The following is a 774,390-nucleotide window of genomic DNA, read 5'->3' on the forward strand; positions in this document are numbered from 1 at the left end:
CCCTGTCCCCGTGCGTACAGGCTGGCCAAAGAGTATTGGGCGTACTTGTAGTCCTGCTCCTGTCTTTCTCCCGGCCCAGCCCGTCCTCAAACATCCGGCGCAGATCATGCATGGAAATGGTATTGCCCATTTGGGCCTCTTTCAGGAATAAGCAAAAGGTCCGGTCAAAATCCGGGGGCTGTCCCTCTCCGCCGAACAAAAACCGGCGTGCCTCCTGGTACTGTTCCGTCTATAGCGCTGGAGAGCTTGGGCCTGCCTCTGTGCTTTAGGGTCTCTCCCGAGTCCTCTCCGATATCTCCCGTCTCCACAGGCAACTCAGATTCTGGGGATGCCTCCCCGACCGGATTAGCTTCCGGTATGTTCTGCTCAGACAGAAACTCCTCTGGCACCGTTGGGTCAAAGGCAGCGGCATCATCGTTCAGCCGCAGCGTCTCCTCGATCACCGTGTTTCGAATCTGCTTGAATTCTTTCTGCCGGGAGAGGGGAAGCCGGGGAGTATGGCGTTCCCATTCTGTGTTCTTCTCTACTTCCTCTACAGTTTCTTCTCGTTTCATATCATGCTGTACGGCGGATACACCTAATCGCAAATTGTCCCTATAATCCCCTGCTTTTAACCGCTTTTCAAAAGTCGTATTAGCAAGAAATTAGCAGGAAGGAGGATTTGCTGCCCGGCATAACGGCATCAAAACGGCCCATCCGGCGACATATCAGGAGGTAAAATCATGGAACAAAAAGAGAAAGAATTGCAGCTCCAGACCCGCGCCTATACGGTGGAAGAGATTGCAACGGTCCTCCATATCGGGCGGTCATCTACCTATACCCTGGTCAAGAAATGGTACTTCAAGAGCGTACGCATTGGCACAGCCATCCGGATCTCCAGAAAGTCCTTCGACGAGTGGCTGAATCAATTTGACTTATAACTTCCTCCAAAAATAGAACTAGGAGTGCTATAAAAGAATGCGGGATGCATCCACTAAACATTCGTGATATAATCAAAAAAACAGCGATCCAGTCAGAAGGAGGGGTGTTATGGACAGAACAGATGGAAGTTATATCAGCACCGTAGGGGTGCTCTATTCGATGAGCGGGAAGGAAATTGCCGACCATCTACGAGAATCCCAGGGGAACCCTTCCGAATCAGAATACAGATCCTGGGAGAACTCAATTCCGATTTTGGTCAAGGTTCTGCATCAGGCAGGACTGGATGCGTTGACATTGGTTTTGGAATATCAGACCCCAATTGGCAGCCGCATCGACGCCGTGCTCCTGGGGGAAGGGAAAACAACGGGAAAGCCGCTGGTGCTGATCATCGAACTCAAGCAGTGGAGCGCTATAGAAGAAAATGCGGCAGGGCGGGAGAGCAGTGTCTCTATCTGTCTGTCCCGAGCGGAAAACCGTTTTGAGGAAAGGCTCCATCCTGTCCAGCAGACGCTGACCTACGCCAAGCATCTGCGGATGAACCACAGTAATGTGGCAGATGGGAAGATGGATGTGCGATGCCGTCAATTCCTCCATAATTTTAAGGATAAGGAGCAGCTCTTCCAGGGCAGTTATCAGGCATATGAGCCACTGCGGCATGAAACCTACACCAAAGGGGAAGAGGCGTTGCTGGCTGCGGACTTGAGAAGCTTGTTCTCTTCCGAGCCGAAGCCGGAGGTGGTGGAACAGTTTCTTACCGGCACCTATGTGCTGGGGCAGATCGGCTTTCAGGATTTAAGGAAAGTATTGGAGAAAAAAGAAAACGCAGCCATGCTGGATGACCAGATCGAGGTCAACCGCAAGATCTGCGGTATGATCGATCAGCTCCATAGTCCGCAGTTCGGCAAGCATCTGATGATCATCTCGGGCCCGCCTGGTACTGGGAAAACCGTGGTGGGATTGCACGCCATTTATGCCTACTGTCAGAAATTCGGCCCTTCCTGGCAGAACCGGGGCGGCTGCATCTTTGCGCTGCCCAGAAGCCGTACACTCTCTCTGGTCATTGCGGGCGCCTCAGGTGTGCCGCCCGCCTATCTGGATGCGGTCCCGCCGGGACGGGATCTGGTTGTTGTAGATGAGGCTCATCGGATTGAACAGCTGGAATCCACGATGACCAGCCTGTTTCAAAAGGCCAATATGGTGGTGGTACTGCAGGACGACCGGCAGCGGATCCGTATAACGGAAGAGGGGACGGCGGATGCTTTTCGGCGGTTTGCTCAGGCGCACGGCATTTCCTGCGCCACCTACTCTTTGGCATCTCAAAAGCGGGCGGGGTACCTGGGCAGCTATGTCTCCGACCTGGATAAGCTCTTTTATGACCGCCAGAAGCAGCCGTTGAAGCGGCAGTCTGCGCTGGAGCTGCGTTGCTGGGAGGATCTGAACGATCTGGACAGATACCTCCATGACCTGTGGTCAGCGGGCCGCCATGTGAAATGGTATGCGCCCTTCTGCTGGAAGTGGAGCTTTGATACAAGAATAAAGGATATTCATATCAGACAAGCTGCAGGAGATTTCAAGAAACCATGGAATCCACAGCCAAAAGAAGAACAGTACCGATGGTATGTAGGAGAAAAAGAGGAATATCTGGACCAGGTAGGCTGTATCTACACGGCACAGGGCCTGGAATTTGACGATACTGGTGTGATCTGGTGGGATGACCTCCGCTGGGATGAAGATATCCACGATTGGTGCATCGATCTGAGCAGAAACTGTGATACAGCATTTGTGACTGCGATCCGAAGCAGTCAGGCCAGTGAGCAGGAGATCGTGGAACTGGTGCTGAATACATACCGGGTGCTGCTTACCCGGGCCAAGAGCAGCGTCCATATCTGGTTCCGAGACCAGAACACGAAAGAACATGTGAGAAAGGTAATGGGTTTTTAAATGGCAGGCAAGAAATATGGGGTGATCTCTCTTTCTCTTGTGGCGAAGAGCCTGGATACCAGCCACTGCAGTGAAGAACAGATGGCGATCCTAACATGCGGACGCGTGATCTACATTTATTATGGACAGAAGTCGTTTTATGTTGGACAAACCGATCGGTTTTTAAAGCGGCACAAGGAACATATGGCAGAAGTGAAGACGGACTACCGGAAGTTTAAAAAAGTGGTGGTCCTCTTTGGTCAGTATGTGGATGGGAATTCCCAAAATGACCTGGAGGCGCTGCTGATCACCTATCTTACAGCGGACCAGGAGAAGTTGCCGCAGAAGGAAAAGCGGGTGTGCCGGAATGGAACCAAGGGCAATCGATTTGTGGATTATCCCTATCGGGGAGAAGTGCTGGCACAGGTGCTGACGCCCTTCTGGGAACAGGAACTGTACAGGGCCGGACTGGTGCATCAAAAGTCCCTGGATGGACTGCGCAACAGTATTCTGTTCAAGTATTCTCCCTTTACGGAACTGTCTGAGGAACAGTTTGAGCTGATCCATGAGATAGAAAAGGACACTCGAAGCTTCCTCGTCGAAGGGACGGTGGGAACGGGGAAGACCGTAGTGCTGACCAACCTGGCAGCCCGGCTTTGTGAACATCATGATTGGAATGTAGGGGTGGTAGTAAAGTCAAACTGGGTCCAGACCGCCCGCGGCATTTTTCGGGCCTATGGGCTTGGGAAAAACATTACGGTGGGGACCGCTTATCAGTTGATCCGGCAGAAGAAGCGATTCCATATTCTTTTGGTGGATGAGGCTCACCGGCTGCGATGGAACAGCCCGAAACAAAATCATGTGACCACAGGGATCTTTGATCCCAACGATCCCCGGAAGAATGAACTGTTCCTGCTGGGAGAAAGGACGGACCGGCTGGTGCTTCTCTATGACGCCATTCAGGCGATTCGTCCATCGGATATTCCATACCGGGATTTCCAGGATTATGTTCAGGAAAAGCATATGGAAAGGCGTATGCTCACCAAGCAGTTTCGTGTGCGGGTCCAGGATAAAGATGCGACCTACACGGCGGATGACTACGTCAACGGGATCTGTTCCTTCCTGCAGATCAAAGAGAGCGCGTTTGATCCGCGTGTGTTTCAGAACCCATCCAAGGATGCCTATTTTGGTATCGTGGATTCCATCCATGAATTGTTTGACTATGTGGATGAGCGGCGGCAGTATCATCCGAACGCCCAGTGCAGGGTACTGGCCGGATATGCCCGTCCCTGGGGAAGCCACTATAAACCGGGGCACAAGCGTTATGCGGAATTTGACTGGGTGGAGGATGAGGAACATCGTTGGAAATGGAATTCCACGTATAAAAACTGGATCGCGTTGCCAGGGAGCGAGGATGAGATCGGATCGATCCATGCGATACAGGGCGTGGACCTGGACTATGTGGGCGTCGTGATCGCGAAGGACCTGACCTGTCAGGGAGGGAAGGTGACGGCAGTCAAAGAGCACTATTTTGACACCAATGGGACGCCGCCGAAAGAGAGCTTTTCTCTGTCAGAACTCAGCGCATATGTGAGGCAGATCTATTATGTGCTCCTGACAAGGGGCATCAGCGGGATCAGGGTCTATTTTGAGGATCCCGCATTGAAAGAGCATTTTATGGAGGTTGTGGGCCGGACATGAAACAGGAGACGATACAGGAAATCAATCGCTTTCGGGACGCACGTCACTGGCGGCAGTTTCACAACCCCAAAGACCTGGCAATCTCCATTTCCCTGGAGGCGTCGGAACTGCTGGAACTATTTCAATGGAAGGGCAATGAGGAGGTCGTGGGCGTCAAGACCGAACAGCTGCAGGAGGAACTGGCGGATGTTCTTATCTATGCCGCTATGCTGGCAGATGATCTGGGATTTGACCTGGACGAAATTGTGAGGAAAAAGCTCGAAAAAAACAGCCGGAAATACCCTGTCGAGAAGAGCATCGGCCGCAAAGACAAATATACTGAGCTGGAATAAAATCGAATCCCCCGTTTGTACGCCAAAATCTGGGTATAAACGGGGGATTTCCATCAGAATTATGGGCTTGTCATCTCATAGTTTCAGATCCCCTGCAGCGGGACCATCGATGCGCTTGCCGTCCTCTGCAAACCGGGAGCCGTGGCAGGGGCAGTCCCAAGTGTGTTCCTGGGGGTTCCACTTCAGTGCGCAGCCCAGATGGGGGCAGCGTCTTGTGGTGGGGGTGAGCAGGCTGACCATGGCCTCCCAGCCGTTGACGGCCAGCTGGTGGCGGGGGTATGGAGCGGGAAGGGGAGAACACATCCGCATAAGGATTTGTTTTGCACTGGACTAGGTCGCTCAAAATCATAGCAGAGACTATGGCGGTGGTCATGCCCCACTTGTTGAAGCCTGTTGCCACATACAGACCTGATGTGGAAGCAGAGTAAGGCCCGATATAAGGAATGCTATCCAGACTTATACAATCCTGCGTAGCCCAATGGTATTTCTCCGTGGCCTTTGGGTAGCGCTTTGCGGCAAAGTCCTTGTAGCACATGCCATCCGCCGCTCACCAGCAGAAGGTCTCCGTGTTTGTGGAAGGAGAGGCCATTCTCTGACTCATCAATATACATGCCATCTACATTTGCTGCATGTTCCAAAGCCATGACATAGGAGTGGTGCTGATATAGCCTCAGAAAATAGCTGCCGTGCTTGTTAAGAAACAGGGAAAGTGGGTGGACACGATGATTTTCTCTGCGTGCATTCTGCCCCGGTCAGTGACCGCTGTGGTACCAATCAGCTCCCGCACCAGGGTGTGCTTATAGATGTGCAGACTCTTGGAGAGTGCAGAGAAAAATTGCAATGGATGGAACTGGGCCTGATTTGTAAGCATGACCGCACCTGTCGTGGGGAAGAGGAGAGGCAGATGGTCAGCAAATTCTGCGCCGGCCCCCAACTGCTCCAGGACGCTCAGTTCTGTCTCTAACGCTTCCCGGTTAGACATAAGCGGGTTTTTCTTCGAAGTCACAGTCCATGCCCTGGCACAGCATCCGGTAGTTCTGGAGGGCCGCCTCATTGGCAGAAAGGTATTGCTGTGCCCAGTCAAATCCAAAGGTTGGATAGGCTTATGGTAGATGAGTCTGTGAATGGTCAGCTTGGCGGTGGTATTTTTGTAATGCCGCTGCAAATCATTTTTTCTTCTGCCAACAGGGTATTCCGGCCTGGTGCAGAAAGTAGGCACACAGGACTCCCGCCACGCCCCGCCAATAAGTACATTGGTGGTTACATCCCGTTCGAATGAGGGAAAGTCTGTATACTCCCAAGTTTGCTCCCATACTGATTTCATGTCCGCGTCCTCCCATAATACAGTCATGGAATTAGTGTTTTCCAAATGAAGGGAAGTATACATGTGAGGGTGTATGTGGATAGGGAAGCAACATGTGTGAATGCGAGCCAAGGGTTTTATAAGAAAGCTAGATAAAACAAAAGGGCGGAGCAGATGGAGTACATGTATCCTTTTCGCCCTCAGTTAGATTACCGATAAGGAGGAAAGAATAAAAGATTCATAAAGTACACCTCTCGCTTAGGAGTTTGGCGTTTCTTTTGGTACGATATACCCATCATAACTTCCCATTATTTTTAATTCGCTATGACATTGTGTGGTTACTGGTCAATCTGCACAAAAATCCGTGAAATGCCGCCTCGTTACGGCCTGTTCAGAATGTCAAATTAGCAAATTCTTAGCACGGATGATGGCAGAAAACCCCTTCGCCACAAGGAAAATCAGATAGGCATAGTCAAAATGTCTACGAAAAATGGGAGGCAAAATTATGAGTACATCGCAGGAAAAGAAGCTACCGAGCAACAGAACCTACACCGTGGATGATATTGCCGCAATCCTTGGTATTGCAAAATCCACCGCATACCGCTTGGTGAATTCTGGAGAATTCAAAACAATTCGCATCGGTTATGCGATCCGTATTTCCAGGAAGTCGTTTGAGGACTGGCTGAAGATGGAAGAACCAGAAGAAATGAATGAGTAAACAATAAGGCTATAGCCCGGCGCCTCTACAATGTGCAGAGGTTTCCGGGCTATTTCTACGCCTATGTGCTTCTGAAGATATTGAACTCATATCAAAAATCAAATTGCATTTGATTAACAAGACAGGAATGCATTTTACGTTCTGTTATTTTATCATCTGGGCCAACTTCTCCAACTAAAAGTGGAGATTCTGGATTATGCTTGCCGGTATTTGTGGAAACTGTTTTTGCGCTGTAGTTAGCATAACAATATCGGCAACCATTCCGGCAAGTATTATAAGCACCTATATCAAGACTTTCAATACAACCACATTCAAGACGTTGGTTTTTGTCTTTTCCAACCTTCAAAGGACAATTCAAAAGAGCAGAAAACAAACGATCATCTATACACCGTGCATGATCAATTCCATATTTTTGTAAATCAATACCTTCTGCGCAAGTATCCATTTTGAGGCCGTAACTTTTTGCAATTTCCACAAGGCTTTTGGCAAGTAGCTCTTGCATATCTTGAGTAAACTTTTCGACAGAAAGCCCGGCAATGTTCTTTTCTGTATTCCTGTAGAAATCCAAAAAACTAATAGTACACTTCTTGGTGTATGGAGAGAGACGCTTTGCAAGTTCTTCAAAATAGTGAACATGGTATTCAAAAGTGTATGTTTCGTTTAAAAATATAGGGTCATAGCGCCAAATCACCTTTTCCGGGCCAATCATATCAGATAATTTTTGAAAAGCTGGTATGATAACATTATTTTTAGATGGGATTGATGCCTCCACATCTTGCCCATAGGCATTTAATGTGAACTGAAAATAATATGTGTAATCTTTCAGACGATCGAGTTTAGCCAACATTGGTGTTGGATTTTTTGTCCAAAAAACAATGCCATCGACAACATCAGGATTTAAACTTATTTTACTGATCTGATGCGCATTCATTGGATTTCTTACCAATGCATAACCTTCTTTAATTCGATTGAAAAACCATTCGGAATAATATGTTGGTATGTCCGTTCGTCTACTAGCGCTTATTATCATGGCACTTATCACCTCAATTCGATAACAAGTTGTGCTCCATCGTGATCAGACTGATTCTGCACATACTGATAAGATATTTTTTGAAAAGATGGCGACTGTCTGTGGTAATAATTAGTCCATCGCTCTGCGCCTAAATCTCCATTTGGAAATGCACTTCTAGCATATGCGTTTCCGCAAAATCCGGCATCTTCAAGCATGTCAAGAAAATTATACCACCTATTTCGCCCTTTATTGCAACTATCGACATCTGTAATAATAATTAAAAACGGTGAATCTTGAGAGCGGTTTGAAATGATATTATCGATAATTCCTTGAAACAAATCAAGAGTTAGGTGCTCTTGATTTGTGTTATAAAGATGCGATAGCAGATACTGAATTACAACAACATTATAATGTATGCGTGCAGGTCGCCCATCAGAAAGCACAACAAAAATATCTTCCCGACGTAGTTTAGCTGTGATGTTATTAGTCGTCGCTGTATATGTCTTAATTCTATTATGAATGGTTTCCCATAAAGGATTACGGTCATAACCCTTGTAATAAATATTTTTACCTTCGGCAACCTCTTCAAAAGCCATCAGATCAGGTGTTGCTCCGCAACCTATAGAAAAGATATTAAAATATGGGTACCAAGAAGTATCTACAAAATCTAAGGCATTATGGATTTGTTGTGAATACTTCTCCGTAAATCGAACAACATATCTGAGCAACAAATTGGGACATGTATAGTCACAGCGGCCACCATATTTCGGATACCAATGAACTTGGTCCAGGCAATCATCGCAGTTGTGATTGCAATTTCCCTTATTGTCGCAATCACGGCCACAATATTCTGCCGAAGATCGATCATATTCTTCTTGACACCATTGCACCAATGTATCCTGTAACATATTTGCGCCTCCTATGGCAATAGTTTGTTATACTTGATGCGCATATTGCACATATTGCAATTTAATTTCTGACTTCATTATACCATTACTTATTATCTTCGACAATGAACAACTGTAACTCACTAGCTTAAATTTTACCATCGCCGCACACCATAGGATTAGACCTATGGTGCTTTTTATGCCGAAAACTGCCCCGAAAGGAGTCGAAAATCCCATGTTTTTTCTTCCACAATCAGTCGAAAGACCGCCGCCCATAGGTTTTCACCTCCGGGGCATCTGGGCAGCGTAGAGACCGCCTTTTTCCTAAAAACCAACACTTTTTCAGACCGCCGAAGGGAGGTGATAACATGGCGGTATTTCGCATTGAGAAAACCCGCGACTACACGGTGATGTCTAACCACCACCTGCGCAACGCTGGCCTGTCCCTGAAATCCAAAGGGCTGCTCTCCGTGATGCTGTCCTTGCCGGAGGACTGGAACTACACCACCAGAGGCTTGGCCAAAATCTGCAAGGAGGGTACGGACAGCATCGGTTCCGCCCTGAAGGAGCTGGAGCGGGCCGGGTACATAAGTCCGCAATCGGCTCCGGGACAGCAAGGGCAAGATCGTGGATGTGGAGTATGTCATCTATGAGACGCCCCATCTCCCAGACACGGGCCAGCCGTGTGAGGACGAGCCGGATACGGCTTGTCCAGATACGGAAAACCCGGATATGGATAACCCATGTCTGGAAAACCGGCCGCAATTAAATAAAGAGAAAAGAAATCCTGAAGAACAAAATACTCATTCACTAAGCACGGAAGGATCAAATCCTATCCAATCAAGCCCCCAACCCCCCGCAGGGGCCAAACGGACCGGACGGGACTGGATGCAGGAGCGAGAGAACTATCGGGAACTTATTTTGGAGAATATCGAGTATGACTATCTATGCCGGGATGACCGGCTGGATCGGGATTTGCTGAATGAGTTGGTGGAGCTCATGGTGGATACCGTCTGTTCCCGCAGGGAGATGATCCGCATTGCCGGGGACGACTATCCGGCGGAGGTGGTCAAATCTCGGTTCCTGAAGCTGAACAGTTCCCACATCGAGTATGTGCTGGACCGTATGCGGGACAACACCACCTATGTCCGCAACATCAAGAAATATCTGCTGGTTGCCCTGTATAATGCCCCGGCCACCATCGACAGCTACTATGCGTCCCTGGTGAACCACGACCTGTACGGCAGCGGAGAAAGGAGGTAATCACTCATGCAGGAAGAAGTCACTCAGCGCACCGTTGCCCTCTGTGTGGAGGCCACCAAGCTCTCCGCCGGGATGCTGCAACAGGCCATGAAAAAAGTGCTGGACGAGATGCAAAAAGGCGTGACCGGCCACAAGACCAAGCTGCACCACGGCAAGCAGACCCTCCGGCAGCTGATGAAGCATAACACCGGCGTTTCCAACATCGAGATCACCGACCAGAACATCCGGGTCTTTTCCGCCACCGCCAAGAAGTACGGCATTGACTTTGCGCTGAAAAAGGACACCAGTGGCGACATACCCCGTTATCTGGTGTTCTTCAAGGGACGGGATGCCGACGTTATTACGGCGGCTTTTAGGGAGTTTTCCGCAAAGAACCTGGAGAAAGCTCTATCCGCAAGGAGCTGGAGCAGGCAAAGCAGCAGTCCAAAGCCCAGCACCGCCAGCGGGAGAAGGTCAAAACCAAAGACCGGGGTGTGGAATTATGACGGTTGACTTGAAGAAGGTTCTCATCCTCAACCTTCCGTATCTGCTGTTCGTGTATCTCTTTGACAAGCTCTGCCAGGCGGTGCGCCTTGCACCCGGCCTTGACGCCTCTGAAAAGTTCCTGCATTTGAGCCAGGGCTTTACGGAGGCGTTTTCTTCTGGGCTGCCCAGCCTGTATCCCCTGGATCTGCTGGTGGGCATCGCCGGGGCGGTCATCGTCCGGCTGGCAGTGTACGCCAAAGGGAAAAACGCCCGCAAATACCGCAAGGGCATCGAGTACGGCAGCGCCCGGTGGGGCACGGCGGCGGATATTGCCCCCTATGTCGATCCGGTCCCTGACTGGAACATCCATCTGACCCAGACGGAAAAGCTCACCATGTCCAGCCGCCCAAAAAATCCCAAGTACGCTCGGAACAAAAATATCCTGGTCATCGGCGGCAGTGGCAGCGGCAAGACCCGTTTCTTCGTCAAGCCCTCCCTCATGCAGATGCACAGCAGCTATGTGGTCACCGATCCAAAAGGGCAGCTTTTGTCCGAGGTGGGAACCATGCTGCGGCGGGGCGCCCCCAAGCTGGACGAGAACGGAAAGCCCATGCGGGACGCCCACGGGAAGGTCGTCTATGAGCCGTATCGCATTAAAGTCCTCAACACCATCAACTTCAAAAAGAGCATGAAATACAACCCCTTCGCCTACATCCGGTCGGAGAAAGACATCCTCAAATTGGTCAATGTCATCATCGCCAACACCAAAGGCGACGGGGAAAAATCCTCAGAAGATTTTTGGGTGAAGGCCGAGCGCCTTTTGTACTGCGCCCTGATCGGTTACATCTGGTACGAGGCGGAGCCGAAAGAAAAGAACTTCCTCACGCTGCTGGAGCTCATCAACGCATCGGAGGCCAGAGAGGACGACGAGGAATTTCAAAGCCCTGTTGACCTGCTCTTTGCCAAGCTGGGGAAGGAACACCCGGACCACTTCGCCGTGAAGCAGTACCGCAAATTCAAGCTGGCCGCCGGCAAGACCCTGAAATCCATCCTGATTAGCTGCGGTGCCCGCCTTGCTCCCTTCGATATAGCGGAGCTACGGGAGATCATGTCGGACGACGAACTGGAGCTGGATACCCTGGGCGACCGAAAAACGGCGCTGTTCCTCATTATGAGCGACACGGATACAACATTCAATCTCGTCATCGCCATTCTGCAATCCCAACTCACAAATCTGCTCTGTGACAAGGCAGACGATGTGTACGGCGGCAGGCTGCCCGTCCATGTACGCTTTCTTCTCGACGAGTTTGCCAACAGTGCGACACGTTCCTAACTGAAAAGGTTAGGCGTGAAGCTGAAAAAAACAAGAAAATTGAAAGGAGTTTCATCCAAATCAGTTTCATAGAACTGATATTCCGACAGGTGGAATGATTGGGTAACGCCCTGAAACGCCTGCCCTAAGACTGCGCCGGGCATGGTGCAAGCGCAAAGACGCACTGTGTCCGAGAGCGCGCGGAAGTCGGCGGAAGTCTGTCCTAACGGGTCAAGCCGAGGAAAGCGCCCCAGCGGTGGGGTGTGCGGATGATACGCCGGGGGTCTACAAAATGCCCATGGTGAGAATGTGCGGTGAAGCGCACTGACGAAGCCCTGAATGTACGGGGCAAGACGAATGAGCCGCAGAAATGCGGTTGCCGCCTATGGCGGTGTGCGTGGGGACGAGTAAGAGTCGTTAGTATGAAACTCCCTGCGGCGTTACAGGCGCCGCCCAAGCGCACTGGCTTAAAGGGGCCACCTAAAGGTATATGCACAGATAGGAATATCGGAACGTGGAAAGGTTGGAGCATGGAGCGCATTGCGACGCTATGAAGTGCTGGCGCGGAAAGCAGACTGTATAACGTGCCTTTATCCAACTGAGAGCGGTGCCGCGACCGTTGAAGCCGCTGTAATGGCTGTGGAGGAACAGGCACCAGTCGGCTTTGAAAGCAAGAATAAAAGAACAGTATTCATAGGTTCGAGTATGACTAAGAAAGGCACGCCCCAAAGGAGGTATGCCGACTATGACAGTGAAGAAGTTGCAAAAGAAAGCGAAACTGCGCAACGCTGAATACTTCGGCTTGCAGGATGTATTGGACAGGCTCTATGCCCAAAGTGCGGAAAACAAACGTTTTACTGCGCTGATGGAGCTGGTGGCCGCTGATGAAAATATCTTACTTGCTTACCGAAATATCAGCAAAAACAAGGGTAGCAAAACGGCGGGAACGGACGGAAAAACTGTCCGCTACCTGTCAAAGTTCACAAACACAGCACTCATTCACTATATAAAAAGGCGGTTGGAGCAGTACCAGCCCCAGCCGGTGCGCCGGGTGGAAATCCCCAAAGGAGACACAGGGAAAACTCGCCCTCTGGGAATCCCTACGATTGCCGACAGGCTGATTCAGCAATGCTTCCTGCAAATTCTGGAACCAATATGCGAAGCGAAATTCCATGAGCGGAGCAACGGTTTCCGTCCCAACAGGAGCGCGGAACACGCGCTGGCACAGTGCTACGCAATGATACAAAAACGCGGTCTGCATTATGTGATTGACATTGATATAAAAGGTTTCTTTGATAATGTCAGCCACGGAAAACTGCTCAAGCAGATGTGGAACATGGGCATACAGGACAAGCGTGTGCTGAGTATCATATCCGCCATGCTGAAAGCGGAAGTTGCAGGAATCGGTTTTCCGAAAAAGGGAACGCCCCAGGGCGGTATCATTTCCCCACTGTTATCCAACATCGTCTTGAACGAATTGGATTGGTGGATTGCCAGCCAGTGGGAGAATATGCCGACACGCAAAAACCGTGAATATGCGCGGTCTGACAATGGGGTTATTGACAAAAGCCAGAAGTATGAAATGCTCCGAAAAGGCTCTGCTCTAAAAGAGTGTTACATCGTCCGGTATGCCGATGACTTCAAAATCTTCTGCCGTAAGCGGAGCGACGCAGTAAAACTCTTTGCAGCCGCAAAAGATTGGCTAAAGGAACGGTTGGGGTTGGATATCAGCCCCGAAAAGTCCAGAATCGTCAATTTGAAAAGGCAATACTCTGAATTTCTCGGTTTCAAGCTAAGAACCGTGAGAAAAGGCGTCAAGAGCAACGGCACAGCGAAGTACGCGGTAGAATCGCACATGAGCGACAAGGCAATCAAGAAAGTTAAGCGGCAAACACGGGAAATGGTGAGAAGAATTCAATCCCCGGCAAATGTGAATGAGGAATACAAAGCCATTGGAGCCTATAACGCCTATGTTTCAGGCATCCAAAATTACTACCGTTATGCTACCCACATCAGCAAAGACATTCGTAAAATCGCCCTCGGCATCACTCGAACCATGCAGAACAGATTGAAAGAACGCTTGCAAAAGCAAGGAAACCCTTTGCCCGCCTACATTGCGGAGCGGTATGGAAGAAGCAAGCAAATTCGCTATGTGAGCGGACAGGCAGTTATCCCTATTGGGTATGTCCAAACCAAAGCGCCGCTTTACAAACGGCGGGAAGTGAACCACTACACGGAACAAGGCCGCAGAAGTATCCACAGGAATCTGGAATCCGTGAATATGAGCATTTTACATTACCTCATGCGGAACCCGGTACAGTTTGCAAGTGTGGAACTGAACAACAACAGATTGGCCTTGTACTGCGCCCAACATGGGTGCTGCGCCGTTACCAAACAGCCGCTTGAAATCGGGGACATTCATTGTCACCACAAGCTCCCGCGAGAGAAAGGCGGTAACGACCAATACGGGAATCTGGTACTGGTTACAGAGGCCGTCCATATTTTAATCCATGCCACCTATAGCGAGGTAATTGCACGCTTTGTTCAAACATTGCGGTTAAACACAAGACAGCGTGCGAAGTTGAACACTTTGCGCAAAATAGCAGGCTTATTCTCAATCTAAACGCAATCGCTCACTGAAAACTGTATCTATTTACAATTCTTTCAAAGTCGATGGAACGCCGTGTACGGTGAAAGCCGCACGCACGGTGTGAAGCGGGGGAAAAGACGGAAAGCGGCGCTGACGCGCCGCTCAGGTCTTACCTATCGCTATTCGGTCAGATACCCAATTTCGACAAGTTGATTGCCACCATCCGGAGCCGGGAAATCTCGGCTTCTATTATTTTGCAGTCCCAAAGCCAGTTAAAGACCATCTACAAGGACGCCGCGGATACCATTGTGGGCAACTGCGACACCACCTTGTTTTTGGGGGGCAAGGAGAAATCCACCCTGAAAGAAATCTCGGAGCTGCTGGGCAAGGAGACCATCGACAGCTTCAACCAATCCGAGAACCGGGGCAGCCAGGTTTCCCACGGCCTCAACTATCAGAAATTAGGAAAGGAGCTGATGACCCAGGACGAGATCGCAACGATGGACGGAAACAAGTGCATCTTGCAGCTTCGCGGGGTGCGGCCGTTTTTCAGCGACAAGTTTGATATAACGAAGCATCCCCGCTACAAGTACCTTGCCGACGCCGACAAGAAAAACATTTTTGACATTGAACGGTACATGAAACGCAGACCGGCTATTGTGAAGCCGGACGAGCCTTTCGATCTGTACGAATTGAAAGCAACCGACCTTCAACCCAACAATTCAAATGAACGAAAGGAACTGTGATTTATGGATTTCTTTACAAACGCTATCGATGTTTTGCAGACCCTGGTGATTGCCCTGGGCGGCGGCCTGTGTGTATGGGGCGGCATCAACCTTCTGGAAGGTTACGGGCAGGACAACCCTGCCTCCAAAAGCCAGGGGATCAAGCAGCTCATGGCGGGCGGTGGTGTTGCCCTCATCGGCATCACCCTGATCCCCCTGCTGTCCGGCCTTCTCTCTGCCTGATGCCCTTTCAGACCCAGCGGGGGCTTCTGTTTCATAGCAGGAGCCTCCGCAAAGGAGGTGATCTCCCTTGATATTAGATATGATCGAGGAGTGGTTCAAGGAACTGCTCATTGACGGTATCATTTCAAACCTGACCGGGATGTTTGATACCCTGAATACAAAGGTGGGCGAGATCGCCGGGGAGGTCGGCATGACGCCCGCCGCCTGGAACAGCAGCATCTTCAATATGATCCGCAACCTCTCGGAGACAGTAATCGTCCCCATCGCGGGCATCATCCTCACCTTCGTCATGTGCTACGAACTGATCCAGCTCATCATCGAGAAGAACAACCTCCACGACTTCGACACCTGGATTTTCTTCAAGTGGATTTTCAAGACCTTCTGTGCGGTACTGATCGTCACCAACACCTGGAACATCGTCATGGCGGTGTTCGATGTGGCGCAGAATGTGGTCAGCCAGTCGGCGGGGGTCATCATCTCGGATGCGGGCATCGACATCTCCGGCGTGGTGGGCGATCTGGAGACCCAGCTTGCCGACTGGAGTGTGGGTGCACTACTGGGGCTGTGGTTCCAGAGCGTGTTCGTGGGGCTGTGTACGCAGATACTTTCCATCTGCATCTTCCTGGTGATCTACGGCAGAATGATTGAGGTGTATTTGGTGACCTCCATAGGACCCATTCCTTTTGCCACAATGGTCAATCGGGAGTGGGGCTCCACGGGACAGAACTACCTTCGCTCCCTGCTGGCCCTGGGCTTCCAGGCCTTTCTCATTATGATCTGTGTAGGCATCTACGCGGTGCTGGTGGAGGGCATCTCCACATCCGGCGATAACATATCCGCTGCCATCTGGGGCTGTATGGGCTATACGGTTTTGCTGTGCTACACCCTGTTCAAGACCGGCAGCCTGGCAAAATCTCTGTTTGGGGCGCATTAAGGAGGTGTGAAACATTGGCTTATGTAACAATCCCGAAGGACCTGAGCAAGGTGCAGAGCAAGGTATGGTTCAATAAAATAGCACTAGCACATCTAAATAAGAAGATCACCCAAAAGATCCTGAAGTATAAAAAGAAGTTGGAAACACTATATGGGCAGAAACTTTTAGAGTCAATTATTCAAGATAATCAGCAAAACTCTATCCTAATAATGCTCGATACATTATCGACAACGACAAAGCGCATGTATGAAGATATTTCTGACATTAGAAATGCTATCATTAGAGTATGATTTGCTTTTAATGCACAACACTACTTTTAGTGAAACTCATTTTTATTGACTTAGAAAAAAGGTGCTGTAGAAAAACAGGTTAAACTTTTTGAGTATGAAAAGTGTATCTCATTTTTATATCAGTTGCAATTATTTCTGCTTACAGTTACTCCATTTCGAAGAAACAAGCTTTCTCTATTTTTGAAAATCCAAGGGGGCGTTTTTAATAATTAAATCAAAATCTAATGCATCTATTAATTCTTTTGCGCGCATTCCTTCGTGATATGCTAATCCAGGCCCCAAAAGTCTAAAAAGTCGTTTCACCTTTCTTTTCCCTTTTGACCCTGTAGGAATAGGACACGGTGCAATTCCTAAAAACTTATCTTAAAGCTCTAAACTATCCAGCCACTCGTCGAAGGACTTTCTGGAGATCCGGATGGCTGTGCCGATGCGTACGCTTTTGAAGTACCCTTTCTTGACCAGGGTATAGGTAGATGACCGCCCGATATGGAGGACCGTTGCAATCTCTTCCACCGTATAGGCGCGGGTCTGGGGCTGCAATTCTTTCTCTTTTTGTTCCATGATTTTACCTCCTGATATGTCGCCGGATGGGCCGTTTTGATGCCGTTATGCCGGGCAGCAAATCCTCCTTCCTGCTAATTTCTTGCTAATACGACTTTTGAAAAGCGGTTAAAAGCAGGGGATTATAGGGACAATTTGCGATTAGGTGTATCCGCCGTACAGCATGATATGAAACGAGAAGAAACTGTAGAGGAAGTAGAGAAGAACACAGAATGGGAACGCCATACTCCACAGACTCCATCTGCGCAGTGGTGTGGAGAAGTTCCCGCACCGCTTCGGCCTGCATGGGGAGTCCAGCAGTGTGGACGAGATGTTCTTCCCCGATCTGCTGGCGAACTTCCGTCCAGCGGCGGTCTGCCTGATACGCCGGACTGCGTTATCAATCCAGTTCAGATGGCGTGCGGTCTCCTCCAGCTGACGGGCGGCGGCGTACAGTGCGAGGCCGTTGCGCATCCATTGGGTGGTGTGACCGCATCTTCATCGAGGACTGAGAGGAGCGAGATGGTTGCGTGGGCGATGATATCACACACATGGACGGGGACGATCGTTTTCGTATTCATGTTTTCCTTCCTTTTTGATTCAGTGTTTGGTAGTGTGTGCTACTGTCAAACACGATGCTCCTTTGCGGTTGGAAAAGCTATTCAGCAAACCCACCGAACTTTTTGCTGTGGTTTCGCTTATGATTGACAGTTTCCAGAGCAGAGGGTGGCTGTGTTCAGCCGCCCCCTGCTCCAATCGTTTTGGATCGTCTCTACGGGTCCTTCTCTTGCCGTCTGAGGGGCGAGTGTTGCGCCTCCTTAGGCTCTACAGTTAATACAGGTATTTTGCTCCCTGCTCGTAATCGTCAAATGTAGTTAAATTAAGATCCCGCCACTTAGTGGCGAGGTCTTAACGTTTATAAAATTGTGGTTTTGACTATTTGGGAACTAAAAAGTGAAAGAATCTTTTGTATTCTTTCATTCTATAAAATCAAATCTAATCACATGGTCCACTCCAAATTACATAGCGACAACAATTCTAAAAATTTCCTGGCCGTCCAGGGTAGGTGGCGATCAGCACTATAGGCTACATATACCTGACTTTGTTTATCAAAATCTCGCAGGGGGACCAGTACCACCTGGTCGTACAGATTTTTTACAGCTAAACATATCCTACCAGTCACTTCAAAAGTAAAGGCTATCCCCATCCCTTTGGCACACAGGTGAAGCAGGCTGTTCATCTCATTGAGTTGGATTAGAGGCGCCGCATTCACTCCCAGATGGTCTAAGTATAGATCGGTCAGATTCCGGCTTTGGGTCCCGACAATATTCATCAGCAATGGCTCCTCGCTTAATAATGCACGCAGGTCCGTCCTAGTGAGTTTTTCTGGGTCATATGCGATCCCTCTGCGGGCTAGAATCTCACGGGGGATGACAAGGCAGAAACGATTATCAAAATTCTGAGCAGCACGTATCCCTGGGGGTAGCCCACTGCTGAAGTTGCATATTGTCAGATCTAAGTGTCCAGCTAATAGGTCGGACAGCAACCCCTTAGACTGTCCCGTGCGAATGTCTAATTCAATATACGGGTTCTCCTGATGAAACCGAGGAAGAAGTTCAGGTAGGATAGCTCGTTGTAAAAAAACAGTAAAGCCTATCGTAAGTTTGCCTCGCCTGTGCATACAAATCTCATCCAACTCTACTGCCAGCTCCCGCTCACCTTGAATTACTTCTCTGGCAAAACGATGGAAACGCTCACCCGCATAAGTTAACTGCAGTTTTGGCGTGCGCTGGAATAATTTGACATCATAGGCGCCTTCCAAACGACGAATCTGTTCACTGACTGCTTGCGGAGAAGTAAACAGATTTTGAGCCGCCTGTGTGATACTCCCTGACTCTACCACGGCGACGAAATATTTTAGGTTCATGAGGTTCATTTTATGCCTCATCTCCTTCCAACTTTTTATTATATGTGCTTTTATCTTAAATAACAAGATTTTTCTTGTTATTTCATTCATAAAATTCATGATTTTCTTTTTGTAAAATATGTTATAAAATTGCAATGTCAAAGCCAAGTGTTATTGAACAAAACACCGAATTACTTTGTTCAGTACACGGCCCTAATAATTCCTGGCCAGGAAACCAAAAGGGAACAATATTGACAGAAAAGGAGCAATTATATGAAGGAGATCGTCTGTTCTTTTGACAGGCCACATTCTTTCTCAGAACTGTTCCAGCTAGGATCCATGTCCTTTCAGGTAGATGTAGAGTGGGCTAAATGGCCTGATGAATTTATGGGGATCCATGTCATGAACACTTGCTGGGGAGACGATGGTTTTCTTTATGCTGCCACCGACCGCAGCGAGGCACCTATTGTAGTGATGGATGGAAAAGGGCAGTTTGTCAGGGCTATAGGTCAGGGGCTATTCCAAAAAGCGCATAGTGTCTTTTGTACTGCTAAGGATACCCTGATTGTAGCTGACGCAGGCAAGAACTCCCACTTCATTAGGGAAATTACGCCCCAAGGCCAACTTGTGCGTACCTTCGGGACCCCTGGTGTTCCGGGAAACAGCGGCTATGAGTTCGACTATTTCATTACCATGGAGGCAGAAAATCGTCAGCCCACGCAGCATCCTTGGTGCACCGATCCAAAAGCTATGGCCCGTCTGGACAGTATCCAAAAGCGAGGTGGCCCCTTCTGCCGTCCTTGTGCTATGCTTCTCTCAGATGATGGTATGTATTACGCTGCAGACGGCTATGGGAACTGTGCTGTCCACCGCTTTGATTCCAATGGGAATTATTTAGATTCCTGGGGATCCCCCGGTACTGAGCCTGGCGCCTTTCGTATCGTCCACGCGATACTCATAGACCGCTTTGACAGGGTATGGGTAGCCGACCGTGAGAATTGCCGAGTCCAACTATTTACCCGCACTGGAGATTTACTGGCTGTCACTAAAGGCGGAATGTCACGGGCCGGCGGGATTTGGGCTGATGCTAAATTCCTCTATGTAGGAGAATTGGACGGGGGTCTTACTCTTATTGATCTGGAACGACTGGAGGTAGTCGGACAGACTGCTGGTGCCGGCCAATTCTTCCGCATCCACGGTATTACCGGCGACTCAGCAGGAAACCTCTATCTGTCCACTAATAAATGGGGCCCTAATCAAAACAATCTAATTAGGCTAGTCCGGGTTTGACCTGGCAGCCTCTTATCAGAAAGGAGAACAATTATGAGCGTCGGTAACCGTATTTTTCTGCAACGTAATCTGCCAGATCCTAAAATAATGGAGCAATTTCGCAACCTGCCAGCCGCTAATGTGGCAGACACTATGGGACGTTCCTGCGCACTGTGCAGTGAGATTCACCTGATTAACCGCCCCAAGGACTCCATTATGGTAGGTGCCGCTCTGACAGTAAAGGCCCGCCCTGGAGATAACTTGTTCATTCACCGGGCTCTGGACTTAGCCGGGGAGAATGATGTAGTCGTTGTTTCCAATGAAGGGGACAGATCTCAGTCTCTAATGGGAGAGATTATGGCTGTATACGCAGAGCATACCCGTAAAATTCGGGGTATCGTCTTGGATGGTCCAATCCGTGACGTGGACGAACTGTCCAAGATGGAGCATATGTTCCTCTACGCTACCGGCTCCACCCCAGGCGGTCCCTATAAGGAGGGGCCAGGAGAGATCAATGTTCCAATTTCCGTAGGTAACATTGCGGTTAATCCTGGAGACATTGTTTTAGGGGATGCTGACGGTGTCATCATTATTCCTCGGAAAGATGCCGACAAAATTTTGGAAACCGCTATCCCATTTGCCGTTGCTGACGCAGGGAAAGTAGATGCTGCTCGTACCGGCAAAGCAAATCGCCAATGGGTAGCGGACACCCTGGAGAAGAAGGGTGTAGAGATCATCGACGATGTATATCACGGGTAAATCTCCAGATAACATCGGCGCGTTGTACCACAGGTTGAATTCAGATCTCTGCTCGTTACTCTGGAAGCATATAAAAACGTTAGGAGGGTCTTTATGTCAGGACTAGCTCTAATTGGCTACTTGATGATTTTTTCCCTGATGGTCATAATCATTACCAAGAAAATGAGCGCCTTTTCCGCACTGATTTTGATTCCCCTGGTCTTTGGTATCATCGCTTGTATCTATAACGGCGAAAATCCATTTGTCTTGGGCTCCTATATCAGTGACGGGATTGCCGGTATCGTCGGTACCTTTACCACTGTACTTTTTGCTATTACATACTTCGGTCTTATGTTTGCCGCAGGCCTATTTGATCCTATCGTAGATAAAATTGTCAAGGTCGTTCACGGTGACCCGCTCCGGGTCCTAGTAGGCACCGCCGCAATGGCTATGTTGGTAGCCTTGGATGGAGATGGCAGCACCACATATATCATCTGTGCTACTGCTTTAGTCCCCATCTATGATTTGCTAAAAATCAAAAAGTTGTATCTCTGCTGCCTAATGATTCTTTCTGCTTGCATTATGGATATGATGCCCTGGGGTGGTCCTACGGTTCGTGCCATGGTCACTTGCGGGCTAACCTCCGATGTTATGTTCCGTTCACTGCTACCCAGTATGATTTGTGGAGCTCTCTATGTGCTTGCGTTGGCTGCTTATTTTGGTATCAAGGAACGCAAGCGTTTGGGTATCATTGACGTTTCTGGCAGCCAAGGAAGCTATGAATTCCGCCGCCAACTCAGCGAAGATGAGCTTTCACAGCGCCGTCCCAAACTGTGGGCTTTCAACCTAATTCTTACTCTTGCTCTGATGGTATTGCTAGTCGCTGGTCTGCTCAGCGCCAATGTTACCTTTGCCATTGGCTGTGGCATTACTCTGGTAGTCAACTGGCATGATTCAGGTATGCAGATGAAATTAGTCAAGACAAAGGGGCACGAGTACGTTACTACCTTGGCAATGATGGCCAGTGCAGCTGTACTGGTGGGTATTATGAGCGGAACCGGTATCTCTGATGCCATTGCTCATCACCTCTCTGAGTTAATTCCCGAGGCACTAGGAAATCACTTCCCGGCATTGCTAGCTCTTATCTCTCTGCCTGGCGACTGGTTTTTGTCGGTGGATTCCTTCTATTATGGCGTGCTACCCATTCTATCAGAGGCTGGCTATGCCTATGGCTTCACCAGTGTGAATATAGCCATCGCCTCTATCATGGGGCAAGCTATCCATATGTGTAGCCCATTGGTTGGATCCTTCTATGTAGCCCTTAATCTTACTGGTCAGGACATGATCAGTGTACAGAAAATAGTGGTCCGCTGGGGGCTTGGGCTATTTGTAGCATTCTGTATTGGCGCGGTAGCTACTGGTGCCTTCCCTCTATAAGGATAAAGGGTACTGTTCTCAAAAGATATTTAGCTAGTTTATTGTATCCTACAGTCATAATAGGAAAACCTGGAGTATGCTCAGAATCAAAAAAATTAGGCGAAACAGTTAAAGGTATCCGGATTTGTGAGATATTGATATAGTAACAGGCAGGGGACAAAAATTTGTCCCCCGCCTGTTTTATAATAATATTATTTTGTAGGTGTGGCTGAAACCCTCTTCATCGTGATGGCGTTGTCCTACTGGTTGCAGGTGATGGCACCGTACAGTTTTCTCCACAGACAGTCCATGTAGGACACATGGTCTTTCTCCCCCTGGATGTATTCCTCTAGAGCTTTTGTAGACTGGCCAGTAAATATTTTTCTGGAAGGAACAGCTTTTCAGCTTCCCGTCTGTGGTCTGCGGAGCTTACTGTATCGTCATATGCATTACCCGCCTCTGATGATATTGGTATCCTGATTATCAGTCATGGGGGGGGATCGGGCGCGGTCACGGAGAGGGAATGGCGCAACCACCCCGCAGTGGATCATCTGTGCCAGTTGGACTCAGCTCTCAGCAGTCTCCAGTAGTTCCTTTTCCTCCATTTTATAAGTTTACCGCTCTTTGCAACTGACCACACAATGCCACATCCCCGCGGGAAAAGCCATTCAAAAAATCCAACGAGAAATGCGCCCTCGCTTTGACGTAGACACCCAGGTCACATGGTCGGCCCGGTGGGCGGCTACAGATCCTCTGCCATGACCTGGGCGCTGTATTCCGCAAGGCCCATGCCCGTCTACTCCTGACAGTAGTCCTCCATCTTCCGTTGCAGGACTTCCTTTTCAGCCGCGTTGAGGTGATAGGAGAGGACCGTTCCACTGCCGTCCGCCGGTGGAGTGCAATCTCTAATCGCAGACCTGACCGGATGCCATATCGTAGTTGGCGTAGACATTCAGCCAGTCGCCGTTCTTTGTAGTGCAGACCTGAGTCCCGAAAACCGCATCCACGTCGAAGGACGTCTCCAGGTAAAAATTCAGGAGGCCGTCCACCTCGGAGATATCCTCCGCCTGGTATAGCATCTGTTCAAAAGAGGAGGCCCCGCACTCTCCCCGCAGGTAGGAGCGTAGGAGCCGGACGGCATCTAGGAACTCTAGAGTCCGTTCCATCTGAAGACAGGGTCCTATCCAGACTCCCGGATGTGGAAAACGGCGAACCGCTTTGCGGCCTCCAGTTCCTGCAGGGCCTGCTGATCCCCCTGCCAGAGCTTCCGGCTGACGTAGCTGTACTCCCGCTCAGGGACCAACTCATTGATGAGCAGGTCCAGATAGTCCCCGAGCTTATCCTACACGGTCTCATCCTTTAGCTGACGATTCAGCGCATCCAATCTCTCTCCGTCAAAAGAGGATAATCTCTGTCTCCTGCATTTCTGGTACCTCCTCTTAACATAGCCCTGTGCGGACCAGGCATCTTAGCTTCCTCTATCGCTTGGGGAGTGTTTTGATCCAGACCCGGCTCACAGTAAAACTCATAAGGGCCAATCCTCCAGCGAATCCCAGGCAGGTCTAGAAAGCGGTCACCAGCGCGGTCCAGGATTTCCAGATTGAATTCAATGGCGTTTTCCACTCCGAAGGGCATATCCCGGCCGCTTCTGTGATAGAGCACACAGACCGCCGGCCAGTCCGCCACCTCCAGGTAACTCTGTGAGAGACCCTGTACAGTTTGGTATCCATGACCTGCTCCGGGGTTGTCACCGCACCGGAGGTATAGCAGCTTTCGCTGGGGCCCGTTTCCCAGCCCAGAAGGATGCTGGTGAACCGGATCGGCGCAATCGCCGGTGTCACGTGGGGAGTATACGCTCCGCCCGGTCCAACACATCATCCAGCTCGTTGCTACCCGCCGCCCAAGGCAGATAGGAGGACATATCCTCCAGCAGATTCCGGACGACGGCAATCTGACGCCTGCGTCTCCGTCTATTGTGCGTTCCAGCTCTCCTCGGTCTCCCGCCGATATTGGCCAGCTAGGTCACGTTTTTCCCCGAACAGGGGCCGCACATGTGGGAAGCCATAGTGTTCCCCCTCTGCGGTCTCATCGTACCGGCCCAGTACATCGTGGAGCGGTACATCGCACATGGTGAAGAACTCACCACGCACTGAGCAGGTCCGTTCGGACGGATCGACAGACTCTATAACGCCGCCCCGCAGTTCGAAATCGCCGGGGCCTCCATAATGTTCTGTGCCAACGAACAGCCCGGTTTGACCGCAGTTCCACTCCCATGTGACAAACTCAACTCCGTATCTGCTGGAGTGACCGGCAAGCACAGCGCCGTTAAACTCCGCCAGAAGCTTATAGTTCTCGCCCAGTCCATTTGCTTTCAGGTCTGGGGCCTGCTCGATGAGTGTCATGTACTCCCTGACCACACCGGAAATATCTGTAACCTGGCCTCGAGCCACTTCTGCTGCAGGGTCTGTAGTATCATTCGTTCGGAAGCGGATGCCGCCGCCATCGGTGAGTTGGCACAGTCGGCGGTCATTCCATTCAATTGGCAGGAGCCCTTCTCCTCGGGCTGTACCGTGTAGCCGACTTTCTGGAGAGCGATTTCAATCTCCGTAAAATAGGAGTATTGTGCGTTGTTCATGTGATTCCTTCCCTCCTTGGCTTAGCAGGTCTTTTTTATTTGCGCAAGAAATCGAAAAAACCGGTCTGTTGATTCTCTGATACCAACAAACCGGGGCTCCATTTTTCGTATTCATTTTTTCTGCTGACCAGCGCCCTTTTTGATTTGAAAAGGGCACTAATCGCCATCTGAGTTTTCAATTCTCCGAAAACCGTAGTTCAAATCCATCCAGTTTGAAAAATTCTTGTCTGGCATCTTTTTTACCTTCAGAAATTTTACAAATAAAAAGCCGCAACACCCTGGAACAGTAAGCTTACAGCCCACTATATCCAAATTGTTGCGGCTTTTTGGAGCAGGTGAAGGGAATCGAACCCTCGTGTTCAGCTTGGGAAGCTGACATTCTGCCATTGAACTACACCTGCAACTTGATAGCTTATATATGATAGCATAATCGTCTGTACTTTGCAAGGGAAAATTCTCATATTTTGAGGAACAATTCTTCCCCAAAATAATTGGATTATTTTGGAGTATTCCAATCTCTTTTCTTGACTTTCTCTTCTGGGCATACTATAATAAAATTATAAGCAAATAATGAGAGGAGTTATTATTATGAAATTTTATCGCTGTGAGCACTGCGGCAATATCATCACCTTTGTTCATTCCGCCGGCGTACCTGTCATGTGCTGTGGCCAGAAGATGACCGAGCTGGTTCCAGGCACCACTGACGGCGCCGCCGAGAAGCACGTCCCTGTTGTGGAAGTTCAGGGCAGCACTGTTCAGGTCAAGGTAGGCTCTGTGGAGCATCCCATGCTGCCCGAGCATTTTATTCAGTTCATCGCCATCGAGACCAAACACGGCAGCCAAATCAAATATCTCCAACCTGGTGAGAAGCCGCAGGCCTCCTTTGTGCTGGCTGACGGCGATCAGCTGGTGGCCGCTTATGAGTACTGCAACCTCCATGGCCTTTGGAAAGCCTGAACCCATAGTTTCCATGAATCGCAATAGGCGGCGTGACTGTTTGTCGCGCCGCCTTTTTGTCTGCTGATTTTACGACAGCGCGGCCGCCCTGTAAAAAGGGCGGCCGCGCTATTGTCTTATTCCATAAGGATCATTCCGCCAGTTCCGTACAGAAGTTCATAAAGATCTGTGCTACCTCGGCACGGGTGGCCCCGGCGGTAGGCGCCAGGATACCGTTCCCCTTGCCGGACAGCAGACCAGCGTTCACCGCCCAGTCCATGGCCTTCACGGCATAGCTGGAGATGGAGGAGGCGTCCAGATAGCCCTCTGTACCCTTGCCGCTCTGGCTGGTCTTGTACCCCTCGTTCTGGGCGTAGCGGTACAGGATGGCCGCCAGCTGCTCCCGTGTAATGGGATCGTTGGGGCCGAAGGTGTCGCCGTAGCCGGACACGATGCCCTCACCGGCCGCCCAGGAAATGGCGTCGGCGTACCAGGCGCCCTCCGCCACGTCAGCGAAGTCAGCCCTGCCGGCCGCGGGCTTGCCCTCCAGGCTGTACAGCATCTGGGCCACCATGGCACGGGTCAGGGTGCTGCCGGGGGCGAACTCCCGGTCGGACACACCGGACATCAGGCCGTTGTCCAGAGCGTAGTCCACCGCCTCATGGTACCAGGCGTCCTCGTCCACATCCCGGAAGCCGGCGGCGGGGCAGGTATCCTGGTGGTCGATCTCCACGAAGGAGGCCTCAATGGTCACCTTGGACCGGGGCATCTTGAAGGTATACTTGCCATCGCCCTTGTCGGTCAGCTTGATCTCGTCCCCATTCTTGTCGGTGACGGTCAGCTCGTCCAGCTCATAGCCCTCGTCGGGCTTGACGGTGATGGTCACCGTCCGGCCGCTGGAGGCGCTCTTGGGGGACACGGTCACACTGCCGTTGTCAATGTTCTTGTCCACGCTGATGGAGTAGCTGCTGGAGCCGCCGCCTCCACCGCCGCCAGCGCTATTGATCGTATAGACGAACTCCGCCACATCGCTGTCAAGAGAGTCTTTATACAGGCCCTTGGTATAGGCTTTTACAGTAGTGCTGGAGCTAATCGTCAAGGCTCCGGTATATTCCTGACTCGTGTCAGATGCGGTGGGATCAGAGCCGTCCAGAGTATAATAAATCTTGGAAAATTCAGGCAGAGTTGTAGTAGACAACTCTACGGTCTGAGTACCAATATAGGTGCCCGCCGCCGGAGATGCAACGGGAGCTGCGGCCTTTTGCAGCATCATAACCAGTTGTTTTTGTCCGTCTTCTGCATCCTGTTCTACAATCTGATATTTCGCCTGGTTATCAACAAAGTTGTTGACAGACGCTCTTCCGCTCTCATAGGGAGCGGTAAATTCTTTACTGAGTTCGGGCGAGGAGTTGATATAGATGCCGATTTTTGCATCTTGCGACAGTCCCCCTTCTCCAATGTTCAGCAGGACATTGTTGAGTGTATTGAGCCAGAGGTCGGAATCGATCTCTTTCCCTCCATTGGTTCCTTTGTTGCCGAGGATGGTGGCCGTACCGGATACTTGAACGCTCTTAATACCAATACCGGCATAGACACCGCCATACAGGTATTCGGAGGTATTCTCAGTAATCACGCCACCAGTCATAATAAACGCGGCATTTCTGTGGAGATGGACGCCGCCGGCACTCTGATCTCTACCTTTATTTCCAGTGATCGTGCCGCCCTCCATAACAAAGGTAGCGCCGCCTTGTATCGTCACACCGCCGCCGCGGGCATTGCTGCCAACACCTCCAGTGAGCTTACCGGCATTGCTGCCGCTGCTGTCTTTCAGGGTAAAGGTATTTGCCGTGACCAGCAGGATATGGCTTCCTTCGGGGGCCGTGATGGTCTGGCCGTTCAAATCCAAGGTCATGGTTTTTCCGACAGAGAGCGAATCACCGAGGGTCACACTCCGCAGTAATTTCACAGTACCTTCCTCACCAACAGCATCGATGGCGGCCTTCACAGAAGTGTACTTCTCCCCACCCTCTACCTGGGCAACAAATTTCTCTTCCTCAGCAAGGGGGACAATTTCAACTTCCTGTACCTCGCCAACCTTAGGAGGGGCAACAGTTACGGGAATCTCTGTTACAATGGTATCACTAGAGTTGTCCGCCTTTTGGGATACATGGAAGGTATAATCCCCTTCGGACAGGGAATAAATGACATATTTTTCGCCCTTCTTGACCGCTGTATCAAAATCGTTGAACGCAGTAATGGGGCTGCCGTCCGCCTTGGTCACGGTGACCTTGTCATTCTCGGTCAGGCCGTCCAGCACGATCAAGTTGCGGTTGACCACCTTTACGTCAGTATCTTCGATGGTCACAGCGCTTGCGGTATTCCAGTCACAGTGGGTCTTGTAGATGACCACATTGCCCTTATATGTATTGCCGCTGATCGTGGCCTTCAGGGCCGACTTCCCCTCGGGGTTCAGCTTGGAATTTTCGCCGTCCAGCCAGTACTGATACTGGGCATAGTCCCACAGCTGGATATAGGCGGCGTCCCAGTCGCCGGAATCAAAGGTATTGCCGGTGATCTGAATATCAGTCTCCTCTGTGGCGGGTTTGCCCCAGTAGCCGTCGAAGGGCACACGGACATTGGTGAAGGTGTTTCCTTCAAAGGTGATGGCTCCCGCCGCGCTGTTGTCGCCACAGGTGTAATAGCCCCGCTCCCAGTTGGTGAAGTCACAGTTTTGAACTGTGATGCTGGGCTGATGGATGTATAAGGCAATCGTATCCTTCAAATCGTCCTTTTTATTTTCAAAAGAACAGTTGTCCAGGGTAAGTCCATCGCAGGCTCCGCCGCTGATGACCGCGGTCCCGTCCTCGGACACAAAGTCGAGGCCCTTCAGGGTAACATCCGCCGCCGTCACAGCCACCTTGCTGTCTTTGTCGGTCTTGACTGTGGCGGTCACGCCATCGGCAGTCTGGACGGTAACGCCGCTCACCGCAATGGAGAAGGGCTCATATGTACCGGAGCGGGTAATGGTGACCGTTTTGTTGTCGCTTTCGGCGGTGACAGCCTCCAGCGCCTTTGCGAGGGACACATATTTGTCGTCGCCCACATACGCCACGCTGTTGTCAACAGTAACTTCCTTATCATTGACAGTCGCCTGGATATCAACTGTACCGGCATTATTGGTCGTAACATCATTGTAAAAATCGCCATGAGGGGTAATCGAATCTGTGACATCCCTGCCGCCTGAAAGGGCCTGATTCACAGTCGCTGTACAATCGGAAATGGTAGTGGTCTTATTCTCGTAGTTCATGACCGTACCGACCAGCGCGCCAAACTCATCGCCAACCTCGCTGTCCGGGTTTGTTATGGTCAGGTTTCCTTCGTAGGTGCAGTTCGTCATCGTGTTGCCGTAGTGGAGGATACCCAGGAGCCCGCCCACGTCAGAGGTGGAGCCGATGACGTCGATCTTCACATCACAACCGCTGATCGTAATGTTACCCTCACCCATGAAGCCGACGAGGCCGCCTACATAGGTGCGGTATTCCTCGGATTCCGCTTTTACATAGCTGCCATCGCCGCCAGTCACATCCACATTGGTGATATTCGCATAGGCATTCTTCCCGAACGCGCCGCCCACATAGGAATAGCCGTCTATCTGAATCAGGCCGGTCACGTTGATATTAGTGTATTTTGAGGTATGGGGCGTTCCGGCCACAGCGCCAACATCCAGGTAACCCTCTACCTGTGCGTTGTTCAGCGTAAAGTCTTTGATTTCGCCGCCTGTTGTAAATCCGAACAGGCCGACATCACTGCTATTTCCTGTGATTTTCAAATTGGAGATAGTGTTCCCCTGGCCGTCAAAGGTCCCCTGAAATGGCTTCCCATTCCTCCCGATGGGCGTCCATTCCTTCCCCTCCAGGTCGATATTCTCCCCCAACTTGATAGTCTTTTTTTGGAAGGAAGTCCCCCCATTGACCAGTTGGGCCAGACCCGCCAGGTCGGCGGCAGAGGAGATAGTATACTCGTCCCCATTTCCTGTATACCACTCCGTGCTGGCGCTCTCCGCCCATGTGTCCCCCTCTTCCGCAAACACAGAGAAGGGAAGCATCGACACTATCATCACTAGAGCCATAATCGAGGATAAAATTTTTCGCTTCACATCCGATTCTCCTTTACCTAAAAATACAGTCGGAGGCGGGTCCGCTCCCCCGGGGCAAGGGAAATGTTTGTCCCCTTTGGGGGGACAAACAGAAAGCGGGACCCGCTTTCGTCCTGTTTTGAGATTATTATATAATAGAAGCAGGAAAACCGCAACTATTATCAATATCTTTTCTGCCTCGTCCAACAAATTTTTACACATAAACAGGAGGGACCGGCCCGCTGCGGGCCGGTCCCTGTGTTTACTCCGCTTCAGGTTGGCCGCCTGCCCCGGACCATATCTGGTCCAGGCGGTACAGCATCTGTACGGTTTCCTCCCGGGTGGTGAAGGACTGGTATCGCTGGTTGCCCTCTCCGTCTCCAGCCACGATGCCGGATTCCTCCGCCCATTTCCGGGCTTGGGCCGACCAGTCGCTAGGAGACCATCTGGCCCGTTTAGCCAGATAGGCGTCCATCATACGGTCAAATTGCTCCTGCGTCATAGGCTCCTCCTCATGCTCGCCGTCAGTCAGCATGGCCTCGGCCACGTCCTGGCGGAACTGGTCCATAGTTACCCCGTGTTTGGGCCACCACTGGAGCACGTCGCCGTGCTGGCTGGCAATACCCAGGTCGTAGCCCTCGGCGTGGCAGATGACCACGCCGGGCTCCAGGGGGTCCAGAGAATACTGGCGACACAGCAGGGCAGTGAGCTGGACCGCGTTGTGATAGATGTCATCAAAATAGGCCTGATTGGCCGCTACATCATACCCCACCATCTCGTCGCCACGGTAGGTGTGTCCGGCAGGCTCACAGCACTCAAAAGAAATATGAGTGTTGTTCGCGCTCCTGCCGGAGGTGCCTGTACCCGCATGCCAGCCCCGGATGATCCAGGGCAGTGTCTGAATGGCTCTGTCCCGTGCCACGAACGCGTGGACGCACTTTTCTACGCCCGGCTTGTTCCACCGGCGGATGAACACCTCCGGGTCCGGCTGGGCTACCCCGGTGGAGTGGACCATAATTCCTTTGGGCACAATGGTCCGCCCTGCCTGATAGCAGTCATTCTCTGTCAAAAACTGTTGGGTCAGATCAAGTTCCATATGCCCTCCTTCGCTTCTGCGTCCCCAACCGGGGACGCTCCATCCTATGCTCCGGGCCGTTTCCGGGTGCCCCCGCATAGAAACATCGTTGACACAGAGCGAAATATCTTTTACAATAAGGCTTGTGTATAAAAGGAGGTCATTTTGTGGAACTGAGGGAGAAAAAGTTGAACAGCAACCCCAGCGCGTTGCTGCCCATCCTGATATTTCTGGTACTTTATCTGGGTATGGGACTGATTTTTGAATACGGCATCGGCATCAACATGGCATTCTATGATATCCCCATCGTAGTCACCTTCATGGTTGCCCTGTTGGTGGCGTGCTTACAGAACAAAAAGCTCTCTTTTGACGAGAAGCTGGTTCTGATGGGCCGGGGCGTAGGCGACAAAAATATTATCACTATGATCCTCATCTTCCTGGTCGCCGGTGTGTTTGTGGGCGTGACCGGGCGGAACAGCGCCGAGGCCGTGGCCTATTTTCTGCTGTCCATCGCCCCTGCCTGGGCCTCTGTGGCGGTTCTGTTCGTCGCCGCCTGCTTTGTGTCCACTGCTATGGGCACCTCTACCGGCACCATCACCCTGATCACCCCCATTGCCGTGGCCGTATCCCAGGTGTCCGGGTTCTCCCTGCCCCTGTGTGTAGGCACAGTCATGGGAGGCGCCATGTTCGGGGATAACCTGTCCTTCATCTCCGACACCACCATCGCCGCCTGTTCCACCCAAGGCTGTGAGATGCGTGACAAGTTCCGTGCCAATGTGAAGATTGCCCTTCCCGCCGCCATCGCCACCCTAGCGGTCATTCTGGCGGTATCCTTCAACTCCGGCGTGGGACAGATTGAGATTCCGGAAATCAATCTGCTGCTCCTCATCCCCTATGTGCTGGTTCTGGTTGGCGGCCTTCTGGGCGTCAACGTATTTGTGGTACTTATTATAGGCATCATATCCGGCCTGGCCATCACCGTAGGCACCGGTCTGGCCGCTGGCACCATCGCTACCGGTGCGGATGTGCTGGAGCTGCTGAAAGCCATGCGGGATGGCGCTTCTGGTATGTTCGAAACGATCCTGGTCACCGTTTTAGTGTCCGCTATGTGTGCCCTCATCCGGGAGAATGGCGGCTTTGAGGCCCTGCTGGCCTTCATCCGCCGGGTATTCAAGGGCCGTGTGGGCGGCCGGCTGGGCGTAGGCCTGCTGGTGGGTGCCATGGATATCTCTACCGCCAACAACACTGTAGCTATTGTTATGGCTGGCCCCATTGCCAAGGAGATCAGTGAGGAATATGGCATCAGCCCCAAGGAGTCGGCCTCTCTTTTGGACACCTTCTCCTGCATCTTCCAGGGCATCATTCCCTATGGCGCCCAGATGCTGATTGCGGTGTCCGCCTCCGGCATCTCCGCTTTTGAGATCATTCCCAACCTGTTCTACCCCTATCTGCTGGCTGTAGCCTCAATCGTCTACATCCTGGTGGGGGCCGGCAAGAATGCAAAGGGTTGATCTTCTCCCACTGCATCATACTGAAAAAAAAGCTGCCGTAGCTCTGGCTGCGGCTGCTTTTTTGCCTATTGAAAAAATATTTGAAATTTTTTTGACCTTTTAGAAGGAATTTAAGGAGAAATTTCGTATTTATATATAAGGGGTTTCATGTCCCCGTACACCCATCAGCTCCATCGACCAGAAAGAGAGAGAAAAAGGAGGGCCGTGGGATGACCTTGCGTGAACAGACACAGCGCCGGGAGGACAGCCTCCTCTCCCCTTTTGCCTGCCGCTCCGCCCAGTCCCGTGGACGGGCACGGCAGGAGAAGGAGTGCGATATCCGCACTCCCTTCCAACGAGACATCGACCGGATCGTCTATTCCAAGGCATTCCGCCGTCTGAAGCATAAGACCCAGGTCTTTCTTCAGCCGGAGGGAGACCACTACCGGACCCGGATGACCCACACCCTGGAGGTATCCCGTATCGCCCGGACCATTGCCCGTGCCCTGGATCTCAACGAAGATCTGACCGAGGCCATTGCCCTAGGGCATGATTTGGGCCACACCCCCTTTGGCCATGCCGGGGAGCGAATTCTGGCCCAGCTGATGCCGGAGGGCTTTGCCCACTACCAGCAGTCCGTGCGTGTGGTGGACCGGCTGGAAAAAAATGGTCAGGGACTAAACCTGACCTGGGAGGTCCGCAACGGCATCCTCTGCCACACCAAGGGCACCCCGGCCGCTACGCTGGAGGGCCAGGTGGTCCGTCTGGCCGACCACATCGCCTATATCAATCACGACATCGAGGACGCCCTCCGCGGCGGCGTCATCTTTCCCATGGACATCCCCCTGGAGGTATCCAACGTTCTGGGCTTCACCCACGGCGACCGGATCAACACCCTAGTTCATGACGCTATCACTGCCAGCCAGGGACAGGATCATATTGTCCAGTCCCATCCGGTGGAGGAGGCCATGCTGGCTCTGAAAGATTTTATGTTCGCCAGCGTATACACCAATCCCCTGGCCAAGGGGGAGGAAGGAAAGGCCCAGAATATGCTTCAGGCCCTGTTCCAGTATTACCAGGGAAATCCAGATGAACTGCCCTCCGACTTCCAGACCATCCGCCTGGAGGATGGGGTAGACCGGGCCGTATGCGACTATATCGCCGGAATGACCGATCCTTTCGCGGTAGAGAAGTATAAGGAGCTCTTCATTCCAAAAGGCTGGACTGTTCTCTAGGACTTGCTCTCTGTCTGGGCCTCCAGAGGGATAATTCTGATAAAAAGGGGTTAAAAATAGAGGGATTCCCCTATTTTTCGAGAGAGGAGGAGCGCATTGGCCATTCCAGAACCATTCTTGGACGAGCTTCTGGACCGCACCGATATTGTAGATCTGGTGTCCGAGTCCGTCCGGCTGACACAAAAGGGCCGGAACTACTGGGGCCTGTGCCCCTTCCACAGTGAAAAGACTCCCTCCTTCTCCGTATCCGCTGACAAGCGCATCTTCAAGTGCTTTGGATGCGGCAAGGGAGGCGGCGCCATCAATTTTGTGATGGAGCTGGACAACCTCTCCTTTCGAGAGGCGGTGGAGGTGTTGGCCAAGCGGGTCGGAATGGAGGTGCCAGACAGCGGCCCCTCCGCCGGGATGCGGGAGCGGCGGGAAAAACTGCTGGAACTCAACAAGCAGGCCGCCCGGACCTTCCACAAGTGGCTGTACGCTCCCGAGGGGGCGGAGGGACTGGCCTATCTGCAAAAGCGTGGGCTGTCCCGCTCCACCCTGACCAACTTCGGGCTGGGCTTCGCTCCCAACAGCTGGGACGCCCTGATCCAGGCCCTGGCCGATCAGGGCTATGACAAGCGGGATTTGCTGGACGCCGGTCTGGCCGTCAACAACAAGGACGGCCGCATCTATGACCGATTCCGCAATCGGGTCATGTTCCCCATCATTGACGTCCGTGGAAACGTCATTGGCTTTGGCGGCCGGGTAATGGACGATTCCACCCCTAAATACCTCAACTCCCCGGACACACCGGTATACAACAAAAGCCGGAACGTCTTTGCCCTGAATATTGCCAAGACCTCCAAGGCCGGGCGGGTCATTCTCACCGAAGGGTATATGGACACTATCTCCCTTCACCAGGCAGGCTTTGACTGTGCTGTGGCCTCTCTGGGCACCTCTCTCACCAGTGAGCACGCCCAACTGCTGGCCCGGTATTTTCAGGAGGCCATCATCTCCTATGACGGCGATGGGGCCGGAGTGGCGGCCGCCCAGCGGGCTATCCCCCTGCTGGAAAAGGCCGGCCTGAAAGTAAAGGTACTGCGGATGCAGGGCGCCAAGGACCCGGACGAGTTTATCAAGCGTTTTGGCAGGGAGGCCTTCGCCAAGCTGCTGGAGCGCAGCGAGAACCAGGTGGACTACCGCCTGGCTCAGATCCAAAAAAAATATGATTTGACCGACGATGGGCAGAAGGTGGCTTTTCTTCAGGAGGCGGCCCAGCTTATCGCTTCTCTGTCCAGCGCCGTAGAGCGGGAGATCTACGGCGGCCACGCCGCCCAGACCGCCGGAATCACCCCGGAAGCCATGGCTCAGGAAATCAAGCGTGCCTTCTCAGCTCGGCTCCGCAAGGAGAAAAAGCGCCAGGAGCGTATAGACCTGTCTCCGGCCAGCCAGCTCCAGCCCCAGGCCAGATCGCTCCGATATGACAATATCCGCTCCGCCCGCGCGGAGGAGGGCCTTGTCCGCCTGCTGCTGCTGGACCCATCCCTGGCAGGACAGATGGGCGGGATCACGGGGGAGGGATTTTCCTCCCCCCTGCTGGGCAAGGTCTTTGACCTGCTCCTCCGCCGAGCTAATGAGGGGCTGTCCACCCAGCTCTCCGCCCTCTCCGGCCATCTGACTGGGGAGGAGATGGACCATTTGGCCTATGTGGTCAGTCAGCCAGAGTCCTTGGCCCACTCTCAACAGTCCATCCGGGACTACATATCCGTCATCCAGCGGGAGGCCCTCCGGCGCGGCGCCGGACAGGAGGACTCCCTGCTGCTGGCGGCACAGAGAAAGTATCAGGAAAAGAAAGCATATATGGAGGAGAAACCATGAACACCAACAAGAATGTGAGCCCCAAGACCGCTGAAGCGGTGGAGAATCAGGAAGCTGCCGTTTCCCAGCCCGACATCCAGTCCCGCATGGAGGCGGGCAAGGTCGAGGTCATGAAGGTCGTGGGCGGCATACCCGGCGCGGAAAAGCTGGGCGAGCTGATCGAGCGGGGCAAGAAAAAAGGCAATCTTTCCTCCTCCGAGCTGATGGATGTGCTGGAGGATATGGACTTGGGCGCCGAGCAGATGGACAAGATCTACGACACGCTGGAAAACCTGGGTATTGACACTGTGGGCGAGGACTACATCCCCGACCTGCCCGATGACGTCGAGCCAACCATTGAGGCCATCGAGGATCTGCCCGAGGAGGAGATCGTAGACCCCAACTCCATGGCCGACTCCCTTGGCACCGACGATCCAGTGCGGATGTATCTGAAGGAGATCGGCAAGGTGAATCTGCTCACCTCCGACGAGGAGATCGAGCTGGCCCAGATCATGGAGGCGGGAAACGCAGCCTCTGAGCAGCTGGCTGAGTTAGAGAAAGCTGGTGAGGATATCCCCGACGAGGTCCGGGTGGAGTTGACTCAGGCCATCAAGAAGGGGGAGCGGGCCAAGCAGCGGCTGGCTGAGGCCAACCTGCGTCTTGTGGTCTCTATCGCCAAGCGGTATGTGGGCCGTGGGATGCAATTCCTGGACCTGATTCAGGAGGGTAATCTGGGTCTTATCAAAGCTGTGGAGAAGTTTGACTTCACTAAGGGCTTCAAGTTCTCCACTTACGCCACCTGGTGGATCCGCCAGGCCATCACTCGTGCCATCGCCGACCAGGCCCGGACCATCCGCATCCCGGTTCATATGGTGGAAACTATCAACAAGGTCATCCGGGTGTCCCGCCAGCTCCTCCAGGAACTGGGCCACGACCCCACCCCTGAGGAGATCGCGGCTGAGATGAATATGCCTGTGGAGCGGGTGCGTGAGATCTTGAAAATCGCTCAGGAACCTGTCAGCCTGGAAACCCCCATTGGAGAGGAGGAGGACAGTCATCTGGGCGACTTCATCCCCGATGAGGACGCCTCCGAGCCCGCCGAGGCCGCCTCCTTCACCTTACTGAAGGAACAGCTGGTAGAGGTGCTGTCCACCCTCACCCCCCGGGAGGAAAAAGTGCTCAAACTGCGCTTCGGCATTGAAGATGGACGGACCCGCACGTTGGAGGAAGTCGGCAAGGAATTCAACGTCACCCGGGAGCGCATCCGCCAGATCGAGGCCAAGGCCCTCCGAAAGCTGCGCCATCCCAGCAGGAGCAAGAAGCTGAAGGACTTTTTAAACTGACCGGTTTTCAGCGGTCCTTAAAACACCATCGGCGGGGCGCGTGAGTGGAGGCGCCCCGCCATTTCCTTTTTACTTTTTGACTGATTATTTTCAACTCTGTTAATTTCGCTGTGCACTGAATGAAACAGAAAAATATGATAAAGTGAACAAAAAGTTAAACTGGAATTTGACGGGAGTTTATGATGTCAAAATTAAGTGACTTAATCAATGCAGAAGATGGGTTTCTTGTAAGGTTAAGATGTGAAAACACCTTTGATGAAGAGAAATATTTAGATATTAAAAATGAAATTTTAATTGAAACACCAAAATGGAAAACACAAGGGTTTGTTTTGAATTGTGATGTTGAAGCGTTAATTAGTCTGATTGACCAATTAGCAGGAGGGAGTCGCTTCTTTAACGAAGAAACAGAGATCAGGGTTGAGGACGCTTGTATGGAAATAGAAGAAATCATAAGCTGTTTAGAAAGCTAACTTCTAATTTATTGGGCTGTCCGCATGAAGGCACACCTCCCTCCGCCATTTTGGCGAAGGGAGGTTGTTTTATCCTAAATCGGTCTAAAGGGTAAAACGGCGTCCCGATATCTGTGTTTGACAAAACCTCCATTTCATTGTAAGATTGGAAAAAGCGCTTTCGCCGCTCCGCTCCAAAGCTGGGATGAAGTACACCGTCCCGCAGCCCCTCCCAGGCCCTCCTGGTGCTGGCAGCCGCGTTGAGCCAAGGCTCATTTCGATGATTGTGGTTCCATGAGGGCGCCCACAGGCGTCCTCATGGCTTTTTTTCACTAAAATCTTTCATAGAGGGGGAATGGAAATGATAGAAGAAAAAAATGAGGACCGGCAGTCCTTTGACCAGGATGCTGTCATGGTATACATAGATCCCCAGCTGATGCAGGGGCTAGCGGACGTAGCCGCCCAAAAGGCGGCCAACTTTCAGGAGCTGCTGTCCGCCGCCCAGGAGGGCGATTTGGAATCCGCCTATCAGGTGGCCCTCAGCTACGCCAATGGCCGTGGCACCTCCAAGGATTCGGAGCTTGCCTTTCAGTGGTTCCAACGTGCCGCAGACGGTGACCACATCGCCGCCCAATACCAGTTGGGGGTGTGCTTCTTGCGGGGCATCGGAACGGAAGCGGATATCCCCAGGGGACTGGAGCTGATTACTTCTACCGCAGATCAGGACTACCTCCCTTCCGTCTGTGAACTTGGTCTGTGCTACGAGATGGGTACCGGGGTGGAGGAGAGCAAGGAGCGCGCCGCCGAGCTCTACCGTCAGGCCGCCCAGCAGGGGGACGCCAGGGCACAGTGCAACCTGGGCTTCTTCTACTACCGGGGCATCGGTGTGGAGGAAAGCGACAGCGAGGCGGTCTACTGGTTCTCCCAGGCCGCTGAACAGGAGTATCCAAGGGCCCAGTTCCTGCTGGGCGAATGCTATGACCTGGGCTTTGGTGTGGAGGCGGACATGGCCCATGCTGTGGAGCTGTATACCAAAGCCCACGATGGAGGGTATCCCCCCGCCACCTGCTCTCTTGGCCTGTGCTATGAGCTGGGCAAAGGCGTAGAGGAGGACAAGGAGCGCGCCGCGCGCCTCTATCTTCAGTCCGCCGAGGAGGAGGACCCCAGGGCACAATGCAATCTGGGCTTCTTCTACTACTGGGGCATCGGGGTAGAGAAGGACCTGGCACAGGCAGTCCTCTGGTTCTCCCGCTCCGCGGAGCAACAGTATCCCCGTGCCCAGTACCTGTTGGGACACTGTTACGAATTTGGCTATGGCGTTGAGAAGTCCTTGAAAAAGGCGGTGGCCCTCTATCAGGCCGCCCACCATCGTTCTTACAGTGACGGCACCTGTGCCCTTGGCCTATGTTACGAGCTGGGCACCGGCGTGGAACAGGACAAGGCCAAGGCGGTGGAGCTGTACCGCCAGGCCGCCCAGCAGGGCAACGCCCGCGCCCAGTGCAACCTGGGCTTCTGCTACTACCAGGGCATCGGCGTAGAGACGGACGACAAAACAGCGGTGGAGTGGTTCCAAAAGGCCGCCGACCAGGAGTATCCGCGGGCAATGATGCTGCTGGGTGAGTGCTATGAGAATGGCTATGGAATAGATAGGGATGCCGCGAAAGCGGTGGCGCTGTATACCAAGGCCCATGAGGCCGGACACCCTCCCGCCACCTGTTCCCTGGGACTGTGCTACGAGATAGGGACAGGCGTAGAGGTGGACAAGACCAAGGCCGTCCAGCTCTATCGCCAGGCCGCCGAGGAGGAGGACGCCCGCGCCCAGTGCAACCTGGGCTTCTGCTACTATCGGGGCATCGGGGTAGAGGCGGACGACAAGCAGGCGGCGGAGTGGTTCCAAAAGGCCGCCGACCAGAACTACCGCCGGGCCATCTACCTGCTGGGCGAGTGCCATGAATACGGCTATGGTCTGGAGAAGGACGTGAATCGGGCCATAGAGCTATACACTAAGGCCCACGAGGCCGGCTATCCCCCCGCCGCCTGCTCCCTAGGCCTGTGCTACGAGATAGGGACAGGCGTGGAGATAGACAAGGTCAAGGCGGTAGAGCTCTATCGCCAGGCCGCCCAGCAGGGGGACGCCAGGGCACAGTGCAACCTGGGCTTCTGCTATTACCAGGGCATCGGCGTGGAGGCGGACGACAAGCAGGCAGCGGAGTGGTTCCAGAAGGCCGCCGACCAGGACTACCTCCGGGCCGTCTACCTGCTGGGAGAGTGTTATGAGTACGGCTATGGCCTGGACAGGGACGAGCAACAGGCCGTAGCGCTGTACACCAGGGCACAGCAGGCGGGCTATCCCTCCGCCGCCTGTTCCCTGGGCCTGTGCTACGAGCTGGGCACCGGCGTGGAGATGGATAAGGCCAAGGCTGTTCAGCTCTACCGCCAGGCCGCTGAACAGGGGGACGCCAGAGCACAGTGCAACCTGGGCTTCTGCTATTATCAAGGCATTGGCATAGAGATGGACGACAGACAGGCTGTTGTATGGTTCCAGAAGGCTGCCGAGCAAAATTACCTTCGGGCGGTCATGCTGTTAGGAGAGTGCCGGGAAAACGGCTATGGTATCGAACGGGACATGGCCCAGGCTGTGGAGCTGTATACCAAGGCTCATGAGGGAGGCTATCCTCCAGCCACCTGCTCTCTTGGCCTGTGCTATGAGATGGGCCGGGGCGTGGAGCAGGACAAGGCCAAAGCCGCCCAGCTCTACCGCCAGGCCGCTGACCGCGGAGATGCCAGGGCACAGTGTAATCTGGGCTTCTTCTACTACCATGGCATCTCCGTGTCGGTCGATGACAGCCAGGCCGCCCAGTGGTTCCAAAAGGCCGCCGACCAGGACTACCCAAGAGCCCAAATGCTGCTAGGCGAGTGCTATGAAAATGGCTACGGGGTAGAGCGGGATATTACCAAGGCGGTGGAGCTGTATACCAGCGCCCATGAGCGGGGAAACGCAGCCGCCACCTGTTCTCTTGGCCTGTGTTACGAATTAGGCCGAGGCGTAGAGGAGGACAAGGGAAGGGCCGCCCAGCTCTACCGCCAGGCCGCCAACCACGGCAACGCGCGGGCCCAGTGCAACCTGGGCTTCTTCTACTACCACGGCATCTCTGTCAAGCAGGATTATACCAAGGCCGCGGAGCTGTTTCAACAGGCCGCAGACCAGGACAACGCTAGGGCCCAGTATCTGTTGGGCCAGTGCTACGAGCACGGTCAGGGCGTGGCCAAGGACTTGTCCCGGGCCATGGAGCTGTATCACCAGGCTGCGGACGGTGGAAGTAAGGACGCCAAGGAGCGGCTGGAAAAAGGCCACTCTGCCAAGGGGACCTCTGGACAGGAGGCTCCTAAACAGGAGAAGGGCCTATTGAAAAAGGCCCTCAAGCTGTTCAAAAAATGAGCTTCCATTTTTTCATCGGAATTGGAAACAATAGAAAAACGAGGCAGCTCTCGCTGCCTCGTTTCTCATTCTTTTTTTAAGGCCTGGATGGCGGCGTGGGCCGCCATCTGCTCTGCCTCTTTCTTGCTCCGGCCGGTGCCGGCGCCCAGAGGGGCGCCGTTCAGATCCACCTCCACGAAGAACCGCTTGTCATGGTCAGGGCCCTCCTGGCCGGTCAGCCGATACTGTAGGACCTGTCCACTCTCCCGCTGGACCAGCTCCTGGAGGGCGGTCTTGTAGTCCCTGGGCTTGGTCAGCCCGGCCACCTCCCGGCTTAGGATATACTTTTGGATGATCTTACGGGCCGATCCGATGCCTCCGTCCAAATAGACGGCGGCCAGCACCGCCTCCACAGCGTCGGCCTGGATAGACGGCCGGCGGCGGCCTCCGCCGCTCTCCTCCCCCCGACCCAGGCGGAGATACTCCCCCAGGCCCAACTCCTGTGCTACCTCTACCAGGCTCTCCTCGCATACCAGGGCGGCCCGTGTCCGGGTCAGCTCCCCTTCCGGCAGGTCCGGGTGGTTGCGGTACAGGTGGTCAGCCACCACCATCCCCAGGATGGAATCCCCCAAAAACTCCAGCCGCTCGTTGCTCTGGAGCTTTCCCCGGCTCTCATTGGCGCAGGAGCTGTGGGTCAGGGCGTTGTCCAGCAGTCCCCGGTCCTGAAAGGTATAGCCCAGCTTTTCCTCCAAACTTTTCATTCCAAACTCCTTCAAGGGGTCAGTCTTTCTGGCCCGTTACAAGGCAAAACTCCGCCTTCGGCGGAGTTTCGCGTTTTCTCGATCAGTCGACCTTGTTCTGCAGGAACCGAACCAAATCTCCAACCGTGGTGATGGAGGCAGCTTCCTCCTCCCCCAGCTCGTCGATGCCGAATTCTTCCTCCATGGCCATGGACAGATCCACGATATCTACCGAATCGGCGTTCAAATCGTCGGCAAAAGAGGTCTCCATCGTGATAGTGTCCGCATCCACATTGAATTGCTCCGCAATGAGCGCGCACAGTTTTTCAAAGATCATATCTCGGTGCTCCTTTTGTTCGTGCCCCAGGCACTTTTTCTGTCCTTACTATATGCAGAAACTTCCTTACTGTCAATAGGGTTTTCCCATTTTGTGCGTCTTTGTGTAAAATCATTCTTCTCCGTGGACCGCCGGCGCCTCCAGACGCATCACATCCACGTTGGCGGAAATGTTGTCTACGATGCCGGAGGATACGCACTGCCGGGCCTGGCGGACGGCGTTTTTAATGGCGTAGGCGTCGGAGGAGCCGTGGGCCTTGATAACGGGCCGGGAGATGCCCAGCAGGGCGGTGCCCCCTACCTCGTCGGAACTCATAATCTTCTTAAACTCCTTCAGCCCTCCGGAGACCAACAGGGCAGCCAGCTTGGTGGCCAGGTTCTTCTTAAACATCCGCTTCATCTCCCTGGCCAGGAACAGGCCGGTGCCCTCCATGGTCTTGAGGAAGATGTTGCCCGAGTAGCCGTCGGACACGATGACATCCACCGCGCCCTCCACTGCCTCCCGAGCCTCCACATTGCCTACGAAGTTGATGCGGCCGGCCTTGGACGCCTCCTCCAGCATGGGATAGACTGTGGTTTGAAGGGAGGTGCCCTTTGAGGGCTCCGCCCCGATGTTCAGCAGACCCACTTTGGGCTCTGGACGGCCTAGCACATGCTCGGCGTAATAGGAGCCCATGTAGGCGAACTGGAGCAGGTACTCCGGGGGACACTCGGCGTTGGCCCCACAGTCGATAAGGACAGCTCCCCCGTTTCCGGTGGGTACCACGGGAGCTAGGGCCGCCCGGCGGATACCCTTGATGCGCTTGACCACCAAAGTGGCTCCAGCCAGCAGGGCGCCGGTGGAGCCGGCGGACACGAAGGCGTCTCCTTCTCCGTTTTTCAGCAGGTTCAGCCCCTGGGTCAGAGAGGAGTCCTTCTTCTCCCGGAAGGCGGTGGCCGGGTTGTCGCACATCTCCACCACCTCGCTGGCGTGGGCGATCTCCACCCCGGCGGGCAGGTCCTTGATCCCGCTCTCCTCCATCACCTTCAGAATCTCCTCCCCGCGGCCCACCAGGATAATATCCACGCCGTATTCCTGGTTGGCCTGGATGGCGCCCAGCACAGGGGCCTTGGGGGCGTTGTCGCCGCCCATGGCGTCTACGATGATCTTCATACAGTACCTTCTTTCTTTTCCGGGTCCAGTGGTCTGGCCTCGTCGGTAAGGCCCGGCAGATAGTCCGCGGACACATTGTAATGCCTGCAAATGGCGGCCAGTTTGTCAAAGGAGGTCGCCTTACGGCCATTTTCTATATCGCTGATGGAAGCCTGTGTCGCTCCGATTGCCTCTGCCAGATTCTTTTGCTGTTCTCCACGGCCTTTTCTCAGCTTCTTCACTCTTATGCAAAAAATGTCCTTATGAAGCATGGGCTCCCCACTTGGCAAAATATATCTTTTAGCATTATTATATTTCTATCAGCATTTTAATGGCGGCATCATTATGAATCAATACTTGGAGAATCTCTATAATTGGGAAACTGACCAGGCCCATCTGAATTTTGGCCGCGATGGGGAGTATCAGTCCTCCCTCGCCCAAGCGGAAACACTTTGGCCGTCCGCCGGGTATGACGCAGCCTTCGATGGGCGGCGAGACGAGCCCCTTCGGTGCGCTGATCGCTTGCAGGACAAGCGGTCACGGCTCTAAATTCAATTTCCCCAGTGCCTCCAGAGCCCGTTTGGAAATTTCAGCGTTTTTGTTCCGTTTCCCCTTTACCCGGTAGCCCAACTGGGGGATCAGTCCGAAGTTGATATTCATTGGTTGAAAGTTTACCACACTTGGGTCGCTGATGTAAAGAGCCAGGGCGCCCATGGCCGTCTCACGTGGGAAGTTGACAGGCTCCTTGCCCTCCAGCCGGCGGGCAAGCTCGATGGCTGCCAGGGCTCCGGAGGCGGTGGATTCTACATAGCCTTCCACCCCGGTGATCTGTCCGGCAAACATCAGCCGCTCCTGACCCCGGACCCGATAGTAGCGGTCCAACAGCCGGGGCGAGTCCAAAAAGGTGTTCCGATGCATCACGCCATAGCGGACATACTCGGCGTCTTTCAAGGCAGGGATCATGGAGAACACCCGCTTCTGCTCTCCCCACTTCAAATGGGTCTGGAAGCCCACGATGTTATAAATGGTCCCCTGGGCATTGTCCTTGCGCAGCTGGACCACGGCAAAGGGCTCCTTCCCCGTTTTAGGGTCTTTCAGCCCCACAGGCTTCAGCGGACCGTAGCACAGGGTATCCCTCCCCCGCCGGGCCATAACTTCCACGGGCATACAGCCCTCGAACACGCCCGCATCCTCAAACCCGTGGACCTCCGCCTCCTGGGCGTGGATCAGTTCCCGCCAGAAGACGTCGTACTCCTCTTCCGTCAGGGGGCAGTTGATATAGTCCGGGGTCCCCCGGTCATACCGGGAGGCAAACCAGGCGCTGTCCATATCCACGCTCTCGAAGGTGACCAGGGGGGCGGCGGCATCAAAGAAATTCAGGTATCTGCTGCCGGGAAACAGCCGGGAAATGGCCTCCGATAAGGCCTCTGATGTCAATGGGCCGGAGGCGAGGATGACGTTCCCCGCCTCCGGGATCTCTGTGACCTCCCCTTCCACCACTGTGATGTTGGGATGGCTCTTGATCCTCTCGGTGATGGCCTGGGCAAAGGCGTGACGGTCCACCGCCAAGGCACCCCCCGCCTCCACCCGATGCTCGTCGGCGCAGGACATGATGAGCGAGGAGCACCGGCGCAGCTCCTCCTTCAGCAGACCCACCGCGTTTTCCATCTGGTCGGAACGCAGAGAGTTGGAACACACCAGCTCCCCAAAATACTCCGTATGGTGGGCGGGGGTCATTTTTTGGGGCTTCATTTCCCGCAGCTCCACGGGGATGCCCCGCCGGGCCAGCTGCCAGGCCGCCTCGCTCCCCGCCAGCCCGGCGCCGATCACAATAACAGATTCCATGGGTACCTCCTGGGTGCTTGTCTATCCTTTCGATAGCGGTGTGCTGCCCCCCTCCGTCATGGCTATGCCGGCTGAGGGGGGCACTTCTACGCCTATCCTTCGGCTTTTTCAGCCCCAGATTTCTTGGCCGTAGACTTCTTCGCTGTCGTTGTTTTCTTCGCGGCTGTCTTTTTGGCAGTGGCCGTTTTTGTGGCGGCTGTCTTTTTGGCAGTGGCCGTTTTTGTGGCGGCTGTCTTTTTGGCAGTGGCCGTTTTTGTGGCGGCGGTCTTCTTAGCCGCTGTCTTTTTGGCCGCCGGCTTCTTCTCCGCCTTCTCCTCCCCGGTGTCGGCGGAGTCGGCCGGCTTGGGCTTCCAGCCTCCCCGTTTCTCCTCCGGGGTAAAGTTGGAGCACACCTCGTTGATGCAATAGGGCTTTTTGGCGCCCTTGCCTGGCTTTTTGAACATGGTCCAGCCACAGACTGGGCAGTTGTCCTTCACCGGCACATCCCAGGTCATGAAGTCACACTTGCGGGCCTCGTCCTTGCTGTTCACCCACTCACAGCAGTAGTAGGTGTACTGCTTGCCTGTCTTTTTGCTCTTTCCCGTCCGCTTGAGCAGGCGGCCGCCGCATTTGGGGCACTTGCCGGGCATCTCCACCACCAGAGGCATGGTAAAGTCACACTCCGGCCAGCCGGGACAGGCCAGGAATCGACCGAAGCGGCCGGATTTGACCACCAGGTTCCGGCCGCACTGGGGACAAATCTCCTCCGACACCTCGTCAGGCACCTTGATCCGCTCCCCGTCCAGCTCCTGCTCGGCCTTATGGAGCTCGGCGGAGAAATCGCCGTAAAAGTCATTCAGAAGGGCCTTCCAGTTCACATCGCCCTCCTCCACCTTGTCCAGCCGCTCCTCCATCTGGGCGGTGAAGGCATAGTCCACAATGTCGTTGAACTTGTCTTTCATCAGCCCGGTGACCACCTCCCCCAGAGGGGTGGGACGAAGGGCCTTGCCCTCCTTGACCACATACTCCCGATTCAGGATGGTGGTGATGGTGGGAGCGTAGGTGGAGGGCCGGCCGATGCCCTTCTCCTCCAAGGCCCGGATCAGGGACGCCTCAGAGTAGCGGGCGGGGGGCTGGGTAAAGTGCTGGTCCTCCTTCAGCCCCCGGCAGTCCAGGGGCTCCCCCTCCTTCAGGTCAGGCAGGGGGGAGGTCTTCTCCTCCTCGTCCTCGTCCTTCCCCTCCTCATAGACGGCGGTGAAGCCGGAGAACTTCAGGCTGGAGTGGCTGGCCCGGAAAATATATCCGCTGTTCTCCACGTCGATAGACAGGCTGTCATAGACGGCGTTTGCCATCTGGCAGGAGAGGAACCGGCTCCAAATCAGCTTGTACAGCTTGTACTGCTCGCTCGTCAGGTCCTTCTTGATCTCGTCCGGGACCAGGGTGACATCAGAGGGGCGGATGGCCTCGTGGGCGTCCTGGGCGTTGCCCTTGGCCTTGAATCGCCGGGTCTGGGCGGGGTAATATTCCCCGCCGTACCGATGCAGAATAAAGTCCTTGGCGGCTGCCAGAGCTTCCTCCGACAGGCGGAGGGAGTCGGTACGCATATAGGTGATGAGGCCCACGGCCCCCTGTCCGGACAGTTCCACGCCCTCATACAGCTGCTGGGCGATGGACATAGTACGGGCCGGGGACATATTCAGCTTGCGGGACGCCTCCTGCTGGAGGGTGGAGGTGGTGAAGGGCGGGGCGGGCTGGCGTGACTTCTCCTGGCGCTTTACCTTGGCCACGGAGAAACTGCCCTGCCAGACAGTGGCCAGCACCTGTTCGGCCTCCTCCCGGCTGTGGAGCTCCATTTTCTTGTCCCGGCCGTGGAATTGGGCCTTAAAGCTGCCCAAATTGGGGGCGACGCGGGCCAAATCGGCCTCGATGGACCAGTACTCCTGGGGGACGAAGGCCCGGATCTCCTCCTCCCGCTCCACCACCAGCCGGGTGGCCACGGACTGGACCCGCCCGGCGGACAGGCCCCGGCGGATCTTCTTCCACAGCAGGGGGGACAGCTCATAGCCCACGATCCGGTCCAGGATGCGGCGGGCCTGCTGGGCGTCCACCAAGTCCTGGTCAATGGCCCGTGGGGCGGCGATAGACTGGTTGACCACATTCCGGGTGATCTCGTTGAAGGTAACCCGGTAGGTCTTGTCATCCGGGATGCCCAGCAACTCCTTCAGATGCCAGGAGATAGCCTCCCCCTCCCGGTCCGGGTCGGTGGCCAGGTAGACACGGCCGCTCTTCTTGGCGGCTTTTTTCAGGTCACTGATAACATCCTCTTTGCCCTTGATGGGCTGGTAGTCGGGAACAAAGCCCTTCTCGATATCCACGCCCAGCTTGCTCTTGGGCAGGTCCCGGACGTGGCCCATAGACGCCTTTACCTCATAGCCCGGCCCCAGGTATTTGCCGATGGTCTTGGCCTTGGACGGGGACTCGACGATCACTAGATCCGTTTTATTTGGCACGATTGGAATACCTCCAAATTAGATGATGGAAAAATCAAGGGAACATTCCGCTCCCGAAGGTCACATGGAATCAGGGTGGGGGCTACTCCTCCAGCCGCATCAGGGAGATATACCGCCTGCCTGGCCGCTCCTCCAGCGCCCCCTGTATCTGGAGCATGGTCAGGGCGGACAGCACCCGCTTGGCCGGGATCTGGGTCAGCTCCACCAGTTGGTCCGGCGACAGGGTCCTGTCCTCCAGGGCGTTGAGGAGGGACAGCTCATCGTCGGTGAACCGCTCCCGCTGCCCGCTCCGGGGGATAAACTCCCGGCTGGGTACTTCCTCCAGGGCGGGATCAGTGCGGCGCTTTTCCTCCCTATCCTGGGCCAGACTGTCCAGCCGGGCCTGCGCGGCCTCTGGCGTCAGCGGGGCGGAGGCCGCCAGCCTTCTGGGGAAGCGGGCCCAATACTCGGATAGAATGTCGCCGCCACAGGTGACCAGCTTGGCCCCCTGCTGGATCAGGTAGTTGGTCCCCTCGCTGAGTGGGGCATCTAGGGGGCCGGGGACAGCAAAGATGTCCCTGTCCTGCTCCATGGCGTGGTTCATCGTGAGCATGGTGCCGCTCTTTTTCCTGCACTCCACCGCCAGCACACCCAGGGAGAGGCCGCTGATGATCCGGTTGCGCTGTGAGAAGTGGCTTCCCTTGTGGGGTGTGCCAGGAGGATGCTCAGAGATCAGGGCCCCGGCAGCCGCCACATCCTCATACAGATAGCGGTGTTCCCGCGGAAAGGGCACATCCACTCCGCCGGCCAGCACGGAAACCACCGGTCCCCCGCCCTTCAGGGCACCCTTAACAGCATGGCAGTCTATGCCTTCAGCTATACCGGATACCACCAGAGCGCCGCCCGCCGCCAGTTCCATCCCGAACCGCTCGGCATACAGCGTCCCATAGGCGGTAGCCTCCCGGGCGCCCACCACACCGATGGCCGCCTCCTCATCAAAGTGGAAGGACCGCCCACGAATGTAGAGGATCACGGGCGGGTCAGCGATCTGCCGCAGGCGGCCGGGGTAGTCGGCGTCCTGCAACGTCATAATACGTACGCCCAGCCGCTCACAGTCCGCCAAAATTTCCTCCGCCCGGTCCGTGCCTTTGTCCAACAGGCTCCTTTTAGCAGCAGCGGGGAGAGGAAGAAAGTCATATTCCTCCGGGTCTGCGTAATAGGCCCGCTCTGGAGTGATGAAGTGCTCCAACACCCCCAGCACTCCCGCTGGGCCCAGATCATGGCGGGTGGTAAGCCAGATCCAGTATCTCAAGGCCGACATTCTCTCATCTCCTTCACTCCGGAACTTTCCCTTTACAAATCTCCTCTCCGGCGCTATTGTATAGGCAGGGGAGGGAGTTTTTTCATGAAACGTCCACATTACGCCTGGATGGTCTGTCTGGGCAGCGCCCTGGTCCTGTTTTCCACCATCGGACTGGGTGTCAATGTCTTCACCATCTACCAGCCCGAGATCATCCTGGCCAATGGTTTTTCCAATGCGCAGGGCTCCTGGATCACCACCACGCGCAGTCTGTTCATCCTGGCCGCTCTGCTGACAGTCAATCAGCTGTGTCAGCGGCTCGGACTGCGTCTGGTCATGACCCTGGGGGTGGTGCTGCTATCCCTGTCCTACTTCTGTTTTGGTCTGGCCACCAGCTTTTTTACTTACTGTCTGGCCGCCGCCCTGACCGGGCTTGGCTACTGCTATGGGGGCATGGTCCCCCTCTCTCTGGTCATCGGCGCCTGGTTCCGAGACCGGCGTGGGCTGGCCCTGGGGCTGGCTTCCGCGGGCAGCGGGGTATCCACCATCTTTGCCCCTGTCATCATCACCTGGATCATCCAGCATCAGGGCCTGCGGGCCGCCTTTCTGTGGGAGGGGGCCTTTATCCTTATCACCGCTCTACTGGCCTGGAAGCTGATCCGAAACACCCCGGCAGAACTGGGGTTGGAGCCCTATCATCTGGGGGGAGAGGACGATCCTCCGCCCCCGCCCAGACAGGCCCCCCGAGGGATGCGCCGGTCTTATCTGCTCCTGATCCTTTTCGCCGCCTTTTTAGTAGGCGGCCCTGGGGGCCCCGGTTTTTCCCATCTGACCGTGCTCTACACCAGCGAGGGCTACGATCAGGCCCTCATCGCCGCTCTAATGTCCTATGCCGGACTGGCCATCTGTATCGGCAAGATTCTCTGTGGCCAGGTCTATGACCGGATGGGCAGCCGGTGGGGTAACTACTATTCCTTCGGCTCACTTCTGGGAGCCTTTGTTCTTTGCTGTCTGGCCCCTCTGGGCGGCCTCGCCCTCCCCTTTCTGTCCATCACACTATTGGGAATGGGGCTACCTGTTTCCGCTGTGTCCCCCTCGGTGTGGGCCGCTGATCTGTCCTCGGACAGCACTTATGGCAAGTACGTGCGTTCCATCACCATGTCCTATACAGCGGGGGTCCTTCTTTTTGGCCCCCTGCCCGGCATCCTTGCAGACCGGTTTGGCAGCTATGTGCCGGCCTATGCGCTCTTTGCTGTGACCCTGGCGGCCGCGGCCCTGATCATCCAAGTCATTTACCACTGTCTGGGGATCGGCGGCCGGCCGCCGCGTTGAGAAGATCACCGCCCCATCTCCCACAGGACGATAGAGGCCGCCACCGCCGCGTTGAGGGACTCGCACCGCTGGCGCATGGGTATCTTCAGTGTCTTTTCACATCGCTCCAGCAGAGGACGGGACACTCCCCGCCCCTCACTTCCAATCACCACGGCGGACCGGCTCAGGTCCGCCGTTTTGATGTCCACCGTATCCTTTCCCAAGGCGGTGGCGTACAGGGGCAGCTCCGCCTTTTTCAGCAGCCCGGCCAGCCCATCCGGGGTCACCTCAAAGACCGGCAGACGGAAGCAAGCCCCCATGGAGGCCCGAACGACTTTGGGCCCATAGGGGTCCGCGCATCCGTTGACCAGCAGCAGGCCGTCCGCTCCCAGGGCGTCCGCGGTCCTCCAGATGGTGCCTACGTTACCAGGGTCCTGAACGCCGTCCAGAACCAGATACCGCCTCCCCTTCAGCTGCTCTGGCGGGTCCGCCGGAGGCAGGGCGGCCAAAAACAGCGCGCCCTGGGGCGCCGCCATTGGAGAGATGCTCTCCATCACATCTCCAGGCACCTGCACCGCCCGGACCTCCTTGGGCAGATCAGGGGGCTCTACCCCGTCGGCGAACACTGCCGCAGTCAGGGGCGCGCTCCACCGCAGTGCCTCCTCCAGCAGTTTGATCCCGTCTCCCAGATATTCTCCCTCCGCCTGCCGTTCCCGCCGCCCGCCAGAGGCTAGGCGGCGAATCTTCATCAGCAGGGGGTTCTTCCGGCTCGTAATCCGCTCCATCATCTTCTCTCCAACCGGTCGATATCCGCATTGCTCCCCAGGATCACCATACAGTCATCCTGCGCCTGGAACACATAGTCCCGGCCCGGTGAGATGGTCATGCGCTCTCCCCGGCGCACCGCGATTACGGTAACCCTCCACTTGGCCCGGATATCCAGCTCCAGAATGGACTTTCCCACCCAGTCCTCCGGTACCAGCCGCTCCACAATGGAGAACTCGTCAGACAGCTCGATAAAGTTTAAAATATCACCGTTGGCCAGGCTCCGCGCCAGCCGGATGGCCATCTCTTGTTCCGGGAAGATCACCAGATCGGCCCCGATTTTCTCCAGCACCTTGCGGTGGACCATGCTGTTCGCCTTGCCCACCACGCGGGCGACCCCCAGCTCCTTCAGGTTCAGCACAATGAGGGCGCTGACCCCTACATCCGCGCTGGCGGCTGCCACGGCGCAGTCAAAATTCCGAGCCCCCAGGCTTCGCAGCACCTCCGGGTCCCTGGCATCCCCCACGACACAGTGGGTCACCTGGTCTGCCACCGCCTGAACTCGTTCCGGCTGAATATCCACCGCCAGCACCTCGTGGCCCTGAGCGCATAGCTCCACTGCCAGTGAGGCACCGAAGCGGCCTAATCCAATAATCAGAAAACTTTTCATGCGGCCCTCCTCCCCGCTTACCCGATCATCACGTCAGTAGCAGGGTACGAAATCTTATGTTCTGCCTGTTTCCTGGTCAGGAAGGCGATGGAGAAGGACAGGATTCCTACCCGGCCCAGGAACATCAGGGCGACCATCAGCAGGGCGCTTCCCACCGTCAGCGACGGGGTGATTCCCATAGTCACCCCCACCGTCCCCATGCCGGAGGCCACTTCAAAGGCCGCCTGGACAAAGGGCACCCGGTCCATCAGAGAAAGCGCCATGGAACCGGTCAGGAACAGCAGCAACACCGTCAGCGCCAGGGTCATGGCGTCCATCACCCGCCGCTGTGGAATGGTCCTGTGGCGGAACACCACCTCCTCCCGCCCTTGGAGGCCGTCCCGCAGGGCCAGCAGCAGCACCCCCATTGTGACCGTCTTGAGTCCTCCGGCCGTGGAGCCCGATGAGCCGCCTATCAGCATCAGGATGATGGACAGCACCGCGGAGCTGTCCCGCAGGCCGGCTTGGTCAAAGGTGGCATACCCCGCCGTTCTCAGGGTCACCGACTGAAAGAGGGCGTTCAGCGGCCGCTCCCAGACGGGCATCGCCCCCAGTGTAGCTGGGTTGTCCCACTCGGCACAGCAGAAGAACAGGGTCCCAAGCCCAATCAGCGCCACAGTGATCCCCAGCACCATTTTGGAATACAGCCGCAGCTTACGCCAGCACCTGGCATCCAGCAGGTCCTCCCATACAAAAAAGCCCAGGCCCCCCACGATGATAAGGGCCATGATGGTCACCATCACCAGCAGGTCCCCCCGGAAGGCCGCCAGGCTGCTGTAAGGTCCGCTGTACCCGCCGAACAGATCAAAGCCGCCGTTACAAAAGGCAGAAACACTGTGGAATACAGAGAACCACAGCCCCCTACCCAGTCCGAAAATGGGGACAAATCTTGTGGCCAGCAGCGCCGCCCCCAGCCCCTCGGCCAGAAGGGTGCCCATCAGGGCGTGACGCACTACCCGGACCACTCCGGCCACCCCGCTCATATTGAGGGAGGAGGCCATCCTCATCCGCTGGGCCAGTCCGATCCTCCGGTGGAGGGCGAAGGGCACCAGGGACATGAGGGTGACAAAGCCCAGGCCGCCCAGCTGCAACAGCACCAGTATCACCCCCTGGCCGAAGGGCGCCCAGTGCAGCGCGGTATCCACCAGAACCAGTCCCGTAACACAGGTGGCGGAGGTGGCGGTAAACAGGCATACCAGCCAGGGGGTGGCCTGTCCGTCCCAGGCGGCGATGGGCAGCCGGAGCAGCAGCGCCCCCAACAGAATAATGCCCCCAAAGCCCAAGACGATGTACCGGGTGGGGTTCAGCTTTTTTCGCGCCAGGATATCCACTCGCAACGGCTCCTTTTTCCCAGTCAACGCCTCCCCTGGGGCGCCCTATGGCCGCCGGGAGGTGCAGAAAGGCATACCAATGGGGGCGTCCCATTGGTATGCCGGCCGCAGTTTCATTCCAAAGGCTTCATAGTGGGGAACAGGATGACCTCACGGATGGAATCGGAGCCCGTCAGCAGCATGACGCAGCGGTCGATGCCGATGCCCAGGCCGCCCGTGGGGGGCATCCCGTACTCCAGTGCGGTGAGGAAATCCTCGTCCATCATGCCGGCCTCGTCGTCCCCCTTGTCCCGCAGCTCCACCTGCTTCTGGAAGCGCTGGCGCTGGTCGATGGGGTCGTTGAGCTCGGAGAAGGCGTTGCCCATCTCGCTGTGGCAGATGAACAGCTCAAAGCGCTCGGTGAGCCGGGGGTCGGCGGGAGAGCGCTTGGCCAGGGGGGACACGTCTACCGGGTGCATGGTGATGAAGGTGGGCTGGATGAGCTTCTCCTCCACCCGCTGGTCAAAGCACTCGTACAGGGCGTTGCCCCAGGTCTTGTCCGCCGTCTCGGGCAGCTCCACCCCGATGGACTTGGCGGCGGCCACGGCCTCCTCGTCGGAGGAAATGGTCATAAAGTCGATGCCGCAGTACTTCTTGACGGCCTCGTGCATGGGCATACGGGGCCACCCGGGGGTCAGGTCGATCTGCTCCCCCTGCCACTCCACCTGGTAGGTGCCCAGGATCTTCTGGGCGGCGGAGGACAGCAGGTCCTCAAACAGGTCCATCATGTCGTTGAAGTCGGCATAGGCCTGGTACAGCTCGATGGTGGTGAACTCCGGGTTGTGCTTGGGGTCCATGCCCTCGTTGCGGAAGATGCGCCCGATCTCATATACCCGGTCCATACCACCCACGATGAGCCGCTTCAAGGGCAGCTCGGTGGCGATGCGCATATACATATCGATGTCCAGGGTATTGTGGTGGGTGATGAAGGGCCGGGCGGTGGCGCCGCCAGAGATGGTGTTGAGCACCGGGGTCTCCACCTCCATATAGCCCCGGCCGTCCATAAAGTCCCGGACGTGCTTGATGAACTGGGAGCGGATGATGAAGTTGCGCTTCACCTCCGGGTTGACGATCAGGTCCACATAGCGCTGGCGGTAGCGCAGCTCGGTGTTGGTCAGGCCGTGGAATTTCTCCGGCAGGGGCAACAGGGACTTGGAGAGCAGGGTCACCGTGACCACACGGACGGACATCTCCCCCCGCTGGGTGCGAAAGACTACGCCGTGGACTCCTACGATATCGCCGATGTCATACTTCTTAAAGCGGTTATACTCCGCCTCATCCATCTCGTCCTTCCGGGCATAGAGCTGGATGCGGCCGGACTTGTCCTGCAGGTCACAGAAGGACACCTTGCCCATCCCCCGCTTGGACATGAGCCGGCCGGCGATGGCCACCCGCTGTCCCTCCAGGGAGTCGAAGTTGCCCTTGATGTTGGCGGAGTCGTTGTCCACCACGAACCGGGTGATCTGGAAGGGATCGTTCCCCCCCTCCTGGAGCTCCTTCAGCTTGTCCCGGCGGATCTGCAAGAGCTGGGAGAGGTTCTCCTCCTGGGGGGCGTTCTGGTTGTTCTTGTTATTCTGATCGGCCATATCGCCAACTCCTATCCTCTGTATCTTGGAAAAATTACCGCTCCACCTTCAGGATCTTATACTCTACCGGACCGGCGGGAGCGTCCACGGTGATCTCATCCCCGGCGTTCTTGCCCAGCAGGGCCTTGCCGAAGGGGGAGTCCTCGGAGATGGTGCCCTTCATGGGGTCGGCCTCCTGGGAGCCCACGATCTTATAGGTCTCCTCCTCCCCGAACTCCTTGTCCAGCACAGTGACGGAGGAGCCCATGCGGATGTAATCGCCGCCGTCCTCCTCCTCCTCGATGACCACATAGTTGGACAGGATCTCGTCCAGCTCGGCCATGCGGGAGTACAGCTTTCCCTGCTCGTTCTTGGCCTCGTCATACTCGCTGTTCTCGGACAGGTCGCCGAAGGAGCGGGCCTCCTTGATGAGCTCCGCCACCTCCTTCTCCCGGACGGTCTTCAGGTAGCTCATCTCATCCTGTAACTCCTTGAGCCGCTCCGGGCTCAACCGATACTCTTTTGCCATGATACCTCGCACACCTTTCCAAGGGCGGCCCACAGCCTGCCGGGCCGCCATACATTATAATAAAGAAATGGGCACACTGATGCAGTATGTGTCATTATAAGTGCTCCATTCCCCGCTGTCAAGTGATTTTTAGCTCTTCTTTGTTCAGCCGCCCGAACTCATACAGGGCGGCCAGCAGGTCCAGGTCCTCCCGATCCCCCTCCTCCAGGCGGGGGGCCGACAGGGACAGGCCCGCCAGGTCCGGGGTATGTCCGTAGAGCTCCAGGGTGGGCTCCTCCCCCCTGCTCCCATCCGGATGGAAGCGGAGAGCCGCCTCTCCCCCCTCGCTCCGGGGCAGGATGGGCACGCCGAACTCCCCCCGCAGCCACCGGGCCAGCTCCTCCCCCCCTTTGGGCGCGTCGATGACCAGGTGCCGGACCTGGGAACAGAGGGCTACGGCCGCGCGGGTCATCTCCCAGTCCGCCCGCGCCCCCCGCAAGACCACGGTGGACCGGTCCGGCGCCGCTCCCCTCCGCTCCAGCAGAGCCAGCGCCAGCTCCGGCGACTGGGCCCGCAGGAAGGGCCCCGGGTCCACCGGCGCCAGCCCATACTCCGACAGCAGGGGCCAGCAGGAAAACCCCCTGGGGGCCAGCACCCGGCGGGCTCCTCCCCGAAACAGGGCCCTTCCCGCTCTCTTGACCCGCCGCTCCCACCAAAAGCTGTCCATATCAGCCCGCACCCGCAGCACGGGCAGGCCGTAGAGCCTCTCCCGCTCCCCCTGTTTGGGCCCGCCCGAGCCGAATACCAGTTGTCCGATCATATCCCCACCTCCTATGGGCAGGATATGCGGGACAGCCCGGGGATATGGTTCGCGGCCCCGTCTTTGTTCGATCTGTTCCCGGTCCCCCCCTTCCCAGAGGGGAAAAGCCGCCCGGCATCCGCCCGTGATCAACGGGGAAAGAGCCGGGCATCCCCCTGCCCGGCTCTTTTTCTCACATATTCTTCAGTTGTTCCTCCAGCTTGGCCACCAGCTCGCCGAGCTTGACGGCCCGCTCCTTCTCCGCCTCCACCACATGGGCGGGGGCCTTATTGACAAAGCCGGGGTTGGCCAGCTTGGCGTTCAGCTTCTGGAGCTCCTCAAAGTTCTTCTTCCGCTCCTTCTCCATGCGGGCCTTCTCCTTCTCCATATCCACCAGCTCGGCCAGAGGCATGGACAACTGGGCGGCATGGGTGACCACGGTGACCTGGCCCGCCCCCTCGGAGGTCTGTCCGGCGGGAACGATGGTCACCTCGCCGGCGTAGGCCAGCTTTTTCAGGAAGGGCACGCCCAGCTCAAACACCTCCGCCTCGTCAGTCGCCACGGTGAGGTGGGCCTTCTTGGAGGGGGGCACGTTCATCTCGCTCCGGCGGGTGCGGACGGCCCGGATGGCGTCCATGATGAGCTCCATGGCCTTCTCCTCGGCGGGGAAGTCCAGCGCGGCGCTGGGCTCGGGCCAGGACTGGAGCATCAGGAAGGAGCCCTCCTCCACCTCGTCCCCGTGGGGTAGCGCCTGCCAGATCTCCTCGGTGATAAAGGGCATGAAGGGGTGGAGCAGCTTCAGCATCTGGGTGAGCACATAGCACAGCACCTGCTGAGCCCGGACCTTGCTGTCCTGGTCCTCCCCCTGAAGGCGGGTCTTGGTCAGCTCGATATACCAGTCGCAGTAGTCGTCCCAGATGAAGTCGTAGATCTTCTGGGCGGCCACGCCCAGCTCATACCGGTCCATGTTGTCGGTGATATCTGGAATGACCCGGTTGAGCTTGGACAGGATCCACTTGTCCTCCAGCTCCAGCTTGTCGGGCAGCTGGCACTTGTCAATGGTCAGGTTCATCTTCAGGAAGCGGCTGGCGTTCCAGATCTTGTTGGCGAAGTTCCGCATAGCCTCGCACCGCTCAGTGTAGAAGCGCATATCGTTGCCTGGGCTGTTGCCGGTGACCAGATTGAAGCGCAGGGCGTCGGCGCCGTACTTCTCGGCGATCTCCAGAGGATCGATGCCGTTACCCAGAGATTTGGACATCTTTCGGCCCTTGTCGTCCCGGACCAGGCCGTGGATAAACACAGTGTGGAAGGGGGGCTTTTTGGTCTGCTCACAGGCGGAGAAGATCATCCGGGCCACCCAGAAGAAGATAATGTCATAGCCGGTGACCAGTACGTCGGTGGGATAGAAGTAGTCCAGATCGGGGGTCTTCTCCGGCCATCCCAGGGTAGAGAAGGGCCATAGAGCGGAGGAGAACCAGGTATCCAACACATCAGGGTCCCGGTGGATCTTCTTAGAGTGGCACTTCTCGCACTCGGTGGGGTCCTCCCGGCTGACGGTCATGTGGCCGCAGTCGTCGCAGTACCACACAGGGATCTGATGTCCCCACCACAGCTGGCGGGAGATACACCAGTCATGCACATTCTCCATCCAGTTGGTGTAGGTCTTGGCAAATCGCTCAGGGACAAACTTGACCTCACCCTCGTTGACTACCCGCAGGGCCTCCTTGGCCAAGGGGGCCATCTTGACGAACCACTGGGCGGAGATGATAGGCTCCACGTCGTTGTGGCAGCGGTAGCAGGTGCCCACGTTGTGGGAGTAAGGCTCCACTTTTTCCAACAGGCCCATGGCCTCCAGGTCGGCGATGACCGCCTTCCGGGCCTCGTACCGGTCCATCCCCTGGTACTTGCCGCCGTTGGCGTTGACCACACCGTTGTCATCCAGCACCCGGATGGTGTCCAGATTGTGGCGCAGGCCCACCTCGAAGTCGTTGGGGTCGTGGGCGGGGGTCATCTTCACGCAGCCAGTGCCGAAGTCCATCTCCACATAGTCATCGGCTACAATGGGGATCTCCCGGTCCATCAGGGGCAGGATGCAGGTCTTGCCCACCAAATGCTTGTACCGCTCGTCATTGGGGTTGACGGCCACGCCGGTGTCGCCCATCATGGTTTCCGGCCGAGTGGTGGCAACCACCAAATAGCCGGACCCGTCAGAGAGGGGATAACGCATATGCCACAGGTGGCCGGGCTTGTCCTGGTACTCCACCTCCGCGTCACTGAGGGCGGTGGTACAGTGGGGGCACCAGTTGATGATGCGGCTCCCCTTGTAGATCAGGCCCTTATCATACAGTTCACAGAAGGTCTCCCTGACAGCCTTAGAGCAGCCCTCGTCCATAGTGAACCGGGCCCGGTCCCAGTCGCAGGAGGAGCCCATCTTCTTCTGCTGGGCTACGATGCGGCCGCCGTACTTCTCCTTCCAGTCCCACACCCGTTCCAGGAACTTATCCCGGCCCAGGTCATAGCGGGTCAGGCCCTCGTTCTCCCGCAGGTCCTCCTCCACCTTGATCTGGGTGGCGATGCCGGCGTGGTCCGTGCCAGGGACCCACAAGGCGGCATAGCCCTGCATCCGCTTGAAGCGGATGAGGATGTCCTGAAGGGTGCAGTCCATAGCGTGCCCCATATGGAGCTGTCCTGTCACGTTGGGGGGCGGCATGACGATGGTAAACGGCTTCTTTTTCGGGTCCCGGCGGCCCTTAAAGCACCCCGCCTTTTCCCAGTTCTCATAGATGCGGCCTTCGGCCTCCTGGGGCTCGTAGACCTTGGGCAGTTCAATACTCATAGCGTTTCTCCTACTTTCTAAAATCAGACATTCTCAATGGTCTTTTTTGTTTTGCTCTGGATCAGGGAGCGGAATCGCTCCAGCTCGCCGCTGGCGAAGGTCCTCTTGTCCAGAATATAGCCCCGGCGGCTGTCCTCCAGGAGGATGAAGTAGCGGTCCCCCTCCAGGATGGAGGCGATGTCGTCATAAGACATCCGCTGCTCGCCGCCCACGCCGGCGACGGTCCACCCCTCCTGGTCAAAGGTGTTGGTGAACACCTTCACTCCCTTCATGATGAGCTTCACCATGAGGAGGGCCCTCAGCTGATTCAAAAACAGGGTCCACAGCAGAATTACAGCGCCCAGCAGGGCCAGCAGGACCTGGAGGATGCCGGTAAACTGGAAGCGTGCGGCAAACAGGAGGAGCAGGGCCAGAGCTGCGAACAGGACCCGGAGAGCGATGCTCTGACCCCTGTGGGTGGCCCGGGTCACCATGCGGTTCATGGCCACATAAGCTCCCCAGTCATAGACAGTCTCATTGGTGATCTTCATATGCGTAGCTCTGCTCCTTTCGGAATATAAAAACGCCCCAAGCCGTTGGCTCAGGGCGATCAAAAACCGCGGTACCACCTGAGTTCGGGCACAGCGCCCGCGCTCGATCCCATAACGGCGGGGACCGCCGCCCCTTACTACCGTTCTGGGGCGGAGCTTGGAAGCCACTTCACCGGGGTTCCCGGAGCGCTTTCACCAGCCGCGCCCTCTCTGCACCGTTCTACCCGGATACTTCTCTTCCGCATCGCTTTTGTTGGGCCCTATTATATGGGATTTCTCCCCATCTGTCAAGGGGCCTGCTCTCTCATCCCTATTCCCCTTTGGACAAATGGGACCTGACTCCGTCGATTTCACTATGAATTGAATAAAACAGGAAAATATGATAAAGTAACCAAAAAGATAAACCTCTATTTGGACGCGAATCTATTTCTGAAATTAAGCATTCCATGAGCAATATGCAGATATGTATGGCAAGTTTGTAAGAGTATATTTCAAAGATGGTTCTGTACGCAATGGATTTTATGAAAATAGCTCCATTCCTATCAGTTGCGAGGCAATCAAAATCGCAGATATTCAAAGGATGGAATTGTTTTGCCAATAACTTTGAATCTGAGGAGATACAGAATGATGAAAGTAATAAAGGAAAAATTTGTTGTCATTGGAAAAGAGGGCTCAACATTAGACGGCGAAGGATTTATTCAAAAATTGTGGAATGATGCAAATAGTAATTTTAGTGAGGTAGCGCATCTGGCAAAGAGAGACGCAAATGGGAGTATTGTGGGAATATGGGGTGCTATGTCTGATATTTCTCACTCATTTAAGCCGTGGGAAGATGGCTTTCGTAAAGGCTTGTATCTGGCAGGGGTAGAATGTGTTGATAGCGCAGAAGCACCTGATGGATGGGTAAAATGGACAATACCAAGTTATGAGTATATAGTTGCTGAAAACCATAGGGGGGTGTTTGAAAAAATCATTGGACAAATGAATCAGGAGGGCATTTCTCTGGTCGGAGCAGTTCACGATTATACTGACCCAGCAACAGGAAAAGGCTATTTATATTTTCCAATCAGAGAAGTATAATAAACATTACTTTATCGATCTGTTCGCGTAAAAAAGCGCCTCCCTTCGTCACTTTGACGAAGGGAGGCGCTTTATCCTGCTCTCTTCGGATTCGCAGTGGTCCCCCGTTGGTAGAGATGCCAGTGGCTGACACAAGCCTCCCTCCCAGCCACACATCGCTAGGTTCATAGAATTTAATCGGTCGGGACCTTCTACCTCATTCCTCTCCTTTTCTCCGCTCCTGGAGATTCTTTTTGTAGAGGATATTCAACCCCTTCAGCAGCAGATCCTTCTCTAGTGTCATCTCTCTGCGGCACAGGGGGGCGATAAACTGCGCCATGCCTCCGGTGGCCACCACGGTGGTAGAATAGCCCAGTTCCTCCTCTACCCGGTCCAGCATCCCGTCCAGCATGGCGGCGGTGCCGTACATAATGCCGCTGCGCATACAGTCTACTGTGTTCTTGCCGATGACCTTCTTGGGCCGGTCCAGCCGGATTCCAGGAAGCTGGGCCGTGCGGGAGGTCAGCGCCTCCAAAGATACCCGAACGCCGGGGATGATACATCCTCCCACATAGGTATTGCCCCGGTCCACCACCTCAATGGTGGTAGCGGTGCCCAGGTCCAGCAGGGTCAGGGGAGGTTCGTACTCCGCCAGGGCAGCCACGGCGATCACAATGCGGTCGCTGCCCACTTGGGCGGGGGCGTCCATCTGGATATTCAGCCCGGTCTTGATCCCCGGCCCCACCACCATGGGCTGTTTGCGGATCAGCTTGACCACACCGGTTCGTACGGAGTTGAACACTGGAGGCACCACGGAGGAGATGATGCAGTCGTCGATGTCCGACGGCTTCACATCAAAGAGGGATAGGATATTTTTGATCTCCACCCCATACTGGTCCGAGGTTTTGATGTGGTCGGTAGCGATCCGAGCCTCGAAGGCGATGCGGTCGTCCTGAATACCTCCGATGACGATATTGCTATTGCCGATATCTATGGCAAGGAGCATAGTTTGTCCACCTCGTATCTGGGATGGCTCCCACAGGACCATAAAGTCCCCTGTACCTCCCATTTTATCGTTGGTATTATACAGGATAGGGGCCCCAGGCGCAAGGAAAATTTCCATTTTTCCACGGCGCCGCTAAAAAGCCGCCTTCCCGATACCGGGAGGCGGCTTTTTATTGTCAGTTCAACCGTTTGGTGGTACCCCCGGACCGGACATAGAGGGGGATATCCTTAAAGTAGTTGACCGGGTCCTTTCGGGTGCCGTTGACCCGGATCTCAAAGTGTAGGTGGTTGCCGGTGGAGGAACCGGTGGTACCGACATAGCCCACCACATCTCCCTGCTTCACCGTCTGCCCCTCGCTGACGCCCCGCTTATTCATATGAGCGTAGAGGGTGCTAGTCCCATCGCTGTGGGAGACCACCACATAGTTGCCGTAGGAGCTGTTATAGGTGGAGGTGGTGACCACACCACTCTTGGAGGCCAGAATCTTGGTATTTTTGGGCGCTGGGATGTCGATGCCCGTGTGATTGTGCCTCTTGCCGGTGATGGGGTGGATGCGTCCGGCGAAGAGGGACGACAGCGTTGTGTACCCAGGCAGGGGCCACAGGAAGCCGGACTCGCTCTGCACACCAGATATCTGGGCGGCCATCTCCTTCTCTTTTCTTCTGATCTCCGCATCCAGAGCATTGGCGGCCTTTTGCAGCTCTGCCTCCATGGCCTCCAGTTGATCCTCCTGGGAGCTGATCTCGCCAATGAGCTTATCTACTTCTGCCTCCTGGGCCTCCCGCTCCTTCTTGGCGGCCTCCTGCTCCTTGCGGGCTTCCTCCTGGGCGGCTTTGGCCTGCTCCAGTTCAGCCTTGTCCACCTCTATCTGCTCCCGGATGGCAATCAGGTCGTCCATGACCTTGTTATCATACTCCATGATCTCTTCCACCATCATGAAGTTGTCCAGCAAATCGCTGAAGTCAGCGGAGGAAAACAGGACGGACCAGTAGGACACCTCGCCCTCCTCCTCCATATAGCGAACACGGCGGCAGAACAGATCGTACTGCTCCGCCTCGTCCGCCTCCGCCTGGGCCAGCTCCACCTCCTTCTCCTGGATGAGCTGGCCGTATTTCTCGATTTGAGCAGTCATGTTGTCTATTTCTTCCTGAATCACGTTGATCTGCCGCTCGATCAGGTCCTTCTGCTGCTGGGCGGCGTTCTTGTCCGCCCGAACGTCCTTCAGCTGGGCCTGTAAATCTTTCTTCTGGTTTGCCAGGGCGCTGGCGTCTTCTTTCAGGTCGTCGATCTCATCCTGGGTAACGGCCGACGCCTCAGGCACCGAATAGGGCCCTGTAAGGGGCAGCAGAATAGCCAACGCTAGCGCCAGTGTCACCACCCGGCGAAATACGGTCTTTCTCTTATTCACAGTATTTCCTCCCAGGTCTATCCGCTCAGTGAATCAATATCTGAGCCAAGATTGGCAACAGCATCATCAGGGCCAAAAAACCGGCCAGTACCCCCATCATGATACGTTGCTTTTTCTGATGCTTCATAAGTTTCTCTCCTATCTCAGACCTGCAAAAATTTCCGGATGGCCAGCAGAGAACCGCATACGCCGATCAGGGCTCCGGTGCCGCAGAAAATGGCCAGAATGTATCGAATCATAGAGGTATAGCTGACCATTGTCACCAGAGACAACCCGTTGCCCTGGATAATCAATTTTGCCACCAGCTGGTAAATGCCCCACTGGGCAAAGAAGGCCAGCAGAGCCCCTGTCAGGCCTAAGATCAGGCCCTCCACTACGAAGGGCCACTGGATGAAGGCATCGGTGGCGCCACACATCTTCATGATGGCGATCTCCTCCCGGCGGTAGAAGGTGGCTAACTTGATGGTATTGGCGATGATAAACAGGGACACCACCAGCAGAATCCCGATCAGCACAACAGCTACACCGGTGGCGATATTCCGGGCCAGCACAAAGCCGTTGGCAATATCGATTGCCGCTCGAACGTTGGCCACGCCCGTGACCTGCTCTACCGCGGCTTCAGTCTGTTCCATCTGCTCCAGGTTCTCCACATGGATGCGGAAGCGGTCCCGCAGCACCTCGTCAGGCAGGTCGTCCAGCAGGGGGTTGTTCTCCCGTCCCTCTTTGTAATCCTCCAGAGCCTCTTCCCGACTGACGAAGGTGACTTTTGTCACATTGGGCAGTGTCTCGATCTCCGGCTGGATGGACCGAGCCTGCTCCTCCGTATAGTTCTCGTCAATATAGGCCAGCATCTCATTCTCCGCCTCCAGGTCACCCAGCATATGGTCCAGGTTCACCGCCAGCAGAGAGAAGGAGCCCATAATCAGCAGACAGGCCACGATCATACACACAGCGGCAAAGGACATGAAGCCGTGGGTGAAAATGGAGTGGAACCCCTCGCTAAAATAATATCCCGCGTCAAACTTTCTCGCCATTGTAGTACCCACCCGTTTCGTCGCTGATGATACGTCCGTTCTCGATGGCCACGACCCGCTTGGCAAAGCGGTTGACCAACGCTTTCTCATGGGTAACCACCAAAACGGTAGTACCCAGCTCATTGATGCGCTCCAGTAGCACCATGATCTCCAGGGATCGCTGGGGGTCCAGGTTACCCGTGGGCTCGTCGGCAATAATCATGCTGGGGTTATTGACCAGCGCCCGGGCGATGGCCACCCGCTGCTGCTCGCCGCCGGAGAGCTGTCCAGGATAGCGGTCAGCCTTCTGCTCCAGCCCCACCAGCTGGAGCACATAGGGGATACGCCGCCGTAGCTCCCGATTGGAGGCACCGATGGCCCGCATGGCAAAGGCTAGGTTCTCGTGGACTGTCTTTTTTTCAATCAGGCGGAAGTCCTGAAAGATGATGCCCAGCGTCCGGCGCATATAGGGCACTTGGCGTGGACTGATGTTATTCAAATTGTAGCCATTGACCATTAGCCGCCCCTCAGTGGCCGCAATCTCCGCCGTGATCAGCTTGATTACCGTGGACTTACCCGACCCAGAGGGCCCTACTAGAAAGACAAACTCCCCGTCGTCAATCCGCAGATTCACGCCCTTCAGCGCCTTAGTTCCATTGTCATATTCTTTATGTACATCGATCAGACGTATCATGTTATCTCCGCTCCTCCTCTTTCCAGAGGATATTTTACCAGACCTTTGACAGCCTATTTTGTTGGGACGCGCTTCATAGTTTACACTTGTAACCTTTTCCTGTCAAGAGTCGACAGAAAAAAGCAACGCCATCTCCATCCCTGACTGTTGTAATCAAAGTAAAGTGTACCACAAATCCTGTGTTATGTAAATGACAAAATCAGTAAAGTTCTTCTTTCTTTCTCTCCCGTCCGACTGGTTATCCCCGCATTTTTTGAGGGTCTTTTCCCAACTCTTCGTCCGCCCCATGTGGGGCAAGAATTGGATAAAAAGCCGGGACCGACAAAAGTCGGTCCCGGCTTTTTATCTCAGCTCTCTTAGGACTCAATGCCCCGGGAAATAAGATATTTTTTGACCATCAGGGCCACCTTGAAGGTGATAGCGTCGTCGAATTCCCGCAGGTCCAGTCCGGTAAGCTTCTTAATCTTTTCCAGCCGATACACCAGGGTATTTCGGTGGACAAAGAGCTTCCGGGCCGTTTCAGACACGTTCAGGTTGTTCTCGAAGAACTTGTTGATAGTCAACAGAGTCTCCTGATCCAGGGCGTCAATGGGGTTCTTCTTAAAGACCTCCTGGAGGAACATCTGGCACAGGATGGTGGGCAGCTGATAGATTAGACGGCCGATGCCCAGGTTTTCATAGTTAATAATGGTCTTCTCATTCTCAAAGACCTTACCCACGTCAATAGCCACCCCGGCCTCCTTATAGGCGCGGGCCAGATCTCGGATGTGATTGACCACGGTTCCGATGCCGATGACCACTTTGATACCCAGTTCCTGGGTAACGGCAGTGGCGATCTGTTTGGCGATTTTCTGCAGCTCTCTGGCGTCGGCCCCCTCAGGCAGCTGCTTAATCAGGGCCACATCCGTCTCGTTGATAGAGATGACAAAGTCGGTCTGCTTATCGGGGAACAGGCCCTGGATCACGTCGATGGTGGTAACATCGGCAGGCCCCAACTGGCGAACCAGGAAAGCAGCCCTGGGCGCCTCAGATACAAAGTGGAGCTCCTTCGCCTGGGTATAGATGTCCCCCAGCAGAATGTTGTCTGAGATGATATTTTTGACAAAGGTAGCCTTGTCATGCTTCTCCTCGTAGTAAGTCTTTGCGCCGTTAAAAGCCACCACCGCCATTGCGCACAGGGAGGCGGCCAGTTCGTCCTCTCCCTTGACAAAGGCAGCGTAATCGAACTGGGCTCCCCAGCCCGCGAGAGGCTTAAAGGTCTTCCCCTCAAAATAGGCGATGCTGCTGTCAGCCCCATTCACGGCGACCACAGCGCCAGACCAATGCTCTCCGATGCAGGTCAATTCGCTGCAAGCGACCACCATCCCATCAGCGTCGATGACACCCACTGTGCGATTGACACTGTCCTTCATCTGGAGCACGACGCTCTGGAACATCCTGCTTGACACATCGATCCCTCCTAAAATCTCTTTGAACACTGCTTCTATTATAACGGCTGCCCCCCCTGTTTGGCAAGAGGTTTTCTCTATTTTTTTGTGAAAAACGACCAAAAGGCTCAACTGCCGCTCCGAATCCTTTGCAATGCCTCCACTTCCGCCTCCGTCAGAAGGCGCCATTCTCCCTCTTTCAGCTCTTCTCCCAGGGAGAGTGGGCCCATAGACAGACGTCGCAGAAAGGCCACTGGTTTACCTCGCGCGGCCAGCATCCGCTTCACCTGGTGGTACTTCCCCTCCCGCAAGGTAAGCCGACATTCGTTCCCCCGCCCCAGGGGCTCCAGCAGGGCGGGCAGGCACTGTGATCCATCCCCCAAAACCATACCAGAGGCCAGGGCCTTGCGGTCCTCCTCATTCAGCTGCCCTTCCACCCGGGCGTAGTATACCTTGTCCACATGCTTTTTGGGGGAGAGCAACTCATGGGCCAGCGGGCCGTCGTCCGTGAGCAGCAGCAGGCCCACTGTGTCCTTATCCAGTCTGCCCACGGGAAAGAGCCCCCGGCGGCGCAGATGCTCCGGGAGCAGGTCCAGCACCGTCCTCTGCCGCCGGTCCTCTGTGGCGGACAGCAGACCAGCCGGCTTGTTCATCAGCACATAGACGAAGGGGGCGCAGTCCACCACCTGCCCATCCACTGATATCTCGTCCTGGGCGGGGTCGAACTTGTCCTCCGGCCGGGCGGCCGGCATCCCCCCCGCCTGTACCCGGCCCTGGCGGACCAGGTCCTTCACCTCCCGCCGGGACCAGCGGCCTGTGGAGGCCAGTATCTTATCCAGCCGTTCCAGCGGCATATCCTTCCCCTCCCCTATGGCTGTACCGGGCCTCGCCGCCTCTCAGAGCCGGTTAGAGCCGTCCTGTGAATCTCTGGAGGCCCCCTATCCTAAGCTGGGACCCCTTATTGTCTCCTTTCGGGTATAACCTCGTCCCTTGGCGCATATGGTGAAGGGAGAACGAGCCGACGAAAGGAGAAATGCGCTGTGTTGATCGTGACCGCGAAGGTCCCCAAGCGGAAGCTGGCCTTTGGGGTGGCCCTGGCAGCTATGGCCTGCTGCTGCGCCCTGGTGCTGAATCTGGGCACCTCCGCCGTCCGGGAGGTGGCCTCGCCCTCTGTCCCAGACCCCAAAGGGGTCAAGACGAACGAGGACCGGGTGGCCTATCTGGCCGACTTTGGCTGGCAGGTATCCCCAGAGCCTATCGCTACCCAGGAGATGCTCATTCCCAAGGAGATGGACGAGAGCTATAACGAGTACCTCGCCCTCCAGTCCGGCCAGGGCTTTGACCTGGAAAAGTACACTGGAAAGCGGGCCAAGCGTTATACCTATGAGATCACCAACTACCCGACGGGAGAAGCCGGCGTACAGGTAAACCTGCTGATCTATAAAAACACCGTCATCGCTGGCGAGGTCCTCTCGCCCCAGCTGGACGGCTTTCTCCACGGGCTGGCTATGCCTTGAAGGCCCCGCGGACTGGGGGTGCGGCTGGCCTAAGCGGCGTTCATCGCTCCAGGATATGGACGTTCAGATGGTCATAGGTCATCTCGATCCCGTGGCGGGTAAAGGACTCCCGCAGGCCCTCCTGAATGGCGTAGTACACGTCCCAGTAATCCCCGGCAGCAGTCCATACCCGGACCACATACTGGATACTGCTGGACTGGTAGGCAGATAGCCAGATGGCCGGGGCGGGATCAGGCTGTATCTGGGGAATGGCGTCCAGCACCTCTTGGATAGCCTCTTTGACCGTCTGTGTAGGCGCGTCGTAGGAGGCGTTGACGGTCAGTTCTACCCGCCGCCGGCCCAGGGCGGAGTAATTGACGATCTTGGCGGCGGACAGCTGGCTGTTTGGCACAAAGATCTCCTTATTGTCCACGGTAACAAAGGTGGTATAGGACAGATCCACAGCCGCGATGGTCCCGCCAACTCCGTCCGCCTCCACATAGTCCCCCACCTGAAATGGCTTGGTCACCAGCAGCATGATCCCTCCCGCCAGGTTGGACAGAGTGTTTTGCAGGGCCAGGGAGACAGCCAGTCCGGCCACACTCAGCAGGGCGATGATGGAGGTCACGTCGATGCCCAGGGACCCCGCTGCCATCAGCACCAGCAAGAACCACAGCCCAACACGGACCATGGAGCGGATATACACGTGGAGGGAGGCCAGGGACTTGGACCGCTCCAGCAGGCGGTCCACCAGCTTCATCAGGACACGGATGACCGCCATACCCACCAGGACCAGCACTACCACCCGGAGCGCCGCATCCCAGGACAAGGTCTTTAGGTTCAAGGTGCCGGCGACGTTTGACAGGACTTCTTGCACATTCTCCATACTCAGCGCCTCTCTTCGTCACAGAATCCCCGAGGGGTGTCTCTCCCGTTCTGGGAGTTTCAGTATAACACAATTTTCCCCAAAAAGCGAGCTGTAAGGGCAGCGGGCTCCGGCTCTTGACACAGGGCCTCCCATCTGGTATCATAGCACACTGATATCTAACTTTGCTCTTGCCGCCGGGGAAGAGTGTAAGCGTCAGACCTTCTATCGTTAGGCCGTTGAAGATAGAAGGGGCTGGCGCTTTTTTTGTGCCCCCCGCCGGGCCGGTCTTAGGAGGTACCTGATGAAAACCACCGAACTTTTTTCTGATTTTCTCCGCTACGCCGCCCTGAACGTGGCCGGGATGGTCGGGCTGTCCTGCTATATCCTGGCCGACACCTTTTTTGTCTCCAGGGGGCTGGGCACCCAGGGCCTGGCCGCCCTGAATCTGGCCCTGCCCATCGTCAGCCTGGTGATGGGCACCGGCATGATGCTGGGAATGGGCGGCGCCATCCAATACGCCGTCCACCGGGGGCGGGACGGTGGAGAGCAGGCGGGCGCCATCTTCACCAACACCTTATTTCTGGCCCTGGCGGCCGCTCTGGTCTATGTGGCCTCCGGACTGTTCCTCTCCCGTCCCCTGACCCTTCTCCTGGGCGCGGATCAGCAGGTCTTTGCCATGACCCATACCTACCTAAAGGTCATTCTCCTGTTCTCCCCTGCCTTTATCCTGAACCACACCCTCCTCGCCTTCGTCCGGAACGACGGGGCGCCTCAGCTGGCCTCCCTAGCCATGCTGGTGGGCAGCCTGTCCAATGTCCTGTTGGACTATCTGTTCATCTTCCCCCTGGATATGGGAATCTTCGGCGCTGTGCTGGCCACGGGGATCGCCCCTGTCATCAGTATGGCCATCCTGCTGCTCCACCGGCTCCGCCGTCGAAACGGCTTCCACCTGGTTCGGACCCGGCTCCATTGGAAAACCGCCAGAGCCACCTGCTCTCTGGGCTTCCCCTCCCTGATTAACGAGCTGTCCTCCGGCATCGTCATGCTGGTGTTCAATACCCTTATGCTGTCCCTGCTGGGCAACGTGGGGGTGGCGGCCTACGGCATCGTGGCCAACCTGGCCCTGGTGGTCATTGCCGTCTTTACCGGGGTGGCGCAGGGGGCCCAGCCCCTCATCAGCCGGTCCCACGGCCAGGGCAGGCCGGACCTGGCCCGGCGTGTCCTGGGATACGGCCTGACCGTCTGTCTGGCGATGGCCGGGGTCATCTATATCCTGCTGGCCCTGTTCGCCCCGGAGGTGGCCGCCCTCTTTAACAGCGAGGGGGACCCCGTGCTGGCCGCCACCGCGGTGGAGGGACTGCGGCTCTATTTCCTGTCCGCTCCTCTGGCCGGCGTCAACATCATGGCCGCCACCTACTTCGCCGCCACCCAGCAGGCCCTGCCCGCCCAACTTCTCTCTCTGCTCCGGGGCCTGTTCCTGGTGGTACCGGCCGCCCTGCTCCTGTCCGCCCTCTGGGGTGTATGGGGACTCTGGCTGGCGCTGCCCGCCGCCGAGTTGGCCGCCGCTCTGGTGTGCGCGGTCCTCTTCCTCCGCCTAAAAAAGAGCTAGAAAATCCCCGGCCAGCCCAGTCTGGCCGGGGACACTCATTCTCATCAATAGTTCATCTGCTTGCGGCGGGACAGGTTCATGGTGCCATCCTGCATCTGGTCCAGGCTGTCCAGGCTCTTGCCAGTGCCGTGGGCCACACAGGAGATGGCGTCGTCGGCCACATGGGTCTCGATGCCGGTATGGGACTCCACCAGCTTGTCAAAGCCCCACAGCAGGGAGCCGCCGCCGGTCATGACGATGCCGTTGGTGGAGATATCGGCCACCAACTCCGGGGGCGTGCGCTCCAGCACACCGTGGATGGCCTCCAGGATGCGGCTGGACACCTCCTCAAAGGCGTCGATCATCTCGCTGGAGGACACGGAGAATACACGGGGCAGACCAGTCATCAGGCAGCGCCCCTTGATCTCCATGGTGACCTCCTCCGGGCGGGGAAAGACACAGCCGATGGTCATTTTCAGTTCCTCGGCGGTGCGGTCACCGATAAGGACATTGTGCTTCTTGCGGATATACTTGACAACCGCCTCATCGAATTTGTCACCGGCGATTTTGATGGAGGCGGACTCCACCACGCCGCCCAGGGAGATGACGGCAATGTCGGCGGTGCCGCCGCCGATGTCCACCACCATGTGGCCGTCAGGCTTGGTGATGTCGATACCCGCGCCGATGGCGGCGGCCACAGGCTCCTCAATGAGGTAGGCTCTGCGGGCACCGGCCTGGATGCCCGCGTCCACAACGGCGCGCTCCTCCACCTCGGTGATGCCGGAGGGCACGCAGATGAGAAGACGGGGCTTAAACAGGGAGAAGGTGGTCACCTTCTTAATAAACTCCTTGAGCATCCGCTCGGTCATGTCATAGTCGGAGATGACGCCCTCCCGCAGGGGACGCATGGCCACGATATTGCCGGGGGTGCGGCCCAGCATGGCCTGGGCCTCGGTACCCACCTTCAGCAGTTTGCCGGTGTTCTTATCCATGGCCACCACAGAGGGCTCCCGCAGGACGACCCCCTTGCCCTTGATGTATACCAAAACAGAAGCGGTACCCAGATCGATACCGATATCTTTGCTAAATAGCCCCATAGTTTCGTCCACCTTATCTTGATTCATCACTGGCCCGGACCGCCAGCCAGGGCCAAGTTATTTTGTCAATTATAGTATAGCCAAATCGGCAAAACCTATTTGCCGCCGTCTATCATTATAACGGCTGATCGCCGGCTTTTCAACCATTATTTCTATTATTTTCTAATTTATCCCCACCCTCTCCCGCCTGGGCTAAAGTCAGGCACAGGACCTGCTTGGCACCCCCTTGGCACAGCAGACGGGCACACTCGCTCAGGGTGGCGCCGGAGGTAACCACGTCGTCCACCAGCAGCACCCGCCCGCCCTCTATTCTCCCTCCCGGCAGCAGAGAATAGGCCCCCAGGGCGTTAGCCCTACGGGCCGCTCCATCGGGCAGACTGGACTGAGGGACTGTATGCCGGCTCTTTTCCAGCAAAGGGAGCACAGGGAGCGCCAAGCATTCCCCCACGGTCCGGGCCAGCAGTTCCCCCTGGTCAAAGCCCCGCTTGCGCCGCCGCTTTTTGGACAGGGGCGCCCAGGTCACCAGCTCCGCCTCCACTCCCTGGTCCCTGGCACACTGGGCCATCAGCAGGCCAAAGGGCCGGCCATAGGCCGGAGCCGGGGCAAACTTATATCGTTGGACCGCCTCCCGCACTTGGGCCTGGTAGGCCAGCGGAGACCAGCAGCCCTGGGTAAAGTCCACCCGCCGCTCCCCCGCCCTTCCGGTCAGCCACGGCAGGCTGGCCTGGCAGTTGGGACACAGGGGAGCCCGTGGGTCATGCAGCAGCCGCTGGCAAAAGGGGCATTTGGGCGGAAAGAGCAGGTCCAGCAGTGCCTCGCCCACCCTCACTTCAGCTCGTCCTCAGGGATAGGGCCATGCTCTTTTTCAAAGTCACGAACACATTTTTGGATCAGATACAAAATCTGACCACTCATAGAACGTCCCTCTGCTCCGGCTACATATCTGAACTTGTCATGTAGCTTTTCATCCATTCGGATGCTTAAATGGGTTTTATCAGCCATATGCTTTGCCTACTTTCTGATTTAATAAACAAAGCATATCTTTTGAACTTATTATAAATTTATTTTTAGTGCATAATTAGTGCTTAAAATTATTTGACTATATGATATTTGATAAGGCTGTAGAGGCGGCGCCATGTGATCGCCTGCCGTATCTCCGATGGGCCTTGGAAAAATTTTGACAGCCTGTCATACCTCCGCTGGGTGCCTTTTCAGAGACGGAAAGGCGCCAAAGGTCTCTAGGGGCTGCCGCCCCCCATCTGTGCGTCCCCCGTATAACAGGGTCCGGGGGTGAGGCACTTACGGACTTTGTCCGACGGAGCGGAGGAATACGCCCCCGGTCCCTTTCCGTTTTCTCCCGACCTTTTCTCTTTACACCACGGCAGGAAATTTGTATAATAGACACTGATTTGAACGCAAAAGGAGAGTTCACCATGCTGAAGGGAAAAACCGTCCTGCTTGGGGTCACCGGCGGCATTGCCGCCTACAAGGCCGCCTATCTGGCTTCCGCCCTGGTAAAGCTCCACGCAAATGTGGAGGTGGTGATGACCCAGCACGCCACCCAATTTATCGCGCCCCTGACCTTTGAACAGCTGACAGGCAACCGCTGTATGGTGGATACCTTTGACCGCAATTTCGCCCACCAGGTGGAGCATATTGCCCTGGCCGACCGGACGGACCTGGTCCTCATCGCCCCCGCCACCGCCAATGTGTGCGCCAAGCTGGCCCACGGGCTGGCCGACGATATGCTGACTACCACGGTGCTGGCCTGCACCTGCCCCAAGCTGATCGCTCCGGCCATGAACACCCATATGTTGGAAAACCCAGTGACTCAGGACAATCTTGACCTTCTGCGGCGCTATGGCTGGGAAGTCATTTCCCCCGCCTCCGGCCGGCTGGCCTGCGGGGCGGTGGGGTTTGGTAAGCTGCCTGAACCTGATCTGCTGGTCCAGCATATCCTGCGAGCCATCGCTCTGCCCCATGACCTGACGGGAAAAAAAGTGCTGGTCACCGCCGGCCCCACCCAGGAGGCTCTGGACCCTGTCCGCTATCTGACCAACCACTCCAGCGGCAAGATGGGCTACGCCATTGCCAAAACGGCTATGCTCCGGGGGGCGCAGGTCACCCTTGTGTCCGGTCCGACCTCCATCTCTCCCCCCCCCTTTGTGGAGGTTGTGGAGGTAGTATCCGCCCAAGATATGTTCCAGGCTGTGACCAGCCGCCAGGAGCAGGCGGACTTCATCTTTAAGGCCGCCGCCGTGGCCGACTACACCCCCGCGGATTACAGCGACGACAAGGTGAAAAAGAGAGAGGGCGATCTGTCCATTCCGCTGAAACGCACCCAGGATATTTTAAAGCACCTGGGAGAGCACCGCCGCCCGGACCAAATCATTTGCGGCTTCTCCATGGAGACCCGCGATATGCTGGAAAACAGTCGGGTCAAGCTGGAAAAGAAAAACGTGGATATGATCTGCGCCAATAATTTGAAGGTGGATGGAGCCGGCTTCGGGGTGGATACCAACGTCATCACCCTGATCACACGGGACCGGGTAGAGGAGCTTCCCCTCCTGTCTAAAGAGGCGGCGGCGGGCCGCATCCTTGACCGGGCCATCGCTTTGGCGGGACAGGCGTGAAATATACCCTGGGACCGGACAGGTACCCCTTGATATAAGGGAACATTTATCGAGGAGTCTGAGCCCCTGGCAGATACCGCAAATGCGGTATCTGCCAGGGGCTTTTTCATTTGGATTCTGTGTGTGCTATGTTTCGTTCTGAGTTGCGCTTATACATACGAGAGATCGTTGTATTGAATTTAAGCCTTCTGCCGAGTGTTCATACTCTGTTTGATTTTCTTCTCGCAACCTATGATCTTCCCAATCATCTGTCCACAACAGGTGTGGATGTAATCTTTGTATATTCAGTATGCCGCTTCGTTCGAGATAATCTTATAGTGAAATAACCGAGATCAAAAGGCGAAAGTGAGGAAAAGCGTGCCGCAAAAACGGCACGCTTTTTCCATTGCTCTTAAAACGAAATGATTTTTCTCCCTATCATTTGATGGTTTGTTCTACCGGCCGCCTACACCTGCCGGCGATCATAATGCGCAGGAACAGGGAGAGATTTCGGGTACAAATTCAGTAGTGAAAGTCTATAGCAGAGAGGCGATCTGGACAATAAGGAGACATATGGAGTTGATTGCTGCCTCTTTGCTTCATACAGAGCAGCCGGGCAATAGAGCGCCACGGCCGGTCCTCTTCCATTAATAGCGTTTTTTGGCCGGACCGCAAGACTCCCGTTGAATCAGCGTAAACGGAACGTCCACTTTTATTGATGATGTATGTCCGCCCTCAATGCGGTCAATCAACAGTTTTACTCCAAGATGTCCCATCTCCTCCAGAGGGACATGGATGGTCGTAAGCATAGGATCCAGATAGCAGACAGTTTCCATGTCGTTGATACCGATAATAGAGACATCCTGGGGAACCTTCAGCCGATGCTCCCGCAGACTTTTCATAGCGCCCACAGCATTCATATCGTTGGCACACAAAATGGCTGTAAACTCCACCCCGCTGTCCAGCAGCCGGTTGGTAGCCTCGTACCCATCGGTTGGGTTAAACAAGCAGCGTGCCACATAGGGGGTCAGGTCACCTAGTTCCAGATCGGCCATGGCGTCCAGATAGCTTTGAAATCGCTGCTCGTTGTCCGTTTCCCCCATATAACAGATCTTTTTATGGCCTAGCGAACGCAGGTACTCCACACAGGTGCGGACTGCCTGGTAACCACTGCAGATCACCTGATCGAAGATCCCATCAGGCGCAGAGTTCTGCCCAATATTGACGATATTTTTATACCACTTTTTTAACAGGCTGAGAGAACGAGGCTCGATGCGGCCTAGGACTACGGCCGAGTCAGAGTTAGTGTCGGTAAACGGGGCTTTTCCATCCTGAATATCGGCCACAGAGTAATGATAGCGAAGATTATACCCCGCATCAAAGGCGGTAATCTCCGCTGCCCGCATTAGCACCGTAAAAAAGGGATCCAAATAGGGGCCAATAGTACGAGCATAGACACAGTCCAGATTTTGATTCTGGGGCTTCTGATCCAGCTCTGGACGCTTTAGCTGTCTGGCATGTTGATTGGGGACATAACCCAATTCCCGTACAGCTGCCCAGATCCGCTCCTGTGTCTGCGGGCTGGCCGCCGAAACATTTTTGCTGTTGACAATGCGAGAGACCGTAGAGGGCGATACTCCCGCCCGCCGCGCAATTTCTCTAATGCTCATCCAAATGCTCCTTTACTAATCGGCTTCAACACTGTCGCCGCACTATGCGTTTTATTTTACTACAAACTTTCCAGGATGGCAACCAACGCCAACGCATCGTTAGGCAAACGTTTGCGTTTTTTCTCATTGACAAAACGAAAAAAACAGTGATATTATCCACTCATCCGTTAATATTACAGAAAATATATTGTTAAAACTTTATCAACCAAGCATTTTGACGAATATTGCGCCAGTTTTTTGGAGGTGTTGCACTACGCAACTTTCGTAACACCACATCAACAGGCAGCTTAGGCTGCCCCATAAACTACCTACGAGGCCATATAAATTAGGCCTCAGATCAGAAAAGGAGGGCATTATGGAAAAGAAAATTTTGTTCCTTGGTCTGGACGCTGCTATGCCGGACTTGGTCAAAAAGTTTGTCGCAGAGGGCGCTATGCCCAACACCGCCAAGCTAATGAAGCAGGGGATATTTTCCCGATTGGAAACAGTATTCCCGCCTCTGACTGCCGCAGCCTGGACTGCCATCGTCAGCGGTGCCGGATCCGGCACCAACGGAGTGCCCAGCTTGATGGTGAAACACCTGGGCGAGGACCTAGATCACTGGCACACTTCCTTCGACCGCAACGAGGTACTGTGCGAAACCATGTGGGACGTGGGCAAGCGTTTGGGTAAAAAGGTGGCCCTCATAAACTGGCCGGTCACTTTCCCCATGGGCGCTATCTCGGAGGAAGACGGCTGCCAGCTGGCCGGCTCTTTGAATCCACCATTCCGCTACTTTTTCATGCCCCTGTGGGACGTGGCTTCCAGCGCCTGCTTCTCCAACCAGAAGCTGCGCTGCAACCAGATCCCCGGCCGGGCGGTCCAGCTAGAAGCCCGACCCGCTGAAGGTTGGACTAATCTGCCCGAAAGCAAGCGCCCGCCACTAGAATTCGACATTGTGGTCCCCCCCACCTATGTGGAAGGTTACCCCATGCATGTGTTGATGTACGCCTCCACCGACACGGGCTATGATCGTATGCTGATCTCTGAGTCCAAGGACGCCGCTCAGGCCATCACCGACATCACCCACGGGGAACTAGGTCCCTGGATTACCAAAAACTTCAAGGCTCGGGACTATGAACGGGACGGCCGCTTCCGTTTCCAGATCCTCCAACTCACCCCAGACGGGAAGAACTTCAAACTGTACCAGAGCGCCATCAACATGGCCGAGCCTTATTCCGTTCCCTCCTCCCTGAGCAAGGAGGTAGAGGCCGTGGCCGGTACCTATATGGAGGTTGACGATCCCTGGGCCTTCATGGATGGCTGGATGGCTCCAGAACTCTACCTGGACCAGCTGCAGATGCACGCCAACTGGTGGGGCAACGCCACAAAGTATGTGCTTGAGCATCAGCAGTGGGACATGGCCTTCTCCTGGGTAGGCACTATCGACCACATCGAGCATGTCCTTTACGCTGGCATTGAGCCCAAGGCACGGGTATATGACCCGGACAAGGCTGATTTCTGCTGGCACATGATCCGGGAGACTTACCGACAGGTGGACGAGAACATCGGAAGGATCCTGGATGCTGTGGACTTGGACAATACATATGTGATCCTGATCTCCGACCACGGCATGACCCATTTGGACTGGAACCCTTATGTAAAAGAGCACCTGGCCCGTGCCGGTCTGTTGGAGTATGTGTTGGATCTGACCACTGACGATCCCAGCAACCTTACTATCAACTGGGAGCACACCAAGTGCCATCCCCTGGAGCCCTGTCACGCCCACATCTTCATTAACCTGAAGGGGCGAGACCCTCACGGCATCGTGGAGCCTGAGGACTATGAAAAAGTCCAGGAGGAAATCATCCGTTGCCTGATGAATATGCGGGATCCGGAAACCGGAGATCAGGTGGTCGCTCTGGCCATTAAGAAGAAGGAGGCTGGCACTCTGGGCATCTATGAGGGGCCCGGCTATGACCGCGTGGGCGACGTGCTATACGCCTGGAAGCCCGGTTATATGTCCCACCCCTTCATTTACCGCAGCAAGATTCAGTATCGGGATGGTACCGAAAGGGTCATCGCTAACCCCGAACTTTACGAAGCCGCTGGCTTGTGCCGCAACTTCACTGGTGTTCACCTAGCTCTCCCCTCGCTCCACGATATGCATGCGGTCATGATTATGACTGGTCCAGGTGTGCCCCAGTACGAACGAAAGTTCCCCGCAAAGATCATTGACGTAGCGCCTACACTGAGTAAGCTATTGAACATCGACGTACCCAAAGATGCCGAAGGAGGAGTTTTGTATGATATCCTGGACCGGTGCCAATAAACCCATCAAAAAGGTCGGTCTAATCGGTTGTGGCCGCATGGGCCGCTGTATGCTGGAAGGAATGCTGGCCAAAGGCTACAGCGTTGTAGTCTACGATAAATTTCCCACAGCCGCCCAGTCCGCTTCCGCTCTGGGTGCCCAGGCGGTTCCCACTCCTAAAGAGGTGGCTGAACAGGCTTCAGTCATCCTCATGTCCCTGCCCAGCCCAGTCCAGTTGGAGGATGTTCTTTTCGGCGAGGGCGGTATGATGTCATCCCTTACCTCTGACCATGTGGTCATCGACACCAGCACTGTAGATCCCCAGACTACCCGGGGGCTGGCCGCCCGGGTAGGTGAGTGCGGCGCAGCCTATCTGGACTGTCCCATCCTGGGTCGTCCCTCGGCGGCAGGCAAGTGGATGCTGCCTACTGGTGGCTCTGGTGAAGCGTTAGAGAAGGTGAAGCCTGTGTTGCTGTGCTTTGCAGCCAACGCTGTACTGGTGGGGGACTCCGGGGCCGGCAACGCTTTAAAGCTGCTGAACCAGATGATGTTTTCCTGCATCAACGCCATCTCCTCCGAGGTCATGGCCATCTGTGACCATGTAGGAATCAAAAAGGAGGTCTTCTACGATACTGTAGCCTCATCCACCGCGGCCACTGTCAGCGGTCTGTTTCGTGAAGTGGGCAAGTGCATCGTCAATGAAGCCTACGACTCCCCTGCCTTTACGGTGGACCTACTGATTAAGGACACCAAGCTAGCCCTCCAGATGGCCAAGGATGCCGACGCCCCCTCTCTGATCGCCGGCACTGCTCAAATGTACAATGAGATCGCCCATGGTCAGGGCTTGGGTACTCAGGATACCAGTGCCCTATATAAGGTATTTAGTCGTCACTACGACAAAATCTCTTGACCAGGCTTTGACCCAAACTTTATGTTTAGAAAGGATGTTCCCTGCATGAAACTGGATTTTGAATACGGCCAAGGCCTTATGAGCGCCGAATTGCCTGACAGCACCGATATCTTTATCCCCGGTGAAACCGTGCCCGATCCCCCTTGTCTGCCCCAAGACTGGGACAGCCTGTATGCTGCCACCCTGGAGTCTATCCAGCACCCCATCGGCATGAAGCCTCTGCGGGAGTTGGCTGGCCCCGGCAAGACAGTGGTCTTCGTCATTCCTGACATTGTGAAGGGAGGCACCCAGCCTACCTCCCATCGTCGTGTGGCCATCCGGGCCTGTCTGGATGAGCTGTACGCTGCTGGAGTAGCAAAAGAGGACATTCTTCTGCTGTTTTCTAACGGCCTTCATCCCCGAGCCACAGTGGCCGAGATGAAGAAGATTCTGGGTGATGATCTGTTCAATGAGTTCTATTACACCAACCAGATCACCAGTCACGACAGTGAGGATCCCGACCACATGGTGGATCTAGGTACCACCCAGCGGGGTGATCCGGTGCTGATGAACAAGTATGTCTTTGACTGCGATATCCCCATTCTTATCGGACACACCCAAGGCAATCCCTACGGCGGATACTCTGGCGGCTATAAGCACTGTACTACCGGCATCACCCACTGGCGCTCTATTGCTAGTCATCACGTCCCCAAGGTCATGCACCGGGACGACTTCACCCCCGTGTCCGGCCACAATCTGATGCGTACCAAGTTCGATGAGATCGGTATGCATATGGAAGAGAAGATGGGCCACTCCTTCTTCTGCTGTGACGCGGTACTAGACACCTACTCCCGTCAGATCGCTATCTTCTCCGGCTATGCTAAGGAGATGCAACCTGTGTCCTGGGATGTCGCCGACAAACGGACTTATGTGCCCTGGGCAGAAAAGAAGTATGATGTAGTGGTGTTCGGCATGCCCCAAGACTTCCACTATGGCAATGGCATGGGTACCAACCCTATCCAGATGATGCAGGCCTTGTCAGCTCAGGTCATCCGCCACAAGAGAGTCATGAGTGATCACTGTGTATTCATCGTTTCTAGCATCTGTAACGGCTATTTTCACGACGAACGTTGGCCCTATCTGAGGGAGTTATACGAGATGTTCCAGCATGATTACATGAACGTTCTCCCCGACATGGACCGTTATGGCGAGTACTTCGCTACCAATGAGGAGTATATTCGCAAGTACCGCTTCTGCAACGCCTTCCACCCCTTCCACGGCTTCTCCATGATGAGCTGCGGTCACATTGCCGAGATGAACACTTCCGCCATCTATATTGTGGGTGCCCAAGAACCGGGTATTGCCCGCTCTATGGGGCTGAAGACTCGGTCCACCTTCGAGGAAGCCCTGGAGGACGCCAAAAAGAAGTTTGTCGGCCCCAACCCCAATATCTTGGCTCTGCCTAAGACCTATAAGATCGGCGCTGTTCATCTATGCATGAAGAACGAGGGCTATGATGGCACCTGCGGCCATCCCTGCGCTGACTAAAAAGCCCTTCCCTTTGGAATCACACAGGGTTTGGCTGGATAGTGACCGTCCGGTAGTCCGCCCGGTCGATATATGTTTAGAAAGGATGGAAGTAAAGATGAAAAAAGCAACCACAAAAAGACTCCTTGCAACGCTCCTCTCTTTTGCCATGATGTTCGCTCTGGTCGCCTGTTCTGGCAACGAAAATGGCAGTAGCGGAGGCAACAACTCCGCCAACAGCGGTGGCACTTCCTCCGGTGGCGGCCACGAAGTGGAGCTGATAGACGGCGCCACCGCCCCTGAGGATTTGACCTTTGGTCTAACCCCCTTTGAAGACCGCCAGACTCTGCGCATCGGCTTCTTTACCGGCTCTCCCCTCTCCTATGCCTTCCTCTTTGCCGATAATCTGGGCGTCTTCGACGCGCTAAACATCGATGTGGAGTATAGCTGCTTCACCGGTGGCCCCGCCATGATGGAGGCCAACTCCGAATGGGACATGGCATCCTGCGGTTTGGGCGGTGTATGCACTGCCTTGGCTGGTTATGACTTTACCCTCGTAGATGTTACTGACTACGAGGAGAACATGGCCATTTTCGTACGGCCCGACTCTGAGTTGGCTAATGACCCTACTAACCCCGATTTATGGAAGGGAGCTACCGTGGTCTACCCTGCTGGCACCACCGGTCAGGCGGTCCTGGCTCAGTATCTCGAGACCATGGGCCTGACCCTCTCCGACGTGGAAAGTGTCAACATGGACAATGCCAACGGTCTGACCGGCTTTAACGGCGGCACTGGTGACGCCCTGGTGTGTTGGAACGCTATCGCCCTGTCCGCTGAGGACAGAGGGTATGTTCGTGTCACTGACTCTGGCCAGCTGAACCTGCCCTTCCCTTGCTGTACCTTCGCCCAGACCGAGATCATGGAGAGTAATCCCGACCTAGTGGCTGCTGCAGTCGCTGTTTTCCATCTGACCTATGAGTGGGTTACCGAGTCCGAGGGCAATGCCGCTCAGGCCGCCGCCTGGTATCTGGAGCACTGCGACGAAGAAGGCTTCCTGTGTGACGAGAGCATCGCTGAACGCACCATTAACTGGTGGCGCTGTCCCACGGTAGATGAGTATATCGCACTCTTTACTGAAACTGAACCCGACGAAGCTGGCCTGTATACTTCTCGTGACCTACTGCAAATTGAGAACGACATCCTCTCCGGATTTGACTTCTTCACCAGCGTAGGCAGCTACACCGAGGCCCAACGCACCCAGTTCCTGGACGATCAGCGGGTGGACAATTCCATCGCTCTGGCTGTCAAAGAGATGCTGGGTCGATAAATGCCTTCGATAGTCTTCCTCCCGCCCCATGGGAGGCGGGAGGAAGATTCGCTTTGCGGACGTGAAAACTGAATTTGGCTTCTGTCTACAGATCAGTCCAAACGTTCTCAGAGTGCATCTCCGCCTCTGCATATCTGATATTTGAGACACAAAGCTCGGAAAGTAGGGATGTCTTTTGAGCGAACCCATTCATGAGATGACTGCGGCTGAGCGTGTCGCGCTGGTTGAGCGTGAAAAACACCGGATAACCTACCGCAACATCACCCTGTCTTTCGCCGGTATCCTTCTCTTCCTGCTCATTTGGGAAGGGTTAGCCCTGTCCGGCATTGTAGACTCCAGAATTCTGTGTGACGTTTTGGAAGTCCTTCGTCTTTTCGTCACCAAACTGTCTGATCCCAATCCAGACGGCGCGGTGCTGACGGTCCATATCTGGTCCAGTTTACAGGTGGCCCTTCTGGGCTTCCTGCTGGCTGTAGTCATCGGTGTGCCTCTAGGCTGGCTGATGGGCTGGTATCGGGGAGCCGACAGCTTTCTTCGCCCCATCTTTGAGATTATTCGCCCTATTCCCCCAGTGTCCTGGATTCCGCTGACCATTGTGTGGCTGGGCATCGGCCTGCCGGCCAAGTCCTTCATCGTATTCTTTGCCGCCTTTGTCCCCTGTCTAATCAACGCCTATACCGGCATCCGGCAGACCAAGGAGGTCCTGAAAAACGTAGGCAAGACCTTTGGCGCTTCTTACTTCACTGTCTTCGTAAAAGTGGGGATTCCTTCCTCTTTGGTCATGACTTTCGCCGGCATCAAGGTTGCAATCGGCAACGCCTGGGCCACTCTGGTGGCCGCTGAGATGCTGGCCGCTTCCAGCGGACTGGGCTACATGATCCTGATGGGCCGTTCCTATGCCCGCGTAGATCTGATCATCCTGGGGATTGTTGTCATCGGCGTGCTGGGCGTCATCATCTCCGCTATCATCAACAGGCTGGAGCGTATCTTCCTAGGATGGAGGTATGTGTAGTATGGAAAAGAAAACCGCGCATATGAGCGCAGCAGAGATTCGGGAACAACGGCTTAAGGTTCTTTACCGTATCCTCCCTATTGTCTCTCTTCTCCTGTTGGTGGCCCTTTGGCTGTTAGCCTCCTCCGGCGCCAATTCCAACTTCCCAACTCCCCAGGCAGTGTGGGATCGTACAGTTCGCCTGTTCACCAATCCGGTAAAGAAACTGACTTTGGTCGGTCACGCTTTGGTCAGTCTACGGCGCATCGGTCTGGCTCTCGTCTTCGATTGGACTGCTGGTATCGCCTTTGGCGTACTGCTGGGATGGTGCCCCAGGGCCCGTGCCTTCTTTGGCCCTCTATTCAACGCCTTCCGTGCCGTCCCTCCGCTAGCCTGGATTCCTCTGATCACACTGTGGTTTGGTGCTGGTGAGTTCCCCAAGGTCCTCATCGTTATCTTTGGTTCTCTGGCCTCTATTGTGGTCAACACTCAGGCCGGTCTTAGTTCTGTGGATAAAATGTATCTGGACGTAGGTACCGTTTTTAATGCCACACCCAGACAGCGCCTGTTCAAGATCGCTATTCCATCTTCTCTGGACGCCATCTTTGCCGGCGTGCGTACCTCTACCAGTGCCGCCTGGATGGTGGTTTTGGCTGCCGAGATGCTGGGTGCTGACGCAGGCGTGGGCTTCCTGATCTCCCGCGGCATGGACTCTATCGATATGCCCCTGGTCCTGACCGGCATGATCGCCATTGGTATCGTGGGCGCTATGCTGGCCATTATCACGCAAATTGCAGAAAGGTTGATTTGCCCATGGACGAGAAAAAGAAAGTAATTCTGAAACTGGACAACATCTGTCAGAGCTACGTCGTGGGCGAGTCAGTCAAGGATGCAGTGGAAAATGTTTCCCTCGAGGTCTACGACAATGAATTTCTGGTCATCCTAGGCCCAGGCCACTGCGGTAAAACCGTACTGATGAACATGATCGCCGGATTGGAGAAACCTATCGGTGGCAAAATCTATCTGGACGGCGAGGAAGTTCACGGCAGCGATAAGCGTATCGGCATGGTGTTTCAGTCTTTGAATTTGATGCCCTGGCGCACTGTCATGGGCAATGTGGAATTTGGTCTAGAGGTAGCTGGCGTATCCAAGGAGGAGCGCCGGGCCACCGCCCAGAAGTACATCGATCTTGTGGGGTTGAAAGGCTTTGAAAAGTCCTATCCCCATGAGCTCTCCGGCGGTATGAAGCAGCGTGTAGGAATTGCCCGTGCCTATACCAACAATCCTCAGATTCTCCTGATGGATGAACCCTTTGGCCAGCTGGATGCCCAAACCCGGTATGCCATGGAGGAAGAGATCCTGCGTATCTGGGAGCAAGAAAGGCGCACCATCCTCTTTGTCACCAACAACATTGAGGAGGCTGTCTATCTGGCAGACCGAATTGTGCTGTTGAGCAACTGCCCCGCCCGGGTAAAGCAGGTTTATGATCTGGCTTCACTGGGGCGTCCCCGGAACACTACGTCTCCGGATTTTCTGCGCATCCGGTCCGAGATTTCCGATAATACGGATCTGGCGCTTTGATATGGGAGGTACTCTATGAGCGAGCAAGAATATAAAGTACGGGTGGAGCACCTGACCAAATACTTCGGGGACCTACATGTGCTGGACGATGTGTCCTTCAATATCAAAAAGGGAGAATTCCTGTGTGTGGTAGGCCCCACAGGCTGTGGTAAGACCACCTTCCTCAATCTGCTCACCCGCATCTATATGCCCACAAAGGGAGAACTCTATATCGACGGTGAGCCCGCCGATCCCAAAAAACACAGTTTGGCGGTGGTGTTCCAGGAGCCTTCCTCCATGCCTTGGCTCACGGTAGAACAGAACCTGCGTTTCGGCTTGGAAATCAAGAAGCTGCCCAAAAATGAGATTGATCGTCGAGTAGAAAATATCATCAAGCTGTTAGGCCTAGAAGAGTTTCGTAACCGCTACCCTCACCAGTTGTCCGTTTCTACCGCCCAACGCATCATTATCGGACGCGCTTTTGCCCTCCAGCCTGACCTGTTGCTGATGGATGAGCCATATGGACAGATGGACATCAAACTGCGCTTCTATCTGGAGGATGAGGTTATCCGCTTGTGGAAGGAAATCGGTACCACCGTGGTTTTCATTACCCACAACATCGAGGAGGCCGTGTATCTAGCTGAACGCATCCTAATCCTGACCAACAAGCCGGCCCACATCAAGGAGGAAGTGCAGGTAGACCTACCACGTCCGCGGGATGTTACCGCTCCTGACTTCATTGCAATTCGAAATCATGTGACCGAACAGATCAAATGGTGGTAAGATAAAGCGGGGAAGCCCTTGGGCCGCCCCGCTTTTCTTAAATGCCAAACTCGACGAAAAGGAGGGTAACATGAATCAGCCCCAGATTATGCTTCTTGTAGCAGTCATCAACTTTGCCGCCGCTTTTTTTCAAGGAGCTGCCGGCTTTGGCTACGCTCTAATGGCCATGGCCCTGATGCCCCTCTTTCTACCCATGTCTGTATGTTCCGCCATTTCCGCGGTGACTGTGGTTGTCATTGGTCTCCAGATGACCCTAGCCCTCTGTCGGGAACTGCAGTGGCGGCTGATTGTGTTGCCCGTGTTCTCCTGTCTGACCACCATCAATCTGGGCCTGTATCTACTGGACCAATTTGATGAACTTCTTCTGCGCATCATCCTAGCCTGTCTGCTTCTGTTGGTAACCGCTATTTTTTTCATCATGCGCCGCCGTCAACTGGTGCTGCCCAACCGCTGGTATACAGCTGTTGGTGCCGGGCTGATTACCGGAATTTCCACCGGCATGTTCAATATTGTGGGGCCTTTCTTTTTGGTCTATTATATGAATGTGTGCGAAACCCCCTTGAATATGAAAGCCAGCCTAGAGTTCAGCTTCCTTCTCTCCGGGCTCTATTCGAGCGCCATGCATCTGTTTGTCTATCACAACATCACGTTGGAGGCGGCACCTATGTTAGCCACCTCCGCAGCGGCAGCGCTGCTAGCCGGCGTACTTGGGTTGAAAGTGTTCCGGAAGATCGACAAGAACAAGATCTCACTGGTGGCCTATATCCTGTTGCCCCTCATGGCCGTCAATCTAATCATCACCGGACTGAGTGTCTGATCCCTTTTGTAAAGAGGAACCCAAGCGTACTTGGCTCTTGGGGTGGTCTTTCTGGGTGCGTGGCTGTGGTCCCTCCCTACTTATGTGCGGTCCAAGGGTCAGTGAACAGAACCGCTTTTCTTGTCTACTATGACCATGGCGGAGCACCGCACTTCTACGGCCATATAAGTTGAGCAGATTTTTTGCTTTTGTTAGCCATCCCTCTTCACAAAATCTGACTGTATCTACAAATCTGCCTATATATTTTTAGACTTTGCCGTAGAGCTTCTTTTCAATCGTCTCTGAGAAAGCAGACAATCCAGCTTTCGGTATCCCCTCTTTTGCTTTTTTCATCCAACTTTTTGGGAGAGACCGAGCCAGTCAGAGAAACAGCATGAACTCCGGTTGCTTTCCTATACTGAACAGTCAATGTTCCTGTGGGAGAGCCCCTGCACCAGGTTTCTATTCCTCTTCGCCGTACCACATACAGGCCGTCAGGTCCACCCCGCCATCCAGCCGGAAGGGCACCCCCTCCATCTCCAGCAGCAGGCGCTGACTCTCCTTTCCCAGAGGGGAGAAAGCGTCGCTCAGTCCCCCAAGGCGGTTGACCACCCGGTGGCAGGGCAAGTCCGCCGGCGCCCCATTCAGCGCACAGCCCACGATACGAGACAGCCTGGGATTGCCAAGCAACCTGGCAATCTGTCCATAAGTCGTTACTCGGCCATAGGGTATCCGGGCCGTGATCTCATAGACCCGCTGAAATACGTTGTCCAAACGGCTCCCTCCCGTACTGTGTCTTTTTCCCGATTATAGCACCCGGCCCCGTCGGTGTCTACCGTTGTCTCTTTTTCCGATAAAATGGGGCCTCCTACTTGACATCGGGGACAAACCGTCATTTAATAGAGGCCAGGGAGCATAATCCATAAGGAAAGGGAGGAATATCTATGACTACGATTACTCTGGGCGGTACCGGCATCCAGATCGAGAAAAATGGCTTCGGCTGCCTGCCCATTCAGCGTATCTCCCAGAAGGAGGCCGCCTATTTGCTGCGGAAGGCTGTGGACGGCGGCATGAATTATTTTGACACTGCCCGCTCTTACAGCGACAGTGAGGAAAAGATCGGCTACGCCTTTCAGGGGATTCGGGACAAGGTCATCCTCGCCACCAAGAGCCACGCCAAGACTGGCCAGGAGCTAAAGGAGCACCTGGAAACCAGCCTGCGGAACCTGCGCACCGACTACATTGACATTTACCAGTTCCATAACCCCGCCTTCTGCCCCAAGCCCGGCGGCGAGGATGGCTTGTATGATGCCGCCCTGGAGGCCAAGGCCCAGGGCAAGATTGGCCATATCTCCATCACCAATCACCGGCTGGCCGTGGCCCATGAGGCCATTGACTCCGGGCTGTACGCCACGCTCCAGTTCCCATACAGCTACCTGGCCGGGCCCCAGGAACAGGAGCTGGTGGACAAGTGCCAAAAGGTCGGGATGGGCTTTATCGCCATGAAAGGAATGGCCGGTGGCCTGATCCGAAGCGGGCTGGCGGCCGCCGCCTGGATGGCTCTGCAGCCCACTGTGGTTCCTATCTGGGGTGTTCAGCATGAGTGGGAGCTGGATCAGTTCCTGTCCGCTGTCCGGGAAACACCGGCCATGACCGAGGAGTACCAGCAGATCATCGACCACGACCGCAAGGAGCTGGCCGGCGACTTCTGCCGAGGCTGCGGCTACTGTATGCCCTGCCCTGTTGGCATCGAAATCAACCAGTGTGCCCGGATGTCTCTGATGCTCCGCCGGGCTCCGGAGGCCAGCTGGCTGTCTGACCAGTGGCAGGCGGAGATGAAGAAGATAGAGAACTGCCTACACTGTAATCAATGTAAATCAAAGTGTCCCTACGGTCTGGATACACCCAGGCTGCTGGCGGAAAACTATCAGGATTATAAGACCTACCTGGCTCGGTAACAACAAGGGCGTGTCCACGGAGCAAGTTTTCATATCAAAAGTTGTCTCTCAGTTGGACCTAAAATGAATCACAGCAGTTTGTATAGGCGGCTTGGGACTTAGCGGTACACCCATAAGAACATAATTATTCTGTGACAGGACAGCATAGTGGATTGCTATGCTGTCCTGCTTTTTCTCCGCCTCTAATGGTCCGCTTGCCATCTTCTTGTTTCACTTCCCTGATAAAGTTCTAGACAATCTGTATCTTTTGTCCGCAGTGTCCACTTAACAATCCGGTACATAAACAATGGATCATGAAACACTGAAATCCCAGTCGTTGGCAAACTGTACTGCAGTTACCCCATGCCTTGTTTTGTACACAAAATTGTGTGTTTTAAAGCTATGGGCAAATATACCTGAAAGCATTTTCACAATTTATCTTTCCTCGGGAACTTATGACAGAGAAAAATCCGCTCACCCGGTATGATGATCTCAAGGAAAAGGAACTGCCCACCTTGGGAACACCAAAGGTGATGATCCGGGTTCCAGGCAGGGGAAAAAGCGGTTTAGAACACAACCTTGATCGCCATAGTTGCAGAAGGTCAGATTCAGGGTCTCTGTATACCTTACAGTTAACCGCGCCCTGTTTGAGACGGTGTAGAAATAGCCGGAATTGGGCTGACTGTGGTTAGAATCTGTAACCCCATTACCCACATATTCCCCTACTAGTACCTATTCGCCTGAGAGGTGCCTTGGGATATCTTCGGAGCAGCTCATGTTGATTAATTATATTGAAGTTCTCATCGTTGACATTCTCCCACAACAGCCAAACGCAGCGCACATTCTCTACCATTTGCACGGACTGTTCCGGCATCCATTTAGGATGACAGATCATTTTAAAGAGGACTCTTATCAGGCTGAGATACGATTATTTTTGGCGATCCTATACAGCGTATGTGAAGGGCATGTGCCGCATGGCAGATAGAAAAGTAGGGAGGCGCAAAAATATGAGACTTATTCATTAGAGAGAAGCAGCCCTTTTTTTATCGGTTAAAAAATAGGCCGCAAAGATAAAATAGTAAAAGTTAGCAAATTAAAGTATTTCTTAAATACTCACAAACAGTCTTAAAGAAAGTGAAAATTTTTTGTTTATTCATTATATATTTTTTGAGATAACTCTATAATCTTATTCGTATTTTACTTTAACGTGGCAGAGATAGTAAAATGAGCCTGGATTAACATTCTAATTAGTTTATTAGGAAGTTATTTTGCTGGGCCTAGCAATCTTGACGCAACTCTGGTGCCCATGAGATTGTGTTGGGTTGCGTGTTATGAGCCCCTGCCCTGTTATTGGAAGGGAGAATGCTGAAGTTATGGCTGAATTTGTGATCAAGCCTGTAGGCGACTGTGCCCTGTGCGCTGAGTTTAAAAATGAGATCAGTGTAGCCGTCAACCAGCAGGTCCATGCACTGGATAAAGCACTGTCCACCGCCCATATTCCGGGTGTGGTGGAAACAGTGCCTGCATACCGGACGCTGATCGTCTATTACAGGCCTGAAGTGGTGCGATATGAGGAATTGAAGGCCTGTATCTTAGCCTTGACTGACTTCTCAGAAAGCAAGGCCAGCGTTGGTGGCCAAGTCATCGAACTGCCGGTGCTTTATGGAGGAGAAGTGGATCTGGATCCAAACGCCCCACACTATGATGGCTGGGACGGACGGGAAACGGCCCCAGACCGAGAGGATGTGCTGGCTCATGAGAAGATCACCTGGGACGAGTTTGTTCACCGCCACTCAGCTAATTTGTGCTACATCTATTTCCAGGCCTTTGCCATCGGTCACTCCTATGTGGGCAATCCGGTCAAGACCTTCACCGTTCCTCGTCGGACCACTCCGCGGACCAAGATACCTCAGGGCTCTATTGCCATCTGGGCGGACCAGACGGTGCTCAATGGCTTCGATCTTCCCTGTGGCTGGCAGGTGGTGGGCCGTACACCCGTAATACTCTATGATGATAAAAAAGATCCGGCCTCATTTTGCCTGTCCGGGCAGTGGCTCAAGTTCGTACCTATTGACCAGGTGGAATACGCCAGGATTCGGAAACTGTCCCTGGCCGGTGAATATCAACCGGTTACCTACGAAAGAAAGGTAGGTGAGTAACATGGGACTCAAAGTGATCTCTCCTGGTCCTCTGACCAGCGTTCAGGATGAAGGCCGCTTTGGCCACCAGCGCATTGGAATGTCCCCCGCGGGAGCTATGGATCTCCACTCAATGCGCCTGGCTAACCTGCTGGTAGGCAATGACCTGGGTGAGGGCGTTCTTGAAATGACTTTTTTGGGCCCTAAGCTCCAGTTTACCCAGGACAATGTGTTCGCGTTAACTGGCGCTGATATGGGCGCTACATTGGATGGAGTTCCTGTCCCACTAGGGCAGGCCTGGCCAGCTAAGGCAGGCAGCGTACTCCAGATAGGGCCAGCCCGCGCAGGCTGCCGAGGTTATCTGGCTGTGGCTGGGGGATTGGATGTCCCGGTTCTCTATGGAAGTAAATCCACCTTGCTCCGATCTGGACTTGGCGGATTTCAGGGCAGAAAGCTGGCTGCCGGAGATACCATTCCCTTTGCCTCTCCTAGGGCCCAGATTCCAAATCTGGCGGTCCGCCGTCTGCCACCTCAACCCCCTATTTCCAAAGAAATTACTGTCCGGGTCATATTAGGTCCCCAGGACGACCGCTTTACTAAGGAAGGACTGGATACCTTTTTAAACAGCACCTTTACCGTGGATGAGAAATCTGACCGTATGGGATACCGACTCAACGGACCCAAGGTAGAGCACAGCACGGATGCCAACATCATCAGCGACGGCATTCCCTTGGGCGCAGTCCAGATACCCGGCAGCGGACAGCCCATCATCATGATGAGTGAGCACCAGGGCTCCGGCGGCTATACCAAGATCGCCAATATCATCTCGGTGGATATCCCCCTGGTCGCTCAGTGCGCTCCCGGTGATAAAATTCGGTTCCAAGCGATCAAGTTGGATCTGGCGCAGGAACTTTATCTGGCTCAGAGGGCCCAGTATGAGCGGTTACGTCAGGTCTATGACCAGGACTTTAAGTCCATCTACCGGGTAAGCGTCAATGGCAACACTTACTGTGTAGGCATTTCCCCAGCAAAATGAAAAGGCCGCTTGGATCCACAGATTCCATCTGAAAAGTTTTAGGATTCTTATAGAAATAGGTATAAGTAAGACCTCGGCTTTTAGAATGTGCTACAGAATCATTTGAGATATCACAAATCCCATTGACTATCTTTGGATACAGGTCTATACTGTAGGCGGCAAAGGCAAAGACGTCTTTCGGGATATATCCTGACAAGATGTCTTTGCCTTTTTGTATTTTCATCTGAAAACAGAAGCAAGGAGGAACCATATGTACCAAGTAGATCTGAACAGCGACCTGGGTGAAAGCTTCGGCAACTATACCCTGGAAGCAAATGACGAGATCATGCGCCATGTGTCTTCAGCCAATGTGGCCTGCGGCCTCCATGCCGGTGATCCAGTGGTTATGGCTCACACGGTGGCTCTGGCCAAAGAGTACGGCGTGGGCGTGGGTGCACACCCCAGTTACCCTGATCTGCAGGGTTTCGGACGGCGGCGGATGATTATGAAAAAGGAAGAGTTACGGGACTTTATTACTTACCAGATCGGTGCCCTTTACGCCTTTACCAAGGCTGCCGGTGTCCCTCTGCTCCACATTAGTGCCCACGGCGCCCTGGGAAACGTAGCCCAGGCCGATATGGATACCGCCCGCGCGGTATGTGAGGCCACCGCCAGCTTCGACGATTCTATCCGTATTCTGTACTACGGCAACTCCTGCCTGAAGGATGTAGCGGACCACATGGGGCTTCCAACTGTATCCTTGGCCTTTGCGGACCGGGGTTATATGGAGGATGGCTCACTAGTCCCCCGGGGACAGCCCGGCGATATGATCAAAGACGCGGACCAAGCCGTGGCCCGGGTGATCCGGATGGTCAAGGAGGGGAAGGTCACCACCTCTACTGGGAAGGATATCGGCATCAAGGCAGAGAGCATTCTGGTCCATGGTGACGGAGCCCACGCAGTGGAATTTGTGTTAGCCTTGAAAGCCGCTTTCCATCGTGAAGGCATCCAGATCAAAAACTTTGCCCAATGATGCCTGCGGAGCAGAGATATGGCAGAAAGGACGGATATCATGCAAGACTACAGTTCCCTCTCTCCCGCTGAGTTGCGGGCGAAATTCCGCACTGGGGAGTTAGTGCTCCCCACCGCCGGGCTGTGCCCTGGTTACATCCAGGGCAACTTGGTTATCCTGCACCGCCGCTATGGCGAAGATTTCCTCCAATTTATGAAGCAGAATCCTAAGCCCTGCCCCATCTTAGAGGTCTTTGACCAAGGCTCTCCCATCTCTCACAAGATGGCGGAGGGGGCTGATATCACTACGGATATCCCTCTCTACCGCATCTACCGTAACGGTGTATTCGAGGAGGAAGTCAAGGATGTCAGCGGCTATTGGAATGAGGACATGGTAGGCTTCCTCATTGGCTGCAGCCTCACCTTTGAATCCAGGCTGGTGGAAGCCGGTATCCCGCTAAAGCACTACGAAGAGAATAAGCGGGTTCCTATGTTTGATACCAATATCGCCTGCAAGCCTAGTAAGCTGTTCCACGGCAATTATGTGGTGTCCATGCGCCCGGTCAAGAAGGAACTGGTGGACTTGGCTGTCAAAATCACAGAACCCATGGACTACGCCCACGGCGCTCCCGTCCAGATTGGCGATCCTGATGCCATCGGTATCAAGGATGTGCTCCACCCTGATTATGGTGATCCGCTGGATATCGGTCCTGACGAGGTTCCAGTCTTTTGGGCCTGCGGTGTCACACCCCAGAACGTAGCCACTCAGGCTAAACCTGACCTTCTGATCTCTCATTCCCCAGGCTATATGCTCATCAGCGACATAGACAGCAGCAAGTTGTAAGGAGAACATCAGCCCCCCAAAATCTAAAAGGAAATGGAGTACAACGTATGAACGAAGCGAAAAAGCCCAGCGCGATGGACTATTTGAAAGCCGTTGGCCCCGCCATCGTCATCTCAGCCGTTGTGGTCGGACCCGGCAGTGTCACCACCGCTTCTTCCATGGGCGCCAGCTATGGCTACAAGCTCCTGTGGGTCATTATCCTGGCCGCCCTAGCCTCTTTCTTTTACCAGTTGCCCGCTATCCGCGTGGCTCTGGCCAAGGAAGTCACCATCATGGAAGCGGTGCGTATGCGCTTCGGTAAAATATGGGCAATGGTCCTGTACTACTGCATCATGTTCGGCTGCCTGATCTTCCAGGCGGGCAACTTCACCGGCGCCGCTATGGCTATGAACTACTTTGTCCCTCAAATCTCTCTGATCGCATGGGCGGCTATCATGATTGGGCTGGCGTTTGTGCTGGCCTGGACCTCCCGCTACGGCATTCTGGAAAGCTTTACCAAGGTACTGGTCATTCTGATGGTCGTCGCCTTCGTCGCCACCGCTATTGGTTCTCAGCCCAATATGTCTGACCTGGTGTCCGAGGGCTTCTCCTTCCAGATTCCTAATGGTGACTACATGCTAGTCCTGGCTATGCTGGCTACCACCATGGTACCGGACATTCCGGTTTCCCTGTCCGCCTTGCACAAGCAGCGCTACTTCAAGAAGGGCTCCTTCGAGGCCGGTCTGCCTCAGGAAACTAAAATGAAGATGGCCCACTTCGATCTGGTGTTTGGCTGCATTGTCACCGCCCTAATCACCAGCGCTATCGTTGTCTGTTCAGCCACTAACCTGTTCCCCCTAGGTATCACTGTCAGCAGCGCCTCCGACATGGCCGCTCAACTGACTCCTATTCTGGGCCGCTATGCCGGTATTCTGTTCTCTCTGGGCCTATGGGCCGCCGCCTTCTCCTCCGGTCTGTTCCGCATTGAGTTGTTACCTATGTTGTATAATCAGGCCACCGATCAGGAAGAGGATATGAAGGCTCCTCGCAGCCGTCTCTGGATGATCCTAGGTGCCGGTATTCCCCTGATTTTCATCTTCCTATTCGGAGCCTCCCCCGCGGAACTGGTCATCATGGCCCAGGCCTTGAACGGTCTGTTGCTGCCTATTATCTGCGGCATTATCTGGAGAATCACCTCGGATAAGAAGTTCATGGGTGACCACGCTAATCGACTTTACCTAAACATCATCTTTGCTGTCATCTTTGTGGTCACAGTTCTGTTGGCTATCCGTGTATTCATCAATCTGATTGGTTAATCTGCTGCCACTGTCGTCTGAAGAGCTGAATCTAGGGTCTGGAATCTTATGTGCCACAAGATAAAAGAATACATACAGAGATCTGGCGCATAAAAATTGGAATGAAGGGGGACTATGTCCCCCTTCATTCTCATTTTAAGGGTAAGATTTATGGATGGAACTGCGTAGTTGCTGGTTTCATTGGCACGACTGGCGCCACAGACTTACCAGCCCGACATGAAAAGTCCTAGAGGAAGTGCTATGATAAAGCGACATCTGGAAGATATGAGACAGAAAAACTTCTTGGAACCCTATCTCTCCCACTGGACACGCCCTCGCTGTTTGTCATTTCTGGTTCAGTGTTGCCGATGTCCGTGGGCTGGCGTCATTCTCACCGTTCCCGATAATGGTAACCATGCCCTCTTCCTGCTCCGCCTCGACCTGTTCAAAAGGAAGCCCGTTCATAAAGGAGCCGCCCAGTGCGTCCTCTACGGTTTCACTGTCATAGTAGACGGTCCCGTACTCCTCTCCATCGGCCTCCCCGATGGACACGGCCATCTCCCACTTCTCCACGTTACCCTCCACCGTGACTCTCAAATGAGTTCCGAAGGTAGTCCTGTCGTACACATAGCTGCCGTCTGCCTCAAGCTCCTCTGTAATATCCACTTCCTCCCCGTTTACTACCAGAATAGCCCGTCCATCCCTGTTTTCTACCGTGGCCTGGGGTACTTCTAAGGTGGTAATATGCTCGCCGGTATCCATGATCATGTCCTGTCGGTATTGGTCCACCTTGATGACGGACACGATCTGTCCGAATATCTCCTGGGCGGCCTCTGGGTTGGCTGCCCCCACCCCCACTACCATCATAGTGATGGCGGCGCAGGCCACCAATATGGTCCGCATAGTTCGGCGGGAGTTCTTACGGTCCTTGTTTTCAGTCATGGCGATGATCTCCTTGATCTTTTCCTCGGAAGCGTTGAGCTCCCGGCATGCGTTACGGTACACTTTGGGGTCGAACATAGACACTTCCCTCCTTCTCTTCCTCCTCGGACAATTCCTTTCGCAGCCGGGCCCGGGCCCGGAGCAGCCAGGTCTGCACCGTGGATGGATTGGCACGCAGGGCGGCGGCCGTCTCGGCCACACTCAGCCCCTCGTAATAGTAGAGATATATGACCAGCCTGTATTTCGGCTCCAGGGCCATCACCGCCCCCATCAGCTCCGCCCGCTCCCGGTCCTCGGGTGCGGTCAGCTCATGCCATTCCTCCAGCGGGACGGCAGTGCGCCGCCAAAAAGAGCGGAGCATTTTGCGGCTCTCGTTCACCGATACCCGCAGGAGCCAATGCTTCATATGGTCCTCGCTCTCAAACTCTGCTTTCTGCTCAAAAAGCCGAAGCAGGACCGTCTGCATCACGTCCTCGGCGTCTTCCCGGCAGCCCAGAGCGTGGTAGGCCACCCGATAGATCATGTCGCCATAGGTCTGAGCCGCCCGGCTGAACTCTTCCTGGGTCAAAGCCGCTCACCTCCTTGGAAGTCTCTGTTTGAAAGGCCTTTCATTCAGTAATATCCGCCAGAGGCGGTAAAAATCTCACCACAAAAGAAAAAATTTGGGGCCGCCACATCTGTGGCGGCCCTGTGAAGGTTCAGCAGCAGATCCTGTTACATATGGGCAGCGGGCTGCTCCACGTTCAGGACAGTAAGTCTTTTGATGATATTTTGGCGGGTCACAATGCCCACAAAAGCACCCCGGTCGTCCACCACGGGGATAAAGCTCTGGCGCAGAGCGCGCTCCACCAGTTCCTCCAGGGCCACATCGATGCGTACCGCCGGATTGAAGCCGGGGCGGATTACCCTGCGGAGGGGCTGCTTCTCCTGAGTTTGGATATCCCCGCTCCCCTGGTCCAACAGGCACCAGAGGAAATCCCCCTCGCTGACTGTACCCACATAGCTCCCATCCTTGGCCAGCACTGGGATAGCGGTATAGCCGTGGAAACGGAGCTTCTCCAGCCCCTGGCGGATGGTCCAGTCCTCATAGAGCCAGGCCACGTTTGTCTTTGGTGTCAGCAGGGATATCACATTCAATACTCTCAATCCTTTCCGGCGGGGAGGCCCCCTATATCTCTATGGACAGGATAGCACAGATCGAGGCAAAAGTCTGTAAAAAAACTGTGAAATCCGCCCTCTCAGGAGAGCAAAATACGGTCGTTGTCCAGGCCCCTGCCCACCCCTGCCTTGAAGCGTGCCAGCAGGTCAGACACTGTCATTCCCTTCCGCTCCTCCCCCTGGATGTCCAGCACGACGCGGCCGGAGTCCATCATCAGGGTGCGATTGCCCAGCTCCAGTGCCTGCTGCATATTGTGGGTGACCATCAGGGTGGTGATCCTGTTTTCCGCCACCACCTCCCGTGTGATCTTCAACACCTTCTCCGCCGTGGCAGGATCCAGGGCGGCGGTGTGCTCATCCAATAAGAGAAGCCATGGCGGATTCATGGTAGCCATGAGCAGGGTCAGGGCCTGGCGCTGTCCGCCGGACAACAGCCCCACCGGCTGCTTGATTCGGTCCTCCAATCCCATATCCAGCAGAGCCAGCTGGTCCCGGAATCGCTGTTTGTCCTTCTGTGTCAGGGGGGCGAACCAGCCACCGCTCCCGGCGGCCAGGGTCAGGTTTTCTTCAATCGTCATGTGGGGCGCAGTCCCCCGCATGGGGTCCTGGAACAGCCGTCCAATATGCTTGGATCGCTTGTGCTCGGCCATAAAAGTGATATCCTGGCCGTCCACGAGGATGCAGCCGCTATCCACGAGAAAGCTGCCGGCGATGGCGTTAAACAGGGTGGACTTTCCCGCCCCGTTGGAGCCTACGATGGTGACGAAGTCTCCCCGCTCCAGGTGGAGGTCCACCTGGTCTAAGGCCTTCTTCTCATTCAGCGTTCCTGGATTGAAGGTCTTGGAGATATGGTCCAGCTTCAGCATTTGACTCCGCCCCCTCTCTTTCTGGCAGCCAGCTTCTGCCGCTGCAGCGCGATCAGCTTTCTTCCCTGTGGGGCGGCGATGGCCACGGCCACAATCAGGGCAGACACCAGCTTGAAGCCCTCGGTAGGCACGATGCTGGTACTGATAGCGACGGCGATGATGATGCGGTACAGACAGGCCCCCAGAATGACTCCGAACACCCGGCGGGGAATGGAGCCCCGGCCCATTAAGCTTTCCCCGATGATCAGGGAGGCCAGGGCAACTGTCACCATTCCGGTACCCAGATTGATGTCACAGCTCTTGTTTAGAAGTCCAATCAGGCAGCCCGCCAGCCCTGTGAGGGAATTGGACAGACACAGTCCCACGGTAATGGTAAAGGAGGGGTTGATGGAGGAAGCCCGGACCATGTCCGCGTTGTCCCCTGTGGCCCGGATAGACAGGCCCAGCCGGGTGCGGAAAAAAAGGACTACCAACAGGGCGGCCACCAGAAGGATCACCGCCAGCACCACCAGCTCATGCCACTTAGCCCACCACTCCCAGGGAAAAAGCTCCTTGCACAGCGTAAATAGGGAATCACTGCCGTAGATAGACAGGTTGGAGGACCAGCCCATCACCGCCAGGTTGACGGTGTACAGCCCTGTGTTGACAATGATGCCGGCCAGGATGCTCTCCACCCCAAGCTTGGTCTGGAGAAAGGCGGTGACAAAGCCGGAGCAGGCTCCAGCCAGCATGGCGGCGGGCAGGGCCAGCAGGGGATGCCCGGCCAAAGTGACAGTTGCCCCTACGGCAAACCCCAGAGTATAGCAGCCATCTGTGGACAGGTCGGCAATATTAAGAATCGAGAAGCTAATGAACAGGGCCATGGCCACCAGGGAGTAGATCGCCCCCACCTCTAGTGCAGTCTGGAGGGCTGGCAGGGATAAAATAGCGGGCACAGGGATTCCTCCTTATGGCGGTACTGGGGACGCCGCACTGGGCGGCGTCCCCAGACCGAGGTTTTACAGAATGGACTCAGCTGAAGCTCTGGGCGGTGGTAATCTCCACCACGCCGATACCAAGGGTGGCAAAGGCAGCCTTCACATCATCTAGGCTCAGACCGATGGCCTCACAGGTTTCTGTGTTGATGGTGGCCGCTTCGTGGGCCAGGATGACCACAGGAGTGGTGGCGGGGTCAGCCCCGTTCACCAGCAGGTCCACCACCATATCGGCGGTCTCGGCCCCCAAATCGTCATAGTCAACGCCGTACCCAAAGAAAGCGCCATTCAGGGCGAAAGAGTTGGCACCGGTATAGTGAGGGATCTTAGCCTCGTTCAGCTTCTCAAAAATAGACAGTTCGGCCTGCATCACGGTGTTATCCGTTGGGGTGAAGATGGCCTCCACACCGGCGCTGATCAAGGCGTCCACAGCGGAGTTGACCTCGTCAGTATTGGTGCCGGTTTTTTCCACATAGGAGATACCGCTGGCATCCAGGAAGGCCTTAGCCTCCTCGATAGGCTTCTTGGAGGAATCCTCAGACTTGGAGTAGAGCAGGCCCACGGTCTGGATGTCGGGGTCTACGGCCAGCATCATCTTCATGATCATCTCGGTGTTCAGGGCGTCGCTGACGCCGGTGATGGTACCGCCAGGAGCGTCCATGTCCTGGACCAGATTAGCGGTGACAGGATCGGACACCGCAGCGAAGATGATTGGGATGTCCTCATCGGTGACTACAGACTGCATCACCTGGGCGGCCGGCGTAGCGATGGGCACGACCACATCTACCCCGTCAGCCACCAGTTGGGCGGCGATCTGATTGAGTGTGGTGCCGTCCCCCTGCCCATTATAGGTATAGTCGGCGTAATTGAAGGTCACTCCCAGCTCGGCGCTCTTGGCATCCAGCTCCTTCTGGACGTTCTTCTCGATCTGATCCAGAGAGGCGTGGTCCATATACTTGACCAAGCCGATCTTATACTCCGTCTTTGCAGCAGAGGCGGAACTTCCTCCCGCGGCGGTCCCATCGGAACTGGAAGCGCCAGAGCTGCCGGAGTCATTTCCGGCTCCTGTGCAGGCGGCCAGGGTCAGCGCCAGGGACAGGGACAGGGCCGCAGCCAGGAGCTTCTTCAAAGTGCTGTTCTTTTTCATGGTATTTACCTCCATTATTTGCCCGGTTTGGGCTTAGATTGGTTTGGGTGGGTGATGGAGGGGCCGTTGCCGGCGGCCTTTGTTTCAGAGTATAAAAAAACAGCCCCCTATCCCACATAATATGGGACAAGAGCTGTACTCCTGCGATACCACCCAAATTGACGTTTGCACGTCCGCTCGCTTCACGCGCCATCACGCGTGCCCGATGGATAACGGGTGGGTCCCCGTCGGCATCTACTAGGTCTCCCGTTCAAGCCGCCCTCGAAAGTCCATTCACTCGGCCGCTCCCCGCCCCGATCTCACCCTCCGGGACTCTCTTCAGGTTTGCCGCACCGGCTACTCCTCTTTCTCAAAGGTTTACCGCTGTCTAATTGTTGGGATTATTATAGCCGCTCCCCGTCTCCTTGTCAACCCCCCTCTTGAAAAAATATTGTGGGAGCTTTCAACGTCCTATCCATCCATACGAATAATGGGGGCGTTCTCCCTTCAGGTCAAACGCCCCCAAACCAGGTCAGATAAGAAATTCGCTGCTCTGCTTGAGATAACGCAGATAATACACCAACGCCACCAGGGATATTGCCAAACTTGCAAACACCGAGATCAAGGGCAAGATGAGTGACGGAGAATCCAAGAGACTGCCAGAAAGCAGCAGGCACAACAGCGTAATCCCCCCGGACAGGAACGCTGCCCCAAAGGAAATGAACTGCCATCTCCATGCCTTTTTTCCCAGCTCCATCTGGCCGGCAGCGCCCTTTGACTGTAAAACCGCATTGGTCCCCTTAATTACAAAGTAAGTCATGAGCAGGTTGCAGATATCCTGGGCCATGCTCATCAGGGCACCGAATATTGTTTCATCATTCGCGAACAGGCCGACTACAAACACAATGACCAGAGTGATCACCGCGTTCCTATATGCCTGGTGCTCATTGCGCAGCTTCACCAAGCCCACTAACGAAATGACCGTCCCCCCCAAGACCGCCATTGCCACTAAAAATACCAAGGGCGGGATAATCCACGCAAGGATCGTACATAGAATACTGGCAATTATAATTATATTGCCCACATACATCAGCCTCAGGGACTGGGCCACTTTTTCGTAGTTATATTCCACACCGCTCACCTCCTGTTTCATAATAGAAAAAGAGCGGGCCTCTTCAGAAGTCCGCTCTTTTGATAGGAAACTTACTCGTTGATGCCGATGACGACGCCGGAACCCACGGTACGGCCGCCCTCACGGATGGCGAAACGCAGGCCCTGCTCGATGGCGATGGGGGTGATCAGCTCCACGTCCATGTCCACGTTGTCGCCGGGCATGCACATCTCAGTGCCCTCGGGCAGAGTGATGATGCCGGTCACGTCGGTGGTACGGAAGTAGAACTGGGGCCGGTAGTTGTTGAAGAAGGGGGTGTGACGGCCGCCCTCGTCCTTGGACAGGACGTAAACCTGGCCCTTGAACTTGGTGTGGGGATGGATGGAGCCGGGCTTGCACAGCACCTGGCCACGCTCGATGTCGGTCTTAGCGATACCGCGCAGCAGGCAGCCAGCGTTGTCGCCAGCCTCGATGAAGTCCAGAGTCTTGCGGAACATCTCCATGGAGGTGACCACGGTGCTCTTCTTCTCCTCGGACAGGCCCACGATCTCGACGGTCTCGCCGGCCTTCAGCTGGCCACGCTCCACACGGCCGGTAGCCACAGTGCCGCGGCCGGAGATGGTGAACACGTCCTCGACGGGCATCAGGAAGGGCAGGGAGTCATCACGGGGAGGAGTGGGGATATACTCGTCGACAGCATCCATCAACTCCTTGATGCAGGCGAAGTCGGGATCATTCACATCGCCAGACTCGCAGGTCAGAGCGTTCAGAGCGGAACCCTTAATGATGGGGATCTCGTCGCCGGGGAACTCATAGGAGGACAGGGTCTCACGGACCTCCATCTCCACCAGCTCCAGCAGCTCCTCGTCGTCCACCTGGTCACACTTGTTCAGGAAGACAACAATAGCGGGCACGCCTACCTGACGGGCCAGCAGGATGTGCTCCTTGGTCTGAGCCATGGGGCCGTCGGTAGCGGCAATAACCAGGATAGCGCCGTCCATCTGAGCAGCGCCGGTGATCATGTTCTTGATATAGTCGGCGTGGCCGGGGCAGTCGACGTGGGCGTAGTGACGCTTGTCAGTCTCATACTCCACGTGGGCAGTGTTGATGGTGATGCCGCGCTCGCGCTCCTCAGGAGCCTTGTCGATGCTGGAGTAATCCTCATACTGGGCCTTGCCCTGCAGAGCCAGGTACTTGGTGATGGCGGCAGTCAGGGTGGTCTTGCCGTGGTCAACGTGACCGATGGTGCCGATGTTTACATGGGGCTTAGTACGCTCAAATTTTGCCTTAGCCATTGGAATTTCCTCCTTATATTACAGTTATAGACGTAACTTGCGTGGGTTCCATCGCATCAGGGACATTTTATCCTATTCTGAGCGCAAATGCAACCCTATTTTCCAACACACCCGGAATTAATCCTGGGTGTTGCGGCCGCGCTCGGCAATGATCTTGTCGGCGATGCTCTTGGGGATCTCCACATAGCTGTGGGGCTCCATAGAGTACTGGCCACGGCCCTGGGTGCTGGAACGCAGGTCGGTAGCATAGCCAAACATATTGGCCAGAGGCACCAGGGCGTCGATCTGGGTGGCGCCGGGACGGCTCTCCTGGCCCTGGATCTGGCCGCGGCGGCTGTTCAGGTCACCGATGACATTGCCCAAATAGTCGTCGGGCACGATGACGGAAACCTTCATGATGGGCTCCAGCAGAATGGGTGTGGCCTTGCGGCAGGCCTCTTTGAAGGCCATGGAGCCGGCAATCTTAAATGCCATCTCAGAGGAGTCCACCTCGTGGTAGGAGCCGAAGGTCAGGTGTACCTTCACATCCACTACCGGGTAGCCGGCCAGAACACCGGCCTGCATGGCTCCCTGGATACCAGCGTCAACGGCGGGGATATACTCCTTGGGGATGACGCCGCCGGTGATCTCGTTCAGGAACTCATAGCCCTTGCCGGACTCGTTGGGCTCCACCGTGATGCGGACGTGGCCGTACTGGCCCTTACCGCCGGACTGACGGGCATACTTGGTATCCTGCTCCACGCTCTTCTTGATGGTCTCCTTATAGGCCACCTGGGGAGCGCCTACATTGGCTTCCACCTTGTACTCCCGGAGCAGACGGTCCACGATGATCTCCAGATGGAGCTCGCCCATACCGGCGATAATAGTCTGGCCGGTCTCCTCGTCGGTGTAGGTCTTGAAGGTGGGGTCCTCCTCGGCCAGCTTCATCAGGGCAATGCCCATCTTCTCCTGACCGGCCTTGGTCTTGGGCTCAATAGCCACACGAATCACGGGTTCGGGGAACTCCATGGACTCCAGAATGATGGGAGCCTTCTCGTCGCAGAGGGTGTCGCCGGTGGTGGAATTCTTCAGGCCGATCACGGCGGCGATGTCGCCGGAGTAGCAGCACTCAATGTCCTCCCGGTGGTTGGCGTGCATCTGCAGGATGCGGCCAATGCGCTCTTTCTGCCTCTTAGTGGAATTCAAAACGGTGGTGCCGGTGTTCAGCACGCCGGAGTAAACACGCACAAAGGACAGGCGGCCCACAAAGGGATCGGTGGCGATCTTGAAGGCCAGAGCGGAGAAGGGGGCGTTGTCGTCAGCGGGACGCTCATCCTCCTCCTCAGTATCAGGGTTGACACCTTTAATGGCGGGGATGTCGATGGGAGAGGGCATATAGTCCACAATGGCATCCAGCAGCTTCTGCACACCCTTGTTTTTGTAGGAGGTGCCGCACACCACGGGGACCATCAGGTTATCGATGGTGCCCTTACGGATGGCGCGACGGATCATATCCTCAGGAACAGGCTGCTCCTCCAGGACAAGTTCCATGATCTCCTCATCAATGTCGGCACAAGAGTCCAGCAGCTTGGTGCGGTACTCCTGGGCCAGCTCCATCATATCGTCGGGGATCTCCTCCACCCGCATATCCTTGCCTACCTCGTCGTAGTAGACGTCAGCCTTCATCTCCACCAGGTCGATGATGCCCTTGAAGGTCTCCTCCTTGCCGATGGGGAGCTGGATGGGCACGGCGTTGCACTTCAGACGGTCGTGGATCATGTTGAGCACGTTGTAGAAGTCGGCGCCCATAATGTCCATCTTGTTGACGTAGATCATACGGGGGACCTTATAATGGTCGGCCTGGCGCCAGACAGTCTCAGACTGAGGCTCCACACCACCCTTGGCGCACATGACGGTCACAGAGCCGTCCAGCACGCGCAGGGAGCGCTCCACCTCCACGGTGAAATCCACGTGGCCCGGGGTGTCGATGATGTTGATACGAGTCTGGGGGAACTGATCCTTGGTTCCCTTCCAGTAGCAGGTGGTGGCGGCGGAGGTGATGGTAATGCCGCGCTCCTGCTCCTGGGCCATCCAGTCCATGGTGGCGGTACCCTCATGGGTCTCGCCAATTTTGTAGTTGACGCCGGTGTAGTAGAGAATACGCTCGGTAGTGGTAGTCTTACCCGCGTCAATGTGGGCCATGATACCAATATTGCGGGTATTCTCCAAAGAAACTTTTCTAGGCATACTTTGTCTCCTCTTAGATTACCAGCGATAGTGAGCGAAAGCCTTGTTGGACTCGGCCATCTTGTGGGTGTCCTCACGCTTCTTCACGGCGCCGCCGGTGTTGTTGGCAGCGTCCATAATCTCGCCGGCCAGCCGCTCCTTCATGGTCTTCTCGCCGCGGTTGCGGGCATAGGCGGTCAGCCACCGCAGACCCAGGGTCTGACGACGCTCAGGCCGGACCTCGATGGGCACCTGGTAGGTAGCGCCGCCTACACGGCGGGCCTTGACCTCCAGGGAGGGCATGATGTTCTCGAGAGCCTGGGTGTAGACCTCCATGGGGTCCTTCTCGGTCTTCTCCTTGATGATGTCAAAGGCGCCGTAGACCACCTTCTGAGCCACGCCCTTCTTGCCATCCAGCATGATGCTGTTGGTGAGCTTGGTAACCAGGACGGAGTTGTAAAGCGGATCAGGCAGAACCTCCCGCTTGGGTACATTTCCTCTTCTGGGCACTTTGCTTCCCTCCTTCTTATAAAATTAGAAATCATAGGTACTCGAACCGTTTCGCAAACGATCCGTGTAATGCCTGTCCGAGGTCTGCCTAACAATATATAGGTAAACGCTCGGCAAGGCGGGGTTGCCTTGCGCAAACGCACAATGCAATTTCAGTGTGAAGTAACCCTCTTACTTCTTGCCGGCCTTGGGACGCTTGGCGCCGTACTTGGAACGGGCCTGCATACGGCCGTTGACGCCCTGGGTATCCAGAGTGCCGCGGATGATGTGGTAACGCACACCGGGAAGGTCCTTGACACGGCCGCCGCGGATCATGACCACGGAGTGCTCCTGCAGGTTGTGGCCAACACCGGGGATATAGGCGGTGACCTCGTAGCCGTTGGTCAGACGCACACGGGCGATCTTACGCAGAGCGGAGTTCGGCTTCTTAGGAGTAGAAGTACGGACCGCGGTGCACACACCTCTCTTCTGGGGAGAAGGCAGATCAGTGCTCTTGTTCTTCAGGGTGTTCAGACCGTGCTGCAGGGCGGGAGAGGTGGACTTGTAAGTCACCTGCTGGCGTCCCTTGCGTACCAGTTGGTTAAAAGTAGGCATGGTTTTCCTCCTTTCTGAAAATCTGCCCCTGAGGGGGCGTAATATATTTTAACAGAATAAGGAAATCTTATTCCATTAAAATCAGATCACAGCAGGACAGCCACTGCACTGCCCACTGCAATGGAGCAGGCGGCGCCCAGCTCTTTCATGGTGGAGACCTCCTCCACCGGGACTTCCTTTTCTTTGGCCAGCCTCGCCAGCGGCTCGGTGACCCGGGGGTCTGCGTCGGCGGCCAGGAACAGCTTTTTAGCCCGCCCGTCGTTGAGGGCGCGCTTGACCTGCTTGGCCCCTGCCACCTTATCGGCGCTGTTCAGTTCACTCAGCATTCCGGTGCCCTCCTCCCTCCTGTTTCAGAAGCAGTCATCGGGTAAAAGGGCGCAATAGCCCCTACCACCGCAAGTTGAGATTATAGCATTTTCTCTCCCTCCCGTCAAGGAAAATCCGCCGTGAAATCCACAAATTTTCTCTCCCCGTCCCTGTTTTTTCGGCAAATGGCAAAATTTTTTCCCTTGGAGGCCACGCCCTCCGTAAAGATATTGCGTCTATGCAGGCAGAGGGATCTGTTCACAGGGGCCAAATACGCTGCTAAGATGATGGATTCTTTGAATCGATCTTCAGGCAAATCAAGAATAAAACACGGGGATAGCGCCATACTATGGAAACTCTATGATAAGGAGGAGCCTGTATGACCGCCCATGTAAATGAAAACTGTATCGGCTGCGGCCTGTGCACCGGTATCTGCCCCACCGCCTTTCTTATGACGGACGAGGGGGTGGCCGCCGCCCGGGACGAGATCCTGCCAGAGTGGGAAGGCCAGGTCCAGGAGGCCGCCGAGAGCTGCCCCACCAGCGCCATTGAGATATCACATTGAACACAGAGGGGGCGGGCCCAAGGCCCGCCCCCTCTGTGCTCTATCCTTCTGCCTGTATCTGTTCCAATATCCTTCCAATGGGTCCGGCGATGGCTAGGTCCGCCCGCCTGTCGTATGGCGTGGGGCTCTTGTTAATGAGGACCAGCCGGTCTCCCCGGTAGTAGTTCACCAGACTGGCCGCCGGGTAGACCGCCAGCGAAGTGCCCCCTATGATGAGCAGGTCCGCCTGCTGGATATCGGCCAGAGCTCCCTCCAGCACCCGGCTGTCCAGCGACTCCTCATAGAGGACCACATCAGGCTTCACCGTCCCCCCACAGGAACAGGTGGGTACCCCCTGGCTGTCACGGATAAATTCCACGGGATAGGGCTTTTTACAGCGCATACAGAAATTCCGGTGGACCGAGCCATGCAGCTCCCACACCCGCTTTGACCCGGCCATCTGGTGCAGCCCGTCAATGTTCTGGGTGACCACTGAGCGGAGCTTACCCACTTGCTCCAGCTGGGCCAGCTTCTGGTGGGCCGTATTGGGCCGGGCATCCAGGCAGAGCATTTTGTCCCGGTAGAAGCGGTAAAACTCCTCCGGCCTTCGGTCAAAGAAGGTGCGGCTCAAGATCTCCTCCGGGGGATAGTCATACTTCTGGTTGTACAGGCCGTCTACGCTTCGGAAGTCAGGAATGCCGCTCTCGGTGGACACTCCAGCCCCGCCGAAAAAGACAATGGACTCGCTCCCATCGATCCACTCCTGAAGCCTTTTGATCTGTTCCTCCATGGTCGTTCTCCTTCTTCGGCATGATTCAGCGGAACACTTTGTCTCGCAACTTACACAGGACCTGATACAGCGGGTCGGCCAACACCAGGGCCAGGACAAAATTTCCCCCACAGTGGAGCAGGTCTGCCGGGATACCGGATATCCACCAGGACAGGGCCGCCCAGGGGCCGCCGGTGACCCAATAGGGGACCGACATCAGCGCCCCGAAGGCCAGTCCAAAGGTGCCGCTTGCCATTGCGAGTAACAGCGGGCGGCCCGGAGGCAGCTTGGTACAGATCAGGCCCCACAGGGGCCAGACATAGAGATAGCCTAACCACCACATAGGGTTGAAGCCGTACAGCAGTCCCTCTACCACCACAAAGGGAAGGATGATTGAGAGGACTTGCCTTCCAAAAACAAGAGCGTACACCAGGATGAGCAGGGAGACCGGCTCGATGTTGGGCAGAGGGGACAGGACCATCTTCAACACTGTCAGCGTGGAGGCCATCAGTCCACAGAGCACCACTTTTTTCGCCCCGTTGAGGGGTCTCCTCTCTCCCATGGTCAATAGGTAGACAAAGTCAGCTCAAAGTGGTCGCCGTCCTGGACCGGGGTGGTGTCCACTCCGGTGTTCACCATCTCGCCGTCCTGGGTGACGCGCCACCACTGGTTCTCACTCTCCTGGGCGGTCTCCCCGTCTACTGTAGTAATATATAAGCCGAACTGGCTGCTCTCGCCCTTCACAAGCTTTTCCTCGACCAGCACCTGACCCAGATACTCGGCGTCAGTGTGGTAAGTAAACTCCTTAGCGCTCTCGTCCCCGTGGACCACCTCCACCACCACAGTCTTGTCGCCCACCTGGGTCTGGGGCCTGGTGAAGTACCAGAGGCCGGCCATGAGGGCGGCGACGATCATCAGCGCTGCGGCCGCCAGCAGGGTTTTCCTGTTTCTCATAATATTTTCCTTCCGCCCTTGCCGTCACTCGCGGCGCGGGCAAGCAAGCTCCCAGGCAGGTCTTCTGACTCAAGGCTCTCCACCCGCTCCCCCGCCTTCCCGGCAGATGCCGGCGGCACATCGGGGGTGGGCTCCCCTCTCACAGCGGCGTGACCGTGGACATACGTCTCTTCCCTATTCTCCCGGAAACCGGGCACCTGAGGCGGGAATATTATAGCACAGCGTCTTAGAAAAGGAAAGCAGGACTTGTGGCGTGCCGAGTTGTTGCGCCATACTGGATGCCCACAGGCGCATCACTTCCCGTCAAGGGGGCGGTCAGGGCAGTCCCTGTGCCACCTTGACCGCTTCTTTGATTCAGTGCACGACGGCGTCCTCCGCGGTGAAGCCGCCCAGGGAGCCCTCCTTGACTTGAATGCAGACATAGGTGACGCCGGAATCCTCCGCCGCGGAGAACTGTCGCTTGGCAGCCGGGGCGACCCGCAGCCAGTCCCCAGCGGCGAGGGAGACGTTCTCTCCGTCGATGACCGCCCTGCCCGCTCCCGCCAGGATACCGTAGATCTCCTCGTTTCGCCTGTGGGAATGTACAAAGGGCACCCCCGCCCCAGCGGGGAGCCGGTTGACGCTGACCTCCGCGCCGGTCAGGCCCAGCCTATCATGTAGTTCGGCGCGGTCCTCAGTCCCAATGTTGATTTTCGTGTAGTTTGTCATGGTTTTGACCTCCAAATCTTGTTCGCAAGTCGCCTTGCATGCCTTTAGTGTACAGCCACCGCATACTCGGCTACAAGTACGCACCTTTTTATAACTGTACACGCGAAAAACGATGTGCTATACTGTGCCCGGAGGTGTATCGCCATGAAAACGAAGGAGGAACTTCCGGCCTGTCCAGTGGCCACCGCGGTATCCTTAATTGGCGGGAAGTGGAAGCTGCTGATCCTGCGCAATTTGAAGGCGCGCCCGTGGCGCTTCAACGAGCTGCAGCGGGATCTGGACGGGATCTCCCAGAAGGTGCTGACGGACAGCCTGCGCCAGATGATCGACGACGGCCTCGCCTATCGCCGGGACTATCAGACCATGCCCCCGCGGGTGGAGTATGGCCTAACCGAGCTGGGAAAAGAGATGCTGCCCATTATCGACGCCCTGGCCGATTTTGGGACCTATTACAAATCGACGCTCCAGCCGTAACGCCCCGCCACCCCAAAATTTTTCACCAAGGAGAATGCTATGGACGCTATCATTCAGGCCCTAGCCCGTGAGCTGGGCCGCAGCGAAGCACACATAAAAAATGTGGTCAACCTTATCGACGAGGGAGCCACCATCCCCTTTATCGCCCGGTATCGAAAAGAGCTCCACGGCTCCATGGACGACCAGCTGCTCCGCCAATTAGCGGACCGGCTCCAGTATTTGCGCAATCTGGAAGCCAGAAAGTCGGAGGTAAAGGCATCTATCGAGAACCAGGGCAAACTCACCGAAGACCTGGCGGCCGCCGTCGATAGGGCGATAACTCTGGCTGAGGTGGAGGACCTTTACCGTCCCTATAAACAAAAGCGGCGCACCAGGGCCACCGCAGCCAGAGAACGGGGGCTGGAGCCCCTGGCTCTGCTGCTGTTTGGCAAAGGGCCTGCCGTGACACCGGAGGAGGCGGCAGCAGATTTTGTCGATCTGGAGAAAGGCGTGGAAACTTTGGAGGACGCCCTTCAGGGGGCAAGCGATATCATCGCCGAGCTTATCTCGGACGACGCGGAGATTCGCAAGGAGCTCCGGGACCTGTATCTCCGACGGGGCGTGCTGGTCTCACGGGCGGCGGACAAGGAGCCGGAGGATAGTGTGTACCGGCTTTATTATGACTTTAAGTGTCCCGTAGGGCGCCTCCAAGGCTATCAGGTGCTAGCCGTCAACCGTGGAGAGCGGGAGGGTATTTTGAAGGTATCGGTGGAACTGGACCCGGAGACCGCCCATGTCGCTGTCCGCCGCCTCACTGTCCCTGGGGCCGCCGCTATGGAGTTCGTCCGCAACGCGGCGGACGACGCCTACGACCGACTCATCCAGCCCTCTATGGAGCGGGAGATCCGCAGTACCCTCTCTGACCAGGCCAACGAGGGAGCCATCCATATGTTTGCCCTAAATTTGAAGCCATTACTCATGCAGCCCCCAGTCAAGGGCAAGGTCACCATGGGGCTGGATCCTGGCTACCGGATGGGCTGCAAGGTGGCGGTGGTGGACGGCACCGGAAAAGTGCTGGACACGGCGGTGGTCTATCCCACCCACGGGGAGCGGCAGAAGCAGGAGTGCATCGCCAAGCTGGCCGCTCTCATCAAGAGATATGGGGTGGAGCATATCGCCATCGGAAACGGTACCGCCAGCCGTGAAACCGAGCAGATGACGGTAGAGCTCATCAAAAAGATAGGCGGCGGAGTGTCCTACATGATTGTCAGCGAGGCGGGGGCCTCCGTCTACTCGGCCAGCAAACTGGCCGCCGAGGAGTTTCCCCAGTTCGATGTAAACCTGCGCAGCGCCGTATCCATTGCCCGGCGGCTCCAGGACCCCCTGGCCGAGCTGGTGAAGATCGACCCCAAGGCCATCGGCGTAGGCCAGTACCAGCACGACATGCCCCAGGCCAGGCTGGGTGAAACGTTGGACGGTGTGGTGGAGGACTGTGTCAACGCGGTGGGAGTGGACGCCAATACCGCCTCCCCCTCCCTGCTCCAGCGGGTGTCCGGCCTGACCGCCGCCACCGCCAAGAATCTAGTGGCCTACCGGGAAGAAAATGGCCCCTTTACCGCCCGGAAGCAGCTTTTGAAGGTGCCAAAGCTAGGCCCCAAGGCCTTTGAGCAGTGCGCCGGCTTTCTCCGGGTGCCGGAGAGCGGCAGCGTGCTGGACAACACCGGCGTCCATCCGGAGAGCTATGGAGCCGCGGAAAAGCTGCTGGCGGAGTGCGGCTATACGCTGGACGACGTGAAGGCAGGGGAACTGTCGGAATTGAAGGCCAGGGCGGAGGCCATCGGGCTTGCCCAACTGGCAGAGAGATGCGGAGCAGGACTTCCTACCCTGTCCGACATCATCAAAGAGCTGATGAAGCCGGGCCGGGACCCACGGGACGAGCTGCCGCCCCCCATCCTCCGCACTGATGTTATGGAGGCCAAAGACCTAAAGCCGGGCATGGAGCTTCAGGGCACCGTGCGCAACGTTATTGATTTCGGAGTCTTTGTGGATATCGGTGTACATCAGGATGGCCTGGTCCACATCTCTAAGCTGCCCCGGCGAGTGAAGCACCCCTCCGAACTGCTCACCGTAGGGGATATCATCACCGTTTGGGTCCTGGAGGTAGACGAGAAGAAAAAGCGGATCAGCCTAACCATGAAAAAGCCGGGGTGAATCGATCGATATGAATCTGGAAGGTATCATCACCGCTGTATTGTGCTTTGCCTGTATCGGCCTGTTCCACCCTATTGTCATTCGTGCCGAGTACCACTGGTCCGCCCGATGTTGGCCCTTCTTTCTGTTGGCCGGACTGGTTTTTCTTGGGTGCAGTCTGCTGGTAGACAACTCCATAGGCGCCTCTGCCCTGGGGGTGCTGGGGTGCAGCTGTCTTTGGAGCATCTTGGAGCTGAAGCAGCAGGAAAAACGGGTGGCTAAGGGCTGGTTCCCCTCCAACCCCAAGCGGGTTTCTAAGCAGAATAACTCCAGGTCCCACGCATAGAATGAAAAAAAACAAAAGGAGGTTCCCCATGCCCGCTTCTGCCGTGTTCGACCTTCACTGTGACACTCTCACCGCGTTTATGGACCCCACCCGCTGCCGGGACACGCTGGACGACCCCCTCTCCTCCTTTGCCCTGTCCAAGATTCCCCAGGGGGTAAGCTGGTGCCAGTGCTGCGCCATCTTTATCCCCGACGGTCTGACCCCAAAGGAGGCCGAGGGCTACTACGCCTTCCACCAGCGCAGTTTTATCCGCCAGATGGGCTGCCTGTCCTCCCAAGTCCTTTCCTGCCGCACCGCCGACGATATCTGTCAGGCTTGGGACTGTGGAAAGGCGGCGGTTATCCTCACTGTGGAGAATGGAGCAGCCCTGGGTGGACGGCTGGAGCGCATAGAGCGGCTGGCCCGGGACGGAGTGCGGATGATGACCCTCACCTGGAACGGAGAAAACGAGCTGGGCTCCGGCCATGAGACGGACCGGGGCCTGTCCTCCTTTGGGAAGGCCGCCGTTCAGGAGTTGGAGCGGCAGGGCATTCTGGTGGATGTTTCCCATCTGAACGACCAGGGCTTTGAAGACCTGCTGGATATTTCGGAAAAGCCCTTTGTGGCCAGCCACTCCAACGCCCGGTCGGTGTGCGGTCACCGGCGCAACCTCACTGACTGGCAGATCAGGGAGATGGCCGCCCGCGGGTGTCTGATCGGGCTGAACTACTACTCCCCCTTCCTTCGCTCTGACGGCTGCCCCGCCGGCCTGGAAGATCTGTACCGCCATGCGGCCCACTTTCTGGACCTTGGCGCGGAGAACTGTCTGGCTCTAGGCTCCGACTTCGACGGAGCCGACCTGCCCCCCTGTCTGGACAGTCCCATTAAGGCGGCGGGACTGTGGGACTATCTGACCGGACGGCGCATCCCCCCCACTCTGGTCCAGAAGATCATGTACCAAAACGCTCTGAATTTCTTCCGGGCCGGGTTGTAACCCCTCTTTTTCTATCGGACAGGCGCAAAAAACCGGGAGCTTCTCGCTCCCGGTTTTCCTTATCCCTCCATATGGCGGCCAAGGAAGCCGGCGATGGATTGGGCCAGCTTGTATTCCACCTCGCCGCCCTCCAGATCCTCCGGCCGGCCGACAAAGACTACGCTGCCCAGCACGTCCCCCTCTGAAAGGATGGGGGCCACGGTGTCCAGGCAGAATTTATCTTCTCCGGTACACAGGGGCAGCGGCGCCTCTCCCCCCTTGTGCTGGTAGATCTGCCGCCCCTCCATGAGCCGTTCCAGTTCAGAGGATACCTGCTTTTCCATCAGCTCGCGCTTGGGTGCCCCGGCTACCGCGATACAGCTGTCCCGGTCGGTGATGACTGTCACCCGGCCCGTGGTCCGGTTCAAGGTCTCACACAGCTGGCCGGCAAAGTCCACCAGCCCGCCCATCAGGGAGTATTTTTTGAAGATCACTCCGCCATCCTTATCTGTGTAGATCTCCAGCGGATCACCTTCGCGGATCCTCATGGTGCGGCGGATCTCCTTGGGTATGACAACGCGGCCCAGGTCGTCGATCCGGCGCACGATTCCAGTCGCTTTCATCTATGATTTTGCCTCCTGCGGTTCAATTTACTGTGACAGGCATAGTATCTGCTGGAACAGGTCAGATATGCAGAATTTTGGCTGGGTTTGTTTGGCAAAAGAAAAAATTGCGTCAGAGCCACTCGCCCCGATCCTCTCCCTCTAGTTCTTCCGGAGGCACGCCCAGCAGCAGCAGCGCGCCGGCCACCGCCAGGTCGGACATGGCTCTCCCGTCTGGTCCCAGAGGCAGCGGAAACTCCTGCCGCTCCACCACCTGGCCGCCCAGGGTCACCAGTTCCCGCTGGAGGGCAGCCCACAGCCTGTCCCCCTCCCGGCTGGAAATGGTCAGGCTGTCCCGGGGCGAGCTTCCATAGCTCACCGCGCTCGCCGCCCGAAGCCCCTCCAGCATCCTTCCCGCGTCCCCTGGCAGCAGGATGGTCCGACAGGCGCCTGGGAGCTCGGCGCCTTCGGCCGCCGCCTGGGGTGATACCACCAGCAGGGCCGGGTGCTCCAGCGCCGCATACCGCTCTGTCATACCGCCTCTCCGCGAGAGGGCTCGCAAGATACGTCCTTCGATGCCCTCTCCCGACTCGATGACCTGAAAACACTCCATACCCATCCCCCTTTCTCACAGTCTTTGGCGTTCTTATGTCCTTTATGCATCCGGAGCACAGGATGACCTCCCCTTTCCTTGACTTTCCACCGCAATTTTTGGTAATATTATATATAGTGTATGATTGCGCCCTTTTCTATAAAAATGAAATCCCAGACGCCGGCACAACCGGCGGGCTTTGAAATGTGAGGAACAGAATACTATGGCCCAGAAAAATAACAGTTACGGCAACCAATCCATTTCCTCCCTGAAGGGGGCCGACCGGGTGCGTAAACGCCCCAGTGTTATCTTTGGCTCCGATGGGCTGGAGGGCTGCGAGCACGCCGTTTTTGAGATCATGTCCAACGCCATCGACGAGGCCCGGGAGGGCCACGGCGACCTTATCACGGTCACCCGGTTTGAGGACGGCTCGATCCAGGTGGAGGACCAGGGCCGGGGCTGCCCGGTGGACTGGAACGAGACAGAGCAGAAGTTCAACTGGGAGCTGGTCTTCTGCGAGCTGTATGCCGGCGGCAAATACAACAACCTTGACGGGGACAACTATGAATATTCCCTGGGCCTCAATGGCCTGGGCGCCTGCGCCACTCAGTACGCCAGCGAATATTTTGACGCTGTCATCTGGCGGGACGGCTTCAAATACACCCTCCACTTTGAAAAGGGGGAAAATATTGGCGGGCTGAAAAAGGAGCCCACTGACCGGGGCCGGAAGACCGGCTCCACCTTCCGCTGGAAGCCCGACCTGGAGGTGTTCACCGACATCAATGTTCCCGTGGACTACTATCTGGACACCATGAAGCGTCAGGCGGTGGTCAACGCCGGCGTCACCTTCCGCTTCAAAAACCAGGTGGGCAGCAGGTTCGAGACTACCGACTTCCGATATGACAACGGAATCCAGGACTATGTGTCAGAGCTGGTGGGGGAGGATGCACTGACCCAGCCTGTGTTCTGGCAGACGGAGCGAAAAGGCCGGGACCGGGCTGACAAGCCGGAGTACAAGGTGAAGCTGTCCGTGTCCTTCTGTTTTTCCAATCGGGTCCAGGTCATCGAGCATTACCACAACTCCTCCTGGCTGGAGTACGGCGGCTCCCCGGACAAGGCGGTGCGCTCCGCCTTTGTCTCCGCTATCGACGGCTGGCTGAAGGGACAGAACAAATATACCAAGAGTGAGAGCAAGATCACCTTTAACGACATCCAGGACGCCCTGGTACTGGTCTCCAATGACTTCTCTACCCAGACCAGCTACGAAAACCAGACCAAGAAAGCTATCAACAACAAATTTGTCCAGGAGGCCATGACCGACTTTCTCCGGTCCCAGCTGGAGGTCTACTTCATTGAAAACCCTCAGGAGGCCCAGAAGATCGGTGAACAGGTGCTTATCAACAAGCGGGCCCGAGAGAACGCGGAAAAGACCCGGCTGAACATCAAAAAGAAGCTGACCGGCACCATGGACCTGGCCAACCGAGTACAGAAATTCGTGGACTGCCGCACCAAGGACATCTCCAAGCGGGAGCTGTATATCGTGGAGGGCGACTCCGCCATGGGCAGCGTCAAGATGAGCCGGGACGCCGAGTATCAGGGGATCATGCCGGTCCGGGGCAAGATCCTCAACTGCCTGAAAGCCGACTATGGCAAGATCTTCAAAAGTGAGATTATCACCGACCTGCTGAAGGTGCTGGGCTGCGGCGTGGAGGTAAAGGACAGGCACGCCAAGGACATGGCGGCCTTTGACCTGTCTGCCCTGCGATGGAACAAGGTCGTCATCTGTACCGATGCCGATGTGGATGGCTTCCAGATCAGGACTCTAATCCTTACCATGCTGTACCGCCTCACCCCCACCCTCATCCAGGAGGGGTATGTGTACATCGCCGAATCTCCCCTGTACGAGATCACATGTAAGGAAAAAACCTGGTTTGCCTATTCTGACAAGGAGAAAAATGACATTGTGGCCTCTTTGGAGGGGAAAAAGTGCGAAGTCCAGCGTTCCAAGGGCCTTGGCGAGAACGAGCCTGACATGATGTGGCTGACCACCATGAACCCAGAGACCAGGCGGCTTATCAAGGTCATGCCCGAAGATGTGGAGCGCACCGCCTATATCTTTGATCTGCTGTTGGGCGACGACCTGGCGGGCCGGAAAAGTCACATTGCGGACAATGGGCATAAATATTTGGAGCTGGCGGATATCTCCTAAGCCTTTCTGGATATGCGGAGGCGGGCGCAGTATCAGAAAATGAGGCAATCCCATTGAGTGCTGCCATCATTTGTATCTGGCTGCTCCTATTGGGCATCCTATTATCCAAAGCTGACACCGCTGTTCAAGCACCCTGCTATTTTGAACAATGGCGGCATATATCTGGCGAAGAACGGCGGATGACACTCCAGAAAACCGCCGCCGTCTTTCTAAACGGCTTGGGTATTTTATTCCGGCTCTTTCCGAAACATCTACCCCGCTTCTTATTCTGTTCTGTCTTTCCCACGCCACCTCATAGCGGAGGAATCATCTATGAACCTGTTTGACATCCTGGGGCCTGTCATGGTGGGCCCCTCCAGCTCCCACACCGCCGGAGCGGTACGCATCGGGCGGATGGCACGGTCACTGTTAGGTCAGGAGCCCGTGAGGGCCGAGCTGTTTCTCCACGGCTCCTTCGCCTCTACCGGCGAGGGGCACGGCACCCACCAGGCCCTCATCGCCGGCCTGCTGGGGCTGTCCCCGGACGACGACCGAGTGCCGGGCAGCTTTGCCCTGGCGGAGGAGCGGGGCCTGTCCTTCACCTTCTCCACCCGGGACCTCCGGGACGTCCACCCCAACAGCGTCCTGATCCGTCTGGAGGGGGACCAAGGGGGACAACTGGAAGTAGGCGCCTCCTCCCCCGGCGGCGGCCGCATCCTGGTGTTCCAGGTGGACGGGCTGGACACCTCCTTTACCGGGGCCCTGCCTACCCTGGTGGTCCACAACTCCGACCAGCCCGGCTGCGTCAGCCAAGTCACCGGAGCGCTGGCACAGCGGGGCATCAACGTGGCCACCCTTCAGCTCAACCGGGGTGGGCGGGGTGGTAGCGCAGTCATGGTCATCGAATGCGACCAGCCCATTCCTAAGGAGGCTGCCCAGGCGGTCCGCGCGCTGCCCGGTATCCTGCGGGTCACCCGATATACGCCTGAGTCGGAGGAACGTCAATGATCGAGTTTACTTCTATCCAACAGATGCTGGAGGAGACCAGTTCTTCCGGTCTCCCTCTCTGGGACGCAATCCGTCAGGCAGACTGTCAGCGTCAGGGCATCTCCCCACAACAGTCCTGGGACAAAATGGCCGCCATGCTTCAGGCCATGGAGGACGCGGACAGAAGCTATCAGGAAACGGACCGCTCCCACAGCGGACTGTCCGGCGGCGACGGGGGCAAAATGGCCCGCTATATTCGGGCAGGCAAACCCCTCTGCGGCCCCTTCCTGTCTGAGGTAATGGCCGGAGCCCTGCGTATGGGGGAGTGCAACGCCTGTATGAAGCGCATCGTGGCCGCCCCCACCGCCGGGGCCTGTGGGGTGCTGCCCGCTGTTCTACTCCCCTATGCCAGACAGTTTCAAGCGGAAGCGGACAGGCTGGTAGAGGCTCTGTATGTGGCCTCCGGCTTTGGCATGGTCATCGCCGCCCGGGCCTCCATCTCCGGAGCGGAGGGTGGCTGTCAGGCAGAGATCGGTTCCGCGGCCGCCATGGCCGCCCCCGCCCTGGTCCACCTCCAGGGCGGTACCCCGGAGCAGATGGCAAACGCCTGCGCCATGGCGGTGAAGAACCTGCTGGGACTGGTATGTGATCCGGTGGGCGGGCTGGTGGAGGTCCCTTGTGTTAAGCGCAATGTCATCGGGGCTATGGACGCCCTGTCTGCCGCCCAGATGGCCCTGGCGGGTATTGAGAGCCGGGTGCCCCCCGACCAAGTGCTGGACGCTATGCGTGAGGTGGGCCAGTCCCTCCCACACACCCTGCGGGAAACAGGCAAAGGCGGTCTAGCCGCCACCCCCTTTGGCTTGAGATACACGCCAAAGGAGGTAGATAAACGATGAACCGTTCGTCCCACTTCCTGGTCGTCGCTCTGGCCGCCGGACTCTTTCCTTTTCTCGTTTTCTGGGACGGGTTTCCCATGCTGCCTGTCCTGGACGGCTGTATCACAGCTGCTTCCGCTCTGCTTGGTCACCACTGCCTAGTTTCACAGCGCCTCCCCGCCAGCCAGGCCGCCCAAGCTGTGCCCGAGGATGTACGGCGGCGCTGGTGCCGGGTACTTGGCATCCTGTTTCTGACCAACGCTGCCCTGGCCCCCCTGGGGTTTCTTCTGTGGAACATCCTTCGGTTTGATCAGGATCTTATTCTATTGGCTCAAATTTTGAGCTTTTTTCTCCTCTGTCTGGCCAGCCTGATCCCAGTGCGGCAGGCGGCCGGGAAGCGTTCCAGCTCCCAATCACAATATCCTCTTAACAAGAGTGTAAGATAGGACTGATACCAATGGCGAAAAAGAAAGTCCCCGATGAGGGGGCAAAAAAAGTAAATAATCCCAACGTCATGGGTCTGCGGGCCGAGGTGTTGGAACAGCCCATCACTCAGACTTTGGAAGTCAACTATATGCCCTACGCCATGTCTGTCATCGTATCCCGTGCCATCCCGGAGATCGACGGCTTCAAGCCCTCCCACCGGAAGCTGCTGTACACCATGTACCAGATGCGTCTGCTGGGCGGCGCCCGGACCAAGAGCGCCAACGTGGTGGGTCAGACGATGAAGCTGAATCCCCACGGGGATGCGGCCATCTATGACACCATGGTCCGCCTATCCAGGGGCTATGGAGCCCTGCTCCACCCCCTGGTGGACAGCAAGGGCAACTTCGGCAAGGTCTACTCCCGGGATATGGCCTGGGCCGCCAGCCGGTATACCGAGGTGCGGCTGGACCCCATCTGCGCCGAGCTGTTCCGGGACATCGACCAGGACACCGTGGATTTTGTGGACAACTATGACGGGAAGCTGAAGGAACCCACCTTACTACCTACCACCTTCCCCAACGTGCTGGTTTCCGCCAACCAGGGCATCGCCGTGGGTATGGCCTCCAACCTGTGCGGCTTCAATCTGGGCGAGGTGTGCGACACCACCATCGCCTTTTTGAAAAACCCGGACCACGACATCATGTCCACCCTGAAAGCCCCTGACCTGCCTACGGGGGGTGAGCTGCTCTATGACGAGGCGGCTCTGGGCGAGATCTACCGCACTGGCCGGGGCTCCTTTAAGGTGAGGTCCAAATGGCGCTATAACAAGGCGGAGAACCTGATCGAAATTTACGAAATTCCCTACTCCACCACCTCAGAGGCCATCATGGACAAGGTCACCGAGCTGGTCAAGGCCGGTAAGGTGAAGGAAATCGCCGATATGCGGGACGAAACCGACCTGTCCGGACTAAAGCTGACTATCGATTTAAAGCGGGGAGCTGATCCGGACAAGCTGATGGCCAAGCTGTTCCGCTTCACCCCCCTGCTGGACAGCCAGTCCTGCAACTTCAATATCCTCATCGCCGGGATGCCACGGGTCATGGGGGTGCGGGAGATCCTGGAGGAGTGGACTGCCTGGCGCATGGACTCGGTCCGCCGTCGTGTATACTACGCCATGAACAAGAAAAAGGAGAAGCTGCATCTGTTGAAGGGTCTGCGGCGTATCCTTTTGGATATCGACCGGGCTATTCAGATCATCCGGGACACTGAGGAGGACGCCGAGGTCGTCCCAAACCTGATGATCGGCTTTGGCATCGACCAGGTACAGGCGGAGTATGTGGCCGATATCCGTCTGCGTAACATCAACAAGGAGTACATCCTCAAACGCACCCAGGAGGTGGACACACTCTCTGACGAAATCGCCGACCTGGAGGACACTGTCAACTCCCCCAAGCGGATCCAGACTCTCATCATTGGGGAGCTGGAGGAGGTAAAGAAAAAGTACGCTGTCCCTCGGCGGACCGACATCGTCTTTGACCATGAGGCAGATGAGGTGATGGCGGTGGAGGAGGAGATCCCTGACTACCCCGTCCACCTGTTCTTCTCTCAGGAGGGCTATCTGAAGAAAATCACTCCCCAGTCCCTGCGGATGTCCAGCGAGCAGAAATACAAGGAAGGGGACGGCCCATATCTCCAATGGGAGGCCTCCAACCGGGACGAGCTGCTGGTCTTTACTGACCGGCAGCAGTGCTACAAGACCCGCCTGTCCGACTTTGATGACACCAAGGCCAGCGTGTTAGGGGACTATCTTCCCACCAAGCTGGGGATGGACCCGGAGGAGCGGGCAGTCTGGGCCTGTATTCCAGGGGACTACTCCGGCCAGCTACTGTTCTTCTTCGAAAACGGCAAGGCCGCGCGGGTGGAGCTGTCCGCCTATCAAACTCAGACCCGCCGCAAGAAGCTCACAGGCGCCTATTCCGACAAGTCCCCCCTGGTGGCTGCCTTCCTGCTCATCGAGGACTTTGAGGCGGCGGTGATCTCCACCGAGGGGCGGTGTGTGGTCTTCCACACCGCCAGCCTAAACCCCAAGACCACCAGGAGCACCCAGGGCGTCAATGTCATGACGCTGAAGCCCAAATACCGGGTGGAGAAAGTGCTGCCGCTGGATCGCACTGCCATCGTCAATGCCGCCCGGTATCGTGCCCGCTCCCTGCCTGTCTCCGGCGCCTTGCTCAAGGAGGAGGACCGGGGCGAGGAGCAGTTGACGCTGCTGTGATCCAGCTCATCTGAATCCAAACGAGGTATCTGAATGGGTAAAAAAGGACTTGGTTCCGCGATAAAAAGCTGTTTCTGGATCGTCGCTGCCTCCGCCATTTTCTCTTTTGGCTTCAATTGGTGCTATGTCCCCAACCAAATCAGTCTAGGCGGCATCACTGGTCTCGGCCAGATCATCAACGCTGCAGTCCCGGCTATCCCAATCGGTATTGCGGTCATAGCGCTGAACATCCCCCTGTTTCTTCTGAGCTGGAAGTACCTGGGCGGCCGTCTGTTGCTGTCCTCTCTCTTCGCCATGGCCGCCACCTCCCTGGGCGTGGACATCGTGGCTGCTATCCACTCATTCCAGCCCATGGACCCTATGTTGGCCAGTGTCTTCGGCGGTGTCCTAATAGGCCTGTCCCTAGGCATCATTCTGCTCCAGGGGGCCACCACTGGAGGCACGGACCTGATTGCCCGGCTCTTGAAGCTGCCCTTCGGTCACCTGCCCATGGGTCGGCTGCTGATGGCGGTGGACCTGGCAGTCATCGCGGCGGTGGCTCTGGCCTTCCGCAGCCTGAACAGCGCCCTGTATGGCATCATCTCCCTCTACCTGTCTACCGTAGTAATCGACAAGGTACTCTATGGCATGGACAGCGCCAAGGTCGCCTATATCATTACTGAAAAGTCCAGCCCCGTATTGGACGGTCTCGTCCACCAGCTGGAGCGCGGGGTGACCGTCCTCCATGGTCAGGGAGCATGGAGCGGCGAGGAGAAGCAGGTACTCATGTGTGCCTTCAAGCAGCGGCAGATCGTGGCCATCAAACAGACGGTAAAGGAGCTGGACCCCGAAGCCTTCCTGATCGTCTGTGATGCCCATGAGGTCCTGGGCCACGGCTTCCGGCTCTATCATCCAAATGAAATATAGAAAAAGGAAGGAATATTGCGATGACAGATTTAAAAAAGCTGACCGCGAATTTGGAAAAAAAGGGCTACATCGTCCGGTACTTTGATACCCCGCAAGAGGCGGCCGACTATCTGGACAGCAGGATCAACGGCAAAACAGTGGCCTTTGGCGGCTCCATGACATTGAAAAGCATGGAGCTATACCCCAAGCTGTCCTCTCATAACCAAGTTGTCTGGCACTGGGAGGGGGGCGACCTGACGGACGCCATGTCCACCCAGGTGTACCTCACCTCTGTCAACGCGGTGGCAGAAACCGGGGAGCTCATCAACATTGACGGAAACGGGAACCGGGTAGCCTCTACCGCCTTTGGACACCAGGAGGTCTACTTTGTGGCAGGGACCAATAAAATCGCCCCTGATTTGGACTCCGCTCTGTGGCGGGCTAGGAATGTAGCGGCCCCCAAGAGGGCACAGAGTATGGGCAGAAGGACCCCATGCGCGGTGAAGGCCGACCGCTGCTATGATTGCCAGAGCCCGGATCGAATCTGCCGGGTCCTCACTGTCCTGTGGGCGCCGCCCCTAAACCATCCCCATATGGAGGTCATACTGATCGGCCAGGAGCTCGGTATGTAAAACCGGCCGCCAAAGAAAGGCTGTGTACTGATGAAGCAACGATCTCTGGCCTGTCTGGCCATCTCTGCCGCCCTGCTGTTGTCCGGGTGCTCCTCCATGCTGGACCGGGAGTATCTGGACATCACGACCCACAACGCGGCTCCTACCACAGAAGGGGATACCTCCATTCTACGGGCGGACAGCTATCAGGAGCTGGTCAATGTGCTCATCTACATGGTCAGCACCGGGGCGGAGAACGGCACCATCCGTCTGTATATCGACTCTGAGGATGTGGCCAAAGACCTGGAGGATGCCTGCCGTGAGGTGGTTCAGGAGGACCCCTTGGGCGCCTATGCCGTGGAGTACATCAAACACAGCGTGGACTCTATCGTCACCTACTCCGAGGCCCAGGTCCAGATCATCTATCGCCGTACCAAAGAACAGGTGGCCTCCATCGTTTCGGCCACCGGGGCTGCCGCCATCCGTGGCGAACTGGAGGAGAGTCTGGCGTCCTTCGCTCCAGAATCTGTGCTTCGCCTTAGCTATTTTGACGGGGATGAGGCCTACATTTTGGATCTGGTCCGGGAAGCCTATTTTGCTACGCCGGCTACCGCCCTGGATCTCCCTGAGGCCACGGTGGCCTTCTATCCAGACAGCGGCAGTCAGCGCGTGGTGGAGATCAGCCTGCACTACCACCTGGACGAGCAGGAGCTGGTTCACCGCAGGGAAGTTCTAGACCAGACCGTTCAAAAAATGACGGCGATTCTCCAATCTCAGTTCTTCACTACGGAGGAATTACTCCCTGCAGCCGCCCAGGCCATCCATGCCGCCGGCGGATATAATCCAGAGGGTGGGTCCACCGCCTACCATGCCCTGCTGGAGAGGGGGGCCGACGACCAGGGGCTCGCCCTGGCGGCAGCTATGGTCTATAACCGGCTGGATATTTCCTGTCAGGTGATTGAGGGCTCGTTGGACGGCGCCCCCCATTTTTGGAATGTCATTCAACTCCCGGAGAGCCAGTACCACCTGGACCTGTCCCAATATGGCGAGCACGGCTTCTCCCTGTTGTCCAGCGCGGAGATGGAGCAAAGGGGATATCTCTGGGACCCAGAGGATATTCTGCCGCGCTGAGGGTCCCCCATTAACGATTGCAAAATCAAATATAGTAATATAGTAAATTTGATAATCTCATAAATACAGTATTTAGGGACTGTTCATCAAGTAAAAAGCAACTATTTTACCACGAATTTACGATGATTGAATGAGACTTGACATACCAGGGAAAGAGCAGGGGAGATACATCAAGAATGTGTACCTTCCTTTTCTCATGTTACCATTCTGCTTCGCCTTATGTACAAATCTTTGGCATGTGCTCATGGCATTCCATCATATTAATACATTTTCGGCTCACTACTGTTTTGTCACCAGGAATATACTGAGACATTCCTTGATTTTTTCTCCATTCATTATCTTTGAAGCCAAAGTGTTCATTTATTTTTCGTTTCGTCTTCCCTGCCTGGACCATCGCTTCTATTGCAGGTAACATTCCTGCATATGTGTATAATTCCGTTTTCTTATAGCAATACCCCCTGATGTAGTCTATTTTCCTACATCAGGGGCCTTTTTTTACTGTTCGTTTTACTGGGCATCTACACTATGCCAGATGTGTCTATTAAAAGGTTAATTGGCTGGTCTATCCATGCTGTTTTCCTGTCCGATGACAGAACAGTACTTCTTTCATCCCAGATTTAACTGCGGGTAGGACTCGTATCCGGCATCAGAAGCCCACCGGAACGCAACATACTGGCCCCTGTTGCGGTTAGGCGACTCACTACTTTTCCAAGGAACACCTCTCTGCCGGAATCGTTAGTCAGAAGATTTCCGAGGAATCTAAATGTGTGTAACAAGGAGGTACTAACCGGGCTCATGGACTGGGCCATCACAGGGGTAAGCACCACGAAGCCTCTGACAGTAGCAACCAACTGCCAGTCAAAAATCCCATTGTAAGCTCCTCACTCAGAATGAATCAGCTACGCTGATGATCAGAAAGGCCAGGCATAAGCCCGGAAAGCAAGTGTGTCATTTCGGCTTCTTCTTGCGATTTTTCGTCCCAATAAAATAAACAGTTTGGGAAACCTAGCGCAGCACGTTTCCCAAACTGAATATTCAAAGGGCCATATTACGATGATCAAAAGACTTTAGGTTCCGCCTTTGTATGCGGATGGTTGGGTCAGATGGTATAGAGTTCGGGGCGGCGGTCTTTATAGGCGGGAAGCTTGGCGCGCACGCGCTCCACACGGTCTAGGTCGATATGGGCACACATCAGCCCTTCCTCCTCGCCAGCGGCTGCTATAGTGACGCCCATCGGGTCCATAACAACGCTTTCCCCGATGAACATTGGGCCGCAGTTGTCGCAGGCTACCATATAGACCGTATTCTCAATCGCCCGGGCGGCGATCAATGTATTGAAATGCTGGCTTTTCAGATCGCCGCGCACCCAGGCGGTTGGCATGATAATAATGTCCGCGCCCCTGGAACGCTGATAACGGGCTACTTCAGGGAACCGAACCTCATAGCAGACAAACAACCCGATCCTACCGAACGGCGTGTCAATGGGCTCAAAAAATTTGTCGCCTGGTTTCATGTTATCAGATTCCTTATACCCAAAGGCGTCATACAGATGAGTTTTGCGGTAGCAGGATACAATTTCGCCGCTGTCGTCCACTACCACAATGGTATTGTAATTGCGGTCATCTTCAGGGTCCTCCACCGCCTCGTTCATGCCAAAGATGATCCAGTGCCCGTACTGCCTGGCCAACTCACGCATACCGGTGACAAAGGTGCCATCCAGATGCTGGGCAGTCGCCAGCGATACCTCACGGGGCGGGTGGTCTGAAAAGTAGCTCATAAAACACTCGGGGAATACCATCAGATCCGGCTTGTACTTCTCGTTTGCCTCGGCAACCGCCCTTTTAGCCTTCTCAAAATTGACTGTGGGATCTCCGTCTGACGCCAGTTGGGCCAGGACAAAGGTGCTCTGCCGCTTCATTTCTGGTGCCTCCTTCTTGCAATTCATGGCAGATGATTACTTGTCAACCTTACATAGGTCCGCAATCGCGCCCTGGGCGCCAATCTTGACAAGCTTTTCCAGATTGATGAACTTGTCGACATAGCCACCGGCCTCAAAATTCTGCCGCCAGAGAACCTCGTTCTCGTCCTGCTGCTTGGCGTGCAGGACCAGCTCCTCAAACTGGTCCGCAGGGGCACAGACGACGCCGTCCAGGTCACCGTAGACGATGTCGCCGGGGCGGACTACGCAGCCGCCACAGTTCACAGGAATGCCATATTCTCCATCCAGCCCTTTAAAGGTGTTGGTTACGCAGGCGCGACCCGTGGAAAAGACGGGGAAGTCCATCTCGCGGATGGCGCGGGTATCCGTGTTGGGGCCGTCCACCACAATGCCGGCCATACCTAGCACCTTAGCGGAACGGGCGACCATCTCTCCCAGACAGGCAATCCGCTTATCCCCCATTCGGTCAATCACGATAACGGAGCCCTTGGGGGCCTGCTTCATCGCATAATACAGCATGGCGTTGTCTGTACCGGGCAAACGGATGGTAAAGGCAGGACCGATTACCTTCAAGTGGTCGCTGATTGGGAAGATGCCGGTCATATATCCGCCCTGGACACTGTGCCCAATTTGGGCCGGGTCAGTGGTCAGTGCCAGTTGAAACAGTTCTTCTTGTGTCATAGTTGTGATACTCCTTTTCAAATTTTTGATATATGTTTTCTGGTTCGGGGAAAGTCGGGAAGGACGGCGCGGCCGTCCCCATCATGCCCCCAGCATCGCCATCACGGTATTGGGGACAAAGGTGGACAGAGCTGGGAAAAATGTTGTCAGAATCAGGGCGATGCCTAGTGGGATATACATGGGCACCACGCTTTTGATGACCTTTTCAGAGGGCACGTTGGCCACCCGGGCGACCGCATAGATGCACAGGCCAAAAGGCGGAGTGCTTAGGCCGATCATCAGGTTCATAACCATCATCACGCCGATGTAGACGGGGTCCATGCCAAAGCTGGCGGTGATCTGCAATACGATGGGAGCGGTGAGGATCAGCGCACAGTTGCTCTCCATGAACATACCCATAATCAGCAAGATAATGTTGATCATGATGATGACCACCATGGGCATATGGGCGATGGGGCCCATCAGGGACATGATTTTTTCTGGCAACTGCTCCAACATCAGCGCCTTGGTGAAGATGCCGCCAGCCGTCATGATGACCATAATTGATGCCACAGACTTGCAGGTTTCCTTTACACAGTTGAGGAAGCCTCTCCAGGTGAGGGAGTGATGACACAAGCCCAGGATCAGCATATACAAGACCGCCATACCGCCGGTCTCGCCGGGGCTGAATATACCGGAGAGCATAGTAATCAGAATCAGAACGGGAGCCATCATGATGGGAAGGGCACGCAGGAACAGGATCCCCAGCGGCCGCTCGTCCTTCTTCGTGACGGAAGGCTTGGGCGGGTTGACCAGCTTTCTCTTGTCCACCAGTAGGACATAGATAAACAGGCTGGCAGACATCACAATGGCGGGAACTACGCCGCCCAGAAGGGATTTCACGCTGGAAATCTGAGCCACAGTGGCGTAAAGCACCAGTGGAATGCTGGGCGGGAAAATGGGACCTACGGTGGAAGACGCGATAGTCAGCGCCGCGCCGTATTCCCGCTCGTAGCCCTCCTCCTCCATAGAATCCACGAAGATAGGGCCCAAGCCGCACACACCAGCGATGGCCGCGCCGGACATACCAGCAAAGATTAGGCTCAACACAACCGCTACGCGGGAGGAGTAACCCCGTTTTCCCTTTGCCAGCGCCCGGGCAAAGTCAAAGCCGCGGGTGGTCTCTCCCAGCTCGCTGACCAGATTGCCCATAAGGATGAAGGCTGGAACCGCCAGCAGGGAAAAGGACATACAGGACTGATAAAAAGAGTAGCCCACCAGTGCCAGCGACGTATCGGTCAGGATATAGTATGCGATGGCAGGCAGACCCATAGCCACCACGATGGGGGCGCCGACCCCCAGCAAGGCCACAAAGCCAAGCAACAGTAACAGCATGTTCACGCTCTCTCAGCCCTCCTCTCTTTGATCAGGGCAGAAATACTAATTAGATTCTGGATAATCCACATGGCGGATCCCAGAACGATCAGCGCATGAATCGCAACGATGGGAATGTGAGTGGCAGCGGTAGTCAGCTTTGAAATGGGCGGAATCAGAAGGTATTCGCTATAGATGACAAAAGCGCAGTACATGCAGCAGATCACCTTGCCGATTACCATTAGCCAAAATTTAGTTCTGGGCCAGATCTGATAGATAATCTCCAGTTGCAGGTGCGCCTCCTCCTTCTCCGCCTGAGCGAGATAGCAGAAGATCAGGCCGGTAAAGCACATCATAGCCACTTCCTCGCTCCATGTAGTGGAAAAGCCCAGAAAAGACCGGCAGAGAACTTGAATGTCAAGCGCCGCGATGACGACGATAAGGAAGATCCCACAGACAGAATTAACAAGGCTGCGGAACCCGTCCCAGATTTTTCCCAAAGCAGACATGGCAATATCTCCTTTCGTACAAATTAGCAGGGAATGCCCGACGGACGTGCGGATGAAGAATCGTCTACTCGCTCTCGACGTTCTGAATCAGTTCAATCATGTCACCCCAGTCGTCGGAAAAATAGTCGTAGACTGTCTCGGCGGCCTCATGAAAGCTAGCCAAGTCCAGACCGTTCTCCTCGGTGATGACCGTCATGCCGCCATCGATGCAGATCTGTTTGTAGCCCTCTTCCTTCTCCACGATGCGCTGATTCATCTCATGGGTGGCATCTACCGCAGCCTGCATCACGGCCTGTTGCTGATCCTCAGTCAGGCTGTCAAAGGTTTCACGGTTGATCCACAGACCCAGGTTTGTGGGCAGGTGGCGGGTCTCCATGCAGTAGGCCTGAACCTCATACAGGGCGGAGCTCACCAGGGTGGAGTAAGGATTCTCCTGTCCGTCAATGACATTGGTAATCAGGGCGGTCGCCACTTCACTGAAGGCCATTGGCGTAGCGGCCGCACCGAAGGCGTTGGCAAACAGCACCTGATAGAGGTCGGAGGCGACCACGCGGATTTTGGCACCCTTCATATCACTCAGGTCGTAAATGGGGAAGTTGCAGGTCAGTTGGCGGTCGCCAGAGTTGAAGGCGGTGAGGAGCATGACATGGTCGTCCTCCAGCGCCTCGTTAATGGCCCGCAGGGGCTCAGAGGTGAAGGGGTTGAACACCGCCTCCTGGTGCGCCGCGTCCCGATAGACATAGGGGGCGTCAAAGGCTCCCAGCCTGGGATCCAGGTCGCCAGCAGAGGAGGGCACATACTGAATGAAGTCCACAATGCCAGCTTGGAGCGGCTGCATATCGTAGCCGCACAGGGTGTTGTCAAAGTAGCATTGAACTTCCAGCTCGCCTTTTGTGTACTCATATACCTTGTCGGCAAAAAGCTGTTCCCAGATGCCGGCGTCGGAGGATGCGGAGTTCTGATCGGTGAATTTTAATACCCGGGGCTCGTTGTTGCTGCCGGAGTCCCCGCTTCCGCAACCGGCCAGCACTGGGAGCAACAAGACGGCAGAAAGCAGGGATGCAAGGTTCCTTTTTAGTTTCATTTTTGATTCTCCTTTCTTACATTAATTATGATGGCGGAAACATTTCTTTCCCCTACACCATCTAATCTAATTTCTGCTTATCTTGGCACTTGGTATTTGGCATTTGGCGTTTGGCATACCAAAAATAGCAACTTATTTATACATCAACTACACCAAAAAGTCAACCCAAATCAGGCGAATTTTCTATATTATCCAAATATTATCGATATTATTTGTCTATTGTGACGAACTCTTCTTGAAGCTTGGTATCCAGATTCGCCGGATCAAAGCCAAGGTGTCCCGGCAGCGAGAGCATTCGCTGCCTCCATGCGCTGTAGTGTTCCGACAGATACCGGCACGCATTTTCATAGTCTCCGCTCTCCATGCACTTCAGAATGGCAAGGTGCTCCTGAGCAAAAGCATTGCCGTCCTTTCCACTGTATTTCATGCTAAGGATAGAAGCTCGGGTCACCTTTTCGTTGATCTCCTCTGAAAAGGTAAATAAGATGCTATTCCCGGATTTTCGATTGATATAGCGGTGAAAGCTGGTATCCAGCGCCATGATGCTGTAATAGGAACCGTGATCCTGCTTGGTAACGTCCATCATCTCCTGGAGGATGCCATGCAGGTGGGCAAAGTCCTCCGGTGTATATTTATAAAAGGCCAGCTCAAAGCCGAGCATGTCGATGGGCTCCCGAATCTCCAGCAGTTCCAGAATGTTCCGCCACAACAGAGGAGCAACCATGCGTATTTTTCCGTTCTGCTCCACCCAGCCTTCCTTCTCCAAAAGGGTCAGCGCATCTCGCAGCGGCGTCCGGCTCACCCCCAGCATGGAGGCGAATTCCCGTTCGTTGACGTTGCTTCCCGCTTTCAGCTTGCCTGTAATGATCAGCGATTTGATCTGCTGATAGATTTTCGTGCTGTAGCTTTTGTTCTTTTCGATTTTTTCTAAATACTGTACCATATCCTACTTCTCCATGCTTCTGGCTCAATCCCAAAAATATTCTGCTGTACCCAGCGGCAAATCCTGCATTTCTCATGCCAATTATTATATTTTTTATATCACGTTCTCTATAATATGTCAATTCCAGGATATTTCCGGCGGCTTCTCACTTGATCCCATGAATGCGGTAACGCATCAAAATTTTCCTTACCTTTACACAAAAGCAAGCCAATTATATCAAAAAATGGAAAATTCTCTAAGCAGCCTTTGGCGGTCACAATGAACAGAATAAAAGGCAATATAATTTCCTCAACTAAATTTTGTTGCAAATTTGTCAACCAATCATGACAAAGACATTTTTATATTTTTTCAAAATTTAAATTTCGGGGTTGACATCGCTCTGTTTTCTGTTATAATACCATTTGTCGCTGCGAGTGTAGCTCATCTGGTAGAGCGCCACCTTGCCAAGGTGGAGGTAGCGAGTTCGAGCCTCGTCACTCGCTCCAAGTGGAAAGACACGACATATGTCGTGTCTTTCTTTTTGAATTTTCGTGCCCAGCCACTGTCCCTTCAGGGCAGGTCAGCGGTCCCTTATTCAGCCCTGTGGTAAAGGGTTACGCTCCCCTTTACTTCACCAAAGAAAGGAATCGGAAGTATGGAACTCTTACACAAGTGGAACCATATCAGCCTAGTCAAACGGATCATCGTGGGACTTATTCTGGGCGCCGCTCTAGGCGCCCTCCTGCCTCAGGCCTCCGTCATCGGTATCCTGGGCACTCTGTTCGTCAATGCCTTGAAGGCTCTGGCCCCTCTGCTGGTCTTTTTCCTCGTCCTTCACTCCCTCTCACAGCATAAAAAGGGAGCTAAGAGCAACATGTCCGCTGTGATCGTCTTTTATCTGATTGGCACCTTTCTGGCCGCGCTGTGCGCCGTGGTGACCAGCTTTCTCTTTCCATCCACTCTGATTTTGGCCGAGCAGGCCGAGCAGGCTGCCCCTGGCGGCATCGCTGACGTGCTCCAGAATCTGCTGAACAGCGCCGTAAGCAACCCCATCTCCGCCATCGCTGAAGCAAACTATATTGGCGTGCTGCTGTGGGCCGTTGTCTTTGGACTAGCCATGCGTGAGGCCGGCGAGGGCACCAAGACCGTACTGGGCGACATCTCCAATATGCTGTCCTCCGCAATCCGATGGGTCATTAGCTGCGCCCCCTTCGGCATCCTAGGGCTTGTCTATACCACCGTATCCGATACCGGCTTTGAGTCCTTTCTGAATTATGGCCGGCTAATTCTGGTCTTAGTAGGCTGTATGCTCCTGGTAGCTCTGGTCGTCAACCCCATCATCGTCTACCTGGCTATTCGGAAAAATCCCTATCCCCTGGTCTTTCGATGTCTGAAGGACAGCGGCATCATGGCTTTCTTTACCCGCAGCTCGGCGGCTAATATCCCGGTGAATATGAAGCTGTGTGAAGACTTGGGTCTGGATAAGGAGAAGTACTCCGTTTCCATTCCCCTGGGAGCTACTATTAACATGGCTGGCGCTGCCATCACTATCACCATCCTTACCCTGGCCGCCGCCAACACGCTGGGTATCTCTGTGGACTTTCCCACTGCCCTCCTGCTGAGTTTGGTTTCCTCTGTGGCCGCCTGTGGCTCCTCCGGCGTGGCGGGAGGCTCGCTGCTCCTCATCCCAATGGCCTGCAGTATGTTCGGTATCTCCAGCGACATAGCCATGCAGGTGGTCGGCATCGGCTTTATCATCGGTGTCATTCAGGACTCCTGTGAAACCGCACTTAACTCCTCCTCCGATGTGCTGTTCACTGCCGCGGCCGAGTTCCGCGGCCGCAGGAAAGCCGGACTGGATATGGGGTATTGATGGAGGGGACCCATTCCTCCATACGTCTAAAACAGTGGGTTAAATATAATAAGGAGGCACTGCCCTGGATTTTCCGGGCAGTGCCTCCTTTTTTATCTTGTCCCATTGACAAAGTGAGGAAACATACGCCTTAAACCTCTTCCGGCGCCTCACCTGAAGCCCTGAAAACCTTTGCGGCTCTAGCGTTCTCGGCTCTCCGATCCTCGATGGCCTCCTTCAGAAGCATATCCTTCACCTTCATCAGTCGAATGGTGTTGGCCCGCTCGTTTTCATCCAGCTTCATGGTGATATACTTGATATTTTCCTGCATCTCCGGGATCTTCACATACTCCAGGGCGTTGACCCGTCGGCGGGTCTTCTCGATCTCCTCCGCCAAAAGCTGTGAGGTCTTTTCGATCTCCGCCAGCTTCAGCATATCCTGGAACACCTGTGACATAGCGTCTACCGCGTCGTCCAGCTCGCCGCTGGTCTGGGCAAAGCCATAGGGATAGATCTCCCCTGGGTCCTGGCTGCTGGTGCGGAATTCATATTTGGGCACGTCCACTGACATGATGTTCTGGAAGGTCATATCCAGCTCCACAGACTGCTTGGGGTAGAGCAGGGACTGCTCCAGCATCTCTGGAGACATCAGAGCCGCGGCCACAGTGAAGGAGCCGTGGGCCCGCATAAGCCCCTCCTCCACCCGGCGGCGCAGGGAACGATTCTCTCGAATCACGTCCATAAACTGCTTCATCAGCTCATCTCGCTTATCCTTGAGCAGCTTATGGCCCCGCTGGGCGGTCTTTAGCCGGCCCTTGAGCCGGGTGAGCTCCATACGGGTGGGATTGATGGTCGTGGAAGGCATTTCACTCCCCCCTTAGTCCTTCTTGGGCAAATACTTGTCGATATACTCCGGCTTGATCCGCTTCAACTCACTCCGGGGCAGGATAGATAGCAGCTCCCAGCCCAGATCCAGCGTCTCCTCAATCGAGCGGTTCTCATCTGTCCCCTGAGAAACGTACCGCTTTTCAAATTCATCCGCAAATTTAGCATAGAGCAGGTCGGTGGGGCTCAACGCCGCCTCGCCCAGGATGGACATGAGCTCCTTGTTCTCCTTTCCGGTGGCGTAGGCAGAAAAGAGCTGATTCATGGTGCCTGAGTGGTCCTCCCGGGTCTTGCCCGCTCCGGTGCCCTTGTCCTTCAGGCGGGACAGGGATGGCAGTACGTCCACCGGGGGATTGATGCCCCTACGGTACAGCTCCCTGGAAAGAATGATCTGCCCCTCGGTAATATAGCCGGTCAGGTCGGGAATGGGGTGGGTCTTGTCGTCCTCCGGCATAGTCAGGATAGGGATCAGGGTAATGGATCCCTCCTTGCCCAGCTGGCGGCCTGCCCGCTCGTACAGGGTCGCCAGGTTGGTATACAGGTAACCGGGGTAGCCCCGGCGGCCTGGGACCTCCTTCTTGGCGGCGGAGACCTCCCGTAGCGCCTCGGCATAGTTGGTGATGTCGGTCATGATGACCAGTACGTGCATATTCTTCTCAAAGGCCAGATATTCCGCCGCTGTCAGGGCCATGCGGGGCGTGGCGATACGCTCCACTGCCGGGTCGTTGGCCAGATTGGTAAACAGCACCGTACGGTCGATGGCGCCGGTACGCCGGAACTCCTGGACGAAGAACTCCGACTCCTCAAAGGTGATGCCAATGGCGGCAAAAACCACGGCGAAGTTGGATTCCCCATCCAGCACCTTGGCCTGCCGGGCGATTTGGGCCGCCAAAGCGGCGTGAGGCAGGCCGGACCCGGAGAAGATAGGCAGCTTTTGGCCGCGGACCAGGGTGTTCAGCCCGTCAATGGTAGAGATACCCGTCTGAATGAACTCATTGGGATAGTTGCGGGCGGCGGGATTCATGGCCAGACCGTTGATATCCCGATACTCGTCGGCCAGGATGGCTGGGCCGCCGTCAATAGGCTCCCCCATGCCGTTAAACACCCGGCCCAGCATATCTCCGGACACCCCCAGTTGAAGAGGGTGTCCCAGGAACCTGATTTTGGAGTCCGCCAGATTGATACCGGCTGAGTTTTCAAACAGCTGGACCACTGCGGTATTCCCGTTTACTTCCAACACCTGACAGCGGCGGACGGTGCCGTCGGTCAGTTCGATCTCTCCCAGCTCGTCATAGGTGACGCCCTGTACCCGGTCCACCACCATCAGGGGGCCGGATATCTCCTGTATCGTCTTATACTCTCGGATCACAGTGCATCCTCTCCCTTCTCGGCAATGGCGCTGATCTCTTCCTCCATCTCCACCAACAGGTTGGCGTAGGAGTCTTTATACAGATAAGCGGGGACGGACTTGGCCCGGCCGATCTTTTCCCGTGCGGGGATGGAGAACAGAGCGTTCAAATCGCCTCCCCGCTCTGACGCGCCCCGGCACTCCTGGTCGTACTGGTGAATCATAGCCAGCAGGCGGGCCTGGCGGTCATACTCCGAGTAGGAGTCGATGTCTGCGAAGGAGTTCTGCTGGAGGAAGTCCTCCCGGATCATCTTGGCAGTCTCCAAAGTGATCTGGTCCTTGGGGGACAGAGAGTCCTTGCCCACCAGCTGGACGATCTCGTTCAGGCTGGCCTCTTCCTGGAGGATGGCCATGGCCCATTCCCGGTTCTGCAGGAACTCCTTGCCCAGGTTTTCGTCATACCAGGGCTTCAGGGAATCCAGATACAGGGAGTGGGAGGTCAACCAGTTGATGGCCGGGAAGTGGCGGCGATAGGCCAAGGAGGAGTCCAGGGCCCAGAACACCTTGACGATACGCATGGTGGCCTGGGACACGGGCTCGGACAGGTCGCCGCCCGGTGGGGACACGGCGCCCACGGCGGTCAGACTGCCCCGGCGGTCCCCATCGGACCCCAGACAGGCCACGGAGCCGGCCCGCTCATAGAACTGAGCCAGACGGGAAGACAGATAGGCTGGGTAGCCCTCCTCGCCGGGCATCTCCTCCAGACGGCCGGACATCTCACGCAAAGCCTCGGCCCAGCGGGAGGTGGAGTCAGCGATGACGGCCACGGCGTAGCCCATATCCCGGAAGTATTCTGCGATAGTGATACCAGTATAAATAGACGCCTCACGGGCGGCCACCGGCATATCAGAGGTGTTGGCGATGAGGACAGTCCGCTTCATCAGGGACTCTCCAGTGCGGGGGTCCACCAGTTCGGGAAACTCCCGGAGCACGTCGGTCATCTCGTTGCCCCGCTCGCCGCAGCCGATATAGACCACCAAGTCCACATCGGACCACTTGGCCAGGGCGTGCTGCATCACCGTTTTACCAGAACCAAATGGGCCGGGGATGGCGGCGGTGCCCCCCTTGGCCACAGGGAAGAAGGTATCTACAATACGCTGGCCAGATTGGAGGGGAATGACGGGGGGATACTTACGCTTATAGGGCCGGCCCACACGGACGGGCCATTTTTGCATCATAGGCAGCTCCACCTGGGAGCCGTCCTCCCGCTCCAGAACAGCTACCGTCTCCGTAACGGTGAAGGTGCCGGACTGAATGGACAGGATTTTCCCCTTCATTTTCGGGGGGATCATAATCTTATGGAGGATAGAGGACGTCTCCTGGACAGTGCCGATGACATCACCGCCCACCACCTGGGCCCCCGGTTGGACTGTGGGGACAAACTCCCACTTCTTTTCCCGATCCAGGGCAGGGACCTCCACACCGCGGGGCAGGTTGTTCCCCTGGACCTTTTTCATGATTTCCTCCAGGGGGCGCTGGATGCCGTCGTAAATATTTTCCACCAGACCGGGGCCCAGCTCCACAGACAGGGGGGCGCCGGTGGTGACCACCTCGGCCCCAGGGCCCAGTCCGGAGGTCTCCTCATAGACTTGAATGGAGGCAGAGTCTCCAGTCATGGTGAGGATCTCGCCGATGAGGCGCTGTTCGCCCACACGGACCACGTCGGCCATATTGGCCTCCTCCATACCGGTGGCCACCACCAGCGGGCCGGAGACCTTGACGATCTTTCCCATAGGCTAAACCTTCTTTCTTCTGGCTCTGTTCCACTGGCCTTCAAAGGAGGGGGCGCTGCCGCAGGTTACCCTGGTAGCTGCCCACTTCCATTGGGCCCACATAGGAGAAGCCAAGTCGTTCATAGTAGTCATTCAGCGCTGGATTGTTCCGTCCACAGTCCAGACGCAGATAGTCCTTCCCCATGGCTTTGGCCAGTGCCATACACTGCCTTAGCATCCGCTCCCCGGCGCCTGGGGCATCCGGGTTTGCGGCCAGGTTATGGATATAGAGCGCGGACCCACCAGCAGGCCAGCGATCATCCTCTTCCAGCAGCACCGCCACCACATTGGGCACCCCGTCGGGCCTCCACAGGCCATAGAGCTCCCCATTTCGGGCCCGCTCCTGGAAATAGGTCAAGGGGTAATAGGTAAGATAGTCATCCCGCTCCCACTGACGTATCCCCCGCTCCTCCAGCCAGGTGATCCGTTGGAGGATCAGCTGGAAAAGCCGCGGTGCCTCCTCCAGCGAGGCAAGACGGAGGACCTCTCCCTGGTCCGTCATAGGATATCAGCGCCCACAGCCCGCTCTACCGCGGTCTTAATATTGGCCATGCCGATACCCAGGGGACCCTCCTTTCCGGGAATTAAAATGATCGCCGGGGTCAGCGCGTCCTTATACCGCGCGATGTCAGCCGTCAGTTTGTCGGCCAGCTGCTCGGTCATATAGATAATGGCGTAATTCTCCCTGGCCAGCCGGTGGAGCGTCTCGTGCCCCTCCTCCGGGCCAGCCACAGGGTATACATCCAGCCCCAGGGCCTTAAAGCCCAGGACGCTGTCTACGTCGCCCATCACCGCGATCTTATACATCTCCAGCCACCCCCCTTATACATAGGTCTGCCGAAGCCGGGCCCGGATGGTATCTCCGTCCAGTCCAGCTGCCCGCCCGGCAAAGATGGTGCGGACTGCCGTAAACTCCAGCTCCTTGGCATAGAGGTAGCCGATGACCGTCTGCTCCCCAAAGGGGACCATACGGGCGGCGGCCAAATAGGCTGTAAGCGCATCGTCACAGGCCTTTTCAAAGGCGGTCAGAGAGCCTCCACCGGGCTGGGCTACCTTGGCCCCCAACTGGGCGGCCTGGGCCAGGGGTCCCGACTGGAACACCTCGCCCAGCGTGTCTGCCCGGGCGGAAGCTACTGTCTGCTGAGACACATTTCCTCCTGGCAGCAGCACCCGGCGCAGGAAGTCTCCCTCTTTGCCCATTCGGGCCGCCCGGACAGCGGTCCGAAGATTGGCCACATCCACACTCAGCCGGACATAGCCCAGGAGGAAGGGGCTGCCCAGCGCCTGGGCCAGTCGTTCCATCTCCTGATAGCAGCTTCGGTCCAGAAGCAGATCGGCCTGCTGGGGATCCCGGCTCTCCCTTAGAAGGGTCCATGCTTGGGCCATAGCCCGCTGGAACTCCTCTGAACAGCCCTGGAGCTCCTCTCGCCGCCATCCCTCCAGCAGCTCTCTGGGGTCATACCGCCCACCGGCCAGCAGTAGGCGCTCTGGGTCGGCGCCCACAGCCTGGGCCTTCAGAATAACCTTGGCGTTGTGATAATCATATTTCAATTGGAATATCTCCGCCAGGCGGGGATCTGGTACCGCCCCGGCGATGTCTCGGAAGGTATCGGCCCGGGCCTGGGCAAGCACGCCCTCCAGCCCGCCTCCTCTATCCTCCGGGTAACCGCACTCGGTGAGGATCTTCATAACCTCCCCGTTCTCCCTGGCGTCAATCATCCGGTCCATCCTCTCCCTTGTCAGCAGGCGGTTCTCCATGGCCCGGATCCTGGTAGAAATGGACAGGTAGTCTATATCCTTTATCTGGTGGGACAAAATATTCCCTCCCTTACTTGAGAGTGGAGAGTTGGGCGTGGAGAGTGAAGATCCCGCGGGAAAGGGCATTTCTCCGCTCTTCCCCCTGACTCTTCACTCTGTCCCAACTCTCAGGGGAACAGCACGCCGGCCACTTCCTTCTCCAGCTTCTCCCGCTGGAGGCGAACCAGTGTCTCAAAGGCGCAGTTTACCTCGATGTCCCCGTCCACCATGATGAAGCCACCCTTGATAGGCCGGGTCTCCTCGCTCAGGGTAAGCAGGCCGGTACCTGTAACCATGGCGGCAGTGGTGTTGACCACCTTGCCCAGGAAGGCTCCTACCTTGGATTCGGTGATCGCTTCGGGCAGTTCGGGGGCCACCCCTTTTACCAGGGCCTCGTTGGCTGCCACCACCACCTGTTTGCCCACCCGACTGCGGTCCTGGGGGGAGAAGATGAGCTGCTCCCGGCCAGTGGAAGACGCCTCCAGGGCCAGCTTGGTCAACAGCGCCACATACTCCTGCTCAGGCATGGTGCACAGCTTCTCCAGGGCCAGGTCAAATGCCTCGGCCAGCACCTCCTGCTTGGCGGCCAGCTCCAGCTTGCGCCGCTCCATCTGGGCGGCGGATTTCAGACGCTCCAGCCGCTCGTCGGCGGTCCGGCGGCCACGGGCCAAAATCTCCTCCCGCTCTCGGTCGGCCTGGGCCTGGGCCTCCTCGCCGATGGAGCGGGCCTTTCGCTCCGTTTCCTCCAGAATGCGGGTCACTTCCGCCTCAGAGTCCTGAATGATCTTGGCCGTGATCTTTTCGATTCCTTCCATATGTTCGTCCCCTCTCGGTGGAAATTAAAGCGGCACGCTCAGGGAGAACAGCATAATCATAGAGCACAACAGGGACAAAATGGCGTAGAACTCCACGATACCGCACAGAATCAGGCCCTTGGACCAGTCATCCGGCTTCTTGGCCAGGATATTGATAGAACCGGCAGCCACGCGGCCCTGGGCGATAGCGGACAGCAGGCCGCCGATCGCCATAGGCATACAGGCGGAGAAAAATTGCAGGCCCAGTTGGACGGACATCGCCTCGCTCACCGCCAGAGCGTTGCCCATAAAGCCCATGCGGATCAGGGCCACAAAGAACACGGCCATGCCGTACAGCCCCTGGGTACCGGGGAGCAGCTGGAGCACCATGACCTTACCGGACTTGCTGGGGTCCTCGCTAAGAAGGCCGGTACCCGCTTCACCGGCGATGCCGGTGCCCTTGGCGGAGCCCACGCAGCTCAATCCCACCGCAAGGCTGGCGCCCAGAAGGGCCAGGGCCAAACCGCCGAAAGATTCCAGAAAACTCATTGTTGTTTCCTCCTTATTCTCATTCTTTGACGATGTGATAGTATTTCGTCTTGAACTCCAGGGGACGGAAGGGTTTACCCCCGTCCTCGTAGTAGTATTTGAAGTACTCCAGACACTGCAGCCGCATATCGTGGACATAGCAGCCCAGCAGATTCAGAGCGAAGTTCAGGGCGTTGCCGATCATAGAGATCAGGATGAAGGTGGGCAGGAAATTGGTGATTGAGCCGAGGGTGTTGAACACCTGGGCCACCACAGCCCCCGCCAGCATCAGGGCCATCAGCCGGGAATAGGACAGGATGTCGCTGAAATAGCCGGTGATATTGTTGTATAGCGACCCGCCGATCCCCACCAGCTTGCCCACTATGCCTTTCTTCCCATAGCCCTGGGTCAACAGCAGCAGGACCACGATGGCAATGGCACAAGCCTTGATCTGTCCGGTGAGGGCGGCCACGCCGGCCAGAAGAAAGACCAGGTACCAGGCTCCCTCGCCGCACAGAGCTTCCATCACAGCCCCCCGCTTGATCTTGCGGTACATGCTGATCCCCATGCCAGTAAAGATCTGAGCCAAGCCCAACACAAGCGAGCCTACCAGTACCGCCAGGGCGTCATCTACCGGGGAAAATAGGGCGGGCAGGGCGAACTGGCCTCCAGTGGTCAGCGCCACCAGCTGTGTGAGGAAGTCGCCAAAGAAGCTTCCCGTTACCGCTCCCCAGATAAAGGTGCTCACGCCGCACAGCCCCAGCAGCGGGAACATATGCCGCATCGTCGCCCCTTCGGGCTTTGCCCGCTTCACCACCACCCAGGCAACGGCCATCATCAGCAGGCCATACCCCATGTCCGCCATCATCATCCCGTAAAACAGGATAAAGAAGGGGGCCATCAGGGGGTTGGGGTCCACCGTTCCGTAAGCGGGCAGGGAGTACATATCTGTGACCATGCTCAACGGCCGGGTCAGCCAGTTGTTTTTCAGCTTCACCGGTACATCCGGATACTCCTCCCGCACTGGATCGGCCGCCTCATAGGCACAGGGATATTTCTCCAGGGCTTTTTCCAACTGGGGCCAGTTCTCCTCCGGCACCCAGCCCTCCAGATAGAAGGTCTGGCTGGTATTCAGCAGCCTTCCCCGGGATTCCTCTCTGTCACTCTCCACCTGGGCCAGGTCAGCCAGCTGTTGAAGCTGGGGCCGGAGGTGTCCCATGGAGGCCAGTTTCTCCTCCAGTTGGGCCAACTCTTTGGCCAACTCCTCCAGCTCCCGGTCCAGCCGGACCGTGTTTTCTGCCGCCGTCCCCGTCCAATCCCGCAGATTGGCACGGGACCAGCCCAGAGCCTTCAGCGCCTCTAGGGCGCCCTCCTCCTGGCTGGTGTGGCATACTAGAAGGCAGTACCGCAGCTCCCGATCCGCCGATATCTGAGTCAGCTGAACCAGCTCTCCGGCCCCCTGAACCGCCTGCTCCCCCTCCTCAAAGGGACGATTGGCGGGCAGGGTGCCCAGCTGGATCATAATCTGGTGGGTAGACTGGGTCTCCAGGGGCAGGTCCAGTTCCAGCCAGGGCGCCAAAGCGGCCTTTTGGGCCAGCAGCTTGGACTGCTCGCTGTGGATGGCAGCCATGCGGCGCTCTGCCTCGTTGACCTCTTGGGCCCCATCCAGGGCCTGTCGGGCCCGCCCTTGGTCAAAGAGCTCTCCCTCCTTTAGGTCGGGCCGGGGCTGGAGCAGTTTCCCTTTTTCCGGGGCATACCGCTTCAGCGTGGCCAGAGCTCGCTCCGCCTCTCCCCGCTCCTCCCGGGCCCGCTCCAGCCCACTGGCATCCAGCCGGGACACTTTGTCCCGCAGGTGCTGGAGCAGTTCCCGCCCAGAGGCATCTCCCTCCTCCGAGGGCTCCACCCCGGCCTCGCTGACCTCCACGCATCCCATGCGCTGGAGGGTGCGGAGGATGGTCTCCCGGTCCTCCGCCATGGCGATCAACCGCAGGCGTTTCATTTTCATGATGGCCATCAGCGATTCACAACCTTTTCTACGATTGCGCGGGCGGCCTGGTCCAGCCGGGTCCGAGCTGTCCGCTTCCACTGCTCACAGTCTAATTTGGCCTGTTCCAGTACCTTCTGGGTAGCCTTAGCCGCTTCTTCCTCTGTCTGAACCAGCATCTGACGGGCCTCATTCTCTGCTTCACTCCGGCTATCCGCCAATAGCCGCTGGGCAGCTCGTTGCGCCACCAGCAGCTTTTGCTTGCTCTCGGCCATGGCCTCCTCCTTGCGGCGGTCGGCCTCCGCCTCGACCTGCGTCACCTTTTGGATGGCTTCCACTGCCATATCCTCACCACCTTTTCATCTTCATCCACGCTTCCTGATGAAATTATGTACCTTTTATTCTATGTGAAATCACTTAGGAATGCAAGCTTTATTTTATCTATCTTTCGTATACCTTTTTTATAATGCGGCATTTTTCGTTTTATTTCACCCTCTATCGCACATCTTTTGCGGGGTATTCCCTCTCTCTTTTGCGATAGTTTACAATTCCGTCATCTTTATTCCTGCATTTTCAGCCCCTCCCCTGAAAGGAAAACAGCCGCCAGCTGCATAACGCAGCCAGCGGCTTCTGTTTATCCCAGTTCCGGCTCCGGGAGCACACCCTGCGCTCCCGCTTCTTTCCCTTCCAGCGCAGATACGATCCGGACGATTCGACCGCCGTCCGCATTTTCGTCCAGTCCTGCCAGATATTCTCCTTCTCCCACTGTCCAAATATTTCCTTCCCATTGGTCGAGGCTGTTGAGATCCAGGCCCGTTCTCTCAAGCAGTTCCCCGTCCGCCACCAAAGAGATCCTGACATCGTATCCCTCTGTCTCCGCGTCAATCTGCTCCAGCAAGGCCAACGCCAAATCAGTCACAGCCTGCCTGTCCCCCGCCGGGCCGTCGGTAATCACATCCAGATTTCCCCGGCTGGGATAGGCCCAGCACTCCAGCACGATCTCGTCAAAGCCCAGGGCAGCCAGTTCCCCACACAGGCCGGCGACATAGGCCTGTCCTTCGGCCTTAGCCGGGTCCAGCCAGCGCAGTCCCAGCTCGTCCCTCCAGTTGCCGTAGCTGGCCCGGAGGGCCACTGCGTTATTTTGATAGGGCAGAGTATTATCCCGGAAACAGCATAGCCTGGCCACCGTGTAGACCTCGCCCTGGTTCCATGCGGTCAGGGCATCGTTGACCGACTGGTCCTGCCCGCTGACTCCGGCAGCTACGGCCAAGGGCTGCTGGGACACCCAGTTCAGCTGGCCCTCCCTGCCCTTCATCTGTAGGATCAGGGCATTAGCTCCGGCCTCCTCCATGCTTCCGACCGCGGTGCCGTCCAGCACGGCGGACAAGGGCAGTTGAAGGGCCGCCGTAAGGGCGCGCTCCGGCTCCTGCTCAGGCTCCTCCCGCCGCTCTGAATCCGAGGGTTGGATCACCACGCTGATGTCTCCAATATCGGGCTCCTCCTTCCCTGGGCGGAGGGCCTGAGGCAGTTGAAACTGAAGGCCCCGGTCCGTCTGGACAATATATTTCTGACCGAAAAATAGTCCCGCCAGCACCAAAATCACCAACACGGTCAGGACGACCGCGATCAATCTCAATATATCGGTCAGCGTTCTGCGGCCACGATAGCCGCCAAAACCGCCCTTTTGTCGGGACATGGAGCCGTCCTCCTCTCGGGGGTAGGTGACATTTATTCCCTTTTGGGGAAAAAATACCCACTTTGTTTCTTATTATAGCAACTTTTTGTTTCTTTGACAACCGGGTTCTTTTTGTTGTTATTTGTCAGGGGGCTGGGCTTGGTCCGCCCTTTTATGCTTTTCGTAAAAAGCCAGGCGGGAGGAGAGACTTTTCTGCCTCTCCTCCCGCTCTTTAGACCGCCATGCCGCCATCCACGCCCAGGACCTGGCCCGTGACAAAGGAAGACTGCTCGGAGGCCAGAAAGAAAATTGCCCGAGCCACCTCCTCCGGATCACCGGTCCGGCACAGAGGTGTCTGATCTGCCAGAGCGTCCATATCCGCCTGGGACAGATGCCGGTTCATATCCGTTTGGATAACACCGGGGGCCACACAGTTGACCCGAATGTTGGAGGGCCCCAGTTCCTTGGCCAGAGCCTTCGTCAAACCGATGACGCCCGCCTTAGCGGCGGAATAGGGTGCCTCACAGGACGCTCCCGTGGTTCCCCACATGGAGGAAATGGTGACAATCGCGCCCTGCCGCCGCCGGACGAAGGAGGGGACGGCCCCCCGTATGGTATAAAAGACGCCGTCCAGATCTATCCCCATCAGGCGCCGCCATTCATCGTCGCTGGTATCCGTGACGAGCTGCTGGGGCAGGGCGATCCCAGCGCCGCACACCAGAGCGTCCAGAGTGGCGAGAGCCTCCTCCGCCCGAGCAGGAAGGGCAGAGGCCTGATCCGGGCAGGCCAGATCCGCGCCCAGGGCTACGGCACAGGTCCCCATCTCCCGCAGCTCCCGCACCAGCTCCAGGGCAAGGTCCTCCCGCTCGTGGTAGTGGACCGCCACCTGCCAGCCCTGCTCTCCAAAGTACCGGGCGGTGGCGGCTCCGATGCCCCGTGAGGCCCCGGTAATCAGCACAGTGTTGGCCATCTGCTCTCCTCCTGTTCGTTATCCCTCTGTCAGGCTGTTTTTGAAGTTGCCCAGTACCCGGAGATAGGAGGTGGACCGGGACAGTTCCTCCAGGGCCTCCTCCATCCCCGGTCCGGTAAGGGAGCCGGAGAACTCCATGAAAAAAAGGTACTCCCACCGCTTGTCCGGCATGGGTCTGGACTCGATCTTCATCAGGTTGAGCCCGTGGAGCAGGAACACCGTCAAAATACGCTGCAAACTTCCCACCTGGTGGGGGACGGAAAGCAGGACGGCGATCTTGTCCGCTCCGGGGCGCAGTTCCATCACCGGGGAGGTGACTACGAAGCGGGTAGTATTTCCGCTGTTGTGGTTGGTGCCCCGGTACAGGATATCCAGCCCATAGAGCTCTGCCGCCCGTGCCGAGCCGATGGCGGCCTTGGTAATGTCTCCGGTCTGGGCCACATACTGGGCGCTGCCCGCCGTGTCCCCAAAAGGGATCTGTTCCCATTCCGGGTGGCGGGACAGAAAACGGTCGCTCTGGAACAGGCCCTGCTCATGGGAGTAGATCTGGGTAATGGTGTCCAGACTCGCTCCCCTGGGCGCCATCAGACAGTGCTCCACCCTAACGGTGTCCTCCCCTACGATATAGTGCTGATATTGGGTCAGCAGCTCATATACCTGGCGGATAGCGCCGGTGGAGCTGTTCTCGATGGGGAGGACAGCATAGTCCGCTTCCCCCCGATGGACAGCTTCAAAGACATCCTCAAAGCGGGCCAGCCCCTGACAGCGGGCCTCCTTCCCAAAGAAGGTGAGGGCGGCCATCTCGCTGTACGCTCCGGCTACTCCCTGATAGACCACTCTGGGCTGGGATACCGGGCAGCGGGCGGCCTCCATAGCCCGCCTGCACTGGTCGTAGCCGGTACTCCCAGATTCCGGCCCGGCCACCAGTTCCAGGCGCCGGCGGAGCAGCCGCTCTATCTCCCGGTCCAAATGGGCCAGTTCTTCTGTCTCTCTCATATCGTTTCCTCTCGTTCCTCACATCGTCAACATCAGTTGAACACGCCCTGCACCAGCACCATATACAGCACCGTCGCCCCAAAAATGGACAGCAGGTCATTCCCCTTCCACAGATGGAGGAGCACTGCCGCGGCGCTGGCCAGCAGGGCGGGGACCCAGCCCGCTGGTGTGGCAAAGGATACTCCCTTCAAACAATATACGATGAGCATGGCGATGACTGCCGGGGGTAACACCCGCCCCAGATAGAGCACCACCTTTGGAGGCTCTCCTCCCCGGTCAAACAGGAGGAAGGGCAGAGCCCTGGTCAAAAAGGTGACCACCGCCATCACCGCGATGGCGGCCAGGGTCTGTCCCGTTGTCATCGTGGTCATCGGGCCCCCTCCTCTCTCACCGCGGCAGGCCTTCTCCGCCCCTGCTCCTCCAGAGTGGGACGGAGAAGCACCAGGACGGCCACCATAATTCCCAAGGCAGGCAGCAGCATCTCCTCCGCCCCCACAGCCAGCAGGCTGACCAGAGTGGCCGCTCCGCCCAGCAGAGCAGGCAGATGGCTGCCGGCGGTCCTCCATTGGCCCACGGCGATGACCAGGAATAGGGCGGTCATGGCAAAATCCACTCCCGTGGTGTCAAAGCCCAGCGCGGCCCCCAACAGAGAGCCGATCACAGAACCCAGCACCCAGTAGCTCTGGTCCAGCAGGGCGACAGCAAAGTAGTAATCGTGCTCCTTCACCCCCTGGGGCACCTTGGCCGAACTAAGCAACGCATAGGTCTCATCCGTCAGGGAAAAAATCATATAAAGCTTCCGGCGGCCCATACCCCGAAATTTCTCCAGCATGGACAGGCCATAGACCAGATGCCGGAAATTGACCATCAGAGTCAGAAAGGCCGTCTGGCCTAGAGTCGCCCCCGTAGCCAACAGGGGAACCCCCAAATACTGCCCAGAGCCTGCGTATATGGTCATGCTCATCAGAATGGCCCAGCCTACGCCATAGCCCTCTGACTGGAGCATCAGCCCGAAGGCCATCCCGATAGCCAGATACCCCATCAACACCGGTACCGTGGCGGGGAAAGCCGCTTTTAACGTTTTTCGGTCCATCGTCGTTAATCCACCTCGTTACGACATACTATCTTAGGTATTTTAACCGTTTTGCCCCATGGGCGCAAGCCCCAGTGTGGCACAAGAAACCTCTATTTTTGCGCCTTAATTTTATGTAAAGATTTACAACATCTCTCTTGATTTTTTCTTTTCTCTTTCTATAATAATACTACTATTAATATTAATCAGGCTGGTCCACCAAGCCCAGGCTGTTTTCCTATAAAATCTGACAGGCAAGGAGGGATCGTTTTGAAGGAAGCTCTCTTGATCTATAACCCCACATCCGGGAAAGGACAGCTGCCCGGCAGTCTTTCTCCGGTCTTAGACGTCTTTACCAAGGCTGGGTGGCTGGTCACTGTCTACCCCACCCAGTGCAAGGGGGACGCTGTCCGAGCCGCCAAAGAGCTGGGTCCCCGTTTCCAACGGGTGGTATGTGCCGGCGGCGATGGCACTTTAAGCGAAACTGTAACCGGGCTGATGGAGTTGTCCGCCCCACCCATGCTGGGATATATTCCTTCCGGCTCCACCAATGACTGCGCTACCACCCTAAATCTCCCCCGCTCCCCGATTAAATCCGCTGCCGTCGCCGCCGGCGAAGGCGAGCCCTTTCACATTGACATTGGAAAACTCAATGGGCAGCCCTTCGTCTATGTGGCCGCCTTCGGCGCGTTTACCCATGTGGCCTACGCCACTCCCCAGGATCTGAAAAACACATTTGGCCATCTGGCCTATGTGGTAGAGGGCATTGCCTCTCTGCCCACCATCTCCCCCTACCATCTTAAAGTAGAATACGATGGTCAGGTTCTGGAGGATGACTTTTACTTCGGCATGGTGCGCAACGCCCTGTCCATCGGCGGCATCAAGCTGCCTCAACAGGACGTAGAGCTGGATGACGGACTGTTCGAGGTAGATCTGGTCAAAAAGCCGGTCAGTCTGGCCGATGTCACCGATGGCTTCCAGACTCTGTTCGCTCAGAATCCGGTGGGGGCCGGCTCCCGCATCCATTTCCAGGCTTCCCAGCTTACCTTTTCCTCTGACCAGCCCATTCCCTGGACCATTGACGGGGAGTATGGCGGCGACCAGCTGGTCAACCAGGTGGTCAACTGCCGTCAGGCTTTGACTGTTATCCGAGGGAAATAAGAAGCTGCCTCCGATTAAAAATCGGAGGCAGCTTCTTACGTTGTCAGCATTTGGAATAAAACGATCATCGGCGGCATAGTGGCGGCACACAATACCGAGGTCACCACGTTTATAGAGGAGGTGTACCGGCTCTCCGCGCTCTTATAGAGCTGGGCCATCTGGGTCAACGTAGCGGCTGCCGGGCCTATCGCGCACAGCAGGCTGACCAGTAGGATCTGGCTATGTCCCCAGACCCGCTCTACTCCCCACAATAGAGCCACTACCAGCAATGGCAGAATGATCAACCTTAGGAAAACGACCCGGTATATCCCCCGCGAGGAAAAAGCGGCCTTCAAGTCTGTTTCCGCCAGCAGAACACCCACCACCACCATAGATAGGGGGCCCACACAGCTCCCCATAGAGGAAACAGCGGTACCCAACACATCAGGCAGACGGATATGTAAGAAAAACAGTGCCATGCCCATCAGTATGGCACAGAGGCAGGGGTTTTTCACCACTTTTTTCAGCGTGAGCCGGCCTTCGCCCCCCATAAGCTTCTGCCCATGGGTCCAGACTAAGAATCCCTGAAAGGCCATGTAGGAGCAGGTATAAATGACATATTCCTGCCCCAGCGTATTCAATACAATGGGAATAATCAGGTTTCCGGCGTTGCTGTATATGACCGAGGCCTTTTCTGCTGGGGTAAGCTGGCGCCCAGTCCTATCTAACAGCCAGCAGACAAGCCAAAATATTCCATGTATCAGAACCGCGATGGCCAGCGTCACTAAAAACGCCCCCAGGATATTTGGATCATAGTCTGTCTGAAAAGCATTCACCAAGGTACAGGGCAGGGCAATATAGAGCACCGCCTTGGAGAGCACCCGACTCTGGTCCCCAGTCAGGACCCCCGCTTTGGCGGCCAAAAAGCCAGCGGCGGCCATGAGCACCATGGCCAATATCTGCTCCATCAGCATCAGGCTTAGTTCCATGCTTATCCCATCTCCTCTTTTCCCTGTCCGTTTTATTCTAGGAAGTCTTTTCCCTTCCGTCAAGAGGAAATTCAAGAGGGGCGTTCCGGATATAACGACCGGAACACCCCTCTGTTTTATACATTTATTCCGACTTTAGCGCCTGTGCCAAGTCTATCTCCTGAGCGTCGCCCCACAGCCGCTCCAGGTCATAAAACTTTCGAGCTTCATCGGTAAACACATGGACCACAACGGATGAGAAATCCATCAGCAGCCAGGTGCCGCCCCGGTGTCCCTCAATGTGGTGGACCTGCTCGCCATTTTTCTCCATGGCCTCCTCACAGGCGTCTGACATCGCTTTCACCTGGGTGCTGGAGGTGGCGGTACACAGCACGAAGTAATCCGCCAGCGTGGTCAGCTCCTCGGTCTTGAGCACCTTGATATCCTGCCCCTTTTTCCCGTCCAGGGCCTTGGCCAGCGCGATGGCCATCTCATAAGAAGTCAATCTTCTTTCCCCTTTCTGCTTATATATTGTTGCTTGAAGCCGCTGTCTCCCCTTCTATGAAGGCCTGATATCCTGGGAGGGCGGCGGTTCCTCCTCCGTCTCCTGACTGGTGGAACCGCTCCCCGGGTCGGGGAGCACGTCGTCCGGGTCGATGGTCACGATGGGCGGCGTATCAGTACCCGTTTCCCCCTCTTCGTCAGGGGGCTGGCCGGTACTGCCATTTCCTCCTTCTCCCTGAGAAGAGTCACCTTCCTGACCGATCCCTGTTTCCTCACCAGGGTTCTCGGCCCCTCCGCTGGGTTCCTCCACCGGGGGAACATCAGGCGTTTCTTCCTCTTCTGTGGGCTCCTTCTCTTCCTCCTGAGGCTTCTGCGCCACTACAGGCTTGGCCATTCTAGAGTCCAACAGTGTACCGTTGGTCACACCGTAGCCCCCTCCACTCTTCTTATACATCAGCTGAAGGTCGCTGGACTGGATCTCCCCCACATAGGGATTGAGGCCGTCGTTGAGCAAGGGCAGCAGCTCCTTCTCATTGGCCAGCACCAGAGATGCCCCGTCATAGCTGACGCCTGTCCATGGCAGGGAGACAAACGTCACGTTCTCTTCTACGTTCATCCCAATGGCCAGTTGGGCAAAGGCCAGAATATTGCCCACACTTAAATCGGTAGACACGTTTTCAGTGAATATCTGGGCCAGCGTCGGCAGCTTGAGGAGAATATCCGGCTGGAGGCACTCCTTGATCACCGCTGTGAGGAAGTCCCGCTGGATAGCGGTCCGGCCGCTGTCCCCCAGGGCGTGGGTGCCATCGTTGTTCTTGCGGAAGCGGATAACCTCCATGGCGTCCTGGCCGTTCAACAGGCGGTACCCTGCCTCCTGGTGGATGTGCAGGTCCTGGCCAGGGGTTGGGTCGTCATAGTCCATATCAAAGGGCACCTCGAAATAGACTCCGCCAATGGCGTCCACCAGTTCCCCGACAGCCTCCCACTCCACCAGGACATAGAAGTCCGGGTAGATTCCAGTAAGGTGGCTCACCTCCTGCTTCAAGGCGGTCATTCCCTTTTCCACCCGCTCCTTCTCTGGCAGGTCGCTGGACCCCCGATTCCGGGTGTACACCACATTGAGCCGCTTCTGTGCGCCCCTTGTGGCGCTGGTGTTGATCATCGTGTCCCGGAGCAGGCTGATGGCATCGATAGTCTTATTCTTAGTGTCATAGGTCACCAGCAGCATTGTGTCTGTGGAATTGCTCACCTGGTCTAAGCCAGCTACCAGGAAGGTATACACTCCCTCTCTTCGGCCGCTCATGGCCACCTGGGGCAGTTCCGCCCCGTCATAACTCAAATCAGAGGTGTCTCCCTGAGTCTGTCCTCCTGTGGTCTGGCCGGGCAGGTCCGACGTATCGGGCAGCTTGATCCAGGCGCTTAGAATCAGATAGCCCACAATGATCAGGATGGAGAGGAACACCGCGGTCTGTAAGGCGCGGTAGCGGATCTTCTCTCCCCGGCTCATCCCATGGACCCAAGCCCGGTACCGCACCCAATATTCCCCCAAGGAAGCGCGCTCGGTCTGGACCTGTCGTTTTCCGTGTCTTCTGGTGTGTTCGCTCATTCGGTTCCTTCCTCTATCGTTACTCCGTGGGACCTCAGCCAGTCCCGGGCCTTGAACGTCCTGCTGTGGACAGGCAGCTTTCTCTCTTCCATCTCCTGAATGGTAGTCTCCACCCCCAGGAGAAGGGCCTTGTCCAGATCCTGATAGGCCAGCGACCGCAGGCGCTCCACCCCTTCAAAATCCCGGTTGGGCTCTATGTAATCAGCCACATACAGGATCTTTTCCAGTGTCGTCATGTTTTCCTTGGCTGTCGTATGCCAGAAGATGGCCGAGTACACCTCATCAGGTTCCCCAAAAACCGCCTTGGCGATACACGCCCCGGTCTTGGAGTGAAGCAGTTTGACCGCTGACCGCTCCAGCTCGTCCAGCGCGACCCCGTATTTCTCACACAGGGCCAACTGCTCCTCCAGGTTTAAATACTTGGTGCAGTCATGTAAGATGCCTGCCCGTCGGGCCAGCGTCTGGTCGGCCCCCCAGCGCCGTGCCAGACGGACCGCCTCCTCCTCAGTGCCGCGGATGTGGGCCACCCGCTTCTGTCGGACCATGGAGCAGGAGCAGGCCCGCAGCTCTGGAATGTCCAGATGTTTCAGGTCGGCGTGGGTACCATAGAGCCCATTCATCAGAATGTGCCCATAGACAGCGGGGAGTAGGTACTCTCTCCCCTCCCCCTGGCCCAGCAGCTTCCGCAGGCGGGTGGAGGAGATGTCAACCAGACCGGGCAGAGTGATGGTGGTCACTTTCGCGCCATATCTCTCACAGAGGAAGTCCCGCTGTGGGGCAAAGAGCTCCTCCCCGTCCTGTTCAGTACGGCCAAAGGCGCACACCCCGGCCAGTCTCAAAATGGAATCGGGATCATGCCACAGGTGGAGCGTCAGGAACATATCCGTTCCCATGAGCAGCCACAGCTCCGCCTCCGGATACTGACGATGGAGCTCCTCCAGCGTGTCAGAGGTGTAGCTCTTGCCCTCCCGCTCCAGCTCCAGTGTGGACACCTGGACCACCTTGGGCCGCAGCAGCGCGTCCGCCATTTTCTCCGCCATGGACAGACGGTGCTCCGGCGGGGGCGTACCCTCGGGCAGGACCTTGTGGGGCGGGATCGCCGCCGGGATCAGCAGCAGCCGGTCCAGGCCAAGCACCTCAATGGCCGTCTTTGCCGCGGCCAGGTGTCCCAGATGGGGGGGATTGAAGGTCCCGCCGTAGATTCCGATCTTCATGCCAGACACCTCTCTCACTTTTATCAGGGTGGACGGCCCCAAAAAGGGGCAGCCCCGCTTTGTCAAATTCGGCCGAAGGATGGGGCTGAAGCTCGGCCCACAGCCCATCGCCGCCCAGAACACGCCAAGCGTCAGCGGCTGGCAGGAATAAAATTGATTACCTCTGTTTCTTGTCCGTCACCAGCACGATTCTGTCCTTTTTCTCTTTATTATGGCTTGGACGATAGAGAACAAATTTTGTTCCGATGACCTGGACGACCTCGCTCCGGGTCAGGGGGGCCAACTGCTCGGCTGCCTCCCGGGGGGAGAGCATTGAGTTTTCCAGCACACGGCCCTTGATAAGCTCCCGGGCCTCCAGGGCGTCGTTGGCCTGCTTCACCAGGTTGTCCCCAATGCCGTCCTTGCCCACGATGAGGATGGTATCGATGCCGTTGGCCAGCCCCCGCAGCTGGGCCCGCTGCTTGCTTGTCAGTTCTGCCATATTATGTTATGATCTCCTATCTTTTGATTTCTGTCATTTGGACAGGTACTCCTTCAGTTTGACCTGAAATGCCTCCAGCGCCTTTCCCCGGTGGGAGATGGCATTCTTCTCCTCGGCGGTAAGCTGGGCGAAGGTCTTTTTCAGCGTGGGAACGAAAAACACCGGATCATAGCCGAAGCCGCCCTCCCCCATGGGGGCGAAGGCGATGGTGCCGGGGCACTCTCCCCGTGCGGAAATCACATCTCCGTTGGGGAAACAGCAGGTGATGACGCTGACAAAGCGAGCTGTCCGGGGCATCTGCCCCCTCATGTTCTCCAACAGCAGGCGGTATCGCTGAATGTCGTCCAGTCCCTCGCCCCCATAACGGGCAGAGTACACGCCGGGCGCCCCACCCAGCGCATCCACACACAGGCCGGAGTCGTCGGCGATGGCGGGCAGGCCGCTGGCCTCCATAACAGCCCTGGCCTTGAGCAGAGAGTTCTCCTCAAAGGTAGTTCCAGTCTCCTCCACCTCCACATCCACCCCCGCCTCAGCCTCGGAGCAGACCTCGATTCCAAGCTGGGACAGGATATCGTTCATCTCCACCAGCTTCTTTTTATTTTTGCTGGCCAGCACCAGTTTCATGTCCTTCCCTCCCGTCTTTTATAGCCCCAATATCTCTTTTTGAAGGGCCTGGAGCCGCAGGATGCCCTTCTCACACAGCTCCACCAGCTGCCGCTGCTCATCCAGGGTAAAGGGACGCTCCTCCCCAGTTCCCTGGATCTCGATGAGGCGGCCCTGGTCGTCCATAACGCAGTTCAGATCCACCATAGCGGAGGAATCCTCTTCATAGCACAGATCCAGCAGGGGCACATCATCCACGATACCGGCGGACACGGCGGCCACATAGCCGCTGACGGGGTACTCCGCCAGCTGACCGGCCTCTATCATTTTTCGGAAGGCCAGCATCATAGCCACAAAGCCCCCAGTAATGGAGGCGGTGCGGGTACCCCCATCCCCCTGGAGCACGTCGCAGTCGATGGTGATGTTCCAGGGGCCCAGCTTTTTCATGTCCACTACCGAGCGCAGGGCCCGGCCGATGAGCCGCTGGATCTCGGCGGAGCGGCCGTTCAGCTTCAGCTTGGAGATGTCCCGGCGGGACCGCTCCCGGTTGGCACGGGGGAGCATGGAGTATTCGGCGGTCACCCATCCCTCCCCCTCGGGGACGTGGCGGGGCGGCCGGTCCTCCACGCTGGCGGTGCACAGCACATGGGTGTTGCCGCAGCGGATGAGGCAGGAGCCCTCGGCAAATTTGTTGATATTAGGGATGATCTCCACCGGGCGGAGCTCATCGTTTTTTCTTCCGTCGATTCGGGACATGGTAATTTCTTCCTCTCACGTTTTTTCTTTATTGTACCACAGGTCAGGCCAGAAATGTTTGGATAGTGTGTAAATTGATCTCTTAAATTTTCTCAATCCACCAGCCAAAACAGGACGGCGGTAAGCAGCACGGCGCCCAGCACGCCCAGTCCAATCAGATTCTCCCGGCTCTGCTTGGGCGTGACCCTCTCGCCCCACAGGCGCATATCTTTCCAGGTGAACCCATCACGCTTCCACGCGGCGATAAACCCAAACCCAAACAACGCGCCAAACAGGCTCCAGTTAAACTCCATCTTCCCGCCCCCCAGTATCTGGCTCCTATCTCAAATCAGTGCCTGGGCAAAGTCCGCGGCGTTAAAGGGCTTCAAGTCGTCTACACTCTCGCCCACACCGGCGTACTTGACCGGCACGCCCAGCTCCCTGGCGATGGCGATGGCGATGCCCCCCTTGGCGGTGCCGTCCAGCTTGGTGAGGACGATGCCCGTGATACCGGCGGCCTCCTGAAACTGCTTGGCCTGAATCAGACCGTTCTGACCGGTGGTGGCGTCCAGCACCAGCAAAGTCTCTCGGGCGCAGCCAGGCAACTCCCGGTCAATGACCCGGGAAATCTTGTTCAGTTCGTTCATCAGGTTCTGCTTGTTGTGCAGCCGCCCGGCGGTGTCCACAAGCACCACGTCGCTCTTCCTGGCCTTGGCGGCGCTCATAGCGTCAAAGACTACGGCGGCGGGGTCGGCCCCCTCGTGCTGCTTGATGATATCCACCCCAGCCCGGTCGGACCAGATGGTCAGCTGCTCGGCGGCGGCGGCCCGGAAGGTATCCGCGGCGCAGAAGAGGACCTTCTTTCCCTCCTTTCGGAGCTGATGGCCGATCTTGCCGATGGTGGTAGTCTTACCCACCCCATTCACTCCAATAAACAGTACCACAGAGGGGGTGGTGGACAGGTCCAGAGCCGCACCCCCGGTGTTCATGGCCTCAGCGATGATCTGGACCATGGCGGAGCGGGCCTCCTCCATGGTCTTGATCCGCTCCTCCCGCACCCGGCGGCGCAGCGCCTCCACCAGCTCCAAGGTCACGTCCATCCCGGTATCGGCCAGGATGAGGGACTCCTCCAGCTCGTCATAGAAGTTGTCCGTCAGCTCCGAGCCGAAGCTGGCAAAAATGTTGATTTTTTTCAGTTTATCAAAAAAGCCCATGGGCAATTCGTTCCTTTCTTAAAACAGCTTGTCATTCTCTTCTCCGCAGAAGGGGCACTTGCAGCTGTCCAGGTCATAGCGGCCTCCGCACCTGGAACATTTCACCTGGGCTATGGATTGTCCGGCCACCCGCTTGTCCCGGTCCTTTTCTCCCCGGTAAAATTCTAGTTTCCCGCAGTCCGGGCAGCAGTAAACATCCACATCCAGCCCCCTGCTGGGCTGATAATGCATACCTCCCCACTGTAAACCAATTTGGCCCATAAACAGATGCTCCCGCTTAATGCAACTCATGCTCTGGCCGCATCGCAAGCACTTCAGCTTTCTCATATCACTGCTCTATCTTCTCCCCGCACCAGGGACAGAACTGCCCCCAACGGAAGCTGTCGTGGAGCGTTTCACCGCAGAACGGGCAGAAGACTGGGGCGTCTGTTTCCATCTGCTCTGTCACCCCCTGACTCTGCGCCAGGTCCGGATTCAGCCGCTCCGGTGGGACCGCCGCCCCCAGCCAGGCGAATATCAGCTTGACAGCGATAAACAGCACTATAATCAAGACGATACCGCCCACAATGGGTATCCAGGTATTTTTCTGATTGTCGTTTTCTTTCACGGTATACCTCCGTAATATCCTCCCCTGCCCTATCAGTTAGAGCATAAATCGACCGCCAATAGGCCATCGGGGCCACAGCTTCAGCCCTTCCAACTGAACTCCATCTTGAGGTCATGGGCCATTATCTGATCTTCAGTTCCTTTTCCACGTCATTCAGGTTGATCGTCAGCATCCGGCTTACTCCCTGCTCCTGCATGGTGACGCCGTAGAGCACGTCGGCCTCCTCCATGGTGCCACGGCGGTGGGTGATGACGATGAACTGAGTGCGCTCGGCCATGGAGCGCATATAGCGGGCAAACCGTACCACATTGTTGTCGTCCAGAGCGGCCTCAATCTCGTCCATCACCACAAAGGGGGTGGGCCGGACCTTCAAAATGGCAAAGTACAGGGCGATGGCCACAAAGGCCTTCTCCCCGCCGGACAGCAGGGTGATGATCTTCAGCGCCTTACCAGGGGGCTGAACCTTAATCTCGATGCCGCAGTTGAGGATATCCTCCGGGTCCTCCAGTTCCAGGGTGGCCTTACCCCCGCCAAAAAGCTCCAGGAAGGTCTGGCCGAATGCCTCGTTGATGGTCTTAAACTCCCGTTCGAAGATGGTCTTCATCTCGCCAGTAATATTGGCGATAATCTCCTCCAGTTCCCTTTTCGCCCGGTCCACGTCGTCCCGCTGGTCTGTGAGATAGGTATACCGTTCATTGACCCGCTGGAACTCCTCGATGGCACCTACATTGACGTTCCCCAAGCCGGAAATGGCCCGCTTCAGCTCTCCAATGCGGCGGCTGGCCCTGGGAACAGACTCAATCTCCACCCGCTGCTGGCGGGCGGCCTCGTGGGACAGCTCATAGTTCTCCCACAGCTTGTCCAGAAGCTGCTTCTCCTCCATGGAGGCGGAAACCTTCTTCTGCTCCAGGCGGGACACTTCTCCCTCCAGACGGAGCAGCTCCTCGTTTTTGCTCTGGCTCTCCCGGGTGGCCTTGATACGCTCCCCCTCCAGCTCCAGCTTCTCCTGGTTCATGCGGTCGATGGCGTCGGTCCGGCTCTGGTTCTCCAGGCGGAGGGAAGTCAGAGTCTCCTCCTTCTGGGCGATCTCCTGGGCAAAGCCCTGGTTTTTCTCCTCATAGTCCGCCATCAGGGCCCGGCCCTGGTCCCGGTCCCCGGCCATGGATGCCTTCAGGCGCTCCAGCTCCTCCAGACCAGAGCGGGTGGCCTCCCGCTCCGCCTCCAGAGCGGCCTGGGCGGCAGTGAGCTGGGCCACCTCCTGGGCGATGCGGGCAGTGCGCTCCTGCAGGTCGGTCTGCCCCTTGGCCTTGCCTTCGGCCTCGCTCTTTAGAGCGGCGGTCTCCCCCTCCAGTTCCTGGATGCGGACACGGGCCGCCGCGGTGTCTGTTTCAATCTGGACAGAGCGGTTCTTCAAGCCCTCCAGCTCACTCTCCTGGCTCTCCCGTTGGCGCTCCAGCTCGGAGACCACGCTGCGGGCGTGGGACAGCTCTCCCTCCGCCTTCAAAATGGCGTCCTCCCACTGACGCAGCTGGCTCTGGGCGGCGTCCAGCTCATAGGCGGCGGCAGTTTGCTCCCGCTCCGCCTCTGCCAGTGCCTTGGCCCCATCGGCTACCCGTGCCCGGATGTCAGTCAGCTGTTGGTTCAGCCGCTCCAGCTCGTTGGCCCTGCTCAAGATACCGGCGCTTCGGCTGGCGGAGCCGCCCGTCATAGAGCCGCCGGGGTTGAGCACCTGGCCGTCCAGGGTGACGATACGAAATTTATAGCCGTATTTTCGGGCCGCGGCGATGGCGGCGTCCAGATCCTCCATGACCGCCACCCGTCCCAGCAGGTTGGAAAATACATTTTGATATTTGGGGTCGAAGCGGACCAACTGGTCCCCCACTCCCACGAAGCCGGACTCTTTGCTCAGGCTCGCTCCCTCCCGGAGCTCTCCCGGTCGGATGGAGCTGATGGGCAGGATGGTGGCCCGGCCCCCATCTCTCCGCTTTAAGTAGTTGATGACGGCCTTGCCGTCCTCCTCCCGGTCCACCACGATGTTCTGCATGGCCCCGCCCAGGGCGGTCTCAATGGCCACGGTATATCGGTCGGGCACCTTCAGCAGGTCGGCCACCGGACCGTGGATATTCTTCAGCGCCCCCCGCTGGGCTTCTCCCATCACCAGCTTGACCGCCTTGGAGTAGCCCTCATGCATCTGTTCCATCTCTGTGAGCAGCTTGATCCGGGAGGTGAGGGCGCTCTCCTCCATCTGGAGCTTCATGTGGGCGTCCTTCGCGCCCTCGGCCTTTTTCCGGCGGGCCTCCATCCGCAGTTGATAGCCGTTGATGACGTTTTGGACCCCGTCCCGCTCCTCCACCGCGTCATCATATCTGCGCTTGGCGGAGCGCACTTCCTTCTGTCCCTCCTCCAGGCGTTCCTCCAGCTCATTGGCCTCCCGGCGGACGGTCTCATCCCGGTCCAGCACCTCCTGGGCCGCGGCGGCCAGGGCGGACAGCAGAGCCTTGGCCTGGGCAGCGCCGGCGGTGCCCAGGTCAGCCCGGTTCCGCAGCTCCTCCAGCTCCCGGGCCAGAGTGCCCGCCGAGCGAGCGGTCTCCTCCGCCTCCTGACCCTTGACCTTCAGATCTGACTGGGTTCGGGCCAACTGGCCCTCGATCTCCTCCAGCCGCTCCCGGCGCTGCTCGATCTGGGCGGACAGGGAGCCCTCCCGGCCCTCCTGCTGCTCCAAATCGGCCTTCAACCGGGCGGCGGACTCCAGGTTGTGCTGGATGCTGCTCTTCAGTACGGCGATGGCCGACTCCAGCTCGTTGGCCTGGGCCTCCCGGCCCTGCATCTCAAAGCGGAGGCGGTCCGCCTCCACGTCCTTCTCCCGCATCTGGGCCGAATAGGTCTCGGCGGCGGCATAGGCTTTCTCCTGGGCCGTTCTAGCCTCCTCCCGCTGGCGGGCGGTCTCCTGATAGTCAGCCTCCAGCTTGATATTGCTGGCCCGAATACGTTCCAACGTGTCCAGCCACACGGAGATCTCCAGCCCCCGCAGCTCATCCCGCAGGACCAGATACTTCTTGGCCTTCTCGCTCTGCTCCCGGAGCGGCTCCACCTGAAGCTCCAGCTCCGATATCTTGTCGTTGATGCGCACCAGGTTCTCGGCCGTCCGCTCTAGGCGGCGCTCGGCCTCCTCCTTACGGTGGCGGTAGCGGGAGATGCCGGCCGCCTCCTCAAAGACCTCCCGGCGGTCAGCGGATTTGACAGACAGAATCTCGTCGATCTTACCCTGACCGATGATGGAGTAGCCCTCCCGGCCCAGACCCGTGTCCATGAACAGCTCGTTGACATCCTTCAATCGGACGGAGCGGCGGTTGATGTAATACTCGCTCTCCCCGGAGCGGTAGTACCGCCGGGTGACCATCACCTCGGACTCCTCCATGTCGAAAATGTGTGAGGTGTTGTCCAGCACTAGAGACACCTCGGCATATCCCGTCTGCTTGCGCTTGGCGGTACCGCCGAAGATGACGTCCTCCATCTTGCCTCCCCGTAGGGCCCGTGTGGACTGCTCCCCCATGACCCAGCGGATGGCGTCGGAGATATTGGATTTGCCCGAACCATTGGGGCCCACGATGGCGGTGATATCCTCACCGAAGGTGAGCACGGTCTTGTCGGGAAAGGACTTGAAGCCCTGGATCTCAAGCGCTTTTAAGTACAAAAAGGCCACCTCATATCTTTCGAAGGCGGGACCGCTCCCATCCTTCCTAAGCTCCGAAAAAGGGACAGACCAATAGATGTTATATTATAGCAAAATCCGCACTAGATTGCAACGCCATTTCCAGGTCCGGCGGGCCTCTCCGGGCCTCATTCGCCCAGAGCCGTTTTTTCTGTATTTTAGGGAAATCTTAATCTTTCCTTCAGCGGGATTTAGAACTATTCTGGTAAGATAGGGCCAGAAAAGAAACAAAGGAGGGCTCTGTCATGGAGGAGCGCGCCATCCATATTCTGCTGACCCGGTCAGGCACCTGGTTCTCCCGGCTGATCCACCTGGCCACCCAGGACGACTATACCCACGCCTCGATTGGGCTGGATGGGCCCGCTGGACCCTTTTACAGCTTTGCCAGAAAATACGAACACTTTGCCCTCCCCGCCGGACTGGTGGAGGAGCAGGTCACCGGCCGCCGGCGGGCAGTACCCTGCTGCCTCTATGAGCTGAGGGTGAGCCAGGACACCTACATAGCCCTCCGCCGCCAGCTTCAGGCCATGTACGCCCAGCGGGAGGAGTACCATTACAGTGTGCTTGGGGCGTTCGCCTGCTATTTTAACCTGTCCCTCCAGCGGCGGCACCACTTTTTCTGCTCCCAGTTTGTGGCTGGGCTTCTGGCGGATTGCGGGGCGGTGGAACTGCCCAAGCCACCCACCCTGCTCCGGCCCGCCGACTTCTGCTCCCTCAAGGGGCTCCGGCCCGTCCACCGGGGCCTGTTGGAGGGCATTCTGGTCCAGCCCGCCCTGTAAAAAAGAACGGCAAAAGAGCGGGGACCGGCGATGGCCGCTCCCCGCTCTTTTGATTTGTTAAGGGGCCATCATCCCCTGTTCCCACGCTTCCCTTCCCTCCAGGGGATAGACCGTGCCGGTGTCTTCCCCGGACAGGGAGATATACCAGCTGCCCAGCTCCAGGCCCACAGCCTGGTCCAAATCCAAAAACTGTCCAAAGTCCCAGTTGCCCAAGACGCTCTCCTTGCCGGGTGTCATGCGCCCATGCCGGATGTATACCTCCTCCAGCCGGCTGCCGTCCTCCAGAATCAGGGAGAAGGGGTGCATCCCCCTCCAGCCCGCCTCATAATCCCCGGTGAGCATGGCCCCCAGGGGGGTGAGCGTCAATTTGCAGGGGAGTTGATATTGGTCCGTCAGCCCGGAGAGGGCATATTCCCGCACCGGCAGGTTGTCCACCCGGAAGGACAGCGCCCAATCCCCCTTGGTCTTCCGGCCCATGACCACATCTCCCCCCGCCGTGGCCCTGGTGAAATGCCCCAGGTCCGCCGGGCTGATATTCTCATAGGAAACCCCCACATAAGTCCGCCCATCCAATGTGTAGTTGATATCACCCAGATGTCTGCACGGGGGCTCTCCGTCCACAAGAATGTCTGCCAGGATGTCCGACTCCTCCGGGTCCGCCCCCTCCGCCAGACGGAACAGCACCTGGAAGGTGCCGTCTTCCGCAAAGCCCATGGAGGACAGCTCCGCCCATTCAAAGCCCTCCAGCGGCGCCGGCGTCTGCCCGGGGGCCACCACCACCTGGCCGTTCTCCAGGGTCATGCAGTCCAGCGTCCGCCCGGTGACCTCCTCCAGGGGCAGGGGCTCACCGCCGAAAGAATAGTATCTGGGCCACACGGAGATCACCTCCAGGGTCAGCTCCTCCTCCAGGCCGCTGGCCTCCTCCCAAAATTCGCTCACCTCAAACAGGGCCGTGTGGGAATCCGGATCGTATCCCACACAGCGGCCGTGTGTGGTCAGAGTCTGTGTTTCCCGCCCGATCCTGCATACAAGCCGGATCTCCCCATCGGTCATCCGCTGTCCGGTCAAGTCCCGCACCTGGACATAGAGCTTCAGGCGGTACTGGTCGGTCACCGCCGACAGGACCTGGACCTCATACCCCTGGTCGGCAGCCGTCCCGGCCTCTATCCTTTGGCTGTACGGCCCAAAGTTCCCAAGGACCTGGGTCAGCTGGGACCGCAAGGTCGGGGACAGGGCCAGGGCCGAGGCGGTCAAAAGAAACACCGCCGCCGCGGTCAGGAGCACCCGAACCCCCAGATTTCCTCTCTTATGACGCCGTTTCTCCTCGGCCATGGCGTTCACCAAGCGGTCCAGCTCCACCTGTGACAGTTTCACCTGGTCCATCTCCCGCCGGTATTCCCGCTCAAACATAGTCCCCCTCCTCTTTCAACTTGTCCCGCAGCAGGGCCCGGGCCCGGGTGAGGCTGGTCCGCACGGCTCCCTCTCTCTTGCCCAGCACCCCGGCGATCTCCCGAATGGACAGCCCCTCGTAGTAAAACAGGTGGACCGGCAGCCGGTAGCTCTCCGGAAGGGACAGCACCGCCTCCAGCACCCCGCCCGGCTCCGGGACCTGGCCGGGGGCAGGGACGCGCTCCGCCTCCTCTATGGGCCGCTCCCGCTTCCTCCACGGGGCGCGGAACAGGTCCTGGGCACAGTTGGCCGCCACCCGCAGCAGCCAGGCCCGGCAGTGGTCCTCGTCCCGGAACTTCGGGGCGGCCCGGACCAGACGGAGGAATGTCTCCTGGGTCACGTCTTCCGCGTCCTCCCGATTCCCGGTCCGGGCATAGGCCAGCCGGTACACGGTCTGCCCGTGGCGTTGAACCACCCATTCCGCCTCCTCCCGTTCCATGGTCCTCCCCCCTTCTCTCGTTCTTTCTATCCAGTACACGGTCCAGCTTCCAAAAAGGTTACAGACAAAATAAAAAGAGGGCTGCCGCCCTCTTTTTATCTTATCCCAGGTCCTCCACCCTCATCCGCTTCAGGTCGTCCTGGGTATCCCGACGGCCCTTATAGTGGAGCCAGATGCCGCCGAAGACCACGGTGGGGATGTTGGATACCAGAAGCATGACTACTAAGGTGACGACGGTCTGGACGGCGTCCGCCCTGGCCCGGTCCGGGTCATAGTTGGGGTCCGGGTACTGGTCGATGATATTCCCCTCCCCGTCATAGACGGTGACAGTGCCGCCCCTGCTTTCCCATCGCTGGACCGTTTCCCTGTCCTGGCCGCTCTCCAGTCCAGCGTTGGTCCCTCCCTCCAATACGAGGGACCCGCCGCCAGAGAAACTAGTAAAAGAGGCCAGACTGAACACCATCAGCAGGGACAGGCACAGGGACAGCGCTGGCAGAATGAGCCCCAGCTTTAAGCTCTTTTTACACAGCCAGACCTGGAGTACAATCAACAGGGCGATGGGCACCAGCAGAAACGCCAGCCATATGAGCAGCCCAAATATCCCCATTACAGACGCAATCATCATAATATTATCTCCTTTCACGCCCTCGGCTATCCGAGGTCCGTTCCCTTCGTTCTCTTATATTCAGCGATGAGCAGTTTGGCGGTGTCAAAGTCCAGCTTATCATTGACCACCAGCCGCTTGATGGTGGCGATATAGGGGTCGGCGGCGGTATCCTCCCCGATCCTGATTTTCTGGATCAGGCGGTCCAGACGGAGCCGGACCGTTGGATAAGTCACCCCGTACTGGGCGGCCACCTCCTTCAAGGAACCGGAGGCGAGGATGAACTTTTTGATAAAGGACACATCCTCCTCTTCCAAGCCGGTCATCCAGTCGGGCAGCAGTTCTATGGCCACGGGGCCACCTCCTTTCTCTGTGTTCTCATTATATACTTTAATTTTATTAAAGTCAATCTTTAATTTAATTTTTTATTTTCTTTTATAAAAGTAAAATCCCCCGCCATAGGGCGGGGGAATGAGACGGGGCATGGTCCCTTCAGATTGTATTCTCTTCTTTCTTCCTCAGAAAGGAAAACTTGGTTTCCGAGCACACCACGGCCACGAATATCAGTCCAAATCCGATCAGGAGCCGGCCGGTCACCGGGTCGCCATAAAACAGCACGGAGAACAGCACGCCAAACACCGACTCCAGGGACAAAATGACCGAGGCGGAGGCGGGGTCGGACCAGACCTGGCCCACGTTCTGAAACAGGAGGGCCACGGTGGTGGCCATGACACAGAGATAGGCCATAGGCAGGACTACCGCCGGGTCAGTCAGCGCCTGGGCGGGAAATGTCTCGGTCAGCAGGCCGCCAATCCAGGCATACAGCCCGGCGAAGGCGAACTGGAACACAGTGAGCAGAGTGATATCCTTTCCCGGTGAGACCTTGGCCACCGCCACAATATGGCTGGCATAAAAAAAGGCGGCCACCAGGGTCAGCAGGTCGCCGGCGTTGATAGTCAGCTCCTCTGTCAGCGAGACGAAGCCCACCCCGGTGACGCACAGCAGGGCCGCCGCGATGTTGAACCGGTCTGGCCGGACCCGAATCACCGCCCAGGAGAGGAAGGGGACCAGGACACAGTAGACGGCGGTGAGAAAGGCGTTTTTTGAGGGAGTGGTCAAAGTCAGGCCGAAGGTCTGGATAGAGTAGGCCAAAAAGAGGAAGGCGCCCATCACCGCCCCCCGCCACAGGTGGTCCCAGGTGAATATCTGCCACTTTTTCCAGGCGATCAGGGCCAGCAGCACTGCCCCGGCGGTAAAGCGGATGGCCAGCAGATAGAAGGGAGGCAGGGCGTCCAGGGCGTTCTTCATGATGAAGAAGGAGGTACCCCAGATGATGGCGGCGGCAAAGAGCATGGGCTTGGCCAGCAGTTTCATTGTCTTTGGGGACATGGATATCAACTCCCAATTGCAGGATCAGGGCCCGCTGTGGTATCATAGGCGGGATGGGCCGCCGAAGCGGGTCAAAAACGGGGATATTATAGCAAAAAACCCCGCCGGGCGCAAGTAAAAAAGATGAGCGCCCCTGTGTAGGCCGCCAACCTGTCAAATCGCATCCTTTTTCCCCATTTCCGCTTCTGGAGGTCTCTTATGTACTTTTTTGATCTGGACGGCACCCTACTGGACTCCAACGGAGTGTGGCTCGACATCGACGTGGAATTTCTGGGCCGCTTCGGCATCGGCTCGGTGCCGGAGGACTACACCGACTATGTGACCCACCACGGCTTTGATGACTCGGCCCGATACACCCGGGACTATTTCCGCCTGCCCCTGACTCCGGAGGAAATCATTTCTGCCTGGCGGGAGATGGCCCGGTCGGCCTATGCCGGCCAGTTGGAGCTGAAGCCGGGGGCACGCGGATTTCTGGAGCGGGCCAGGGCGTCCGGCATCCCCCGCGCCCTCCTCACCTCCTGCATCCCCAGCCTGTGCTCGGCCGCTCTGGAACACCACTGCCTCCTCCCTCTGCTGGACCGGGTCTTTACGGCCGCAGAGCTGGGGCTGGAGAAGCGGGACCCGGAACTATACCGCCTGGTGGCCCGGCTGTGCCGCCTGGAAGCGGGAGATTGCGTCCTCTTTGACGATTCCCCCGTCTACTGCCGGGCCGCCAGAGAGGCGGGCTGGCAGGTCTATGGAGTATCTGACCCGGTCTTTGACGACCGGGCGGAAGAGATGCGGGAGGTGTGCGGGCCAGGCCGCTTTCCCTTTGACCTGCGTTCTCCTCTGCCCCTTCATCTATGACAGGAGGCCGGCGCCCAAAGGGTGCCGGCCTCCTGTTTCAAAAGAGGGAATTGAAGCTCACTTAGCGGAGATGACCCGGACCTGGTCCCCGATGGGGTCCACATAGATGGTCAGGTCGCTGGAGAATGCCTTGATGGCCGCCAGACGCTCCTCGCCGCTGTCCTGGCTGAACCAACTGTCTTTCGCGTCCCGGATGCTCCCGGTATCCCGGCAGCACTCCACATCATCGGCCACCCGATAGGTGCGGCCACCCGCGTTGACGTACTGGACCCCCTGGCTCTCGAAGAAGTCGCTGGGGGACACGCTCTTGATCTCCTCCAGTTCGATGATGGACACAATCCGACCATTGGAACCCACAGCTACACCGGCCATAGTGCCGTTCTTTCCGGCAAATCCAGTGTTTTTCAGGTCAATCGTTCCACTTCCGTTGACCAGGTTCCACTTCTTGGATTCCTTTTCCTCTCCAGTATCTTCTCCATCGTCATCCAAGACTGGAGTAGATGTGGTCGTGGAGATAAGGATACCATACTCATAGGCGTTGCCCGTCACCCGGTCCAGCACGATGTAGTCCACATAGTTGGAGGTATTCAGGTGATAGGTGGCAATCTTTTCTCCGGGGATGGAGGCCATATTCAAGCTGGTGGGGTCCAGCTTTACCATAGCGCCGCCGTTGACCTGCTCATAAATCTGGACGCCGGCGCTGACGGTATAGCTGCCCAGCTTCCCCTCCTCCACCAGGAACTGGCCGGAGGTGGACTTGGAGGACAGTTTGCTGGCGCTGATCTTACCCTTGGCGCCAGAGGAGATGGTGACCAGCTGGTCGGCCAAGTTGTCGGCGTTGCTGATGGTGCCGGACAGCTCCAGGGTGCCGCCGTTGGGGAGGAACACCGTGGCCTTGCCGCTGTCCACCATGCCGATGGCGGTAGAGCGTGTCTTTCCGCTGGGGGCAGCCATGCCAGCCACCTTGCCGTCGGCGGTGAGGAGCAGGGTGACCTGGTCGCCCACCTTGTAATCCCCGGTCATCTCCCAGGCGCTGTCCAGCACCTCGAAGGTATGGCCCAGCACCTCGATCTCCGTAGGCGCCTTGGAGTTGGGACTGGCGTTCTCATAGATGCAGGTCAGCCTCAGGTCAGATACGATCAGGGTATTGCTCATGCTGTCATAGGTCACCACATCGTAGGGCTGGATCTGGGACATGGTGATGGTTTGACGGCCCTTTTGGATGTTGAAGTTAGTGGCGCCGCCGGTGAGCTGGTGGAACATGGCGGTGCTGGGGCTGCCCATGACCACCACGGCGTCGGAGTCGATGGAGGAGGCGCTGCCGCTGGCGTAAACCGCCACGATCTTGCCCCGCTCGGAATACATGGTGATTTGGGTGCCCGACTTCAGGACGGAGTAGCCCTCCATATAGCTCTTTCCCTCTGTGGCGTCGGCGGTATAGAGCAGGGTATCCTTGGACATGGTGTACTGGCTGCCGCCGCTGGCTTTCACATAGCTGGGCTGGGCGTCGCCAGACAGGATGATGGTGGTGGCGCTGCTGTCGTCAGGGACAAAGGTGACGATCTCATCCTTGTCATTGAGCACCAGGGCCCCCCGCTTGCCCTGGAGGGCGTAGGGGTTGCCCTCTCCCTCGGCGGGCAGGTATGCCTCAGACTCCTTGTTGGCTGTGGTCCGGATGGCCCCGTCCGAGGTTCCGTCGTCCGTTTCCACATTGACCGCCAGGATGATGGTGTCCTCCTGGGCCTTGCCCAGTGTCGTATAGTAGTCGCTGCCCTCTCCATTCTTGCAGCTCAGGGCGTTGACAAACAACTGGGCGGCCTGGCCACGGGTCAGAGCGGCGTTATAGTCGCTGGGCAGGCCGTCGCTCAACCCGATGGACTCAGCCAGGTTCATATAGCTCTGGGGCCAGACGGCTCCCGCCTGCTCGCTGGAGTAGCCCAGCACCCGAATCAAAATGGTGGCCGCCTGGGCCTGGGTGATCTTCTCGTCTGGCTGGAAGCGTCCATCACCCACACCGGAGATCAGGGGGACCTCCCGCTCCCCGTCCTTGACCGTCAGGCTGGCGGCCAGGTTCACATAGCCCTGGGCCCAGTGCTTGGAGGTAACGTCGGAGAAGATAGTGCGGGTGGCGTGGATGGGGACCTGATCCCCCTGCTGCATAAACTTGACTACCATGGTGCAAAACTCAGCCCTGGTCAGGGTGCCGTTTGGATTGAACTGGTTGCCTCCAGTGCCGCTGACCACGCCCATCAGGCGCAGGATGTCAGCGTTGACGGCGGTCTCCCGGTCGGAGATATCGCCGAAGGAGGAGGTGCCGGCCGCCCCGATGGGCATAACTGCCAGAGAGGCGGCCAGGGCAGAGGCCAGCAGCCAAGAAATCAGTCGTTTCAATTTCATGTTATCTCTCCTTTTCATCCGCCCCCCGGCCGTGGTCTCAGTTGAGAGGGCACGGTCAGAAACGAGAGGCAGGACGTGTAATGAGGGCCCGGCCCGGCCGGGGTTCCCAAATAAAGCGGACTTTGCCGCAGGCTAGTCCGCCCGCAGAGCCTCCACAGGCTGCAGGCCAGAGGCCTTAATGGCTGGGAACATACCAAAGAGGATGCCCAGCACCACGGAGAACAGGAAGGCCCCAATGGCGATCATGGGGTCCGGAGTCAGGATCATCCCCTCAAACACGTTCTCCATCAGTTTTCCCGCGATCATAGTACCCACATAGCCAATGCCAATACCAATGAGGCCTCCGATGCCGCAGATCACCGCCGCTTCAATAAGGAATTGGGTGATGATACTGCTGCGCTCGGCACCGATGGCCTTTCGGATACCGATTTCCCTGGTACGTTCTGTGACCGTAACCAGCATGATGTTCATGATGCCGATGCCGCCCACCAGCAGGGAGATGCCGGCGATGGCCCCCAGCACCAGGGACTGCATCAGGCTGGCGTTTTCCATCTCCTCGGCCGAGCTGTTGTCGCTGTTGATATAGTAACTCCCGTTTGCCATGTTGCCGTTCTCGTCCTTGTGGAACATCCCGGACAGATAGGCGTCCAGCAGGGTCATGGCCTGGGTGGTAGCAGCGGCACTCTTTGCCTTGACCACGTAGGAGTCGATGGTATTGTTCTTGTTCATGGTCCGGTTGAAGGTGTAGGGGATGATAATGACATTGTCCATCTCCGGCCAATACTGGATGTCCATGGGCTTGTAGTAGCCAACCACCAGGAAGGGCTGCCCGTTGAGAGTGATGGTCTCCCCCACCGGGTCGGTGTAGTCAAACAGAGCCTCCTTGGCTCCGGAGCCCAAAACACAGACGGCATTGGTCTTTTCCACATCCAGATAGGAGATCTCTCGGCCATTTGCCAGCTGGTAATTGTTGCACACACCATACTGATCAGAGCCCAGCTTAATATGCATCATCTTTTCCCAGTCCATATTGCCGTTCTCCCAGTCGTTGACCGACAGGGTCTTGGCCCCGTACTGGACAGTGATTTTATCCCCAAGCTCTACATCCGGGGTAATGCCATCCACCAGGTTACTGAGGGACAGACAGTAGTCATAGAGCTTCTGCCCGGTTTCGTTGTTCGTGTCATACCAGGAGTAGGCCTGGACTGTGATCTTGTTGTCCCCCATCTTCTCGAAGTATTCCATGTTCTTTTTATTCTGCCCCTGGACCACGGACACCATAATGACCACTGAGGCCACACCAATAATGATGCCCAGCATGGTCAGGAAGGAGCGGCCCTTTTTCATGGCGATGGATTTAAAGGCCATTTTGAATGCCTGCCAAAGATTCATTCCCAGTCCACCTCCTGAGGATGGTCCGAGGTGATCCTGCCGTCGGACAGACGGACCACCCGCTTGGCGGTGGCGGCGATGCCATCGTCGTGGGTGATGAGGATGACAGTGGTGCCTCCCCGGTACAGGTCCCGCAGGATCTCCAGCACGTGGCGGCCTGTCTTGGAGTCTAGGGCGCCCGTGGGCTCGTCGGCCATGATGATGGGGGGCTTGGTGGCAATCGCCCTGGCGATGGCCACCCGCTGCTGCTGGCCGCCGGACATCTCGGAAGGGCGGTGGTGGGCTCGAGAATCCATGCCCACCTTGGCCAGGGCCTCCATGGCCAGATCCTCCCGGTCAAAGATAGACACCCCCCGGTAAATCAGGGGCAGGGTCACATTCTCTAGAGCGTCCAGCTCCTGGATCAGGTTGTAGCCCTGAAAGATAAAGCCGATCTCCTTATTCCGGATATGGGCCAACTGCTTGTCGGACAGAGCAGTCACGTCGGTCCCCTCCAGGTAGTATTCTCCGTAGGTAGGGATATCCAGACAGCCCAGCACATTCATCAGCGTGGACTTGCCGGAGCCAGACTGACCCACAATGGCCACAAACTCCCCCTTGTCGATTTGGAGGGATACCCCGTCCAGGGCCCGGACCTCGCTCTCCTTGCCCTCGTTGTATATTTTATAGAGGTTTCTGATGTCAATGAGCATCTTTCCACCCCGCTTAATAGCCATAGCTGCCGTCTGTCACGGTATAGTTGACGAACACCTCGTCCCCCTCCTGAATGCCGGAGACAATCTCCACATTCTGGGTGTCAGAGATGCCGGTCTCCACGATGACTGGGTAGTAGCCCTCCTCCTCGCTGGGGAAGGTGCGCTTCTCGCCCGGTGCCACTTCAGGCAGCTCCAGTTCGGGCACGTCGTCCGGCCGGCTGTCCCGCTTGACAAAGACCACACTCTGGCGGGTGCCGTCCATGTCGCTGAAATACTTGACCGAGGTAGTGGGGACCAGAATACAGTCGGCCGACTCGCTGGTGACAAAGGAGTATTGGAGCCAGGCACCGTCCATCAGGCTTCCATCCACGTTGTCCACCGTCAAAGTGACGGGGTAGCTGGTCATGCCTTGACCGGCCTGGGCGCCGCCCATGTCAATGGAGGTGACTAATCCCTGATATACCTGTCCGTTCCAATCCAGGTCCACATAGTTGCCCGGCTTGATAAAGGAGATGTTCCGGTCATCTACGGTAATGGTGACCAGCATGGTCACGTTATTGGAGATCATAACAACGGTGTCGCCGCTCTTGACCTCCTGGCCGGGAGTCAGGTTGCAGGAGGTGACGGTCCCGTCGATGGGAGCTACGGCGTTAAAGTCATTGAGGGCTTTCTGGGCCTCGTCCAGCTTGGTCTGGGCGCTGTTGATCTCCTCCTGCTTGGAGCGGATCTGGGAATCAATGGTGGAGGAGCCCAGATAGAGCAGGGCCTCCCCGGCCTGGACGTTGGCGTGGTCGAGCAGATTGCCGATGGCGGTCACTGGGCCGCTGGCCTTGGCAATGATGTCCCGTGACTCGTAGTATTCGGTCTTTCCGTTCTCGTAGGGATAAATCGCGGTGCCGTCAGCGGCAGTCAGGACAGCGGAGGCGTCCATTTCGGCAGTCAGAGTACCGGGGTTGTCAAAGACGATGACCGCCTCAAAGTGGACGGCTCCTTCCGGGGATATGTAGCTGACCTTGTTGATCTTCTCCACCCGTCCCTCAAAGGAGCCCATAACAGCGGGGATGGACACCTGGACCGACTGGCCGGTGTGGATCTCTTTCTCATAGGCGTAGCTGAAGTAAAGGGACAGCTTCAGCTTCTTATCGTTCACCAGAGTAGCCACTGGGGCGGACTTACTCACCTCGTCGTCGATATGGAACTCCTTGACCTCCTGAAGCTTCCCGGCGAAGGGGGCCCGCACCGTCAAGTTGGCGGCCTCTTCCTGCAGGTCGGCCATATCCTCCAGCAGATTATTCAGTTCCTCCTTGGCGTCCGTCACAGCATCCTGGGCTGCCTGACTGTAAATGGTGTACAAGGGATCGCCGGCCATGACAGTCTGGCCGCCAGTGACAAAGACCTCCTGCACCGTACCGCTCTGGGTCAGGGTAATGGCAGCCGATTCCTTGGCCTTGGCCGTACCTGAGCCGGACACCTTGCTCTGGATAGTACCAATCTGGGCGGGCTGGGCCATGATCTCTCCCTGCTCTTCCCCGCCGGAGTGGAGGAATTTGTAGAGCAGAAAGCCTCCAATCGCCAGCACCCCAGCCACGATAGCCAGTATGATAGCATTTTTGACCGCTTTCTTTTTTCCTTTTTTCACCGGTTTCATCTCTGGGGGCGCGGGGGGTGTCTGGGTTGGTACGGCAGGCTGGGGAGTTATGACTTCTGACATGGCAGCTTTTCCTCCTGTAAGCGGTAATGATAAAGTGAAATGTCGGCGGGCCAAAGGCCCGGGGACGGGATAGACCAGTCCGCAGATATCATCCCCATTATAGGGGCTGTCTCCGCCGGAAGCAATTACAAGGCGATTACAAATCCTTAAAATTCTATTAAGGCTCTCTCCCGCTCCGGTAAATCCCTATATAATGTTAGACGTATTTTCTCCGTAAATGTTGCCTTTCCTCTCATACTTTTTTCCTGTTTGTAAAAAAGAGGCACATCGCCATCCCCGACATGCCTCTTTTCTGCCGCTTTACAGTTTTTCCATGTGCGCCGCCGCGGACTTCAGCATCAGACGCTTGGTCCCCACCTGGTCAAAGGCAATCTCCAACAGGGCATCGCCCCCCATCTTCTGGACGGACAGGACCATTCCCTGTCCGAATGCCTTGTGCCGGACCGTATCCCCCTTCTGGAAGGCAGGGAGGCTGCCGCCTCCCCCCGGCGCTCCAGCCCCCACAGGGGAGGAGGCCAGAGGCTGTCTGGTCCGGGCGCTGCCGGTGGCACCGCCACCAGCGCCCGACATGGCCCGGACAAAGCCTCCATAGGAGGGTTGGGGCCGTGGGTCTCGATCCGTCCGGCTCCCGCCCTGTCCAGCCTGGGCGGAGCGGCCACCTCCGTAAGTCGGGCGCTGATAGGAGCCGTAGCCCCCATAGCCGGAGGAGCGGCTGGGCATACCGCTCCAGCCCTCCTCTCCCCCGCCCAGATCGGGCAGGCAGCTCCTGCCTAGCCGCTCCAGGTGCTCCGGGGGGATCTCCTCCACAAAGCGGGAGGGGCGGTTGGAGCTGGTCCGTCCAAAGAGCATCCGCTGATTGGCGCAGGTGAGGTACAGCTTCTCCTTGGCCCGTGTCATGGCCACATAGCACAACCGCCGCTCCTCCTCCATCTCCTCCGTCTCCCCAATGGCCCGGATGCCGGGGAAGATGCCCTCCTCGGCCCCCACCACAAAGACCACAGGGAACTCCAGCCCCTTGGCCGAGTGCATGGTCATCATCACCACGCAGTCCTGGTCCGGGTCGTGGCTGTCTAAGTCGGTGTACAGGGCTATCTCGTCCAGAAAACCCGCCAGAGAGGGCTCCTCCCCGGCGTTCTCCAGATAGCCGTGAATGGAGGTGAGCAGCTCCCGCACGTTCTCCAGCCGGGTGCGGTCCTCCACGGTGTTCTTGCTCTCCAGCATGGTGGCATACCCGGTGCGGAGGATCAGCTCCTCATAAAACTGATCCAGGGGCAGCTCGTCCAGCAGCCCGGCCAGCTCCCCCATCAGGGCGGTGAAGCCGGCCAGCTTGGCCGCCGACCGCTCCAGCTCCGGGTACATCCGGGCATTGTCGATGACGGCGTAGAGTGAGCTCTCCTCCCGCCGGGCGATCTCCTGGGCGGTCTCAATCGTCTTGGCACCGATGCCCCGTGGCGGATTGTTGATGATGCGGGTGAGGCGCAGGTCGTCCTCCGGGTTGTTGAGGACGGCCAGATAGGCCACCATGTCCTTCACCTCCGCCCGGTCAAAGAACCGAGTACCCCCGATGATGCGGTAGGGAATCCCGTTGCGCTTGCAGGCGTTCTCTATCTGGTTAGACTGGGCGTTCATCCGATAGAGGATGGCGTGGTCCTTCCACTTTCTGCCCTGGCTGTACCCCTCCAGAATACGGGCAGCTACATATTGGGCCTCATCGTTCTCATTCATGGCGGCATAAAGGGTAAGCTTGTCCCCCTCCCCCGCCTTCGTCCACAGCTCCTTGCCCTTTCTTCCCTGGTTGTTGCGGATCACGGCGTTGGACGCCTCCAAAATATGTTTGGTGGAGCGGTAGTTCTCCTCCAGGCGGATGACCCGGCAGCCCTTGTACTGTTTTTCAAAGGAGAGGATGTTCTCAATGGTCGCTCCCCGGAAGCGGTAGATGGACTGGTCGTCGTCCCCCACCACGCAGAAGTTCTCATAGCCTCCGGCCAGGGTGGAGGCCAGCAGATACTGCAGGTTGTTGGTGTCCTGGTACTCGTCGATGAGCACATAGCGGAACTTCCGCTGATAGAACTCCCGCACCTCGTCAAACTGCTGGAGCAGACGGACGGTGTGGAAAATGATGTCGTCAAAGTCCAGGGCGCTTGCCTCCCACAGCCGGCGCTGGTACTCTGCGTATATCTTGGCGATCTTGGTCAGCCGGAAGTCCCCAGATTTCTCGCACTCGGCCAGATACTGGTCGGCCAGCTTCATGGCATCCTTTGCCCTAGAGATGTAGCCCAGCACCGACCGGGGCGGAAACTGCTTATCATCGATTCCCAGGTCCTTCAGAATATCCTTCACCACCCGCAGGGAGTCGTCAGTGTCATAGATGGTAAAGGAGGAGGCGAAGCCCAGCTTCTCAATATCCCGGCGGAGGATGCGAACACAGGCGGAGTGAAAGGTGCTGGCCCAGATATCGTTGGCAGCCGGGCCCAGCATTCTGGCCAGACGGTCCTTCAGCTCACCCGCCGCCTTATTGGTAAAGGTGATGGCCAAAATGGTCCAAGGGGCCGCCGGGTCCAGGGCACACAGCCGCTCCTGCCGGGCCTTGTCCCCCGCCCCGGTCCGGACATACTCCTCCAGGAAGGTCAGATCATCCTCTGTCACCCACTCCGGCACCTCTGTGCTGTCCGAGCCGCGGCCATACTTCATCAGGTTGGCGACGCGGTGGATGAGCACGGTGGTCTTGCCGCTGCCCGCTCCGGCCAGCAGCAGGAGCGGACCCTCCGTGGTCAGGGCGGCCTTTTGCTGCTCTGGGTTCAAATGTGAAAATTCCCGGGCAATAGCCCCCCGGCGGGCCTTACAAAATCTCAGTTCCAGGTCGTGATTCAGCATGGGGCAAACATCCTTTTTCTCTTTAAAATTATCTTTTTCATTGTAGCCCAAACTGGTCTGGTGGTCAACCAGAAGACGCCCCCGCTCCTTCAAAATATTCTCAGCCTGTCCCCTTTCCCAGCTTCCTGGCATACTGTCCCGCCGCCCCGCATAAGATACCCCGTGGGACAGCCCCAGGCCCGTCCCGCTCCTTCGTGCAAAAGCAAGATATTGTCCCTTCGTCCCTCTCTTTTCCCTCTATTTTGTGTTGACTCCAAAGAAATTGCAACCGTTCTGTAACCATTTTTTCACCTTCTCGTAACACCTTCGATACGATGGTAACAGCTCTCAGTGCTATACTTAAAACAAGAATAGGAAAGGAGGTCTTCCCATGAAAAAACTGCTGTTGACCACAATAATCGCTTCCCTGCTCATCCTGCCCTTTGGAACTGTGGCTATGGCCGACATGACGGAGGCCCCTGACACCCAGGCAGAGCAGCTGGACTACGCCCCCGGCAACGTCCCCGCCGAGACCGGCGCTCTGGACTCCATGACCCCCGCTCTCCACGCGGCCATCCTGGCCATGGTCAATCTGGGCCAAAGGGAGTTGGATCTCTCCGACCCGGTGGCCGCTTGGGAAACCTTATATAATATGCTCAGTCTGTACGGGCAGATGGATGACCGCTCTGAGTATCTGGACGAGGAACTGGTCCTCCCTTCTGAAACGGTGATGGACTATGCCTCCGCCCTCTTTACCGGTACAGCCCCTTTGAGCCCTATCCCCGAGGCTCTTTCCGACCGGATTCGCTACGATGGAAAGCTGGACAGCTATCTGCTTACCTGCGGCGACGACAGCCTGGCCGAGATCCAGCTCACCTCCATTCGAGAATTAGGCGGTTCCCTCTCTGTGGATGGCTCCCTAGTCTATCTGGTAGACGGTTCTTCCCTAGCCCAGTTCCAAGCTCAATTCGCGCGGCAGGACAATATGTTCGGCTATGTTATCACTAATCTGACTCTGGGGTAAAACCCATATTCCTCCTTAAGAAGGCACATCGGAAACGATGTGCCTTTCTTTTTTCTCTTCCAGTATATTTTTCTTCTCTTCCGTCCATATTTTTCAGGAAACCTTGCACTTCTCCCGCCCAATGTTTATAATATGGTGAATAGAGAAGAATCTAAGTTTGAGGTGTCATCCCATGGAACAGAACATACAAGACTACATCAAGCCCGGCCGCCGGGCCCATCTGGTAGGTATCGGCGGGGTATCCATGGCCCCGCTGGCAGAGGTCCTGAAGGGGCGGGGCGTCCTGGTCACCGGCTCCGACATGCGTGAAGGCGAGGCGGTAGACCATCTGCGCTCCCTGTCCATTCCGGTGACCATCGGCCATCTGCCCCAGAGCGTGGAGGGAGCCGACTGCGTCATTCGCACCGCCGCCGTCCACGACGATAATCCGGAGATTGCCGCGGCCCTGCAGGCCGGTATTCCAGTCTTTGAGCGTGCCCAGGCCTGGGGGGCCATCATGACCCACTACCAGAATGCCCTGTGCGTCTCCGGCACCCACGGCAAGACCACCACCACCTCTATGTGCGCCCACATCTTTCTCGCCGCCGGTCGGGACCCCTCCGTTATGGTCGGCGGCGTGCTGCCCATCCTGGGGGCGGGCCACCGGGTCGGTCACGGCGACACCATTATCGCCGAGGCCTGCGAGTACTGCAACTCTTTTCTCTCCTTCTGCCCCACGGTGGCAGTGATTCTGAATGTGGAAGAGGACCACCTGGATTTTTTCCGGGACCTGGCGGACATCCAGCACTCCTTCCGCTCCTTCGCCCAGCTGGTCCCCGACCGGGGCTGGGTGGTGGTCAACGGGGATAATCCCAACGCCCTCCAGGCCATCCAGGACTGCGGCCGCCAGACCATGCGATTCAGCCTTCGGGACAGCTCCGCTGACTGCCGCGCGGATCATATCTTCTGGAACAAGGGGCTTCCCGAATTTGATATTGTGGTCCACGGCGTGAAGTATGCCCACGCCGCTCTCAACGTGGGGGGAAGCCATAATATCTCCAATGCTCTGGCCGCCGCCTGTGCCGCCTATGTGCTTGGTGTTCCTGGCAGTGCCGTGGAGGAGGGCCTTGCCTCCTTTACCGGGGCCGGACGCCGCTTCGAGAAGAAGGGAGAGTTCCACGGCGCCATGGTGTACGACGACTACGCCCACCACCCCGATGAGCTCCACGCCCTGCTCACCATGGCAAAGAGCCTGGGCTACGCCCGTGTGGTGTGTGCCTTCCAGCCTCACACTTATACCCGTACCGCCGCCCTGTTCCAACGGTTCGTCCAGGAGCTAAAGCTGGCAGATGTGGCCATTTTGGCAGAAATCTATGCCGCCCGGGAGAAAAATGACTTGGGCATCTCCTCCAAAGACCTGGCGGACCAAATTCCGGGAGCGGTATACTGTCCCACGTTGGATGAGGTCACCGCAAAGCTTCGGGAGCTGGCCCAGCCTGGAGACCTGCTCCTCACCGTGGGGGCGGGGGACATCTATCTGGCAGGAGAGGCCCTGCTGCAATAAAATATGCCCCGGACATCTGACGGTGTCCGGGGCATATTTTACTGCTATTTGCCTCACATACGCCTAGTTTTGCGGGATATCAGGCAGAGAATCAAAGCTCATCCGGCGCATGCCCGCCGTGATCCCACCACCTATGGTCCTCTGAAGTGGACTGGCCCAAAGTTACTTCTCTTTGTCAGCATTTAAATTCCGATTTGGCGCTATTATAGTTTCTTGGTACAGACTTGCTAATGCTTTATTTTAAAATGACCGGTCCCGTCAGGCACAGGCCAATTCACCTACCCCCGCACAATTTATATATCTTCCGATTCTCTTTTACGTTTCTAACTAGAAGGGCTTGGATATTTTTCCGGGTAATAATCAGATAACGAAGCAAAAACAGCCTCTTTCAATGAATGTTAAAATGCGTTGCTTGCAGCAACGGGCAATTCCTCCTATAATTTTCACAAATACCGCAAGGAAGGAGATCATTTCGAATGCTCAATGAAAATATGAAAGCAATCAGGAAATCAAAAGGGCTTTCGCAACAAGAGCTCGCTATCAAGCTGAATGTGGTGCGGCAAACTATTTCAAAATGGGAGCAGGGATTGTCGGTTCCCGACTCTGATATGTTGATCGCCATATCAGAGGTGCTGGAAACACCTGTAAGTACGTTGCTTGGAGAAAAGGTTATCGCGGCAGAAGCAGATGACTTAAAGGCGATTTCCGCAAAGCTGGAGGTGATAAACTTACAGCTCGCACAGAGAAAAACCACAAGGCGAAGGGTCCTGCACGGGCTTCTCATCTCGTTGTGTGCGGTTATAGCAGTGGTCTTTGCATTCTTATTGATGCAAAAAAGCCTTTACTTGGACTGGGATTATAGCGATCCTGAAACCGCTGTTCTCGGAGTGGCATTTCATTCGTTTGAATGGCTGTTTGTTAGAGTGGCACCGATTATCCTGGTGGGAGCAATCGCGGGAGTTTTTTTAACACGGAAGAAAGGATAGGTCCGCTCCGCTTTTGGAACACAGTACAGCTATTTTTATAGCGCAATATCTGTCTAACCATTGCAAGACCAGCACTCCGGGTTATCTCCCTTTGTTGGAACCGGCGGAGTTTATCTCATGACTCATCACCCACCACGCAGGAGGGGACAGGGAAAAGAAACGGTTGCGTTTTACACTGTCCGCCTGTACAATGAGGAGGAAACGTCAGAGGAGGGGTAGCCGTGCGGCGTTTGAAGAAGGCCTATCTTGAGATCACCAACATGTGCAACTTGGACTGCCAATTCTGTCCAGGCACCAGACGGACTAAGGGCGTTCTCTCGCCGGAGGGATTCCAGACATTGGGAGAGCGTCTACGTCCTCACACCGACTATCTCTATCTTCATCTGATGGGGGAGCCCCTCCTCCACCCCCACTTGGCGGAGATACTGGAGCGGGCGGAAAAGCTGAAGTTTCGGGTGATGATCACCACCAACGGCACCCTGTTGGGGGAGCGGGAGGACCTGCTCTGTTCCAGTCCGGCGGTGGAGAAGGTCAGCATTTCTCTTCACTCCTTTGAGGGGAACGAGGGCGTGGGAACGCTGGAGGACTATCTGGCCGGGTGCCTTGCCTTCGCCCGGCGGAGCGCCGGAGCTGGAAAAAAGTGTGCCTTGCGGCTGTGGAATCTGGACGGGGAGGACACCAGAGGAGCGAACGCCCGGAATGGAGACATTTTAGCCGCTCTGGAGAGGGACTTTCCGCGTCCCTGGAGAGAGGGGCGTCGGGGGACTACCCTAGCTCCTGGCGTTTTTCTGGAGTGGGGAGAAAAATTTGACTGGCCGGACCTAGTCGCCCCGGAGGGGGACGGCACCGGCTTCTGCTATGGCCTGCGGGACCAGGTGGGTGTGCTATGGGACGGGACCGTGGTCCCCTGCTGTCTGGACCATGAGGGGGATATCTCTCTGGGGAATTTGTACGATCAGCCCCTGGAGGAGATCTTGAGCAGTCCCAGAGCCCAGGCCATCTACCAGGGATTTTCCCAGGGCAGGGCTAGGGAGGCGCTATGCCGCCGGTGCGGCTTCATGCGCCGCTTCCGGTGAGGGGAGCGGATCTCTACGGAGCAAAAAGATAGATTGAGGTGGAAACATGGACACGAACAGGAAAAAAGAACTGATGGAGGCATATAAGAACCGCCGCCCAGAGATGGGGGTTGTGTCTGTCCGCTGTCTGGCCACTGGGGAGTCCTTTCTGGGGACCTCCTCTGATACCAGGGCCACCATGAACGGCATCCAGGTCAAGCTGAACGGCGGACTGTATCCCAACCGCCGCCTTCAAGAGCTGTGGAAGCTCCACGGGCCAGAGGAATTTGAGATATCAGTCCTGAGGACGCTGGACTATGAAGACCCTGGGGAGGACCATACAGAGGAGCTAGAGCTGCTTCGGGAGCTTTGCCTGGAGGATGTCCCCGGAGCCGCCAAGCTGTGGAAGTAGCGGCCGGGGCGGAGAGAGATAAGAAACGCGGCAGCACTGTCAGAGTGCTGCCGCGTTTTGCCGCATTAAGAGGAGGTCAGACTGGCCCTTGAAGTTCGGGGATCTGAACCTCAGGCATCAGTTCCCGGCTGACAATAGAGATCATCTCCTCCAGCTTGGAGCAGTCCTCGGGAGAGAACCGATGCCGGATGCGGTCCATAACCTCCGTGATATAGGCGGAGCTGATGTTGTAATAGTCGATATACTTCTGGGTGACCTCCAGGTGATACTCCCGCCGGTCCTCGGGGGACTGAACCTTGCGGATATACCCCTTCTTGACCAGGCTGTTAATCTTATAGGCCGCATTTGGAGGCGAGATGCGCATAAAGGTAGCAAACTCGTTGATGGTGGGACGGCCCAGGGCCTGGATAGTCTCCATGGCGAAGGTCTCCACCGTGGTCAAACTGGCCTCCCGGTCCTGAAAGCGCCGAAAGATCTCCTGGTAAAAATGGAGCTTGAATTTGGTATACACGTTAAAAAAAGCTTGGTCCAGCACAACATCGCCCGCTTTCCCGCAATGAGCGTATCAATCATTTTTGGGCTCTAAAAACCACTATTACTATATACCAGATAGGAGAAAAGGGCAACAGTTTCGCTGATCTATCGCGCCGCATCGGTGATGGCAAAGGTGAGCTCCGCCACACAGGCCACCTGTCCATCCACCAGTGCTTTACATTCCCCGATGCCAACAGGCCCCCGCCGCTTGGTCAGAACACACTCCATCTCCAGCACATCGCCGGGGACCACCTTCCGCTTAAAGCGGGCGTTTTTGATCCCGCCGAAGAGGGCCAGCTTGCCTCGGTTCTCCGGCAGAGCGAGGATGGCCACCGCCCCCACCTGGGCCATAGCCTCCAGAATGAGGACACCGGGCATCACATGCTCCTGGGGGAAGTGGCCGCAAAAATAGGGCTCCCCTACGCTGACGCACTTGCGGCCTTTGGCCCACTGGCCCGGCTCACAGTCCAGGATGCGGTCTACCAGGGCGAAAGGGTACCTGTGGGGCAGAAGCTGGGCGATCTGATCAGAATTAAGTTCCATCTCTTATTCCTCCCACTTTTTGAAGAGAATGCTGCCGTTGTGCCCGCCGAAGCCCAGAGAGTTGGACAGGGCGTACCGAATGTCTGCCGTCCGGCCGGTATTGGGCACTACATCCAGGTCACACTCGGGATCGGGGACCTGGTAGTTGATGGTGGCGGGGACGAAGCCATGATGGAGGGACAGGGCGGTGAAGATGGCCTCGATGGCTCCCGCCGCCCCCAGGGTATGGCCGGTCATCGACTTGGTAGAGCTCATCATCAGATGATAGGCGTGGTCCCCAAATACCGTCTTGACAGCGGTGGTTTCACCGGAGTCATTGAGATGGGTCGAGGTGCCGTGAGCATTGATATAGTCTACCTGTTCTGGAGATACTCCCCCATCGGCCAGGGCCAGCGCCATGGCCTTGGCCCCGCCAGAGCCGTCGGGCCGGGGGGCAGTCATGTGATAGGCGTCACAGGTGGCTCCATAGCCCAATACTTCAGCGTAGATCTTGGCACCCCGCGCTAAGGCGTGGTCCAGCTCCTCCAGCAGGAGGATGCCGCAGCCCTCCCCCATAACGAAACCGCCCCTCTCCTGGTCAAAGGGGATGGAGGCCCGGTTGGGGTCTTCGTTCTGGCTCAGGGCCTTCATAGAGGTAAAGCCGCCTACGGCCAGGGGGGTGATGGACGCCTCTGTGCCGCCGCAGAGCATGACCTCGGCGTAGCCGTCCCGGATATAGTGGAAGGCGTCGCCCACAGCGTTGGTGCCGCCCGCGCAGGCGGTGACGGGACAGGTGCACATCCCCCGGAAGCCGGATCGGATAGCTACCTGGCCGGCGGCCATGTTGCAGATGCCGGTGGGAATGTAGAAGGGGGACACGCGGTCCCACCCCCGCTCCAGCCCGCGGCTGTGCTCCGCCTCGGTGATGGACAGCCCGCCGATACCGCTGGACACACTGACGCCGCAGCGGTCCGGGTCGGCGGAGGAGACATCAAAGCCAGCATCGGCCAGCGCCTCCTGGGCCGCCACGGCGGCAAACTGGGTAAAGCGGCCCATCCGTTTGGCGTCCGCCTTTCCCAGCAGCTCCTCCGGGGCGAAGCCCTTGACCTCGGCGGCCAGCTTCACCTTCAGCTCCGAGGCGTCGAATTGTGTGATGGGGGCGATGCCGCACACGCCCTCCCGGACCGCCTGCCAGCTGTCGGGACAGGTAAGGCCCAAGGGGGTAACGGCCCCCATTCCAGTGATGACTACTCTACGTCGTTCCATGTTATCTCCCCCTCTCACATGGACATGCCGCCGTCCACCGCCAGGACCTGGCCGGTGATATAGGCGGCCTGGTCGCTGGCCAGGAAGGCGACCGCCTGAGCCACTTCCTCCGCCGCGCCCAGACGCTGGGTAGGAATGGTGGGCAGCAGAGCGTCGCGGGCCGCCTGGGGCAGGGCGGCGGTCATATCCGTGTCAATAAATCCGGGGGCAACGGCGTTGACTGTGACGCCTCTTGAGGCCAACTCCTTGGCCAGGGATTTGGTCATGCCGATCACGCCGGCTTTGCTGGCAGCGTAGTTTACCTGTCCGGCGTTGCCGTGGAGCCCCACCACCGAGCTGAGGTTGACAATGCGCCCATAGCGCTGCTTCATCATGGTCCTGGCCACCGCCTTCATGGTCAGGAAGGCTCCCTTCAAATTGGTATCCAGCACCTGGTCCCAGGCGTCCTCCTTCATAGTCATGAGCAGGCCGTCCCGGGTGATGCCGGCGTTGTTGACCAGGATGTGGACGGCTCCAAATTGCTGTATGGCGGCGTCCACAAGGGCCTTGACCTCATCCGTCTTAGATACGTCGCAGCGCATGGCGGCCGCCTTAGCGCCCAGAGCCTCGCAGGCGGCTGCCGTATCCAGGGCGGCCTGCTCGTTGCCGGCGTAGCACAGCATGACATTGGCCCCGCCCCGGGCCAGCTCCAGACAAATGGCCCGACCGATGCCGCGGCTGCCGCCTGTGACGACGGCGGTCTTTCCGGTAAAATTCATTGATCTTTCTCCTTCATCAGCTGTTCCAGAGTGTTTTTCAGTCCTTCCACGTCCGCTGTACTCTCTACGGCGCAGACAGGGAGTCCAGGTACTGTCTTGCGGACAAAGCCGCTGAGGGCTTTGCCCGGACCGATCTCCACGATGGCATCCACGCCCTGGTCGACCATGGATCGGATGGAATCCTCCATCCAAACGCTGCTCTGGACCTGTCGGACCAGCAGTTCGGGGATAGAGGGATCGTCCTCCCGGCGGGCCCGGCCCAGACAGTTGAACAGAACTGGGAACTGGGGCTGGCCGAAGGCGATCGTTTGGAAATAGTCTGCCAGCTCCTCCCCGGCGGGGGCCATCAGGGGGGTGTGGAAGGGACCGCTTACCTTGAGAGGCATAGTCCGCTTGGCCCCCAACTCCTTGGCAATGAGGGCTGCCTGTTCCACCGCGGCCCGGTCGCCGCCGATGACCATCTGGCCGGGACAGTTGTAGTTGGCGATGACCACCGTGCCCAGGGCGGAGGCCCGCTGGCAGGCATCCTGGAGGGGCGCGCGGTCCAGGCCCAGGACCGCGACCATGGCGCTCTCTCGACCGCCTGCCGCCCGCTCCATGGCCTTGCCCCGGAAGGCCACCAGCCGGATGGCGGCAGCGGCATCAAAGACTCCGGCGGCGTGGAGGGCGGAGTATTCTCCCAGTGAGAGGCCGGCCGCCAGATTGGGGCAGATGCCGCGCTCCCGCAATACCGCCGTCAGACCGGCCGCGAAGGCCACCATGCAGGGCTGGGTGTACTGGGTCTGGTTCAGCACTCCGTCGGGGTCCTGAAAGCAGACCTGCTTTAAGTCAAATTCTACGGGAGCGCGGTCAAAGACGGCGCGAAAGGCGGGATATGCCTCATAGAGATCGGCACCCATTCCTGGGTGCTGGCTGCCCTGTCCGGCGTAAAGAAAGCCAAGCTTCATTGAGCGGCCCTCCATTCTTCCATGATTTGGTCCATCTGCTGACTGACAGTGGACAGTTGTGTGATTTCTCCGGCGTTGGAGCCGCAGAAAAACAGCCCGTTTTCCCAATCCCCCTGGACGGCGGCGATCAGGGCTCCGGAGATACAGTAAGGGGTGGTCTTGGGGTTGCAGGGCACCAGGCAGTCGATACACCGCTTTGGGCTGGGTTGAAGCCCTGCCTCCACCCGGCGGATCAAAGGACTGTGCAGAGCGCGGCCCGGCATCCCCACAGGGCTCTGGACGATGGTGATGTCCTCCGGTCTGGCCCGCAGGAGGGCCTCCTTATAGCCCTGACTGGCATCACATTCCTGGGTGGCGATAAAACGGGTGGCGAACTGGGCCCCGGCGGCCCCCTCTCTCATATAGCGGGCCATCTCGGCCCCATCCTTCACCCCGCCGGCCACAAAGACCGGGATGTCCCGCTGGTATTTCTCCCGGAAGGGGGCCAGCGCCTCCAGCACCTCCCGAAGCAGCTCGGAGAGCGGCCTGGGGCTTCCCTCCTGTGCCTGAAGGGCCTCCTCCTTGGTGAAGCCCAGATGCCCGCCGGCGAGGGGGCCCTCCAGCACCACGAAGTCGGGAATACGCTGGAAGTGGCGGTCCCAGAGCCGGCTGATGACCGAGGCTGAACGCCCGCCGCTGACCACAGGGGCCAGGGCGGCGTTGCTCTCCGGAACCTCGGCGGCGATGGCTGGCAGGTCCCTGGGCAGGCCGGCCCCGCAGACCACAGCGTCAACCCCAGCCTTCAGGGCGGTGCGGACACTGTCCGCGTACTGGGTAGTGGCGACCATGGCGTTGATAGCCACCATGCCGGCTCCGCGGGCCAGCTCTTTGGCCCGCTTGACCTGGCGTGCCAGGGCCCGAAGATTGGCCTCCTGGGTATTGCGGTAAAAATCAGGCTCCTGGAAGCCGCAGGCCGCTGTAGAGATAGTGCCCATCCCGCCTTTGGCGGCCACCGCCCCGGCCAGCCGGTCCAGGCTGACTCCAATGCCCATCCCGCCTTGAAGGATGGGTAGAGAGAGGGTCCTCCCTCGGATCGTTACCGCCATTGCTGACCTGTCGCTTCCAGAACGGCCTTTCCGCCGGCATACAGCTCCTCAAAGATCTGGCGCAGGGGCCGGATCTCATGGAGCATACCCGCCACTTGGCCGGACATGACGCTGCCGGTCTCTACGTCGCCGTCAAAGACCGCCCGGCGCAGGCCGCCCAGGGTAACCTTCTCCAGCTCCTCCAGAGAGGCTCCCCTCTTTTCCAGAAGCAGATACTGTCTGGCCATCTTGTTCTTCAGCACCCGGACCGGGCCTCCGATGGACCGGCCGGTGACGGTGGTGTCGCTGTCCTTGGCCTTGAGCAGAGCCTGCTTGTAGTTGTTGTGGATGGGACACTCCTCGCTGACCAGAAGGCAGGTGCCGATCTGGACGCCGCAGGCCCCAAGGGCGAAGGCGGCGGCCAACTGGCGGCCGTCGGCCACGCCGCCGGCGGCGATCACAGGCACGTCCACCGCGTCGATCACCTGGGGGACCAGGGCCATGGTGGTCATCTCTCCCACATGGCCGCCGGATTCCGTGCCCTCGGCGATGATGCCGTCCACCCCGTACCGGGACAGCCGTCGGGCCAGGATGGTGGCCGCTACCACGGGGAACACCTTGACCCCGGCCTCCTTCCAGGCGGGGATATACTTGCCGGGGTTGCCCGCTCCGGTGGTCACTACCTGTACCTTCTCCTGGGCGATGATCTGAGCCATCTGATCGGCGGCAGGATTCATCAGCATCAGGTTGACGCCGAAGGGCTTGTCCGTGAGGGAGCGGCACAGGCGGATCTGCTCCCGCAATTCCTCCGGCTCCCGGATGCCGCCGGCGGCGATGACTCCCAGGGCGCCCGCGTTTGAGCAGGCGGCCGCGAACTGGGGAGTGGCGATGTTGGCCATGCCCCCCTGGATAAAGGGAAACTCCGTTCCCAGGATCTCGTTCAGCTTTTTCATAGTCCTTCTCCTCAAGCAAATTCCACCAGGGCTCCGCCCCAGGTAAGTCCGCCGCCGAAGCCGACCACCAGGACCCGGCTGCCGGGGCCGACGGTGCCCGCCTCCTCCAGCTCGCTGAGGACCAGGGGGATGCTGGCCGCGGAGGTGTTGCCGTATTCGGCGATATTTTTATAATATTTTTCCGGCGGAATATGGTATTTCCGGACCACCAGGTCGATGATCCGGGCGTTGGCCTGGTGAAAGACGAAGAAATCCACATCGTCCATAGTCTTTCCAGTCCTGGCTAGTACCTGGTCCACGCACCAGGGCACCGCCTCCACGGCGAATTTAAAGACTCGGGTCCCCTCCATTTGGATAACCGAGGGCTCCCCAGTACCTGGGCCGGCGATACGCAGGATATGCTCATCCCCGTGGCAGCCCAAAACTGCGCTGATAGAGGGCCAGTCCTGCCGGCACTCTACCACAGCGGCTCCAGCCCCGTCCCCAAAGAGGATACAGGTGCTCCGGTCATTCCAGTCCACCATGCGGCTGAGTACCTCGGCTCCCACCACCAGGCCGTATTTTCTGGGGGAGGAATTGAGCAGGCACTCCATGGTGTGCAGGGCAAAGAGGAATCCGGTGCAGGCGGCGTTCAGGTCAAAGCAGATGATGTCGTTGGGCAGCCCCAGCTCCCGCTGAAGGGCGCAGGCAGCGGAGGGCACGATGGTATCCGGGCTGACGGTGGCCACGATGCAGGCCCCGATTTCCTCCGGGGCCACCCCCGCTTTGTCCAGCGCCTGCCGGGCGGCGGCGGCGCACAGGCTGTTGTGGCTCTCGGTCTCACAGTGGTGCCGCCGGCGGATGCCGGTACGGCTGCTGATCCACGCGTCGTTGGTATCCATGATCTTGGACAGATCATCATTGGTCACTACATGGGCCGGGACACACCGGCCCATGCCTTTGATCTTGATCCCGTTCATTGGCTCTCCTTCTGGGGAGCGGCCGCCCCCATTTTTCTGAATTTCTGATAGCGGTTGGCGGCCAGATCGGCGGGCTTTTTCTTCAAAAGCTCCCCCAGATGGCGGCTGATAGCCTGGTCCACCTGCTCAAAAGTGATGGCAGGGGCCAGATGGGCGCCGCCCTGGGGCTCGGGGATGACGCTGTCCACCACCCCCAGCTCCAGCAGGTCCGGGGCGGTGAGCTTCATCAGCTGGCAGGCCTCCTCATGGCGGGCGGCGTCTTTCCACAGGATGGAGGCAAATCCCTCAGGGGACAGGATGGCGTACACCGCGTTCTCCAACATAAGGACCCGGTCGGCCACCCCTAAAGCCAGAGCGCCGCCGCTGTTCCCCTCGCCGGTGATCAGGGCGATGACCGGGACAGTGAGCTGGCTCATCTCCATCAGGTTCCGGGCGATAGCCTCCCCCTGCCCTCTGGCCTCGGCCTCCAAACCGGGGTAGGCCCCGGAGGTATCAATAAAGGTGAGGATGGGGCGGCCAAATTTTTCCGCCTGCCTCATCAGGCGCAGGGCCTTACGGTAGCCCTCCGGGTTGGGCATGCCAAAGTTACACTTCAGGTTTTCCTCCAGGTCCTTCCCCTTCCGGGTGCCGATGACCGTGACAGGCCGGCCGTGGTACAGGGCGATACCGCCCAGAATGGCCGGGTCCTCACCGCACAGCCGGTCCCCTTTCTGCTCAAAAAAGTCGGTGAACAGAGCCTGGATATAGTCGTTGATATTGGGCCGCTGGGGGTGCCGGGCGATGGCGACCCGCTGGGCGGCGGTCAAGGTATCGCTCATGGGCGGCCTCCCTTCTGGTGGAGAAGGAGCAGTTGGGAGATGGTGTCCCTCAGCTTCGACCGGGGGACCACCTGGTCCACAAAGCCATGCTCCTCCTGGTACTCCGCCCGTTGGAAGCCCTCAGGCAGAGTTTGGCCAATGGTCTGCTGGATAACCCGGGGACCGGCAAAGCCAATGAGGGCTCCGGGCTCCGCCAGAATGATGTCCCCCAGGGAGGCAAAGCTGGCGGTGACCCCGCCGGTGGTGGGGTCGGTGAGGATGGAGATATAAAGCAGGCCCTTTTGTGAAAAGCGAGCCAGAGCCGCGCTAGTCTTGGCCATCTGCATCAGAGACAGGATGCCCTCCTGCATCCGAGCGCCGCCGCTGGCGGCAAAGAGGATGAGGGGCAGCTTGTTTTTAGTTGCATACTCGATGCCCAAAGTGATCTTTTCTCCCACAGCGGCGCTCATGGAGCCCATCAGAAACCGGCTGTCCAACACCCCTACCACGCACTTGCGGCCATCCACAGTGCCGGTGGCGATGACGGCAGCTTCATTGAGGCCGGTTTTGCGCCGGCTCTCCTCCAGCTTGGACTTGTAGCCGGGGAAGGATAAGGGATCGCCGGCGGGCAGCTTTTCAAACAGCTCCCGAAAGGAGCCGGAGTCCAAAATGGTGCTGAGGCGGTAATAGGCTCCGATGGGGAAGTGGTAACCGCACAGAGGACAGACAAAGAGATTCTGGGACACGGCCTGCCGCTCGCTGATCTGGGAACATTTGGGGCAGGTCATGGCCTTCTCATTGGGCACATAGCGTTCCCGCAGGGCCTTCATGGCCAGCAGGCGGGACCGGCGCTGGGCAAAGATGTTGTTCACTGGGCCCCCTCACTTTCTTCCAGCCGGCGGCTGAAGTCCAGCAGCTCGGCCAGATTCTCGTCTAAAAACGCTGTGGTGCAGCTTCCCCGAACAAAGGCCGGGTGGTACAGGATCTGATAGGACAGCTCCGCGTTGGTGGCAAAGCCCTCCAGGGCAAACTCCTCCAGACAGCGGCGCATCCGCTTGATTGCCTCCAGCCGGGTGGGGGCGTGGACCAGCAGCTTGGCCGCCATGGAGTCGTAGTAGGGAGACAGGGTACATCCGTTATACAGGCAGGAGTCCACCCTGACGCCCGGCCCGCCGGGGAAGTGGAGAAACTCCACAGTTCCAGGACAGGGCTGAAAGTTTTTCCCAGGGTCCTCAGCGTTAATGCGGCATTCGATGGAATGCCCGGTGAGGCACACCTCCCGCTGGTTCACATCCAGGGGCAGGCCGGAGGCGATTCGCAGCTGCTGACGAACCAGGTCTACCCCGGTAATCAGCTCAGTGATGCCGTGCTCCACCTGGATGCGGGTGTTCATCTCCATAAAATAAAAGTGAGTCCCGTCCGAGTCCAGCAGAAATTCCACCGTACCCGCGTTCTCATAGCCCACCGCCTGGGCGGCCCGGACGGCGGCGGCTCCCATCTCTGCCCGCAGTTCAGGGGTGAGGCACCAGGCGGGGGCCTCCTCGATCAGCTTCTGGTTGCGGCGCTGGACCGAGCAGTCCCGGTCCCCCAAGTGGATCACATTTCCCTGACGGTCAGCCAGGATCTGGAACTCAATGTGGCGGGGCCGCAGGATCAGCTTTTCCAGATACATCTGGTCGTCGCCGAAGCAGGCCCGGGCCTCCGCCTTGGCAGCCTGAAAGGCGGCGGGCAGCTCCTCCGGAGAGTTGCATCGGCGGATGCCCCGGCCGCCCCCGCCAGCGGAGGCCTTCAGCAGTACCGGGTAGCCAACCCGCTCCGCCCAGATCAGGGCCTGTTCCACCGTATCTACCGGCCCATCAGAGCCGGGCGTCACCGGCACGCCGGCCCGCCGCATAAGATCCCGCGCGGCGGACTTGGAGCCGGCCTTACGGATGGTGTCACCAGAGGGCCCAATAAAGGTGATCCCCTCCCTGATACACAGGTCGGCGAAGTCGGCGTTTTCTGACAGGAAGCCATAGCCGGGATGGATGCCATCGCACCCCGTGGCTTTGGCGGCGGTGAGCAGGGCGGACTGGTTAAGGTAGCTGTCCGCGGCCTTAGCCGGTCCAATGCAGAGGGACTGGGTGGCCAGCTGGACATGGAGGGCCTCTTGATCCGCCTTGGAATAGACGGCTACGGTTTCAATACCCGCCTCCCGGCAGGCCCGGAGGATGCGCAGGGCGATCTCTCCCCGGTTGGCGATGAGCACCCGCTTCAGCATGGCTGATAGCGGAAGAGGGGCTCGTCAAAGGCCGCCAGCTGTCCGTCGGCCTTCAGCACCTCCTCAATGACACAGTCACAGGGAGCGGGGATCTCGCTCATCATCTTCATAGCCTCGATGAGGCACAGGGGCTGGCCCTTCTTCACCCGGTCGCCCACGGATACAAAGGGGGGCTGGCCGGGAGCCGGCGCGGCGTAGTAGGTGCCCACCAGGGGGGCGTTGACAGTGGGCCCGCTGTTCCGGTCGGGGCGAGACTCCCCCCCGGTGGGACGGGGCGCGGGGGCAGAGGGGACTGCAGAGGCGGTGGAGACAGGCGCCCCTCCCCGGCTCAACTCTATGGAAAAGTCCTGGGTGGACAGCTTTAAGGTGTGGAGAGAGCTGTCCTCAAACCGGGAGATCAGATCAAAAATTTCTTGGTTGGTCATGAAAATTCCCTTTCATAGAAAGTGGTCCCGCCGGAAAAGAGATTGTCTTCCGGCGGGAGCCTGTCAGTTGCTGTGGTCCTTGAGGTAGTTCATGATGTCGCCGACGACCTTCATCTGGGCCAGGGAGTCGTCGTCGATGGAAACGCCGGTGGCCTCCTCCAGCGCCATGGCCAGTTCCACAGAGGCCAGAGAGTCGGCGCCCAGGTCATCCACCAAGGCGGCCTCCAGGGTCACCTGCTCCACGTCGCAGCCCAGAGATTCGGCGATGATATTACGTACCTGCTCAAAGTCCATACGGATTCTCCTCATTCTTGAAATTCAATTATTTTATTTAAAAAATTTTAACTAAAATAATTTAAACACATTGTATGCAGAGAAGGGGCGATTGTCAAGCAAAATTTTGTCGGGGAAAAAATATTTCCATCTATGCGGAAAATCCATCTGGGGATAAAGAAGGCTTTTTTGGCGCATCTATACAAGGGTAAAAAACAAAAAGAGAGGGGTGGCGTGATGTCGTCCATTTGGGAGCAGACCGTCCGGAGAGAAGATCGGCCTCCCCTGGCGGGAGATATCCAGGTCCAGGCGGTAGTAATCGGGGGCGGGATGGCAGGTATCCTGACTGCCAAAGAGCTGGCTGGGCGGGGAGTGCACACCGTAGTGTTGGAGGCTGGACGGCTGGGCGGCGGTCAGACCGGCAGGACCACCGCCAAGATCACCGCCCAGCATGGCATGATATATCAGGGCCTGATCCTCCATTTTGGAAAGGAAAAGGCTAGGCAGTATGCCCTGGCCAACCAGCGGGCGGTGGAGCGATACCGGGGGATGATAGAGCAGGCGGGTGTGCTCTGTGATTTTCAGACCTGTCCGGCCTATCTCTACTCCCGTTTGGCGGCGGAACCGCTGGAGCGGGAGGAGGAAGCCTGCCGCCGGCTGGGCCTGTCAGTGGGATTTACAACCCAAACGACTCTCCCTTTCCCAGTAAAGGCAGCGCTGCGGATGGAGGGGCAGGCCCTGTTCCATCCGCTAAAATTTCTCCACTGGGCCGCCGAGGGTCTGACTGTGTACGAGGACACTCCAGTGACGGCGGTGCGGGGGGACGAAGTATTGACGCCGAAAGGTAAAGTGAGGGCCGAACATATCGTCTTTGCCGCCCACTATCCCTTTGTCAACCTGCCCGGCTTCTATTTTACCCGGCTCCACCAGGAGCGCAGCTATGCGGTCGCCCTAAAAGGGACGGGAGAACTGGACGGGGCCTATTATGGGGTAGACCCGGGCGGCCTGTCCCTTCGGCCCTTCGGCTCCATGGTGCTGCTGGGGGGCGGCGGACACCGGACCGGGGACAACCGGGCCGGGGGACAGTACCAGATGCTGGAGGACAGTGCCGAACGGCTGTGGCCAAACTGCCAGGTGGCAGCACGCTGGTCAGCCCAGGACTGCATCACACTGGACGGAGTGCCATATATCGGCACCTTTAGCCCAACCAGGCCGCGGTGGTATGTGGCCACCGGCTTTGGCAAGTGGGGAATGACATCCTCTATGGTAGCGTCAGAGCTCATCGCAGACCAGATTTGCGGCAAAGAGAATGCTCTGGCTCCCATTTTTTCTCCCCGTCGCTTCAGTATGCTGGCGGCCAGAACCATGGCGAAAGAGGGGGGCCAGGCCGCACGGGGGCTGGCCAGAGCGGTCTTTGCCCAGGGAGAGGGCTCGCTGGACGGGCTCCCTCCGGGCCACGGCGGACTGGTATCCTGGCAGGGGAAAAAGGTGGGCGCCTACCGGGATGAGGAGGGGCAGCTCTACCTAGTGGACCCACGCTGCCCCCACATGGGCTGCCAGCTGGAGTGGAACCCAGAGGAACGGAGCTGGGACTGCCCCTGCCATGGCTCTCGGTTTGACTATGAGGGCCGCCTTCTGGACGGACCAGCCCAGACGGGACTATAAAATAAAATCCACCCGGCGCTGATGCGTCCGGGTGGATTTTTATAATGTGAAATGGCTTACAGGCCGGCAGACCGGGGTGCCTCATGGATATTGTGCTTCTTGGCGTAGCCGGTAAGCATGAGGGTCAGGGCCCCATCGCCAGTGACATTACAGGCGGTGCCAAAGCTGTCCTGGAGGGCGAAAATGGTCATCATCAGGCCCGTACCAGTATCGTCAAAGCCCAGGACACTGATGATGAGTCCCAGAGAAGCCATGACCGTACCGCCAGGAACACCAGGAGCGCCCACGGCGAAAATGCCCAGCAAAAGGCAGAACAGAACCATGGTCAGGGGCTCAGGCAGCTTTCCATAGAGCACCTGGGATACCGTCATCACGAAGAATACCTCGGTCAGCACCGATCCGCACAGGTGGATGTTGGCGAACAGAGGGATACCAAAGTCCACCATATCACGGCGCAAAACGGAGGACTTTTGGGCGCAGCGCAGAGCCACAGCCAGGGTGGCGGCGGAGGACATAGTACCCACAGCGGTGAGGTAGGCGGGGCCGTAGTGCTTCACAACCTCCATAGGATTGGAGCCGGAGTAGGCACCGGCCAGGCCGTACAACACGGTCATCCAGATGAAGTGACCCACTATGACGATGAGGATAACAATGAGGAATACAGGCAGCTGTTTGGTAATGGAGCCCTCAAAGGCCAGGCCACAGAAGGTGGCGGCAATGAAGAAGGGCAGGATGGGGATGACCACCTTGGTCACGATGGAAAGTACAATCTGCTGAAACTCCTCCAGGACCTGGGTAGTGGTACGGGCGTGTGTCCAGGTGGCAGCCAGCCCTACCAGCACCGAGAAGATCAGAGCGGACATGACAGTCATAATGGGGGCGATCTCCAGGTCGAAGAGCAGTTCAGGGAGCTCCCGCAGCCCCTCGGCCGCGGACTGGATGGACAGGCTGGGGATAATAGCGTAGCCGGCCCCCATGGACATCAGCGCGGCGCACACAGAGGACGCATAGGCCAGGATTAGGGCCAGGCCCAGCATCTTAGAGGCGTTGGACCGAAGCCGTGTGATGGAGGGGGCGATAAAGCCAATGATGATGAGGGGAACACAGAAATTGATCAGAGAGCCCAGCAGGCTCTTGACTGTGAGGACCACCTGCATAATCATGCTGCCCACATCGGTCTCTCCGATATACAGATTGGCGGAGAACAGGCCCAGAGCGATACCGACGATCACGCCGATGATGAGCCGTGCGGGAAGACTGCCCAAAAATTTTTTCATAGGGAACACGTCCTTTCCGATACTTACGGCACAGCCGCAGGGGAAGCTATACTTATGCCGGAAAAATCGCTTTTATGCCTGTACGTCGGCCAGAAGCTGTGCGGCCAGAGCCGGGTCCACGTTGCCGCCCGACAGAACAAAGGCCACCTTCTGGCCCTTCTCCACAGGCAGCCGGCCAGCCAGAGCGGCGGCCACAGGGAGGGCGCCGGAGGGCTCCACCATCAGCTTGGCCTTTGTCATCAGCAGCACCATCGCCTGACGGATATGGTCGTCGTCCGCCGTGCAGAGCTCATCCACCTTATCCTGGATCATCTCAAAGTTGAACAGGGTCGCGTGGTCCGTGCGGGTACCGTCGGCGATGGTGTCCACTTTATCCAGGGTGACAGGCTGTCCGGCAGCCCGGCTGCGGGCATATCGGTCCGCCCCAGCGGGCTCTACACCAATGGTCTTGACCTGGGGAGCCAGGCCCTTGACGGCGGTAGCAACGCCGGAAATAAGTCCGCCGCCGCCAATGGGGACCGCCACAGCGTCCAAAGCGGGCTGGTCCTCGATGATCTCCAGTCCAATGGTGCCCTGTCCGGCGGCCACATAGGGGTCGGCATAGGGATGGACGTTCACCATGCCCTCCTGCTCCACCAGCTGGGCAGCTCTTCCCTCCCTCTGGGAGCCCAGAGTGCCCACCAGCTCCACCTGGCCGCCGAAAGCCTTGACACCGGCCAGCTTGACCGGGTTGGCATTGGTAGGCATAACGATGACCGCCCGGGCTCCTAGACGGTGTGCGGCACAGGCCACCCCCTGGGCGTGATTGCCAGAGGAGGCGCACACGATACCCCGGTCCAGTTCCTCCTGAGTCAGAGACAGGGCCTTGTTCATGGCGCCCCGGAGCTTAAAGGCACCCATCACTTGGAAGCCTTCAAATTTCAGATACACCTCGCAGCCCAGCGCCTCGTCCAGGGCGGGCACTCGGAGCAGTGGTGTGCGGGTAATATACGGAGCGATGCGGCTCTGGGCCGCCTGGACATCTTGAAGTGAAATCATAAAAGTTTTCCTCCTTTTTATGGTACTTTAATTAAAGCACACTATGGCGGAAAGAGCAAGGTATAACAGAGAAAAGGCAGAGAAAAACCCCGGACCCAGAGGGTCCGGGGCGGAGAGAAATCATTTTCCAGGCTTGAAACCGTCCTTTAGGCTGACAGCCCGGTTGAATACCAACGCTCCGGGCTTGGAGTCCTTGGAGTCGGCGCAGAAATAGCCCAGGCGGAGGAACTGGAACCGGTCGGCAGGCTGGGCGGCGGCCAGAGAGGCCTCCAGCTTGCAGCCCTCCAGCACCTCCAGAGAGCCGGGGTTCAGGCAGTCCAGGAAGTCCTTGTCCCCGCCGTCTGGATTCTCGTCAGCAAAGAGGTTATCGTACAGCCGGACCTGAGCGTCCACGGCGGTGGAGGCGTCCACCCAGTGGATGGTAGCCCCCTTCACCTTCCGGCCGTCAGCGGGATTCCCGCCGGAGCTGTCCGGGTCATAGGTGGCCAGGATCTCTACCACCCGACCGCTCTCGTCCTTGACACAGCCGGTGCAGGTAATCAGATAGGCTCCCTTCAGGCGGCACTCCGGGCCCTCGGGATACAGCCGCTTATACTTGGGGATGGGCTGTTCCATAAAGTCCTCCTCCTCCACATACAGGTGGCGGGAGAAGGTGACAGAGCGGGTGCCGGCGGCGGGATCGTTGGGGTTGTTCTCCACCTGGAAGGTCTCAGACTGGCCCTCAGGGTAGTTGGTGATGGTCAGCTTAATGGGGCGCAGCACGGCCATGGCCCGCTGGGCGTGGTCGTTCAGGTCCTCCCGCAGACAGTGCTCCAAAAAGCCGTACTCCACGGTGGAGGTGTTCTTGGCCACACCGATGCGGTCGCAGAAGTTCCGGATGGCGGCGGGGGTGTAGCCCCGGCGGCGCAGGCCACACAGAGTGGGCATCCGGGGGTCATCCCAGCCGGACACATAGCCCTCCTCCACCAGCTTGCGCAGCTTCCGCTTGCTCATGACAGTATAGTTGATGCCCAGGCGGGCGAACTCGATCTGCCGGGGGCGGCTGGGCACGTCGGTGTTGTTGATGACCCAGTCGTACAGGGGGCGGTGGTCCTCATACTCCAGGGAACACAGGGAGTGGGTGATGCCCTCCAGGGCATCCTGGATGGGGTGGGCAAAGTCGTACATAGGGAAGATACACCACTTGGTGCCCTGGCGGTGGTGCTCAATATACCGGATGCGATAGAGCACCGGGTCCCGCATATTAAAGTTTCCGCTGGCCAGGTCGATCTTGGCCCGGAGGGTGTACTTGCCTTCAGGGAACTCGCCGGCCCGCATCCGCTGAAACAAATCCAGGGACTCCTCAACGGGGCGGTCCCGCCAGGGGGAGCGGGCTGGGGTGTTCACATCGCCCCGGTACTCCTTAAACTGCTCCGGGGTGAGTTCACACACATAGGCCAATCCTTTTTTGATCAGGCCGATGGCCAGCTCATAGGTCTTCTCAAAGTAGTCGCTGCCGTAAAAGAACCGGTCTCCCCAGTCGAAGCCCAGCCAGTGGATGTCCTCCTGGATGGCGTCCACGAACTCCGTGTCCTCCTTGGCAGGGTTGGTGTCGTCCATGCGCAGGTTGCAGATGCCGCCGAATTTTTCAGCGGAGCCAAAGTCGATGATCAGCGCCTTGCAGTGGCCGATGTGAAGATAACCGTTGGGTTCGGGAGGGAAACGGGTGTGGACCTGCATCCCGGCGAACCGCCCTCCTTCGGAGATATCCTCCTGGATGAACTGGTGGATAAAGTTCTGGCTCTCGCCAGATTCCCCATCCGTGCCGCCGGCGGCAATCTTGATCTCTTCCGACATATGTGTCCCTCCTGTTTCTTTTCCAGGTATGAAGGTCTGGCAGACCGACATAGCATTAACTGGTTCATTCTACACCATTCTTGATATGGATTGCAAGGGTTTCCTACGGATATTCTGTCCTTCCGGGGGGAAGTTAAAAAACTTTTGGAAAAATTTGTCCCTGTGTGACAAGGTTACGGAAGAAACCGGGGGTGGCAGATAGAATCATAGCAGAAAGGGGGCCACGGAAATGACTGGGAGAAAAGCGGTAGTAGACCGGCGGCTGTGCGTAGCCTGCGGCACCTGTGTCAAGGTATGTCCCAAGGAGGCGATTGCCGTGCGCAAGGGGCTGTACGCGGAGGTTTCCCTGCAACAATGCGTAGGCTGTGGTCTCTGCGCCAGAGCCTGTCCGGCAGACATTATTCAGATTAGGGAGGTAGCAGCCGGATGAATCGGCAAAAGCGTTGGTATGATTATCTCTGGGTGGCGTCCCTGCTCTATCTGATCCTGGGATTTTTTAATATCTTGTTTGCCTGGCTGGGTCTACTGTGTTTCGCGATCCCACTGATCATGGCGGCAGCGGGCAAGGACAAGGGGTACTGCAACCGCTACTGCGGCCGGGGGCAGCTGTTTGCCCTGCTGGGAGGAAAATGGAAGCTGTCCCGCAGACTCCCGATCCCCCATTGGCTCAAGTCCAAATGGTTTCGATATGGTTTTCTAACCTTCTTCATGGCCATGTTTCTCAATATGCTCTACATCACCTGGCTGGTGTTTGCCGGAGCCGGGGAGCTAAGGCAGGCGGTCACACTGCTGTGGACCTTCAAGCTGCCCTGGCACTGGGCCTATCCGGTTCAGGTCACTCCTTGGATCGCGCAGTTTGCCTTTGGTTTTTACAGCGTTATGTTTACCTCCACCGTGCTGGGCCTGGTCACCATGTTCCTGTTCCGCCCCCGAACCTGGTGCGTCTACTGTCCGATGGGTACCATGACACAGATGATCTGCACGGTCAAGCACGGAAGAAAGGGATAGTTTTTTCTATTTGCAAGAACGAAAAAATGGATATAATATAGAATATATAGAAAGAAGGTGGCTCCATGACCTATGATATCATCGTATTGGGCAGCGGCCCGGCGGGGCTGGCTGCCGCTGTTGGGGCCAGGGGCCGGGGCAAGCGCGTGCTGGTCATTGGCAATCGGTGGCAGGACAGCCCCCTGGCCCGGGCGGAGCAGGTAGATAACTACCTGGGCCTGCCCGGTCGGACTGGGCATGAGATGCTGGAGGAATTCCAGCGCCACGCCGAGCAGATGGGGACCGAGTTTCTGACCGGAAAAGCCATCTCCCTCATGGCTTGGAAGGGGTTTATGGTCACGGTGGGCAGCCAGGTGTACGACAGCCGGGCCCTGATCCTGGCCCCTGGGGTCATCCGCCAGGCCAAATATCCCGGCGAGGAGGAGTATCTGGGCCGGGGTGTGAGCTACTGTGCGACCTGTGACGGAATGCTCTACCGGAACAAGCCCGTCGTGGTGGTGGGGCGCTCCCCGGACGCCCCACATGAGGCCAACTATCTGAAAAGCCTAGGATGCCAGGTCACCTATGTCGCCGCCAGAGAGCCCCAGGGACTGGATCAGGAGATCCCCTTTGTCCGGGCCGGTCGGCTGGCGGTCAAGGGGGAGCAGGCCGTCACCGCCCTGGAGGCGGACGGAGCCTCTATTCCCTGCGCCGGCATTTTTATCCTGCGTCAGGCGGTGGCCCCCACCGATCTGCTCCCCGCCCTGGAGACGGAGGAGGGCTACATCAGGGTGGACCGCCGGATGGCCACCAATGTAGAGGGTGTGTTCGCTGCCGGCGACTGTACTGGCGGGCCCCTTCAGGTGGCCAAAGCGGTCGGAGAGGGCCACGTGGCCGCACTATCTGCCTGTGAATATCTAGACCAGATAAAATAGAGCGGTCGATATCCCCCCGCTGACGACAGGGGATAAAAAACTAATATTAAAAAATACAGGAAAGGAAGTATACAAATGACTCATTTCAACAAAGAGAGCTTCGATAAGGCCTTGGACCAGGGCAAGCTGATGATGGTGGACTTCTGGGCTGACTGGTGCGGCCCCTGCCGTATGCTGGGTCCTGTCATCGAGGACCTGGCTGACCGGTACGAGGGAAAGGCCGTAGTCGGCAAGGTAAATGTGGATAATGAGCAGGAGCTGGCTATCCGATATGGCGTCATGTCCATCCCCACTGTCATCTTCTTCAAGGATGGCAAGGAGATTGACCGGAAGGTGGGCGTCATGCCAGAGAGCGCCTTCACCGAGGTGCTGGACAAGGAGCTTTAAGAGCTTTTGTGGAAGGATTTCAGGGGAGAGGGAAACCTCTCCCCTTCCTCTTTTCTCTGCCAGGACTGGCAGGTGATAGGGTCATTGCATCTTATTTTTCTCTTGCCGACAAGGAAACTTCAAACATACATTTCGCGCCTTCTTTTTCGCAATCTTAAAGCCGCTCAACTGGTTTTAACAGGCAATCCATATCGGCATTGGAATCTTTCTCCGTCCGTGTTGCGCTTCCCTGAAAAAAAGTTATAATAGAAGTCGAATCCTGTTGAAAGAGGGGATATATTTTGTACATTGCCGACCTTCATATCCACTCCCGGTTCTCCCGCGCCACCAGCAGGGACTGCGACGCCCCTCACCTGGACTGGTGGGCCCGGCGGAAGGGCATCCAACTGCTGGGCACCGGGGATTTCACTCATCCGGCCTGGCGGGCCGAACTGAAAGAGCAGCTGCTCCCCCTGGGGGATGGGACTTACACCCTACGGGAGTCCTTCGCCCTGCCGGATGGTCTATCCTCCCCCCCGCCCCGATTCGTCGTCACTGGTGAGATCAGCTCCATCTATAAGCGGGATGGAAAGACCCGGAAGGTTCATAACCTTATCCTTCTCCCCTCTCTGGAGGCGGCGGACCTGCTGTCCACCAAGCTGGAGGCCATCGGGAACATCCGCTCCGACGGCCGGCCCATACTCGGGCTGGACAGCCGGGATCTGCTGGAGCTGGCCCTGGACACCTGCCCGGAGGCGGAGTTCATTCCAGCTCATATCTGGACCCCTCACTTTGCCATGTTTGGGGCCTTCTCCGGCTTTGATTCCGTGGAGGAGTGCTTTGGTCCTCTTCGCTCCCACATCCATGCCGTGGAGACCGGCCTGTCCTCCGATCCGCCTATGAACTGGCGGGTGTCCGACCTGGACGGCCTCACCCTGGTTTCCAACTCCGACGCCCACTCCCCTGCCAAGCTGGGACGGGAGGCCAACCTGCTGGATGGAGACATCTCTTACTCCGGCCTGATCCACTCCATTCGAACAGGCCAGGACTTTCTGGGCACTGTGGAGTTCTTCCCCGAGGAGGGCAAGTACCACCTGGACGGCCACCGGAACTGCGGCGTCTGCCTCACTCCAGCGGAAACGCTGGCCAGAGGCGGCCTGTGCCCAGTCTGCGGCAGAAAGCTGACCATCGGCGTGGAGCACCGGGTGGAGGCCCTGGCCGACCGGCCCGCTGGCTTTCAGCCACAGAGGGCCAAGCCCTTCGAGAGTCTGGCTCCTCTACCAGAGGTTATCGCCGCCTCCACTGGCTCCTCCCCCACGGCAAAGGGGACCATGGAGCGGTACGAGAGCCTGCTCCACGGCCTGGGCCCAGAGTTCTATATCCTGCGCCAAGCCCCCATTCCAGACATCAGCCAGCTGGCCGGCCCCTGTGTGGCCGAGGGCATCCGCCGCCTGCGGCTGGGCGAGGTAGACCGCCGTCCGGGCTTTGACGGGGAGTATGGGGTCATCTCCCTTCTGACTCCCGGTGAGATCCAGCGATTCAGCGGTCAGTTTTCTCTTTTTGCCCCTGAGGAAAAGGGAGACTTCTCCCACAAATCCCAGGTCCTCCCCTCCCCCGCCGCCACCATCAAAGCGGCTGACGCCCCTCCTCGCGGGGGGGAATTGAACCCAGAGCAGCTGGCTGCTGTCACCGCCCCAGAGCCCGTGGTGGCCGTGGTGGCGGGGCCAGGTACAGGAAAGACCAAAACATTGGTCGCCCGTGTCGCCTATCTGGTGGAGGAGCTGGGGGTCCGCCCCCAGGAGATCACCGCTGTCACCTTCACAAACCAGGCCGCCGCCGAGATGCGCCAGCGGTTGGAGCGGCGTCTGGGCGGCAAGCGGGCTGTTTCCCCCATGACAATCGGAACTTTCCACGCCATCTGCCTGAAGCTGCTGGGCCAGGTCCGCCTAATCAGCCGGGGAGAGGGACTGACAGCGGCCAGTCAGGTTCTCCAGTCTCTGGGCCGGAAAGGTTCCCCCAAGGAGCTGCTCCAAGGGGTGTCACAGGTCAAAAATGGGTTTTCTCTGGGGGAGGCCGGGTTGGATGAAGAGGCCTACCAGGCCTACTGCTCCTATTTGGCGGCGCTGGGCGTTCTGGATTTTGACGACCTGCTGGCGGAGGGACTGAAGGTGGACACCGCCGGGCGTAAAAACTTCCGCTATCTTCTGATCGATGAGTTTCAGGACATCAACGATACCCAGTACGCCCTTGCCCGGCAGTGGTCCCAGGGCAGCCGGAGCCTGTTTGTCATCGGAGACCCCGACCAGTCCATCTACGGATTCCGGGGGGCCAGTGGCCGCTGTTTTCAGCGGCTGGCAGAAGATCTGCCCCACTTACGCCAGATTTGCCTGGTGGAGAATTACCGCTCCACGCCCCAGGTGCTCCAGGCCGCCCTCCCTGTGATCCAAGCCGGGAAGGGCGACTCCAAAACGCTCTCCCCCAACTGCCCGCCCGGTCCTCCTGTGCGGCTTATCACCGCCCCGGACGACTTTGCCGAGGGGGTGTTGATCGCCAAGGAGATTGGACGGATGACCGGAGGGGTGGATATGCTGGAGGCCCAGCGCCTAGGCGCGTCACAGGAGGCCCGCGCCTTCTCCGATATCGCCGTCCTCTGCCGCACCCACCGGCAGCTGGAGCTGATTGAGAGCTGTCTCCGCCATGACGACATCCCCTGCGTCGTCAGCGGGCGGGAGGATTTCTGGGACTCCGACCTTGTCCGGGGAACCCTGGCCTTTTTCCGCTCTGTCCAGGTTCCCTGGGACGGGCCTGCGCTAGAGTCCGCCCTTCGCCTGGTGTTCCAGTGCCCCACTGACCTGGTCCAGAAGGCCCTGGCGGTGTGCCGGCCTCTGTCCTCTCTGGAAGAGCCGGTCCTGCGGGATGCCTTCCGTGGTTACGGCCACCTGGAGGCATGGCTGGATCAGGCCCTCTCCTGGCTCCCGCAGGTTCAAAAAGAAAAGCCTTGGCGGCTGGTGGAGCACTGGATCGAGCAGCGGGGCTCCTCCCCGGAGCTGGTACGGCTGAAAGGGGCGGCTGTGTTCCACCCTACCCTGGACAGCCTGTGGAACGCCCTGATCCTGGGCCAGGAGGGGGACCTGTGCCGGGCATCCGGCAAAGGCTGGCAGTCCGGAGCTGTCCGGCTTATGACACTCCACGCCTCCAAGGGGCTGGAGTTTCCGGCCGTCCTGCTGGCTGGTCTCAAGGCCGGCTCCCTGCCGCTGGAGACCAAGGGCAGGCCAGCCGATTTGGAGGAGGAGCGCCGGCTGTTCTATGTGGGCATGACCCGCGCCAAGGAGGAGCTGATCCTTACCACCGCCGGAGAGCCCTCCCTCTTCCTGGCAAACCTTCCGACAACGGTCCGGCGGGAAAGGCTGACCGCCCGTCCCGCTCCCCCCGCGGAGCAGCTCTCCCTGTTTTAGCGGACAGCAGTCTACGTTTCTTTCTCCATATCCACACAGGAAAAGGCGGCGGCCAAGAAGCTTCTTGGCCGCCGTTGCGTGTGGTTCCTTTGCTCTAGGCTTTCTGAGTTAACAATCCTCCCCTCTCCCAGCAGAAACAATCAGGAGAATTTTTTCGTCCTATTTTCAGCCTATATTTTTTTCGGGAGCGCAACTTCTTCGGACCATTTCCGTCTTGATGGATAGAAACGAAACCGCAAGGAGGAGCTCCCTATGAAAAAACATCGCTATTTTCTTTTCGCCGCCTGCGCCGCACTGGCAGGCTGCGGCCTGTTCCTATGGATGTCATCCGCCGTAAACAGACCCTTTGCTCACCTAGACTCGGCGGATCTCGCCTCCGTCACCGTCCGTCTCTCCCCGCCGGACAAAACGCTTCTTATTCCCGAACCCGGCCAGCTGGTGGAATATCTGAAGGATACCGTAATTTACCAGAGGGACGATTCCTACCAGGATTACTGTGGACAGGCCGTCACCTTCTCTCTCACCATGGCTGATGGCAGCCAGACCAGCGTCATGGCCTTCAGTCCCTTCCTTGTGATCGACGGCGTGGGGTACCGGACCAAACACGAGCCATGCGAGGCCCTCAACCGCTATGCAAATAAGCTGCTAAACGACCCAGCTGCTCCCGTGATTTTAGAAGACCCACCCGCACTGGCCGTCGTCAGCGGCGACGCATCCCTCGGCGCTCTGCTGGGCAGCTATCAATGGCAGAGGAAAGCCGACGGGGATAGCTTTGAGAACATCCTCTCAGACAGTCCCCATCCTCTGGACTGCGGGGAGCTGCTGTCTCCCCTGGACACTGGAGAGCAGACCGCTGTTCTGCGCTTTGCGGAAGCTCCGGACGAAATCTTAAACGTGCGCTGCTGGAGCGAGGCGGATCTGGGCAGCCCGGACGCCGTCGGCCAGCCCGTGGTCCTCCGCGGGAATGAGATCGAGCTGCAGCCAGGCGGCTATATCTACGAGGTCCATGCCGCCTGGGCGCCAGAGAGCGGATATGGAGGTACTGCATCCTACTCTTTTTATGTCAAATCTACCTGGTAACGCAGATGCGGGGCACCCTCTCCCACACCTACGATAAACAGGAATTTTTCAGGGAGAAACCGGCATACTATCACCTGTCGCAGAATTTCAACCGCTCTGGGAGAATGGGATATGAACTTTGGATGCAGCAGCTTTTCCTGGAAAACAAAAGATGGCCGCCACCTTTTAGGCCGGACATATGACCAGCTTGGGGATCTGAGGGCCAACCGGGTTATCTGTGTCCCCAAAGGGTCACCCTGTCTGCCTGGGCTTCAGCCAGCCGGGCGGGAGGTCACGGCACACTATGGCTATACGGGCATGGCGGTGCTGGGATATGGGGAACCCATCCTTGTAGACGGCGTCAATGAGGCCGGACTAATGGGCGCGCTGCTCCACTACCCGGAGTACGCCATTTACCCACCAAAGCCCAGGCCGGACCAGATGGCGGTACATCCAGGCCGTCTGCTGGCATATCTCTTTGGCCTCTGTTCTGGGGTGGAGGAAGTCGCCGCTCTCTTACCCACCGTCGCACTGGTAGACGATCTCTCTCTGGGCAGCCCTCTGCCGGCCCACTATATCTTCAGTGATCGAAGCGGTGAGGCTGCTGTCCTGGAGCCCGACGCCGGCGGGCTGAAGCTCCACCGCCATACTATTGGAGTATTGACCAACAGCCCTGACTATCTCTGGCACAGGACCAATCTGCGGACCTATGTGGGGACCACCAACCTACCAAAACCGCCTCATTCCATCGCAGGGCATGAGATTCGCGCCTTCGGAGAGCGGCTAGGAGGTGGTTTTGGCCTGCCTGGGGACTATACCTCCCCCTCCCGATTTGTCCGTATGGCGTTTATGAAGGAGTTTGCCGTAGAAGGAATAGACGAATTGGACGGAGTATCCCGGATGTTCCGCGCCTTTTCCCCGGTGAACATTCCAGAGGGACTGTCCAGGACGTCCCCGGATGCCGAGGAGTATCAACAGACCCTCTGTATCTCAGTCATGTGCGCCGAAAGCGGCATCTACTATTTTTCCCCCGCGCAAAACCGACGCATCTCCGCCGTCCGACTACCTCGCGGCGCCGGGGCCATTCGACAGTTCCCTCTGGGGGAGCGCCAGGATGTGAATTATAGAAATTGAAAACCGCGCCCCCACAAGGTTAATACCTCGCAGGGGCGCTCTTTTTACGCGGCGATTACCATTTTTTCAATTGGAATCCCTCGCTCATACATCCTGACATAGATGTTCACACACTGTCGGTAGCAGGCGAAACACCGTTGGATTGTATTGGGATCGCTGTATGATTTCCAGAATCCACAGCAAGTAAAATTTTGTCCCCGGTTTTCGATGAAGCCTACCACATCCCTGAGGGGATAACCTAGAAATACACCAATCTCATGTGGAAAATCCGATTGGGCCGACAGGCGCTCCGCCAGCTGGTCCAGCATTTGCTCTGTCCCGCTCCCCCTGTACCCCATCCCCACCAGAAAACCGCGGCGATCCGTCGCTCCTAGGGACTGCTCTAGCTGGCTGCCGCGGTACACATATACCAAGGCGGAGCCGGCCTCTCTCCGCTCCAGCAGTATTCGGACAGACAGGCCGAGGACCTCCAGGCGCTGGTCCCAAAACCGCACCTTCTTCCGCACGTTCTCTAAGTCCTCCGCCGTAATACAGAACAGGCTGCCCGGCTTCAGGCCCGCCAGAGTAGGGGCGCACTGTCTAACTAACATTTCTTCAAATGTCCGATCCATGGGGCGTCTCCTTTCACAGGCAACTCGATAGTAGTTTTCCCCCGAACGGGTCAGATATCCGCTCGGAGGAATCTGTAAGGGAAAGCGGGGAGGGATCTAAATAAGCAGAACAGCGGGGTCCAGTCCTACCAGGCAGCCAGCTTTCTGCCCAGCTCCCGGCACTTCTCCTGGGCACTTGCATCAGGAGTCTCGTTGGCAATCAATCCATTTTCGTCGTAGAGATTGGCGCCATGCTCGTCACACCGCTTGCACCAATCCCGCATCCACTGTCCATCACCCCAACCATAAGATCCAAACAGGGCAATTCTCTTACCGTTCAGGAAGCTTTCTATCCCAGAGAACATGGGATCAAATTCCATCTCCTCCAACACCTCAGCCCCCATAGCGGGACAGCCAAAGGCCACTACGTTGAACTCAGAGAGACGGGCGGTGGAAAAATCGGCCGGCCCCATCAGCGTCACCTCAGCTCCGGCCTCTTTTGCCCCTTCCGCAATACAGTTGGCCATGACCTCTGTGTTCCCGGTGCCGCTCCAATAGACGATTGCTAATTTGTTCATACTTATGCTCGCTCCTTTACTTGAGGCATTCAGACAATGGTTTGTTCTCCGAAGTTAGATATAACTAACCTCCGTTTAAAAAAATAAGGTCCGCCCGTTTCGTGGTTAGTTTATACTAACTTCTTCTAAAGAATAACATAGTATATCTGATCTGTCAATCCCCTTTTCTAAAAAATTTACTTCTCCCCAGAACTGTTGACGACCGCTGAAAAATGACCATATTAGCCATGCATCCTCCTCCGCTCATAGAGCGTTTCTGTTTTGAGCAGAAGTTAGTTCTTTCTAATTTGTTGCTAAATCTCTTACGCATTTTTTGAAATACAAACAAATAGGAGAGGATTTTATGGTAAAAATCATACTGGGAATCGAAGTATGGCCCGCTCTATGTATGAGGCCCATATTAATGAGGCCAACTGTAAGGCCTGCCCCATCAAAAACCATCGGAAAGGCCTGACAGATGTCATCGTCGAGGAGACCCTGAATGATGATACCCTTTGGAATGCTGTGGCGCATGCTGGGTACCGCCTGCTGTCTATGCAGAGCGAGCCATATCAAAAAAGGGGGTGTTTTCGCAAAAGTCGCCAGCCACTGTCTTCCAACTTTTTCCGAGTCTGCCCTAGGCCCTTGCCCAGCAATTCCCAATTTAAATATTTTTCTCCGGCCATATGCGGAAGCAGATCTGTCCATCCCCCTCCGGTCCCTCCATTCTCGAATATTATATGAACGAATTGTATTTCTTTTATGAATTTTAGCACTCACCTCTTGACAGTGCTAAAGTTGGGATTATAATGGGCTTGAACCTTGAGAGAGGGGGCACATGATCCCCTCCCAAAAAGTTCCTCCAGCTCTCTCCAAGGGCCGAGCAAAGTATTCGTTATTTGAATGGAGGAATGAATTATGTCTAACAACAAGTATTTGGCCGAGCGTCTGTTTGATGACTTTTGGGGGGATGGATTTCCCACCGCTCCGATGTGGACTGGTCACGACCCTCTGTATGGCAAGCACGTTAAGAATCTGATGAAGACCGACGTACGGGAAACAGAGAATTCCTATGAGTTGGACATCGATCTGCCTGGCTTCCAGAAAGAGGAAATGACTGTGGAACTTCGAGACGGCTATCTGTCCATCCGTGCCGCAAAGGGACTTGACAAGGAGGAAAAGGACAAAAAAGGCACTTATATTCGTCAGGAGCGTTATACCGGCGCATGCAGCCGCAGCTTCTACGTTGGTGATGTGGAGCCTGAGGAGGTGTCCGCTAAGTATGAAGACGGTATCCTGAAGCTGACGTTGCCCAAGAAGGAAACAAAGGAGCTCCCCCAGCACAACCGGATTGCGATTCAGTGATTCGCGCGCTTCTTAAACTTCCATTTTTCTCTTGTACCTCTCAATACAATATCTAAAAGCCCTCTGCCCATTTTCAAATGGGCAGAGGGCTTTTAGATTATGAAAAAGAACACAAGGCTTTCCTCTGGCAGAATCCGCTTTTCGTCCTTTTTTCCAAAAAGGACATATGAAATGGACAATCAAACCTTAATCTGGAATGTTAAGATATATGACGGCACAGGGGGCCAGCCGATTGCCGGATGCCCCCCTCCGTTTCCGGCCACTCTCTGCCTGCCCGTTCCGCACTATTCAAAGATGGCCCGGGACAACTGCAGCGGCTGTTCGCAGCGGTTGTCGATATCCATTCCATTATCAGAGAAAACTCTGCCCTGGAAATCCGGTGCGATCTCCGTGGGAACCTTGTCCAGTTGCGCCGCAGTCCCGTTATTCCGGAACAGGTTGTATGGATTGGGAAAACTCACTTCGCCACCGCCATCGCTTTCATAATTTGTAACAGGCCGGAAGATCTATTTCTTCACTGCCGATTCTCTGGCGAACCTTTTTGGAGAGAAACAGTAAAGGAACGCTCAATGCGTTCCTCAGCACGTTAAGAAAAACTGGTCTGTATGCCATTGGCGAGATCGGGCTTTGTCCCTCCGCGCAGGGATGCCGCCGGGCTGCTTTCCCAGGTGGTCTCTGACTGCTGCGAGAGGATGAGCCTCCTCATCACTTCACCTTGAGTTCATCCAGTGGAACACAGTCTTTGGGGACAACCGGCTCATCGTCTCGCTCATTGGCCGACTCATCCACTACTCCCATATCATGATCTTCTCTGGAGAGAGCTACCGCTTCATCCAGTCTACGAGCCGTCAGACGAGTGGCGCGTGGTAAGAGCAGACTGTAGGATAAGATCGCCAGTAACTGCGCATTGCAAGGCTTGTGTTCCAATATTCTGCCTGCTAATTGTTCCAGATGGGACCGGCCTTCCTCCCATATGACGTTGCCTGCTGTGCGGATGTTTCTTTCTACAGCTTTCCAATTTGTCCGATACCTCTTTGCTACATCCGGATATACCCATTTTGTTACCAGCATCAGACGGTCCGGATGTTCCGCGCACAACTGTACTGCATAGGCAGTATAGAAGAAGCCTGTATAGTTGGCGGTGACACCAAGACGGTATAGCAGTTCATAGATCTCCATGACCTTCCTCCTCTGCAATGTCTTCCTCTGGTGGGTACGGAACTTTTTTAATCACTTCCGGGCAGTCTTTCTCTATCCCGTCTACAATTTTATCAATGGTATCTGCGGTTGGATTACCTTGTTCCGTGCGATACAGATAAAGATTGGACAGTGATATGTCAAAATCTAATGCTATTTCAGTATAAGTTTTTCCTGTGATTTCCTGATATGCTTGCAGGAGTTCAGAAATATAGCGTCTGACTCTTTTCGCCACAAAAATCTCTCCTCTCGATAATTATGGCAGAAATAGACGCTATGTGACAACTTATATATCGGAATTTTTATCCTCCGGCCATCTTCTTGAAAACGTGGAATTACTACTGAAGTACAAGAAGGGGATCTTCTCTGACCTGATGTTCCCATCCCGGAGCAAGCCGGAGCAGCCCATCGATCCGGGCTATGCGCGAAAGAGGCTCCAGATCATCCTGGAGAGCGCTGGGTGCAAGGGGGCAGATTCTTCCCTGTCTGTGGTAAAATTGTGTTCAAACGAAAAATCACCGCCGATTTGGCGGTGATTTTTCTTAAAAATGGTGGACCTGATCGGATTCGAACCGACGACCCCTACAATGCGAATGTAGTGCGCTCCCAACTGCGCTACAGGCCCATACTCAAATCTGGTCTTCACTATCTGTACAATTGATAGCAGGCTCCTTCTGGAACTATAGCCTGCCAAGCTTTATGATACATCACTTATGTGGCTTTCTTATTATATCAAAATTTTTCCCGTTGTAAAGCCCCAAAATTTCTTTTCTCCTTCTTCCGCTTTCAAGGCACCCAGGCCTCACGCACAAAAAGCAGATCCGCACTATCTTCGTTTTTGTCCAGAATCACTGCCAAAGTTTACAATTTGCTCTTTTTTATCCGTGCGGAGTGTGATATACTAATTAAGATTGTAAATCAATTCTCAGAGCATATCATACACAGAACCGAGAGGTGTTTATCCATATGAGCCTGTTTACCAAACTATTCGGCACTTCCTCCCAGCGGGAATTGAAGTCGATCTATCCCATCGCTGACAAGGTTGACGCCCTGGAGGACGAGTACAAAGCCCTCACCGACGCCCAGCTCCAGGCCAAGACCCCGGAGTTGAAGCAGCGGCTGGCCAACGGGGAAACCCTGGACGATATTCTGCCTGAGGCTTTTGCTGCCTGCCGTGAGGCTGCTTGGCGTGTTCTTGGGATGCGTCCCTACCGGGTCCAGGTAGTAGGCGGCATCGTCCTGCACCAGGGCCGTATCGCTGAGATGAAAACCGGTGAAGGCAAGACCTTGGTGGCCACCCTGCCCGCCTATTTGAACGCCCTGGCCGGAAAGGGCGTCCATGTGGTTACGGTCAATGACTATCTGGCCAAGCGTGACTCCGAATGGATGGGCAAGGTCTTCCGTTTCATGGGCCTTACCGTCGGCCTGGTCATCCACGGGGTCATGGGTGAGGAAAAAAAGGCCGCTTACCGGGCTGACATCACCTATGGCACCAACAACGAGTTCGGCTTTGACTACCTGCGGGACAACATGGCCATCTATTCCCAGGAGCTGGTCCAGCGGGGCCACGCCTTTGCTATCGTGGACGAGGTGGACTCCATCCTCATCGATGAGGCCCGCACCCCCCTAATCATCTCCGGCCAGGGAGAGAAGTCCACCCAGCTCTACACTGTGGTGGACCAGTTTGTCTCCCGGCTAAAATGCCAGCGCATCGCGAAGGTGGATGAAAAAGAGGAAGAGGACGCGGATATCGACGCGGACTATATCGTGGATGAAAAGGCCCGGACCGCCACCCTCACCGCTCCCGGCATCAAAAAGGCGGAGGCCTTCTTCAACATTGAAAACCTGGCTGATCCGGAGAACACCACCCTGTCCCACCACATCAACCAGGCTATCAAGGCCCGGGGCGTGATGAAGAAGGACATCGACTATGTGGTCAAGGATGGCCAGGTCATCATTGTGGACGAGTTCACCGGCCGTCTGATGTTTGGGCGCCGCTACAATGAGGGGCTCCACCAGGCCATCGAGGCCAAGGAGCACGTGGAGGTGGCCAACGAGTCCAAGACTCTGGCTACTATCACCTTCCAAAATTATTTTCGACTGTATGATAAGCTGTCCGGCATGACGGGCACCGCCATGACTGAGCAGGAGGAGTTCGGCACGATCTACGAGCTGGACATCGTGGAGATCCCCACCAACAAGCCTCTGGCCCGTATTGACGACCCCGATGTGGTATATAAAAACGAGGCGGGCAAGCTGAGAGCCATCGTGGCTCAAATCGAGGCCTGCCACGCCAAGGGCCAGCCAGTGCTGGTAGGCACTATCTCTATCGAGAAATCGGAAGAGCTGTCTGAGATCCTCAAGCGTAAGGGCATTAAACACAATGTGCTCAACGCCAAGAACCATGAGAAGGAAGCGGAGATCGTCGCCCAGGCTGGCAAATTTGGCGCTGTCACCGTAGCTACCAATATGGCTGGCCGCGGCACTGACATCATGCTGGGCGGCAATGCCGAGTTTTTGGCTAAGGCTGATCTGCGTAGGGCTGGCATGACCGATGAGCTCATCGCTGAAGCCACCGGCTTTGCTGAGACAGACAATCAGGATATTTTGGACGCCCGCAAGCAGTTCTCCCAGGCGGAGGCCAAGTACAAAGAGGAGATCCGGGATGAGGCGGACAAGGTCCGTCAGGCGGGCGGCCTGTTCATCCTCGGTACCGAGCGCCACGAGTCCCGGCGCATTGACAACCAGCTTCGTGGCCGCGCTGGTCGTCAGGGTGACCCCGGCGAGACCCGCTTCTTCCTGTCCCTGGAGGATGACATCATGCGCCTGTTCGGCTCTGAGCGGGTGATGAACATGATGGAGAAGCTGGGCGTGGACGAGGATACCCCCATCGACGCCAAAATGCTGTCCGGCGCCATCGAAAACGCTCAAAAGCAGGTGGAATCCCGGAATTTTCAGACTCGTAAAAACGTTCTGCAATATGACGACGTGATGAACACCCAGCGTGAGGTCATCTACAAACAGCGCCGCCAGGTCCTGGACGGTGAGGACCTACAGAATTCCATTCAGAACATGCTCCACTCTATGGTAGAAGGGGCTATCCAAGGCCATATGGGAGAACAGCGCCACATGACTGCCCAGGACTTCCACGAGGCCACTGCCCCCTTCCGCACCATGTTCCCTCTACCCCAGCTGTCTGACCAGGATCTGGAACAGTATGACGCCCAGGGGCTGGTAGAGTTGGTATCCAACACCGCCCGTGAGTTTTACGCCCAAAAGGAGCAGGAATTTGGCTCCCCTATTATGCGGGAGTTGGAGCGGGTCATTATGCTCCGGGTGGTGGACGAGTACTGGATGGACCACATCGACGCCATGACCGAACTGCGCCAGGGCATCGGACTGCGGTCCTACGCCCAGACTGATCCCGTGGTGGCCTATAAGAAGGAAGGCTACGAAATGTTCGAGGCCATGGTGGCCGCTATCCAGGAGGAAACGCTCCGCCGCCTGTTCCTGGTCCGCCTGCGCAAGAACGAAGAAGTCAAGCGGGAACGGGTGGCCAAAGTCACCAGCGAGAGCGGGGCCGACGACGGCACCGTCCAGAAGCGCCCGGTGAAAAAGGTCATCAAGATCGGCCGCAACGACCCCTGCCCCTGCGGATCTGGGTTGAAATGGAAGAAGTGTACCTGTAAGGAGTATCACCCCGATCAGCAGTAAGTCATTGGTATTTGGTCTGAAAGGAAAACAGCATAAGTAGCATTACCCAGAGCGGCTATCTCAAAAAAGCAAAAACGAGGCCCGGAACCGACGGTTCCGGGCCTCGTTTTTGCTTATTCTTTTCTCTCATCTACTCCCTGTTTTCTAATCCACGCCGTAGCGGCAGACAGCAGGGACAGCATGAGCAGGTTTGGCGGGATAAAAAGATTGACCGCTGGATTTGACAACCCAAACGCCACCAGAAAAAAGGCCAACAGGCCGGTGTACATCCCCCATGTCCCCCAGAAGCAGGCCAGAACAGGGTGCTTTTTACACCGGAGCGTCAGCCAGCCCCACACCCAGAAGGGCACACTGTATACCAATGCGTCGTCCAGCCCCCATCCCTTGAGGAAAAAAACCAGCATAAAACAGAGCAGTCCAAATACGATTAAAATCAGCCCGATTATGGTCCGCACATCTCGACGACTGTTTTCCCTCTGGATGACGACGGTGGGCTGGGATAGGTCTGCCGTCGGTTCCGCACCCCGGACCAGTTGGTCCAGGGAGGTTTCGAACAGCTCGCACATCTTGACCAGCTTATCCAGATCAGGCACACTGGCGTCTGTTTCCCACTTGGACACACTCTGTCTTGAAACCCCCAAGGCGTCGGCCAGGTCGGTCTGGGACAGGTGGTGGGCGGTGCGCTGGGCACAGATGCGCTCCCCCAACGTCATATGACATCAAACCTTTCCTATGAGATGGTCTCAGTTTACTCCAGTCGGAGGGGATATGTACACCAAGTTGGCTTGGAAAATACGCAACTGCCAGTTGCACCGTCCTCGCAAGCCCCACATCCCTCGCTTTGCCCATCGGCCAGCGCTCACTCATTCCGCTGTTCCTTCTCTCCAAACCGCGTCCACTTTGTTGGGCCGCAGTTTGAGGTCGCCTTCGGTATCCCAAAGCCAATGCTACGTCAATTTCGTTCCCACGCCGGGGATGAGACTGACCAGCCAAGCGAATGGGATGGACAGCAGGAAGAACACCAACGCAAAGAAGGGCACCGAGATCACCGGAGAGAAGTCCAGAACAGAAAACCCGAACCAACGGAACACCAGCACCCAGAGCTGATGAAACAGATAGATGCCAAAGGCGTAGGAACCAAGCTCATACACCGAGCGGCGGCGGGATCGCTCCTCGCTGATGCCCAGCACATAGCGAAACAGGGCACAGAGGGCCAAGGCGGTGAGGACCACATTGGGCGAAGTATAGAGATACCACAGCTCCCTTCCTCCCCCGAAAAGGGTATTCCCCATCAGGGTGAACACCATGCCCAAAATACCCAGGAGATAGAGGATAAACTCCGGCACTCGCCCGATGGTATAATGGCGCAGATACCAGCCCGCCACATAGCAGCCCACCCACCCCAGCACCAGATGGACCCGTAGGCGCTCCAGCTGGGCCGCGAGCAAGCTATTCGGATGGAAGGCCGACCACAGAGGGAGCAGAGAGGCAAAGAGGAAGCACAGAATCAGGAAGTACCGGATCTCTCCCCTGCTGGCAGACGAGGTAAACCGGTGGATCACCGGGTGAACCAGGTAGAGGCCAATGAGGGGGTAGAGCACCCAAAGGTGGTGGTAGGTATTCCCCTTAGCGGCGGATACCAGAGCGGCCCATACTCCCGACCAGGACAGCGCACCGCCCCCCAGCAGGTGGGCAGCCACCGCATACAGGGCCCCCCAGAATACCAGCAGGCACAAGGCCGGAAGGGCCAGTCCCAGCATCGACGAGGCGAGACGGGGCTTCCCCTCCTCCAGAGCGAACATCCCCCAAAGCATGAACAGGGCTGGGACCGTCCAAGATGTGAGGCCCTCATAGACGGACAAGACCTGCCATGGGCCGGAGCCCACGGCCACACCTCCCTGCCCCTCCTGAGCCAGCAGGAGCATGATGGCGCACAGCACAGTGAAGGCCCGGAAAAAACCGGGCCAGCCCAGATTGCGATCTCCCTTCGCCATCACTTTGCCTCCGGCACGATCTCGATCCAATACCCGTCCGGGTCGGAGATGAAATAGATGCCCATGGCGGGATTCTCAAAACAGATGCAGCCCATCGCCTTGTGCTTTTCATACATGGCGTCATAGTCGTCTGCGCGGAAGGCCAGGTGGAATTCGCACTCCCCCAGATCATAGGGTGTGGTCCGGTCCCGGAGCCAGGTCAGCTCCAGGGTGAAATCGCTGCCGGCCTCGTCCCCCAGGTAGACCAGCTTGAAGGAGCCGTCAGCTCCCTCCTTCTCCCGCACCGGGGTCAGATTCAGCGCCTGTTTGTAAAAGGCCAGGCTCCTGTCCAAGTCCAGGACATTGAAATTGAAATGATAAAATTTTGTCACGCAAATTCCTCCTTGATAGGGGCCAGCAGGCCCGGATACACTCACTTTGCCTTCTTATCGATCCATTCGGTTCTGAATTTCGAATAGACGATTTTCTGCTCGCTGTACAGTCCATAGTAGCCGGACAGCATATAGGCCACTCCGATACACAGGGCGTGGAGGGAAAGGCCCTCGCCCCCGAAAAGCTCAAAGGCCAGCATCAGGGCGCTCATGGGGCAGTTGGTAGCTCCACAGAAAACGGCCGCCATCCCCAAGGCCCCGGAAAAACCGTGGGGCAGTCCCAGCAGCGGTCCGGCCCAGGTACCAAAGGCGCAGCCGGTAAACAGGACAGGTACGATCTCTCCGCCTCGAAATCCGGCCCCCAGGGTAAGAGCGGTAAACAATATTTTAAGTAAAAAAGCCTCCGGAATGGTTTCTCCAGCCAGCATCCGCCGGATGACCGGGTCCCCCGCTCCGTTGTAGTCCTGATTGCCCACCAGCAGTGTCAGGGCCAGCACCAGCAGGGCCCCCACGGTCACTCGAAGCATGGTGCTGGGAAAATACTTCTGATACAGGCGGGGGGAGGCGTGCATCACTTTGCAGAACAGGATGGAAACCAGAGCGCACAGCACCCCCAGAACGGCTGTCTGGACCATAGTGGCGGGCCCCAACAGCGCCGCCGGACCGATCTCATACCCATGGCTGTGGATGCCGCAGAGCTGGGCTACCTGGAGGGACACCAGGGCGGCAGACACACAGGGGACAATGGCGGCGTAGTACATCACACCCACACTGACCACCTCCATGGCGAAGATGGCTGCCGTCAGCGGCGTGCCAAACAGGGCGGAGAAGGCGGCGGCCATGCCGCACATGACCATCACCCGGCCGTCCTTCTGGTCCAGCCTTATCTGCCGGCCCACAAAAGCGGCCAGGGAGCCGCCCAGTTGGAGAGCTGCCCCCTCTCTGCCGGCGGATCCCCCCACAAGGTGCGTGATGATGGTGGATAGGAAGATCAGGGGGGCGGTGCGCAACTTCATAGGCTCCGCCTCCCGCACGGCCACCAGCACCAGGTTTGTCCCCCGGTCCCGCTCCATGTGACAGATGCGGTAGATCAGTACGATGGACACACCACCTGCGGGCAGCAGCCATACCACCCGCGGCACCTCTCCCCGCAGCTGGGTGGCCCAGTCTATCCCATAGTAAAAGGCCACGCCCACCACGCCCACCAGCACCCCGATGGAGCAGGCGTACAGGAGCCACTTCAGGAAGGAGATTCCCTCCTCTATGTGCCCCCTGACCCGGTCTGACGGCTGATACACTTCTTTCTCCCCCCTGGAGCGGCCTACATACCACCTGCCGCTTCCCGCTCGATACTCCAAATTATATCATAGAACATCGGCTTTTGCATCGGTTTTTTCCAGTCTCCTGGCAAAAGCAGGGCCCCACACACCTCCCAATTACCCTTTGGACAGATTTTAGACATTTAGATATAAATAACCTCCCCCAGTCAAAATGACGAGGAGAGGTATCTGCGCCGATAACAACTGATAGAGAATTATTCAGCATCTTGATTCGCTGGAGTTTTTAATGTAATGCCGTATACCGTATTTATTTGTAGCGGGTCGCTTTCCGCTATCTCACCATTATAGTACACAACAATTTCATCGCCAACAGATATATCGGTATAGCTGTCTTTGTTTTCCACATCTAAAGAAACTTTACAACTTGCCCCGTTAGGATATCCCTGTGTATTGATATAGATGATAATTGCGTTATCTCTTACTTCTTCCACAGTTCCGGTAATACTTGGCTCATTTTCTATGATATAATTCATGGTTCGATTGTCGCAGCCCGCTAATCCTAATATGCAGACCAAAGTCAAAAAAAGTGCTGTCCATCTTTTCATATTCATACCCCATAAAATCCAGTTTATCTTTATATTTACTGTATCCTATTTTTCTGATTTATTCAATACTCAGTGAAAAGGACGGAGTAAAAACCCATCAGTCCAAATGTAAACAGGGAGCCCACACAGACGCCCCTTGCATAACGCTGATAGATGTGCTATCATTTATTTTATATTCTTATCTATTAAGGGGGAATTTCCGTGGTTGGGGACCATATATGGCCCATCCTATTTGCTGTTAGTCTGCTGGTCAACGTACTCCTGCTGGCCCGCAAGCCGCTCCTGAGGCTGCTTCGCCGTGAGGACGAGGTATCCGAGGACGAGATCATGGCCATGGTGGAGGAGGGCGAGGAGTCCGGCGCCATCCAGTCCAACGAAAAAGAGCTCATTGAGAATATCTTTGAATTCAACAACATCACCGCGGAGGATGTCATGATCCACCGCACCGACATGGTGACCCTGGCATTGGATGAGGAGGAGGACGTCATTCTGGACACCATCCGCCAGTCCGGACTGTCCCGATTCCCGGTTTATCAAAACGACGTAGACGATATTGTGGGTATTCTATCCACCCGGGAATATCTGCTCAACTTCCACCTGCCCGATCCCAAACCCATTCGTGAGCTGCTCCGCACCGCCTATTTTGTCCCCGAAAGTGTGCCCGCCGATGTGCTGTTCCGGGATATGCAGGGGAAAAAGACCCACATGGCCCTGGTGGTGGACGAGTACGGCGGAACCAGCGGCTTGGTCACTCTGGAGGACCTGCTGGAGGAGCTGGTGGGCAACATCTACGACGAATTTGACCCCCAAGAGGAGCAGGATATCATCCGTCTGGAGGACAACAAGTGGCGTGTGTCCGGCTCCGCCGACCTGGAAGAGCTGGCCGAGGCCCTTGACTTGGACCTGTCCGACGAGGACCTGGATTATGATACGCTGGGCGGCCTGGTGTTTTCCCAGCTCTCCGTCATCCCAGATGACGGCAGCCGGCCCATAGTGGAGGCCCTGGGACTGCGTATCCAGGTGGAGGAACTGTGTGACCGCCGGGTGGAGTGGGCGCTGGTTGAAAAACTGGAGCAGCAAGTCCCCACCGGAGAGCCAGCCCCCAATAAATGACCTTTCTTTCAGGCGGAATAGTCTTGCTCCAGGGCTGTTCCGCCTGATTCTTTTCCATCAACAGAAGGAGGAATTTCTATGGACGCCCCCATCCAGGCCGTCTCCCTGACCAGAAAGCCGGGCGGTCCACTGGCCCCCACCGCTCCCTTTGGGCTGGAGCGGGCCCGCACGGCCCAGCGATTTCACGCCAGCTTCCCCCAGTATGCCCCCACTCCCCTAGCCAGCCTGAACCGTCTGGCCGCCCATCTCGGAGTGGCGGCCATCCATGTGAAGGATGAAAGCCGGCGGTTCTCTCTCAACGCCTTTAAGGTGTTGGGCGGGAGCTACGCCATAGGGCGCTATATTGCCCGGGAGCTGGGGCTGGCGCCGGAGGATCTGACCTTCTCTCTGCTCACCTCCCCCCATGTCCGGGATTGGCTGGGCCAGCTCACCTTTGCCACCGCCACCGACGGGAACCACGGTCGAGGGGTGGCCTGGACCGCCGCCCAGCTGGGCCATCGGTCCGTGGTCCGGATGCCCAAGGGCAGCTCCCCGGAGCGGCTGGCCAATATCCGGGCTCTGGGGGCAGACGCCTCTGTCACGGACCTGAACTATGACGACACCGTCCGCCTGGTCCAGCAGCAGGCTCAGGAACAGGGCTGGGTAGTGATTCAGGACACAGCCTGGGAGGGTTATTGGGATATCCCCGCCTGGATTATGGAGGGCTACACCACCATGGCCCTTGAGGCGGTCCGCCAGTTGGAGGACCGCCCTCCCACCCACCTTTTCCTTCAGGCTGGAGTAGGCGCGATGGCCGGGAGCCTGGCCGCCTTTTTCGCTGACTTCTACGGCCAGGACCGTCCCAAAGTCGTCATCGTGGAGCCCCACCGGGCCAACTGTCTGTTCCATACGGCCCAGGCCAATGACGGCCAGCTCCATCGCGTGGATGGGGCGCTGGACACGATTATGGCCGGTCTGGCCTGTGGAGAGCCCTGCTCTATCTCCTGGGATATCCTGCGGGACCACGCGGACCATTTTCTCTCTGTTCCAGACTATGTGGCCGCTCAGGGAATGCGGGTGCTGGGCGCTCCCCTGCCCGGCGATCCCCAGGTCATCTCCGGTGAAAGCGGTGCCGCCACCCTCGGTCTTGTGACCGAAGTTCTGCGCCGAAAGGACCTGGCTCCGCTCAAGGAAGCCCTGGGCCTGGGCAAAGCTTCCCGAATCCTCTGCTTTTCCACAGAGGGGGATACGGACCGGGAAAACTACCGCAACATCCTATGGGACGGTCTGTGGCCCCACCCATCAAAATAAGGAAAAGGAATGGACGGCCCAAAGCCGTCCATTCCTTTTCCTTTCCTATCCTGCTATCCGCCGTGTTGATCACCCTCTCGACACGGTTCTGACGGAGGAACCCGTCAGCGTCACCTTGCTGCAGATACCCTCCTGACGAAAGCAATCGGCAACGGCAGGTTGGGCTTCTATCCTTCTGTTGACGCACTCCCCGGCTTGTCCTCCTTCAGTGGGATCAGGAAGGTAATGCGAGTCCCCACATCCACCCTGGACACTACCTCAAACCAACCGCCGTGGCGGTCCACGATCCACTTGGCGATGGACAGTCCCAGACCCGTCCCTCCGGTCTTTCTGTCGCGGGACTGGTCGGTGCGGTAGAATCGTTCGAAGATGTGGGGGATGCCATCGGGAGGGATCCCCATGCCCTCGTCCTGGACGGTCACTCTTGCATACCCCTGATTGTGGGACACCCGCAGATATACCCTGCCTTCGGGTGGGCTGTACTTGAGGCTGTTGTCCATCAGGATGCGCAGCAGCTGCTTCATCAGCCCCGGATCGGCGTATACTCTTACCGGCTCTCCCTCCCAACAGGGAATGAGAAGCCGGTCAGGATGAATCATCTCCTCCTCCCGCAGCACCTCACCGGCCAGGGCTATCAGGTCCACCCGCTCCCTCTTCACCGGCTGGGAATCGTTATCCCCCCGCGCTAAGAAAAGGAGCTGCTCCACCAGCCGCTCCATGGCCTGGGCCTCGGAGCGGATGGCGTCGATGGACTCTTGAAGGGCCTCCGGGTCCGACTTGCCCCACCGGTCCAGCAAGGCGGCATATCCCTGGATCACCGCGATGGGGGTACGCAGCTCATGGCTGGCGTCGGACACAAACCGCATCTGGGCGCTGTACGCCTGGTTCACCCGGTCCATCATCTCGTTGATGGCCTGGGCCAGAGAGCGCAGCTCCTTCTGGGTCGCGGGCAGGTCGATGCGGCTGTCCAGATGGGTGGCATCGATCTTATCCAGCTTGTCAGCCAGGCTCTCCAGCTCCCGTTTAGACATGTGCGTCATGGAGTTGAGGCGGGCCGCGGTGGCGGCTAGGTCCTGGATAGGCCGGAGCACCTTTCTGATCGACCGCTTATTGCGGAACAGCCCGGTGACCAGGGACAAAAATTGGCATATCAGCAGAACGACTCCCGCCCAATAGCCTGTCCCGGCGATGCCGGACAGATCCACTGTGATGGCGTAGGGCTGGTCCCCATAGTACAGCTCAATGGTGTAGTAGCTGGTCAAATCCCACATACGGTAGCCATCGGCGGTCTCCTGGGCCACCGCCCCCGGCAGCCATGAGAAGCTGGAGGACGGCTGGCCCTCTGGCGGACGGTCCAGAGGGGTGATGGTATAGTCCCCCTTCTCCATCCAGGGGATGGCCTCCACCGTCGGGACACCCCGTTCCTCCACCAGAGCCGCCACGCCGGCGCACCGGTTCTCCGCGTAATAGAATACGCCCGCAGTGGCCATGGCCGCCAGCAGCAGATCCATCACCAGAAAAATCGTAAGCTGGCGCAGGAAAAAGCCGAAATTTAGCCGAAATACCAGAGAGGAATCCCGAGCGGCGGCAATGGGGTCCGCCGGCGGGGGGGATTGAAAACGGTGCTTTTTCCGGGCCATAGGCACGCCTCCTCTCTGTGCGGTCTGTTCTTTTCAGGGCCTGTACGCACCCATTTTCTCTGTAAAACGGGATGGGCCGTGATTCAGACCCGTGGCGCACGGCCCCTCAGCAGTCCTTCATCCAATCCCGAATAGCCTCAAGACGCTCAAAGGCGACGCGGCTCCCGCCCTTTACCAGCAGATCCAGCTGGGCCTGCTCCTCAGGGGTACGGCGGTTGCCCTTGTCTTGCAGGGATTCCCGCAGAGATTTTGTGGCCATACCCACCATCCTACGCTTCAGCCAGCTCACTTTCTTAGGGGCCCAGCCCCCCTGCAAATAAAAAATAGGGGCGTTTGGCACATAGTTGGCTCTGGAGATGGTTTCCAGCACCTGCCGGCCAGAGGGGGAGAGCCCCACGCCGCACACACCCCTGACCTGATATCGCTTCACCGCCTGGTCCACACCCTCGATGTGGCCTGCCATCAGGGGACCCATATAGAATATCTCAGTACCTGACTCCAGACTGCGCTCCGCCTCAGTGACGCTGTACACCTTTATTTTTTCCGCTCTGCCCAGCATTTCGGCATATTCCCTGGTAAAGCCGGTGTTGGAACGGTAGACGATGACCATGGCTCTCTCTCCTTTTTCTCCTGACGGTATGGCGGGTCGCGCCCCTTACTCCTCTTTGATCACATAGCCCACGCCCCGGACCGTGTGAATCAGCTTGATGCCGAAGGCCTCATCAATCTTGCTCCGGAGAAAGCGGATATACACGTCCACCGAGTTTGTCTCTCCCACAAAGTCAAAGCCCCAGACACTGTCCAGCAGGGCCTCACGGGTCAGGACCCGGCCCTTATTTTCCAGCAGGTGGCGGAGCAGGTCAAACTCCTTTTTGGTCAGCTCCACCTCCTGGCCCCTCACTGTCACCCGGCGGCTCTCCACCTCCATTGCAAGGGGACCGACGGCCAGCATCTGGCTGTCCCGGCCACTCTTGGTCCGCAGGGCCGCCCGGATGCGGGCCAGCAGCTCCTCGATGGCGAAGGGCTTTGTAATATAGTCGTCCGCGCCAGAGTCCAGGCCGGACACCTTATCCACTACGCTGTCCCGGGCGGTAAGCATGATGACGGGGACCTGACTCTCCCGCCGCAGGCGGCGCAGCACCTCCATGCCAGACAGCTGGGGCAGCATGATGTCCAGCAACACCAGGTCAAACGCCCCGCTCAGGGCCAGCTCCAGCCCCTTTCGGCCATCAAAGGCTTTCTCCACAGAGTACCCCTCATATTTCAGCTCCAGCTCCACCATGCGGGCCAGCTTCTCCTCGTCCTCCACCAGGAGGATGTGCTCCGCCATCTCCATCACCTCAGACCTTTTTATTCTTCCCGCTCTTTGTTCCGGTCCTGTCTGCCCGGCTCATCCGAGTGCCAGTCATGCTTCAATTCCTCCATGACCTTGTGCCCAATGTCGGCGGCGGTATCGGCCACCGTGCCCATCATGTCATTCAGCTCGTCCCGCTCCAAGTCCGGGCCGGAGAAGCGGTACCGAAAGCCCAGGAACAATCCCAGCACCAGAGCGGGCAGCACCACCCAGGGGGCGCAGATGACCAGCAGGACCAGGATCAACACCGGCAGGGCCGTGACCGGCTTGTCTTTTCGCCAGATCTCCAACTCATTTTCGATCAGCCAGCGGCGCAAGGTGTGGAGCAGGCCCCTGACTGCCCCTCTCTCTGGCTTTACCACGACGACTTCCATACTGCCGCCCTTTTTCTTTTTCTCTTTCTTTTCCTTCTGCTCCCCACCCTGAGAGGCGCTGTCCGCGGCGGAGGCGGGCTGGGGGGAAGTTCCCCCCCTGGTGGAGTAGTAAGCCCCCTCGGGCCGCGGGATCATTCCCCTCTCCTCCAAATAGATCAGGGCGTCCAGCAGGTTGCCTCCGCTGTACTCCAAAGCCTCCTTGGCCTGGGCGTAGCTCACATCCGCCTTTTCCCGCAGGCGCTCCACCTGCTCCAACGTGATATCCATGATGGGAACTCCTTTCCTCCGGAGTGGTCATTTTTTCTCTATGGTCAGGATACCACACCAGTGTTGAAAGGGAATTTACCGATCCTTAAAGTTTCATTAAAGAACGCACCCTTTGGCTGTCTTGCCCATTGGATTATACTATGATATAATGATATCCGCAACCAGAAGTCGAAAGGAGGAGCGCCCATGGACCTGAAAAAAAGAATGATCTCGCTGCTGCTGTCCCTGGTCCTGTGCGGGGCAGTCTTTGTCCCCCCCGCCTCCTCCGCCTCCTCCACGGTATACTTCACTTCCATCAACGACAATTTACGCCCTTTGACCGCGGACACCATGCCTACCTGGTCCGGCGGCGTCCTCTATGTGCCCTATACGGTCTTTCTGGCCCAGTACAACGGCGGCTTCAAGCTGGTGGATGTGGATTACAGCTATATTCATACCAGCACCACCCACAAGCTCACCCTGTACACGTTACAACAGATGCTCACCTTTGATCTGAAAAACGGCACCTGCCGGGAGGAGATCTCCGGTGAGAGCTATCCCGCTCAGGCCATCATGCGAAATGGCATACCCTACCTGCCTGTGGTCATGGTATGCAACTTCTTCGGTCTGGATTTCTCTTATACCGCCTTCAGCCAGGGCTACCTGGTCCGCATCAACAACGACTCGGTGGTCCTGTCCGACGCCAAGCTGATCGACGCGGCCAGCAACCTGATAAACCGCTACCTCCGTGAATATAACCAATCCATCAATCCCGCTCCCGATACCACTACTCCCACATCCCCTCCCACCGAGCCGGATGAGTCCAATACCACGAACGTATCCACCTATCTGGCCTTTCTCTGTAAGGATGGCCATGGACTCGATCAGATTCTGTCTGCCCTGGACAGCGCGGGCAATCAGGCACTATTCTTCTTTACCCCAGAGGCCCTGGAGCAGGAGGATGACCTGGTACGGCGGATTCTGGGTACTGGGCACAGCGTCGGTATCCTGGCGGATGGAGGAACCCTGGACCAGACCCGCGCGCTGCTGGAGGAGGGCAACCGGGCTTTGGAGCATCTGGCCTACACCCGGACCACGGTGGCGTATGTCCCTGACGGCCAGCGGGAGCTGCTGGAGCTGGAGGGGTGGGTGTGCTGGGACCAGACCATGGCCCTCTCCCCATCTGGTACCGTGGGCCCCAACACCTTCGCGGTCAACACCCTCAACCGCCTGGAGGGCCGTACCAGGACTACTTATCTGACTTTAGAGGGAGGGGAAAATACCGCCCGAATCCTGTCCGCGCTGCTGCGTCAGCTTCGGTACGAGCATTTCGTGGTATATACCCCGATGGAGACCAGACTATGAGAGAGATCGACCTTCGTCATACATATTCCGCCGCCGGGAAGGAGGCCCTTCGGGCCAGGCAGGTCCGACACCTGGAGGCCCGGTTGCGGGACTTTGGACCTGACGGCCCGGAGGTGTTGGAGGCGGACCAGGCATCTGGAACCATATTCGCCCGTTTTCCCGGCCGCTCCACGGAAAGCGTGGTTGCGCGGTTGGAGCGGGACCACGGCATTTTGGTGGACCTGGAGGGGGATCGGGCGGTCTTTCACCTCTCTCCCCAGGTAAGCTTTGAAGCTCTGGACTATGTCTGGGGCTGCCTGTTCCAGATATTGGAGTGATATCCCCCTATCTATGGAAAAAGCCGCGGCTCTTAGGCCGCGGCTTTTGGGTTATCTGGCTTTCAGCATCCGGCTCGCATTTAAGATGGCGATGACAGATACGCCCACATCGGCAAAGACAGCCATCCACATATTGGCCCGGCCAACGGCGGACAGCCCCAGCACTAGGAATTTCACCCCCAGAGCGAACACCACATTTTGCCGCACAATGGTCAGCGTTTTCCGGGCGATGCGCACCGCCACGGGCAACTTGCGCAGGTCGTCGTCCATCAGGACCACATCGGCCGCCTCGATGGCCGCGTCAGAGCCCAGGGCCCCCATGGCCACCCCGATGTCCGCACGGGACAAGACGGGGGCGTCGTTGATACCGTCCCCCACAAAGACCAGGTTCTCCTTTGGGCCTTTGGAGCGGAGCAGATCCTCCACCCGCTCCACCTTGTCCCCAGGCAGAAGCTGGGCAAAGAACTGATCCAGCCCCAACTGATCCGCCACCGCCTGAGCGGCCCCCTGGCTGTCGCCGGTGAGCATGACAGTCCTTCGGACCCCGACCTGCTTGAGCTCCCGCAGAGCCTGGGCGGACCCCTCCTTCACCTGGTCGGAGATAACAAGGTGTCCAGCGTATTCCCCTTCCACCGCCACATGGATGACGGTCCCAGGGTGTTGATGGTCCGTGGTCACCGGAATATTCTCCAAGTCCATCAACTTCTGGTTCCCCGCCAGCACCTCCCGGCCGTCCACCTTGGCCCGGACCCCGTGGCCGGCGATCTCCTCCACGTCGCAGACCCTATTCTGCTCTGGAACACCGCCCCAGGCCTTGACGATGGACCTGGAGATGGGGTGGGTAGAGAACTGCTCTGCCAGGGCGGCGGTTTCCAACAGCTCCTCTGGAGCGCAGTCTTTGGGGTGGACTCCGGTGACAGCAAAGGTGCCCTTAGTCAGAGTGCCTGTCTTGTCCAGCACCACGATTCCGGTATTGGCCAGGGCCTCCAGATAGTTGCTCCCCTTCACCAGGATACCCTGCTTGGACGCTCCGCCCAGCCCGCCAAAAAAGGACAGGGGAATGGAGATGACCAGGGCGCATGGGCAGGATACGACCAGGAAGTTCAGGGCACGGGGGACCCACACCCCCCACCGGCCAGTCAGCAGGGAGGGAAGCAGCCCCAGGGCCAGGGCAGCAAAAACCACAGCAGGGGTATAGTACCGGGCAAATTTGGTAATAAAATGCTCCGCCTGGGCCTTTTTCTCGCTGGAGTTCTCCACCAGGTCCAAGATACGGGCCACGGTGGACTGTCCGTAGGGCTTACTCACTTTCACATGGAGCAGGCCGGACAAGTTGACACAGCCCGATATCACCTCATCCCCCGGCTCCACGTCCCGTGGCAGGGACTCGCCAGTGAGAGCGGCGGTGTCCAGAGCGGAGCTCCCTTGGGTGACAGTCCCGTCCAATGGCACCCGCTCCCCCGCCTTGATAACGATGATATCATCCACCTGGACCTCCTCCGGATCCACCTGGACCAGTTGTCCCTCCCGCTCCACATTGGCGTAGTCCGGGCGGATATCCATAAGCTCGGAGATAGACTGGCGGCTGCGGCTGACGGCCACGTTCTGGAACAGCTCGCCCACCTGGTAAAACAGCATCACTGCCACGCCCTCGGCGTATTCGCCCACTGCCATAGCACCCACGGTGGCGACAGACATAAGGAAGTTTTCATCAAAGACCTGGCCGTTTTTAATATTGCGCACAGCTCTCCACAGTACATCCCAGCCAATGACCAGATAGGGGATCAGAAACAGGTACAGCCTGGGGAATGCGTAATAGGGTTCGCCAGCCTCATTCACCAGGGGCTGACCGAAATAAGGCCACATATTAAATGGTACCTCGATCTCCGGCAGCAGGGCGGCGGCGGCCAGCAGGACAAAGCTGAAGATAATACGCCAGAGCGTCTTTTTCTGCTTTCTTGTCATGGCGAAAGCTCCTCTCACAGGGATATGGACATGGGTGGCCTTAGGCCGCCTCACGTTTATTTCAGTACAATCTCGCAGTCGGGTTCTACTTTTCTGCACACCTTGACCGCCTCCTTGACGATTTGATCAAAACGGGCATCGTCCCCCTCTATGGTCATTTTCTGGGTCATAAAGCTGACAGAGGCGGAGGTAACGCCGTCAATCTTCTTGATGGCCTCCTCCATCTTAGCGGCACAGTTGGCACAGTCCAGGTCAATCATCTTATACGTCTTTTTCATTGTATACTCTCCTTTTCTCGATCCATTGGATCGCGGCATACAGGTTACTCCTCGATATGCTCCATTCCCTGGCTTAAGATGCGGACTACATGTTCGTCCGCCAGGGAATAATAAACTGTCTTGCCCTCCCGGCGGAATTTGACCAGCTTGCTGCTCTTCAGCACCCGGAGCTGGTGGGACACGGCGCTCTGGGTGACCTCCATGAGCTTGGCGATATCACAGACGCACAGCTCTCCCTCCAGCAAGGCGTACAGGATCTTGATTCGGGTGCTGTCCCCAAATATTTTGAACAGCTCCGCCAAGTCATACAGCTCCTCATCCGGGGGGAGCAGGGCGCGCACCTGGTCCACCGCGTCCACATGGACCCGGTCCTCCTGGCAGCAGGGGATAACTTCACGCTCCATTCTCTCATCTCCTTTCAATATATGAACATCTATTCATATGTTGATATTATAATAGCGTACCGCTCCTCTTTTGTCAAGAGGCCGGGGGAAATTTCATTTCCTGTCTTTCCAACAAAAATCTTGCTGTTCAGACAAAAACAAAATATAATGGATCTGTTAAATATTTTTTCTCTACCAGGGAACTTTTTTCTTCCGCCCTCGTCAAACTAGTCGTAATCCCCATCAGGGGAACCCCATACCATCCCCAAGAAAAGGAGATCAATACCATGAAACGACGTGTATTCGCTCTGACTTTGGCGCTGTCCATGGTCCTGCTGGCCGCCTGTGGTCCCAAGGGGGAGGATAACTCCTCCGGCAATCAGTCCTCTTCTACTGGCAGCAATTCTGACATGAGCACTATGGCCCCGGACGGCTCCACCTCCATCCCCGACAGCTCCGCTCCGGATGCCTCTCAGCCGGACGGCAGCCAGCCGGACGGTTCTGGGAGCACCTCCTCTGATAGCTCCCAGCCCCCTGTGGACGAGCCCCAGGCACAGGCCTCCCTGTCCCTAAACCGCAGCGACTTTACCCTGTTCAAGGCGGGAGCCACCTTCCAAATGAAGGCCAAGGCTAATCCCGCCGGCGGTGTTCTGGCCTGGAAATCCAGCGATGAGTCTGTGGCCACTGTGTCTGACAAGGGCCTGGTCACCGCTGTGGCCGTTGGAAACGCCACTATCACTGTTACCGACAGCGAAACGGGCCTGACCGCCTCCTGCATCGTCCGGTGCAACTGGGAGGAACAGAAGCCCGAGGAGGGTGGCCCCGCAGATGGCAGCGATTCCTCCAGCGGCAGCTCCTCCGGCGATACTTCCACCCCTGCCGGCAACGTGGACCTATCCGCCTTTGCTAGCGATATCATGGGCCAGTATGAGTTTGGTATGCTCCAACTCTTAGACGCCGATCTGATGGAACAGCTCTATCCTGGCATGGGCGCGGTAAGCGCGGAACAAAAATTGATCTATGGCACACTGATGACCATGAACAACGGCGAGTTCGGCCTGGTCCAGGTGAAGGACAGTAAGGACGTGGATACTGTGAAGTCCATCTTCCAGACCCGGATCGATGGTATGATCAACGGAGGAGCCTGGTATCCCGAACCCACCCGGATCTGGACCGAAAACTCCCGTGTTGTCAGCAACGGCAACTATGTCATGATGGTTGTCCATGAGAACTGCGACGCCATCGTAGACGCCTTCAACGCCCTGTTCTGATTCGAAGCAAAAGTCCCTATCCCCAGCGTTATAATCCATATGATCCCACGGCGGACGACAAGTCGTCCGCCGTTCCTTTAAGGAGTGTTGCTCATGGTCTTTTCCACCCCTACCTTTTTATTTTATTTTCTGGCGCTCACTCTGCTGATCTACTACTTGGTGCCCCGAAAGTTCCGGAACGTAGTAATCCTGTGCGCCTCTCTGTTTTTCTACTACTGGGGGGAGCGGGTCTATGTCGTCATCATGTTCCTGTCCACCGCCATCGACTATACCCACGGCCTGCTGGTAGAACGCTGCAAGCGGAGGGACAACGATAGGGGTGCCCGGATGGCGGTGGCCTCCTCCATCGTGTTCAACCTGGCCCTGCTGTTCTTCTTCAAGTACTGGGACTTTATCGCCGCCTCTCTCCAGTCGGTCGGGCTGAACTTCATGCCGGTGCTGGGTATCCACCTGCCTATCGGTATCTCCTTCTATACCTTCCAAACCATGAGCTACACCATCGATGTGTACCGGGGAGATGCCCGAGCGCAGCGATCCATCCTTAACTTTGGCACCTTCGTCACCCTGTTTCCCCAGCTCATCGCCGGTCCCATCATCAAGTATAAGGACCTGGGAGACCAAATCGATCAGCGGGACTGCACTGTGGACAAGTTTGCCTCTGGCGTCCAGATGTTTATGATCGGCCTTGGCAAAAAGCTGCTCATCGCCAACAATGTGGGGATGCTGTGGGACAGCTATAAGACCATGGCGCTGGCGGACCTGACCGTGGCGGGGGCTTGGCTGGGTGTGCTGGCCTTCACCTTCCAGATCTACTTTGACTTCTCTGGCTACTCCGACATGGCGGTAGGCCTGGGCCGGATGCTGGGCTTTGAGTTCCTGCCCAACTTCAACTACCCCTATATTTCCAAGAGTATCACCGAGTTCTGGCGGCGGTGGCACATCTCCCTGTCCACCTGGTTCCGGGAATACCTGTATATCCCCCTGGGGGGCAACCGCTGCTCCAAGGGCCGCTGGATGTTCAACCTGTTCGTCGTGTGGGCGGCCACCGGCATCTGGCACGGGGCCAGTTGGAACTATCTCATCTGGGGACTGTATTTCTTTGCCCTTCTGATGGTAGAAAAGTTTTTCCTGCTGGATGCGTTGAAAAAGGCCCCAGCCCTGGTGGGCCATGTCTATACCATGTTTTTTGTCCTTGTCAGCTGGGCTATCTTTGGCATCGAGGACGCCTCTCGGCTGGGCGGCTATCTGAAGGTGATGTTCGGTCTGGGGGGCGCTCCTCTGGCGGACGGCACTTTGGGCTACTATTTCATCAGCTATCTGCCCATCCTGGCGCTGGCGGCCCTCTCCTCCACCCCTCTGGGCGCAAAACTGTACCACAGGCTCCCTCAGCGGGCAGCGCAGGTAACAGGTGCCGCCGCCATCATAGCCGGCCTGTTGGTGTGCACCGCCTATCTGGTGGACGGCACCTACAATCCCTTCCTCTATTTCCGTTTCTAAGGAGGCGCAGACTATGTCAAACAAGTACAACAAGTTTATCACTGCCCTGTTCTGCACCTTCCTTGGCGGGATGCTGGTGGTCAGCACTCTCCTGCCGGACAAGGAGATGTCCGAGCTGGAGAACCGCTATCTCCAGAAGCCGCCCAAATTCAGCGTGGAAACAGTCACAGACGGCACCTTTATGGAACAGGCCGAGGACTATGTGGCCGACCATATCGCCGGCCGGGACTTCTGGGTGGCCGCCAAAGCCTGGTGTGAGCGTCTGTCCGGCAAGCGGGAGAACAACGGGGTCTATTTCGGTAAGCAGGACACCCTCCTGAACCGGGTGGATACCCCCGCCTGGGAGGATACCCCCGCTCAGGCGGGCGTTTCTACCAAGCAGGGGCTTCTGACCCGCCTCGGCTTTGTGGACACGCTGGCAGGCAATGTGTCTGTCCCGGTGTACCTGGGCATCATCCCCTCCTCCTCTGCCATCTGGGCAGACCGCCTGCCCGCTGGTGCGCCCACAGCGGACGAGTTTTCCCTCATTGACCAGATGTATTTTCAGAGCGGGGCCTCTACCATCGACATGGCAGGCGCTCTGGCCGCCCACAGCGGCGAGGACATCTACTACCGCACCGACCACCACTGGACCAGCCTGGGGGCCTTCTACGGGGCCAACGCCATCTTTGAGGCTATGAGTCTGGATCCGCTGGATCTGGATGATTACCAGAAGACTACGGTCACTGACCAGTTCTTCGGCACTACCTTCTCCACCTCCGGAGTTCGCTGGGTGGCCCCTGACTCCATCGATACCTATGTGTCTGGCGAGGGGCTGAAGGTGACCTCCTGGTTCGGCTCTGAGCCCAGTGAAGGCAGTCTATATGTGGACAGCTTTTTAGAAGTGAAGGATAAATACTCCTACTTCCTGGGGGGGCGCCAGCCCCTGTGCGTCATCGAGAACCCACAGGTAGATGGCCCCAAGGTGCTGGTCATCCGGGATTCCTACTCCGACTCCCTGGCTCCCTTCCTGACGGAGCGATTTTCTGAGGTTCACCTCTTTGATCCCCGGAACAATCTGAGCAGCGTGAAGGACTATGTAGCAGACAACGGCATTGACTCGGTGCTTGTGCTCTACTCTTTCTCCAATTTTGCCACCGACCAGAATCTTTTTGTTCTGGGGCGGTGATTTCCGGGCCGGGACATTGGGACGTCCCGGCCTTGTTTTTTTCCACCCGCTCTGATAAGATAATCCCAACAGGAGGTGAGTGGCATGACAAACTGGGACAGCAGGGCACTGGCGGTCGTCCAGCAGTTGAGGCGGTCCGGCCATCAGGCGGTGCTGGTGGGGGGCTGCGTCCGGGACAGCCTTCTGTCCATCCCGCCCCATGACTACGATGTGACCACCTCCGCCCTGCCTTGGGAGATACTGTCCTGCTGCGCCGGCTTTCCATGTCTGAATACCGGTCTGAAGCACGGCACGGTCACTGTCCTGTCCGACGGCCTCCCTGTGGAGGTAACCACCTTCCGCCGGGAGGGGAGCTACTCCGACCACCGGCATCCGGACCAGGTGGAATTTACCAGCGACCTCACTGATGACCTGGCCCGCCGGGACTTCACGATCAACGCCATGGCCTGGGGTCCGGAGGGACTGATCGACCGGTTTGGCGGTCAAGAGGATTTGAACGCTCGGCTGATCCGCTGCGTAGGGGATCCGGACCGGCGAATGGAGGAGGACGCCCTGCGGCTCCTCCGGGGACTCCGGCTGGCCGGTCAGCTTCGTTTTACCATCCACCCGGACACCGCCGACGCCATCCACGGACACGCTCCCCAGCTGTCCATGGTGGCTTGGGAACGTATTTCCGCTGAATTTCTCCGGCTACTCTGCTCCCCCGGAGCGGAGCAGGTGTTGTTGGATTTCCACGACGTAGTGACCCAAATTCTTCCGGAGCTGGGCCCTGCGGTGGGCTTTGACCAGCGTAATCCCCACCACCGCTGGGACGTGTATACCCACAGCGTCAAGACGGCTGCCCTGGTCCCCCCCTCCCCCGCTCTCCGACTTGCCGCCCTTCTTCATGACGTGGGGAAGCCCGCCTCCTTTTTCCTGGATGAGCGGGGCATCGGGCATTTCTATGGCCACGACCGCCTGGGCGTACCGCTGGCCGAGCGGGCTATGGCCCGCCTTCGCCTGGACAACGCCACCCGGGAGCGGGCGGCCATCCTGATCTCCCGCCATCACCTGCCGGTGGAGCCTACCCGGCGGTGGGCCGGCCGGTGGCTGTCCAGGCTGGGAGAGGAGTGCTTCTTCCAATTGCTGGCTCTCAAAGGGGCGGACGCATCCGCCTGTGCCCCGCCGCTCAAGGCGGAGGAGTCCGCTCCGCTGGAGCGGACGGAGGCGCTGGGGCGGCAGTTGTTGGAGGAAAATGCCTGTCTTTCCCTCCGGACTCTGGCGGTCAACGGGCACGACGCCCTGAAGTCCGGTCTGGCCGGTCCCCAAATCGGACAGGCTCTGCACGAGCTCCTGGACCAGGTGGCCCAGGGAGAGCTGCCCAACGAGCGTTCCGCCCTTCTCTCCGCCCTGGAGAGGTATCTTTCCCCATAAAAAATCCGCCCACGCATCGGCATGGGCGGATTTTTTATTGATCTTATGGACGAAAATTGTCTGATAACTTCTTGCAAGTATTTATTGAAGTGAGAAAAAAGCCTGTATTATCAGCGGTTTCCCCATTTTCGCTTGTATCTTCTCATATCGCCGTATAAGTTGATTTTATAGAGTTGAGCACCATTTAGCACCACAAATAAGGCAATACACAGAAGCATTGGGTGATGTTATCACTCCCCCAAAAGCAATTTGGGACAACCTTATTTTACACTTTTATGTTACGCATTAGAGTTTTAATAATCCTTATAAGGAAGGCATTATAGTCACTAAAGCTGATAGGGCAATGTTTTTATACCTTTTCCCTCAAAACCGCTCTTTAACTGCGTAATATTTCAAAGCAAGTTGCTACCTGTTCAGATTATCCTTTCCTTTGTGAAAAGTCCCGTAGCAAGCATAGGAAAGGGGACCCCTTTCCGTAAAAATCACTCGTTTTCGTCTATGACAGAAAGAGAGATTTTTGATTGTTGAGAATATTCCAAACCCAGCCCAAACTATAAGTTTTTTACTTCTTTATTTCCTTTAAAATCCAAACAATTATATTTTCAATAATCATAAAAAAGCTAAACCATATTGATTTTTCAAAAGCATAGAAAAAATCAACTTTTGTCCATCCGCTATTTCCAAAAATACCAAAAGTTTCTTGTAAGAAACTATGTGATGAAATCCCATCCTGTAATTCAGGAATTAAACAATAGGCAAAATTAAGGCCTAAATCAATAGAAACAAAAATTGCTAAAACTAATACAATCAAAGATACTATTTGCGTTTTTCTCATAAGATTTTCCTCCATAAATTTAAAGTGGTCGCTTTGTATAGAAATATTATAGCCCCCATATATAAATTTTTCTATTACATTCCTCATTTGTACGAAATAGCAGAGCACTCCACACTCGTCAACAGTCGAGATGAACGGGCTTCGCTCGCTGTTGGCAAGCACGTCCATCCCTGCTTATGTGGCAGACAAGAGAGTGAAAGCAAAGAATAATTTCGCCCTCGTATAGTATGGTTTTCTTATATCTGCCTGTATCATTTTATATCGTTATAGAAAATCCAGGCACCATTTGGGTACCAAAGTGGCAAGAATTTTAGATTTTATAAGTGTCCTAATGGGCCGGAAAGTCCTGTATTTACAATGGTTTTCATAGTTCAAGACTTATGGATAACAAAAAACAAATTAAAGTTTTATACACAATTAGCTTACCTCTCCTTGAAATAGTTCCTGGTGATCCGGGCCACCACTCCCGACAGGGCTAGAAGGCCCACCAGGTTTGGAATCGCCATCATGCCGTTCAGGGTATCGGCGATATCCCACATCAGTTTGCCGGAGCCGGTGGCTCCCACGAGGCAGACTAAGGCGAATACAGCTTTGAAAAGAGCCTTGACCATCTTGCTGTCATGGGTCAGATAGCCCCAGCACTGCTCGCCGTAGTAACTCCAGCCCAAAATGGTGGAGAGGGCAAAAAAGAGCAGGCTGATTTGGATGACCACGCCCCCTATGGTACCAGGCAGGATCGTGTTGAAGGCGGCCACTGCGGCGGCGCCATTGGAGGTATAGCTGTCCAGGGCTGCCTCCCCCAGAGGCAGGCCGGACAGCAGCACGGTGAGGGAGGTAATGGTGCAGATCACGATGGTATCCACAAACACCTCGAACACGCCCCACATGGCCTGCTCGGCAGGCTCGTCGGTGGAGGAGGCCGCATGGGCCATCGGGGCGGAGCCGAGGCCGGCCTCGTTGGAGAACACCCCCCGGGCGAATCCCTGCTTCATGGCCGCCATGATGGCGTAGCCAAAGACGCCCCCTCCCACTGCCTCAAAGCTGAAGGCGCTGGTGACAATGGATGCCAAAGCGGCGGGAACCTGGGTGATCCGCAGCAGAATAACAGCGATTCCGGCCAGGATATAGAAGCTGGCCATAAAGGGGACCAGATAGGAGGCCACCTGGCCGATGCGCTTGACGCCGCCGATGATCACCACTCCTACAATAACTGCCAAAAGAATACCGGTAACCAGAGGATCAATTCCGAACAGTCCGTTCATGGCGCCGGCAATTTCACTGGACTGGGAGATATTTCCGATCCCAAAAGAGGCGAAGCCCCCAAACAGGGCAAACAAAACAGCCAGGGGCTTCCACCCCCTGCCCAGCCCCTTTTCGATGTAATACATGGGGCCGCCCCGGTGGGCGCCGCCCTCATCTGTCTCCCGGTACTGGATGGATAGGGCGATCTCGGCATACTTGGTACACATTCCAAAAAAGGCGGACACCCACATCCAGAACACAGCGCCGGGCCCGCCCACAAAGATGGCGCCAGTGACACCGGCGATGTTGCCCGTGCCCACTGTCCCGGCCAGGGCTGTGGTCACCGCCTGAAAGGGGGACAGGTTGCTGCCATGGTCTTTTTCCGACTTGCGGAACAGAGAGCCCACCGTGCTTTTCATGATATAGCCGAAGCGCCGCACCTGAATCCAGCCGGTGCGGCAGGTAAGGTAGATGCCGGTTCCCACCAGCAGAGCCAGCATGACGGGGCCCCATACAAAGCCATTCAAGGCGCTGTTGACTGATGTAAGCATCTCCAGCATTGTCGATCATCCCTCTCCCTCTTTTAAAAACATTATAAAGACAGTCCCGCAAAATTGCAAGAGAAGATATTTGAGACATCATTTTTTCTTTCTTTTAGGCCCGATAGCAACTATTTTTCGCTTTAAAAAGGTAAGACTTGTGAAAAAACGAATTTTTCTCTTTTAAAAGTTGAAAAAAGAGCGGACCGAGGGAGCGTTATACACTCCCTCGGTCCGCTCTACTGTGCAGGTTTTCTGGTCATTTTAGACCAGCGCGTCCTCGCTCTGGCTTCCAGCGGCTGTTTCCAGCTCGATAGAGCCAACCTCGAAGGACAGGTCCTCCTCGTTTTCCATCTGGGTGGGTTCCTCCAGGGCATCGGCTACGATGGCCCCGCTCTGGTCAGAGACCAGGTTGCCCTCGTCGTCGATAACATCCTCCTTACGGTACTGGGCCAGACCAGAGCCGGCGGGGATAAGCTTGCCGATGATGACGTTCTCCTTCAGACCCTGCAGGTGGTCCACCTTGCCCTTGATCGCCGCTTCAGTGAGCACCTTGGTGGTCTCTTGGAAGGAGGCGGCGGACAGGAAGGACTCAGTAGCCAGAGATGCCTTGGTAATTCCCATGAGCAGGCGGGTACAGGTGGGCAGGCGCAGATCCTCGCCCATCTCGTTCTTCTCCCCGGCGTCAATGCGGGCCTGGACCGCCTCCTCGGCGTCCCGGAACTCGGTGATGTCCACGGTAGCGCCGGACAACAAATCGGAGTCCCCAGCGTCCTCCACCCGGACCTTCCGCATCATCTGGCGGACAATAACCTCGATATGCTTATCATTGGTGTCCACGCCCTGCTGACGGTACACCTTCTGCACCTCGCGGATCAGGTAGTTGTGGCAGTCGGACAGGCCGCGGATACGCAGCACCTCATGGGGGGACAGGGCGCCCTCGGTAAGCTGGTAGCCCTTTTCCACCGTGTCGCCCTCCTTCACCTTAATGCCGGCGGAGTAAGGCATGGCGTAGGTCACCACCTCGCCGTCATCGGCGGTGATGGTCACGTTGCACATCACGTTGCGCTTGGTCTCCTCCATGGACACCACACCGCTGATTTCAGCCAGCTGGGCCATCTTCTTGGGCTTGCGGGCCTCGAACAGCTCCTCCACGCGGGGCAGACCCTGGGTGATATCACCGCCGGCCACACCGCCGGTGTGGAAGGTACGCATGGTCAGCTGGGTGCCGGGCTCACCGATGGACTGGGCGGCGATGATACCCACCGCCTCGCCAGCGCCCACAGGCTCACCAATGGCCAGGTTGATGCCGTAGCACTTGGCGCACACGCCGCTGCGGGCCCGGCAGGTAAGGACAGAGCGGATCTTCACTTCATGGATACCGTGTTTTTCCAGAGTCTTGGCGTCCTCGTTGAGAAGCATGGTATCTCGAGTGAAGAGCACCTCGCCAGTGGCGGGGTCCACGATGTCCTCCGCGGGATAGCGGCCGTGGACGCGCTCGGCAAAGGTCTCGATGACCTGGCCGTGCTCCTCGATCTCGCTGACCAGGATTCCGTCGGAGGTGCCGCAGTCCTCCTCCCGGATAATGACCTCCTGGGACACGTCCACCAGGCGGCGGGTCAGGTAGCCCGAGTCGGCGGTACGCAGAGCGGTATCGGCCATACCCTTCCGGGCGCCCCTGGAGGAGATGAAGTATTCCAATACAGACAGCCCCTCACGGAAGTTGGCCTTGATGGGGATCTCGATGGTACGGCCGGCGGTATCGGCCATCAGGCCGCGCATACCGGCCAGCTGACGGATCTGAGCCATAGAACCACGGGCGCCGGAGTCGGCCATCATCCAGATGGGGTTGTACCGGTCCATGGACTCCTGCAGGGCGGCGGTCACGTCGGCGGTGGTCTGTTCCCAAGCTTCCACAGACTTGCGGTACCGCTCCTCGTTTGTCAGCATACCCCGGCGGTACAGGCGGTCGATCTTGATGATCTCCTTCTCGGTCTCGGCGATCAGCTCGTACTTCTTGGCCGGGACCGTCATGTCGGCGATGGCCACGGTCAGGGAGCCCCGGGTGGAGTAATGGTAGCCCAAGTCTTTGATGGCGTCCAGCACTCCGGCGGACACGGTAAAGCCATGCTTGGAGATGCACTTGTCGATGATTTTGCCCAGTTGCTTTTTGCCCACCACGAAGTTGATCTCTGGGTCGAACATGGTCTCAGGGTCGTCGCGGTCCACAAAGCCCAAGTCCTGGGGGATGGCCTCATTATAGATCAGGCGGCCCACCGTGGTCTCCACCAGCTTGTGGCGCATCTCACCATCTACTTCCCGGTACATACGGACCTTGATGGGAGAGTGAAGGGTGACTACCCCGGCGTCATAGGCCAGCATAGCCTCGTCTTTGTCGGCAAAACAGTGGCCAGTGCCAGCCTCGTCCCGGGTGAAGGTCAGGTAGTAGGCACCCAGGATCATATCCTGGGAGGGGATGGTAACCGGGCCGCCGTCCTGGGGACGGAGCAGGTTATTGGCAGACAGCATCAGCACCCGCGCCTCGGTCTGGGCCTCGGCAGACAGGGGGACGTGGACAGCCATCTGGTCGCCGTCGAAGTCGGCGTTGAAGGCGGTACACACCAGGGGGTGCAGCTTGATGGCCCGGCCTTCCACCAGAACAGGCTCAAATGCCTGGATGCCCAGGCGGTGCAGGGTGGGGGCGCGGTTGAGCATGACGGGGTGGTCTTTGATGACAAATTCCAGGGCGTCCCACACGGCAGCCTCGCCCTTCTCCACCATCTTCTTGGCCTGCTTGATGTTGTGGGCGGCGCCGTCGTCCACCAGCTTCTTCATAACGAAGGGGCGGAACAACTCAATGGCCATCTCTTTGGGCAGGCCGCACTGATATATCTTCAGGCTGGGGCCCACCACGATGACGGAACGGCCGGAGTAGTCCACACGCTTGCCCAGCAGGTTCTGACGGAAGCGTCCCTGCTTGCCCTTGAGCATGTCGGACAGGGATTTGAGGGCCCGGTTGTTGGCGCCGGTGACGGCCCGGCCCCGGCGGCCGTTGTCGATGAGGGCGTCCACAGCCTCCTGGAGCATCCGCTTCTCGTTGCGCACGATGATGTCCGGTGCGTTGAGCTGGATGAGCCGCTTCAGGCGGTTATTGCGGTTGATGACCCGGCGGTACAGATCATTCAGGTCAGAGGAGGCGTACCGCCCGCCGTCCAGGGGAACCATGGGACGGATCTCCGGGGGAATCACAGGCAGTACATCGATAATCATCCACTCGGGCTTGTTGCCAGAGACGCGGAAGGCGTCTACCACCTCCAGACGCTTAACAATGCGGGCCTTCTTCTGACCGGAGGCGTCTTTCAGTTCGGCACGCAGCTGGGCAGACAGCTCCTCCAAATCAATCTGCTGGAGCAGCTTCTTGACAGCCTCGGCGCCCATACCGGCGTCAAAGTCGTCCTCGTACTTCTCCCGCATATCCCGATATTCCTTCTCGGACAGGATCTGGTTTTTGGAGAGGGGGGAGAAGCCGGGGTCGATGACAATATAGGCGGCAAAGTACAGCACCTTCTCCAGGATCCGGGGGCTGATATCCAGCAGCAATCCCATCCGGGAGGGGATTCCCTTAAAGTACCAGATATGGGACACGGGGGCGGCCAGCTCGATGTGGCCCATCCGCTCCCGGCGGACTTTGGCCTTGGTGATTTCCACGCCGCAGCGGTCGCACACCTTGCCCTTGTAGCGGATCTTCTTATACTTGCCGCAGTTGCACTCCCAGTCCTTGGTGGGGCCAAAGATCTTTTCACAGAACAGGCCGTCCTTCTCCGGCTTCAGAGTGCGGTAGTTGATGGTCTCAGGGCGCTTGACCTCGCCGTAGGACCACTCACGGATCTGTTCGGGGGAGGCGATCCCGATCTGGATGGCGTCAAATTCAGCGTAACTCATGTTTCAAATCTCCTCCCGTACTCAAAAGTCCTCGTCAGAGAACAGCCCGTCCTCCGAGCTCTCCTCATCGGTCACATCCAAGGTGAGGTCGTCGTCATCGCTCTCTCCCTTGAAGGTGAAGCCTCCAGCGGAGGCAAAGTCGGCGTCCTTCTCATAGCCGAAGTCATCGTCCCGGTCATAGAAATCGTCCCGGACGGGCTGGTAGTTGTCCTCGTCGTCATCCTTCAGCTCGATCTCCTGCCCTTGGTCGTCCAGCACCTTGATGTCCAGACACAGGGACTGGAGCTCTTTAATCAGTACCTTGAAGGACTCGGGCACGCCGGGCTTGGGCACATTCAGACCCTTGACGATGGCCTCGTAGGTCTTGACACGGCCGGTCACGTCGTCCGACTTGACCGTCAGGATCTCCTGCAGGGTGTAGGCGGCGCCGTAGGCCTCCAGAGCCCACACCTCCATCTCGCCAAACCGCTGGCCGCCGAACTGGGCCTTGCCGCCCAGAGGCTGCTGGGTGACCAGGGAGTAGGGGCCGGTGGCACGGGCGTGGATCTTGTCGTCCACCAGGTGGTGCAGCTTCAGGAAGTAGACATAGCCCACGGTAACCGGGTTGTCAAATCGCTGGCCGGTACGACCGTCATACAGCCAGTTCTTGCCGTCCACCAGGCGAAGTTTGCCCGCCTTCTGCCACTCCCGGATCTGGGCGCTGTCGGCCATCTCCTCGGAGGACAGGGCACGCATCTCCTCCTCGCCCTCGCCGGCCAGATAGAGCTGCTTGCCGATAAGGGGCTCGTCATAGCCCACCTCACGGGCCAGGCCGGCCATTTTCAGGCACTCCTGAATATCGCTCTCGGTGGCGCCGTTGAAGATGGGGGTGGCCACCTTCCAGCCCAGGGTCTTGGCGGCGTATCCCAGATGGACCTCCAGCACCTGGCCGATGTTCATACGGGAGGGCACGCCCAAGGGATTCAGCACAATGTCCAGGGGGGTGCCGTCGGGCAGGAAGGGCATATCCTCCTGGGGCAGGATGCGGGACACCACGCCCTTGTTGCCGTGGCGGCCGGCCATCTTGTCACCCACGGAGATCTTCCGCTTCTGAGCAATATACACCCGGACGGTCTGGTTAACGCCAGGGGACATCTCGTCGCCGTTCTCACGGGTAAAGATCTTTACATCCACCACGATGCCGCTCTCGCCGTGGGGCACCTTCAGAGAGGTGTCGCGGACCTCACGGGCCTTCTCTCCAAAGATGGCCCGGAGCAGCTTCTCCTCAGCAGTGGCCTCCGCCTCGCCCTTGGGGGTGACCTTACCCACCAGGTAGTCGCCGGCATGGACTTCGGCGCCCACCCGGATGATGCCATGCTCGTCCAGGTCCCGCAGAGCGTCCTCGCCCACGTTGGGGATATCACGGGTGATGGTCTCGGGACCCAGCTTGGTGTCCCGTGCCTCAGTCTCATACTCCTCGATGTGGATGGAGGTAAATACGTCGTCCTTCACCATCCGCTCGTTGAGCAGGATGGCGTCCTCGTAGTTGTAGCCCTCCCAGGTCATGAAGCCCATGAGGATATTCCGGCCCAGGGCGATTTCGCCGTGGTCGGTAGAGGGACCGTCTGCCAGCACGTCCTGGAAGTCTACCCGCTGTCCGGCGTCCACGATGGGCCGCTGGTTGATACAGGTGGTGTGGTTGGAGCGCAGGTACTTAGTTAGGCGGTACTCCTTGGTCTGGCCGTTGTCATAAGCCACGGTGATATACCGGGCGGACACCTTGGTGACCGTGCCGGGGCCTTCCGCCAGGATGGCCACTTCGGAGTCGATGCAGTTCTTGTGCTCCTGGCCAGTGGCCACGATGGGAGCCTCGGGCCGGAGCAGGGGGACGGCCTGGCGCTGCATGTTGGCGCCCATCAGCGCACGGTTGGCGTCGTCGTTCTGGAGGAAGGGGATCATGGCGGTAGCCACGGACACCATCATCTTGGGGGACACGTCCACATAGTCCACCTGGTGTTTATCCACAGAAATGGTCTCATTCCGGTGACGGCAGGTGATACGCTCGTTGACGAAGCAGCCGTTCTCGTCCACAGGCTCAGTGGCCTGGCCGATGGTGTACTCGTCCTCTACATCGGCGGTCATATAGGTGATTTCGTCGGTAACCCGGCCAGTCTCCTTATCCACCTTACGGTAGGGGGTCTCAATAAAGCCGAAACGGTTGATACGGGCGTAGGAGGCCAGATAGGAAATCAGGCCGATATTGGGACCTTCGGGGGTCTCGATGGGGCACAGGCGTCCGTAGTGGCTGTAATGGACGTCACGGACATCGAAGGAGGCCCGGTCACGGGACAGGCCGCCGGGGCCCAGAGCGGACAGACGGCGCTTGTGGGTCAGCTCGGCCAGGGGGTTGGTCTGGTCCATGAACTGGGACAGGGGGCTGGAGCCGAAGAACTCCTTGATGGCGGCGGTGACAGGGCGGATGTTAATCAGGCTCTGGGGGGTGACCACATCCAGGTCCTGAGTGGTCATCCGCTCCCGGATAACACGCTCCATACGGGAGAAGCCGATGCGGAACTGATTCTGAATCAGCTCGCCCACACAGCGCAGCCGGCGGTTACCCAGGTGGTCGATGTCATCCGGGGTGCCGGAGTTGTGGGCCAGACAGTTGAGGTAATTGATAGAGGCCATGATGTCAGGCACAGTGATGTGCTTGGGGATCAGGTCGTCCAGATGGCCGCGGATGGCGTCCTTCAGTTCCTCCCCCTGGAACTGGTCCAGCAGCTCGCACAGGGCGGGGAAATAGACCATCTCGCTGACGCCGACCTCTTGAGGGTCAAAGTCCACAAAGTCCTTCAGGTGGACCATGTTGTTAGAAAACACCTTGACCTGCTTACCGTCCACGTCGATGACAGCCTCGTTGACGCCCCGGTCGTCCAGGAAGTGGGCCCTCTCCCGTGTCAGGACCTCTCCCTCCTCGGCGATGATCTCGCCGGTGCGGGGATCGGCTACGGGCAGGGCCAGCTTCTGGCCGGACAGCCGGGACCACAGAGCCATCTTCTTGTTGAACTTATAGCGGCCCACAGCGGACAGATCATAGCGCCGGGGATCAAAGAAGGTGGCGTCCAGCAGGGTCCGGGCGGAGTCCACCGTGGGGGGCTCGCCAGGACGGAGCTTGCGGTAGATCTCCAGCAGGGCGTCCTCATAGGTCTTACAGGCATCCTTCTCCATCGTGGCCAGGATACGCTCGTCCTCGCCGAACATCTCGATGATTTCAGCGTCGGTCCGGGGCCCCAGGGCACGGATAAGGCAGGTGATGGGCAGCTTGCGGTTCTTATCGATGCGGACATAGAACAGGTCGGACAAATCGGTTTCATACTCCAGCCAGGCACCCCGGTAGGGGATTACGGTAGTGGTGTAGGTCAGGTTGTCCGCCTTGTCCGCGGTCCGGGTGTAATACATACCGGGAGAGCGGACGATCTGGGAGACGATGACCCGCTCGGCGCCATTGATGACGAAGGTGCCGGCCTGGGTCATGATGGGAAAGTCTCCCATAAAGATCTCCTGCTCGGCGATCTGCTCCGACACCCGGTCGTTCTTCTTCTGGGTGTTGCGCAGCTGGACCTTCACCTTGATGGGGGCGGCGTAGGTGGCGTCCCTGGCCTTGCACTCCTCCACGTCGTACTTGGGCTTCTCATCCATGGAGTAGTCCACAAAGGTCAGCTCCAGATTGCCGGCATAGTCGGTGATGGGGCCGACGTCCTTGAACACCTCCCGCAGGCCGGTGTCCAGGAACCACTGGTAGGAGGTCTTCTGCACCTCCAGCAGGTTAGGCATCTCCAGGATCTCCTGGTAGCGGGCAAAGCTCTTTCTCGGGGTCTTGCCGTACATTACGTCCTTGACCATGCTAAAAAATCAACTCGCTTTCTTCTGATTCCACGGTTGGTCCTTCCGTTTTTTCCTCTGGATGCAGGGAAAAACAGCCGTTTTCGCCGTCGATTTATACAAATCCGGCACTCCGCCGCTTTTCCGCACACCCGGGCGCGTTGCTATTTTGCTTGAAGTCACTCTTGTCTTTCTGTCCGCCCTGTGATAAACTAAAGATAGAGCATGGGAGATTATGCTCTTTCTTTTAGGGGACATAAAAGCATTTTATTGTACCATGGGGAAGGCGCTGTGTCAAGCGCCTTCCTTTTATTTTCCCAAAATTTCCTTGGTATAAAACCTTATCTGGAGACCTATCCGGACTTTGGACACAGCAGTTTTCAATCTACCACCCCCATGTGAAAGGAAGAAAGCCGGACGGGTGCTATCCCGTCCGGCCTTTCATAAAGGGGGAGAAAGTCTATTTATGATGGCAGCCGCCGCATTGGCCGCAGTCGCCGCCGCAGTGTCCGCCCTTCTTATGGCCCTTCCAGATAGAGCGGACTGCCAGGGCTGCCACGGCCACAAGGGCCGCGATCACGATGAGGTTTCCTATCATGGGCGGTATCATCGTCACGCCCTCCTTTCATAGCTAGGATAGGAAAATGAATGCTCTCTTACTTCTTCGCAGTTTTCTTCGCCTCAGCGGCGGCCACGGAAGTCAGGTGGTGGATCTCGCCCTCAGGCTGATAGCCCTTGCGAAACAGCAGGAAGAGGAGGAGAACCAGAGCAGCCGCCGCTACTACGGTCCACACGCTGAAGGAGGCCACACCGGCGATGAGCCCGCCGATCTGATAGACGATCATGGAGATGACGTAGGCAAAGCCGCACATATACCCGATGGCGCCCAGGGTCCACTTGGGGTTGTTCATCTCCCGCTTGATGGCGCCCATAGCGGCAAAGCAGGGAGCGCACAGCAGGTTGAAAATCATAAAGGAGTAGGCGGTGATGCCATTGAAGTCGCCAGCCACCATGGTCCAGATGGGGGAGGAGTCCTCCATCAGGTCGATCTCGCCGGCATAGTGGTACAGCACGCCGAAGGTGTTGACTACCTCCTCCTTGGCGATGAGTCCGGTAACTGTGGCAACCGTAGCCTTCCAGGCCCAGTCGCCGGCCCAGCCCAGGGGGTAGAAGATCCAGGCGACCGCGTTGCCGATGACGGCCAGCAGGGAGTCGTTGTTGTCCTCCACAGCCTGGAACACGCCCTCCACAAAGCCGTAGCCCTGGAGGAACCAGAGAACGATGGAGGAAAGCAGGATAACGGTGCCAGCCCGCTTGATGAAGGACCATCCCCGCTCCCAGGTGGCCCGCAGTACATTGCCGGCAGAGGGGGCATGGTAGGTGGGCAGCTCCATGACAAAGGGGGCGGGCTCACCAGCAAATGCTTTGAATTTCTTGAGCATGACGCCAGAGATGATGACAGCGGCGATACCAATAAAGTAGGCAGAGGTGGCTACCCAGGAGGAGTTTCCGAAGATAGCGCCGGCGAACAGGCCGATGATGGGCATCTTCGCGCCGCAGGGGATGAAGCCGGTGGTCATAACGGTCATCTTCCGGTCCCGGTCCTGCTCGATGGTTCGGGAAGCCATGATACCGGGGACGCCGCAGCCGGTAGCCACCAGCATGGGGATGAAGCTCTTGCCGGACAGACCAAAGCGGCGGAAAATCCGGTCCATGATGAAGGCGATACGAGCCATATAGCCCACATCCTCCAGAATGGCCAGCAGGAGGAACAGCACCAGCATCTGGGGCACAAAGCCGAGCACAGCACCCACACCGGCCACAATACCATCCTGGATCAGACCGTAGACCCAGGTGCCTTCCACTACGCCCAGGGCGCCCAGGATCGCGTCGAACCAGCCGGGCACGATCTCACCGAAAAGGGTGTCGTTGGCCCAGTCTGTACCGAAGGTGCCGATCCCGATGCCGCCGTCCACAATAGAGGTCCCCATGGCGATGGTGTAAATCAGATACATGATCACCGCGAATATGGGCAGGGCCAGGATTCGGTTGGTCACGATCTGATCGATTCTGTCGGAAATGGAGAGGCTGCCCTTGGCCGCCTTTTTCTTTACCGCCCTGGACACGACGCCGTTTATGTAGGCATATCGCTGATTGGTAATGATGGACTCAGCGTCGTCATCCAGTTCCTTCTCACAGTCAGCGATATGCGACTCCAGATGGGCCGCCAGCTCGCTGTCCAGTGCCAACTCCTCCAACACCTTCTCGTCCCGCTCAAAGACCTTGATGGCATACCAGCGCAAATACTGGTCGGCCACCCTCCCCTCAATGGACTCCTCAATGTGGGCGATGGCGTGCTCCACGCTGCCGGTAAACACATGGGGCAGCTCTCCTACCCGGTGGGCTTTAGCCATCGAGACGGCCTGTTCGGCCGCCGCCATGCCGCCCTCCCCTTTCAGGGCAGACATCTCCACCACTAGGCAGCCCAGAGAGTCACCCAGCTTTTTCAGGTCGATCTGGTCCCCATTCTTACGGACCAGGTCGATCATGTTGACCGCCACCACTACGGGCAGGCCCAGTTCGATGAGCTGAGTCGTCAGGTACAGGTTGCGCTCGATATTCGTGCCGTCCACGATGTTCAGAATGGCGTCGGGCTGCTCCTTAACCAGATAATTTCTGGCCACTACCTCCTCCAGTGTATAGGGGGACAGGGAATAGATACCGGGCAGGTCCTGGATGATCACGTCCTTATAGCCCTTCAGCTTGCCTTCCTTCTTTTCTACCGTTACGCCGGGCCAGTTGCCCACATACTGGTTTGCGCCGGTCAAACTGTTGAACAAGGTGGTCTTGCCACAGTTGGGATTGCCGGCCAATGCGATCTTGATGTTCATTTCTCGCCTCTGCTCCTCTCGATTGTTAGTTATAGCTAACTTTTTGGCTGAAAAAAGCGGCTCTCCCAGACGGCATTTTACCGTCTGGCGCCGAGCCTTTTCAGACGACCTCGATCATCTCCGCGTCACTTTTCCGGACCGACAGCTCGTAACCCCGGACATTTAATTCCATGGGGTCTCCAAGTGGAGCCACTTTGCGGACGAATATCTCGACGCCCTTGGTGATTCCCATGTCCATGATCCGGCGCTTTACCGGCCCTTCTCCATGGAGCTTGGCCACAACCGCGGTTTGGCCCACGGCCACATCCTTCAATGTCTTCATGCTTATTCCCCCTCAAATCATAATGCGGTTCGCCATACTTTTGTCTAGGGCGATCCGGCTGTCTTTGACCTGTACGATCAGGTTTCCCGCAATCTCACTTACCACAGTGATATCACTGTCCACCACAAAGCCCAATTCAGCCAGGTGCTGACGGATCTCGTCCTTGCCTGTGATCTTTCTGACCGTGACCCGTTCCCCAGACTTCGCCATCGTCAGCGGCATCATAGCTCTCCTCCTTCAGATGATTAGTGAAAGCTAACTCGCACTCAGAAAAACTAGGTTAGCATTTACTAACCCCTTTTCGTCTGTGGAGTTTATCACAACTAACTTTCCTTGTCAACCCCTATTTGAAAGTCCTTGCCTTTTTCTGGCGTTTATGTTACCCTTGGTACAAAGAGTTGCCAGGAAGGAAGGACTTTAGATGAATATCCACGAATCGGCTGAGGATTATCTGGAGGCCATTTTGATCCTGCGGGAACAGCTGGGGATGGTCCGCTCCATAGACATTGTCCACCACCTGGATTACACAAAGCCCAGTGTCAGCGTGGCTATGAAACGGCTGCGGGAAAATGGATACATTGAAATGGATGGGGAAGGGCATATCACTCTGCTTCCCCCGGGAGAGGCGATTGCCCAGCGGATTTATGACCGCCATAAGCTGTTGACTCAGCTTCTGGTTCGGCTGGGGGTTGACCCAAAGACCGCGGCGGCGGACGCTTGTAAGATCGAACATGACCTCAGCGATGAATCCTTTGAAAAGATTAAAGCCCATGTCCGGCAACATACAAAATAGGCCTTGGAAACGGCCTTCTTTCCCATATCAGGTCCGCTCTCAGCGTAAAAGCCGCCCATAGAGCGGCTTTTTTCTTTTCTCTCCGTATTTTTCCATCCAATTCTTTGGGAAAGGATTTGACAGACGGCGGCAAATATGTTACAATTCGGTTACAAGTTTTGAGCAAGGAGGGATTCATAGTGGCTTCTGAGAATATTCCTCTTTCCTATAAAGGGCATCCCCTGCGTCGGAAAGACAACCTGATTTACTACGGCACTATGGCCGAGAAATATATTATCATGCTCCAGATCCTGTCTACCAAGACCGTCAACGGCCTGGAGATGGCAGATAAGGTGGCCGTCCAGCTCCAGCTGACTGACCCCGATCTGCGGGGACGGGACCGTGTGGTCAAGAAAAGTGAAAAAGACAGCCTCTATGCGGCCATGGATATCGCCGCCGTGTGGCTGGACCGCTCTTTGAACGGCAAGTGACCCCTGTTGGCTGACCATCAGAAATAGAAAAGGATTTGGGAGGATCTCAGCTATGCACCTGAAGATGACCATCACCCGGCTCACCGCCGCCCTTCTGGTTTCCAGCACCCTCGCGGCCCCTGTCCTGGCCGCCTCGGGTACTGTCAATTCCGGGGGCGACCCCCTTCGGGTCCGGGCCGATCCCAACACCAGCAGTCAAATTCTAACCAAGCTGTCCGACGGCACCCAGGTAGAGGTGCTGGAACAGGCCGAAAACGGCTGGTACAAGATTGCCCATGAGGGGATCTCCGGCTTCGTTTCGGGGGAGTATCTGGTGGTCCATGAGGAGGGCCAGGAGCAGGCCGTCGCATTGGCCGCGGAGGCTGACGCGGAAGCTGCCAGTACCTTTGGCCGGATTACCGCCTCCTCCCTGAACGTTCGCTCTGGCCCCAGCACTGACCACGAAAAGGTAGGGAGCCTAGCCGCGGGCAGGGTCGTCGAACTGCTGGAGGAGAGCGACGGCTGGTACCGTATTGAAAACGGCTATATCAGCACCGAGTATGTGACCATCGTAGACCCCTCCCAAATCAGCAAGGGACAGGAAATCGCCGATTATGCCCTCCAGTTCGTGGGGTATCCCTATGTGTATGGCGGCAGCAGCCCCAAGGGCTTTGACTGCTCTGGCTTTACCAGCTATGTCTATAAGCAGTTTGGCATCACCATCAATCGCACCGCCTCCACCCAGTTGGATAACGGTACTCCTGTTTCCATGAGCGAGCTCCAGCCCGGCGACCTGGTCATGTTCAAAAAATCCGGTACCGGCAGCAAGCGGGCATCCCATGTGGGAATTTACATCGGCAACAACCAGTTTGTCCATGCCTCCACTTCCACGGTGGGCGTCATTGTCAGCGATATGGATTACGCCTATTACACCACCGGCTTTGTGGGCGGACGCCGCCTGGTCTGATTTTCTCTCAAAATTACTAAAAAAACAGAGCGGGTCCCATAGGGGACCCGCTCTGTTTTTTTACTGCCGCTCTGCCTCCTGGGAGAGCGGGGGATGCCGACCCTCCAACGCTGTTAAGTCGCTGCCCTCCACCTTGGCATATGCCCGCTTCCGTACACACAGGAAGAAGATCAGATGGACCGCACCAGTGACCAGCCAACTGATGGGATAGGATATGTACAGGCAGGAGGCTGTGTGATAGACCGGGAATATCACCGCCACCCACACCAGACGCAGGCCGCAGGCCCCCACTAGGGAGACCACCATGGGAACCACCGAATAGCCGATCCCCCGAAGGATGCCTACCAGCGTATCCATGATGCCGCAGATAAAATAGGGGCAGGCGATAAAAGACAACCGGATAAGTGCCTGGGCAATGACCTCATGCTCCCCGGCAGGGACATAGAAGCCAGCCAGAGTCTCGCCAAAGAAATAGGCAAGATTACCAAATACCAGGCCGCTTATGACCGAAAAAGAGACGCACTGGACCGCGATGCGGTCCACTCGCTTGCACTTTCCGGCTCCGTAGTTCTGCCCCACAAAGGTGATGGCCGTCTGATAAAAGGCGTTCATGGCGGCGTAGACAAAGCCCTCAATGCTGGCGGAGGCAGAGGAGCCGGCGGCCAGCACTGGGTCATCAAAGGAGTTGATGGCCGACTGGATGACCACGTTAGACAGGGAGAACACCACTCCCTGGCAGCCCGCCGGCAGACCCACCTGGAGGATACGGCGGATGACCGACCACTGAAGGCCCAGCTTATTCAATTCCAACCGGAGAGCCCCCTCCTCCCGCACCAGGCACCAAACCACTAGAGCGGCGGAGATATACTGGGAGATGATAGTGGCCAGCGCCACACCGGCCACATCCATATGCAGGACGATGACGAAAAACAGGTTTAGTACCACGTTGACTACGCCGGATAAAAAGAGAAAGTACAGGGGACGGCGGGTGTCCCCCTGAGCCCGCAGGATGGCCGCCCCAAAGTTGTAAGTAAGCAGGGCGGGCATCCCAAAGAAGTAGATGCGCAGGTAGACGGTGGCCAAGTCGATGACGTCGGTGGGGGAGGACATCCACTCTAGCAGCTGGCGGACCATGACTGTGCCGAACACCGTCATGACCACACCACTGATGAGCGCCAGGGTCATGGAGGTGTGGACGCTGCGGCTCACATTGTCGTGGCGCCCGGCCCCCAAATCTCTGGCTACCACCACATTGGTGCCCACGGAGAGGCCCACAAACAGATTGATCAGCAGGTTAATCAGGGCCGTATTGGACCCTACTGCCGCCAGGGCTTCCTTGCCGGCGAATTTACCCACCACCACTACGTCGGCGGCGTTGAACAGCAGCTGCAACAGACTGGAGGCCATCAGCGGCAAAGCAAAGAGAAGGATCTTATCCGCTATGGACCCGTTGCACATATCGATCTCATATCGCCTCTTGACGCTCCTCTGTTTCAACACAGACCTCTCCCTTCCAATTTCTCAAATTCCTCACTCAGCCAATCCCGTGGAACACAAATCCCAGAATGACCACCAAGATCGTCAAGGGCACATAGACATACTTTCCCACAGGACCAAACGCCCTGCTCAGTGGCTTTTGCCTGCCGGTCTCCAGTTCTTTCCGAAGCTTGCTCCACCCCAGCACATAGTAGATGGAGATGGCACCCAGCACAGCTCCGATGGGGACCACTTGGATGGTGATAAAGTCCATCCAAGCTCCTACCCGCTCCTCTGACTCCATGAAGATCCCTACTCCAATTGTCAGTGCAGAGCAGATGACTACCGCCGTCTTTCTCCCCAGCTTGAAGTGTGTCTGCCAGCTCTCGGACACGGCCTCAAACATATTGATCAGAGAGGTAAGACCGGCAAACAGGACTGACAGGAAGAAAAACGCGGCAAACAGCCGGCCCATAGGCATCTGCTGGAACACGGTGGGCAGAGTGATGAACATGAGAGGCGGGCCGGATTTCACATCTAGGCCATAGGCAAAGACAGCCGGCATGATGGCCAAGGCGGACAGCAGGGCGGCCATGGTATCAAAGATCGCCGTCCGCAGGGACGCCTTGGGGATATCCTCCTTCTTGTCCAAATAAGCTCCGTACACGATCATTCCAGAGCCAGTGATAGACAGGGAGAAAAAAGCCTGCCCCATGGCCATGACCCAGGTGTATGGCTCCAGCAGCTTGGACCAGTCTGGGACCAGCAGGAAGCGGTAGCCCTCTCCCGCCCCAGGTAAAGTAGCCACCCAGATGGCCAGAATGATGAACAGGACATAGAACAAGGGCATTAGGATACGGCTCACCTTTTCGATACCAGAGGTGACGCCGAACATCAGCACCAGGCAGACCATAGCTATCACTACGGTATGCCACAGGGGATTGCCAAAGTGAGAGGCGGCCGCCGTGAAAAAGGCGGTGGGCTCCGCCGTCATCAAAGTTCCGGACAGGGCGCCGGCCAGGCTGTTGAGCACCCAGCCCAGAATGACAGCATAGCCGATGGCGATACCCAGGGATCCCATCAGAGGCAGCCAGCTGACCACGCTGCCCACCCGCTTCAGTCTAGGGTCCCGCTCCTGAAAGCACCGCTCATAGGCGCCGATGGTCCCAGTACCCGCCAGACGGCCGATGCCGAACTCAGCGGACAGGCCCACCCAGCCAAACAGGAAAACGAACAGCAGATAGGGGATCAGGAAGGCCGCCCCTCCATACTGGCCCAGCCGATAGGGAAACAGCCAGATGTTACCCAGCCCCACAGCCGAACCAACACAGGCGATGACAAAGCCTATGGAGGAACTAAATCCCCCGTTCTGGTGTTTTTTCTGATTTGCCATACTCTGATTCTCCTAATTTCTAGTTTCACTTTTTAAAAGATCTGCTCCAGCGAATCAGTTTTTTATACTATCACAAAAGGAATGGACTGTCTAGTACAAATGTCCGTCCCTAAGGTCTCTGTCTGCCGCAACAGACTGAGAGGCCTATTTTGATCTTCAAGCCTATTTCTTGTTTGAGAGTTCCTCTTGCAATATATCCAACATATTCATGGTCTTTGTCGACCAGGAGATCGTAGTTCCGTGTAGGCCGCTCCTCTCCTGAATTTTTTGTCTCAATTCAAATATCTTTTCCATATCGATATCCAGCTCAGTGGATCGCTTCACCAGGTCGTCATAATCAACCCCTTTTATATTAGCGGCTTTTTTCATTTCCCGCTCTATAATCTTAGCCCAGTTTTCATTTCTGATCCTATATCGGACCCAGGCAAAAAAGATTTTCGGGTTCGTCGTATCTGGAGAATCAGCGTGGCAGTTTGGACACAGAAGGAACAGATTCCCCGGACTATCGTCACCTCCTTTTGACTTTGGGACAATGTGAGCTTTGTCCAACAGGCGGTCTCCATTCCACAACGCCCTCAGTGTCTTTGCATCCGCTGTCTGAAAGGGCGGCATATGACAGGCCCAGCAGAATATCTCATCCGGCAGTTCTGTAATCTTTACCGCGTCATCCTCCGGTGTGCAATCGTTGATCCTCTTGATTTCAAAATCTTTAGTAATCGCTTTGTCGGACCAATACATATAGATCTCATACTTTTTTGTCTTCATATGCTCCTCCTTAACCAACATCGATCTCCGACTCCCGCGACAGAAGCACCACCGTTTCCACATGGGCGGTCCGTGGAAACAGATCCACCCCCTGTGCCTTCACCGCCCGATAGCCCAGCTCCCCAAACCGCCTCACATCCCTGGACAGGGTGGCCGGATCACAGGACACATAGACGATCCGTTCCGGAGCCATGCCGGCCAGGATGGCAGGCACCTCCGGTTGGAGCCCCTTCCGGGGCGGGTCCACACAGATGACCTGGGGGCGAACTCCCTCCCCACTTAGCCTGGCGGCCACCGCCCCGGCGTCACCGCAGAAAAACTCTGTGTTTTCCACGCCGTTTCTCCTGGCGTTCTCTCTGGCGTCCTGGATGGCCTGGGGAACGATCTCCGCGCCGATCACTTTTGCGGCCCCCCGGGAGAGGGCCATGGAGATGGTGCCGATGCCGCAGTACAGATCCAGCACGGTCTCCCTTCCGGTCAGGGCGGCAAAGTCCAGAGCCACAGCGTATAGCCGCTCTGTCTGTGCCTGGTTGATCTGGAAAAAGGATGGCACAGACAGGCGGAAGGTATAGGCGCACAGCTCCTCCTCCAGATAGTCCCTCCCCCAGAGGGTGTGGTACTCCGGACCCAGGATGACGTTGGTGTCCGCCGGGTTGACATTGAGCACCACACCCACTACACTTGGCTCGCACTCCCGCAGGGCTGACACCAGTCGGTCCGCACCGGGCAGCACAGGCTTCCAGGCCACGACACAGACCAGCGCCTCACCCCTACTGTTGGTCCGAACATAGAGGTGGCGCACGACGAACCGGCCCTCCATATGATACTCGGAGGGGAGATGAGCCGCCCATTCTTCAAAGGCGCGTTGGAGGCGCGAGACCCGCTCCGGCTGAAGCAGGCAGTCCTCCACCTCCAACACTTGGTGGCTCCTGGCCCGGTAATAACCCGCCCGGACCCTGTCTTCCGCTCGATCCACCGGGAATTGGACCTTGTTTCGATAGCGGTCGGGCTTCTCTGCCCCCAGCACCGGGGGCAGCTCCAGTCTTACGCCGCCTACCCGCTCCAGGGCGTCGGCGATGCGCTGCCCCTTGGCCCGAAGCTCCTCGTCGTAAGTCATGTGTCGGAACTGGCAGCCACCGCATCTGCCGAAAACAGGGCAACCGGGTCCCAGCCGCTCCGGCGACGGCCGCAACAGCTCCACTCCCCGGCCCCAGGCCACCGTCTTATTCACCTTCTCTAGCCGGACGTTCCATCGCTCGCCCGCGATGGTAAAGGGCACAAAGACCACCCGGCCCTCCAGCCGGGCCACCCCCATCCCCTCTGCGGTGTATCCGGTGATATCCAAGGCGTGGATACTATTCTTCTTCCAATCCGCCATGAGGCCACCCCACTTTCTTTTCAGCAATACTATATCATGTCCCGCCTCTGTGGTAAAGGACAAAAAGGGGCGCCCGGACCAGTCCGGACGCCCCCCTGGAGAGGGACAGACTCGCGTTACTTTTTCACACCCACACCGTGAGTGGTCCTGACCACCAGACCGGTCAGGGCGAAGAGGGCAATGGCGTTGGGGATAACCATCAGGTTGTTGAACATATCGGTCAGCTCCCACACAAAGTCGCTTCCGGTCACAGTACCCAGGAAAATAAACCCAAGCGCCAGGATCGAGTAGACTACGGCGCCCTTCTTGCCGAACAGATAGACTACGTTGATCTTGCCAAACAGATTCCAGCTCAGGATAGTAGAGAAGGCGAAGAAGAACAGACAGATGGCCACGAACATAGCCCCCGCCTCGGCGCCAAAGACGGAGCCGAAGGCGGTCTGGGCCAGGTTGGTCTTATTCAGTACCTGGCTGGCGGCGGCCGCGCCGCACTCGGCCAGCGGCCCGCCGGGGGTATACAGGGTGGAGATGACCACAAGAGCATTCAGAGTCAGCACCACAAAGGTATCCATGAATACACCGATCATAGCCACCACTCCCTGATCGTGGGGGTCGGTAACATTGGCCTGGGCGTGGGCGTGGGGGGTGGAGCCCATGCCGGCCTCGTTGGAGAACAGGCCCCGCTTCGCGCCCTGACTGATGGCCTCCTTCAAGGCGTAGCCGAAAGCGCCGCCGATGATGGCCTGGGGCTGGAAGGCGTACTGAAAGATCATGGCGAAGGTGGCGGGGATATACTGGATGCGGGCGGCAAGGACACCCAGTCCGCCTACCAGGAAAATCACAGCCATGATGGGGACCAGCTTTTCAGTGACAGAGGCCAGCCGCTGTACACCACCCACGAAGATGAAGCCACAGATGACTACCAGCACGATGCCCACGATCCAGGAGGGCACACCGAAGGCTGTTTCAAAGGTGGAGCCGATAGAGTTGGACTGAACCATGCAGCCCATGAAGCCCAGGGCCAGGATGATGGCCACAGCAAAGAATCCGGCTAGGAACTTGCCGAAGCCGCCCTTAAAGGCAGTCGTGATGTAGTAAACGGGCCCGCCCTTGTAGGAGCCATCGTCGCTCTTCTGCCTGGTCTGGATAGCCAGGGTGGCTTCCGCGTAGATGGTAGCCATACCAAAGAAGGCGATGACCCACATCCAGAAGATCGCGCCGGGGCCGCCGGCCAGGATGGCCCCCGATCCGCCCACGATGTTGCCGGTGCCCACCTGGGCCGCGATGGCGGTAGCTAAGGCCTGGAAGGAACTCATGCCGTGCTCCTGTTTTCCGCCGTGGAGGGACAGGTTCCCAAAAACCTTTCTCATCCCCTCCCCAAAGCAGCGCACCTGGACAAAGCGGGTCTTGATGGAGTACCAGAGACCGACTCCGATGAGCAGGAAGACCAGGATATAGTTGGACAAATAGGTATTAATGCTTACTACGACAGGATATAGTGCCGATTCCATGGACGCAACCAATTCTTGCATTTGATACTCTTTCCTCTCCTACAAAAATAAAAACGGAACGACCGAATAAACCGACCGCTCCGGAGAATACACGCCCAGCGCACCTGCGCACGTGTAAAACAGATGCCCACAGGGCATCTGTTTCCTCTGTCCTTTTGCCTGAGAGATTAACGGGACACGCCGCCCCGCCTTGCACCTTCGGCACTCGTTTTCGAGTTTCTCCAGAGTTACATCCGCATCCAGTCCTCATCCCCTCTGGGGACACCTGAGAGTGTTACTCCTTCGGCATGCCGTCTGGCCATTTTCCTGGATACTTCGTCTGTCCTATTCAGTTGCTCCGTTACCATACCACACCCGGCGGATTTTGTCAACCTCTGGTGGACATTTATTCTCTCACAGTGGAATTTCTGTGTGCCGGGCCTTGTTTTTTGTGCAGTCCGCCTTGAAAAGAGGCATTCTTCCAGGCTCTCGCCTCTGTTTTCCCTCTTTTAAATTTTTCATTGATAAATTCCCTCGGATATAGTAAAATACGTAATAGCGTTGTTCCGCTTCGGCGCGGAGCAAGGCCGCACTAGTCGGGGAGATAGCGGTGCCCTATACCCGCAATCCGCTACAGCGGGGATGAATCCCGGCCCCCGGACGTGTAATGTGTCGTCTGCCCTGGATAAGCAGTGATGATAGACCGGTCCCGCGCAACGGGGTCCCGTGAACCGTGTCAGGCGGGGAACCGAGCAGCACTAAGCGGTCCGCTCCGTGTGCCGTGGGGTCACTGTTCTTGAGCCGGCTGTCCAGGTAACGGGCATATTTCACGCTTCAAAGGCCGGTGTGCGGTCTTACTCCGCGTCGAAGCAAACTCCATATCATTCGTACTGCCGCAAGCGGCAGTCCTCACTCATTTCGTTGCTTCTCCTTTTCCAAAGGACACCCGCTCCGCTGGGCTGTCCTTTGGGGGCCGATTACGGCCCTCTTTTTCCTGCAAACTCCATATTATTCCTACTGCCGCAAGCGGCAGTCCTCATCCATTCTGTGGTTTTTGTTTTTAAATTGGCTCCGCCCCAAACGGCGGGGCTGTTTTTCTCCGTGAGGTGATTTGATGTACCAGGCCCTATACCGAAAGTGGCGGCCCCGCACCTTTGAGGATGTGGTAGGCCAATCCCACATCACCGAGACTCTGCGCCAACAGGTGGCAGGTGGCAGGCTGTCCCACGCCTATCTGTTCACTGGCACCCGAGGCACTGGCAAGACAACCTGCGCCAAGATTCTGGCTCGGGCGGTCAACTGTGAAAACCCTCAGAACGGTGACCCCTGCAACCAGTGCCCCGCCTGCCTGGGCATTGAGAATGGCTCCATTTTGGATGTATTGGAGCTGGATGCCGCCTCCAACAACGGCGTAGACCAAGTCCGAGCCCTGCGGGATGAGGCGGTCTACACCCCTGCCGCTGTCAAAAAACGGGTCTACATCGTGGACGAGGTCCATATGCTGTCCACCCCCGCTTTTAACGCCCTGCTGAAAATACTGGAGGAGCCGCCTCCCCACCTTCTGTTCATCCTAGCTACCACCGAGCTGCATAAGGTGCCCGCTACCATCAAAAGCCGGTGTCAGCAGTTCTCCTTCAAGCGGATCCTCCCCGGTCAAATTGCACAGCGTTTGGAATATGTGGCTGGGCAGGAGGGCATCGACCTGACCGCCGAGGGCGCCGCTCTGCTGGCCCGTCTGGCGGATGGTGGACTGCGGGATGCCCTATCCCTGCTGGACCAGTGCTCCGGCGGGGGGCAGAGGGTAGACGAGCAGACCATTCTGGACACGCTGGGTCTGGCAGGCAACCTGGAAACCGCTAAACTCATGGGCCATATTGCCGGGCGGGACGCCGCCGCCGCCCTGGACACCCTAGGCCGTCTGTACGGCAACGGTAAGGATGTGGGCTCCGTGCTCGGTGAGTTGTCCTCCCTGGCCCGAGACCTGTTGCTGCGGAAGACGGCGCCCCAGGGAGGGACTTCCCTGCTGGCCGGAGGGTACGACGAGGCCACTATGCGCCAGCTAGGCGGGCAATTCTCCGCCGCCCGTTTGCTCCAGGCGCTGACTTTACTCCAATCCACCGCCGCGGAGCTGCCGCGGAGCAGCAACCGCCGGACCGACGCGGAGCTGTGCCTGATCCGCTTATGCGATGAGAGTCTAGATGGCTCCGCCGCCGGACTGTCTGCCCGGGTGGCACGGCTGGAGGAGCTGCTGGCTGGCGGGGCGCCTGTTCCGGCCGCTTCCCCTCCATCCACCCCTACCGCCCCCAGCGTTCCCGCCGGACCGGCGCCCTCTCCCGCGGAGGATCCGCCCCCCTGGGATGACCGCCCCCCGCTGCCAGAGGAGCCTCCGGAAGAACCGGAGCGCATATTTGATGTTCCCGTGGAGGCTCCCGCCCCCACGCCGGCGCCCGCCGCGCCCGACTCTGGCGGAGGGGATCGGTCTTTTTGGCCCGCCTTTGCGGCTGGGTTGAAGGGAAAGGTGTCACCCTCCGTCCTGCCCTATCTCCACAATCCGTCCAAGGTGACCGGCGTGTGGAAAAATGGGCAGTTGACCCTGTGGACAGACAGTGAGTTCACCCGCTCCATGCTCAACAAGCCCGCCATTCTGGAGGGGCTGGCCCGCGCTGCGGGCGACGCTTTCGGCGGACAGCCCAGAGTGAGCATCGTCGCTGGCAGGCCCCCCGAGGAGGACCTGTCTCCCGCTCCCAGCCAGCCCTCCCCCCAGTCGAAGGGCTCCGGTGATGCTCTGGACCAGCTACTGGCCTTTGGGGAAAAGTTTGACAACATCATCATACAATAAGATTCAGGACAAAAAGGAGTGTTTGATATGGCAAAAGGTTTTGGCGGCCGCGGTATGCCCGGCATGGGCGGCGGCATGAACATGAATATGCTCAAGCAGGCCCAGAAGATGCAGCAGGACATGATGCGTTTGCAGCAGGAGCTGCAGGAGAAGGAGTACCAGGCCGCGGCCGGCGGCGGGGTGGTGTCCGCCACCGTCAATGGCAAGCATGAGCTGAAGGCTCTGGTCATCGACCCGGAGGCCGTGGACCCCGACGACGTGGAGATGCTCCAGGACATGATCGTGGCCGCCGTCAACGAGGCCATGCGGGCCGCTGACAGCGACGCCGCCTCCACTATGCAGTCCATCACCGGTGGACTGGGTCTTCCTTTCTGATTTTTAACCCTTCAAGCCGCCCAAACCGGGCGGCTTTTTATTTATTTTTACAGTTTTATTTGACAATTATTTGATTTTATAGTATGTTTTTACCATGCTATAAATATCAATCTCATACAAGTCCATGTTTTATCGAAGGGGGGCTCATTATAAAACGCAGGTATAAGCAAGAGATCCCAGCCACCCTGATTTTAATTACTTGGGGAATCGAGTCCTCTCTCTGGATCCTCTACTCTTCTTTCCCACAAGTTATCTCAAGACTGTTTTTCCCCATCTGTTTCCCCATATATAGTTTTGCCCGTATGTCCTTTTATGACCAGATCCGCTATGAAGAGGAGGGGGAGGCGCGGTTTTGCGTTCAGGCCGCCATGTGGTTCGGCGTATTCGCCTGCCTGACCGTTCTGTCCTCTCTCATCACTGGTGGGCTGTATCTCTGGAAGGGCTGGTATCCCTGGCTCCTCCTTCCCCTTGCCCGGCTCCCCCTGGTGTATCTGACTTACCGCATCTGGATTCGGCCAAAGGAACAGAGTTGACTATTACAAATGCAGGACCGGGCTTTCGGTCCTGCTTTTTTTCTTGCCATAGAGCTAAAATCAGTATAAAATGAAAGAAAAAGAGAACAGTGACCCCTCCCCTCTCTGTCCGGCGTGGCGGCGCCGGGGCGGGAGCTTTCACTGTCTGGAAAGAAGTGAGGAAATGCCCCTGTTTCATCAGCACCAGCTCCATGAACCGCCTGACCAGCGGACCAAGATGCTGGAAACCCCCGTCCCTTCTCTGATCGTCACACTGGCCATCCCCACCATCATCAGCATGATGGTCACCTCCATCTACAACATGGCCGATACCTATTTCGTGTCCCAGTTGAGCACCAGCGCCTCCGGCGCGGTAGGTATCGTCTTTTCCATCATGTCCATCATCCAGGCCGTTGGCTTCACGGTGGGCATGGGCTCCGGCTCCATTGCCGCCCGTCTGATGGGCCAGGGGAATCACCGTGACGCGGATGCCTACGCCTCCAGCGCCGTCCTCATGGCCCTGGTCCTCGGGCTGCTGCTGGCCGCCCTCGGCCTGGGTAACCTGGGCAGCCTGATTTGGGCCCTGGGCAGTACGGAGACCATCTACCCCTACGCCATGGACTACGCCCGCTATATTCTGATGGGCTGCCCAGTGATGGTCCTGTCCTTTACCCTGAACAACCTGCTCCGCTGGCAGGGGAAGGCCAGCCTGGCCGTCTTTGGCCTGGGCACTGGTGGCGTGCTCAACATGGTCCTGGACCCCGTCTTCATCTTTATCTTTGACCTGGGCATCGCCGGGGCGGCCATCGCTACCCTGCTGAGTCAGTGTGTCAGTCTGTGCATTCTCGCCTCCTTCTTCCTGTTGAAGAAAAGTGATTTAAGAGTCAGCCCCTCTTGTATCTCCCGCTCCCCCAAGCTCTATCTGTCCATTCTGAAGCAGGGAATGCCCTCCTTCTTCCGCCAGGGCATCCTGTCCCTGTCCACTATGGCACTGAACTTCAACGCCAAGATATACGGCGACGCGGCGGTGGCCGCTCTGGCCATCGTTACCAAGGTGTTCACCTTCATCCAGTCCATCGTCATCGGCTTCGGCCAGGGCTTCCAGCCAGTGTTAGGCTATAATTACGGGGCCGGACAGCTGGACCGGGTCAAGGAGGCGGTGAAGTTCTCCGTCAAGACCTGCACCATCATCTTGACAGTGTGCGCAGTGGTAGGCTTTGCCTTCGCCCCCCAAATCGTCACCCTGTTCCGGGACGACCTTATGGTCATCGACATCGGCACCCGGGCCTTCCGCTACCAGTGCTTTACCCTCCCACTGGGGGCGGTGCTCACCTTCGCCAATATGTTCTTCCAGTCCCTGGGCAAGTCTGTCCGGGCCACCATCCTGGCCGTCTGCCGCCAGGGCGTGTTCATCCCTCTGGTCTACCTCCTGTCCTGGCAGTTGGGTCTCACCGGTCTGGAGCTCACCCAGGCCGTCTCCGACCTGGCAGCCTTCCTCATTTCTGGCACCATCATGGTACACTATTTTCTGAGAGAATTTGGGAAGGAACGGGTATGACATACAAATATAACGGCCTGACGAATACCGTCAGGCCGTTATATTTTCTCTCCTATGGACAGCGTGAGGTCCTTTCGGGGGAGTTTGTCCCAGCGGAATAGAGGGAGCAGCTCCTCCGGCGCAACCTCCTCCTCCCGGTCCAGCAGCCCGGCGGCATGGGCCAGCGTTCCCACGATCTGTGGGGCAGTAAACCGACTCTGGAGCTGCCCCAGTTCCTGGTCCCGGTCCCTCTTTGCCAGCCGCCTGCCATCCGGGGCCAGCAGCAGGGGGACATGGCCGTACTGGGGATGGGGCAGGTTCAGCCGCTCCTGGAGCCAGATCTGCCGGGGGGTGGAGGAGAGCAGGTCGCTCCCCCGCACCACCTGGGTCACCCCCATCTCGGCGTCATCCACCACCACCGCCAGCTGATAGGCGTACACCCCATCGGACCGGCGGAGAATAAAGTCTCCGCAGTCCATTTTTAAATCCTCTTCGTATTTTCCGCATAACATATCACAAAAAGAAATGGATTTTTCCCCCACTGCCGCCCGCCAGGCAGGGCGGCGTGTCTTTTCCAGCTTCTCCCGCTCCGGAGCCGTCAAGCTCCTGCACCGTCCGTCATACACAGTTATTCCGTCCGAGCGGTGGGGGGCAGAGGAAGCCAGACGCTCTGCACGTGTACAGTAGCAGGGATAGACCAGCCCCTGCCTCTCCAGCTCCCGGAAGGCGGCGGCGTAGGCCTCTGTCCGCCGGGACTGATAGACCGGCTCCCCGTCCCAGTCCAGCCCCAGCCACTCCAGATCCCGCATCACCTGGTCGCAATACTCCTGCCGGCACCGGTCCGGATCCAGATCCTCCAGCCGCAGGACGATGGAACCTCCCGCGCTCCGGGCGGCCAGCCAGGCCAGCAGGCAGGACCACAGGTTGCCCAGGTGCATCCGTCCGCTGGGGCTGGGGGCAAAGCGGCCGATCATGTTACTCCTCCGTTCCATATTCAGCAACTACCCGCTTACATCCGGCACAGTGCCACGCCGGCGCCCTAGGCGTGCTCCAGAAGTGCTTGGTCAGTTTGACCTCTCCCTCCCTCAGAGCCATGACCACCCCTTCCGCAATTTCAGGGGAAAAGATAATACTCCGGCTACTCTGCAGAAAGCCTTGCTTCATCTCCTGATTACACCATGGGCACAGCATCATTTTTTCTCCTCTCCATACTCCTCCAGCGCCTGCCTTAAAAACTCCGCGTCCTTGTCGTCCAGGGCGTGGAGGCCGGCAGTTTCCTCCAGATGGTGGGTGAACTCGTGGGCCACGGTGGCAAAGATCTCGTCCTTCCATCCCTCCTCGTCCTCCTCCGGCAGCAGGGCGGCAAAGGAGCCGTAATACAGGACGATATACCGCCCCAGCATATCGTGGACATACTCTCCCATAATGTACATCTCGCCGGGGGGAAAGTCCGGATCAGGCAGGGCTCTCTCCTCCAGCTGGATGCCCCCGTCCAGGTCCAGAAAGAAGGCGTCGGGGAACCCGCCGGCGATCTCCTCCAGCCAGTCGCCCATCTGTTCATAGGTGGGTACCATGATCCTCTCCTCCTTACTGGGGACTCAGGTCCGCTTTTCGGCGGAGCAGGGAGAGGGGCGGCACCTGACAGGGCAGCTTCATGCGGAAGGTCATCTGAGGGTGGCGGACCTCCTCCAGTGGAAGGCCATCCCCATCCCAGAGGCCCTCCACCCACAAAGCCTGGGGCCGGACATTGGGCCCCACCAGCTCCAGACTGTCGCCCACTCGGAATTTATTGTTCAGGGTCAAAAGGGCACTTCCCTCCCCGTCACAGGACTGCACCTTGGCCACGATCTGCCAGTCCCGGACATATCGGGAATTCTCGGTGTACTGCCCCGGCTGTCCATAGAAAAAGCCGGTGGAGTAGTGGCGGTGGCTGATGTGCTCCACCTCGTCCCGCCACACCGGGTCCAGCGGCTCTCCCGCCGCCGCCGCGTCGATGGCGTGGCGGTAGGCTCCGGTGACGATGGCCGCGTAGTAGGCGGACTTTGCCCTCCCCTCCAGCTTTAGAGAGTCCACCCCCGCCTCCATCAAGTCGGCCACATGGTCGATCATGCACATATCCTTGGAGTTCATGATATAGGTCTGTCCATTCTCCTCATAGACAGGGAAGTACTCTCCCGGCCGCTTCTCCTCCATCAGAGCGTACTGATACCGGCAGGGCTGGGCGCACTCCCCCCGATTGGAGTCCCGCCCGGTCATGTAGTTAGACAGCAGGCACCGGCCGGAATAGCTGACGCACATGGCCCCGTGGGCAAAGACTTCGATCTCCAGCTCCTTTGGAGTCTTGGCCCTGATCTCCTGAATCTCCTCCAGGGACAGCTCCCTGGCTAGAATCACCCGACTAGCCCCCAGGTCGTGCCAGGCCTGGGCGGACTGGTAATTGACGATGCTGGCCTGAGTGGAGATATGACACTGGACCTTGGGGGCGTGTCTCCTGGCCAGGGCCAGGGTGCCCACATCTGCCAGAATGATGGCGTCCACGCCCACCTCATTGAGATATTCCAGCCACTCCGGCAGCCGGGCTACTTCTTGGTTGCGCGGCATGGTGTTGCAGGTCACATGGACTCTGACCCTATGGGAGCGGCATAGGTCCACGGCCTGTTTCAGCTCTGTCCGGGAGAAATTTCCGGCAAAAGACCGCATTCCGAAGTCGGTTCCGGCCAGATAGACAGCGTCCGCCCCATAGGCCACCGCCATCTCCAGTCTCTCCATGTCCCCCGCCGGGGCCAGCAGCTCAATCTTGTTTCTCATGTTTATCTATCTCCTTCAGAAAGGGGCAAGGGCGCCGGCCCTTGCCCCTTTGGGAATCACTTGTATCGCTCCTGGGAATTGAGGAAGCTCTGGAGCTGGTCATAGGTATTGAAGAAATGGTGGAGATTGTCGTCGCCCAGAGCGTAATAGAAGTAGCTGGTATCCGTCGGCTCCAGGGCAGCCATGATGGCCTCCATGCCAGGATTGGCGATGGGCGCCGGGGGCAGGCCCTTATACATATAAGTGTTATAGGGGGAATCGATGGCCTTGTCCGCCTCCGTCGGCACCTTTCCGCCGTTGATATAGGCCAGGGTAGCGTCGATCTGGAGCAGGCCCACAGTTTCACCCTCAGGATGCTCCAGGCGGTTATAAATGACGGAGGCAATCTCCTCCCGGTCAGATCCATCCGTTTCCCGCTCGATCATGGAGGCGATAGTCAGGATTTCCCGCAGGGAATAGCCTGTTTCCTCCACTTGGGCCCGTATATCATCGGTGACCATGGAGTCAAAGTAGACCAACAGCTTATTGATGGCATACACCGGATCGTGGGGGGTATAGAACTCATAGGTGGACGGCATGAGGTAGCCTTCCAGCCGGTGGTAATCCCCCAGCGGGATATCCTGGAGGAAGGAGAAGGCGTAGTCGTGGTTGGCGGCGGCTTCCTGAAGCTCCTCCACCGTGGCCACCCCCTTCTCTTCCAGCAGGGCGAAGATCTGGTCCAGGGTATAGCCCTCTGGAATGACCACATCCACCACCGACCGGGTGGCGGAGTTGGCACTCATGCCAGCCAGCAGAGCCCGGTAATCCATATCCGTGTTCAGGGTATAGGTACCCATCGTCACATCGTCCTTGCCCCCTGTGAAGGCGGCAAAGAGCTTGAAGAGCCACTTATACTCGATCAGCCCCTCATCCTCCAGCCGGTTCACGATGCTGTTGAAGCTGTCCTCCGAGGAGATGGTAATGGTCACTTCCTTCTCATCCTTATTCAGGGCCAGCACATCGTTTGCGGCGATCCAAAGCAGGCAGGCCAGCAGGATGGACACTCCGATGACTCCTATCACATAGAGCACGGCGAAGCCGGCGGTCCGGCCGGTCGAGCCGCGGCGGGGACGGCGGGCGGCGGTGCGCTCCTCCCGCCCGCTTCTTCGTTCACTTCTTCGTTCCTGGGGCATTCAGGTCAGCTCCTAATAAAATTTTTCCGGGTCCTTGTCACCAGGGACAAGGGACCTCCATAGAATAGTACAGAACGCACGGGACACACCGTCCCGGCGGGATTTTAGAGAGGTGTGAAAACATATGTGTTGTGGAAACAACGGCTGGGGCGGCAACGGCTGCCTGTGGATCATCCTGCTCATCATCATCCTGTTCGCCTGCGGCGGCTGGGGCGGCAACGGCTGCGGCTGCAACAACAGTTGCGGCTGTGGCTGCGACAACGGCTGCGGCAACGACAACTGCGGCTGCTGCTGAGTGGACCGGCAAAAGGGCGGGGGATCAACCCCCGCTTTTTGCCGAAGAAAGGTGGGACAGGCACTCCTCCTCGGTGACCACCAGGTCCACCGGGATATCATAAGGTCCCCTAGGCAAACGGTCCTGCAGGAGAGCGGCCCGGCACAGCCCCACCTTCCACCCGGAGCAGCCGGCCAGCCACCGGTCATAGTAGCCGCCGCCGAAGCCCAGGCGGTAGCCCTCCCGGTCATAGCACAGGCCGGGGACCAGGATCAGGTCGATGGCCGCCCGCTCCAGCAGAGGGGCCTGTTCATCCGGCTCCAGAAGGCCAAAGGCCGCCGGTACCAGCGGGCGGTCCGAGGTATACCGACGGACCTCCATCCCCCTGCCGGGGAGCATCCGGGGCAGGCCCACCACCTTCCCCCGCTCCTCCAGCTGGCGGACCAGCTCTTCAGTGTCCGGTTCCCGCTCTGGGATGCCCCAAAAGGCGAAGATCGTCTTTGCGCCCTCCACTTGGGGCAGAGATAGGAAGTGGGCAAAGAGTGCCCGGTCGCTCTCCCGCCGCTCTGACGAGGGCAAAGCCGCCAGCCATCGACGGACTGTTCGGCGCAGCGCCGCCTTCTCTTCAGTAACAGATGGAAGCACGGACTTCCTCCGCTCTCTCCCGGCCGGCCAGGTATTCCACCAGCGCCAGTCCGAAATCAAAGGCGGAGCCGGCCGCCTGCCCGGTAATCAGCTTGGCTGGGCCATCCACCACCACGTGGGACGGGCTGTCAGCTGCCACGGCTCCGTTCATCTGTCCCTCCATGCCGGGATAGCAGATGGCCCGTCTGCCCTCCAGCAGCCCCCACCTGCCCAACAGCGTAGGGGCCGCACAGATGGCGGCCAGAGGGATCCCCCGCTTCGCCGCCTCCCGGACCAGCTTCTCCACAGTAGGTTCCTGGCCCAGCTTCTGTACTCCCACACCACCGCCGGGCAAAACCAGCATGTCGGCCCGGTCCAGCTCCACCTGGTCCAAAGTCAGATCCGCTTTTATTGTGATCTGCCGGCCTCCGGCCACCATCGCTCCGTCTGTGGACACCAGGGCCGTTTCCACGCCTCCTCGGCGGAGCAGATCGGCGGGGACCAGGGCCTCCGCCTCTTCAAAGCCGGGAGCGAGCAGGATATAGACCATATTAGAATACCTCCTTTTACAGCAAGGGGGTCACCAGGGACCAGATCTCCTGGTGTATCTCCTGGATGGAGCGGAGCTGCCCCTCCCTGTCTAAACAGGAGATCCGCTTCCAGCCCAGCTCCCCAATGGCCTGGTGGGCGCAGGCGCGGCAGGTGGCTAGATACTCCGTGTCCAGCTCATGGATGTCCGCCTTGGTATGGGTGGCCGACTCCCGGCCGCGCAGCAGCTCCACCGACTTTTCGGTAGGCATATCCAAATAGAGCACCAGGTCAGGCCGGGGCAGTCCCAGCTTGTCGTGTTCAAAATCGTCCAGCCAGCGGAGGAAGGCGGTCCGCTCCCCCTCTGGGCACTTGGCCCCCTGGTGGACCGCGTTGGAGGTGGTATACCGGTCGGTAAGGACCAGGCCCCCCCCGTCGTAGTATTCCCCCCACACCTTTTTTAAGGAGGCGTATCGGTCCACCGCGTAAAACGCGGAGGCGGCGTAGGGATTTACGTCCCCTGGATGGCTGCCGAACTCACCCCCTAGGTACATCCGGATCAGAGCGGAGGACGGCTCCTGGTACTGGGGAAATACCAGCTTTTTGTACTCTTGGCCCATGGCGTCCAGCCGCTGGCACAGCTGGCCGAACTGAGTGGACTTGCCAGAGCCGTCGGTCCCTTCAATGACGATCAGCCGGCCCCTCATGACTGGTCCCTCCTGCCCCTCAGGCGGGCGCCGGCGGACTTGACCAGCACAAGAGGCAGCTTGGCCATCCGCCCCGCCCGCTGGGGCTCCTTCTTCAGGCGGTAGGCCCACTCCAAACCCAGCTTCCGCCAGGATTCGGGCGCCCGCTCCACGTTGCCGGCAAAGACATCCAGGGCGCCCCCCAGGCCAATGGCCAGACGAGCACCTGTGTGCCTGCCCCACCGGGCCATCCACTTCTCCTGCTTGGGCGCGCCCAGGCAGACAAACAGCAAATCGGGCCGAGCGGCGGCCACCTCCAGCAGCACGGCCTCCTCGTCCTTAAAATAGCCGTCATGAGTGCCGCACAGGACGATATTAGGGTGTTGCTCCAGGATGCGGCGGCCGGCCTCTTGGGCCACGCCGGGCTTCGCCCCCAGCAGGTAGAGCCGACCCCCCATCTGGTCCAGCTTGGCCAGCATATCAGCGGCAAATTCGATACCGGGAACCCGCTCCTTCAGGGGTGTGCCCAGTATCTTGGCCGAATAGACCACACCAATGCCGTCTGGGATGACCAGGTCGGCACTGTTGAGCACCTGACGGAAGTCGGCGTCTTTTTCCGCCGCCAGGATAAATTCCGGATTGGGTGTCACCACATAGTGGAACTGGTCCTGCTCCAGCATGGCGGCGCCCAGCTGGGCAGCCTCCTGCCGGGACACGTCGTCAAACCGGACACCCAGAATATCTTTCTTCAAAGCCATCCCTCCCAGGGAACAGTAAAGCATTGCCCAATGGGCATATGCCAGGATTATAGTATTTTACCACGCTCTGGCAAAAAAGTCTATGAATTTTCCATGAAGGTTTGTCCAAGGCGGACATTGGAACACCTGCGCTTTCTTACCGTTGACTTTCCCCCGCTCTTTCCTCATAATAATAGATACCGTAAGGCATCACATACACGGGAGGTACCCTCATGGAATTTTATGGGACCTTAGGCGGGCTCTGCCGTGACCGGGCTCTGTTGGTCCGCCTGTTCCGAGCCGGGATGACTGGGGCCAGGCTCAACCTGTCCCACACCAGCCTGTCCCAATGCTCCGCTCTGCTAGAGGAGCATTTCTTTCCCGCGGCACGACAGGCCGGGGTGGACCGCCCCCATCTCATCATCGACCTGCAGGGGCCGGAGCTGCGGCTAGGCACACTCCCCATCCCCATCCCCATCAAGACCGGAGACGATATCCTGCTTGGCCAGGACGGCCTCCCTGTCCCCCAGGTAGTGGTGTCCAGCGCCAAGCCGGGGGACCAGATCTCCATTGACGACAGCGCCATTCTCCTAGAGGTGAAAAAGGCCAGCTCCTCTGTGCTGCTGTGCCGGGTGCTGCGGGGCGGCACTCTACACAGCAGGAAAAGCCTGGCTATTCTAGGAGTATACCCGGATACACCGGTCCTCACCCAGGAGGATCTGATGAATCTGGACCTGGCTGGACAGTTTGGAGTGACCCACATTCTTCAGCCCTTTGTCCGGGGACAGGAGGATATCCGGGCACTGCGCCAGGCCTTGGACCAGTGTGGGCTGGGCCGCATCCAAATCATGGCCAAAATAGAGAACCGCCAGGGTCTGGACCATCTGGAGGAGATCATCTCCGCCGCCGACCAGCTCTGCATCGCACGGGGCGACCTTGGAAACTCCATGCCCCTCTGGGAGCTGCCTGGGGTTCAGAAGGATATCGCCCGGCGGTGCGTGGCCGCGGGTCGTGACTTCTGCCTGGTCACCCAGCTATTGTGGTCCATGGAGCATCGTCCGGTGCCCACCCGGGCCGAGGTATGCGATATTTACAACGGCGTGCTGGACGGGGCCTCCTCTCTGATGCTCACCGGGGAAACCGCCGCGGGCCAGTACCCTGTCCGGGCGATGGAATATCTTGTCAAAACCGCCCATGAGGCGGAGAAAGGACTCTAAGCATGGAACGTCTGCTTTTTTTGGATGCCTGTGTACGGGGGCCTGAGCTGTCCCGCACCTGGCGGTTGTGCCAGCGTTTTTTGGAGGAATATACTACGCTACATCCCCAGGTGCAGGTCTGCCACAGAGATTTGAGAGAGTCTCTGCCCATCCTGACAGGGGAGCTGGCCCGCCAGCGTGACGGCTGGATCGCCCGCGGGGAAGATGATCCCCGACTGACCCCCGCCCGCGAGATCGCCTCGGCCGATTTGGTGGTCGTGGGCGCCCCTTACTGGGACCTCTCCTTTCCCGCCGTTTTGAAGGTCTATTTGGAGTGGTCCAGTGCGCTGGGCATCACTTTCCGCTATGACGAGGACGGGCAGCAGGTCGGACTGAGCCAGGCCCGCGCCCTGGTCTATCTCACCTCCGCCGGCGGCCCCGTAGAGGGGCAGAATTACGGCTTTGACTACCTAAAAGCCCTGGGCGCTATGTTTGGGATTCCCCACGCCTACTGTGTGGCCGCGGAGGGCCTGGATATCCAGGGAACCGACGTCCAGGCTGTCCTTCGCCGTGCCGGAGATAGGGCCGCTTCCCTGGCCCGCCAGCTGGCCCAGGAGCCGATGTGCCTTCATGGATAGTCCCCACCCCTCCTTTAGATTTGGAGCGCCATATGGCGCTCCAAAATTTTTTCTCATTTTCCCTTCTCTCTTCCTTTCTCCGCCGGATAGGGTACTGTAACCACGGGGCCCACCCACGAAGGCCGGTCCCTATCCCCCACCTTACCCGGCGGTTCAGCCGCCTGACTGTTCAGAAAGGATGACACGTATATGAAGCACAAGAGGTTTTTTCCCCGCCTGACCAGCCTGCTCTGCACTCTGGCCATGTCCCTGTCCCTTGTCCCTGCCGTCTCGGCCGCCAGCCAGCCGGAGCCCCTGATCTCCACCAACCGATATGGCTACTACAACGGTAACTGGGCCGTCCCCCGCTCCTCCTATCTATACCAGGATGGCCAGGACCTGGTTCGGGTGGAGTACCGGAAAGGCAGCCAGCTGGTGAATGGCCAGACTGGCCAGTTCCTGGAGTGGCTCACACCCACCACCCTAGTGGTAGAGACCTATGACAGCCACTTCCAGTTGAAGGAGACTAGAGAACTGGAAGTAGAGCTCCCAATCTGGGGCGGCTTCTTTGCCGGGGAGGACTACAACTTCGTGGTTTTCGGCCAGGAGAATCCCTCAGAGAGCGACAGCGCCGAGGTAGTCCGGGTGGTCAAATACTCCAAGAGCTGGGAGCGGCTGGACCAGGCCAGCCTAAGAGGGGCCAACACCACCATCCCCTTTGACGCCGGCGGCTTTACCTGCGCCGAGGACGGCGGCCTGCTGTACATCCGCACCAGCCACGAGATGTACACCAGCTCCGACGGTCTGAACCACCAGGCCAGCCTGTCCTTCACAGTCCGCCAGGAGGACATGACCATCTCCGACGTGGCCTCCGCTGTGTCCAATCCCGCCACGGGCTATGTATCCCACTCCTTCAACCAGCTGATGCTGGTGGACCAGGAGGGCAGGCTGGTCGCGCTGGACCACGGCGACGCCTATCCCCGTGGGGCGTCCCTGTACCGCTGTGACGGCCAAAGCGGGCGGCGGGGGACCCAGCTCCTAGTAGCCAGCTGGCCTGGCTCCATCGGCGCCAACGTGACCGGCGCCCAGGTCACCGGTCTGGCCGAGACCTCCACCGGCTACCTCACCGCGTACAGCTACACTGGGAAGGGCGCTTCCTCCAACCTGACCGCCGACGTGAAAAACATCTATCTGGCTTACACCAGCAAAGATGATTTCTCTCAAAGCGGCACCAGGACCCGCCAGATCACCTCTTACGCCAACGGCGGGAACATCTATGGTTCCCAGCCCGTCCTTGTCCCCACCAGCCTGGAGGATGGCTATATCATCTGGTCTATGGCGGAGAAGGCGGACAACGGCTACTACTACAACACCGATTCCATCGGCTATGCCCGCTACTCCGCCGAGGGCTCGGTGTCTGACCTCAGGACCGCCGAGGGCGTCATGGCCTCCGACTGCACCCCCATCGTCTACAACGGACAAGTGGTGTGGTACGCCACCGATGACTCCGTCCCCGTGTTCTATGTTCTAGACGAGGACGGCGTCACCGCTTACCCCACAGCGGGAGAGGAGTCTGAGCCGCCCGCGGAGCCTGAACAGCCGGAGCGGCCCAGCCGGCCCTCCGCCCTGTCCGATCCCCGCCAGGCAGCCACCATTCGGCAGGCTGTGGAGCAGGCCGATCTTCTCTCCCGCCGGATCGTACTGAGCAACCCCAGCCGTCTGGCTATCCGGGAGGACGGCTCCCTGTGGGACGCAGGCCCCGGCTATCTCACCGAAGAGGAGAAGGCCCAGTACCCTGTCAAGCTCATGGATGGCGTGCGCCAGATCTGTTGCTCAGACAATGACCTGCTCCTGGCCGTAAAGGAGGACGACACTCTCTGGGCCTGGGGCTACTATGTGGGCTCCCTAGGGCTGCTGGACAGCTTTGACGCCTGGTCTGAAACTCCCATCAAGGTGGCGGACAATGTCCGATCTGTGGCCACCGGCAAATTCGGCGCCATGGTGGTGCGTACCGACGGCTCTCTGTGGTACTACGGCCTGGTGAGCGCGGGAGAGGACGGTTCGGGCACCGACTATGGCGCCGCCGACCCCGATTCCTACGGCCCCCACCATGTGATGGACAATGTGGTCATGGTGGATGCCGGCCTGTCCCGCTACGTGGCCCTGAAAGAGGATGGCTCCGTCTGGGTCTGGGGCGCCGACGGCTATGGCGGCGACGGCAAGATGATTCTCTACAACGGCGACGCTCCTCTGCCCCTGACCAAACTGCTGGACGGCATGATCTCCGTCGGTATGGAGGGGGAGAGCGGCTGGGCCATCGATCAGGAGGGCGGCCTGTGGACCTGGGGTGTCAATGACAATGGCGAGGTGGGCAACGGCATGGCCTATGACACCGTCACCCCTTGGAGCGAGGGAGTTGGGCAGTCCACGCCCGTCAAGATCATTGACCGGGATGTAATCTCCGCCGAGCGGGGCGCCGCCGTATTAAAAAACGGTGATCTATACACCTGGGGCATTACCGAAGAGGGGGGCGACACGGTTTCCAGCTACGGCTTCCACGTCCAGAGCTTCCCCATCAAAACCGGGGAGGACACTGTTATCGCCAATACCGCTCTCTGCTCTGATGGCTCCCTCCACGCCCCAGATGGCGAGGTTCTCATTGACGGTATCTTTACCCCCAGCGGCCAGTCTGTCCAAGGGACGGCGGACCAGGAGCGGAAGCCCAGCGGCACCTCAACGCCCGGTCAAACAGAGCGGCCCGACCAAGGTGCCGCCCCCCACTTCTCCGACATCAAGGCGGGCCAGTGGTTCCAGCCCTACGTGGAGAAGGTAGTCCAAAACGGACTGATGACCGGCATGGGAGACGGGAGGTTCGAGCCCGGCGGCGACCTGTCTATCGCCCAGACTCTGGTGCTGGCCTATCAGATCCACAGCCGTGAGAGCGGCGACCCGCTGCCCCGGATCTCCGGCGGCTGGTATATGCCCTATTACCAGTACTGTCTGGACAACGGCATCCTCACCGTCCGTGACTTTCCTCAGTCCTGTCTGAACGACAAGGCCACACGGTATGATATGGTCGCCATTCTGGATCAGGCCATCCCCGATGACCAGATGGAGGCAATCAACACCGTCCGGGACGGCGATATCCCCGACTTGGGAGAGGGAGATGAGCTGGGCGATGTGGTCTATCGGTGGTACCGGGCCGGTGTGCTCACTGGGGATGAGGAGGGCCGCTTCCACGGCGGCAGCGACATCACCCGGGCCGAGGTGTCGGTCATTCTCTGCCAGCTCACTGGGCTGGTGGACCGGGCCAGGCTGTGAGCTCCTATCCCCACCGGCCCCCAGAGTCCGAAAAAACCTGGGTCCCATTTCGGGACCCAGGTTTTTTCCTTGCCCTTCTTGGGAAAGACTGTTATACTGTAAAATGTAATTTTATGTCCGGCCTTCTGCCGGAGTGAGAGGGAGCTCCCGCTATGAAAAAACTGATGGTCATTGACGGCAATTCCATCGTCAACCGGGCCTTCTACGGAGTCAGCCAGAACCTGACCACACGGGAAGGTCAGCCTACCAACGCCATCTTTGGCTTTTTGAACATTCTGAACAAGCTGCTGGACGACAGCCAGCCCGACGCTCTCTGCGTCACCTTTGACCGGGCCGCCCCCACCTTCCGCCACCTGGCCTACGAGGGATACAAAGCCACCCGCAAGGGGATGCCCGACGAGCTGGCCAGCCAGCTTCCCCTGCTCAAGCAGGTGCTGGGGGCCATGAACATCCCCATGTACGAGCTGGACGGCTGGGAGGCTGACGACCTGATCGGCACCATCTCCGTGAAGGACCGGGCGGCGGGCTGGGAGACCATCATCGTCACAGGAGACAAGGACTCCCTCCAACTAGTGACAGACACCACCACAGTGAAGCTGGTGTCCACCCGCATGGGCCGCACCGACACCCGTGACATGACCCCGGCCTCCTTTCGGGAGGAGTATGGCTTTGACCCCATCCACATTATCGACTTGAAAGCCCTGATGGGGGATGCCAGCGACAACATCCCCGGTGTCAAGGGGGTGGGTGAAAAGACCGCCATGGCCCTGGTGCAGCTGTACGGCTCTATTGACTGCCTGTATGACCATATGCCCGATATCTGTATGGCTCCGTCCACCCCCGCCAAGCCCGGCGTGGTAAAAAAGCTGGCCGAGGGCAAAGAGATGGCCCGCATGTCCTATGACCTGGCCACCATCCACACCGACGCCCCCATCGATTTCGACCCGGAGCGCAACCTGCGGCAGCCGCCGGACAACAACGCTCTGTACCAGCTGTTCCTGGATCTGGAATTCGCCAAGCTCATCGACAAGTACCACCTCGCCGCTCCCCAGGGGGAGGGAGAGGCCCAGAGCCAGCCGGGGGCGGAAGACTCCTGTACCACCGAGGTCGTCACCACACAGGTCCGGCTGAAGGAGCTGCTGGCCCTCTGGTCTACCAAGGACAGCGTGGATGTCCTGGCCCTGCCGGGGTTGGACGTAATATGTGTGGAGTGCCGGCTCAACGAGAAGGAGAACCACGCCGCCCTGTTCCTCGCAGACAAATTCCAGGGACACAACGAGTTTCTGCGGACTTTTTTCGCAGACCCGGACATTAAAAAGGTTACGCACGGGCTGAAGGGCCTGTGGCGCTCCCTGCTGGCTGAAGGGATCTCCCCCGCCGGCTTTGTCTTTGATACCGAGGTGGCCGCCTATCTCCTGGCCCCTACCGACGGCAGCTATGACCTGGAAAAGCTGGGGCTGACCTATTTCAGCTTTCAGCCCGCCAAGGCTGGCGACTATTTGGCCGAGGGAGCTTTCGGCCCCCTGGCTGATCCGGTGGGCCCCGCCGCCGCCCTCACCTCCCACTGCGCCCTCATCGGCGCCCTCCACGGGGTATTGGAAAAGCGCCTGCGGGAGCTGGAGATGTGGGACCTGTATGAGACCATCGAGCTGCCCCTGTGCTCGGTGCTGGCTGAGATGGAGGCAGAGGGCTTTCTTATTGACCGGGGCGCCCTGGTGTCCTTTGGGGAGATGCTCACCCAGCGCATCGACCAGGCCCAGTCCCGCATCTACGAGCTGGCTGGGGAAGCCACCTTCAACATCAACTCCACCCAGCAGCTGGGCCATGTTTTATTTGAAACGCTGGGGCTCCCACCTGTGAAAAAGACCAAAACCGGCTGGTCCACCAATGCCGAGGTGCTGGACAAGCTGCGGGGCCAGCACCCCATCATTGACGAGATTCTGGAGTACCGCCAGCTCACCAAGCTGAAGTCCACCTATGTGGACGGTCTTTCCAAGGTCATCGGTCCTGACAGGCGGCTCCGCACCTCTTTCCAGAATACGGTGACCGCCACTGGGCGGCTGTCCTCCACCGAACCCAACCTTCAGAACATCCCCATCCGCACCCAGTTGGGGGCCGAGCTGCGCAAGATGTTCGCGGCCCCGGTCGGCCGTGTGCTGGTGGATGCGGATTATTCCCAAATCGAGCTGAGGCTCCTGGCCCATATGGCCGGCGATCCGGCTATGATCGACGGCTTTAAGAGCGGAGCCGACATCCACACCATCACCGCCTCCCAGGTCTTTGGTGTCCGGCCCGAGGAGGTCACCCCCTCCATGCGCCGCTCGGCCAAGGCGGTGAATTTCGGCATCGTGTACGGCATCTCTCCCTTCTCGCTGTCCCAGGACATCGGCGTATCTGTCCAGGAGGCCAAGGAGTATATGGACAAGTATTTCGCCCATTACTCCGGTGTCCGGGCCTATATGGACGGCGTAGTGGAGCAGGCCAAACAGACCGGCTTCGTGGCCACCCTCTTTGGTCGACGCCGCTGGGTGCCGGAGCTGAAATCTTCCAACTTCAACACCCGGTCCTTTGGGGAGCGGGTAGCCCTTAACGCCCCCATCCAGGGCACCGCCGCCGACATCATCAAGCTGGCCATGATCCGGGTACGGGACCGGCTTCGCGCCGAGGGGCTGAAGGGACGCCTGGTCCTCCAGGTCCACGACGAGCTGATCGTGGAGTGCCCGGCGGAGGAGGCGGATAGAATCTGCAGCCTGGTGGAGGAGGAGATGGAGGGCGTGGCCGCTCTGTCCGTCCCTCTGCTGGCCGAGACCCACGCTGGAAAGAGCTGGGCGGACGCCCATTAGCCCGCCGCGCTGGCCCGGACCGCATCCTCTTGTCCTTTCGGAATACTTCACCTTGAACCTGCTTGGTTAGGAACGTCCAATGGGCATTCCTCCCCCCGCATCTCCGCCACCTATCCCTCGAAAGTGACCGACTGTCCTGGTTTTGTTGTCAGATCGGCAGGAATCTGATACACTGACAACAGAATAGCAGGGAGGTATCCTCCATGGATCGTACCGTCTATACCACTGCTCGACTTGTCAAGTGGGCGCTGCTGGGGGTGTCAGGATGAGTGAGACCGACCGCCGCCCAGTTCTGGCGACCTTGTTGACCGTTCTGGGCTGTCTAGCTATGCTTTGGGTGGAGTGGGTGCTGTCCCCCGTCTACCCGGTAAAGTCGTCGGCTAAGGCGCTGGTCTTTCTGGGCTGCGCCGCCGCCTATGTGCTGGCCTCCGGCGACCGGACGATCCTCCGGTCCTTCGGCCGGCCCGAACAGGGGGCGATGAGGCTGCCCCTGCTGCTGGGGGGCGGAGTATTCCTCCTGCTGCTGGGCGGGTACACGCTGCTCTCTCCCTGGCTGGATTTGTCCGCCATCTCCGGCAATTTACAAGCCAAGGAGGGCTTCACCGCCGCTACTTTTCCACTGGCGGCCCTCTATATCACCTTTGGTAACTCCCTGCTGGAGGAGCTCTTTTTCCGGGGCTTTGCCTTTCTTGCCCTGTACCGATCCGGTTACAAAAAGCTGGCCTGGACCTTTTCCGCCATAGCTTTTGCCCTGTACCATGTGTCCATCATGGACGGCTGGTTCCACCCGGCCCTGCTGGTCCTGCTTACCTCTGGGCTGGCCTGCGCCGGGCTTCTGTTCAACGCTCTGGACGCAAAAAGCCAGACCATATGGCCCGGCTGGCTGGTCCACATAGGGGCCAACCTGGCCATCAACACCATCGCCCTTCACCTGTGGGGGATCATTTGACGAAAGGAGAGTGTCCTGCGCCCTCTGTCTACTGGCCTTGGTATCCCATCTGGCTGATGAAACAACAAGTGGGTCTATGCGGTTCCCACCGCGTCTGAACTGTAAATCCGCTTTGCAAGGAGGCTCCCTTATGACATTCTGGACTGTCTTAACTGTTTTTCTCCTCTTCCCCCTGCTGATGCTTACCCTTGTATTTTTCTTCCGCCCCGCCTGGCTCCCCCTGGTCATCCCCATGAGTACGCTCTCTGCCCTGGCGCTATGCTGGGGGAAGTTCTGCTACTTTGAATGGCGGCCTCCCCTTATGGTCCTTCTCTCCATGCAGATGCTGGCTGTCACTCTGCTGGTTTTGGTTCTGGCGGCGGTGCGGAAAACACCCCGTTACGGAGCCTTCTTCCTGGAGAGCCTCACCGCCCTGCTGTTCACTGCCATGTGCGTCTGCGTCCTCTACGGGTACATAGAGCTGGAATGGCTCGCCAAATTCTATCCCTCCTGTCCCCCGCCTCAGGCGGCCCTTCTCCTCCTGTTCCCCTTCGGAACTGGGATTCTCCTATCCCTCTGGGGCGTTCGGAAACTGCGCGGGCCGAACAAATAACCGGCAGACCCAACCTTTACCCTATCACATAAGGAGTCAATACAATGTACTACGAGATTGTCCCCATGGACCGAAGCCACATAGACCAAATCGCCGCCCTGGAGCGGGAATGTTTCTCCACGCCCTGGAGCGAGACCATGCTCTCTGACGCCCTTTTCGACCCCCAGGCCAGCTTTATCGTGGCCGACGACGGGGAAGGCAATATTCTGGGCTACGCTGGCTTACATGTGGTGTTGGACGAGGGCTACATCGACAATATCGCCGTCCACCCCGACGCCCGGCGGCATGGAGTGGCCTCCGCCCTGCTGGATGTGTACTGCCGCTTCGGCGCCGCCAATCTGGCCTTCCTCACTCTGGAGGTACGGGTATCCAACACTGCCGCCATCGGCCTATATGAAAAGTATGGCTTCCACCAGGCTGGCCTGCGGCCGGGATACTACCAAAATCCGCGGGAGGACGCCTTAATTATGACACGGGAGTTTGAACATGAAGCTGATTGAATTGACCGCGGAGCAGTTGTCCGCCCTGTATGAGAGCGAGCTGAAAGCCGCTTTCCCGCCCCAGGAGCTGAAGCCCCTAAAGGCCATGCTGAACCTGATGGCTGAGAAGAAGTATCAGGCCCTTGGCCTGTATGATGGAGATGAACTGGCGGGCTATGCCCTGCTGTGGTTGGAGCCCGGCATTCCCTTTGCCCTGCTGGACTATCTGGGAACCATCGAAGGCAGGCGCAGTCAGGGGCTGGGGACCATTATGCTGGACCTGTTGGCCGGCTACTACAAGGATTACCGAGGCATCTTCGGCGAGGCGGAGGCACCAGAGGGCGGCAGTCCCGAGGGGGAGGAGCTGCGCCGGCGCCGGCTCGGCTTCTATCTGCGCAACGGGTTCCGATACGGCGGCTATGACTGCGCCCTCTTTGGTGTCCACTACCAGACCCTGATCCGAGGCCGTGAGGACGTCACTCCGGGTGAGCTGCTGGCCGTCCACCAGAAAATTTACAGTGGACATATGCCCAAACAGGTATACGACCGTTTCATCCAGATCCCCCTGCTCCCTGGGCAGCAGCCCAACTCCATGGGAGACTGGGTGGAGGAGTGAGGGGCGCCCCTCCCCGTCTGCATGGTCATCTCTATTCCTGGCAAGCCCTGCGTCTCCCTCAGCCGCCAGCGCGCACTTCCTTCGCAGCGGTGTCCGCTGGTTCCCTCGATCAGAAAGTAGGTATTGATACGATGAATATTCTTGCCATTGAATCCTCCTGTGACGACACCGCCGCCGCCGTTGTCAAGGACGGTCGGACGGTGCTGTCTAGCTGCGTGTCCTCCCAAATTGAGATGCATACCATCTATGGCGGCGTGGTACCGGAGCTGGCCTCCCGCAAGCATATCGAGGCCATATCCGGTCTAGCCGACAAAGCTCTGGCTGACGCCGAGCTCTCCCGCGCCGATCTAGACGCCGTAGCGGTCACCTATGCCCCCGGCCTCATCGGCGCTGTGCTGGTAGGGGTCAACTTCGCCAAAGGGGCAGCCATGGCTCTGGACCTGCCCCTCATCCCGGTCCACCATGTCCGGGGCCACATCGCGGCCAATTATATCACCCACCCGGACCTGGAGCCCCCCTTCGTCTGCCTGTGTGTATCCGGCGGCACCACAGCCATCGTGGATGTGCGGTCCTATACAGAGATGGAGATCATGGGTTCCACCCGGGACGATGCCGCCGGCGAGTGTTTTGACAAGGTGGCGCGGGTGCTCGGCATCGGCTATCCTGGCGGCGCTCCCATGGACCGGCTGGCCCAGGGGGGCGATGACCTGCGGTATGAGCTCCCCCTGGCCCATGTGACCGGGCACGAGCTGGATATGTCTTTCTCCGGCCTCAAAACAGCCAGCCTGAATCTGATCCACAACGCCCAGCAGAAAGGGGAACCCCTGGACCTGCCCTCTTTCGCCGCCAGCTTTGGCCGGGCGGTGAGCCAGTCCCTGGTCCCCCGTGCTATGGCCGCAGCCAAGGCAAAGGGCTATGGCAAGGTGGCGGTGGCCGGCGGCGTGGCGGCCAACAGCCGCATCCGGGCCGATCTCCAGGCCGCCTGTGCCCAGAGCGGGGGTCAGCTCTACCTCCCCGAACTGCGCTACTGCGGCGACAACGCCGCTATGGTCGGCTGTCAGGGGTACTATGAGTGGCAGGCTGGCCACACAGCCGGTTGGGAGCTAAATGCTTACGCCACCCGGGATATCTCTCTGGGATAAGCCCACTGTTTCCCGCCTGGCGGAACAGTGGGCGGCTCTCCCTGTGCTCCGTCTGTAGTATTACAGTCTGGATACCTCCCCTCTCAATTTTGCGTTATGTCACCCATAATTTTTGGGTTCTTTACATTTTTTCCCTATTTCTAATCGTAAGAAATCCACAGCCGCCCGAATCATGGCGCTTTGAGCTGCCCCTTTTGTGGAAAACCATGTGGAAAGTGTGAATAACTTTTTGTACTTACTTTTTACAATTCCGATTATGTAAATCTTTTATACCTGTACACAGGTCTCTGGCGGCGGCCATACAAAATTTTTCGTTCCTCCTATTGACATTAGCTGGACGTGGTGGTAGAATATTGCGGTACAATAAAGTAGGTACGGTTCCCCGTCCTCACCCCAGGCCAGCGCCAAAGGGTCAACATGGAAGATCAGCACTGGATGTCCAGTGGTGTTTTGCTATGATACGGGGGCCATATCGGCTATCCGTATTTTATTTTGTCTGGAGGTGCTTTCCCATCGCTAACACAGGTCATCAAACCAATGACGAGATCCGCGACAAGGAAGTTCGACTGATCGACCAGGCCGGCGAACAGTTGGGCATCATGTCTTCCCAGGAGGCGCTTCGCCTAGCGGAAGAACAGAACCTGGATCTGGTTAAGATCTCCCCCAACGCCGTTCCCCCTGTGTGCAAAATCATGGACTACGGCAAATATCGGTTCGAACAGACCAAGCGCGAGAAGGAAGCCCGCAAGAATCAGCGCGTGGTGGAGATCAAAGAGATTCGGATGTCCCCCAGTATTGATCTCAATGACTTCAACGTTAAGCTGAGGAACGCCCAAAAGTTTTTATCTGAGGGCAACCGCTGCAAGGTCACAGTCCGCTTCCGCGGCCGTGAGATGGCTCATACCAATATCGGTCAGGATCTGCTGCTCAAGTTCGCGGAGGAGTGCGGCGAGCTGGCTGTTATGGATAAGAGCCCCAAGCTGGAGGGACGTCATATGTCCATCTTCCTATCCCCCAAGCCTGCCAAAGACGCCAAAAAGTAAGTAAAGGAGTTTTCTGTTATGCCGAAGATCAAGATCAAGACTCACAGCGGCGCCAAAAAGCGCTTCTCTCTCACCAAGACCGGCAAGGTCAAGCGCGCCATGACCAAGAAGCGTCACCTGCTCAACGGCCACGGCAAGACCACCAAGCTGAAGCGGGCTCTGCGCGGCACCACCTATGCCGACAAGACCAATGAGGCCGCGATCAAGCGCATGATCCTGTACAAGTAAGACAGAGGGAGGTAACGAACAATGGCAAGAGTGAAAGGCGCGATGATGACGCGCAAGAGAAGAAATAAGATCCTCAAGCTGGCCAAGGGCTACTGGGGTTCCAAGTCCAAGCATTATAAGATGGCCAACCAGGCTGTCATGAAGTCCGGTGTGTACGCCTATACCGGCCGCAAGCTGAAGAAGCGCGACTTCCGTCAGCTTTGGATCACCCGGATCAATGCCGCCTGCAAGCTGAACGGCATGAACTACTCCACCTTCATGAACGGCCTGAAGAAGTCCGGCATCGTCATCAACCGCAAGATGCTGGCCGAGCTGGCAGTCAACGATAAGGCAGCTTTCGTCCAACTGACGGAAACCGCCAAGAAGGCTCTGGCCTAATTCTGTGAAATTGCGCTCCGGTACTGGATTTCAGCACCGGAGCTTTTTTCTGGCACATCTGATTATTCCCGGCGGCTGATTTTCTCCCTTTCCACAGCCGACCCAATCAAAAAGGAGGACACCTATGCCCACATTCACCTTAGATATCTACCAGACTGCAGGCATTGCCATGCTCCTGTTCGTACTGGGCCGATTTCTCACCGAGCGCGTCGAGTTCCTGAGAAAATGCTGTATCCCCGCCCCTGTGGTGGGGGGCCTGATCTTCGCCCTCGTTCATCTGGGACTCTATATGAGCGGTGTACTGGCCCTATCCTTTGATGAGAACATCAAAAACTTCTTTATGACCCTGTTCTTTACCAGCGTAGGCTATACCGCCTGCTTCCGGCTGTTGAAAAAGGGGGGTAAAAAGGTATTTACCTTCCTGTTTGTCGCTATCTTAATGGTTATCCTGCAAAATTTGGCCAGCTCTGTGCTGTCCGTCCTGCTTGGCTGGGATCCCCGTCTCGGCCTGTGCACCGGCTCCATCCCCATGGTAGGGGGCCACGGTACCGCGGGCTCCTACGGCCCCGAACTGGAAAAGATGGGTCTGGCCGGCGCTGAGGTGCTGGCTATGGCCGCCGCCACCTTTGGTCTTGTCGCCGGCTCCCTGATGGGCGGCCCTACCGCCCGCAGCCTTATCAACAAATATGGTCTGCGCTCCAACGAGACCACCGAGTCCGTCATTGAAGCCGCTGACGAGACTCCTGAAGAGAAGGAGCGGGCGGAGCGCATGGACTATACGGCCTTTACCAACGCCGCCATCCTGCTCATCGTCGCATCTGGCCTGGGCACTCTGCTGACCATGGCCTTCAATAGCGTGCAGATCACCATTGCCGGCACGGTCATCAAGTTCACCTTCCCCACCTATATCGGCTCCATGGTCATCGCCGCTGTCATCCGCAATTTCTGTGATGTCAAGCGCATTATTCTCCCCGCCAAGGCCATCGATACCTGGGGTAACGTGTCCCTCTCTATCTTTCTGGCCATCGCCCTTATGTCCCTAAAGCTCTGGGAACTGGCCGAACTGGCTACGGACATGGTCATTCTACTGGCCGCCCAGGTAATACTCATGTTTCTCTTCGCCCGGTTCGTGGTGTTCCGGCTCATGGGCCGGGACTATGAGGCGGCAGTCATGACCTCCGCCTTCTGCGGATTTGGTATGGGCGCCACGCCCAACGCCATGGCCAATATGCAGGCCATCACCAAAAATTACGGCCCTGCTCCCCAGGCTTTCTTTATCGTACCGCTGGTCGGCTCGCTGTTCATTGATTTCTGCAACGGAATTATTATTACCCTGTTTCTGAATGTACTGCCGTTGATCTTCGGCTGATAAAAGCCCGCGCCCTGCTCCCCTGAGGAGCAGGGCGCTTTTTTACGATCTTATCAGGTCTTTGTCCCCTTCTTCACTATTTATACAGAGGCTCACAGTCCTCTAGACGACTCCTTTTTCTTCCGCTTGGCCGCCATATAGCGGTCCTCCTCACTGAAGATGCAGCCGCAATATTTCTGCATATAGAAGCCGTGCTCCCGGGCAAAGGCCTGACCCGCCTGAAACAGTGGCCTGAAATCCCGGTACAGGAAGTCCACCCCGTACTTCTGCCCCATCTCACGGGCAATGGCGGCGATGGCATCATGGTTCTGATAGGGGGAAATGAGCAGCGAGGTGGTAAAGCTGTCATAGCCATGCTCCGCGGCGTATCGGGCTGTCTCCTCCATTCGGACCCGGTAGCAGTAGGGACAGCGCCCGTCAATATTTCCAGCCACAGCGGTGACGAACGGCCGCAGATCATAGGTGCCGCCGATGACCAATTTCATGCCGATCTCCCTTGCGTAGTCCTCTAAGGTGCGCTTCCGGGCCTGATATTCCGTATAGGGGTGAATGTTGGGGTTAAACCAGAAGCCGGTGACCGACAGCCCCTCCTCCCGCAGTTGAGCGATAGGCTGGTTGGCGCAGGGGGCACAGCACATATGCATCAGGGTATTATCCATCACACGCACCTCAAATCTCCAAAATATCTAATTCCAGGCCCTGCCGCATGGCATAGGCCAAGGTCTGGGCCGTCCCGCCTCTGGGTTCACCGTCATAGACGGCGATAATCCGGCAGGCCCGATCCACCATGTACCGGTTCCGCCTTGCCATGCAGCCCCGGTCATAGTGATGCTGGACCAGAGTCTCATAGTCGCACTGGTCCAGGATAGCCTGATAGCGGAGCCGCTCCTCCCGGGGCCAGCGGTCCGCTTGGCTCTCACAGGGCCGCGCCCCCTCCAGCGTCACCTGCGGAAAGCACGCCCGCAAGGCCAACACAGCCTCGGCAAAATACAGGTCCGCCCCCCGTGCCATTCCACAGATAAAATGGCGGCAGCCACTCTGATAGGCCCGCTCCAGGGCCTGTCCCAACCGCTCCTTCAGCCGTGTGCATCTGGGGTCCCGCTCATCCGTTCCCCAAGGAAGTTTGTCGGGCCGGTGCCCGGTAAAGCAGCAGGTATTTGCCTGTTCCAAAACACAGCGCCCCTTCTTTTGTGCTGGTTTCTATTCTATAACAGGACATAGTCTAAGTCAATGTTTATGGAAAATTTGTTCGATTGAGTGGACAGCCAATCGATTCTCTGTATCCATATCCTGCCACGGGTGTACCTAGTGGAGCCCTGTTTCCTCTCCCCTATCTCCGCAATCCCGCTGCCCGGTGAACTTGGGCCTCAAGAACAGAATGGACGGCCTTTGGCCGTCCATTCCTTTTACTCCAATATCCTACCATCCACTGAGATGGTCACCACCTGCCAGGGGATAAACTTCCCGCTGTCCCGCAGGGCCTTCTCCGCCGCAATTTGTAGGCCGCCGCAGCAGGGGACCTCCATCCGCGCAATGGTCACGCTCTTGATATTATTTTGACGGATGATTTCTGTCAGCTTTTCACTGTAATCAACCCCGTCCAACTTGGGGCAGCCCACCAATGTCACTTTGCCCCGGATAAAATCCTGATGGAAGCTTCCATAGGCAAAGGCGGTGCAGTCGGCGGCAATCAGCAGGTTCGCGCCGTCAAAGTAGGGCGCCGTAAGGGGAGCCAGCTTGATCTGGACAGGCCACTGGCGCAGTTGGGATGAGACTGGACCGGTCGCGGCGGCTTCCTGCTCCTGACGCCGTCCCAGTGTCTGGATACGGCTGCCGGGGCAGCCCTGGCCTTCTCCATTCTCCCGCTCCCTCTTTTTGGCCTGGACTGCCGCCTCATCATAGGGGGCCGCCTCCCGTTCCACAAAGGTGATGGCCCCGGTAGGACAGGTGGGTAAACAGTCCCCCAGGCCGTCACAGTAGTCATCCCGAAGCAGGGCCGCTTTGCCCTCCACCATGCCGATGGCCCCCTCATGACAGGCCTGGGCACACAGGCCGCAGCCGTTACACTTCTCTCGGTTGATCTCAATAATTCTACGAATCATGTCATTTTCCGCCTTTCCTTGACTTGGATGGGCTAAGTATAGTACCATTGATCCACAGAGTACGTTGTTAAAACAACATTTTAGGAGAAAGATATGGACTATCAATTTTTGGCTGGTATTCTCCTGTTCCAAGGGCTCTCCCCGGACGTTCTTCCGGATCTTCTGGCCGGTCTGGGAGCCGGGACTCGTTTCTATCCCCGTGGGGAGGCCGTCCTCCGCACCGGCGACCGGACCGGGCGGCTGGGTCTGGTGCTCTCCGGGGGCGTCAACATTGAGAATCACGACGCCTGGGGAAACCGGACCATCTTGGACCATGTTGCCCCCGGCCAGGTCTTTGCGGAGACCTACGCCTGTGTCCCAGGGGAACCACTGATGGTGGACGTAGCGGCCGTCCAGGACACAGAGGTCCTGTTCCTGGATATGGGCCTGCTCTTGTCCGGCGAGGGACCCCACCATGGAACTCTCTTGCGCAATCTTCTGACCATTACGGCCAGAAAAAACCTGGCCCTCTCTCGGCGCATCTTCTACACCTCCTCCAAGACCATCCGGGGCAGGCTGCTCTCCTATCTGTCCGACCAGGCGGTGCTCCAGAACAGCCCCTCCTTTTCTATCCCCTTTGACCGCCAGCAGCTGGCTGATTATCTGGGCGTGGACCGGAGTGCCCTGTCCAATGAGCTAGGCAAAATGAGGCGGGATGGGCTGCTGTCCGCCAGGAAAAGCCACTTTCGCCTCAATGTGAGCCAGATGCCCTGATCTACACAGGATTTACAATTTAATTACAATTCATTTTCTTTGGTTGACAATGTAGACCAGTTGTGTTATGTTTGGTCTACAAAGTAGACTTAAGGAGGTGTTTTTATGCCGGATGTCACCCTGACCAACAGCGAATGGTATGTGTTGGACTGCCTTTGGGAGCACTCTCCTCTGACGGTGATGGAATTGGTGGAGCGCCTGTCCCAGAAGGTGGGCTGGGCCAAGAGCACCACCATCACTACCCTGCGGCGGATGGAGGAGAAGGGGCTGGTCCACTGTGAAGTGACGGGCCGGACCCGTCACTATCGGCCCTCGGTGGAACGGCGGCAGGCCGTCCGCCGGGAGACCCGCTCCTTCTTGAACAAGGTGTATCGGGGCAGCGTGGGGTTGATGGTGTCTGCCATGGCCCAGGACAAGGCCCTGACCCGGAAGGAGATTGACGAGCTGTATGAGATTCTTCGACAGGCAGAGGAGGGAGCGAAATGAGCGGCATTTTCGTTCTGAACAGCGCCATGCCCACCCTGATCCCCTGGGCCTTTACCTCCACCCTACTAATTCTGGCGGTGCTGACTGTCCGTTGGCTCACCCGGAACCGGCTGTCCTCTGTGAACCGCTATGCCCTCTGGGCGGTGGTGCTGATCCGGCTGCTGATCCCTATTCAGCTCCCCTTCCTGTCCTCCTTCGGGGCAGTGGACTTTGCGCCTCAGATGGAGGACACCCCGGTATATGCCTTTCCCACCGACCACATAGACGCGCCAGAGAGTTATATTCAGCATATCTGGGAAGAGCAGGGAGAGGACCCGGTCATGAGCGCCGGCATTACCAGCCGTGGCTTCCCCGCTCTGGGAGGGCTCGGCTTTGATTATTACAGCGGCGGCACAGTCCTGGAGGAAAACGGTTATACCGATTACGCCTTTTTCTCCACTGTCCCCCGTATCCTGTCTATCCTGTGGGGGACAGGAGCAGCGGTGATGCTCCTGTTCCTGATTGGGAGCAACCTGCGCTTTGCCGCAAGGCTGCGCCGCTCCCGCCGCCCCCTGGACATTCCTGAGTGTCCTCTTCCCGTCTACGTGATAGAGGACCTGTCCTCTCCCTGCCTGTTCGGCCTGTTCCGGCCCGTGGTCTACCTGACTCCCCAGGCAGCGGCGGACTCTGCCGCACGGGAGCATGTGCTGGCCCATGAGCTCACCCACTACGCCCACAGGGACCACCTCTGGGCCCCCCTGCGGTGTCTGGCCCTGGCCCTCCACTGGTATAACCCTCTGGTGTGGCTGGCTGTCCTCCTGTCCAAACGGGACGGAGAACTGGCCTGTGACGAGGGGGCGGTACGCCGTCTGGGAGAGGACCAGCGCATCCCCTACGGCCGCACCCTGGTGGGCATGGTGGCCCAGCGTTCCCTGCGGCCGGCCGATCTGCTGTCCTGCTCCACCGCCATGACAGGGGGCAAAAAGACCATTCAACAGCGCATCGCCCTGCTGGTGAAGCACCCAGAAACCAGGGCGGCCGCTGTCTTTGGGGCTTGTGTGGCCCTGGCTCTGGTAGCAGTATTCACCTTCTCTGACGGAAACCAGAGCGGCGGTCCGGCAGGCGATTATAGACGCTTCCTCAGTGATGTGCAAAGCGCCCAGAGCATCCGCCTGGGACAGCCCACCACCTCCAGTCAGTTTGACCCCACCGCCATCACCGATCCGGAGCTGCTGGCGGAGGCCAAAGAGATCTTGAAGCAGGAGTGCCCGGACTGGCTCAATCCGCCCCAGGTAGTGGGGGACCTGGCCCCGGCCTCTCTGCGTACCCTGACTCTCACTGACCAGCAGGGCGCGGAGGTCCGATATCTGCTGGCCGCCCCCGCCGACCGGGGGAACTCCGGCGACTTCTATGTGCTTACTGACGGTGAACTCAGCGGGACGGAGGTTTCCGGACGCCGGGTGGCCGCCCTGATGCACCAGCAGGCGGCAGTCCAGCTCTACGACCTGATGAACCGCCAGGGGGCACAGAGCGGCGCCATTCCTCTTACCGCCGAGGAGCTGGCCTATTTCAACGACGGCTCCTTCTTTGACAACGGGACCGGCAGCGGCGGAAATGCCTACATCAATTTCTCCATTCGCAACCAGTTCCTGACTTCCTGGTATGACCATCCGGCGGACATCGACCTGTACCAGCTGTTCTATCTGGGGACCGGCAATCCCAGCTCCATCAGCGAGGAGGAGCGGCGGCTGGTCATCGACCGGGGTTACGGCGGGGCGGACCCGGACTGCGGCTGCACCAAAATCACCCGGCAGGAGATGGACGCCGTCCTGCTGGAACACACCGGCCTGACTTTGGAGGAGACCAATCTGGTGGGGCTGGGCGATTTCACCTACCTGCCGGAGTATGACGCCTACTACCACTTCCATGGGGACACCAATTATACAGTCCCAAGCTTTGAGAGCGGTTCCCGCCATGACAGCATTCTCTATCTCAACTATGGGGACCACGGGGCCTGCCAGTTGGTCCTTCGGGCGGTGGACGGCGGATATCAGTTTATCGCCAACCGCTCTACCCAGGTTGGAAACGTACCCAGCTCCTATACCCGGCTGGAGAAGCCGGAGCACATCGCCGCCCTGGTGGAGCTGCTAGTCCAGGATCAGGCGTTTCTCACCGAAAACGCCCAGTATTTAGGGATCACCCCGGAGGCGCTGGCCGACGCCCTCCAGGGGAAGGGGGAGGAAGGCGTCTCCCCCGACCTGCTGGTCATCGGCACCTACAACGGCTGGGTCCCGGACCAATGGGGGCGGGGCTACGGCTATCGGTTGACGGTCTGGGGAGGCGGCAGTGTGATGTTTATGGACCTAACCTTCCCGGCGGCGCTGAATGAGCAGGTGCTGGCCTTCCACCAGTAGGACTCTTTGGAGTTGATTCAAAAGGACCTGACCCAGCGTCTGTCCGCTCTCACCCCACAGGACATCCAGTCCGTCAGCGGAGGCCGCTATGACCTCCCGGTCTCGTCCGACCAGCTGGCCGGGATGCTCAACCGAATGGCAGGCCGGTATCTGGGGCCGGACGGATCTGACAGCTTTTCCTCCCACCGGCTGTGGACGCTGGACATCCTGCTGCCCGAGGACGTCACCCTGTATCTCTCCGCCGGTCTGGTCGAGGACCAGGTGGACATCGACGGGCTGCTCTTTGAAAGCCCGGAGCTGTACCAGCTCATCCGTCAGCGGTGGACTCCTCCCGCCGGCAGCATCGTCCGGGAGGACCTGTCCCCGGTGGCGGAGGCGGTGGACCGGCTCCTGGCGGATGAGCTGGCCAAGTGGAACCAGGACTTTACCGACAGCGGCCTGTCCGCCCCCTACACTGGGGTAGAACTGACCCAATTCCGCCTGCTGTCCTCTTACCCCGACCTGCTGAAAGAGGGGACCGTGAAGCTGTACGCCTTCGACTACGGCTTGACCACCGGGAATTTGGAGGAAGCGGGCTGGGCTGGAGGGAATTACGCCGACGGCGACGGTCTGTTTCATCCTTACGGCCATGTGCCCCATCTGCTGACGGTGGAGGGGATCGGTCATATGGAGCGCAGTCAGATCATCCTATGGGAGTTCCCCCTAGTGGTAGGCAGCCAAGGCTATGAGGAACTGGTCACTCAGGACTATGTTCGTGACGTGGTGGTAAGCAACCTCCGGGACTTGCTGGACCCGGTGGTCCCCGCCTCGGTGACCGACCCCCAGAAGGCGGCCGAGGCCTATGGACGGGCTCTGGCCCAATACTATTCCTCCTTTGGGTCCAGCCACCCATCGGCCGTAACCTACGCCGCCCTGTATGAGGCCCGGGTCTATCAGCAGGCGGCCAGCGGACTGTGCGCCGCCATCACTCTGGCCGTGGATCCGGTGGAAGCGAACAACATATATTGGCAGTCGGGCGCCGGCCTTGATCCAGGACCAGATGGACATTGGCTGTACACCCTGGAATACTGCCTGGAACGGCAGGAGGACGGCACCTGGAGGTGTACAGACTCGGGTACCGGCGGGGTAAGGCTGGAGCGCGGAGATCCCCAGGTAATTAAGCCAAAACCGGAAAGATGACTTCCCGCTTCATCCACAAATAACTTTTGCAGAGTCCCGCCGGAGGATATCCGGCGGGACTCTTTTACATTCTTGACAAATTTTTATCTTAAATATGTCTAAAATCACGAAAAACAGGATGTTAAGTTCCTGTCTTTCCTCCTCTCTGTCCTGTTAAGAAATCGTTAATTCCGTTGTTTTTGCTCCCCAAAATCGCTATCATAATACTGAAGAAATAGAAAGATATCCAGTCTATTGTAGGTGTTTCAAAATCATGAGTCTGCGCGTAGGAATCGATATCGGCTCCACCACCGTCAAGGTAGTGGTGCTGGATGAACAAAATAAACTGCTGTTCCGCTCCTATGAGCGGCACTTCTCCAAGACCCGTGAGCGGGCACTGGAAACATTGAACTCCATCTCCGATATGCTGTCCGGCCAGCGTGTCAAGGTCACCATCACCGGCTCTGCCGGACTGGGCGTAGCCAACGCCGCGGGCATCGACTTCGTACAGGAGGTATATGCCACTGCCGCCGCGGTGAATACATACATCCCCGACACGGACGCGGTCATCGAACTGGGAGGGGAGGACGCCAAGATCATTTTCTTCGGCGGCTCCCTGGAGGAGCGGATGAACGGCTCCTGCGCCGGTGGTACCGGCGCCTTCATCGATCAGATGGCCACCCTGATGAACGTCACGGTGAACGAGCTAGATACTCTGTCCCTAAAGCATGAGAAGATCTACCCCATCGCCTCCCGCTGCGGCGTATTTGCCAAGAGCGATATCCAGCCCATCCTGAATCAGGGCGGGCGGAAAGAGGACGTGGCCGCTTCCATTTTCCAGGCAGTGGTGGACCAGACGGTGGCCGGTCTTACCCAGGGCCGGGAGCTGAAGGGCAAGATCGTGTTTCTGGGTGGGCCTCTCCACTTCCTCATGGGCCTGCGCCAGCGTTTTGTGGAGACTTTGGCCCTAGACGGTGAGCACGCCATCTTTCCCGAGGACGGCGACTGTTTCGCGGCCATGGGCGCGGCTCTGTGCGCTACCGACTATCAGCCTGTCCCCTTTGAGGAGGTGCTGAAAAAGCTGGCCGACAGCGCCGAGGCCACCACCCTGGTGGACACCATGCCTCCCCTGTTCTCCAGTCAGGAGGAGTACGACCAATTCAGTGCCCGGCACAACGCCAGCCGCCCCCCAGAGGTGGATATCCATACCTACTCCGGTCCGGCTTGGCTGGGCATCGACGCTGGCTCCACCACCACCAAGCTGGCCCTCATCACCGCCGACGGCGGCCTGCTGTATACCTATTACCACTCCAATCTGGGTAACCCCGTGGCCATCGTGCTGGAACAGCTGCGGACCATCTACGCCATGTGCGGTGACCGTATCGTGATCCGCGGCGCCGCCGTCACCGGCTATGGCGAGGACCTGATCAAAAACGCCTTCTCCTGCGACCTCGGTCTGGTGGAGACTATGGCCCACTACAAGGCCGCCGCCCACTTTGAGCCCTCCGTGGATTTCATCATCGACATCGGCGGTCAGGATATGAAGTGCTTTAAGATCCGCAACGGCGCCGTGGACTCCATCATGCTCAACGAGGCCTGCTCCTCCGGCTGTGGCTCCTTCATTGAGACCTTTGCCAAGGCTCTGGGCTACAACATAGCGGATTTCTCCAAGCTGGGACTCTTCTCCCAACATCCGGTAAATCTGGGCTCCCGGTGCACTGTGTTCATGAACTCCAGCGTCAAGCAGGCCCAGAAGGACGGGGCCAGCGTGGAAGATATCTCCGCCGGTCTGTCCACCTCCATCGTGAAAAACGCCATATATAAGGTTATCCGGGCCGCCTCCGCCGACGATCTGGGACAACACATTGTGGTCCAGGGAGGCACCTTCCTCAATGACGCGGTGCTCCGGGCCTTTGAGCAGGAGCTTGGCCGGAATGTGACCCGTCCTGTGATTTCGGGCATCATGGGCGCCTTCGGCGCCGCTTTGGCTGCCCGTGACCTGCACCTGGACAAGAGCCAGCTGCTGGGCCGGGAGGCTCTGGACCGTTTCTCCCACACCGCCAGACCCGCTACCTGCGGCCTGTGCACCAATCACTGCTCCCTCACCGTCAACTCCTTTGACGGGGGGCGGCGCTTCGTCTCCGGCAACCGGTGCTCCCGTCCTCTGGGGGAGGAGCCCAGCCATCTGCCCGACCTGATGCGCTACAAATACGACCACCTCCGCTCCCTCCATGGGACGGGGCAGGGAGATGGCTCCAGAGGGAGAATCGGTATTCCCTTCGGCCTGAATATGTATGAGAACCTCCCCTTCTGGTTCGAGTTGTTCACACGACTCAATTTCCGGGTGGTCCTCTCCCCCCAGTCCAGCCGCAAGCTCTATCTCAAGGGCCAACGCACAATCCCCTCTGACACCGTGTGTTACCCCGCCAAGCTGCTCCACGGCCATGTGGAGGCGCTGGTGGAGGAGGGCGTGGACGCCATCTTCTACCCCTGTATGCCCTATAACTTTGACGAGGGTGTCAGCGACAACAACTACAACTGCCCGGTGGTAGCTTACTACCCCGAACTGCTGGCCGCCAACGTACCCGACCTGAAAAAGACCCGGTTCCTCTACCCCTACTTTGGCCTTCACCGCCCCAAGGATTTCGAGCGCAAAGCCAGCGAGTGGTTTTTCAACGAGTTTCAAATCCCTAAGCGGGAGACTGTGGCCGCCGTCAAAGCCGCCTATGCGGCCTACGATGCCTATAAGGAGGATCTAAGGGCCCGCGGCCGGGAGTATATCGCCCAGGCGCGGGCAGAGGGACGCCCCATCCTGGTGGTGGCTGGCCGCCCCTACCATATGGACCCGGAGATCAACCACGGTATCAACGATCTTATCACCTCCTACGGCTTTGTTCTGGTCACCGAGGATGCGGTGGCCTATCTGGAGGATAAGGCTCCCCGCCATGTTCTCAACCAGTGGACCTATCACGCCAGGATGTATAACGCCGCCCGGTATGTGTGCACCCAGCCGGATATGGAGCTCATCCAGCTGGTATCCTTTGGCTGCGGCATCGACGCTATCACCGGCGACGAGATGCGCTCCATCCTGGAGGACGGCGGCAAGCTGTACACCCAGTTGAAGATCGACGACATCAGCAACCTGGGCGCCGTCAAGATCCGCATTCGGAGCCTGATGGCCGCCATTGAAGCCAGAAAACAGAGTTGAGTATTTCTAGGTGTAAAGCTTGGAGATATTGTGTTCGTTGAAGGCGAACAGGTTTTGAATCACCCGGCGGAGCCGGACACTGAATCCCCGCTCTCCACTCTTTTCAGAAAGGGACTTTTTTATGGCAAAATTAGTTTATGACGAAACTGGCCGTCTGCTGTTCACCAAGGAGATGAAGGAGGAGTATACCCTCCTGATGCCCCAGATGCTCCCCGTCCACTTCGGCATGATGCAGAAGCTGCTGGAGTGTGAGGGCTACAAGGTGGATATGCTCACCACCAACCACCGGGGCATTGTGGATGAAGGCCTGAAATATGTCCATAACGACACCTGCTATCCCGCTCTGCTGGTCATCGGCCAGCTCATCGACGCGGTGAAGCACGGCGGCTATGACCCCCACAAGGTGGGCCTGCTCATCACCCAGACTGGCGGCGGCTGCCGGGCCAGCAACTATATCCACCTGCTGCGCAAGGCTCTGGAGAAAGCGGACATGGGCTATATTCCTGTGGTTTCCGTCAATCTGTCCGGCCTGGAGAAGAACCCCGGCTTTTCCTTGACCCTCCCCTTCATTCGCAAGGCGGTCTTTGCCATGATGTATGGAGACATCATCGTCAACGTGGCCAATCAGGTCCGCCCTTATGAAGTAGAGCAGGGAAAGGCCGACGCCATGATCGCCCACTGGTCTCAGAAGCTGGTAGACGGCTTCCAGAGTGGGAAGGGCATGAGCCGAGGGCAGATGCGGGCTCTCTTTGACCAGATCTGCGCCGACTTCGCCTCCATCCCTGTCCAGGGTGAACCCAAGATTCGTGTGGGCGTGGTTGGGGAAATCTATGTGAAGTTCGCCCCCCTGGGCAACAACAATTTGGAGCAGTTCCTGCTCTCCGAAGGCGTGGAGCCCGTAGTCCCCGGCCTGACCGATTTCATTATTTTCAAGATTTACAACCGGGTGGCTGATGTGGATCTGTACGGCGGGAAGTGGATCAAGAAGGCCGCCTGCCGGGCCTTCATGTCCTATATCGAGGGCTGTCAGAAGGATATGATCGCCGCTCTGAAGAAGTCCGGCCGCTTCCGTGCCCCCGGCACCTTCCAGGAGCTCCACTCCCTGGTCCATGGCTATCTGGGCGACGGCAACAAGATGGGCGAGGGCTGGCTCCTCACCGCCGAGATGCTGGAGCTCATCCACTCCGGCACCAACAATATCGTGTGTACCCAGCCCTTTGGCTGCCTGCCCAACCACATCGTGGGCAAGGGTATGATCCGCAAGCTGAAGGACGAGTACCCCTACTCCAACGTGGTGGCCATCGACTACGACCCAGGCGCCACCAAGATCAACCAGGAGAACCGCATCAAGCTGATGCTGGCCAACGCCAAGGGCCTGACTCATCAGGAGTCCCCCGCGCCCAGAGCGCCCCAGCCTGAAGTGGCTCCCAAGCTGGCTCATGCCCACAGTTAAGCTTTCCCTCTCAACAAAAAAGGACCCGGTACAGTGGTGTACCGGGTCCTCTTTTCTTTTTTCTCACAGCCCATTGACGATAAAATTGGGCCGCTTCCCCTCCAGCACCAGCTGGGCCGAGGTCCACATATTGGTGTGGGCCCGGTGGAAGGAGCCGCCGGTATTGCCGCCCAGATGGGGCGAGTAGATGGCCCGGTCCGCGACCTCTGGAGGGAGGTCCACCAGGGGGTGGTCAGCGGGAGTGGGCTCCGGTTCAAAGACATCCATAGCGATGGCACCCAGTCGGCCGTCGATGAGGGCCTGCCGGACGGCCAGGCTGTCCACCAACAGGCCACGAGAGGTGTTCACTAAAATGGCTCCCGGCTTGAACTTGTCTAGCAGAGCCTTGTCCACCATATGAGTGGTCTCCGGGGTGACTGCACAATGGAGAGATACAATGTCGCACTGGGACACCAGCTCCTCCAGTGGGAGATATTCCACGTTCAGCTCTTCCTCTACCTGGGGTGGACGGCGGTGGGCGGTGTAGTAGTACATCTTGCAGCCGAAGGGAGCCAGCAGCCTGGCTGTGGCGGTACCGATGTCCCCCAGCCCTACCAAGCCCACAGTGGATAGACCCAACTCCGGAGAGTTGGAGGCCATGACCGCCTCCTTCATCTCGCGTTGACGGCCTTCCCGAAGGGCGTTGTGGCCAGTAATACCGTGACGTAGAGCCATGAGCATGAGCATCACCGTATGCTCCGCCACTGAAGCGGCGTTGCAGCCTTTATTGTTGCACACAAAAATGTTCCTGGCCCTGGCCGCCTCCAGATCAATCCGGTTGTAGGCCACCCCCTCCGATTGGATCAGCTTCAGACCGGGCATCAGGTCCATCAGTTCTCCCGTCACGTCCACGATGGGGTCGGTGAACAGGATCTGGGCATCAGCGTTTTCCCGCGCCGCCTGTTGTGGGGACTGGTCCAGAGAACAGTAGGCCGTTTCAAAGGGCAGCTGTGCAACAAACTCCGGCATATAGGCCTCATAGCGTGCCTTCGGCCCTAAGATCAATACTTTCATGATTCATCCTCCCGGTCATTGATAAATTTTTTCCTCTGGGAAAGAATATAAATATTGTAGCACACTTTTTTTGTTGGTACAACACTCCAATATTAGCACTCAAATAATAAGAGTGCTAATATTTACAATTTATACACAAAGTGTGCAAGAACTGTTCACATTTGGACGATATACTAGGACCAAAGTTAAGTGAGGCAGGAAGGGCCGCTGAGATCGGACCCCCACCTCAGAAAGGAGTTTCTTATGATGTACAGTATGATCCCCTTTGGCCGCTATCACGGCGGTCTAGACACGATTTTTGATGACCTGGAGCGCAGCTTCTTCCCTCCCGCAAACCGCCAGCCCACCGCCTTTCGGACCGATATCCGGGATGAGGGTGACCACTTCCTTTTGGAAGCTGAACTGCCTGGCTTCCAAAAGGAGGATATCCATTTGGAGCTGAAGGAAGGCATCCTGACCATCTCTGCCCAGCACGAGGAAAAGCAGGAGAAGCGGGACGACCAGGGCCAATACCTGTGTCGGGAGCGCCGGGTCGGCTCTTTTGTCCGCTCCTTTGATGCCTCTGGCATTCAGGAGGACGCTATCCGAGCCTCCTATGAGAACGGAGTGTTGACGTTGATTCTGCCTAAGATGGCTGAGATACAGCCTCAAAGCAGAAGGATCGCCATTCAGTGACCAGAAGGAAGGGCAGGCTTCAGAGCCTGCCCTTTTTTGGGGGTGCCGGTGTATACGCCAGCCAGCGAGCGTCAAATTTTTTCTTGCAAAATATCTCAGGTTGGTGTATTTTTGTTTTAGCAAACAATTCAGTCAAGTGCTAATTTATGACAATCTTGAAACCAAAGTTAAAGGAGGTTTCTTTTCATGAATATGGATCGATTTACTCAAAAATCCCTGGCCGCCATCCAGGGGGCCAGGGACATCTCCCAGGAATACGGCAATCAGCAGATCGAGCAGCCCCACCTGTTGCTGGCCCTGGTCAGTGACAACGAGGGGTTCATTCCCCAGCTGCTCGCCGCTATGGGCATGACTGTTCCCAGCTTTGAGGCGGCAGTGAAGGGGGAGGTCCAGAAACTGCCTAAAGTGTCCGGGTCCGGCCGGGAAGCGGACAAGGTCTATGTGTCCCAGGATGTGGACAGGGCCCTCCGCGGCGCGGAGCAAGAGGCCCAGGCCATGAAGGACGAGTACATCTCAGTGGAACACATCTTCCTCGGTCTGCTGGCACAGCCTGACAGTGCCTTAAAGGAGTTATTCCGCACCTACCATGTGGACAGGGAGAAGGTGATGCAGGCTCTGGCCAGCGTCCGCGGCAACCAACGGGTGACCTCGGACAACCCGGAGGATACCTATAACGCCCTGAAGAAATACGGCACCGACTTGGTGGAGCGGGCCCGCCAGAACAAGCTGGACCCGGTCATCGGCCGGGACGATGAAATCCGGAATGTCATCCGCATCCTTTCCCGTAAGAGCAAGAACAACCCTGTGCTCATTGGCGAGCCCGGCGTGGGCAAGACCGCCATCGCTGAAGGTCTGGCTCAACGGATTGTCAAGGGAGATGTGCCCGGTTCCCTGAAGGACAAGACGATCTTCTCCCTGGACATGGGCTCCCTTGTGGCCGGGGCCAAGTACCGGGGGGAGTTCGAGGAGCGGCTGAAGGCCGTCCTCAACGAGGTCAAAAAGTCCGAGGGCCGCATCATCCTCTTCATTGATGAGCTGCACACTATTGTGGGCGCTGGCAAGACTGAGGGCAGTATGGATGCAGGCAACCTGCTCAAACCCATGCTGGCCCGTGGCGAGCTCCACTGCATCGGCGCCACCACTCTCAACGAGTACCGGCAGTATATCGAGAAAGACGCCGCCCTGGAACGTCGGTTCCAGCCCGTGATGGTCAACGAACCCACAGTAGAGGACGCTATCGCCATCCTCCGGGGGCTCAAGGAGCGGTATGAGGTGTACCACGGGGTCAAAATCACGGACGGGGCTATCATTGCCGCCGCGACCCTGTCCAACCGCTATATCACCGACCGCTTCCTGCCGGACAAGGCCATCGACTTGGTGGACGAGGCCTGTGCCATGATCCGCACCGAGATGGACTCCATGCCCACTGAACTGGACATCATCCAGCGGAAGATCATCCAGCACGAGATTGAGGAGGCCGCCCTGAAGAAGGAGACCGACAAGCTGTCCCAGGAGCATCTGGCTGAGATTCAGAGGGAACTGTCCGATATGCGGGAAGAGTTCAAGGCCAAGAAAGCCCAGTGGGACAACGAGAAGGGGGCCATCGGCAAGGTACAGAAGCTGCGGGAGGAGCTGGAGGCGGCCAACGCCGCCCTGGAGAAAGCCCAGCGGGAGTACGACCTGGAGAAAGCCGCCGAGCTGCAATATGGCCGCATCCCGGAGCTGAAGAAAGCCCTGGAGGCGGAGGAGAGCATCGCCAACGAGGGCAAGGCCCGCTCTCTCCTGCGGGACAAGGTCACCGAGGAGGAAATCGCCCGCATCATTGAACGCTGGACCGGCATCCCGGTGGCCCGGCTGATGGAGGGGGAGCGGGACAAGCTGCTCCACCTGGAGGATATCCTCCACCAGCGGGTGGTAGGACAGGACGAGGCAGTAAGGTTGGTATCCGAGGCTATCCTGCGCAGCCGGGCCGGGATCGCCGACCCCAGCAAGCCCATCGGCTCCTTCCTGTTCCTGGGCCCTACCGGCGTAGGTAAGACCGAGCTGGCCAAAACTCTGGCCGAAGCCCTGTTCGACAGCGAAAAGAACCTGGTGCGCATCGACATGAGCGAATATATGGAGAAATTCTCCGTGTCCCGGCTCATCGGCGCCCCTCCGGGATATGTGGGCTATGAGGAGGGCGGCCAGCTCACGGAGGCGGTGAGGAGAAAGCCCTACTCCGTCATCCTTTTTGATGAGGTGGAGAAGGCTCACCCTGACGTATTCAATATATTACTTCAGGTATTGGATGACGGTCGTATTACGGACAGTCAAGGAAGAACGGTGGACTTTAAGAACACCATCATCATTCTAACCTCCAATCTGGGCAGCCAGTTCCTGCTGGACGGCATCGGCTCAGACGGTGAGATTAGTCAGGAGGCCCGGAACCAAGTGAGCGAGCTGCTCAAGCGGTCCTTCCGCCCGGAGTTCCTCAACCGTTTGGATGAAATTGTGTTCTACAAGCCGCTGACAAAGGATAACGTCACCCATATTATTGACCTTCTGGTGGCCGATCTGAACCGCCGCCTGGCGGATCAGCAGCTCACCGTGGAGCTGACTGCCGACGCTAAGTCCCATATCATTGACGCGGCTTATGACCCCATCTACGGGGCTCGCCCCCTGCGCCGCTATCTCCAGCACACAGTGGAGACCCTCATCGGTCGAAAGATTATAGCCGATCAGGTGGAGCCTGGTGCCCATCTGTCTGTTGATGTCAGGGATGGCCAGTTGACTGTGCTTTGAGTTTTCGATTCCTCATTTCATCAGGTCGATTTGCCCCTAACAGCTCCAAAGATAGGAATTTCCCCCATATTTATCCCCAAAAACAGAGGAGGGGCACAGCCGCGGCTGTGCCCCTCCTCTATTTTTCCATTCAGCTCTCCGCGTATCGGGCAAGAAACTGGCGGGTCCTCTCCTGCGCAGGGTGCTCAATGACTTGGCGGGCAGGTCCCTGTTCCACGATGACGCCCCCATCCATAAAGATGACCTGGTCAGCCACATCCCGAGCAAAGGCCATCTCATGGGTGACGATGATCATGGTGGTCTTTTGCTCCGCCAGGGAGCGGATAACCTTCAACACCTCGCCGGTGAGCTCCGGGTCCAAGGCAGAGGTAGGCTCGTCAAAGCAGAGAATATCCGGCTTGAGAGCCAGCGCCCGGGCGATGGCCACCCGTTGCTGCTGGCCGCCGGAGAGCTGGTGGGGATAATGGCCAGCCCGGTCGGCTAACCCCATCCTGCCCAACAGTTCCCGGCCATCTTTCTCAATCTGGGCGTAGATCTCCTTTTTTTTCTCCTTAAAATCGGGACGTTCCCTGGCCAGAAGCTGGCTGGCTAGGGTCACATTTTCCAGCGCGGTGTATTGGGGAAAGAGGTTAAATGACTGGAAAACCATCCCAAAGTGGAGCCTTTTCTTGCGGATCTCGCTCTCCCTCTGGGTAGAGGGGTCAGCGGCGTCAAAAAGGATCTTATCCTGGACCAGGATCTGTCCCTGATCCGGGGTTTCCAAAAAATTTAGGCAGCGTAGCAGCGTGGTCTTTCCGCTGCCGGAGGAGCCGATGATGGCTAGGGCCTGGCCCTGCTCCAGTTCGAAGCTGATGTCCTCCAGCACACGGGTGGCCCCAAAGTGCTTTTCGATATTCTTGACCTGTAAAACAGCCATTTCAGCGCCTCCTCATCTGAAGTAATCCAGCTTTTTCTCTGTCCGGCTCAACAGAAATGTGACCAGTCCATTGAACACCAGGAAAAACACACCGGCATAGAACAATGGCCAGATCATAGCCTTGTTTCCAAACTCCTTCGCCATGGCGATGACCTCTTTTACCATGATAAAGTTAGCCAGAGAGGTGTCTTTGATCAGGGTGATGATCTCATTTCCCATGGGCGGGACGATGCGCTTGATGACCTGGAGGAGCGTGACGTGGTAAAAAATCTGGCCCTTTGTCATGCCCAGCACCTGTCCAGCCTCCTGCTGCCCTCTGGGTACGCCCTGGATACCGCCCCGGAAAATTTCTGAGAAATAGGCCGCGTAATTAAGCACAAAGGCCAGACAAGCAGCCGTCATCCTGGGAAGCATATGTCCAGGATTCAAAAAACCGGGCAAATAATATACAATGGCCAGCTGGAGCATCAGTGGGGTGGAGCGCATCAGATAGACATACAGCCGGGAGACCCCGCTCAACGGCTTCCAGCGACTGATGGACCCAAAGGACACGATCAGCCCTAGCGGCAGCGCCAGCAACAGTGTCACGAAGAATATCTGGCAGTTGAGCAAAAAGCTCTTCCCCAGCATGACGTTCACAGTCTGAAAACTCATGTTCTCTCTCCTTTGCCTTCCCATCAAACACAGCACAGGGCAGGAGGGATCGCTCCCCCCTGCCTTGCGGTCTGGTCGCCGTGTCTTTTCTTTTTACTGATTGGCCAGCAGCAGTTCAGCCAAGTCATATTTCTCAGCCAGGGTATTCAAAGTGCCGTCCTCAATGAGCGCCTGCATGGCCTCATTGACCTTCTCAGCCGCATCGGAGTCTTTGCGGAAGCCGACGCCGTACTCCTCCACGGACAGCTGCAGATCGGGGATAATCATCAGATCGGAGTAGTCCCCCTGGCCCACCATAGCGCCGGCCAGTACAAAGTCCAGTACGGCGGCGTCGGCGGCGCCAGTCTTGACTTCCAGAAGGGTGTCGGTCTGCTTGGCAGCGGAGATGTACTCAGCCTGCTTTAGACTTTCGTCTGCACCCTCGCCAATGATGGCGGCCTCACCGGCAGAGCCGGCCTCGGCCTCCACCGTCTTACCCACCAGGTCGGCGGTGGACGTATAGACATCGGCGTTGTCGGAGCGGATCACCACCACCTGGTAGTTCTTGATGTAGGGATCAGAGATGGTCAGAGCCTCCTGCAGCTCAGGGGTAATGGTCATGCCGTTCCAGATACAGTCGATGGTCTGGGCCTGGAGCTCCATGATCTTGCTGTCCCAGTTGATCTCCACAAACTCAGGGGTGACACCCAGCTTCTCGCAGACGGCGGTGGCAAACTCAGTCTCAAAGCCAGTCAGCTCGCCATTGTCGTCAAAATAATTCATGGGTTCAAAATAGGTAATGCCGATCTTCATCGTACCGTTGCTCTCGATCTTAGCCCAGTCGGAGTCCGCCGCGTCCACAGAGCTGTTGTCCCCCTGCTGGCTTCCAGAGCTGCCATCCGAGGCAGAGGCATTGGAGCCGGACTGGCTGGACTGGTCCTGAGCGCCGTTATTGCCGCAGGCGGCCAGAGACAGGCACATGGCCAAGGCCAAAACAAGAGAAAGAGTCTTTTTCATAGTTATGTATCCTCCAATTCTTTCAGCAAACCCCAGGGATCACTCCCTGTGACACTTTCGCATTTTAGCACGCTAATGCGATATTGTAAAGAGGAAAATGAAAAATTTTTTTGATTTTCTTTTTTGCCAAACGCTCTCCTTCCTCTTTCCGGAAAAAATATCACCTTCCACAAGATAAGGGGGCCGGACGGCCATCCCCTTTGTTGGAGGAAAACTGTCACGGGAATGAGGTCGTTCATCCTCATGTCCAACTGACAGTGCTCCTCCGAGAGATAAACCGCCCGGCCCCTGATCTGCCTCACTCAAAAGGCGCTCATAATCTGTCCCAATGTGGACCAGATTACTTCATGCCGTTCTCGTAGGACTCGATCATCTTCTTGACCATCTGGCCGCCCACGGAGCCAGCCTGCTTGCTGGTCAGGTCGCCATTGTAACCCTGCTTCAGGTTGACGCCCACCTCGTTGGCAGCTTCCATCTTAAACTTGTTCATCGCTTCACGGGCATTAGGCACCATAATTTTATTGCTGTTGTTACTAGACATGATTCCTCTCTCCTTTTACTGTTTGACTGTTTTGGTTTGGATGGAACATCCACGCATATCATTTCCCCAGCCGGATCAACTATACCTGTATCATCTTTCCTTATCCAGGCAATTTTCCTGAAATATCCTTTCCTCTTATGATTGCTTAAATAAGCAAATTTCTCTTTTAGCGTACACCGCACAACTGACAAATAGCTGCGCGCGATACTTTCCTATTTCTCTTGAAGGATAAAACGCCAACCACAAAATATTGCCTCTATACAATCCAACTGGAGCACACAAACTTCGGAGAGACAATCCATTTTTATTTTTTGCCTAGCTCTTTCCGCCAAAATACTCTTAATTGGCTATATCCTAAGCCCATCTTAATATCAGATATACACTCCTTAATAACGCAATAATGTCTGGCATGATAGGATAGCAAAATAGAAAATGATTTCCAGAATAAATCGGAGGGGAAGTGAAGTTCACATGGTTTCAGGGAAGGACAATCCTTTGCATGATGGAGGGAACCTGGTAGCTTCCGGTCAATTAAAAATATTTTTCGGCTATGCCGCCGGGGTGGGCAAGACCTATGCCATGCTGGAGGCGGCTCACCATGCTAAACGGGAGGGCATTGACGTGGTGGTGGGCTATGTAGAGCCCCATGCCAGACCGGAGACTCTGGCGCTGCTGGATGGGCTGGAGGTCCTTCCCACTATGGAGACGGACTACCGTGGGATCAAGCTGCGGGAGTTCGACCTGATTGGAGCGCTTGACCGTCACCCACAGCTCATCCTGGTGGACGAACTGGCGCACAGCAATGTCCCAGGATGCCGCCATATGAAGCGGTATCAGGATGTGGAAGAACTCCTCCAGGCGGGCATTAACGTCTACACTACCGTGAATGTCCAGCATCTGGAGTCCTTAAATGACTTGGTTTCCTCCATCACAGGCGTTGTGGTGAATGAGCGAATCCCCGACTATGTATTTGACCGGGCCAGCCAGGTGGAACTGGTGGACATCGAACCCTCCGACCTAGAGAAACGTCTGAGAGAGGGGAAGATCTACCGTGCACAGCAGGCAAAGCGGGCATTGCAGAATTTCTTTACTACGGAAAATCTGGCTGCCCTGCGGGAGATTGCCATGCGTCGGACCGCAGACCAGCTCAACCGCTCCGCGGTGAGCAAAGGGAAAGAGAAAAGTGCCAAAGCGGGGGAACATATCCTGATCTGTCTGTCCTCCGCCCCGTCAAACGCCAAGGTGATCCGAACCGCCGCCCGGATGTCAGAGGCATTCCACAGCGGGTTTACGGCACTGTTTGTCCAGACGCCGGAGACCAAGGAGCTGTCTGGGGAAAATATTAAACGCCTGCGGAGCAACCTGCGCCTGGCGGAGCAGCTAGGCGCTCAGATCGCCACTGTTTACGGTACCGATCCGGCGGAACAGATCGCGGAATATGCCCGGGTCAGCGGAGTGACGAAGATCGTCATGGGCCGAATGAACCACAAACAGAACCCCATCTTGCGGAAAAAGAGCCTGGCCGACCGCCTGATTGAGCAGACAGACCTGGATGTCTATATCATCCCTGACAGGCAGCCGATCTATAAAAGGCCGATGCAGAAGGTCCGGCGGTCAAAGGAACGATTCTCCATTCGGGACTTGGGGACTACTCTGCTTTGCTTGCTTCTTGCTACGGCGCTTGGCTTCGGATTTTACCAGGCCGGCTTCAGCGAGTCCAATATCATTACCGTCTACATTCTCGGCGTGCTGCTGACTGCAGTCTCCACCAACGGGCACCTGTACGGCGCGGCTAGTTCTCTTATCAGTGTCGCAGCCTTCAATTTTTTCTTTACAGAGCCACGCTTCTCCTTTCAGGCCACCGACCCCAGCTATCCTGTGACCTTCCTGATCATGCTTACCTCCAGCATTATTGCCAGCTCTCTGGCCAGCCGGGTGAAAACGCAGGCCAGTATGGCGGCGGAGAAAAGCTATTACACGGAGTTGTTGCTGGAGAGCAGCCAAAAGCTGCAGACTGTCCGCACGGAATGGGATTGCCTGCGCCTAACAGCGGAACAACTCAGCCGGCTGTTTGATAGACCCGTTCTTTATGCTTTGAGCAGCCCAGAGACGGAACTGAGTTTTCGGATCGAGCCAGCGGACGAACAGGCACTGGTAGCAGGGCTGAGTACGGAAGATATCGGTGTGGCCAAGTGGGTGCAGAAGAACAACAAGCACGCCGGAGCTACCACCAACACGCTGCCTGACTCCAAATGGCTGTTTCTGTCCGTGCGTGGTACCCGTGGGCCCATGGGAATCGTGGGGATCCCCATTTCCGGTTATCCTGTGCCGGATGCCTTTGAGAAAAACCTGATGATCGCTATCCTTGGCGAGTGCGGACTCAGCCAGGAGCGTATCCGCGTGGAATCGGAGCAGACCTGGGGAATGGACCGCTCACAGGAGTAATTTCTTAGAGGACAGTGCAGCCAATTTTTATTTTCTGTTAATACGAACGTGGAATCCTTAATCCTCGCTTTTTATGGATTGCAGTATCCTATGGAGGTAATTTGAGGCTGACAAACACTAGCTGTCAGCCAGAAGAGAAAGGAGAAATGATTGAATGATGGACATTTTCATGATAGGGACTCTGGCGGTCAGTTTCGGTCTGGTATGGCTCTTGATCCGCTGGTGCCAAAAGCAGTTGGATAACCCGGAATCCTAAATCTCACGGAAAGGAGAGCAAAACTGTGATTGCACTTGGAATTATCGTTCTGCTGCTGGGCGCCTATCTCGTTTACGCGCTGGTGCACCCGGAGCGCTTCTGAGATGCCTAATACCGCAGAAAATAGGAGGAATACGATATGTTGCAGCTGGCGTTGACAATTATCATTTTTCTGATTATTGTCATTCCGGTTGGACGGTATATGTATCATATCGCCACATGGAACCACACCTTGGCCGATCCGGTCTTTGACCGTCTGGACGGCGTTATTTACAAAATTGGCGGCGTAAATCCCCATCAGGGCATGAACTGGAAACAGTACGCCTTGGCTCTGGTGGGGACCAACGCGGTCATGGTGGCCATCGGCTACCTGATCCTGCGTATTCAGAGCGTCGGGATCTTCAACCCCAACAACATTGGCAACATGGAGCCGACTCTGGCGTTCAACACCATCATCAGCTTCATGACCAACACGAATCTACAGCATTACTCCGGCGAGTCCGGACTGAGTTACTTAAGCCAGATGCTGGTCATCATCTTTATGATGTTCGTCTCTGCCGCCAGCGGCTACGCCGCTTGCATCGCGTTTATCCGCGGGCTGACCGGCAAGACCAAAGATGATGTGGGCAACTTTTTTGCCGACCTGACCCGCATCACCACCCGTCTGTTGCTGCCGTTCTCCATTGTGGGCGGCCTGTTGCTGGTGTGGCAGGGCGTGCCCCAGAACTTTGATTCCAACGTCGTGTTGAATACTCTGGAGGGCACCTTCCAAACCATCGCCATGGGCCCCATCGCCGCCCTTGAGATCATCAAGCACTTGGGCACCAACGGCGGCGGCTTCCTGGGTGCCAACTCCTCCACTCCATTGGAGAACCCCACCATTATTTCCGACCTGATTGAGCTGTACTCCATGATGCTCTTCCCCGGCGCCTGCGTCATCACCTTCGGCAAGATGGTCCGCGGCCGCAGGAAGAAAGATGACAAGGACGACGATGATAAGAATTCGCCTAAGGGCGGCGCTTCTGGCGGTCAGTTGTCTACCACATCTTCCGCTGGCACATCTCATGGTCCCCGCCTGAACGACCACAGCCTGACCGCTGCCATCTACGGCTGGGAGGGCCGCACGATTTTCCTGGCTATGGGCATCATCTTCCTGGTTGGTCTGAGCGTCTGCTATTGGGCCGAGCTTCAGGGCAACCCGGCGCTGGCCAAGATTGGCCTGAGCCAGTCCATGGGCAGCATGGAGGGCAAGGAAGTGCGCTTCGGCATCGCGCAGTCCGCCATGTTCACCACAACTACCACCTCGTTTACCACAGGCACCGTCAACAACATGCACGATACCTTGACCCCCCTGGGCGGCATGATCCCCCTGCTGCACATGATGCTCAACGTGGTCTTTGGCGGCAAGGGTGTTGGACTGATGAATATGATTATGTACGCCATCTTGGCGGTGTTCATCTGTGGGCTGATGATCGGCCGCACGCCCGAGTACCTGGGTAAGAAGATCGAGGGCCGGGAGATGAAACTCACCGCGCTGTGCATTATCATCCATCCCTTCCTGATCCTGTTCTTCTCCGCCCTGGCGGTTTCCACCTCCGGAGGTCTGGAGGGGATCACCAACCCAGGCTTCCACGGCCTGAGCCAGGTGCTGTATGAATATTCCTCTTCCGCGGCCAACAACGGTTCCGGCTTTGAGGGCCTGGCAGACAACACCTACTTCTGGAACATCACCGCAGGCTTGGCCATGTTCTTCGGCCGGTATCTCTCCATCGTCATTCAGCTGGCCATCGCCGGCTCCCTGATGCGCAAGCGGTTCGTCAACGAGACCGTCGGGACCCTGCGTACGGATACTCTGTCCTTCGCTGTGATCCTGGTGTTCGTAGTCTATATCTTCGCAGCGCTGACCTTCTTCCCCGCGCTGGCACTTGGCCCCATCGCAGAGCATCTGACCCTGTGGGCCTAAGGAGGGCGTTTTCATATGAGTAAGAAACAAAACAAAAAATTTATCACCCCGGAGATTCTCCGGGGGGCGGTGAAGGGCGCGTTTGTCAAGCTCAATCCCCGCTATATGATGAAAAACCCCGTTATGTTCGTGGTGGAGATTGGCTTCTTCATTACTCTGCTGCTCTCCTTCTTCCCCGGCCTGTTCGGGGATGTGGACGCGGCCTCCCTACGGATTTATGATATCATTGTGTGCGTCATTCTCTTTATCACCGTTCTGTTTGCCAACTTCGCCGAAGCCGTGGCCGAGGGCCGCGGCAAGGCCCAGGCGGCCAGTCTGAAAAAGACGCAGAAGGACACCGAGGCTCACCTGCTCCATGAGGACGGCAACGAGAGCATCGTCCGTTCCAGCGAGCTGAAGAAGGGCGACGTGGTCATGGTGGTGGCTGGCGAAGTCATCCCCGGTGACGGCGAGGTCATCGAGGGTATCGCCTCGGTGGATGAGTCCGCCATCACCGGCGAGTCTGCCCCTGTGGTCCGGGAGAGTGGCGGCGACTTCTGCTCAGTCACCGGCGGCACTACCGTGGTGTCCGACTGGCTGAAAATCCGCATTACATCTGAGCCGGGAAACAGCTTTTTGGACCGGATGATCGCTCTGGTAGAGGGTGCCTCCCGCAAAAAGACCCCCAATGAGATTGCGCTGAACACCCTGCTGGTATCTCTGACCATCATTTTCCTGATTGTGGTGGTGACCATGTACCCCTTCGCTGTGTACAGCGGTGTGCAGATCCCTGTTTCCACCCTGATTGCCCTGCTGGTATGCCTAATCCCCACCACGATTGGCGGCCTGCTGTCCGCCATCGGCATCGCGGGTATGGACCGGGTGACCCGCTTTAACGTTATCGCTATGAGCGGTAAGGCGGTAGAGGCCTGCGGCGACGTGGACACCATGATTCTGGATAAGACCGGCACCATCACCTTCGGCAACCGTCTGGCGGCCGACTTCTTCCCGGTGGAGGGGGCCAACCGCAGCGACCTGATCCGCTGCGCCGCCCTCACCAGCCTCCACGACGAGACCCCCGAGGGCAAGTCCACGCTGGAGCTGGCCCGCCGGCTGGGTGACAGCAGTGAGGAGACCACAGGCTCTGTATTCATCGAATTCACTGCCCAGACCCGCATGAGCGGCGTGGATCTGCCCGACGGCACTAAGATCCGCAAGGGCGCCAGCGACGCCATCGAGCAGTATGTAAAGGAAAACGGCGGCAGGATTCCTGCTGACCTGCACACCCATGTGGAGGAGGTCTCCTCCCTGGGCGGCACCCCCCTTGTGGTGTGTGAAAACAATAAGATCTTGGGTGTCATCTATCTGAAGGATACAGTAAAGCCCGGCATGGTGGAGCGATTCCAGCGGCTGCGCGCCATCGGCATCAAGACGATCATGTGTACCGGCGACAACCCCCTGACGGCAGCTACCATCGCCAAGGAGGCCGGCGTGGACGGCTTTGTCGCAGAGTGCAAGCCGGAGGACAAGATCGCCCTGATCAAAAAGGAACAGGCTGAAGGCAAGATCGTAGCCATGACTGGTGACGGCACCAACGACGCCCCCGCTCTGGCCCAGGCTAATGTGGGTCTGGCCATGAACTCTGGCACCACCGCCGCCAAGGAGGCGGCCAACATGGTGGACCTGGACAGCGACCCCACCAAGATCCTGGAGGTGGTGGAGATCGGCAAGCAGCTGCTGATTACCCGCGGCTCTCTGACCACCTTCTCCATCGCCAACGACATCGCAAAGTACTTCGCTATCATCCCCGCCATGTTCCAGTTGGCTATCCCTGAGCTGAACGTGCTGAACATCATGGGGCTGGCCAGCAACTACAGCGCCATTCTCTCCGCCCTGATCTTTAACGCCATCATCATCCCCTGCCTGATCCCCCTGGCCATGAAGGGCGTCAAGTACCGCCCCATGTCCTCCGGAAGAATGCTGGGCCGGAACATGATGATCTACGGCGTGGGCGGTGTGATTGCCCCCTTTATCGGCATTAAGGTCATCGATATGATTATCGCTCCGCTGCTGACTATGATTGGCTTTGGAATCTAAGGAGGGACCTGAACTATGAACGAGACAAAATATGGTATGGGCCACAATATCCGTCAGGCCTTCCTGGTTACGGTGGCGCTGCTGGTGCTGTGCGGCCTGGTGTTCCCGGTGCTTCTCAGCGGCCTGTCCGCCTTGATTTTCCCCAGCCAGGCCCAGGGCACTCTGGTAATGGCGGACGGCGTGGCAGTAGGCGCCAAGAATGTGGGGCAGGAGTTCACTGAGGACTACTTCATGTGGAGCCGCCCCTCCGCCTATCACTACAACACCTACTATGAGGAGGATACCGACGGCGACGGCCAGGTAGAGCAGTATTACAACGACGGCTCCGCGTTTGCCGGCCTGAGCTCCGGCTCCAACAACTACGCCCCCTCCAACCCCGCCCTTGCCGAGCGTGTGGAGGCCGACATTGCGGCCTTTCTGGAGAAAAACCCTGGTGTCAGCCGCGAGGACATCCCCACTGATCTGATGACCGCCTCCGGCTCCGGCCTGGATCCCCACATCTCTCCCGCCTCTGCCGATGTTCAGGTCCCCCGCATTGTAGAGGCCTCTGGCCTCAGCGATGAGCAGGTCCGTCAGATAATCGCCGACAATACGCAGGACAAAACACTGGGCGTATTCGGCGAGGAGACTGTCAATGTGTTGGGCGTCAACCTGGACATTGCCCTGGCCATGGGCCTGGTGAGCGAGGTCAACCACTGAGCGCCTTTCTTCAGAGAGGATAGACTGGTATGGAAGTTCACTTTGAAAAAATGGCTGAACGCCGATTTGCACCGCAGACCATGGCCACCGACGAGAGTCCAGCCATGCTGGTAATTTGCCTGATTCGGTCCCTGAAAAACTGGTTCGGGCAGTCCAGCAGGACTCAAACAGATGGCAGCCAACTGCAATTCGGTTATGAGCTGCTGGATCTCCCAGTTCAGGAATTTGCGGAGACCTTCGGCCCGTTGATCTATGAGATCCAGCGGGTGTGGCCGGTCCAGGCCTTTGGCCTGGGCAGCCAGGATGAACTGGTCGGGCTGTCCTTTCCCAACGATGGCAAATCGGCTGTTGTCCGGCAGCACAGTATCTCTGGCCTCTGGTACAATGAGCTCCGGGACCTGTATCTTTGCATTCAGTTCCCGGAGCCTCAGACAGCGGAGTGTATGTCCCGGCTGCTGAACGCGGCGGAATATGATATGGAGGCTGTGGCGCTGGAGTGGAAGTACGCCGACTTCTTGGAGCAGCAGAAGCTGTGCCGGATCGATCACACACTTTCCTTTTGTTATGTAATCTTGCAGGAGGCGGAGGATCAGAGCCGGACCGGCGTGTATCTGTCCGCTTTGACGGCCCAGCAGAAATGTCAATTGTGGCGCACATTTTTGGAGAAGGGGCTGCCGCAGCCTGAATTTGAATGGCTCCGCAATGCTTTGCTTCAGGGCGATATTCCAAACTGGATCGAGTGGCATCTCGCGCTCTATCGCGTTCTCGAGGAGCTTGGTATTCGATTCCTGTGCCGGGATGGGCAGTTTGTACTGCTGGATCGGCAGGGAAAGAAGCTCTACTTTGGCATAGACCACGGTAATTCCGCAGCACAGGTATTGATGAAGGTGCTCTTCCCCCTCAGGCGTTGAGCGGCTCCCTTCCGCTCTCGTTGATATAGCCGGCGGCCAGTCTGAATTCATTCGGCTGGCCGCCGACCTCTTATTGTACCCTTAATGCCACAAAAGGTTTCTTTTCCCCACTTTTAACTCCACGGGATTATGATAGGGCCTGCAAGGAGGGATTGCTATGATGTCCGCAATGAAAAAACGTCTGCACCATTTTAATGCTTGGTTTGATGCGTCTTTGGAACAGTTTATGCTCCAACACAAATTGCTGGGCTTTCTGACGGTTTTTATTGGGATGCCTCTTTTTATATTGGCTGCGGTATTTATTTGTACAATTGGTATCGTCCTACCGATGGCATGGATTTTTGGAGTGATGTAACACAATGGCGATGGCCTTAATATTCCTTTAATGCCAAGGCAGATATGCTAACGCTTCATTAAGACTAAGTGTGGATAATATTGCTTAAGAAGATATAAAGGCATATTAAGAGGGTTAAGGCTTATGTGGCAAATTTTCCATAAAAATAACACATCGCCGTTTCAAATTATTATCATAGGATTCTCCCTCGTAATCCTGCTTGGAAGCCTAATGCTAATGCTTCCCATCTCGACTCAGTCTGGTACCACTACTTCGTTCTTGGACTCCCTGTTCACTGCGACCTCCGCTGTCTGTGTGACAGGACTGGTGATCCATGATACGGCGACCTACTGGTCAGAGTTTGGGCAGTTTATCATCATTTTGTTGATTCAAATCGGCGGATTAGGAGTTGTGACCGTGGCGGGCGCGTTCTCCATCCTCTCTGGCCGCAAGATCGGGCTTATACAGCGGAGCACCATGCAGGAAGCTATTGCGGCGCCTAAAGTGGGTGGAGTCGTGCGTTTGACGGGGTTCATCCTCAAAACAGCCCTGGTGGCGGAGATGGTAGGGGCGGCTGTGATGCTTCCTACGTTCTGGAGGGAGTTTGGTCTGGTAAAGGGGGTTTGGTATGCTCTGTTCCATTCCATTTCTGCCTTCTGCAACGCTGGATTTGATTTGATGGGCATTAAAGCCCCCTTTTCTTCCTTAACGGATTACTCGGACAATCCAGTGATTTCCCTGACTATCCCGTTGCTCATTATTATCGGGGGTATTGGCTTCTTAACCTGGGACGATATCAGGACAAACCATCTACATATTTCTCGATACCGAATGCAAAGCAAGGTGATTTTGACTGTCACTTGTGGACTGATCTTAATTCCCAGCATCTACTTTTACTTCTTTGAGTTTGCACAAGCCCCTCTGAAAGAACGGCTGCTTCTATCTTTCTTTCAAGCGGTTACGCCCCGGACTGCCGGATTTAATACGGCGGATTTGAATGCGATGAGTGAAAGCGGCCAGTCCATTATAACAGTTCTTATGCTTGTTGGCGGCTCCCCCGGTTCCACCGCCGGCGGCATGAAAATCACTACCTTAGCCGTTCTGCTGGCCAATGCCATGGCAGTTTTTCGACGCAGTGAGTTTCCTCACTTCTTTAACCGCAGAATTGCCAGGGAAACTGTATCTCAGGCAGCGACGATTTTCATGATGTATCTTACGCTGCCCCTGGCGGGCGGGTTGATCATCAGCCGGCTAGAGGAGCAGCCCATTCTGGACTGCCTGTTCGAAACGGCTTCCGCTATCGGAACAGTAGGCCTTTCTCTGGGGCTGACCCCGCAGCTGCAGACCGCTTCCCACCTGATTTTGATTGTATTGATGTTTTTCGGGCGGGTAGGCGGGCTCACGCTGATTTTTGCTACCCTGTCCAATACACAACACTCCAGCGCCAGGCTCCCGCAGGAGCACATCACAGTAGGATGAATCTGTAAATAAAAGAGGACGAAACAATGAAAACAATTCTGCTGATTGGTTTGGGCCGCTTCGGCCGACATATCGCAATCAAGCTGCATGAGTTGAACCATCAAGTGATGGTAGTGGATCAAAATGAAGATCGGGTAAACGCGATACTGCCCTATGTGACCAACGCCCAGATTGGGGACAGCACCAATGAGGAATTTCTTGCGTCCCTTGGGGTGTGTAACTTTGATGTGTGCATCGTGGCCATTGGGGATAACTTTCAGAGTTCTTTGGAGACCACATCCCTTCTGAAAGAATTAGGGGCAGTAAAGGTAGTGGCTCGGGCTACACGCGACATTCAGGCCAAATTTCTGCTTCGCAATGGGGCGGATGACGTGGTCTACCCCGAAAAACAAATGGCGATTCAGACCGCAATTCGGTATAGCTCAGACAATATATCGGATTATATCGACTTAGGTGATAACCACGCTATGTTTGAAATCGGCGTCCCCAAGAGCTGGGTCGGGAAAACGATTGGACAGTTGGACGTACGTAAGCGGTATCATGTGAGCATCATGGCGATTAAGCAAAATGGAAAGTTCTCCATGACGGTCATAACCCCAGAAACGTGTCTGCCGGCAAACTGCACCATGCTGATTTTGGGTACGCACAAGGATATTCAAAAGTGTTTCCATATATAGGACAGCTTCCTTGCGGGAAAGGATGAATTTGTGATGGAAGGTGTGGTTTTATTTGGCGGATTTCTGGCGCTTGTACTGTTTGGCTATTTCCTGGCAGGAAAGCTGGACTGTTTTCTGGACAGCGTCCAGCCTTCCACACAAGCGAAGGGGGACTCCTGTTCTTTAAAGATTGCCATATCAAATCCCTGTGCTTTGGCGCCGGTTGCAAGAGCCCTAAAGGAACTGCAGGGGCAGTATCCGGATATAGAAATCAAGATGTACATGGGGAAAGAATGGGAAATTATGAGAGATCTTGAGTCCGGAGTTACCGACATAGCAGTAGTTTCCGCTGAAGCGGAAGACAGCGGCCAGACCCACAGTGCCTGCTTTATATGCTGCCCCCAGCCGCTTTCCGTCGATGGCATGACACTGATGCCCGCAGATACGGAAAATCAGCGGCAAAAGCTTCTTTGGAAAGACATCCAATCTCCCATCCCCATTCAAAAACTTGTCCAGCGGCTTTGCGGAAGAAGTGACTGAAATGTGTTATAATAAGGCCGTTGGAGGTGATTGTATGGAGCAACAAACTGCAGTAAGGATAGAAAAGGGCCGAGGCGCTCTGACGATTTTTGCAAGCTACTTCTCAGGCACTGGGAAGACCTTTCGAATGCTGGAGGCCGCAACACAAGTCCATCGGGCGGGCGGTGATGTGGTTATCGGGTTGCTCTCCTGCAGCCAGTGGCCCCAGACACAGGCTATGGCGGAACCATTTGAGTCTATGCCCCAGCGGGCAGTTACAGCGGGCGATGACGTAATCTATGAGATCGACCTGGATGCTTGTCTGAAGCGAAGACCACAGATTCTTCTGATTGATGATCTATCCCATGTGAATGCCGAAGGCTCTCGCCACAAGAACCGCTATCGGGACATTGAAGAGTTGTTGAAAGCCGGCATCGATGTCTACACCACCGTGGATATTCAGCATATCGAGAGTATCCAGGAAACGGTTTTTGAAATCTTTGGGGCACCGGAGAGTGAGCGGATTCCAGACTGCGTATTTGACCAGGCGTCGCATGTGGAATTCATAGATATGGAACCGGAGCAGCTGCAGAATCGTTTGAAACAGGGGTGCGGCGCCCGAATACCATCAGCCGGCTGCACCTTATCCCAACTGAACGCTCTCCGGGAGCTTGGACTGCGCCGGTGTGCAGACCGTTCGGCCCTCTATGCCTCGACCCAGCCCGCCCAAAGTCAGGCGCTGTACCGTATGCAGGAGCACATTCTGGTGTGCCTCTCTTCTGCGCCATCCAATGCGCAGGTCATCCGCACCGCGGCCCGTATGGCGGGCGCATTCCGGTGCGGCTTTACTGCCCTGTTCGTAGAAACCAGCAAGTTTCAGTGGATGCCGCAGTCGGATCGGGAGCGTCTGCGCGATAATCTGAAACTGGCGCAGAAGCTGGGAGCATCCATTGAAACAGTATACGGTGATGATATTGCCTACCAGATTGCGGAGTATTCTAGACTGTCCGGCATTACAAAGATCGTATTGGGCCGCGATATGATACCACATCGGTACATTTTTCGAAAAGCGTCGCTCACAGAACAGTTGATCGAACTTGCTCCGGATTTTGACATCCACATCATCCCGGATAACAGAAGATCAAACAGATTCACTTCCCGCTATCGGGAGGTTCTGCATACTCCCTCAGTTTCTCTAATCGATTTGGCGAAAAGCATACTGATTTTGGCGCTGGCCACCATCATCGGGTCCCTGTTTCACTGCCTGGGACTGAATGAAACTAACATTATTACAGTCTATATTTTGGGAGTTATGCTGACCTCGGTATTTACCAAAAACTCCGTATACAGTCTCATTAACTCGATCGCGGGTGTGTTGGCCTTCAACTTTTTTTTCACGGAGCCAAGGTTTTCCCTAAATGTACACAGCAACGACTATCCGGTCACGTTTGTCGTGATGTTTGTGGTTTCGTTTCTTACTAGCTCCCTGGCTGCCAAGCTCAAATCCCTGGCCAAGCACTCTGCGCAGATGGCTTGGCGGACAAAGATTTTGCTTGAAACCAGCCAAGATTTGCAAAAAGCGGGAAGCCAAACGGAGATTCTTTCTATCATTGCGGATCAGCTGCTGAAGATTTTGCAGCGGGATATCGTCGTCTACTGTGTAAAGGATGAGAAGCTCCAGGAGCCGGAGATTCTTTTGGCAGAGGAGTCTGACCTCAAAGCGCAGTACACCACGGACCAGGAAAAACAGGTGGCCCAGTGGGTCTTGACCAATAACAAGCGGGCCGGTGCTGGTACAGAAACTTTTTCCGATGCTCGATGCACTTACCTGTCGGTACGGGCCGGTGAGCATATATATGGAGTCGTAGGGGTTGCGGCAGCGGGCAAGGGGTTGGAGACCTCCGAAAACAGCATTCTCCTCTCTGTATTGGAGGAGTGCGCCCTGGCAATGGAAAATCAGCGGCATCTGGAGGAAAAGGAGGCCGCCGCGGTCTTGGCTAAAAACGAACAGCTCAGGGCCAATTTGCTGCGCTCCATCTCCCATGACCTGCGTACTCCGCTCACCTCCATTTCTGGGAACGCCAGCAATCTTCTCTCCAACGGAGATATGTTTGATGCTAAGACCAGACAGCAGATGTATACAGATATCTATGACGACTCAATATGGCTGATCAATTTAGTGGAAAATCTGTTATCTGTCAGCCGGCTGGATGGGGGCAGGATGAACCTGCATATTTCCACCGAGCTGGTAGATGATGTGGTGTCTGAGGCCCTGCGGCACATCAACCGTAAAAGTGTGGACTACCATCTGCACACGCAGGGTGACGACTACTTGTTGGCTCAGATGGATGCCCGCCTGATTGTCCAGGTCGTGATTAATCTGGTGGATAACGCCATCAAATACACACCGCCCGGTTCAGACATTGATATCAGCTGGAAACGGCAGGGGAAATATGTCCTGATCACTGTGGCCGACAATGGACCGGGAATCTCTGACGAAGCGAAACCTCATATTTTTGATATGTTTTACAGTGCATCCAACCAAATTGTGGACAGCCGCCGCAGTATGGGGTTAGGCTTGGCACTGTGCAAGTCAATTGTTAACGCCCATGGCGGTGAGATCACAGTTTCGGATCAGTTACCTCATGGGGCTATGTTTACATTTTCTATACCAGCCAGGGAGGTAGATCTGCATGAATAAACCATTGATTTTAGTAGTTGAGGACGATGTGGCAGTCCGAAACTTGATTACCACAACGCTGCGTGCCCATGATTATCGTTTCCTGACCGCGGCGAACGGAGAATCCGCAGTCTTGGAGGCCAGTTCCCATAACCCGGAGATTGTCCTGCTGGACTTGGGGCTACCGGATATGGACGGCGTCGAAGTGATCCGCCGCATCCGCTCTTGGTCGAATCTGCCCATTATTGTCCTCAGTGCCCGAAGTGAAGATACAGACAAGATCGGCGCACTGGACGCCGGCGCGGACGATTATTTGACCAAACCGTTCTCTGTTGAGGAGCTGCTGGCCCGTCTGCGTGTGACTCAGCGGCGCTTGGCCACTTTGCAGACCGGCATGCTGACTTCTGGCGCTGTTTTCACCAATGGGAAGTTGAAGGTGGACTATGCTGCCGGCTGTGCCTTTCTGGATGGCCAGGAACTGCACTTGACGCCCAGTGAGTACAAGCTGTTATGCCTGCTTTGCAAAAATCTGGGCAAGGTGCTGACTCACACCTTTATTACCCAACAGATTTGGGGACGAAGCTGGGAAAATGATGTGGCTTCTCTGCGCGTATTTATGGCGACTTTGCGCAAGAAGTTAGAAAAAGAACCGGGCTCTCCTCAATATATCCAAACTCACATTGGGGTAGGGTACCGTATGCTGAAAGTAGAATAATTTTGAGCGGAAGCAAGAACGACTGTACAGCAAAGTGTTTTATACTTTTCATTCCTCGCGGCCTTCATGTTTACTATCCAGAAACAGATGTAAATATGCAGAAAAGTTCTGCTTTATAGGTAAATGAAGCGCATTGTATGCAAGGCATACAATGCGCTTTTTTGAGGCAATCCGCCGATATAAATATTTACTTTTCACAGGTCTCCAAACAGTTCAAGTTTCACACAGGATGTTGGCGGTTCTTCCACTTAGGCAGTATGTACTGGACATAAAAAGTCCCAGCCGCTCTAAAAGGCCGGCCGGGACTTTTTTCACATCAGCTTGACTGTGTAGTAGACCAGCAGGGCAAACAGCCAAGCTACCATCAGAAAGATCAGGTAGTAGGCCACGAAGGAACCCAGCGCCATAGCTGCCGCCAGTGCCAGCAGACTGGCCAGGCAACTGACCAGCACCACAGGGTAAGAGGCGTTCTTGCTCAGGAACTGGAGCTCCCGCTCGCCATATTTGACCGTGCCTCCGCTCTTTTTCAGCCACAGCGCGGCTGCGGTCACTGCCAGGATACCCACAAAGACCAGGCCCGATTCCAGTGTCAATGCGCCTCCAAAGCGGACACACCACAGCCCCAGGATGGACAGCCCCACCGCCACGGCGGAGAGGAAAAACTCCTTCTGGTAGAGGTAGTACACTAGAGCCAGGCCGGCCCAAGCAGGAACCAGCAGGAACAGCATCCGCACCCCTGTTCCCTTGAATGCCAGAGTCACATGGGCACAGATGGCCAGAGCGCCAAAAGCAGCGGTCAGCACCACCGGAAGCACCAGTTTTTCACCTTTCCGGAAGCGCAGCACAGACCAGACCAGGCACAGTATGGCAGCCACAGCCCCGCCAATCCGCACCACCTTCAGCAGCGTATGGAGGGTAGTAGCCAGGTTCACGGAGGCCTCATCCACACGGAAGTTGATATAATATCGGTTGATGAGCAGCAGCAGGAACTCCAGGATGATGGCCGCTCCGACCCACAGCAGTCCCCGATTTAGGGCCATATCCTCCTGGTGACGGCGTGCTTCTCTCTGCTTTTTATCCATTTGCGTTCAATCTCCTTGCAACCGGGCACAGCATCCCGGAACAGTCTGACAAATTGTCTATGGTCCAGACAGATTATTATTGTACCAGATACGCTGTTTTTTTGCAACAGAAAAAAAGGAAAAAGAATCCTTAAGAATCTTTTACGAAAAATCAGGACACGGTTTCCCGTGCCCTGACGTGAGGTGGCAGATGTGATCAACCGTTGCTGCCAAATTCGCTGAAGAATCGGTCATGGACCGCCTGGACAGCACGCTCGGCGTCCCGCTCGTCCACCAGGACAGACACCTTGATCTCGCTGGTAGAAATCATGTTGATATTGATACCGGCGGAAAACAGGGCCTCAAACATCTTGCAGGCCACACCGGCGTTATTCGCCATACCCGCACCCACGACGGAGATCTTGGCGATCTGGTCATTGAGCTCCACCGACTTGCAGCCGATGACCTCCTTATTTTCCTCCATGACCTCACGGGCCCGCTGGCTGTCACCCCGTGCTACCGTGAAGCTGATATCCTTGCTGCCGTCACGGCCGATAGACTGGAGAATGATGTCCACGTTGATATTCTCCTTGGCCAGCAGAGAAAAAATCTTAAAGGCGATGCCCGGCTGATCCGCCAGGCCCACCAGAGCGATCCGGGCTACATTCTTATCCTTGGCTACACCGCTAACATGGGTCTTTTCCATGGTTTTGACAACCTCCTTGACTTTTGTACCGGGATTTCCGCTGAAACTGGACAGCACTTCCAGATTGACGTTATACCGCTTGGCCATCTCCACCGAGCGGTTGTGGAGGACCTGGGCGCCCAAGCTGGCCAGCTCCAGCATCTCGTCAAAGGTGATCTCCTCCAGCTTTTTTGCCCCTGTAACACTGCGGGGATCGGCAGTATATACACCATCCACATCGGTGTAGATCTGGCACAGGTCCGCGTGGAGCGCGGCGGCCAGCGCCACCGCCGAGGTGTCAGAACCGCCCCGGCCCAGAGTGGTAATGTCGTCATACTTGTTAATGCCCTGGAAACCGGCGACCAGCACAATCTTTCTCTTATCCAGTTCTTTCTGGATGCGCTCGGTGCGCACCCGCTTGATCCGGGCGTTACTGTAAGACGAATCTGTGAGCATCCCTGCCTGCCAGCCCGTGAGAGAGATGGCCTGATAACCCATACTCTCAATGCACATGGCGCACAGGGAAATGGAGATCTGCTCTCCAGTGGACAGGAGCATATCCATCTCCCGCTTGGAAGCGTGGGGATTGAGCTCCTTTGCTTTTTCGATCAGGTCGTCGGTAGTGTCCCCCTGGGCGGACAGGACCACCACAACATCGTTGCCTCGCTGATAGGTATCGGTGATGATACGGGCCACATTTCGGAGCTTATTAGCGTCAGCCACAGAGCTGCCGCCAAATTTCTGTACAATGAGTGACATTATGTGATTCCCCCTAAAGGTCAAGTGGTGATTTTATGATGAGGGCGGCTGACCGCCCCTCAAAAGCGGTGAAGGTGGCCGTCGGTTACCTTTGCAGCCAGAGCCTCCCCGCCATTCTATGCGTCAGTCCAGCACCCGGAACAGGGAGGCCACCTCCATCCCTCTCAGTTTGTCCAGCACCAACGGCCGGGGCATGGGAGCGGTAAGGAAGGCCACCTCAGAAGTAGGCGCGCCACTGCGGGCCAAAGGCTGTATCTCCCCACAGGCGAGTCTGGCCTGGTCCATGGTACCCTGGGCCCGGACGTACCATTTGGAGGTCAGGCCGTCGTCGGACACCACCAGGTCCGGAGACCCGGAGGCCCAGCCGTTATGCCGGTCCCGCTTCAGGTCCTTGGCAATATCAATGACATCGGCCACCACAGCGGAAGCGGTGGGCAGCTTACCCGCTCCCCGGCCATAGAACATCACATCACCGATGGCGTTGCCGGTGACGGCGATGGCGTTGAATACGTCCTCCACCCCGGCCAGAGGGGCTGTGTCCGCCACCAGATGGGGGGCCACAAAGGCGCACACCTTACCCTCAGGCTGGCGGATCGCCCTGCCCAGCAGCTTGATCTTATAGCCTTTGGAGTCGGCATAGGCCGCATCCCCTAGGGTGACGTGCCGTATCCCTTCCGTGGGCACCTGGTCTGGATACACGTGGTGTCCAAAGGCCAGCGCGGCCAGAATACAAATTTTCCGGCAGGCGTCGTGCCCATCCACGTCGGCGGTGGGGTCCTTTTCGGCGTATCCTTTGTCCTGTGCCTCCTTCAGCGCCTGCTCAAAGGTGAGGCCCGCCTGTATCATTCGGGTCAGGATATAGTTCGTGGTGCCATTGAGGATGCCGACGACCTGGGTCAGCTCGTTGGCCGCCAGACAGGAAGTCAGGGGGCGGAGGATGGGGATACCGCCCCCTACGCTGGCCTCAAAGAGATAGCTCACTCCGTGCTCCTTGGCCAGCTGGAGCAGCTCATAGCCGTGGGTGGCCACCAGCTCCTTATTGGCGGTGACAACGCTCTTTCCCGCCTTTAAGGCCCGGGTGGTATAGTCCAGGGCCGCTCCGGTCCCCCCAATGGTTTCCACCACAATATCCACCTGGGGGTCCTGCTCGATGATCGAGAAGTCCTTGACGAATAAATCTTGATAGGGCCCGTCAAAGACCTCTCTGGCTCTCATAATATATTTCAGCCGGACCAGGTCATCCACCCGGCTGTCAATCAAGCCGCCGTTTCTGGTCAGCACCTCGGCCACACCGGAGCCTACTGTACCAAAGCCCAGAAGTGCTACATTAACCATAGTAATCCCACCTTGTTTGATTTGTTCCCAAAAGTCAGCCTGCCAGTATCTCGCATCGGATGACCCCCTCGCCGGCCGACAGGCTGTTCAGCACATCCTCCAGTGAGTCCTGGAGCGCGGAGGTCTCCGCGGTAATGGTGACCACAGCGCAGCCATTGACTGGGATGTTTTGATTGATAGTCAGGATGTTTACCCTGGTCCCCGCCAGCACGTTGAGGGCCCCTGACAGAATACCCGGTTCGTCCTTCAGCAGAATCTGGAAGGTGACGATGCGCCCATGGAGCATATCGTGGAAGGGCCGAACCGCGTCCTTATATTTGTAGAAGGCGCTGCGGCTGATGCCCACGGTCCGGGCCGCACCATTGACGGTGCTCTCCTCCCCTGTTTCCAGCAGCCGCTTGGCCTCTGCCACTTTTCGGAATATCTCCGGCATGGAGTCCGCCTCTACAATAAAATATTTTGCTGGTCCACTCATGTCCACACCTCTGTCTGTCCATCTGATACGGTCATCTGTTTCTGTGATGTGGTCTATTGTAACACACTCAGAGGCAGGATGCAACGAAAAACCCTATGGGGAAACGCTAAAATTCCCTCGACTATTCTCGGCCATCTCCGTCATTTTTGACAGAGTCCAGACAGACAGACGCCGCGGAGTGTCTCTCCGCGGCGTCTGAGCCGTTCCGATTCATGGCCACTGGTCTTGGGGGATATCCTGGGAGGGCGGAGGACTGTCGGAACCCGATCCGCTCCCTGATCCACTGGGGTCAGTCTGGCTCCCAGACCCCGGATCATTGGGGTCCACCGGCTGGCTTGGATCCCATGGAAAGTTGGGATCACTGGGATCAGGCTGCACCACCGGGGCCTCGGTGTGGACAGTACAGGTCCCCTGGGCCTCCACCACGTCGAAGCGGTACATCTCATCCTGGGCTACGGCAGAGCCCACCTTCTCACGCTCGTAGTTGGGGTAGCAGACCTCCCGCAGGCTCTCCTCGGGGCAGTAGGGACCAGCGATGTGGTACAGGCCGGTCTCCGTGCCATCCTCGTTGAGGATTGGGCTGTCCACACACACCTTGACCACGCTCTCAGCGGTGTGGACGGTACAGGTCCGGCCATCGGGATAATCTTCCGGGAAAATATAATCGGTAGCCACCCGGCTGCCCCTTGGGTCCAGGGCGCAGTATTCACCAGCCAGCAGTCCGCTGTCCAGGCAGTAGGTGACCTGCTTCAGCCCGGAAACCTCAGGGAACTTCTTGTTCTCCAGCCCCTCGTGGACCTGGCTCATCACCTTTTTCCACAGCACGGCCGCCGGGTTGGCGCTTCCGGTCTTCATCTTCTCATTCTGCTCATAGCCGGTCCAGACGGCGGCAGTATAGTAGGGGGTATAGCCCACGAACCACCGGTCAAAGTTGTCGGAGGTGGTACCGGTCTTGCCAGCCGCCCGCATTCCGGACAAAGCCGCCTCATAGCCCGTATGGCCGTCGCCGCTGACCCCACTTCCGCTGATGACCCGCTGGAGCATGGTGTTCATATAATAGGCGGTGCTCTCCTTCAGCACCTGCTCCTTCTCTGGCTCATTCTCCAGCAGGACCACTTCCTCCCCGTCCACCAGCTGGGTCACCCGGGTATAGGTCCTGGAATAGGTGTAAACCCCGGCGCTGGGGAAAGTGGCGTAAGCCTGGGCCATTGTTCGGCTGGACACGCCGGCGGTCAGGCCGCCCATGGCCATGGGGGAGATATCGATATCACTCATGATCTGGTCCCCAGACTGGACCGCGTCCACCAGATCCAGTTTGAACTTGTCCTTGCCAAAGGAAAAGCTCTCCTGAGGGGTAACATAGTCGGCCACCACCCGGACCGCGATAGTGTTGGCTGACCGCATCAGGCCGTCCTTCAGGGTGGTCAGGCCCCGGTAGCGGTTCCCGCCGGAGTTCAGGGGCCAGGCGGAGCCTGTTCTTGTATCATAGGGATAGTCGTCCAGCACGGAGATGGGGGATAACAGCCCCTTCTCCAGCGCAGGGGCGTAGACCGTCAGAGGCTTGATGGAGGAGCCGGGCTGCCGCTTGGCGGCGTTGGCGTAGTTCATGCCCCGGTTCTCTGTCTTCTCCCCAAAGCGGCCCACGATAGCCGCCACGTCCCCGGTCTCATTGTCGATGATGGTGATGGAGGACTGCATCTGCTGGCCGCTCTTAGAGGTATAATTCAGATTGGCCCGGTCCTCGTACACCGCCTCAGCAATAGCCTGAATCTCAGGGTCCATACAGGTGTAGATCCGCAGACCGCCGCGGGCCATGATCTGATCCAGCCGGGAGTCAGAAAAGCCATATTTTTCCTTCAGGTCCGCCCGAACATCGGAGATGACTGTCTCCTCGTACCAGTTGTAGATCTCGGTCTCCGCCTCCTCGCCCTCGGCCCGGACAAAGACCAGCTCCTGGGCCACGGCCTCGTCGTGCTCCTCCTGGGAGATCATGCCCTGCTTGAGCATCTCTCCCAAGATGACCTCCTGGCGGTACTTGTTCCACTGCCGGGCATCCCACACCTCACCGGTGCTGGTTTTAGACTTGGCGAAGGAATAGGGGCCGTACTTAGAGGGGTTGTTGGTGATGCCCACCAGGCTGGCGCACTCAGCCAGTGTCAGCTCGCTCACCGGCTTGCCAAAGTACTTCAGCGAGGCGGAGCCTACCCCCTCACAGCCTGCCCCCAGGGGGATGATATTCAAATACATCTCCAGGGTGTCATCCTTGCTGTTGTTCTGGGTAAAGCGGATGGCGCGAAATATCTCGGTGACCTTCCGCTTCACCGTGGTCTCGTTATAGTCTGTCATGTTTTTGATGAGTTGCTGGGTGATGGTAGAGCCGCCGGAAATGTCGTTGCCCAGGAACATATCCAGAACAGCTTTGGCCGTCCGCTTCCAGTCCACCCCCGGGTGGGTGTAAAACCGCTGATCCTCAATGGCTACAGCGGCCTGGGGCAGATATTTCGGCATCTCCTCCAGGTCCACCCAAACGGAGCTGGTACTACTGAGCAGGGTGGTCATCTCCACATACCGGCCCGTCTCTTTGTCCTGGTAGTACATGACGCTATTCTCACCCAGTTGGAAGTCGTCCATGCTCACCTCTACCTCGGGTAGAATGACCGTCTGGACATAGTAGGCACCAAAGCAGCACAGCACAGCGCCAGTGCACAGGCCTACCAGGAACAGGGTGCCCAGCACCTTTAGGATGGTGTTGCCCGTGCTCCCTCGCTTCTTTCTGGGCCGTCGGCGGGGATGCTGGTCGGCTGTCCGGCGCTGGCGGGAGGGGTATTCACTGTTTTCGTATAGAGAGTTATTGTTGTTTTGATCAGACACGTTGCTACCTCCAACCGGGGCGGGCTGTCCCCCGCGCTCCGATGGTCTTGGTGGATAACTACTGCTCAACACCGCGCTTCCCCAAAGGGCAAAAACGGCATGATACAGATACCATTATAGCATATTCTTTCCATTTGTCCACCCATAATCCCGGATAAGCCCTTTCCGGAGCACTCCCCATGGGACGGGCCGTTCTCGCTGTGTCCCGTCCCCAGCTTTTTACCCAGGCGAAATTTTACATCCTCCAGCCCTTGCATTTTTCCTCTCACCGGGTTAAAATAGAGAAGAAGAAAGAGCTGGAGGTAGCTTGCTATGAGTGAAGAGTTCGGCCCAGATTTCATCTCCGTCACCGACGAAGAGGGCAACGAGTTCGAACTGGAATTAGTCGATACCCTGGAACACAATGGTGTCACTTACTATGCCATGTTCCCCGCCGTGGCAGAGGACGAGGAGACCGGAGAGCCAGTCGATGTGGATGCCGATGATGAGGAGTACGGGCTGGTCATTATGAAGGCCATCGTGGAAAATGGCGAGGAACTGTTGTCCACCCCAGACTCTGACGAGGAACTGGATATGGTCTATAACCTGTTTATGGAGCGTTTTTTTGAGGAAGAGGACGAGGAATAAGCGATCTTTCCTGCTCGGTGCGTGATGGGCTCTTTTAAACCCACATTTTTTAAACGGGACGCCCCCTCACACCGTGGGTCGCAGGCCTCCCGGTCCCCCTTTGAGGTGGATTGGAAGTTGGAAGCGGCAAAGCGGTGTGGAGGCGACCCACCTGCCATTCGTGCAGGTTTTAAACGGGCTCACACGGCCAGAGCGGGGTATATAGAACGCTTGGAACTGGGCCGCGGTCTTATGACCGCGGCCTCTTTTCGTCCTAAAAAACGTGAATAAAGTGTAAAACCCTTACTTTTCCCCGTCTGACACTTGAAAGGCAGGCCGCTTTCCTGTATAATAGTTCAGGTCGTCCCTGCCTTGCCAGGGGCGTGGGGCCGCCTCTGGGCCGGCTCCCATTGAACACAACGAGAGGACTGAAACAACTGTGAGTGCATCCAGAGAAAAGAAGACCCGCCAGGGTCAGACCAGCCAGGGGCCGGACGAGCGGGTCCAGGAGTGCCAGCGCAAACAGAAGGCTGACCGCCGCAGCTCCATCCTGTACGCTGTGGTCGGCGTCATCTGTGTGGCGGCTATCGCTGTGACCTTGGTCTTGAACAGCGGACTGATCCAGCGGTCCATGACCGCTGTCACCATCCAAGACACCAAGTATTCCGCGGCCGACCTGCAGTACTACTATAATGTCATGTATCAGAACACCATGCAATACGCCATGTATGGCCTGCAGACCGGTTTTGATTATACCAAGGACCCCAAGGACCAGGTCTATGACCAGGAAACCGGCGACACCTGGTATGACCATCTGCTGGACGGGGCGGTGGACTATCTGACCACCATCACCGCCCTCTACGACAAGGCCGTGGCCGAGGGCTATGCCATAAGTGAGGACGGTCAGGCTGCCCTGGACGAGACGGTCACCACCCTGAACAACGCCTGGGTGGGGCAGTACAACACCCGCAACGAGATGATCCGCAGCAACTACGGGCCCTATATGACCTATGACCACCTGCTGGAGCTTCTGGAGCGGGAGGCCCTGGTATCCGACTATGCCAGCACCAACAAAGCCGCCTACACCTATTCCCAGGCCGATTATGAGTCCTACTACCAGGAGAACAAGGACGCTCTGGACACCTTTACCACCAGCCAACTGGCGCTCCGGGCCAGCGTCCCCACCACAGACGAGAACGGCGACACCATTGAGATGACCGAGGAGGAGCAGGCCGCCGCTCTGGAGGAGGCTAAGGCCGAGGTCAAGGCCAAGGCCGAGGAGATCCTGGCTAAGATGGAGGCCGGCGAGGAGCCCGCTGATCTGGCTGCTCAGTACAGCGAGGACCTCTATTCCGACGCTGTTTCCCGCGTCCAAACCGGCTCCAGCGTCAACTCCTCTTATACCGATTGGGCCTTTGATAGTGCCCGCAAGGCCGGCGACGTGACTCTGGCCGAATATGACGGCGGATCCAGCTATTACTATTATGTGGTCCGCTTTGAGGACCGCCAGCGCAACGATGGAGCTGCCGCTGACATCCGCAACATTCTGGTGACTGCCGACTCCGACGACGAGGCCAAGTCCTCTGCCGAGGACCTGTTGGCCCAGTGGCAGAGCGGCGACGCCACTGAGGACAGCTTCGCTGACCTGGCTGCTTCCAACAGCAAGGACCCTGTGTCCGCCACAGGAGGCGGCCTGATGACCAATCTGACCGCCCTCACTTCTGACGCGGTCTACACCAACTGGGCCCTGGACCCCGCTCGCCAGCCTGGTGACACCACCGTAATCCAGGATACGGAGGCGGAAGGCTATCAGATCCTCTATTTTGTGGCCCAGAAGGACCCTGTCTGGCAGCAGACCGCTGACAACAGCCTGCGCACTGAAGACCAGACCGCCTGGGAGGAGAGCGCGGCCGAGGGCTACGAGGCCGCTCTGGGCTTTGCCGCCAAGTTCGTCCAGTAAGCGGTTCCACCGAAGAGAAGGGCACAGACGGATGTCTGTGCCCTTTCTGTTATAGATAGAGAGGATATCACCATGATAACTGGTAAAACGCTTTCCCGATGGCTCACCGGCCTGCTCCTGCTGCTCTCCTTGGCCTCCTGCGGAGCGCCTGCCCCGGTCCTAACGGGCGACGGCTTCTCTCCCTCCGATATCCCGTCCTACTCCGGACAGGCCTATGCGGAGGTAAACGGCGGCCTTCCCTACTTCTCCCCCGATGATCTGACCACCGAGCCCTTTGAGAGATACAGCCCGTTGGACTCCCTGGGCCGCTGCGGCGCCGCCTGGGCCAATGTCTGCCTTGACATCATGCCAACAGAGGAGCGGGGAGAGATTGGGATGGTAAAGCCCTCCGGCTGGCACACGGTCCGTTATGACGACCTGGTAGATGGGAAGTATCTATACAACCGGTGCCATCTCATCGGCTTTCAGCTGGCCGGGGAAAACGCCAATGAGGAAAATCTGATTACCGGCACCCGCTATATGAATGTGGAGGGGATGCTCCCCTTTGAGGATATGGTGAACGACTATGTGGATGACACGGGCGGCCATGTGCTCTACCGAGTCACTCCCATCTTCCAGGGGGACAATCTGGTGGCTGACGGTGTCCTGATGGAGGCTTGCTCCGTAGAGGACGAGGGGGCCGGCCTCTCCTTCTGTGTCTTCTGCTACAATGTCCAGCCTGGAGTGACCATCGACTACGCCACCGGCGAGAGCTGGCGCTCGGAGGAGGATCCTCCTGCCTCCTCCCAGGGAGAGACAGGACGTTATGTCCTCAATACCAATTCCATGAAGTTCCATCTCCCGTCCTGCGGCAGTGTGAATCAGATAAGTCCCGGCAACTATCAGGAATATTCCGGCGGCCGGGAGGAGCTGATCCAGCGCGGCTACAGTCCCTGTGGCTCATGTAAGCCTTGACTCCACGGGGCTGTCCTATAAGTGAAAGAAGAGGTACGCCGTATGCGTACCTCTTCTTTTTAGACGGAAGGGCAAATGACGGCCTAAAAACCGAAAATCCGCTTGTTTCTCAAGCGGATCGACTGCATTTATTTAGATAGCTCCCTATGTACCACCGCTGTCTGGCGGTGGTCTGCTGGGTTGGCATCCGTTTTATAGAGTCAAAACGGACTCACAGCAGCGGTAGTCGCTGTCGATATTGTGGGCAATAAAGCGGGCTTTAAACTGACGCGGGCTGCACATCGTCTGGGTCGATCCGCCGGACACATCCAGGTCCTTGGGAACCACAAACTTGATGCACTTAACCAGTACATCCCGGCAGGAGGGGTAACTGTGGGCCGGGATGGTCACAGCCTTCGTCCCCCGCTGATACTCCGTACCGTTCTCATCTACCTCGGTAAGGATAACGGCCAAAGCGACCCGCTTTTGGGGGCAAACGTTTTTCACCGTCACATCCATCTGCAGAATCGTTCCCATAGACTCCAGATAGACATCCCCCGTATCTACTACTACGGCATCCGAACAGCTCTGGATCGTCAGATCTACCGGGAGAGGACATTCCTCCGGATTGACCACTACATCACATTCCACGGCCACAGCGGGCTCTGGGAAATCCACTACATTCCCCTCGGTATCGGAGTAGGTGATAGATTCATTGACCAACTTGGTGCCGGGATTCTGCCCCACATGGCGGACATAGAATTCCAGTGTGGCGCTCTCAGGAGCGGAAACACCCAATTCGGGGATGGTCCAGCGCAGAGAGGTGGAATTGAGCATGGTGGCGCTGCCCACCGTCGGATTCAGAACACTGGTGACCACAAAGTCATCCGTCACCTTCTCATTGATCACAATATTGGTGGCTCCTGTCTTCGAAATATTGGCGGCTAGCTCCGCAAAGAGCTCCTCCAGGTCCGCTGTGTCAGGTGTGACGGCTACATGGGTCGCAGCCGGGTCGCTGGCCCAGTCGTTCAGCACTCCCACATCTACTCCGTCCGACCCGACCAGACCAATGCAGTAGATGATGATGCCCTGCGCACGGGCCGCGGCGGCCACAGGAGCAGGAGGAGCTCCAGCCGTGGTGTTTCCATCGGTGAACATGACAATGACCTTGGCGTTGCTGGAACTGGGATCAAATAGCGAGATTGCCTTCGTAAAGGCGTCGGCGTGGTTGGTGCTGCCGCCGGCCGACAGAGCGTCTACGGCGTTCTTCAGTGTTGCCACAGAGGTGATCAGCTGGGTGTCCTGCACGGCTGTGCTGGAAAAACTGACGATGCCGATGCGGCTACCGGAGCCAATCTCTCCCGACGCCTGGCCCCCGGTGGACTCGGAGATGATATCGATAAACGTCTTAGCACCAGTTTTCATGCTGGCCAGCGGCTCGCCGGTCATGCTACCGGATCGGTCCAGCACCAGAGCGATGTCGGTGGGATTAGTGACAATATCGGGCGCGGCGGTAAGCGCCAGAGTAACCTTCAGAGACCCATCACAGTCGATGCGCTCCATATTGATCACCTTATTGGAATTGGTAATACCCATTGTTGTATTACTCCCTTCTGGGGGTTGCCCCATCACAGTCTATGTGACCGCGGTAGACCATGACACCATAGGGCGTCGCCGGTTTGTCCTATTTCAGAGCGCAGTTGCATACAGGGCGGCCCTCCTGAGGGAGACAGGGCAGCTCTATCAGCCTGCGTAATTTTATTCCCAAGGGTGGAACCGAGCAGAAACTGACGAGGCCAAAACGAAAAGGACAGTTAAAGCCGATATTTCTGCAAAATCAAAAAAACGCCGCAAAGCGGCGACACCAAATCGCAGCCCAGCGCAGCGGTTGTGATTTGGAAAGGAGGAGCAATAAAATGGGTGCGCTCTGACTTTTTATAAAAAAAGTCGGAGCAAACGATATGACGTTTGCTCCGACGTGGTGCGCGAGGCGGGAGTCGAACCCGCACGCCCTTGCGAGCACTGGCACCTGAAGCCAGCGAGTCTACCAATTCCACCACTCGCGCATCCGATTCAGTTGGCGCTGTACTGTTCAGCGCAAGGGTTATATTACCACAGCCGCTTCCATCTGTCAACACTTTTTCTTCATTTTTTTCAGTCATGGAAAGGAAGTCCAAAAAATAGGTTGACAAGGGACGGCCGGTCATGCTATGGTTAGATTCCAAGTAAGGGAGTAGTCGGCGCATGAGCGTGGCCCGGTCAACATACTGATGGGGATATTGCCCTTCTGGCCGGACCTGAAACGATGAGACTTGCCTGTTCCGCAACAGGCAGGTCTTTTTTCTATGCTCGGCCTGTGCCGGTCTATCAGGGTAGGAGGTCAATATGAGTTTATTCGAGCTGTTCATTCTCGCCGTGGGCCTGTCTATGGACGCTTTTGCCGTTTCGGTGTGCAAAGGTCTGTCAGCTGGTCATCTTCGCCCGGTCCATAATCTCACCTGCGGTCTCTATTTCGGAGGCTTTCAGGCCATGATGCCGCTGCTTGGCTGGCTGCTCGGCATCCAGTTCCAGGCCTTCATCTCCACAGTGGACCACTGGATCGCCTTTCTCCTTTTGTCCATCATCGGTATCAACATGGTGCGGGAGTCCCGTGAAGAGAGCGAGGACGTAGACTGCTCCTTCTCCTTCCGCTCCATGCTCCCTCTGGCGCTGGCGACCAGCATCGACGCGCTGGCGGTGGGGGTCACTTTCGCCTTTCTTCAGGTGGATATCCTGCCCGCCATCACCTTCATCGGTCTGACCACCTTTCTTCTGTCCGCTGCGGGGGTCCAGGTAGGCGCTCTCTTTGGCGCCCGCTTCCGCGGTAAGGCGGAGCTGGCGGGGGGGCTGATCCTTATGCTCATGGGAATCAAAATACTCCTTGAGCATCTGGGCATCCTGGGGTAAATATCGCTGCTGATTGGCCAGCTTCGGGCTCTCACGGAACAGGAAGGCCCGGAGCCGGCCTTTCCATGTTTAAATAGGCCCGGTAGGCCCCGGCCAGACGATAGCCCAGTTTTTGGGCCAGATGGGCGGATCGCTTGTCATGGGCGTCCCAGCTGGGATATAGCCCCCGGTCCAAACAGTCCAAAATGAGCCGCGCCCCACAGGCGGTGGCCAGTCCTTTTCCCCGCTGGTCCGGCCGGGTATCGATCTCAATTTCAATCCCGTCCCGGTATACGGCGTAGGAGGAGGCTCCCGCTACCAGTTCCCCTCCGCACAGGACGGCCACCCCTATCCCCCGTGCCTCGTAATCCAGTCCGTCCTCAAATAGAGCGCACAGATCCCTGCTCCAATCCTCTTTCATGGCCTGTGTATAGAGAGCGCCGTCCATCGGCCGCAGTTCAAATCCCGTTGGCGGACCGGCATAGCCCTCCAGCTTGGCTCGGCAAAAGGAGCTTGGATCCTTCTCCGTGGCGTACCGGGTCCAGGGTATAATCTTCGCCCCCCAGACCTCCTCCAGCAGACAGGCCCATCCCTGGTCTCCGGGGACCAGGATAGACGCTTCCGCTTTCTGGGCAAGCGCCCTGTCCGGGCGGCCGGCGAAAAAGGCGAAATCCCCGATCAGGGCCGCCGCGGAGGCGGGCTCTTCCCCGCCTTCCACCAGCACCTGTCCCATACAGCCCTGGAGGCAGGACCACACCATGGTCTCCGGCCAGCCTTGAAAGAGCGCCGCCGCTTTATTCATTCCTTGTCCAGCTCCCTTCCGCCAACCGGGCCCTTAGGCCAGAGTATCGCCGGGTCTGGCGGTCATTGGCCACCATCTGGGCCACTGTCCCCTGGTCCCCTACAATGATAAACAGCTCCCTGGCGCGGGTAATCGCGGTATACAGCACGCCCCGGGTCATGAGCATAGGTGCCCCCTCCAGCGCAGCCAGGATGACCGCCCTGTACTCGCTGCCCTGGGCCTTGTGTACTGTCACAGCAAAGGCGGGCTCCAGCTCTCCCAGCATATCTGGAGTGTACTCTACCACCTTGCCGTCAAAGTCCACGGTGATGATCTCCCCCTGAATAGAGCGGATCACCCCGATGTCCCCGTTGAACATCCCCATGCCTGATGAGGTGCCCCCCTCCTCCCGCCAGAGGATATCGTAGTTGTTCCGCACCTGCATCACCTTGTCCCCGGCGCGGAATACCCAGTCACCGAACCTGCGCTCCCCCTTGTCCTCCCGGGGCGGGTTCAGGGCCTGCTGCAGCACCTGGTTCAGCGCCCGGGTCCCTGTGCCCCGCCGCCGGGTGGGCGACAGGACCTGGATCTGGTCGGCGGGAATCCCCATCCGCTCGGGCAGACGGCGGCGGCAGAGATCTACGATAGTGTCCAACACGCTCTGGGGGTCCCGACGGGACAGGAAAAAGAAGTCGCTGTCGTTGGCCCGCAAGTCAGGCAGTTCTCCTCTGTTGACCAGATGCGCGCTGCGGACAATGGCGCTCTGAGCGGCCTGGCGGAAGATCTCCGTCAGCCGGACAGTGGGCACCACCTTGCTTCGGATGAGATCGGCAAACAGGTTGCCAGGCCCCACCGAAGGCAGCTGGTCTGGATCGCCCACCAGCACCAGGCGGCAGTCCCCCTCAAGGGCATCCAGCAGGGCGGCCATCAGCGGCACGTCTACCATCGAGGTCTCATCCACGATGACAGCGTCTGCCTGGAGGGGAGCGTAGGAGTTTTTGGCAAAGACCAGCCGGCCGGAGTGGGGGTCAAAGCCCGTCTCCAGCAACCTGTGGATGGTAGACGCCTCTGTTCCGCACAGCTCACCCAGCCGCTTGGCCGCCCGCCCCGTAGGGGCCGCCAGGGCGGTCTCTAAGCCCATTCTGTCAAACAGGTCCAGTACGCCCCGCAGGCAGGTGGTCTTTCCCGTACCCGGCCCGCCGGTCAAAAGCATGACCTGCCGCTCCGCGGCCAGCTCCACAGCTTGGCGCTGCTGGGGGGCGTATGTGATGCGCTGCTCCCGCTGGATGCGGTCGATGAGCCTGTCCAGCCCATCGGGCGGAAGGAGCCGGCTGGCGCTCATCTCCCCCAAACGCTGGGCGATAAAGGCTTCCGCGTCGTGGAGGGCTGGAAGATAGACCGCTTCCTGTCCGGCGATACGCTCCAGCTCCGCCTCTCCCCGGTCCAGCAGGGTGGTCAGGCAGTCCTCCAGCATCTGGCAGGGCACCTCCAGCAGTACGCCCGTGGCCTCCACCAGCTTGCGCCGGGGCAGGAAGGTGTGCCCGTTGTTCAGGTTATTGTGGGCCATCTCAAAGAGGAGCCCGGCCTCCAGACGCAAGGGGTCCTCATGGCCCACCCCCAGGGCCAGAGCCAGGCCGTCCGCCTGGGAGAATTCCACCCGGAATTCCTCATTGACCAGCAGATAGGGGTTGGCCCGCACCACCTCCAGCGCCACGTCGCCGTAGGCCCTGTGAAGGAGGGCTGCCAGCTCCAGAGGGAGCTGATGCTCGGTCAAAAACTCCACCAGCCGGCGGGTGCCCATCTGCTGGCGGAAGGCCTCTCCGATCTGGCGGGCCCGCTTGGGTGAGATGCCTCTTATTTTCGTAAGCTGGTCCGGGTCGTCCTCGATGACTGTCAGGGCCTCCTCCCCGAACTCCTCGATGACCAGCCGGGCGGTGGCCTTTCCGATACCCTTCACAGCCCCGGAGGACAGGTAATGGAAGATCTCCTTCAATCCCTGTGGCAGTCGGCGCTCCACTACCTGGGCCTTGAGCTGCACCCCATAGGTAGGGTGGCGGGTCCAGCGGCCCCGGACAGATAGGTATTCTCCGGGGGCCACACCGGGCATGGTGCCAACTACGGTGACCTCCTCATCCCGTACATCCAGCTTCAGGATGGTGTAGCCGTTGTCCTCGTTCTGGTAGATGACCACGGAAACGGTGCCCTCGACCAGCTCTAATTCCCGCTGTTCCATGGCGTCGTTTCCCTCCTTTGCATCTCCTGATATTGGATAGGGGCGGCCTCCGGCCGCCCCCTGGTTCAGCTCCTCGCTATGTAGTCCGGCAGGTCAGAGGCTGGCCACAGCACTACCCCAGGCCAGCGGGCCGTCAGCCGCAGGGCCAGCTCCCAGCCCTTGGGGGTCAGGCCAAGGTCAGCGATGATAATGGGGCAGTCCAGCAGTCCCAGCCCCCGGAGCCACATAAAAGCCCGCAGGGTCTGCTCCAGGTCCTCCCCCTCCCCCCGGCCGGGGATGAGCACCCGCACTCCCTGACCCGGCATAGGACGAAACAGGCGGCCAAAGAGCCACCAGGCCACAAAGGCCAGTCCCAACACACATACAGCCGCCAGCAGGGTATCCCATATCATCTCCACAGAGCAACACCTCCGGGCCATCCTATGCGGAAGGCGGGCCGCTGGTGTTTCCCTCCGACCCTTCTCTGCCGTCCGCTACATGGTGCCGGAGAATAGGTTGATCCCTACATGGGTCAGAGCCAGCATGATACACCCGGCGGTCAGCACGCCCATGACCACAGCGGGCAGGGCTTTCCTCAACCGCATCCCCAAAAAGGCGGCCGCCAGAGAGCCGGTCCAGGCCCCGGTACCGGGCAGGGGGATGGCCACAAAGATCCACAGTCCCAGATACTGGTATTTCTGGACCTTCTGCCCCTTCAGGTGGGCCTTCTTTTCCAGCTTGTCCACCAGGCCGTTAAGCCTTGGCATATACCTGCGCATTAGCTCAAAGATCCGGCGGATGTAGACGATGATAAAGGGGGCGGGGATAAGGTTGCCCAGGACCGCCGCCGGGAACGCCAGGTAATAGGGCAGGCCGAGAGCCACCCCGAAGGGCAGGCCGCCCCGCAGCTCGATGATGGGGACCATAGACACCAGCATGGTAAACAGGCATTTGCCCCCAGTGGTGTCGGTCAAGAACTGGAAAATATCCATGGAACACCTCATTGTTCGTCCGTTTTACAGTCCGCCATCACGGTGTCCCGCAGGCAGACCCAAAACGTCTCATATGTCCCCCTGTCCCAGGGGGTGGGATAGGTCATCACCGTCAGGGGATGACCTTTGAATTGGGGGCGGTAGGGCGGATGGACATGGAGAAAGGGATTCTCCCAGAAGCCAGCCCGCTGATAAAAGCCCTTTCGGCGGATGGAGAGCTCGTCCACTGGCGGATCGATCTCCAGCACCACGCTTTTGCCCCTGCTGTTCAACAGCTCCAGAGCCCTGGCTCCCAGCCCCTGGCCCCGGAGAGCCGGATCGGTAGCAAAGTGCTCCACATAGGAAAAGCCCTCCTCCTCCCAGTGCAGAAGAATCCCCACAAAGGTTTCTCCCTCCCAGATAACATCGAAGTGATATTCCGGATGGGACAACACTCGCTCCTGCTTCTCTCGTGTACGCTGTTCGTGGAGAGGAAAACTGATTGTATACAGGGCAAAGGCGCGGTCAAAGGCCGGATGGTCCGGGGAGGTAATCCGTTCAAAAGTCATTTGTCTTATTTCCTTTCCTCTGTACGTCCTAATAGGTAGTCGGTGGTGACGCCAAAATAGTCGGCCAGAAAGATTAAAGTCGTGGATGGGAGGTTCACTTTGCCATACTCGATTCGTTGATAGTGTTGTACTGTACACTCCAGCATGTTGGCCATCTCTTGCTGGGTTTTATTTTGTTCCTGACGTAATGGCTGCAACCGCTCCGCAATACCGGGCAAAATAATCTTCATTTCTCTCGTAACCCCTTGACATAACATTAAATGTTGTGTATAATAAAGGCAACTTTAAAAGTTGTTAGCAGGTGTTTATATGTCAGATCTCATGAAATGGATGTACGCCCATTATATCAGGTCCTACATTGAAAGCCAACCCAAGGATGATGGGGAAACCATGTGGTTTGATCTGTTGGAAAACGAACTGGGCCCCCTCCAACGGGAATCTCTGGAAGCGGTGACCGCTTTTTTTGCCGTGCAGGGCTTTCGCCTCGGTCTCAAAACGGGGATGGCCCTGGCCGGGGACCTTGAGACCATCCCCCCGACGGCCGGAGGGGCCCACTAGCAGGCCGCCGCCTTCTCCGGCGTGCCAGCGCGGACGATGGTCCCCCCGCCGTCGCTCTTCCCATCCCGGCGGGCCGGGATGGGGGCCCTTATCATTAAAATCCTCGGCGGAAATGAATTCCGCCTCCGGAAATTCTCCGCCTTCGGCTCCGAATTTTGGGGGCTCTGGCGGCGGCGTTATCTCAGCAGCTTTTTCAGATACTGCCCGGTATAGCTGGCCGGACAGGCCGCCACCTCCTCCGGCGTGCCGGTACACACAATGGTCCCGCCGCCGTCGCTCTTCCCATCCCGGCGGGCCGGGATGGGGGCCCTTATCATTAAAATCCTCAGCGGAAATGAATCCCGCCTCCGGAAATTCTCCGCCTTCGGCTCCAAATTTTTGGGGGCTCTGGCGGCGGCGTTAGTTCAACAGCTTTTTCAGATACTGCCCGGTATAGCTGGCCGGACAGGCCGCCACCTCCTCCGGCGTGCCGGTACACACAATGGTCCCCCCGCCGTCGCCCCCTTCGGGGCCCAGGTCGATGATATGGTCGGCGGTCTTAATGACATCCAGGTTGTGCTCGATGACCACCACCGTGTTCCCCCCCTCCACCAGCCGCTGGAGGACCTCGATCAGCTTGTGGACGTCGGCAGAGTGGAGGCCCGTTGTGGGCTCGTCCAGGATATAGATGGTCTTGCCCGTGGATCGCTTGGACAACTCAGTGGCCAGCTTGACCCGCTGGGCCTCGCCGCCGGACAGCTCGGTGGAGGGCTGGCCCAGCTTCACATAGCCCAGCCCCACTTCCTCCAGGGTTTTCAGGCGGTTATAGATGCGGGGCAGATTTTCAAAGAAGGGCAGGGCCTCATCCACCGTCATCTCCAGCACCTCGTAGATGTTCTTGCCCTTGTAGCGCACCTCCAGCGTCTCCCGGTTGTACCGCCTGCCCTTGCACACCTCGCAGGGGACATAGATATCGGGCAAAAAGTGCATCTCGATCTTGATGAGCCCGTCGCCGGTACAGGCCTCGCACCGGCCGCCCCTGGTGTTGAAGGAGAATCGTCCAGGGCCATAGCCCCGGCTTTTGGCGTCGGGGGTGGAGGCAAACAGGTCCCGGATATCGTTGAACAGGCCGGTATAGGTGGCTGGGTTGGAGCGGGGCGTGCGGCCAATGGGGGACTGGTCGATGTTGATGACCTTGTCCAAAAACTCCTCCCCCTCGATGCGGTCGTGCTTCCCTGCCCGGGTCTTGGTCCGGTTCAAATCAGCTCCCAGCTTCTTAAACAGGATCTCGTTGACCAGGGAGGATTTGCCCGATCCGGATACCCCGGTAACACAGGTAAAGGTACCCAGGGGAAACTCCACATCCACGCCCCGCAGGTTGTTCTCCCTGGCCCCAAATATCTTCAAATACTTCCCGTTCCCTCTCCGGCGCTGGGTGGGAACGGGGATTTTTTTGCGGCCGGACAGGTAGTCCCCGGTGATAGAGCCTGGGGTGTTCATGACCTCCTCCGGGGTGCCGGCGGCCACGATCTGGCCGCCATGAACTCCTGCGCCGGGACCCACGTCGATGATATAGTCTGCCTCCCGCATGGTGTCCTCGTCGTGCTCCACCACCAGCAGGGTGTTGCCCAGGTCCCGCAGCTCCTTCAGGGTGGCAAGCAGCTTGTCGTTGTCCCGCTGGTGCAGACCGATAGAGGGCTCGTCCAGGATATACAGCACCCCCATGAGAGAGGAACCGATCTGGGTGGCCAGCCGGATCCGCTGGCTCTCGCCGCCGGACAGGGTCCCCGCCTCCCGGCTGAGGGTCAGGTACTGCAAGCCCACGGAGCGTAGAAAGCCTAGCCGGTTTTTGATTTCCTTGACGATCTGGGCGGCGATCATGGTCTGGGTGGGATTCAGCTCCAGCCGCTCCATGAAGTTCAGGGCGTCGCTGACGCTCTTGTGGCAGTAGCTGTCGATATCCAGCCCTCCCACAGTGACGGCCAGGGACTCCTTTTTCAGCCTGCGCCCCTGGCAGGTAGGGCAGGGGCACTGGGACATACACTCCTCCAGCTCCCGCTTCATACCGTCGGACTGGGTCTCCCGATAGCGGCGCTCCAGATTGGTGACGATGCCCTCAAAAGGCTGGTACAGGGTGCCCTGGCCCCTGGGCTGGTCATAGTGGAGGGTCAGCTTTTCCCCGCCCGTGCCGTAGAGGATAACGTCCAGCACCTCCTTCGGCAGGTCCTTGATGGGGGTGTTCAGCTTGAACTTATATTTCTTGGCCAATGCGTCAAAGTACATCCGGGAGATTCCGTCCGACTTGATGTTGTTCCAGCCAGAGGCGGTGATCCCCCCCTCGACGATGGATAGATTCTTGTTTGGCATGATGAGGTCCGGGTCGATCTTCATTTGGGAGCCCAGGCCCATACAGGTGGGACAGGCCCCAAAGGGATTGTTGAAGGAGAACATCCGGGGGGTGAGCTCCTCAATGGATATGCCGCAGTCCTCACAGGCGTAGTTCTGGGAGAACAGGATATCCCGGTCTTCCCCCACCACGTTGATGACCACCAGGCCCCCCGCCAGGTTGGAGGCGATCTCCACGCTGTCGGTAAGCCGGCGTGTGATATCCTCCCGAATGACCAGCCGGTCCACCACGATCTCAATATCGTGCTTCTTGTTTTTCTCCAGCTTGATCTCCTCGGACAGGTCATAGGTGATGCCATCCGCCCGGCAGCGGACATAGCCCGACTTTCGGGCGTCCTCAAAAACTTTGGCGTGCTCCCCCTTCTTTCCCCGGATCACAGGAGCCATGACCTGGATACGGGTGGCCTCCGGCAGGGCCAGCACCTGGTCGATAATCTGGTCTATGGTCTGCTGACGGATCTCCTTGCCGCAGATGGGGCAGTGAGGCGTGCCCACCCGGGCCCACAGCAGCCGGAGGTAGTCGTAGATCTCGGTCACCGTCCCCACGGTGGAGCGGGGATTCTTGCTGGTGGTCTTTTGGTCGATGGAAATAGCCGGGGACAGGCCGTCGATGTAGTCCACATCCGGCTTCTCCATCTGGCCCAGGAACATCCGGGCATAGGAGGATAGGGACTCTACATAGCGGCGCTGCCCTTCGGCGTAGATTGTGTCAAAGGCCAGGGAGGATTTGCCCGACCCGGACAGGCCGGTGAGCACCACCAGCTTGTCCCTTGGGATGGACACGTCGATATTCTTCAGGTTGTTCACCCGTGCGCCTTTGACGGTAATATGAGTATGCATGATCTGGTTCTCCTTATTGTTTCCCTTTGGGCGGTCCGGCCTTCAGCAGGACCAGCCGTCGGACATCCTCCAGTTGCTCCTCCCGCTTCACATCCAGCACCAGCCACTTGCCGCCGTTGAACAGCGGGGTATTCTCAAACACGGTTTGAAAGGCCGGGGAAAAGGTGGGCAGCAGGGCGTTCAGTTCCTCCATCTGCTTTGCCCCCACCGTCACCAGGGCGGTAAACCAGCCCGCCCGGATGTAGCAGGCGCACAGGGCCCTGGATCCCTTTTTATACTTCACGTTCCAGCCACGATCCATGGAACACCCGCTGAACTCGATGGCGGGCTTCACCCCGTAAGTGTTCTCCATCCAGCTCTGGAGCCGGAAAAACAGTGGACTGCCTACCCAGCGGGCGATTTCATCCATGTTGGGCTGAATGTTCCGGGGAAATGCCGCGTCCCAGGGAGTCGAAGGATCCAGTCTCATCTCCTCCGGTCGGGGCTCCCGGGCGAAGCGGACCAGGTCCTCCCGCACCGCCCCCCATTTCCGGTAGTTTTCCCGGCCCTGGCGCAGGGTCATGCCGTGGTTCTCATCGCTGGGGTCGTCCTCGCCGGGATCGAACAGGTCGTTCTCCCAGAAGCACACCGGACAGATATAGGCCAGGGCCTTCTCTTTGGGCACGGGGAAGGTGAGAAATCCGCAGCAGGGGCAGGGATAAATTCCCGCCGGCTCCTCTGGCTCCGGCTCAGGAGCCGGGCTCGGCCCGGACTCCTCCAGCGCCGTCCAGCCCCCCTCCTCCGATTTTCCCAGCAGGAGAAACCCGTTTTCAGCGGTGGGGAGGTATTGGAATTTTTCCCTGTCTGCTTGCTCTCTCATGTCTGCTTCCTCCGTTTCCTGGGCGGTTGACTGTTTTGGGCCACCAGCTCCGCCGCCCGGCGCAGGGTTTCCCCGTCGTCCGGGTCCAGGACATAGTGGGGCTTGGCCCCCTCATAGGGGGCGGCGGAGGGGCGGTCTCCCAGCAGCTTGGCCACACAGGGGAGCATCTTGACAAAGGGGGTGTCGTCGCACACCAGCAGCACAGGCCTGTCGTTGAGATACACCATATACTCTCCGAACATCTTGCGGGAGCGGACTTCCCCCGTTCCCTCCAGCTGTTCGCAGAGATAGGCAACAAATTCAGGGCTGGTAGACATAGTCTTCTCCTTTTCAAACAGTCAGATCGGCGGTCTCCGCCCCAACCAGCCCAATCAGATCTGTGGGGGAAAGCTCCACCTGACAGCCGATTTTACCGGCGGACACGATAATGGTATCCAGAATCTCCGCTGTCTCATGGAACACCGTGGGGTACTGCTTCTTCATGCCGATGGGCGAGCAGCCCCCGTGGACATAGCCAGTCAGGGGGAGCAGCTCCTTCTGGTGGAGCATGGCGACGGACTTTTCCCCTACCGCCTTGGCCGCTTTTTTCAGGTCCAGGCTGTCGGCCACCGGGATGTCAAAGACATACAAGGCACCGGACGCCCCCCGGGCCACCAGCGTTTTGAACACACACTCCGGATCCCGGCCTATGATCCCGGCCACCGTCACCCCGTCCACCGCCTCCCCCTCTTCGTGGGGATAGGTGTGGGGGGTATAGGGGATCTCTTTTTGGTCCAAGATCCGCATCACATTGGTTTTTTCATCCTTCTGCTTTGCCACGGGATCGCCTCATTTCTCTTACAGTATGTAGATCCACAGCACAGCCAGGATCAAAATATGGACGGGATAAAAGGCATAGCAGAAATATTGGAATCCCCGCCCGCCGGGCCCTCGCCGCCCGTTATACATCCAAATAGGGAGCAAGGCCAGCACGGCCAGCCCCTGCTGCGGGAAGGAGAACTCCAGTCCTCCCAGAGAGATTGGAAACTGCATCCCGCCCATCAGCACGCCGTTGATGATCCACAGCCCAGCCAGCTCCGCCAGCCAGCCAAAGGGCAGCTCCCGGCACACCCAGAACAGCAGCACCGTCAGCACCCCCAGACCGCCGTAGTCCACCATAGACAGCTGGCCCAGAACATAGCCCAGCCAGCAGGCCACTCCAAGGGTCAGATAGCGCCAGAGACCGCCTTTTTCCGCCCCAGCCCGGGTCAGACGCAGCATCAGCAGGGCCAGACAGAAGGTGAACAGCACGTTCTGATGGAAGGGATAGATCACATTCCCCCCGTACATCAGATTAAAGGGGATCTCGGAGATCAAGGCAAACAGAAAGATCCGCCCAAGATATCCTTTGAAATGATGGGTGCGGGCAAAGCCCTCCGCGATTTGGAAGGCAAAGATGGGAAAAGCCAGCCGGCCTATACTGGTCATCCACGCGGCCCCGGGAATCACTGTGGCCCACATATGGTCACACAGCATCAGCGCCATCGCCAATAGTTTCAAATGCAGGGAATTAAGGCATTTCAGCCGGTTGAGCACGGTCATTTTCTCTCTCCATATCACAGTAGTAGCGGTCCTCCCGCCATTTGGCGGGATTGGTGTCGATGTATTGCCAGATGCGTCGATAGTCCCGGTCGTTGCGGATGATGTGGTCGTAATAATCATCCTGCCACACTGGTTCATCCCACGCTACGGTGACAGAGCGTTTTAAATAACGCACCAGCATCGGCCCCTACGGCAGTCCCAAGTGTATGCCTCTTTCCGCGGGTGCAAATCGTGATGAAATAATACCCCGGTCGGCCATAGTCGCAATCGGTCAGGCGGTTTTGTTTGCGCCTGGGCATGACCATTGGCTCATCCCCTCAAACATTCACGCAGGCCGTCCAAAAAGGGTCCCAGGGCGGTCTGATCCCCTGTGAATTCAAATTTGAGGCTTTGGATCCCATACACACCAAACAGCGTACCGCTGACCTGAACATGGCCCATGCGGTCCAGATCGAAGCACAGCCTGCCTCCGTAGGAAACATCTTTGATCTCAGCGTGTTTCCCCTGGAGATGATTCATCTCATCCAGTTGACCCACAAAGTTCCTGACCTCTTCGATCCCGCACATCCAAGAGCCGGTGCCGACATATTCTTCCTCGCTCTCTCCGTAATTGTCCTCGCCATTGGAGCACACACGAACCTTGAACTCGGTGCCGTAGGGATCGTTACTTTCCCGGTCATTACACCAAAAATCGAATATCTCCACACAGTTTCTACCCATAGAAAATTTTGCGCTCACGGTTATTTCCCCCGCAGTTCAATGATTTGGTCCCGCAGGGCGGCCGCCAGCTCGAACTCCAGCATCTTGGCAGCCTCGCGCATCTCTTTTTCCAGACGGGCGATCCGCTCTGCCTTCTGCTGTTTAGTGAGGCCCTGGACCTCGCCCTTCTTCTCCGGGGTATCCTCCCCTTCGGCAGAGATATCCAGCAGAGCCCGCACCGATTTGATGACTGTCTTGGGTACGATGCCGTGGGCCTTGTTGAAGGCGTCCTGCTTCTCCCGCCTCCGCTCCGTCTCGTCCATGGCCCGGCGCATGGAGGGTGTGATGGTGTCGGCGTACATGATGACCATGCCCTCGGCGTTTCGGGCCGCCCGGCCGATGGTCTGGATGAGGGAAGTCTCGCTTCGGAGAAATCCCTCCTTGTCCGCGTCCAGAATGGCCACTAAGGACACCTCAGGCAGATCCAGCCCCTCCCGCAGCAGGTTGATCCCCACCAGCACATGGAAGGCACCCAGGCGCAGATCCCGGATAATTTCCATGCGCTCCATGGCATCGATGTCGTGGTGCATATAGCGCACCTTGATCCCCGCCCCCTGGAGATAGGCGGTCAGATCCTCTGCCATCCTTTTGGTCAGGGTGGTGACCAGCACCCGCTCGTTCCTGGCGGTACGCTGGTTTATCTCGCCGATCAAGTCGTCGATCTGCCCCTCTACGGGACGGACCTCAATGCGGGGATCCAGCAGACCGGTGGGCCGGATGACCTGCTCCACAATCTGTCCGGAGCGGGTGCGCTCGTACTCCCCAGGGGTAGCGGACACATAGACCACCTGGTTGACCCGCTGCTCAAACTCCGGAAATTTCAGCGGCCGGTTGTCAAAGGCGCAGGGCAGGCGGAAGCCGTAGTCCACCAGGGTGGTCTTGCGGGCCCGGTCCCCATTGTACATGGCCCGCACCTGGGGCAGGGTGACATGGCTCTCGTCGATAAACAGAACGAAGTCTTTTGGGAAATAGTCCAGCAGGGTATGGGGAGGCGAGCCGACGGGGCGGCCTTCAATCACCCGTGAGTAATTCTCAATGCCTGAGCAGTAGCCCAGCTCCTGCATCATCTCCACGTCGTACATGGTGCGCTGCTTGACGCGCTGGGCCTCAATGAGCTTGTTCTCCGATTCGAAGAAAGCCACCCGCTCCTCCAACTCCTTGTAGATCTCCTGGATAGCGGCGTCCATCTTCTCCTTGGGAGTGACATAGTGGGTGGCAGGCCAGATAGGGATATTGGTCAGCCGACGGATGGGGGTGCCGGTGACCACATTGATCTCGCTGATGCGGTCGATCTCGTCCCCGAAAAACTCCACCCGGATGGCCGTGTCCTTCCAGTAGGCTGGCCAGATCTCCACCGTGTCTCCCCGGACACGGAACATATTGCGTTCAAAGGCGATGTCGTTGCGCTCGTAGCGGATGGCCACCAGCTTTTTCAGCATCTCGTCCCGCTCCATCTGGGCGCCCACCCGGAGGGAAACCATCATCTTCTCAAAATCCTCCGGCTCGCCCAGGCCGTAGATGCAGGACACCGAGGATACCACGATCACGTCCCGCCGCTCCAGCAGGGAGGCGGTGGCGGACAGGCGGAGACGGTCGATCTCTTCATTAATGGCGGAGTCCTTTTCGATAAAGGTATCCGTATGGGGGATATAGGCCTCCGGCTGGTAGTAGTCGTAGTAGGACACGAAGTATTCCACCGCGTTGTTGGGGAAAAATTCCTTAAACTCGGCGCACAGTTGGGCGGCCAGAGTCTTGTTATGGGCCAGTACCAAGGTGGGACGCTGGACCTTCTCGATGATCTTGGCCATGGTGAAGGTCTTGCCCGAGCCGGTCACTCCCAGCAGGGTCTGCTCGTCCAGCCCCATCTCGATCCCCTGGGCCAGAGCCTGAATGGCCTCCGGCTGGTCGCCGCTGGGGGTATATTCTGAAACCACTTCAAATTTGGGCATTCCCTTCACCTCGCCAGTAGTCTATACAGATTACTCCTCATTATATCAGAACATTTGTTCCAACACAAGAGTTTTTCGCTCCTCCCACCGTTTTTGCAGGGGGAGGAGCGGGTACTTATAACAGCTGATACATGGGACGGCCCTGCCGACGCTCTGTCTCCATCAGGGACACCACGTCCCCGTCCACGAAGATCAGATGGTCCTCCAGCGTCACCCCAGCGGGCAGCAGGGCGCTGCGGATGACATCAGTGGCCTGCCAGTCGGCGTCGGAGGGAAGGGCCAGATTGCTGATGTGGTTATGGGCCAGATACAGCCTGGAGGCACGCAGACCCACCGCCTCCTCCAAAATACGCCGGATATTGATGTCACAGGCAGAGATGCTGCCCTCTGACACCAGTCGGACACCCAGGGCCTTTCGCTTGCTGTCCAGGAAGAGGCCATAGACCATCTCGTTTCTCGCCCCAAAAAAATAGGGACCCAGGAGCTCCTCAGCCTGGTGGATGCTGTTGATAATCTTTCCCAGGTCGCTCCTGTCCATCTGGTAGCGCCTGCCCAGAGCGGGGATAAGCCGCAGCAGAAGCGCGGTGTGCTCCCCCACCCCCAGCACCTTTGTCAGCTCGTCCACCGAGGCGTCCAACACCCCGGCCAGAGAGCCAAAGCGGTCGATCAGGTCGTGGGCGATGGCGTTCACATCCCCCTGGGGAATGGCGTAAAACAACAGCAGCTCCAGCACCCTGTGGTCCGGCCAGCCCTCCAACCCACGGGTCAGAAATTCTGTTTTCATCCGCTGCCGGTGGCCGGCATGGCGGTGCTTTCCTTGTTCTGCCATGGGACCTATTCCTTTCCCTCAGTACCTTGCCCCTCAACCTGGGACATCAGCTCCCCATAGTCTACCAGCATTTTTTTACATATCCCGCACCAGAACGCACTTGGCCGCTGTGCCCACACAGCGCCAAAGGACTCCGGAGGCAGCAAAATGGCGTGCTTTTTCTTCAGGACAGCCTTGGTCCAGAGCTTGGGAGGCACCTCCCCGGCCGGTAGAATATAGCTGTCTCCCCGGTCGTGGAACGTCCCTTCCAGCATTGATCCGCCACAGTATGGACAGTTCATTCCAGCACCTCCAATCAAAGGCTCTCTCAGCCCTTGGCTCCGTACTCTGCCAGGTACGCCTCCATTCAAAATGCGGGTTTTCTCCTGCGGGAAAAACATATGCGCTTCGCACACCGCATTTTCAGGGGGGACCAGTTACCCCCCGATGCCCCCCATGCTCTCCAAGGGGACGGGGGGTTATAGGTTTATGCTTTGGCCCCGTACTCCGCCAGGTAGGCTTCCATTTTAGCCTTCATCTCGTCGTCAATATAGACTTTGCCATCCACAGGGTTATTATGGAGGAAGGCGATGACCTCCCGGACGGTAACGATGGGGTAAACCTGGATACCATAGTCCTGGCGCAGCTCATCCAGGGTGGAGCAGTCCCGGGTGCCCCGCTCCATCCGGTCCACCGACACGAACAGGGCCTTCATGTTGACCTTGGCCACATGCTTAAACAGCTCGATAGACTCCCGGACGGCGGTGCCAGCGGTGACCACGTCCTCAATAATGGCCACATCATCTCCGTCCTGTGGCTCGTAGCCCACCATGGAACCACCCTCGCCGTGGTCCTTGGCCTCCTTGCGGTTGAAGCAGTAAGGCAGGTCCCGGTCATAGTTCCGGTACAGAGAGGCCGCGGCGGACACCGCCAGAGGGATCCCCTTGTAGGCGGGGCCGAACAGGCAGGTGATTCCCTCCGGCATATGCTCCTGAATGCAGGCGGCGTAGTAGTCTCCCAGCTTGGCCGCCTGGGCCCCGGTCTTGTAGTTCCCGGTGTTGACGAAATAAGGGGTCTTCCGTCCGGACTTCGTGGTAAAATCCCCAAAGGTAAGCACGCCGGAGCGCACCATAAATGTGATAAATTCCTCTTTGTATGTCATCGTTTCGACCTCTTTTCTCCAGTTTGCCCGGCACAGGCCGGAAATCGTATTATTATATCATTTTTCCTCCCCAGATACAAGAAATCGCCGTCTTTTTTCATCCGGATTTTTCTTCGGCTTTTTTACAGTGTCTGTACTTTACGGTTCGGGCCAGGTTTGATATAATATTTTTGCCCAATGCCTCCGCTCCTCTGTGGCGGCAGGGTCCCGGAAGGAGAGAGAATAGATATGTCCGCCCTGACGCAGCGATGCAAAGCCCTCTTTGGCTATATGGACCAGTTGGTCCACCGAATACCTTCGGTCCCCCGGGATATCCTAACCACTGCTCTTCTGCTGTACGCCGCCTACTGGACCAGCGGCATTCTGATCTCCCACACCGGCGGGGAAAACAATTCCGCCCTGGTATTCGTGTTGGCAGTGGTGTGCATCTCCTTTTTTACCACCGGCTATGCCTATGGAATCACCGCCTCCATCATAGGGACCTTCTGCATCAACTACTTTTTTATGGTCCCCTATTCCGCCTTTTCCTTGAGCCATACGGGTTACCCGGTTGCCATGCTGTCCATGGTGGCTATCTCCTGTATCGTGTGCGCCCTTACTTCCCGGGTCAAGCAGCAGGCCATTGAGGCTGTCCGCCGGGAAAAGAACACCAAGACCCTCTATGAGATGAATGAAAAGCTCAACGCAGAAAAAGCGGCCATCCAGTTACAGTCCGCCAGGGAGACGATCCGGGGCAACATCCTCCGGGCCGTGTCCCATGATTTGCGCACCCCTCTGACCGCCATCTCCGGCGCCGCCTCTGTCCTTCTGTCCAGCGAGGACATCCTCCGGTCAGAAAAAAACGCCTCCCTTGCCAACGATATCAAGGCAGACGCTGATGCTCTGATCGTCATGGTGGAAAATCTGCTGTCCGTCACCCGAATTCAAGACGGCACCATACCCCTGAAAAAGCGGGAGGAGATGCTGGAGGAGGTGGCGGGGGACGCCATTCTGACCACCCGGCGCCGGTTCCCCAACTGTCATGTGGATCTGGAGCTGTCCGAGGATATCTTATACCTACCTATGGAGCCCATGCTCATCAAGCAGGTGATGGTCAACCTGCTGGAGAACGCGGTCCGCCACTCCGGCAGCCAGTCCGGTATCCTGCTCAATCTGTTCCGTCAGGACGAGTGGGCAGTGGTGGAGGTCCGGGACCACGGCAAAGGACTGCCCCCGGAGGTGTGTCAGGCCGTCCAGTCTGGCCGGCCTCTGTCCCGAGATCTGAACGGGGATTCCACCCGCGGGATGGGCATTGGTCTGTCTGTCTGTCAAAGCATCATCAAGGCCCACAACGGCTTTTTTGCCGCGGGCAATGCCCCGGAGGGCGGAGCGGTAATCCGCTTCGGCCTCCCCATGAAGGAGTCTGACCATGAATGAAAAACGACTGATCCTGGTCATCGAGGACGAGCACGCCATCAGCAACTTTATCTGCCGCGCGCTGGCCGCCAATGACTATAAGGCCATCCCCGCCTCCAGCGGCAAGGAGGGGCTTTCCCTGTTCTTCTCCCACAGCCCCGACCTGGTCCTGCTGGACCTGGGACTGCCCGATATGGACGGGCTGGAGGTGCTGGAACAGCTCAGCGACCTGCCCCGAGAGGTCCCTGTCATCATCATCTCCGCCCGTGACCGCGAGTCGGAGAAGGTTCGCGCTCTGGACATGGGGGCGGATGATTATGTGGTAAAGCCCTTCGGCGTGTCCGAGCTGCTGGCCCGTATCCGCACCACGCTCCGCCGGGCGGATCGTTTGAAGATGTCCCAGGGCGCCCAGAGGGACGTGTATCAGGTCCAGGACCTTGTGGTGGATATCACGAAGCACCAGGTGCTGTTAGCAGGAGAGCAGATCCACTTCACCCAAAATGAATTCAAGATTTTGGAGCTGCTGTGCATCCACGCCGGGAAGGTGCTCACCTACGATTTTATTTTGGAGCACGTCTGGGGGCCCTACGGCGGCAACAATAACAATCAGATTCTGCGGGTCAACATGGCCAATATCCGCCGAAAGCTAAAGGAGGATCCCTCCAAGCCCAAATATATCCACACCGAGCTTGGCATTGGCTACCGTATGCTGGAGGATTGACCCCACCAGCAGAGCAGGCAGACCTTAGAGCAGCCCCGGAGCGGATCCCTCCCTCCGGAGCTGTTTTTGTCCCCCGACGGTGATTAACGGTTTCTTTACATCTTCCTTTCTTTCATTTACACCCATTTCACTCCCCCGATGCTATAATACAGGTAGGAGCTATTCCCACGCGAAGGCAGACAGTGAATACTTCTCTGCCCGCATCATCCGGGTTTCCTCACTTTTCCCGGACCCTTTCTCTCTCCGGCTGACGCCCCTTTCTCTCTCCCGAAAGCGGTCTGTCAGCCAGCACACACGGACAGCCGCTTCCGCCAAAGCTGGCTGTCCACCTAACATTGGGCCCCCGGTTTCACAGTATGGGACCGGGGTTTTTTTATTGCCGGAGAGGCGTAAATGCCTCCTTGTCAACTTTTTAATCTGGACCTCCTTTTCGTTAACACCCATTTAATTTCTTCTCTGCTATAATCAGGATACAAACAACACAAGGAGGCAATGTACATCATGGACACCCGTTTGAAAAACATCCTCTGGGAAGGAGAAGAAGTCCGCTGGTCTGGCCGCCCCAAGCCCTTCTCCCTGTTCGATCACGACAGCAAAAATTCGATTCTGCTCACCTGGATCGTTTCCGCCCTGGTTCTGGCAGCAGTCATTGTTCTGATGGTCTTCAGCTCTATTACTGGCACCCGCTCCTTCACCGATGTCCTTATTATGGCCATCGTAGCCCTGTTTCTACCTGTGGCCCTCTCCGCTCGGCCCTTCATGGATAAAAAGTGCCTGGAAAAGAACACGCTCTATGCCATCACCAATTTCCGCATCATCGCCTTGGTCAAGGGTGAGGTGATGTACCTCCCCCTGGTCAAAGGGATCAAGACCGCCGTTCAATCCCACGAAGATGGCTTCGGCAGCCTTCGCTTCGGTGAGCTGGTCGGCAAGCCCGCCAAGAAAAGCCGTGACCACGCCGTGATTGGCATGCGAAATGTGGACAGCAGAGAAGATATGGCCGGTCTGATGTTCTATCACATCGATCAGCCCGGCCAGCTGCTTCGTTATCTAGCTTGATGTCCGGCGCTCCCCTCTCCCACTTTGCCGGACAATTCTTCCCTTATTTGGCCTTGGGATGATCTTCTTCTCTCCTTTTCATCCCCTATCCGGCCAAACCCTTTTGGACAGTCCCTCCTCTCCCTGGGACTGTCCTCTCTTTTTCAAAAAATGACCCAGGCCTTTGGGCCTGGGTCATTTTTCCTTTTTATGGGACCAATTCCTGACGTAGGCGGTCCAGCGCCCGACGCTCCAACCGGGATACCTGGACCTGAGACACGCCCAACACCCGCGCCGTCTGAACCTGGGTCATTCCTCGGTAGTACCGCAGCAGCAGCACCTGCTGTTCCCGCTCCGGCAGGGTGGAAAGGGCGGTGCGGAGTGTGAGCCGCTCCACCAGCCCTTCCTCTTCGCCTCCGGCAGTAAGCAGGCCCTCCAGGGTCAATCCCCCATCTCCGGTTTCCGCCTGAAGGGAGATAACAGGTTCCGCCGCGGTCTCCGCCGAGGCAATCTCCTCCGGAGACAACCCGGTGTCCTGGGCCAATTCAGACAGGGTTGGCTCCCGGCCCAGTTGGGTGGAAAGCTTACTCCTGGCATTCCGGACTGACATCCCCCGCTCCTTCAGCCCCCGACTCACCTTCACCGGCCCGTCATCCCGGAGGAATCTCCGGATCTCTCCGGCAATCTTGGGGACCGCGTAGGTAGAAAACTGAGTGCCATAGGACTGGTCAAAGCCGCGGACCGCCTTCAGAAAGCCTAGGCACCCCAACTGATACAGGTCGTCCGGCTCCACACCTCGGCCGTAATACCGCCGAACTACGCTCCAGATCAGACCGTTGTTCTCCTCCAGCACCTGTTCACAGGCCCGGCTGTCCCCATTTCGGGCCGCTTCCAGCAGATCCAGGTCGGAGAGAGTGCCGCTCACCGCCCAGCCCGGCGGGCGATCTTCCGCCGCATGGTCACAGTGGTCCCCTTACCGGGGGCAGAGCGGACCTTCAGCGTGTCCATAAAGCTCTCCATAATGGTGAAGCCCATTCCGGACCGCTCCTCGTTCCCTGTGGTAAACAGTGGTGTCCTGGCCTGGTCCACATCAGCGATCCCCACTCCCCAGTCCCGGATGACGATTTCCAAGCTGTGATCCTCCCGCAGACGCAGCTTCATGGCGATTTTGCCAATGGTGTCTGGATAGGCGTGGACGATGGCGTTGGTCACCGCCTCGCTGACCGCGGTCTTCACGTCGTTGACCTCCTCCAGCGTGGGGTCAAGCTGGGCGGCGAAGCAGGCCGCCGCCGCCCGCGCGAAGCCCTCGTTGGCGGAGCGGCTGGGAAATTCCAGATTCACATGATTTTCAATTTTCATATTATGTAGGTCCTCCTTCGTGCAGGGCGGGCCGCCCCCTCTATTCAAATCGGATGATACGCTGGAGGCCGGCGGCCCGGAACACCTTTTCCGCCTGCCCCGGCGTGTTGATCACCCGCATGGCTCCTCTCACCTGGCCCATCCGGCGGTGTGCCCGCAGCAGCACGGCGATGCCGGAGCTGTCGGTAAAGGTCAACCCTCCCAGGTCCAGAGTCAGTTCCCTGGGCAGCGCGGCGTCGATCCTCCGGTCCAGCTCCTCCATCACCGCTTTGGCCCCATGGTGATCCAGCTCTCCCGTCACCGCCGCGGTCAGCCGGCGCTCCTCTTCAGTGCAGTTCACAGGCATTTCTTGTGGCTCCTTTCCAGGGGAAGGCAGACGGCCGCCCCTATGTCCCAGATGGTTTGATTATAGGACAGGCCCTCTGTCATATCCTGCCTCTTTCTGTCTGTTGACAGTATTTCCCTCCTTTTCCGTTGTCATTCCTTCCCTATCTTTTGGGGTAAAATTTTTTATTTTACAAATTTTGTATTTTGCCGTATAGTAGTATGCGAAGAACGATTGACAACAGGAGGCGCTTTCGGGTGTCACGAGAAATACATCTTACCTCTGGCCCTATTATGCCCCAGCTGGTCCGGCTCTGTCTGCCTCTATTGGCTGCCAACGTGCTCCAGCAGCTGTACAACATCATCAATTCTCTGGTGGTGACCTACTACATCGGGGACAGTGCCTTTGCCGCCCTAGGGGTAGCCGAGAGCGTAATGAACCTGTTTATCTACGTCATCACCGGGGCCTGTATGGGCGCTTCCGTCCTGATCGCTCAGTTTTACGGCGAGGAAAACTTCCCCCGTCTGCGGCAGCAGCTCTATGTGTCCGCCGTCCTCATCGGCGGATGTACCCTGGGCGCCGTCCTGTTGGGCCAGATTTTCCTGCCCCAGTTACTGGGCGTCATCCAGACTCCAGCGGAGCTGATGGGAGATGTGTCCTCCTATCTGCGCATTATTCTAATTGGCATGGTATTCACCTTCACCTATAACTATCTGGCCGCCACCCTCCGGGCTGTGGGAGACACCCAGGCCGCCCTGTACTTTCTTCTCGCCTCCCTTGGATACAACCTAGTCTGCGCCTGGCTGCTGGTGGCGGTGCTTGACATGGGCATTCAGGGGACCGCTCTGGCCACCGCTTCCGCCCAGCTGCTGTCCACCCTGCTATGCTTCCTCTACATTCGCAAACGGCGTGCCTTTCTTACGATTCATCGGGGAGATATGAGAATGGACCGCCAGTTGGTCCGGCTGACCAGCAGCTATGCCGCTGTGGCGGCCCTCCAACAGTCCAGTCTCTACCTGGGCAAGCTCATCATCCAGAGCGCAGTCAACGGCATCAGCCTGGTAAGTACCGCTCCCATCTCCGCCTTCACCGCCGCCACCCGTGTGGAGAACTTCATTCAGGCCTTCGGCATAAGTGGATGTGAGTCCATCGCAATCTTTGTGGCCCAGAACCGGGGTGCCTGCCAGGAACTCCGCACCTATCAGGGATTTAGATGGGGGATTTTTACCCTTTTGACCATGGGTCTTTTCTTCTCCCTGACAATAAATCTGGGCGCCTATCCCCTGTCTGCCCTATTCCTGGGCGGCAAGGCGGAAGGGATGGAGCTATGTATCTCTTATTTGAAGTACATCAGCTGGTTCTATTTCCTGTCCTTCACCGGTCACGCCTGGGTCGGCTGGTACCGGGGCGTGGGACGGATGAACATTACCTTCTGGGGCACCACCATTCAGATCGCCATGCGGGTAGCCGGGACCTATCTGCTGGTAGGGGCCATGGGGCTGGATGCGGTGGCTCTGGCCACCGGAGTGGGATGGGTCGCAATCAACATCTTCCACGCCTCTGTCTTTGTCCTAGCAGTCAAGGGCATCTGGCCCAAAAAGTCTCAGTCACCTCAATAAGTGAGAAAGCCGCGGCCCGTGGGCCGCGGCTTTCTCACTTATTCAACAATTTCAGGAAACGGACCAGCCGCCTCGGACCAACAGCTTCACATCACTGGCAGCTGCCTTCAGGGTACGGTCTGGGATGGTGGACATATAGAGGTGGTTTTTCGTGAGGGAGGCGCCGCTGTTCACGGTCCCGCCGGTGGAGATATCAATGAGGGCGGGGCTGGTATTGGACTGGACCGTGGCCGATCCCACCCGGAGAAGGACCTCGCAGCCTACCTCCAGAGCCATGGTCTGACCACTGGTCATCGTGACCAGGGTATAGGAGGCGCTGCCAGAACCGGCAGAACCGCCTGCCGCCTCTATCTCCTGCTGATATTTGGCTATCTGGGCAGCCAGCTGGGTGGATAGCTCCTGCTGCCGGACCTTAGTGTTCTCCTCCACCTTGGCCACCACCTCAGGAATAACCGTTTCATCCAGATAGCTCATGGTAACCAGAGGGTCATTTTGGTCCCCGTTGGCGGCCAGCACCACTCCAGCCCCCAGGCAGAGGGCGGCCAAGATGGCGGTTCCCGCCGCCAGGGTCCATCTCCTGCTTTTTTTCATGATAAGTACTCCTATCTCTGTCGCTGTCTTATGTAGGCTCCGCCCATAGGCGGAGCCGCTTACTTTTACACCATGGTCTCTGGGTGCAGCCCGAAGCTGACCGCGATAGCGGTATCCACCTGCTTCATGACTCCCTCGTCCAGCCGGCCCATCTTTTCCCGCAGGCGACGCTTATCCAGGGTCCGCACCTGCTCCAGAAGGATAACCGACTCCTTGGGCAGCCCGCAGCTCAGAGGTGCCACCGAGATATGGGTGGGCAGTCTGGCCTTCCCTGTCTGGGAGGTGATGGCCGCGGCGATGACAGTCGGGCTATGACGGTTGCCCGTATCGTTTTGGACGATCAGAACAGGCCGCACGCCCCCCTGCTCACTGCCCACCACCGGGCTGAGATCGGCGTAAAAGATGTCGCCTCGCTTCACGCTGTTATCCACGTACATTCACACTCCGCTGGAAAGATAGTACGCGTTACAGGCGCCCACCGGGTCCTATGTAACGCTGTACTATGATTCTCCCACGGAGCGGCGGGGTTTATACTCTCCGCCAAAAAATAGCATTTTTTGCTTTGACCAAGCCCGCCGCGCCTTTGTACCCTGGAGAGGTCCTCCCCTCTCCGCCGCTCCAACTCATCCTATGTGGGTCTGAGCCGGGCGGTCACGGGGCCGGACAGGCAGCGGGCCAGCCTGTCCGGTGGATTTTGGGGGCCAAACTCAACGGATCTCCCTTCCACCATCCAAATAGATACGGGGGACCCGCCGGGAGAGCTGGCACAATAATTCATAGACGATGGTCTCAGCCTGATCCGCAGCGCGCTGGGTCAGCCCAGGGCCATAGATCCGGGCCACATCCCCCGGCGCCACGTCGGGCAGGTCCGTCACGTCCACCATGCACATATCCATACAGATGCGTCCAAGGACGGGGCACAGCCTGTCCCCGATCTGGACCTGCAGCTTGTTGGACAGGGATCTTGGCAGGCCGTCCCCATAACCGACCGGCAGGACAGCTACCCTGGAATCCCGCTCCAGCACGGCGGTACAGCCATAGCTGATGGGGCTTCCGGCAGGCATTGGCCGGACGGCGGCCACCCGGCTTTTCAGAGTCATGACCGGGATCAGGCCGGGGGCCTCTATCCCCGGCGCAGGCGGGAAGCCGTATAGGGCGATGCCGGGACGGATCATATCCATGTGGCTCTGCCCATAGTGTAACACAGCGGCGCTGGCGCCGCAATGGTAAATTGCGAAATGAAGCCCCCGGTCCTCCAGAGCCTTCTTCGCCTCCAGAAACCGCCTGAGTTGGGCTGCGGTGTAGGTCTCGTCCTCATCCGCAGCGGCGAAGTGGGTGAACATCCCCTCCACCTCCAGCCCAGGCAGGGCGCACAGGGCGGTCATCTTCTCCAGGGCGGAACCGTTCTCTCCATCCCCCCAGAGAAACCCCAGCCGTCCCATACCAGTGTCCACCTTCAGGTGGACGCGCAGCCTCTTTCCGGCGGCCAGCGCCACTCGGGACAGGGCCTGGGCGGACTCCAGATCCTCCACAGTCTGGGTGATGTTCCAGTCCAGCAGGTCCTGGGCCAGCGCCGGGTCCGTCTGGCCCAGGCAGAGGATGGGCAGGACAATACCGCCCCGCCGCAGCTCCTCCCCCTCGGCTGCACAGGCCACCGCCAGCATATCCGCTCCCAGCTCCTGGAGCTTTTGGGCCACTGGAACCGCCCCATGGCCATAGGCGTCCGCCTTGACCAGCCCCAAAAATCCGCAGCCCGCCGGGGTCAAGGCCTTTAGGGCCCGGTAATTGTGTGCCATGGCCCCCAAATCTATCTCCGCCCAGGTGCGGGCCTTCCGTCTGTCTGTCATCGGTCATACCTTCTTTTGTATCCAAATAGGGCCTGCCGCCCCATTTTCCTCTCCCAAGGGCCTGTTCCCCTAGGACATAGCAAAATCTGTAAACTCACATAAAATGGCCCGGAATCCGTCCACCGATATCTCGCCTCTGGACAGGGCATGGGTAGAGGTGTCGAACCACAGGGATACCTCGCTTCCGGTGCCCGGAGTTCCCTCCGGGTCCCCACAGTCCATACGGAGCAGGGCGCCGTCCTCCTCCAGCGCGCAGGACACGATGTAGCCTGACCGGGCCCCTTCCAACAGGGCGGGGACGGCGGACACAGGGCTCAACCCCTCCGGGTCCAGCGGGCCCGTTTCCACTGAAAGACCGTCATATTCCAGCTGTCCATCCTGCCCTGTAACGCGGGCCGTGATGCCGGCCACCGTGTCCGGAGCGGACAGTGTCAGAGTGGTCTCCTCGCCGTCCACCGCCACCGCCAGCTCATACTGGTACACCCGCTGCCCGTAGTCGGCGGTAATGGCCGCCTGCCCCGCGCAGGAGCTCATGGCCAGATACTCCCCCCGGATCTGTAAGGCCAGCTCCTCCGCCTCGTTCCCTTCCGCTCCGCCGGTACAGGCGGATAGCAGCAGGATCATCATTGGTACGCAAAACAGAAGTTTGCGCACAGTTTTCCCTCCAAAGCGTCATGAATAGGCTTTTATTTTCGCTCCTCATTCTCCTTCAGCACCTCGGGGAGCATCCCGATCAGGTCAGAGGGCAGCATAGCGTACTCCCCAAACCGTTGAGCACACTTGTCCCCGGCCTTCCCATGAAGCCACACAGCCAGAGCAGTTGTTTCCGACACCGTGGCATGGGGTCCCTGAAGGTGCTTTTGTCCCAGCAGGGCGGCGATCATCCCGGCCAGCACATCGCCGGAACCTCCCTTTGCCATGCCGGGATTCCCGGTGCCGTTGAGCCAGGTGCGGCCGTCTGGAGCGGCAGTGACAGTGCCCCGCCCCTTGAGGACCAACGTGCAGCGGTGATCCTTGGCAAAAGTCCGGGCTGCCGTCACCCTGTCCTGGATGGGGAGGGCACACCCCGTCAACCGGACAAATTCCCCGGCGTGAGGGGTCAGGACCGTGGCCGCCCGCCGTCTGTCCAAACTATCTATATGCCCGGACAGGGCATTTATGCCATCGGCGTCCAGCACCACCGGTATCTCCAGGTCACATAGCAGGGAGCGCACCAGCCGCTCCATCCGCGGATGCCGGCCCAGGCCCGGACCGATCACAGCCACATCACAGGACCGGGCCTTCTCCAATAGTTTATCATACTCCTCCGGCAGAGGAAAGGCCATGGCCTCCTGGCACTTGACAGCCACAATGGGATAGATCTCTCGGGGCACTCCCACATAGACCAGTCCGGCTCCGGTGCGCAGCGCCCCACAGGCGGCCAGCACAGGAGCTCCGGTATAGCCCTCGCTGCCCCCCAAAATAAACACCTTTCCAAAGTCCCCCTTGTGGCCGTCTGCCGGCCGGCGGGGGAGATTCCAGTGCATATAGTCCGGATGGAGCTCTATTGGCTCCGGGCCCCGCCATATCATCTGGTGAACCAGATCCTGGGGGATGCCGATATGGGCCACCCGCACCTCTCCGGCACAGCCCGCACCAGCGCCCAAATAGAGCCCCGGCTTGGCGCAGGTGAAGGTAACTGTGGTTTCGGCCTGGACAGCCTGGCCCAGTATCTCCCCAGTGTCCCCATCCACCCCGGAGGGCAGATCGCATGACACTACGGGAGCCCGCCGGCCGTTCATCCACTGGACCGCCGCCAAAAAATCCCCCTCCAGCGGCCGCTTCAGCCCCACCCCGAACAGGGCGTCCACATAGCAGTCGCAGGTCCCCAGCCAGGCCGCCAGCCTCCTGTCCTCCAGGTCCAGAGGCTCCAACACGCCGCCGGCCTCAATCAGACAGGCCTCCATCGCCTTTGCGTCCGGCGTCATCTTCTCCCGGCCGCCCACCAAAAAGGCGCGGACACGATAGCCCTCCTCCAGCAGGATGCGGGCGGCGGCGATGCCGTCCCCACCGTTGTTGCCAGGACCGCAGAAAACAGCGATCCTCTGGGTGGGGTCGGTATTTTTGCTCTCCACGATGGCCCGGACAGCCTCCATCTCCCGCTGCTCCTCCGGCGTCGGCTCCCGGCTGTCCTCCATCATAACAAATGCTACCGAAACAGCCGACCCAATCACGCCATCCGGCCGTCTTGGCCCCTTCACAGGCCCCACCAGATCGACCACCGCCTGGGCCGCCTCCCGGGCGGCGTTCTCCATCAGCTCCAGAGAGGGAATCCCCCGCTCCTCAATGGTCCTCCGGTCCAATTCCCTCATCTGCTCTGTGGTGGCAAGCATACTCATTTTTCCCGCTCCTTCCATCCCTTTGGCAGCAGCTCCTCCACTGGGACTAATTCCACCACCTGGGCCGCCGCCGTCTTCGATGGGTATACCGTCAGCTCCAGGGCCGGCTCCCACAGCTCCCGGACCTCCTCCCCCGCCAGCAGCCGTCCGGAAAATCGCTCCATACCTTCCGACACCAGGAACACCGCCCCGTCCGGGGTGACGCAGTAAACCCCGTCTCCGATGGATTCCGCCCGGCCATACCAGCCGCCATCCCGGTCCCGGGCGACAAGTTCCATATAGGGCACTGTAAAAAACGGGGCGTTGGGAACGTCCTCGTCCTCAAAGAAAAAGAACACCCCGGCCCGCTTCGCCATCTCCTGATACTGAGGCAGCTCCTTCCGGACCTTGGCCTGCTCGGTGTGGATCACAGTCCCGGCGGGAAGGACCTTCGCCTCGCTGCTTAAGAGCCCCAGCGCGCCAAATCGATTCAGCTCCCCCATGTCAAAGTAAACGGTCCTCACAGTTCTCTCCCCTGTCACAGATTTTTTCCCATTCTACCACACTTCCCCGGACAAAAAAAGAGGGGGAGGGCCTCCGGCCCTCCCCGAATTCAATCTTTATTTCAAAAATCCGTTGACGATCTGTTCCTCGGCCTCTTTCTCCGTCAGGCCAAGGGTCATGAGCTTTGTGAGCTGCTCTCCGGCGATCTTGCCGATAGCCGCCTCGTGGATGAGCTGGGCGTCCAGACAGTTGGCGGTGACCTCCGGGATGGCGGACACCACGCCCTGATCCATGATAATGGCATCGCACTCAGAGTGGCCGTAGCAGGCGGCGTTCCCGTTGATGCGGGCCAGGAACACCTGCTTGGACTCGCCCCGGGCCACAGACCGGGAGATGACATTGGTGTGGCAGCCCTCCCCGTCCAGATCCACTGTGAAATCGGACTTGGCCAGTTGGCGGCCGTGGGTCATCACCTTCTCCTTGATAATAAGGGTGGAATTGGGCCCCAGCTTGGCCTTAGTCGTGCGGATGGTGGAGTCCACTCCCTTGATCTGGGTGGTCTCCATCTCCATGTAGCTGCCCTCCCGCATCTCCACGATGGTAGTGGGATTCATGATATTCTCTCCCAGTCCGTCCCCCTCGCCGTAGTGGCGCTCCACATAGCGCACCCGGGCGTTTTTCCCCACATAGAAGGCATGAATACCAGAGTGCTCCGAGTTCTGCACCCCGCAGTTGTGGATGCCGCAGCCGGCCACGATGGTCACGTCGCAGTCGTCCCCGATGAAGAAGTCGTTGTACACCGTTTCGGTCAAGCCGCTCTCACTGAGGACCACCGGGATGTGGACCGACTGGTTTTTGGTACCGGGCTTGATAATGATGTCGATGCCGTCCTTGTCCGTCTTGGAAACAATATCGATGCTGGCAGTGGTATTCCGGGCAGCCGCCTTCCCGTTGGCCCGAATGTTATAGGCCCCCTCAGGCACGCCGTGGAGCTCCGCTACCTGCTCCAGCAGGTTCTTTTGGATTGCGTCCATAAAAATCCCTCCTTTACCGCACCTTGTCCGTCAGGGCGCTGCAAACCTCAGGCGCCGCTCCCAGCAGCGAGGGCAGGATATCCTTCCTGGGCCCGTCCCGCTGGACCTGGCCGTCCGCCAGGACGATAATGCGGTCAGCGATGTTCAAAATCCTCTCCTGATGGGAGATGATGAGGATGGAACCGTTGATCTTCTCATGCAAGTGCTCAAACACCTGGATGAGGTTGCTGAAGGACCACAGGTCAATGCCCGCCTCCGGCTCGTCAAAGACAGACAGCTTGGTGGAACGGGCCATAATCATGGCAATCTCAATGCGCTTCAGCTCTCCACCGGACAGAGAGGCGTCCACTTCCCGGTCGATATAGTCCTTGGCGCACAGGCCCACCTCTGAAAGATAGTTGCAGGCCTCCGGCACGCCGATGCTCTTTCCGCTGGCCAGGGTGATCAGATCCTTCACCGTCAGCCCCTTGAAGCGAACCGGCTGCTGGAAGGCAAAGCTGATGCCCTTCCGGGCCCGCTCGGTGATGGACAGGCCGGTGATATCCTCTCCGTCCAGCAGGATGCGCCCCTGGGTGGGCGTCAGGATGCCGGCGATGACCTTGGCCAGAGTGGATTTCCCCCCTCCGTTGGGTCCGGTGATGGCCACGAACCGCTCGCTGATGGTCAAATCGATATCGCGCAGGATGCCCTTGTTGTCGCCGTCCTGTTCCACGTCATAGCTGATATGCTGTAATTCCAGCATGGGAACCCCTCCTATGGTTTCCGGCTCTGGAGCCGGTCTGTCTAAACAGTATCATGCCCCCTGGACTGGGCCGCCAAACAGGGCCTGTCCTTTGAGGCGTCTTTATTCTATCACGGGAGGGAGAATTTGTCTATCCTTAATTTCCTACTTTTTTAATAGGAATTTTATTTTTTAGATTTTATGCTTTATTATCCTGGCCCCTCAAGGGATCAGCCCCCTCTTTACAGGGAAGTATATACAGAATGAAACCTCTTTTAAAAAGGAGGTCCCGCCATGAGAGATACCGCTCTCCCTCCTCCTGTGTCGCTACGGCGCGGAGCGCCTGGACTGGAAGGGGCTTATACTCTGCTTGATTGGGCTCAATCTTGTCCCGCTCCTCCTTGCGGCCCGCCCCGCCCGGCCCTCCTCTTTGGTTCTCCCGAGGGGCCCTGCATCCGGCCCTTTTCAGGCCTCCTCTTTCTCTGCGGGTCAGCTTTTTCATATTTTTCGTCGGGATGACTTGCATTCCCGGCGCTTTTGTGATATAAGTACCTTTAGTGTAAATTGCGGAGAACAGGAAAATAGGGGAACTGTGTTCGTCAGAGAGGGTAGGTCACCGGCTGAGAGCCTGCCTGGAAACGGCCCCTTGGTTCGCCTGGGAGCGGCCCCTGAGAGGGGGACGGTCTGCCCACCGTTATCGGGGCTTTGAGCGCGTACAAGTGTGTACGAATGCGGGTGGTACCGCGGAAGGCTGGCCTTTCGTCCCTGAATTTTGGGGATGGAAGGTCTTTTTGTTTTTTGAAACATGAGGTGATGTGCCATGAAGCGTCGATTTATCCCGATCCTGGCTGCTTTGACCTGTGTGCTTCTGCTAGCCGGCTGCCAAAAGGCTGGCCCCAGTCCCCTGCCCGGTTCTGATGTCAGCTCCTCTGTCCCTATTCCAGAGACGGAGGATACTGACCAGTCCACGCCCTCCGACACCGGCGATACTCTGCCGGACCTTTCTGTCAATCAGTTCCCCAGTTCCTCTCCCGATGAGCCTGAAGGCCCTGCTGTCCCTGTGGAGCCTTCGATGCCAGACGAACCTCCTGTTCAAGAGGAACCCGCTGAAACGCCGCCGCCTGTGGTGGAGGAGCCGGCGCCGCCCGTGGATAACCACACTCTGTATATCCTGATGTATCACCACTTTGTGCCTGATACCGACGAGGAGCTTAACGACTGGACGCTTACGGAGAGCCGCTTTCGGGAGGACCTGCAGTGGCTGGCGGACAACGGCTATACCACGGTCCTACCCCGGGAGCTGGCAGCGGGAGAGCCCCTGCCGGAGAAGGCGGTCATGCTCACCTTTGACGACGGTTATGCCAGCAACTACCAAATTGCCTATCCCCTGCTTCAAGAATTTCAGGCCAAGGCCGCCATCGCTATGATCGTCCGCCGGACCGTGGACGCCAAGCCCGACTTTCTCACCTGGGAGATGTGCCGAGAGATGGCCCAGTCCGGGCTGGTGGAGTTCGGCTCCCACACCTACGACTCCCACAAGGAGGCAGATCCCCGGGGCATCCTGCATATCAAGGAGGAAACACCAGAGGAATACGCCCAGCGCATTTTCCCGGATCTGCAGGCCAGCATCGACCTCATTGAGGAGAACGTAGGCGTAGAGGTAGACTACTTCGCCTATCCCCACGGGCAGACCGATTCCTGGTCCGACGCCTATCTCACCGAACATTTCTCCGTATCCGTCACCACCCGGCACGGCGCTGCCGATATCCGTAAGGGGCTGTACCAGATGCCCCGGCATAATATCACCATGCGGGCTCCGGTCAGCCAATATCTTCCCTGATCGTCCCCGAACAAAGGAGTTTTATCCATGAAAGAACAGTTAGCGAACATCCGGTCTCAGGCCCTTGCGGCCATCGAGGGGGCCGCCGATCCCGCCGCCCTGGATGCCCTCCGGGTTCAGTACCTGGGCAAGAAGGGAGAGCTCACCAATGTGCTGAAGAGTATGGGCTCCCTCTCCGCCGAGGAGAGACCCGCCATGGGCCAGCTGGCCAACGAGGTCCGGGCCGCTCTGGAAGGGGCCATTGAGGCAGCCGCCAGGAAGCTGGAAAAGCAGGCCCTGGAGCAGAAGCTCCGGGACGAGGCGCTTGATGTGACTATCCCCGGCAAGGCGGTCAAGCTGGGCCACAAGCATCCCATGTATATCGCCCTGGACGAGATCAAGGACATCTTTGTGGGCATGGGCTTTACCGTGCTGGATGGGCCGGAGGTGGAGCTGGCCGAATACAACTTTGACCGCCTGAACGCCGACGAGGGCCATCCCAGCCGGGACTGGTCGGATACCTTCTACTTTGACGAGGACAGCCGGGTGATGCTCCGCAGTCAGACCAGTCCCATGCAGGTACGGGCTATGGACACCATGCCCCTTCCTATCCGCATCATTGCCCCCGGTCGTGTGTACCGTAAAGATGAGGTGGACGCCACCCACTCCCCCATGTTTCACCAGGTAGAGGGCATGGTCATCGACAAGGGCGTCACCATGGCCGACCTAAAGGGCACCCTAAATACGGTGGTGGAGCAGCTGTACGGCAAGGGCACCAAGACCCGCTTCCGCCCTCACCACTTCCCCTTTACCGAGCCCTCCTGTGAAATGGACGTGCAGTGCCACAAGTGTGGCGGCGTAGGCTGTCCCACCTGCAAGGGAGAAGGCTGGATCGAGCTGCTGGGCGCCGGCATGGTCCACCCCCGAGTGCTGGAGATGGCGGGCATTGACCCCAATGTGTATTCAGGCTGGGCCTTCGGCATGGGTCTGGAGCGCACCGCCATGCGCCGCTTCAAGATCGCCGACCTGCGGCTCATCTTCGAGAACGACGTGAGATTCTTAGAGCAATTTTAACTGTTCCAAGAATCAATTAGGAATTAGAAATTAGGAGTCAGGAATTGGGGCGTCCCTTTCGGCGGCCTGATTCCCAGCCATCCGGCGGCCGCCGGACCCCAAAATTCCTAATTCCTAACTCCTCATTCCTAATTCAAACAAAGGGAGTTTTATAATATGAATCTATCTCGCAAATGGCTCAGCGAGTTCGTCACCGTTGAGGCCAATGACAAAGACTTTGCCGAGGCCATGACCTTGTCTGGCTCCAAGGTGGAGCTGACCCACGACCTGGGCTCTGAAATTTCCAACGTGGTGGTGGGCCAGATCCGGTCCATGGAGCGCCACCCCGATTCCGACCATATGTGGGTATGCCAGATCGATGTGGGGCAGGCCGAGCCCGTCCAGATCGTCACCGGCGCCTGGAACATCCATCCCGGCGACCTGGTCCCTGTGGCCCTGCACAAGTCCACTCTGCCCGGCGGCAAGAAGATCGAGAAGGGCAAGCTGCGCGGCGTGGTGTCCAACGGCATGATGTGCGGTCTGTCTGAGCTGGGACTGGACGAGCGGGACTTCCCCTACGCTGTCATAACCGCCGCCGCTCTCCTAAACGACTACCACCCTCTGGATAAGGACAAGCCCTCCATCCCCGCCGATATCAAGGCCGGGGACAAGGTATTCGGCCCCGTGGTGTGCGCTAAGGTGTTGGAGGCCTCCGCCCAGCCCAACGGCTCCTTCCACACCTGTCTGGACCTGGGAGGCTCCACCGCCTGCCCCGACACAGCATGCGCCAACCTCCATGAAGGAGATTTAGTGGCCTATAACACTAAGATGGACTCCATCTGCACTCTGGCCGACCTCCACGCCCAGCAGGCAGAGTTCCCCCACTGCATCCCAGACGGTATCTTTATTCTCCGCGAGGACTGCAAGCCCGGAGATGACCTGAAGCCGGTCGTTGGCCTGGATGACCATGTGGTGGAGTTTGAGATCACCCCCAACCGCCCCGACTGCCTGTCGGTCATCGGCTTGGCGAGAGAAGTGTCCGCCACCTTTGACCAGCCCCTGCGCCTCCATCAGCCCTTGGTCAAGGGCGGGGCCGAGGGTTCCCTGGTGGAGCTGCTGGACGTGGAAACTCCGGCGGCCGACCTGTGCCCTCGGTACACCGCCCGGATGGTGCGAAACGTAAAGATCGCCCCCTCCCCCAAGTGGATGCGGGAGCGGCTGCGGGCTATGGGCGTGCGCCCCATCAACAACATCGTGGATATCACCAACTATGTCATGCTGGAGTACGGCCAGCCTATGCACGCCTTCGACTACCGCTACGTAAAGGGGGGCAAGATCATTGTTCGCCGGGCGGAGGAGGGCGAGGAGCTGACCACCCTGGACGGCAACGTACGCAAGCTGACCGCCAACCATCTGGTCATCGCCGATGAGCATCGGGCAGTTGGCCTGGCGGGCATCATGGGCGGTGAGAACTCCGAGATCGTGGCTGACACGGTGGACGTGGTCTTCGAGTCGGCCAACTTTGACGGCACCTGCATCCGTAAGGGGGCCCTGGCTCTAGGGATGCGCACCGAGGCCAGCGCCAAGTTTGAAAAGGGACTGGACCCCCTGAACACCCTCCCCGCCGTAAACCGGGCCTGTGAGCTGGTGGAACTGCTGGGCGCCGGCGAGGTGGTGGACGGCGTCATCGACATCCTCAACTTCGTGCCCCAGCCCCGGATCCTGACGTTGGAGCCGGACAAGATCAACGCCCTGCTGGGTACCGAGATCAGTGCCGCCGAGATGACCGCCATTCTGAAAAAGCTGGACTTCCAGGTGGAGGGGGACCAGGTTACGGTCCCGTCCTGGCGCGGCGACGTGGTGGGTATGGCCGACCTGGCCGAGGAGGTAGCCCGCTTCCACGGCTACAACAAGATCCCCTCCACCCTTGTTCGGGGGGAGACCACCCGGGGCGGCTACTCGCCGGAGCAAAAGCTGGAGCAGACCCTGGGCTCCGTATGCCGGGCCTGTGGGTATGACGAGATCATCACTTACTCCTTTATCTCCCCCACCTACTATGACAAGATACTCTGGCCCGCCGACTATCACGCCCGCAAGAGCTTCAAGATCCTCAACCCCCTGGGAGAGGACACCTCCATTATGCGTACCACTACCCTGCCCTCTATGCTGGAGATCCTGACCCGGAACTACAATTTCCGCAACAAGTCTGCCAAGCTGTATGAAGTGGGCCGGATCTATCTGCCCAAATCTGGCTCCACCCCTGTTTCTCCTGACTCTCCCGCTCTCGCCGCCTCCAAGGAGAAGCTGGAAAATATGGGAGTGAATGGGCTTACGGAAGCCCTTACCGGCGCGTTGAACCAGATGAATCAGGACGACGGCCTAGCCAATGAGGCCAAGGTGCTGTCCATGGGCGCCTATGGCGAGGATATGGATTTCTTCACCCTGAAGGGGGCCGTCGAGGCTATTCTGAAGGAGATCCGGGCAGTAGACATCCACTTCGAGGGGCCCACCGGCGCTCCCTCCGACGCCTCCTGGCACCCCGGCCGGGTGGCCACCGTGTGGTCCGGCAGTGACTGTATCGGTATCTTCGGTCAGATTCACCCTCTGGTGGCCCAGAATTACGGGGTGGACGCCGAGCTCTACTGTGCGGAACTGTCCTTCGACGAGCTGATGCTGGCCAAGGGCCCCGATCCGGAGTATGTCCCTCTGCCCAAGTTCCCCGCCGTCACCCGCGATATCGCCGTCGTCTGTGATGAGGCCGTTACCGTAGGGGCCCTGGAGCAGGCAATCAGGAGAGGAGCCAAGGGTCTGCTGAAGGAGGTCTCCCTCTTTGATATCTACCGTGGGAAGGGCGTGGCCGAGGGCAAGAAGTCTGTGGCCTTCAATCTGGTCCTCCGGGCGGATGACCGCTCTCTCACCAGCGAGGAGGCCGACGAGGATGTGAAGGCTATTTTAGCGACTCTCGAGCAAGACTGCGGAGCAATCCTGCGCTGAAGTTTTCCATCTGCCGCTCCCCCGCGGGGTTTCCGCGGGGGAGCTTATATTCTGGCGGGACTATCATCCCGCCTCCCCTTTTTAGGAGGTAATCCCATGGTACGCTTTGAATGTGACTACGCCGCCGGGGCTCACCCCAAGGTGCTCCAGGCCTTGGTGGACACCAATCTGGAGGAGCATCCCGGCTATGGCACGGACCCCCACTGCGACCGCGCCCGGGCCCTGCTCCGGGATCTGTGCCAGGCTCCCGATGCCCATATCCACTTCCTGGTGGGGGGTACTCAGGCCAATACCACCGTGATCTCCGCCGCCCTTCGGCCCCATCAGGGCGTCATCTGTGCCCAGACTGGCCACATCAACGTCCATGAGTCCGGAGCGGTAGAGGCCACAGGTCACAAGGTGCTCACTATCCCCAGCCAGGACGGCAAGCTGACCGCCCACCAGATCGCCCAGTTCTGTCAGGGCCACTATGACGACCCCACCGCCGAACACACGGTCCAGCCGGGCCTCATCTATCTGTCCCACCCCACCGAGCTGGGTACCGTCTATTCTGTTGCTGAACTGGAGGACATCCGCAGGGTGGCTGACCAGTACCATCTGACCCTGTTTGTGGACGGGGCCAGGCTGGTCTATGGCTTGGCCGCTTCCGATGTAACCCTGCCCGATCTGGCCCGGCTGTGTGACGTATTCTATCTGGGGGGCACTAAGGCGGGCACGCTCTTTGGTGAGGCGGTGGTCATCACCCAGGATTCCCTGAAACAGGACTTCCGCTACCTCATCAAGCGGCACGGCGGGCTGCTGGCCAAAGGCAGGCTGCTGGGCGTCCAGTTCGAGGCGCTGCTGGAGGACGGACTTTACCTGGATATCGGCAGAAGGGCGGTGGCCCAATCCATGCGTCTGCGCCAGGGCTTTTTGGACAAGGGCTGGCCCCTGCTGGCGAACTCTCCCACCAATCTGCAGTTTCCTGTCCTCCCCGACCACGCCGCAGCGGCCCTGTCCCAGCGATACTCCTTTAGTTTACAGTCCAAGCCGGACCCGACCCATACCGCTGTCCGGTTTTGCGTCTCCTGGTCCACCCGGGACGAGGATATCGACGCTCTTCTATCCACGATCCGCGCCTTATAGGCAGAAAGAGCCATGGAAAAATTTTTCCATGGCTCTTTTGTAACAATTTGCCCCAATCTGCATCCTATAAGCAGAAAGGAGGGAGAAGATGGAATCTTTTGAAGCGGTCTACGAGGAGCTGTTCCCACAGGTGTACCGGTATCTGTTGGTCCTGTGCGGCGACCGGGATCTGGCAGAGGAGTTGACCCAGGAGACTTTTTTTCAGGCCATCCAGCACATCGACAGCTTCCGGGGAGATTGCAAGCTCTATGTCTGGCTGTGCCAAATCGGCAAACGGAAATATCTAGCCGGATTGCGGCGGCAGAAGCGGAGCGGGGAGATGCCCGATCTGGAGCGCCAGCCCAGCCCCGACCAGTTGGAGGAACGGCTGCTGGACCGGGAATCCGCCATGGAACTTCACCGCCGGCTCCATGCCCTGCCTGAGCCCTATCGGGAGGTCTTTTCTCTCCGGGTATTTGGAGAGCTGTCCTTTGGAGAGATCGCTCAACTCTTTTCCAGGACAGAGAGCTGGGCCCGAGTAACATACCACCGGGCCAGATCAAAATTAAAGGAGGAAGATCAATGAACTGCAAAATCATTCAGGATCTGCTGCCCCTGTACCGTGATGAGGTATGCAGCCAGGAGAGCCGCCAGGCGGTAGACGAGCATATTCAAAGTTGTCCCCACTGTGCCGAGGTCCTACGCGAGATGGGAAGGGAGGAAAATCTGGACAGGGAGACAGCGGATGTGGACCGGGAAAAGGCCCAAGTCATAGCGGGCGTCAAACGCCGCTTCTCCCGCCGGAAACGCCTGTCTGTGCTGGCCACAGCGGCTGCCATGCTGGCCATGTTCCTGGTGTTCACCGCCGCCGCCGATGTAGAGCGGCCCGTGCCGTACCAGGAGGGCATGGTGGACGTCTCCCTGGCTTCAGACGGCGTCATCGACATCTACTACTATGGGGGAAATTACGCCTCGTTCCGGGTACTGGACCGGGAGATCGATGGACGGACGGCGGTCTATCTGTGCTATACCCAAAATATCAAATCCAACCTTACTCCCCTGTTCAGCCACGCAGGCAGGCCTGAATCCTCCGGCCACTTGTCCATTGGGAATGGGCTGCTGCTGGACACCGTAAAGGGGGCCGCTGTCCAGATCCCCTCCCAGGATGAAATTCAGGAGGTGTATTATCTGGCGGGAGACTATGCCGCTTTAGAGGATATGGGCGAGGCGGAATTTTCCGCTGCCACCGATGGAGCGGTCCTCCTCTGGCAGCGGAGTTAAGCTCCAGGCGACAGCAAAGGCCGGCGCACAGTCTGTGCGCCGGCCTTCTCTACTGTTACTGGTCCTTCATCAACAGGTACATAACTGCCTTCTGGGCGTGGAGGCGGTTCTCCGCCTCGTCGAATATCTCGTTTGCGTGGGCCTCAAAGACCTCGGCTGTGATCTCCTCTCCCCGGTGGGCGGGCAGACAGTGCTGCACCATGCAGCCGGGGTTGGCCAGCGCCATCAGCCCGTCGTTGATCTGATAGCCCGCAAAAGCCTTTTCCCGAACGGTCTTCTCCCCCTCCTGGCCCATGGAGGCCCACACGTCGGTGATCAACACATCGGCCCCTGCCGCCGCCTCCTGGGGGGTGCGGAACAGAGAGAAGTGGAAACCGGGGTCGCTCCTGGCAAAGTCCAGCACCTGGGAATCGGGATCGTAGCCCTCGGGGCAGGCGATTGACACCTCCATCCCCGTCTTCAGCCCGCCTACGATCAGGGAGTTGGCCATATTGTTGCCGTCCCCAATGTAGCACAGCTTCAGTCCTTCCAGCACCGCCTTATGCTCTCGAATAGTCAGCAGGTCGGCCAGCACCTGGCAGGGATGGCAGAAGTCGGTCAGGCCATTGATGACCGGGATCTTGGTGTTCCGGGCCAGCTCCTCCACCTCGTCCTGGCCAAAGGTGCGGATCATAATTCCGTCACAGTAGCGGTCCAGCACTCTGGCCGTATCCTCAATAGGCTCCCCTCGGCCGATCTGACTCTCCTTGCCAGACAGGAACAGGGCGTGGCCGCCCAGTTGGAACATCCCTGTTTCAAAGGACACCCGCGTGCGGGTGGAGTTTTTCTCAAAGATCATGGCCAAGGTCTTGCCCTTGAGATAATCCCTGTGGATGTTGTGCTTCTGCTCGTACTTCAACTGGTCCGCCGTATTCAGGATCAGGGTGATGTCTTCCTGGGACAAATCCAGCAGCTTTAACAAATCTTTTTTCATATCAAATCACCAATCTTTGCAGGAGGGAGGCGTGAAGATGGAGTATCTCTCCACCCCTCACTTTTCTCTCTCCACTCTATCATAACAGCGCCGCTTTCATAATGGACAGCCCCTTGTCCATCTCCTCCTGGGTGATGGTCAGGGGGGGCAGCAGCCTCAAGCCGGGTCCCGCAGTGAGAATGAGCAGGCCGCTCTCGATAAGCTTGGCGGCCAGCTGGCTGTTGGTTTGCTCCCCCACCACATCGATGCCGATCATCATCCCCAGCCCCCGAGTCTTGCCCAGGCAGGACAGCTCCATGGCTTCGATGGCCTGGCGGAGATACGCCCCTTTCTCCTTCACTTGGGCCAAAAAGGCGTCGTCCATCCGGTCCAGTACATGGCAGGCGGCGGCGGCGGCCACAGGGTTGCCCCCGAAGGTGGTGCCGTGAGTGCCGGGAGAGAACACCTCTCTGTACTTCTCATTGGCCATGATGCCGCCGAAGGGCAGTCCGCCAGCGATGCCCTTGGCGAAGGACACCACATCAGGCTGGATGTGATACTGCTGGAAGGCAAACAGAGAGCCGGTACGGCCCATGCCGCTCTGAACCTCATCGACAAGGAGCAGCCAATCCCGCTTGGCGCACAGCTCCGCCACTTTTTGGACGAACTCCAGGTCCAGGGGCAGTACCCCTCCCTCTCCTTGGACCAGTTCCATCATGACGGCGCACACGTCATGGCCGGCCACCGCTTCCACGCTATCCAGGTCGTTGGCATCGGCATAGCGGAACCCCTCGGTGAAGGGGAAAAAGTAGTTGTGGAACTTATCCTGCCCCGTGGCCGCCAGAGTCGTGATCGTGCGTCCGTGGAAGGAGTTACGGAGGGTAATGACCGTTCCGCGGCCCTTGCCATACCGATCAAAGGAGTATTTCCGGGCCAGCTTGATCATGGCCTCGTTGGCTTCCGCCCCGGAGTTGCCAAACATCACATTGGACATTCCGGTGCGGACACACAGCTTCTGGGCCACCTTGGCATAAGGCTCGGTGTAAAACAGGTTGGAGATATGTCCCAGCTTGGCCGCCTGGGTGGAAACGGCCTCCACCCAGCCCGGATCGCCGTATCCCAGCGAGCACACACCGATGCCGGCGGAAAAGTCAATATACTCCTTTCCGTCCACAGCCCAGACAGTAGCCCCTTTTCCGTGGTCAATGGCCACCTGGAAGCGGCCATAGGAGTGCATCACATACTGCTCGTCCAGAGCCTTGATCTCTTCAAAGGTCATGGTGTTCCCCCTTCAATCATATCCCCGCGAAACATCTTTTCCGCAAGGAATTCCGACACTCATCGGCGCGGAATCATAATTTTCTCTCGTTATCCTCCAGGATGGCACCGGAAATGTGACATCTCCCACGAAATTCCTCCCGACGGTCTCGAAAGAAATCGAGGGTAAATTCATGCGATCCCTCTCCGCCAGATGCCGACGCCATTTAGGGGCGCCTTTAGTTGGTCAGCATGGTGCCGATGCCCGCGTCGGTGAGCAGCTCCATCAGCAGGGAGTGGGCCACCCGGCCATCCAAAATAACCGCCGACTTGACGCCGGAACGGACAGACTCCACGCAGCATTCCACCTTGGGGATCATCCCTCCAGAAATGACTCCCTCCCGCACCAGGGCAGGGACAGAGGAGAGTTGCAGCTCGGGGATCAGGGTGGCCTCATTCTTGGGATCCCGGAGCAGGCCGCGCACATCGGTAAGCAGGATCAGCTTCTCCGCCTCAAGGGCCACAGCCAGCTTGGCGGCGGCAGTGTCGGCGTTAATATTGTAGGACACCTCCGCATCTACCCCCTGGGCCACTGTGGCTACCACAGGGATATAGCCGTCATTCAGGGCGTCAATGACCGGGGCGGCGTCCACCTTGGTGATATCCCCCACCTGGCCGTATTTGTCATCCAGCTTTTTCGCTTGGAGAAGGGCACCGTCCAGGCCGCACAGCCCCAAAGCCCGGCCTCCCAAGCGGTTCAGAGTGGCTACCAGGTCCTTATTCACCCGGCCGCACAGGACCTGCTGGACAATATCCATCGTCTCCTCGTCTGTATAGCGCAGTCCGTCCACGAATTTTGACTCCTTGCCCAGCTTTTTCAGCATCTCGCTGATCTCCGGGCCGCCGCCGTGAACCACCACTACCCGGATCCCCACCAGGGACAGCAGAATGATGTCGGAGATGACGGCGTGGCGCAGCTCATCAGAAACCATGGCGTTGCCGCCGTATTTCACCACGATGGTCTTACCAGTGAATTTTTGAATATAAGGCAGGGCCTCAGCCAGCACCTGGGCCCGGTCGATCTCATTAAAGGACATGGGACAGATCCCTCCTCATTTTTTATCAAGCAGCTTCCCCATCCGAGGGATGGCCGCCGCCAAAAGCAACAGCCCGCAGAAAGCGGCCGTTCTGATCCCCTCGTCCCGGAAGCTGGAGCCGTACCAGTAGTAGGACATTCCCACTTTGTCGTTGGGGTACAGGATCACCCCCAAGGCGCGGAGCACGCCGTACAGCAGCCCGGCGCTCAACCCCAGAACGAGAAGGCCAGCGCACCATCTCCCCACCCGGCTTTTTATTCCCCGGCGTGACAGCACCCCTAGGACTACTGCCGGAAGAAGATAGATGGGAAGCTTCAGGAGCAGCTCCGTCCCCAAGTCCTTCACCAATGCAGCCATCTCAGCGCAGCGCCTCCCATTTTCCAGGATCAGGTGCGGTAGTCGCCGTTAATTTTCACATAGTCATACGTCAGGTCGCAGCCCCAGCACTCCGCGCTGTCCTCCCCCTCGTGGAGGTCCACGGCAATGATGACCTCCTTCTGAGACAGGACCTCCTTGGCCTTGGCCTCGTCAAAATCTACGGCCTCACCCTGTTTACAGACCAGGAGTTCCCCTGCGGCAGAGCGGAACGTCACGTCCACATGCTCCGGGCGGAAGGGGGCTTTAGAGTACCCCATGGCGCACAGCACCCGGCCCCAGTTGGCGTCGGCGCCAAACATGGCCGCCTTCACCAAGGAGGAGCCCACCACCGACTTGGCCAGACGCTCGGCGCTCTCCTCGCTGCGGGCGCCGGACATGAGGCAGGTGATCAGCTTGGTGCACCCCTCGCCGTCGGCCGCGATAGACCGGGCCAGATAGCGGCACACATGGTCCAGGGCAGCCACAAAGATTTCGTAGTCTCCGTCCTTCCACTCGATAAGGGTGTTGCCCGCCAGACCGTTGGCCAGCACCGCACAGGTGTCGTTGGTGGAGGTATCCCCGTCCACGGTCACCCGGTTAAAGGTTCTCGCTGCCACCTGGTGCAAAGCATCGGATAGAAGTTCGTGGGTAATGGCGCAGTCAGTGGTGATAAAGGCCAGCATGGTGCCCATGTTCGGATGAATCATGCCGGAGCCCTTGGCGATAGCCCCCATCCGCACCTCTTTCCCGCCCAGCTCAAAAGAAATCGCAATCTCTTTTTTCGCTGTATCCGTCGTCATAATGGCATTGGCCGCGCTGTCGGAGCCGTCCCTACCCAAAGCGGCGGCTGCCTTTGGCATACCTGCCTGAATCACACCGATGTTGATCGTTTTTCCGATGACTCCGGTGGAGGCGACCACAAAGTCCTCTGGCTGGCGGCCGGTGGCCTGGGCGGCGGCAGCGCACATGGCCTGGGCGTTCTCGTGGCTCAAAGGGCAGCAGGCATTGGCGTTGCCGCTGTTGGCCACCACACCCCAGGCGGTTCCGTCCTCCAGGTGGTCCATGGTGACATACACCGGGGCGGATTTCACCCGGTTCAGGGTATAGACGGCGGCGGCAGCGCACTCCCGCTCCGACAGAATCAGGGCCAGGTCGTTCTTATCCGGGCTGCTGCTGGCCTTGACGCCACAGTGGACACCGGCGGCCTGGAAGCCCCGGGCGGCACACACGCCGCCGGAAATTTCATTCAACATGAGGGATACCCTCCTTTTATTTCATCGGGGCGCACAGTGCGCGCCCCACCGCAGGACACGCTATTACAGGCTAAGTCCGGCAGTTTCTTCAAACCCCATCATAATGTTCATATTCTGGACCGCGGCCCCCGACGCTCCTTTTCCCAGATTATCAAACTGGGCAGTAAGCAGCGTCTGCTCCTGCGTTCCGGAAACCGTGATCTCCAGGCTGTCCTTTCCCGCAAGCTGGCTGGTATACAGCCGGGGACCGGCCCCTCCGAAGGGGGTGACCTGGACCAGCTTCTGGTCCTGGTAGTAGCCGGCCAGCAGATCGTGGACGTCCTGGGCATTGGGCGTGCCCTTCAGCAGATGGTTCTGGAGCATAACAGTGGTCGCCATCCCCTTGTAGATATCCCCCAGCACCGGCAGAAAATTGGGTGGAAAGTCCAGGCCCGCCACCTGACGCATCTCAGGCAGGTGCTTGTGACACAGGCCAATGGCGTAAGGAGCCGGAGAGTCCAGCAGAGGGTCCCGGTCCGGTGCCTCATACTCAGCAATCATCTTCTTTCCTCCGCCAGAGTAGCCGGTGAGGGAGTAACAGGATAAGGGGTAGTCCCTGGGCAGCACCCCCAGCTCTATCAGGGGGGCCACCGTGGACAAAAAGCCAGTGGCGTGACACCCTGGGTTGGCCACTCGGGAGGAGAACTTGATGCGCTGGCGCTGGCCGGGCAGCAGTTCGGCAAAGCCATATACCCAGCCCTCCGCCGTCCGGTGGGCGGTGGAAGCGTCAATAATTCGGGTCTTAGGGTTTTCTATGAGGGACACCGCCTCCACAGCGGCGGCGTCAGGCAGACACAGGAACACCAGGTCGGCGGCGTTGAGGAATTTCTTTCTCTCCTCTGTGTCCTTTCGCTTATCCTCGTCGATAAGGAGCAGCTCGATGTCCTCCCGGCCGCCCAGCCGCTCATAGATCTGCAGGCCGGTGGTGCCCTCCTTACCGTCGATATATACCTTTGGCTTACTCATATGGACCACCTGGATTTCTTTGAAATGATAGTTCTATTATGGTCTAACCTGGGAATTTTTGCAATGGCTTATTTGCGCTCTGCCACAAATTCTTCAATCAGGGCGATCTGCTTCTCCACGCTCTCCTTCGCCGGGCCGCCATAGACCTTTCTTTCATTCACACAGGTCTTGAGGGCCAGGGCCTGGTACACGTCCTCATCAAACAGGGAGGAGATGGCCCGGAAGTCCTTTAAGGTCAGCGTATCCAAGGTGTCCCCAGTCTTGATGCACAGGTTGACCAGCCGGCCCACGATCATATAGGCCTCCCGGAAGGGCAGCCCCTTTTTCGTCAGGTAGTCGGCACAGTCGGTGGCGTTGATGAAGCCGCCGGCCGCTGCCTTGGCCATGTTCTTAGGCCGCACAGTCAGGGTATCCACCATGGCGGCAAACACGGGCAGGCACAGCTCCACCGTGTCAATGGCGTCAAAGACGGCCTCCTTGTCCTCCTGCATATCCTTGTTGTAGGCCAGGGGAAGGGACTTCATCACAGTAAGCAACGTGACCAGGGCACCGTACACCCGCCCAGTCTTGCCCCGCACCAGCTCGGCCACGTCTGGGTTCTTCTTCTGAGGCATGATGGAGGAACCAGTGGAGTAGGCGTCGTCCAGGTCCGCGAACTTGAACTCCCAGGAGCACCACAGCACGATCTCCTCAGAGAACCGAGACAGGTGCATCATCAGGATGGACAGGGCGGACAGCAGCTCGATGGCGTAGTCCCGGTCGGACACTGAGTCCATGGAATTGTCGGTTGGTTTTTTAAAGCCCAGAGCCTGGGCAGTGGCGAAGCGGTCCACCGGATAGGTAGAAGTGGCCAGGGCGCCCGCCCCCAGGGGGCACTCGTCCAGCCGCTCCAGGCAGTCCTCCAGCCGGGTGACGTCCCGCTTGAACATGTTAGCGTAGGCCATCATGTAGTGAGCAAAGGTGGTGGGCTGGGCCCGCTGAAGGTGGGTATAACCCGGCATGACGGTGTCTAGGTTGGCCTCGGCCTTTTTGACCAGGACCTCCTCCAGCGCCAACACCTGGCCGATGATAACAGGGATTTCCTCCTTGACATACAGCCGGGTGTCCACCGCCACCTGGTCGTTCCGGGAACGGCCGGTGTGGAGGCGCTTGCCCGCGTCGCCGATGCGCTGGGTCAGCATGGCCTCGATATTCATGTGGATGTCCTCGTTGTCCAGGGAGAACTCCACCTTGTCGTCCTCAATGTCAGCCAGGATAGCCTTCAGGCCCTCTACGATCTTTTCCGCCTCATGTGCCTCGATGATCCCCTGCCTGCCCAGCATCTGGGCGTGGGCGATGGAGCCCTGGATATCCTGCCGATACAGCCGGGCGTCAAAACCGATAGAGGAGTTAAAATCGTTCACCAGTGTGTCAGTTTCCTTTTGAAATCTTCCTGCCCATAACTTCATGTCAGTTACCTCACAAATATTAAGAATAGAATGGAGAGCGAAGATATTGGGCTTATCTCCACTCTCCACTCTTAAATATTACAGCTTGCCCTGCTCTCTTAGCGCCTGTACCTTGTCGGGAAGGCCCCACAGGTTGATAAAGCCCTGGGAGTCCTTCTGGTCATAGTCGCTCTCCTCAAAGGTCACCAGATTCTCTGAGTACAGGGTGCAGGGCGAGGTGATGGAAGAGGTGATGATATTGCCCTTGTAGAGCTTCAGCTTCACAGTGCCGGTGACGTACTTCTGGGTATCCACGGCGAAGGCGGTCAGGGCCTCCCGCAGGGGGGTAAACCACTTGCCATTGTACACCAGATCGGCAAAGTCCACCGCCAGCTTCTGCTTCATGTGCTTGGTATCCTTGTCGATGGTGATCTGCTCCAGCACCTCGTGGGCCCGGTAGAGGATGGTGCCGCCGGGAGTTTCGTACACGCCCCGGTCCTTCATGCCCACCAGCCGGTTCTCCACGATGTCCAGCAGGCCGATGCCGTTGGCCCCGCCCAGCTCGTTGAGCTTGCGGATGATGTCGGACGCCTTCATCTTCTCCCCGTCAATGGCCACAGGCCATCCCTTCTCAAAGTCCAAGGTGACATAGGTGGGGGCGTCTGGTGCCATGGCGGGGGACACGCCCATCTCCAGGAAGCCGGGCTTGTCATACAGGGGCTCATTAGCGGGGTCCTCCAGGTCCAGCCCTTCGTGGGACAAGTGCCACAGGTTTTTGTCCTTGGAATAGTTGGTCTCCCGGCTGATCTTCAGGGGGACGTTGTGGGCTTCGGCGTAGTCGATCTCCTCGTCGCGGCCCTTGATGTCCCACTCCCGCCAGGGGGCGATAATCTTCATCTCAGGGGCAAATCTCTTGATGGCCAGCTCGAACCGGACCTGGTCGTTGCCCTTGCCGGTGCAGCCGTGGCAGATGGCGTCGGCGCCTTCCTTCTTGGCGATCTCCACCAGCCGCTTGGCAATGATGGGCCGGGCAAAGGCGGTGCCCAACAGATAATCCTCGTACTTGGCCCCCATCATCATGGACGGGATGATAACGTCGTCAACCATCTCGTCGGTCAGGTCCTCGATATACAGCTTAGAGGCGCCAGTCTTGATAGCCTTCTCCTCCAGCCCGTCCAGTTCAGTGCCCTGCCCCACATCGCCGGAAACAGCGATGATCTCAGGGTCATTATAGTTCTCCTTCAACCAGGGGATGATGATGGATGTATCCAGACCGCCGGAGTAAGCCAGCACTACTTTTTTTACTTGAGCCATGATTTTTCCCTCCAAATCTCAGTGCGGGGCGCGCTTTTTCCTCTGTCTGGTGGCCTGCGCCGTCCGCTCTGCTTTCCATGGCAACAGTCTACCACTCCCTTAACGTAATTGCAAGAGGTTATTTGCATTAATATGCATATACTAACAATTATTTTCCATATATATTTACCAAAAATGAATATATATTTGGATATTCCGTTTATTTATTCACTTTGATACAAAAACATCCCCGGTCCGGGGACCGGGGATGTTTTGTGGGCTTTAGCCGGCCTGGATGGCGGCGGAGATGGCGTCAAAGACCGTATCCTGGTCCTCACACATAACCATCAGGATGGTGCCGTCCTCCAGAGTTTCCAGTCTGGCGTTCTTAGCTACCTCGTACTGGTCAGCCAGATACATCTCAAAGCTGCTCTTCTGTTGGTCGATGTAGCCCTGCAGCCCCTCTTTCACAGCATCGGCCTTCCCCTCGGCGGGCATGACGGCGGCGATGGCGTAAGCCTTGACATTCATCATGGAGGCACTGATCCCAAAAGCGGTCATATCGCCAGTATCCAGCCCCAGCATCTCAAGGAGCATAGCGGAGCCGTCGTCCTCTTTTTTCTCTGTGATCACAGGGTTATACTCCACCATCTCGCCGCCGTTGTCTGTGATGGCAGTATGGTAGAGCTGGGCCAGTTCCTCCGGGCTCTTGTCAGACGTGGTCCCGCCGTTTCCGGAGCAGCCAGACAGCCCGGTGACAGCCAGGGCCAGGACAAGGGCAAGCGTTAAAATCTTCTTCATAACATAATCCTCCGTTTTGTCGTAAAGTTTCAGCCTATTTAGCTTTCCCTCTATTAGACGGCCCCTATCCCAAAAAGTTCCCTCCTTTTCCGTTTTTTATCATGTGCGGATAACAGGCCGGGAGGCCGCCGGCAGAAACCGGCGGCCTCCCGCGGGATGAAAAAATCAGATGGGAAAGATTAGGCGCACAGTGGTTCCATGCCCAGGGGCGCTCTCCAGCCTGATTGCGGCGTTGTGCAGGGCGGCGCCATGCTTGACGATGGACAGGCCCAGACCGGTCCCTCCAATCTCCTTGGAATGGCTCTTGTCCACCCGGTAGAATCGCTCAAAGACCCGCTCCTGGTCCTCGGCCGGGATACCGATGCCAGTGTCGGCCACGGACAGCTCTATCTCTTTCTCCCCTAGGGAGAGGTTCAGTGCCACGCTCCCTCCCGGACGGTTGTATTTGATCGCGTTGTCGCACAGGTTATACACCATCTCCTCCAACACTGCCGGGATCCCGTGGATCGTAGCTGGCATCCCCTCTACGCTGACGCTCACGCCAGCCCGCTTGGCGGCGGGCTCCAGCCGCTCCATGACCCGGCGGCACAGCTCCAGCAGGTCCACCGGCGCCGTCTCCAGCCCCACGCCTCCCTCATCCAGGCGGGACAGGTGGATGATGTCCTCCACCAGGCTAATGAGTCGCTGGCTCTCCTTATAGATATCGCCGGCGAAACCCGCCACATCCTTCGGGTCCACCAGACCATCCTTGATGATCTCGGCCATGCCGGAGATGGCTGTCAGGGGAGTCTTCAGCTCATGGGACACGTTTGCGGTGAACTCTCGGCGCATCCGCTCCCCCTGCTCCCGCTCTGTTACGTCCAGCAGTACCAGGACCGCTCCGCTCACAGCTCCCTCCCGGAACACCGGGTCAGCCAGGAGATGGACACACCGGCCCTGGCGGTCCAGGCGGGTCTGTCCGCGCACCCCGTCCAGCACCTGCTCCACCACTCTGCGGAAGGCATCCGTCCGGTCCAGCGTCAAGACATTGGCCTCGCCCCCCGGCGGGATGGCTCCCAAAAGCCGCAGGGCGCCGGAGTTATAGGAGAGAACGTGGCCCTTTTGATCCAACAGCACAAAGCCCTCGGTCATGTTCTCGGTGAGGGCGGCAAATTCCTGTTGACGCTGGCGGAGCTGGTCCATCTGGCCCCGGATGGTGTCATTCTGCCGCCGGATCCTTGTCAACAGCGGGGAGAGCTCGTCATAGGTATCGCACTCCTCCGGGTGCTCCAGATCCAAGTCCAAAATAGGCCGGATGATCCCCTTGGACAGCCGGTTGGCCAGCACCGCGGCCAGGATCAGGGACAGGACCAGGATGATCAGCAGGGGCTGGACCATGGATACCAGCAGGACCACCACTGTATACTGGGCGCTGGCCAGACGGATGACGGAGCCGTCCTCCAGCCGCCGGGCTACATAAAATGTCTTTTCCGACAGGGTGGCCGACTGGCGCTGGGCCGTCCCCCGGGAACCATTCATCGCCTCACGGATCTCCTCCCGGTCGGCGTGATTCTCCATGGTGGAGGCGTCCGCCACACTGTCATAGAGGACCGTTCCATCCTCCCCTACCCAGGTGATGCGGCTGGAGGACTGGAGGCCGTCAAAATAGTCCATTCCCATGGACTCCACACCCCGGGCCACCAGCCACGCCTCGTTCTCCAGCTCACCGGTGATTTGGTCGCCGAAGTATTGGTACAGCACTCCCATGAACAGGGCCACTGACAGCAGAAATACGGACAGCCCTACCGCCATGGAATTGCGAAAGATCTTTGATGTCAAACCGCTACACCTCTCAATTCTGACGGCCTTGTCCTATTCCGATACCTTGTAGCCGATACCCCGGACTGTTTCGATGCAGGCGCCCGCCTCTCCCAGCTTTTGCCGCAGGGTGCGGATATGGACATCCACCGTGCGGCTGGCCCCGTCAAATTCATATCCCCAGATGGTATTAAGCAACTGGTCCCGGGTGAATACGGTGCCTCGCCGCTCCAGCAGCAGGCAGAGCAGTTGAAACTCCTTTAGGGTCAGGGTTACATCCCGCTCCCCATCCCGGACCACATGGCGGCCTGGGTCCACATAGAGAGCGCCCACTTGATAGGTCCTGCCTCCGTTCTCCCCCTGCCCGGAGTGGCGCAGGGCCGTACGGATGCGGGCCATCAGCTCCATCATGCCGAAGGGCTTGGCAATGTAGTCGTCCGCCCCCTGGTCCAGCCCCAGCACCTTGTCATACTCGGTGCTCTTGGCCGTCAGCATCAGGACCGGCAGCCTTCTGGTGTTGGAATCGGCCCGCAGGCGCTTCAGCACCTGCAGCCCGTCCTCCTCCGGCAGCATGATATCCAGCAGCACCAAGTCGGGCTGCCGCTCCTCCAGAGCGCGCCAAAAGCTGGAGGGGCGTTCAAAGCCCTCCGCCTCCATCCCCTGGCTGTTCAGGGTGTATACCACCAGCTTGCGGATACTGGCATCGTCCTCCAGAATATAGATCAAGGGGTCCACCTCATTCCAGTCTTGTTTCCCCGGCGGGAGAGGGACTGTGCCTTCTTCCCCATGCCGCCGTCCGGCAATCTTCTCTTTCAGTCATCCTCATAGTCCCCGGTGATGGCGTACTCCACCCACTGGGCGATATTACAGGCGTGGTCGCCGATGCGCTCGAAATACTTGGCGATCATCAGCAGGTCCAGGCAGAGGCCGCCATTCTCCCCTCCGGCGATCAGCGCGGTCAGCTTTTCCCGGACGGACAGGAACAGGCTGTCCACCTGGTCGTCCTGGGCGATGACTGAGTGGGCCAGGGCCAGATCACCCCGGACAAAGGAGTCCACACTGTCCGTCACCATTTTAATGGCAGCCAGGGCCATCTCCTCCATGGGCACCTGCCGCAGAATGGCGCTTTTCTCCATATACCGGGCGATCTCAGCAATATCGGCGGCCTGATCCCCGATGCGCTCCATATCGGAAATCATCCGCAGGGCGGCGGATACGGCCCGCAGGTCCTTGGCCACCGGCTGCTGACGCAGGAGGAGCTTCATACACTGGCTCTCGATATCCCGCTCCTTGTGGTCGATGTCTTGCTCCAGGCTCCTGGCCCGCTCTCCCAGCTCTCGGTCTCCCTCCACATACGCCTTGGTGGCGGCGGAGATGGCCTCCTCGCACAGGGCTCCCATTTTAATCAGTTCTACATTCAGCTGCTCCAGCTGTTCATTAAAACGGTTCCTCATATCAGCCAAACCTCCCGGTGATGTAGTCCTCGGTTCTCTTGTCCTGAGGCATGGAGAATATTTGCTCCGTCTCTCCAAATTCCACCAGCTCCCCCATGAGGAAAAAGGCGGTATTATCTGAAATACGGGCGGCCTGCTGCATGTTGTGGGTCACCATAATGATAGTATAGTCTTTTTTCAGCTCTGAGGCAAGGTCCTCTATCTTGGAGGTAGAGATGGGGTCCAGGGCGGAAGTGGCCTCGTCCATCAGCAGTACGTCCGGCTTGACGGCCAGGGCTCTGGCAATGCACAGCCGCTGCTGCTGGCCGCCGGACAGGCCCAGGGCGGACTTCTTCAGCCGGTCCTTCACCTCTTCCCAGATGGCGGCCCCCCGAAGGGACTGCTCCACGATCTCGTCCAGCTTCACACGGTTGCGGATCCCATGGGTCCGGGGGCCGTAGGCCACGTTGTCATAGATAGACATGGGGAAGGGGTTGGCCTTCTGGAACACCATGCCGATGCGGCGGCGCAGATCAGTTACATCCCTGCCTGGGGCGTATACCTCCTCCCCCCGATAGGTCAGGGATCCAGTGATTTTCACCCCCGGAATCAGGTCGTTCATCCGGTTAATGGTCCGCAGAAAGGTGGACTTTCCGCAGCCGGAGGGGCCGATCAGGGCGGTGATCTGCCGCTCCGGCAGGTCGATCATAATATTTTTCAAGGCATGGTTCTCGCCATAATACAGATTTAGGTCCCGGGCGGACAGGATAGTATGGTCCATGGCTCTGTGCTCCTTTACTTCTTTAGCTTCTTCCCAACCAGGCTGGCGGACAGGTTGATAACCAGGGTGAGAATCATCAGGATGGCCGCGATGGCAAAGGCGATATCCGTCCGGCCCCGCTCGTTGGCGTAAAGGTATAGGGCCACGGTAAGGGTGGCGGAGGAGTTATTCAGCGCCTCGCCAAAGCTGTACAGCACTGTGCCGAAGCCAGCGGTGAACAGCAGGGCGGCCGACTCGCCCACGATACGGCCCACAGCCAGGATACAGCCGGTGACGATCCCGTCCACGGCGTTGGGCAGCACGACGGTGCGAATCATATGCCACTTGCCGGCCCCCAGGCCCAGGGCCCCCTCCCGGTAGCTCTGGGGAACAGTCTTCAGGCTCTCCTGGGTGGTGCGGATGATGGTGGGCAAAATCATGACCACCAGCGTCAGGCCGCCGGCCAGGATGCCCGCCTTCAGTCCCATAAGCTGGATAAAAACCATCATGCCCACCAGGCCGAAGATGATGGAAGGGATCCCGGTGAGGGTTTCGGCGGCAAATTCGATGATAGCGGCCAAACGCCGGTTGGAGGCATACTCCGTCAGATAGATGGCAGCGCCCACCCCCAGTGGCAGGACGATAGCCATGGACAGCACAATGATGTAGATGGTGCTGGCGATGTGGGGCAGGATGCCGGTGGTTCCCTTGAGCATACTGGTCTGGGTGGACAGCAGCTCCCAGGTGACTAAGGGAAGTCCCCGGACGAAGATATAGCCGATGAGAAAGACCAGCAGGGCGCACACCAGCAGACCACACAGGTAGAGCAGGGCACGAAGCCCCCGGTCGTAGAGCCAGCGCCTCTTAGACAGCTTTTCCATGGCTTCAGCCCTCCTTTTTGTTCTTGATAAACAGGTTAAGGATCACGTTGATGAGCATAATGAAGAGGAACAGCACCAGACCCACGGAGTACAGGGCCTGCCGCCACAGGGTACCCACTCCGGCATAGGACATTTCAGAGGCGATAGCTGTGGTCAGGAACCGCACGGGGGTAAACAGGCTGTCCGGCATATTGGGTACATTGCCGGACACCATGATGATGGCCATGGCCTCACCGATGGCCCGCCCCACCCCCAGCACCACAGCGGTTGCCACGCCGGACCGGGCGGCGGGCAGAGTCACACGGAAGATGGTCTCAATGTGGGTGGCCCCCAGGGCCAGACTGGCCTCCTCATACTCCTTGGGCACCGCCCGGAGGGAGGTCTCCGCCACGTTGACAATGGAGGGCAGAATCATGATGGCCAGCACCACGATAGCGGCCAGCAGGCTGGCGCCGGAGGCCAGCTCGAAGGTTCGCTGGATGGCGGGGACCAGGACGATCATACCCACCAGTCCGTAGACAATGGAGGGAATGCCCGCCAGCAGCTCCACGGCGGTACGGATGACTTTAGCCGCCTTAGGCGGCGCTACCTTGGCCAGAAACATGGCGGTCATCAGCCCAATGGGCACCCCCACCAGGACGGCGCCGGCCGTGCCGGCCACCGAGGTGAGGATGAAGGGCAGGATCCCGAACTTCCCCTGTTTGCCCGCCCACTCCGTTCCGAACAGGAAGTCGGTGACGCCAATCTCCAAAATGGCGGGCAGCCCGGCAATAATTAGATAAATACAGATAAAAAGCACACAGCCCACCGCTACAAAGCCGCACAATAGGAATACCATCTTGACGATGAATTCCATAGTGTCCCGGCCCCGGCGGAGACCGGAGGCCGGCTTGTGTTCCGCCCTAGAGGCGGCCCAGTCCATGACCTTCTCGCTTTCCAATGCCAAAACTCCTTTCGTTCAGCCCAACAGCCTCCACTCTATCAGCAGAGCGGAGGCTGTCGCGGAAGGATCTCTCAGAATCAGACCATAGGCACCGCGCCGGCGGCACGGATCAGGTCGGAAGCGGCGGCGGAGGTAGCCCAGTCAAACCAGGCTTGGGCGGCCTCACTCAAGGTCTCGCCCTCCTTGGTCACCAGGATGAAGGGGCGCTGGATCTCGTAGCTGCCGTCCAGCACGGTCTCCTCCGAGCAGGCGACACCGTTGACGGTGATGGCCTTGATGCCCTCCTGGCCCTCCACAGCGGAGAGGGAGGCGTAGCCAATGGCCTGGGGGTTATTCTTCACTGCCTCGATGACAGCGCCGGTGGAGGTCAGCTCCTGGGAGAGCACACAGAGGTCCTCCGTCCCGGTGATAGACTCAAAGCCGTCCCGTGTGCCGGAGCCGCCCTCCCGGCCGATGCAGGCGATGGCGCCGTCCGCGCCGCCCATTTCCGACCAGTTGGTGACCTCGCCCTTGAAAATCTGGGCAATCTGCTCCACGGTCAGGTCAGAGATGGCGGAGTCGGCGTTGACGATGATGGCGATGCCGTCCAGGGCCAGGGTGGTGCTCTTCAGACCGTCGGCCACCTCCTCGTCCTTCAGGGCGCGGGAGGCCAGGCCGATGTCGGCAGAGCCGTTCTTGGCGGCCTCGATGCCAGTGCTGGAGCCGGTGGGGTCGTAGGACGCCTTTACATCGGGGTGGTCGATCATAAACTGCTCATTCAGCGTCAGGACCACCTTTTCCATCGAGGTGGAGCCGTTGGTGGTAACGGAGCCGCTCAGGTCAGTCTGTGTATTGTTGTCTGTGCTCTGCGCCCCGGCGGCGGAGCCGGTGTTGGAGTTGCCGGTGCCGTTTGAATTGGAGCTGGAGTTATTGTTGCCGCCGCAGGCGGTCAGGGACAGGGCCATGACCAGCGCCAGACCCAGGCAAGTCAGTTTTTTCATCTTCGTGATTACTCCTTTTTATTCTGTCTTGGTTCTTTTGATCTGTGCTACGGTGCCCAGTATAAAAAAGGAATGTAAAATGCGAAACACTACCTCTGTTAAGTCTTTGTAAAATTCCGTCTCAATGTAAAAAAAGAGGGCTCTAGCGCGTAAAACGCGCCAAAGTCCTCAGAAAAGCCGGCCCGGACCGCAGTGCGGTCCGGGCCGGCTTTATCGGTTATCTCTGACTGCGCAGGGGTCAGCTCCGCTCCTCGACGGGGTCTCGATCCCGGAACAGCAGGGAAACACACCATACAGCGGACAGGCCCACTAGGGCATATACTACCCGGCTGACCAAGCTGCCGGCCCCGCCGCAGGCGAAGGCCACCAGGTCGAACTGGAACAGTCCCACGCTGCCCCAGTTCAGCCCGCCAATGATCAGCAGGGTCAGGGCGATCTTATCCATGACCATATCAGGTCACCTCCTCGGATCAAGTTCCACAGGTAGTTTGACCAGATAAGGGCAGTCTATGCACACGGAAAATATTTCCAATCAACAGTCTACTTCAAGGACTTGGGTCCAAAGCCGTGGGGCAGCAGTTGGGACAGTTTGGTCTCAACGAAGGCGCCGTCCCCACGGGCACACAACACACGCAGATCCGGGGCAAACTCGTAGAGCATCTGCCGGCAGGAGCCGCAAGGCCAACAGTAGTCCTCCCCCCTGCCGGCGATGGCGATGGCGAGGAAGTCCTCCCGGCACCCCTCACTGACCGCTTTTAGCAGAGCGGTGCGCTCGGCGCAGATGGTGGAGCCGAAGGCGGCGTTTTCCACATTGCAGCCGGTAAACACCCTGCCATCCCCGCACAGCAGAGCGGCTCCCACCGGAAAATGGGAATACGGCACATAGGAATATTGGTGCATCTCAAAGGCCTTGTCCACCAGTTCTTGATCTGTCATTCTATTTTCCTCCTATTCCGCCACATCTATCCCCAAGATACGGGCCACCACCGCCGCCTGATGGGGAGCAATCCTGGCTCCCTTCAGCTCGGCGCAGCTGGCCGACAGGGAGATGCTGTCTATGGTGCACCGGGACAAGTCGGTTCCCTTCAGTGAGGTTCTGAACAGCTCCGCTCCTGTCAGGTCCACCTTTTCCAGCGTCAGCTCCTTCACCACAGCGCTGGACAGGGTGGTCTCCCGCAGGTCACAGCACTCCAGCTTTGCGCTCCTCCACTGGCTCTCATTGAAGTTGGAGTAACGGAGCAGCGTATCCTTCCAACCGCACTCCCTTATCCTGGCCCCGCGGAAGTCGCTGCCCTCGGCCTTACATTCTAGGAGGGCGGTATCCCGCCAGCAGCTGTTTCCAAAGCGGCACTGAACCAACTGGCAGCTATGGAACAGGCATCGCTCAAGGACAGCGCCGGAAAAATCGCAGTCTGTAAAGCGGCAGCCATGGAAATGGCAGTCCCGCAGCTCCAGCTCCGACAGGTCCAGTCCCTTCAGTTCCTGGCGGAGCTGAGTCAGACGACATATCTGGTCGTCCTCCTCCCTGGCCTGGGCCAGAGCGTCTAAAAATCCTATTTCTTCCACGCTCGCCTTTCCACCTTTTTTATTTTTAGGATACTCCAGGACAAAAAAACTTGCAATCCCATTTTGAAAGTATTATAATGAGGGCCGGCTTCAGCCGTGGGATGGGGCCAAACAACAAGGGAGCTCGCAAACGGGCTGAGAGGAAGCTGTGCGCTTCGACCTGTGACCTGATTTGGGTAATGCCAACGTAGGGAGATAGTTTTTTCGGCTGATGCCGTGGGAACGTCTTTCTAAGAGGTAAAAGACAGGCCCACGGCATTTTACGTTTTAGGAGGAAATATCGATGCAGCAGATCGAAGCAAAAACCCAGCTCCGAACCAAGAAGATGGTGCTTACCGCCATGCTGGCCTGCCTGGCCTTCGTATTGAACACCTATGTCTACTTTCCATCCATGGCGCCCTTCCAGCACTTCGTGGATGTGATCGCCGCCGTCCTGCTGGGGCCGTGGTACGCCTGCGCCGCCGCCTTTCTATGCGGGATCATGCGGATGATGTCCGGCCGGACCATTCAGGCAGTGGTCGGCGCCGTTTTTGGACCCATCCTGGGCGGACTCATCTATCAAAAGACCCATAACATCTGGCTGGTCCTGGTGGGTGAGGTAGCTGGCACCGGCCTGCTGGGGGCCATGACCGCCTATCCGCTGATGAAGCTGTTTTACGGCCTGGACGCCCAGTCCCCTCTGTACTACATCCCCCTCTATACCCCCGCCGCCCTGGTGGGAGGCGGCATGGGGGTGGCCGCTCTGCTCATCTTCAAGCGGTCCGGCCTGCTGAACCGGATGCTGGCCGAGCTGGGCCGGGAGGCGCCCCATGGTTGATTTTTCCAACGCCCTGCATCTGGTCCGTGAGCGGGCTCCCCTGGTCCAGTGCATCACCAATTTCGTCACAGTAAACGACTGCGCCAACATTATCCTAGCCGCCGGCGGCTCCCCCTCTATGGCTCATGACATCCGAGAGGTGGAGGACGCCGTGTCTGGAGTGCGGGCCTTAGTGTGCAACATGGGGGCCATCGAGGACATAGACGCCATGGTGCTGGCCGGGAAACGTGCTAACCAGCTTGGTACGCCGGTGGTACTAGATCCAGTGGCCGCCGGTGGCACCCGCCTTCGGCGGGAATCCGCCAAGCGGCTTTTGGAGAAGGTACGGTTTACCGCCATCCGGGGCAACGCCTCGGAGATCCGCAGTCTGGCCGGCCAGGAGGCGTCCGGCAGCGGGGTGGATGCGGCGGCGGCCGACACCGTGTCTCAGGACAGCCTACCTGCCGCTGTCCAGACGGTCGCGGGGCTGGCCCGGCGCATTGGCGGCATCATCGCCCTGTCCGGCCCTCTGGATGTCATCTCTGACGGGGAACAGACTATGGTCCTCCGAAATGGCTGCCCCACCATGGCCCGCATCACCGGCAGCGGTTGTATGCTCACCTCCCTGATCGGCGCCTTCTGCGGCGCCATGCCGTCGGACCCCTTTGCCGCTGTCTGTACCGCCATGGCCGCCATGGGCGTGTGCGGTGAGGCGGCCGAGGCCCGCCGGCTGAAAAACGGCACGGGAAACGCCACCTTCCGCACTGATCTCATCGACGCGGTGTTCAACCTGACTGAAAAACAACTGACAGAGGGTGTAAGATATGAAATTTACTAGGGATGAAATCCGCCGGTCCATGCTGCTCTATGCCATCAGTGACCGCACATGGCTGAAGGAGGGGGAGAGCCTGGCCGACGTCTGCCGCCGTGTGCTGGACAGCGGGGCCACCTTCCTCCAGATTCGGGAGAAGGACCTGGAGCCCGGCCGCTTTGCCCAGGAGGCGGAGGAACTGCGCCAGCTTTGCCAGCGGCGGAACGTCCCCTTTGTGGTCAACGACAGCGTGGAGATCGCCCTGTCCTGCGGCGCCGACGGCGTCCATGTGGGACAGTCCGACCTCAGGGGGAGGGACATCCGCGCCCTCATCGGGCCGGACCGCATTTTAGGCATCTCCGCCGGCACAGTGGCCGAAGCTAAGGCCGCTCAGGAAGCCGGGGCTGACTACATCGGCGTAGGCGCTGTATTCGGCACCAGCACCAAGAAGGATGCCCGGAACCTGACGGTGGAGGCCCTGCGGGACATCGTCCGGGCCGTGTCCATCCCTGTGGTGGCCATCGGCGGTATCAACGCAGGCAATATCGCCCAGCTGAAGGGCAGCAATGTGGACGGTGTGGCTGTCATCTCCGCTATTTTCGGCGCGGAGGACCCAGGCGCGGCCACGTCCCAATTGCTGGCGCTGGCAAAGGACATGGTGGCCGCCCATGGATAAAGCCTTTGCCATTTTCGACATGGACGGGACCCTGGTGGACTCCATGGACTACTGGCGTGGTCTGGCCCGGGAGTATCTGGCCCGGCAGGGACTTGCCCCCTCCCCCGAGCTGCTGGAGCGGATCAAGCCTATGACCATGACCCAGTCGGCGGAGCTGTTCATCCGCACCTTTGGACTGTCCGGCACTCCCCAAACTCTCGCTGGGGAGATGAACGCCATGATTGAGGCGCACTACCGGGGAGACATCCCCTTGAAAGAGGGGGTTGCCCTCTACCTAGACCGGCTTCGCCGGGATGGGGTGCGGATGTGCGTGGCCTCAGCCACCGCCCTCCCGCTGATGAAAGCCTGTCTGGATCGGCTGGGGGTGCTGGACTATTTTGACTTTCTTCTCTCCTGTGAGGAGGTGGGCTGGGGCAAGGACCGGCCCGACGTGTACCACGAAGCCGCCCGGCGGCTGGGGGCCTCCCCCGGAGAGATCGCCGTTTACGAGGACGCCCTAGGCGCTGCAAAAACTGCCAAAATGGCGGGGTACTATGTGGTAGCCGTCTACGACGGCGGTACCCAGCCCTGGGAGGAATTGAAGAAGCTGGCGGATGAAGCCATCGACAACTGGAAGGAGGAAATTTAATATGAGCGCAAGCATCGCCATTCAGGTACTGCCCCAAGTGGACAACGATGCCGAGGTGTGCCGGGTCGTGGACCGGGTCATCGACTATATCAAAAGCACCGGCCTGAACTATCAGGTGGGCCCCTTCGAAACCACCATCGAAGGGGAGAGCTACGACCAACTGATGGATATCGTGAAGGAATGCCAGCATGTGGCCGTTCGGGCAGGAGCGCCCAAGGTCTCGGCCTATGTGAAGGTGGTCTATCGCCCCGACGGCGAGATTTTGACCATCGACCAGAAAATTGGGAAATATCAGCGGAGCTGATTTTTCCGCGGCAGCTCGGGGGCACCACCTGCTGTCGCGTAATAAAACCTCAATGCAAAAAAAGAAAGGAGTTTTCACAATGAAAACAGCATTGACGATCGCTGGGACCGACCCCAGCGGAGGCGCCGGTATCCAGGCCGATATCAAGACCATGACCGCCAATGGCGTATACGCCATGAGCGCGGTCACAGCTCTGGTGGCCCAGAATACGACCGGCGTCAAGAGCATCATGGAGGTCACGCCTGAATTTCTGGCGGAACAGCTGGACTGCGTCTTTACGGACATCATGCCGGACGCGGTAAAGACCGGAATGGTATCCAGCGTGCCTCTAATCCAGGTCATCGCCCGGAAGCTGAAGGAATACCGGGTGGAGAAGCTGGTGGTGGACCCGGTGATGGTGGCCACCTCCGGCGACCGTCTCATCTCCGAGGAGGCGGTGGATGCCCTGAAGGCGGAGCTGCTCCCCCTAGCCACCGTTCTCACCCCCAACATCCCGGAGGCGGAGGTCCTCTCCGGCATGACCATCCATGGTCCCGAGGACATGGAGCGGGCCGCCCGCTCCATCAGTGAGCGGTACGGCTGCGCCGTGCTGTGCAAGGGAGGCCACGACCTGAACGACGCCAATGACCTGCTGTGGCGCTCCGGCGAGGCCAAGTGGTTTTATGGCCGCCGAATCGACAATCCCAATACCCACGGCACCGGCTGCACCCTGTCCTCCGCCATCGCCTCCAACCTGGCCAAGGGCTACGACCTAGACACCTCCGTGGAGCGGGCCAAGACCTATCTCTCCGGCGCCCTGGCCTCCATGCTAGACCTGGGGCAGGGAAAAGGGCCGCTGGATCATCTCTTTAACCTAGAGGGGGAGTTTGTTAAATGACCCCCTCCACCATGATCACCGCTGTCTTTACCGTCGCCTATCTGGCCGTCACCGCCTGGCTGTGCCGGGGACTGCGCCTAAACACCAGGTCTGTGTGCTACGGCGGATTGACGTGTGCCGCCACCCTGGTTTTGGGCTCCTTTCTGCTCTACCTTCCCACCGGGGCGGCCATCAGTCCGGGCTCCTGGATTCCCCTGATGCTGCTGGCCCTCACCTATGACTGGCGGCTGGCCTGCGTCACCGGCTGGGTCACTGGTATTCTGGCCATCTTCCTCATCCCCGCCTGGGCCCCCGTCCACTGGGCCCAGATTTTCGTGGAGCACCTGGTTGCCTTCTCCGCCCTGGGCTATGCCGGGATCTTCGGCAACGACAAGAAATGGAAGGTGCTGTGCGGGGTACTGCTGGCCATCCTGCTGCGGTTCATTGGCCAGATGCTCTCCGGCGTAGTCTTTTTCTCTCAAAACGCCTGGGACGGCTGGGGGGCCTGGGGGTACAGCATCACCTACCACCTGTCCTGCAAGATCCCCGAGGGCACCGCTACCACGCTGATTATGCTCGCCCTGCCGCTGAAGACCATCCAAAACGCCATAGGAGGGAAACAGTCATGAACTTTTTAGAGGAGTGCATCCAGGACAGCCTGCCCATCTGGGAGTCCTGCCTGAATACAAAATTTTTGAAGGGTGTGGCCGATGGCTCTCTCCCCGAGGAGTGCTTCAAGGGCTACATCGTGGACGACAGTCTGTACCTGCGGGAGTATTCCAAGGTATTTGCCTGGGGGATGATCCACTCCCGGGACATGGCGGAGATCCGTAACTATTACTCCCTGCTCTCCTTTGTCAATGAGAGCGAGGATGCCACCCGACGTTACTACCTGAAACGCTACGGCATCACGGACGAGGAGATCCAGCCCCTCCCCCTCCGGCCGGAGAATCGGGCCTATGTGGACAGTATGCTGGCCGCCGCCCGGGACGGGGAGGGGGCCGCCGAGTGCATGATGGCCTGTCTGCCCTGTATGTTGAGCTATGGCTGGATCTTTGGCGAGCTGATCCGCCGCTCCCCCGGAGTGGAAAATACTCCCTACTGGCCCTTTGTCCGGGACTACGCCGGCAACCGCTACGACGCCATCTGCCGGGCCTGGTCCGAGTTTACCGACCAGGCCTGCCAAGATCTGGCACCGGAGCGGGCAAAAAAGTGCAGGGAGATTTTCCGCGCCTGCTCCCTCCATGAGCTGCATTTCTGGGAGATGAGCGCTCACCCCAGGGAGGACCTCCCTACATCCCCCTGAAGACTGGATGCAGAAATCGGGAACCTGCAAAAACAGAGCCGGGCAGTCCAGGACTGTCCGGCTCTGTTTTGCCTTTACAGGTCCATGGCCTCGGCCAGGTTTTCCACCGCCTCATTGACCCGCTTGGCGGCCATATGGGCGGCCCGCTTGATCTGTCGGTGGGATGGCGCCATAGTCATGCCCAGGGCCGCGCCCGCCGCCATTCCAGTGGCCACGCCCAGAACAAATTTTCCGCATCCTCCACAACCGCTGTTGTTCATTCTCCTCGCTCCTTCCCTGTTTTCAAAAGGCGTGGAACGCTTTGTTCCACGCACCATTATTCTTTCCCAAAATTTCAAAAAATCTGTTGTCAAATTTTTAGCAGCTTCCTGCTACACCCCGTGTTCTGGTAAAACTTGCGGCAAAACAAAAATTTCTCTTTTTGCCACATCTCCACAAATCCGCACGGTCGTCATATCATTTATGGTTGCCAAGCAAAAGAAGGGGCCGCTCCATGATGGAGCGGCCCCTTTGCCAGTACACGATTGGAATAAAATCGGCCTTACTTTGCGATATCCTCACAGAAGTTCATGAAGATCTGTGCTACCTCGGCACGGGTGGCCCCGGCGGTAGGCGCCAGGGTGTTGTTCCCCTTGCCGGACAGCAGACCGGCGTTCACCGCCCAGTCCATGGCCTTCACGGCATAGCTGGAGATGGAGGAGGCGTCCAGATAGCCCTCTGTCCCCTTGCCGCTCTGGCTGGTCTTGTACCCCTCGTTCTGGGCGTAGCGGTACAGGATGGCCGCCAGCTGCTCCCGTGTAATGGGATCGTTGGGGCCGAAGGTGTCGCCGTAGCCGGACACGATGCCCTCACCGGCCGCCCAGGAAATGGCGTCGGCGTACCAGGCGCCCTCCGCCACGTCAGCGAAGTCAGCCCTGCCGGCCGCGGGCTTGCCCTCCAGGCTGTACAGCATCTGGGCCACCATAGCACGGGTCAGGGTGCTGCCGGGGGCGAACTCCCGGTCGGACACACCGGACATCAGGCCGTTGTCCAGGGCGTAGTCCACCGCCTCATGGTACCAGGCGTCCTCGTCCACATCCCGGAAGCCGGCGGCGGGGCAGGTATCCTGGTGGTCGATCTCCACGAAGGAGGCCTCAATGGTCACCTTGGACCGGGGCATCTTGAAGGTATACTTGCCGTCGCCCTTGTCGGTCAGTTCGATCTCGTCCCCGTTCTTGTCGGTGACGGTCAGCTCGTCCAGCTCATAGCCCTCGTCGGCCTTGACGGTGATGGTCACCGTCCGGCCGCTGGAGGCGCTCTTGGGGGACACGGTCACACTGCCGTTGTCAATGTTCTTGTCCACGCTGATGGAGTAGCTGCTGGAGCCGCCTCCGCCGCCGCTGCCACCGCCAGTATAGGTCCACTGGGCTACCAAGGTCACATCTTTGGTCACCTGATATTCCTTCTGCTCGATCTTTGTGCCATCCTCATACCAGCCCTGGAATGTATAGCTCCCACTGCGTGTTGGGGTGGGCAGGGTGATGGTTTGATTCGCCTCCACCATCTGGGTAGGCACAGCGTTGCCGCCGTTGCTGTCAAAGGTAACCGTAAACACCGCATCCGTTTTCAGATTATCCGTGTAAGTTACATCAGGCTGTATGGACACATTGACCGGGGTCTTGTTATCCTTACCAGGCTCGCCCAAAACAACGGGCCCGTATGGAGTTTCTTCTGCAGCCCCGCTGTCAACAGCGTTATTTTCGCTAAAGACACAGCCCTCTATTGTCACGCCGTCCAGAGAGGCGTCATTCGTGGCATAACTACCGTCGTCACGGGCTTTGATGTGGAGCGCGGTGCCGCGATTGGCACCGTTTCCGGTAAAGGTACAGCCTGTAAAGGTGATGTCCTCATATGTGCCGTACTTCAGGTTCAGGTCCACGCCGCACATCCAGGTGGAGAAGGTTTCACTTACCTGCTCCGCGTCATCGCCATTGTTCAAGAACTTACAATCAGTAAACGAAGAATTGGTCAGCTTTTCAAGGTAGACGCCTTTGATATAGCAGTCCTGGATGGTCAAATCATTTGCGGTGATGGAGAGAGGCTTGTCATTGGTTGTACTGCTGCTGAAATACAGGCCATAGTCAAATCCCTGGATGGTCACGTTGTTCAGCTTCAAGTCGCCAACGCCGTAGGCCATGTTATAGGTGCCCAACCCCATATAGGGCGCAGCCATGATCTCACTGGCCACATAGTTTTCGTTGGCAGTTTCGCCAGCCACAATCAGATTTTGGATGGTGAGGGAATCCAGATCCGCCGTGATCTGCAGCGCCGCGCAGTCCTTCGCCGTCAGGGTGTTGTCCTTCCCGTCGATGACGACCGCCTTATTGATTTTAAGAGACTCAGTAATCTCCACTGGTTTCAGCAGAGTGATGATATCACCGTTCTTGGCGGCCTCCACGGCGGCCGCTAAAGTGGTGTAACCTACGTTGCCGATGGAAGCTACGGCCGTGCTCTCATCAACAACCACGTTGCCGCTTTCGTCCTGAGTGGTGCCCTCAGGAAGATAGTCGCTCACATCTACCTTACCGCCGTCGGCATTCTGGAAAGTGCCGCCGGTGACGGTAATATTGTCTGCGGAGCCGTCCAGGTTCTTCTTACCTACGATGGTACCACCGGAAATAGCAGCTTGACTCTGTGCTCCCACCTTAACAGCCGCCGAACTATAGCTGGTAGTTTCGATGGTGCCGCCAGTGATGTTGACAGTATTATTATAGTCGGCGCTTATGCCATAGGCTCCAGATTTGATGCTGCCTCCTTCCACATTCAGTATGGTGGTACCTTTTACAGCGATACCAGTGCCTTTGGTCTCGATCTCGGCCTCGCCGCCAATGTTCACAGTCAGCGCATAGTCGGTGAGGATACCAGTCCCAGTCGAAGTCATCTTGCCGCCGGTCATATTAAACACGATGCTCTCCGAGTCAGTGGAGCCGCTGCTGCTGACAAAGGCAGTATTAGAACCATCGTTTTCGATTAGGCCTCCAGTGATCTTGACTACGGTACCCTTGCCGCGGATGGCAAGGGTAGAATAGCTCTGACTTTTCATCGTACCGCCGTTGATGGTAACAGTCGTATTTTGGGCAGAAGTATAAATGTCCAGAGCATCCTCTATCGCAGTGATCGTACCGCCATTCATGGTAAAGCTGCTTCCATTCCCCTTCAGCTGTAGGGGGTAGCTGCTGGAAGCGTCCTTGATCTCAATTTTGCCGGTGCCCGCCTCAGAGCTGTCTTCCAGCGTCAGAGATCCGCCGTTGACCGTGATAAGGAAATAACTAGGGGCATTATAGGTGCTGGTGATACTATGGCCGTTCAGGTCCAGCACGACGGTCGTACCGCTGGCGACAGTCCAGCTCTGTTTCTCACTCACTTCAATGCTTCCGGTCAGTTTGATATTGCCGCCGTTGGTCAGAGCGGCGCCCAGTGCCTCCGCGTCGCTGACCTCAGTCCATCCATCTTCCGTGGTATCCGGCTCCTGGCCGGACGCCTCTGTGGCCGTGGTCCCGCTAGACTGCGGGTCAACGCTTTCCTCCAGTGCCGCCGCTGGGAACATTGACAGCACCATAATCATCGCCATCAATGTGGACAACAGCTTTTTCTTCATGTTTTTTCTCCTCCTCTTCTGTCCAAATTGGACTAAATGATTATTTTGCGGTGACTCTTGCTGTTGACATATGCCTATTGTGTAACAAAATGATTATTTTGTCAATAGGAAAGCCACCGGAAAGCGATTTAGGTCAGACATTTTTCTCCCGTACTTAAAGAGGAAAAGGAAAATCAAGGAAAAAATTGGAAAAATGTGTATGAAAGTTAAGCCGTCGGAGAAAAAATTCTCATACGGTCCGGTTTTTATACTGTTAAACTTGCATTCTCTTTTGGAGTGCGTTACAATAATGCCATGGATGGTCGGCTCTGTTAGCGGATGTGTGACCAAATAATCATTTTGTCTAGCAGACCAGACGGAGCCGGTCCAGGGTTCGGATGTGTTCCGCCCCGGAGGTCAGCAGATAGATGCGCGTCGTTTCGATGCTGGAGTGGCCCAGCACATCAGCCAGCTTGACGATATCCCCACAGGCCCGGTAAAAGACGGTGGCAAATAGGTGCCGCAGGTTGTGGGGAAAGACCTTGGACGGCTCCACCCCGGCATGATGGCACAGGTTCTTCATCTCTGACCATATCTGTTTTCTGGACAGGCTTTTGCCGCCGCCGGTGCGAAACACCTCGCCGGAGGCGATTTTTTCTTTTCGGGCATATTTTAGAAGCTTGCGGCACAGCTTGCCCGGAAGCAGAATGGTGCGGATCTTCCCCTTTAGGGATATCTCGGCCCGGCCACTCCGGGCGGCCTCCACGGTGAGATAGCGGACCTCAGACACCCGGACCCCGGTGGCCCCTATGGTTTCCAGCACCAGGGCAAGGCGCTCCCGTCCCAGCAGGCGGGCCGTTTCGATCAGGTGTTCATACTCCTCCCGCGTCAGCTCCCGTGAAGGGTCACGGAATGCCCGCCGCTGGACACGCAGCGCCTTCACCCGGCACTCCTGCCAACCAAAGTAGGAAAAGAAGCTGTTGAGCGCGGACAACATTCCATTTATAGTGGCCGGAGCGTAGCGGCAGGACACCAGATGCTCCTTCCATTCGACTGCCTTCTCTCTGGTCACGGCACGTCCGGCCAGCCAGAATACAAAGCGGTCTACATTTCGCAGATAGTTTTCGACGGTACCGGGGGCGCGCTCCTCCTCCCTCAGATGCTCGCCATACCTGGCAATCTGTTCGGCTGTGATTGTGTGAGCATTCATACTAAGCCCTCCCATCAAAGTAATATTCCTATTTTAACTTGATGAGGCGCTGTTATACGCTCTTATGTTCCCTTTTGTGAAGGCTAAAAAGTGATCAGACAGCAGGCTGCCGGCCCTTGCCCGCTCTCAAAAACGCCCCGCCTTGGCTTTTTGCCAAGGCGGGGCGCTTCTACAAAGCTCTGCGTGCCTGACGGCCTCCCCGCTCCAAATTTAATTGTAAAATCCGTTGCGAAATTTTGCGCCTTCCGCTATAATTTACAGTTAGATAGATATGCGTTTCGGCGCGCCGAAACAACACGGCTGAAAAATAGCTTTTCATTTCCGGAGGGACCTCATGAAACTTTTAATCAAAAACGGGCGGGTGGTCCACCCTGTGACCTCCGCCGTCATACTTCAGGATATCCTGATTGAGGACGGAAAGATCGTCCTGATTGAGCGCGGCCTGGAGGCAGAGGCTGACCAGGTCATCGACGCCTCCGGTCTGGCCGTCTCCCCTGGCCTGGTGGATATGCATGTCCACCTCCGGGACCCCGGCCTCACCTATAAGGAGGATATCATCACCGGCTCCAACGCGGCCGCCCGTGGCGGCATCACCGCCATGGCCTGCATGGCCAACACCAGCCCCACAGTGGACTGCCCCGAGCAGGTCCAGTATGTGCTGGACCGGGCCAACCAGGGCTCCGGGGTCCAGATCTTCCCCATCGCCGCCCTGTCCAAAGGGCTCCGCGGGGAGGAGCCCACCGATGCCGACGCGCTGAAAAAGGCGGGAGCCATAGCTCTGTCGGATGACGGGAACAATGTGGACAACGCAAATCTCATGCGGGATGTATTGATCCAAGCCGGTCAGTTGGACATTCCGGTCCTGTGCCACTGCGAGGACACCTCCATGGTGGAGGGGCGGGCGGTGAATGAGGGCAGCGTATCCCGACAGCTTTGGCTGGAGGGACGGCCCGCCATCGCCGAGGAACTGGTGGTCATGCGGGACGCCATGCTGGCCGAGGAGACCGGGGCCCACGTCCATATCTGCCATGTGTCCACCGCCCGCAGCGTGGAGATCATCCGAAAGATGAAAAAGAAGGGCATCCACATCACCTGTGAGACCTGCCCCCAATACTTCACCCTCACCGAGGACGAGGTGCTGGTCCAGGGTTCCCTGGCAAGGGTCAACCCGCCCCTGCGCACCGCCCAGGATGTCAAGGGCATCATCGCCGGCCTGAAGGACGGCACCATAGACGCCATCGCCACTGACCACGCCCCCCACTCCGCCGAGGAGAAGGCCCGCCCCCTTGTCCGGGCGCCCAGCGGCATGATCGGGCTGGAGACCAGTCTGGCCATCACGCTGACCCAGTTGTACCACACGGGCAAAATGGAGCTGCCTGAGATCATCCGCCGGATGAGCACCAACCCCTCTGACATCCTCCACCTGCCAAAAGGTCGGATGTCCCTTGGGGTGGACGGGGACCTAACCATCTTCGACCCCAATGAGGAGTGGACCGTTGACCCGGAGCGGTTCGCTTCCAAGGCCCGGAATACCCCCTTCGGCGGCTGGAAGGTCAAGGGCCGGGTGAAATATACCATTGTCAAGGGCCGGGTCATCTACCGCCAGGCCTGAGACATCACATAAACAGAGGAGGAAGGACGCTATGTCTTTTGACGTATTACAGGATAAGATACGCGCCATGAAAAACCCCACCGTAGCCGGGCTGGACGCCCGGATTGAGTATGTTCCCGAACACATCCGCCGGGCCGCTTTTGAGGAGCACGGCGTGGGGCTGAAGGGGGCCGCCGAGGCCATCTACCAGTTCAACGCGGGCCTGATCGACGCCCTGTGCGACGTCGTTCCGGCGGTGAAGCCCCAGTCTGCCTACTACGAGAATCTGGGCTGGCAGGGCATGGAGATGCTGGAGCGGACCATCCGCTACGCCAAGAGCAAGGGACTGTTCGTCATCGCTGACATCAAGCGGGGGGACATCGGCTCCACCGCCGCCGCCTACGCCGAGGGCTGGCTGTCCGGGGCCAGCATCGAGGGCCAGCAGTTCAAGTCCTTTGACGCCGACTGCGTCACCCTGAACGGATATATGGGCTCTGACTCCATCAATCCCTTCCTGAAGGCCGCCAAGGAGGAGGACAAGTGTGTTTTTGTCCTGGTCAAGACCTCCAACCCCGGCTCCGGCGAGCTTCAGGACATCGTGGCCGGGGACCGGCTGGTCTACCAGGTAATGGGCGACCTCAACGAGCGCATCGCCGCCGGCACCGAGGGCAAATACGGCTATACGATGGCTGGGGCCGTCACCGGAGCCACCTACCCCTCTGACATCCGGGCCCTGCGGAAGCGGCTGGAGCATACCTTCTTCCTGGTCCCCGGTTACGGCGCTCAGGGGGGCACCGCTGACGACGTGCGGTACGCCTTTGACAAATATGGCCACGGGGCCATTGTCAACTCCTCCCGTGGCATTATGTGTGCCTGGCAAAAGACTGGTGGGGACGGCCATGATTTTCAGGAGGCCGCCAGAAACGCCGCCATCGCCATGCGGGATGATATCAAGCAGTTTGTGACCATCGTTTAACGGGAGAGACGGAGGACCCCGCCCCGGTGCGGGAACAAGGAGGCGGTATCATGGCAAATTGTGTCCTATGCGGCCAGAAGCTGGGTATGTTCGACAAGGTAAAGATAGACTTTCATAACACCAAGCAGTCTGTGTGCTCGGACTGTGCCAATCGGCTGGACAATACCGTGGGGCCGGAACGGGCGGAGCTGTTCCGCCAAATTTTGGATTCCCCCTATTTGGAAAACGGGGAGGACATCCGCGCCGACATCAACACTGGCAAGCCCTGCCCTGCCTGCGGCGCCATCCTCCACCGGAAACTGCGGAATTTCTCCATCGGCTCCGACGGGTACGGCGGGCTCTCCTCTTTGGGTCTGCCCAGCTATGAGGTGGACCTGTACGCCTGCCCCCAGTGCGGCAAGGTGGAGCTGTACACCGCCGCCCCTGGCGCCTGGGCCGCGCTGACCGACCAGCCGGAAGCGGAGCAGGTCACCTGTCCCGACTGCGGGACCCGCCACAGCCCCCTGATCGGCTGTCCCAGCTGCGCTGTGCGCCAGGCTGGATTGGGCCGGACTTTCCCCCAGGAGGAGAAGCAGTCTACCAGCAAGAGGTCCAAAAAGGTCCCCTGGGAGAAGTGACTATCCCTTTTCCCGGTTCAACACAGTATAGAAAGCAGAGATGTCTATGAAAGTAGAACGAGAATGTAAGATTGTGTCCAAGGAGCAGGTGGGTGATGCCGTCTATATGACACTGGAGGTGGGAGACATGATCCGCGCCTCCTTCCGGGCCCCCGGTCAGTTCGTCCATATCCGGTGTGGGGAGGGGCTGCTGCTGCGGCGGCCCATCTCGGTGTGCTCCTGTATGGAGGACGAGCCCGACGACCTGTTGTCCATCGTCTTTGAGGTCCGGGGAGAGGGGACCCGGTGGCTGGCCGGCCGGGAGCTGGGGGACAGTCTGGATGTGCTGGGTCTGGCGGGCAACGGCTTTGATCTGAAGCCGGAGGGCCGCTACCTCCTGGTGGGTGGCGGCATCGGCATCCCGCCTATGCTGGGCTGCGCCCAGTACACCGGGGGAAGGGCCACCGCCATCCTGGGAGGCCGCTCCCGGGACAAGATCATTTTAGAGGATTTCTTCCGGGAGGACTGCGCCAAGGTTCTGTGCGCCACTGATGACGGCTCTCTGGGACATCACGGCTTTGTGGATGCCCTGGTCCGCCGGGAGCTGTCTGAGGACAGGGGCTATGACGGAGTGCTGGCCTGCGGCCCCAAGCCCATGCTGCGGAACGTGGCGAAGGTAGCGGAGGAGTTTGGCATCCCCTGCCAGGTGTCTATGGAGGAGCGGATGGGCTGCGGCGTGGGGGCCTGTCTGGTGTGCGCCTGCGACATGGCCGACGGCAGCCGGAAGCATGTATGCAAGGACGGCCCGGTATTTGATTCCAGGGAGGTAGACTGGGATGCCTGATGTGAATTTGTCCGTCACGCTGGCGGGGATGACCATGAAAAATCCGGTGGTGGTGGCCTCTGGTACCTTTGGATTCGGCCGGGAGTACAGCCAGTTTTTTGACCTGTCGGAGCTGGGAGGCATCTGTGCCAAGGGCCTGACTCTGCTCCCACGGGAGGGCAATCCCGCTCCTCGCATCGCGGAAACCCCTATGGGTATCCTCAACTCCGTGGGCCTGCAAAATCCCGGCGTTGACGCCTTTATCACTGAGGAGCTGCCCTTCCTGCGGCAGTACGACACAAAGGTGATCGCCAACATCTCGGGCAACACCCCGGAGGAATACGGCATTATGTGCGAAAAGCTGGCTGGGGCCGGAGTGGACATGATAGAGGTGAACATCTCCTGCCCCAACGTGAAGGCTGGAGGGCTGGCCTACGGCACCCGGCCGGAGCTGGCCGCTGAGGTCACCCATGTGGCCAAGGCCCACGCGGGGCAGGTCCCTGTGATGGTCAAGCTGTCCCCCAATGTCACCGACATCACCGAGATCGCCAGGGCAGTGGAGGGCGCCGGGGCGGACGCCATTTCCCTCATCAACACCATCCGGGGGATGCGGATCGACGTGAACACCCGCCGCCCCATTTTAAAGATGAATACCGGCGGCCTGTCCGGCCCCGCTGTGCTGCCCGTGGCGGTGCGGATGGTGTGGGAGGTGGCCCAGGCTGTCAAGGTGCCCATCTTGGGCATGGGCGGCGTGTCCAAGGGGGAGGACGCGGCCCAGCTGATGCTGGCGGGGGCCAGTGCTGTGGCGGTGGGCACCGCCCTGTTTGCCGATCCCTATACCCCCTTAAAGGTCCGGGACGGGCTGGCCGTCCTCGCCGCCGGGCAGGGCCTTGCGGCGGTCCGGGAGCTGACGGGAAAGGTCCTCCCCTGGTAAGTCGGCCGGGTTGATCTCCTGGAAACCTGCATATACTATCCCATCTCTGTGAAGATGGGAGGATGAGCCTGTGCTCCATCTGGTCATTGAGCGCACCCTGCCCACAGTCATCTCCCTGTGTGAGTTGATGGGCATTTTCGTGGTGGCCGTGTCCGCCCTGGGGGGCTTTTTCCAGTACTGCCGGGGACTGATCACCCACCGGGCGGTCAACATCAAGGCCGACCTGGCCAATGGGTTGGCTACCAGCTTGGAGTTCAAGATGGCCGCCGAGATCCTCAAAACCGTGCTGGTCCGGGACCTGAACGAGCTTCTGGTGCTGGGGGCGGTCATCCTGCTCCGGGCCCTGCTGTCCCTGCTCATCCATTTTGAAATGAGAGGCGGGGGGTGAATGCACCCCCCCGCCGTACATAAAGGAATGTAGCCTATGACCACCATCTATCTCATCCGCCACGCCGAGGCCGAGGGCAACCTCCACCGGCGCATCCACGGCTGGTATGACGCCTTGATTACAGAAAATGGCTTTGCCCAGATCAAGGCTCTGGAGGATCGCTTTCGGAATATCCACATCGACGCGGTCTGGTCCAGCGACCTGTACCGCACATGTACCACCGCCCGGGCCATCTATGTGCCCAAGGGTCTGCCCCTCCACACTGACCCCCAGCTCCGGGAAATCAATCTGGGGGACTGGGAGGACCAGACTTGGGGGCAGGTGCGGCACTTTGATCCGGCGGGGATGGCGGCCTTCAACCGTAGCGACCCTGCCTGGCGGGCCCCTGGCGGCGAGAGTCTGGCCGAGGCGGGGGATCGGCTGGAGCGGGCCTTGACCTCCCTGGCACGGCAGCACCCCGGCCAGACCGTCGCCGTATTCAGCCATGGCACGGCTATCCGCCAATTTCTCGCCAATGTGAAAGGCATCTCCCCAGAGGACTGGCACACCCTCAGCCACAGCGAGAACACCGCCGTCAACTGCCTTACCTTTGATGGAGAGCGGTTCCAGGTAGTCTTTGACAGCGACGCCTCCCATCTGCCGCCGGAGCTGGCCACCCTGGGTAAGCAAGCCTGGTGGCGGAAGGACAAGCAGAAGGCGGAGGACGTGAACCTGTGGTTCCGCCCCATCCGGTGGGATACCGAGCGGGAGCTGTATCTGGGCGCTCGGCGGGATGCCTGGGAGTCCACCCACGGTCTGGAGATCCCCTTTGATGGCGCGGGCTTCCTCCGGGACGCCCAAAAGCACCTGGACCAGTCCCCCTGGGGGGTGACGGTGGCCATGGCCGGGGAGGAGCCGGTCGGCCTGCTCCAGTTGGACCAGGAGCGGTACAGTACCGACAACGCCGGGTACATCCCCTTCTGCTACATGAACCCTCAGCGGAGGGAGCAAAACTTAGGCGTCCAGTTGGTGGGGCAGGCCGTTTCCTACTTCCGCCCCCTGGGACGGGACAGGCTCCGGCTGCGCTGTGCCCCCTACAACGACCGGGCCCAGCATTTTTACCGCAAGCACGGCTTTGTCAAAATCGGGGAGGAAACGGGGAGCCGGGTCCCCCTGGACATCATGGAGAAGTACATCGGCTACCAGCGGTAGGGCCCCCCTCACCCCAGCATCTGGCGGATCAGCTCCTGCCGGAGGCCCAGTCCGAAGGCGTAGTAGCCCCCCTGGAGGTAGCTGCCAAAGTCGGCCAGCTTGGCGAAATAGTCCTCGTACGCCGGGAGCCCCACCGCCGCCTCGATCTGCCGGGCCGCCTGCTCATACTCCCGTTTGGCGGCCTGATAGGAGGGCACCGTGTCCAGAAAGCGCTCCACCGCCTCGGGCACTTCCCCGTTGAGCCAAAAGAGCTGGGCTAAAAGTTGTTGCATTTCTAATTCACCCCACATATAATATATTCGCTTTCAGCGCATATTCATTATATATGCGCAATAAGCGTATGTCAAGAGGATTAGAGAACAGTTATGGAATTTTTTGAACGAATCCGACTGCTCAGAAAAGAAAAGAAAATGACCCAGAAAGAGGTGGCCGCTGCTCTGCATATTGGGTATCGGGCCTATCAATGCTATGAACTGAATCAGCGCTTTCCTGACTTCCACGGCCTGATCGCCATCGCTGACTTCTTCGATGTCAGTCTGGACTATCTGGTGGGCCGCTCGGATGTCCGGGAGCGCCGGTGACCCCCTCCCCCGCACCATAAAATAACGCCGGGACCGTCTGTGGATGGTCCCGGCGCTGTTTTATCCTTCGATGGTCAGCCCCGGCTTCCCCTGCCGCACCCCCTCCACCAACAGGAGGGCGGGCGGATGGCCCGGCCCGTGGGACACCAGCTTGAGCCGCTTAGGCTCCAGCCCGCTGGCCCGGAGGGCGCACACCACATCCGTCAGCCGTTCAGGCCGGTGGCACAGGGCAAACCGCCCCCCATTCCGCACCAGTCGGGCGGCGGCGGCGCACACTTCCTCCAGGGCACAGTGTTCCTCGCTCCGAGCGGGACCGCCGCTCCCTCCACTGCCCAGGGAAAAATAGGGTGGGTTGGACACCACCAGGTCAAAGACCCCGGCAGGCAGAGGGACGGACCGCAGGTCAGCGGGCAGGATCTCCCCCGCCAGACCGTTGCGCTCCAGATTGTTCCGGGCGGTTCGGGCGGACAGGGGGTCCAGCTCCACCCCGGTAAGGGACAGGCCCTCCGCCCTCCGGGCCAGCAGCAAAAGCAGGACGCCGCTCCCCGTTCCCAGGTCACACACCCGCCACCGGGGCCGCACAGTAGCGAACTCCCCCAGGGCAAGGGCGTCGCCCCCCAGTGGAAATACCCCTTCCGGCCAGGAAAGGTTGTAAGGGCCAAGCTGTTCCGTCTTCATGGGCTTTCTCCCGCCTCTCTCAAACAGATAAGAAAAGAATACCACAAAAGAGAGAACTATGGTATAATACGGAGGAATCTTTTGACGCTGACAGAGGAGGCGAAGGGCATATGGCCGGAACCTTATATCTGGTCCCCACCCCCATTGGCAATCTAGGGGATATCTCCCAGCGGATGGCGGACACTCTGGCTCAAGCGGACTTCATCGCCGCCGAAGACACACGGGTATCCATCAAACTGCTCAATCACCTGGGGCTGAAAAAGCCCATGGTGTCCTATCACCGCCACAATACCGACAGCGGCGGCCGGGCGGTGCTGGACCGGCTGCTGGCTGGAGAGAATTGCGCCCTGGTCACCGACGCAGGGATGCCCGCCATCTCCGACCCCGGCGAGGAGCTGGTGGCCCAGTGCGCCGCCCTGGGGATCCCGGTGTGTCCCATCCCTGGTCCCTGTGCCCTGGTAGCCGCTCTGGCGGCCTCCGGCCAGCCCACAGGCCGCTTCACCTTTGAGGGCTTTCTGCCCATGAACAAGAAAAACCGCCGCTCCCACCTGGACTCCCTTCGGGGGGAGGAACGGACCATGGTGTTCTATGAGGCCCCCCACAAGCTGGCTGCCACCCTCCGGGACCTGGCGGACACCTTTGGAGCGGACCGCCCCATCTCCCTATGCCGGGAGCTCACCAAGCTCCATGAGGAGATCCGCCGCGCCACCCTGGGGGAAGCGGCCGACTACTATCGGGACAACACCCCCAAGGGGGAGTTCGTGCTGGTGGTCCGGGGCTCAGAGCCGACGGAGGAGGGCGAGGTCACCCTGGAGGACGGGCTGCTGCTGGTGGACCGCCTGCGGGGAGAGGGACTATCCCTCCGGGACGCTGTCCGCCAGGCGGCCAAAGAGCTGGGCCTGCCCCGGAAGCAGCTCTATGACCGGGCCGTGGACCGATGAAAAACAAACAGGCAGTCATCCGTTTGGATGACTGCCTGTTTTTGTCTTCACTCCAGGTCGGACTGGCTCAACAGCTGAAGGCCCGCGGCACATTTGCGGCAGACATTTTTCCCCCGGAACGAAAAAATGTCCTTCTCACTATCACAAAAGACGCAGGAAACCTGATACTTTCTCAAAACGATGCTGGGCCCGTCCATATAGATCTCCAGCGGATCTTTCTCCTCGATCCCCAAAGTACGGCGCAGCTCGATGGGCAGTACGACCCGGCCCAGTTCGTCCACTTTCCTCACGATACCGGTGGATTTCATCGCTCTCTTCCTTTCTATATATTTCTCCGGCCCACGGGGAGGGGGCCGGCGGATTGTTTGAAATCATTGTATTGGTTAAAGTTTACTTTGTCAATGTTTTCCTGTCGAAAAAGGGCGAAAAGGAAAAATTTACCTGATATTTTCCTAATTTTTGTCCCATATTTATCCAATTCTCAAAAGGCAGGCATACCGGCCGGGGCCCGCCCGTATAAATGGGGACAAGAGGGGGTGGGCAGTATGACGATGACGGTAATCTGGACAGGGATGGTGGTCATCTCTGTGCTGTGCGGTCTGGCCACCGGCCGAGGGCCGGAGGTGGCCGCCGCCGCGGTGGAGGGCACCTCGGCAGCGGTGGAGCTGTGCCTCTCCATCGCCGGGATGATGTGCCTGTGGACCGGAGTGATGGAGGTCATGCGCCGGTCCGGTCTGGCCGATCGGCTGTCCCGCCTGCTGGGTCCGGTGCTCCGACGGCTCTTTCCCCAGATGGCCCGGGATCGGGCGGTGATGGACAGCATCTCCGCCAATGTTTCGGCCAACCTTCTGGGACTGGGAAATGCCGCCACTCCCCTGGGACTGGAGGCCGCACGGGGCATGGCCAAAAAGAGCCCCGGCGTGGCCTCGGACAGTTTGTGTATGCTGGTGGTGTGCAATACCGCCTCCATCCAGCTCATCCCCACCACAGTGGCCACCGTGCGGGCGGCGGAGGGGTGCGCCTCTCCCTTTGACATTCTTCCAGCGGTGTGGCTGGCTTCCGCCCTGTCTGTGAGTGTGGGGATTCTGATGTGCAAAATCTTGGCAAAGCTCTGGCCAGAGTGAGTTTGGCTTATTCTGGCCGCCGCCTGTTTTTTCCCCTTGAACTCTATTCAAATCTGTTTCCGTCAGGGAGGTCTTCCGGACTGTGCAGCTCTTTTTCAACATGATCGTCCCCTTTACCATCTGTGGGGTGGCCCTCTATGGGGCCTTTCATCGGGTGGATGTGTACTCCTCCCTGGTCCAGGGGGCGGGGGAGGGCCTGTCTACTCTGGTCCGCATCGTCCCCTCTCTGGTGGGGCTGATGACGGCGGTCTATATGCTCCGAGCCTCCGGCGCCCTGGAGCTGGCCGCCCTGGCTCTGGCCCCTCTGCTGGAGCGGGTGGGACTGGACCCGGAGCTGCTGCCCCTGATGCTGGTCCGGCCCATCAGCGGCTCCGCCGCCCTGGGTGTAGGCGCGGAGCTCATTTCCACCTACGGTCCCGACTCCCAGCTGGGCCGGACGGCGGCGGTAATGCTGGGCTCTACAGAAACCACCTTCTACACCATCGCCGTCTATTTCGGGGCCGTTGGCATCACCCGTACCCGGTACGCTGTCCCGGCGGCCCTTTGCGCCGATCTCACCGGCTTTCTGGCCGCCTCCTGGGCTGTGGGCCTGCTGTTTGGAGGATAAGAAAGAGGATGCGGGAACCGTCCCGCATCCTCTTTTTGCTATGTATCGTCCTCTTCGGTCAGCTGCTGTGGGTCCGGAGGCACCAGGGGCTCATCGTGCTCCAGGGGGTCAAAGTAATCCTGATCCTGGATGACAGGCTTGCGGTGCCGGGCGATGGCGACGATAGTGGCATAGAGCACAATGGCCACCAATCCGCCGGAGAAGCCGTTGTTGTACAAGTTCATCCCCGCCACTGGGGAGCCGGTATACAGCACCACCGAGGAGTGGATAAAGCCGGCCAGCACCCCATAGGGCCAGCCGAAGTACCCGGACACCGGGGCCAAGGTGGTGCAGAACAGGCAGGCCAGTTGGACCGCCGGGTCATTGAGAGACCAGTGCATCACAAGGCTGCCCAAAAAGACCCCTCCCATCACTGGGATGATATTGAAGGCATGTTTACCAAAGGCGGAGAAACCCATGATGGTCAGGATGCCGCCGATGGTCGGACCGTTGAGTTCGCCCCCTCCGGCCAGAATAAAGGTCATCCCGATCAGGCCGTTGACTCCCGTGTTGATAAGCACCGGGGCGGCGCCGAACATACGAAGATAATCGCTGGGGGCACGGCCGCTTGTCTGGAGCAGACGACGGTATCCCGCCCACGCCGCCCACACCGGCCTTTTGCAGAAAAACAGCCCGGCCAGAATCAGCAGCAGGCACAGGGCGGCCAGCATGGGGGCGAAAATATGGTCATAGCCAGTCGCCCACCGATAGTAGGTGGTGGGATCGGCCCCCATGGAGCTCATGAGGGGAACCAGGATAAAGGCCACCAGCCCACAGGCAAAGCCGATGTTGTACAGGTTCATACCATTTTGCACCTTGTAGGTATAGGCCGAAAGCGGCGGCATAATGAAGCCAATGAGCACTCCTACCAGCACCCCGGAGGCGGGGGTCCCCCAGCCGTTGTCCAGGGCGATGTAGCTGACCACTGGGGCTAGAGCGGTAGCCATCAAGCCAGTGGCGGCGTATTTGCCGAAGGGCTCCTTCCGGCTCTTGGCATACAGCCAGCTGCCCAGCAGGATAGGCCAGATGTTCACCGGGTTTTTGCCGAACAAGGAAAAGCCGGACATCAGGCCGATGACCACCAGGCTCATTCCGTTCAGGGGCTCCCGTGAGGCCCGGAGGACCAGAATGGAAATGGCGGTCACCAAGGCGGAGTTGACCAGGGCCGGCCCCGGCCCGGACACTAGGATATAGTCGGTGATCAGGGCGTCCTCCGTGAGGACGATACGGGCCAGACCGGACAGCACATCCCTGGGACCGGCCCACACCAGACCAGTAAAAAACAGGATAGCGGTGTAGATCCATAGACAGGGGTACATCTTTTCATAGCGCCAGTGGTGATGTTCCAATGGACAGGCCTCCTTTCTTTCCGGGGGAGGGTCAGTTCAGGGAGCGGAAATAGGCTCGGGTCTGATCGGCGTTGCGTCCAATCTCGTCCGCCAGGGCCTCCAGGGAGGGAAACCGGCGCTCTCCCCGCAGGCGCTTGAAGAACTCCACCCGGATCTCATGGCCGTACAGGTCCCCATCAAAGTCCAGGATATAGCTCTCCACCGTCACTCGGCCGTCGTTGTCCTCTACCGTGGGCCGGACGCCTACATTTGTCACGCCGTTCCGGCACTGGCCGTCGAACCAGACGCGAGTGGCGTACACCCCAAAGGCCGGGACGATAACCCCTGCCGGCACCCGCAGATTGACCGTGGGAAACCCCAGGGCGGAGCCGCCGATCTTCTTCCCATGGGCCACCCGGTCGGTGAGCGTATGGGGGTGGCCCAGAAACTCCCCAGCCCGCTCCATCTCCCCCTGGGCCACCAGGGTACGGATATAGGTGGAGGAGATGGTGATGCCGTCCTGCTCCACCCTGCCGATGATGTCACACCCCAGGCCGAGCTGGGCGCATTTCTCCCGCAGCCGCTGGGGATTTCCTTTCCCCATATAGCCGAAGTGGAAGTCATGCCCAGCCACCACATGGACCACATTCAGCTCCCGGACCAGATAGTCGGTGATAAAATCCTGCCAGTCCATCCGCTGCATGGCGTCAAAGGAGGCCACTATCACCTCCTGGATGCCGTAGTACCGGCGCATGAGCCAGATCCGATCTTCCACACTGCTCAACAGCGGGACCATCTGTCCAGTGATGACGGCGGTAGGGCTTCGGTCGAACGTAAATGCGCAGGGAGCGGCCTCCAGCTTGTCGGCGGCAGTCCTCACCGCCCGGAGCAGCTCTCCGTGGCCCAGATGAACCCCGTCGAAAAAACCCAGGGCAATCACACGTTTTGGTTTATCTGCCATATCTCTTTTCTCCTCTGCCGCCCGACGGCGTGCGTCCGGGCGCTGTTTCCATAGGGGGCCAGTCAAACCTGGAAAAAACTTTTGATTGTCGTCAGCTTGCCGCTCCCAGCCCGACACAGGGCCAGAAATTCACCATTCTGGCCATACACCCGATATTCTCCGGTCGCTAACCTGGGCATAACCACTGTCATGCCGTTGCGGACTTTCCGCTCTGCCGCTGGGTCTAGGACCAGCTTCTCCCGGTCAGCAAAAAAGGCGTCCACAGGGCGCAGCAGGGCCGCTGGGTCGGCCGCCTCCCCTGCCTGGTCTAAGGTCAGGGCATCCTCCAGGCCGAAGCCGGCAGCCATTGTCCGCCGCAGGGAGGACATACATCCGCCGCAGCCCAGGGCCATCCCGATATCGTGGCACAGGGTCCGGACATAGGTGCCCTTGGAGCACCGCACCCGGATGGTAAACTCGTCGGGGGCGCTCTGCCCTTCCACCATAAGGGAGCGGATGGTCACCGGCCGGGGCGGCCGCTCTACTTCCCTCCCTTTCCGGGCCAACTCGTAGAGCTTTTTTCCATTAATCTTAATGGCGGAATACATGGGAGGCACCTGGAGGATATCTCCCCGAAACTGCCCCAGCACCTCCTCCAGCCGGTCCGGCGTAACGGAAACCGGGTGCCGCTCCTCCACCTGGCCGCTGGTATCCTGGGTATTGGTGATAACTCCAAGTTTTAACCCAGCAATATATTCCTTATCGGACTTATCAGCAAACTCCACCGCCCGTGTGGCCCGGCCGACGAACACCGGGAGCACTCCGGTCGCCATGGGGTCCAGTGTGCCGGCATGGCCCACCCGCTTCTCATGAAGGATACCTCGGAGCTTGGCACACACGTCCATACTCGTCCAGCCCTGTGGCTTATCGATGATAACGATCCCATTAGCCATTCCGCACCTGCTCAATCGCGTCGATGACTGCCTGACGGGCCTGGGCCATAGTACCCTGAATGGTGGCTCCGGCGGCGGCGGCGTGGCCGCCGCCGCCCATCCGGGCGCAGACGGCGCTGGCGTTCAGGTCACCTGGGTCGGTACGAAGAGACAGCTTGCATACCCCCGGCTCCAGCTCCCGCAGGGTCACCCCGGTCTTGACGCCCTCCACTTGGCCCACAAAGGCGGAGATATCTTCGATATCCCGCTCCTGGGCCCCTACCTGGGAGAGCATATCCAGAGTCAGAAAGACCAGCGCCGTTTCTCCTCTATCCCGCAGTTCCATCCCGGCGGCCAGCAGTCCCTCCAGTTTCAGCCGCTTGAAGGACTTTGTCCGGAAATGCCGCCGATTGACAGGATAGGGGTCAAAGCCGCTGTCCATCAGGTCGGCGGCGACACGGTGGGTGGCGGCGGTGGTATTGCTGTAAACAAAGCAGCCGCAGTCTGTGGAAACGGCCACATACAGGGCCTCCCCTATCTCTGGAGAAATCTGGCAGAAATGTTGTACGATCTCATACATCAACTCGCCGCAGGCGGCTTTTTTTTCATCCAGACAGGTCTCATGGGCGAAAAACTCTTGGGACGGGTGGTGGTCGATGGCCAAGTCCACCCGGTCTACATATTTCACAGCATTGTCTGGAAACAGGGAGCGGGCGGCGATATCCACCGAAATCACCGTTTTGGGCTCATAGCCCGACCGGGCCAGCAGTCCCTCCAGATAGGGGGTAAAAAGGGAGGTAGCCTCTGGATTTTCCAGCACATAGGCCTCCTTCCCAACCCGGCGCAGAGCCCGGCACAGGCCGGCGGCACAGCCGATGGTATCCCCGTCGGGACGCAGGTGGGTCAGGATCAAAAAGTTATCGCGGGCCATTAAAAATTCGGCCGCCTGTTTGGCTGTCATCGGTCCTCATCCTCCTGATAGGGGTTGTCCGGGTTGACCGGCTTGACCACCTCAGGGTCCCGGAGCAGCTCCAGGATGTGGGCTCCCTTGACAATGGAGTCGTCCTGGACAAAGGACAGCTCTGGGGTGTAGCGCAGCTGGAGCGCCCGGCCCAGCTCCCGGCGCAGATAGCCGGAGGCGGACCTCAGCCCCTTGAGCACCTGGGCGCAGTCCCCCTTGTCCAGTACGGAGATATAGACCTTGGCGTACCGCAGATCCGGTGTGGTCTCCACCGCCGTCACCGAGATCATGCCGGTAACCCGTGGATCTTTTACATTGGGGATCAGAGAAGCCAGCTCCCGCTGGATCTCCTCATTGATCCGGCCGATTCGATTGCTTGCCATAAATGTTTCCTCCTTTTGGGGATGTCTTCGGGCAGAGGTTCACCGCTCCTCGTCCTGAAAGCCCAGCAGATAGTCGGCGGACACCTGGTAGTGCTCGCAGATCAGAGCAAATTTTTCAAGGGTCGTACTTCTCTTCCCGGTTTCCATATCACTAATCTGTGTAATAGTCACATCTAATATAGCAGCCAAATCTCCTTGGTTTTCATTGGCCCGCTTTCGAAGTATCCGCAGACGTTCCCCGAATTGATTTTTATTGAACACAAAATTCCCCCTTGACTTTTAGCTAAAAGCTGATATACTAAAGATGATTAAGCTTATAGCTAAATTTACGTGAGGTGAATAGGATGACTATGCTCTTTGAACTCTTGTACCATTACTGGTGTGTCCCGTACGACCCGGAGCGTTTCCCGGAATACCTACGCAAAGATCCGGTCCACGCCTATGGGCAGTACGCCTTTGAGGAGGGCTTTAAGCTGGGGGCCCAGCTGACCTGCCTCTCCCTTCACGATCCGCATATGCAGACGCTGGAATAAGCGGCACAGGGCGGGCACTTTGTGCCCGCCCTGTGCCGTATTTATTATACAATGATTTTTTGAATATTAAAAGAGAAATTTTCAGGCCGGGGCCGCCTTCGGCGGCCTTTTCCCTTAAACCTCGATCTGTTCCATAACGAAGGCCTCGATAATGTCGCCCTCTTTGATATCCTGGAACCTCTCAAAGGTGATGCCGCATTTCCCCACGGGATGTCCCATCCCGCGGGGACCCCTTTGATTTGAAATGCTCGGGCGGAATAAATCCGCCCTCCGCAAATCTCAGCCTTTGGCTTCGATTTTACGCGCCAAAGGGCGCGCCCCGCTACGCGGGGTACTCATGCGCCATCAGCGCTCCACTTCCTCCATCAGGAAGGCCTCAATGACGTCGCCTTCCTTGATGTCCTGGAACTTCTCGAAGGTAATGCCGCATTCGTAGCCGGCGGCCACCTCCTTGACGCTGTCCTTGAATCGCTGGAGGGAGGCAATAGCGCCATCGTAGATCACGATGTTGTCCCGGAGCAGGCGCATCTGAGCGTTGCGCTGCATCTTTCCGTCCAACACATAGCAGCCGGCCACCATGCCCACGCCGGTGATACGGAACACGTTGCGGACTTCGGCCCGGCCCAGCTCCACTTCCTTGAACTTGGGCGCCAGCATCCCCTTCATGGCCGCCTCGATCTCGTTGATGGCGTCGTAGATGACCCGGTACATCCGCATATCCACATGATTGCGGGCGGCGTTCTCCTTGGCGTTGGCGTCCGGGCGGACATTAAAGCCTACGATGATGGCCCCGGAGGTGGTGGCCAGCATCACGTCGCTCTCGCTGATAGCGCCTACGGCGCAGTGGATGACCCGGACCCGGACCTCCTCGTTGGACAGCTTCTCCAAGCTGGCCTTCACCGCCTCGGCAGAGCCCTGGACGTCGGCCTTGACAATGACGTTTAGATTCTTCATCTCTCCGGCCTGAATCTGGCTGAACAGATCTTCCAGAGATACCTTGCCTACAGGGGAGGAGGCCGCGTTCTTCTGTTCGTGCTTGCGCTGCTCCACCAGTTCACGGGCCATGCGCTCGTCGGCCACGGCGTGGAAGTCGTCGCCAGCGCCGGGCACCTCGCCCATGCCGATGATCTCCACAGGGACGGAGGGACCGGCCTCGGTCAGCTTCCGACCCTTAGCGTCGGTCATGGCGCGGACACGGCCTACGGCGGTTCCGGCGATGATCACGTCGCCCTGCTTCAGGGTCCCGTTCTGGACTAGCAGGGTGGCGATGGGGCCGCGGCCCTTGTCCAGCCGGGCCTCAATGACCGCGCCGTGAGCGGAACGGTTGGGGTTGGCCTTCAGCTCCCGCATCTCGGCGGTGAGGACCACCATGTCCAGCAGGTTGTCAATGCCCATGCCTGTCTTGGCGGAGATGGGACAGACAATCGTTTCGCCGCCCCACTCTTCGGGCACCAACTCATACTCGGTGAGCTGCTGCATGATGCGGTCGGGGTTGGCGGTTGGCTTATCCATCTTGTTAATGGCCACAATAATAGGGATCTCGGCGGCCTTGGCGTGGTTGATGGACTCCACGGTCTGGGGCATAATGCCGTCATCAGCGGCTACCACCAGGATGGCCACGTCAGTAATCATGGCGCCACGGGCCCGCATGGCCGTAAATGCCTCGTGGCCGGGGGTATCCAGGAAGGTGACCGGGCTGCCCTTTACCTCCACCTGGTAGGCGCCGATGTGCTGGGTGATGCCGCCCGCCTCGCCGGACACCACGTTGGCGTTGCGGATGTAGTCCAGCAGGGAGGTCTTGCCGTGGTCCACGTGGCCCATGACCACCACCACGGGGGCACGGGGCTCCAGATCCTCGGCCTTGTCCTCGGCGGTGTCGATGAGCTTCTCCTCGATGGTGACGATGACCTCCTTCTCCACCTTGCAGCCCATCTCCTCGGCGATGATGGCGGCGGTGTCGAAGTCGATGATCTCGCTGAGAGAGGCCATCACACCGTTTTTCATCAGGCACTTGACCACCTCGGCGCCCGTTTTCTTCATCCGGGAAGCCAGCTCGCCCACGGCGATCTCGTCGGGGATCAGGACCTTGACCGGAGCCTTCTTGGCGATCTCAAGCTGGAGGCGGCGCATCCGGTCCTGCTCCTCCTGCTTGCGCTTGTTGCCGAAGGAGCCCGCCTGCTTACCGCCCCGCTGGCGCTGGGCGTTGCGGCCCTGGAACTTCTGCTTTCCACCCCGGTCCTGCTGCTTCTGATCCGTAAAGGACTCCAGGCGCTCGTCGTACTTATCCAGGTTGACGGTGCCACTGCCCCTGGTATCCACCACCTTCTTCTCCCTGGTGGTGGGGCGGGGCGCCGACTGCTGCTGCTTGGCCTGATGCTGCTGAGTCTGGGACTGGGGCTGGGGCTGACGGCCCTGCTGAGGCTGGGCGGCCTGCTGGCCCTTCTGCTCGGCTTTGGGCTGCTCCCTGACCTCTGCCTTAGGGGCGGAGGGAGCGGGCTTTTTGGCATCGGGGTCATGGTAGATATCAGCATAGACCGATTCAATGGAGTCAATCTGGTTATTTTGAGTCAGATACTCAAAGACGATGGACAGCTCCTCGTCGGTCAAGGGCTGCATATGGTTCTTAGGCGGGTGTCCATACTGGGTCAAGATGTCCATGACCGCCTTGGAGGGCAGGTCCTTGCCTCCCTTTTTAAAATCCTTTGCTACTTTATGGAGCGGATATTTTATCATCATAGATAGAAGCCACCTCGTTTCTTAGCTATCATGCCGGAGCTTACCAGACAGGCGCCGGCCGCCGGGGCCTGTCTTGCGGGTACGGTCAGTCCGGCGGCCGCCGGTCTTGGCCAAACGGGGCCCGCTCCCCTCTTGGGGAGCCTTGGGTCCAGCTTTTTTCCTGGCGGGGGCAGGGGGGGCCTCCTCCCTCTTGGGAGGCGGGGCCCAGGGCTTTCGTTTGCCCTCCCGCAGGTTTTTCTCGTGCTGCCGCTTCTCCCGCTGACGCTGGAGGGCCCGGTCGGCCTTCTCCCGGATCTGCTGGGCGGCGGGGCCGTATTTTTCCGGATCGCGGGCGGCCAGCTTCTCCAGGATGGAGGCGGCAAAGCCCGAATCTGCCAGGGCGACCATGGCACAGGACGAGCGGCCCAGCGCCAGCCCCAGTTCCGCTTTGGAAAAGGGGAGGGCCAGCCAGAGCACGTTGCCCGCCTGGCCGAAATGGGCGGCCCTTCGGCAGGTGTTAGGGGCGGCGTCAGCGGCCAGCAGCACCAGCTTGGCCTGCCGGGCCCGGCACAGGGCCCCCACCGGCTCCTCACCGACCTCCAGCCTGCCGGCCTTTTTGGCCAAGCCCAGCAGGTGGAGGATGGGATCATTAGCCATCCGCCGGCACCTCCTTCATCTGCTCCTCCAGCCCAGACCAGACCTCATCGGGTATCTGGGCGGAGAAAGCCCGCTCCAGTGCTCTGGCCTTTCTGGCCTTTTTCAGACAGTCTGGATTGGGGCACAGATAGGCTCCCCTACCGGGCAGCTTGCCCTTAAAGTCCAGGGACACCTTTCCCTCAGGGGAACGGACCACCCGGATCAGCTCCATTTTTGGTTTCATTTCCCGGCAGCCAAGACATTGGCGCATAGGAATCTTCTTGGGCACGGTCCGCACCACCCTTTTGGTCAGAGTTGAGAGCAGCGAGCTTAGATAGGAGATATCTTCACTCTCCACTCGATTCAAATTAGGCTTCTTCCGGAGCCTCAGCGTTATGGTTCTCAGTGATCTCCCCCGCAGGCAGGTCCTCCTCAAGAGCCTCAATGGGCTCCAGGGGGGCGGAGGCGGGCTTGATGTCGATCTTATATCCAGTCAGCTTGGCGGCCAGGCGGGCGTTCTGCCCCTCCTTGCCGATGGCCAGGGAGAGCTGGTCGTCGGGCACCACCACCCGGCAGCTCTTGCCGTCGGGCAGCTCCTCCACCGAGAGAACGTCGGCGGGGGACAGGGCGGCGGCGATATACTCCGCCGGGTCCTCAGACCACTTGATAATGTCCATCTTCTCGCCCTTCAGCTCATCCACAATGGTGTTGACCCGCTGGCCCCGGGGGCCGACGCAGGCGCCGATGGGGTCCACGTTGGGGTCGGCAGACCAGACGGCCAGCTTGGTGCGGGAGCCGGCCTCCCGTGCCACAGACTTGACCTCCACGGTGCCGTCATAGATCTCAGGCACCTCCAGCTCGAACAGCCGCTTGACCAGTCCAGGGTGGGTCCGTGAGATGAGGACCTGGGGACCCTTGCTGTTGGGACGGACCTCCACGACATAGACCTTCAGCCGCTGGCCCTCCACATACCGCTCGCCCTTCACCTGCTCATTGGCGCCCAGATAGGCGTCGGTGAACTCAGAGCCGGAGTGGATGCGCAGGGACACGGCACCGTTCCGGGGATCGATACGGGTAACCACACCGGTAACCAGCTCCTGCTCCTTGGAGCAGAACTCGTCATAGATCATCCCCTGCTCCGCCTCACGGATGCCCTGGATAATGACTTGGCGGGCGGTCTGTGCGGCTACCCGGCCGAAGTTCCGGGGCTTGATCTCCATGCGGACCACATCGCCCAGTTGGGCCTGGGGCAGGGCGTTTCGTGCCTCGTCCAGGCTGATCTCCGTGGCGGGGTCGTCCACCACCTCCACCACTTCCTTCTTCAAAAACAGGCGGACAGTGGCGGTCTCCTCATTGGCCTCGATGACCAGATTTTCCCCCATCCCCTCGTGGTCCTTCTTATAGGCGGACAGAAGGGCCTGGGTAATCTTCTCCATCATATAGCCGGGCTTGATGCCCTTCTCCTGCTCGATCTGGGCGATGGCGGCAAAGAACTCCTTGCCGTCCAGCTCATTGCTGTTGACTTTTTTGGTTGCTCTCTTAGCCACGATAGTTTCCTCCTAAAACAGCGGAAGCGCCGCCGTTCATTGTATAGCTTTTGCGCAGCGGGCCGCCCCAATGGCGGTCGTGTCCGTCAAAACCGGGGATACAGCCGGACCAGGGCGATCTCCTTCTTTTCAAAGTCCACCGGGCTGCCGCCCACCTCCAGGGTCACATTTCCGTCCTCAAAGGCACGGAGCAGACCCACATGGTCTTTACGGCCATCTCTGGGGCGGTAGAGCTTTACCTCCACCTCGGCCCCCAAGAATTGGGCGAAATGATTCGGCTTTTTCAACACTCGGTCCGCCCCGGCAGAGGACACCTCAAAAGTGTAGCTGCCCTCAATGGGATCGGCCTCGTCCAGCAGGTCGGACAGGGGCCGGGAAACCGCCTCGCAGTCATCGATGGACACGCCGCCCTCCTTATCGATGTAGACGCGGAGGAACCACTCCCCCGCCTCCTTCACATATTCCACATCCCAGAGGGTGCATCCAGCCCCCTCCACCACGGGGAGGGCCAACGCGGCCACGGTATCGGTAACTTTTGCCATAAAGTTCCTCCTATTTTGCCCCTCACTCCCGGAGGTTCGGCCCATTTGGTCAATCAAAAAGAGCGGAGCCTTGACCCCACTCTCACCAATACTACCTTAATAACATCATGACTATACCACAAACCAAGGCGGATTGCAAGAGCTGGAGAAAAGTTTTTTCCAGATCAAGGGCTTTTTCCAGCGCAAAACATAGAAAAAATTGTCAATGAGAACAGTCATTACCGGATTTTTCGGCAGACAAAAGACACATACTACCACCCGGATGGAACTTCCGTTGGACAAACAGGACGGGAGGAAGTTGAGAATGAAACGATATCTAATGGCTCTTGGCCTGGCTGTGACCATGGTGGCCACCCTGGCCTCCTGCGGCAACACGGACGGGAATACCAACAGCGGTACCAATGGCCCTGCCAACGGCTCTGTGTCCGGTTCCGCCCAGACCAGAAACCGGCGTACCACCTATGACCGCAGCAACGCCTATGACTATCTGGAGGACGGCCGCTATTCTGCTGACGCCAATGGGCGAGTATACGGCAGCCGGAACGACAACATGGGCCGAGACCTGACCCAGGGAGCACGGGACCTGATCCGCGGAGCCGGTGACGCCATCGGCGACGTGGGCCGGGGCATCGGCGATGCCGCCCGAGACATCACCGGCGGGACCGCCGGCACCCCCAGCTGGGAGCCTAATCCCGGTAACCGGAGCACGATGAATTATTAAAAAATAGGCAATCTCCAAAAAGGGGTCCGGCAAAACCAGTTTGCCGGACCCCTTCTCATTCTATTCACGCCTTTTTTCAGCCCGGTGCAGGGTCTCATTTCTTGCGGCCTCCCTTTTTGGGCTTGGCCTTTGCCCAGCCCGCCTTGCGGGCCGGACGGGCCTCCTTCTTCTCCACCCTCTGCCGGCTGTGCACGCTCTCCCGCCGGGTGGGGCCGACGCCTTTCTTGCCGGCTGATTGGCCGCCGCCCTTTCCCTTGGCGGCCGGAGCCCGCTCCCCCGGTCCGTCCGAGGACCGCGCTCCTCTGTCCGGCCGGACCAGACAGTGCTTGCCGTAGCCGATCAGGTCCTCCCGGCCCGTCCGGTGGAGGGCCTCCAGCACCAGCTTACGGTTTTGGGGCTTGCGCCACTGCATCAGCGCCCGCTGGAGGGCCTTGTCGTGGGGCGTCTTGGGGACGAACACCGGCTCCATAGTCCGGGGGTCCAGTCCGGTGTACCACATGCAGGTGGCCAGGGTGCCCGGTGTGGGATAGAAGTCCTGCACCTGTTCAGGCATATGGCCCTGCCTGTTCAGCCACTCGGCCAGCTTTACCGCGTCCTCCAGAGTGCAGCCCGGATGGGAGGAGATGAGGTAGGGCACCAGATACTGGTCCTTGCCATACCGCCGGTTGAGCTTAAAATACTTTTCTCGGAATTTTTCATATACCTCAATGTGGGGCTTTCCCATGTAGTCCAGAGTATGGGCCACACAGTGCTCCGGCGCCACCTTGAGCTGGCCAGAGATGTGGTGCTGGACCAGGTCGGTAAAAAACTCCCCGCTGGGGTCCTTCATCAGATAGTCAAACCGGATGCCGGATCGGATGAACACCTTTTTCACCTTGGGGATCTCCCGCAGCTTGCGCAGCAGCAGCATATAGTCGGTGTGGTCCGCATCCAGGTTAGGACAGGGCTCCGGGGCCAGGCAGGCCCGGTTTTTGCACATCCCGTGCTTGAGCTGCTTCTGGCAGGAGGGCCGGCGGAAGGTGGCCGAGGGGCCGCCCACGTCGTGGATATAGCCCTTGAAGCCGGGGTGCTCCGTCAGGGCCTTCACCTCACGGATGACCGACTGGTGGCTTCGGCAGGAGATGGTCCGTCCCTGGTGAAAGGCCAGGGAGCAGAAGTTGCACGCCCCAAAGCATCCCCGGTTGTGGGTGACGGAGAAGCGCACCTCCTCGATGGCGGGCACGCCTCCCATCTCGTCGTACATGGGGTGGGGCTCCCGGACATAGGGCAGCTCGGCCACCCGGTCCATTTCCTCTGTGGTCAGGGGGAAGGCCGGAGGATTGACCAGCAGGAACTGTCGGCCGTGTTTTTGCAGGATGGCCCTGCCCACCACAGCGTCATGCTCCTGATACTCCACCATATTGGCCCGGGCGTAGGCCTCCTTAGAGGCGGACACCTCCTCGAAGGAGGGCACCTCCACCCTGGGGTATGTGCACACATCCGGGTACTTCACCGCCGCACAGGTACCCCGCACATCGGTGATCTCCCCCACCGGAGTGCCGCTGGCCAGCCGGGCGGCGATCTCGATGGTGGCCCTCTCCCCCATGCCGTAGGTCAGCAGGTCCGCTTGGGCGTCGAAGAGAATGGAGCGGCGGACCTTGTCCTCCCAGTAGTCGTAGTGGGCGAAGCGGCGCAGGCTGGCCTCCAGTCCGCCGATGACCAGGGGGATGTCCCCAAAAACCTCCCGCACCCGGTTGGAGTAGACAATGGTGGCGTGGTCGGGGCGCAGGCCCGCCCGCCGTCCGGGGGAGTAGGCGTCGTCATGGCGGCGCTTTTTGGCGGCAGTGTAGTGGGCCACCATGGAGTCGATATTGCCCGCGGAGAGGAGCACCCCCAGCCGGGGCCGCCCCAGGGCGGCAAAGGCTTCCGGGTCCCTCCAGTCGGGCTGGGCCAGCATGGCCACCCGATAGCCCTCGGCCTCCAGCACCCGGCCGATGATAGCCGGACCGAAGGAGGGGTGGTCCACATAGGCATCCCCGGTGATCAGCAGAAAGTCATAAAAGTCCCAGCCCCGGCGCTCCATATCCTGGATGCTCACCGGCAGGAACCGCTCTCGGTCAAAACTCATGGTCATTTCCTCGATTTCATGAAAATCAGGGTAAAACAGCGCGCAGTCCTCGCCCCAGGCCCTCCGCCACCGCCCATGGGGAGGCAGCAGGATCGAGCTCCCGGCCCCATCATGATCTTCAGCCGGCGGGCCAACAGCATAGAGATCACTCTCTCAAGAAAGAGCATATCACACCAGGGGCGGAATTACCACTGTTTTCTCCCGTCCAGACTGGCCCCTTGAACCCCCCTTGACAAACCGCTTTTCTCTCGGTATAATCCTTTCGGTCACTCGGAGGGTACGCCATTCGACAGAAGAAATGGTACGCTGGATAAGGTGACGGGCTGAAATGCCCGTTGGCTTATCCGGCTTTTTTGTTGTCCTTCGGACCGATCTCACAACTGGGAGTGATCTTCTGTGGACCTGCTGACAGGAAATGTAAAAAAGCTCTATTTCCGGTATCTGGGCGCCGCCTTTGGCAGCGCCATCATCTCCTCCATCTATGGGCTGGTGGACACCGCCATGGTAGGCCAGTACCACGGCCCTCAGGGGGCGGCGGCAATGGCGGTGGTGGCCCCGGTGTGGAATATCATATACAGCCTGGGCCTGCTGGCTGGCATCGGCGGCTCCGTGCTGTTCAGCACAGCCCGCGGCCAGGGCCAGAGCAGGCGGGAGCAGGAATATTTTTCCGCCGCCCTGCTGGGCGTGTCCGGGCTGGCTATTATCAGCTGGCTGGTCATCTTCCTACTGGACGCCCCCCTTCTCACCCTGTTCGGGGCTGACCAGGCGCTGCTCCCCCTGGCCCAGGCCTATCTTCTTCCGGTCAAGTGGGTAGTGCCTGTCTTTCTGTTTAACCAGATGCTGGCCGCCTTTCTCCGAAATGACGGAGACCCCGGCCGGGCGGCGGCGGCCGTCCTGTCCGGGGGTATCTTCAACATCTTTGGGGACTACTTTTTTGTTTTTGCGCTGGATATGGGTATCTTTGGGGCCGGGCTGGCCACCGCTATCGGCTCGGTGATCTCCCTTTTGGTGGCCCTGACCCACTTCCTGTCCCCCAAAAACACGCTGCGCTTCCTGTGGCCCAGCCGCCTGCCCCAAAAGCTCCGCGCCATCCTGGTCACCGGCTTCTCCACCTTTTTCATCGACATCGCTATGGGCATCCTCACCACCCTGTTCAACCGGCAGATCATGTCCTGCCTGGGGACAGACGCCCTGGCGGTATACGGCATCATCGTCAACGTAAGCACCATTGTTCAGTGCTGCGCTTACAGCGTGGGCCAGTCCGCCCAGCCGATTCTGTCCATCAACTTCGGCGCCCACCAATGGGACCGCCTCCGCCAGACGCTCCGATATGCCCTGTGGGCCGCCGCCTTTTTCAGTCTGGCCTGGACCGCCCTGATCTGGGCGGCCCCCAATGGGTTTGTCCGTATCTTCATGGACGCCGGGCCGGATATCTACGCCATTGCCCCGGCCATCCTCCGGACCTACGGCCTGTCCTTCCTGCTCCTCCCGCTGAACATCTTTTCCACCTACTACTTCCAGTCCCTCCTGCGCCCCGCCGCCGCCTTCTTTGTGTCGGTGGCCCGGGGGCTGGTCATCAGCGGCGGGCTGATCCTCGCCCTCCCCGCCCTTCTGGGGCCGGAGGCGGTATGGCTGGCTATGCCGGTGACCGAGGGGGTAGTGGCCCTGGCGGTCGTCCTTCTGATCCGCCGGTACACCGGCGGCCTGGGGAGGGCGGAGGTGGGCTGACCCTCTCCCCGGCACAAGGGAGGCGGCCGCCCGATGGACAGCCGCCTGATGCCCTTTGCCCGTTCCCCTTAGTCCTGGGCGGGGGCGCTCCCCTTGTGCTCCGCCTGACACAGCTCTATGCAGGCATAAAATTGGGTGTGGAGCCTGTCGTACATCTGGTCCAGGTAGTCCCAGAGGGCATGAAATCCGCTGGACAGATCGCTGTCCTCCCGGTCCACCGCCAACGACATGACCCAGAGGGCGCAAATGCCGTCCCGCAGGCGGTTCATCGGGTCCTCCATCTCAAAGAGGACCTTATGCAGTTCCATCTGAAAACCTCCTTGTGTTTCCCCCGGAGGTGTGGTATCATAGATTTGCCAGACCTTCGGGGATGGTGTTTGTGGGGTGTTGGTGTGCTTGTCAGGTGGGCCAACACCCTATTTTATTTTCTCATAGACCTCACGAATCCCTTGACGAATCACATCCGCCTTTGTCATGCCGGTTTTCTGGCAACAGATCTCCAGCAACCGGATATCCTCGTCTGACATGCGGATTCTTGTTTCGTGATTCTTTGGCTCCGATGTCGGCCTTCCCCTTGGTGACAAATTTTTCGCCTCCTTTTTGTATCACCAAAATAATTTTAATATATGGTGACACAAAAGTCAAGTATTATTTTTTTGTTCTCCTATCTGCCTGCCATCGTGTCCTCCTTGTATTTTCCCTGGAGGTGTGGTATCATAGATTTACCAGACCTTCGGGAATGGTGTTTTAGGAACAGTCCGTGACTTTTTGAGGGTGGCGGGCTGTTTCTATTTTTCTTGGTAAAGTTCCTCATCCAGCTTTTCACGGAACCATTCTGTTCTTCCGATCCCCTTTTTTGCCAGCTTCTGGTCCAGCTGTTCCGCCTTTTCCCGGTCGACCATGAATACAAGCTGCTTCATGTTCTTCCGCCGCTCTCTGAAGTACTCTGCCCTGCTTTTATCAGCCACATATTCACCTCCTTTGTAGCTAACTACATTATATACTTGTAGTTAGCTACTTATCAAGAGTTTTTTTGCTGTGATCTTTTCTTCTATCTTCTTTTTGCCCCTTTTCATAATAGGTGCTGTCAGCAGGAGGCCCACGGCAGGTAGGGCATGACCGCCGGGCACGCCCAAAGCACGGTCCAGAGAGAGCGGCGCGCCGAGGTCGCCGCGCTCTACCCGCAAATCGTGACATTTCCCCTAAAAGGAGCTTATCATCATGAGGCCGTTTTGATCCGTTTTCCCTTTCCCACACAAAAAGCACCGTTCCGCAATTACGGAACGGTGCTTTTATAGATAAAATTACCTTTTGTATTCAAACTCCAGATCGTACATGGACACGATATCCCTAACAGCTTGATCACCAGTTCTCCTTAGTTCTTAAGCATTCTCCACAGCGTGGTTCGGCTGATTCCCAGCCTTTCCGCTGTTCGGCTCTGGTTTCCGTTCTCCCGCTCTAAAGTCCGCAACACAATGTCCCGATTGATCTCCTGCAATGTCCGGTTTAAATCCAAGGGCGCCTCAGTATCCTCCCCCCTGTCCCCTACCGGCACTACAGAGCCTTCCCGTTTCAGCACCTCCTCAACAGCTTCGGCGGTGATATAAGGCTGTTCAGTCATCATGGCCAGTTCTTTTACAATACGCTGGAACTGAGAATAATTTCGCGGCCAGTCGAATTTTTGCAGCTTTCGCATCGCCTCTGCCTCTATACCCGATACCTGCTTGGTCATAGTGGTATTCAGATGGCTGAGATACATATTGACAATGGCCGGAAACTTCTCGACTCGCTGACGCAGTGGGGGCAGATAGAGGGTAAGACAACTCAGCACCTCAACAAACTCTACCCCGGCGTCAGGCATTGCCTCGTCCTTTTTGCACACACAGGAGAATATGAGCCGGTTCATCTTATGCACGTTCATGGCAATAATGTTAGCCAATAGCTGCCCCCGCTGGTCCGAGGTGAGCACGTCTATATTTTTGATAAAAATGGTACATTCGCTCCTGGTCAATGGCGAATTATGGTGGTTCATCAAATAGCTCCACCCCTTTGTATTTAGCAGGAAGCAGTCTACCACCACCAGCGGCGAATCCCACCAGTCGCTCTGCAGGTACAGATAATTGACGGCCTGCTCTTTGCATGTCCCCTCCTCGCCAAATACCATAACAGGCTGGCTGGTACGGTTGATGTTTTGGATCGTATGATACAGATCTCTCAGCAGTCCTACCACTGAGTACAGGCTGCCCGAATACTGCTCTTCCACCTCAGATTGGCCCGAATAGCGGATGCCACGGCGGATATCCGACAGCGGCACCTGACTTTCGGAGAAATAGTAGGCGGTATAATGCTCATTGCCCACAGTTTCTCGGTGTGAGCGGATAGAATATTGAATATTGTCTATCTGCTTCAGGATGTGCTTCTGACTGTTTGTTTCGCCTCGAAGGCTTTCTTGACGCAGGTAGTCTATAATAGCAGTGCCGCTGTCCTCGATGGTGGAGAAAAACAGTTCCCCCTGGTCATTAAACACTACGGTTTGATTGATCTGATTCCAAATCAAGCTCCGCAAAAAACGGTTCTCTGCCCTGAGATTTCGGTAATTCCCGTACAGTTGAATCGTCTGGGTAAACGCCATACGCACTCCCTCTGCTCCAGAGGTAATAAGCACTACATCCAGTCCCAGCTGCATTGCCGTGGTGTGCGCTACCATATCACATAGGATGGCCTGGGTCCCCTTTTCTCGGATAGACTGTAAGACAGGCTCAACCTCCGCAGCGTTGCGAATAGTATAGATGTCGATTTGGTATTGCATCACCTCACACAGCAGCCTTGCGCTTGTGGTCACATTGGGAAAACCTACAATCGCATAGTGGTCTGATACCTGCTCCGCCAACTGCATTGCCCGGAGCAGGTCGAAGGGCAGGATCGGAATCTCAATAACCGGAAGGTCCAGCCGTTCTCGAAGCATGGTAGCGGTCCCGCCCCGGGAGATAATGACATCATAATCGTTATAGAAATTCCGGCGGGCCATCTCTACCCCCTTCTGCAGATCTCCTACATAAACTGTCAAGTCGATGTCCTGATACTCCTTGGAAACCTCCAACATTAAGGGGCGCATCTCCGAATAAGGGGCTATGCCCAGCAGTCTAATTTTCTGTTCCATCGACGATCCTTTCTGATGGTTCCGATCCAATACCATTACGTAAGGGGATCTCAAATTCTCCCTCCGGCGTATTTTGGTTATAGATCACATTTACAGGGCGGTCCGACTTCACCCGATCAATATACTCTGAAGGAGGAATCCCAGTCATTTGTTTAAACAGGCGACTAAAGTAATGGATACTCTGATAACTCAGTTTTTCAGCGATCTGGCTCACATTTAATTCTGAGTAAAGCATCAGTTCCTTGGCCCTCTCAATCTTGCGGTGGTTGATATATCGGTTTGGCGGCACTCCCACTCGTTCCCGGAAAATTAGCCGGAAATAGTTTGCACTATATCCACATCTGGCTGCCAAATCCTTCACCCATAGCGGACTGTCAATATTCTCTTCAATCATCTGGAGGATCTTCCGCATTTCCGGATCTTCTCGCTGGGCAGCTAGATCATACAGCTGCCAGTTCTCCATCTCCTTGTGTTCCCATCTCATCAAGGAAATAAGCAGTTCATATAAGCGCAGACTAATTACTTCGTCATAATCCTGATTCTGGTTGATCGCTTCCTCAAAAATATCTCGCACCATGCTCCCTACAGGCTCCACTGTGGACGCGAAGAATAGTGGTAACTTTTTCACCCGCTCTTCCAACTCCCTAGAGCAGGTAAATTTCAAATCCAGGCAGCAGGAAGTGTCCAGGCTCGTGATAGAGTGGCATATCTCTGGTGGAACCAGAACCAGGCTTCGTGGTCCGGTTTCAAATCGTTCCTGCCCAACCCGCACACAAGTGTGTCCGCTCAGACAATATATATAATGAAAAAAGTTGTGCCTATGGGGCTCGATATACTGCCCTGCCATCTTTTTGTTTTTTACCACTCGGTGAACTGACACATCGTTGCGCATAAAATTACTCCCATAGGTCTTTCTACTGATCATACACTCTTAAAACATTTGCTTGTCTCCCCAAGGATCCGCAAGTCTGCAACAGAAATATTCAAGCCATTCCTGACCGCTGTAATATTTCTTCTTATTCACTCTTGGATCCCAGAGATCTCCTCAGGCCGGATATTGGTTACCTGGCCATAGATACACAGAGCATCCAGGAATCCTCCTTCATCATATCCAAACACATGCCACTCCAGCTCTGGAAAATGCATTATATCTCCCGGGCAGAGCCACTGTTGATGTTCTAAGCTGTCTGGCCCACTCCCCCATTTCACATATGCCCTCGCGCAGTCCAGCACTACTACAGACTCCTCCGCGTGGTTATGAGGGGCCATAGGGCCGCTGTCTGCGCAGTAACGGCAGTAACTTACAGTCATTTTCGCGCTGGCTATGGCGCTGTCTTTGCCTACGGCATTTTGTACTACCCGTCCTGGCAGACTAGTTCTGAAAATCTCATCTCTATGCTTAAAATCCATCTGTATTACCTCCTGATTTTTTTCATAGGCTTTTTTCTTGTGGCGGTGACATTACAGGAAATCATTATAGTCAATGCACGCTTTTATTGTATTTATCTTTTTCGCCTGTACCCGTATCCTTTTCAACTTTTCCATTTTCACTGGTACTAATCCTACCGTTCTGATAATAGATAGAGCGAAAAGTATAAATGAAAGAGTGCTTTATATCAATACTTTTCTCTTGTCTATCCTTATACTGGATACATCAAATATCAGGAGGTATTCCTTATGAGCAAGAAAGAGATTATCGGCGTCATTCCGCCGATCATTACTCCTATTGACGATCAGGAAAAGGTAGATGAAAAGGCTCTGCGGGCCCTAATTGACCACTGTATCAACAACGGTATCCATGGTATTTTTGTGTGTGGATCAAACGGCGAATGTATGGCTTTGACACAGGAACAGCGGGATCGAGCCATTCAAATCACCTTGGACCATTGTGCTGGCCGAGTACCTGTTATTGCCGGTTGTATGGACTCCAGTACCCAGCGCGCCATAGAAAATGTAAAGCGTTTTGAAGATATGGGTGGCCAGACTGCTGTGATTACTCCTGTGTTCTATGCCCGTCACGCAACACAAGATGAAACCGTCCAGCATTTTGAGCAAATCAGCCGCAACACCAGCGCAAATCTGATGATATACAACATCCCGCCTTTTACCGGTCAGTTGCTTACAGCAGATACCATCATCCAGTTATCTAAAATAGACAAGGTCATCGGTGTAAAAGACACATCTGGTAATTATCCTCTTTTTATCAAGCTGCTTAATCACTTTAAAGGTACAGATTTTCTAGTACACCAGGGCTCTACAAATCTGGCAGTCCCCAGTATGCTTATGGGAGCCGACGGGTATATCCCTTCTCTGGCCCCCCTGTTTCCAAAGGCTCACATCAAACTGTATGAATATGGAAAGGCCGGTAATATTTCGGAAGCCATGAAATGGGGCGCCATTGTAGATGAGATCTGTAAGCTTTACCCTATGGCGAAGAGTCAGACCGCTTCCACCAAGTACGCCATCAGCACCCTCGGCTTTGCCAGCGAACGGGTATGCCGCCCCACTGAACCTATCACTGTTGAGGAGCGAAAGCGCATCGATGCCCACATTGCCACGCTGAGGCAATATATGTAGAAACGGGGGTGAGTGACATGGCCGACAACTTCATCCTGATTCATCTGGATCCAGCCGACAATATAGCAGTGCTCCGTGCCGCAGCGGAGGCTGGCACTGTACTTACCCCAGATGGTCTGACCATCCGGCAGGACATCCCTATCGGGCATAAGGTGGCCATACGCCCCATCGCCCAAGGTGAGCCAATCTTAAAATACAATACAGTCATCGGCTATGCTTCCCAGAATATCTCTCCTGGAGATCATGTCCATAACCACAACATCCGTTTTGATACCATCAAAGAAGTCTACCATTACTGTGCTGATTACACCCCAGTCCCCATTCTACCGGCCCAGGAACAGCGTACTTTTCTGGGCTATGTGCGGCCTAACGGGCTAGTCGGCACACGGAACTGTATTGCTGTCACCGTATGTAGCAATTGTGCCGCAACCGTGGCCAGAAAAATTGCCAACCACTTTACCCCAGAGATATTGTCCGCTTATCCCAATGTAGACGCCGTGGTTCCCCTCATCACATCTTCCGGTTGCGGTCTGGAGAAGTCCGGTGACCCCATGATCTATTTGCGCCGGGTACTGGGCGGCCTTATCAAGAACCCCAATATAGCAGGTGCCCTTGTATGTGCCCTGGGCTGTGAGTCTAACAATATCGACAACTTTTTTCAGGAAGCAGGTCTAGTCCCCAGTCCCACACTGGGTCGCTTGGTAATCCAAGAGGAGGGCGGCTCCCGAAAATCAGTGGAAAAGGGCATCTCTATGGTAGAGGCCATGCTTTCCCTCGCCAATCATTCTGTTCGCCAGGAGGTACCTGTTTCTCATCTGAAGGTCGGACTGGAATGTGGCGGCTCCGACTCTTTCTCTGGTTCCTCAGCCAATCCAGCGCTGGGCAAGGCAATCGATCTTCTGATCCAGAACGGCGGTACCGCAGTCCTCACAGAACCCACCGAGCTACTCGGTGTGGAAGGAGCACTGGTCCGACGCGCCAGATCTCCCCAGGTAGCGCAAAAGCTCATCGACATCATGCGGTGGTGGCTGGACTACTGCCGTGGAAAGGACTCTCAAATCTATGGCAAAGTTACCCCCGGCAATAATGCTGGCGGCATCACCAATGTCCTGGAAAAAGCTCTTGGAAGCGCGAAAAAAGGCGGGAGCACCCCACTCAACGATGTAGTTGGCTATGCGGAACCTGTTACCACTCCCGGCCTTAACATCATGAACTCTCCTTCTTATGATCCGGTATCCGCTGCAGCCATGTTTTCCGGCGGCTGCAATCTTTGCGCTTTTACCACTGGCCGGGGCTCCTGCTATGGCAGCCAGCACTTCCCCACTCTAAAGATTTCTTCCAATACCCCCCTCTATCTCCGCCAAAAGGATGATATTGACCTCAATGCCGGCGCTGTTATCGATGGGGAAAAAACTTTGGAGCAGATGGGGCAGGAAATTTTCGATGCTCTCATCGAAGTGGCCTCTGGGAGGCGAACTAAAAGCGAGCTGTTCGGAATGGGTGGCGATGAGTTTATCGTTTGGTGGCTTGGCATCACCGCTTAACTCAGTCCCAGCATATAGAATGCCAAACCTGCTGGAAGGGGAAATCGGCCAAGCCGGTTTCCCCCATTTTATCAATCCAGACTTCTGGAAATGTCCCTCATCTCTTTCCCCTGGCCATTCCAGAACTCCCGCAGCTTTGCCATCTGATCTCCAAGGCTGAAATGCCGGACGCCCAAGTCGATGTAATACTGGGCCTCTGCGGGCGAATTGATCTCACATCTCGGCTGAACACCATGCCGCAAGGCCGCTGAGATGACCTGTCGTTCAGCCTGCTTAAACTCCTGTGTATGATCCGCTCGATTCCAGCCACGGCTCATGCAGTAGTCCGCCGGGCCAAATTGCACCATATCTACGCCTGGGATATCGCAGATCTCCTCAATCCGTTCCACAGACTCCCGCTTTTCGATCATGAAGCATAGTACAATATCGTTAAGCCGTTGAATATGCTCCAACTGGGATACTCCATTCGGGCTGCTGATGAATCGCCGGTTTGGACATCCATATACGCCATCTGTGCCTTCTACCAACGGACGGATGGCTCTGACAGAAGCATACACATCCTCCGGAGTCCGGCAATCAGCAAAATTGACCCCTTGGAATCCAGAGGCTACCGCCTTTTGTGACACATAAAATCGATTTTGAAAATCCACCTTTATCATAGTGCCCATTTCATACAGTTCAGCTGCCCGGGCCATGTTCTCCAGATCCATCTGTGTGAATGGAGCGTATTCCGCTACAAATTCCATGTAGTCAAAGTTTCCGCAGGCACCTAAAGTTTCGGTGAAGATCGGCCAAGTGGACCACATACGAGTACTCACCGATGTCTTTCCTTCCTGTAAGATCCTGCGCAGTTTGTTTTCTCTCATCATTTCTTTTCCTCTTTCCCATAGAACGCAAGACATGTAAGCATACTACTATTACAGCGGGCCTGCCAGCGGTAAAACCATGCGGCTGTGTCTCGCTCATTCATATCCCCAATGGCATTTTTACCATAGCTGACAGCACTGGGATGATATCTAACCGACCAGGTGTTCAATCACTTTTATACAGGAGGGGCCCCCGCTTTGGCGGGGGCCCCTGTTGTTTATTCGACGGCCTCGAATCACAGGAAGGGCACAAAGCTTTGGAACAGGTCACGCTGCTCCTTCAAATTCGCAAGGGTTTCCTCCACGTTAAGTACAAAGGGATTCTGGAAGCAGTAATCATTCACCATTTGTTTCCAATCGTCCGTAGCGGTAACGTCTAGGATGGCGGCATTCATAGCCTCAACAATTTCAGCAGGAGTCCCCTTAGGCGCCAGAAGAACATACTCCGTATCTAGCTTCAGCTCAGGGATCAACTCGCTGGCCGCAGGCTGATCTGGGATCAGGTCAGGGGCCTTGGAAAGTACGGTGCATAGGCTCTTCAGCTGACCGTTCTCAATATAGTCAGCCGCAGTGGAATAGGGCAGGGAGGTAGCGTCGATCTCGCCGCCCAACAGAGCAGTCAGACGAGTGGCGCCATCGCCTGCGTCAATAATATTGAATTGAGCGCCACCCAGGTTGGCCAGAACACAGGACAGAATGTATACGCCACCGCCGGTAGAGATGCCCAACTTGATCTGCCCAGGATTGGCCTTGGTGGCTTCGATCAGTTCCTCCAAGGTATTATAGGGGGAATCCGCGGGAACAACGATATTCTCACCGGACTGCATTCCATACACCGCTACTGGCTCAAAAGCATCATAGCCGAAGTCCACCATGCCGGTCGCTTCGTTGCCGTTTAGCGCCGCAGTATTAGTGGCAATAAAGGTGTAGCCGTCGGTCTCTCCATCCTTATATTGCTGCATACAGGTAGCGCCGTTGGCGCCGGTCACGTTGGTGACGACCACAGACACGCCCAACTCACTTTCCAGCGCAGTGGCCAACTGACGCCCCATATAGTCAGTATCACCACCGGCTCCGTGGGTCATATAGATGTTGATCGTCTTGTCGGGCCAACCCTCCGCAGCATTGGAATCGCTGGGAGCATTTGAAGTAGAGGCGCTGGTAGTGCTCTTGTCATCCCCCGAAGAGGGTGTTCCAGGATTGGCGCAGCCGGTAGCCATAACCAGCACCATAGCTGCACTCAGCATCAGAGAGATCATTCTTTTCATCTTGTTCTTCCTTTCTTTTTGGCTTTTATTTATTCATCACCGCTGGCAGCCATCTTGATAGCCTCAGCTTCTTCTGCACGTTTCGCGTCTTTCAGGTTCGCACGGGCAGAGAAGATGACCACCAAGACCGTCGCAATGATCAATACACAGAAAATCGGATGATTCCAGAAGGGATCGCTAGAGGCCAGCTGAGATACGCGGCGCAGGTTCTGCTCAAAGGTCGGGCCTAAAATAAATCCAAGGATCATAGGGACCGTTGGGATCTTGGCCTTTACGAGCAAATAGGACATCAGGCCAAATAAAACCATGGCATAGGTATCAAAGAGCATATTGGCGTTTCCGATAGCGCCAATGGCGCATAGCACTACAACCACCGGAAGCAAATAATTCTTGGGTACTTTTAATACAGATATGAAAAATCGCATACCCAGCATCATGAACACCAGCATAAAAATCGCGGCTAATACCATAGCAAAGAAGATCGCATAGACCACCACGCCGTTCTTCTCATAGATCAGGGGCCCTGGCGCCACATTATGCACCTGGAGTCCACCTAGTAACATTGCGGTAACAGCATCGCCGGGAATACCCAGGGAAAGGAGAGGGATCATAGCGCCGCCTATCGTTCCATTATTGGCGGTCTCAGAGGCTACCACGCCATCCATGATACCTGTCCCGTACAGTTCGCGGCGTTTAGAGGTGTTCTTGGATACAGTATAGGAGATCATACAAGACACACCGCCACCGATGCCTGGCAGAATTCCAATGCCGACACCAATCAGCGCGGATACAATGGCGTTTGGAATATTACTCACAAACTCCTTCATAGAGAAGCCAACGCCCCTGATCTTTACGTCCTGTCGAATGGTGTAATCCTGTTTTTGGCGCACTGTTTCGGCATAGGCCATGACCTCGGAAATGGCAAACAGACCGATTAACAGAACTACAAGGGCAAAACCGTTGTTCAACTGATACATACCGAAGGTAAACCTAGGCTTGGAGTCAATGGGCGAAAGGCCAACTGTAGCCAGCAAAGCCCCCAGCACAGCGGAAATCAGGCCCTTCGGCATATCATGTCCTGTAAGGGCGACAACCATGGACAGGGAGAAAACAGCCAGGGCACAATACTCATATGCCTGGAACTTAAGCGCAAAGTCACACAGCACAGGAGCCAGTACCACAAGCAGGCCAATGCCAATGACGGTTCCAATAAATGAGAACACCACACCGGTGCCTAGCGCTTTGCCTGCCTCGCCCTTGTCTGCCATTGGTTTTCCATCAAAACAGGTGGCTACAGAGGAAGGTGTACCGGGAATATTCAACAGAATAGCGGAAATCAAGCCGCCGGAAATACCGCCAATGTAAAGTGCCATCAGCATCGAAATACCTTCCGAGGCTGTCATTGAGTAAGTGACCGGCAGGAACATAACAATAGCCATGGTGGCGGTCAAGCCTGGGATGGAACCAAAGATGATACCCACCACTGTACCTATGGCTATTAGAGCAATAGTCATGGGCTGAAGGACTTCCATTAAGCCTTGAACAATCATTCTTTTAGCCCTCCTTTACAGTCCGAATATACTCAGGAGTCCAATGGGAAGTAGGACATTCAGCATGTATCTGAAGATATAGAACAGGAGACAGCCTGTAATAATAGCTGTAATCGCTGCGGGCAGCACATTCTTTTTCCGATGTTCGCCCGGAGTAAGCACCAGGATCTGTACAAATACATACAGGATTGTAGTAGGTACAAACCCAATGGGCCCCATTAATCCCACATACAGGCCCAGAGCCACGAAACTGACCACAACCTCTCGCTTCTCGACCAATGCTGCTATCATAGAATTTTTTTGCGTCACACCGCCTTCGGCCTTATAGGCTTTGCGCTTCTTCATCCCTCTTACAATCAGCCACAGACTCAACACCAGCATGGCCCCACCCCATAGATAAGGCACAAAGTGGTTAGTCAAGGGAGTGGCTCCCAGGCCGGTGAAAGTGGGGATCCCAGGGATATTGAGCAAATACCATATCGAGAAAATAAAAATTACCGTACCGGGGATAATATCCAGCCTATACTTGCTGTTTTTCATATACCCTTTTCTCTTCCTTTCTGATCAATCTATCCTGTTTATATCAAATCCAGCAAGTTGCCCTTCTGGTCAAAACGCAGGGGTCTCGCTTCTTCTAATATCTCAATATCTTCTCTGCCTCTCATCTGCTCCAGAAGCGTTTCAGAAATCATGATCGTTTCCAGGGACAGCGTGTTTTTGATATAAACCATCCGAACATGATTCTTGTCCGCTTTTGTCAGCGTACGTACCGCGACTTGAAGTGCCATTTTGTCGTCCTCCAACACCATCGGAATCTTTCCCACACCTAGCACAGTCGAGGTGATCATGTTGAAATAGGTGGCATTGGTATCTAGCTTTTCAAACACGCGCTTTGTCGTCGTGTCCGCATTTCCAAGTCCAATATAGCTGCCGTGACTTTCGGGGGAGATGTCCAATACTACTACCCTCTCTTTTTTAATACCGCCAGTAGCATAAGGCGTCCCAAAAGTCCCTGTCACATTAGGATCCATGCCGCTGCCTGAAAAATTTTTCCCAATCTCTCTCACCAGCAGCACGTCCGTTTCCGGCATTAGAAGCCGGGGAAGGCGGCTTTTAGCAAAAAGCAGCAGTTCGGGCTCTTTGTCAAAGATTTCCTCCGCGGGAAGGACCTCGATCCGGCAGGTCTGATCAAATTCATTTTCGATAGTACCTACGCCAAAAATTATATTGGTGTGATCAAAAATCACCTTGGCATATTGTGGAAGCCGTTCCCCCATCCATTGAAATCCCGCCCGGTGCAGGGAGTCTGCTCCCTCACGTTTTCCCATACCAATGGCCATCATCTTGACCAGGCCTGACTCATAAGCTCCCCGGAATGCTGTATGGGCTTTGATCCGCCCCACAACGATGACTGCGTCCGCCTCATACGCAAAGCGATCCACTCGCACTTCATCGCCGTTGGAGAGAGAACCCACCTGCACAGTTTCCATACTGGAGAAGATGGGGCATCGACAGGCCTCCTCTGTAATTCCATAACTCTCTAGAATCTCCCGTTGTCCTTCCGCCGTAGCACCTCCGTGACTACCCATCGCTGGTATGATATAGGGATGAGCGCCTTGCGCCCTCACATAGTCAGCCAATTCCCTCAGGATCAGCGGCATATTGGCAATCTTTCTACTGCTGCCGGTGAGAACCACCCGCATTCCAGGCTTAATACGGGACCGCAAGTCCTCTCGATCCAGCTTTTCCATCAGATAGGCAGCAACATCCTCTATTCCATCTCTGGGGAATTTTTGTCTAATCATGGCCATTCGCGGCAATTCTACATCTGCTAGCACCGCACGAAGACCAGATTGTTCTTTAATTTCCATCGTATTTTCCTTTCCAACGGCAAGTCACATCTCTTCCCTCTTGTGCAAGCGAACCAACTGAAGCGCCCACCCCAGCTCTGGAAGAGGGTTATACGTTATGCTGCGCTCCGTGATAGGCATCAAAGGATTGATCCGATATCCGAGGAATCGCCCCCGCAGAATCAGTTCCAGTCTGTCCCCTTTTATGCAAAGAAATAGGCCATTGGCCGCCATAGATCCAATCTGTTTAATCAGCTTCTTTTCCTGTTTGGGCAGTTCCGGCATTTCCTCTCCCTCTATCCAAAGGGGGACAAATTGAATCCCCGGATAGGTTATCCTGATATAGCACCCACTGAGCATAGCGTTCAAGCCATTTTCCACAACAGGAAACGTCACATCTGCCAACTCCACCTGGATGTCTCCCATTTGGCCCCGGACTAGCTCTCGGCTCAAAAAAGCTCGTCCGCTACCAGAGCAGCCCAAACCGCCCGACAGAACCGCGGCCTGGTCCACGCCGTCTTTAGGGCTGTACTCAAATTGGTCCAAGCAGGCGCAGACAGCATAGGTCAAGATGGCCCCACGGACACACCCAATATATCGGCGGTTCAGCGGCCTGACCAGCAGCAGGTAGACAGCCAGCAGAATACCTGCCACCATATAGCCCATCGGCCCGATCCCTACCAAGAAAAGCGCAACTCCCGCAATGAGAAGAGCCAGAAAGTACAGCAGATTTGCCGCCATCATGATCAGCCGTTTTCGGCTCAAATTCTTTATAGCTGTTTCTATGGGACTCATACCTGGGCCCAATCTTTGCCTGCCCATCTGGGATGGTCATATGCTGCTTTGTCTGCTACATACGGCCATTTCTCCCCTCGGCATACTGCCAGACACCCCTTAACGCACATCTGCGCCATCTTAATGACTGCCTCCCGGGTCTGGGCGGCTGAGTGGGGGCTGAGGACCAAGTTTGGACAGGTAAGCAGTGGATCATCTGCCCTGGGTGGTTCACTACAGAACACATCGGTACCTGCCCCAGCGATAACACCTTCTTTTAAAGCTTCCACTAAGTCAGACTCATTGACGATCCCTCCCCGGCTACAATTAATAAGTAGAGCTGTCGGCTTCATCATAGACAGTTGTCTCTTAGAAATCATGCCTCGGGTCTCCTCTGTAAGAGGGACATGGATAGTAACTACGTCGCTGATCTTCAGCAGATCTTCGTAATTTTCATAGTAGTCAGCTCCCAAAGCCTCAATCTTTTCTTGTTCCAGGAAAGGGTCATAACCGGCCAGTTTCATGCCGCAGCCCCGGCATATCTTGGCAGTTTCCCGGCCAATGGCGCCTAACCCAATTACGCCAACTGTTTTTCCTTCCAACTCAAAAGCCTTCTTGGCCCCACGAATCTCCCAGTTACCCGTGCACATTTCGTTTTGCCCCTCTATTAAATTTTTAGACAGGGCAAATATCATGGCTACAGTATGTTCGGCTACACTTCGGTTGTTTGCCCCCGGAGTAATTACAACCGGGATGCCCTTTGCGGTCGCAGCTGCTATATCTACTGTGTCATAGCCCACTCCGGTCCTGCCGATAACCTTCAGGTTGGGGCTATGCTCAATAGCATGTCCATCACATTTGGCGATTCTGACAATAAGTGCATCCGCATCCCGCATTTGGTCCAAATAGTTATTAGGGTCCTGGTCATCTGCCACATAGATGTCAGCTGTATCCTTCAGCAGCTCCATCCCCTCTGGACAAACAGCCTGGGTCATAACGAATTTCATAGGGTCCCCTCCTTACCTTTTCTTATGGTTCGCCAGAGTGATTGCATAATCCATGGCGTTGACCAAGCTCAACTCATTTGCGTGTCCGTTACCTGCATGGCCAAAGCCAGTACCATGGTCCACACTGGCCCGGATAATAGGAAGTCCCAGAGTAACATTGATTCCCGCTACAGCATCCCAGTGCCTCTCAGCTTTGTTATAGACAAATCCCTTCACTTTCAGGGGGATATGGCCTTGGTCATGATACATGACTACAACAATGTCATACCAGCCGCCCAGCGCCTTGGAAAACACGGTATCAGGCGGTGTAGGTTTTTTCTCAGGAATCCAGATTCCTTCAGCCATGGCCGCGTCAACAGCGGGCTGTATCTCCTCAATCTCTTCTCGACCGAACATCCCGTTCTCCCCGCAGTGAGGATTTAAGCCTGCCACGCCGATCTTAGGCTTCTCAATTCCTAAAGCTTTACATCCCTCATTAGCAATGCGGATACATTCCAGTACCCGCTCCTTTTTCACAAGATCGCAGGCCTCTCTCAGGGAAACATGGGTCGATACATGAACCACCCGCAGGTCGTTATGGGCCAGCATCATAGTATACTTGTCAGTTTTGGTATAGTCAGCATAAATCTCAGTATGACCGGAGTAGTGATGACCGGCCATATTGATCGCTTCTTTGGCTAAAGCATTAGTAACAGTAGCATCTATCTCGCCCGCCATGGCCATTTGAATCACTTTCTCCACATACCGAAAGGATGCCTCACCACCTAACCGGCAAGCGCCTATGCCGAAAGGTTGCGGCACATCCTGGTCAGCAGTATCTGGAATTTGATCTACAGCTACTAATCCCAGGTCTAGCACGTCGATAGTTCCATATGTAAACTTGGCTTCTTCCACACACTTGACTGGGTTAAGGGTCAGCGTGGCGCCTCTTACTTTCTTGGCCACCCGAAGGGCATAGTCCATGCTGCTCATATCCCCTACAACCAGGGGCCTGCAGCGGTCATAAATGCCCTTGTTCGCCAAGGCCCGGACCGTAATCTCCGGGCCATTGCCGAAGGGATCCCCCATTGAAATACCCAAAATCGGTCTGTCCATTTTCTTCCTCCTCAGCACATGCCCTTATCCGCGTTTTCTTTCAGCACCTTTCTCAACTCCTCTACCCCCTCGTCACATAGGTAGTTGAAGGGGCGTCGACAGTCGCCCACCGGATAGCCCAGCATGGAAACAGCCTTTTTGACTACGGTGTTGGGATTTCCATATTTAAATATCGCCCGGAATGAAGCGATGGATTCCTGGGCCACTTCAGCTTCCTCCAGTTTACCGGCTTTAAACAAATCATAAATGGAGGCCAATACATGGGGATACACATTAGCACAGCCCGCAATACCACCGGCCCCTCCCGCTTTCAAGCAAGGAAGGATTAAAGAGTCGTTTCCAGACAGGACTTTAAAGCCCTTGTCCAAATCCCTGGTCAGGTTGATATATGCCTGCAAGTTGTCCCAGTCGCCGCTGGAATCCTTGGCCCCCATAATCACATCCACATCCTTCGCCAGCTTGGCAACGGTTTCCGGCAGCAACTTGTTGCCAGTACGTGCCGGGATATTGTACAGAACGATGGGAATATCCACATGCTTGGCCACCTCAGCATAGTGGTTATACAACTCCTTCTGAGAGGCCAGGGCAAAGCTCGGGGTAATAATGGACAGTACATCCGCGCCCAATTCCTGAGCCTTTTTGCTCATTCGAATCGTGTCAGCAGTGGAAATACAGCCTGTGCCGGCATAGACGGGTACCCTGCCATTTACTTGGTCAATAGTAACCTCCAGCACCTCAATCTTTTCCTTTTCACTTAGTATATAGCCCTCACCATTTGTTCCAAAGGGAAACAGGCCGTGAACGCCGCCCTCAATCATTCGTTCAATTTGCTCCCGCAGCACATCCAAGTTAACGGACTCATCCGAATTCATAGGAGTGAGGATTGGCGGGATAATGCCTTTTAACTCAATCTGCATCATTTTTGCTTCCTTCTTCCTCTAAATTAAAGTATTTCAAGATACAATGCCCTGGCATCCTCAGGAGTAACCTGTCGCATATTGTTGACCAGTAGTCTCTGGACCTGCATCCCAGCCTCTACTAAGCCGTCTAGGTCTTCCGCCGGAACGCCAAACTCTTTTAGACTGGTTGGAATGTCCAAATCCTTGACGATCTTCTCCATCCAGGCCAGCATGTACGCGCTCTTTTCTTCCACAGTCACACAGGTCTTCTCTCCATGGACACAGCGGTCATAAGCGACAGCAAATCTTTCTCGGCACTCAGGCTCATTGAATCGCATGACAGGGGCCAGCAGGATTGCGTTAGAAACGCCATGGGCAATATGGTACTTGCCGCCCAATGGATAGCTCAGTGCATGAACCGCTGTAGTACCAGAGGCCGTGATGGCTAATCCCCCATAATAAGCGGCGATCTGCATCCGGTTTTTGGCCTCCATGGCCTCCGAATCGTTACAAGCATCCATGATATTATTCAAGATTAAATCCAGACCTTCTAGGGCATACAAATCACTGAAAGGGTTCGCTTTGTTGCTAGTAAAGCACTCGATACAATGGGCTAAGGCATCTACCCCAGTAGCCGCCGCAATTTTCCTGGGCAAATTTTTGATCATTCTGGCATCCAAGATCACATAGTCTGCAATCATATTTTCGTTAACTATACCCACCTTCAAGTTCTTTTCTGGTACGGCCACGATAGCATTTGGGGTAACCTCTGCCCCCGTTCCAGCAGTCGTAGGGATAAGAATGATAGGGACACACTTCTGTGCCTGACCAGGCTTGTCCAGCAGCTCCTTTACACCATACTGGTCTGTTACTAATACGCTAGCGAGTTTTGCTGCGTCCATTACCGATCCGCCACCGCAAGCGACAATTAGGTCTGCACCGGATGCCTTGAATTGGTCAACTAACTTTTGAACTGCTTTATAGGAAGGTTCTGCGGGAAGATCATCCAGCACATAGTAGTCGGCACCAGATGCCTTCACAGCTTCCTCAGGTAAGGCGAACAAGCCGCAGCCTTCGATGCCTTTATCTGTAAACATAGCTACCCGTTTTGCTCTACAGTTTTGAATAATAGCAGTGATGTTCCCGATGGCATTCTCTCCACCATATACTGCGTGGGGCATTTTCAAATTGTATTCTTTCAGCATACTAATTCCTCCTCGCCACTGTGGGCAATTATTTTGGCTAGATCAGTCAGCAATTCCGCTGAACCAAATCCTCCGGATTTTGAAATTAGATCGATTCGTTTCCCATTGTACTCTGTTCGGGAAAGAACCACCCCAGGCACCAGTTCACACACTGGAATCAAACTGTCTTGATTAATTTCCCTCATAAATGCCAACAGTGTGTCACCACCAGTCAGCATCAGTGTCGCTTCCAAACCGCCTTCGAGCATCCGCTCTAATAGTCTTCCCATAGACTGGGCAATAGCGCTTCTTGTCGCTTCTATATTCATATCCCTAGTCAGCGCATAGCTGCGGGTCTCCTCAGCTTCCTCCGGTCCTCCACAATCGATTATAGCGGCTGTACTATGTTGGAGCTTGTTCAGCCATTGAGCAAGAACACACTCTCCATCCTCACTCTCCAACCAGGTGGGATCCAATTTCTGTTGTGGTGTCAATCGGATACGATGCATGCCATTCTTTTCCGCAGTGTCCAACTGCTCTATAGTGATGGGATTGATGCTACCACACACGGTGATGAGGCGTGGATTCATAGCGGGTCTTCTACAGTCATACTGTGTCAGATTTAGCAATTTTGGCAATACCGCGGCTAATCCGGCACAACCCGCCAGCAGTTTCAGCTGATGGCAGTCATTCAATCTTTGAGCGATTTGAAGAAGGTCCTCGTCGGTGACTGCATCATAAATCAAAATACCTTCTTTATCGGGTATGTCTTCTCCCGCAGCGACTAAATATGTTGGTATATTACTTTGCTCCCCAATTATGTTCTGGATATTTGAGTGCCTGACTGGCTCAAAAGGGTCAGAACCGAACACGCTGTCTGCCACTGGGACCTGCCCAATATAGTGGATGCCATTTACTGTTACTCGATTCATTTTAGGAAAGGCCGGAATAAAATGGAGCTGTTTACCATGGGCCGCAGCCCGCATAGCAGAAAGTTCACTGCCTATATTGCCCCTCAATGCGGAATCTATCTTTTTATAGATACAGGAGACAGAGGCCTGCTGGGCCTGACTCACGATCTTTGCCACGATCTCTCCAGCCTCTGCTGGAGGCATATGCCGAGTCTCAGCAACAATAATAAGCACTTGGACTCCCTGTTCCAGCCCAGCAAAAATATTCTGGTTTTGGGGGGTATATACTCGAACCAAGGTCCCTTTAGCCTTAAATTGTATTCCTGTGTCCAAAGCCCCAGTAAAATCATCTGCAATAACCAGTAGCTTAATCATGACATTCCCTCATTCAAACTGCTTTATTTTGGAACATCCTTAATCTTTGAAAATGAGTTTGAGAAAAGACATCCCTATATATCATTTACTTAATCAAATCCTAACTTTTGTTTCTTTTCATATCAATCCATTTGACTTGTAAAAATTGTTTATATTTGAAACGATTTCTCTAGCGTTTTATGCAAAAATATATCTCGCCGCCCTCTCATATAGGAAAGCCCTCTATCATCATTGGGCAGTATGACCATATCTAATTGCTTATGGGCATAAAAATCCCCCCGCGGATACCGTGGAGGGATCTTGGGGGCATTTTCTGTTGTCAATCTACGCTAACTCGGCTTCACTGGTATACATTTTACCATTTCACTGTTCCCTCTCCTATGGTGTAGCCGTTTTTATTCCTGGATGTAAGGTAGAAGGAAAAAGGTAGAAGAAAGAAGGCGCGTAACTTTGTCATGACCTTTGGATAATGGGAAGACAGCAATATAAATCGTTTCATACCATATCTAACATACGCAAGGGACCAAATTTCCTTCTGACACATATTCGGCAGTAATAGCAGTAAAATAGTGTATGTCTTATATAAATAGACCTACCCCCCATTTTTAAGTACAGATACTTCCTCTATCAACAAACTTATAGAAATAGATGCAGGTCCGTCCTAGTCTTTTGATAGCCCTCCTAAATTCATTACCCAACTATTCCTGTATGGACTGTTCACTCTATTTTTGCCCTCTTTGGGTAGCCAAATGTATTGCTAAACATTTGCTTAACCGTACGAATACAAATATCGGTTTTCTTGCTGGCGGCCTCGTAATCGTCTATATTGTTGCCTGTATATTTTTTTATTCTGTTAGTTGACGGCAAAGCTGGATTTTACCAATAGACTTACTACGTCTTGGTTTACACTACTTTACTGTGTGCATAAAGTTATACCGTAATATACCAAAAGCCCTTCAAAAAACAACTAGTCGGAATTTCAGGAATAACGGATCTTCTACTATTTTTTAGGAAATATAGTAACGGGCAACAAAATTTTATATAAGATTCTAAAATCAAAAGCTTTATGTAAATACAGTACGAAAAAATTTCCTCCATATACGAAAAACACCGTTCCGCAATTATGGAACGGTGTTTTTATAGATAAAATTACCTTTGGTATTCGAACTCCAGGTCGTACATGGACACGATATCCCCGTCCTTGATGCCCATCTCCTCCAGCTTGTCGAACAGACCGGACTGGCGCAGCTTCTGGTCGAACCAGTTGCGGCTCTCATAGTCGGAGAAATTGACGTTGGCGATAAGCCGCTGGAGCCAGGGGGCGTCCACCACCCAGGTGCCGTCAAACTCCTGGATATTGACCTCTCCCTCGGTATCCACCTCCGGGGGCCGCTCCACATAGGTGGGCTCGTACACCACCACGGGAGGCAACTGGGCCAGCTCCTGGGCGCATCGCTTTATCAGCTCCTGGGTGCCCTGGTGGGCGGCGGCGGACATCTCAAAGAGCTCCAGTCCCTTTCCCTCCACATGGGCCCGCAACTTGTCCAGCAGGGCGGGGTCCTCCATGATATCCACCTTGTTGGCCACCACCAGCATCTTCCGCCCAGCCAGTTCGGGGGAGTATTGGGCCAGCTCCTCATTGATGGCCTCAAAGTCGGCCACTGGGTCCCGGCCCTCGCTGCCCGACACGTCCACCACATGGACCAGCAGCCGGCAGCGGTCGATATGCCGCAGGAAATCGTGGCCCAGGCCGGCGCCCTCCGCCGCCCCTTCGATGATGCCGGGGATGTCGGCCATGACGAAGGACACCCCATCCTCCACATAGACCACCCCCAGGTTGGGAAACAGGGTGGTAAAATGGTAGTTTGCGATTTTGGGCTGGGCCCGGCTGACCACCGACAGCAGGGTGGACTTGCCCACGTTGGGGAAACCCACCAGCCCCACGTCGGCCAGCAGCTTTAGCTCCAGCACCACATCCCGGCTCTCTCCGGGCAAGCCCGCCTTTGCGAACCGGGGCACCTGCCGGGTTGGGGTGGCAAAGTGCTTGTTGCCCCAGCCGCCCCGCCCCCCTTTACACAGGATGAAGGGCCTGTCGTCGGACATGTCCCTGATGATCTCCCTGGTCTCGGCGTCCCGGATGATAGTGCCCCTGGGGACCTTGAGGACCAGGTCCTCCCCGTCCCTGCCGGTACATCGCTTGCCGCTGCCGTCGCCCCCATTTCCCGCCACATACTTCCTCTTATAGCGGAAATCCATCAGGGTGGACATATGGTCGTTGACCTCTACCACAATATTTCCGCCCCGGCCGCCGTCGCCCCCGTCGGGGCCGCCGGCCGCCACATATTTCTCCCGGTGGAAGGAGACCACACCGTTTCCCCCGTTGCCAGAGCGGACGGTGATCTTTGCGGTATCTACAAAAGGCGCTGCCATCTGGGGCACCTCCTCACTCTCAAATCAAAATTCCAGCAGGTTCAGCCCCACTGTATCGCTGAACTTCCGCCCCACCTGGCCGTCCCACACCTGGAGGAACAGCTCCAGCGTGGCGCTGATGGTGGCGGAGGACAGGTGGCCGGCATGGACCTGGTCGGTGACCGGATTGCCGATGGTAATGTGGAGGTGGAGATAGGGCTCGCCCTCCTTACGGGTGACATTCCCCACCAGAGCGGAAATTTCATAGTTCCCCTGGTATCGCTGGGAGTAGTATTTCTTCTCCACTGTGTTGAAAATACCAATGGTCACGTCGTTGGCCGCCCCAAGAGCGGATACGCTGGCCAGTTGGATACTCTCCTGCTCCACCAGCCGGGTCAGGCTGCCCACGATCTCCTCGCCGGGGTCCAGGCGAAGCACATAGCCCTGTTCAAATTTGCGGTAGTCCATATTTTATCCTCCTTCACAATATTCCCCGTTTTCTGTCCCATATCCTTGTCCAAGGCGGGGCGTCACATTCCGGGACTGGAAAAAGGCCGCAAACGGAGTCCGTTTGCGGCCTTCTGTTAAGCAACGAAATTACTGGGCGATCTCCACAATGGAAACCTGCTTGCGATCCTTGCCCAGGCGCTCAAACTTGACCCTGCCGTCCTTCAGAGCAAACAGGGTGTCGTCGCTGCCCTTACCCACATTGACGCCGGGATGGATGTGGGTGCCGCGCTGACGGACCAGGATATTGCCGGCCAGCACAAACTGTCCGTCGCCCCGCTTGACGCCCAGGCGCTTGGCCTCGGAGTCACGGCCGTTCCGGGTGGAACCAACGCCCTTTTTGTGGGCGAAAAACTGCAAACCGATATTCAGCATAACTTACACCTCCATGACGGAAATATTTTCTGGGTACTCCTCCGCCAACTGGACACAGTGGACCATCAGCGCCGCCAGAAGGGTCTGGCAGGTGCTCTCGTTGGTCTGGCCCAGAGCGCTGGGGAGCTTGAGGGAGATGGATGCGTCCTTTTGCTTCACCTTTACAGCGGCCTCCAGCCCCAGTACGTCGTTGACGGCGCACTCGGTTAGGCGCACGGCGCTGGTGATGGCGGCGCAGACGATGTCTTCTCCCTCCGGGGCATAACCGCTGTGGCCCTTCACCTCGAAGCCCACGATCCGGCTGCCCTCAGTCTGAAAGGTTACGGTGGTCATCAGGCCTTAATAGCGCCGATCTGCACCTTGGTATAGGGCTGGCGGTGGCCCTGACGCTTCCGATAACCCTTCTTGGGGGTGTACTTGAAGATACGGACCTTCTTGCCCTTGCCGTTCTTCACGACAGTGGCAGCCACAGAGGCACCCTCCACCACGGGAGCGCCGAAGGTAGCCTTGTCCCCATCCAGGATGGCCAGCACCTGGTCAAAGGTGATGGTCTGTCCGGCCTCGGCCTCCAGCTTCTCGATAAACAGGGTGTCCCCTTCGTTCACTTTGTACTGCTTGCCGCCGGTCACGATGATTGCCTGCATTTGTTTCAACTCCTTCATTACGGGCTCGCTCTCGCAGGAGGGGGCCGTTCCCCGCTTGTCACACCTGGGTCCCCTTGCGGCCGGGTCGTTCACTCCCCTGACCGGAAATCTGGTGCTTTTCCTGTTCAATGCGGCTATGATAGTTTATCAGCAGAGCAGAAGGTTGTCAATAGAAAACGGAGATTTTTTCTCCTGTTTCCACCTTTTTTGGCCTCTTTCCTCCAAAGGTGGAATATACCATCCAATTAATAAGAATCACTTGCGTTAATATTTGTTCTGTGCTATATTCTTCTCATCCAATACCATTGAGAGGAGGCGTTCCCCATGAAATTCAAGCCCGAATTGTCCACCGCCGTCCTGGAGCGGCAGCTTCTGGACCGGGAATTTTCCGCCGCTTGGGAGGCGGGGCGGGTGCGTCTGGGGGAAAGCTGTCTGTTCTTTCCCAAATTTTCCGGCACTACCTATCTCCCATACAGCCAGATCGTGAACGCCTATCTACGTCAGGAGGAGGTCAACGCCAATTTGTGCTGTGGCCGGGCCAATTTTGACCAGTTTTTCCTCATGGTCCGTGGGACCGACGGCCAGCTGCGCCGAGGGCAGGTGCTGTCCAAGGAGAAGGGGAAGGAGGCCCTGGCCCTCCTCGCTGCCGCCAATCCCGCCATTGAGATCGGCTACCACCCCTGACCAGACATAGGCAAAACGGCCCGGCCGCCTATGCGGCCAGGCCGTTTTCAGTTCCTCTCCAGGGAGCGGACCAGCGCCACCAGATGGCGGGTGATCCGGGCGGTGAGTCCCCAGATGGCCCGCCCCTTCCAGGGGTAGATGGGGACGTTCTCTCCTCCCGGCTGCCAGCGGTAGTCCCGCGGGATGCCCACCAGCTCATAGGGGAAGTTCTCCCCCGTCTGGGGAATCAGCTGATAGTCATACTCCAGGGGCTGGGTGGCCAGCAGGTGGCGGAGGGGCACCAGGAAGGTCTCCTCCACCTCCGCCGAGTTTGGGCACATTTTCTCTACCGCCCTCCTGTCCACCAGGGCCAGGACAGGGTACATGATGAAGTTGGCCCGGTGGGCGATAAAGTCCAGCCGTCCCAGCACCCGGACCGCGGATCGGGGGATGGACAGCTCCTCCTCCGTTTCTCGCAGGGCACATTCCTCCGGTGACTCTGCCCCCTCGATCCGGCCGCCGGGAAAGCACACCTCCCCCGGCTGGCGGCGGAGTGTATGGGCCCGGACCTCGTACAGCAGGGACAGGCCCTCCTCTCCCTCCACCATGGGGACCAGTACCGCATATCTCCCCGTGGCGTCCATCAGGCCGGGCTGGCGGCGGGCCAGCAGGCGAGTCAGCGCATCCAGTTCCATAGCCACCTCACACCAGGTTGTTGTACAGCAGGGCAAAGGTGAACAGCAGCCCAATGAGGGAGCCAGCCAGATAGACCCACTCTCTTGGCCAGCGCCAAAACAGGGCGGCAAAGATCTCCGTCATTGCCAGATCGAGCAGCAAGCCCTGCCCCTTGGGGACATAGTGGTGGTTCGCCGCCGTTGGGGGCCTGATGGTCACCATATCAGGCAGCAGCCCCCAGCCCACTAGAGCGCCCAGCAGGCCCAGCACCACCAGCAGGTAAGTGATCAGATTGCGGTGGCGCTGAAGGGCGTCCCTCTGGCGTGGGAACCATTCACGCTTTGCCATGGCTCATCCTCCTTTGGAAAAACACGCCCCGTCGGGGCGTGTTTTCCCGTTCTTTACATCTTTTCCGGGGCGGACACGCCCAGCAGCTTCAGGCCGTTAGCCAGAACGGCACGCACTGTGTCCGCCAGCTTCAGCCGAGCGGACAGCACAGCGGACTCCTCTCCCTTGATGCGGCAGGCATTATAAAACCGATGGAAGTCCCCAGCCAGGGCGGACAGATACCGGTTGATGCGGCTGGGGTCATAATCACGAGCCGCCAGATGGAGCTCCTCGGGGTATTGGGCCAAGGACTTTACCAGGGCCAACTCCTCTGCCGCCGCCATCAGGCTGGCGTCCACCTCCGCGGCGGCGGGTACCTTGGCTCCCTCCTCCGCCAGGCGGCTCACCAGGGAGCAGATGCGGGCGTGGGCGTACTGGACATAGTACACAGGGTTGTCGCTGTCCTGGCGAACCGCCAGGTCCAGGTCAAAGTCCACCGGGCTGGTGGCCGTCCGGGAATTGAAAAAGTACCGGGCAGCGTCCACGCTTACCTCGTCCAGCAGGTCGTGGAGGGCGATGGCCTTGCCCGACCGCTTGGACATTCGGACAGGCTTGCCGTCCTGCATCAGGTTGACCAGCTGCATCAGCACAATGACCAGCCGGTGGGAGCCGTCCAGCCCCAGCGCGTCCAGGGCAGCCTGGAGTCGGGCCACATGGCCGTGGTGGTCGGCGCCCCAGATGTTGATGGCCAGATCAAAGCCTCGCACCTCCAGCTTGTTCCGGTGGTATGCGATGTCAGCGGCAAAGTAGGTGTAGAAGCCGTTGGCCCGGCGGAGCACATCATCCTTCAGATCCAGCTTGTCCACCTGCTCCCGGCTCTTGCCCTCCCGCATGAATTTCTCCTTGAGCAACTGAGTGGTGTTCAGCCATAGGGCCCCGTCCTTCTCATAGGTCCAGCCCTTTTCGGTGAGCATCTGTACCGTTTTTTCCACATAGCCGCTGTTGTGCAGCTCAGACTCGAAAAACCACTGGTCATAGACGATGCCGTATTTCTTCAGGTCCTCCCGCATCTTGGGGATGTTGACTGACAGGCCGTATTCGGCCAGCTTGTCCAGCCGCTCCTCCTCGGGCAGATTCCCCCAGCTTTCCCCGTGGGCCTCATAGATGGCCTTGGCCAGCTCCCGGATGTCATCCCCGTGGTATCCCTCCTCGGGGAAAGGGAAATTGTCCTCCCCCAGAAGAAGCTGCATATACCGGGCGTTGATGGACACGGCGAACTTGTGGATCTGGTTTCCGGCGTCGTTGACGTAGAACTCCTTCCAAGTGTCCCAGCCGTCCCGGGCCAGCACATTGGCCAGGGTGTCCCCCAGCACGCCCCCCCGGGCGTTGCCCATGTGCATGGGGCCAGTGGGGTTGGCGGAGACGAACTCCACCATGACCCGCTTGCCCCGGCCCTCCTCGCCGGAGCCGTAGCGGTCCCCCTCAGTCTCCACGGCGGACAGCACCTCGCCGTACCACTTGGGGCCCAGAGTGAAGTTCAAAAAGCCGGGGCCGGCGATCTCCACCTTCTGGAAGTAGCTCCCCTCCAGTTCCAGGTGGTCCACGATAATCTGGGCGATTTGCCGGGGGGCCATATGGAGGGCCTTGGCACCGGCCATAGCGAAGGAGGAGGCGTAGTCCCCATGGGAGGTGTCCTTGGGGATCTCCACTGTGGCCCTCACCTCGGCTCCAGCGGGGAGTAAGCCCTCGGCGGCGGCCTTCTCATAGGCCGCCTGGGTCAGTTTGGCCACCTGTGCCTTGGCGCCTTGGATCATATTTGTCATAGCGATCACATCCTCATTTCTCACGCGGACTTTCTCTCCATCGCCCGTCCCGCGTCTGTATATTTCTCTACTGCTTCAGGCTCCCGGAACCCTCCGCCTCCTTAAATTGGATACAAAAAATATTCCTGCTGGCTACCGCGTGGTCCACCTCGATACAGTAGTCGATCTCGATGTTCCCGCCGTGGTCGTCCAGCTCGGCCAGCAGGTGCCGGGTATTCACCCCGATGGCCATTGCGCCATAAGGTGTATTGTACATGGAGAGGTGGCGCCGCCCCTCCCGGAACACCATCTGGGTATTGAACTCGCCCACCCGCATCAGGGTGACCTGCTCCCCCTCCACCTGGATGGTGGTCATCGTCCCCTCCAGGCCGGTGAGCTCACTCTCCTGATAGGAGAGGGTGTAGCCAGCCTCGTCCTGGGCCAGCCGCCCGGCGGTGACCAACTCGACAGCGCCGGGCTCCCCTCCGTCGTATTTCTGCGTCCCTTTGATGGAGATGATGACATCCTTTTCCATGAGTCCCTCCAGGGTATTCATTCTCGCGCCGCGGAGGCGGACCGCCACCGGGCAGGGGGTATTATACCCTTCCCCGCCCTGGTTGTAAAGGGCAGAGGGGGCGAAGCTAGGTATTTTTTATTTTATGTTATCTTCTCTGGAAAGACAAGGGGAAATTTCCATGGAAAATACCCGTTTTTTCTCCGTTCCCCTATTTGACAATCCCTCAGACTTGATTATAATATAGATACCCATTCCAAGGAAGGAGGTCCTGACGATGAACTTGGAATTGAGTAAGAAGCAATTTCGCCGTCTGCTGGACCTGGTATACATCGGCAACTGGATCCTGAACTCCACCCGTGGAGACCAGCGTTTCGCCGACTATGACCAGGTGGAGAGCCTGCTGTTCGGCCGGGCCGCTTTAGAGGGGATGCCTGATCTGGCCGAGCTGTACCAGGGGGAGGTTGTTCCCTCCAGGGCCTTTGTGGAGGGAGGCATCCACGAGGCCATCATTGAATATGAAAACAACGTCTTTTTTGATATTCTGGCCGAGGACCTGGCCCGCCGGGACATGGATGACGCCCCCATCGATGAGAGCAACTACGCCGAACTGACCAGCCGCATCGACGCCTATATCGCCGAATTTGAGGAACACGGCACAGACAACATTTTAGTGGATATTGATAGCTGATCCGCCCTTTTGATTCAACTAGACCGTAAGGTATGGATATACTGGCCAAATCAACGGCCATTTCACCTGAGAAGTATTTCCTTTTTTCAAGAAAAGCAGGCGCGCCCCCAGTTATCTGCTGGGGGCGCGCCTATTTTATCCCTTTTTCCGGAGCAAAAACGACAGCGCAAACCACACCGCCAGATAGAGAGTGATAGACGCTCCAGCGGAGGGACCCAGATGATAGGAAGTCATCAGGCCGGCCACGCCGGCCAGCACCGCTCCCAGCAGAGAAAACAGATGGTACTGCCTCATGTTCCGGGCCAGGTTCCGGGCCGCCGCCGCGGGCAGCACCAGCAGAGAATTGATGACCAGCAGGCCCACCCAGGTCATGGACAGGGTGACCACCACGGCGATGGCTACGGAAAACACCGTCTCCTGCCAGAACACCTGAATCCCCCGGCTGTCTGCCAGGGCCGGGTGAACAGCGGACAGCATCAGCTTGTTGAAGGACAGCAGCCACAGTGCCAGCACCAGCAGCAGAATACCCGCCAGAACCCCGATCATGGCCGGCTCCACCGACAGGATGTCGCCGATAAGCAGGCTGTTGAACTTGGTGAAGGACCGGCCGTTCATTGTGGACAGGAAGATACCCAGCGCCACGGCGGTGGAAGAGAACACCCCGATGACCGTATCGCTGGCCAGAGCGGACCGGCGGCGGACCAGGTTGAACAGCAGGGCGAAAACCACCGCAAAGATCACCGCCGCCAGCGTGGGGCGGTCGAAGCCACAAATGGCTCCGATGGCCATGCCGGTGAAGGCGGAATGGCCCAGGGCGTCGGAGAAAAAGGACATCCGGCTGTGGACCACCATAGTGGACAGGATACCGAACAGGGGCGTGATGACCAGCACGGCCAGCAGGGCGTGCTTCATAAAGTACATCTGCCCAGGCTGGGCCCAGTCAAAGGGCAGGACCGACAGGAGAGAATACCAAAGCTCCATCAGCGCTCTCCCCCTCTCCCCATCCGCAGATGGAAGGTGTCATAGAATTCCGGAGAGGACAGCACCTCGTCCGGCGGACCCGCCCGCAGCATTCTCTTATTCAGCAAAATGACCTTGTCCGCGAACTGGCCCAGGGTGGCGAAGTCATGGGTGGACAGGAAGATGGACAAATCATATTGGGTTCTTAGCTCATCCAGCATCTCCAGCAATTGGTGCTCCCCCTCAATATCCACGCCGGACAGGGGCTCGTCCAGAATCAGAATGTGAGGCACTGGCTCCAGGGCCAGGGCCAGCAGCACCCGCTGGAGCTGGCCACCGGACAGAGCCCCCATGGGCCGGTCCAGTAAGTCCTCCCCATGGACACGGGCCAAGATGGCCGCCGCCCGGTCCCGGTATTCCCGCGGGATAGGGAGAAAAACCGGCCACTTAGAGGTTGCGGCGGTAAAGAAGTCTAAAACTGACACCGGGTCCCCCCGGTCAAAGCTGGGAGACTGGGGCACATAGCCCACCAGTGGCCGGGTGCCCCCAGCCGCCGCTCCGTCGGCCAGCCGGATGGCGGGGCCGCCCGCCGGGGAGAAGGTAATACTCCCTTTATAGGGGGTCTGCCCTAAAATGCTTCGAAAAAGGGTGGATTTGCCAGCGCCATTTGGTCCGATCAAAGCCACGATCTCCCCACAGTGGAGGTGGAAGGACACATCCTCCAGGATCTGGTCCCCCTCCATGCTGACGGACAGGCCCTCCAGTTTCAGGCAGCAGGAGTCGGCGCAGCCACCGGATAATTTTCCATGCTTGAACTTTCTCATCCCAGAGCCTCCCTCACCGTCTCTAGATCTCCCTTCAGCCGGGAGATGTATTGCTCCATGATCTTCTCCAGTCCCCAGTCCTGGGGCACGTCGTCACCGCTCATCAGCATATCCAGCATCCAGACCTGACAGCCCGTCTCCCGTCCGATAGCGTTGGCGGTGGCGTCAGAGCCATTGACCTCGGTAAAGATTGCCGGAATATCATGCTCCCGCACCAGCTGGGAGATCTCCACAATCTCCTTGGCGGAGGCCTCGCTGCCCGCCTCCTCCTCGATGGCAGCCAGCAGCTCCAGATCAAAGGCCCTGGCAAAATATTGGAACCCGTCGTGGAAGGTAATCAGTTCCCGGTGGGTCAACCCACCACCGTCCCGCCCCTGGTATGTATCCAGCAACTCTCTCTCCACCAAGTCAGCGGCCAGCCCAGTATTGGTCCGGAGCAGAGGCTCCCACTCCGGCATAATTTGAACAAGTCCCTCCACTAGATTGTCCAACATGGTGGGCACGCTGGCAGGGTCCATCCAGTAGTGGGGGTCATAATGGCCGTGATCATGGTCCTCGTCCCCCTCCTTGTGGTCGTGGGAGAGATTTTCCAGCAGCTCTGCTCCAGCGGAGCAGTCCACCACCTCCGCGTCCGAGGTGGCTAGGGCATCGGACAAAAAGTCCTCCAGCCCCGCCCCGTTCAGGGCAATCAGGTCGGCTCTCTCCAGCTTTTTCATGTCCGCCATGGACAGGGTGTAATCGTGGAGGCAGCTGGCGCTTCCTGTGTCCAGCCGCTCTACCACTACCCCCTCCGTCCCATCGGTCACCGCCCGCGCAAACAGATAGATGGGATATGTGGTGGCCACCACAGTCACTCTTTCCTTTTCTTCCTGGGCCGCACATCCAACTGCGGGCAGGAGCAAGGCCAGCAGCAGGAAAGCTAAAATAATCTTTTTCATGGAAACCTCTTTTGAAAAAATTGAATCCCCAAGCCGCGCCTGCGGCGCATAGGGTATCCGGAACTGATTTAGTATATCGCAGTTTCCTCTGTTTGTAAAGGAAGGCTGTCCGCCAGTAAGCGGACAGCCTTCCTTTTCATTAAAATATTCCGGGGACGAACAGGGCCAGCACCCAACCCGAGGCCAGCGACAGGCCGTTGGCAGCCAGCGCATAGGCGGCGAGTTGTTTCCCCCGCCCCTTCCCACCGGGCATGAGGCCGAGATAGGCCCCTCCTTCTGCCAGCACCACCCCCAGCTCCATCAACAGATAGGGCAAGAACAGGAACATGGTGCCATTCTTATAGGCGTACCAGTTTAGTCCCAGGTTCAGCGCGCCCTGGGTAAGCAGGTTGACAACCAGAATCAGCGCCATCTGCCCCCTGCTCCGCAGATGGAACAGCCAGGCCACCCCCAACTCCGCCCCAACCGTCAGCACCACCCGGACGGCCAAGGAAACCAGCTCCTTGGTGTAGTCATAGCTCCGAGCCGCCGTTTGGAGCCGGACCGCCCCGCCAGGCTCCAACTCCGCCCCGGACAGATCCAGATGGTAGTAGCTGTCAAAGGCGTACTGCTCGCAGGTCTGGCTAAGAACGACGGCATTCTCCCCCGGAAACCACAGCGCTATCTGGAACTGATCCGGCGGGTAGTAGGTCCAGGCAAACGCTCCATCGGAGGCGTCCCACACCTCCTGAAGGAAAAACCAGTCCCTCCTCTCCTCCTCATACTCGGCGAAGGCAGCCCATGCGGGATACTCCGGATCAAGCTGGGTATACCGTGGCAAGATATGCTGGTTTTTTACCCACTGCCCCCTCTCACTTTCCCGCCACAGAGAGCTGTGTGGGCCGGTGGAGGAACGGGCAGACAGCAGGGTGGCCCAACAAGCCCGCCCCTCCAGTCCCTCGATCGTTACATTCACTGACGGCTTGGGCCCCGTGTCCCCGTAGACGGGCAGAGCCATGGCGGACAACAGCAGAAGCAGGCAGGCCAATCTGATCAGCGTCTTTTTTCTCATGTCATTTCCCTCCCAATCATCCATGTCCCCGCCACTCCCGGCGGTACATTTCTACTGGTATAGACGGAAAAACACGCTTCTCATGACAGGTCCGGGGCCATCCTCATTTAATTCTTGCGCTGGTCCACATAGCGGCAGGCAGCCAGACCAGCCACAGCCCCGTCGCCCACGGCAGTAGTCAGCTGGCGGACCTCCTTCGCCCGACAGTCACCGGCGGCGAAAACCCCAGGCAGGCTTGTAGCGCAGTCCTCATGGACCACAAAATAGCCTCTGTCGTCCGTCATGACCAGGTTGGCAAATATCTCGTTCCGGGGCTCCTGACCCACGGCCACAAAAAGGCCGTCAACCTTCAGCTCCTCCTCTGTCCCCCTCTTCCGGTCAGCCAGCCGCAGGCCGGTCAGCTCCCCGTTGGCTTGTAACAGGCTGGTCACCTGGCTGGACAGGCGGAAGTCCACATTGTCACGGCCGCGGAGCTGGTCCACCAGCCGCTGTTCCCCCCGGAACAGGTCCCTTCGGTGGATGACCGTCACTTGGGCGCACCGCTGGGACAGAAAGAGGGCCTCCTGGAGGGCCGCGTCACCGCCGCCCACCACCGCCACCGGACGCCCCTGGTAAAAGGCCCCGTCACACACCGCGCAGTAAGACAGGCCAGCTCCCACCAGGTCGGCCTCCCCGGCCAGTCCCAGCTTCCGGTGGCTCACCCCAGTGGCCAGCACCAGGGCCAGGCACTCCTCCGTTCCTCCGTCCGTTGTCAGCTCAATAACCTCTCCTCTGGTGCGCATGGCGGACACGCCCTCCATCCGCAGCTGCGCCCCCTGCTCCCGGACCTGCCGGGCCAGTTGGTCGGCAAAGTCGCCGCCCCTCATGCCGGGCAGTCCCGGATAGTTCTCCACCAGGGGGGCATAGGCGATCTGACCGCCCAAAGTCTCCTGCTCCAGGACCAGGACCGACTTGCCCGCCCGGGCAGCATACAGGGCGGCAGTCAGACCGGCGGGCCCGCCGCCCACAACGATAATATCATACATATCAAAGCACCTCTTCCTGTCAGGTCGTGGAAGGAAAAACAGCCCCGGAATCCGGGGCTGTTTTTATGATACACGAGTTTGTCCTCCAGCGCAAGGGTCATCCTACACTGGCGGGCCGATTCTCCTGGATAAACTGGCGGATGGGCCCCAGGCCAACCACCTTGGCCGGGCCGTCCTGTCCCTCAAAGACTAGGGTTGGGGCCTGGCGGACGCTGTATCGAGTGGTCAGGTCGGGATTTTCCTCTGCCAGCACCTTCCGGTAGGGGATGCCCGCCTTCTGTAACTGTTCCTCCGCCTGGCGGCAGTTGGGGCAGGTCCGTGTGGCGAAGAGCATCAGTTCCTCCGCGGGAACAGGCCGGGCCGCATGGTCCTCCACCGTCACCTGGCTGCCGGCGATGCCCGCCCGGCGCAGAGAGGAGCGGCTAATGTCGTACACCTTTCGGTCCTTGAACTCCTGACTCTTGCCGTCGTTCCAGTTCTTCACCGGGCGGTAGTAGCCAGTAATACGGCTGTACACCTCGGCCTCCTTGCCACAGTGGGGACAGACGTGCTGCTCCCCTGCCAGATAGCCGTGGTCGGCGCAGACCGAGTAGGTGGGGGACATGGTGTAATAGGGCAGCTTATAATTCTCCGCAATCTTCCGCACCAGGGCGGCAGCCGCCTTCCAGTCGGGCAGCTTCTCCCCCAGGAAGGCGTGGAACACAGTACCTGAGGTATAGAGGGTCTGGAGCTCGTCCTGGACATCCAGGGCGGAGAAGATATCCTCGGTGTAGCCCACGGGCAGATGGGAGGAGTTGGTGTAGTAGGGGGTCCCGTTCTCATTGGCGGTGATGATGTCGGGGAACTGGGCCTTGTCGTGCTTGGCGAAGCGGTAGGTGGTGGACTCGGCGGGGGTGGCCTCCAGGTTATAGAGGTCGCCGTACTTCTCCTGATAGTCGCTTAAACGCTCCCTCATATGGTTGAGCACGTCCTTGGCAAAGGCCTGGGTCTCCTGGTGGGTCAGGTCAGCCTGGAGCCACTTGGCGTTGAGCCCCACCTCGTTCATGCCAATCAGGCCAATGGTGGAGAAATGGTTATCAAAGCTCCCAAGATAACGCTTTGTATAGGGATACAGCCCCGCATCCAGCAGCTTAGTGATAACGGTGCGCTTGGTCTTCAGCGATCTGGCCGCCACGTCCATCAGGTGGTCCAGTCGCTTGTAGAAATCCTCTTCACTCTCCGCCAGATAGGCGATGCGGGGCAGGTTGATGGTGACCACGCCCACAGAGCCGGTGGACTCGCCGGAGCCGAAGAAGCCGCCGGACTTTTTCCGCAGCTCCCGCAGGTCCAGCCGCAGGCGGCAGCACATGGAGCGCACGTCGGAGGGCTCCATATCGGAGTTGATGTAATTGGAGAAATAGGGGGTGCCGTACTTGGCGGTCATCTCAAAGAGAAGCTTGTTGTTCTCCGTTTCGCTCCAGTCAAAGTCACGGGTGATGGAGTAGGTGGGGATGGGATACTGGAAGCCCCGGCCATTGGCGTCCCCTTCGATCATGATCTCGATGAAGGCCTTGTTGACCATATTCATCTCTTTTTTACAGTCGCCGTAAGTAAAGTCCATCTCCTTCCCACCCACGATGGCGGGCAGGTTCTCCAGGTCCTTGGGCACCGTCCAGTCCAGGGTGATGTTGGAGAAGGGGGCCTGAGTCCCCCAGCGGGATGGGGTGTTCACGCCGTAGACAAAGGACTGGATGCACTGCTTGACCTCCTTCTGGGTCAGGTTGTCCACCTTGACAAAGGGGGCCAGATAGGTGTCGAAGGAGGAAAATGCCTGGGCCCCAGCCCACTCATTCTGCATGATGCCCAGGAAGTTGACCATCTGGTTGCACAGGGTAGACAGGTGGCTAGCGGGGGAGGAGGTGATCTTACCCGGAATACCGCCCAGCCCCTCCTGGATGAGCTGCTTCAGAGACCAACCGGCGCAGTAGCCGGTGAGCATGGACAGGTCGTGGATGTGGATCTCGGCGTTCCGGTGGGCGTCAGCGATCTCCTGGTCATAGATCTCACTGAGCCAGTAGTTTGCCGTAATAGCCCCGGAGTTGGACAGAATCAGACCGCCCACGGAGTAGGTGACGGTGGAATTCTCCTTCACCCGCCAGTCGTTGATCTGCAGATAGTCGTCCACCAGGTCCTTGTAGTTCAGCAGGGCGGAGTTGACATTGCGCACCTTCTCCCGCTGCTTGCGGTACAGAATATAGGCCTTGGCCACATCGGCGTAGCCCGCCTCAGACAGCACCCGCTCCACACTGTCCTGGATATCCTCTACGGCGATCCGGCCGTCCTTGATCTTGGGCTCAAAATCGGCGGTGACCCGCAGGGCCAGCATATCGATCACACTGGGGTGATACTGCTTCTCCATGGCCTCAAAGGCTTTGGTAATGGCGGCGGATATCTTGTTGAGCTCAAAGCTGGCGGCGGTGCCGTCCCGTTTTGTCACCTGGTACATCAGAAGTCCCTCCACATTTCTTTCTATGACAAAGCCGGCCTCTCCCGGCGTTTCAGCGCCTTTTTACTATACCACCGGCTGGAGCGGCCGTCAATATATAGTTTCAAATATTTTCAACAAACACAATATCTTGTTGCTATATACAAAAAGGCGAGGGCAACTTTTGGTCACCCTCGCCAAAGCCCTCTCACTCCAGCCCCCGCAGGCTCACCTCGTCCACATAAGGGCGAACCAGGGCGGCGAAGCCCTCCAGCTCCTCTCGGGAGCAGGGGTGGAGGCCCGGCTGGAGTACGGTGTCCCGGTCCGCGAAGGACTGGAGGAAGTACCTCCTGGCGCCGGACAGCCAGGGGCCGATGGCCCGGAAGGAGTCCCGGTTGTGAAACTCCCGTACCACGGTGGTCCGAAATTCATAGTCCACCGCCCCAGACAGCAGATAGGACACGCTGTCCCGGACAGACGCCAGCTCCAGGCCGTACACCCCCGCTGTTTCCCCGTACCGCTCCGGGCTGTTCTTCACGTCCATGGCCACATAGTCCACCAGCCCCTCCTCCACCAGCCGGCGCAGCCGGTCCGGATGGGTGCCGTTGGTATCCACCTTGACCTGAAAGCCCAGCTCTTTGATCTCGCCCAGCAGGCGGGGCAGGTCGGGGCGCAGCAGGGGCTCCCCTCCTGTGACGCACACCCCGTCCAACAGGCCCTTTCGCCTGTTCAGGAAGGCCAGAAGCCCCTGGTCGTCTGTTTCTGGGGGACAGGTGCCGGTAACCAGCTCGCCGTTATGACAGAAGGGGCAGCGGAAATCGCAGCCGCTCAAAAAGACGGTGCAGGCCACTTTGCCGGGATAGTCCAGCAGCGTCATTTTTTGCAGTCCGTGTATCTCCATGGCTTATACCTCCTCTCTCTCCGTACGGGCCAGCTCCTGGGGGCTGTCGGCGGGCCGACGGCGGACCGTCAGCCTATCCAGGTACCGCTGGTCCTCTTCCTCCCCCTCCGGTCCGGGACGGTGTTCTAAAAGTGTCTGCTGGAGCCGGTCCAGCTGCCCTTCGTCCAACACGGGGTGGCAGACGCTCCCCATAGTCTGCGGCTGTGTGTTGGCCAGCCAGGGGTTGCGGTACAGCTCATGGAGGGCATCTATTCCCCGGCCCTCGCCGGCCTGGGCCAGCAGGACCTCTATATCCTGGTCGGTCACCCGGAAATGGAGATTGCCCTGGTCGTCCAGATAGCCGGTTTGGGCACATTGGCCCAGAGAGCGGGGAAAACCTCTCAGCGGGATATAGAGCCGGTCTCCCCTGCCCTCCGCCAGCTGCTGTGCCGTCCAATCCCGGCTGTTCTCCAGCAGGCCAAGGATCTGTTTGCGCAGGTCAGGTCTCCGGTGGAGCAGGGGAGAAAAAATCTCAGAGGGCTCCCCGGTGTAGTAGTCCAGCGCCTCCGTCTCGCCCCCCTGCCAGCATACGAAGTAGTAGGGAGTAAAATACTGCTCCAAAGGTTCTCCGCTATTGAGGACCACCCGGCTCACCCGCTGGGGCAGATTGCGCTCGATCCGCTCCTGGCCGGACCAGGGGTCCAGGATGCGCCGCTTCAGAGCCTCCTCCTCCAATACCACCCGCTCGTCGAACATGTCCAGTGGCAGTCCGTCCCGGAAGGGTACCTTGGCTCCCTCCTCATGGTGGAGGGAAATGTAGAGGTCCTGGCTGTTATAGGGGATCAGCCGGGTACCGGGCTGATACTCCCGCGTCAGGGGAATCAGCCCCAGGGCGTCCACATAGAGCCGCCGCAGCGACCGGGCCGGGTATATCTTCCTACCTCTTTGGATGGACTTGGCACACAGCTGGGTGTATTCCAACCCCTGGGGTCCTTCCACGATGTGCCCCTGGGTTATCAGCGCGGAGTAGAAACTCTTGGCCATCTCCACTCCCTCCAGCCCAAGCAGGCGGAGCAAATCGTCCCGGTCCTTCAACCGCTGGCTGGGGGCGCACTCCATCACCGCCCGGTCCATAAATTCCTCCAGCACAGACCAATCGCTCTCCAACTCCTCTACCAGCTCCAAAGGCAGTCCATAGACCGGGTGGTACACCTTGGCGAAGCAGGCCACCGGCCGTACGGCGGCCAAGCCGCTCAATATCTCATTGACCCGGCGGGGCCGGTTATTCTTCCTTGCCATGGGACACCTCCAGCCGCTGATAGACGCCGTTCTGCCGGCAGTAGTCCAGCAGAGCGGAGAAATACTCCCGGGGGTAGCGGCTCCCCTGGAAGGGGGGCTTTTTGGCCCGGGTCTGGGTCAGGGTCTCGCTGTCCCCCACCATGACCAACAGCCGCTTGGCACGGGTCATGGTCACGTTCAAGCGGCGGACCTCGCTCTCAAAGCCAATGCCGTGCTGGGGAGAGGAGCGGACAAAGCAGTAGAAGATGATCTCCTTGTCTCTCCCCTGAAAGGAGTCCACCGTGGCTATGTCGATCCGGTCCAGGATCTCCTGGGCGTGGAGCTTGTCACCTTCGCACAGCTCCCGGGCGAGGGCAGGGAGTAAGAATTTGCGGATGCGGCCAATCTGCTTCTTATAGGGGGTGATGATACCCACCGAGCGGTAGTTCAGCTCCACGTCAAACTCCCGGCTGCCGTCAAAATCCTTGACCACATAGGGCAGCTGTTTGAGTATCTTGACGGTTTCATCCACCAGGATCCTAGCTTCACAGTCGTTATATACTCCCTCGCCTCCCTCCGCCATGGTCTCCTCCTTGTCGGGCAGGCCGATGGTATCCAGAAAGCGGATGGGGGCTTCGCCCCCCCGAAGGGGCAGGACACGGTATTCATCCAGGCACCCGGTTTGGTAGGTCCCGTGATAGAACTGGTCCGAGATGTACCGCGCGATGGAGCTGTGCATCCGGAACTGGGTATCCAGCATGACTTTATTTGCCTCCGGCGCCCGCTCGAACAGTTCTTCAAAGAGGCTGACGGAATAGTATCGGTCCAGGCCCTCCTCCTGCTGGAAGCGTTCGTCCTCCTCCATGCGCCGAATCAGGTCGCTGTCTGACACAGGGGGCAACTGAAGGTGGTCTCCGATGAGGATGACCTTCCTGGCCTTGGCCATGGGGACGATTACGTCGTGGAGGGTAATCTGGCCCGACTCATCCACGATGGCAACGTCGTACTCCAGCTTTTTAAAGTTCCGGTCCGTTTCGCTGGAAATACAGGTGGCCCCGATGACCTTCACCTGGGCAAACAGGGCGTCCTCCAGTTCCTCGCAGCGGTTTTGCAGCTCCCGCTCCCACTGGCTCAACAGTTGGAGACGGGCTCTCCAGGTCCGCTCCTTGGCCTGGAGATCAGCCAACTCCCGGAGGATATCGGTCGCCAACTGGCCCACATCCACATCCCGGCTCCCCATGCCGTGCTCCACACAGTACCGGGCCAGCAGCTCTCGGGCAAAGGCCAGCCGCTCCTCGGTATGCTCCAGTTCCTGCTCCCACTCCTTCGTCCGTTTGGAGCGGAACAGGGCCAGCAGCTTCATCCACAGGCGCTGTCCCATCAGCCTTCGGCGCTCCTCCAGCAGCTCCTGATAGCGTCCGGCGCTCTGGGCACAGTCCTGGAGGGCGGAGATCTGGGGGGCAAGCTCTGTCAGCTCCTCCTCCAGCCTGGCCCGCTGGCGACCGCTGTTTCGGAGCACGTTTCGCTGCATGGTCAGCAGCTTCCGGTTGGTCCATACCTCTCGAACTACGGGGACTTGGATTTTCTCCTCGTCAGTGGTCAGGCGGACACAGTCTACCTGCTTCTCCACCAGCTTTTCCAACACATTGTCCACCGCTAGATTGTTCTTGGAACTGATCAGCACCCGCATCCCCCGGTCTACAAACAGGCGGACCATCTCGATAATAATGGTGGTCTTTCCTGTGCCGGGCGGTCCCTGGACCAGCAGGAAATCCTTAGTGGCCACTGCCAGGTCTACCGCCCGTTTTTGGGCGGGGTTTCCTTTTCTGGCCACTTGCTCCACCGGCCCCATGGGGGCATACCGCCCTTCCAGCAGGATGTCCAGAATAGAGCGGTTCACCGCCTTGTCCTCCGCCAGAGTCTGGAAGGCGCTCTTCTGGATCGCGTAGCCGATATTGGGCCGGCTGAACAAAGTGCCCTCCTTCGGCAGGGCGTCCAGGGTACACTCCCGCCGCTGGGGCAGCTTGACCCATACCGCTGGGCGCTGGCTTTCATACCGGACGATGGTCCCAGTGCGCCGGCTGTTCTCTCCCGGCTCCTCACCCAGGCCGCACAGCACCACGCCCTGTCCCTCCAGCTCCTGACCGCTCTGGGAAGAAGGCTCGGCCAGCAGGAAACAGTAGGTGCCGCCCTCGGCGTTGAACTGGTCCGTGCTCTCGATACCCCGGTAGGACAGCCGGATGGCCTTCTCCTGCTCCAAAGCCGCCTCGGCGTCGATCAGGTCACAGTGAAGGGTACAGTAATCCACCCGTTTCTGCTGCTCCTCTTCGGGCCGCTGTTCCTCCTCCCGTTCCAACTCCACCTGGCCCAACAGGCAGAAGTAGCTGTCCACCCGGCTAATGAACTGCTCCACATAGGCCAGCTCCACGCCGGACTGCCCCTTCCTGGCCAGAGATATTTTTTTATTGTGCCGGAAGCGGGCAGTCCGCCCTAACATATTCACCGTATCCAGGGTGGTCTTTCTGTGCCGGAAATGGATGGTAGCGTAGTAGTTGCCGCTGGAAACAAATTTTTTCCACTGCAGCTCAAAGACACAGTTAGCGGAATAGAGGAGGTATTGGGCATATTGCTCCGTAATCTTTCCTGGCTGAATCCACAAGTAGTCGTTCAGAGCCAGCTCCTCTTTGACCAGCTGCTCCAGCTCCCCGTTGGGGATGGTCCTCCGCTCCATCTGCTCCGACGGAAAGAACAGCGGAGTGGGGCCGGTCAGGTCCAGGCCCTCGGCCAGCTCCGCCCGCAGGGTGGCCGCCTGCCGCCCGTCCACAGGAGGTGTCAGCCCAGTTGGACAGCCAGCCACCTGCACCCCTGTCTGGCGGGCCGGAGGATTGCCCAGAGGGTATCCCAGATCGCGTTCGGCCTGTATGGTCCTTTCCGGAGCTTCTCCGCCAATCCGGATTCCATTGGCCGCCTTTCCGGTCCCCACAGAGGCTCTGCCCCTCTCCTCCAGCCAGGCAGCGCCTCCATCGGCCCAGCGGAGCAAGGCCCCTATTTTTTCCCGAAAGATCCATAGTCCAGCAGGAATCAGAGGCAGAAAGAATTTTACATACTCGATCAGCCTCCACAGCAGGAAGCCTGCCGTCAGACACAGAAGCAGCCGGACAGTCAGCGTCCGCAGCAATATTCCCTGCCTGTGTTCCTGGAGAAACACCAGGCTCCGGCTGCTGATACAGGCACCGACTCTCTCCGCGGCCAGAAAAAGCAGTCCGGTCCCGATTGGCCCTGACTCTATTACGATGTCGTAAAGAACATCACACAAAAACAACCATATCCCAATGGCAAGAAAGACCCATATCAAAGAAACCATACCGCCGCCTGCCGAGATCCAATCTCCGTATCGGCTTCCATCCCGGTATCTGTATTGTCCGTTTTTCTTTTTATGGATCAACCCCGTTCACCTCTCCTCTGGCTAAAGTCGGAACAGGTAGGGCGGCCGCCCCACCCAAAAGTCTGTGGGCAGCACGCCCGGCCACCGCAGCCAGCTCCCTGGCTTTAAGGCGGGGCCCCCCTCCGCCAGACAGAGCCGCCAGCTGCCAGCCCCATCCTCTGAGGGCAGTTCCTCCGGTCTGGCGGGTATACCGGCGGACAGCAGCAGCCAGCGTTCCCCGGCCGCCGGGGGGACATCCATCTGCCCCTCCACAGTCAGCACAGCGCCGGCCATCTCCAGCTCACGCCCCGGCGCCAACGCCAGCTCCCGGGGCAGGAACACCTCCAGCGTCAGATCCTGGTCCGCCTCCCACACCATCCGGTGGACCAGCCCGCCCCGGTCCAGTCGGGCCTGGGGCCGTGGGATGGGAAGACGCACCTCCCCCAGCTCCGCCGGAGCCAATATCCCGTTCTCACAGCGCCAGCGGCCAGCGGCCAGCCGGTCCAATGCCTCCTGAGAGAACCAGGGTTGAAACAGCATCCGAAGCAGGCCCGGGGCCCGGGCTACATACTGGCTTTTCTTCAGCTTCTTACCCAGCGTATAGCTAGCAGCATCCCCCTGATCCCCGCTCTGGACATCGGATGGCCCCAGAGGACTATAAAATGTCCCTTCAGGCAGCAGATCGCTGAGGGCGTCTCTCTCCTCCAGCCCAAAGGGGGCCAGAGCTTGGGCCACGGCGGAGGCCGGTACCGGAAACAGATCCATGCACTGACCCCGCTCCATCTTCAGGCGGAGCGCCTTGTCAGCCATATGGGACCTCCTCTCTGCCAAACAGAGCCAACAGCTCACGGGCCTGTGCCCGGTCGCTGTCCCGGCCGCTGTGGTCCAAAATATCCTGGAGGAGCAGTTGGGGAACTCCATAGTGATGGGCGCTCCGGCCAAGCTGCCGGAACAGGTATTCATTCTCCTCCAGCAGCCGGCCCAGCTCCTCCGCCTGTACCCAGCTCAAGGTCCTGCCCCCCATCGCCAGCCGGTCTTTTCCCTGGGCCTTGGCCAGCTCCAGTTGTCCCTCCGCCCGATCCAAATAGTACAGGGCGGGCAGCCTGGGGTCGAAGGAGGGCAGACAGCCGCAGGACAGGCCGAAGCGAGGGCGGTACGCTCTCAGCGCCCCCTCCCCCTCAATTTGCCGCGCCAGCTCCCGCCGCAGGGCGGCGGCCGCGGACAGCGCCCGCTCCGGTGGGCACAGGAGCAGCAGGTCATCCCCTCCGGCAAAGAGGGGATATAGCTCCTCCAGGTGGGTGACAGCCCCCAGGATGGCCCGGTCCAGAGCCTGTCCCGCCGCCTCCCTCTGGTCCACGGTGCCGAAGGCGGAGAAGAACAGGCCCAGGTTGTCCAAGTCCAGCTTCAGCAGGCCAGGCTGTGCCCAGGGAGGCGGTAGGAGCTCTCCTTCCCCTTTTAGCAGGGCGGCAGGCTCCAGCCAGGGCATCCGGTCCCTCGCCCGATCCAGCCCGAACAGGGCCCGGCTCTGGAACTTATCCCGCTCCATGGCCCGGTGGACCTGGGCCATCCCGTCCGGCCAGGGCCCGCCCATCAGGCGTCTGCCCCCAGGCCGGACCAGTACAACAGGGACCGTGCCCGCCTCCAGCTCCAGCCGGCCGCCGGAGGCCAGAAACAGCCCCCGCTTCAGCCGGACCAGCTCCCTCTCCAGCTTTTCCAGGGGTGTTCCGGGGGCCGTGAGGAGCCAGCCCTTGCCGCTGCTCATCATCAGCGGGTGGGGACGGTATCCCCCCATGGCCCGGACCAGGTAGGCCCCCACCGCCTCCGTCGCCAGGGACACATAGCGGGAGGCCCGCCGCACCCTGGCCGGGGTCCACTCCCCGTTTATCCTGCCAAAAAGATAGCCCTGGATGCCGGACAGGGCAAACCCGGTAAGCAGCGCCCGGCTTTTTTCCGGGTAATCTGCCGGAAATTCCTCAAAAAATAAGCCGTACCGCTCCCCCATGGGTGACCTCCTCTCCGCTAGAAGCCTTTTATCGGATGGCCATAGCCATTGTTTTCCTGTAATTCTGCCGGTGGAGGTCGATGCTGCGGGTGGTGACCTCCTTCCCCCAGGCCAGAGCCACATATGCCTGATATACGTCTGTGGGCAGGGGCAGAGGGGGCTCCGCTCCGCTGTCCCGCTTTGGGACCAGAAGCCGGTATGCCTTCAGGGCCGTCCGGCCCAGCTCCGTCAGTGTGCGGCACACACAAGTCATGCAGTGGTCCAGAAAATCCAAGTCCATACTGCGAAACAGCTCCCTGGGGTGGCGCACCTGGCGGAGCCAGCCCTCTCTGGCCATCTGGGTCACATTATCGGTAAAAAACAGCTGGTAATAGGCAATGACCACGTCTTTCCTGACCGACCGGCCCCGCTCCTGCTGGAGCAGGAACACCTTGGCCGCCAGTTCACAGGCCATGGAGGCGAACACACTGTCCTCCTCCACCCGCTCCAGGGTCTTCAGCCCTTCCGGGTCCTGGACCATGTCGCCCAGCGTGGCCTCCTCCTCCCCCATCGGTACATCCAGCGAGAGGGCGCTGATGCCGCGGTAGACCGCCCGGCGCACCTCGTCCCTGCGGTCCGGGTCCGCCTCCCGGATGCGTTGGCGCTCCCCATGGGTCAATTCAGGCACACCGTCCCGCTCCCTGCGGATGAAGTCAGACTGCTTCCATTTCATCCCCTTGGCGATATATACCAGCCAGGGGGCCCGCTCCGGATCAAAACGAGGAACCCCCTCCCCCTCCTGGCCTGGCCGGCCGGACAGGCCGTTCATGATCAGCTCGGTGAGCAGCTCCATCTTTAGGTCCTGTTCCTCATAATCCCGCCCGCTGTTGGCGATTCGGCGCTCCTGGTCCAGAGCTCGGCCCCCCAAGGTCCGTTCCATAGCCTCCACCGTGCCCAGCCAGATCTGGGTGGACAGAGCGGTCAGCCGCTCGCTGTTCCGGTCCTGGCCTCTGTTCACCAGCTCTACATACTGGGCGGCCAGCTGGTTGACCCGCTGCTCCTGTCGGGTGAACGCCGGTCCTGTTGTCCTCTCTTCCATCCCGCTTCCCTCCCCTCACAGGTTCAGGATGCGGTCCAGTACCGCCTTGGGGTCGGATACCCGCTGCTCCGCCAGGCGGCGCACGATGTCGTCCAGCGTGATAAGGGCGGTGATGTCATAGAGCTTTGCCGCCGGGGGCTGGACGCTGTGGTCCATCTGGCCGTATACCGCACAGGTGATGGTCACATCCCTGTGGACCCGGTAGGCATACTGCATGGCCATCACCTCCACCAGCGGGGTGGGCTTGCTTCCGAAGGTAAGACAGGCATATAGATCGTCCCCGTCCTCCGTCCGGTCGATCAGCTTTTGAAAGGTGGCGATATGGCTGTCCAGGCTCTCGTCAAAGGGGACCTCCACCACCTCCACCCCCTTGGGACAGGAGAGTCCCCTGTCTTTGCAGAGGGCCTCCAATTCCTCTTTGAGCAGCTCCAGATTGCAGCGGCAGTTGTCATAGTCGGCCGACAGGGCAATAACACGGATCTCCTCTCCCTCCTGGCCATAGCCCCAGATCAGCGGGATCACCGGGAACCGGGTGGCCCCAGGATAGTCCAGCGCCCGGTTCCCCTGGGCCTGGTAGCGTACGTTGCTCAGGTCCCCGGCCTTCTGCCTGGGGATGACACAAATAAACTTCTTCATGGGAACGCGGTCCTTTCTGTTTGATCTTTCCTCCTGGCTCCAATTACGGAGCCATAACGGGCCATTTTTACATATTGTAGCACACATCCTCTCCGTTTGACAGACCTATCCGGCCCTTCTTCTCCCCTATCCGGACATTTTTTTACCAGAGAAGCGGGATTCCCTTGTTCCAAAGATGTTGGGATGCTATAATAATTATGATTATTTTCCGGCGGAAGCTAAAAGGGAGTGTCCCCATGTCCACACGGATCATCAGCTTTTTCAGCGATCTGCGTCCTGGCCTGACCGAACGTTTATACCGCTATCCCGGCCAGCAGGGCCGGCCGCCCCTGTCTGGAGCTCACACGAACGAGGCTCCGCTCTACTATTTGCTGACCACCTTTGCCCCGGTGGATGAGATCCTGTACCTGCGCACCCGCCAGGTAAGGGAGGACAAAGTGGACTGCGGCCGCGAGGGATCCCTCACCGCTGAGGAGTACCTCCAGAAGCGGGTGGCCCGCTTCTGCCAAGACCGGGGGCTGCCCCAGCCCCAAATGACCCCTCTGGACTACGATCCGGCCAATCCGGACATGGAGCAGGCCCTCCGGGCCCTGCTGACCGGCATCCAGCCCAGGGACCGAATCTATCTGGATGTGACAGGCGGCCCCCGGAACGTCAGCTTTCTTATGCTGCTCCTCACCCGTGCTCTGTCCTATAAAAACTGCTCGGTGGAGCAGGTGGTATACAGCAGCATCGTCAACGGCCAGAACGCGGTGGTGGAGCTGGCCAATGTGCCCCAGCTCTTTGACATCATCAACGGCCTCCATGAGTTCACCTCCTTTGGCAGCGCCGACACTCTGGTACGGGTGCTGGCCCAGGACCCCGCACCTCAGGTACAGGACCTGATCCGTGACCTCCAGGCCTTTACCGAGGCCATCCGCCTGTGTCGGGCGGACCTGGACCTTCTGGAGCAGATGCTTGCCGACCTGAACCGCGACCTGGACCGGTGTGGAGCACTCCAGGACAGCCACCCCCTGTTATCCGCTCTCCTCCCTGTCTTTCGGCAGGAGCTGGGCTTTGGCGACCGGAAGCTTACCATCACCGGCCTGGTCCGCTGGTGCGCCCAAAACCGGATGATCCAGCAGGCTATGACCATCTATAATGAGCATCTGGCCCACGCCATGATCCAGGGGGAGACCCCCTATCTTCTGGTATCCCCTGATGCCAGGGAGCTGCTGTCCCGTGAACCCTTCTACGCCAAATCCCAGAGAGAGGTCACCGACTCCGACTGCTTCCAGAGCTTCTCCTACCATCTGGTGGGCGAGCTGGAGCGCTGGGCCCTTTCCAACGGAAACGCCCCCTTCCCCAAGCTCGCCGGAGCAGAGCGACGGCAGGCCCTCCAGCGGGCCCTGTCCCAGCCGGAGACGCGGGTGGCCCTGATGGTAGAGGCGGCCGCCGACCCGGTGGAGGGACAGGCCGTTCCCCCCGCCCTGCCCTGCCTGCCCGCGGATAGTCAGGCTTTGGTCCACCTTCTCCGGGCCCTGTTCCAGTCCCCTGGACAGCGGCGGACCCGAGAGGGCAGCTTGTCTTATCTGGCCCAGCAGGACCAGTTGGATCTGGCTCTGCCAGTGCTTCAAAAGGACTGGAAAAAGGATAGCCAGATGGCCGATGTACTGGAGCGGCTGGCCGATCCCGGACACAATGGCGACCGTCTGCGCCGGATTCTCCTCACCCCGCTGTCCGCCGCCCCTTACCGCCAGGTGGTGTTGGACCTGCTGGACCGCCGGAAGCTCCGGCTTCGTCCCGGTGCGTCGGTGGCGGTCTTTGTCCGCCTGGCCCTGGACAACCAGTATGTCAACCTGATGCGCAACCAGATCAACCACGCCTTGGGCGACTCCAGTAACCGGGGCAAGATGCATGCCCTGAACCGGTTGGGTTACCATGCCAACCTGGGCCGTCTCACCACCCAGGAGCTGGCCTCCTTCTTCCTGGAGTCTGTAGGCCGGCTGGAGCACTTGGGCCGCGAGGTCAAGGCCGCCAGCGGCGCTCCACTCCCCCAGCCGCCGGAGTCCCCATCCCCCCAGGTCACAGAGGACCTTCTGCGCCAGCTCCAGGAAAAGGCCAATGCCAAGATGCTATGAACTATATTTCAAAGGAAAATGCCCCGGCTGTTCTTTTTGAACAGCCGGGGCATTTCTCTATGAAAAAAAGTTTCCTGCTTCACTTCTCTGACTGATCCTTCTCCGGATAGGGTAACTGTACGGTCCAGCGCCTGCCGGATATCCCCAGCGGCCCCAGGCCGCTGTTAGAAAGGAAGGATTTATGATGAAAAACTCCCGTGTCCCGGCCCTCCTCCTGGCCATCAGTCTAATCACGACCTCACTCCCCGCCGCCTTCGCCGCCGGTGAGGCGGCGGGCCAGAGTACCGCTTCTTCGGTCGTCCCACTCCTCTCCTATGCGGGGGTGGACGGCGCGTCCTCCTTCCTCCATCTGCTGGGCACCCTTTTGGGGCCCAACCCTCTGCTGGCCCTGATGCAGCAACCCTCCGAGTCGGAGGAAGCCCAGCCGGTGGAACCCGCGGCCCCCGCCCTGCCCGACCGTCGGGTGATCGACACCCCTTACATCAGCCAGGTGACCCCGGTGTACGCCCCGGTAGGCTGCGAGCCCACCTCCCTGCTCATGGGGCTAAAGGCCAAGGGCTATGCCCAGGAGGTAGACCTGCGCTCCTTCCTGGACGCCATGCCCAAGCATGAGTACGACCCCGCCCAGGGCTTTGCCGGCTCCCCTTATCAGCCCGACCAGAGCAAACGCACCACCATCTACCCCGCCAAGCTGGCGGAGTACGGGCGCAAGTACGGAGACGTGGCGGATTTCTCTGGACGGTCTGTGGAGGAGCTCCAGAGAGAGCTGCTGTCAGTCAACCCGGTCGTGGTTTATGTCACTCTCTGGTGGGCGGAGCCCTACTACCGCACTTACCGCATGGGGGACCATGAGGAGACCTTGCTGCGAAACAACCACGCAGTCCTTCTGTGCGGCTATGACAGCCAGACCGACCAGTACAATGTAGCCGACCCCTATAACGTGAAGTGTCAGGGGCAGGACTACTTTTACTGGCAGGACGCCTCTGTGCTGGAGCCTCTGTACCTGGTCCGGCAGCACGCCGTGGTAGTGCGGTAACTTTTTTCCCAGCTCGCTTCTCTCCCTCATTTCCGTCCGGACAGTACCCTGGGCACCGGAAGCGGTGGGAAAAATAATTTTTCTGTTTCCCTTCTCTCCCGCTCCCGGAGCCGGACAGTACCTTGTAAGTCACAGCGGCCCGGCATCCGTCGAAAGAAAGGAGGTCGCTATGGACCATTCTCCTCTGTCCCATTCCATCGCCGCCATGGTTCGGCGCGAGAGTGTTCAGGCCCATCGGGAGCTGGACCGCCGGCAGGAGCAGCTCCAGCAGTTACTGGACTATAACCAGACCCACGACCTGGACCCCAGGCTGACGGAGGGCTTTTACCGCTGCCTGCGGACCGCCCTCCAGGCTATGGACCTGGCCCAGTGGGACGTTCTTTCCCTCTCCTTTCTGGACCCCCTCCCCTAGTCAATGCCGGCCTCTGGAGGAGCCGCCGCCTGACTTCCCCCATTCCGTCCCAATATGATACATTAAGGAGGTTATAGATATGAAAGAAATTTTTTGGATCTCTCATTCTCCCATCCACCAGGAGGAGTACCAGGACCTCTGCCAGCGGTCCGGAGCGCCTCTTCTCATCCGGCCTATGGAGCCGGAATCGCTGGAGGAGCAGCTCCATCTGCGGGGCAGCCGGGTGGAATCTCTGGTAGTCAATCTGCCTCTGCCCAAGGCCGCCCAGGTTTTCCGCACCGCCGCCGGCCGCTTTCCGGTCCTGTTCCGGGCCTCCCAGAGGATCGCCACCGGGCGCAAGGTCCCCGGCTACTGCAGCGGGCTGCCGGAAGACGAGTACGAAAAGCGGTTTGTGGGCTGGCGCAGGCTGCTCCGCTGCGACGTGGAGGAGCTTCCCGCCGCCCAGCTCTCCCTTCCCCCCGCGTCTGGCCGTGTCTTTCTCTGGCTGTCCCGCCACCAGCTCTCCCAGCCGGCCCTGGACGCTCTCCAGGCCGACTGCGGGCCAGTGACGGTCCTCCAGTACCCCCTCCCCATCCGGGATGTAGCTGACCTGCTCCCTCTGCTGCCTATGGCCGACCTTGTGGGGGCTGTTCTGCCCCCTCAGATGCTGTCCCAGCTGAAGCTGCTGCTTGGGGACACCCCCCTCCTCCGCTCCGATTTCTCCCCCCAGGACGGCTTCCATCGCTGGCAGACACTCCTCTCCTGCTCTGTGGAGTATGAGCTTTTACCTCAGTTGGTCCCTGAACAGCTCCACACCGCTTGATTCTATCCCTCTATCCTCATTTTTTGTATACAGAAAGGAGTTTTATGATGAGAAACTACACCCAGGAGCAGAAGCTCCAGCTCCAGACTCTGATCAGTCAGGAGGCAATGCTGCCCGCCAAGCTGTTCAAGTACCTACGCTCCGAGGAGCATCTCCCTTCTCTGTTGGCCCTGGTGGATGTGCCCGGCTTTTCGGAGCCCCTGATGTGCTCCGTCCCCGCCAATCAGGTGGACCGGTTGAATAAGCCCGTGTCCATCCGGGACCTGCAGCCGGGCTTCCGGGTGGTCCTCCGCGGGCTTGAGGAAGACGGCAGCCTGACGGCCTCCCGCCGGCGGGCCCAGGAGCTGATCTATGACCGCCTCTTCCTTCATCCCGACCGCCGCCAAGTCTACCAGGGCCGGGTAATGGGCATCTCCCCGCAGGGCTTCTTTCTGATGGTGGAGGATCAGCCCGCCATCCTCCTCCGGGAGTTTTACCGCCCCACAGAGGGGCAGGAGGTCTCCGTGGGCGACCTGCTCCCTGTCTGTTTCGCCAACTCCTCTCCCCATCAGCGGCTCTGGTTCCGCTCCCCCCAGGATGAGAACTACCTCAACTATCCCTTCCTGGAGGAGCTGGAGCCCGGCCTGATCTTCCCGGCACGTGTCGTGGGCACTCGGAACGCCTCTATTTTCTTCCAGATCTTTCCCGGCTTCAATGCCATCTCCCCCCGCCCGGATGGCTGGCAGGCGGCAGCGGGTGACCAGATCCTATTCCAGATCAGCGGCGTATCCCGGGATCAGGCCAATCTTAAGGCCTGGGGCAGACCCCTGTGCCCCGTAGCCTGAATCCCACACCCGGTGATGATTTGATTTGAATGGAGGTTTTTTAGATGGATACACTTTACACGCTGAAGGACCGGAATCAGCGCTACTATGCGGCCCAGGTCCCTGGCGGCCGGACCGACTGCCCAGACCGGGCCGACACGCTCACTCTGGATAAAGTCAGGGAAGTAATGAGGCGCCCTGCCATGGCCGGCAGCTGCTGGCAGATGGAACCCGCCGCCAGGACCAAGTCCACCCCCGCCCCTCTGCGGCCCTTTGACTGTTTCCCCACACCCAGGCCAGAGGTACAGGCGGGCTCCGCCCCAGCTCCTGTTCCTGCTCCGCCCTCAGATGGAGCCCCCTCTCCCTCTGAACTTCCGTCCCGTTCCGCCGCCCCCCTTTCCCCCGCACTGGGGCGGCTGGCCTCCTCCCTACGCGCCTTTTTGACCCAGCAAAAGGGGCAGCTGGAGGCACGCCGGGACCAGCTCCGTGGTCGTAAGGATTCTCTGCTCCAACAGGCAGCAGCGAACCAGCTGACGGGGCAGGCGCTTACCCAGTTCTACCAGCAGCTCCAAAACACCCTGCTGGAGTCCGCTCAAGCGGAGCAGGACCTAGCCCTGGCAGTGGAGCTTCTGTCTGCCCCAGACGATAGCCAACTGCTCCAGTCCCTTCAGCGGGCGCAGAAGGGAGGGGCAGCGTGAGCTTCGCCAACGGAAGAGAAAAGGGCGTTTCCTCCAGTATCAGGAGGAAACGCCCTTGCTCCGCCGAAATCAGAGCGCCTTCAGTTCTGTCTGTCCAGCTCCCGACGGACAGTCCGAGACAAGAGCTCCTGCCCTTCGGGAGAGCGGAGCACTTCTAGTACCATCGTCCGCACCAGCTCCTGAAAGGGAGCACTTCGCAGGAAGGAATCGAACACAGTTCCCTCTCCTCCCACAGACTGAGCGGAACTCCGAGGCTCCCGCCTGGGAGGGGGAGATTGGACCGGGTCCTCCTGGTACGCGCCTTCTAGCCAGCTTTCTTGACGGGTACGGTCGTCGCTCTCTCCCCGGAGGTAAAATATGGACACGCCAAAGTAGGCGGCCAGCTTCTCCTGCTGCTCCTGGTTGGGTGTTTGGCGGCCCGTTTCAAACTTCTCAATGGCGTTCTTAGGAAGGCCCAGAGCTGCGGAAAGGCCAGGCCGGCTCATTCCCCGCTGGGTCCTCAACTCCTCGATTCGCTGTGCCAATGTGATCATGGTCATTTCCCTCCTGGTTTTGTTGTCTTCCAGAGCCTATTATACCTCCTTTTTTCCTCATTGGAAAGAGGTATGCGAAGGCCGTCCACGTACTCATGTGGACGGCCCTCTCTTGTTGTCGTCGCTGCCCCTATCTTCTGTTCCTATTGACACCATAGTCCTTCCTGGTAAAATAGGAACTGCTCATACCAGTGTCAAACGGTATTTCCCGCCAGAATAATAGCTGGGTGGTAAGGTGAACTATGAGCCCCCCTGACTTTTGAAACCGTTGGCATAGGAGAGCGGACAAATGACGTCTCTTTTGCCACAGGCATAAAAAGACGTCGGAGCAAACGATATAACGTTTGCTCCGACTTGGAAAGGGCGGTTAAAATCGATATTTTTTCCCTGATAAAACAAAACTGCCGTGCGGCAGCCCCAAAGCGCAACCCAGCGCAAGCGGTTGCGCTTTGGAAGCGAGAAGCAGCAGAATGAGCGCGCGATGAGCTTTGTCCTGGAAGGAAAAAGCTCATCGCAAGCGATATGACGCTTGCGACGAGCTGGCGGAGACGGTGGGATTCGAACCCACGTGCGGTTGCCCGCAAACTGATTTCGAGTCAGCCCCGTTATGACCACTTCGATACGTCTCCATTTGGATTCACATTTAAGTCTATGTGATAGGATATCAAACTATTGGGGAGAAATCAAGCACTTTCTTGTTCTCTCTCCAGGAAAGGACAAACCATGTATCGTATCCTGTTCGTATGCCACGGCAACATCTGCCGCAGCCCCATGGCGGAATTTATTATGAGGGATCTGGTCACACATGCTGGTCTTGGTGGGAAGTTTCATATTGCCTCTGCCGCCACCAGCAGGGAAGAGCTGGGAAATCCAGTCTATCCTCCTGCCCGGCGCAAGCTGGCGGAACATGGCATCAGCTGTGCCGGCAAGACGGCCCGGCAGCTGACACAGGAAGATTATAGCCAATATGATCTTCTCATTGGCATGGACCGCACCAATCTCCGCAATATGTCCTATATCTTAGGCGGCGACCCAGAGGAAAAACTCCACCTGCTGCTGGAGTTTGCGGGTCGTTCTGGAGAGGGCATCGCGGACCCCTGGTATACAGGCGACTTTGAGAGCACCTTCCGGGACGTTTTAGCTGGCTGTAAGGGGTTATTAGCTCACTTTACCGGTACGAAATAAAACAGAGAGTGGAGCACAACACTCCACCCTCTGTCACTCTTTTCTTAATTAGCCGAAGTAGCGCTTCAGCAGGCCCTCAAAAGCCTTGCCGTGGCGGGCCTCGTCGCGAGCCATCTCGTGGACGGTGTCGTGGATGGCGTCCAGGTTCAGCTCCTTGGCCTTCTTGGCCAGCTCGAACTTGCCGGCTTAAAAATTGGCTGTTTCCCTGGAAAATCAAGCGAAATGGGAACATATTTCAAAGCACTTCGGAACACCTTTTTAACATCTTTTGTACAAGTCTGGTACATCTTTTTAAGTGAAAAGAGCGGCCATGTACCATTTTAGTACAATTCTTGGAGGTACTAAAATGGCAAAAGCAAAGGATACCGGGGTTTTCAAGATGGAAAACGGCCTGTGGGCCTACCGTTTCGCCGTGATGATTGACGGGAAACAGGTAGCGCGGCGGAAGTCAACCGACGAACACGGGAACAAGCTGCACACGAAAAAAGAGGCCATAAAAGCGCGGGAGGCGGCAATCGAACAGGCTCACTTGGAGCGGAACCGCAAAAAGAAACTCCGCAGAAGAACGGTCAAAGAGGTCTACTCCGAATACTGTAAAAACGGACGGTCAGACCGGGCCTATCAGACCATCCGCAAGCAGGACAGCCTTTGGGATAATCACCTGTGCGCCCGGTTCGGAAACCGTTATGTGGACGATATTAGCGTTGCGGAAATTTACGACTACCTTTCGGAACTGTACCACACAGAGGGACTTGCTTATACATATGTGGAGAGCTTTTTGAAAATGTTCTACCTGATTTTTGGACAAGCCTACTCCCGGAACTACCTGGACGTGGACACCTACAATAAACTCTGCGTCAATAAAGACACCAAAATCCACATGCCAAAGCGGAAGATAAATGATGATGACGACATTATTTCCTTTAGCAAGGAAGAGCTCGCCGTCCTGGATAAATACTTTAAGGGCACGAACGCGGAAACGGCCTACATGCTGGGGCGGTACTGCGGCTTGCGTATCAATGAGTGCTACGGCCTGAAATGGTCAAATGTGGACTTGGAGGCAGGGACAATTACCATTGACAGGCAGATGCAATACCAGGACGGGCTTATCAAGCTCGTCCCCGTTAAGACGCGGAGCGGCAGACGGACAATCTACATGAACGACAAATTGAAAGTGTATTTTCAAGACTTAGCGCGGCGGCGGGCGGAAGATGCCGTCAAGTTTGCCGCCGTCCGGGAACAGAAACAGCGCTTCATTGATGACCTGGACGGAAGCAAAATTTCTTCCACGGAGCTTGTGAACTGCCTCCCAAACGGACAAATTCAGACAGTGAACTCCATGAAATATCCCACGCGGGAGATAAAGCGCATGGGGATAAACTTCAAATATCATTACCTCCGTCACACATACGGAACCATGATGGCGGAGCTGAACACGCCGCAGCACCTTCTTTGTGCGCAAATGGGCCATGCTTATATCCATGTAACGCAGAAATATTACCTCGCGGTCACCAAATCGGGAGTAGATTTGGTGAAAAGCAATATAAACAGATTATAATTGCACTTGGGGGGCGTTACAGTCCCCCCAAGTACTCAAAAAGGCCAATCTATATCGTTATCTATATCATCCCTTTGTGACTGTACAGTTTCATCATCTCCATCGTTGCTGTCAGTTTGCAACTCTGTATAACGGAAATTCGGATAAACAGAGAAATCAAAGTCACTAGGAAGTTTATCGCGTCCGTATTCAAGTATCTCATCATTCATTTCTCGTTGTTTTGCATAACAATATATTTGGTCATTTTTATTGATTGCTTCAATAATTGCAATAAAATCTTTATCGTCAAAGATACTTAAATACGGTTTTATAGCACAATTATATCGATGCTTTGTCCCTAAATAGCTGCTACTTTTAGAATAATGTTGTATTAAAAATTTTCTGAAAGCATGTGGAACCCCTTGCTCTGAACACAAACGGCTTAAAATACTACGTACTGTACCTGAAATCGTATCTGAATTACATGTGAAATTCAACAAATAATCCTCTAATGAACCATTTAGAAACCACATTATAGCACAGAAATCTTCATCAGTATCGATATGAGATATTTGGTATTGTGTATCCTTGTTAAGTACGTTATATACTTTGGGATAAAATGCAAGCATTATACACACATGGCGTAGGCAGCTTTCATCTTGGGCTATTGTGAAATAACTTTGATTATTCTGTATATAGCTACAAATCGGTTCATAATAGTTATTTAACATAGCCTCTAATGCCAACCGATTGATATACCTGTTTTTGTTAAATATATCCCCTTCTGGTTTTCGGAAGGTAAATTTCCAGAATGCCTTAAAAACATTCTGGGTCATTTTTTCTGACATTCTATTAAAATAGACCCTACGAAGATATGCCTCAAAACCTTTGAAATCATGTTTATACAATTCTCGTTTCTGGTCTATATCATCACTCATGCGGTCAACGATATTATCTGCAAAGACAGAGGGTTTTGTTAAAATATCATCCAGGGCTTTTTTAATATGCGCAATAGTCATTTCCTGTGATGGTGAAATTAGCTCATAATCTTCATTAAGAGCTGGGTGTGCAGAAAAGTTTCTCCAACTATAAATATGTGATATTAGAGCGTAGGACTCATCGCTCAATAGTTCTGTTTCCTTGTGTACTCTATCAATTAAAGATTTTTCCCATTCTGAACTGTTCGCATTTTTTCGTTTCCTGTTAATATCTTCCAGTATTTTTTCTGCCTTCTGGTCTGAATAGACATCTGCTAATTCCTTTAGTTTAAGCAATAAATCACACACGATAGTAGAATATAACATTACCATGGCAGAACGATAATTCCCATTATCATAAGAACTGACTATTTCTCTAAAATATTCTTTGATTTGCGGGAAATAAATATTCTCTGCATTAACAAGATATAATTTCATGACTATATCCACCTTTTAATATATTTCTCGGATTTTATCAAGAAATTCCTCAAATTTCTTTACAACCGGCTCCGGGGAGATAATTTTTGCCATTCGACCAAAGCCACAAATCCACCCGAAGAATTGATTGCTCACTTCCACATCAGCGGTCACATAAAAATGGTCATCGTCCACCTTTTCATAAATAACGCCGCGCCGCCCAAAGCGGTCAATGACTGTATTAAGCAGTTTTTTTGTAATAAACCGCATTTTAACACGCGTTCTTTCCCCGCTGTACATGGAAAAGGTGCGTTGCATAAAAGTCTCTACATCAAGGTTTGCAAAGGCTTCTGCCCCTTCTCGCGGCTCGTCCACAAAGCACACATTTTTCATTCGGTCAACGCGGAAGGTGCGCCTCTTCTGATTGATATTGTCAAATGCCAAAAGATAGTAGTTGCCCGCATCAATGACAAGATAAAATGGGCTGACAATATACTTGGTGCGGCGCTCTGTGGGCTTATCCAAATTTCCGATTTCATAGGCGAGATACTGGAAGCTGATTTTCTGCGGCTTGTGGGGGCTACCATCCAGCATAGTTGCCATAGCGTCATTGATTAGACTGATATTATTGAGAACGCTCTTATTTACTGTTTTTACCCGGTCAATCACAAGAGCGTTGTTGCGTATCTTCTCCGCCTGGTGTCTGCTGACAAAATCGCTGACGATGGCGGCAAGGCGGTCTGCCTGTGCCTGGGGAATAAACTTTGCAGAATAGACGCACTCCGCAAGTAAGCGTATGCCGTTCAAATCATAGCGGCGTTGCCGTACATAGAACCCCTTTTTCTTGCGGTGTGGGTCAAATATGACAAGTCGCTCTTCTTCATCGGCTATTGCCTCTTCTGCCTCCTGGAGCGTTTTCCCGTTTTCTATCATCCATGTGGCCTTGTTGATTTCCTCAATATCCTTGTAAACGGAGCGGCGTTCTGCGTCAATCCCTATCTCATTCAAATACGCCACAATGTCATCGGCTGTCACAACATTGTTTTCATCCGTTTCCCGCAAGAGAAACTGCAAGACAAGATAGGGCTTTAGCTTCTGATTGGGCTTCTTGCCGCGATTTATCTGCAATTCATTTCTCTCTTCGCTCTTCTCTTTCACATTCGCGGCCCCCTTTACATATTTCTATGTCAAGTGTACCACAAAAGCACAAAAAATGCAGTAAAAAACAATAGGGCCGGTCCGCTCGTTGAGCGGCCCGGCTGTCAAATTAGTTGCGTATGCTTCTCAATAGCGGCCTCTATCCGCTGTGGCTCAATGCCGATATATCGCTGTGTCACGGCGGCGGAGCTGTGTTGTAGCAACCTCTGCACCAGGGCAATATCATAGCCGTTTGCCTTGTATATCTCGGTGGCGTACCACTTGCGGAAGCTGTGCGTACTGATACCCTCAAAGCCCAGGTAGTCACACACGATATGGAGCTGTTTCTGTATAGCTCGCTCGGTGATAGGGAAAATCATCGCGTTTCGGTCTATACCGTTGCGCAAGCAATAATTCTCTATGTATTGCTGGATAACAAGCGGAACCGTGAACACGCGGCGCTTGCCTGTTTTCTGCTCGGTAATTTCCAGCCGGTATCTGTCCCCGTCCCGGACAATATCACAAGACCGCAGCTTCAATATATCGCTGATACGCAAACCCAAATTTCCTTCCAGCACAAGGGCGGTGGCTATGCGCTCATTGGGGCGGCAACCGCTGAACCCCTCGCGCATGGTCTGGATTATCTCTTTATATTGCTCGGTGGTGAGCGCCTTTGTTTTCTTGTTCATGGTAGCCTCCATCGTCAGAAGTTCGTTTTTTCAAGCGGGAAAGTTCGCATATTATGGGCGGCGGCGGGAAAGTCCCGTGATTGCTCGGTTTTGGTATTCGTATTTTTAGAATTATACGAACTTTTGGGAATTGGGTGGGGATTGCTCCCCACCCTTCCCTGTCACCCCGCAAGCACCATCGGCGCGTTGCAATCTAAACAAGCTATGTGGACTTCCTTTGTGGCCCGGACGGAATTGCCGCAACAGGGGCAGATATATTTCCGTGTGCTGGACGTGCGCGGCGGCGTGGTGCCCTCCGCTCCGCTGTGCGTTCCTGTCCCGGTGATATGGAACCCGGCAAACTCGTTGCGGCTTATGAGAATGTCGGTCAAACCGTTCTCCAATATGAAGTCCAGCAGTTCGTCAGAGGGGCTTGTGTGGCTCCACCCGTATTTGTCGCTATGCTCCACGATTAAGCCGTGGGCTTCGGCGGCGGCTTTGAAGCGGCGATTGTGGTAGGTGTTGCCCCGGCTGCAATCCTGTATGCCGTTCTCGTAGTTGTAGTAGTGAACCATTTCGTGAAGCAGGGTCGCGGCTACGTCCTCGATAGGCCGGGCCAGTGTCCCGGCTCCTATGTTGATTTCGTGGGTGCCGCCCAGCTTGGAAACCCATGTATCTTCCCGCAGGGAGAAATGGCCGTAGGCGCGGGGCGTGGATTGAATGGTAATGGTCGGTCTTGAAAGTGCATTTTCAAAAAATTCAGCGTTCAGCAGGTCAAAAACCTTGTTCAGATACCCGGCCACGCGGTTATAGCTTGTCAGTTCTTTCATGTCTTTTTCTCTCCTATTCTTGATTTTGGGGAGAGGGCAAGCTATAATGTTCTTGCCCTCTCCGTTTGGATTGGGGGGAAGTCCTTTGCGTGTCTACTTTGGTCGGTGTTCACGCAAGGGGCTTTTCTTTAGGCGCTGATGGAAAAGCGGCGGCTGGCGCTCTGTTTGGTGTACTCCTTATACAGTTCGCCGTGGGCCTTTTTGAAAGCCGTGGTATCAAACCGATTGGAGAGAACCGAAGTCCAGCGGACAATATACTTTCCAGCGGCCATTTCCTCGGTGTCGCGCTCCATCATTTCAGCCTTGATACTGTCCCGAATGGCCTCTGCCTCCGCCTTGGCTTCCTCAATAACAGCTTCCCACTCATTCAGCGCCTCGATTTTGGCTACCAGTTCGTTCTTGCTCATGTTCATTCTCCTTTGCTTTTTATTTGGGGTGTTCCCCTTAACTGATTATAGTTTACACCTTTTTTAAGTGTAATTCAATTCGCAAAATACACAAGATTTACACTCAAATTATGTGTAATTTCAACACTTGAAAAAGGTGTAATTTTGTGTTAGAATAAGGACAATGGAAGAGAGGCGCAATTTTTGGAGCGCCCCGGAGGGAGGGCCAAAAATGCCAATCAAATACAAGATTGATGTAATCGCCGCGCTGAAAGAAGCCGGGTACAACACCACAAGAATACGGAAAGAGAAAATCATGGGAGAGGCCATGCTGCAAAAAATCCGCAGCGGTCAAATGGTGTCGTGGGCCACCCTTGAAACCATTTGTGGGCTGCTCAACTGTCAGCCCGGCGATTTACTGGAATACGTCAGGGAGGCCCCGGACAATAGGTAATTTATGGGAATTGCAAAAGGCCACTAATGCGGATAACAATAGTACGAAAATCCAGCGCAGCGCAAAAAACAGGAAGCGCGTCGTGACGTTCGCCACGACGCGCCAGCTTCAAGCAGTATTCGGGAGGTGCCGCCATGTTCGGAGATACGGAATTGCCCCTTGCCCTTATCATGGAAGAAATATTCGGCTGGGAGAAGAAGCCCCAGGACAACGAACAAGACGAACAAAAAACGACTGATAAACAAAAATGACAGAGGGGCGGGAGTGTAACTCCCGCCCCTCCTATTGGTTAAGCCTTACCGTTTTTCAAAATAGTCGCTCAAAGCCCGGTCAAGCTCCTGTTGGATGGCCTCACGCCATTTCCGGTCAGCTTCCAGCATTGCGGCAAATTCTTCCTTGGCGTGCTTGTAGTTCTCAAATGCGCTGGGAGCTTCGCCGCCCATCGGTTCAACTATGTGGGCGTACTTGTACTTGCCGGGGAGATTATCAAAGCTGTTTTCATAGGGAAGTCCCTAAACTGTGATTGTGAGCATTTTTTGCCTCCTTTCATTTTTGAACCTACACTTTCAAGTGCAGGAAGCGGATTTTTACCCGGCCCCGTGGGTCTTATTATTTATATAAAATGACGCACGGGGTCAGGTGAATTGCGCCAGCGGTCACACGGAATTTCTCACATAACGGCCTTTCTTGACGCGCAGAATAAGGCCGTACTTTACAAACTTGTCCAGTGTTTTTCGGCTAAAGCCCTGGTCAAGAATTTCTTGTGCTGTCCATGTGTCGCCCTTCAACTGTGCAAACCGCTCTTCGGTCTGTCTGCGGCCTAATTCCTGATTGTGGGCGGCGTTGTGTTCCGCATTGTATTGGCCCATTTCTTTTTTCAAGTCATAGGCCCGGACAATCTCGGTGTCTCTCTCAAAATCAATGGTGAAAGAATAATCACCATCGGGAATATCATCATCGAGCGGAAACGGGAACGGCTCGTAGCCATTGGAAAGATAGCGGAACACCCATGTTTTCAGAAGTTTTCCCTCTTTGCCGGGGAGGGTCATGTACATTCCATTTTGATAGTACAGCATCATAACGGCTGTGTCGTAGCTCGATTGAAACAGTTCATCGGCTCCGCCGTCTGGCTGCTTCCGCAGGGCGTTCAGCTCGGCGCGGCGGCTGTCCATGAAGAAGAGAATGGGTTTTATCCATCCTTCCCAGGTCATAGGTACGCCGTGGTAGGTAACGCTCTTTTCGTCAAGATTGGCAACGTAATAGCACCACACGCCCTTGGCCGCGCCGCGCACGTCTAACGCCACACCAAAGGAAATCATCTTTTCGTGGCCGCTCTCCCACCCCATACGGTTCAACCAGCGCTGTGCGGTTTCGGCATGGTGAGACTGGCAGAACAGTTCCAAATCTCTTTTGTCCTGCTCTCTCACATGGACAAGGGGAAAATGCTGGGAGAGAATATGGTATTGGAGCTTCGCCCTCTAATTCCCACCCAGGCGGAAAATATCATCCGTCTTGAAGCGCACCTTGTAGGGGTACTTTTTGTACTCTTGGGGAAATACCATTTTCAAGAAATCCCCCCTATCCTATTGTTTACCGTCATAGGCAATCAGATGTTTCGCCCCGCTTTGTTCCTCCAAAACTTCATTCTCTCCAAAGGCATTGGGGAGAATTGTTTTCCTAATGGCCGGAACCACCACCCAGGCTATCGGTTTGCCCCGGAAGGTCAGGGGCGCGGAGGTGCCCGCGCCCCCGGCCTCATGCCCCTGTTCACACGGCGGAGCGGAATACAGTTCGGTATTTCCACTCAAAAGGCACTCTCAGCAACCAGCTCCATCCAAATGGAATTTTTCAGCTCTGTTTTCGGACCTCGGCTGCAAATATTCTCCCATGTTCGGGCACAACCTTGTGGCTGGAAGCTGTGGCCCGGAGCACTCCACCAGCGGAACACCTTACCGCCTAGCTCTGCCCCGAATACATGGAAAATATCAATTCCGATACTGAACCACTGTTCACGGGAGCAATCAGAAGATTGCGTTTTCAGGTCATCGAAAACCTTTTGCTGCTTATCGGTCATCTCTTGGCGCAGGCTCTCTTCGCTAACATTGTCAAGCAAAGGAGCATTTCTGCCCGTACTCTGCCGCTTTCCGCTGTTGCCATCCATTGGGCGCTTCAACTGGAAGTGCGCCTTGATAAGCTCGTAGAGTGGCTGTGTTTTGTCTGTCAATTCAAGGCTATTGTCCCATGTCTCCCACTCGTAAATGAAGTGCAACGCGTCACAGAACATGTCCACCTTGTTACGGCCATCGGTGGTCACACACCCCGTCTTACACACAAAGCTCTCTGTGCCCTCGGCGGTCAGAAGGTTAATACTGTCGAAGAGCGGTGCGGCGGCTTTCTTATCCACGCCATAGAACATATGATAGCCGCCTCCCTGGGAGCGCGTTACCCTGTCGGCAAGGCTCTTTGCCCTCTGGAAAAAGGCGCTCTGCGTATCGACCTTACCATCTACTTTGTCAAAGTCGATGACAAAGAGGTGCAAATCGCCGCACTTGGCATTGTCCAGGTAGAGGCTCACACGCAAACTTTCAGCGCCGCGCCCTTGGTTTTCGCTGTGCAGATAGGTTTGCATGGCTCGGTTAGCATCTTCATAGGATAGCGCATACTTTTTATAGAGATTTCCATTCTTGCCACCGAATAGCTTACACATGCGGCCCTTTGTGTCGATGAAAACAGGAACCTTGATGATTTTTCCGTTCTAATTTTTGGCTTTTGCACCCAGCACAAAACAATTATTCATGCTCATTTGGGCATTCCTCCTTTTGAACAAAAAATTTAATTTGCAAACGGCAAGGCAAGTCTATTGGATAGCTGAAAATACGGCATACACGAATAGACACGAAAGGAAACGCAACGATAAAGAGATAACATGGCAGTTTTTCAGCACCACAACTTGACCTTGCAGTTTGCCCTTATCAGTGAGAGAATTTGAGGATTTTCTTTCTCAGTCCCCCTCTCTCACTTTCTATATATATTATACCATAAAAATATTTTTGCGTCAAACAGCCGCTATTTTCATTAAAAATCGCTTATTCTGCAACAAATATTGAAGTTTGTGGAGGCGTAAAAACTCTGATTTTTTTGCCGTGTTCCACTTCCAAATCCGCCTGTTCCAGCACACAAAAATTCCGTTTGAAAGTGCAGTTTCAATTTGGAGCGGAACCTGGACAACAAAAAAGTGAAGCGGCTGGCAGCACCGCTTCACTCACTCAATCGTCATAATGGCCTTTGCATTGATAGACTTCGACCTGTCCATCGACCATGCGGTAAACAAGTCTGTTCGTATCGTCAATGCGTCGGCTCCAATAGCCTGATAGGTTTTCCTTCAATGGCTCTGGCTTTCCAATCCCTTCAAATGGACTTCTGCAAATGTCCTTCAACAAGGCATTTATCCGTTTCAGCGTTTTTCTGTCCTGTCCTTGCCATGACAGATATTCTTCAAACGCCTGTTCCGTGAATGTGATGTTAGTCCCCATCGGCAAGCTGCTCCAACTCGTCCATAGACTTGACTACCACCTTGCCCTGCCCGGCCTGCTTGATACTGTTGTCCAATGCCCGCATATTGCTGTCGCTGTAAAATGGGTCTGCGTAAATCTCGAAGGGGATTTTGCCCTGCCGCAAGGTCTGGCGCACAAAGATGTTAAAGGCCGTTGTCATGCTCATACCCATGTCGGCAAAGACAGCTTCGGCACGCTCTTTCAGGTCTTTGTCAATGCGGATATTGAGGTTTGTTGTTTCTGCCATTGTGACCACTCCTTTCTATGGCACTACTATTCTATTCCTTTTTACGCGCAACATCAATACTTTGCGCGTAAATTTACATAGTGTTCATGGTTTTTCTTTTGCTTTGAGCGGTCAAATTCGTTTTTGAAAGTGCATTTTCAATTTGGAGCGGAACCCCTGTTGCGAGCGGGTGAAGGAATTTCCCTCGCAAGAAGGTCAAAGGGCAGGCCGGGAGTACCCCCAGGTGGAGCGGAACAGGGAAGTGCCTCGCGGCGGCGGGGATGGTTCCGGGAAAATACAGTTGTAATTTCTGACGGCGGCTTTTCTTGGCAGTTTTCCCGACCGCTGATAAATTACGGAGAACACGACCGGCGACGGTAGCAAGCAAATAATGAAAAGGGCAAGAGTTTTTGTTTAGTAATTACTCTTGCCCTTTTATCGTTTCTTCAATTTTAGCCACCAATTCACTTGGCTGCATTTCTAAAGCTCCTGCAATTTTCCAAATAGTTTCAAAGTTTGCTTGTTTGGTTCCATTTTCAATCATTGATAAGTGTGTGCGTGCAATTCCAGCAAAACCGCTCAACACATCTTGAGAAATCCCTTTTGCTTTTCGCAGGCTTCGGATGGTTTGCCCTACCGCGTAATTATCAAACTGCACGACAACACCTCTTTTCTCACTATATTTTATGAGAAAATTCTTGTCGCACTGTCTATGATGATAGACATTTTCGCAAAACCATGCTATACTTCATTTGGTAGTCCCCCTCTCTTATATTTTAATTGATTAGGAGGAATAGGTAGTAATGAAAAAAATAGTGTCTCTTCTACTGGCAGGAGCATTAACGTTGTCTTTGGCCGCTTGCGGCGGGGACACGACCAGCGATGTCAGCGGAACCAGCGGCGCAAACGTATCAGGCAGCAGCGAAACCAATACGCCGAGCGGCAGCGAAACCCCCAGTGACGATGCCAACAGTAGTCAGGAAGTAACTGTACCCAACAATGGGGAGTGGGACGAAATCCTTTGCTCCGGGGACGGGTATCACCTGGTAAAAAAAGAGGTTGACGCCTACGACGGATATAAATTTATGCTTGGTGTTGTGGATGATAGCGGAGAGTGGGTACAAGAATTGACCGACACCGGAACTTTTGTAGAGGAAGTACGGTTCCGTGCCGAGGGCAGCAGCGAAACTCTGCGAGATAGTTCTTGTTACATGTACTTGGGCGAAGGCGTGTTCCTTGCCTCTCCGGGTGTCTCCGTATACACGAAGGACGAAGAGTACCGGGTCGGCCCTTGGCCAGACATGATAACCGATTCTGTCACAGGTCAACTTGAGGTTGCAGTCTGGGAGTGTCTTATCTGGAATGTTGTCGATAATTCTCAAGCCGAGTTTGATGCCTCTAAAATATCTACTTTCCAAGATGGGTACTCACTTTTCTGCGAAGCAGAGGACGCCTTTGGCGGCGGCAGACTCAATGCGCTGAACACAAAGGGCGAAATCACCGAGTTCACCTGCAAGTTCGTGCCCAATAAGCCCGGCCACAATTTCCCCGTCTATTCGGAGGGATTGTTCTATGCCTGTACTGACAAGGCGGCCCGCCCCGGCTTTTATGACATTGAAGGGAATATGGTCATTGATTTGTCATCGTATAACATGGGTAGAATACCCTACTCCAGTGAAATGGGAGTAAACGCCCCGTACTTTGAAAATGGACAGGCCACTATTTTGTTCGCCAATAATGCTGACAGTGTGTTTGAGGCAGTTATTGATAAAACTGGGGCTTTTGTAGGTGAACCCGAAAAAGTAGACGTTTCTGTTTATTGATTACAACATAGCCAAAGAGGACGGTACACCAGCAGTACCGTCCTCTCTCATTTTTGTATTCCATTGTTATCAAGCGGCCTCGCAGTTGTCGGTGTAAAATTTCATAGCTTCAATGTTCTGCCCCATGTATTCCGGGAACCGCTGCACAAACCATTTCCGAACCAGGAGATAGTGATTGTTCTCAAACGTGGAGCTCGCTCGCACCATTTCAAACTCGCTCATCAACTCGGAGCTTCCTTCGCGGAGAATGTACCGCTCCATAGCGGCGTAGGTCAGGCCCTTGAAGGGGCTAGGCCGCTTGGCGGCGGGGGAAACCTTGCGGACAAACTGCATGGTGGGGAAGTCGGCGCGGATTTTCTGCACCAGCTTGTATTCCTCGGAGCAGGGATTGTTTGCGGCTCTCTCAAAGGTTTTGGTGATGGTCATGGTGTTGTTGATGAAGTCGATTTTGTAGCTGTTCATGTTCATAATCTTTACCTCTTTCGTTTCATTTTTGAAAAATACACTTCAATTCAGGCGGCGGGGTCTACCTGCACCTCTTCCATTGACGCAGCGGGCGGTGCTGCATTGGCGGGGGCTTGCTCGGCGGCGGGACTTTCGGGGAGGTCGGGCATACCGAACTTGGCAATCTCGGGGTACTGCTGCAAGAACCACTGTTTGATAACGGGGTAGCGCTTGCTGTGGCACTCGGCAATCAAACGCATCTCGTCAAACTCCTTCTTCCGCTCAGTGGCTTTATCATGGAGCAGGATATACCGCTCCATGTAGTCATAGGTAAGGCCACGGTAACACTCCTTCTTGTCGTTGCGGCGGATGGTGCGGGTCACTACATGGAAGCCCTCGTAGTCCTGGCGGGCCCTCTGCAAGAGGTTGTATTCCTCGGAACCGACAATCTTGGAAAGCCGTGAAAATGTCCTATCCATAATAATTTGCCGATTTGCTTCGTCGATTCTCACATAGTTCTTCATGTGCGGGCAGCTCCTTTCTTTTGGTAATCGGGGTTAGGCGGCCTTCTCCTTTTTCAGCGCCTTGTTGCAGTTTTCGGTAAACTCCTTGAAGGCCGGGTACTTGTCGAAGAACCACTTCTTCATCTCGCCGTAGGGACGGGCGGCGGCGTTCATTTCCTTCGCCTCAGCAGAGGTGCCCCGGAGCATTTCAAACTCGGCCATGATGGTCTTGTCCTTGTCGTCGTGGGCAGCAATGTACTTCTTCATGTAATCGTAGGTCAGGCCCTTGAAGCTCTCTTTGCTCTTGGCGGTGCTGGTCTTGACAATGACCTTGTAAGTGGGGTTGTCCCTGCGGGCCTCCTGGAGCGCCTTGTACTCGTCGGAACCGAAGCGGCTGGCGGCTTTCTCAAACTTCTTGGTCATCTCGATGGTGCGGGCCTTGTTGTTGATGGTCAGGTTAGTCATGGTAATAATCTCCTTTTATAAATATTTTTTGTTTTTCAGGGCTTTGCTTCCCTGTTCTTTATGGTCTTATTATAGCAGGGGCGGGACAGTCGTAAGTCGTTTTATTGGTACTCACTCAACCTACCATAACCTCAAAGTCGGGGTAGCGGTTTCGATAAGTAAAGTACAACTGCGCCTCGGCGCTATTCAGAATGTGTACTCGCTCCATGAGTTTGCGGGGAACATAAATCTTTCGCTTGTTCAAATCGGCCCAAACCAAAATCATAATGTACTCAGATTTCATTTTTACTCTTCCTTTCTTTTCGTGAGGTTTTGTGTTCCTCATCTCTTTTGTGACTTTAGTATAGCATTTTCAAAATCAGTCAGTGTCGTTATAATGGTACACACCTCTAAAGTAAAAAGAAAAAGCACGGTCAAAAATCAACCGTGCTTCCCATCGAAAAATGGCAGCTAAAAAGATGCCTGAAAGATGTTATTTTCCTGTTTCGGAGATGTATTTTTCTTGCCTAAAAGATGCTCGGAAATGCTTGCAATTCAAGGGGTTTCGGGGTATCATAGAGATGCAAAATGGTACATGTTTGTACCACTTGAAGAGAAAACATGGGGCCTGAAAAGCTCCATGTACCATTTTTGTACAAGATGAAAATAAAAAGAGAGGGGACCGGTCTCCCGGTTCCCTCTCAAAAAGTGCTTATTTATTGGCTTTTTCTCAGCCGAAGTAACGCTTCAGCAGGCCGGCGAAAGCCTTGCCGTGACGGGCCTCGTCGCGGGCCATCTCATGCACGGTGTCGTGGATGGCGTCCAGCCCCAGCTCCTTGGCCTTCTTGGCCAGCTCGAACTTGCCGGCGGTGGCGCCGTTCTCAGCGTCCACACGCATCTCCAGGTTCTTCTTGGTGGAGTCGGTCAGCACCTCGCCCAGCAGCTCGGCAAACTTGGCGGCGTGTTCAGCCTCCTCATAGGCGGCCTTCTCCCAGTACAGGCCGATTTCAGGATACCCCTCCCGATGAGCCACACGGGCCATGGCCAGATACATACCGACCTCAGAGCACTCGCCCTCAAAATTCATACGCAGGCCCTTGATGATCTCCTCGTCCACGCCCTGAGCCACGCCCACAACGTGCTCGGCGGCCCAAGTCTTCTCACCAGCCTGCTCCTTGAACTTCTCGGCAGGAGCCTTACAGATGGGGCAGAATTCAGGGGCAGCGTCGCCCTCGTGGACATAACCGCAAATGGTACAAACAAACTTTTTCATGATCGTGTTTCCTCCTTACTTTTTTTCTGTTTTATACAGTCGGGACAAAGTCCATGCAGGGTGAGCTCATGGCGGTAGACCATCAGCCCATATTGCTGACTGACGGCATGGTCCATCTCACTGTCCAAAGTAAGATGGGGCAAATCGATGACCGCGCCGCAGTATTCGCAAACAAAGTGGCTATGGGGGGTGACAACGGCGTCAAAACGCTCCTGTCCCTGAATGACTCCTACGCTCCGAATATCGCCTCTCTCCTGAAAGAAGATGAGATTGCGGTACACGGTGCCCAGGCTCAGGTCGGGATGGCTGGGTTTCAACTGCTGGTAGATCCACTCGGCGGAGGGATGGCAGCTGGTGCCCTGAATGGCGGCCAGGATGGCCTCTCTCTTTTTACTGTATCGAATGGACCGTTCCATATCCGCCCCCCTAACAATAGTAATTATCGTTTGCTATTTAAGCATAACATATGGGACTGAGTTTGTAAAGACCCAGTCCCAAAAATTTTTTATCTCTTATCCTCCCCGCTTTAGCCGGCGCAAAATCTCTGCTTCCACCCGGTCCCCGTACTTCATTCCCAGCAGAAAGAGAGCCAGGCCGCCCAGTCCGATAGGGGCCATAGCCCACAGCGGTAGCCGGAGGGAGGCGCCACCTAATGCGCTGGCGAACAGCAGGCCCCAAGGGCGGGCGCACAGCGCAATGAGCGCGAACCTGCGAAACGGGATCTCTGTCAGGCCTGCCAGGATGCACAGCACATCGTCCGGAAAGAAGGGAAACAGGAAAGCCAGCAGCAGAAAGATATCCGTTTTCGCTCGAATCACGTCCTGGTAGCGGTCTGACAGCCTTCGGCTGACCAGCCGGTCAGCAAAATCTCTGCCCAGCACTCGGGCCAGCCAAAAGACCAGGAGGGAGCCGGCCATCACTGCCCCAAAAGTGAGCCAGAAGGAAGGCCAGGTACCAAAGAGCACACCCCCGGCCGCGGCGCTGATATTGCTGGGAATCGGAGCCAGTACCACTGACAGGAACTGGAGCAGGAAAAAAATCAGGTGTGAATAAGGAGCGAACCGGCGGATATACTCCTGCAGCCCTTCTGCTGAGGTTGCTGCCTGGAAAAAGCCGCTTCGGTACAGGAACAGCCCTCCTCCCAAAAGGAGCAGCAGGGCGAGGACCAGGATCAAACTCTGCTTTTTCTTCTTCATGACGACCGCCTTCTCCTGTGGTTTTCCTCATCCTACCACAGGAAAATTAGGATATCTGGTAGTTTTCCTTAAAAATTGTTAAAATCCTACACCGACCGGATGGAGGTCAGGCTGCCGGCAATTTGCTGGGCTACTGCGGGGTCATTCATGGTATACAGGTGGATACCCTCCACTCCTCCAGCAATGAGATCGGAGATCTGATCAATGGCATAGGCGATGCCAGCCTCCCGCAGGGCAGCCGGATGGTCGCCATACCGGGCTAGGATACGGGTCAGCTTGCTGGGCAGGCTGGCGCCGCACATGGACACCATCCGCTGGATGGAGGACCTGGACAGCACGGGCATGATGCCGGCCTCAATAGGCACATCAATGCCGGCAATCCTGGCCCGCTCCAGGAAACGAAAGAAATCCTCATTGTCAAAGAACAGCTGGCTGACCAGATGCTGGGCCCCGGCATCCACCTTTTCCTTCAGGTGGCGAATATCGCTGACCAGGTCAGGGCTCTCCAGGTGTCCCTCGGGGTAGCAGGCGGCAGACACTCCGAAGTCGCTGTGGGCGCGGATATAGGACACCAGATCGCTGGCGTGGGCAAAGTCTGTCTTGGGCGGGATATCTGGATTCACGTCCCCCCGGAGCGCCAGGATGTTCTCCACCCCTTCGGCCTTCAGCTCCTCCAGCAGCCGGTCCACGTCCTCCCTGCCGGCCGCCACACAGGTCAAGTGGGCCATGGCCGGGATGTGGTACTGGTTCTGGATCAGTCCGGCGATCTCCCGTGTGGACTGGTTCACCTGAGACCCTCCCGCCCCGAAGGTGACGCTAATAAAGTCTGGGTGGATGTCCCGCAGGCCGTCCAACGTCTTGTAGATGCTGTCTACTGGGCTAGTCTTTTTAGGGGGAAACACCTCACAGGAGAAAACCGTGCGCCCCTTCCCAAATAATTCTGCTAACTTCATGGAAATTCTCTTCCTTTCTGTTGATGTGCACTAGGCCAAAACAGAGGGCGTCAGGCTCTCCCGATGGTCCACGTAATATTCCACCACCTGGTGGGAAATGGCCGGATGGGCGTTTACCATAGTCAGGGCCTCCTCTGGAGTGACCCAGACCGCCTGGTCCACCTCCTGGGAGAGGTGGAACTCCTCCCGGTGGACGTTTGCCACAAAGCCGATCATCAACATATCCTTTTTTCCCAGCCAGTAGGTCCCGGTGAAGTGGAGCCCCCGGACCGCAAGGCCCAGTTCTTCCCCAATCTCCCGGGCCGCGCACTCCTCGGCGCTCTCTCCCGGCTTTATATATCCGGACACCAGCACATAGTGCCGGGTGGAGATATACCCCTGGCGCAGAAGGGCCACATTCCCCTCTTCGTCCACCGCCAGAGCGATGATACAGGTGGAGAATATGTCAAATAGAGGCCGCTTACAGCGGTCGCACCATGGCATCAGCCCCTCGTCCCCGATCTCCTTTTGGACGGCTCTCGTCCCACAGTGTGGGCAGTATTCAAATCGCATGGCGTTTCCCTCTCCGTCTTAATATCATACGTCCAGCTCCAGCAGCACCGGACAGTGGTCGCTGCCTTCTACGTCAGCGAGAATCTCCGCCCGGCGGATCTTATCCCGTAGGCGGTCGGATACGATAAAGTAGTCGATACGCCATCCCGCGTTGTTCTTCCGGGCATTGAACCGATAGGACCACCAGGAGTAGGCCCCGGTGGCGTCGGGATAGAGGAATCGGAACGTGTCAGTAAAGCCGGAGGAGAGCAGAATCGTCATCTTCTCCCGCTCCTGATCGGAGAACCCCGCGTTCATCCGGTTGGTCTTTGGATTTTTCAGGTCGATCTCCCGGTGGGCCACGTTCAAGTCCCCGCAGTAGATGACCGGCTTTTGCCTGTCCAAAGAGCTAAGGTAATCCCGCAGGTCGTCCTCCCACTCCATCCGGTAGTCTAGCCGCTTCAGGCCATCCTGGGAGTTTGGGGTGTAGCAGCACACCAGATAGAACCCCTCATACTCTAGTGTAATGAGCCGCCCCTCGTGGTCGTGGAGGTCCTTGTCCATACCGTAGGCCACAGAGATGGGGGTATGGGGGGTAAACACGGCGGTTCCGGAGTACCCTTTCTTCTCCGCGGAGTTCCAGTATTCCAGGAGACCCTCCCCAATGGGGACATCCGCCTGTCCCTGTTCCATCTTGGTCTCCTGCAGACATAGGAAATCCGGCCGCCGCTCCTGATAAAAGTCCAAAAAGCCTTTTTTCATACAGGCCCGCAGCCCGTTCACATTCCAGGATATAAATTTCATTGTTTGCTCCTCTGTTGTTCAAAAATCCCCGTACCCACCCTCGTCTCCGGTCAGTGCTGGGTTGTGCGTGATGCCAAATCACAATGCGGTCATGCGCAGTCGGGGCATTACGATAAGCCGGGGAATCGAACCCCCGCGTCCGCCCAAGGACGCATACCAATGGTTGGCTCATTCTCAGCCAAAGAGATCGCACTCGCTCCGGAAACTATCCTTTGTCAGCTTATGACAGTTCTGTGGACCAGTTGGTCTGCTGCAGCTTGTTATCCAAAAGGCGCAGCTGCTGGGCCATCCGATCAGTGTCCTTTTGCAACTGGGCCACGTCTACTGTGCTGAGAATCTTAATCTCAGAGCGGGTTGCCCGGCGGGTGGTCTGCCCCGCCTGTTGAAGAAGATCCCGGTACACGCTGATTTTCAGGGACAGGCAGTCCTTTTTCGCAATCAGTTCCGTAAGGGTGAGACCATCCACCATTGTTCTGCTGTTGGTAAGATTGATGCGGACCATCAGTTCCTCCAGCCTAGCGGCGCAGTGCTCCAGTTCCTCCAGAAGCACCTCGGGAGCTTCCGCAGGGCGCTCTCCTTCCTGGACGAGGGCGCTGTTCTCCAGCCGATTTCGGAGCTGCTCGATGCGACGGTTCAGGTCCGCCCGTTCCTGCAGGGCCTCTGCCAGTTTCATGGCGGGATCCTCCTTGTCATTTTTTATGGTTATCATTATAGCCATGGCGGTCTGGTTTGGCAAGAGATGAAATAAAGCGCCCGCCGAAGCGGACGCTCTGAAATGGGCCGTTACAAAAGCCTGCCCTCTCCGCCCATGAGGGTGGTAATCGCTTCTATACGCTCCAGTGGGAACGGAGGCATAGCAAGGGGCTTCAGCGCGATGGACATAAGCTTCACAGGGTTGTCGTCCGCTGCTGACCGGTTGGAACTTAGCTTACCGCACCGGCGGCACCGGTGGATGACCGCCCACTCTCCGTTTTTCCGGACCCAGACCCCGATGGGGTCCATCACGCCACCACACTCGGCGGCCCGGTCCCCAGGCTCCTCATCCATATGCAGGCTGGACAGGCAGTTGGGGCAGTGGTTGCGGTGATCGCTGCCCGCCGCCTCCGGCGTCACCAGCCAGCCGCACACCTTACAGGTAAAGCTATCTCGGCAGGGATGTGTCTTATAGTAGCCTTTTTCAAATATTTTCCGTTTATTTTCCCGATTCATGGGGATATTTCCTCCTAAAAGATATCATGTGTTCTTTTGGGAGGCGCGCGAAGCGTTTGGGCGCAAACCTCCCGGTTTAACCCACAAGCTCCGAATCATAATGATAATTCATCTTGGTTTCCTCATTTTCTATTTTTGTCGTCGCCGCGGCCGCAGCACCGCCATTATACTGTAAAGTGAGTGGAAAAGGCAAGTTCAGAAACAAAATCGTAATAAAACTGTAAAAAACGCCGTTGCGCTCCCGCAAATAATTCGTTATAATAAGGGAGATTCGATTGAAAAAGGAGGACCCTGCCACCATGCCTCAGATCCACATCCCCCAGGGTTATACTTCCCTGCTGTCCATCTATGAAACACAGAAGGCCATCGGTCTACTCAACCGGCTCTTTGAGGATAAGCTGTCCGGTGCTCTCCGCCTCCACCGGGTGTCCGCCCCCCTGTTCGTCTCCTCCACCTCCGGGCTGAATGACGACCTGAATGGCGTAGAGCGGCCCGTGTCCTTTGACATCAATGGCTGTCAGGAAACCGCGGTGGTGGTCCACTCCCTGGCCAAGTGGAAGCGCCTGGCCCTGAAACGCTACCAGTTCCAGGTGGGTGAGGGGCTGTACACCGACATGAACGCCATTCGTCGAGACGAGGCACTGGACGCCCTCCACTCCGCCTATGTAGACCAGTGGGACTGGGAGAAAATCATCTCCAGAGAGGACCGGAACCTGGATTTCTTGAAGCAGACCGTCCGCTCCATCGTGGGCGCCCTGGCCGAGACCCAGTCCTTCCTCCACACCGTGTTTCCCCAGCTGTCCGTCCTGCCCAAGCTGACCCGTGAAGTGACCTTTATCACCTCCCAGGAGCTGGAGGACCTGTACCCCCAGTTGACCCCCAAGGAGAGGGAGCACGCCTTCACCCAGGAGCATCCCGTCACCTTTCTCATTGGCATCGGGGGCAAGCTCCGCTCCGGCCAGCCTCACGACGGTCGGGCGCCCGACTATGACGACTGGTCCCTTAACGGCGACCTGCTGGTGTGGGACAGCGTCAACGGTCAGTCTCTGGAGCTGTCCTCCATGGGCATCCGGGTAGACCCTGAGGCGCTGGACCGGCAGCTCGCTCTGGCCGGCTGTGACGACCGGCGCGGCCTGCCCTTCCACAAAATGCTGCTGAACGGCGAGCTGCCTCTGACTATGGGCGGCGGCATCGGGCAATCCCGGGTGTCTATGGCCCTGTTAGGCAAGGCCCATATCGGAGAGGTCCAGAGCTCTCTCTGGGATGAGCCCAACCTTAAGGCCGCCGAGGAGGCCGGCGTCATCCTGCTGTAATGGGAGAAATTTACCGGCCCGCTTCATCAAATCCCAGGAAACCCCTTGTCAAAGCAGGGAAAATAGGGTAAAATAAATCAGCTTATTTCAACGATAATGGAGGATGATTCCTATGGCAATGATTTCTGCCAGCGACTTCCGCAATGGCGTGACTTTTGAAATGGACGGAAAGGTCATGCAGGTAGTCGAGTTTCAACACGTGAAGCCCGGCAAAGGCGCCGCCTTCGTCCGCACCAAGATGAAGAATATCATCACCGGCGGTGTCACCGAAACTTCTTTCAATCCCACCGCTAAATTTGAGCAGGCCTTCGTGGAACGCAAGGACATGGAGTATAGCTACAACGACGGCGACCTGTACTATTTCATGGACATGGAGACCTTTGATATGCTGCCCATCAGCAAGGATCTGCTGGGCGACTCCTTCCGGTTTGTTATGGAGAATACCCCCTGCAAGGTCATGTCCTATAAGGGCAGCGTCTTTGGTGTGGAACCCCCCAACTTTGTTGAGCTGGTGGTCACCGAAACCGATCCCGGCTTCAAGGGTGACACCGCTACCAATGTGACCAAGCCCGCCACTTTGGAGACCGGCGCCGAGATCAAGGTCCCCTTGTTCATCAATCCTGGCGACAAAATCAAGATTGACACCCGCACCGGCGAGTATCTGGAGCGTTGCAAGGGTTAAGTGTCCCAGCCGTCGTGAGTCCCACCTAACAACCGTAGGCCGGGGTTTGTCCCCGCCGCCTGAAAAGGAGAACGATTATGACTATTTCCGAAAAAGTCGCCTATCTCAAAGGTTTGGCCGAGGGCCTGAATTTGGATACCGAGAAGTCCAAGGAGGGAAAGCTCATCTCTGTGATGATCGGCATTCTGGAGGAGGTCGGCCTGTCCATCGAGGACCTGGAGGAGAACGCTCTGGCTCTGGGAGAGGAAATCGATGTGCTGTCCGATGACCTGGCTGATGTGGAGTCCGTGGTCTTTGACGAGGATGAGAACGACGAGGAGGACTACGACGACGACTGGTTTGAGGTGGAGTGCCCCACCTGTGAGGAGCCTCTCATCATCGACGATGAGGCTCTGGCGGAGGGCTTTATACAGTGCCCCAACTGTCAGTCCAAGTTCTCTTTGGACCTGAGCGACGATGTGGTGGAGGCTGACGAGGAGGAGTAACCCCCTTCCCCTCTCTCCCGTTCAAAAAGCGGCCGAGGAGGCGCGCCAGACGGCGCGCCTCCTTTTTTCCTTTGGTCATGAAGCGCCCTCCCCGCGAATAGAGTGACAGGGAGGGGTGATCATCGTTGGGCGAAAAAATGTTGTCGGCGGGCAAGGGGGCGCTCTTCCTCACCGCTGTAGGCGCGGTATCCCAGATACTGGGCTTCGGCTACCGTGTGGCCCTGTCTCGGGCCGTAGGGGCGGAAGTCATGGGGCTATACCAGCTTATCATGCCAGTGTATTCGGTCCTTCTCTCTCTGACCGCCATTGGCCTGACCTCCGCCATGTCTAACCTTACCTCCCAGTATCTGGCCCTGGGCAACCGGAGGGGGCTGTCCCAGACAATGGGCACCTGCCTGCGGGCCTTTTTTCTCCTTCTGCTCCCTCTAGGCGCGCTGGTCATCTGGCTGTCCGACCCCATCTCTGTGGAGCTGTTGGGGGACGCCAGGACCCAGCTAGGTCTTATTCTGCTGGTCCCCTGTGTTGCCCTTACCGGTGTGGAAAATCTACACAAGCACTTCTTTTATGGGGCGGGGCTGGTTCGGCCGCCGGCCATCGTCGAACTAGTGGAGCAGTTCATCCGGACGGCAGCGGTGCTTGGACTGCTGCTCTTCTTTCTGCCTCAGTATCCGGAGCGGGTGGTCGGGCTTATCGTCCTGGGGATGGTGATCTGCGAGGTATTCTCCGCCTGCACCCTGTCCGTCCTGTACCGCCGTCGGTTAGGCCGTTTAGGGCTGAACGGGCCGGGGGAAACCGCCCGAATCCGCCGGAAGCGAGTGCTCTCCATTGCCCTGCCTGTAGGGGCCAACGCCCTGCTGGGCAACCTGATGGGAGCGGCCAACGCCACTTTAATTCCCCAGAAGCTGGTAGAGGGAGGGATGGAGCGGTCGGCGGCCATCTCCGAATTCGGTGTGGTCTGTGGCATGACCATGCCCATGCTCTCCCTTCCCATTGTCTTTCTGGGCGCCCTCAATCTGGTCCTGGTCCCCCGTCTGGCTCGGGCCTGCGCCTTAAACTGGCCGGGTGAGGTGCGGCGGCTGTCCTCCCGAGCCATGGCTGCAGTCTCTGTCCTCACTCTGCCTGCCATGGCTCTGATGGTGGTGCTGGGCCCTGACCTGGGCCGGCTCATGTTCAAGCAGGATGGCGTAGGAGAGCACCTGATCCCTCTGGCTGTTACCACCGCCATGAGCTGCTACTGCTCCGTGTTGGCCGCCGTCCTCAACGGAGTTGGCCGCCAGAAGGAGGTGGCCGCTGTTTCCCTGCTAGGCGGTGGGGTACAGCTGGCCTGCACTCTGGTTCTAATCCCCCTGCCTGGCCTTGGAATGAAAGGCTATGTGGCCGGAGCTCTGGTATCCACCGCGCTGGAGCTTGTCCTGTGCCTGTCTCTTGTTCTACGGCACACAGGTCTGCGGCCCCAGCTCTTCCGCTGGATGACTGCCCCTGGGCTGGCCTCTCTCCTGGCCGCATTGAACACCAATCTTCTGCTCCGGTATCTAAAGGCCAGCGGGCTTCCTCTCCTTTGGGCTGGGCTGGGCAGTCTAGCCTTCGCTCTGGTCCTCTACCTGGCCGCTCTTCATGCCCAGGGAGTCAGCCTGCGGGATACACTGCGGGTCAAGTGGTAAACGAAAAAAGGACTGCCGCAAAAAGCGGCAGTCCTTTTAAATGCATGGGGACAGCTTACTTCAGCTCGACCTTGGCGCCGGCCTCTTCCAGCTTCTTCTTCAGCTCCTCGGCCTCGTCCTTGGACACGCCCTCCTTCAGAGCCTTGGGAGCGCCCTCGACGGTAGCCTTAGCCTCGGCCAGACCCTGGCCGGTGATCTCGCGGACGGCCTTGATGACCTTGATCTTGGCAGCAGCGTCAAAGCTGGCCAGAACCACGTCAAACTCGGTCTTCTCCTCAGCGGCGGGAGCAGCAGCGCCGCCAGCAGCGGGAGCGGCCATAGCGGCGGCGGACACGCCGAACTCCTCCTCCAGAGCCTTGACCAGCTCGGACAGCTCCAGCACGGTCAGAGCCTTGACTTCCTCGATCAGAGCAGTAATCTTCTCACTTGCCATGATAATTTACCTCCTAATTGTGTAATCAAAATCTAAATTTTTTCTCCCCACCGGGGAGCGGGGAAAGGTACGCCGACTTACTCGGCGGCAGGAGCTTCCTCAGCGGGGGCGGCGGCCTCCTCGGCAGCAGGGGCGGCTTCGCCGCCCTTCTCGGCGATGGCCTTCAGCACGATAGCCAGACTGGTGATAGGAGCCAGCATCATGCCCAGAGCCTGAGCCTGCAGAACATCCTTAGCGGGCAATTCGGCCAGAGCCAGGATCTCCTCCAGGGACAGCACCTTGCCATCCATGAAGCCGCCCTTGATGTTGAAGCGATCGCCCAGCTGCTTGGCGTACTTGTTGACCACACGCATGGGAGCGATTGGGTCGCCGGCGCTGGTCGCCAGGGAAGTGGTGCCGTTGAGCACCTCATCCAGGCTTTCCAGGCCCACATTGTTCAGGGCGAACCGGGCCAGAGTATTCTTCACCACGCCATACTGCACCTCGTTCTGGCGCAGCTCGACGCGCAGAGCGGTGTCCTCGGCAACGGTGATACCCTTGTAATCCACCAGCACGCCGCTGGCGGCGCCCTTCAGCTGCTCCGTCAGAGCGGCCACAACAGCCTGCTTCTCAGAAAGGACCTTTGCGTTAGGCATTTTGGATTCACCTCCAGAAATTGTTTCCGCGCAACAAAAAACCTCCGGTCAAAAGACAGGAGGACAGTACCATCAAAAGGTATTCTTTTGAAAGCACTCTCGGCAGGACTTACTCCGGCGGGCCGGAACCTGCTGTCTTTGAACGCGAATAATATTTTATCATCCCGGACAGGCCTTGTCAAGCAAAACCTGTCCGGGCATGACAAACAAAATTGAGGCACAGCGCAGCCGCCAAATCGAGGACCAGGTCCTCCCAGCGGTACGCGCGCGTCTTACATCAGTTTGGCGCCGTTGACTTTCACACCGGGGCCCATGGTGGATACCACGGTGCAGCTCTTGATATACTGGCCCTTGGCGGCGGCGGGCTTGGCCTTAACAATGGCGCCCATGATGGCGTTGAAGTTCTCAGCCAGCTTCTCAGGACCAAAGGAAACCTTGCCGATGGGGCAGTGGATGATATTGGTCTTGTCCAGACGGTACTCCACCTTACCGGCCTTGATCTCGTTGACGGCCTTGGTCACGTCCATGGTGACGGTGCCGGCCTTGGGAGAGGGCATCAGGCCCTTGGGGCCCAGCACCTTACCCAGACGGCCTACCACGCCCATCATGTCGGGGGTAGCCACTACCACGTCGAAGTCGAACCAGTTTTCCTTCTGGATCTTCTCCACCAGGTCCATCTCACCTACGTAGTCAGCGCCAGCAGCCTTGGCCTCGTCCGCCTTGGCGGCCTTGGCAAAGACCAGCACGCGCTGGGTCTTGCCGGTGCCGTGGGGCAGAACGATGGCGCCGCGGACCTGCTGGTCAGCGTGGCGGGAGTCGACACCCAGTTTCACGTGGAGCTCCACGGTCTCATCGAACTTAGCGGTGGCGGTATCGACAACCAGCTTCATGGCGTCGGCGGTATCGTACAGAGCGTTGCGGTCGATCTTCTTGGCGCTCTCCTGATATTTCTTACCTCTAAACATCTCTAACCCTCCTTACTCGCCCACCAGGATGCCCATGGAACGGGCGGTGCCGGCGATCATGCTCATAGCGGCCTCGATGGAGGCGGCGTTCAGGTCGGGCATCTTGATCTCGGCGATCTTGCGGACGTCTTCCTTGCTGATGGTGGCCACTTTGTTCTTATTGGGCACGCCGGAGGCCTTCTCCAGATTACAGGCCTTCTTGATCAGCACGGGGGCGGGAGGAGTCTTGGTGATAAAGGTAAAGGAGCGATCGGCGTATACGGTGATGATAACGGGGATGATCATACCCACGTCGTTCTTGGTGCGCTCGTTGAACTCCTTGGTAAAGGCGGCGATATTCACGCCGTGCTGGCCCAGAGCGGGGCCAACAGGGGGGGCGGGAGTCGCCTTGCCGGCGGGGATCTGAAGTTTTACATATCCAGTTACTTTCTGTGCCACGAAAGAGCACCTCCATTTGAAAAATGTGGTCGTTTGGCGGAGCGGTAATCGCTCCTCCCACTTGTGCGGGCCGCTTTTGTAGGGCGCGGCGACCCTGGTGCGCCATTTATGACCCAACCTGAAGCATGCGGCGCGCCATAGCCGCCGCATCCTGCGTCCAGTCGGTCATTGTCAGGAATTTGCGGGCTCCACCTGGTCCAGCTCCAGCTCCACGGGGGTCTCGCGTCCAAACATGGACACTACCACCCTAACCTTGCCGCGCTCCAGGTCAATTTCTTCCACGGTGCCCAGGAAGGACTCCAGGGCGCCCTCGGTGATCTTGACCGTGTCGCCCAGCTGATAGCTGACTACGATCTCGCGCTTCTCCACCCCAAGGGCAGCCACGTCGTCTTCAGACAGGGGGATGGCCTTATTGCCCTCGCCCAAAAATCCGGTGACGCCGCGGATATTGCGCACCACGTGCCAGGTCTCGTCGTTCATCACCATCTTGACCAGGACATAGCCGGGAAAGACCTTCCGCTCCACGTCCTTGGGACCGTTGTCGGTGATCTCGGTAACCGTTTCCATGGGGATGCTGATCTCGTGGATCAGATCTCTCATGTTGCGGTTCTCCACATACTTCTCGATGGTGGCCTTCACCGTATTCTCATACCCGGAATAGGTGTGTACCACATACCAGTTCGCGTTGTCAGCCATAGTCCGCGCCCTCAGCCCAGCAGGGAAAGGATCAGGCCGATCCCCTTGTTGGCCACCAGGTCAAACAGCCAGATAAAGATGCCAACCACGACCACACAGGCGATGACGATCAGGGTGTTGTTGACCGTCTGCTTGCGGGTGGGCCACTGGACTTTCTTCAGCTCGCTCTTCATATCCTTGAGCCACTTGCCAATGCGGGCAAAGACGCCGGGCTTGGACTTTTTCTCGGACTTCTTGTCCTTCTTGGCCTTGTCGGCCTTGTCAGAAGCAGTCTGGGCAGTCTGCTCCAGCTTCTCGTTCTCAGCCATGTTGCTACCCTTCTTTCCTTTCAGCCTGTGAGGCTCCAATTACTTGGTCTCATTGTGGACGGTGTGCTTTCTGCAGAAGGGGCAGTATTTGTTCAGCTCCAGGCGGTCAGGGGTATTCTTCTTGTTCTTCATGGTGTTGTAGTTTCTCTGCTTGCACTCAGAGCACCGCAGGGTGATCTTAATGCGCGCGCCGGCTTTGCTTGCCATTTGTTCGGCACCTCCTTTTGAATTTACAGGGACCGCCGCAGCGGCCCGCGTTGAGTCGGACGGGAGAAAAAGCGTTCCTAAAACAGAAAACGCCGGACCCGGCCATATTGCCAGATCCAGCGACACAAGGGCGCAATACGCCATGGTCTACGGTGGGATCCGGCTCTGTTGCCTCCCTGTGTTCCAAGTATGGCCAAGGGGGTCGGACGTCAAACACCGTAAAAATGCGCACGACAAAAAAGCCCCTTTTCACAGGTATGGGATACTATATCATCTTTCCCGCTATTCGTCAAGCTATTTTTTATTTTTTATAAGTTAAGGTAAGAAACGGGATGGGCGGCGGGCCCCTATTTGTAGGACCCGCCGCCGCAGTCTACTCAAATATTCGCTTCAGTCCGTCAGCTTATCCAGCAGGGCAGCCAGCTCTTCCAGCTTGGCGTCCGGGTCGCCGGAGGCGGCCGCCTCCCGGACGCAGCAGTCCATATGGGCCCTGAGCACCATCCGGTTGGCCTTTTTCAGGATGGACTGGGCGGCCATGATCTGGCTGGATACATCCAGGCAGTAGCGGTCCTCCTCCACCATCTTCAAAATGCCGTCGATCTGCCCGCGGGCGGTCTTTAGCAGCCGGTTCACCTGGGCGTGGTCTGCCTTCACTTGACAGACACCACCTCATAGCCTGCCTCGGTGACGGCGTCGGTGAGCACCTTGTCATCCACTTCCTTAGATAGGGACAAAACGGCGGACTTATCCTCCAGACTCATCTCTACCTTGTCCACTCCGTCAATGGCGGACAGGGCCTTCTCCACCCGTCCGGTGCAGTGGCCGCACATCATGCCCTCGATTATCATGGTCTTGTTCATCGTTTCTGTTCCTCCTTGCTCTGTTTCCTTTATCTCCAGGGGGCAGGCTCCCTCCCGGGCGCTCCGCTCCTCTGTGGGCGGGGATTTGAATTTGCTTTTGAAAAAGCGCAGGCGCAGGGCATTTGTCACTACGCAGACCGAGCTTAGGCTCATGGCGGCAGCGGCAAACATGGGATTGAGCTGCCAATGGAGGGTGGTATAAAATACACCGGCAGCCAGAGGAATACCCAGCGAGTTATAGAAAAATGCCCAGAACAGGTTTTCTTTGATGTTTCGGATGGTGGCCCGGGACAGCTCCACCGCGGAGGCCGCGTCCAGCAGGTCAGACTTCATCAGCACGATGTCCGCGCTTTCGATGGCCACGTCAGTCCCGGCTCCGATGGCCAGTCCCACGTCCGCCCTGGCCAGGGCGGGGGCGTCGTTGATGCCGTCGCCCACCATGGCCACTTTCCTGCCCTGATCCTGGAGCTCCTTTACCTTCCGCTCCTTGTCCTGAGGCAGGACCTCGGCCATCACCTGGGTCACCCCCAGCTCTTTGCCAATGGCGTCGGCAGTGCGCCGGTTGTCGCCGGTGAGCATAACCACGTCCAGCCCCAGCGTCCGAAAAGCTGCCACGGCGGCCGCGCTGGAGGGTTTGGGGGTGTCCGCTACCGCGATAAGGCCCAGCACCCGCTCCCCGTCCGCAAAGTACAGAGGCGTCTTTCCCTGGGCGGCCAGAGTGTCCGCCTGGACCCCAAATTCGGCCAGGTCCACTCCAGCCTCCTCCATCATCGCCCGGTTTCCCCCCAGGAAGTATCGGTCTCTGATGGTTGCCCGCACCCCTCGGCCATGGACGGCCTCAAAGTTGCCCACCGAAGTGATGGGCAATTTCCTGCTCCTGCTCTCCTCTACGATGGCGGCAGCCAGGGGATGTTCCGACGGCCCCTCCAAACAGGCTGCCAAGGTCAGCAGGCCGTCCTCCTCCAGATCAGCCGCCGGCAGGATATCGGTCACCACCGGCTTTCCCTGGGTCAGGGTGCCGGTCTTGTCCAGTACCACCGTATCAATGGTGTGGAGGGTCTCCAGCGCCTCAGCGGATTTGATGAGGATGCCGTTTTCCGCTCCCTTTCCGGTCCCCACCATAATGGCCACGGGGGTGGCCAGCCCCAGGGCACAGGGGCAGGAAATGACCAGCACCGCCACGCCGGCAGTGAGAGCTTTTGTCACGTCCCCGCCGGTGAAAACCAGCCAAACGACGGCGGTGACCGCGGCGATCAGCATTACCACCGGGACAAAGACGCCGGCTACCTTATCCGCCAGCTTGGCGATGGGAGCCTTGGAGGCAGAAGCCTCCTCCACCAGTCGGATCATCTGAGCCAGAGTGGTATCCTCCCCCACCCGGCTGGCCTCAAAGGTAAAGAAACCGGATTTGTTGATGGAAGCGGCGGCCACCTTATCCCCCACAGATTTGTCCACAGGGAGAGACTCCCCGGTGAGGGCAGACTCATCCACAGCGGATTGGCCCTCTACGATCACGCCGTCCACTGGGATGGACTGGCCCGGCCGGACCACCACTCGGTCCCCCACCTGGACCTCTTCCACGGGAATCTCCACCTCCACCCCGCCCCGAAGGACAGAGGCCGTCTTGGGCGCCAGGTCCATCAGGCGGGTGATAGCCTGGCTGGTCTTGCCCTTAGAGCGGGTCTCCAAAAATTTCCCCAGGGTAATCAGGGTCAGGATCATTCCAGCAGACTCGAAATACAGGTCCATGTGGTAGCGGGCCACCCGCTCCATATCCCCGTGGCCCAGTCCATAGCCCATCTGGTAAATGGCGAACACGCCATAGATAACCGCGGCGATGGAGCCCACGGCGATCAGGGAGTCCATGTTGGGCGCCCGATGCCAGAGCGTTTTAAAGCCCACCTTGTAATACTTATCGTTGAGATACATGATAGGCAGAGTAAGGAGCAGCTGGGTCAGCCCGAAGGCTACGGCGTTCTCATGTCCCAGCAGGAAGGCAGGCAGGGGAGCGCCCATCATGTGGCCCATTGAGATATAGAATAGGGGAATGAGAAAGACGAAGGACCAGATCAGCCGGTGCTTCATAGAGGCCAGCTCCCGCTCCATGGTGTCATCTTTTTGCGGGGCAGCCGCCTTTCCTTTTTCCTGGGGCAGGGAGGCGCCATAGCCAGAGGCGGTGACCGCCTGAATGATATCCTGTGCCGTGACGACACCTTCGTCGTACTCCGCTACCATGGAGTTGGTCATCAGACTGACCGCGGCACTTCTGACGCCCTCCATCTTGCTGACCGCCTTCTCCACATGGGCGGAGCAGGCGGAACAGGTCATGCCTGTGATGTTGAATTTTTGCTTCATCGTATCACCTCGTTGCGCTGTCCCCCTCCGCCCATATGGGGCGCGCCGCGCTCCACACTGCGGAGGCGCACAAATTCGGAGCGGAGGATTTTCGGTGGCGGCTCTGCTGCCTCAGAGATTACAGTGCGCGGCCACCATTCAAATAGAACGGTCTGAATGGGAAACGGAGCAGGCGCTGCCTGTTTGATTGAATTCCCGCTTCCTGTCCTCGCTCCACCATATCCTCCAGCTTTGCCGCTCAAAGATATCGCTTTCCAAGGTATCGCTCACTTATTTATACCCCCCCTGGGTGGGGTGTCTATATCATACCCCGACATCTCAGCTTTGTCAAGAGGATAGTATGGGCGTTTTTCCGGATCTTATCAAAAGAGCCGCACGGCTGTACACCGCGCGGCTCCTTAGTCTGTCACTCCGCTAGACGGTCTTCGGATAAATCCAGACCGCTAATCAATTCTCTTAAGGGCAGAATGAACTCTGGGGATATGGACAAGCTGTCCACCCCCATCCGGAGGAAGGTCTCCGTCAAATCAGGATCTGCCCCCAGATCTCCACAGATCGACACCCGGAGCCCGTGCCGGTGTCCCGCCTCCACGGTGTGGCGGATCATCCGCAAAACGGCCGGGTGCCTGGGATCGTAAGCGCCGCCGGCGCGGCATCGATCTGCCGCCAGAGTATACTGGGTCAGATCGTTGGTCCCCAGGGAAAAAAAGTCCGCCTCTAAGGCCAGCTCATCCGCCAGCACAACGGCGGCAGGCGTTTCCACCATGATCCCCACTCTCACTTCTCCCGGCTCCCGGCCCTGGCTCTGCAACTCACTTCGGCACTCCTCCAGGATCTCCCTTGCCCTCCGGACCTCCCACGGGGCTGTCACCATGGGCAGCATCAGGGAAACTGGTCCCAGAGCACCAGACCGGAGAATAGCCCGGAGCTGTGGGCGAAACAGGTCGGGACGGGCTAGGGACAGCCGGATACCCCGGCATCCCAAGGGGGAGCTGTCCCCCTCAAGCCCCAGACAGGGGGCCTGTTTGTCTCCCCCCACATCCAAGGTCCGGATGACCACCGGCCGGCCAGCCATCGCCCGCACCACCTGGGAATAGGCGGCAAACTGTTCCTCCTCATCCGGACAGGTATCCCGGTCCAGGAAGAGGAACTCACTTCGGAACAGCCCCACGCCCTGGGCGCCCTTCTGCCGGGCCAGCTCCCCCTCAGCGCCGCTGCCAATATTGGCCAGCAACGGCATCTCCCGGCCATCCAAAGTAACTGTATCCCGGTCTCTCCACTGGTTTAACCGCAGCCGCTCCTCCCTGCCCTTACGGGCCATCTGCTCCCCCTCCTCCACTATCTGCTCTGTGGGGTCAAGGTACAGCCAGCCCCGGTCTCCATCCAGCATGGCTGTTCTTCCCTGCCAGTCCTCCTGGATTTCTACCCCCATCACAGCCGGGACGCCCATGGCCCGGGCCAGGATCGCGGTATGGCTGCTGGCCCCCACATCTCGGGTAACCAGCCCCAACAGCTTGTCCCGGTCCAGTCCGATCAACTGGCTGGGGGACAATTCCTCTGCCGCCAGAATGGACGGCTCCCCGCCCAGCAAGTCCTCCTCCCGGACTCCGGTAAGCAGGTCCGCCACCCGGCGCGTAATGTCCCTCATGTCGTCGGCCCTGGCCTGCATATACTCGTCCTCCATAGCGGAAAAGAGGGCGGTGAACCGCGCTCCCGCCCTCTGAACCGCTTGGCAAGCTCCCTCTCCCCGGCGAATGGAGGTGTGCACCGCCTCCTGGTAATCCGGGTCCTCCAGCAGCATCTGGTGGATGCGGAAAATGGCAGCCGCCTCCATCCCCGCCTGGTCCAAGGCCCGTCCATAGAGGTCCTCCAGCTGGTCCATGGCGCCGCGCCGGGCGGCCTCAAAGCGGTTCAGCTCCTCCTCCGGGGACAATGTCGGCCCGGCTGTATCAGTTCGGCCCATTCGGGGACAGATGCGGATGGGACCTAAGGCAATTCCGCCGATGCTCCATGTCCCCCTGATCGCCTCCATGAAACCAGCCTCCTTTACAGGTTCTCCCGGAAAAAACGCTCCAGGACCGCTATGGACCTCTCCTCATCTCCCCCTTGGACGGTCACGGTGATCTGATCCCCCTGGCGCACGCCCAATGTCATCAAGGCGATGATCCGGGTAGCCTCCACCGCTGTCCCTCCTTTGATTATGGCAACCGTGCTGTCCAGGCCTCTGGCTGTCTGGACCAATAGGCCGGCAGGCCGGGCATGGAGGCCCAGCGGGTCCTTTACCGTGTACGGAAACTGCTTCACCTGGTCACTCTCTCCTTTTCCCTCAAGACTCACAGTTCCTCCGCCCTGGGCATAGCCGGGATCGCTCCGCTTCTGGAGCAGGTGATGGCAGCCGCTCGGTTGGCATAGGTCAGAATGTCCCGCAGCTCCTCTGCCGTCAGCCCCGCCATCGGCTCCCTTCCCCGGCTGCACAGCCGGGCCAGCACAGCCCCCAGGAAGGTATCTCCGGCTCCGTTGGTGTCAGCGACCTGGACCGAGGCACCGGGGACAGAAAAGCTCTCTCCCCGCCAGCGGCAGAAGGCCCCCCGCTCCCCCAGCGTGACCAAGATCAGGGAAATGCCCCGCTCTTCCAACAGGCGGCTGCCCTCCTCTGGGTCCCGCGTGCCGGTGAGGAGGGGGAGCTCCTCCTCTGACAGCTTGATCACATCCACCAGGGGCAGAGGTATGGCCATCCACTGGGCGGCCTCCTCTGGATTCTTCCACAGGGGCGCCCGATAGTTGGGGTCATAGCTGACCAGGACGCCTGCTCGGTGGGCGTGGCGGGCAGCGAAAATGGTAGCGTTTCGCTCCAGTCCCGCCGTCAGGCTCACCGAGCCAAAATGGAGAAATTTGGTGCGGCCCAGAGCCTCCTCATCCACCTCCTCCGGGCTTAAAGTGCAGTCGGCCCCCCGGATGAACTGAAAGTCCCGCTCTCCCCGCGAGTCTACCGACACCACAGCCAGGGTGGTGGGCTGGCTGCCCGTCCGCAGGCCGGAGCAGTCCACGCCATTTTCCTCCAGCACCCGGCGCAGGTAGGCGCCAAAGCTGTCCCGGCCCACTTTTCCAAAAAAGGCGGTCTCCGCCCCCAGCCGCGCCGCCGCTACCGCCACATTGGCGGGGGCTCCTCCTGGATTGGCGGCAAAGGCTGGGATTCCCTGATCTGTTGTTCCCGTCTGGGTCAGGTCGATGAGGACCTCTCCAACGCTTATGATATCTCTCATAATGCCGCCGCCTTCTTTCTCTTCTTTTCCTTCCAGACCAGGCAAGCCCACCAGCACAGGGACACCAGATAGAGGTAGACCGCCAGGGGCAGCGCTGACGCTCCCACCCCAAGGGTGGTCAGCGGGACGCTGGCGGAGATGGCCCAGGGCACCAGACCGGCTAGATTAAGCACAGAATTCCCGAGATTGACCGCCAGTTCCATGGAATCCAGGCCCCGCCGACGGTACTCCCCCTCCATCAGTTGGGCCCCCATCACAATGCCCACAGCCTGGTTACAGAACAGGCCGCAGCAGCCAAAGGACAGCAGGATGTGGACGGGGAACAGACCTACCCGGTCTACCAGATGCCCCACCCGGTCAGTCACCGGATCCAGCAGCCCGGTCCCGTTGAAGATACCAGAATAGGCGCAGGACAGGACCACAGTCAGCACGACGTTGATCATGGAACTCAGGCCTCCGCCGGCCATAATGTCCGCCAGACCCGGTTGAGCTGTCTGGTAGCCCACCAGACAGGCCAGCAGCAGTTCACCCAGATCCATCCCTTGGACGAACAGGGCGCAGATGGCGGCCAGGACACAGCTGACAGCGATGGACAGGAACGCGCTTATTTTGAGCCAGGGCAGAAGGAGCACGGCGGCGGCTGGAAGAAGTGTCACCCAGCTCAACTGAAAGCCGCTCTCTAAAGCCTCGATGATGTGGCTGTCTACCTGCCGGATGGGACACAGGATGGATAGGACACCGTAGACAGCCAGCGACAAAGCCATGGGCAGAGGGGTAGTGCGCCACATCTCGTGCTGAAAGGCCCTCTGCTCCGCCCCTGACACCGCCGCTGTCAGCGCTGCGGAGGAGGAAGCGGGGGACAGCCGCTCTCCCACATAGATCCCGGATATGATAGCCCCGGCGGTGACGGTTAGATCGGCCCCGCCGCTGCGGGCGATGGCCATCAGGATCACTCCCGCGGTGCCCACTACACCGAAGGAACTGCCAAAGGCCAAGCTGAACAGGGCTGGCAGCAAAAAGGCCACCAGGATGAAGGTCCTGGGTGTGATGAGTTGTGCGCCTCCCCAGACGAAGAAGGCCACCGTCCCCCCCGCCCGCCACAGGGCGGTGAGCAGCCCGATCAGGACCAGGATACGCAGCACCTTTACCGAGGTCTTCATTCCCGTCAGGGTCATTTGGACCAGGTCAGCCGCCCGGTGTCCCCGGTGCAGCCCGACCAGGAAAAAGCACACCAGCCCCACCAGCAGGGCCAAAAACTGGGGCAGCCCCATGACCATACAGCAGGCCACACAAGCCAGGAACACCCCAAACGCCGCAAAAAGATCCACTTTTTTCTCCCCTTTTATCCCTCTCCGCCCGAGATGGGACACTTTTTCATCCCGCAATACTACAATCGTGCCATGCCGTCGGTCCGCTCGGTCCCCTCCTCAGGGCTGTCAGTCCCGTTGTGTCCCGCCTGTTTGCCGCCATTATAGCATTTTTTCGCTCCAGTGTCATCCGGTTTTTCAGCATGGCCCACCATTTCCTTTTCGTCCTGTCCCCCCTTTCTTTTCCAAAAAAGGTATGGTATAATAAATTCTCAGAGCATATGGGACAATACTATTTTTCGGGGCCGGGCCGCTGTCCGACCATTTTGTTGTGCGCCTCCCTCTCCCTGGAATCGTTCCTATGCCCTTGGCATACTGGAGCATATTATAATAGGGAAAGGCGGAATCTTTTTGGACAACCTCGTACTCATCGGTATGCCTGGTTCTGGCAAAAGCACTGTGGGGGTTCTGCTGGCCAAGGCCCTTGGGTTGAGCTTTGTCGATGTAGATCTGGTCATCCAGCGGCGGGAGGGCGCCCTTCTTCAAGAGATCCTGGATACTCAGGGGGCCGAGGCTTTTCTGGACGCGGAGGAGGAAGCTGTCCTCTCCCTTCAGTGTCAGAACGCGGTCATTGCCCCAGGGGGAAGCGCGGTATGCCGGGAAAAAGGCGCGCTGTATTTGAAGGAACTGGGCCGGGTCATCTATCTCCGCGTCCCTCTGGAGGAGCTGGACCGCCGCATCCAGGATCTGGCCACTCGGGGCATTGCCATGGCTCCGGGACAGGGCCTGGCGGATTTAATGGCCTATCGAGGCCCCCTTTATGAAAAATATGCCGATCTCATCGTCGATTGCCTGCCTGGTCAGACTCTTGCCCAGACTACGGGTGCGGTTCTGGACTGTCTGTCCCAGGACCTCTCTGCCCCAGCCCACGGGGTCAATGTGGGCCAGACGGCAGCGATCCGGCTCCGTTCTGAATCAGAAAAGGAAGGATCCAATGACATTTCGTGATTTGGGGCTCAACGCCCCCATCCTGCGTGCCCTGGAGGAGCAGGGCTATGCCAAGCCCTCTCCCATCCAGGAGAAGGCCATTCCCCCTGCCTTGAAGGGCCGGGACGTACTGGGCTGTGCCCAGACTGGCACGGGCAAAACCTGCGCCTTTGCCGCCCCCATTCTCCAGCGGCTGGCCGCCTCTCCCGCCGCTGGCCGTCCGATCCGTGCCCTGATCCTCACCCCTACCCGCGAGCTGGCCATCCAGATTGGAGAGAGCTTTGCGGCCTACGGCAAGTATCTGAAGCTGCGCCACACCGTCATTTTCGGCGGCGTGGGTCAAGCCCCCCAGGCCGAGGCGCTGAAGCGGGGGGTGGATATCCTGGTAGCCACTCCGGGCCGGCTCATTGATCTCCACGACCAGGGGCTGATCTCCGCCAATCATCTGGAAATTTTTGTCCTGGACGAAGCCGACCGGATGCTGGATATGGGCTTTATCCACGACGTGAAAAAAATACTCAAGTGGCTGCCCCAAAAGAAGCAGACGCTCTTTTTCTCTGCTACCATGCCCCCGGAGATTACCGAGCTGGTAAACTCTCTGCTGAAGGATCCGGTCAAGGTCGCGGTAGATCCGGTATCCTCCCCGGTGGATGCCATCCACCAGACCGTATACTTCGTAGACCGGGGCAATAAGACCCAGCTTCTGGCGCTTCTGGTGGAACAGTTGAAGGCGAAGAACGCACTGGTCTTTACCCGGACCAAGCATGGGGCCAACAAGGTGGCCCGGGACTTGGTCAAAGCGGGGATCCCCGCCGCCGCCATCCACGGCAATAAGAGCCAGACCGCCCGGCAGCAGGCCCTGTCTGACTTTAAGGCTGGCCGGATCCAATGCCTGGTGGCCACTGATATCGCCGCCCGTGGGCTGGACATCGAGGAGTTGTCCCACGTCTTTAACTACAATCTGCCCGAAGTCCCGGAAACCTATGTCCACCGCATCGGCCGCACCGGCCGAGCGGGCCGGGAGGGCATGGCCGTGGCCCTGTGCGATTTCTCGGAAAAACCCCTGTTGAAGGATATTGAGAAGCTTATGGGACGAAAGGTCCCTGTGGTGGAGGACCACCCCTGGCCTATGAAGGTCTTTGAGGCCCCCAAGCGGGACAAAAACGGCAAGCCCATCAACGCTGAGGACGCCGAGGCCCGGGCCGCTGCCAAAGAGCTGCGCCGGATGCGGGACCAGAGCCAGAAGGAGACCCTCCAGCGCAAGGCGGCCCAGGCCCAGCAGAAGGGCCAGGAGGCAGGAGAGCAGGAGGAAAAGCGTTCCCGCTCCCGCCGCCGGAAGAAAAAGGCCGGTCAGTCTGAAGGGGTGCCCCCCGGCACCGCACCCGCCGCCCTCCAGGATTACGAGAGTCCCATCCGCCGCTCCGAACCACCCAAGCGAGGAGTACGTCCCGGCACGCTGATGGACACCGGCGACGCCATGCCACGCACCGATTTCCACCGGCCCAACCCTCTGGACAGCGATGTCATCATGGATGCCACCGCCCGGCTTCTGGCGCCCCGGCGCTCCCCCCTGGTTCCCTCTCGCGGCGGGAGTGACCGAAAGGAGAGCCGTGCCGGCAAGGGACATAGCAGCAGAGAGGGCCAGCCGGCCCCCCAGCCCGGTCAGGCGCACCGGCAGAAGGCCAAGTCCCGCGCCGGGCAGCAGTCCGAGTCCAAGGGGGCTGCGCCCAAAGGCCCGCTGGAAAAGAAGTCCGGCGGCAAGAAGCGGACCTCCCGCCCCGACAGGCGCCATTCCCAGCCACTGGAACCCCGCCGGAATGGTCAGCCTAAGGACTCCACCGAGCAGCATAGCCTGATGAAGCCCTATTACTTGGATATTGGCAGATGATCCCGGTGGACGGAGCAGAGGGGCCCTCTCCCGCTTCCATGTCCGCTCCCAGTCAATTTGTCTTACAAAATACTATTTAATATACAGAATATGGAGGAAAACAGTATGGATTATCAGGCCCTCTATCAGCAGAAGCTGACCACCGCCGACGAGGCGGTCAAGGTGGTCAAGTCCGGTGACTGGGTAGATTACACCTGGTGTACCAACCACCCCATTGCCTTGGACAAGGCCCTGGCCGCCCGGCAGAATGAGCTAACCGATGTCAAGGTCCGGGGCGGCGTCACCATGTGGATGCCCGAGATTGCCAAGGCCGAGGACGCCGGGGAGCACTTCGCCTGGCACTCCTGGCACTGCAGCGGAATCGACCGGAAGATCATCGCCAAGGGAATGGGTTATTTCAGCCCCATGCGCTACTCCGAGTTGCCCCGGTTCTACCGGGAACACCTGGATCCCGTAGATGTGGTAATGCTCCAGGTCACCCCCATGGATAAGCATGGCAACTTTAATTTTGGTCTGGCCTGCTCCCACCTGGCGGATATGCTGGCCCGGGCGAAGTGCGTCATCGTAGAGGTCAATCAAAATCTTCCCTGGGTCTATGGCCTGACTGGTACAGAAATCAACATTCAGGACGTGACATATGTGGTGGAAGGAGATAATCCCCCCATCGCCCAGCTTGGCGCCGGCGGCCCTGCTACTGAGGTGGACAAAGCGGTGGCCAACCTGGTGGTGCCCCAGATTCCCAACGGTGCCTGCCTGCAGCTTGGCATCGGTGGTATGCCCAACGCTATCGGCGCCATGATTGCTCAGTCCGATCTAAAGGATCTGTCTGTCCATACCGAGATGTATGTGGACGCCTTCGTGGACATGGCCGCCGCCGGCAAAATCACCGGACGGCACAAGGCGCTGGATAAAGGCCGCCAGGTCTTTGCCTTTGCGGCTGGCACCCAGAAGCTGTATGACTACGTGGACCGCAATCCCGACGTGATGGCTGCCCCTGTGGACTATACCAACGACGTCCATGTCATGGCCCAGATCGACAATTTCATCTCCATCAACAACGCCATTGACATGGACCTGTTCGGCCAGGTCAACGCCGAGTCTGCCGGCATCAAGCACATCTCCGGCACTGGCGGACAGTTGGACTTCGCCATGGGCGCTTACCTGTCCAAGGGGGGCAAGAGCTTCATCTGTATGTCCTCCACCGTCACCGGCAAGGATGGCACGGTCAAGAGCCGCATCGTCCCCACTCTGACTCCCGGCTCCATCTGCACCGATCCCCGGTCCTGCACCCACTACATCGTGACTGAGTACGGAATGGTATGTATGAAGGGCCTGTCCACTTGGCAGCGCGCTGAGGCAGCCATCTCCATCGCCCACCCTGATTTCCGTGAACAGCTCATCAAGGACGCGGAGAAAATGGGCATCTGGCGGCGCAGCAACAAGTAAAAAGCTTGCTAATAAAAAAATCCCTGTGTCCAAAAGGCACAGGGATTTTTCAAATCAGCTCCCACTGAAAGTCCTCCCACTTCAACCGGCTGCCCACCGTGGTCCCCTCCGGCAGCAGGAACATGGTAATAGAGTGCTCCCGCCCCCCATCAGACAGCAGGTCGGCGTAATCTCCGTTGACTCTCTGAACTGTGTAAAAAATCGGGTCCAATTTCAGCTCTCTCCTTTCTCACATCCCGTCTGCTCCTTACAGGACCGGCGGATCTGGAAATAAAATACGAGATAACTGATTACATCCAGCACAAAGATCAGTTGAAAAATCACATTTCGGGCAAACTTTTTCCCCGTCAGGTTGCCCAGCCGGTACTGCACATACAGCCCGCTGATGGAGTAGGCCGAGGTGGCCAGCACCACGGAATAGGCAAAGGCTACGCCAAGAAATCCGAAGGGCAGCAAGATCTGCAGACCTGGAATCACGAGAAAGGCGGCTAACATCATTGACCAGATCTGCAGGTGCGTGATAAAAAAGGGGATGGTCAGCAGCTTCATGGCCAAGGCCAAGTGATTCAGCCTTCTCCGGGCGGAAAGGTCTGCCTGGACTCGCCTCACCCGCTTGATCAGAAAGATGATGGCTACCACGGCAAGAATCAGGTTGGCGATCACCGCCGGCGGCAGCAGTCCCCATGGGATATCCAGGTCTCCACTCCCGTCCGACAGCAGAATGGGTCCCAGTAAAACGGCCTGGGTCCCATAGAGGCTGACTAAATAAAGAGCGCTTATGATGATCATGTCTACTCACTCCTCAACGCCCTGTAAAAAGTCCGTTTTATGGGACTGCTCTTTTCCTATACTTAGGTTGTCGATCAGACAAGAAAGGAGCAGAACATTATGGATTACAGCATCGTTTGGGTACGGGGACATGTGGAGGTCTACGACTGGGCAGGGCGGTTCTGCTTCTCTGCCGATAACGAGCGGGAGGCCAGAGAGGAGCTGGCTCTCACCGCGTAAATTCAACTTGGGGGTGCGCTACAGGGGCGCCCCCTTTTCTTATTGGCTGCCCCGGTGTTCTCCGTTCAGGAGTCGATAAAGCTGCGGATACGCAGCTTCACTCCCAACCGGTCAGCGATGTCCCGACAGTTCTGGATCTCCTCTTGCGTCTTGTCCTTGTCCACAATAGTCAGCACCACATGGGGCACATAGCGCTTGGCCTCTCCGGCAAAATCGAGCATGGCCTGATAGGCCGCCTCCCCCTGAACGGGGTGGCACAGGGCGGTGTAGTCCGCCGCGTTGTCCGAGTTGAGAGAAATAGACAGGGTATCGATGCGTCCCTTTAGCTCTGGGCACACATCCCGGCCCAGAATCAGATTGGCGTGTCCATTGGTGTTGATACGCACTGGGGGCAGCTTATCCCCGAAACGCCCCTTCAGCTCGTCCACCAGCCACAAGATATCATCCAGGCGGTAGGTGGGCTCACCATAGCCACAGAATACGATCTCCCGGTAGGAGCACACATCCCGGCTCAAAAAGCTGTCCAGAGCCTCCTGGCGGGTAGGCTCCCGCTCCAGCCACAGGGAGTCCTCGGTATAGATGGACCCCTGCGCCCTGCCGTGGCGCAGGCAGAATTCGCAGTTGCAGTTGCATTTGTTGGTCAGGTTCACATACAGCGCGTCCTCATATTCATAGGTAATGGTCATGGTAGATCCGTCCTCTCCTTTTTCTTCTTGGGCAGCATAGGTGGAAAGACACCTGTGCGCACCCCCACAAACCGAATGATGATCCAGGCAGCCGCGAAGGCCGCGGCCCAGGCCAACAGGCCGTGGTATTCCACATAATCCTCCTGGCTAGCCGTGGCGTGGCCCCCCTCCATGTCAATATAGCAGGTATCCACGGTAACTCCATGGTACTTGTTCAGCTCCTCCAGCTGGTCGTCCGTCAGGGACTCCCGCGCCAGAGTGCCGATGGGCAGGCGGGCATAGCTGGCTGTCATAGGGGCCTCCCCCTCCTCCCGGTATACCACGCTGTCCGAGTTGACTTTGGCGGCGATCCGTGTGCCGTCTTCCAACTGGAAAATATGCCAGAATAGTCCGTCGATATAGCCGCCGGGGCTGTTGCTATTCAGAGTAATGGAGTCCATCTCCATCGTAAAATACTCGTTGTTCTCCATATCAGCCAAGGTCTCAGCCAGAGGGATATCTTCACTGGCCACCGCACCGACTGAGCCTTCTTCCGCGGCGTTCTTCTCCAAATACGCCTGGTACCCCTCCTCCAGTGTCTGTTCGTACAGGTATTGCGCTCCAAAGGCGATCCCAGCCGACAGCAGCACAGTCAGCAGTAAGTCCCAGCGCCAGTACCAGATACTACGGCGCCTCATTAGGCTCTCCCCCATTGATGCCAAAAAACCGTTTCCCGTTCTCCAGGGTGATACGGGCCACCTCATCCGAAGTCAGCCCCTTCACCCGGGCGATGGCTTCCGCCACCAGATGAACATGGCTGGAGTCGTTCCGCTTGCCCCGGAAGGGTTCCGGCGTCAGGTAGGGGGAGTCAGTCTCAATCATAATCCGGTCCATGGGCAGCCAGTCGATGACCTCCAGGGCCTTCCTGGCGTTTTTGTAGGTAATGACGCCGGTGAAGGACAGCATCCATCCCAGCTTGACCAGCACCTTGGCGTCCTCCAGACTGCCGGAATAACAGTGGTACACCCCGGTAACCTGGGGATACTCCCGGACAATGGTCAGGCAGTCCTGATGGGCTTCCCGGTCATGGACGATAACGGGCAGATGGAGGGACTGGGCCAGCTCCAGCTGGCGGCGAAAGACATTCTGCTGTAAGGCCCGAGGCGGGTTATCCTTCCAGTAGTAGTCCAGTCCGATCTCTCCAATGGCCCGGACCTTCGGGTGGGCGGCCAACGCCCGCAGCTCCAGTAGAGCCCCGTCTTCCCAGTCTCCACAGTCGGAGGGGTGGACCCCTACTGCCGCGTAGACATAGGGAAAGCGGCCTGCCAGCTCCAGGGCCGTCTTTGAGCTCTCCAGATCACAGCCGGGATTTAAAATCAGCTCCACCCCGCATCCCGGCATGGAGGCCAGCACTTCCAGCCGGTCGGCGTTGAAGGCCCCGGAGTCATAGTGGGCGTGGGTGTCGAATACCGCCATAGGCTACCCCTCTCTTCTTCATCAAGCGTGTCTTTTATCATACTCCCATCCCCTTAAAAATGCAAGTGGATGGCCCCCCTGTCTCTCCTTCATTCACGTCGGTATGGGGGGGACTCCTCCCTTCTTCCTCCTGCCCCCCAAAAAAGGCAGGTCAGCGGTATTCCCCTTGCCCTTTGGCGCAAAGCCTGATATGCTGTCGTTGAAAGGAGGGGTCCCTCTTGAAGATCTCAGTAGAACACGCCCCTTTAGAGGAAAACGAGGTCATCCTGCGCTGTTCCAACTTGGACCAGGAGATGCTCTGGGTGCTGTCCATTCTCCGCTCCGGCCTGCAAAAATTGTGTGCGTGGGATGAGCGACGCGAGGTCACCCTCCTCTCTCCCAGTGAGGTGGTGTACTGTGAGAGTGTGGATGACCACACCTTCCTCTATACCTCCGCGGCAGTCTATCAGACTGCTCTTAGCTTGGCGGAGCTAGAGGGGCGGTATGGAAGCCTTGGCCTTTTTCGCGCAGGCAAGTCGTCCATCGTCAATCTTCACCGTGTCCGCGCCCTGAAAAGTCAGCCTGGCGGGAGGATCGAGGTCACTTTGGAAACAGAGGAGAGGCTGGTGGTCTCCCGCCACTATGCGCCCCTGCTGCGGGAGCGGCTGGGACTGTGAGAGAAAGGAGTGTTATCTATGTTCAGAGAAGAATTTATCCACTATTACAGCTGGGGCGTCACCATGAAGTACCACATGGGCATCTATACCGCGGCCCTTGTTTTCACTGACTGTATTGCCCAATGGCTTATGGGGCGGCAATCCATCCCCATCCTGGTTCTGGGGGAGATGCTGCTGGTATCTATGGGGGTCGCTGTCCTTGAGTCCTGGATCTTTCCCCGGAGAGAGGTATGGGAGGGCGAGGCCCTGATACGCCGCACCGCCCTGTGGGCACTGGTATCCAATCTGGGATTCGTAGGAGGGGCAGCCCTATGTGGCTGGTTTGATGGCGTTCCCCTGTGGGGTGCCGCGCTGTTGGCTCTTTTTCTGGAGTTCGGTCTGGCTTCCATGTGGTTCGCTGACCATGTTGCTCTCCGGCGGGATACCGAACGGCTCAATGAGAGGCTGCGCCAGTATCAGAATGAATAGACGGTAAAACTACGGCAGGACATCTGACGGGATGTCCTGCCGTTTTGTCGGACATTTCCGAGCCATACGCAGCAAAGCCCATTTTGATTCCAAATCAAATTGCAGCCCAGTGCAGCAATACATATGTATTTTACCTTTTGAATCATCACCACCGGTCCAGCCGGTGAGTTCCAATTATAAAAAAGTCGGAGCAAGCGGTTGCGATTTGGAGAGGATGAGCAAGTGGGCGGGGGGATAACGCTATTTGCACACGCATAAAAAAGTGTCGGAGCAAAGAGAAACTTTGCTCCGACGTGGTGACCCAGCGGGGACTCGAACCCCGGACCCACGGCTTAAAAGGCAGTTGCTCTACCGACTGAGCTACTGGGTCATATATATTCTTTTTTGAAATATTGGCTCCGGCACAAGTCCATAAGGAGTCGCCAGAGGCTGATGTTTCCATCAGATTTTGGCAGGGATGGCTGGACTCGAACCAGCGAATGAGGGAGTCAAAGTCCCTTGCCTTACCACTTGGCTACACCCCTGTATCTGCCGCGAAGAAAAGGCAAGGGCCGGAGCCGAAGCTCCCGGCCCTTACGCCTTATTGGTCTGGGGTGGGTAAAGGGACTCGAACCCTCGACACCCGGAACCACAATCCGGTGCTCTAACCAACTGAGCTACACCCACCATATCGCTGACTGTTCACAGATTGGCTCCCAAAACCGGGGGCCTTCGCCCTGTCAGAGGACCATCCAACTTGAGAGGATAAGGGGAATACAGGGGAGGACTACGCCACAATGTCCAGAACAAAACTGCTCCGACTGGCACGCCTGAAGGGACTCGAACCCCTGACCCACTGCTTAGAAGGCAGTTGCTCTATCCACCTGAGCTACAGGCGCGTATGGAGCGGGTGATGGGAATCGAACCCACGCGACCAGCTTGGAAGGCTGGGATTCTACCATTGAACTACACCCGCATAGAAGGCGCGGTCCTTCCACGTCAGCCTTGAAATTGTAGCACACCAAGACCCGGTTTGTCAATCCCTTTTCTTCTGTTTACAGCAATTCATAAAATATTTCTCTCTCCGGCAGGGATTCCGGTCAAAACCGCGGGGAGGGGGGCTGCCCCTCCCCCGCGTGTTCCTTATGTAGCCGCTTTCCGGACCAGAGCCGATTGGATCCGATGGTCCTCCACTTTTTCCACCTGGATATCCAGTCCGTTGACCTGAACCGCCGGCCGGCTGCCGTCCTCTGGAATGGTACGCAGGCAGCTGAGTACCATTCCACCCACCGTGTCATAGTCCAGGTCGCCGGACAACTCGATCCCCAGAGTTTCGGCCAGTTCCCCCACGCTCAACGCGCCGCTGGCTCTCCACAGGCCTTCGCCTATCTGTTCCAGTTCCGGCGGCTCCGCAGGGTCGTACTCATCATAAATATTGCCCACGATCTCCTCCAGCAGGTCTTCCACCGTGATAACACCTGCCAAACTTCCATATTCATCCATCACCACAGCCAGATGTATCTTCTTTCGCTGCATATCCCGCAGCAGGTCGCCGGCGGACAGGCTGTCTGGTACCAGGTAGGCCGGGCGCATCAGCTCCCGCACCGTATGGCCGCCCCGGCCCGTCCAGTCCAGCAGGAAGTCCCGGGCATAGAGCACACCCACCACATCGTCGTCGTCCTCTCCACATACAGGAAAGCGGGACAGCCCACTGCTTTGAATTACATCCAGCACCTCCTCCCGATCCGCGTCTTCCCACAGGGTAATTACATCTGCTGCCCGGGTCATCACATCGCCCACAGCCTGCTCAGAAAAGTCAAATACATTATGTAGCAGTTCCTTTTCCTCCGCGTCAATAGCGCCATTTTCATTCCCCAGGTCGATCATCATGCGGATCTCATCCTCGGTGACCTGCTCCTCCTCCACCTCCACGGGCACCCCAATCAGCCGCAGCACCCCATTGGTGGAACAGGAGAGCAGAAAGATCACAGGCCGGGCCAGCACTTCTATGGCGGATACCACTCGACAGGAAAAGCGAGCCATCTCCATAGGCTTCTGCATGGCGATCCGCTTAGGTACCAGCTCTCCGAATACCAGTGTAAAGTAGGATAGGATCAAGGTAATGAAAATCACAGACAGGGTATCCACCACCGATATGGGCAACATCGTGATACCCAGATCCTCGCAGAACCAACGCACCAAGTACTCCGAGAAGCTGTCGGCGGCAAAGGCCGAGGCCAGAAAGCCAGCCAAGGTGATCCCGATTTGAATGGTGGACAAAAATCCGGCTGGCTCCTCCACCATCTTTAGCAGCCTGGGGGCCAGCTTGTCCCCCTCCTCCTCCAACTTACGCAGCTTATTGGCGTTTAGAGAGATCACGGCAATCTCTGTCGCCGCAAAAAAGGCATTTATCACGATCAGTACCACCTGGAGCAGCAGTTGGAGCGCTATGGTCATCAAATCAGTTCCTCCTTTGATTTCTTCCGCCTGTGCTGACATATGCAAAAGGCATGGCCCGCTCCGCGCAAAGCGAAACAGGCTATGCCTTTTTTCATCTGTTATCGATTTGTAAGTGACAGGGACCGTCTCGGTCAGGATCCATAAGAATCGAGGGGCTCCTTTTTACACAGGCTTCCGGCGCCGCTGTGGCACCGGCCAACATTATCATATCCAAAGGCGGCTCTCACGTCAAGGCATTCCCCGCAACCTTAACGCTTTATTGACAGGCGCTCCGTTCGTTCAGCGCAGAGCCGTGTCACAGAAGGCGCAGCAATCCACCCCACCGTTCTTTTTCACCAGAGGCGGCAGATATGGTTGTGTCTGGGTGATGCACCTGGGGTTGGAGCACACCGGCTTGGTCCCGATCTCCACCGCCTCCGTCCGTTCCAGCCGGGGCTGGTTCGCCAGGTCGGACAACAGGGCCATCCGTGCAAACATCCCGTACCGGGCCTGCTGAAAATAGGCCGCCCTGGGATCGTCATCCACATCCACAGTGATCTCATCCACCCTGGGCAGGGGGTGCATGACCAGCATCTTCTCCTTGGCCCGGTCCAGCTTCCGCCGCGTGAGAATATAGATCCCTTTGTTCCGCTCATATTCCAGGGGATCTACAAACCGCTCGCGCTGGATCCGGGTCATATACAGCACATCCAGTTGTGGAATGACCGCCTCCAGCCCCGTGACTTCCGTAAATTTCATCTCATTTTCCAGCATGAAAGCCCGCACATAGTCGGGGACGGCCAGCTCGCGGGGCGAGATCAGGAAAAAGCGGATATGTTCAAATTTGGCCATGGCCTTGATGAGGGAGTGGACCGTGCGCCCATTCTTCAAGTCGCCGCACAGTCCGATAGCCAGTCCATCCACGCCGCCCAGCAGCTTGGTCATGGTCGTCAGGTCAGCCATGGTCTGAGTGGGATGCATATGGCCGCCGTCCCCGGCGTTGACCACCGGAACATGGGAGTAGAGGGAGGCCGCCTTGGCCGCCCCCTCCCAAGGTGTACGCATGACAATAACGTCGGCGTAGCTGGACACCATTTTAATGGTATCCTTTAGTGTCTCTCCCTTGGCCACAGAGGAGGAATTGGGGTCCGCGAACCCAAATACCGTCCCACCCAGCCGAAGCATGGCAGTCTGGAAGGAAAAGTTAGTTCGGGTGGAGGGCTCGTAAAACAAATTGGCCGCCACCTTGCCCCGACATACATCAATGAACTTCTCCGGGGCGTCTATGATCTGACTGGCCCTGGCATATAGCTGATCCCACTCCTGGCGGGACAGGTCGCCAAAATCGATCAGGTGCCGCATCGTCCCTCACTCCTCATCTTTTTTCTTCCAGCTATCCTACCACAAACCACCCCGCTCCGCAAGGTGGCAGAACAACTTTTCCTATTTTTTAACTCAGGAGCACACCAATAAATCACAAAAATTTCCCCGCATGAAAATCATCCATTTCCACACCCTAACAAATGTGAATGGAGGGTCTCATTTGGTCTGGTTTTGGTATTTTTTGATATACAGCTTTTTTGGCTTTTTGTTAGAGGTGTCCTATGCCCGGATCACCGGGGGATATCCGGAACGCAAATGTCTGTTGGTGCTGCCTCTATGCCCCGTCTATGGGTTGGGTGCCTGCGCCATTTTGCTATTGGCTCCAGTCAAAGGCTTTCCTCCGGCCGTCTTTCTGTTGGGCGGACTAGCGGCCACAGCGGTAGAATATGGGGTCAGTCTCTTTTATGAAAAAGCCCTTAAGGTTTCCTTCTGGGACTACCGAGGATTGCCAGGCAGCATCCACGGCAGGATATGTATGCCCTTTTCTCTGGCTTGGGGTGTTCTAGCTCTGCCTCTGATCTACTGGGTTCATCCGGCTCTAGCACCATTGGTTCAGGCCATCCCAGGGCCGGTCAGCCTGTCCGCCGTGACAGCGGTGGGGGCGGACTCCTTGATTTCTCTGGCACTGTTGGCTCAAACCCATGACCGATCCTGTCTGGAGTGGCGCCGATCCTGATACCGGGGAAGGTACTACTGTTTGTTGCCTCCAGCAGATACAGAAAAAACAACCAGTCCAAATGGACTGGCTGTTTTACTATCCCGCAGGCAGTCATATACTTTCCAAATCGATAGCTTGATACTAGTTCATACTAAAAATGTATGCCTTAGGTGCGCCCAACATCGCAGCAAAAATACTACTTTAATATGATGCTTTTTTGCCAAAGGTCTGTATATCGAATACCTACATTGTGACTGGGGAAGTGAGGTCTTGCCCCTTTTCTTACAGGAGGTACATGTACATTGTACACTCTTCCAGTCACTCTACCACATGACCTGTCTGATATAGAAATAAAACAACTATACCCAGACGGAAATGGATTCTGTATACTATCTTGTTCTAAAGTACTGGCGCTGGTAGTAACGGATTGTCAAGGTCACCCACAACAGCAGGAATTGGACCAAATATAAACTATGGTATGCGAAATCATTTTTTATAGTACTTAGCTCTCATTTTTTCCACGTAGTTGGGCCTTTTTCTGAGCTTTAATATCTAAATAGCGATAGTAAATTTGACTGTATTCTGTATCAAAAAAATTAGCAATAATACCAATGTGTTGAACCATGGCTTGGTAAGCAGTATCACTATCTCCAACAATAATAGCATCTACTACAGTACAGTGCTCCTGGAACGACTGTTCTGATCGTCCAGGAAGGGAAGTAATAGCCATATGATACGGGGAGGTTATCATATAGATGCGCATCACAAAATCAGTCAAAAAACGATTGCCAGCAATCTCCATAATCTGCGTATGCAACTTACTACTTAGAGATGAATAAAGAGTGACATCCTCCCCTTCAAGAGCTCTTTGCATTTGAGCTACAGTATTTTTCAGCAACATGATATCCTCAGAACTCCGCTTTTGTGCAGCCATGCTGGCCGTGAGTCCCTCATTGATCTTCCTGATATGGAGCAATTCCCTCAGTTCATCAAAACTCAACTGATGAACGGTAGCGCCGCGGTTCGTTTCATGCGCTACCAAACCGGCCGTAGCTAGACGTTCAATCGCTAATCTGGCCGGTGTACGGCTTACACCAAATTGCGCAGCAATTTGCGATTCCACCAGTCGATATCCCGGTGGTAAATCTCCCCGTATTATCTGTTGCTGTAGCTCAACAAAAATTTTTTCTACTTCACTAGCTTTTTGCCCAACGGACATGAAGAGATACTCCTATCATCTGATGTTTTTATTATAGAGGAAAAGTTAAAATTGCAATTATTATCCCATATTATACCACAGACTCGTTCGAATAACAATCATTAGAGCTTACAAGCGAAATCATATATACTGCACAAAATTATCCCACAAAAAATGTATATTAAGTCTATATTAAATAAAACCCTTGACACACAATACATATAATGATATTTTATAATTAAAAATTGCATTCTATTATCTAAATAATAGCATGCAATCTATGGACAAACTTGTTAGAGGAGGAAATCTTATGAATCAAGCTTTTTTAGTGCGGCCCAATAAACTTTTTACTCCAGGGCCTGTCAATATTCCAAACCGTGTTGCACTCGCATCTATCAGTGCTTGCTACCATCACCGCACCAAAGTATTTTCTGACATTTTAACGGAAACCTTGGAACTTATGAAGCCTCTTTTTGGAACCGTGCGGCCAGTCTATCCAATACATACTACTGGTCGGGGGGCCATGGAAGGCGTGGTCAACAATATCCTTACCCCTAATGACAAAGCTATCGCTATATGTAACGGCAGCTTCGGTACAATGGCTGCTACAATGATGGATCGCAATGGTATCCCCAATGTCCGCTGCTATGAAAGCTGGACTGATACTGTGAATCTAGAATACCTCGAAAAACTGATTCAAGATGAGAAGGCTACTGCCATCACAGTGGTACATAACGATACCTCCAATGGCTTGGTCAACCCGATTTGGGAAATCGGAAAACTGGCCCGAAAATATGACCTTATGCTTATCGTGGACTTTGTCAGTGCTGCCGGCTGCACCCCTTTTAAATTTGATGAATGGGGGGTAGACGCTGTGGTTACAGCCTCCCAGAAAGGTCTGATGTCCCCTGCGGGTATGAGTTTCTGCGTCTTAAGCGAAAAAGCTGAGAATGCCTGTGCTACCATAGAATCCCGTGACTTCTATATTGACTTCAAAAGCATCAAAAAGAGCATTGAGAAAAACGGTCAGACTCCTGGTTCGACTCCTGTTAGCTTAGTATTAGCGGTCCATGAAGCCGTTAAGATGATCCATGAGGAAGGGGTAGAGAATGTTTTTGCCCGCCACCATGACTTAGCCTGCCGCACTCGAGCGGCTCTTCAGGCCATGGGTTTCAAGCTGTTCCCTGAAACCTGCAACTTCCGTAGTGATTCCTTAACTGTCGCCACGCCCCCCGAAGGTGTTGATATCGCCAAGCTTACATCTTACATGCAGAGCGAGTACCATCTACAGATTGGTAAAGGTCTGGGGGATTATGCCAACCAAACTATCCGCATCGCACACATGGGCTATTGTTATATTGAGGATATGATTCAGTGCATTGCTGCTTTAGAGAGTGCAATGGCAACTCTAGGCTGGAATCAGACTGTCGGCAAAGGTCTACAAGCCTTCCTAGCTTACAGTGACAAGTAGTAGGAGGTACATCATGCTGGAATTAAAAGATGTCCAGGATGCCTATAAACGTATTCGCCCTTATATAATCCACACTCCTCTGCTTCGCGTCCCCACGTTAGATGAGTTTATTGGTTGTAAAGTCTACTTAAAGCCTGAGATGTTCCAGCTTACCGGCTCTTTCAAGGTCCGGGGTGCTACCAGCCGCATGACTCTCCTTACAGATGACGAGAGACGGAATGGTGTGGTCACCGCCTCCTCGGGCAACCATGCTAAGGCCGTAGCTTACGCTGCCAGGAAGATGGGCATAAAAGCCACCGTAGTTATGCCCGAGGGTCCCAATCCAGCCAAGTTGGCCGGTATCCAGAAACTGGGGGCGGAGATACGATTCAAAGGAACTCAGACCGGTGAGCGTGTAGCCCTCGCTCGGCAACTAGTTGAGGAAAAGGGCTATACACTCATCCACTCTCATGCCGATTTCTACGTCCTGGCTGGTCAGGGCACTATTGCGCTGGAGGTACTGGAGGATGAGCCGGATATGGATGTCATTGTCTCTCCTGTAGGTGGTGGTGGACTGATTTCTGGCGTCTCTACCGCTGCCAAGGAACTAAAACCTTCTATCCGAGTATTTGGCGTTGAGCCAGCAAGTGCCCCCCGTTATGCAAAAAGCCTAGCAGATGGCAAAGCTCTCACCATTGAGACTCAGTACACCATTGCTGATGGCACCCGTTGCAACCACGCTGACGCCGGGAACCTCGAGATCATCCGCAAACGGGTGGACGGACTGTTCAATGCTAGTGAAGACCGCATTCTTGCGGCCATGGCCTTATGTATAACGGAAGCAAAACTGGTGGCGGAACCCTCTTCTGTAATGGGATTGGCAGCTGCTATGGACGGACAATTATCCGTTAATTCTACTGATAAAGTTTGTTTTATCCTCACTGGCGGCAACAATGACCTGTCTCTGCTAGATTGTGTTATCCACCGCTGAGCAAAGGAGTCTAAATTTATGGGAAAGACCATTGCTGAAAAGATTTTTTCTATAAAGTCAAAATCGGATGCAAAGGCCGGCGATGTAATCATGGCTCAGGTCGATGCAGCCATGTCCAACGATGCCTCTGGCCCTCTGACGATTGAAATTTTTCACGACATGGACGCCACTCAGGTTCCCTATCCAGAACGCATTGCTTTTATTTTAGATCACTATGTCCCCTGCCCAGATAGCAAAGTAGCAGAGTTACAGCAGACTGTCTTCGACTTTTCTACACAATATGGTATTTCTATATTCCAAGCTGGTGAGGGCATTGCTCACCAGGTCTTTGATGAACAAGGCTATGTTCAGCCTGGTCGTCTCATCGTGGGCGGCGACTCCCATAGCACCACCTATGGTTACCTGAACTGCCTTGGCATCGGAATCGGTTCGTCTGATATGGCTATGGTATTTCAAAGCGGCGAATTATGGTTTAAGGTACCTGAAACGATCAAGATTGATTTCATTGGCAGACCAAATCCGGGAATCGGCGGGAAGGAAGTAGCTCTGTGGCTTATCCGGATGTTAGGTGTTAACGGTGGCAACTATAAAGCTGTGGAATATGGGGGTGAAGGTCTTGTCCACTTGTCCATGAATGATAGGCGCACTATCTGCAACATGATGGCAGAGTGTTGTGCAAAGTGTAGTGTGATGCCTTTTGACGCAGTAGCAATGGCTTACTGCTGTGAGAGGGGACTGCCTTCTAATGGCGCAGTTGCCTCTGATTCAGATGCAGTCTACTGTGCGCACTACACTGTGGATCTTTCCAAAATTCAACATATCATCGCCTGTCCACACGGGGTGTCCAACTGCAAAAAGCTGTCCGAGCTAGAGGGCCTAAAAGTGGACATGGTATTGTTGGGCACATGTACAAACGGTCGGCTGGAGGACTTCCGTACTATTTATGAACTGCTTATACAGACCCCAGGTCGAAAGTTCCAGACAGAAACTTTGGTTATACCCGCCTCCCGTAATATATATATGGCTATGCTGGAAGAAGGAATTGCCACTGAACTACTGTCGCGGGGTGCTATGATTTTGACGCCTAGCTGTGGCCCCTGTTGCGGCAGCAGCCCCGGTGTTCCCAGAAATGGTTTTACTGTTTTATCTACTGCTAACCGGAACTTCTTGGGCCGCATGGGCAACACCGAAGCCAACATCTATTTGGGTTCTCCCTTAGTGGCAGCCGCTTCAGCCCTCACAGGAAAATTTACTGATCCAAAGGAGTTGATGCATCATGGTACAGTTTGAGGGCCCAGCTTTTTGCTTTGGGGACGACATCAACACCGATTATATTATTTCCTCCCGTCGAAAACGCGACACTTTGGATGTAAATATTTTAAAGCAGTATATCATGGAGGATATCCGTCCTGGGTTTTTCCATGAATTAAACGGCACTACAATTCTGGTAGCGGGGGAAAATTTTGGTTGCGGTTCTGCTATGGAAGTGGCTACTCAAGTAGTCAAGGGCAATAATATACCTGTCATATTAGCTAAGTCCTTTGCAAGGAGCTATTATCGTAACGCTATCAACAACGGTATACTTATTGTGGAAATGGACACCAGTAGTATCCGTGAAAAGGATCTGCTCCGCATAACCATGGACGATAATGGTATTCTGGTAGAGGATTTAAGTAATAAACTGTCTGTCCGGTGTCCCGGCTTACGTAAAGAGCTTGAGAATATTATCCTAAGCGGAGGGCTTATCAAGTTTGTCAAACTACAACGTGGCCAAAAGGAAGGGTGTTGATTGTGGAAGAAAAACAGAAAAAAATCAGTCGGCAAAGTTTGCGTAAAGCCTTAGATGGGCCTTCTCAAAAGTTTGCTTTAGCCACAGGTATCATGTGGATGCTCTTTCAAATCCTGATCGCTGCACAAATCATCTACATGGTTCCTCACAAAGTCCGCATTGTACATCTGGGCTTTGCACTAATCATGATTTTCCTGTTAACTCCGTTTTTCCGTCAAAGCAGACGTGATCATATTGGAATCATGGACGCTCTCCTTGTCATCTTCACAGCAACAGTGTTTATTGGAATGTTCCTTCGTTATGATGCACTCATCAAAATGGGCGGGCGCTGTGCCGACGTTGATGTAGTTCTGGGTATACTTACCATGATTCTGATGTATGAGGGTGCCCGCCGGGTAGTCAGCCCCGGTCTGTCTATTTTATCCCTTATCGTTCTTGCCTATGCATTTTTTGGCCAGTACCTTACCGGCATTCTGTCAACCAGTGGTTATACGCTGAAGCGAATCATTAACCATCTTGTGCTTGGAGGCGAAGGCATCTTTGGTTTTGCTCTAGGTGTTTCTGCCGAAACTATTGTGATTTTTGTCATTTTTGGCTCACTACTTCAGGAGGTAGGTATCTCCGACTATTTCTACGACCTCGCCAATGCAATTGCCGGCAATGCCAGAGGCGGTCCAGCAAAAGTGGCTGTTATTTCCAGTTCCTTAATGGGTATGGTCAGTGGCGAAACTTCTGCTAATGTAGCTACCACCGGAGCCTTCACTATTCCTCTGATGAAGCGCGTAGGATATGACGCTAACTTTGCCGGCGCTGTGGAGTGTGCCGCCTCTGCCGGTGGACAGATTCTCCCTCCAGTTATGGGGGCAACCGCCTTCATGCTGGCTGACACACTGGGAATCCCCTATATCAAATTAGCCGTAGCTGCAATTCTACCAGCCCTTCTGTATTATGTCAGCGTGTTTTGCACTGTTCACTTCCGAGCGGTTCGTCTGGGCCTGGGCAGTAGTGGGGAAGCAAAGCAGAATTGGGGAAATTTACTGAAACGTTCCTATCTCCTTCTACCTATGGTTGGTATCGTAGTTCTGTTGGTTATGAATTATACACCTACTTTTTCTGCGTTTTGGGGCGGCATTGTCACTGCATTGGTGCTATCCATGTTGCGCAAGGAAACCAGACTGAATTTGGACAAAATCGTACGTATTATGTACAATTCTGCCAAAACTGCCATGACTCTAGGGACTGCCACCGCAGTAGTAGGTATCGTGGTAGGCACATTTTCTCTTACCGGTATCACCATGACCATCGCCCGCATTATTTTCCAGGTCACAGGGGGCGTCAAACTTCTGACGCTCGTGATGACTATGCTGGTCGCTATGATTTTGGGTATGGGATTGCCCACTTCTGCAGCCTATGTCCTGGCTAGTATAAGCGCCGCTCCGGCTTTGACTTTAGTAGGTATCAGCGACTTGTATGCACATTTGTTTGTTTTCTATTACGGCTGCATGTCCACCATCACTCCTCCTGTAGCCACTGGTGCTTATACCGCCGCCGGACTGTCTGGAGGTAACCCCAACAAAATTGGCTTCTTATCTATGCGACTAGCTGTAGCTGGATTCATAGTACCGTTCATCTTTATTTATTCCCCGGAATTACTACTTACAGGGGATATCGATATTATGGCTACAGTTTTCAGTTTCTTTGTTACAGGTCTTGGACTGCTGTTCCTGTGTGCCGCTGTTGAGGGTGCGCTTATAAAGCCTGTGGCCCCATATGTACGTGTTGCTTTTGCCATTATTGCGCTGCTACTCATCTGGCCTGATGTGCTGGTTTCCTTGATTGGCTTAGTGGTATCAGCAATAGTTGTTGTGGTCTCTATTTTGAGGAAAAAGGAATTAGTGTCCCCAAAAAATTAATATAAATGGAGGAAATAAACATGAAAAAGCTACTCTCATTATGCCTGGCTGTTGCAATGTCTTTAAGCTTATCTGCCTGCGGCAATCCCACTACTCCCCCATCTGGATCCCAAGGTAATTCCTCTGTCGGCAGCCAAACTTCGCAACCAGATCCCAGCGGAAAGACCCTTAGTCTGGGAACTGCAAGTCTTGGCGGCAATTTCTTTACTATGGGTGCCGCTGCTGCCTCTGTAATCATGGATGCTACAGGCCTGTCTGTCACCGCACAGGCAACTGGCGGAAGTGTGTATAATGTAGGCGCTGTCAATGATGGCGAGCTGGATCTGGGTATGTCCCAAGCCAGCGCCGTGGCCTCCGGAATCAACGGCACTGACAGTTACGAAGGCATGGCCACAGAGGATATCCGAACCCTGTTCAACTTCAATGCTACCCCCGTTCATATCTTGGTCAAAAAGTCTCTGGGAGCCTCTAATGTGACTGATCTGGCTGGTGCCAAATTTGAATGCTTGGCTCCTGGTGACGGTGTCGAGCTGGCCACAATGAAGCTACTGCCTATGTTAGGCCTTTCTCTGGACGATGTGACTTTGGAATATAGCGGCAGTCGTGTGCAAGCCTCTTCCCGTCTGAAAACTGGTCAGGTAGATGCCATTCTGGACGCTACCGGTTTAGGCGCATCTTGGATTGCCGACATCTATGGTGATGGTTCTGACTGGACTCTGCTGAGCTTGTCTCCCGATCAAATCAACACTGTCGTACAGGGAGCTCCTGAGTATTCCCAGATGACAATTCCTGCTGAAACTTACTCTGGTCAAAGCGAAGACGCTGTCACGGTTGGGCTTTGGACAACTGTATACTGTAATGCCAGCATGGATGAGGATACTGCTTACAGCATCGTGAAGTCCATTATGGAAGGTAAGGAAGAACTGGTAAAGGCCCACAGTTTCTTTAGTGACTTGTCGCCCGAAAACATATCTGATGCCTGTATTGCGCCCCTTCATCCCGGTGCAGAAAAGTACTATAAAGAGGCCGGAGTGTTGTAAATCGGCTCTTACCTGTGGGAGCGAATTATAAGACGATTTGCTCCCGCACAATTTATTGACAACGAGGTACCGCTATGGATATTTTAGCAAGATGCAAAAAGTTAGGCATTGAGATTCCGACCGCTAGGCAACCCGGCGGCACCTTCTCCCCTGTGGTAAAGGTCGGAGAATTGGTTTTTACTTCTGGTCAGACGGCCAAAATAGAAGGTAAGTTACTTTATATTGGAAAAGTGGGCAGTGATCTCACCCTAGAGGAAGGGCAGGAAGCCGCAAAGATCTGCGTACGAAATTGTTTGGCACTCATTAACGACTTCGGCGGTGGTTTAGACAACGTAAAGCGTATTGTGCGTTTGACGGGCTATGTAAACAGCGCACATGGTTTTACCAAACAGGGAGCAGTGATAGAAGCAGCCTCACATCTGCTGTATCAGATATTTGGTGAATTAGGGCTACATGCTAGGACATCCTTCGGTGTGACTGAACTGCCTGGAGATTCTGCATGTGAGATCGAACTGATTGCTCAAGTCGCAATATAGATCGTTTCTATTGAGAGGAGATCCCAGCTATGAAAATTATGGATTGTACCCTGCGTGATGGGGCAAATGTAGTCGGCAACGGCTTTTCAGCGGAATTAACTCAACTGATGTTGAAGGGCCTGACTACAAACCGCTACCCAATCATTGAGTTTGGTAATGCCAAGGGAATCGGTGCCTCCAACAAAGGGTTCCCGGCCCCTTTAAGTGATGAAGAGTATTTAAAGCTAGCCCAGCCTTTCCTTAAAAAGGCTGAAATTGGTATGTTTCTGAACGCAAAGCGCTACGAAGCGGCTAACATTGAATTAGCCGCCCATTATAACTTAGGCTTTCTACGTTGTGGTAGCGATGCAGGTGATGCCCACCTATATCTGAAGCAAATTAAAGATATCAAAGGGCACGGAATGAAGGCATATTTCTCTCAAATGAAGGCATATATTCTCTCTCCTAATAAACTAGCGGAGGAAGCCCGTCTTCTGGAGGATGCTGGTGTTGATGAGATTACTCTGATGGATTCTGCAGGCTGTATGTTTCCCGATCAGGTTAGCCTATCTGTGGAAGCTATGAAAAACGCCGTCAAAGTGCCTATCGGTTTCCATTGTCACGCTAATATGGGCATGTGCTCTGCTAACGCTTTAGCGGCCTACCGCAGTGGTGCCGATATCCTGGATTGCGGCCTACTGGGCATGGCTCGTAGCGCCGGCAATATGCCAACTGAGTTGGCCACTGCTCTCATGCAGACAGAGGGCCAGTGCGACGAACTTGACTTCTATGGTCTACTACACTTTCTAGATCAAGAGTTAATTCCTGCTATGACACAACAGGGTTATAAGCCCTCATTGCTGCCTAAAGATCTGATTTTAGGCTATAGCGGTTGTCACTCAGCCTTCGTGAAGACCTTTACCGCCGTAGCCGCAGATGCTGGGGTAGATTTGTATCAGTTGATAGTTGAGACCTCCAAACTCAACCGAAAGAATCCTAGCGAGACACTGATGCGTGAGGTCGCCACAAAATTAGCTTAAGCTGTTTCCGCTGCCAAATCGCATCGCTACCGCTCTATATCTTTTATTTGAGAGTGCCGCACTACAAGATGTGAATACCGGAAGTTCAGCAACTTGCACACCATTCAATCTATGCCTAACGTATAGATTGAATGGTATGTAGTCATCTAGTTTTATCTATGTATTATGAACCGTTTAACAGCATCATAAATCTGTGATACAGTCCTAAACAAATTAATGCTTGTTATGTTCTGCTATCGCTTCTGCATTTTTCTTTGTTGTCATACATTGTACTTTTATACCGTAATAGCCCGCCCCCTTTATTATACAAAGGGATACCTTCTTTTCTTCTTCCTTAAAAAGTTCTTATGGCACTACCTGATATCCGAAAGATATTATAATACAACAATAGGACCCCCCCGGCATAGCCGGGGGGGTCGGAATACAAAAAGCTCCCGTCCAGCGGTTCTGGACGGGAGCTTTTGCTTCAGCGGGTCGTAGTCAGGCGCCGCTCCGGGATAAAAGGACGGAGAGCCGGCACCCTAGGCAGGGCGGAAAGCAGCAACTGCCCTAGGATAAGGCAGGCGGCCAGCTCGCCCAACCCTACGGTGAGGGCGTTGAAGGCGTAGGCTGCTCCAAAACCCGGGCCGAAGCCGGCCTCGAACCAGGCGATCTCCGCCCCCACGATAACCATGTTGCACACCACTGGGGGAAGGGAGGCCAGCCACCGGTTTGGCATCCGCTGGGTGAGCAGGCAAGCGATGAGGGTGGCGGCGGAGCCGCACACCACATCCAGGGGATAGGGGGAAAACAGATTGGCGATGACGCAACCCACGAACAGCCCCGGTGTGGCGGCCGGGAACAGGAAGGGCAGGACCGTCATGGCCTCGGCCACCCGGAATTGGACTCCGCTGAATGCAGGGACAGGCAGAGCCACGGTAAGCACGGCGTAGACGGCGGCGATCAGCGCCGCCAGAGTCAGGTCTTTGATGGTAAATTTGGACATGAAAAAACCTCCATTTTTTGTTTAGAGAACAGCGGCGGAACCGCTGAACGAACATAGAGCCAGGGATCTTCCCCTGCCACGCTCCGCTCCCTCGTGGTCGGAGACCCGGCGCTTCTATGCTTGGACGAGGTTTGGAAGGAACTCGTCGAGCAATATCTTACCACAGTCCGCGCTGTTTGTCCAGAGGGATCTCTGTCCTTTCCGTGCTGGTGAATCATAGAGGAAAAGCGTCCGCTATTTCATAAGCCGGAGGAAGAATATAGAAAAATGGCCTTATGCTTTCCCAAGCTTCTGTATATCTTTTCCCAGCCGGAGGGTACCCCGCTCTCTTTTCCAACGCGGAAAAGGCAGCAGATATTATTTCCAATTTCATAGTTCAGCAATAATCTCAAATCTTAGTTTAATCGGCAGCCACCATATCGGGCAACTGCCCGCTTGGCTATTCTGAAATCAGCCTTCCACAGGACAGAAGGAAAACGGAACGCCCTGTCCCTGACCGCAAAACAGAGCAGGCCCTCTCCAGATATGGAGAGGGCCTGCTCTGTTTTGTCCTTATTCCGCAGATATCATATAGTAGTAGACGGGCTGGCCGCCAGGCAGCAGGCTGACCTCCGCCTTGGGGCAGGCCGCCGCGAAGATCTCCTCCGCCCGCTGGGCCTGCTCCTCTGTAACGTCCTCTCCATAGAAGATAGAGATAAACTCTGCCTCCTGGTGTCCCTCCGAGTGGGCCAGCCGGTCCAGCATGGATTCCAAGTCCCGGTCCGTGCCAAAGAGCTGGTGCTCCTCCAGGGCCAGATAGTCCCCCTGCTTGATGGCAAAGCCGCCAAAGTCGGAGTCCCGCGCCGCGTAGGTAATCTCACTGGTCCGGACCCGGCTAAAACCGTCGGTCATGGCGGCAGTATTGTCCTCCTCGCTGGCGTCCGGTTCGGCGCACAGCATAGCGGAGATGCCCTGGGGGATAGTCTTGGTGGGCAGGACTACCACCTTTTTATCCTCGCACAGGGACACACACTGCTCGGCCGCCATAATGATGTTTTTATTGTTGGGCAGGACATAGACGATTTCAGCCGGTGTGCGCTCGATCTCCTTCAGAATGTCCTCTGTGGAGGGGTTCATGGTCTGTCCTCCACCTACTAGTCCGTCCACGCCCAAGTCACGGAATACAGCCTCCAGTCCAGCGCCGGCGCAGACAGCCACATAGCCAAACTTTTTTTCTGGCGCCGCCTTGGCCGGGCCCTCAGTCCCGCCGGCCTCCAGCTCCCGCTCCACATTCTCCAGATCGTCAGTGCTCTGGACGTGCTTGCCGGCGGCCAGATCCTCCGCCTGAGTACGCATATTCTCGATCTTGGCCAGCTCCAGCGTCCCGTATTTTTGGGACTCGGTCAGGGCCTGGCCGGGTATGTTGGTGTGGACATGAACCTTAAAGGCGGTGTCGTCCTCACCAATGACCAGACTGTCGCCAATGGAATTCAAATAGCGGCGCAGAGGCTCCAGGTCCACATCCTCCCGGTCCTTGCGGATGATATACACGGTGTCGAAGGCAAAGGTGATATCCTCCACGGACAGGGCCTCAAAGTCGGCCTTATCCCCGGAGCCCTCCTTCTCCTCCATCACCTCAGGCATGGGTAGTCCCCGGAGCTCATCCAGCATGCCCTGAAGGATGACCAGAAAGCCCTTTCCGCCGGCGTCCACTACCCCGGCTTTCTTCAGCACGGGATTCAGGTTGACCGTGTCGGCCAGAGCCACATGGCCCTCCTGAATGGCAGCCTCCAGCACGGCCTCGACGTCATTGTTCTCCCGGGCACAGCCGGCGGCCCGGGCGGCGGCCAGACGGGACACCGTGAGGATGGTGCCCTCGGCGGGCTTCATAACCGCCTTATAGGCGGCGGCCACGCCGAAATCCAGAGCGATAGCCAGATCCCGGCCGTCCATGGTTTCCTTCTCCTTGATCGCCTTGGCAAAGCCGCGGAACAACAGAGACAGGATGACGCCGGAGTTGCCCCGGGCCCCCCGCAGCAGGGCCGAAGCGGTCCCCTGGGCGGCCTGACCCACAGCCTGATAGCGGTTCTTTTTCATCTCCGCAGCGGCCGCGCCGATGGTCAGGGACATATTGGTGCCTGTGTCGCCGTCCGGGACAGGAAATACATTTAGATCATTGATGGGCTGTTTCTGCGCGCTGATGGCAGCGGCTCCATGAATCACCATTCGTTGGAAAGCCGCCGCGTCAATATTGTGTACCATAGTGGCTATTTTCCTTTCTATGAATGGTTAAAAGCGCATGGAATCCACACACACATCCACCGAGGCGACCTCTACTCCCGTGGTCTGGCTGACCACATAGCGGACCTCGCTCATAATGGAGCGGCAGACAGCCATCAGGTTGACCCCGTTTTCCACAATGATGTGCAGTTCGATGGACACAGTTCCATCTTCGTTATAATAGACCTTCACGCCCTTGGCCATAGACTCCCGCTTCAGCAGATGGACCAGACCATCTGTCTTAGAGCGGACAGCCATCCCCTTCACGCCGTAACAGTTGGTGGCGGCGCTTCCTGTGATGGCGGTAAAAACATCGCTGCTGATGCGGATCTCGCCCAGCTCGTTCTGCAGTTTCATAGATCTCTACCTTCCTTTCGCGCAGGATAGGAATCCATATTAATACAGTTTCTATTGTATTCGATTTTCCGCAAAAATACAAGTCCCAACTTCTGTCCTCTTTTCCCTTCCTCTACCGGCCCACCCCTACACCATTCGACGCATCTTTTCCAGAAATTGGAATATAATGGGGCACATCAGGTTAGGACAGGCCCTCTGGGGCCGTATACATAGGAGGAAACACGCATGACGGCCAGAGAAAGCATACACGGAAAGCTCAACAAACTTCGGCAGCAGTCCAAACAGACCGGTCAGATCCAGCTGTCCGCCTCCGCCCTCACCTTATGGGCGGAGGCGGGTATCCATCTGCTGCTGGCGGCGGTGCTGGCCGGGGCGGTCATCTTTGAGGGGTATTCCCCCTTCGGGGTGGCCCTGGTCGGGGCGGCGGGCTCCGGACTGTGCGGAGGGGCGGCTCTGCTGGGAGCCTGCTTCGGATATCTGTGCCAGATGGGCTTTGCGGACGGGCTGCGGTACGCCTCCGCCTCCATTCTCACCTTTGCTGTGGCCTTCGCCTTCTACGATCTGAAGGCGATCCGTCGCTCCTGGACCATGCCGCTGCTCACCGCCTCCATCAACGGGGCGGCGGGTTTTATCTATCTGTCCCAACAGGGATGGAAGACAGTTGACGCCATCTATTTTTCTCTGGAGGTCTGCCTGACTGCAGCGGCCGTCTGGTGCTACCGGGCGGTCCTGGTCCCTATGCGTGTCCACCGGGAGGACAGGCTCCTCTCCCCTACCCGCCGGGCCGGCCTGTTGGTTTTATTGGCCACCGCGCTGATGGCGCTGGTCCCCCTCTACATCTATAAGGATATCTCTCTAGGCCGCATCCTTGCTGTGTTGGCGGTGATAACCGCCGCCTGGCAGGGCGGTCTGGCCACCGGAGCCATCTCCGGGGTGTCTCTGGGCATGGCCATGGACCTGGCCGGAGCAGGCACCCCCATGTATACCATGGCCTACGGTCTGTCCGGCATGATGGCTGGCCTGTGCCGGGGCAAGGCACGGCTGTGGGCCGCCATGGTCTATGTACTGGTCAATGGTGGCGCAGTGTTATGGACCTGGGAGCGGGAGCTGCCTCTGTCCATTCTGTACGAGGTATTTGTGGCCTCGGTGGCCTTTCTCCTGCTGCCCCAGCGGCCCATGCGCAAGCTGGGCGTGTGGCTGGCCCCCCAGGTGGCCGGCCCTGTGGACCTGCGGGCCCAAGCCCTGGTCCAGCATCAGTTGGAGGCCACAGCCAAGGCCTTCCGTACCCTGTGCGACTCCCTGCGCTCCGCCTTCCGTCCCCCGGAGAATGACAATGACGTAGCCACCGTCTTTGACAGAACCGCCAGCAGGGTATGCCGCTCCTGCTCTCTCCGGAACAACTGCTGGCAGCAGAATTACACTACCACCTTCAACGCTCTCAATGACGCCACCCCCGCCATGGTGGAGCGGGGCCGCGCGGAGGGGAGTGACTTTCCCAGCCATTTCTCCCACCGATGCATCCATTTCTCCGCCTTTCTATCCACCGTAAACGAGGAACTCACCGCCCTGTTCTACCGCCGCCAGTACAACGCTCGGGTCAAGGAGAGCCGGGCGGCAGTGGGCCGGCAGTATGCCCAACTGGCTGATCTGCTGGGGGCTGCCTCTGCAGAACTGAGCCGGGAGCTCATTCCCGACCTGCTGGGAGACCGGAAGCTGCGCCAGCGGGTGGCGGAGCTGGGACTGGACATCCGGACCGCGGTATACCGGGACAGCAGGGGCCTGCTCCGGGTGGAGGCAGAGGGTCCCGGCTGCGCTGCCCTGGCACGGCCCAGCCGTCTGTCCGACCTGTCTGACCTGCTGGGTGTCCCCCTCCGGGTGGACCAGCCCGGAGAGGACTCCATCTCCCTTCTCCAGCAGGAGCCGCTGATGGCTCTGGCCGGAGTGGCCGCCCAGAAAAAAAGCGGCGAGACGGTGAGCGGCGACTCCGGAACCTATTTCAAGCGGTCCGACGGCAAGCTGTATGTCCTCCTGTGCGACGGCATGGGCAGCGGCCCTGACGCCAACCGGGAGAGCTCCTTGGCGGTTCGTCTGCTGGAGCAGTTCCTCCAGGCCGGGGTAGAACCACGTCACGCCCTGTCCACCCTCTCCTCCGCCTTGGCGCTCCGCGGAGAGGAAACCGGCGGCTTTACTACGGTAGACCTGCTCCAGGTGGACCTGTTCTCCGGCGAGGGCCAGCTGTTCAAGCTGGGGGCCGCTCCCAGCTATGTAAAAAAGGGTTCTGCGGTCCAGAGGCTGTCCGGCACCTCCCTCCCCGCCGGGCTGGCCGAGGGAGAGCAGGGGGCGCTGGACCAGTTCACCCTGAAGCTGGCGCCAGGGGACACAGTGCTTATGGTGAGCGACGGTATCTGCGGCGCCGGGGAGGACCAGTGGGTCAAGGACAAGCTAGCCCAGTTTGACGGGGCCAGCCCCAAGGACCTGGCCCGTGAACTCATTACCGACAGCCCCAAAGAGGTCACCGATGACCGAACGGCTCTGGTCATCCGCATTGAAAAGCGGGCAGCAGGCCAGATGAAGTCATCGTTAAAATGAAACATGGCGGACGCTGTAGCGTCCGCCATGTTTTAATCCTTCCAGTCCCACCAGTTTAGCCTATCCGCCGGGCAGCTCCCATGTTCGGCATAGTACACCGCCAGCCGGTAGACATACAGGGCACACCGGTCCACCTGACAGCCCTGGAACAAGCAGTCCTTTTGATAAATGTGCTCCGGGTCCTCGCCTCGCAGGGAATTCAAAGTGGTATAGCCAATATCCGCCAAGCGGCGGGCCATATTCGGCCCCACTCCAGGGATCCGCTCCAGCTCCGACTTCATTGTCAGAACTCTGCATTGCCCACAGTACGGGGGTGAAGCTCCACATCGCGGATGTTGTTGATACCGGTGAGGTACATCACCATCCGCTCGAAGCCCATGCCATACCCGGCGTGCCGGCAGGAGCCGTAGCGCCGCAGATCGCAGTACCACCAGTAGTCCTTGGGGTCCATGCCCAGCTCCCTGATGCGGCCCTCCAGCAGTTCCAGCCGTTCCTCACGCTGGGAGCCGCCGATGAGCTCGCCGATGCCTGGCACCAGACAGTCGGCGGCGGCCACGGTCTTGCCGTCATCGTTCTGGCGCATATAGAAGGCCTTGATCTCCTTGGGGTAGTCGGTGACAAAGACGGGGCGCTTGAACACCTGCTCGGTGAGGTATCGTTCGTGCTCCGTCTGCAGGTCGGTGCCCCACTCCACTTTGAAGTCGAACTGGTCGTTGACCTTCTTCAAAATCTCCACCGCCTCGGTGTAGGAGACCCGGCCGAACTCGGAGTTGGCTACGTGCTCCAGCCGCTCCTTCAGGCCCTTGTCCACAAAGGAGTTGAAGAAGTCGATCTCGTCGGGGCAGTGAGACATGACATATCGGATGACATACTTAATCATGGCCTCGGCGTTGTCCATATAGTCGTTCAGGTCGGCAAAGGCCATCTCCGGCTCGATCATCCAGAATTCGGCGGCGTGCCGCTGCGTGTTGGAATTCTCCGCCCGGAAGGTAGGGCCAAAGGTGTACACGTTGCCGAAGGCCATGGCAAAGTTCTCACAGTTGAGCTGACCGGATACGGTCAAATTGGCCCGCTTGCCGAAGAAATCTTGGGTGTAGTCCACAGTGCCGTCCTCGTTCCTGGGCACGTTCTCCAGGTCCAGGGTAGTCACCTGGAACATCTCGCCCGCCCCTTCACAGTCGCTGGCGGTGATGATGGGGGTGTGGACATAGACAAAGCCCCGGTCCTGGAAGAAGCAGTGGATAGCGTGGGCGGTGGCGGAGCGCACCCGGAAGGCGGCGGAGAACAGGTTGGTCCGGGGCCGCAGGTGCTGGATGGTCCGCAGGAACTCTACACTGTGGCGCTTCTTCTGCAGGGGATAATCGGGGGCGGAAACACCCTCCACCTGGATAGAAGCGGCCTTCACCTCCAAGGGCTGCTTGGCTTCGGGGGTCAGCACCACCTGTCCGCGGACGATCAGCGCGGCGCCCACGTTTTGACCGGCGATCTCCTTATAGTTGTCCAGGACATTGGCATCCATGACGACCTGCAGGTTCTTGAAGCAGGAGCCATCATTCAGCTCGATAAACCCAAAGGTTTTCATGTCCCGGATGGTCCGGGCCCAGCCGCATACGGTGACGGTCTGGCCGCCCAGCTTTTCCTGGTCGGCAAAGATGGCGGCGACGGTGACGCGTTCCATTTCATTCATCTCCATGTATAAAAAGTCGATGCCATGGAGATGTCCGCCGGAGTGGCACCCCTGGCGCGACTCGAACGCACTACATTCCGCTTAGGAGGCGGACCCTCTATCCCGGTGAGGTACAGGGGCGTATGGTGGACTCTCCATGGTATCTTTTGTATTTTATCGCACTGTCAGGAGGTTGTCAACGGGGAATGTAAAACCATTTATCCCGGAAAAACGACCACCTGTCCCAAATCTCTGGACCTTCGGGGTCAAAACGGATATACTGGGGACAGAAAAACATAGGGAGGTGGAACGGTCATGGAGGTAGAACTGAAGCTGGAGCCTGGCCGGCAGGAACCCAAGGTGGTCATCCTGGCCGGGGAGGACAGCCCGTCCCTGGAGCGGCTTCGAGCGCATCTGTCCGGCCTCTCTCTGGGCCCCATCACCGTGTGGCGCGGGGAGCGGGCCCTGCCGGTCCGGCAGGAGGAATTTCTCCGCTTCTTTGCCGATGGCAAGGGTGTATCTGCCCAGACCGAAAACCAGATCTACGCGGTCCATCTGCGGCTGTACGAGCTGGAGGAGCGGCTGGACACCACCCGCTTTGTCCGCATCTCCAACAGTGAGATCATCAATCTGGACCGGGTGACTGCCATCGACCTGTCCCTGGCCGGGACCATCCGAATGACTCTGGAAGGGGCGGTCCACGCCTATGTATCCCGGCGGTATGTGAAAAAGATCAAGGATACCTTGAACCTGAGAGGTGGGGATAAAACATGAGGGATATCCGTAAAATCTGGTCCATCCGTCTGGCCGCCGGCGCCCTATTAGGCGCTATTCTGACCACCCTGCTGGCCTGGCTGCTCCTCTCCTTTGGAGTATCCAATGGACAGTCTATCCCAGTGTCCCCCGCCGCGGTCCAGTTTTACGGCTCGGCGGCACTGGCCTTAGTAGTCCAGCTCCTGTTAGGCGGTCTCTTCGGGGCCGTGGTCTCCTTAGCCACCCTGCCATTTGCAAACGAGGGAAAAAAGCTGATCCTGCTCTCCCTGGTCCATTGGGGGGCCACTGTCCTCTGTTTCTCCCTGTTACTGACAGGCTGCCGGTGGTTGGATTTCGGCTGGGACTTGCTGCTGTGGGTGGCTCTGCTGACCCTGCTCTATTTCCTGATCTGGCTGGGCCGCTGGATCGGCTGGTATATGGAGGTGATCCAGCTTCGGGAATTGTTGGGGCTGGCTGCCGGTCCCTCTCCCCTGAAGTGGCGGGAAACCCTGCCTTATCTGCCCTTCTTGCTGTTGGTGTGCAACCTGCTGCCGGCGGCGCTGAGGTGGGCGGACAGGACCTTTGTGGTAGATGTTCCCGTACTGTCCGGTTTGCTTCTGCCTTATCTGATCCTGCCGGTAGTAGGTTATCTATCCGGCCTGTCCCTGGGAAAGCGGCAGGGAGTATGCCCCCTATATCCCCTGGCCTGTTTCCTGTTCTATCTGCCCATGGTATATCTGATATATAACAGCTCCGCCCTGTTTCACTGCTTTATGATCGCTCTCCCCGCCCTGGCTGGCAACGTGATGGGCTGGCTGTACCGTCGGGCGTTCCCAAGAAAGAATCGAACGCCCAGTGAGGGGGCTGACCATGGAGATTAAATGGTATTGGCCCATGGAAATGCTGGGATTTGTAGAGAACATTTCAGCGGAATATCAGGATGGGTATATCCATTACAGTGTGTCTGGGTCCTGTGATACCGTAATGATGTGGCTTCTTCTCGGCCTATTCCCGCTTTTATTCCTGTTTGGCTTCCTGACACGGCGGCTGTCAGCCAGAGCCGGGCGGGACACTCTGGGGATCTGGCTTGCGCGGGTCAGTGTGGCCCTGCTGCTCGGCTATGCCCTGCTCCTGTCGATAGGTGTGGGGCCTTATATTCAATTCTATCCCAGCGGAGGCGGTTTTATTTCCTTTGATACGCTAGAGCACCTGTTGTACGGGATATACTGCGCCCTGTTGGCGCTGTCCCTCTTTTTGGGAGGGAAGCTGGGCAAACCGAAATAGAGCCTCTTGTTTCCTTTGCGGCTGTTCCGCTGGCCTCTGCCGGTGTCCGGCTTATGATCCTTTTCCGATGCATGATAGAATCGCGGACAAGAAAGGAGCGATTGAGATGAAGCCTATCATGGACAAAACAGATAAAATTCTGTTGACTTTGTTTCTGATGTCCCTGGCAGCCTATCTGGTGATCTTTCTCTCCGCCTTTTGGGACCTGCCTCTGAACATCCCGCCCTGGCACCAGGGTCTGCTCCTGTACTTCCACAGCATCCCCATGTTTTTTCTCCAACTGCTGTTGTGCCGTCTGGCAAAGCCACACTGGCGGCTGTTCGCCCCGCTGATGTTGCTTCTGGTCCCCGGACTTGTCTTTGTGGGCAGCGCGGGATGGGCCGTCCTGGGATGGGTCCTGTTTCTATATTGGTGCACGGCACCGACGGCAGGCTGTATTCTGGCCTGGATTGTATGGGGTGTTGGGAAGCTGGGCCGGGGGAGGGACAAGCATGAAAAAAGAGATCCGTCTATATAATGTTTTGTTTCCCATCTGGCCGCTTTGGGTCTTCCCGGCAGCCTGACTGTTTTTATCCCTATACATTGAAAAACGGAGGTGCCCTGTGGAAGCCCTGGCCTTTTTCGTCTTAACACCCCTGACGGCAGGGATCATCCAGTTCTTCCTCTCCCGGAGCCGTCTGCCCCGCTGGGCCAAGTGGGGGCCCGCTGTCCTGGTCATGCTGGCAGGGATGGTCTGCTTTCTGGGGGCAGTAGACTGTCTTCCTCTGCCCAATACCTACTGGCTGGATGACGGTTCCTTTCTCGCCTTCCCCGACTACTTTTATGGAATGCTGTTCTCCCTGCCCGCCTTGTTTGGCCTGGGGGCAGGGGCGCTCTTTTCCGTGGCCCAGTGGTCGGAGTGAAAAAAGCGTCAAACGGAGACCCATTCAAATCTGTAAGAAAAAAGGGCCCTGTCCATGTGGACAGGGCCCTTTCAACTCATGTGCCGGCTTCCGGCAGGTATTTGTCCGCCAAGTTCATATAGTGGCGGTACAGCACCCGGAACCGGCGGCGGTAGTTCTTTTTCCAGGGCTTCTCCCTGCCGCAGAAGTGCAGGACGGCGGTATGGGCCATGACCCAGTCCAGGTCCGCCTCTCCCATACTCCGCACCAAGTAGTTGCTGAAATTTCTGGCGTCATAGTTCCATATAAAATCGTCCACAGCCAGCACCCGGCCGCCATAGAGCGCGTTGAGAATATCCTGGTCCGGCAGGATCAGCTCGTCCCCGTGGTTAGACACGTAATCGAACAGCTCCTCCGTGTGAATCTCGTTTCTGCACCGCTCTAAATCCATTAACAGTACGCCGGAATTGTAATAGTCTCCCTCCGTCCCCAGCCGGAAGCGGTTGACATTGTTGGCAATCTCCGTCTTGCCCGTATGGGCCGCAGCGGCAAACAGATGGCCGTCTAGCTCCAGCTCCCACAGAGGGAGCAGAGAGTTGATCACCAGGGTGTCCGGGTCCAGGTACAGCACCCGTTTCAGCTCCTCCGGCAGAAAGCGGGCGGCCAGCAGGCGGTAGTACATCTCCTGGGGATACCGGTCTGTCACCGGAGCATCCTGAAAAACAGCCTCATCTACTCGGATAAGCACCAACTGGTAGCCCCATCCGGCAAGGCCGCTCTCCAGCGCGGCCAGCCGCTCCTCCGGGATGCTCCGATGGAGTAGATAGACCCTGCACTGGACGCCGGGATGACTTAGACGCAGGGATGTCAGCATCACCCTAAGCTGGGGCAGGTAATGCTCATCCAGGGTCACAAGAAGATCCATCCGGGTGGTTTCCATCGCTCTGTCCTCCTATCTCTGTCTGTTGAAGCCCTGCCCAGGCTAACCCCGGGCAGGGCTTCCCTCCGGTCAGGAAAGCTGGAACTGCCCGGTATACAGGCGGTAGTACCGGCCCCGCTTTTCCAGCAGTTGATCATGACTGCCCTTTTCCTCGATCTCGCCGTGTTCGATAACCACGATGCAGTTGGAGTTGCGGACCGTGGACAGCCGATGGGCGATGACAAACACAGTCCGTCCGTCCATCAGGGCGTCCATGCCCTTCTGGATCAGGGCCTCGGTCCGGGTATCGATGGAGGAGGTGGCCTCATCCAGGATCATCACCGGCGGGTCCGCCACCGCCGCCCTAGCGATGGCCAGCAGCTGCCGCTGGCCCTGGGACAGGTTGGCCCCGTCCCCAGTGACCATAGTGTTGTATCCGTCCGGCAGACGGCGGATAAAGGAGTGGGCATTGGCACTCTTTGCCGCGGCAATGCAGTCCTCGTCGGTGGCGTCCAGCCGCCCGTATCGAATGTTGTCCATAATGGTGCCGGTGAACAAATGGGTGTCCTGAAGCACCGCCCCCAGGGACCGGCGCAAATCGTCCTTTCGGATGGAACGTACATTGATACCGTCATAGGTGATCATACCACCCTCAATCTCATAGAAGCGGTTAATGAGGTTGGTGATGGTGGTCTTTCCCGCGCCGGTGGAGCCCACGAAGGCGATCTTCTGGCCTGGGTTGGCGTAGACGGACACATCATGCAGGATGCGCTTGCCGGGGACATAGGAGAAGTCCACATGGCTGAACCGGACGGCGCCCTTCAGCTCAGTGAGATAGTAGTCCTCCCCAGGGACATTTCGGACCGCCCCCCGGATAAGATGGAGGGAGGCATTGTGGTTGTGGTCCGGGTATTTCCAGGCCCAGCCGTGGCCGGCCAGAGAGGCCAGATCCTGTACTTCGATGAGGGTGCCGTCAGCCGCTACTCGCACCCAGATGCCATCCGGGGAGTCCTCGCCGGGGAGCAGCAGCTTGAGCCCAGTCTTCTCTCGAACGGCCTGGCCCAGCTCGGTGAGCACGTCGCCCTCCGCCAGTACGGGGACAAGCGCCATGCCGCTGGTCCTGGGCGTCTTCCACGCCCAGGTGTGGGAGTGTCCCTTTCCATTGAAGGGGGACAGGGTGCCATTGGCATCCTTCTCCACCTCGATCAGGGTGACGGTGCCCTCGTCCACCTCGGGCTTGGTGTCCATCACATCGAAGATGCGTTCAGCGCCAGCCAAGGCGGACAGCAGGGTGGTCATCTGCTGGGAGATCTGATTCAGGGGCTGGCCAACCTGCTTGGAGTAGTTCAGATACACCACCAGGCCGCCCAGGTCAAAGCCCTGAAGGACGGACAACAGGCCGCCGAAGGCGGCAGTGAGGGCATAGCTGATGTTCATTAGGTTGCCCGAAACCGGCATGATCATGATGGAGTAGAAGTTGGCCTTTTGCGCCGCGTCCCGGTAGGCGGTGTTCAGCTTGCGGAAGTCCTCCTTGGCCTGTTCCTCGTGGGTGAAGGCCTTAACCACCTTCAGCCCCTCAATGATCTCTTGAATCTCGCCATTGACATCACCCAGGGCAGATTGCTGTTGCTGGTAATATTTCCGGCTCCGTCCGCCCAGTGTCCTAAAGAGATACACAGTCACTATCAGCAGCAGGGCGGTAACCAGAAAGAGCTTCCAGTTGATGAACAGCATCATGGCCACCAGACCCACAAACATCAGGCAGCTAGAGCACAGAGAAACTACGCTCTGCTCCAGAGCCATCTGTACGTTATCCGCGTCATTGGTAAAGCGGCTCATCAGCTCACCGTGGGGATGCTTGTCAAAGTAGCTGAGGGGAAGGGACTGAAGGCTGTCAAACAGGTCTTTTCTCAGCCGGTTGACGCCCCTCTGGGCCAGCCGGACCATGACGGCGGACTGGCAGTAGGTGGCCACACAGCCGATCAGATAGACGCCTACCAGCTTGCCCACAGACAGGGCCAGCCCGGCAAAGTCGGTACAGCCCGACCAGATGAAGCTGTTGATGATATCCCGCATCATATAGGAGCCGCCCAGGTTGGTAAACACAGACAGCATCAAAAACAGGAACACGGCGACCAGCGGCAGCTTGCTCTTGGTCAGATATCCTACAAGGCGGCGGATCGTCTTGGCCATATTTTTCGGTTTGGCATAGCCCCCTCTTGGGGCTCTATTGGGTCCTGGCATTATCCACCCACCCCCTCTTGCTGAGATTGATAGATCTCCTGATAAATGGTATTGTTGGCCAGCAGTTCCTCATGGGTGCCCCTGCCGGCGATGTGGTCGTCGTCCAGGATCAGGATCTCGTCGGCGTACTGCACGGAGGAGATCCGCTGGGCAATAATGATCACAGTAGTATCCTTCAAGTTCTCCGCGAAGGACTGGCGGATGGCAGCCTCGGTGGCCGAGTCCACCGCCGAGGTACTGTCGTCCAGGATCAGGATGGCGGGCTTGCGGAGCATGGCCCTGGCGATACACAGCCGCTGCTTCTGGCCGCCGGACACGTTGGTTCCTCCCTGGGTCAGCGGGGTATCGAAGCCGTCCGGGAAGGACATGATGAAGTCATAGGCCTGGGCATCCTTGGCCGCCTGGATCATCTCCTCCTCTGTGGCGTCGGGGCGGCCCCAGAGCAGGTTCTCCCGGATGGTGCCGGTAAAGAGCACGTTGGTCTGGAGCACCATGCCGATACGGGCCCGCAGCTCCTCCAGCGGGTAGTCCCGCACATCCACACCGTCTACCAGGACGGCGCCGCCGGTAACATCATAGAACCGGGGGATCAGATTGACCAGCGAGGACTTGCCGGTGCCGGTGCCGCCCACAATGGCCACGAACTGGCCGGGCTCCACAGTAAAGCTAATACCGGACAACACGTCGTCCCCCGTGCCGGCAGCCGCGTAGCGGAAGGAAACGTTTTGGAACTCCACTCTGCCCCTGGGAGCGGGAAGGACGCGGTCTACGGCCCCGGACTGCCCCTCCGGTGGGGCCACCCGGTAAATCTCGCCCTGGGGTTTGTTCTCCACGGAGGGCTCGGTGTTCAGCACCTCATGGATGCGGTGGGCGCAGGCCTGGGCACGGGTGAGCTGGAGCAGGGCCATCGCCACCATCATCACGCTCATCAGGATCTGGGCGATATAATTGATAAATGCCTGCAAGTCGCCCAGCAGAAAGCCCTCCGCCATAACCATTCTGCCGCCCAGATACAGGACGGCTACCGTGGCGCCGTTCATGGCCAGCATCATGATAGGCATGATAGCGATGATCTTCAGCCCTACGTTCAGAGCGGCCTCCATCAGCTCATCATTGGACCTTTTGAACTTTCCTCGCTCGTGGTCCTCCCGGACAAATGCCTTGACCACACGGATGGCCACCAGGTTCTCCTGCAGGGTGTTGTTCAGCCCATCGATTTTCTTCTGCATCGTCTCAAAGAGCCTGGTACATATCTTCATCAGAATTCCAATGGCCAGTATCATCAGGGGGATGACCACCACCAGCACGATAGCCAGCCTGGCGTTAATGGAAATACAGATGACCAGGGCGGCGACGAGCATCACCGGAGCCCGGACCAGCATCCGCAGGCCCATATTCAGCATCATGGTCATGGCGTTGACATCGTTGGTCATCCGGGTAATGAGAGAAGCGGAAGAAAATCGGTCGATGTCAGCGAAGGAAAACTCCTGTACCTTGTCGAACAGACACTGGCGCAGGTTAGCGCCAAAGCCCTGGCTGGCGAAGGTGGCGTATTTTGCCGAGCCCACGCCGCAGGCCATGGCGAAGAGGGACAACAGGAGCATCAGACCGCCCATCAGAAAGATGTAGCCCACATCTCCGGCCGGGATGGCCACATCCACGATCTCCGCCATGACCAGAGGGAGGATCAGCTCGCAGATGACCTCCAGGGTAATCAGGATGGGGGACTTGATCGCGTCCTTCTTGTACCCCTCCAAATGGGTAAGAAACAGAGAAAGCAAATTAAGGTTCCTCCTTTGCTTGGGTCTTTGTGGGGGACTCCCCCCGCAAGTTATGGAGCATTCGCCGGCGGAAGGAGAGCAACTGCTCCCGCTCCACCGGGGAGAAGCCCTGGAGCATCCGCCGGGACACAGTTTCAAAGGCCATTTGGCAGCCGATGACCGCCTGCTGCCCCTTGGGGGTAAGCAGTACACGGTTGCGCCGCGCGTCTCGTCCGCGCTCCCGCCGGATATATCCTCCCTTTTCCAGTGATTTCAGTGAGTTTGCCACCGCAGCCGGCGAGATATGCAGCAACTCGGCCAGCTCCCGCTGGGCGTGACACTGGCCGTCCGGGTCGCTGTCGGCACAGCTTTGCAGGATGGTCAGCAGCATGGGGTGGCCGATCTCGTTTAGGTCCGCGGCGATCAATTCCGCCTGAACAGCGGCCCGGTGCGCCAGGTTGATCTGCTGGGACAGCAGCTCCAGCTCGTTGGAGACCGGGATCAAAGCACTCCCCTCCTTTCCAATTAATTAACGGGTTAATAATTAACACGTTGATTATTTTAACACCGCTCTAAAAAATGTCAAGACGGTCCCGTTGAAATTCAAAAACTGTTTACATCCTTCCCTAATAATAGCAAAATAGAGGGCCTGCCCTTCCTGGGCGGCCCTCTATTCTATGGCCTTTCACGGGAATTTACTCCTCGTAATCGTCATACTCAGAGGCACAGGCCGTGCGCTGCAGCTTCCCCTTGGCGTGCCCGCACAGCTCAACCAACGCATCCCAATAGGCGATGATGGCGCAGACCATGGCGGCGGCGCCCAGGGACAGAGCCACGATCTTCAGGACGAAACGGGCTATCTTCATATCTGTTTTCCTCCTTTGTTTTTACTGGTTACCGCTATTTTACCTGATACCGGGGGAAAATACAATCGTTTTTACAAATTTAATCGTCCCAGGGCCGCCCTTATCTATGGTCCGGAGGATTTCCCATCCTCTCCCTTCGGCGGCAGGGCCCGGAATACAGTTCCCTCCGCCGGCTCCACCTGCCGCTCCTCCATCAGCTGTTCCACGGTGACAAAACAGTAACCCTCAGACAACAGATTATCCACCACCCGCAGCGCCGCATCTACTGAGGTGTCAAAGATATCGTGCATCAGGATAATATCCCCATCCTTCACATGTTCTACCACCGCTGCCACAATGCGGTCCACATCCTTGTCCTTCCAGTCCTCCGGGTCCACCGACCACAGAATGATGGGGCAGTCCGCCCACTTGCGAACCGAGCTGTCAAACAGGCCGTAGGGGGGACGCAGCCAAAACTCCCCATCGCCCAGGATCTCTGCCAAAAGCGCCCTTGTCTTGCCCACCTGAAGGTCAAAATCCTTGCGGGATAGGTCTGATACCACGACGTGTTCAAAGGTATGAATCCCAATCTGGTGTCCGTCTGCCGCCATACGGCGTATCAGCTCCTCGCTGCCCTCGATCCGGTTGCCCACCAGGAAAAAGGTGGCGGGCACCTCCCGCAGCGCCAGTCCGTCCAGCAGCCGGCCGGTGGTGGAATTTCTGGGGCCATCGTCAAAGGTCAGTGCCACCAGCGGCGGCTCTCCTTCCTCAAGCTCCACCGTAGTCGCTCCCCCTGTCATAGTCAGCTCCTGCGGCGGTCCCGGCCATAGGAGAAAGGCCGCCAGCCATGCCGCCAGCCAAAGTATTTTTCCCGTTTTCACCCGTTCCGCCCCTTCCTTGTCCCTTCGGGAACAGTATGTGCGGCCAAGCGGAAATTTCTCCATGAAAAAAATGTTTTCCAGCAGCTTGACAAAAGCTCCCGCCTGTGTATAATATGAAGCAAGCTTCACGTGAAGCACGCTTCATATTTAGAAAGAGGAGGGATCGGGGTTGAAAAACAAAGTTCGGGAGCTTCGGGCCGCCGCCGGCATGACCCAGCAGCAGTTGGCCGACTTGGTCCATGTATCCTCCCGCACGATCATCTCCATTGAAAAGGAGCAGTACAACCCCTCTCTGCTGCTGGCCTACCGCATCGCTCTGGTGTTCGGAGTCAGTCTGGAGGAGCTATGCTGCCTGGAAGAAAACAAGGAGCTGGAGGACAAGGAATATGAAAATATATAACAAAAAAGGTCTCATTTGGGGCGTGTTCTGGACGATAGGCGGTCTCTTCTGTCTGTACCGAGATATTGTCGACCCCCATGATTTTCTGCCCCAGCAGATCAAGTCGGTGATCCTCTCCGTGCTCCTGTTGGCAATGGGCGTCACCGGTTTTGTCCGGGCTTTCTCCAAACGGGCCACCATCGAGGATAAGACCGAGGAACGGGACGAACGCAACAAGCTGGTCCGCCTGAAGGGGGACGCCATGGTGGGCAACATCCTCTTTTATGTTCAGATGGCCCTCATGCTGGCGGGGGTTCTGGCCTATGCCGTCACAAAAAAACTTGTATTCGGCTTCCTTTTCCTAATCTGTGGACTGAATGTGAGCCTATGCTTCATCCTGTCCATTATCTTTGCCGTCTATTATGAAAAACATGTCTAGGAGGTTCGTCCTGTGAAGATCAAAAGCGTCCGGAATCTGGCCTCCGGCATCCTGTTGATGTTTTTGGCGGCCGCCTGTGCCTGTAAACTCCTATTGGACGGCTTTCAGCTTCGTTTCCTCCTGTCCGCCCTGCTGGCTGTGTCCATTTCCCTGGTCAGCTTTTATTTCGCCTTCACCCACCGAGGGATCGAGGAGGAGCTCTCCCGGTACGCCGATGAGCGGGACCGCTATCTGGCGATCAAGTCCGGCCACGCGACGGTCCGTATCATGAACTACCTGCTGCTGGGCGGCTGCTGGATAGCCCTTGTACTGTACGGCTTTACCAAGTCTGCTCTCGCGCTGTCCGTTGCCGCCACTCTGTGCGGCGTATTGATCGCCATGTTCATCATTATGTTGGGGGTGAATTTCTACTATGAGCGCCGAGGATAAGAAAAATGTTATAGAACAGCCTGTCAAATGGGCCAATCGCCGCCCGTTATATGACGAACGGGATCAAGAAATTGAGGCCCGTGCCAACAGCAAGGCTCTTGGCTTTGGGGCGGGCTGTCTGGAATTGTTCACCGTTCTGTGCGCCGTGAAGGGGGATCCCGCCTGGCGGGGCGGTCTGGCCCTTCTCCTGTTGGGAATGTCCGCCAGTATGCTGTACCGCTCCAGCGCCTACGAGGAGAAGCCCTATCTCTGGGGCGGCCTTCTTCTGGGAGCTCTCGGCGCCACCCTGCTGGCCTGGTTCACCTTCGGAAGCTGAAAGGAGGATATCCATGTGGATCATTGGAGGCGTGCTCTCCTTCTACCTGCTGCAGAAGCTGGCTGCTCTGTTAGCCATCGGACTGTTTTTGCTGGCCGTCTGGATGAAATCGAAAATATCCCATATGGATGGTGAAAAATGGGACCAGTATTTCAGGACGTTAAGCAACCGGGGATATACGGCTGTGTTCTTTGTCTTTTACACTGTCCCCCATTTGGCCCTGGGCTGGGTGGGATACCTGCTCTATTCCCATTTTTGTTTCCCCGCTCCGGCTGTGCTGGCCCTGCTCATTCCCCTGCTGGGGATTCTAAAGGCAGTTCGGATGCTGGACGAAAACAAGGAAAAGCTGTGGGCCAAGATCCGTAAGCTGGGATAAACAGATAAAAAGCGGGCGGCCATTGGCCGCCCCGCTCCTTTATCCCTTCCACGTCTGGTACTGCTCCACTAGCTCCTGATAGCCTGGTACACCTTTCAAAAATTGAGCCTCCGGGTCCAGGTCCAACTGGTCCAGCAGAGGCTTGAGCAACATGCTCTGGGCCTCCCCGGTTTCGTTCTTGGTGGGTAGATGGCGATACAGAGAAGATTCACTCAAATCCCAGGGGACCGTCAAAGAGTGGAGCAGTCTCTCCAGCAGCTCCAGCGCCCGTGGGCCGTTCCGTTCTGCCATGGCCAACTGGAGGGGAGCGGACAGCACAGCGTAATCGGTAAGGCCCATGACTCTCCCCTCTGCCTCAGCCGTATCAGAAAAGTGGTGAGCCGCCTCCTTGTCCCCCTCCTCAATCGCCAGCTCGATCATGTGGAGGAGGGTGGTCTGGATAGCATGGGCCCGGTCAAACAAGTCCCGCTCCAGGATAGTCCAGGCCTCCTCGATCTTTCCCTCCTTCCTCCGCAGGGAGGCGGTGAGAGTACGCTTGTCCATATGGGTATCGGACAGCCGGTCCAACAGGGTCTGGGCCCGGTCCAACTCCCCCCGGCTAATACACTTAGAGGCCACAGTGTAGGTAGCGGCTTCACACACCCTTGCGTCCGCACTGCTGACACACCGCTCATAGAGATCGTCGATCTCCTCCTGCCAGGTCTGCCGCTCCCCCTCTGTGCCGCCAGGTAACAGAGTCAATATTCCCTCCAGCAGCCCCGCCAAGCTGAAGGCAAGCAGGTCACTATTGGGAAACTCCCGCAGCTTACTCCTGGCCAAATCAAAGGCCGCGGCAAGCGCCTCCCCCTGGGCTGTCTCATAGACTCGGTTCAGAAATAAACCAATTTCCTCTTGGGTCAGGTCCTCCTGAAAAGACAGCAGGGTGTTCAGATCCACCCCCAGGGTCCGGGCCAGGGAAGGCAGAAGGGTAATATCTGGGTAATTGAGCCCTTTCTCCCATTTATTTACTGCCGGGGCACTAACTCCGAGCCTATCAGCCAGCCCCTCCTGGGTCAGTCCCATGGTCTGGCGGCGGGTACGGATTACGTCATGGATTTTCATAAGCTTCTCCTCCTGTCTTTCCACCATCATACCAGACTTTCCCGCCCGCTACAATGGAGCAGTACGACAGAGAACGGGAGCGGATATTAACCTTCAGTTAATTTTAATACAAAAGATCCCCCGGTTTTGGCCGGGGGATCTCTCCATATCATTTCATATCAGGGAGCAGGCACCACTTCTACCGTGTAGCCCAGGTCCTTCAGCCCCTGGACAACGCCGGTCTCGCCCACCATGTGGCCGGCGCCCACCACCAGCAGGCCGGTGTGGGAGCCCTCTCGCTTCAGATACTCATCCGCATAGGCGATCATGCCGGGGTCCCGGTCGGTGAACAGCTTGCTGTTGAGCTCGTCGTCGCTGTTCAGGATGGCATCCTTATCATAGATCTGGTCAAAGCTCTCCACGTCCCGGCTCTTCCAGGTGTCCATCATGGCGCCGATCTGGGCCACCTCCTCCTGCAGGGCCTCCTGGGTGGCGGGCTCAAAGGCCTCCTCCCCCAGCACGGCGGTCAGGGCGTCCTTCGTCTGCTGGCTCATGGAATCAGGGTCCAGAATCATCAGCAGGCCGCTGGCCAGGTATACCTCCTGGTACTCAGGGGACAGGCCGTCAAAAATACCGCCCTGGAAGGCATAGGTCTCCACAGCGTCGATGGCGATGCCGGCATTGACCGCCTTGGCGTTGACATACATATCAATGGCCATGGCGTTGGAGCTGGTGGTCTCATCCATCGTAGCCAGGGAGGAAAAGCTGTTGGCCAGGGCCCAAGCTTTGTACTGGGCGATGGTCTGCTCATCCATCCCCATCTGAGCGGCGGTTTCCACTACCACCTGATACAGCTCCGGGGAGATGTGGTCGGCCAGGGTCGTACCGTCGGCATAGGTCTGCATGGCGGCAAACTCGGCGATCTGGGCCTGGTCATTGAAGTCCAACTCAAAGGTCACCTGCTCGGCGTTCAGAATGATGTCCCGCAGCTGCTTATGGATGGGGTAGGTGTTGTTCACGTCCGTATGGATGGAGCCCAGCAGGTACAAGGTGTTGCTGTTGCCCTCCGCCTTCCACAGCAGACCCAGGGAGCCGGCGTTCTGCTGGTCATATAGATTGAGGATCAGGCTGTTGGCCATAGCGGCCCCCTCCAGCAGAGTGCAGGGACGGTCCAGATTCAGCCCGGTGCCGTCGCCGGCTATCGCGCCCACCTCAGTCATGAAGGCCTCTGGCCCCTCCTCCACGCCGGGAAAGGCGTAAGCGGCCGCCTCCTGGTACAGAGCGTTGAGCACACCGCCGCGGGTCGTATCGAGGACCAGGCCGGCGTCATCCGCCTCCCGCTGCTCCACACCCAGCAGGGCCAGCTTGTCAGCCACCACCTGTGTCATCTTGTTCAACTGCTCATCTGTGATGGTCTTGCCGTGGTCCGTGTACAGCTCGTCACCAAAAAGTCCCATAGCATATCCATCTGCCAGCACGCCGTAGGCCCAGGTTGGGAGAGGCTGGACCTGCTCCTCGGCCGCCAGAATGGCGGGGGATGCCCCCATGGCCACAGCCAGGGAGAGCAGCAGCGCTAAAAATTTTTTCATAGTGAGATGTCCTTTCTCCATTTGCCTTAGTCTGTTTAAGTGTACTTTTATAAACCGGCAAAGTCAAGAAAAATGATTTGGAAAATCGGTTGCAATATCTGGATCTTTGTGTTATATTAGCGCAAGGGTTATTTTGAAAAAAGTTTGAAAAAGTACACTTTTTCAAACTTTTTATTCATTATTACCTAAAATATATAACAAAACAGGGGCAGACCGTGAAGGGGCCTGTCCCTGTCTGTCTTTTGGGCGGAATGAAGGTCGTGCCCGTTACTTACTCTTTGACTACTGTTTTGGTGATGGTAGCCTTGGGGTCCTCGGTGTCGAAGACTGTCTTGGCGGCGGCAGCCAGACCGGCCAAGCCCTGAATCTCGCTGGGAATGATGATTTTGGTGGCTTTCCCGTTGGCGGCGGCCTGGAATGCCTCCAGCGCCTTGATTTTGATGACGCCGTCGCCAGGGGCGGCGTCATTGATGAGCCGAATGGCGTCTGCGGTGGCCTGCTGGACCTTCAGGATGGCCTCGGCTTCGGCCTCAGCCTCCAAAATCTTGGCCTGCTTGGCGCCTTCCGCCTGAAGGATGGCCGCCTGCTTGGCCGCGTCGGCTCGAAGGATAGCGGACTGTTTCTCGCCCTCCGCCACCAAGATTTGGGACTGCTTCTGGCCCTCGGCCTGGAGGATGGACTCACGCCTCTCGCGCTCGGCCCGCATCTGCTTCTCCATGGATTCCTGAATATCCCGGGGCGGCATAATATTTTTCAGCTCCACCCGGTTGACCTTGATGCCCCAGTTGTCGGTGGCTTCGTCCAGGATCGCCCGCATCTGTCCGTTGATGTGGTCCCGGCTGGTCAGGGACTGGTCCAGCTCCAGGTCGCCGATAATATTACGAAGGGTGGTAGCGGTCAGGTTTTCAATGGCGGACATGGGGTTCTCCACCCCATAGGTGTACAGTTTGGGATCTGTGATCTGAAAATAAATTACGGTATCGATCTGCATAGTCACGTTGTCCTTGGTGATGACGGGCTGGGGCGGAAAGTCCACCACCTGCTCCTTCAGGGACACATTTTTCGCCACCCGGTCCACGATAGGCAGCTTGAACTTCAGGCCCACGCCCCACACCGTACGGAATGCGCCCAGCCGCTCGATGACAAAGGCACGGGACTGGGGAACGATCTTGATGCAGGACCCCAGCACAATTAGGACCAGCAGAGCCAAGATTATCCATGGCAGAATACCCAAAACAACTTCCATATTTTCTCCTCACTTTCTAAATGGCTTCCATTTACAAGCACTTATAATGTTTCTACGAACACCTTGACCCCTTCGATACGAAGCACTTTGACCTCCGTACCGGCGGGGATGACCACAGCCTGCTGGCTCCGGGCGGACCATATCTGGCCTGAGATATTGACCTGACCCTTTCCCTCTATGTTGTCGATGTCCTGGATCACTATGGCAGTCTTGCCGATCACCCGATCCGCGTTAGTGGCCACATTTTTGGTATCCAGATACCGGGCGGCCAATGGCCGCACCAGAGCCAGCGCCAGACCGGACAGAGCCAGAAACACAATCACCTGAACCCAGATTGCTCCGCCCATCCAGGCTGTGATCGCTCCGCCTAGGGCTCCGACGGCAAACCAAATGAAGGTCAGCCCCACGGTGGCCAGTTCCCCGAGGACCAGCACCACCATGACGATCAGCCAAATGGTACTCGGACTCATAGACACTCCTTTCCCCCGGTCCTGATGCACAGTCCCGAGGCTTGCTATATTGGTAGCATATCATATCCGCCAGGAAATTGCTACAATAACTTGCTGTCAAAAAATAAAATATTGGCTATAAATTAGTATGGCCTCAAATCTTATAGCCATCATACACAGAAAAAACCAATCAAACCGCACTCCTAGACATACCTATATTCCAAGCAAAAAAGTTCGGCTCTCACTTTTGATGAGAGCCGAACTTTTTAGTTTCTTAAACGTTAGGCTTTGACACGGACACGGCGGAAGGAAGTTGGTTTTCTACGTGCCCGGGTTTTAAAGACTAACCGCATTTATCAGTACATACCGCCCATGTCAGGGGCAGCGGGAGCGGCGGGAGCGGGAGGCTGGGGCTTATCGGCCACCAGGGACTCGGTGGTCAACAGGGTGGATGCGATGGAAGCGGCGTTCTCCAGGGCAGAACGGGTCACCTTGGTGGGATCCACAATGCCGGCGGGGATCATATCGCAGTACTCCTCCTTGTAGGCGTCGAAGCCGTAGCCGGTCTTGCCGGACTCGCGGATCTTCTCCAGCACTACAGAGCCGTCGATGCCGGCATTGGCGGCGATCTGCTTCACCGGAGCGGTGAGGGCCCGGGCGATGATCTGAACACCAGTCTTCTCATCACCCTCGACCTGGTCGTACAGCTTCTCCACGGCGGGGATGGCATTCAGGTAGGCGGTACCGCCGCCGGCCACGATGCCCTCTTCCACAGCGGCGCGGGTGGCGTTCAGGGCGTCCTCGATGCGCAGCTTCTTCTCCTTCATCTCCACCTCGGTGGCGGCGCCTACCTTGATGACGGCCACACCGCCGGCCAGCTTGGCCAGCCGCTCCTGGAGCTTCTCCTTGTCATAGTCGGAGGTGGTGACCTCAATCTGACTCTTGATCTGGCCAATGCGGGCCTTGATGTCCTCGCTGCTGCCAGCGCCGTTGACGATGGTGGTGTTCTCCTTGGTAATCTTCACCTGACGGGCCTGACCCAGCATAGTCAACTGAGCTTCCTTCAGCTCCAGACCCACATCGGAGGAGATGACCTGGCCTCCGGTCAGGATGGCGATATCCTGGAGCATCTCCTTGCGGCGGTCGCCGAAGCCAGGGGCCTTGACGCACACCACGTTCAAGGTGCCGCGCAGGCGGTTGACAATCAGAGTAGACAGGGCGTCGCCCTCCACGTCCTCAGCGATGATCAGCAGCTTCTTGCCGGACTGTACTACCTGCTCCAGAATGGGCAGCAGCTCCTGGATGTTGGAGATCTTCTTATCGGTGATCAGGATGAGGGCGTCGTCCAGGTTGGCCTCCATCTTCTCGGTGTCGGTGACCATATAGGGGGTGATGTAGCCCCGGTCGAACTGCATACCTTCCACGACTTCGGAGTAGGTCTCGGCGGTCTTGGACTCCTCGATGGTGATGACGCCGTCGTGGCCCACTTTCTCCATCGCCTCAGCGATCAGCTTGCCGATGGTCTCATCGCCGGAGGACACGGCACCGACACGGGCGATATCAGCGGAGCCGTTTACCTTCTGGCTGTTGGCCTTCATGGCCTCAATGGCGGCCGCGGTGGCCTTGGCGATGCCCTTCTTCATGACCATGGGGTTGGCGCCGGCCGCCAGGTTCTTCAGGCCCTCGCGAACGATAGCCTGAGCCAGCAGGGTAGCGGTGGTGGTGCCGTCGCCGGCCACATCGTTGGTCTTGGTGGAGACCTCCTTCACCAGCTGGGCGCCCATGTTCTCAAAGGGGTCCTCCAGCTCGATCTCCTTGGCGATGGTAACACCGTCGTTGGTGATAAGGGGAGCACCGAACTTCTTGTCCAGCACCACGTTGCGGCCCTTGGGGCCCAGGGTGATCTTTACAGTATCGGCCAGCTGGTTGACGCCCTTCTCCAGAGCCTTGCGGGCCTCCTCGCCGTAGCAGATAATTTTAGCCATAACACATTACCTCCGATTTAGAGTAAATTTGATACACGATTTGGGATAAAAAGACGGGTTTACTCAACCACGGCCAGGATATCATTCTGACGAACGATGGTCACTTCCTCGCCGTCCAGCTTCACCTGAGTGCCGGAATACTTGCTGGTAATGACCTTGTCGCCCACCTTCACGGTCATGACGACCTCCTTGCCGTCCACCATACCGCCGGGACCTACAGCGATGACCTCTGCCACTTCGGGCTTCTCCTTGGCGGCGCCGGTCAGGATGATGCCGCCCTTGGTGGTCTCCTCGGCCTCCACCAGTTTTACGATCACACGGTCAGCCAGGGGTTTGAGTTTCATAACAAGTTCCTCCTTATATATGAGTTTTTTGAACTAACTTTCTCAGTGGTTTAGCACTCTTTTTATTTAAGTGCTAAATCTAACTATGATAATAACCGCTTTCTCAAAAAAAATCAACCCCTAAATCAAAAAAATTTGGGGTTGATTTTCTATAATTTACGTTTTGTTCACAAACATATGTCAAGAGTGCTAAACACAAGGGGAATAGCTCGCTCCAGCCGGGTAAAAGAAATTCACCTTTTTCTCTGACAGGCGGACGGTAAAAGTGGTGTCCCGCATGATCTCTCCATCCACTACCACGGTGATGGGTTCCCGGGCGGAGAAGGACACCTCCTGCCCGTGGTAGGCTCGAATCAGCGCGGGGTACTTCCAGTACAAGCCTTTCGCGTACTGGCCCGCCAGGCGCGCGAAGGTAGGCAGACTCACCTTGCCCACCCGCAGCACATCCAGCACGCCGTCGTCAGGCATGGCGTCGGCCACCGGCATAAAACCGCCCCCATAGTGCCGCCCATTGCAGACGCACAGGATGGCGGTGGGCTCTTGCGTCCAGTGGTCAGCCCCCATGGACACCGTCATGGGACGGCAGATTCCCCATACAAGCACCTGCTCCGCCAGGGACAGCAGATAGGCCCATCGTCCGGAGACACCTTTCAATCGCTTGTATTTGTGTACTCCGGCGGCGATACGTGCGTCCACTCCGGCGCATATCACATCCAGCCCCAGCTTGCCGTTGCAGTCCATCAGGTCAAAGGCGGCCTGCGGCCCGGCCGCCAAAGCCTCGAGATTTGAAAAAATGCTGCGGTAGTTGGGCCCAAACAGTTTCAGAAAGTCGTTGCCCGTCCCCATGGGCACGTTGGTCACTGCCAGAAAATCGTGGCCCGCCGCCCCGTTGACCACTTCGTTGAGGGTGCCGTCGCCGCCACAGGCATAAAGCCGGGCGGGCTTGCCGTCCGCCGCGGCCCGCTCTGCTATCTTGCAGGCGTCTCCCGCCTGTTTCGTATAAAACACCTGGTGGTGAACTGCCAGTCTAGTCAGGTCCTCCTCCAGCTGTTGAACCGATCTCCCCTTCCCTGCTGCGGGGTTGATAATAAACAGATGGTCCATAGACACCTCCGAAACACCTCAGGGCAGCTCCCCAAAGCCCCAGATTACCTGCTGCTCCACATAGCCTGCCCAGTGAAACTCCTCCAGCACGCACCGCTCCGGGAGGGAGCTCTCCAGCCCAAGCTCCGCCAGCAGGGAGGGACCTTCCTGGGGAATCCACAGTTGGTCCGCCGGGTCGGTACGCACCCAGAAGGTCTGGAAGCGGTCCGGGTCGTAGATGAGGATGATCTCCGCCAGAGCCGGGTCGCCCCCAGGGACAAAGAGGAATATTTTACAGGAGGGCAGGTCCGCCGGCCTGGCGGCAATCAGTTCCTCCGTCTTGTGCAGGAGGGCGGCCATCAGCGCCTTCCGGTCCTTCCCTCTGGGATGAAAAAAACGGTTGGCTCCCAGGTCCAGCCACTCCTCTCGAAAATCCTCTTCCGCCGGACACCAGTTGGGCTGGTACTCCTCTACCACCCGCAGAACCCTTTTCAGCTCCCGCCGATATCCCCGAAATTTTTTTATATGGTAAGGCATGACCCCTCCTATTTCATCCCGTACATAAACAGGTCGCACTTCAGCATCCCGTTATAGAGTTTTCGCTTCTTGTCCGCCTGCCGGCCGAAAGTCCGCTCAAACTCGGTGTGGGAGGACAAAAGGAAGAGCTTCCAGCCCTCTGGAAATTTGCTCCAGGCTCGGCCGAAGGCCCGGTACAACTCCTCCGCCTCCCGGCGCTCCATGATGCGCTCTCCGTAAGGCGGATTGGTGACCACCCGGCCATAGAGGCCGCCCCAGTGGAAGGTCCGGGCGTCGGCCGCCTCAAAGGATACGATGTCGTCCACCTCTGCCAGTTGAGCATTGTGCCGGGCCAGCTCCACGGCGGCGGGGTCCAGGTCGCCGCCCCAAATCTCATAATCCCCATCAAATTCCTGGTCCATGGCCTGGTCAGCCGCCTCCATCCAGAGCCGCTTGTCCAGCCACCCCCATTTTTGGGCGGAGAAGTACCTGTTCAGCCCCGGCGCCCGGTTTCGGGCAATCAAGGCAGCCTCGATGGGGATGGTGCCGCTGCCGCAGAAGGGGTCGCACAGGGGGTCCCGGCCTCTGTACCGGGACAGCAGGACCATGGCCGCCGCCAGCGTTTCCCGCAGGGGGGCAATCACCCCCTGGGCCCGGTAGCCCCTCTTGTGAAGCCCAGCGCCGGAGGTATCCAGCATCAGGGTGGCGGTATCCTTCATAATCGCGAACTGAATCTGGTACAGCGCCCCTGTTTCCGGCAGGGTATTCAAGCCGTAAGCCTCTCCCAGCCGGGCGGCCACCGACTTTTTCACGATGGATTGGCAGGCGGGCACCGAGTGGAGGGCGGAGTTGAGGGAGTGGCCCTTCACTGGAAACTGGCCCTCCCGAGGGATGAACCGCTCCCAGGGCAGGGCCCGCGTCCCTTCAAATAGAGCGTCAAAGTTTCCAGCCGGGAATGTCCCCAGCACTAGCAGAACCCGCTCCCCGGTACGCAGATTCAGATTCAGCCGGGGCAGGTCCCCCTCTGTTCCAGTACACAGCACCCGGCCATTTTCCGCCTGGACACTGGGCAGACCCAGCCTCCGGATCTCGTCAGCGCACAGCCCCTCCAGGCCAAACAGGGTGGGGACAGCAAAATTCAGCTCGCCCACAGGCAACACCTCTCCTCTCTTTTGTGGGTCCAGTATACCGTATCTGACGGTCTATGGCAAATTCTTTTTCTCCAAGCCGCCGGTGTAAAAAAGGGACAGGGCGATCTTCGCCCTGTCCCACATTTATCCCTGTCAAAGCGTCATAGGGGGATAGAAGGACACGCTCCCTATCCGCTCCAGTCCCACCTGGCGGGCCCGCAGAGCATACTCCTTCACGTCGCCGGTGGTATAGATGGTCAGTCCGCCCAATCTGTCGTCAGAGGCCAGCAACCGCTCTCCCTCCAGGTACTCCTTTAGGGCGCGGGCCATCTCCTCCGCGGGGTCGATGAGGGGCAGACCGGGATACAGGCGGCGGATGCTGTCCGCTACCAGGGGGTAATGGGTACAGCCCAGCACACAGCACTGGATGCCCTCCCGCACTATGCCGTCCATCTCCAGGCGCAGGTCCGCCTCCACCTCCGCCATGCCGGCAGGGTCCCCAAGGTTGTGCTCCACCAGCCGGGCCAGATCAGGACAGCCACAGCTGAGGACCACCAGCTTCTTGGGGCTGCGGGCCAATATCCCCTCCGGATAGCACCGGGAGTTGTGGGTAAAGACGGTGGAGATGACTCCTATCTTGTCTACACTCAGCCGTGCGGCGGCCTCCGCCCCCGGCTGAACGGCGTTGAAGGTGGGGCAGGACACCTCCCCCTCACACTGTCCGATTACGCAGGAGATGGTATTGCAGGCCACCAGCAGGGCCTTCACATGATGATCCTCCATGAAGCGGAACATATACCGGGCCATGGCCACAATCTTGTCCTCTGGATGGTTCCCGTAGGGAATATGGGCGCCGTCCCCGAAATAGACCAGCTCCTCGCCTGGCAGCGTCCGCTGAACCTGCCGGACTACACTAAAGCCGCCGATGCCAGAGTCCAGGATTCCGATGGGGTCACTGGGATGGAACATAGACACACCTTCTTCTGCCGCCGGCGGGTTGCCGGCCGTCACCAGTGGATATTACCACAAACTGTCGGTCTGGTAAAGACGAAACTCCGCGGGGCGGTCAAGTTTTACCGCTCCGCGGAGATACCCTTCGTCACTCCACCCGATTCAGCTCCCCGGTAAGCAGGTCCAGTTGGTAAGCGCCGGTGTCCGTTGTGACGCGCCACACCGGGATCAGCTCCATGGGCCCGGACAGAGAGGTGACACTGACATAGCCCTGAACAATACTGTCCACCTGATTGCATACGTCGCCCAGCCCATTGAGGCCATTATAAAAGTACACGAGCGCCGAGGCCACCGTAATGGGCCGCTGGTCCGTCCGCTCCACAGGGCTGCCCACCAGACGGCGGCCGGCGGTCATGGTCTCCAGCCCCTCCGAGCCCCATACCAGGGTAACCTGGTGGTTAAACAGGGGGATGCCCTCCCAGCTCTGGCGGACCGTCAGGGTATTCTCATCCCGTGCCGTTGTCTCTCCCTCGAACCCGATTTGGGTCAGGAGGTCCAGGCAACTCCTCTCCTGGTCCACACCCAGTGGAAAGCTGTCAGGCGATAATTCCGCCGAAAAGGACCCATCGCTGTGGAACTGGAGGGCGCCCGCCCCGTTTTGGTAGCGGTACACCCCGGCTCCTCTGGCCTGGACCACTACATCCTCCCCCAAAAGCTGGGTGGCCAAGCGGCTTTCCTCCTCCTGGTCCCGCTCCACGGTCTGGGGCCTGGGAACCATCTGGTCGTCGGGCAGTTGTCCCTCATGGATCTGTATCCCACGGTCAGTCAGGAAATCCACGGCCTGCTGGCGATTCTGCCTCTGGTTGGCGCTGTCCCGCCACTCCCGTTGGACCACAAAGAACAGTAAGCACAGATTGACCGCCGCGAGCATGATCAGGATGATGTTTTTCAGCTTGGACCATTCCATACCGTCAATCCTCCCGGCTGCCGGCGGCCACCCAGGTGGCGGACACGCTGTCCCCGCCGCCGTCCAGATAGGCCAGCATCAACTCATCCCCCTCCATCCCTTTGGCCGTGAGAGCCGCCGTGGCCTGGAGGGGCGGCATGACAGACCCACGCTCTCCGCTGGCCGTATAGCTGCGCAGCCGGAGCGTAAAGCGGTCTATCCTCCCGTTCTGGACCAAAAACTGGGCCGCACTCCCCTCGTCCAGTTGGACCGGCACCCCGTTCAGGCAGTATCCAAAGTCGATTTGCCAGCCCCCATCCACCTCTTGGACAGACATCAGATACAGTCTCGCCTCTCCCATACGGGGCGTCATAGCGTCCGCGGCCAGTCGGCGGCATGTCTCTACCGCTTCAAACAGGTCTGCCCCGGACAGAGGGAAATGGCCCACCCCGCCCCGGTCAGCCAGATAGGTTGCGATGCCCCGTTCAGTCAGCCGCAGGGTGTCGTTGCCGTTTCGGACCACCTGCTCCGTGCCCGCAGAGTAAAATACGCTGGAGCCCACCGAGAAGTCCAGGTCCTCCGCCAGAGCGGCAAGGGCGCTCTGCCCTCCGACAGCCGGATTGGCCGCCTGATAGATGACCGGATCCAGCCCCCCCTCTGTCAGCAGGGTATCCGGGTCCAGGTCCTGGTACAGATCGGTCTCAAAGGCGAAGCGGGCGCCGTTTGTCCCCATTCCGGTCAGCGCGCTTTCCAACTGCTGGGGCGTGACAACCTCCGTCAGACAGCGGTAGTAATATCCGTCCCGCTGGTCCTGGTAATAAAACGCCACTTGGTTCTGCCATAGGGACAGGACCAGTCGCCGGACATGGGCATCCAGCGCGCTCTCCTCACCGGACAGCCAGCCCACCAGCACTTGGAGGGGGATATCCCCCTGAAAATCGAAATAGACGCCAGGACAGGAGGTGAGCGCCTCCTCCCACTGGTAGCGGTTCACCCGCTCTGGCTGGCCCGCACTGGACAGCCCCTCGGCCAGCAGGCCGGCCACCTGTTGGAACAGGGCATCCGCCGCCCCTTGGTCATACTGAACTCCATAGCGGCCAGTCTCCATACCCGCCGTCAGATTGACCGCGATACGCAGGGGGCGGACCGCCTCGATCCGGCTACCCCCTTCCGTCTGTCCCATCTGGGTCTGGGGCATATCCTCCCGGAGAATATTGTGCAGCGGCTCCAGCATTCTGGTCTGGATCAGCAGCCAGACAGCGGAGCAGGTAAGAAACAAAATCAGCACATCCTTAGCCAGCTCCACAGCCCTTCGGTCAAACTTCCGCCTATCCATGGTCCGGCCCCTCGATCTTCAGCTCCAGCCGGAGTGCCAGGCCGGGGCCATCCTTGTCCTGGAGCTCCAGCAGCCCCTGGTGTCGGTTCACGATCTCCTTGGCGATAGACAGCCCCAATCCGGTCCCGCCGGACTGGCGGGACCGGGCCTTGTCCACCCGGTAGAACCGCTCAAAGATCCGGGACCGGTCCTCCGGTGGGATACCGATACCGTCGTCATCCACCACCATCCATACCCGGTCCTCTGTCCGGCCGGCGGAGATGGTAATATGGCCCCCGTCGGGGGTATATTTGATGGAATTGGACACGATATTCATCATAACCTGGAGCACCCGCTCCCGGTCAGCCACAATGGCGGGCAGCTCTGACTCCAGTTCCAGCTTCAGGGTGTGGGCATGGCGCTGGGCCTCCATATAGACCGCGTTGTACAAATCCTGGAGCGCCGCCTCGAAGGAGAAGCGGCCCAGCTTCAGATCGTCCCTGCCCGAGTCGAGGCGGGACAGGGTAAGCAGGTCCTGGACAATGTGGGTCATACGGTCGCTCTCGTTGAGGATAACCCCCAGGAATTTCTTTTCCATGGCGGGTGGGATGTCCTCGGCGCTCTCCGCCAGGGTCTCGGCATAGGATCGGATATTGGTCAGGGGGGTACGCAGCTCATGGGACACATTGGCCACGAACTCCCGGCGCATCTCCTCGTTTTTCCGCTGGGCAGTCACATCGTGGATGACCACCAAGGCGCCGCCGCCCTCCCGGCCGCGATCAAAGGGGGCCAGCAGCAACTGGAGAAACCGGTCCCGGACCTGGAGCTCTCCCTCCAGATGGTCGGGGGCCTCCAGCACCTGATCTAGAGGGGCGATATCGCCAAAGAGCTGGCCATAGTCGCTCTCCGGCCCGATGTGCCGCAGCAGCATCTGGTCGGCGGCAGGGTTGGAGTGGATGACCTTTCCATCCCGGGAACAGGCCACCACGCCGTCGGTCATGTGGAGGAAGAGGGTATCCAGCTTGTTGCGCTCGTTCTCCACCTGGCGCAGAGTATCCTGGAGCTGGTCCGCCATGTCGTTGAAGGTGTCGGTCAGCACTCCGATCTCATCCCGCGAGGCCACTTGGATCTTCCGGGAAAAGTCCCCTTCTGCCACCCGCATGGCCCCCTCCGTCAGCCGCTGTATAGGGGTAACCATCGTCTTGGACAGCAGGAAGGACAACAGCACCGAGATGACCAGGCCAAAGACCAGGGCCTCCATGATCAAGAGAAACATTTTCTCGGTCAGGCTGTTGGCAGTGGCCTTGTTGTCCAGGATGTAGATGACATAGCCCTCGTCCCCCCGGTGGATGGGGACGGCCAAGTCCATATAATCGGCGGCCAGATTGCTCTCATCCCCCACCTCGTTGGTCTCCAGCCCGGTATTCAGGGCAAAATTCAGGTTCTTGGTATATTCCAATACCTGGTTCTCCCCCTCAGGAGCCACCAGGCACACTCCATCGCTGTCCAGGATATACAGCTTGCGGTTGCGCCCGTCCACCCCCAGCACGCCGACATAGGCGTCCAGCACATCGGCCATTCTCTCCGCACCGTTCTCCTCATCCGGAGTTTCGGTGGTCAGGTCGGACACCAGGCCGGGGTCGCTGAACACGTCGGACATCTGGCTATAAAAATCCTCCAGATAAAAGGCGGTCACAGAGTTGATCAGGAAGGCCCCCACCACCATCATCAGGGACAGGATCAGCAGCACCATGATCATGACCAACTTCATATGCAGACTACGCATGGGGCACCCCCTTTCGTCGGAACAAAGTCCGCTTTCCTCGGAACGCCCTTACGGGCATTCCTCCCTCGCTCCCTTGTTCCTCCTCTCCGAACCGGACCCGCTTCGCTGGGCTCCGCTTCGGTCTGCCGCCTTCGGCGGCTTTCTCTCCCAAAGTCCGCTTTCCTCGGAACGCCCTTACGGGCATTCCTCCCTCGCTCTTATGGGGCCGGCACTGTAATCTCACTCGCCGAAAAGATAGCCCATTCCCCGCTTGGTGCGGATGAACTCGGGGTTGGCCGGATCGTCCTCGATCTTCTCTCGTAAGCGGCGGATCGCCACGTCTACCGCCCGAACGTCGCCTACATAGCCCTCATAATTCCATACATGCTCCATCAGGGCCTCCCTCGAAAAGACCTTCCCGGGCTGGGCAGCCAGGAAACAGATCAGATCGTACTCTCTCTGGCTCAACTCCAAGGGGAGCCCATCCTTGAATACGGTGGCACGGTCCCGGTCAATATTGACTCTGCCCGCCTTAATCGTGCCAAGGCCGGATTGTGCCGCGGGGACAGCGGGGGACATGGCCACCCGCCGGATATTGGCCTTGACCCGGGCCAGCAGCTCCCGCATGGAGAAGGGCTTGGTGATATAGTCGTCCGCCCCCAGCTCCAGCCCCAGGACCTTGTCCGCTTCCTCCTCCCTGGCAGTGAGCATGATGATAGGGGCGGCAGACCCGCTCTCCCGCACCTTCCGGCACACCTCAAAGCCGTCCATTCCGGGCAGCATCAGATCCAGCAGGATCAGGTCCGGGTCATTTTCCAGGGCCAGCTGTAAGCCGGCGGGCCCGTCGTATGCCTCCAGGGTATCATAGCCCTCCCGGCTCAGGTTGAAGGACAGGATATCCACGATATTCTGTTCATCCTCTACAATCAAGATGGTTTTGCCCACAAGATCCCCTCCTTCTCTTTCTCACAAATGCCGCCGGTCTCTCACAGGCCCAGCAGCACCTTTACTTTCAGAGTGGTAGCCACGGTCTTTGCGTCTGTGATGGTGCCGTCCATCACCTGCTCCACCAGCTGCTGGAAAGGCATGGTGACCACATCCAGAAACTCGTCCTCATCCAGGTGCTGTTTTTTGCGTGTCAGCCCTTGGGCCAGATACATATGCAGAGCCTCGTCACAGAAGCCGGGCGACGCCAGGGTATGGCCCAGATATGTCCACTTTTCAGCCTCCAGCCCCGTCTCCTCGCTCAACTCCCGCTTTGCCCCCAGCAGACGGTCCTCCTCCGCCCCGTGGTCCAGCTTGCCCGCGGGCAGTTCCAGCAACTCCTGCCGGATGGGGTAGCGGAACTGGCGGACCAGGCTCACGCTGTTGTCCCTGTCCAATGCCAGGACAGCCACCCCGCCCGGATGGTAGACGACCTCCCGGTCCGCCGTTTTCCCGTCGGGCAGCTCCACCTGGTCCATGTCGACCCGGATGATCCTGCCCTGAAAGATCGTCTGGCTGCTTACCGTTCTCTCGGTCAGCTCCATGTCCTGTCCTCCTTCCGGCCCCTGCCGGGACCCATTTGAAATCAGTATACCACACAAGGGGGAACTGGTAAAGACGCAAGGTCTCTCTCCGCCGCAAAATTTCCCCATCGCCGCTGTACGAGGTAGTTAAAACATAGTATAATGAGTAAACAAACTGAAATGATAGGGGGCCTTTCCATGATTCGTCGCGCCGTTCCGTCCGATCTGCCGGACATTTTGGAGATCTACGCCATCGCCCGCCGCTTCATGGCACAGGCGGGCAACCCGGACCAGTGGCGGGATGTCTATCCACCGGAAGATCTGGTCCAGGACGATATCCGTCAGGGGTTTTGCCACGTCTGTGTCCTGGATGGCCGCATCCAGGGCGTCTTTGCCGCCATGTGCTGGGACGACCCGGATTACCAGGTCATTCAGGGTGCCTGGCTCAACGACCGGCCCTACTGGGCCGTCCACCGAGTAGCCAGCCGGGGAGAGGTCCGGGGCGTAGCCTCCCGGTGCCTCCTCTGGTGCCTGGAGCGGGGCGGCAGCGTACGCATCGACACCCACCCGGCCAACCGCCCCATGCAGCGGGTGTTAGACAAAAATGGCTTCACCTTGTGCGGCACCGTCTGGATGGAGGACGGCTCTCCCCGCCTGGCCTACCAACGTGAGGTCCCGGCGGGCTGGCGCTGGGACAGCGGGAAGGAGTGAGGGGCTTGTTTTCTCCCATCGATCTGGAGCGTTGGGACCGGCGGGCTATATTCGAGGAATTTCTCGGCCTTGACTGCAGCTTTGCTCTGACGCGAGAGCTGACTATCACCCGGTTCCATTCCTATGTCAAGGCCAGGGGCCTTCGATTTTATCCCTCCCTTGTCTGGGCGGTGGTCACCGCGGTCAACCAGCACAAGGAGTTCCGTATGGGGCTCGACCCACAAGGCCGTCCTGGATTCTATGATCTCGTCCATGCGGAGTATACGGTGCTGGACCGGCGCTCCCACAACATGGCCAGCCTGAACACGGAATATGACCGGGACTTTTCCGCCTTTTACCGCGCCATGTCAGCGGCTTTGGACCGCTTTGAAGCGGATGGGACGCTGACCGCCAGCCGGGAAGACTCTGTGCTGCTCTCCTGTGTCCCCTGGTTCTCCTACACCGGCCTCTCCTTTCAGATGAAAAGCAGTCTAAACTTCCTTCGCCCCATGTTTGTCTGGGGCAGATTTCAGGAGCGGCAGGGCAACATCATCCTGCCCTTTACCTTCCAGGTCCACCATGGGGCGGCGGACGGCTATCACTGCCATCTCTTTTTCCAGTCCCTGGAGCAAATCCTGGCAGAGCCCGATCATTTTCTGGCCTGGTCTGGCATGATGTGAATAAAGTCTCCTGTCAGACATTTTGTCCCATCTTGTACTTTGTCGTTGCAAGCGGGCCTCTTTTGTGCTATAAGTAACATATGTAACACTTTTCGGCAAAAGAGGTATAGTCGTGAAAACAAGTCAAGAAAAACGGGCCCGCTTGGCTTACGTAGCCCGCAGGTATTATCTGGAGGATCAGAAGCAGAGCGATATCGCCCGAGAGCTGGGGGTATCCCGTCCTCTCATCAGCCGGATGCTCTCTGACGCGCGGGAGCTGGGGGTGGTGGAGATCACCATCCATGAGCCTGGGGCGAAGGCGGCGAGTCTGCTGGACCGGCTCCGGCTGTCTAGCTCCATCCGGGGCGGCGTCCTGGTAGAGGACGGCGAGGACGACGACGCCACCAATCAGACCCTCTCCAAGGGGGCCGTTGAGCTGCTGGGACAGCTCGGTGCCCATCGCCTGGGTGTGGGCTGGGGACACTTGATTGGACAGTTGGTGACCTGGCTGGAAGAAAATCCCCAGCCCCACAGCGGCGTCACCGACATCTGCCCTCTGGTGGGCAACGCCAGTATCCCAGCCCGGAATTATCAGTCCAACGAAAACGTCCGGCTGATGGCCCAGCAGTTGGGTGCCGCCCCTCACTTTCTCTATCTTCCGGCTCTGCCCGACAGCCTGGAGGAAAAGCAGCTGCTCTGCTCCACAGAGGTCTATCGGCAGATCTATCAACAGTGGGAACAGATCGATACCGCGCTGGTCAACATTGGAAACTATCCCTCCAGTCCTGACTTCGCCTCCCTGGTTCGGTACGGCAGTCTGCTCCAGCACCACCGCGCCTGTGGGCGGATGCTGGCCTATTATTTCAATGAGGAGGGCAAGATAATCCAGTCGGAACAGGACTTCGCCATTCAGGTCCCCATAGACGTGCTGAGGCGATGCCCCAATCTCATCGGCGTGTGCTCGGCCAACACCAGTGTGCGGGCCTTGCGCGGTGCCCTCCAGTCCGGGTTTTTTACCCATCTTGTCGCCCGGACAGGCCTGGTCAAGGCCCTGCTGGAGCAATAAATAACATATGTAACTTCCCAGAGGAGAGCAGCCTCCTCTGGGAAGTTTTATTTTTGTCTATTTCGTCTAATTTTTTTCGATTTCCTATGTAAATTATAGAGAAAAAACGTTTCATTATTGACTTTTGTTAATTTCTGCGATAGGATTTACGCACAGACGTAACCAATAAATCCAATGTAAACGGCGGGACCCTTTTGGTCACGCACAGAAGGAGGTGACATCGTGATGACGAAACGTGAGTTTCAGGATCGGCTGAAAAACGCCTGTGCCGCTGTCGCGGCGGCGGAGGCTGAATTGACCGAGATCGACTCCAAGTTCGGCGACGCCGACCACGGGCTTACTATGGCCAAGATCGCCGGAGCGATCTCCGCCGCGGTAGACGGGGCGGAAGGCGGAATCCAGTCGATGCTGGACGACGCGGCTACGGCTGTTATGGCGCTCAACGGCGGCAGTGCCGTCCCACTGTGGAACACCTGGTTGGACGGAATGCAGGAGGAGGCCCCCGAAGGAGACGAGATCGACGTGGCGGGCATTAAAGCCATCTTTGCCCGTGCCTTTACCGAGCTGGACGACATGTCCGGAGCGAAGGTGGGGGATAAGACCATGATGGACGCTCTGATCCCCGCCAGCCAGGCCATCGCCGCCTATCCTGGCAGCGACGAGAACGAGCTGTTCACTGCCGCCGCCCAGGCAGCGGTCCAGGGTGCGGAGGCTACCCGCCAGTTTGTTTCCAAATTCGGCCGGGCCAAGAGCTACGGCACACAGACCATCGGAACCCCGGACGCCGGGGCCGCTTCCATGGCCTATTTCTTCCAGGGTCTGGCCCAGATGTAAACGAATAATCCTCAATTTTGAACAGGAGGGATTCCATATGAAAATGAAAAAATTCATCAACGCCCCTGAGACCATCACCGACGAGGAGCTGGTGGGCCTGGGCCTGGCTTACCCCGACATTCTAGACGTAGACGGCCACCTGGTAATCAGCAAGGACCTGGCAGACGCCGACCGGGTGACCATCGTCACCTATGGCGGTTCCGGCCACGAGCCTGCCCAAGCCGGCTTTGTCGGCAAGGGGATGCTGGATGTCCAGGCCGTGGGCGATATCTTTGCCGCTCCCAACGGACAGCTGGTGTTCGACGCCATGAAGCTGGCTGACAAAGGCCATGGCGTACTGCTCCTCACCCTGAACTACGCCGGCGACCAGCTTGCCGGCAAGCAGGCTATCAAGCTGGCCAAGAAGGCGGGGCTGAACTTCCGCCAGGTAGTCACCGGCGAGGAGATCCAGTACGACCCCAACGGCGAGGACAACAAGCGCGGACTGGCTGGCGCTGTTGCCCTGTACCACATCGCGGCCGCCGCGGCCAGGGAGGGCAAGAGTCTGGACGAGGTGGCCGACATCGCCCAGCACTATGCCGACAGTATGGCCTCTGTCACCGTCAAGTCCACCGACGCCACTCACCCCCAGAATGGGATGTCCTTCGGTGACCTGGGCGAGACTGACCTAATGGAGATCGGTGCCGGCCAGCACGGCGAGGGCGGCGGCGTCCGGGTGCCCATGATGTCCTCCAAGGACACGGTTGCCACCGTGGCTGAGGCCCTGTGCAAGAAGCTGGAGCTGAAGGAAGGGGACAAGGCCTTCGTTATGATCAACGGCTGTGGCGCCACCACCATGATGGAAATGCTGGTGCTGTTTAAAGACACCGTGGAGTTCCTGAAGGCCAAGGGCGTGGAAGTGGTGGCCAACATGGTGGGCGAGATTCTCACCGTCCAAGAGGCCGCCGGCTTCCAGATGAACATCGCCAAGTGGGACGAGGAGTTCATCCGCCTGTGGAACACCCCCTGCCACACTCCCGCTTACAGCAAGGAGTAAGATATGGCTGACAACATCGGAAACAAGGCCGCCCATGACTACCATCTGGACATCCCCCAGGTCCAGGAGGGATTCTTTGTCAAGGGCGCTTCCCACTGCGACTGGGGCATGAAAAACCGCATGGCCCGCCTATTTGACCCCAAGTCGGGCAACACCGTCATGCTGGCCTTTGACCACGGCTATATCATGGGCCCTACCGCCGGGCTAGAGCGCATCGACCTGGTCATCCCGCCCCTCATCCCCCATGTCAACGTGCTCATGGGCACCAAGGGCGTCATCCGCTCCTGCGTCTCCCCCGCTAGCCAGGTGGCCAAGTGTGTCCGGGTGACCTATGACACCACCGTCCTGTTTGACGAGATGTCCAACGGTGGCGGTTTCGCCTGTGATATGGAAAACGCCATTCGCATGAACGCGGATTGCGTGGCGGTGCAGACCTTCATTGGCGCCCCCGGAGAGTCCCGCTCTCTGGAGCTGCTGTGCCGCACCGCCGACGCCGGCACCCGCTACGGCATACCCACCTTGGGTGTGGTGGCCGTAGGCAAGCAGATGGAGCGTACGGAAAAATTCTTCCAACTGGCCACCCGCGTGCTGGCCGAGAACGGCGCCAACCTCGTCAAGAGCTACTACTGCGACGGGTTCGAGCGGGTGGCCGCCGCCTGCCCGGTGCCCATCGTCATCGCCGGCGGCAAGAAGCTGCCCGAGCTGGAGGCCCTGGAGATGGCCTACAAGGCCATCCAGGAGGGGGCCCACGGGGTGGACATGGGCCGCAACATCTTCCAGTCCGACTGCCCCGCCGGCATGGCCCAGGCCATCGGCAAGGTGGTCCACGAGGGCTATACCCCCCAGCAGGCCTACGAGGTGTATGAGACCGTCAAACACGCCTAAGTTTTGAATACAAATAGGATAGGAGGAGCCTTAATGTCCGCTGAGTATATGCACATCGGTATCCCCATCACTAACCGTAAGCCCAATATGACATACAACGAGGGCGCCAAGTTCTGGGTCAGCAACGTGGACGACTACGACTACAAGATCGAGTATCTGAAGTTTGAGGAAGGCACCCCATTCCCCGAGGTGCTCCACCACCTCCCCCATGTGGCCTATAAGGTGGACGACCTGGAGAAGTACATCGCCGACGCCGATAGCGTCATCTGTGGTCCTATGGACGCCAATGGCAAGGGGGACCGGCTGGCCTTTGTCTGGAAGGATGGGGCGGTCTTGGAGCTGTATCAGGAGGCCTGAGCCCCGCCGGGCTCTGGGGCGATTGCCTTCTCTGGCAGTCTTTTTACTTCTGAACTTTTTCTATTTTATATCATAAAAGATATCCCAAATAGAAACTCCCGCCCTGTCATAGGGCGGGAGTTTCTATTTGGTTTTCGTCCCTGCAGGCGCCGCCGGCCTTCCCCTGGGCTGCGGGGGCAGTCCCCTTCACGGCTATGCCGGCGGGTCCTCTTTCTTTTCCGATCCTCATGTCATGCGGGTAAAGCTCTCCTTCCGAAAATTCTTCGCTCCGCTCCGAATTTATGCCATTGAAGCGCCCACCCTGACTGCCAGCCAAACAATGTCCGCCCCTTTCGGGGCGGACATTGTAATCACCTTATTCTTCAGCCATGGCCTTGGCAGCGGCGATGGCCTTCTCCTGAGCCGCAGGGGGACAGTCCTCGTAGCGGACAAAGTGGAACACATAGGAGCCGCGGGATTGAGTCATCGCCCGCAGGTCAATCGCATAGGATGTCATTTCAGCCATGGGTACCTCGGCCTCGATCACCTGCTCGCCGCCCTCAGTGGGGGTCATGCCCATGACACGGCCTCGGCGCTTGTTCAAATCGCCGATGACATCGCCCATGTAACTGTCAGGCACGGTGACCTTCAGCTCACCCACAGGCTCCAGCAGCACAGGGTTGGCCTCAGGCATAGCCGCCTTATAGGCCAGCTGGGCAGCGGTCTTGAAGGCGATTTCAGAGGAGTCCACAGGGTGGTAGCTTCCATCATACAGCACGGCCTTCAGGTTGACCACTGGATAGCCGGCCAGGGGGCCGTGGACGCAGGCCTCACGCAGACCCTTCTCCACCGCGGGGAAGAAGTTTTTGGGCACGGAGCCGCCGAAGACCTCCTCGGCAAAGACCATCTCTTCCTCCTCCAGGTTGGGCTCAAAGCGGATCCATACGTCACCAAACTGTCCGGAGCCGCCGGTCTGCTTCTTGTGCCGGCCCTGCTTCTGGACCGTCTTGCGAATTTTCTCCCGGTAAGGCACGCGGGGCGCCTTCAATTCAGCATCCACGTTGAAACGGCTTTTCAGCTTGGACACCAGCACGTCTACCTGGATGTCGCCGGCGGCGTAGATGACCATCTGGTGGGTCTCGGCGTTGTTCACCACATAGAAGGAGGGATCTTCCTCATTCAGCCGGTTCAGGCCCTGAGCCACCTTGTCCTCCTGCCCCCGGGTCTTGGGGGCGATGGCCACGGAGTAACAGGCCTCAGCGAAGGGAATCTGCTTCAGGGCTACCACCTTCCGGGGGTCACACAGGGTATCGCCGGTCTTGACTTTCTCCATCTTGCCGATGGCGCCGATGTCGCCGCAGCCCAGCTCCTTGACCTCCTCGGCCTTCTTGCCCCGCATAACATACAGGCGGCCCAGCTTCTCGCTGGCGCCAGTGCGGGCGTTGACCAATGTCAAATCGGAGGTGATGACGCCGGACAACACCTTGATATAGGAGTACTTGCCGTACTGGTCGGACACGGTCTTAAACACAAAAGCGGTGGGCACGCCGCCGGGGGACACCACGAAGGGCTCGGTCTCGCCGTCCTGACGGGTGGCCTTGTGGTAGTTACCTTCCATGGGGTTAGGCAGCAGATCCACAATATAGTCCATCAGCATCAGAGAACCCATAGTGTTGACGGCGGAACCGCACAGCACGGGGAACAGAGACAGCTCCCGCACGCCTTGACGCAGGCCCTGGATCATCTCAGCGTATGTGAAATCCTCTCCGCCGAAGAATTTGTCCATAAACTCCTCGCTGGTCTCGGCCACAGACTCCTTCAGCGCGTCGTTAAACTCGGTGATGACCGCCTCCTTGCCCTCAGGAATGTCGATCTCCACCCGCTTGCCGTTCTGCATCTCATAGGCCCGCTTGTTCAGCACGTCGATGATACCGGTGACTTTCTTGCCCTCATTCCAAATGGGGACCACCACGGGGGCAATCTTGTTGCCGTACTTCTCACGCAGGGCCTCAAAGGTGGCGTTGTAGTCGGAGTTCTCCTCGTCCGTCTTGGAGATGTAGATGAAGCGGGGCATATTCCGCTCCTCGCAGTATTTCCACGCCTTCTCCAGTCCCACGGAGATGCCGTCCTTGGCGGAGCAGACGATGATAGCGGCGTCAGCGGCCCGCAGGGCTTCCATCACCTCACCGGCAAAGTCGAAGCCACCGGGGGCGTCCAGCACATTGATCTTACAGCCCTTGTACTCCAGGGGAGCGACCGCCAGAGAGATGGAGATCTGACGCTTGACTTCCTCCGGGTCATAGTCACAGACCGTATTCCCGTCCACAGACTTGCCCATCCGGTCCAGGGCGCCAGTCATATAAAGCAGGCTCTCCGCCAGAGCGGTCTTTCCGCTCCCGCCGTGGCCCAGCAGGCAGACATTTCGAATGTTTTGTACAGAATAGCTCATAATCTTGTTTCCACTCCTTATGTGTTGGACTATTGCTCCGCCCCTGTGAGGCGTTACATGCTGTTAGTCATTATACATTAAATTCGTCTCTCTGACAACTGTTTTTTTGGCATGGGAGCAGCTCTTTCCCCAGTGCCCGCCGGGAGTTCTCACTATTTTTCGTGAAAAGTGCCCAAATCGTCTAAAATCCTCCATTTTCTCCCGCGTTCTCCAGAAATGGCAAAAAAATGGCCTCCGGTCGAAACCGGAGGTCATAAATCAAAGTGTGTCACTGTCCTTCAAGCAGCACCAGGGCGCAGAGCTGCTCCTGATCCGTTTGGCCCGCCAGCGCGCTGCCGCTCTCCTCCTGCTGGGCCAGGGCAGCCAGCCCCTCTAGCTGGGCCGCTGTAATAAAACAGCAGGGGCGGCCGGCCTCATCGGTCAGCCACTCTGGGGTCTCACCCAGAACATCCTCCCAGCCCTCGGGCAGACGGTCCAGGGTAAGCACCGCGGCCACCGTCTGGCCCGCTACCTCATACATCGGGCCGGGGGCAGTCTGGAGCATCGAGGGAGTCCCATTCCCAGAGACGTTTTCCTCCGGAACACCTCTCTCCAATGCGTCCACCTTGGAGGCCCCTACATCGGATGGCTCCTGTTCCCGCGATTCCGAGCGGAGGTCGGGCGACACTCCGCTGTCTGGCGCGGGGGACTGTGCGCTCTCGTCCAGCTCCGCCCCATAGGGGGAAATATCCGTTTGTCCACCCGGTTCGCTTCTCTCTTGGCCCTCCGCCCCACTGTTCTCCGACTCCGCGCTCTGGGGATCATCGGCTTCGAACAGGCTGATATTCACCTGGGGCTCCTCCTGCCACAGATCCGTGGCGCTCGCAACGCTTAACTGATTGTCGGCGGCCCGGTCCCACAGGCCCCCGCGGTACAGGCCGATACACAGGGCGGCGCAGGCGGCCAGTCCGGCCAGCGCCTTGAACTGGGGCCGCTTAAATAAGGGGACCACCTTTGGCCTGGACTGCTCTGCCCGAACTCGGTCCATGACGCCCTGAGTGAATCCCTCAGGGGCAGGGATATCCTCTAAGCCCTGGAACGAGTCGTGCAGAGCGGCAAGCCGCTCCTCAATGGCCCGGCAAGTGGGGCATTGATCCAAATGCTCCTCCAGCTCCCGTTCCTCTTCGTCGGACAGCTGCCCGTCCAGATGGGCGGAGATCCACTCCAGATATGTTTCGCAATTTTCCATGCCGGGTCACCTCCCTTCTGTTCCTTTCGATGGTTTAGACGTGGGCGAATCGGAAAAGTTCCCATCTTCCAGCAAAATTTTTCGCAGGGCCAGCCGGGCCCGGGCGATGCGGGATTTTACGGTCCCCAGATCCAGGGCCAGGGCGTCACCGATCTCCTGATAGCTCAGTCCGGACAGCTCCCGCATAACCAGCACCTGCCGGTGGTGGTCGGGCAACCGCTCCAGCCCCTGGGACACCGCCCGGTTCAGCTCCGCCCTCTCCAACTGGCGGTGTGGGTCCTGCTCCCAATCGGCAGGCTCTGTCCAGGAAAGCTCCTCATCATCGATGGACTGAACCGGCGCCACCTCCCGGCGGCGGGCCTGCCTTCGCAAGAAGTCGATACACACGTTGGTGGCCAGCCGATAGACCCAGGTGGAGAAGCTACTCTCCCCCTGGAAGGACGGCAGGGCCTGCCATGCCCTCAGGAATGCCTCCTGGGCCAGGTCGGCTCCCTCCTCCCGGTCCCCTGTCAGCCGCACGCACAGGGAGTAGACCTTATTCTGATTGTCCACCACCAGCCGCTCAAAAGCAGTCTGGTCGCCGGCTTTGGCCCTTTCCACAAGGTCCTGGTCGGACATCTCCGCTCCCTCCCAACTCACAGTTCTTTCATCAGAGTATTTTCTCCAGGTCTATCTCATACTCCCGGTCTATCAGCACATAGGGATGACCATATTGCTGACAGGCCCGCAGATTCTCCTCATTCTCCCGCTCCAGGGCCTCCCGGTCCAGGGACGGGTCCAGCCGCCGCTCGATGGCGCCGCCACAGGCCAGAATCTGGTCGAAGCGCTCCCAGATATACCGCCGGCTGAAGATCAGCCAGATAGCCTGGAGCTGATCTAGGTAGTACGGCACAAAATCTTTCGTAAAGTCGCAGGGAATGTAGCACCCCTCCACCACCAGATTCTGCCCGTTTTCAATGGCCGTCTTGATCATTTCCCGTGCAACCGGCCAGAGAAGGGCGGTCAGCTCCTTGTCCGGGCTGTCCGGCGTCAGCGAGGTCAGACCACTCCGGATCAGTCCCATTTTCAGATGGTCCAGGGACAGATAGGGCCAGCCCCGTTCCTCCAGCACCCGCTGGGCCAGCAGCGTCTTGCCGGTGTGGGTACTGCCCGCAATCAAAAGCACCATACCGCTGCCCTCTTCAACACAGGTCCCGCTTGATCCCCCTGGTCACCCGGTACACGTCCTCCAGGGTGGTGATCTTCACAATCTGTTCCTTGTAATAACCCGCATGGGGGACACCCTTTAGATACCAGGCATAGTGCCGCCTGGCCTCCAGGCAGGCGATCTTCTCCCCCTTGTTGGCCGCCGATAGCTCAAACTGGCGCACGGCGGTGTCGCACCGCTGGGCCAGGGGGGGTATCTCCGGGATGGGCCGGCCCTCCAGAGCGGCCCGGCACTGGGCAAAGAGCCAGGGGTTGCCGAACACCCCCCGGCCGATCATGGCTATGTCCGCCCCGGTATAGTTCAAAATACGGGGGGCGTCCTCCGGACGAAACACGTCGCCATTGGCGATGACTGGAATCTCCACCGCTTTTTTTACCTCTCGAATCCAGTCCCAGTCAGCGGTCCCTGCGTACATCTGATTCCTGGTCCTGCCGTGGACTGCTACGGCGGCCACACCGGCCGCCTCCATAGCCTTGGCGAACTCCACACAGTTGATGGAGCCCTTATCCCAGCCTAAGCGGAATTTGACCGTGACAGGGCAGCCCGCTCCCCGGATGACCGCCTCAGCCACCTTTACCGCCTTGTCTGGGTCCCGCATCAGCCCGGAGCCGTCTCCGGAGTTAGCCACCTTGGGGACAGGACAGCCCATGTTGATGTCGATAAAATCGGCCCCGGACACCTCATGGGCAATGGCGGCCGCCTCCTCCATGCACACCGGGTCACTGCCGAAGATCTGGGCAGCAACGGGGCTCTCTCCGTCCCCCAGCTGGAGCAGAGGGATGGACTTCTTGTCCTGGTAGCACAGGGCCTTGGCGCTGACCATCTCGGTGCAGGTCAGTCCCGCCCCCTGCTCCCGGCAGATGGTACGGAAGGCCAGGTCTGTCACCCCCGCCATGGGGGCCAGGGCCAGGGGGGTGTCTATTTTGATTCCTCCAATAGATACCATATATCCTCCAATGTCCACGGCCGTAAAAGACGCGCGGGCCGCTTCACAAATATCTAGTTATTTTATCATACCCTTCCCTGGTTGACAAGGCCGCCCATTCCCTATTAAAATAGGAAAAAACCTTGGAATGGGGAGATCACTATGGAATTGACGGCGCTGCGGGCCGCCCTTCGGGGCCTTTCCTCTTACCGCGAACTGAAGGAGCTGCCGGTGATGGCCCATATGGTCCATCTGCTGGACCACCTAGCTGGCGGCCAGGGAGAGGAGGCCGTGGACGACTACACCGCCCTGTTTTACTATCTGCGCCGGGAAGGCTTTACCGGTCTGGGGGACTGGCTTTGGGACCAGCTTCGGTACACCGAATCCCCCTATGCTTTACTGGCCGAACGGGGGGGCGCCGACCCGGCCCTGGAGAACGCCGCCCGACGGGACGTAGGCACTCTGGTACTGTTAGCCCAGACGGACTGCGACCGGTATATCGGCGCCATGAAGGCGCTGCTATCCGGCGACTGGTCCCCCGCTCTAGCAGGGCTGCCCCGGTGGAGCGCCACCGCCCCCTTCGACTTTGACTCCCTCACCCAGTTCTATCGGGAGCACGGCGCCGGGCTCTATGCCAGGTATCGTGCCTTCCTGTGGGAGGATGGGCAGCTCATCCCCGTGGCCGACCCGGACTGCCCCCAGCCCCAGGACCTGCTGGGCTACGAGCTTCAGCGGGAGCAGGTGGAGCAGAACACCCGGCTGCTCCTCTCCGGCCGTCAGGCCAACAATGTCCTTCTATTTGGCGACGGAGGAACCGGCAAGTCAGCTACCGTCAAGTCCATGCTCTACCTGCCCGGCATGGAGGACCTGCGGCTCATTGAGATTCAGAAGGAGAACCTCACCGGCCTTCCCAGCCTGATCCGCTCTCTGGCCTCCCGGCGGCAGAAGTTCATTCTGTTCATCGACGACCTGGCCTTTGACCAGGATGACAAGACCTACTCCTCTATGAAGACTATCCTGGAGGGCAGTCTGGAGAAGCGGCCTGTCAATGTGGCGATCTACGCCACCTCCAATCGCCGCCATCTGGTCCGTCAGACCTTTACCGACCGGGCTGGGGACGAGGTGGACACCTTTGAGACGATTTCGGAAAAGACCGCCCTGGCCGAGCGCTTCGGCCTGCGTATCCCCTACCTGACGATGAACAAGGCCGGCTTTCTGGCCCTGGTGGACCATCTGGCCGACCAGGCGGGGGTCCAGATGGAGCGGGAACAGCTCCACGCTCAGGCGATGGCCTGGGAAATCCGCCACTCCGGCCGAACCCCCCGGGTGGCCCGACAGTTTATCGCCAGCCTCGGTGCCTGACTGTTTGGGAGAAAATGGGCCATACAACATGGTATGGCCCATTTCTTTTTCTATTTTCTGGGACAGAGGTACACCATGATCTGTTCCCCGTGGGGATCTCTCTTTCCTGTAAAACGAAATCCGAACTTCTGGTACAGCTCCGCCGCGGCCCAATTTCCTTCCACGATACTCAAATAGATTTTTTTACAGCGGTACTCCTCCCGGAGACGCTGGATCAGGCCGGCCAAAGCCGCCTTTCCATATCCCCTGCCCTGGTGTTCCCCCGCAATCAACAGGCGGTCCAGCCACACCCGCCCAAAGGGAAAACTCTCTAACGGAAACTTCCCATACATCGCAAATCCTACGGGGCGCTCTCCGTCTAAAATCAGGACAGGCCGCCAGCCCTTCCACTGCTCTGCCTCTGCCAAACACTGCTCTACCGGCTCTACCAGCCCCTCCTGTCCAGGAGCTCCATGGAGCCTCAATGCCTGCGCTCTGTTTTTTTCTGTCACAGGTTCAAACTTCAGTTTCATCTTTTCCTCCGCGAAAAGGCGGCCCCTCTATTCGGATGGCAGAGGGGCCGCCCTTTGGTTCCCGCTTGTCTACACGCCCATGGTACTCGTTTCCGGCAGGGTAGAGCCCCCGTCGATGACGAACTGGGCGCCGGTCAGGTAGCTGGCCTCGTCGCTGGACAGGAAAGCGGCCAGCTCGCCCACCTCCCTGGGATCGGCCAGCCGCCCCAGGGGAATGGAAGCGGCGATGCCATCAATGACGGACTGGGGGTTCTCCGGGCAGGACTGGTCCGCCATCCCCCGGACCATTGGGGTCAGGACATAGCCTGGGCAGATGGCATTGACATTGACACAGGGAGCGAACTCCCGTGCCAGGGCTTTGGTCAGCCCCACCAGGGCGGCTTTGCTCATGGCGTAGGCCGCCTCCCCCGGATCGGCTACCATATCGCCGGTGACAGAGGACATGATGACGATTTTGCCCCACTTGCGCTCCACCATACCGGGCAGCACAGCCTTACAGGTGTTCCAGGCCCCCTTCACGTTGATGTCCAGGTGGGCATCCCGGTCCTCGTCGCTCTGGGTCAGAAAGTCCCCCAGGCGGCAGATGCCCGCGTTGGACACCAGAATATCGATTTGGCCAAACTCCTTCACCCCCGCCTCATAGCCGGCACGGACGCTGTCCATATCGGACACATCCATGCGGACGGCCACAGCCTGGGCTCCCTCGGCGCGGAGCTGGGCGGCCATATCCTCCACCCCCTGGCCGCGGGCGGCCAGCACCACTCTGGCGCCGTGCTTGACAAAGGTGCGGGCGATGCCCTCTCCGATGCCTTTGGAGGCTCCGGTAATTAAGGCTGTCTTTCCATCCAGTTTACCCATTTGAAACACTCCTATCTTTTGAAAAGGGGCCCGGTATTCACCGGACCCCTAACTTGGCTCAAATCACAGCTTCATGATCCAGTTGTGGGGATCGGCCAGGCGGCCCCACTGGATGCCGGTCAAATTGTCGTACAGCTTCTGGGTCAGCTCACCGATCTGATTGCCGCTGATGGTGACCTTCTTGCCCTCCATGGCCAGCTCGCCGATGGGGGAGACCACGGCGGCGGTGCCGGTGCCCCAGGCTTCCTCCAGAGTGCCATCCTCGGCGGCCTGGAACAGTTCCTCATAGGAGATGCGGCGCTCCTCCACCTCGTAGCCCCAGTCCTTCAGCAGCTGGATGCAGGAGCGACGGGTGATGCCGTCCAGCACGGAGCCATTCAGGTCGGGGGTGAGGATCTTGCCGTTCACCTTGAACATGACGTTCATAGCGCCCACTTCCTCGATGTACTTGCGGTGGACGCCGTCCAGCCACAGCACCTGGCTGTAGCCCTGCTTCTCGGCCCGGTCGCCGGCCCGGAGAGACGCGGCGTAGTTGCCGCCGGTCTTGGCCATGCCGGTGCCGCCCTTGACGGCGCGGACGTCCTCGCTCTCCACATAGATCTTGACAGGAGCCAGCCCCTCAGGGTAGTAGGCGCCCACCGGGCAGACGATAACGATGTACTGGACATGGTGGGAGCTGTGGACCCCCAGGGCGGGATCCGTACCGATCATGAAGGGCCGGATATACAGGGAGGTGCCCTCTTCATGGGGGACCCAGTCCCGCTCCAGTTTGACCAGCTCCGTGATGCCGGCCAGGGCCAGTTCCTCAGGAATCTGAGGCAGGCACAGACGCTCGGCGGACTTGTTCATCCGGGCAATGTTGTCCAGGGGCCGGAACAGCTGGATAGTGCCGTCGGCGGTGCGGTAAGCCTTCAGGCCCTCGAAGATCTCCTCCGCATAGTGCAGGACCTTGGCGGCGGGGTCAATCTGCAGGGGGCCGTAAGGAACGATGCGGGGATCGTGCCAGCCCTGGCCCTCGTCATAGTCCACAATAAACATATGGTCCGTCATGCTCTTGCCGAACACCAGGGTGGAGGAAGCGGGCTTTTCCTTCAGCACCGAGGCGCGGGTAATTTTGATATCTACCATTGGTGTATCCCTCCTAAGCTTTTGTTGATGTGCTTTTTATTATAACAGTCTTTTCCTTTTGGCGCAACAAAAATATCGTTCGGACGGTTCTGATGGACAGCCCCCTTTTGCTCTTGTTTTCCCGTCGTTTATTTGCTATAATAAAATATCTTTGTTTACCTCGTTTTGGAGTGATCTCGTCTTGATCGCCCCGCCTCTGCGTGACGCTGGCGGGGCATTTCCTGGGAGGAGGAATCTCTTTTGAACCGTAAGATCGCCCAGCTGTTTCAGCCCAGGCTGCAGCTCTACTTCGTCTGTCTGATCGTCTTCGCCCTGCTGTCCGCCCTCTATTCCGTCCCCCTGGCGGTGACAGAGCTGGTCATTGTCCTGGGCCTTGGCCTGTATAACCGGGAAAACAGCCGCCGCCGGCGCCGGGAGATTGGAAAATATCTGGACAGTGTCACCGGTACGGTGGATACCGCCACCAAGGACACCATGGTCAACTCTCCCCTGCCCATGATTATTTTCCGGCCGGAGAGCGACGATATTATCTGGACCAACGACCGCTTTCTCCAGCTCACCGGCCAGGGACAGCGGGAGCATATGTTTGATGCCAAGCTGGCCTCCCTAATCCCCGGCTTTGACACTCGGTGGCTCATGGAGGGCAAGAGTGAATGCCCCACCGAAGTGGAGTACGGCGGACGGCGCTTCTGGGTCTTTGGCCACCTGGTCCGCACCGGCGGCCGGGGGGGCGGCTTTCTAGCCACCACCTATTGGGTGGATATCACCGAGTTCTGCCTGATACGGGACAAATTCAACGCCTCCCGGCCGGTGGCGGCCGTTCTGCTCATCGACAATTACGAGGACCTGATGAAGAACCTGACGGAGAATGAGCGATCCAGCATCCTGGCTGAGATCGACAACCGGCTGGATGAATGGGTGGCCCAGACCGGAGGCCTGCTCCGCCGCTACCAGCGGGAGCGGTACCTGTTTCTCTTTGAGGAGCAGTACCTGGACCAATTTGTGGAGCGGAAATTTGATGTGCTGGACACCGTCCATCAGGTGGTCAATCCCAGCGGTATCAACGCCTCCCTGTCCATCGGTATCGGCAAGGACGGGGACTCCTACAAGGAACTCATGTCCTTCGCCAATCTATCCATCGACATGGCCCTGTCCCGCGGAGGCGACCAGGCAGTCATCCGCAACAAGTTTACCTTCGAGTTCTATGGTGGCCGCTCCAAGGAGACGGAGAAGCGGACCAAGGTAAAGAGTCGGGTCATGGCCAACGCCCTGTCCTCTCTGATCTCCGACTCCTCCCAGGTGTTCATCATGGGCCACAAATTCCCGGATAACGACGCTGTGGGCGCCGCCGCCGGCGTGTGTGCCCTGTGCCGGAAAAACGGGACCCCTGCCCATATCATCCGGGATCCGGGGTCTCCCCCCGCCCAGGAGCTCATTGATCGGCTGTCCACCCTGCCGGAGTACCAGGACTGCTTCCTAGCCCCACAGGATGCCCTGCTCATCGCCGATACCCGGTCCCTGGCTGTTGTGGTGGACACCAATCGACCCGAGCAGGTCCAGGCGGAGGAGCTGCTCCAGTCCTGTAACCGGGTGGCGGTCATCGACCACCACCGCCGGGCCGCCACCTATATCGAGGGGGCCGCGCTCAACTACCACGAGCCTTACGCCTCCTCCGCCTCTGAACTTGTCACGGAGCTGCTCCAGTACATTATGGAGCCCAACCAGCTTCTCCGGGCCGAGGCGGAGGCCCTGCTGGCGGGCATCGTGCTGGACACCAAGAACTTTACCATGCGCACTGGCGGACGCACCTTTGAGGCGGCGGCCTTCCTTCGCCGCTCCGGAGCCGACACCGCCGAGGTGAAAAAGCTCTTTCAGAACGACCTGGCGGGAACCATCGCCAAGTACTCCATCATCCAGAACGCCCGGCTGTATCGGGACCATATCGCCGTCGCCGTCTCCTCCGCCCCTGTGAACCGGGTGGTGGCGGCCCAGGCGGCGGACGAGTTGCTGAATATCATCGGCATCGACACCTCCTTTGTGCTCTCCAAGGATGGGGAGCAGGTGAACATCTCGGGCCGCTCTATGGGAGAAACCAATGTCCAGGTCATTCTGGAACAACTGGGTGGGGGCGGAAACGCCGCCGCCGCGGGCGGCCAGGTCACCGGCAAATCCCTGGAGGAGGTGGCGGCCGAGCTGGCCCAGGCCATCGACCGGTATCTGGACTCGTAAACAACCACTCCCGCCCCACCGGGGCGGACTCACAGAAAGGATATGAACCGTATGAAAGTTATTCTTCAGCAGGACGTGAAGGGCCAAGGCAAGAAGGGCCAGCTAGTGGATGTGTCCGACGGCTACGCGCGCAATTTTCTGCTCCCCAAAAAGCTGGCGGTCATCGCCACCGCCGAAAATCTGAACACCATGAAGCAGCAGGAGAAGGCTAGGAAGGCCCAGGAGGCCGCTGAAAAGGCGGAGGCCGAGGCCACGGCTAAAAAGCTGGAGGGGCTGACTGTCAAAATCGCCGCCAAGGCCGGCGAGGGCGGACGGCTCTTCGGCGCCGTCACCGCCAAGGAGGTCTCCGAGGCCCTGGCAGACCAGCATGGCATCACCATTGCCAAGGCCAAGCTGGTTCTGGACGAGCCCATCAAGGCATGCGGCGGCTATCAGATTCGGGCCAAGCTGGGCTATGAGGTCAACGGCACGGTCAATGTGGCAGTCAGTGAGGCGTAACCCCCTTTTCCCCTCCCCTCTGTGGCTGTGGCCACAGCGCGACAGTGGTCGGAGGACAGGGTCAATCTAAAATTTTTCCTGCGCCGGTCGATGAAAGGGCCGGCCAGAGGTCTGTAAAAGGAGATTTTCAAGGGCCTTGGCTCTTACGCGGCGGGATGTCCAACTCCCGCCCATAGACTGTCCCAATGAAAGGTGGTGGAGTCCTTTGGCTCTGGATGACAACGAGCTTCTGATGAAGCAGCTGCCCCACTCGGTGGAGGCGGAGCAGGCTGTGCTGGGCTCTATCCTGTTTGATCCCCAGTGCGTGCCTGAGGTCATCGACAAGCTGCGGCCCGACGACTTCTACCTCCGTCAGAACCGTGAAATTTACGAGACCATCTACTCCATGTTCAACTACTCCCTCACCATTGATCCGGTGACGGTGCTGGAGAACATGAAGCAGCACGGCTACTATACCGACCAGTCCCGGAGCTATCTGCTTCAGCTCATCGACATCACTCCCACGGCGGCCAATGTCAAAGAGTACATCGATATCATCAAGGATAAGACGCTGCTCCGCAGGGTGGCCGAAACCGCAGGCGACCTGACGGAGATGATCCACCAGGGCACTGACACCGGGCAGGATATCCTGGAGGCGGCGGAACAACGTATCTACGCCATCCGCCAGGGCCGCTCCTCCCGTGGGCTCACCCCCATCTCCGACGTGCTGTTCGATGTCTACGACCGGTTAAGCGAGTTAGCCGCCAGCGACAGCGCCGTTCCCGGCCTGTCCACCGGTTTGAAGGATTTGGACCGGGCCATCTCCGGCCTGAACAAATCCGACCTCATCCTGTTGGCCGCCCGGCCCGGCATGGGCAAGACCTCCATGGCCCTGAATATTCTGCTGGACGCGGGCAAAAGATCGGGAAAAAAAGTGGCCTTCTTCTCCCTTGAAATGAGCCGGGAACAGCTGGCCCTCCGCCTCATCGCCAGCGAGTGCTTTATCGACAACAAGAAGCTGGTCACCGGGAAGCTGACAGAGGAGGACTGGGAGAGCGTGGCAGCCGCCGCTGACTCCCTCAGCCGGTCCACCATTCTGATTGACGACGACTCCACTGTCACCGTGGCCGATATCAATGCCAAGTGCCGTCGGGTGGAGGACCTGGGCCTGGTGGTCATCGACTACCTTCAACTGATGCAGTCCGCCGGAGGCAAGAGCCGCTCTGGGGACAACCGGCAGCAGATCGTGTCCGACATCTCCCGCTCCTTAAAGATCATGGCCAAGGAGCTGAATGTGCCCGTCCTGTGCCTGTCCCAGCTCTCCCGCGCCAACGAGGGCCGCACCGACAAGCGGCCCATGCTGTCCGACCTCCGGGAATCGGGCGCCATCGAGCAGGACGCTGACATCGTACTGTTCCTCTACCGGGACGGCTACTACAACAAGGACTCAGAAAATCCCAATGAGGCCGAGTGCATCATCGCCAAGAACCGCCACGGGGAGACGGGCACCGTCTATCTCCAGTGGCAGCCCCAGTTCACTACTTTCAGCGACATGGAGTGGCAGCACTCAGAATATTGAGCCGCCGCCAGGAGGATCAGCTTTGATGGAGTCCATGGAAAAATTCATTGCCCACCTGGGCCTGATCCCCCCCGGCAGCCATGTGCTGTGCGCGGTCTCCGGCGGGGCCGACTCCGTCTGCCTGCTCCACGCCCTGTATCATCTTCGGGCGGAGCTGGACTTCACCCTGTCCGCCGCCCACTTTGACCACCAGCTTCGGGGGGAGGAGTCCCGCCGGGACGCCGATTTCGTGGCCCAGTTCGTAGCCCTCTGCTGCGGTCCTCAGCGCCTGCCCGACGGCTCTCAGCTCCCCGCTGTCCCCCTGTTTTCCGGCTCCGGCGACGTGTCTGCCCAGGCCGCACAAATGGGAATTGGGACGGAGGAGGCCGCCCGTCAGATGCGTTACGCCTTTCTCCACCGGGCCGCTCAACAGGCAGGCGCCACCCTGATCGCTACCGCCCACACCGCCGACGACAACGGGGAGACCATCCTGTTTCACCTGGCCAGGGGCACCGGGCTTCGGGGACTGGGCGGCATCCCACCGGCACGGGACGGCGTGATCCGCCCCCTGCTCACCACCACCCGGCGGCAGGTGGAAAACTATCTGGCCTACTACGGCCTGCCCCATGTGGAGGACTCCTCCAACCAGGATGACAGTTATAGCCGCAACCGAATCCGACACCAGATAATGCCTGTGCTGGAGGGGCTGTTCCCCAATTTTGCCGCTCGGCTGGCGGACAACGCCGCCCTTCTTCGGGCGGATGAGGACTATCTCACCTCCCTGGCCCGGGACCAGGCCGGTCAGGCCCAACAGAGTGGGGACTGCCTGTCCATCCCTGTACAGACACTGTTAGACCTGCCGGATCCCGTGGCCGCCCGGACTATTAGAGTCCTGTTGGGCCAGCTCAACGGGGGCGACCAGGACTGTGGGGCTGTCCATCTCCACGCCCTGTTGGACCTGTGCCGTTCGCCCCGCCCCTCCGCCCGGCTGGACCTGCCCTGGGGCCTTACCGCACGGAGGGAGTATGGATTGCTGGTCCTCGCCCGTCGGAGCAGCCCTCCGCCGATGGAGCCAATCCATCTGCCCCTTCCCGGCGAGATCCGGGTCGGGGACTGGCAGGTGGTCTGTGGGGCGGAGCGGTATATCGGCCAGCCCCAGGGTCCCCTGGAGTTCTATTTAAGCCAGGAGGCTGTGTCCTCCCTTACTGTCCGCCCCCGCCAGACAGGGGACCGGCTGACTCTCCTGGGGCGGCCGGGCAAATCCATCAAAAAATGGTTTGTGGACGAAAAGGTGCCCCGGCACCTTCGGAACCAAGTGCCGGTCTTTGCCCAGAACGGGGTTGTAGCCGCCGTGGCCGGGCTCGGTCCTGATGCCGCCTGCCTTCCCCAGCCGGGTGAAAGGTCATGGCACATCTCCCTGACCCGGCTGCGCCGTCCGGAGGAATAAACTGGAAAGGAAGAATTACCTTATGCTAGAGAAAGATATCCAGGAAGTTTTGTTCAGCGAGGAGCAGCTGAAAACTCGGGTCAACGAGATCGCCCAGGAAATCGAGCGGGACTACGCTGGCAAGGAGATCATGCTCATCAGTGTGCTCCGAGGCTCCTTTATTTTTATGGCTGACCTATGCCGGGCCATCGATTTGGACTGCACCCTGGACTTCATGTCCGTTTCCTCCTACGGCAAGGGTACCTCCTCCAGCGGACAGGTGCAGATTACCAAGGACCTGTCTGAAGACATCTCCGGCCGCCACATCATTGTAGTGGAGGATATTCTGGACAGCGGCAACACCTTAAGCTACCTGCTAAAAATATTGGAACATCGGCATCCCGCCTCCATTCGTCTATGCACCCTGCTGGATAAACCAGATCGCCGGGTAAAGCCTGTGGAGGTCCACTACTCCGGTTTCACCATCCCAGATGCCTTTGTGGTGGGCTATGGGCTGGATTATGCGGAAAAATACCGCAATCTGCCTTATATCGGCATTCTGAAACCGGAGGTATATGGTGGATAGCCCCCTGTTCCCCCACCTCCGCGCAGCCAAGGGGAGTGTTTTGGCGGACCCTCCCTGTGGATCTCTGCCGCCGGAAAGGACATGATCCCATTATGAAACGAATGAGCTCCCGCGACCTGACCCTCTATCTGCTGGTCATCCTGTTGATGGTCTTCGCTGTCACCAGCCTTCAGCAGATGAACCGGACGGAGGCCCCTACCTACAGTCAGATCCGGTCCTACTTCCTCCAGGAGCAGGTCCAGTCCTTCACCCTGAAGGACAACACCCTGCGCCTGACGCTTCGAGGCGAGGGTGACCAGACCACCACGGTCACCTATGAGATGTCCGACCAGGCCCTCACCTACTTCTATATGGATATGCGTGAGCTCATTGACGACCAACTGGCCGCCGGCATCCTGGAGAGCTATGACTATCCCCCTGGACTGGCCAACTCCTGGTGGTACAACTGGCTGCCCTCCCTCATCGTCCTGCTCTCTGTGGGCTTTCTGCTGTTTGTCCTCTACCGTCAGCGGATGGCCAGCATGGGGGGCGGAGGAGGCGCACCTGGCGCCTCCCGCTTTGGCCATGCCCGGACCAAGACTTTGTCGGACCAGGGGAAGAAGGTCACCTTTGACGACGTGGCCGGGGCCGAGGAGGAGAAGGAGGAACTCCAGGAGATTGTGGAGTTCCTCCGTGACCCCCAGAAATTCACCGCTCTGGGGGCCCGCATCCCCAAGGGCGTACTGCTGGTGGGCCCTCCGGGCACCGGCAAGACTTTGATTGCCAAAGCTGTGGCCGGCGAGGCGGGAGTCCACTTCCTGTCCATCTCCGGCTCCGACTTTGTAGAGCTGTATGTGGGTGTGGGCGCCAGCCGGGTCCGGGACCTGTTCGATCAGGCAAAGAAAGACGCCCCCGCCATCGTCTTTATTGATGAGATCGACGCTGTGGGCCGCCAGCGCGGCGCCGGCCTGGGGGGCGGCCACGACGAACGGGAGCAGACCTTGAACCAGCTGCTTGTGGAAATGGACGGCTTTGGCTCTAACGAGGGGGTCATCGTCATGGCGGCCACCAACCGCCAGGATATCCTGGACCCCGCCCTCCTCCGCCCCGGCCGGTTCGACCGGCAGATCTATGTGGGTCTGCCTGATATCAAGGGCAGGGAGGAGATCCTGAAGGTCCACGCCAAGAAGAAACCCTTGGCAGAGGACGTATCTCTCAACCAGATTGCCCGGTCCACTGCCGGTTTTACTGGCGCCGACCTGGAAAACCTGCTCAACGAGGCGGCGCTGCTGGCCGCTCGGGAGGACAAGCGGTTCATCACCATGTCCGACCTCCATGAGGCCATGCTGAAGGTCATCGCCGGACCCGAAAAGAAGAGCCGGGTGGTCACGGAGCACGCCCGGAAGCTCACCGCCTATCACGAGGCGGGCCACGCGGTGGTCATTCATGACCTGGACAGCCAGGACCCAGTCCATCAAATCACCATCGTCCCCCGTGGTCCCGCCGGCGGCATGACCATCTCCCTGCCTAGCGAGGACAAGGCCTATCTGTCCCGCCGTGAGCTGGAGGAGCGCATCGCCGTCTGCCTGGGCGGCCGGGTGGCCGAGCAGTTGGTGCTGGGAGATATCTCCACCGGCGCCTCCAGCGACATCCAGAAAGCCTCCCAGACCGCCCGGGCCATGGTCACCAAGTACGGCATGAGCGACAAGCTGGGGACCATCGCCTATGGCAACGAGAGTGACGAGATCTTTATCGGCCGCTCTATGGCCCAGGCCCGCACCTACTCGGAGGAGGTGGCCGGTCAGATCGACCAGGAGGTCAAAGCCATTGTGGACCGGGCCTACACCCGGTGCGAGGATATCCTCACCCGGCGCCGGAAGGAACTGGACACGATTGCCCAGTACCTGCTGGAGCACGAGACCATGGACGGACAGGAGTTCGCTAAAGTCTTTGAAGCGCAGGCATGAAAAAGAAGGCCGCCCCGCGCTGTGAACGGGGCGGCCTTTTCTCTACCAATATCGCTCACAAAAAGGGAGCGGGTCCACATGGCCCGCTCCCTTTCTTATGCTCAAATCACGTCGCAGCCGATCTCGTTCAGCTTCTCATCCACCCATGGGCGGATGTAGGTGCCCTTGGTCAAAATATCCTCCATGATTTTGGCCTCCTTCTCCATGGTGGCGCGGGTCTTTTCCAGCACCTCCTGGGCCTGCTCAGGCGGAATGACGATCAGGCCGTCCTGGTCCCCCACTAGAATGTCGCCGGGGCGGACCACCCGGCCGCCGATGACCACTGGGACATTGATCTCACCAGGCCCATTTTTATAGGGGCCGTTGGGGGTAGTGCTTTTGGCGTAGATGGGCATATCCATCTCACACAGAGCCTCCTGGTCCCGGATGGCTCCATCCACCACCAGGCCGGCTACCCCCCGCACCTTGCAGTAGGTGGCCATCAGTTCGCCAAAGATAGACCGGTCATCAAAGCCGCCAGCGTCGATAACAATGACGTCGCCCGGCTTGGCCAGATCCATGGCCTTGTGGAACATCAGGTTATCCCCCTGGGGCACCTTGATGGTAAAGGCAACCCCTACCAGGGGAACCTTGTTCAGCGGCCGGATGCTCTGATGGACAGCGGCAGTGCGGCCCATGTTGTCGTCAATGTTGGCCACCGGCATTCCCCGGAAGGCCTCTACCAGCTTCGGATCAGGGCGGACAAAATCCGTCACTACTTTACAGCCAATGTTGCTCATACTTTCTCTCCTATCTGTGCCATCGCCGCGGCGATGTTTTTCACTGCCTGGGCCAGCTGGTCGTCCGCCGCCGCGAAGGAGAAGCGGATGCGGCTGCCCGTCTTGTCCCCATAGGACACGCCGGGCACACCTACTACCTTGGCCTTTTCCATAATAAACTCGCACACCTGATTGGAGTCCATACCGGGGATCTCAAAATTAGTCCAGGCGTAGAAGGCCCCCTCTGGCATCTCACAGTGGACGCCAGGGATCTGGTTCAGCCCGTTGACGAAGAGGTCGCGGCGCTGCTGATAGCGGCGGCGCATTTCCTCGATCTCCTCGCCGCAGTCAAAGGCCACGGCGGCAGCCTTCTGGATAAACCCGCTGGTGCAGCTGATGGTGTGGGAGAAGAGCATCGCCGCCATAGAGGCGATCTTGGGGTCAGCGGCCAGGTAGCCGATCCGCCAGCCTGTCATGGCCACGCTCTTGGAGAAGCCGTTGACTGTGATGACACGGTCGGCAATGTCGGGGAAGGAGGCGGGGCTCACGTTTTCCTGGCCGTCAAAGAGGATGCGCTCGTACATCTCGTCGGAGAGCAGCACCAGGTCGGGGTGATTGAGCATGAATTGGCGCAGCACCTGGGCCTCTTTCTGGGTAAGCACCCGGCCAGTGGGGTTGTTGGGGTAGTTGATAATGAGCATCCGGGTCTTGGCGCTCACCTTCTCCTCCAGCAGCTCCAGGGTAATGCGGTAGCGATCCTCATAGGCAAGGTCCACCTCCACCGGAACGCCGCCGGATGCCTGGATGATGGAGGGGTAGGACACCCAGCCCGGAGTCAGGTACATCACCTCATCCCCGGCGTTTACCAGGGCCCGGACGGCGATATAGATGGCGTACTTTCCGCCGGGGGTGACTACCACGCCGCTGGGGTCGTAGTGGCAGCCGTTCTCCCGCTCCAGCTTGTCAGCGATGCGCTGGCGCAGCTCCGGCAGGCCGGGACCTACGGTATAGTGGGTAAAACCCGCATTGATCTGGCGGAACAGCTCGTCACAGATCTTCTTGGGGGTGTCAAAGTCAGGCTCCCCGCCGGCCAGGTCGATGATTTCCGGGTCCTGGGCCTTCAGCTTTTTAGCCTTTGCCATGGTTTCCATGGAGGCGGAGGGCTTCATCTGCAAAATATACTTGTTGAATTGCAGTGCCATAGCTCTATTTCTTTTCCTTTCTGCCCATTGGGGCGGTCAGTAGGCAACAAGGACCCCGGCTCTGGACAGCCGGAGCCCCTGTTCACTCATCTGGGTTGTTTACGGGAGCTCAGTCGGCGTCAAAAACCTTCTTGTCCAGCTCGCCCAGGGAGTTGGACACCACCACAGTGCCTACCAGGTCATCAATATTGTTGGCAGTGGTGTGGAAGGGATCAATCACAGGCCAGATGGCGGCCAGGATGGGGATCAGAGTCAAGGGCATCCCCAGGGTCTGGAGCAGCACAGTAGACATGACCACGCCAGCCCCCTTGACGCCGGCGGCGCCGATGGAGATAATCAGACCCAGGAATACAAACTGGATCAGGCTTCCCAAGGTAATCTCATAGCCGTACAGATTGGAAGCAAAGACGCTGATGACGCCCACAGCCACAGCCATTCCGTTCATATTACAGGTGTTGCCCAGAGGAAGGGTAAAACCGTAGATCTTCTCCGGTACGCCCAGCTTGCTGTCGGCAATCTTCATGGAAACGGGCAGGGTAGCGGCGCTGGAGGAGGTAGAGGCGGCTACGATGATGGCCGGCGCGATCTTCTTGAACAGGCGCATAGGATTGACCCGGCCCAGGACAGCGGCGATAATGGGCTCCATCAGGAACATGACCAGCAGGCAGCACACCCAGTCAGTAGTGATGAAAACGATGACCTGCTTCATCATGTTGGCGCTGATCGTAGTGACCATGTCGGCAATCAGGGCCATGATGCCGATGGGAGAGAAGGCCATGACATACTCGGTCATCTTCAGCATAGCCTCGGCCCCCTGGTCGACGAGATCCACCAGGCGCTTCACCCGGTCGCCCAGTACCAGTAAGACGCAGCCCATAAAGATGGCGAAGAAGATGATCTGAAGGGTATTGCCCTCGGATAGGGAAGTAAAGATATTTTCCGGGATCCACGACACCATGTTGTCGATGAAGTTGTACTCAACAGCCTCACCAGCCTCGGAGGTCAGCAGGTCGGTAACTCCCTTGCCGGGCTGGGTGATCACGCCTCCAATCACGCCCACAGCGGACGCCAGGGTAGAGGTAATCATGTAATAGATCACGATACGGACGCCCACCTTGCGGAGCATTCCCACATCGCCCATCTTACACACGCCATTGATCAGGGTAAGCAGAACCAGGGGCGCTATGAGCATCTTCAGCAGACGCAGGAAGATATCGCCGAGGAAGCTGATGTAGGGTACGATATCTGGCACTGCCACACCAATAATAGCGCCTATGGCAATGCCTATCAGGATCTGGACCCAAAGGGGTATTTTTTTTAGCATTTCTCTCTTCTCCTTTTTCATATGATGGGTACTCGCCCCTGACCAGCCGCCGCTCAATTTTCCGCTCTTTTGCCGGCCTGGGGTCCGGCTCTCTCTGACACCACCGTCCAGAGGCGGAGACGGAAAGAGCAGTTCCACTATGCACATAATAGATGAGAGTTTCGTTCTATTTCAAATATTTTTTGTATTATTGCTCTATAATTTTAAAGTTATATATGCTATAATATTTAGTGTGGAGGTGACCCCAATGGAAAAAAACATGGAGTATATCTACCAGATCTATTTGGACGGCAGCTTCAGCCAAGCCGCCAAGAATCTATATATTTCCCAGCCAGCTCTCAGCGCGATCGTAGCTCGGACCGAGCGCAGCCTGCACGCCACTCTGTTTGACCGCTCTCAGAAGCCCATCCGCCCCACTCAGGCTGGGGAATACTATATCAGCTGCATCAAGCGATTTCAGGCCATCGAGCAGGAGATGTCAGAGTATTTCGATAATTTAAGCCAGGGAGAGCACGGCTCCCTGGCGATTGGGAGCGGCACGTTTTACTGCACCTATGTACTGCCTGAACTAATCCAGCAGTTCCAATCCCTGCACCCTGCCGTCCAGGTCAATCCTGTGGAAACCAGCAGTAACCGGGGCCTGCAGATGTTGACCCGGGGCCAGTTGGACTTTAGTTTAGATGTAAATGAAATTCACGACTGTGCTTTGGAGAGCACAGTCGTGGCCCAGGAGCATATGGTCCTGGCTGTCCCGGCCCAGCTGCCCTGCAACGAAAAGCTTCGGCGCTACCGGCTCACCTTTGACGAGGTGCGCCGGCGGCTCCATTTAGATGATCATGTCCCCCCTGTGGATATGGCCGCCTTTCGGGACGAACCTTTTATCTCTCTCAAACCGGGCAATCACAGCCACGACCTGCTGCAAAAGCTGTGTGAGTCAGCCGGTTTTACTCCCAAAGTAATCCACTACATGGACCAGTTGCTCACAGCCTACTATCTGTCTAATGAGGGGTCTGGCATCACCGTTATTCGGGATTCTTCCCTCTACCGGGTCGCTCCCTCTTCTAACCACTTTTTTTACCGCCTCCCGCCGGAGCTGTCTACCAGAAACATCTATCTCACTTACCGCAAACAGGAAGGCAGCCGGGCTCTGATTCAGCTGTTTGTGGACTACATGATTACTCAGTCAGACCGCTTTTTCCCCTCAGAACGCGACAGCGGATAAATTTTCTTTTTCTTATAAATTTCATATTATAGGAATATAACATAATTAGTATTATTTTTGTGGGAATTATCCAGCTACTCCTTCTTCATTTTTGCAATTTCTTAACGATAAGGATTCACTTTTAACTTGACTCCGCTTTTCTTTGTATTGAATTCTCCGATTGGGCGGACACCGTCAAAATAAAGGGCGGGGGACTGTCAAAGTCCTCCGCCCTTTATTGCTTAATCACACATATCCATACATTCCCCGGACGGACACCTCCCCGGAGGAAAATGCCTCCTCTGTTCCGTCCGGAAACTGGACCAGAAGGTCAAAGCCGTCGTCCACCGCAACGGCGAATCCCTCTCGCCGGGAGATGGGCGTGATGACCTGGACCTGCCTGCCAATGGTGATGCAGTCGGCCCTGTACTTCTCCAAATATTCGCCCTGGTTTTGCGGAAAACCGGCATAGGCTCGGTCCAGGGCCCGGATAATCTGAACCGCCAGCTCCGACCGGCGTACCGGCCGCCCCAGAGTCAGGGCCAAAGAAGTGGCCATATCCCGGATCTCCGGGTCAAAGTCCCCGGCGCTCTGGTTCACATTGACCCCGATTCCGGTAACCAGATAGTCCAAATCGTTGCTCTCACTAACCAGCCCCAGCTCCGTGAGGATCCCCACCAGCTTTTTCCCGTTGAGGATGATGTCGTTGGTCCACTTGATCTGGGGACGGAGCCCGCAGGCAGCCTGGATGCCATCGCACACTGCCACCGCCACCCAGGCGGTAAAATTAGCCACCTGGGCGGGCTCCAGCCGGGGCCGCAGCAAGGCGGAGAGATACAGCCCCTTCCCCCGGGGCGACTGGAAAGAGCGGCCCCTGCGGCCCCGGCCTCCGGTCTGTTCCTCCGCCGTCACTACCAGTCCCTCGGCCGCGCCGGCCATAGCCTGACGCTTGCACTCTGTGTTGGTGGAGTCGATGACATCCAGGCACAGCAGGCTGCCGCCCACCAGAGAGCCGGACAGGGGGCCGGACAACTCCCCCGCCCGCAGTCGGTCAGGGCCCGCCTCCAGCCGATAGCCCCGGTTTGGGGCGGAGGAGATAGTGTACCCCTCCTGCCGCAAGCCCTCAATGGCCTTCCATACGCCCGCTCGGCTGATGCCCAGCTCCCGGCTCATCGCCTCCCCGGACAAATAGTCTCCCTGCCGCTCCCGCAGCAGGGATAGAACCTTTTCACGGCTCATGCCCCGCCCTCCAAACAAAGTTTTCTTTCATTATACGGCCCAGGACACCAGTCGTCAACCGGCCTCTCCTCTTGGAAACAGAATCAGCCATAAAAAACCGGGGAGCGGAATCCCGCTCCCCGGACAACTATCTTACTGCTCGTCTTCAATAATACCATAGTCCCCATCATACCGGCGGTAGACCACGGCGAAGGCCCCACCGGCCTCCTCGTCCTTAAAGGCGAAGAAGCTGTGCCCCAGCAGATTCATCTGCAAAATAGCCTCGTCCCGGCTCATAGGCTTGATAGGGAAGGTCTTGCTCCGGACGATGCGGTACTCGCCCTCCTCCGGCTCCTCTGGGGCGAAGGAGGAGACCTCCGCCGCATCCACCGCCCGCTCGAAGGCCCCTTGGCGCAGCCGCTTCTCCAGCCGGGTCTTGTTCTTCCGAATCTGACGCTCCAGGGTGGTTACCGCGGCGTCGATGGACGCCTGCATATCAGAGGTACTCTCAGATACCCGGAAAATAGTGCCGCTGGAGCGGATGGTGATCTCCACCCTGTTCAGCCGCTCCTTCTCCACACTGAACGTGATCGAGGCGGTGGCATCCTCCTTAAAAAAACGGTCCAGCTTTCCCACCTTTTTCTCCGCGTACTTGTGGATGAAGTTGGGCAGGGTCACCTTTTTGTCCGTGAACACAAATTTCATAACTTTCGCTCCTTTCGCCCTATCAGGCAAGGTATAGCGACGGGAGGGACTCACCTCTCCAGCGGAGAGGGAGTTCCCTCCCACCGTTAATCTATTATACCACAAGCACGAAAAATATCCATAGGCTTTTGTTAATTTTTTCTAAATTTTCCTGGACCTATCCCTTTATCCGCTGTCCGCCGATCAGCACCGTCTGGACCCGGCTGAACAGATTGATGGGGTGGCCGGAGGTGATGACGATATCCGCGTCCTTCCCCGGCGTCAGGGAGCCCACCCGGTTATCGATCCCGGCAATCTGAGCGGGGTTGATGGTGATGGCGGCCAGGGCGGCCTCCGGGTTCATGCCACCTTTCACCGCCATGGCGGCACACAGGGCCAGGTGCTGGACCGGCACCTCTGGGTGGTCGGTACAGATGGCCGTCTTGACTCCGTGGAGCGCGAGGACCGCCGGGGATTCGATGGTCATATTGGCCAGCTCCGGCTTGGACCGGTCCCCCAGGCAGGGCCCGGTAATGACAGGCACCCCCTCCTGGACCAGCAGTTCGGGGATCAGATGGGCTTCCGTGCCGTGGACGATGACGCACTTCAGTCCGAACTCCTTGGAGATACGGATGGCGGTGGCAATGTCGTCCGCCCGGTGGGCGTGAATGTGGACGGGCAGCTCCCCTCGGACCACGGGCAGCAGGGCCTCCAGCTTGGCGTCATAGTCGGGCTTGTCCTCCTCCTCGTCCTCCGCGGCTCGTTCCAGCTTCTCTCCATACTCCAGGGCCTTGGCCAGGTTTTCCCGGATGATGGCGGCGGTAGCCATACGGGTGACCGGGGTTTCATGCCGCTCGTTGTAAACGCATTTTGGATTTTCTCCCAGAGCCAGCTTCATGGCCGCCGGTGCCTGGACCACCATGGCGTCCACCCACTTTCCGGTGGTCTTAATGGCGGCGAACTGACCGGAGATGGGGTTGGCGGAGCCCGGCCCGGTGAGTACGGTGGTGACACCGGCCTGACGGGCCTCCTCAAAACACCGGTCCAGCGGATTGACCGAGTCTATGGCCCGGAGGTGGGGGGTACAGGGGTCGGTAGCCTCGTTCCCGTCGTCGGCCTCAAAGCCCAGGGCGTCACCGAACATCCCCAGATGACAATGGGCGTCAATAAAGCCGGGCAGGATATGGCCCTGGCGTGCGTCCAGGGTCTCTCCCTCCCAGTGGTCGGGGCACTCCTCCATAGGCCCCACCTTGGCAATCTTGTCCCCAGACACGGCCACATATCCGTTGGGGATGGTTAGGCCATCCATGGTGTGGACGGTCCCATTGATAATAAGCATATTTTCCTCCACTGACAGGAAGCGACAAAGGCTCCCATTGACTCTTTTGAGATATTTTGTTACAGTTAAAACGGCTCGACCAATATGCTTCCCCACGGTATCTTTCTTCCCGTGGGACTGAACGCCCCATACGGGGCGTTTTCTTTTGTGAAAATCAGGGCCGCCGCATATGCGGCGGCCCTGTCATATCCCGCTTACCGGCGGCCGCCTCCCCGGCGGTTCCCGCCCTTTTTTTCAATATAGCGCAACTCGGACAGCTTGCTGTCTGACGACTGCATGAACTGCTTGAGCCGGTCCTCAAAATCGCTGGGTTCCTTGGGGGCGGGCCGGGCAAAGCCCATGGGCCGTCCGCCGCCCTGACTGGGGCGGCCGCCTCCGTTGGGACGGGGGCCACGCTGGGGGGGCGGAGCCACCTGCTTGATGGACAGGTTGATCCGGTTGGCTTGGTCGATGCCGATGACCTTCACTTTGACCTCCTGCCCCTCCTGTAGGTGGTCGGACACCTCGTTGACATAGGAATAGGCGATCTCTGAAATATGGACCAAGCCGGATCTTCCCTCCGGCAGGGACACGAAGGCCCCAAACTTTGTAATTCCCGTTACCTTACCGTCCAAGATGGACCCAACACCAAACTCCATAACTGACCGAAATATCCTCCTTGTAAATTTCCCCGCGCCGCCACACACAGATTACGGCGCTGGAGAGCCCGTTTGACTGGATCGCTCAGTTGGCCACATCGATATAGACGATCTCATCCTGCTTCACATGGCCCTTTTCCCGGGCCACCTGCTCCAGCATCTCAGGATCGTCGCTGTTTTCGATGGCGGCCTCCAGCTCCTGGTTTTCCAGCCGCTGGTCGCTGACCTGCCGGGCCAGCGTATCCCGCTGGACTTGGGCTGTCTGTATCTGGCCCCTCAGGTCCAGAAGAGAGGTGGCCATATAGATCAGCAGGGCCAGCACCACGATTTTGGTCAAAAACCCAGCTCGCTTCAGCTTCATAGACATCCTCTCCTCTCTCCCTGGCGGCTCGTCGGCGGACCGCGCGCTCCATCTCCTCGGTTTTCTGTCCTATTCTATACCATTTCACGCCGGAAAGAAAGGTATTTTTCGCAAGTTTTCCGAATTTTTTTAAAACAGCCCTCCCCAGGGCCAGCGGGAAGGTCAAAATTCCCAAAAGGAATGTGACGATATCCGCCATAAAGTAGCCCAGCTTCAAAAACCAGGGGCTGATCACCCAGAAGTATACCCCTCCCCCCGCCATGCAGAACAAGGCGCCGTAGAAACGGATCTGTCCCCCCCAGGCCCCCTGGGACCAGAGAAACAGAGTCCCCGTGGCCACCAGCCAGAACACCAGATCCAGCAGGGGACCCACCACGGGCAGCTTCACCCGGACTCTCAGAATACGGAACAGGTCGTACAGCAGCCCAAACAGCGCCCCCAGCGCCAGAGCCTGGCACAGAGCCTGACCCTGCTGAACGGTATCGATGGTCATCTGCCGAATAGGCGGCCCAGCAGACCGCCCTGCTCCCGCCCGCCGCTCTCGTAGATCAGGGCGTTCACCGTCCCCTCGACCTTCAGATCTCCTCCGTCCAAGGACAGCTTTTCGATGTGGAGCCCCTCCCCCTGGATCTCCAGCCCCCCCTGGGCAGTTGTCAGGAAGATGGCGCTCTCGTCAAAGCTTTCCACCTCCTCCACCCCCGATATCATTAGCTGCTCCCGGTCCTCTAGGATCACATGGTGGCCTGTGTCCGGCCGAAGCTTCTCATTTTCATAGGCCATGTTTTCACCCCCTTTTGCTCCATCCTATGGGACAAGTGGGGGCTTTTATGCCTGTTTTTCGCCGCTGCTCTCCCTTCCAGAAAAGATCGTCTGGAAATCTGCCCGTTCTTAGTGTACAATAGGTTTTGTTCATGCGAATCCTATTGGAAAAGGTTTGATTGTATCATGGTAAAAGCCATTTTTTTTGATATCGACGGCACTCTGGTTAGCTTCCAGACCCACACAATTTCTCCCGCTGTCTTGGAGGGCCTCCACCGCCTGCGGGAGAAGGGAATCCGGTTATTCCTGTCCACAGGCCGCCACAAAGTCATGAGTCAGTCGGTCCGGGATCTCTTTCCCTTCGATGGCTGCATCACCCTCAGCGGCCAATACTGCTTTGCTCAGGACCGGGTGCTTCGAAGCGTCCCCTTCGCTCCGGAGCGGGTGAAAGCTCTGGTGGAGCTGATGGAGCATTCCACTATCCCCTGTATCTTTTTGGAGGAGGAGGACTGCTACCTTGTAAACCCGGGGCCGCGGGCTCAGGTGTTCCCCAAGCAGCTAGCTGTCCCCCTCCCCCCCTCCGCTCCCGCCCGGCGGGCGGAAGGGCGACAGGTGTTTCAGGCCACCGCCTTCCTCACCCGGGAGGAGCAGCAGGCTTTAGGAGACCCCTTCCCAGGACTGGAGGTCATGCGCTGGCACCCAGATTTCGTGGATATTATTTCCCCAGGCGGCGGCAAGGACCAGGGTATGGACGCCATTTTGGACTTCTTCGGCATCTCCCTGGAGGACACCATGGCCTTCGGCGATGGGGAAAACGACATTCCTATGCTCCGCCACGCCCATGTGGGAGTAGCCATGGGCAACGCCGACGCTCTCGTACGCTCTCACGCCGACTTTGTGACCGGGACAGTGGATGAGGACGGTATTTTGTCCGCTCTGGAACATTTCGGTCTGCTGTAGCCCCCGTCTTTTACACATAATTTACAATTTCCTGTGGATTTTCTTCCCTGGTCCGTGTACAATAAAGACAAGAATCGGCACCGAAGGAGGAACTGTTACATGAAGCTTACGTTTTTTGGCGCGGCCCACGCGGTCACCGGCAGCTGCCACTGTCTGGAAGTCAACGGCAGGAAGATCCTAATCGACTGCGGTCTCCAGCAGGGCCGGGACGAGCACGATGACAACGCCCTGGATTTTTCCCCCAGCTACATCGACTATGTTTTGGTCACCCACGCCCATATCGACCACTCCGGCCGCATTCCGCTGCTGGTCAAGGAGGGCTTTTCCGGGCCCATCTATACCACCCGGCTCACCGCCCAGCTGCTGTCCATCATGCTCCGAGACTCCGCTCATATTCAGGAGAGCGATGCCCAGTGGCAGAACCAGAAGGGAAAGCGGGCCGGCCGGGAGGAGGTAGAGCCCCTCTACACCCTGACAGACGCGGAGGAGGCCCTCCAGCTCCTCAATACCCAGGAGTACGGACAAATCTTCGAGCTGTGCGAGGGTGTAGAGGTCCGCTTCTGCGACGCCGGCCATCTGCTGGGCTCCTCCTGTGTGGAGATCTGGGCCACTGAGAACGGTGTCACCAAGAAGCTGGTCTTCTCCGGAGATCTGGGCAACGTAGACCAGCCTGTCATCCGGGACCCCTCCTTTGTGACAGAGGCGGATTATGTCATCATGGAGTCCACCTACGGCGACCGGAACCACCAGCCCCCAGAGAGCTATACCGAGGCCCTGGCCGCCCTCATTGACGACGTGTTTTCCAAAGGTGGCAACATTGTTATCCCCTCCTTTGCCGTAGGCCGTACCCAGGAGCTGCTCTACTTCCTCCGAGAGATCAAAAATGAGGGGATGGTCAAATCGGTCCCCAACTTTACCGTCTGCGTGGACTCTCCCCTGGCCGCTGAGGCCACCAAGATCTACGCTGGCGATCTTCACGGCTACCTGGACGAGGAGGCAATTGCCGTCCTGCAGGGTGGCGACAACCTGTTCACTTTCCCCGGCCTGACCCTGACCCAGTCTACCGAGGAATCCAAGGCTCTCAATATGGACAAGAGCTCTAAAATCATCATCTCCGCCTCCGGTATGTGCGATGCCGGCCGCATCCGCCACCACCTGAAGCACAACCTATGGCGCCCCGAATGCGCTGTGGTCTTTGTGGGCTATCAGGGGGAGGGCACTCTGGGCCGCCGTCTGCTGGAGGGGGCCAAAAGTGTAAAGCTTTTTGGTGAGGAGATCGCCGTCCGGGCCCGGATCCTGAATTTCCCCGGCCTGTCCTCTCACGCCGACCGGGATCACCTGCTGGACTGGATCGGCCATTTCTCCCCCAAGCCGGACCAAGTGTTCGTGGTACACGGGGATAGTGAGATCACAGACCTCTTTGCAAATGATTTGAATGAGCGGGGCATCCCCGCCCACGCGCCTCTCTATGAGGAGGTCTATGATCTGCTGGGAAATCGTATGCTGGCAAAGGGCGTTGTTCTGGAGAGCAAGCGGACCACAGGCGGCGCCTCCGCTCCCTCCGCCGCCTTCCTGCGGCTACAAGATGTGTCCAAGGACTTGGCCGACCTTATCAGCCGCAGCCGGGGCCGTTCCAACAAGGATCTGTCCAAGCTGGCCGATCAGCTTCGGCAAATCATGGACAAGTGGGAATAGAGAGGCGTTTGAGCCGCCGCGAGCAGCGCGGATGGACCGGAGCGAAGGTTCGCTCCTGCTGGCAGCGGCGCCCTTCCCCAACTATGACAGTAAGAACGGAGAGTTTTTATGGAGATCGACCGCAGAGAACTGAAAAGGCAGGCTAGGGAGGCCATTCGGGGCTCCCGTCCTTCCTTCTGGGTGGTCACCTTGGTATATCTGCTGATGACCACTGGTGTTTCCACACTGGCCGGCCTGCTTGTTCCGGCCCCGGACACAGGAAACATCAGTCTGCCGGCTTTGTTCCTTTCCATCCTCCTCTCCCTGTACTCCACGGTAGTTGGCTTTGGCTTTACGCTATGGTCCATGTGGACCTCCCGGAAGCTGTCTCCCGGACTGGGCGCCCTAGCCGATGGCTTCTCCGTGGCCCTGCTGGTTATCATGACCTCCATTCTGATCTTTCTCCACACGCTGGCCTGGTCCCTGCTGTGCATCCCCGTCGTCTGGCTGGTCCTAATTCCGGTTCTTCTCTCCCCAGGCCTCTCCTTCCTTGTGATCCCCGTTCTAATTGCCGGCATCATGATTTTCTCTTATTGGGTCTCTCTGCGCTACGCCCTGGCCTACTATTTGCTGGCCGACCACCCTGACTACGGGGCCTTCGCCGCGGTCCGCCGCAGTGTGGAGCTGACGCGGGGCTGGAAGTGGGAGATGTTCAAGCTGGCCTTTTCCTTCATCGGCTGGGAACTGCTTGACCTGCTTCTCTACTCACTGGCACTACTTCTGGTTCTGGTCCAGGGCGGTTTCTTCCAGTCTCTTTCCCTGGAGCACTACGGGGATGCCTACATGGTCTATCAGATTATCCTCTCCTATCCCCGCTCCGCCCTTCTTCTCCTGCTGGCCTCCATCCCGGTAAAGCTGTGGCTCTATCCCTATCGCTCCGTGACCATGGCCGGCTTCTACGACGCCCGGCTGCGCCTCCAGCGGGAGGGTTCTGTGGAGATGCCCCCTCTCTGAACATCCAAAGCTACCCGCCAGGACCTCTAGGTCCTGGCGTTTTTTAGAGGCTTCCTTAGTTTTGGAACATTCGTTTGACATTCGTACAAATGTATGATAAAATACATCTAAATTTTAGTGTGTAATTTTCTGTCCGTCTGCCGAAAGGAGCCCTTGCCATGGCCAAACTGACCGCCAAGCAGCAGCAGATCTATGACTATATCCTCTCCTTTACCAATCAGCACGGCTATCCCCCTTCGGTCCGGGAGATTGGCGCGGCGGTGGGACTGAAATCCCCCTCCACCGTCCACTTCCACATGAAGGGGCTGGAGGAGGCCGGTGTCATCGTCAAGGCAGAGGGCAAGACCCGCGCCATCTCCCTGCCGGGGGCATCCATGGGCCCGGTGGCAGAGGAGGAGGACCCCCACGCCAACCAAATACCCATCCTTGGCAATGTAGCCGCCGGCACCCCTATCCTGGCCCAAGAGTGTATTGAGGACTACCTCACCTTCGACACTGCCGGTCTGTCCGGGGAGCACTTCGCCCTCACGGTCCGGGGCGAGTCCATGCTGAACGCCGGGATTCTGCCCGGTGACCTGGTGGTGGTCCACCGCCAGCAGGAGGCCCGGAATGGTGAGATCGTAGTGGCCCTTTTTGAGGATGAGGCCACCGTCAAAACCCTTCATAGAAAAGACGGCCGCACCTGGCTTCTTCCCCAAAACCCTGATTACCCGCCTATCGACGGCACCAAAGCCGAGATAGTCGGCAAGGTGGTGGCGGTAGTCCGACGGTACTAATTTTGTCCCTCTGCGGCCGGTCATGCTCCCCATGGCCGGCTTTTTTCGTTGACAATCCCAGGTCCTGTCCAGTATACTGAACAGGCAAACAGAGGGAGGCGAGAAGGGTCGTGACCAAGAAGGAGCTTCTGGACCGCTGCGCCCGTGACGGGGCGGAGCGGGTGCTGCTGGCCCGTGTGCTGGACAAGCTGGAACTGGCTCAGGACCGGGGCATCCCAGCCCATACCCCCTTTCTCTCGCCGGGTGAACAGGCCTCTGTCACCGATTTACTCAACGCCTGGGGGCAGCCCCGCCATATCTTTTGGGGTGGCTTTCCCGGCGCAGAGCGGGCCCTGTGCGCCTTCCTCCCCGACTGGCAGGATGAGAACGACCTCCTGTTGGACCCAGAGGGACCGCTGGCCGCATTGGAGGCCGCCTTCCCTCCCGGTTCCGAGTTAAGCCACCGGGATATTCTGGGCTCCCTTATGGGCCTGGGGTTGACGAGGGAAAAGCTGGGGGACATCTTGCTCCCTGGCGACAGGACCTGTCAGGTGATCCTGCTCCGGGAGGTACTGCCCATTCTCCTCTCCCAGTGGGAGTCCGCCGGGCGTTGGCGGTTAAAGCTCCGGGAAATTCCTCTGGCTTCCCTTTCCCCTGGAGAGGCGAAGGTAAGGCTCATCCGGGACACAGTCGCCACCCCTCGCCTGGACGCGGTGCTTGCCGCCGGTTTTTCCCTGTCCCGCTCCAAAGCCATGGCCTATATCTCCGCCGGCAAGGCGGCCGTCAACCACCGGGAGTGTCTCAAAGGGGACAAGCTGGTGGATGTGGGAGACATTCTCACCTGCCGCGGACTGGGCAAGTGCGTGGTCCGGGAGATCCCCGGCCAGTCCAAAAAGGGACGGACCATGCTGGTATTGGAGAGATATATTTAAGCCGCCGGATAGGAGGGCACAGCTATGGCACACTATGAATATGAATTTGAGGTTCTGGCCCTCTCCGCCGGAGGGTACAGCCTGTTCGGCGGCGTCGGCATCCGGACTGAGGGCCACCAGGAAGTCATTCGAAGCCGGGCCGCCGCCGGCTGGCGTTATGTGGGCTATCTGCCCAGCGTTCAGCGGGCCTCTGGACATATTGAGACCATCGAGCTGGTATTTGAACGCGAGATAGAACAGGAATAAGGGAGGGAAAGGCATGGAGCAGAAGAAGATCGACCGCATCAATGAGCTGGCCCGGAAGGCCAAGTCTCCCGCCGGCCTCACCCCAGAGGAGGAGGCTGAACGGGCCCTGCTGCGACAGGAGTATATCGCCGCCTGTAAGTCCAATCTGATGGCCCATCTGGACAATACCCTCATTCAACATCCTGACGGCACCCGGACCCGGCTGCGGAAGAAGTGATCCGCTCTAGCCGGAGCAGGGGTTCATTGACAATCTCCCCGGCATCTGGGATAATACTCTCGATCCTTTTATGTCCCGCCAGGCGCTTATCCTATCTTTTTAAGGAGGCCCCCCATGGCTCATATTAAATTTTCTACCGACTCTGCTTCCGATATTCCCGCCGCTCTGCGGGAGGAGTGGAACATCCAGGTCCTCCCTTTTCCCATCGCGATGGGCGACAGGGAGTATATGGACGGCTTTGACTTCACTCCCGACGAGTTCTTTCAGATGCTGCTGGACAGCCCTCAGATCCCGACCCACGCCCAGTTGAACCCCTATCTCTTCACTGAATGCTTTGAGAAGGCGTGGAAAGAGGGCTATACCGATCTGATCCACACCTCTATCAACTCCAAGGGTTCAGCCACCTATGGCAACGCCATACAGGCCCGGGACGAGTTCTATGAGGACCACCCCGATGCCCAGGACACCTTCCATATCCATATCATCGACTCCAAAAACTACACCATGGGCTACGGCTGGGCGGTGGTGCAGGGGGCCAAGATGGCTGCTGCCGGCGCCCAGGCGGGAGAGATCGTGGATTTTATCCAGGATTGGGTGGATCATGTCCGGGTGATCTTCGCCCCTCTTGACCTGCGGTTTGCCAAAAAATCCGGCCGGATCTCCGCCGCGGCAGCCTTCATGGGCGAAGCCCTGGGGTTAAAGCCCATTATGACCTTCGCCAACGGCGAGTCCAAGATACTGTCCAAGGCGCGGGGGGAGAAAAACGCGATTTCCGCTGTTGTGGAGCTGTGCAAACAGGAGCGGAGCGCTAACAGCCCCTATCTGGTCGTCCATGGCAATAACCTGGAGCAGGCTGGCAAACTGCTAGAAGCCTGCCGCCAGGAGCTAGGCTGTGAGCCTGCCCTGGAGTATTTCATCGGTGGTGTGGTGTCCATCAACGCCGGCCCCAATGTAATTGGTCTGGTATATCGCACATAAAACTCTTTTTGGGTCCGGCTGTGGCGAGCAGTCGGACCTTTTTCTTTCTCTGGGACAGGCAGGCATCCCGAAATTTACATTTTATTCATGCTTTTTCTGGTAAGGTAGAGTAGGATACTGAAAAACAGGGAGGGATATGATACCAATGAAGCCTGGGCAACTGACCTGGCCCCAGCGGGGCGCCCTGTGGCTGCGGCTGGCCATCCGGCTGGTGCTGTCTCTGGCCGCCGTCCTTCTGGTGTCCTTTTTTGGACGGCCCCTACTGACACTTTTTGCCCCCTTTGTCTGCGCCCTCATCGCTGCCGCCCTGCTCAACCCCCTGGTCAAGTGGTTCCAGCGCAAGCTGGGATGGTCCCGAAGCGTGCTGACCTTGCTCCTTCTGCTCCTCCTCTTCGGTCTGGTAGGGAGTGCCCTGGGATGGCTGGGCTACGCGGTTGTCCGTCAGGTCATCAGTCTGGCGGAGAACTGGGACGGGGTAGTGGCCGCCGGCATCAGTGTACTGGACCAGCTGGACCAGATGTTTCAACAGGTGGTGGCCCAGTTCCCGATCCAGATCGCCGGCCCGGATCAGGGCTTTCTCGACTGGCTGGTGGACACCTTATCCTCGGCGGCCCCTGACCTGGGGAACCTGGCCACCTATGCTGGAGAGAAGGCAGTCTCCTTCTCCTCCTTTCTGTTGGCTCTGGTCTTTTTTGTCATGGCAACCTTTATGCTGACGGCGGACTACCCCTATCTCCGCTCACGGGCCGCTCAACATCTGGACGAGGGGACGCTCCACTTTCTGGGGCAGGTCCGGGCCACCGCCCTGGGGGCCTTCGGAGGCTATTTGAAGGCGGAGCTGCTGCTCTCCATCGGGGTATTCTTCATCCTGCTCATCGGCTTCTTTGTCATCCGTCAGCCGTACGGCCTTCTGCTGGCTCTGGGACTGGCCATTATGGACTTTATCCCCATCATCGGCGCCGGCACGGTCATGGTCCCCTGGGCCGTCATCGCGCTGTTTACCCACAACTACCTCGACGCCATCGAGATCATGGTCATCTGGGGCATTATTGCCATGTTCCGCCGGGTAATGGAGCCCAAATTCGTAGGGGACCAGACTGGTCTATCCCCTATCGCCTCTCTGGTCAGTATCTATGTAGGGATGCAGGTAGCCGGAGTTCTGGGTATGATTCTAGGGCCTATCCTGCTGCTGGTTCTGCTGAATCTGGCCGGAATGGGGATGTTCCGCGGGCTCCGGCTGGACATCGCCGCCGCTGTGCGGGACATCGCCGCCCTTCTCTCCCAGCGGCCAGAGCAGATGTGACCTGGTTTCAAACTTTGTTTTGGGAAAGTTCAAAAAATTTATCCTTTTTCTTCATGCTTTTTTCATATTTCGGCGGTATGATATCCACAGTTCAAAGAGGGGCGGCCCCAAGGCCCTTCTTGAAAGGAGTGCATTTACATGGAGTATCCCGACTTCAGCTTTTATAACAGTGAAAACGACGGCTACCGGGGTGGCTTCGGCGACTATACCGACCCCATTCCCACCTCTGGTGGTCCTGCTCATCCCAGCGAGCCCCCAAAGAAAAAGGGGCGCGGCAAGCGTATTGCCGCTCTTTTGCTGGCCTGCGCTGTTGTGGGCGGCGGAGCGGGCGTTGGCGGCGCGGCCGTGTACCAAAGTCTGACCGCCCCCGATACCGTAATCTATGAGGGGGAGCGCCCCCAGGTGGATACGATGGTCAACACCAACAGCGGCCAGCCCATGACGCCCGAACAGCTATATGCCGCCAACCTGCCCTCCTGCGTCGGCATCACGGTAAACACCACGGTGAACATCTTTGGTCAGACCACCACCTCCGCCGCCAGCGGTTCCGGCTTTGTACTGACCCAGGACGGCTACATTGTCACCAACTACCACGTCATTGAGGAGGCGGTCAATGATTCCTCTGTCACCATTGAGGTCTCCTTCTCCAACGGAGACAAATATACCGCCAAACTGGTGGGCGGTGAGAAGGACAACGACGTGGCCGTACTGAAGATCGAAGCTGCCGGCTTACAGCCTGTGACTTTGGGCGACAGCGACCAGTTGGTGGTAGGCGAAAGCGTGTACGCCATAGGTAACCCCCTGGGTGAGCTGACCTATACCCTCACTGACGGCATCGTATCCGCCCTAGACCGGCTGATCACCACCTCCAGCAAAAATGCTAACGGTCAGACCGAAACCACTACCCTCAATGTACTCCAGACCAACTGCGCCATCAACCCCGGCAACTCTGGCGGCCCTCTGTTTGACAGCTATGGCAACGTGGTAGGCATCGTATCTGCCAAGTACACAGAGTCCACCTCCGGTGTGTCCGCCGAGGGGCTGGGCTTCGCGCTCCCTATCAACGACGTGAAGGAAATCATATCTGACCTCATCGAGCACGGCTATGTTACCGGCAAGCCCTATCTGGGCGTTCAAGTCAATGTGGTGGACGAGAGCGTTCAGCGTTATGGCATCCCCGCCGGCGCGGTAGTGGAGTATGTGGCCGAGGGCTCCTGCGCCCAGAAGGCCGGCCTGCAGGTCAATGACATCATCACCGCCATCGACGACACCGCAGTGGACTCCCCCTCCGCTCTGACTGCGGCCCTGTCCTCCGACTACAAGGCCGGGGACACCGCCACCCTCACCGTGGTGCGCCAGCAGCAGGAGGTCAAGCTGACCGTCACCTTCGACGAGAAAAATGCCGAGACCGAGGCCGCTAACCAGAACCAGCAGAACACACAGCAGGGCCAGCAGCAGAGCCCGAATGGCGGCTATTACTACCAGTGGCCCTTTGGAAGCTTCGGCTGGTGATCCTTCTCTCATTCTCGATTCCTTCTTGAAAGAACCGGCTCTGTCCTTGGGATGGGGCCGGTTCTCTCTTTTTGGAAAAAGATGGACAAACCGCAGAGAAAACGTTATAATTTATTATGGAATAATATTGGGGGCGAGCTATTTCGTCCTTTTTGATTCGGGGCCGCGCCGGGAAGGGCGTTTTTTCTGTGTCTGTTTGGAAGGCCTTGGATCACATCCACGAACACAGAAAGGAACAACAAACATGGAGATCAACGGAACATCTGTCAACGAATCGGTCCGGTATGCCCAGCTGGACCTCTCTCCCGCACTGATGCGGGCCATCGAGAAGAAGGGGTATGTTCAGGCCACCCCTGTCCAGGCCGGCGCCATCCCCTATTTCATGGAGTGGAAGGACGTCATCGCCAAAGCTCCCACGGGCACCGGAAAGACCTTCGCCTTTGGCATCCCCATGGTGGAGCACATTGATCCGGAGAGCAGCGCGGTCCAGGCCCTGGTGCTGGCCCCCACCCGTGAGCTGGCCATCCAGATCCAGGACGAGCTAAGGGACCTGTGCGCCTTTAAAGAGGGCGTGCGGGTAGTCTGCCTCTATGGCGGGCAGCCCATTGAAAAGCAGATCACCCAGCTGAAAAAGTCCCCCCAGATCGTGGTGGCCACTCCCGGCCGCCTGATGGACCACATGAAGCGGCACACAGTCCGGCTGGACCAGGTTCAAACTGTTGTGCTGGACGAGGCCGACCGGATGCTGGACATGGGCTTTGTCCGGGATGTGACCCACATTCTGGACAAAATGCCTCAGCGCCGGAACCTGGGGATGTTCTCCGCCACCATTTCCCGGGAAGTAATGGACATCTCCTGGGTCTATCAGCGAGACCCGGTGGAAATCACCGTCCACGCTGATCAGGACAACAAGCCCGATATCGCCCAGTACCGCCTGGATGTAGACCGGGGGGAGAAGGCGGACACTATGGCCCGGCTGCTGGACATGGGCGACTATGAGCGTGTCATCGCCTTCTGCAACACCAAAAACATGACAGACCGCCTGGCCGGTCTGCTGTCCATGCGGCGCATCTCCTGCGAGGCCATCCACGGCGATATCCAGCAGCGCCAGCGGGAAAAGACGCTCCAGAAATTCCGAGACGGCCAGCTCCGGGTACTGGTAGCCACCGATGTGGCTGCCCGTGGGCTGGATATCGACGATGTGGACGCCGTCTTTAACTATGATGTCCCGGACGAGAACGAATACTATATCCACCGCATCGGCCGCACCGGCCGGGCCAAGCGCCACGGGGTCGCCTTCTCCCTGGTATCTACTATTACCGAGGGGCTTCGGCTGGACGACATCCAGAAGGTCACCGGCAGCGATATCCGCAAGGTATATTTTAATGAGCGGGGCGATCTGGTGGCCGCCGTGGAGCGCCCATGAGAGGCGGTCCACGGCGGAGCGGCCTCCTGTTGGATCTGTTCGCCTGCTTTCTAATCCCGGCCTATACCTTGCTCTTTGCGGGCAGTCGGGCCTGGTTCTCCACCAATTTTTCCGTCATCGCGGTGACCGGGCCGGACCACTACCGGGGCTTTCTCTACTGGGGCGTGCTGGCGGGAGGCTATTTCTTCCTGATGCTGATGAAGCTGGCCTCCATTCTGCGCAGCCGTGTGGCTCAAACCGCCGCCATTCTGCTCACCCTGGCCGCCTGCCTGTCCCTTTGCTATGCTCTAGCCATCCCCTATCTCCCGGAGCAGTTTCCCCGATACGCCGACTTGCATGTGATCCTGGCCGCTCTGGCCTGTGTCCTCTTGATGCTGGCCCTGCTGGTCGCCCTGCTCGCCCTATACCGGCGTCAGCCGGACCGGTATGTCCCCCTGCTCCGGGCCTGGTTTATTATCGTAGGCATTTGCGGGGTCCTGTTTCTCATCCCCCAGATGGTCTCCTCGGCGCTGGAGGTGTTTTTCACCATCTCCGCCGCCCTGCTCGTCCGCAAGGCCTGGCTGTACCGCCGATAGTGATTGGCATTTCCATCCGCTTTTTATCTTCTTTTAATCTTTTTCCCATGGATTTTTCACCGGCTTTGGCGTATGCTGGTATCAGAAAGAGGAAGTCATCTCATATCACATTGGAGGGAATACTTGATGGGATCTAAACGATTGTATCGGACCGAGGGCAGTTATAAAATGCTGTGCGGCGTGTGCGGTGGTCTGGCGGAATACTTTGACCTCGACCCCACTCTGGTCCGGGTGGGCTGGGTCATCGCCTTTTTTGCCTTCTCAGTGGGTCTCTGGGCCTATCTGATCTGTGCCATCATCATGCCAAAAAAGAGCGACGTGTACCCTGGGTACTGATTCATACCCCAAGGCCTCCCTCCGGAGGCCTTTTTATCTTTACAATGGAGGAACCGACATGGACACACGACTTTCCTTTCCCGCAGACATCCCCGCCCTGCGGGCGCTCTGGTCCCTGGCGTTTGGCGACGACGGGGCCTATGTGGACAATTTTTTTCACACCTATTACCGCCCGGACCGGGTGCTGGTACTGGAGGAGGAGGGGCAGGTCCGCTCTATGACCGCCTGGTTCGACACCGTCTTTGTGGTGCCGGGCCGGGGAAAATTCCGGGCAGCCTACCTCTACGCCGTGGCCACCCATCCGGACTGCCGGGGAAAGGGGCTGGCCGCCCGGCTACTGAAGGGGGCGGACGAGTATTTCCGCACCTTGTCTATCCCCGCGGTCACCACCGTCCCGGCCGAACCCAGCCTCCACAGCTTTTTTGGGGCCAACGGCTTTCGGGAGTGCTTTGTTCACCAGAGCCAGGTCAGCCAACTAAATGCGGAGCGCCCCGGCTCCCCTGTCCCGCCGTCCCTCTCCCTGGAGGCGCTGTCCCCAGCCGGCTACGGCGCTCTGCGGGAGGAGCTGCTGGAGGATATTCCCCATATTTTTTATCCCGAGGACGCTCTCACCTATCAGGCCGGCTGCTGTGCCCTGGGCGGCGGCGGGCTCTACCGGGCTGATACCCCCTATGGTCCCGCCCTGCTGTGTGTGGAGTGGGCCAGCCAGGAGAAGGCCGTGGTAAAAGAGCTGCTGGCCGGCCCCCAGGCCGCCGGCTTTGTCCAGGAGAAGGGGCGCCTGCTCTCCCTGCTGGGGGCCTCCATTTTGGAGGTCCGCTCCCCAGTCCGGGAGGGCTCTCCGGTCCCCTTCGGGATGCTGAAATGGCTGGATTCGGAAGGGGCGGAAGGCTGGGACTGGTCGTCCACGGGCTACCTGGGACTAGCCTTTGACTGAAAACTTGCATATTCACCAAAAACGGCCGTTTCTTTTTGTTGAAACGGCCGTTTTTTGGTGCTGCTTTCTTCTGCCACAGTCATTTAGCTGTGGTAACCTCCACAAAAATCTTGCTTTACTCTTCCATTTTTTATGATATGCTATACATATAAAGGACCTTGATTCAGGATTTTCCTAGCGAAAATCTCTGTATCTCGGCAAAATGCAAGTAATCTGTCAATTCATCCCGTACAACATATTATAACAGGAGGAATGTCACAATGAACAAGTACATTGAGCGCGTGCTGGCCGATACCAAGGCCAAAAATGCCAACGAGCCCGAATTCCTGCAGACCGTGGAGGAGGTTCTGTCTTCTCTGGAGCCCGTCATCAACGCCCATCCCGAGTATGAGAAGGCCGCTCTGTTGGAGCGTATGGTGGAGCCTGAGCGCGCCATCGAGTTCCGTGTCACCTGGGAGGATGACAACCACGTTTGGCACGTCAACCGCGGCTACCGTGTGCAGTACAACGCGGCCCTCGGCCCCTATAAGGGCGGCATCCGCTTTGACCCCTCTGTAAACCTGTCTATCATCAAATTCCTGGGCTTTGAGCAGGTCTTCAAGGACGCCATGACCGGCCTGCCCATCGGCGGCGCCAAGGGCGGCTCCGACTTTGATCCCCGGGGCAAGAGCGACGCCGAGGTTATGCGCTTCTGCCAGGCCTTCATCACCGAGCTGTACCGCCACATCGGCCAGGACATCGACTGCCCCGCCGGCGACCTGGGCTGCGGCGGCCGTGAGATCGGCTATATGTACGGTCAGTACCGCCGCATCGTGGGCGCCGCCGAGTTCGGCGCTCTGTCCGGCAAGGCTGTCTGCACCGGCGGTTCCATCATGCGTCCCGAGGCCACTGGTTTCGGCGCTGTCTATTATCTGTGCGAGGCCCTGAAGCACGACGGCGAGTCCATCGAGGGCAAGCGCATCGCCATGTCCGGCTACGGCAACGTGGGCTGGGGCATCATGAAGAAGGCCGCTGAACTGGGCGCCAAGGTTACCTATTTCGCCGGTCCTGACGGCTACATCCACGATCCTGATGGCGTGGACACCGAGGAAAAGCTGAACTACATCCTGGAGATGCGCGCCAAGGATCCTATGCACTGCGCTCCCTATGCCGAGCGGTTCGGCTGCGAGTTCGTTCCCAACGCCAAGTGCTGGGGCGTCAAGGACGTGGACATCTATATGCCCGCCGCTACCCAGAACGATGTCAACCTCGACTGGGCCAAGAAGATCGCTGAGTCCGGCGTGAAATACTACATCGAGGTGGCTAATATGCCCACCACCAACGAGGCTCTGGAGTTCCTGAAGAGCCAGAAGCACATGGTGGTCGCTCCTTCCAAGGCCGTCAACGCCGGCGGCGTGTCCGTGTCTGAGCTGGAGATGGCCCAGAACGCCGAGCGCCTCTACTGGACCGCTGAGGAAGTGGACACCAAGCTGAAGGGCATCATGAAGAACATCTACCACTCCTCCGTGGAAGTTGCCGAGCGTTATGGCCTGGGCTATGACCTGGTAGCCGGCGCAAACATCGTGGGCTTCCAGAAGGTCGCTGACGCCATGATGGCACAGGGCATCTTCTAAGCCTTATCTCAAACTGATACGCCTGCCCCTCCATTTGAGAGGGGCAGGCGTTTTTATTAAAAATACGATGTGGGGGATGCGCTGGGCATAGAGAGACAGCGGCGGGTTCCTTTGCCCATGGCAGAAAAGGAACCAAACCGCCACCGGGGCAGGCCCCGGTGGACAGGGCCCACAGGGGCCCCACCCCCGCTCCCCCGTTTTACGGGGGACGCACTACTTAGAGCCTTGGGGGAAGATCCGGCGCTTAAAATCAGGAAGGCCGCCGGGCCGCCTTCCAGAAGCACCCCGTGATTGGCACCCCGCCAGGTGCCTATTATCCCGTGGGAGCGGCGGCCGGCGGTGACAGACAGTCAGCGCGTGGGACGCGCGGATGGGGGACGGCTTGCTTTTCGATGACCGCCGCACCGGAGATACAAAATCGCTGCCCGGATGGCTCCCCTGGGGTCCGGGGTCGAGACCCCGGAGAACTTTGGCCACTTTCCTTCTCTGGAAAGTGGCGCGCCGCAGGCACGACAGGCCATCAGATTTGCGCCAAGGTCCATCGGGGGCCGCTTCTGTTGAAATATGACGGTCACGCAATATGCGCCCCTATAAGAAGGACGGTATTTCGCCTAAACAGCAAAACACCCGCAGGCTATTCGGCCTGTGGGTGTTCTTTATTGTTCTGTTTTGTTCCCCGGTACATACTGTACAACGTCTGAAATCTCACAATCCAATATCTCGCAGAGTCTATTGAGTGGGAATGACGCTCGAAACGGCGAAAACCCGCATGAATACAGGCTTTTTTGCCCGTCCATACTGCTCTTGATACTGGATTGATACTATTTGTGTCCGCCCGGTATTCTCAAGAGAAAAATCCCAAAAGGACAAGCAAAACCGCCCTGCTGAACGACAAATTCAGCAGGGCGGTTTTTTTGCTTGTCTTATTTATTTTTCCGCCAAGGGATATAATATTCGCTTTCCAGGCCATCGTCGCAGGTATGGGGCCAGTTGAGTTTCCATTCAAAATACTCTTCCCTGGTGATCTCCCCGGCGTGTAACTCCTGCTGACGAAAAAGCCATTCCCGCATGAACTCGTCCACAAGGCCATACTGGAAGTACATACCCACGGGAGGGTGTGCGGGCCAGTCATCGCTATCATTGTACCGTACAGCGGTATCATCAGCGGCCCCTGCTCTGCCCGGATTGCGGACAAGTTGGAACAGGCGGATAGCGCCAGGGCTGTCCTCGTCCAGCCAGAAGAATGTCCGCATGAAGTCCTCGGCAGAGCCGGGGGCGATGGTGTAGAAGTTCTGGCGGTCTACCCGCAGCGCCTCGGCCATCTTGTCCAGCAGTTCCCGTTTCGGAACACGGTAATTCGTCTCATACTGGGCGATCCGGTTGTCCGCTCCCTTTTCCTCAAAGCCGATAGCAAGCCCCAATTCCTTTTGTGTCATGCCTCGAAAGGTGCGGATTTTCTTTATCTTGTCTCCGACTGTCATAATATCCCACCGCCTTTGCCAATAGTATAGCGCAAAAAAGCGAAAGATGCAAGATAATCTTTAACAAAAATGCGAAATAAATTCTTGACATTAACACTTATGTTAATGTATAATGAAGATGGTGACATTAACATATTTGCGAAACTAAAATAAGGAGGTGCTGACCATGGAAAAGGAGCTGTTTGTGAGAGCAGAGGAGGTCGCCAGGGAGCTGGGCATTTCCAAGCCCTACGCCTACAAGCTGGTGCGGGAGATGAACGAGGAGCTGAAGAAAAAAGGCTTTCTCACCATTCCCGGACGGGTAAGCAGGCGCTACTTCGAGGAAAAATTCTATGGGCTGCGGGACAGACAATAAGGAGGGAACCACAATGCCGGCATACAAAGACAAGGCAAAGGGCACATGGTATGCGTCCTTTTACTACGAGGACTGGACGGGCAAGAAAGTAAAGAAAATGAAACGGGGCTTTCCCACCAAGCGGGAGGCTCTGGAGTGGGAGCGGACATTCCTGCAACAACAGACCGCCGACCTGGAAATGACCTTTGAAAACTTCGTGGCTGTCTATGTGGCGGACATGAAAGGCCGTATCAAGGAAAACACCTGGGGGACGAAAGAGCATATCCTCTACAAGAAGTTGGTGCCGTACTTCGGCAAGCGGAAGATGTGCGACATTCACTCCAAGGAGGTCATCGCCTGGCAGAATGAAATGCTGGGTTACCGGGACAAGAACGGCAAGCCCTACTCTCCGGTGTACTTAAAAACGCTGCACAATCAGTTGAGCGCCGTGTTCAACCATGCGGTACGGCACTACAATCTAAAGGTCAATCCCGCTGCCCAGGCGGGCAATATGGGAAAGCCAAAGGGACGGGAAATGCTGTTCTGGACAAAGGCGGAGTATCTGAAATTCGCCGAGGCCATGATGGACAAGCCCCTTTCCTATTACGCCTTTGAAATGCTCTACTGGTGCGGCGTCCGGGAGGGGGAGCTGCTGGCCCTCACTCCTGGCGACTTCGACTTTGAGAAACAGACCGTCACCATCTCCAAGTCCTACCAGCGGATTAAGGGCAAGGATGTGATTACCGACCCCAAGACCCCTAAGAGCAACCGGGTCATTCAAATGCCCGCTTTCCTCTGTGAAGAAATGCGAGACTATATCAAGAGCCTGTATGGGGTGAAGCCCACCGACCGCATTTTCACGGTGACAAAATCCTACCTCCACCGGGAGATGGACAGGGGTGCGAAAGAGGCCGGGGTAAAGCGGATCAGAATACACGACCTGAGGCACTCCCACATTTCGCTGCTCATTGACATGGGCTTTACGGCCCTGGCAATCGCTGACCGGGTGGGACATGAAAGCATTGATATTACCTACCGCTACGCCCACCTGTTCCCCACCCGGCAGGCGGAGATGGCGGACAAACTGGACATGGAGCGAAAGGGGGCCTAAATCATGTCAGTGAAAAATCTTGACCGACACAACCGCTGGAGAAACAAAACTGTGGCTTTCCGGGTGTCCCCGGATGAGGACAGGGAAATTGAAACCGCTGTGCGGCTCTCCGGCCTTACCAAACAGGACTACATCACCCGACGGCTGCTGTGCCGGGATGTGGTGGTACAGGGCAACCCCAGGGTGTATAAGGCCCTGCGGAACGAGCTGGCCGCCGTTCTGGAAGAACTGGAGCGTATCGAGGCCGGGAATGGCGTGGATGGGGAGTTGCTGGACACCATCCGGCTGATCGCCGCCATCATGGACGGCATGAGGGAGGATTGATAGATGGATAGATTGCAAGAGAAAACGACTGCCCCATATCCGCCTGTTGGCGCAGACGGGGGACAGTCGCTCTCACAAAAACCTAACCAAAGTATAGCAGAGGGCGTGACAGAACACAAGCCCCCGGAAAGAGATTTGGAGGAAATCCTGCGGCAGATAAGCCGGGTCAATGACCCGGCCTATCTGCCTACCGTGTCTATGAATGACCTCTACGAACAGGTGTACCCCGGCAGACCTCCTGTGGTAGACGGTCTGCTCTATGCGGGGACATATCTCTTTGTGGGCGCTCCCAAGGTGGGCAAGTCCTTTCTCATGGCCCAGCTTGCCTATCATGTGAGTATGGGCCTTTCCCTGTGGGGGTATGAGGTGCGCCAGGGGACAGTCCTCTATCTGGCCCTGGAGGACAACCACCGTCGCTTACAGGAGCGGTTGTACCGGATGTTTGGAGTAGAGAGTACCGGAAACCTGTTCTTTGCCATCGGAGCTAAGCAGCTCGGCGGTGGCCTGGAGGAGCAGCTAAAGGGCTTTGTCCGGGAACACACGGACACCCGGCTTATTATCATCGACACCCTGCAAAAAATCCGGGAGGCCGGGGCAGAGAAGTACAGCTATGCCAACGACTATGAGGTAATCACCAAACTGAAACGGTTTGCCGATATAAGCGGGGTTTGCCTCCTGGTTGTACATCACACCCGCAAGCAGCAGGCCGATGATAAGTTTGATATGATCTCCGGCACCAACGGCTTATTGGGTGCGGCAGACGGGGCCTTTCTGCTCCAAAAGGAGCGGCGGGCAGACAACGCCGCCACCCTGGACATTTCTGGGCGGGATCAGCAAGACCAGCGCCTCTACCTCAAGCGGGACGAGGAACGGCTTGTGTGGGAGCTGGAGCGGCGGGAAACGGAGCTGCGGCAGGAGCCGCCTGACCCGGTGTTGGAGGCTGTTGCCGCCCTGGTAACGGCGGAACGGCCAGAGTGGAGAGGGACGGCCACGGAACTTGTCGCCGCCCTGGGGCTGGATATGAAACCCAATGCCCTGGCTATGCGGCTGAATGTCCGGGCGTGGCGGCTGTCCTATGAGTACCACATCCACTATGAAAGCGCCCGAACCCATGCCGGGCGGAGTATCAAGCTCACGTTGGAGGAACCCCAGGCGTGACGACCGTGACAGCTGTGACAGCTTTTCGGAGTGCGGAGGCGGTGTGTAAAACATCGTCACGGTCGTCACGGCTGTCACGGGGAGCGGGGGCGAAAGTCAAGGGGGGCATACCTGCGGGTGGAGATTGCCGCAAGTCAATACAACCCGTACCCCTTGACTTTCGGCCCACGGAAAACACTTGCCGGGCGGTGGAAAGGCCCCTGGCCTTTCCACCCTGCCCAACGGCGAGTGACAAAGTTTAGGCGGGGTGCAGGGTGCCCTTTTCAAAGGGCGGCCCTGCTGGGGGAGGCAACCGCAGTTGCCGGGGGCAAAGCCCCCACACCACCCCGTAGGGCGCAAATGCGCTTTTGATGGCCGTCAGGCTGTCAAAAGTGCTTTTGCGTTACTTTCGCAGAAAGTAACAAAGGCTCGCCGCTTGCGCGGCGGAAAAGGGAGGAGGGATTGATTTGAAAAGGACAATCAGCGCCATGGTGGGCCAAGGATCGGTGAACCATAACAGTAGAAAATTCCACGCCAAGAACACTGACCCGGAACGCTCCCACTTGAATATAACCTACTGCCAGGAGAATATCAAGGCGGTGTACCATGAACTCTTTGACGAGGCTCTGGAACGGTACAACGCTAAACAAACCAGGGCCGACAGAAGGATAGAGGATTACTATGAGAAGATCCGCTCCGGCAAGCAGGAAAAGCCGTTCCATGAAATCATCCTGCAAGTGGGCAATCGAGATGATATGAGCGCCGACAGCGAGGAGGGACAGCTTGCGGCAGCGGTTTTGGACGAGTACATGAAGGGCTTTCAAGAGCGCAACCCCCAACTCCGGGTGTTCTCTGCCCACCTCCACATGGACGAGGCTACGCCCCATCTGCACATTGACTTTGTACCATTCACCACCGGGAGCAAGCGAGGGCTGGACACGAGGGTATCTTTGAAACAGGCGTTAGCGGCCCAGGGTTTCCAGGGCGGCACCAGAGGGGACACAGAGTGGAGCCAGTGGGTGCGCTCGGAAAAGGAGCAGCTTTCCCTGGTCATGGAGCGCCACGGGATTGAGTGGGAGGACAAAGGCACCCACGACAAGCACTTGTCTGTGCTGGACTACAAGAAAGAGCAGCGGGCAAAGGAGATCGCCGTTCTGGAGACGGTCAAGGCGGAGAAAGAAAACCAGGTGGAGAGCCAGGAACGGCGGCTCAAAGAACTTGCCCCGGCGGTGAAAAATATGGAGCGGTTGGCAGCGGATTTCTCCGCCAATCCGGAGGAGATTTTGCCGGAGCCGGGAACGCTGGAAACAGGCCGGGCCTACCGAGAGAAAAAGGCAAAGCCCCTGCTGGCCCAAATCGTCAAGGTGCTGCGCTCCCTGTATCTGGCCTATGTGGAGCTGCGGGGGAAATTTGAGCGTCTGCAAGGGGACTATGGCCGGGTGAGGGAGAGCAACATCCGCCTGTCTGATCGATTGCAGGAGGTCAAGTTGGAAAACAAGGCCATGCGGCAAGTCTCCGCTGACTATGAGCGGGTCAAAAGGGCCTTTGGCCCAGAACAAGTGGACAGAATATTAGAGGCAGCTTACCAGCAGGAACATGCCGAAAAGGAACGGAAACGGGCCGCAAAGTCAAAAATTCGGATAGACGCACGATAATCACCAAAACCGGAGGGTATTCCAGTGAATACCCTCCGATTTTATTTGTGGAATCGGTAAAATGATTTCTTGTTTTTTAGAGCGTACTATGATATACTGCTATTATCCTGATTTGAGGAGTCTATCAAATATGCGGCAAGGTATTCTTAAATAAAATTTGATAATGGGCGCAAAAATGATTGCCCCTTGCAGGGGCTTGGTTTTTGTACCCAATTTTAAGAATACTTTTGCCTTTTTAGTAAATATCGTGACGGACCGCGGCTTATGTAAGTCGTGTATGTTTCTGTGTGTCCGAAGTCATGATCCCCAGCGGTAAAAGTATTAGCCGCTGGGGATTTTTGCGCCCATTCGGGCCTTGTATGGAGGATAGACATGAACATTATCAATATCGGGATTCTTGCCCATGTAGACGCTGGAAAGACGACCTTGACGGAGAGTCTGCTATATGCCAGTGGAGCCATTTCAGAACCAGGGAGCGTCGAAAAAGGGACAACGAGGACGGACACCTTGTTTTTGGAGCGGCAGCGTGGGATTACCATTCAAGCGGCAGTCACTTCCTTCCAGTGGCACAGATGTAAAGTTAACATTGTGGATACGCCCGGCCACATGGATTTTTTGGCGGAGGTGTACCGCTCTTTGGCTGTTTTAGATGGGGCCATCTTGGTGATCTCCGCGAAAGATGGCGTGCAGGCCCAGACCCGTATTCTGTTCCATGCCCTGCGGAAAATGAACATTCCCACCGTTATCTTTATCAACAAGATCGACCAGGCTGGCGTTGATTTGCAGAGCGTGGTTCAGTCTGTTCGGGATAAGCTCTCCGCCGATATTATCATCAAGCAGACGGTGTCGCTGTCCCCGGAAATAGTCCTGGAGGAAAATACCGACATAGAAGCATGGGATGCGGTCATCGAAAATAACGATGCATTATTGGAAAAGTATATCGCAGGAGAACCAATCAGCCAGGAAAAACTTGCGCGGGAGGAACAGCGGCGGGTTCAAGAAGCCTCCCTGTTTCCGGTCTATCATGGCAGCGCCAAAAAGGGCCTTGGCATTCAACCGTTGATGGATGCGGTGACAGGACTGTTCCAACCGATTGGGGAACAGGGGAGCGCCACCCTATGCGGCAGCGTTTTCAAGGTTGAGTACACCGATTGCGGCCAGCGGCGTGTCTATCTGCGGCTATACAGCGGAACGCTGCGCCTGCGGGATACGGTGGCCCTGGCCGGGAGAGAAAAGCTGAAAATCACAGAGATGCGTATTCCATCCAAAGGGGAAATTGTTCGGACAGACACCGCTTATCCGGGCGAAATTGTTATCCTTCCCAGCGACAGCGTGAGGTTAAACGATGTATTAGGGGATCAAACCCGGCTCCCTCGTAAAAGGTGGCGCGAGGCCCCCCTCCCCATGCTGCGGACGACGATTGCGCCGAAAACGGCAGCGCAAAGAGAACGGCTGCTGGACGCTCTTACGCAACTTGCGGATACTGACCCGCTTTTGCGCTGCGAAGTGGATTCCATCACCCATGAGATCATTCTTTCTTTTTTGGGCCGGGTGCAGTTGGAGGTCGTTTCCGCTTTGCTGTCGGAAAAATACAAGATTGAAACAGTGGTAAAGGAACCCACCGTCATTTATATGGAGCGGCCGCTCAAAGCAGCCAGCCACACCATCCATATCGAGGTGCCGCCCAACCCGTTTTGGGCATCTATCGGACTGTCTGTTACACCACTCCCGCTTGGCTCCGGCGTACAATACGAGAGCCGGGTTTCGCTGGGATACTTGAACCAGAGTTTTCAAAACGCTGTCAGGGATGGTATCCGTTACGGGCTGGAGCAGGGCTTGTTCGGCTGGAACGTAACGGACTGTAAGATTTGCTTTGAATACGGGCTTTATTACAGTCCAGTCAGCACGCCGGCGGACTTCCGCTCATTGGCCCCGATTGTATTGGAACAGGCATTGAAGGAATCGGGGACGCAGCTGCTGGAACCTTATCTCTCCTTCACCCTCTATGCGCCCCAGGAATACCTTTCCAGGGCTTATCATGATGCACCGAAATACTGTGCCACCATCGAAACGGCCCAGGTAAAAAAGGATGAAGTTGTCTTTACTGGCGAGATTCCCGCCCGCTGTATACAGGCATACCGTACTGATCTGGCCTTTTACACCAACGGGCAGAGCGTATGCCTTACAGAGCTAAAAGGGTATCAGGCCGCTGTCGGCCAGCCGGTCATCCAGCCCCGCCGTCCAAACAACCGCCTGGACAAGGTGCGCCATATGTTTCAGAAGGTAATGTAAAGATACATAATCGTCAAGACGGCAACAATCAGAAGTTATGGAGGGTAACAATGGAATATCGTAAGGAAGATTTAATGGAAGCAAAAAAGCAAATTTTGGGAGTGGGAGAGAACATGGGAACAGAGGAAAGTAAAAAAATCTGGGAGGAGAACGCACAATTTTGGGATAATGCAATGGGTGACGAATCTAATGAATTTCACAGAGAGGTAGTGCGTCCCAAAGTAACGGAACTTCTATCTCCTAATCCTGCGGATTATATTTTGGATATTGCGTGTGGCAATGGAAATTATTCTTCGTATCTTGCACAAAGAGGCGCTTCGGTTGTCGCTTTTGATTACAGCAAAAAAATGATAGAATTGGCTAAAAGACGGCAATCACAATATGCAAAACAAATTGAATTTTGTGTGGCGGATGCGACCAATAGAAAAAGTATATTAGAATTAAAAAGAAATCGAGCCTTTACGAAAGCAGTTTCTAATATGGCAATTATGGATATTACGGATATTGAACCACTTCTTATGGCTGTTTATGAACTGTTGCAGGAAAGCGGAATTTTTGTCTTTGCAACGCAACACCCTTGTTTTGTCACGTTGACTGAAAAATATATGACACCGCACAGTTACTATGATATAGCGATTGAAGGGCAACCGAAAGAGCAGATTTATTATCATCGTTCCATACAAGATATTTTTAACCTTTGTTTTAGAGCTGGATTTGTCATTGATGGATTTTATGAAGAATGTTTCAAAACCAACAAAGAAATTCCTATGGTAATGATAGTAAGGCTTAAGAAGGTAAAACGTGATACCTTACAATAAATTCAAGTTTGTCGGGTAAATAGCAAAGCCAGCCGAGCCAGCGGGCGGTCAAGATGAACGGGCTTCGCCCACCGTTGACAGCCCCGCCCGGTTTCGCAGTTAGGCAGTCAAGGAGCGACAGCAAGGAGTGCTGCCGCCCCGCACTATTATTCAGAGAGGGGGAATTTCCATGACAGACCAGAAAGCCTATCAAGAATATATCCAGCGCAGGTACAACGCCTCTTGCAAGGCTGTTATCCGCTGTGCCTGACAGCGTCCGTCCGTGCCGGAATTATGTAGAGCTCCACATAATTCTGTTGTATTTCCCAGCCTTTTGTGATACTATTTTGATACTAATAAACTTTACAGCCGAAAATAGCAGGTGGAATATTAACATATTTGCGAAAGTTTTTCCTGCGAAATCACCTCAAATACACCCTACTATATCTGAATTTGCCGAGTGGGAATAATCTCATAACCTGACTTTCCCGGTTCAAGAGCCGGAAAAGTAGCGATTTCGGAGCTTTGTGGCAACGAAATGGCAACAAATTTTCATTATTGATAGAAAAAGAGCTAACTGGTTTTGTTAAACCGGTTAGCTCTTTTTTTGTTTTATCAAGTGTTATTTTGATGAAGTTACTTTTTAGTCGGGAGTTTTATATTGAATTTGCCGCCAAGCACAGCGGTTCCAATTCCAACGGCAGTAAGGACTAAGAAGCTTGCACTTCCGATAACCTTCCAGTTGAACATCCGTTTTTCAGAGTCTTTCTGCTCTGCTTCCTGCACAGCACTTTGTTCTTGTTGTCTGGCTTCAGTATCTTTTTGGTCAACCATTTTCATAATTTCGATTTCTCGGTCGATAATTTCTTGTCGCTGTTCAGGCGTCATATCGGGGTTATCAAGACATTTGCTGCAATCAGTCTGAACCTTTTCCGCAAACTGAATATACTAAGTACGGCTTTGATTCGAATGCTCTATTTCCTGCTGAATGAGATCAAAAGTCTGTTTCAGGTTGGTATCATCGCTTGCAATGATGGCATCAAGTACACCCTTATATTCACTCAAACAAGAGTGAACAAAATTGACGTATTCAGGATATTGTGCAATGACCTGGGCGGCTACTTCAGGGCGTAATTCGTTTAGTTTTGAAGCATAGCTTATAAAATCGCTTTTCGATAGGTTTCTGAAATCTGTGCAATCTACAAGAGCCATAATCTCTTTCTCTTTATCGGTGTATTCCATCTCGCTACCTCCTTAGTGCAAACTTGATAGTTACCGATTACTTCAAATCGTTTATTAGCATATCACTTAGCCCCTGTGACATAACTTTTGCTCGCTTCTGTGTGGTGTCAAACTCCGGATAGTGATACCGCCAGTTGTCATAGTCCTCTTGGCTGATTTCCTCAGCTTGAAGCATGGCTGCGGCCTGACGCCAAGCACAGAGCATCTGGTGCAGCTCAGCAGCATCACGGTTCTTTCGTACATTGACTTTTAGACAAATCTCTCCGTCCACCTCGTCAACATACAGACCATAGCGATCTTCCAGCGTGAACAGCGTGTGCATCAAGCCAATATAGGAGTCTATATCCGGTACAGAAAGAGCATTTGGTGAGACTTCAAGAACCTGTGCCAGAGCAGCCGTGAGGTCAGCTTTAGGAGTTCTTGAGCCAGTTTCATACTGAGCCAGACGTACATCTGCGGATTTTTCAGGGAAACCGAGCAGCTTTCCAAGCTGTTTTTGTGTCATTCCGCACTTATTGCGGAAAAAATGAATTCTTTCACCGATTGCCATAGCATCATCTCCTGTTATATGCGGTGTTGTGTTATCTCTAATATAGCAGATATGTTTAGGATAGTCAAGGAACGTTAAATAAATTTGCTTAATATTTTCTTGCAAGCCTGTTGACATAAGCCAAAATGTTTAGTATAATCATTTTTACAAAGCAAATATGTTTAACTTCGGATGAACCTTGAAAACTGAATAACACTCTACCGAGCAACAATCTCTCTGTACAATCAGGAAACTGATGAGCCACATCAAAGGGTACGCCAAGACCTTCCGCAAAGGAGTGAGCGATCACTACCAGCTTTGAAAAATCCGGGCAGTTCCCGGAGGCGGCGATGACAGCAGAGAGAAGATACTCCCCACCGAAATCCGGTGAGAGGCTTCGTAAGTTAAGCGGAGATCAAAAGATGAGCGCTGATCCACTGTCAGCGGTTCGGAGAGCAGGAAAACAAAAAATCGTGTTGAAAGGGGGAATGCCTAACCAGTTTGAAAATGAAGCTTGTAAGGGATCAATTAAAATGAACAGGAGGATTTTATATGGAAGAGAACCGTTTTATGCGTGTGGACAATGTAGCAAAAGAGCTGGACGTTTCCAACTCTCATGCCTACCGAATCATGAAAGCCCTCAATGACGAGCTGGAAGCGATGGGCTATATGGTTGTTTCCGGCAGAGTGAACCGGGCGTTCTTCATGAAAAAGTTCTGTTATAAAGAAGAGGAGGAAATGTAATGTCTGTTTATAAGGAAGAAAAAACTGGTACCTGGCGTGTCCTATACCGCTATACCGACTGGACTGGCGAGAAAAAGCAGACCCAGAAGCGAGGCTTTAAGACCAAACGAGAAGCTCAGGCATGGGAACGGGAACAGATGAATCTGGTTTCCTCAAGCTTGGATATGACCTTTCAGAGCTTTGTGGTGCGTTACCGTGAGGACAAAGCTGGACGCATCAAGGAAAACACATGGGAGATGAAAAATCACATCATTGAAACAAAGCTGCTGCCCTACTTTGGCAAGCTGAAAATCAGCAGTATTACCCCGCAGCAGATTATCAGCTGGCAGAATGAACTGTTGAACTATAAGGACGATAAGCGAAAAGCCTATTCGCCTGTCTACCTTAAAACGGTTCACAATCAACTTAGCGCTATTTTCAACCACGCTGTACGGTATTACAATCTGCGGGAAAATCCCTGCACAAAAGCTGGCAGTATGGGAAAGAAGAAAAACCGTGAGATGTTGTTCTGGGCAAAAGAAGAATATCTTAAGTTTGCCGATGCGATGATGGACAAGCCAATGTCCTTCTACGCCTTTGAGATGCTTTACTGGTGCGGTATCCGAGAAGGTGAGCTGCTGGCACTGACCCCGGCAGATTTCGACTTTGAGAAAGGTACAGTGACCATCAACAAGAGCTATCAGCGACTGAAAGGCCAGGATGTAATCACCACGCCCAAGACTGAAAAGAGCAATCGAACCATCACCATGCCGCAGTTTCTGACCGATGAAATTCAGGACTACTTGAAAATGCAGTATGACATCGGCGAGGATGACCGGATGTTCACCATCACGAAAAGCTATCTCCATCGGGAGATAGACAGAGGCTCTAAGGAGACCGGGGTAAAGAGAATCAGAATACACAATCTTCGTCATAGCGCAATTTCAATTCTCATCGATATGGGATTTTCGGCAACAGCAATCGCAGATCGAGTGGGCCATGAAAGTATCGACATCACTTACAACTATGCCCACCTGTTCCCGTCAAAGCAGAAAGAAATGGCTGAAAAGCTGAATATGGAAAGGAATGATTAAATCATGTCAGCAAAGAATTTGGACAATCACAATCGTTGGAGAAATCGAACCGTGGCATTCCGTGTCTCGGAAGAGGAAAACGCACAGATTGACACAGCCGTGAGGCTCACTGGGTTGACCAAGCAGGACTACATCACCAGACGTCTGCTCTGCAAAGATGTGGTCGTGCAGGGAAATCCCAGAGTGTTCAAGGCGCTGCGAAATCAGATGACAGACATTCTGGATGAGCTGCGCAGGATTGAAGCTGGTGCCGGTGTTGATGATGAACTGCTGGATATCATCGAGATGGTTGCCATCATCATGAATGGCATGAAGGAGGATACTTATGGAAAATAAGAAAACGACCGCCCCAAACGCATCTGTTGGCGCAGATGCAGGGCAGCCGTCCGTTAAAACTAACACTGAAATTGTATCAAACTCTCGGGCGCAAAGCAACCTTTCTGAGGATGAATTTATGGCTATGTGCCGTAAAATGGACGAAATCAACGCTCCCGGTTACCTGCATATGGTGTCCCACAATGAACTGCTGGATACACCGTATGTAGGAAAGCAGGCAATCATTGATGACCTGCTTTATACAGGAGCCTATATTTTGGCGGGAGCGCCCAAAATCGGCAAGTCGTTTTTTGTGGCACAGATTGCCTACCATGTCAGCACTGGACAGCCCTTGTGGGGGTACAACGCCCGACAGGGCGATGTCCGCTATCTGGCACTGGAGGATGACGAAAAGCGGCTGCAAGATCGAATGTATCGGATGTTTGGGGTAAACGGAACGGACAAGCTCCGCTTTGCAACTGCTGCAAAACAAGTTGGAAACGGACTGGATGAACAGCTGGAATTTGCGCTCCACAAATATCTGGGAACCAAACTCATCATCATAGATACGCTGCAAAAGGTCCGAGAGGCAACCAGCGACAATTACAGCTACACCAGCGATTATCAGGTAATCGGAGCGTTGAAGAACTTTGCTGATAAGCATAGTATCTTCATTTTAATTGTCCATCATACCCGCAAACAGCCGGCGGGTGACACTTTCGAGAAAATCTCCGGCACCACTGGACTGCTGGGATGTGCAGATGGCTCATTCCTGCTGGAGAAAGAGAAACGAACTTCCAGCAAAGCAACGCTCAGTATTGTGGGCCGAAATCAGCCAGATCAGCAGCTCTATCTGGTCAAGAACCAGGAACGGCTGATTTGGGAGTTGGAGAGAAAAGAAAACGAGCTTTGGAAGGAACCGCCTGACCCGCTTCTTGAGGAAATCAGCCACCTGTTTCATGGTGAGCTGACAGAGTGGAAAGGCAGCGCAACAGAGCTACTTGCACTGATGGGCAAGGATATGCAGCCGAATATTCTTACCAGAAAACTGAATGTGAAAGTCAGCGAGCTGCTGAGCGAGTATCAGATTCAGTACACTGCGAAGAGAATCAGAGAGGGCAGCAGCCTTTGTTTGAAGCGCATTGACCAGAGTGTGTGACGATTGGTGACGGTTATGACGATTAAAACGACAGCGGGTGCGGTATCGAAAATACCGTCACAATCGTCACAACCGTCACAGAACCCCAAAACGCATCCCTCGTCCCCACCAGAGATCCACAGATTGACGGTGGTTTATCTGAGAAAATCCGGTGAATTTTCCCAGATAGCGGGAACCAGAAACGATGATTAATCGAGGCTGGTGAGCGCACCGAGCTTGCAGTGGTGGATAGCCATTGCAAGCTCGGCAGGCTCCCGCAGGAGCCGCACGCCCCCTCGGAGAGCCCACGACATCTTTGCACGCAGTGAAAGTGTCATAGTGGGTTATTACACTTTGAAAAAGTGCATCCCCGGCCCGCAGGCCGTACAAACAGGAAAGGAGTTCTATGGCAAGAAACGCATATTTGACTGCCGTAAAAATTGGAAACGCACAGCGGCACAATGAATGGGAAAAAGAGTCCTACACCAACCAGGACATCGTCCCGGAACGCACTCCTCTGAATATCCACTTCAAGAAACCAACCGCTGGATATCAGCAGATGTTTGATAAAATGAAAGCCGATGGAGCGATCTCTACAAGAGGTCTGAAAGAAGATGCACACCTTTTCGGAGAGCTGATCTTCGATGTAAACTCTGCCTATTTTTACAACCACGGTGGCTATGACTTTGCCAAACAGTTCTATGCGGATGCCTACAAAGCGGCAGTGGAGATTGTGGGCGGTGAGCAGTACATTCTGTCTGCGGTTATGCACGCCGATGAGCGAAACCGAGCTATGTCAGAAGCCTTGGGCAAGGATGTATTTCACTACCATCTTCATGTGGTCTACATCCCGGTGGTAGAAAAGCAGATTCTATGGTCGAAGCGGTGCAAGGACAAATCTCTGGTGGGCACCGTGAAAGAGACTGTGTTGCAGGTCAGCAGCAGTAAGAAGTGGGCCTCTCAGCCTGCCTCGGATGGACAGGGACGGCCACTGTTGACCAAGACGGGCAAGAAAGTTCTGAAAAAATCCTACACTGTTTTGCAGGATAACTTTTTCAACGCCATGCAAGCTTGCTGGTTATAGCGACATCCAGCGTGGAGAGCGAGGCAGCAGTGAAGAACATCTGACCGTGACCCAGTTTAAGGTGATGAAGGAACAGGAACGACTGGAAGAGTTGACGGAACAGACAGCACAGAAAGTTCAGGAAGCAGCAACGCTGGATAAGAAAATTGAAAAAGTTCAAAAGCAGCAGTTGGCGGTTCAGAACGTTGAGAAAATCGAAGCAAAGGCTGTACCTTTTTCTTCTAAGGTGATGCTGGAGCGCTCCGAATACGAAAGCCTTGCCACTGCCGCCAAGAAATATGTGACTCAGGAGAAGAAAGAGCGGCATCTGCAAAAGCTGCTGGATGCTGCCAACAAACTGATTTCGGAGCTAAAAAGCAAAATCGCTGAGTTGACCGCTGAACTGGCAGAATACAAGTCTGTCCGTGGAAAGCTGCGTGCCAGCGAATTAGAGAAGGAAAATGACGAGCTTCGGGGCAAGCTCCGCAGCTATGAAAATGTGATCGACCGGCATGATTTGTGGCACTTGTTTGGTCGCAAACGGTCTAAAACGGTGACAAGAGAAGAAAATCGTTGATTTCCGTGTAGAGCCGAAGAAAAATTCAGAAATCAGGAGGTATTTATGACAACAGGCCTTACCAAGAGGCAGAAAACAACTGCCATCTTTTTTGATGAGCAAGGGGATATGATAGAAGTACAGACCCACAACACAGACCTTAAAAATCGGCTGGCAGAATATGCGCTCAAATACCCCCAGGAGTGCTGCCAGGCCGATGACGATGAGCAAGGCGGACTGACCTTTGAAATCAGGAAAGGTCGTTTGAGCTTTCGACTGACCGCCCTATATAGTAAAGAACGCTGTCAAAAGTGCAGTAATCTGGCAAAGAAACACACTGAAAATCTGAAAGGAGCACAGAAATGAAGATTTTATCCTGTGCGTTTAACATGGATACAGCCTGTGTCGAACTGAAATTTGCCGATAGCAGCACGATCTCCATCGACACCATTGCCGTGGAGAATGAGGTTGCCAGCAACATGTATGAGCGGTCAGAGCTGGACTATCTAATCTACAATGACCCGGCAGCTTACGCTGACCTGATCCTGAACGGTAATCCGGAAGCCTACCTGAAAATAGTCACGGAGTATAAGCCCCTGGACTGAGCCGTGAATCTAATGGTTAGATTTCGTTAGAAATGATAAGAAAACCCGCCTGCATCCGTATCACGCCGGTACGAGTGCAGGCGGGTTATTTTTTATTGAATTTCCTGTTCCAAATCTCGGAACAACTCAGAGTTAAAAAAGTCCTCAATCGTAATCCCCAGGCCATCGCAGATCTTCTCGTAAACAAGGAATACTAACAGATTCTATTCAATAAAAACCTCCGAAGTAGATATCGTTTGCTCCAGAGACAATAAGTGGTCCGAAAATACTACAAAAATACTATAAATCTGTCAAATCAAAATCTGAGGAAAGAGGTTCTTTATCTTCGCAACGTTGGGTTTCAGCCTGAAGGATGGCATCCTGGACGACCTGGATACATCCATCTAAATCCTTATTGATTTCTTTTTCCCAGAAATGAAGGGGAATCCACCCAGAAGATAGTAGCAGTTTGTCATTGCGGATATCTCTTTGGATATTCTCCTCGATTTTCTCAATCCAGAATTCTCGGTTCGATTTCAGTTTTTCTTTTTTGTTCTTCCAATCGTAGCCATGCCAAAATTCGCCATCCACAAAAATGGCGATTTGATATGTTGTGATAGCAATATCAGGAGAACCGGGCAATTTTTTATAATTCAGTCGATAACGATAACCACAGTGCCAAAGGGCTTTAGCAAGAATGGTTTCAGCTTTTCCTTTTTTGAGGTGTACATGGGACATCCTCTTAGAAATAGCTGGTGTTGTTTTAAGTTTCTGGTGTTTCATGGTTATTGTCGAATTACAAGATCCCCACAAGCTTCGTTAAATCTGGATTGGGGTAATGGTGCCACACCTGTGCGTTGAAAACTATCGATTAATTTAGATATGCCAATCTTACCTCTTATGTGGGAAATAACAGTTAGATGAGAGAGGCAATTATTTATTCTTCCTGTCGTGATATTCCAATGATTTCCTTGCAAATAGTGATATTTGCAATCCTCATTCTGAGCTAATAAGTCATTATAATATAAAAATCCCTCTAAAGAAATGCCTTCAAAAGATTCAAAGCGATCATTCAACGTTTCAATAACATCGGAATCGAGTCTCAGATAATTCCAAACAAATCGAACGGTTTGTGTATTAACTATTGTGCCACTCGGGATGTCAAGTGTTTCACAGATGTAGCCGTTTTCAGTGTGCATATAGTCAATCATATAGGCAATTCGTAAAAAGATAGTTGCAAGAATATCTATATCGGCTCGATGGTTTTGTCCTATTAAATCGATAATATCCCATATTTTTTTGAAATCCATATCTTGAGCATATGAGCCATCAGCTTTTATTAATACAGGTCTGGCATCTAAAGGAAAATTTCGATTACCTGCACGTGAACTTTCTAAGCCGGGATACTGCATATATAGCTTTTCGCCAGCAATAGTTTCATATAAACAAATTCTTTTTTCAGTCATTCCGTATGAAAGATTTTCTCGAGGCAAAGATGAAAAATTCTCAATATTTTCCATTTTTTGATTTTCGGAAGTGCGGTACGGAGTTTGCTGGGGAATTGTTGTTGTTAAACGATTTCGCACTTCATGCATTGAAATAAGTGGCATGTTAAATTTCCTTTCAACAATTTTTTATTTGATTTGCAATATAAGTATTATTTAGCCAGAAGCACTGTTTTGTCATCATGCGGCCATCAGGTAGCGGCAATTTATCGGCAGCGTTCTTTCCGTGTGGGCGGACATGAGCTACACGACTTTCAGAACTCTTGGGTAAGTTGTTTCGCACACCTCGGGGAGAGTCAAAAAGTTTCACGCCTTCCCGAATGATCTGTACGGTCTTCTCCCAAACACGATGGACCTCGTCAAGGTCTGCGTCCGGAATGTTCCAGAACTGGATACGGTCAAATACTAACTCACCAGCAGCGTTTTCCTGGAAGATGACAAACAAGAATTTTGTCGGGGCGAGGTAGTTGCGGAGAGTGGAATCCTCCCATTTCTCCTGGCTCAACTCGATAAAATCGAAGGTGGGGAAGGACATACTCTCTTTAATCGTTCCATCACGCCGGACTCGGATGGTTTTAGGTACGATGCTTGCCTTTTGAAACTCGTCGGTATATGCGATTTTTCCGGACACGCCGAGCATCTTGGCCAGCAGGACCTCATTCAGATTTTTCGCTTTACAGTCAAGTCCGAATCGATGCTGGAGTTGATTTTGGGTCAAACCAATATAGGGAGAAACTGCATCGATGATATGCTGTTCAAAGCTGTGCTTCTGCAGGATACGGGGATCCTTGATGATATGCTCATTTTGCTGGTTCCCGAAGATGTACGCATTCAAGATATGCGTCATATAAGAAGACTTCAGAGAATATGCCCTCTGTTTTGCGGGGATATCAGAAAAAGGCTGCTGGCGGACACTTTTTGCGTTGGCACCCTTGGTGCAGGCAGCCAGATACATCGTATCGCCCTCGGAAATCAGATGGGCATTGCCGGAGCGGACTTTATTCATGATGGTTTCCCAGTCATGCTCGATGATGGCCAAATCTTCTTCTGGGAAAGTGAACAAGACCGCTTTGTCGATAGTGTACTCGCTCTTGGGAACATCGTACCTGTGTTCATAGGACATGAGCAACATCGTTTCGCATTTATGCCAGAAGGAGCTGGTTCTAAGAGTTTTATCATACTCGGTCATGTAATCGATGATATTGCAGACCAAGCGCTCCTTTGCACGGGTGTTCCCGGATTTACGAATATAAGGCGTGACCTTGAGTTCTACACCTGCCTCAGGAAAGTCGGGCTCAGCTTCAGAGTTGGGAGTATAGCCAAACCAGCTTTCTTCGATAACTGTACCAATTGCACCTTTTCCAGTCTGAATCCGCCCGGTTTTATCGATGTCTTTCATAGGGACACCGATGACTTCGGTGGCTCTCTGCAAAATAGCGGCTTTGGTGGTATAAGCTGTTCCTTCCACAAAAATCACCTCGATTTCGAAAATAGTGCTTGATCTTTCGGTCAAGATGTGCTATACTAACAAAATTATGGAAGTATATCCATTATATCAAATTGAGAGGTGATGCGAAAGTGGCTAACAACAAAAAGAATGTTCGTGTAGTCGAACTTTTTGCTGGCGTCGGCGGTTTCCGTGTGGGCCTCGAAAGATGTGCCAAAGATGTATTCCGGACCGTATGGGCGAACCAGTGGGAACCTGGTCAAAAAGGCCAGTGGGCATATAAGTGCTACTCTGAGCGTTTTGGTGCGGATGCACATTGCGTTAATAAAGATATTTCAACCGTAATTGAACAGGTGCCAGAGCATGATTTATTGGTCGGAGGCTTCCCTTGCCAAGATTATTCTGTTGCAAGTACTGGGGCAAAGGGTATCGAAGGTAAAAAAGGTGTTCTTTGGTGGTCAATCAACGATATCGTGCGCAAGCGGCATCCCCAATTTATCTTGTTGGAAAATGTTGACCGCCTTTTGAAATCTCCTACGAAGCAGCGTGGTCGAGATTTTGGTATTATTCTAAAATGCTTATATGATGAAGGTTACGCTGTCGAGTGGCGAGTTATCAATGCAGCAGAATATGGAAATATACAACGTCGTCGCCGTACTTTCATTTTTGCATTCAAGGATACAACAAAACAGTTTGCTCGAATCAAAAAACATATGGAAACTGAAGGCGAGTTTGAGTGGTTGGTCAGGGATGGTTTCTTTGCTGAAAGCTTCCCTGTGAAACAGGAACACCACGACAAGAAAAAGCCGACCGAACTGGACTTGGACGAGTACGAGGATTTGGTCACTGTCAGCGATATGTTCCACGCTACTTTTTACAACAGCGGTGTAATGTATGCTGGTAAAATTTATTCGGAAGAACTGAGTCCTGACTATAATGGCCCACAGAAACTGTTGGGAGATATCGTTCTTGAGGAGCCCGTAGACGATAAGTATTTTATTTCTCAGGATCAAATAGAGAAATGGGAGTACATGAAGGGTTCTAAAAAAATCGAGCGAACCTCAAAAGAGGGATTCACCTACCAATTCTCAGAGGGGGCCATTGCTTTCCCTGACCCGTTGGACCGTCCAGCCAGAACGATGTTGACCAGTGAGGGTACAGCGAACCGTAGTAGTCATGTCATTACAGATAAGCTCACCGGAAAATATCGCCGCCTGACTCCTGAGGAGTGTGAGCGGATCAATGGATTCGATACGGGGTGGACAGATACAGGTACGCCAGAACGACAGAGATACTTCATCATGGGTAATGCCCTTGTGGTGCCGCTGATTGAAAAAATGGGCGGAAAACTGTTGGAAATCATGTAAGACAAGGGACACACCGTTATTGGTGTGTCCCTTTGTCTATAGGAGGCTACCATGGAGAAAATAAGAACAGTTGAATTATTTGCTGGTGTTGGCGGCTTCCGATTAGGTCTGGAACAGGCTTCAGAGCGATTCCAGACAGTGTGGGCCAATCAATGGGAGCCGTCGACGGAGGATCAATGGGCATTCAGGTGTTATGCAAAACACTTTGGCGAATCTCATAATCATGTATGCAAAGATATTGCAGCAATCGACAAAGATAAAATTCCTGACCATGATTTACTGGTAGGTGGCTTTCCGTGCCAAGACTATTCTATTGCGAAAAAAGGGGCAAAGGGCATTGAAGGTAAAAAAGGTGTGCTATGGTGGCAGATAGACGAAATTTTGGATAAGAAAAGACCTTTGTATGTATTACTGGAGAATGTGGATAGACTGATCCGTTCTCCCGCAAAACAAAAAGGCAGGGACTTATCTATCATTCTCAGGTGTTTTTATGAAAAAGGGTATGCAGCAGAATGGCGTGTAATCAATGCAGCTGATTACGGTCAGGCCCAGCGGCGTAGACGTACTTTCTTATTGGCATATCATAACGATACGGAAATTTTTAAGCAATTTGCAGAAGAGACTTGTCGATATGGTGTGAAAAGGATGCATACCCATGTTATGACCGATGGGGTCTTGGCAAAAGCATTCCCTGTCAGTGGACATGGGAGGTCTTATTTAGATAACTGGATTGATGAGTTCAGTTATGAAGATATGGCAAGTCTATCAAGGGAACAGTCTGTATATTTTTATAACGCTGGTGCCATGATGAATGGACGTATCTATTCGGTGGATGTGGTGCCGGAGATAGAACATTGCATCCCTATCCGGGATATTTTGCAGGATGGAGAGATAGACAGTCGTTACTTTATCAAGGAAGAGGACCTGCCCCGTTGGCGCTATATGAAGGGTGCTAAAAACGAACTGCGTCATAGGAAGGACGGAAGTACCTACTGTTTTTCAGAAGGCGTAGTAGCCTTTCCAGAACCCTTGGATAGGCCGTCCAGAACGATGTTGACCAGCGAATCGAATGTCAGCCGAACGTCCCATGTGGTCGTAGATCCACAAACGAAGAAACTACGTACCTTGACGCCCGTTGAATGTGAACGATTGAATGGCTTCCCTGACGGGTGGACCGAGGGTATGCCGGAGCGAATGCGATATTTTACGATGGGAAATGCGTTAGTAGTTCCTTTAGTTAGTGCAATCGGAAAAATAATCAATGATATAACTTGATCTTTGGTAAATTACATGATATCATATAGAACACAAGTTGGTTTTAAGGAGGGGAGAATGTGGGGACCATCAATCTATACAGAATAGATGAGGAAAAGCAGGGACTTTTTCTTCAAGAATTGGCGCAAAAAATGGAACTTAGGGACACTATCTTTTTGGAATCAGAAAATGAAACTGGGATGGTAGAAAATTTTGGCCTGACCTTATATTTGTCTCGTCCAGGAGAAAATAAAGAGATTGCCTGGAATTGGGTACTGGAAGAATTTCATGAGCAATCAATAGAAATATCAACTGCACCAAAGGGGATTATTATCGTAGAAAAAGACGATGGAATAACATATGCAGTAACATTTGGCCATTCATAGAAGGGAATCTATTGACGGCAATTGCTGAAAATCCAACGCAAGTTAACATATCTGAGTTGGATATTATCGGTGTAACAGAAATTTTCAACCACAATGACGGAGAATTTCAGTTGAGTTACAGAGGACAGCAAAAAAATATTTCATCTCTCTCAAATGCGGAAATTGAAAAATTTTGCGATGAAAACGGTTGGGATTATAGTCGAACTCTGCTGAATATTTCTGTGATAAGCTTATATAATGGACATTCAGTTGTAACGAAGAAGGTAAGGGATCTAATCGATTACACAGATGACGGACAAAAATGTCTATTATCAAAAGGAACTTGGTATCAATATAATGATGATTATTTGTCTTATCTGAGAGACTCAATTGCTGAAATAGAAGTAAAATATAATCCTGCATTTGATTTTTCGAGGGAGCAACACGATAATTTCATAAACCAGAAATATGAAGAAGAGAAAAATGAGCCTCGTTATCAGGGACAGGATGAGACAGCCATAAAAATAGCGCTGAAACAAAAGTATTATGCAGAGAGAGCGTATAACTTGCTACGAGAGCAAGAAAATGGATTTCAGAACTATGACCGTGTTGATGTGAAAATAGGCGACTGTAATATTGAGGTCATGGACTTATACAAAGATGGAATGATGTGTGCGGTGAAAATAGGTAGCGCATCTTCTAAATTGTGTTACGCTGTAGACCAATCTTTGACTGCTCTTAAGCTGTATAAAAAAGGAAACTTGCCTAATGTCCCTAAAATCAATACGGTAGTTTTGTGGTTCGTTTTAGAAACACAGACACATATCGAAGATGTGGATGGGCGGCCGCAGTTGAATCAGCTGGATATGCTCATGCTCAAAAACAGATTGGATCAGTGGAAGAAAGAAGTAAGATTGCAAGGATTTACCCCTATGATTTATATCAATTATAGATTGAACTAAAAAATCTGTGGCAACACTATGGCAACACAAAATCAGATAGCCTATCCTATTCCGATAATGAAGATAATAGTGATATGAGAAGCAATTTCCACTAACTAAAAACGCTTAGTTTCTCGCAAACAGGAGCGAGTGTAAATGTGGATACGTGCATATTCCTTTGTAACCTCTGCACTGTGGGATGGCTCATACCATGCTTTTCCCGCAAAGTATATGTTGTCACCCGTTTATCTGACATAGTTTTCCATAGAGGACTGTATTGAATCATAGCAAAAAGGCCCCTTTTATTGTATTACCTCTTTACTCTTGTGTGTTCGCACATTGAATGGCGGCTTCAATAATCTCAATAACATATTTCCGTTTCGCCTGTGGTATAGCATCTAACTTGGATAAAAGATATCCATAGCCCTCCGACATATCGCCAAACAGCAGATAGTCACATGATATTTTAAGCGCAACAGAAAACGCTCTTATAGATTCGGATGATAATCCGGAACGGCCACGCTCTACTTCCTGAATAAAATTGGCACTGTAACCAGATAGACTCGCCAGCTGTTCTCGTGTCAGTTTTTGTGCAAGTCTTTGTCGTTTGATTCTGGCACCAACTTCAAGATTTATATTTTTCAATGCTCTCGGCACAGTGTTACACCGCCTTTTAATAAGAGTGTAGCCCCTAATTGCCTTAACGAAAATATATACAAGTTTGTAATTTAATTACTAGCAATACACCGATTTTTATGGTATGATATATACAAATAAAAAAGACAGGTACAACAATCAGTAACCTGTCTTTACTCATCAGCCGAATCTTCATCGGTTGAATCTTCAAACGAATAGTCATTTAGCGCTTGAAAATCTAAAAATTCAGCTACTGTCATACCGAACGCCAATGCGATTTGATGAAGTGTTCGGATACGGGGATTAAACGTCCTTTTATTTACAAAATTGTCAAGTGTTGACTGACTAACCCCGCTCATCTCTGATAGACCGTTAATAGATATGCCTTTTGATCGACAAAGTGTCAAAATCCTATCTACAAGAATTTGCGCATACTCATAGTCTATTTTTGCTATCTGAAGCCCCTCCTCACCCTGAGTAGTGTCTTCATGATAGCAATAATAATACTTTGAATTACCTGTATTCGAGTAATCAAAGAAAAAACTCCCTAATCAAATTACATTTCAGTTAAAGGATAAAATACCATGTCAGAAAGTTCAATTAAACTTGAGGAACTCCCGTTCAGCTTTCAGGGGGTGGAGGAGAAATATGGCTCTCTCATCGACGCTGAGGAACTGTGCCCTGGGGTATACTACGCCTCCGCCAGATTGTTGGAGCGTTATACCTTTCTCGTGGCCCAGTACATGGTCGTGACGGCCAGCTCCCCAGCTATCTCGTCGGAGGCCAGGGCCTACGGCGCCCCCCTGCCCGACGGCGCCCTGATCTTCGAGGCCAACGACTATTACGACAAGGGCCAGCACGTGGTCCGGTATGAGGCCCACAAATATCTCGCTGACCACGGCCTTCCTCTACCGGAAGCGGAATCTCTGCTGGGGGACCGGGTCTTTGGGATGGAGGTCTGCCCTGAATATTTCGGCCAGCTCCCGGTCCCCACGGACACACCCTGGGGACCGCCTCTCCGCCACGACCGCTTGGGGAACGGGCTCTACTGGCTGGAGACTGAGTACGCCGGCTGGGTGCTGGCCCTGGCCTACCCCATCCGTGAAGATCTGATGTTCCACACCAGGGTCTTTGCCGCCCTCATGCCAACCGACCGGGAACGGGGGCTGGACAATACCTTCGGCTACTGCTTCTATCCCTTTGAGGTGAGCTGCATCCCCCTCTTTGAGCTGCTGGAGTACGGGGAGCGGGACTGGGCGGACAAAATCGACATCGCCGCCCTGAAAAACGCCATCCTGAAATTCTACCCCGACTATCTCAAGCCCGACCTGTATGAGCGCCAGAATCCGCCGAGCATAGCGGCCACTCCCGGCGCCGGGACGGACTTTTACCGCTTCCCGGCCTGAACCCAGCACGAAAAAGGCGGCCTCCCATGGGAGGCCGCCTTGAACCCAATTTCCTCTATATCCCAACTGCCCGGGGCGCCCCAACGGGGCGCTCCGGGCAGTTTTCCGCTCTATTTCTCTCTATTGGCGCTGGCCGGGCATCTCCCAGGCCTTGTGGTCGGTGTGAAGCAGCTCCTCCGCCTTCTGACTCAACGGGGCGCCCAGAAAGTCCCGGTACAGGGCTTGGACCTGGGGGTTCTCGTGGGAAAAGCGGATGGGCTCCGCCCGGTCCAGGTCGTACAACCGCTGGCCCCGGACGCCATACAGCTCCTCGTCCTCTACGGAGATGGGCTGACCGCCGCCGCCCACACAGCCGCCGGGGCAGGCCATGACCTCCACAAAGTCGTAATGGACCTTGCCCGCCTTCAGCCGCTCGATGAGCTTTCGGGCGCTGCCCAGGCCGCTGACCACGGCGCAGCGCACAGGGGTGCCGGCCAGCTCAAAGGCGGCCTCCCGCAGTCCGGGCCCGGTACGGACCGCCGCGAAGGCGTCCGGGTCCGGGTTTTTCCCTGTGAGCACATAGGCCGCTGTCCGCAGGGCCGCCTCCATCACGCCGCCGGTGGCCCCGAAGATAACTCCGGCCCCGGTGTGGACGCCCAAGGGGCTGTCCGGCTCCTCTTCCGGCAGGAGGGCGGGGTCCAGCTTGTCGGCCCGGAGCATACGGACCAGCTCCCGGGTCGTGAGAACCAGGTCCACATCCGGGCGGCCGTCCACCGCCATGGTAGGCAGCTCACTCTCCGCCTTTTTGGCCACACAGGGCATGATGGACACGCAGAAGATTTTTTCCGGCGCTACCCCCAGCGTTTGAGCAAACCAGCTCTTAGCCACGCTGCCAAACATCTGCTGGGGCGACTTGGCGGAGGAAAGCTGATGGGTCAGCTCCGGGTATTGGCTCTTCAGGAACCGGACCCAGCCGGGGCAGCAGCTTGTGAACATGGGCCAGCGGGTCAGCCCCCCGGCCTGGAGGCGGTGGAGGAACTCGCTGCCCTCCTCCATAATGGTCAGGTCGGCGGCAAAGTTGGTGTCAAACACATATTGGAAGCCCAGCCGCCGCAGGGCGGCGGCCATGCGGCCCATGGTGGCCTCCTCCCGCTTCAGCCCAAATGCCTCGCCCCAGGCGGCACGGACGGCGGGAGCCACCTGGACCACGGTAATCTTGTCCGGGTCGGCCAGGGCGGCAAAGGCCCGCTGGGTGTCGTCCCGCTCCCGCAGGCCGCCCACGGGACAGTGGGTGATGCACTGGCCGCACAGGGCACAGTCCGAGTCCTTAATGACCCGGTTGTCCGACACGTCGATGGTGGTGCGGCCGCCGGTGCCCGCCAGGTCCCAGATGGACAGGGACTGGACCTTGTCACAAATCTGGATGCAGCGCATGCATTTGATGCACTTATTATAATCATGGTACAGGGGGAAGGTGGTGGTCCAGGCCCCCCGCAGTCCCCGTGGCAGCTGGCTCTCATAGGGCAGGGACAGGATGCCCAGGTCATTGGCAATCGCTTGAAGCTGGCAGTTCCCGCTGCGGACGCAGGTGGCGCACTTGCAGTCGTGCTGGGACAGAATCAGCTCCACATTGGTCCGCCGGGTGGTCCTGGCACGGGGGGAATTGGTGTGGACCACCATTCCCTCCTTCACCGGGTTGTTGCAGGCGGTGACCATGGCCCGCTCCCCCTCCACCTCCACGCAGCAGACCCGGCAGGCAGCGATCTCATTGATCCCCTTCAGGTAGCACAGGTGGGGAATACGGATGTGGGCCGTTTTGGCGGCCTCCAGGATGGTGGTGCCCTCCGGCACCTGGACAGTCAGTCCGTCAATGGTCATCGTCACCATTCCGTGTTCCTCCCTCCCTTGAAGATACCGTAGCCGAAGTGGTCACAGCGCAGACAGCGGCTGGCCTCCTGCTGGGCCTCCTCCAGTGTCATGCCCTCCTTGAGCAGAGAGAAGTCCCCGCTGTAACAGGAGAGATGGCGGTTTTTCAGATTCACCCGGCCGCAGGGCGGGGTGTTGGTCATATGGGCCGGCGGGATCTCCACATCACAGCGGATCTTGTGGTCAAAGCCCAGATAGTTGTCAATGTTGGCGGCGGCCACCTTTCCGGCGGCCACGGCCCGAATCACGGTGGCTGGGCCGGACACGGCGTCGCCGCCGGCAAAGACGTTGTCCACGCCTGGGACCGAGCTGGTCAGGTCGGTCTGGATGGCCCCCCGGCGTGTGGCAATGCCCACCGCCTCGAAGGGCTGGGCCTCGATGGCCTGGCCGATGGCCACGATGACGTAGTCGCAGGGGATGCGGAATTCCTTTGTCTGGGCGCCGGCCGGAGTGGGCCGGCCATCCCGGCCATAGCGGCTGATGATTTGGGGCTGTGTCCACAGGGCGGCCACCTTTCCCTCCTCGTCCGCCTCAATGCGGGCGGGGGCCTGGAGGGGCAGAATTTGGCAGCCCTCGGCCATGGCCTCCTCGATCTCTTCAGACAGGGCGGTCATGTCCTCCACCCGGCGGCGGTAGACACAGGTGACGCTGTCCGCCCCCAGGCGCAGGGCGGTGCGGGTGGCGTCCATGGACACGTTGCCGCCGCCGATGACGCACACCTTCTTTCCCGTGAAGTCCGGGACCTGGCCCTCGCCAATGCCCCGGAGCAGCTCCACAGCGCTGATGACGTTTTGGGAGTCCTCCCCCTCCAGCCCCAGCTTTTTGTCGTTGTGGGCGCCGATGGCGATGTACACCGCGTCAAAACTCTTCTGGATGTCCTCCATGGTCAGATCTCTGCCAATGGACACCCCAGTATGGACTCGGACTCCGGCGGACAGGATGTGGTCGATATCCCGGTCCAGGATCTCCTGAGGCAGACGGTAGTCCGGGATGCCGTACCGCAGCATACCGCCCAGTTTGGGGCGCTGCTCATACACCGTCACCTGGTGCCCCATAAGGGACAGATAATAGGCGGCGGTCATGCCGCCTGGGCCGCCGCCTATGACGGCCACTGTCTTTCCAGTGTCCGCCGCCCGCTCCGGCGGGGCGGCAGGGGCGGCGTGATCCACCGCAAACCGCTTCAGCCCGCAGATGTTGACCGCGTCATCCACCATCCGGCGGCGGCACTGGGCCTCGCAGGGATGCTCGCACACATAGGCGCAGGCGGAGGGAAAGGGATTGTCCTTCCGGATCAGGCGGACCGCGTCGTCGTACCGCTCCTCCCGGACCAGGGCCACATAGCCGGGGACATCCACATGGGCCGGACAGACGGACACGCAGGGCACCGGGTGGCTCAGGCCGCAGATACAGCGGCCGTGGACCACATGCTCCTCATAGTCCTCCCGAAAGCCCCGCACTCCCCTGAGCACCATGTGGGCAGCCTCATAGCCGATGGCGCAGTCGGCGGAATCGGCTATGACCTGGGCAGTGCTCTCGATCAGGTCGATGGTCTCCAGCGTAGCGGTGCGGTCCAGCACCTGCTCGATCAGGATGGCCAGCTGGTTCAGCCCCACCCGGCAGGGAACACACTTGCCGCAGGTCTGGGCGTGGCACAGCCGCAAAAAATTCAGGGACATGTCCACAGGACACAGGCCAGAGGAGCTGGCACTGATCCTGCGCTCCATGTCCCGACTGAGCCACGAAAGGACGGTCTGGGCCCGCCCCGGCGTTTCGATGGACAATCGGCTCAAAGGGATCTCCTCCTTCACATCTTCTCGCTGTTCTGCAAAGCATTCCTTCCTTGTCTTTCATAGTTCGGCAAAAAGTTTCTGCTTTCCAGCGTTTTTCCTGCCTCGATTGCAAAAATCTTGACAGCTTCACTTTTCCTATATTCAAAAAAGTATCACAAGGCCCAGCCGTTGTCAATGGCAACCGGGCATTCTCTTATTTCATATGATATCATTTTTATCCGGGGGATATTTTTGTTCCAGCCTACCAAAATGAAAACCGGCCGGCGGCCGCTGGAGCGCGGACGCCGGCCGGGAACTCTCGGTCCAGTTCAGGCCTTCTGAGACAGGGCAGTACAGAAGGCCAGGGAGTGGAAGGCCACCTCTTTGTCATCACTTCTGGAGGTGAGGGCCACAGGGATTTTGGCCCCGATGACCACGCCGCAGGTCTGGGCGTGGGCGTGCATCTGCCAGCACTTGACAATCAGGTTGCCCGCCAGCAGACTGGGAACGACGATCCCGTCGAACTCCCCACACAAGGGACAGTCGTAGCCCTTCAACCGGGCGGCCTCCTTGGACAGAATCAGGTCATAGGCGATAGGGCCCACCAATTGGCAGTCCGCGATGGGGTGCCGGCAGTGCTCTCGGACCAGCTCCTGGGCCTCGATGGTGTCCTTCATATGGAAGGCGACCTTCTCCACCATGGATAGCAGGGCAATATTGGGCCTCTCATAACCCACAGTCTTCAGCATATCCACCATGTCAGCGATGATGGTCTTTTTCTGTTGAAGATTGGGCTCAATGGTGACGGTGACATCTCCGATGGCTATGACCTTGGGATACTCGGGCATACAGACCAAGTCAATGTGGGCCAGCAGCTTGTCGGTGCGCAGCCCATTCTCCGGCACCAGGAGGGGCAGCAGGAACTCCCGGGTCTGGGTGTTGCCCCGCATGAGCATATCCCCCTCGCCCCGGTTGACCACATCCACCGCCGTCTGGGCCACATTCTCCCCAGGCTGTGTGGGTACCAGGCGGTAGGGCCTGTCCTTCATCCCCAGCCGCTCCAGCATGGGGACCACCTTCTCCTCCTCGCCCACTAGGACGGGAAATACAAAGCCGGCCTCCTGAGCCATAAAGGCCCCCAGCAAGATATTCTCCGCGTCCGCACCGGCGATAACGACAGTCTTAGGCTTCTGAACGCTCTTAGCCTGCTCCACGATCTGATCAAAATTTTTCAGCGCCATGGTACACAACATCTCCTTTTTCACATCGATCCTTCGTCACAGTTCAAAAGCGGGAAACAGGGACTCTGTCTGGTCTTTTCCCCCATCTTAGCATCTTTCTTCCGCTAAAACAAGGCTTTCCAGGGATAATTGTGGGAAAAAGTTGTGATTACAAGTCCGGCGGCACTCACCGGCGGGACCAGTTCTTCCCTGGGCTTTCGCCGCGCATAAATTCGATGAGCTGCCGATGAATTGGGCTGGTCTTGTTCCTAGAGTAGGATAAATAGATGTTTCGGAATGCCTGGGGGTCGTCCAGCAGATAGAACACCACGCCACTGGTGGGAGTGACAAACTCTGGGATAGTGGTTCGCAGAAATGTGATTCCCTTTCCCTCGCACACCAGGTAATAGGCGGTCATCATCTGGCTGAGGTACAGGGATACGTTGGGGGTGAATCCGGCATTCCGGCACAGGGTCAGGCTCCGGTCGTGGACGTCGTTGTCCGGCTTGAGTAAAAGGAAAGGCTCGTCCTTGAAATGGTGCAGTGGGACTGGCGGACGCCTGTGCTCCAGCTCGTCCCGTCGGAGCAGCCCCTCAAAGGTGTATCGGTAGGGCTCCAGCCGCTGGTTGATCTCATAGTGGGCCGGAACCGCCAGGATAATCTGCTCTGACGCCCAGGGAAAGGTCTGTATGTCGCTACCAGAGGGGCACTCCGCTTCCAGCAAAAAGTCCAGCTGGCCCGCCCTCAGCTTCTCAGTCAGGCCAGAGGTAGTCCCCTCGGTGAAGGTTAGGGTGACCTGGGGGTACAGAGCGCAGAAGTCGGTAAGCAGCTTAGGCAGCACATAGGTACAGAAAAACATAGAACTGCCAATGTGCAGCTCCACATTGTTGACGCTGCGCATCTCGTTGAAATGCCGCTGCATCTCCTCCTCGATGGCCATAATGCGCTCGATCTGCTCAATATAGTACCGCCCCGCATCGGTAAGACTGATAGGGTTGGTGCTCCGGTCAAAGAGGGGGATCTGGAGCTGCTGCTCCACCTTTTTCACTGTGGCACTCAGCCAGGGCTGGGACACATATAGTTTTTTTGCCGCCTTGGAAAAGCTCTTCTCCTGATATATGGCGTAAATGTACTCTTTATAATCCGTCATAGCAGCCCTCTATAAGGAAAATCATATAGCGCCTTCAACGATTTGCTATTTTACATCGCGGCCGGCACCTGCTAGAATTATATCAGAATGTCCCCCTGTCCAGCAAGAGGATTCCTCTCCGCGGCGGGTACAATTTAACATTTTAAGGGAGAATCATCGCTATGGAACTGAAAACTTCAGCCAGAATGGACCAACTGGCCCCCTCCGGCATCCGCAAAGTCAATGAGAAGGCTCTGGCTATGGAGCGGGCCGGGGAGCATGTCATTCATTTTGAAATTGGCCGTCCCGATTTTGACACCCCTGAATATATCAAGAAGGCGGCTGAGGCGGCTCTGGACAAGGGGGACGTGTTTTACACCTCCAACTTCGGCACTCTGGAGCTGCGGCAGGAGATTGCCAACAAGCTGAAGCGGCAGAACAATGTGGACTATAAGGCCAGCGAGGTGCTGGTCACCGTAGGCCTGTCCGAGGCTGTCTTTGCTGTTCTGGCCGCTATTCTGGACGAGGGGGACGAGATCCTGGTCCCCGACCCTGCTTGGCTCAACTACCACAATGTGCCCCGTATGTTGGGCGCCGTCCCCGTCACCTACTCTCTGAAGGAGGAGAATGGCTACCAAATGGACCTGGCCGAGCTGCGCTCCAAGGTGACGGACAAGACCAAGGCCGTGGTCATCATCACCCCTAACAATCCAACTGGCGGCGTTCTGTCCCAGGATACCCTCCAGGGCCTAGCCGACCTGGCCATCGAGAAGGACCTGTTAGTCATCTCCGACGAGGTGTATGAGCGGCTCATCTACGATGGGGAGAAGCACATTAGCATCGCCTCCCTGCCGGGCATGAAGGAGCGGACCTTCACCATGAACGGCATGTCCAAGGCCTACTCCATGACCGGCTGGCGCCTGGGCTATGTGGCCGCCCCCGAGGCCTATATCGCGGTCCTCAACAAGTTCCACCAGCATAACACCACCTGCGCCCCCTCCTTCGTCCAGACGGCCTCTGTGGCAGCTCTCCGTGACGAGAAGAACGAGGTCAACGACATGGTTAAGGAGTATCAGCGCCGCCGGGATTATGCCGTCAAGGCCATCAACGACATTCCCGGTTTGAGCTGTCTGTGCCCCAAGGGCGCCTTCTACATCTTCATCAACTGCAAATCCCTGGGAAAGCCCTCCGCCGAGCTGGCCTCCTATCTGCTGGATGAGGCCAAGATCGCCCTGGTTCCCGGCGATGTCTTTGGTCCCGGCGGAGAGGGATATCTCCGCCTCTCCTTCGCCAACAGCTATGACAATATCGTGGAGGGCTGCAAGCGGCTGGCCCAGGCTGTGGCTAAACTGCGGCAGTAAGTCTTCCCGATGGAACAAACTGCACAAGAGAGCGCCCAAAAGGGCGCTCTCTTTTTCCGTTCAGAGGAGGGAAAGGGAGAGGCACGGCCTTGCAAAAAGCCCTCCTTTCCATTACAATGACGTTAGGAGAAGATTAACCGATTCGTGATAGCAGACCGTTTCAAAAGAGGGGAAACTTGGATGGAAACGACAGTGCAGCGGAAGACTCTCAATGACCTGGCTCCGGGCCAGAGCGGCACGATCCTGTCTGTGGGCAATCAGTCCGGGGCAGTGAAGCGCCGGCTAGTGGATATGGGGCTGACCCCCGGCACCCAGGTGAAGGTAAATAAAATCGCCCCTCTGGGCGACCCCCTGGAGGTGTCCCTCCGGGGCTATGAGCTGTCCCTGCGCCGGGCGGACGCCGAACAGATCGTCATAGGGCAGCCCCGCCTGCGGCGGGCCGGAGGGACCACCCTCCAGACCGGTCCAGATCCCGAAGCCGCCCGCCGGCAGCTGCGGGACCACGAGCATGAGCTGGAGGCCCACGGCGGCCGCTATGACGCCGCCGCCCACGACAGTCGGTCTATGCGTGTGGCTCTGGCTGGCAATCCCAACTGCGGCAAGACTACTCTGTTCAACGCCCTCACCGGCTCCAACCAGTATGTAGGAAACTGGCCCGGTGTCACCGTGGAAAAGAAGGAGGGCACCGCCCGTTTGGGCGATAAGTCCATGACGGTGGTGGACCTGCCTGGCATCTATTCCCTGTCCCCCTATTCCATGGAGGAGATCGTAGCCAGGGATTTTATTATCGGCGAGGCGCCGGACTGTATCATCGACATCGTAGACGCCACCAATCTGGAGCGCAATCTGTACCTCACAGTCCAGCTTCTGGAGCTGGAGCGGCCCATGGTGGTGGCGCTGAACTTTATGGACGAGGTTGCTAAACGGGGCGACCAGATCGACGTGGCCCGGCTGTCCAAGGAGCTGGGTATTCCCGTAGTCCCTATCACCGCCCGAACCGGCGAGGGGCTGGACACCTTGCTCCACACCGCCCACCGTCAGATGCACCTGGGCTTTACAATCGAACCTGACGATTTGTACGACAGCTTCACCCATGACATCCACCACCGGATGGGCGAGCTGATCCACGACTACGCCTACGCCGCCGGGCTGCCCGCCCACTGGGCCGCCATCAAGCTGCTGGAGGGAGACGACATCGTAGCCAAGGCCCTGAAGTTGCCCGCACGGGTGTCCGGCCTGCTGGATGCGGTAGTGGCCGAGTACGAGGGATCCAGTGACCTGGGCGACCGGGAGACCCTGATTGCCGACAGCCGTTACCAGTACATCGAAAAGGTGGTAGCCGCCTCTGTGGTCAAGGGCGGCCGTCCTGGCGAGCTGACCTTCAGCGAGAAGGTGGATAAGGTGGTCACCCACCGCCTGTTCGCCATTCCCCTGTTTCTGTTGACTATGCTGCTTATGTTTGTCGTCACCTTTGGTCCCTTTGGCTCCTGGCTGTCCAACGGGGTGGGGGCCGCCGTGGACAGTCTATCCGGCTGGCTCTCCGGGGCGCTGTCCGGGGCGGGAGTGTCCCCGGTCCTGGTGTCCCTGGTGTGCGACGGCATCATTGCCGGGGTGGGGGGCGTGCTCACCTTTCTGCCCCAGATCGCCCTGCTCTTTTTCTTCCTGTCCTTCCTGGAGGACTCGGGCTATATGTCTCGGGCCGCTTTTATCATGGACCGCCTGCTCCGCCGGTTCGGACTGTCTGGAAAGGCGTTCATCCCCATGCTCATGGGCTTTGGCTGCTCGGTGCCCGCCATCATGGGGGCCCGGACCATGGAAAACGAGAAGGACCGGAGGATGACCATTCTACTGGTTCCCTTCATGTCCTGCTCGGCCAAGCTGCCCGTCTACGGGCTGCTATCCGCCGCCTTCTTCGGCCCCTACGCCGGACTGGTGGTCTTTGGGCTGTATCTCATCGGCATGGCGGCGGGCATCCTGTCCGGCCTGTTCTTTAAAAAGACCCTGTTCGCCGGGGAGCCCGCCCCCTTTGTACTGGAGCTGCCCCCCTATCGCCTCCCCTCCCTGTCCAATATGCTCACCCATGTGTGGCAGAAGGTGCGGGGCTTCCTCATCAAGGCAGGCACCCTCATCCTTCTCATGTCCATGGTGCTGTGGCTGCTCCAGTCCTTCGACTTCTCTCTGCGCATGGTGGAGGACGCCGGCCAGAGTATGCTGGGTACTCTGGGCTCCCTCATCGCCCCCATCTTTGCCCCCTGCGGCTTCGGCCACTGGCAGGCCGCTGTTGCCCTGCTCACCGGGCTTGTCGCTAAGGAGATGGTGGTGTCCTCCCTGTCCATGTTCTACGGCTTCTCCCTCACCGCCTCCAGCGGAGCGGTGGCAGCGGCCATGGCTGGCTTCACCCCCCTGTCCGCCTTCTCCATGCTGGTGTTCATTCTGCTGTACGTCCCCTGTGTGGCCGCCGTATCCACCCTGTTCAAGGAGATGAACAGCCCCAAGTGGGCCTGGTTCTCCATCGCCTGGCAGGTAGGCTGCGCCTATGTGGTATCTCTGCTGGTGTATCAGGCGGGCAGTCTGTTTTTCTAAATGGTGGGAGCGGCCGAAGGCCTCTCTGACCTCTCGATCTAGGAGGAATCTGTTATGGTAAAACTCATCTCGCTGGACCTGGACGGCACGCTGCTGGATCCACAGGGCCAGATCACCCCGGCCTCTAAGGCGGCTATCGCCCTGGCCCGGGCCGCTGAGATTCGGGTAGTGCTGAATACTGGCCGTCCCATCCCTGAGGCCTGCTTTTTCGCCAGGCAGGCCGGGTGTGATGATCTGGTATCTGCTTTGGGAGGGGCGGCGCTGGCGGACAGCTCCACTGGCCAGGTCCTCCAGCGCCAGGACCTGCCCCAAAACACGGGGCGGAGGGTGCTGGAGCTGTGTCTGGGCCGGCGGATCGAGCTGATGATCTTCGCCGGGGAGGAGATCGTCCTGGACCCCTTCTCCAAGGAGTCCCTGCTGCGGACCTATCCCTATCCAGTCTTTCATAACAACGCCGTGGTGGTGGAGGACCCCCTGGCCTATCTGGAGGAGCACCGCCTGCCCTTGACCAAGGTACACGGGGACTGGAATCAGCCGGCTTATCCCTTGGAGGAGCTGCGGGCCCTGGACGGGTTGGAGCTGACCTCCTCCAACGACCATGACTTCGAGGTGGTGCCCGCCGGGGTGGATAAGGGGGTTGCTCTGGCCCAGCTGGCCCAGCGGTACGGCGTGCCCCTGGACCAGTGCGCCGCCGTGGGGGACAGCGACAACGACCTGGCCATGCTCCAGGCGGCTGGCGTTCCTATCGCCATGGGCAACGCCTCCCAGTCCGTCAAGGACCTGGCCCTCCGGGTCGTTGCGGACAATGGACAGGACGGTGTGGCTGCGGCTATTCTGAACTGCCTGGACCCGAAACTTTCTCCATCCCTTTAATCGTCGCATCGTGCCGCCGGAGCTCCGGCGGCACTTTTATATTTTCCTCTTTTCTTTGAAGGGATTAAGGACGCGGCAGCTTTTTTAAGGAAAATACCCTTAAATCCCACCCTTTCCCTTACCATCTGGTATCATGTTCTACCAGGAGGTGATTTTATGTACAGAGGTCCCCATGTAGACGATCCGAAAAAGTCGGTGGCCGTCGTTCTCCCACTGGACCGCTACCAGGCGCTGGCCCGTCTGGCGGAGCAGAACTCATACAGCCTTCCCGCCTATATCCGCCAGGTGCTGCGGAACCATATCCACTCCCTGGAGGGGGAGCCATAAGGCCGAAATTCCCGCCCGGTTTCACCGGGCAGGAATTTTTATGCCCTCTCCCCCACTGGAATACAAATTTCCCCTTGACCTTCCACCTGCTGGACGGTATAAACTGTCACGGCAGCGGTGGGACAAATTTTAATGAAATTTTCATCTATTCTTTCAATGGATATAAACTTTGTCCCGTACAATGGAAGCACACAGGGACACCCCGGCGAAACCGGCCCTCGGGCCATGAAGATAAGGAGTTTTTTTATGGACGCGACACAGGTCAGCACACAGGAGGAGATACAGCTCCCACAGGAGCCGGGGAAGAAGGGACCTCTTTTTCCAGTCCCCCGGAAAAAGAAGAAGTGGATCAAGCGGGGGGCCATCCTCCTTGTAGTCCTTCTAGCGATATGGTGGTTTTTCCTCCGCCCGTCGGGCGGAGGGGGCGGCGTCAGCGCCGCCGGGCAGTACATTCCTGTTCCCGCCTCTCTCCAGGATCTGACGGTGGCGGTGGACGGCTCCGGGGCGGTGACGCCCATCGAGTCCTATCAGGTGGGCGCCCTGGTCAGCGGCGAGGTGCTTGCCGCCCCCTTCGAGGTGGGCGACTGGATTGAGAAGGGAGATCTGCTCTATCAACTGGATGCCGGGGACGCGGAAATCGGTCTTCAGCAGGCCCAGTTATCCCTGCGTCAGGCCCAGCTCAACTATGATGAGCTGCTCTCCGGCATGAGCCCAAGCGCCTCCGCCGCCGGGGTGGTCCAACAGGTCCACGTCCAAAAGGGGGACTTGGTCTCTCCCGGCACCCCTATTGCCGACGTGGCGGACAACTCCACCATGACCTTGACCCTCCCCTTCCAGTCGGCGGATGCCTCCAGCCTGTCCCCCGGTCAGGGGGCCCAGGTGACCATCGCCGGCACCATGGAGGTGCTGTCCGGCACAGTGGAGTCCATCTCCTCCGCCGAGCTGGTGGGAAATGGCGGTGCTCTGGTCCGGCAGGTGAAGATACGGGTGGATAACCCAGGCGCTCTAACCTCCGCCAATTCGGCCACCGCCACTGTGGGGGACATCGCCTGTGCCGGAAGCGGCTCCTTTGAGGAAAATACGCGCCAGACCGTGGTGGCCCAGACCTCCGGCGAGGTGACTGCCGTCCACGTCACCGCTGGCAGCAGGGTGTCCGCCGGTACTGCCCTGGTCACCCTGGGGGGCGATGGGGCCCAGAGCGCCCTGGAAAACAGCGCCATCTCCGTGGAAAATGCCCAGCTGGCCCTCCAAAGGGCCCAGGACGCCCTGGAGAGCTACACCATCACCGCCCCTATCTCCGGCACGATCATTGAGAAGAACTATAAGGTGGGTGACAAGGTAGACGGCATGGACGCCGGCTCCCTGGCCATTCTCTATGACATGAGCAGTCTGAAGCTGACCATGAACATCAGTGAGTTGGACCTGAACCAGGTCCAGGAGGGTCAGGAGGTAGACATCACCGCCGAGGCGCTGCCCGGACAGGTCTTTCAAGGCGTAGTGGACCGGGTGTCCATCAACGGCACCACCACCAACGGCTTTACCACCTATCCCGTCACCATTCTGCTGCGGGAGTTCGGCGACCTGAATCCAGGCATGAACGTGTCCGCCGATATCGTTGTCGAGCGGACCACGGGCGTCCTCTGTGTCCCGGTGTCCGCCGTCAACAGCGACGGCACTGTGCTGGTAGCCGGACCGGGCACACTTTCTGAGGATGGCCTCACCATAGCCGATCTTTCCAAGGCGGAGCGCCGCCCTGTGGAGCTGGGACGGAGCAACGAGGAGTACATCGAGATCACTTCCGGACTGTCTCAGGACGAGGTGGTGCTGGTTCCTGACCAGGCCACCGGCTCCATGGGCGCCGTTGCGATGGGAGGCTGACCGGCTTGGAACATCTCATCGAACTGAAGGACATATATAAGATCTATCCGATGGGGGAGGAGACAGTCCATGCCCTGGATGGGGTGAACATCACCATCGACCAGGGGGAGTTCGTGGCCATTGTAGGCTCCTCCGGTTCAGGCAAGTCCACAGCTATGAACATTATCGGCTGCCTGGACGTGCCCACCTCCGGCACCTACCATCTGGGGGGTGTGGATGTGTCCACCATGGAGGACGACCAGCAGGCGGACATTCGCAACAAGATGCTGGGTTTTATCTTCCAGCAGTACAACCTGATCCCCAAGCTGTCTGTGCTGGAAAATGTGGAGCTTCCCCTGCTCTACGCCGGCGTGCCCGCCGACCAGCGTCGGGAGCGGGCCATCCGCTCTCTGGAGCGGGTGGGACTGGCGGACAAGAAAAAGAATCTGCCCAGCCAGCTCTCCGGCGGCCAGCAGCAGCGGGTATCCATCGCCCGTGCCCTGGCCGGGGACCCCTCGGTCATCCTGGCTGACGAGCCTACTGGAGCCCTGGACTCCAAAACAGGCCGGGAGGTACTGGGCTTTTTGAAAAAGCTCAATCGGGAGGGGGACACGGTGGTCCTCATCACCCACGATAACTCCATCGCCGTCAAGGCGGACCGCATCATCCGCCTTCAGGACGGCAAGGTCATCTATGACGGGGACGCCCACGATCCACGGGCGGTGGTCCAGCCCGACGCGGCGGACGAGGAGGTGGAGGCGGTATGAACTATGGACAGTCCTTCCGCCTGGCCATCAAGGCCCTGGCCACCAGCAAGATGCGCTCCCTGCTCACCATGCTGGGCATCATCATCGGCGTGGCCGCCGTCATCATTATCCTGGCCCTGGGCAACGGCCTGACCGGCATGGTGCAGCAGCAGGTGGATAAGCTGGGGGTCAACATGATGATGACCTATGTCTGGGGACGAGGGGATGGGTCCACCTCTACCCTGGACCCCCAGGATATGTATGATCTGGTGGAGGAAAACCCGGACGTGCTCTCCGGTGTTTCCCCCTATGTGGACGCCCAGGCCACCGTCCGCAAGGGGGACGAAAAATTTGACAAGACCTCTCTCTACGGAGTCAGCGAGGTCATGTTCAACAACAGTACCAAGGGCACCATCGACGGCGGGGAGAAGCTGGGCCAGGGACGGTTCCTCTCCTGGCTGGACGTGGAGCGGCGAAGCCAGGTGTGTGTCATTGGAAGCTATCTGGCGGAAAACGCCTTTGGGGGCGACGCCCTGGGCCAGACTCTGACCATCAACGGTCAGGCTTACACTGTCATCGGCGTGCTGGAGCAAATCCGGGAGAACATGGAGGAGGGCGGCCCTGACGACCAGGTGTACATCCCCTATGAGAACGCCCTGGAGATGCTGGGCACCCGGAACGTGACCTTGTATATGTTCACCAGCACTTCCGGCGAAACAGCGGCCGCCGCGCGAATGGTCATCGACAGTATGCTGCTGGAGTATTTTGACGGGGATTATGACGCCTTCTACACCCAGACCATGGCGGAGCAGGCCGAAATGATCAACCTGATGATGGGGGTGGCCATGGGGGTACTGGTGGCCATCGCCGCCATCTCCCTGTTAGTAGGGGGCATCGGCATCATGAACATCATGCTGGTATCCGTCACCGAGCGCACCCGTGAAATCGGCATTCGGAAATCTCTGGGCGCCAAACGGCGGGACATCCGCCGCCAGTTCGTCATCGAGGCCGGGACCACCTCCGCCATTGGCGGGCTGCTGGGCATCGGCCTGGGCTGTCTGCTGGCGATGGGACTGGGGGCATTGTTCGGTGGGATGCTGTCCGCCCAGATGGGCGGCGCCGTCTTTAACGCCACTCCTACTCTGGGCGCTATTGCCATCAGCTTCGGGGTGTCTGTGGGCATCGGTGTCCTGTTCGGCTATCTGCCCGCCAACAAGGCGGCCAAGCTGAATCCTATTGACGCGCTGCGATATGACTGATAAATTAGAGACAGAAGAAGCGCGGCGGTCCCTTTCTAACGGTCGTTTTTTCCTTAGGGCCCCGTTGGACGCTCAATCTTCTGACCTCTGATGAAAAAAGGAGCCATTAAAATGAGAAAAAAATTCACATCCGCCCTGTTGACCGCCTGTCTGGTGCTGGGCTTGGCTCTCCCCGCTCGCGCGGCAAGCCAGCCCCAGCAGGAGGAGGCCATCCAAGTGGTCAACGCCCTAGGCATCATGGTGGGGGACACCAATGGCAACATGAATTTGTCCAGCCGGGTCACCCGTGCGGAGTTTATCACCATGGCTGTCAAAGCCACGCCCGGCGGGGAGCAAATCGGTCAGGCCGCCACCTCCCCCTACCCCGATGTCCCACGGAGCCACTGGGCCTCCGGCTATGTGGAGGCGGGAGTGGCCGCTGGACTGGTATCCGGCTACACAGACGGTACTTTCCGCCCCAACCGGGAGATCAGTCTGGCCGAGGGCGTGACCATTGCCCTGCAGCTTCTGGGTTATGGCCCCAGTGATTTCTCAGGCGCCTACCCCACCGGACAGCTTGCCATGTATCACAGTCTAAAGCTGGACCAGGGTGTGACCGCTGCCGGGCCCTCTACCCTTCTGACCCGGCAGGATGCCATGTACCTGTTCTATAACCTGATGACCGCCAACACCAAGGAGGGGCATCCCTACCTGGAGAGTCTCGGCTATTCCCTCAACGCCGCTGGTGAAATCGACCTGGTGGCCTTGATCAGCGGACAGATGGAGGGCCCGGTGGTCGCACAGGGGAACTGGCAGTCCTCCCTCTCCTTTGACCCGGCCCAGGCCAAGGTTTACCGCAACGGCGGCGTGTCCACGCTGTCTGCCATTCAGAACTACGACGTGGTCTATTGGAACCGGGCCATGCGCACCCTGTGGGCTTACTCCGACAAGGTAACAGGCACGATCCAGGCCCTGGAGCCCAGCGCCTCTAACCCTACCTCTGTCACGGTATCTGGAAGGACCTGCACCATTGAAACCTCCTCTGCCGCCTATTCCCTTTCCACACTGGGAGAATATGCTCTGGGCGACACAGTGACCCTGCTGTTGGGACGCGAGGGGGGTGTGGCCGCTGTGATAGGGGCCCTATCCGCCGATGAGAGCCAGCAGGTGGGCGTGGTCACCTCAGTGTCCAATTCCTCTTACCCCGATGGCAAGGGCGGCACCTATCAGGCCAAAACTGTGACGCTGTTGTCCACGGATGGCCAGACCTACCGCTATCAGACCACCAGCTCTGTCAAAGAGGGAGCCCTGGTCCGAGCCGCGGTGGATGACCAAGGAAAGGTGACCCTGAAGGGCCTGACCAGCGCCTCTCTCACCGGCAAGGTGAACGCCGCCGGCACCAAGCTGGGCAGCCACCCCTTTGCGGAGGGTGCAGAGATTCTGGATGTCAGCGATGGGCAGGGCGCGCGGATCTATCCCAGCCGTCTGGCCGGACTGGAACTGACCGACAGCATGGTCAAGTACCACTCCCTAAACGGCTCCGGTGAAATCGAGACACTGGTACTCAACGATGTGACCGGCGACGCTTACCGGTACGGCATCCTCACCCGCATGGAGAGTACGTCTGCCGGGGAATTTTCCTCCTATTACAGCTACGAGCTGGATGTAGGAGGACAGCAGATCTCCCTTCCCCAGAGCACGACCCGCTACCCTGTGGAGCGGGGGCCGATCCGCATTAAGGGCGACCCTGCCCATCCTGACGGGCTCTACTCCCTGACACTCGCCGGCAAGGGCGAGGCCAGCGGGGGCCAGTTCCTGTCCGGTTCCAAGGGATATACCCTCTCCGACAATCTGATGGTCTACGAGTACCAGGACGGGGCGTACTATTTGTCCACCCTGGCCAGAGTCCAGGGCGGCCGCTTTGAGCTAAGTGGCTGGTATGACAAGTCTGAATCCTTGGGAGGCCGTATCCGGGTCATCGTAGCCCGAAGCATCTAACTAAAACAGAAAGACCGCCCCGGCGCCTTTTCAGGCGCCGGGGCGGTCTTATTTGTCACATGGCAGGAGTGGTATCGGAAACATAGGTCTGTTCCAAGCCGAGATCCAGCTCCAACAGGAAATTCAAGTCATCCAGGGCCAGGTACAGCTCCCCCTCCAGCATCAGCGCCGGGGCGGACAGTTCTACCCTTTGGCCGTCCCGCTGACTGTTCTGGCCGGTCGTCAGCGTATACCAGTGCTCCCCGCCGTACAGGACGACTTCCTCCCCGCCGAATGTGGTTCCGACCCGCCACCCCAGCGCCTGGGCCAGACGGCCGGCAGAGAGGTAAACTCTGCCCTCCAGCATCAGAGCGCCGGAGCCCAGCTCCAGCTCCCGTCCCTGTATGTACAAAGCCGGCACGCCATTTGTGCCCTGGACAGGGAGGCGGGCCACATATTCCTCATAGGTCAAGTCCCGCTCCATACAGAGCTTGGCAATGTCCTTGCCCACATAGCGGTAATGCCAGGGCTCAAACCGGTAGCCGGTGATCCGCTCCTTCCCCTCTGGATAGCGGAGGATAAATCCGTACTCCGCACAGTGCTCTACCAGCCAGGCGTAGGTGGGCGTGTTCTCAAAGTGGGCCTGGACGCTGGCGGTATTGATGTCCAGTGCCAGTCCGGTCTGATGCTCCGAGGAGCCTGGACGGGCGGAATAGGTGTCCGCCAGGCTCTGACCATCCTGGGACACATATCGGTCATATACCCGCTCCTGTGTCCCATAGGAGCGGTAGGAGGATACGTTCCACAGCCGAATCCCCTCCGTCCGGGCCTGGTCCGCCATGGCCTTGAACTGCTCCCAGGCCTCCCGCTGGAGATAAGCTGTCCCATAAGTATAGGCTGTCCCCATCCGGACCAGATCAGGTTTATAGTCCGGGCTGAGTTGGTGGTACTTATTGACCAGGACGGTCTGGCTGTCCGGGTCCTCCACCATCTGGATTCCCTGATAGAATGGGCGGTCCAGGCCGATATTCACCTCGGTCGCCACCTGTTCTGTGGTCAGCTCCGGGTGCCGCTCCACGTAGTCCAGATAGCGGCCCATATTTTCCACATGGCAGTAGGGCAGGACCAGCAATTCCAATTCCCGCTGGGACAGCGCTCCCTCCATCAGCCGGTGATAGAGCTCTCGGTCCAGGCGGCTCCAAACCTGGGCGATTTGATCCCGCTCCAGCCCCCTCCGGGCCAGCAGAGCGGACACATCCCGATAGGCTGCCGCCGGGTCGCCGTTGTCCAGCACCAGGGGCGAGGGATCCCCAGGCTCCTCTGGCGGTATGGCAAAGACCACCGCCGGGAGCAAAAATACCAAAAGTCCAGCCGCCAACATCCTGGACAGGCGGCCCTTCGGGAAAAAGCTGCGCATGGTGATATAATATCCTCCTCAGGCGGAACAGCTCCGCCGTTCTCTGTCAGTATACGGCCGGGCCTAGCCCCGGCACAGGTCCATAAAATATTGGAAGATCGGCGCTCCATCCACCGCATCCCCCCGTCTTTGGTCAAAGGACATCCGCTCCGGATGGAACTGGACCCCCAGCACCGGCCGCTGTGTGTGAATCAAAGCCTCCGGAAAGCCGCTCTCCGCCCAAGCGATGGTCTCCAGTCCCTCACCCAGTCGGTCCACCGCCTGGTGGTGGGCACTGTTCACCGGGAATATGGGGCCGTACAGCCGGTGGAGCAGAGTGCCCTCCCGGCTGCGCACAGGGTGGACCCGGTCCTCCTCCCCGCCGCCATGGAAAGGTCTGATTTCTCCCGGCAGGTCTTGGAGCAGGGTGCCCCCCAGCGCCACATTGACCACCTGCATCCCCCGGCAGATCGCCAGGATTGGCTTGCCCGCCTGAAAAAAGGCCCAGAACAGCTCCAGCTCCGCTTGGTCTCTCTGCCGGTCCGGGGGCTGGGAGCCCCGGTTTTCCTGCCCAAAGAGGGCGGGGTCCATATCCCCGCCTCCACACAGGATGAGCCCAGCGCAGGACAGGTCAGGGGATGGGCAGCAGCTGGGGACAGGCCTCGCCCCTGTTTCACAGGCCGCCCGACAGTAGTTATCCATACGTCCGGCCTGACCAGAAATCTGGATGGAAGGGAGATGGTCCATAAAAGCTCCTCTCTGATGGGGCCCGGTCAGCTCTGCTGGGCATCTACCGCCGCTCTAGACCGGACCAGCGCGCAAATCAGCTCCACCGCTCCGGCAATACCAGAAGTGCTGGAATTAAGGGTCAGGTCATAGCGGCGCATATCGCCCCAGGTGTGGCCGGTGTAATAATTGTAGTAGTTAGCGCGCCCCCGGTCCATCTGGATGACGCGCCGTTCCATGTCGTCTGACGGGATGTGGTACTCCTCCACACACCGGGTCACCCGGCTGGGCAGATCGGCGTGGACAAAGACCTTCAGACATTCTGGCCGATCCCCCAGCACATAGTCGCTGCACCGCCCCACAATAACACACGGGCCTTCGTCGGCCAGCTCCCGGATCACGTCGGCCTGGGCGAAAAAGGCCTGGTGGCTGACGGGCACACCTTGGTGGGCAAAGGCGGGGGTCCCGATCCCGATGGGGGTAATGGACAAATGGAAGCGGCTGCGGGCCCGCTCCTCCGCACGGGCAATAAAGTCCGGGGACAGGCCGCTCTTCTCCGCCGTCTTTTGGATGATGGTCCGGTCATAGCATGGGATGCCCAGCTGGGCAGCCAGGCGCTTGCCAATCAGTCTGCCTCCACTGCCAAATTCGCGGCTGATGGAAATGACGTAATTACTCATAGTGCGCCTCCTGATCCTAAAGATATGATACCAAACCGTCAGGTATCCAACAAATTTTCTTTTGTTGTTAAATATATTATAGCGGATAAACCGAAAAATGACAATGGAAAACTGGGCCGGACCCTAAAACAGCTCTGAGAAGGCCATTCCTCCGGTTTTCCCTGATAAAACGGTTGCGGACCGTCCCCCCAGGGGGTAAAATAAGATACCGCCCCCTCTGATCCGGGGCGGAAAACACAGACAGAAAGGCGGACTCCAACGTGAGAAAAGCCGGGGTGCTGCTGCCCATCTCCTCCCTCCCCTCCCCTTGGGGCATCGGCGCCCTGGGGGCAGCGGCCAGGGAGTTCATCGACTTTTTGGCCGCTGCCGGACAGTCCTTCTGGCAGATCCTGCCCTTGGGCCCTACCAGCTATGGCGACTCCCCCTACCAGTCCTTCTCCTCCTGGGCCGGTAATCCCTATTTCATCGATCTGGATGATCTGGCGGCGGAGGGACTGCTGGAGCGGCAGGAATATCAGCGCCTGAACTGGGGGGAGGACCCGGCCCGTGTGGACTATGGGCTGCTATACAAAACGCGCTATCCCGTTCTGCGGAAGGCCTGCGCCCGGCTGCTGGAGCGGGGGGATGCCCGCTTCCATTCCTTTTGTTTGGGCGAGGCTGACTGGCTGGAGGACTACGCCCTGTTTATGGCCCTGAAAGAGCGGTTTGACGGCCGCTCCTGGCAGGAGTGGCCCCAGCCGATCCGGCTGCGGGAGCCCGCCGCCCTGGAGGCGGCCCGGACTCAGCTAGCTGGCGAGGTGAACTTCTGGAAGGGTGTTCAGTATTTGTTCTGCCAGCAGTGGAAAAAGCTGAAGTCCTATGCCAACGAGAAGGGCGTCTCCATCCTGGGGGATCTGCCCATCTACACCGCCCTGGACAGCGCCGACGTGTGGGCCAGTCCGAAGCAGTTTCAGTTGGATGACCGGGGCTGCCCCACCGAAGTGGCCGGGTGTCCCCCGGACGCCTTTTCTGAGGACGGCCAGCTCTGGGGTAACCCCCTGTTTGACTGGGAACGGATGAAGCGGGACGGCTACCAGTGGTGGCTGCACCGCGTCGGCTATCAGTTATGCCTCTATGACGCGCTGCGCATCGACCACTTCCGGGGTTTCGAGTCCTATTACGCCATCCCTTACGGGGACACCACCGCCCGCAACGGCCGCTGGCGGCCCGGCCCCGGCCTGGATTTTTTCCAGGCGGTGAACAGCGCCCTGGGGAAACAGAACATCGTCGCCGAGGACCTTGGCTTTCTCACTCCGGAGGTCCACCGCCTGCTGGAAGAGACCGGCTATCCTGGAATGAAGGTATTGGAGTTCGCCTTTGGCAGCCGGGAGCTGGGCAGCGCCTATCTGCCCCACTGCTACCCCACCAACTGCGTGGTCTACACCGGCACCCACGACAATGACACCATCCGCGGCTGGATGGCCTCCGCCCCCCGGAAAGAGGCCGCCTTTGCCAAGGAGTATCTGCGCCTGAGCCGCGGGGAGGGATACCACTGGGGGATGATGCGGGCGGCCTGGGCCTCCCCCGCCGGTCTGGCCGTGGTCCAGATGCAGGACCTGCTGGGCCTGGGCTCCGAGGCCCGAATGAACATTCCCTCCACCCTGGGCGGTAACTGGCAGTGGCGCGCCCTTCCCGGCAGCTACGGCCCTAAGCTGGCCCGGCGGCTTCACCGGGAGATGAAGGTATATCAGCGCCTTCCCAGTCAGAATGAAAATGGCGGGCCCCGTTGAATGGAAATCCCAGCTTCTGTTACCGCCAGGTGTTCCGAGCTCTGTAGCAAAACGCCGGAGCCGCCCCTTTTGGGGCGGCTCCGGCACTTCATTTCAGCAGGGTCCGCTTGATATTGCCGGCAAAGCGGTCCAGCCTCTCCCCCACGCCTGGAGCGGCCAGGGCCTCCCCTGGGTCGTTGGCCCGCTCCAGCATGACAAACTTCCCCGGCAGGAAAAAGGACTTGTTCATGTTCATGGCGGCAATGAGCTGGCGGGCCAGAATATCCCCGCCGGAATAGCCAGAAACCACGATGGCGAACAGGGCCTTGTCATAAAAGCGGGTCTGGCGGAACAGGGCGGTAAGCCGGTTCACAAAGGCGGTGAGGTTGGCGGACAGAGCGTCGTTGTAATTGGGGCACAGCATAACCACCCCCTGGCACCGGCGGACAGCGGGATAGACCTCCTGCTGCATCAGCCCGCCGTAGAAGCACCCCCCCTTTTCTCCGAAGTGGAGGCACATGGTGTAGGGGCAGCCGGAGCAGTCGGACAGGGTGCCATTGCGCAAACCGATTTCCGTATAAATAAACCGGTCCCCCAGCCGCTTTTTGGTCTGCTCCCACAGGGCCATGGTGTTGGAGGTATGGTGGCTGGAGGCGTGGAGCACCAGCAGCTCCGGGCTGTCCTGGGTCAGATCAGCGGGCTGCTCCAGCCGTTCTGTCAGCTCTTGGGCGGCAGCCCGGTAGGCTCCCGCCAGGTCCGTCCCCAGATTATTGGCCTGGACCTTGAAGTTGGACAGGTCTCCCGTCCCCTCCACCAGGGGGCGGCCCACAAAGGAACAGCCCGCCAGGTTGGCGGCCAGTGTCAGCTCGGCGGCGGCGGACTTGGTGTACAGGTGAGAGGTCCCGTCCACGATCAGCCCGGCAGTACAGCCCGCCAGCAGCTCCGGCTCCCGGCGCATCCGGGCCAGCATCCTGACATACTCCAGGTTCACTCCCTCCGCCCCCAGAGGCAGGGCGAAGAGGAGCCTCTGGCCCTCTAGCCTCTCCAGATCCTCCGCGGTGCGGATGGTTCTCCCCGCCCGGCCCGCCAGGGCGTGGGCGAGAATGCCGGACAGGCGGGTGTCCGCCTCCGGCCGGTCAGGGTATGGATGAATCAAAACGAGGGACATGAGATCGCCTTCTTCAAAAGTTGATGTACGGGGGCGCCGGGGAAACTCAGCCATTTCTCAGGGGCGGCCGCTGGTTGTCCACGACAGGGGACAGGGACCCCAGGGTGGTAAGCGCCACGACAACAAAGAGGTGGAGCGCCACATTGGGGAGCGTAAAGTCTTCGGTATTGGACACCTCGCCAAACTCCATCAAGAACCGGCAGGCCAGCCCCAGCAACGTCATACCGAGGGCCAGGGCGGCTGATCTCCGCACCTTGCACCGGCTATGCAGCACACCCAGGATCTGTCCGATTTCATAGTAAAAGAAGCAGAGCGCTAGCAGCAAATACCAGCTGCCAAACCGCCGCCCTGTGGTGAAATTGTAGATAGGGAAGCCGAAGCAACCGAAAAACACCAGACAAGCACACAGACCGATAAGCCAGCGGATAGGGTGGGCCAAAATTTTTTCTCTCATGGAGTACCTCCTTTATGATCCAGGGCAAAGTAAGGGACATAAAATCGCCTTCTTTCAAGGTAGGATGTCCGCATGGTAAAACAAAGCAGCTGACCAAGTTATTTTTTCCTGATCTTGGTATATACCCAGAACAAGAGCTCAAGGATGCCCCACACCAGCAAGGCGGACAGAATGGCCGAAACGACAATACCCTCCTCAGTGCTGAGAAAAAGTCCACCCGGAATCATACCAGGCTCCAGCTCAGGGGGATTGAACCCACGCTTCAGCTGGATGAAAAACGCAAGCAGGATGACAATAGAAATCAGAGTGTCTTTTTTGCTCCGTTTCATTCTGTTCTGTCCTCCTTATTACAGTAAATGTTAAAAAGAGGCCGGGCGGAAAAGGCCAGACTTCGAGGACGCCGCTCTCTACAAAATCTCTTTCAGGTGTTCCGCCGCATCCTTAATATGCCCAAACAGAGGGTCCGGGATCTGGGGCAGCAGCTCTGTTTCGATTCCTGCCGGGGTATAACGGTTTTTCACCCCCATATAGACCCCGTCCAGAAAGACAGAACCGCAGTGCCACTCCCCCCGGAGAGTAAGCAGCAGAGACAGGGCCCCGGAAGACAGAGCGGGGGCCACATAGGGCTTAAAGCCGATCTCCCGCATCTTCAGATTGGCAGTGACGGTGAGGCGGGTCAGCTCCTGGGAGATGGCCTCATCATAATGTTTGATGGAGTTGGCGATGGTCAGCCCGGTGCCGTGGGGCCCAAAGGACCGGCCCTCTGTCAGAAAGGAGGCGAATCTGGCGTCCCGCTTGGCAAAGTAGGCCGCCCGGGCGTTCATCACCCCCAGGCCGAAGCCCTGTACCTGCTCCGGCCGCAGGCCGAGGCCGTCCCAGTTCCCATTCTCGTCCCGGTTGCTCTCCAGATAGGCGGTTTTGGCCAGGGGGTCCACCGGGTCGGACACCGCGCACCATAGTCCCTGAAACTTCTTCTCCCGCGCCATGCGGGCGTAGCCCTTGACGATGGCGGCGTTTGCCTCGAACTGGGCCATCCGCACATCCTTCACCTGGGAGCCCACCGGGGGAATACCACGGGAGGCCACAAAGACGAACAGGTCACAGTCAAAGAGATTTTCCGGAGAAATGATCTCCACCTCGGGGAAGGCGCTGTACTCCCAGGGCAGGGAGATCTGCCCCATCTCGAACTCCCACCGGGCGGTGATCTGGTCGGACAGGTCACAGATACCGATGGAGGAGATCACATCTCCCCCCAGCAGCTTCAGCCCGGTGAGCAGGGTGGAGCCCACATCACCGATGGCCAGGAGATTCACCCGTTTCTTCCCTTCTTTGGGGGAGGCGGCGAGGAGGGCCTCCCACCCCGCCCGGCCAGGGTTGACGGCGGTGAGCCGCCCCTCTGTGATGGCGGCAGACAGGGCCGGGTCCGCCTCCACCCAGGGCAGGCGGGAGGCGTCCAGCGCCTCCAGCCCGTGGCCGGCCAGCAGCTGGCCGGGGTGGTTTACCCGGAACGAGCCCCGGCCCAGAACCGGATTTCCGGGCACCAGGGCAAAAATAGGGCCGTCGGCGGCAGGATCGGTTTCAGGGCCGAAGCCCTCCAGAGGGGCTGGAGAAACCAGGGCAGCCCCTTTCCAGCGGTAATAATACATACAGATCACCTGTCCTTTTTACAGTTTCAGCGGTTGGGACACAGGGGGCACAAGCGTGGCAGCTCCGCTGTCATCCGTTTTGACGGAGAAGCTGCTCCAGGTCGTTCTCCAGATAGACGGAGGGGGACAAATTGGGGTCGTAGCTCAAGCAGGTGCCCTTGTCCGGGCACAGGGGCAGGACGACCGCCTCTGGCAGCCGGGACAGGGTCAGGTTGCGGCCATAGAGGACCCGGTACTCCCGCTCCAGCACCCGCATCACATCCAGAGCGGCCTCCAGGCAGGTGCGTGACAGTTGAAAGACAGCTTCCCGACCGCACTCATCCTGGTAGGGCGGCGCCGCATAGGGCAGGATGTGGTTGATGCCCGGCAGCAGCCCCGGCACCGGGGAGGCGGGCCGGCGGACCGTATTGCCGCCGATAAAGGGATACAGGGTGGCCTCTACGAACCACTGGCGCAGCCGGGGCAGGAAGTAGACGCAGTCCACCGGCCGGTCCCAGGAGCGCATCAGATCCCGGCCATAGCCGGACAGGATACCCACCAGCACCATACGGATATCCACCCCCTCTTGGCGAAGGATGGGGTCCAGACTCCCCATCCGAAAGCCGGGGTGCATCAGGTCGTCCACCAGGATAACCGGGCGATTGAAGGACTTGATGGTGCGGATCTGGCTGGGGATGGGGGCATAGTATGGGAACGCCTCCATCACGCTCTCCGACAGATCAGGCGTAAACACCTTGTCGGTGTGGATGGTCTTGGTCACCGTGTTGGGCACAATCTTTCCCCGGAGCATCTTGCCGAAGGGGACACACATATCCTCGCCCAGCGTCCTGGGGGTGGTGGGGGTGGCGGGGACATTGTTATAAGCCGTGATTTTCTCCAGCAGGCGGTGGTGGATGATATCGGTGGACAAAGTCAGCACCAGGCAGCCGGGATAAAGGCCGGTCATAGCCCGCTGGAGCCGCTCGTGCCCGCGGCGGATAGCGGACAGCACCCTGGGATTGCCGGACAGAGGCTCCTGAATGGTGGTCTCCAAATTCTGGATAAGCACTGTGGGCGTCCGCATATCCACCTCCCAGATGGCGGTACCGCCCCCCTCCCGGTCCACAAAGCCGGACCGGGACAGGATGTCGCCCAGCTCCTGAGGCAGCTTTCCGTCGTGGGGGGAGAACACGGCGTAAACATACTCCTCCTCCAGAGCTCGGGCCAGCAGTTCGCTCAGGATGAGCTGGCCGTAGTCCTTATGCCGGTCGGTCCGGTCGGCAGCCAGGGTAGTAATAAGCAGCACCTTTCCCCCCGCCCGCAGCCGCAGGCGGTCCGCCAGCCGCGGGTCCTCGGTAGCCGGGAACAGGTCGGAGGAGGCCAGATAGCGGTAGCTGGCATAGCCCAGCAGCTTCCCTTCCTCCCCGGTACGGTGGAGAAGGAGAAGCTGGTCCCCCTTCCGGATAATGGCGGAGCGCAGGGCCTCCCCCTCGGGATGACCGGCGGTGATGTCCGCCAGCAGCAGCGGGGAGGGGTCCTTCACCCACTGGAACTCCAAGTCCCCGGCATAGAGCAGGGGCTTGTCCTGGCTGTCCCGGAGGTAGAGGCCGTTTTGATAGATAAAGTCCTGAATGACCGGGTCGATGAAGTTGGAAATGTCCCGGTTCAGGTCCACGTTCTCCCGGATGCGGGAGGAGCTGATGTCCTCCAGATGGTGGGGCAGCTGGAGCTGAATGACCCGCCCCGTGATGGGCAGGGGCTGCGGCAGCTCCGCCTCTCCCGCCCGGCGAAAGATGACGTGGTCCATGTGGTGGATGGAGAAGGGCCTGGGCTCCGTTTTGTAAGAGGACGCGTTGGCCACCACATCGCTGCCCGCCACGATATAGACCTGCTGTCCGGGAAACAGCTCCACCAGCCGCTTCAGATCCCTGGGATTGGCGATATTCACCGGGATGTCGTCCGGGAACAGGTGGACGTGGAAGTCCCCGGCAATAGACAGGTTGACGATCTGCCGGCGGACCAGGTGGGGCTGGGCCTTCTTGGACCAGGAGAACTCGTCCACAGCCAGATAGACCTCGAACCCCAGGTCCCGGATGGCGTGGACGATGCCCTTGTGGGACAGGGTGAAGGGGTCAAAGGTGCCAGGGAAAAAGGCGATCTTCGTGGGGCAGGAGAACTGAAAAGGCCCTTGGTCCAACCGCCGCAGGGCGATGAATCTGTTGATATGGGCCAGGGCGGCGGCCCGGTAGAAGAAGGTCAAGCCGCTGTGCCCCGTGGTCTCCTGTGTCAGGAAAAGGAGCTTACGGTAGCACAGGGCAAAGAGCCGGGCCTTCTCCTCCATGTCCAGGATGGGGGACTCAAAGAGGAGCTTGCCAGTCACCAGCAGGGCCTCCTGCCGCACTGCCTCCCGATAGTGGGCCAGCCCCTGGAGAAGCAGTCCCAGCAGCTCCTGCCGCCGGCCCTCGTAGTGCTTGTCCGGCTCAGGAAAGCGATCCCGGTAGGCGGGATAGTGCTGTAAGAGGACTCCAATGGTATTCAGGGCGCCGGATACGGCGGAGTCGTTGGGGGAGCCCAGCAGCCCCTTGAGCCAAAGTACCTGCTCGTCCAGCTCAGAGGGGTAAAGATAGAGGGCGGCCTCCCCCAGGTATTGGGGGATATATTTGGATATCTCGTACTGTCCCATCTCCAGCCCTTTGCCCAGCTCCACCACTACCTCGTTGCGCTGGTCCCGGCGCAGCAGGGACAGAGTGCGTACCAGGGCGGAGCCGGCGGTATGCCGGACCACCACCCGCTCAGATACCTTGACCAGGTTGGAAAAGTGGGTGGCGATGTGAAGAATATGGGTGCGCATCCCGTATTCCACCTGGTCCCGGAGCAGCTCCACGCCGGCCACCTTGACGATCCAGGGGGTAGCCGTCTTTAGGTTGTCCAAAAAGACCTCGCTGGTGATGTCCAACTGGTACAGAGTCTGCTCCAGAGGGGTGGCGTCCTCCCCGGCCCGGCTTAAGATCTTATACTTCAGGAAAATTGTGGTCAGCTGGTCGGAGCCAGCCTGTCGGGCCACCTGGGCGATGCGGGCCATCTGGGGATGGCTCCGAGGGATGGACCGCTCCGCCTCCCGCAGGAACTCCAGGGCGGCGGTGACCAGGCGCAGGTCGTCGGACCTGATAAAGTGGGCGGCAAACTCGATCAGCCTGCCACGGACGTCATCTCCGTAGTATTGGGGCGGCAGGTAACGTACCGCATCCAGCAGGGTAAAGGCGGTGTCTGGGATGGTGTCCTCTGGGGTCTCAAAATAGCGCAGAAAGGCCCCCAGGAACCGGGGAATATCTCCCGGCCGAGCGTGGTCCAGCATAGAACCGATGACCAGCTTCAGAGTATAGCCGATGTGGGATCGCTGCTGAGGGGTGGTCTTGTGGTCTGGAAAAATGATCATGTCCAGATACTGCTCCCACAGGGTAAAGGGTACCTCCTCCGCCGGGTCGCTCTGGGCGTCGGCGGGCACCTCCTTGCGGTACACCAGGTGGAAACGGGCGATCAGCTGGCCGATGAGGCCACCGGCCTGGCGGCGGATATCGCCCTCACGGTGCATCAGCAGCTCGTAGAGGAAGGACAGGGCCTGGGTCTTCTGTCGGACAGACAGATAGGTAAAATATTCCTCAAAGATATTCAGATAGGCCCGCAGCTGCTGCCAGCTCTTGACAGAGCGGGCCTCCTCGATGATGTTGCCAAACTTCTGCTCGTTGGACAGCATGTGCATCAGCCGCAGATTGTGATCCACCGACAGCAGAATCAGCCCCTCCAGCGTTTCCTCCGGATCCATGAGCGCCGGGTCCTTGTGGGGCAGCGGAGGCTGGGGGCGGCCAGTGAGGTCCACGTCTACCCCCAGTGAACGCATATAGTCCTCGAAGTCATGAAGCTTTCCATAGACGAACTCATACCGGCGGCGCTTCTCATAGTCCACATTGTCCAGCTTGGACAGAATGACCTGGAAGGACTGATCCAGGGGAAAAATGGTGGTCACCTCGTTTCCTTCCTGGTCCCGCTCCTGCTTGCAGCGGAAGTCGGCGTAGATAAGAAGCAGGGACTCCACAGACAGGGACTCCAACTCCAGATCCCAGGTCGAGTGGTTGGAGGCGATGTGACTCACCGCCTCCATCTTCCGGCCCAGCAGCCACTGGTCAGTATAGTAATAGTGGAGGTAGGGCACCCGCTCCCCAGGCCGGCAGCCGAATTTGCCCACATCGTGGGCAGCGGCCGCGGCGGAGATCAGGGCCAGATCCACGTCCACCTGAGCCTCCGCCAGACCTCTGGCCGCCGTCATAGCGATATAGTGAACGCCGGCAATATGATTCAGGGCACGGAAGGGAGTAACCTCCAATCCCATCCGCATCAGTTCGTAGACGAACTCCTCCCGCCACGCAGCCAGAAACCAGCGGTACTCCTTTGCCTGGTCGCAGAGGGAGTACTCCTCCTCCGTCAAAAACTGGAAGTCCAGCATTGGGTCAAAGGGCAGGGCAGCCCGCTCATGGTCCAGCAGGACCTGGAGTACGGTGAGATAGAACTCCGCCCCCTGGGCATACCGGCCGGCCTCCGGCGCAAAGCCGTTTTCTGGGAACATCAGCCGGCACACATACTGATAGATAAAGGGCTCCCACCCCTTCTCCGGTCCCTGGGGACAGAGACGCTCCAGGACCGGGGCGCACAGCTCCAGCACCCGTACGCAGCTCAACCGCTCCCGGATGGGAAACAGGGCCGCCAGGCTCTCGGCCATGCCGCAGGACTTCAGCAGGGCCTGGGCGGCCTTTCGGTTGGGAATCGCGGCCAGCTTTCGGGATACCAGGGCCTCGGCGATCTCGCCGGTGATCTGACGAATCAGCTTGTCATTCATAGTGGGCCCGCCTTTCTCCGCGCCCGTGTGGCACGGGATACTATTGTAAAAAGTGTAACACATCCCTGCCGGTTTGGAAAGTGTGTCCGGCCGAGAAAATGGCCACACGCTGGGAGGCTGCGGGATGGGGCGGCCCGCATCTCACGCGGGCGGGCCCTGCCGCCTCCTCTCTCCCCTTCGGGCCGCAACCTGGCCGAAGATTGCCCCCAAAAGCAGGATATTTCCGCAGAAATACAGCCATACCAGCAGGATGATCAGCGAGGCCAAGGAGCCGTACACCAAGGTATACCGAGAAGACAGGCCGATAAACCAAGAGAAGAGGACGGAGCAGGCCACCATGGCCAGGGAGGCCAGCAGGGCGGCTCCCCGCACGATCCGACGCCCGGCCCGGTCTCTAGGCGTCCCTACCCGATAGATCACCAGCACCAGCAGCAGGAAAAAGAAGAAGAGCAACAGATAGCGGGTCCATCGCCACAGCCCGGACAGCGCCTGCAGCGGGATCAGCTCCACCACTCTGGGGGGCAGATGGGTCTGAAGCAGGCCAAAGAACCAGTCCCCGGTGAAGATTACCACCACGGACAGGTAGATGGTCAGCAGGAAGAGCAGAGACAGCCCCAGGCTGAGAAGAAACCGGGCCGGGCCGTTGTTCCGCCTGACCTGGTACAGCTCGTCCATGGTCAGAAACAGGGTACGGATGCCGGCGGAAGCTGAAACCAGGATGGTAAACAGTCCGGCGGCCAACAGGGCTGGGGACTGGATGTCCGCCGCGTAAGCCAGATAGTCCTCCATAATGGCCAGAGCCTGGGCGGGGAGCAGCTGGTCCAGGGCGGTCAGGAGCTGCTCCAAGTCTAGATGGAACAGCCCAATGAAGTAGTTGACACACAACAGCATGGGAAACAGAGTCAAAATCAAAAAATAGGACAGGGCCGCCGCCGACCGGGCCACACCCACCCGGATGTAGGTGTGGGCCATCTCCAGAGCAAGGGCCACGGGTGGAAATGTTATCAGCTTTTTCACCATAGGAGGTCCCTCCTTCTTAGACCATTGTACTGGTCCCGCCTGTCAAAAAAAGTATGTTTTCGGGGGCGAGGTCTTTCTTCCCTCTGATCCCCCGGCCTGTCTGGGAAAATCCCCTTGATGAATTGGGGTATCCGTCGTAAACTGTAAGAGATTTGTAAGAGATATCCGCTGAAATCTGTAAGGGATCTCTGTTATCCTGTATCCAGTGACCGAGGAAGGAGCTGTTTTCATGGCTGAACAAGCGGCTATCCTGGTGGTGGACGACGACCGGGAGATCGTGGGGGCCATCACCGCCGCCCTGGAGAAGGAGGGCTACCGGGTGCTTCGGGCCTACGACGGCATGGAGGCGCTGGACAAGGCCCTGGACCCGGACCTGCGGCTCATTCTGATGGATGTGATGATGCCCAGGCTGGACGGCCTGTCCGCCGTCCTCCGCATCCGGGAGCGCCGGAACCTGCCCGTCATTCTCCTGTCCGCCAAGAGTGAGGAGAGCGACAAGGTGCTTGGCCTGTCCATGGGGGCGGACGACTATATGACCAAGCCCTTCGGCATCCAGGAGTTGGTGGCCCGTGTCCGCAGTCAGCTTCGGCGGTATACCCGGTTGGGGGATGTGAATGCCGCCCCCGCTGGGGCCATCGTCAATGGCCGGCTGGTTTATGACCCGGACCGCCGTGCCCTGACGGCGGATGGGGATGAGGTACGTCTCACCGCCACCGAAACAGGCATCGTGGACCTGCTGATGCGGAACCTGGGCCGGGTCTTTCCAGCGGAGGAGATCTACCGCCGGGTTTGGGGGGAAGACGCGTTCGCCTCCGACAACACGGTAATGGTCCATATCCGCCGCATTCGGGAGAAAATTGAGCTGAATCCTCGGGAACCAGACTATTTGAAGGTGGTGTGGGGCATTGGATACAAAATGGAAAAAAAGTAGAGCGGCTGCCGGGTTTTTGGCCTTCCTGCTGGGGATCTCCATGCTTCTGGAGGGGGCCCTGTACTTTGGCACGGCGCTGACCTCCTCTGGCAGCCGCCGGTGGATCTCCGACAGCTTCCAAGCCGACTGGCGGGATACCACAGAGTTTCAGGGCTTTATCAGCGCCCGGCTGGTGCAGCTGATCACTATGGGCGCCGGAGGCGATGTCTTTGGGGATATCAATGGCTATGACGGGGGCGACTGGGGGCTACGGGATACAAAGGTCCGCTCTCTTCACAACGTCATGAAGGAAGACTTGAACATCCTCTACCGCATTGAGCGAGAAGGAAAAGAACTTTACAGCAACAGTGACACTTTGACCTCCTCTACAACGGCGGCACAGCTCCCCGATGGCTATGGATTCCTGCTCCAGTTCGACGGAGCGAAGGTCCGGGCCTGGCGGGACGGTGTCGAGCTGGACATCTATGGTGATGGCTACTACCGCTATCAGAACATTGACGAGCCCTATCAGTGGTATGTCCCCGGCTACAAAAACTTTACCATAGATGAGGCAGGGAGCAAAGTCAGGGTAACCATGGCGGTCATTGACGAGCCGCATATCTTTATTAGGGGGGACTATGGCAATTCCGGGACAAAAGAGTATAACGAGCTGTATTATTTAAAGCAAAATTTACAGATCTATCGAGAAACGATCCTCGCCCACGCCGCCTGCATGGGTGTGGGAGGGGCGCTGTTCCTGGTGTATATCCTTCTGCGGAAGGACAAACAGCGGGCCGACCGACTTCTGGCCCGTGGGACGGGAAGGATATGGTTTGAGGCGAAGCTCGTCCTGGCTTTCCTGCTGGTGTTTTTCTGTATGCCCCGGACGCAGTATCTGGGGGATGTATGGCAGGATCTGGTGTACAGCGACACGCCACAAAGCACTGCTTCTGGCTCCACCTCCGCCGCTACCTATGACCCCGAAACGGGAGAGTGGGCCTCTGTCGAACCCGTTTACGAATACGGCTACTCCTTTGAGCAGGCCATTGGCATCGGTACGGCGGTGACCACTCTGTCGGAGAGCCGCGGCTGGCTGCTGCGGGAGTATCTGCCCCAGCTGGCAGACCACGCTCCCGGCCTGCTGGCGGTGCTCTCGGGACTATACCTGCTCATCATCAACGACTGGCGGTATAACAAAAAGCCCTGGCGGCACGGCGTGCTGGGAATGCTGGCCGCCCGGGAGCTAAGTCGTCCTATCCAGAAGCAAATGAGCCGATTGGCTGGGCTGACGGGGCTGACCTTCGGAGCGCTGGGACTGATGGCGGGCTATCTCTTTTTAGTTATTGTGTCAAATGAGGGCTGGCCCGATCCCCTGTGGTGGTATTTCCTAGTGCTAGGACCTTGTATGTCGGCACTGCTCTTGTTGGTATGGGCCCTGGGGCGACAGAAGAATATCTGGACTGACCTGGGGGCCCTGGCCAACCACACCGCCCGGCTCCGGGCGGGAGAAATGGACCGGCCTTTGGATCTGCCCCCGGATCACGGCCTTTATCAGTTGGCCGACGACCTGAATCACATCCAGCAGGGCCTCCACCAGGCGGTGGAGGAGCGCACCCGCAGCGAGCGGATGAAGGTAGAGCTGGTCACCAACGTATCCCACGATCTGAAGACCCCCCTGACCTCCATCCTGAGCTACACCGAGCTGCTGGCCCAGGAGCCCCTGAATCCCCCGGCCAGCGAATATGTGGCTATTTTGGAGGAAAAGGCCCATCGGCTGCGGGCTATGGTTCAGGATGTATTCGAGGTAAGCAAGGCCGCTACCGGTCAGCTTCCGGTAAAACTGGAGCGGCTGGACCTGGGCCGGCTGCTTCGACAGACCTTGGCGGACATGGACCAGGCGATTCAGAACAGCGGTCTGGTCCTGCGGCCCTCCATCCCGGATGAGGGTATCCCCATCACGGCGGACAGCGACCGGCTGTACCGGGTCTTCCAGAATCTGCTGTCCAATGCCCTAGCATACTCCCTGCCCGGCTCCCGGGTCTATCTGACCCTGACCGTGGAGGGGGAACAGGCCCGGGCCAGCGTGCAGAACACCTCCGCCGCCGAGCTAAAGCCGGGAGTGGACTACACCGCCCGCTTTGTCCGGGGGGATGAGAGCCGGACCGACGGCGGCTCCGGTCTGGGGCTGTCCATCGCGGACTCCTTCACCCAGGCCTGCGGCGGTGTGCTGGAAATCACCACAGAGGCGGACCTGTTCACCGCCACAGTCATTTTTCCTCTCGCGCGGTGAATAAAATACTGCTCTCGGCACGGGGACGAACTTTCGTCCCCGTGTTTTGATTCAGATACGAAAAAAGCCGTCTGTCAGTACAGACGGCTTTCCCCACATCGGCCCTTAGGCCAGCTTGTTCAGCTTGATGGTCATGCTGCTCTTCTTGTTGGCAGCGTTGTTCTTATGCAGCAGCCCCTTGGCAGCGGCCTTGTCCACAGCCTTGACGGCCACCTTATAGGCGACATCGGCCTCGCTGCGGTTGCCTTCCGCCACAGCGGCGTCAAACTTCTTCAGTTCGGTCTTCAGCGCGGACTTCGCGGCCTTGTTCTGCGCGGCCTTGGCCTGATTGACCAGCACACGCTTCTTGGCAGACTTGATATTCGGCAAACCAAACACCTCCTCCGATCTTATCGTTGATTTGAGCACAGTACGCCTGTGCAGATATGTATTGTACCATCGGTTTTTGAAAAAATCAACTGTTTTTTTCATTTTTTCCAGATTTTTTGGATAGAACGGAATGTGCCGCAAAGACTAGGGGCGCAAAGAAATCATCCGCACAAGATATAGCGTGAAGGAGGGATGGTCATGACTATGCGCCGGACCGACCTGGCCCTGGAAGCCAGAGAGCTGTGGCAAGAGAGCGCCGGAGAGACCACCAAGCTGCCTGGGGTGGAGGCTAGGGATGGAGAACGGGAGGGCCTGCCTGTCACCACAGTGGACATTCTGGACCATGAGGGGGAAAAGGCCCTTGGCAAGCCCAAGGGCCGCTATGTGACTCTCACTCTGGAGAGGTTGGCCAGCCGGGAGGGGGACATCTTCGCCCGCTCGATACAGGCCCTGGCCGCCGAGCTCTCCCTACTGCTGAAGGATATTCCTCCCCAGGGGCTGGTGCTGGTGGCCGGGCTGGGCAACCGGGCCATCACCCCGGACGCCATCGGCCCCAAGGTCCACAACTACACTCTGGTAACCCGGCACCTGGTCCGCCAGATGCCGGAGACGTTTGGCGCCTTCCGGCCTGTGGCCTCCCTGGCGGCGGAGGTCATGGGGACCACGGGGGTGGAAAGCGGCGAGCTGATCCAGTCCCTGTGTGAAAAGATATGTCCCCACTGTGTCATTGCCGTGGATGCTCTGGCCTCCCGCTCCCTCCACCGGCTGTGCCGGACCGTGCAGCTGACGGATACCGGCATCACCCCTGGCTCCGGGGTGGGCAACCACCGGATGGGGCTGGACCGGAAGTCCCTAGGCGTGCCCGTTATCGCCATCGGGGTTCCCACGGTGGTGGACGCCGCCACCCTCGCTGCCGATCTGATGGGCGTGGAAGAACTGCCCGATCTTGGGGAAGGCCGGGACCTGCTGGTCACCCCCAAGGACATCGACAGTCAGGTGGGCGACCTGTCCAAAATCATCGGCTACGCCATCGATCTGGCCCTCCAGCCCGGCCTGACCATTGAGGAGCTGGAGCTGCTCCTGAGCTGACCGCTCCCCCTCTTTCTTTCACAGCTTCTGGGCAAGCCAGATCAGGACCACATTTACCACATAAATCAGAGCCAGCCCTGCCAGCCGCTGCCACTGCTTTTCCTTCACAACGTCCCCCCTTTTCCTCCACGCCTAGTCTACGGGTGGGACAAGGAAGAATATACCGGCCAAAAAGTGGACACACTAGTTCCATGATTGGGAATGTGGATCCCCGGAAAGGATGTGGCAGATATGGTCAAGGGCATCACCCGCCAGGTCATCCTGGTCAAGTCCCCGGACCCCCGGCTCTTTGAGGAGGCCATTTTTATTGTCAAGGAGGAGGCTCTGGCCCGGGAGGGCGTCAGCGCCGACCGGGTCTTGAAGGAGGCCCGTCAGGCGGCGGATGGCTATCTCAAGCAGGGTCGGGCCTGGAACCGGCGGCTGGAGCGGCTGCCCGGTCCCGTCTGGGGAGCGGCGGGGGCCCTTCTGGCCTCTCTGGGCTGGACGGTGTGGCTGTTGCTGCTGTGAGCCCTCTCCCGGCGGCGGAATAGAATGGAGATGGCAGGCCCCCTCCCACTCTCTGCGGGGCAGCCAGCCTCCGCCGCCGGACCGGCTCCGGGCGGACACTCCAAATTGATCCCATAAAGGAGCGTATGTACTTATGTCTGGTATCTGTGGATCCTGCGACTTTTTTCGTGACGGCGGCACTTTGGCCCGCCGGGAAGAGGCCCATCAGATGGGAGAGGGGCTGACCTGCCCTCAGCCTGTGGAGCGCGGCCTATGGCAGAGCCGGCACTGTGTGCTGGTCCACCGCCGGCCGGCGGGTCTGGCGCCCCAGGCCCGTCAGCCCATGGTCCGGGGTTGGGAGGGGGCGGAGTACGCCCTTGTATGGGATGGGGCCCTGACCAACGGCCCGGAGCTTCGCCGGGAGCTGGCGGAAGCCGGTTTTCCCCTTGACTCCCACGATGATACGGAAACTCTGCTTGCCGCCTGTATCCTCTGGGGAGTAGAGACGCCCAGACGGCTGCGGGGCTCCTTTGCCTACGCCTTCTGGGACGGGGGCTCCAGGCGGCTCCTCTGCTGCCGGGACCGGCTGGGAGGGCGGTCTCTGTTCTGGACCTGGGTGGACGGCACCTTTCTCTTTGCTTCCCAGCAGCGGGCCCTGTTCTGTTTCCCCGGTCTGGCCCCTCGGCTGAGTCAGGACGGCCTACGGCAGCTTCTGAGCCTGGCTCCAGTCCCACCGCCCGGCATTGAAATGTTTGAGGGTATCCATCTGCTGCCCCCCGCCTCCCTGCTGATCTTTTCCCCGGACGGGGTCAGTGTCCACCCCTATTGGGCGCTGGAAAGCCGTCCGCACCCCGACGACTACCCCACCACCGCCGCCAGGGTCCGCCAGCTGGCCGACGAGGCTGTCCGCCGGGAGCTGGCCGGCCCACCTGCACTGGGCTCTTTTTTGTCGGGCAGTCTTTCCTCCTCATTTGTAACCGCGGCCGCCGCCCTGGCGTATACTGAGGATGGGCGGCCGCCATTGGACACCTGGTCCCTTCAGCGGAACGGGGAATCCTCCATCCGACAGGTGGCCGATGCCTTTCATACCCGGCACCGCGCTCTGGAGTGTCCCCTGCCCTCCTTGGTCAATTGTATGGAGGAGGAAGGGGAGATTCTGGAGTTTCCCGCCATGGCCCTGTCGGACGCCGGACTGTTCTTTCTCTGCCTCCAGGTCTCCGGGACCTGCCACACGGTCCTCACAGGGACTGGGGGCGGCTGTATTCTGGGCGGCTCCCTCTGGCCGGAGGGGGAAGGCGGGACTTTTCTCCCCCTCCCCCGGTCCACCGCCCTGCCCCTAGGCAGGCAGATCTTTGATCCCGGTCTGTGGCACTCCTCTGGAGTGGAGGAACACGGCAGGGACCACCTGTCCCGGCTCCTAGATCGCTGTCCCACACTGGATGGTGAGAGTCCTCGAGAGACACAGCGCCGCCGGGAGAGCTGGCTGGCCTTCAACTGGCTCCTTCCCGCCCTGCTGGCCCGCAACGAGCGTTTGGGCCGGGCCTCCGGCCTAGACCTCCGCTCCCCTCTGTGCGACCACCTTTTAGTGGAGTACGCCTGGAACATCCCCTGGGCCATGAAGACGGCCAACGGCAGACCCCTTCAGCTGCTGCGGGACGGGACAGAGGACCTTCTCCCCCAGGCAGTCCGGGACCGGGCCGCTCTCCCCCGCATCCTTGCCGCAGAATCCCTGTATGGGCAACTGGTTCGGGCCAGGCTGGCCCGTCTCCTGGACGACACCAACGCCCCGATCCGCCCTCTGGTAGAGGAGCGGGCCCTGCGCCGCCTCCTTATGGAGGATGGCGGCGCTCCCGTGGGCTCCTCCATCCCGAAGGCCCATGTCATGGCCTATCTGGTTCAGCTCAACCGCTGGATGGAGGTATTCCATCTGTCGGTATGACACCGGCGCAACCAATTTTCTTTGCTCTCATTCTTTTCCTCCTTATCCTGGCGCCCCGGTTTTCCGGGGCGTTTTCTTATTTTTCTTTTTAAAACAATTTTAATGAAATCCTCATAATTCCTTTAGAGCAATCGTCAAAACTGTATGATATGATTTGATACAGTTTTAGGGGTAATCCCCCGAAGGGAGCGGATATACGATGACGAACCATATCAAGACGGGACTGTGCGCGGCTGTATTGGTGCTGGCCCTGCTGGCCGCCTATCTCCAGGAGGTGTCCTATCAGGGCGGGGTGCCCGGGACAGGCTCCCCCTCCCCCATTCCCTTTTCCTATCTGGCTCCCGGACGGTAGGGCCTGCTCCGCGGGCCAGCTTTGTCCGCGCTTACAGTATGACAAGGAGGAACATCATGGCAGAGATTTTAACAGTAACAGACCTTCGGCGGGTCTATGGCAAAGGGGCGGCCGCCACCCGCGCGCTGGACGGGGTGTCCCTGTCTCTGGAAGCGGGGGAGTTCGTGGGGGTCATGGGCCCCTCCGGCTCGGGCAAGACTACCCTGCTCAACTGCGTGTCCACCATCGACCGGCCCACCGCCGGCTCCATCGTTATCGACGGCCGGGAGCTCACCGCCCTGCGGGGTAAGGAGCTGGCCCGGTTCCGCCGGGAGCGGCTCGGCTTCATCTTTCAGGACTGCAATCTGCTGGACACCCTGACCGCCGGGGAGAACATCGCCCTGGCGCTGTCCATCGTCAAGGCCCCCGCCCAGGAGATTGACGGCCGGGTGAAGGAGATGGCCGGACTGCTGGGTATCTCCGACTGTCTGAACAAGTACCCCTATCAGATGTCCGGCGGCCAGCAGCAGCGGTGCGCCGCCGCCAGGGCCATGGTCACCCGGCCGGCCCTGGTACTGGCCGACGAGCCCACAGGGGCCCTGGACTCCAAGTCGGCCAAGCTCCTGCTGGACCGGCTGGAACACTTGAACCGGGAGATGGGAGCCACCATCCTGATGGTTACCCACGATGCCTTCACCGCCAGCTGCTGCCGCCGGGTGGTCTTTCTCCGGGACGGGCAGATTTTCCTGGAGCTCCGCCGCGGAGGGGAGGACCGGCGCGCCTTCTTCCAGAAAATCATCCGTGTGGTGTCTGAAATGGGAGGAGAGATGGCCGATGTTCTCTAAGCTGGCCCTTCGGAATGTGCGCCGGTCCTTCCGGGATTATGGGGTCTATCTGCTGACCCTCACCTTCGGCGTGTGCCTGTTCTATACCTTTAATTCCATCGACGGGCAGGGGGCCATGGTCTATCTGGCCCAAAATCAAAATCCCATGGTGGAACCCATCCTCATGCTGATCGACATCTTTTCCGTCTTTGTAGCGGTGGTGCTGGCCTGCCTGATCCTATATGCCAACCGCTTCCTCCTCCGGAGGCGGAAGCGGGAGCTGGGCACCTATCTCCTGCTGGGCCTGTCCCAAGGGCAGGTTTCAAGACTGCTCTTTCTGGAGACCGGAGTTGTCGGGCTCCTCTCCCTAGCCGCCGGGCTGGGTCTTGGAGTGGCCGCCTCCTACGGGATGTCTGCCCTCACCCTGTCCATGTTCGAGATGGATGTGTCCGACCTGCTGGCCATCACCTTCTCCCCGGGGGCGGCGGGCAAGACCGTTCTGTACTTCGGGCTCATCTTCCTGCTGGTGATGCTCTTCAGCGGGGTGCAGGTATCCCGGGCCAGGCTCATCGACCTGATGCAGGGGGAGCGGAAGAATGAGGTGCTGAAGCCCCGCCCCCTGGGAGTGGCCGTGTTCCAATTTCTGCTGGGCGTTGTATTTTTGGCCGCCGCCTATGCCATCCTGCTTACCTTCGGCATGGCCATCGCCGTAGCCGTTCTGCCCATCTGCGTCCCCATGCTGACTCTTGGTACCCTGGGCACCCTGCTCATTTTCCGCTCCCTGTCCGGCTTTGTGTTGAAATTTGTCCAGGGGCGGCCCCGGCTCTACTACAAAAATCTCAATCTGTTTACCCTGCGCCAGTGGATCAGCAAGGTCCATTCCACTTATCTGGCCCAGACCGTGGTGTGTATTCTCCTCCTGCTGGCCATCGGCATCACCGCCAGCTCGGTCGGACTGAACAGCACCATCGAATCCATGACCGGCTATCAGTCCCCCTTCGATATCACTGTCCAGAACCGGAACGCCGACGCCTTGGGTCCTATGGACTTTGACGCCCTGCTGGAAGAACATGGGGTAAACTCCTCCGCCCTTTCCTGGCAGCAGGACACCATTTTTTATTATAATGACGCCTCCGTCACCGGCATTGAGGAGGCCAGCGCCGCCGTCCGGCTGTCCGACTATAACGCCCTGCTGGCCCGCCAGGGAGAACCGGGGTGCAGCGGCCCCCTGCCCCATCTCCAGGAGGGCAGCGACGTGACGCTGACCACCGGGAATCTGGGGTTAAGCTATCTCATTATTCCGGATGAGATGGCATCCGAACTCAAAATACGCCGTCAGGTCTGGTCAGCGGATTACGCCGGAAACCCGGAGGAAACGGAGGCGGAGGTCATGGCCGCCTTGCGCCAGTTCCAGGAGGAAAACTGGTACTTGTCCATCAACAGTCGGCTGACCATCTATCAAGAGGCCATGGGCAACAAGATCCTGGCCCTGTTCCTGGGACTGTACCTGGGCTTTACCTTCCTGCTGGCAGCGGCGGCTGTGCTGGCCCTCCAGCAGCTGAGTCAGGGGGCGGACAATACCGGCCGGTATGCCATCCTCCGCCGGCTGGGGGCCGAGGAACGGCTGGTGGCCCGATCAGCTACCCAGCAGGTGGCCCTGGCCTTCCTGCTCCCCCTCGGGCTGGCCCTGATCCATTCCGCCGTTGGAATGAGAGCAGCCAACGAGCTCATCTCCACCGCCGGGAAGGTGGACAGCGCCGCCAGCAGCGCCGTCACCGCCCTGGTCCTGCTCGCTGTATACGGGGGCTACTTCCTGGCTACCGCTCTGGCCTGCCGCCGGATGGCAAAACAGGCCTGAGGCTGTACAAGAAAGAGGCGATCCACTGACGATGTATCCGCTGTAAATGGGCATATTCCACACTTACGGGGTGAGGTACGCTTTTATTCTTTCGCACCTGTGGGCACGAAACTCTGTGAGGTTTTTTTGATAGTTTGTGGCCCGCCCATGGATATCCATGGGCGGGCCTTTCTGCCTTTCCTTAGTCGAGAGGGGCCTCCATTTCCCTCATGGGCCGCCGGCCGAGGCATTCTTTGCGTTTTAATGCAAAACAGTTGGCTCTCTAGCCATAAAGATTGTATAAAAAAGCTCTATGCAGGCCGGGAACAGGTGACTATAATACGGATGATTATTTTGGCTCCTGTTTGGAGGTATGTGCATGACTAAGGACCTGACCCAAGGCAGTCCCATGGGACTAATCGTCCGATTCGCCCTTCCCACTCTGCTGGGGATGCTGTTCCAGCAGCTTTATAATATGGTGGATACCATGATCGTGGGCAAGCTGTTGGGGGCTTCCGCCCTGGCGGCGGTGGGCTCTACCGGCTCCATCAACTTTTTTGTCATCGGCTTCTGTATGGGGCTGTGCGGCGGCTTTGCCATCCCGGTGGCCCAGCGGATGGGGGCCAACGAGCCCTCCAAGATGAGGCGCTATGTGGCCAACTCCGCCTATCTCGCCGCCCTTTTCTCCCTGTTGCTCACCACGGCCACTGGTCTGCTCTGCCGCACAATCCTGACCGTCATGCGGACTCCGGCGGACATCTTTGACAACGCCTACACCTATATCTTTATCATCTTTATGGGCATCCCCGCCACCATTCTCTACAATCTGCTGGCCGGCATCCTCCGCTCCCTGGGAGACAGCAAGACGCCGGTGGTCTTTCTGGCGCTGTCCTCCTTTCTCAATATTTTCCTGGACTTCGCCCTTATCCTGTGGTTCGACGCTGGGGTGGCGGGGGCAGCCATCGCCACGGTGGTATCCCAGGGGATCTCCGGTGTAGCTTGCCTATGCTACATGGCCAAAAAATATCCCATCCTCCGCATGAGTCGGGAGGAACGGCGGCTGGACGTCCACTCCTGCCGGGTGCTGTGCGCCATGGGAATCCCCATGGGCCTGCAATACTCCATCACCGCCATCGGATCCATTATCCTCCAGTCCTCCGTCAACGCCCTGGGCAGTCTCTATGTGGCCGCCGTAGCGGCCGGAGCCAAGCTTTTTCAGCTGCTGGCCTGTCCCTTCGACGCCATGGGAGCCACTATGGCCACATACTGCGGACAGAACGTGGGAGCCTGCAAGCTGGACCGGCTGGGCCGGGGCATCCGCTCCTGCACGGCGCTGGGGCTGGGCTGGTCCCTCCTGGTGCTGTGCGCCATGCTGGCCTTCGCCCCTCAGTGTGCCATGCTCTTCCTGGACCCCAGTGAGGAACAGTTGGCCCTGCTGGTGGAACTGACCGCCCGGTATACTGTGATCCAAGTATCTTTCTACTTTCCCCTGGCCCTTGTGAATATTGTCCGCTTCTCCATCCAGGGGATGGGCTTCTCCACCTTCGCCATCCTGGCCGGGGTGCTGGAGATGTTTGCCCGGACCGGCGTAGCCACCCTGCTGGTCCCCATCTTTGGCTATACCGCCGCCTGTCTGGCCTCCCCCGCCGCCTGGCTGGCCGCAGACCTGTTCCTGCTTCCAGCCAGTATCTTCTGCATCTCCCGGCTGCGCAAGCTCTACCCCTCTGTCCCGGACAATGAGCGGACTGCCGACCCCGCCCCCGCTCTTCTGTCGGACCCGGCCCGGTAAGAGCAAAAACTTTTCTTCAGGACTTGACACAAGGCTCTATCTATGATACAACAAGTAGCGTTGTTGCTTCAGCACTTTTAAGCGATAAAGTATTTGGGGAGGAACTCCAATGGAAGAAAACCGACCAATGGCCCAGCACGAGCAGGAACAGCTGGAAGCCAAGGCCCAGAAGCTGCTGGAGGAAAAGGAGGCAGAATCCCGCACCCGCTCCTACTCCGGCCCGGCAGGTACAGCAATCACCATCCTTCTGTGTGTGTGGACGGTGTTCCAGCTGTATTACAGCACCTTTGGTGTCATGAGCGCCATCAACCTGCGGGCATTCCACTGTATTTTTCTGCTGGCTTTCACCTTTCTGCTCTACCCCACCTATAAGCGGGAGAGGCGGGTGCGGAAGCTGCCTCCGGTGTGGGACCTGGCGCTAGTCGTGCTCACCGTTCTCACCTTTGGCTATCTCATCTTGAATTATGAGCGCATCGCCCAGAACGGCGGCCGGATCAACCAGTTTGAGCTGATCATCGCCGGTGTGGCCCTGGTGCTGGCCTTTGAGGCTGCCCGCCGGGCCTCTGGCAATCTGGCCATCCTGGCCCTGATCTTCCTGGCCTACAACTGGTTTGGCCAGTATCTGCCCGGTAAGCTGGGCCACAACGGCTTTACTTTGAAACGGGTGCTGTCCACCCAGTTCTGGGGGACCCAGGGACTGTTGGGCACCGGCATCGGCGTTTCCGCCACTTACATCTTCCTGTTCGTGGTGTTCGGCGCCTTCTTGAAGTACAGCGGCTTCTCCCGCTTTATCAATGACTTCTCCCTGACCCTGGTGGGTCAGACCGCCGGCGGTCCGGCCAAGGTGGCGGTCCTCGCCTCCGCCCTGATGGGCATGATCAACGGCTCCGCCATTGCCAACGTGGCCACTACCGGCACCATTACCATCCCCCTGATGAAGCAGACGGGATATAAGAAGGAATTTGCCGGCGCCGTGGAGGCGGTGGCCTCCACCGGCGGTCAGTTCTGTCCCCCCATTATGGGCGCGGTAGGCTTCGTCATGGCGGAATTTTTGAACCTGAGCTACACTGCCGTCATGCTGGCCGCCATCGTCCCCGCCTTTTTATACTATTTGGGGCTGCTGTTTGCCGTCCACTTCGAGGCCAGGCGGCTAGGACTGTCCGGCCTGTCCAAGGAGAACATCCCCGACGCTATGAAGGTACTCCGGGAACAGGGGCATCTGGTGATTCCCCTGGTGGTCCTCATCGCCCTGATGGCCATGGGTTACACCCCTCTATATGCCGCCGTCATCGCCATCTTTGCCACTATCGCCGCCAGCTGGCTGCGGAAGGACACCCGGATGACCTGGTCCAAGATCGTGGCCGCCACGGTGGAGGGGGCCAAGGGCGCTGTTTCCGTGGGTGTCTGCTGTGTTATCATCGGCGTCATCATTGGCACCGTCACCCTCACCAGCCTGGGGTTGAATATGGGCTACCTCATCCTCTCCGTCGTGGAGAACAGCAGCATCTATCTCACTGGTCTGCTGGTCATGATCATGTCCACTATCCTGGGCATGGGCGTCCCCGGAGTGGCCGCCTACGTCATCGTTCAGGCGGTGGCCGTCCCCGTTCTGATCGACGTGAACGTACTGCCTATCTCCGCCCATATGTTCTGCCTTATCTACGCCTGTCTGTCCAATATCACCCCCCCGGTGGCCATGAGCAGCTATGTGGCCGCCGGCATCGCCGGCTCCAACCAGACCAAGACTGGCCTGCTGTCTGTCCGCCTGGGCCTGGTTGGCTTCCTGATCCCCTTCTTCTTCCTGGATAACCCCATCCTCCTCATTGGAGCCGACCCCACCGCCACCATCGCTGGCAGCCTGTGGGCCATGTTCACCGCCTCCATCGGCACTGTGGCCCTGGTGGGCGGACTGGAGGGTTGGTTCGTCCGCAAGTCCAGCTGGCCTGAACGTATCGTCCTCATCGCTGTGGCCCCCCTGATGCTCTATCCCGGAGCGGTCACCGACTTCATCGGCTTTGCCATCCTAGCGGCAGTCATTCTCTTCCAGTTCTTCACCCGCCGCCACGCCCCGGCACAGACTGCCTGAACCTTGTCCCGGACCCCATCTGTTGTTCCTCATCCTCCTGCCACAGGGTGTTGGACATATGAAATCACATCGCAAAGGAGTATTCGAAATGAAAAAGATCCTCTCTCTTGCCCTGGCCGCCGCTATGACCCTTTCTCTGCTGGCCGGCTGCGGCTCCAAGGACAGCGGCAGCTCCACCAGCTCCGCCAACAGCGGCGGCGCCTCCAGTCAGACCACCGGGACCCATGACCCGGTCACCATTAATTTCCCCACTGCCTCCGCCTCCGGCGCCCTATACGCCGTCGGCGCCGCCATCACCAATCTGTGGGATACTGAGATCGATTATGTCAGCGCCTCCAGCCAGGCCTCTGCCGGCGGCATCGAGAACCTGACTCTGGTATCCGAGGGCGAGGCCCAGGTGTCCATTGCCATCTCCAGCAACTGCTACCAGTGCCTCAACGGCACCGACAGTTTCGAGGGTTACGCCTATGACGATCTAAAGGTCATCGCCGGCCTGTACTTTAACCCCAATCAGGTGGTGGTCACCGAGAAGTCCGGCATTACCTCTCTGGCCGATGTGGCCGGCAAGCACTTCGCTGTGGCCGCCGCCGGCTCCTCTGTGGAGGGTGAGTGCCGCAACCACTTCACCGCCGCCGGCCTGACCTACCCCGACGACATCCAGGCCGAATATATCGACTTTACCGCCGCCGCCGATATGCTGGCCAACGGCACTATCGACGGCGCCTGGATTATGTCCGGCGCCCCGGCCGCCGCTGTGTCCCAGGCCCTCTCCTCCGGCTGCAAGCTGCTGAACATCGACGACGCCATCATCTCCTCCCTACAGGAGCAGTACCCCTGGTACGCCCCTTTGACCATCCCCGCCGGCACTTATCCCAACCAGGACGAAGACATCCAGACCTCCGCCATCAAGATGGTCATGTTCTGCCGGGGCGATCTAGATGAGGAGACCGTCTATCAGCTCACCAAGACTTTCTGGGAAAATATTGATAAGTTGGGCGACTCCCAGGCCAATCTGAAGGGTCTGACTCCCGAGGAGGCGGTGAAGGATATCGCCGATCTGCCCCTCCATTCCGGCGCTGAGAAGTACTACACCGAAATCGGTGTGCTGTGAGCTTCTCTATTGGACCGAATAATTTAAATAGCTCCGGGACCTGAACAGGTCCCGGAGCTATTTTTATCATCTTATCCACAGGCCGCCGTTCCCTTTGGCATACCTTATTTTCCCACGCAAAACCGGGAAAAGATGCGGTCAGTGATATCCTCCCGGACCGATTGGCCGGTCAGCTCCCCAAGGGCGGACAGGGCCTCCTCCACATCGGTAAGCAAGGCGTCCGGGGTAATCCCCGCCTCCAGGGCCTCTCGGGCCCGGCCTACCGCCTCCCGGGCCCGACCAGCCGCCTCGGCCTGCCGCTGGTTGGTGAGCATCTGGCCATAAGAGGCATCGCTGCCGCGGGGAAACAGGTATTCCACGGCGGCGGCCAGATCATCAAGGCCCTCACCAGTGGCAGAGCTGACAGCCACCGCGTGGGGCGCTTTTGCGCCGATCACCCCCAGGCTGCTGGCATTGCGGGCCAGGTCCTTCTTGGACACTACCAGTACCCAAGGTTTTCCGGTATCTGAAACGGTCCGCATCAGATCCAGGTCCTCCGGGGTGAGGCGGACAGTCCCGTCCACTATCAGGAGGATGAGCTCCGCCTGTTCTATGGCCTGCCGGGAACGCTCTACTCCCATCCGCTCAATGGGGTCGTCGGTGTCCCGAAGACCGGCGGTATCAATGAGGCGGAGGGTGACGTTGCCCAGTTCCACCCGCTCCTCCACCGTATCCCTGGTCGTTCCCGGAATATCGGTGACAATGGCCCGCTCATATCCCGCCAGCGCGTTCAACAGGGAAGATTTGCCTGCGTTGGGCCGCCCCACGATGGCACAGGGGATCCCATCCCGAAGATAGCGCCCCCTCTGGTAACTGCCTGCCAGCGTCCGGAGCGCATCCTCCTGACCCCGCAAAATCCCATTCAGCTCCTCCAGCCGGAAGGGGTCTATGTCCTCGTCCGGGTAATCCAGTACCGCATGGAAATGGGCCATCACGTCCACTAAGGCGGAATAGATCTCCCCGATCCTTTTGGATAGAGCTCCGGCCAGCTGTCCGGCCGCATGGCGGGCCCCCTCCCGGCTTCTGGCTTCCAACAGGTCGCCCACCGCTTCCGCCTGGGCCAGATCCAGCTTGCCGTTCAAAAAGGCTCGCCGGGTAAACTCTCCAGGCCCCGCCTGACGGGCTCCCTGCGCAAACAGGGCCTCCAGCCCTAGAGAGAGCACCATAGGCGCCCCATGGCAGTGGAACTCAGCGGTATCCTCCCCGGTGTAGCTGGCTGGGCTCAGGCTGTAGGTACACAGCACCCGGTCGATGGGACGGCCCTCCAGGTCCAGCAGGTCTCCATAGACCAGGCAGCGGGGGGCATGATCCGTTAATCCCTTGGGCCCCAGCGGTTTGAAGCACTTTCCCGCAATCTCTACCGCCTGCGGGCCAGACAGGCGGAGTACCCCGATGGCTCCGGAGCCAGCAGGAGTGGAGATGGCGGCTATAGTGTCAGTGTAGCACATAAAAGCCTCCTTCGGTATGCGAGCCGACAGGAAGCGGTCCGCTTCCTGCAAAAACAGACGGCAAGTTTTTTGTCGAATTTTTACCCTTGACAATAATTATGGAAACCAAAATGAATCGTCTGCTCCCCGGCAGTTAACATAACACGTTGTGGAAAACCCTGTGGATAATGTGGACAACCCTTGAAAACAGGGCATACTTTCTTCTGTGAAAATCAAAATAACGGTTTTGCGAAACTGCATATACATCTGCCAAAAAATAACCGGCATCCCTCGGGTCTCGGCGCCCACCTTACCCAAAAATGCAGGAAGACCGCCGCGCCCTGAGCCGGCCACGGTAGCCGGAAGGACGGGCGGCCTTCCTGTCCAGGGGGCCGGCCTTACATCCGTTTTACGACAGCTCTGGCCGCCTGCACACCAGAGGCACCGGCCTGAGCTAGTCCTCTGGTAACACCGGCGCCATCACCCGCAGCAAAGAAGTTGGGCAGGGCGGTTTCCAACTCCTCGGTGAGCTGCAGGCGGGCGGAGTAGAACTTCACCTCTGCCCCGTAGAGCAGGGTGTCATAGTTGGCAGTACCGGGGGCGATCTTATCCAGCTGATAGATCATCTCAATGATGTTGTCCAACTGCCGCTTGGGCAATGTCAGGGACAGATCTCCGGGGACGGCGGCGGTAAGGGTGGGCCGGACAAAGGACTTGCTCATCCGATGCTCATTGGTGCGCCGTCCACCCACCAGATCCCCGAACCGCTGGACCAGCACGCCACCGGCCAGCATATTGGACAGGGAGGCCACGTGCTTGCCGTAGCGGTATGGTTCATTGAATGGCTTGGTAAAGCGGTTGCTGACCAGCAGGGCAAAGTTGGTGTTTTCACTCCGGAGGGCCGGGTCAGCATAGGAGTGGCCGTTCACCGTGTTAATGCCCTCCACGTTCTCCGCCACCACATGGCCGTAGGGGTTCATGCAGAAGGTGCGCACCTGGTCGCCGTACTGCTTGGTGCGGTAGACTAGCTTGGACTCGTACACCACGTCAGTGATATGCTCAAAAACAGTGGCGGGCAGCTCCACCCGCACGCCAATGTCTACCTGGTTGTTGAGCAGCTCCAGCCCCAGGTCCTTACACTGGTTGGAAAACCACTCGGCACCGGATCGGCCGGGGGCGGCGATGAGATATTTGCAGGCCACCTCGCCCCCCTTGGCCAGAGTCAGGCGGTAACCCTCCTCTGCCCGGGTGATGGAGGCCACTTCGGTATTAAAGGAGAACTCCAGCTTGTCCCGCAGTCCCTCGTAGATATTGGTGAGGATGCGCAGATTGTTTTCTGTGCCCAGGTGCTTACACCGGGCCTGAAGCAGGTGGAGATCAAAGGCCAGGGCCCGGCGGGCCAGAGCCTTGGCCTCTGGGGACTCGGTGGAGAATACCTGGTCAGTGGCCCCGTGACGGACGTTGATGGAGTCCACATAGTCGATCAGCTCCATCACCTTGCCAGGCTCCATGAAGTCAGTGAGCCAGCCCCCAAACTGGGTGGTAAAGTTGAACTTCCCGTCGGAAAAGGCTCCGGCCCCGCCGAAGCCGCACATGGTGTGGCACACCGGGCAGTGGATGCACTCCTTCACCTTACCGGCCACGATGGGACAGCTCCGGTGGTAGATATCGCTGCCCTGATCTATGGCCAGTACCTTTAGGCCGGGGGCTAGATGGGTCAGCTCGTAGGCGGCAAAGATGCCAGCCTCGCCGCAGCCCAGGATGACAACGTCATAATTGGCGTTCATGGGAACGTCTCTCCTTTATCCTTATCTTGAAAATCCATTTTTGTCAGGGATCTCCCCTCAGACATATACAGGAAATAGTATAGCATACTTTTTAAAAAAAAGAAAGAGATTTCCCATAGCGGCGGCCTGTTTCAGTACCTACATGGCTCTAACCGTCCCTTTTCACCAGAGAGAACTGTAAAAAATCGGCGGAAAAGCCGCGCCCATAAATATGAATAAATCTTGACAGGAAAGACAGATGCCTTTACAATAGAAACGGACAAAAATGAAAAACTTTGGGGATGTTTTTCAGTTGTCGCAGAGAGGCCAGCCATTCCAAGTCGGGCGCTCTTTGCGGCTGATTTTATGTACAAGTCCCGTGAGGGCTGGCGGCCTGGACACGGGCGCTGGGGCGGTCCGCTCCAGCCTTATGAAATTTCATGGAGGTGTAAAAGACCAAATGCTACCCTATATCATCGGAGCGATCATCGGTATCGTGATCGGTCTGGCGGTAGGTATCCCTGTAGGCATTCAACGTCGGAAGAAGTCCGCCGAGCAGCAGATCGGCTCCGCCGAGGAGGAGGCTACCCGCATCGTTAATGAGGCCTATAAAAGCGCCGAGAGCAAAAAGCGCGAGGCCATGGTGGAGGCCAAGGAGGAGATCCTGAAGGCCAAGAACGAGCATGAGCGTGAAGTCAAGGAGCGTCGGGCCGACCTGCAGCGCCAGGAGCACCGGCTCCAGCAGAAGGAAGAGAACCTAGACCGCAAAACCGAGAACATCGAGAAGAAGGAGGAGCAGCTCTCCTCCAAGCTGTCCAGGCTGGAGGCCACCCAGGCCGAGGCGGAACAGATCAAAAAGAGCCAGTTGGAGGTGCTGGAGCGCATCTCCGGCTACACCGCGGAGGAGGCCAAACACTACCTGCTCCAGCAGTTGGAGGAGGAAGTCACCCACGAGTCGGCCATGAAGATCAAGGAGATCGAGGCCCGGTTCAAGGACGAGGCGGACACCAAGGCGCGGGAGATCATCTCCCTGGCCATCCAGCGCTGTGCCGCGGACCATGTGGCCGAGGCCACAGTTTCTGTCGTTCCCCTGCCCAACGACGAGATGAAGGGCCGTATCATCGGCCGCGAGGGCCGGAACATCCGCACCCTGGAGACCCTGACCGGGGTGGACTTAATCATCGACGACACGCCGGAGGCCATTACAGTCTCCTGCTTTGACCCCGTCCGCCGCGAGGTCGCCCGGCTTGCCCTGGAGAAGCTGATTCTGGACGGCCGCATTCATCCCGCCCGCATCGAGGAGATGGTGGAGAAGGCCAAGCGCGAGGTAGACGCCGTCATCAAGTCCGAGGGCGAGCGGGCCATCTTTGAGACCAACGTCCACGGCCTGCATCCGGAGTTGGTCAAGCTGCTGGGCCGGATGCGTTACCGCACCAGCTACGGTCAGAACGTGCTCAATCACTCCATCGAAGTATCCCATGTGGCTGGACTGCTGGCCGCTGAGATCGGCGCCAACGTGGCCGAGGCCAAGCGGGCCGGTCTGCTCCACGATTTGGGCAAGTCCATTGACCATGAGGTGGAGGGCTCCCACGTTCAGATTGGCGTGGAGCTGGCCAAAAAATACCGGGAGAGCGAGGGCGTCATCCACGCCATCCAGGCCCATCACAACGACGTGGAGCCCCGGACCGTCGTCGCCTGTCTGGTCCAGGCGGCTGATGCCATTTCCGCCGCCCGCCCCGGGGCCCGGCGGGAGAATTTGGAAAACTATATCAAGCGGCTGGAGATGCTGGAGGAGATCACCTCCTCCTTCAATGGGGTGGAGAAATCCTTTGCCATTCAGGCCGGCCGTGAGGTCCGTATCATGGTCAAGCCCGAGGTCATCAGTGAGGACCAGATGGTCCTGCTGGCCCGGGAGATTGCCAAGAAGATCGAGGACGAGCTGGAATATCCCGGCCAGATCAAGGTCAACCTGCTGCGGGAGACCAAGGCCATCGAGTACGCCAAATAATACAGTCAAAAAGAGCGGGACGCCCCCCAGCGTCCCGCTCTTTTTTGTTGATATTCTCGGAAGAACCACCGCGAAAGGCGGCGATCCGTCTTCAGCGGTACTTCACCGCGGTACCGTAGGCGATGACCTCGGCCGCCCCCTGCATGACTGAGGATGAGCCGTAACGCACGTTGATGACCGCGTCCGCCCCCATGGACTCCGCCTCGTCCACCATACGCTTGACAGCGATCTGACGGGCCTCGTTGAGCATCTCGGTGTAGCTGGTGATCTCACCGCCCACCAAAGTTTTCATCCCGGCCATAAAATCCTTGCCAAAGTTCTTGGACTGGACGACAGTACCTTTAGCAATCCCCAGCACCTCAAGCTCCCTGCCCGGAATATAATCAATGTTTACCAATAGCATATGTCTTTCCTCCTTATACAAACTCACAAACTCCTTTGCTGTATCCAGCTCCTGAAACCGCTTCCGCAGTGTCCACAGTGCGGGCAGCAGCACAGCGGCACAGACCGCCGCCAGTACAGTAAACAGGATAAACAGCCACCGTGGAATGTTCGGGATAGCGCTCAGGGCCGCAAATCCAATGACACAGGCCATCTGGAGCAGACCAAAAAGGGCCATTCCCAAGACAGCCGATCTCTTTTCTCTCCGCAGCCACTCAATATTTCCGCGCTTCATCCAGCTCCCCCCTCTCGATCTCCCGAATCCGCTGGATCAGCACGACAAAACTGAAGGGGATGGTAAGCAGATCTAGAATGGCCAGCAGAAGCAGCAGGCCGTGGAGTTCAGGCCAGGGGGTGTGCTCCCGTGTGAAAAGCAGCAGGGCCGCTCCAAGGATTCGGAATAGGCCGCTGAACAGCACGCTTTTAACGGCAGCCCGCTTCTGTTCCCTCTTGCGGATGTCAGTACCTTTTGGCTTCATCCTCCTCACCCCCTTGGATCTCTTTCCAGCGGCGGTACAAAGAGATGATCGCGCCTAGAGCCACCGCCAGATACAGCAGGGCAAAAAACAGAACGACGCCGGTGGCAAATGGCTCGGTATCCCCGCCGAAGTAGCCGGTCAATAGGGCGCCAGTGAGCAGGAACATCAGGACCGCCACAGTGATCGTGACCAGTACAGCACCCAGGAAGCCTTTTCCTTTAGTAGTTTTTCGCATCGTCTTCCTCCCCCCGCTGAATCTCCCGAATCCGCTGGATCAGTGCCAGCAGAACCCCCAGAATGACCACTGCCGGGAGGGCCACCAGCACCACGATCAGCGGAAGGGGCGGAGCTTCCGCAGCCTCCACCGTAAACCCCCAAACCATCAGCGCGATGACACCAGCCATAAAGGCGGTCATTACCAGGGCCGCGATTACGGCCGCGGCATAGCGGATGGGCTTCACATCTCCGTACTGCTTATCCTGGAAGGTGGAGCCCGCCTGCTCCATCTGCTCCATCTCCGCCAGCAAGGATCCGGCATCCAGCTCGGCCAGCCGCTCCTCCCGGTTCTTCAGGCAGCGGCACAGTTCCATAGACTGCTCCAGACTGCGCTGCTCCCGCTCCAAGGTGACCAGGTGCCGCCTCATCCCGTCCGCTACCGTGATCCTGCCCGCCTGCATCCGCCGGATCTCCTCCAACGGGACACCCAACTTGCGCAGCAGCTTGATCTGCCGCAGAGTATCCACTTCCTCCTGGCCGTAGTCCCGATAGCCGTTCTCACTGTTGCGCCTGGGAGAGAGCAGGCCCTGCTCCTCATAAAACCGGATGTTCTTTTTGGTGATGCCCACCAGGGCCTCCACCTCGTTGATCTTCATGGGCTACGCCCCTTTCTGGTCCTACTCTACACCTTCCACCTGGGGGAAGGTCAAGACTTTTTCCATTTTTCCTGTAAATAGACCCGTCGGGCCAGCAGGGCCAGGGCTGCCGCCCATGCTGCCAGCAGCGCCTCGGTAGCCGGAATAGGCAGGAAGGCCCCGGCTGCCACAGCGGTGACGTCCACCGCGGCGTGGAGCAGAATGGCGGCAGGGAACCAATACCAGCCGCTCTTCCTGGTAACGGCGGCGTACACCAGTACCGACAGGGCGATCTGTACCACCATCGCCGTGATCCGCTCGAAGGCCCCCCAGAGGTAGAGTGCGGCGGGGGTAACAGCAAGAGAGGTGATAGCCGCCATACCAGCTTCTGGAATGGGGCCTATCAGCTCCTCCACCGCTGGCAGGCCGCCCCGGTTGATGGTCAGGGACAGAATGACATTGTTGACCATGGTCATTCCCAAGAGGAGGAATGACTCCGCCCCTCCGTGGCCCGCCCCATACATCAGGGCGTCTCCGGGACCCTGAGTCCACCGCCGGCCCAGCCGGAAGGCCACCCAGCGGCCGCACTCCTCAAAGATACCGGCCATCAGCCCCCCGTACAGAGCGTATAGCCAGATGCTGCTGTTCAGCGCCTGGCTCCAGACCCCGTAGTACAGCAGCCGGTGCCCCTGGGCCTCCAGCCCCATGGCGAACAGCGGGAACACCACACAGCCCAAGAGGAAGAATCTCGTGCGTCCCCCGGTCCTCCGCCGAAATAGCAGGGCCAGTCCCAGCGGGAGGGCGACCGAGAACAGCCCCACCAGCCCCATGACCAGTATGGCCGAGGAGTCTACCGCTCCATTCATTTCCATATCGCTTCCACTCCTTTCTGGTCAGACCATACATGGTCCAGAAGGGGGAATGTCAAGACTATTTTATAAATAACTTTTCTTCCTGTTGGTGGAAGGTCTTCTTTTTCAAAAAGCGGCCCCGGTCTGGCGAGACCGGGGCCGCTGTCCGCAGGTGCGCTTACAGTTTTTTAAAATCTGATACGTCCAGCACGAAGACTGTGGCTCCCCCAGCCTCCACCTGGATGGTGCTATAATTATAGTTCCAAATGGGCGCCCCGCCTATGGGATAGGGTGCGGCCACATCGATCTGGGTCCGCTTCGCACAGTTCTCCCGCAGGATCCCCATGACTTCCTCCACCCTGCTGTCCTCGACCCCGATCATCAGTGTGGTATTGCCCTCCCGCAAAAAGCCTCCGCTGCTAGCTAATTTTGTCACACCGATATTTTTTTCACTCAGAGCGCCGATGGCGGCATAGCTGTCCTTGTCCCGGATCACCGCAAAGATCATTTTCATAGGTTGCTCCTCCTGTACTTCTGTTTTTTCGATGCTTTTAAGACTGATATCCCTAGTCACTAATGTAGTATATAGCGATATTATACACCATTTTGAATCAAAACTTTATTAAGATTTCCTCCGGGATATTTGGCACACATTCAGGATATCCCCCTCTACCTGAAACTTTACCTCCAGACCTCCAAACTCCATGGTGTAGATCCGGTCCGGAACCTGTTGATAAGAGGGCCTGGGGTCCTGGGCCAGCACCCCAGTCAGCGCGGGCAGCAGTCCTTCTGGAATCAGAGCCTTCCACCGCTCCGGGATATCCACCGCCAGGGACGCCTCCTTGGGTTGGCTGGCAAAGCCCCCCACCGCCTCCGGCTTACAGTCGGAATAGGGCAGGTAGGGCTTGATATCATAGATCGGGGTCCCATCCATCAGGTCAGCCCCCCTGACACGGAGGACGGGCCCCCGTTCCGTGTGCGGATCTATTCCCGCCAGCCGGACACAGCTTAGGCCGATAGGGTTTGGACGAAAGGGGGACCGGGTGGCAAAAACTCCCAATCGGCGGTTTCCCCCCAGTCTGGGCGGCCGGACAGTGGGCGTCCAGCCTTTGTCCCTGACCTCGGAAAAGTCCCAGATAAGCCAGATATGGGAAAATCCTTCCAGCCCCCGCAGCGCATTGAGGTCCCGAAACTGGGGTTCGAACACGACGTCCGCCTCCAACTCCTCCACCAGACCGCTCTGCCGAGGGATACCAAATTTTGTGTGGAACTGGCTCTCGATGTGGGCGATTACCGTCATCGCTCCGTTTTCCTCCACTCCATATCCCCTCCTCCGCCGTCCATTGTCCCCTCTATTATACAACAGGTCAGCCCCGATTTCATCCCCTGAAGCAAATTTGTTTTTGCCCCTAAAAGCCCTCCCGCAAGAAGTTCCGTCGCCCGCAGGCGACGGAATAAAATTTGATCCCGTCATTTCCGGCGACATGCGCGTCGGAAATGACACTTCTCCCGCAGGGTGGGCCGACTTTTCCGCTGGGAGTGGAGGACCACCCTGCGTATGGCTTTTCTCGAAAAAGTGTCTTTGCCGCTTTTTTAACAGTTTCAAGCCCCCCTGGTCTTTGACCAGGGGGGCTTCCTTCAGACAGAAAAGGAGCTAATCTGTTCATGCCGGTCCATCAGCCCCTGCAGCTCCTGGGCGCTGATGGGTTCCTTGACCCGGACGGTCAAGGTATAGGCCACATCTCCATCTCCCGTCTTGTTCACGGCGCAGTTGCAGATACTGCCTCCCCGCTCTTGTAGAAGGCGGAAGAGATAGTCCCGAAATTCCAGGGAGTCCCGGAATCGCACCTTGATCTCCTGCATGGTGTAGGCGTCGTTTCCAAAGTGGAATCGGTGCATCAAAAATTGTTCCAACACAATAAGCAGCGTACCTGTGATGCCGATGATATACATACCCGCCCCTAGTGCCAGCCCCACGGCAGACGTGGTCCACAAACCCGCAGCGGTGGTCAGGCCCTTGATGGAAACCCCGGTGCGGAAAATAACTCCGGCCCCCAAAAATCCCACACCGCTGACTACCTGAGAGGCTATCCGCGACGCATCCGCCCCCTTCGTCCCGTAGAGATACACCCCGGCCTCCTGCACAAGATCCGCAAAACCATATTTGGAAACAATCATCATCAACGCCGCTCCGCAGGCGACCATACAGTGTGTGCGCACCCCGGCCTCCTTCAGCCTTTTGGACCGCTCAAAGCCAATTAAAATACCGCAGACGCTGGCCAACACGATACGGAGAAAAAACTCAGCTTCCAGTATGTAGGGAATCATGGACATATACTCCTCTCAAAAACCTCTTCAGCCGCACAGTAGCTGGATCAATGTATCCCAATCCAGGCCGGACACATAGGCCCCAAGGTCCACCCCGGTTAGAGGGGACAAGTCTTCTGGGATGAGCCGCCGTCCCCGGAACAGGTCTTCCAGGGAAGACAGCTCTTCCCTGCCAAAAAAGTCACCGGACAGTTTCAGGCATTGAATCCGGCCTTTCTCCATCGCCAGTTCAGCTGATATCTGACCGAAGGGGTAATACCCCTCCCTCCTGATATCACAGCGGGGAGACGCCCCGTAGTTCCACTCCCACGTCGCGTAGCGGCTGTCCCGCAAAATCTGGATTTCCGACAAATCTCCCTGGCTCAACACGACTGGATGGGGTGCCGCCGCAAAGACTTGTTTCCGTAGCACCTCTTTGAAACGGGCCATAGTAATGGGGCGCTCCAGATGCTCGTTGATTGAGGTGACACGGCTGCGCACGGATTTGATGCTCTTGGAGCGAATCTTGCCCTCCTTCACCTGGAGCGCCTTGGTCAGAGTATCCCGGTCACAGTCCAGCAGGATACAGCCATGATGGAGCAGCCGCCCATTCCTGAAATACTGAGAACTGCCGGATATCTTTTTCCCATCAATGGTGATGTCATTCCGACCGGATGTCTCCGCCGCCACGCCCAGTTCCTTCAAGGCAGCCAGCAGAGGCTTTGTAAACACTTCAAAACGAAATGCCTCAGCCCGGTCTTCCTCCACGATAAATGTGTAGTTCAGATTCCCCAGATCATGATACACCGCGCCTCCGCCCGACAGGCGGCGGGCTACCCGGATTCCCCTCTCATCCACGAATGTCTGGTCAACTTCCTCCAGAGTATTCTGGTATTTTCCTACTATAACAGCTTTATCATTCTGCCACAGCAAAAAATAGTCCTTCATGGGATCCATATGGGTAAAAAAATAGTCCTCCAGCGCCAGATTGTAATAGGGATCTGTGCTGGTGCTTTCATAAAATTCCATAGCGCCGGCGACCTGCTTTCTAAAGCAAAAATATTACTAATAATATTTTATTTTTATAGTAGATAGTATAGAGTATACTTTCTATTTTGTCAATAGCACTCCGTTTTTTGCCTATATTTTTTATCAATTATTCAACTTTTAAAATTTTTTCTCCATAAAATATTATTAATATATTTTATCCAATTCTTTTGCCAATCGCCGGGCCATTTCCCGATGCCCCTCAAGATTTGGGTGGATTCCATCCAAAAACAACTCATGGCGCACCTGCCCGGAAACGCTCAGGAAATCCGACGCAAAGTCTACCAGGACCAGCCCGGCACTGGCTGCAAAACGTCTGAGCCACTCATTGTAGGCCAAAATGCGTGGGGCACTCTGATAGAAGTCCACCACCCCCGTCCATTTCTCTGGAGCTTTGGACCAGTCTACCGGAAGCGGAATGCCAATTCCCGGAAAAATTCCCTCCGCCTCCAGTTGGTGACAGATCGCGGTCATATTGCCTCTGGCCTGGCTGTCTGTCCCGGAAAAAAAGATATCGTTGCTGCCCCCCATCACCAAGACCCGGCAGTCTCCGCCGCATCGGCGTTCCTCCAGCGCCGGACCCAGGACATCCCGTTGCAGACGAACCAGCATTCCGCCGGTCGTATCACCACTGATCCCCCGGTTGACCACCGTCCACCCACACTCTCTCTGAACAAGAGAGGTCCAGCAGTCCCGGCGAGTTACTCCCGCTCCAAATGTCAGGCTGTCTCCCAGGCATATCAGTTTCCTCCGAATGCCGTCCCCGTTTCTCCCTAGATCTTTACCTATACCACACATCGAATTTTGCCTCCAAGTTTTAATAATATATTTTTCCATCTTCCCTTGACATCTCTGTATATTCCGTCTAAAATATTGATATTCAAAATATATTTTCCTGTTTTTTGCCAATTTTAGAGCAATTTTAAGTAATATCAAACTAATATTTTAATAGAATCGGAGGTCAACTATGCGAGACATTTACTTATCTACTTACTGCGTGGCCTTTCAAGACTACCCCTGGCTGGCGGAGTGCATCCGTACCTTCCCAGACTTCCCTGTAGGTGTAGAATTTGCCACCAGCTGGACCACACCCAATTTTGACGAAAATCTGGTCCGTCAGATCCCAGTCTTCTCCCATCTGCCTATTACCCTCCACGCCCCTTTTGTGGAGGAGTGCACCATCCCCGGCAGCCCAGAGGAGCAATTCATGGAAAAGGAGTACAACAAGGCCTGTCGCCTCTATCATCAATTCCACGCCACCTCCATGGTTATGCATACCCACGAGGGCAGCTTCCCCGCCCAGGAGGGGGACCGCTGGCGAGCCCGCTCTCTGGAGGTCTTGCTGGACTGGACCCGCCGCATGATAGACGAGGGCATCCACGTAACAGTGGAAAATGTGGGCTATCCCAAAAAGAACAGCGTCCTTTTTGACCAGGAGCAGTTCGTAGCTCTTTTTGACCGTCTCCCCCAGGAGGTCGGCTGTCTGATCGATACCGGTCACGCCATGCTCAACCGCTGGGATATTCCCGCCCTTATCCGCCGAATGGGGACCCGCATCAAAGGATACCACCTCAACAACAACGACGGCTTCCACGACAGCCACTACCCTATTTACGACCCAGAGGGCTTCTGTTCCCATCAGGAGATGGACGACATTCTCCGCGCCATCGCCCAATATACACCTCAGGCCCACCTAGTGCTGGAATACGCCCCCGACGGGAGGGCAACCACGCCTGTCATCCACTCCGACATCCGCCGAGTGGTTCAAATCACAGAGTCCCTGTAGCAGCTGTACTCCCTCACAAATATTGCGCGCCCCGGCATCCGGCCTCTCAGGCCGGCTTTGCCGGGGCGCATATTTTGTGTCCGCTTCCTGTCACTTTAACACCAGCCGGCTCTGGGCAGGAGGAGGAGCCGTGGTCCCACGGGCCACCAGCTGAGGATGGCACTCCACCTTGTACCGCGGCACTGTGCCGGCCGCCCCAGCTCCCCCCGGAGGCATTTTGAGCTTTTGCAGCAGCACTTCCACCGCGCTCCGGGCCAACATCTCAGTGTGCTGATCCACTGTGGTCAACGATACACCGGTCAGCCGGGAATAAAATAAATTATCAAACCCCAGCACCGATACATCTTCCGGCACAGAAATGCCCCTCTCTCGAAGGGAGTCAATCACTCCGTATGCCAGCATATCATTGATACAGACAATGGCGGTGACTCCTTGGTCGTACAGCTTCTCGTTCTGGGCCAGCAAGTAACCCGCGTGGTAATCATTGAGCCGTTCGGCCAGGTTGTCCGCCTCCGAATTGTTTTCAATACATAAGACCAGGTCATTGTCGGGCAGATGCTGTGCGAAATAGGCTTTCAGCCCGTTCAGCCGCTCCGTCCGAGCAGTGTTCCGTTTCAGAGGGCTGGTAAGTACAGCGATGCGCTGATGTCCCAGCGCATGGAGGTGTTCAGCAGCCAACCGGCCCGCCAGACAGTTATTCAGCTCTATGATATCTGTTTCCAGATTAGAGATGCGGTCACAAATGGTAACTACCGGTATCTTAGCTGACACCTCAGCAAAGGCAGCCGGATTATCCGGCGGCGACAGCAGGATAACTCCGGGATAGTTATTGCTGACCGCCATCTCCATATACAGCTTTTCCGACTCCGTATCGTGGTAAGTGCAGCAGGAGACCACCTTATACCCCTGGGCGTAACACACGTCCTCGATGCTGCTGAGCATGGCTGTGTAATACGGGTTGGTCACGTTTGCCATCAGCACCATAACGGTCTTGGGCCGAGGCCCCTGCGTAATGGGACGTTTCGCCTTATAGTTCAACTGGGCAGCAGCGGCATAGACCCGGTTGACAGTTTCCTGGGAAAAGGAGGCACTGCCGCTCTGGTTCAGAATCAGAGAAACCGTGGTCTGGGAAACTCCAGCTAAACGCGCCACGTCGTGCATGGTAACGGTAACCCTTTTCATTGTTCAACACCTTGCTCAGCTTTTCAGAATACCACCGCCCAGCAGAGGAGCAGGGAACCCCCTCCGCTGGCCGATGGTAATATTTTATCACAAATTCCAGCCTCTGTATAGTTTTTATGTGCGATACCTTTCGGTTTTGTTCTTTTTATGGTCAATACGGTCATCTAACGCAGGAAGCAGTCCATAGCCTTACCATCCGCCTGAGGCAGTTCCACCCCCAGAAGCTTGGCGTAGGTGGGCGCCTCATCTACCACCAGCCCCCGCTCCAGCGTAGTCCTCTCCCGAAAATCAGGTCCCTTTGCCACAAAAACGGGCTGCGCTCCCAGGTCCGGGAGGTATCCGTGGGTAGCCCGGCCGAAGCGGTAATCGTTCACGTCGAAGTTCTGCACCAGCGGACGCACCGCCTTGTCTCCAAAGGAGGTATAGCCGTCGCTCTCGATCACGAAGCTGAAGCCGCCGTAAAGATGCTCCTCATCTCGTGCTTCCTCGGCTGTGAACAGTCTGCCGATCCCATAAACTCCCTCCTGCCGCAGCTCCTCCAGGCACTGATAGACGGCCTGTTTCAACGCCTGGTCCTCCGGGTCCCGGAGATAGACATTGGAGGACATGGCATTGGAGAAGCAGTAGGCACGCCAGTCCACTACGTTGCCCTGTTTGTCCACATCGATAAAGCCACGATCAGCCAGCAGCACATTCAAATTGATAGCCCGGCAGATATCCCTCTGTCCATGGTCACTGACCAGAACCAAGTTGGTTTCCTCGGCTACACCGGCGATCCGGCACGCCTCCATCAGCTCCCCGATATACCGGTCCAGATTGGCCCGAGCCTCGTCCAAATAGGAGCTAAACACCCCGTGGGCATGGCGATAAGTATCAAAGGTGCCCGTGTGAACAAACATCACCTCAGGGGCATGTTGACGAATCACATCGCTGGCCACATGGATGATGAAGTCGTCCACCGTGGGCCACTGCATGAAATTCTTTTTGCCGCCTTTTTCATAGCCAGCGGGCAGGTACCTCTTATTAGCCTCTATGATGTCCAGCATAGCAGGGCTGGAACCCGCGTCGGCGAAGCTGCTGCGCAATGTGTCTCCAGGATGGGGCATCCAGTATTCAGCCATCAGCCAATCCACATTCTTGTTCCCAGCGGTAACAGGCCAGGAGATAGCGCCTGTGGTATACCCGGCTTTTTTTGCCGCCTGGAAGATGTCCTCCACCTGGATGGCGTCGCTGAACCACAGCCAGTTGTCATCCTTGTTGGTGGTGGTAAAGGAAAAGTTACTGGTGACACCGTGCTTTCCCACATAGCATCCGGTCATCATGGACACATGGGCCGGATAAGTCACAGAGGGATATATGGTACGCATACCTCCCGTGACCTCACAGCCTCCCGCCAAAAATTTCTGAAAATTAGGCAGCCTCCGCAGGGCATCTACGTCCTCACATACCATAGCGTCTACGGAGTAGACTAAAATACGTTTTTTCATTGCAGCATCTCCTTATTTGCGTACTCCGCTCCCGCCCGCCGGCAGGCCAGAGTCCTATCGGCTCAACGCCTTTTGCACCGCCCGGGCCCAGCCATCCAGCCGTTCCAGGCGCTCCTTCTGTTCCATCCGCGGCCGGAACAGCTGTGTCCGCCGAAGCCGTTCCAGCTCCGGCAGGTCATACAGTCCCATAGCCAGTCCAGCCATTTGTCCCGCGCCCACGGCTACCAGCTCCTCATACTTTCCAAGGACAACAGGGCGGTCCATAATGTCACTCTGAAATTGCGTCAGATAGCGATTTTTCGTAGGCCCCCCAGCCATCCGCACCTGACTGGCAGGCGCGCCCATATCCCGCTCCATGGCTCTCACGATATCGGCCACTTGGTATCCAATGCTCTCTATCCCAGCTCTGACCAGCTCCGCCCGCCCGGTCAGCCGGCTCATCCCCACAAAGCAGGCAGAGGCGCCATCGTCCCAGTAGGGCGCTCCGATCCCCGTGAAGGCAGGTACCAGATAGGTATGGTCACCTGGGTCAGCCCGACAGGCCAGCGCCTCGGTTTCCTCTGGGCAGGACACCAGCTCCAGACCGTCCTTCAGCCAGGTGGTGACCGCTCCAGCATAGTTCACCACACCCTCCAGAGCGTATACAGTCTTTCCATTCATCCGCCAGGCCACCGTGGTATTGAGTCCATTCTGGGACTCCAGCGGTTCTTCTCCAATATTCATCAGTACGCAGGTGCCTGTTCCATGACCCGCCATGCAGTCCCCCCGCTCCACGCATCCGTGTCCAAAAAGGGAGGCATGGGAGTCCCCGATAGCACTTCGGATCGGCACCGGATGGTCCAGCAGTCCTCCCAAATCTGTCTGTCCATATTCCCCATCAGAGCCGCACACCTGGGGCAGCACTGACATGGGGATATCAAATATCCGGCACAGCTCCGGATCCCACTCCATGGTATGGATATTAAACAGCTGGGTGCGGGAGGCGTTGCTGCAATCCGTTTTGTGGACTTTTCCTCCGGTGAGCTGCCAGATCGTCCAAGTATCCATGGTGCCGATGCAGAGCTGTCCCCGTTCAGCCTTCTCTCTGGCCCCAGGCACATGTTCCAGCGCCCAAGCCACCTTCCCGGCAGAGAAAAAGGGGGAGGGGACCAGCCCGGTACGCCGCTGAATTTCCGGATAATCGCCTCGTTCCTGGATATGGCGGCACAGCTCCGCCGCTCGGTTACACTGCCAGACGATAGACTCACACACCGGCCTGCCTGTATCCCGCTCCCACAGGGCCACGCTCTCCCGCTGATTGGTGACCGCCACGCCGGCCAGCCGCCGGGAATCAATCCCGCTGTCCCGTACCGCCGCCTGAGCAACCCGAATAATATTTTCCGCAATCTCCTGGGCATCGTGCCCCACCCATCCCTGGGCGCTGATTAACTGCCGGTGGGGCAGGTCCCGGCGCAGGACGAACTGGCCCTGGCCATCCAGCAGGATCGCTTTGGTCCCCTGGGTGCTCTGGTCAATCGACAAAATATAGCCTCGTTCCATAGAGATCCTCCTTTCCCGCTCCTTTCACAATTTTATTCCTGGGGAAAAATCAGTTCATTGATAGCCGGCCACACCAGCGCTACGGAGAGGGCGGCAGCAGCGGCCAAAAGCAGCATGGCCCACGGCAATACAGAAATGGGATAAAGCAGCAGGAACACACAAAGCGACCCGTACACCGCCCCCATTGCCAACAGCGTACGGGGGAGCCGGGCGAAGGACAGCAGCGCAGCGTCCCACAGCGCTGAAAAGAACGGTATGCTACTGTCCGCCAGCAGAGGGACCAGATATACGCCCGTCATTGCCGCCAAAAACAGCGACAGGGATATAAAGAGCCAAAGCATTGTCCGTCCCGCTCCATCCAACTGTCCAGCTACGCTGGCGCTCCAAAGGATGATCAGCAGGTACAGTCCTACCACCGCTTCCAGCTGGATGCCCCGCCAGAATTTGGCTTTAAATACATACCAAAAGTCTACCCAGCAGCTCGAATTTCCCCGGTCATCAGCCCGTCTGGTCAGCACCCCATTCATGGCCAGCAGCGCCGGTCCTACTGTGAGCAGCGGCAGAGAAAAGGCCGTGAATAGGAGATTGGCCAGCAGCAGAGCCTTCCACTCCTCCAGAAAAAGCCGTTTAAGCAGTTCCGTTGTCTGTCCCATGTATGCCTCCCAATGTATGGACGGTCAAGAGATCACGATGTGTCCCTCCGAAGGGGCATCCGGCAGGACCGCCACATCTCTTATTTTCTGGATCTGGACATCATACACGCCGTCGCCGGCAGTGGATACCCGGATCGCTCCGTCTGTGCTGTTGTAGAATACCTCGGCCCCACCGGCTATATACCGCATTGCCACTGTCCGGCTGGCCACGCTGTCGAACATCCCCACCGCGATCTTGGGAGACATGGCCTGAACGAAGTCCTTGCCGTTGGAGGTATCCTTGCCGTGGTGGTTCATTTTTACCACATCGCTAGCAATATCCTGCCCATACGTCTCTGTCAGCGCCTGTTCCCCAGTAATGTACAGATCGCCGCTAGTCCAAAAGCTAGACTGACCATAGGTCAGACGCATGGCAATCGAACCGTCATTGGCGTCCAGATAGCCGCCGGCCACCTCCTCCGTATCCCCCGGAGTCGGACCAAACACCTGGACTTGGACTTCCTCCCCCAAAGAGAAGGCGTCCCCCGCCTCTAAAACTTCACAGGGCAGGGACAGTTCTTCTATCTTTTCCATCATGGCTCGGTAGGTCCCGCTGTCATATTCATGCCCATTGACATAGACCTGCCCGATTTCAAAATTGTCTGCTACTGTGACAAACCCTCCCACATGGTCCGCATGCGGATGAGAGAGGACCAGGACGTCGATCTTATCTACACCCATAGCCAGCAATTGGTTTGTCACCTCCTGCCCTCCAGGTACGTTTCCACAGTCCACCAGCATCACCATCCCATCCGGCGAAGTATAGACCGCGCTGTCGCCGGTGGTGACCGCCTCCTTACCCGTTCCGTAGATCGTCTGTAGATAAAGGTAGCGGGCGGTCAATTTCCCTTGGTCTTGGCTGGTGTCAAAAACCAGATCAAAGTAATCCTCCGGCTGGGAAATTTCTCCCTCTTTCAAAGCCGAGGAGCCAGAAGCGGAGTCCCCTGGTCCTGACGCGGACACAGATGTGCCGCTCTGACCGCCGCTGATATCCCCTGGCTCTCCCGCACACGCGGCCAGCATCGCTAGCGCCAGAAGGGAAGTCCAGAAAAGTTTATGTTTCATGACCAAGTTCCCCCTTTATCATCGGAAAAGGGGGGCAGGGCCTGGCCCTGCCCCCACATGGGAAGTTATGCTATACCTGGAACACCGTCCGCTCAGGGATTGGACATATTGTATAGGTCAATCGCTTCCTGGATGGTCTCCTCAGCAGTCTTGATGACGTCGTCGATGTTAGCCTTAGGATCGCTGGACACGGTTTCGATGGCCAGCTTGTTAGCCACCTTCATCTCGTTGGAGATGGGGATATAGGGGTTGGTAGCGGAGTCGTCAGAGGCGGCCAGGGACTCGTACACGCCGGTAACGGCGGGGAAGGTGTTGGCCACATAGTCGTTATAAGTATCGCTGGTATAGGACTCCTGGTTGGGAGCCAGATAGCCGGTGGCGACAGCAAAGGAAGCGGCCTGCTCGCCGGTGCTGGCGAACTTGATAAATTCATAGGCGCCCTGCTGTTCAGCGGTGTCGCCGGTGTTGCAGATCCACAGTCCGGTGCCGCCGGCGGGCTCGCCGGAATTCATGCCGGCCTCAGTGGCGGAGATCATGGGGATGATTCCCACTTCAAAAGCGCCGTTGGCAGCGTCCAGAATCTTGGTGGTCATAGAAACCACGCCCATGAACATGGCGCAGTCGCCGGAAGCCATCTGGGGAATAACCTCAGCCTGGTAGTCAGAACCGTAGGCCACACACAGCTTTTCCGCGTGGAGCTTCTGATACACGTCCAGCATATTGTAGATGGCGTCGTGTACTTTGGCATCCTTGGTGTACAGACACTCGGTGATCCGCTCGCTGCCCAGGCCGTTGTTGTTGTTATATGCCTGCAGGCCCTCACGGCCCAGAGCGGCGTTGAAGTAGAAGCCATCGGGATGGAAGCCGACGCCGTAGGTGGTATAACCGCCCTCGACCAGTTTGACGCAGGCGTCATAGAGATCGTTGAAGCTCTTGATCTCCTTGGGATCGATGCCGGCCTCAGCCAGCATATCGGCGTTATAGTAAATGCCGGGATAGCTGTAGCCCACGGGGTAACCGACCTGGTTGCCCTCGTTGTCGCAGTAAGCGGTGCGGATGGCTTCCCAGGTGCTCTCCAGCTCAGGCCAGCCGTTGGTATCGGCGTCGATAAAGCCCTGGAGCGGGACACAGTATTCAGCCGTGGCGTACATAGCTACGTTCTCCACAGGACCAGAGAACATGGAGGGCAGATCGGCCTGGGCGGTAGAGCCCAGCTTGGCGTTCAGCTCGGTCTGATTGCCCTGATACTCGATGGTCACATGATAGGCGTCCTGGCTCTCATTGAAGGCGTCAATCACCTTCTGCAGGTGGTCCACGTTGGCCTGGCCAAAGGCGGTCCACCACAGAACCTCGACAGGCTCGCCGGAGGTGGAGGGGGTGCTGGCGCTGGTGCCCGCGCCGGAAGACGCGCTGCCCTTGCTGTCGTCGGGCTTGTCTTTGCCGCCGCAGGCCGCCAAGCTCATAGTCATGGCAAGCGCAAGAACAATGGATAAGACCTTTTTCATACTAATGCTCCTTTTCCAATTTTTTATAAAAAGCCTCTTTGCTTTTTACAACATCAGGATAGGCCTCAGCCCTTCAGGCCGCCGGCTGTCATGCCCTTGATAATGTAATCCTGACCCAAAATATAGATTAGGACCGAGGGAATGATAGCTACCACGGCGCCGGCCAGAATATGTCCGTAGTTCACCACATCGGCTGTGACTAGATAGGAGATTCCAATCTGGATGGTCCGCATCTCGTCCCGGCTGGTGACCAGCATAGGCCAGAAATACTGGTTGTAGATCTGGACGAACAGATAGATCGCCAACGAGGAAATGGTAGGGATGGACAGGGGCATAGCCACACGGAAGAGAAATCCCATGTCACCGCAGCCATCCAGAATAGCGGCCTCCTTATAATCTTTGGGCAGGGTCATAAAATACTGCCGCATTAGGAAAATAGCGGTGCCCGAAATGAGGGAGGGCAGGACCAAACCGATATAGGTGTCAATCAGGTCCATGTTCTGAATGGTAACATAGTTGGTGATGACCACCACCTCGCCAGGGATCATCGTCGTCATCAAAATCAGGGTAAACAGCAGGTTTTTCCCAGGGAATTTGAAGAACACGAAGCCGTAGGCTGCCAGACAGGAGATTATGACTTGGGCCACGATACACACCAAGCATACCACGGCAGAGTTTTTCAGATAGTGAAGAATGGGGATCTGCCGAAAAACCTGAGCATAGCTCTCCAGGGTGGGGTTGGCTGTGATCAGCTTCAGGGGATAGGTCATCAGCTCCTGATCCGTCTGCAGCGAGAAGCATACGCCGACAATCAGCGGAGAAATGAACAAAATACCGATGATCGTCTTGAGAGCAAAGGAGGATATCTCTCCCGCTATTTTCTTCTGATGGGGCGTAATCATTGGTAATGCACCACCTTTTTCTCCAGGGCGAACTGGATCCTGGTGAACAGGAAGATCAGCCCAAACAGGAACAGGGCCTGCACGCAGGCCGTTTCAAATCGACCGTTAATAATGGCGTTCTCGTATATGTAGTAGATTAGTGTCTTCGTCTGGTTAGCCGGACCGCCCTGGGTCAGCAGTCTGATCTGAGCAAAGCTCTTGAACGAGCTGCCGATGTTCAGAAACAGGACAAAGAAAATCTGAGGAGAGGCCATTGGAATAATAATATCCTTAATTCGGCGGAAAGGGCCGGCCCCGTCCAGCAGGGCACTCTCCAGCAGGTCCTCAGGCACATTCCGAAAGCCTACCAACAGGAAGATGAAACTCACGCCAATATGCATCCAGATTGTCATAGCGCAGACCGCCCAGATGGCATGGGGCATCTCGTTTGTCCAGGCGATCTCCGTACCCAGAATATTATTCAGCAGGCCGTTCTTCTGGCGGTAGATAAACAAGAAGATAGCGGCAGCCGGGGAGGAGGCGATGGCCATGGGCAAGGCGTACATGGTCTGGTAGACCTTGGAAAAACGGACCTTTTTAGTCGCCATCAGGGCAAAAATCATGGCGACAATAAAGGTAAAAAACAGGTTGATAGCGGCCATCTTCAAGGTAACGGCCACCACATCCCAGAAGGAGTCCTTGGTCAGCACTCGGATCCAGTTGTCCGGACCAACCCACTGGGTAAAGTTACCCTGCTTATTGGTCAGCGCGAAGGACAGTACAATAGTCTTGATAAAGGGATAAAAGGTAAACAGCGTGAACAGGGCCATAGCAGGAAAGATCAGTACATAGGGCAGCGGTTTGACCCGTCCCAGGCGCCGTTCCTTCCCCGGTTCCCTTTGGAGTTTGCTCAAAATTTTCACCCTTCCTCTGTTCGCTCAAAGCATCAAACGGTCATCCACCCGGCCTCAGGCCAGGATGGGATAAGGGCACGGGGGAGAGAACAGCTCAAGGGCCATACGGTCCCGGAAGCCCCGCATAGTGGCAAAGGTAAACCGCTCCACCACCCGCCGGTCCTCGGGCAGCCGAGGAACAGAGACGGTCAGAACACGTTTCCCCTGATACCGAAACACATGAGCCGCATATCCGAACAGCTGTTCAGTATAACCCTTACCCTGAAGCTCTGGCAGGACAAACATGGTCCTGACATGGCCGCAGTCCTCAGGAGTCTCCTCCTCGTTTTCCATCCAGACAAAGCCCACAGGGCGGCCCTTTAGGCGGCAGACAGCCAAATAATCCGGATTGTAGGCCGTCAGCTCTCTGGCCCGTGCCAGCCACTCCGCTTCGTCAAAGGGCACTTCCGCTCCCTCTGTCTGCCGGGCGTGGGCTCTGGCCAGTTCCTCCAGAACCTGACTCTCCTTGTCTAAGTCCACCGGGTCCACAGCCATATTGATGTCGGCTCCCGCTACGCCGCTCCAGGCCCGCCGCAGTTCCGGCGGGAGGTGGGAGCCGTCATTCATGTACTCCACAGAGAAATTGCCCTCCCGGTCTACATGAATCAGGCTGACCGAGGTGTTGTCCCCATGGCCTACCACTTTCACATCAGACATGGGCCGCCCCATCATAGCGCATAGGCCAGCCTTGATGGTACAGGAGTGGGATACGCACAGGGCATTCCCGTCCCCCACTTCCCGGGCAATGCGCCGCAGGCCGAACAGCAGACGGTCTGCCACCTGCTGAAAGGTACTGGCCCCCGGAGTAGTATTGGCCCAGGGGTGCTCATCCCAATCTTTGCTTTCTTTGGGATATTCCTTGGCAATATTGCCCCAGGCCATATCCTCCCAGACACCAGTGGTGACTTCCCGCAGGTGGATCCTCACTCGGATGGGCAGCCCTCGCTCCTTGGCGATGGGCTCCACTGTCATGATAGAACGGAAGGCGTCGCTAGAATAGATGCCGTCGATAGGGATATCCCGAAAACGGCGGCGAAGCATCTCATTTTGCAGATAGCCCTTCGTGGTGACCAGAGCGTCCGTCTGTGCCTGAGTCCGCCGGCAGGCGTTTCCTTCTGACTCGCAGTGCCGGACCAAGTAAATGTTTGCCATTCCAGATTCTCCCTCCATTCCGCCTCGTTACTATTAGTAAAATTTTAACGATTTCTTTTAAGAATTTTCAATTTTATTTTACACATATTTTATTACTTAGTCAAGATTTTTTGTTTAATTCTTGTAAAAATTGTGTAAAATATCTCCTTAAATGTTTTTTAATATTATTAATATTACATATAAAGGCCGCCGTTTATATTCATGGCATCACCAGTCACATAGCTGGACAGGTCGCTGGCGTAGAACAGCACCGCGTTAGCAATGTCCTCGGCAGTGCCGTACCGGCCCAGGGGGATATAGGTCTTGGGGTCCTTCTGGGACCAGGAGAGCGTTTTGCCCATCGGCGTCAGGATATTGCCAGGACACACAGCGTTGGAGGTAATGTTGTATGCGGCGCCATGAAGCGCAAAGCATTTGCTCAGGTTCAGGATGCCGGCCTTGGCCGCCGCATAGGAGGCGTCAGAACTTCGGCCGCCCCGCAGCGCCGCCAGAGAGGACATATGGACGAGCTTGCCGTAATTCTGCTCCTTCATGACGGCAAATACCGCCTGGGTGCAGAAGAACATAGCCTTCAGGTCAATGTTCATCATCTTGTCCCAGCTCTCCAGACTGATCTCCTCTATAGGTGTGGAGCCGGTAATGCCGGCGTTGTTGACCCACACATCGATCCGGCCGAACAGCCCCTTGATCTCCTCAACCTTCTCCTTGATATGGTCAAAGTCCGCCACGTTGAACAGCACACACTTGGCCTGCCCCCCCTGGGCGATGATGTCGTCCACCACCCTCTGGGCCGTTTCCATATTGATGTCAGTAATGACCACCTTGGCCCCAAACTCCGCCAGGCGGCGGGCAATCGCCTCGCCAATCCCCCGGCCGGAGCCGGTGACCACGGCCACCTTATCTCGCATAAACATATGGTCCATTGAACCGATCTCCTTTCCTGTCGGGCAGGCGGGGTCATCGCCGAGCCCGCCCCTCCGAAGGGCGGCAGGAGGCCGCCCTTCGGGTCCGTTAAGCCTTATGAACCGCGGCTCCGAAGGCGTCCAGAGCGGCCTCCCGCACCATCTCCGCCAGAGAGGGGTGGGCCACTACCATCCGTTCCCACTCCTCCAGAGTCAGCTTTTTGTCTACCGCCAGGGCCCCAAAGGCAATCAGCTCAGAGGCATTTTCCCCGACGATGGTAACGCCCAGAGTCTGCTTGGTGGCCTTATCCGCCACCACGAACACCCGTCCGGAGGCTCCCTCCGCCAGTGCCATACCATTAGCGGAGTAGTCAAAGGTACCCAGAGCCGGATCAAAGCCGGCCTCTTTGGCACTGTCCGTATTCAGTCCCACAGAGGCAAAGCAGGGATTCGTATAGACGCAGCTGGGCACAGGTGCCCGGTCTTTGGGTGCCTTGCCTGTCAAGATATGGGTCAGAGCCGCTTCGCCCTCGGCGTAAGCCGCATGGGCCAGCTGGATCCCTCCCGCTACATCCCCGATGGCGTATACGCCCTTCAAATTTGTGCGCTGGGCGCCGTCTACCAGGATGTGCTTCTTCTCGCTCAACTTCAGTCCCAGGGCCTCCGCGTCGATCCCGGACAGATTGGGGCGTCGTCCCACCGCCATCAGCACCTGATCCGCTTCTACGCTGTCCTGCTTTCCGTCCAGCTCATAGACCGCCCGCAGGGCGCCGTTTCCTTTCTCCACCCGCAGCATCTTAGCCCCGGTGAGAATACGGATCCCCTGCTTTTTCAGCGCAGATACCACCATATTGGCAGCTTCCTTCTGATCCCGGGGCAGCAGACTGGGCAGCATCTCAATAATCGTGATCTCAGTGCCGTAGCAGGCAAAGGCGCTGGCCAGTTCCAACCCGATGACACCGCCGCCCATCACCACCATACGGCGGGGCAGCCGCTCCAGATTCAGCGCTCCGGTGCTGTCAATCGTCAGCTCATGGCCGGGGATGGGCACCGTCATGGGGACCGAGCCGGTGGCGATCACCACATTTTTCCCCTTGTACTCCTGTCCGCCGCAGCGGACCACCCGGTTTTTCTCCAGACTGGCCTCGCCGTTTATCACGGTGACGCCGCACTTTTTCAGCAGAAACTGTACGCCGCCCACCAGCTTGGCCGTCACTTCCCCTTTGCCCTTCTGAATCTTGCGGAAGCTGAAAGAACCGGCATCCCGGAAAATCTCCCTGTCTACCAGCGAGCGGACCTTTTCCATGGCGTTGGCCTTGTCCACCAGGTATTTAGTAGGGATGCAGCCCACGTTCAGGCAGGTCCCACCCAGATGCTCCTTTTCAAACAGGGCTACCTTCTGCCCCTTTTTAGCCGCAGCGATGGCTAAAGAGTATCCCCCCGGGCCGCCGCCCAGCACCAAAATATCAAACGTTTCCACAGCGAATTCCTCCTCAGCCCAGCATCAGGGCAGGATTCTCCATCAGCAGCTTCAGCTCACGCAGGAACTGGGCTCCATAAGCTCCGTCAATGATCCGGTGATCGAAGGAGCCAGTCACGCTCATCATATGGACGGGCTGGAACTGCTGTCCGTCCCAAACAGGCTGCACAGCGATCCGTCCCACCGCCAGGATACAGCTCTCCGGCGGATTAACGATGGCAATAAACTGATCCACGTCAAACATACCCAGATTGGAGATGGTAATGCTGCCACATCCCATGTCCGAGGGGGCCAGTTTGCTGTCCCGGGCCTTTTTCACCACCTGGCGGTACTTGTCCGCGATCTCCTCCAGCCCCATTGTGTCGATCCCCTTTACCACAGGTACCAGCAGAGCGCCATCCAGACCCACAGCCAGACCCACATTGGTATGGCGGTAGACCCGGACCTCGCCGCCCTCGCAGCGGGCGTTGACCAGAGGGAACTTTCGGGAGGCCACGGCGATGGCTTTGGCCATAATGTCGTTGTAGGATAGCTTGACGCCCCGCTTCTCCTGATAGCTCTGCTTGAGGGCCATGCAGGCCTCCATATTGATATTTACCGTACACTGCCAAGCCGGGATGTTCTGGACGGACTCCAGCATCCGGCGGCCGATGACCTCCCGGGTCTTGGTCATGGGCAGGACCTCATATTCCGCCTCGGTGGGCACGGCGATTGGAGCGGGCCGGGCCTGCTCCGCCGCCTGAGCAGCAGCCTGAGCCGCGCGCACATCCTTACGGGTAAGCATCACCCCATTGGCCGGAGTCAGACCGGCCAGCTCCACACCCAGCTCCCGGGCCAGCATTTTGGCGTTGGGCATAGCGGGCCACAGGGCCTTGGCTACAGCGGGAGCAGCGGGACGAGGGGCGGGAGCAGCGCCCTTGATGATGGGGATATATTCCTCCTCATCCAGAACGCCGGCGGCAGGAGCGGCAGGGGCGGCTGGTGCCTGAACAGCAGGAGCGGCAGCGGGACGGGGGGCAGCGGCTCCGCTCCCGATCATCATCAGCACATCCCCGGAGGTAACATCGTCCCCCTCCTTGACCAAAATCTCCAGCACGGTGCCGGCCAGATAACTCTCTACCGGCAGCACCGCCTTGTCTGTTTCCGCCTCCACCAGAGTATCGCCCCGTTTGACCTTGTCGCCCACCTTGACCAGTACGCTGGTGATCCGGGCCGCGTCGGTGGTCTGGCCGGCGGAGGGCATTTTGATGGGCTGGCCGCCGGCCGCCGGCGCCGGCTTCTCCGGTTCGGGCCGGGCCGCCTGAACCACAGGAGCGGCAGGGGCGGATTCCCCGCTCCGGACATAGCTCTTCCGATCCTCCTCAGAGCCCACGGCTACCAATACATCTCCGGCGTGGACATCGTCGCCCTCCGCGACCAGAACATCCAGCACGACGCCGGCAGCATAGCTCTCTACCGGCAGGATCGCCTTATCAGTTTCCGCCTCTACCAGAATATCGCCCCGCTTCACCGGATCTCCCGCCTTTACCTTGACGCTGGTAATCCGGGCTTCATCGGTGGTCTGTCCGGCAGAGGGCATTTTGATCTGCTGTACCATAGTTCGGTCCCTCCCGATCACAGCCTGGCCAGTTTGCGCGCGCCCTCAATGATGCGCTGGGTAGAGGGGATCACAAACTGCTCCAGCGGCGGAGAGAAGGGGGTAGGCGTATCTGTGGCGCCCAGGCGGACAATAGGCGCATCCAGCAGGGTGATGGCGTTCTCAGCTACATAGGAGCCCAGTTGAGCGCCCCAGCCGCAGTTGTAGTGGTCCTCGTGGACGATCATCAGCTTCCCGGTCTTCTCCAGCGAGGCCAGCACCGTATCATAGTCGAAGGGGACCAGGCTGCGGGGGTCGATAATCTCACAGCTGATGCCCTCCTTCTCCAGCTCTTCTGCGGCCTCCATCGCCCGATACCACATCAGCAGGTTGGCCACGATGGTTACATCCTTGCCCTCCCGGCGGATGGCCGCCTTTCCAAAGGGAACGGTGTAATCTCCTTCGGGCACCTCGCCGGCGGAGCTGAGCTGGCCGGCCTCCTTTCGGGAGCCTCCGTACAGCAGCTTGTGCTCGAATACCAGCACTGGGTTGTTGTCCCGGATGGCCTGCTTCATCATGCCCTTGGCATCATAGGCGGTAGAGGGGCAGATGACCTTCAGTCCGGGCACATGAGTAAAATAGCTCTCCAGGCTTTGGGCGTGCTGGGCACCGCGGTTGGTGGCGCCGCAGGGGGCCCGCATGACCATCGGCACAGACACCTGACCGTTGGACATATAGCGCATCTTGGCCGCCTGATTGACCAGCTGATCCATCATGCAGAACAGGAAATCGCCATACTGCAGGTCGGCCACCGGGCGCATCCCCGCCATAGCCGCGCCGACACACACGCCGGAAATCATGATCTCCGCGATGGGCGTGTTGATGACCCGAGCCTCGCCAATGGGCACCGGCGTGCCGCCGAAGCCCTTATCGTCAGCGGATCTCACATTAGCGCCGAACTCGTCGGCCAGTCCCTTCGTAACGGTAAAGGCGCCGCCCATACCTCCGGGGATATCCTCGTCCTCACCGATGCAGAATACGGTGGGATCTCTTCTCATTTCTTCCGCAATGGCGCTCTTGAGCGCGTCAGCGATAGACATCACAGCCATCACTCATCATCCTCCTTAAACACGTTGATCAGAGCGTCCTCGTTGGCCGGGAAGGGCGCCTGCTTGGCGTATTCCACCGCGTCCTCGATCTCCTGCTCGATAGCCGCCTCTTCTTTTTGCAGTTCCTCCTCCGTGATCACGCCGTGTTCCAGGATCTTCTTCCGGAACAGAACCACAGGGTCCTTGGCAAACCACTCGGCCTCCTCCTCCTTGGGGCGGTAGCCGCAGGCGTCGTTTCGGGAGTGTCCGCCGTGGCGGTAGGTCTTCAGCTCCAGGATAGTAGGACCCTCCCCAGCCCTAGCCCGAGCAATGGCCCGCGTAGCAGCCTCGTTGACAGCCAGCACGTCGTTGCCGTCTACCACCTCGCTGGGAATGCCGTAGATGGCGGCCCGGTCGGCGGCCACGTTCTCCTGCAGGCAGGTCAGGCTGATTGAGGTGGTGGCAGAGTACAGGTTGTTCTCGCACACAAAGATCACCGGCAGCTTCCACAGGCCGGCCACATTCATCGTTTCATGGTAGGAGCCCTCATTGCTGGCCCCGTCGCCAAAGAAGCAGACCACCACATTGTTCTTCTTCTGCATCTTAAAGGCCAGAGCGACACCCGCCGCGATGGGCAGGTTTCCGCCAACGATGGCGTTGGCCACCATAGCGCCCACAGAGATGTCGCCGGTGTGCATAGCGCCGCCCTTGCCGCCGCAGCAGCCCTCGGCCTTGCCGAACATCTCACACATCATGGCCTTGACGCTGATACCCTTGGCGATATCATGGCCGGCGGGCCGATGGGTGGAGGCCATCCAGTCCTCATGGCTCAAATCGTAGAGCATACCAACGGCGCTGGCCTCCTCGCCAGTGCTCTGGTGGATGGTGCCGGGCATGATGCCCTCTAAAAACAGATAGTAGATACTCTCCTCATACTTTCTGATCTCGTACATCTTTTTGTACATTCCAAGGGCTTTTTCTTTCGATGGGAAATCGCTCATGATCATATCCTCCTGCTCATTACATTTTGCCGGCTGTGCCGTATTCCTTCCCACTGTTTTCCAACCAGTCCCGTCCCTTCTCCCCCTCTTTTTATTACTAATATTTTATTTCCTCGAACGTAAAGCAAGTATACTTCTAGCTCTTATTTTTGTCAATAATAGACTGAAAATAAATTTTTTCAAATCTAATTTATCTATTTTTTCTCAACCTTCTTTTACTCACGTTGTTTTTTTATTTTTCGAACAATATTTTATTTTCTTTTATAATTATTTATTTTTACTAACATTTTTCTTTTATTTTTCTTATTTTTTACATTTCATTTATCTTTTTATTAATTACTAATATATTTTTCAGGTTGATGGTATTCCTCTTTACCTTTTTATTCGGCACTTTTTACCTTCATTTTACTTGTGTTTCCCAAAATCATCATGTATAATAGCCAAAATCGAGCGATCGATTTAGATCAGGCCGGCAGCCTACTCCATTCTTATAGTCTGTCAGGCTAATAAAGTAAGGAGGACCAAATATCCGCGCGGCTTGCGGTACAGCAGTGTGGAGACCTGCTGCAACGTCCGCGGAGTTCCGCTCTCCGCGGGCAAGGGGTCACAGGCAGAGGCCGTGACACCAAAGCCGATCACTATGGCGACTCTCTCCCTTAGAAACATCAAAAAGATCTATCCCCATGCCAGCAACGGCAAGAAAAAGAAGGCTTCCAAAAAAGGCGAGGCTCCCACAGGCGAAAAAGCCAATCTTGAGGTGACCTCCCAGGGCGTGGTAGCTGTCCAGCAATTCAATCTGGATATCGCTGACAAGGAGTTTATCGTACTGGTCGGTCCCTCCGGCTGCGGAAAATCCACCACGCTTCGGATGGTCGCCGGTCTGGAGGAGATCTCAGAAGGCGAGCTGTACATTGACGGCAAACTGATGAACGACGTAGAGCCCAAAGACCGTGATATCGCAATGGTCTTCCAGAGCTATGCCCTGTACCCCCATATGACTGTATATGAAAATATGGCCTTCCCCCTGAAGCTTCGGAAAATGCCCAAAGACGAGATCGACCGCAAGGTGAAGGAGGCCGCAGCCACTCTGGACATCACCCAGTACCTGAACCGGAAGCCAAAGGCCCTGTCCGGCGGCCAGCGTCAGCGCGTTGCCATCGGCCGCGCCATCGTGCGGGAACCCAAGGTGCTCTTGATGGACGAGCCCCTGTCCAATCTGGACGCCAAGCTCCGCAACCAGATGCGCTCCGAAATCATCAAACTGCGCCAGAAAATCGATACCACATTTATGTACGTTACCCACGATCAGACCGAGGCTATGACCCTGGGCGACCGTATTGTCATCATGAAGGACGGCTTTATCCAGCAGATCGGCACGCCTCAGGAGGTCTTTGACCACCCGGCCAATCTATTCGTTGCCGGCTTTATTGGCACACCCCAGATGAATTTCTTTGATGCCAAACTGCTTCTGGAAGGTGGGCGCTATTTTGTCACCACCGGGGCGGTCAAGGTGGAGCTTTCTGAAGAGAAGCAGCAAGCCCTAGCGGCGAAGAAAGTTTCCGCTCAGGATGTCACCTTAGGCGTCCGCCCCAACCACATCATCCTCAACGACGGCACCAACGCCATCGAAGCCACGGTAGATGTGTCAGAGATGATGGGCAGCGAGGTCCATCTCCACGCCAACACCCAGGGCCGGGATGTAATTATCATTGTCCCCACCATGGATATCTCCGGCAGCCATAAGGAGACATTCTCCTACGGCGCCAAGATCAATTTCACTTTCGGCGGCAACGTATGCCACATTTTTGGTGCTGACGAGAACAATTTGGAGCTTTAATCCGCTCCAGCAAATCGTTTCTTTTTGATAACAGATGAGACCGGAACCCCTACGGGCTCCGGTCTCATCGTTTCAGCAAGGAAAAGAGCGCGGGCCCCACTGGGGCTCCGCGCTCTTTTTTGGTCAATCGTTATCCAATCAGGTCCCGCAGTTCAGGGACGATGAACTTGGGCGTACGGCCGGAGAAAAAGTCGTCGATGGCCTGGGCACAGGCCAGGGAGGACCGGGTGGACGCCTCCTTGGTTGCGCCGCCGATGTGAGGGGCGACCAGTACGTTCTCCATCTTCAGCAGAGGATTCTTTAAGTCGAAGGGCTCCTGCTCGACCACATCAAGGCCGGCTCCCGCGATCTTCTTCGCTTCAAGGGCTCGGATCAGCGCCGCCTCGTCTACGATCTTTCCTCGGGAAGTGTTGATGAGAAAGGCGCTCTCCTTCATCAGGTCAAACTCATGGTCACTGATGCTGTGAACAGTGTCCTTGGTAGCGGGTACATGGAGAGACACATAGTCGGCACAGCGGAACACCTCGTCCCGATCCTCTGTTAATTGAATGTAGTCCGGCAGCTCCCGGGCGAAGGGGTCATATGCCACTACCTTCATATCAAAGCCAAGCGCCGCTTTCTTCGCCACCAGTTTTCCGATGTTGCCCGTGCCGATCAAGCCCAAGGTCTTGCCCTCCAGCTCGGTCTTTGGGATTCCCATCTTGGCATAGCGGTAGTCGCTCTCGCAGTGGGCCATCACGGCCTTAAAATTCCGGGAGCAGTAGAGCATATAGAAAATCGCCAGCTCCGCCACCGAGATGGCGTTGGCCCCGCCGGCAGTGGTGACCAGCACCTTATTGCGGCGGGCAGCCTCCAAGTCAACTCCGTCATAGCCCGCCCCATGGCGGGCTATGATCTTCAGTTTGGGGGCGTTGTCCAGTATCTTCGCGGTAATCTTAGCGGTCCGGACAATCATGGCGTCACAGTCAGCCACATCCGCCAGCACATCCTCCTCCGCAAAGCCACGTCCATCCACCACTTCATAGCCGTGGTCACGGAGATAGGCATAGCCTTCGGGTAGAATCGGCTGGGGCAGTAAAACCTTATAACTCATTATTACACTCCTTAGTCTGCGGAGGACATCCCTTCCAGCAAACGCTCAGGCACTTGCCGCATCATGATCCCCAACTCTTTTGCGGTAAATCCCTGGGTCATCAGCACCCGGGCATATTCCTCCATACCCTCGTCAGAATAGAGGGAATTCAGCTGACCAAAATCTGTGGTCAGCAGCACATGTTCACATCCTACCGCCCTGATTTGCCGGGCGATCTCCTCGATAGATGTCCTGTTGTGGTATGTGGTAAAAAAGCTGTGTTCCACATAGGCTCCCAACGCCACGGCCTCCTGCTGTTGTTGGATCGAATAGCAATCGGCCGGGTTATCCGCATGGGTCAAGACAACGGTGCAGCCTCGCTCTGCCGCAGCCCGGACTAGAGCCATACCCTCATCGGCCCCAATGTGACCAGTCCCCACCACCATTTGGTGTCGTGTGGCCACATCCAGCACTTCCAGCGCCTGGGGCAGGAGATTTCCCTTTTCATCGCAGACCGACAAAAACCGGGACAGGTCTGCACTGGGCTCGTTCCGATGCTGATATTGCTGGTATGACCGGGCCTCCAGGGTGGGAAACCAGACCAGCTTGCCGCCCGCCTGGGCGGAACGCTCCACCGCATCGGGATTTACACCCCCAACAGAACGGTTCAACGTCACGCCGCCCGCAACTCTCAGCTGAGGAAATTGCTCTTGAAGGAGTTTCGCCCGGACGGCAGTATCGAAATAGTGATTCTTGATCGCGCACCCGGCCATCCCCCGATGGACCAGCCGCCGGGCCAGCTCCAGATCTCCGCATTTCCGTTGAACTACATCAGGAGCCGTATGGATATGCAGGTCATATGCGCCCTTTAGGAGGTCTTCCATCGTGCACCTCTTTCTTTAGTAAGGCAGGAAAATCGGAACCAGCGCAACCACCACCACATAGGTGACCAACAGCATAGGCAGACCAATCTTGCAGAAGTCCACAAACTTGTAGTGGGTCCAGCCGACCGTCATCATGTTCTGGGGCGCAGCAAAGGGGGTGGCATAGGAAGCGGCACCCGCCAAAGTGATAGTCATGGCCACAGGATATGGGCTGACACCGATCTGCTCGGCAATGGAGATGCCGATAGGCAGGAACAGCATAATAGAGGGAATGTTGGACATGAACTGGGTCAGGATGGCGGCGGCAAAGAAGATCACAGTCGTAACCATAAAGGGACTGGGATCTTCGCCCAGGATCTTCAAGATTAGTTCCGCCACGGCATCACCCGCGCCGCTGTTCTTGAATCCGGTTGAAATTGCGGTAAGAGAACCAACCAGCAACATGCAGTTCCAGTCAATAGCCCGTATAGCCTCCTGGACAGTCATACACTTGGTACCCACAATAATCAGAGCACCAATCACAGCTGCCACATGCATAGGCATGTTCTTGGGGCTGGCCGCGATCACCACCAGCACGCACAGCAGTGTAATCACAGAAATAGCGGCCTTTCTCTTGTCCAAGGGCTTTTTATCGGTCTTGGCAAACTCAGGAACATAGCCGGTGTCGGGGATCAGCTTGCGCCCTATAAAGGTGAAGTACAGGGTACCCAGGATGCAGATACCGATGCCGAAGGGAGTGATGCTGAAGAATCCGAAGGGAGTAATGCCCAATTCACTCATTACACTGTTGGCCGTGGCGTTGGAGCCGACACCCACCAGGGTCACAAAGCCTCCAAACTGAGCGCCGAACAGCAGGGAGAGCAGAGCCTTGGAGGGACCAACTCCGGCGGCGATGCACATGGCGGTAACCAGGGGAGCCATTGCAGTCATCACACCAATATTGCTGCATACAGAGCTGAGGGCGCAGGACACAATCAATGTGGCAAGAATGATATTCCTTTCACTTTTACCCGTTACACGAACCATCTTTTCACCAATCAAATCGGTGATGCCGGCGTGGAACAGGGACGATCCAATCACCATCATACCAGCCAAAAGAACGATAGTTGTGCTGTTATAGCCGGTAAAGATATCATCAATGGTAATTAGACCAGTGTAGGCGAACGCGATAGACGCGCCAATGGCAGTGACGATGATGGGAATCGGCTCCCAGATAAAGAGGACGACAGTGATTGCCAGAATGATCAGTGCGATCGTAATTGGACTCATGGTTCTCTCTCCTTATGTCGTTGTATTGGCGGGAAATATGTGTTCAGGGCCGGTATACGTCGTCGATGATTTCAAACCCCTTTTCTTCCAGTGTCTTTTCCACCCAGGCCCGGTTTGCAGTACCCTCTCTGGCCGCAATCAGCTTCTTTTCATCCGCGGCCTGGAATTTCTTGGCCTCCTCCAGAATCACGGGAGCGTCTTTTCTGGGAATCACGATCACTCCGTCAGGATCAGCCAGGATAATATCCCCAGGGTTAACACTGACACCGCCGCAGGAGATGGGCACGTTGATCTCGCCGGGACCCTCTTTATAGGGGCCGCCAGGGGTAGTTCCGGTGCAGTAGACCGGGAAATCCCAATGTCCAATCTCGTCGATGTCACGAATGGGGCCGTCCAGAACGATACCGGCGATTTTTTTGGTATACTTCAGGTAAGCCATCATCACCTCGCCCATCAGAGCTCTGGTATCGTCCTCCTCGTTGGACACCACCAGCACATCCCCCTCCTGACACAGGTTCAGCGCCGCGTGGAGAGCCAGATTGTCCCCCGCCCGGCCCTTGACGGTATAGGCCGGACCCACCATCATCTGGTCCTTTGGCTGACTCACCAGCTTGATACGGGGGTTCATGGCACAGCTGCGGCCCATGACATCGGCGGTGTTGGATGCGGGAATGCTCTTAAACTGCGCCATGATCTCGGGGTCCGGCATCTCGCGCTTGAGGTAGATCCTCTTGCCAACAGACATAATCAATTCCTCCTCTGCTTTCCTTGTTTTTTGCGTTGCGGATTTTGTAGTTTCATAGTAATATAGTGGTATCCAAAAATCAAACGGAGTTTTTTTGAGTTTTTAACAAAAAAATTTTGTGGAGGTATGTATGGATCTGACCAGTCTATATTACTTCTCCGAGTTGGCAAAGGACCTGCATATGACTCGCACCGCCAACCGCCTCTTTATCTCCCAGCAGACGTTAAGCAACCACATCCAACGTCTGGAGGACTACTATGGCGTTCGGCTGCTCCACCGCAAGCCATCCCTCTCCCTGACCACGGCAGGGGAGTTTGTGCTGGCCTTTGCGGAGGTGATGATGAAGGAACAGACCAATCTGAAGGACATTCTGTCCGATATCGAGCAGCAGGAGCGGGGCGTCCTCCGTTTCGGCGCCAGCGCCTTGCGCTTAAATATGTGTTTGCCCGCTGTCCTGCCGCAGTTCTCTGCCCGCTATCCCAATGTGGACATCCACATTACCGACACCATCACACCCCGTCTGGAGCCGCTGGTATTAGACCGGTCCCTCGACTTTGCTATCACCCTCAACGGTGAGGAGCACCCCAAGTTGGTCACCCACCACCTGATGGACGACCAGGTCTATCTCTGTGTCGCGGACTCCCTGCTTCAGTCCTACTATGGTGAACAGGCCCCGATGCTGAAACGGAAGGCCCTCTCCGGCGCCCATGTGGAGGACTTCTCCAAGCTCCCCTTCTGCATTTTTGACAACCGTATGGGACGCCAGATCAACCAGTGTTTTGAAAGCGCCAATTTGATTCCCCGCGCCTATATCACCAGCACCTATACCCAGGCCGGCATCACCGCCTGTTTCCAGGGACTGGCCGCCTGCTTCTGCTCCCAGGCGAACCTGGTCAGCCAGCGGGACAACATCCCTTCGGATATCAACATTTTTCCCCTGCTTTACCGGAATGAGCCCCTGTCCCAGCGGCTCTCTCTCATCCGCATGAAGGACCGCTATCTGTCCCACTATTCCAAATTCTTTTTGGAGCAGCTTTTCGACTATTTCAGCGACGTGGAGCGCACCCGCATGGAGCGTCTGGGACAGATCTCCGACTGATGTTTCCGTCCGTCTGGCAGCAAAAGCGCCGGCTGGAAAGAGTATCTTTCCGTCCGGCGCTTTTCTATTCTATTATCTGGACCGGACCAGTTCCACGATCATGGAAACACACTTTTCAACGCCAATGACACCGCTGTCCAGAGAGAGGTGGTAGTTCTGGCAGCGCCCCCATTCCCTGCCGGTGAAGTGCTTATAGTTGACCTTTCGCCTTGTGTCCTTGTCGCGCAGCCGCTCCTCCGGCTTCTTCTCGCTCTCACCGTACAGACGGACGATCCGGTCTGCCCGGAAGGCAGGAGCGGCGTGGACAAAGATATGGAAGGCGTCTGGGTTATCCTTCAAAATATAGTCGGCGCAGCGGCCTACGATCACACAGGAACCTTTTTCCACTAGATCCAGAATGACCTGGCGCTGCATACACCATAGGAAGTCGGAGGCGTTCATGCCGCCCATGACATCAGCCCGCCCACTGAAGGCGGCGAAATAGGCCAGAATGGACTTTCCAGGCGCGTACTCCCCCGCATTCTCTACATACTCTGGCGCGAAGCCGGTCTTCTCCGCCACTTGTTTGATGAGTTCCTTGTCGTAGTAGGGGATCTCCAGAGCCTCGGCCACTGATTTTCCGATACTTCTGCCCCCGCTGCCAAACTCCCGGCTAATGGTAATGATTGTCTTGCTCATATTCGTTCCTCCTCATTTAGCTCTCGATAGATTTTTCGGATGACCGGCGCCACAATCAAAAAAGTCAACAGATTTAACCCCGGCATAGAATTCGGGACTCCATCCAGATCCTAAAAGCATCGGCAGCGACAGGGAGGAGCACACGCAGAGCACAGCCGCATTCCCAGTGCCCTGAAGAGCTCCCTCGGCGCGTCCCGCTCCTATGCTGATGCTGGAAAAGCAGCCGTCCTGATTATCACTTCCGCCACCTGTGCCACCATGGTGATTGGACAGGCCACCATATTGGCAGCAAAAATCTGCTTTATCATATTATACAACGCCGCGGCCAATAAGGAAATAGTACGTGGTATCGCATATTTTCCCATCAGGACGCCCAGCCCCTCCCGCCTTTTTCAATCCCTCGGGATTTTGGAATTTTTATCTTCAAGCAAGCTGTTCCAAATTTAAACACTTTATGGTAAGTGGGCAAAAAAGGGCTCGGGACTGTCATCAACAGTTCCGAGCCTCTCACATATGTTATAAAGAATTCCTATGTATGTCAGGCTACACAGATTGCTTTATCTTCTTCCATTTTCTCATGTTAATCAAGATCAGGAGAAGCGCAATAGCAAGACCGATCAGGTCTGTCACTGTTCCAGGAATGAACATTAACAGACCACCTACGATAAAGGCTGTCCGTTCCAGGATATTCAGTTTCCACAGCAACCAGCCTTGGAAGGCCGCGGAAATCACAGCCGTACCAACAATGGCTGAAACCGCCACCGAAATAATATCCACCACGTTGCCTTGCATCATCATTGCCTCATTATAGCAGAAGGCGAATGGCACCATGAATCCGGCAAAGCCCAGTTTGCATGCCTCGATTGCCGTTGTCATGGGGCTTGTCTTTGCGATACCAGCGCCAGCATAGGCTGCCAGGGCTACAGGAGGTGTAATGGCAGACAGGCAGGCAAAATAAAACACGAACAGGTGGGCGGTCAGCGCAGGCAGACCTAGCTTGATCAGGGAGGGAGCCAGGATAGAGGCGGCAATGACATAGGCCGCTGTGGTGGGCAGGCCCATGCCCAGGATAACACAAGTGATAGCAGTAAAGAGCAGTGAAGGGAACAGCAAGCCGTGGGCCGCTTGGATCATCATGTCACCGAAGATGACTCCGATACCGGTGAGAGACACCATGCCTACCACAAATCCGGCGCAGGCACAACCGATAACAATGGACATGGAACTAAAGGCAGATTTTGCCATGGCAGGCAAAATGCTTTTTAGGGTGAATCGCTTTTTCTTGTCAAAAAGCATGATAACAGGCACTGCGCAGGTCGCCCACAGGGCGGAGTACAGCGGGGAATACTGGGCCACCAACAGGCAATACAGCAGGATCGCAATAATCAGCAGATAGATCCAGCCGGTCTTCATCACGTCCCGGGATTTGGGCACATCCTTGGGATCCATTAACTTGATGTCCGCCAACTCAGACTGGCTGACAACCGCCACTCCGCAGCCCCAATAGTATAACAGGGCAGGAATGACGGCGGCAATACAGATCGTAATATACTGGTTTTCAGTAAATGCCGCCATTAGGAAGGCACCGGAGCCCATAACTGGAGGAAGTATCTGGCCGCCAGTGGAGGCCACCGCCTCCACACCGCCAGCAAAAGCGGGCTTGTAGCCGCGGGACTTCATCAGCGGAATGGTAAAGGTGCCCGTGCCCACCACGTTGGCTACGGCGGAACCGTTAATGGAGCCCATCAGTCCGGAAGCCACCACTGCAGAGAGGGCAGGGCCGCTCTTGATTTTTCCGGTCAGGGAGATAGCGATGTTATTGATGAAATCGGAACAGCCGGAGGATTCCAGAAATGCGCCAAACATTACAAACATGAAAATGACGGTGGCCGACACACTCATTGTCGTACCAAATAAGCCGTCCAAGTCGGTGGCCAGGAAGGAACAAATACGCTCCAGTGAGTAGCCCCGGTGAGCAATAGCCCAAGGCAGATGGGGCCCAGCCAAGGCGTAGGCCACAAAAATCAGAGCTAACACAGGCATAATGTAGCCCAGCACACGCCGGGCACACTCCAGAACTACCAGACCCAGAACCGCACCAGCAAAGACGGCCATCCATGTTGTCTGGCTCAGGCGTTCGGTCATGTGATGCACCTCATCCTGGGCCATCCACCAAGCCAGCCAAGTGAGGGCGATCAAGGCAATATCCACCACCCGGCAAAATATCCGGAAGCCTTTATTCCCGGCAAACTTGTCCTTGAAGACGTGCTTATAAAGGGGCTGCGTCAGCAACACTAAGGTAAGGGCAAAGCTGAGATGGACACCTCGCTGTGTCACAAAATCAAACAGGCCGAAGAACCCGGTGTAGATATGAAAAATCGTCATGGCGATCGCCACAATGGTAGCAATCTTGATAAATTTGTCCTTTCTTCCATCTTCTACGGCTTTGGCCGCGGCCAGTTCGCTGTCCAACGAGGTTATGTCGATCTCCTTGTACTCTTTTTCTGCCATAAAATTGAATCCTTTCCTTACTACAGATTCACACAGTATCGTGTCCTACATAAAGAGAGGCCGGAGCCGAGGGCTCCTCAGTTCCGGCCGCTAGCGCATTGATATTGAAACTACCAAACCTTGTAGCTCAGGGCGCTCAAATCAGGCCCTGCTCGGCATAATACTTCTCAGCGCCTGGGTGCAGGGGAATAGGCATGTTGGTACACAGGAAGGAGGGATCGGTCATTTCGCTGAGGATAGCGTTGCCGGCCGCCAAATCGGCAGAGTTCTCGTTCATGGTCTTGCACATATCATAGACCAGGCTCTCGTCCAAATCCGCGCTCACGATGACCAGGCACTTCACACCGAAAGTCAAGGTATCATAGTCCTGACCAGTGTAGGTGCCCGCGGGAATGGTGGACTGAATGTATGCCTCGTTTCCAGCCAGAATGTCGTCGATCTCTTCCTGGGTATAGTTCAGGACCACAATGTCCTTAGTGGCAGCCAAGTTGAGCTGTCCGCCAATGGGCAGCCCAGCAAAGCCAAAGGCCGCATCAATGATGCCGTCGCCCACAGAATCGGCACCATCACCCAGCCCAAGGTTCTCCAGGCTGGTATTCTCGGCGCTGATGCCCATAACCTCGAAGGCATCCAAGCAGGAGTTCTCAGTAGCGGAAGCGGCGGGGCCAACAGCAACACGCTTGCCCAGCAGATCATGGACATACTCCAGACCGGACTCCTTCAGCGCTACGCCACTGGAAACAGAGGTGTAAACCGCACCGATAACCCGGACATTCTCCAGTGCGGATGTAAAGGGTTCGACTCCATTGTAACCATTCAGCACCACGTCGGCGGTAGCCACGGCTACATCCACTTCGCCGCTGGCCACATCCTGAACGTTTTGGAAGGATCCAGTAGAGGTTTGGGTATTGCACTTCACACCCTGAACGCTGTTGGTCCATAACTGTGAGAGCGCCGCGCCAGCCGGATATAGGGAACCGCCAGTATCACCAGTTCCAAAAGTCATCATCACATTTCCACGGGAGGGGCTGTTCGAACCGCTTGCGGCACCACTACTGTTGTCCCTGCCGCCCTGAGAGGTGCTGGGCTTTCCGCCGCAGCCAGCCAGCATAGCCAGCATCATCGCCGCAGACAGCAAAATCCCGATCGCTTGTTTTGTTCTTTTCATTTTTTCGCTCCCTTTCTTCGATATTGAACCATTTCATTGGTTCTCAAACCATTTGCTGTGTACGACCGTACACAGCAAATCCCCCGGGGGATTTGCTTTCCATTTTTTCCCTCATTGGGTGAGTGTATTATATCACGGCTCATCTTTCTGCGCAATATCTCTTCTTTATTTCGCGAAACATTTGTGAGATATTACAATTTTCTGGATTCTTCTTAAACTTTTGTAATTTAGCCTACTTTTGCTCCAACTTTTTCATTTCAAATTCCGCTGTGTTTGATATGCGCTCAGTGAAGCAGGTAGTAAAGTAGTAAAAGTGAGGAGGCAGAACTCTAAAATTTCCGTAACAATCGGGATACAGAACACCTTTCACAGTCAGCAATTCAACCACTTTTTAAATATTTTATCGCTGTAGAGGCGCGCCGGATAGGGAAGCACTGTCCCCATCCGGCACTTTTTTATAAAGGCTTCTCCTCTCCACGCTCTCTACTGGAAGTGCTCTTGAGCGTATTGCGCCCAGCTGTCCCGAAAATCAGGATGGGCTATTGCGATCATAGCCTCTGCCCTCTCTCGAAGCGTTTGTCCAGATATCCTCGCTATCCCATACTCGGTTGCTACATATTGGACCATCGTCCGGGGAACAGAAACAGCGCTTCCACTGAAAATGTATGGGACAATATTCGATTTTAGTGTTCCGTCTTTGTATCTATGAACAGTATTCAAGCAGATAAAACCTTTTCCTCCTCTGGAGCGGCAGGCTCCCTCTAAGAAGTCCATCTGTCCTCCAATGCCTGAGAGCCGACGGGTGCCAGCAGATTCTGCATTTTCTTGTCCCATAAGATCCAGTTCTACTCCGCCATTGATACTGATCACATTGCTCATCCGGCCGATGCGCTCCACCTCTTTTCTTGCATTGGTCAGTTTACCTGCCTTCCACAGCTCTAAAAAGGCGTCGCTGATCGTTCCTGTGTGGCAGCCCAGGTCCTTCCGATCTGACCAAGCTGGCAGCTTGACCACAGTAAAGGGCACGCTCCCCACCCCTGGGGCAGCACCGCTCCATCGGGGATTTCCTTCACCACCAGCTTGGCGATCTCAAGGTCCGCTCCACTGGGCTCCCGATAGCTGCGTTGAGGCAGAGATTCATGCTCCCCCTCCACAATATAGTCCGCCTCGCTAACATGTACCCTATGAAATCCATCCCATGTAGCCGGGGAAGTCTCTCGTTTATCTCGAAAACTACCGTCCGCACGCATTTCAAAATGGTCCGCCATGTGTAATTGGAAATGCCCAAACCATAGTATCCCCGGCTGTCTGGCAAAGAAACAGGCACAAAGGCCACATCACAGCGAATATGTCTGTCCCGATACTGATAAGGCAGGGAGCGGAGCATAACTGGTGTAAATTTTACCAATCCCCTAGTCTGAAGTCCCCGCTCATAGTCTTCAATGTGCCAACTATAATACGAAAGCGCCCGTTGCTCCGGGTCGCACTCCACTACCTCAATCCGCGGCCGTATCACCAGCCCTCCGCAGATCTTCACATCAGTCAGTTCCTCTCTGCGTTCTGCTAGCGCCCGGTCCATCAATTCTGAAAATCCCGCTCCAAATCCATAATCAACCCAGTCCCCTGGACGGACTGCCTTTGCCGCTACTTCTGGGGTAGTAAACTTACTTTTTAGACCGCTCCACATTTTTTCTTCCATTTGAAACCCAGGTTCTTTTTTCCAATATGAAAGTCCGGCTTCTTTAAGCCGGACTTTCACATTCAATCTGTCAAACAGACCCTTGTCTGTATTACTCAGCCCAAATCTCTTTATCCGTCGGGATATACATCTCAGGCACCTTATAAGAAATACGGCTCACGTTCATCAGGTGTGTGTACCACAGATTTTCACTGATGACGTTATTCCCCCATGTACCACAGCCTAGGGTGGTGGTGGGATTTAACCCGTTATCCATAGCTCCGCCCAATGCGGTACCGCCCACCTGGTTGACCGCATAGCGGGACACATTAACTACAAATGAGACTGCCTCGATATGTTCTTGGGTATTGGAGTGAATTACCACGCTGTGCCCCATCCCCTCTTCCGCCAGGTTGGCCCGAGCGATCTCCATAGCATCCTCCCAGGTGTCGTACAGGAAGAGAGCCAGCACGGGAAACAGCTTCTCCTTGGACAGCACCTCATCCCGAGCGTATCCGTGGGTGCAGCACACAATAACTTTGGCATCCTGGGGGACGTCCTTCAGCCCGGCCAGCTCTGCTATCTCCTGCACTGTCGTTCCGGTCCAGGCCTTGTTGAACACACCATCTGGGAAGGCGCTGTCCCGCACCTTGTCCGCCTCCCCCTGGGTTCCGATGTAATAGGCTCCGTTAGCCTTAACTGCCGCAATCATCTCTCCCGCCTTGTCTCGGGGGCAGATGATATTTTGCTCACAGGTACACAGCACTCCGTTGTCAAAAGTACGGCCCGCAATAACCATCTTGGCCACTTCATCATAGTCCACATCCCGGTCCACCAGCACCTGGACGTTGCCCTGGCCCACGCCATACACAGGTTTTCCAGAGGAGTAGGCCGTCTTGACCAGTGCTGGACCGCCGGTACAGACACACAAATCAGCAGACTTCATCAGTCCAGCAGACAGCTCCATGGTGGGCTCCGCAATAATCTGAATCAGATTATTGGGCATCCCCAGTTGGTCTAGTGCCTCGTTCATCAATTCCACTGTTCTTACCCCTACCTTTTTCGCCCGTGGATGGGGACAAATGATCACTGCGTTTCCACACTTCAGGGCGCACATAGAGTTGTGCATGGGATTGATCACTGGGTTGGTGGTGGCAGTGATGCAGCCTACCACGCCAATTGGCTTGGCCACCTTGACGATCCCGTTCTTCTCGTCCCGCTCGATAATACCGCGGCTCTTCTTTCCCTTCATCCGCCACCAGGTGCTTTTGGCCTTGTTCCGGCACTTAGCGATTTTACTATCTACCCTTCCCATTCGGGTCTCCTCCACTGCCAGGTTTGCCAGTTCCTCCGCATGGTCATAGACGGACTTTCCAATAGCCCTCACCGCTTCATCCACTTTTTCCTGGGTATAGGTTTCAAACTCCTTTTGTGCCGTACGGGCCTTTCCAATCAGTTCCTCCAGATATTCCTGTGTATTCATAATAAAATCTCCTTTGATATAAAACTCGATTACTACGTGAAATACAGATGGATCGGTCTCCCTGAACACAGCTTCTTATGTTCATGTCCGGAACTGTTTATCCTCGATGTTACGAACTGCATCCAGAAATGCTTCCAAGCGTTTACCGCGCACTTCATCCGCATCCGCCTTCCATTTTGTGTTCAAAAACGTATCCACGATTTGAATACCAAGACCAGGCCCAATGATATTGCCGCCCAAAGCCAAACAGTTGCAATTATTAATCTCACGGCAGTTGTAGGCGGCATATATGCTCTCCACCACAGCACAGTAGACACCGCGGTGCTTATTGGCAACAATACTGACTCCCATTCCAGTTCCGCATAGTACAATGCCCACATCCGCTTTGCCACTTTGAATATCAGAAGCTACCACATCCCCGACCGAAGGATACAGGACACGTTCTCCCTCCCTGCTTCCTTTGTCGGTCACGTCATATCCGCAGGTTTCTAAGTGCTTTTTAATTGTTTCTTTTAATTCTGCTCCTCCTGGGTCTGCCGCAATAGTAATTTTCATATTCAGTCACCATCTCTCATATTTTTTATCTTTTATTATACAAAAGATAATATTTATTTTTATTTTAATATCATTTATTTTTCGTTTATTGTAATCTAGCCTAAAATATTTGTCAATATAAAATAATGGATTTTTTATGAGTTTCTTATTCTCATAAAGAAATAGTATTTTTCAGAACTCTATACAAAGCAAAAAAGTGTTGCGTGAAATCGCCGTCTTCGCGATTTCGCGCAACACTTTCTTAATATATTCTCTTTTAACCTTGTTCGGGCAGCGCCACAATTACCTGAACACCAATTTCATCTAAATGCCGTTTCAAAATGGGGTCCTCAATTGGCCGGGCTACAATAATTGTGTCTATTTCTTCAAAGGATGCAAATAAAACCATTCCAGTTGATGCAAATTTACTGTTATCAATTACCAATACACGTTTTTTCGCGCATTGGATCATCTTTCGCTTTACTCCCGCCTGGAGGGGTGAAATAACTGTCAGCCCGTCACATCCACGAATCCCTGTAGCACCTAAAAATAGGATTGAAGCAGAAATTCGATCTAAGAACAATTCTACATCCGGACCAACTAGAGCCAGGTTATCATACTCAAACAACCCGCCGGTAAGCAAAATATTCTGTTTGGGTGCCTCCAGCGCAGAAACAATTGACAAAGAATTCGTTATCAGAGTAATATCTGACCGTTTTCCAACTTCAATCGCTACTGCGTGCACGGTCGTGCCGGAGTCCAGCATGACAGAATCTCCCGATTGCACCATTTGCGCCGCCACACGAGCCATTGCCTGTTTCTCTTCCGCAAATAAAGTATTTCTAGTCAAGAATCCGGGTACCGCCGGCGTTTTTACAAGATGTACCGCACCATGGGTACGGCTAATACTTCCGCTGTTTTCCAGAAAAGTCAAGTCCCGGCGAATGGTCGCTGGCGTAACGTCAAACTGGTCAATAATTTCATTTACATCACAGTCTTGCTTGGTCTGCAAATAATTGATAATTGTATTGCGTCTTTCTGATGCAGTCAAGGAATCACCAGCTTTCCTCTATTTTTTATAAATTTAAATTTATTATGGTACATTTATTACTTAATGTCAACTATGTTACAGCACTTTTTATATTTTTAAAATTCCGTTTATTTAATTTAAACTTTTTTCGTCAAAACAACCAATAAAAGAAAAAACAGGTTGTATATTTTTAATAAATATTTTACCTCCCACAAAAAACATGTTGACTTTCTTGTTTCAAAAAAATATATTATGATACATAAAAGAACATAATATAACCAGAAATAAAAAATACCGAACACTCAAATGATTCAAAAAGCAATCTATTAAGGATGGTGTATAACTGAGCTATGATGACACAGGAACAGAAAACAAAGTTAACTGGATTTGCGGCTGAAATTAGAAGCGAGTGTATCAAGATGATCTCCAAAATCGGCGTCGGTCATGTAGGGGGTTGTCTGTCCATCGCAGATGTACTGGCTTGTCTATATGGCGGCGCAATGAAAATTGATCCCCAAAATCCAAAATTGGAGGACCGCGACCGTTTTATTCTTTCCAAAGGCCATGCCGGTCCTGCTATGTATGCAGCCCTTGGTCTAAAGGGATATTTTCCAATGGCTATGTTAGACACTCTGAACCAGCCCCCTACAAATCTTCCCAGTCATACAGATATGAACCGTACCCCTGGTGTAGATATGACTACTGGTTCCTTGGGCCAAGGAATCTCCTCCGCAGTTGGTATTGCACTGGGATGTCATTTAAAAGGGAACAATAACTACACTTATGTGATCATAGGAGATGGCGAGAGTCAAGAGGGTCAGGTCTGGGAGGCTGCCATGTTCGCTGGCGCCAAGCATCTCCACAGGTTAATTGCCTTTGTGGACTACAACAGAAAGCAGATTGATGGCACGGTGGAACAAGTGGGAGGCCCTCCCAATTTTGAGTTAAAATTTAAAGCCTGCAACTGGAATGTTATTGACGTGCCGGACGGGAATAATGTAGAGCAGATCTGGGCCGCAATTGAACTAGCCAAGGCAGAACAGTCCAAACCTTCCGCTATCATTCTACATACAGTAAAGGGCAAAGGCTGGTCCTATGCTGAGACACTGGAGAACAACCATAACTTCAAGGTCAATGCAGAGCAGGCGGCAGAGGCCTGTGCGGAATTTTTCCTTCAAAAATAAAGGGTTCAGGGTAATTCAAGATAAAGAATAAGGTGATTTTGCTATGATTGGAAGCTTAGCCCAAAATAGAAAGGACATTAAAGATCCGGAGATGCGCACTATCTATGCACAGTCCATTGAAAGGATGATTCTGGAAGGTAAACAAATTGTCGCTCTGGACGCAGACCTTATGCGAGCCATCGGCACTTACGGGCTCTGGAACAAATATCCAGAGCAGATCATTGAGTGTGGCATTGCCGAAGCCAACATGGTAGGTGTCGCTGCCGGCTTGTCAAGCGAGGGCTTTATTCCTTTTGTCCATACTTTTGGATGTTTTTCTGCCCGTCGTGCCTTAGACCAGATTTTTATGAGTTGTGCTTACGCCAAACAAAACGTTAAGATCCTAGGCAGCGATCCCGGTGTAGTCGCCGCCCTCAATGGCGGCACCCATACCCCTAACGAAGATATCGCTGCCCTACGGGCCATTCCAGAGATGACCATCGTAGACATATGCGATACGGTGATGGCCGCCAAGCTATTACCTCAAATCGCTGACACTCACGGCACATTTTTTATTCGATATCCACGTACTAGCATTCCCCGTGTATATGATGAGAGCATGGAGTTTCAGCTCGGCAAATCTGTTCAACTGCGCGACGGAAAAGACCTAACGATTATTGCTTCTGGTATTGAGGTATCCGAGGCACTTGACGCTGCCGAGGTATTAGCCCAGGAGGGCATCGAAGCCCGAGTCATCGATATGTTCACCATCAAGCCCCTAGACACCGATGCGGTGGAGGCCGCAGCCAAGGAAACGGGTGCCATCGTCACTGCTGAAAACCATAATGTGAACGGAGGGCTCGGCTCTGCTGTCGCAGAGTATCTGGTAGAGCACTGTCTGGTACCGATGGAGCGTGTGGCCAATATGGACCGTTTTGGGGATGTGGGAAGCCTGCGCTACCTGATGGATGAGTACGGACTAAGCTTCCGCTTCATTGTAGAAAAAGCAAAACAGGTCCTCAAGCGGAAATATTAAAGGCAAGAGGTGTCATTGGAGATGGATAAAACAATCATTATTGGCGCTGACCGTTTGGCTGTACCGCTAAAGGATGCTCTAAAACATCGACTTGAGGAAGTCCATGGCTATCAAGTTACCGACGTGGGGATGCAGGAGGGCGGCGCCTTTATTTCCTATATTGACACGGCGTGTAAGGCTGCCCGTGAAATCCAGCAGGGGCACTTTAACCGAGGAATCCTCCTGTGTGGCACTGGGGCTGGAATGAGCGTAGTCGCAAACAAGTTTAAGGGCATCTATGCGGTGCTCTGCCATAACACGTATGAGGCACGTATGTGCCAGACAATCAACAACGCTAACATCATGTGCCTGGGTGGCGGAGTTCTTACTCCCGCAATTGCGGAAGAAATGCTGGATCTTTTTCTCGAAACACCCTTTAAGGTCGGTTTTCCCGCAGACCGACATGAATTTTTAGAGTTTGCCCAGCAGGAGATTGCTCGTATTGAGGAAGAGAATTTTAAATGAGCGCAAAAAATAAACCATTATTTTTTAGGAGGGTTTTGACAATGAAAAAACTATTCGCTTTTTCCCTTGCACTGGCAATGGCCATCTCTTTAACTGCCTGTAGCAACGACAGTTCCAGTAGTGGCACCAACGGAGCTGACAGCAGCAACACCGCTGAGAAGAGTGTCACACTTCACATGGGCGGCGGTTTGACTACTACTAGTCCCCAGTATCCGGCTCTACAGGCCTTTGCTGAAGCGGTTGAGGAGGAGTCTGGCGGTACTATTAAGATTTCTCTGGATCTGTCCGGAGCATTGGGGTCCGACCGTGAGATTATCGAGGGTGTTATGAATGGTTCTGTCGAAATGATGCATATGGCTGATATCAGCATTGGCAGCGTTATTACTGAGCTTGGCTTTGTAAATCTGCCCTACCTGTTCCCCACCCGTGAATCCGCAGAAGATCATTATCTTTATGGTGAACTGGGCAATATTTATCGCAGCGTGATGGCTGAAAATGGCATGACCATTCTGGGCCAACTGCTTGAGGGCGACTTCCGTTGGATTTCCAACTCGAAACACGAGATACAGGCTCCCAGTGACCTATCCGGCCTCAAAATCCGTGTAGTAGACTCCCCTATGTATGTTTCTTTCTTCGAGAATCTGGGCTGTAATCCTGTGGCCATGTCTGTTTCCGAAGTGGCCGCTGCCCTCCAGCAAAATGTTATTGATGGTCAGGACAACGGCCCCCTGAACACTTATTTTTACGGGTTCTATGATTTCCAGAGCTATATGACCAAAACAAACCACGCCTATGCCGCCAATATGCTGTGCATTAATACGGATGTCTATGAGTCCTTGTCTGAAAATCAGCAGACGATTTTGAGCGAACAGGCCGAGATTTATACCGCTTTAGCCTATGAGTATCAGGTAGCCGCAATTGATGGCTTCTGTGAGGAGATGGAAAAGGCCGGGATGCATATCGTTGAAACTACCGAGGAACTAAGTACCTTTATGAAGGAAGCATCTACTAAGGTATGGGCTGACGAAAGCATCACTGGAATGTTCAACCAGGATGCTATGGCTTATATTAACGAAAACCTCGCTGGCTAAACTGGAATCGCACCTTTTGGGTTACCGGCCGTGGCAGGTGGGGCAGAGCGTCACCTGTCACGGCAAAACAGAACAAGGAGAGGCATCTATGAATGTACTGCAACTCATCAGCAAGCGGCTCTACCAGGGAGAGCGGGTTATTGCCATAGTTACCTTTATCTCCATGATGCTCATCATGTTTATCCAGGTTTTTTTCCGTTATGTAGTCCAATCCTCTCTGGCCTGGTCCGAAGAAGCTATGCGATATCTTTTTGTCATTACCAGCTACTTTGGTGCGGCCTGTGCTACTTATGAACACAAGCATGTTGTCATCGATTTTCTCGGTACTATTTGTGGAAAGTTCGTCAAGGGCGAGAAGCGGCAGGAGGCAATTTTTTCCGCTGTGGATGTTCTTGTAAGCATAGTGTGTTGTGGATTCTTTATTTATATGAGCAGCGTGATGTTCACCTATTCCCTGGACCTGCAGGCGAAGAATCACCTTTCTACCGCTATGCTTATTCCCCTATGCTATGTCGGCTACGCGGTAGTGGCTGCCATGGTACTATGTGCAGTCCACTACTTTATAGAAATTTTCACCTCCGCAGGTATTTTTTCAAAGGACCTGAAGGAAATGAAGGAGGGAAAGCAGTAAATGCATTGGCTCGTTGTGTTTCTAGGGCTGTTCATGCTGTTTGCCATTTTCCGTATTCCAGTAGCTGTCAGTATGAGCTTAGCTACTCTCATTACCATGGCTGGTGCCGGTGTCAATTTTGGAATTATTGGCACATCTGTTTTTAATAGTCTGAACTCGTTTACCTTCCTGGCCATCCCAGCCTTTATCATCGCCGGTGATATAATGGGTGTCACTGGTATCTCAAACTCTCTGCTCAATTGGGTGGACTCCATGGTGGGCCGCCTGCGGGGCTCCACAGGAGCTACCGCCGTGGTTTGTTCCCTGTTGTTTGGCACTCTGACTGGCTCCTCCCTGGCTACCTGTACCGCTATTGGCACTATGATGATTCCTGAGATGGAAAAGCGGGGCTATTCCCGGCCCTACTCCGGCGCATTGATTGCCGCCTCTGGATTTTTAGGTATCCTGATTCCTCCTAGTATCCCTGGCATTATGTTTGCCATGATGTCTGGCTCCAACCTGATGGCTGTCTGGTGTGTCACCATCGTACCGGGTGTTCTGGTAGGTGCTGGATACATCGTCATCAACTACTTTCGTATGGGGCGGAAAGAGGCCAAATGTACTGAGCCTTTCAATTTTGGCCCCTATGTCAAGAATATTGGAATCAATACCTGGCGGGCCATCCCCGCGATTCTGATGCCTTTGATCATCTTTGTAGGTATCTATGGCGGCATCTTTACTCCCACCGAGGCCGGTGGTGTGGCCGTATTCTATGGGTTGCTGGTCGGCTGGGCATTCCTTCCACTGGCACAAAAACGCTGGCCTGAGAAAAAGTTGCTGACTGTAATCAGCGATTCCTCCGTCTCCACCGCTAGTATTACTTTGATCATCGGCCTGTCCGCAATTACTGGGCGGATGGTCACCCTGACAGGGATCCCACAGGAAGTAACCGATGCTCTGATGTCGGTTACGGACTCCAAATACATATTTCTGCTGCTGGTAAATCTGATGCTGCTGGTAGCCGGTATGTTTATGGAAACCAACAGCGCTATTCTTTTGCTGGGTCCCATTTTGTTGCCTGTGGCTAACGCTTATGGTGTGGAAACCATCCACTTTGCTGCTATCATGCTGCTGAATATGGAAATCGGTATGATTACCCCACCTATGGCTGGCAATCTGTTCGTTTCCGCCCGTTTGGCAAATTGTAGCATTGATAAGCTCTTGAAGGACCTAGCCCCCTTCTTCCTATGGGCGTTGACCGTATTGATGTTCACCACCTATGTGCCTCAGGCCATCACCTGGCTGCCTGCCGCGCTTGGGATCTGAACCACATGGTAAGGAGTCTTTTTGATGGAAAATAGAGAAGCTCTACTGTTGGAACCAGGAAAAATTCAAGTATTCCCCTGCGAAATGCCGGTCATTCAAGACGATGAAGTCTTAGTTAAGATGGAATACTGCGGTGTATGCGGTTCCGATGTGCATTATTTCCGCTTTGGTGGGATTGGTCGCCGTAAGGTCACCTTTCCCTATGTCCTGGGACATGAATGTACCGGCGAGGTGTTAGAGATTGGCTCTAAGGTCACCAATGTGACCGTAGGTGACAAGGTCGTCATGGAGCCAGGTCTGGGCTGTGGACATTGCGAATACTGCATGACCGGGCGGTATAACCTATGCGAGGACATGAAATTCATGGCCACTCCGCCCTATAACGGAGCCTTTAAGAAATACATGGCCTATCCTGCCCGTGGCTGCTTCAAGTTGCCTGAGAGCGTCTCCACCTTGGAGGGTGCCATGATTGAGCCGCTGGCCGTGGGAATGCACGCTGCCCGCCGGGGCGAGGTAGACAACTCTAAGGTAGTCCTAATCACCGGCATGGGCTGCATAGGTCTAATGACTCTGCTGTCCTGTAAAGCAATGAATGCGCAGAAAATCATTGTCACGGATATATTTCAGAACCGATTAGAGAAGGCCCTTGAGTTGGGTGCCGACTACGCCATCAACGTAGCCGAAACTGATATGCTTGAAAAGCTTAAGGAACTGACCGACGAGAAGGGGGCGGACGTCGTCTTTGAAACAGCCGGACGGGCCCAGACAGCTGCGCAGAACGTCTTTGCAGTTCGGAGAGGCGGCGTGATTGTCCAGGTCGGTACCATTGCAGATCCAGTTCCCTACCAATTTAATGAGCTCGGAAAAATCGAGGCAGACATTCGCTCGGTCTTCCGCTATCGCAATATCTTCCCCCTAGCCATTAAGCTAATCGAAAAGGGTGATATCGACCTCAAGGCAGTAGATCCTGATATTTTCGACTTTGAGGATGTAGACAAGGCCTTTGACACGGCTATCAACAGGGGCAACGAAGTCGTCAAGTGTATCCTAAAATTCTGATCTAGAAACTTCGTGTTTCTGGTCAGGAAGGAAGAAGCCTCCTGAGATCTAAACAGGTCCAGGAGGCTTCCCACTATTTGGAAAAGGAGTCAACACAAATGCGAGTCAAATACGATGTAGATACTCAGCTATTGTTTCAAATCGGCGATCCTTTGGACCACGCCTGTGCCTGCACCATCCATAACCGGATGTACGAGTTGGCTAATCTAAATGCAGTGAACTTGAATGTGGTGGTCAAAAAAGGAGAATTACCGGCGTTCATTCAGTCCTGTAAGCAATTGGGTGTTAAGGGGTTTGATATCACTATGCCCCACAAAAGTGACATTATTCCCCTCTGCGACGAAGTAGAGCCATTTAGCCGGGAGTTCAACTGCGTGAATCATGTAAAGATTCGAGATGGGAAACTGATCGGTGTGGGGCTAGATGGTCTTGGTATGGTCATGGCTATCGAAGGCTCCGGCTTTCCTATTTATGGCTCTAAAGTCCTGATGCTGGGCGCTGGAGCGGTCTCCGGTCCTATTGCAGCAGAGTTATGCCAGCGGGGTGCATCCTCTGTGGTCATTCTGAACCGCACTGTATCTAAGGCGGAAAAAATTACCATATCTTTAAAAAAATATTTCCCTACACTTCAGGCTACAGCAATGTCCATGACGCTGGAGAATCTGTGTTCCTGTGCTCCAGAAGCTGACCTAGTAGTTCAGTGTACTAGTTTGGGCATGAGCGGACACCAGGGTGATTATGAAGACTTAACCTTTATAGATCTTCTCCCCAAGGATGCCTGTGTAGCAGACGTTATTTTTAATCCAGAGCGCACCTCCATCTTAGCCCGTGCAGAGGCCAGAGGGCTGCGTGTTCTCAACGGTATGGGCATGCTGGTAAATCAGGAAAAGGCCATGATGAAATTCCATTTTGGTGTGGATTTGGGGCCGGAGTTTGCTCTCGAAGGAGAGGAAACCCTCCTAATGGCTTTGGTGATGCGACAGCTACGTACTCGACGCCTAACACGGAAGGGAGCAAGCAAATGAGCAAAAAATGCGGAATTTGTGAGTGGTCATTTGCCGTAACAGGTCCTTCCGCTATTGAGTACGCTGGGGTAATTGGCTTTGATGGTATCCAGATAGGCGATCTTGGTGGAGCAAGGAACTGTTTTCCACTGAATGATCCCCACATCCAACAGACCTATCTGGAAGCATCAAGTCGCTTCCAGGTCCAACTACAATCCATGCACCTGTTCACGTTAGTTCGGGAAGGTGGGCTCCAGAAACCGGTGGATAGTGAGGCGGGCAAGCATGCGCTATATAGTATCCGTAAGGGATTGGAGGCCTGCCAGGCCATGAATATCCCCGCGTTACTGGTGACCTCCTATGATTCTTGTAGTATTATCAATAGCTATGATATAGAATGTACTGCGAAGCTGCTAAAACAAGCGGCCCATATATCGGAGGACTGTGGCATCCAACTAGTCTACGAAAGCATCCTCCAGGAGCATTATATCAAGGAAATTTTAAACTATGTGGGTTCTGGGATCAAACTGTGCTACGATATTCTGAATCCCATCAAATTTCTGAAAGGCGATCCCGCGGAAGAAATCAGGCATTTTGGGACACAGTGGATCGACCACGTCCATTTAAAAGACTGTCCAGAGGAAATGACTGGCTTTTGCCAGCTTGGCAAGGGCTATGGCCGTTTTGAAGATAGTATTGCCGCACTGCATGAGATTGGATACGACGGCTGGTACATCACGGAAAATTTCTATCACCTTCCCCCCATGGGTAACACCGGGAGTGTGTTCCAGACAGCGAAGCGTGACCTGGATACTATGCGTAAACTCTAACAAGGGGAGGTGTCAAATGGAAACTATAATGAAAGCTCTTGTTAAGACTGAAAAAGGTCCAGGGCACCTCACGCTCATGGAACGCCCTGTCCCTCAAATTGGGGACGATGATCTGTTAGTCCAAGTAAAGGCGGCTGGAATCTGCGGCTCTGACATACGGATGAAGAATCTGGGGAACTCAGAAAATTTGCGGCCTCCTGTGATTCTGGGTCATGAGTTTTCCGGGGTAATCGCCGCAGTGGGCAAACACATCAAAGGCTTTGAGATCGGTCAGAGAGTAGTATCCGACAACAGTGGTGACCTGTGTGGTAAATGCGATATGTGTGCCAAAGGCAATTACTTAATGTGTGCCCACAGAGTAGGTCTAGGTTCCGGCATGGACGGAGGTTTCGCCCCTTACGTCAAAATATCCGGGCACCTGTTATCCGTTAATCCTCAGTCACTTTACACTATTCCAAACAATGTTTCCTTTGCGGAAGCAAGTCTCATGGACCCCATCTGCAATGCCTATAAGGCCGTCGTAGAAGAAAGCAGTTTAATACCAGGTCAGGATATACTGATCTTCGGGTTAGGGACGATTGGCCTCCTTGCGATAAAGATTGCCCATCTGATGGGTGCCGGACGTATTATCGCAGTCAACCGCTCTCGCAATGAAGATCGTATCCAAATTGCCCGAAAGTTCGGTGCTACCCATGTGATTTGCTCTAAGGAGGAGGACGTATTCCAACGGGTGTCTTACATTACAAACGGTGAAATGGTTCCGGTATTGATTGATTGTGCTGGTCAAAATCAGATTCTTGAGGTAGCGCTCGCCCTGCTACAAAAGGGCGGTGAATTTATCAAAGTCGGTTATGATGCTGGGCCAGTAGGCGTTTCTCTAGACCGTTATGTCAATAAGGGAATCCGAATTCAGGGTCATTTTGCTTATGACTATCAAGGCTGGAAAAACTGCCTGAAACTCATGGAACTACGCAAATTAGATGTACGTGATGTTATTACCCATCGGCTCCCTTTGGAGCAGTGGGAGGAGGGGTTTCGCCTAGTGGAAAGTCGTAAGGGCATTAAAGTCATTTTTGAATTTTAAAAAGGAGAGATTCCATTATGAAAAAGTCCGGAATTTTAAATGCGCAGCTTCTCTCCGAGCTGACAAAGCTGCGTCATGGGGATAAACTACTTATCTGTGACGCTGGCTTTCCAATTCCTGTCGGGGGTAATGTAGTGGATATCTCCTTGGTAGGAGGGATCCCTGATCTTCCACAGACATTGAAAGCAGTTCTCAATGAAATGGTTTTTGAGAGCTACGTTATTATGAACACCTTGGCTGAAAAAAACCCAGAATATTATCAGTTGATAACTCAGCTTTTTCAAGCACAAACACATGTTGAGGTACCAATGGAAGAATTTATTATTTTAGCCCAGGATGTAAAGCTATTCATTCGGACAGGAGAATTGCGGTCCGCCTCTAATCTGATGCTTGCCTCAGCCTCCGGAACACCGCAAGCAGTGGCACTATATGATATATCTATAAAAGAGTAGGCTACTTCTTTTATTTTAGGAGTCTATCTCTTTTCCAAATGGCTATTCATATGGCTGATATGCATAAACAGAGCCAAGGAAAGGAAGGCCATTCTTAAAGAGTATCTGCAAGGACAGCCTTGCGGATACTCTTTTATGTTTTAACTTCTGACTTTATCCCGATTAACCGAACAGAATTTTCGTTTTCTTTTCCCCGGTGCTGCAATAAATCCTCATTCGAAGGTCAGTCAAACATAATCCGTGTACTGAAAAAGGAATAATTGTCATCAAATATCTTAAAAGAGCAAAACGATGTCCAATATGGAGACTACAGGGCCGATATCCCGTAAATGGATACCAGCCCTGCGTTTCAACTGACCGAATCGTTTATTTGCGAAAAGACGATCCTACCTAGTATTTTGAATACTACCACAACTTATACTAGTTAGGTGCGATTATTCCGTGCCAAAACTTACAGACTTCTCCATAAAGTTCCTTAAGGCAACTATACGGCAACGGGTCGTTTACAGTACTCTGGCATAAATCCATGCCGTTCTTCAGAACCAGAATTCCATCGCAAAACCATTTTACATGATTTGGATTTTGGGTGCAAGCAATAATTATTTGTTCTCTTTCTACCAATTGGAGGAGGATTTCATAAACCAACAATTGATTCTGAAAATTCAGTGTCGATGTACGACTTATAGCATACATTTCAGCAATCTATAAATGCGCTGGGGGCTGGGAGATTTCAGTCTCCACAATTTGCTTCGAGCAAATTATTTTATCGCAAATACATAACACATTTTCTTTTGTCAAGATTCTATATCCCAGAATCCGACGGTTTTATACTTTATACTGAAACGAGAGAGGGTTCGACTTACTCAAAATCCATTTTTCACTTCTTACGCCCGCTTCTACAGGAAGAGAAAATTTTCAAGCCCTTGATATATGCCGTTTTCTGGCTTTTTAGGTTTGTCAACTTACCATGTCCTGCGTTAATAAAAAAGAGCCGGCGGTGCTTTTGCGTCGTACAAGTGAGCCTTCCGCGCGGGACGAATTCACTTCATCCCAGCATCTTAAAATTCTCAGGTATCCATAAAAATAACCACACTTATCAGTGTGGTTATTTTTATGGAGGGTAGTTGCAAAAAAGATGCAGGGCCGGCTGGACACTCACGCGGCGGGTGCGGGGTAGAGGCGGTAGATTATTGCATATTCAATGACCAAGGTTTACTCTGTCCCCCAGGCGCCAAGTGTAATTAAAAATCAGGGACACTGATAATCTGTAAGCAACAAACAAAGGGCGGTTTATAATCTCCCCACCAATCAAGTACATAGCCATATGGAAATATCATAGCAGTCTTTCTTTGCTAACAAATAAACAAAAGTATATTTAAGAGAGAAAGAATCTCCTTAAATATGCTTACCGCAATCTGTAAATATACAATTATATCCAATTTTAAGTTACTATTTTTCTACAATGGCGAAGGTGAAGAAATTCGAACTCTTGCGCCGGAGAAGCAGACCTACTGGATTTCGAATCCGCCCCCTTTAACCACTTGGGTATGCCTCCATATATTGAAAATCAATTGTCCAATCAACAAGCGGCATATTCACTTTTCGAAAAACTGTAAGTATTCTGTTAGCGTTTTGCATTATCCCTTGTTGTGCCAATTCTTGGTCTTGCATGGAGTTCTGAATGGGGAACCAAATTTGCGCACGACAAGCAGGGTGTGAGAAGTAAAAATGAGCAATATAGAACAGCATATATACGAGGAAAGCCTCTGACATTATCTGGCAATCCCCATACTGAATCTAATGCGGCCGGAGGAAAGCCAGCTGGTCGAACGCTGAGGCCGCATACACGGGGCATATGTGTCCGAATCTAATTAGAGAGCAGCCGTATTCACCCCCCTTGGTCCTTCGTTTCCCATACTCGGCGTCATGTCGCCCGCCTTCCGATATTTTTGTATATATCGCATAATATATTAATGCGAAAATCGTATTTTATTTACCAAATATTCAATTTTTCATTTTCATTTTTACAGAAAATTTATGATGATTATATTGTAGAAATCTGATCGACTGGATTAGAATAGCACCCATAAGGAGCGATTCCATGGAACTAAATCACACCTGCGTTTCTTTATTGAAAATCCTATACAACTGCCAGGACTATGTCCCTATCAACAAACTGGCCGAACAAATGGGAAAAACGGAGCGTTCTGTCCGATATGACCTAGATCTTTTGGACAAATTTTTTCAACAAAATAGTCTTCCTCCGTTAAGCCGCAGATTTGGTGCTGGCATCTATTTAGAGCATACACCAGGGCTGGAAGTTCTATTGCAGGGCTTTCTCTCCACAACCACCCCATATCAGTATAAATATAGCACGCAGGAGCGGTATCTGTATATTAAGATGGCCCTTCTTACCGGCATTGTGCCCTATATTAGTGTGTCGGAACTGGCGAAAAGGCTGATTGTCTCATATCCAACGGTAACCGGTGATCTGGAAGTTGTAGAGCGGCAACTGGAGGCACAAAGCATCTCTCTGGTCCGGCGTACCCGTGTAGGCCTGCGGGCAGAGGGCGATGAGGAAACTATCCTAGGCGTATGCCTTCAGACGCTCAATGATCACATTTCCCTGGCGGAATTTGATCGATATTTGTACAGCAAGCCTCTGGAACGAAAGATTTCCACTCTGCTGCTAGAGGACCTGTTCCGCAACCTGGACGTGGATCTTTTTCGAGATATTCCGAAGCATGCGGAAAGTATTCTCAACCGAATTTTCAGCGACGAGGCCTTTGGAAAACTGATTTTTTGCCTTGCCCTGCTGACCCAGCGGGCCCGTAGCGGAACCATTACTCCGATCCGGATTGCTCATGGAAAAGACACCCTGATGATGACGCAGGAGTATAAGGCGGCGGGGATGATGATGGAACTTCTGTCCCAACAGTATGAGGTCAGCTTTCCAGCCGGAGTGCAGTACTATCTCACCGCTCAGTTGCTGTGCTCCAAAAGCATCGTTAGCGGACAAGGGCGTCTGGGCCGAGATCAGACGCGATCCAGTCGGCTGGATCGTGTGACCGAGGAAGTGGTAGACAACATTCAACGCCTCTATCAAATCGATTTTGGTCCAACCAGGACAGAGTTGGTGGAGCACCTCAAAGCCCATCTTATCCCTACGATCTACCGCATCCGCTACCACCGGTCCATTGTAAATCCCCTTTATGAGGATCTGGTGGCCAAGCACGGGCAATTACTCCGCAATACCGCCGAAGCAGTAAAACCTCTGGAACAGTGCTGTGACGGTCCCATCAGCGACCAGGAGATTTCCTATATTGCCCTGTATTTTTTGGCTGCGATTAACCAGCGAGACCCTCAGGTGATTCGCCCAGCACGGGTCGTCATTGCCTGCGGATCCGGCTATGGCACGGCCCAGGTGGTGGTCTCTCAGATGAAAAGCCTATTCAATGTGGAGATTGCTGACATCCTGTCCGGTCGGGATGTCTGTGAGAAGATCAAACAGGGGTCACTACACTGCGACTATATTATTAGTACAGTGGATCTGCCCCAGCTCCCCAGCGAGCTTTACATTCGGGTAAACCCCATTTTCACGCGGCAGGACTATCGAAACATCCTGCAATTCATCGACGCGCGCCAGGCCAATCACTCCTCAGACCGGTACATGGAATTGACCGAACAGCTTGTGCGGATTGCCCAGGGTCATGGCGCTAACCGGAATATTGAACAGCTTCGGTATGATATTCTCTCTCTCCTGCTCCATGATACACGGATTCAGAAGCCGTTCCCCCAAAAGGACAGTATATGGAATCTGAAAGATCTGCTGTTGCCTGGGCTAATGCGCATAGATGTGCCCTGCCGGAACTGGCAGGAGGCAGTCTATCAGTCTACCCAGGCCTTGGAGCTGGAGGGATATGTGACTGAGGCGTACAAACATGCTATTGTTCGCAACCTGCAGGAGTTCGGGCCTGCTATGGTGATGTTTCCCGGTGTCCTTATCGCCCACGCCTCCCCGGCAGATGGCTGCAGGAAATTGGGCTTTGGGTTTATGAGTCTGCGCAGTCCTGTCTCCTTTGGGAATAAGAGCAACGACCCGGTCAAGCTGGTGTTTACCCTGTCTGTTGTGGACAGCTCCTCTCATATGGAAGCTATGATCCAACTATTCAACATGATTTCGGAAAAGCCGGTGCGGGAGACCCTTTTCCGGGCACGTACCAAACAAGATGTGCTTAGCATCCTTCAAAAAGAAGAGAAAAATGCCGGTGCTCCCATCGGTACAACAGAGGATTTTACGATAGGTGGTGTTGATTTTGGAAAAAGTTAACGGTATGATGCTTCATTCCTCCTGTGTCCAACTGGATGTAAAGGCCCAAGATTGGCAAGATGCTATTCGAAAGGCTTGCCGCCCTTTGATGAACGAGGGGTTTGTCACAGAGGGCTATGCCGAGGATGTAATCGCACGGGAACTGCAGTGGGCCACAGGGCTGCCAACCGAGCCGGTAGGAGTTGCCATTCCTCACTCTCTGACCCCACAGCATGTGATCACGGCGCAGATTGCGGCTTGCCGATTGTCCCAACCGGTAAAATTCGCTCAGAGCGGCGGTACAGCGGATGATGGGAAGGTGGATGTGTCCATTATCTTTGTCCTGGCTCTTAAGGATCCCAAGGAGCAGTTGAGTCTGCTGCAAAAGCTGATGGCTGCCATTTCCAATGAGGAGATGCTGGCTTCTCTGATGGGAACATCGGCTCCCCTGGAATTCAGCAATATATTTAACGGCGCTTCCGCCGAATAAATTCTGGAAAGGAATGATTCTTATGATCAATCGAAAAGTACGCATCCTGGTGGCCTGTGGAGCGGCTATCGCCCAGTCTAGTATGCTGCAGATGATGATCTCCAGCTACCTGGACAAGAAAAAAGTGAGCTATGACATTCAGAAGTGCACATTCTACGAATTACAGAACAAAATCCAGGCCTGGAACCCGGATTTTGTCTACACGGTCGGGCAGCCTCCCTTTCAGATGCGGGAAGGACTACACCATGACGGGATGAGCATCTTCACTGGAGTAGGCAGAGACAAGACTCTTGACGAATTGTATGACATGATCCAAAAGCTGGAGGCCTGATCTAAAGGCATTCAGGGGAGGAAAAAACAAAAAGAGCAGTGAAAGAATGGAGGGAACAGGTCAATGGAAGTCATCCAAAGTTTTATCAATTTTATGCAGAATCTTGGTGCAGCCTGTATGATGCCCATCTTTGTATTCATCATCGGACTTGTGGTTAGGGTTCCCATCAAACAGTTGTTGAAGGCCTCAGTCACAGTGGGCTGCGGGTTCATCGGCACATTTATGGTTATGGATCTGCTGGCCGAGTACATTGGGCCCATTTCCACAGGGCTTGTTGAAAAGTTCAATCTGAGCCTGGATGTCATCGATGTGGGGTGGCCCGTAACCGGTTCCTTTGCCTGGGCCGTGCCCATCGCGCCACTGATCTTTGTCGGCGTGTTTGCACTGAATATCATACTCATTGTCGCCGGCTTCACCCGTACTCTGGATGTGGACATTTGGAACTATTGGGGCTTTATGCTGGCCGGCGCCATGGTGTATTACAGTACCGACAGCGTGATTTTTGGCCTGCTGGCGTCTCTGATCACCGCGGCGGTGACCCTCCGGCTGGCTGACTACGCAGCCCCCATTACCCAGCACATCTATCCGGGCATTAGCTTTCCTCACACCTGCTCGATTTTCTGGATGCCTTATGCCAAATTTATGGATAAACTGTATGACCGGATCCCCGGCTTTAACAAGCTCGATGCCGATCCGGAGCACCTAAAGGAGAAAATCGGCTTCTTTGGAGACCCCATGTTCATCGGGCTGATAGTAGGTGCAGTGCTGTCCGTGCTGGCGGGCCAAGGCCCCTCAGAAATTCTAGCCAGCGCATTGAATATTGCCGCGGTTCTCCTTCTTCTGCCCAAAATGGTCTCCCTGTTGATGGAGGGCTTGTCTACCATCGCCCAGTACACACAGACCTGGGCCCAGAATATGAAGTTCCTCAAGGGCAAGGAGCTCTATATTGGGATTGACGGTGGCATTCTTATGGGCCGTCCCAGCGTCATCGTTGTAGGCGTCATTATGATCCCCATCATGCTTGTCTTGGCCGCTGTTGTCCCAGGGAATCGGGTATTGCCTATTGCCGACCTGGCGGTGCTCACCTCTTGGTTCTGCTGGTGCCCCGTGGCCGCCAAGGACAACATTTTCCGCGGAATCGTCAGCGCCATTATCCAGGGGATCGTGATTCTGCTGATTGCCACCGCTATGACCAACATCCATGATATCATGGCCGTCCAGTCCGGCTATGTCTATGCCGAGGGGATTACCCACACCTCCGCGCTGGTCATGGGCCAGGAGCTTCTGCCTGACCTACTATATAAGATCTTCAGCTTCTTCGGTGGCTGAACCAGCTTCACCCTGTACACATTGTCCCCGCCCACACCTCCATGCGGCGGTGTGGGCGGGGGCAAGTCTCATCAATAGAAAAGGAGTCTCCCGTGTATGGATCCAAGTGTGAAACCGGATAAGGTCCCTATAAAAAAGCTGCTGTTTGTCACCGATCTAGATAAGACCCTTTTGGATGACAATGCCCAGGTTCCCCGGGAATGTCTAGAAGCGGCGGCTCAGTTTGTGGAGCAGGGCGGGCTGTTTACCGTAGCCACCGGCCGCCCTACCAGAGGCGCTATGCTGTACCCGGAGCTAATGGAGCTTGTAAATTTGCCCATCATCACCTACAATGGTGGATGTATTTATGATGTAAAGGCGGGACGGGTCCTATGGCGGCAGTTTCTCCCCGAATCTGTCCGACCTTCTCTGTCGGAAGCTTTGGCGCGTTTTCAACAGGTGGGATTTCTCATCTTTCGGGGGGAGGATGATTTTACATGTGCTGTCCGGGAAAACGCTTATACCAGAGAGATATCCTGGAATCGGGAACAATACCAAGCCCCCCTTCTCCCTATAGCCTCGGTTCCGGTTCCCTGGAACAAGATCGTAGCGGCTGGTCCTAAGGATCAGATCGCGCTCTGTGGGGAATTCCTCAAGGCCAATATCCCAGATCCGGTCACCTTGGTGATCAGTGAAGGACAATTTATCGAGCTCAACGGTCCCCGGGTTGGAAAGGGACTTGCACTGCGCCGTCTGGCAGAAATGTTCCATCTCTCCCAGGATAAAGTCGTAGCCATTGGGGACAGCATGAACGATATGGGTATGCTCCAATGGGCTGGTACAGGAGTAGCCGTAGCCAATGGGGAGCCTGAATTAAAGGCGGTCGCCGACCGCCTGGTTTGTTCCAACCAAGAACATGGGGTGAGACAATGTGTAGAGCAGATCCTCCTCCCCATGCTCCATCAGGCCGGCCCGGCTTCTGGCCTGTGATCTGTCGGGGAACCCCTAGACACGATGTCTTTTTCTCTGCCGGGTCTGTATCAAGCGCAAGGATCAGCAGGCTCTGAGATACCCATGGTGGATCATCCATGCTCCGGATCCCTACAGAGTGGATCGGTATGGGATGATTGGCTACCTGCATCAGATAAAGACTTACAGTCAGCTGTGGATCATAGGTATCTCCCAGCCTGTTGGTGATCCGTGACATAATACAAGGAGGTGGCAGTATGACATTAAAAGGGACCGCCGTTTCTCCTGGGGTCGTGGTGGGTAAGGTATATCGATATGAACGATTTGTTCCTACATTCTCCTCTGAGTCCCCAGAGAGTACGGCATCGGAGTTAGCCCACTATCTGGAGGCCTGCCGGCTTGCCCGGGAGGAGATGGATGGATTACGGGAGAGGTTTCAAAACAAGAATGAGCAGGACAAAGCGGATATCCTCTCCGCTCACCTGGAGATCCTGGGAGATGAGACCATCGATGAGGAGCTTCGGGGGTTGATAGAGTCAGGACACATGAACGGACAGCGAGCAATCCAAACGGTGTATGAACAATATGCTAATATGTTTGAAAAGTTACCCGATCCGACCATCAGGGAACGGGCGGCCGATCTGCGGGACATCGAGATCCGGCTGCTACGCTGCTGGGAGGGTCTTCCAGAGCAGGAGCTTTCAGTTCTCCCGCCGGATACCATCGTGGTGGCCTGGGATTTGGTGCCCTCAGACACAGCCACGCTGGACCGGGATAATGTGCGTGGCATTATTACCGAGGTTGGCGGCACTACCTCACACAGCGCAATTATCGCCCGTAACTATGAGATCCCCGCCGTGTTGGGCGTTACCGGTGCCATATCTCAGTTGCAAGACGGACAACCGATCATCCTGGATGCGGTGGATGGAGTGGTTCTCACTGAGCTCAACGATCAGCTTCTGGAGGTTTACCAGACCAAGGGAGCGGTGGAGCGGGAACAGCGCGCCCACACAAAACTCTTTATTGACTGTGAGCCTGTTACACCGGACGGAGTCCGGATCGAGGTGGAGCTGAATATTGCCGCCGCCGATCCGGATAACCTGGCCGGGGCCAAGTATACCGATGGTGTAGGGCTTTTTCGCACAGAGTTTCTCTATATGGGGCGCAATACGCTCCCCTCGGAAGAGGAGCAGTTTCAGGCCTATCGAAAGGTTCTGATCACCTTTCAGCGCCGTCCCGTGGTCCTGAGGACCATGGACATTGGAGGCGATAAGCCCTTAGAATGCCTGGATATGCCGGCGGAAAGCAATCCCTTCCTGGGCAATCGGGCCTTGAGGCTTTGCTTCCGGCATCCGGAGCTTCTACACACACAGCTCCGGGCTGCGCTGCGTGCCTCAGCCTATGGAAATTTGTGGCTCATGTTTCCTATGGTGGCCAGTATGGACGATATTTATATGGCAAAGGCTGCCCTGGAGCAGGTCAAGGCAGAGCTGAAGGCTGAGGGTCATCCCTTCCAGCCTGACTTCAAAACAGGGATCATGGTAGAGATCCCATCCATTGCTATATTGGCTGACCAGGCGGCGGCAGAGGTGGATTTCGCCAGTATTGGAACCAACGATCTGACCCAGTATCTGATGGCGGTAGATCGTGGAAATCCAGCGGTCAGCTCCTATTATCAGCCTTATCATCCGGCTATGTTCCGCCTGATCCGTCATGTGGTTTCTGCCTTTGCAAAGCAAGGCAAGCCGGTCAGTGTATGCGGGGAACTGGGCGGAGATTCACTGGCTGCGGCGGTTCTGATTGGAAGCGGTATCCGCCGACTGTCCATGAATATCTCCTCTGTCGCTTCTGTGAAAGAGATGATCCTTTCCACCGATTTGAAAAAAGCGGCCGCGCTGTCAGATGCCGTGTGTATGATGACCTCAGCTGAGGAAGTCAAGCGTTATCTCAAGAAAACTATATATTCTGAATATTCAGTAGAATGAATGAGGTGATCCGCAATGTATTGTGGCTCTGTTACTGTTCAAAATATTTCTGGACTCCATGCCCGCCCTGCCTCTGAATTTGTGGCTCGGGCGAAAGGCTTCCAGTCTAAGATCTCCATCCGCCGCATGGAGAGCGACAAACCAGTTGGAAACGCCAAATCAATCATCGTTTTGCTCTCCATGGGTATCTGTCAGGGAGAGTCTGTTGAAATCACGGCGGAAGGTCCCGACGAACAGGAGGCTGTGGCTGAACTGACCGCGCTGATCGAAAGCGGCTTTGGCGAGGACTGAAAGTCCGATTACGCTCCACTGGATGTGTGGAGGACATTGGAAAGGAGCTGCATGGACTGTACGCTATCTGGAATTGGAGGAGAGGCCGTCCGCAAACAGGGATCTGTTGCTTGCCGCTCCGGTAACGGTCTATCAATTGAGCGATAAGATTGAAACAAAAAGAAGCACCTGCATGACAGGTGCTTCTTTTCTGCCGTTCGTTAACAAAAAAGATGACTCCTCCTTTTGGTATCAATCTGTTTACCGCAGTTTCGACAACCGGCGAGTCATATGACTCTGTCGTCAAGGGCGTTTTGTCTTTCATGGTCGTCATGTGGTTTGTGTTTCTGTTTGTGCGTTCGTGCCGGGATTGATTACATGGCTACCAAGCCTTATGTATGGCTCGTGACATACCTAATCTTCACATGAGAACACTTAAAATCCGGTAATCGGCTGTCCTTAACAGATCTCAGCCTGCCTCCTACTTACCTGTGCGTCACACTAGCTATGATGAACACCCCATCAATTCCGTTCCACCCCCCCCAATAAATTTAAGAATTGATAAAGGAGAGCGCAAGATGGCACTTCTGAATTTGAATTTTTCCTTTGACGGCACCCCTGGCGCCTCAATCTCTCAGGATTGGTTCCACAGTGGCATATAGCCTCTGACGGCATGGAGGTCCTACTCTTCCGTAGGGAACAGGCGGGAAAAGTCAACATTAAGGCCTATACCCTGGTAATCGGCTTCGAGCGCATGTGGGCCAGGGTACTGGAGCGTTCCGTGGTCGACAGCGGTTGCGGCGACTTGGATCTGGAAATCAATGACAACAACGCTACACCTTTTATCGTCCAGCTCCGCCTGCGCCAGACCCTGCTGGATGCCCGATGAGGTGAGCAGGGATGAACTACACAAAGCTCAGGACAAGAGCTTTTTAGAGGCCACCGCTCAGGAGCGGGCCTACGGTCTGGTGAACGATGGTACTTTTACCGAACTAGTCGGTCCCCAGGACAAACTGACCAGCCCCCATCTGCCCACACTAGGTGAGGCGGTCTCCTTTGATGATGATGTGGTAACCAGCGTCGGTATGGTAGGCAACCGTCCGGTATTCGTCATCTCACAGGAGGGCCGCTTCATCGGCGGTGCAGTGGGAGAGGTCCACGGCGCAAAAATAGTGGGCATATTCAACCTGGCCCTGGCCGCCTACGAACAGGTGGCAATCAAGCACCCAGGTGATCTGGAGGAATACCGTCCTGCCATGATTATCTCCTTTGGGACGGGTGGCGTCCTCCTCCACGAAGCCAATGCTGGATGGCTTGCCCGCACCGAAGTAATGGATCAGATCCAGGCCTGCCATGGCAAAGCACCCGTTATTTCAGTCATCGGTAGCAAGGTGGGCTACTTTGGCGGCATAGGATTCGTGGCTACCGCCACTGACGCCATCATTATGAGCCCCCAAGGCCGCCTGGGTCCCACCGGTTCGGAGGTCATCGAGCGGAAAGGCAAGGAGAAATTTGACGCCTCCGACAAATCCCTCATCTCCCGCACCACCGGGTGAAAACACAAGTATATCATGGGCGACTGCAACGTCCTTAACAGGGACTAGGCAGGTGCCTTCCGCCAGAGCCTGGAAGGTCTGCTGGCCCAGAGCTATGAGCAGTTGTGCGCATGCCGCCGCATCGGCTCCTACCAGTTGGTAGAGGAGCAAATGTCTTTGGTTACCCAGGCGGCCCAGCTCGATACCAAAGACGTCTGGCAGTTCTATGGAAACTCTGACCCCGCCCTGCTGCCCGAATTGGAGACAGATGAATTTTTAAGAGCGGTACACTGTAGACCCAGGGAGGTACAGTAGGATGGATGTAAAAAATAGGGTATTTGACCAATCGTGTAGATTTGGCTTAAATCATCAGATGTGAACAAAAATTCACAAATGTGGGGAGGAGAAAATCGATAGAAAATTGAGCAAACCTAATGTCTTCAAATTCCCAAAATTGCGGCGAGGCCAGAGGAAAAAATAAATAGGTGTCAGGAAACGATACCATTATGTGGAACCACGTGAAATGAAGATAAAATGGCCGTACTTAAAAATCCATAAAACCTTCAAAATTCCCATGATTCTATAAAATTATCTTTGCTGGACTGGAACCCCGTAAATAAGCTTCTTCCGAAATATGATTGACCGACATCAGACACATGGCACGAAGGACCTCCTATGAGCAGCCATGGCCTTGCTTTTCAATCGTTTTTATGATGTTGTTTACGGATTCGGTATAGGTATTTGTACAGCAATAATCAAAGTACGATATACGATAGTATGTCGTACTTTCGCCGGACAAGCACTTTCTTTAAGTTGCTGAACTCCGGTACACTCGAACTAACGGTATCACACCATTTTCAAACAGGATCTCAGCTTGTACACGCCTTTCTGATTCGTAAATTTTTCGGAATTGTTCTTTTGCCCAGTAGACACGGCTCAGTGAAGGATATATGTCGAGCCACGCTGTTAACTGATGCTTCGCATCCGGCGATAAGGCTTCAAAGTCAGCCATGAATAAAGTACGCTCACGCTACAACCTTTTCTTGACTATCTTGTTATCGTGCAGTTTCTTCCGAGCGGCGTCCATGTGCTTATTTACGAGTTGAATGACATGGAATCTATTAATAACAACTGTTGCACATGGGAACATGTCTTTTACAGCTTTTGCGTATAACGGTGCAAAATCCATCGTGGCTACCCGGACAGCACTTGGATTTTCAAGGCTACGCAGGTAACAGTAAGCGGTTTCTGGTTTATTATTCGGTATCATATCAAGCAGTCTCTTATTTTCCTGGTCTGTAATAATTAGACGGAAATGCTTGTCAATATAAGCTTCGTCAATACCTATTACCCTTGGAGTACTATACATCGTCATACCGCGATGTTTTTCGCCCAGTCATCAAACGCCCTGGGACTGTTTTGTCTGAAATTCCATAATTATCTGCGATGCGGGTAAACGGTTCGCGCCGCAAAACTCTGCTGACGATTTTCGTACGCAGTCTTAAAGTCATACTGGTTTTATCAAGCGTCTTGTAACTCTGCATATAGGTCGCACCGCAAGACGGACACAAATATCTGGACACGAAGCTTTAAAGTAACCTGCATACCAGAATTCGGCAAATCACTTATGTACCGAGTTTTATAGCCATAGGCCGTCTGCAAGCCTACAACTCCACATTCGGGGCAGCGTTCAAGCTTTGCTACCGCCTCAATTTCGTACATCAAACATTTCCCATCTGCGGCTTATAAAGTCTAAGTGCATACAAATTCCACTAATCCGGTGGGAGCAAGAGGACCCATAAAAACACAATCTTTCGTGATAACCATTATAACATATCACACGGTATGTCGAAATAGGGTAAGAGCGATTTCTATTTGTTATCTGAAAATATACATGAAATGTCGCAACCCCGAAAAAGCACAAGGCCCCGGCGGAATAGCACCGCCGGAACCTTGATTTTTTCTGTCTGTGGCTTGTTCTGTGGTCAAAGCCCTGACCGCAAATTTTAAGAAAGCCAAAAAGTACAAAAAGCAAAGTAAAACCGCCCTTTTTAACCAAAAAGAACGGTTTTGTGGAGCTACTATCCGGATTTGAACCGGAGAGTTCATCCTTACCAACTGATTAGGAGTCTTCCAGTCCTTGATTTTCAACGCTTTCCGGACATTTTCGTTCCAAAAGGATAAGGCCTCCGGCACTCTTGTCTCCATTGTTTCCATCCGCTCGTTTTCCCGTGTGGGTCACGGTATAGGTCAAACTGATCGTCTAAAATTCTCCGTTTCGATAAACTATATCGCCCTCCCAGACCGTCAGCATAGGGACGAGCCGTTCATGCCCCATCACTTTACTGCTCCGCACATCTGAGAACACAAATTCGCCCAGTTCCCGCTTAAACACCGCAATATTTGCCCGGGCGCCAGGTCTCAAACATCCAATCTCGTCCTTCATGCCCATCTTTTCCGCCGGTGTGGCGGTGCAGCAGGTCAGCACGTCCGCAAAGCACATCCCAAGTGCCAGGAATCGGGACATCAGGTAGGGTAGAGAGATGGACGGCTCATAGTGGTATGTCTTTCGGGTAAAGTCCCCTGAAATAATATCCGGCTTGATGCCAGCGTCCAGGGCCGCAGCGGCGCAGTCGTGGCTAAAATGTCCTTTCCCGCAGGCCGATTCCAGTATGATCCCCTTTTGAACCGCCCGCTCCATTTCCCGGGAAACATTCCCGTCCTCCAGGATTCCCTTCTGGGGGGTGTACACATGGCAGAAGATGTCCCCCGGACGGAGAATGTCAATCAATTCCTTCAGTTCTCCCTGAAAGGCCGGTATGTGAACCGAGAGCGGCAGCCCGCATTTCTCGGCGATTTGTATTCCCCGGCGGAGGGCCGCAAAGCTGGTAGTCCCGCAGGCCTCCACAATTTCGCTGCTAATCCGTAGCTTCAGTCCAATAATCACCCCGGGGTAGTCCTGGCAAAGCCGGAGAATTTTCATCTCATTAAAGTATGCGGGATTTACATTCTCGCTGTGGTCCCCCAGACAACTCAGCCCCTCCGATACCAGGTTCAAGTACAGCCGCACGTTCCTCCGCTCCCGCTCCGACAAGCTACTGATAAAACTCTCTACGTTGGAGTCCCCAGCACTCCCGGCATCCACGGCGTTGGTCACTCCGTCCGGGAGGTAGTGGTAAAATTCCAGAGCAGTATTGGTGCCTCCACTGTAAAAGTGGGCGTGGAAATCTATCAGGCCGGGGGTGACCGTCAGTCCGTCCAAATCCAATATCTGTGCGGCTTCTTGGCATTCCAGCACTCCGACAGCAACGATTCTTCCGTCTTTAACGACAATATCTCCCCGTTTTCCCGTCAGGCCGTTTTTCGGATCCATCAGCTGACCGTTTTTTAAGATCAAATCTACCATAGTCTGCTCCTTATCTCAGGGCCTCTTCGTTCTGGACGGGCCGAGAACTGCTTCCGCTCAGGATGTCGCTGAACTTCCGCTCTGGATGCCAGAAGAACACCCGCGCAACCACCAGGAACACCACCAGCAACAGCACGCTGAACCCCAAAATGGTCATAGGCGATAGGGAAAATGCCAGTGCGGGCATCAGCATCACATAGGGCAGCGACCAGGGGTAGCACAGCGCCGCGGAGGCTGCGGCAGATTCCCGACCGGTGGTCTCAAACTTCGGATCCACAACTCGGAGCAGCATCAGTCCGGTGGCCAGCACGCCGCTCTCCAGGCCGTAGCTGGCAATAGCACGCTCGAACCAGTCGTCATCAAACACCTTCCAGGAGAAGTAGAAGTTAGTAATCAGGTTGAGCACAATGATGACCGCAATGGTGGTAATCATGGGGACAAAATACAGGGCAAACACCTTCACAGAGAGGGTTGCGATGGCGGAACAGACCAGGAAATCCAAAGCCACACCGGATATCCGGTTAATGGTGGCTCGGTCAATATAGTGGCTCAGGCCAGCTTTTTTCATGATGAAGGAGAGCACGGCGCCACTAATCATGGCGCAGGCAAAATCGGGAACGTTGCTAAGAATGGGGTGGATGGCGATTAGGCCCTTGGCCAGCAGCTTGGCCATAAGGAGAATGATTCCTACAAAGGATAGCTGGAGGGCCAGCGGATCCAGTGCGTCGTTGTAGGTGACTCCCATGCCGATGGACGTCCTCTCTCCCATGGGTACAATTCCCTCTTTAACGGACCGGGGTACGTCCTGAGGCTTGGACACCAGCTTGGCGTAGCCCCGGCGCACGCCAATGTTGATAATCACCATTCCGATGATGATGCCGGACAGCAAACCGGCAGTGGCCATGGTGTTGGCAACCGATACGCCGTCCGCCCAGCCAGCCGCCTCCAGGGCCGCCCCGGCGGCATTGGCCGTACCATGTCCGCCATGGAATCCATAGACTGGAGTCAGTCCGAAAGCCAGGGGGAGCTCTGTGTAAAACATCATCATAACCATCGCTACAATCAGGCCGGCCACCACCTGCACCTGGTGGACAATCCCGCCCACCGTTACTGCGGAGAGGGCCGTCCGCCCGAACTTTTTATTCTGGGTGGCTCCGAAGAAGGAGACGCCCAGAACAATATTGACCAGCACGCCCGGCCACTTCCCAATGGTTCCGCCGATGGGCAGACTGACAGAGAAAAAGTGTCCCAGCACCTGAGGTCCAAGGAGCAGCCCGCAGAATCCACCCAGGAGGGAGGCGGGAATGTAGATATTCTGGAAGAATCTAATCTTTTTTCTCAAAAAAATACCTAACAGCAAAAGAACACTCAAAATACCAAGATCGTACATAACGGTTGCAATCTCGTTCATTTTCTTCCCTCACTTCTTTCAATCTTGTCCTTATAAGTATGCTCGGTTCACCATATGCGCCGGCTCCCCTCCTTCCGCAAAGGCCCGGATGTCCTTGGCCAACATGGGAATGATGACGTCTCCGATGTCCGCCGTCCCCCCTCCGATATGGGGGGTGACGATGATGTTGGGCTCCAGGAGCAACTCATCCCCAGCAGGCAGGGGCTCCCGCTCCACGCCATCCAGGCCGGCGCCAGCCAGTTTGCCGCTGCGCACCGCTTTTGCCAGAGCCACGTCATCCACCAAACCGCCCCGGGCGGTGTTGATAATGATGGTGCCGTCCTTCATCCGTTCCATCTCCTTCTCTCCCAGCATATGGCGGGTGGAGTCCAGCAGGGGCACATGGAGGGTAATGATGTCGGATGTCTCGATGAGGGTGTCCTGGGAGACATAGGTCATCTGGAACTCCTCCTCCATCTCAGCAGGGAGGCGATAGGTATCAAAATACTGCACCGCAGCGCCGAAAGCCTGGACCTTCCGGGCCACCTGGCGACCGATGTTGCCGCCGCCTACAACGCCTACCAGCTTGTTATTCAGGCAGAAGGAGCTGTTGAGGTAGGTGTTCTTGCTCCACTCCCCCCGCTCCAGGCTCCGGGTGTGGCAGAGGAGCTTGCGCCCCACCGCCAGCATCAGCATGACCGCCAGCTCGGATACGGCTCCAGCATTGGCGCCGGGGGTGTTGGTCACCAAGATTCCCCGCTCTCCGGCAGTCTGGATATCCACCGAGTCAAAGCCCGCACCCCATCGCAGGATTATCTTCAGGTTGGGGTTACGGTCGATTACTTCCTTGGGCGCCTTGAATATCCGAAGGATCATGATTTCCGCGTCGGTCATGGCGTCGTAGTCCTGCTGCTTGTCCACCGCCCGCAGCTCAAACTGTTCCGGAGGCAGCATGGCCCGCAGCTTCTCATAAGTACCGGCGGGATACTGGCCCGCCAAAACGACCTTTAACATGTAGCTCTACCCCCTTACTTCAGTCCTGCGGCAGTCTTGGCGATGAGCTCGTCGGAGGGATTCTTCTGATCCACGGCGGATACCTCCACGATCAGCCGGTACAGGTTCACCTGGTACTCCTCTGCGGAGGCCTTGAACTTCTTCAGGAAGCTGGAGTGGCAGCCGGACAGGCCCAGCACCAGATCCAGAGGCGTGACGGGGTTGTGGTAGTTGTGGGCGTCCATGGCGGGCTGGAGGCGCTTGTCGATGAAATCCAGCATACCATACAGGTCAATGTCCTTCATCTGTCCGTACCGGTGCATGATAGCCACGCACATCTCGGTGGCCAGATTGCCAGCGCTGCGGGCCATGCCCATGAGGCCACAGTCCAGAATGGCGGCACCGTTTTCATAGGCAGCCACCGCGTTGGCGGCGGACAGGCCCAGGTTGTTGTGGCAGTGGAAGGCTACGGGGATGGATACGGCCTGGGTGAGCTTTCTGGTATACTCCGCTACCTGGTCGGGGAGCATGGTGCCGGCGGAGTCCATGATGGTAATCTCGTCAAGTCCCGCCTGCTCCAGCTTCTTGCCCTCCTCGGCCAGCTGATTGGGGGTGAGCAAGTAGGCCTTCATGGCGGAGTAGAAGGCCTTCAGACCCGCCTTTTTGATGTCCTTGACCGCCTGGACAGCTATGTCGGCGTCTCCGGCATCGGCGCCCACCCGCAGGAAGGATAGGCCGCTCTCCTTGGCCAGAGCCACATTTTTCTCACGGTACCGCTTGGCATTGAGGAACATACCCAGCTGGGAGCCCCGGTCCAGATATTTCTGAGCAATGTCCAGATAGGTCCAATCCGTCTCAGCGCTGGTAAATCCGGCCACTTCATAAGCGCCGATGCCGCCGGCGTTGCCGAACTCAATGATGGGGACATGGCAGGCGGTCAGACCATCCAGTACCATGTCGGTGATTTCCGCAGAGAAACCCTTGCCCACCACATTGGCCCCGTCGCGCAGGGTACAGTCCATTAAACTCACGCTCATACTTTTACTCTCCTTTTCTGCCTACCAGCCTGTTCAATTGCATCATAGCATCTGGGCGTGATAAATGTCCAACAGCAGTTTTTTCACATTTCCACAATATAAATCTTGTGGTTCCCTTTCAAGCATGTTAAAATAGCACAATAGTATTCTGCGTGGAGGTAGCACTTTGAATATAAAAAGCATTGAGTATTTTCTCATTACTGCAGAAGAGCTGAACTTTACCCGTGCGGCGGAACGGCTCTATATCAGCCAGCAGGCCCTCAGCAGCCATATCAAGCGACTGGAAGAGGAATATCATGTGCAGCTGTTTGCACGTAAGCCATCTCTCCATCTTACCCCGGAAGGGGAACAAATGGTCTTTTACGGAAAACAAATTTTAGACTCAGACAAAAAGATGCTGGCGGCTTTCTCCGACATCTCCACCAATTGCCGGGGGACTTTAAAAGTAGGAATTTCCAGATTGCGCAGCAAGGTCTTTTTCCCGGATATCTGGAAATATTATCATTCCTCCCATGAAAATATCTCCATCGAACTCATCAACGGCAACAGTGCCTATCTGGACGATCTCCTCCAGGCCGGCAAGCTGGATCTGTATTTGGGCATCAACATCCCTAACGCTCCCAACCAGCACCGGATTGTTCTGGCCCAGGAGGTCATCCACTGCTGCTTTTCCAAGGAACTGCTCATGCAATATTATCCCAATGTCTGGCAGAATATCGTCGCGGATTTCCAGCAAAACGGAGCATCGTTCAATCGCATTGCAGACTTGCCGTTCGGCACGGTTCGCCGGGGGAACAAATTACGGGATGAATTAGAGCTTTGTTTTTCCCGCAGTTGGAAACTAAACTTAATCTTTGAGTCGGAACAGCAGGATCTTATCTACCAATTTTCCAAAAATGGGGCCTTCTCCGGCCTACTGTCCCCGGCCACGTTTTACCAGTTCCGGGAAGAGCTACAAAATCTTGAGGGGGAATTTTTTATTTTTCCACTGCGCGATCACGTGCAAAAGAGCATATTCAGCCTGGTATACCGAAAGGACTATCCCTTACCGCGCTATGCCTCAGACTTTGTTCAGGTCGCCAGCATGGTGATTCGCAACTATTCCAAGTTTATTTATTCTAAATAATTGCATTAGCAGATTATTTAAAGAAACAGACCGGAAATAAGTCATCGGGAGCACAGCGGCACCCTTATGGACTACTGTGTGCCTTTTTCATGCATAAATAGATGACTCACTTTGCTCCCAAAAGGCGGACATTATTAAAAAACGGCTTCAATCATGAGTCTCTGCTTGTCAGTTTTCGATTACAATACAAGGAAAAGTCTTTTTCTTCTGCATTAACTCTCAAAGGATTTCTGCCCTGCCTGGCTGTATAAGGGGCTGTGTGCTACAAGCAGAGGCAATGTGGTATCCGTGTCATTCGACTCCGTTGTGCAGCTATGCGGTAAAATCGACCCACGCCAAGTGCAGCAATCAGGGGTGGGCGAGGAAATAATCTCAAATCCTGCACCGCAAAACAAAATAAAAGGCCATAGGTCATTTTGTTACGATTTATACATCCGAATATTTGTTCTATAATTGAGATAAAGTGAAAGCCAAAACTCGCAACTTTCCGGTGAGGTCCACACCCCAGTGGGACCTCAGACATTCATGAGCCTCGTAGGGCACAATGACCACCCTGAACGAAGGGAACTTCCATGAAGGTCTTCAGTATTTGGCGCTGTGCCGGCAGTGCGGATGTGTACTTTTCCGTTGAGAGCGGAAAGAACACGAATGAACGACACAGTCTTTGTGATCTACAATGGGGAGCCAGTATCAGTGCCAAAGGAGGTCGCACACTTCCTGGAGCAGGATTGAAAACGGCAGCAGGCACAGGATAAGCAGGACGACAGGCATCTGAGTAGAAGTGAGTTTGAAACGGTGCTGTTCTGTTCGGAATGTGTCAGGCATCCCGTAGAAGATGAAGCGCTCTAGAACCTCCGGCTTGAAAATCTGCGGAAAGCCGTCAAGGATCTGGGAGAACAAAGCTGCGAACTCATCGACCTTCGATATGGCAGGAAACTGATCATGGGGGAGATCGGCAAGGTCTACGGTATCTCAAAAGCGGCTGAAAATACTCCACGAAAAGTTGAGGAGTTCTGTCAGATGACAGGGCCCCTCAACTTTTTTTATTTTTCTTGTTTACAAATCCGCTGCAAGCGTCCTTATCAGTAGAGGGTAAATTCTCAATCTCTGAAAATCTGGTTGTGGTTGAATGGCCGCAGCCAGAGTACCCCAGCAAAACCATAAAAAGGAGTGTATCGATCATGGATCAGATGCTTCAGTGCATGGAGGTGAACTTCCGTACCTGCTGTGATCTGCTGCGGTATCAGCAGATGAAGAAAGCCAGCGTGGTCAGAGACATGGATGAGTTTCTGGATATGCTCTATCCCGAGAACACAGAGGAGGAACAGGATGAAAGTATCTAAGTATAAGTCCTACGAGGACCTGCCTCTGTTTCTCAATGCGGAAACCGTGTCAAAGGTCCTGGGCATCGCACCATCGTCCTCCTACAATCTCCTGCACGAAAAGGATTTTTCCGCTCTGCGAATCGGCAGCCGTATCGTGGTGCCCAAGGAACAGTTCATCCAGTGGGTGAAAGAACACACAGGCGGTGGAACATGAGATACAACGACCACGGAAATTTTTTCTCTCTGCCCAATGAGATATTCCTCCTGGGCCTGAGCCCCGGTAAGCTGGCGGTGTACAGTTACCTGCGCCGGTGCGAAGACCGAGGGACGCACCAGTGCTGGCACAGTGGCATGAGTGAGAACACAGTGCGCAAGTACACACTGCGGCTGGAAGAACGAGGACCGCTCTCCATCGAGCCAACCGAAGTGGTAACAGCAACCAGGAAGAAACGAAACGGAAATCTGCGCTACACTCTCTGGCCCGTTCAGGAGTGGATCACAGCCCACTATGACCGCCAGATGGAGGAGCCGGAGATAGCCGCAGTGCGTCAGAGAGTTGCGGCGATACAGGGGTGAGCCGCTGTGTGCGGCTTGTCAGGGCTGGGGGACGAGGATATAACCTCACCCCTCAATACGATGCCTAAAAAACGCCTTATAGCGCAGCTTGTAACGAGAATCACAGGGGGGGTCGGAGGACAATGCCCACCTTCGGGTGGGGCAAGCATAGCGTCCGGCTATACGCCGGTCGCACTCGCCGGGGCAGAGCCCCGGCACCCCCTGCCCCCTAAAGGGGGGAGAAAGGAGCGAAATGCAGAAGAAAAAACATCCATTATTACCGCAAGGATGACTCCACAAATAAAGGCAGAGATCCAACATCGGGCCAAACAGGCCGGGATGACCGAAATTGCCAGGGGGGCGGTGATGGTGTCTGTCACAGCGGTGCGGAACAAGAAACAAACAGCGGGAACGATGGCAGGCGTGATGAAGTATGTGGTCCAGGGCAAGAAAACCCTGCTGGGTGACCGATGGATGGTCACCGGACACAACTGCGTGGCCCAGTCCTTCTCTGCTGAGGATGATCTAACGCCCCAGGAGGTCAACGCCATCGGAGTCGAGTTCGCACAGAAGCAGTTCCCGGACTATGAGGTCCTGGTGGCCACCCACATGGACACCAACCACCTGCAAAACCATCTGTTAGTCAACAGCGTGAGCTGTGCAGATGGCAGAAAGCTCTACCAAAATGCCGCCGGCCTTCAGCGGCACCGGCAGGTAAATAATGAAATCTGTATGGCCCACGGGCTGAGCGTGCTGGAGCCGCCGAAGAAGCACACCCGGAAACGGCAGATGCGGCCAGGGGAGTATCAGGCGGGGCTCCGTGGTGACAGTTGGAAGCTGAATCTAATCCAGGCGATCAATGGTGCGCTGGAGTACGCAGACGACCGGGAAAGTTTTATCGAGAACATGGAGTACGAGGGGTAAGAAGTCAGATGGGTGCCAACTTGGAAGCTGTTCGCCTACCGCCAGACCACAGTCTTCTGCCCCGGCACTCTGGAGCCGGACGAGGAGTGGATGGGGGAACTGGCCGCCGGGCTGGTGCAGTTGGGCAGAGCGCTGGAGAGAGATGCAGACCTCCCGCAGCTTCCCACACCGCCGGTCTGGACAGACAGCAAGCTTCGCCGCCGGGAAGCGTTGAAGAAGCTGGCCTTGGGGCAGAAGCTGAGCTACGACACCGACCAACAGCAGACCATGCAGTGACTGGAGGACGCAGCAGCCTCTCAAGGATTGCGCCGCAAAACAAAGATAAAACTTTTTGCCACAAAGAAAATTGTAAAATCTTTGATAACTCCGGCCCAACATCGTGGCTATTTTACAGCGGCTGCAGTATGTTGTGTTGCTGATGGGAGGCAATCGATATGCCGAAGAAACGTACCAACGGCGAGGGAAATATCCGCAAGCGTAAGGACGGTCGCTGGGAGGGGCGGTACACCGCCGGGTACGATCCCAAGGCCGGAAAGTGGGTCAACAAAAATGTGTTGGGCAAGACCCAGGCAGAGGTCCGGGAAAAACTGAAAACAGCTATGGCGGAGTGTCAGGGGTTAGATGTCAGCAAAGAAACCGATGAGCACACGGTGGGCAACTGGCTTAAAATGTGGTACGAGCTCTATGCCAACCCCAACGTCCGCACCGCCACCGCAAACCGCTACCAGCTCATCATAGACACCTACACTGTCCCCCGCATCGGGAATATCAAATTGAAAAAGCTGACCACCCGGCACCTGCAAAAGCTTTACAAGGAGTTATTAGAAAACGGCAGAATCCACATCGGAAAGAACCAGAGCAAAGGATTCAGCACCACCACTGTCCGTAGCGTCCGCCTGATGCTCCACACCACCCTGGACCGGGCGGTGAAAGAGCGGCTCATTCCTCGAAACCCCTGCAACGACTGCATCGTCCCAAAGCCCCGGAAGCTGGATATGAAAGTTCTCTCCCCAGAGCAGATAGGGGCCTATCTGGAAGCCGCACAGCGGCGGGACAATCTGGATATCCCGAGCAAAACTATCTCAGTGAGCAGGCAGTACATCCGAAACCCTGACGGAAGTCTGGAACTCACCAGGCCCAAGACGGAGAATTCGGTCCGTCTGGTGTCTATCCCACAGACGGCGGTGGAACTGCTGATCCAGGAGCACGACAAACACCCGGACAACCCCTACCTGCTCCCCTTTCCCCTGACCGGAGAGATATACTGCCCGGGCAGTGTGGTAAACCTTCACAAGAAGATCCTGAAGGACGCCGGACTGGAGCATTTCAGGTTCCATGATCTCCGGCACACCTTCGCAACCACAGCCCTCCAGAACGGTGCAGATGAAAAAACGGTGTCCTCCATGCTGGGGCACTACGATACCGGGTTCACCCCCTCCACACCTATACCCACGCTACAAGGCAGAACAGGACGAGGCCGCTCAAACGTTGGGAAGCTTCATGGCACAGGTTATGTAGGACAGAGAGAAAATGCTGGGCAGGAAGCGCAAACTTCCCGTCCGGCACTCTTTAACCCTTTCTGCGTGTGGGTCAAAATGTGGGTCAGTTGTTTGACCCGCATTTTGACCCACACTGAAAAATCAAAATTCGCAACAAAAAGTCCTCAAAAACCGAAGTTTTTGAGGGCTTCTGGAGCTGCTACCCAGATTTGAACTGGGGACCTCATCCTTACCAACGCCGGTTTGACATTTTTTCTAATCTTTTCCGCTTGTTTTTAGTCTTTTCCTCTCAAATCAATACACTTTCTGTTGCTCTTTGAGCGTGCCGCCTCCATACATTCCACCGCCGTCTGTGGCTGGTTATGTGGTCAAACCGCACTTTCATCAGAGAAGCTTAATACCGCATTTACGTAAGTTGCAAGTTTATTGCAACTTAGTCTCAAGTTGGTTGCAAGTTTAGTAAAGATAGACAATGCTATTTTTTCGCAAACCACCTGGCTGCGCTTGTGTTCCCTTCGCAATAAATATGCCCTTCTTCACGAAGTTCTCTCATAAGCACCTGAATCTGTCCTCGATTGTGCCCCGGAAGTACCTGCTGCAGCTCTTTGAAGGGTGCTCCTTTCGCCCCATTTTCTCGAATGTGCTTTAAAAGCAACTCCTTATTTGTTTCCCGATCCAGCCCAACGATTCTCGTATGGATACCAGATTTACCTGCCGCAGTGTACAGGCTACGTGCAAGAACATATTTGTTTCGACCAATATGTTCCACAATCCCTATATCCATAAGATGTTTAAGGTGCGGCTTAAGGTTTGCAGTTAAATCCAATCCATGGTAAAGCGTATTTATAACCAGAAAATCCGCTGTTGAAAGGGTTTCCAACCGCTCGTTTCCAATTTGATTAATGAGCGAAAGCATTTTCGTATCAATAATCAAGCCATGCAGTGTTATGCTCACAAAATCAGCATCTGTACCTGAGAAATCTGGGAGTTGTTTTGCTTCCTTGATGCTCAGCTCATAAATCAGGTTCATCCCTTGGCCAGAACGTTCCACCAACCCGCAAAGGGACAGTATCTCCGCAATACGACGGTTGCGCGGCACCTGTCGATCCAGAATATTGTCCAGTGAAATGCCGTTAGGAAAACCGCCCGGGCTTTCTATGACAAGCCTGTCACGATACTGCCGGACAAATACGCTACCACCCAGTTGATAATTTCTGTGACTGGCTGCGTTCAATACCGCTTCTCTTACAACTCGCTCGTTAAAAGTTGAAATGTCATAAATAAACAGGCCATCTTGATAATGCTGTTTGTCATTCCGCAAATTGATTAATTCCCAAACGCGATGATAGCAGGCAAAAAATCCTACACGAAATTCTTCTCTCTGGCTTGCGGGTCCCGACACTTCAGAAGATCTGTACTCAAATATAATCTCTGCTTGCGGCAAATATTTTCCAAGGGCTTCCTTTTTACCAAACAAAACAAGTGCAGCATATGTTACCCCCTCGTCGGTCACAGCCTCACAGTCGCGCAACAACTGTTCTGCAGACAAACTCTTAAGGCGATTATTCCCACTTTTCTCTATCCATCTGTTTCTAAACTCTTCGATAGCCGTTTCGTCCAAATCAGATAATTTTGCATTTGGGCAGATGCTGCCTGAAAAATCAAATCCAGTTTCTTCATATATTTTTCGACGCATTCCTTCCGGCAGTGGAATTAGGCTATCGCCTTCATACCACCATGCCACCCCATCTACCTGCACAGGCAGACCAAGCGGACGCCCCGCTACATCAAAAACCAACACACGCTTTCCGTCGTAGTCATATAGCTGAAAATCTACCATTATTTTCAACTTATCCATCAGACCTTTGCGGGTACGCTCGGGCTGTTCAAATGCTTTGCTACCTACGACATGGCGCGGACGTTGATCTGTGATTCCAAATACAAGTTTACCACCACCGCAATTTGCCAATGCGCAACAACAGCGAGCCGCTTCATTCATATCGAAGCGGTTCTTCGCCTCCTTAAATTGAATGTTTTCGCCTTCTTTAGCTTCCAGCAATTCCTCAACTGTCAAGAGCATTTGAATTTTCCCTCCTCATTTTCCGCTTACCATTCATAGCGAAAAACACTTTTGCCTATCCAAAGGGATCATATTCCCTAAAATGTGCGCACCTTGTTAGTTCAGCTTTACACAATCGCACTTTTAACAAGGCATAGCGTTCCACTGTAAAAATGGAGTAAGTAGCCGCGCAAACTCGCGATCATATTTTGCGCCGCTGTAGACAATAAAAGTCAGCGCTGTAGCGATCTGCTGTGTCTCCTCGGTTTGAACTGTCAAGTATTTCTTGACAGCTTCCTCAAATACATCCCGTCGCCTTTGTTAATGTGGTAAATCTGTCCCATATGAAAACAGCCACCATCGTCTTCTGGAGCAACCATATGCCCTTCCTTCTGTGGCATCATTTAGAAAACAATTAAATTTTCCATTATGGTTGATTTATATCCTTTAGAACACCGTTATCAGAAGTTAACTCTATATGCTTGGAAAAATATTGCTCAATCATATCTGAATGATCAACAACAATTATTGTTCCGCCATTCTTCCTGAGCCTATCCAAGTATTGAACAACACTATAAATTTCCGTATTACTCAGCCCTTTAAACGGCTCATCTATTCCGAACACCTTAGCAGTAGACTTCATCGCCTTCAAAAGCTTAACTCGGACATTTTCTCCACCGGACAATGTGGATATTGGTTGCCCAATTTTCAAATGCCCTAATAGAAGAGAGGCCGCCTCCCCCAAGGAATTCATAATCTTTATATCCGCTTCGCTAAAGTAGAGAATTGCCTCGTCGATAGTCATGTTCCAAATATCAAAAAGGCTTTTGTCGTATAGCTTATATTTATTGAGTCTCTTGTTAAAACCTGTGCCGCCACAATCTTTACAGATCAACTGAATTTTCGAGTCATATCCACTGCCGTACTCCACATATCCCGCTCCTGCACAAACCTCACACGCACCTTCACACCCAGTTTGGTTAGAAAAAAAGCGCCTATCTTTTTTGTGTTTATTAGCAAACAAATTGCTAATACGAGTAGAAATATCTAACGCAGTAGCCACAGATGAGTTTTTATTTCCAAGTAAAGGCTTTTGGTTAATATAGAGATAGTCTTCATAGTATTGAGGGAGGTATTCCCGCAATAAAGTTGATTTTCCTACGCCAGAACGACCTGTAATCAAGTTCATTCTATTTTCCCCAATTGTAAGGTTTACGCCACTATAGGAATAGACCAAATTATCTATAATGACATGATGCATCTTCTGTGGGGGGACGGTCTCAATTTTATTTCTGACCCTCTGCTCTGCTAAATACTTCTCTACATCAATGAGGAAACCACCATTGGCTCCTCCTTTTTCACCCAAAGCAATAATCTGTTTAGATCTGCTCACAAAAGCATCGCTGTGATCGACAATAATGATGGTGTGTGTTTTCGCCAAATCTATTATCGCCTGAAACACAGCTGATTTTTCCTTGCCAGAAAGTCCTGCCAACGGTTCATCTAAAACCAAAAGCAGATTTGACAATTGCGTGCTTAATACCTGAACCATCCTCAACCGTTGTAATTCGCCGCCCGAAAGAGTAGGGATAGAGCGATGGAAGAATAAATATCCTAAATTCAGTTCAATCGCTTTACACACAAATTTATGAATACTTTTGATTGCAAATTGCAGATTTGTATCTGTATTCTCTGCAATCATCTGTTCAATATGGGGCAAAAGCTTCTCGAATGGCATGGACATAAAATCGCCAATAGAAAGTCCATTTATCATCCATTTTTCGTGTTGCAAAGAATACTTCTTTCCTTGGCAACACTTGCAAATTTCGTCCTTATAAAACTGCCCAGCAGGGGCATAGTTTACCTGCATGGGTTTTCCGGTCATCACTCCATAATATCGGGTAGTCCTACGAGAAAAACCAGTGCTCTTCTTGTAGCGAACAGAATACTTCTTCTCGCTTTCACCATAAAGAATTAAACGCTTTTCCCGATTTGTAAGTTGTCGAAAATTCTTATTGGCATCAATGCTGTTATCAGTACAGAATTGTTGGATTATCTGTTGATAAAAATCCTTGTATCTGTTCCAGCATCGGAATGGATTTTTAGCCAACGGAATATCGTAATCAACTATTCTGTTTTGGTCTAACACTTTAATATAACCCAAGCCATGACATTCTTCGCAAAGATTTTCCTCCTTATTCAGCACGAAGAATTCTTCATCGAGTCCTAAAACAGCCGCATAAATCAGAATAATGCTCCTATTTATTCCAAAGTAAGTGCCTATGGTCGATCTTATATTATTATTATGATTTGATTGTTTAATGGGAACGGCGGCCAACATGTTCTCATAGGCTTTTACTCGGTAAGTTGGATCAGAAACATTGTCAGCAAACATCGACATAAACTCATGCTGGCCAATTTGGGCAATTGTGTCGTATGCCAATGACGACTTGCCACTACCAGAAGGGCCAATAATCAGGTTGATAGCATTTCGTTCAATCTGAACATCGATGTTCTTAAGGTTGTTGGTTTCGATTCCCCAAATTTTAATTGACCCGTCCATGCTCAACCTCTTTTCTGCGTTTTCTTATTTCATGTTGTATAATCAAGTGAATAGATTGTATATGAATTTACTGCTTTAAGCAAGCAGTGGCTGACACATATCTATGCCAGCCACTACGCAACCGGCTTTCGCCGACAAATGTATTTAATTTGGCTGTGCGGATTCTTCTTGAGTTATAATGCGATACAAATCTCTTATAAAGAACTCCAATGTTTTCTTAGAGTGTACGCAAAATCTTTCATCAATGGAATGAATTGTATTCCCAGGTTTTAGGTGCATTGCATTAACAGGGCATCCTCCGCCGCAAATGCCCAAAGCCGGGCAATCCATACATTCTTCGTGATTAACAGGAGATAATTGCGCCCATTCAATAAAGTTTTTGTCCTCTGCAGCAACAAAATCATCATCGTCAATATGAGCAACAAAATATTGTTTGTTGTGGAGGCATCCATGGCAAATTCCGACTTGACCATTAGGCGCAATTACGATCTGCCCGCCAGTTGTCGCAGCGCAATCAGAAAAATACACTTGAGCCTTAGAAAAAGACTTTAATTTGCGCATCATTCGATCTTCGTATATCCCTCTTTCTCGCAGTTCAATGAATTCATCAATAATAAATTGCGCCGCAGCTTCATTGTAGCTTTGAGGGAGCACAAAGGTGTCGCTGGACATCATAATATTAAAACCGAATGCTTTTACACCGTAGGTATCAACAAGGTTCAAAATATCCTTCGTATTCTTTATAGTTTCTTCGCTCAAAGTGACAGAGAGAGAAACATCAACACCCACAGCCTTGCACATATTGAGTTTGTCCAAGATCCGAGAGAAAACTGGCTTTCCCGCAATATCTACACGCATACTATTTGCTTCTTCTGTAAAACCATCAATAGATATAGCAATCGCAACACCCAGTTCGTGAAGCCGCCTTACTTTGGACTCGTCTAAAAGAAGTCCGTTTGTCACCATAGACATTTCAATATTGCGAATACACGGTTCTTCTTTCCGAAGCTCATTAACTCTCGCCGCCGTATGTTCAAGAACTCTGAAGTTTACCATCGGCTCTCCACCATAGAAAATCAGAACAGGCTTATTGTCTGCATGATCCATGCCGGATGCTTTGATTTGACGAATGAAAAAATCAATAGCCTTGTCCGCGGTTTCGGTCGACATATTCTCCAACAGGAAATTACTACGTTTCTCGCAGTCATTATTTCCGAGAAAGCAATATTTACAGGCCAAATTGCACTGCTCGCTCATAATCATGTAGCAAACATTAACTGCAGGAGCAGGGATCTTGGACCTTACGAAGGCTAATACTTTCTCGTCCTCGTCCTCGGTTTGGGTGAGAATCTTAAATTTTACTAATTCTTGAACTTCAACGAGGATTTCACCCGGAGCATTTTCTATCTTATCACAAAAAGAGCTTGCAAGCCAAGCCTGCAAGCTCCTAAATGCATCTTTAGATAAATACACCGGTTTCATTCGCAATGAATGGTAGAGAGCAACCGCTTCTCCCAAATCATAGGAATGAGTAAACCGAGACATATTTACCATTCGATTTCCTCCATCTCGGGAGCCATACGGCAGGAGCATGCGCAAGTGCAGGAATTGCAGGCTACGCAAGCGCAACGAGCCATTACGACAGCCTCATTACAAATCATACCGAAAAGCTGCATGTACTGAGCATTATTTGCACTCATCTTAGATTACCTCCCATTCAAAATCAGAAACATATCCACCGGAGCAAGAACACCGACAATTACACATACAGCCAGTGCACTGACCAATGCAAGAGGCAGCGTACGAAAGGGCCTCCTTGCCGATGTTGCCCAACAGAGCCTCATATGCGCCAGAACCAATTTTAATCATTTAAATGCCTCCTTAATCTATTTTTAGTGTCTTTATGATACGCTTCTTTTTTTCAATTGTCAATATACAGGAAATACATTTTATACGAAACCGCAAATATACTATATATTGTGGTTTAATTTCTCATTTTATCAACATATAGAAACCGTGTAGAGAACGTCAAAAACGCATATGACAAGAAAAACCTGCAATATCAAGCTTTTTCAGGTTTCTCTCTATATCCGGTATAAATTCTTTTTACATCGTTAGCTGAACCTATATTTGCGCTGCTGAAGTCAATAGAAACACTCAGGGCGGTTATCTCAACAGGCCCCGAGTGCTTTTCATTTCCCGTATTTCTCTTTCAGGCTCTGGTGTCCCTTCTGCGCTTCCCGCCGCTGATCATCGGCGGTCAGGATATGCCACTGAGCACCAGGATAGCTCAGATCAAGGTGTGCCTTTTCTTCCGGAAAATGTCTCTCCGGGTCAAATCTGAAATCCCTCTCAACAAGCCGCTGCCACAAGCTCGGCTCATCGGGCAGATCGATCTTGTCCACTTCGTAGCTTGGCAGCTCATGGGTGGTATCGATTTTCCGCAGAAATTCCTCTGCGGTCAATTTCCCCAGCACATACTCCTCCCGTGCCAGCCGCGCGTTCTCGCTCCACTGGTCGTATTGCCCGTAGTCCATCGGTAACAGGTTGGACCGCTCAGAAGGTGCCGCGTTCTGCCAGCGGAGCAAGCGGGAGTACATTCTGTCCCGCAGTCTTTTATAAACCAGGAGTGCTTCATCCTCCGAAGTTTTATCCAGCCTTGCCAGATTCGCACCGCGCTGTTTACAGCTCTGCCCATCAGTCACCCGGTCACAGTACCGGGTGACCTTTTTCGTTTTCGGGATGAAGTAGCCCCAGTAGCAGTCACACCGGCAGATTCTCTGACTGTCCTGTTCAAAGTAGAGCGCCAGCACCAATAGCCGCAGCTCCAGCAGACTCCGGAGCCGGATCGACCGGGGCTCTTCCGACTGCAGCAGTTTCGCTGGATGGCAGATCCGTGCAATGCCAGCGTAAGTCTCCCGCAGCTTTTCGTACTGCTCCGCCGGCGTTGATCCGGCTGTTCCGTCGAAAGCGACCTCCATAATATTCCGAAGGTAGGTCTGCACACGCAAGGGCTCCTCCATCACCCGCAGGATCTCCTGTCCGGAGGTCAGCAGGAACATGGCCGTGCCGTCATCCTCTGTCTGCAAGGTACGATGCAGAATGTCTGTTACAACGAACCCACTCACAGGATCGATCTCACACAGGTCAGGTGTCAGCAGAATCGCCTCGCTAACGAAGTCCTCATAGTCGCTCACGGGAATGTCAATCCGCTCCTCGAACAGAGGATGCTCGTCCCGCAACCAACGCACCACTCTGCGGTAGTCGGTATAGTCCAGTTCAGAGAACGTAATCAAGGTCTCCGCGGGAGTCATGGCGGGCATCTGCGTTTCCGTTCTGTCATCACAAAGCAGGATGGAAAACCGACCGCCGCTCATCTCCATCAAGTACAGTTCCGAAGCCATGCCAATACCTCCCCAAAGATCACTTCCTGATGGTAACCTCTCTGAAATAATTCTATCATAAAGACGAAAACAGCGAAAGCGTAAAGTTTTACTGCACCTCGACAACTGAATACCCGCAGCCGGAGTGCATACACCGCGAGGGAAGCATCGCCATGATCCACAAAGGGAAGCATGCCAACACGGGACAACGCCGCAGAAAGTCTGGGGTAGGAAGGTGTACGGTGTGCGGCCAATCAAACACAAAATCTGAAAGGAGAATGGAACATGAAATCATCTGTCTACAAGAGCTACGACGAACTGCCGCTGTTTCTTAACGTCAAACAGGGTTCCCACCGAAGCCCAGCGAAGCGGGTTCGGTGGGAAGAGGAGGCGCAGCGGAATGAGTGAGTTTTCGCCCCTGGGCGGAAACGAAGGATGTGGAGCTTGCGCCGACGAGGTGGCAAAGACTCTGGGCATCGCTCCATCCAGCGCATATGAACTCATGCACGAAAAAGATTTTCCCACTCTGCGCATCGGCAGCCGCATGGTGATCCCGAAGGAAAAGTTCATCCAGTGGGTGGAGGAACACACGAAGGGTGGTGAGCGCACATGAGAAGAACGAAACCTCCTGTGGGTTGGGAACACGTGAAAAACTGTTTCCCTGTCCCCAACGAGCTCCTCGAGTTCGATCTGCCCGGTGGAGCCATCGCGGTCTACATCTACCTGCTGCGTCACGCAGACCGCAGGACCGGTCAGTGTCATCCCAGCACAGCGACCATGGCCAAGAAGCTGCACTACTGCCGGAACACCGCCGCAAGCTATGTCCGTCTGCTGGAGGAGCGTGGTCTCATCGTCACGGAGAACACGGAGATCATCACGAAGAGAAGTATCAAGAAAAACGGCAACCTGCTCTACACCCTCATCCCCATACACGAAGTCACGCAGGCGTACTACGACCGGCAGTTCGCAAAAACAGACCTCGCAACCGTGCAGCAAAAAGCGAAAGCAAAGGCTGAAACTCTGGGCGTCCAGTTCGTTCCGACCGGGAATGGGGAGGACGCATGACCGCCCCGTACTTGCCACCGTGTGCCGCTGTGTGCGCCTCTTCGGGGCTGGGTGGAGTCCCAGCCCCACCAGAGCTTTCAACGAGAATTCGGGCCGCTTTTGAGGGCTCTGCGGAGGACGAAAGAGAAAGCAGGATAAAGGCAGGGGTCGCAGGCGGCCCCTGCAGGAAGCACTTCTGCCCGCAGGGCGGGCAGTTTGCGAGGGGTTCTGCGGGGCTGTGAAGTGGGGTCAAAACCAGAGGAGAACCGATCCCTGTGCGGTCATCTTCCCCGTAAGTCCCCTGCTGCAACAAAAAATCAGGGGTCAAGCCCCGGAAAGGAGCCTATTTTGAGCAAGAAAGAGAAGTTTGCCCTGTACCTGACGCCGGAGAAAAAAGCGGTGCTGGAACGCCGCTACCGGGAGGATGGGAGCCGCAGCCTCACCGCCTTCATCGAGCGGGCCGTCGACTTCTATCTGGACTACCTCAGCGTCAACGACGCCGGACTGTTCCTCCCCACCGCGCTCAAGTCCTATGTGGATGGCCGACTGGGACAGATGGAAGACCGGATGTCCTCTCTGCTGTACAAGCAGGCGGTGGAGCAGGACATGGTAGCCGGTATCCTGGCCGACACATATCAGTTCAGCGAGGAGGATCTTAAGCGACGCCGTGCGGAAAGCGTGAAGAATGTGAAGCGGACCAATGGCCGCATCTCCCTGGATCAACGGGTGCGGGAAGCCTGGGAGGAGGGAGATGAGTGGCAAGACTGATCGTCAAGAGTCCCTACTACAAGTGCGGCGGAAATACCTCCCTCAGCGGCTATCTGCGCTACATCGCCACGCGGGAGTGGGTGGAATTGCTCCCGGATGACCGTCCGCCCACTCGCAAGCAGGAGCAGCTCATCAACAAACTTACGAAAGATTTTCCTGACAGCAAAACCCTCTATGAGTATGAGGACTATGCTACAAGGCCCACCAAGTTCAATGCCTCTGCGTTCATCACGCTGGCGCTGGAGTCTAACTGGGACAAGCTCTCCAATATGGAGGGCTACGCTGGGTACATCGCCACCCGTCCCCGCGCAGAGCGGCTGGGGAGCCACGGCCTGTTCGGTGACGAAGATGGTGTGGACTTGGAGAGCGCCATGTCTGAGCTGGAACAGTACACCGGAAATGTTTGGACCCACATCATCTCCCTGAAACGGGAGGATGCAGTGCGGCTGGGTTACGACAACGCCGAGGTGTGGCGGGATCTCCTCCGGGCTCACCGCAACGACATCGCCGCGGCGATGAACATCCCGCCCAACGACTTCCGTTGGTACGCTGCCTTCCACGATGAAGGGGAACACCCCCATGTCCACATGATGGCGTGGTCGGCAAAGCCGGGGCAGGCGTACTTGTCCAAAGAGGGGATCCGGCAGATCAAGTCCGAACTCACCAACGATATTTTCAAGCAGGAACTGCTGCACCTCTATGAGCAGAAGTCTGCATCCCGCGACGAGCTGGTACACGAGGCCCGGAAAGCCATGCTGGAGTTGGTACAGGTGATGAAAGAGGGAATCTGCGACCACCCAGAAGTGGAGCGTCTTATGCTGGAGCTGGCGATGCAGCTGGAAACGGTCAAGGGCAAGAAGTCCTATGGGTATCTCCCAAGGCCGCAAAAGAAATTGGTGGATCGGATTGTGGATGAGATGGAGCGGCTCCCCAGTGTCCGCGACTGCTACGACCAGTGGATGGTCCTTCAGGGCAAGGTGGATGGGTACTATCACGACAGAGAGCGAAAGCGCGTTCCGCTGTCACAGCAGAAAGAATTCCGCCAGATCAAGAATGCAGTCATAAAAGAGGCGGAAAACATCCGACAGTGCAAATTGTTCTTTGAGGACAAGGGTGTGGAGCAGGAGAGCGAGCCGGAGGAATTCCAAAACGCTTCCTATGACTACGAAAGCCTGCTGGATGTGATCCGGGATGATAGCCTGACCATGGAGGAGCGCGGCGACGCTGTCGATGAAATGAACCAGCTGGCGAAAAGCGGTGATAAGCACGCACAGTACCTCATGGGAAAGCTGTGGCGGGACGGTCCGCTACTGACCCCGGACTGGGTGAACGCCCGGTACTGGTTTCAAAAGTCGGCGGAGCAGGGACACACCTATGCGCAGTACGCCCTGGGCAAACTTCTGCTCTCTGATGATCCCGAGGTGCATGATGTGGAGGATGGTATCCGTTGGCTGAAGCGGGCCGCTGAAAGCGGAAACCACTTCGCCGCCTACCGGCTGGGCAAGGAATATTACAGAGGGAAAAATATCGGGCGAAACTTCACCACAGCGGCAAAGTGGTTTGAGCGCGGAGCACAGGCTGGCAACCAGTACGCACAGTACATGCTGGGAAAGCTGTATCTCATGGGCCAGGGCGTGGAGTACAGCAAAGAGCAGGGTGCATACTGGCTGAATCAGGCGGCGGAACAAGGCAACGTCTACGCGGAAGCCCTTCTCCAACACCAGGACAGCGGCAAGCCGCCCCATGTGTTCCTGGCTGTCACCCGTCTGCTCCACCACATGGGCAGGATCTTTCAGGAACAATCTCTGCCTCAGTCCGGAACAGGGCTGCAGGTGGACAGCAAGCTCCGGCAGAGGATCAAAGAGAAGAAGACCGCCATGGGGCATAAAGCAGATGACCATGAAGATCCTGAACTGACGCAGAGCGGCATGGGCGGCATGACAGGGTATTGATAGGGCCGGAGGATGGTATCACATTTTGATACCATCCTCCAAGACCGCCAAATGATAAATCTTTGATAACTCTGCGCATTTGCTGTGGCTATTTTCTGTTTCTGTGGTACTGTGTTGCTGACAAGGAGGGATACACATGAACACAAACCAACTGCCCATCCGCCAGTGCCGCTACTGCGGCAGTGAAGATTTGGGAATGGGCTGGCAACACGGCGAGGGGATCGTCACCTTCAAGAAACACGGTATCCTGGGCAATCGGATGCGCTGCCTGATCTGCCGCCGCTGCGGCGCGGTTCTGTTCCAATGGGTGGCGGAGCCACACAGGTTCCCACCCATCCGGTAGCCCACGCAAGCCCTGCTACGCAAATCAAAGATAAAAACCTCGGAGGTGAAAAAACATGGCCAAGCGAAGACCATCCGGTGACGGCATGGTACGCAAACGGGAGGATGGCCGCTGGGAGGGGCGCATCGTTATCGGCCACAAGGAAAACGGCGATCCTATCTTCCGATACATCTACGCCGACACCCAAAAGGAACTGACCGCCAAACTCCGGCAGAATATCACCGCCTATCAAGGTGTGGATCTGACGGAGGAGTGCAGGATGACCCTCTCAGAGTGGCTGGACCGATGGCTGGCGCAGATGGCATCCGTCCTGCGGCCCAGCACGCTGGACCACTACCGCAGGGATATGGATCACCACGTCAAACCCTATCTGGGCCAAAAGAAGCTCACACAAGTTACACCGGCAGACCTACGGAAGCTCTACGACACTCTAAAACAGCATGGCAGGGTCCATCCCCGCCCAGGACAGAGCCGTAGGCTATCCACCACCACCGTCCACGGCATCCACACCACCCTGCACCATGCGCTGAAATCCGCGGTAGACCAACGGCTGCTGCCCCACAATCCCGCTGACCATGTGGAGCCGCCCAAGGTGGCCCACAAATCCATGACCATCCTGAACGAGGAGCAGCTGGATACCTTTCTGTCAGCGGTGGAGCAGGACGCTGTATGGAAGGACTTCTTCTACACCGAACTGACCACCGGCCTGCGGCTGGGCGAGATCTGCGGATTGATGTGGTCTGACTTCGATGCCAGAAATGGAACGTTGCGTGTGAACCGAACTCTCCACAAGGAGAAGGGTGGGCGTCTGGTGACAGGCGACACCAAGACCTACGCCGGAACCAGAAAAATCATTCTTCCTGACAGCACCGCAGAACGATTACGAAACCGCAAAAAATCTTCCTACTCCGTCTGGATCTTTCCTAACCCGCTCAAGCCTGAAGCGCCTATGAACCCCAGCGCCGCTTATCATCAACTGAAACAGATCCTCACGGAGAACGATCTGCCTGACCTCCGCTTCCATGATTTCAGGCACACCTTCGCCACTCACGCACTGGCCAACGGAGTGGACGCCAAGACCCTGTCTGGAATCCTGGGCCACACAAAGGCCAGCTTCACGGTGGACACCTACACCCACACCACCACGGATATGCACAAAAAGGCCGCTGAAATCGTCGGCGGCTTCCTGACGGACTACTTGGGAGAGGAGATGGCTCCATGGCAAAGCGCAGAACCCGCGGCGACGGCAGTCTCCATCTGAGGAAAGACGGACGCTGGGAGGGCCGGTATGTGGTAGGCTACGATGACAAGGGCCTGCCCGTGACCAAAAACGTCCTCGCCAAAACCAAGCTGGAGTGTACGGCAAAGCTGGCGCAGCTCCGGGATACACTGAAAGAGCCTGCGCCGGACCAGCCTAAGCCCGGAATCCTGCTGGTGGACTGGCTGGACCTCTGGTATCAAGGGTACAAGAAACCGAATCTCCGCCCCAATACTCAGATGTCTTATGAGCGGCGGATTTACCAACACATCACCCCTGCGCTGGGACAAATCCAGCTGGACAAGCTGACCACCGCAGACATTCAGGAATTCTACGCCAATCTCAAGAAAAATGACCGGCTGCTTCGCACCGAGCTCTATGGCGAAGGTCTGTCAGATCAGACGGTCCGTGGTATTCACACCACCCTCCACGCCGCGCTGGATAAGGCCGTGGAAGAAAATCTGATCTTCCGCAATCCTTCGGAGGGATGTAAGCTTCCCTCTGCCAGGCCCAGAGAAATGAAGGTGCTGACACCGGAGGAGATCCAGCGGTTACTGATCCAGGCCAGAGAGGATGGCTGCTACGAGCTGCTCCTGCTGGAGCTGTCCACCGGCCTGCGCCGGGGCGAGATCTGCGCCCTCCAATGGAATGACCTGGATCTCAAAACCGGGGCGCTCCAAGTGGAGCGGCAGGTCCACCGGGTGCGAGGGGAACTGGTGGTATCTCCGCCCAAAACCAAAGCGGGGAGACGCACGGTGCTCCTCCCGCCTCCTGTCCTGAGTGTACTCAAAGCCTGCCGGGCCACTTCAACCTCCCGGTGGATGTTCCCCTCGCCAGTCAAGGAGGACTCCCCCATGGACCCTGCGGCAGTACGGAAGCGGCTATCCACCGTGCTGAACCGGGCTGACTGCAAGCGACTCCGCTTCCACGATCTGCGCCACACCTTCGCCACCACATCTTTGGAGCACGGCATGGACGTCAAGACCCTTTCCACCATCATCGGCCATGTGTCCAGTAGCACCACGCTGAACATCTACGCCCATGTGACCGATGAGATGCAGAGGACTGCCGCCGCCAAGATTGACCGTGGGATCGTCAAAAGTGAAGCCGCCCAAGAGGTTGATACAGCACCAAGAAACCCACTCCCCTCCACCTTCCAGCCCTACAAGGGTCAGCGCCGCAAGCCCGGCACCGGCTGCGTCAGCCAGATCAGCGAAACCCTCTGGGAAGGCCGCTACTCCCCCACCATCAACGGAAAGCGCATGGCCCGGAATGTATATGCCAAAACAGAGAAAGAGTGTGAGGAAAAGCTGGCCGCCCTCATCCGGGAGATGAAGCAGGAGTTCGCTACCATGAAAACACAGGCAACGGCTGTTTGAAACGCACAGGGCTCCGGCGGAATAGCACCGCCGGAGCCCTGATTTTTTCTGTCTGTGGCTTGTTCTGTGGTCAAAGCCCTGATTGAAAATTCCAAGCAAGCCCAAAAGTCATGAAAAGCAAAGTAAAACCGCCCTTTTCGACCGAAAAAAGCGGTTTTTGTGGAGCTGCTACCCAGATTTGAACTGGGGACCTCATCCTTACCAAGGATGCGCTCTACCGACTGAGCTATAGCAGCAAATCTGTTCCCAAACGGAAACTATTCTAACAGGACATGGCTTAGAATTTTTACAGATAATTAAAAAACTGGGAGACTATTTAAACAACCGTATGGTTGAAAATCTATAAAATGGCGACTCGGAAGGGACTTGAACCCTCGACCTCCGGCGTGACAGGCCGGCGTTCTAACCAACTGAACTACCGAGCCATTTTAAACATATGAAACAGAATGAAATCTGATATTCTTTTTTGGCAGGGGCAGAAGGAATCGAACCCTCGGCACGCGGTTTTGGAGACCGCTGCTCTACCTGCTGAGCTATACCCCTATATGGTGGGCCTTCACGGGCTCGAACCGTGGACCGGCCGGTTATGAGCCGGCTGCTCTAACCAACTGAGCTAAAGGCCCATGACCGTTCTCACATTATTTCGGAAAGAGCGGCTTGCCGTCATATATTGGCGGCAAGCCGCTTCTGGCTCCCCAAGTTGGACTCGAACCAACGACCCTGCGGTTAACAGCCGCATGCTCTACCGACTGAGCTATTGAGGAATGTGAAAGGGTCCGGTCCGGATGGACCGGACCCTTTATGTTGGCGTTACCTATCTTCCCGGTCCGTCTCCAGACAAGTATTTTCGGCAGAAGCGAGCTTAACTTCCGTGTTCGGAATGGGAACGGGTGGACCCTCGCCCTAATCAACACCAACTACTACTTTCTCTTTGAAAGAAAGTAAGCAAAGAAAAAACTACCTTTTCTCTCCTTACCGTCTTTCCAACAGTAAGTATTATATCCGTTTTTGCTCAATTGTCAAGAACCATTTTATAAA

749 protein-coding genes, 16 tRNA genes, 1 rRNA gene, 2 other RNA genes, 10 pseudogenes, 3 riboswitches and 1 other annotated feature are annotated in these 774,390 nt (G+C 56.8%); of the genes and pseudogenes, 320 read left to right on the forward strand and 458 right to left on the reverse strand.

The features are described 5' to 3' along the window. Positions 1-164: 164 nt before the first annotated feature. Positions 165-554: a hypothetical protein gene (locus WKS99_RS01120; RefSeq protein WP_186852000.1), complete on the reverse strand. Its 390-nt coding sequence runs from the start codon at positions 552-554 to the stop codon at positions 165-167. A gap of 168 nt (positions 555-722) precedes the next feature. On the opposite strand from WKS99_RS01120, the gene WKS99_RS01125 reads away from it, so the two are divergent. From WKS99_RS01125 to WKS99_RS01140, 4 genes are all read left to right on the forward strand, one after another. Then, the gene (locus WKS99_RS01125) at positions 723-920 is read left to right on the forward strand and encodes a helix-turn-helix domain-containing protein (protein ID WP_262670463.1); all 198 of its coding nucleotides are present in this window, start codon (positions 723-725) and stop codon (positions 918-920) included. Positions 921-1,029: 109 nt separating this feature from the next. Continuing rightward, positions 1,030-2,862: a DNA/RNA helicase domain-containing protein gene (locus tag WKS99_RS01130; protein WP_340405182.1), complete on the forward strand. Its 1,833-nt coding sequence runs from the start codon at positions 1,030-1,032 to the stop codon at positions 2,860-2,862. Positions 2,863-3,045: 183 nt separating this feature from the next. After that, positions 3,046-4,542, forward strand: a complete 1,497-nt coding sequence (locus tag WKS99_RS01135) for a DNA/RNA helicase domain-containing protein (RefSeq protein WP_340405183.1) — start codon at positions 3,046-3,048, stop codon at positions 4,540-4,542. Next, positions 4,539-4,874 carry a nucleotide pyrophosphohydrolase gene (locus WKS99_RS01140; RefSeq protein ID WP_240288205.1) on the forward strand — a complete coding sequence of 112 codons (336 nt, stop codon included), beginning with the start codon at positions 4,539-4,541 and terminating at the stop codon, positions 4,872-4,874. The genes WKS99_RS01135 and WKS99_RS01140 overlap by 4 nt, the downstream gene beginning before the upstream one ends. 75 nt (positions 4,875-4,949) lie before the next feature. Here WKS99_RS01140 and WKS99_RS01145 read toward each other — a convergent pair whose 3' ends face one another. The 3 genes and pseudogenes from WKS99_RS01145 to WKS99_RS01155 all read right to left on the reverse strand — a co-directional run bounded on the left by WKS99_RS01145 (position 4,950) and on the right by WKS99_RS01155 (position 6,198). Beyond that, on the reverse strand, positions 4,950-5,183 hold the full coding sequence (locus WKS99_RS01145) for a Rieske 2Fe-2S domain-containing protein (protein WP_340405184.1): 234 nt from the start codon (positions 5,181-5,183) through the stop codon (positions 4,950-4,952). Between the two features lie 82 nt (positions 5,184-5,265). Further along, a pseudogene (locus WKS99_RS01150) lies at positions 5,266-5,409 on the reverse strand (FAD-dependent oxidoreductase); the annotation flags it as partial. 135 nt (positions 5,410-5,544) lie between these two features. After that, positions 5,545-6,198, reverse strand: a complete 654-nt coding sequence (locus WKS99_RS01155; protein ID WP_340405185.1) for a hypothetical protein — start codon at positions 6,196-6,198, stop codon at positions 5,545-5,547. A gap of 484 nt (positions 6,199-6,682) precedes the next feature. Between WKS99_RS01155 and WKS99_RS01160 the strand changes: the two genes are divergently transcribed. Further along, entirely contained in the window at positions 6,683-6,895 is a 213-nt protein-coding gene (locus WKS99_RS01160; protein ID WP_340405186.1) for a helix-turn-helix domain-containing protein, read from the forward strand. Positions 6,896-6,986: 91 nt separating this feature from the next. Here WKS99_RS01160 and WKS99_RS01165 read toward each other — a convergent pair whose 3' ends face one another. Together WKS99_RS01165 and WKS99_RS01170 are read right to left on the reverse strand one after the other, a co-directional pair. Then, the gene (locus tag WKS99_RS01165) at positions 6,987-7,925 is read right to left on the reverse strand and encodes a DUF1848 domain-containing protein (protein WP_340405187.1); all 939 of its coding nucleotides are present in this window, start codon (positions 7,923-7,925) and stop codon (positions 6,987-6,989) included. A gap of 8 nt (positions 7,926-7,933) precedes the next feature. Beyond that, positions 7,934-8,815 (reverse strand): hypothetical protein, encoded by an 882-nt coding sequence (locus WKS99_RS01170; protein WP_340405188.1) that lies wholly within the window; start codon positions 8,813-8,815, stop codon positions 7,934-7,936. Positions 8,816-9,162: 347 nt separating this feature from the next. Here WKS99_RS01170 and WKS99_RS01175 point away from each other — a divergent pair. The 8 genes and pseudogenes from WKS99_RS01175 (at position 9,163) to WKS99_RS01210 (ending at position 16,616) form a co-directional block, all read left to right on the forward strand. Further along, positions 9,163-10,057 (forward strand): annotated as a pseudogene (locus WKS99_RS01175) (DUF6017 domain-containing protein). A 6-nt stretch (positions 10,058-10,063) separates the two neighbouring features. Next, positions 10,064-10,542: pseudogene (locus WKS99_RS01180) on the forward strand (PcfB family protein). After that, positions 10,539-11,837 (forward strand): annotated as a pseudogene (locus WKS99_RS01185) (VirD4-like conjugal transfer protein, CD1115 family); the annotation flags it as partial. The pseudogenes WKS99_RS01180 and WKS99_RS01185, both read left to right, overlap by 4 nt. A gap of 742 nt (positions 11,838-12,579) precedes the next feature. Then, the gene (ltrA, locus tag WKS99_RS01190) at positions 12,580-14,457 is read left to right on the forward strand and encodes a group II intron reverse transcriptase/maturase (protein WP_340405189.1); all 1,878 of its coding nucleotides are present in this window, start codon (positions 12,580-12,582) and stop codon (positions 14,455-14,457) included. A 152-nt stretch (positions 14,458-14,609) separates the two neighbouring features. Beyond that, a pseudogene (locus WKS99_RS01195) lies at positions 14,610-15,170 on the forward strand (type IV secretory system conjugative DNA transfer family protein); the annotation flags it as partial. Positions 15,171-15,173: 3 nt separating this feature from the next. Next, positions 15,174-15,392 carry a Maff2 family mobile element protein gene (locus WKS99_RS01200; protein ID WP_153917335.1) on the forward strand — a complete coding sequence of 73 codons (219 nt, stop codon included), beginning with the start codon at positions 15,174-15,176 and terminating at the stop codon, positions 15,390-15,392. A 67-nt stretch (positions 15,393-15,459) separates the two neighbouring features. Beyond that, entirely contained in the window at positions 15,460-16,326 is an 867-nt protein-coding gene (locus WKS99_RS01205) for a VirB6/TrbL-like conjugal transfer protein, CD1112 family (protein WP_340405190.1), read from the forward strand. Between the two features lie 14 nt (positions 16,327-16,340). Next, positions 16,341-16,616, forward strand: a complete 276-nt coding sequence (locus WKS99_RS01210) for a hypothetical protein (RefSeq protein ID WP_340405191.1) — start codon at positions 16,341-16,343, stop codon at positions 16,614-16,616. 363 nt (positions 16,617-16,979) lie between these two features. Here the strand turns inward: WKS99_RS01210 and WKS99_RS01215 are convergent, their stop codons facing one another. Beyond that, the gene (locus tag WKS99_RS01215; protein WP_186853432.1) at positions 16,980-17,177 is read right to left on the reverse strand and encodes a helix-turn-helix domain-containing protein; all 198 of its coding nucleotides are present in this window, start codon (positions 17,175-17,177) and stop codon (positions 16,980-16,982) included. Positions 17,178-18,156: 979 nt separating this feature from the next. Further along, the gene (locus tag WKS99_RS01220; RefSeq protein ID WP_340405192.1) at positions 18,157-19,182 is read right to left on the reverse strand and encodes a LysR family transcriptional regulator; all 1,026 of its coding nucleotides are present in this window, start codon (positions 19,180-19,182) and stop codon (positions 18,157-18,159) included. Positions 19,183-19,335: 153 nt separating this feature from the next. On the opposite strand from WKS99_RS01220, the gene WKS99_RS01225 reads away from it, so the two are divergent. From WKS99_RS01225 to WKS99_RS01235, 3 genes are all read left to right on the forward strand, one after another. Continuing rightward, positions 19,336-20,352 (forward strand): hypothetical protein, encoded by a 1,017-nt coding sequence (locus WKS99_RS01225; RefSeq protein WP_186853434.1) that lies wholly within the window; start codon positions 19,336-19,338, stop codon positions 20,350-20,352. Positions 20,353-20,385: 33 nt separating this feature from the next. After that, positions 20,386-21,090: an RraA family protein gene (locus tag WKS99_RS01230; protein WP_186853435.1), complete on the forward strand. Its 705-nt coding sequence runs from the start codon at positions 20,386-20,388 to the stop codon at positions 21,088-21,090. Positions 21,091-21,183: 93 nt separating this feature from the next. After that, entirely contained in the window at positions 21,184-22,506 is a 1,323-nt protein-coding gene (locus WKS99_RS01235) for a CitMHS family transporter (RefSeq protein WP_147573417.1), read from the forward strand. An 884-nt stretch (positions 22,507-23,390) separates the two neighbouring features. Here the strand turns inward: WKS99_RS01235 and WKS99_RS01240 are convergent. The 4 genes from WKS99_RS01240 to WKS99_RS01255 all read right to left on the reverse strand — a co-directional run bounded on the left by WKS99_RS01240 (position 23,391) and on the right by WKS99_RS01255 (position 25,521). Next, a complete protein-coding gene (locus tag WKS99_RS01240) occupies positions 23,391-23,651 on the reverse strand; it encodes a hypothetical protein (protein WP_340405193.1) in 261 nt (86 codons plus the stop codon). An 804-nt stretch (positions 23,652-24,455) separates the two neighbouring features. Then, positions 24,456-24,887, reverse strand: a complete 432-nt coding sequence (locus WKS99_RS01245) for a hypothetical protein (RefSeq protein ID WP_340405194.1) — start codon at positions 24,885-24,887, stop codon at positions 24,456-24,458. Next, on the reverse strand, positions 24,884-25,120 hold the full coding sequence (locus WKS99_RS01250) for a hypothetical protein (protein ID WP_340405195.1): 237 nt from the start codon (positions 25,118-25,120) through the stop codon (positions 24,884-24,886). Before WKS99_RS01250 ends, WKS99_RS01245 begins: the two co-directional genes overlap by 4 nt. Positions 25,121-25,447: 327 nt before the next feature. After that, positions 25,448-25,521: transfer RNA gene (locus WKS99_RS01255), tRNA-Gly, on the reverse strand. A gap of 181 nt (positions 25,522-25,702) precedes the next feature. Between WKS99_RS01255 and WKS99_RS01260 the strand changes: the two genes are divergently transcribed. Then, the gene (locus tag WKS99_RS01260; protein ID WP_366461182.1) at positions 25,703-26,077 is read left to right on the forward strand and encodes a desulfoferrodoxin family protein; all 375 of its coding nucleotides are present in this window, start codon (positions 25,703-25,705) and stop codon (positions 26,075-26,077) included. A 130-nt stretch (positions 26,078-26,207) separates the two neighbouring features. On the opposite strand, the gene WKS99_RS01265 is transcribed toward WKS99_RS01260, so the two are convergent. Further along, positions 26,208-30,212 (reverse strand): S-layer homology domain-containing protein, encoded by a 4,005-nt coding sequence (locus tag WKS99_RS01265; RefSeq protein ID WP_340405196.1) that lies wholly within the window; start codon positions 30,210-30,212, stop codon positions 26,208-26,210. 241 nt (positions 30,213-30,453) lie between these two features. Continuing rightward, a complete protein-coding gene (locus tag WKS99_RS01270; protein ID WP_147570609.1) occupies positions 30,454-31,287 on the reverse strand; it encodes a peptidoglycan recognition protein family protein in 834 nt (277 codons plus the stop codon). A gap of 146 nt (positions 31,288-31,433) precedes the next feature. On the opposite strand from WKS99_RS01270, the gene WKS99_RS01275 reads away from it, so the two are divergent. The 6 genes from WKS99_RS01275 (at position 31,434) to WKS99_RS01300 (ending at position 41,058) form a co-directional block, all read left to right on the forward strand. Next, positions 31,434-32,777, forward strand: a complete 1,344-nt coding sequence (locus tag WKS99_RS01275) for a Na+/H+ antiporter NhaC family protein (protein ID WP_340405197.1) — start codon at positions 31,434-31,436, stop codon at positions 32,775-32,777. A gap of 209 nt (positions 32,778-32,986) precedes the next feature. Next, complete coding sequence (locus WKS99_RS01280; RefSeq protein ID WP_340405198.1) at positions 32,987-33,991, forward strand: deoxyguanosinetriphosphate triphosphohydrolase; 1,005 nt, start codon at positions 32,987-32,989, stop codon at positions 33,989-33,991. A gap of 96 nt (positions 33,992-34,087) precedes the next feature. Next, positions 34,088-35,848, forward strand: coding sequence for a DNA primase (dnaG, locus tag WKS99_RS01285; protein ID WP_240287173.1), 1,761 nt, complete (start codon positions 34,088-34,090; stop codon positions 35,846-35,848). A 110-nt stretch (positions 35,849-35,958) separates the two neighbouring features. Then, complete coding sequence (gene rpoD / locus WKS99_RS01290; protein ID WP_243200990.1) at positions 35,959-37,170, forward strand: RNA polymerase sigma factor RpoD; 1,212 nt, start codon at positions 35,959-35,961, stop codon at positions 37,168-37,170. Between the two features lie 182 nt (positions 37,171-37,352). Then, the gene (locus WKS99_RS01295; protein ID WP_240287171.1) at positions 37,353-37,640 is read left to right on the forward strand and encodes a hypothetical protein; all 288 of its coding nucleotides are present in this window, start codon (positions 37,353-37,355) and stop codon (positions 37,638-37,640) included. Positions 37,641-37,980: 340 nt separating this feature from the next. Next, a complete protein-coding gene (locus tag WKS99_RS01300) occupies positions 37,981-41,058 on the forward strand; it encodes a tetratricopeptide repeat protein (protein ID WP_340405199.1) in 3,078 nt (1,025 codons plus the stop codon). 65 nt (positions 41,059-41,123) lie between these two features. On the opposite strand, the gene rnc is transcribed toward WKS99_RS01300, so the two are convergent. The 4 genes from rnc to WKS99_RS01320 all read right to left on the reverse strand — a co-directional run bounded on the left by rnc (position 41,124) and on the right by WKS99_RS01320 (position 43,517). Further along, complete coding sequence (gene rnc / locus WKS99_RS01305; protein ID WP_147570614.1) at positions 41,124-41,798, reverse strand: ribonuclease III; 675 nt, start codon at positions 41,796-41,798, stop codon at positions 41,124-41,126. Positions 41,799-41,880: 82 nt separating this feature from the next. Next, on the reverse strand, positions 41,881-42,114 hold the full coding sequence (gene acpP, locus WKS99_RS01310; protein ID WP_147570615.1) for an acyl carrier protein: 234 nt from the start codon (positions 42,112-42,114) through the stop codon (positions 41,881-41,883). 111 nt (positions 42,115-42,225) lie between these two features. Continuing rightward, complete coding sequence (gene plsX, locus WKS99_RS01315) at positions 42,226-43,266, reverse strand: phosphate acyltransferase PlsX (protein WP_147570616.1); 1,041 nt, start codon at positions 43,264-43,266, stop codon at positions 42,226-42,228. After that, the gene (locus WKS99_RS01320) at positions 43,263-43,517 is read right to left on the reverse strand and encodes a helix-turn-helix domain-containing protein (RefSeq protein WP_340405200.1); all 255 of its coding nucleotides are present in this window, start codon (positions 43,515-43,517) and stop codon (positions 43,263-43,265) included. Before WKS99_RS01320 ends, plsX begins: the two co-directional genes overlap by 4 nt. A gap of 73 nt (positions 43,518-43,590) precedes the next feature. On the opposite strand from WKS99_RS01320, the gene WKS99_RS01325 reads away from it, so the two are divergent. Continuing rightward, positions 43,591-43,794 carry a hypothetical protein gene (locus WKS99_RS01325; RefSeq protein ID WP_240287163.1) on the forward strand — a complete coding sequence of 68 codons (204 nt, stop codon included), beginning with the start codon at positions 43,591-43,593 and terminating at the stop codon, positions 43,792-43,794. Here the strand turns inward: WKS99_RS01325 and trmFO are convergent. The 3 genes from trmFO to dprA form a co-directional block, all read right to left on the reverse strand. Next, the gene (trmFO, locus tag WKS99_RS01330) at positions 43,783-45,090 is read right to left on the reverse strand and encodes a methylenetetrahydrofolate--tRNA-(uracil(54)-C(5))-methyltransferase (FADH(2)-oxidizing) TrmFO (protein ID WP_340405201.1); all 1,308 of its coding nucleotides are present in this window, start codon (positions 45,088-45,090) and stop codon (positions 43,783-43,785) included. The genes WKS99_RS01325 and trmFO overlap by 12 nt on opposite strands. Positions 45,091-45,182: 92 nt before the next feature. Next, the gene (gene topA / locus WKS99_RS01335; protein ID WP_340405202.1) at positions 45,183-47,579 is read right to left on the reverse strand and encodes a type I DNA topoisomerase; all 2,397 of its coding nucleotides are present in this window, start codon (positions 47,577-47,579) and stop codon (positions 45,183-45,185) included. An 82-nt stretch (positions 47,580-47,661) separates the two neighbouring features. Beyond that, positions 47,662-48,879: a DNA-processing protein DprA gene (gene dprA / locus WKS99_RS01340; protein ID WP_340405203.1), complete on the reverse strand. Its 1,218-nt coding sequence runs from the start codon at positions 48,877-48,879 to the stop codon at positions 47,662-47,664. Positions 48,880-48,963: 84 nt separating this feature from the next. Between dprA and WKS99_RS01345 the strand changes: the two genes are divergently transcribed. Next, positions 48,964-50,190 (forward strand): MFS transporter, encoded by a 1,227-nt coding sequence (locus WKS99_RS01345; protein ID WP_186852682.1) that lies wholly within the window; start codon positions 48,964-48,966, stop codon positions 50,188-50,190. A gap of 5 nt (positions 50,191-50,195) precedes the next feature. Here WKS99_RS01345 and WKS99_RS01350 read toward each other — a convergent pair whose 3' ends face one another. From WKS99_RS01350 to WKS99_RS01385, 8 genes are all read right to left on the reverse strand, one after another. Beyond that, positions 50,196-50,954 (reverse strand): TrmH family RNA methyltransferase, encoded by a 759-nt coding sequence (locus tag WKS99_RS01350; RefSeq protein WP_186852831.1) that lies wholly within the window; start codon positions 50,952-50,954, stop codon positions 50,196-50,198. Next, a complete protein-coding gene (locus WKS99_RS01355) occupies positions 50,954-51,604 on the reverse strand; it encodes a potassium channel family protein (protein ID WP_147570624.1) in 651 nt (216 codons plus the stop codon). Before WKS99_RS01355 ends, WKS99_RS01350 begins: the two co-directional genes overlap by 1 nt. 17 nt (positions 51,605-51,621) lie before the next feature. After that, a complete protein-coding gene (locus WKS99_RS01360; protein ID WP_340405204.1) occupies positions 51,622-52,974 on the reverse strand; it encodes a TrkH family potassium uptake protein in 1,353 nt (450 codons plus the stop codon). Positions 52,975-53,087: 113 nt separating this feature from the next. Further along, on the reverse strand, positions 53,088-54,599 hold the full coding sequence (gene lysS / locus WKS99_RS01365) for a lysine--tRNA ligase (RefSeq protein WP_340405205.1): 1,512 nt from the start codon (positions 54,597-54,599) through the stop codon (positions 53,088-53,090). Positions 54,600-54,633: 34 nt separating this feature from the next. Further along, complete coding sequence (gene greA, locus WKS99_RS01370) at positions 54,634-55,107, reverse strand: transcription elongation factor GreA (RefSeq protein ID WP_147570627.1); 474 nt, start codon at positions 55,105-55,107, stop codon at positions 54,634-54,636. Between the two features lie 118 nt (positions 55,108-55,225). Further along, positions 55,226-55,906, reverse strand: a complete 681-nt coding sequence (locus tag WKS99_RS01375; RefSeq protein ID WP_340405206.1) for a hypothetical protein — start codon at positions 55,904-55,906, stop codon at positions 55,226-55,228. Positions 55,907-56,078: 172 nt separating this feature from the next. After that, entirely contained in the window at positions 56,079-58,721 is a 2,643-nt protein-coding gene (locus WKS99_RS01380; RefSeq protein WP_340405207.1) for a valine--tRNA ligase, read from the reverse strand. A gap of 23 nt (positions 58,722-58,744) precedes the next feature. Continuing rightward, positions 58,745-59,251 (reverse strand): YcxB family protein, encoded by a 507-nt coding sequence (locus WKS99_RS01385; protein ID WP_340405208.1) that lies wholly within the window; start codon positions 59,249-59,251, stop codon positions 58,745-58,747. Positions 59,252-59,299: 48 nt separating this feature from the next. Beyond that, positions 59,300-59,505, reverse strand: a binding site (T-box leader). A gap of 370 nt (positions 59,506-59,875) precedes the next feature. Here WKS99_RS01385 and WKS99_RS01390 point away from each other — a divergent pair. Further along, the gene (locus WKS99_RS01390; protein WP_186852686.1) at positions 59,876-60,331 is read left to right on the forward strand and encodes a GyrI-like domain-containing protein; all 456 of its coding nucleotides are present in this window, start codon (positions 59,876-59,878) and stop codon (positions 60,329-60,331) included. 196 nt (positions 60,332-60,527) lie between these two features. On the opposite strand, the gene WKS99_RS01395 is transcribed toward WKS99_RS01390, so the two are convergent. From WKS99_RS01395 to WKS99_RS01425, 6 genes are all read right to left on the reverse strand, one after another. Further along, a complete protein-coding gene (locus WKS99_RS01395; protein WP_147570632.1) occupies positions 60,528-61,316 on the reverse strand; it encodes a type III pantothenate kinase in 789 nt (262 codons plus the stop codon). A 175-nt stretch (positions 61,317-61,491) separates the two neighbouring features. Continuing rightward, positions 61,492-62,724: a murein hydrolase activator EnvC family protein gene (locus WKS99_RS01400; protein WP_240287152.1), complete on the reverse strand. Its 1,233-nt coding sequence runs from the start codon at positions 62,722-62,724 to the stop codon at positions 61,492-61,494. Between the two features lie 143 nt (positions 62,725-62,867). Then, positions 62,868-63,758 (reverse strand): permease-like cell division protein FtsX, encoded by an 891-nt coding sequence (gene ftsX, locus WKS99_RS01410; RefSeq protein ID WP_147570634.1) that lies wholly within the window; start codon positions 63,756-63,758, stop codon positions 62,868-62,870. Beyond that, a complete protein-coding gene (gene ftsE / locus WKS99_RS01415; RefSeq protein WP_147570635.1) occupies positions 63,742-64,431 on the reverse strand; it encodes a cell division ATP-binding protein FtsE in 690 nt (229 codons plus the stop codon). The genes ftsX and ftsE overlap by 17 nt, the downstream gene beginning before the upstream one ends. 356 nt (positions 64,432-64,787) lie before the next feature. Continuing rightward, on the reverse strand, positions 64,788-65,879 hold the full coding sequence (locus tag WKS99_RS01420; protein WP_147570636.1) for a PucR family transcriptional regulator: 1,092 nt from the start codon (positions 65,877-65,879) through the stop codon (positions 64,788-64,790). Between the two features lie 107 nt (positions 65,880-65,986). Beyond that, on the reverse strand, positions 65,987-66,712 hold the full coding sequence (locus WKS99_RS01425) for a pseudouridine synthase (protein ID WP_262669186.1): 726 nt from the start codon (positions 66,710-66,712) through the stop codon (positions 65,987-65,989). Between the two features lie 186 nt (positions 66,713-66,898). On the opposite strand from WKS99_RS01425, the gene WKS99_RS01430 reads away from it, so the two are divergent. Next, positions 66,899-67,375 (forward strand): DUF4830 domain-containing protein, encoded by a 477-nt coding sequence (locus WKS99_RS01430; protein ID WP_240287146.1) that lies wholly within the window; start codon positions 66,899-66,901, stop codon positions 67,373-67,375. Positions 67,376-67,415: 40 nt separating this feature from the next. Here WKS99_RS01430 and WKS99_RS01435 read toward each other — a convergent pair whose 3' ends face one another. After that, positions 67,416-68,240, reverse strand: a complete 825-nt coding sequence (locus tag WKS99_RS01435) for a mechanosensitive ion channel family protein (RefSeq protein WP_147570637.1) — start codon at positions 68,238-68,240, stop codon at positions 67,416-67,418. 283 nt (positions 68,241-68,523) lie between these two features. Here WKS99_RS01435 and WKS99_RS01440 point away from each other — a divergent pair, with 283 nt between their 5' ends. Next, the gene (locus tag WKS99_RS01440; RefSeq protein ID WP_340405209.1) at positions 68,524-69,831 is read left to right on the forward strand and encodes an MATE family efflux transporter; all 1,308 of its coding nucleotides are present in this window, start codon (positions 68,524-68,526) and stop codon (positions 69,829-69,831) included. 44 nt (positions 69,832-69,875) lie between these two features. On the opposite strand, the gene WKS99_RS01445 is transcribed toward WKS99_RS01440, so the two are convergent. The 3 genes from WKS99_RS01445 to WKS99_RS01455 all read right to left on the reverse strand — a co-directional run bounded on the left by WKS99_RS01445 (position 69,876) and on the right by WKS99_RS01455 (position 71,909). Next, entirely contained in the window at positions 69,876-70,934 is a 1,059-nt protein-coding gene (locus tag WKS99_RS01445; protein WP_374740038.1) for a rod shape-determining protein, read from the reverse strand. Between the two features lie 112 nt (positions 70,935-71,046). Next, positions 71,047-71,736 (reverse strand): ComF family protein, encoded by a 690-nt coding sequence (locus WKS99_RS01450; protein ID WP_147570639.1) that lies wholly within the window; start codon positions 71,734-71,736, stop codon positions 71,047-71,049. Next, the gene (locus WKS99_RS01455; RefSeq protein ID WP_186852689.1) at positions 71,733-71,909 is read right to left on the reverse strand and encodes an Arc family DNA-binding protein; all 177 of its coding nucleotides are present in this window, start codon (positions 71,907-71,909) and stop codon (positions 71,733-71,735) included. The genes WKS99_RS01450 and WKS99_RS01455 overlap by 4 nt, the downstream gene beginning before the upstream one ends. Before the next feature lie 431 nt (positions 71,910-72,340). Between WKS99_RS01455 and coaBC the strand changes: the two genes are divergently transcribed. Next, positions 72,341-73,540: a bifunctional phosphopantothenoylcysteine decarboxylase/phosphopantothenate--cysteine ligase CoaBC gene (coaBC, locus tag WKS99_RS01460; RefSeq protein WP_262669192.1), complete on the forward strand. Its 1,200-nt coding sequence runs from the start codon at positions 72,341-72,343 to the stop codon at positions 73,538-73,540. A 626-nt stretch (positions 73,541-74,166) separates the two neighbouring features. On the opposite strand, the gene WKS99_RS01465 is transcribed toward coaBC, so the two are convergent. Next, positions 74,167-75,189, reverse strand: a complete 1,023-nt coding sequence (locus WKS99_RS01465; protein WP_147570642.1) for a LacI family DNA-binding transcriptional regulator — start codon at positions 75,187-75,189, stop codon at positions 74,167-74,169. 355 nt (positions 75,190-75,544) lie between these two features. On the opposite strand from WKS99_RS01465, the gene WKS99_RS01470 reads away from it, so the two are divergent. The 9 genes from WKS99_RS01470 to WKS99_RS01510 all read left to right on the forward strand — a co-directional run bounded on the left by WKS99_RS01470 (position 75,545) and on the right by WKS99_RS01510 (position 85,373). Then, the gene (locus WKS99_RS01470; RefSeq protein WP_240287140.1) at positions 75,545-77,500 is read left to right on the forward strand and encodes an alkaline phosphatase family protein; all 1,956 of its coding nucleotides are present in this window, start codon (positions 75,545-75,547) and stop codon (positions 77,498-77,500) included. Beyond that, positions 77,475-78,389 (forward strand): NAD(P)-dependent oxidoreductase, encoded by a 915-nt coding sequence (locus tag WKS99_RS01475; RefSeq protein ID WP_186852690.1) that lies wholly within the window; start codon positions 77,475-77,477, stop codon positions 78,387-78,389. Before WKS99_RS01470 ends, WKS99_RS01475 begins: the two co-directional genes overlap by 26 nt. 45 nt (positions 78,390-78,434) lie before the next feature. Further along, positions 78,435-79,916: a lactate racemase domain-containing protein gene (locus WKS99_RS01480; RefSeq protein ID WP_147570645.1), complete on the forward strand. Its 1,482-nt coding sequence runs from the start codon at positions 78,435-78,437 to the stop codon at positions 79,914-79,916. Positions 79,917-80,013: 97 nt separating this feature from the next. Then, on the forward strand, positions 80,014-81,222 hold the full coding sequence (locus WKS99_RS01485; RefSeq protein WP_186852691.1) for an ABC transporter substrate-binding protein: 1,209 nt from the start codon (positions 80,014-80,016) through the stop codon (positions 81,220-81,222). Positions 81,223-81,397: 175 nt separating this feature from the next. Next, on the forward strand, positions 81,398-82,234 hold the full coding sequence (locus tag WKS99_RS01490) for an ABC transporter permease (protein WP_240287136.1): 837 nt from the start codon (positions 81,398-81,400) through the stop codon (positions 82,232-82,234). A 1-nt stretch (position 82,235) separates the two neighbouring features. Continuing rightward, the gene (locus WKS99_RS01495) at positions 82,236-83,048 is read left to right on the forward strand and encodes an ABC transporter permease (RefSeq protein WP_243200981.1); all 813 of its coding nucleotides are present in this window, start codon (positions 82,236-82,238) and stop codon (positions 83,046-83,048) included. Then, positions 83,027-83,794, forward strand: a complete 768-nt coding sequence (locus WKS99_RS01500) for an ABC transporter ATP-binding protein (RefSeq protein WP_147570648.1) — start codon at positions 83,027-83,029, stop codon at positions 83,792-83,794. The genes WKS99_RS01495 and WKS99_RS01500 overlap by 22 nt, the downstream gene beginning before the upstream one ends. A 15-nt stretch (positions 83,795-83,809) precedes the next feature. Beyond that, on the forward strand, positions 83,810-84,556 hold the full coding sequence (locus WKS99_RS01505; protein ID WP_147570649.1) for an ABC transporter ATP-binding protein: 747 nt from the start codon (positions 83,810-83,812) through the stop codon (positions 84,554-84,556). A 70-nt stretch (positions 84,557-84,626) separates the two neighbouring features. After that, a complete protein-coding gene (locus WKS99_RS01510; protein WP_186852692.1) occupies positions 84,627-85,373 on the forward strand; it encodes a sulfite exporter TauE/SafE family protein in 747 nt (248 codons plus the stop codon). A 441-nt stretch (positions 85,374-85,814) separates the two neighbouring features. Here the strand turns inward: WKS99_RS01510 and WKS99_RS01515 are convergent, their stop codons facing one another. Continuing rightward, the gene (locus WKS99_RS01515) at positions 85,815-86,126 is read right to left on the reverse strand and encodes an MGMT family protein (protein WP_240287128.1); all 312 of its coding nucleotides are present in this window, start codon (positions 86,124-86,126) and stop codon (positions 85,815-85,817) included. Between the two features lie 170 nt (positions 86,127-86,296). On the opposite strand from WKS99_RS01515, the gene WKS99_RS01520 reads away from it, so the two are divergent. The 6 genes from WKS99_RS01520 to WKS99_RS01545 all read left to right on the forward strand — a co-directional run bounded on the left by WKS99_RS01520 (position 86,297) and on the right by WKS99_RS01545 (position 93,592). After that, positions 86,297-87,310, forward strand: a complete 1,014-nt coding sequence (locus WKS99_RS01520; RefSeq protein ID WP_147570652.1) for an aldo/keto reductase — start codon at positions 86,297-86,299, stop codon at positions 87,308-87,310. A 1,352-nt stretch (positions 87,311-88,662) separates the two neighbouring features. Beyond that, positions 88,663-89,448 carry a 5-oxoprolinase subunit B family protein gene (locus WKS99_RS01525; protein WP_240287126.1) on the forward strand — a complete coding sequence of 262 codons (786 nt, stop codon included), beginning with the start codon at positions 88,663-88,665 and terminating at the stop codon, positions 89,446-89,448. Between the two features lies 1 nt (position 89,449). Further along, positions 89,450-90,463: a 5-oxoprolinase subunit C family protein gene (locus WKS99_RS01530; RefSeq protein ID WP_186852696.1), complete on the forward strand. Its 1,014-nt coding sequence runs from the start codon at positions 89,450-89,452 to the stop codon at positions 90,461-90,463. 250 nt (positions 90,464-90,713) lie between these two features. Next, complete coding sequence (locus WKS99_RS01535) at positions 90,714-91,475, forward strand: LamB/YcsF family protein (protein WP_340405210.1); 762 nt, start codon at positions 90,714-90,716, stop codon at positions 91,473-91,475. A 39-nt stretch (positions 91,476-91,514) separates the two neighbouring features. Continuing rightward, entirely contained in the window at positions 91,515-92,297 is a 783-nt protein-coding gene (locus WKS99_RS01540; RefSeq protein ID WP_186852698.1) for a putative hydro-lyase, read from the forward strand. 47 nt (positions 92,298-92,344) lie between these two features. Beyond that, on the forward strand, positions 92,345-93,592 hold the full coding sequence (locus WKS99_RS01545) for an Nramp family divalent metal transporter (RefSeq protein ID WP_186852699.1): 1,248 nt from the start codon (positions 92,345-92,347) through the stop codon (positions 93,590-93,592). A gap of 324 nt (positions 93,593-93,916) precedes the next feature. On the opposite strand, the gene WKS99_RS01550 is transcribed toward WKS99_RS01545, so the two are convergent. The 12 genes from WKS99_RS01550 to WKS99_RS01605 form a co-directional block, all read right to left on the reverse strand. Continuing rightward, positions 93,917-94,591 carry a hypothetical protein gene (locus WKS99_RS01550; RefSeq protein WP_262669199.1) on the reverse strand — a complete coding sequence of 225 codons (675 nt, stop codon included), beginning with the start codon at positions 94,589-94,591 and terminating at the stop codon, positions 93,917-93,919. Continuing rightward, entirely contained in the window at positions 94,566-95,081 is a 516-nt protein-coding gene (locus tag WKS99_RS01555) for an RNA polymerase sigma factor (protein ID WP_186852701.1), read from the reverse strand. The genes WKS99_RS01550 and WKS99_RS01555 overlap by 26 nt, the downstream gene beginning before the upstream one ends. A gap of 146 nt (positions 95,082-95,227) precedes the next feature. Then, positions 95,228-95,644: a CBS domain-containing protein gene (locus tag WKS99_RS01560; protein ID WP_262669392.1), complete on the reverse strand. Its 417-nt coding sequence runs from the start codon at positions 95,642-95,644 to the stop codon at positions 95,228-95,230. 107 nt (positions 95,645-95,751) lie between these two features. Continuing rightward, on the reverse strand, positions 95,752-96,537 hold the full coding sequence (locus WKS99_RS01565; protein WP_147570655.1) for an ABC transporter ATP-binding protein: 786 nt from the start codon (positions 96,535-96,537) through the stop codon (positions 95,752-95,754). Beyond that, positions 96,531-97,472: an ABC transporter permease gene (locus tag WKS99_RS01570; protein WP_186852703.1), complete on the reverse strand. Its 942-nt coding sequence runs from the start codon at positions 97,470-97,472 to the stop codon at positions 96,531-96,533. The genes WKS99_RS01565 and WKS99_RS01570 overlap by 7 nt, the downstream gene beginning before the upstream one ends. A 76-nt stretch (positions 97,473-97,548) precedes the next feature. Continuing rightward, positions 97,549-98,658, reverse strand: a complete 1,110-nt coding sequence (locus WKS99_RS01575; protein ID WP_147570657.1) for an ABC transporter substrate-binding protein — start codon at positions 98,656-98,658, stop codon at positions 97,549-97,551. 511 nt (positions 98,659-99,169) lie between these two features. Continuing rightward, entirely contained in the window at positions 99,170-99,769 is a 600-nt protein-coding gene (locus WKS99_RS01580; RefSeq protein WP_340405211.1) for a hypothetical protein, read from the reverse strand. Between the two features lie 71 nt (positions 99,770-99,840). Further along, a complete protein-coding gene (tuf, locus tag WKS99_RS01585) occupies positions 99,841-101,043 on the reverse strand; it encodes an elongation factor Tu (protein WP_147570659.1) in 1,203 nt (400 codons plus the stop codon). Between the two features lie 117 nt (positions 101,044-101,160). Further along, positions 101,161-103,269, reverse strand: a complete 2,109-nt coding sequence (fusA, locus tag WKS99_RS01590) for an elongation factor G (RefSeq protein ID WP_147570660.1) — start codon at positions 103,267-103,269, stop codon at positions 101,161-101,163. 18 nt (positions 103,270-103,287) lie between these two features. Next, positions 103,288-103,758: a 30S ribosomal protein S7 gene (gene rpsG / locus WKS99_RS01595; protein ID WP_147570661.1), complete on the reverse strand. Its 471-nt coding sequence runs from the start codon at positions 103,756-103,758 to the stop codon at positions 103,288-103,290. Positions 103,759-103,929: 171 nt separating this feature from the next. Beyond that, positions 103,930-104,352 (reverse strand): 30S ribosomal protein S12, encoded by a 423-nt coding sequence (gene rpsL / locus WKS99_RS01600; RefSeq protein ID WP_147570662.1) that lies wholly within the window; start codon positions 104,350-104,352, stop codon positions 103,930-103,932. 86 nt (positions 104,353-104,438) lie between these two features. Beyond that, a complete protein-coding gene (locus WKS99_RS01605; protein ID WP_147570663.1) occupies positions 104,439-104,678 on the reverse strand; it encodes a L7Ae/L30e/S12e/Gadd45 family ribosomal protein in 240 nt (79 codons plus the stop codon). Positions 104,679-105,037: 359 nt separating this feature from the next. Between WKS99_RS01605 and WKS99_RS01610 the strand changes: the two genes are divergently transcribed. Beyond that, positions 105,038-105,223, forward strand: coding sequence for a ferredoxin (locus WKS99_RS01610; protein ID WP_147570664.1), 186 nt, complete (start codon positions 105,038-105,040; stop codon positions 105,221-105,223). A 40-nt stretch (positions 105,224-105,263) separates the two neighbouring features. Here WKS99_RS01610 and WKS99_RS01615 read toward each other — a convergent pair whose 3' ends face one another. The 4 genes from WKS99_RS01615 to WKS99_RS01630 all read right to left on the reverse strand — a co-directional run bounded on the left by WKS99_RS01615 (position 105,264) and on the right by WKS99_RS01630 (position 107,633). Continuing rightward, entirely contained in the window at positions 105,264-105,992 is a 729-nt protein-coding gene (locus tag WKS99_RS01615; RefSeq protein ID WP_340405212.1) for an NAD-dependent protein deacylase, read from the reverse strand. A gap of 25 nt (positions 105,993-106,017) precedes the next feature. Continuing rightward, positions 106,018-106,494: a hypothetical protein gene (locus WKS99_RS01620; protein WP_262669206.1), complete on the reverse strand. Its 477-nt coding sequence runs from the start codon at positions 106,492-106,494 to the stop codon at positions 106,018-106,020. Positions 106,495-106,535: 41 nt separating this feature from the next. Next, positions 106,536-106,925: a DUF4430 domain-containing protein gene (locus WKS99_RS01625; RefSeq protein WP_186852707.1), complete on the reverse strand. Its 390-nt coding sequence runs from the start codon at positions 106,923-106,925 to the stop codon at positions 106,536-106,538. Positions 106,926-106,962: 37 nt separating this feature from the next. Further along, positions 106,963-107,141, reverse strand: a riboswitch (cobalamin riboswitch). Between the two features lie 138 nt (positions 107,142-107,279). Next, on the reverse strand, positions 107,280-107,633 hold the full coding sequence (locus WKS99_RS01630; RefSeq protein WP_340405213.1) for a cupin domain-containing protein: 354 nt from the start codon (positions 107,631-107,633) through the stop codon (positions 107,280-107,282). Between the two features lie 144 nt (positions 107,634-107,777). On the opposite strand from WKS99_RS01630, the gene WKS99_RS01635 reads away from it, so the two are divergent. Genes WKS99_RS01635 through WKS99_RS01650 form a run of 4 tightly spaced genes read left to right on the forward strand, consistent with a single transcriptional unit; the run spans position 107,778 to position 111,595 of the window. Next, positions 107,778-108,107 carry a winged helix-turn-helix transcriptional regulator gene (locus WKS99_RS01635; protein WP_147570669.1) on the forward strand — a complete coding sequence of 110 codons (330 nt, stop codon included), beginning with the start codon at positions 107,778-107,780 and terminating at the stop codon, positions 108,105-108,107. A 39-nt stretch (positions 108,108-108,146) separates the two neighbouring features. Continuing rightward, entirely contained in the window at positions 108,147-110,297 is a 2,151-nt protein-coding gene (locus WKS99_RS01640; protein WP_186852709.1) for a Tex family protein, read from the forward strand. A 10-nt stretch (positions 110,298-110,307) separates the two neighbouring features. Next, complete coding sequence (locus tag WKS99_RS01645; RefSeq protein ID WP_147570671.1) at positions 110,308-110,622, forward strand: DUF4491 family protein; 315 nt, start codon at positions 110,308-110,310, stop codon at positions 110,620-110,622. Positions 110,623-110,650: 28 nt separating this feature from the next. Continuing rightward, positions 110,651-111,595, forward strand: a complete 945-nt coding sequence (locus WKS99_RS01650) for a dipeptidase (protein WP_186852710.1) — start codon at positions 110,651-110,653, stop codon at positions 111,593-111,595. A gap of 59 nt (positions 111,596-111,654) precedes the next feature. Here the strand turns inward: WKS99_RS01650 and WKS99_RS01655 are convergent, their stop codons facing one another. Both WKS99_RS01655 and WKS99_RS01660 read right to left on the reverse strand, forming a co-directional pair. Then, a complete protein-coding gene (locus WKS99_RS01655; RefSeq protein WP_262669209.1) occupies positions 111,655-112,197 on the reverse strand; it encodes a stage V sporulation T C-terminal domain-containing protein in 543 nt (180 codons plus the stop codon). A 112-nt stretch (positions 112,198-112,309) separates the two neighbouring features. After that, a complete protein-coding gene (locus WKS99_RS01660; RefSeq protein ID WP_240287110.1) occupies positions 112,310-112,789 on the reverse strand; it encodes a hypothetical protein in 480 nt (159 codons plus the stop codon). Between the two features lie 202 nt (positions 112,790-112,991). Between WKS99_RS01660 and WKS99_RS01665 the strand changes: the two genes are divergently transcribed. The 8 genes from WKS99_RS01665 to WKS99_RS01700 all read left to right on the forward strand — a co-directional run bounded on the left by WKS99_RS01665 (position 112,992) and on the right by WKS99_RS01700 (position 122,146). After that, on the forward strand, positions 112,992-114,977 hold the full coding sequence (locus tag WKS99_RS01665) for a DNA gyrase/topoisomerase IV subunit B (RefSeq protein WP_186852712.1): 1,986 nt from the start codon (positions 112,992-112,994) through the stop codon (positions 114,975-114,977). Between the two features lie 312 nt (positions 114,978-115,289). Beyond that, the gene (sdaAB, locus tag WKS99_RS01670) at positions 115,290-115,964 is read left to right on the forward strand and encodes an L-serine ammonia-lyase, iron-sulfur-dependent subunit beta (RefSeq protein WP_147570690.1); all 675 of its coding nucleotides are present in this window, start codon (positions 115,290-115,292) and stop codon (positions 115,962-115,964) included. Further along, on the forward strand, positions 115,964-116,839 hold the full coding sequence (gene sdaAA, locus WKS99_RS01675; protein ID WP_340405432.1) for an L-serine ammonia-lyase, iron-sulfur-dependent, subunit alpha: 876 nt from the start codon (positions 115,964-115,966) through the stop codon (positions 116,837-116,839). Before sdaAB ends, sdaAA begins: the two co-directional genes overlap by 1 nt. After that, complete coding sequence (locus WKS99_RS01680; protein ID WP_340405214.1) at positions 116,836-117,264, forward strand: hypothetical protein; 429 nt, start codon at positions 116,836-116,838, stop codon at positions 117,262-117,264. Before sdaAA ends, WKS99_RS01680 begins: the two co-directional genes overlap by 4 nt. Before the next feature lie 11 nt (positions 117,265-117,275). Further along, positions 117,276-119,519 (forward strand): DNA gyrase subunit A, encoded by a 2,244-nt coding sequence (locus WKS99_RS01685; protein ID WP_340405215.1) that lies wholly within the window; start codon positions 117,276-117,278, stop codon positions 119,517-119,519. A gap of 33 nt (positions 119,520-119,552) precedes the next feature. After that, positions 119,553-120,425 (forward strand): YitT family protein, encoded by an 873-nt coding sequence (locus WKS99_RS01690; protein ID WP_186852716.1) that lies wholly within the window; start codon positions 119,553-119,555, stop codon positions 120,423-120,425. Positions 120,426-120,445: 20 nt separating this feature from the next. Then, entirely contained in the window at positions 120,446-121,036 is a 591-nt protein-coding gene (locus WKS99_RS01695; RefSeq protein ID WP_147570694.1) for a lactate utilization protein, read from the forward strand. Between the two features lie 30 nt (positions 121,037-121,066). Next, the gene (locus WKS99_RS01700; RefSeq protein ID WP_186852717.1) at positions 121,067-122,146 is read left to right on the forward strand and encodes a hypothetical protein; all 1,080 of its coding nucleotides are present in this window, start codon (positions 121,067-121,069) and stop codon (positions 122,144-122,146) included. Between the two features lie 1,099 nt (positions 122,147-123,245). Here the strand turns inward: WKS99_RS01700 and WKS99_RS01705 are convergent. From WKS99_RS01705 to WKS99_RS01730, 6 genes are all read right to left on the reverse strand, one after another. Then, on the reverse strand, positions 123,246-124,064 hold the full coding sequence (locus WKS99_RS01705) for a carbon-nitrogen hydrolase family protein (protein ID WP_240287107.1): 819 nt from the start codon (positions 124,062-124,064) through the stop codon (positions 123,246-123,248). A gap of 36 nt (positions 124,065-124,100) precedes the next feature. Further along, positions 124,101-124,766: an RraA family protein gene (locus WKS99_RS01710; RefSeq protein ID WP_186852719.1), complete on the reverse strand. Its 666-nt coding sequence runs from the start codon at positions 124,764-124,766 to the stop codon at positions 124,101-124,103. 81 nt (positions 124,767-124,847) lie between these two features. After that, positions 124,848-126,140 (reverse strand): TRAP transporter large permease, encoded by a 1,293-nt coding sequence (locus WKS99_RS01715; RefSeq protein WP_207721954.1) that lies wholly within the window; start codon positions 126,138-126,140, stop codon positions 124,848-124,850. A gap of 2 nt (positions 126,141-126,142) precedes the next feature. Next, positions 126,143-126,628 carry a TRAP transporter small permease gene (locus tag WKS99_RS01720; RefSeq protein WP_186852721.1) on the reverse strand — a complete coding sequence of 162 codons (486 nt, stop codon included), beginning with the start codon at positions 126,626-126,628 and terminating at the stop codon, positions 126,143-126,145. A 64-nt stretch (positions 126,629-126,692) separates the two neighbouring features. Next, on the reverse strand, positions 126,693-127,712 hold the full coding sequence (locus WKS99_RS01725; RefSeq protein ID WP_240287106.1) for a TRAP transporter substrate-binding protein: 1,020 nt from the start codon (positions 127,710-127,712) through the stop codon (positions 126,693-126,695). Between the two features lie 208 nt (positions 127,713-127,920). Then, a complete protein-coding gene (locus WKS99_RS01730; protein ID WP_186852723.1) occupies positions 127,921-128,655 on the reverse strand; it encodes a GntR family transcriptional regulator in 735 nt (244 codons plus the stop codon). Positions 128,656-129,064: 409 nt separating this feature from the next. Between WKS99_RS01730 and WKS99_RS01735 the strand changes: the two genes are divergently transcribed. Continuing rightward, positions 129,065-129,140 (forward strand) — tRNA-Gly (locus tag WKS99_RS01735). Between the two features lie 149 nt (positions 129,141-129,289). Continuing rightward, the gene (gene sstT / locus WKS99_RS01740; protein ID WP_147570696.1) at positions 129,290-130,507 is read left to right on the forward strand and encodes a serine/threonine transporter SstT; all 1,218 of its coding nucleotides are present in this window, start codon (positions 129,290-129,292) and stop codon (positions 130,505-130,507) included. A gap of 130 nt (positions 130,508-130,637) precedes the next feature. On the opposite strand, the gene WKS99_RS01745 is transcribed toward sstT, so the two are convergent. The 15 genes from WKS99_RS01745 to WKS99_RS01815 form a co-directional block, all read right to left on the reverse strand. After that, positions 130,638-131,351, reverse strand: a complete 714-nt coding sequence (locus WKS99_RS01745) for a V-type ATP synthase subunit D (protein ID WP_340405216.1) — start codon at positions 131,349-131,351, stop codon at positions 130,638-130,640. A 12-nt stretch (positions 131,352-131,363) separates the two neighbouring features. Beyond that, a complete protein-coding gene (locus WKS99_RS01750; protein WP_147570698.1) occupies positions 131,364-132,740 on the reverse strand; it encodes a V-type ATP synthase subunit B in 1,377 nt (458 codons plus the stop codon). Beyond that, a complete protein-coding gene (locus tag WKS99_RS01755; protein ID WP_340405217.1) occupies positions 132,737-134,512 on the reverse strand; it encodes a V-type ATP synthase subunit A in 1,776 nt (591 codons plus the stop codon). The genes WKS99_RS01750 and WKS99_RS01755 overlap by 4 nt, the downstream gene beginning before the upstream one ends. A 40-nt stretch (positions 134,513-134,552) precedes the next feature. After that, complete coding sequence (locus WKS99_RS01760) at positions 134,553-135,053, reverse strand: GNAT family N-acetyltransferase (RefSeq protein WP_340405218.1); 501 nt, start codon at positions 135,051-135,053, stop codon at positions 134,553-134,555. Continuing rightward, positions 135,050-135,358, reverse strand: coding sequence for a V-type ATP synthase subunit F (locus WKS99_RS01765; protein ID WP_340405219.1), 309 nt, complete (start codon positions 135,356-135,358; stop codon positions 135,050-135,052). Before WKS99_RS01765 ends, WKS99_RS01760 begins: the two co-directional genes overlap by 4 nt. Before the next feature lie 15 nt (positions 135,359-135,373). Further along, entirely contained in the window at positions 135,374-136,366 is a 993-nt protein-coding gene (locus tag WKS99_RS01770) for a V-type ATPase subunit (RefSeq protein ID WP_340405220.1), read from the reverse strand. A 110-nt stretch (positions 136,367-136,476) separates the two neighbouring features. After that, positions 136,477-137,163 carry a V-type ATP synthase subunit E gene (locus tag WKS99_RS01775; protein ID WP_240287103.1) on the reverse strand — a complete coding sequence of 229 codons (687 nt, stop codon included), beginning with the start codon at positions 137,161-137,163 and terminating at the stop codon, positions 136,477-136,479. A 24-nt stretch (positions 137,164-137,187) separates the two neighbouring features. Next, complete coding sequence (locus WKS99_RS01780) at positions 137,188-137,691, reverse strand: V-type ATP synthase subunit K (RefSeq protein ID WP_147570704.1); 504 nt, start codon at positions 137,689-137,691, stop codon at positions 137,188-137,190. Positions 137,692-137,710: 19 nt separating this feature from the next. Then, positions 137,711-139,684 (reverse strand): V-type ATP synthase subunit I, encoded by a 1,974-nt coding sequence (locus WKS99_RS01785; RefSeq protein ID WP_240287102.1) that lies wholly within the window; start codon positions 139,682-139,684, stop codon positions 137,711-137,713. Further along, a complete protein-coding gene (locus WKS99_RS01790; RefSeq protein ID WP_340405221.1) occupies positions 139,684-139,998 on the reverse strand; it encodes a hypothetical protein in 315 nt (104 codons plus the stop codon). The genes WKS99_RS01785 and WKS99_RS01790 overlap by 1 nt, the downstream gene beginning before the upstream one ends. A 290-nt stretch (positions 139,999-140,288) precedes the next feature. Further along, positions 140,289-141,350 (reverse strand): putative glycoside hydrolase, encoded by a 1,062-nt coding sequence (locus WKS99_RS01795; RefSeq protein ID WP_262669224.1) that lies wholly within the window; start codon positions 141,348-141,350, stop codon positions 140,289-140,291. A gap of 211 nt (positions 141,351-141,561) precedes the next feature. Continuing rightward, positions 141,562-142,299, reverse strand: coding sequence for an elongation factor P 5-aminopentanone reductase (ymfI, locus tag WKS99_RS01800; RefSeq protein ID WP_240287098.1), 738 nt, complete (start codon positions 142,297-142,299; stop codon positions 141,562-141,564). Positions 142,300-142,317: 18 nt separating this feature from the next. Beyond that, positions 142,318-143,295 carry a prephenate dehydratase gene (locus tag WKS99_RS01805; protein ID WP_186852733.1) on the reverse strand — a complete coding sequence of 326 codons (978 nt, stop codon included), beginning with the start codon at positions 143,293-143,295 and terminating at the stop codon, positions 142,318-142,320. A gap of 32 nt (positions 143,296-143,327) precedes the next feature. Beyond that, entirely contained in the window at positions 143,328-143,666 is a 339-nt protein-coding gene (locus WKS99_RS01810) for an AzlD domain-containing protein (protein ID WP_186852734.1), read from the reverse strand. Further along, positions 143,663-144,388, reverse strand: coding sequence for an AzlC family ABC transporter permease (locus WKS99_RS01815; RefSeq protein ID WP_340405222.1), 726 nt, complete (start codon positions 144,386-144,388; stop codon positions 143,663-143,665). Before WKS99_RS01815 ends, WKS99_RS01810 begins: the two co-directional genes overlap by 4 nt. A 249-nt stretch (positions 144,389-144,637) precedes the next feature. Between WKS99_RS01815 and WKS99_RS01820 the strand changes: the two genes are divergently transcribed. Further along, a complete protein-coding gene (locus tag WKS99_RS01820; protein ID WP_147570711.1) occupies positions 144,638-145,528 on the forward strand; it encodes a diacylglycerol/lipid kinase family protein in 891 nt (296 codons plus the stop codon). Positions 145,529-145,563: 35 nt separating this feature from the next. On the opposite strand, the gene WKS99_RS01825 is transcribed toward WKS99_RS01820, so the two are convergent. From WKS99_RS01825 to nadD, 4 genes are all read right to left on the reverse strand, one after another. Next, entirely contained in the window at positions 145,564-146,496 is a 933-nt protein-coding gene (locus WKS99_RS01825; RefSeq protein WP_186852735.1) for an AEC family transporter, read from the reverse strand. Positions 146,497-146,620: 124 nt separating this feature from the next. Beyond that, positions 146,621-146,980 (reverse strand): ribosome silencing factor, encoded by a 360-nt coding sequence (gene rsfS / locus WKS99_RS01830; RefSeq protein ID WP_147570713.1) that lies wholly within the window; start codon positions 146,978-146,980, stop codon positions 146,621-146,623. Positions 146,981-147,034: 54 nt separating this feature from the next. After that, on the reverse strand, positions 147,035-148,585 hold the full coding sequence (locus WKS99_RS01835) for an LCP family protein (protein WP_340405223.1): 1,551 nt from the start codon (positions 148,583-148,585) through the stop codon (positions 147,035-147,037). After that, on the reverse strand, positions 148,582-149,799 hold the full coding sequence (gene nadD, locus WKS99_RS01840; protein ID WP_147570715.1) for a nicotinate (nicotinamide) nucleotide adenylyltransferase: 1,218 nt from the start codon (positions 149,797-149,799) through the stop codon (positions 148,582-148,584). Before nadD ends, WKS99_RS01835 begins: the two co-directional genes overlap by 4 nt. On the opposite strand from nadD, the gene WKS99_RS01845 reads away from it, so the two are divergent. Next, a complete protein-coding gene (locus tag WKS99_RS01845; protein WP_262669235.1) occupies positions 149,798-149,950 on the forward strand; it encodes a hypothetical protein in 153 nt (50 codons plus the stop codon). The two genes, nadD and WKS99_RS01845, sit on opposite strands and share 2 nt — an antisense overlap. 6 nt (positions 149,951-149,956) lie before the next feature. On the opposite strand, the gene WKS99_RS01850 is transcribed toward WKS99_RS01845, so the two are convergent. From WKS99_RS01850 to smc, 8 genes are all read right to left on the reverse strand, one after another. Continuing rightward, on the reverse strand, positions 149,957-150,280 hold the full coding sequence (locus WKS99_RS01850) for a YhbY family RNA-binding protein (RefSeq protein ID WP_186852739.1): 324 nt from the start codon (positions 150,278-150,280) through the stop codon (positions 149,957-149,959). Positions 150,281-150,313: 33 nt separating this feature from the next. Then, entirely contained in the window at positions 150,314-150,904 is a 591-nt protein-coding gene (locus tag WKS99_RS01855) for an XTP/dITP diphosphatase (RefSeq protein ID WP_147570717.1), read from the reverse strand. 18 nt (positions 150,905-150,922) lie between these two features. Then, the gene (gene rph / locus WKS99_RS01860; protein ID WP_147570718.1) at positions 150,923-151,639 is read right to left on the reverse strand and encodes a ribonuclease PH; all 717 of its coding nucleotides are present in this window, start codon (positions 151,637-151,639) and stop codon (positions 150,923-150,925) included. A gap of 92 nt (positions 151,640-151,731) precedes the next feature. Further along, positions 151,732-151,932, reverse strand: a complete 201-nt coding sequence (locus WKS99_RS01865) for a hypothetical protein (RefSeq protein ID WP_340405224.1) — start codon at positions 151,930-151,932, stop codon at positions 151,732-151,734. Positions 151,933-151,962: 30 nt separating this feature from the next. Further along, positions 151,963-152,832: a signal recognition particle-docking protein FtsY gene (gene ftsY / locus WKS99_RS01870; RefSeq protein ID WP_340405225.1), complete on the reverse strand. Its 870-nt coding sequence runs from the start codon at positions 152,830-152,832 to the stop codon at positions 151,963-151,965. Positions 152,833-152,850: 18 nt separating this feature from the next. Next, the gene (locus WKS99_RS01875) at positions 152,851-153,123 is read right to left on the reverse strand and encodes a hypothetical protein (protein ID WP_340405226.1); all 273 of its coding nucleotides are present in this window, start codon (positions 153,121-153,123) and stop codon (positions 152,851-152,853) included. 37 nt (positions 153,124-153,160) lie between these two features. Further along, on the reverse strand, positions 153,161-153,439 hold the full coding sequence (locus WKS99_RS01880; protein ID WP_340405227.1) for a hypothetical protein: 279 nt from the start codon (positions 153,437-153,439) through the stop codon (positions 153,161-153,163). Between the two features lie 121 nt (positions 153,440-153,560). Continuing rightward, positions 153,561-157,142, reverse strand: coding sequence for a chromosome segregation protein SMC (smc, locus tag WKS99_RS01885; RefSeq protein WP_340405228.1), 3,582 nt, complete (start codon positions 157,140-157,142; stop codon positions 153,561-153,563). 254 nt (positions 157,143-157,396) lie between these two features. Between smc and WKS99_RS01890 the strand changes: the two genes are divergently transcribed. Next, positions 157,397-157,930 (forward strand): hypothetical protein, encoded by a 534-nt coding sequence (locus WKS99_RS01890; RefSeq protein ID WP_147570724.1) that lies wholly within the window; start codon positions 157,397-157,399, stop codon positions 157,928-157,930. Positions 157,931-157,987: 57 nt separating this feature from the next. Here the strand turns inward: WKS99_RS01890 and WKS99_RS01895 are convergent, their stop codons facing one another. The 5 genes from WKS99_RS01895 to WKS99_RS01915 all read right to left on the reverse strand — a co-directional run bounded on the left by WKS99_RS01895 (position 157,988) and on the right by WKS99_RS01915 (position 161,811). Beyond that, entirely contained in the window at positions 157,988-159,340 is a 1,353-nt protein-coding gene (locus WKS99_RS01895; RefSeq protein WP_340405229.1) for a hypothetical protein, read from the reverse strand. Beyond that, positions 159,333-159,818 (reverse strand): RNA polymerase sigma factor, encoded by a 486-nt coding sequence (locus WKS99_RS01900; RefSeq protein ID WP_147570726.1) that lies wholly within the window; start codon positions 159,816-159,818, stop codon positions 159,333-159,335. The genes WKS99_RS01895 and WKS99_RS01900 overlap by 8 nt, the downstream gene beginning before the upstream one ends. A gap of 100 nt (positions 159,819-159,918) precedes the next feature. Then, entirely contained in the window at positions 159,919-160,443 is a 525-nt protein-coding gene (locus tag WKS99_RS01905; RefSeq protein WP_147570727.1) for a hypothetical protein, read from the reverse strand. A gap of 26 nt (positions 160,444-160,469) precedes the next feature. Beyond that, the gene (locus WKS99_RS01910) at positions 160,470-160,775 is read right to left on the reverse strand and encodes a DUF2089 family protein (RefSeq protein ID WP_147570728.1); all 306 of its coding nucleotides are present in this window, start codon (positions 160,773-160,775) and stop codon (positions 160,470-160,472) included. A gap of 139 nt (positions 160,776-160,914) precedes the next feature. Then, on the reverse strand, positions 160,915-161,811 hold the full coding sequence (locus WKS99_RS01915; RefSeq protein WP_262669243.1) for a DMT family transporter: 897 nt from the start codon (positions 161,809-161,811) through the stop codon (positions 160,915-160,917). Between the two features lie 198 nt (positions 161,812-162,009). Between WKS99_RS01915 and WKS99_RS01920 the strand changes: the two genes are divergently transcribed. Further along, positions 162,010-162,657: an HAD family hydrolase gene (locus tag WKS99_RS01920; RefSeq protein ID WP_186852745.1), complete on the forward strand. Its 648-nt coding sequence runs from the start codon at positions 162,010-162,012 to the stop codon at positions 162,655-162,657. A gap of 57 nt (positions 162,658-162,714) precedes the next feature. Here WKS99_RS01920 and WKS99_RS01925 read toward each other — a convergent pair whose 3' ends face one another. From WKS99_RS01925 to WKS99_RS01945, 5 genes are all read right to left on the reverse strand, one after another. Further along, positions 162,715-165,054 (reverse strand): S-layer homology domain-containing protein, encoded by a 2,340-nt coding sequence (locus WKS99_RS01925; RefSeq protein ID WP_262669245.1) that lies wholly within the window; start codon positions 165,052-165,054, stop codon positions 162,715-162,717. 132 nt (positions 165,055-165,186) lie between these two features. Beyond that, entirely contained in the window at positions 165,187-166,446 is a 1,260-nt protein-coding gene (locus tag WKS99_RS01930) for an ABC transporter permease (protein WP_340405230.1), read from the reverse strand. Next, entirely contained in the window at positions 166,443-167,138 is a 696-nt protein-coding gene (locus WKS99_RS01935) for an ABC transporter ATP-binding protein (protein WP_186852834.1), read from the reverse strand. Before WKS99_RS01935 ends, WKS99_RS01930 begins: the two co-directional genes overlap by 4 nt. A gap of 13 nt (positions 167,139-167,151) precedes the next feature. Further along, positions 167,152-168,852, reverse strand: coding sequence for an HlyD family efflux transporter periplasmic adaptor subunit (locus WKS99_RS01940; protein WP_240287060.1), 1,701 nt, complete (start codon positions 168,850-168,852; stop codon positions 167,152-167,154). A 300-nt stretch (positions 168,853-169,152) separates the two neighbouring features. Continuing rightward, positions 169,153-171,726: an ATP-dependent helicase gene (locus WKS99_RS01945; RefSeq protein WP_340405231.1), complete on the reverse strand. Its 2,574-nt coding sequence runs from the start codon at positions 171,724-171,726 to the stop codon at positions 169,153-169,155. A gap of 370 nt (positions 171,727-172,096) precedes the next feature. Here WKS99_RS01945 and WKS99_RS01950 point away from each other — a divergent pair, with 370 nt between their 5' ends. The 5 genes from WKS99_RS01950 (at position 172,097) to WKS99_RS01970 (ending at position 176,725) form a co-directional block, all read left to right on the forward strand. Beyond that, positions 172,097-172,729 carry a hypothetical protein gene (locus tag WKS99_RS01950; protein WP_340405232.1) on the forward strand — a complete coding sequence of 211 codons (633 nt, stop codon included), beginning with the start codon at positions 172,097-172,099 and terminating at the stop codon, positions 172,727-172,729. Positions 172,730-172,901: 172 nt separating this feature from the next. Then, entirely contained in the window at positions 172,902-174,272 is a 1,371-nt protein-coding gene (gene murC, locus WKS99_RS01955; protein ID WP_240287058.1) for a UDP-N-acetylmuramate--L-alanine ligase, read from the forward strand. A 476-nt stretch (positions 174,273-174,748) separates the two neighbouring features. Next, positions 174,749-175,258 (forward strand): helix-turn-helix domain-containing protein, encoded by a 510-nt coding sequence (locus WKS99_RS01960; protein WP_186852750.1) that lies wholly within the window; start codon positions 174,749-174,751, stop codon positions 175,256-175,258. A gap of 221 nt (positions 175,259-175,479) precedes the next feature. Beyond that, entirely contained in the window at positions 175,480-176,334 is an 855-nt protein-coding gene (locus WKS99_RS01965; protein ID WP_340405233.1) for a radical SAM/SPASM domain-containing protein, read from the forward strand. A 46-nt stretch (positions 176,335-176,380) separates the two neighbouring features. Continuing rightward, a complete protein-coding gene (locus WKS99_RS01970) occupies positions 176,381-176,725 on the forward strand; it encodes a GIY-YIG nuclease family protein (protein ID WP_340405234.1) in 345 nt (114 codons plus the stop codon). A gap of 76 nt (positions 176,726-176,801) precedes the next feature. Here the strand turns inward: WKS99_RS01970 and WKS99_RS01975 are convergent, their stop codons facing one another. The 13 genes from WKS99_RS01975 to WKS99_RS02035 form a co-directional block, all read right to left on the reverse strand. After that, entirely contained in the window at positions 176,802-177,260 is a 459-nt protein-coding gene (locus tag WKS99_RS01975; RefSeq protein ID WP_186852752.1) for a MarR family transcriptional regulator, read from the reverse strand. Between the two features lie 104 nt (positions 177,261-177,364). Continuing rightward, positions 177,365-177,802, reverse strand: a complete 438-nt coding sequence (gene fabZ / locus WKS99_RS01980) for a 3-hydroxyacyl-ACP dehydratase FabZ (protein ID WP_147570738.1) — start codon at positions 177,800-177,802, stop codon at positions 177,365-177,367. A 3-nt stretch (positions 177,803-177,805) separates the two neighbouring features. Next, positions 177,806-179,047 (reverse strand): beta-ketoacyl-ACP synthase II, encoded by a 1,242-nt coding sequence (gene fabF, locus WKS99_RS01985; protein ID WP_340405235.1) that lies wholly within the window; start codon positions 179,045-179,047, stop codon positions 177,806-177,808. Between the two features lie 14 nt (positions 179,048-179,061). Next, entirely contained in the window at positions 179,062-179,805 is a 744-nt protein-coding gene (fabG, locus tag WKS99_RS01990) for a 3-oxoacyl-[acyl-carrier-protein] reductase (protein WP_340405236.1), read from the reverse strand. Beyond that, the gene (gene fabD / locus WKS99_RS01995; RefSeq protein WP_340405237.1) at positions 179,802-180,752 is read right to left on the reverse strand and encodes an ACP S-malonyltransferase; all 951 of its coding nucleotides are present in this window, start codon (positions 180,750-180,752) and stop codon (positions 179,802-179,804) included. The genes fabG and fabD overlap by 4 nt, the downstream gene beginning before the upstream one ends. Beyond that, a complete protein-coding gene (locus tag WKS99_RS02000; RefSeq protein WP_340405238.1) occupies positions 180,749-181,837 on the reverse strand; it encodes an NAD(P)H-dependent flavin oxidoreductase in 1,089 nt (362 codons plus the stop codon). Before WKS99_RS02000 ends, fabD begins: the two co-directional genes overlap by 4 nt. Continuing rightward, positions 181,828-182,769 (reverse strand): nitronate monooxygenase, encoded by a 942-nt coding sequence (locus tag WKS99_RS02005; RefSeq protein ID WP_340405239.1) that lies wholly within the window; start codon positions 182,767-182,769, stop codon positions 181,828-181,830. The genes WKS99_RS02000 and WKS99_RS02005 overlap by 10 nt, the downstream gene beginning before the upstream one ends. 11 nt (positions 182,770-182,780) lie before the next feature. Continuing rightward, positions 182,781-183,728 carry a beta-ketoacyl-ACP synthase III gene (locus WKS99_RS02010; protein WP_240287047.1) on the reverse strand — a complete coding sequence of 316 codons (948 nt, stop codon included), beginning with the start codon at positions 183,726-183,728 and terminating at the stop codon, positions 182,781-182,783. After that, on the reverse strand, positions 183,725-184,546 hold the full coding sequence (locus WKS99_RS02015) for an acetyl-CoA carboxylase carboxyltransferase subunit alpha (RefSeq protein ID WP_186852757.1): 822 nt from the start codon (positions 184,544-184,546) through the stop codon (positions 183,725-183,727). Before WKS99_RS02015 ends, WKS99_RS02010 begins: the two co-directional genes overlap by 4 nt. Continuing rightward, positions 184,543-185,397: an acetyl-CoA carboxylase, carboxyltransferase subunit beta gene (gene accD, locus WKS99_RS02020; RefSeq protein ID WP_240287043.1), complete on the reverse strand. Its 855-nt coding sequence runs from the start codon at positions 185,395-185,397 to the stop codon at positions 184,543-184,545. Before accD ends, WKS99_RS02015 begins: the two co-directional genes overlap by 4 nt. Then, positions 185,394-186,785: an acetyl-CoA carboxylase biotin carboxylase subunit gene (gene accC, locus WKS99_RS02025; protein ID WP_186852758.1), complete on the reverse strand. Its 1,392-nt coding sequence runs from the start codon at positions 186,783-186,785 to the stop codon at positions 185,394-185,396. Before accC ends, accD begins: the two co-directional genes overlap by 4 nt. Next, positions 186,779-187,210, reverse strand: a complete 432-nt coding sequence (locus WKS99_RS02030) for an acetyl-CoA carboxylase biotin carboxyl carrier protein (RefSeq protein ID WP_147570748.1) — start codon at positions 187,208-187,210, stop codon at positions 186,779-186,781. The genes accC and WKS99_RS02030 overlap by 7 nt, the downstream gene beginning before the upstream one ends. Before the next feature lie 63 nt (positions 187,211-187,273). Next, positions 187,274-187,504: an acyl carrier protein gene (locus tag WKS99_RS02035; protein WP_147570749.1), complete on the reverse strand. Its 231-nt coding sequence runs from the start codon at positions 187,502-187,504 to the stop codon at positions 187,274-187,276. A gap of 216 nt (positions 187,505-187,720) precedes the next feature. On the opposite strand from WKS99_RS02035, the gene WKS99_RS02040 reads away from it, so the two are divergent. Beyond that, the gene (locus WKS99_RS02040; protein WP_240287039.1) at positions 187,721-189,148 is read left to right on the forward strand and encodes an FAD-dependent oxidoreductase; all 1,428 of its coding nucleotides are present in this window, start codon (positions 187,721-187,723) and stop codon (positions 189,146-189,148) included. A 56-nt stretch (positions 189,149-189,204) separates the two neighbouring features. Here WKS99_RS02040 and WKS99_RS02045 read toward each other — a convergent pair whose 3' ends face one another. The 3 genes from WKS99_RS02045 to WKS99_RS02055 all read right to left on the reverse strand — a co-directional run bounded on the left by WKS99_RS02045 (position 189,205) and on the right by WKS99_RS02055 (position 193,299). Continuing rightward, positions 189,205-190,425 (reverse strand): dicarboxylate/amino acid:cation symporter, encoded by a 1,221-nt coding sequence (locus WKS99_RS02045; RefSeq protein ID WP_147570750.1) that lies wholly within the window; start codon positions 190,423-190,425, stop codon positions 189,205-189,207. A 72-nt stretch (positions 190,426-190,497) separates the two neighbouring features. After that, entirely contained in the window at positions 190,498-191,463 is a 966-nt protein-coding gene (locus tag WKS99_RS02050) for a threonine ammonia-lyase (RefSeq protein WP_262669267.1), read from the reverse strand. 120 nt (positions 191,464-191,583) lie between these two features. Further along, positions 191,584-193,299, reverse strand: a complete 1,716-nt coding sequence (locus WKS99_RS02055) for a glutamine--tRNA ligase/YqeY domain fusion protein (protein WP_186852762.1) — start codon at positions 193,297-193,299, stop codon at positions 191,584-191,586. Positions 193,300-193,528: 229 nt separating this feature from the next. Between WKS99_RS02055 and WKS99_RS02060 the strand changes: the two genes are divergently transcribed. From WKS99_RS02060 to WKS99_RS02090, 7 genes are all read left to right on the forward strand, one after another. Continuing rightward, on the forward strand, positions 193,529-193,729 hold the full coding sequence (locus tag WKS99_RS02060; protein WP_147570753.1) for a 4Fe-4S dicluster domain-containing protein: 201 nt from the start codon (positions 193,529-193,531) through the stop codon (positions 193,727-193,729). Continuing rightward, positions 193,726-194,307, forward strand: coding sequence for a 4Fe-4S binding protein (locus tag WKS99_RS02065; RefSeq protein WP_340405240.1), 582 nt, complete (start codon positions 193,726-193,728; stop codon positions 194,305-194,307). The genes WKS99_RS02060 and WKS99_RS02065 overlap by 4 nt, the downstream gene beginning before the upstream one ends. A 65-nt stretch (positions 194,308-194,372) precedes the next feature. Further along, positions 194,373-195,221, forward strand: a complete 849-nt coding sequence (locus WKS99_RS02070) for an NAD(P)/FAD-dependent oxidoreductase (protein ID WP_147570755.1) — start codon at positions 194,373-194,375, stop codon at positions 195,219-195,221. A gap of 75 nt (positions 195,222-195,296) precedes the next feature. Beyond that, on the forward strand, positions 195,297-195,608 hold the full coding sequence (gene trxA / locus WKS99_RS02075; RefSeq protein ID WP_147570756.1) for a thioredoxin: 312 nt from the start codon (positions 195,297-195,299) through the stop codon (positions 195,606-195,608). Between the two features lie 281 nt (positions 195,609-195,889). Continuing rightward, on the forward strand, positions 195,890-199,042 hold the full coding sequence (locus WKS99_RS02080) for a UvrD-helicase domain-containing protein (protein ID WP_340405241.1): 3,153 nt from the start codon (positions 195,890-195,892) through the stop codon (positions 199,040-199,042). A 252-nt stretch (positions 199,043-199,294) separates the two neighbouring features. Next, complete coding sequence (locus tag WKS99_RS02085) at positions 199,295-200,122, forward strand: hypothetical protein (protein ID WP_340405242.1); 828 nt, start codon at positions 199,295-199,297, stop codon at positions 200,120-200,122. 111 nt (positions 200,123-200,233) lie between these two features. Next, complete coding sequence (locus tag WKS99_RS02090; RefSeq protein ID WP_186852766.1) at positions 200,234-201,235, forward strand: linear amide C-N hydrolase; 1,002 nt, start codon at positions 200,234-200,236, stop codon at positions 201,233-201,235. Positions 201,236-201,279: 44 nt separating this feature from the next. Here the strand turns inward: WKS99_RS02090 and WKS99_RS02095 are convergent, their stop codons facing one another. Together WKS99_RS02095 and WKS99_RS02100 are read right to left on the reverse strand one after the other, a co-directional pair. Next, positions 201,280-201,846, reverse strand: coding sequence for a DUF3793 family protein (locus WKS99_RS02095; protein ID WP_147570759.1), 567 nt, complete (start codon positions 201,844-201,846; stop codon positions 201,280-201,282). A gap of 125 nt (positions 201,847-201,971) precedes the next feature. After that, the gene (locus WKS99_RS02100; protein WP_240287027.1) at positions 201,972-202,403 is read right to left on the reverse strand and encodes a flavodoxin; all 432 of its coding nucleotides are present in this window, start codon (positions 202,401-202,403) and stop codon (positions 201,972-201,974) included. Positions 202,404-203,300: 897 nt separating this feature from the next. Between WKS99_RS02100 and WKS99_RS02105 the strand changes: the two genes are divergently transcribed. Continuing rightward, the gene (locus WKS99_RS02105; RefSeq protein ID WP_147570761.1) at positions 203,301-203,747 is read left to right on the forward strand and encodes an Hsp20/alpha crystallin family protein; all 447 of its coding nucleotides are present in this window, start codon (positions 203,301-203,303) and stop codon (positions 203,745-203,747) included. Between the two features lie 284 nt (positions 203,748-204,031). Here WKS99_RS02105 and WKS99_RS02110 read toward each other — a convergent pair whose 3' ends face one another. Then, positions 204,032-204,208, reverse strand: a complete 177-nt coding sequence (locus WKS99_RS02110; protein WP_240287025.1) for a hypothetical protein — start codon at positions 204,206-204,208, stop codon at positions 204,032-204,034. Between the two features lie 310 nt (positions 204,209-204,518). Here WKS99_RS02110 and WKS99_RS13405 point away from each other — a divergent pair, with 310 nt between their 5' ends. After that, positions 204,519-204,617, forward strand: a complete 99-nt coding sequence (locus WKS99_RS13405) for a hypothetical protein (protein WP_366460989.1) — start codon at positions 204,519-204,521, stop codon at positions 204,615-204,617. 69 nt (positions 204,618-204,686) lie between these two features. Here WKS99_RS13405 and WKS99_RS13410 read toward each other — a convergent pair. From WKS99_RS13410 to WKS99_RS02125, 3 genes and pseudogenes are all read right to left on the reverse strand, one after another. Then, a pseudogene (locus WKS99_RS13410) lies at positions 204,687-204,926 on the reverse strand (sporulation initiation factor Spo0A C-terminal domain-containing protein); the annotation flags it as partial. Next, positions 204,913-205,179, reverse strand: coding sequence for a hypothetical protein (locus tag WKS99_RS02120; protein ID WP_240287021.1), 267 nt, complete (start codon positions 205,177-205,179; stop codon positions 204,913-204,915). The pseudogene WKS99_RS13410 and the gene WKS99_RS02120, both read right to left, overlap by 14 nt. A 314-nt stretch (positions 205,180-205,493) precedes the next feature. Then, positions 205,494-205,569 (reverse strand) — tRNA-Ala (locus WKS99_RS02125). Between the two features lie 341 nt (positions 205,570-205,910). Here WKS99_RS02125 and secA point away from each other — a divergent pair. Further along, complete coding sequence (secA, locus tag WKS99_RS02130; protein WP_186852769.1) at positions 205,911-208,658, forward strand: preprotein translocase subunit SecA; 2,748 nt, start codon at positions 205,911-205,913, stop codon at positions 208,656-208,658. 113 nt (positions 208,659-208,771) lie between these two features. On the opposite strand, the gene WKS99_RS02135 is transcribed toward secA, so the two are convergent. The 5 genes from WKS99_RS02135 to WKS99_RS02155 all read right to left on the reverse strand — a co-directional run bounded on the left by WKS99_RS02135 (position 208,772) and on the right by WKS99_RS02155 (position 212,908). After that, positions 208,772-209,371 carry a helix-turn-helix domain-containing protein gene (locus tag WKS99_RS02135; RefSeq protein ID WP_340405243.1) on the reverse strand — a complete coding sequence of 200 codons (600 nt, stop codon included), beginning with the start codon at positions 209,369-209,371 and terminating at the stop codon, positions 208,772-208,774. 234 nt (positions 209,372-209,605) lie between these two features. Next, on the reverse strand, positions 209,606-210,652 hold the full coding sequence (locus tag WKS99_RS02140; RefSeq protein ID WP_340405244.1) for an acyltransferase: 1,047 nt from the start codon (positions 210,650-210,652) through the stop codon (positions 209,606-209,608). Beyond that, complete coding sequence (locus WKS99_RS02145; RefSeq protein WP_147570798.1) at positions 210,652-211,023, reverse strand: VOC family protein; 372 nt, start codon at positions 211,021-211,023, stop codon at positions 210,652-210,654. The genes WKS99_RS02140 and WKS99_RS02145 overlap by 1 nt, the downstream gene beginning before the upstream one ends. Positions 211,024-211,064: 41 nt before the next feature. Then, on the reverse strand, positions 211,065-212,321 hold the full coding sequence (locus WKS99_RS02150; protein WP_262669306.1) for a chloride channel protein: 1,257 nt from the start codon (positions 212,319-212,321) through the stop codon (positions 211,065-211,067). A gap of 236 nt (positions 212,322-212,557) precedes the next feature. After that, positions 212,558-212,908, reverse strand: a complete 351-nt coding sequence (locus tag WKS99_RS02155) for a hypothetical protein (RefSeq protein ID WP_186852773.1) — start codon at positions 212,906-212,908, stop codon at positions 212,558-212,560. A gap of 201 nt (positions 212,909-213,109) precedes the next feature. Here WKS99_RS02155 and WKS99_RS02160 point away from each other — a divergent pair, with 201 nt between their 5' ends. Both WKS99_RS02160 and dpaL read left to right on the forward strand, forming a co-directional pair. Further along, complete coding sequence (locus tag WKS99_RS02160; protein ID WP_240287009.1) at positions 213,110-214,021, forward strand: hemolysin family protein; 912 nt, start codon at positions 213,110-213,112, stop codon at positions 214,019-214,021. A gap of 78 nt (positions 214,022-214,099) precedes the next feature. Continuing rightward, positions 214,100-215,311, forward strand: coding sequence for a diaminopropionate ammonia-lyase (gene dpaL, locus WKS99_RS02165; RefSeq protein ID WP_340405245.1), 1,212 nt, complete (start codon positions 214,100-214,102; stop codon positions 215,309-215,311). Positions 215,312-215,478: 167 nt separating this feature from the next. On the opposite strand, the gene WKS99_RS02170 is transcribed toward dpaL, so the two are convergent. The 4 genes from WKS99_RS02170 to WKS99_RS02185 form a co-directional block, all read right to left on the reverse strand. Continuing rightward, the gene (locus WKS99_RS02170; protein ID WP_340405246.1) at positions 215,479-216,951 is read right to left on the reverse strand and encodes a HAMP domain-containing sensor histidine kinase; all 1,473 of its coding nucleotides are present in this window, start codon (positions 216,949-216,951) and stop codon (positions 215,479-215,481) included. Between the two features lie 106 nt (positions 216,952-217,057). Further along, positions 217,058-217,561 carry a hypothetical protein gene (locus WKS99_RS02175; RefSeq protein WP_340405247.1) on the reverse strand — a complete coding sequence of 168 codons (504 nt, stop codon included), beginning with the start codon at positions 217,559-217,561 and terminating at the stop codon, positions 217,058-217,060. Between the two features lie 45 nt (positions 217,562-217,606). Next, positions 217,607-218,281: a response regulator transcription factor gene (locus WKS99_RS02180; protein ID WP_147570803.1), complete on the reverse strand. Its 675-nt coding sequence runs from the start codon at positions 218,279-218,281 to the stop codon at positions 217,607-217,609. A gap of 20 nt (positions 218,282-218,301) precedes the next feature. Then, positions 218,302-218,946 carry a ubiquitin gene (locus WKS99_RS02185; protein ID WP_340405248.1) on the reverse strand — a complete coding sequence of 215 codons (645 nt, stop codon included), beginning with the start codon at positions 218,944-218,946 and terminating at the stop codon, positions 218,302-218,304. A gap of 186 nt (positions 218,947-219,132) precedes the next feature. Between WKS99_RS02185 and WKS99_RS02190 the strand changes: the two genes are divergently transcribed. Together WKS99_RS02190 and WKS99_RS02195 are read left to right on the forward strand one after the other, a co-directional pair. Beyond that, entirely contained in the window at positions 219,133-220,290 is a 1,158-nt protein-coding gene (locus WKS99_RS02190) for a hypothetical protein (RefSeq protein WP_186852776.1), read from the forward strand. After that, on the forward strand, positions 220,287-220,607 hold the full coding sequence (locus WKS99_RS02195; RefSeq protein WP_147570806.1) for a hypothetical protein: 321 nt from the start codon (positions 220,287-220,289) through the stop codon (positions 220,605-220,607). The genes WKS99_RS02190 and WKS99_RS02195 overlap by 4 nt, the downstream gene beginning before the upstream one ends. Positions 220,608-220,658: 51 nt before the next feature. On the opposite strand, the gene WKS99_RS02200 is transcribed toward WKS99_RS02195, so the two are convergent. Genes WKS99_RS02200 through WKS99_RS02210 form a run of 3 tightly spaced genes read right to left on the reverse strand, consistent with a single transcriptional unit; the run spans position 220,659 to position 223,254 of the window. Continuing rightward, positions 220,659-222,572: a heavy metal translocating P-type ATPase gene (locus WKS99_RS02200; protein ID WP_147570807.1), complete on the reverse strand. Its 1,914-nt coding sequence runs from the start codon at positions 222,570-222,572 to the stop codon at positions 220,659-220,661. A 56-nt stretch (positions 222,573-222,628) separates the two neighbouring features. Beyond that, positions 222,629-222,850 carry a cation transporter gene (locus WKS99_RS02205; RefSeq protein WP_147570808.1) on the reverse strand — a complete coding sequence of 74 codons (222 nt, stop codon included), beginning with the start codon at positions 222,848-222,850 and terminating at the stop codon, positions 222,629-222,631. Positions 222,851-222,894: 44 nt separating this feature from the next. Then, positions 222,895-223,254, reverse strand: a complete 360-nt coding sequence (locus tag WKS99_RS02210; RefSeq protein ID WP_186852778.1) for an ArsR/SmtB family transcription factor — start codon at positions 223,252-223,254, stop codon at positions 222,895-222,897. Positions 223,255-223,520: 266 nt separating this feature from the next. Between WKS99_RS02210 and WKS99_RS02215 the strand changes: the two genes are divergently transcribed. The 4 genes from WKS99_RS02215 to WKS99_RS02230 all read left to right on the forward strand — a co-directional run bounded on the left by WKS99_RS02215 (position 223,521) and on the right by WKS99_RS02230 (position 228,582). Further along, the gene (locus tag WKS99_RS02215; RefSeq protein ID WP_340405249.1) at positions 223,521-224,504 is read left to right on the forward strand and encodes an Ig-like domain-containing protein; all 984 of its coding nucleotides are present in this window, start codon (positions 223,521-223,523) and stop codon (positions 224,502-224,504) included. Positions 224,505-224,597: 93 nt separating this feature from the next. After that, positions 224,598-226,001, forward strand: a complete 1,404-nt coding sequence (locus WKS99_RS02220) for an MBOAT family O-acyltransferase (RefSeq protein ID WP_240286997.1) — start codon at positions 224,598-224,600, stop codon at positions 225,999-226,001. A 13-nt stretch (positions 226,002-226,014) separates the two neighbouring features. Next, complete coding sequence (locus tag WKS99_RS02225; RefSeq protein WP_340405250.1) at positions 226,015-227,169, forward strand: DHHW family protein; 1,155 nt, start codon at positions 226,015-226,017, stop codon at positions 227,167-227,169. An 84-nt stretch (positions 227,170-227,253) separates the two neighbouring features. Further along, the gene (locus WKS99_RS02230) at positions 227,254-228,582 is read left to right on the forward strand and encodes a CCA tRNA nucleotidyltransferase (protein ID WP_340405251.1); all 1,329 of its coding nucleotides are present in this window, start codon (positions 227,254-227,256) and stop codon (positions 228,580-228,582) included. A 562-nt stretch (positions 228,583-229,144) separates the two neighbouring features. Here WKS99_RS02230 and WKS99_RS02235 read toward each other — a convergent pair. The 8 genes from WKS99_RS02235 to WKS99_RS02270 form a co-directional block, all read right to left on the reverse strand. After that, the gene (locus tag WKS99_RS02235) at positions 229,145-229,417 is read right to left on the reverse strand and encodes a hypothetical protein (protein ID WP_340405252.1); all 273 of its coding nucleotides are present in this window, start codon (positions 229,415-229,417) and stop codon (positions 229,145-229,147) included. Between the two features lie 422 nt (positions 229,418-229,839). After that, positions 229,840-231,219, reverse strand: coding sequence for an alanine/glycine:cation symporter family protein (locus WKS99_RS02240; protein ID WP_340405253.1), 1,380 nt, complete (start codon positions 231,217-231,219; stop codon positions 229,840-229,842). A 243-nt stretch (positions 231,220-231,462) separates the two neighbouring features. Continuing rightward, positions 231,463-235,140: a DNA-directed RNA polymerase subunit beta' gene (gene rpoC, locus WKS99_RS02245; RefSeq protein ID WP_340405254.1), complete on the reverse strand. Its 3,678-nt coding sequence runs from the start codon at positions 235,138-235,140 to the stop codon at positions 231,463-231,465. 21 nt (positions 235,141-235,161) lie between these two features. Further along, on the reverse strand, positions 235,162-239,022 hold the full coding sequence (gene rpoB / locus WKS99_RS02250) for a DNA-directed RNA polymerase subunit beta (protein WP_340405255.1): 3,861 nt from the start codon (positions 239,020-239,022) through the stop codon (positions 235,162-235,164). A gap of 439 nt (positions 239,023-239,461) precedes the next feature. Continuing rightward, on the reverse strand, positions 239,462-239,611 hold the full coding sequence (locus tag WKS99_RS02255) for a FeoB-associated Cys-rich membrane protein (protein WP_240286987.1): 150 nt from the start codon (positions 239,609-239,611) through the stop codon (positions 239,462-239,464). 46 nt (positions 239,612-239,657) lie between these two features. Then, on the reverse strand, positions 239,658-241,892 hold the full coding sequence (gene feoB, locus WKS99_RS02260; protein ID WP_186852786.1) for a ferrous iron transport protein B: 2,235 nt from the start codon (positions 241,890-241,892) through the stop codon (positions 239,658-239,660). A gap of 100 nt (positions 241,893-241,992) precedes the next feature. Continuing rightward, complete coding sequence (locus tag WKS99_RS02265) at positions 241,993-242,214, reverse strand: FeoA family protein (protein ID WP_186852787.1); 222 nt, start codon at positions 242,212-242,214, stop codon at positions 241,993-241,995. 12 nt (positions 242,215-242,226) lie between these two features. Beyond that, positions 242,227-242,439 (reverse strand): FeoA family protein, encoded by a 213-nt coding sequence (locus tag WKS99_RS02270; protein ID WP_340405256.1) that lies wholly within the window; start codon positions 242,437-242,439, stop codon positions 242,227-242,229. A 196-nt stretch (positions 242,440-242,635) separates the two neighbouring features. Between WKS99_RS02270 and WKS99_RS02275 the strand changes: the two genes are divergently transcribed. The 3 genes from WKS99_RS02275 (at position 242,636) to WKS99_RS02285 (ending at position 244,423) form a co-directional block, all read left to right on the forward strand. Further along, positions 242,636-243,007 carry a metal-dependent transcriptional regulator gene (locus WKS99_RS02275; protein WP_186852788.1) on the forward strand — a complete coding sequence of 124 codons (372 nt, stop codon included), beginning with the start codon at positions 242,636-242,638 and terminating at the stop codon, positions 243,005-243,007. A 179-nt stretch (positions 243,008-243,186) separates the two neighbouring features. Continuing rightward, on the forward strand, positions 243,187-243,477 hold the full coding sequence (locus tag WKS99_RS02280; protein WP_147570821.1) for a hypothetical protein: 291 nt from the start codon (positions 243,187-243,189) through the stop codon (positions 243,475-243,477). 52 nt (positions 243,478-243,529) lie between these two features. After that, positions 243,530-244,423, forward strand: coding sequence for a C40 family peptidase (locus tag WKS99_RS02285; RefSeq protein WP_147570822.1), 894 nt, complete (start codon positions 243,530-243,532; stop codon positions 244,421-244,423). A 60-nt stretch (positions 244,424-244,483) separates the two neighbouring features. Here WKS99_RS02285 and WKS99_RS02290 read toward each other — a convergent pair whose 3' ends face one another. From WKS99_RS02290 to WKS99_RS02310, 5 genes are all read right to left on the reverse strand, one after another. Further along, complete coding sequence (locus tag WKS99_RS02290) at positions 244,484-245,923, reverse strand: MATE family efflux transporter (protein ID WP_445297936.1); 1,440 nt, start codon at positions 245,921-245,923, stop codon at positions 244,484-244,486. A 34-nt stretch (positions 245,924-245,957) separates the two neighbouring features. Beyond that, positions 245,958-247,292 (reverse strand): sodium-dependent transporter, encoded by a 1,335-nt coding sequence (locus WKS99_RS02295; RefSeq protein ID WP_147570823.1) that lies wholly within the window; start codon positions 247,290-247,292, stop codon positions 245,958-245,960. 162 nt (positions 247,293-247,454) lie between these two features. Continuing rightward, positions 247,455-248,057 carry an HNH endonuclease gene (locus tag WKS99_RS02300; RefSeq protein WP_340405258.1) on the reverse strand — a complete coding sequence of 201 codons (603 nt, stop codon included), beginning with the start codon at positions 248,055-248,057 and terminating at the stop codon, positions 247,455-247,457. 10 nt (positions 248,058-248,067) lie between these two features. Beyond that, the gene (gene rlmD, locus WKS99_RS02305) at positions 248,068-249,435 is read right to left on the reverse strand and encodes a 23S rRNA (uracil(1939)-C(5))-methyltransferase RlmD (RefSeq protein ID WP_340405259.1); all 1,368 of its coding nucleotides are present in this window, start codon (positions 249,433-249,435) and stop codon (positions 248,068-248,070) included. A 116-nt stretch (positions 249,436-249,551) separates the two neighbouring features. After that, complete coding sequence (locus WKS99_RS02310; RefSeq protein WP_186852790.1) at positions 249,552-250,967, reverse strand: alanine/glycine:cation symporter family protein; 1,416 nt, start codon at positions 250,965-250,967, stop codon at positions 249,552-249,554. A 116-nt stretch (positions 250,968-251,083) separates the two neighbouring features. Beyond that, positions 251,084-251,181, reverse strand: a riboswitch (glycine riboswitch). A 331-nt stretch (positions 251,182-251,512) separates the two neighbouring features. On the opposite strand from WKS99_RS02310, the gene ffs reads away from it, so the two are divergent. The 5 genes from ffs to WKS99_RS02335 all read left to right on the forward strand — a co-directional run bounded on the left by ffs (position 251,513) and on the right by WKS99_RS02335 (position 256,209). Beyond that, positions 251,513-251,777: signal recognition particle sRNA large type (gene ffs, locus WKS99_RS02315), an RNA gene on the forward strand. A gap of 262 nt (positions 251,778-252,039) precedes the next feature. Then, positions 252,040-253,764: a DNA polymerase III subunit gamma/tau gene (gene dnaX, locus WKS99_RS02320; protein ID WP_340405260.1), complete on the forward strand. Its 1,725-nt coding sequence runs from the start codon at positions 252,040-252,042 to the stop codon at positions 253,762-253,764. Positions 253,765-253,791: 27 nt separating this feature from the next. After that, positions 253,792-254,139, forward strand: a complete 348-nt coding sequence (locus WKS99_RS02325) for a YbaB/EbfC family nucleoid-associated protein (protein ID WP_147570827.1) — start codon at positions 253,792-253,794, stop codon at positions 254,137-254,139. Between the two features lie 302 nt (positions 254,140-254,441). Beyond that, the gene (locus WKS99_RS02330) at positions 254,442-254,672 is read left to right on the forward strand and encodes a hypothetical protein (protein ID WP_147570828.1); all 231 of its coding nucleotides are present in this window, start codon (positions 254,442-254,444) and stop codon (positions 254,670-254,672) included. A 163-nt stretch (positions 254,673-254,835) separates the two neighbouring features. Continuing rightward, complete coding sequence (locus tag WKS99_RS02335) at positions 254,836-256,209, forward strand: MATE family efflux transporter (protein ID WP_340405261.1); 1,374 nt, start codon at positions 254,836-254,838, stop codon at positions 256,207-256,209. Between the two features lie 38 nt (positions 256,210-256,247). Here WKS99_RS02335 and gluQRS read toward each other — a convergent pair whose 3' ends face one another. Genes gluQRS through mltG form a run of 5 tightly spaced genes read right to left on the reverse strand, consistent with a single transcriptional unit; the run spans position 256,248 to position 260,168 of the window. After that, positions 256,248-257,162 (reverse strand): tRNA glutamyl-Q(34) synthetase GluQRS, encoded by a 915-nt coding sequence (gene gluQRS, locus WKS99_RS02340; protein WP_240286974.1) that lies wholly within the window; start codon positions 257,160-257,162, stop codon positions 256,248-256,250. A 1-nt stretch (position 257,163) separates the two neighbouring features. Next, a complete protein-coding gene (locus WKS99_RS02345) occupies positions 257,164-257,379 on the reverse strand; it encodes a PF20097 family protein (protein ID WP_340405262.1) in 216 nt (71 codons plus the stop codon). Continuing rightward, positions 257,379-257,762: a metallopeptidase family protein gene (locus WKS99_RS02350; RefSeq protein ID WP_262669324.1), complete on the reverse strand. Its 384-nt coding sequence runs from the start codon at positions 257,760-257,762 to the stop codon at positions 257,379-257,381. Before WKS99_RS02350 ends, WKS99_RS02345 begins: the two co-directional genes overlap by 1 nt. A 13-nt stretch (positions 257,763-257,775) precedes the next feature. Beyond that, positions 257,776-258,996, reverse strand: coding sequence for a peptidase U32 family protein (locus WKS99_RS02355; protein ID WP_340405263.1), 1,221 nt, complete (start codon positions 258,994-258,996; stop codon positions 257,776-257,778). A 56-nt stretch (positions 258,997-259,052) separates the two neighbouring features. Continuing rightward, on the reverse strand, positions 259,053-260,168 hold the full coding sequence (gene mltG, locus WKS99_RS02360; RefSeq protein ID WP_340405264.1) for an endolytic transglycosylase MltG: 1,116 nt from the start codon (positions 260,166-260,168) through the stop codon (positions 259,053-259,055). A 124-nt stretch (positions 260,169-260,292) separates the two neighbouring features. Between mltG and WKS99_RS02365 the strand changes: the two genes are divergently transcribed. Beyond that, positions 260,293-260,463 carry a hypothetical protein gene (locus tag WKS99_RS02365; RefSeq protein ID WP_186852796.1) on the forward strand — a complete coding sequence of 57 codons (171 nt, stop codon included), beginning with the start codon at positions 260,293-260,295 and terminating at the stop codon, positions 260,461-260,463. A 24-nt stretch (positions 260,464-260,487) separates the two neighbouring features. On the opposite strand, the gene WKS99_RS02370 is transcribed toward WKS99_RS02365, so the two are convergent. From WKS99_RS02370 to WKS99_RS02385, 4 genes are read right to left on the reverse strand one after another with little or no spacing between them, the layout of a single operon-like run. Beyond that, complete coding sequence (locus tag WKS99_RS02370; RefSeq protein WP_340405265.1) at positions 260,488-261,087, reverse strand: 5-formyltetrahydrofolate cyclo-ligase; 600 nt, start codon at positions 261,085-261,087, stop codon at positions 260,488-260,490. Beyond that, positions 261,068-261,616, reverse strand: coding sequence for a DJ-1 family glyoxalase III (locus WKS99_RS02375; RefSeq protein WP_240286966.1), 549 nt, complete (start codon positions 261,614-261,616; stop codon positions 261,068-261,070). Before WKS99_RS02375 ends, WKS99_RS02370 begins: the two co-directional genes overlap by 20 nt. 16 nt (positions 261,617-261,632) lie before the next feature. Beyond that, the gene (locus WKS99_RS02380) at positions 261,633-262,301 is read right to left on the reverse strand and encodes a dTMP kinase (RefSeq protein ID WP_186852798.1); all 669 of its coding nucleotides are present in this window, start codon (positions 262,299-262,301) and stop codon (positions 261,633-261,635) included. Next, positions 262,298-263,038 carry a WecB/TagA/CpsF family glycosyltransferase gene (locus tag WKS99_RS02385; protein WP_340405266.1) on the reverse strand — a complete coding sequence of 247 codons (741 nt, stop codon included), beginning with the start codon at positions 263,036-263,038 and terminating at the stop codon, positions 262,298-262,300. Before WKS99_RS02385 ends, WKS99_RS02380 begins: the two co-directional genes overlap by 4 nt. 212 nt (positions 263,039-263,250) lie before the next feature. On the opposite strand from WKS99_RS02385, the gene WKS99_RS02390 reads away from it, so the two are divergent. From WKS99_RS02390 to gltS, 13 genes are all read left to right on the forward strand, one after another. After that, on the forward strand, positions 263,251-264,234 hold the full coding sequence (locus WKS99_RS02390; protein ID WP_340405267.1) for a pyruvate kinase: 984 nt from the start codon (positions 263,251-263,253) through the stop codon (positions 264,232-264,234). Positions 264,235-264,236: 2 nt separating this feature from the next. Then, the gene (locus WKS99_RS02395; RefSeq protein WP_340405268.1) at positions 264,237-264,851 is read left to right on the forward strand and encodes an NAD(P)H-dependent oxidoreductase; all 615 of its coding nucleotides are present in this window, start codon (positions 264,237-264,239) and stop codon (positions 264,849-264,851) included. Positions 264,852-265,040: 189 nt separating this feature from the next. After that, the gene (locus WKS99_RS02400; protein WP_340405269.1) at positions 265,041-268,151 is read left to right on the forward strand and encodes an S-layer homology domain-containing protein; all 3,111 of its coding nucleotides are present in this window, start codon (positions 265,041-265,043) and stop codon (positions 268,149-268,151) included. A 152-nt stretch (positions 268,152-268,303) separates the two neighbouring features. Continuing rightward, complete coding sequence (polA, locus tag WKS99_RS02405; RefSeq protein WP_340405270.1) at positions 268,304-270,994, forward strand: DNA polymerase I; 2,691 nt, start codon at positions 268,304-268,306, stop codon at positions 270,992-270,994. 265 nt (positions 270,995-271,259) lie between these two features. Beyond that, a complete protein-coding gene (locus WKS99_RS02410; RefSeq protein ID WP_340405271.1) occupies positions 271,260-271,943 on the forward strand; it encodes a CPBP family intramembrane glutamic endopeptidase in 684 nt (227 codons plus the stop codon). A gap of 130 nt (positions 271,944-272,073) precedes the next feature. After that, positions 272,074-272,535 (forward strand): hypothetical protein, encoded by a 462-nt coding sequence (locus WKS99_RS02415; RefSeq protein ID WP_147570843.1) that lies wholly within the window; start codon positions 272,074-272,076, stop codon positions 272,533-272,535. A 44-nt stretch (positions 272,536-272,579) separates the two neighbouring features. Then, positions 272,580-273,035 carry a ribosomal protein S18-alanine N-acetyltransferase gene (rimI, locus tag WKS99_RS02420; protein WP_147570844.1) on the forward strand — a complete coding sequence of 152 codons (456 nt, stop codon included), beginning with the start codon at positions 272,580-272,582 and terminating at the stop codon, positions 273,033-273,035. Beyond that, positions 273,022-273,630, forward strand: coding sequence for a GNAT family N-acetyltransferase (locus WKS99_RS02425; protein ID WP_240286955.1), 609 nt, complete (start codon positions 273,022-273,024; stop codon positions 273,628-273,630). The genes rimI and WKS99_RS02425 overlap by 14 nt, the downstream gene beginning before the upstream one ends. Positions 273,631-273,761: 131 nt before the next feature. Next, positions 273,762-274,772: a tRNA (adenosine(37)-N6)-threonylcarbamoyltransferase complex transferase subunit TsaD gene (gene tsaD / locus WKS99_RS02430; RefSeq protein WP_340405272.1), complete on the forward strand. Its 1,011-nt coding sequence runs from the start codon at positions 273,762-273,764 to the stop codon at positions 274,770-274,772. Positions 274,773-275,227: 455 nt separating this feature from the next. Continuing rightward, complete coding sequence (gene infC / locus WKS99_RS02435; RefSeq protein ID WP_262669332.1) at positions 275,228-275,815, forward strand: translation initiation factor IF-3; 588 nt, start codon at positions 275,228-275,230, stop codon at positions 275,813-275,815. An 18-nt stretch (positions 275,816-275,833) separates the two neighbouring features. Then, on the forward strand, positions 275,834-276,043 hold the full coding sequence (rpmI, locus tag WKS99_RS02440; RefSeq protein WP_050625289.1) for a 50S ribosomal protein L35: 210 nt from the start codon (positions 275,834-275,836) through the stop codon (positions 276,041-276,043). A gap of 21 nt (positions 276,044-276,064) precedes the next feature. After that, positions 276,065-276,421, forward strand: a complete 357-nt coding sequence (rplT, locus tag WKS99_RS02445; protein WP_147561805.1) for a 50S ribosomal protein L20 — start codon at positions 276,065-276,067, stop codon at positions 276,419-276,421. 124 nt (positions 276,422-276,545) lie between these two features. Beyond that, positions 276,546-277,790, forward strand: a complete 1,245-nt coding sequence (gltS, locus tag WKS99_RS02450; RefSeq protein WP_186852808.1) for a sodium/glutamate symporter — start codon at positions 276,546-276,548, stop codon at positions 277,788-277,790. Positions 277,791-277,882: 92 nt separating this feature from the next. Here gltS and WKS99_RS02455 read toward each other — a convergent pair whose 3' ends face one another. The 3 genes from WKS99_RS02455 to WKS99_RS02465 form a co-directional block, all read right to left on the reverse strand. Further along, a complete protein-coding gene (locus WKS99_RS02455; RefSeq protein ID WP_240286953.1) occupies positions 277,883-278,449 on the reverse strand; it encodes an epoxyqueuosine reductase QueH in 567 nt (188 codons plus the stop codon). A 10-nt stretch (positions 278,450-278,459) separates the two neighbouring features. After that, positions 278,460-278,960 carry an SLOG family protein gene (locus WKS99_RS02460; RefSeq protein WP_147570848.1) on the reverse strand — a complete coding sequence of 167 codons (501 nt, stop codon included), beginning with the start codon at positions 278,958-278,960 and terminating at the stop codon, positions 278,460-278,462. Positions 278,961-279,196: 236 nt separating this feature from the next. Next, positions 279,197-279,892 carry an ATP-binding protein gene (locus tag WKS99_RS02465; protein WP_340405273.1) on the reverse strand — a complete coding sequence of 232 codons (696 nt, stop codon included), beginning with the start codon at positions 279,890-279,892 and terminating at the stop codon, positions 279,197-279,199. Between the two features lie 93 nt (positions 279,893-279,985). On the opposite strand from WKS99_RS02465, the gene WKS99_RS02470 reads away from it, so the two are divergent. From WKS99_RS02470 to WKS99_RS02495, 6 genes are all read left to right on the forward strand, one after another. Continuing rightward, on the forward strand, positions 279,986-280,645 hold the full coding sequence (locus tag WKS99_RS02470) for a Crp/Fnr family transcriptional regulator (RefSeq protein ID WP_262669334.1): 660 nt from the start codon (positions 279,986-279,988) through the stop codon (positions 280,643-280,645). Positions 280,646-280,750: 105 nt separating this feature from the next. Next, positions 280,751-281,131 carry a BlaI/MecI/CopY family transcriptional regulator gene (locus WKS99_RS02475; protein WP_147570851.1) on the forward strand — a complete coding sequence of 127 codons (381 nt, stop codon included), beginning with the start codon at positions 280,751-280,753 and terminating at the stop codon, positions 281,129-281,131. Further along, positions 281,128-283,524 carry a M56 family metallopeptidase gene (locus WKS99_RS02480; protein ID WP_340405274.1) on the forward strand — a complete coding sequence of 799 codons (2,397 nt, stop codon included), beginning with the start codon at positions 281,128-281,130 and terminating at the stop codon, positions 283,522-283,524. The genes WKS99_RS02475 and WKS99_RS02480 overlap by 4 nt, the downstream gene beginning before the upstream one ends. A gap of 6 nt (positions 283,525-283,530) precedes the next feature. Then, entirely contained in the window at positions 283,531-284,703 is a 1,173-nt protein-coding gene (locus WKS99_RS02485; protein ID WP_340405275.1) for a hypothetical protein, read from the forward strand. Between the two features lie 253 nt (positions 284,704-284,956). Further along, on the forward strand, positions 284,957-287,890 hold the full coding sequence (locus tag WKS99_RS02490) for an acyl-CoA dehydratase activase-related protein (protein WP_240286945.1): 2,934 nt from the start codon (positions 284,957-284,959) through the stop codon (positions 287,888-287,890). Between the two features lie 121 nt (positions 287,891-288,011). Further along, positions 288,012-289,343 (forward strand): 2-hydroxyacyl-CoA dehydratase, encoded by a 1,332-nt coding sequence (locus WKS99_RS02495; protein WP_262669337.1) that lies wholly within the window; start codon positions 288,012-288,014, stop codon positions 289,341-289,343. Between the two features lie 63 nt (positions 289,344-289,406). On the opposite strand, the gene WKS99_RS02500 is transcribed toward WKS99_RS02495, so the two are convergent. Next, positions 289,407-290,396, reverse strand: coding sequence for a 2-hydroxyacid dehydrogenase (locus tag WKS99_RS02500; RefSeq protein WP_340405276.1), 990 nt, complete (start codon positions 290,394-290,396; stop codon positions 289,407-289,409). Between the two features lie 243 nt (positions 290,397-290,639). Between WKS99_RS02500 and WKS99_RS02505 the strand changes: the two genes are divergently transcribed. Both WKS99_RS02505 and clpB read left to right on the forward strand, forming a co-directional pair. Continuing rightward, entirely contained in the window at positions 290,640-291,071 is a 432-nt protein-coding gene (locus tag WKS99_RS02505) for an Hsp20/alpha crystallin family protein (RefSeq protein WP_243200985.1), read from the forward strand. Positions 291,072-291,257: 186 nt separating this feature from the next. After that, positions 291,258-293,852 carry an ATP-dependent chaperone ClpB gene (gene clpB / locus WKS99_RS02510; protein WP_186852814.1) on the forward strand — a complete coding sequence of 865 codons (2,595 nt, stop codon included), beginning with the start codon at positions 291,258-291,260 and terminating at the stop codon, positions 293,850-293,852. Between the two features lie 130 nt (positions 293,853-293,982). Here clpB and WKS99_RS02515 read toward each other — a convergent pair whose 3' ends face one another. The 4 genes from WKS99_RS02515 to WKS99_RS02530 all read right to left on the reverse strand — a co-directional run bounded on the left by WKS99_RS02515 (position 293,983) and on the right by WKS99_RS02530 (position 296,959). Then, positions 293,983-294,768, reverse strand: a complete 786-nt coding sequence (locus tag WKS99_RS02515) for an amino acid ABC transporter ATP-binding protein (RefSeq protein WP_340405277.1) — start codon at positions 294,766-294,768, stop codon at positions 293,983-293,985. A gap of 12 nt (positions 294,769-294,780) precedes the next feature. Further along, positions 294,781-295,422 carry an amino acid ABC transporter permease gene (locus tag WKS99_RS02520; protein ID WP_147570857.1) on the reverse strand — a complete coding sequence of 214 codons (642 nt, stop codon included), beginning with the start codon at positions 295,420-295,422 and terminating at the stop codon, positions 294,781-294,783. A gap of 93 nt (positions 295,423-295,515) precedes the next feature. Further along, positions 295,516-296,418, reverse strand: coding sequence for a transporter substrate-binding domain-containing protein (locus tag WKS99_RS02525; RefSeq protein ID WP_340405278.1), 903 nt, complete (start codon positions 296,416-296,418; stop codon positions 295,516-295,518). Positions 296,419-296,758: 340 nt separating this feature from the next. Then, on the reverse strand, positions 296,759-296,959 hold the full coding sequence (locus tag WKS99_RS02530; protein WP_147570859.1) for an alpha/beta-type small acid-soluble spore protein: 201 nt from the start codon (positions 296,957-296,959) through the stop codon (positions 296,759-296,761). A gap of 495 nt (positions 296,960-297,454) precedes the next feature. Between WKS99_RS02530 and WKS99_RS02535 the strand changes: the two genes are divergently transcribed. The 12 genes from WKS99_RS02535 (at position 297,455) to WKS99_RS02585 (ending at position 311,692) form a co-directional block, all read left to right on the forward strand. Continuing rightward, positions 297,455-299,404: a DUF4118 domain-containing protein gene (locus WKS99_RS02535; RefSeq protein WP_340405279.1), complete on the forward strand. Its 1,950-nt coding sequence runs from the start codon at positions 297,455-297,457 to the stop codon at positions 299,402-299,404. 281 nt (positions 299,405-299,685) lie between these two features. Next, a complete protein-coding gene (gene kdpF, locus WKS99_RS13415) occupies positions 299,686-299,763 on the forward strand; it encodes a K(+)-transporting ATPase subunit F (RefSeq protein WP_081692053.1) in 78 nt (25 codons plus the stop codon). 36 nt (positions 299,764-299,799) lie between these two features. After that, positions 299,800-301,623: a potassium-transporting ATPase subunit KdpA gene (locus WKS99_RS02540; RefSeq protein WP_186852817.1), complete on the forward strand. Its 1,824-nt coding sequence runs from the start codon at positions 299,800-299,802 to the stop codon at positions 301,621-301,623. Between the two features lie 15 nt (positions 301,624-301,638). Then, the gene (gene kdpB / locus WKS99_RS02545; RefSeq protein WP_147570861.1) at positions 301,639-303,699 is read left to right on the forward strand and encodes a potassium-transporting ATPase subunit KdpB; all 2,061 of its coding nucleotides are present in this window, start codon (positions 301,639-301,641) and stop codon (positions 303,697-303,699) included. Positions 303,700-303,714: 15 nt separating this feature from the next. Then, complete coding sequence (gene kdpC / locus WKS99_RS02550) at positions 303,715-304,398, forward strand: K(+)-transporting ATPase subunit C (RefSeq protein ID WP_186852818.1); 684 nt, start codon at positions 303,715-303,717, stop codon at positions 304,396-304,398. 29 nt (positions 304,399-304,427) lie between these two features. Next, the gene (locus WKS99_RS02555) at positions 304,428-305,309 is read left to right on the forward strand and encodes a hypothetical protein (RefSeq protein ID WP_262669342.1); all 882 of its coding nucleotides are present in this window, start codon (positions 304,428-304,430) and stop codon (positions 305,307-305,309) included. Between the two features lie 157 nt (positions 305,310-305,466). Beyond that, the gene (locus tag WKS99_RS02560; protein ID WP_243200987.1) at positions 305,467-305,664 is read left to right on the forward strand and encodes a hypothetical protein; all 198 of its coding nucleotides are present in this window, start codon (positions 305,467-305,469) and stop codon (positions 305,662-305,664) included. Between the two features lie 123 nt (positions 305,665-305,787). After that, positions 305,788-307,122, forward strand: a complete 1,335-nt coding sequence (locus tag WKS99_RS02565; protein ID WP_147570864.1) for a TrkH family potassium uptake protein — start codon at positions 305,788-305,790, stop codon at positions 307,120-307,122. Positions 307,123-307,148: 26 nt separating this feature from the next. Continuing rightward, the gene (locus WKS99_RS02570) at positions 307,149-307,799 is read left to right on the forward strand and encodes a potassium channel family protein (protein WP_147570865.1); all 651 of its coding nucleotides are present in this window, start codon (positions 307,149-307,151) and stop codon (positions 307,797-307,799) included. 33 nt (positions 307,800-307,832) lie between these two features. Then, on the forward strand, positions 307,833-308,318 hold the full coding sequence (locus WKS99_RS02575; RefSeq protein WP_186852821.1) for a LysR substrate-binding domain-containing protein: 486 nt from the start codon (positions 307,833-307,835) through the stop codon (positions 308,316-308,318). Between the two features lie 34 nt (positions 308,319-308,352). Further along, a complete protein-coding gene (locus tag WKS99_RS02580; protein ID WP_340405280.1) occupies positions 308,353-310,998 on the forward strand; it encodes a sensor histidine kinase KdpD in 2,646 nt (881 codons plus the stop codon). Continuing rightward, a complete protein-coding gene (locus WKS99_RS02585; protein WP_147570868.1) occupies positions 310,991-311,692 on the forward strand; it encodes a response regulator in 702 nt (233 codons plus the stop codon). The genes WKS99_RS02580 and WKS99_RS02585 overlap by 8 nt, the downstream gene beginning before the upstream one ends. 311 nt (positions 311,693-312,003) lie before the next feature. Here the strand turns inward: WKS99_RS02585 and WKS99_RS02590 are convergent, their stop codons facing one another. The 5 genes from WKS99_RS02590 to WKS99_RS02610 form a co-directional block, all read right to left on the reverse strand. Further along, entirely contained in the window at positions 312,004-312,774 is a 771-nt protein-coding gene (locus WKS99_RS02590) for a hypothetical protein (protein ID WP_147570869.1), read from the reverse strand. Positions 312,775-312,970: 196 nt separating this feature from the next. Continuing rightward, positions 312,971-314,197: an aspartate kinase gene (locus WKS99_RS02595; RefSeq protein WP_240286929.1), complete on the reverse strand. Its 1,227-nt coding sequence runs from the start codon at positions 314,195-314,197 to the stop codon at positions 312,971-312,973. A gap of 123 nt (positions 314,198-314,320) precedes the next feature. Then, on the reverse strand, positions 314,321-315,532 hold the full coding sequence (locus WKS99_RS02600; RefSeq protein WP_340405281.1) for a homoserine dehydrogenase: 1,212 nt from the start codon (positions 315,530-315,532) through the stop codon (positions 314,321-314,323). A gap of 34 nt (positions 315,533-315,566) precedes the next feature. Then, positions 315,567-316,007 carry an ACT domain-containing protein gene (locus WKS99_RS02605; protein WP_147570872.1) on the reverse strand — a complete coding sequence of 147 codons (441 nt, stop codon included), beginning with the start codon at positions 316,005-316,007 and terminating at the stop codon, positions 315,567-315,569. 210 nt (positions 316,008-316,217) lie between these two features. Continuing rightward, positions 316,218-318,878 (reverse strand): transglycosylase domain-containing protein, encoded by a 2,661-nt coding sequence (locus WKS99_RS02610; RefSeq protein ID WP_147570873.1) that lies wholly within the window; start codon positions 318,876-318,878, stop codon positions 316,218-316,220. A 312-nt stretch (positions 318,879-319,190) separates the two neighbouring features. On the opposite strand from WKS99_RS02610, the gene WKS99_RS02615 reads away from it, so the two are divergent. The 4 genes from WKS99_RS02615 to WKS99_RS02630 all read left to right on the forward strand — a co-directional run bounded on the left by WKS99_RS02615 (position 319,191) and on the right by WKS99_RS02630 (position 322,398). Then, on the forward strand, positions 319,191-319,505 hold the full coding sequence (locus WKS99_RS02615) for a DUF1292 domain-containing protein (RefSeq protein WP_147570874.1): 315 nt from the start codon (positions 319,191-319,193) through the stop codon (positions 319,503-319,505). A gap of 4 nt (positions 319,506-319,509) precedes the next feature. Next, positions 319,510-319,708, forward strand: a non-coding RNA gene (ssrS, locus tag WKS99_RS02620) — 6S RNA. 215 nt (positions 319,709-319,923) lie between these two features. Beyond that, positions 319,924-321,444, forward strand: a complete 1,521-nt coding sequence (locus WKS99_RS02625) for a peptidylprolyl isomerase (protein WP_340405282.1) — start codon at positions 319,924-319,926, stop codon at positions 321,442-321,444. 72 nt (positions 321,445-321,516) lie between these two features. Continuing rightward, complete coding sequence (locus WKS99_RS02630) at positions 321,517-322,398, forward strand: DNA/RNA non-specific endonuclease (RefSeq protein ID WP_340405283.1); 882 nt, start codon at positions 321,517-321,519, stop codon at positions 322,396-322,398. Between the two features lie 192 nt (positions 322,399-322,590). Here WKS99_RS02630 and WKS99_RS02635 read toward each other — a convergent pair whose 3' ends face one another. Together WKS99_RS02635 and WKS99_RS02640 are read right to left on the reverse strand one after the other, a co-directional pair. Further along, complete coding sequence (locus tag WKS99_RS02635) at positions 322,591-323,973, reverse strand: vWA domain-containing protein (RefSeq protein ID WP_147570877.1); 1,383 nt, start codon at positions 323,971-323,973, stop codon at positions 322,591-322,593. Between the two features lie 383 nt (positions 323,974-324,356). Then, positions 324,357-324,443: transfer RNA gene (locus WKS99_RS02640), tRNA-Leu, on the reverse strand. Positions 324,444-324,762: 319 nt separating this feature from the next. Here WKS99_RS02640 and WKS99_RS02645 point away from each other — a divergent pair. Next, positions 324,763-325,323 carry a manganese efflux pump MntP gene (locus WKS99_RS02645; RefSeq protein WP_147570878.1) on the forward strand — a complete coding sequence of 187 codons (561 nt, stop codon included), beginning with the start codon at positions 324,763-324,765 and terminating at the stop codon, positions 325,321-325,323. A 31-nt stretch (positions 325,324-325,354) separates the two neighbouring features. Here WKS99_RS02645 and WKS99_RS02650 read toward each other — a convergent pair whose 3' ends face one another. From WKS99_RS02650 to WKS99_RS02675, 6 genes are all read right to left on the reverse strand, one after another. Continuing rightward, positions 325,355-326,104: a GNAT family N-acetyltransferase gene (locus WKS99_RS02650; protein WP_186853319.1), complete on the reverse strand. Its 750-nt coding sequence runs from the start codon at positions 326,102-326,104 to the stop codon at positions 325,355-325,357. Continuing rightward, entirely contained in the window at positions 326,097-328,316 is a 2,220-nt protein-coding gene (gene recD2, locus WKS99_RS02655; RefSeq protein WP_340405284.1) for an SF1B family DNA helicase RecD2, read from the reverse strand. The genes WKS99_RS02650 and recD2 overlap by 8 nt, the downstream gene beginning before the upstream one ends. Before the next feature lie 65 nt (positions 328,317-328,381). Then, positions 328,382-328,714, reverse strand: coding sequence for a hypothetical protein (locus WKS99_RS02660; RefSeq protein WP_147570881.1), 333 nt, complete (start codon positions 328,712-328,714; stop codon positions 328,382-328,384). Positions 328,715-328,789: 75 nt separating this feature from the next. Then, the gene (locus WKS99_RS02665; protein WP_147570882.1) at positions 328,790-329,287 is read right to left on the reverse strand and encodes a COG2426 family protein; all 498 of its coding nucleotides are present in this window, start codon (positions 329,285-329,287) and stop codon (positions 328,790-328,792) included. Positions 329,288-329,295: 8 nt separating this feature from the next. Continuing rightward, entirely contained in the window at positions 329,296-329,835 is a 540-nt protein-coding gene (locus WKS99_RS02670) for a GNAT family N-acetyltransferase (RefSeq protein WP_147570883.1), read from the reverse strand. Positions 329,836-329,840: 5 nt separating this feature from the next. Further along, complete coding sequence (locus WKS99_RS02675; RefSeq protein ID WP_147570884.1) at positions 329,841-330,065, reverse strand: helix-turn-helix domain-containing protein; 225 nt, start codon at positions 330,063-330,065, stop codon at positions 329,841-329,843. A 79-nt stretch (positions 330,066-330,144) separates the two neighbouring features. On the opposite strand from WKS99_RS02675, the gene WKS99_RS02680 reads away from it, so the two are divergent. Continuing rightward, a complete protein-coding gene (locus tag WKS99_RS02680; protein ID WP_147570885.1) occupies positions 330,145-330,393 on the forward strand; it encodes a hypothetical protein in 249 nt (82 codons plus the stop codon). Between the two features lie 176 nt (positions 330,394-330,569). On the opposite strand, the gene WKS99_RS02685 is transcribed toward WKS99_RS02680, so the two are convergent. From WKS99_RS02685 to pyrE, 12 genes are all read right to left on the reverse strand, one after another. Next, positions 330,570-330,710 (reverse strand): hypothetical protein, encoded by a 141-nt coding sequence (locus tag WKS99_RS02685; RefSeq protein ID WP_340405285.1) that lies wholly within the window; start codon positions 330,708-330,710, stop codon positions 330,570-330,572. A gap of 82 nt (positions 330,711-330,792) precedes the next feature. Beyond that, a complete protein-coding gene (gene uvrA / locus WKS99_RS02690; RefSeq protein ID WP_340405286.1) occupies positions 330,793-333,618 on the reverse strand; it encodes an excinuclease ABC subunit UvrA in 2,826 nt (941 codons plus the stop codon). A 13-nt stretch (positions 333,619-333,631) separates the two neighbouring features. Beyond that, entirely contained in the window at positions 333,632-334,477 is an 846-nt protein-coding gene (locus tag WKS99_RS02695; RefSeq protein WP_340405287.1) for a DUF3788 family protein, read from the reverse strand. Next, positions 334,474-334,794 (reverse strand): TfoX/Sxy family protein, encoded by a 321-nt coding sequence (locus tag WKS99_RS02700; protein ID WP_340405288.1) that lies wholly within the window; start codon positions 334,792-334,794, stop codon positions 334,474-334,476. The genes WKS99_RS02695 and WKS99_RS02700 overlap by 4 nt, the downstream gene beginning before the upstream one ends. A 13-nt stretch (positions 334,795-334,807) precedes the next feature. Beyond that, positions 334,808-335,296: a Cys-tRNA(Pro) deacylase gene (gene ybaK, locus WKS99_RS02705; protein ID WP_340405289.1), complete on the reverse strand. Its 489-nt coding sequence runs from the start codon at positions 335,294-335,296 to the stop codon at positions 334,808-334,810. An 18-nt stretch (positions 335,297-335,314) separates the two neighbouring features. After that, positions 335,315-336,058 (reverse strand): TraX family protein, encoded by a 744-nt coding sequence (locus WKS99_RS02710; protein WP_186853313.1) that lies wholly within the window; start codon positions 336,056-336,058, stop codon positions 335,315-335,317. Next, positions 336,027-336,233: a hypothetical protein gene (locus tag WKS99_RS02715; RefSeq protein WP_240286912.1), complete on the reverse strand. Its 207-nt coding sequence runs from the start codon at positions 336,231-336,233 to the stop codon at positions 336,027-336,029. Before WKS99_RS02715 ends, WKS99_RS02710 begins: the two co-directional genes overlap by 32 nt. A 134-nt stretch (positions 336,234-336,367) precedes the next feature. Further along, complete coding sequence (locus WKS99_RS02720) at positions 336,368-336,796, reverse strand: hypothetical protein (protein ID WP_262670441.1); 429 nt, start codon at positions 336,794-336,796, stop codon at positions 336,368-336,370. A gap of 2 nt (positions 336,797-336,798) precedes the next feature. Beyond that, complete coding sequence (gene uvrB, locus WKS99_RS02725; protein ID WP_340405290.1) at positions 336,799-338,766, reverse strand: excinuclease ABC subunit UvrB; 1,968 nt, start codon at positions 338,764-338,766, stop codon at positions 336,799-336,801. A gap of 115 nt (positions 338,767-338,881) precedes the next feature. Continuing rightward, a complete protein-coding gene (locus tag WKS99_RS02730) occupies positions 338,882-339,595 on the reverse strand; it encodes a JAB domain-containing protein (protein ID WP_147570891.1) in 714 nt (237 codons plus the stop codon). Between the two features lie 5 nt (positions 339,596-339,600). Beyond that, positions 339,601-339,876 carry a PF20097 family protein gene (locus tag WKS99_RS02735; RefSeq protein ID WP_186853310.1) on the reverse strand — a complete coding sequence of 92 codons (276 nt, stop codon included), beginning with the start codon at positions 339,874-339,876 and terminating at the stop codon, positions 339,601-339,603. Positions 339,877-340,061: 185 nt separating this feature from the next. Further along, positions 340,062-340,736, reverse strand: coding sequence for an orotate phosphoribosyltransferase (gene pyrE, locus WKS99_RS02740; protein ID WP_340405291.1), 675 nt, complete (start codon positions 340,734-340,736; stop codon positions 340,062-340,064). Between the two features lie 228 nt (positions 340,737-340,964). Between pyrE and WKS99_RS02745 the strand changes: the two genes are divergently transcribed. The 3 genes from WKS99_RS02745 to WKS99_RS02755 all read left to right on the forward strand — a co-directional run bounded on the left by WKS99_RS02745 (position 340,965) and on the right by WKS99_RS02755 (position 343,911). Next, positions 340,965-342,152 (forward strand): sensor histidine kinase, encoded by a 1,188-nt coding sequence (locus WKS99_RS02745; protein WP_186853309.1) that lies wholly within the window; start codon positions 340,965-340,967, stop codon positions 342,150-342,152. Beyond that, positions 342,145-342,852, forward strand: coding sequence for a response regulator transcription factor (locus WKS99_RS02750; protein ID WP_147570895.1), 708 nt, complete (start codon positions 342,145-342,147; stop codon positions 342,850-342,852). Before WKS99_RS02745 ends, WKS99_RS02750 begins: the two co-directional genes overlap by 8 nt. 501 nt (positions 342,853-343,353) lie before the next feature. Further along, positions 343,354-343,911 carry a hypothetical protein gene (locus tag WKS99_RS02755; RefSeq protein ID WP_147570896.1) on the forward strand — a complete coding sequence of 186 codons (558 nt, stop codon included), beginning with the start codon at positions 343,354-343,356 and terminating at the stop codon, positions 343,909-343,911. 187 nt (positions 343,912-344,098) lie between these two features. On the opposite strand, the gene WKS99_RS02760 is transcribed toward WKS99_RS02755, so the two are convergent. Genes WKS99_RS02760 through WKS99_RS02770 form a run of 3 tightly spaced genes read right to left on the reverse strand, consistent with a single transcriptional unit; the run spans position 344,099 to position 345,595 of the window. After that, positions 344,099-344,815 carry a sigma-70 family RNA polymerase sigma factor gene (locus WKS99_RS02760; RefSeq protein ID WP_147570897.1) on the reverse strand — a complete coding sequence of 239 codons (717 nt, stop codon included), beginning with the start codon at positions 344,813-344,815 and terminating at the stop codon, positions 344,099-344,101. After that, entirely contained in the window at positions 344,812-345,249 is a 438-nt protein-coding gene (spoIIAB, locus tag WKS99_RS02765) for an anti-sigma F factor (RefSeq protein ID WP_147570898.1), read from the reverse strand. Before spoIIAB ends, WKS99_RS02760 begins: the two co-directional genes overlap by 4 nt. Positions 345,250-345,289: 40 nt before the next feature. Next, entirely contained in the window at positions 345,290-345,595 is a 306-nt protein-coding gene (locus tag WKS99_RS02770) for an STAS domain-containing protein (RefSeq protein ID WP_147570899.1), read from the reverse strand. A 236-nt stretch (positions 345,596-345,831) separates the two neighbouring features. Here WKS99_RS02770 and WKS99_RS02775 point away from each other — a divergent pair, with 236 nt between their 5' ends. After that, positions 345,832-347,193, forward strand: a complete 1,362-nt coding sequence (locus WKS99_RS02775; protein ID WP_186853307.1) for an MATE family efflux transporter — start codon at positions 345,832-345,834, stop codon at positions 347,191-347,193. Positions 347,194-347,244: 51 nt separating this feature from the next. On the opposite strand, the gene WKS99_RS02780 is transcribed toward WKS99_RS02775, so the two are convergent. The 8 genes from WKS99_RS02780 to WKS99_RS02815 all read right to left on the reverse strand — a co-directional run bounded on the left by WKS99_RS02780 (position 347,245) and on the right by WKS99_RS02815 (position 354,268). Further along, on the reverse strand, positions 347,245-347,784 hold the full coding sequence (locus WKS99_RS02780; protein ID WP_147570901.1) for a hypothetical protein: 540 nt from the start codon (positions 347,782-347,784) through the stop codon (positions 347,245-347,247). 65 nt (positions 347,785-347,849) lie between these two features. Further along, positions 347,850-348,215, reverse strand: coding sequence for a type II toxin-antitoxin system PemK/MazF family toxin (locus tag WKS99_RS02785; protein WP_317246521.1), 366 nt, complete (start codon positions 348,213-348,215; stop codon positions 347,850-347,852). 276 nt (positions 348,216-348,491) lie between these two features. Continuing rightward, entirely contained in the window at positions 348,492-349,631 is a 1,140-nt protein-coding gene (gene alr / locus WKS99_RS02790; RefSeq protein ID WP_147570903.1) for an alanine racemase, read from the reverse strand. 69 nt (positions 349,632-349,700) lie between these two features. Continuing rightward, positions 349,701-350,285: a hypothetical protein gene (locus WKS99_RS02795; protein WP_240286903.1), complete on the reverse strand. Its 585-nt coding sequence runs from the start codon at positions 350,283-350,285 to the stop codon at positions 349,701-349,703. Positions 350,286-350,317: 32 nt separating this feature from the next. Further along, complete coding sequence (locus WKS99_RS02800) at positions 350,318-352,009, reverse strand: NAD(P)H-hydrate dehydratase (RefSeq protein WP_340405292.1); 1,692 nt, start codon at positions 352,007-352,009, stop codon at positions 350,318-350,320. Next, positions 352,006-352,512, reverse strand: a complete 507-nt coding sequence (locus WKS99_RS02805; RefSeq protein ID WP_340405293.1) for a hypothetical protein — start codon at positions 352,510-352,512, stop codon at positions 352,006-352,008. Before WKS99_RS02805 ends, WKS99_RS02800 begins: the two co-directional genes overlap by 4 nt. Positions 352,513-352,608: 96 nt before the next feature. Further along, entirely contained in the window at positions 352,609-353,526 is a 918-nt protein-coding gene (locus WKS99_RS02810; RefSeq protein WP_147570907.1) for a SufB/SufD family protein, read from the reverse strand. A 13-nt stretch (positions 353,527-353,539) separates the two neighbouring features. Continuing rightward, the gene (locus WKS99_RS02815) at positions 353,540-354,268 is read right to left on the reverse strand and encodes an ABC transporter ATP-binding protein (protein ID WP_147570908.1); all 729 of its coding nucleotides are present in this window, start codon (positions 354,266-354,268) and stop codon (positions 353,540-353,542) included. A gap of 799 nt (positions 354,269-355,067) precedes the next feature. On the opposite strand from WKS99_RS02815, the gene WKS99_RS02820 reads away from it, so the two are divergent. From WKS99_RS02820 to WKS99_RS02845, 6 genes are all read left to right on the forward strand, one after another. Continuing rightward, on the forward strand, positions 355,068-356,087 hold the full coding sequence (locus WKS99_RS02820) for a polysaccharide deacetylase family protein (protein ID WP_340405294.1): 1,020 nt from the start codon (positions 355,068-355,070) through the stop codon (positions 356,085-356,087). A 27-nt stretch (positions 356,088-356,114) separates the two neighbouring features. Then, positions 356,115-357,140 (forward strand): phenylalanine--tRNA ligase subunit alpha, encoded by a 1,026-nt coding sequence (pheS, locus tag WKS99_RS02825; protein WP_186853301.1) that lies wholly within the window; start codon positions 356,115-356,117, stop codon positions 357,138-357,140. 156 nt (positions 357,141-357,296) lie between these two features. Then, positions 357,297-360,113: a phenylalanine--tRNA ligase subunit beta gene (pheT, locus tag WKS99_RS02830; RefSeq protein WP_340405295.1), complete on the forward strand. Its 2,817-nt coding sequence runs from the start codon at positions 357,297-357,299 to the stop codon at positions 360,111-360,113. A 96-nt stretch (positions 360,114-360,209) separates the two neighbouring features. After that, entirely contained in the window at positions 360,210-361,238 is a 1,029-nt protein-coding gene (locus tag WKS99_RS02835; protein WP_340405296.1) for a threonine aldolase family protein, read from the forward strand. 88 nt (positions 361,239-361,326) lie between these two features. Further along, complete coding sequence (locus tag WKS99_RS02840) at positions 361,327-361,803, forward strand: RNA polymerase sigma factor (protein ID WP_147570914.1); 477 nt, start codon at positions 361,327-361,329, stop codon at positions 361,801-361,803. Continuing rightward, complete coding sequence (locus WKS99_RS02845; protein WP_340405297.1) at positions 361,800-362,498, forward strand: zf-HC2 domain-containing protein; 699 nt, start codon at positions 361,800-361,802, stop codon at positions 362,496-362,498. The genes WKS99_RS02840 and WKS99_RS02845 overlap by 4 nt, the downstream gene beginning before the upstream one ends. Positions 362,499-362,553: 55 nt before the next feature. On the opposite strand, the gene argF is transcribed toward WKS99_RS02845, so the two are convergent. The 19 genes from argF to WKS99_RS02940 all read right to left on the reverse strand — a co-directional run bounded on the left by argF (position 362,554) and on the right by WKS99_RS02940 (position 380,300). Then, entirely contained in the window at positions 362,554-363,471 is a 918-nt protein-coding gene (gene argF, locus WKS99_RS02850; protein ID WP_147570916.1) for an ornithine carbamoyltransferase, read from the reverse strand. 79 nt (positions 363,472-363,550) lie between these two features. Next, positions 363,551-364,729: an aspartate aminotransferase family protein gene (locus WKS99_RS02855; protein ID WP_340405298.1), complete on the reverse strand. Its 1,179-nt coding sequence runs from the start codon at positions 364,727-364,729 to the stop codon at positions 363,551-363,553. Between the two features lie 217 nt (positions 364,730-364,946). After that, positions 364,947-365,804, reverse strand: a complete 858-nt coding sequence (gene argB, locus WKS99_RS02860; protein WP_147570918.1) for an acetylglutamate kinase — start codon at positions 365,802-365,804, stop codon at positions 364,947-364,949. 15 nt (positions 365,805-365,819) lie between these two features. Continuing rightward, positions 365,820-366,161 carry a hypothetical protein gene (locus WKS99_RS02865; RefSeq protein ID WP_147570919.1) on the reverse strand — a complete coding sequence of 114 codons (342 nt, stop codon included), beginning with the start codon at positions 366,159-366,161 and terminating at the stop codon, positions 365,820-365,822. A gap of 29 nt (positions 366,162-366,190) precedes the next feature. After that, entirely contained in the window at positions 366,191-367,414 is a 1,224-nt protein-coding gene (argJ, locus tag WKS99_RS02870; protein ID WP_207721990.1) for a bifunctional glutamate N-acetyltransferase/amino-acid acetyltransferase ArgJ, read from the reverse strand. A gap of 63 nt (positions 367,415-367,477) precedes the next feature. After that, positions 367,478-368,419, reverse strand: coding sequence for an N-acetyl-gamma-glutamyl-phosphate reductase (gene argC, locus WKS99_RS02875; protein WP_340405299.1), 942 nt, complete (start codon positions 368,417-368,419; stop codon positions 367,478-367,480). Positions 368,420-368,487: 68 nt separating this feature from the next. Further along, on the reverse strand, positions 368,488-369,867 hold the full coding sequence (gene argH / locus WKS99_RS02880; protein ID WP_147570921.1) for an argininosuccinate lyase: 1,380 nt from the start codon (positions 369,865-369,867) through the stop codon (positions 368,488-368,490). Positions 369,868-369,945: 78 nt separating this feature from the next. After that, complete coding sequence (locus tag WKS99_RS02885; protein WP_186853295.1) at positions 369,946-371,160, reverse strand: argininosuccinate synthase; 1,215 nt, start codon at positions 371,158-371,160, stop codon at positions 369,946-369,948. Between the two features lie 261 nt (positions 371,161-371,421). After that, entirely contained in the window at positions 371,422-371,940 is a 519-nt protein-coding gene (locus tag WKS99_RS02890) for a DUF4358 domain-containing protein (RefSeq protein WP_147570923.1), read from the reverse strand. A gap of 165 nt (positions 371,941-372,105) precedes the next feature. Further along, entirely contained in the window at positions 372,106-373,758 is a 1,653-nt protein-coding gene (locus WKS99_RS02895; protein ID WP_262670430.1) for a sensor histidine kinase, read from the reverse strand. 33 nt (positions 373,759-373,791) lie between these two features. Further along, the gene (locus WKS99_RS02900) at positions 373,792-374,463 is read right to left on the reverse strand and encodes a response regulator transcription factor (RefSeq protein ID WP_147570925.1); all 672 of its coding nucleotides are present in this window, start codon (positions 374,461-374,463) and stop codon (positions 373,792-373,794) included. An 86-nt stretch (positions 374,464-374,549) separates the two neighbouring features. Further along, positions 374,550-375,191 carry a phosphate signaling complex protein PhoU gene (gene phoU, locus WKS99_RS02905; RefSeq protein WP_186853293.1) on the reverse strand — a complete coding sequence of 214 codons (642 nt, stop codon included), beginning with the start codon at positions 375,189-375,191 and terminating at the stop codon, positions 374,550-374,552. Position 375,192: 1 nt separating this feature from the next. Beyond that, positions 375,193-375,951, reverse strand: coding sequence for a phosphate ABC transporter ATP-binding protein PstB (gene pstB / locus WKS99_RS02910; protein ID WP_147570927.1), 759 nt, complete (start codon positions 375,949-375,951; stop codon positions 375,193-375,195). 14 nt (positions 375,952-375,965) lie between these two features. After that, positions 375,966-376,811, reverse strand: coding sequence for a phosphate ABC transporter permease PstA (gene pstA / locus WKS99_RS02915; protein ID WP_147570928.1), 846 nt, complete (start codon positions 376,809-376,811; stop codon positions 375,966-375,968). Positions 376,812-376,815: 4 nt separating this feature from the next. Beyond that, a complete protein-coding gene (gene pstC / locus WKS99_RS02920; protein WP_340405433.1) occupies positions 376,816-377,667 on the reverse strand; it encodes a phosphate ABC transporter permease subunit PstC in 852 nt (283 codons plus the stop codon). A gap of 164 nt (positions 377,668-377,831) precedes the next feature. Next, positions 377,832-378,734 carry a phosphate ABC transporter substrate-binding protein gene (locus tag WKS99_RS02925; RefSeq protein ID WP_340405300.1) on the reverse strand — a complete coding sequence of 301 codons (903 nt, stop codon included), beginning with the start codon at positions 378,732-378,734 and terminating at the stop codon, positions 377,832-377,834. A 238-nt stretch (positions 378,735-378,972) separates the two neighbouring features. Further along, positions 378,973-379,185, reverse strand: coding sequence for a DUF378 domain-containing protein (locus tag WKS99_RS02930; protein WP_147570930.1), 213 nt, complete (start codon positions 379,183-379,185; stop codon positions 378,973-378,975). A gap of 89 nt (positions 379,186-379,274) precedes the next feature. Continuing rightward, a complete protein-coding gene (gene cdd, locus WKS99_RS02935) occupies positions 379,275-379,670 on the reverse strand; it encodes a cytidine deaminase (RefSeq protein ID WP_186853291.1) in 396 nt (131 codons plus the stop codon). A 12-nt stretch (positions 379,671-379,682) separates the two neighbouring features. Further along, complete coding sequence (locus WKS99_RS02940) at positions 379,683-380,300, reverse strand: pentapeptide repeat-containing protein (protein WP_240286876.1); 618 nt, start codon at positions 380,298-380,300, stop codon at positions 379,683-379,685. Between the two features lie 106 nt (positions 380,301-380,406). Continuing rightward, positions 380,407-380,511, forward strand: a riboswitch (TPP riboswitch). A 72-nt stretch (positions 380,512-380,583) separates the two neighbouring features. Here WKS99_RS02940 and thiW point away from each other — a divergent pair. The 8 genes from thiW to WKS99_RS02980 all read left to right on the forward strand — a co-directional run bounded on the left by thiW (position 380,584) and on the right by WKS99_RS02980 (position 385,677). After that, positions 380,584-381,117, forward strand: a complete 534-nt coding sequence (gene thiW / locus WKS99_RS02945) for an energy coupling factor transporter S component ThiW (protein WP_340405301.1) — start codon at positions 380,584-380,586, stop codon at positions 381,115-381,117. Continuing rightward, the gene (thiM, locus tag WKS99_RS02950; RefSeq protein ID WP_186853289.1) at positions 381,110-381,934 is read left to right on the forward strand and encodes a hydroxyethylthiazole kinase; all 825 of its coding nucleotides are present in this window, start codon (positions 381,110-381,112) and stop codon (positions 381,932-381,934) included. The genes thiW and thiM overlap by 8 nt, the downstream gene beginning before the upstream one ends. After that, positions 381,921-382,583: a thiamine phosphate synthase gene (gene thiE / locus WKS99_RS02955; protein WP_262670428.1), complete on the forward strand. Its 663-nt coding sequence runs from the start codon at positions 381,921-381,923 to the stop codon at positions 382,581-382,583. The genes thiM and thiE overlap by 14 nt, the downstream gene beginning before the upstream one ends. Next, positions 382,576-383,211 (forward strand): HAD family hydrolase, encoded by a 636-nt coding sequence (locus WKS99_RS02960; protein ID WP_186853287.1) that lies wholly within the window; start codon positions 382,576-382,578, stop codon positions 383,209-383,211. Before thiE ends, WKS99_RS02960 begins: the two co-directional genes overlap by 8 nt. A 1-nt stretch (position 383,212) precedes the next feature. After that, positions 383,213-383,515, forward strand: a complete 303-nt coding sequence (locus WKS99_RS02965) for a thiamine-binding protein (protein WP_262670427.1) — start codon at positions 383,213-383,215, stop codon at positions 383,513-383,515. A 79-nt stretch (positions 383,516-383,594) separates the two neighbouring features. After that, a complete protein-coding gene (gene thiD / locus WKS99_RS02970; protein WP_186853286.1) occupies positions 383,595-384,392 on the forward strand; it encodes a bifunctional hydroxymethylpyrimidine kinase/phosphomethylpyrimidine kinase in 798 nt (265 codons plus the stop codon). Further along, the gene (locus tag WKS99_RS02975; protein ID WP_262670426.1) at positions 384,389-385,000 is read left to right on the forward strand and encodes an energy-coupled thiamine transporter ThiT; all 612 of its coding nucleotides are present in this window, start codon (positions 384,389-384,391) and stop codon (positions 384,998-385,000) included. The genes thiD and WKS99_RS02975 overlap by 4 nt, the downstream gene beginning before the upstream one ends. After that, a complete protein-coding gene (locus WKS99_RS02980) occupies positions 384,997-385,677 on the forward strand; it encodes a TenA family protein (protein ID WP_147570940.1) in 681 nt (226 codons plus the stop codon). Before WKS99_RS02975 ends, WKS99_RS02980 begins: the two co-directional genes overlap by 4 nt. 74 nt (positions 385,678-385,751) lie before the next feature. Here the strand turns inward: WKS99_RS02980 and WKS99_RS02985 are convergent, their stop codons facing one another. The 3 genes from WKS99_RS02985 to WKS99_RS02995 form a co-directional block, all read right to left on the reverse strand. Then, positions 385,752-385,937, reverse strand: coding sequence for a hypothetical protein (locus tag WKS99_RS02985; RefSeq protein ID WP_147570941.1), 186 nt, complete (start codon positions 385,935-385,937; stop codon positions 385,752-385,754). 281 nt (positions 385,938-386,218) lie between these two features. Then, a complete protein-coding gene (locus WKS99_RS02990; protein WP_340405302.1) occupies positions 386,219-389,314 on the reverse strand; it encodes an S-layer homology domain-containing protein in 3,096 nt (1,031 codons plus the stop codon). A gap of 343 nt (positions 389,315-389,657) precedes the next feature. Beyond that, positions 389,658-390,503, reverse strand: coding sequence for a tyrosine-type recombinase/integrase (locus WKS99_RS02995; protein ID WP_186852168.1), 846 nt, complete (start codon positions 390,501-390,503; stop codon positions 389,658-389,660). A gap of 334 nt (positions 390,504-390,837) precedes the next feature. Between WKS99_RS02995 and WKS99_RS03000 the strand changes: the two genes are divergently transcribed. The 7 genes from WKS99_RS03000 (at position 390,838) to WKS99_RS03030 (ending at position 397,002) form a co-directional block, all read left to right on the forward strand. After that, the gene (locus WKS99_RS03000) at positions 390,838-392,115 is read left to right on the forward strand and encodes a dihydroorotase (protein ID WP_147570943.1); all 1,278 of its coding nucleotides are present in this window, start codon (positions 390,838-390,840) and stop codon (positions 392,113-392,115) included. Positions 392,116-392,146: 31 nt separating this feature from the next. After that, complete coding sequence (gene pyrF / locus WKS99_RS03005; RefSeq protein WP_186852169.1) at positions 392,147-393,070, forward strand: orotidine-5'-phosphate decarboxylase; 924 nt, start codon at positions 392,147-392,149, stop codon at positions 393,068-393,070. Between the two features lie 50 nt (positions 393,071-393,120). Then, entirely contained in the window at positions 393,121-393,687 is a 567-nt protein-coding gene (locus WKS99_RS03010; RefSeq protein ID WP_186852170.1) for a hypothetical protein, read from the forward strand. A 46-nt stretch (positions 393,688-393,733) separates the two neighbouring features. Then, the gene (locus tag WKS99_RS03015; RefSeq protein ID WP_147570946.1) at positions 393,734-394,510 is read left to right on the forward strand and encodes a dihydroorotate dehydrogenase electron transfer subunit; all 777 of its coding nucleotides are present in this window, start codon (positions 393,734-393,736) and stop codon (positions 394,508-394,510) included. Further along, positions 394,503-395,423 carry a dihydroorotate dehydrogenase gene (locus WKS99_RS03020; RefSeq protein ID WP_240286866.1) on the forward strand — a complete coding sequence of 307 codons (921 nt, stop codon included), beginning with the start codon at positions 394,503-394,505 and terminating at the stop codon, positions 395,421-395,423. Before WKS99_RS03015 ends, WKS99_RS03020 begins: the two co-directional genes overlap by 8 nt. Positions 395,424-395,493: 70 nt before the next feature. Then, positions 395,494-395,811 (forward strand): DUF1622 domain-containing protein, encoded by a 318-nt coding sequence (locus WKS99_RS03025; RefSeq protein ID WP_186852172.1) that lies wholly within the window; start codon positions 395,494-395,496, stop codon positions 395,809-395,811. 36 nt (positions 395,812-395,847) lie between these two features. Continuing rightward, the gene (locus WKS99_RS03030) at positions 395,848-397,002 is read left to right on the forward strand and encodes a bifunctional histidine phosphatase family protein/GNAT family N-acetyltransferase (RefSeq protein WP_340405303.1); all 1,155 of its coding nucleotides are present in this window, start codon (positions 395,848-395,850) and stop codon (positions 397,000-397,002) included. Between the two features lie 8 nt (positions 397,003-397,010). Here WKS99_RS03030 and WKS99_RS03035 read toward each other — a convergent pair whose 3' ends face one another. Continuing rightward, the gene (locus WKS99_RS03035) at positions 397,011-397,274 is read right to left on the reverse strand and encodes a hypothetical protein (protein WP_147570950.1); all 264 of its coding nucleotides are present in this window, start codon (positions 397,272-397,274) and stop codon (positions 397,011-397,013) included. 93 nt (positions 397,275-397,367) lie between these two features. On the opposite strand from WKS99_RS03035, the gene WKS99_RS03040 reads away from it, so the two are divergent. Continuing rightward, a complete protein-coding gene (locus WKS99_RS03040) occupies positions 397,368-397,583 on the forward strand; it encodes a helix-turn-helix domain-containing protein (protein WP_147570951.1) in 216 nt (71 codons plus the stop codon). A 60-nt stretch (positions 397,584-397,643) separates the two neighbouring features. Here WKS99_RS03040 and WKS99_RS03045 read toward each other — a convergent pair whose 3' ends face one another. Next, positions 397,644-398,261, reverse strand: coding sequence for a tRNA1(Val) (adenine(37)-N6)-methyltransferase (locus tag WKS99_RS03045; RefSeq protein ID WP_340405304.1), 618 nt, complete (start codon positions 398,259-398,261; stop codon positions 397,644-397,646). A gap of 110 nt (positions 398,262-398,371) precedes the next feature. On the opposite strand from WKS99_RS03045, the gene rsmI reads away from it, so the two are divergent. Continuing rightward, positions 398,372-399,202 (forward strand): 16S rRNA (cytidine(1402)-2'-O)-methyltransferase, encoded by an 831-nt coding sequence (gene rsmI, locus WKS99_RS03050; RefSeq protein WP_262669489.1) that lies wholly within the window; start codon positions 398,372-398,374, stop codon positions 399,200-399,202. 47 nt (positions 399,203-399,249) lie between these two features. Here rsmI and WKS99_RS03055 read toward each other — a convergent pair whose 3' ends face one another. Next, positions 399,250-399,510, reverse strand: coding sequence for an AbrB/MazE/SpoVT family DNA-binding domain-containing protein (locus WKS99_RS03055; protein WP_186852175.1), 261 nt, complete (start codon positions 399,508-399,510; stop codon positions 399,250-399,252). Positions 399,511-399,747: 237 nt separating this feature from the next. Here WKS99_RS03055 and WKS99_RS03060 point away from each other — a divergent pair, with 237 nt between their 5' ends. Both WKS99_RS03060 and WKS99_RS03065 read left to right on the forward strand, forming a co-directional pair. Continuing rightward, positions 399,748-400,326 (forward strand): nucleoside recognition domain-containing protein, encoded by a 579-nt coding sequence (locus WKS99_RS03060; protein WP_147571002.1) that lies wholly within the window; start codon positions 399,748-399,750, stop codon positions 400,324-400,326. 82 nt (positions 400,327-400,408) lie between these two features. Then, complete coding sequence (locus tag WKS99_RS03065; RefSeq protein ID WP_262669488.1) at positions 400,409-400,933, forward strand: spore maturation protein; 525 nt, start codon at positions 400,409-400,411, stop codon at positions 400,931-400,933. A 38-nt stretch (positions 400,934-400,971) separates the two neighbouring features. On the opposite strand, the gene WKS99_RS03070 is transcribed toward WKS99_RS03065, so the two are convergent. From WKS99_RS03070 to WKS99_RS03095, 6 genes are all read right to left on the reverse strand, one after another. Continuing rightward, a complete protein-coding gene (locus tag WKS99_RS03070) occupies positions 400,972-402,321 on the reverse strand; it encodes a DUF1576 domain-containing protein (RefSeq protein WP_240286860.1) in 1,350 nt (449 codons plus the stop codon). Between the two features lie 31 nt (positions 402,322-402,352). Further along, the gene (gene ribF, locus WKS99_RS03075) at positions 402,353-403,261 is read right to left on the reverse strand and encodes a riboflavin biosynthesis protein RibF (RefSeq protein ID WP_147571003.1); all 909 of its coding nucleotides are present in this window, start codon (positions 403,259-403,261) and stop codon (positions 402,353-402,355) included. Between the two features lie 62 nt (positions 403,262-403,323). Next, the gene (truB, locus tag WKS99_RS03080; RefSeq protein ID WP_340405305.1) at positions 403,324-404,193 is read right to left on the reverse strand and encodes a tRNA pseudouridine(55) synthase TruB; all 870 of its coding nucleotides are present in this window, start codon (positions 404,191-404,193) and stop codon (positions 403,324-403,326) included. After that, positions 404,186-405,133 carry a DHH family phosphoesterase gene (locus WKS99_RS03085; protein ID WP_147571005.1) on the reverse strand — a complete coding sequence of 316 codons (948 nt, stop codon included), beginning with the start codon at positions 405,131-405,133 and terminating at the stop codon, positions 404,186-404,188. The genes truB and WKS99_RS03085 overlap by 8 nt, the downstream gene beginning before the upstream one ends. After that, entirely contained in the window at positions 405,130-405,516 is a 387-nt protein-coding gene (rbfA, locus tag WKS99_RS03090) for a 30S ribosome-binding factor RbfA (protein ID WP_186852179.1), read from the reverse strand. Before rbfA ends, WKS99_RS03085 begins: the two co-directional genes overlap by 4 nt. Before the next feature lie 39 nt (positions 405,517-405,555). Continuing rightward, positions 405,556-405,777 (reverse strand): helix-turn-helix domain-containing protein, encoded by a 222-nt coding sequence (locus WKS99_RS03095; RefSeq protein ID WP_186852180.1) that lies wholly within the window; start codon positions 405,775-405,777, stop codon positions 405,556-405,558. An 89-nt stretch (positions 405,778-405,866) separates the two neighbouring features. Here WKS99_RS03095 and WKS99_RS03100 point away from each other — a divergent pair, with 89 nt between their 5' ends. Beyond that, on the forward strand, positions 405,867-406,049 hold the full coding sequence (locus WKS99_RS03100) for a hypothetical protein (RefSeq protein ID WP_186852181.1): 183 nt from the start codon (positions 405,867-405,869) through the stop codon (positions 406,047-406,049). A 345-nt stretch (positions 406,050-406,394) separates the two neighbouring features. On the opposite strand, the gene infB is transcribed toward WKS99_RS03100, so the two are convergent. The 5 genes from infB to rimP form a co-directional block, all read right to left on the reverse strand. After that, positions 406,395-408,785, reverse strand: coding sequence for a translation initiation factor IF-2 (gene infB, locus WKS99_RS03105; RefSeq protein WP_186852182.1), 2,391 nt, complete (start codon positions 408,783-408,785; stop codon positions 406,395-406,397). A gap of 21 nt (positions 408,786-408,806) precedes the next feature. Further along, positions 408,807-409,421: a ribosomal L7Ae/L30e/S12e/Gadd45 family protein gene (locus WKS99_RS03110; protein WP_262669484.1), complete on the reverse strand. Its 615-nt coding sequence runs from the start codon at positions 409,419-409,421 to the stop codon at positions 408,807-408,809. Next, positions 409,414-409,689 carry an RNase P modulator RnpM gene (rnpM, locus tag WKS99_RS03115; protein ID WP_340405434.1) on the reverse strand — a complete coding sequence of 92 codons (276 nt, stop codon included), beginning with the start codon at positions 409,687-409,689 and terminating at the stop codon, positions 409,414-409,416. Before rnpM ends, WKS99_RS03110 begins: the two co-directional genes overlap by 8 nt. 79 nt (positions 409,690-409,768) lie before the next feature. Next, the gene (gene nusA / locus WKS99_RS03120) at positions 409,769-410,947 is read right to left on the reverse strand and encodes a transcription termination factor NusA (protein WP_340405306.1); all 1,179 of its coding nucleotides are present in this window, start codon (positions 410,945-410,947) and stop codon (positions 409,769-409,771) included. An 86-nt stretch (positions 410,948-411,033) separates the two neighbouring features. Further along, a complete protein-coding gene (gene rimP / locus WKS99_RS03125) occupies positions 411,034-411,489 on the reverse strand; it encodes a ribosome maturation factor RimP (RefSeq protein WP_340405307.1) in 456 nt (151 codons plus the stop codon). A 304-nt stretch (positions 411,490-411,793) separates the two neighbouring features. Here rimP and WKS99_RS03130 point away from each other — a divergent pair, with 304 nt between their 5' ends. Beyond that, the gene (locus tag WKS99_RS03130; protein ID WP_147571013.1) at positions 411,794-412,210 is read left to right on the forward strand and encodes a hypothetical protein; all 417 of its coding nucleotides are present in this window, start codon (positions 411,794-411,796) and stop codon (positions 412,208-412,210) included. Between the two features lie 94 nt (positions 412,211-412,304). Here the strand turns inward: WKS99_RS03130 and WKS99_RS03135 are convergent, their stop codons facing one another. Next, positions 412,305-414,317: a YgiQ family radical SAM protein gene (locus WKS99_RS03135; RefSeq protein ID WP_186852184.1), complete on the reverse strand. Its 2,013-nt coding sequence runs from the start codon at positions 414,315-414,317 to the stop codon at positions 412,305-412,307. A gap of 396 nt (positions 414,318-414,713) precedes the next feature. On the opposite strand from WKS99_RS03135, the gene WKS99_RS03140 reads away from it, so the two are divergent. Then, positions 414,714-416,045, forward strand: a complete 1,332-nt coding sequence (locus WKS99_RS03140) for an MATE family efflux transporter (RefSeq protein ID WP_340405308.1) — start codon at positions 414,714-414,716, stop codon at positions 416,043-416,045. Positions 416,046-416,113: 68 nt separating this feature from the next. Here WKS99_RS03140 and WKS99_RS03145 read toward each other — a convergent pair whose 3' ends face one another. From WKS99_RS03145 to WKS99_RS03165, 5 genes are all read right to left on the reverse strand, one after another. Continuing rightward, positions 416,114-416,353: a hypothetical protein gene (locus WKS99_RS03145; RefSeq protein WP_147571016.1), complete on the reverse strand. Its 240-nt coding sequence runs from the start codon at positions 416,351-416,353 to the stop codon at positions 416,114-416,116. A gap of 480 nt (positions 416,354-416,833) precedes the next feature. Next, entirely contained in the window at positions 416,834-417,013 is a 180-nt protein-coding gene (locus WKS99_RS03150; protein WP_147571018.1) for a hypothetical protein, read from the reverse strand. 407 nt (positions 417,014-417,420) lie between these two features. After that, entirely contained in the window at positions 417,421-419,205 is a 1,785-nt protein-coding gene (locus WKS99_RS03155) for a sigma-54-dependent transcriptional regulator (protein ID WP_186852186.1), read from the reverse strand. Next, entirely contained in the window at positions 419,189-420,097 is a 909-nt protein-coding gene (locus WKS99_RS03160; RefSeq protein ID WP_240286840.1) for a helix-turn-helix domain-containing protein, read from the reverse strand. The genes WKS99_RS03155 and WKS99_RS03160 overlap by 17 nt, the downstream gene beginning before the upstream one ends. Before the next feature lie 128 nt (positions 420,098-420,225). Further along, positions 420,226-420,615: a hypothetical protein gene (locus WKS99_RS03165; RefSeq protein ID WP_262669480.1), complete on the reverse strand. Its 390-nt coding sequence runs from the start codon at positions 420,613-420,615 to the stop codon at positions 420,226-420,228. 267 nt (positions 420,616-420,882) lie between these two features. Here WKS99_RS03165 and WKS99_RS03170 point away from each other — a divergent pair, with 267 nt between their 5' ends. Both WKS99_RS03170 and WKS99_RS03175 read left to right on the forward strand, forming a co-directional pair. Next, on the forward strand, positions 420,883-421,782 hold the full coding sequence (locus tag WKS99_RS03170) for a dihydrodipicolinate synthase family protein (protein ID WP_262669479.1): 900 nt from the start codon (positions 420,883-420,885) through the stop codon (positions 421,780-421,782). 17 nt (positions 421,783-421,799) lie between these two features. Then, a complete protein-coding gene (locus WKS99_RS03175) occupies positions 421,800-423,326 on the forward strand; it encodes a UxaA family hydrolase (protein ID WP_186852190.1) in 1,527 nt (508 codons plus the stop codon). A gap of 71 nt (positions 423,327-423,397) precedes the next feature. Here the strand turns inward: WKS99_RS03175 and WKS99_RS03180 are convergent, their stop codons facing one another. The 16 genes from WKS99_RS03180 to rplU form a co-directional block, all read right to left on the reverse strand. Then, positions 423,398-424,144 (reverse strand): HpcH/HpaI aldolase family protein, encoded by a 747-nt coding sequence (locus tag WKS99_RS03180; protein WP_340405309.1) that lies wholly within the window; start codon positions 424,142-424,144, stop codon positions 423,398-423,400. Between the two features lie 284 nt (positions 424,145-424,428). Then, positions 424,429-425,460, reverse strand: coding sequence for a Bug family tripartite tricarboxylate transporter substrate binding protein (locus WKS99_RS03185; RefSeq protein WP_340405310.1), 1,032 nt, complete (start codon positions 425,458-425,460; stop codon positions 424,429-424,431). Between the two features lie 29 nt (positions 425,461-425,489). Then, the gene (locus WKS99_RS03190) at positions 425,490-427,010 is read right to left on the reverse strand and encodes a tripartite tricarboxylate transporter permease (RefSeq protein WP_186852191.1); all 1,521 of its coding nucleotides are present in this window, start codon (positions 427,008-427,010) and stop codon (positions 425,490-425,492) included. A 15-nt stretch (positions 427,011-427,025) separates the two neighbouring features. After that, positions 427,026-427,550 (reverse strand): tripartite tricarboxylate transporter TctB family protein, encoded by a 525-nt coding sequence (locus WKS99_RS03195; RefSeq protein ID WP_186852192.1) that lies wholly within the window; start codon positions 427,548-427,550, stop codon positions 427,026-427,028. A 38-nt stretch (positions 427,551-427,588) separates the two neighbouring features. Beyond that, positions 427,589-428,881 carry a lactate racemase domain-containing protein gene (locus WKS99_RS03200; protein ID WP_186852193.1) on the reverse strand — a complete coding sequence of 431 codons (1,293 nt, stop codon included), beginning with the start codon at positions 428,879-428,881 and terminating at the stop codon, positions 427,589-427,591. Between the two features lie 24 nt (positions 428,882-428,905). After that, positions 428,906-429,655: a hypothetical protein gene (locus WKS99_RS03205; protein WP_340405311.1), complete on the reverse strand. Its 750-nt coding sequence runs from the start codon at positions 429,653-429,655 to the stop codon at positions 428,906-428,908. Next, positions 429,652-430,641 (reverse strand): hydroxyacid dehydrogenase, encoded by a 990-nt coding sequence (locus WKS99_RS03210; protein ID WP_262669477.1) that lies wholly within the window; start codon positions 430,639-430,641, stop codon positions 429,652-429,654. The genes WKS99_RS03205 and WKS99_RS03210 overlap by 4 nt, the downstream gene beginning before the upstream one ends. A 12-nt stretch (positions 430,642-430,653) precedes the next feature. Then, on the reverse strand, positions 430,654-431,736 hold the full coding sequence (locus tag WKS99_RS03215; RefSeq protein WP_186852196.1) for a PdxA family dehydrogenase: 1,083 nt from the start codon (positions 431,734-431,736) through the stop codon (positions 430,654-430,656). A gap of 11 nt (positions 431,737-431,747) precedes the next feature. Then, a complete protein-coding gene (dapA, locus tag WKS99_RS03220) occupies positions 431,748-432,656 on the reverse strand; it encodes a 4-hydroxy-tetrahydrodipicolinate synthase (RefSeq protein WP_240286824.1) in 909 nt (302 codons plus the stop codon). A gap of 23 nt (positions 432,657-432,679) precedes the next feature. Next, positions 432,680-433,840 carry an iron-containing alcohol dehydrogenase gene (locus WKS99_RS03225; protein WP_186852198.1) on the reverse strand — a complete coding sequence of 387 codons (1,161 nt, stop codon included), beginning with the start codon at positions 433,838-433,840 and terminating at the stop codon, positions 432,680-432,682. Next, positions 433,834-435,105, reverse strand: a complete 1,272-nt coding sequence (locus WKS99_RS03230) for a four-carbon acid sugar kinase family protein (RefSeq protein ID WP_186852199.1) — start codon at positions 435,103-435,105, stop codon at positions 433,834-433,836. The genes WKS99_RS03225 and WKS99_RS03230 overlap by 7 nt, the downstream gene beginning before the upstream one ends. A 1,149-nt stretch (positions 435,106-436,254) precedes the next feature. Beyond that, complete coding sequence (gene obgE / locus WKS99_RS03235) at positions 436,255-437,535, reverse strand: GTPase ObgE (protein WP_240286818.1); 1,281 nt, start codon at positions 437,533-437,535, stop codon at positions 436,255-436,257. Between the two features lie 24 nt (positions 437,536-437,559). Beyond that, a complete protein-coding gene (locus tag WKS99_RS03240; RefSeq protein WP_340405312.1) occupies positions 437,560-437,982 on the reverse strand; it encodes a PPC domain-containing DNA-binding protein in 423 nt (140 codons plus the stop codon). A 129-nt stretch (positions 437,983-438,111) separates the two neighbouring features. Continuing rightward, positions 438,112-438,396, reverse strand: a complete 285-nt coding sequence (gene rpmA, locus WKS99_RS03245; RefSeq protein WP_147571021.1) for a 50S ribosomal protein L27 — start codon at positions 438,394-438,396, stop codon at positions 438,112-438,114. A gap of 3 nt (positions 438,397-438,399) precedes the next feature. Beyond that, positions 438,400-438,729 carry a ribosomal-processing cysteine protease Prp gene (locus tag WKS99_RS03250; RefSeq protein WP_147571022.1) on the reverse strand — a complete coding sequence of 110 codons (330 nt, stop codon included), beginning with the start codon at positions 438,727-438,729 and terminating at the stop codon, positions 438,400-438,402. Beyond that, positions 438,729-439,040, reverse strand: a complete 312-nt coding sequence (rplU, locus tag WKS99_RS03255; protein ID WP_147571023.1) for a 50S ribosomal protein L21 — start codon at positions 439,038-439,040, stop codon at positions 438,729-438,731. Before rplU ends, WKS99_RS03250 begins: the two co-directional genes overlap by 1 nt. A 324-nt stretch (positions 439,041-439,364) precedes the next feature. Between rplU and WKS99_RS03260 the strand changes: the two genes are divergently transcribed. Then, entirely contained in the window at positions 439,365-439,724 is a 360-nt protein-coding gene (locus tag WKS99_RS03260) for a hypothetical protein (protein ID WP_147571024.1), read from the forward strand. A 47-nt stretch (positions 439,725-439,771) separates the two neighbouring features. Here WKS99_RS03260 and WKS99_RS03265 read toward each other — a convergent pair whose 3' ends face one another. The 4 genes from WKS99_RS03265 to WKS99_RS03280 all read right to left on the reverse strand — a co-directional run bounded on the left by WKS99_RS03265 (position 439,772) and on the right by WKS99_RS03280 (position 443,042). Further along, positions 439,772-440,398, reverse strand: coding sequence for an NUDIX hydrolase (locus WKS99_RS03265; protein WP_186852201.1), 627 nt, complete (start codon positions 440,396-440,398; stop codon positions 439,772-439,774). Positions 440,399-440,405: 7 nt separating this feature from the next. Then, on the reverse strand, positions 440,406-440,726 hold the full coding sequence (locus tag WKS99_RS03270) for a hypothetical protein (protein ID WP_340405313.1): 321 nt from the start codon (positions 440,724-440,726) through the stop codon (positions 440,406-440,408). Positions 440,727-440,779: 53 nt separating this feature from the next. After that, positions 440,780-442,528: an arginine--tRNA ligase gene (argS, locus tag WKS99_RS03275; protein ID WP_340405314.1), complete on the reverse strand. Its 1,749-nt coding sequence runs from the start codon at positions 442,526-442,528 to the stop codon at positions 440,780-440,782. Positions 442,529-442,595: 67 nt separating this feature from the next. Beyond that, positions 442,596-443,042 carry a DUF1934 domain-containing protein gene (locus WKS99_RS03280; protein ID WP_147571028.1) on the reverse strand — a complete coding sequence of 149 codons (447 nt, stop codon included), beginning with the start codon at positions 443,040-443,042 and terminating at the stop codon, positions 442,596-442,598. Between the two features lie 256 nt (positions 443,043-443,298). Here WKS99_RS03280 and WKS99_RS03285 point away from each other — a divergent pair, with 256 nt between their 5' ends. Next, the gene (locus WKS99_RS03285; protein ID WP_147571029.1) at positions 443,299-443,712 is read left to right on the forward strand and encodes a hypothetical protein; all 414 of its coding nucleotides are present in this window, start codon (positions 443,299-443,301) and stop codon (positions 443,710-443,712) included. A 135-nt stretch (positions 443,713-443,847) separates the two neighbouring features. Here WKS99_RS03285 and WKS99_RS03290 read toward each other — a convergent pair whose 3' ends face one another. The 13 genes from WKS99_RS03290 to WKS99_RS03350 form a co-directional block, all read right to left on the reverse strand. Beyond that, positions 443,848-444,696 carry a metal ABC transporter permease gene (locus tag WKS99_RS03290; protein ID WP_240288874.1) on the reverse strand — a complete coding sequence of 283 codons (849 nt, stop codon included), beginning with the start codon at positions 444,694-444,696 and terminating at the stop codon, positions 443,848-443,850. After that, positions 444,693-445,496 (reverse strand): metal ABC transporter ATP-binding protein, encoded by an 804-nt coding sequence (locus WKS99_RS03295; protein ID WP_186852202.1) that lies wholly within the window; start codon positions 445,494-445,496, stop codon positions 444,693-444,695. The genes WKS99_RS03290 and WKS99_RS03295 overlap by 4 nt, the downstream gene beginning before the upstream one ends. After that, the gene (locus tag WKS99_RS03300) at positions 445,493-446,434 is read right to left on the reverse strand and encodes a metal ABC transporter substrate-binding protein (RefSeq protein WP_186852203.1); all 942 of its coding nucleotides are present in this window, start codon (positions 446,432-446,434) and stop codon (positions 445,493-445,495) included. The genes WKS99_RS03295 and WKS99_RS03300 overlap by 4 nt, the downstream gene beginning before the upstream one ends. Positions 446,435-446,573: 139 nt before the next feature. Continuing rightward, a complete protein-coding gene (locus WKS99_RS03305) occupies positions 446,574-447,485 on the reverse strand; it encodes a hypothetical protein (RefSeq protein WP_340405315.1) in 912 nt (303 codons plus the stop codon). A gap of 107 nt (positions 447,486-447,592) precedes the next feature. Then, entirely contained in the window at positions 447,593-448,510 is a 918-nt protein-coding gene (locus WKS99_RS03310; RefSeq protein WP_186852205.1) for an NAD(P)/FAD-dependent oxidoreductase, read from the reverse strand. Positions 448,511-448,607: 97 nt separating this feature from the next. Further along, positions 448,608-450,995 carry a ribonucleoside triphosphate reductase gene (locus WKS99_RS03315; RefSeq protein WP_340405316.1) on the reverse strand — a complete coding sequence of 796 codons (2,388 nt, stop codon included), beginning with the start codon at positions 450,993-450,995 and terminating at the stop codon, positions 448,608-448,610. Between the two features lie 187 nt (positions 450,996-451,182). Further along, positions 451,183-451,875, reverse strand: a complete 693-nt coding sequence (locus WKS99_RS03320) for an anaerobic ribonucleoside-triphosphate reductase activating protein (protein ID WP_340405317.1) — start codon at positions 451,873-451,875, stop codon at positions 451,183-451,185. A gap of 3 nt (positions 451,876-451,878) precedes the next feature. Next, positions 451,879-453,153: a hypothetical protein gene (locus WKS99_RS03325; RefSeq protein WP_340405318.1), complete on the reverse strand. Its 1,275-nt coding sequence runs from the start codon at positions 453,151-453,153 to the stop codon at positions 451,879-451,881. Continuing rightward, positions 453,137-456,496 (reverse strand): AAA domain-containing protein, encoded by a 3,360-nt coding sequence (locus WKS99_RS03330; protein ID WP_340405319.1) that lies wholly within the window; start codon positions 456,494-456,496, stop codon positions 453,137-453,139. Before WKS99_RS03330 ends, WKS99_RS03325 begins: the two co-directional genes overlap by 17 nt. Positions 456,497-456,598: 102 nt before the next feature. Beyond that, positions 456,599-457,366, reverse strand: a complete 768-nt coding sequence (locus WKS99_RS03335; protein ID WP_262669466.1) for a hypothetical protein — start codon at positions 457,364-457,366, stop codon at positions 456,599-456,601. Further along, positions 457,359-458,558, reverse strand: a complete 1,200-nt coding sequence (locus WKS99_RS03340) for a Cas10/Cmr2 second palm domain-containing protein (RefSeq protein WP_340405320.1) — start codon at positions 458,556-458,558, stop codon at positions 457,359-457,361. The genes WKS99_RS03335 and WKS99_RS03340 overlap by 8 nt, the downstream gene beginning before the upstream one ends. A 28-nt stretch (positions 458,559-458,586) precedes the next feature. Then, positions 458,587-459,636, reverse strand: coding sequence for a hypothetical protein (locus WKS99_RS03345; protein ID WP_240286801.1), 1,050 nt, complete (start codon positions 459,634-459,636; stop codon positions 458,587-458,589). 15 nt (positions 459,637-459,651) lie between these two features. Beyond that, positions 459,652-460,272 (reverse strand): TM1812 family CRISPR-associated protein, encoded by a 621-nt coding sequence (locus tag WKS99_RS03350; protein ID WP_340405321.1) that lies wholly within the window; start codon positions 460,270-460,272, stop codon positions 459,652-459,654. Positions 460,273-460,508: 236 nt separating this feature from the next. Here WKS99_RS03350 and WKS99_RS03355 point away from each other — a divergent pair, with 236 nt between their 5' ends. From WKS99_RS03355 to WKS99_RS03380, 6 genes are all read left to right on the forward strand, one after another. Beyond that, a complete protein-coding gene (locus tag WKS99_RS03355) occupies positions 460,509-462,392 on the forward strand; it encodes a TM1812 family CRISPR-associated protein (RefSeq protein WP_340405322.1) in 1,884 nt (627 codons plus the stop codon). 181 nt (positions 462,393-462,573) lie between these two features. Next, entirely contained in the window at positions 462,574-463,428 is an 855-nt protein-coding gene (locus WKS99_RS03360; RefSeq protein ID WP_340405323.1) for a C39 family peptidase, read from the forward strand. Positions 463,429-463,597: 169 nt separating this feature from the next. Next, positions 463,598-463,840 carry a hypothetical protein gene (locus WKS99_RS03365; protein ID WP_147571043.1) on the forward strand — a complete coding sequence of 81 codons (243 nt, stop codon included), beginning with the start codon at positions 463,598-463,600 and terminating at the stop codon, positions 463,838-463,840. Between the two features lie 79 nt (positions 463,841-463,919). After that, positions 463,920-464,642: a hypothetical protein gene (locus WKS99_RS03370; protein WP_340405324.1), complete on the forward strand. Its 723-nt coding sequence runs from the start codon at positions 463,920-463,922 to the stop codon at positions 464,640-464,642. Positions 464,643-464,689: 47 nt separating this feature from the next. Next, the gene (locus WKS99_RS03375; protein ID WP_262669459.1) at positions 464,690-465,466 is read left to right on the forward strand and encodes a hypothetical protein; all 777 of its coding nucleotides are present in this window, start codon (positions 464,690-464,692) and stop codon (positions 465,464-465,466) included. 44 nt (positions 465,467-465,510) lie between these two features. Next, entirely contained in the window at positions 465,511-466,143 is a 633-nt protein-coding gene (locus WKS99_RS03380) for a hypothetical protein (protein ID WP_340405325.1), read from the forward strand. Positions 466,144-466,223: 80 nt separating this feature from the next. Here WKS99_RS03380 and WKS99_RS03385 read toward each other — a convergent pair whose 3' ends face one another. Together WKS99_RS03385 and WKS99_RS03390 are read right to left on the reverse strand one after the other, a co-directional pair. Further along, positions 466,224-466,676 (reverse strand): helix-turn-helix domain-containing protein, encoded by a 453-nt coding sequence (locus WKS99_RS03385; protein WP_147571047.1) that lies wholly within the window; start codon positions 466,674-466,676, stop codon positions 466,224-466,226. A gap of 540 nt (positions 466,677-467,216) precedes the next feature. Next, positions 467,217-467,305: transfer RNA gene (locus tag WKS99_RS03390), tRNA-Ser, on the reverse strand. 94 nt (positions 467,306-467,399) lie between these two features. On the opposite strand from WKS99_RS03390, the gene WKS99_RS03395 reads away from it, so the two are divergent. Continuing rightward, positions 467,400-467,861, forward strand: coding sequence for a low molecular weight protein-tyrosine-phosphatase (locus WKS99_RS03395; protein WP_262669456.1), 462 nt, complete (start codon positions 467,400-467,402; stop codon positions 467,859-467,861). A 48-nt stretch (positions 467,862-467,909) separates the two neighbouring features. Here the strand turns inward: WKS99_RS03395 and WKS99_RS03400 are convergent. Beyond that, a pseudogene (locus tag WKS99_RS03400) lies at positions 467,910-468,047 on the reverse strand (NADH peroxidase); the annotation flags it as partial. Positions 468,048-468,240: 193 nt separating this feature from the next. Between WKS99_RS03400 and WKS99_RS03405 the strand changes: the two are divergent. Then, positions 468,241-469,419 (forward strand): tyrosine-type recombinase/integrase, encoded by a 1,179-nt coding sequence (locus WKS99_RS03405; protein WP_340405326.1) that lies wholly within the window; start codon positions 468,241-468,243, stop codon positions 469,417-469,419. A 35-nt stretch (positions 469,420-469,454) separates the two neighbouring features. On the opposite strand, the gene WKS99_RS03410 is transcribed toward WKS99_RS03405, so the two are convergent. The 5 genes from WKS99_RS03410 to WKS99_RS03430 form a co-directional block, all read right to left on the reverse strand. Further along, the gene (locus WKS99_RS03410) at positions 469,455-470,813 is read right to left on the reverse strand and encodes a hypothetical protein (protein WP_340405327.1); all 1,359 of its coding nucleotides are present in this window, start codon (positions 470,811-470,813) and stop codon (positions 469,455-469,457) included. A gap of 15 nt (positions 470,814-470,828) precedes the next feature. Then, positions 470,829-471,950, reverse strand: coding sequence for a helix-turn-helix transcriptional regulator (locus WKS99_RS03415; protein WP_340405328.1), 1,122 nt, complete (start codon positions 471,948-471,950; stop codon positions 470,829-470,831). Positions 471,951-472,054: 104 nt separating this feature from the next. Further along, positions 472,055-472,618, reverse strand: coding sequence for a tyrosine-type recombinase/integrase (locus WKS99_RS03420; protein ID WP_340405329.1), 564 nt, complete (start codon positions 472,616-472,618; stop codon positions 472,055-472,057). 161 nt (positions 472,619-472,779) lie between these two features. Then, entirely contained in the window at positions 472,780-473,427 is a 648-nt protein-coding gene (locus tag WKS99_RS03425) for a SprT-like domain-containing protein (RefSeq protein ID WP_340405330.1), read from the reverse strand. 128 nt (positions 473,428-473,555) lie between these two features. Then, positions 473,556-473,834, reverse strand: coding sequence for a hypothetical protein (locus WKS99_RS03430; RefSeq protein WP_340405331.1), 279 nt, complete (start codon positions 473,832-473,834; stop codon positions 473,556-473,558). A gap of 211 nt (positions 473,835-474,045) precedes the next feature. Between WKS99_RS03430 and WKS99_RS03435 the strand changes: the two genes are divergently transcribed. Further along, positions 474,046-474,267 (forward strand): helix-turn-helix domain-containing protein, encoded by a 222-nt coding sequence (locus WKS99_RS03435; RefSeq protein WP_186852226.1) that lies wholly within the window; start codon positions 474,046-474,048, stop codon positions 474,265-474,267. Between the two features lie 296 nt (positions 474,268-474,563). Here the strand turns inward: WKS99_RS03435 and WKS99_RS03440 are convergent, their stop codons facing one another. From WKS99_RS03440 to WKS99_RS03465, 6 genes are all read right to left on the reverse strand, one after another. Then, positions 474,564-474,710 carry a hypothetical protein gene (locus WKS99_RS03440; protein WP_340405332.1) on the reverse strand — a complete coding sequence of 49 codons (147 nt, stop codon included), beginning with the start codon at positions 474,708-474,710 and terminating at the stop codon, positions 474,564-474,566. Positions 474,711-474,923: 213 nt separating this feature from the next. Beyond that, the gene (locus WKS99_RS03445) at positions 474,924-475,670 is read right to left on the reverse strand and encodes a type IV toxin-antitoxin system AbiEi family antitoxin domain-containing protein (protein WP_340405333.1); all 747 of its coding nucleotides are present in this window, start codon (positions 475,668-475,670) and stop codon (positions 474,924-474,926) included. A 401-nt stretch (positions 475,671-476,071) separates the two neighbouring features. Continuing rightward, positions 476,072-476,896 (reverse strand): hypothetical protein, encoded by an 825-nt coding sequence (locus WKS99_RS03450; protein WP_340405334.1) that lies wholly within the window; start codon positions 476,894-476,896, stop codon positions 476,072-476,074. A gap of 637 nt (positions 476,897-477,533) precedes the next feature. Further along, positions 477,534-477,800: a Txe/YoeB family addiction module toxin gene (locus WKS99_RS03455; RefSeq protein ID WP_007493622.1), complete on the reverse strand. Its 267-nt coding sequence runs from the start codon at positions 477,798-477,800 to the stop codon at positions 477,534-477,536. Further along, a complete protein-coding gene (locus WKS99_RS03460; protein WP_007493621.1) occupies positions 477,790-478,068 on the reverse strand; it encodes a type II toxin-antitoxin system RelB/DinJ family antitoxin in 279 nt (92 codons plus the stop codon). The genes WKS99_RS03455 and WKS99_RS03460 overlap by 11 nt, the downstream gene beginning before the upstream one ends. A gap of 400 nt (positions 478,069-478,468) precedes the next feature. Next, positions 478,469-478,705: a helix-turn-helix domain-containing protein gene (locus tag WKS99_RS03465; RefSeq protein ID WP_340405335.1), complete on the reverse strand. Its 237-nt coding sequence runs from the start codon at positions 478,703-478,705 to the stop codon at positions 478,469-478,471. Positions 478,706-478,850: 145 nt separating this feature from the next. Here WKS99_RS03465 and WKS99_RS03470 point away from each other — a divergent pair, with 145 nt between their 5' ends. Then, positions 478,851-479,870, forward strand: a complete 1,020-nt coding sequence (locus WKS99_RS03470; protein ID WP_340405336.1) for a hypothetical protein — start codon at positions 478,851-478,853, stop codon at positions 479,868-479,870. A gap of 69 nt (positions 479,871-479,939) precedes the next feature. On the opposite strand, the gene WKS99_RS03475 is transcribed toward WKS99_RS03470, so the two are convergent. The 12 genes from WKS99_RS03475 to WKS99_RS03530 all read right to left on the reverse strand — a co-directional run bounded on the left by WKS99_RS03475 (position 479,940) and on the right by WKS99_RS03530 (position 487,227). Then, the gene (locus tag WKS99_RS03475; RefSeq protein WP_340405337.1) at positions 479,940-480,338 is read right to left on the reverse strand and encodes a hypothetical protein; all 399 of its coding nucleotides are present in this window, start codon (positions 480,336-480,338) and stop codon (positions 479,940-479,942) included. A gap of 44 nt (positions 480,339-480,382) precedes the next feature. After that, positions 480,383-480,838: a hypothetical protein gene (locus WKS99_RS03480; RefSeq protein ID WP_340405338.1), complete on the reverse strand. Its 456-nt coding sequence runs from the start codon at positions 480,836-480,838 to the stop codon at positions 480,383-480,385. Positions 480,839-480,871: 33 nt separating this feature from the next. Then, positions 480,872-481,282: a hypothetical protein gene (locus WKS99_RS03485; RefSeq protein ID WP_340405339.1), complete on the reverse strand. Its 411-nt coding sequence runs from the start codon at positions 481,280-481,282 to the stop codon at positions 480,872-480,874. A gap of 115 nt (positions 481,283-481,397) precedes the next feature. Beyond that, positions 481,398-481,565 carry a hypothetical protein gene (locus WKS99_RS03490; RefSeq protein ID WP_340405340.1) on the reverse strand — a complete coding sequence of 56 codons (168 nt, stop codon included), beginning with the start codon at positions 481,563-481,565 and terminating at the stop codon, positions 481,398-481,400. A gap of 426 nt (positions 481,566-481,991) precedes the next feature. Next, positions 481,992-482,534, reverse strand: a complete 543-nt coding sequence (locus WKS99_RS03495; protein WP_340405341.1) for an NADH peroxidase — start codon at positions 482,532-482,534, stop codon at positions 481,992-481,994. Further along, the gene (locus WKS99_RS03500) at positions 482,531-482,950 is read right to left on the reverse strand and encodes a Fur family transcriptional regulator (protein ID WP_147571050.1); all 420 of its coding nucleotides are present in this window, start codon (positions 482,948-482,950) and stop codon (positions 482,531-482,533) included. The genes WKS99_RS03495 and WKS99_RS03500 overlap by 4 nt, the downstream gene beginning before the upstream one ends. 96 nt (positions 482,951-483,046) lie before the next feature. Continuing rightward, positions 483,047-483,730, reverse strand: coding sequence for a TVP38/TMEM64 family protein (locus tag WKS99_RS03505; protein ID WP_147571051.1), 684 nt, complete (start codon positions 483,728-483,730; stop codon positions 483,047-483,049). A gap of 86 nt (positions 483,731-483,816) precedes the next feature. Then, positions 483,817-484,683 carry a methylenetetrahydrofolate reductase [NAD(P)H] gene (gene metF / locus WKS99_RS03510; RefSeq protein WP_147571052.1) on the reverse strand — a complete coding sequence of 289 codons (867 nt, stop codon included), beginning with the start codon at positions 484,681-484,683 and terminating at the stop codon, positions 483,817-483,819. 30 nt (positions 484,684-484,713) lie between these two features. After that, positions 484,714-485,235 carry an NAD(+) diphosphatase gene (locus WKS99_RS03515; RefSeq protein WP_186852238.1) on the reverse strand — a complete coding sequence of 174 codons (522 nt, stop codon included), beginning with the start codon at positions 485,233-485,235 and terminating at the stop codon, positions 484,714-484,716. 24 nt (positions 485,236-485,259) lie between these two features. Then, complete coding sequence (locus WKS99_RS03520; protein ID WP_340405342.1) at positions 485,260-486,018, reverse strand: exodeoxyribonuclease III; 759 nt, start codon at positions 486,016-486,018, stop codon at positions 485,260-485,262. A gap of 220 nt (positions 486,019-486,238) precedes the next feature. Further along, positions 486,239-486,691 carry a DIP1984 family protein gene (locus WKS99_RS03525; RefSeq protein WP_147571055.1) on the reverse strand — a complete coding sequence of 151 codons (453 nt, stop codon included), beginning with the start codon at positions 486,689-486,691 and terminating at the stop codon, positions 486,239-486,241. A 110-nt stretch (positions 486,692-486,801) separates the two neighbouring features. Continuing rightward, positions 486,802-487,227: an RNHCP domain-containing protein gene (locus tag WKS99_RS03530; RefSeq protein WP_147571056.1), complete on the reverse strand. Its 426-nt coding sequence runs from the start codon at positions 487,225-487,227 to the stop codon at positions 486,802-486,804. Positions 487,228-487,526: 299 nt separating this feature from the next. Here WKS99_RS03530 and asnA point away from each other — a divergent pair, with 299 nt between their 5' ends. The 4 genes from asnA to WKS99_RS03550 all read left to right on the forward strand — a co-directional run bounded on the left by asnA (position 487,527) and on the right by WKS99_RS03550 (position 491,368). Continuing rightward, the gene (asnA, locus tag WKS99_RS03535) at positions 487,527-488,540 is read left to right on the forward strand and encodes an aspartate--ammonia ligase (RefSeq protein ID WP_147571165.1); all 1,014 of its coding nucleotides are present in this window, start codon (positions 487,527-487,529) and stop codon (positions 488,538-488,540) included. Between the two features lie 118 nt (positions 488,541-488,658). Beyond that, complete coding sequence (gene efp / locus WKS99_RS03540) at positions 488,659-489,222, forward strand: elongation factor P (RefSeq protein WP_147571166.1); 564 nt, start codon at positions 488,659-488,661, stop codon at positions 489,220-489,222. Between the two features lie 77 nt (positions 489,223-489,299). After that, positions 489,300-489,707: a CD1247 N-terminal domain-containing protein gene (locus tag WKS99_RS03545; RefSeq protein WP_147571057.1), complete on the forward strand. Its 408-nt coding sequence runs from the start codon at positions 489,300-489,302 to the stop codon at positions 489,705-489,707. A 125-nt stretch (positions 489,708-489,832) separates the two neighbouring features. Continuing rightward, the gene (locus WKS99_RS03550) at positions 489,833-491,368 is read left to right on the forward strand and encodes an oligosaccharide flippase family protein (RefSeq protein WP_340405343.1); all 1,536 of its coding nucleotides are present in this window, start codon (positions 489,833-489,835) and stop codon (positions 491,366-491,368) included. A gap of 55 nt (positions 491,369-491,423) precedes the next feature. On the opposite strand, the gene rplL is transcribed toward WKS99_RS03550, so the two are convergent. The 14 genes from rplL to WKS99_RS03620 form a co-directional block, all read right to left on the reverse strand. Next, on the reverse strand, positions 491,424-491,801 hold the full coding sequence (gene rplL / locus WKS99_RS03555) for a 50S ribosomal protein L7/L12 (RefSeq protein ID WP_147571058.1): 378 nt from the start codon (positions 491,799-491,801) through the stop codon (positions 491,424-491,426). Between the two features lie 77 nt (positions 491,802-491,878). Continuing rightward, positions 491,879-492,436 (reverse strand): 50S ribosomal protein L10, encoded by a 558-nt coding sequence (gene rplJ / locus WKS99_RS03560; protein WP_186852242.1) that lies wholly within the window; start codon positions 492,434-492,436, stop codon positions 491,879-491,881. Positions 492,437-492,708: 272 nt separating this feature from the next. Next, positions 492,709-493,401: a 50S ribosomal protein L1 gene (rplA, locus tag WKS99_RS03565; protein WP_147571060.1), complete on the reverse strand. Its 693-nt coding sequence runs from the start codon at positions 493,399-493,401 to the stop codon at positions 492,709-492,711. 12 nt (positions 493,402-493,413) lie between these two features. Further along, on the reverse strand, positions 493,414-493,839 hold the full coding sequence (gene rplK, locus WKS99_RS03570; protein ID WP_147571061.1) for a 50S ribosomal protein L11: 426 nt from the start codon (positions 493,837-493,839) through the stop codon (positions 493,414-493,416). Between the two features lie 171 nt (positions 493,840-494,010). Next, positions 494,011-494,535, reverse strand: coding sequence for a transcription termination/antitermination protein NusG (nusG, locus tag WKS99_RS03575; protein ID WP_147571062.1), 525 nt, complete (start codon positions 494,533-494,535; stop codon positions 494,011-494,013). Between the two features lie 11 nt (positions 494,536-494,546). After that, complete coding sequence (secE, locus tag WKS99_RS03580; RefSeq protein WP_147571063.1) at positions 494,547-494,843, reverse strand: preprotein translocase subunit SecE; 297 nt, start codon at positions 494,841-494,843, stop codon at positions 494,547-494,549. A gap of 39 nt (positions 494,844-494,882) precedes the next feature. Beyond that, a complete protein-coding gene (gene rpmG, locus WKS99_RS03585) occupies positions 494,883-495,050 on the reverse strand; it encodes a 50S ribosomal protein L33 (RefSeq protein WP_008980220.1) in 168 nt (55 codons plus the stop codon). Positions 495,051-495,440: 390 nt separating this feature from the next. Next, positions 495,441-495,704 carry a metal-sensing transcriptional repressor gene (locus WKS99_RS03590; protein ID WP_147571064.1) on the reverse strand — a complete coding sequence of 88 codons (264 nt, stop codon included), beginning with the start codon at positions 495,702-495,704 and terminating at the stop codon, positions 495,441-495,443. After that, positions 495,701-498,265 carry a heavy metal translocating P-type ATPase gene (locus WKS99_RS03595; protein WP_340405344.1) on the reverse strand — a complete coding sequence of 855 codons (2,565 nt, stop codon included), beginning with the start codon at positions 498,263-498,265 and terminating at the stop codon, positions 495,701-495,703. The genes WKS99_RS03590 and WKS99_RS03595 overlap by 4 nt, the downstream gene beginning before the upstream one ends. A 406-nt stretch (positions 498,266-498,671) precedes the next feature. Then, on the reverse strand, positions 498,672-500,297 hold the full coding sequence (gene ptsP, locus WKS99_RS03600) for a phosphoenolpyruvate--protein phosphotransferase (RefSeq protein WP_340405345.1): 1,626 nt from the start codon (positions 500,295-500,297) through the stop codon (positions 498,672-498,674). A gap of 14 nt (positions 500,298-500,311) precedes the next feature. Continuing rightward, positions 500,312-500,569, reverse strand: a complete 258-nt coding sequence (locus tag WKS99_RS03605) for an HPr family phosphocarrier protein (RefSeq protein ID WP_147571067.1) — start codon at positions 500,567-500,569, stop codon at positions 500,312-500,314. A gap of 29 nt (positions 500,570-500,598) precedes the next feature. Beyond that, a complete protein-coding gene (locus tag WKS99_RS03610) occupies positions 500,599-501,528 on the reverse strand; it encodes a carbohydrate kinase family protein (protein ID WP_147571068.1) in 930 nt (309 codons plus the stop codon). Continuing rightward, on the reverse strand, positions 501,525-502,856 hold the full coding sequence (locus WKS99_RS03615; RefSeq protein WP_147571069.1) for a Na+/H+ antiporter NhaC family protein: 1,332 nt from the start codon (positions 502,854-502,856) through the stop codon (positions 501,525-501,527). The genes WKS99_RS03610 and WKS99_RS03615 overlap by 4 nt, the downstream gene beginning before the upstream one ends. A 59-nt stretch (positions 502,857-502,915) precedes the next feature. Further along, entirely contained in the window at positions 502,916-503,050 is a 135-nt protein-coding gene (locus WKS99_RS03620; protein ID WP_263858374.1) for a hypothetical protein, read from the reverse strand. 196 nt (positions 503,051-503,246) lie between these two features. Here WKS99_RS03620 and WKS99_RS03625 point away from each other — a divergent pair, with 196 nt between their 5' ends. The 3 genes from WKS99_RS03625 (at position 503,247) to WKS99_RS03635 (ending at position 507,156) form a co-directional block, all read left to right on the forward strand. Further along, positions 503,247-503,843 (forward strand): shikimate kinase, encoded by a 597-nt coding sequence (locus tag WKS99_RS03625; protein ID WP_147571070.1) that lies wholly within the window; start codon positions 503,247-503,249, stop codon positions 503,841-503,843. Beyond that, a complete protein-coding gene (locus tag WKS99_RS03630; protein ID WP_340405346.1) occupies positions 503,830-505,710 on the forward strand; it encodes a DEAD/DEAH box helicase in 1,881 nt (626 codons plus the stop codon). Before WKS99_RS03625 ends, WKS99_RS03630 begins: the two co-directional genes overlap by 14 nt. 105 nt (positions 505,711-505,815) lie before the next feature. After that, the gene (locus WKS99_RS03635) at positions 505,816-507,156 is read left to right on the forward strand and encodes a butyryl-CoA:acetate CoA-transferase (protein WP_147571072.1); all 1,341 of its coding nucleotides are present in this window, start codon (positions 505,816-505,818) and stop codon (positions 507,154-507,156) included. A gap of 49 nt (positions 507,157-507,205) precedes the next feature. Here WKS99_RS03635 and WKS99_RS03640 read toward each other — a convergent pair whose 3' ends face one another. The 5 genes from WKS99_RS03640 to WKS99_RS03660 form a co-directional block, all read right to left on the reverse strand. Then, on the reverse strand, positions 507,206-507,367 hold the full coding sequence (locus tag WKS99_RS03640; protein WP_186852250.1) for a hypothetical protein: 162 nt from the start codon (positions 507,365-507,367) through the stop codon (positions 507,206-507,208). Positions 507,368-507,369: 2 nt separating this feature from the next. Further along, on the reverse strand, positions 507,370-507,945 hold the full coding sequence (locus tag WKS99_RS03645) for a hypothetical protein (protein ID WP_147571073.1): 576 nt from the start codon (positions 507,943-507,945) through the stop codon (positions 507,370-507,372). 284 nt (positions 507,946-508,229) lie between these two features. After that, positions 508,230-508,850: a TatD family nuclease-associated radical SAM protein gene (locus WKS99_RS03650; RefSeq protein ID WP_147571074.1), complete on the reverse strand. Its 621-nt coding sequence runs from the start codon at positions 508,848-508,850 to the stop codon at positions 508,230-508,232. Then, the gene (locus WKS99_RS03655; RefSeq protein WP_240286743.1) at positions 508,847-509,527 is read right to left on the reverse strand and encodes a hypothetical protein; all 681 of its coding nucleotides are present in this window, start codon (positions 509,525-509,527) and stop codon (positions 508,847-508,849) included. Before WKS99_RS03655 ends, WKS99_RS03650 begins: the two co-directional genes overlap by 4 nt. Further along, positions 509,514-510,305 carry a TatD family hydrolase gene (locus tag WKS99_RS03660; RefSeq protein WP_340405347.1) on the reverse strand — a complete coding sequence of 264 codons (792 nt, stop codon included), beginning with the start codon at positions 510,303-510,305 and terminating at the stop codon, positions 509,514-509,516. The genes WKS99_RS03655 and WKS99_RS03660 overlap by 14 nt, the downstream gene beginning before the upstream one ends. Positions 510,306-510,523: 218 nt before the next feature. On the opposite strand from WKS99_RS03660, the gene WKS99_RS03665 reads away from it, so the two are divergent. Continuing rightward, on the forward strand, positions 510,524-510,961 hold the full coding sequence (locus WKS99_RS03665; RefSeq protein ID WP_240286739.1) for a LytTR family DNA-binding domain-containing protein: 438 nt from the start codon (positions 510,524-510,526) through the stop codon (positions 510,959-510,961). 18 nt (positions 510,962-510,979) lie between these two features. Continuing rightward, positions 510,980-511,429: a hypothetical protein gene (locus WKS99_RS03670; RefSeq protein WP_340405348.1), complete on the forward strand. Its 450-nt coding sequence runs from the start codon at positions 510,980-510,982 to the stop codon at positions 511,427-511,429. A 294-nt stretch (positions 511,430-511,723) separates the two neighbouring features. Here WKS99_RS03670 and WKS99_RS03675 read toward each other — a convergent pair. From WKS99_RS03675 to pyrB, 7 genes are all read right to left on the reverse strand, one after another. Then, positions 511,724-511,799: transfer RNA gene (locus WKS99_RS03675), tRNA-Lys, on the reverse strand. A 79-nt stretch (positions 511,800-511,878) separates the two neighbouring features. Beyond that, positions 511,879-511,953: transfer RNA gene (locus WKS99_RS03680), tRNA-Gln, on the reverse strand. A 65-nt stretch (positions 511,954-512,018) separates the two neighbouring features. Further along, positions 512,019-512,095 (reverse strand) — tRNA-His (locus WKS99_RS03685). Between the two features lie 135 nt (positions 512,096-512,230). Further along, a tRNA-Arg gene (locus WKS99_RS03690) sits at positions 512,231-512,307 on the reverse strand. Between the two features lie 3 nt (positions 512,308-512,310). Then, positions 512,311-512,384: transfer RNA gene (locus WKS99_RS03695), tRNA-Gly, on the reverse strand. A gap of 167 nt (positions 512,385-512,551) precedes the next feature. Beyond that, entirely contained in the window at positions 512,552-513,865 is a 1,314-nt protein-coding gene (locus WKS99_RS03700; protein WP_340405435.1) for a hemolysin family protein, read from the reverse strand. 282 nt (positions 513,866-514,147) lie between these two features. Beyond that, positions 514,148-515,209, reverse strand: coding sequence for an aspartate carbamoyltransferase (pyrB, locus tag WKS99_RS03705; RefSeq protein ID WP_147571079.1), 1,062 nt, complete (start codon positions 515,207-515,209; stop codon positions 514,148-514,150). 181 nt (positions 515,210-515,390) lie between these two features. Between pyrB and WKS99_RS03710 the strand changes: the two genes are divergently transcribed. Beyond that, the gene (locus tag WKS99_RS03710) at positions 515,391-515,906 is read left to right on the forward strand and encodes a putative ABC transporter permease (RefSeq protein WP_147571080.1); all 516 of its coding nucleotides are present in this window, start codon (positions 515,391-515,393) and stop codon (positions 515,904-515,906) included. 484 nt (positions 515,907-516,390) lie between these two features. Here WKS99_RS03710 and WKS99_RS03715 read toward each other — a convergent pair whose 3' ends face one another. Beyond that, a complete protein-coding gene (locus tag WKS99_RS03715) occupies positions 516,391-517,107 on the reverse strand; it encodes a GntR family transcriptional regulator (protein ID WP_186852254.1) in 717 nt (238 codons plus the stop codon). Between the two features lie 289 nt (positions 517,108-517,396). On the opposite strand from WKS99_RS03715, the gene WKS99_RS03720 reads away from it, so the two are divergent. The 8 genes from WKS99_RS03720 to WKS99_RS03755 all read left to right on the forward strand — a co-directional run bounded on the left by WKS99_RS03720 (position 517,397) and on the right by WKS99_RS03755 (position 525,824). Then, positions 517,397-518,557 (forward strand): pyridoxal-phosphate-dependent aminotransferase family protein, encoded by a 1,161-nt coding sequence (locus WKS99_RS03720; RefSeq protein ID WP_186852255.1) that lies wholly within the window; start codon positions 517,397-517,399, stop codon positions 518,555-518,557. Positions 518,558-518,570: 13 nt separating this feature from the next. Then, complete coding sequence (locus WKS99_RS03725; RefSeq protein WP_340405349.1) at positions 518,571-519,527, forward strand: threonine ammonia-lyase; 957 nt, start codon at positions 518,571-518,573, stop codon at positions 519,525-519,527. A gap of 18 nt (positions 519,528-519,545) precedes the next feature. After that, positions 519,546-520,817: an aconitase/3-isopropylmalate dehydratase large subunit family protein gene (locus WKS99_RS03730; RefSeq protein WP_340405350.1), complete on the forward strand. Its 1,272-nt coding sequence runs from the start codon at positions 519,546-519,548 to the stop codon at positions 520,815-520,817. Then, the gene (locus tag WKS99_RS03735; RefSeq protein ID WP_262669438.1) at positions 520,804-521,316 is read left to right on the forward strand and encodes a LeuD/DmdB family oxidoreductase small subunit; all 513 of its coding nucleotides are present in this window, start codon (positions 520,804-520,806) and stop codon (positions 521,314-521,316) included. Before WKS99_RS03730 ends, WKS99_RS03735 begins: the two co-directional genes overlap by 14 nt. Positions 521,317-521,318: 2 nt before the next feature. Next, positions 521,319-523,229 carry a TRAP transporter permease gene (locus WKS99_RS03740; RefSeq protein WP_262669437.1) on the forward strand — a complete coding sequence of 637 codons (1,911 nt, stop codon included), beginning with the start codon at positions 521,319-521,321 and terminating at the stop codon, positions 523,227-523,229. Between the two features lie 20 nt (positions 523,230-523,249). Next, on the forward strand, positions 523,250-524,269 hold the full coding sequence (locus WKS99_RS03745; RefSeq protein ID WP_262669436.1) for a TAXI family TRAP transporter solute-binding subunit: 1,020 nt from the start codon (positions 523,250-523,252) through the stop codon (positions 524,267-524,269). A 74-nt stretch (positions 524,270-524,343) separates the two neighbouring features. After that, entirely contained in the window at positions 524,344-524,805 is a 462-nt protein-coding gene (locus WKS99_RS03750) for a RidA family protein (RefSeq protein WP_186852261.1), read from the forward strand. Positions 524,806-524,834: 29 nt separating this feature from the next. Next, positions 524,835-525,824 carry a 4-hydroxy-2-oxovalerate aldolase gene (locus tag WKS99_RS03755; RefSeq protein WP_340405351.1) on the forward strand — a complete coding sequence of 330 codons (990 nt, stop codon included), beginning with the start codon at positions 524,835-524,837 and terminating at the stop codon, positions 525,822-525,824. Between the two features lie 466 nt (positions 525,825-526,290). Here the strand turns inward: WKS99_RS03755 and WKS99_RS03760 are convergent, their stop codons facing one another. The 3 genes from WKS99_RS03760 to WKS99_RS03770 form a co-directional block, all read right to left on the reverse strand. Then, positions 526,291-526,809 carry a QueT transporter family protein gene (locus WKS99_RS03760; protein WP_147573344.1) on the reverse strand — a complete coding sequence of 173 codons (519 nt, stop codon included), beginning with the start codon at positions 526,807-526,809 and terminating at the stop codon, positions 526,291-526,293. A gap of 552 nt (positions 526,810-527,361) precedes the next feature. Continuing rightward, positions 527,362-529,050: a DAK2 domain-containing protein gene (locus WKS99_RS03765; protein WP_186852263.1), complete on the reverse strand. Its 1,689-nt coding sequence runs from the start codon at positions 529,048-529,050 to the stop codon at positions 527,362-527,364. A 27-nt stretch (positions 529,051-529,077) separates the two neighbouring features. Further along, a complete protein-coding gene (locus tag WKS99_RS03770) occupies positions 529,078-529,425 on the reverse strand; it encodes an Asp23/Gls24 family envelope stress response protein (protein ID WP_147573342.1) in 348 nt (115 codons plus the stop codon). Between the two features lie 225 nt (positions 529,426-529,650). On the opposite strand from WKS99_RS03770, the gene WKS99_RS03775 reads away from it, so the two are divergent. Then, positions 529,651-532,014: a SpoIIE family protein phosphatase gene (locus tag WKS99_RS03775; protein WP_340405352.1), complete on the forward strand. Its 2,364-nt coding sequence runs from the start codon at positions 529,651-529,653 to the stop codon at positions 532,012-532,014. Between the two features lie 32 nt (positions 532,015-532,046). Here the strand turns inward: WKS99_RS03775 and WKS99_RS03780 are convergent, their stop codons facing one another. From WKS99_RS03780 to WKS99_RS03790, 3 genes are all read right to left on the reverse strand, one after another. After that, entirely contained in the window at positions 532,047-532,295 is a 249-nt protein-coding gene (locus WKS99_RS03780; RefSeq protein WP_340405353.1) for a helix-hairpin-helix domain-containing protein, read from the reverse strand. 2 nt (positions 532,296-532,297) lie between these two features. After that, positions 532,298-533,692: an asparagine--tRNA ligase gene (gene asnS / locus WKS99_RS03785; protein ID WP_147573339.1), complete on the reverse strand. Its 1,395-nt coding sequence runs from the start codon at positions 533,690-533,692 to the stop codon at positions 532,298-532,300. Between the two features lie 52 nt (positions 533,693-533,744). After that, a tRNA-Arg gene (locus WKS99_RS03790) sits at positions 533,745-533,821 on the reverse strand. A gap of 174 nt (positions 533,822-533,995) precedes the next feature. On the opposite strand from WKS99_RS03790, the gene WKS99_RS03795 reads away from it, so the two are divergent. The 5 genes from WKS99_RS03795 to WKS99_RS03815 all read left to right on the forward strand — a co-directional run bounded on the left by WKS99_RS03795 (position 533,996) and on the right by WKS99_RS03815 (position 536,619). Beyond that, positions 533,996-534,454, forward strand: coding sequence for a LytTR family DNA-binding domain-containing protein (locus WKS99_RS03795; RefSeq protein WP_147573338.1), 459 nt, complete (start codon positions 533,996-533,998; stop codon positions 534,452-534,454). Continuing rightward, positions 534,451-535,314 carry a DUF3021 family protein gene (locus tag WKS99_RS03800; RefSeq protein ID WP_340405354.1) on the forward strand — a complete coding sequence of 288 codons (864 nt, stop codon included), beginning with the start codon at positions 534,451-534,453 and terminating at the stop codon, positions 535,312-535,314. Before WKS99_RS03795 ends, WKS99_RS03800 begins: the two co-directional genes overlap by 4 nt. Next, entirely contained in the window at positions 535,304-535,717 is a 414-nt protein-coding gene (locus tag WKS99_RS03805) for a hypothetical protein (protein ID WP_147573336.1), read from the forward strand. The genes WKS99_RS03800 and WKS99_RS03805 overlap by 11 nt, the downstream gene beginning before the upstream one ends. 106 nt (positions 535,718-535,823) lie before the next feature. Continuing rightward, the gene (locus tag WKS99_RS03810) at positions 535,824-536,234 is read left to right on the forward strand and encodes a hypothetical protein (protein ID WP_262669429.1); all 411 of its coding nucleotides are present in this window, start codon (positions 535,824-535,826) and stop codon (positions 536,232-536,234) included. Positions 536,235-536,319: 85 nt separating this feature from the next. After that, positions 536,320-536,619: a hypothetical protein gene (locus WKS99_RS03815; RefSeq protein ID WP_147573335.1), complete on the forward strand. Its 300-nt coding sequence runs from the start codon at positions 536,320-536,322 to the stop codon at positions 536,617-536,619. Positions 536,620-536,695: 76 nt separating this feature from the next. On the opposite strand, the gene WKS99_RS03820 is transcribed toward WKS99_RS03815, so the two are convergent. The 6 genes from WKS99_RS03820 to WKS99_RS03845 all read right to left on the reverse strand — a co-directional run bounded on the left by WKS99_RS03820 (position 536,696) and on the right by WKS99_RS03845 (position 543,247). Continuing rightward, the gene (locus WKS99_RS03820) at positions 536,696-537,538 is read right to left on the reverse strand and encodes a glycosyltransferase family 8 protein (protein WP_147573334.1); all 843 of its coding nucleotides are present in this window, start codon (positions 537,536-537,538) and stop codon (positions 536,696-536,698) included. A 69-nt stretch (positions 537,539-537,607) separates the two neighbouring features. Continuing rightward, entirely contained in the window at positions 537,608-539,761 is a 2,154-nt protein-coding gene (locus WKS99_RS03825; RefSeq protein ID WP_340405355.1) for an ABC transporter ATP-binding protein, read from the reverse strand. Then, positions 539,761-541,542 carry an ABC transporter ATP-binding protein gene (locus tag WKS99_RS03830; RefSeq protein WP_340405356.1) on the reverse strand — a complete coding sequence of 594 codons (1,782 nt, stop codon included), beginning with the start codon at positions 541,540-541,542 and terminating at the stop codon, positions 539,761-539,763. The genes WKS99_RS03825 and WKS99_RS03830 overlap by 1 nt, the downstream gene beginning before the upstream one ends. Position 541,543: 1 nt before the next feature. Then, positions 541,544-542,026, reverse strand: coding sequence for a MarR family winged helix-turn-helix transcriptional regulator (locus WKS99_RS03835; protein WP_186852270.1), 483 nt, complete (start codon positions 542,024-542,026; stop codon positions 541,544-541,546). Between the two features lie 190 nt (positions 542,027-542,216). Next, positions 542,217-542,387 (reverse strand): hypothetical protein, encoded by a 171-nt coding sequence (locus WKS99_RS03840; RefSeq protein WP_186852271.1) that lies wholly within the window; start codon positions 542,385-542,387, stop codon positions 542,217-542,219. Positions 542,388-542,491: 104 nt separating this feature from the next. Continuing rightward, complete coding sequence (locus WKS99_RS03845; protein ID WP_340405357.1) at positions 542,492-543,247, reverse strand: polysaccharide deacetylase family protein; 756 nt, start codon at positions 543,245-543,247, stop codon at positions 542,492-542,494. 169 nt (positions 543,248-543,416) lie between these two features. On the opposite strand from WKS99_RS03845, the gene WKS99_RS03850 reads away from it, so the two are divergent. The 5 genes from WKS99_RS03850 to WKS99_RS03870 are packed head-to-tail and all read left to right on the forward strand — an operon-like array spanning position 543,417 to position 545,186. Next, positions 543,417-543,647, forward strand: a complete 231-nt coding sequence (locus WKS99_RS03850; RefSeq protein WP_147573330.1) for a helix-turn-helix transcriptional regulator — start codon at positions 543,417-543,419, stop codon at positions 543,645-543,647. Continuing rightward, on the forward strand, positions 543,634-544,065 hold the full coding sequence (locus WKS99_RS03855; protein ID WP_147573329.1) for a hypothetical protein: 432 nt from the start codon (positions 543,634-543,636) through the stop codon (positions 544,063-544,065). The genes WKS99_RS03850 and WKS99_RS03855 overlap by 14 nt, the downstream gene beginning before the upstream one ends. 12 nt (positions 544,066-544,077) lie before the next feature. Next, a complete protein-coding gene (locus tag WKS99_RS03860; RefSeq protein WP_340405358.1) occupies positions 544,078-544,494 on the forward strand; it encodes a hypothetical protein in 417 nt (138 codons plus the stop codon). Further along, a complete protein-coding gene (locus WKS99_RS03865; RefSeq protein WP_340405359.1) occupies positions 544,478-544,810 on the forward strand; it encodes a hypothetical protein in 333 nt (110 codons plus the stop codon). Before WKS99_RS03860 ends, WKS99_RS03865 begins: the two co-directional genes overlap by 17 nt. A gap of 13 nt (positions 544,811-544,823) precedes the next feature. Further along, positions 544,824-545,186 (forward strand): hypothetical protein, encoded by a 363-nt coding sequence (locus WKS99_RS03870; RefSeq protein WP_340405360.1) that lies wholly within the window; start codon positions 544,824-544,826, stop codon positions 545,184-545,186. A 39-nt stretch (positions 545,187-545,225) separates the two neighbouring features. Here the strand turns inward: WKS99_RS03870 and WKS99_RS03875 are convergent, their stop codons facing one another. From WKS99_RS03875 to WKS99_RS03945, 15 genes are all read right to left on the reverse strand, one after another. Then, positions 545,226-546,287, reverse strand: a complete 1,062-nt coding sequence (locus tag WKS99_RS03875) for a helix-turn-helix domain-containing protein (RefSeq protein WP_340405361.1) — start codon at positions 546,285-546,287, stop codon at positions 545,226-545,228. A gap of 158 nt (positions 546,288-546,445) precedes the next feature. Next, entirely contained in the window at positions 546,446-547,855 is a 1,410-nt protein-coding gene (locus tag WKS99_RS03880; RefSeq protein WP_340405362.1) for a TraB/GumN family protein, read from the reverse strand. Positions 547,856-548,126: 271 nt separating this feature from the next. Next, the gene (locus WKS99_RS03885) at positions 548,127-549,101 is read right to left on the reverse strand and encodes an SPFH domain-containing protein (protein WP_186852278.1); all 975 of its coding nucleotides are present in this window, start codon (positions 549,099-549,101) and stop codon (positions 548,127-548,129) included. A gap of 41 nt (positions 549,102-549,142) precedes the next feature. Further along, positions 549,143-549,571, reverse strand: a complete 429-nt coding sequence (locus WKS99_RS03890; protein WP_147573323.1) for an NfeD family protein — start codon at positions 549,569-549,571, stop codon at positions 549,143-549,145. Positions 549,572-549,906: 335 nt separating this feature from the next. Further along, positions 549,907-551,535 carry a chaperonin GroEL gene (gene groL / locus WKS99_RS03895; protein ID WP_186852279.1) on the reverse strand — a complete coding sequence of 543 codons (1,629 nt, stop codon included), beginning with the start codon at positions 551,533-551,535 and terminating at the stop codon, positions 549,907-549,909. Between the two features lie 59 nt (positions 551,536-551,594). Next, positions 551,595-551,879 carry a co-chaperone GroES gene (locus WKS99_RS03900; RefSeq protein WP_023347701.1) on the reverse strand — a complete coding sequence of 95 codons (285 nt, stop codon included), beginning with the start codon at positions 551,877-551,879 and terminating at the stop codon, positions 551,595-551,597. Between the two features lie 189 nt (positions 551,880-552,068). Next, positions 552,069-552,983 carry a diacylglycerol/lipid kinase family protein gene (locus tag WKS99_RS03905; protein WP_340405363.1) on the reverse strand — a complete coding sequence of 305 codons (915 nt, stop codon included), beginning with the start codon at positions 552,981-552,983 and terminating at the stop codon, positions 552,069-552,071. 18 nt (positions 552,984-553,001) lie between these two features. Then, positions 553,002-553,499 carry a hypothetical protein gene (locus WKS99_RS03910; protein WP_340405364.1) on the reverse strand — a complete coding sequence of 166 codons (498 nt, stop codon included), beginning with the start codon at positions 553,497-553,499 and terminating at the stop codon, positions 553,002-553,004. Positions 553,500-553,507: 8 nt separating this feature from the next. Beyond that, positions 553,508-554,629, reverse strand: coding sequence for a THUMP domain-containing class I SAM-dependent RNA methyltransferase (locus tag WKS99_RS03915; RefSeq protein WP_340405365.1), 1,122 nt, complete (start codon positions 554,627-554,629; stop codon positions 553,508-553,510). Positions 554,630-554,761: 132 nt separating this feature from the next. Continuing rightward, a complete protein-coding gene (gene murI, locus WKS99_RS03920) occupies positions 554,762-555,577 on the reverse strand; it encodes a glutamate racemase (RefSeq protein ID WP_340405366.1) in 816 nt (271 codons plus the stop codon). Between the two features lie 130 nt (positions 555,578-555,707). Further along, positions 555,708-556,526 carry a hypothetical protein gene (locus WKS99_RS03925; protein WP_147573316.1) on the reverse strand — a complete coding sequence of 273 codons (819 nt, stop codon included), beginning with the start codon at positions 556,524-556,526 and terminating at the stop codon, positions 555,708-555,710. A gap of 4 nt (positions 556,527-556,530) precedes the next feature. Beyond that, the gene (locus WKS99_RS03930) at positions 556,531-557,841 is read right to left on the reverse strand and encodes a hypothetical protein (RefSeq protein WP_186852284.1); all 1,311 of its coding nucleotides are present in this window, start codon (positions 557,839-557,841) and stop codon (positions 556,531-556,533) included. Beyond that, complete coding sequence (locus WKS99_RS03935) at positions 557,834-559,606, reverse strand: ATP-binding protein (RefSeq protein ID WP_240288626.1); 1,773 nt, start codon at positions 559,604-559,606, stop codon at positions 557,834-557,836. Before WKS99_RS03935 ends, WKS99_RS03930 begins: the two co-directional genes overlap by 8 nt. Positions 559,607-559,825: 219 nt before the next feature. Then, positions 559,826-560,530 carry a response regulator gene (locus WKS99_RS03940; protein ID WP_147572668.1) on the reverse strand — a complete coding sequence of 235 codons (705 nt, stop codon included), beginning with the start codon at positions 560,528-560,530 and terminating at the stop codon, positions 559,826-559,828. Positions 560,531-560,571: 41 nt separating this feature from the next. Continuing rightward, positions 560,572-561,114: an NUDIX hydrolase gene (locus WKS99_RS03945; RefSeq protein WP_340405367.1), complete on the reverse strand. Its 543-nt coding sequence runs from the start codon at positions 561,112-561,114 to the stop codon at positions 560,572-560,574. A gap of 177 nt (positions 561,115-561,291) precedes the next feature. Here WKS99_RS03945 and WKS99_RS03950 point away from each other — a divergent pair, with 177 nt between their 5' ends. From WKS99_RS03950 to WKS99_RS03980, 7 genes are all read left to right on the forward strand, one after another. Next, positions 561,292-561,804: a GNAT family N-acetyltransferase gene (locus tag WKS99_RS03950; RefSeq protein ID WP_186852286.1), complete on the forward strand. Its 513-nt coding sequence runs from the start codon at positions 561,292-561,294 to the stop codon at positions 561,802-561,804. A gap of 5 nt (positions 561,805-561,809) precedes the next feature. Further along, complete coding sequence (locus WKS99_RS03955) at positions 561,810-562,463, forward strand: CatA-like O-acetyltransferase (RefSeq protein WP_186852287.1); 654 nt, start codon at positions 561,810-561,812, stop codon at positions 562,461-562,463. A gap of 112 nt (positions 562,464-562,575) precedes the next feature. Beyond that, on the forward strand, positions 562,576-563,508 hold the full coding sequence (locus tag WKS99_RS03960) for a sugar-binding transcriptional regulator (RefSeq protein ID WP_262669416.1): 933 nt from the start codon (positions 562,576-562,578) through the stop codon (positions 563,506-563,508). 225 nt (positions 563,509-563,733) lie between these two features. Continuing rightward, the gene (locus WKS99_RS03965; RefSeq protein ID WP_186852438.1) at positions 563,734-564,342 is read left to right on the forward strand and encodes a DAK2 domain-containing protein; all 609 of its coding nucleotides are present in this window, start codon (positions 563,734-563,736) and stop codon (positions 564,340-564,342) included. 37 nt (positions 564,343-564,379) lie between these two features. After that, on the forward strand, positions 564,380-565,378 hold the full coding sequence (locus tag WKS99_RS03970; RefSeq protein ID WP_340405368.1) for a dihydroxyacetone kinase subunit DhaK: 999 nt from the start codon (positions 564,380-564,382) through the stop codon (positions 565,376-565,378). 3 nt (positions 565,379-565,381) lie between these two features. Beyond that, the gene (gene lsrF / locus WKS99_RS03975; RefSeq protein WP_340405369.1) at positions 565,382-566,263 is read left to right on the forward strand and encodes a 3-hydroxy-5-phosphonooxypentane-2,4-dione thiolase; all 882 of its coding nucleotides are present in this window, start codon (positions 565,382-565,384) and stop codon (positions 566,261-566,263) included. A gap of 33 nt (positions 566,264-566,296) precedes the next feature. Further along, the gene (locus WKS99_RS03980; RefSeq protein WP_186852290.1) at positions 566,297-566,620 is read left to right on the forward strand and encodes a hypothetical protein; all 324 of its coding nucleotides are present in this window, start codon (positions 566,297-566,299) and stop codon (positions 566,618-566,620) included. A gap of 355 nt (positions 566,621-566,975) precedes the next feature. Here the strand turns inward: WKS99_RS03980 and WKS99_RS03985 are convergent, their stop codons facing one another. The 5 genes from WKS99_RS03985 to dusB form a co-directional block, all read right to left on the reverse strand. After that, entirely contained in the window at positions 566,976-569,048 is a 2,073-nt protein-coding gene (locus WKS99_RS03985) for an elongation factor G (protein WP_147572684.1), read from the reverse strand. A gap of 268 nt (positions 569,049-569,316) precedes the next feature. After that, entirely contained in the window at positions 569,317-570,276 is a 960-nt protein-coding gene (locus tag WKS99_RS03990; protein WP_340405370.1) for an anti-sigma factor family protein, read from the reverse strand. Positions 570,277-570,282: 6 nt separating this feature from the next. After that, positions 570,283-570,894: an RNA polymerase sigma factor gene (locus WKS99_RS03995; RefSeq protein WP_186852292.1), complete on the reverse strand. Its 612-nt coding sequence runs from the start codon at positions 570,892-570,894 to the stop codon at positions 570,283-570,285. A gap of 31 nt (positions 570,895-570,925) precedes the next feature. Next, positions 570,926-571,444 carry an AAA family ATPase gene (locus tag WKS99_RS04000; protein WP_147572690.1) on the reverse strand — a complete coding sequence of 173 codons (519 nt, stop codon included), beginning with the start codon at positions 571,442-571,444 and terminating at the stop codon, positions 570,926-570,928. 13 nt (positions 571,445-571,457) lie between these two features. Then, the gene (gene dusB, locus WKS99_RS04005; RefSeq protein WP_340405371.1) at positions 571,458-572,429 is read right to left on the reverse strand and encodes a tRNA dihydrouridine synthase DusB; all 972 of its coding nucleotides are present in this window, start codon (positions 572,427-572,429) and stop codon (positions 571,458-571,460) included. A gap of 141 nt (positions 572,430-572,570) precedes the next feature. On the opposite strand from dusB, the gene WKS99_RS04010 reads away from it, so the two are divergent. Continuing rightward, positions 572,571-573,770 (forward strand): ATP-binding protein, encoded by a 1,200-nt coding sequence (locus tag WKS99_RS04010; protein WP_147572694.1) that lies wholly within the window; start codon positions 572,571-572,573, stop codon positions 573,768-573,770. A gap of 50 nt (positions 573,771-573,820) precedes the next feature. Here the strand turns inward: WKS99_RS04010 and WKS99_RS04015 are convergent, their stop codons facing one another. The 3 genes from WKS99_RS04015 to WKS99_RS04025 all read right to left on the reverse strand — a co-directional run bounded on the left by WKS99_RS04015 (position 573,821) and on the right by WKS99_RS04025 (position 576,268). Next, on the reverse strand, positions 573,821-574,282 hold the full coding sequence (locus WKS99_RS04015) for a GNAT family N-acetyltransferase (protein ID WP_147572696.1): 462 nt from the start codon (positions 574,280-574,282) through the stop codon (positions 573,821-573,823). A gap of 69 nt (positions 574,283-574,351) precedes the next feature. Next, positions 574,352-575,140, reverse strand: coding sequence for an SDR family oxidoreductase UcpA (gene ucpA / locus WKS99_RS04020; RefSeq protein ID WP_186852296.1), 789 nt, complete (start codon positions 575,138-575,140; stop codon positions 574,352-574,354). 63 nt (positions 575,141-575,203) lie between these two features. Beyond that, positions 575,204-576,268 carry a branched-chain amino acid aminotransferase gene (locus tag WKS99_RS04025; protein WP_147572700.1) on the reverse strand — a complete coding sequence of 355 codons (1,065 nt, stop codon included), beginning with the start codon at positions 576,266-576,268 and terminating at the stop codon, positions 575,204-575,206. A 240-nt stretch (positions 576,269-576,508) separates the two neighbouring features. Between WKS99_RS04025 and WKS99_RS04030 the strand changes: the two genes are divergently transcribed. The 6 genes from WKS99_RS04030 (at position 576,509) to ftsH (ending at position 584,490) form a co-directional block, all read left to right on the forward strand. Then, a complete protein-coding gene (locus WKS99_RS04030) occupies positions 576,509-578,497 on the forward strand; it encodes a DHH family phosphoesterase (protein ID WP_186852298.1) in 1,989 nt (662 codons plus the stop codon). Between the two features lie 51 nt (positions 578,498-578,548). Then, positions 578,549-578,995 (forward strand): 50S ribosomal protein L9, encoded by a 447-nt coding sequence (gene rplI / locus WKS99_RS04035; RefSeq protein WP_147572704.1) that lies wholly within the window; start codon positions 578,549-578,551, stop codon positions 578,993-578,995. 205 nt (positions 578,996-579,200) lie between these two features. After that, positions 579,201-580,553: a replicative DNA helicase gene (gene dnaB / locus WKS99_RS04040; protein WP_340405372.1), complete on the forward strand. Its 1,353-nt coding sequence runs from the start codon at positions 579,201-579,203 to the stop codon at positions 580,551-580,553. 25 nt (positions 580,554-580,578) lie between these two features. Continuing rightward, positions 580,579-581,979, forward strand: a complete 1,401-nt coding sequence (tilS, locus tag WKS99_RS04045; RefSeq protein ID WP_243200940.1) for a tRNA lysidine(34) synthetase TilS — start codon at positions 580,579-580,581, stop codon at positions 581,977-581,979. Between the two features lie 22 nt (positions 581,980-582,001). Continuing rightward, positions 582,002-582,544 (forward strand): hypoxanthine phosphoribosyltransferase, encoded by a 543-nt coding sequence (gene hpt, locus WKS99_RS04050; RefSeq protein WP_147572708.1) that lies wholly within the window; start codon positions 582,002-582,004, stop codon positions 582,542-582,544. A 92-nt stretch (positions 582,545-582,636) separates the two neighbouring features. Next, positions 582,637-584,490: an ATP-dependent zinc metalloprotease FtsH gene (ftsH, locus tag WKS99_RS04055; protein WP_240288645.1), complete on the forward strand. Its 1,854-nt coding sequence runs from the start codon at positions 582,637-582,639 to the stop codon at positions 584,488-584,490. 101 nt (positions 584,491-584,591) lie between these two features. Here the strand turns inward: ftsH and WKS99_RS04060 are convergent, their stop codons facing one another. The 3 genes from WKS99_RS04060 to WKS99_RS04070 all read right to left on the reverse strand — a co-directional run bounded on the left by WKS99_RS04060 (position 584,592) and on the right by WKS99_RS04070 (position 587,774). Then, entirely contained in the window at positions 584,592-585,269 is a 678-nt protein-coding gene (locus WKS99_RS04060) for an RraA family protein (RefSeq protein WP_340405373.1), read from the reverse strand. Further along, positions 585,266-586,450 carry a pyridoxal phosphate-dependent aminotransferase gene (locus WKS99_RS04065; RefSeq protein ID WP_147572712.1) on the reverse strand — a complete coding sequence of 395 codons (1,185 nt, stop codon included), beginning with the start codon at positions 586,448-586,450 and terminating at the stop codon, positions 585,266-585,268. Before WKS99_RS04065 ends, WKS99_RS04060 begins: the two co-directional genes overlap by 4 nt. Positions 586,451-586,559: 109 nt before the next feature. Beyond that, positions 586,560-587,774 carry a dicarboxylate/amino acid:cation symporter gene (locus WKS99_RS04070; RefSeq protein ID WP_147572714.1) on the reverse strand — a complete coding sequence of 405 codons (1,215 nt, stop codon included), beginning with the start codon at positions 587,772-587,774 and terminating at the stop codon, positions 586,560-586,562. Positions 587,775-588,021: 247 nt separating this feature from the next. Here WKS99_RS04070 and WKS99_RS04075 point away from each other — a divergent pair, with 247 nt between their 5' ends. Continuing rightward, complete coding sequence (locus WKS99_RS04075; protein WP_186852302.1) at positions 588,022-588,996, forward strand: LysR family transcriptional regulator; 975 nt, start codon at positions 588,022-588,024, stop codon at positions 588,994-588,996. Positions 588,997-589,221: 225 nt separating this feature from the next. Here WKS99_RS04075 and WKS99_RS04080 read toward each other — a convergent pair whose 3' ends face one another. The 7 genes and pseudogenes from WKS99_RS04080 to WKS99_RS04105 all read right to left on the reverse strand — a co-directional run bounded on the left by WKS99_RS04080 (position 589,222) and on the right by WKS99_RS04105 (position 593,995). Then, complete coding sequence (locus WKS99_RS04080; RefSeq protein WP_340405374.1) at positions 589,222-590,214, reverse strand: biotin--[acetyl-CoA-carboxylase] ligase; 993 nt, start codon at positions 590,212-590,214, stop codon at positions 589,222-589,224. A gap of 132 nt (positions 590,215-590,346) precedes the next feature. Continuing rightward, positions 590,347-590,898 carry a ribosome hibernation-promoting factor, HPF/YfiA family gene (gene hpf, locus WKS99_RS04085; RefSeq protein ID WP_147572720.1) on the reverse strand — a complete coding sequence of 184 codons (552 nt, stop codon included), beginning with the start codon at positions 590,896-590,898 and terminating at the stop codon, positions 590,347-590,349. Positions 590,899-591,055: 157 nt separating this feature from the next. Then, the gene (locus WKS99_RS04090; protein ID WP_340405375.1) at positions 591,056-592,216 is read right to left on the reverse strand and encodes an amidohydrolase; all 1,161 of its coding nucleotides are present in this window, start codon (positions 592,214-592,216) and stop codon (positions 591,056-591,058) included. Positions 592,217-592,410: 194 nt separating this feature from the next. Next, positions 592,411-592,854: a S1 RNA-binding domain-containing protein gene (locus tag WKS99_RS04095; RefSeq protein WP_186852305.1), complete on the reverse strand. Its 444-nt coding sequence runs from the start codon at positions 592,852-592,854 to the stop codon at positions 592,411-592,413. An 85-nt stretch (positions 592,855-592,939) separates the two neighbouring features. Further along, the gene (locus tag WKS99_RS04100) at positions 592,940-593,215 is read right to left on the reverse strand and encodes an FtsB family cell division protein (RefSeq protein ID WP_147572725.1); all 276 of its coding nucleotides are present in this window, start codon (positions 593,213-593,215) and stop codon (positions 592,940-592,942) included. 235 nt (positions 593,216-593,450) lie between these two features. After that, positions 593,451-593,708, reverse strand: a pseudogene (yabQ, locus tag WKS99_RS13420) (spore cortex biosynthesis protein YabQ); the annotation flags it as partial. Further along, the gene (locus WKS99_RS04105; protein WP_147572728.1) at positions 593,705-593,995 is read right to left on the reverse strand and encodes a YabP/YqfC family sporulation protein; all 291 of its coding nucleotides are present in this window, start codon (positions 593,993-593,995) and stop codon (positions 593,705-593,707) included. The gene WKS99_RS04105 and the pseudogene yabQ, both read right to left, overlap by 4 nt. Positions 593,996-594,160: 165 nt before the next feature. Between WKS99_RS04105 and WKS99_RS04110 the strand changes: the two genes are divergently transcribed. The 15 genes from WKS99_RS04110 to gdhA all read left to right on the forward strand — a co-directional run bounded on the left by WKS99_RS04110 (position 594,161) and on the right by gdhA (position 608,449). Beyond that, a complete protein-coding gene (locus WKS99_RS04110; RefSeq protein WP_186852306.1) occupies positions 594,161-594,934 on the forward strand; it encodes a Cof-type HAD-IIB family hydrolase in 774 nt (257 codons plus the stop codon). Positions 594,935-595,033: 99 nt separating this feature from the next. After that, positions 595,034-596,629 carry an MBL fold metallo-hydrolase RNA specificity domain-containing protein gene (locus WKS99_RS04115; RefSeq protein ID WP_147572730.1) on the forward strand — a complete coding sequence of 532 codons (1,596 nt, stop codon included), beginning with the start codon at positions 595,034-595,036 and terminating at the stop codon, positions 596,627-596,629. A gap of 108 nt (positions 596,630-596,737) precedes the next feature. Further along, positions 596,738-597,622, forward strand: a complete 885-nt coding sequence (locus tag WKS99_RS04120; protein ID WP_262669397.1) for a DUF975 family protein — start codon at positions 596,738-596,740, stop codon at positions 597,620-597,622. A 158-nt stretch (positions 597,623-597,780) separates the two neighbouring features. Continuing rightward, positions 597,781-598,398, forward strand: coding sequence for a transcriptional repressor LexA (gene lexA / locus WKS99_RS04125; RefSeq protein WP_147572734.1), 618 nt, complete (start codon positions 597,781-597,783; stop codon positions 598,396-598,398). Positions 598,399-598,508: 110 nt separating this feature from the next. Continuing rightward, positions 598,509-599,309: a YlmH family RNA-binding protein gene (locus tag WKS99_RS04130; RefSeq protein WP_147572735.1), complete on the forward strand. Its 801-nt coding sequence runs from the start codon at positions 598,509-598,511 to the stop codon at positions 599,307-599,309. Positions 599,310-599,333: 24 nt separating this feature from the next. Beyond that, the gene (locus WKS99_RS04135; RefSeq protein ID WP_147572737.1) at positions 599,334-599,555 is read left to right on the forward strand and encodes a DUF4177 domain-containing protein; all 222 of its coding nucleotides are present in this window, start codon (positions 599,334-599,336) and stop codon (positions 599,553-599,555) included. A gap of 13 nt (positions 599,556-599,568) precedes the next feature. Next, the gene (locus WKS99_RS04140) at positions 599,569-599,772 is read left to right on the forward strand and encodes a DUF896 domain-containing protein (RefSeq protein ID WP_147572738.1); all 204 of its coding nucleotides are present in this window, start codon (positions 599,569-599,571) and stop codon (positions 599,770-599,772) included. A gap of 114 nt (positions 599,773-599,886) precedes the next feature. Next, the gene (locus WKS99_RS04145; protein WP_340405376.1) at positions 599,887-600,750 is read left to right on the forward strand and encodes a DegV family protein; all 864 of its coding nucleotides are present in this window, start codon (positions 599,887-599,889) and stop codon (positions 600,748-600,750) included. Positions 600,751-600,895: 145 nt separating this feature from the next. Continuing rightward, positions 600,896-602,053: a sporulation integral membrane protein YtvI gene (ytvI, locus tag WKS99_RS04150; protein ID WP_186852313.1), complete on the forward strand. Its 1,158-nt coding sequence runs from the start codon at positions 600,896-600,898 to the stop codon at positions 602,051-602,053. A 138-nt stretch (positions 602,054-602,191) separates the two neighbouring features. Next, a complete protein-coding gene (locus tag WKS99_RS04155) occupies positions 602,192-603,565 on the forward strand; it encodes a S1C family serine protease (RefSeq protein ID WP_340405377.1) in 1,374 nt (457 codons plus the stop codon). A 244-nt stretch (positions 603,566-603,809) separates the two neighbouring features. Further along, the gene (locus tag WKS99_RS04160; protein WP_147572744.1) at positions 603,810-604,991 is read left to right on the forward strand and encodes a DEAD/DEAH box helicase; all 1,182 of its coding nucleotides are present in this window, start codon (positions 603,810-603,812) and stop codon (positions 604,989-604,991) included. After that, positions 604,988-605,566 carry a hypothetical protein gene (locus tag WKS99_RS04165; RefSeq protein WP_147572745.1) on the forward strand — a complete coding sequence of 193 codons (579 nt, stop codon included), beginning with the start codon at positions 604,988-604,990 and terminating at the stop codon, positions 605,564-605,566. The genes WKS99_RS04160 and WKS99_RS04165 overlap by 4 nt, the downstream gene beginning before the upstream one ends. Positions 605,567-605,692: 126 nt before the next feature. Further along, positions 605,693-605,902, forward strand: a complete 210-nt coding sequence (locus WKS99_RS04170) for a PspC domain-containing protein (RefSeq protein ID WP_147572747.1) — start codon at positions 605,693-605,695, stop codon at positions 605,900-605,902. 58 nt (positions 605,903-605,960) lie between these two features. After that, entirely contained in the window at positions 605,961-606,836 is an 876-nt protein-coding gene (locus tag WKS99_RS04175; RefSeq protein WP_147572748.1) for a GNAT family N-acetyltransferase, read from the forward strand. A gap of 260 nt (positions 606,837-607,096) precedes the next feature. Further along, positions 607,097-608,449, forward strand: a complete 1,353-nt coding sequence (gdhA, locus tag WKS99_RS04180; protein WP_147572750.1) for an NADP-specific glutamate dehydrogenase — start codon at positions 607,097-607,099, stop codon at positions 608,447-608,449. Positions 608,450-609,372: 923 nt separating this feature from the next. On the opposite strand, the gene WKS99_RS04185 is transcribed toward gdhA, so the two are convergent. Further along, positions 609,373-609,930 carry a helix-turn-helix domain-containing protein gene (locus WKS99_RS04185; protein ID WP_004010378.1) on the reverse strand — a complete coding sequence of 186 codons (558 nt, stop codon included), beginning with the start codon at positions 609,928-609,930 and terminating at the stop codon, positions 609,373-609,375. 166 nt (positions 609,931-610,096) lie between these two features. On the opposite strand from WKS99_RS04185, the gene WKS99_RS04190 reads away from it, so the two are divergent. From WKS99_RS04190 to WKS99_RS04220, 7 genes are all read left to right on the forward strand, one after another. After that, positions 610,097-610,285, forward strand: coding sequence for a hypothetical protein (locus tag WKS99_RS04190; protein ID WP_004010379.1), 189 nt, complete (start codon positions 610,097-610,099; stop codon positions 610,283-610,285). Positions 610,286-610,298: 13 nt separating this feature from the next. Beyond that, a complete protein-coding gene (locus tag WKS99_RS04195) occupies positions 610,299-611,375 on the forward strand; it encodes a site-specific integrase (RefSeq protein ID WP_004010380.1) in 1,077 nt (358 codons plus the stop codon). A gap of 3 nt (positions 611,376-611,378) precedes the next feature. After that, the gene (locus WKS99_RS04200) at positions 611,379-611,699 is read left to right on the forward strand and encodes a plasmid mobilization protein (RefSeq protein WP_004010381.1); all 321 of its coding nucleotides are present in this window, start codon (positions 611,379-611,381) and stop codon (positions 611,697-611,699) included. A 3-nt stretch (positions 611,700-611,702) separates the two neighbouring features. After that, a complete protein-coding gene (locus tag WKS99_RS04205) occupies positions 611,703-612,857 on the forward strand; it encodes a helicase RepA family protein (RefSeq protein WP_031474225.1) in 1,155 nt (384 codons plus the stop codon). A gap of 446 nt (positions 612,858-613,303) precedes the next feature. Then, complete coding sequence (locus WKS99_RS04210) at positions 613,304-614,491, forward strand: plasmid recombination protein (RefSeq protein ID WP_228275371.1); 1,188 nt, start codon at positions 613,304-613,306, stop codon at positions 614,489-614,491. A 372-nt stretch (positions 614,492-614,863) separates the two neighbouring features. Further along, positions 614,864-616,783 carry a tetracycline resistance ribosomal protection protein Tet(W) gene (gene tet(W) / locus WKS99_RS04215; protein ID WP_031474227.1) on the forward strand — a complete coding sequence of 640 codons (1,920 nt, stop codon included), beginning with the start codon at positions 614,864-614,866 and terminating at the stop codon, positions 616,781-616,783. A 50-nt stretch (positions 616,784-616,833) separates the two neighbouring features. Further along, positions 616,834-617,601: a class I SAM-dependent methyltransferase gene (locus tag WKS99_RS04220; protein WP_004010385.1), complete on the forward strand. Its 768-nt coding sequence runs from the start codon at positions 616,834-616,836 to the stop codon at positions 617,599-617,601. A 615-nt stretch (positions 617,602-618,216) separates the two neighbouring features. Here WKS99_RS04220 and WKS99_RS04230 read toward each other — a convergent pair. Genes WKS99_RS04230 through WKS99_RS04240 form a run of 3 tightly spaced genes read right to left on the reverse strand, consistent with a single transcriptional unit; the run spans position 618,217 to position 619,372 of the window. After that, on the reverse strand, positions 618,217-618,468 hold the full coding sequence (locus WKS99_RS04230; protein ID WP_243200926.1) for a hypothetical protein: 252 nt from the start codon (positions 618,466-618,468) through the stop codon (positions 618,217-618,219). Between the two features lie 60 nt (positions 618,469-618,528). Next, positions 618,529-618,822 (reverse strand): hypothetical protein, encoded by a 294-nt coding sequence (locus WKS99_RS04235; protein WP_262668982.1) that lies wholly within the window; start codon positions 618,820-618,822, stop codon positions 618,529-618,531. A gap of 37 nt (positions 618,823-618,859) precedes the next feature. Continuing rightward, positions 618,860-619,372: a helix-turn-helix domain-containing protein gene (locus tag WKS99_RS04240; protein ID WP_262668983.1), complete on the reverse strand. Its 513-nt coding sequence runs from the start codon at positions 619,370-619,372 to the stop codon at positions 618,860-618,862. Positions 619,373-619,903: 531 nt separating this feature from the next. Here WKS99_RS04240 and WKS99_RS04245 point away from each other — a divergent pair. The 7 genes and pseudogenes from WKS99_RS04245 (at position 619,904) to WKS99_RS04275 (ending at position 624,845) form a co-directional block, all read left to right on the forward strand. Further along, complete coding sequence (locus WKS99_RS04245) at positions 619,904-620,095, forward strand: DNA-binding protein (RefSeq protein ID WP_262668984.1); 192 nt, start codon at positions 619,904-619,906, stop codon at positions 620,093-620,095. After that, on the forward strand, positions 620,095-621,168 hold the full coding sequence (locus tag WKS99_RS04250; RefSeq protein WP_340405378.1) for a site-specific integrase: 1,074 nt from the start codon (positions 620,095-620,097) through the stop codon (positions 621,166-621,168). Before WKS99_RS04245 ends, WKS99_RS04250 begins: the two co-directional genes overlap by 1 nt. 3 nt (positions 621,169-621,171) lie before the next feature. Further along, positions 621,172-621,504, forward strand: coding sequence for a plasmid mobilization protein (locus tag WKS99_RS04255; RefSeq protein ID WP_262668987.1), 333 nt, complete (start codon positions 621,172-621,174; stop codon positions 621,502-621,504). Then, entirely contained in the window at positions 621,494-622,642 is a 1,149-nt protein-coding gene (locus tag WKS99_RS04260; RefSeq protein WP_340405379.1) for an AAA family ATPase, read from the forward strand. The genes WKS99_RS04255 and WKS99_RS04260 overlap by 11 nt, the downstream gene beginning before the upstream one ends. 385 nt (positions 622,643-623,027) lie before the next feature. After that, positions 623,028-624,261, forward strand: a pseudogene (locus tag WKS99_RS04265) (plasmid recombination protein). A gap of 45 nt (positions 624,262-624,306) precedes the next feature. Next, complete coding sequence (locus tag WKS99_RS04270; protein WP_186852322.1) at positions 624,307-624,606, forward strand: hypothetical protein; 300 nt, start codon at positions 624,307-624,309, stop codon at positions 624,604-624,606. Beyond that, the gene (locus WKS99_RS04275) at positions 624,603-624,845 is read left to right on the forward strand and encodes a DUF6061 family protein (protein WP_186852323.1); all 243 of its coding nucleotides are present in this window, start codon (positions 624,603-624,605) and stop codon (positions 624,843-624,845) included. Before WKS99_RS04270 ends, WKS99_RS04275 begins: the two co-directional genes overlap by 4 nt. 279 nt (positions 624,846-625,124) lie before the next feature. On the opposite strand, the gene WKS99_RS04280 is transcribed toward WKS99_RS04275, so the two are convergent. Genes WKS99_RS04280 through WKS99_RS04290 form a run of 3 tightly spaced genes read right to left on the reverse strand, consistent with a single transcriptional unit; the run spans position 625,125 to position 627,797 of the window. Beyond that, positions 625,125-625,607, reverse strand: coding sequence for a very short patch repair endonuclease (locus WKS99_RS04280; RefSeq protein WP_186852324.1), 483 nt, complete (start codon positions 625,605-625,607; stop codon positions 625,125-625,127). A 2-nt stretch (positions 625,608-625,609) separates the two neighbouring features. Next, positions 625,610-626,434 (reverse strand): hypothetical protein, encoded by an 825-nt coding sequence (locus tag WKS99_RS04285; protein ID WP_262668991.1) that lies wholly within the window; start codon positions 626,432-626,434, stop codon positions 625,610-625,612. Positions 626,435-626,447: 13 nt separating this feature from the next. After that, positions 626,448-627,797: a Sau3AI family type II restriction endonuclease gene (locus tag WKS99_RS04290; RefSeq protein ID WP_340405380.1), complete on the reverse strand. Its 1,350-nt coding sequence runs from the start codon at positions 627,795-627,797 to the stop codon at positions 626,448-626,450. Between the two features lie 110 nt (positions 627,798-627,907). On the opposite strand from WKS99_RS04290, the gene dcm (WKS99_RS04295) reads away from it, so the two are divergent. Genes dcm (WKS99_RS04295) through WKS99_RS04310 form a run of 4 tightly spaced genes read left to right on the forward strand, consistent with a single transcriptional unit; the run spans position 627,908 to position 631,724 of the window. After that, positions 627,908-629,143 (forward strand): DNA (cytosine-5-)-methyltransferase, encoded by a 1,236-nt coding sequence (gene dcm / locus WKS99_RS04295; protein WP_186852327.1) that lies wholly within the window; start codon positions 627,908-627,910, stop codon positions 629,141-629,143. Positions 629,144-629,194: 51 nt separating this feature from the next. Further along, positions 629,195-630,418: a DNA (cytosine-5-)-methyltransferase gene (gene dcm, locus WKS99_RS04300; protein ID WP_186852328.1), complete on the forward strand. Its 1,224-nt coding sequence runs from the start codon at positions 629,195-629,197 to the stop codon at positions 630,416-630,418. Positions 630,419-630,477: 59 nt separating this feature from the next. Beyond that, positions 630,478-630,783 (forward strand): hypothetical protein, encoded by a 306-nt coding sequence (locus WKS99_RS04305; protein ID WP_186852329.1) that lies wholly within the window; start codon positions 630,478-630,480, stop codon positions 630,781-630,783. An 11-nt stretch (positions 630,784-630,794) separates the two neighbouring features. Beyond that, positions 630,795-631,724: a DUF6119 family protein gene (locus WKS99_RS04310; RefSeq protein WP_340405381.1), complete on the forward strand. Its 930-nt coding sequence runs from the start codon at positions 630,795-630,797 to the stop codon at positions 631,722-631,724. Positions 631,725-631,815: 91 nt separating this feature from the next. On the opposite strand, the gene WKS99_RS04315 is transcribed toward WKS99_RS04310, so the two are convergent. From WKS99_RS04315 to WKS99_RS04325, 3 genes are all read right to left on the reverse strand, one after another. After that, positions 631,816-631,989 (reverse strand): helix-turn-helix domain-containing protein, encoded by a 174-nt coding sequence (locus WKS99_RS04315; RefSeq protein ID WP_186852331.1) that lies wholly within the window; start codon positions 631,987-631,989, stop codon positions 631,816-631,818. Positions 631,990-632,021: 32 nt separating this feature from the next. Further along, positions 632,022-632,360 carry a helix-turn-helix domain-containing protein gene (locus WKS99_RS04320; protein WP_340405382.1) on the reverse strand — a complete coding sequence of 113 codons (339 nt, stop codon included), beginning with the start codon at positions 632,358-632,360 and terminating at the stop codon, positions 632,022-632,024. 152 nt (positions 632,361-632,512) lie between these two features. Beyond that, positions 632,513-632,746 carry a helix-turn-helix domain-containing protein gene (locus WKS99_RS04325; RefSeq protein WP_207721903.1) on the reverse strand — a complete coding sequence of 78 codons (234 nt, stop codon included), beginning with the start codon at positions 632,744-632,746 and terminating at the stop codon, positions 632,513-632,515. Between the two features lie 177 nt (positions 632,747-632,923). Between WKS99_RS04325 and WKS99_RS04330 the strand changes: the two genes are divergently transcribed. Beyond that, complete coding sequence (locus tag WKS99_RS04330) at positions 632,924-633,745, forward strand: hypothetical protein (protein ID WP_340405383.1); 822 nt, start codon at positions 632,924-632,926, stop codon at positions 633,743-633,745. Positions 633,746-633,865: 120 nt separating this feature from the next. On the opposite strand, the gene WKS99_RS04335 is transcribed toward WKS99_RS04330, so the two are convergent. The 4 genes from WKS99_RS04335 to WKS99_RS04350 all read right to left on the reverse strand — a co-directional run bounded on the left by WKS99_RS04335 (position 633,866) and on the right by WKS99_RS04350 (position 639,789). Continuing rightward, positions 633,866-635,611 (reverse strand): NADH-dependent [FeFe] hydrogenase, group A6, encoded by a 1,746-nt coding sequence (locus WKS99_RS04335; RefSeq protein ID WP_340405384.1) that lies wholly within the window; start codon positions 635,609-635,611, stop codon positions 633,866-633,868. After that, positions 635,605-637,440, reverse strand: a complete 1,836-nt coding sequence (locus WKS99_RS04340) for an NAD(P)-binding protein (protein WP_340405385.1) — start codon at positions 637,438-637,440, stop codon at positions 635,605-635,607. The genes WKS99_RS04335 and WKS99_RS04340 overlap by 7 nt, the downstream gene beginning before the upstream one ends. 308 nt (positions 637,441-637,748) lie before the next feature. Beyond that, positions 637,749-638,660, reverse strand: a complete 912-nt coding sequence (locus WKS99_RS04345; RefSeq protein WP_186852336.1) for a phosphate acyltransferase — start codon at positions 638,658-638,660, stop codon at positions 637,749-637,751. A gap of 166 nt (positions 638,661-638,826) precedes the next feature. Beyond that, positions 638,827-639,789, reverse strand: coding sequence for a LysR family transcriptional regulator (locus WKS99_RS04350; protein ID WP_147572762.1), 963 nt, complete (start codon positions 639,787-639,789; stop codon positions 638,827-638,829). A 161-nt stretch (positions 639,790-639,950) separates the two neighbouring features. Between WKS99_RS04350 and WKS99_RS04355 the strand changes: the two genes are divergently transcribed. From WKS99_RS04355 to WKS99_RS04390, 8 genes are all read left to right on the forward strand, one after another. Beyond that, entirely contained in the window at positions 639,951-641,129 is a 1,179-nt protein-coding gene (locus WKS99_RS04355; protein WP_147572764.1) for a pyridoxal phosphate-dependent aminotransferase, read from the forward strand. A 180-nt stretch (positions 641,130-641,309) separates the two neighbouring features. Continuing rightward, positions 641,310-643,712, forward strand: coding sequence for a ferrous iron transport protein B (gene feoB, locus WKS99_RS04360; RefSeq protein WP_262669009.1), 2,403 nt, complete (start codon positions 641,310-641,312; stop codon positions 643,710-643,712). 54 nt (positions 643,713-643,766) lie between these two features. Continuing rightward, positions 643,767-644,585: a Cof-type HAD-IIB family hydrolase gene (locus WKS99_RS04365; RefSeq protein WP_186852338.1), complete on the forward strand. Its 819-nt coding sequence runs from the start codon at positions 643,767-643,769 to the stop codon at positions 644,583-644,585. A gap of 156 nt (positions 644,586-644,741) precedes the next feature. Continuing rightward, on the forward strand, positions 644,742-644,912 hold the full coding sequence (locus WKS99_RS04370) for a hypothetical protein (protein ID WP_186852339.1): 171 nt from the start codon (positions 644,742-644,744) through the stop codon (positions 644,910-644,912). 246 nt (positions 644,913-645,158) lie between these two features. Next, positions 645,159-646,790 carry an efflux RND transporter periplasmic adaptor subunit gene (locus WKS99_RS04375; protein WP_186852340.1) on the forward strand — a complete coding sequence of 544 codons (1,632 nt, stop codon included), beginning with the start codon at positions 645,159-645,161 and terminating at the stop codon, positions 646,788-646,790. A gap of 5 nt (positions 646,791-646,795) precedes the next feature. Next, positions 646,796-647,536: an ABC transporter ATP-binding protein gene (locus WKS99_RS04380; RefSeq protein ID WP_147572772.1), complete on the forward strand. Its 741-nt coding sequence runs from the start codon at positions 646,796-646,798 to the stop codon at positions 647,534-647,536. Beyond that, positions 647,533-648,774 (forward strand): ABC transporter permease, encoded by a 1,242-nt coding sequence (locus tag WKS99_RS04385; protein ID WP_240288674.1) that lies wholly within the window; start codon positions 647,533-647,535, stop codon positions 648,772-648,774. Before WKS99_RS04380 ends, WKS99_RS04385 begins: the two co-directional genes overlap by 4 nt. Before the next feature lie 111 nt (positions 648,775-648,885). Next, the gene (locus tag WKS99_RS04390) at positions 648,886-650,751 is read left to right on the forward strand and encodes an S-layer homology domain-containing protein (RefSeq protein WP_340405386.1); all 1,866 of its coding nucleotides are present in this window, start codon (positions 648,886-648,888) and stop codon (positions 650,749-650,751) included. 55 nt (positions 650,752-650,806) lie between these two features. On the opposite strand, the gene WKS99_RS04395 is transcribed toward WKS99_RS04390, so the two are convergent. The 3 genes from WKS99_RS04395 to WKS99_RS04405 all read right to left on the reverse strand — a co-directional run bounded on the left by WKS99_RS04395 (position 650,807) and on the right by WKS99_RS04405 (position 653,532). Continuing rightward, entirely contained in the window at positions 650,807-652,147 is a 1,341-nt protein-coding gene (locus tag WKS99_RS04395; RefSeq protein ID WP_340405387.1) for a D-alanyl-D-alanine carboxypeptidase family protein, read from the reverse strand. Positions 652,148-652,210: 63 nt separating this feature from the next. Continuing rightward, positions 652,211-652,873, reverse strand: coding sequence for a gamma-glutamyl-gamma-aminobutyrate hydrolase family protein (locus WKS99_RS04400; protein ID WP_340405388.1), 663 nt, complete (start codon positions 652,871-652,873; stop codon positions 652,211-652,213). A gap of 26 nt (positions 652,874-652,899) precedes the next feature. Further along, a complete protein-coding gene (locus WKS99_RS04405; protein WP_186852344.1) occupies positions 652,900-653,532 on the reverse strand; it encodes a cytidylate kinase-like family protein in 633 nt (210 codons plus the stop codon). Between the two features lie 260 nt (positions 653,533-653,792). Between WKS99_RS04405 and malQ the strand changes: the two genes are divergently transcribed. After that, entirely contained in the window at positions 653,793-655,301 is a 1,509-nt protein-coding gene (gene malQ, locus WKS99_RS04410; RefSeq protein ID WP_340405389.1) for a 4-alpha-glucanotransferase, read from the forward strand. A gap of 88 nt (positions 655,302-655,389) precedes the next feature. Here the strand turns inward: malQ and WKS99_RS04415 are convergent, their stop codons facing one another. From WKS99_RS04415 to WKS99_RS04440, 6 genes are all read right to left on the reverse strand, one after another. After that, positions 655,390-656,448 carry a flavodoxin family protein gene (locus WKS99_RS04415; protein ID WP_340405390.1) on the reverse strand — a complete coding sequence of 353 codons (1,059 nt, stop codon included), beginning with the start codon at positions 656,446-656,448 and terminating at the stop codon, positions 655,390-655,392. A gap of 46 nt (positions 656,449-656,494) precedes the next feature. After that, entirely contained in the window at positions 656,495-656,902 is a 408-nt protein-coding gene (locus tag WKS99_RS04420) for a hypothetical protein (protein ID WP_186852347.1), read from the reverse strand. A 98-nt stretch (positions 656,903-657,000) separates the two neighbouring features. Then, positions 657,001-657,231, reverse strand: coding sequence for a hypothetical protein (locus tag WKS99_RS04425; RefSeq protein WP_340405391.1), 231 nt, complete (start codon positions 657,229-657,231; stop codon positions 657,001-657,003). A 78-nt stretch (positions 657,232-657,309) separates the two neighbouring features. Beyond that, positions 657,310-658,548, reverse strand: a complete 1,239-nt coding sequence (locus tag WKS99_RS04430; RefSeq protein ID WP_340405392.1) for a lactate dehydrogenase — start codon at positions 658,546-658,548, stop codon at positions 657,310-657,312. Positions 658,549-658,618: 70 nt separating this feature from the next. Then, positions 658,619-663,418, reverse strand: a complete 4,800-nt coding sequence (locus tag WKS99_RS04435) for a nicotinate-nicotinamide nucleotide adenylyltransferase (protein ID WP_340405393.1) — start codon at positions 663,416-663,418, stop codon at positions 658,619-658,621. A gap of 141 nt (positions 663,419-663,559) precedes the next feature. Then, entirely contained in the window at positions 663,560-664,438 is an 879-nt protein-coding gene (locus WKS99_RS04440; protein WP_207721904.1) for a YihY/virulence factor BrkB family protein, read from the reverse strand. 229 nt (positions 664,439-664,667) lie between these two features. On the opposite strand from WKS99_RS04440, the gene WKS99_RS04445 reads away from it, so the two are divergent. After that, on the forward strand, positions 664,668-665,369 hold the full coding sequence (locus tag WKS99_RS04445) for a response regulator transcription factor (RefSeq protein ID WP_186852351.1): 702 nt from the start codon (positions 664,668-664,670) through the stop codon (positions 665,367-665,369). Continuing rightward, positions 665,344-667,638, forward strand: a complete 2,295-nt coding sequence (locus WKS99_RS04450; protein WP_340405394.1) for a sensor histidine kinase — start codon at positions 665,344-665,346, stop codon at positions 667,636-667,638. Before WKS99_RS04445 ends, WKS99_RS04450 begins: the two co-directional genes overlap by 26 nt. Before the next feature lie 105 nt (positions 667,639-667,743). On the opposite strand, the gene rpsT is transcribed toward WKS99_RS04450, so the two are convergent. Beyond that, entirely contained in the window at positions 667,744-668,007 is a 264-nt protein-coding gene (gene rpsT / locus WKS99_RS04455; protein ID WP_147572797.1) for a 30S ribosomal protein S20, read from the reverse strand. Positions 668,008-668,205: 198 nt separating this feature from the next. Between rpsT and gpr the strand changes: the two genes are divergently transcribed. From gpr to WKS99_RS04500, 9 genes are all read left to right on the forward strand, one after another. Continuing rightward, on the forward strand, positions 668,206-669,096 hold the full coding sequence (gene gpr / locus WKS99_RS04460) for a GPR endopeptidase (protein ID WP_340405395.1): 891 nt from the start codon (positions 668,206-668,208) through the stop codon (positions 669,094-669,096). A gap of 231 nt (positions 669,097-669,327) precedes the next feature. After that, entirely contained in the window at positions 669,328-669,603 is a 276-nt protein-coding gene (locus WKS99_RS04465) for a translation initiation factor 2 (RefSeq protein ID WP_147573036.1), read from the forward strand. A 133-nt stretch (positions 669,604-669,736) separates the two neighbouring features. Then, a complete protein-coding gene (locus WKS99_RS04470; RefSeq protein WP_340405396.1) occupies positions 669,737-671,521 on the forward strand; it encodes an asparagine synthetase B family protein in 1,785 nt (594 codons plus the stop codon). Between the two features lie 199 nt (positions 671,522-671,720). Then, on the forward strand, positions 671,721-671,873 hold the full coding sequence (locus WKS99_RS04475; RefSeq protein ID WP_340405397.1) for a hypothetical protein: 153 nt from the start codon (positions 671,721-671,723) through the stop codon (positions 671,871-671,873). Between the two features lie 56 nt (positions 671,874-671,929). Further along, a complete protein-coding gene (locus tag WKS99_RS04480; protein ID WP_147572800.1) occupies positions 671,930-672,697 on the forward strand; it encodes an ABC transporter ATP-binding protein in 768 nt (255 codons plus the stop codon). Then, a complete protein-coding gene (locus WKS99_RS04485) occupies positions 672,687-674,534 on the forward strand; it encodes an FtsX-like permease family protein (protein WP_340405398.1) in 1,848 nt (615 codons plus the stop codon). Before WKS99_RS04480 ends, WKS99_RS04485 begins: the two co-directional genes overlap by 11 nt. Positions 674,535-674,892: 358 nt before the next feature. Continuing rightward, positions 674,893-676,302, forward strand: a complete 1,410-nt coding sequence (locus WKS99_RS04490) for an MATE family efflux transporter (protein ID WP_240288710.1) — start codon at positions 674,893-674,895, stop codon at positions 676,300-676,302. 109 nt (positions 676,303-676,411) lie between these two features. Continuing rightward, positions 676,412-678,388 carry a TRAP transporter permease gene (locus tag WKS99_RS04495; RefSeq protein WP_147572817.1) on the forward strand — a complete coding sequence of 659 codons (1,977 nt, stop codon included), beginning with the start codon at positions 676,412-676,414 and terminating at the stop codon, positions 678,386-678,388. Positions 678,389-678,476: 88 nt separating this feature from the next. After that, positions 678,477-679,499 carry a TAXI family TRAP transporter solute-binding subunit gene (locus WKS99_RS04500; protein ID WP_240288714.1) on the forward strand — a complete coding sequence of 341 codons (1,023 nt, stop codon included), beginning with the start codon at positions 678,477-678,479 and terminating at the stop codon, positions 679,497-679,499. A 104-nt stretch (positions 679,500-679,603) separates the two neighbouring features. Here WKS99_RS04500 and mnmE read toward each other — a convergent pair whose 3' ends face one another. Both mnmE and WKS99_RS04510 read right to left on the reverse strand, forming a co-directional pair. Continuing rightward, positions 679,604-680,986 (reverse strand): tRNA uridine-5-carboxymethylaminomethyl(34) synthesis GTPase MnmE, encoded by a 1,383-nt coding sequence (mnmE, locus tag WKS99_RS04505; protein ID WP_147572821.1) that lies wholly within the window; start codon positions 680,984-680,986, stop codon positions 679,604-679,606. Between the two features lie 377 nt (positions 680,987-681,363). Next, positions 681,364-682,752: an NAD(P)/FAD-dependent oxidoreductase gene (locus tag WKS99_RS04510; RefSeq protein ID WP_340405399.1), complete on the reverse strand. Its 1,389-nt coding sequence runs from the start codon at positions 682,750-682,752 to the stop codon at positions 681,364-681,366. 439 nt (positions 682,753-683,191) lie between these two features. Here WKS99_RS04510 and rny point away from each other — a divergent pair, with 439 nt between their 5' ends. Then, a complete protein-coding gene (rny, locus tag WKS99_RS04515; RefSeq protein ID WP_147572825.1) occupies positions 683,192-684,739 on the forward strand; it encodes a ribonuclease Y in 1,548 nt (515 codons plus the stop codon). A 91-nt stretch (positions 684,740-684,830) separates the two neighbouring features. On the opposite strand, the gene WKS99_RS04520 is transcribed toward rny, so the two are convergent. The 10 genes from WKS99_RS04520 to WKS99_RS04565 form a co-directional block, all read right to left on the reverse strand. Continuing rightward, positions 684,831-685,142, reverse strand: coding sequence for a YbjQ family protein (locus tag WKS99_RS04520; RefSeq protein WP_147573039.1), 312 nt, complete (start codon positions 685,140-685,142; stop codon positions 684,831-684,833). A 253-nt stretch (positions 685,143-685,395) separates the two neighbouring features. Further along, the gene (locus WKS99_RS04525) at positions 685,396-685,659 is read right to left on the reverse strand and encodes a hypothetical protein (RefSeq protein ID WP_147572828.1); all 264 of its coding nucleotides are present in this window, start codon (positions 685,657-685,659) and stop codon (positions 685,396-685,398) included. Next, complete coding sequence (locus WKS99_RS04530; protein WP_147572830.1) at positions 685,640-685,894, reverse strand: hypothetical protein; 255 nt, start codon at positions 685,892-685,894, stop codon at positions 685,640-685,642. Before WKS99_RS04530 ends, WKS99_RS04525 begins: the two co-directional genes overlap by 20 nt. Further along, positions 685,878-686,531: a MerR family transcriptional regulator gene (locus tag WKS99_RS04535; protein WP_240288718.1), complete on the reverse strand. Its 654-nt coding sequence runs from the start codon at positions 686,529-686,531 to the stop codon at positions 685,878-685,880. Before WKS99_RS04535 ends, WKS99_RS04530 begins: the two co-directional genes overlap by 17 nt. A 50-nt stretch (positions 686,532-686,581) precedes the next feature. Then, positions 686,582-687,382, reverse strand: coding sequence for a YhfC family intramembrane metalloprotease (locus tag WKS99_RS04540; RefSeq protein ID WP_240288720.1), 801 nt, complete (start codon positions 687,380-687,382; stop codon positions 686,582-686,584). Positions 687,383-687,539: 157 nt separating this feature from the next. Then, complete coding sequence (locus tag WKS99_RS04545; RefSeq protein WP_147572836.1) at positions 687,540-687,875, reverse strand: cyclic-di-AMP receptor; 336 nt, start codon at positions 687,873-687,875, stop codon at positions 687,540-687,542. 108 nt (positions 687,876-687,983) lie between these two features. Next, positions 687,984-688,661: a tRNA (N6-threonylcarbamoyladenosine(37)-N6)-methyltransferase TrmO gene (gene tsaA / locus WKS99_RS04550; protein WP_147573040.1), complete on the reverse strand. Its 678-nt coding sequence runs from the start codon at positions 688,659-688,661 to the stop codon at positions 687,984-687,986. Positions 688,662-688,999: 338 nt separating this feature from the next. Next, the gene (locus WKS99_RS04555; protein ID WP_240288722.1) at positions 689,000-689,689 is read right to left on the reverse strand and encodes an MgtC/SapB family protein; all 690 of its coding nucleotides are present in this window, start codon (positions 689,687-689,689) and stop codon (positions 689,000-689,002) included. Positions 689,690-689,716: 27 nt separating this feature from the next. Then, the gene (locus WKS99_RS04560; protein WP_340405400.1) at positions 689,717-690,697 is read right to left on the reverse strand and encodes a lipoate--protein ligase; all 981 of its coding nucleotides are present in this window, start codon (positions 690,695-690,697) and stop codon (positions 689,717-689,719) included. 165 nt (positions 690,698-690,862) lie between these two features. Then, the gene (locus tag WKS99_RS04565; RefSeq protein WP_262669036.1) at positions 690,863-691,513 is read right to left on the reverse strand and encodes a GDSL-type esterase/lipase family protein; all 651 of its coding nucleotides are present in this window, start codon (positions 691,511-691,513) and stop codon (positions 690,863-690,865) included. A 169-nt stretch (positions 691,514-691,682) separates the two neighbouring features. Here WKS99_RS04565 and WKS99_RS04570 point away from each other — a divergent pair, with 169 nt between their 5' ends. Next, positions 691,683-692,501 carry a sugar phosphate isomerase/epimerase family protein gene (locus tag WKS99_RS04570; protein ID WP_186852363.1) on the forward strand — a complete coding sequence of 273 codons (819 nt, stop codon included), beginning with the start codon at positions 691,683-691,685 and terminating at the stop codon, positions 692,499-692,501. 90 nt (positions 692,502-692,591) lie between these two features. On the opposite strand, the gene WKS99_RS04575 is transcribed toward WKS99_RS04570, so the two are convergent. From WKS99_RS04575 to WKS99_RS04640, 14 genes are all read right to left on the reverse strand, one after another. Then, entirely contained in the window at positions 692,592-693,683 is a 1,092-nt protein-coding gene (locus tag WKS99_RS04575) for a LacI family DNA-binding transcriptional regulator (protein ID WP_147572846.1), read from the reverse strand. A 164-nt stretch (positions 693,684-693,847) separates the two neighbouring features. Then, complete coding sequence (locus WKS99_RS04580; protein WP_240288726.1) at positions 693,848-695,170, reverse strand: alkaline phosphatase family protein; 1,323 nt, start codon at positions 695,168-695,170, stop codon at positions 693,848-693,850. Between the two features lie 54 nt (positions 695,171-695,224). Beyond that, positions 695,225-696,709: an FGGY family carbohydrate kinase gene (locus WKS99_RS04585; protein WP_186852365.1), complete on the reverse strand. Its 1,485-nt coding sequence runs from the start codon at positions 696,707-696,709 to the stop codon at positions 695,225-695,227. Positions 696,710-696,741: 32 nt separating this feature from the next. Continuing rightward, positions 696,742-697,362 carry a DUF624 domain-containing protein gene (locus WKS99_RS04590; protein ID WP_186852366.1) on the reverse strand — a complete coding sequence of 207 codons (621 nt, stop codon included), beginning with the start codon at positions 697,360-697,362 and terminating at the stop codon, positions 696,742-696,744. A gap of 24 nt (positions 697,363-697,386) precedes the next feature. Further along, positions 697,387-698,466 carry a ComEC/Rec2 family competence protein gene (locus WKS99_RS04595; protein ID WP_240288732.1) on the reverse strand — a complete coding sequence of 360 codons (1,080 nt, stop codon included), beginning with the start codon at positions 698,464-698,466 and terminating at the stop codon, positions 697,387-697,389. Positions 698,467-698,558: 92 nt separating this feature from the next. After that, positions 698,559-699,971 (reverse strand): extracellular solute-binding protein, encoded by a 1,413-nt coding sequence (locus WKS99_RS04600; RefSeq protein ID WP_147572856.1) that lies wholly within the window; start codon positions 699,969-699,971, stop codon positions 698,559-698,561. Between the two features lie 65 nt (positions 699,972-700,036). Then, complete coding sequence (locus tag WKS99_RS04605; RefSeq protein WP_186852368.1) at positions 700,037-700,873, reverse strand: carbohydrate ABC transporter permease; 837 nt, start codon at positions 700,871-700,873, stop codon at positions 700,037-700,039. Then, positions 700,870-701,766, reverse strand: a complete 897-nt coding sequence (locus tag WKS99_RS04610; RefSeq protein WP_147572860.1) for a carbohydrate ABC transporter permease — start codon at positions 701,764-701,766, stop codon at positions 700,870-700,872. Before WKS99_RS04610 ends, WKS99_RS04605 begins: the two co-directional genes overlap by 4 nt. Positions 701,767-701,820: 54 nt before the next feature. Then, the gene (locus tag WKS99_RS04615) at positions 701,821-702,957 is read right to left on the reverse strand and encodes a GNAT family N-acetyltransferase (protein ID WP_340405401.1); all 1,137 of its coding nucleotides are present in this window, start codon (positions 702,955-702,957) and stop codon (positions 701,821-701,823) included. Positions 702,958-703,130: 173 nt separating this feature from the next. Continuing rightward, entirely contained in the window at positions 703,131-703,880 is a 750-nt protein-coding gene (locus tag WKS99_RS04620; protein ID WP_147572862.1) for an SDR family NAD(P)-dependent oxidoreductase, read from the reverse strand. Positions 703,881-703,968: 88 nt separating this feature from the next. Continuing rightward, positions 703,969-705,339, reverse strand: a complete 1,371-nt coding sequence (gene lpdA / locus WKS99_RS04625) for a dihydrolipoyl dehydrogenase (RefSeq protein WP_147572863.1) — start codon at positions 705,337-705,339, stop codon at positions 703,969-703,971. Between the two features lie 13 nt (positions 705,340-705,352). Beyond that, positions 705,353-706,936, reverse strand: coding sequence for a 2-oxo acid dehydrogenase subunit E2 (locus WKS99_RS04630; RefSeq protein ID WP_340405402.1), 1,584 nt, complete (start codon positions 706,934-706,936; stop codon positions 705,353-705,355). 17 nt (positions 706,937-706,953) lie between these two features. Beyond that, complete coding sequence (locus WKS99_RS04635) at positions 706,954-708,024, reverse strand: alpha-ketoacid dehydrogenase subunit beta (RefSeq protein WP_340405436.1); 1,071 nt, start codon at positions 708,022-708,024, stop codon at positions 706,954-706,956. Beyond that, positions 708,024-709,004 carry a thiamine pyrophosphate-dependent dehydrogenase E1 component subunit alpha gene (locus WKS99_RS04640; RefSeq protein WP_240288741.1) on the reverse strand — a complete coding sequence of 327 codons (981 nt, stop codon included), beginning with the start codon at positions 709,002-709,004 and terminating at the stop codon, positions 708,024-708,026. The genes WKS99_RS04635 and WKS99_RS04640 overlap by 1 nt, the downstream gene beginning before the upstream one ends. A 640-nt stretch (positions 709,005-709,644) precedes the next feature. On the opposite strand from WKS99_RS04640, the gene WKS99_RS04645 reads away from it, so the two are divergent. Beyond that, positions 709,645-710,841: an ABC transporter ATP-binding protein gene (locus WKS99_RS04645; RefSeq protein ID WP_186852373.1), complete on the forward strand. Its 1,197-nt coding sequence runs from the start codon at positions 709,645-709,647 to the stop codon at positions 710,839-710,841. 130 nt (positions 710,842-710,971) lie between these two features. Here WKS99_RS04645 and WKS99_RS04650 read toward each other — a convergent pair whose 3' ends face one another. Genes WKS99_RS04650 through WKS99_RS04665 form a run of 4 tightly spaced genes read right to left on the reverse strand, consistent with a single transcriptional unit; the run spans position 710,972 to position 714,811 of the window. Next, complete coding sequence (locus tag WKS99_RS04650) at positions 710,972-711,934, reverse strand: hydroxyacid dehydrogenase (protein WP_340405403.1); 963 nt, start codon at positions 711,932-711,934, stop codon at positions 710,972-710,974. An 11-nt stretch (positions 711,935-711,945) separates the two neighbouring features. After that, entirely contained in the window at positions 711,946-712,797 is an 852-nt protein-coding gene (locus tag WKS99_RS04655) for a DUF6282 family protein (RefSeq protein ID WP_186852375.1), read from the reverse strand. Positions 712,798-712,812: 15 nt separating this feature from the next. Then, the gene (locus tag WKS99_RS04660) at positions 712,813-714,066 is read right to left on the reverse strand and encodes an SLC13 family permease (RefSeq protein WP_240288746.1); all 1,254 of its coding nucleotides are present in this window, start codon (positions 714,064-714,066) and stop codon (positions 712,813-712,815) included. A 43-nt stretch (positions 714,067-714,109) separates the two neighbouring features. Then, positions 714,110-714,811 carry an RraA family protein gene (locus WKS99_RS04665; RefSeq protein ID WP_147572873.1) on the reverse strand — a complete coding sequence of 234 codons (702 nt, stop codon included), beginning with the start codon at positions 714,809-714,811 and terminating at the stop codon, positions 714,110-714,112. Between the two features lie 130 nt (positions 714,812-714,941). Between WKS99_RS04665 and WKS99_RS04670 the strand changes: the two genes are divergently transcribed. Further along, positions 714,942-715,910, forward strand: a complete 969-nt coding sequence (locus WKS99_RS04670) for a LysR family transcriptional regulator (protein WP_147572874.1) — start codon at positions 714,942-714,944, stop codon at positions 715,908-715,910. Positions 715,911-715,982: 72 nt separating this feature from the next. On the opposite strand, the gene WKS99_RS04675 is transcribed toward WKS99_RS04670, so the two are convergent. The 9 genes from WKS99_RS04675 to WKS99_RS04715 form a co-directional block, all read right to left on the reverse strand. Further along, on the reverse strand, positions 715,983-716,588 hold the full coding sequence (locus tag WKS99_RS04675) for a cytidylate kinase-like family protein (RefSeq protein ID WP_186852378.1): 606 nt from the start codon (positions 716,586-716,588) through the stop codon (positions 715,983-715,985). Positions 716,589-717,131: 543 nt separating this feature from the next. Beyond that, entirely contained in the window at positions 717,132-719,099 is a 1,968-nt protein-coding gene (locus WKS99_RS04680) for a TRAP transporter permease (RefSeq protein ID WP_186852379.1), read from the reverse strand. Between the two features lie 136 nt (positions 719,100-719,235). Continuing rightward, complete coding sequence (locus tag WKS99_RS04685) at positions 719,236-720,267, reverse strand: TAXI family TRAP transporter solute-binding subunit (RefSeq protein WP_240288752.1); 1,032 nt, start codon at positions 720,265-720,267, stop codon at positions 719,236-719,238. Positions 720,268-720,750: 483 nt separating this feature from the next. After that, the gene (locus WKS99_RS04690) at positions 720,751-721,146 is read right to left on the reverse strand and encodes an acetyl-CoA hydrolase/transferase C-terminal domain-containing protein (RefSeq protein WP_340405437.1); all 396 of its coding nucleotides are present in this window, start codon (positions 721,144-721,146) and stop codon (positions 720,751-720,753) included. Between the two features lie 59 nt (positions 721,147-721,205). Then, a complete protein-coding gene (locus WKS99_RS04695) occupies positions 721,206-721,421 on the reverse strand; it encodes a hypothetical protein (RefSeq protein ID WP_262669161.1) in 216 nt (71 codons plus the stop codon). Further along, a complete protein-coding gene (locus WKS99_RS04700; protein WP_243200929.1) occupies positions 721,337-721,966 on the reverse strand; it encodes a hypothetical protein in 630 nt (209 codons plus the stop codon). Before WKS99_RS04700 ends, WKS99_RS04695 begins: the two co-directional genes overlap by 85 nt. A gap of 91 nt (positions 721,967-722,057) precedes the next feature. Beyond that, a complete protein-coding gene (locus WKS99_RS04705) occupies positions 722,058-723,428 on the reverse strand; it encodes an aldehyde dehydrogenase family protein (RefSeq protein ID WP_147572880.1) in 1,371 nt (456 codons plus the stop codon). Between the two features lie 81 nt (positions 723,429-723,509). Continuing rightward, a complete protein-coding gene (locus WKS99_RS04710; RefSeq protein ID WP_147572882.1) occupies positions 723,510-723,983 on the reverse strand; it encodes an RpiB/LacA/LacB family sugar-phosphate isomerase in 474 nt (157 codons plus the stop codon). A gap of 256 nt (positions 723,984-724,239) precedes the next feature. Continuing rightward, a complete protein-coding gene (locus WKS99_RS04715) occupies positions 724,240-725,013 on the reverse strand; it encodes a DeoR/GlpR family DNA-binding transcription regulator (RefSeq protein ID WP_147572884.1) in 774 nt (257 codons plus the stop codon). A gap of 329 nt (positions 725,014-725,342) precedes the next feature. On the opposite strand from WKS99_RS04715, the gene WKS99_RS04720 reads away from it, so the two are divergent. The 22 genes from WKS99_RS04720 (at position 725,343) to WKS99_RS04820 (ending at position 746,663) form a co-directional block, all read left to right on the forward strand. Beyond that, complete coding sequence (locus WKS99_RS04720; protein ID WP_340405404.1) at positions 725,343-726,176, forward strand: transketolase; 834 nt, start codon at positions 725,343-725,345, stop codon at positions 726,174-726,176. A gap of 43 nt (positions 726,177-726,219) precedes the next feature. Then, positions 726,220-727,191 (forward strand): transketolase family protein, encoded by a 972-nt coding sequence (locus WKS99_RS04725; RefSeq protein ID WP_186852383.1) that lies wholly within the window; start codon positions 726,220-726,222, stop codon positions 727,189-727,191. A 21-nt stretch (positions 727,192-727,212) separates the two neighbouring features. After that, positions 727,213-727,695 (forward strand): RpiB/LacA/LacB family sugar-phosphate isomerase, encoded by a 483-nt coding sequence (locus tag WKS99_RS04730; protein WP_186852384.1) that lies wholly within the window; start codon positions 727,213-727,215, stop codon positions 727,693-727,695. A 41-nt stretch (positions 727,696-727,736) separates the two neighbouring features. Beyond that, positions 727,737-728,786 (forward strand): TRAP transporter substrate-binding protein, encoded by a 1,050-nt coding sequence (locus tag WKS99_RS04735; RefSeq protein WP_186852385.1) that lies wholly within the window; start codon positions 727,737-727,739, stop codon positions 728,784-728,786. Positions 728,787-728,874: 88 nt separating this feature from the next. Continuing rightward, on the forward strand, positions 728,875-729,417 hold the full coding sequence (locus WKS99_RS04740) for a TRAP transporter small permease (protein WP_186852386.1): 543 nt from the start codon (positions 728,875-728,877) through the stop codon (positions 729,415-729,417). Further along, entirely contained in the window at positions 729,418-730,722 is a 1,305-nt protein-coding gene (locus WKS99_RS04745; RefSeq protein WP_186852387.1) for a TRAP transporter large permease, read from the forward strand. Between the two features lie 24 nt (positions 730,723-730,746). Further along, entirely contained in the window at positions 730,747-731,781 is a 1,035-nt protein-coding gene (locus WKS99_RS04750; protein ID WP_186852388.1) for an NAD(P)-dependent alcohol dehydrogenase, read from the forward strand. Between the two features lie 98 nt (positions 731,782-731,879). Beyond that, positions 731,880-732,806 carry a shikimate dehydrogenase family protein gene (locus tag WKS99_RS04755; RefSeq protein ID WP_340405405.1) on the forward strand — a complete coding sequence of 309 codons (927 nt, stop codon included), beginning with the start codon at positions 731,880-731,882 and terminating at the stop codon, positions 732,804-732,806. Continuing rightward, positions 732,803-733,615 (forward strand): sugar phosphate isomerase/epimerase family protein, encoded by an 813-nt coding sequence (locus WKS99_RS04760; RefSeq protein ID WP_340405406.1) that lies wholly within the window; start codon positions 732,803-732,805, stop codon positions 733,613-733,615. Before WKS99_RS04755 ends, WKS99_RS04760 begins: the two co-directional genes overlap by 4 nt. A 16-nt stretch (positions 733,616-733,631) precedes the next feature. After that, positions 733,632-734,699 carry a zinc-dependent alcohol dehydrogenase gene (locus WKS99_RS04765; RefSeq protein ID WP_262669053.1) on the forward strand — a complete coding sequence of 356 codons (1,068 nt, stop codon included), beginning with the start codon at positions 733,632-733,634 and terminating at the stop codon, positions 734,697-734,699. Positions 734,700-734,716: 17 nt separating this feature from the next. Then, the gene (rbsD, locus tag WKS99_RS04770) at positions 734,717-735,151 is read left to right on the forward strand and encodes a D-ribose pyranase (protein ID WP_147572906.1); all 435 of its coding nucleotides are present in this window, start codon (positions 734,717-734,719) and stop codon (positions 735,149-735,151) included. A gap of 2,101 nt (positions 735,152-737,252) precedes the next feature. Beyond that, positions 737,253-739,481, forward strand: a complete 2,229-nt coding sequence (locus WKS99_RS04775) for a BglG family transcription antiterminator (RefSeq protein WP_340405407.1) — start codon at positions 737,253-737,255, stop codon at positions 739,479-739,481. After that, positions 739,468-739,950 carry a PTS sugar transporter subunit IIA gene (locus WKS99_RS04780; RefSeq protein ID WP_340405408.1) on the forward strand — a complete coding sequence of 161 codons (483 nt, stop codon included), beginning with the start codon at positions 739,468-739,470 and terminating at the stop codon, positions 739,948-739,950. Before WKS99_RS04775 ends, WKS99_RS04780 begins: the two co-directional genes overlap by 14 nt. Positions 739,951-739,972: 22 nt before the next feature. Then, positions 739,973-740,281, forward strand: coding sequence for a hypothetical protein (locus WKS99_RS04785; RefSeq protein WP_262669057.1), 309 nt, complete (start codon positions 739,973-739,975; stop codon positions 740,279-740,281). 63 nt (positions 740,282-740,344) lie between these two features. Continuing rightward, positions 740,345-741,610, forward strand: coding sequence for a PTS galactitol transporter subunit IIC (locus WKS99_RS04790; protein WP_340405409.1), 1,266 nt, complete (start codon positions 740,345-740,347; stop codon positions 741,608-741,610). A 96-nt stretch (positions 741,611-741,706) separates the two neighbouring features. Then, positions 741,707-742,579, forward strand: a complete 873-nt coding sequence (locus WKS99_RS04795; protein ID WP_186852396.1) for a Cof-type HAD-IIB family hydrolase — start codon at positions 741,707-741,709, stop codon at positions 742,577-742,579. Between the two features lie 236 nt (positions 742,580-742,815). Beyond that, positions 742,816-744,543 (forward strand): phosphoenolpyruvate--protein phosphotransferase, encoded by a 1,728-nt coding sequence (gene ptsP / locus WKS99_RS04800; protein WP_262669063.1) that lies wholly within the window; start codon positions 742,816-742,818, stop codon positions 744,541-744,543. Positions 744,544-744,558: 15 nt separating this feature from the next. After that, complete coding sequence (locus WKS99_RS04805) at positions 744,559-744,834, forward strand: HPr family phosphocarrier protein (protein WP_147572919.1); 276 nt, start codon at positions 744,559-744,561, stop codon at positions 744,832-744,834. A 179-nt stretch (positions 744,835-745,013) separates the two neighbouring features. Further along, positions 745,014-745,187 (forward strand): TRAP transporter large permease subunit, encoded by a 174-nt coding sequence (locus tag WKS99_RS13425; protein WP_445297939.1) that lies wholly within the window; start codon positions 745,014-745,016, stop codon positions 745,185-745,187. A 299-nt stretch (positions 745,188-745,486) separates the two neighbouring features. Beyond that, positions 745,487-745,702: a hypothetical protein gene (locus tag WKS99_RS04810; RefSeq protein WP_340405410.1), complete on the forward strand. Its 216-nt coding sequence runs from the start codon at positions 745,487-745,489 to the stop codon at positions 745,700-745,702. A gap of 1 nt (position 745,703) precedes the next feature. Beyond that, entirely contained in the window at positions 745,704-746,369 is a 666-nt protein-coding gene (locus WKS99_RS04815; RefSeq protein WP_207721907.1) for a biotin-independent malonate decarboxylase subunit beta, read from the forward strand. Between the two features lie 102 nt (positions 746,370-746,471). Next, positions 746,472-746,663, forward strand: a complete 192-nt coding sequence (locus WKS99_RS04820; protein ID WP_340405411.1) for a hypothetical protein — start codon at positions 746,472-746,474, stop codon at positions 746,661-746,663. 493 nt (positions 746,664-747,156) lie between these two features. Here the strand turns inward: WKS99_RS04820 and WKS99_RS13430 are convergent. From WKS99_RS13430 to WKS99_RS04845, 8 genes and pseudogenes are all read right to left on the reverse strand, one after another. After that, positions 747,157-747,723, reverse strand: a pseudogene (locus tag WKS99_RS13430) (ISL3 family transposase). Continuing rightward, positions 747,710-747,892, reverse strand: a complete 183-nt coding sequence (locus WKS99_RS13435) for a helix-turn-helix domain-containing protein (protein ID WP_394803812.1) — start codon at positions 747,890-747,892, stop codon at positions 747,710-747,712. The pseudogene WKS99_RS13430 and the gene WKS99_RS13435 overlap by 14 nt, the downstream one beginning before the upstream one ends. After that, entirely contained in the window at positions 747,870-748,070 is a 201-nt protein-coding gene (locus WKS99_RS13440) for a transposase family protein (RefSeq protein WP_394803813.1), read from the reverse strand. The genes WKS99_RS13435 and WKS99_RS13440 overlap by 23 nt, the downstream gene beginning before the upstream one ends. A 156-nt stretch (positions 748,071-748,226) precedes the next feature. Further along, positions 748,227-748,565: a hypothetical protein gene (locus WKS99_RS04825; protein WP_186852415.1), complete on the reverse strand. Its 339-nt coding sequence runs from the start codon at positions 748,563-748,565 to the stop codon at positions 748,227-748,229. A gap of 46 nt (positions 748,566-748,611) precedes the next feature. Continuing rightward, on the reverse strand, positions 748,612-749,754 hold the full coding sequence (locus WKS99_RS04830) for an amidohydrolase family protein (protein WP_186852416.1): 1,143 nt from the start codon (positions 749,752-749,754) through the stop codon (positions 748,612-748,614). Positions 749,755-749,764: 10 nt separating this feature from the next. Further along, a complete protein-coding gene (locus tag WKS99_RS04835) occupies positions 749,765-751,165 on the reverse strand; it encodes a sodium/glutamate symporter (RefSeq protein WP_186852417.1) in 1,401 nt (466 codons plus the stop codon). Positions 751,166-751,195: 30 nt separating this feature from the next. Then, positions 751,196-752,158: a 2-hydroxyacid dehydrogenase gene (locus WKS99_RS04840; RefSeq protein WP_262669089.1), complete on the reverse strand. Its 963-nt coding sequence runs from the start codon at positions 752,156-752,158 to the stop codon at positions 751,196-751,198. A gap of 14 nt (positions 752,159-752,172) precedes the next feature. After that, positions 752,173-753,174, reverse strand: a complete 1,002-nt coding sequence (locus tag WKS99_RS04845; RefSeq protein ID WP_262669090.1) for a 4-hydroxy-2-oxovalerate aldolase — start codon at positions 753,172-753,174, stop codon at positions 752,173-752,175. A gap of 166 nt (positions 753,175-753,340) precedes the next feature. Between WKS99_RS04845 and WKS99_RS04850 the strand changes: the two genes are divergently transcribed. The 7 genes from WKS99_RS04850 (at position 753,341) to WKS99_RS04880 (ending at position 758,816) form a co-directional block, all read left to right on the forward strand. Beyond that, on the forward strand, positions 753,341-754,300 hold the full coding sequence (locus WKS99_RS04850; RefSeq protein WP_262669091.1) for a LysR family transcriptional regulator: 960 nt from the start codon (positions 753,341-753,343) through the stop codon (positions 754,298-754,300). Between the two features lie 1,181 nt (positions 754,301-755,481). After that, the gene (locus tag WKS99_RS04855) at positions 755,482-755,643 is read left to right on the forward strand and encodes a hypothetical protein (protein WP_186852421.1); all 162 of its coding nucleotides are present in this window, start codon (positions 755,482-755,484) and stop codon (positions 755,641-755,643) included. Further along, entirely contained in the window at positions 755,630-755,839 is a 210-nt protein-coding gene (locus WKS99_RS04860) for a helix-turn-helix domain-containing protein (protein ID WP_340405412.1), read from the forward strand. Before WKS99_RS04855 ends, WKS99_RS04860 begins: the two co-directional genes overlap by 14 nt. After that, complete coding sequence (locus tag WKS99_RS04865) at positions 755,836-756,201, forward strand: helix-turn-helix domain-containing protein (protein ID WP_186852423.1); 366 nt, start codon at positions 755,836-755,838, stop codon at positions 756,199-756,201. The genes WKS99_RS04860 and WKS99_RS04865 overlap by 4 nt, the downstream gene beginning before the upstream one ends. Positions 756,202-756,519: 318 nt before the next feature. Continuing rightward, complete coding sequence (locus WKS99_RS04870) at positions 756,520-757,104, forward strand: relaxase/mobilization nuclease domain-containing protein (protein WP_340405413.1); 585 nt, start codon at positions 756,520-756,522, stop codon at positions 757,102-757,104. Between the two features lie 12 nt (positions 757,105-757,116). After that, positions 757,117-757,380 (forward strand): hypothetical protein, encoded by a 264-nt coding sequence (locus WKS99_RS04875; protein WP_186852425.1) that lies wholly within the window; start codon positions 757,117-757,119, stop codon positions 757,378-757,380. A gap of 158 nt (positions 757,381-757,538) precedes the next feature. Continuing rightward, positions 757,539-758,816 carry a tyrosine-type recombinase/integrase gene (locus WKS99_RS04880; protein ID WP_340405414.1) on the forward strand — a complete coding sequence of 426 codons (1,278 nt, stop codon included), beginning with the start codon at positions 757,539-757,541 and terminating at the stop codon, positions 758,814-758,816. Between the two features lie 262 nt (positions 758,817-759,078). On the opposite strand, the gene WKS99_RS04885 is transcribed toward WKS99_RS04880, so the two are convergent. The 6 genes from WKS99_RS04885 to WKS99_RS04910 form a co-directional block, all read right to left on the reverse strand. After that, on the reverse strand, positions 759,079-760,683 hold the full coding sequence (locus WKS99_RS04885) for an ATP-binding protein (RefSeq protein ID WP_340405415.1): 1,605 nt from the start codon (positions 760,681-760,683) through the stop codon (positions 759,079-759,081). A gap of 406 nt (positions 760,684-761,089) precedes the next feature. Continuing rightward, positions 761,090-763,225, reverse strand: a complete 2,136-nt coding sequence (locus tag WKS99_RS04890) for an ATP-binding cassette domain-containing protein (RefSeq protein ID WP_340405416.1) — start codon at positions 763,223-763,225, stop codon at positions 761,090-761,092. 144 nt (positions 763,226-763,369) lie between these two features. Beyond that, complete coding sequence (locus tag WKS99_RS04895; RefSeq protein ID WP_340405417.1) at positions 763,370-764,779, reverse strand: FibroRumin system radical SAM peptide maturase; 1,410 nt, start codon at positions 764,777-764,779, stop codon at positions 763,370-763,372. Further along, the gene (locus WKS99_RS04900; protein WP_340405418.1) at positions 764,773-764,925 is read right to left on the reverse strand and encodes a FibroRumin family radical SAM-modified Cys-rich RiPP; all 153 of its coding nucleotides are present in this window, start codon (positions 764,923-764,925) and stop codon (positions 764,773-764,775) included. The genes WKS99_RS04895 and WKS99_RS04900 overlap by 7 nt, the downstream gene beginning before the upstream one ends. Before the next feature lies 1 nt (position 764,926). Beyond that, the gene (locus WKS99_RS04905) at positions 764,927-765,094 is read right to left on the reverse strand and encodes a FibroRumin family radical SAM-modified Cys-rich RiPP (protein WP_340405419.1); all 168 of its coding nucleotides are present in this window, start codon (positions 765,092-765,094) and stop codon (positions 764,927-764,929) included. A 323-nt stretch (positions 765,095-765,417) separates the two neighbouring features. Continuing rightward, complete coding sequence (locus WKS99_RS04910) at positions 765,418-766,629, reverse strand: hypothetical protein (RefSeq protein ID WP_340405420.1); 1,212 nt, start codon at positions 766,627-766,629, stop codon at positions 765,418-765,420. Positions 766,630-766,893: 264 nt separating this feature from the next. On the opposite strand from WKS99_RS04910, the gene WKS99_RS04915 reads away from it, so the two are divergent. From WKS99_RS04915 to WKS99_RS04950, 8 genes are all read left to right on the forward strand, one after another. Further along, positions 766,894-767,016, forward strand: a complete 123-nt coding sequence (locus WKS99_RS04915; protein WP_340405421.1) for a hypothetical protein — start codon at positions 766,894-766,896, stop codon at positions 767,014-767,016. After that, complete coding sequence (locus tag WKS99_RS04920) at positions 767,009-767,221, forward strand: helix-turn-helix domain-containing protein (RefSeq protein ID WP_340405422.1); 213 nt, start codon at positions 767,009-767,011, stop codon at positions 767,219-767,221. The genes WKS99_RS04915 and WKS99_RS04920 overlap by 8 nt, the downstream gene beginning before the upstream one ends. Further along, positions 767,218-767,673, forward strand: coding sequence for a helix-turn-helix domain-containing protein (locus WKS99_RS04925; RefSeq protein ID WP_340405423.1), 456 nt, complete (start codon positions 767,218-767,220; stop codon positions 767,671-767,673). The genes WKS99_RS04920 and WKS99_RS04925 overlap by 4 nt, the downstream gene beginning before the upstream one ends. Before the next feature lie 327 nt (positions 767,674-768,000). Next, entirely contained in the window at positions 768,001-768,420 is a 420-nt protein-coding gene (locus WKS99_RS04930) for a hypothetical protein (protein ID WP_340405424.1), read from the forward strand. After that, complete coding sequence (gene mobP3, locus WKS99_RS04935) at positions 768,408-770,372, forward strand: MobP3 family relaxase (RefSeq protein ID WP_340405425.1); 1,965 nt, start codon at positions 768,408-768,410, stop codon at positions 770,370-770,372. The genes WKS99_RS04930 and mobP3 overlap by 13 nt, the downstream gene beginning before the upstream one ends. 136 nt (positions 770,373-770,508) lie before the next feature. Further along, positions 770,509-770,715 carry a hypothetical protein gene (locus WKS99_RS04940; protein ID WP_340405426.1) on the forward strand — a complete coding sequence of 69 codons (207 nt, stop codon included), beginning with the start codon at positions 770,509-770,511 and terminating at the stop codon, positions 770,713-770,715. 55 nt (positions 770,716-770,770) lie between these two features. Beyond that, on the forward strand, positions 770,771-771,976 hold the full coding sequence (locus WKS99_RS04945) for a tyrosine-type recombinase/integrase (RefSeq protein WP_340405427.1): 1,206 nt from the start codon (positions 770,771-770,773) through the stop codon (positions 771,974-771,976). Further along, on the forward strand, positions 771,934-773,352 hold the full coding sequence (locus WKS99_RS04950) for a tyrosine-type recombinase/integrase (RefSeq protein WP_340405428.1): 1,419 nt from the start codon (positions 771,934-771,936) through the stop codon (positions 773,350-773,352). The genes WKS99_RS04945 and WKS99_RS04950 overlap by 43 nt, the downstream gene beginning before the upstream one ends. A gap of 160 nt (positions 773,353-773,512) precedes the next feature. On the opposite strand, the gene WKS99_RS04955 is transcribed toward WKS99_RS04950, so the two are convergent. From WKS99_RS04955 to rrf, 6 genes are all read right to left on the reverse strand, one after another. After that, positions 773,513-773,588: transfer RNA gene (locus tag WKS99_RS04955), tRNA-Thr, on the reverse strand. A 112-nt stretch (positions 773,589-773,700) separates the two neighbouring features. Beyond that, positions 773,701-773,777: transfer RNA gene (locus WKS99_RS04960), tRNA-Asp, on the reverse strand. A gap of 42 nt (positions 773,778-773,819) precedes the next feature. Then, positions 773,820-773,895, reverse strand: a tRNA-Trp gene (locus tag WKS99_RS04965). Between the two features lie 3 nt (positions 773,896-773,898). Next, positions 773,899-773,975, reverse strand: a tRNA-Ile gene (locus WKS99_RS04970). Between the two features lie 65 nt (positions 773,976-774,040). Further along, positions 774,041-774,116, reverse strand: a tRNA-Asn gene (locus tag WKS99_RS04975). Positions 774,117-774,154: 38 nt separating this feature from the next. Further along, positions 774,155-774,270, reverse strand: a 5S ribosomal RNA gene (rrf, locus tag WKS99_RS04980). Positions 774,271-774,390 lie beyond the last annotated feature (120 nt).

The sequence above is a fragment of the Flintibacter sp. HCN-6482 genome, assembly GCF_037892565.1.
Lineage (GTDB): Bacteria > Bacillota > Clostridia > Oscillospirales > Oscillospiraceae > Lawsonibacter > Lawsonibacter aceti.

Excerpts from the sequence above, each read along its gene's own strand:
- WKS99_RS01935 (WP_186852834.1), bottom strand. The coding sequence starts at position 167,138 with ATGCTCATTGACATCAGAAACCTCTATAAAATATACAACGAGGGCAAG.
- mnmE (WP_147572821.1), bottom strand. The coding sequence starts at position 680,986 with ATGTGCTACACTGACACTATAGCCGCCATCTCCACTCCTGCTGGCTCC.
- WKS99_RS04645 (WP_186852373.1), top strand. The coding sequence starts at position 709,645 with ATGGCGACTCTCTCCCTTAGAAACATCAAAAAGATCTATCCCCATGCC.
- WKS99_RS02065 (WP_340405240.1), top strand. The coding sequence starts at position 193,726 with ATGAATCGGCAAAAGCGTTGGTATGATTATCTCTGGGTGGCGTCCCTG.
- rbsD (WP_147572906.1), top strand. The coding sequence starts at position 734,717 with ATGAAAAAGTCCGGAATTTTAAATGCGCAGCTTCTCTCCGAGCTGACA.
- rpoB (WP_340405255.1), bottom strand. The coding sequence starts at position 239,022 with ATGGTCAAGGACGTAATGTACGGCAAGACCCCGAGAAAGAGCTTTGCC.
- WKS99_RS01465 (WP_147570642.1), bottom strand. The coding sequence starts at position 75,189 with ATGAGCATTAGAGAAATTGCGCGGCGGGCGGGAGTATCGCCCTCTACG.
- WKS99_RS04000 (WP_147572690.1), bottom strand. The coding sequence starts at position 571,444 with ATGGTGCTTTTGATTGCGGGCAGTACCCACACCGGCAAGACGCTGCTG.
- WKS99_RS03085 (WP_147571005.1), bottom strand. The coding sequence starts at position 405,133 with ATGACAGCCAAACAGGCGGCCGAATTTTTAATGGCCCGCGATAACTTT.
- polA (WP_340405270.1), top strand. The coding sequence starts at position 268,304 with ATGAAAAAACTGATGGTCATTGACGGCAATTCCATCGTCAACCGGGCC.
- WKS99_RS01685 (WP_340405215.1), top strand. The coding sequence starts at position 117,276 with ATGGCGAAAAAGAAAGTCCCCGATGAGGGGGCAAAAAAAGTAAATAAT.
- kdpB (WP_147570861.1), top strand. The coding sequence starts at position 301,639 with ATGAGTAAGAAACAAAACAAAAAATTTATCACCCCGGAGATTCTCCGG.
- WKS99_RS02735 (WP_186853310.1), bottom strand. The coding sequence starts at position 339,876 with ATGAACTGTCCATACTGTGGCGGATCAATGCTGGAAGGGACGTTCCAC.
- WKS99_RS02645 (WP_147570878.1), top strand. The coding sequence starts at position 324,763 with ATGAGTTTATTCGAGCTGTTCATTCTCGCCGTGGGCCTGTCTATGGAC.
- WKS99_RS03260 (WP_147571024.1), top strand. The coding sequence starts at position 439,365 with ATGAAATTCAAGCCCGAATTGTCCACCGCCGTCCTGGAGCGGCAGCTT.
- WKS99_RS02210 (WP_186852778.1), bottom strand. The coding sequence starts at position 223,254 with ATGGAGCGTGAAGTTATCCCCTGCTGCCAGGAGGACCGGGTCCATGTG.
- feoB (WP_262669009.1), top strand. The coding sequence starts at position 641,310 with ATGGAAACGACAGTGCAGCGGAAGACTCTCAATGACCTGGCTCCGGGC.
- pheS (WP_186853301.1), top strand. The coding sequence starts at position 356,115 with ATGAAAGAACAGTTAGCGAACATCCGGTCTCAGGCCCTTGCGGCCATC.
- WKS99_RS02855 (WP_340405298.1), bottom strand. The coding sequence starts at position 364,729 with ATGACCTTTGAAGAGATCAAGGCTCTGGACGAGCAGTATGTGATGCAC.
- WKS99_RS04195 (WP_004010380.1), top strand. The coding sequence starts at position 610,299 with ATGCCGGCATACAAAGACAAGGCAAAGGGCACATGGTATGCGTCCTTT.
- WKS99_RS02140 (WP_340405244.1), bottom strand. The coding sequence starts at position 210,652 with ATGGCGAAGGGAGATCGCAATCTGGGCTGGCCCGGTTTTTTCCGGGCC.
- ltrA (WP_340405189.1), top strand. The coding sequence starts at position 12,580 with ATGACAGTGAAGAAGTTGCAAAAGAAAGCGAAACTGCGCAACGCTGAA.
- WKS99_RS04190 (WP_004010379.1), top strand. The coding sequence starts at position 610,097 with ATGGAAAAGGAGCTGTTTGTGAGAGCAGAGGAGGTCGCCAGGGAGCTG.
- WKS99_RS03340 (WP_340405320.1), bottom strand. The coding sequence starts at position 458,558 with ATGGGGGAGCGGTACGGCTTATTTTTTGAGGAATTTCCGGCAGATTAC.
- WKS99_RS01705 (WP_240287107.1), bottom strand. The coding sequence starts at position 124,064 with ATGAAGCGGCAGAGCACCTTTGTCCTGGCCCAACTGGCGTCAGACGGA.
- asnS (WP_147573339.1), bottom strand. The coding sequence starts at position 533,692 with ATGGAACGCGTCACCGTCGCCGCCATCTTTGCCGACCAGGAAAAGCTG.
- WKS99_RS04285 (WP_262668991.1), bottom strand. The coding sequence starts at position 626,434 with ATGCCACTTATTTCAATGCATGAAGTGCGAAATCGTTTAACAACAACA.
- WKS99_RS02465 (WP_340405273.1), bottom strand. The coding sequence starts at position 279,892 with ATGATTCGTAGAATTATTGAGATCAACCGAGAGAAGTGTAACGGCTGC.
- WKS99_RS02810 (WP_147570907.1), bottom strand. The coding sequence starts at position 353,526 with ATGGACGCAATCCAAAAGAACCTGCTGGAGCAGGTAGCGGAGCTCCAC.
- WKS99_RS03145 (WP_147571016.1), bottom strand. The coding sequence starts at position 416,353 with ATGGAACTGCATAAGGTCCTCTTTGAGATGGAGGACCCGATGAACCGC.
- WKS99_RS02665 (WP_147570882.1), bottom strand. The coding sequence starts at position 329,287 with ATGGATATTTTCCAGTTCTTGACCGACACCACTGGGGGCAAATGCCTG.
- WKS99_RS04835 (WP_186852417.1), bottom strand. The coding sequence starts at position 751,165 with ATGAACGAGATTGCAACCGTTATGTACGATCTTGGTATTTTGAGTGTT.
- WKS99_RS02605 (WP_147570872.1), bottom strand. The coding sequence starts at position 316,007 with ATGAGTGGACCAGCAAAATATTTTATTGTAGAGGCGGACTCCATGCCG.
- WKS99_RS03305 (WP_340405315.1), bottom strand. The coding sequence starts at position 447,485 with ATGAGAAAAAAGACGCTGATCAGATTGGCCTGCCTGCTTCTGCTGTTG.
- WKS99_RS02845 (WP_340405297.1), top strand. The coding sequence starts at position 361,800 with ATGAACTGCAAAATCATTCAGGATCTGCTGCCCCTGTACCGTGATGAG.
- WKS99_RS04910 (WP_340405420.1), bottom strand. The coding sequence starts at position 766,629 with ATGGCTTCGGAACTGTACTTGATGGAGATGAGCGGCGGTCGGTTTTCC.
- WKS99_RS03000 (WP_147570943.1), top strand. The coding sequence starts at position 390,838 with ATGAAACTTTTAATCAAAAACGGGCGGGTGGTCCACCCTGTGACCTCC.
- WKS99_RS03910 (WP_340405364.1), bottom strand. The coding sequence starts at position 553,499 with ATGCCTTACCATATAAAAAAATTTCGGGGATATCGGCGGGAGCTGAAA.
- WKS99_RS04925 (WP_340405423.1), top strand. The coding sequence starts at position 767,218 with ATGAGAAGAACGAAACCTCCTGTGGGTTGGGAACACGTGAAAAACTGT.
- WKS99_RS04260 (WP_340405379.1), top strand. The coding sequence starts at position 621,494 with ATGGAAAATAAGAAAACGACCGCCCCAAACGCATCTGTTGGCGCAGAT.
- WKS99_RS01780 (WP_147570704.1), bottom strand. The coding sequence starts at position 137,691 with ATGAGTTTTCTGGAATCTTTCGGCGGTTTGGCCCTGGCCCTTCTGGGC.
- WKS99_RS04385 (WP_240288674.1), top strand. The coding sequence starts at position 647,533 with ATGAACTATGGACAGTCCTTCCGCCTGGCCATCAAGGCCCTGGCCACC.
- WKS99_RS03505 (WP_147571051.1), bottom strand. The coding sequence starts at position 483,730 with ATGAAGAAGAAAAAGCAGAGTTTGATCCTGGTCCTCGCCCTGCTGCTC.
- rph (WP_147570718.1), bottom strand. The coding sequence starts at position 151,639 with ATGTCCCGAATCGACGGAAGAAAAAACGATGAGCTCCGCCCGGTGGAG.
- WKS99_RS01510 (WP_186852692.1), top strand. The coding sequence starts at position 84,627 with ATGAATCAGCCCCAGATTATGCTTCTTGTAGCAGTCATCAACTTTGCC.
- WKS99_RS01775 (WP_240287103.1), bottom strand. The coding sequence starts at position 137,163 with ATGGAAGGAATCGAAAAGATCACGGCCAAGATCATTCAGGACTCTGAG.
- WKS99_RS04330 (WP_340405383.1), top strand. The coding sequence starts at position 632,924 with ATGTCAGAAAGTTCAATTAAACTTGAGGAACTCCCGTTCAGCTTTCAG.
- WKS99_RS01545 (WP_186852699.1), top strand. The coding sequence starts at position 92,345 with ATGAACGAAGCGAAAAAGCCCAGCGCGATGGACTATTTGAAAGCCGTT.
- argF (WP_147570916.1), bottom strand. The coding sequence starts at position 363,471 with ATGAAAAAAGATTTGTTAAAGCTGCTGGATTTGTCCCAGGAAGACATC.
- WKS99_RS03530 (WP_147571056.1), bottom strand. The coding sequence starts at position 487,227 with ATGAATCGGGAAAATAAACGGAAAATATTTGAAAAAGGCTACTATAAG.
- WKS99_RS02195 (WP_147570806.1), top strand. The coding sequence starts at position 220,287 with ATGAGAGAGATCGACCTTCGTCATACATATTCCGCCGCCGGGAAGGAG.
- WKS99_RS02255 (WP_240286987.1), bottom strand. The coding sequence starts at position 239,611 with ATGATACCGCCCATGATAGGAAACCTCATCGTGATCGCGGCCCTTGTG.
- kdpC (WP_186852818.1), top strand. The coding sequence starts at position 303,715 with ATGAACGAGACAAAATATGGTATGGGCCACAATATCCGTCAGGCCTTC.
- WKS99_RS03190 (WP_186852191.1), bottom strand. The coding sequence starts at position 427,010 with ATGATTGTTCAAGGCTTAATGGAAGTCCTTCAGCCCATGACTATTGCT.
- WKS99_RS02225 (WP_340405250.1), top strand. The coding sequence starts at position 226,015 with ATGTCAAACAAGTACAACAAGTTTATCACTGCCCTGTTCTGCACCTTC.
- WKS99_RS04275 (WP_186852323.1), top strand. The coding sequence starts at position 624,603 with ATGAAGATTTTATCCTGTGCGTTTAACATGGATACAGCCTGTGTCGAA.
- WKS99_RS04270 (WP_186852322.1), top strand. The coding sequence starts at position 624,307 with ATGACAACAGGCCTTACCAAGAGGCAGAAAACAACTGCCATCTTTTTT.
- secA (WP_186852769.1), top strand. The coding sequence starts at position 205,911 with ATGAGCCTGTTTACCAAACTATTCGGCACTTCCTCCCAGCGGGAATTG.
- WKS99_RS03515 (WP_186852238.1), bottom strand. The coding sequence starts at position 485,235 with ATGCGATTTGAATACTGCCCACACTGTGGGACGAGAGCCGTCCAAAAG.
- WKS99_RS03175 (WP_186852190.1), top strand. The coding sequence starts at position 421,800 with ATGGCCGACAACTTCATCCTGATTCATCTGGATCCAGCCGACAATATA.
- WKS99_RS02890 (WP_147570923.1), bottom strand. The coding sequence starts at position 371,940 with ATGAAGAAGATTTTAACGCTTGCCCTTGTCCTGGCCCTGGCTGTCACC.
- WKS99_RS01220 (WP_340405192.1), bottom strand. The coding sequence starts at position 19,182 with ATGAATTTTATGAATGAAATAACAAGAAAAATCTTGTTATTTAAGATA.
- WKS99_RS01235 (WP_147573417.1), top strand. The coding sequence starts at position 21,184 with ATGTCAGGACTAGCTCTAATTGGCTACTTGATGATTTTTTCCCTGATG.
- WKS99_RS02815 (WP_147570908.1), bottom strand. The coding sequence starts at position 354,268 with ATGCTGGAATTACAGCATATCAGCTATGACGTGGAACAGGACGGCGAC.
- infB (WP_186852182.1), bottom strand. The coding sequence starts at position 408,785 with ATGATGATAAAATATCCGCTCCATAAAGTAGCAAAGGATTTTAAAAAG.
- WKS99_RS03230 (WP_186852199.1), bottom strand. The coding sequence starts at position 435,105 with ATGATTAAGCTACTGGTTATTGCAGATGATTTTACTGGGGCTTTGGAC.
- WKS99_RS02040 (WP_240287039.1), top strand. The coding sequence starts at position 187,721 with ATGTCGTCCATTTGGGAGCAGACCGTCCGGAGAGAAGATCGGCCTCCC.
- WKS99_RS03965 (WP_186852438.1), top strand. The coding sequence starts at position 563,734 with ATGACGAAACGTGAGTTTCAGGATCGGCTGAAAAACGCCTGTGCCGCT.
- WKS99_RS04065 (WP_147572712.1), bottom strand. The coding sequence starts at position 586,450 with ATGGCACTGCAATTCAACAAGTATATTTTGCAGATGAAGCCCTCCGCC.
- WKS99_RS01125 (WP_262670463.1), top strand. The coding sequence starts at position 723 with ATGGAACAAAAAGAGAAAGAATTGCAGCTCCAGACCCGCGCCTATACG.
- WKS99_RS01135 (WP_340405183.1), top strand. The coding sequence starts at position 3,046 with ATGGCAGAAGTGAAGACGGACTACCGGAAGTTTAAAAAAGTGGTGGTC.
- tsaD (WP_340405272.1), top strand. The coding sequence starts at position 273,762 with ATGAATATTCTTGCCATTGAATCCTCCTGTGACGACACCGCCGCCGCC.
- WKS99_RS01435 (WP_147570637.1), bottom strand. The coding sequence starts at position 68,240 with ATGGAGAATGTGCAAGAAGTCCTGTCAAACGTCGCCGGCACCTTGAAC.
- WKS99_RS04250 (WP_340405378.1), top strand. The coding sequence starts at position 620,095 with ATGTCTGTTTATAAGGAAGAAAAAACTGGTACCTGGCGTGTCCTATAC.
- WKS99_RS04640 (WP_240288741.1), bottom strand. The coding sequence starts at position 709,004 with ATGAGCGATTTCCCATCGAAAGAAAAAGCCCTTGGAATGTACAAAAAG.
- WKS99_RS03780 (WP_340405353.1), bottom strand. The coding sequence starts at position 532,295 with ATGAAGTCGGAGCTGGAGCGGATCCCTGGAGTGGGGCCGAATATGGCC.
- WKS99_RS01355 (WP_147570624.1), bottom strand. The coding sequence starts at position 51,604 with ATGAAAAGTTTTCTGATTATTGGATTAGGCCGCTTCGGTGCCTCACTG.
- WKS99_RS01525 (WP_240287126.1), top strand. The coding sequence starts at position 88,663 with ATGGCTGAATTTGTGATCAAGCCTGTAGGCGACTGTGCCCTGTGCGCT.
- WKS99_RS02630 (WP_340405283.1), top strand. The coding sequence starts at position 321,517 with ATGATAACTGGTAAAACGCTTTCCCGATGGCTCACCGGCCTGCTCCTG.
- WKS99_RS03375 (WP_262669459.1), top strand. The coding sequence starts at position 464,690 with ATGAGAAACTACACCCAGGAGCAGAAGCTCCAGCTCCAGACTCTGATC.
- WKS99_RS04420 (WP_186852347.1), bottom strand. The coding sequence starts at position 656,902 with ATGAGAGAAAAAATTTTGGCCCACCCTATCCGCTGGCTTATCGGTCTG.
- WKS99_RS02350 (WP_262669324.1), bottom strand. The coding sequence starts at position 257,762 with ATGGTACCCACCTATGAACAGATGGGCGACTGGCTGGAGGAGATCGCC.
- WKS99_RS02650 (WP_186853319.1), bottom strand. The coding sequence starts at position 326,104 with ATGAATAAAGCGGCGGCGCTCTTTCAAGGCTGGCCGGAGACCATGGTG.
- WKS99_RS03905 (WP_340405363.1), bottom strand. The coding sequence starts at position 552,983 with ATGGACCATCTGTTTATTATCAACCCCGCAGCAGGGAAGGGGAGATCG.
- WKS99_RS03430 (WP_340405331.1), bottom strand. The coding sequence starts at position 473,834 with ATGAGCAAGAACGAACTGGTAGCCAAAATCGAGGCGCTGAATGAGTGG.
- WKS99_RS01920 (WP_186852745.1), top strand. The coding sequence starts at position 162,010 with ATGTACTTTTTTGATCTGGACGGCACCCTACTGGACTCCAACGGAGTG.
- WKS99_RS02755 (WP_147570896.1), top strand. The coding sequence starts at position 343,354 with ATGGACACCCGTTTGAAAAACATCCTCTGGGAAGGAGAAGAAGTCCGC.
- WKS99_RS03735 (WP_262669438.1), top strand. The coding sequence starts at position 520,804 with ATGGTACAGTTTGAGGGCCCAGCTTTTTGCTTTGGGGACGACATCAAC.
- WKS99_RS04170 (WP_147572747.1), top strand. The coding sequence starts at position 605,693 with ATGGGATCTAAACGATTGTATCGGACCGAGGGCAGTTATAAAATGCTG.
- WKS99_RS04345 (WP_186852336.1), bottom strand. The coding sequence starts at position 638,660 with ATGGCGCTGAAAAATTTTGATCAGATCGTGGAGCAGGCTAAGAGCGTT.
- ucpA (WP_186852296.1), bottom strand. The coding sequence starts at position 575,140 with ATGGGTAAACTGGATGGAAAGACAGCCTTAATTACCGGAGCCTCCAAA.
- rpsL (WP_147570662.1), bottom strand. The coding sequence starts at position 104,352 with ATGCCTACTTTTAACCAACTGGTACGCAAGGGACGCCAGCAGGTGACT.
- WKS99_RS02675 (WP_147570884.1), bottom strand. The coding sequence starts at position 330,065 with ATGAAGATTATTTTGCCCGGTATTGCGGAGCGGTTGCAGCCATTACGT.
- WKS99_RS03215 (WP_186852196.1), bottom strand. The coding sequence starts at position 431,736 with ATGGACAGACCGATTTTGGGTATTTCAATGGGGGATCCCTTCGGCAAT.
- WKS99_RS02215 (WP_340405249.1), top strand. The coding sequence starts at position 223,521 with ATGAAACGACGTGTATTCGCTCTGACTTTGGCGCTGTCCATGGTCCTG.
- WKS99_RS01145 (WP_340405184.1), bottom strand. The coding sequence starts at position 5,183 with ATGCGGATGTGTTCTCCCCTTCCCGCTCCATACCCCCGCCACCAGCTG.
- phoU (WP_186853293.1), bottom strand. The coding sequence starts at position 375,191 with ATGAGGAACCGTTTTAATGAACAGCTGGAGCAGCTGAATGTAGAACTG.
- WKS99_RS02680 (WP_147570885.1), top strand. The coding sequence starts at position 330,145 with ATGTCAGATCTCATGAAATGGATGTACGCCCATTATATCAGGTCCTAC.
- WKS99_RS04810 (WP_340405410.1), top strand. The coding sequence starts at position 745,487 with ATGGAGGTCCTACTCTTCCGTAGGGAACAGGCGGGAAAAGTCAACATT.
- WKS99_RS04705 (WP_147572880.1), bottom strand. The coding sequence starts at position 723,428 with ATGAATACACAGGAATATCTGGAGGAACTGATTGGAAAGGCCCGTACG.
- WKS99_RS02710 (WP_186853313.1), bottom strand. The coding sequence starts at position 336,058 with ATGACCGTGCTCAACCGGCTGAAATGCCTTAATTCCCTGCATTTGAAA.
- WKS99_RS01900 (WP_147570726.1), bottom strand. The coding sequence starts at position 159,818 with ATGGAACGGGAGGAGGCGGAATGGGTGGTTCAACGCCACGGGCAGACC.
- WKS99_RS01720 (WP_186852721.1), bottom strand. The coding sequence starts at position 126,628 with ATGTCTGCTTTGGGAAAAATCTGGGACGGGTTCCGCAGCCTTGTTAAT.
- WKS99_RS02240 (WP_340405253.1), bottom strand. The coding sequence starts at position 231,219 with ATGCTGGAGATGCTTACATCAGTCAACAGCGCCTTGAATGGCTTTGTA.
- WKS99_RS04920 (WP_340405422.1), top strand. The coding sequence starts at position 767,009 with ATGAGTGAGTTTTCGCCCCTGGGCGGAAACGAAGGATGTGGAGCTTGC.
- WKS99_RS04240 (WP_262668983.1), bottom strand. The coding sequence starts at position 619,372 with ATGGCAATCGGTGAAAGAATTCATTTTTTCCGCAATAAGTGCGGAATG.
- WKS99_RS02330 (WP_147570828.1), top strand. The coding sequence starts at position 254,442 with ATGTCCTTTTATGACCAGATCCGCTATGAAGAGGAGGGGGAGGCGCGG.
- rplI (WP_147572704.1), top strand. The coding sequence starts at position 578,549 with ATGAAAGTTATTCTTCAGCAGGACGTGAAGGGCCAAGGCAAGAAGGGC.
- WKS99_RS01245 (WP_340405194.1), bottom strand. The coding sequence starts at position 24,887 with ATGACACTCATCGAGCAGGCCCCAGACCTGAAAGCAAATGGACTGGGC.
- WKS99_RS04880 (WP_340405414.1), top strand. The coding sequence starts at position 757,539 with ATGCCGAAGAAACGTACCAACGGCGAGGGAAATATCCGCAAGCGTAAG.
- uvrB (WP_340405290.1), bottom strand. The coding sequence starts at position 338,766 with ATGCCCAAATTTGAAGTGGTTTCAGAATATACCCCCAGCGGCGACCAG.
- argS (WP_340405314.1), bottom strand. The coding sequence starts at position 442,528 with ATGACAAATATGATCCAAGGCGCCAAGGCACAGGTGGCCAAACTGACC.
- WKS99_RS04470 (WP_340405396.1), top strand. The coding sequence starts at position 669,737 with ATGTCTGGTATCTGTGGATCCTGCGACTTTTTTCGTGACGGCGGCACT.
- WKS99_RS02265 (WP_186852787.1), bottom strand. The coding sequence starts at position 242,214 with ATGAAGACATTGAAGGATGTGGCCGTGGGCCAAACCGCGGTTGTGGCC.
- WKS99_RS04555 (WP_240288722.1), bottom strand. The coding sequence starts at position 689,689 with ATGATTCCCTACATACTGGAAGCTGAGTTTTTTCTCCGTATCGTGTTG.
- ptsP (WP_340405345.1), bottom strand. The coding sequence starts at position 500,297 with ATGGAGGCGATCAGGGGGACATGGAGCATCGGCGGAATTGCCTTAGGT.
- WKS99_RS02455 (WP_240286953.1), bottom strand. The coding sequence starts at position 278,449 with ATGGATAATACCCTGATGCATATGTGCTGTGCCCCCTGCGCCAACCAG.
- WKS99_RS04945 (WP_340405427.1), top strand. The coding sequence starts at position 770,771 with ATGGCCAAGCGAAGACCATCCGGTGACGGCATGGTACGCAAACGGGAG.
- WKS99_RS04565 (WP_262669036.1), bottom strand. The coding sequence starts at position 691,513 with ATGTGTGGTATAGGTAAAGATCTAGGGAGAAACGGGGACGGCATTCGG.
- WKS99_RS03525 (WP_147571055.1), bottom strand. The coding sequence starts at position 486,691 with ATGAAACTGGCAGAGGCCCTGCAGGAACGGGCGGACCTGAACCGTCGC.
- WKS99_RS04105 (WP_147572728.1), bottom strand. The coding sequence starts at position 593,995 with ATGGCCTATGAAAATGAGAAGCTTCGGCCGGACACAGGCCACCATGTG.
- WKS99_RS01805 (WP_186852733.1), bottom strand. The coding sequence starts at position 143,295 with ATGAGAGAGACAGAAGAACTGGCCCATTTGGACCGGGAGATAGAGCGG.
- lexA (WP_147572734.1), top strand. The coding sequence starts at position 597,781 with ATGGCCAAACTGACCGCCAAGCAGCAGCAGATCTATGACTATATCCTC.
- metF (WP_147571052.1), bottom strand. The coding sequence starts at position 484,683 with ATGAAGTTAGCAGAATTATTTGGGAAGGGGCGCACGGTTTTCTCCTGT.
- rpmG (WP_008980220.1), bottom strand. The coding sequence starts at position 495,050 with ATGGCAAGCAAAGCCGGCGCGCGCATTAAGATCACCCTGCGGTGCTCT.
- WKS99_RS03335 (WP_262669466.1), bottom strand. The coding sequence starts at position 457,366 with ATGGCTGACAAGGCGCTCCGCCTGAAGATGGAGCGGGGTCAGTGCATG.
- WKS99_RS01755 (WP_340405217.1), bottom strand. The coding sequence starts at position 134,512 with ATGGGAAAGATCGTCAAGGTCTCCGGCCCGCTGGTGGTGGCCACCGGT.
- tuf (WP_147570659.1), bottom strand. The coding sequence starts at position 101,043 with ATGGCTAAGGCAAAATTTGAGCGTACTAAGCCCCATGTAAACATCGGC.
- WKS99_RS02780 (WP_147570901.1), bottom strand. The coding sequence starts at position 347,784 with ATGAAAAAAAGCAGGAGATGGACCCTGGCGGCGGGAACCGCCATCTTG.
- WKS99_RS03945 (WP_340405367.1), bottom strand. The coding sequence starts at position 561,114 with ATGGAGCTGACCGAGAGAACGGTAAGCAGCCAGACGATCTTTCAGGGC.
- WKS99_RS03265 (WP_186852201.1), bottom strand. The coding sequence starts at position 440,398 with ATGGAACTGGATGCGCTGACTCGCCTGCTGGCCCGCCGCCAGCCCGGC.
- ftsE (WP_147570635.1), bottom strand. The coding sequence starts at position 64,431 with ATGATACGTCTGATCGATGTACATAAAGAATATGACAATGGAACTAAG.
- WKS99_RS02745 (WP_186853309.1), top strand. The coding sequence starts at position 340,965 with ATGTCCGCCCTGACGCAGCGATGCAAAGCCCTCTTTGGCTATATGGAC.
- WKS99_RS03295 (WP_186852202.1), bottom strand. The coding sequence starts at position 445,496 with ATGAGAAAGTTCAAGCATGGAAAATTATCCGGTGGCTGCGCCGACTCC.
- WKS99_RS01715 (WP_207721954.1), bottom strand. The coding sequence starts at position 126,140 with ATGCTGTTACTGTTGCTTGGCTTTGTGGCCTTGCTGGGGGTCGGCGCC.
- WKS99_RS02000 (WP_340405238.1), bottom strand. The coding sequence starts at position 181,837 with ATGGCGGTAACGATCCGAGGGAGGACCCTCTCTCTACCCATCCTTCAA.
- fabD (WP_340405237.1), bottom strand. The coding sequence starts at position 180,752 with ATGAAGCTTGGCTTTCTTTACGCCGGACAGGGCAGCCAGCACCCAGGA.
- WKS99_RS02985 (WP_147570941.1), bottom strand. The coding sequence starts at position 385,937 with ATGAACAACAGCGGTTGTGGAGGATGCGGAAAATTTGTTCTGGGCGTG.
- WKS99_RS04590 (WP_186852366.1), bottom strand. The coding sequence starts at position 697,362 with ATGGGACAGACAACGGAACTGCTTAAACGGCTTTTTCTGGAGGAGTGG.
- dprA (WP_340405203.1), bottom strand. The coding sequence starts at position 48,879 with ATGTCGGCCTTGAGATACTGGATCTGGCTTACCACCCGCCATGATCTG.
- WKS99_RS01385 (WP_340405208.1), bottom strand. The coding sequence starts at position 59,251 with ATGAAGATCACCAATGAGACTGTCTATGACTGGGGAGCTTATGTGGCC.
- WKS99_RS03460 (WP_007493621.1), bottom strand. The coding sequence starts at position 478,068 with ATGGCAGAAACAACAAACCTCAATATCCGCATTGACAAAGACCTGAAA.
- WKS99_RS01165 (WP_340405187.1), bottom strand. The coding sequence starts at position 7,925 with ATGATAATAAGCGCTAGTAGACGAACGGACATACCAACATATTATTCC.
- WKS99_RS01690 (WP_186852716.1), top strand. The coding sequence starts at position 119,553 with ATGGGTAAAAAAGGACTTGGTTCCGCGATAAAAAGCTGTTTCTGGATC.
- rimP (WP_340405307.1), bottom strand. The coding sequence starts at position 411,489 with ATGGCAAAAGTTACCGATACCGTGGCCGCGTTGGCCCTCCCCGTGGTG.
- WKS99_RS13435 (WP_394803812.1), bottom strand. The coding sequence starts at position 747,892 with ATGCAGAGTTACAAGACGCTTGATAAAACCAGTATGACTTTAAGACTG.
- WKS99_RS04710 (WP_147572882.1), bottom strand. The coding sequence starts at position 723,983 with ATGAAAATTACTATTGCGGCAGACCCAGGAGGAGCAGAATTAAAAGAA.
- WKS99_RS04545 (WP_147572836.1), bottom strand. The coding sequence starts at position 687,875 with ATGAAAATGATCTTTGCGGTGATCCGGGACAAGGACAGCTATGCCGCC.
- WKS99_RS03970 (WP_340405368.1), top strand. The coding sequence starts at position 564,380 with ATGAAAATGAAAAAATTCATCAACGCCCCTGAGACCATCACCGACGAG.
- WKS99_RS04915 (WP_340405421.1), top strand. The coding sequence starts at position 766,894 with ATGAAATCATCTGTCTACAAGAGCTACGACGAACTGCCGCTGTTTCTT.
- WKS99_RS03455 (WP_007493622.1), bottom strand. The coding sequence starts at position 477,800 with ATGGGGACTAACATCACATTCACGGAACAGGCGTTTGAAGAATATCTG.
- WKS99_RS04390 (WP_340405386.1), top strand. The coding sequence starts at position 648,886 with ATGAGAAAAAAATTCACATCCGCCCTGTTGACCGCCTGTCTGGTGCTG.
- WKS99_RS03765 (WP_186852263.1), bottom strand. The coding sequence starts at position 529,050 with ATGGTACACAATATTGACGCGGCGGCTTTCCAACGAATGGTGATTCAT.
- WKS99_RS04135 (WP_147572737.1), top strand. The coding sequence starts at position 599,334 with ATGGCACACTATGAATATGAATTTGAGGTTCTGGCCCTCTCCGCCGGA.
- WKS99_RS02410 (WP_340405271.1), top strand. The coding sequence starts at position 271,260 with ATGAGTGAGACCGACCGCCGCCCAGTTCTGGCGACCTTGTTGACCGTT.
- WKS99_RS03700 (WP_340405435.1), bottom strand. The coding sequence starts at position 513,865 with ATGACCATAGCGCTCCAACTGCTGCTCCAGGTGGTACTGATCGTGATA.
- WKS99_RS04635 (WP_340405436.1), bottom strand. The coding sequence starts at position 708,024 with ATGGCTGTGATGTCTATCGCTGACGCGCTCAAGAGCGCCATTGCGGAA.
- WKS99_RS02770 (WP_147570899.1), bottom strand. The coding sequence starts at position 345,595 with ATGCCTGTGAACTGCACTGAAGAGGAGCGCCGGCTGACCGCGGCGGTG.
- WKS99_RS01250 (WP_340405195.1), bottom strand. The coding sequence starts at position 25,120 with ATGAACAACGCACAATACTCCTATTTTACGGAGATTGAAATCGCTCTC.
- WKS99_RS01905 (WP_147570727.1), bottom strand. The coding sequence starts at position 160,443 with ATGATGATTGCGTCTGTAATGGGGATATTTGGGCTGCTCATATGGCTG.
- WKS99_RS02925 (WP_340405300.1), bottom strand. The coding sequence starts at position 378,734 with ATGAAAAAACTGACTTGCCTGGGTCTGGCGCTGGTCATGGCCCTGTCC.
- WKS99_RS03495 (WP_340405341.1), bottom strand. The coding sequence starts at position 482,534 with ATGAAAAAGTTTGTTTGTACCATTTGCGGTTATGTCCACGAGGGCGAC.
- dusB (WP_340405371.1), bottom strand. The coding sequence starts at position 572,429 with ATGGTATCTATTGGAGGAATCAAAATAGACACCCCCCTGGCCCTGGCC.
- WKS99_RS01940 (WP_240287060.1), bottom strand. The coding sequence starts at position 168,852 with ATGTCAGAAGTCATAACTCCCCAGCCTGCCGTACCAACCCAGACACCC.
- WKS99_RS02285 (WP_147570822.1), top strand. The coding sequence starts at position 243,530 with ATGCACCTGAAGATGACCATCACCCGGCTCACCGCCGCCCTTCTGGTT.
- WKS99_RS03890 (WP_147573323.1), bottom strand. The coding sequence starts at position 549,571 with ATGAGTCCGAGTACCATTTGGCTGATCGTCATGGTGGTGCTGGTCCTC.
- WKS99_RS03490 (WP_340405340.1), bottom strand. The coding sequence starts at position 481,565 with ATGAAATCTGAGTACATTATGATTTTGGTTTGGGCCGATTTGAACAAG.
- WKS99_RS01625 (WP_186852707.1), bottom strand. The coding sequence starts at position 106,925 with ATGAGAAACAGGAAAACCCTGCTGGCGGCCGCAGCGCTGATGATCGTC.
- WKS99_RS04185 (WP_004010378.1), bottom strand. The coding sequence starts at position 609,930 with ATGACAGTCGGAGACAAGATAAAGAAAATCCGCACCTTTCGAGGCATG.
- WKS99_RS03135 (WP_186852184.1), bottom strand. The coding sequence starts at position 414,317 with ATGAGTTTTGACCGAGAGCGGTTCCTGCCGGTGAGCATCCAGGATATG.
- thiD (WP_186853286.1), top strand. The coding sequence starts at position 383,595 with ATGAAAACAGCATTGACGATCGCTGGGACCGACCCCAGCGGAGGCGCC.
- WKS99_RS03645 (WP_147571073.1), bottom strand. The coding sequence starts at position 507,945 with ATGATCATCATAAGCGCTCTTTATTTAGTCAGCCTCTATGGGACCCAG.
- WKS99_RS01635 (WP_147570669.1), top strand. The coding sequence starts at position 107,778 with ATGAAAACGAAGGAGGAACTTCCGGCCTGTCCAGTGGCCACCGCGGTA.
- WKS99_RS04735 (WP_186852385.1), top strand. The coding sequence starts at position 727,737 with ATGAAAAAACTATTCGCTTTTTCCCTTGCACTGGCAATGGCCATCTCT.
- WKS99_RS03730 (WP_340405350.1), top strand. The coding sequence starts at position 519,546 with ATGGGAAAGACCATTGCTGAAAAGATTTTTTCTATAAAGTCAAAATCG.
- WKS99_RS03865 (WP_340405359.1), top strand. The coding sequence starts at position 544,478 with ATGAGCGCCGAGGATAAGAAAAATGTTATAGAACAGCCTGTCAAATGG.
- lysS (WP_340405205.1), bottom strand. The coding sequence starts at position 54,599 with ATGGCCGATCAGAATAACAAGAACAACCAGAACGCCCCCCAGGAGGAG.
- WKS99_RS03855 (WP_147573329.1), top strand. The coding sequence starts at position 543,634 with ATGAAAATATATAACAAAAAAGGTCTCATTTGGGGCGTGTTCTGGACG.
- WKS99_RS02575 (WP_186852821.1), top strand. The coding sequence starts at position 307,833 with ATGGAAGGTGTGGTTTTATTTGGCGGATTTCTGGCGCTTGTACTGTTT.
- sdaAB (WP_147570690.1), top strand. The coding sequence starts at position 115,290 with ATGAACCTGTTTGACATCCTGGGGCCTGTCATGGTGGGCCCCTCCAGC.
- WKS99_RS02685 (WP_340405285.1), bottom strand. The coding sequence starts at position 330,710 with ATGATAAGGGCCCCCATCCCGGCCCGCCGGGATGGGAAGAGCGACGGC.
- WKS99_RS04760 (WP_340405406.1), top strand. The coding sequence starts at position 732,803 with ATGAGCAAAAAATGCGGAATTTGTGAGTGGTCATTTGCCGTAACAGGT.
- WKS99_RS03320 (WP_340405317.1), bottom strand. The coding sequence starts at position 451,875 with ATGGAGATACACGGACTGCAAAAAATGACGCTGCTGGACTATCCCGGC.
- WKS99_RS04570 (WP_186852363.1), top strand. The coding sequence starts at position 691,683 with ATGCGAGACATTTACTTATCTACTTACTGCGTGGCCTTTCAAGACTAC.
- WKS99_RS02205 (WP_147570808.1), bottom strand. The coding sequence starts at position 222,850 with ATGAAAAAGACGTATAAGATGATTGACCTGGACTGTGCCAACTGTGCC.
- WKS99_RS01200 (WP_153917335.1), top strand. The coding sequence starts at position 15,174 with ATGGATTTCTTTACAAACGCTATCGATGTTTTGCAGACCCTGGTGATT.
- WKS99_RS02105 (WP_147570761.1), top strand. The coding sequence starts at position 203,301 with ATGTCTAACAACAAGTATTTGGCCGAGCGTCTGTTTGATGACTTTTGG.
- tsaA (WP_147573040.1), bottom strand. The coding sequence starts at position 688,661 with ATGACGGTAATCGCCCACATCGAGAGCCAGTTCCACACAAAATTTGGT.
- WKS99_RS01485 (WP_186852691.1), top strand. The coding sequence starts at position 80,014 with ATGAAAAAAGCAACCACAAAAAGACTCCTTGCAACGCTCCTCTCTTTT.
- WKS99_RS02270 (WP_340405256.1), bottom strand. The coding sequence starts at position 242,439 with ATGATGCCGCTGACGATGGCGAAGTCTGGGGAACGGGTCACGGTCAGA.
- WKS99_RS04905 (WP_340405419.1), bottom strand. The coding sequence starts at position 765,094 with ATGATTAAAATTGGTTCTGGCGCATATGAGGCTCTGTTGGGCAACATC.
- WKS99_RS01320 (WP_340405200.1), bottom strand. The coding sequence starts at position 43,517 with ATGCTTCATAAGGACATTTTTTGCATAAGAGTGAAGAAGCTGAGAAAA.
- dcm (WP_186852328.1), top strand. The coding sequence starts at position 629,195 with ATGGAGAAAATAAGAACAGTTGAATTATTTGCTGGTGTTGGCGGCTTC.
- WKS99_RS03670 (WP_340405348.1), top strand. The coding sequence starts at position 510,980 with ATGTTCAGAGAAGAATTTATCCACTATTACAGCTGGGGCGTCACCATG.
- secE (WP_147571063.1), bottom strand. The coding sequence starts at position 494,843 with ATGGCTGAGAACGAGAAGCTGGAGCAGACTGCCCAGACTGCTTCTGAC.
- WKS99_RS04530 (WP_147572830.1), bottom strand. The coding sequence starts at position 685,894 with ATGCGAAAAACTACTAAAGGAAAAGGCTTCCTGGGTGCTGTACTGGTC.
- rpmI (WP_050625289.1), top strand. The coding sequence starts at position 275,834 with ATGCCGAAGATCAAGATCAAGACTCACAGCGGCGCCAAAAAGCGCTTC.
- argB (WP_147570918.1), bottom strand. The coding sequence starts at position 365,804 with ATGTCCTTTAATGAGATCGACCGGGCCCAGGTGCTGGCTGAGGCCCTG.
- WKS99_RS04480 (WP_147572800.1), top strand. The coding sequence starts at position 671,930 with ATGGCAGAGATTTTAACAGTAACAGACCTTCGGCGGGTCTATGGCAAA.
- WKS99_RS03775 (WP_340405352.1), top strand. The coding sequence starts at position 529,651 with ATGACGGCCAGAGAAAGCATACACGGAAAGCTCAACAAACTTCGGCAG.
- WKS99_RS02835 (WP_340405296.1), top strand. The coding sequence starts at position 360,210 with ATGGTACGCTTTGAATGTGACTACGCCGCCGGGGCTCACCCCAAGGTG.
- WKS99_RS01230 (WP_186853435.1), top strand. The coding sequence starts at position 20,386 with ATGAGCGTCGGTAACCGTATTTTTCTGCAACGTAATCTGCCAGATCCT.
- WKS99_RS01540 (WP_186852698.1), top strand. The coding sequence starts at position 91,515 with ATGCAAGACTACAGTTCCCTCTCTCCCGCTGAGTTGCGGGCGAAATTC.
- obgE (WP_240286818.1), bottom strand. The coding sequence starts at position 437,535 with ATGGCAGCGCCTTTTGTAGATACCGCAAAGATCACCGTCCGCTCTGGC.
- cdd (WP_186853291.1), bottom strand. The coding sequence starts at position 379,670 with ATGACAGATCAAGAACTGGTGGACAAGGCCTTTGAGATGCACCAATAT.
- WKS99_RS02180 (WP_147570803.1), bottom strand. The coding sequence starts at position 218,281 with ATGGCGGAGCACATCCTCCTGGTGGAGGACGAGGAGAAGCTGGCCCGC.
- WKS99_RS04235 (WP_262668982.1), bottom strand. The coding sequence starts at position 618,822 with ATGGAATACACCGATAAAGAGAAAGAGATTATGGCTCTTGTAGATTGC.
- WKS99_RS02085 (WP_340405242.1), top strand. The coding sequence starts at position 199,295 with ATGAAAAAACATCGCTATTTTCTTTTCGCCGCCTGCGCCGCACTGGCA.
- WKS99_RS02380 (WP_186852798.1), bottom strand. The coding sequence starts at position 262,301 with ATGAGGGGCCGGCTGATCGTCATTGAAGGGACCGACGGCTCTGGCAAG.
- accC (WP_186852758.1), bottom strand. The coding sequence starts at position 186,785 with ATGCTGAAGCGGGTGCTCATCGCCAACCGGGGAGAGATCGCCCTGCGC.
- WKS99_RS03885 (WP_186852278.1), bottom strand. The coding sequence starts at position 549,101 with ATGGAAGTTGTTTTGGGTATTCTGCCATGGATAATCTTGGCTCTGCTG.
- WKS99_RS03130 (WP_147571013.1), top strand. The coding sequence starts at position 411,794 with ATGAAACGATATCTAATGGCTCTTGGCCTGGCTGTGACCATGGTGGCC.
- WKS99_RS01950 (WP_340405232.1), top strand. The coding sequence starts at position 172,097 with ATGAAAAAACTGCTGTTGACCACAATAATCGCTTCCCTGCTCATCCTG.
- WKS99_RS02635 (WP_147570877.1), bottom strand. The coding sequence starts at position 323,973 with ATGGGTATTACCAATTCCAATAAGGTGATCAATATGGAGCGCATCGAC.
- WKS99_RS03385 (WP_147571047.1), bottom strand. The coding sequence starts at position 466,676 with ATGATCACATTGGCACAGCGAATCGAGGAGTTGAGGACCCAGCGGGGA.
- WKS99_RS03055 (WP_186852175.1), bottom strand. The coding sequence starts at position 399,510 with ATGAAATCCACCGGTATCGTGAGGAAAGTGGACGAACTGGGCCGGGTC.
- WKS99_RS04140 (WP_147572738.1), top strand. The coding sequence starts at position 599,569 with ATGGAGCAGAAGAAGATCGACCGCATCAATGAGCTGGCCCGGAAGGCC.
- WKS99_RS04540 (WP_240288720.1), bottom strand. The coding sequence starts at position 687,382 with ATGGAAATGAATGGAGCGGTAGACTCCTCGGCCATACTGGTCATGGGG.
- pyrB (WP_147571079.1), bottom strand. The coding sequence starts at position 515,209 with ATGCGGCACCTGATCGATTTTGGCGACCTGTCCCGCCAGGAGTGGGAT.
- WKS99_RS01300 (WP_340405199.1), top strand. The coding sequence starts at position 37,981 with ATGATAGAAGAAAAAAATGAGGACCGGCAGTCCTTTGACCAGGATGCT.
- WKS99_RS04870 (WP_340405413.1), top strand. The coding sequence starts at position 756,520 with ATGACCGAAATTGCCAGGGGGGCGGTGATGGTGTCTGTCACAGCGGTG.
- WKS99_RS04665 (WP_147572873.1), bottom strand. The coding sequence starts at position 714,811 with ATGTCTGTTGGCAAGAGGATCTACCTCAAGCGCGAGATGCCGGACCCC.
- WKS99_RS04940 (WP_340405426.1), top strand. The coding sequence starts at position 770,509 with ATGAACACAAACCAACTGCCCATCCGCCAGTGCCGCTACTGCGGCAGT.
- WKS99_RS03720 (WP_186852255.1), top strand. The coding sequence starts at position 517,397 with ATGAATCAAGCTTTTTTAGTGCGGCCCAATAAACTTTTTACTCCAGGG.
- WKS99_RS03750 (WP_186852261.1), top strand. The coding sequence starts at position 524,344 with ATGGATATTTTAGCAAGATGCAAAAAGTTAGGCATTGAGATTCCGACC.
- WKS99_RS04220 (WP_004010385.1), top strand. The coding sequence starts at position 616,834 with ATGGAATATCGTAAGGAAGATTTAATGGAAGCAAAAAAGCAAATTTTG.
- nusG (WP_147571062.1), bottom strand. The coding sequence starts at position 494,535 with ATGGCTGACAACGCGAACTGGTATGTGGTACACACCTATTCCGGGTAT.
- WKS99_RS02595 (WP_240286929.1), bottom strand. The coding sequence starts at position 314,197 with ATGTCACTCATTGTACAGAAATTTGGCGGCAGCTCTGTGGCTGACGCT.
- WKS99_RS03185 (WP_340405310.1), bottom strand. The coding sequence starts at position 425,460 with ATGAAAAGAATGATCTCTCTGATGCTGAGTGCAGCTATGGTGCTGGTT.
- WKS99_RS04475 (WP_340405397.1), top strand. The coding sequence starts at position 671,721 with ATGACGAACCATATCAAGACGGGACTGTGCGCGGCTGTATTGGTGCTG.
- WKS99_RS04900 (WP_340405418.1), bottom strand. The coding sequence starts at position 764,925 with ATGAGTGCAAATAATGCTCAGTACATGCAGCTTTTCGGTATGATTTGT.
- WKS99_RS03365 (WP_147571043.1), top strand. The coding sequence starts at position 463,598 with ATGGACCATTCTCCTCTGTCCCATTCCATCGCCGCCATGGTTCGGCGC.
- WKS99_RS01325 (WP_240287163.1), top strand. The coding sequence starts at position 43,591 with ATGAATCAATACTTGGAGAATCTCTATAATTGGGAAACTGACCAGGCC.
- WKS99_RS01395 (WP_147570632.1), bottom strand. The coding sequence starts at position 61,316 with ATGCTCCTTGCCATAGATATCGGCAATAGCAATATCGTCATCGGAGGT.
- WKS99_RS02695 (WP_340405287.1), bottom strand. The coding sequence starts at position 334,477 with ATGAGAGAGCAAGCAGACAGGGAAAAATTCCAATACCTCCCCACCGCT.
- WKS99_RS02355 (WP_340405263.1), bottom strand. The coding sequence starts at position 258,996 with ATGAGAAACAAGATTGAGCTGCTGGCCCCGGCGGGGGACATGGAGAGA.
- WKS99_RS02050 (WP_262669267.1), bottom strand. The coding sequence starts at position 191,463 with ATGATTTCACTTCAAGATGTCCAGGCGGCCCAGAGCCGCATCGCTCCG.
- rsmI (WP_262669489.1), top strand. The coding sequence starts at position 398,372 with ATGGCCGGAACCTTATATCTGGTCCCCACCCCCATTGGCAATCTAGGG.
- WKS99_RS04520 (WP_147573039.1), bottom strand. The coding sequence starts at position 685,142 with ATGCTATTGGTAAACATTGATTATATTCCGGGCAGGGAGCTTGAGGTG.
- rpoD (WP_243200990.1), top strand. The coding sequence starts at position 35,959 with ATGAAGGTCGTGGGCGGCATACCCGGCGCGGAAAAGCTGGGCGAGCTG.
- WKS99_RS03745 (WP_262669436.1), top strand. The coding sequence starts at position 523,250 with ATGAAAAAGCTACTCTCATTATGCCTGGCTGTTGCAATGTCTTTAAGC.
- spoIIAB (WP_147570898.1), bottom strand. The coding sequence starts at position 345,249 with ATGAAAATTGAAAATCATGTGAATCTGGAATTTCCCAGCCGCTCCGCC.
- WKS99_RS01535 (WP_340405210.1), top strand. The coding sequence starts at position 90,714 with ATGTACCAAGTAGATCTGAACAGCGACCTGGGTGAAAGCTTCGGCAAC.
- WKS99_RS04890 (WP_340405416.1), bottom strand. The coding sequence starts at position 763,225 with ATGGACGGGTCAATTAAAATTTGGGGAATCGAAACCAACAACCTTAAG.
- WKS99_RS02070 (WP_147570755.1), top strand. The coding sequence starts at position 194,373 with ATGACCTATGATATCATCGTATTGGGCAGCGGCCCGGCGGGGCTGGCT.
- WKS99_RS04165 (WP_147572745.1), top strand. The coding sequence starts at position 604,988 with ATGAGAGGCGGTCCACGGCGGAGCGGCCTCCTGTTGGATCTGTTCGCC.
- WKS99_RS03355 (WP_340405322.1), top strand. The coding sequence starts at position 460,509 with ATGTCCACACGGATCATCAGCTTTTTCAGCGATCTGCGTCCTGGCCTG.
- WKS99_RS04120 (WP_262669397.1), top strand. The coding sequence starts at position 596,738 with ATGGAGATCGACCGCAGAGAACTGAAAAGGCAGGCTAGGGAGGCCATT.
- WKS99_RS01710 (WP_186852719.1), bottom strand. The coding sequence starts at position 124,766 with ATGACACAAGAAGAACTGTTTCAACTGGCACTGACCACTGACCCGGCC.
- WKS99_RS03345 (WP_240286801.1), bottom strand. The coding sequence starts at position 459,636 with ATGGAAGAGAGGACAACAGGACCGGCGTTCACCCGACAGGAGCAGCGG.
- WKS99_RS04650 (WP_340405403.1), bottom strand. The coding sequence starts at position 711,934 with ATGAGTTATAAGGTTTTACTGCCCCAGCCGATTCTACCCGAAGGCTAT.
- WKS99_RS03630 (WP_340405346.1), top strand. The coding sequence starts at position 503,830 with ATGACATTTCGTGATTTGGGGCTCAACGCCCCCATCCTGCGTGCCCTG.
- WKS99_RS03900 (WP_023347701.1), bottom strand. The coding sequence starts at position 551,879 with ATGAAACTCAAACCCCTGGCTGACCGTGTGATCGTAAAACTGGTGGAG.
- WKS99_RS03935 (WP_240288626.1), bottom strand. The coding sequence starts at position 559,606 with ATGCGTAGTCTGCATATGAAGTTGGTCATGATCATGGTGCTGCTGATC.
- WKS99_RS04405 (WP_186852344.1), bottom strand. The coding sequence starts at position 653,532 with ATGAGTAATTACGTCATTTCCATCAGCCGCGAATTTGGCAGTGGAGGC.
- WKS99_RS03840 (WP_186852271.1), bottom strand. The coding sequence starts at position 542,387 with ATGAAGATAGCCCGTTTCGTCCTGAAGATCGTGGCTCTGTCCCTGGGC.
- WKS99_RS04885 (WP_340405415.1), bottom strand. The coding sequence starts at position 760,683 with ATGCTCTTGACAGTTGAGGAATTGCTGGAAGCTAAAGAAGGCGAAAAC.
- WKS99_RS04730 (WP_186852384.1), top strand. The coding sequence starts at position 727,213 with ATGGATAAAACAATCATTATTGGCGCTGACCGTTTGGCTGTACCGCTA.
- WKS99_RS02295 (WP_147570823.1), bottom strand. The coding sequence starts at position 247,292 with ATGGCAAATCAGAAAAAACACCAGAACGGGGGATTTAGTTCCTCCATA.
- WKS99_RS01810 (WP_186852734.1), bottom strand. The coding sequence starts at position 143,666 with ATGACCACGATGACAACGGGACAGACCCTGGCCGCCATCGCGGTGATG.
- WKS99_RS04860 (WP_340405412.1), top strand. The coding sequence starts at position 755,630 with ATGAAAGTATCTAAGTATAAGTCCTACGAGGACCTGCCTCTGTTTCTC.
- WKS99_RS04375 (WP_186852340.1), top strand. The coding sequence starts at position 645,159 with ATGGACGCGACACAGGTCAGCACACAGGAGGAGATACAGCTCCCACAG.
- WKS99_RS03925 (WP_147573316.1), bottom strand. The coding sequence starts at position 556,526 with ATGGAATGGTCCAAGCTGAAAAACATCATCCTGATCATGCTCGCGGCG.
- trxA (WP_147570756.1), top strand. The coding sequence starts at position 195,297 with ATGACTCATTTCAACAAAGAGAGCTTCGATAAGGCCTTGGACCAGGGC.
- WKS99_RS04205 (WP_031474225.1), top strand. The coding sequence starts at position 611,703 with ATGGATAGATTGCAAGAGAAAACGACTGCCCCATATCCGCCTGTTGGC.
- WKS99_RS02095 (WP_147570759.1), bottom strand. The coding sequence starts at position 201,846 with ATGGATCGGACATTTGAAGAAATGTTAGTTAGACAGTGCGCCCCTACT.
- rplU (WP_147571023.1), bottom strand. The coding sequence starts at position 439,040 with ATGCAGGCAATCATCGTGACCGGCGGCAAGCAGTACAAAGTGAACGAA.
- WKS99_RS01850 (WP_186852739.1), bottom strand. The coding sequence starts at position 150,280 with ATGGCAGAACTGACAAGCAAGCAGCGGGCCCAGCTGCGGGGGCTGGCC.
- WKS99_RS01835 (WP_340405223.1), bottom strand. The coding sequence starts at position 148,585 with ATGAGCGAACACACCAGAAGACACGGAAAACGACAGGTCCAGACCGAG.
- WKS99_RS04895 (WP_340405417.1), bottom strand. The coding sequence starts at position 764,779 with ATGGTAAATATGTCTCGGTTTACTCATTCCTATGATTTGGGAGAAGCG.
- WKS99_RS04700 (WP_243200929.1), bottom strand. The coding sequence starts at position 721,966 with ATGGAAGAAAAAATGTGGAGCGGTCTAAAAAGTAAGTTTACTACCCCA.
- WKS99_RS02005 (WP_340405239.1), bottom strand. The coding sequence starts at position 182,769 with ATGAAAAAGCTGAACGAGATCCTGGGAACGGAGTTTCCCTTTATCCAG.
- WKS99_RS04400 (WP_340405388.1), bottom strand. The coding sequence starts at position 652,873 with ATGGACCATCTCCCTTCCATCCAGATTTCTGGTCAGGCCGGACGTATG.
- hpt (WP_147572708.1), top strand. The coding sequence starts at position 582,002 with ATGCTAGAGAAAGATATCCAGGAAGTTTTGTTCAGCGAGGAGCAGCTG.
- WKS99_RS04435 (WP_340405393.1), bottom strand. The coding sequence starts at position 663,418 with ATGAATGACAAGCTGATTCGTCAGATCACCGGCGAGATCGCCGAGGCC.
- WKS99_RS01960 (WP_186852750.1), top strand. The coding sequence starts at position 174,749 with ATGCTCAATGAAAATATGAAAGCAATCAGGAAATCAAAAGGGCTTTCG.
- coaBC (WP_262669192.1), top strand. The coding sequence starts at position 72,341 with ATGCTGAAGGGAAAAACCGTCCTGCTTGGGGTCACCGGCGGCATTGCC.
- WKS99_RS04830 (WP_186852416.1), bottom strand. The coding sequence starts at position 749,754 with ATGGTAGATTTGATCTTAAAAAACGGTCAGCTGATGGATCCGAAAAAC.
- WKS99_RS03155 (WP_186852186.1), bottom strand. The coding sequence starts at position 419,205 with ATGGAACAGAAAATTAGACTGCTGGGCATAGCCCCTTATTCGGAGATG.
- WKS99_RS02590 (WP_147570869.1), bottom strand. The coding sequence starts at position 312,774 with ATGGATAAAAAGCAGAGAGAAGCACGCCGTCACCAGGAGGATATGGCC.
- WKS99_RS03165 (WP_262669480.1), bottom strand. The coding sequence starts at position 420,615 with ATGGATTTTAAGCATAGAGATGAGATTTTCAGAACTAGTCTGCCAGGA.
- WKS99_RS04805 (WP_147572919.1), top strand. The coding sequence starts at position 744,559 with ATGTATTGTGGCTCTGTTACTGTTCAAAATATTTCTGGACTCCATGCC.
- WKS99_RS02470 (WP_262669334.1), top strand. The coding sequence starts at position 279,986 with ATGGACTATCAATTTTTGGCTGGTATTCTCCTGTTCCAAGGGCTCTCC.
- WKS99_RS03820 (WP_147573334.1), bottom strand. The coding sequence starts at position 537,538 with ATGGAAACCACCCGGATGGATCTTCTTGTGACCCTGGATGAGCATTAC.
- WKS99_RS03420 (WP_340405329.1), bottom strand. The coding sequence starts at position 472,618 with ATGAACAAGAAAACAAAGGCGCTCACCACCGAGCAATATAAAGAGATA.
- WKS99_RS03755 (WP_340405351.1), top strand. The coding sequence starts at position 524,835 with ATGAAAATTATGGATTGTACCCTGCGTGATGGGGCAAATGTAGTCGGC.
- fabF (WP_340405235.1), bottom strand. The coding sequence starts at position 179,047 with ATGGAACGACGTAGAGTAGTCATCACTGGAATGGGGGCCGTTACCCCC.
- WKS99_RS01550 (WP_262669199.1), bottom strand. The coding sequence starts at position 94,591 with ATGTTCGACCCCAAAGTGTACCGTAACGCATGCCGGGAGCTCAACGCT.
- WKS99_RS02475 (WP_147570851.1), top strand. The coding sequence starts at position 280,751 with ATGCCGGATGTCACCCTGACCAACAGCGAATGGTATGTGTTGGACTGC.
- WKS99_RS04060 (WP_340405373.1), bottom strand. The coding sequence starts at position 585,269 with ATGAGCAACATTGGCTGTAAAGTAGTGACGGATTTTGTCCGCCCTGAT.
- WKS99_RS04075 (WP_186852302.1), top strand. The coding sequence starts at position 588,022 with ATGGAAAAAAACATGGAGTATATCTACCAGATCTATTTGGACGGCAGC.
- WKS99_RS02200 (WP_147570807.1), bottom strand. The coding sequence starts at position 222,572 with ATGACAAGAAAGCAGAAAAAGACGCTCTGGCGTATTATCTTCAGCTTT.
- WKS99_RS03110 (WP_262669484.1), bottom strand. The coding sequence starts at position 409,421 with ATGGCTAATGATCCCATCCTCCACCTGCTGGGCTTGGCCAAAAAGGCC.
- WKS99_RS01375 (WP_340405206.1), bottom strand. The coding sequence starts at position 55,906 with ATGATCGGACAACTGGTATTCGGCTCGGGCGGGCCCAAACAGGGGGAG.
- ymfI (WP_240287098.1), bottom strand. The coding sequence starts at position 142,299 with ATGGCCAACACTGTGCTGATTACCGGGGCCTCACGGGGCATCGGAGCC.
- WKS99_RS04525 (WP_147572828.1), bottom strand. The coding sequence starts at position 685,659 with ATGAAGCCAAAAGGTACTGACATCCGCAAGAGGGAACAGAAGCGGGCT.
- WKS99_RS02600 (WP_340405281.1), bottom strand. The coding sequence starts at position 315,532 with ATGGTTAATGTAGCACTTCTGGGCTTTGGTACAGTAGGCTCCGGTGTG.
- WKS99_RS03950 (WP_186852286.1), top strand. The coding sequence starts at position 561,292 with ATGATTCGTCGCGCCGTTCCGTCCGATCTGCCGGACATTTTGGAGATC.
- rimI (WP_147570844.1), top strand. The coding sequence starts at position 272,580 with ATGTACTACGAGATTGTCCCCATGGACCGAAGCCACATAGACCAAATC.
- WKS99_RS02750 (WP_147570895.1), top strand. The coding sequence starts at position 342,145 with ATGAATGAAAAACGACTGATCCTGGTCATCGAGGACGAGCACGCCATC.
- pstB (WP_147570927.1), bottom strand. The coding sequence starts at position 375,951 with ATGGACCATACTATCCTGTCCGCCCGGGACCTAAATCTGTATTATGGC.
- WKS99_RS02480 (WP_340405274.1), top strand. The coding sequence starts at position 281,128 with ATGAGCGGCATTTTCGTTCTGAACAGCGCCATGCCCACCCTGATCCCC.
- WKS99_RS01745 (WP_340405216.1), bottom strand. The coding sequence starts at position 131,351 with ATGCCTTCCACGACCATCAATCCCACCCGTATGGAGCTCACCCGGCTC.
- WKS99_RS02015 (WP_186852757.1), bottom strand. The coding sequence starts at position 184,546 with ATGAGCGATACCTTGACCGCCGCCCAGCGGGTCGCCATCGCCCGGCAC.
- WKS99_RS02055 (WP_186852762.1), bottom strand. The coding sequence starts at position 193,299 with ATGTCGGAAGAGATCAAGATTGCCGCCGGCGGCACGGATGGGGAATCT.
- WKS99_RS03240 (WP_340405312.1), bottom strand. The coding sequence starts at position 437,982 with ATGGACTACCGCAAATTTGAACAGGGCTATGTGCTTCGCCTGGACCCC.
- WKS99_RS02365 (WP_186852796.1), top strand. The coding sequence starts at position 260,293 with ATGTGTTGTGGAAACAACGGCTGGGGCGGCAACGGCTGCCTGTGGATC.
- ptsP (WP_262669063.1), top strand. The coding sequence starts at position 742,816 with ATGACATTAAAAGGGACCGCCGTTTCTCCTGGGGTCGTGGTGGGTAAG.
- WKS99_RS03035 (WP_147570950.1), bottom strand. The coding sequence starts at position 397,274 with ATGCAACAACTTTTAGCCCAGCTCTTTTGGCTCAACGGGGAAGTGCCC.
- WKS99_RS02345 (WP_340405262.1), bottom strand. The coding sequence starts at position 257,379 with ATGCTGTGCCCATGGTGTAATCAGGAGATGAAGCAAGGCTTTCTGCAG.
- WKS99_RS02700 (WP_340405288.1), bottom strand. The coding sequence starts at position 334,794 with ATGTCTACCAGCCCTGAATTTGTTGCCTATCTCTGCGAACAGCTGGAG.
- WKS99_RS03485 (WP_340405339.1), bottom strand. The coding sequence starts at position 481,282 with ATGACTAACCTGACCATCAACAACAAGGCCCGCACCATCGAGATGACC.
- WKS99_RS03370 (WP_340405324.1), top strand. The coding sequence starts at position 463,920 with ATGAAAGAAATTTTTTGGATCTCTCATTCTCCCATCCACCAGGAGGAG.
- WKS99_RS04720 (WP_340405404.1), top strand. The coding sequence starts at position 725,343 with ATGATGACACAGGAACAGAAAACAAAGTTAACTGGATTTGCGGCTGAA.
- WKS99_RS02500 (WP_340405276.1), bottom strand. The coding sequence starts at position 290,396 with ATGAAAGTATTGATCTTAGGGCCGAAGGCACGCTATGAGGCCTATATG.
- WKS99_RS03405 (WP_340405326.1), top strand. The coding sequence starts at position 468,241 with ATGGAAAACGGCCTGTGGGCCTACCGTTTCGCCGTGATGATTGACGGG.
- WKS99_RS02155 (WP_186852773.1), bottom strand. The coding sequence starts at position 212,908 with ATGAAAAGATGGACAGCACTTTTTTTGACTTTGGTCTGCATATTAGGA.
- WKS99_RS01915 (WP_262669243.1), bottom strand. The coding sequence starts at position 161,811 with ATGTCCCCAAAGACAATGAAACTGCTGGCCAAGCCCATGCTCTTTGCC.
- pstC (WP_340405433.1), bottom strand. The coding sequence starts at position 377,667 with ATGGAATTCATCGTCAAGATGGTATTCCTATTGTGCGGCTTTGTAGCG.
- WKS99_RS04090 (WP_340405375.1), bottom strand. The coding sequence starts at position 592,216 with ATGCTTATTATCAATGGGACCGTCCACACCATGGATGGCCTAACCATC.
- WKS99_RS03280 (WP_147571028.1), bottom strand. The coding sequence starts at position 443,042 with ATGGAAAAGGATGTCATCATCTCCATCAAAGGGACGCAGAAATACGAC.
- WKS99_RS02490 (WP_240286945.1), top strand. The coding sequence starts at position 284,957 with ATGAGTCTGCGCGTAGGAATCGATATCGGCTCCACCACCGTCAAGGTA.
- WKS99_RS02090 (WP_186852766.1), top strand. The coding sequence starts at position 200,234 with ATGAACTTTGGATGCAGCAGCTTTTCCTGGAAAACAAAAGATGGCCGC.
- tilS (WP_243200940.1), top strand. The coding sequence starts at position 580,579 with ATGGAGTCCATGGAAAAATTCATTGCCCACCTGGGCCTGATCCCCCCC.
- WKS99_RS02990 (WP_340405302.1), bottom strand. The coding sequence starts at position 389,314 with ATGAAGAAAAAGCTGTTGTCCACATTGATGGCGATGATTATGGTGCTG.
- fabG (WP_340405236.1), bottom strand. The coding sequence starts at position 179,805 with ATGAATTTTACCGGAAAGACCGCCGTCGTCACAGGCGGCAGCCGCGGC.
- WKS99_RS02885 (WP_186853295.1), bottom strand. The coding sequence starts at position 371,160 with ATGGCTCAAGTAAAAAAAGTAGTGCTGGCTTACTCCGGCGGTCTGGAT.
- WKS99_RS04680 (WP_186852379.1), bottom strand. The coding sequence starts at position 719,099 with ATGGCAGAAAAAGAGTACAAGGAGATCGACATAACCTCGTTGGACAGC.
- WKS99_RS01760 (WP_340405218.1), bottom strand. The coding sequence starts at position 135,053 with ATGACGGACCAGGGAGAGGTCCTCCGTCTTGCCTCGCTGGAGGAGGCA.
- WKS99_RS01765 (WP_340405219.1), bottom strand. The coding sequence starts at position 135,358 with ATGTATAAGATCGCGGTGATGGGCGACGTAGACAGCGTCCTGGGCTTT.
- asnA (WP_147571165.1), top strand. The coding sequence starts at position 487,527 with ATGCCTCAGATCCACATCCCCCAGGGTTATACTTCCCTGCTGTCCATC.
- WKS99_RS04095 (WP_186852305.1), bottom strand. The coding sequence starts at position 592,854 with ATGGAGTTTGGTGTTGGGTCCATCTTGGACGGTAAGGTAACGGGAATT.
- WKS99_RS03595 (WP_340405344.1), bottom strand. The coding sequence starts at position 498,265 with ATGAAGCAAAAATTCAACATCACAGGCATGACCTGTTCCGCCTGCTCC.
- rnc (WP_147570614.1), bottom strand. The coding sequence starts at position 41,798 with ATGAAAAGTTTGGAGGAAAAGCTGGGCTATACCTTTCAGGACCGGGGA.
- WKS99_RS03500 (WP_147571050.1), bottom strand. The coding sequence starts at position 482,950 with ATGGAACGGTCCATTCGATACAGTAAAAAGAGAGAGGCCATCCTGGCC.
- WKS99_RS02525 (WP_340405278.1), bottom strand. The coding sequence starts at position 296,418 with ATGAAAAAGACTCTTTCTCTTGTTTTGGCCTTGGCCATGTGCCTGTCT.
- WKS99_RS01655 (WP_262669209.1), bottom strand. The coding sequence starts at position 112,197 with ATGAAAGCGACTGGAATCGTGCGCCGGATCGACGACCTGGGCCGCGTT.
- WKS99_RS03620 (WP_263858374.1), bottom strand. The coding sequence starts at position 503,050 with ATGGTGGGCCATGCTGAAAAACCGGATGACACTGGAGCGAAAAAATGC.
- WKS99_RS02565 (WP_147570864.1), top strand. The coding sequence starts at position 305,788 with ATGTGGCAAATTTTCCATAAAAATAACACATCGCCGTTTCAAATTATT.
- WKS99_RS04255 (WP_262668987.1), top strand. The coding sequence starts at position 621,172 with ATGTCAGCAAAGAATTTGGACAATCACAATCGTTGGAGAAATCGAACC.
- WKS99_RS04100 (WP_147572725.1), bottom strand. The coding sequence starts at position 593,215 with ATGAAGCTGAAGCGAGCTGGGTTTTTGACCAAAATCGTGGTGCTGGCC.
- WKS99_RS03170 (WP_262669479.1), top strand. The coding sequence starts at position 420,883 with ATGAGCAAGAAAGAGATTATCGGCGTCATTCCGCCGATCATTACTCCT.
- WKS99_RS01480 (WP_147570645.1), top strand. The coding sequence starts at position 78,435 with ATGAAACTGGATTTTGAATACGGCCAAGGCCTTATGAGCGCCGAATTG.
- WKS99_RS03805 (WP_147573336.1), top strand. The coding sequence starts at position 535,304 with ATGGAGATTAAATGGTATTGGCCCATGGAAATGCTGGGATTTGTAGAG.
- WKS99_RS04605 (WP_186852368.1), bottom strand. The coding sequence starts at position 700,873 with ATGATTACGCCCCATCAGAAGAAAATAGCGGGAGAGATATCCTCCTTT.
- WKS99_RS04775 (WP_340405407.1), top strand. The coding sequence starts at position 737,253 with ATGGAACTAAATCACACCTGCGTTTCTTTATTGAAAATCCTATACAAC.
- WKS99_RS04765 (WP_262669053.1), top strand. The coding sequence starts at position 733,632 with ATGGAAACTATAATGAAAGCTCTTGTTAAGACTGAAAAAGGTCCAGGG.
- WKS99_RS04510 (WP_340405399.1), bottom strand. The coding sequence starts at position 682,752 with ATGAACGCCAATTATGACGTTGTCATCCTGGGCTGCGGCGAGGCTGGC.
- WKS99_RS03980 (WP_186852290.1), top strand. The coding sequence starts at position 566,297 with ATGTCCGCTGAGTATATGCACATCGGTATCCCCATCACTAACCGTAAG.
- WKS99_RS02965 (WP_262670427.1), top strand. The coding sequence starts at position 383,213 with ATGAGCGCAAGCATCGCCATTCAGGTACTGCCCCAAGTGGACAACGAT.
- WKS99_RS03010 (WP_186852170.1), top strand. The coding sequence starts at position 393,121 with ATGGCAAATTGTGTCCTATGCGGCCAGAAGCTGGGTATGTTCGACAAG.
- WKS99_RS03015 (WP_147570946.1), top strand. The coding sequence starts at position 393,734 with ATGAAAGTAGAACGAGAATGTAAGATTGTGTCCAAGGAGCAGGTGGGT.
- WKS99_RS01825 (WP_186852735.1), bottom strand. The coding sequence starts at position 146,496 with ATGGAACTAAGCCTGATGCTGATGGAGCAGATATTGGCCATGGTGCTC.
- WKS99_RS02400 (WP_340405269.1), top strand. The coding sequence starts at position 265,041 with ATGAAGCACAAGAGGTTTTTTCCCCGCCTGACCAGCCTGCTCTGCACT.
- WKS99_RS02840 (WP_147570914.1), top strand. The coding sequence starts at position 361,327 with ATGGAATCTTTTGAAGCGGTCTACGAGGAGCTGTTCCCACAGGTGTAC.
- dpaL (WP_340405245.1), top strand. The coding sequence starts at position 214,100 with ATGGACGCCCCCATCCAGGCCGTCTCCCTGACCAGAAAGCCGGGCGGT.
- WKS99_RS04395 (WP_340405387.1), bottom strand. The coding sequence starts at position 652,147 with ATGCGCAGCTTTTTCCCGAAGGGCCGCCTGTCCAGGATGTTGGCGGCT.
- WKS99_RS03310 (WP_186852205.1), bottom strand. The coding sequence starts at position 448,510 with ATGTATGATATTATCGTTGTGGGCGGCGGGCCCGCCGGTCTGACTGCC.
- WKS99_RS01240 (WP_340405193.1), bottom strand. The coding sequence starts at position 23,651 with ATGGAACGGACTCTAGAGTTCCTAGATGCCGTCCGGCTCCTACGCTCC.
- WKS99_RS03285 (WP_147571029.1), top strand. The coding sequence starts at position 443,299 with ATGAACTTGGAATTGAGTAAGAAGCAATTTCGCCGTCTGCTGGACCTG.
- WKS99_RS04615 (WP_340405401.1), bottom strand. The coding sequence starts at position 702,957 with ATGGCAAACATTTACTTGGTCCGGCACTGCGAGTCAGAAGGAAACGCC.
- WKS99_RS03480 (WP_340405338.1), bottom strand. The coding sequence starts at position 480,838 with ATGAAGAACTATGTGAGAATCGACGAAGCAAATCGGCAAATTATTATG.
- WKS99_RS02495 (WP_262669337.1), top strand. The coding sequence starts at position 288,012 with ATGGCAAAATTAGTTTATGACGAAACTGGCCGTCTGCTGTTCACCAAG.
- WKS99_RS02425 (WP_240286955.1), top strand. The coding sequence starts at position 273,022 with ATGAAGCTGATTGAATTGACCGCGGAGCAGTTGTCCGCCCTGTATGAG.
- WKS99_RS04490 (WP_240288710.1), top strand. The coding sequence starts at position 674,893 with ATGACTAAGGACCTGACCCAAGGCAGTCCCATGGGACTAATCGTCCGA.
- WKS99_RS01945 (WP_340405231.1), bottom strand. The coding sequence starts at position 171,726 with ATGCTGAATCACGACCTGGAACTGAGATTTTGTAAGGCCCGCCGGGGG.
- WKS99_RS01170 (WP_340405188.1), bottom strand. The coding sequence starts at position 8,815 with ATGTTACAGGATACATTGGTGCAATGGTGTCAAGAAGAATATGATCGA.
- rpmA (WP_147571021.1), bottom strand. The coding sequence starts at position 438,396 with ATGCTGAATATCGGTTTGCAGTTTTTCGCCCACAAAAAGGGCGTTGGT.
- WKS99_RS04110 (WP_186852306.1), top strand. The coding sequence starts at position 594,161 with ATGGTAAAAGCCATTTTTTTTGATATCGACGGCACTCTGGTTAGCTTC.
- hpf (WP_147572720.1), bottom strand. The coding sequence starts at position 590,898 with ATGAAATTTGTGTTCACGGACAAAAAGGTGACCCTGCCCAACTTCATC.
- alr (WP_147570903.1), bottom strand. The coding sequence starts at position 349,631 with ATGACAGACAGACGGAAGGCCCGCACCTGGGCGGAGATAGATTTGGGG.
- WKS99_RS02170 (WP_340405246.1), bottom strand. The coding sequence starts at position 216,951 with ATGGCCCGGAAAAAGCACCGTTTTCAATCCCCCCCGCCGGCGGACCCC.
- WKS99_RS04825 (WP_186852415.1), bottom strand. The coding sequence starts at position 748,565 with ATGGAAACAATGGAGACAAGAGTGCCGGAGGCCTTATCCTTTTGGAAC.
- acpP (WP_147570615.1), bottom strand. The coding sequence starts at position 42,114 with ATGATCTTTGAAAAACTGTGCGCGCTCATTGCGGAGCAATTCAATGTG.
- WKS99_RS03800 (WP_340405354.1), top strand. The coding sequence starts at position 534,451 with ATGAGGGATATCCGTAAAATCTGGTCCATCCGTCTGGCCGCCGGCGCC.
- greA (WP_147570627.1), bottom strand. The coding sequence starts at position 55,107 with ATGGCAAAAGAGTATCGGTTGAGCCCGGAGCGGCTCAAGGAGTTACAG.
- dnaX (WP_340405260.1), top strand. The coding sequence starts at position 252,040 with ATGTACCAGGCCCTATACCGAAAGTGGCGGCCCCGCACCTTTGAGGAT.
- WKS99_RS03045 (WP_340405304.1), bottom strand. The coding sequence starts at position 398,261 with ATGAAGACGGAACAGCTTGGCCCTTACAACCTTTCCTGGCCGGAAGGG.
- WKS99_RS04630 (WP_340405402.1), bottom strand. The coding sequence starts at position 706,936 with ATGGTACAGCAGATCAAAATGCCCTCTGCCGGACAGACCACCGATGAA.
- WKS99_RS01665 (WP_186852712.1), top strand. The coding sequence starts at position 112,992 with ATGGCCCAGAAAAATAACAGTTACGGCAACCAATCCATTTCCTCCCTG.
- WKS99_RS04445 (WP_186852351.1), top strand. The coding sequence starts at position 664,668 with ATGGCTGAACAAGCGGCTATCCTGGTGGTGGACGACGACCGGGAGATC.
- WKS99_RS03870 (WP_340405360.1), top strand. The coding sequence starts at position 544,824 with ATGTGGATCATTGGAGGCGTGCTCTCCTTCTACCTGCTGCAGAAGCTG.
- WKS99_RS01215 (WP_186853432.1), bottom strand. The coding sequence starts at position 17,177 with ATGGAACAAAAAGAGAAAGAATTGCAGCCCCAGACCCGCGCCTATACG.
- ftsY (WP_340405225.1), bottom strand. The coding sequence starts at position 152,832 with ATGGGCTTTTTTGATAAACTGAAAAAAATCAACATTTTTGCCAGCTTC.
- mltG (WP_340405264.1), bottom strand. The coding sequence starts at position 260,168 with ATGCCCCAGGAACGAAGAAGTGAACGAAGAAGCGGGCGGGAGGAGCGC.
- WKS99_RS04725 (WP_186852383.1), top strand. The coding sequence starts at position 726,220 with ATGATTGGAAGCTTAGCCCAAAATAGAAAGGACATTAAAGATCCGGAG.
- WKS99_RS04575 (WP_147572846.1), bottom strand. The coding sequence starts at position 693,683 with ATGAAAAGGGTTACCGTTACCATGCACGACGTGGCGCGTTTAGCTGGA.
- WKS99_RS04440 (WP_207721904.1), bottom strand. The coding sequence starts at position 664,438 with ATGGTGAAAAAGCTGATAACATTTCCACCCGTGGCCCTTGCTCTGGAG.
- WKS99_RS04560 (WP_340405400.1), bottom strand. The coding sequence starts at position 690,697 with ATGGAATTTTATGAAAGCACCAGCACAGATCCCTATTACAATCTGGCG.
- WKS99_RS01630 (WP_340405213.1), bottom strand. The coding sequence starts at position 107,633 with ATGACAAACTACACGAAAATCAACATTGGGACTGAGGACCGCGCCGAA.
- WKS99_RS04015 (WP_147572696.1), bottom strand. The coding sequence starts at position 574,282 with ATGAAACTGAAGTTTGAACCTGTGACAGAAAAAAACAGAGCGCAGGCA.
- ribF (WP_147571003.1), bottom strand. The coding sequence starts at position 403,261 with ATGGCAGATAAACCAAAACGTGTGATTGCCCTGGGTTTTTTCGACGGG.
- WKS99_RS03725 (WP_340405349.1), top strand. The coding sequence starts at position 518,571 with ATGCTGGAATTAAAAGATGTCCAGGATGCCTATAAACGTATTCGCCCT.
- WKS99_RS02585 (WP_147570868.1), top strand. The coding sequence starts at position 310,991 with ATGAATAAACCATTGATTTTAGTAGTTGAGGACGATGTGGCAGTCCGA.
- WKS99_RS03060 (WP_147571002.1), top strand. The coding sequence starts at position 399,748 with ATGACGATGACGGTAATCTGGACAGGGATGGTGGTCATCTCTGTGCTG.
- WKS99_RS04795 (WP_186852396.1), top strand. The coding sequence starts at position 741,707 with ATGGATCCAAGTGTGAAACCGGATAAGGTCCCTATAAAAAAGCTGCTG.
- WKS99_RS04145 (WP_340405376.1), top strand. The coding sequence starts at position 599,887 with ATGGCTCATATTAAATTTTCTACCGACTCTGCTTCCGATATTCCCGCC.
- WKS99_RS01575 (WP_147570657.1), bottom strand. The coding sequence starts at position 98,658 with ATGAAAAAGAACAGCACTTTGAAGAAGCTCCTGGCTGCGGCCCTGTCC.
- trmFO (WP_340405201.1), bottom strand. The coding sequence starts at position 45,090 with ATGGAATCTGTTATTGTGATCGGCGCCGGGCTGGCGGGGAGCGAGGCG.
- thiM (WP_186853289.1), top strand. The coding sequence starts at position 381,110 with ATGGTTGATTTTTCCAACGCCCTGCATCTGGTCCGTGAGCGGGCTCCC.
- WKS99_RS02045 (WP_147570750.1), bottom strand. The coding sequence starts at position 190,425 with ATGAAAAAATTTTTGGGCAGTCTTCCCGCACGGCTCATCATCGGCGTG.
- feoB (WP_186852786.1), bottom strand. The coding sequence starts at position 241,892 with ATGAACATCAAGATCGCATTGGCCGGCAATCCCAACTGTGGCAAGACC.
- WKS99_RS02135 (WP_340405243.1), bottom strand. The coding sequence starts at position 209,371 with ATGACGTTGGGGGAGCGCATCTGTGCCCAGCGCACCGCCCACCACCTG.
- WKS99_RS03545 (WP_147571057.1), top strand. The coding sequence starts at position 489,300 with ATGACTATTTCCGAAAAAGTCGCCTATCTCAAAGGTTTGGCCGAGGGC.
- WKS99_RS04115 (WP_147572730.1), top strand. The coding sequence starts at position 595,034 with ATGAAGCTTACGTTTTTTGGCGCGGCCCACGCGGTCACCGGCAGCTGC.
- infC (WP_262669332.1), top strand. The coding sequence starts at position 275,228 with ATGATACGGGGGCCATATCGGCTATCCGTATTTTATTTTGTCTGGAGG.
- WKS99_RS04155 (WP_340405377.1), top strand. The coding sequence starts at position 602,192 with ATGGAGTATCCCGACTTCAGCTTTTATAACAGTGAAAACGACGGCTAC.
- plsX (WP_147570616.1), bottom strand. The coding sequence starts at position 43,266 with ATGAAGATCATCGTAGACGCCATGGGCGGCGACAACGCCCCCAAGGCC.
- WKS99_RS04025 (WP_147572700.1), bottom strand. The coding sequence starts at position 576,268 with ATGGTAGATATCAAAATTACCCGCGCCTCGGTGCTGAAGGAAAAGCCC.
- WKS99_RS04585 (WP_186852365.1), bottom strand. The coding sequence starts at position 696,709 with ATGGAACGAGGCTATATTTTGTCGATTGACCAGAGCACCCAGGGGACC.
- WKS99_RS04425 (WP_340405391.1), bottom strand. The coding sequence starts at position 657,231 with ATGAAACGGAGCAAAAAAGACACTCTGATTTCTATTGTCATCCTGCTT.
- WKS99_RS03200 (WP_186852193.1), bottom strand. The coding sequence starts at position 428,881 with ATGGAAATTAAAGAACAATCTGGTCTTCGTGCGGTGCTAGCAGATGTA.
- rplL (WP_147571058.1), bottom strand. The coding sequence starts at position 491,801 with ATGGCAAGTGAGAAGATTACTGCTCTGATCGAGGAAGTCAAGGCTCTG.
- ftsH (WP_240288645.1), top strand. The coding sequence starts at position 582,637 with ATGAAACGAATGAGCTCCCGCGACCTGACCCTCTATCTGCTGGTCATC.
- WKS99_RS03715 (WP_186852254.1), bottom strand. The coding sequence starts at position 517,107 with ATGTCCGTTGGGCAAAAAGCTAGTGAAGTAGAAAAAATTTTTGTTGAG.
- WKS99_RS01730 (WP_186852723.1), bottom strand. The coding sequence starts at position 128,655 with ATGGTACAGTATTTAGAAAAAATCGAAAAGAACAAAAGCTACAGCACG.
- WKS99_RS01440 (WP_340405209.1), top strand. The coding sequence starts at position 68,524 with ATGAAAACCACCGAACTTTTTTCTGATTTTCTCCGCTACGCCGCCCTG.
- WKS99_RS02415 (WP_147570843.1), top strand. The coding sequence starts at position 272,074 with ATGACATTCTGGACTGTCTTAACTGTTTTTCTCCTCTTCCCCCTGCTG.
- WKS99_RS01855 (WP_147570717.1), bottom strand. The coding sequence starts at position 150,904 with ATGAAACTGGTGCTGGCCAGCAAAAATAAAAAGAAGCTGGTGGAGATG.
- WKS99_RS04745 (WP_186852387.1), top strand. The coding sequence starts at position 729,418 with ATGCATTGGCTCGTTGTGTTTCTAGGGCTGTTCATGCTGTTTGCCATT.
- WKS99_RS04485 (WP_340405398.1), top strand. The coding sequence starts at position 672,687 with ATGTTCTCTAAGCTGGCCCTTCGGAATGTGCGCCGGTCCTTCCGGGAT.
- WKS99_RS01845 (WP_262669235.1), top strand. The coding sequence starts at position 149,798 with ATGCCAGACACCTCTCTCACTTTTATCAGGGTGGACGGCCCCAAAAAG.
- WKS99_RS03020 (WP_240286866.1), top strand. The coding sequence starts at position 394,503 with ATGCCTGATGTGAATTTGTCCGTCACGCTGGCGGGGATGACCATGAAA.
- WKS99_RS02615 (WP_147570874.1), top strand. The coding sequence starts at position 319,191 with ATGAGTGAAGAGTTCGGCCCAGATTTCATCTCCGTCACCGACGAAGAG.
- WKS99_RS04200 (WP_004010381.1), top strand. The coding sequence starts at position 611,379 with ATGTCAGTGAAAAATCTTGACCGACACAACCGCTGGAGAAACAAAACT.
- WKS99_RS01875 (WP_340405226.1), bottom strand. The coding sequence starts at position 153,123 with ATGAGTTGCATTAAGCGGGAGCATCTGTTTATGGGCCAAATTGGTTTA.
- WKS99_RS01390 (WP_186852686.1), top strand. The coding sequence starts at position 59,876 with ATGATGAAAGTAATAAAGGAAAAATTTGTTGTCATTGGAAAAGAGGGC.
- WKS99_RS04655 (WP_186852375.1), bottom strand. The coding sequence starts at position 712,797 with ATGGAAGACCTCCTAAAGGGCGCATATGACCTGCATATCCATACGGCT.
- WKS99_RS01795 (WP_262669224.1), bottom strand. The coding sequence starts at position 141,350 with ATGTCCCGACAAAAGGGCGGTTTTGGCGGCTATCGTGGCCGCAGAACG.
- WKS99_RS02865 (WP_147570919.1), bottom strand. The coding sequence starts at position 366,161 with ATGGCTGCATTGGTGAAGGACTTGGGGACGGAGCTGCTCCTGAAGCTT.
- WKS99_RS04855 (WP_186852421.1), top strand. The coding sequence starts at position 755,482 with ATGGATCAGATGCTTCAGTGCATGGAGGTGAACTTCCGTACCTGCTGT.
- rny (WP_147572825.1), top strand. The coding sequence starts at position 683,192 with ATGCTACCCTATATCATCGGAGCGATCATCGGTATCGTGATCGGTCTG.
- WKS99_RS02960 (WP_186853287.1), top strand. The coding sequence starts at position 382,576 with ATGGATAAAGCCTTTGCCATTTTCGACATGGACGGGACCCTGGTGGAC.
- WKS99_RS02555 (WP_262669342.1), top strand. The coding sequence starts at position 304,428 with ATGGAAGTTCACTTTGAAAAAATGGCTGAACGCCGATTTGCACCGCAG.
- WKS99_RS04950 (WP_340405428.1), top strand. The coding sequence starts at position 771,934 with ATGGCAAAGCGCAGAACCCGCGGCGACGGCAGTCTCCATCTGAGGAAA.
- WKS99_RS01790 (WP_340405221.1), bottom strand. The coding sequence starts at position 139,998 with ATGGCAGTGGAAGCCATCCAAAAGGTGACGCAGGTCGAGGCGGAGGCC.
- WKS99_RS02515 (WP_340405277.1), bottom strand. The coding sequence starts at position 294,768 with ATGGCTGTTTTACAGGTCAAGAATATCGAAAAGCACTTTGGGGCCACC.
- WKS99_RS01160 (WP_340405186.1), top strand. The coding sequence starts at position 6,683 with ATGAGTACATCGCAGGAAAAGAAGCTACCGAGCAACAGAACCTACACC.
- WKS99_RS01270 (WP_147570609.1), bottom strand. The coding sequence starts at position 31,287 with ATGGAACTTGATCTGACCCAACAGTTTTTGACAGAGAATGACTGCTAT.
- WKS99_RS02560 (WP_243200987.1), top strand. The coding sequence starts at position 305,467 with ATGATGTCCGCAATGAAAAAACGTCTGCACCATTTTAATGCTTGGTTT.
- WKS99_RS02570 (WP_147570865.1), top strand. The coding sequence starts at position 307,149 with ATGAAAACAATTCTGCTGATTGGTTTGGGCCGCTTCGGCCGACATATC.
- argH (WP_147570921.1), bottom strand. The coding sequence starts at position 369,867 with ATGAAGTTATGGGCAGGAAGATTTCAAAAGGAAACTGACACACTGGTG.
- WKS99_RS03100 (WP_186852181.1), top strand. The coding sequence starts at position 405,867 with ATGCTCTTTGAACTCTTGTACCATTACTGGTGTGTCCCGTACGACCCG.
- WKS99_RS03760 (WP_147573344.1), bottom strand. The coding sequence starts at position 526,809 with ATGTCCAAATTTACCATCAAAGACCTGACTCTGGCGGCGCTGATCGCC.
- WKS99_RS04660 (WP_240288746.1), bottom strand. The coding sequence starts at position 714,066 with ATGAGTCCAATTACGATCGCACTGATCATTCTGGCAATCACTGTCGTC.
- WKS99_RS04675 (WP_186852378.1), bottom strand. The coding sequence starts at position 716,588 with ATGAGCAAGACAATCATTACCATTAGCCGGGAGTTTGGCAGCGGGGGC.
- WKS99_RS01425 (WP_262669186.1), bottom strand. The coding sequence starts at position 66,712 with ATGCCGCTGGAACGGCTGGATAAGATACTGGCCTCCACAGGCCGCTGG.
- WKS99_RS03875 (WP_340405361.1), bottom strand. The coding sequence starts at position 546,287 with ATGAAAATCCATGACGTAATCCGTACCCGCCGCCAGACCATGGGACTG.
- WKS99_RS01930 (WP_340405230.1), bottom strand. The coding sequence starts at position 166,446 with ATGAATCTTTGGCAGGCATTCAAAATGGCCTTTAAATCCATCGCCATG.
- WKS99_RS01695 (WP_147570694.1), top strand. The coding sequence starts at position 120,446 with ATGACAGATTTAAAAAAGCTGACCGCGAATTTGGAAAAAAAGGGCTAC.
- WKS99_RS03650 (WP_147571074.1), bottom strand. The coding sequence starts at position 508,850 with ATGACCATTACCTATGAATATGAGGACGCGCTGTATGTGAACCTGACC.
- pstA (WP_147570928.1), bottom strand. The coding sequence starts at position 376,811 with ATGGAAAAGCTGTCTAAGAGGCGCTGGCTCTACGACCGGGGGCTTCGT.
- WKS99_RS03225 (WP_186852198.1), bottom strand. The coding sequence starts at position 433,840 with ATGCTGAAAGAATACAATTTGAAAATGCCCCACGCAGTATATGGTGGA.
- WKS99_RS01700 (WP_186852717.1), top strand. The coding sequence starts at position 121,067 with ATGAAGCAACGATCTCTGGCCTGTCTGGCCATCTCTGCCGCCCTGCTG.
- WKS99_RS13440 (WP_394803813.1), bottom strand. The coding sequence starts at position 748,070 with ATGTACGAAATTGAGGCGGTAGCAAAGCTTGAACGCTGCCCCGAATGT.
- WKS99_RS02230 (WP_340405251.1), top strand. The coding sequence starts at position 227,254 with ATGACAAACTGGGACAGCAGGGCACTGGCGGTCGTCCAGCAGTTGAGG.
- WKS99_RS03810 (WP_262669429.1), top strand. The coding sequence starts at position 535,824 with ATGAAGCCTATCATGGACAAAACAGATAAAATTCTGTTGACTTTGTTT.
- WKS99_RS03250 (WP_147571022.1), bottom strand. The coding sequence starts at position 438,729 with ATGACCACCGTAACCTTTCAGACTGAGGGCAGCCGGATCGTGGGCTTC.
- WKS99_RS02530 (WP_147570859.1), bottom strand. The coding sequence starts at position 296,959 with ATGTCTAGTAACAACAGCAATAAAATTATGGTGCCTAATGCCCGTGAA.
- WKS99_RS01640 (WP_186852709.1), top strand. The coding sequence starts at position 108,147 with ATGGACGCTATCATTCAGGCCCTAGCCCGTGAGCTGGGCCGCAGCGAA.
- WKS99_RS03435 (WP_186852226.1), top strand. The coding sequence starts at position 474,046 with ATGCCAATCAAATACAAGATTGATGTAATCGCCGCGCTGAAAGAAGCC.
- WKS99_RS03205 (WP_340405311.1), bottom strand. The coding sequence starts at position 429,655 with ATGAGTCCCATAGAAACAGCTATAAAGAATTTGAGCCGAAAACGGCTG.
- truB (WP_340405305.1), bottom strand. The coding sequence starts at position 404,193 with ATGGCTAATGGGATCGTTATCATCGATAAGCCACAGGGCTGGACGAGT.
- ftsX (WP_147570634.1), bottom strand. The coding sequence starts at position 63,758 with ATGGCGAGAAAGTTTGACGCGGGATATTATTTTAGCGAGGGGTTCCAC.
- argC (WP_340405299.1), bottom strand. The coding sequence starts at position 368,419 with ATGAGTAAGCCAAAGGTATATATCGACGGTAAGGAGGGCACCACCGGC.
- pyrF (WP_186852169.1), top strand. The coding sequence starts at position 392,147 with ATGTCTTTTGACGTATTACAGGATAAGATACGCGCCATGAAAAACCCC.
- uvrA (WP_340405286.1), bottom strand. The coding sequence starts at position 333,618 with ATGCATACTCATATTACCGTCAAAGGCGCACGGGTGAACAACCTGAAG.
- WKS99_RS03825 (WP_340405355.1), bottom strand. The coding sequence starts at position 539,761 with ATGCCAGGACCCAATAGAGCCCCAAGAGGGGGCTATGCCAAACCGAAA.
- WKS99_RS03360 (WP_340405323.1), top strand. The coding sequence starts at position 462,574 with ATGATGAAAAACTCCCGTGTCCCGGCCCTCCTCCTGGCCATCAGTCTA.
- pheT (WP_340405295.1), top strand. The coding sequence starts at position 357,297 with ATGAATCTATCTCGCAAATGGCTCAGCGAGTTCGTCACCGTTGAGGCC.
- WKS99_RS01530 (WP_186852696.1), top strand. The coding sequence starts at position 89,450 with ATGGGACTCAAAGTGATCTCTCCTGGTCCTCTGACCAGCGTTCAGGAT.
- WKS99_RS02505 (WP_243200985.1), top strand. The coding sequence starts at position 290,640 with ATGATGTACAGTATGATCCCCTTTGGCCGCTATCACGGCGGTCTAGAC.
- WKS99_RS02220 (WP_240286997.1), top strand. The coding sequence starts at position 224,598 with ATGGTCTTTTCCACCCCTACCTTTTTATTTTATTTTCTGGCGCTCACT.
- thiW (WP_340405301.1), top strand. The coding sequence starts at position 380,584 with ATGCAGCAGATCGAAGCAAAAACCCAGCTCCGAACCAAGAAGATGGTG.
- WKS99_RS01650 (WP_186852710.1), top strand. The coding sequence starts at position 110,651 with ATGCCCGCTTCTGCCGTGTTCGACCTTCACTGTGACACTCTCACCGCG.
- WKS99_RS04750 (WP_186852388.1), top strand. The coding sequence starts at position 730,747 with ATGGAAAATAGAGAAGCTCTACTGTTGGAACCAGGAAAAATTCAAGTA.
- rplT (WP_147561805.1), top strand. The coding sequence starts at position 276,065 with ATGGCAAGAGTGAAAGGCGCGATGATGACGCGCAAGAGAAGAAATAAG.
- WKS99_RS02390 (WP_340405267.1), top strand. The coding sequence starts at position 263,251 with ATGGAATTTTATGGGACCTTAGGCGGGCTCTGCCGTGACCGGGCTCTG.
- WKS99_RS02540 (WP_186852817.1), top strand. The coding sequence starts at position 299,800 with ATGTTGCAGCTGGCGTTGACAATTATCATTTTTCTGATTATTGTCATT.
- WKS99_RS02375 (WP_240286966.1), bottom strand. The coding sequence starts at position 261,616 with ATGGTCTATATCCTGCTCGCTCCCGGCTTTGAAGAGGCGGAGGCCCTG.
- WKS99_RS04580 (WP_240288726.1), bottom strand. The coding sequence starts at position 695,170 with ATGAAAAAACGTATTTTAGTCTACTCCGTAGACGCTATGGTATGTGAG.
- WKS99_RS04245 (WP_262668984.1), top strand. The coding sequence starts at position 619,904 with ATGGAAGAGAACCGTTTTATGCGTGTGGACAATGTAGCAAAAGAGCTG.
- WKS99_RS03995 (WP_186852292.1), bottom strand. The coding sequence starts at position 570,894 with ATGTCCGACCAGGACCTTGTGGAAAGGGCCAAAGCCGGCGACCAGACT.
- WKS99_RS02930 (WP_147570930.1), bottom strand. The coding sequence starts at position 379,185 with ATGGTCATGGATAAGATCGCCCTGACCCTGCTGATCATTGGCGGGCTG.
- WKS99_RS03300 (WP_186852203.1), bottom strand. The coding sequence starts at position 446,434 with ATGAAAAAGATTATTTTAGCTTTCCTGCTGCTGGCCTTGCTCCTGCCC.
- WKS99_RS04865 (WP_186852423.1), top strand. The coding sequence starts at position 755,836 with ATGAGATACAACGACCACGGAAATTTTTTCTCTCTGCCCAATGAGATA.
- gpr (WP_340405395.1), top strand. The coding sequence starts at position 668,206 with ATGACTATGCGCCGGACCGACCTGGCCCTGGAAGCCAGAGAGCTGTGG.
- WKS99_RS02190 (WP_186852776.1), top strand. The coding sequence starts at position 219,133 with ATGGACCTGAAAAAAAGAATGATCTCGCTGCTGCTGTCCCTGGTCCTG.
- rplA (WP_147571060.1), bottom strand. The coding sequence starts at position 493,401 with ATGTTTAGAGGTAAGAAATATCAGGAGAGCGCCAAGAAGATCGACCGC.
- WKS99_RS03475 (WP_340405337.1), bottom strand. The coding sequence starts at position 480,338 with ATGAACATGAACAGCTACAAAATCGACTTCATCAACAACACCATGACC.
- WKS99_RS01350 (WP_186852831.1), bottom strand. The coding sequence starts at position 50,954 with ATGGAGCGGATTACGAGCCGGAAGAACCCCCTGCTGATGAAGATTCGC.
- WKS99_RS02235 (WP_340405252.1), bottom strand. The coding sequence starts at position 229,417 with ATGAGAAAAACGCAAATAGTATCTTTGATTGTATTAGTTTTAGCAATT.
- WKS99_RS04690 (WP_340405437.1), bottom strand. The coding sequence starts at position 721,146 with ATGAGCAATGTGATCAGTATCAATGGCGGAGTAGAACTGGATCTTATG.
- WKS99_RS03880 (WP_340405362.1), bottom strand. The coding sequence starts at position 547,855 with ATGAAAAAATTTTTAGCGCTGCTGCTCTCCCTGGCTGTGGCCATGGGG.
- WKS99_RS04845 (WP_262669090.1), bottom strand. The coding sequence starts at position 753,174 with ATGAGCGTGAGTTTAATGGACTGTACCCTGCGCGACGGGGCCAATGTG.
- lsrF (WP_340405369.1), top strand. The coding sequence starts at position 565,382 with ATGGCTGACAACATCGGAAACAAGGCCGCCCATGACTACCATCTGGAC.
- WKS99_RS04790 (WP_340405409.1), top strand. The coding sequence starts at position 740,345 with ATGGAAGTCATCCAAAGTTTTATCAATTTTATGCAGAATCTTGGTGCA.
- WKS99_RS04315 (WP_186852331.1), bottom strand. The coding sequence starts at position 631,989 with ATGATTCAATACAGTCCTCTATGGAAAACTATGTCAGATAAACGGGTG.
- WKS99_RS01895 (WP_340405229.1), bottom strand. The coding sequence starts at position 159,340 with ATGTTTGAGCGGGAATACCGGCGGGAGATGGACCAGGTGAAACTGTCA.
- WKS99_RS01815 (WP_340405222.1), bottom strand. The coding sequence starts at position 144,388 with ATGGACCGAAAAACGTTAAAAGCGGCTTTCCCCGCCACGGTACCGGTG.
- rpoC (WP_340405254.1), bottom strand. The coding sequence starts at position 235,140 with ATGAGTTACGCTGAATTTGACGCCATCCAGATCGGGATCGCCTCCCCC.
- WKS99_RS03195 (WP_186852192.1), bottom strand. The coding sequence starts at position 427,550 with ATGAAAAACAGCAAGTATAGGCTGGATATTATCCCCGGTACGGTAATT.
- WKS99_RS04465 (WP_147573036.1), top strand. The coding sequence starts at position 669,328 with ATGGTCAAGGGCATCACCCGCCAGGTCATCCTGGTCAAGTCCCCGGAC.
- WKS99_RS03380 (WP_340405325.1), top strand. The coding sequence starts at position 465,511 with ATGGATACACTTTACACGCTGAAGGACCGGAATCAGCGCTACTATGCG.
- WKS99_RS01445 (WP_374740038.1), bottom strand. The coding sequence starts at position 70,934 with ATGAATCAAGATAAGGTGGACGAAACTATGGGGCTATTTAGCAAAGAT.
- WKS99_RS03655 (WP_240286743.1), bottom strand. The coding sequence starts at position 509,527 with ATGAGGCGCCGTAGTATCTGGTACTGGCGCTGGGACTTACTGCTGACT.
- WKS99_RS01130 (WP_340405182.1), top strand. The coding sequence starts at position 1,030 with ATGGACAGAACAGATGGAAGTTATATCAGCACCGTAGGGGTGCTCTAT.
- WKS99_RS02820 (WP_340405294.1), top strand. The coding sequence starts at position 355,068 with ATGAAGCGTCGATTTATCCCGATCCTGGCTGCTTTGACCTGTGTGCTT.
- WKS99_RS02335 (WP_340405261.1), top strand. The coding sequence starts at position 254,836 with ATGCCCCTGTTTCATCAGCACCAGCTCCATGAACCGCCTGACCAGCGG.
- WKS99_RS01500 (WP_147570648.1), top strand. The coding sequence starts at position 83,027 with ATGGACGAGAAAAAGAAAGTAATTCTGAAACTGGACAACATCTGTCAG.
- WKS99_RS03440 (WP_340405332.1), bottom strand. The coding sequence starts at position 474,710 with ATGGGCGGCGAAGCTCCCAGCGCATTTGAGAACTACAAGCACGCCAAG.
- WKS99_RS01725 (WP_240287106.1), bottom strand. The coding sequence starts at position 127,712 with ATGAAACTAAAAAGGAACCTTGCATCCCTGCTTTCTGCCGTCTTGTTG.
- WKS99_RS04500 (WP_240288714.1), top strand. The coding sequence starts at position 678,477 with ATGAAAAAGATCCTCTCTCTTGCCCTGGCCGCCGCTATGACCCTTTCT.
- WKS99_RS01645 (WP_147570671.1), top strand. The coding sequence starts at position 110,308 with ATGAATCTGGAAGGTATCATCACCGCTGTATTGTGCTTTGCCTGTATC.
- WKS99_RS01155 (WP_340405185.1), bottom strand. The coding sequence starts at position 6,198 with ATGAAATCAGTATGGGAGCAAACTTGGGAGTATACAGACTTTCCCTCA.
- WKS99_RS04535 (WP_240288718.1), bottom strand. The coding sequence starts at position 686,531 with ATGAAGATCAACGAGGTGGAGGCCCTGGTGGGCATCACCAAAAAGAAC.
- rplJ (WP_186852242.1), bottom strand. The coding sequence starts at position 492,436 with ATGCCTAACGCAAAGGTCCTTTCTGAGAAGCAGGCTGTTGTGGCCGCT.
- WKS99_RS04070 (WP_147572714.1), bottom strand. The coding sequence starts at position 587,774 with ATGCTAAAAAAAATACCCCTTTGGGTCCAGATCCTGATAGGCATTGCC.
- WKS99_RS01475 (WP_186852690.1), top strand. The coding sequence starts at position 77,475 with ATGATATCCTGGACCGGTGCCAATAAACCCATCAAAAAGGTCGGTCTA.
- groL (WP_186852279.1), bottom strand. The coding sequence starts at position 551,535 with ATGGCTAAAATTATCTGCTACGGCGAGGAGGCCCGCAAGGCTCTGGAG.
- WKS99_RS04175 (WP_147572748.1), top strand. The coding sequence starts at position 605,961 with ATGGACACACGACTTTCCTTTCCCGCAGACATCCCCGCCCTGCGGGCG.
- WKS99_RS03040 (WP_147570951.1), top strand. The coding sequence starts at position 397,368 with ATGGAATTTTTTGAACGAATCCGACTGCTCAGAAAAGAAAAGAAAATG.
- WKS99_RS03395 (WP_262669456.1), top strand. The coding sequence starts at position 467,400 with ATGTATCGTATCCTGTTCGTATGCCACGGCAACATCTGCCGCAGCCCC.
- ytvI (WP_186852313.1), top strand. The coding sequence starts at position 600,896 with ATGAAGCCTGGGCAACTGACCTGGCCCCAGCGGGGCGCCCTGTGGCTG.
- WKS99_RS03160 (WP_240286840.1), bottom strand. The coding sequence starts at position 420,097 with ATGCGCAACGATGTGTCAGTTCACCGAGTGGTAAAAAACAAAAAGATG.
- WKS99_RS02670 (WP_147570883.1), bottom strand. The coding sequence starts at position 329,835 with ATGACTTTTGAACGGATTACCTCCCCGGACCATCCGGCCTTTGACCGC.
- WKS99_RS01605 (WP_147570663.1), bottom strand. The coding sequence starts at position 104,678 with ATGCTGAGTGAACTGAACAGCGCCGATAAGGTGGCAGGGGCCAAGCAG.
- WKS99_RS01970 (WP_340405234.1), top strand. The coding sequence starts at position 176,381 with ATGGACACGAACAGGAAAAAAGAACTGATGGAGGCATATAAGAACCGC.
- gltS (WP_186852808.1), top strand. The coding sequence starts at position 276,546 with ATGCCCACATTCACCTTAGATATCTACCAGACTGCAGGCATTGCCATG.
- WKS99_RS04620 (WP_147572862.1), bottom strand. The coding sequence starts at position 703,880 with ATGGACCATATGTTTATGCGAGATAAGGTGGCCGTGGTCACCGGCTCC.
- WKS99_RS02995 (WP_186852168.1), bottom strand. The coding sequence starts at position 390,503 with ATGAATGCTCACACAATCACAGCCGAACAGATTGCCAGGTATGGCGAG.
- sstT (WP_147570696.1), top strand. The coding sequence starts at position 129,290 with ATGGAACTCTTACACAAGTGGAACCATATCAGCCTAGTCAAACGGATC.
- WKS99_RS03985 (WP_147572684.1), bottom strand. The coding sequence starts at position 569,048 with ATGAGCTATTCTGTACAAAACATTCGAAATGTCTGCCTGCTGGGCCAC.
- WKS99_RS03315 (WP_340405316.1), bottom strand. The coding sequence starts at position 450,995 with ATGTACCAGGTGACAAAACGGGACGGCACCGCCGCCAGCTTTGAGCTC.
- WKS99_RS02325 (WP_147570827.1), top strand. The coding sequence starts at position 253,792 with ATGGCAAAAGGTTTTGGCGGCCGCGGTATGCCCGGCATGGGCGGCGGC.
- WKS99_RS03210 (WP_262669477.1), bottom strand. The coding sequence starts at position 430,641 with ATGAAATTCGTTATGACCCAGGCTGTTTGTCCAGAGGGGATGGAGCTG.
- WKS99_RS01615 (WP_340405212.1), bottom strand. The coding sequence starts at position 105,992 with ATGGAGGAACAGATCAAAAGGCTTCAGGAGTGGATCGATGGGAGCGAG.
- WKS99_RS03330 (WP_340405319.1), bottom strand. The coding sequence starts at position 456,496 with ATGGTTTCTTTGATATGGGTCTTTCTTGCCATTGGGATATGGTTGTTT.
- WKS99_RS03450 (WP_340405334.1), bottom strand. The coding sequence starts at position 476,896 with ATGCAAACCTATCTGCACAGCGAAAACCAAGGGCGCGGCGCTGAAAGT.
- WKS99_RS02275 (WP_186852788.1), top strand. The coding sequence starts at position 242,636 with ATGAATATCCACGAATCGGCTGAGGATTATCTGGAGGCCATTTTGATC.
- argJ (WP_207721990.1), bottom strand. The coding sequence starts at position 367,414 with ATGTTGAATGAAATTTCCGGCGGCGTGTGTGCCGCCCGGGGCTTCCAG.
- WKS99_RS03660 (WP_340405347.1), bottom strand. The coding sequence starts at position 510,305 with ATGGCGGTATTCGACACCCACGCCCACTATGACTCCGGGGCCTTCAAC.
- WKS99_RS01505 (WP_147570649.1), top strand. The coding sequence starts at position 83,810 with ATGAGCGAGCAAGAATATAAAGTACGGGTGGAGCACCTGACCAAATAC.
- WKS99_RS03350 (WP_340405321.1), bottom strand. The coding sequence starts at position 460,272 with ATGAAGAAGTTTATTTGTGTCATCCCCAGGCAGAAGGCCGGGGACCTG.
- WKS99_RS03990 (WP_340405370.1), bottom strand. The coding sequence starts at position 570,276 with ATGGAAAATTGCGAAACATATCTGGAGTGGATCTCCGCCCATCTGGAC.
- WKS99_RS02100 (WP_240287027.1), bottom strand. The coding sequence starts at position 202,403 with ATGAACAAATTAGCAATCGTCTATTGGAGCGGCACCGGGAACACAGAG.
- WKS99_RS02980 (WP_147570940.1), top strand. The coding sequence starts at position 384,997 with ATGAACTTTTTAGAGGAGTGCATCCAGGACAGCCTGCCCATCTGGGAG.
- WKS99_RS04685 (WP_240288752.1), bottom strand. The coding sequence starts at position 720,267 with ATGAAAAGAACAAAACAAGCGATCGGGATTTTGCTGTCTGCGGCGATG.
- WKS99_RS02385 (WP_340405266.1), bottom strand. The coding sequence starts at position 263,038 with ATGGCTTTGAAGAAAGATATTCTGGGTGTCCGGTTTGACGACGTGTCC.
- WKS99_RS04160 (WP_147572744.1), top strand. The coding sequence starts at position 603,810 with ATGGAGATCAACGGAACATCTGTCAACGAATCGGTCCGGTATGCCCAG.
- WKS99_RS02175 (WP_340405247.1), bottom strand. The coding sequence starts at position 217,561 with ATGGTCATCGTCTACCGTTCCAACACCGGCTTTACCAGGGAATATGCC.
- WKS99_RS01610 (WP_147570664.1), top strand. The coding sequence starts at position 105,038 with ATGACCGCCCATGTAAATGAAAACTGTATCGGCTGCGGCCTGTGCACC.
- WKS99_RS01520 (WP_147570652.1), top strand. The coding sequence starts at position 86,297 with ATGACTACGATTACTCTGGGCGGTACCGGCATCCAGATCGAGAAAAAT.
- WKS99_RS01225 (WP_186853434.1), top strand. The coding sequence starts at position 19,336 with ATGAAGGAGATCGTCTGTTCTTTTGACAGGCCACATTCTTTCTCAGAA.
- gluQRS (WP_240286974.1), bottom strand. The coding sequence starts at position 257,162 with ATGATCGGCCGCTTTGCCCCCAGCCCCAGCGGACGGATGCACCTGGGC.
- fusA (WP_147570660.1), bottom strand. The coding sequence starts at position 103,269 with ATGCCTAGAAAAGTTTCTTTGGAGAATACCCGCAATATTGGTATCATG.
- nadD (WP_147570715.1), bottom strand. The coding sequence starts at position 149,799 with ATGAAGATCGGAATCTACGGCGGGACCTTCAATCCCCCCCATCTGGGA.
- WKS99_RS04010 (WP_147572694.1), top strand. The coding sequence starts at position 572,571 with ATGGAATTGACGGCGCTGCGGGCCGCCCTTCGGGGCCTTTCCTCTTAC.
- WKS99_RS02730 (WP_147570891.1), bottom strand. The coding sequence starts at position 339,595 with ATGGCAGAACAAGGAAAGCACCGCCATGCCGGCCACCGGCAGCGGATG.
- WKS99_RS03425 (WP_340405330.1), bottom strand. The coding sequence starts at position 473,427 with ATGAAAGAACTGACAAGCTATAACCGCGTGGCCGGGTATCTGAACAAG.
- WKS99_RS01455 (WP_186852689.1), bottom strand. The coding sequence starts at position 71,909 with ATGGCTGATAAAACCCATTTAAGCATCCGAATGGATGAAAAGCTACAT.
- WKS99_RS01890 (WP_147570724.1), top strand. The coding sequence starts at position 157,397 with ATGGAGGAGCGCGCCATCCATATTCTGCTGACCCGGTCAGGCACCTGG.
- WKS99_RS04840 (WP_262669089.1), bottom strand. The coding sequence starts at position 752,158 with ATGTTAAAGGTCGTTTTGGCGGGCCAGTATCCCGCCGGTACTTATGAG.
- WKS99_RS02395 (WP_340405268.1), top strand. The coding sequence starts at position 264,237 with ATGGAACGTCTGCTTTTTTTGGATGCCTGTGTACGGGGGCCTGAGCTG.
- WKS99_RS01140 (WP_240288205.1), top strand. The coding sequence starts at position 4,539 with ATGAAACAGGAGACGATACAGGAAATCAATCGCTTTCGGGACGCACGT.
- WKS99_RS02520 (WP_147570857.1), bottom strand. The coding sequence starts at position 295,422 with ATGAGTTTTCAGACTGTGAACGTCATGCTGGGGAAGAGCTTTTTGCTC.
- WKS99_RS01565 (WP_147570655.1), bottom strand. The coding sequence starts at position 96,537 with ATGCTGAAGCTGGACCATATCTCCAAGACCTTCAATCCAGGAACGCTG.
- WKS99_RS04495 (WP_147572817.1), top strand. The coding sequence starts at position 676,412 with ATGGAAGAAAACCGACCAATGGCCCAGCACGAGCAGGAACAGCTGGAA.
- WKS99_RS01495 (WP_243200981.1), top strand. The coding sequence starts at position 82,236 with ATGGAAAAGAAAACCGCGCATATGAGCGCAGCAGAGATTCGGGAACAA.
- WKS99_RS04415 (WP_340405390.1), bottom strand. The coding sequence starts at position 656,448 with ATGTCCCTCGTTTTGATTCATCCATACCCTGACCGGCCGGAGGCGGAC.
- WKS99_RS03635 (WP_147571072.1), top strand. The coding sequence starts at position 505,816 with ATGGATTATCAGGCCCTCTATCAGCAGAAGCTGACCACCGCCGACGAG.
- WKS99_RS04430 (WP_340405392.1), bottom strand. The coding sequence starts at position 658,548 with ATGTATTATTACCGCTGGAAAGGGGCTGCCCTGGTTTCTCCAGCCCCT.
- recD2 (WP_340405284.1), bottom strand. The coding sequence starts at position 328,316 with ATGGAACAGCGGGAATTAGAGCTGGTCGAGGGCACCGTTTCCGTGGTC.
- WKS99_RS02300 (WP_340405258.1), bottom strand. The coding sequence starts at position 248,057 with ATGAAGACAAAAAAGTATGAGATCTATATGTATTGGTCCGACAAAGCG.
- WKS99_RS04785 (WP_262669057.1), top strand. The coding sequence starts at position 739,973 with ATGATCAATCGAAAAGTACGCATCCTGGTGGCCTGTGGAGCGGCTATC.
- WKS99_RS01865 (WP_340405224.1), bottom strand. The coding sequence starts at position 151,932 with ATGGAGTTTAACTGGAGCCTGTTTGGCGCGTTGTTTGGGTTTGGGTTT.
- WKS99_RS04740 (WP_186852386.1), top strand. The coding sequence starts at position 728,875 with ATGAATGTACTGCAACTCATCAGCAAGCGGCTCTACCAGGGAGAGCGG.
- WKS99_RS01295 (WP_240287171.1), top strand. The coding sequence starts at position 37,353 with ATGTCAAAATTAAGTGACTTAATCAATGCAGAAGATGGGTTTCTTGTA.
- WKS99_RS02035 (WP_147570749.1), bottom strand. The coding sequence starts at position 187,504 with ATGGACTTTGAGCAGGTACGTAATATCATCGCCGAATCTCTGGGCTGC.
- WKS99_RS02010 (WP_240287047.1), bottom strand. The coding sequence starts at position 183,728 with ATGAACGGGATCAAGATCAAAGGCATGGGCCGGTGTGTCCCGGCCCAT.
- WKS99_RS01345 (WP_186852682.1), top strand. The coding sequence starts at position 48,964 with ATGAAACGTCCACATTACGCCTGGATGGTCTGTCTGGGCAGCGCCCTG.
- WKS99_RS03520 (WP_340405342.1), bottom strand. The coding sequence starts at position 486,018 with ATGAAATTTATATCCTGGAATGTGAACGGGCTGCGGGCCTGTATGAAA.
- WKS99_RS04230 (WP_243200926.1), bottom strand. The coding sequence starts at position 618,468 with ATGACGCCTGAACAGCGACAAGAAATTATCGACCGAGAAATCGAAATT.
- rbfA (WP_186852179.1), bottom strand. The coding sequence starts at position 405,516 with ATGGCAAGCAATCGAATCGGCCGGATCAATGAGGAGATCCAGCGGGAG.
- WKS99_RS01925 (WP_262669245.1), bottom strand. The coding sequence starts at position 165,054 with ATGAAATTGAAACGACTGATTTCTTGGCTGCTGGCCTCTGCCCTGGCC.
- WKS99_RS04370 (WP_186852339.1), top strand. The coding sequence starts at position 644,742 with ATGTACAGAGGTCCCCATGTAGACGATCCGAAAAAGTCGGTGGCCGTC.
- WKS99_RS03795 (WP_147573338.1), top strand. The coding sequence starts at position 533,996 with ATGGAGGTAGAACTGAAGCTGGAGCCTGGCCGGCAGGAACCCAAGGTG.
- WKS99_RS01280 (WP_340405198.1), top strand. The coding sequence starts at position 32,987 with ATGACCTTGCGTGAACAGACACAGCGCCGGGAGGACAGCCTCCTCTCC.
- murI (WP_340405366.1), bottom strand. The coding sequence starts at position 555,577 with ATGTTCCATCCCAGTGACCCCATCGGAATCCTGGACTCTGGCATCGGC.
- WKS99_RS01660 (WP_240287110.1), bottom strand. The coding sequence starts at position 112,789 with ATGGAGTGTTTTCAGGTCATCGAGTCGGGAGAGGGCATCGAAGGACGT.
- WKS99_RS04670 (WP_147572874.1), top strand. The coding sequence starts at position 714,942 with ATGGATCTGACCAGTCTATATTACTTCTCCGAGTTGGCAAAGGACCTG.
- WKS99_RS03325 (WP_340405318.1), bottom strand. The coding sequence starts at position 453,153 with ATGGCAAGGAAGAATAACCGGCCCCGCCGGGTCAATGAGATATTGAGC.
- WKS99_RS03270 (WP_340405313.1), bottom strand. The coding sequence starts at position 440,726 with ATGGCAAAGCGTGAATGGTTCCCACGCCAGAGGGACGCCCTTCAGCGC.
- WKS99_RS04595 (WP_240288732.1), bottom strand. The coding sequence starts at position 698,466 with ATGAAACATAAACTTTTCTGGACTTCCCTTCTGGCGCTAGCGATGCTG.
- clpB (WP_186852814.1), top strand. The coding sequence starts at position 291,258 with ATGAATATGGATCGATTTACTCAAAAATCCCTGGCCGCCATCCAGGGG.
- WKS99_RS02060 (WP_147570753.1), top strand. The coding sequence starts at position 193,529 with ATGACTGGGAGAAAAGCGGTAGTAGACCGGCGGCTGTGCGTAGCCTGC.
- thiE (WP_262670428.1), top strand. The coding sequence starts at position 381,921 with ATGAAATTTACTAGGGATGAAATCCGCCGGTCCATGCTGCTCTATGCC.
- WKS99_RS02800 (WP_340405292.1), bottom strand. The coding sequence starts at position 352,009 with ATGAGTATGCTTGCCACCACAGAGCAGATGAGGGAATTGGACCGGAGG.
- murC (WP_240287058.1), top strand. The coding sequence starts at position 172,902 with ATGGAACAGAACATACAAGACTACATCAAGCCCGGCCGCCGGGCCCAT.
- WKS99_RS04365 (WP_186852338.1), top strand. The coding sequence starts at position 643,767 with ATGGTAAAACTCATCTCGCTGGACCTGGACGGCACGCTGCTGGATCCA.
- WKS99_RS02310 (WP_186852790.1), bottom strand. The coding sequence starts at position 250,967 with ATGCAAGAATTGGTTGCGTCCATGGAATCGGCACTATATCCTGTCGTA.
- dapA (WP_240286824.1), bottom strand. The coding sequence starts at position 432,656 with ATGATGCAGATTGAGTTAAAAGGCATTATCCCGCCAATCCTCACTCCT.
- WKS99_RS04600 (WP_147572856.1), bottom strand. The coding sequence starts at position 699,971 with ATGAAAAAGGTCTTATCCATTGTTCTTGCGCTTGCCATGACTATGAGC.
- WKS99_RS01380 (WP_340405207.1), bottom strand. The coding sequence starts at position 58,721 with ATGAGTATTGAACTGCCCAAGGTCTACGAGCCCCAGGAGGCCGAAGGC.
- WKS99_RS04355 (WP_147572764.1), top strand. The coding sequence starts at position 639,951 with ATGGAACTGAAAACTTCAGCCAGAATGGACCAACTGGCCCCCTCCGGC.
- WKS99_RS01680 (WP_340405214.1), top strand. The coding sequence starts at position 116,836 with ATGAACCGTTCGTCCCACTTCCTGGTCGTCGCTCTGGCCGCCGGACTC.
- WKS99_RS03770 (WP_147573342.1), bottom strand. The coding sequence starts at position 529,425 with ATGAAACTGCAGAACGAGCTGGGCGAGATCCGCATCAGCAGCGATGTT.
- pyrE (WP_340405291.1), bottom strand. The coding sequence starts at position 340,736 with ATGACATACAAAGAGGAATTTATCACATTTATGGTGCGCTCCGGCGTG.
- WKS99_RS01120 (WP_186852000.1), bottom strand. The coding sequence starts at position 554 with ATGAAACGAGAAGAAACTGTAGAGGAAGTAGAGAAGAACACAGAATGG.
- efp (WP_147571166.1), top strand. The coding sequence starts at position 488,659 with ATGATTTCTGCCAGCGACTTCCGCAATGGCGTGACTTTTGAAATGGAC.
- WKS99_RS01785 (WP_240287102.1), bottom strand. The coding sequence starts at position 139,684 with ATGGCCATCATGAAAATGAAACGCCTGCGGTTGATCGCCATGGCGGAG.
- WKS99_RS04280 (WP_186852324.1), bottom strand. The coding sequence starts at position 625,607 with ATGAAACACCAGAAACTTAAAACAACACCAGCTATTTCTAAGAGGATG.
- rlmD (WP_340405259.1), bottom strand. The coding sequence starts at position 249,435 with ATGGCGGATTGGAAGAAGAATAGTATCCACGCCTTGGATATCACCGGA.
- WKS99_RS03470 (WP_340405336.1), top strand. The coding sequence starts at position 478,851 with ATGAAAAAAATAGTGTCTCTTCTACTGGCAGGAGCATTAACGTTGTCT.
- WKS99_RS03030 (WP_340405303.1), top strand. The coding sequence starts at position 395,848 with ATGACCACCATCTATCTCATCCGCCACGCCGAGGCCGAGGGCAACCTC.
- WKS99_RS02185 (WP_340405248.1), bottom strand. The coding sequence starts at position 218,946 with ATGGATATCACGTTGGAGCAGGTGGAGCGCCTGCGGGAAAAGGCGGAT.
- WKS99_RS03410 (WP_340405327.1), bottom strand. The coding sequence starts at position 470,813 with ATGAAATTATATCTTGTTAATGCAGAGAATATTTATTTCCCGCAAATC.
- WKS99_RS03930 (WP_186852284.1), bottom strand. The coding sequence starts at position 557,841 with ATGGATAGGCGGAAGTTTGACCGAAGGGCTGTGGAGCTGGCTAAGGAT.
- fabZ (WP_147570738.1), bottom strand. The coding sequence starts at position 177,802 with ATGGAACTTAATTCTGATCAGATCGCCCAGCTTCTGCCCCACAGGTAC.
- WKS99_RS04755 (WP_340405405.1), top strand. The coding sequence starts at position 731,880 with ATGCGAGTCAAATACGATGTAGATACTCAGCTATTGTTTCAAATCGGC.
- gdhA (WP_147572750.1), top strand. The coding sequence starts at position 607,097 with ATGAACAAGTACATTGAGCGCGTGCTGGCCGATACCAAGGCCAAAAAT.
- WKS99_RS02975 (WP_262670426.1), top strand. The coding sequence starts at position 384,389 with ATGACCCCCTCCACCATGATCACCGCTGTCTTTACCGTCGCCTATCTG.
- WKS99_RS02030 (WP_147570748.1), bottom strand. The coding sequence starts at position 187,210 with ATGACCAACCAAGAAATTTTTGATCTGATCTCCCGGTTTGAGGACAGC.
- WKS99_RS04350 (WP_147572762.1), bottom strand. The coding sequence starts at position 639,789 with ATGACGGATTATAAAGAGTACATTTACGCCATATATCAGGAGAAGAGC.
- WKS99_RS02580 (WP_340405280.1), top strand. The coding sequence starts at position 308,353 with ATGGAGCAACAAACTGCAGTAAGGATAGAAAAGGGCCGAGGCGCTCTG.
- WKS99_RS04080 (WP_340405374.1), bottom strand. The coding sequence starts at position 590,214 with ATGAGCCGTGAAAAGGTTCTATCCCTGCTGCGGGAGCGGCAGGGAGAC.
- WKS99_RS04335 (WP_340405384.1), bottom strand. The coding sequence starts at position 635,611 with ATGGTGACGATGACCATTGACGGACTGACTGTCCAGGTGCCGGAGGGC.
- WKS99_RS01470 (WP_240287140.1), top strand. The coding sequence starts at position 75,545 with ATGGAAAAGAAAATTTTGTTCCTTGGTCTGGACGCTGCTATGCCGGAC.
- WKS99_RS03610 (WP_147571068.1), bottom strand. The coding sequence starts at position 501,528 with ATGAGAGATATCATAAGCGTTGGAGAGGTCCTCATCGACCTGACCCAG.